Origin of the sequence: Gordonia sp. DT101, from assembly GCF_049844895.1 — a bacterium.
Taxonomy (GTDB): Bacteria; Actinomycetota; Actinomycetes; order Mycobacteriales; family Mycobacteriaceae; genus Gordonia.
On the sequence record NZ_JBNCLX010000003.1, the window covers coordinates 57,672 to 763,707 of the forward strand.

Annotated in this window: 653 protein-coding genes, 9 tRNA genes, 7 pseudogenes and 5 riboswitches; of the genes and pseudogenes, 313 read left to right on the forward strand and 356 right to left on the reverse strand. The window is 66.9% G+C overall.

Features of this window, described 5'->3' with window-relative positions:
* Positions 1-2 precede the first annotated feature (2 nt).
* A complete protein-coding gene (locus ACLQ3I_RS11560) occupies positions 3-974 on the reverse strand; it encodes a glycine/betaine ABC transporter substrate-binding protein (protein ID WP_425802013.1) in 972 nt (323 codons plus the stop codon).
* Positions 975-983: 9 nt separating this feature from the next.
* A pseudogene (locus ACLQ3I_RS11565) lies at positions 984-1,156 on the reverse strand (MarC family protein); the annotation flags it as partial.
* A 91-nt stretch (positions 1,157-1,247) separates the two neighbouring features.
* Here ACLQ3I_RS11565 and ACLQ3I_RS11570 point away from each other — a divergent pair.
* Complete coding sequence (locus ACLQ3I_RS11570; protein WP_425790400.1) at positions 1,248-2,321, forward strand: magnesium and cobalt transport protein CorA; 1,074 nt, start codon at positions 1,248-1,250, stop codon at positions 2,319-2,321.
* A gap of 23 nt (positions 2,322-2,344) precedes the next feature.
* Here ACLQ3I_RS11570 and ACLQ3I_RS11575 read toward each other — a convergent pair whose 3' ends face one another.
* Complete coding sequence (locus ACLQ3I_RS11575) at positions 2,345-2,920, reverse strand: suppressor of fused domain protein (protein ID WP_425802015.1); 576 nt, start codon at positions 2,918-2,920, stop codon at positions 2,345-2,347.
* A 39-nt stretch (positions 2,921-2,959) separates the two neighbouring features.
* Here ACLQ3I_RS11575 and ACLQ3I_RS11580 point away from each other — a divergent pair, with 39 nt between their 5' ends.
* From ACLQ3I_RS11580 to ACLQ3I_RS11590, 3 genes are read left to right on the forward strand one after another with little or no spacing between them, the layout of a single operon-like run.
* Positions 2,960-3,634 carry a metallophosphoesterase family protein gene (locus ACLQ3I_RS11580; protein WP_425787991.1) on the forward strand — a complete coding sequence of 225 codons (675 nt, stop codon included), beginning with the start codon at positions 2,960-2,962 and terminating at the stop codon, positions 3,632-3,634.
* Complete coding sequence (locus ACLQ3I_RS11585) at positions 3,624-4,481, forward strand: chromosome partitioning protein ParB (RefSeq protein WP_425787993.1); 858 nt, start codon at positions 3,624-3,626, stop codon at positions 4,479-4,481. The genes ACLQ3I_RS11580 and ACLQ3I_RS11585 overlap by 11 nt, the downstream gene beginning before the upstream one ends.
* Positions 4,482-4,534: 53 nt before the next feature.
* The gene (locus ACLQ3I_RS11590; protein WP_425802017.1) at positions 4,535-5,023 is read left to right on the forward strand and encodes a nucleoside deaminase; all 489 of its coding nucleotides are present in this window, start codon (positions 4,535-4,537) and stop codon (positions 5,021-5,023) included.
* On the opposite strand, the gene ACLQ3I_RS11595 is transcribed toward ACLQ3I_RS11590, so the two are convergent.
* The 5 genes from ACLQ3I_RS11595 to ACLQ3I_RS11615 form a co-directional block, all read right to left on the reverse strand.
* Positions 5,004-6,179: an ABC transporter ATP-binding protein gene (locus tag ACLQ3I_RS11595; protein WP_425787997.1), complete on the reverse strand. Its 1,176-nt coding sequence runs from the start codon at positions 6,177-6,179 to the stop codon at positions 5,004-5,006. The genes ACLQ3I_RS11590 and ACLQ3I_RS11595 overlap by 20 nt on opposite strands.
* A gap of 3 nt (positions 6,180-6,182) precedes the next feature.
* On the reverse strand, positions 6,183-7,013 hold the full coding sequence (locus ACLQ3I_RS11600; RefSeq protein ID WP_425787999.1) for a carbohydrate ABC transporter permease: 831 nt from the start codon (positions 7,011-7,013) through the stop codon (positions 6,183-6,185).
* A gap of 5 nt (positions 7,014-7,018) precedes the next feature.
* The gene (locus ACLQ3I_RS11605) at positions 7,019-8,170 is read right to left on the reverse strand and encodes a carbohydrate ABC transporter permease (protein WP_425802019.1); all 1,152 of its coding nucleotides are present in this window, start codon (positions 8,168-8,170) and stop codon (positions 7,019-7,021) included.
* Positions 8,167-9,573 (reverse strand): extracellular solute-binding protein, encoded by a 1,407-nt coding sequence (locus ACLQ3I_RS11610; RefSeq protein ID WP_425788003.1) that lies wholly within the window; start codon positions 9,571-9,573, stop codon positions 8,167-8,169. The genes ACLQ3I_RS11605 and ACLQ3I_RS11610 overlap by 4 nt, the downstream gene beginning before the upstream one ends.
* A 287-nt stretch (positions 9,574-9,860) precedes the next feature.
* On the reverse strand, positions 9,861-10,349 hold the full coding sequence (locus ACLQ3I_RS11615; protein WP_425802021.1) for a general stress protein: 489 nt from the start codon (positions 10,347-10,349) through the stop codon (positions 9,861-9,863).
* A 187-nt stretch (positions 10,350-10,536) separates the two neighbouring features.
* On the opposite strand from ACLQ3I_RS11615, the gene ACLQ3I_RS11620 reads away from it, so the two are divergent.
* The 4 genes from ACLQ3I_RS11620 (at position 10,537) to ACLQ3I_RS11635 (ending at position 15,116) form a co-directional block, all read left to right on the forward strand.
* The gene (locus ACLQ3I_RS11620) at positions 10,537-11,859 is read left to right on the forward strand and encodes a magnesium transporter MgtE N-terminal domain-containing protein (protein WP_425802023.1); all 1,323 of its coding nucleotides are present in this window, start codon (positions 10,537-10,539) and stop codon (positions 11,857-11,859) included.
* Positions 11,856-12,419: a DUF1003 domain-containing protein gene (locus ACLQ3I_RS11625; RefSeq protein ID WP_425788009.1), complete on the forward strand. Its 564-nt coding sequence runs from the start codon at positions 11,856-11,858 to the stop codon at positions 12,417-12,419. The genes ACLQ3I_RS11620 and ACLQ3I_RS11625 overlap by 4 nt, the downstream gene beginning before the upstream one ends.
* Before the next feature lie 310 nt (positions 12,420-12,729).
* On the forward strand, positions 12,730-13,884 hold the full coding sequence (locus ACLQ3I_RS11630; RefSeq protein WP_425788011.1) for a lytic transglycosylase domain-containing protein: 1,155 nt from the start codon (positions 12,730-12,732) through the stop codon (positions 13,882-13,884).
* Between the two features lie 86 nt (positions 13,885-13,970).
* The gene (locus ACLQ3I_RS11635; RefSeq protein WP_425788013.1) at positions 13,971-15,116 is read left to right on the forward strand and encodes an Mrp/NBP35 family ATP-binding protein; all 1,146 of its coding nucleotides are present in this window, start codon (positions 13,971-13,973) and stop codon (positions 15,114-15,116) included.
* Between the two features lie 68 nt (positions 15,117-15,184).
* On the opposite strand, the gene tatB is transcribed toward ACLQ3I_RS11635, so the two are convergent.
* The 4 genes from tatB to sigE form a co-directional block, all read right to left on the reverse strand.
* The gene (gene tatB / locus ACLQ3I_RS11640; RefSeq protein ID WP_425788014.1) at positions 15,185-15,640 is read right to left on the reverse strand and encodes a Sec-independent protein translocase protein TatB; all 456 of its coding nucleotides are present in this window, start codon (positions 15,638-15,640) and stop codon (positions 15,185-15,187) included.
* Positions 15,641-15,674: 34 nt separating this feature from the next.
* Complete coding sequence (locus ACLQ3I_RS11645) at positions 15,675-17,252, reverse strand: trypsin-like peptidase domain-containing protein (protein WP_425802026.1); 1,578 nt, start codon at positions 17,250-17,252, stop codon at positions 15,675-15,677.
* Between the two features lie 3 nt (positions 17,253-17,255).
* Entirely contained in the window at positions 17,256-17,870 is a 615-nt protein-coding gene (locus ACLQ3I_RS11650; protein ID WP_425802029.1) for a hypothetical protein, read from the reverse strand.
* 212 nt (positions 17,871-18,082) lie between these two features.
* The gene (sigE, locus tag ACLQ3I_RS11655) at positions 18,083-18,694 is read right to left on the reverse strand and encodes an RNA polymerase sigma factor SigE (RefSeq protein ID WP_425788018.1); all 612 of its coding nucleotides are present in this window, start codon (positions 18,692-18,694) and stop codon (positions 18,083-18,085) included.
* A 304-nt stretch (positions 18,695-18,998) separates the two neighbouring features.
* Between sigE and ACLQ3I_RS11660 the strand changes: the two genes are divergently transcribed.
* Positions 18,999-19,667: an O-methyltransferase gene (locus ACLQ3I_RS11660; RefSeq protein WP_425788020.1), complete on the forward strand. Its 669-nt coding sequence runs from the start codon at positions 18,999-19,001 to the stop codon at positions 19,665-19,667.
* 13 nt (positions 19,668-19,680) lie between these two features.
* Here ACLQ3I_RS11660 and ACLQ3I_RS11665 read toward each other — a convergent pair whose 3' ends face one another.
* Genes ACLQ3I_RS11665 through rfbD form a run of 3 tightly spaced genes read right to left on the reverse strand, consistent with a single transcriptional unit; the run spans position 19,681 to position 22,646 of the window.
* Complete coding sequence (locus ACLQ3I_RS11665) at positions 19,681-20,796, reverse strand: sugar phosphate nucleotidyltransferase (protein ID WP_425788022.1); 1,116 nt, start codon at positions 20,794-20,796, stop codon at positions 19,681-19,683.
* Positions 20,786-21,679: a glycosyltransferase family 2 protein gene (locus ACLQ3I_RS11670; RefSeq protein ID WP_425788024.1), complete on the reverse strand. Its 894-nt coding sequence runs from the start codon at positions 21,677-21,679 to the stop codon at positions 20,786-20,788. The genes ACLQ3I_RS11665 and ACLQ3I_RS11670 overlap by 11 nt, the downstream gene beginning before the upstream one ends.
* Positions 21,680-21,734: 55 nt before the next feature.
* Complete coding sequence (rfbD, locus tag ACLQ3I_RS11675) at positions 21,735-22,646, reverse strand: dTDP-4-dehydrorhamnose reductase (RefSeq protein WP_425802031.1); 912 nt, start codon at positions 22,644-22,646, stop codon at positions 21,735-21,737.
* 190 nt (positions 22,647-22,836) lie between these two features.
* On the opposite strand from rfbD, the gene ACLQ3I_RS11680 reads away from it, so the two are divergent.
* The 6 genes from ACLQ3I_RS11680 to def all read left to right on the forward strand — a co-directional run bounded on the left by ACLQ3I_RS11680 (position 22,837) and on the right by def (position 28,310).
* Positions 22,837-24,954, forward strand: a complete 2,118-nt coding sequence (locus ACLQ3I_RS11680) for an LCP family protein (protein ID WP_425788028.1) — start codon at positions 22,837-22,839, stop codon at positions 24,952-24,954.
* Positions 24,954-25,676 (forward strand): TIGR03089 family protein, encoded by a 723-nt coding sequence (locus ACLQ3I_RS11685; protein WP_425802033.1) that lies wholly within the window; start codon positions 24,954-24,956, stop codon positions 25,674-25,676. Before ACLQ3I_RS11680 ends, ACLQ3I_RS11685 begins: the two co-directional genes overlap by 1 nt.
* Positions 25,677-25,757: 81 nt before the next feature.
* Positions 25,758-26,444, forward strand: a complete 687-nt coding sequence (locus ACLQ3I_RS11690; RefSeq protein ID WP_425802035.1) for a YdcF family protein — start codon at positions 25,758-25,760, stop codon at positions 26,442-26,444.
* Between the two features lie 49 nt (positions 26,445-26,493).
* Positions 26,494-26,868 carry a nitroreductase family deazaflavin-dependent oxidoreductase gene (locus ACLQ3I_RS11695; protein ID WP_425802037.1) on the forward strand — a complete coding sequence of 125 codons (375 nt, stop codon included), beginning with the start codon at positions 26,494-26,496 and terminating at the stop codon, positions 26,866-26,868.
* 7 nt (positions 26,869-26,875) lie between these two features.
* Positions 26,876-27,703: a dienelactone hydrolase family protein gene (locus tag ACLQ3I_RS11700; protein WP_425788036.1), complete on the forward strand. Its 828-nt coding sequence runs from the start codon at positions 26,876-26,878 to the stop codon at positions 27,701-27,703.
* Between the two features lie 28 nt (positions 27,704-27,731).
* Positions 27,732-28,310: a peptide deformylase gene (gene def, locus ACLQ3I_RS11705; RefSeq protein ID WP_425802039.1), complete on the forward strand. Its 579-nt coding sequence runs from the start codon at positions 27,732-27,734 to the stop codon at positions 28,308-28,310.
* Positions 28,311-28,322: 12 nt separating this feature from the next.
* Here the strand turns inward: def and purE are convergent, their stop codons facing one another.
* Positions 28,323-28,808, reverse strand: coding sequence for a 5-(carboxyamino)imidazole ribonucleotide mutase (gene purE / locus ACLQ3I_RS11710; protein ID WP_425790404.1), 486 nt, complete (start codon positions 28,806-28,808; stop codon positions 28,323-28,325).
* A 314-nt stretch (positions 28,809-29,122) separates the two neighbouring features.
* The gene (locus tag ACLQ3I_RS11715; protein WP_425790406.1) at positions 29,123-30,364 is read right to left on the reverse strand and encodes a 5-(carboxyamino)imidazole ribonucleotide synthase; all 1,242 of its coding nucleotides are present in this window, start codon (positions 30,362-30,364) and stop codon (positions 29,123-29,125) included.
* A 129-nt stretch (positions 30,365-30,493) separates the two neighbouring features.
* On the opposite strand from ACLQ3I_RS11715, the gene ACLQ3I_RS11720 reads away from it, so the two are divergent.
* Positions 30,494-31,054 carry a GtrA family protein gene (locus ACLQ3I_RS11720; protein WP_425788039.1) on the forward strand — a complete coding sequence of 187 codons (561 nt, stop codon included), beginning with the start codon at positions 30,494-30,496 and terminating at the stop codon, positions 31,052-31,054.
* On the opposite strand, the gene ACLQ3I_RS11725 is transcribed toward ACLQ3I_RS11720, so the two are convergent.
* The 3 genes from ACLQ3I_RS11725 to ACLQ3I_RS11735 are packed head-to-tail and all read right to left on the reverse strand — an operon-like array spanning position 31,026 to position 33,676.
* Positions 31,026-32,408: a sensor histidine kinase gene (locus ACLQ3I_RS11725; protein ID WP_425788041.1), complete on the reverse strand. Its 1,383-nt coding sequence runs from the start codon at positions 32,406-32,408 to the stop codon at positions 31,026-31,028. The genes ACLQ3I_RS11720 and ACLQ3I_RS11725 overlap by 29 nt on opposite strands.
* 21 nt (positions 32,409-32,429) lie before the next feature.
* On the reverse strand, positions 32,430-33,104 hold the full coding sequence (locus ACLQ3I_RS11730; RefSeq protein WP_425788043.1) for a response regulator transcription factor: 675 nt from the start codon (positions 33,102-33,104) through the stop codon (positions 32,430-32,432).
* Entirely contained in the window at positions 33,101-33,676 is a 576-nt protein-coding gene (locus ACLQ3I_RS11735) for a PH domain-containing protein (RefSeq protein ID WP_425788045.1), read from the reverse strand. Before ACLQ3I_RS11735 ends, ACLQ3I_RS11730 begins: the two co-directional genes overlap by 4 nt.
* Before the next feature lie 177 nt (positions 33,677-33,853).
* Here ACLQ3I_RS11735 and ACLQ3I_RS11740 point away from each other — a divergent pair, with 177 nt between their 5' ends.
* Entirely contained in the window at positions 33,854-34,447 is a 594-nt protein-coding gene (locus ACLQ3I_RS11740; protein ID WP_425788047.1) for a hypothetical protein, read from the forward strand.
* A gap of 41 nt (positions 34,448-34,488) precedes the next feature.
* On the opposite strand, the gene ACLQ3I_RS11745 is transcribed toward ACLQ3I_RS11740, so the two are convergent.
* On the reverse strand, positions 34,489-35,268 hold the full coding sequence (locus ACLQ3I_RS11745; RefSeq protein WP_425802042.1) for a biotin--[acetyl-CoA-carboxylase] ligase: 780 nt from the start codon (positions 35,266-35,268) through the stop codon (positions 34,489-34,491).
* Positions 35,269-35,441: 173 nt separating this feature from the next.
* Between ACLQ3I_RS11745 and ACLQ3I_RS11750 the strand changes: the two genes are divergently transcribed.
* From ACLQ3I_RS11750 to ACLQ3I_RS11810, 13 genes are all read left to right on the forward strand, one after another.
* Complete coding sequence (locus tag ACLQ3I_RS11750) at positions 35,442-37,070, forward strand: acyl-CoA carboxylase subunit beta (protein ID WP_425788051.1); 1,629 nt, start codon at positions 35,442-35,444, stop codon at positions 37,068-37,070.
* Positions 37,067-37,306: an acyl-CoA carboxylase subunit epsilon gene (locus ACLQ3I_RS11755; protein WP_425788053.1), complete on the forward strand. Its 240-nt coding sequence runs from the start codon at positions 37,067-37,069 to the stop codon at positions 37,304-37,306. The genes ACLQ3I_RS11750 and ACLQ3I_RS11755 overlap by 4 nt, the downstream gene beginning before the upstream one ends.
* Positions 37,303-37,938 (forward strand): Maf family protein, encoded by a 636-nt coding sequence (locus ACLQ3I_RS11760; protein ID WP_425802045.1) that lies wholly within the window; start codon positions 37,303-37,305, stop codon positions 37,936-37,938. The genes ACLQ3I_RS11755 and ACLQ3I_RS11760 overlap by 4 nt, the downstream gene beginning before the upstream one ends.
* A 119-nt stretch (positions 37,939-38,057) precedes the next feature.
* Positions 38,058-39,428 (forward strand): hypothetical protein, encoded by a 1,371-nt coding sequence (locus tag ACLQ3I_RS11765; RefSeq protein WP_425788057.1) that lies wholly within the window; start codon positions 38,058-38,060, stop codon positions 39,426-39,428.
* A 221-nt stretch (positions 39,429-39,649) separates the two neighbouring features.
* A complete protein-coding gene (locus tag ACLQ3I_RS11770; protein WP_425790408.1) occupies positions 39,650-40,606 on the forward strand; it encodes an alpha/beta hydrolase in 957 nt (318 codons plus the stop codon).
* Between the two features lie 65 nt (positions 40,607-40,671).
* The gene (locus ACLQ3I_RS11775) at positions 40,672-42,138 is read left to right on the forward strand and encodes a condensation domain-containing protein (protein WP_425788058.1); all 1,467 of its coding nucleotides are present in this window, start codon (positions 40,672-40,674) and stop codon (positions 42,136-42,138) included.
* Between the two features lie 6 nt (positions 42,139-42,144).
* On the forward strand, positions 42,145-43,569 hold the full coding sequence (locus ACLQ3I_RS11780; RefSeq protein WP_425802048.1) for a condensation domain-containing protein: 1,425 nt from the start codon (positions 42,145-42,147) through the stop codon (positions 43,567-43,569).
* Positions 43,566-44,957, forward strand: coding sequence for a condensation protein (locus ACLQ3I_RS11785; protein ID WP_425802051.1), 1,392 nt, complete (start codon positions 43,566-43,568; stop codon positions 44,955-44,957). The genes ACLQ3I_RS11780 and ACLQ3I_RS11785 overlap by 4 nt, the downstream gene beginning before the upstream one ends.
* Positions 44,958-45,152: 195 nt before the next feature.
* Positions 45,153-46,049, forward strand: a complete 897-nt coding sequence (locus ACLQ3I_RS11790; RefSeq protein WP_425788063.1) for a sulfurtransferase — start codon at positions 45,153-45,155, stop codon at positions 46,047-46,049.
* A complete protein-coding gene (locus ACLQ3I_RS11795; RefSeq protein ID WP_425788065.1) occupies positions 46,046-46,495 on the forward strand; it encodes a SufE family protein in 450 nt (149 codons plus the stop codon). The genes ACLQ3I_RS11790 and ACLQ3I_RS11795 overlap by 4 nt, the downstream gene beginning before the upstream one ends.
* Positions 46,492-48,069 carry a condensation domain-containing protein gene (locus ACLQ3I_RS11800; RefSeq protein WP_425802054.1) on the forward strand — a complete coding sequence of 526 codons (1,578 nt, stop codon included), beginning with the start codon at positions 46,492-46,494 and terminating at the stop codon, positions 48,067-48,069. Before ACLQ3I_RS11795 ends, ACLQ3I_RS11800 begins: the two co-directional genes overlap by 4 nt.
* Positions 48,070-48,236: 167 nt before the next feature.
* Entirely contained in the window at positions 48,237-50,051 is a 1,815-nt protein-coding gene (locus tag ACLQ3I_RS11805; protein WP_425788069.1) for an acetyl/propionyl/methylcrotonyl-CoA carboxylase subunit alpha, read from the forward strand.
* A 16-nt stretch (positions 50,052-50,067) separates the two neighbouring features.
* A complete protein-coding gene (locus tag ACLQ3I_RS11810) occupies positions 50,068-50,430 on the forward strand; it encodes a hypothetical protein (protein ID WP_425802056.1) in 363 nt (120 codons plus the stop codon).
* Between the two features lie 9 nt (positions 50,431-50,439).
* Here the strand turns inward: ACLQ3I_RS11810 and ACLQ3I_RS11815 are convergent, their stop codons facing one another.
* Positions 50,440-51,201: a hypothetical protein gene (locus tag ACLQ3I_RS11815; RefSeq protein WP_425788073.1), complete on the reverse strand. Its 762-nt coding sequence runs from the start codon at positions 51,199-51,201 to the stop codon at positions 50,440-50,442.
* Between the two features lie 175 nt (positions 51,202-51,376).
* Entirely contained in the window at positions 51,377-52,963 is a 1,587-nt protein-coding gene (locus ACLQ3I_RS11820; protein ID WP_425802058.1) for an MFS transporter, read from the reverse strand.
* Between the two features lie 94 nt (positions 52,964-53,057).
* On the opposite strand from ACLQ3I_RS11820, the gene ACLQ3I_RS11825 reads away from it, so the two are divergent.
* A complete protein-coding gene (locus ACLQ3I_RS11825; RefSeq protein ID WP_425788077.1) occupies positions 53,058-53,663 on the forward strand; it encodes a TetR/AcrR family transcriptional regulator in 606 nt (201 codons plus the stop codon).
* A gap of 8 nt (positions 53,664-53,671) precedes the next feature.
* On the opposite strand, the gene ACLQ3I_RS11830 is transcribed toward ACLQ3I_RS11825, so the two are convergent.
* Positions 53,672-54,259, reverse strand: coding sequence for a nucleotidyltransferase family protein (locus ACLQ3I_RS11830; protein WP_425788079.1), 588 nt, complete (start codon positions 54,257-54,259; stop codon positions 53,672-53,674).
* Positions 54,260-54,395: 136 nt separating this feature from the next.
* Between ACLQ3I_RS11830 and ACLQ3I_RS11835 the strand changes: the two genes are divergently transcribed.
* The 5 genes from ACLQ3I_RS11835 (at position 54,396) to ACLQ3I_RS11855 (ending at position 58,033) form a co-directional block, all read left to right on the forward strand.
* Positions 54,396-56,384, forward strand: coding sequence for a solute carrier family 23 protein (locus ACLQ3I_RS11835; RefSeq protein ID WP_425802060.1), 1,989 nt, complete (start codon positions 54,396-54,398; stop codon positions 56,382-56,384).
* Positions 56,385-56,393: 9 nt separating this feature from the next.
* On the forward strand, positions 56,394-56,927 hold the full coding sequence (gene uraD, locus ACLQ3I_RS11840) for a 2-oxo-4-hydroxy-4-carboxy-5-ureidoimidazoline decarboxylase (protein ID WP_425788083.1): 534 nt from the start codon (positions 56,394-56,396) through the stop codon (positions 56,925-56,927).
* A complete protein-coding gene (uraH, locus tag ACLQ3I_RS11845; protein WP_425802062.1) occupies positions 56,924-57,250 on the forward strand; it encodes a hydroxyisourate hydrolase in 327 nt (108 codons plus the stop codon). The genes uraD and uraH overlap by 4 nt, the downstream gene beginning before the upstream one ends.
* Positions 57,251-57,449: 199 nt before the next feature.
* A complete protein-coding gene (locus ACLQ3I_RS11850; protein ID WP_267628251.1) occupies positions 57,450-57,581 on the forward strand; it encodes a hypothetical protein in 132 nt (43 codons plus the stop codon).
* 14 nt (positions 57,582-57,595) lie between these two features.
* Positions 57,596-58,033 carry a DUF5994 family protein gene (locus ACLQ3I_RS11855; protein ID WP_425788088.1) on the forward strand — a complete coding sequence of 146 codons (438 nt, stop codon included), beginning with the start codon at positions 57,596-57,598 and terminating at the stop codon, positions 58,031-58,033.
* Positions 58,034-58,130: 97 nt separating this feature from the next.
* Here ACLQ3I_RS11855 and ACLQ3I_RS11860 read toward each other — a convergent pair whose 3' ends face one another.
* On the reverse strand, positions 58,131-58,337 hold the full coding sequence (locus ACLQ3I_RS11860; RefSeq protein ID WP_161059604.1) for a cold-shock protein: 207 nt from the start codon (positions 58,335-58,337) through the stop codon (positions 58,131-58,133).
* Positions 58,338-58,523: 186 nt separating this feature from the next.
* Positions 58,524-58,756: riboswitch (cobalamin riboswitch) on the forward strand.
* A gap of 151 nt (positions 58,757-58,907) precedes the next feature.
* Between ACLQ3I_RS11860 and metE the strand changes: the two genes are divergently transcribed.
* Together metE and ACLQ3I_RS11870 are read left to right on the forward strand one after the other, a co-directional pair.
* The gene (metE, locus tag ACLQ3I_RS11865) at positions 58,908-61,196 is read left to right on the forward strand and encodes a 5-methyltetrahydropteroyltriglutamate--homocysteine S-methyltransferase (protein ID WP_425802064.1); all 2,289 of its coding nucleotides are present in this window, start codon (positions 58,908-58,910) and stop codon (positions 61,194-61,196) included.
* A gap of 130 nt (positions 61,197-61,326) precedes the next feature.
* Positions 61,327-61,962, forward strand: coding sequence for a nucleoside/nucleotide kinase family protein (locus tag ACLQ3I_RS11870; RefSeq protein WP_425802067.1), 636 nt, complete (start codon positions 61,327-61,329; stop codon positions 61,960-61,962).
* 95 nt (positions 61,963-62,057) lie between these two features.
* On the opposite strand, the gene ACLQ3I_RS11875 is transcribed toward ACLQ3I_RS11870, so the two are convergent.
* The gene (locus ACLQ3I_RS11875) at positions 62,058-65,447 is read right to left on the reverse strand and encodes a pyruvate carboxylase (RefSeq protein WP_425788094.1); all 3,390 of its coding nucleotides are present in this window, start codon (positions 65,445-65,447) and stop codon (positions 62,058-62,060) included.
* Between the two features lie 403 nt (positions 65,448-65,850).
* Here ACLQ3I_RS11875 and ACLQ3I_RS11880 point away from each other — a divergent pair, with 403 nt between their 5' ends.
* The 5 genes from ACLQ3I_RS11880 to ACLQ3I_RS11900 all read left to right on the forward strand — a co-directional run bounded on the left by ACLQ3I_RS11880 (position 65,851) and on the right by ACLQ3I_RS11900 (position 73,764).
* Positions 65,851-67,320, forward strand: a complete 1,470-nt coding sequence (locus ACLQ3I_RS11880) for an MFS transporter (protein ID WP_425788096.1) — start codon at positions 65,851-65,853, stop codon at positions 67,318-67,320.
* Between the two features lie 102 nt (positions 67,321-67,422).
* Entirely contained in the window at positions 67,423-68,772 is a 1,350-nt protein-coding gene (locus tag ACLQ3I_RS11885; protein WP_425802069.1) for an 8-oxoguanine deaminase, read from the forward strand.
* Positions 68,772-69,590 carry an FAD binding domain-containing protein gene (locus tag ACLQ3I_RS11890; RefSeq protein WP_425802072.1) on the forward strand — a complete coding sequence of 273 codons (819 nt, stop codon included), beginning with the start codon at positions 68,772-68,774 and terminating at the stop codon, positions 69,588-69,590. The genes ACLQ3I_RS11885 and ACLQ3I_RS11890 overlap by 1 nt, the downstream gene beginning before the upstream one ends.
* A complete protein-coding gene (locus tag ACLQ3I_RS11895; RefSeq protein ID WP_425802074.1) occupies positions 69,587-72,394 on the forward strand; it encodes a molybdopterin-dependent oxidoreductase in 2,808 nt (935 codons plus the stop codon). The genes ACLQ3I_RS11890 and ACLQ3I_RS11895 overlap by 4 nt, the downstream gene beginning before the upstream one ends.
* A gap of 116 nt (positions 72,395-72,510) precedes the next feature.
* Positions 72,511-73,764, forward strand: coding sequence for an Nramp family divalent metal transporter (locus ACLQ3I_RS11900; protein ID WP_425788104.1), 1,254 nt, complete (start codon positions 72,511-72,513; stop codon positions 73,762-73,764).
* Between the two features lie 15 nt (positions 73,765-73,779).
* On the opposite strand, the gene ACLQ3I_RS11905 is transcribed toward ACLQ3I_RS11900, so the two are convergent.
* The 4 genes from ACLQ3I_RS11905 to ACLQ3I_RS11920 all read right to left on the reverse strand — a co-directional run bounded on the left by ACLQ3I_RS11905 (position 73,780) and on the right by ACLQ3I_RS11920 (position 76,692).
* Positions 73,780-75,009 (reverse strand): acyl-CoA dehydrogenase family protein, encoded by a 1,230-nt coding sequence (locus ACLQ3I_RS11905; protein WP_425788105.1) that lies wholly within the window; start codon positions 75,007-75,009, stop codon positions 73,780-73,782.
* A 99-nt stretch (positions 75,010-75,108) separates the two neighbouring features.
* Positions 75,109-75,600, reverse strand: a complete 492-nt coding sequence (locus tag ACLQ3I_RS11910; protein ID WP_425788107.1) for a histidine phosphatase family protein — start codon at positions 75,598-75,600, stop codon at positions 75,109-75,111.
* Between the two features lie 9 nt (positions 75,601-75,609).
* Entirely contained in the window at positions 75,610-76,437 is an 828-nt protein-coding gene (locus ACLQ3I_RS11915) for a CbtA family protein (RefSeq protein WP_425802076.1), read from the reverse strand.
* Between the two features lie 27 nt (positions 76,438-76,464).
* Positions 76,465-76,692 (reverse strand): CbtB domain-containing protein, encoded by a 228-nt coding sequence (locus ACLQ3I_RS11920; RefSeq protein WP_425788111.1) that lies wholly within the window; start codon positions 76,690-76,692, stop codon positions 76,465-76,467.
* 38 nt (positions 76,693-76,730) lie between these two features.
* Positions 76,731-76,861: riboswitch (cobalamin riboswitch) on the reverse strand.
* 38 nt (positions 76,862-76,899) lie between these two features.
* Between ACLQ3I_RS11920 and ACLQ3I_RS11925 the strand changes: the two genes are divergently transcribed.
* Entirely contained in the window at positions 76,900-81,522 is a 4,623-nt protein-coding gene (locus ACLQ3I_RS11925; protein ID WP_425802078.1) for an ATP-dependent helicase, read from the forward strand.
* A complete protein-coding gene (locus ACLQ3I_RS11930) occupies positions 81,515-82,312 on the forward strand; it encodes a DNA-formamidopyrimidine glycosylase family protein (protein WP_425802080.1) in 798 nt (265 codons plus the stop codon). The genes ACLQ3I_RS11925 and ACLQ3I_RS11930 overlap by 8 nt, the downstream gene beginning before the upstream one ends.
* A gap of 46 nt (positions 82,313-82,358) precedes the next feature.
* Here the strand turns inward: ACLQ3I_RS11930 and ACLQ3I_RS11935 are convergent, their stop codons facing one another.
* Together ACLQ3I_RS11935 and glpD are read right to left on the reverse strand one after the other, a co-directional pair.
* A complete protein-coding gene (locus ACLQ3I_RS11935) occupies positions 82,359-82,781 on the reverse strand; it encodes a pyridoxamine 5'-phosphate oxidase family protein (protein ID WP_425788117.1) in 423 nt (140 codons plus the stop codon).
* A gap of 93 nt (positions 82,782-82,874) precedes the next feature.
* A complete protein-coding gene (gene glpD / locus ACLQ3I_RS11940) occupies positions 82,875-84,617 on the reverse strand; it encodes a glycerol-3-phosphate dehydrogenase (protein WP_425788119.1) in 1,743 nt (580 codons plus the stop codon).
* Between the two features lie 28 nt (positions 84,618-84,645).
* Here glpD and glpK point away from each other — a divergent pair, with 28 nt between their 5' ends.
* Entirely contained in the window at positions 84,646-86,181 is a 1,536-nt protein-coding gene (gene glpK, locus ACLQ3I_RS11945; RefSeq protein ID WP_425788121.1) for a glycerol kinase GlpK, read from the forward strand.
* Positions 86,182-86,196: 15 nt separating this feature from the next.
* On the opposite strand, the gene ACLQ3I_RS11950 is transcribed toward glpK, so the two are convergent.
* Positions 86,197-87,072, reverse strand: a complete 876-nt coding sequence (locus ACLQ3I_RS11950; RefSeq protein WP_425802082.1) for an LLM class flavin-dependent oxidoreductase — start codon at positions 87,070-87,072, stop codon at positions 86,197-86,199.
* Between the two features lie 172 nt (positions 87,073-87,244).
* Between ACLQ3I_RS11950 and ACLQ3I_RS11955 the strand changes: the two genes are divergently transcribed.
* On the forward strand, positions 87,245-87,841 hold the full coding sequence (locus ACLQ3I_RS11955; RefSeq protein WP_425788125.1) for a TetR/AcrR family transcriptional regulator: 597 nt from the start codon (positions 87,245-87,247) through the stop codon (positions 87,839-87,841).
* A 22-nt stretch (positions 87,842-87,863) separates the two neighbouring features.
* Here ACLQ3I_RS11955 and ACLQ3I_RS11960 read toward each other — a convergent pair whose 3' ends face one another.
* Complete coding sequence (locus ACLQ3I_RS11960; protein WP_425802085.1) at positions 87,864-89,267, reverse strand: NAD(P)H-quinone dehydrogenase; 1,404 nt, start codon at positions 89,265-89,267, stop codon at positions 87,864-87,866.
* A gap of 165 nt (positions 89,268-89,432) precedes the next feature.
* Here ACLQ3I_RS11960 and ACLQ3I_RS11965 point away from each other — a divergent pair, with 165 nt between their 5' ends.
* Positions 89,433-89,915 carry a gamma-glutamylcyclotransferase gene (locus ACLQ3I_RS11965; RefSeq protein ID WP_425788129.1) on the forward strand — a complete coding sequence of 161 codons (483 nt, stop codon included), beginning with the start codon at positions 89,433-89,435 and terminating at the stop codon, positions 89,913-89,915.
* Positions 89,916-89,931: 16 nt separating this feature from the next.
* Here ACLQ3I_RS11965 and ACLQ3I_RS11970 read toward each other — a convergent pair whose 3' ends face one another.
* Positions 89,932-91,125, reverse strand: coding sequence for an amidohydrolase (locus ACLQ3I_RS11970; RefSeq protein WP_425802088.1), 1,194 nt, complete (start codon positions 91,123-91,125; stop codon positions 89,932-89,934).
* A gap of 9 nt (positions 91,126-91,134) precedes the next feature.
* Positions 91,135-91,833: an enoyl-CoA hydratase/isomerase family protein gene (locus ACLQ3I_RS11975; RefSeq protein WP_425802090.1), complete on the reverse strand. Its 699-nt coding sequence runs from the start codon at positions 91,831-91,833 to the stop codon at positions 91,135-91,137.
* Positions 91,834-91,868: 35 nt separating this feature from the next.
* Between ACLQ3I_RS11975 and ACLQ3I_RS11980 the strand changes: the two genes are divergently transcribed.
* Genes ACLQ3I_RS11980 through ACLQ3I_RS11995 form a run of 4 tightly spaced genes read left to right on the forward strand, consistent with a single transcriptional unit; the run spans position 91,869 to position 95,665 of the window.
* Positions 91,869-92,672 carry a purine-nucleoside phosphorylase gene (locus tag ACLQ3I_RS11980; protein ID WP_425802093.1) on the forward strand — a complete coding sequence of 268 codons (804 nt, stop codon included), beginning with the start codon at positions 91,869-91,871 and terminating at the stop codon, positions 92,670-92,672.
* Between the two features lie 7 nt (positions 92,673-92,679).
* On the forward strand, positions 92,680-94,302 hold the full coding sequence (locus tag ACLQ3I_RS11985) for a phospho-sugar mutase (protein ID WP_425802095.1): 1,623 nt from the start codon (positions 92,680-92,682) through the stop codon (positions 94,300-94,302).
* Positions 94,299-94,868 (forward strand): hypothetical protein, encoded by a 570-nt coding sequence (locus tag ACLQ3I_RS11990; protein ID WP_425802098.1) that lies wholly within the window; start codon positions 94,299-94,301, stop codon positions 94,866-94,868. Before ACLQ3I_RS11985 ends, ACLQ3I_RS11990 begins: the two co-directional genes overlap by 4 nt.
* A gap of 5 nt (positions 94,869-94,873) precedes the next feature.
* Positions 94,874-95,665 carry an ABC transporter ATP-binding protein gene (locus ACLQ3I_RS11995; protein ID WP_425802101.1) on the forward strand — a complete coding sequence of 264 codons (792 nt, stop codon included), beginning with the start codon at positions 94,874-94,876 and terminating at the stop codon, positions 95,663-95,665.
* A gap of 16 nt (positions 95,666-95,681) precedes the next feature.
* On the opposite strand, the gene upp is transcribed toward ACLQ3I_RS11995, so the two are convergent.
* On the reverse strand, positions 95,682-96,305 hold the full coding sequence (upp, locus tag ACLQ3I_RS12000; RefSeq protein ID WP_425788142.1) for a uracil phosphoribosyltransferase: 624 nt from the start codon (positions 96,303-96,305) through the stop codon (positions 95,682-95,684).
* A gap of 51 nt (positions 96,306-96,356) precedes the next feature.
* Here upp and ACLQ3I_RS12005 point away from each other — a divergent pair, with 51 nt between their 5' ends.
* The 3 genes from ACLQ3I_RS12005 (at position 96,357) to ACLQ3I_RS12015 (ending at position 99,015) form a co-directional block, all read left to right on the forward strand.
* A complete protein-coding gene (locus ACLQ3I_RS12005; RefSeq protein ID WP_425802104.1) occupies positions 96,357-96,701 on the forward strand; it encodes a type VII secretion target in 345 nt (114 codons plus the stop codon).
* On the forward strand, positions 96,701-97,636 hold the full coding sequence (locus tag ACLQ3I_RS12010) for a C40 family peptidase (protein ID WP_425788146.1): 936 nt from the start codon (positions 96,701-96,703) through the stop codon (positions 97,634-97,636). The genes ACLQ3I_RS12005 and ACLQ3I_RS12010 overlap by 1 nt, the downstream gene beginning before the upstream one ends.
* An 86-nt stretch (positions 97,637-97,722) precedes the next feature.
* The gene (locus tag ACLQ3I_RS12015; protein ID WP_425802107.1) at positions 97,723-99,015 is read left to right on the forward strand and encodes a primosomal protein; all 1,293 of its coding nucleotides are present in this window, start codon (positions 97,723-97,725) and stop codon (positions 99,013-99,015) included.
* A gap of 206 nt (positions 99,016-99,221) precedes the next feature.
* Here ACLQ3I_RS12015 and ACLQ3I_RS12020 read toward each other — a convergent pair whose 3' ends face one another.
* From ACLQ3I_RS12020 to ACLQ3I_RS12030, 3 genes are read right to left on the reverse strand one after another with little or no spacing between them, the layout of a single operon-like run.
* Positions 99,222-100,361 carry an adenosine deaminase gene (locus ACLQ3I_RS12020; protein ID WP_425788149.1) on the reverse strand — a complete coding sequence of 380 codons (1,140 nt, stop codon included), beginning with the start codon at positions 100,359-100,361 and terminating at the stop codon, positions 99,222-99,224.
* Positions 100,358-101,746, reverse strand: a complete 1,389-nt coding sequence (locus ACLQ3I_RS12025; RefSeq protein ID WP_425802110.1) for a thymidine phosphorylase — start codon at positions 101,744-101,746, stop codon at positions 100,358-100,360. Before ACLQ3I_RS12025 ends, ACLQ3I_RS12020 begins: the two co-directional genes overlap by 4 nt.
* 17 nt (positions 101,747-101,763) lie before the next feature.
* Positions 101,764-102,165, reverse strand: coding sequence for a cytidine deaminase (locus tag ACLQ3I_RS12030; protein WP_425802113.1), 402 nt, complete (start codon positions 102,163-102,165; stop codon positions 101,764-101,766).
* A gap of 224 nt (positions 102,166-102,389) precedes the next feature.
* Between ACLQ3I_RS12030 and sdhC the strand changes: the two genes are divergently transcribed.
* The 14 genes and pseudogenes from sdhC (at position 102,390) to ACLQ3I_RS12100 (ending at position 116,760) form a co-directional block, all read left to right on the forward strand.
* Positions 102,390-102,797 carry a succinate dehydrogenase, cytochrome b556 subunit gene (gene sdhC / locus ACLQ3I_RS12035; RefSeq protein ID WP_425788155.1) on the forward strand — a complete coding sequence of 136 codons (408 nt, stop codon included), beginning with the start codon at positions 102,390-102,392 and terminating at the stop codon, positions 102,795-102,797.
* Between the two features lie 10 nt (positions 102,798-102,807).
* On the forward strand, positions 102,808-103,266 hold the full coding sequence (locus ACLQ3I_RS12040; protein ID WP_425788157.1) for a succinate dehydrogenase hydrophobic membrane anchor subunit: 459 nt from the start codon (positions 102,808-102,810) through the stop codon (positions 103,264-103,266).
* Between the two features lie 17 nt (positions 103,267-103,283).
* On the forward strand, positions 103,284-105,038 hold the full coding sequence (sdhA, locus tag ACLQ3I_RS12045; RefSeq protein ID WP_425788159.1) for a succinate dehydrogenase flavoprotein subunit: 1,755 nt from the start codon (positions 103,284-103,286) through the stop codon (positions 105,036-105,038).
* Positions 105,038-105,826: a succinate dehydrogenase iron-sulfur subunit gene (locus ACLQ3I_RS12050; protein WP_425788161.1), complete on the forward strand. Its 789-nt coding sequence runs from the start codon at positions 105,038-105,040 to the stop codon at positions 105,824-105,826. The genes sdhA and ACLQ3I_RS12050 overlap by 1 nt, the downstream gene beginning before the upstream one ends.
* Before the next feature lie 121 nt (positions 105,827-105,947).
* A complete protein-coding gene (locus ACLQ3I_RS12055) occupies positions 105,948-106,376 on the forward strand; it encodes a hypothetical protein (protein ID WP_425788163.1) in 429 nt (142 codons plus the stop codon).
* A 183-nt stretch (positions 106,377-106,559) separates the two neighbouring features.
* Positions 106,560-107,294: a type 1 glutamine amidotransferase gene (locus ACLQ3I_RS12060; RefSeq protein ID WP_425802116.1), complete on the forward strand. Its 735-nt coding sequence runs from the start codon at positions 106,560-106,562 to the stop codon at positions 107,292-107,294.
* Positions 107,295-107,342: 48 nt separating this feature from the next.
* Positions 107,343-107,477: pseudogene (locus tag ACLQ3I_RS12065) on the forward strand (AsnC family transcriptional regulator); the annotation flags it as partial.
* Positions 107,474-108,859, forward strand: a complete 1,386-nt coding sequence (locus ACLQ3I_RS12070) for an aspartate aminotransferase family protein (protein ID WP_425802119.1) — start codon at positions 107,474-107,476, stop codon at positions 108,857-108,859. The pseudogene ACLQ3I_RS12065 and the gene ACLQ3I_RS12070, both read left to right, overlap by 4 nt.
* A 2-nt stretch (positions 108,860-108,861) precedes the next feature.
* Positions 108,862-109,884 (forward strand): adenosine deaminase, encoded by a 1,023-nt coding sequence (locus ACLQ3I_RS12075; protein WP_425788169.1) that lies wholly within the window; start codon positions 108,862-108,864, stop codon positions 109,882-109,884.
* 72 nt (positions 109,885-109,956) lie between these two features.
* The gene (locus ACLQ3I_RS12080; RefSeq protein WP_425788170.1) at positions 109,957-111,177 is read left to right on the forward strand and encodes a PucR family transcriptional regulator; all 1,221 of its coding nucleotides are present in this window, start codon (positions 109,957-109,959) and stop codon (positions 111,175-111,177) included.
* A gap of 148 nt (positions 111,178-111,325) precedes the next feature.
* Positions 111,326-112,828 carry a long-chain-fatty-acid--CoA ligase gene (locus tag ACLQ3I_RS12085; RefSeq protein WP_425802121.1) on the forward strand — a complete coding sequence of 501 codons (1,503 nt, stop codon included), beginning with the start codon at positions 111,326-111,328 and terminating at the stop codon, positions 112,826-112,828.
* Entirely contained in the window at positions 112,825-114,525 is a 1,701-nt protein-coding gene (locus ACLQ3I_RS12090) for a PHA/PHB synthase family protein (protein WP_425788174.1), read from the forward strand. Before ACLQ3I_RS12085 ends, ACLQ3I_RS12090 begins: the two co-directional genes overlap by 4 nt.
* 8 nt (positions 114,526-114,533) lie before the next feature.
* Positions 114,534-115,424 (forward strand): poly(3-hydroxyalkanoate) depolymerase, encoded by an 891-nt coding sequence (phaZ, locus tag ACLQ3I_RS12095; RefSeq protein ID WP_425802124.1) that lies wholly within the window; start codon positions 114,534-114,536, stop codon positions 115,422-115,424.
* A gap of 67 nt (positions 115,425-115,491) precedes the next feature.
* Positions 115,492-116,760, forward strand: coding sequence for a D-alanyl-D-alanine carboxypeptidase family protein (locus ACLQ3I_RS12100; RefSeq protein ID WP_425802126.1), 1,269 nt, complete (start codon positions 115,492-115,494; stop codon positions 116,758-116,760).
* Between the two features lie 18 nt (positions 116,761-116,778).
* Here the strand turns inward: ACLQ3I_RS12100 and ACLQ3I_RS12105 are convergent, their stop codons facing one another.
* The 3 genes from ACLQ3I_RS12105 to ACLQ3I_RS12115 are packed head-to-tail and all read right to left on the reverse strand — an operon-like array spanning position 116,779 to position 119,809.
* The gene (locus tag ACLQ3I_RS12105) at positions 116,779-117,831 is read right to left on the reverse strand and encodes a YhjD/YihY/BrkB family envelope integrity protein (protein ID WP_425802128.1); all 1,053 of its coding nucleotides are present in this window, start codon (positions 117,829-117,831) and stop codon (positions 116,779-116,781) included.
* Between the two features lie 49 nt (positions 117,832-117,880).
* Complete coding sequence (gene trpS, locus ACLQ3I_RS12110) at positions 117,881-118,915, reverse strand: tryptophan--tRNA ligase (protein WP_425788182.1); 1,035 nt, start codon at positions 118,913-118,915, stop codon at positions 117,881-117,883.
* Positions 118,916-118,972: 57 nt separating this feature from the next.
* Positions 118,973-119,809 (reverse strand): exodeoxyribonuclease III, encoded by an 837-nt coding sequence (locus tag ACLQ3I_RS12115; RefSeq protein WP_425802130.1) that lies wholly within the window; start codon positions 119,807-119,809, stop codon positions 118,973-118,975.
* Between the two features lie 114 nt (positions 119,810-119,923).
* Here ACLQ3I_RS12115 and ACLQ3I_RS12120 point away from each other — a divergent pair, with 114 nt between their 5' ends.
* Entirely contained in the window at positions 119,924-120,106 is a 183-nt protein-coding gene (locus tag ACLQ3I_RS12120) for a (2Fe-2S)-binding protein (protein WP_425788186.1), read from the forward strand.
* 102 nt (positions 120,107-120,208) lie between these two features.
* Entirely contained in the window at positions 120,209-120,694 is a 486-nt protein-coding gene (gene bfr, locus ACLQ3I_RS12125; protein WP_164308412.1) for a bacterioferritin, read from the forward strand.
* 99 nt (positions 120,695-120,793) lie between these two features.
* Here the strand turns inward: bfr and ACLQ3I_RS12130 are convergent, their stop codons facing one another.
* The 3 genes from ACLQ3I_RS12130 to ACLQ3I_RS12140 form a co-directional block, all read right to left on the reverse strand.
* Positions 120,794-122,065: an MFS transporter gene (locus tag ACLQ3I_RS12130; protein WP_425802134.1), complete on the reverse strand. Its 1,272-nt coding sequence runs from the start codon at positions 122,063-122,065 to the stop codon at positions 120,794-120,796.
* 112 nt (positions 122,066-122,177) lie between these two features.
* Positions 122,178-123,398: an NADP-dependent isocitrate dehydrogenase gene (locus ACLQ3I_RS12135; RefSeq protein WP_425802137.1), complete on the reverse strand. Its 1,221-nt coding sequence runs from the start codon at positions 123,396-123,398 to the stop codon at positions 122,178-122,180.
* A gap of 342 nt (positions 123,399-123,740) precedes the next feature.
* Complete coding sequence (locus ACLQ3I_RS12140; RefSeq protein ID WP_425802139.1) at positions 123,741-125,597, reverse strand: PE-PPE domain-containing protein; 1,857 nt, start codon at positions 125,595-125,597, stop codon at positions 123,741-123,743.
* A gap of 243 nt (positions 125,598-125,840) precedes the next feature.
* Positions 125,841-125,962, forward strand: a riboswitch (SAM riboswitch).
* A 62-nt stretch (positions 125,963-126,024) separates the two neighbouring features.
* Between ACLQ3I_RS12140 and ACLQ3I_RS12145 the strand changes: the two genes are divergently transcribed.
* Both ACLQ3I_RS12145 and metX read left to right on the forward strand, forming a co-directional pair.
* Complete coding sequence (locus ACLQ3I_RS12145) at positions 126,025-127,350, forward strand: bifunctional o-acetylhomoserine/o-acetylserine sulfhydrylase (protein WP_425788196.1); 1,326 nt, start codon at positions 126,025-126,027, stop codon at positions 127,348-127,350.
* 54 nt (positions 127,351-127,404) lie between these two features.
* Positions 127,405-128,553 carry a homoserine O-acetyltransferase MetX gene (gene metX, locus ACLQ3I_RS12150; RefSeq protein ID WP_425788197.1) on the forward strand — a complete coding sequence of 383 codons (1,149 nt, stop codon included), beginning with the start codon at positions 127,405-127,407 and terminating at the stop codon, positions 128,551-128,553.
* Between the two features lie 14 nt (positions 128,554-128,567).
* Here metX and ACLQ3I_RS12155 read toward each other — a convergent pair whose 3' ends face one another.
* From ACLQ3I_RS12155 to ACLQ3I_RS12165, 3 genes are all read right to left on the reverse strand, one after another.
* Entirely contained in the window at positions 128,568-130,118 is a 1,551-nt protein-coding gene (locus tag ACLQ3I_RS12155; RefSeq protein WP_425788199.1) for an Hsp70 family protein, read from the reverse strand.
* A gap of 116 nt (positions 130,119-130,234) precedes the next feature.
* Positions 130,235-130,561, reverse strand: coding sequence for a DUF3017 domain-containing protein (locus tag ACLQ3I_RS12160; RefSeq protein ID WP_425788201.1), 327 nt, complete (start codon positions 130,559-130,561; stop codon positions 130,235-130,237).
* Entirely contained in the window at positions 130,558-131,436 is an 879-nt protein-coding gene (locus ACLQ3I_RS12165) for a bifunctional methylenetetrahydrofolate dehydrogenase/methenyltetrahydrofolate cyclohydrolase (protein ID WP_425788203.1), read from the reverse strand. Before ACLQ3I_RS12165 ends, ACLQ3I_RS12160 begins: the two co-directional genes overlap by 4 nt.
* Positions 131,437-131,480: 44 nt before the next feature.
* Between ACLQ3I_RS12165 and ACLQ3I_RS12170 the strand changes: the two genes are divergently transcribed.
* Both ACLQ3I_RS12170 and ACLQ3I_RS12175 read left to right on the forward strand, forming a co-directional pair.
* The gene (locus ACLQ3I_RS12170; RefSeq protein ID WP_425802142.1) at positions 131,481-132,491 is read left to right on the forward strand and encodes a serine/threonine dehydratase; all 1,011 of its coding nucleotides are present in this window, start codon (positions 131,481-131,483) and stop codon (positions 132,489-132,491) included.
* Between the two features lie 2 nt (positions 132,492-132,493).
* Positions 132,494-132,958, forward strand: coding sequence for a tRNA (cytidine(34)-2'-O)-methyltransferase (locus tag ACLQ3I_RS12175; protein WP_425802144.1), 465 nt, complete (start codon positions 132,494-132,496; stop codon positions 132,956-132,958).
* Positions 132,959-132,997: 39 nt separating this feature from the next.
* On the opposite strand, the gene ACLQ3I_RS12180 is transcribed toward ACLQ3I_RS12175, so the two are convergent.
* The 5 genes from ACLQ3I_RS12180 to ACLQ3I_RS12200 all read right to left on the reverse strand — a co-directional run bounded on the left by ACLQ3I_RS12180 (position 132,998) and on the right by ACLQ3I_RS12200 (position 137,984).
* On the reverse strand, positions 132,998-133,228 hold the full coding sequence (locus tag ACLQ3I_RS12180; protein ID WP_164308403.1) for a DUF167 domain-containing protein: 231 nt from the start codon (positions 133,226-133,228) through the stop codon (positions 132,998-133,000).
* 15 nt (positions 133,229-133,243) lie between these two features.
* Positions 133,244-136,516, reverse strand: a complete 3,273-nt coding sequence (locus tag ACLQ3I_RS12185) for an error-prone DNA polymerase (protein ID WP_425802147.1) — start codon at positions 136,514-136,516, stop codon at positions 133,244-133,246.
* Positions 136,517-136,572: 56 nt separating this feature from the next.
* Positions 136,573-137,082: a GNAT family N-acetyltransferase gene (locus ACLQ3I_RS12190; RefSeq protein ID WP_425802150.1), complete on the reverse strand. Its 510-nt coding sequence runs from the start codon at positions 137,080-137,082 to the stop codon at positions 136,573-136,575.
* On the reverse strand, positions 137,075-137,506 hold the full coding sequence (locus tag ACLQ3I_RS12195) for a cupin domain-containing protein (protein ID WP_425790409.1): 432 nt from the start codon (positions 137,504-137,506) through the stop codon (positions 137,075-137,077). Before ACLQ3I_RS12195 ends, ACLQ3I_RS12190 begins: the two co-directional genes overlap by 8 nt.
* A 106-nt stretch (positions 137,507-137,612) precedes the next feature.
* The gene (locus ACLQ3I_RS12200; RefSeq protein WP_425802153.1) at positions 137,613-137,984 is read right to left on the reverse strand and encodes a DUF4267 domain-containing protein; all 372 of its coding nucleotides are present in this window, start codon (positions 137,982-137,984) and stop codon (positions 137,613-137,615) included.
* Positions 137,985-138,065: 81 nt separating this feature from the next.
* Between ACLQ3I_RS12200 and ACLQ3I_RS12205 the strand changes: the two genes are divergently transcribed.
* The 3 genes from ACLQ3I_RS12205 (at position 138,066) to ACLQ3I_RS12215 (ending at position 141,843) form a co-directional block, all read left to right on the forward strand.
* Positions 138,066-138,653 carry a TetR/AcrR family transcriptional regulator gene (locus ACLQ3I_RS12205; protein WP_425802155.1) on the forward strand — a complete coding sequence of 196 codons (588 nt, stop codon included), beginning with the start codon at positions 138,066-138,068 and terminating at the stop codon, positions 138,651-138,653.
* 176 nt (positions 138,654-138,829) lie between these two features.
* Positions 138,830-140,770, forward strand: coding sequence for an SDR family oxidoreductase (locus tag ACLQ3I_RS12210; protein ID WP_425802157.1), 1,941 nt, complete (start codon positions 138,830-138,832; stop codon positions 140,768-140,770).
* Positions 140,767-141,843, forward strand: coding sequence for an alanine racemase (locus ACLQ3I_RS12215; protein WP_425802159.1), 1,077 nt, complete (start codon positions 140,767-140,769; stop codon positions 141,841-141,843). The genes ACLQ3I_RS12210 and ACLQ3I_RS12215 overlap by 4 nt, the downstream gene beginning before the upstream one ends.
* A 7-nt stretch (positions 141,844-141,850) precedes the next feature.
* Here ACLQ3I_RS12215 and ACLQ3I_RS12220 read toward each other — a convergent pair whose 3' ends face one another.
* The 3 genes from ACLQ3I_RS12220 to ACLQ3I_RS12230 form a co-directional block, all read right to left on the reverse strand.
* Positions 141,851-143,449 carry a DNA polymerase Y family protein gene (locus ACLQ3I_RS12220; RefSeq protein ID WP_425802161.1) on the reverse strand — a complete coding sequence of 533 codons (1,599 nt, stop codon included), beginning with the start codon at positions 143,447-143,449 and terminating at the stop codon, positions 141,851-141,853.
* An 11-nt stretch (positions 143,450-143,460) separates the two neighbouring features.
* Complete coding sequence (locus ACLQ3I_RS12225) at positions 143,461-144,234, reverse strand: hypothetical protein (RefSeq protein ID WP_425802163.1); 774 nt, start codon at positions 144,232-144,234, stop codon at positions 143,461-143,463.
* 278 nt (positions 144,235-144,512) lie between these two features.
* Positions 144,513-145,535, reverse strand: coding sequence for an Rv2578c family radical SAM protein (locus tag ACLQ3I_RS12230; protein ID WP_425802166.1), 1,023 nt, complete (start codon positions 145,533-145,535; stop codon positions 144,513-144,515).
* 80 nt (positions 145,536-145,615) lie between these two features.
* Here ACLQ3I_RS12230 and ACLQ3I_RS12235 point away from each other — a divergent pair, with 80 nt between their 5' ends.
* Positions 145,616-146,842, forward strand: coding sequence for a protein kinase domain-containing protein (locus tag ACLQ3I_RS12235; protein WP_425802168.1), 1,227 nt, complete (start codon positions 145,616-145,618; stop codon positions 146,840-146,842).
* Positions 146,843-146,934: 92 nt separating this feature from the next.
* On the opposite strand, the gene ACLQ3I_RS12240 is transcribed toward ACLQ3I_RS12235, so the two are convergent.
* Positions 146,935-147,606, reverse strand: a complete 672-nt coding sequence (locus tag ACLQ3I_RS12240; RefSeq protein ID WP_425802171.1) for a LuxR C-terminal-related transcriptional regulator — start codon at positions 147,604-147,606, stop codon at positions 146,935-146,937.
* Positions 147,603-148,898: a PspC domain-containing protein gene (locus ACLQ3I_RS12245; RefSeq protein ID WP_425788229.1), complete on the reverse strand. Its 1,296-nt coding sequence runs from the start codon at positions 148,896-148,898 to the stop codon at positions 147,603-147,605. Before ACLQ3I_RS12245 ends, ACLQ3I_RS12240 begins: the two co-directional genes overlap by 4 nt.
* Before the next feature lie 111 nt (positions 148,899-149,009).
* Here ACLQ3I_RS12245 and ACLQ3I_RS12250 point away from each other — a divergent pair, with 111 nt between their 5' ends.
* Together ACLQ3I_RS12250 and ACLQ3I_RS12255 are read left to right on the forward strand one after the other, a co-directional pair.
* A complete protein-coding gene (locus ACLQ3I_RS12250) occupies positions 149,010-150,368 on the forward strand; it encodes a PspC domain-containing protein (protein ID WP_425802174.1) in 1,359 nt (452 codons plus the stop codon).
* On the forward strand, positions 150,365-150,574 hold the full coding sequence (locus ACLQ3I_RS12255) for a hypothetical protein (protein ID WP_425788232.1): 210 nt from the start codon (positions 150,365-150,367) through the stop codon (positions 150,572-150,574). Before ACLQ3I_RS12250 ends, ACLQ3I_RS12255 begins: the two co-directional genes overlap by 4 nt.
* 44 nt (positions 150,575-150,618) lie before the next feature.
* Here ACLQ3I_RS12255 and guaA read toward each other — a convergent pair whose 3' ends face one another.
* Entirely contained in the window at positions 150,619-152,211 is a 1,593-nt protein-coding gene (gene guaA / locus ACLQ3I_RS12260; RefSeq protein ID WP_425788234.1) for a glutamine-hydrolyzing GMP synthase, read from the reverse strand.
* A 73-nt stretch (positions 152,212-152,284) separates the two neighbouring features.
* On the opposite strand from guaA, the gene ACLQ3I_RS12265 reads away from it, so the two are divergent.
* Genes ACLQ3I_RS12265 through ACLQ3I_RS12275 form a run of 3 tightly spaced genes read left to right on the forward strand, consistent with a single transcriptional unit; the run spans position 152,285 to position 154,217 of the window.
* Positions 152,285-152,896 (forward strand): biotin transporter BioY, encoded by a 612-nt coding sequence (locus ACLQ3I_RS12265; protein WP_425802177.1) that lies wholly within the window; start codon positions 152,285-152,287, stop codon positions 152,894-152,896.
* A gap of 47 nt (positions 152,897-152,943) precedes the next feature.
* Positions 152,944-153,618: an energy-coupling factor ABC transporter ATP-binding protein gene (locus tag ACLQ3I_RS12270; RefSeq protein WP_425802180.1), complete on the forward strand. Its 675-nt coding sequence runs from the start codon at positions 152,944-152,946 to the stop codon at positions 153,616-153,618.
* Positions 153,615-154,217, forward strand: coding sequence for an energy-coupling factor transporter transmembrane component T family protein (locus ACLQ3I_RS12275; RefSeq protein WP_425802183.1), 603 nt, complete (start codon positions 153,615-153,617; stop codon positions 154,215-154,217). The genes ACLQ3I_RS12270 and ACLQ3I_RS12275 overlap by 4 nt, the downstream gene beginning before the upstream one ends.
* 25 nt (positions 154,218-154,242) lie before the next feature.
* Here the strand turns inward: ACLQ3I_RS12275 and ACLQ3I_RS12280 are convergent, their stop codons facing one another.
* A complete protein-coding gene (locus tag ACLQ3I_RS12280; protein ID WP_425788242.1) occupies positions 154,243-155,400 on the reverse strand; it encodes a GuaB3 family IMP dehydrogenase-related protein in 1,158 nt (385 codons plus the stop codon).
* A gap of 73 nt (positions 155,401-155,473) precedes the next feature.
* Complete coding sequence (guaB, locus tag ACLQ3I_RS12285; RefSeq protein ID WP_425802186.1) at positions 155,474-156,985, reverse strand: IMP dehydrogenase; 1,512 nt, start codon at positions 156,983-156,985, stop codon at positions 155,474-155,476.
* A 120-nt stretch (positions 156,986-157,105) separates the two neighbouring features.
* Between guaB and ACLQ3I_RS12290 the strand changes: the two genes are divergently transcribed.
* The gene (locus tag ACLQ3I_RS12290) at positions 157,106-157,495 is read left to right on the forward strand and encodes a DUF5319 domain-containing protein (protein ID WP_267628165.1); all 390 of its coding nucleotides are present in this window, start codon (positions 157,106-157,108) and stop codon (positions 157,493-157,495) included.
* Between the two features lie 7 nt (positions 157,496-157,502).
* Here the strand turns inward: ACLQ3I_RS12290 and ACLQ3I_RS12295 are convergent, their stop codons facing one another.
* The 3 genes from ACLQ3I_RS12295 to ACLQ3I_RS12305 form a co-directional block, all read right to left on the reverse strand.
* A complete protein-coding gene (locus ACLQ3I_RS12295; RefSeq protein WP_425788247.1) occupies positions 157,503-158,459 on the reverse strand; it encodes an anti-sigma-D factor RsdA in 957 nt (318 codons plus the stop codon).
* Positions 158,443-159,030, reverse strand: coding sequence for an RNA polymerase sigma factor ShbA (gene shbA / locus ACLQ3I_RS12300; RefSeq protein WP_425788249.1), 588 nt, complete (start codon positions 159,028-159,030; stop codon positions 158,443-158,445). Before shbA ends, ACLQ3I_RS12295 begins: the two co-directional genes overlap by 17 nt.
* Before the next feature lie 106 nt (positions 159,031-159,136).
* Positions 159,137-159,931, reverse strand: a complete 795-nt coding sequence (locus ACLQ3I_RS12305; protein WP_425788251.1) for a hypothetical protein — start codon at positions 159,929-159,931, stop codon at positions 159,137-159,139.
* Between the two features lie 438 nt (positions 159,932-160,369).
* Between ACLQ3I_RS12305 and ACLQ3I_RS12310 the strand changes: the two genes are divergently transcribed.
* Entirely contained in the window at positions 160,370-160,666 is a 297-nt protein-coding gene (locus tag ACLQ3I_RS12310) for a WhiB family transcriptional regulator (RefSeq protein WP_164307028.1), read from the forward strand.
* 88 nt (positions 160,667-160,754) lie between these two features.
* Here ACLQ3I_RS12310 and groL read toward each other — a convergent pair whose 3' ends face one another.
* From groL to ACLQ3I_RS12325, 3 genes and pseudogenes are all read right to left on the reverse strand, one after another.
* Positions 160,755-162,365: a chaperonin GroEL gene (gene groL / locus ACLQ3I_RS12315; RefSeq protein ID WP_425788254.1), complete on the reverse strand. Its 1,611-nt coding sequence runs from the start codon at positions 162,363-162,365 to the stop codon at positions 160,755-160,757.
* Between the two features lie 99 nt (positions 162,366-162,464).
* Positions 162,465-162,764 (reverse strand): co-chaperone GroES, encoded by a 300-nt coding sequence (gene groES, locus ACLQ3I_RS12320; protein WP_006334733.1) that lies wholly within the window; start codon positions 162,762-162,764, stop codon positions 162,465-162,467.
* Positions 162,765-162,951: 187 nt separating this feature from the next.
* Positions 162,952-163,349, reverse strand: a pseudogene (locus tag ACLQ3I_RS12325) (MFS transporter); the annotation flags it as partial.
* A 110-nt stretch (positions 163,350-163,459) separates the two neighbouring features.
* On the opposite strand from ACLQ3I_RS12325, the gene ACLQ3I_RS12330 reads away from it, so the two are divergent.
* Positions 163,460-163,870, forward strand: a complete 411-nt coding sequence (locus tag ACLQ3I_RS12330; protein WP_425802188.1) for a MarR family winged helix-turn-helix transcriptional regulator — start codon at positions 163,460-163,462, stop codon at positions 163,868-163,870.
* On the opposite strand, the gene tsaD is transcribed toward ACLQ3I_RS12330, so the two are convergent.
* The 18 genes from tsaD to eccCa form a co-directional block, all read right to left on the reverse strand.
* Positions 163,861-164,913 (reverse strand): tRNA (adenosine(37)-N6)-threonylcarbamoyltransferase complex transferase subunit TsaD, encoded by a 1,053-nt coding sequence (gene tsaD / locus ACLQ3I_RS12335; protein WP_425788258.1) that lies wholly within the window; start codon positions 164,911-164,913, stop codon positions 163,861-163,863. The two genes, ACLQ3I_RS12330 and tsaD, sit on opposite strands and share 10 nt — an antisense overlap.
* Complete coding sequence (rimI, locus tag ACLQ3I_RS12340; protein ID WP_425802191.1) at positions 164,910-165,449, reverse strand: ribosomal protein S18-alanine N-acetyltransferase; 540 nt, start codon at positions 165,447-165,449, stop codon at positions 164,910-164,912. The genes tsaD and rimI overlap by 4 nt, the downstream gene beginning before the upstream one ends.
* Positions 165,446-166,153, reverse strand: a complete 708-nt coding sequence (tsaB, locus tag ACLQ3I_RS12345; RefSeq protein ID WP_425802194.1) for a tRNA (adenosine(37)-N6)-threonylcarbamoyltransferase complex dimerization subunit type 1 TsaB — start codon at positions 166,151-166,153, stop codon at positions 165,446-165,448. Before tsaB ends, rimI begins: the two co-directional genes overlap by 4 nt.
* Positions 166,153-166,614, reverse strand: a complete 462-nt coding sequence (gene tsaE / locus ACLQ3I_RS12350) for a tRNA (adenosine(37)-N6)-threonylcarbamoyltransferase complex ATPase subunit type 1 TsaE (RefSeq protein WP_425788264.1) — start codon at positions 166,612-166,614, stop codon at positions 166,153-166,155. The genes tsaB and tsaE overlap by 1 nt, the downstream gene beginning before the upstream one ends.
* The gene (locus tag ACLQ3I_RS12355) at positions 166,611-167,720 is read right to left on the reverse strand and encodes an alpha/beta fold hydrolase (protein ID WP_425790411.1); all 1,110 of its coding nucleotides are present in this window, start codon (positions 167,718-167,720) and stop codon (positions 166,611-166,613) included. The genes tsaE and ACLQ3I_RS12355 overlap by 4 nt, the downstream gene beginning before the upstream one ends.
* Positions 167,721-167,739: 19 nt before the next feature.
* The gene (alr, locus tag ACLQ3I_RS12360; protein WP_425802196.1) at positions 167,740-168,873 is read right to left on the reverse strand and encodes an alanine racemase; all 1,134 of its coding nucleotides are present in this window, start codon (positions 168,871-168,873) and stop codon (positions 167,740-167,742) included.
* A 100-nt stretch (positions 168,874-168,973) separates the two neighbouring features.
* Positions 168,974-170,434 carry an NAD(P)H-hydrate dehydratase gene (locus ACLQ3I_RS12365; protein ID WP_425802199.1) on the reverse strand — a complete coding sequence of 487 codons (1,461 nt, stop codon included), beginning with the start codon at positions 170,432-170,434 and terminating at the stop codon, positions 168,974-168,976.
* 10 nt (positions 170,435-170,444) lie between these two features.
* Positions 170,445-172,307 carry a glutamine--fructose-6-phosphate transaminase (isomerizing) gene (glmS, locus tag ACLQ3I_RS12370; protein WP_425788270.1) on the reverse strand — a complete coding sequence of 621 codons (1,863 nt, stop codon included), beginning with the start codon at positions 172,305-172,307 and terminating at the stop codon, positions 170,445-170,447.
* 23 nt (positions 172,308-172,330) lie between these two features.
* On the reverse strand, positions 172,331-173,203 hold the full coding sequence (locus ACLQ3I_RS12375) for a dienelactone hydrolase family protein (protein ID WP_425802805.1): 873 nt from the start codon (positions 173,201-173,203) through the stop codon (positions 172,331-172,333).
* A 90-nt stretch (positions 173,204-173,293) separates the two neighbouring features.
* Complete coding sequence (locus tag ACLQ3I_RS12380; RefSeq protein WP_425788272.1) at positions 173,294-173,554, reverse strand: hypothetical protein; 261 nt, start codon at positions 173,552-173,554, stop codon at positions 173,294-173,296.
* A 13-nt stretch (positions 173,555-173,567) separates the two neighbouring features.
* Positions 173,568-174,557 carry a hypothetical protein gene (locus tag ACLQ3I_RS12385; protein WP_425802202.1) on the reverse strand — a complete coding sequence of 330 codons (990 nt, stop codon included), beginning with the start codon at positions 174,555-174,557 and terminating at the stop codon, positions 173,568-173,570.
* Positions 174,554-174,895 (reverse strand): hypothetical protein, encoded by a 342-nt coding sequence (locus ACLQ3I_RS12390; RefSeq protein ID WP_425788276.1) that lies wholly within the window; start codon positions 174,893-174,895, stop codon positions 174,554-174,556. The genes ACLQ3I_RS12385 and ACLQ3I_RS12390 overlap by 4 nt, the downstream gene beginning before the upstream one ends.
* A 115-nt stretch (positions 174,896-175,010) precedes the next feature.
* Entirely contained in the window at positions 175,011-175,709 is a 699-nt protein-coding gene (locus tag ACLQ3I_RS12395) for an HAD family hydrolase (RefSeq protein WP_425788278.1), read from the reverse strand.
* On the reverse strand, positions 175,706-177,055 hold the full coding sequence (gene glmM, locus ACLQ3I_RS12400) for a phosphoglucosamine mutase (RefSeq protein ID WP_425802205.1): 1,350 nt from the start codon (positions 177,053-177,055) through the stop codon (positions 175,706-175,708). The genes ACLQ3I_RS12395 and glmM overlap by 4 nt, the downstream gene beginning before the upstream one ends.
* Positions 177,056-177,057: 2 nt before the next feature.
* Positions 177,058-177,645 (reverse strand): 30S ribosomal protein S9, encoded by a 588-nt coding sequence (gene rpsI, locus ACLQ3I_RS12405; RefSeq protein ID WP_425788282.1) that lies wholly within the window; start codon positions 177,643-177,645, stop codon positions 177,058-177,060.
* Positions 177,642-178,085: a 50S ribosomal protein L13 gene (gene rplM, locus ACLQ3I_RS12410; protein ID WP_425788284.1), complete on the reverse strand. Its 444-nt coding sequence runs from the start codon at positions 178,083-178,085 to the stop codon at positions 177,642-177,644. The genes rpsI and rplM overlap by 4 nt, the downstream gene beginning before the upstream one ends.
* 176 nt (positions 178,086-178,261) lie before the next feature.
* On the reverse strand, positions 178,262-179,572 hold the full coding sequence (locus ACLQ3I_RS12415; RefSeq protein ID WP_425802208.1) for a type VII secretion-associated protein: 1,311 nt from the start codon (positions 179,570-179,572) through the stop codon (positions 178,262-178,264).
* 4 nt (positions 179,573-179,576) lie between these two features.
* Entirely contained in the window at positions 179,577-183,659 is a 4,083-nt protein-coding gene (gene eccCa, locus ACLQ3I_RS12420; RefSeq protein WP_425788288.1) for a type VII secretion protein EccCa, read from the reverse strand.
* A gap of 115 nt (positions 183,660-183,774) precedes the next feature.
* On the opposite strand from eccCa, the gene eccD reads away from it, so the two are divergent.
* Entirely contained in the window at positions 183,775-185,325 is a 1,551-nt protein-coding gene (gene eccD, locus ACLQ3I_RS12425; protein WP_425802210.1) for a type VII secretion integral membrane protein EccD, read from the forward strand.
* 130 nt (positions 185,326-185,455) lie between these two features.
* Entirely contained in the window at positions 185,456-186,766 is a 1,311-nt protein-coding gene (gene mycP / locus ACLQ3I_RS12430; RefSeq protein ID WP_425802807.1) for a type VII secretion-associated serine protease mycosin, read from the forward strand.
* A gap of 32 nt (positions 186,767-186,798) precedes the next feature.
* On the opposite strand, the gene ACLQ3I_RS12435 is transcribed toward mycP, so the two are convergent.
* A complete protein-coding gene (locus ACLQ3I_RS12435; protein WP_425788292.1) occupies positions 186,799-187,752 on the reverse strand; it encodes a 4-hydroxy-3-methylbut-2-enyl diphosphate reductase in 954 nt (317 codons plus the stop codon).
* A 104-nt stretch (positions 187,753-187,856) separates the two neighbouring features.
* Here ACLQ3I_RS12435 and ACLQ3I_RS12440 point away from each other — a divergent pair, with 104 nt between their 5' ends.
* The 3 genes from ACLQ3I_RS12440 to ACLQ3I_RS12450 are packed head-to-tail and all read left to right on the forward strand — an operon-like array spanning position 187,857 to position 190,224.
* The gene (locus ACLQ3I_RS12440) at positions 187,857-188,714 is read left to right on the forward strand and encodes a lipid droplet-associated protein (RefSeq protein ID WP_425802213.1); all 858 of its coding nucleotides are present in this window, start codon (positions 187,857-187,859) and stop codon (positions 188,712-188,714) included.
* Positions 188,711-189,967, forward strand: a complete 1,257-nt coding sequence (gene xseA / locus ACLQ3I_RS12445) for an exodeoxyribonuclease VII large subunit (protein WP_425788296.1) — start codon at positions 188,711-188,713, stop codon at positions 189,965-189,967. The genes ACLQ3I_RS12440 and xseA overlap by 4 nt, the downstream gene beginning before the upstream one ends.
* Positions 189,964-190,224, forward strand: coding sequence for an exodeoxyribonuclease VII small subunit (locus ACLQ3I_RS12450; protein ID WP_425788297.1), 261 nt, complete (start codon positions 189,964-189,966; stop codon positions 190,222-190,224). Before xseA ends, ACLQ3I_RS12450 begins: the two co-directional genes overlap by 4 nt.
* 40 nt (positions 190,225-190,264) lie before the next feature.
* Here ACLQ3I_RS12450 and ACLQ3I_RS12455 read toward each other — a convergent pair whose 3' ends face one another.
* Complete coding sequence (locus ACLQ3I_RS12455; RefSeq protein WP_425788299.1) at positions 190,265-190,831, reverse strand: DUF4245 domain-containing protein; 567 nt, start codon at positions 190,829-190,831, stop codon at positions 190,265-190,267.
* A gap of 103 nt (positions 190,832-190,934) precedes the next feature.
* Between ACLQ3I_RS12455 and ACLQ3I_RS12460 the strand changes: the two genes are divergently transcribed.
* The 5 genes from ACLQ3I_RS12460 (at position 190,935) to ACLQ3I_RS12480 (ending at position 196,678) form a co-directional block, all read left to right on the forward strand.
* Positions 190,935-192,422: an ABC transporter permease subunit gene (locus ACLQ3I_RS12460; protein ID WP_425788301.1), complete on the forward strand. Its 1,488-nt coding sequence runs from the start codon at positions 190,935-190,937 to the stop codon at positions 192,420-192,422.
* Positions 192,419-193,210, forward strand: coding sequence for an amino acid ABC transporter ATP-binding protein (locus tag ACLQ3I_RS12465; protein WP_425788303.1), 792 nt, complete (start codon positions 192,419-192,421; stop codon positions 193,208-193,210). Before ACLQ3I_RS12460 ends, ACLQ3I_RS12465 begins: the two co-directional genes overlap by 4 nt.
* Positions 193,211-193,295: 85 nt before the next feature.
* Entirely contained in the window at positions 193,296-194,288 is a 993-nt protein-coding gene (gene glpX / locus ACLQ3I_RS12470; RefSeq protein WP_164307001.1) for a class II fructose-bisphosphatase, read from the forward strand.
* Between the two features lie 79 nt (positions 194,289-194,367).
* On the forward strand, positions 194,368-195,768 hold the full coding sequence (locus tag ACLQ3I_RS12475) for a class II fumarate hydratase (protein ID WP_425788305.1): 1,401 nt from the start codon (positions 194,368-194,370) through the stop codon (positions 195,766-195,768).
* A 217-nt stretch (positions 195,769-195,985) separates the two neighbouring features.
* The gene (locus ACLQ3I_RS12480; protein ID WP_425802215.1) at positions 195,986-196,678 is read left to right on the forward strand and encodes a PIG-L deacetylase family protein; all 693 of its coding nucleotides are present in this window, start codon (positions 195,986-195,988) and stop codon (positions 196,676-196,678) included.
* A gap of 37 nt (positions 196,679-196,715) precedes the next feature.
* On the opposite strand, the gene ACLQ3I_RS12485 is transcribed toward ACLQ3I_RS12480, so the two are convergent.
* The 5 genes from ACLQ3I_RS12485 to ACLQ3I_RS12505 all read right to left on the reverse strand — a co-directional run bounded on the left by ACLQ3I_RS12485 (position 196,716) and on the right by ACLQ3I_RS12505 (position 203,292).
* Positions 196,716-197,702: a L,D-transpeptidase family protein gene (locus ACLQ3I_RS12485; RefSeq protein ID WP_425802217.1), complete on the reverse strand. Its 987-nt coding sequence runs from the start codon at positions 197,700-197,702 to the stop codon at positions 196,716-196,718.
* A 496-nt stretch (positions 197,703-198,198) separates the two neighbouring features.
* The gene (locus ACLQ3I_RS12490) at positions 198,199-199,500 is read right to left on the reverse strand and encodes a PhoH family protein (RefSeq protein WP_425788311.1); all 1,302 of its coding nucleotides are present in this window, start codon (positions 199,498-199,500) and stop codon (positions 198,199-198,201) included.
* A 303-nt stretch (positions 199,501-199,803) separates the two neighbouring features.
* Positions 199,804-200,676: an acyl-ACP desaturase gene (locus ACLQ3I_RS12495; protein WP_425788313.1), complete on the reverse strand. Its 873-nt coding sequence runs from the start codon at positions 200,674-200,676 to the stop codon at positions 199,804-199,806.
* A 58-nt stretch (positions 200,677-200,734) separates the two neighbouring features.
* A complete protein-coding gene (glyA, locus tag ACLQ3I_RS12500) occupies positions 200,735-202,012 on the reverse strand; it encodes a serine hydroxymethyltransferase (protein WP_425802810.1) in 1,278 nt (425 codons plus the stop codon).
* A 41-nt stretch (positions 202,013-202,053) separates the two neighbouring features.
* Positions 202,054-203,292 carry a DUF885 domain-containing protein gene (locus ACLQ3I_RS12505; protein ID WP_425802219.1) on the reverse strand — a complete coding sequence of 413 codons (1,239 nt, stop codon included), beginning with the start codon at positions 203,290-203,292 and terminating at the stop codon, positions 202,054-202,056.
* A 51-nt stretch (positions 203,293-203,343) separates the two neighbouring features.
* On the opposite strand from ACLQ3I_RS12505, the gene coaA reads away from it, so the two are divergent.
* Positions 203,344-204,285: a type I pantothenate kinase gene (gene coaA / locus ACLQ3I_RS12510; RefSeq protein WP_425788317.1), complete on the forward strand. Its 942-nt coding sequence runs from the start codon at positions 203,344-203,346 to the stop codon at positions 204,283-204,285.
* Between the two features lie 2 nt (positions 204,286-204,287).
* Here the strand turns inward: coaA and ACLQ3I_RS12515 are convergent, their stop codons facing one another.
* Complete coding sequence (locus ACLQ3I_RS12515; RefSeq protein WP_425802221.1) at positions 204,288-204,773, reverse strand: carboxymuconolactone decarboxylase family protein; 486 nt, start codon at positions 204,771-204,773, stop codon at positions 204,288-204,290.
* The gene (locus tag ACLQ3I_RS12520; protein WP_425788321.1) at positions 204,770-205,525 is read right to left on the reverse strand and encodes an SDR family oxidoreductase; all 756 of its coding nucleotides are present in this window, start codon (positions 205,523-205,525) and stop codon (positions 204,770-204,772) included. Before ACLQ3I_RS12520 ends, ACLQ3I_RS12515 begins: the two co-directional genes overlap by 4 nt.
* 97 nt (positions 205,526-205,622) lie before the next feature.
* Here ACLQ3I_RS12520 and ACLQ3I_RS12525 point away from each other — a divergent pair, with 97 nt between their 5' ends.
* Positions 205,623-207,101, forward strand: coding sequence for a PLP-dependent aminotransferase family protein (locus ACLQ3I_RS12525; protein ID WP_425802223.1), 1,479 nt, complete (start codon positions 205,623-205,625; stop codon positions 207,099-207,101).
* Between the two features lie 30 nt (positions 207,102-207,131).
* On the opposite strand, the gene ACLQ3I_RS12530 is transcribed toward ACLQ3I_RS12525, so the two are convergent.
* The gene (locus tag ACLQ3I_RS12530; RefSeq protein ID WP_425788325.1) at positions 207,132-207,914 is read right to left on the reverse strand and encodes an isoprenyl transferase; all 783 of its coding nucleotides are present in this window, start codon (positions 207,912-207,914) and stop codon (positions 207,132-207,134) included.
* A gap of 46 nt (positions 207,915-207,960) precedes the next feature.
* Here ACLQ3I_RS12530 and trhA point away from each other — a divergent pair, with 46 nt between their 5' ends.
* From trhA to ACLQ3I_RS12550, 4 genes are all read left to right on the forward strand, one after another.
* Positions 207,961-208,632 (forward strand): PAQR family membrane homeostasis protein TrhA, encoded by a 672-nt coding sequence (gene trhA / locus ACLQ3I_RS12535; RefSeq protein ID WP_425788327.1) that lies wholly within the window; start codon positions 207,961-207,963, stop codon positions 208,630-208,632.
* A 127-nt stretch (positions 208,633-208,759) separates the two neighbouring features.
* Complete coding sequence (locus tag ACLQ3I_RS12540) at positions 208,760-210,376, forward strand: alkaline phosphatase D family protein (protein ID WP_425802225.1); 1,617 nt, start codon at positions 208,760-208,762, stop codon at positions 210,374-210,376.
* Positions 210,377-210,466: 90 nt separating this feature from the next.
* Complete coding sequence (locus ACLQ3I_RS12545) at positions 210,467-211,081, forward strand: ClpP family protease (protein ID WP_425788331.1); 615 nt, start codon at positions 210,467-210,469, stop codon at positions 211,079-211,081.
* Complete coding sequence (locus ACLQ3I_RS12550) at positions 211,078-211,668, forward strand: ClpP family protease (RefSeq protein WP_425802227.1); 591 nt, start codon at positions 211,078-211,080, stop codon at positions 211,666-211,668. Before ACLQ3I_RS12545 ends, ACLQ3I_RS12550 begins: the two co-directional genes overlap by 4 nt.
* A gap of 29 nt (positions 211,669-211,697) precedes the next feature.
* Here ACLQ3I_RS12550 and ACLQ3I_RS12555 read toward each other — a convergent pair whose 3' ends face one another.
* The 4 genes from ACLQ3I_RS12555 to ACLQ3I_RS12570 all read right to left on the reverse strand — a co-directional run bounded on the left by ACLQ3I_RS12555 (position 211,698) and on the right by ACLQ3I_RS12570 (position 214,927).
* On the reverse strand, positions 211,698-212,045 hold the full coding sequence (locus tag ACLQ3I_RS12555) for a helix-turn-helix domain-containing protein (protein ID WP_425788335.1): 348 nt from the start codon (positions 212,043-212,045) through the stop codon (positions 211,698-211,700).
* Between the two features lie 67 nt (positions 212,046-212,112).
* Complete coding sequence (locus tag ACLQ3I_RS12560; protein ID WP_425802229.1) at positions 212,113-213,117, reverse strand: ABC transporter substrate-binding protein; 1,005 nt, start codon at positions 213,115-213,117, stop codon at positions 212,113-212,115.
* Positions 213,114-213,890, reverse strand: coding sequence for an ABC transporter ATP-binding protein (locus ACLQ3I_RS12565; RefSeq protein WP_425788339.1), 777 nt, complete (start codon positions 213,888-213,890; stop codon positions 213,114-213,116). Before ACLQ3I_RS12565 ends, ACLQ3I_RS12560 begins: the two co-directional genes overlap by 4 nt.
* The gene (locus tag ACLQ3I_RS12570) at positions 213,890-214,927 is read right to left on the reverse strand and encodes a FecCD family ABC transporter permease (RefSeq protein ID WP_425802230.1); all 1,038 of its coding nucleotides are present in this window, start codon (positions 214,925-214,927) and stop codon (positions 213,890-213,892) included. The genes ACLQ3I_RS12565 and ACLQ3I_RS12570 overlap by 1 nt, the downstream gene beginning before the upstream one ends.
* A 90-nt stretch (positions 214,928-215,017) precedes the next feature.
* Positions 215,018-215,231, reverse strand: a riboswitch (cobalamin riboswitch).
* A gap of 46 nt (positions 215,232-215,277) precedes the next feature.
* On the opposite strand from ACLQ3I_RS12570, the gene ACLQ3I_RS12575 reads away from it, so the two are divergent.
* Both ACLQ3I_RS12575 and ACLQ3I_RS12580 read left to right on the forward strand, forming a co-directional pair.
* The gene (locus ACLQ3I_RS12575; RefSeq protein ID WP_425788343.1) at positions 215,278-215,805 is read left to right on the forward strand and encodes a hypothetical protein; all 528 of its coding nucleotides are present in this window, start codon (positions 215,278-215,280) and stop codon (positions 215,803-215,805) included.
* Positions 215,806-215,924: 119 nt separating this feature from the next.
* Positions 215,925-217,397, forward strand: coding sequence for a PepSY-associated TM helix domain-containing protein (locus ACLQ3I_RS12580; protein ID WP_425802233.1), 1,473 nt, complete (start codon positions 215,925-215,927; stop codon positions 217,395-217,397).
* 126 nt (positions 217,398-217,523) lie between these two features.
* On the opposite strand, the gene ACLQ3I_RS12585 is transcribed toward ACLQ3I_RS12580, so the two are convergent.
* The 3 genes from ACLQ3I_RS12585 to ACLQ3I_RS12595 form a co-directional block, all read right to left on the reverse strand.
* Positions 217,524-218,594: a 3-deoxy-7-phosphoheptulonate synthase gene (locus tag ACLQ3I_RS12585; protein WP_425802235.1), complete on the reverse strand. Its 1,071-nt coding sequence runs from the start codon at positions 218,592-218,594 to the stop codon at positions 217,524-217,526.
* Positions 218,595-218,732: 138 nt separating this feature from the next.
* The gene (locus ACLQ3I_RS12590) at positions 218,733-218,864 is read right to left on the reverse strand and encodes a hypothetical protein (RefSeq protein WP_425788349.1); all 132 of its coding nucleotides are present in this window, start codon (positions 218,862-218,864) and stop codon (positions 218,733-218,735) included.
* Positions 218,865-219,339: 475 nt separating this feature from the next.
* Positions 219,340-219,786, reverse strand: a complete 447-nt coding sequence (locus ACLQ3I_RS12595; RefSeq protein WP_425802813.1) for an Lrp/AsnC family transcriptional regulator — start codon at positions 219,784-219,786, stop codon at positions 219,340-219,342.
* 97 nt (positions 219,787-219,883) lie between these two features.
* Between ACLQ3I_RS12595 and rocD the strand changes: the two genes are divergently transcribed.
* Positions 219,884-221,974 (forward strand): ornithine--oxo-acid transaminase, encoded by a 2,091-nt coding sequence (gene rocD, locus ACLQ3I_RS12600; RefSeq protein WP_425802238.1) that lies wholly within the window; start codon positions 219,884-219,886, stop codon positions 221,972-221,974.
* Positions 221,971-222,612 (forward strand): histidine phosphatase family protein, encoded by a 642-nt coding sequence (locus tag ACLQ3I_RS12605; RefSeq protein ID WP_425802241.1) that lies wholly within the window; start codon positions 221,971-221,973, stop codon positions 222,610-222,612. The genes rocD and ACLQ3I_RS12605 overlap by 4 nt, the downstream gene beginning before the upstream one ends.
* 30 nt (positions 222,613-222,642) lie before the next feature.
* On the opposite strand, the gene ACLQ3I_RS12610 is transcribed toward ACLQ3I_RS12605, so the two are convergent.
* The 6 genes from ACLQ3I_RS12610 to mca all read right to left on the reverse strand — a co-directional run bounded on the left by ACLQ3I_RS12610 (position 222,643) and on the right by mca (position 229,006).
* Positions 222,643-223,908 (reverse strand): RNA polymerase sigma factor, encoded by a 1,266-nt coding sequence (locus ACLQ3I_RS12610; RefSeq protein WP_425802244.1) that lies wholly within the window; start codon positions 223,906-223,908, stop codon positions 222,643-222,645.
* Between the two features lie 6 nt (positions 223,909-223,914).
* A complete protein-coding gene (locus tag ACLQ3I_RS12615; protein WP_425802247.1) occupies positions 223,915-224,301 on the reverse strand; it encodes a YciI family protein in 387 nt (128 codons plus the stop codon).
* Positions 224,302-224,432: 131 nt separating this feature from the next.
* Complete coding sequence (locus ACLQ3I_RS12620) at positions 224,433-225,404, reverse strand: GDSL-type esterase/lipase family protein (protein WP_425802250.1); 972 nt, start codon at positions 225,402-225,404, stop codon at positions 224,433-224,435.
* A 269-nt stretch (positions 225,405-225,673) separates the two neighbouring features.
* A complete protein-coding gene (locus ACLQ3I_RS12625) occupies positions 225,674-227,737 on the reverse strand; it encodes a thioredoxin domain-containing protein (RefSeq protein WP_425802253.1) in 2,064 nt (687 codons plus the stop codon).
* Positions 227,712-228,095: a hypothetical protein gene (locus ACLQ3I_RS12630; RefSeq protein WP_425802816.1), complete on the reverse strand. Its 384-nt coding sequence runs from the start codon at positions 228,093-228,095 to the stop codon at positions 227,712-227,714. Before ACLQ3I_RS12630 ends, ACLQ3I_RS12625 begins: the two co-directional genes overlap by 26 nt.
* Positions 228,096-228,109: 14 nt before the next feature.
* Entirely contained in the window at positions 228,110-229,006 is an 897-nt protein-coding gene (gene mca, locus ACLQ3I_RS12635) for a mycothiol conjugate amidase Mca (protein WP_425788367.1), read from the reverse strand.
* 48 nt (positions 229,007-229,054) lie between these two features.
* Here mca and ACLQ3I_RS12640 point away from each other — a divergent pair, with 48 nt between their 5' ends.
* The 3 genes from ACLQ3I_RS12640 (at position 229,055) to greA (ending at position 230,900) form a co-directional block, all read left to right on the forward strand.
* Positions 229,055-229,525 (forward strand): DUF4307 domain-containing protein, encoded by a 471-nt coding sequence (locus tag ACLQ3I_RS12640; RefSeq protein ID WP_425788369.1) that lies wholly within the window; start codon positions 229,055-229,057, stop codon positions 229,523-229,525.
* 38 nt (positions 229,526-229,563) lie between these two features.
* Positions 229,564-230,280 carry a queuosine precursor transporter gene (locus ACLQ3I_RS12645; protein WP_425802818.1) on the forward strand — a complete coding sequence of 239 codons (717 nt, stop codon included), beginning with the start codon at positions 229,564-229,566 and terminating at the stop codon, positions 230,278-230,280.
* 125 nt (positions 230,281-230,405) lie between these two features.
* Positions 230,406-230,900 (forward strand): transcription elongation factor GreA, encoded by a 495-nt coding sequence (gene greA, locus ACLQ3I_RS12650; protein ID WP_425788371.1) that lies wholly within the window; start codon positions 230,406-230,408, stop codon positions 230,898-230,900.
* A gap of 326 nt (positions 230,901-231,226) precedes the next feature.
* Here greA and ACLQ3I_RS12655 read toward each other — a convergent pair whose 3' ends face one another.
* The 7 genes from ACLQ3I_RS12655 to ACLQ3I_RS12685 form a co-directional block, all read right to left on the reverse strand.
* Positions 231,227-231,739, reverse strand: coding sequence for a HipA domain-containing protein (locus ACLQ3I_RS12655; protein WP_425802255.1), 513 nt, complete (start codon positions 231,737-231,739; stop codon positions 231,227-231,229).
* Complete coding sequence (locus tag ACLQ3I_RS12660) at positions 231,691-232,074, reverse strand: HipA domain-containing protein (protein WP_425802258.1); 384 nt, start codon at positions 232,072-232,074, stop codon at positions 231,691-231,693. Before ACLQ3I_RS12660 ends, ACLQ3I_RS12655 begins: the two co-directional genes overlap by 49 nt.
* The gene (locus ACLQ3I_RS12665) at positions 231,989-232,495 is read right to left on the reverse strand and encodes a HipA N-terminal domain-containing protein (RefSeq protein ID WP_425802261.1); all 507 of its coding nucleotides are present in this window, start codon (positions 232,493-232,495) and stop codon (positions 231,989-231,991) included. Before ACLQ3I_RS12665 ends, ACLQ3I_RS12660 begins: the two co-directional genes overlap by 86 nt.
* A complete protein-coding gene (locus ACLQ3I_RS12670) occupies positions 232,492-232,734 on the reverse strand; it encodes a helix-turn-helix domain-containing protein (RefSeq protein ID WP_425802263.1) in 243 nt (80 codons plus the stop codon). Before ACLQ3I_RS12670 ends, ACLQ3I_RS12665 begins: the two co-directional genes overlap by 4 nt.
* Before the next feature lie 146 nt (positions 232,735-232,880).
* Positions 232,881-233,237 (reverse strand): hypothetical protein, encoded by a 357-nt coding sequence (locus ACLQ3I_RS12675; protein ID WP_425802266.1) that lies wholly within the window; start codon positions 233,235-233,237, stop codon positions 232,881-232,883.
* Positions 233,238-233,395: 158 nt separating this feature from the next.
* Positions 233,396-234,520 carry a nitronate monooxygenase gene (locus ACLQ3I_RS12680; protein WP_425788380.1) on the reverse strand — a complete coding sequence of 375 codons (1,125 nt, stop codon included), beginning with the start codon at positions 234,518-234,520 and terminating at the stop codon, positions 233,396-233,398.
* 140 nt (positions 234,521-234,660) lie between these two features.
* Positions 234,661-235,539 (reverse strand): hypothetical protein, encoded by an 879-nt coding sequence (locus ACLQ3I_RS12685; protein WP_425788382.1) that lies wholly within the window; start codon positions 235,537-235,539, stop codon positions 234,661-234,663.
* Between the two features lie 125 nt (positions 235,540-235,664).
* On the opposite strand from ACLQ3I_RS12685, the gene ACLQ3I_RS12690 reads away from it, so the two are divergent.
* Positions 235,665-235,985, forward strand: coding sequence for a hypothetical protein (locus tag ACLQ3I_RS12690; protein WP_425788384.1), 321 nt, complete (start codon positions 235,665-235,667; stop codon positions 235,983-235,985).
* Here ACLQ3I_RS12690 and ACLQ3I_RS12695 read toward each other — a convergent pair.
* Positions 235,928-236,773: a phosphatase PAP2 family protein gene (locus ACLQ3I_RS12695; RefSeq protein WP_425788385.1), complete on the reverse strand. Its 846-nt coding sequence runs from the start codon at positions 236,771-236,773 to the stop codon at positions 235,928-235,930. The genes ACLQ3I_RS12690 and ACLQ3I_RS12695 overlap by 58 nt on opposite strands.
* Positions 236,774-236,867: 94 nt before the next feature.
* Here ACLQ3I_RS12695 and ACLQ3I_RS12700 point away from each other — a divergent pair, with 94 nt between their 5' ends.
* Genes ACLQ3I_RS12700 through ACLQ3I_RS12710 form a run of 3 tightly spaced genes read left to right on the forward strand, consistent with a single transcriptional unit; the run spans position 236,868 to position 240,066 of the window.
* Entirely contained in the window at positions 236,868-238,175 is a 1,308-nt protein-coding gene (locus ACLQ3I_RS12700; RefSeq protein ID WP_425788387.1) for a hypothetical protein, read from the forward strand.
* A 56-nt stretch (positions 238,176-238,231) separates the two neighbouring features.
* On the forward strand, positions 238,232-239,227 hold the full coding sequence (locus tag ACLQ3I_RS12705) for an ATP-binding cassette domain-containing protein (protein ID WP_425788389.1): 996 nt from the start codon (positions 238,232-238,234) through the stop codon (positions 239,225-239,227).
* On the forward strand, positions 239,227-240,066 hold the full coding sequence (locus ACLQ3I_RS12710; RefSeq protein WP_425788391.1) for an ABC transporter permease: 840 nt from the start codon (positions 239,227-239,229) through the stop codon (positions 240,064-240,066). Before ACLQ3I_RS12705 ends, ACLQ3I_RS12710 begins: the two co-directional genes overlap by 1 nt.
* Positions 240,067-240,070: 4 nt before the next feature.
* On the opposite strand, the gene ACLQ3I_RS12715 is transcribed toward ACLQ3I_RS12710, so the two are convergent.
* A complete protein-coding gene (locus ACLQ3I_RS12715) occupies positions 240,071-243,352 on the reverse strand; it encodes a BTAD domain-containing putative transcriptional regulator (protein WP_425802268.1) in 3,282 nt (1,093 codons plus the stop codon).
* 60 nt (positions 243,353-243,412) lie between these two features.
* On the opposite strand from ACLQ3I_RS12715, the gene ACLQ3I_RS12720 reads away from it, so the two are divergent.
* Positions 243,413-243,925: an SRPBCC family protein gene (locus ACLQ3I_RS12720; RefSeq protein WP_425788395.1), complete on the forward strand. Its 513-nt coding sequence runs from the start codon at positions 243,413-243,415 to the stop codon at positions 243,923-243,925.
* A 203-nt stretch (positions 243,926-244,128) separates the two neighbouring features.
* On the opposite strand, the gene ilvA is transcribed toward ACLQ3I_RS12720, so the two are convergent.
* The 3 genes from ilvA to ACLQ3I_RS12735 are packed head-to-tail and all read right to left on the reverse strand — an operon-like array spanning position 244,129 to position 247,939.
* Entirely contained in the window at positions 244,129-245,328 is a 1,200-nt protein-coding gene (ilvA, locus tag ACLQ3I_RS12725) for a threonine ammonia-lyase (protein ID WP_425788397.1), read from the reverse strand.
* Positions 245,329-245,360: 32 nt separating this feature from the next.
* Positions 245,361-246,533 carry a cystathionine gamma-synthase gene (locus tag ACLQ3I_RS12730; protein ID WP_425788399.1) on the reverse strand — a complete coding sequence of 391 codons (1,173 nt, stop codon included), beginning with the start codon at positions 246,531-246,533 and terminating at the stop codon, positions 245,361-245,363.
* An 11-nt stretch (positions 246,534-246,544) separates the two neighbouring features.
* Positions 246,545-247,939, reverse strand: coding sequence for a cystathionine beta-synthase (locus ACLQ3I_RS12735; RefSeq protein WP_425788401.1), 1,395 nt, complete (start codon positions 247,937-247,939; stop codon positions 246,545-246,547).
* Positions 247,940-248,026: 87 nt separating this feature from the next.
* Here ACLQ3I_RS12735 and ACLQ3I_RS12740 point away from each other — a divergent pair, with 87 nt between their 5' ends.
* Complete coding sequence (locus ACLQ3I_RS12740; RefSeq protein ID WP_425788403.1) at positions 248,027-248,989, forward strand: SGNH/GDSL hydrolase family protein; 963 nt, start codon at positions 248,027-248,029, stop codon at positions 248,987-248,989.
* Positions 248,990-248,998: 9 nt separating this feature from the next.
* Positions 248,999-250,222 carry an acetyl-CoA C-acetyltransferase gene (locus ACLQ3I_RS12745; protein WP_425788405.1) on the forward strand — a complete coding sequence of 408 codons (1,224 nt, stop codon included), beginning with the start codon at positions 248,999-249,001 and terminating at the stop codon, positions 250,220-250,222.
* 63 nt (positions 250,223-250,285) lie between these two features.
* On the opposite strand, the gene ACLQ3I_RS12750 is transcribed toward ACLQ3I_RS12745, so the two are convergent.
* The 5 genes from ACLQ3I_RS12750 to ACLQ3I_RS12770 form a co-directional block, all read right to left on the reverse strand.
* A complete protein-coding gene (locus ACLQ3I_RS12750) occupies positions 250,286-251,815 on the reverse strand; it encodes an MDR family MFS transporter (protein WP_425802271.1) in 1,530 nt (509 codons plus the stop codon).
* Between the two features lie 200 nt (positions 251,816-252,015).
* A complete protein-coding gene (locus tag ACLQ3I_RS12755; RefSeq protein ID WP_164306958.1) occupies positions 252,016-252,873 on the reverse strand; it encodes a Bax inhibitor-1/YccA family protein in 858 nt (285 codons plus the stop codon).
* 107 nt (positions 252,874-252,980) lie between these two features.
* The gene (locus ACLQ3I_RS12760; RefSeq protein WP_425802273.1) at positions 252,981-253,676 is read right to left on the reverse strand and encodes a TetR/AcrR family transcriptional regulator; all 696 of its coding nucleotides are present in this window, start codon (positions 253,674-253,676) and stop codon (positions 252,981-252,983) included.
* Positions 253,630-255,945 carry an MMPL family transporter gene (locus ACLQ3I_RS12765; protein WP_425802275.1) on the reverse strand — a complete coding sequence of 772 codons (2,316 nt, stop codon included), beginning with the start codon at positions 255,943-255,945 and terminating at the stop codon, positions 253,630-253,632. Before ACLQ3I_RS12765 ends, ACLQ3I_RS12760 begins: the two co-directional genes overlap by 47 nt.
* A 42-nt stretch (positions 255,946-255,987) precedes the next feature.
* Complete coding sequence (locus tag ACLQ3I_RS12770; protein ID WP_425802277.1) at positions 255,988-257,178, reverse strand: oxygenase MpaB family protein; 1,191 nt, start codon at positions 257,176-257,178, stop codon at positions 255,988-255,990.
* A gap of 189 nt (positions 257,179-257,367) precedes the next feature.
* Between ACLQ3I_RS12770 and ACLQ3I_RS12775 the strand changes: the two genes are divergently transcribed.
* The 4 genes from ACLQ3I_RS12775 (at position 257,368) to ACLQ3I_RS12790 (ending at position 261,447) form a co-directional block, all read left to right on the forward strand.
* A complete protein-coding gene (locus ACLQ3I_RS12775; RefSeq protein WP_425788416.1) occupies positions 257,368-258,486 on the forward strand; it encodes a phosphotransferase family protein in 1,119 nt (372 codons plus the stop codon).
* Entirely contained in the window at positions 258,487-259,608 is a 1,122-nt protein-coding gene (locus tag ACLQ3I_RS12780) for a hypothetical protein (RefSeq protein WP_425802279.1), read from the forward strand.
* Positions 259,609-259,645: 37 nt separating this feature from the next.
* Entirely contained in the window at positions 259,646-261,187 is a 1,542-nt protein-coding gene (locus ACLQ3I_RS12785; RefSeq protein ID WP_425802281.1) for a phospholipase C, read from the forward strand.
* A gap of 186 nt (positions 261,188-261,373) precedes the next feature.
* Positions 261,374-261,447: transfer RNA gene (locus tag ACLQ3I_RS12790), tRNA-Leu, on the forward strand.
* 56 nt (positions 261,448-261,503) lie between these two features.
* On the opposite strand, the gene ACLQ3I_RS12795 is transcribed toward ACLQ3I_RS12790, so the two are convergent.
* Together ACLQ3I_RS12795 and ACLQ3I_RS12800 are read right to left on the reverse strand one after the other, a co-directional pair.
* Positions 261,504-262,169: a hypothetical protein gene (locus ACLQ3I_RS12795; RefSeq protein ID WP_425802284.1), complete on the reverse strand. Its 666-nt coding sequence runs from the start codon at positions 262,167-262,169 to the stop codon at positions 261,504-261,506.
* A gap of 703 nt (positions 262,170-262,872) precedes the next feature.
* Positions 262,873-263,496, reverse strand: coding sequence for an NADPH-dependent F420 reductase (locus ACLQ3I_RS12800; protein WP_425788428.1), 624 nt, complete (start codon positions 263,494-263,496; stop codon positions 262,873-262,875).
* A 138-nt stretch (positions 263,497-263,634) separates the two neighbouring features.
* Here ACLQ3I_RS12800 and ACLQ3I_RS12805 point away from each other — a divergent pair, with 138 nt between their 5' ends.
* Both ACLQ3I_RS12805 and ACLQ3I_RS12810 read left to right on the forward strand, forming a co-directional pair.
* Positions 263,635-264,219: a TetR/AcrR family transcriptional regulator gene (locus ACLQ3I_RS12805; RefSeq protein WP_425802286.1), complete on the forward strand. Its 585-nt coding sequence runs from the start codon at positions 263,635-263,637 to the stop codon at positions 264,217-264,219.
* 25 nt (positions 264,220-264,244) lie between these two features.
* Positions 264,245-264,865 (forward strand): annotated as a pseudogene (locus ACLQ3I_RS12810) (endopeptidase La); the annotation flags it as partial.
* Here the strand turns inward: ACLQ3I_RS12810 and ACLQ3I_RS12815 are convergent.
* From ACLQ3I_RS12815 to ACLQ3I_RS12825, 3 genes are all read right to left on the reverse strand, one after another.
* Positions 264,824-265,663 (reverse strand): SDR family oxidoreductase, encoded by an 840-nt coding sequence (locus ACLQ3I_RS12815; protein ID WP_425802289.1) that lies wholly within the window; start codon positions 265,661-265,663, stop codon positions 264,824-264,826. The pseudogene ACLQ3I_RS12810 and the gene ACLQ3I_RS12815 sit on opposite strands and share 42 nt — an antisense overlap.
* Positions 265,660-266,109, reverse strand: coding sequence for a VOC family protein (locus ACLQ3I_RS12820; protein WP_425802291.1), 450 nt, complete (start codon positions 266,107-266,109; stop codon positions 265,660-265,662). The genes ACLQ3I_RS12815 and ACLQ3I_RS12820 overlap by 4 nt, the downstream gene beginning before the upstream one ends.
* A gap of 208 nt (positions 266,110-266,317) precedes the next feature.
* Positions 266,318-267,247, reverse strand: coding sequence for a LysR family transcriptional regulator (locus ACLQ3I_RS12825; protein WP_425788436.1), 930 nt, complete (start codon positions 267,245-267,247; stop codon positions 266,318-266,320).
* A gap of 101 nt (positions 267,248-267,348) precedes the next feature.
* On the opposite strand from ACLQ3I_RS12825, the gene ACLQ3I_RS12830 reads away from it, so the two are divergent.
* Together ACLQ3I_RS12830 and ACLQ3I_RS12835 are read left to right on the forward strand one after the other, a co-directional pair.
* Positions 267,349-268,431: a YeiH family protein gene (locus ACLQ3I_RS12830; RefSeq protein ID WP_425802294.1), complete on the forward strand. Its 1,083-nt coding sequence runs from the start codon at positions 267,349-267,351 to the stop codon at positions 268,429-268,431.
* Between the two features lie 200 nt (positions 268,432-268,631).
* Positions 268,632-268,847 (forward strand): hypothetical protein, encoded by a 216-nt coding sequence (locus ACLQ3I_RS12835; protein WP_425802296.1) that lies wholly within the window; start codon positions 268,632-268,634, stop codon positions 268,845-268,847.
* A 191-nt stretch (positions 268,848-269,038) separates the two neighbouring features.
* On the opposite strand, the gene ACLQ3I_RS12840 is transcribed toward ACLQ3I_RS12835, so the two are convergent.
* A complete protein-coding gene (locus ACLQ3I_RS12840) occupies positions 269,039-269,944 on the reverse strand; it encodes an alpha/beta hydrolase (protein ID WP_425788442.1) in 906 nt (301 codons plus the stop codon).
* A 70-nt stretch (positions 269,945-270,014) separates the two neighbouring features.
* On the opposite strand from ACLQ3I_RS12840, the gene ACLQ3I_RS12845 reads away from it, so the two are divergent.
* A complete protein-coding gene (locus ACLQ3I_RS12845; protein WP_425802299.1) occupies positions 270,015-271,175 on the forward strand; it encodes an MFS transporter in 1,161 nt (386 codons plus the stop codon).
* Positions 271,176-271,191: 16 nt separating this feature from the next.
* Here ACLQ3I_RS12845 and ACLQ3I_RS12850 read toward each other — a convergent pair whose 3' ends face one another.
* Both ACLQ3I_RS12850 and ACLQ3I_RS12855 read right to left on the reverse strand, forming a co-directional pair.
* Positions 271,192-272,316 (reverse strand): TDT family transporter, encoded by a 1,125-nt coding sequence (locus tag ACLQ3I_RS12850; protein ID WP_425802302.1) that lies wholly within the window; start codon positions 272,314-272,316, stop codon positions 271,192-271,194.
* An 88-nt stretch (positions 272,317-272,404) separates the two neighbouring features.
* The gene (locus ACLQ3I_RS12855; protein ID WP_425802821.1) at positions 272,405-272,728 is read right to left on the reverse strand and encodes a putative quinol monooxygenase; all 324 of its coding nucleotides are present in this window, start codon (positions 272,726-272,728) and stop codon (positions 272,405-272,407) included.
* A gap of 150 nt (positions 272,729-272,878) precedes the next feature.
* Here ACLQ3I_RS12855 and ACLQ3I_RS12860 point away from each other — a divergent pair, with 150 nt between their 5' ends.
* The gene (locus ACLQ3I_RS12860; RefSeq protein WP_425788451.1) at positions 272,879-274,303 is read left to right on the forward strand and encodes an aldehyde dehydrogenase family protein; all 1,425 of its coding nucleotides are present in this window, start codon (positions 272,879-272,881) and stop codon (positions 274,301-274,303) included.
* A gap of 231 nt (positions 274,304-274,534) precedes the next feature.
* Here ACLQ3I_RS12860 and ACLQ3I_RS12865 read toward each other — a convergent pair whose 3' ends face one another.
* Entirely contained in the window at positions 274,535-275,956 is a 1,422-nt protein-coding gene (locus ACLQ3I_RS12865) for a carotenoid oxygenase family protein (protein WP_425802305.1), read from the reverse strand.
* A gap of 682 nt (positions 275,957-276,638) precedes the next feature.
* On the opposite strand from ACLQ3I_RS12865, the gene ACLQ3I_RS12870 reads away from it, so the two are divergent.
* Positions 276,639-278,147 (forward strand): alpha/beta hydrolase, encoded by a 1,509-nt coding sequence (locus ACLQ3I_RS12870; RefSeq protein ID WP_425788454.1) that lies wholly within the window; start codon positions 276,639-276,641, stop codon positions 278,145-278,147.
* A gap of 50 nt (positions 278,148-278,197) precedes the next feature.
* On the opposite strand, the gene ACLQ3I_RS12875 is transcribed toward ACLQ3I_RS12870, so the two are convergent.
* Entirely contained in the window at positions 278,198-279,034 is an 837-nt protein-coding gene (locus ACLQ3I_RS12875; RefSeq protein WP_425790423.1) for a lysophospholipase, read from the reverse strand.
* Positions 279,035-279,058: 24 nt separating this feature from the next.
* On the reverse strand, positions 279,059-279,463 hold the full coding sequence (locus tag ACLQ3I_RS12880) for a hypothetical protein (RefSeq protein ID WP_425788456.1): 405 nt from the start codon (positions 279,461-279,463) through the stop codon (positions 279,059-279,061).
* A 105-nt stretch (positions 279,464-279,568) separates the two neighbouring features.
* Between ACLQ3I_RS12880 and ACLQ3I_RS12885 the strand changes: the two genes are divergently transcribed.
* From ACLQ3I_RS12885 to ACLQ3I_RS12895, 3 genes are read left to right on the forward strand one after another with little or no spacing between them, the layout of a single operon-like run.
* Entirely contained in the window at positions 279,569-280,540 is a 972-nt protein-coding gene (locus ACLQ3I_RS12885) for a pirin family protein (RefSeq protein ID WP_425802308.1), read from the forward strand.
* A complete protein-coding gene (locus ACLQ3I_RS12890; protein WP_425802310.1) occupies positions 280,537-281,013 on the forward strand; it encodes a MarR family winged helix-turn-helix transcriptional regulator in 477 nt (158 codons plus the stop codon). The genes ACLQ3I_RS12885 and ACLQ3I_RS12890 overlap by 4 nt, the downstream gene beginning before the upstream one ends.
* Positions 281,010-281,738: a pirin family protein gene (locus ACLQ3I_RS12895; protein ID WP_425788461.1), complete on the forward strand. Its 729-nt coding sequence runs from the start codon at positions 281,010-281,012 to the stop codon at positions 281,736-281,738. Before ACLQ3I_RS12890 ends, ACLQ3I_RS12895 begins: the two co-directional genes overlap by 4 nt.
* A gap of 1 nt (position 281,739) precedes the next feature.
* Here ACLQ3I_RS12895 and ACLQ3I_RS12900 read toward each other — a convergent pair whose 3' ends face one another.
* Both ACLQ3I_RS12900 and ACLQ3I_RS12905 read right to left on the reverse strand, forming a co-directional pair.
* Positions 281,740-282,669, reverse strand: coding sequence for an LLM class F420-dependent oxidoreductase (locus ACLQ3I_RS12900; RefSeq protein ID WP_425802312.1), 930 nt, complete (start codon positions 282,667-282,669; stop codon positions 281,740-281,742).
* Between the two features lie 25 nt (positions 282,670-282,694).
* Entirely contained in the window at positions 282,695-283,666 is a 972-nt protein-coding gene (locus tag ACLQ3I_RS12905; protein ID WP_425802314.1) for a cation diffusion facilitator family transporter, read from the reverse strand.
* Between the two features lie 137 nt (positions 283,667-283,803).
* On the opposite strand from ACLQ3I_RS12905, the gene ACLQ3I_RS12910 reads away from it, so the two are divergent.
* Positions 283,804-284,220, forward strand: coding sequence for a hypothetical protein (locus ACLQ3I_RS12910; protein WP_425802316.1), 417 nt, complete (start codon positions 283,804-283,806; stop codon positions 284,218-284,220).
* Positions 284,221-284,390: 170 nt separating this feature from the next.
* Here ACLQ3I_RS12910 and ACLQ3I_RS12915 read toward each other — a convergent pair whose 3' ends face one another.
* Positions 284,391-284,891: a mycothiol transferase gene (locus ACLQ3I_RS12915; RefSeq protein ID WP_425788469.1), complete on the reverse strand. Its 501-nt coding sequence runs from the start codon at positions 284,889-284,891 to the stop codon at positions 284,391-284,393.
* Positions 284,892-285,258: 367 nt separating this feature from the next.
* On the opposite strand from ACLQ3I_RS12915, the gene ACLQ3I_RS12920 reads away from it, so the two are divergent.
* Positions 285,259-286,779 carry a YibE/F family protein gene (locus ACLQ3I_RS12920; protein ID WP_425802318.1) on the forward strand — a complete coding sequence of 507 codons (1,521 nt, stop codon included), beginning with the start codon at positions 285,259-285,261 and terminating at the stop codon, positions 286,777-286,779.
* Here ACLQ3I_RS12920 and ACLQ3I_RS12925 read toward each other — a convergent pair whose 3' ends face one another.
* From ACLQ3I_RS12925 to ACLQ3I_RS12945, 5 genes and pseudogenes are all read right to left on the reverse strand, one after another.
* Complete coding sequence (locus ACLQ3I_RS12925; protein ID WP_425790425.1) at positions 286,780-287,643, reverse strand: hypothetical protein; 864 nt, start codon at positions 287,641-287,643, stop codon at positions 286,780-286,782.
* Between the two features lie 165 nt (positions 287,644-287,808).
* Positions 287,809-288,600, reverse strand: coding sequence for a serine hydrolase (locus ACLQ3I_RS12930; RefSeq protein ID WP_425788473.1), 792 nt, complete (start codon positions 288,598-288,600; stop codon positions 287,809-287,811).
* Between the two features lie 114 nt (positions 288,601-288,714).
* Positions 288,715-289,458: a hypothetical protein gene (locus ACLQ3I_RS12935; RefSeq protein WP_425802834.1), complete on the reverse strand. Its 744-nt coding sequence runs from the start codon at positions 289,456-289,458 to the stop codon at positions 288,715-288,717.
* A 110-nt stretch (positions 289,459-289,568) separates the two neighbouring features.
* A pseudogene (locus ACLQ3I_RS12940) lies at positions 289,569-290,180 on the reverse strand (serine/threonine-protein kinase); the annotation flags it as partial.
* 54 nt (positions 290,181-290,234) lie between these two features.
* Positions 290,235-290,918: a TetR family transcriptional regulator gene (locus tag ACLQ3I_RS12945; protein ID WP_425788477.1), complete on the reverse strand. Its 684-nt coding sequence runs from the start codon at positions 290,916-290,918 to the stop codon at positions 290,235-290,237.
* Positions 290,919-291,090: 172 nt separating this feature from the next.
* On the opposite strand from ACLQ3I_RS12945, the gene ACLQ3I_RS12950 reads away from it, so the two are divergent.
* The 5 genes from ACLQ3I_RS12950 (at position 291,091) to ACLQ3I_RS12970 (ending at position 296,253) form a co-directional block, all read left to right on the forward strand.
* Positions 291,091-292,170 carry a ferredoxin reductase gene (locus ACLQ3I_RS12950; RefSeq protein ID WP_425802320.1) on the forward strand — a complete coding sequence of 360 codons (1,080 nt, stop codon included), beginning with the start codon at positions 291,091-291,093 and terminating at the stop codon, positions 292,168-292,170.
* Between the two features lie 2 nt (positions 292,171-292,172).
* Positions 292,173-293,390, forward strand: a complete 1,218-nt coding sequence (locus ACLQ3I_RS12955) for a fatty acid desaturase family protein (protein WP_425788481.1) — start codon at positions 292,173-292,175, stop codon at positions 293,388-293,390.
* A gap of 68 nt (positions 293,391-293,458) precedes the next feature.
* Positions 293,459-293,833: a hypothetical protein gene (locus ACLQ3I_RS12960; RefSeq protein WP_425788483.1), complete on the forward strand. Its 375-nt coding sequence runs from the start codon at positions 293,459-293,461 to the stop codon at positions 293,831-293,833.
* Between the two features lie 26 nt (positions 293,834-293,859).
* The gene (recQ, locus tag ACLQ3I_RS12965; RefSeq protein ID WP_425788485.1) at positions 293,860-295,683 is read left to right on the forward strand and encodes a DNA helicase RecQ; all 1,824 of its coding nucleotides are present in this window, start codon (positions 293,860-293,862) and stop codon (positions 295,681-295,683) included.
* 66 nt (positions 295,684-295,749) lie between these two features.
* Positions 295,750-296,253, forward strand: a complete 504-nt coding sequence (locus ACLQ3I_RS12970) for a DUF4395 domain-containing protein (RefSeq protein ID WP_425788487.1) — start codon at positions 295,750-295,752, stop codon at positions 296,251-296,253.
* A 167-nt stretch (positions 296,254-296,420) separates the two neighbouring features.
* On the opposite strand, the gene ACLQ3I_RS12975 is transcribed toward ACLQ3I_RS12970, so the two are convergent.
* From ACLQ3I_RS12975 to ACLQ3I_RS12995, 5 genes are all read right to left on the reverse strand, one after another.
* Positions 296,421-297,443, reverse strand: coding sequence for an exopolyphosphatase (locus tag ACLQ3I_RS12975; protein ID WP_425802322.1), 1,023 nt, complete (start codon positions 297,441-297,443; stop codon positions 296,421-296,423).
* The gene (locus ACLQ3I_RS12980) at positions 297,440-297,970 is read right to left on the reverse strand and encodes a DUF501 domain-containing protein (RefSeq protein ID WP_425802324.1); all 531 of its coding nucleotides are present in this window, start codon (positions 297,968-297,970) and stop codon (positions 297,440-297,442) included. Before ACLQ3I_RS12980 ends, ACLQ3I_RS12975 begins: the two co-directional genes overlap by 4 nt.
* On the reverse strand, positions 297,967-298,515 hold the full coding sequence (locus ACLQ3I_RS12985) for an FtsB family cell division protein (RefSeq protein ID WP_425802326.1): 549 nt from the start codon (positions 298,513-298,515) through the stop codon (positions 297,967-297,969). The genes ACLQ3I_RS12980 and ACLQ3I_RS12985 overlap by 4 nt, the downstream gene beginning before the upstream one ends.
* Positions 298,516-298,702: 187 nt before the next feature.
* On the reverse strand, positions 298,703-299,986 hold the full coding sequence (gene eno, locus ACLQ3I_RS12990) for a phosphopyruvate hydratase (protein WP_425788495.1): 1,284 nt from the start codon (positions 299,984-299,986) through the stop codon (positions 298,703-298,705).
* A 117-nt stretch (positions 299,987-300,103) separates the two neighbouring features.
* Positions 300,104-300,859 carry a lytic transglycosylase domain-containing protein gene (locus tag ACLQ3I_RS12995; protein ID WP_425802328.1) on the reverse strand — a complete coding sequence of 252 codons (756 nt, stop codon included), beginning with the start codon at positions 300,857-300,859 and terminating at the stop codon, positions 300,104-300,106.
* A gap of 155 nt (positions 300,860-301,014) precedes the next feature.
* Here ACLQ3I_RS12995 and efeU point away from each other — a divergent pair, with 155 nt between their 5' ends.
* The 3 genes from efeU to efeB all read left to right on the forward strand — a co-directional run bounded on the left by efeU (position 301,015) and on the right by efeB (position 304,449).
* Entirely contained in the window at positions 301,015-301,923 is a 909-nt protein-coding gene (gene efeU / locus ACLQ3I_RS13000; protein WP_425788499.1) for an iron uptake transporter permease EfeU, read from the forward strand.
* 72 nt (positions 301,924-301,995) lie between these two features.
* Complete coding sequence (gene efeO / locus ACLQ3I_RS13005; protein ID WP_425790427.1) at positions 301,996-303,144, forward strand: iron uptake system protein EfeO; 1,149 nt, start codon at positions 301,996-301,998, stop codon at positions 303,142-303,144.
* Positions 303,145-304,449 carry an iron uptake transporter deferrochelatase/peroxidase subunit gene (gene efeB, locus ACLQ3I_RS13010; protein ID WP_425802330.1) on the forward strand — a complete coding sequence of 435 codons (1,305 nt, stop codon included), beginning with the start codon at positions 303,145-303,147 and terminating at the stop codon, positions 304,447-304,449.
* Here the strand turns inward: efeB and ACLQ3I_RS13015 are convergent.
* The 3 genes from ACLQ3I_RS13015 to ACLQ3I_RS13025 form a co-directional block, all read right to left on the reverse strand.
* Positions 304,431-305,411, reverse strand: coding sequence for a MazG family protein (locus ACLQ3I_RS13015; RefSeq protein ID WP_425802333.1), 981 nt, complete (start codon positions 305,409-305,411; stop codon positions 304,431-304,433). The genes efeB and ACLQ3I_RS13015 overlap by 19 nt on opposite strands.
* Before the next feature lie 131 nt (positions 305,412-305,542).
* Positions 305,543-309,139, reverse strand: coding sequence for a transcription-repair coupling factor (mfd, locus tag ACLQ3I_RS13020; protein WP_425802335.1), 3,597 nt, complete (start codon positions 309,137-309,139; stop codon positions 305,543-305,545).
* Between the two features lie 35 nt (positions 309,140-309,174).
* Entirely contained in the window at positions 309,175-309,672 is a 498-nt protein-coding gene (locus tag ACLQ3I_RS13025) for a GNAT family N-acetyltransferase (protein ID WP_425802337.1), read from the reverse strand.
* An 89-nt stretch (positions 309,673-309,761) separates the two neighbouring features.
* Between ACLQ3I_RS13025 and ACLQ3I_RS13030 the strand changes: the two genes are divergently transcribed.
* A complete protein-coding gene (locus tag ACLQ3I_RS13030) occupies positions 309,762-310,556 on the forward strand; it encodes a dioxygenase (protein ID WP_425802340.1) in 795 nt (264 codons plus the stop codon).
* 20 nt (positions 310,557-310,576) lie between these two features.
* Here ACLQ3I_RS13030 and ACLQ3I_RS13035 read toward each other — a convergent pair whose 3' ends face one another.
* Complete coding sequence (locus tag ACLQ3I_RS13035; RefSeq protein WP_425802342.1) at positions 310,577-311,638, reverse strand: phosphotransferase family protein; 1,062 nt, start codon at positions 311,636-311,638, stop codon at positions 310,577-310,579.
* A 4-nt stretch (positions 311,639-311,642) separates the two neighbouring features.
* A complete protein-coding gene (locus tag ACLQ3I_RS13040; protein WP_425802345.1) occupies positions 311,643-312,758 on the reverse strand; it encodes a hypothetical protein in 1,116 nt (371 codons plus the stop codon).
* Positions 312,759-312,852: 94 nt separating this feature from the next.
* On the opposite strand from ACLQ3I_RS13040, the gene ACLQ3I_RS13045 reads away from it, so the two are divergent.
* Positions 312,853-313,491 carry a TetR-like C-terminal domain-containing protein gene (locus ACLQ3I_RS13045; protein ID WP_425788513.1) on the forward strand — a complete coding sequence of 213 codons (639 nt, stop codon included), beginning with the start codon at positions 312,853-312,855 and terminating at the stop codon, positions 313,489-313,491.
* On the opposite strand, the gene ACLQ3I_RS13050 is transcribed toward ACLQ3I_RS13045, so the two are convergent.
* Positions 313,452-314,147 (reverse strand): TetR/AcrR family transcriptional regulator, encoded by a 696-nt coding sequence (locus ACLQ3I_RS13050; protein ID WP_267631593.1) that lies wholly within the window; start codon positions 314,145-314,147, stop codon positions 313,452-313,454. The genes ACLQ3I_RS13045 and ACLQ3I_RS13050 overlap by 40 nt on opposite strands.
* A 47-nt stretch (positions 314,148-314,194) precedes the next feature.
* Here ACLQ3I_RS13050 and ACLQ3I_RS13055 point away from each other — a divergent pair, with 47 nt between their 5' ends.
* The 5 genes from ACLQ3I_RS13055 (at position 314,195) to ACLQ3I_RS13075 (ending at position 318,529) form a co-directional block, all read left to right on the forward strand.
* On the forward strand, positions 314,195-314,608 hold the full coding sequence (locus tag ACLQ3I_RS13055; RefSeq protein WP_425788516.1) for a nuclear transport factor 2 family protein: 414 nt from the start codon (positions 314,195-314,197) through the stop codon (positions 314,606-314,608).
* A gap of 234 nt (positions 314,609-314,842) precedes the next feature.
* On the forward strand, positions 314,843-315,487 hold the full coding sequence (locus tag ACLQ3I_RS13060; protein WP_425788517.1) for an ABC transporter permease: 645 nt from the start codon (positions 314,843-314,845) through the stop codon (positions 315,485-315,487).
* Entirely contained in the window at positions 315,484-316,806 is a 1,323-nt protein-coding gene (locus tag ACLQ3I_RS13065) for an ATP-binding cassette domain-containing protein (RefSeq protein ID WP_425788519.1), read from the forward strand. The genes ACLQ3I_RS13060 and ACLQ3I_RS13065 overlap by 4 nt, the downstream gene beginning before the upstream one ends.
* Positions 316,803-317,540, forward strand: coding sequence for an ABC transporter permease (locus ACLQ3I_RS13070; protein WP_425788521.1), 738 nt, complete (start codon positions 316,803-316,805; stop codon positions 317,538-317,540). Before ACLQ3I_RS13065 ends, ACLQ3I_RS13070 begins: the two co-directional genes overlap by 4 nt.
* Positions 317,537-318,529 carry a glycine betaine ABC transporter substrate-binding protein gene (locus tag ACLQ3I_RS13075; RefSeq protein ID WP_425788523.1) on the forward strand — a complete coding sequence of 331 codons (993 nt, stop codon included), beginning with the start codon at positions 317,537-317,539 and terminating at the stop codon, positions 318,527-318,529. The genes ACLQ3I_RS13070 and ACLQ3I_RS13075 overlap by 4 nt, the downstream gene beginning before the upstream one ends.
* A gap of 15 nt (positions 318,530-318,544) precedes the next feature.
* Here the strand turns inward: ACLQ3I_RS13075 and ACLQ3I_RS13080 are convergent, their stop codons facing one another.
* The gene (locus ACLQ3I_RS13080; protein ID WP_425788525.1) at positions 318,545-319,213 is read right to left on the reverse strand and encodes a TetR/AcrR family transcriptional regulator; all 669 of its coding nucleotides are present in this window, start codon (positions 319,211-319,213) and stop codon (positions 318,545-318,547) included.
* A 94-nt stretch (positions 319,214-319,307) separates the two neighbouring features.
* Here ACLQ3I_RS13080 and ACLQ3I_RS13085 point away from each other — a divergent pair.
* Both ACLQ3I_RS13085 and ACLQ3I_RS13090 read left to right on the forward strand, forming a co-directional pair.
* Positions 319,308-320,807 (forward strand): annotated as a pseudogene (locus ACLQ3I_RS13085) (MFS transporter); the annotation flags it as partial.
* Positions 320,808-320,870: 63 nt separating this feature from the next.
* On the forward strand, positions 320,871-321,644 hold the full coding sequence (locus ACLQ3I_RS13090; protein ID WP_425790429.1) for an MSCRAMM family protein: 774 nt from the start codon (positions 320,871-320,873) through the stop codon (positions 321,642-321,644).
* A 119-nt stretch (positions 321,645-321,763) separates the two neighbouring features.
* Here the strand turns inward: ACLQ3I_RS13090 and ACLQ3I_RS13095 are convergent.
* Positions 321,764-321,835, reverse strand: a tRNA-Gln gene (locus ACLQ3I_RS13095).
* A 125-nt stretch (positions 321,836-321,960) separates the two neighbouring features.
* Entirely contained in the window at positions 321,961-322,716 is a 756-nt protein-coding gene (gene fabG, locus ACLQ3I_RS13100) for a 3-oxoacyl-ACP reductase FabG (protein WP_425788527.1), read from the reverse strand.
* A gap of 115 nt (positions 322,717-322,831) precedes the next feature.
* On the opposite strand from fabG (ACLQ3I_RS13100), the gene glmU reads away from it, so the two are divergent.
* From glmU to ACLQ3I_RS13175, 15 genes are all read left to right on the forward strand, one after another.
* Entirely contained in the window at positions 322,832-324,313 is a 1,482-nt protein-coding gene (gene glmU / locus ACLQ3I_RS13105) for a bifunctional UDP-N-acetylglucosamine diphosphorylase/glucosamine-1-phosphate N-acetyltransferase GlmU (protein ID WP_425788529.1), read from the forward strand.
* Positions 324,314-324,342: 29 nt separating this feature from the next.
* Positions 324,343-325,320, forward strand: a complete 978-nt coding sequence (locus ACLQ3I_RS13110) for a ribose-phosphate diphosphokinase (protein ID WP_425788530.1) — start codon at positions 324,343-324,345, stop codon at positions 325,318-325,320.
* 395 nt (positions 325,321-325,715) lie between these two features.
* Positions 325,716-327,308, forward strand: a complete 1,593-nt coding sequence (locus tag ACLQ3I_RS13115) for an SMP-30/gluconolactonase/LRE family protein (protein WP_425788532.1) — start codon at positions 325,716-325,718, stop codon at positions 327,306-327,308.
* A 7-nt stretch (positions 327,309-327,315) separates the two neighbouring features.
* Positions 327,316-328,161 carry an SDR family NAD(P)-dependent oxidoreductase gene (locus ACLQ3I_RS13120; protein ID WP_425788534.1) on the forward strand — a complete coding sequence of 282 codons (846 nt, stop codon included), beginning with the start codon at positions 327,316-327,318 and terminating at the stop codon, positions 328,159-328,161.
* Between the two features lie 37 nt (positions 328,162-328,198).
* Positions 328,199-329,572, forward strand: a complete 1,374-nt coding sequence (locus ACLQ3I_RS13125; protein WP_425790431.1) for an aromatic ring-hydroxylating oxygenase subunit alpha — start codon at positions 328,199-328,201, stop codon at positions 329,570-329,572.
* Positions 329,573-329,622: 50 nt separating this feature from the next.
* Positions 329,623-331,458 (forward strand): flavin-containing monooxygenase, encoded by a 1,836-nt coding sequence (locus ACLQ3I_RS13130; RefSeq protein WP_425788536.1) that lies wholly within the window; start codon positions 329,623-329,625, stop codon positions 331,456-331,458.
* Positions 331,459-331,497: 39 nt separating this feature from the next.
* Positions 331,498-332,433 (forward strand): SDR family NAD(P)-dependent oxidoreductase, encoded by a 936-nt coding sequence (locus ACLQ3I_RS13135; RefSeq protein ID WP_425788538.1) that lies wholly within the window; start codon positions 331,498-331,500, stop codon positions 332,431-332,433.
* On the forward strand, positions 332,414-334,120 hold the full coding sequence (locus tag ACLQ3I_RS13140) for a thiamine pyrophosphate-binding protein (protein WP_425802348.1): 1,707 nt from the start codon (positions 332,414-332,416) through the stop codon (positions 334,118-334,120). Before ACLQ3I_RS13135 ends, ACLQ3I_RS13140 begins: the two co-directional genes overlap by 20 nt.
* Before the next feature lie 36 nt (positions 334,121-334,156).
* Entirely contained in the window at positions 334,157-335,596 is a 1,440-nt protein-coding gene (locus ACLQ3I_RS13145) for an aldehyde dehydrogenase family protein (RefSeq protein WP_425802350.1), read from the forward strand.
* A 26-nt stretch (positions 335,597-335,622) separates the two neighbouring features.
* A complete protein-coding gene (locus ACLQ3I_RS13150; RefSeq protein ID WP_425788543.1) occupies positions 335,623-336,144 on the forward strand; it encodes a nuclear transport factor 2 family protein in 522 nt (173 codons plus the stop codon).
* Between the two features lie 53 nt (positions 336,145-336,197).
* Entirely contained in the window at positions 336,198-337,031 is an 834-nt protein-coding gene (locus tag ACLQ3I_RS13155; RefSeq protein WP_425790433.1) for an SDR family NAD(P)-dependent oxidoreductase, read from the forward strand.
* A 35-nt stretch (positions 337,032-337,066) separates the two neighbouring features.
* Positions 337,067-337,627: a nuclear transport factor 2 family protein gene (locus ACLQ3I_RS13160; protein ID WP_425788545.1), complete on the forward strand. Its 561-nt coding sequence runs from the start codon at positions 337,067-337,069 to the stop codon at positions 337,625-337,627.
* A gap of 36 nt (positions 337,628-337,663) precedes the next feature.
* On the forward strand, positions 337,664-338,497 hold the full coding sequence (locus tag ACLQ3I_RS13165; protein ID WP_425802353.1) for a TauD/TfdA dioxygenase family protein: 834 nt from the start codon (positions 337,664-337,666) through the stop codon (positions 338,495-338,497).
* A complete protein-coding gene (locus tag ACLQ3I_RS13170) occupies positions 338,494-339,237 on the forward strand; it encodes an SDR family NAD(P)-dependent oxidoreductase (protein ID WP_425788548.1) in 744 nt (247 codons plus the stop codon). Before ACLQ3I_RS13165 ends, ACLQ3I_RS13170 begins: the two co-directional genes overlap by 4 nt.
* Positions 339,234-339,824 (forward strand): carboxymuconolactone decarboxylase family protein, encoded by a 591-nt coding sequence (locus ACLQ3I_RS13175; protein ID WP_425802355.1) that lies wholly within the window; start codon positions 339,234-339,236, stop codon positions 339,822-339,824. The genes ACLQ3I_RS13170 and ACLQ3I_RS13175 overlap by 4 nt, the downstream gene beginning before the upstream one ends.
* Positions 339,825-339,842: 18 nt before the next feature.
* Here ACLQ3I_RS13175 and ACLQ3I_RS13180 read toward each other — a convergent pair whose 3' ends face one another.
* Genes ACLQ3I_RS13180 through ACLQ3I_RS13195 form a run of 4 tightly spaced genes read right to left on the reverse strand, consistent with a single transcriptional unit; the run spans position 339,843 to position 343,963 of the window.
* Positions 339,843-340,604, reverse strand: coding sequence for an enoyl-CoA hydratase/isomerase family protein (locus ACLQ3I_RS13180; protein WP_425802357.1), 762 nt, complete (start codon positions 340,602-340,604; stop codon positions 339,843-339,845).
* 17 nt (positions 340,605-340,621) lie between these two features.
* Positions 340,622-341,893, reverse strand: coding sequence for an acetyl-CoA hydrolase/transferase family protein (locus ACLQ3I_RS13185; protein WP_425802359.1), 1,272 nt, complete (start codon positions 341,891-341,893; stop codon positions 340,622-340,624).
* A complete protein-coding gene (locus ACLQ3I_RS13190) occupies positions 341,890-342,783 on the reverse strand; it encodes an HpcH/HpaI aldolase/citrate lyase family protein (RefSeq protein ID WP_425802361.1) in 894 nt (297 codons plus the stop codon). Before ACLQ3I_RS13190 ends, ACLQ3I_RS13185 begins: the two co-directional genes overlap by 4 nt.
* Complete coding sequence (locus ACLQ3I_RS13195; RefSeq protein WP_425802823.1) at positions 342,776-343,963, reverse strand: CaiB/BaiF CoA transferase family protein; 1,188 nt, start codon at positions 343,961-343,963, stop codon at positions 342,776-342,778. Before ACLQ3I_RS13195 ends, ACLQ3I_RS13190 begins: the two co-directional genes overlap by 8 nt.
* Positions 343,964-344,032: 69 nt before the next feature.
* On the opposite strand from ACLQ3I_RS13195, the gene ACLQ3I_RS13200 reads away from it, so the two are divergent.
* From ACLQ3I_RS13200 to ACLQ3I_RS13220, 5 genes are all read left to right on the forward strand, one after another.
* Positions 344,033-345,535, forward strand: coding sequence for a class I adenylate-forming enzyme family protein (locus tag ACLQ3I_RS13200; RefSeq protein ID WP_425802363.1), 1,503 nt, complete (start codon positions 344,033-344,035; stop codon positions 345,533-345,535).
* Positions 345,532-346,308, forward strand: a complete 777-nt coding sequence (locus ACLQ3I_RS13205; RefSeq protein WP_425788560.1) for an SDR family NAD(P)-dependent oxidoreductase — start codon at positions 345,532-345,534, stop codon at positions 346,306-346,308. Before ACLQ3I_RS13200 ends, ACLQ3I_RS13205 begins: the two co-directional genes overlap by 4 nt.
* Positions 346,309-346,399: 91 nt before the next feature.
* Positions 346,400-347,389, forward strand: coding sequence for an MDR family oxidoreductase (locus tag ACLQ3I_RS13210; RefSeq protein ID WP_425802365.1), 990 nt, complete (start codon positions 346,400-346,402; stop codon positions 347,387-347,389).
* 13 nt (positions 347,390-347,402) lie between these two features.
* Positions 347,403-348,602 (forward strand): FAS1-like dehydratase domain-containing protein, encoded by a 1,200-nt coding sequence (locus tag ACLQ3I_RS13215; RefSeq protein ID WP_425802367.1) that lies wholly within the window; start codon positions 347,403-347,405, stop codon positions 348,600-348,602.
* 34 nt (positions 348,603-348,636) lie between these two features.
* Complete coding sequence (locus tag ACLQ3I_RS13220; RefSeq protein ID WP_425802370.1) at positions 348,637-350,334, forward strand: class I adenylate-forming enzyme family protein; 1,698 nt, start codon at positions 348,637-348,639, stop codon at positions 350,332-350,334.
* A gap of 33 nt (positions 350,335-350,367) precedes the next feature.
* Here the strand turns inward: ACLQ3I_RS13220 and ACLQ3I_RS13225 are convergent, their stop codons facing one another.
* From ACLQ3I_RS13225 to ACLQ3I_RS13245, 5 genes are read right to left on the reverse strand one after another with little or no spacing between them, the layout of a single operon-like run.
* Positions 350,368-351,447 (reverse strand): acyl-CoA dehydrogenase family protein, encoded by a 1,080-nt coding sequence (locus ACLQ3I_RS13225; RefSeq protein WP_425802373.1) that lies wholly within the window; start codon positions 351,445-351,447, stop codon positions 350,368-350,370.
* Positions 351,447-352,652, reverse strand: coding sequence for an acyl-CoA dehydrogenase family protein (locus ACLQ3I_RS13230; RefSeq protein WP_425802376.1), 1,206 nt, complete (start codon positions 352,650-352,652; stop codon positions 351,447-351,449). The genes ACLQ3I_RS13225 and ACLQ3I_RS13230 overlap by 1 nt, the downstream gene beginning before the upstream one ends.
* Positions 352,649-353,431, reverse strand: coding sequence for an enoyl-CoA hydratase/isomerase family protein (locus ACLQ3I_RS13235; protein ID WP_425788572.1), 783 nt, complete (start codon positions 353,429-353,431; stop codon positions 352,649-352,651). The genes ACLQ3I_RS13230 and ACLQ3I_RS13235 overlap by 4 nt, the downstream gene beginning before the upstream one ends.
* Positions 353,428-354,399: an acyl-CoA dehydrogenase family protein gene (locus ACLQ3I_RS13240; RefSeq protein ID WP_425802378.1), complete on the reverse strand. Its 972-nt coding sequence runs from the start codon at positions 354,397-354,399 to the stop codon at positions 353,428-353,430. Before ACLQ3I_RS13240 ends, ACLQ3I_RS13235 begins: the two co-directional genes overlap by 4 nt.
* Positions 354,396-355,541 carry an acyl-CoA dehydrogenase family protein gene (locus tag ACLQ3I_RS13245; protein WP_425802381.1) on the reverse strand — a complete coding sequence of 382 codons (1,146 nt, stop codon included), beginning with the start codon at positions 355,539-355,541 and terminating at the stop codon, positions 354,396-354,398. The genes ACLQ3I_RS13240 and ACLQ3I_RS13245 overlap by 4 nt, the downstream gene beginning before the upstream one ends.
* Positions 355,542-355,651: 110 nt before the next feature.
* Here ACLQ3I_RS13245 and ACLQ3I_RS13250 point away from each other — a divergent pair, with 110 nt between their 5' ends.
* Positions 355,652-356,446 (forward strand): FadR/GntR family transcriptional regulator, encoded by a 795-nt coding sequence (locus ACLQ3I_RS13250; RefSeq protein WP_425802383.1) that lies wholly within the window; start codon positions 355,652-355,654, stop codon positions 356,444-356,446.
* 90 nt (positions 356,447-356,536) lie between these two features.
* On the opposite strand, the gene ACLQ3I_RS13255 is transcribed toward ACLQ3I_RS13250, so the two are convergent.
* From ACLQ3I_RS13255 to ACLQ3I_RS13285, 7 genes are all read right to left on the reverse strand, one after another.
* Positions 356,537-358,243, reverse strand: coding sequence for an MFS transporter (locus tag ACLQ3I_RS13255; protein ID WP_425788580.1), 1,707 nt, complete (start codon positions 358,241-358,243; stop codon positions 356,537-356,539).
* 69 nt (positions 358,244-358,312) lie between these two features.
* Entirely contained in the window at positions 358,313-358,738 is a 426-nt protein-coding gene (locus ACLQ3I_RS13260) for a MarR family winged helix-turn-helix transcriptional regulator (RefSeq protein ID WP_425788582.1), read from the reverse strand.
* A 5-nt stretch (positions 358,739-358,743) separates the two neighbouring features.
* On the reverse strand, positions 358,744-359,631 hold the full coding sequence (locus ACLQ3I_RS13265; protein WP_425788584.1) for an amidohydrolase family protein: 888 nt from the start codon (positions 359,629-359,631) through the stop codon (positions 358,744-358,746).
* On the reverse strand, positions 359,631-361,127 hold the full coding sequence (locus ACLQ3I_RS13270; RefSeq protein WP_425802385.1) for an acyl-CoA synthetase: 1,497 nt from the start codon (positions 361,125-361,127) through the stop codon (positions 359,631-359,633). Before ACLQ3I_RS13270 ends, ACLQ3I_RS13265 begins: the two co-directional genes overlap by 1 nt.
* A 2-nt stretch (positions 361,128-361,129) precedes the next feature.
* Positions 361,130-362,086: a 3-hydroxyacyl-CoA dehydrogenase NAD-binding domain-containing protein gene (locus ACLQ3I_RS13275; RefSeq protein ID WP_425788588.1), complete on the reverse strand. Its 957-nt coding sequence runs from the start codon at positions 362,084-362,086 to the stop codon at positions 361,130-361,132.
* Positions 362,083-364,065, reverse strand: a complete 1,983-nt coding sequence (locus ACLQ3I_RS13280; protein ID WP_425802387.1) for an acetoacetate--CoA ligase — start codon at positions 364,063-364,065, stop codon at positions 362,083-362,085. The genes ACLQ3I_RS13275 and ACLQ3I_RS13280 overlap by 4 nt, the downstream gene beginning before the upstream one ends.
* On the reverse strand, positions 364,062-364,844 hold the full coding sequence (locus ACLQ3I_RS13285; RefSeq protein ID WP_425802390.1) for a crotonase/enoyl-CoA hydratase family protein: 783 nt from the start codon (positions 364,842-364,844) through the stop codon (positions 364,062-364,064). Before ACLQ3I_RS13285 ends, ACLQ3I_RS13280 begins: the two co-directional genes overlap by 4 nt.
* Positions 364,845-365,003: 159 nt before the next feature.
* Between ACLQ3I_RS13285 and arsC the strand changes: the two genes are divergently transcribed.
* Positions 365,004-365,345 carry an arsenate reductase (glutaredoxin) gene (arsC, locus tag ACLQ3I_RS13290; RefSeq protein WP_425788593.1) on the forward strand — a complete coding sequence of 114 codons (342 nt, stop codon included), beginning with the start codon at positions 365,004-365,006 and terminating at the stop codon, positions 365,343-365,345.
* Between the two features lie 133 nt (positions 365,346-365,478).
* Positions 365,479-367,320: an asparagine synthase (glutamine-hydrolyzing) gene (gene asnB, locus ACLQ3I_RS13295; RefSeq protein ID WP_425788595.1), complete on the forward strand. Its 1,842-nt coding sequence runs from the start codon at positions 365,479-365,481 to the stop codon at positions 367,318-367,320.
* A 9-nt stretch (positions 367,321-367,329) separates the two neighbouring features.
* On the opposite strand, the gene ACLQ3I_RS13300 is transcribed toward asnB, so the two are convergent.
* On the reverse strand, positions 367,330-367,773 hold the full coding sequence (locus tag ACLQ3I_RS13300) for a limonene-1,2-epoxide hydrolase family protein (protein WP_425788597.1): 444 nt from the start codon (positions 367,771-367,773) through the stop codon (positions 367,330-367,332).
* Positions 367,774-368,048: 275 nt separating this feature from the next.
* Here ACLQ3I_RS13300 and ACLQ3I_RS13305 point away from each other — a divergent pair, with 275 nt between their 5' ends.
* From ACLQ3I_RS13305 to ACLQ3I_RS13315, 3 genes are all read left to right on the forward strand, one after another.
* Positions 368,049-368,693, forward strand: a complete 645-nt coding sequence (locus tag ACLQ3I_RS13305; protein WP_425788599.1) for a 50S ribosomal protein L25/general stress protein Ctc — start codon at positions 368,049-368,051, stop codon at positions 368,691-368,693.
* 19 nt (positions 368,694-368,712) lie between these two features.
* The gene (gene pth, locus ACLQ3I_RS13310; protein ID WP_425788601.1) at positions 368,713-369,279 is read left to right on the forward strand and encodes an aminoacyl-tRNA hydrolase; all 567 of its coding nucleotides are present in this window, start codon (positions 368,713-368,715) and stop codon (positions 369,277-369,279) included.
* Between the two features lie 205 nt (positions 369,280-369,484).
* Positions 369,485-370,504, forward strand: coding sequence for a beta-ketoacyl-ACP synthase 3 (locus tag ACLQ3I_RS13315; RefSeq protein WP_425790437.1), 1,020 nt, complete (start codon positions 369,485-369,487; stop codon positions 370,502-370,504).
* A 227-nt stretch (positions 370,505-370,731) separates the two neighbouring features.
* Here the strand turns inward: ACLQ3I_RS13315 and ACLQ3I_RS13320 are convergent, their stop codons facing one another.
* Both ACLQ3I_RS13320 and ACLQ3I_RS13325 read right to left on the reverse strand, forming a co-directional pair.
* Positions 370,732-371,493 carry an ABC transporter permease gene (locus ACLQ3I_RS13320; protein WP_425788603.1) on the reverse strand — a complete coding sequence of 254 codons (762 nt, stop codon included), beginning with the start codon at positions 371,491-371,493 and terminating at the stop codon, positions 370,732-370,734.
* Complete coding sequence (locus ACLQ3I_RS13325) at positions 371,490-372,527, reverse strand: ATP-binding cassette domain-containing protein (protein ID WP_425788605.1); 1,038 nt, start codon at positions 372,525-372,527, stop codon at positions 371,490-371,492. The genes ACLQ3I_RS13320 and ACLQ3I_RS13325 overlap by 4 nt, the downstream gene beginning before the upstream one ends.
* Before the next feature lie 225 nt (positions 372,528-372,752).
* On the opposite strand from ACLQ3I_RS13325, the gene ACLQ3I_RS13330 reads away from it, so the two are divergent.
* Positions 372,753-373,421, forward strand: coding sequence for a PadR family transcriptional regulator (locus ACLQ3I_RS13330; RefSeq protein WP_425788607.1), 669 nt, complete (start codon positions 372,753-372,755; stop codon positions 373,419-373,421).
* A 51-nt stretch (positions 373,422-373,472) separates the two neighbouring features.
* A complete protein-coding gene (locus ACLQ3I_RS13335; RefSeq protein ID WP_425788609.1) occupies positions 373,473-374,489 on the forward strand; it encodes a beta-ketoacyl-ACP synthase III in 1,017 nt (338 codons plus the stop codon).
* Here ACLQ3I_RS13335 and ACLQ3I_RS13340 read toward each other — a convergent pair.
* Positions 374,444-375,451 (reverse strand): DUF559 domain-containing protein, encoded by a 1,008-nt coding sequence (locus ACLQ3I_RS13340; RefSeq protein ID WP_425802392.1) that lies wholly within the window; start codon positions 375,449-375,451, stop codon positions 374,444-374,446. The two genes, ACLQ3I_RS13335 and ACLQ3I_RS13340, sit on opposite strands and share 46 nt — an antisense overlap.
* A 97-nt stretch (positions 375,452-375,548) precedes the next feature.
* On the opposite strand from ACLQ3I_RS13340, the gene ACLQ3I_RS13345 reads away from it, so the two are divergent.
* Together ACLQ3I_RS13345 and ACLQ3I_RS13350 are read left to right on the forward strand one after the other, a co-directional pair.
* On the forward strand, positions 375,549-377,156 hold the full coding sequence (locus ACLQ3I_RS13345; RefSeq protein WP_425788613.1) for a peptide chain release factor 3: 1,608 nt from the start codon (positions 375,549-375,551) through the stop codon (positions 377,154-377,156).
* A 4-nt stretch (positions 377,157-377,160) separates the two neighbouring features.
* Complete coding sequence (locus tag ACLQ3I_RS13350; protein WP_425802394.1) at positions 377,161-377,952, forward strand: hypothetical protein; 792 nt, start codon at positions 377,161-377,163, stop codon at positions 377,950-377,952.
* Positions 377,953-377,957: 5 nt separating this feature from the next.
* On the opposite strand, the gene ACLQ3I_RS13355 is transcribed toward ACLQ3I_RS13350, so the two are convergent.
* Entirely contained in the window at positions 377,958-378,962 is a 1,005-nt protein-coding gene (locus ACLQ3I_RS13355; protein ID WP_425788617.1) for an enoyl-CoA hydratase/isomerase family protein, read from the reverse strand.
* A gap of 243 nt (positions 378,963-379,205) precedes the next feature.
* Between ACLQ3I_RS13355 and ACLQ3I_RS13360 the strand changes: the two genes are divergently transcribed.
* From ACLQ3I_RS13360 to ACLQ3I_RS13370, 3 genes are all read left to right on the forward strand, one after another.
* Positions 379,206-380,759 carry an ABC-F family ATP-binding cassette domain-containing protein gene (locus ACLQ3I_RS13360; RefSeq protein WP_425788619.1) on the forward strand — a complete coding sequence of 518 codons (1,554 nt, stop codon included), beginning with the start codon at positions 379,206-379,208 and terminating at the stop codon, positions 380,757-380,759.
* Between the two features lie 66 nt (positions 380,760-380,825).
* Positions 380,826-381,560: an alpha/beta fold hydrolase gene (locus ACLQ3I_RS13365; protein WP_425788621.1), complete on the forward strand. Its 735-nt coding sequence runs from the start codon at positions 380,826-380,828 to the stop codon at positions 381,558-381,560.
* A gap of 158 nt (positions 381,561-381,718) precedes the next feature.
* Positions 381,719-382,561 (forward strand): SGNH/GDSL hydrolase family protein, encoded by an 843-nt coding sequence (locus ACLQ3I_RS13370; RefSeq protein WP_425790439.1) that lies wholly within the window; start codon positions 381,719-381,721, stop codon positions 382,559-382,561.
* A gap of 57 nt (positions 382,562-382,618) precedes the next feature.
* Here the strand turns inward: ACLQ3I_RS13370 and ACLQ3I_RS13375 are convergent, their stop codons facing one another.
* Both ACLQ3I_RS13375 and ACLQ3I_RS13380 read right to left on the reverse strand, forming a co-directional pair.
* On the reverse strand, positions 382,619-382,882 hold the full coding sequence (locus tag ACLQ3I_RS13375) for a hypothetical protein (RefSeq protein WP_425788623.1): 264 nt from the start codon (positions 382,880-382,882) through the stop codon (positions 382,619-382,621).
* A 24-nt stretch (positions 382,883-382,906) separates the two neighbouring features.
* Positions 382,907-384,565 (reverse strand): sodium:solute symporter family protein, encoded by a 1,659-nt coding sequence (locus ACLQ3I_RS13380; protein ID WP_425790441.1) that lies wholly within the window; start codon positions 384,563-384,565, stop codon positions 382,907-382,909.
* Between the two features lie 167 nt (positions 384,566-384,732).
* Here ACLQ3I_RS13380 and ACLQ3I_RS13385 point away from each other — a divergent pair, with 167 nt between their 5' ends.
* From ACLQ3I_RS13385 to galK, 3 genes are read left to right on the forward strand one after another with little or no spacing between them, the layout of a single operon-like run.
* Positions 384,733-385,527 (forward strand): DeoR/GlpR family DNA-binding transcription regulator, encoded by a 795-nt coding sequence (locus ACLQ3I_RS13385; RefSeq protein WP_425788625.1) that lies wholly within the window; start codon positions 384,733-384,735, stop codon positions 385,525-385,527.
* Positions 385,524-386,675 carry a galactose-1-phosphate uridylyltransferase gene (galT, locus tag ACLQ3I_RS13390; RefSeq protein WP_425788627.1) on the forward strand — a complete coding sequence of 384 codons (1,152 nt, stop codon included), beginning with the start codon at positions 385,524-385,526 and terminating at the stop codon, positions 386,673-386,675. The genes ACLQ3I_RS13385 and galT overlap by 4 nt, the downstream gene beginning before the upstream one ends.
* The gene (galK, locus tag ACLQ3I_RS13395) at positions 386,672-387,754 is read left to right on the forward strand and encodes a galactokinase (RefSeq protein WP_425802396.1); all 1,083 of its coding nucleotides are present in this window, start codon (positions 386,672-386,674) and stop codon (positions 387,752-387,754) included. Before galT ends, galK begins: the two co-directional genes overlap by 4 nt.
* Before the next feature lie 11 nt (positions 387,755-387,765).
* On the opposite strand, the gene ACLQ3I_RS13400 is transcribed toward galK, so the two are convergent.
* The gene (locus ACLQ3I_RS13400) at positions 387,766-388,554 is read right to left on the reverse strand and encodes an aldose 1-epimerase (RefSeq protein ID WP_425802398.1); all 789 of its coding nucleotides are present in this window, start codon (positions 388,552-388,554) and stop codon (positions 387,766-387,768) included.
* On the reverse strand, positions 388,554-390,359 hold the full coding sequence (locus tag ACLQ3I_RS13405; RefSeq protein WP_425802400.1) for an ATP-binding cassette domain-containing protein: 1,806 nt from the start codon (positions 390,357-390,359) through the stop codon (positions 388,554-388,556). Before ACLQ3I_RS13405 ends, ACLQ3I_RS13400 begins: the two co-directional genes overlap by 1 nt.
* Before the next feature lie 262 nt (positions 390,360-390,621).
* On the opposite strand from ACLQ3I_RS13405, the gene ACLQ3I_RS13410 reads away from it, so the two are divergent.
* Positions 390,622-391,512, forward strand: a complete 891-nt coding sequence (locus ACLQ3I_RS13410; protein WP_425802402.1) for an endonuclease domain-containing protein — start codon at positions 390,622-390,624, stop codon at positions 391,510-391,512.
* 171 nt (positions 391,513-391,683) lie between these two features.
* On the opposite strand, the gene ACLQ3I_RS13415 is transcribed toward ACLQ3I_RS13410, so the two are convergent.
* Entirely contained in the window at positions 391,684-392,844 is a 1,161-nt protein-coding gene (locus ACLQ3I_RS13415; RefSeq protein ID WP_425802404.1) for a lipase family protein, read from the reverse strand.
* Positions 392,845-392,946: 102 nt separating this feature from the next.
* Between ACLQ3I_RS13415 and ACLQ3I_RS13420 the strand changes: the two genes are divergently transcribed.
* Positions 392,947-393,666 (forward strand): glycoside hydrolase family 25 protein, encoded by a 720-nt coding sequence (locus ACLQ3I_RS13420; RefSeq protein ID WP_425788636.1) that lies wholly within the window; start codon positions 392,947-392,949, stop codon positions 393,664-393,666.
* Between the two features lie 33 nt (positions 393,667-393,699).
* On the opposite strand, the gene ACLQ3I_RS13425 is transcribed toward ACLQ3I_RS13420, so the two are convergent.
* The 5 genes from ACLQ3I_RS13425 to ACLQ3I_RS13445 all read right to left on the reverse strand — a co-directional run bounded on the left by ACLQ3I_RS13425 (position 393,700) and on the right by ACLQ3I_RS13445 (position 398,715).
* Positions 393,700-394,635, reverse strand: a complete 936-nt coding sequence (locus ACLQ3I_RS13425; protein WP_425788638.1) for a 4-(cytidine 5'-diphospho)-2-C-methyl-D-erythritol kinase — start codon at positions 394,633-394,635, stop codon at positions 393,700-393,702.
* 185 nt (positions 394,636-394,820) lie between these two features.
* Positions 394,821-395,720: a 16S rRNA (adenine(1518)-N(6)/adenine(1519)-N(6))-dimethyltransferase RsmA gene (rsmA, locus tag ACLQ3I_RS13430; protein WP_425802406.1), complete on the reverse strand. Its 900-nt coding sequence runs from the start codon at positions 395,718-395,720 to the stop codon at positions 394,821-394,823.
* Complete coding sequence (locus ACLQ3I_RS13435) at positions 395,675-396,805, reverse strand: transglycosylase family protein (protein WP_425788641.1); 1,131 nt, start codon at positions 396,803-396,805, stop codon at positions 395,675-395,677. The genes rsmA and ACLQ3I_RS13435 overlap by 46 nt, the downstream gene beginning before the upstream one ends.
* A 123-nt stretch (positions 396,806-396,928) precedes the next feature.
* Entirely contained in the window at positions 396,929-397,846 is a 918-nt protein-coding gene (locus tag ACLQ3I_RS13440) for a TatD family hydrolase (RefSeq protein ID WP_425788642.1), read from the reverse strand.
* Positions 397,843-398,715, reverse strand: coding sequence for a PhzF family phenazine biosynthesis protein (locus ACLQ3I_RS13445; RefSeq protein ID WP_425802408.1), 873 nt, complete (start codon positions 398,713-398,715; stop codon positions 397,843-397,845). The genes ACLQ3I_RS13440 and ACLQ3I_RS13445 overlap by 4 nt, the downstream gene beginning before the upstream one ends.
* Before the next feature lie 135 nt (positions 398,716-398,850).
* Here ACLQ3I_RS13445 and ACLQ3I_RS13450 point away from each other — a divergent pair, with 135 nt between their 5' ends.
* The 5 genes from ACLQ3I_RS13450 to ACLQ3I_RS13470 all read left to right on the forward strand — a co-directional run bounded on the left by ACLQ3I_RS13450 (position 398,851) and on the right by ACLQ3I_RS13470 (position 406,246).
* Entirely contained in the window at positions 398,851-399,561 is a 711-nt protein-coding gene (locus ACLQ3I_RS13450; protein WP_425802410.1) for an HAD family hydrolase, read from the forward strand.
* Positions 399,558-401,909, forward strand: coding sequence for a glycoside hydrolase family 65 protein (locus ACLQ3I_RS13455; RefSeq protein ID WP_425788648.1), 2,352 nt, complete (start codon positions 399,558-399,560; stop codon positions 401,907-401,909). Before ACLQ3I_RS13450 ends, ACLQ3I_RS13455 begins: the two co-directional genes overlap by 4 nt.
* A 153-nt stretch (positions 401,910-402,062) precedes the next feature.
* On the forward strand, positions 402,063-403,643 hold the full coding sequence (metG, locus tag ACLQ3I_RS13460) for a methionine--tRNA ligase (RefSeq protein ID WP_425788650.1): 1,581 nt from the start codon (positions 402,063-402,065) through the stop codon (positions 403,641-403,643).
* Positions 403,640-404,809, forward strand: coding sequence for an aminodeoxychorismate synthase component I (locus tag ACLQ3I_RS13465; RefSeq protein WP_425802413.1), 1,170 nt, complete (start codon positions 403,640-403,642; stop codon positions 404,807-404,809). Before metG ends, ACLQ3I_RS13465 begins: the two co-directional genes overlap by 4 nt.
* Positions 404,810-404,968: 159 nt before the next feature.
* Positions 404,969-406,246: a GAF domain-containing protein gene (locus ACLQ3I_RS13470; protein WP_425788653.1), complete on the forward strand. Its 1,278-nt coding sequence runs from the start codon at positions 404,969-404,971 to the stop codon at positions 406,244-406,246.
* On the opposite strand, the gene rsmI is transcribed toward ACLQ3I_RS13470, so the two are convergent.
* Positions 406,176-407,060 carry a 16S rRNA (cytidine(1402)-2'-O)-methyltransferase gene (gene rsmI, locus ACLQ3I_RS13475; protein ID WP_425802415.1) on the reverse strand — a complete coding sequence of 295 codons (885 nt, stop codon included), beginning with the start codon at positions 407,058-407,060 and terminating at the stop codon, positions 406,176-406,178. The genes ACLQ3I_RS13470 and rsmI overlap by 71 nt on opposite strands.
* An 86-nt stretch (positions 407,061-407,146) precedes the next feature.
* On the opposite strand from rsmI, the gene ACLQ3I_RS13480 reads away from it, so the two are divergent.
* Positions 407,147-408,697 (forward strand): dolichyl-phosphate-mannose--protein mannosyltransferase, encoded by a 1,551-nt coding sequence (locus ACLQ3I_RS13480; protein ID WP_425802825.1) that lies wholly within the window; start codon positions 407,147-407,149, stop codon positions 408,695-408,697.
* On the opposite strand, the gene ACLQ3I_RS13485 is transcribed toward ACLQ3I_RS13480, so the two are convergent.
* The 7 genes from ACLQ3I_RS13485 to ACLQ3I_RS13515 all read right to left on the reverse strand — a co-directional run bounded on the left by ACLQ3I_RS13485 (position 408,633) and on the right by ACLQ3I_RS13515 (position 415,759).
* Complete coding sequence (locus tag ACLQ3I_RS13485) at positions 408,633-410,237, reverse strand: BCCT family transporter (protein WP_425790445.1); 1,605 nt, start codon at positions 410,235-410,237, stop codon at positions 408,633-408,635. The genes ACLQ3I_RS13480 and ACLQ3I_RS13485 overlap by 65 nt on opposite strands.
* A 134-nt stretch (positions 410,238-410,371) precedes the next feature.
* Positions 410,372-410,749, reverse strand: a complete 378-nt coding sequence (locus ACLQ3I_RS13490) for a GntR family transcriptional regulator (protein WP_425802418.1) — start codon at positions 410,747-410,749, stop codon at positions 410,372-410,374.
* 12 nt (positions 410,750-410,761) lie between these two features.
* A complete protein-coding gene (locus ACLQ3I_RS13495; protein WP_425788658.1) occupies positions 410,762-411,988 on the reverse strand; it encodes an arginine deiminase in 1,227 nt (408 codons plus the stop codon).
* Positions 411,989-412,112: 124 nt separating this feature from the next.
* Complete coding sequence (locus tag ACLQ3I_RS13500) at positions 412,113-413,336, reverse strand: MFS transporter (RefSeq protein WP_425788660.1); 1,224 nt, start codon at positions 413,334-413,336, stop codon at positions 412,113-412,115.
* A gap of 10 nt (positions 413,337-413,346) precedes the next feature.
* A complete protein-coding gene (locus ACLQ3I_RS13505; RefSeq protein WP_425788662.1) occupies positions 413,347-414,297 on the reverse strand; it encodes a patatin-like phospholipase family protein in 951 nt (316 codons plus the stop codon).
* 105 nt (positions 414,298-414,402) lie between these two features.
* Positions 414,403-414,849 (reverse strand): redox-sensitive transcriptional activator SoxR, encoded by a 447-nt coding sequence (gene soxR, locus ACLQ3I_RS13510; RefSeq protein ID WP_164306468.1) that lies wholly within the window; start codon positions 414,847-414,849, stop codon positions 414,403-414,405.
* A gap of 49 nt (positions 414,850-414,898) precedes the next feature.
* Positions 414,899-415,759 (reverse strand): universal stress protein, encoded by an 861-nt coding sequence (locus ACLQ3I_RS13515; RefSeq protein ID WP_425788664.1) that lies wholly within the window; start codon positions 415,757-415,759, stop codon positions 414,899-414,901.
* Positions 415,760-415,918: 159 nt separating this feature from the next.
* Between ACLQ3I_RS13515 and ACLQ3I_RS13520 the strand changes: the two genes are divergently transcribed.
* On the forward strand, positions 415,919-416,227 hold the full coding sequence (locus tag ACLQ3I_RS13520; protein ID WP_425788666.1) for a hypothetical protein: 309 nt from the start codon (positions 415,919-415,921) through the stop codon (positions 416,225-416,227).
* A 249-nt stretch (positions 416,228-416,476) separates the two neighbouring features.
* Here ACLQ3I_RS13520 and ACLQ3I_RS13525 read toward each other — a convergent pair whose 3' ends face one another.
* On the reverse strand, positions 416,477-418,276 hold the full coding sequence (locus ACLQ3I_RS13525; RefSeq protein ID WP_425802420.1) for a cation:proton antiporter: 1,800 nt from the start codon (positions 418,274-418,276) through the stop codon (positions 416,477-416,479).
* A 189-nt stretch (positions 418,277-418,465) separates the two neighbouring features.
* Between ACLQ3I_RS13525 and ACLQ3I_RS13530 the strand changes: the two genes are divergently transcribed.
* The 3 genes from ACLQ3I_RS13530 to ACLQ3I_RS13540 all read left to right on the forward strand — a co-directional run bounded on the left by ACLQ3I_RS13530 (position 418,466) and on the right by ACLQ3I_RS13540 (position 422,072).
* On the forward strand, positions 418,466-419,482 hold the full coding sequence (locus ACLQ3I_RS13530; protein WP_425802422.1) for an AurF N-oxygenase family protein: 1,017 nt from the start codon (positions 418,466-418,468) through the stop codon (positions 419,480-419,482).
* Between the two features lie 28 nt (positions 419,483-419,510).
* The gene (locus ACLQ3I_RS13535) at positions 419,511-421,049 is read left to right on the forward strand and encodes a 4Fe-4S binding protein (protein ID WP_425802425.1); all 1,539 of its coding nucleotides are present in this window, start codon (positions 419,511-419,513) and stop codon (positions 421,047-421,049) included.
* A 216-nt stretch (positions 421,050-421,265) separates the two neighbouring features.
* Positions 421,266-422,072, forward strand: a complete 807-nt coding sequence (locus ACLQ3I_RS13540; RefSeq protein WP_425788671.1) for a maleylpyruvate isomerase N-terminal domain-containing protein — start codon at positions 421,266-421,268, stop codon at positions 422,070-422,072.
* Between the two features lie 45 nt (positions 422,073-422,117).
* On the opposite strand, the gene ACLQ3I_RS13545 is transcribed toward ACLQ3I_RS13540, so the two are convergent.
* Entirely contained in the window at positions 422,118-422,747 is a 630-nt protein-coding gene (locus ACLQ3I_RS13545; protein ID WP_425788673.1) for a helix-turn-helix domain-containing protein, read from the reverse strand.
* 19 nt (positions 422,748-422,766) lie between these two features.
* Between ACLQ3I_RS13545 and ACLQ3I_RS13550 the strand changes: the two genes are divergently transcribed.
* On the forward strand, positions 422,767-423,507 hold the full coding sequence (locus ACLQ3I_RS13550) for an AzlC family ABC transporter permease (RefSeq protein WP_425788675.1): 741 nt from the start codon (positions 422,767-422,769) through the stop codon (positions 423,505-423,507).
* Positions 423,504-423,824, forward strand: coding sequence for an AzlD domain-containing protein (locus tag ACLQ3I_RS13555; protein WP_425802427.1), 321 nt, complete (start codon positions 423,504-423,506; stop codon positions 423,822-423,824). The genes ACLQ3I_RS13550 and ACLQ3I_RS13555 overlap by 4 nt, the downstream gene beginning before the upstream one ends.
* Before the next feature lie 111 nt (positions 423,825-423,935).
* Here the strand turns inward: ACLQ3I_RS13555 and ACLQ3I_RS13560 are convergent, their stop codons facing one another.
* Positions 423,936-425,360: a DEAD/DEAH box helicase gene (locus ACLQ3I_RS13560; RefSeq protein WP_425802430.1), complete on the reverse strand. Its 1,425-nt coding sequence runs from the start codon at positions 425,358-425,360 to the stop codon at positions 423,936-423,938.
* Between the two features lie 467 nt (positions 425,361-425,827).
* Here ACLQ3I_RS13560 and ACLQ3I_RS13565 point away from each other — a divergent pair, with 467 nt between their 5' ends.
* Positions 425,828-426,319, forward strand: a complete 492-nt coding sequence (locus ACLQ3I_RS13565; RefSeq protein ID WP_425788681.1) for an FBP domain-containing protein — start codon at positions 425,828-425,830, stop codon at positions 426,317-426,319.
* Positions 426,320-426,444: 125 nt separating this feature from the next.
* On the opposite strand, the gene ACLQ3I_RS13570 is transcribed toward ACLQ3I_RS13565, so the two are convergent.
* Positions 426,445-426,517 (reverse strand) — tRNA-Ala (locus tag ACLQ3I_RS13570).
* A gap of 134 nt (positions 426,518-426,651) precedes the next feature.
* Between ACLQ3I_RS13570 and ACLQ3I_RS13575 the strand changes: the two genes are divergently transcribed.
* Positions 426,652-427,395, forward strand: coding sequence for a hypothetical protein (locus tag ACLQ3I_RS13575; RefSeq protein WP_425802432.1), 744 nt, complete (start codon positions 426,652-426,654; stop codon positions 427,393-427,395).
* An 87-nt stretch (positions 427,396-427,482) separates the two neighbouring features.
* Here ACLQ3I_RS13575 and glpR read toward each other — a convergent pair whose 3' ends face one another.
* From glpR to ACLQ3I_RS13600, 5 genes are all read right to left on the reverse strand, one after another.
* Positions 427,483-428,835: a gephyrin-like molybdotransferase receptor GlpR gene (glpR, locus tag ACLQ3I_RS13580; RefSeq protein WP_425802434.1), complete on the reverse strand. Its 1,353-nt coding sequence runs from the start codon at positions 428,833-428,835 to the stop codon at positions 427,483-427,485.
* Between the two features lie 153 nt (positions 428,836-428,988).
* Complete coding sequence (locus ACLQ3I_RS13585; protein ID WP_425788686.1) at positions 428,989-429,645, reverse strand: SIMPL domain-containing protein; 657 nt, start codon at positions 429,643-429,645, stop codon at positions 428,989-428,991.
* Positions 429,646-429,684: 39 nt separating this feature from the next.
* Positions 429,685-430,341, reverse strand: a complete 657-nt coding sequence (locus tag ACLQ3I_RS13590; protein ID WP_425788688.1) for a GNAT family N-acetyltransferase — start codon at positions 430,339-430,341, stop codon at positions 429,685-429,687.
* Between the two features lie 30 nt (positions 430,342-430,371).
* Positions 430,372-431,676 carry a gephyrin-like molybdotransferase Glp gene (glp, locus tag ACLQ3I_RS13595; protein WP_425802436.1) on the reverse strand — a complete coding sequence of 435 codons (1,305 nt, stop codon included), beginning with the start codon at positions 431,674-431,676 and terminating at the stop codon, positions 430,372-430,374.
* Between the two features lie 105 nt (positions 431,677-431,781).
* Complete coding sequence (locus ACLQ3I_RS13600) at positions 431,782-432,738, reverse strand: UTP--glucose-1-phosphate uridylyltransferase (protein ID WP_425788692.1); 957 nt, start codon at positions 432,736-432,738, stop codon at positions 431,782-431,784.
* Positions 432,739-432,842: 104 nt separating this feature from the next.
* Here ACLQ3I_RS13600 and ACLQ3I_RS13605 point away from each other — a divergent pair, with 104 nt between their 5' ends.
* Positions 432,843-433,421, forward strand: coding sequence for a 5-formyltetrahydrofolate cyclo-ligase (locus tag ACLQ3I_RS13605; protein ID WP_425788694.1), 579 nt, complete (start codon positions 432,843-432,845; stop codon positions 433,419-433,421).
* Between the two features lie 8 nt (positions 433,422-433,429).
* Here ACLQ3I_RS13605 and ACLQ3I_RS13610 read toward each other — a convergent pair whose 3' ends face one another.
* Together ACLQ3I_RS13610 and nhaA are read right to left on the reverse strand one after the other, a co-directional pair.
* The gene (locus ACLQ3I_RS13610; protein ID WP_425788695.1) at positions 433,430-433,774 is read right to left on the reverse strand and encodes an FmdB family zinc ribbon protein; all 345 of its coding nucleotides are present in this window, start codon (positions 433,772-433,774) and stop codon (positions 433,430-433,432) included.
* 256 nt (positions 433,775-434,030) lie between these two features.
* The gene (gene nhaA / locus ACLQ3I_RS13615) at positions 434,031-435,359 is read right to left on the reverse strand and encodes a Na+/H+ antiporter NhaA (RefSeq protein WP_425802439.1); all 1,329 of its coding nucleotides are present in this window, start codon (positions 435,357-435,359) and stop codon (positions 434,031-434,033) included.
* A gap of 232 nt (positions 435,360-435,591) precedes the next feature.
* Here nhaA and ACLQ3I_RS13620 point away from each other — a divergent pair, with 232 nt between their 5' ends.
* Both ACLQ3I_RS13620 and mscL read left to right on the forward strand, forming a co-directional pair.
* On the forward strand, positions 435,592-436,266 hold the full coding sequence (locus ACLQ3I_RS13620) for an SAF domain-containing protein (RefSeq protein ID WP_425788699.1): 675 nt from the start codon (positions 435,592-435,594) through the stop codon (positions 436,264-436,266).
* Between the two features lie 120 nt (positions 436,267-436,386).
* Complete coding sequence (gene mscL, locus ACLQ3I_RS13625) at positions 436,387-437,094, forward strand: large conductance mechanosensitive channel protein MscL (protein ID WP_425802441.1); 708 nt, start codon at positions 436,387-436,389, stop codon at positions 437,092-437,094.
* 914 nt (positions 437,095-438,008) lie between these two features.
* Here mscL and ACLQ3I_RS13630 read toward each other — a convergent pair.
* From ACLQ3I_RS13630 to ACLQ3I_RS13665, 8 genes are all read right to left on the reverse strand, one after another.
* Complete coding sequence (locus tag ACLQ3I_RS13630) at positions 438,009-439,823, reverse strand: ABC transporter ATP-binding protein (protein ID WP_425802443.1); 1,815 nt, start codon at positions 439,821-439,823, stop codon at positions 438,009-438,011.
* Positions 439,824-440,011: 188 nt separating this feature from the next.
* Positions 440,012-440,680 carry an MspA family porin gene (locus ACLQ3I_RS13635; protein ID WP_425802445.1) on the reverse strand — a complete coding sequence of 223 codons (669 nt, stop codon included), beginning with the start codon at positions 440,678-440,680 and terminating at the stop codon, positions 440,012-440,014.
* A 71-nt stretch (positions 440,681-440,751) separates the two neighbouring features.
* Positions 440,752-441,396 (reverse strand): MspA family porin, encoded by a 645-nt coding sequence (locus tag ACLQ3I_RS13640; protein WP_425788707.1) that lies wholly within the window; start codon positions 441,394-441,396, stop codon positions 440,752-440,754.
* Positions 441,397-441,782: 386 nt separating this feature from the next.
* Positions 441,783-441,995 (reverse strand): hypothetical protein, encoded by a 213-nt coding sequence (locus ACLQ3I_RS13645; RefSeq protein WP_425802447.1) that lies wholly within the window; start codon positions 441,993-441,995, stop codon positions 441,783-441,785.
* 35 nt (positions 441,996-442,030) lie between these two features.
* Positions 442,031-442,624, reverse strand: a complete 594-nt coding sequence (locus ACLQ3I_RS13650) for a MogA/MoaB family molybdenum cofactor biosynthesis protein (protein WP_425788708.1) — start codon at positions 442,622-442,624, stop codon at positions 442,031-442,033.
* A 39-nt stretch (positions 442,625-442,663) separates the two neighbouring features.
* Complete coding sequence (locus ACLQ3I_RS13655) at positions 442,664-444,067, reverse strand: S1C family serine protease (protein WP_425790449.1); 1,404 nt, start codon at positions 444,065-444,067, stop codon at positions 442,664-442,666.
* A gap of 165 nt (positions 444,068-444,232) precedes the next feature.
* Positions 444,233-445,651, reverse strand: coding sequence for a sensor histidine kinase (locus tag ACLQ3I_RS13660; RefSeq protein WP_425790451.1), 1,419 nt, complete (start codon positions 445,649-445,651; stop codon positions 444,233-444,235).
* 80 nt (positions 445,652-445,731) lie between these two features.
* Positions 445,732-446,418, reverse strand: coding sequence for a response regulator transcription factor (locus ACLQ3I_RS13665; protein ID WP_425788709.1), 687 nt, complete (start codon positions 446,416-446,418; stop codon positions 445,732-445,734).
* A 269-nt stretch (positions 446,419-446,687) separates the two neighbouring features.
* Between ACLQ3I_RS13665 and ACLQ3I_RS13670 the strand changes: the two genes are divergently transcribed.
* Together ACLQ3I_RS13670 and ACLQ3I_RS13675 are read left to right on the forward strand one after the other, a co-directional pair.
* Entirely contained in the window at positions 446,688-450,812 is a 4,125-nt protein-coding gene (locus tag ACLQ3I_RS13670) for a molybdopterin-dependent oxidoreductase (protein WP_425802827.1), read from the forward strand.
* A gap of 741 nt (positions 450,813-451,553) precedes the next feature.
* A complete protein-coding gene (locus tag ACLQ3I_RS13675; protein WP_425802450.1) occupies positions 451,554-451,883 on the forward strand; it encodes an endonuclease domain-containing protein in 330 nt (109 codons plus the stop codon).
* 61 nt (positions 451,884-451,944) lie between these two features.
* On the opposite strand, the gene ACLQ3I_RS13680 is transcribed toward ACLQ3I_RS13675, so the two are convergent.
* The 5 genes from ACLQ3I_RS13680 to ACLQ3I_RS13700 form a co-directional block, all read right to left on the reverse strand.
* On the reverse strand, positions 451,945-452,262 hold the full coding sequence (locus ACLQ3I_RS13680) for a Rieske (2Fe-2S) protein (RefSeq protein WP_425802453.1): 318 nt from the start codon (positions 452,260-452,262) through the stop codon (positions 451,945-451,947).
* Positions 452,259-454,739, reverse strand: a complete 2,481-nt coding sequence (nirB, locus tag ACLQ3I_RS13685; RefSeq protein WP_425802455.1) for a nitrite reductase large subunit NirB — start codon at positions 454,737-454,739, stop codon at positions 452,259-452,261. The genes ACLQ3I_RS13680 and nirB overlap by 4 nt, the downstream gene beginning before the upstream one ends.
* Positions 454,739-455,086, reverse strand: a complete 348-nt coding sequence (locus ACLQ3I_RS13690; RefSeq protein ID WP_425788717.1) for a molybdopterin oxidoreductase — start codon at positions 455,084-455,086, stop codon at positions 454,739-454,741. Before ACLQ3I_RS13690 ends, nirB begins: the two co-directional genes overlap by 1 nt.
* Before the next feature lie 283 nt (positions 455,087-455,369).
* A complete protein-coding gene (locus tag ACLQ3I_RS13695; RefSeq protein ID WP_425802457.1) occupies positions 455,370-456,944 on the reverse strand; it encodes a 4Fe-4S binding protein in 1,575 nt (524 codons plus the stop codon).
* Positions 456,944-457,903, reverse strand: a complete 960-nt coding sequence (locus tag ACLQ3I_RS13700; protein ID WP_425788721.1) for an AurF N-oxygenase family protein — start codon at positions 457,901-457,903, stop codon at positions 456,944-456,946. The genes ACLQ3I_RS13695 and ACLQ3I_RS13700 overlap by 1 nt, the downstream gene beginning before the upstream one ends.
* A 180-nt stretch (positions 457,904-458,083) precedes the next feature.
* Between ACLQ3I_RS13700 and ACLQ3I_RS13705 the strand changes: the two genes are divergently transcribed.
* Positions 458,084-458,854, forward strand: coding sequence for an SDR family oxidoreductase (locus ACLQ3I_RS13705; protein WP_425788723.1), 771 nt, complete (start codon positions 458,084-458,086; stop codon positions 458,852-458,854).
* 3 nt (positions 458,855-458,857) lie between these two features.
* Here the strand turns inward: ACLQ3I_RS13705 and ACLQ3I_RS13710 are convergent, their stop codons facing one another.
* From ACLQ3I_RS13710 to ACLQ3I_RS13725, 4 genes are all read right to left on the reverse strand, one after another.
* A complete protein-coding gene (locus tag ACLQ3I_RS13710; RefSeq protein ID WP_425788725.1) occupies positions 458,858-461,152 on the reverse strand; it encodes a CocE/NonD family hydrolase in 2,295 nt (764 codons plus the stop codon).
* Positions 461,153-461,243: 91 nt separating this feature from the next.
* Entirely contained in the window at positions 461,244-461,870 is a 627-nt protein-coding gene (locus tag ACLQ3I_RS13715; protein ID WP_425788727.1) for a trimeric intracellular cation channel family protein, read from the reverse strand.
* A 114-nt stretch (positions 461,871-461,984) separates the two neighbouring features.
* Positions 461,985-462,158, reverse strand: coding sequence for a 50S ribosomal protein L32 (rpmF, locus tag ACLQ3I_RS13720; protein WP_124707982.1), 174 nt, complete (start codon positions 462,156-462,158; stop codon positions 461,985-461,987).
* Between the two features lie 176 nt (positions 462,159-462,334).
* A complete protein-coding gene (locus tag ACLQ3I_RS13725; RefSeq protein ID WP_425788729.1) occupies positions 462,335-463,069 on the reverse strand; it encodes a DUF4190 domain-containing protein in 735 nt (244 codons plus the stop codon).
* 123 nt (positions 463,070-463,192) lie between these two features.
* On the opposite strand from ACLQ3I_RS13725, the gene ACLQ3I_RS13730 reads away from it, so the two are divergent.
* A complete protein-coding gene (locus tag ACLQ3I_RS13730; RefSeq protein WP_425802459.1) occupies positions 463,193-464,140 on the forward strand; it encodes an AEC family transporter in 948 nt (315 codons plus the stop codon).
* 1 nt (position 464,141) lies between these two features.
* Here ACLQ3I_RS13730 and ACLQ3I_RS13735 read toward each other — a convergent pair whose 3' ends face one another.
* From ACLQ3I_RS13735 to ACLQ3I_RS13830, 20 genes are all read right to left on the reverse strand, one after another.
* Positions 464,142-464,783, reverse strand: coding sequence for a DUF1707 SHOCT-like domain-containing protein (locus ACLQ3I_RS13735; RefSeq protein WP_425788733.1), 642 nt, complete (start codon positions 464,781-464,783; stop codon positions 464,142-464,144).
* A gap of 111 nt (positions 464,784-464,894) precedes the next feature.
* Entirely contained in the window at positions 464,895-466,892 is a 1,998-nt protein-coding gene (locus tag ACLQ3I_RS13740; protein WP_425802461.1) for a VWA domain-containing protein, read from the reverse strand.
* 31 nt (positions 466,893-466,923) lie between these two features.
* Positions 466,924-468,369 carry a sigma 54-interacting transcriptional regulator gene (locus ACLQ3I_RS13745; protein WP_425802464.1) on the reverse strand — a complete coding sequence of 482 codons (1,446 nt, stop codon included), beginning with the start codon at positions 468,367-468,369 and terminating at the stop codon, positions 466,924-466,926.
* 21 nt (positions 468,370-468,390) lie between these two features.
* Positions 468,391-468,975: a TIGR03086 family protein gene (locus tag ACLQ3I_RS13750; RefSeq protein WP_425802466.1), complete on the reverse strand. Its 585-nt coding sequence runs from the start codon at positions 468,973-468,975 to the stop codon at positions 468,391-468,393.
* A gap of 5 nt (positions 468,976-468,980) precedes the next feature.
* The gene (locus ACLQ3I_RS13755; protein ID WP_425788741.1) at positions 468,981-469,475 is read right to left on the reverse strand and encodes an SRPBCC family protein; all 495 of its coding nucleotides are present in this window, start codon (positions 469,473-469,475) and stop codon (positions 468,981-468,983) included.
* Complete coding sequence (locus ACLQ3I_RS13760) at positions 469,472-469,849, reverse strand: ArsR/SmtB family transcription factor (RefSeq protein ID WP_425788742.1); 378 nt, start codon at positions 469,847-469,849, stop codon at positions 469,472-469,474. The genes ACLQ3I_RS13755 and ACLQ3I_RS13760 overlap by 4 nt, the downstream gene beginning before the upstream one ends.
* Positions 469,850-470,148: 299 nt before the next feature.
* Positions 470,149-471,042 (reverse strand): TauD/TfdA dioxygenase family protein, encoded by an 894-nt coding sequence (locus tag ACLQ3I_RS13765; protein ID WP_425788744.1) that lies wholly within the window; start codon positions 471,040-471,042, stop codon positions 470,149-470,151.
* Between the two features lie 360 nt (positions 471,043-471,402).
* Complete coding sequence (locus ACLQ3I_RS13770; RefSeq protein ID WP_425802469.1) at positions 471,403-471,624, reverse strand: hypothetical protein; 222 nt, start codon at positions 471,622-471,624, stop codon at positions 471,403-471,405.
* Positions 471,593-472,336: a sulfite exporter TauE/SafE family protein gene (locus tag ACLQ3I_RS13775; protein ID WP_425802472.1), complete on the reverse strand. Its 744-nt coding sequence runs from the start codon at positions 472,334-472,336 to the stop codon at positions 471,593-471,595. The genes ACLQ3I_RS13770 and ACLQ3I_RS13775 overlap by 32 nt, the downstream gene beginning before the upstream one ends.
* Before the next feature lie 12 nt (positions 472,337-472,348).
* A complete protein-coding gene (gene purH / locus ACLQ3I_RS13780) occupies positions 472,349-473,926 on the reverse strand; it encodes a bifunctional phosphoribosylaminoimidazolecarboxamide formyltransferase/IMP cyclohydrolase (RefSeq protein WP_425788748.1) in 1,578 nt (525 codons plus the stop codon).
* A complete protein-coding gene (gene purN, locus ACLQ3I_RS13785; protein ID WP_425790455.1) occupies positions 473,923-474,501 on the reverse strand; it encodes a phosphoribosylglycinamide formyltransferase in 579 nt (192 codons plus the stop codon). Before purN ends, purH begins: the two co-directional genes overlap by 4 nt.
* A 119-nt stretch (positions 474,502-474,620) precedes the next feature.
* Positions 474,621-476,132: a DUF6350 family protein gene (locus ACLQ3I_RS13790; RefSeq protein WP_425802474.1), complete on the reverse strand. Its 1,512-nt coding sequence runs from the start codon at positions 476,130-476,132 to the stop codon at positions 474,621-474,623.
* A 163-nt stretch (positions 476,133-476,295) separates the two neighbouring features.
* Positions 476,296-477,333, reverse strand: coding sequence for a hypothetical protein (locus ACLQ3I_RS13795; protein ID WP_425802477.1), 1,038 nt, complete (start codon positions 477,331-477,333; stop codon positions 476,296-476,298).
* A 132-nt stretch (positions 477,334-477,465) separates the two neighbouring features.
* The gene (locus tag ACLQ3I_RS13800) at positions 477,466-479,448 is read right to left on the reverse strand and encodes an acetoacetate--CoA ligase (protein WP_425790457.1); all 1,983 of its coding nucleotides are present in this window, start codon (positions 479,446-479,448) and stop codon (positions 477,466-477,468) included.
* Positions 479,449-479,498: 50 nt separating this feature from the next.
* Positions 479,499-481,154, reverse strand: a complete 1,656-nt coding sequence (locus tag ACLQ3I_RS13805; protein WP_425802480.1) for an AMP-binding protein — start codon at positions 481,152-481,154, stop codon at positions 479,499-479,501.
* Positions 481,155-481,197: 43 nt separating this feature from the next.
* Entirely contained in the window at positions 481,198-482,097 is a 900-nt protein-coding gene (locus tag ACLQ3I_RS13810) for an HpcH/HpaI aldolase/citrate lyase family protein (RefSeq protein WP_425788755.1), read from the reverse strand.
* Positions 482,098-482,099: 2 nt separating this feature from the next.
* Positions 482,100-482,600, reverse strand: a complete 501-nt coding sequence (locus ACLQ3I_RS13815) for a MaoC family dehydratase (RefSeq protein WP_425788757.1) — start codon at positions 482,598-482,600, stop codon at positions 482,100-482,102.
* Positions 482,597-483,742, reverse strand: a complete 1,146-nt coding sequence (locus ACLQ3I_RS13820) for an acyl-CoA dehydrogenase family protein (protein WP_425802482.1) — start codon at positions 483,740-483,742, stop codon at positions 482,597-482,599. Before ACLQ3I_RS13820 ends, ACLQ3I_RS13815 begins: the two co-directional genes overlap by 4 nt.
* The gene (locus ACLQ3I_RS13825; protein ID WP_425802484.1) at positions 483,742-485,853 is read right to left on the reverse strand and encodes an acetyl/propionyl/methylcrotonyl-CoA carboxylase subunit alpha; all 2,112 of its coding nucleotides are present in this window, start codon (positions 485,851-485,853) and stop codon (positions 483,742-483,744) included. Before ACLQ3I_RS13825 ends, ACLQ3I_RS13820 begins: the two co-directional genes overlap by 1 nt.
* Positions 485,810-487,426, reverse strand: a complete 1,617-nt coding sequence (locus ACLQ3I_RS13830) for a carboxyl transferase domain-containing protein (RefSeq protein ID WP_425802486.1) — start codon at positions 487,424-487,426, stop codon at positions 485,810-485,812. The genes ACLQ3I_RS13825 and ACLQ3I_RS13830 overlap by 44 nt, the downstream gene beginning before the upstream one ends.
* Positions 487,427-487,657: 231 nt before the next feature.
* On the opposite strand from ACLQ3I_RS13830, the gene ACLQ3I_RS13835 reads away from it, so the two are divergent.
* Positions 487,658-491,233, forward strand: coding sequence for an indolepyruvate ferredoxin oxidoreductase family protein (locus ACLQ3I_RS13835; RefSeq protein WP_425802488.1), 3,576 nt, complete (start codon positions 487,658-487,660; stop codon positions 491,231-491,233).
* A gap of 168 nt (positions 491,234-491,401) precedes the next feature.
* On the opposite strand, the gene ACLQ3I_RS13840 is transcribed toward ACLQ3I_RS13835, so the two are convergent.
* From ACLQ3I_RS13840 to ACLQ3I_RS13855, 4 genes are all read right to left on the reverse strand, one after another.
* Entirely contained in the window at positions 491,402-492,028 is a 627-nt protein-coding gene (locus ACLQ3I_RS13840) for a TetR/AcrR family transcriptional regulator (protein ID WP_425788767.1), read from the reverse strand.
* A 43-nt stretch (positions 492,029-492,071) separates the two neighbouring features.
* A complete protein-coding gene (locus tag ACLQ3I_RS13845) occupies positions 492,072-492,692 on the reverse strand; it encodes a nitroreductase family protein (RefSeq protein ID WP_425788769.1) in 621 nt (206 codons plus the stop codon).
* 124 nt (positions 492,693-492,816) lie between these two features.
* A complete protein-coding gene (locus ACLQ3I_RS13850; RefSeq protein ID WP_425802490.1) occupies positions 492,817-493,215 on the reverse strand; it encodes an NUDIX domain-containing protein in 399 nt (132 codons plus the stop codon).
* Positions 493,212-494,663, reverse strand: coding sequence for a carboxyl transferase domain-containing protein (locus tag ACLQ3I_RS13855; protein ID WP_425802493.1), 1,452 nt, complete (start codon positions 494,661-494,663; stop codon positions 493,212-493,214). The genes ACLQ3I_RS13850 and ACLQ3I_RS13855 overlap by 4 nt, the downstream gene beginning before the upstream one ends.
* Positions 494,664-494,787: 124 nt before the next feature.
* Here ACLQ3I_RS13855 and ACLQ3I_RS13860 point away from each other — a divergent pair, with 124 nt between their 5' ends.
* The gene (locus ACLQ3I_RS13860) at positions 494,788-495,264 is read left to right on the forward strand and encodes an SRPBCC family protein (RefSeq protein WP_425788775.1); all 477 of its coding nucleotides are present in this window, start codon (positions 494,788-494,790) and stop codon (positions 495,262-495,264) included.
* Here ACLQ3I_RS13860 and ACLQ3I_RS13865 read toward each other — a convergent pair.
* From ACLQ3I_RS13865 to sucC, 4 genes are all read right to left on the reverse strand, one after another.
* Complete coding sequence (locus tag ACLQ3I_RS13865; RefSeq protein ID WP_425788777.1) at positions 495,252-495,716, reverse strand: RDD family protein; 465 nt, start codon at positions 495,714-495,716, stop codon at positions 495,252-495,254. The two genes, ACLQ3I_RS13860 and ACLQ3I_RS13865, sit on opposite strands and share 13 nt — an antisense overlap.
* Positions 495,709-496,395: a hypothetical protein gene (locus ACLQ3I_RS13870; protein ID WP_425802495.1), complete on the reverse strand. Its 687-nt coding sequence runs from the start codon at positions 496,393-496,395 to the stop codon at positions 495,709-495,711. Before ACLQ3I_RS13870 ends, ACLQ3I_RS13865 begins: the two co-directional genes overlap by 8 nt.
* A gap of 83 nt (positions 496,396-496,478) precedes the next feature.
* Positions 496,479-497,369 carry a succinate--CoA ligase subunit alpha gene (gene sucD / locus ACLQ3I_RS13875; protein ID WP_164306437.1) on the reverse strand — a complete coding sequence of 297 codons (891 nt, stop codon included), beginning with the start codon at positions 497,367-497,369 and terminating at the stop codon, positions 496,479-496,481.
* A gap of 11 nt (positions 497,370-497,380) precedes the next feature.
* On the reverse strand, positions 497,381-498,544 hold the full coding sequence (sucC, locus tag ACLQ3I_RS13880; RefSeq protein WP_425788781.1) for an ADP-forming succinate--CoA ligase subunit beta: 1,164 nt from the start codon (positions 498,542-498,544) through the stop codon (positions 497,381-497,383).
* Positions 498,545-498,968: 424 nt separating this feature from the next.
* Between sucC and ACLQ3I_RS13885 the strand changes: the two genes are divergently transcribed.
* Complete coding sequence (locus ACLQ3I_RS13885) at positions 498,969-500,066, forward strand: M23 family metallopeptidase (RefSeq protein ID WP_425802497.1); 1,098 nt, start codon at positions 498,969-498,971, stop codon at positions 500,064-500,066.
* Positions 500,067-500,137: 71 nt separating this feature from the next.
* On the opposite strand, the gene ACLQ3I_RS13890 is transcribed toward ACLQ3I_RS13885, so the two are convergent.
* On the reverse strand, positions 500,138-502,651 hold the full coding sequence (locus tag ACLQ3I_RS13890; protein WP_425802500.1) for a UvrD-helicase domain-containing protein: 2,514 nt from the start codon (positions 502,649-502,651) through the stop codon (positions 500,138-500,140).
* A gap of 239 nt (positions 502,652-502,890) precedes the next feature.
* Between ACLQ3I_RS13890 and ACLQ3I_RS13895 the strand changes: the two genes are divergently transcribed.
* Positions 502,891-504,489, forward strand: a complete 1,599-nt coding sequence (locus ACLQ3I_RS13895; protein WP_425788787.1) for a hypothetical protein — start codon at positions 502,891-502,893, stop codon at positions 504,487-504,489.
* Between the two features lie 6 nt (positions 504,490-504,495).
* On the opposite strand, the gene ACLQ3I_RS13900 is transcribed toward ACLQ3I_RS13895, so the two are convergent.
* Positions 504,496-506,367, reverse strand: a complete 1,872-nt coding sequence (locus ACLQ3I_RS13900; protein WP_425802503.1) for a hypothetical protein — start codon at positions 506,365-506,367, stop codon at positions 504,496-504,498.
* A 111-nt stretch (positions 506,368-506,478) separates the two neighbouring features.
* Between ACLQ3I_RS13900 and ACLQ3I_RS13905 the strand changes: the two genes are divergently transcribed.
* The 3 genes from ACLQ3I_RS13905 (at position 506,479) to pgi (ending at position 509,390) form a co-directional block, all read left to right on the forward strand.
* Positions 506,479-506,760, forward strand: coding sequence for a chorismate mutase (locus ACLQ3I_RS13905; RefSeq protein WP_425790459.1), 282 nt, complete (start codon positions 506,479-506,481; stop codon positions 506,758-506,760).
* 115 nt (positions 506,761-506,875) lie between these two features.
* Positions 506,876-507,655, forward strand: a complete 780-nt coding sequence (locus ACLQ3I_RS13910) for a class I SAM-dependent methyltransferase (RefSeq protein WP_425802505.1) — start codon at positions 506,876-506,878, stop codon at positions 507,653-507,655.
* A gap of 43 nt (positions 507,656-507,698) precedes the next feature.
* Entirely contained in the window at positions 507,699-509,390 is a 1,692-nt protein-coding gene (gene pgi, locus ACLQ3I_RS13915; protein WP_425802508.1) for a glucose-6-phosphate isomerase, read from the forward strand.
* 3 nt (positions 509,391-509,393) lie between these two features.
* Here pgi and ACLQ3I_RS13920 read toward each other — a convergent pair whose 3' ends face one another.
* On the reverse strand, positions 509,394-509,927 hold the full coding sequence (locus ACLQ3I_RS13920; protein ID WP_425790461.1) for a hypothetical protein: 534 nt from the start codon (positions 509,925-509,927) through the stop codon (positions 509,394-509,396).
* A gap of 19 nt (positions 509,928-509,946) precedes the next feature.
* Between ACLQ3I_RS13920 and ACLQ3I_RS13925 the strand changes: the two genes are divergently transcribed.
* The gene (locus tag ACLQ3I_RS13925; RefSeq protein WP_425802510.1) at positions 509,947-510,621 is read left to right on the forward strand and encodes a hypothetical protein; all 675 of its coding nucleotides are present in this window, start codon (positions 509,947-509,949) and stop codon (positions 510,619-510,621) included.
* 40 nt (positions 510,622-510,661) lie between these two features.
* Here the strand turns inward: ACLQ3I_RS13925 and ACLQ3I_RS13930 are convergent, their stop codons facing one another.
* The 5 genes from ACLQ3I_RS13930 to ACLQ3I_RS13950 all read right to left on the reverse strand — a co-directional run bounded on the left by ACLQ3I_RS13930 (position 510,662) and on the right by ACLQ3I_RS13950 (position 515,888).
* Positions 510,662-511,411 (reverse strand): SDR family oxidoreductase, encoded by a 750-nt coding sequence (locus tag ACLQ3I_RS13930; RefSeq protein WP_425788797.1) that lies wholly within the window; start codon positions 511,409-511,411, stop codon positions 510,662-510,664.
* 73 nt (positions 511,412-511,484) lie between these two features.
* Positions 511,485-512,525, reverse strand: a complete 1,041-nt coding sequence (locus ACLQ3I_RS13935) for a pyridoxal phosphate-dependent aminotransferase (protein WP_425788799.1) — start codon at positions 512,523-512,525, stop codon at positions 511,485-511,487.
* Positions 512,522-513,553, reverse strand: coding sequence for a 3-oxoacyl-ACP synthase III family protein (locus ACLQ3I_RS13940; RefSeq protein ID WP_425802513.1), 1,032 nt, complete (start codon positions 513,551-513,553; stop codon positions 512,522-512,524). Before ACLQ3I_RS13940 ends, ACLQ3I_RS13935 begins: the two co-directional genes overlap by 4 nt.
* Entirely contained in the window at positions 513,550-514,212 is a 663-nt protein-coding gene (locus ACLQ3I_RS13945; protein WP_425788803.1) for an SRPBCC family protein, read from the reverse strand. The genes ACLQ3I_RS13940 and ACLQ3I_RS13945 overlap by 4 nt, the downstream gene beginning before the upstream one ends.
* Positions 514,213-514,223: 11 nt before the next feature.
* Positions 514,224-515,888, reverse strand: a complete 1,665-nt coding sequence (locus tag ACLQ3I_RS13950) for a thiamine pyrophosphate-binding protein (protein ID WP_425802516.1) — start codon at positions 515,886-515,888, stop codon at positions 514,224-514,226.
* A gap of 115 nt (positions 515,889-516,003) precedes the next feature.
* On the opposite strand from ACLQ3I_RS13950, the gene ACLQ3I_RS13955 reads away from it, so the two are divergent.
* Positions 516,004-517,476, forward strand: coding sequence for an ATP-binding protein (locus ACLQ3I_RS13955; RefSeq protein ID WP_425802519.1), 1,473 nt, complete (start codon positions 516,004-516,006; stop codon positions 517,474-517,476).
* Here ACLQ3I_RS13955 and ACLQ3I_RS13960 read toward each other — a convergent pair.
* Positions 517,455-518,126, reverse strand: coding sequence for a response regulator transcription factor (locus ACLQ3I_RS13960; RefSeq protein ID WP_425788809.1), 672 nt, complete (start codon positions 518,124-518,126; stop codon positions 517,455-517,457). The genes ACLQ3I_RS13955 and ACLQ3I_RS13960 overlap by 22 nt on opposite strands.
* Positions 518,127-518,225: 99 nt before the next feature.
* Between ACLQ3I_RS13960 and ACLQ3I_RS13965 the strand changes: the two genes are divergently transcribed.
* On the forward strand, positions 518,226-519,542 hold the full coding sequence (locus ACLQ3I_RS13965) for a cytochrome P450 (RefSeq protein ID WP_425802522.1): 1,317 nt from the start codon (positions 518,226-518,228) through the stop codon (positions 519,540-519,542).
* A 2-nt stretch (positions 519,543-519,544) separates the two neighbouring features.
* On the opposite strand, the gene ACLQ3I_RS13970 is transcribed toward ACLQ3I_RS13965, so the two are convergent.
* Positions 519,545-520,447, reverse strand: a complete 903-nt coding sequence (locus tag ACLQ3I_RS13970) for a DNA-formamidopyrimidine glycosylase family protein (protein ID WP_425788814.1) — start codon at positions 520,445-520,447, stop codon at positions 519,545-519,547.
* 25 nt (positions 520,448-520,472) lie between these two features.
* Here ACLQ3I_RS13970 and ACLQ3I_RS13975 point away from each other — a divergent pair, with 25 nt between their 5' ends.
* Complete coding sequence (locus tag ACLQ3I_RS13975; protein ID WP_425788816.1) at positions 520,473-521,213, forward strand: 3'(2'),5'-bisphosphate nucleotidase CysQ; 741 nt, start codon at positions 520,473-520,475, stop codon at positions 521,211-521,213.
* 216 nt (positions 521,214-521,429) lie between these two features.
* Here the strand turns inward: ACLQ3I_RS13975 and cobF are convergent, their stop codons facing one another.
* The 4 genes from cobF to ACLQ3I_RS13995 all read right to left on the reverse strand — a co-directional run bounded on the left by cobF (position 521,430) and on the right by ACLQ3I_RS13995 (position 525,026).
* Positions 521,430-522,185 (reverse strand): precorrin-6A synthase (deacetylating), encoded by a 756-nt coding sequence (gene cobF, locus ACLQ3I_RS13980; protein ID WP_425802525.1) that lies wholly within the window; start codon positions 522,183-522,185, stop codon positions 521,430-521,432.
* 7 nt (positions 522,186-522,192) lie between these two features.
* Positions 522,193-523,014, reverse strand: coding sequence for an SDR family oxidoreductase (locus ACLQ3I_RS13985; protein WP_425802528.1), 822 nt, complete (start codon positions 523,012-523,014; stop codon positions 522,193-522,195).
* 37 nt (positions 523,015-523,051) lie between these two features.
* Positions 523,052-524,539 carry a hypothetical protein gene (locus ACLQ3I_RS13990; RefSeq protein ID WP_425788822.1) on the reverse strand — a complete coding sequence of 496 codons (1,488 nt, stop codon included), beginning with the start codon at positions 524,537-524,539 and terminating at the stop codon, positions 523,052-523,054.
* Between the two features lie 414 nt (positions 524,540-524,953).
* A tRNA-Arg gene (locus tag ACLQ3I_RS13995) sits at positions 524,954-525,026 on the reverse strand.
* Between the two features lie 414 nt (positions 525,027-525,440).
* On the opposite strand from ACLQ3I_RS13995, the gene ACLQ3I_RS14000 reads away from it, so the two are divergent.
* The 3 genes from ACLQ3I_RS14000 to ACLQ3I_RS14010 all read left to right on the forward strand — a co-directional run bounded on the left by ACLQ3I_RS14000 (position 525,441) and on the right by ACLQ3I_RS14010 (position 528,372).
* Complete coding sequence (locus ACLQ3I_RS14000; RefSeq protein WP_425788824.1) at positions 525,441-526,178, forward strand: DsbA family protein; 738 nt, start codon at positions 525,441-525,443, stop codon at positions 526,176-526,178.
* Positions 526,179-526,182: 4 nt separating this feature from the next.
* Complete coding sequence (locus tag ACLQ3I_RS14005; RefSeq protein ID WP_425788826.1) at positions 526,183-526,809, forward strand: vitamin K epoxide reductase family protein; 627 nt, start codon at positions 526,183-526,185, stop codon at positions 526,807-526,809.
* Positions 526,810-526,872: 63 nt separating this feature from the next.
* The gene (locus ACLQ3I_RS14010; protein ID WP_425788828.1) at positions 526,873-528,372 is read left to right on the forward strand and encodes an MFS transporter; all 1,500 of its coding nucleotides are present in this window, start codon (positions 526,873-526,875) and stop codon (positions 528,370-528,372) included.
* Between the two features lie 8 nt (positions 528,373-528,380).
* On the opposite strand, the gene ACLQ3I_RS14015 is transcribed toward ACLQ3I_RS14010, so the two are convergent.
* Complete coding sequence (locus ACLQ3I_RS14015) at positions 528,381-529,046, reverse strand: nitroreductase family protein (protein ID WP_425788830.1); 666 nt, start codon at positions 529,044-529,046, stop codon at positions 528,381-528,383.
* 44 nt (positions 529,047-529,090) lie between these two features.
* A complete protein-coding gene (locus ACLQ3I_RS14020) occupies positions 529,091-529,624 on the reverse strand; it encodes a MarR family winged helix-turn-helix transcriptional regulator (protein ID WP_425802531.1) in 534 nt (177 codons plus the stop codon).
* Between the two features lie 61 nt (positions 529,625-529,685).
* Between ACLQ3I_RS14020 and ACLQ3I_RS14025 the strand changes: the two genes are divergently transcribed.
* The gene (locus ACLQ3I_RS14025; RefSeq protein WP_425788834.1) at positions 529,686-530,840 is read left to right on the forward strand and encodes an FUSC family protein; all 1,155 of its coding nucleotides are present in this window, start codon (positions 529,686-529,688) and stop codon (positions 530,838-530,840) included.
* An 87-nt stretch (positions 530,841-530,927) separates the two neighbouring features.
* Here the strand turns inward: ACLQ3I_RS14025 and ACLQ3I_RS14030 are convergent, their stop codons facing one another.
* Entirely contained in the window at positions 530,928-531,524 is a 597-nt protein-coding gene (locus tag ACLQ3I_RS14030) for a TetR family transcriptional regulator (RefSeq protein WP_425802534.1), read from the reverse strand.
* A gap of 101 nt (positions 531,525-531,625) precedes the next feature.
* Between ACLQ3I_RS14030 and ACLQ3I_RS14035 the strand changes: the two genes are divergently transcribed.
* Both ACLQ3I_RS14035 and ACLQ3I_RS14040 read left to right on the forward strand, forming a co-directional pair.
* Complete coding sequence (locus ACLQ3I_RS14035; RefSeq protein ID WP_425802536.1) at positions 531,626-532,657, forward strand: NAD(P)-dependent alcohol dehydrogenase; 1,032 nt, start codon at positions 531,626-531,628, stop codon at positions 532,655-532,657.
* 206 nt (positions 532,658-532,863) lie between these two features.
* Positions 532,864-535,035, forward strand: coding sequence for a glutamine synthetase III (locus ACLQ3I_RS14040; protein WP_425802538.1), 2,172 nt, complete (start codon positions 532,864-532,866; stop codon positions 535,033-535,035).
* Between the two features lie 318 nt (positions 535,036-535,353).
* Here ACLQ3I_RS14040 and ACLQ3I_RS14045 read toward each other — a convergent pair whose 3' ends face one another.
* From ACLQ3I_RS14045 to ACLQ3I_RS14060, 4 genes are all read right to left on the reverse strand, one after another.
* Positions 535,354-535,722, reverse strand: a complete 369-nt coding sequence (locus tag ACLQ3I_RS14045) for a TraR/DksA family transcriptional regulator (protein ID WP_425788841.1) — start codon at positions 535,720-535,722, stop codon at positions 535,354-535,356.
* Positions 535,723-535,731: 9 nt separating this feature from the next.
* The gene (locus ACLQ3I_RS14050; protein WP_425802541.1) at positions 535,732-537,366 is read right to left on the reverse strand and encodes a PucR family transcriptional regulator; all 1,635 of its coding nucleotides are present in this window, start codon (positions 537,364-537,366) and stop codon (positions 535,732-535,734) included.
* A 65-nt stretch (positions 537,367-537,431) separates the two neighbouring features.
* The gene (locus tag ACLQ3I_RS14055) at positions 537,432-538,133 is read right to left on the reverse strand and encodes a GntR family transcriptional regulator (RefSeq protein WP_425802544.1); all 702 of its coding nucleotides are present in this window, start codon (positions 538,131-538,133) and stop codon (positions 537,432-537,434) included.
* The gene (locus tag ACLQ3I_RS14060) at positions 538,130-538,690 is read right to left on the reverse strand and encodes an HD family phosphohydrolase (RefSeq protein ID WP_425802547.1); all 561 of its coding nucleotides are present in this window, start codon (positions 538,688-538,690) and stop codon (positions 538,130-538,132) included. The genes ACLQ3I_RS14055 and ACLQ3I_RS14060 overlap by 4 nt, the downstream gene beginning before the upstream one ends.
* 99 nt (positions 538,691-538,789) lie before the next feature.
* Here ACLQ3I_RS14060 and ACLQ3I_RS14065 point away from each other — a divergent pair, with 99 nt between their 5' ends.
* The 8 genes from ACLQ3I_RS14065 (at position 538,790) to ACLQ3I_RS14100 (ending at position 547,474) form a co-directional block, all read left to right on the forward strand.
* Positions 538,790-539,926, forward strand: a complete 1,137-nt coding sequence (locus ACLQ3I_RS14065; protein WP_425802550.1) for a TIGR03364 family FAD-dependent oxidoreductase — start codon at positions 538,790-538,792, stop codon at positions 539,924-539,926.
* Positions 539,927-539,948: 22 nt separating this feature from the next.
* Positions 539,949-540,632: a phosphonatase-like hydrolase gene (locus ACLQ3I_RS14070; protein ID WP_425802552.1), complete on the forward strand. Its 684-nt coding sequence runs from the start codon at positions 539,949-539,951 to the stop codon at positions 540,630-540,632.
* 77 nt (positions 540,633-540,709) lie between these two features.
* The gene (locus tag ACLQ3I_RS14075; protein WP_425802555.1) at positions 540,710-541,771 is read left to right on the forward strand and encodes a 2-aminoethylphosphonate ABC transporter substrate-binding protein; all 1,062 of its coding nucleotides are present in this window, start codon (positions 540,710-540,712) and stop codon (positions 541,769-541,771) included.
* Between the two features lies 1 nt (position 541,772).
* A complete protein-coding gene (locus tag ACLQ3I_RS14080) occupies positions 541,773-542,930 on the forward strand; it encodes an ABC transporter ATP-binding protein (protein ID WP_425802558.1) in 1,158 nt (385 codons plus the stop codon).
* The gene (locus ACLQ3I_RS14085) at positions 542,927-543,820 is read left to right on the forward strand and encodes a 2-aminoethylphosphonate ABC transporter permease subunit (RefSeq protein ID WP_425802561.1); all 894 of its coding nucleotides are present in this window, start codon (positions 542,927-542,929) and stop codon (positions 543,818-543,820) included. The genes ACLQ3I_RS14080 and ACLQ3I_RS14085 overlap by 4 nt, the downstream gene beginning before the upstream one ends.
* The gene (locus tag ACLQ3I_RS14090) at positions 543,820-544,617 is read left to right on the forward strand and encodes an ABC transporter permease (RefSeq protein WP_425802564.1); all 798 of its coding nucleotides are present in this window, start codon (positions 543,820-543,822) and stop codon (positions 544,615-544,617) included. Before ACLQ3I_RS14085 ends, ACLQ3I_RS14090 begins: the two co-directional genes overlap by 1 nt.
* A gap of 87 nt (positions 544,618-544,704) precedes the next feature.
* Positions 544,705-546,351, forward strand: a complete 1,647-nt coding sequence (gene pruA, locus ACLQ3I_RS14095) for an L-glutamate gamma-semialdehyde dehydrogenase (protein WP_425802567.1) — start codon at positions 544,705-544,707, stop codon at positions 546,349-546,351.
* 139 nt (positions 546,352-546,490) lie between these two features.
* Complete coding sequence (locus ACLQ3I_RS14100) at positions 546,491-547,474, forward strand: proline dehydrogenase family protein (protein WP_425802570.1); 984 nt, start codon at positions 546,491-546,493, stop codon at positions 547,472-547,474.
* Here ACLQ3I_RS14100 and ACLQ3I_RS14105 read toward each other — a convergent pair.
* Positions 547,452-547,994, reverse strand: coding sequence for a molybdenum cofactor biosysynthesis protein (locus ACLQ3I_RS14105; protein ID WP_425802573.1), 543 nt, complete (start codon positions 547,992-547,994; stop codon positions 547,452-547,454). The two genes, ACLQ3I_RS14100 and ACLQ3I_RS14105, sit on opposite strands and share 23 nt — an antisense overlap.
* A gap of 146 nt (positions 547,995-548,140) precedes the next feature.
* Here ACLQ3I_RS14105 and ACLQ3I_RS14110 point away from each other — a divergent pair, with 146 nt between their 5' ends.
* From ACLQ3I_RS14110 to ACLQ3I_RS14120, 3 genes are all read left to right on the forward strand, one after another.
* Entirely contained in the window at positions 548,141-549,721 is a 1,581-nt protein-coding gene (locus ACLQ3I_RS14110) for an AAA family ATPase (protein ID WP_425802575.1), read from the forward strand.
* A gap of 288 nt (positions 549,722-550,009) precedes the next feature.
* Positions 550,010-550,954: an LLM class flavin-dependent oxidoreductase gene (locus tag ACLQ3I_RS14115; protein WP_425788870.1), complete on the forward strand. Its 945-nt coding sequence runs from the start codon at positions 550,010-550,012 to the stop codon at positions 550,952-550,954.
* A gap of 46 nt (positions 550,955-551,000) precedes the next feature.
* Entirely contained in the window at positions 551,001-551,255 is a 255-nt protein-coding gene (locus ACLQ3I_RS14120; protein ID WP_425802578.1) for a hypothetical protein, read from the forward strand.
* On the opposite strand, the gene catA is transcribed toward ACLQ3I_RS14120, so the two are convergent.
* From catA to ACLQ3I_RS14140, 4 genes are read right to left on the reverse strand one after another with little or no spacing between them, the layout of a single operon-like run.
* Positions 551,225-552,100 (reverse strand): catechol 1,2-dioxygenase, encoded by an 876-nt coding sequence (gene catA / locus ACLQ3I_RS14125; RefSeq protein WP_425802580.1) that lies wholly within the window; start codon positions 552,098-552,100, stop codon positions 551,225-551,227. The genes ACLQ3I_RS14120 and catA overlap by 31 nt on opposite strands.
* Positions 552,101-552,154: 54 nt before the next feature.
* The gene (gene catC, locus ACLQ3I_RS14130) at positions 552,155-552,439 is read right to left on the reverse strand and encodes a muconolactone Delta-isomerase (protein WP_425788876.1); all 285 of its coding nucleotides are present in this window, start codon (positions 552,437-552,439) and stop codon (positions 552,155-552,157) included.
* 4 nt (positions 552,440-552,443) lie between these two features.
* On the reverse strand, positions 552,444-553,550 hold the full coding sequence (locus ACLQ3I_RS14135) for a mandelate racemase/muconate lactonizing enzyme family protein (RefSeq protein WP_425788878.1): 1,107 nt from the start codon (positions 553,548-553,550) through the stop codon (positions 552,444-552,446).
* Positions 553,547-554,449: a LysR substrate-binding domain-containing protein gene (locus ACLQ3I_RS14140; RefSeq protein WP_425788880.1), complete on the reverse strand. Its 903-nt coding sequence runs from the start codon at positions 554,447-554,449 to the stop codon at positions 553,547-553,549. The genes ACLQ3I_RS14135 and ACLQ3I_RS14140 overlap by 4 nt, the downstream gene beginning before the upstream one ends.
* A gap of 236 nt (positions 554,450-554,685) precedes the next feature.
* Here ACLQ3I_RS14140 and benA point away from each other — a divergent pair, with 236 nt between their 5' ends.
* The 4 genes from benA to ACLQ3I_RS14160 all read left to right on the forward strand — a co-directional run bounded on the left by benA (position 554,686) and on the right by ACLQ3I_RS14160 (position 562,187).
* Positions 554,686-556,056 carry a benzoate 1,2-dioxygenase large subunit gene (gene benA / locus ACLQ3I_RS14145; RefSeq protein ID WP_425788882.1) on the forward strand — a complete coding sequence of 457 codons (1,371 nt, stop codon included), beginning with the start codon at positions 554,686-554,688 and terminating at the stop codon, positions 556,054-556,056.
* A gap of 150 nt (positions 556,057-556,206) precedes the next feature.
* Positions 556,207-556,746, forward strand: coding sequence for a benzoate 1,2-dioxygenase small subunit (gene benB / locus ACLQ3I_RS14150; protein ID WP_425802583.1), 540 nt, complete (start codon positions 556,207-556,209; stop codon positions 556,744-556,746).
* A 12-nt stretch (positions 556,747-556,758) separates the two neighbouring features.
* Positions 556,759-559,569 carry a benzoate 1,2-dioxygenase electron transfer component BenC gene (gene benC, locus ACLQ3I_RS14155; RefSeq protein ID WP_425802586.1) on the forward strand — a complete coding sequence of 937 codons (2,811 nt, stop codon included), beginning with the start codon at positions 556,759-556,761 and terminating at the stop codon, positions 559,567-559,569.
* Between the two features lie 29 nt (positions 559,570-559,598).
* On the forward strand, positions 559,599-562,187 hold the full coding sequence (locus tag ACLQ3I_RS14160; protein WP_425802589.1) for a LuxR C-terminal-related transcriptional regulator: 2,589 nt from the start codon (positions 559,599-559,601) through the stop codon (positions 562,185-562,187).
* A 171-nt stretch (positions 562,188-562,358) separates the two neighbouring features.
* Here ACLQ3I_RS14160 and ACLQ3I_RS14165 read toward each other — a convergent pair whose 3' ends face one another.
* From ACLQ3I_RS14165 to ACLQ3I_RS14185, 5 genes are all read right to left on the reverse strand, one after another.
* Positions 562,359-562,646: a GIY-YIG nuclease family protein gene (locus ACLQ3I_RS14165; protein WP_425802592.1), complete on the reverse strand. Its 288-nt coding sequence runs from the start codon at positions 562,644-562,646 to the stop codon at positions 562,359-562,361.
* A 221-nt stretch (positions 562,647-562,867) separates the two neighbouring features.
* The gene (locus ACLQ3I_RS14170) at positions 562,868-563,527 is read right to left on the reverse strand and encodes a 3-oxoacid CoA-transferase subunit B (RefSeq protein ID WP_425802595.1); all 660 of its coding nucleotides are present in this window, start codon (positions 563,525-563,527) and stop codon (positions 562,868-562,870) included.
* A gap of 9 nt (positions 563,528-563,536) precedes the next feature.
* Complete coding sequence (locus ACLQ3I_RS14175) at positions 563,537-564,343, reverse strand: CoA transferase subunit A (protein ID WP_425802598.1); 807 nt, start codon at positions 564,341-564,343, stop codon at positions 563,537-563,539.
* On the reverse strand, positions 564,340-565,110 hold the full coding sequence (pcaD, locus tag ACLQ3I_RS14180) for a 3-oxoadipate enol-lactonase (RefSeq protein WP_425802601.1): 771 nt from the start codon (positions 565,108-565,110) through the stop codon (positions 564,340-564,342). The genes ACLQ3I_RS14175 and pcaD overlap by 4 nt, the downstream gene beginning before the upstream one ends.
* A complete protein-coding gene (locus ACLQ3I_RS14185) occupies positions 565,107-566,330 on the reverse strand; it encodes an acetyl-CoA C-acetyltransferase (RefSeq protein WP_425788895.1) in 1,224 nt (407 codons plus the stop codon). Before ACLQ3I_RS14185 ends, pcaD begins: the two co-directional genes overlap by 4 nt.
* A gap of 76 nt (positions 566,331-566,406) precedes the next feature.
* Between ACLQ3I_RS14185 and ACLQ3I_RS14190 the strand changes: the two genes are divergently transcribed.
* Entirely contained in the window at positions 566,407-567,297 is an 891-nt protein-coding gene (locus ACLQ3I_RS14190; protein WP_425788897.1) for a LysR substrate-binding domain-containing protein, read from the forward strand.
* Positions 567,298-567,573: 276 nt separating this feature from the next.
* Here ACLQ3I_RS14190 and ACLQ3I_RS14195 read toward each other — a convergent pair whose 3' ends face one another.
* Both ACLQ3I_RS14195 and ACLQ3I_RS14200 read right to left on the reverse strand, forming a co-directional pair.
* Positions 567,574-569,394, reverse strand: coding sequence for a substrate-binding domain-containing protein (locus tag ACLQ3I_RS14195; RefSeq protein WP_425788899.1), 1,821 nt, complete (start codon positions 569,392-569,394; stop codon positions 567,574-567,576).
* A 24-nt stretch (positions 569,395-569,418) separates the two neighbouring features.
* Positions 569,419-569,856 (reverse strand): type II toxin-antitoxin system Rv0910 family toxin, encoded by a 438-nt coding sequence (locus ACLQ3I_RS14200; protein WP_267627796.1) that lies wholly within the window; start codon positions 569,854-569,856, stop codon positions 569,419-569,421.
* Here ACLQ3I_RS14200 and ACLQ3I_RS14205 point away from each other — a divergent pair.
* Complete coding sequence (locus ACLQ3I_RS14205; protein WP_425788901.1) at positions 569,834-570,445, forward strand: DNA-3-methyladenine glycosylase; 612 nt, start codon at positions 569,834-569,836, stop codon at positions 570,443-570,445. The genes ACLQ3I_RS14200 and ACLQ3I_RS14205 overlap by 23 nt on opposite strands.
* On the opposite strand, the gene ACLQ3I_RS14210 is transcribed toward ACLQ3I_RS14205, so the two are convergent.
* Genes ACLQ3I_RS14210 through ACLQ3I_RS14220 form a run of 3 tightly spaced genes read right to left on the reverse strand, consistent with a single transcriptional unit; the run spans position 570,436 to position 574,398 of the window.
* A complete protein-coding gene (locus tag ACLQ3I_RS14210; RefSeq protein WP_425802604.1) occupies positions 570,436-570,699 on the reverse strand; it encodes an Rv0909 family putative TA system antitoxin in 264 nt (87 codons plus the stop codon). The two genes, ACLQ3I_RS14205 and ACLQ3I_RS14210, sit on opposite strands and share 10 nt — an antisense overlap.
* A gap of 13 nt (positions 570,700-570,712) precedes the next feature.
* Positions 570,713-573,220 carry an HAD-IC family P-type ATPase gene (locus tag ACLQ3I_RS14215; protein WP_425802607.1) on the reverse strand — a complete coding sequence of 836 codons (2,508 nt, stop codon included), beginning with the start codon at positions 573,218-573,220 and terminating at the stop codon, positions 570,713-570,715.
* The gene (locus ACLQ3I_RS14220) at positions 573,217-574,398 is read right to left on the reverse strand and encodes an MBL fold metallo-hydrolase (protein WP_425802610.1); all 1,182 of its coding nucleotides are present in this window, start codon (positions 574,396-574,398) and stop codon (positions 573,217-573,219) included. Before ACLQ3I_RS14220 ends, ACLQ3I_RS14215 begins: the two co-directional genes overlap by 4 nt.
* 188 nt (positions 574,399-574,586) lie before the next feature.
* Here ACLQ3I_RS14220 and ACLQ3I_RS14225 point away from each other — a divergent pair, with 188 nt between their 5' ends.
* Positions 574,587-575,210 carry a TetR/AcrR family transcriptional regulator gene (locus tag ACLQ3I_RS14225; RefSeq protein WP_425788909.1) on the forward strand — a complete coding sequence of 208 codons (624 nt, stop codon included), beginning with the start codon at positions 574,587-574,589 and terminating at the stop codon, positions 575,208-575,210.
* Positions 575,211-575,345: 135 nt separating this feature from the next.
* Here ACLQ3I_RS14225 and ACLQ3I_RS14230 read toward each other — a convergent pair whose 3' ends face one another.
* The 3 genes from ACLQ3I_RS14230 to ACLQ3I_RS14240 all read right to left on the reverse strand — a co-directional run bounded on the left by ACLQ3I_RS14230 (position 575,346) and on the right by ACLQ3I_RS14240 (position 579,140).
* Positions 575,346-576,455, reverse strand: coding sequence for an XdhC family protein (locus tag ACLQ3I_RS14230; RefSeq protein WP_425802613.1), 1,110 nt, complete (start codon positions 576,453-576,455; stop codon positions 575,346-575,348).
* A gap of 71 nt (positions 576,456-576,526) precedes the next feature.
* Entirely contained in the window at positions 576,527-578,257 is a 1,731-nt protein-coding gene (locus ACLQ3I_RS14235; RefSeq protein ID WP_425788912.1) for a purine-cytosine permease family protein, read from the reverse strand.
* 151 nt (positions 578,258-578,408) lie between these two features.
* Positions 578,409-579,140, reverse strand: a complete 732-nt coding sequence (locus tag ACLQ3I_RS14240; protein ID WP_425802615.1) for an enoyl-CoA hydratase — start codon at positions 579,138-579,140, stop codon at positions 578,409-578,411.
* A gap of 35 nt (positions 579,141-579,175) precedes the next feature.
* Between ACLQ3I_RS14240 and ACLQ3I_RS14245 the strand changes: the two genes are divergently transcribed.
* The 5 genes from ACLQ3I_RS14245 to ACLQ3I_RS14265 all read left to right on the forward strand — a co-directional run bounded on the left by ACLQ3I_RS14245 (position 579,176) and on the right by ACLQ3I_RS14265 (position 583,422).
* Positions 579,176-580,312 (forward strand): NAD(P)-binding domain-containing protein, encoded by a 1,137-nt coding sequence (locus tag ACLQ3I_RS14245; protein ID WP_425788916.1) that lies wholly within the window; start codon positions 579,176-579,178, stop codon positions 580,310-580,312.
* A 71-nt stretch (positions 580,313-580,383) separates the two neighbouring features.
* Positions 580,384-580,683 carry a helix-turn-helix transcriptional regulator gene (locus ACLQ3I_RS14250; protein WP_425788918.1) on the forward strand — a complete coding sequence of 100 codons (300 nt, stop codon included), beginning with the start codon at positions 580,384-580,386 and terminating at the stop codon, positions 580,681-580,683.
* Positions 580,680-581,270 carry a hypothetical protein gene (locus tag ACLQ3I_RS14255; RefSeq protein WP_425802618.1) on the forward strand — a complete coding sequence of 197 codons (591 nt, stop codon included), beginning with the start codon at positions 580,680-580,682 and terminating at the stop codon, positions 581,268-581,270. Before ACLQ3I_RS14250 ends, ACLQ3I_RS14255 begins: the two co-directional genes overlap by 4 nt.
* Positions 581,267-582,172: an ABC transporter ATP-binding protein gene (locus tag ACLQ3I_RS14260; protein WP_425788921.1), complete on the forward strand. Its 906-nt coding sequence runs from the start codon at positions 581,267-581,269 to the stop codon at positions 582,170-582,172. The genes ACLQ3I_RS14255 and ACLQ3I_RS14260 overlap by 4 nt, the downstream gene beginning before the upstream one ends.
* Positions 582,169-583,422 (forward strand): ABC transporter permease, encoded by a 1,254-nt coding sequence (locus ACLQ3I_RS14265; protein WP_425802620.1) that lies wholly within the window; start codon positions 582,169-582,171, stop codon positions 583,420-583,422. Before ACLQ3I_RS14260 ends, ACLQ3I_RS14265 begins: the two co-directional genes overlap by 4 nt.
* On the opposite strand, the gene ACLQ3I_RS14270 is transcribed toward ACLQ3I_RS14265, so the two are convergent.
* From ACLQ3I_RS14270 to ACLQ3I_RS14290, 5 genes are all read right to left on the reverse strand, one after another.
* On the reverse strand, positions 583,388-584,416 hold the full coding sequence (locus tag ACLQ3I_RS14270) for an enoyl-CoA hydratase/isomerase family protein (protein WP_425802622.1): 1,029 nt from the start codon (positions 584,414-584,416) through the stop codon (positions 583,388-583,390). The two genes, ACLQ3I_RS14265 and ACLQ3I_RS14270, sit on opposite strands and share 35 nt — an antisense overlap.
* 43 nt (positions 584,417-584,459) lie before the next feature.
* Positions 584,460-585,740, reverse strand: coding sequence for a cryptochrome/photolyase family protein (locus ACLQ3I_RS14275; protein ID WP_425790463.1), 1,281 nt, complete (start codon positions 585,738-585,740; stop codon positions 584,460-584,462).
* A 54-nt stretch (positions 585,741-585,794) separates the two neighbouring features.
* Positions 585,795-586,163, reverse strand: a complete 369-nt coding sequence (locus tag ACLQ3I_RS14280) for an FKBP-type peptidyl-prolyl cis-trans isomerase (RefSeq protein ID WP_161060126.1) — start codon at positions 586,161-586,163, stop codon at positions 585,795-585,797.
* A gap of 80 nt (positions 586,164-586,243) precedes the next feature.
* Positions 586,244-587,566, reverse strand: a complete 1,323-nt coding sequence (locus tag ACLQ3I_RS14285; protein WP_425788928.1) for a citrate synthase — start codon at positions 587,564-587,566, stop codon at positions 586,244-586,246.
* Positions 587,567-587,576: 10 nt separating this feature from the next.
* Positions 587,577-588,578, reverse strand: coding sequence for a carbohydrate kinase family protein (locus ACLQ3I_RS14290; RefSeq protein ID WP_425788929.1), 1,002 nt, complete (start codon positions 588,576-588,578; stop codon positions 587,577-587,579).
* Positions 588,579-588,665: 87 nt separating this feature from the next.
* Between ACLQ3I_RS14290 and ACLQ3I_RS14295 the strand changes: the two genes are divergently transcribed.
* From ACLQ3I_RS14295 to ACLQ3I_RS14305, 3 genes are read left to right on the forward strand one after another with little or no spacing between them, the layout of a single operon-like run.
* Positions 588,666-589,343 (forward strand): 5-oxoprolinase subunit B family protein, encoded by a 678-nt coding sequence (locus ACLQ3I_RS14295; RefSeq protein WP_425788931.1) that lies wholly within the window; start codon positions 588,666-588,668, stop codon positions 589,341-589,343.
* An 11-nt stretch (positions 589,344-589,354) separates the two neighbouring features.
* The gene (locus ACLQ3I_RS14300) at positions 589,355-590,227 is read left to right on the forward strand and encodes a biotin-dependent carboxyltransferase family protein (RefSeq protein WP_425802624.1); all 873 of its coding nucleotides are present in this window, start codon (positions 589,355-589,357) and stop codon (positions 590,225-590,227) included.
* 34 nt (positions 590,228-590,261) lie between these two features.
* Positions 590,262-591,293 (forward strand): oxygenase MpaB family protein, encoded by a 1,032-nt coding sequence (locus ACLQ3I_RS14305; protein ID WP_425802626.1) that lies wholly within the window; start codon positions 590,262-590,264, stop codon positions 591,291-591,293.
* Positions 591,294-591,466: 173 nt separating this feature from the next.
* Here the strand turns inward: ACLQ3I_RS14305 and ACLQ3I_RS14310 are convergent, their stop codons facing one another.
* The 3 genes from ACLQ3I_RS14310 to pdxH all read right to left on the reverse strand — a co-directional run bounded on the left by ACLQ3I_RS14310 (position 591,467) and on the right by pdxH (position 594,696).
* Entirely contained in the window at positions 591,467-592,552 is a 1,086-nt protein-coding gene (locus tag ACLQ3I_RS14310; RefSeq protein WP_425802628.1) for an isopenicillin N synthase family dioxygenase, read from the reverse strand.
* A 180-nt stretch (positions 592,553-592,732) separates the two neighbouring features.
* The gene (locus ACLQ3I_RS14315; RefSeq protein ID WP_425788937.1) at positions 592,733-594,001 is read right to left on the reverse strand and encodes an MFS transporter; all 1,269 of its coding nucleotides are present in this window, start codon (positions 593,999-594,001) and stop codon (positions 592,733-592,735) included.
* Complete coding sequence (gene pdxH, locus ACLQ3I_RS14320; RefSeq protein ID WP_425790465.1) at positions 594,001-594,696, reverse strand: pyridoxamine 5'-phosphate oxidase; 696 nt, start codon at positions 594,694-594,696, stop codon at positions 594,001-594,003. Before pdxH ends, ACLQ3I_RS14315 begins: the two co-directional genes overlap by 1 nt.
* Positions 594,697-594,880: 184 nt before the next feature.
* Here pdxH and ACLQ3I_RS14325 point away from each other — a divergent pair, with 184 nt between their 5' ends.
* Positions 594,881-596,008, forward strand: a complete 1,128-nt coding sequence (locus ACLQ3I_RS14325; protein ID WP_425788939.1) for a citrate synthase 2 — start codon at positions 594,881-594,883, stop codon at positions 596,006-596,008.
* A 126-nt stretch (positions 596,009-596,134) separates the two neighbouring features.
* Here the strand turns inward: ACLQ3I_RS14325 and ACLQ3I_RS14330 are convergent, their stop codons facing one another.
* From ACLQ3I_RS14330 to ACLQ3I_RS14340, 3 genes are read right to left on the reverse strand one after another with little or no spacing between them, the layout of a single operon-like run.
* Positions 596,135-597,772 carry an ABC transporter permease gene (locus ACLQ3I_RS14330; RefSeq protein WP_425788941.1) on the reverse strand — a complete coding sequence of 546 codons (1,638 nt, stop codon included), beginning with the start codon at positions 597,770-597,772 and terminating at the stop codon, positions 596,135-596,137.
* A complete protein-coding gene (locus tag ACLQ3I_RS14335) occupies positions 597,772-598,683 on the reverse strand; it encodes an ATP-binding cassette domain-containing protein (protein WP_425788943.1) in 912 nt (303 codons plus the stop codon). The genes ACLQ3I_RS14330 and ACLQ3I_RS14335 overlap by 1 nt, the downstream gene beginning before the upstream one ends.
* Positions 598,667-599,332, reverse strand: a complete 666-nt coding sequence (locus tag ACLQ3I_RS14340) for a TetR family transcriptional regulator (protein ID WP_425802630.1) — start codon at positions 599,330-599,332, stop codon at positions 598,667-598,669. The genes ACLQ3I_RS14335 and ACLQ3I_RS14340 overlap by 17 nt, the downstream gene beginning before the upstream one ends.
* Before the next feature lie 230 nt (positions 599,333-599,562).
* Here ACLQ3I_RS14340 and serC point away from each other — a divergent pair, with 230 nt between their 5' ends.
* The 3 genes from serC (at position 599,563) to ACLQ3I_RS14355 (ending at position 602,820) form a co-directional block, all read left to right on the forward strand.
* Complete coding sequence (serC, locus tag ACLQ3I_RS14345) at positions 599,563-600,708, forward strand: phosphoserine transaminase (RefSeq protein ID WP_425788946.1); 1,146 nt, start codon at positions 599,563-599,565, stop codon at positions 600,706-600,708.
* A 294-nt stretch (positions 600,709-601,002) separates the two neighbouring features.
* Positions 601,003-602,004: a septation protein SepH gene (gene sepH / locus ACLQ3I_RS14350; RefSeq protein ID WP_425788948.1), complete on the forward strand. Its 1,002-nt coding sequence runs from the start codon at positions 601,003-601,005 to the stop codon at positions 602,002-602,004.
* Between the two features lie 9 nt (positions 602,005-602,013).
* Complete coding sequence (locus ACLQ3I_RS14355) at positions 602,014-602,820, forward strand: DUF6928 family protein (protein WP_425788950.1); 807 nt, start codon at positions 602,014-602,016, stop codon at positions 602,818-602,820.
* A gap of 94 nt (positions 602,821-602,914) precedes the next feature.
* Here the strand turns inward: ACLQ3I_RS14355 and ACLQ3I_RS14360 are convergent, their stop codons facing one another.
* A complete protein-coding gene (locus ACLQ3I_RS14360) occupies positions 602,915-603,220 on the reverse strand; it encodes a DUF2537 domain-containing protein (protein WP_425790467.1) in 306 nt (101 codons plus the stop codon).
* Between the two features lie 29 nt (positions 603,221-603,249).
* A complete protein-coding gene (locus tag ACLQ3I_RS14365; protein ID WP_425802632.1) occupies positions 603,250-604,104 on the reverse strand; it encodes a TrmH family RNA methyltransferase in 855 nt (284 codons plus the stop codon).
* Here ACLQ3I_RS14365 and ACLQ3I_RS14370 point away from each other — a divergent pair.
* Positions 604,097-604,351 carry a hypothetical protein gene (locus tag ACLQ3I_RS14370; RefSeq protein WP_425802635.1) on the forward strand — a complete coding sequence of 85 codons (255 nt, stop codon included), beginning with the start codon at positions 604,097-604,099 and terminating at the stop codon, positions 604,349-604,351. The genes ACLQ3I_RS14365 and ACLQ3I_RS14370 overlap by 8 nt on opposite strands.
* Positions 604,348-605,592, forward strand: a complete 1,245-nt coding sequence (locus tag ACLQ3I_RS14375; RefSeq protein ID WP_425802637.1) for a GNAT family N-acetyltransferase — start codon at positions 604,348-604,350, stop codon at positions 605,590-605,592. The genes ACLQ3I_RS14370 and ACLQ3I_RS14375 overlap by 4 nt, the downstream gene beginning before the upstream one ends.
* Before the next feature lie 31 nt (positions 605,593-605,623).
* Here ACLQ3I_RS14375 and ACLQ3I_RS14380 read toward each other — a convergent pair whose 3' ends face one another.
* Entirely contained in the window at positions 605,624-606,094 is a 471-nt protein-coding gene (locus tag ACLQ3I_RS14380) for a MarR family transcriptional regulator (RefSeq protein WP_425788956.1), read from the reverse strand.
* A gap of 160 nt (positions 606,095-606,254) precedes the next feature.
* Positions 606,255-607,688, reverse strand: a complete 1,434-nt coding sequence (locus ACLQ3I_RS14385) for an NCS2 family permease (RefSeq protein WP_425802639.1) — start codon at positions 607,686-607,688, stop codon at positions 606,255-606,257.
* Between the two features lie 190 nt (positions 607,689-607,878).
* On the opposite strand from ACLQ3I_RS14385, the gene ACLQ3I_RS14390 reads away from it, so the two are divergent.
* Positions 607,879-608,127, forward strand: coding sequence for a DUF2530 domain-containing protein (locus ACLQ3I_RS14390; RefSeq protein ID WP_425802830.1), 249 nt, complete (start codon positions 607,879-607,881; stop codon positions 608,125-608,127).
* Positions 608,128-608,150: 23 nt separating this feature from the next.
* On the opposite strand, the gene ACLQ3I_RS14395 is transcribed toward ACLQ3I_RS14390, so the two are convergent.
* Genes ACLQ3I_RS14395 through ACLQ3I_RS14405 form a run of 3 tightly spaced genes read right to left on the reverse strand, consistent with a single transcriptional unit; the run spans position 608,151 to position 611,404 of the window.
* Positions 608,151-608,960 carry an alpha/beta fold hydrolase gene (locus ACLQ3I_RS14395; RefSeq protein WP_425802642.1) on the reverse strand — a complete coding sequence of 270 codons (810 nt, stop codon included), beginning with the start codon at positions 608,958-608,960 and terminating at the stop codon, positions 608,151-608,153.
* Positions 608,954-610,018, reverse strand: a complete 1,065-nt coding sequence (locus ACLQ3I_RS14400; RefSeq protein WP_425802645.1) for an isopenicillin N synthase family dioxygenase — start codon at positions 610,016-610,018, stop codon at positions 608,954-608,956. The genes ACLQ3I_RS14395 and ACLQ3I_RS14400 overlap by 7 nt, the downstream gene beginning before the upstream one ends.
* Positions 610,019-611,404 carry a solute carrier family 23 protein gene (locus ACLQ3I_RS14405; RefSeq protein ID WP_425802647.1) on the reverse strand — a complete coding sequence of 462 codons (1,386 nt, stop codon included), beginning with the start codon at positions 611,402-611,404 and terminating at the stop codon, positions 610,019-610,021. It lies immediately after the preceding gene.
* 151 nt (positions 611,405-611,555) lie between these two features.
* Here ACLQ3I_RS14405 and ACLQ3I_RS14410 point away from each other — a divergent pair, with 151 nt between their 5' ends.
* On the forward strand, positions 611,556-612,140 hold the full coding sequence (locus ACLQ3I_RS14410) for a helix-turn-helix domain-containing protein (protein WP_425802650.1): 585 nt from the start codon (positions 611,556-611,558) through the stop codon (positions 612,138-612,140).
* Between the two features lie 134 nt (positions 612,141-612,274).
* Here ACLQ3I_RS14410 and ACLQ3I_RS14415 read toward each other — a convergent pair whose 3' ends face one another.
* Together ACLQ3I_RS14415 and ACLQ3I_RS14420 are read right to left on the reverse strand one after the other, a co-directional pair.
* Positions 612,275-613,342 (reverse strand): MerR family transcriptional regulator, encoded by a 1,068-nt coding sequence (locus ACLQ3I_RS14415; RefSeq protein WP_425802653.1) that lies wholly within the window; start codon positions 613,340-613,342, stop codon positions 612,275-612,277.
* A 58-nt stretch (positions 613,343-613,400) separates the two neighbouring features.
* Entirely contained in the window at positions 613,401-613,979 is a 579-nt protein-coding gene (locus ACLQ3I_RS14420) for a TetR/AcrR family transcriptional regulator (protein ID WP_425802655.1), read from the reverse strand.
* A gap of 82 nt (positions 613,980-614,061) precedes the next feature.
* Between ACLQ3I_RS14420 and ACLQ3I_RS14425 the strand changes: the two genes are divergently transcribed.
* Positions 614,062-614,910: an alpha/beta fold hydrolase gene (locus ACLQ3I_RS14425; protein ID WP_425802658.1), complete on the forward strand. Its 849-nt coding sequence runs from the start codon at positions 614,062-614,064 to the stop codon at positions 614,908-614,910.
* On the opposite strand, the gene ACLQ3I_RS14430 is transcribed toward ACLQ3I_RS14425, so the two are convergent.
* From ACLQ3I_RS14430 to ACLQ3I_RS14440, 3 genes are read right to left on the reverse strand one after another with little or no spacing between them, the layout of a single operon-like run.
* Positions 614,911-615,984, reverse strand: a complete 1,074-nt coding sequence (locus tag ACLQ3I_RS14430; protein WP_425802660.1) for a phosphotransferase family protein — start codon at positions 615,982-615,984, stop codon at positions 614,911-614,913.
* Positions 615,985-616,021: 37 nt separating this feature from the next.
* Positions 616,022-617,275, reverse strand: coding sequence for an acyl-CoA dehydrogenase family protein (locus ACLQ3I_RS14435; protein ID WP_425802662.1), 1,254 nt, complete (start codon positions 617,273-617,275; stop codon positions 616,022-616,024).
* Between the two features lie 48 nt (positions 617,276-617,323).
* Positions 617,324-617,908, reverse strand: coding sequence for a phosphatase PAP2 family protein (locus ACLQ3I_RS14440; protein ID WP_425788977.1), 585 nt, complete (start codon positions 617,906-617,908; stop codon positions 617,324-617,326).
* A gap of 110 nt (positions 617,909-618,018) precedes the next feature.
* Between ACLQ3I_RS14440 and ACLQ3I_RS14445 the strand changes: the two genes are divergently transcribed.
* Together ACLQ3I_RS14445 and ACLQ3I_RS14450 are read left to right on the forward strand one after the other, a co-directional pair.
* Complete coding sequence (locus ACLQ3I_RS14445; RefSeq protein WP_425802664.1) at positions 618,019-620,184, forward strand: MMPL family transporter; 2,166 nt, start codon at positions 618,019-618,021, stop codon at positions 620,182-620,184.
* A 90-nt stretch (positions 620,185-620,274) separates the two neighbouring features.
* Complete coding sequence (locus ACLQ3I_RS14450) at positions 620,275-620,463, forward strand: hypothetical protein (RefSeq protein WP_425788980.1); 189 nt, start codon at positions 620,275-620,277, stop codon at positions 620,461-620,463.
* Between the two features lie 25 nt (positions 620,464-620,488).
* Here the strand turns inward: ACLQ3I_RS14450 and ACLQ3I_RS14455 are convergent, their stop codons facing one another.
* The gene (locus ACLQ3I_RS14455; RefSeq protein WP_425788982.1) at positions 620,489-621,631 is read right to left on the reverse strand and encodes an acyl-CoA dehydrogenase family protein; all 1,143 of its coding nucleotides are present in this window, start codon (positions 621,629-621,631) and stop codon (positions 620,489-620,491) included.
* Between the two features lie 59 nt (positions 621,632-621,690).
* On the opposite strand from ACLQ3I_RS14455, the gene ACLQ3I_RS14460 reads away from it, so the two are divergent.
* Positions 621,691-622,278 (forward strand): TetR/AcrR family transcriptional regulator, encoded by a 588-nt coding sequence (locus ACLQ3I_RS14460; protein ID WP_425802666.1) that lies wholly within the window; start codon positions 621,691-621,693, stop codon positions 622,276-622,278.
* On the opposite strand, the gene ACLQ3I_RS14465 is transcribed toward ACLQ3I_RS14460, so the two are convergent.
* Both ACLQ3I_RS14465 and ACLQ3I_RS14470 read right to left on the reverse strand, forming a co-directional pair.
* Positions 622,247-625,084: a sacsin N-terminal ATP-binding-like domain-containing protein gene (locus tag ACLQ3I_RS14465; RefSeq protein WP_425802668.1), complete on the reverse strand. Its 2,838-nt coding sequence runs from the start codon at positions 625,082-625,084 to the stop codon at positions 622,247-622,249. The two genes, ACLQ3I_RS14460 and ACLQ3I_RS14465, sit on opposite strands and share 32 nt — an antisense overlap.
* A 5-nt stretch (positions 625,085-625,089) precedes the next feature.
* Positions 625,090-625,899: a DUF3027 domain-containing protein gene (locus ACLQ3I_RS14470; RefSeq protein WP_425788988.1), complete on the reverse strand. Its 810-nt coding sequence runs from the start codon at positions 625,897-625,899 to the stop codon at positions 625,090-625,092.
* Between ACLQ3I_RS14470 and ACLQ3I_RS14475 the strand changes: the two genes are divergently transcribed.
* From ACLQ3I_RS14475 to ACLQ3I_RS14485, 3 genes are read left to right on the forward strand one after another with little or no spacing between them, the layout of a single operon-like run.
* On the forward strand, positions 625,882-626,217 hold the full coding sequence (locus ACLQ3I_RS14475) for a hypothetical protein (protein WP_425802671.1): 336 nt from the start codon (positions 625,882-625,884) through the stop codon (positions 626,215-626,217). The genes ACLQ3I_RS14470 and ACLQ3I_RS14475 overlap by 18 nt on opposite strands.
* 15 nt (positions 626,218-626,232) lie before the next feature.
* Positions 626,233-628,236 (forward strand): MFS transporter, encoded by a 2,004-nt coding sequence (locus ACLQ3I_RS14480; protein ID WP_425802674.1) that lies wholly within the window; start codon positions 626,233-626,235, stop codon positions 628,234-628,236.
* A gap of 9 nt (positions 628,237-628,245) precedes the next feature.
* Positions 628,246-628,797, forward strand: a complete 552-nt coding sequence (locus tag ACLQ3I_RS14485; RefSeq protein ID WP_425802677.1) for a DUF2771 family protein — start codon at positions 628,246-628,248, stop codon at positions 628,795-628,797.
* Between the two features lie 18 nt (positions 628,798-628,815).
* Here ACLQ3I_RS14485 and ACLQ3I_RS14490 read toward each other — a convergent pair whose 3' ends face one another.
* The gene (locus ACLQ3I_RS14490) at positions 628,816-629,229 is read right to left on the reverse strand and encodes a cold-shock protein (protein ID WP_425790471.1); all 414 of its coding nucleotides are present in this window, start codon (positions 629,227-629,229) and stop codon (positions 628,816-628,818) included.
* A 222-nt stretch (positions 629,230-629,451) separates the two neighbouring features.
* On the opposite strand from ACLQ3I_RS14490, the gene ACLQ3I_RS14495 reads away from it, so the two are divergent.
* The 5 genes from ACLQ3I_RS14495 to ACLQ3I_RS14515 all read left to right on the forward strand — a co-directional run bounded on the left by ACLQ3I_RS14495 (position 629,452) and on the right by ACLQ3I_RS14515 (position 632,635).
* A complete protein-coding gene (locus tag ACLQ3I_RS14495; protein WP_425788996.1) occupies positions 629,452-629,661 on the forward strand; it encodes a hypothetical protein in 210 nt (69 codons plus the stop codon).
* Positions 629,658-630,209, forward strand: a complete 552-nt coding sequence (locus ACLQ3I_RS14500; RefSeq protein WP_425802680.1) for a flavin reductase family protein — start codon at positions 629,658-629,660, stop codon at positions 630,207-630,209. Before ACLQ3I_RS14495 ends, ACLQ3I_RS14500 begins: the two co-directional genes overlap by 4 nt.
* Positions 630,206-631,297, forward strand: a complete 1,092-nt coding sequence (gene moaA, locus ACLQ3I_RS14505) for a GTP 3',8-cyclase MoaA (protein WP_425802682.1) — start codon at positions 630,206-630,208, stop codon at positions 631,295-631,297. The genes ACLQ3I_RS14500 and moaA overlap by 4 nt, the downstream gene beginning before the upstream one ends.
* Positions 631,298-631,303: 6 nt before the next feature.
* Positions 631,304-631,552 (forward strand): MoaD/ThiS family protein, encoded by a 249-nt coding sequence (locus ACLQ3I_RS14510; protein ID WP_425802685.1) that lies wholly within the window; start codon positions 631,304-631,306, stop codon positions 631,550-631,552.
* A gap of 253 nt (positions 631,553-631,805) precedes the next feature.
* Positions 631,806-631,988, forward strand: a riboswitch (cyclic di-AMP (ydaO/yuaA leader).
* 5 nt (positions 631,989-631,993) lie between these two features.
* The gene (locus tag ACLQ3I_RS14515; protein WP_425789003.1) at positions 631,994-632,635 is read left to right on the forward strand and encodes a transglycosylase family protein; all 642 of its coding nucleotides are present in this window, start codon (positions 631,994-631,996) and stop codon (positions 632,633-632,635) included.
* Between the two features lie 105 nt (positions 632,636-632,740).
* Here the strand turns inward: ACLQ3I_RS14515 and ACLQ3I_RS14520 are convergent, their stop codons facing one another.
* From ACLQ3I_RS14520 to ACLQ3I_RS14540, 5 genes are all read right to left on the reverse strand, one after another.
* Positions 632,741-633,244 carry a DUF6328 family protein gene (locus tag ACLQ3I_RS14520; protein WP_425802687.1) on the reverse strand — a complete coding sequence of 168 codons (504 nt, stop codon included), beginning with the start codon at positions 633,242-633,244 and terminating at the stop codon, positions 632,741-632,743.
* Positions 633,241-633,693, reverse strand: coding sequence for a molybdenum cofactor biosynthesis protein MoaE (locus ACLQ3I_RS14525; RefSeq protein WP_425789006.1), 453 nt, complete (start codon positions 633,691-633,693; stop codon positions 633,241-633,243). The genes ACLQ3I_RS14520 and ACLQ3I_RS14525 overlap by 4 nt, the downstream gene beginning before the upstream one ends.
* Positions 633,693-634,193, reverse strand: coding sequence for a MogA/MoaB family molybdenum cofactor biosynthesis protein (locus tag ACLQ3I_RS14530; protein WP_425789008.1), 501 nt, complete (start codon positions 634,191-634,193; stop codon positions 633,693-633,695). Before ACLQ3I_RS14530 ends, ACLQ3I_RS14525 begins: the two co-directional genes overlap by 1 nt.
* The gene (moaC, locus tag ACLQ3I_RS14535; protein WP_425790473.1) at positions 634,186-634,659 is read right to left on the reverse strand and encodes a cyclic pyranopterin monophosphate synthase MoaC; all 474 of its coding nucleotides are present in this window, start codon (positions 634,657-634,659) and stop codon (positions 634,186-634,188) included. The genes ACLQ3I_RS14530 and moaC overlap by 8 nt, the downstream gene beginning before the upstream one ends.
* A gap of 71 nt (positions 634,660-634,730) precedes the next feature.
* Positions 634,731-634,916: a hypothetical protein gene (locus ACLQ3I_RS14540; RefSeq protein ID WP_425789010.1), complete on the reverse strand. Its 186-nt coding sequence runs from the start codon at positions 634,914-634,916 to the stop codon at positions 634,731-634,733.
* A 78-nt stretch (positions 634,917-634,994) separates the two neighbouring features.
* On the opposite strand from ACLQ3I_RS14540, the gene ACLQ3I_RS14545 reads away from it, so the two are divergent.
* Positions 634,995-637,331, forward strand: coding sequence for a helicase-associated domain-containing protein (locus ACLQ3I_RS14545; RefSeq protein ID WP_425802690.1), 2,337 nt, complete (start codon positions 634,995-634,997; stop codon positions 637,329-637,331).
* 110 nt (positions 637,332-637,441) lie between these two features.
* Complete coding sequence (locus tag ACLQ3I_RS14550; protein ID WP_425789014.1) at positions 637,442-639,109, forward strand: DNA repair helicase XPB; 1,668 nt, start codon at positions 637,442-637,444, stop codon at positions 639,107-639,109.
* A 12-nt stretch (positions 639,110-639,121) separates the two neighbouring features.
* Here the strand turns inward: ACLQ3I_RS14550 and ACLQ3I_RS14555 are convergent, their stop codons facing one another.
* On the reverse strand, positions 639,122-640,189 hold the full coding sequence (locus tag ACLQ3I_RS14555; protein WP_425789016.1) for an LppU/SCO3897 family protein: 1,068 nt from the start codon (positions 640,187-640,189) through the stop codon (positions 639,122-639,124).
* An 81-nt stretch (positions 640,190-640,270) separates the two neighbouring features.
* Here ACLQ3I_RS14555 and ACLQ3I_RS14560 point away from each other — a divergent pair, with 81 nt between their 5' ends.
* Positions 640,271-641,425, forward strand: coding sequence for a pyridoxal phosphate-dependent aminotransferase (locus ACLQ3I_RS14560; protein ID WP_425802693.1), 1,155 nt, complete (start codon positions 640,271-640,273; stop codon positions 641,423-641,425).
* Between the two features lie 113 nt (positions 641,426-641,538).
* On the opposite strand, the gene ACLQ3I_RS14565 is transcribed toward ACLQ3I_RS14560, so the two are convergent.
* A complete protein-coding gene (locus ACLQ3I_RS14565) occupies positions 641,539-642,522 on the reverse strand; it encodes an LLM class F420-dependent oxidoreductase (RefSeq protein WP_425802696.1) in 984 nt (327 codons plus the stop codon).
* A 201-nt stretch (positions 642,523-642,723) separates the two neighbouring features.
* Here ACLQ3I_RS14565 and ACLQ3I_RS14570 point away from each other — a divergent pair, with 201 nt between their 5' ends.
* Positions 642,724-643,272, forward strand: coding sequence for a TetR family transcriptional regulator (locus tag ACLQ3I_RS14570; RefSeq protein ID WP_425802698.1), 549 nt, complete (start codon positions 642,724-642,726; stop codon positions 643,270-643,272).
* A gap of 215 nt (positions 643,273-643,487) precedes the next feature.
* Here the strand turns inward: ACLQ3I_RS14570 and ACLQ3I_RS14575 are convergent, their stop codons facing one another.
* A complete protein-coding gene (locus ACLQ3I_RS14575) occupies positions 643,488-644,429 on the reverse strand; it encodes an SMP-30/gluconolactonase/LRE family protein (RefSeq protein ID WP_425802701.1) in 942 nt (313 codons plus the stop codon).
* 162 nt (positions 644,430-644,591) lie between these two features.
* Here ACLQ3I_RS14575 and ACLQ3I_RS14580 point away from each other — a divergent pair, with 162 nt between their 5' ends.
* From ACLQ3I_RS14580 to ACLQ3I_RS14595, 4 genes are read left to right on the forward strand one after another with little or no spacing between them, the layout of a single operon-like run.
* Positions 644,592-645,173, forward strand: coding sequence for a TetR/AcrR family transcriptional regulator (locus tag ACLQ3I_RS14580; RefSeq protein WP_425789026.1), 582 nt, complete (start codon positions 644,592-644,594; stop codon positions 645,171-645,173).
* Positions 645,166-646,698 carry a flavin-containing monooxygenase gene (locus tag ACLQ3I_RS14585; RefSeq protein ID WP_425802703.1) on the forward strand — a complete coding sequence of 511 codons (1,533 nt, stop codon included), beginning with the start codon at positions 645,166-645,168 and terminating at the stop codon, positions 646,696-646,698. The genes ACLQ3I_RS14580 and ACLQ3I_RS14585 overlap by 8 nt, the downstream gene beginning before the upstream one ends.
* Positions 646,695-648,425 carry a GMC oxidoreductase gene (locus tag ACLQ3I_RS14590; protein WP_425802706.1) on the forward strand — a complete coding sequence of 577 codons (1,731 nt, stop codon included), beginning with the start codon at positions 646,695-646,697 and terminating at the stop codon, positions 648,423-648,425. Before ACLQ3I_RS14585 ends, ACLQ3I_RS14590 begins: the two co-directional genes overlap by 4 nt.
* 25 nt (positions 648,426-648,450) lie before the next feature.
* Positions 648,451-649,113: a hypothetical protein gene (locus tag ACLQ3I_RS14595; protein WP_425789031.1), complete on the forward strand. Its 663-nt coding sequence runs from the start codon at positions 648,451-648,453 to the stop codon at positions 649,111-649,113.
* A gap of 32 nt (positions 649,114-649,145) precedes the next feature.
* Here ACLQ3I_RS14595 and ACLQ3I_RS14600 read toward each other — a convergent pair whose 3' ends face one another.
* From ACLQ3I_RS14600 to ACLQ3I_RS14610, 3 genes are all read right to left on the reverse strand, one after another.
* Positions 649,146-649,958 carry a mycofactocin-coupled SDR family oxidoreductase gene (locus tag ACLQ3I_RS14600; protein WP_425802708.1) on the reverse strand — a complete coding sequence of 271 codons (813 nt, stop codon included), beginning with the start codon at positions 649,956-649,958 and terminating at the stop codon, positions 649,146-649,148.
* A gap of 70 nt (positions 649,959-650,028) precedes the next feature.
* Positions 650,029-650,646 (reverse strand): TetR family transcriptional regulator, encoded by a 618-nt coding sequence (locus ACLQ3I_RS14605; protein WP_425802710.1) that lies wholly within the window; start codon positions 650,644-650,646, stop codon positions 650,029-650,031.
* Positions 650,647-650,664: 18 nt separating this feature from the next.
* Complete coding sequence (locus ACLQ3I_RS14610; protein WP_425789036.1) at positions 650,665-652,902, reverse strand: MMPL family transporter; 2,238 nt, start codon at positions 652,900-652,902, stop codon at positions 650,665-650,667.
* A gap of 190 nt (positions 652,903-653,092) precedes the next feature.
* Here ACLQ3I_RS14610 and ACLQ3I_RS14615 point away from each other — a divergent pair, with 190 nt between their 5' ends.
* Entirely contained in the window at positions 653,093-653,719 is a 627-nt protein-coding gene (locus tag ACLQ3I_RS14615) for an alpha-ketoglutarate-dependent dioxygenase AlkB (RefSeq protein WP_425789038.1), read from the forward strand.
* Between the two features lie 113 nt (positions 653,720-653,832).
* Entirely contained in the window at positions 653,833-654,372 is a 540-nt protein-coding gene (locus ACLQ3I_RS14620) for a hypothetical protein (protein WP_425802712.1), read from the forward strand.
* Positions 654,373-654,394: 22 nt separating this feature from the next.
* Here ACLQ3I_RS14620 and ACLQ3I_RS14625 read toward each other — a convergent pair whose 3' ends face one another.
* The 4 genes from ACLQ3I_RS14625 to ACLQ3I_RS14640 form a co-directional block, all read right to left on the reverse strand.
* The gene (locus ACLQ3I_RS14625) at positions 654,395-655,270 is read right to left on the reverse strand and encodes an oxidoreductase (protein ID WP_425802715.1); all 876 of its coding nucleotides are present in this window, start codon (positions 655,268-655,270) and stop codon (positions 654,395-654,397) included.
* Positions 655,271-655,332: 62 nt separating this feature from the next.
* On the reverse strand, positions 655,333-657,054 hold the full coding sequence (locus tag ACLQ3I_RS14630) for an adenylate/guanylate cyclase domain-containing protein (protein ID WP_425789044.1): 1,722 nt from the start codon (positions 657,052-657,054) through the stop codon (positions 655,333-655,335).
* 161 nt (positions 657,055-657,215) lie between these two features.
* Complete coding sequence (locus tag ACLQ3I_RS14635) at positions 657,216-657,764, reverse strand: YceI family protein (protein WP_425789045.1); 549 nt, start codon at positions 657,762-657,764, stop codon at positions 657,216-657,218.
* 130 nt (positions 657,765-657,894) lie between these two features.
* On the reverse strand, positions 657,895-658,497 hold the full coding sequence (locus ACLQ3I_RS14640; RefSeq protein WP_425802717.1) for an NUDIX hydrolase: 603 nt from the start codon (positions 658,495-658,497) through the stop codon (positions 657,895-657,897).
* Between the two features lie 84 nt (positions 658,498-658,581).
* Here ACLQ3I_RS14640 and ACLQ3I_RS14645 point away from each other — a divergent pair, with 84 nt between their 5' ends.
* The 3 genes from ACLQ3I_RS14645 to ACLQ3I_RS14655 are packed head-to-tail and all read left to right on the forward strand — an operon-like array spanning position 658,582 to position 660,601.
* A complete protein-coding gene (locus ACLQ3I_RS14645) occupies positions 658,582-659,139 on the forward strand; it encodes a TetR/AcrR family transcriptional regulator (RefSeq protein ID WP_425789048.1) in 558 nt (185 codons plus the stop codon).
* Positions 659,136-659,852, forward strand: a complete 717-nt coding sequence (locus tag ACLQ3I_RS14650; protein WP_425802719.1) for an ABC transporter ATP-binding protein — start codon at positions 659,136-659,138, stop codon at positions 659,850-659,852. The genes ACLQ3I_RS14645 and ACLQ3I_RS14650 overlap by 4 nt, the downstream gene beginning before the upstream one ends.
* Positions 659,849-660,601: an ABC transporter permease gene (locus tag ACLQ3I_RS14655; protein WP_425802721.1), complete on the forward strand. Its 753-nt coding sequence runs from the start codon at positions 659,849-659,851 to the stop codon at positions 660,599-660,601. The genes ACLQ3I_RS14650 and ACLQ3I_RS14655 overlap by 4 nt, the downstream gene beginning before the upstream one ends.
* Positions 660,602-660,608: 7 nt before the next feature.
* Here the strand turns inward: ACLQ3I_RS14655 and ACLQ3I_RS14660 are convergent, their stop codons facing one another.
* The 4 genes from ACLQ3I_RS14660 to ACLQ3I_RS14675 form a co-directional block, all read right to left on the reverse strand.
* Entirely contained in the window at positions 660,609-661,649 is a 1,041-nt protein-coding gene (locus tag ACLQ3I_RS14660) for a hypothetical protein (RefSeq protein ID WP_425790475.1), read from the reverse strand.
* A gap of 157 nt (positions 661,650-661,806) precedes the next feature.
* Positions 661,807-663,516 carry a hypothetical protein gene (locus ACLQ3I_RS14665; protein ID WP_425802723.1) on the reverse strand — a complete coding sequence of 570 codons (1,710 nt, stop codon included), beginning with the start codon at positions 663,514-663,516 and terminating at the stop codon, positions 661,807-661,809.
* A gap of 65 nt (positions 663,517-663,581) precedes the next feature.
* Positions 663,582-665,108: a long-chain-fatty-acid--CoA ligase gene (locus ACLQ3I_RS14670; protein ID WP_425802725.1), complete on the reverse strand. Its 1,527-nt coding sequence runs from the start codon at positions 665,106-665,108 to the stop codon at positions 663,582-663,584.
* 148 nt (positions 665,109-665,256) lie between these two features.
* Positions 665,257-666,447, reverse strand: a complete 1,191-nt coding sequence (locus ACLQ3I_RS14675; RefSeq protein WP_425802728.1) for a PucR family transcriptional regulator — start codon at positions 666,445-666,447, stop codon at positions 665,257-665,259.
* Positions 666,448-666,624: 177 nt separating this feature from the next.
* Between ACLQ3I_RS14675 and ACLQ3I_RS14680 the strand changes: the two genes are divergently transcribed.
* Both ACLQ3I_RS14680 and ACLQ3I_RS14685 read left to right on the forward strand, forming a co-directional pair.
* Complete coding sequence (locus ACLQ3I_RS14680; RefSeq protein ID WP_425802730.1) at positions 666,625-668,373, forward strand: aldehyde dehydrogenase family protein; 1,749 nt, start codon at positions 666,625-666,627, stop codon at positions 668,371-668,373.
* Positions 668,374-668,428: 55 nt separating this feature from the next.
* Entirely contained in the window at positions 668,429-670,027 is a 1,599-nt protein-coding gene (locus tag ACLQ3I_RS14685; RefSeq protein WP_425802732.1) for a GMC family oxidoreductase, read from the forward strand.
* Between the two features lie 147 nt (positions 670,028-670,174).
* On the opposite strand, the gene ACLQ3I_RS14690 is transcribed toward ACLQ3I_RS14685, so the two are convergent.
* Positions 670,175-670,246: transfer RNA gene (locus ACLQ3I_RS14690), tRNA-Phe, on the reverse strand.
* A 702-nt stretch (positions 670,247-670,948) separates the two neighbouring features.
* A complete protein-coding gene (locus tag ACLQ3I_RS14695; RefSeq protein WP_425802734.1) occupies positions 670,949-671,509 on the reverse strand; it encodes a TetR/AcrR family transcriptional regulator in 561 nt (186 codons plus the stop codon).
* 91 nt (positions 671,510-671,600) lie between these two features.
* Here ACLQ3I_RS14695 and ACLQ3I_RS14700 point away from each other — a divergent pair, with 91 nt between their 5' ends.
* Both ACLQ3I_RS14700 and metZ read left to right on the forward strand, forming a co-directional pair.
* Entirely contained in the window at positions 671,601-672,062 is a 462-nt protein-coding gene (locus tag ACLQ3I_RS14700; protein WP_425802736.1) for a nuclear transport factor 2 family protein, read from the forward strand.
* Between the two features lie 49 nt (positions 672,063-672,111).
* On the forward strand, positions 672,112-673,305 hold the full coding sequence (metZ, locus tag ACLQ3I_RS14705) for an O-succinylhomoserine sulfhydrylase (RefSeq protein ID WP_425802739.1): 1,194 nt from the start codon (positions 672,112-672,114) through the stop codon (positions 673,303-673,305).
* A gap of 251 nt (positions 673,306-673,556) precedes the next feature.
* Here the strand turns inward: metZ and ACLQ3I_RS14710 are convergent, their stop codons facing one another.
* The gene (locus ACLQ3I_RS14710; RefSeq protein WP_425802741.1) at positions 673,557-674,198 is read right to left on the reverse strand and encodes a hypothetical protein; all 642 of its coding nucleotides are present in this window, start codon (positions 674,196-674,198) and stop codon (positions 673,557-673,559) included.
* A gap of 326 nt (positions 674,199-674,524) precedes the next feature.
* Here ACLQ3I_RS14710 and ACLQ3I_RS14715 point away from each other — a divergent pair, with 326 nt between their 5' ends.
* The 8 genes from ACLQ3I_RS14715 to ACLQ3I_RS14750 all read left to right on the forward strand — a co-directional run bounded on the left by ACLQ3I_RS14715 (position 674,525) and on the right by ACLQ3I_RS14750 (position 678,530).
* Positions 674,525-674,848 (forward strand): WXG100 family type VII secretion target, encoded by a 324-nt coding sequence (locus ACLQ3I_RS14715; RefSeq protein ID WP_425802744.1) that lies wholly within the window; start codon positions 674,525-674,527, stop codon positions 674,846-674,848.
* Entirely contained in the window at positions 674,845-675,138 is a 294-nt protein-coding gene (locus ACLQ3I_RS14720; RefSeq protein WP_425802746.1) for a WXG100 family type VII secretion target, read from the forward strand. The genes ACLQ3I_RS14715 and ACLQ3I_RS14720 overlap by 4 nt, the downstream gene beginning before the upstream one ends.
* Complete coding sequence (locus tag ACLQ3I_RS14725) at positions 675,135-676,430, forward strand: HNH/ENDO VII family nuclease (protein WP_425802748.1); 1,296 nt, start codon at positions 675,135-675,137, stop codon at positions 676,428-676,430. Before ACLQ3I_RS14720 ends, ACLQ3I_RS14725 begins: the two co-directional genes overlap by 4 nt.
* A 46-nt stretch (positions 676,431-676,476) precedes the next feature.
* A complete protein-coding gene (locus ACLQ3I_RS14730; protein ID WP_425802750.1) occupies positions 676,477-676,884 on the forward strand; it encodes an ankyrin repeat domain-containing protein in 408 nt (135 codons plus the stop codon).
* A 6-nt stretch (positions 676,885-676,890) separates the two neighbouring features.
* A complete protein-coding gene (locus tag ACLQ3I_RS14735) occupies positions 676,891-677,286 on the forward strand; it encodes an ankyrin repeat domain-containing protein (RefSeq protein WP_425802752.1) in 396 nt (131 codons plus the stop codon).
* A gap of 155 nt (positions 677,287-677,441) precedes the next feature.
* Complete coding sequence (locus tag ACLQ3I_RS14740; protein ID WP_425802755.1) at positions 677,442-677,750, forward strand: hypothetical protein; 309 nt, start codon at positions 677,442-677,444, stop codon at positions 677,748-677,750.
* Complete coding sequence (locus tag ACLQ3I_RS14745; RefSeq protein ID WP_425802836.1) at positions 677,747-678,223, forward strand: hypothetical protein; 477 nt, start codon at positions 677,747-677,749, stop codon at positions 678,221-678,223. The genes ACLQ3I_RS14740 and ACLQ3I_RS14745 overlap by 4 nt, the downstream gene beginning before the upstream one ends.
* A complete protein-coding gene (locus ACLQ3I_RS14750) occupies positions 678,180-678,530 on the forward strand; it encodes a tyrosine-type recombinase/integrase (protein WP_425802757.1) in 351 nt (116 codons plus the stop codon). Before ACLQ3I_RS14745 ends, ACLQ3I_RS14750 begins: the two co-directional genes overlap by 44 nt.
* A 95-nt stretch (positions 678,531-678,625) precedes the next feature.
* Here the strand turns inward: ACLQ3I_RS14750 and ACLQ3I_RS14755 are convergent.
* The 3 genes from ACLQ3I_RS14755 to ACLQ3I_RS14765 form a co-directional block, all read right to left on the reverse strand.
* A tRNA-Phe gene (locus ACLQ3I_RS14755) sits at positions 678,626-678,702 on the reverse strand.
* Positions 678,703-678,744: 42 nt separating this feature from the next.
* Positions 678,745-678,818: transfer RNA gene (locus ACLQ3I_RS14760), tRNA-Asp, on the reverse strand.
* A 58-nt stretch (positions 678,819-678,876) separates the two neighbouring features.
* Positions 678,877-678,949 (reverse strand) — tRNA-Glu (locus ACLQ3I_RS14765).
* A gap of 176 nt (positions 678,950-679,125) precedes the next feature.
* On the opposite strand from ACLQ3I_RS14765, the gene ACLQ3I_RS14770 reads away from it, so the two are divergent.
* The 5 genes and pseudogenes from ACLQ3I_RS14770 to ACLQ3I_RS14790 all read left to right on the forward strand — a co-directional run bounded on the left by ACLQ3I_RS14770 (position 679,126) and on the right by ACLQ3I_RS14790 (position 683,532).
* Positions 679,126-679,201, forward strand: a tRNA-Lys gene (locus ACLQ3I_RS14770).
* 89 nt (positions 679,202-679,290) lie between these two features.
* Positions 679,291-680,031: a (Fe-S)-binding protein gene (locus tag ACLQ3I_RS14775; RefSeq protein ID WP_425802760.1), complete on the forward strand. Its 741-nt coding sequence runs from the start codon at positions 679,291-679,293 to the stop codon at positions 680,029-680,031.
* Complete coding sequence (locus ACLQ3I_RS14780) at positions 680,028-681,548, forward strand: LutB/LldF family L-lactate oxidation iron-sulfur protein (protein WP_425802762.1); 1,521 nt, start codon at positions 680,028-680,030, stop codon at positions 681,546-681,548. Before ACLQ3I_RS14775 ends, ACLQ3I_RS14780 begins: the two co-directional genes overlap by 4 nt.
* Positions 681,545-682,176: pseudogene (locus tag ACLQ3I_RS14785) on the forward strand (LutC/YkgG family protein). Before ACLQ3I_RS14780 ends, ACLQ3I_RS14785 begins: the two are co-directional and overlap by 4 nt.
* A gap of 105 nt (positions 682,177-682,281) precedes the next feature.
* Complete coding sequence (locus tag ACLQ3I_RS14790; RefSeq protein ID WP_425802764.1) at positions 682,282-683,532, forward strand: DUF222 domain-containing protein; 1,251 nt, start codon at positions 682,282-682,284, stop codon at positions 683,530-683,532.
* A gap of 193 nt (positions 683,533-683,725) precedes the next feature.
* Here ACLQ3I_RS14790 and ACLQ3I_RS14795 read toward each other — a convergent pair whose 3' ends face one another.
* Together ACLQ3I_RS14795 and adhP are read right to left on the reverse strand one after the other, a co-directional pair.
* Complete coding sequence (locus ACLQ3I_RS14795) at positions 683,726-684,607, reverse strand: alpha/beta fold hydrolase (protein WP_425789106.1); 882 nt, start codon at positions 684,605-684,607, stop codon at positions 683,726-683,728.
* Between the two features lie 41 nt (positions 684,608-684,648).
* Positions 684,649-685,677: an alcohol dehydrogenase AdhP gene (gene adhP, locus ACLQ3I_RS14800; RefSeq protein ID WP_425802766.1), complete on the reverse strand. Its 1,029-nt coding sequence runs from the start codon at positions 685,675-685,677 to the stop codon at positions 684,649-684,651.
* A gap of 87 nt (positions 685,678-685,764) precedes the next feature.
* Here adhP and ACLQ3I_RS14805 point away from each other — a divergent pair, with 87 nt between their 5' ends.
* Positions 685,765-686,673: an alpha/beta fold hydrolase gene (locus ACLQ3I_RS14805; protein ID WP_425802768.1), complete on the forward strand. Its 909-nt coding sequence runs from the start codon at positions 685,765-685,767 to the stop codon at positions 686,671-686,673.
* A 15-nt stretch (positions 686,674-686,688) separates the two neighbouring features.
* On the opposite strand, the gene ACLQ3I_RS14810 is transcribed toward ACLQ3I_RS14805, so the two are convergent.
* From ACLQ3I_RS14810 to ACLQ3I_RS14825, 4 genes are all read right to left on the reverse strand, one after another.
* Positions 686,689-687,627 (reverse strand): copper resistance D family protein, encoded by a 939-nt coding sequence (locus ACLQ3I_RS14810; RefSeq protein ID WP_425802771.1) that lies wholly within the window; start codon positions 687,625-687,627, stop codon positions 686,689-686,691.
* 15 nt (positions 687,628-687,642) lie between these two features.
* Positions 687,643-688,221: a copper resistance CopC family protein gene (locus tag ACLQ3I_RS14815; RefSeq protein ID WP_425802773.1), complete on the reverse strand. Its 579-nt coding sequence runs from the start codon at positions 688,219-688,221 to the stop codon at positions 687,643-687,645.
* Positions 688,214-688,996: a YcnI family protein gene (locus ACLQ3I_RS14820; RefSeq protein WP_425802775.1), complete on the reverse strand. Its 783-nt coding sequence runs from the start codon at positions 688,994-688,996 to the stop codon at positions 688,214-688,216. Before ACLQ3I_RS14820 ends, ACLQ3I_RS14815 begins: the two co-directional genes overlap by 8 nt.
* Positions 688,997-689,142: 146 nt before the next feature.
* Positions 689,143-689,676: a YtxH domain-containing protein gene (locus ACLQ3I_RS14825; RefSeq protein WP_425802777.1), complete on the reverse strand. Its 534-nt coding sequence runs from the start codon at positions 689,674-689,676 to the stop codon at positions 689,143-689,145.
* 100 nt (positions 689,677-689,776) lie between these two features.
* Here ACLQ3I_RS14825 and ACLQ3I_RS14830 point away from each other — a divergent pair, with 100 nt between their 5' ends.
* Complete coding sequence (locus ACLQ3I_RS14830) at positions 689,777-690,586, forward strand: GNAT family N-acetyltransferase (RefSeq protein ID WP_425802779.1); 810 nt, start codon at positions 689,777-689,779, stop codon at positions 690,584-690,586.
* Between the two features lie 14 nt (positions 690,587-690,600).
* Here the strand turns inward: ACLQ3I_RS14830 and ACLQ3I_RS14835 are convergent, their stop codons facing one another.
* Complete coding sequence (locus ACLQ3I_RS14835) at positions 690,601-691,344, reverse strand: GntR family transcriptional regulator (protein ID WP_425789121.1); 744 nt, start codon at positions 691,342-691,344, stop codon at positions 690,601-690,603.
* Positions 691,345-691,354: 10 nt separating this feature from the next.
* Complete coding sequence (locus ACLQ3I_RS14840; protein WP_425789123.1) at positions 691,355-692,506, reverse strand: acyl-CoA dehydrogenase family protein; 1,152 nt, start codon at positions 692,504-692,506, stop codon at positions 691,355-691,357.
* Positions 692,507-692,681: 175 nt separating this feature from the next.
* Between ACLQ3I_RS14840 and ACLQ3I_RS14845 the strand changes: the two genes are divergently transcribed.
* From ACLQ3I_RS14845 to ACLQ3I_RS14855, 3 genes are read left to right on the forward strand one after another with little or no spacing between them, the layout of a single operon-like run.
* Complete coding sequence (locus tag ACLQ3I_RS14845) at positions 692,682-693,527, forward strand: HpcH/HpaI aldolase/citrate lyase family protein (protein WP_425802781.1); 846 nt, start codon at positions 692,682-692,684, stop codon at positions 693,525-693,527.
* Positions 693,524-694,525, forward strand: a complete 1,002-nt coding sequence (locus ACLQ3I_RS14850) for a MaoC family dehydratase (protein WP_425802784.1) — start codon at positions 693,524-693,526, stop codon at positions 694,523-694,525. The genes ACLQ3I_RS14845 and ACLQ3I_RS14850 overlap by 4 nt, the downstream gene beginning before the upstream one ends.
* 36 nt (positions 694,526-694,561) lie before the next feature.
* The gene (locus tag ACLQ3I_RS14855) at positions 694,562-695,710 is read left to right on the forward strand and encodes a CoA transferase (protein ID WP_425802787.1); all 1,149 of its coding nucleotides are present in this window, start codon (positions 694,562-694,564) and stop codon (positions 695,708-695,710) included.
* Between the two features lie 220 nt (positions 695,711-695,930).
* Here ACLQ3I_RS14855 and ACLQ3I_RS14860 read toward each other — a convergent pair whose 3' ends face one another.
* Positions 695,931-697,097 (reverse strand): CaiB/BaiF CoA transferase family protein, encoded by a 1,167-nt coding sequence (locus ACLQ3I_RS14860; protein ID WP_425802832.1) that lies wholly within the window; start codon positions 697,095-697,097, stop codon positions 695,931-695,933.
* Between the two features lie 193 nt (positions 697,098-697,290).
* Between ACLQ3I_RS14860 and ACLQ3I_RS14865 the strand changes: the two genes are divergently transcribed.
* The 4 genes from ACLQ3I_RS14865 to ACLQ3I_RS14880 all read left to right on the forward strand — a co-directional run bounded on the left by ACLQ3I_RS14865 (position 697,291) and on the right by ACLQ3I_RS14880 (position 700,967).
* Positions 697,291-698,364: an MBL fold metallo-hydrolase gene (locus ACLQ3I_RS14865; RefSeq protein WP_425789131.1), complete on the forward strand. Its 1,074-nt coding sequence runs from the start codon at positions 697,291-697,293 to the stop codon at positions 698,362-698,364.
* Positions 698,361-699,122, forward strand: a complete 762-nt coding sequence (locus tag ACLQ3I_RS14870; protein ID WP_425802789.1) for a crotonase/enoyl-CoA hydratase family protein — start codon at positions 698,361-698,363, stop codon at positions 699,120-699,122. Before ACLQ3I_RS14865 ends, ACLQ3I_RS14870 begins: the two co-directional genes overlap by 4 nt.
* A 68-nt stretch (positions 699,123-699,190) precedes the next feature.
* Positions 699,191-700,093: a LysR family transcriptional regulator gene (locus ACLQ3I_RS14875; RefSeq protein WP_425789135.1), complete on the forward strand. Its 903-nt coding sequence runs from the start codon at positions 699,191-699,193 to the stop codon at positions 700,091-700,093.
* Positions 700,094-700,097: 4 nt separating this feature from the next.
* Positions 700,098-700,967 (forward strand): LysR family transcriptional regulator, encoded by an 870-nt coding sequence (locus tag ACLQ3I_RS14880; protein ID WP_425789137.1) that lies wholly within the window; start codon positions 700,098-700,100, stop codon positions 700,965-700,967.
* A gap of 19 nt (positions 700,968-700,986) precedes the next feature.
* Here the strand turns inward: ACLQ3I_RS14880 and ACLQ3I_RS14885 are convergent, their stop codons facing one another.
* Both ACLQ3I_RS14885 and fabG (ACLQ3I_RS14890) read right to left on the reverse strand, forming a co-directional pair.
* On the reverse strand, positions 700,987-702,225 hold the full coding sequence (locus ACLQ3I_RS14885; protein ID WP_425802792.1) for an acetyl-CoA C-acetyltransferase: 1,239 nt from the start codon (positions 702,223-702,225) through the stop codon (positions 700,987-700,989).
* 49 nt (positions 702,226-702,274) lie between these two features.
* Complete coding sequence (gene fabG / locus ACLQ3I_RS14890) at positions 702,275-703,033, reverse strand: 3-oxoacyl-ACP reductase FabG (protein ID WP_425802794.1); 759 nt, start codon at positions 703,031-703,033, stop codon at positions 702,275-702,277.
* A gap of 119 nt (positions 703,034-703,152) precedes the next feature.
* Between fabG (ACLQ3I_RS14890) and ACLQ3I_RS14895 the strand changes: the two genes are divergently transcribed.
* Positions 703,153-704,355 carry an acyl-CoA dehydrogenase family protein gene (locus ACLQ3I_RS14895; protein WP_425802796.1) on the forward strand — a complete coding sequence of 401 codons (1,203 nt, stop codon included), beginning with the start codon at positions 703,153-703,155 and terminating at the stop codon, positions 704,353-704,355.
* Positions 704,356-705,050: 695 nt separating this feature from the next.
* Positions 705,051-705,962, forward strand: coding sequence for a DUF222 domain-containing protein (locus ACLQ3I_RS14900; protein WP_425802798.1), 912 nt, complete (start codon positions 705,051-705,053; stop codon positions 705,960-705,962).
* Positions 705,963-706,036: the final 74 nt, after the last annotated feature.

A 706,036-nucleotide genomic window follows, 5' to 3' on the forward strand; every position in this document is an offset into this window, starting at 1 on the left:
GACTACAGACCGTGTTCGGCCAGCCACCCGTTGGCGAGGTCGGCGGGAGCCGCCCCGGCGACGGCCCGTCGCGTCAGTGTCGCGAGGTCCGCGGTGGTCATCTCGCCGGCCACCTTGTTGATCGTCTTCACCTGATCACGGGACAGCGCCGCCGTCCGGTACACCGGCACCAGCTGCTCGGCGCGCGGTCCCGTCGCGGCCACCGCCCGGCCACCCGGCGCATCGTCGGAAGGCGACTCCGCAGTCGTGGCCTTGTCCGCGGTCGCACCAGCACCTGTCTCCGTCGCCGACTTCGGCACGGTCAGCGCCCGGATGTCCCCGGACGAACCCTCGGCATCGTCGCCTGCGACGTCGAGCGGGGTCAGGAGCCCGACCGCGCCGCCGCCTGCGACCCGTCGGACCACCGCGGACGACGACGGCACCGATTCGACCGGGCCGAATCGGCAGCCCGCGGCGCTGAGCGCATCGATCGTCGGTCCATCCGGGTCGCCGACCACCACCAGCGGCAGTCCCGGCGCCAGTCGCGAACAGTGCGCGAGATCGGTGACCTCGTGGTCGGCGACCGAGGCCGCCACGAAGATCTGCGGCGTCGCCGAGACCGTGGTCGCATCGCCGACTGAAACACCTTGCGGGAGTGACCGATTCAGCTCGGAGTAGACCTGATCGGCGGTGGGCGGGGCTGATTGCGGAGCCAGCTCGGACAGCAGCCGCCCGCTGAACGCCGGGAAGAGGTCGACGGTGGTGGCATCCATGTCGTCGAGCAGGGAACGATAATCCCCGCGCGGCACGGTCATCGAGACCGGACTGCCGGCATGCCGCAACGCGCCCGCATAGATCTGTGCCATCACCTGCATCGACGGAGAATTCGGCGCTCCCATCACCAGATCGCCGTCATGGGAATCGGCCTCCGAGCACCCGGCCACTGCGGCGAGGGCGAGAACCATCAGGATCGCTGTCGCGGCACGCTTGATCACGCACCCACGTTAGCCGGACGCCACGATGAAGCCCGCAATGGAGTCGGCGATGAGCTGAACCGCGATGGCGGCGAGCAGGAGACCGGCGATCTTTGCCAGCAGGGTGACCCGCCGAGGCCCAGCACCCGGATGAGGACGGTGGAATAGCGGAGCGCGATCATCACGATGAGGTGGACGCTGATGTTCACGACCAGCGTGATCAGGGTGTTCGTGTGACCGTCAGGTCGACGGGCACTCGGTGATCTTACGAGTAGCATCCGAGTCGTGCCCTCGATGCCACACCTGCGCCCCGGTGGACTCGTCCCCCCGCGTCGGGAGAAGAGGCCGCTGCCCCGAATCCCGGTGCCGGTGGCCCGTGCTGTCGTGGACTGCGCGGTCTACGTCGACGGGCATCGCAGGCCGGGGCGCATCTCCTACACCGACGCACTCGATCAGGTGCGCTCGACGGGCGAGGGTTTTGTCTGGCTCGGCCTGCACTCCCCCGACGACGCACAGATGCAGGGTGTCGCCGAGGTGTTCGGCCTGCACGAACTCGTGGTCGAGGACGCGGTACATGCCCACCAGCGCCCGAAGCTCGAGGTCTACGACGAGACCCAGTTCCTGGTGCTGCGGACGGTGAAATACGTCGAGCACGAGTCGATGGAGAAAGCCAGCGAGGTGGTCGAGACCGGCGAGATCATGATCTTCGTCGGGTCGGACTTCGTGATCACGGTGCGGCACGGCGACCACACCCACCTCTCCGGTCTGCGCCGACGACTCGAGGCACGACCGGAGCGTCTCGTCCTGGGCCCGACCGCCGTCCTGCACGCGATCGCCGACCTCGTCGTCGACAGCTATCTCGCGGTCACCGACGAGATGGAGAGCGACATCCTCGCCATCGAGGAATCCGTCTTCGGTCCGCGACGGTCACTGAACATCGATCCCGTCTATCTACTCAAGCGCGAAGTCCTCGAACTCCGGCGGGCGGTGACCCCGCTGACCGGACCGCTGGCCCGTCTTACCGGACAGAACCCGTTGGTGCCCAAGGAGATCCGACGGCACTTCCGTGATGTCGCCGATCACCTGACCACAGTCATCGACCGGATCGTCGAGTACGACGAGGTGCTGTCGTCATTGATCGGCACCGCGGCCGCAAAGGTGGGGATCCAGCAGAACACCGACATGCGCAAGATCTCGTCGTGGGTCGCGATCGCCGCGGTCCCCACCATGGTGGCGGGGATCTACGGCATGAATTTCGACTACATGCCCGAACTGCACCAGCATTGGGCCTATCCCACCGTCATCGTGCTGCTGATCGTCGCGTGCACCGGACTATGGGTGGTCTTCCGCCGTCACAACTGGCTGTGATCACCCGTCAGAGCATCCACCCGCTAGAGTTTCGCGGCCGCCCGATCCGATGAGCGCACGTCGATCCCGGCCTCGGCCCAGGCCTCCCGCAGGGCCGTCGCACCTTTGAGACGCACCCACGCCGCTTCGTTGGCGGTGATCGGGACGGCCCGCAGAAATCGCACCGGATCCATGGGTTTGTCGAGGGCCAGTTCGCCGAGCTCGTCGGCCTCCAGCAGGACGGCGGTGCACGCCGCACCATCCCAGACCGGCTCGGAGAGGTCGATCAGGGCGTCCTCCCCGATGATCAGACCTTCGACGGCCGGCGCCGCCGCCAGGGTCGCCATCCGCCGGTGCAGTCCTGGCAGCGGCGCTCCTGCGTGCATCCGCACCACCAGCTCGGCTCGCGGGCCGCGCACCGGGTCCGCGTGAATGTCGGTCGGCTCCGACATCGGATGACGGGCGCACCCCACGGTGACGTATACGAGGTCGTCGCCGGTCACGAAGCGCGCGACATCGATCGGTTCCACGCCGAGGAAGGTCACCGACGCACGCTGCGGTCGCGCATCGAGTCGCTCGGCGAGGTACTCATTGATCCGGTCGGTGACAGCATCGCTCACGCATCCACCGTAGTAGGCCCGATGGCCTAGCCTGAAGGCGTGGTACGTGTCCTCGCGGTGGCCGATGAGGTCATCGATTCCCTGACCTTCGGGGTCGGCATCGAAGGGCGTCCCGACATCATCCTCGGTGCCGGTGACCTGCCGTTCGAGTATCTCGAGGTGCTCTCCACCCTCTGTGACGCGCCATGCGTCTACGTCCCCGGTAATCATGACCGAGACCTGACCGGTTACCGACACGGCCGCGCCGGATGGATCCGGGCCGGCCTGCCATCGGCGGATCCGGGACCGCGCGGCGCGATCAACGCCGATCGACGGACCGTGACGGTGGCCGGACTGCGGATCAGCGGGCTCGGCGGGTGCCGACGCTACAACGACGGTCCCAACCAGTATTCGGATATGCAGCAGCGCATCCGCTCGTGGCGCCTGAGTTGCACCCGCGCCACCCCCGACATCCTGCTGACCCACAGCCCGGCACGAGGGATCGGTGACGGCGACGACGTGCCCCATCGTGGCTTCGACTGCTACCACGGACTGGTGCGGTCGCTGCAGCCCACGTTGCTCGTCCATGGTCACGTCCATCCCTTCGGGGCACGGCCGGCCGACAAGATGATCGGCGACGCGACGATCTCGATGAACGTGGTGGGTTACTGCCAGTTCGACATCGATCCCGGTACCCGCGAATTCCAGATCGTGAGGCGACGTCATGGCTCGTGACACCGGATTCCCGGATGCGGACGCGGAGAACGACTTCACCCGGATGCGTCGGCACGCCGAGATGTCGCGTCTCATGGCGTGGTTCACCCGGCAGCCCGCCGACGTCAACACCGTCCTGCCGTTCGACGAGGTCGTCGCCGCACTCGGCCGGATCGGCGACACCTACCTCGGGCTGCAGCAGGTAGAGGTGGAGTCCATCGTCGGAAGTGTCGACCGCACCAAGGATTTCGACCGGTACTTCCGGCCTACCTCATCCCGCATCCGGGAGCGGTGGCAACGCCTGGCGGCCGCGCAGCGCCGCGGCGAATCGGTGCCGCCGGTACGGCTCTACCGCATCGGCTCTATGCATTTCGTGCTCGACGGCCACCACCGGGTGTCGATCGCGATCGCCCGCCACCTGCACACCATCGACGCCTACGTCACCGAGATCCACACGCGCATCTCGCCGGAGGGCATCAACGCGGCGTCTGACCTGATCATGAAGGATCACCGGCGACTCTTCCTGTCGCGGGTCCCGCTGGCCGGCGCGCAGGCGGGTGCCATCCGATTCTCCGATCCCTTCGACTACGCCGAGCTGTCGGAGAACGTGGAAGCCTGGGGATTTCGGCTCGGACAGGAGATAGGCGAGTTCCTCAGCCGCCCGGAGGTGGCCCGCCGATGGTTCGGCGAGGAGTTCCTGCCGGTGGTGCGGATGGCCCGGCGCGCCGACATCAGGCCCGACCTGACGAGTGACGCCGAGCTCTATCTCTGGCTGGCGTGTGAGCGTTATCGCTTGGTACGCAAGCACATCTGGGATGACGACATCCTGCGGGAACTACACGACCAGGGCCGTCGGCGCCGTCGCTGACCGGCGTCTCCGAGCCGTCGCACCGGTACCGCACGACGAGGGAGCACACGAGCATGTCCATCACCCCCACAGACGTCGAACATCTGCGCCGCTGTGTCGATCTGGCACGCACGGCGCTCGACGCCGGTGACGAGCCGTTCGGTTCGACGCTGGTCGCCGCGGACGGGACCGAACTGTTCGCCGACCGCAACCAGGTCTCCGGCGGCGATCCCACCCAGCACCCGGAGTTCGCGATCGCCCGCTGGGCCGCCACCAATCTGTCACCGGCCCAACGTGGGTCGTGCACGGTGTACACGTCCGGTGAGCACTGCCCGATGTGTTCGGCGGCGCACGCGTGGGTCGGCCTCGGCCGCATCGTGTACGCCGGGTCGGGCGCACAACTCGCCGCGTGGCTCGTCGAGTGGGACGCAGCGCCCGCACCGGTCGCGGCGTTGCCGATCCAACAGGTCGCGCCGGGTGTGGTGGTCGACGGACCCGTCGACGAGTTCACCGAGACCCTGCGCGACCTACATCACGCCCGCGTCATCCGAGACGCAGGTTGACCCCGGACGACTGATCGAACACGGCGACCTTCGAGCTGTCGTAGAACAGTTCGGCGGTGCCGCCCCGGCTGATCCGGGACTCCGGCGAGACGCGTGCGATCATCTGTCCGCCACCGATCTCCGCACCGGAATCCGCGGCGAGCTCGTCGAGGGCATCGCTGGACGCGGCCGGCGAGTCGACTGTGAAGTAGACGTAATTGTCCGATCCCATCGATTCGATGACGTCGACGCTGGCCGTCAGCGTCGACCCGGTGGACCGGGCCGCCGGATCGACGAGGGCCGCGTCCTCGAGATGTTCGGGACGGACGCCGACCAGCACATCGCCGTTGCTCTTGGCGCGCTGCGCGTTGGTGACGATCTGCTGATGATCGGGTATGGCGACCCGGCCGATCGGCGTGTCGATGCCGTCGCTGCCCAGGCGCCCCGGCAGGAAGTTCATCGCGGGCGAGCCGATGAACCCGGCCACGAACAGATTGGCCGGGTTGTTGTAGAGCTCCTGCGGGGTTCCGATCTGCTGGACGTATCCGCTGCGCAGCACCACGACCCGGTCACCGAGGGTCATCGCCTCGGTCTGATCGTGGGTGACGTAGACGGTGGTGGTGCCCAACCGGTTCTGCAGGCGGGAGATCTCGGTCCGCATCTGCACACGCAGTTTGGCGTCCAGATTCGACAGCGGCTCGTCCATCAGGAAGGCCTTGGGCGAGCGCACGATCGCGCGTCCCATCGCGACACGCTGCCGCTGACCACCGGACAGGTTCGCCGGCTTGCGGTCCATGTACGGCCCGAGGTCGAGGATCTTGGCCGCCTCGTCGACCTTCGCGGTGACCTCCGCTTTCGACAGCTTCGCCAGCGTCAACGGAAAGGCGATGTTCTCGCGCACCGACATGTGCGGGTACAGCGCATAACTCTGGAACACCATCGCGATGTCGCGGTCCTTGGGTGCGCGGTCGTTCACCCGTTCCCCGCCGATCCGGAGCTCGCCGGAGGAGATGTCCTCGAGTCCGGCGATCATGTTGAGGGTGGTCGACTTCCCACACCCCGACGGGCCGACCAGGATGATGAACTCCCCGTCGGCGATCTCGACGTCGACCCCGTGGACCGCGGTCGACCCGTCCGGGTATTGCTTGGTGACGTTGTCCAGAACGATGTCGGCCATGGGTTATCCCTTCACCGCGCCGGAGGTCAGCCCGGCCACGATTCGACGTTGGAAGAAGAGCACGAAGATGATGATCGGAATGGTGATGACCACGGCGGCCGCCGCGATCGAACCGGTGGGCTCCTCGAACTGACTGTCACCGGTGAAGTTGGCGATCGCCACCGGTGCGGTGATGGCTCGCTCGGTGGAGGTCAGCGACAGGGCGAGCAGCAGGTCGTTCCAGGCGAAGATGAACACCAGGATGGCCGCGGTCACGACGCCGGGGGCCGCGAGCGGCGCGATCACCTTGCGGAAGGCCTGCCACGGGGTCGCACCGTCCATCTTGGCCGCCTTCTCCAACTCCCACGGGATCTCCCGGAAGAAGGCTGAGAGCGTGTAGATCGCCAGCGGCAGTGCGAAAGTGATGTAAGGCAGGATCAGACCGGGCCAGGTGTCGAACAGCCCCAGGTTTCGCTCGATGTTGAACAACGGTGTGACGAGCGAGATCTGCGGGAACATCGCGATCAGCAGGGCGGCACCGATCAGCAGCTTCTTACCCGGGAAGTCCAGGCGCGCCACGGCATACGCGGCCATCGTGCCCAGGATCACCGCGATGACCGTGGTGATCAGCCCGATGCCGATCGAGTTGCGCAGCGCGCTGGTGAAGGCGCTGGTCTCGAAGATTCCGGTGTAGTTCTCCCAAGTCCATTCCTTGGGGATGAAGCTGCCGTCCTTGACGCTCCCCGGGGGCTTGAACGACAGGCTGATGATCCACAGCAGCGGGATGATCGCATAGAGGATCACCAGGATGTTGGCGATCGACCACCAGGCCTTGTTTCCGATACCGGATCGCACGCGGCCTACCTCCCCTCGTTCTCGGAACCGGGCGCCGCGGTACCGAAGCCCTTGATGAAGATGAACGCGATGATCGCGACACAGATGAAGATCAGGATGCTGATCGCCGACCCGACACCGAGGTTGAATGCCTTGAAGAGGTTGTCGTAACCCAGCATCGACACCGAATAGGTGTTGTTGGAGCCCTTGGTCAAGACGTAGATGTTGTCGAAGACGCGGAACGCATCCAGGGTGCGGAACAGGAGCGCGACCAGGATGGCCGGCTTCATCAGCGGGATGATGATGCGCCACAGGCGTGTCCACGCACCGGCGCCGTCCACCTGCGCCGCCTTGAGCAGGTCGTCGGGAACGAGCGCCAGACCTGCGAGTAGCAACAGGGCCATGAACGGTGTGGTCTTCCAGACCTCGGCGAGCACGATGATCGCCAGCGACGGCCACTGCGAGGTGAGCGGTGCGCTGCCATCGGGCAGCAGGTTGGCCAGGTAGCCGGTCTCCGGCGTCCACGCGTAATACCACGAGAATGCGGCCGCCACGGTCACGATGCCGTACGGGATCAGCACCACCGTGCGGATGGTTCCCCTGCCGAAGATGGTGCGGTGCATGACAAGTGCGATCGCCATACCGAGCACCAGCTCGATCGCCACGGACACCACGGTGATCCCGAGGGTTACCGAGAACGCCGTCCACCAGTAGTTGTCGGTGAGCACGGTGGCGTAGTTGTCGAACCAGACGAAGCTGCGCTCGCCCGGAGCCGAGAGGCTCGACTTGTTCAACGACAGCCAGATCGCGTACACGATCGGATAACCGGTGACGAGCGCCATCATGATCGCCGCGGGTGCCACGAGCCAGAGCGCGAGCCGTCGCTCCGCGGCCTTGCCCTCGCTCAGCTTCTTCTTGCCGCCCTTCGCGGGAGCCGAGGCGGGGCGCTCGGCGACGGCCACTCCCCCGGCCGGCGGCCGGGCTGCCGCAGCGGCGCCGCCCGCCTCGGGGGCAGCATCTCCTGCGGGAGGGGTCCATGCGTCGGAGTACACCGGTTGTGCGCCGGTGTCACCGGTCGACGGTGGCCGCACCGACGGTTCCCGTGCCGGGGTGTCGTTCTCCGGAAGGCTGTGGCGGCCCGGTCGCGACCGGTTCTCGCCATTGTCGCCGGTTGTCATGGGATCAGGCCCTCCCCGTCGATCGCCTTGCGGACCTGGTCGGCGAGCTCGTCGACCATCGTCTCGGGATTCCATGCGCCGACCGGACTCAACTTCGCGGTCACCAGTGTCGAGATCGCCTGGTAGACCGGCGAAGCCGGCCGCAGCGCGGCATTCCGGCTCTCGAGCTGGGTCCGGATGTCATCCCCCATCGGGTATGCGGCCTTGAAGTCCGGGTCGTCGTAGATCGACGCGATGGTCGGCGGGGTGCCACCGTCCACCGAATAGACCTTCTGTGCCGCTTCGTTCGTCAGGCAGTCGGCCGCCTTGAAGGCCAGGTCCTTCTGCTGTGAGGTGCTGGCCACCGCGATGTTGACGCCACCGAGAGTGGACCGGGCCGGCAGATCCCGACTCACGCCCGGATACCTCGCGAAGTTGAACTTCGTACGGACCACGTTGTTCACCGGGCCCAGCTGCGCATCGGTCGGCGGGTTCTCGGCGTCCTCGGCGAGCATGCCCGAGTACTGCTGCATCTCCGGGAAGAACGGGACGTCGCCGGCCGCGGCGTTGGATCGCATCGAGGAGAACACGAACGGCCAGTTGACCTCGAAGGCCGCACTGCCGTTCTCCATGCCCAGTCGCGCCGACGACTCGTCGGCGTTGGTCAGTGAGGGATCGTGTCCGGGAGCCGTCGCGATCGCCTTGAGGACCCGCAAGGCCTTGACGGTCGCCGCGCGGTGGGCGGGGGTGTCGTTGAGCGTCACCAGGTTCGGGTCGTCGGGGCTGACCACCGAACCGCCGGCACTAGCAAGCACCGAGTTGAACCAGACCATCAGACCCTCATACTGCTTGCCCTGCACCATGATATAGCTCGGTCCGCCCTTGCGGCGGATCGCCTCGGTATCGACGAGCATCTCGTCCCAGGTACTCGGCGCCTTGGACTTGTTGAGGTACTTACGCAGCAGATCCGGCCGATACCAGAGCAATTGGGTGTTGGTCCAGGTCGGGATCGCGTACAGACGCTTCTGGGCGTCCTCGTCGGTCTTCCACATGGCCGTCTCGCGCGGTCCACCCAGGTTGGTCGCGGCAACCTTGGCGGCCAGGGCTTGCGGCACCGGCTCGATCCAGCCGGCGTCGGCGAACTCCGCGGTCCACACCACGTCCATCCCCATGAGGTCCAGCCCGGGATCGTTGCCGGCCAGGCGCCGGGCCAGCTGCAGTCGCTGGTCGTCGGCCGACTTCGGCAGGGGCGTGGTGACGATCTTGTACGCGCCGCCGGAGTCGGCGGAGCACTTCTGACCGACCTCGTCGATGAACGACGCGCCGTCGGCAGGCGGATAGATGTTGAGGACCTTGGGTGTGTAACCCGACCCACAGGCCGTCACGATCGGCAGGGCGGCGACCAGCACTGCCGCGCCCACCACCAGTTTTCGCCTTACCCCGCTTCGCGATCCGTGGCCGAGATGCCCACCCACGCGATGTCGACCGGATTCGGAACTGCCAGCCCGGAACCGCACGCAGCCTCCTTGTTGTCGTTCGCGGTGCAAGACAACGAGGCTGCACCGATCAGCGTCTGCTGCGTAACGTTATATGTCGCGGTTCGTGACATGCAACACATTCGGCATGGGCGTGCCAGAACATGCGGGAATCGTGATCTCCGCCGACCTGCAACGGAATTTCACCTTTGTGAATCGCCGACGATGTCAGGAGGTCAGGAGGTCAGGCGGCTCAACATGTCGCGCGCCTTCTCGGCGCTCCGAGGGTCGCACAACACGTCGTAGCGACCCGCCACCAACTGCATCGTCGAGGCGAAGTCCCGCTGCCCGCGCGTCGCGGCGTACGGAATGGTCGCCGAGATGAGCCCGAAGACGATGCCGCCCACGAGCCCGAACAGCAACGGCGCCAGACCCGCACCGCTGACCACCAGCGTCACGAGAAGTCCGAAGAACAATCCGAGCCACGCTCCCGACACGATCCCGCCGCCGACCACCTTCCCCCATGTGAGGCGGCCGATCACGCGCTCCACCTGCATCAGGTCCACACCGACGATGGTCACGTCCTGGACGGTGAATTCCTGGTCGGCCAGGTAGTCGACAGCGTGCTGCGCCTCGGCGTAGGTGCCGTATGACCCGATCGGCCACCCTTTCGGCGGCGTCGGCAGGCCGGGGGTCTCGCGACCCTGGCGCATCGGGTTGGTCATCTCGGATCCTCTCTCGAGTGTCGTCTCACGCCGAGGGCACCGTCCGGTCGCCGCAGCGGGCGGTGGCGGGTGACTTGGCCTCGCATTCCAGAATGCACAGTGATCGGCGCCGGCGCACGCGGTCGGGCGTGGCGGCACCGCCCGGATGTGCGCGGCGCCGGGTCGTGTAGCCACTACCCTTACTCGCATGGCGTCCGTGAGCAAGGTCTTTGTGGCCAGATTGGTGGGCTTGGCCGTGCTCGGACCCGACGGCGAGTCGATCGGCCGGGTCCGGGACGTGGTCGTCGCGATCCGTATGACGGGCCAGCAACCACGCGTCCTCGGTCTGGCCGTGGAGCTCACCACCCGCCGACGGATCTTTGTCCCGATGCTGCGTGTGACCGCGATCGAGCCCCAGGCCGTGACCCTCAACACCGGCACCGTGAGTCTGCGCCGGCTGCATCTGCGGCCCGGCGAGGCGCTCGCCATCGGCCAGATCCTCGATTCCCGCGTGCGCGTGGACGATCCCGATCTGTCCGACCTCGCCGGGGTGGATGTGAACGTCGTCGACCTGGGCATCGAACGAACCCGCACCCGGGACTGGGTGGTGTCGCGGGTGGCCGTCCGGCCCGGACGCAAGGGATTCCGGCGCCGCAGCGTGACACATGTCGTCGAATGGCATCACGTCCACGGACTCACCCAGACCGAGCTCAACCTGCCGGGACAGGGTGTCGCACAGGCGCTCATGCAGTTCGAGGGGATGCGAGCGGCCGACGTGGCCAACGCACTGCGGGAGCTCCCGGCCAAGCGACGCGACGAGATCGCGGCCGCACTCGACGACGAGCGTCTGGCCGACGTGCTCCAGGAGTTGCCACCCGACGATCAGACCGACCTGCTCGCCCATCTCGAACTCGGCCGGGCGGTGGACGTGCTCGAGGCGATGGACCCCGACGACGCCGCCGACCTCCTCGGCGAACTCCCCGACGCGGAGGCCGAGTCGTTGCTCGAACGCATGGACCCGGAGGAGTCCGAGCCGGTGCGGCGCCTGCTGACCCACTCCCCCGACACCGCGGGCGGCCTGATGACCTCCGAGCCGATCATCGTCACCGCGTCCACCACCGTCGCGGAAACGCTTGCGCGCGTGCGCAACCCAGATGTGACCCCGGCGGCCGCGAGTCTCGTGTTCGTGGTGCGCCCACCGACCGCGACGCCGACCGGGAAGTATCTCGGCTGCGCGCATCTGCAAGCGCTGCTGCGGGAACCGCCGGCCAACATCGTGGGCGGCATCCTCGACAGCGATCTCGCACACATGCAGCCCGAGGACTCATTGGAGGCCGTCACGCGGTACTTCGCGACCTACAACCTCGTCTGCGGTCCGGTGGTCGACGAGGAGGGGCACCTATTGGGCGCGATCAGCGTCGACGACCTCCTCGACCAACTCCTGCCCCGGGACTGGCGTGAGACCGAGCCCGAGGACACCGGGCCGATCCGCGATCTGTCCGGTATCAAGCCCGCAGGAGCGGGTGCGTGAGCACGGAGCAACCCGGCCGTCGCCTCGACACGCCCCGCCAGAACCGTCGGTTGTCGTTCAATCTCGATTCCGACGTCATCGGCGTCTACGCCGAGCGCGTCGCACGCTTCCTCGGGACCGGACGTTATCTCGCCATCCAGACCGTCATCGTGATCGTGTGGGTGGCGCTGAATCTGGTCGCGGTGTCGTGGCGGTGGGACCCGTATCCGTTCATCCTGCTCAATCTGGCGTTCTCCACGCAGGCGGCCTACGCCGCACCCCTGATCCTCCTGGCACAGAATCGACAGGAGAACCGCGACAAGGTCGCCCTCGACGAGGACCGGATCCGGTCGGCGCAGACCAAGGCGGACACCGAATTCCTGGCCCGCGAACTCGCCGCAGTGCGCCTCGCCGTCGGCGACACCGTGACCCGCGACTATCTCCGCAAGGAACTCGACGACCTACTCGACGAACTCACCGAACGCCTGGGCAACGGCCCGCGCGACCTCTCGACGCCCGACGACGGCGGAGGCGATTCCCGACGCGCCCGGGGCGGCGGGGACTCCACACCTTCGCGGTGACCTGGGGCCGACGCGGTCGGCCCCACTCCCCATATGGGTCGGTAGCCGCCCTCAACCACAACATGTGGGTTCACCAAACGATCAATTGCGTGTGGTGAAGAATTGTCGGGTTCCTGTACTGGGCCATTAGACCCATATGTATGGTGGGTCACACGTCGGACGCCCGGGGAGCTCAGACACGGCGGGTCCGACCATCCGCAAGACCTTCAGGGGCGGGCATGCACGTGTGTGAGAGCAACGGAGTCAGTGTGGACAGGCAGCCGACGGTGCGAGGACCGGTCATCGCCGGGCCGCGGGCAAGGACGGCCCGATGAGTCCCGCCGTGTTCCGCCGCGCCCAGGGTCCGCGCCGGTCACATCTGCCGCGACGAGCACTGGCGGTCGGGACAGGCGGCGTCCTGGTCGGAGCGATGATGCTCGCCGCCGCGACGTCCAGTGCCGCCGGTGGCACCGTCTCCTCCGCCGTCGCCGAGGACGCCACCTCGGTACCGTCCTCGGCGGTGGAGATCGCGCCCGGAGGGCCGGTCACGTTGCTCGGATTCGCGCCGCCTCCCAAACGCGTCGAACCCGACGCCGCCGTGCCACCCCAGTTCCGGATCACCGGCTCCCTGCCGACCGGCCCGCTGGGAATTCCAGGGGTGGTACTGCAGGCCTACAAGCTGGCAGCCAACCGCGTCGCGTCGGACACCCCGCAGTGCAAACTGCCGTGGTTCCTGCTGGCCGGGATCGGACGCATCGAGTCCAACCACGCGTCGAACGGCTCGGTCGACCAGTACGGCACCACCATCAACCCGATCGCCGGACCGGTGCTGAACGGCACGCTGGCCGGAAACGCGGTGATCCGCGACACCGACGGCGGCCGGATCGACGGCGACTCCTCGCATGACCGCGCAATGGGACCCATGCAATTCATCCCGAGCACCTGGGCCGCCTGGGGAACCGACGCGAACGGTGACGGGAAGGCCGATCCGAACAACGTCTTCGATGCCACCTACTCGGCCGGCCGCTATCTGTGTTCCGGGGTCTCCGACATCATGGCCGCCAAGAACAAGGTCGCGGCGGTGATGCGCTACAACCACTCGATGGAGTACGCGGCAAACGTGCTGAGCTGGGCTGCGGCCTACGCGACCGGTGTGATGCCGACGAATCCGATCCCCGAACCCAAGCGCAAGGCGCGCAAATCGTCGACGAGCAAGCCGCCGAAACCCTCCACGCCCGGTCAGAGTTCCTCGCCGCCCTCGACCTCGGAGAGCACGACGACGCCGCCACCGCCGCTGCCGACCTGCATCGGCGCGCTGTGCCTGCCTCCCGACCTGGTCCCGACGCAATTGCTGCCGCCGCCGAAGCCGCTGCCCAAGCAGACGGTCCCAAAGAAGAAGCCGCCGACCTCGGCATCGCCGCAACGCGCGCCGAACGCGCGCACGGGCGGAGCCACGACCACCACGCCACCGCCCGCGGCACGCTGACTCACCCGGCGGCTCGAGATGCCGCGCGGGGCGCTGAGGTCTCCCGTGCGACCGGCGCTCTCCGCCGGACGGTTAAGCTGGCGTTGATGACTACCGGAGTTGTACCCACCGAATCCGCGGTTCGCGCTGCCCTGAGCAAGGTCAACGATCCCGAGATCGGCAAACCCATCACCGATCTGGGGATGGTCAAGTCGATCGACGTCAACGACGACGCCAGCGTGGACGTCGTCATATACCTGACCACGTCGGGTTGTCCCATGCGTACCGAGATCTCCGGCCGGGTGGAGAACGCCGCGGCCGATGTGCCCGGAGTGGGTGCGGTCCGGGTGGAGCTCGACGTGATGGACGACGAGCAACGAACCGAACTGCGCAAGAAGCTGCGCGGCGACAAGGCCGACCCGGTGATCCCATTCGCCCAGCCCGGCTCACTGACCCGCGTCTACGCGGTCGCGTCCGGCAAGGGCGGCGTCGGCAAGTCGAGTGTCACCGTGAACCTCGCGACGGCGCTGGCCGAGCGGGGCCTCACCGTCGGCGTCCTCGACGCCGACATCTACGGACATTCGGTGCCGCGGATGCTCGGCAGCGACGCCAAGCCCACCCAGGTCGAACGCATGATCATGCCGCCGATGAGCCATGGCGTGAAATTCATCTCGATCGGGCAGTTCACCGACGGGAACACACCGGTCACCTGGCGCGGGCCCATGCTGCACCGGGCCCTCCAACAGTTCCTCGCCGACGTCTACTGGGGCGATCTCGACGTGCTGCTGCTCGACCTGCCGCCCGGGACGGGCGATGTGGCGATCTCCGTCGCCCAGCTCATCCCCGGCGCCGAGATCCTCGTCGTCACCACGCCGCAGCAGGCGGCCGCCGAGGTCGCCGAGCGGGCCGGTGCCATCGCGCTGCAGACACGTCAGAAGATCCTCGGTGTCGTCGAGAACATGTCGTGGATGGAACTCCCGGACGGGACCCGGATGGAGCCCTTCGGCTCGGGCGGCGGCCAGAAGGTTGCCGAGCGACTGAGCAGAGCGGTCGGTGCACCAGTCGAACTCCTCGGTCAGGTCCCGTTGGAGACGACTCTGCGTGAAGGTGGCGACAGCGGTGTACCGGTGGTCACCTCCGCACCCGATTCGGCCTCCGGCTCCGCGCTACGTGCGATCGCCGACAAATTGGCCGTGCGACGGCGCGGGCTGGCCGGGATGAGCCTGGGGATCGACACCACGCGTCACGAGTGAACCCGCGTCAGCCGTGGCCTGATCGGGACTCCTGATCGGGACTACCTGATCGGGCCTACCTGGTCGGACTAGGTGGCGTCCCAGTCGCTGACCGACGGTGATCGGGAGCCCGCGATCGTCGGGCCCTGCGCATTCGGCTTCGCCGGATCGGCGGCGGGCGGATTCGGCATCGGCGCCGACAGTGGCTTGATGTCCGGGGAATCCGTGGTGTCTCGGTCGAAGGTGGTCGGACCGAGACCGAGCTTGAACACGGAGTCGTCGCCGTCGAGCAGATGTTTCGTGACAATCGCGCGCGGTGTCATCCCACGCAACTCGTTGAGTTCGGAAAGTGGCTTGCGGAGTTCGTCGAACTCCGGCCCGAGTTCGTCCTTGAGCTGATCGGTCGCGCCGGTCGCATAGTCGCGAACCTGACGGATGGACTTCATGGTCCACGAGACCGCACCGGGGAGGCGGTCGGGTCCCAGAATGATCAGACCCGCGGCCAACAGGACGAGGATCTCACCCCAACCGATACTGCTGAACATCCGTCATCCCCATTTGCTCGAGCCCGGTCTGCGCTCAGTCGCTGGCCGGCGTGATCGTGCCGTTGAACGTCCGGCCGTCACGCCAGTAGCTGAACGGGACCTTCTGATCGATCTTCGCCGTCCGTACCGCGACCGTCAATTCGTCGGCGCTCTCGATGGTACGACCGTTGAACGAGGTGATCACGTCGTTCTCGCGGACGCCGGCCTGGTCTGCCGGACCGCCGGCGACCACATTGCGGACCTGCGCGCCGAGCACCCGGTCGTTCCGGACCGAACTCGCGTTGACCCCGATCTGCGGGTGATTCACCGAGCCCTGACGGATCAGCGTCTGGGCGATCGGGATGACCTGATCGATCGGGATCGCGAATCCGAGGCCGATCGAACCGCCGCCCGGGACGAGACCGGCGGTGTTGATGCCGACCACCTCGGCCTTGTCGCTGACCAGCGGTCCACCCGAGTTGCCGGGGTTGATCGCCGCGTCGGTCTGGATCGCGTCGATCACCGCGTCGGTGTCGGATTCGGCGTCCGGCCGCAACGGCACCGGACGGTGCAGGGCACTGACGATGCCACTCGTGACAGTCCGGTCCAGGCCGAGCGGCGACCCGAAGGCGACCACCTCTTCGCCGATCTGGAGATCGTCGGAGTTGCCCAGCTTCGAGACGGTGAGATTGTCGACGTTGTCGACCTTGACGACCGCCAGGTCGGTCTTGGTGTCGCGACCGACGATCCGCGCGGGCACCCGCTTGCGGTCGAAGAAGACCGCCTCCAGCTTGGCGTTGCGGTCGTTCGCCGCCATCGCGATGACGTGGTTGTTGGTGACGATGTAACCGCTCTTGTCGATGATGAAGCCCGACCCGGTGCCGACTGCGCTGCTGGTGCGCACATCGAGGGCGACCACCGATTTCTCCACGGCGCGAGCCACATTGGCGACCGGCGAACGAGGAGCGGCGCCGTTGTCGGCATCGCCCGTGGACAGCTGGACCGAATCGGAGTTGAGCGGCGAGACCACCTCGGCGGTCCAGCGGCCGATCAGCCCACCGACGAGGCCGACAACCACTGCGAGCACGGCGAGGGTCGCCAGCGCGTGCCAGCTGATCCGCTTGCCGAACAGGACGTCCTGGACGCCCAGCTTCGGACCCGGGTCGGTGGGTTCGGGGGCGGTCGGGACACCGAGCGCCGGCCGATCCAGACCGGCGACGCTCTCCGGGTCGCGCCAGGGGTCGGCGGGTGCCTGCGGTGTCTCGGGAGCGCCGTAGGTGGCCAACGGGTCCCGCTGAAGGGTGTCGGTCACGCCCGTCGGGCGGCCGAATGCCTCGGCCAGCACCGGGTCCGGCGGGGCGATCTGCGGTTCGGGGTTGGCGGTGGCGTCCTCGGACTGTGCGAAGGACCCCTGCACGCCGTCCGGACGCCCGAACACCGCCGCGGTCTGCGGGGAGACCGCCTTGTGCCGTGACCGGTCGTCCGACGTCTGACCGGCAGCCGTCTCCACGCCTGCCGTTTCCGGACCGTCTACGGCTGAATTGATGTATTCCGGGCCCGCGCTGTCCGGGCCCGCGGCCTCCCCGGCGGACTCGGTCGACCCGTCGAGCTCGCTTTCCCCTCTGATGTCCACGTGTCAGCGGCCTCGCCAGCGGCTCATCCGGGCACGAGTGCCCTCGCCGGGGCGGCCACGGCGGTCGGCGGAGTTGGGTATCGGGCCACGCGGTGCCTCCGTGACCGGGAAGCCCGGGGCGGCCATCGGGCTCGCCGCCGGCCGATCCTGCCCCCACGGGGACAACGGGCTGTGACGATCGGTCCGGGCGTCGCCGGAGACCCCGGTGATGTCGATCTCACGGGTGGGGATCTGGCTGAGCTGGCCGAGGAGTCCGACGGGCAGCGACACGTCGCCGGCCGACCGCAGCCGGGAGCGAGCCGAGACCTGTGCGTCGACGGCCGACATGCACTCCGTACATTGCGCGACGTGCTGGGTGGCCCGCAGGTGGGCCGTCATCCCCAACTCACCGTCGACGTAGGCGGCGACCGCCTCCGCGGCGAGATGTTCGGTCGGGGCGAACCGGCGTCCACCGGGTGTGCCGGGTGCCCGGTAAGTGCGGTTGGGGGCGAACGACGCGGTGACCGGCGACCAGGTCGACGGGTTCCATGCGGAACGACGCCGACGACGGAGATTCTGCATGGGTAGCGGGCTCTCGTCCTGCTGCCCCGAGGTGGATCGACCTCGGTTCATCTCCATCTGACGTTCACCTCTTCCACCGCTGCGGGCCAGTCCGCCGTCGTGTCCAGTTCGTTCCACGCTACTGCGCTGTCGGCGAGTGTGCCGCCACACCGATCCTCGGGCGCGGCAACCCACCCTATCCGAAGAGGACAACGGTGACGGACCGACCGTGGTTCCCGGAATCCCGATCCGATTCGGGTGACGGTCGATCGCGGCTGTGGAGTGGATGGTCAGTGCACCGCGCCGATGGCCACCGACCTGCTGCCGGTGTGTCCTCGGGCGGTGAGGTGATCACGGATCGTCTGCCGACCGCGATGAATGCGACTGCGCACGGTGCCGAGCTTGACTCCGAGGGTCGCCGAGATCTCTTCATAGGACAGACCCTCGATGTCGCATAGGACGACTGCGGCACGGAAGTCCGGCGGCAGTGCGTCGAGCGCCTCCTGCAGATCCGGGTCGAGGTTCGCGTCGTGGAAGATCTGCTCGGGATCGGGGGTGTCCGACGGCACCCGGTCGTATTCGTCGGGCAATGCCTCCATGCGGATCTTGCTCCGACGCCGGACCATGTCGAGGAACAGATTGGTGGTGATGCGGTGCAGCCACCCCTCGAAGGTGCCGGGCCGATAGTTCGACAGCGAACGGAAGACCCGGATGAACGTCTCCTGCGTGAGGTCCTCGGCGTCGTGCTGGTTGCCGGACAGGCGGTAGGCCAGGCGGTACACCCGATCCGCGTGCTCGCGAACCAGCTCGTCCCACGACGGCATCAAGGTGTCGTCGCCGGTGGCGTCGAATCCAGCGGTCCCAGTCGGGACGACGTCTGCAGACCCCAGGGGATCAGTCATGTTTGGTGGCCAGTTCCCTTCCCCGGACATCACGTCGGATGACGGATGTTCACGATGGTAAACCACATCTGCCGACGTTCTATTCCTCGGTCCGAACCTCGGTGGATCGTCGGCTGCGGGCGCATCGGATGCGCTAGTAGAACCCTCTCCCATCGTGGTGTGGTCGCCGTATGAGAGTGCTGAGGTTTCGCTGAGGAAGTGGCGGGCGGTTTCGGCAACGGCCCGAAAATCCTCTGACCTCCGACTTCGGCAGAGGTTGGCGCGCCGCCGACGGAATCGCGACGACGCGACTTAACCTCAGGGGGTGACCGATTCATCAGGGGGCTCCGAACCGGCGGGCTCGGTGTCCACGAGCGCCCTCATCGACTACGCGGAATCGGCGATCGTCGAGGACGACGCCCTGGCGTCGGCCCGCACCCGGGCCGACGAACTCGGGGCATCCGCGGTCGCGCCCGCCGTCGGTGCGTTGCTGGCATTGCTGGCCCGCTCCTGCGACGCCCACGCGGTCGTCGAGATCGGCACCGGTGCCGGTGTCAGTGGTCTCTGGCTGCTCAACGGCATGGCCCCCGACGGCGTACTGACCACCATCGATCCCGAACCCGAACATCATCGCGCAGCGCGGCAGTCGTTCGCGGGTGCCGACATCGTGTCGGGGCGGACCCGCCTGATCAACGGCACGCCCACCGAGGTGTTGCCCCGCCTCGCCGATGAGTCCTACGACCTGGTGTTCGTCGACGGTCCGCTCATCGATCACCCACGGCACGTCGTGGAGGCGGTGCGGATTCTGCGCCCCGGTGGCGTGGTGGTGGTCCACAACGCCACCGCCGACGGCGCGGTCGCGGACCCGACGCGCACCGACCCACCAGCCGCGGCCGCCCGGGAGGCGGCCCTGCTGATCGCCGACGACGAGCGACTGCTGCCGGTGGTGATCCCGCTGGGCGCGGGGGTGCTCGCGGCCGCCAAGGCCCGCTGAGCCGCTCCCCCGGTCAGACGTCCGTGGAGAAGCGGAGTCCGCCGTCGGGGATCTGGACGCCGGGCCACACCCGTGCACCGCGCAGGAGTTCACAGCGCGCCCCGACGTCGGCGCCGTCACCGATCACGGTGTCGCGGATCAAGGCACGAGGTCCGATGCGGGCGCCGAATCCCACGATGCTCCGCTCCACCACGGCACCGGCCTCGATGACCGCGCCGTCGAAGACGACAGCACCGTCGAGCCGTGCCCGTGGGCCGATCTCGGCACCACGGCCCACCACGGTCCCGCCGATGAGCACTGCCCCGGGCGCCACGCCTGCACCGTCGTGGACCATCGATTCGCCACGCCGGTCGCCGAGCGCAGGCGATGGCGCGATGCCGCGGACCAGATCCGCCGACCCGCGCACGAAGTCCTCCGGCGTGCCCATGTCCCGCCAATAGGCGTGGTCGACGTGGGCCTGGATGTGTCGGCCCTCGGAGAGCAGTTTGGGGAAGACCTCGCGCTCGACCGACACCGGCCGACCGGCTGGGATCTCCTCGATCACCGAACGCCGGAAGACGTAGGTGCCGGCATTGATCTGGTCGGTCGGCGGATCCTGGGTCTTCTCGAGGAAGTCGGTGACCCGCCCGGTCTCGTCGGTCGGCACGCAGCCGAAGGCTCGCGGATCACTGACCGGCACGAGGTGCATCGTGACGTCCGCGCCGCTGTTCCGATGGGTGGTCAGGATCTCGCGGACGTCCGTGCCACCCAACACATCTCCGTTGAACACGAGGATGTTGTCGGCGGTGAGGTCGTCGAGGACGTTGCGGATGCCGCCGCCGGTTCCGAGGGGTTCGGTCTCGGTGACGTACTGCAGTCGCACTCCCAGTTTGGAGCCGTCGCCGTAGTACTCGGAGAAGACATGGGCCTGGAACGAGGTGCCGAGCACCACGTCCTCGATACCCGCCGCCTGGATCCGGGACAACAGGTGCGTGAGGAACGGGACACCGGCGGTCGGCAGCATCGGCTTGGGGGCCGACAGGGTCAGCGGCCGCAGCCGGGTGCCCTTCCCGCCCACGAGCACCACGGCCTGCACCGACGATGTCACGTCCGGATCGGACGCCGCATCGACGTGGCTCTCACTGGTCACCGGTTTCTCCTCTGTTTCGTTCGACGGACCGGCCGGCCGCGAGGACCGCGACCCGGGAACGTGCGGCCAGACCGACCCGGAGCGCCAGGCGCAGCGGTGCCTGCCACACGCCCGGATGGCGGTCCGCCTGGAACCGATATGCGCTGCGGTGATGGGCGGGCAACATCTTCTCCGGATTGCGCCCGGCCGCATGACCTTTGGTGTGGACGATCTCCGCGTCCGGTACGTACACGTTGAGCCAGCCCGCCTTGCCCAGGCGATCGCCGAGATCGACGTCCTCCATGTACATGAAGTATCGGGAGTCGAAGCCGTCGATGGAGTCGAATGCGGCACGGCGCACGAGCAGACACGATCCCGACAACCACCCGACCGGCCGTTCGCTGGGTGCGGCGTCGTCGGCCCGGTAGGCGGCAGTCCAGGGATTGGTCTTCCAGATCGACCCGAACAACGCGTGTCCGGCACCCGAGACCAGATCCGGGACCCGGCGCGCGGACGGGTAGATCGAGCCGTCCGGCTCATGGATCAACGGCCCCAGCGACCCGGCGCGCGGCCAGCGTCGGGCCGCGGCGAGGAGTGCGTCGAGCGAACCCGGGGCCCACTCGACATCCGGGTTGGCCACGGCGATGAACTCCACCGCGGGGTCCACCTCGGCGACCGCACGGTTGATGCCGCCGCCGTAGCCGATGTTGCCGCCGGTCCGCACGAGCGTCACGTTGTCGAAATCCTGCTCCGCAGCCTCGGGCGCGCCGTCGGTCGACCCGTTGTCGGCGATGACGACCCGGGGCACCGACGAGGCGGTGGCCTTCTCGAGGCTTCGCAGGAATGCCGCGAGGTAATCCCCCGACGAATAGGTCACCGTCACGACGGCAAGCTCAGCAGTCACCGGGTCAGGGTAACCAACCTCCGGTGGGCCCCGATCACCCTTGGGCCCCATGTGGTCAGCCGCGCCCGGTGCGGTCGCCGGTCACCGCAGCCTGCAGGGCCGCCCGCCAGTCGCGCAGCGGGGTCAGGCCCGCGGTGGTCCACGATGCCCCCGACAACACCGAATAGGCAGGTCGGGGCGCCGGACGCGGGAACTCGTCGGTGGTGCAGGGCCGCACTCGCTCAGGGTCGGCGCCCAGCTCCTCGAAGACTGCGCGCGCCACTTCATACCAACTGACACTGCCCGCGTTTGTGGCGTGCAACATGACGCCCGCGGCCGGTCCGTCGGGATCGGTCGAGACCAGCTCCCACAGGCCATCGGCGAGATCGGGGGCGTAGGTCGGCGAACCGGTCTGATCGTTGACGACCGTGATGTCGGGACGGGCGGATTCCAGACGCCGCATCGTGCCGACGAAGTCGGAGCTGGTCGGAGCGCCGGTGTACACCCATGCCGTCCGGACGACGGTCGCCGTCGGGTCGGTGTCGAACACGATCCGCTCACCGGCCAGCTTCGATGCGCCGTAGACGGTCTCCGGCTCACCTGTCACGTCTGCGGGTTCGTACGGGACCGTACGGGGCGGCGCGTCGTCGGTGGCGGCCGCGCCGGCGAAGACGTAGTCGGTGGACACATGGATGAGCCGCGCGCCCGACCCGGCGGACATGCGTGCGAGATGGCCCGGCCCGTCGCGATTGACCGCGAAGGCACGCCCGACGTCCGACTCCGCACCGTCGACGTCGGTGTAGGCGGCACAGTTGAGGATCACGTCTCCGGCGCCGAGGCCTGCGAGCGCGTTCGCCACCGATGCCTCGTCGGTGATGTCGATGTCGGCCGAGGTGAGTGCACGCACCCGCGCGGAGGCCTTGTCGGACGCCCGCAGCGCCTTGCCGAGCTGTCCGCCGGCGCCGACGAGATAGATGGTCGCACTCATGGAACACATGGTGCCGTACGGAGATCGCGAGCACGCGTACGTCGATCGGTGATGTGGGTCTCGACGCGAGCGCTCGGCGTTGCACCCTCGAATTCTCACTTCACTTCAGTAGCCTGACGTCAGCACAACACCATCCGAAACGTCAACATCACGAACAACGGCACGCACTTGCGTAACACGTCCCGAGCGGATGTCGCCGCGTTCGCCGACGACGAAAGGGACTGACCCGCCCGTGGACTCTCGACCCGATGGCGCACGCCGACATTCCGGTGGTCGCGCACGTCCCGACGAGCCCACCGCTGCATCCCGCGGCCCCGCCGAGGGGCGTGCACGACGCACTCAACATCCGGCGCAGGGGCAACCATCCGATCCGCCGCCGCGTCGGCGGCGCCGGCCCGACCCCGGCGACCCGCGAGCCGAGCGCCGCACACCGACCGACCAGGCCCGTCCGGATCGGCCTCGCCGACGGCGGCCACCTGGTGCCGTGGACGAGCAGGGCCGTCGCACGTCGGGCGAGATCCACACCAGCGAGGGTGTCGCGGCCGACGGACCACGGCGGCGGCCGCGACGTCCCGACGAGGCCGCTCCCCGACGTCGACCCCGTCCCGGCGAGACACAGGCCCCGGCGGCCGGACGAGATCGCGGACAGGGCAGGCCACGTCCTCCCCGCACCGACGAACGTGCCGGTGGCCCCGGACAACCCCGACGTCGCCGCCCTGCGGCTGCTCCCGGTGATGGCAGACCGACCGGCGAGGCGCCACGCGCGGCAGCCGCCGCGCGACGCCCGTCCGGCCCGAAGCCTCCGCCCGGGCCCGCGTCCGAGTCCGCCGCGATGCCGGCGGCCGCACGCGTCAAAGAGCAGTTCTCGTGGCGATCCCGGACCACACGCAAAGGTCTCGGCCGCGGGCTGGTGGCGTTGCTGTCGGTGGCGGTGCTGTTGTGCACCGGCTATGCGTGGAACAGCGTCAGCAACCTGAACTCGAACATCACCCAGCTGGCCGGCCTCGGACTCGGTGGCGCCGACGACGGCGCGGTGGACATCCTGCTGGTGGGTACCGACTCGCGGACCGACGCCAAGGGCAACCCGCTGTCACCGTCGGAGCTCAAGATGCTGCGCTCCGGCGAGGATGTTGCGACCAACACCGACACGATCCTGCTCATCAGAATCCCGAACGATGGATCGTCCGCGACGGCGATCTCGATCCCACGCGACTCCTACGTCGACGTGCCCGGTATCGGCATGTCCAAGATCAACGCGGCCTACGGCACCACCAAGGAAGGGGTGCGGGGACGCGCGGTCGAGGCAGGCGAGAGCGAGGCGGCGGCCGAGAAGGAGGGCACCCAGGCCGGCCGCAAGGCCTTGATCGACACGGTCGCGAACCTCACCGGCGTCAAGGTCGATCACTATGCAGAGGTCGGGCTGCTCGGCTTCGTCCTGCTGACGAACGCGGTCGGCGGGGTCGACGTCTGTCTGAACGAGGCGGTCCGCGAGCCGTTCTCGGGTGCTCGATTCTCGGCGGGCGAGCAGACCCTGAACGGACCCAAGGCCCTCAGTTTCGTCCGCCAGCGCCACGGCCTCCCCCGCGGCGACCTCGACCGGATCACTCGACAGCAGGTCTTCATGGCGTCGCTGACCCAGAAGATGCTGTCCGCCCACCTGCTCACCGATCCCGGCAAGCTCGACGAACTCCAGCGGGCCGTGTCGCGATCGGTGGTGATCGACAACAACTGGGACATCCTGAAGTTCGCGGAGCAGTTGAAGGATCTCACCGGCGGCCGGGTAAAGTTCGCGACCATCCCCGTCGTCACCGAGCAGGGGTGGAGCGACGACGGACAGCAGAGTGTGGTGCAGGTGGACCCCAAGCAGGTCCACGGCTTCACCGACAATCTGCTCAACAGCAAAAAGAACGAGGACGCACCCGACCGTGCCGACTACACGGTCGACGTCGTCAACGCGGGAACCATCGACGGCCTGGCCTCCAACGTGTCGAACATCCTGACGACCAAAGGATTCCAGGCAGGCAAGACCGGCACCGGCGCGTCGAACGACAAGGACTCGGTGGTGTATGCGCACTCCGACGACGCCGGTGCCAAGCAGCTCGCCAAGGATCTCGGTGGTGCCGAGGTCCGAGTCGACTCCTCGATGCCCGACAAGCAGATGAAGGCGGTCTTGACCAATACCTACGAGGGCCCGGGGTCCATCGGCGACACCGGCGCTCAGACCGACAACGTGCCGGCCAGCGAACGGGTCGGCAACAACCGTCCGCCGATCACGGCCGGTTCCGACGGCCCGACGTGTGTGAACTGATGAGCGCACCGACGATCACCTCCGCCGTCTTCGACGCGGTCACCGACTGGTCGCAGCCGCTGCTGACCTACTACGACCATGCGAGCGGCGAGCGCACCGAGTTGTCCGGGGCAACCCTCGGCAACTGGGCCGCCAAGTCGGCCAACTTCTTCGTCGACGAACTGGGACTCGGCCCCGACGACGAGATCCTCGTCGATCTACCAGAGCACTGGCAGACCGCGGCCATCCTGCTCGGTGCCTGGTGGGCGGGCACGCATGTCCGGCTGCCCGGCAGCGACGTCGACGGGTCGACCCTCGGTGCGGTGGTGACGTCCGCCGATCGGCTCAGCAGGTACGACGACGCCGACGAGGTCCTCGTCGCCTCGCTGGATCCGTTCGCGATGGGTGTTCGCGACCTCCCGATCGGCGTCACCGATTTCGCGAGCGCCGTTCGCGTGCACGGTGACCAGTACTCCGTGTACAACCGGGTCACCGGGCCCGCGCTCGACGGCGCCCCGACCGACGGCGTGCTCGCCGCGGCCCGCGCTGCGGCCGGGACCGACGGGATCGTCGCGGGGACGCGGGTCCTCACCGTGCGGCCCTGGCACACCGGGGACCAGGTCGTCGGAAATCTCCTGGCGCCCCTGGTCGTCGGTGCCTCGCTGGTCTCGGTCTCCCACGCCGACGAGTCACGCCTCGGCGGGCTCGTCGACACCGAGCGCGCCGAACTCACCCTTCGCTGAAACCCGTCGGCGCCGGAACGGAGTCGGCGGGTTGTGCAGAATCGCAACGGAAATGCACTTCCGAGAATTACCGTGTTACTCATGCGTATCAAAGGGAGGGTTGCCCACTTGTTGGGCGCAAGTGTCCTGTGTGTCGCAATTGCCGGGACGGCGCCGATGACCGCCGCGCCCGCGGCGGCGTCACCGACGACGATGTTCAACGGGATCATGTCGACTGTCGGCGGCTGTCAGACCCCGGTCCCCGACCTGATCAAGTGGTGCACCGACACCGAGCGCCTCACGCCGGAGGTGCCGATGATGCTCCAGCTCAACCCGTTCGGGACCCGCATCGTGATCCTCGGCGCCGGATTGAATCGCGACGGTTCCATGAAACCCGTGCTGGTCACACGCCTGCAAGCGGGACTGTCGCTGGCACGGGGCTTCCCGCCGGCCGGCATCATCACCACCGGTGGTCTCCCGAGGGGCGGACGGACCGAGGCCCAGGCGATGCGGGCGTGGCTGATCGCTCATGGCGTGCCGACCGCCCGGATCGCCACCGAGAACCGATCGCGCACGACGGTGGAGAATGCCCGCTACACGGCGCGGATTCTGGCCGCCGGCCGGGCAACCGGGGCGGTGGTGGTCAGCAGCCCGAGCCATGTGAAGCGCGCGATGCTCAATTTCCGGACGGCGGTCAACGGCTCGATCCCGGTTGCCGGGGTGATCTCGGGATACACCAACGGCGCTCCCCCCGTCGGCTCCGGCAACGGGTCCTTCGGGTCGAGCTGATCGGCACGCAGCCTTTCGAGACGACGCCGGTTACGGCATGCTCGTACCCATGAAGATCCCCAGTGCGGTAGCTCGTTTCAACAAGGTGGTCACCAATCCGATCCAGCGCCAGTGGGCGCCACGACTGGCGCCGTGGGCGATGATCGGACATGTCGGACGCAAGTCCGGTACCGAGTACACGATTCCGGTGCTGGCGTGGGTGGACGACGACCGGGTGTCCATCGTGCTGACCTATGGCCGCCACACCGATTGGGTGCGCAACGTGCAGGCCGCGGGCGAGTTCGGGATCACCCGGAAGTCGGAGCACCACAAGGTCGTCAGGCCGAGGATCATCCCCTCGGACTCGCCCGACGTCGCGCGCGGGGCACGTCTGTTCGCCCGGTTCTTCGACTCCGTCCTGACCGGCACGATCGTCGACGGCTGAGGGACCGGTGGCCGACGATTCGCTCGAGGACTTCACCGCTCGCGACGTCACCGTCGGGAGCACGACCCATCGCGTGTACGCACAAGGTGCCGGTCCGGCGGTGATCGTCATCGCCGAGATGCCCGGAATCAGCCCGAAGGTCGCCGATTTCGCACGGAAAGTCGCGGGCAGAGGGCTGACCGCGGTGATGCCGTCGCTGTTCGGGGTGGACGGCCGCGACCCGAAGCCGGCGAACCTCGGCAGGCTCGGCGCGGCACAGAACATGTTCGGCACGATGATGCGCGCGTGCATCAGCCGTGAGTTCACCGTGCTGGCCACGGGCAAGACCTCACCGGTCGCCGACTGGCTACGCGGTCTCGCAGCCGAGGAGCACGAACGCTGCGGCGGTCCCGGCGTGGGCGCTGTCGGCATGTGTTTCACCGGCGGATTCGCCCTCGCCATGGCCACCGACGACCGACTGCTCGCGCCAGTCCTGTCCCAGCCGTCGCTCCCCTTCGGCGTCATCCCGGCGCGGAATCGTTCGATCGACATCAGCGATGCCGACCTCGCCCGGGTGAAATCGCGCTGCGCCGCCGGACTTCAGGTGATGGGACTCCGTTTCGACGGCGACCAGCTGTCTCCGCGCGGCCGATTCGATTTCCTCCGTGAACAACTCGGCGACGCATTCCTCGCCGTCGAACTGCCGGATTCGGCAGCGAACCCCGATTCGATGCTGCCGAAGCCACATTCCGTGTTGACCGAAGATCTGATCAACGAACCGGGACAGCCGACCCACGACACCCGGGAGAAGGTACTCGATTTCTTTGTCGAGAAGCTGGTGACCACATCGGAATGATGCGGTCTGCACAGAGAGGTCCGAGCACATGCCCGTCGCCGAGCTACTGAGACTGGGATCACCCCACCCCATCGTCCGGTGGGGTGATCCCGTGCTGCACACACCCGCTCGAGCGGTCACGGATTTCGGGACGGAACTGCAAGAGCTGCTGGCCGACATGTTCGCCACCAACGACGCCGCGCACGGCGCCGGTCTGGCCGCACCGCAGCTCGGCGTCGACCTCGCCGTCTTCATCTACGACTGCACCGACGAAACCGGCACTCGGCGCACAGGTGTCCTGTGCAATCCGGCGCTCACGCTTCCCGAAGGGCGTTCCCGACGACTCGTGTCCTATGGAGAGGGGTGTCTGTCGCTCCCGGGTGCGTACGCCGACGTCGACCGACCCGACGTCGCCACGTGCACGGGACAGGACCAGTATGGCGATCCGATCGTCGTCGCCGCGGGCGGAACGCTGGGCCGCTGCCTGCAGCACGAAACCGATCACATCGACGGAATCGTGTTCGGCGACCGGCTCGCCACGCGAGCGCGCAAGCGACTCCATCGCATGTTCGACGAGGGGGCGCACCACTACCCCGCCGACTGGCCCCAATCCCCGTCAGATCGGTAGCGGGAGGCGGGCTCAGCCCTCCCCGAGCAGTTTGTCGCGCAATGCCTGATCCTTCTCGAGCACCATGGTTTCCAGACCCTTCTGGAAATCCTCCATGCGAGAACGCAACCCGGCATCCGCAGACCCGAGGATCCGAATCGCCAGGAGACCCGCGTTGCGAGCACCACCGATCGACACCGTCGCCACCGGGACGCCCGCGGGCATCTGCACGATCGACAGCAACGAGTCCAAACCGTCGAGGGTCCGCAGCTGGACGGGGACTCCGATCACCGGCAGTGGCGTCGCCGACGCGACCATGCCGGGCAGGTGGGCGGCTCCCCCGGCGCCGGCGATGATCACCGAGATGCCGCGCGCCGCCGCCCCGGCCGCATAGTCGAGCATGCGCTGGGGGGTGCGGTGCGCCGAGACCACTCCGACCTCGAACGGCACGCCGAACTCAGCCAACGCCTCCGCCGCCGCCTCCATCGTCGGCCAGTCGGAATCGCTACCCATGATCAGGCCGACGCGCGGACGGGTGGGATCGGTGGCGGTGGGATCGGTGGCGGTGGGATCGGTGGCGGTGGGATCGGTGGCGGTGGGATCGGTGATGGTGGGATCGGTGATGACGTCACCGCCAGCGTCGGAGTCGGCAGCGTCGGCAATATCGGCGTCGGCAGGGTCCGTCCCGGCGAGTTCCGTGTCGGCTGTCTCCGCTTCGACGGTGTCCATTTCCGGCCGACCCGTCCCCGTATCGCCCGTCCCCGTATCGCCCGTCCCCGTATCGCCCGTCTCGGTGCTGCCCGACCCAGTGTTGTCCGTCCCGGCGTTGTCGGTCATGCGTGCACATCCCATCCATCGGTCCATTCGGCAGTCGACATCCAGTGCGCGGCACGCTCGGCGCGCTCCCGGACCTCGGCCACCGAATCGCTGTCGGTACCAACAATGTTGACGTGACCGATCTTTCGATCGGGACGCTCGCCCTTACCGTACAGATGCACCTTGGCATCAGGCATGCGGGCCATCAGGTGATGCAGGCGTTCATCCATCGACATCGACGGCGCATCCTCGGCGCCCAGGATGTTCGCCATCACCGTGATCGCCGCCCGAGGGGCGGTATCGCCGAGCGGATAGTCGAGCACCGCCCGTAGATGCTGCTCGAATTGCGAGGTGACAGCGCCATCCATCGTCCAGTGCCCGCTGTTGTGCGGCCGCATCGCCAACTCGTTCACCAGGAGTTCGCCATCGGTGGTCTCGAACAACTCCATGGCCATCACACCGACCACACCGAGCTCGGCGGCGAGCCGCAACGACATCTGCTGTGCCCGGGCCGCAACGTCCTCCGCCAGCTCCGGCGCGGGAGCGAGCACCACCGCACACTGCCCCTTCCGCTGGACCGTCTCCACCACGGGCCACACGCCGCCCTGCCCGAAGGGCGAACGCGCGACCATTGCGGAGAGCTCGCGACGCATCGACACTTTCTGCTCGGCGATGAGGTCGACCCCCGCGTCGAATTGTTCGTCGAACAACGTGAGTGCCTCGTCGCGGTCGTCGACCAGCCACACCCCGCGGCCGTCATAACCGCCGCGGATCGCCTTGAGGACCACCGACCAGTCGTGTCGGTCACCGAAATCCACGAAGCGGGCGCGCGCCACGTCGCGGTCGCCGGTCAGATCGGCGAAGTCGGGAATCGGGAGTCCGAGTTCGCCGAGCCGGACCCGCATAGCGAGCTTGTCCTGGGCGAAATGCAAGGCCGCCGACGGCGGGCGCACCGCTACACCGTCGGCCTCCAACGCCTGCAGGTGCGCCAACGGCACACCCTCGTGGTCGAAGGTCAGCGCGACCGCCCCCCGCGCGGCCTCTCGGAGGTCCGCCAGCTCGTCGTGGGAACCGAGCACCACGTCCGCACTCACCTGGGCGGCCGGATCACTGCTGCTCACGGCCAGCACACGAAGACATTGACCGAGCGCGATCGCCGCCTGATGAGTCATCCGGGCGAGCTGCCCGCCGCCGATCATCGTCACGGTTGGCATGCCGGTCTCCGACCGGGTTGGCATGCCGGTCTCCGACCTGGTCATGGCGCTGTCGAGCCTCGCTGGATCACCGGCACTGGAAGTCACGCGAAACATCGTGGCACGAGGGCTACGACCTTCGCATTATTGCCCGGCGAAGTTACTGTTCGGTTCCATTTCGTAGACTCGGATCTTGTGCCCTTTATCGACGAGCTGGTCGCTCGACTACCCGCGCCGGTTCAACAGGTCGCGATGCGCCACCACGAACTCATCAAGTTCGCCCTCGTCGGCGGCACCACATTCGTCTTCGACCTGGCCATTTTCTACCTGCTGACGTTCACCGTCCTGGAACCGAAACCGGTCGTCGCGCGCATCATCTCCGGCACGCTGGCGACGATCCTCAACTACATCCTCAACCGGGAGTGGGCGTTCAAGAATCGGGGTGGCCGCGAACGCCACCACGAGGCGTTGATCTTCTTTGTGATCAGCGGTGTCGGCGTGATCCTGGCCGCCGCGCCGCTGTGGGTCGCCAACAACGTCTTCGACCTCCGCAGCAACCTGAGTGTCACCGAGCTGGTCATCGTCGACTTCGTCCTCGGGTTCCTCATCGGCAATCTGCTGCAGATGGCCTTCCGGTTCTGGGCGCTGCGCAAGTTCGCGTTTCCCGAAGATCTGCTCCGCGGGGGCGATGCCGGTTCCACCGACCTGCATCCCACCGCCGAGGAACTCAACGATGAGGAACTCGGTCACGCGTAACCGGTGACGGCCTGCCGCGGACGGAATCACCGCCGCGGTCATCTCCGTCGGGGTGGTCGCCGTCCGTGTCGTCCCCGTCGTCGGGATCACCGGTGTGTGCCGAGGGCACCACGATCGAGAACACTGCCGGCCGCCGCATCGTCAGTTCGAGACGGCCGCCGTCGGCCTCGACGAGTGCACGTGCCAGCGACAGGCCGACCCCGTTGCCGCGGCCGGCCGAGAATCCTCGGCGGAATATCAACCCGACGAGATCGTCGTCGATGCCGGCCCCCTCGTCGGCGACGGTCATCCGGAGCATGTCGGCCGACGGCAGATCGTCGACGTGAATCCGGCACGTTCCGGCGCCGTGCTGCAGCGCGTTGTCCACGAGCACACTCAATGCCTCACGTAGCCGTCCCGGCCGGGCACTGACCGCCGTGGTCTGGCCGTTGAACGTCGCCGAGATCGATCGCCCCGCCGCGCCGAACGCCGCACGGAAGTCGCCGATCAGCGTTCGGACCATCTCCTCGACGTCGATCTGGTTCGGCACCGCGGGATCGTTCCGCGATGCCGCCACCATCTCGTCGAGCTCTCGGGAGAGTCGTTCCACCTGCTCGAGTGCCGCCTCGGCCTCCCCGACGACGGCCGGATCCTCGTGCAGCGACAGCTCGTCGAGGCGTAGTTGGATCGCGGTCAACCGACTGCGCAGCTGGTGTGACACGTCGCCGACGATCTCGCCCTCCCGCTCGAGCCGCAGGGCGATCTCCGAGTTCGCGTCCCCGAGCGCCCGCGACACCCGGTCCAGCTCGCTGATCCCGTACGACTTCCACTCGGAACGGAAGTCCCCCTTCGCCATCGCGGCGGCCCGGCCGGCCAGGTCGATCAGCGGATCCGCAACGCGACCCGCGGTCACCGCGGCCACGGTCGTGCCCGCGGCGATCGAGCTCGCGACCACGAGCGCCACGATCCCGATGGCGGCGAGCTGGTCGTCGCGCACCTGGGTGAGGGGGATCTCGAGGAGCAGCGACCCAGCATTACCCAGAGCGATCGAGTCGGTCATGGTCGCGCCGTCGATCGGCTCGCCGATCACCGTCTCGGCCTCGGCGTCGTCGCCCACCGGGTAGCGGACGGTCAGCCGGCCGTCCTCGGGCAACAGCAGCCGGAAAGCCTCGGTGTCGAGAGAGCCCGCGGACACGCGCCCTTCGGCGCCCTCCTGACGGATCAGCTGCGCCGAGATCAGCTTGAGCCGCGAGTCCAGGTTCTGGTGCGCATTGTCCGACACCCACCACCATGCGATCACGCTCAACGGGATGCCCAGCAGAAGACCGACCGCCACGATCATGGCGATCATCGTGTTCAGAATCCGGCGCCGCATGCGGTCTCCCCGATCAGCCGATCAGGGATCGAATCGGAATCCGACGCCGCGCACGGTGACGATGTGCCGGGGGCGGTCGGCCTGATCGTCGCCGATCTTCCGGCGCAGCCACGAGATGTGCATGTCGAGTGTCTTCGACGAGCGCAGGTCTGCCGATCCCCACACCTCGGTGAGGATCTCGTCCCGGCTCACCACCTGCCCCGGCCGTTCCATCAGGAACCGCAGCAGATCGAACTCCCGGTTGGCCAGCACCAGATCGGCACCGTCCACCAGCACCCGTCGGCCGCGGGTGTCGAGCTGGATGTCGCCGCCGTCGAGGACCACGTCGGCGCTCTGCTGGCGGCGGAGCAGCGCCCGCACCCGTGCCAGCAGCTCGGCCAGCCGGAACGGCTTGCCGACGTAATCGTCGGCGCCGGCATCGAGACCGACCACGAAGTCCACCTCGTCGGTGCGCGCGGTGAGCATCAGCACGGCGAGCTGTGGTCGCGCGGTCCGGATTCGACGGCACACCTCCAGGCCGTCGATCTCGGGTAGCCCGAGGTCCAGGATGAGCAGTTCGAACCGGGTGTCCAGCGCCTGGTCGAGCGCCTCGGCGCCATCGGTGACCACCTCGCAGCCATACCCCTCACGGGTCAGTGCGCGCGCCAGCGGCTCCGCGATGGCGATGTCGTCCTCGGCCAGCAGTACATCGGTCACCGTCCGACCCCCTCGTCGTGACGACGATCGGACCGATCGTCGTCCGTCAGCCCGACCTCGTCGGGCGCGGCGTCCTCGTGCGTGTCGAGGACCTCGTGATAGAGCATTGCGTGCACCCGTTCCACGTGGGGGATGTCGTCGAACGACAACGGCTCGTCGGACGCCGACTCGATGATCAGCGTGCCGGTTCGGAGCATCCGGTCGATCGGCCCGTGCCGGAACTCGACGGTGTTGATCCGACGGATCGGGATGTCGATCCCGGATCGAGTCAGGATGCCGTTGCGATAGATCACCCGGCGATCGGTGAGGACGAAATGCGTCGTCTTCCACGAGATCAGCGGCCGGACGAAATACCACACGAATCCGAGCAGCCACAACACACCGATGACGATCAGCAGCACGGTCGAGACCGTCGAGTCCAGGGCGGACCCGCTGACCATCCCCGCGAGCACCCCCGCGACAGCAGTCATCAGAAGGAACACCAGGAACGGCCCGAGCAGGCATTTCCAATGCGGATGCCGGTGCAGGACGATCTCCTCGCCGGGGGCGAGGTTCTCGCGTGGGTAGGACATGGCAGCCAGCTTAATCCGCAGCCCCCACACCGCAGCGTGGCTCGACCCATCCACGACCGCGATCACGACCATCGTGCGATCGTGGCACCGGCATGCCGCCGGAGACTGCTGGTGAACACAAGTACACTGCGAACAGACGCGTACCGGGCCGACCGCCGAGAAGGTCAAGGAGAAACCATGAGTTATCGCGACCCGCGTGACCCGTACGACCCGCGAACCGCCAGGTACGAGGGCGGATATCCGCCCGAGACACAGGCGTACAGCCGGTCGGACCCGCACGCACAACCCGGTCCGGCCGAGTACTCCGAGGCCTATCCGCCGGCTGCACCACGCCAGAAACCCCGCCTGGGTCCCAACGTGAACCCGACCATGTTCATCGGTGGCGTGGTGATGACCGGCGTCGTCACCGGACTCGCCGCGTGGCTGGCGGCGTGGGTGATCCGCGCGATCGTCGAGAGGGTCAACGAGGCCGGCAAATTCGGGGTATGGAATCCCCTGGCCCGCGACGAGATCTGGTTCGCCGTGGTCGGCTTCCTGTGCGCCCTGGCGGCGGGTGCGCTGTGGTACGTCCTGCAGATGGTCACACCCTCGCCGAATCAGTTCTTCCGCTGGATCGTGGGTCTCCTCATCGCCGGTGCGGTGATCATCCCGCTGGTCCTGTCGTCGGAGCTGTCCGTGGGGATCGCCACGGCGGTAGTCCATCTGATCATCGGATTACCGATCCTGACCCTGGTCCCGGCCATGGGGCACAAGAGCATCCAGCAGGGCTGACCATCGGACGATCCGGGCCCGCGAGCGCCCGGATCGTCCGATCAGTCGATCGGCCGCAGGTGAGTGACGTCGCCTGCGGCCGCCACCACTTCACGGCCGTCGACATCGATGACGATCCGCCCCGTCCGATCGATCCCGACCGCGGTACCCATCAACTCCTTGTCACCTGGCAACACCAATCGGACCCGTCGGCCCAGCGTGTCGCTACGGTCGCGGTACATCGCCGCCAGCTGGTCGATGTCGGTCGGCCACAGCGCGAGCAACTCGGAGAGGCCGCGCAGGAACTGTCGTGCGAGATCTTCCGGCGGGACCTCATCACCGGTGACGATCAGCAGTGAGGTCGCGGTGGGCACGGGCAGCTGTTCCTCGGTCATCGCCGTGTTGAGCCCGACCCCGATGACGGCCACCCCGCCGCTGGGCGTGTGCGTGTACTCGGACAGGATGCCGGCGATCTTCCGGTCGTCGATCAGCACGTCGTTGGGCCACTTGAGAGTCGGCCGTTCGCCCACGACGGCCTCCACGGCCCGGGCCACCGCCAGCCCTGCGATCAGCGACAACCAGCCCACGTGCTCGGGGTCGTCGCCGACCGCCACCGCCGACGACATCGCGAGTTGTCCACCGGCCGGCGCCGACCAGACGCGGGTATGACGACCCCGACCGGACGTCTGGTCGGCCGTGATGCGGACCGTCCCGCCGATCTCCTCGGTCGCCGCCCGGGCGATCAGGTCGGCATTGGTCGAACCCGTCGACTCGACGACCTCGATCGTGTGCCAGCAGGTGTCAGCGAGGGTCTCGAGGAGCTCAGCGCCATCCAGGGTCATACCCCAGACGCTACTGCGCCGACCATCGTCGCGGGGACGAGCACAGACGTGCGGCGGGGTGGCCCCCTGCGCACACACACGCGCCACTGCCGACCGATCGCTCGGGAACATGAGGCGATCTCACGTTGATCCGGTTGACGTGGCTCACAGTCGGGTAGTTAGCATCGTTGTTCATGACGACTGCTTCGCGCGATGACGGCGCCGCTCCCGACATCCACACGACGGCGGGAAAGCTCGCCGATCTGCGTAATCGCCTCGAAGAGACCAAGCACCCGGTGGGCGAGGCCGCGGTCGACAAGATCCACGACAAGGGCAAGCTGACCGCGCGCGAGCGCATCACGCACTTGCTCGACGAGGGGTCGTTCGTCGAACTCGACGCTCTTGCGCGTCACCGCAGCACCAACTTCGGACTGGCCGAGCGCCGGCCGCTCGGCGACGGCGTCGTCACCGGTTACGGCACCATCGACGGTCGCGAGGTGTGCATCTTCTCCCAGGACGCGACCGTGTTCGGCGGCAGCCTGGGTGAGGTCTATGGCGAGAAGATCGTGAAGGTGATGGACCTGGCCATCAAGACCGGCCGCCCGCTGATCGGCATCAACGACGGCGCAGGCGCTCGCATCCAGGAAGGCGTCGTCTCACTCGGCCTGTACGGCGAGATCTTCCACCGCAACGTCCGGGCCTCGGGCGTGATCCCGCAGATCTCGCTGATCATGGGTGCCGCCGCAGGCGGACACGTCTACTCGCCGGCACTCACCGACTTCGTGGTGATGGTCGACCAGACCAGCCAGATGTTCATCACCGGCCCCGACGTCATCAAGACGGTCACCGGCGAGGACGTCACCATGGAGGACCTCGGCGGCGCCCACACCCATATGTCGAAGTCCGGCACCGCCCACTACGTCGCGCAGGACGAAGAGGACGCACTCGAATACGTCAAGGATCTGCTGGGCTACCTCCCCAGCAACAACCGCGCCGAGGCGCCCCGACTGCCGGTTGCCGACCCCGCCGCCGGATCGATCGAGGACACCCTCACCGACGAGGATCTCGAACTCGACACCCTGATCCCGGACTCGCCCAACCAGCCGTACGACATGCACGAGGTGATCCGCCGCATCCTCGACGACGACGAGTTCCTCGAGGTCCAGGCCGAGTACGCGACCAATGTGGTCGTCGGCTTCGGTCACGTCGACGGCCGCAGCGTCGGCATCGTCGCCAACCAGCCGACACAGTTCGCCGGCTGCCTCGACATCAAGGGCTCGGAGAAGGCCGCCCGGTTCGTCCGCACCTGCGACGCCTTCAACATCCCGATCGTCACCCTGGTCGACGTCCCCGGGTTCCTGCCCGGTACCGAACAGGAATACAACGGGATCATCCGGCGCGGCGCCAAGCTGCTCTACGCGTACGGCGAGGCCACGGTAGGCAAGATCACCATCATCACCCGCAAGGCGTACGGCGGTGCGTACGACGTCATGGGTTCCAAGCACATGGGTGCCGACGTGAACCTCGCGTGGCCCACCGCCCAGATCGCGGTCATGGGAGCGTCGGGCGCGGTGGGCTTCGTCTACCGCGGTCAGCTCAAGGAGGCGCAGGCCAACGGCGACGACGTCGACGCATTGCGACTCCAGTTGCAGCAGGAGTACGAGGACACCCTGGTGAACCCGTACGTGGCCGCCGAGCGCGGTTACGTCGATGCCGTCATCCCGCCCAGCCATACCCGTGGACAGGTCGCCACCGCCTTGCGACTGCTCGAGCGCAAGATGGTCACCCTGCCGCCGAAGAAGCATGGGAACATCCCGCTATGAGCGACACGTCCGACACCACGAACGAGACCCCGACCGCCGCCCCGTTGCTGCGGATCGTCCGCGGCAACCCCAGTGACGAAGAGGTCGCGGTCCTCACTTCCCTGGTCGCCGCGGCCGCCGGTTCGTCGAACAGCGGTCCGGTCGAGACCGGCCCCCGCGACGACTGGGGTCGACCCGAGGACCGGCTCCGTCCCGTCTGGGGAGCGCCGACCAGTTTCACCAACCTGAGGGCGTGACCACCGTCTCGGTGGTCCTCGGATCCGCATCGCCTGCCCGGCTGCGGGTCCTGCGGGCCGCCGGGCTCGACCCCCGGGTGATCGTCTCCGACGTCGACGAGGATGCGGTACTCCGTACGCTCCACGGTGCACCTCCGGCGGAGGTGGTGGTACGCCTCGCCGGGGCGAAGGCCGACGCCGTGGTGGCCACGATCCTCGCCGGCGCCCACCACACAACCGACACCGTGGTGCTGACCTGCGACTCGATGCTGCTCTTCGACGGTGCGCTCAGCGGGAAACCGCACACCGTCGACGCCGCGTGTGCGCAGTGGCGCAGGATGCGCGGACGGTCGGCGGAACTGCTCACCGGGCATTGGGTCTCACGCATCCGGGATTCCCGGATCGTCGGAACGGCACAGGCATCCGCGGCCACGACGATCCACTTCGCCGACATCGACGACGCGACCGTGGACGCGTACGCCGCCACCGGCGAGCCCCTCGCGGTCGCCGGTGCATTCACCCTCGACGGCCTCGGCGGCTGGTTCGTGGAGGCCATCGACGGCGATCCGTCCTCGGTGATCGGGATCGGTCTCCCGACTGTTCGCGGACTCCTCGCCGACGTCGGAGTCGACGTCACGAGTCTGTGGCGATGACACCGTCGTGAAGACCGAGTGGCGCTGACCGGATGGCACTGACGCTGCGCCACGCCCCTTCATCAGCTATTAACCCGTTGCACAAGCGAGATCCAATCGAGATGTCTAGGGTCGGCGTAATGACCTCCCACGTCGAGCGCACCACACACGACGACGATCTGTTCATCCGCATGGACCGCGCATTCGGTGTCCCGGTGTTGAGCCAGGCGATCTGGCGCCTCACCGAACCGCTGACAGCCGAAGAACTCGGTCGGATCGGTCGCCGGCTGCTCGACACCCCGATCAGCCGTCGCCTCCATCGAAGCCGGATGCCCTTCGTCCGCGATCACTGGACCGCCGCGGCCGACACCGCCGGTCGGACCCACCTCGATCCGGAACTCGGCGACGACGAGATCCTCGACTGGATCGAACGCGCGGCCGACATCCGGTTCGACCTCGCGCACGGTCCCGTCTGGGATCTCCGGGCGGCCCCCCTGGCATCCGGTGGGGGCATCGTCACCCTCTGCTCCTCGCATGCCGTGGGCGACGGCTGGTTGGGCGGGCGGGCAATCCTGCACGCGACCGGTCACGACGACTCCACCGACGCGCATTACGCACCGGCCACACCGTCGCTGCCCGGTCAGATCCGCGAGTCCGCCACCCAGCTGAGGACGGTCGGCGCCGGTCTCATCGGACTCCTGCGGGACACCTGGTCGGCCCGGGGCGCCGCAGTCTCGACGGAGAAGTCGTCCGAGAAGCGACCGGTGACGTCGCAGTCGACTCCCCCGCCACCCGCGCCGACCGCCGACGAGGTCGCCCGCGAGACGACGATCCGGACCCCGCTCGCCATCGTCTCCATCCCCGGCGACGACTGGCGATCGACCTTCGCGGCATCGGGTGGCACCAGCAACGCCCTCTTCCTCGCGATCGTCACCGGGCTCATCGTCGGCGCCGACCGCGCTTCCTGGGAGGACACGGTCCGGGTGTCGATCCCGATGTCGGTGCGCCCGGGGGAGGACACCCGCGCGAACTCGACCACCGGACTCACACTGGATGTGCCTGCCGAGTGGAGCCGCTCACGAGATCTCGGGGCGATCCGGCAGGCGGCCAAGGAAACGTATCGGCGTGCCGGCACGGGCGCGGGTCGACCGCCGCGCCTACAGCCCCTCATCCAAGCGCTACCGGACGCCGCAGTGGCCGCCCTCAGCAAGAACGCCGCCACTCCGCTCGCCCTTGCCTCCAACGGCGGTGTGGTCGATCCGCTGTTCGCCGGGCTCGGTGATCCGTCCCGGATCGACACCTTTGCCTCGCGTGCGACGACCCAAGGCGTCAGCCGTGAGCGACTCGTTCGACTTCGCGGTGGGCTCGCGGCATGGTTTCATGACACCGGAGAGACCACGACGCTCGCCGTCTCCGGGCTCGACCCGGCCGCTTTCCCGACCTCTGCCGAGCTGTGCGCGAGCGTCCAAAAAGAATGTGCCCGGTGGGGGCTGACCACCATTCCATGGTGAGACATCTCACCCTCGGGGCGATCTGAGCCCCAAATCATTATTTTCGCTTGCAAATGTTCTTGGTTTTGGTTTACCTGACCTCCAGGAGCAGCAGCCCGTGCGCGGGCTGCGGACGACGAGGAGAACCACGCTCGATGACGACTTTGCGGACGCTGGCCGCCCGACCTCCCGGCGCCGGTCGCCCCCGACGCCGTCTGGCGCGCACGGCAGCCGCCGTGGCCATGGTGTGCGCCGCGGTGGCCTCCCTGGCCGGCACCACCTCGGTGGCGACCGCGGCGCCGTCCGCACCGTCGATCGAACGTGTGGTCCGCGAGGGACCGACTCAGTACGGCGTGTACGTCCACTCGGCGGCCATGCGTAAGACCATCAAGGTCCAGGTGCTCGTCCCCCGGACCCAGAGCGGCCCGCGGCCGACGCTCTACATGCTGAGCGGTCTCGGCGAAGAGGACCCGCAGAACAGTATCTGGCTGATCAAGTCGGATGCGGTGAAGTTCTTCGCCGACAAGAACGTCACCGTTGCACTGCCGCTGGCGGGCAATGGCAGCTTCTACACCGACTGGCAGCACGACGATCCCACACTTGGCCGCTACAAGTGGGAGACCTTCCTCAAGAAGGAACTCCCACCGCTGCTCGACGCCAGGTTCGACGGCAACGGGCGCCGCGGGATCGGCGGCCTCTCGATGGGCGCCGGATCGAGCCTCATGCTGGCCGCCCGCAATCCCGGCTTCTACCGTGCCGTCGCCGCCTACAGCGGGTGTTACACCACCACCGGTCCCGCCGGTGAGGCATATCCGCGCGGCATCGTGTCCGCGTTCGGTGGCGACGCCGACAACATGTGGGGTCCGCCGGGTGACCCGGCCTGGTCGGCACACGACGTCCTTCGCCATTCGGCGGGGCTGCGCGGCAGCGCGATCTACGTGTCCACCGGTACCGGCCGCGCCGGCCGATACGACGCGCCGGGATACCCGGGCAACGACGATCCGGCGAACCGCCAGGTCGTCGGCGGGGCGATCGAGATGGGCTCCATGTGGTGCACCCGGAATCTGCAGGCACAACTGGCCGCACAGCGCATCCCCGCGTCCTTCCACTACGTCGACCCCGGCACCCACTCCTGGCCCTACTGGGTCGATCAGCTGCACCGGAGCTGGCCGTTCATCGCCGCCGGACTCGGCGTCTGACGCCGCATCGGCACACGGCCTGACGGCCGGCCGGAGAAGACCGCAGTACCGACGAAGGAGGTTTCATGGAATACACCGAGTTGGCCGACTACCCGTTGCCGGGAGGCACGCTGACGGCGTGGGTTCCCGAGGCCGCGCCGGATGCGTGGTCCCTCGATCCACGCCGGCTGTCCTACATGCACGTCGAGCACGCCAATCGTGCGGCGGCCGAGGGCGACGACTGGTACAGCCAGTGGATCGGAACCGCATTCCTCATCGAGCGCCCCCTCGACGGTGACGCCATGAGCGAGACCATGAACCGCTGGTACGCCCGTCACGAGGCGTTCCGCACCTCGGTGACCGACGGTGAGACCGATGCCCCCCAGCGCATCACGCTTCCGATGGAGTCGATCTCGATCGGTCGACGCCCGATGGGTGATCACCTCAGCAGCACCGAGGTCTTCGAGCGGGTGAACGAGTACTTCAACACCGCCGTCAGCCCGTTGAGCTGGCCGCACTGCATCGCAGTGACCGTCGAGCTCGACGACCGCGACGACGCGTTCCTGGTCGTCTTCGCCGCCGACCACACGGTGATGGACGCGTATACGCAGGTCTTCGCGATCAAAGAGCTGACCGCCCTCTACGATTCCGTGGTCACCGGCACCCCGGACGGCCTCGCCGAGTTCGGGAGCTACGTCGACTTCTCCGATGCCGAGCGGGCGATCGGCGACCGGATCCGCGACACCGACGATGCCGTCGCCGGCTGGAGCCGATTCTTCGCCGATGCCGACCCCGATTCCCCGCAGCCTGCGCCGATGCCCACCTTCCCGGTCGTGCGGTCGTGCGAGTCCGACGCCGCGCCGACGATCATCGCCGAGCGCACACCCGACCGTGGATTCCAGGCGACCCTGTCGTCGTGGCTGCTCGACGCGGATCAAACCGCAGCGTTCAACGCCCTGTGCAAGGACGCCGGCGCGAACATGCAGGCCGGCATCTACACGGCATTGTCGATGGCGGCGGCCAAGCTGAGTGGGTCCGGCGAGTTGCGATTCATCAATCCCGTGCACACCCGCACCGAGATGAAGTGGGGTGAGGCTGCGGGATGGTTCGTCGGCATCATCCCGGTGCATCTGCGGCCGCAGGACGCAACGACCTTCCGTCAGGCAATTACGTCGGTCGCGACGAGCGCCTCGGATTACAAGGGGGTCGGCGCCGCACCCTTCGCCCCGATCGCAGATCTGATCGGCGGCGACACCACGCCACCCGGCCTGGTGGTCTCCTACATCGACCTGCGGCACGCCGACGGTGCGGATCTGTGGGATGCGCGGCGCGCCCGCGTGCTGCGCAGCTCCACCCGGAACGCCGACGAGGTCTACTTCTGGATCAACCGGGTACCCGCCGGGACCAACATCTCGTCGAGGTTCCCGACGGGTCCGCGGGCCGACATGGTCCATCGGTTCATCTCGACGTTCCAACAGATCCTGACGACCGTGATCGCCGACGGCGACCTCGCCTACGACCATGGCGTGCTCGACGCGACGAATGCGTCCTAGGACCCGATGAGCCACTCTCCCCCCCTGCGCTCGCGCCCCGTCGGTGGCGCGAGCGTCGAGTGGCGGCCGGCCGATCCCGCCCGCACACTCGCCGCCGCCGAACGGACGGCCGACGGACTGACCTTCCTGCAGACCGACCATGTCGCCGCCGCTGCGGCCAAACGGGCCGACGGTGGGCCCCACACCGGGACGGCCGGCACCATCACCGTCTTCGACGGCCCCCTCGACCGCGCGGCCATGGCGGCCGCGCTGACCACCTTCGTCCGCAGGCACGACGAACTGCGTGCCTGCTACCGACTCGACGACACCGGTCCGATACGCCTGGTGGCACCGGCGGAAAGCATCGAGTTCCGCACCAGCGGGTCCGGGGCCCAGGTCGCCACCGACGACGTGATCGGTCACATAGTCGGCCGCATCGAATCCGAGGCGGTCTTCGACCGGATGCCCGGAGTCGTCTACGGCGCGTTCGACCACGACGACGGCTTCACCTTCTACATCGGGTCGGATCACTCGCACACAGACGGGTTCTCGCAGTACATCGGCCTCCACGAGATCGCCCGTCTCTACCGGGCCCATCGCGACGGTGAGATCCCGCAGCCGGAGAGCACGGGACGGTTCACCGATTACATATCGTCCGAGAAGTCGCTCGCCGCGTCCGTGACTCCCGGCGACCCACGGATCACGACCTGGCGAGAGATCTTGTCCGCGAACGATGGTCGGGTCCCCCGCTTCCCCTTCGACCTCGGCCTTGCCGACGGAGAGCTCGGTCCGGCGCTTCCCGTCCAACGCGCCATGCTGACCGCCGGGCAACTCGAAGCGTGCGCGCAGCGCCGCGACGATCACAGTTCTCTCGTCGGACTGATCTACGCAGCGCTGGCCGCGGCGCAACACGAACTGCTGGGCACCGAGAGCTATTTCACATCCACAGTGCTCTCGACCCGCACCGCCGATCACGCGACCACCCAGGGCTGGTTGTGCAATTTCGCGCCGGTCACCTTTCCGGTGCCGCCGGGAACGCGCCTCACCGAGCTGGTGCACATCGCCACCGATGCGGTGGCCGTCGCGCGCGACCTCGCCACCCTGCCCGTCCATGCCGCCCTTGCCGTGCTGGCTGCCGAGGGCACCTACCTTCCCGACTCCGGTTCGCCACAGATGGTGTCCTACATCGACTTCCGCAGGATTCCCGGCAGTGACGACCCTGCCGTGGCGTCGGCGACCTGCTTTCCGGCGGTGGGCCGGACCCGCAATGCCAACATGTGGTTCACCCGTTATGAGCACGCGCTGACGCTGCTCGCCCACATTCCCGACAATCCCACGGCACGCGGCGCTTTCGGTGTCTACGTTGATGCGGTCGGTCGATGGCTGACCGACTATTCGGCAGGTGCCGATCCTGTCGTCGGCGCGCATTCCGCAACGGAGGTGCGATCGTGAAGCTCTGCGGCGACGATGCGATCGAGATCGAGCCCGGCGCAGTCATCCGCTGGGAGTTGGCCGCGACCGCCGACTCCCTCCCGGTCGATGTGCCGCCGTCGGAGAACGAGAAGTTCCATCTTGACGCGGTTCGCCGCAACGGCACCGCCGGTTGGCTCGCGCTGACCGTCGAATTCGCCGAGGCCGTGGCCGTCGACGACATCACCCGCAGCCTTCGGAAACTGGTGGACCGGCACGAAGTGCTGCGGTGCCATTTCGTCTCCTCCGACGACGAGCATGTCCGCCATCGGCTGCCGGTCGGCGACCTCACCGTGCGACCCGTGTCCGGAGTCGTCGTCCCGGACGGCCCGGGTCCGGAGGGCACCACGGATTCGGGCACCACCGACCCTGGCACGGGGGTTTCCCCGCTGGCCGACCGCCTGGTCGACGACATCGCAACGGTCTGTTCGCCGTTCGCGCCGCTACAGCACTACCTCGCCGCCGTGCAGCGGCCGTCGTCGACGACCGTGATCCTCGCATTCGACCACTGCTACGTCGATGCCTATTCTCTCGCCGTCATCGCATCCGAACTCGTGGACGACCTCTCCGGCACGAAAGTCGCGCAGCCGATGAGCTTTCTGGACATCCGGATGGTCGAAGACGCCGCGCCGACGGTGGCCCCCGACGATCCGCGCCTTCGCGGCTGGGGCGAGTTCCTCGCCGCCAACCACTGGACGGTCCCCGAATTCCCGCTCGACCTCGGTCTGGCGCCCGGCGACACCGCACCGGTGTGCACCGAGGTGCGCACCCTGATGTGCGCCGAGTCCGCGCGCCGCTTCGAGCAGACCGTCCACGCCCTGAACGCTCGTACGTACCCGGCGCTGCTGACGGCGTTCGCCGATGCGGTTCACGATGTCGGCGGACCTGCCGAGCTGCCGGCCATCCTGCCGGTCCACACCCGCTACGACGCCGCCGACCGCAAGGCGGTCGGCTGGCTGGTCGGTAACGCCCCCATCCGGTTGAGTGCCCGAGGTGATCGCGGAACCACCCTGCGTGCCAACACCGCGCGGCTCGGCGAGGCCCTTCCGCTCGCCCGGATCGGCCTCACGCCGGTGTACATGACCTACGGCGACCTGATCCGGACCAACCGCAGCGACGTCTTCATGGTGTCCTATGTCGATTACCGCAAGCTCGGCCTGCCGGCGTCGGTGACCACCCGGCAGATCTCGAGCTCACGCCGGACCGACACCGCCCAGTTCTGGTTCTGGCGTGACGCAGATGGTGTCCATCTACGCGCCCGGTACCCGGACACCGAACTCGCCCACCGCACGATGACCGGCGTCCTCGACGCGGTGGACGACCGGCTTCGCGATGTCTGGTCGGGCGGGTTGCGCCATCGTGCCGGGTGAACGCGTGCACGTGACCGGCGCGCTCGGCGAACCGCGCACGCCGACCAGCCGGACCCACGCCGCGGTACGCCGCGGTACGCCGCCCACCGTTGCAGCATGAACAGTGAGTAGGCTCAGTGCGAGATACCGCACGTCGGTGGGTCCGTGCGACAGCCAGTCGGCCACGGACCGACGACAATCACGAAGGGACCGCAGTTGAGCGTTGAGACCGATCCGAATCCGGCGTTCGCCGACTACGCCCACCCGGAGCGCCTCGTCACGACGCAGTGGCTCTCGGCGCATCTCGGTGCCAAGGGGCTCAAGATCATCGAGTCCGACGAGGACGTGCTCCTCTTCGACATCGGCCACATCCCGACGGCCCAGAAGGTGGATTGGCACCTGCACCTGAACGACCCGGTGACCCGCGACTACATCGACGGCGAGCAGTTCGCCGAACTCATGCGCAGCAAAGGCATCGAGCGCGACGACACGATCGTCATCTATGGCGACAAGAGCAATTGGTGGGCGGCATACGCGCTCTGGGTGTTCACCCTCTTCGGCCACGAGGACGTCCGGCTGCTCGACGGCGGCCGGGATGCCTGGATGTCCGAAGACCGGGAGACCTCCTTCGACGTGCCCGAGTACCCCCGTTCGGACTACCCGGTCGTCGAGCGCGACGACACGCTGATCCGTGCGTTCGCACCCGAGGTGCTCGGTGCGCTCGGCTCCGAACCGCTCGTCGACGTCCGATCGCCGCAGGAGTACAGCGGAGAACGCACCCACATGCCCGACTACCCGGAGGAGGGCGCGTTGCGGGGTGGACACATCCCCACCGCGATCTCCATCCCGTGGGCCAAGGCCGCCGCACCCGACGGCCGGTTCCGGGCCAAGGCCGAACTCGACGAGATCTACGGCGACCTCGATGCGTCGACACCGACCATCGCCTACTGCCGGATCGGCGAGCGCTCGAGCCACACCTGGTTCGTGCTGACCCACCTGCTGGGCTTCGGCCATGTGCGCAACTACGACGGCTCGTGGACCGAGTGGGGCAACGCGGTGCGGGTACCGATCGCCGTCGGCACCGAGCCCGGCTCGGCGCCCGCCACGGCATGAGCCTCCCGGCCGCCCTCGCCGAGATCGTCGATGATTTTGGCGCACTGGGCGATTCCGACAAGGTGACGCTGCTGCTGGAGTTCTCCCGGGAACTGCCGGACCTTCCCGAGCACTTGCTGGAGGACGCGATGGAGCCGGTGCCGGAATGTCAGTCCCCGGTGTTCCTGTCGGTGGACGCGTCCGATCCGGCCTCGGTGCGACTACATTTCAGCGCCCCGCCCGAGGCACCGACCACCCGTGGGTTCGCATCGATCCTGCACCAGGGCCTCGACGGCGCATCCGCTGACGACATCCTCGCGGTACCGGCCGACTTCTATCACGATCTCGGTCTCGGTTCGGCGGTGAGCCCGCTGCGCCTGCGCGGCATGGCGGGGATGCTCGCCCGTATCAAGGGTCAGGTCCGTGCGCAGACGGCCGGGTCAGGCGGGCCGCCAACCGCGCCATGAAGTTCATCCAGATCCTCGAGGAGCCGATCGAGCCCGGCGGTCTCGTCGAGTGGATGCCCTACGTCCCGGGTGGGCTCGGCAGCTGGAGTCACGACTCCCGGTTGACCTCTCACAATCACGAACAGCATCTGCGGTCGGCCTTCGAATATCGCCTGCGCACCCGCCGGGAGGGTGGCCGGGAATCGTGGCTCGGTCTGTCGATCGAGTTCGACGAGCCGCTGTCGATCCCCGCGATCCGCAGCACCCTGATGACATGGATCGACCGGCATGAGGTCCTTCGCAGCCACGTCGTCATCAAGGGCGACGGCCTCCAGCGACTGAGCACCGACGAGGGCACGGTCAAGCTCAAGATGGGCCGGATCGGCTGGTACACGCAGTCCGGCCCCCTCGTCGAGCAGATCGCCGGCGCATTCGACCGGGCGACCGCACCCCTGCACTGGCCCGCGTACATGTTCGCCACCGTCGGCCGCGAGGACTCCTTCACGTTGCTTTTCGCCGCCGATCACTCACTGGTGGACGGATACTCGCTGATCATGGCCCAGCAGGAACTGGTGACGCTCTACCGGTCGGCGCGCGATCACACCGAGCCCGATCTGCCGACGGTCGGCAGTTACGTCGATTTCAGCGCCGAGGAACGGCGGCAGGCCGATCAGACCGGTGCCGACCATCCCGCGGTGGCCACGTGGTCGTCGTTCCTGCGCAGCGGCCGCGGCAGCCTGCCCGGCTTCGACTACCGACACGGCGGCGCTGACACGGATTCCGCCACCGGCACCGGCACCGGCACCGGCACCGGCACCGACGAGCTCATACCGGCCGAGGCCGACGACGGTTCCGTTCCACAGGATTCGATCACCGGCGTCATCCTCGACGACGACGCGGCCAACCGGTTCACCGCGGTCTGCTCGCAGGCAGGCGGAACGCTGACCGCCGGGGTGCTCGCCGCGTTCGCCATCGTCTATCACGAACGCACCGGTGACCCCGAGTTCCGTTGCGTCCTGCCGCGCCACACTCGCGACCACACGCGATGGCTCACCGCGCTCGGCTGGTTCGTCGCCGTCGCGCCGTTCTGCCTCGACGTCTCCGACTCCCCCACCTTCGACCAGGCCGTCACGCGGGCCACCGCCGAGCTGAAGCGGTCCCGGCAGGGCGCTTCTCTCCCGTTCTTGCGTGTCGCCGACCTCATCGACTACCAGGGCGAGCCCCACTTCGTCATCTCGTTCATCGACACCCGGTACGCGCCCGGCGCCGCCGCGGCCGACGCCGGCCGTGCCAAGGTGCTGCGCAGTCACAGCTACGCCACCGACGAGGTCTTCATCTGGATCAACCGAACGCCGTCCGGAATGCGCGTTTCGGCACGATTCCCCGCCAGGACGACCGCCACCGTCGGCCCCACTGTTGACTCGACGACAGAAGTGAACAATCTCACCTCGACCGTCATCGACGAAGCCGCCGACGCCGACACCCCCGGCTCCGTACGCGCCTACCTGGGCCGTTTCACCGAGCTCGTCCGGGCCATCGGCGACAGCAGCACCTTCGGCGTCGCGAACGCACCCGGTGCCCAACCGAGCAATTGATCGGTGAGCTAGTGTGTTGCCCTGAGCGCGTGGCACCTAGACTCCAAGTGTCATGCGTCACCCTGGTCGGCCGCCACCATGTCCGTCACGGGGTGAACTCAGAACGAGTGTGATGCCCGACCACCAGCCGGTGTCGCCCAACGACGACACGACGCCCAGGAGAACAAGTGCCTAGTCCCTCTGCGAACAGCTCGACCATTTCCAAGGTGCTCATCGCCAATCGCGGTGAGATCGCCGTCCGCGTGATCCGCGCAGCCCGCGACGCCGGCCTCCCCAGCGTCGCGGTGTACGCCGAGCCGGACGCCGACGCACTGTTCGTGAAACTCGCCGACGAGGCGTTCGCCCTGGGTGGTCAGACCTCCGCCGAGTCCTACCTGGTGTTCGACAAGATCCTCGACGCCGCGGCCAAGTCGGGCGCCGACGCGATCCACCCCGGATACGGGTTCCTCTCCGAGAACGGCGACTTCGCCCAGGCCGTCATCGACGCGGGACTGATCTGGATCGGACCGTCTCCGCAGTCGATCCGCGACCTCGGTGACAAGGTCACCGCCCGCCACATCGCCCTCAAGGCCAACGCCCCGATGGCCCCCGGCACCAAGGATCCGGTGAAGAACGCCGACGAGGTCGTCGCCTTCGCCGAGGAGCACGGCGTGCCCGTCGCGATCAAGGCGGCGTTCGGCGGCGGTGGTCGCGGCATGAAGGTCGCGTACACCATCGAGGAGATCCCCCACCTGTTCGAGTCGGCCACCCGCGAGGCGGTCTCCGCCTTCGGCCGCGGCGAGTGCTTCGTCGAGCGTTACCTCGACAAGGCCCGCCACGTCGAGGCGCAGGTCATCGCCGACCAGCACGGCAACGTCATCGTCGCCGGCACCCGCGACTGCTCGCTGCAGCGTCGTTTCCAGAAGCTGGTCGAGGAGGCCCCCGCCCCCTTCCTGACCACCGAGCAGCGCGAGCGCATCCACTCCTCCGCCAAGGCCATCTGCCGGGAGGCCGGATACTACGGCGCGGGCACGGTCGAGTTCCTCGTCGGCGCCGACGGGCTCGTCTCCTTCCTCGAGGTCAACACCCGACTCCAGGTCGAGCACCCGGTCACCGAAGAGACCGCGGGCATCGACCTGGTCCGCCAGCAGTTTCGGATCGCCAACGGCGACAAACTGGAGATCTCCGAGGACCCGACACCTCGCGGACATTCTTTCGAGTTCCGCATCAACGGCGAGGACGCCGGCCGCAACTTCCTGCCCGCCCCCGGCCCGGTCACGGTCTACAAGGAGCCGACCGGCCCCGGCGTCCGCGTCGACTCCGGTGTCGTCGCCGGCGACGTCATCGGTGGCCAGTTCGACTCGATGCTCGCCAAGTTGATCGTCACCGGCGAGAACCGCGAGCAGGCGCTCGAGCGTTCGCGTCGCGCTCTCGCCGAGTTCCAGGTCGAGGGGCTCGCGACGGTCATCCCGTTCCACCGGCACATCGTCGAGAACCCGGCCTTCCACGGTCACGTGGACGAGAACGGCGACGAGAAGTTCGACATCTACACCAAGTGGATCGAGACCGATTGGGAGAACCCCATCGAGCCGTTCACCGGCGGTGAGCCCATCGAAGAAGACGAGTCACTGCCGCGCCAGAACGTGGTGGTCGAGGTCGGCGGCCGTCGCGTCGAGGTCTCCCTGCCCGGCGACCTCGCACTCGGCGGCGGTGGCGGCAGCGCCAACGGCGTGGTCCGCAAGAAGCCGAAGGCCCGTGCACGCAAGAAGGGCGGCGGCGCGGCCGCATCCGGCGACGCCGTGCAGGCCCCGATGCAGGGCACCGTCGTCAAGGTCGCCGTCGAGGAGGGCCAGGAGGTCTCCGCAGGTGAGCTCGTCGTGGTCCTCGAGGCGATGAAGATGGAGAACCCGGTCACCGCGCACAAGGACGGCGTGGTCACCGGCCTGGCCGTCGAGGCGGGTGCCGCGGTCACCCAGGGCACCATGCTCCTCGAGTTGAAGTAGGACACCCACCGCATTCATGAATCCGGTCGAGATCAACGCCGGGACGTGGTATCTGCGAGCGCTGCGCGCTGACGAGCGGATGACCGACGTCCCGGCGTTGTCCGATCTGGGCATCGACGATCCGCGTGCATACGTCGCCGCCACGAACGCCGCCTGGTCGGACGAGACGGGCTACGTCTGGGCCGTCTGCATTCCCACCACCGGCGAACTCATCGCGCTGATCGGAGTCCGGCGCGACGGCGACGACGGTCAGCTCTGGGGGCGTGCCCAGGTCGGCCACGACGAGGCCCTGGAGGCAGCGGTGGCGCCCGTGACACGTTTTGCCGAAGGCGCGCTCGGACTCACGGTCGGCTCGGTCGACACGCCCCCGGGCGCCTGACCTCCGCGCTCACAGCAGCGAGGTCGCCGACCACCCCGGACTGGGTGCCATGCTCGGCCACGGTTGCCGGCCATGGGCGGGTGCGCGCTGCGGCATGCCCGACGACGCCATCGCCGCGCAGGCGTTCTGATCGGCGGTCGGCATCGGGTAGATGGCGGCGAAGTCGACCCTGGTGGCACGCCAGTCGCCGAACACCGCGCCGTCGGGTGTGCGCTGGGTGCCGCTCTTGACGTTGGGCGGTCCGGCGCCGACTCTGCGGAAGTCGATCTCGACGGGCCGCGGCGCATCGGTGCGCGACGACCACGACGAAGCATTTCCCGCACCATCGCGAACGGATCGAAATCCGTGTCGGCACAGCACGATCCGTGTCCAGTCCCCTTCGTCGACGCGCCGCAGACCGGTGAAGAGTGCGGTGCCGACACCGGGCTGATCCGACGACACGTCGGGCGGGTAGGCGGCGATCATGCTGTCGATGTTCGACGGCGACGCCCCGACGAAGCCGTGGTAACCCCACATCGTCGACCGGCCGGCATCGGCCAATTCGAACGATTCGATGTAGGCCCGGACGAAGGTGCCCTCGGAACCGAACAGGTCGAACACCGGACCGGGCAACCAGCGGAATGTGATGTCGAGGTCGGCCGGTACGTGTTCGTCCGCGCGGGGCGCCGACTCGCCCATCACCGCCGGGCTCCCTCCGCAGCCACAGATCATCACCATCGCGAAGCCGGCCGCCGCCAGCGCCGCAACAGGTCCGCGATGTGCTCGCTTCACGACGATCACCTCTTCACCCATTGGCTCCCGGGCTGTCGGCTCACCTGCACACTAAGCAGGTCGGAAGCTGCGGCGAGGCGTCCCTGTGCATCGGAATGGCGACGAGAAGGCAACGAATCCGCAGAGGCGTGGACGTTTCACCAGATCGCGGTCAGCAGATCAGCATGTCGCCGCCTCAGTCGACCGGCACGACCGGCACGTCTTCGGCAGCTCCGGTGTCCGCTCCCGCGCGCGCCGGATCCGTGTCCGGCGGCGGGGCGTCGGGGTCGTGGAAGTCGCGACTGCGGATCAGAGCCGCCGCGACCAGGCCCGCAACCAGCGCCACCACCGCAGCGATGAGGAGGACGCGATCCAGCGCGTCGGCATAACCCTGCGCAGCCACCCGGGCAACTTGTGCGCGCAGTGGCCCCGGCACCGTCCCGATCACTCCGGCCATGTTGCCGTCCGCCACGGCGTCGCCGATCTCCTGTGCGCGTGCCGACAGCGGCCCGCCGGTCAACGCCGACGCCACGGTGTCGGCGAAGTGCGATGCGAGCACACTGCCCAGCACTGCCACACCGGTGGCGATGCCGATCTGCCGGAAGGTGGAGTTGATTCCCGACGCCATGCCCGCCCGCTCCTGCTCGACCACGCCGACGGCCGTCGATGCCAGCGGCGGATTGATCAGTCCGGTGCCGATGCCGGCGACGACGAACCCCGGCACCAGCTGGGTCCAGCTGCCGGTCGGATCGGTGCCGCGCATCAGCCAGAGTCCGGCCGCGACGAGCACGAATCCGGGCCCGATGAGCCATCGCACCGGCACGAGATCCGACAGCCGGCCGGCGACAGCGGCCGCGACGAACACGACCCCCGAGAACGGCAGGAAGCGCAACCCGGCCTCCAGCGCCGAATAGCCCATGATGGTCTGCAGGTAGATGACCAGGTAGGTCAGTGCCGAGAACATCGACGCCGATACCGCCCACGCCGCGATCAGGCCGCCGTTGAAGGTCGGGACGCGGAGCAGGGCGCCGTCGATCATCGGGTCCGCGACCTTCCTTTCCACGACGACGAAGGCGACGAGGAGCACCGCGGAGGCGATGAGCGAGCCGGCGACCGTCGGCGATCCCCAGCCGTCGGCGTGGCTGCGAATGAGACCGAAGACCAGGAATGCCAGGGCCGCACTGAAACTCACGCATCCCAGCCAGTCGATGCGCCGTGTCCCTGGGGCCTTCGACTCGTCGACTCCGAAGTAGGTGACCGCGAGGGCCGCGATACCCACCGGGATGTTGACGTAGAAGATCCAGTGCCACGACAGTCCCGTTGTCAGCACACCACCGAGAACCGGCCCGACGGCGACGGAGACGCCCGTGACCGCGCCGAACACACCGAACGCGACACCTCGCTCCTTCGGCGGAAAGGCCTGCGCCAGCAACGCGAGCGACGTGGCGAACATGATCGCCCCACCGATGCCCTGCACGGCCCGCGCAGTGACCAGGAATTCAATCGTGGGCGCCAGCCCACATGCCAGCGAACCGATCGTGAACACCACGATCCCGGACGCGAACACCAGCTTGCGGCCGATGATGTCGGCGATGGTCCCCGCCGTCAGCAGCAGCGCCGCGAGGGTGAGCGCGTACGCGTCGATCACCCACTGGAGACCGGCCAACGACGATCCCAGGTCCCGCTGGATATCGGGCAGCGCGACGTTCACGATCGTCACGTCGAGCAGCAACATGAACACCCCGGTGCACACCGCAGCCAGGGTCAACCATTTCCGAGGCATCGCGCCCCTCCTTATTTGAGTTTCGACTCAGTTAATCGTCACACATTCTGAGTGGTTACTCAATAACTTTCTGTTCCCGCGTAGAGTGCCAGACGTGACACGACGTGGACGGCCACCGAAGACCGGGCGAGACGAGATCGTCACGGCCACCTTGGCGGTCCTGCGCGATCGGGGCATCGCCCGCCTGACCACGCGCGAGATCGCCGACCGGCTGGACATCTCCGAGGGCAGCATCTTCTATCATTTCGGAGATCGAAAAGGCCTGGTGGGTGCAGTTTTCACGGAGTCGCTACGGCCACTGTGGCAGTTCGGGCCGACGATGCCGCCTGCCCCGCACGACATCGCCGAGTTGCGCGAGGTCCTCACCGTCTTCACCGCACGCCTGGAGGAATTCCTCGAGGCCGGACTCGACGTCCTGATGGCCGCCCAGGCCGACCGCGAACTCCGTGCGGAATTGGGTGGCGTGATCCTGGAGAACGATTACGGACCGCAGCGTGGCGTGATCGCGATCAGCGGGTACCTACGATCCGCACAAGACGCCGGCGTGGTCGATCCTGCGGTGGACGCAGACGTGACCGCCCATCTGCTGATCGCATCGGTCTTCCTACGGCATGCGCAGCCGATGCTGGTCGGCCATTCCCGCGGGCTGCCGTCGCGCGATCAGACGCTCGAATCGATCGTCGCGAGCCTGAGCCGCTGAGCCCGACCTCACCCAGGGGTGTCCCGATCCCGTCCGGTGGCCAGGTCGCCACACTCGACCGGGAGCAGATCGGCGCGGTGGGCGGCCAGGTACGGCTGCGCACCAACGTCACCCGTGACCGTCGCGATCACACCGTCGAGGTGATCGGCACCGAGGTACACCGGATGCCCGGGCCGACCGTCGAAGACCGCCCGGGCGATGCCATCCCGCCGACGGCCGACCGCGGCCAGAAGACGGATGGTCACATCCGGACCGACGTCCGGCGTGTCAACAACGTGTAAAACCATGCCGTCCGCATCGGCGTCGCGCGCCACTGTTGTCGCCACTCGGACGGTATCCCCCAGCCCGCCCCGCCAGCCGGGCACGACGATCGCCGATGCCCCTTCCGGCAGGTCGACGATGCGGGCGCCCATGGCGACGAACACGTCGGCGCAGCCACCGCGAGCCAGTGCGTCGACCGACCGGCGAAGCCAATCACCTTCGTCAGCACCGATTTTGGGCGCACCGAAGCGGCTCCCGGCGCCCGCGGCCAGCACCACCCCGACGACTCGGCCCGGTTCGCGCCGCCCATCCGGAATGCTCGGCCCGTTACCCATATCGACGATCGATACTAGTGCGGCACAAGCCCTTTGTCCGTTTTACCCAGCGGAAATATACGATCCGCCGCTCAGCAGGAACGGTCACCGAGGTCCAAGATGTAGCGGTCCACGGCCGACATAGAGGTGAGCGAGCATGTCCACGGATTCCACCACTCCCATCGACGGAGCCATTCGCAAGAAGAGGGTGCCCCCTGTCGACCAGGTGCCACCCACCGGCAAACTGCTCACTCTGGGCGCACAGCATGTGGTCGCGTTCTACGCCGGTGCGGTCCTCGTCCCGCTCCTGATCGCACGCTCGATCAACCTCGACTCCGAGGCCCTGACCATGCTGATCACCGCGGATCTGTTCACCTGCGGCATCGCCTCGCTACTGCAGTCGGTGGGCATCTGGAAGGTCGGTGTCCGCCTGCCACTGCTGCAGGGCATCACGTTCGCCACGCTCGCGCCGGTGATCCAGATCGCCAACAATCACGGCGGTGGGCGGGTCGGCCTGCAGACCGTGTACGGCGCGGTCATCGCGGCCGGCGTGTTCACCTTCTTGATCGCTCCGTTCTTCGCCAAGTTGATCCGTTTCCTGCCCCCGGTGGTCACCGGCACACTGATCACCATCATCGGGGTCTGCCTGATCCCGGTCGGTGCCGGCGACGCGGTCAGCGACCCGGCGACCCATTTGCACGATTCGGCCAACTGGCGGTGGGTCCTCTACGTACTCGGCACGATCCTGCTGATCGTGCTGATGCAGCGCTTCTTCCGCGGCTTCATGGCCACGATCGCAGTGCTGCTCGGCCTCGTCGTGGGAACCTTCGTGGCCTGGCTGTGCGGTGACGCGAACTTTGCGTCCGTGGGACAGGCCGACTGGCTCGGCTTCACCCCGCCGTTCGCCTTCGGCTGGCCGCGTTTCGACATCGTCGCGATCGTCTCGCTGATCGTGGTGCTGCTGGTGGTCGCCGTCGAGTCGACCGGCTCGGTGTTCGCGACCGGAGAGATCGTCGGCAAACGCATCAAGAAGGAGGATGTCGCCGCGACGGTCCGGGCCGACGGTCTGGCCACCGTCATCGGTGGCGCGTTCAACTCGTTCCCGTACACCGCCTTCTCGGAGAACGTCGGCCTGGTGCGACTGACCGGCGTCAAGAGCCGATGGGTGGTCGCCGCGGCCGGCGGCATCATGATCGTCCTCGGCCTGCTCCCGAAGCTGGCCAAGGTGGTCGAGTGCATTCCCGCGCCGGTGCTGGGCGGCGCGGCCCTGATCATGTTCGCCACGGTGGCGATCGTCGGAATCCAAACCCTGACCTCGGTCGACTTCACCGACCACCGCAACCTGATCATCTCGGCGACCTCACTGGCCGTCGCACTGTATGTGCAGTTCTCGCAGTCGGCGACACCGACCACCGTCATCGACAAGTCCGGTCAACAGGTCGACGTGCCCGCCCTCCCGGGCGTCGATCAGGCAATGCCCAACATCTTCCTGCAGATCCCCTTCTCGACCGGCATCACGATGGGCGCGATCACCGCGATCCTGCTCAACCTGCTGTTCTTCCACCTCGGCAGCCGCGGCCCAGCCGTCGCGGGCGGCGGTGCGATCACCCTCGACGAGGTCGACACCATGAGCAAGCAACAATTCCGCGAGACCTTCGGCGCCGTCGTGCAGAACGTCGACTGGGTACTCGACCGCGCTTGGGATCAGAAACCCTTCGAGGATGTCCACGATCTCCGCAGCGCGTTCCAGGAGGCGATGCTCACCGGTAGTGACACCGAGCAACTGGACCTGATTCGCGCCTTCCCCGACCTCGGCGCCGAGGACGAGGACACCGGCGAACTGATCGCCGTCGATCACAAGGGTCTGTCGCATCTGGAGGAGACCGAACACGAGAACGTGGTCAATCTCGCGTCGGCGTACCGGGAGCACTTCGGCTTCCCGCTGGTCATCTGCGCCCAGGAGACCGAACGATACGACCGGGTACTGCGCAGCGGCTGGGCCCGGATGGACAACGCGCAGACCAGTGAGAAGTCCTTTGCCCTCATCGAGATCGCGAAAATCGCCAACTACCGGTTCGACGACCTGGTGGCCGATGCCAATCCGATCACGTCGGCCCGGTTCAGCCGACAGCCCGAACTCTCCTAGGCTGGCCGCATGAGGCGTGTCGATTGGCGTGGATTGTCCAGTTTCAACGAACTCTCCGAACGCCAGGCCATCCATCAGCTCTATGAGTGCTGCAGCTCATCGATCTGGGCCCTACGGGTCGCCAAGGCCCGCCCCTTCTCCGACGACGAGGCGCTGCTCGAGTATGCGGATCTCATCCTGGCCGAACTCACCGACACCGACCTCGACGAGGCCTTGGCCGGACATCCCCGGATCGGCGACCGTCCCGACAACCCGTCGTCGGAGCGAGAGCAATCGGGGGTCGCCGGTGCCGACGCAACGGTGCTGACCGACCTCAAGAAACTCAACGCTGCATACGAGGAAAAGTTCGGCCACGTGTATCTCGTGTTCGCCAACGGCCGACCGGCCGATGAACTCCTCGACATCCTCAAGCAACGGATGCACAACGACGCCGAGACCGAACGACGTGTGACGCGAATGGAATTGGCGAAGATCAACCGCAGTAGGGTGACGAGGATGCTGACCCCCGCGAGCATCTACCTCGAGGACGGAGCGACGACATGACGGGCCTGTCCACCCATGTACTCGACGCGGTGTCCGGCTCCCCGGCCCGCGGCGTCTCGATCTCATTGAGGGACGCGACCGGAACCGAACTGGCCGCAGGGCTCACCGATGATGACGGCCGGATCGGTCAGGTCAGCTCCGCACCGCTCACCCCGGGCACGTATCACCTCGTGTTCGACACCGGAGAGTGGTTCGACACGCACGGGATCGATGGCTTCTATCCGGAGATCGACATCTGTTTCGCAGTCGACGACCCCGCCCGCCATTACCACGTCCCGGTGCTGCTCAGTCCGTATTCCTACACGACCTACCGGGGCAGCTGACCGAGCACATCGGCGGCGCGTCCGCTCCCTGCGGGCCCGGCCACCGGTGCCCCGAATGCGACGGACGCCACAGGGCAGGGGGTAGAGTCGAAATGAAGCCGACGTCATGTCGCGTCCACGCAATCGCGCGGACCGAGTCGGCGGTGGATCGACGCTCTCGAGCCGGACTCCACCGATCACCTCTCCGAACGGATATCCGATGTCCAACGATTCCAACCTTTTTTCGCACTGCACCGACACCACTCATGCGGCCGTGCAGGCGACCACGGCCACCTCTGAGCTCCAGTTCTCCGACGCACAGGACAACCCCTACTCCGCCGGGCGAGACTGAGCGGCGGCGAGACCGTGCCACTCGCACTCGGTCCGACCCGTCTCCAACTCGCACCCGACCTCACACTCCCGATCGCCGGGGCATGGCTGCCCTACACATCGCAGATCTCGCAGGAGCTTCCCGCCCTGCAGGCGGCCGGCCGCAGCAGGCTCGGGACCATCACCCGCATCGACGTGAATTGGCGCAATTTCGCGCGCTATCCCGGATTCGACTCCGAGAATTCGCCTGACATGTTGCCGCTGATGTCGATCACCGCGGATCACGCCGAGGTGACCCTGCTCGTCATTCCGCCCAGGACCCAGTCAGCGCTGGCCGCCACGTTGTTGCGGCAGGCCGGTCAGTGCACGAGCTCACCGGGCTCCGAGCACAGCCACCTGTACCGGGACGCCCAGCGAATCCTCCGACGCGCCGCGCTGCAGTGCGGCGCCACCGACTCGAACCCCGTCGGCTGACCCGGTCAGTGCCGCCGGAGTAGTGCCACATGCTTTGTGACACAACAACGAACGCCGCCCGGGAAACCCGAGCGGCGTTCGTTGTTGAAGACTGTGGTCAGATGGCGGTCACAGTGGTCGCCTGCGGGCCCTTGGGGCCCTGCTCGACCTCGAACTGGACGCGCTGCTGCTCTTCGAGGCTGCGGTATCCGCCGCCCTGAATGGCCGAGTAGTGAACGAAAACGTCACCATCGGTGCTGTCGTCGGGAGCGATGAAGCCGAAGCCTTTTTCGCTGTTGAACCACTTGACGGTTCCTTGAGCCATGATGCTGGTACTTCTCTCTATTTTGCACACGAGAGCCATGTGGCACTCGCGACACCATCATCGCACACTTTGTGACGTTTGAGATAACCGTGACGAAGGTGAACCGTCTGACGGCGTCCCGTGTGTTGGCCCGACGACCGTCATCGCTACGGTGGAAGACGCAGTTGGTTCGCCACTCGAGGGACATGTTGAGCCCTAGCACTGGGTGGCGTCGACGTCGGCGTCCTGGACGGATACCGACCAAGAGGGAATCCGGTGAGAATCCGGAGCTGTCCCGCAGCGGTAAGTCGGAACGACCGCCGTCAGATGCACTGGACCCTGGTCCGGGAAGCGACGGTCAGTAGGAATGCCTCCGCTCAGCAGTTGCTGGGCAAGGCCCGCCGATGAGCCCGAAGACCTGCCAGGTGTACCGGACGCGCCGCGTCCGGTGGCTCGCCGTCTCGTGGACTGGGCGCAGGTCGAACTGGTGAGGTTGCGATGTCCGGGATTCCGGCATCCTCGACGCTTGCTCGCTCGACTGCCCCTGCAGGGCGGCGGACCTTCCGTATCGTTTGCAGGAGTACAACTCTCATGTCTTCACCGAACCAATCCGCTCGGCGGTTCACCGCGACCACACTGGGCACGGCCCGCATCGGCCCGCATCGCGAACTCAAGCGCGCCGTCGAAGGCTATTGGGCAGACCGGGTCACCGCCACCGATCTCGAGACAGCGGCCGCAGATCTGCGCCGCCGCTCGTGGGAAGAGCTCGCCGCCACCGGAATCGACTCCATCCCGGTCAACACGTTCTCCTACTACGACCAGATACTCGACACCGCGGTGATGCTCGACGCACTGCCACCGCGAGTCGCCGCCATCGACAACCCGCTGGACCGCTATTTCGCGGCAGCGCGCGGAACTGCCGACATCGTGCCGCTGGAGATGACCAAGTGGTTCGACACCAATTACCACTACCTCGTACCGGAGATCTCGAGCGAGACCACCTTCGCCCTTCGCCCGGACAAGGTGCTCGCCGAGGTGGCGCAGGCGCACGGTGCCGGCATCGTGGCCCGGCCGGTTGTCGTGGGACCGATCACGTTCCTGGCGTTGGCGAAAGCAGTGGGTGACGGACCGGTGCCGATCACCCGTATCGACGATCTCGTGCCGCTGTATGCCGAACTACTGGACCGCCTCACCGACGCCGGGGTCGAGTGGGTGCAGTTCGACGAGCCCGCCCTGGTGACCGACGTCGTCGACGGGCTACCCGACCTGGCCGGCTCCGTCTACGCACGACTGAGCCGCGTGACCCGGCGTCCCGCCATCCTCGTCGCCACCTACTTCGGCGATCCCGGCGATTCGCTGGCAGCGCTCGCCCGAACCGAAGTCGAGGGCATCGCCGTCGACCTGGTCGAGGGCAGCGTGGCAACGGTGGCCGCGGTCCCCGAGTTGTCGGAGAAGCTGCTCGTCGCCGGTGTCGTCGACGGACGCAACATCTGGCGCACCGACCTCGATCGTGCGCTGGCGACTCTCGGCACGCTGCTGGGTTCGGCGGGTGATCTCGCGGTCTCCACCTCGTGCTCCACGCTTCATGTGCCGTACAGCCTGGCCGAGGAGGACTCGCTCGATCCGAATCTGCGCGGCTGGCTCGCCTTCGCCTCCGAGAAGTTCGGCGAGGTCGCGACGTTGTCGCGCGCGCTTCGCAGTGGCCGTGAGGCCGAGACCGAGGCTTTCGACGCGTGTCGGGCAGCACTTGCGACGCGGGACACCGACACCCGGCTACGAGACAATGCAGTTCGTGATCGGCTCGCCGCCGTCACCGACGCAGACGCGACCCGCGGCGACGCGGCGGGCCGTATCGCCGAGCAGAACCTGCGACTAGGTCTGCCCGTGCTGCCCACCACGACGATCGGCTCCTACCCGCAGACCGTGGCGATCCGCAAGGCCCGCGCCGCGCTGCGGTCCCGCGCGATCGACCGGGACGAGTACCTGCGCCGGATGCGCGCCGAGATCGCGGATGTCGTTGCCCTGCAGGAGAAGATCGGCCTCGACGTGCTGGTGCACGGTGAGCCCGAACGCAATGACATGGTGCAGTATTTCGCCGAGCAGCTCGACGGGTTCTTCGCCACCGCCAACGGGTGGGTGCAGTCGTACGGAACCCGTTGCGTCCGCCCGCCGATCCTGTTCGGCGATGTGTCCCGGCCCGCGCCGATGACCGTCGACTGGATCACCTACGCACAGTCGTTGACCGAAAAGCCGGTCAAGGGCATGCTCACCGGTCCGGTCACGATTCTGGCGTGGTCGTTCGTCCGCAACGATCAGCCTGTCTCGGAGTCGGCATCCCAGATAGCGTTGGCGATCCGCGACGAGACGGTCGATCTGGAGAAGGCGGGGGTCGGCATCATCCAGGTCGACGAGCCGGCGCTTCGGGAACTGCTACCCCTGCGCGATGCCGACAAGCAGGCCTACCTCGACTGGGCGGTCCGGGCCTTCCGGCTCGCCACCTCGGGCATCGCCGATACCACCCAGGTACACACCCACCTGTGCTACTCGGAGTTCGGTGAGGTGATCGGGGCCATCGCCGCGCTCGATGCCGACGTCACCTCGATCGAGGCGGCGCGCTCCCACATGGAGGTCCTCGACGACCTCAACGCCGTGGGATTCTCCAACGGTGTCGGGCCAGGCGTGTACGACATCCACTCGCCACGGGTTCCCGACGCCGGTGAGATCGAGAAGTCGCTGTCCTCGGCGCTGGATGCCGTCGAAGTCAGACGCCTCTGGGTGAATCCCGACTGCGGGCTCAAGACGCGCGGTACCGACGAGGTGGTCGCGTCACTGACGAACATGGTCGCGGCGGCCAAGGTCGTTCGGGCATCACTCACCTGATCGGATCCATCCGGTTCTGGCCGCACCTTCGGATTGTGGCCATACTTTCGACTCCTGGCCGGAACATGCAGGTGCGGCCAGAAATCTCCGGACTCGCGAGGCAGGCGAGTTGCCGGGCTATCGTTCCCCTGTGTCCGTCCTGGCCGACCTCGACGATGCGCTCGCCGCCCGTACCGACGAGCGCATCGTCGTCGGCGTGACCGGACCGCCCGGTTCGGGAAAAACCACGCTCGCACGCACACTCACCGAGTATTACCGCCGCCTCCACGGCGACGGCTTCGTCGGGTACCTGCCCATGGACGGATTCCATCTGTCGAACACCGTTCTGACGCAATTGAACAGATCGGACCGCAAGGGCGCACCCGACACCTTCGACGTCGACGGCTACGTTGCGTTGCTGAGCCGAGCGATTGGCGCCGACCGCAACGTCTACGCCCCGGGCTTCGACCACACCGCGGGCGAGCCGATCGCCGCGGCGCTCGTACTCCCGGCGACATCGGCTCTGATCATCACCGAGGGGAACTACCTCGCCCTCGACGACGGAGGCTGGTCACCGGTCGCCGGATTGCTCACCCGGCTGTACTACGTGGATACGCCCGCGAACCTACGCCGCGAACGGTTGCTCCCCCGCCATGTCGCCGCGGGCAAGTCACCGGAAGGCGTGCGTGACTGGGTCGCGAACGTGGACGAGCCGAACGCCGCACTGGTCGCCGGCACCCGGGATCGCGCGGATCTCGTCATCGACGGCACCGTCCCGCTCGTCTGACCGACGGCACCCGCAGAACTCCCGGATACACACGGAACATTGCGTGTATCCGGGAGTTCCGGGTGTTGGTGCGCGGTGCGCCCAGCCGATCTCCATCAGCCGATCTCGATCAGCAGATCCCCCGGCGCGACCTGGGTGACGGCGCCGACGGCGACGCGGGCCACCTTGCCGCCGAGGGGTGCGGTGATGGTGGCCTCCATCTTCATCGCCTCGATGGTGCCGATCGCGGCACCCGCGGCGATCTCGTCGCCGACGTCCACGCTCAACGACACGACCCCGGCGAACGGGGCGCCGATGTGGTGCGGGTTGGAGCGGTCGGCCCGTTCGGCCGCCTCGACCGCGGAGTCCACCGAACCGTCGCGCACCGACACCGGACGCAACTGGCCGTTGAGCACACACATCACCGTGCGCATCCCCCGCTCGTCGGGCTCGCTGATCGCTTCGAGCCCGATCAGCAGGTCCACGCCGGGTTCGAGTTCGACACGATGCTCCTCGCCATAGCGCAGACCGTAGAAGAACTGATTCGCCGAGAGCCGCGACGTGTCGCCGTACTCCTCGTAGTGCTTCTCGAACTCCTTGGTGGGTCCCGGGAACAGCAAGCGGTTCAACGTTTCCTGCCGCTTACGCCCGGGCGCGTCGAGCGCCGCGGAATCGTCGTCGGTGAGCGTCTCCGGCGGCGGGGCCTCACCACGCCCCTGCAGCGCGATACTGCGCAGCGGCTCCGGCCATCCGCCTGCGGGGTCACCGAGCTCGCCGCGGAGGAAGCCGATCACCGAATCCGGGATGTCATAGGCCGACGGGTCGGAGGCGAACTCGGTGGCGGTGATGCCGCGTCCGACCAGCGCCAAGGCGAGGTCGCCGACCACCTTCGACGACGGTGTCACCTTGATCAGCCTGCCGAGCATCCGATCGGCAGCCGCATAGGCCTCCTCGACAGCCTCGAATCGATTGCCCAGCCCGAGCGCGATCGCCTGCTGGCGCAGATTCGACAGCTGCCCGCCCGGAATCTCGTGGGTGTACACCCGGCCGGTCGGGGCCGGAATCCCGGACTCGAAGGGCGCGTACACCTTTCGCAACGCCTCCCAATACGGTTCCAGATCGCACACCGCCTTGAGGTCGATGCCGGTGTCACGGTCGGTGTGGGCGGCCGCCGCGACGATCGCCGACAACGCCGGCTGGCTGGTCGTGCCGGCCAGCGCCGCGCTCGCACCGTCGACCGCGCTCGCACCGGCCTGCCACGCCGCGAGGTAGGTCGCGAGCTGACCGCCCGGGGTGTCGTGGGTGTGCACGTGCACGGGGAGATCGAAATTGCTGCGCAGCGCCGATACGAGCGTGGCCGCGGCCGGCGCCCGGAGCAGACCCGCCATGTCCTTGATCGCGATCACATGAGCACCGGCCTCCACGATCCGCTCGGCCAACCGCAGGTAATAGTCCAGGGTGTAGAGATTCTCGTCGGGGTTGGCGAGATCGCCGGTGTAGCTCATCGCCACCTCGGCAACCGCGGTGCCCGTCTCGCGGACCGCGTCGATCGCCGGACGCATCTGATCAACATTGTTGAGCGCGTCGAAGATCCGGAAGATGTCGATCCCGACCTCGGTCGCCTCCGCGACGAACGCCGTCGTCACCTTGGTCGGATACGGCGTGTAACCCACCGTGTTCGCCCCGCGCAGCAGCATCTGCAGACAGATGTTGGGGATGGCCTCACGCAGCTGCGCCAGCCGATCCCAGGGATCTTCCTTGAGGAACCGCAACGCGACGTCGTAGGTCGCGCCGCCCCAGCATTCGACGGACAACAGCTGCGGCGTCAACGCCGCCACATACGGCGCCACCATCATCAGTCCGCTGGTGCGCACCCGGGTGGCCAACAACGACTGGTGGGCGTCGCGGAAGGTGGTGTCGGTGACGCCCAGCCGCTTCGAGTCACGCAGATCCGCGGCGAACCCGTCGGGACCGAGTGCCAGCAGACGCTGACGGGACCCGTCCGGCGGTGAGGCCAGGGTGGACCGATCCAAGGTGGGCAGCTTGTCGCGCGGGTAGGCCTTCGTCGGCCGCTCACCATGCGGCTTGTTGACGGTCACGTCGGCCAGATAGGACAGGATCTTGGTGCCACGGTCGGCCGAGGATCGCGATGTCAACAGCGCCGGCCGCTCCTCGATGAACGACGTCGTGACCCGGCCTTCCCGGAAGTCCGGATCGTCGAGCACGGCCTGCAGGAACGGGATGTTGGTCGCCACACCGCGGATACGGAACTCCGCGACCGCCCGTCGCGCCCGGCGTGCGGCCGTCGCGAAATCCCTTCCGCGACAAGTCAGTTTCACCAGCATTGAATCGAAATGGCCACTCACCTCGGCGCCCAGGACCGCGCCGCCGTCCAATCGCACCCCCGCACCGCCGGGACTGCGGTAGGCGGTGATGCGGCCGACGTCGGGCCGGAACCCGTTGGCCGGATCCTCGGTGGTGATACGACACTGCATCGCCGCGCCGCGGATGCTGATCTGATCCTGGGTCAGTCCCAGATCGGGCAACGACTCCCCCGCCGCGATCCGCAACTGCGAACCGACCAGATCGACGTCGGTGATCTCCTCGGTGACCGTGTGCTCGACCTGAATCCGCGGATTCATCTCGATGAACACATGCCGGCCCTGTTCGTCGAGCAGGAACTCGACGGTGCCGGCACAGGTGTAGCCGATGTGGGTGGCGAACGCGACCGCATCCGCGCAGATCTTCTCGCGCAACGCCGGATCGAGGTTCGGCGCCGGAGCCAGCTCCACCACCTTCTGGTGGCGGCGCTGCACACTGCAGTCCCGTTCGAACAGATGGATCACGTTGCCATGGGTGTCGGCCAGGATCTGCACCTCGATGTGGCGAGGATTGACCACCGCCTGCTCCAGGAACACCGTCGGATCCCCGAACGCCGCATCCGCCTCGCGCGAGGCCGCCGCAATCGCTTCGGCGAGGTCGTCGGGCTCCGCGACCCGACGCATCCCCCGGCCACCACCACCGGCCACCGCCTTGACGAACACGGGGAAGTGCATGTCCGCCGCAGCACGCAACAACTCGTCGACATCGGCCGACGGCTCCGACGACGCCAGCACCGGCAGGCCGGCGGCCTTGGCCGCGGCCACCGCGGTCGCCTTGTTGCCCGTCAGCTCCAACACATCGGCCGAGGGCCCGACGAAGGTGATCCCCGCCTCGGCACACGCCGCCGCGAGCCCCTGGTTCTCCGAGAGAAATCCATAACCCGGGTAGATGGCATCCGCGCCACACCGAACGGCCGCACCGACGATCTCGTCGACCGACAGGTAGGCCCGAACAGGATGGCCGGGGACCCCGATCTGGTAGGACTCGTCGGCCTTGAGACGGTGAACCGAATTCCGGTCCTCGTAGGGGAAGATCGCGACCGTTCTGGCCCCGAGTTCATAGGTTGCTCGGAAGGCGCGGATCGCGATCTCGCCGCGGTTGGCCACCAGGACTTTGTCGAACACTTGGCTCTCTCTCGTCAGTGCGCCGGAGCACGCCCGTTGATTGTTGCTGTCGAACGCACCCGCTGACCGCATCCATTACAAGCTGGGTGGCCCAAGAATACTGGGCCGACGTCGGCCCCGAAGCATCGGGAGACAGAAACAGCGGCCAATCCCACGCAGCGAGGCCTGCTCACAATAGTGGCGTTGACCTGTGCGTTCTCGGAAACATCACCGAACTATCGCTCGGTCTTCGCCCGATGAGCGGACGCGCAGGTACGCGTCCTCACGACACCCGCCTCGCACGCGACCTCATGCGCCGACCTCGGCCACGTCGGCCACCCTGTCACTGGGTGACATATCCGATTTCTCCGATTGGACCCGGATCGATAGCGTAACCATCGGAGGTGCGTGAAGCGTGAGTGCGATGAGCAGGCCGCTGGATGAGCAGACCGGCTCGCCTTCCGCCGTCCCGGAGGGGCATCCGCGGCTCGCCGTGACCGTCCTGTGTGCGGCCGGGATCGTCGTCGCCCTGATGCAGACGATCATCGTGCCGTTGATCCCCCAGCTGCCGCTCCTGCTGGACGCCGCCCCATCCGACACCTCGTGGGCACTGACCATCACGCTGCTCGTCGGCGCCGTGATCACGCCGATCGGCGGCCGGCTCGGCGACATGTACGGGAAACGCCTCATGCTCCTGGTGAGCATGGGCTGCGTGGCAGCCGGTTCGGTCGTGTGCGCGCTGTCTGCCTCCTTGGTTCCCTTTCTCCTCGGCCGCGCGCTGCAGGGCCTGGGTTTCGGCACCATCGCCCTGGGCATCAGCGTCATGCGCGACATCGTGCCGGCACGGCATCTCGGATCGTCGGTAGGCACCATGAGCGCCTCGCTCGGCATCGGGGGCGCCCTGGGCCTGCCGTTCGCCGCGGCCATCGCGCAGCACGTCAGCTGGCACGCCCTGTTCTGGGCGTGCGCCGCTGCCGCTGTCGCCGGCGGTGTGGGCATCGCGTTGACCGTTCCGCAATCCCGCTCACGCACCGGCGGACGCTTCGATCTCTTCGGTGCCCTCGGCCTCGCCACGATCCTCAGCTGTCTCCTCCTCCCGCTGTCGAAGGGTTCGGTATGGGGATGGGCCGATCCGCTCACCCTCGGGCTCTTCGCCGCGTTCGTCCTGGTGGCCATCGGCTGGTGGTTCGTCGAACGCCGCCGAGCGAATCCGCTCATCGACCTGTCCCTCGCCATCGAACGACCTGTGCTGCTGACGAACATCGCATCGGTGGCGACGGGGTTCGCGTTCTATTCGATGCAGCTGATCCCCATCCAGCTGTTGATGGCGCCCTCCTCGAGCCCGAATGGCCTCGGGCTCGACATGCTCACGGCGAGTTTGGTGCTGGCGCCCAGCGGCCTGCTGATGTTCGTGTTCTCACACGTCAGCGCCCACCTCACGCGCGCGTTCGGCCCGCGGGTCTCGCTGGCCACCGGTGGAGCGGTCATCGGGGTCGGCTACGTCGTGTTCATCGTCGCCATCGCCGGTTCGTGGGCGCTGGCGTGGTGGGTCATGCTGATTGTCGCCTGCCTGATCGGAGCGGGTCTCGGGATCGCGTACTCGGCGATGCCCGCCCTGATCATGCGCGCCGTCCGCGTCGAGCAGACCGGCGAGGCGAACGGGGTCAACGCGCTCATGCGCGTGGTCGGAACCTCGACCTCGGCAGCCGTGGTCGGCATGATCCTGACGTGGTCGATGGTCACCGTGGCCGGTCCGGACGGCGGCGCCGTCACGGTGCCCGCGGAGGGCGGCTATCTCTGGGCGTCGGCGATCTCGCTCGGCGCCTGCGGGCTGGCCACCGCACTGGCGCTGGCCATCCCGCCCAGCCGCCCGCTGTTCGTCGAGGAGGTCTGACCATGGGGCTCACTCGACATGCGCCTGTGACACAAGCGTCGTAGCGTGTCGCGAGTGTCCCCCAGCAGCGACTCGGCTCGCTCTCCTCGTTCTGAGCGCCGCATGACCCTGATCGAGAACACGCATGTCATCACCGTCGACGGTACACGTCGCGAACTCCCGCAGGCGTCGGTGCTGATCGACGGCGAGCGCATCGTCTCGGTCGGCGAACCTCCACCCTCGCTGCCCGACAACACCGTCCGGATCGACGGGCGCGGGCACGTTCTCACGCCGGGGCTGGTCAACACGCATCACCACCTCTATCAGTGGATCACCCGCGGTCTCGCCGCTGACCACACCTTGTTCCAGTGGCTCACCACCCTGTACCCGATCTGGGCCGGAATCGATGAGAACGCGGTGCGCACGGCGGCCCTCGGCGGCCTCACCTCGCTGGCTCTGTCCGGCTGCACCACCACCACCGACCATCACTATGTGTTCCCAGCCGAGGGCGGAGACCTGCTCGGCGCCGAGATCGACGCGGCGCAGACCATCGGGCTCCGATTCCATCCCACCCGGGGATCGATGGACCTATCGGAGAAGGACGGCGGACTGCCGCCGGACTCGGTGGTGCAGGGCCTCGACGACATCCTGGCGGCCAGCGCCGATGCGGTGTCCCGGTGGCATGACCCGTCGGCCGATTCCATGCTGCGTATCGCGCTCGCGCCGTGCTCACCATTTTCGGTGACCACGGACCTGCTGCGCGAATCTGCGGTACTGGCCCGCGAACTCGGAGTCCGGATGCACACCCATCTCGCCGAGTCGCTCGACGAGAACACCTACTGCGACGAGCACTTCGGTTGCACTCCACTGCAATACATGGAGTCGGTGGGCTGGGTGGGCGACGATGTGTGGTTCGCGCACGGCGTCGAGTTCGACGACGACGAGATCGCCCGGCTCGCTGCCACCGCGACCGGCGTCGCGCACTGCCCCACCTCCAATGCCCGTCTCGGCAACCGCATCTGCCGCACCCGCGACCTCGTCGATGCCGGCGTCCCGGTCGGCCTCGGCGTCGACGGGGCGGCGTCCAACGAATCCTGTCGACTGCTAGAGGAAGCGCATCAGGCGGTTCTCATGGCACGGGCCCGGGGCGGCCCGACGGCACTCACCACCCGGACGGCGATCGAGCTGGCGACCATCGGTGGTGCGCGGGTGCTCGGCCGGGCCGCCGATACCGGGTCGATCGAGGTCGGCAAGCTCGCCGATCTGGTCCTGTGGGATCTGTCATCGGTGGCGCACAGCGGGATCGACGACCCGGTGGCCGCGCTGGTGCTCGGCGCCATCCCGCCGATCGTCGGGACCTGGGTGAACGGACGACGGATCGTCGGCGACGGCACCATGCTCACCGTCGACACCGACGCGGTCGCCGCCGAGGTGGCCCGAGAGCATCGCCGTCTGATCGACAAGGCGTCCTGATGGACCTCAATACCATCGCCGGCTATCGCCTCGCCCACACCCGCGACGATCTGCACCTCGCCCCCGGCGAGCGACTGGTGGCCGGGGGCACGTGGTTCTTCTCCGAGCCCCAGATGGATGCCTCCGGCATCGTGGACCTGTCCGAGATGGAATGGCCTGCACTGGAATACCTCACCGACGGCGGACTCCGAATCGGAGCCACCTGCACGATCGCCGAACTCGCTGCGCTGCCCGCGCGTCCTGGATGGCGGGCGCAACCGCTGTTCGGTGCATGCGCGAACGCACTGCTGGCGTCGTTCAAGATCTGGAACGTGGCCACCGTCGGCGGCAACATCTGCCGCGCATACGCGGCGGCTGCGATGGTCTCGCTCACGGCCGGACTCGACGGGGTCGCCGAGATCTGGCGCCCGGACGGGACCGATCGACGAATCCCGGTGGCGGAGTTCGTCATCGGAAATGGCACCACCCTGCTCGCCGACGGCGAGGTACTCCGCGCCGTCGACATCCCCGGAAGCTCGATGCGTGCGGCCACCGCATTCCGCAAGATCGCCCTGGCCGAACTCGGACGGTCCGGCGCCGTGATCACCGGTCGTCTCGACGAGGACGACTCGGTGGTCGTCGGGATCACCGCGGCCACGGCTCGACCGGTCGTCCTGCGTTATCCGTCGCCGCCGTCGACGGCCCGACTGCGCCGGGACGTCTCGGCCGTCGACGGCTACTACACCGATCCACTCGGCGCGGCCGACTGGCGACGAGCGGTGTCTGCTGTTCTGGCAGAAGAGATCCGGATCGAACTCGTGGACGGGGTCACCCGATGAGATTCTCGGTGAACGGGGCCGGGCACGAGGCGGAGCCACGTCCGGGCCAGTGTCTGCGCACCCTGCTGCGGGACACCGCGCATTTCGAGGTGAAGAAAGGCTGCGATGCCGGTGACTGCGGAGCCTGCTCGGTACTGGTCGACGACACCCCTGTCCATTCCTGCATCTATCCGGCCCAGCGGGTGGAGAACCGTTCGGTCACCACGGCTTCCGGAGTCGGGACGCCCGACGATCTGCATCCGATGCAGCAGTCCTTCATCGACAACTTCGGCTTCCAGTGCGGATTCTGCACGGCGGGGATGATCGTCACAGCGTCCACACTGCACCCCGACGACCTCACCGACCTGCCCCGGAAGATGAAGGGCAACCTGTGCCGATGTACGGGCTATCGGGCCATCCGCGACGCCATCACCGAAGTCCTCGGCGACGGCAACCAAACCCCCGCCGACAGCAACCTGAATCTCGCCGACAGCAACACGATCCTCGCCCACAGCACCCCAGTGTCCGCGACCGGGAGCGTCGGCCGGTCGGTCAACCCGCCGGCGGCCCGACGCGTGGTCACCGGTACCGAGCCCTACACCTTCGACGTCGCGGTTCCCGGGATGACCTACCTGCACGTGCTCGGATCGCCTCTCCCCCATGCGCGCATCGTGTCGATCGACACCTCGGCCGCCGAGCGGGTCGACGGTGTCACACTCATCCTCACCCACGAGAACGTCCCCGGCCGTCGGTTCTCCTCGGCGAGACACGAACACCGCGAGGACGACCCCGACGACACACTGATCCTCGATCCGGTGGTCCGGTTCGTGGGACAGCGGGTCGCCGCTGTCGTCGCCGACACCGCAGCCGCCGCAGAGCAGGCCTGCCGGTTGATCGATGTGACCTACGAGGAGTTGCCCGCCGTCTTCGATCCCGAGGAGGCCAGGCGACCGGGCGCGCCGCGCATCCATCCGGATCGCACCGCACTCGATCGCGTCAACCACGCGGACCGGAACACCATCGCCGACTTCCACCATGGTTTCGGGGGCGATGTGGATGCTGCCCTGGCCCGGTCGGCGGTGACCGTCTCCGGCAGCTGGTCTACGGCCCGGGTCTCCCACGCACAGCTGGAGACGCACGGCAGTATCGGCCTGCTCGACGACGACGGACGTCTGGTGATCCGAACCAGTAGCCAGGTCCCGTTCCTCGTACGCGCCGAACTGGCCCACCTCCTCGATCTCGACGTCGACCGGATCCGTGTCTTCACGGCCCGTGTCGGCGGGGGGTTCGGCGGCAAACAGGAACTGCTCACCGAAGATCTGGTCGCGCTCGCCGTGCTGCGCACCGGCCGACCCTGCGGCTACGAGATGAGCCGCACCGACGAGATGACCCGCACCACCTACCGTCACCCGTTCCGCGTGGCCGTCGACCTGGGGGCCGACACCGACGGCCGACTGACCGCGCTGAAGATCGACGTCCTCTCCGACACGGGCGCCTACGGAAACCATGCGGTCGGGGTCATGTTCCACGCGTGCGCCGAGTCGATCTCGGTCTACAACTGCCCGATCAAGCGGGTCGACGCGGAGGTCGTGTACACCAACAACCCGCCGTCGGGCGCCTTCCGTGGCTACGGGCTGGGGCAGGTGATCTTCGCGGTGGAGAGCGCGCTCGACGAACTCGCGGTGTCCCTCGATGTGGATCCCTTCGAGCTGCGCCGCCGCAACGCCGTCGCCGACGGCGATCCGCTCCTCATCACCCATCCCGAGCCCGAACCCGATCTGCTCTACGGCAGTTACGGTCTCGACCAGTGTCTCGACCTCGCCCAGTCGGCGTTGGTCCGCGGCAACGGCGTCGAGGCGCCGGCAGGACCGCAATGGCGTGTCGGTGAAGGGATGGCGTTGGCGGCCATCGCCACCATGGCCCCACGCGGTCACATCTCCCGGGTCCGGGTCGGCGTGGACGCCGACGGCGAGTATCACGTGGGGATCGGCACATCCGAGTTCGGCAACGGCACCACCACGGTGCACACCCAGATCGCGGCGACCGCACTGGACACGACGCCCGACCGGATCCGGCTGAGCCACGGTGACACCGACGCCGCCGATTACGACACGGGTGCGTTCGCCTCGGCCGGCATCACCGTCGCGGGAAAGGCACTCCATGCAGCATGTATCTCACTGCGCGAGAAGCTGATCGGGACAGCCGCCGAGGTCGCCGCCAGTGAACCGGATCGCGTGCTCCTGACCCCCGACGGGGCAATGATCGGCGAACGCCTGATCTCGTTCCGCGAGATGTTCGACGCCGTCGACGGCGAGTCACGCGTCGCCGACCGGATCGTCGCGACCGGTGTGGAGAACGGCGACCTCCGGTCGATCGCGTTCAACGTGCACGCCTTTCGGGTCGCGGTGAACACCGAGACCGGTGCCGTCGTGATCCTGCAGTCGGTGCAGTCCGCCGACGCGGGTACCGTCATGAATCCCCAGCAGTGCCTCGGTCAGGTGGAAGGTGGTGTCGCACAGGCGATCGGTTCGTCGCTCTATGAGGAGATCATGCTCGACGGCGCCGGGCGCGTCATCACCCCGGTCTTCCGCACCTATCGGGTGCCACAGATGGCCGACATCCCGACCACCGAGGTCTACTTCGCCGAGACCTCCGACGACCTCGGGCCGTTCGGCGCGAAGTCGATGAGCGAATCGCCCTACAACCCGGTGGCCCCGGCACTGGCGAACGCGATCCGGCGCGCGATCGGCGTCCGCCCGCACGAGTTACCGATGTCGCGTGATCGGGTCTGGCGCATGGTGCAGCAAGTCTGTTCCACCGACTGAATCACGGGAACCCATCCACCTGGTGCAACCGCTACTCCCACGACTAGTTTTCGGGTACCCGAAATTATTTGTTCGTACCGTTTGAACCTGGCGCCCGGCTGTGTCAGGCTTCGATCATGACGCTCGTGCGCTCGGCTTCCGATGCCTCGTCGGCATCGCGCCGACACCTGCGCAACGTCGCATTGCTCGGGCCTGCCTTCGTCGCCGCGATCGCGTACGTGGACCCGGGCAACGTGGCCGCCAATGTCACGGCCGGAGCTCGTTATGGCTTCCTGCTGGTCTGGGTCCTGGTGATGGCCAACCTCATGGCGATGATGATCCAGTATCAGTCCGCCAAGCTCGGCATCGCGACCGGGCGGAGCCTGCCCGCGCTGCTCGGCTCCCGCCTTTCCCGGCGCTATCGCCTCGCATTCTGGGTGCAGGCCGAGATCGTCGCAGCAGCCACCGACCTCGCCGAGGTGGTGGGCGGAGCGATCGCATTGCAGCTGCTTTTCGACCTGCCACTGGCGATCGGTGGGCTGATCGTCGGGACCGTGTCGATGCTCATGTTGCTGCTACAGAACCGCCGACGACAGCGGATCTTCGAATCAGTGATCGTCACGCTTCTCGCGATCATCGTCGTCGGGTTCCTGGTCGGCCTGATCATCGACCCGCCACCCGCGTCCGATGTACTCGGCGGCCTGCTCCCCCGCCTCGACGGTCCGGACACGGTGCTGCTCGCGGCAAGCATGCTCGGCGCCACGGTGATGCCCCACGCCATCTACCTGCATTCGTCGCTCGTGATCGACCGTTATGGGACGGATACGACGCCCGAACGGCGACGTCAGCTGATCCGGATAACCCGGTGGGACGTCATCGTGGCCTTGTCCATCGCGGGAGTGGTCAACATCGGCCTGCTGTTGCTGGCGGCCCAGAACCTGCGCGGCATCCCCGGAACCGACAGTATCGAGGGCGCCTACGCAGCAGTCAGCGACTCGATCAGTCCGACGGTGGCGACGGTCTTCGCCGTGGGCTTGCTGGCCTCAGGCCTGGCGTCGACGTCTGTCGGGTCCTATGCGGGCGCATCGATCATGGCCGGCCTGCTCCGCGTCCACATCCCGATCTTCTTACGCCGCGTCCTCGTCCTCGTCCCGGCACTGCTCGTTCTCGCCACCGGGGTCGACCCGACGTGGACGCTCGTCATCAGTCAGGTGGTTCTGAGCTTCGGTATCCCGTTCGCCGTGATCCCACTCGGCCGCCTCACCGCCGATCGCGAGATCATGGGCGAGTTCGCCGATTCGCGCGCGTTGCGCCTCGGAGCGGGTGTGACCGCGATCCTGATCGTCATTCTCAACGTCGCGCTGATCGTGCTCACCCTCATGGGCACATGATCGGGCGTTGCGCGCTCAACGACCCTGACGCAGCAACCCCTTGGCCACATGCGTCACCTGGATCTCGTTGCTTCCCGCATAGATCATCAGTGACTTCGCATCGCGGGCAAGCTGTTCCACCCGATATTCGGACATGTAGCCGTTGCCGCCGAACAGCTGGACGGCCTCCATGGCCACCTCGGTGGCCGCCCGCGATGAATACAGCTTCATCGCCGACGCCTCCGCCAGGCTCAGCGGCTTCCCGGCCTTGGCACGTTCGATGGCACTGAAAAGCATGTTCTGCACATTGATTCGGGCGATCTCCATCTCGGCGAGCTTGAGCTGGATGAGCTGGAACTGCCCGATGTCCTGTCCCCATAGCGTGCGCGACTTGGCGTACTCGATGGACAGCCTCTCGGCCTCGTTGATGATGCCCAGCGACAGGGCCGCGATGCCGACGCGCTCGGCGGTGAAACCGGCCTTGGCGCCTTCCGAACCACGGGTGTCGGCACCGGTGTCCTCGGTCTCGCCGAGCAGACGATCCTTGCCCACGCGGACGTCGTCGAAGAACAATTCGCCCGTCGGCGAGCTCATCATGCCCATCTTCTTGAACGACTTGCCCTGGGTCAGACCCGGCATGCCCTTGTCCAGGACGAACGAGAGAACCTTACGATCCCGGATCGGGGTGTCATTGCCTTCGTCGAGTTTGGCGAAGACGACGATCGTGTCGGCGTAGGGACCGTTGGTGATGAAAGTCTTCTGCCCTTTGAGGATGTAGTCGTCCCCGTCGCGCTTGACGCTTGTCTTCATGCCGCCGAGGGCATCCGAGCCGGAATCGGGCTCGGTGATCGCCCAGGCCCCGACTTTCTCCATGGTGACGAGTTCGGGGAGCCAGCGCTTCTTCTGCGCCAGCGTGCCCTTGCCCCGGATGGTCGAGACGGTGAGTCCCATGCTGACGCCCATGGACGCCACCAGACCCAGGCTGACGCCCGCGAGCTCCATGTTCAGGATGAGGAACATGGAATTGGCCATGCCGCCGCCACCGCCACCGGAGCCCTTCTCGCCGGCGGCCTCGGCGGCCAGTTCCTTCTCCAGCCCGTCTTTCGCCATCGCGTCCACCCCGAAGGCCGACAGCAACTTTCGAGTGATGTCATACGGCGGCAGCTGGCCGGTCTCGAGCTCGTCGATGTGCGGCTTGATCTCCTTGTCGATGAACGCTCGCAACGCATCTCGGACCATCAGGTCTTCTTCGGACCACTCGAACATCGCCGCACACTCCCCAAGATCAGAACATGTTTCAGTTACTTGCTGAACACTGTGTCAGGAGTCATTGCGGAAGTAAAGGGACACTCTGGCGATCCTGTTTCATCGATCGGGGCCGACCTCGTAGACCGTCGCGGGGCGGACCTCGACTGAGAAGTATTGGGTCGCATCGGCGGTCAGCAACGCCTGGGCCACCGGCATCGCGACCACGCACGCACCCGGCGTCGGATCGACGGCGGAGCGCCACCGGTGGATGCGTTCGACGAACTCGACGATCGCCTCGCCGCCGTGGGGTCGTGCGGACGGGTCGGTGAACCACGCCCGCAGGTCGTCGGGATCGATCTCCTCGGGTATCCGCCCCGACCAGTCACCGACATCCAACGTCGCCAGCCTGTCGTCGACGGAGTGGACGGCACCCAGCAGCTCACTCGACTCACGAGTCGCCCGTTCTGGACCGCCGATCACCACACCGACGTCTCGAGCCGAGGCGGCCAGCGATGCCATGTCGCGGCGACCCCGCTCGTCCAGGGACAGATCACCGCCGAACCGCACCGATCGGTTGGGACCGGTGCGGCCGGCGGTGACGATGAGCAATGTCCGCTGTCAGCCCTGCTCGGCGACGATTTTGTCGCCGGTTGTCGCATCCGCGGTCACCACGGGTCTGGCGAGACGTCCAAGGATCACCGCGAACACGACGGTCAGCACGGTCCACAGGATGACCTGGTTGGCGATCGTGTAGACCCGGAAATCGCTGATCACGTCGCCCGGGAAGCCAGGGAACGTGATCTGTCCCGAATCGTTGGCGACCGGGCCCGGGACCTCGTCGAACGCGGGCAGCAACGCGATGGTGATCGTCACCGCCACGAGATACCCGATGGTGGCGGCGACACCCGACAGCAGCCCGCCCAGTCTCGGTCGTAGCCACAAGGCGAGCACCACCGCGGCGATCGCGAACGCCAGCGACAGCAGGGTGATCGTCAGGAACGCGCCGCTGCGCGCGCCGATCGTGTCGGCCTCGCCGACGGCCGGTGGATTGGCCGGATAGGCGAAGAACGGCACCCCGAAGACGGCCACAAATCCGATCACGCCGAGTGCGCCCGCCACCATGCGAGGGTCGGTCGCCGGGTAGTGCCGGCCCAGGTAGGCCCACAAGATCGTGAACGCGACCGCGAAGAACGCGCCCATGCAGATTGCGAACACGACCGTGCCGACGCCGGCGCCGATGTTTTCCTGGATCGAACGGGTGAAGACCTCTCCGTGCTCGTGTGCACCGTGATCACCCGCGAGCATCTCTTCGGCGTGCGAGCGCCCTTCTTCGTAGTCGATCGCCTTGGCGACCTGCGGCTCGATGAACAGCCGGGCGAATACATACGCGACGATTCCGGCGATCAGGCCCGACAGCAGGCCTGCGCCGATGAACTTCTTTTCCATGTGCTGTTGTCTCCCTGTCCTGGCGACTCAGTGGCAGGGGAAGCCGAGGAAGTGACGCGAGTCGTGGACGAACTCGTGGATGTGCGTGTCGGTGCCGAAGACCGACCAGGCGCCCTGGTCGTAGCCGATGAAGTAATAGGCCAACGCCGCCACGAGGACGGTGAGGGTCAGCCAGAGGGCCGCACTGACGACAGACAGATCCGGCACCGCGAGTGCGCGAGCCTTACCCGCGACGGCCGACGAGGTCGAAGCCATGATGTTCCTTTCCCTGGGATTTCGCGTCCCATCGAGTTGTCGAACATGGTCACCAGAGCGGTATTCTGACTCTCCCGAAAGGCATCCTGACGACGACAAACGGGATCACAGCGGCGCGACCGCTCCGGAGTCCCACCGGATTCCCGCGCACTGGTGTGGGTTGACTGTATACCCGGGCCTGTCGGTGACGTGAGGGATGATGGCCATGTGCCCCGCAAGGCCTCTGTCCTCGATCGATTCACCGCCCCGACGGGGCGGTGGTTCACCGGCGCCTTCGACAAGCCGACCACGGCGCAGACCGGGGCCTGGAAATCCATCGCCGACGGCGACAACACCCTGGTCATCGCGCCGACCGGCTCGGGCAAGACACTGTCGGCGTTCCTGTGGGCACTCGACCGCCTGGCCGCGGAGCCCGACCGGAAGCACGCCACCCGGGTCGTGTACATCTCCCCCCTCAAGGCCCTCGCCGTCGACGTGGAACGCAATCTGCGGGCACCGCTCACCGGCATCACGCGGGCAGCCCAGGAACTGGGCCTGGCCGAACCGAACATCACCGTCGGCGTGCGCTCCGGTGACACGTCGCCGGCACAGCGGCGGTCGCTGGTCAAGACGCCGCCGGACATCCTGATCACCACGCCCGAATCGCTCTACCTGATGTTGACGTCGGCCGCCCGCGAGACCCTCACCGACGTCGACACCGTTATCGTCGACGAGGTGCATGCCGTCGCGGCCACCAAACGCGGCACGCACCTGGCGCTGACCCTCGAACGACTCGACGAACTGCTCGACCGACCCGCGCAACGCATCGGACTGTCCGCGACGGTCCGCCCGCCGGAGGTGGTCGCCCGCTTCCTCGGTGGCGCAGCGCCGTGCCGGGTGGTCAGACCACCGGCCACCAAGACCTTCGACCTCCGCGTCGACGTCCCCGTCGAGGACATGGCCAACATCCCGCCGCCCGAGTCGACTGCCGGCGACGACCTCGACGACGCGTTCTCGCCGACCGCCGGTTCGTTGTGGCCGTATGTCGAATCGTCGATCGTCGACCTGATCGAGAAGAACCGGGCCACGATCGTGTTCGCCAACTCGCGGCGGCTCGCCGAGCGGCTGACCGCGCGGCTCAACGAGATCCATGCCGAACGAACCACGGGTACGGCCGCACCGGTCACCCACAATCCGACCGTCGCCGGCGGGGCACCGGCCTTCGTCATGGCCAGCGGCGCGAGCTCCGGCGCCGAACCCGTCCTGGCCCGTGCCCACCACGGTTCGGTCAGCAAGGAACAGCGCGCACAGATCGAGGACGATCTGAAGTCGGGCCGCCTCGCCTGTGTGGTGGCGACGAGTTCGCTGGAGCTCGGCATCGACATGGGCGCAGTCGACCTCGTCATCCAGGTGGAGGCCCCACCGTCGGTCGCGAACGGTCTGCAGCGGATCGGACGGGCCGGTCACCAGGTCGGCGAGATCTCGCAGGGCGTGCTGTTCCCGAAGCACCGCACCGACCTCATCCACTGCACGGTGACCGTCGAGCGGATGCTCGACGGCGCGATCGAGGAACTCCGGGTCCCACAGAACCCGCTCGACATCCTCGCCCAGCAGACGATCGCGGCGGTCGCGATCGACGACCTCGACGTCGACCACTGGTTCGACGTCGTACGGCGTGCAGGGCCGTATCGCGAACTGGGCCGGCAGGTGTTCGACGCCACACTCGACCTGATCTCCGGACGATTTCCCTCCGACGAGTTCGCCGAGTTGCGTCCACGGGCCATCTGGGACCGCGACGCCGGGACTCTCTCGGGCCGCCGGGGCGCGCAACGGCTCGCCGTCACCTCGGGCGGCTCAATCCCCGACCGTGGCCTGTTCGGCGTCTTCATGGTCGGCGAGAAGTCCACCAGGGTCGGTGAACTCGACGAGGAGATGGTCTACGAGTCACGGGTGGGCGACGTGTTCGCCCTCGGTGCGACGAGCTGGCGCATCGAGGACATCACGCACGACCGGGTCCTGGTCTCCCCCGCCTACGGGCAGCCCGGTCGCCTCCCCTTCTGGATCGGCGACACCGTCGGCCGCCCGGCCGAACTCGGCGCCGCCATCGGCAAGTTCACCGGAGCCGTCGCCGATCCCGACACCCTCGCCGAGCATGCCGCACGCCTCGGCCTCACCGACTTCGCCCGCGACAACCTGGCCGCCCTGATCGGCGAACAGAAAGAGGCCACCGGTCACCTCCCCACCGACCGCACGCTCGTCGTCGAACGCTTCCGCGACGAGCTCGGCGACTGGCGTCTCATCCTGCACTCCCCCTACGGATTACGCGTCCACGCCCCGTGGGCGAGCGCGATTTCCGCACGCCTGCAGAACACTCTCGGCATCGAGGGTGCGACCACCGCATCCGACGACGGCATCATCGTGCGCCTGCCCGACACCGACGACGACCCGCCCGGGACCGGTGTCTTCGTCGTCGATCCGGACGACATCGAACAGCTCGTCACCGATGCCCTTGCCGACTCGTCGATGTTCGCCTCCCGATTCCGCGAATGTGCGGCGCGGGCGCTGCTACTCCCCCGGCGAGACCCGGGACGTCGCGCCCCGCTGTGGCAGCAACGTCAGCGCAGCGCCCAATTGCTCTCCGTCGCATCGAAGTTCCCCGACTTCCCGATCGTGCTGGAAGCGGTGCGCGAATGCCTGCAGGACGTCTACGATCTACCCGCCCTCGTCGATCTGCTCACCCGAATCCGGCAACGCCGCATCCGGATCGTCGAGACCGAGACCGCCAGTCCGTCGCCCTTCGCCGCGTCCATGTTGTTCGGCTACGTGGGTGCGTTCATGTACGCCGACGACGCCCCGCTCGCCGAGCGACGCGCCGCCGCCCTCTCACTGGACACCAGCCTGCTGGCGCAACTTCTCGGGCGGGTCGATCTCCGTGAACTCCTCGACCCCGCGGTCATCGCGGAGGTCACCGCACGCCTGCAGCGTCTGTCCCCCGACCGGCAGGCCCGCGACGCCGAAGACATCATCGACCTGCTGCGCTGGCTGGGCCCGCTGAGCACCGAGGACGTCACTGATCGCTACCGCGGCGCGGAGCCGGCACTCGACCATCTCACCGCCCTGCATCGGACCGGGCAGATCATCTCCGTCAATCACGGCGGACGGCCACGGTGGGCGGCGATCGACGACACCGCACGGCTTCGCGACGCCCTCGGGGTACCCGCACCGATGGGCATCCCGGCCGCCTACCTCGAGCCCGTGCCCGACCCGGTCGGCGACCTGGTCGGTAGATACGCACGCACGCACGGACCGTTCACCGTCGCCGAGGCCGCGCAGACCTTGGGGATGGCCGTGGGAGTGGTCCGGGACACGCTGATCCGGCTCGCCGCCGACCGGCGGGTCGTCGAGGGCGACTTCCTCCCCGACGCCGAACCGTCGGGGGGACAGCGGGCCACGCAGTGGTGTCACGCCGACGTACTCGGCCAGATCCGGCGTGGCTCCCTGGCAGCGAGCCGAGCCGAGGTGGCCCCGGTCGAGACCGACGTGCTGGCACGGTTCCTGGCCTCGTGGCAGCACGTCACCGCCGACGATCAGCTCGACGGTGTCGACGGCGTGGCGACGGTTGTCGACCAGTTGGCCGGATATCCACTTCCGGCGTCCGCCTGGGAATCCCTGATCCTGCCGGCGCGTATCCGGGGGTACCAGCCCGCCATGCTCGACGAACTGCTGAGCTCGGGTGAGGTGATCTGGTCCGGACACGGCCGCATCGGCAATTCGGACGGATGGGTCGCCCTGCACCCCGCCGACGTCGCGCCACTGACGTTGCCGCCGCCCGACGAGATCGACACCACCGCACTGATGGACCGGGTCGTGCAGGTTCTCGAGCCCGGCGGTGCCCTCCGGTTCACTCAGGTGGCCGACGCCGTGAGCACCGAAACCGACTCACCTGTACCGGCTTCCGAGGTCGAGACCGTGCTGTGGGACCTCGTCTGGTCGGGCCGGATCAGCAACGATTCGTTCGCGCCGGTCCGTGCGATGACCCAATCGAGGCGCAGCGGGTCGGCATCGAGATCGGCACCCGCACACCGCTCACGCGGTCGCGCACCCCGGCTACGGGCGCAACGCCTGTCGACGCGCTATCTCGCGGAGCATCCGACCGGACGGGCGGTCGCCCCGACGGCGAGTGGCCGGTGGTTCGCGCTCGAACGGCAGGAGCCCGACCCCACCGTGGCCACTCAGGTCGTCTGCGAACAGCTCCTCGCCCGTTACGGAGTCATCACCCGCGGCAGTGTCGTGAGTGAGAGTGTCACCGGCGGATTCGCCCGCATCTACAAGGCTCTCACCGTGTTCGAGGACAACGGTCAGGTTCGGCGGGGCTACTACGTCGACGGACTCGGTGGGGCGCAGTTCGCATCTCCGGCCACGGTCGACGACCTGCGACGGCACGCACTCATCGACCGCGGCCACGAGAATTTCGCCGTCGTACTGGCATCGAACGACCCGGCGAACCCGTTCGGTGCCGCGCTGGAATGGCCGCCGTCGACGTCCGAGGACGTCGGTCACCGGCCGGGGCGCAAGCCCGGCGCCCTGGTGGTGCTGGTCGACGGCGCGCTCGTCGTGTTTGTCGAGCGCGGCGGCAAGACCGTCCTGACGTTCAGCGAATCGACGTCCGCGCTGGAGTCGGCCGCGGGCGCCCTGGCCGCCCTCGTACGATCAGGGCGCTTGTCCCGCTTGATGATCGACCAGGTCGACTCGCAGCCGGCGTTACGGTCCGATTTCGCGCGCATCCTGGTGGCCGCAGGTTTCGCGACGACGCCACGCGGTCTCCGGATGCGCTACGGGCAGCATGCCTGAGGGTGACACCGTCTTCGCGACCGCCGCTCGGCTTCGAACAGCCCTGGCGGGCAGGCAGTTGTCGTACACGCAGTTCCGTGTTCCTCGGCTGGCCACGACCGATCTGTCCGGCCGCCTCGTCGTCGCGGTGCGGTCGAGGGGAAAACATCTGCTGATCGATGTCGCGGGCCCGGACGATACCCGACCGGATGTCGGTGCGTTGAGCATCCATTCGCACCTGAAGATGGAAGGCGCCTGGCACGTGCACCCGGTCGGCCGCAGATGGCGGCGACCGGGGTTCCAGGCGCGGGTCGTACTCCGCACCGACGAGGCCGAGGCCGTGGGATTCGATCTCGGCATCCTCGAGCTGTCCGCCGATCCGGAATCGGCGCTCGGCCACCTGGGACCCGACCTGCTCGCCGACGACTGGGATCGAGATGAAGCCATCCGCCGCATCAGGGGATGTCCTGACGATCCGATCGGCACGGCCCTCCTGGACCAACATCTCCTGGCCGGCATCGGCAACGTCTACCGCAGCGAGATCTGCTTTCTGCGCGGGACGCTGCCCGCGCGGGCGGTGCAAGATGTGGATGTGCCGGCGGCAGTCGATTTGAGCAGACGCCTGTTGTGGGCCAACCGATCACGCACTGCCCGGACCACCACCGGACAGACCGCGGCGAATGCACGACTCTGGGTCTACGGCCGACAAGGGCAACTGTGCCGCCGATGCAGAACGCCGATCGAGCGAGGTCAACTCGGCTCGATCGGCGATGATCGCGTGATCTACTTCTGCCCAGGCTGTCAGACCTGACGAGATCGCGACGGTGGTCCCGTGACGTGCGGTACCCGCCCCCGATTCAGACCGGATACCGTTCCGGCTCGGGACCGAACAGAAAGCGCCGCCCGCTGATCTCGTCGACCGAGATCTCGACGTAGTTGTACTTGATCGTGGGAGTCCACGGTTGCAAGGGCATTTCGTCGGCAGCGGCGATGTCATGAGTCGAAACCAACACGCGTGCAGCACCTTTTGCGACGATGCTCCAACCCCTCAGTGCGGTGTGGTCGTCGGCTTCGAAGGCGACGTTCTCGTTGACCGCGATCTCGGAGAGCTTGGTGCCCTCACCTGTGCGGAAGACGATCCGTCCCTCACCGGCGTGGAAATTGACCGGGAAGATGTCCGGCTGACCGTTGACACTCAACGCGATTCGTCCGAGTGCGACGGTTGCGAGAAGTTCCCAGGCCTCGTCGTCGGTGAGTACCTGCACGACGTTGTCGACCATGATCCGTCCTTCTGTCATAACCCATTCTTCCTGCGGAGGAGGTGGGCCGACAGTGCCAAAGGTCCCGACTTTCGACGATCACACATCACCGATTCAGTCTGGTACCGGTACCGGCTCCAGGATTTCCGGTCGCGCTTCCGGGGCGGCAGCCCGCAGGGCATCGGCGGAATCGTCGTCAGGCTGGCGCTGTGATGCGACCTCGGCCTCCACCCGGGCGATGTAGGTGGCGACCTCGAAGGCCGTCTCCTCCGCCGACCATCCGAGGATCGGTGCGAGCAGGTCGGCGACCTCCTGCGCGCAATCGACTCCGCGGTGCGGATATTCGATCGCGATCCGCGTGCGCCGCGCCAGCACGTCCTCCAGATGCAGTGCCGCCTCGTCGATCGCCGCATAGACGACCTCCACGCGCAGGTATTGCGGTGCCGCGGCGAGCGGCTGCAGCAAAGACGGCTCGGCGTCGGCGTAGTAGAGGACGTCGTCGATCAACGACCCATAGCGGTTGAGGAGACGCCGAATCCGATAGGGATGCAACCCGAATCGACGACCGAGATGCTCGCATTGATTGATGAGCGCGAAGTAGCCGTCGGCGCCGAGAAGCGGAACCCGCTCGGTGATGGACGGCGCGACCCGCGTGGGGATGAAGTCGGTACACGCGTCCACGGCATCGGCGGCCATCACCCGGTACGTGGTGTACTTCCCGCCCGCGATCGACACCAGCCCGGGCGCGACCGTCGCCACGGCATGTTCGCGCGAGAGCTTGGAAGTCTCGTCGTCCTCACCGGCGAGCAACGGCCGCAGCCCGGCGTACACGCCCTCGATGTCACCGTGGGTGAGCTTGGTGACCAATACCTCGTTGACGCGCTCGAGGATGTAGTCGATGTCGGCACGGGTGGCGGCCGGATGAGCGAGATCGAGATTCCAGTCGGTGTCGGTGGTTCCGATGATCCAGTGCGTCTCCCACGGGATCACGAACAGCACCGAATTGGCGGTACGGAGGATGATCGCGGTCTCACTCACGATGCGATCCCGGGGAACCACGATGTGCACACCCTTGGAGGCACGAACCTTGAAGTGGCCCCGCTGTTTCGAGAGCGCCTGGACCTCGTCGGTCCATACGCCGGCGGCGTTGATCACGCAATGGGCGCGCACCTCCCCGATCTCGCCGCTCTCCGAATCACGTACCCGAACGCCGAGGACCCGATCCGCCTCCCGCAGGAATCCGACCACCTGGGTGGACGTCCGGATCACGGCGCCGTAGTTCGCCGCGGTACGCGCGACCGTGAGGCTGTGCCGGGCGTCGTCGACCACGGTGTCGTAGTAGCGGATCCCACCGATCAACGAATTTCTCTTCAGCGCCGGTGCCACGCGCAGCGCCCCGGACCGAGTGACATGACTTTGTCCGGGAACAGATTTCGATCCACCCATCTGGTCATACAGGAACAGCCCGGCGCCCACGTAGGGTCGCTCCCACACCCGGCGGGTCAGTGGGTAGAGGAACGGCAACGGTTTGACCAGATGTGGCGCGAGGATACGCAGTGAGAGTTCCCGTTCCCGAAGTGCTTCACGCACAAGGCCGAACTCGAGTTGCTCGAGATACCGGAGGCCGCCGTGGAACATCTTCGACGACCGGCTCGATGTACCCGAGGCGATGTCGCGAGCCTCGACCAGGGCAACTCGCAGACCACGGGTGGCGGCGTCGAGCGCAGTTCCCACACCGACGACCCCGCCCCCGATGACGACGAGGTCGAACTGCTCACTGACCAGCCGGCGCCACGCCTCGGCTCGGTAGAGCGGACCCATATCCGCTGGTCGGTCTGGGTTGAACTCGGTGTTCATGCTTGCCGAGCCTAATTGATCTCCTCCGATGCCACCGCGTGCGACACTGTCCGTCGTGGGTAGTGCAAGCACATACGTCGCCGCCATCGACCAGGGCACCACGTCCACACGGGCGATGATCTTCGACCGGCACGGCCGCGTGGTCAGTTCCGAGCAGATCGAACACGAGCAGGTGTTCCCGCAGGCAGGCTGGGTGGAGCACGACGCATCGGAGATCTGGCGCAACACCCGTCGCGTGGCCGCCGCCGCACTGGCGTCCGCCGATCTGAAACATGGCGACATCGCCGCCTGCGGACTCACCAACCAACGTGAGACAACTCTCATCTGGGACCGCGAGACCGGCGACCCGATCCACCACGCCATCGTCTGGCAGGACACCCGCACCAACGAACTCTGCGGCACGCTCGCCGGCGACGTCGGGGTGGATCGCTACCGGGAACGCACGGGCCTGCCGCTGTCGACGTATTTCGCCGGACCCAAGATCCGGTGGCTACTCGACCACGTCGACGGTGCTCGCCGACGTGCCGAGGCAGGCGAACTGTGTTTCGGCACAATGGATTCGTGGATCACCTGGAACATGACCGGTGGACGCGACGGCGGGTTGCACATCACCGACGTCACCAACGCGTCGCGGACGATGCTGATGGACCTACGCACCCTGGCCTGGGATGAGGACATCTGCGCCGAGATGGGCGTGCCGATGTCCTTGCTTCCCGAGATCCGCAGCTCATCCGAGGTCTACGGGCCGCTGCGCGAGCACGGCTCACTCCCCGGCGTACCGTTGGCCGGCATCCTGGGCGATCAACAGGCCGCCACCTTCGGGCAGGCGTGCCTGAATCCGGGTGAGGCCAAGAACACCTACGGCACCGGCAATTTCCTCCTCCTCAACACCGGGACCGAGCCGGTGTTCAGTGACCACGGCCTGCTCACCACGGTCTGCTACCGGATCGGCGAACAGGACGCACGCTATGCACTCGAGGGGTCGATCGCCGTCACGGGATCGCTGGTGCAGTGGTTGCGCGACAACCTCGGTCTCTTCGATCACGCCCGCGAGATCGAATCGTTGGCCGCGTCGGTGGAGGACAACGGTGGCGCCTACTTCGTCCCGGCGTTCTCCGGACTGTTCGCGCCGCGCTGGCGACCCGATGCCCGCGGGGTCATCGTCGGCCTGACGCGCTTCGTCAACAAAGGGCACCTCGCGCGAGCCGCCCTGGAGGCCAGCGCCTTTCAGACCCGTGAGGTGATCGAGGCGATGCAGGCCGACTCCGGCGTCGAGCTGTCCACACTCAAGGTGGACGGCGGAATGGTCGTCAACGATCTGCTCATGCAGTTCCAGGCCGACATCCTCGACGTCCCGGTGGTGCGACCGGTGGTCAACGAGACCACGGCACTCGGCGCCGCCTACGCGGCAGGTCTCGCCGTCGGCTACTGGGAATCCGAGGACGAGATCCGCGCGAACTGGGCCGAGGACAAGCGCTGGGAACCCCGGATGGCGGCCGACGAACGCAACCGTCTCTACGAGGGCTGGAACCGCGCGGTCGGCCACAGCTTCGATCTCGCCTGACTGCTTGGGCGGAGTTCACGCCGGCGTGTCGATGAGTTCGTCGGCGACCCAGTGCGCCACCCGATCCGGGTAGGGCGACGGCAACATCAGGACGACGTGCGAGAACCCGGCGTCGAGCGCCTCGGCGATCTCGCGACGGGTGCCGTCGGGGCGGTCGTAGGAGACCGGCAGAGCGATCGATCGGGTGATAGTCGCCGGATCGCGCCCGATCTCGGCGCACAATCGATCGACCACCGCGTTGCGCCGGATGGCATCGTCGAAGTCACCGCCCGGGATGTTCCAGATGTCGGCATGTTCGGCGACCACCCGCAGCGTCGGCGTGGACCGTCCTCCGATGACGATCGGCGGGTGCGGGGACTGCATCGGTTTGGGGTTGCCGAATGCGCCGGTCACCTGCACGTTCTCACCGTCGAAATCGAACGGCGCGGTCTCGCTCCACAGTCGGCGGATCACCGTGCACGCCTCGGCCAGGTCCGCGACGGCCTGCGCCGCATCGCGATAGGGCAGACCATGCGCGTCGTACTCCCGCCGGGCGAGCGGATGACTCGGCCGCGATCCGGCGCCGATGCCGAAATCGAGGCGGCCACCGGAGACGATGTCGACGGTCGTCGCGATCTTGGCGAGCACTGCCGGCGGCCGAAACCTGTTGCTGGTCACCAGGAGTCCGAGGCGCAGGCGCTCGGTCTGCGCGGCCAGCGCGGAGAGCAGCGTCCACCCCTCGAAAATCGGCCCGTCGGGATCACCACCGATCGGCATCAGGTGGTCGAACAGCCACGCGTGCTCGATGGCGTGGACCTCGTCGGCCTCTCGCCATACGCGCAGGACGTCCTCATAGCTGACCTGCATGGGTGCGGTCATGATCCCGAAACTCGGGTGTGCGGCGGGAGTCATCGTGGCGCCTCCTCGAAGGGGTGCGGATAGTCGGATGCGGGTCGGCGTATCGGAACGTCGTTGTTCGGCCGGGCTCTCTGGCAAGATGTGCATGTAAGCGGAACCCTGCTCCGATTACGATACGGAGCGTTGTTCCGTTTTTCAAGACCTCGATCGGAACGGATGTGGCCGAGTGCCGAAGGGCAGCGACCGACCAGCGGGTACACGACCGCGGACATCACCGCGCAAACGTGCGGATGCGCGGCGCAACGAGCAGGCCCTGCTCGACGCGGCCGCGGCAGTCTTCGTCGTCTCCGGTGTGGAGGCACCGGTACGTGACATCGCCGATCGCGCCGGTGTCGGGATGGGCACGATCTATCGCCACTTCCCCACCCGCGCCGACCTCGTCATCGCCGTCTATCAGCACCAGGTCGAGGCGTGCGCCGAGGCCGGGCCGGAACTCATGGCCACCGCCACCACTGCGTACCTCGCACTCGCCGAGTGGGTCGAGCTCTTCGTCGACTTCCTGACCACCAAGCACGGCCTCGCTGCCGCGCTGCGCTCCGACACCGCGCGTTTCCAGACGCTGCACGCGTACTTCCTGGATCGGCTGGTGCCCGTTTGCGGCGCGCTGCTCGACGGGGCCGCGGCCGCCGGGGAGATCCGCTCCGATGTCACCGCGCTCGAATTCCTGCGTGGCATCGGCAATCTGTGCATCGGCGGGGACGAGGACTACGACGCGCGGCGCATGGTCGCGCTCCTGGTCGCCGGGCTCCGCACTCCCCGCTGATCCTCGTCGGGGCCTGCGGAAGCTAGTCCAGGTCGTCGTGGCGGACGAGCTGGCGCGCCGCCTCGGTCACCGAGCCGGTCAACGACGGGTACACCGAGAACGTCTGCGCGAGGTCGGAGACCATCAGCTTGTTCTGCACCGCGAGCGCGATCGGGAGGATCAGCTCCGATGCGTTGGGCGCCACCACCACGCCGCCGATCACCACTCCGGTGGCCGGGCGGCAGAAGATCTTCACGAAACCCCGACGGAGGCCGCTCATCTTGGCCCGCGGGTTGGTCGCGAGCGGGAGCATCACGGTCCGTGCCGGATACTCACCGGCGTCGATGGCCGTCTGCGACACGCCGACGGTGGCGATCTCCGGACGCGTGAAGATCGCGGACGCAACGGTTTTCAGCTTGATGGGACTGACGCCCTCACCGAGTGAGTGGTACATGGCGATCCGCCCCTGCATCGCCGCCACCGAAGCGAGCGGCAGCAGGCCGGTGCAGTCCCCCGCCGCATACACGCCCGGAACCGATGTCCGCGACACCCGATCGACGGTGATATAAGCGTTCCGGTCGATCTCCACACCTGCCCGGTCGAGCCCGAGATCGTTCGTGTTGGGTACCGATCCCACCGTCATCAACACATGCGAGCCGGTCACGGTGCGTCCGTCGGTCAGGTGCGCGGTCACCGAATCCCCGTGCCGCTCAACCTTGTCCGCACGAGCGTGCTTGATCAGTTCGACACCGCGCTCGGCCAGCGCGTCCTCCAGCACCAGGGCGGCGTCCTCGTCCTCGCCCGGCAGCACCCGGTCACGACTGGACACGAGCGTCACCCTGACGCCCAATTCGGTGTAGGCGTGCACGAACTCGGCGCCGGTCACACCCGAACCGATCACCACCAGGTGCTCGGGCAGCTCTTCCAGGTCATAGAGCTGACGCCAGTTGAGGATGCGTTCGCCGTCGGGCCGGGCGTCGGGCAGGACACGAGGTGAGGCGCCGGTCGCGATCAGGACCACGTCGCCCTCGTACCGCTGCGTCGATCCGTCGGCAAGAGTGGCGATCACGCCGTGTGTGGACACGCCGATCTGCCGTTGGTCGAGTTGCGCGCGGCCGGACACCAGGTTGACACCCTCGCTGATCAATCGGGACCTGATGTCGGCGGACTGGGCGAACGCCAGATCCCGGACGCGCTGATGGATCTGTGTCACGGTCACCAGAGCGTCATCGGTCCGGATGTTGATGCCCAGATCGACGGCACGGCGCACCTCGGTCCGGATGCCGGTGGAGGCGATGAAGGTCTTCGACGGCACACAATCCCAGAGGACACATGCGCCGCCGATGCCGTCGGAGTCGATCACGGTGATGTCGGCGCCGTAGACGGCCGCGGCGAGCGCGGCCTCGTAACCCGCGGGTCCGCCGCCGATGATCACGATCTTGGTCACTGTGAGTCCTCTCCTCATCCTCGGCCGACGGTGGTGATTCGGCCCACACATCTCGTTCCGGCGCCCGGTTCGTCGTCTACCAACCTAGTCCCCGCCCCACCTCGCGGCGCGCGATCGGGGCCGGTCGGCTTTCGCGGCGCGCGCCGACCATCTAGGCTTTCGCCCGTGCCGATTTACGCCGCCTACGGGTCCAACATGCATCCCGAGCAGATGGCCGAGCGTGCACCGCACTCGCCGATGTCGGGAACCGGGTGGCTGCACGGCTGGCGGTTGACCTTCGGCGGCGAGGACATCGGCTGGGAGGGTTCGCTCGCGACCGTCACCGAGGACCGGGACGATTCCGGCGCCAAGGTCTTCGTGGTCCTCTACGACGTGACCTCCGAGGACGAGGACAACCTCGACCGCTGGGAGGGTTCCGAACTCGGTATCCACGTCAAGATCCGCGCACGCATCCACACGGCCGACGGCCCGGTGCTCGCCTGGCTCTACGTGCTCGACGCCTATGAGGGCGGCCTGCCGTCGGCGCGTTACCTCGGCGTGATGGCCGAGGCTGCGGAGATCGCCGGCGCACCCGCCGAGTACGTACAGGATCTTCGATTGCGCGAATCACGAAACGTCGGGCCCGGGCCGGGACCCGACGAGCCCTAGCAGCGGGATCGACCGGTCAGGCGACGCCCAGCGCGATGCCGGCGAGGGTCCGCACCCCGATCTCCAGGGCGCGCTCATCGAGGTCGAACCCCGGCTGATGAAGGTCGCCGTGGGGACCGATCCCGTCCCATACGCCGAGGCGGCCCATCGCGCCCGGCACGTGTTCGAGGTACCACGAGAAGTCTTCACCGCCCGGCGACTGCGGAGTGTCCGCGACCGCGTTGGGCCCGATTGCGGCAACGGCTGTCCGCATCATCTCGACCGCGACCTCGTCGTTCACCACCGGTGGCACCCCGCGGAAGTACGACAGGTCATAGCGCACACCGAGCGGCGCGAGCAGTTCACCGATCACACTGCGGACCAGGGGCTCGAGTTCCGCCCAGGTCGTGTGATCGCCGGTACGTACGGTGCCACGCAGGCGGCCCTCCTGCGGGATCGCATTCGGAGCGTTGCCGGCATGTGCGGCGCCCCACACCATCACGGTTCCGGACCGCGGATCGATACGGCGGGACAGGATGCCCGGCAGACCGGTGATCACCGTGCCCATCGCGTACACCAGATCACCGGTGAGATGCGGACGCGAGGTGTGACCGCCCGCGGAATGCAGCTGTAGATCGATGTGGTCGGCCGCCGACGTCAGTGCGCCCGACCGCAGTCCGACCGACCCCACCGGGAGTTTCGGATCACAGTGCAACGCGAAAATCCGGCTGACACCGTTCATCACGCCCGCGGCGACGGCATCGAGCGCCCCACCGGGCATGACCTCCTCGGCCGGCTGGAAGATCAGACGGACACCCACCGGCAGCGCATCCACGGAGGCCAGCAATTTGGCCACCCCCATGAGGATTGCGGTGTGCGCGTCGTGGCCGCACGCGTGCGAGACCCCCTCGACCGTGGAACTGAACGCGAGTCCCGTGTGTTCGGTGATCGGCAGGGCATCCATGTCCGCGCGCAAAGCGACCCGCGGCTGGTCGGCACGTCCGAGGTCGCACACCACGCCCGTTCCCAACGGCAACCGACGCGGCTGCAGACCTGCCGCGGTCAGCTCGGCCATCACGAGCTCGGTGGTGTTGATCTCCTGCCGCGAGAGCTCGGGCTGCGCATGGATGTGCCGGCGCCACGCCACCACATCCTCACCGTGCGCCGCCCACCACGCACCGATCAGGTCACGCGGCGCCACCGGTTGGGCCTCGGTCTCACTCACGGCCATGCCCGCCCCTCACAACAGCGTCGACGGTGTCGGGGTCTCGAGGTCGGCGATCAGCGGCTGCCGCAGCCCGCGCTTGATCAATCCGAGATTGGGACCCGCCAGCGGTGCCCGTTCGACGCCCAGCTCCCCGGCCCTCCCGACCAGCCTGTCGACCTCGACCGACTCCTCGACGATGCCGGCAGCCACGGCGTCGTCGGCGCCATATCGCTTGGAGGTCAACATCGCCTCCGTCGCAGCGGCATCGGTCACGCGGGTGCGGATCAGCGAACTCATGCCGCGGGTGAACGGCATCCCGAGCGCCGCCTCGGGCAGCGACCAGAATCCCCGCTCCGTGCGCATCACCCGGACGTCGGCGCACAGGGCCAGCATGGCTCCGGCGCCGAAGGCGTGCCCGTTCACGGCGGCGACCGTCGGAACGGGCAGGGTGAGGAGCTTGACGTACAGCTCGTGGACACGATCGAGGTAGCGCGGCAATCCGCTCGCGTTGGCCGCGACGTAGTCGGTGTCGAGTCCGTTGCTGAAGAACTTGCCGGTGGCGGTGATCACCAGTGGTTTCGTCGGCTCCGCGGCGACCTGGTCGAGGAGATCACCGACCGAGGCGAGCCAGTCGAGCCGGAACCGATTGTCCGGATTCGACTCGTCGAGCTCGACGCCCTCGGAGCCGAGGTAGAGCTCGGTGACATCGCCTGCAGAACTGAGAAACGGCATGTAGCGACCTTATCGCCGCGCATTATGGTTGGGCCATGGACCCCACTGCCGATGCCGACGCCGCAGCCGTCGCGGCCGCCGCGACGATCGCCACCGAGACCGACTGCGCCGCCCACGACGTCGCCGTCGTCCTCGGATCAGGCTGGGCGCCGGCGGCAAAGGCATTCGGTGCACCGGTCGCCAGCGTCCCGATGGCCGCACTGCCCGGTTTCACCCCACCGAAGGCCGCAGGTCATGGCGGAATCGTGCACTCGGTGCAGGTCGCCGATCGCCGGGTCCTGATCCTGCTTGGTCGGATTCACGCCTATGAGGGACATCACCTCGCCCGCGTCGTCCACCCGGTCCGGACCGCGGCCGCGACGGGTGCCCACACCATCGTGCTGACCAATGCGGCCGGCGGCCTCCGCGACGACATGGCGGTCGGCCAGCCCGTCCTCATCGCCGATCACCTCAACCTCACCGGGCGATCCCCATTGGTCGGGGCGCAGTTCGTCGACCTCGTCGACGCGTACTCCCCGGAGCTGCGCGAGATCGCCCGCCGCACCGACCCGTCGCTCGCCGAGGGCGTGTACGCCGGGCTGCCCGGCCCGCACTACGAAACGCCGGCCGAGATCCGCATGCTGCGTACACTCGGCGCCGATCTGGTGGGGATGTCGACGGTCCACGAGACCATCGCGGCCCGCGCCGCGGGCCTGAAGGTCCTCGGGATGTCGCTGGTCACCAACCTCGCCGCCGGGATGACCGGCGAACCGCTCAGTCACACGGAGGTTCTCGAGGTCGGGCAGGCCTCGGCAACCCGCATGGGTGAACTCCTCGCCTCGATCATCGCCGAATTGTGACGCGACGATGCCGACCATCGATCCGCACGACTGGATCGCCTCCGACCCCGATCCCCTGACCCGGGCCGAGTTGTCCGCGCTCGGCCCCGATCAACTCGACGAACGTTTTGCCGACACACTTCGTTTCGGCACCGCCGGACTCCGGGGTCCGGTGCGTGCCGGGCCTGCCGGCATGAACGTGGCGGTGGTCACCCGTGCCACCCACGCCCTGGGATGCTCCCTTCTCGACGACGGGCAGGCGGGGACCACGGTCGTGGTGGGCCGGGATGCTCGTCACGGCTCGCCCGCGTTCGCCGCCGCAACGGCCGAAGTCCTTGCCGCGCAGGGATTCGATGTCGTCACCCTGCCCGGACCGACCCCCACGCCGCTGGTCGCATTCGCGTGCCGTGATCTCGATGCCACTGCGGCGGTGGTCGTCACGGCGTCTCACAACCCGCCGACCGACAACGGCTACAAGGTCTATCTCGCCGGCGGAGCACAACTCGTACCCCCGGCCGACCGCCGAATCGAACAACTGATCGCGACCGCGCCGGACGCGAACAAGATAGGCAGACAACGGGTATCACCCGATCACCGCGCCGGAGCGAACACCGCTCGATACCTCGACAGACTCGTGGCGCGCTTCGGACAGGCGCACCGTTCACCGGTACGGATCGCGCTCACCGCGATGCACGGCGTCGGCGGCGCCGTCGCGCTCGCCGCATTGCGGCGCGCCGGATTTCCCGATGTACACGTCGTCGCTGAGCAGTTCGCCCCGGATCCCGACTTTCCCACCGTACGGTTCCCCAACCCCGAGGAGCCCGGTTCGTCCGATCGGGTACTCGCCCTGGCCGAACGCATCGACGCCGACCTCGCGATCGCCCTCGATCCCGATGCCGACCGCTGCGCGGTCGGCGCCCGGGTCCACGGCAACTGGCGCATGCTGACCGGCGACGAGACGGGTGCCCTGCTGGGCGCGCATCTGCTCGCCACCACCGATCTCGCGGCACCCGTCGTGGCCAGCACCATCGTGTCCGGTTCCATGCTGCAGACCGTCACGTCGGCCGCCGGCGCCCGCCACGTACGCACGCTCACCGGGTTCAAATGGCTTGTCCGGGCCGGAGAACCACTCCTCTATGCCTACGAGGAGGCCATCGGACACTGCGTGGACCCCGACGCGGTCCGCGACAAGGACGGGATCGCCACCGCCGTGGTGGCCGCCCTGCTCACCGACCAGCGGCTCGCGATGAAGTCGGATCTGTCCGCCGCCGCCGATGAACTCGCTCTCGCGCACGGCGTCCACGTCACCACCCAACGATCGATCCGCGTCACCGACGTCGACCGCATCGCCGACCTGATGTCGACGCTGCGCCGATCGCCGCCCCGCGCGCCGGCCGGGATTGCGGTCGACGTCGAGGACTACGCCACCCGCGACGACGGACTGCGCACCGACGCAGTGCAACTGACCGGGCGCACCGCCGACGGCATCTCCCTGCGGGTGATCGCCCGGCCGTCGGGTACCGAGCCGAAGCTCAAGTACTACCTCGAGGTCGTGGCGCCCCCCGGTCGACCAGACGTCGCGCAGACGTCCAGCCACCTGCACGAAATCGCCGCCCGGGTGGCGGCGCAGCTACCCGGAGGAGAGCCGTGAGCCGTCCGACGCCGCAGCCGCACGACCGCTCCCCCTGGTCGTCGCCGATCGTGATCGTCGCGATCGCGGCCGGAGTTCTGATCGTCGTCGCAGGCGCGCTCGCCGCTCTGCTCCTGTTCGACGACGGCACCCCGGAATCGCCCACGTCGGCGTCGTCGGCACCGCCTGCTGCGCCGTCGATCGTCACCAGCACCGTCACCGACATCGACACCTCCACGGCAACCATCACCACCGAACGTCCCCGCCCCACCGTTCCCGGCACCGACTGGCAGGGATTCCCGGACGGACCGCGCTGCAACGGAGCCGACGACCCGGCCGTGATGATCGGTGAGACGACACGCTCCCGAATCGTCATCTGCCAGGTCGGCACGCAGGCGGGGCGGTTGTATTACAAGGGTTCCGCCGACGGCCAGAGCGTCGAGGTGGACTATCCGCAGCGGTCCGGCGACACCTTCGCGGTCACCAACAACGGTGTGACATATATCATCTCACCCGAGTCGCTGGTCATCAGCCAGGGCGGGGAGACGGTGGCCGACGAGCCGATGCTTGCCCACTGGCTACGGTGATGGTCGTGCACACGGCTACCGAACCAGTCCTCGACGCCTCCGACATCGACGTCCTCCGCAGCGGCCGTTCGCTGCTCCATGACGTGAACCTGCGGGTGGGCCCCGGGGAACACTGGGCACTGCTCGGCCCCAACGGCGCGGGCAAGTCCACGTTGATGGCGATCCTCGGCGCCCGCGGCCACCCGACGAGAGGCTCGGTGGATGTGCTGGGCAAACGCCTCGGACGCGTGGACATGCGCGAATTGCGTACACATATCGGCCATGTCGATCCGCGCTGGCGGATCGACATCCCGCTCACCGCCCACGAAGTGGTGCTGACCGGACTGACCAACACGCCGGAACTCGACCGCCGACACGAGTACACCGACGACGAACACCGCCATGCCGACGACCTGCTCGAACTCCTCGGCATGACCCTGCGTCGCGACTCGCTGTGGCCGGTGATGAGTCAGGGCGAGCGCGGCCGGACATTGATCGCACGCGCCCTCATGCCGCGGCCCGCGTTGCTGCTCCTCGACGAACCGGCGACCGGACTCGACCTCGCCGCTCGGGAGAAGTTGCTCACCGGCATCGACCAATTACGTTCGGAGGTGCCGAATCTGGCGAGCGTACTGGTGACGCACCACCTCGAGGACCTGCCCGCGAGCACGAGTCACGCGATGTTGCTGCGCGACGGCGAGGTGGTCGCGTCCGGTGCGGTCGACGATGCGCTCACGTCGACGACGATCAGCGTCTGCTTTGACCACGATGTGGTGGTCCGCCGCGAGCGGGGCCGCTGGGGGGCCGTGGCCGCCTGACGCAGGGCCCCAACGGTCAGCGCGGACCGAACTGGCGGTCCCCCGCGTCGCCGAGACCCGGCACGATGTACGACACGTCGTCGAGCCCGTCGTCGACGGCGGCGACCACGAGCCGCACGGGGTGCCCAGAGCTCTCCAACGCGGCCACCCCCTCCGGTGCCGCGACGACACAGACAGCGGTGATGTCGGTGGCATGGCGGGCCACCAGCAGATCGATGGTGTGCAGCATGGAACCACCGGTGGCCAGCATCGGATCCAACACGAACACGGGCAGTCCGGCGAGATCGTCCGGCAGCGACTCCAGGTACGGCACAGGTTGTGCGGTGGTCTCGTCGCGCGCGACCCCGACGAACCCGACGTGCGATTCCGGCACCATGGCGTGGGCCTGCTCGACCATCCCGAGCCCCGCCCGCAGCACCGGCACGAGAAGTGGTGGCGTGGCCAACCGCGTACCCGTGAACGCGATCAACGGTGTCTCGATCGGCACCGCCTCGGTCGGCGCCCCCGCGAGCGCCTCGTAGATCAGCATCTGCGTCAGATCCGACAGCGCGGCACGGAACCGGGCATTGTCCGTGGTCTTGTCCCGCATGGTTGTCAGCCGTGCTGCCGCCAGCGGGTGATCGACGATCTGTACCTGCATGGCTCACACCCTAAGTGGAACCGGACCGGCCGGCGTGACGTCAGATCAAACATGACCGAGGTAACCGTCCAACCCGACTCGCTGACCGCGTATGCGCGCCGGCAACAGTCCGCCGCCGCTGAGATCCGATCGCACACGGCCCGCCAACGCGGTGAGGTGGGCGAGCTCACCATGACCTTCGGCGTCATCGGTGCCGAGTTCCTCGCCGCGACCGCATACGTCCTGGATTCCCGCGCGCGCAGCCTCGACGGGGTCGCCGCGCGACATCAGGGCCAGGGCGAGCGCAGCCGGGCGGCCACGGCCCGCTACGTCGACACCGACGATCGCAATGCGGCGACCGTGACGGCGGCGATGACACCGCCGGCCACCCGACCCGACCGGGAGCTGCGACTCTGATGCTCACCATCGACATCCTCATCGCGCCACTGCGGATCATGATCACCGCGCTCGGCACCGGGATTCTGCCGCCCGACAATCCCGCCCAGCGACTCCGGACCGCCACCCCGCTACTCGAGCAGGTCCGGCAGGCATCGACCGCCTCGACCGAGCAGGCGTCGCGATCGTGGCAGGGCGCGGGCGCAGACAGCGCTGTCGTCGCCGCCGACCGAACCCACCGCACGATGGCGGACGTCGCCACCGACAGCACCGAGATCGCGGCGCTGATCGACGACGCCGGACTCAAGGTCAAGGTCGCAGCCGATCAGCTCAACGCCCTGATCGATTCCTTCCAGCGCGCCGCGTCGGCGCTCGGGCCGACCCTGTTCAGCCCGCAGGGGCTGGCGATGATCCTGCCGGTCGCCCTCGATCACGTGGGCCGTGGCATGCAGATCGTGGCACGCGCACAGTCCGAACTGGCGCAGGACACCAACCGGATGATGACTCTCGCGCGCCATACCGCACCGGCGGAGGTCGGCGATCCGTCCACCACGCACACCGCGGGCGGTGTCCCGCTCAGGCTGCCCGACGGTTCGACCGCATACGCACCCGACGAACGCGCCGCGAAGGCCGTCCGCGCGGCCCTGAGCCAACGCGGCGTCCCCTACGTCTGGGGCGGCACGACACCGGACGGTTTCGACTGCAGCGGGCTGACCCAGTGGTCATACCGTCAGGCCGGGCTCGACCTCCCCCGCCTCGCCCAGGATCAGGACACCGCCGGGGTACCGGTCAGCCAGTCGCAACTGCAGCCCGGCGATCTCGCAGTCTGGGACGGACACGTGGCGATGTATGTGGGCAACGATCAACTCGTGGAGGCCGGCGATCCGGTTCAGGTGTCGCCGTTGCGCACCACCAATGCCGGTCAGGGCTTCCAAGGCTTCTTCCGTCCGCGATGACGATGCACGCGCAACGACCGGCGTTCACCGACCGGTCGCGGGGGCGCCACCCGAGTTCACAGGTCGGATCGCTACGCTGTGTCCTCATGGCCGGAGACATCGTCCCCATCGAGCTCGGACTCACCGACGGAAACACCTTCACCCTCTGGGCACCCCGGTGGCGAGAGGGTGACGACGAGTGGGAGGCCTTCCTCGGACTCGACGAGGATCTATACGGCTTCCCGGGCGTCGCGGAGCTGGCCGCGTTCATCCGCGCCGGCGACGACAACGATCTCGCCGATCATCCGGCGTGGTCAACGGTCGTCGGATTGCAGGCCGACGAACTGGTTCCCGACGACAAGCACAGCTACGACCTGGTCGGGGTGCCGGAACTCGCGGCCGAGGATCCCAGTCCAGAGGTCATCGCAGAACTCGAGGACGCACTCGAGATCGTCCGGATTCTCGGCGAGGTCTGCGAACTGACCGTCATCACCAAGTTCTTCAACGGCAATCCGATCCTGGGAGCCGTCACCACCGGGACCCGTAACTTCGTCGGACGCGAGGGCGTCGACCTGTGGGTGCGGATCGGTCGTCTCATCGCGAAGCACTGGGACGACGTCATCGATGCGATCGACGATGTGATCAGCACCCCGGATGTGGACGCAGCAGCCGTCTCGACCGCCGAGGCCGAACTCGAGGCCGCCGCGTCGGCCGAAGACGAGGACGAGCCCGATGACGACGATCTCGAGCTGGTCGACGGCGACACCGACGATTCGGCCGACGAAGCGGACGACGAAGCGGACGACAACGTCGATGATGAGGACGACGAAGACGACGAGATCGACGACGACGACTTCTGGGCCAACGTCGGCATCGATCCCATCCGGATCGTGACCGGCGACGGCGAATACCTCTCCCTTCGTTGCTATCTCGGTGACGACCCGGTATTCCTCGGTGCCGACGGCAAGATCTTCGTGTTCACCTCCGCGCGAGCGCTGAGCCGATACCTCGCCGACGCGCGCGACCACGACCTCACCGAATTGTCGACGTTCGACGAGGTACGAACCTCCGCCACCGACGGTTCACTCGAATTCGACGTCATCGACGACAACGTGTACGTGTTGCCGGGTCTGGTGGACGACATCGCCGACGGTCCGCGCCGGATCGACCGCAATCAGCTCGACCTCGCGGTCGAACTCCTCACCGATGCAGCTGACTACGCAGACGACGACTCGGTCAACGAAGCCCTCGGCTCGACCACGCCGCTGGGCTGGTTTGTCGATTACGCGGTCAACCCCGACCCCAAGCGCATGGCGCCGAGTCCGCCCTTCGACAACGAGTCCGAGGCCTGGCGCGCGCTGGTACACGACTTCGAAGACCGCCTCGTCAAGAAGTCCTGACCCCCCGACCGCAGGCGCCCCTCTCCACCGCCGATCGAATACGCACCAACCGCAGCGAGGCACCATATCGAGATCACCGCGACCGACTCCCTGATCCCTGATCCCTGATCCCTGATCCCTGATCCCTGAGGAGCGTCCGGAGCCTGCGGAGGACGCGTCACGAAGGGTCACCCCAACCGACCGATCAACCAACCAACCGACCGACGTCAGCCCATCAGCACCGCGTACCCGGGTTTGATGACCTCGTCGATGAGCGCGAGCCGCTCGTCGAAATGAATGAACGCCGACTTCATCGCGTTGACCGTGAACCGCTCGAAATCAGCCCAGCCGTAGCCGAACTGCTGGGCCAGTCGGTAGAACTCCTTGCTCATGGTGGTGTCGCTCATGAGTCGATTGTCGGTATTGACCGTCACCCGGAACCGCAGCCGTGCGAGAACGTTGAACGGATGGTCCGCGATGGAGGCGACCGCACCCGTCTGGACGTTGGAACTCGGGCACAGCTCCAGCGGGATGCGCTTGTCCCGCACCATGTTCGCGATTTGACCCAGCTCCGCTCCGTCGAACGACTCGGCGGCCAGGTCCGCTCCCGGCGGCAGCGTGATGTCGTCGATGACCCGGACCCCGTGCCCGAGGCGGTCGGTGCCGCAGAAGGCGATCGCCTCATGGATCGACGGCAACCCGAACGCCTCACCGGCATGAATGGTGAAGTGTGCGTTGTTTGCCCGCATGAACTCGAACGCGTCGAGATGGCGGGTCGGTGGATTCCCCGCCTCGGCACCCGCGATGTCGAAGCCCACCACGCCGTCGTCCCGATATCGCACCGCCAGTTCGGCGATCTCTTGCGAACGGGCGGCATGACGCATGGCGGTCACCAGACAGCGCACCACGATCGGATGCCCCTGCGCCTCGGCTTCGGCCTCCCCCTCGCGGAAACCCGCCAGTACCGCCTCGACCACCTCGTCGAGCGTCATCCCGCGCGCGAGATGTTGCTCGGGTGCGTATCGCACCTCGGCGTAGACCACCCCGTCGGCAGCCAGATCCCGGACGCATTCGAGCGCCACACGTCTCAGCGCAGACGGGGTCTGCATCACCGCGACGGTATGCGCGAACGTTTCGAGATAGCGCTCGAGTGAACCGCTGTCCGCCGCATCGCGAAACCATCGGGCCAGTGACCGCGCATCGTCGGCCGGGAGATCCGGATAGTCCACCTCGCGTGCGAGTTCGAGGACCGTCGCCGGTCGCAGGCCACCGTCGAGGTGATCGTGGAGCACCACCTTGGGGGCCAGGGAGATATTGGGGAGATCCAGCGGCCGCCCCGGCGGCGTGGTCGGGTCGACAGGCGTCATGAATCGACGGTAACGCGGTCGACGACCAGCGGCCTGCGTTGTGCCGCAGAATCTCCGATTCCGACCGCGGTCGTCAGCGCGGCCCGCGCCGCGCCGAGGCGCTCCGGGGTCCGGGTGTGCAACGTGAACAACCGATCACCTGCCGTCACCCGATCGCCCGGCTTGGCATGCAACGTGATTCCCGCCTCGGCCTGCACCGCCTCGCCCGGAACGGCACGTCCCGCGCCGAGCCGCCACGCCCCGACCCCGACCGCCATCGCATCGAGCCGCGTGACGATGCCCGACTCGGTGGCCCGCACCGTCTCGGTATGCCGGGCCCGGGGCAGCGGCGCATCGGGGTCACCGCCCTGCGCGGCGATCATCGCGCGCCAGGTGTCCATCGCGGTCCCGTCCGCCAGATGTTTCGCAGGATCGGCGTCGGTGAGGCCCGCTGCGTCGAGCATCTCGCGTGCCAGCGCAAGCGTGAGCTCGACGACGTCATCGGGGCCCCCGCCGGCGAGCACCTCCACCGACTCGGCCACCTCCAGCGCATTGCCTGCAGTGCGGCCGAGAGGGGTGTTCATGTCCGTCAACAGGGCGGTGGTCGCCACGCCCGCCGCATGCCCGAGCCACACCATCGTCTCGGCGAGTTCCCGGCTCTGTGCTTCCGACTTGAGAAACGCCCCGCTACCGAACTTCACGTCGAGGACCAGGGCCCCCGTGCCCTCGGCGATCTTCTTGCTCATGATCGAGCTGGCCACCAGTGGTATGGATTCCACGGTCCCGGTCACATCTCGCAGCGCATAGAGTCGCCGATCCGCCGGCGCGAGGCCGCCTCCGGCGGCGCACACCACCGCACCGACCCGTTCGAGCTGCTCGCCCATGTCGGCAGCAGAAATGTCGGCGCGCCAGCCGGAGATCGACTCGAGCTTGTCCAGAGTTCCACCCGTGTGACCCAGCCCGCGACCGGACAGCTGGGGAACGGCCACCCCGAACGAGGCCACCAGCGGGGCCAGCGGCAGGGTGATCTTGTCCCCGACACCGCCCGTCGAATGCTTGTCGACGGTCACCATCGCACGGCCACCACGCCGTAGGCCGGAAAAATCCATCCGCCGCCCGGAATCGATCATCGCCTGCGTCCACCGCGAGATCTCGCGACGATTCATCCCGCGGAGGAAGATCGCCATCAACAGAGCGGACATCTGCTCGTCGACCACACGCCCACCCGCTCCGCTCCCGGCGCCACCCACATCCGGCCCGCCCGCTCCGCTCCCGGCGCCGTGCGTGTACCGGTCGATCACCCAGTCGATCTGAGCGTCGGTCAGCTCTCCGCCATCACGTTTCGTGGTGATCACCGAGATCGCGTCGATGATCTCCGCCTCCGCTTCACCTCTTCGATTCGCCACGGTCGACTCCTGATCGCTCATCTGCCCGCCGCCAGATCATCGGGGCCGAACGCGTCCGGCAGCAGATCGGCCAGAGTCGTCGACCCGCGAGAATGGTCCACCGCAAGCTCGGGGCCACCGTGCTCCAGCAGCACTTGCCGACACCGCCCACAGGGCATGAGTCTCCCGCCCCGGGGGTCGCAGACCGACACCGCGATCAGCCGCCCCCCGCCGGTGGCGACCAGATGCGCGCAGAGTGCGACCTCGGCGCAGATGCCGAGCCCGTATGAGACATTTTCCACATTGCAGCCCAAGACCAGACGTCCATCGTCGGTGAGGCCCGACGCGCCGACCGGAAACCCGGAGTAGGGAGCATAGGCTCGATCGACCATCACTGATGCTTTGTCCCGCAACAGATTCCAGTCATTTTCGGAAACCAAACCGAACTCCTCACTATCGGCACGGACGATCAGGATGTGACATCACCTACCAGCGCGAAGCTTGGTAAGGCAAACCTAAGTCGAGATCAGTTGTCGCCCAAATCGGTTCGGGCAATTTATGCGCGGGGTCAGCATAGGTTTAAAGTCTCATGCATGGGTCCACGGCCGAGCCTCATAATGCCGACTCGGCACATCCATCGACGCTGTTGGAGGCCAATTTCCCGATGAGCACCCCGACCGAGGTAGCACCGGACCCGGTGCGCAAACGCTCCCTGTATCGCGGCGACCCAGGAATGTGGTCGTGGGTGCTGCACCGGATCACCGGTGTCACCATCTTCTTCTTCTTGTTCGTCCATGTACTGGACACCGCGGTCATCCGGATCGATCCGAACAAGTACTCCGAGGTCATCGAGACCTACAAGACGCCGATCATCGGCCTGATGGAGATCGCGCTCGTCGCCTGCGTGCTGTACCACGCGTTCAACGGCATCCGCATCATCCTGATCGACTTCTGGTCGAAGGGCCCCAAGTTCCAGCGTCAGATGCTGTGGGCGATTGTGACCATCTTCGTCATCGTGTTCGGTGCGGCAGCCATCCGCCTGCTGCAGATCCTGATCACCCACTCGTTCTAGGAGGCACCTGATGACTGCATCGCAAGCCACTCCGGGTGCCGCCAAGACCCTGGGCACCGAATACGACCGGCCCGCGAGTCTGGACAACCCGCGGTCGCCGCGCATGCGCAAGGGCGGCAACTTCGAGAAGTACGCGTGGCTGTTCATGCGCTTCTCGGGTCTGGCCCTGATCATCCTGACCATCGGTCACATGTTCATCATGCTCGCCTGGGACGACGGCGTGCACCGCATCGACGCTTCATTCGTCGCGGCGCGGTGGCGTGAGCCGTTCTGGCAGGTCTGGGACCTCACCATGCTCTGGCTCGCTCAGCTACACGGCGGCAACGGCGTCCGGACGGTGATCGCGGACTACTCGCGCAAGGACTCCACCCGATTCTGGCTGAACGTGCTACTCGGCATCTCGATGATCCTGGTGCTCGTGCTCGGCACGTACGCCCTGCTGACCTTCGACGTGAACAGCGTCGGCTAGAGGAGATTGACGAACTTATGCAGGAACATCGCTACGACGTGCTCATCGTGGGGGCCGGCGGCGCCGGGATGCGCGCCGCCATCGAGTCCGCGCCCCGCGCCCGAACCGCCGTTCTGACCAAGCTCTACCCCACCCGCAGCCACACCGGCGCCGCCCAGGGCGGTATGTGCGCCGCACTGGCGAACGTGGAAGAGGACAACTGGGAGTGGCACACCTTCGACACCGTCAAGGGCGGCGACTACCTCGCCGACCAGGACGCGGTCGAGATCATGGCCAAGGAGGCCATCGACGCGGTCCTCGACCTCGAGAAGATGGGGCTCCCCTTCAACCGGACCCCCGAGGGCAAGATCGATCAGCGCCGATTCGGCGGCCACACCCGCGACCACGGCAAGTCCCCGGTCCGCCGCGCGTGCTATGCCGCCGACCGCACCGGCCACATGATCCTGCAGACCCTGTACCAGAACTGCGTCAAGCACAACGTCGAGTTCTTCAACGAGTTCTACGCCCTCGACATCTGCCTCGGCGAGAACGAGAACGGCGAATCGGTGGCGACCGGCGTCGTCGCCTATGAGCTGTCGACCGGCGAGATCCACGTGTTCCACGCCAAGTCGATCGTGTTCGCGACCGGCGGTTCGGGACGCATGTACAAGACGACGTCCAACGCCCACACTCTCACCGGCGACGGCATGGGCATCGTCTTCCGCAAGGGACTTCCCCTGGAGGACATGGAGTTCCACCAGTTCCATCCGACCGGCCTGGCCGGCCTCGGCATCCTCATCTCCGAAGCAGTCCGTGGTGAGGGCGGCATCCTGCGCAACGCCGACGGCGAGCGCTTCATGGAGCGGTACGCGCCGACCATCAAGGACCTCGCCCCACGAGACATCGTGGCGCGCTCGATGGTGCTCGAGGTTCTCGAAGGACGTGGCGCCGGACCGAACAAGGACTACGTCTACATCGACGTGACCCACCTCGGTGAGGACGTGCTCAACGAGAAGCTCCCCGACATCACCGAGTTCGCGCGCACCTACCTCGGCGTCGACCCGGTCACCGAGTACGTCCCGGTGTACCCGACCTGCCACTACGTGATGGGCGGTATCCCGACCAACATCGAGGGCCAGGTCCTGCGCAACAACGACGAGGTCGTGCACGGCCTGTACGCGGCGGGTGAATGCGCGTGCGTCTCGGTGCACGGCGCCAACCGCCTGGGTACCAACTCACTGCTGGACATCAACGTCTTCGGGCGTCGCGCCGGCATCGCCGCCGCCGAATACGCGACGTCCGCCGACTTCGTCGAACTGCCGGAGAGCCCGACACAGATGGTCGACAACTGGCTGGAGCTGATGCTGTCGGACCACGGCCACGAGCGCGTCGCGGACATCCGCACCGAGCTACAGGTGACGATGGACAACAACGCCTCGGTGTTCCGCACCGAAGAGACCCTGAAGCAGGCACTCACCGACGTCCATGCACTCAAGGAGCGCTACTCACACGTCCGCGTCCACGACAAGGGCAAGCGCTTCAACAGTGATCTCCTCGAAGCGATCGAGCTGGGCTTCCTGCTGGAGATGGCGGAGGTGACGGTGGTCGGCGCGCTGAACCGCAAGGAGTCGCGCGGCGGTCACGCCCGTGAGGATTACCCCGACCGGGACGACGTCAACTACATGCGCCACACGATGGCCTACAAGAAGGGCACCGACCTTCTCTCGGACATCGAGTTGGACTACAAGCCCGTGGTGCAGACCCGCTACGAGCCGATGGAGCGTAAGTACTGATGACAGCAATCATGGAAAACCCCACGCCCTCGTCCGACGAGCCACCACTGCCCCCGGTTCCCGACGAGGCCACGATGGTGACGTTGAAGATCTTCCGGTTCAACCCGGAGAACCCCGACGCACAGGGCTTCGAGAGTTTCCGGGTGCCGGCCCTGCCCACCGACCGGCTGCTCAACCTCCTGCTCTACGTGAAGGGCTACCTCGACGGCACCCTCACGTTCCGACGCAGCTGCGCGCACGGCGTCTGTGGGTCCGACGCGATGCGCATCAACGGGGTCAACCGCCTCGCCTGCAAGCTGCTGATGAAGGACATGCTGCCGAAAGACGGCTCCAAAGAGGTCACCATCACCATCGAGCCCATCAAGGGCCTTCCGGTGGAGAAGGATCTCGTGGTCGACATGGAACCGTTCTTCGACGCGTACCGCGCGATCAAGCCGTTCCTGATCACCTCGGGCAACGAGCCGACGCGTGAGCGCATCCAGAGCCAGCACGACCGTGCCCGCTTCGACGACACCACCAAATGCATCCTGTGCGCATGCTGCACCACGAGTTGCCCGGTGTTCTGGAACGAGGGCAGCTACTTCGGGCCCGCCGCGATCGTCAACGCGCACCGGTTCATCTTCGACAGCCGTGACGAAGCCGCCATCGAACGTCTCGACATCCTCAACGATGTCGACGGCGTGTGGCGCTGCCGGACCACGTTCAACTGCACCGACGCGTGCCCGCGTGGCATCCAGGTGACCCAGGCGATCCAAGAGGTCAAGCGCGCCCTGATGTTCTCGCGCTGAGCGTCCGAACCCGCCGATCCCGCAGATATTCTTCTCTGCAGCCCCGAAACCGCCCCTCCCACAGCCCGGGAGGGGCGGTTTCGTCGGTGTGGACGCGATGGTGGAACCGCGCGATGCCGACATGCGTCCAATCACCATGACTCGCACCCACCTCGTCATCGCCGGCCTCATCCTGGCCATCGGCATCGGCCCGGTCCTGGCTCCGGTCCTCGGAGCGCCACTCGCCGACGCGAGCCCGAGGTATCCGGGGAACGGCGACCGGATCACGATCGTCCTCACCTCGGACCGGCAGCTCAACAGCGCCGTGGTCTGGTATGACTCGCGCAACCGGATGCGCCGGCAGAGCGACCTCCCACTCCGTCGATTCGACAAGCACACCGGCCTGTGGACCGGATCGCTCGTGTTCACCAGTCGCGTGCGCCACCAGAAGATCGACACGCTCTTCCAGTCGAACGGCCGTCTCGCCCGGTGTGCCGTCTGGGTGAACACGACGAAGGTGCGCGAGAAGTCCGCCCGGTCGTCCCGGTATGCCACCACTTACTGTCGCTGAGAAAACTCTCCTCGGGCCGCGCAATCTCTGCGGAAACCGTAGTCTTGTCCCACCATTCGCCACCTGAGCGGGAGACACCATGACACAGACCGGGCACGCCGGGTTCCATGCGAGCACCACCGCCCCGACACTGCGCCGGACCACCGTGCCGGCCATCGTGGCACCCAGAGTGGGGTGACCGTGGTGGCCGTCTCGCGAATCCGCGTGCTGGAACTGCGGCACGCCGAAGTCGAGCCCCCCGGTGCGTACTCGACGGCACTCGACGAACTCGCCGATGTCACGACCGTCCGCGTCTGGCGAGAATGCGTACCGGACAAGACGGCGGGGTATGACGCCATCATCGTGATGGGCGGACCGATGGGCGTCGGAGACATTGATTCGATCCCGTGGATCGCATCGGAGATCGCACTGCTGCGTCACGCAGTCGCCGACGATGTCCCGGTGTGGGCCGTCTGCCTCGGTTCGCAGCTCCTGGCCGCGGCGCTGGGTGCCGAAGTCTTCCGAGGCGAGGAGCCCGAGATCGGCGTGCGGGAGGTCCGACTGAACACCGACGGCATGGCGGACCAGGTATGGAAGGCTGTCCCGTCGGCCTCGTTCGAGACCGTCCAATGGCATTTCGACACCTTCGCACTCCCTGATGGGGCCACACTGCTGGCCGGCTCGGCGGCCTATCCGAATCAGCTGTTTCGGTACGGCGACAGCTATGGCATCCAGTTCCATCTGGAGGCAGGCGGAACCCTCATCCGGCGCTGGCTGCAGGGTGAATCGCGCGACGAGGTGGAAGCTGCGATCGGAACCGCCGGCGTCGATCATTTCGGCGACGACGCGGCGGCCGCCGAGGCGGTGACCGCGCCGCTGTCCGCCACCGTCATGCGACGCTGGCTGACCCAGGTGGCGACCCACCGGCCCGCCGGGTGACCGCCACTGGCACGTCCGCCGCCGAACCTGACCGGACGTCGAACTCACGACCCAGATGACATGGAGACATCGCTTTGGCGCATCCTGAACCAGCAGGTTCTGACGCATCCCGAGGTCACCGGCACGGAGACCCTCGTCCGTCTGAAATTGGTCAAGCAACAATACAATTGGGGTACCCGATGAGCCTTGTCAACGAGTCCGCCACCGATCTCTCGCTGGGCGAACGCAGCGCCGCTCATCTCTGGGGACACTTCGCGCGCCACGGCGACGACATCACGCCGCCGGTCATCACCCGCGGCGAAGGCATGCGGATTTACGACGACCGCGGACGCAGTTACCTCGACGGTCTCGCCGGTCTGTTCGTGGTGCAGGCCGGGCACGGCCGCGTCGAACTCGCCGAAGCGGCGGCCAAGCAGGCCAAGGAACTCGCGTTCTTTCCCATCTGGTCGTATGCGACGCCCCCCGCCATCGAACTCGCGGAGCGCCTGGCCGCCTATGCCCCCGGCGACCTCAACCGGGTCTTCTTCACCACTGGCGGCGGCGAGGCGGTGGAAAGCGCCTGGAAGCTGGCCAAACAGTACTTCAAGCTCATCGGTAAACCCATGAAGCACAAGGTGATCTCGCGCGCGGTCGCCTACCACGGGACCCCACAGGGCGCGCTCGCCATCACCGGCGTGCCGGCCCTCAAGCAGATGTTCGAGCCGCTCACCCCGGGTGGCTTCCGCGTGCCCAACACCAACATCTATCGCGCCCCGAACGACGAACTCGCCGCCGATCCGAAGAAGTTCGGCCGCTGGGCCGCCGACCGCATCGCCGAGGCCATCGAGTTCGAGGGACCCGAGACCGTGGCCGCGGTCTTCCTCGAGCCGGTCCAGAACGCGGGCGGATGCTTCCCGCCGCCGCCCGAATATTTCGAACGCGTCCGGGATATCTGCGACGAATATGACGTCCTGCTCGTCTCCGATGAGGTCATCTGCGCGTTCGGTCGGATCGGGTCGATGTTCGCGTGCGACGACTTCGGCTATGTGCCGGACATCATCACCTGCGCGAAGGGCATGACGTCGGGGTACTCCCCCATCGGCGCGATGATCGCCAGTGACCGAATCTTCGAACCCTTCCGCGACGGCACGACGAGCTTCCCGCACGGCTATACCTTTGGTGGACACCCGGTCTCGGCCGCAGTGGCGTTGGCCAATCTCGAGATCTTCGAACGCGAGAGCCTCAACGCGCACGTCAAGCAGAACGCCCCGGCGTTCCGCGCCACACTGGAGCGCCTCAACGACCTGCCGATCGTCGGCGACGTCCGGGGTGCGGGATTCTTCTACGGGATCGAGCTGGTGAAGGACAAGGCCACCAAGGAGACGTTCACCCGCGACGAATCCGAACGTATCCTGCGCGGCTTCCTCTCGTCCGCCCTGTTCGATGCTGGGCTGTACTGCCGCGCCGACGATCGCGGCGACCCGGTGGTGCAGCTCGCACCGCCGCTGATCGCCACCCAGACCGAGTTCGACGAGATCGAACAGATCCTCCGCTCGGTGCTCAGCGAGGCATATACATTGCTGTGACCATGTCCCGAATCACCTCGCTCCCCAAGGTCGAACTCCACCTGCACATCGAGGGAACCCTCGAACCCGAGCTCGTCCTCGAACTGGCACGCGAGAACGGCATCGGCTTGCCCTACCGCGACGCGGACGCGCTGCGGGCCCGATACGCGTTCGACGACCTACAGTCGTTTCTCGACATCTATTACGAGAACCTCGTCGTGCTCCGTGGCCGCCGGGATTTCGCACGGCTTGCCCACGCCTACGCCGCACGTGCCCACGCGGCCGGGGTCGTGCACGCAGAGGTGTTCTTCGACCCACAGGCGCACACGGTTCGTGGCATAGCGCTCGGCGACGTCGTCGCGGGACTGATCGACGGCTTCGAGCGGGCTCACGCCGAGTTCGGCATCACGTCCGATCTGATCGCGTGCTTCCTGCGGGATCGTCCTGTTGCGGAGGCACTCTCGACACTCGATGAGCTGCTCGCCCTGGATGCGCCGATCATCGGCGTCGGACTCGACTCCGCGGAGGTCGGCAACCCCGCCTCCCGATTCGCCGAGGTCTTCGACCGCGCGTCGCGCGCCGGCCTGCGACTGGTCGCACACGCGGGCGAAGAAGGAGGACCTGATTCGATCCTGCAGGCGCTCGACGACCTTGCCGTCGAGCGCATCGATCACGGCATCCGCAGCGTCGATGACCCGGTGCTCATGTCGCGCCTCGCGGACGAACGAACACCGCTCACGATCTGTCCCCTGTCGAATGTGCATCTGAACGCCGTCGCCGACATCGCATCGCATCCGCTGCCCGAGCTCATCCATGCCGGTCTTCGCGTGACCATCAATTCCGACGATCCCGCTTACTTCGGCGGCTACGTCGACCAGAACTACACCGCCGTCGTCGACGCGTTCGACCTCGACGATCGGGTCGTGGCCATGCTGGCGCACAACTCGGTCGACGCCAGTTTTCTCGCCGCGTCGCGGCAGCGGGAGATCCACGCTCGGATCGACGAGTGGCTTTCCCTGTCGACCGGCGATCCGCCGGGGCAGTGAGCACCCGGAGGTCGCCCATCGATCCGGGGGAATCGCTGCAGCCTGCTGGTCGTACGTCGCACAATGAGCGTGATGACGACGGTTCGGAAAGATCCGGCAGCGGACCCGGACGAGGAACTCCTCCTGATCGCGACGCTGTTGCGCGATCGGCTCGAGGGACTCTCCGCAGCAGTGGCGCGGGCCATCCGGCAGGACGTGGACTATTACTCTTCGACCCAGGCTGTGTCGCTCGACGACATCACCGCGACGGTCCGCGCCAACTTCGAACTGGTGGTGTACGGACTAACCGGAGATGAGCGCTTCGACACCTCGCCCGCCGAAGATACCGGTAGGTCACGGGCCGCCGTCGGTGTTCCCCTCCCCGCCCTGATGCACGCCTACCGAATCGGGTTCCAGATGGCATGGGCCGAGTTCAAATCCATCGCACAGGAACACACCGAACTGAGTCGGTCGACGCTGCTCGACGCAACCGCCCGGATGTGGCAGGCGCAGGATGCGTTCATCATGGCGATGGCCGCGGCACACCGGGAGCGGACCACGGCCAAGATCCTCGACGATGCGAGCGAGCGTGCCGCACTCACCCAGCATCTGCTCGAAGGACGAGTCTCGTCGGAGCAGAGTCTCTGGGAGATAGCCGACATCCTCCGGCTGCCCCATCGCGGTCCCTTCCTCGCCGTCGCGGCGGCCGCGACGATCGTCGGCAGGGCGCCTCTCGCCGGGATCGAGAACAAGCTGCGCGGCATCGATCTCTCGTCGGCGTGGCGACTCCTACCCGATCAGCAGATCGGGATCGTCTACGCGCCGTCGCCGTCGGCACGCGACCAGGTGATCGCGCTGCTCAGCCGAGCCGCGATCGGACGGGTCGGGGTGAGCGCACCTTTCGCAGAACTCGCCGACACATCCAGGGCCTTGCGGTATGCCCGGGTGGCGATGTCCGGAAAGGGCGAGGGGGTGAGCGTGTTCGACGACTCGGTGTTGGGGGTTGCGGCGGTCACCTCCCATGAGGTGACCGCCGACCTCGCCGCACTGGTCCTCGGTCGGCTCTACCAACTCGCGCCCGAGGATCGCGATGCTCTCTTCGAGACGTTCCGGATGTGGTCGACCGTCGGAGGCAACATCAACGACACCGCGCAACGTCTGTTCGTACATCGGAACACGGTGCGCCATCGGCTACGACGTATCGAGGAGCTCACGGGACGTTCGACAACGGCCCCGCGCGACGTTGCGGAGCTATGCCTGGCATTCGAGGTCGACGAGCATTTCCCGCTCGCCGGAGGCCCACCGGGCTCCTGATTCGGGACCGCTCGCGGCAGGCGCGTCGCTTGACTGTGCATGTGCACACCCACAAGCACCCGACGTTGACCCCCACACCATGGTGTGAGGGGGGTGATCGAGCGCACGATTGAACAGTAGAAACACCGACCTCACCGTGGAGCCGTTCATGACCAACCTCAGCGAGAATCTGACCGCCGCCGCCAACGCACGGCCCGACGCGACCGCACTGATCTGCGGCGACAGCAAGCTGAGCTATGACGAATTCGATCGTGCCGCAGCAAAAACTGCCACACTGCTCGCCGAACTCGGGATCGATCCCGGCGACCGGGTCGGCCTGATGCTCCCCAACACACCGGCGTTCGCGGTCCTCTTCTATGGCATCGCGCGCCGCGGAGCGATCGCCGTGCCGATGAACCCGCTGCTCAAGGCACGTGAAATCGAGTTCTATCTCGCCAACACCGGCGCCACCGCGCTGTTCGCGGCACCGACCTTCGCCGACGAGGCACAGCAGGCGGCCGAGGCGGCCGGTACGACGTGTATCCCGGTCGACGACGGGTCACTCGTGTCGATGTTGGCCGATGTCGAACCACAGGCGGAGGCGACACCGCGCGACGACGAGGACACCGCGGTCATCCTGCACACCTCGGGCACCACCGGCCAACCCAAGGGAGCAGAACTCACTCACCGCGGACTGGGGCGCAATGCCGAGGTGTGCGTTCGCACGCTGTTCGAGGCCACGCCCGACGACGTGGTGATGGGTTGCCTACCGCTGTTCCACGTCTTCGGTCTCACGTGCGGTCTCAACGCCTCGGTACTCGCCGGTGCCACACTCACCCTGATGCCGCGCTTCGACCCGGCCGAAGCGCTCGAGGTCATCGAACGCGACAGGGTGACGATCTTCCAGGGTGTACCGACCATGTACTCGGCACTGATCGCCGCACGGCGCCCCACGCACGACACCAGTTCGCTGCGGACCTGCGCGTCGGGCGGCGCGGCACTGCCCGCCCAGGTGATCGCGGATTTCGAGAAAGCCTTCGGCGCGATGATCCTCGAGGGTTACGGGCTTTCGGAAACCTCGCCGGTCGCCTGCTTCAACCACCCGAACCGTATCCGGAAGGCGGGATCCATCGGTACCCCCATCGAGGGTGTCGAGATGCGTGTGGTGGACGAAGGCGGCAACTCGGTGACGGTCGGTGCGCCCGGTGAGCTCCAGGTGCGCGGGCACAACGTGATGAAGGGCTACTGGCACCTTCCCGAAGCCACCGCCGACGCCATCGACGCGGACGGATGGTTTTCGACCGGCGATGTGGGCACCCTCGACGACGACGGCTACTACACCATCATCGACCGCACCAAGGACATGATCATCCGCGGTGGCTTCAACGTCTATCCCCGTGAGATCGAAGAAGTCATCTACGAACATCCTGCCGTCGCCGCGGCCGCCGTCATCGGTATCCCACACGATTCCCTGGGTGAGGAGATCGGTGCAGCGGTGACCCTCAAACCCGGGCGGTCGATATCCGGCGACGACCTCCGCGACTACATCAAGGCCCGTGTCGCGGCCTACAAGTACCCGCGAAAGATCTGGTTCCTCGACGCCCTGCCGACCGGTGCGACCGGGAAGATCCAGAAACGCGACATCACCGTCCCCGAGGAGATCAAACAATGACCATCGCTCAGAATTATTCCGCCGCAGGCGACATCGCCGCTCCCCTGGATCTGCTCCTGGTCAACTCGACCAAATCGTTCACGAACCGGATGACTCCCAATGCGGCCTGGGCGCGGTTCGGCGGATCACTCGCCCGCCAGCCGATCACGGTCGCCGACACGGGCCTCGGTCTCGCCCGCGAACTCGGTGCGATCACCCTCGGCCGCTCCGATCGGGCCCCGGCCCGTCAGGACAAACGGTTCGCGGACCCGGCCTGGTCGGGCAACGCGCTCCTGCGCCGGATACAGCAGGCCTACCTGGCGACCTCCGAGGCGGCCGAACGCCTCTACTCTGCGGCCGACCTGGACTGGCGCGACGCCGAGAAGGTTCGGTTCGCGCTGGACAACATCATCGAGGGATCATCGCCCACGAACAATCCGCTGGTGAGCCCCGTCGGCTGGAAGGCGCTCATCGACACCGGCGGCCTGTCCGCGGTCCGCGGCGCCAAGTCCTTCATCCGCGACATGGCATCCAAACCGCGGGTGCCGGCCATGGTCGATCCGGACGCCTTCCACGTCGGTGAGACCGTCGCCACGACCAAGGGTGCAGTCGTGCTGCGCACCAAGATGTTCGAACTCATCCAGTACGCGCCACAGACCGCCACGGTGCACGAGAAACCGCTGCTGATGGTGCCGCCCGTGATCAACAAATACTACGTGATGGACATCGCGCCCGACCGCAGCCTGATCGAGAACTACGTGCGTGGAGGACAACAGGTCTTCACCATCTCCTGGCGCAACCCCAAAGCACGACACCGGGAATGGGGATTCGACGCCTACGGAAAAGCCCTCATCGAGGCCATCGACGCCGTCCGATCGATCACCCGCGCCGAATCCGCGAACCTGTTCGCCACCTGCTCCGGCGGCATCCTCGCCGCGATGACGCTGGCCCACCTCACCGCCACCGGGCACGGCGACAAGGTCGCCGGCCTCACGTTGGGTGTCACCGTGCTCGACCAGAGCCAGGCCGGTTTCGCCTCGGCGCTGGCCAGCGAACGGGCAGCCAAGGCCGCCATCCGGACCTCTGCCGACAAGGGCTACCTCGACGGCAACGCGATGGCCGAGATGTTCGCCTGGCTACGACCCACCGATCTGGTGTGGCGCTACTGGGTCAACAATTACATCCAGGGCCGCTCTCCCGCCGCATTCGACGTCCTCTTCTGGAATGCGGACACCACCCGGATGACTGCGGCGCTGCATCGCGACATGGTGATGATGGGGCTGAACAACGACCTGGTCACCGCGGGACAGGCGACCATGCTGGGCACGCCGGTCGACCTCGGCGCCATCACCTGCGACGCGTACGTCGTCGGCGGCATCGCGGACCACATCTGCCCATGGCAGGCCACCTATCGCAGCGCCGCGCTCCTGGGCAGCAAGGACAACACGTTCGTGCTGTCGACAAGCGGGCACATCGCCTCGCTCGTCAACCCGCCCGGCAACAAGAAGGCATCGTTTCGCACCGCCCAGGTCGATGTCGACGTCGACCCCGATGCGTGGCTGGCCTCGTCGGAGAAGCACACCGACTCCTGGTGGCCCGACCACCTGCGCTGGCTAGCCGAGCGCTCGGGCCAGCAGATCGATTCACCCGCCATGCTCGGCGGCCCCGGCCACGAGGCCCTCGCCCCGGCACCCGGCACCTACGTGCACGAGAAGTGAGACGCCCCATGACAACACCGGTCTCATCCGCAGCCGATCCCGTCGACGAGTCAGATGTGTTCGTCGCCGTGGGAGGACAACGGATACGGGTGCGATATCGTCGCGGAGTAGGGGTGCCGTTGGTGCTGTGCAACGGTATCGGCGCAAGCCTCGAGGTCCTCGATCCGCTGGTCGGTCACCTCGATCCAGACCGGCCAGTGGTCAGCCTCGACGTCCCCGGCACCGGGGAGTCGCCGTCTTCGCCACTGCCATACGGCTTTCCCTATCTGGCCTGGGTGATCGGCCGGATGCTGGACCGGCTCGAGATCGGTGTCGTCGACATCCTCGGGCTCTCATGGGGCGGCGCGCTGGCCCAGCAGTTTGCCTTCCAGAATCCGAGACGGTGTCGGCGGCTGATCCTGGTGGCGACGGGCACCGGCGCGATCATGGTGCCCGGTCATCCGCGGGTACTGAACAAGATGATCACTCCTCGCCGGTTCCGTGATCCCTCCTACGGTGGCACCATCGCTGCCGAACTGTACGGCGGCGCGGTCCGCGAGCGGGGACAGGACGTGGTCGACCTGTTCGTCCGGCAGCTGCACGCCGGATCCCGCACCGGTTACCTGCATCAGCTGCTCGCCGGCTCGGTGTGGACGTCCCTGTTCGCGCTCCCCGCGATCCGGCAGCGCACGCTGCTCATAGCGGGTGACGACGATCCCATCGTGCCGATCATCAACGCGCAGATCATGTCTCGCTTGCTCCCGCGATCGCGATTTCACCGGCACGACGGCGGCCACATCGATCTGGTGGTGGACGCGGAGACCTTTGCCCCGGTCATCGATGACTTCCTCGGCGCTCCTGGCATCGCTCGCGCCACCCGGCGCCGTGGCGACGCCGGTCGACTCACCCCGGGGGGATGATTCCGCCGTCGCGTCGGCCACCGCGCCCCTGCGGAGCAGGGGCACCATCGCTGATATTGTCCGTGCGATGAGGCTCCTGGTCCGGTTCATCCTCGTGGTGATCGCACTGTTGTGCCCATCCGCAGCCGCATATGCCGTTCCCGTTCCCGTTCCCGTCACCACCCCGGTCACCGATCATTGTCCGCACAAGGTCGCGACACCGCCCGCGGTCGACACCTCGGAGGTCGTCGCACCCGGGGCGCCCGTCCCCAGTCCCCTTCCCGTGCCGGATCCGCCGGTCGGTGGCGCCCGTCTGGCCGGATGCGGGGTGGTCGCCGACCCGGGGGCCGGACAAGTGCCGGGCCGACTGACCTCCGCGGGATGGCTGATCGCCGACCTGGACACCGGGAAGATCATCGCGGCGAAGGACCCGCACGGCCGGTACCGTCCGGCGTCCACCGTCAAGGTCCTGCTCGCGCTGGTGGTCCTCGACGCGATCGACCGGGGCACAATGGATCTCGATGCGGTTGTCACCGCCACCCCGGAGGATTGGAGCGCCGAGGGCGATTCCTGCGGCATGGGACCGGGCGGACACTACACCATCCGCGACCTCGTGACCGGCCTGATCGTGGTGTCCGGCAACGACTGCGCCGACGCACTGACCCGGCAGCTCGGCGGTGTGGACGCGACGCTCGCGGCGATGAACGACAAGGCACACTCGCTCCTGGCACTCGACACGCACGCGTCGACGCCGTCCGGGCTGGATGCTGCCGGCATGTCCACCTCGCCCTACGACCTCGCATTGATCTATCGGGAGGCGATGCACAACAGTCTTTTCCGGGAACTGATCGGATTGCGCGACTATCGTTTCCCGGGCTACCCGAAGCGTCCGGATGTCCCCGGCGACAAGGACCACCCGGGCTACCTCATGCAGACATCGAATCACCTGCTGCTCGACGGCTACCCCGGCATGCTGGGTGGTAAAACGGGATACACCGATGACGCCCGCAAGACGTTCGTGGGGGCGACCGAACGCGACGGCCGCCGGATCGTGATCGTACAGATGTACGGGCTCACCATCGAGTCGGACTCGTACTGGGATCAGGCCGAGTCCATGTACGACTACGGTTTTCGCGCGCCGACGGCCACCGAGGTGGGGCTGCTGGTGACACCCTCAACCGGCCGGTCCGCGCATGCCACCACTGCGGCAGCAGCACCCGACCCCACCCAGACCATGTCCGTGACGGGCACGGACCATCCGGACCGGTGGTCGATCCGAATCCTGGTCGGCCTCTGCGCCGCACTCATCGCGATCGGTCTCCTGCTGATCGCTCTTCGGCTGTTCGCCAGGCGGTGACCAACTCGCCGGACGGGACTAGCGCCGGAGCAACCACCCGGCGAATCCACTGATGGCAGCGGCGATACCGGCGACCGCCACCAGCGTTGCCGGCCTGGCGACCGGATTGACCTGATAGTTCGGCGAGACGACCACCGGCGGTAGTGGTGCGTCCTCCTCGGTGACCTGGAATTCCTCGTTGATCGGGTCGGTGGCACACCAGGCCGCGGCGTAGAGCACGATCCGCGACGCGAGGTAGGCGAACACCAGTAGGCCGATGATGGGGCCGAACGCCACGCCGGCCGGACCGCTCAGCACCGACTGGAGGTAGATGCCGCCCACGGTCTTGACGATCTCGAAAGCTATCGCGGTGAGCAGCCCGGCCTTCAGAGTGTTCCGGAACGGCAACTGCACCAACGGGAGCCGCGACATCACGAAGGTGAACAGCAGCCAGGTCGCCATGACCGAGATGATGACGGACACGGTCCGAACGACTGCGGGCGCCCACGAGGCGTCCTCGAGGCCCACCCACGACAGCACCTCGGTCGTGAGACCGGAGTTGCCGAGGGCGGTGAGCGCCATGGTGCCTGCGAAGGCGATGCCGAGCACGACGAAGGTGATCAGATCCCAGACCTTCGACATGACCGCGTTGCGGTTGACCCGGCCACCCCACATCTCGGTCATGCCCAGCCGGACGCCGGAGATCCAGCCGATGCCGGTGAACGCGGCGCCGATCAGACCCACGATGCCGACCGCGGCCCGGGACGCGATCGCCGAGTCGATGAGGTCGCTGACCTGATCACCGAGCCCCTCGGGCATGTTCTTGACGACCGCGTCCTGGAGTTCCTTCAAGAGGTCCGGCTGATTCGCCAGGACGAAACCGGCGATCGCGAACACCACCATGACGATGGGGACCAGCGCGAGTATCCCGTTGAAGCTGATGCTCGCGGCGTAGAGGTTGCCACGACGGTCGTTGTACCTCTGAACCGTCTGGATGAGGTGCTCGAGCCAGGTCCAGCGCTCGCGCGCGCCGGCGAAGGCGCTCTTCCCGCGTGCGACCGCGGACTTTCCGGAATCCACCATCGAACTCACCTGTACCGCCTCCTCATCGGATCACGGGGTCAGTCGGGGCAACGGCTGATCACCCTTCCGGTGCCAGGAAACCCACTTTGTCATAGACCGAGGCCAGCGTGGTCGAAGCGACCGATCGCGCGCGCGCCGCACCGCGGGCGAGGATGTCGTCGAGATGAGTCGGGTCGTCCATGTATTCGGCGACCCGGCCGCGTAGCGGCGTGACGAACTCGGTGAGTACGTCGGCGGTGTCAACCTTCAAGTCGCCGTAGCCCTTTCCCTGATACTTGTCGACCAGGACGTCGATCGGGGTACCGGCGAGCGCGGACTGGATGGTGAGCAGATTGCTGACACCCGGCTTCTCCGCCGGGTCGAAGCGGATGTCGGTTCCGGTGTCGGTGACCGCGGAGCGGATCTTCTTGGCGGATTTCTTGGGTTCGTCGAGCAGGTTGATGAGGCCGCGGTCGGACTCGGCGGACTTGCTCATCTTGGCCGTCGGGTTCTGCAGATCGTAGATCTTGGCGAACTCGGAGACGATGTATGCCTCGGGAACCTTGAGAACCTTGCCGAACCGTGCATTGAAACGCTGCGCGAGATCGCGCGTGAGTTCGAGATGCTGACGCTGGTCCTCCCCGACCGGCACGCGATCCACCTCGAAGGCGAGGATGTCGGCCGCCATCAGGATCGGGTAGGTGAACAGCCCGACGCCTGCCGCGTCGGTGCCCTGCTTGGCCGACTTGTCCTTGAACTGGGTCATCCGGCTCGCCTCACCGAAGCCGGTGATGCAGGACAGCACCCAGGTGAGTTGGGCGATCTCCGGCACGTGGGACTGCACGTAGATCGTCGATCGTTCGGGGTCCACGCCCACCGCGAGCAATTGCGCAACGCTGCGACGCGTGCGGTCGCGGAGTTCCGCCGGCTCGTAGGGCACGGTGATCGCGTGCATGTCGGGGATGAAGTAGAACGCGTCGAACTCGTCCTGCAACGCCACCCACTGGCGAACCGCCCCCAGGTAATTTCCGAGGTGGAAGGAATCGCTGGTCGGCTGGATACCCGACAGCACACGCGGCCGTGATGCGCCGGATTGGGTGACGTCGCTGCTCATGCCTCCAGTTTCGCAGATGCCCGCGACCGGTTTTCCGGGAGAGGTCGGCGCGAAGGCTCAGTCGTACACGACGGTCATCGGCGCATGATCCGACCACCGGAGGTCGTAGGCCGCCGCACGGTCGACCGTCGCCTTCACCGCCCGTCGCGCCAACGATCGGTTGGCGAGCTGGTAGTCGATCCGCCATCCGGAATCGTTGTCGAAGGCCTTACCCCGCCATGACCACCAGGTGTACGGCCCCTCCTCGTCCGGAGCGAGCTCCCGTGCCACGTCCGACCACCCCTCGGCCAGCAGATCACCGACCCAGGCGCGCTCATGTGGCAGGAATCCCGGACTCTTGCGATTGCCCTTCCAGTTCTTGATGTCGGCCTCGGCATGAGCGATGTTCCAGTCACCTCCGATCACCACGTGTCGCCGCCTGCGGGCGAGTTTCCGGAGGTGCTGACCGAACTCGTCGAGAAACCGCACCTTCTCGTCGAACTTCGCCACATCTTTCGGCTCGGAGGTCGCGGCCGCCCCTTTGGGGATGTAGAGGCTGGCCACCGTGAGGGGCTCCGCCGTCCCCTCGACATCCGCTTCGAGATATCGGCCGGTTCGGTCGAACTCGTTGCTGCCGAACCCGATTCGCGCCTGCCTGATCGGCAGACGGCTGAGCACACCGACACCGGCGTGGCCCTTGACCGCGGACGCACTCATGGCCAGGTGCCAGCCGTCGTCGAGGGCGGGCGCAAGGGCCTCGCGTGCCTGGTCTTCCTCCGCGCGGATCTCCTGCAGGAGGACGACATCGACGGCCGCCTCGTCCAGCCATGCGAGAAGACCTCGATTCGCCTCGGAACGGTGCTTCACCGCGGCCCGGACGCCGTTGACATTGACGGTGCTGATCGTGATGGACACAGCGTCCGAGAGTACCGCCCCGTTGTGGTGCGCCCGTACCAGAGGTAAGCCAACCCTTGCTTGTCCGCCGCTTTTATGCAACCCTTACCTAACTGACCCGAAGAGGTGAAGACAATGTTCGTTTGCATCTGCCGCGCGGTGACCGAAGACGAGGTCCACGAGCACTGCTCGGCCGGCGCGATGTCGGTCGACGCCATCGGCGAACGTTGCGGTGCCGGCGAAGGCTGCGGCACCTGCCTCGAACGACTTCACGAGATCGTCAGCGAAAGGACCGCAACCGCCACCACTGCTGCATGACGGACGTCATCTGACGTCGATTGGACACCTCGCGCCGGAAGCCCGACGTGGGGCCTTCATGCGTGCTACGTTCCCTATACCACGGCGAACGGAGACACGGTCATGCGCGGCGACGACGAGGTGATCGCACTACTCAACGAACAGCTCACCAGCGAGCTGACGGCGATCAACCAGTACTTCCTGCATTCCAAAATGCAGGCGAATTGGGGGCTCACCGAGATCGCGGGCAAGTCCCGCGCGGAGTCCATCGAGGAGATGCACCACGCGGAGACCCTGACCGATCGCATCCTGTTCCTGGAGGCTCTGCCCAATTATCAGAAGATCTTGCCGCTGCGCATCGGGCAGACCCTGCGTGAGCAGTTCGAATCCGACATGGCGGTGGAGATCGAGGTCGTCGAGCGGCTGCGGCCCGGCATCTCGATGTGCCGCGGCAAGGGCGACATCACCAGCGCGAAGATCCTCGAGGACATCCTCAAGGACGAAGAGGATCACATCGATTACCTCGAGACCCAGCTCGAACTGCTGGACAAGCTCGGCGAGCAGCTCTATCTGTCGAAGACGGTCGCGACCCCGCCCACCGTCGGCTGACCTCGCCACAAGACATTTTCTGCAGCCCCCCGACAGCGGCTGCGGCCATACGGCCGCAGCCGCTGTCGGCGTTCGGGAGCGCGTCGACGGGCGCGCCGGCTACACAGAGAGGCCGACGCCCTCCGCCGGTACCTCAGAGGTCTGTCGGACCCTCGCGGCCCGCCGTTGGGTGACCAACGCCAGCGCCAGCACCAGGAGTCCGGCCACCGCGAGAAGGGCTCCGAGCATCGATGGTGCCCGATAGCCGTGACCGGCCGCGATCACCACCCCGCCCAACCATGCACCGAGTGCGTTGGCGACGTTGAGGGCCGAGTGGTTCAGGGCTGCGGCGAGTGTCTGCGCATCGTCGGCGACGTCCATCAGTCTGGTCTGGAGGGCCGGGATCGTGGACGCTCCCGACAACCCGATCGCGAAACTCAAGAACATTGCCGCCCATACGTTCTGCAGCATGAGTGCGAACAACGCGAGTGAGGCACCGGTGGCAATCAGCCCGATCAGGATCCCGAGCGGCACGCTGCGATCGGCGAGGATCCCGCCGGCGAGGTTGCCGACGACCATGCCGAGACCGAACAACATCAGCGCGACCGGAACCAGCGACACCGATATGCCGGTCACATTCGTCAGCGCGGAATTGAGATAGGTATAGAAGGCGAACATGCCGCCGAAGCCGACCACCCCGATGAGCAGTGTGAACCACACCTGTGGTCGTGCGAGCGCACCGAGTTCGGTGATCGGATTGGTCACCGGCATGTCCGCCAGATCAGGGAGGTTCCGGACGAGGGCGACGATGGTCGCGAGACCGATCACCACCACGAGCGCGAAGGCCACCCGCCAGCCGAGTGACTCGCCGAGCCAGGTCGCCATCGGGACGCCGAGGACGTTGGCCACCGACAGTCCGAGCATCACCTTGCCGACCGCCTTCGCCCGATCACGGGGGCCGGCGAGGTGCGCGGCGACCAGGGCAGCAACGCCGAAATACGCGCCATGCGGCAGACCCGCCACGAATCTCGCGGCGATCAGCAATCCATAGGTGGGTGCGAGCACGGTCGCGAGATTGCCGACGGTGAACGCGACCATGAGGCCGATGAGCAGCGTGCGACGGGACATGCGCGCGGTGAGGGCAGCGATCAGCGGGGCACCGACAACCACCCCCAGCGCGTACGCCGAGATGACGTGCCCGGCCGTCGGCTCAGTGACGCCGAGGGTGCCGGCGATGTTCGGCAGCAAACCCATCGCGACGAACTCGGTGGTTCCGATCCCGAACCCGCCGAGCGCAAGGGCGAGGATGGCCCATCGACGGATGGACCGCTGCGGGCGTGCGGATGGCGCCTGGGTGAGGTCCTGGGTGAGGTCGGGGGGTGAGGACACCATTTCTCCAACCTCGATGGACGGCGTGCTGATTCCACATACGCCGGGTGAGTTCGTTCACAGCCGAGATCCCCGCCGCCCGGCACCGGACGGCCGGGTGGGGACGCACCGGCGGTCAGTCCGCGAGAGCGGCCTGCAGATTCTCGTCGAGAGTGCCGAGGAACTCCTCGGTAGTCAGATACTGCTGGTCGCCGCCGACGAGCAAGGCGAGGTCCTTGGTCATCTTGCCGCCCTCGACGGTGTCGATGACGACGTCCTCGAGCTTCTGCGCGAACTCCCGGACCTCCGGGGTGTTGTCCAGCTTGCCGCGGTGATCGAGGCCGCGCGTCCAGGCAAAGATCGACGCGATGGGATTGGTCGACGTCGGCCTGCCCTGCTGATGCTGGCGAAAGTGGCGCGTCACCGTGCCGTGTGCGGCCTCGGCCTCGCAGGTCCGGCCGTCCGGCGTCAGCAGCACCGAGGTCATCAGCCCGAGCGAACCGTAGCCCTGCGCGACCGTGTCGGACTGCACGTCGCCGTCGTAGTTCTTGCACGCCCAGACGTAGCCGCCCTCCCACTTCAGGCAGGAGGCGACCATGTCGTCGATCAGACGGTGTTCATAGTGCAGCCCGGCCGCGTCGAACTCCGCTTTGAACTCCTTCTCGAACACGTCGGCGAAGATGTCCTTGAATGCGCCGTCGTAGGCCTTCAGGATCGTGTTCTTGGTCGACAGGTAGACCGGATAGTTCCGTTGCAAGCCGTAGTTGAAGGACGCGCGCGCAAAGTCCTCGATCGACTTGTTGAAGTTGTACATACCCATCACCACGCCGCCCTCGTCGGGCATCTTCACGATCTCGTGCTCGATCGGCTCGGAGCCGTCGTCGGGGGTGAACGTGATGGTCACGGTGCCACCGGTGGGCACCTTGAAATCCGTTGCGCGGTACTGGTCACCGAAGGCATGGCGGCCGATGACCACCGGCTTCGTCCAGCCGGGAACCAGCCGGGGAACATTGGAGATGATGATCGGCGACCGGAAGATCGTGCCGCCCAAGACGTTACGGATCGTGCCGTTCGGCGACCGCCACATCTTCTTCAGCCCGAACTCCGCCACCCGCGCCTCGTCGGGCGTGATGGTGGCGCACTTGACGCCCACTCCGTGTTTCTGGATGGCATGTGCCGCGTCGACGGTCACCTGGTCGTCGGTCTGGTCGCGGTACTCGATGCCGAGGTCGTAGTAGTCGAGGTCGATGTCGAGGTACGGGTGGATCAGCTTCTCTTTGATGAACTGCCAGATGATGCGGGTCATCTCGTCGCCGTCGAGTTCCGCGACCGTTCCTTCGACCTTGATCTTGCCCATACGGCTTTGCGCCCTCCTCGACACGACGACGGACAGCCCCTGTGCTTGTGGCAGGGCTGCACGCATTCCAAACTGGTACGGCAGGTGATCCGCCCGCGCGATCAGCGCTAAAACAGAACGCGCGTACTGCTATAGCCGAGCATACCGCTGATCGGGAATGGAAGGCTCACCGGCGGTCAGACCGTGAACCGTCCGCAAGGGCCACGGGCGCACCCTCTAGAGGCCCGCAAGAGCGCCCCCGGAAAGGCGCCCTCCGCACGGTTCTCGTCGACGACAGGTCGATGCCGACCGTGCGGACGCGCCTTTCGGGGCGCTTTCCGTCGGAGCCGTCGAGTGGCCGGGCTACTCCCCGTCGTCGCCACCGTCGGTGCTCGATGCGGAACTCTTGGCGGTGCCGCCGCCGGTGCCCGAAGTGACTGCCGGACCGGTCCCACGGTCGTCACCGGTGTCGCTGTCGCCGGGCGTCGTGCCGCCGCTGCCCGCCGCGCTCTCCGCCGCCGGAGCGGACCCGACGTCGGCGGACCCGGTACTGCCGGGTCCGGCATCTGCGGTGCCCGTATCTGCGCTGCCCGTATCTGCGCTGCCGGTTTCCGTGGTGCCGGCGCCGGCGCCGGCTCCAGAATCCGTCACGGCCGGACTCGCCTCGGAGACCGCCGGCGGGGTGGAGCTGTACTTCGGCGCATCATAGGCACTACCGGCCGTGGAATCCGCCGCCGAGCTGCCCTCCGACGTAGCGGAAGGCGAGGCACCCGAACCAGCGGAACCGGTTGCCGGCGCGCCACTGTCGACAGCCTGCGGTTCGTCGACGGCGGTGAGCGCTCGCAGAACGGCGGTCCGCTGCTCGGCGGAGGATTCATCCGTCGCAACGGTCGTGAGCACGCTCGCCGCACTCTCGGTCGCCGTCGCCTGGGGGCCGGGGAACTGCGCGGCCAGGAATCGCACATAGTTCACCGGAGCCAGGATGATGCTCTTCGCGCTCGCGGCGAGTGCGGCAACGCCTGCCTCGACCTCGTCCGGCGCTGCATGGACGATGCCGTCGAGGATGTCCTCGAACACGAAGAGGTCCGGGAGGTAGGCGCCGTAGCCGAGGTTGGGCAGTTGGGGCAGCTGGTCCTGGACCAGCCGGACCAGGGGCTGCAGGTTCGCCAACGATGCGCCGTTCGGCACATCGATGGTCCAGTGGCCGGCGAGGAAGTCGGGGATCACATTGCCGTCGACCCCGATTGCCTCGGCACCCTGGCGGATGACGCCGACGATCGCGGAATCCTGGGGGACCATGCAGGTGGTGGTCGAACCGGCGGCACATTCGGTGGTCGGCCACTCGGCCGGATTCAGATACATGCGATATGGGTAGTAATTGTGCTTGGTGAAGTAGCCGACCAGTCCGTCGATCGCGCCGATCGGATCGTGTAACGGATCGGGAAGGTCACAGATGGGATCACCGGCCGCGCACACCGTGGTCACCGGGATGGTCCCGAAACCGCCGTCGCGGGGGCCGGTCATGGTGAGCCCGGGAATCACACCGATCAACGCCAACTCGATGCCCTCGCCCCCGAGGGTCCCGTCACGACGCGGATCGGAGTAGAGCTCGCCGGAGATGACCGGGATCTTGTCGCCGTTCTCATCGAGGACGAAGTCGCCGTTGCCGTCGACCTGGTACTTCCGGATCTCGACGTCGTCGTCAGGATCGTCGGGGGTGTTGTGGATGTCCACCTTGCCGACCCGGTCGTTGCCGATGTCCGACAACACGTCACCCGCCACCCGGGCGCCCTGCGAGTAGCCCGCAACCACGACCGGACTGCCGGGGCATTCACTCTGGTAGGTGGCGATCGCCTTCGTCGTCGCTGCCTCCCCCTGCGCCACGCTGTCGTCGTAGCCTGCGGCACCGAGCGGCCAGAGCGTCGTCGGATAGTCGGCGTAGATGACCCGGTACGGCTCGGCGGCGTAGTCGGTGTCGTCGCCGGTCCCCAGCGTGTTGTCCAGCCCCGTCCCGCTGTATCGCTGCTTGATCCCGACCAACGCCGCGCCCTCGGGATCGTTCGTCCCCCCGACGACGACGACCGCACCCCCGCCACATTCGGCGGCAGCGGCCGTTCCGATGGCCCCGGGCACGCAGAACGCCGCGACGACAGCCAGGCTCGAGCACGCGGCGATGAGTACGACGGAGGCCCGACGCGAGATCGGGAAGCGGGTTGTCATACGTTCGGCCTTCGTCCAACCTGGCGCACACCGGACCGGATACGCGTCCCCAGGGCTGGCCACAGGGTAAATGTACGATCTCAAAACACGAATCCCCATTAGTGATGCTAACGATTTCTAACTGATGTTTTGCCAACGCAAGACGGGAATTTCATCCATTCAGAGGACAGGTGTCATCAGATCGGATCACCGCGATCAGGAGGGTTCTCACGTCGCCGGCGCCGTGTTATATCCTTGACGCCAGGTCATGAGCATCAGCGCAAAGCCCCGGCTTGCTGATCGGCAACCCTCCATCCGCGGTGGGGTGCTCCGGGTGATGACCGGGTTGAGGAACTCGAGTTCGAGCTCCCCGGCAAGCGCGGGTCCGAAGGTCGGACCCCACCAGGGTCGTTGCACCCTGCCGACCGTAGAAAGCGATGACACAGTCATGTCCGACGCCCCCGAAGAGACCAATCCAGTCGACACCTGGAGCTTCGAGACCAAACAGATCCACGCGGGTCAGACCGCGGATCCGACCACCAACGCTCGAGCGCTACCGCTGTACCAGACCACTTCGTACGTCTTCAACGACACGCAGCACGCCGCGAACCTCTTCGGACTGGCCGAACCTGGCAACATCTACACCCGGATCATGAACCCGACGCAGGACGCCGTCGAGCAGCGCATCGCCGCACTCGAAGGGGGTGTCGCCGCCCTGCTGGTGGCCTCCGGACAGGCAGCCGAGACGTACGCGATCCTCAACATCGTCGAGAACGGCGGACACGTCGTGTCCAGCCCGCGTCTGTACGGCGGTACCTACAACCTCTTCCACTACACGCTGCCGAAACTCGGTATCGAGGTGTCCTTCGTCGACGACCCGGAGGATCTCGATTCATGGCAGGCCGCGATCAAGGACAACACGCGAGCCGTGTTCGGCGAGACGATCTCCAACCCCAACAACGAGATCCTCGACATCGAGGGCATCGCCGAGGTCGCTCACCGTCATCAGCTGCCACTGATCGTCGACAACACCGTCGCCACGCCGTACCTGCTCAATCCGCTGGCACACGGCGCCGACATCGTCGTGCACTCGGCCACCAAATACATCGGCGGCCACGGCACCGCGATCGGCGGCGTGATCGTCGACGGCGGGGCCTTTGACTGGCGTGCCCAGCGCGACGGTAAGGATCTCTTCCCGGGTTTCACCACCCCGGACGCGAGCTATCACGGCGCGGTCTTCGCAGATCTCGGCGCGCCCGCCTACGCATTGAAGGCGCGCGTGCAGTGGCTCCGCGACACGGGTGCGGCGATCTCCCCGTTCAACGCCTTCTTGCTGGCACAGGGACTCGAGACGCTGAGTCTGCGCGTCGAGCGCCACGTGTCCAACGCCCAACGTGTCGCCGAGTTCCTCGAGCAGCATGCACAGGTGGAATCCGTTGCGTACGCGGGACTCTCGTCGTCGGCGTGGTACGAGCGCGGACAGCAGATCCTCCCCAAGGGGCAGGGCGCGATCGTCTCGTTCGAGATCACCGGAGGGGTCGACGCGGGGAAGAGCTTTGTGGATGCCCTCGGACTGCACAGTCATGTCGCGAACATCGGTGACGTACGGTCGCTGGTGATCCACCCCGCATCGACCACGCACAGCCAGCTGACGCCCGAGGAACAGGCCGCCGCGGGCGTCACCCCCGGTTTGGTGCGCCTGGCCGTCGGGATCGAGGGCATCGACGACATCATCGCCGACCTCGAGCAGGGATTCGCGGCGGCCGCACGATAAACCGGAGATCAACGGAGACAGGGGAACCGAGGTGCAGCGCAGAGTGAGTGAATCGTGTCGGTGAGTATCGAACCGAAGACCGAGTCAGCTGACCGGCCGGACTGGGAGCAGTTGCCGGACGGGGCGATGTCCAGCGTCCGGATCGGCTCGGTCTCGCTCGACAACGGCGGGCAGATCGACAACGTCACCCTGGCGTTCCAGCGCTGGGGGACGTTGTCGCCGACCCGCGACAACGTCATCCTCACGCTGCATGCCCTCACCGGCGACTCGCATGTGACCGGGCCGTCGAATGCGGAGCATCCGTCGCCGGGCTGGTGGGACGGACTCGTCGGCCCCGGATGCGCGATCGATACCGACGAATGGTGTGTCATCTCCGCCAACGTGCTCGGTGGCTGTCGGGGTTCCACCGGACCCGCGTCGCCGGATCCCGATGGGCGGCCGTGGGGTTCACGCTTTCCACAGATCACCGTGCTGGATCAGGTCCGGGCAGAGCGACTACTGCTCGAGCACCTCGACGTCGCAGGCATCGGTGCCGTCATCGGCGGCTCGATGGGCGGCGCACGCGCTCTGGAATGGGCGATCGAATATCCGGAGATGGTCCGCAGCGCACTGGTTCTCGCCGTCGGCGCCAGGGCGACCGCCGACCAGATCGGTACGCAGACCACCCAGATCGCGGCGATCAGGGCCGACCCCGACTGGCAAGGCGGCGATTACCACGGCACCGGGCGTGTGCCGTCGACCGGTATGGGCGTGGCACGGCGCATCGCCCACCTGACCTACCGGGGTGAGGTGGAACTCGATCAGCGGTTCGCCGATCACCCTCAGGGCGACGAGGAGCCGCTGACCGGCGGCCGCTACGCGGTGGACAGTTACCTGCAGCATCAGGCCGACAAACTGGTCGGCCGCTTCGATCCCGGCAGCTACGTGGTGCTGAGCAACGTGCTCAACCATCACGACGTCGGCCGCGACCGAGGCGGCATCGAAGCTGCCCTGCGCCGTTGTCAGGTGCCTGTCATCGTCGGCGGCATCGTCTCGGACCGTTTGTACCCCTTGCGCTTACAGGTCGAGCTGGCCGAATTGCTGGGCAACTGTATCGGTGGCCTGCAGGTGGTCCACTCGGACAACGGTCACGACGGGTTCCTCACCGAGTTCGACGCCATCAGCGATCTGCTGAAGCAGACCGTCGAACTCGCCCGCGGCTGAGCTCCGGCCGGACGCTACCGCGAGGGCACCGGCGTGGTCGTGGTCGACGACGTTCCGGGCGAATCCTCCGATGTCGGTGCCGTGGGTGTCACCTGCCGCTGCGCTCCCCGCGGCGATGTCGTCGTCGCCGGTGCCTGCTGAGGCGGCGGCGGTGTCGGCTGAGTCGTCTGCGGCTGGAAACCGGGAGGCAACAGATCCGGCGGGATCGTCGGCGTGGGCCGGGTACCGGTGGGCCACGGCAGCGACGGAAGCGGATAGGGCAAGAGCGTCCGGGTGGTCGTCGAGGGCTGATCGGGTTGCTGCGTGGTGGGCGGCAGTTCGGTGGTGGCCCAGCCGGGTGATTCGTTCCACCGCGGTTCGGGCCGACGGGTGGTCGGTACCACCTGTTCCTCGGTCGGGACCCGGACCACGGGTGGCGGTGCGACCGCCGTGGTGGTCGTGGCGGGCTGTTGCGGCGCGCGTGACGTCGTGACCGCCGAGGAGGAGGTGGTCGACGAGGTCGTGGGTGCGGCCGTCGACGACGGAGCAGGCTCGTTCTGCCCGGTCAGCGAGGAACTCACGGCGAAGATCGTCATCATCGCCGCGGCGATGATGGCACCGACGACGGCCAGCGGCGTCGCCGAGAGCCACTCGCGGTTCCGTTTTCCGCCGATGAACGCGAGCTTGGACGGACTGTCGGCGGTGGTCTTGGTCCGAGCCAGGATCGCCGCGCCGATGGATGCGGCGAGCTCGGGGGCCTCGGGGACGATCACCTCGAGCGAGTGCTCACGGTCGACCATGGCGCGCACCGCAGGCAGGTTGGCGATGCCACCCACCAGGACGACCGCCTGGGGCGGTGCGCCGCGATCGGCGCCTTCGGACAGGTAGCGCGCCAACGCTTCTCGTGCATCGTCGACCATCGGGGCGATCGCGGTGTCGATGGTGTCCTGGGTGAGCGTCATGTGCCCGCCACCGTCGGCGAGCAGGATCGAACCGGCTGCTGCCGACGGGCCCTGAGCAGAGAACTCCTCTTTGGCGGTGCGGCACGCACTGAGAAGTGCACGCCGACGGACCCGGGCTCCCTGCGGCTCGGCCGCACTGTCCTCGGCGACCAGTTGACCGACGATCGACCGATCGAGTCGACGCCCGGTCAGCGCACGCGATCGTTCCGTCGCCGAGATCCGATTGGTCGCGGGCTCGACGGTATACAGCGACATCCCGGTGTCGCCGCAGTCGACGACCACCACGGACTCGAACCGGTTGATGTGCCCGGTCGCCGACAGGTACGCGACGACGGCCTCGTCATCGTTGACCAAATGGATCTGACGACGCGGACCGGCGCCCCGCGACTGGAGTTCCCAGCGTTGCTTGGTGGTGCGTGCGGCAATGCCGATCGGACCGACCCGCAGGTCCGCGTCGCGCGCGGCACCCAGCATCAGATCGATCCCGGCGTTCACCCGCCCGGCGACGTCGAGTCCGTCGCTGCGGTCGACGTCGATCACCCGGGTGTCCACGACACTGCGCCCGACGTCGTCGCGGGTGAGCAGGACGTAATGGATCATTCCGTCGCCTGCAGAGACACCCATCGACGTGGAATCATCCGGAATCGTCGGGTCGGCGGTGTTGATCGTCGAAGTGATACGTACTCCCCAGCTGTTGGCGCCCCCTCGGGCCTCAGGTCACGTGTTGATATCTATTGTAATCAATCTGTGCCCAACGGATCGATTGACGTCGCCAGCCACAGAATGAGTGTGCCGGTCGCCGCCATCGCCGCAACATCGAAGAAACGCCCTCTGACCTGCAGAAGCCCTGCTCGCGAAGACGGAATCAGAGCCCGCAGGACCGCGCCCAGCAGCAGAGCCGATCCGAAGACGAATGCGCCACGCCGCCAGCGGTCGAACAGCACCAGCACCGCGGCGATCAGTAGGCCGAGCAGTACGACAAAGTATGGGATCTGAACCAGATAGCGCCTGACCTGCCGCGCGTGCCGAATCCGCTCGACGCGGCCACCGGCACTGGTCCCGGTCACCCGACAGGTCCCGCCCCGGTACGACCGGCGAGTTGCGCTTCCGCCCGCTCCACGACGTTGACGAGCAGGAACGCGCGAGTCAGCGGCCCGACCCCGCCGGGATTCGGTGACACGTGGCCCGCGACGTCCCAGACGTCGGGGGCCACGTCGCCGGTGAGCCCGGCCTCGGTGCGGCTGACACCGACGTCGATGACCGCGGCACCCGGCTTGACCATGTCCTTGGTGATGAGGTGTGGGACCCCGGCTGCGGCGATCACGATGTCGGCCCGCGACACCTCGGATGCCAGATCGCGGGTGCCGGTGTGGCAGAGCGTGACGGTCGCGTTCTCGGTGCGTCGCGTGAGCAGCAGACCCATCGGTCGCCCGATGGTGACCCCGCGCCCGACCACGGTGACCCGTGCGCCCTTGATGGGGATGTCGTATCGCCTCAGGAGATGGACGATGCCCCGCGGCGTGCACGGCAACGTCGACTCCTTGCCGAGTACCAGACGGCCCAGATTGATCGGATGGAGACCGTCGGCGTCCTTCGACGGGTCGATGCGCTCCAACGCGGCGTTCTCGTCGAGATGACGAGGTAACGGCAACTGGACGATGTATCCGGTGCAGTTCGGGTCGCTGTTGAGCTCGTCGATCGCGGCGTTCAGTTCCTCGGTCGACGCATCCGCCGGGAGATCCTTACGGATCGAGGCCACGCCGATACGGGCACAGTCGGCGTGCTTGCCTTTCACGTAGGACTGCGAGCCGGGATCATCCCCGACCAGGACGGTACCGAGACCGGGCATGATGCCCTCGGCACGCAACTTTTCCACCCGAACCCCGAGATCCTCGAAGATCTCGTCACGAGTGACCTTGCCGTCGAGTCGTATAGCGCTCACAGAGGTCCATTGTTCCATCCGCTCCATCGGTACCGTGGATGGACGTGGAACCATCTACCGATCGGGTGTTTTCGGTCACCCTCGACGATGTCGTCGCCGCCCGGGAGCGGATCGCCGGCTCGCTGCGCCGGACGCCGGTTCTCCGGACATCGATCGACACCATCGACGGCCCGGTCGACGTGGTGTTCAAGCTCGAATACCTCCAGGCGGGTGGTTGCTTCAAACCCCGCGGAAGCCTCAACGCCGTGCGCCATGCACGAGACGAGGAACTACTCGACGACGCGGGGGTCCTGGTCGCGTCCGGCGGTAATGCCGCGATCGGCGCCGCGTGGGCGGCCCGTATCGCCGCCACCAGGTGCACCGTGGTGGTGCCGGAGACTGCACCTCAGGTCAAGGTCGACAGCCTGCGCGCGCTCGGCGCGGAGGTACATCATGTGGGCGACCGTTACCAACACGCGGCCGACGCCGCGGCCGAGATGGCGAAGCGATCCGGCGCCCTCCTGCTGCACGCCTATGACCAACCCGACATCGTGGCCGGGGCCGGCACCATCGGACTCGAACTCGCCGACGACATCGACGGTCCGCTCACCACCGTCGTCTGTGTCGGAGGCGGCGGACTGCTCGGCGGACTGACAGCTGTACAGCGGCCGGGCGACCGGATCGTCGGCGCCGAGCCGGCCGGGTCGTCGTGCCTGCATCAAGCGCTCGAGGCGGGTCACCCCGTGTCCGTGGAACTCGACAGTGTCGCCGCCGACTCACTCGGCGCCACCCGCCTCGGGGACGTCTGCTGGTCGACCATCGCCGGTCGCGCGGTGACCAGCGTGGTGGTGTCGGACCCGGAACTGATCGCGGCGCGTCGTCACCTGTGGGACGCCTTTCGCATCCTGGTGGAGCCGGGCACCGCCACGGCGGTCGCCGCGGTGCTCACCGGAGCCGTTCGGCCGGAACCGGATTCGACGTTATGTGTGGTGCTGTGCGGCGCGAACACCACGTGGTACGTCGGCGGGCAAAGGCTCGTGCATCCGGCCGGCAACCGAGGCGCTAATCTGGCCTGACCATGTTCCGCATCATGTTCTACCAGCCGTGCATCCCACCCAATACCGGGAACGCGATCCGCCTCGCCGCCAACACCGGCTGTGAACTGCATCTCATCGAGCCACTCGGGTTCGGCATGTCCGACGCACAGGTGAAACGCGCCGGCCTGGACTACCACGAGATGGCCACGGTGACAGTGCATCCCGACCTGGCGACGGCCTGGACGACGCTCGAACCCGAGCGGGTCTTCGCCTTCACCGCGCATGCGTCCCGCTACCACACCGATGTCGAGTACCGACCTGGCGACGTCTTGCTGTTCGGGCCGGAACCGACCGGGCTGCCCGACGACGTGCTGGTCGGACCGGAAGTCACCGACCGGGTCCGGATCCCCATGTTGGCCGGGCGGCGGTCACACAATCTCGCCAATGCCGCGAGCATCGTCGTCTACGAGGCGTGGCGGCAGAATGGGTTCACCGGGGCGGTCTGACCGTCTGGTCGGCGGGCGCCGTGATCGGTGTGGATGTGGTCAGTTGTCGATGCGGAACCGTTTGGTGCGGGCCGTCGCACCGCCGACGAGGGCGATCTTTCGTTTGGGCACACCGAGATGATCGGCGAGAATCTCGGCGACGGCCTTGTTGGCCCGTCCTTCGGCTGCCGGTTCGCGGACGAAGACGGTGACCGAACCGTCCGGCCCGGTCTCCACCAGCGGCCCCTTGCGACTACTCGGCTTCACCGTCACCACGATCTGCCTCGGCATTGCCGCCGCCCCTCTCTAATGCCAATCCCTGGAACGAGTTCCAACTCGGAGATCCAAGCGCTGTAGACGCTCCGCGACCACCGTCACCGCCCCCTCGGCATTCTGCACGGTGCCACGGATCAGCAATGCTGATGCAGAGTGTGCCAGATTCCGATGTCGAGTCCACAACCCCACCGAGCAGACCACGTTCACCATGCCCGTTTCGTCCTCGAGGTTGATGAACGTCACACCCGATGCGGTCGCCGGACGCTGCCGATGGGTCACCGCGCCGGCCACGGTGACCCGTGATCCGTCTGCGACAGATAGCAACCCGTCGGCCGGGACCACCCCCAACGCTGCCAGGCGGGGCCGCAGGAACTGGGTCGGATAGGACGTCGGGGTGATACCCGTCGCCCAGGCATCCGTGGCGGCCAGTTCGATCTCCGACAGCCCCGGCAAGGTCGGTGTCCGTGTGGACGACTCGAGTGCCAGCTGATCCGATCGCACCGTCGCGGCGGCACCCGCCTCCCACAGGGCCTGCCGCCGACTCATCCCGAAGCCGGCGAACGCCCCTGCTCCCGCCAGTCCCTCGAGTTGATGCACCGTCAGCTCCGCACGGCGGGACACATCTGTCACATCCCGATAGCCGCCCTCGAGGTCACGGCATTCGACGATCCGCTCGGCGACATCGTCACCGAGCCCCCTGATCCCGCCGAGCCCCAAACGGACCTCGAGCCCCTTGTTCTCCAACGTCGCATGCGCAAGCGACAGATTGATGTCCGGACGATGCACGACGACACCGTGCCTGCGCGCATCCGCGACCAGCGACTGCGGCGAGTAGAACCCCATCGGCTGAGCCCGCAACAACGCCGCGCAGAATGCCGCCGGATGGTGGAGCTTGAACCACGACGAATAGAAGACCAGGGACGCAAAACTCTGCGAATGACTTTCCGGGAAACCGAAATTCGCGAACGCAGCCATCTTCTCGAAGATCCGATCGGCCATTTCGCCGGTGATCCCGTGCTCCTCCTCCATACCTCCGTAGAATCGCCTGCGCAGACGTTCCATCCGCTCGGGCGACCGCTTGGAACCCATCGCTCGGCGCAGTTGGTCGGCCTCCGCCGCATCGAACCCGGCCACATCGACCGCGAGTTGCATCAATTGCTCCTGGAACAGCGGCACTCCCAGTGTGCGATCGAGCGCCTTGCGCATCGACGGATGTTCCACCGTCGGCTTCTCCGTCCCGTTGCGGCGCCGGATGTAGGGATGCACCGAGCCACCCTGAATCGGTCCGGGGCGGATGAGAGCCACCTCGACCACCAGGTCATAGAACGTTCGCGGCTTCAGCCGAGGCAAGGTGGCCATCTGCGCGCGCGACTCCACCTGGAACACACCTACCGAGTCGGCCCGGCACAGCATGTCGTAGACGGCCGGCTCGGTCAGGTCCAAGGTGGCCAGGTCCACCTCGATGCCCTTGTGTTCGGCCACCAGATCGATGGCGTAGTGCAGCGCCGACAACATACCCAACCCGAGGAGATCGAACTTGACGAGACCTATTGCGGCGCAGTCATCCTTGTCCCACTGCAACACGCTCCGGTTCTCCATCCTCGCCCACTCCGTCGGGCACACGTCGGCGATGGGCCGGTCACAGATCACCATCCCTCCGGAGTGGATACCCAGATGCCTTGGCATTCCCAGGATCTCACCTGCCAGATCGGTGACGTCGTCGGGCGCCCCGTCGGGGGCCTTGCTCCATGCGTCCTGCTGGCCGGTGGCATAACCGAGTGCGCGCGCCATGTCACGGACCGCGGATTTGCCACGATAGGTGATGACATTGGCGACCTGTGCACTGTAGTCACGGCCATAACGTCGATAGACGTATTGGATCGCCTCTTCCCGTCGATCGGATTCGATGTCGACATCGATGTCGGGTGGGCCGTCCCGTTCGGGCGACAGGAAGCGTTCGAACAAGAGCTTGTTCGCGACCGGGTCGACGTTGGTGATGCCCAATGCGTAACAGACTGCCGAGTTGGCGGCGCTTCCACGCCCCTGACACAGGATGTCGTTGCGCTTGCAGAAGTTCACGATGTCGGCGACCACGAGGAAATAGCCGGGAAAGGTGAGGGTCTCGATGATGGCCAGTTCGTGCTCGATCTGCCGATACGCTTGTGGATGGGTGCCCGGGGTGCCATAGCGACGCAGCGCACCATCCATGGTCTGTTCCCGCAGCCAACTGATCTCGGTGTGTCCGTCCGGGACGTCGAACGGGGGCAACTGGGGCGCGATCAGGCCCAGCCGGAAGGCGCAGTCGGCAGCCAATCCGACCGTGTTGTCGATCGCGTCCGGATGGCCGGTGAGCAACCGGGACATCTCGTCACCGCTGCGCAGATGTGCACCACCGACACCCGGCAGCCAACCGTCGATGGTCTCGATGTCCGTCCTCGCCCGGACCGCCGCGACGGCCGTCGCGAGCCTGCGGCGTCGTGGCCCGGCAAAGTGCGCCCCGGTGGTCGCCACCGTCGTCAGACCGAGTTCGGTGGCCAGCCCGGCCAGGATCGCGTTGCGTTCGTCGTCTTCGGGCAGCCCCTGGGCGGTGAGTTCCACCGCGACATCCTCGCGGCCATAACGGTCCATCAGGTCGGTCAGCGCGAGCCGCGCAGCCCCGGGTCCACTCCGCTCGAGCGCCCGCCGGACGGCCCCTTTACGACACCCGGTGAGGACCAGCCAATGACCACCTCCCACGTCCGGCAGTCGTTCCCGGTCATAGCGCAGCAATCCCTTCTCCCCCGCCACCATGTGCGCATCCGCGATGGTCCGGGACAGTCGCCGATACCCCTCGCTGTCGCGGGCGAGGACGAGCAGATGTTCGCCCGGCGGGTCCGGGACACCGGTCCGCGTGACGTCGGGCTCCAGGGACAGCTCGGCACCGAACACCGTGGGCATGCCGAATTCCCTTGCCGCCTCGGCAAATCGAACGACCCCGTAGAAGCCGTCGTGATCGGTGACGGCAAGGGCCTCCAGGTCCAGACGCTGCGCCTCCTCGACCATCTCCTCCGGCATCGAGGCACCGTCGAGAAAACTGTAGGAGCTGTGCGCGTGGAGTTCGGCATATCGGACGGACGATCGACCTCGCTCCACGCCCTCGGGACGGTAGGCACCCCGTTTCCGAGACCATGCGGGGCTGTCGTTGCCGTCCCCGGAATTGTCGCCGGGGCCGAAGGCCTCCCCGGGCCGCCCGCTTCCCGGCGCGCGGCCGGAGAGCACCCGCTCCATCTCCGACCACGTCGGTGGCCCCTGATCCCATCCCACCCATCGAGTCTATCGAACATGTGTTCGATGATCCAGAGTGGAACCTCGTCCCACGCTCAGACCCCGAACGCGGCCGGATACTCGATCACTCCGGACGGGATCGGTTCATCCGGGTCGAGAGCCAGATACATCAAGGCCTCGTCGGGAACCTCGAACGACGCCGCGATCCCCACGTCGGATGCGGGGCGGAATCCGAACCGCGAATAGAACTCGGGATGGCCGAGAACCACCACCAGATTCTCCACCGGAGATTCGTTGACCGTCCGCGTACGCGCCTCGTCCAGTACATATGCGGTGACGTCGGTGCCCACCCCACGGCTCTGCCGTTCCGGGGCCACCGCGCAGGGGGCCAGCGCAAGCGCCTGGCACCCGCCCACTCGACAGCGGGTCAGCAGGGCGTACCCGCCGGCATCGGTGGCCACCACCGACAGCCCCGGAATCCAGACCGCCGGATCTCGCCGGAGCGCCTCGACGAGATCCGCTTCGTCCGGTTGACCGAACGCCGCGCCGACCACCTCGCGGATCGCTGCGACATCGCGCTCGACCTCGATCCGGCACTCAACCATCGTCGCGCCTCGACACGTGCCGTTCCTGCCACCAGAGCGGTGCGTCGACGAAGTGGTTGTCGAACTCATCCTGCACTGCCGCAAGCTCTTCCAGCGTCGCCTCGCCTGCCTGGATCCGGGCGAGCAGCCGGAAGTACTCGAACCGCTCGACGCCGGGCGTGAGCACGATCAACACACGTGCCGCGGTATCCGGCGTCGCACCGAATGCATGCGGCATCAGCTTGGGCACCACCACAGAGTTCCCGGCCTCGACGGTGACGATCCGATCGCCCGTCATCACCCTGAGCTCACCGTCGACGACGTAGAACATCTCCGAAGATCGTGTGTGGAAGTGCGGGGCCGCGCCATCGGCGCCCGCCTGCAGTCGGACCTCGAGCGTGCTGAGTGCACCCTCCGTATCGGTGGCGTCGAACAGCAGGTGCATGGAGGCGCGGTCGGTCCCCACCACCTCGTCGTCGGGCCTTCGCACCTCTGGCTCCTGCTCGGTGATGTCGGTCATCGTTTCATCTCCCTCTTGTCGATTCCGGCGGTCAGACGAACAGCAGAACTGCGGCCACGATCATCGCCAGCGCCGTCGCGCCGTGGATACCCAACGCAGTCTTCCGATCCCCTCCATTGGACAGGACGATCCCCATGTCGCCCAGCGGAATCAGCGCGAGCACGAGCACGAGGAGTGCGAGCTGATCGCGGGCCGCGAACGTGAACACGATCACCATCAGGCCGGTGGCGACATCACGAATCCCCTTCACCTGCCACCATCCGCGCGCATCCGCCGCAGGGAGGACGGGAAGACCGAAGCCGGCGGCATTCTTCTCGTTCTTTGCCAGATAGGCCGCGCCGATCGCCATGATGCCGAGGGCGCCGATCCAGCTGAGGACGAGTCCGATCGAGGACGTGAGCATGAGGTAGACCTTCCGTGTGAACTATTTCTATCAACGATAGACTATTGCTGGACCAAAATCTATCAGTGATACCCTCGCGGTGTGGGAGTTCGAGAACGCAAGGCACGCGACAAGCAGGAGCGCGAACGCAGGATCGTCGACTGCGCCCGCACCATCGCCGACAGCGAGGGCTGGGCCGCGGTGACAACTCGCCGCCTCGCCAACGAGATCGAGTACAGCCCGCCCGTGCTCTACGGCCACTTCCCGGACGGACGGGACGGCATCGTGAGTGCGGTCGCGCTCGTCGGATTCACCGACTTCACGCAGGTCATGCGAGAGGCGCTGGACGGCGCCGGCATTGCCGATCGGGTCGGCGCGTTCATCGAGGCCTACCTGGCCTTCGCCGCCGAGAACCCGGCCACCTACGAAGCGATGTTCTCGATGCGGCTCGGCGTGCAGTTCGCACACGACTCCACGCCGGCCGAATTGCGGGAGGCCTTCGACGTCCTGGTCGACGCCGTCGGCGGCGGCGATCACACCGGCGATCACACCGGCGATGCCGGAACCCGGGCAGAGCTGCTGTGGAGCGCGCTACACGGGATGTCGGTCCTCACCCAAGGCCACCGACTGAGCCCCGGCAACCGGCGCAGGCGCGTCGATGCACTCGCAGGCCTCTTCGATCCGGCGTAGATCCGGCGTCCTGACTCCGCCAGACCCCAGGAGCCCACGTCCCGACACACGGCCGACCGAATGTTGCCATTCGTCAATGTAAATGTCACCCTGGGTAGAAATCGGCTCCTTACCGTCAAGTAAGAACCGAGTCACGCTGGTCGAAGTCACGCTCTAGAAGATCGGACACCACAGCCATGACGACATACTTCATCACCGGTGGCAGCGGATTCATCGGTCGCCGGGTCATCGAACGCCTCCTCACCGTCGAGCCCGACGCCCGTATCCACGCCTTGGTGCGCGCGCAGACGCTGCCGAGGTTCAGCCAGACGCTCACCGACATGAACGCCACCGGACAGGTCACACCGGTGAGCGGTGACGTGACCGCCCCCGGACTCGCGCTCGACAGTGCGGATCTCCCCGACATCGACCACGTCATCCACCTCGCCGCGATCTATGACATGACCGCCGACGCCGACGCCCAGCAGGCCGCGAACGTGGAGGGCACGGCCCGCGTGGCCGATTTCGCCCTCACGGCGGGCGCGATGATGCACCACGTCTCCTCGATCGCGGTGGCCGGTGACCATCGCGGAACCTTCACCGAGGAGGATTTCGATGCCGGACAAGGGTTTCCGTCGCCGTATCACCGCACCAAATTCGAGGCCGAGAAAGTCGTCCGCGACCGCGAGGGGCTTCGGTGGCGTGTCTACCGACCGTCGATCGTCGTCGGCGATTCACGCACCGGCGAGATGGACAAGGTGGACGGCCCGTACTACTTCTTCGGGCACCTCGCGATGCTCGGTCATCTGCCGTCCGGACTTCCCCTCCCGATGCCAGATCTAGGCAACACCAACATCGTTCCCGTCGACTACGTGGCCGGCTCGATCGTCGCTCTCTGCACCGTCGAACCGGAGCGCAGTGGGATGGTCTATCACCTCGCCGATCCCCGACGCCGCACGATCACCGGGATGTACAACGCGATCGCTCCCGGATTCCATGGGCCACAAGGCCGCAACGTGATTCCCAACGGGATCGTCGAGCCACTGCTCACGCTGGCCGGCACCGGACCACTACGGGTCGGTCGGGATCTCCTCGCCACCCAGCAGGGCATCCCGCCCGCACTCCTCGACACCGTGTCACTGACCGTCGATTTCCGATCCGACGACACTGTCGCCGTGCTCCGTGAGCGTGGGATCATGTTGCCGGACCTCGACGACTACGGCCCCCGCCTCTGGAAGTACTGGGCCGCGCACCTCGACCCCGCCCGGCACCGTCACCACGATTCGCGTGGACCGCTGGTCGGCAAGAACATCCTGATCACGGGCGGCTCCAGCGGGATCGGCAAGGCCACCGCACGGATGTGTGTGGCACGGGGGGCGACCGTGTTCATCGTCGCCCGTGACGCCGACGGCCTCGATGCCGCGGCGGCCGAACTCTCGGCGACCGCGAGCAAGGACGGCGTGCCACCCGGCCGGGTGCATCCCTACCAGTGCGACATCACCGACGAAGAATCGGTCGCCGGGTTGGTCAAAACTCTTCTCGCCGAGCATGATCACGTCGACATCCTGGTCAACAACGCCGGACGGTCGATCCGGCGGGCGACCATCAATTCGACCGACCGGTTGCACGACTATCAGCGACTGATGGCAGTGAACTACTTCGGCGCGGTCAACCTCGTGCTGGGTCTGCTCCCGCACATGGTGGAGCGTCAGGCAGGCCACATCGTGAACGTGACCTCGATCGCCGTGCAGTCCCGTGCCGCCCGGTTCGGTGCCTACGCCGCGTCGAAGGCCGCTCTCGAGGCCTTCAGCGATGTGACGAGTACCGAGAGCCTCTCCGACCACGTCACGTTCACCAACGTACGGCTCCCGCTCGTGCGTACACGGATGATCGCGCCCACGGAGGCATACGAGAACCAGGCAGGCGTGTGGGGTGTGGACAAGGCGGCGTCCCGGGTGCTGCACGGCATCGTGGACCGACCGCGTCGCGTGGGTTCGACGGTGGGCACCCTGGCCGAGATCGGCCACCGGTTCGCTCCGGGGCTGACCACACGAATCCTCCACCAGGAGTATCTAGCCTTCGGTGAATCGGCTGCCGCACTGGGCAAGTCGAACTCTGATGATGACGGCAGCGCGTGACCGACACACCGTTCCTCTCGGTGGACGTCGCGCGGCTCGACCGCAACATCGGTGCAGTCGCCGAACGCGCACGGGCTGCCGGCATCGACCTGCGGCCACACGCGAAGACCCACAAGTGCGCCGAGATCGCTCGACGGCAGCTGGCGGCAGGCGCGGTCGGGCTGACGGTCGCCACCATCGGTGAGGCTGAGGCCTTCGCCGCGACCACACCGGACCGCACGGATCTGTTCATCGCCTATCCGCTCTGGGTGTCCGGCGACAAAGGCCCCCGTCTGCGTGCCCTCGCCGAACATGCCCGACTTCGCCTGGCGGTCGACTCCGCGGACGGCGCACGACAACTCGCCGCGGAGATCGGCGATGCCGACGCCGACGTCGTGGTGGAGGTCGACTCCGGGCAGCACCGAACCGGCGCGGACCCCGGGGAGTCCGGCATGATCGCCTCCGCAGCAGCCGATGCGGGCCTCCGGGTGGTCGGTGTGTTCACCTTCCCCGGCCACGGATACGGCCCCGGCGATGCACGACATCGGGCCGCACAGCAGGAGGTGACCGCACTGTCGGTGGCCGCCGAACGACTGCGGGACAGCGGCATCGAGCCCGTGGTACGTAGCGGCGGATCCACCCCCACGATCGAGTTCGCCGAGCCAGGGGTGCTGACCGAGATCCGACCGGGCGTCTACCCGTTCAACGACGCGCAGCAGGTGGAACTCGGATCGTGCGGTTTCGCAGATGTCGCACTGTGCGCCGTCGCCACCGTGGTGCACCGAACCGGTGAGCGAGTCGTGGTGGATGCGGGCAGCAAGGTCCTCGGCGCCGACCGTCCGCCGTGGACGTCGGGGTTCGGACGCCTGCTCGACGCACCCGACGCGATCATCACGTCGCTCTCGGAACACCATGCGGTGATCGAGTTCCCGTCGGACACCGCCCCTGCCGCGATACCCGCCCTGGGCGACCGGTTGCGGGTGATCCCCAATCACGTGTGTACCGCCGTCAACCTGGTCGACGAATTGATCGCCGAGACGCCCGACGGGACGACGACCGGGTGGCCGGTCATCGCCCGCGGCGCCAACTCGTGATCACCGATCACTCGTAGACCCCCTCGACCACCCACTTCTCCGCCCGATAACTCAGCAGCAGCGCACGCGAGTCGTCGAGCAGGACCTGTGCCCGGGCAGTGATCCCACCCGTGTCCGTGTCGATGCCGGTGGGCCAGGGACCGGCCCACCAGCGCAGTTCCCAGGCGCCGCCTCGTGCCCGACCGCGACGTTCCATCCGAATCGTGGTGGGTTCGGTGGAGAAACACCCCCGGGCGGTCACCTCCACCGGACTCCCGGTCAGGTCGAGCATCTGGATCGGGGTGTCCAGCAACACCGCTGGGGTCGGTTGCGGCAACCGACCCGGCCACGGGGCATCGGGATTGCGCGCCGGGACCCGTTCGTCCCCGAGGGAGACCATCGTGATCCGGTCGCCAGGACCACGTCCGCCACTCCGGATCGGAAGTTGCACGGCATCACCACCGAGCAGCCCCTGTACCCGGACCAGGGATCGACGGGCCCGCTCGTCGACCTCCGGATCTTCGGGTAACCCGTTGCCGTTCAACGAGTACTGCAGCGCTCCGGCAGCGACCACCTCGACCGGTTCGAGCCGCAGCACATCGATCGGCGCATCCGGCCGACCCTCCGCACCGGCCCGGCCACCGGTCAGCCACCCCTCGAGCTGCCAGCGAATCCGGTCCGCGGTGGCCTCCGGGGTCAGCGGCTGAGCGCACCTCCAGGTCCGGGAATGACGTTGCCCCCGTTCGGTGACCGCTTCCACGGTGAGTCGTGTGCAGGCCACTGATGCCGCAGCCAACCGTCGTGCCAGCGCATCGGCCAGCCGACGGCCGAGGAATGCCGCCGCATCGACACGGTCGATCGGTGGATCGCAGCGATGCTCGATCACCAGATCGACCGGGGAGATCTGCCCCGACGGCGGCCGGCCGGGAACGGCGTTGGCCAGTCGGTGCGCGGTCATGGCATCGGCGGAGAAGCGGGTCGCGACGTCGCCGGCCGGCAGCTCGGCAAAGGCACCGATCGTCGAGATCCCCAGGCGGCGGAGCAGATCGACCAACTCTGTCCTGGTCGGATCACTCAGGCTGGGTTCGACAGCGAGGTCGGCAACCGGCCGGCCGGCCAGATAGACGGCATCACCACCCGGCTCGACGTGAGCGCCGTGCCGCGCTGCCAGCACGGCGGTGAACAACTCGTCGGCCACCCCCACATGTGCCTCGACACCGGATGCGGCCACCGCATCGATCAGCTTCTCGGCCAGAACGTCCTCACCACCGAAATATCGGGTGGCATGGGACGAGGGCACCACCAGGAGTCCCGGACGCAGCACCTCGACGACCGGCACCAGGTCGGCCACCACTGCGACCACCGGCTCGAAGAACCTGCCGTCGCGGTGATCGTCGGTGGTGACGACGGTCATCTCCGGACAGGCCGACTGCGCCTGACGTTTGCGCATCCCGCGCCGCACACCGACGCTGCGTGCCGGCGCCGAACAGGCGATCACCCGGTTGGCGTGCAGCACCGCGATCGGATGTTGTGGCGGGAGGTCGTCGGCCATCGCCGCGGCCGTCGCGGGCCAGTCCGGACACCACAGGGCGAGGACACGGCCACCGGTGGCGACCGGTGAGGTCATCGGCGCCGCCATCAGTTGGCCACCGCAAGACTCGGACGCGTCGGCGACGGCACCAGATCCACCTGCCCGGTGGCACCGAAACCTCCTGCCACCACATCGATCTCACCGGTCTCCCGTTGATGCCCCCGATCGGTGACGGACACCTGCAGAGACATCCCGCCGATCCGGCCATATCCCGCCCGGGCCGTGGCGAGATCGATCGAACCGAGACTGCCGGGCAGATGCCGGTAGGTCACCACCTCCGCGTCCAGACGGAGCTGCGCCCCCGGCCATGTTCCGCCGGCGGTGATCAATGTCGACAACTGTTTGCGGACCCGACCCATCACCACCCGTGTCCGGGATGGCGGCACCGCGACGTCACCCAGTCCCAGCACCACGAGATCCATCCCGTCGAGCAGCACCCCCGCCACCTCGATCGGGTCGACCCCCGGATTCGGCACCGTGGCGATCCGCGACAGATCGCCGCCGAGTTCCGCGACTGCCCCGTAGTTGAGTTGGGGCAGACCCACGATCCCCACCTGGCAACCCGACCCGCTCACCGATGCGATCACCGACAACAGGATCGACCGGGCACCGGAGATCGTGACCACGCTCCCCCGGACCAGGCCACGCCGGGGCAGCAGATCCGCCAGCGCCCCCGGCACCGGCAACACCCCGGCCGATCGGTCGGCAACCTCGACAGAGTGGTGATCGGGGAGCCCCGACATCACCGCGATCTGGCGTCGGAGACGGTCCAGATCGTGGCCAACCGCCCCCGCTGTGACAACACCCGCAGACGTACCCATACACCCTCCTGAACTGCGACTTTCCGCAATCAGCGCGCAGGGAAGATGCATGCTGTTCGAACATGTTTTCGATTCGATTTCATCCTAGGACGACCCACCGACAACCGTCAACGCGGCCCGCACCACACCCCAACCACACCGCACCCCGCACATCCGCAGACCCGCACATCCGCAGACCCGCCCCGCAGCCGCGACGGTTTCCGTCATCCGCGACGGGAAAAAGGGGGCGCGGATGACGGGAACCGTCGCGGCTGCGGGGCGGGGTCAGCGGGGTGGGGTCAGAAGAGGGTGAGCGTCTGCTGCAACTCGGGCCTCGCGACCGGCTCTGCAGGCGCCGCCGAGCCGCGCAGGCCCTGGGCGCCCGCCAGACCGTACTGCTGCACCAGCGGCCGCATCCGGTCCCGCAACCATGCCGAGTATTCCGGCGTCACGTAGGCACCCCGCCCGTACAGACCGCGGTACCGGCGCACCAGGGCCGGGTGATGCTCGGCCAGCCACTCCATGAACCACGGCTTGGTGGAGCCACGCAGATGCATCGGGAACGCGGTCACCCCGGCCGCACCTGCTTCGGCGAGCGCCGACAACAGGTCGTCCAGGTGCGAGGTGGAATCACTCAGATACGGGATCACCGGCGCCACCATCACGTGCGGGGCGAAGCCCGCATCGGCGACCGCGCGGATCAGATCCAGCCTCGCCTTCGGCGACGGGGTGCCCGGCTCCAGCGACTTCTGCAGCTCGGCATCGTGCATCGCCAGTGAGATCGCAATGCTCACCGGGACCTTGCGCGCCGCCTGCCGCAACAAGGGCAGGTCCCGGCGCAGCAATGTCCCCTTCGTCAGGATCGAGAACGGGGTCGCCGACTCCGCGAGCGCCGAGATCACCCCCGGCATCAACCGATAACGCCCCTCGGCCCGCTGATAGGGGTCGGTGTTGGTCCCCAACGCCACCGTCTCCCGATTCCATGACCGGCGCCGCAGTTCCTTGCGGAGCACCGCCGCCACGTTGAGCTTGACCACGACCTGACTATCGAAGTCCTGACCGGCATCCAGATCCAGATACTCGTGCGTCGGCCGCGCGAAACAGTATCGACACGCATGGGTGCAGCCTCGAAAGGTGTTGACCGTGAACCGAAACGGCAGGTTCGCGGCATCCGGAACCTGATTGAGGGCACTCTTGGCCAACACCTCGTGGAAGGTGACGCCTTCGAATTCGGGGGTCTGCACCGAGCGCACGAGACCCGCCTTGCCCAGACCGGGCAGCGCGCCGTCGTCGACCTCGACCCCCTGGTCGGACCACCGCATACCCAGAGTCGAACATATGTGCGATCACCCTGTCAAGCGCGGCCGCACCAACCCCGACCGGCACGACTATCATGCAGCCTATGTCCACCACCCACGAGGGCCACCGCACGCCAGGGCCGCAGTACCTGGTGGCCGGGCGCTACCGTCTGCAGTCGCGTATCGGCGGCGGCGGCATGGGCACGGTGTGGTTGGCCCGCGATCAACTGCTGGCCCGTGACGTCGCGGTGAAGCAGGTGGTCTCCACCGAAGGCCTCAGTGACGAGACAGCCGAAAATGTCCGCAAACGCGCGATGCGGGAGGGCCGAATCGCGGCAAGGCTCTCCCATCGAAATGCGGTCGCCATGCACGACGTCGCCCTCGACAGTGGTGAACCATGGCTCGTGATGGAATACATCCCCTCTCGCAGTGTCGCCCAGATCCTGCACACCACAAGAACTCTGGGGCCCCAACAGGCCGCCCAGATCGGCGCCCAGGTGGCCGATGCGATGATCGAGGCCCATGTCGCAGGCATCATCCACCGCGACATCAAACCGGGCAACATCCTGATCACGACGACCGGGCGCAACGCAGGCCTCGTGAAGATCACCGACTTCGGCATCTCCCGCGTCAAGGACGATGTCAGCCTCACCCAGACGGGTGTGATCACCGGTACCCCCGCATATTTCGCGCCCGAGGTCGCCCGCGGTGCCGAGCCCGGAGAAGCATCTGACGTCTACTCCCTGGGAGCGACGGTGTACACCGTCGTCGAGGGACAGCCGCCGTTCGGGGTCGACGACAACTCACTGGTGTTGCTGCACAAGGTTGCTCGCGCACAGATCAACCCGATGACAAAGGCGGGTGAGCTGCGGCCGGTGCTGTTGCGCATGCTCGAACCCAATCCGGCGAAGCGACCGACCATGAGCGAGTCCCGCGATCTGCTCGCGCAGGTGGCCGCCGGTCCGCGTGGGTCGGTGCATCAGGCGCTGACCAGCCCGCTCACCAAGCCCGACGGCGGCATCCCGGTGTGGGCGCAACGAGCACCCCGGCCACCACGGACCCACCCGACCGGTACACACCTGCCGGTCAGCGGGTCGTCGACCGGCGGGAGACCCGGGTCGACGCTCCACGGGCCCGCACCGACCCTGTCGACCGAGCTGCCAGACACCACTTTCGGGCCCGAGAGCCGGTACCGGCCGATGCCGGACGAGACCCGGCCGGGCCCGGCCGGAAAGGCCTCGACATCGACCACGGCACTGGCGATCTCGATCCTTGCGTTCTTCGTGATCCTCGCGATCGTGGTGATCTTGCTGATCGCGCTCGCCGGCTGACGACCGCGCACGATCGACGCGAAACTGCGCACGGTCGACGCGGATCTGCGCCCGATCGACACGGAACTGCGCACGATCGACGCGGTCGCGGATCAGCCGATGTGCCGGGTTGCCGCCCACCGGGTCAGCGCATTCCGGTTCGACTGCTGCGTCTTTCGCAGCACATTCGAGGCATGCGTCTCGACCGTCTTGATGGAGATGAACAGCTCTTCGGCGATCTCCCGATAGGTGTACCCGCGGGCGAGCAGACGGAGCACCTCGAGTTCCCGTCTGGTGAGCGAGTCGAGCTCGGGGTCGAGCGGTGGTTCCGGGGCGGTGGACCGACCGGTGAACGAGTCCAGGACGAAACCGGCGAGACGCGGGCTGAAGACCGCGTCGCCGTCGGCGACGCGCCGCACGGCGTCGGCGAGTTCCTTCCCGCCGATCGTCTTGGTGACGTAGCCCCGTGCGCCGGCACGGATCGTCGCGATGACGTCCTCGGCCGCGTCGGACACACTGAGCGCCAAGAAGACCGGCGCGCCATCCGCGGGCATCGCATCGGTGACACCGCGCAACACGGCGACGCCACCACCGGCCGGCATGTGGACGTCGAGCAGGACGACGTCCGGACGTATCCGCACGATGCCCTCGACCGCCTCGGCCACAGTGCCGGCCTCGCCGGCCACCAGCAGTCCTGGCTCCGATGCCAATTCGGCACGCACACCCGACCGGAACACCGCGTGGTCGTCGACGAGAAAGATCCGGCAGACCCCCGTGTCGGTCATCGAAGCCCTTCCTGTTCACGTGAAGGTTCCACCGTCACAACGGTTTCCACGCCCACATCTCCCTTGTCCGTCTTGTCTGTCCGGTCCGCACCACCGGTCGCCCCCCGTGGCATGGTCAGTCGGACATTCGTGCCGCGTTCCGGTACCGAGTCGATCGCCACGTCACCACCTGCGCGCTCCATACGTGCCCGGATGGAGCGGGCGATGCCCTGGCGGTCGTCGTCGACATGTTCGGGCTCGAAGCCCACCCCACGATCACGGACGAACACCTCGACCTGCTCGTCGGTCACCTCACCATAGACATCGACCTTGCGTTCGCCGGAGTGTTTCGCCGCGTTGATCAGGGCCTCCCGGGTGGCGGCCACCAATGCCGACCATCGACGACGCTCGGCGGCCGGCTCGTCATCCGGACGGAGGTCGCCGACGGTGATCACCTCGACCTCGATGCCGTAGTCGTCCTCCACCTCGGCGCCGACTCCCTGCAGGCTCGCCGACAGCGATCCCGCTCGTTGCGCGGGATCACCGAACAGCCAGCCGCGCAGTTCGCGCTCCTGGCTGCGGGCCAGTCGCGCCACCTCGTCCGGCTTGCCCGCCTGCTTCTGGATCAACGCGAGCGTCTGCAACACCGAGTCGTGCAGGTGCGAGGCGATCTCCTCGCGTTCGGCGTTGCGGATCCGCGCAGCGCGTTCTTCGTTGAGTGCCCGCCACATCCGCATCCAGAGCGGCACCGTGAGCAGCAGGACACCGATCAGCGTCGCGACGACGGCGAGCAGGGTCGTCGAGAGACCGCCGAAGTTCTGGTTCCCGGCGAGCACGATCACGACCAGCCCGCCGATCACCAGTAGCGCGCCACCGATCAGGCGGGTCCAGGTGAGCAGCGGGGTCCTGGGCGAGGCGCGCGACGTGTCGAACTCGCGCCAGACCAGGCCCGCACCGACCACCACGAAGACGAAAGGCACCAGATATGCGGCCGGGGTGCCGGACGCGGCGAAGCCCACCACCGACATCGCGACCAGGCCGACCAGCGCGAGCCCGTAGGCCTGCCGGCGCTCGCCGGGAGCGGGCGGAGCGGTGTCCTGACCCGGCGGGCAGAAGAACCAGAGCAGTCCGTAGGCGAGCACTCCTGCTCCCGCGAGCGCGGAGAGCACCAGGAAGACCACACGCACGCGGAACGCATCGATGCCGAGGTGGTCGGCGATCCCGCCCGCGACACCCGCGATGACCCGGCCGCCGTCGCGTCGCACCAGCCGCGGCGTCGGGGGTGCCGCGGGCGGTGACGCTGGCACGGGCACACCACTACTCACCTCTCGATACTGGCACGTCGAGGTCATCGTGCACATCAGGGACGTTCTCAGGGTCTTCCCCCGATGTGCCTGGCCGAACTCGCCGCCAAGATGGATTTCATGGACACGAAGCAGTTCGAAGGGATGTGGGCGACGAGGCCCATCCGGCCGAACCACAATCGCACGGTGGCGGGCGTGTGTGCGGGTATCGGGGCGCGCTACCGGGTCGATCCGACGCTGGTGAAGATCGCGTTCGTGGTGGCGACGCTGTTCGGCGGCAGCGGGCTCGTCCTGTACATCGCAGCGTGGGTCGCCCTGCCGGCCGAGAGTCGCTCACGCGACGAGCTCGGATCGATCCGGCACGCCGCTTCGACGGCCGGCCGTCGGCCGCGGCATCTGCGGCACCGCAATCCGCAGTTCATCCTGCTCATCGTCCTCGCGATCATCGTGGTGACCTCATTCGGTCCCAGTCGGTCCTGGAGCTCGGGTGGCCTCCTCGGGGCGGCCCTGATGCTCCTCGGATGGTGGCTGCTCTATCAGCGGACTCCCGAACCACCGGCCGGTACCAGCGTCGACACTCTGCAACCCGAGCAGGTCGTCGCGGCCGGCGCGTCGACGGATCGGTTGCAGCCGTGGATTCCCCGGGCTCTGACGGCGAACCCGACAGCCGGCCATCTGGGCGGCCCGTACCCCGATGTGCCTACCGCACAGGCGATGTCGGCGGGCACCACCACCTCCCCCGGCCGGTCTCCCGGGTCCGGGACCACCGAGGCCGCACCGACCGAGTTCATGCAGCGCACCCCACCGGCCTGGGATCCGCTGGGTACCGCGCAATTCGCCTGGGACCTCCCCGATCCCACACCCGACCGCGCCCTGACCGAACCGGCCGATCGGCGATCGCCGTTGACCCTCATCGTCATCGGCCTCGCGGTCATCACGGCGGCCACCGGAGCCGCACTGCATCAGGTCGGCGTCGACTGGTTCACCCCGGCGCGCATCCTGTCGCTGTCGCTGGCAGTGGTCGGCGCCGGCCTGATCTGCGCAGGCTTTCGGCGCCGGACAACCGGTCGACACAGTTCGGGGCTCGTTCCGATCGCGCTCGCCCTCGGCGTCGCAGTGGTGGCGACCTCGATGGTCGGACATCTCGACGGCTTCCCGTCCGGCGGTGTGGGTGAACGGATCTACACACCGGTCACCGAGAACGACATCAAGGGCGAGTATTCGCTCACCATGGGACGCATGGTGCTCGATCTGCGGGACGTCGACCTCACCGCCGACCGCACCATCGCCCTGCGCAACGGTGTCGGGGAGATCGAGGTCCAGGTGCCGAAGAACATGAACGTCCGAGCCACGTGTGACTCCGGTGTCGGCGACTTCACCTGCCCCGACGGACTCTCCGGTGGCGACGACGGCACCGACGGCCCCGTCCTGAATCTCAACGCACGAACCAACGTCGGACATGTGGAGGTGGCTCGATGACTTCGGAGACGACCAGCCGCGACACCAGACATCGCGCACCGGGACTCGCGATCCTCGGAATCGCTGCCCTCCTCGTGGCGGGCTGGGGCCTCGCCGGCGGACCGGACCTGCCGTCGGCCGCGGACCTCGGATGGCTCGCGGTCGGGCTGGGCCTGGTCATCGGGTTGATCCTCATCCTGACCGGGGCACGATCCTCACGACGGTGACGGCAGATCACCGTCGGCGCCAGGCGACCACTCCCGCTCGGCCGCTACTCCCACTCGATGGTGCCCGGCGGCTTGCTCGTGACGTCGAGCACCACGCGGTTCACGTCGGGAACCTCGTTGGTGATCCGCGTCGAGATCACCTCGAGGACCTCGTAGGGCACGCGCGTCCAGTCGGCGGTCATCGCGTCCTCACTCGAGACCGGGCGCAGCACGATCGGATGCCCGTAGGTGCGGCCGTCGCCCTGCACCCCGACGCTGCGCACATCGGCGAGCAGCACCACCGGGCACTGCCAGATCTGGCCGTCGAGGCCGGCCGCGGTCAGCTCCTCGCGGGCGATCAGGTCCGCCTTGCGCAGCATCGCGAGACGGTCGGCCGTCACCTCGCCGACGATCCGGATGGCCAGACCCGGGCCGGGGAACGGCTGACGGCCGACGATCTCCTCAGGCAGGCCGAGTTCGCGGCCCACCGCACGGACCTCGTCCTTGAAGAGCAGCCGCAGCGGCTCCACCAGGGAGAACTCGAGATCGTCCGGTAGTCCTCCCACGTTGTGATGGCTCTTGATGTTGGCCGTACCACTGCCGCCGCCGGACTCGACGACATCGGGGTACAGGGTGCCCTGGACCAGGTACTCGACCTTGTCGCCGTCGGACGCCCGATCACCGAGGACATCGGTGACCGCGCCCTCGAACGACCGGATGAACTCACGGCCGATGATCTTGCGTTTCTCCTCCGGGTCGCTGACTCCGGAGAGTTCGCCGAGGAAGGTGTCGGCAGCGTCCACGGTCACCAGTCTCGCGCCGGTGGCACCGACGAAATCGTGCTGCACCTGCTCACGCTCGCCGGCCCGCAGAAGTCCGTGATCGACGAACACGCAGGTCAACCGGTCCCCGATGGCCCGCTGCACGAGTGCGGCGGCGACGGCGGAGTCGACACCGCCCGACAGCCCGCAGATCGCGAGGCCGTCACCGATCTGATCGGCGACCTGGTCGATGAGCTGGTCGGCGATGTTGGCGGCCGTCCAGGTCGCCTCGAGTCCGGCGATCTCGTAGAGGAACCGGGTCAGGATCTGCTGGCCGTGCGGCGTGTGCAGCACCTCCGGGTGATATTGCACCCCCGCCATCCGACGATCGACACATTCGAACGCGGCGACCGGCGCACCGGGCGTGGAACCGGTGACGATGAATCCGTCCGGCGCGGCCTGCACGGCGTCGTTGTGACTCATCCACACGGGCTGGGTCTCGGTCAGGCCCTGATGCAGGATCCCTTCCCCGGTGATCGACAACGTCGTCCGGCCGAACTCACGACCCCCGGTGTTGGCCACCTCGCCGCCGAGCTCCCTCGCCATCGCCTGGAACCCATAGCAGATGCCGAACACCGGAACCCCGAGATCGAACACCCCCGGATCGAGTGCAGGCGCGTCGTCGGCGTAGACCGAGGCCGGGCCGCCCGAGAATATGAGCGCGACGGGATTGCGCGCTTTCATCTCCTCCAGCGGCGCATCGTGGGCGATCACCTCGGAGTAGATCCGCGCCTCACGGACCCGCCGGGCGATCAGCTGCGCATACTGCGCGCCGAAGTCGAGCACGAGCACCGGCCGAGGACCGTCGAAGAATGAGTCTGCAGAGGTGTCTGTCACCCCGTCGAGTCTAATGGCACCCACCACCGCACCCGGCAGCCGTGCGCACACCCCCACCCGCCATAATGTCGGAATGTCCCAGACCACCGACACGACCTCGTCGTCGCGGCGGTGCTCGCTGTCGGTGACCGACCTGACGCAGGCCGCCGTCTTCGCGGCACTGATCGCGGCACTGGGTCTCCCCGGCACCATCACCATCGGCTCCGCCGGGGTGCCGATCACCCTGCAGTCGCTGGGCGTGATGCTCGCCGGCGCGATCATCGGCCCGCGCAAGGGGACGTTGGCGGTGATCATCTTCGACGTGCTCGCCATCGCCGGCCTGCCGATCCTGGCGGGCGGACGCAGCGGGCTCGTGGCGCTGGCCTCCCCCACCGCCGGCTTCTTCGTCGGATTCCTCCCGGGCGTGATCGCCATCGGCGTGGCGACGGCGATGATGATGCCTCGGTACCGGGTCGTCTGGGGCATCCTGATCAACATCGTCGGCGGGATGGTCGTGATCTATGCCTGCGGCATCATCGGCCTCTTGGTGCGCACCGACCTCTCGTTGTGGGCCGCGATCTCCACCAACGGCACCTACATCCCCGGCGACATCGCGAAGTCGGTCATCACGGCCCTGGTGGCGGCACAGGTCCACCGCGCCTACCCGGGGTTGATCACGCCGCTGCGGCTGCGTCGCGCACGGTGACCGGGTCCCGATGATGGTCGAGTTCACCCGGTGATCGGGCCCTGCCGATGATCGAGTTCCGGGCCGTCGGCCACTCCTTCGGTGATCGCGTCGTGCTGGCCGACATCGATCTCGCACTGTCCGAACGACGGATCGGCATCATCGGCGCCAACGGCAGCGGCAAGTCCACCCTGGCGCGGATGATCAATGCGCTCGTCGTTCCCGACCGCGGCTCGGTGCACGTCAACGGAATCCACGCCGCACGCCACAAGCGTCAGGTGCGGCGCGAGGTCGGTTTCATCTTCAGCGATCCGGACCGCCAGATCATCATGCCGACCGTCTCGGAGGACATCGAACTGTCCCTGACCCGGATCGAGCGGGACAAAGCACGACGATCGGCAAGGGCCACCGCGGTGCTGGCACAGTTCGGGCTGGCCGACCATGCCGATCACCCGGCGCACCTGCTGTCCGGCGGACAGAAACAACTCCTCGCGCTCGCGTCGGTCCTGGTGACCGGTCCCGCCGTGCTGGTGGCCGACGAGCCGACCACCCTTCTCGACCTTCGCAACAGCTCGATGTTGCGCGACGTCTTCGCGACCCTCGACGAGCAACTGATCGTGCTCACCCACGACCTCGATCTGCTGACCGATTACGACCGCGTCATCGTGCTCGACGAGGGGCGGGTCGTCGCCGACGACGAGCCGACGGCCGCGGTCGCCGCGTACCGGGCGTTGATGTCATGACCGCGCTCGGCGTCTACCGCCCGGGGAGATCACTGTTGCACCGCCTCCCGACCGGCCCGAAGCTGCTCGGGCTGGCGGCGGGCATCCTCGCCATCAGCCTCACCGTCCGCAGCCTGCCGGCGATCGGGATCCTCGCGGTCGGTGTCGTCGTGGTCTTCGCGATGGGCGGGATCGGCCCGCGGGAGGCCTGGCGCCAGATGCGGCCGGTGACCTGGGTGCTGGCCTTCGTGTTCGTGTTCCAGGTGGTGTTCACCGATTGGCAGCGTGCCCTGCTGGTCTGCGCGGTACTCGCCGCCTCGGTCGCGTTGGCCGCGGCCGTCTCGCTCACCACCCGCACATCGGCCATCCTCGACGCCATCGTCGCCGGGCTGAGTCCGTTGCGGCGCTTCGGCGTACGCACCGATCACATCGCTCTCGCGCTGGCGCTCGCGATCCGGTCGATCCCGCTGATGGTGGACGTCGTCGGCCAGGTCGACGAGGCCCGGCAGGCCCGCGGATTACGTCCGGGCGCAAGAATTCTGGTCGCACCGGTGGTCATCGCGGCATTGCGGACGGCCGACGGGTTCGCCGACACCCTCATCGCTCGCGGGCTGGACTGATTCCGGGCCCGTCGGTCCCGAGGGATCAGGAATGCAGCGAGAGCCCGACCTTCTGGAATTCCTTCAGGTCGCTGTAGCCGGCCTTCGCCATCGACCGACGCAGCGCTCCGACGAGGTTCAGCTCGCCGAACGGATCCTGGGACGGCCCGGTGAGCACACACTCCAGGCTGGGACGATCGTCGTCGGTCGCGACCTGCAGCAGGGCGCCACGCGGCGTGTCCGGGTGCGCCGCCGCCGACGGCCAATACCAGCCCAGGCCGGGCGATTCGGCCGCAGCCGCGAGCGGGGTGCCGAGGACCGCCGCGTCGGCGCCGCAGGCGATCGCCTTGGCGAGATCCCCGGAACCGTGGATGTCGCCGTCGGCAATGACGTGCACGTACCGCCCGCCGGTCTCGTCGAGATATTCACGGCGCGCGGCGGCCGCGTCGGCGATCGCCGTGGCCATCGGGACACCGATGCCCAGGACCTCACCGGTGGTGGTCGCGCCGGCCGCGGAGCCGTACCCGACGATCACGCCGGCCGCGCCGGTCCGCATCAGGTGCAGAGCCGTACGGTGGTCGTGCACACCGCCGGCGATCACCGGGATGTCGAGTTCGGCGATGAAGGTCTTGAGGTTCAACGGTTCTCGGGCCGTACCGTCGGAATCCACCTGCGCGACATGCTCGGCCGAGATGATCGTGCCGTGCACCACCAAGATCTCAACCCCGGCCTCCAACAGCGCGGGCGTCAGCTCCGGCGCGTGCTGCGGACTCACCCGGACCGCGGTGGTCACGCCGGCGTCGCGCACGGTGGACACCGCCTCACGCAGCAGCCCGGTGTCCAACGGTGCCGAATGCAGTTGCTGCAGATGACGAATCGCTGCCATCGGATCGGGATTCTCGGTTGCCACGGCGATGAGCTCGGCGATCTTCGCGTCGACGTCGCGATGCCGGGCCCACAGGCCCTCGCCGTTGATCACACCGAGCGCACCGAGTTTGCCGAGTTCGACCGCCACCGCCGGCGACACCAGAGCATCGGTGGGGTGACTGAGGATCGGGGACTCGAAACGGTACGCATCGATCTGCCACGCGGTGGAGACATCCTTGGACGACCTGGTCCGACGGGACGGGACGATACTGATGTCATCGAGTTCGAACGTGCGGCGGGCCGTTCGGCCCATACCGATGTCCACGAGATCACGCACCGTTGCGCCTTTCTGCTACGCGAACCGGTCGCCGGTCGACCCGACCGGACCGATCCGCCGAATCTTACGAGCTTCAGCGAGAATAGTAGTTCGGCGCCTCGGTGGTGAGGGTGATGTCGTGTGGATGCGACTCCTTGAGGCCTGCCGAGGTGATCTGCACGAACTGGGCATGCTGGAGGTCGGCGATCGTCGACGCCCCGGTGTAGCCCATCGCAGCACGAAGACCGCCGACGAGCTGATGGATCACCTGGGTGAGCGGTCCACGGAACGGCACCCGCCCCTCGATGCCCTCCGGGACGAGTTTCTCCTCGTTGAGGACGTCATCCTGGAAGTAGCGATCCTTGGAGAACGACTTGGCCTGTCCGCGTCCCTGCATCGCACCGAGCGAGCCCATGCCGCGATAACTCTTGAACTGCTTGCCGTTCACGAGGATCAGCTCACCGGGCGCCTCGGCCGTCCCGGCCAGCAACGAACCCAGCATTGCGGTCGACGCGCCGGCCGCGAGCGCCTTGGCGATGTCGCCGGAGTACTGCAGCCCGCCGTCCGCCATGACCGGCACGTCGTGCTCCTTGCACACGGCCACGGCCTCGAGGATCGCGGTGATCTGTGGTGCGCCGACGCCGGCGACCACTCGGGTGGTGCAGATGGAACCGGGCCCGACACCGACCTTCACCGCGTCGGCACCGGCCTCGACGAGCGCGAGGGCGGCCTCGCGGGTGGCGACGTTACCGCCGACGATCTGTACCCGCTCGCCAACTTCGGCCTTGAGCTTCGAGACCATGTCGAGCACCAGGCGATTGTGGGCGTGCGCGGTGTCCACGATGATCACGTCGGCGCCGGCATCGGCCAGCGCCATCGCACGATCCCACTGCGGGTCTCCGGTGCCAACCGCAGCTCCGACCAGCAGTCGGCCGTCGGCGTCCTTGGTCGCCAGCGGATGCTGCTCGGTCTTGACGAAGTCCTTGACGGTGATCAGACCGGTGAGTTTGCCGTTGCCGTCGACGATCGGCAGCTTCTCGATCTTGTTCCGGCGCAGCAGGCCGAGGGCGGCTTCGGCGGACACCCCCTCTTGTGCGGTGATCAGCGGGGCCTTCGTCATGACCTCGGAGACCGGACGCGACAGGTCCACCTCGAACCGCATGTCACGGTTGGTGATGATGCCGATGAGCTCGCCCGCGTCGTCCACCACGGGAAGACCGGAGATCCGGTACCGCGCACACATGGCGTCGACCTCGGCCAGCGTGTCGGTCGGCGAACAGGTGACCGGGTCGGTGACCATGCCGGCCTCGGACCGTTTGACCGTCTCGACCTGACCGGCCTGGTCCTCTATCGACAGGTTGCGGTGCAGCACCCCCATGCCACCGGCGCGGGCCATCGCGATGGCCATTCTCGCCTCGGTGACGGTGTCCATCGCCGAACTCACCAGAGGCACCTTGAGGGTGATGTTCTTGGTGACCCGCGACGACGTGTCCGCGTCACTGGGGATGACGTCGGAGGCCGCGGGAAGCAACAGGACGTCGTCGAAGGTGAGGCCGAGCATCGCGACCTTGCCGGGGTCGTCTCCCCCGGTGCGAACGTGCGTCATCTGTCCATCGTATCGGCAGCACCGCAGTGGTGAGGGTCACCCCGCGGGGTTCGTTCCACACGCCGGGAGACTGTGGAGTCCTCACCCCACCCTGACCGTTTCATCGGTTACCGTGGTTGTGTGCGTGACCACCTACCACCCGGCCTCCCGCCAGACCCGTTCGCGGATGACCCCAGCGATCCGGCGTCGGCGCTCGACTCGGTGGAACCCGGCATCCCGCTCGACGAGAACGAGCGGATGGCGGTCGAGGAGGATCTGGCCGACCTTGCGGTCTACGAAGCGCTGCTCGCCCACCGGGGGATCCGCGGACTCGTCGTGGTGTGCGACGACTGCCACGAGGACCATTACCACGACTGGGACATGCTGCGCGCCAACCTGCTGCAGCTACTGATAGACGGAACCGTCCGGCCGCATGAGCCGGCGGTGGACCCGCGACCTGACGCCTATGTGACCTGGGATTACTGCCGTGGCTATGCGGATGCGCACAGTCACGTCGATGACGAACGCTGAGCCGGTCTCACGACGACGGCGAGATCGTGGTCGGGAAGTCCGACTCCTGCCCGCCTGCCCCGTCATTCCGTTCGACCGGTGACGACGTGGCGGTGGTCGTCGGGGTCGTGGTCCGGATATCCGGGGGCGTCGATGGTTCCGGGCTCCCCGTGTTGCCCGGACCTTGGTGACCGCCATCGCTGGTCGGGACATCGGAGGTCGCGGGCGGCGGTGGTGCAGGCTTCGTGACGGTGACGGATGACGAGCCGTCGTCGCCGCGCGAACGGCGGAGGTCACGGGGCGGCGCAGTCGGCCCCTTGGCCCCCTCGCTCGGTCGCTGACTCGGCGAGACCGATATCGACCCCGAGGTGGACGATGCTCCCGACGTCGCGGTCTGCGCGCGGAGCCGTTCGATCCACTCCTTCATGCGATTGAGCGTCTCGGAGTCACGCATTGGCCCGAGGTCCTTCTGCGCTTTGGCGATCAGCTCGGCCGCCTGCTCTGGATCGCCGGAGGCCATGGCGGCCTCGGCCTTTTCCAGATTCGACTGCACATCCATCGATGCCTGTGTCTGGGACGCAGCCTCGGAGAACACGACCCGCTTGACACCCCACAGCGGATCGCCGGGCGAGGATCCCTCGGCGAGCACGGTCAGGCCCGCACCGGCGATCACGACGATCGCCGCGGCACCGGATGCGACGCGGAGGTGACGGATGACGCCCCGGCCGCGACGCGCACGCTCGGTGGCGGCGATCGCCGACTCGACCTCATCGACGGTCGGCAGCTCCGGCAGCGGCGCGGTGAGCGCCTCGTGGCGCCAACCCGACAGCAGTTCGGCGAGTTGGTACTCGGTGTCGTCGTGGGTGGGGACAGGAAGGTCCTGCGACAGCGAGTCGAGGAACTCGTCGTCGACATGCACCGACGTCATGTCGATGGGCTCAGTCACGTCCCAACCGGGCTCGGCAGGATCATGTTTGTCGTTCATCGACCTCACCCGCCTTCCTCAATTGGTCTTTCAACTTCGCCAACGCGCGGTGCTGCGCCACTCGCACCGCGCCTGCGGTGCTGCCGATGGCATCGGCGGTCTCCTCGGCCGACAGTCCGACCACGAGTCGGAGGACCAGCACCTCACGCTGCTTCTCCGGGAGGATCGTCAACAGCGCACGCATCCGGCGACTGGCATCGGCGTCGAGCGCCGACTGTTCGGGTCCGCCCGTGAACGACATCGCCTCGGGAAGGGTCTCCACCGGATCGGCCTTGACCCGGCCTGCCACGCGCATGGCATCGGCCACCTTGTGTGCAGCGATCCCGTAGACGAATGCCATGAACGGCCTGCCCTGGTCCTGATACCGGGGCAGCGCTGTCATCACCGCCATCAACGCCTCCTGCGCGATATCGTCGGCGGAGAACAGATGGCGTTCTCCGACTCCAATTCGCCCTCGGCAGTAACGCAGGATCGGATCCTGCACACTTTCGAGAACTGACGTGAGCGCCGCGCGATCGCCGTGCCCCGCGGCACGGACAGCCTCGTCGAGCTCAACACCCGTCAGTTTCATCGTCAGTCGAGATCCCCGTGTTACATGTGGTCGTGGTGTTGCCGGTGTGCCGCTTCCCCCACGTCACCTTAGCGATCGAACCCGACGCTCGACGCACCCACCGCCGTCACGCGTTGTCGAATGGCACGCCTCGAGAGATGAGTTCGGATCGCGTCCATGCCAGTTCCTTCCTGACCTCCTCATCTGCCGGGTCGAGGCCGTTCCGCAATGCCAGCGAGGCCCACCGCAACGGCGTCAGGTCGGCATCGGCCGCGCGCCTGGTCACCTCGCACGCGAGCTCTGCGGCGTGATGCACGTCACCCGCGGTCGCCGCCGCCGCGGCCGCGATGAGGGTCGTCTTCACCCGATGTCGCTCCGGGGTGTCGCCGAACTCTGCCAATCGACAACCGGCCTCGGCGTGTCCGAGCGCTTTCGCCACGTCGCCGCCGTACATGGCCAGCTCGGCAGAGACCCATTCGATGCGGAGCCGGGGACGGCGACCGGCGAGCCACCCGCCGTCATCGGGGTCGGCATGGTCGCGGGCACGGTCCAGCAGTCGTGCGGTGGCCGGCAGACGGAGTCGGCCGAGATGATCGGCGGCGAGCCCGACCAATGCGTCCAACAGGGCGGCTCGCCGCCACTCGACCGGGGCGCCTGCCCGCCACTCGCTACCGTCCGGGTGCGCGACGCCCACCAACAGCAGGGCGCGTCCGTCGAACGTCGACGCGTGCCGGTGACGGCCCGCCTGCCGCAGCAGGGAAGCCCGGGTCGAGAAGGCCAGCGACGAGAGCACATCATCACCGTGCACCCGCCCCAGCCGGTCCGCACCGTCGAGCAACGCGAACGCGGCTGCGGTGTGACCTATACCTCCCCGATGCACGGCTCGGTCCCACAACGCATACCCGTCCGTACGTTTGCCCATATCAGACCCTATTTTCTTGCGCTCACGCCAACGCCAAATGGAATGTAACCGGTTCCAGTTTGCATAAAATTAACCTGCCGTCACAAACATTAATTCCACCCCCAGATCACGCACGAATATTCTGCACATTTCTCCCGTGTTACGCCGAGCCCGTCACGGATCCTGCCGGAGACGAGCTTCCATGGTTGCCGAAACACTCCTCCGGGCAAGGGAAGTCGCAGTTCAGATAGGGTAATCCGACCCGCACCAGGGGCCTGACCCACCCAGTGTGGGCTATATGCTAGACCGGTCCGTTTCCACAACACAGAGTTAACATTTCTCGAAGTTTCACCATCATTGAGCATGCATTTGGCGGGATTGACTCCATTTCTTTTGCTTGCCTACTGTGTGGTTGCACTGATGAATACGAGTGCCACTCGCAGACAAGGAGTCGCTGTCATGCCTCAGCCAAATCTTCTTCCCGGCCCGAACGCCGACATCTGGGACTGGCAGATGAAGGGTCTCTGTCGCGGAGTGGAATCGTCGATGTTCTTCCATCCCGACGGTGAGCGCGGCCGTGCGCGCGCCCAGCGGGAGCGCCGTGCCAAGGAAATGTGCCACCAGTGCCCGGTGATCGCCCAATGCCGTGAACATGCACTCGCGGTCGCCGAGCCCTACGGCATCTGGGGCGGGCTCTCCGAGTCCGAACGCAGCATGTTGATGAAGCGCGGCGTCGGACGCCGGATGGCCGGCTAGCCGGCACGCGGACCCCTTCCCAACGCCCTCGGGGGCATCGATCCTGCTGGATCGATGCCCCCGAGGGGTTGTGCGGGTGTCGCCGACGTCAGTGGGCGTGACCGTGCCCGCCGGCCGCGGCCGCTTCCGGCCGGTCGGTGATGGCGGTCTCGGTGGTCAACACCATCCGCGCGACGGATGCCGCATTCACCACGGCCGACCGTGTCACCTTCACGGGATCGATGATCCCGTCGGCGAGCAGATCACCGTAGGTGAGCGTGGCCGCGTTGAAGCCCAGTCCCTGATCGGACTCGGTGACCTTCGCGACCACAACGGCGCCGTCGACGCCCGCGTTGCCGGCAATCCAATAGAGCGGGGCGCGGGCCGCGTCACGAACGACGCGCACGCCGAGCGCCTCGTCGTCGGGTAGGTCCGCCGCCAGCGCATCCAGCACCGAAGCCGCTTGCACGATCGCGGAGCCACCGCCGATGACGATGCCCTCCTCGACCGCGGCCTTGGCCGCCGCCACCGCATCCTCGACGCGGTGCTTGCGCTCCTTGAGCGCGGTCTCGGTGGCAGCACCCACGCGGATCACGGCAACGCCACCGGCGAGCTTGGCCAAGCGCTCGGCCAGCTTCTCGCGGTCCCAGTCGGAATCGCTCTGCTCGATCTCACGACGCAGTTGCTCGGCACGGTTCGCGATGTCGTCCTTGGTGCCGGCACCCTCGACCAGAGTGGTCGTGTCCTTGCTCACGACCACGCGGCGGACCGAACCGAGCGCGTCGAGTCCGGTCTCGGCGAGGGACATGCCGATGTCGGAGGAGATCACCGTCGCGCCGGTGACGACCGCCAAGTCCTCCAGGAACGCCTTCCGGCGGTCCCCGAAGAACGGCGCCTTGACCGCCACGGCCTTGATGGTCTTGCGGATGGAGTTCACGACGAGAGTCGAGAGCGGCTCGCCCTCCACGTCCTCGGCGATGATCAGCACCGACTTGCCCTCGGAGGCGATCTTCTCCAGTAGCGGCAGGAAGTCCGGCAGCGAGCTGATCTTGTCGCGGTAGAGGAGAACCAATGCGTCCTCCAGCACGGCCTCCTGGCTGTCGGCATCCGTGACGAAATACGGCGACAGGAAGCCCTTGTCGAACTGGACGCCCTCGGTGATCTCGAGGTCGGTCTCCAGACCGGAGCCCTCCTCGACGGTGACGACGCCGTCGCCACCCACCCGGGTCATCGCCTTGCCGACCATCACGCCGACCTCCTCGTCACGTGACGAGACGGTCGCGACCTGGCCGATCGCCTTCTCACCGTCGACCGGGGTCGCCACCCGAAGCAGTTCGGCGCTGATCGCGTCCGCGGCCTTGCCGATTCCGACACCGAGCGCGATCGGGTTGGCGCCCGCCGTGACGTTGCGCAGACCGGCCGAGACCATCGCCTGCGCGAGCACGGTCGCCGTCGTGGTGCCGTCTCCCGCGACGTCGTTGGTCTTGGTGGCCACCGACTTCACGAGCTGGGCACCGAGGTTCTCGAAGGCATCCTCGAGGTCGATGTCGCGGGCGATGGTGACGCCGTCGTTGGTGACGCTCGGTCCGCCGAACGCCTTGGCCAGCACCACATGCCGGCCGCGGGGGCCGAGGGTGACCTTCACCGTGTCGGCCAGTTGATTGATGCCGCGCTCGAGTGCGCGGCGCGCTACATCATCGAATTCGATCTGTTTGGACATGGGTCTCTTTCAGAGTGCGGAACAGCTTGGAGAATCAGCACCGCCCCGGCGCCCGACGAGGGCTCCGGGGCGGTGGACACGCGAAGTGATTCGCGGGTCTTACTTGCCGATGACGGCCAGCACGTCGCGCGCCGAGAGGATCAGGTACTCCTCGCCGGCGTACTTGATCTCGGTGCCTCCGTACTTGCTGTAGATGACGGTGTCACCTTCCTTGACGTCGACCGGGACGCGGTTGCCCTGCTCGGTAACCCGGCCCTCGCCGACGGCGATGACGGTGCCTTCCTGCGGCTTCTCCTTGGCGGTGTCCGGGATGACCAGACCGGACGCGGTGGTCGTCTCTGCCTCCACGGCCTGCACCAGGATCTTGTCCTCAAGCGGCTTGATGTTCACGCTCGCCACGATGTGAGTCCTCAACTTTCGTACTGAGTGAGTTCGAACGGTGGTTCGGATGTTCATGGCGCTGGACAAAGCCCCGTCGTCGCGGGTGCCGAGGCTTCACGCAGTGCCGACTAGCACTCTATACACGAGAGTGCCAGCACTCAAGGGCGGAGGCTGCGAAATCAGTCGGCCTCGCCTGCGAGTGAGGTCACGAGCGCCGGAACCGGGTCCGTAGCACCTGCGTACGGCTCTTTCGCGACCAAGTCGCCATCGCGATCGCACCGACGAGTCCGATGATCGACAGGCCGGCGACCACTCAGTTCACCGTCGACATTCCGCCGAGGAGCTCGCCGGGACCGGAATCGTCGGTGCTCGCGAGGATCGCGGTGACCACCGCCATCACCACCGCCCGCCCACCTGGACGCTGGTGCTGACCAGCCCTGAGGCCAGGCCCTGCTCCGTATCGTCGACACCCGCGGTGCCCTGGGACGGGACCGACGGGAAGGTGACCGCGAATCCGCCGACGAGCAACCAGGGCGTCGGCACCCGGTCCAGGACGCGGTCCATCCGGATCGCGCCGGCGGCGACGATCAGACCGGCAGGCAGCCCAGCCGACCTGCCGGTAATATGCGTGCGCATGTAATGTGTCTACACCTATTTCTTGCGCATTTAATGATTTTGCATTAAATGCATTTGCATGTGGTAAGGTGTCGGGCATGACCGAGGGAACCGATCAGGATGCGCTTGCCGCGGCCTGGCATGACCTGTCGGTTCGATACCACCGGGTCTCCTGCGCCCTCGACCGCGAACTGCAGGCCAATCACAAGATCTCCGCCAGCGAGTTCGAGGTACTCGAATTGCTCTGGGCAGCAGATGAACACAGTCTACGGATGAGTGAGCTCGCCGAGCACGTCCATCTCAGTCAGAGCGCTCTGTCGCGTGTGGTCGCGCGCCTGGAGAAGGACGGCCTCGCGAGCAGGACGATGTGCCAGTCGGATCGGCGGTCGGTGTTCGCCCAGCTCACCGAGAACGGCGAGGACCGGTACCGGCGTGCGCGCCCGACCCAGCGCGCGGTACTGGCCGACCATTCACTCGGTTGCCGCGAGCTGTTGCAGCGTCAGAGCTGACTGACCTGCACCGACATCCCCGGATCGGTGGCTACCGTCAGTGGGGACGGCTCGGCTCCTCCGGCGATGACATGCGCACCCAACGTCGCGATCATCACGCCGTTGTCGGTGCAGAGGCGAGGCCGGGGCACCCGCAGAGTGATGCCCGCCGCCGCGCACCTTTCCTGTGCCAGCGATCGGATGCGCGAATTGGCGGTGGCACCACCGCCGAGTACCAGAGTGTCGACCCCGAGGTCCGAGCAGGCACGGAGCGCCTTCATCGTCAGGACGTCGGCAACCGCCTCCTGAAAAGACGCCGCCACGTCGGCGACCGGCACCTCGACACCGTCGCGCTCGCATTTCTCGACATGGCGTGCGACCGACGTCTTGAGACCACTGAAAGAGAAGTCGTAGCGTGCGTCACGGGGTCCGGTCATCCCGCGCGGGAACGGGATCGCACTCGGATCGCCCCCGGCTGCAACACGATCCAGCGCCGGACCACCCGGGAATCCGAGATCGAGAAGGCGGGCCACCTTGTCGAAGGCCTCCCCCGCCGCATCGTCGACCGTGGTGCCGAGTTCGGTGATCGGCGACGCCAGGTCGGTCACGTGCAGCAGGTGGGTGTGGCCACCGGAGACCAGGAGGGCGACGCACTCCGGCATCGGCCCGTGCTCCAGTGTGTCGACCGCGACGTGACCGCCGAGGTGATTCATGGCGAAGAGCGGGACATCCCAGGCCAACGCATAAGCCTTCGCGGCCGCGACACCGACCAGCAGGGCGCCGGCCAGACCCGGGCCGATCGTCACCGCGATCGCATCGGGGCGGTCGATTCCGGCGACTTCTCGGGCACGCTGCATGGTCGGCACGATCGCCTCGAGGTGCGCTCGTGACGCGATCTCGGGGACCACACCGCCGAACCGCGCATGCTCCTCGACACTGGACGCGACCTCGTCGGCGAGCAGTGCCGCAGTCCCCTTCCCGCCGTCGCCGATGCCGTCCGGGTCCCACCGGACGATGCCGACTCCGGTCTCGTCACACGAACTCTCGATTCCCATCACGATCATGGGGCACTCCCTGACTCCGGTGCGGCTGACTCCCGTGCGGCTGACTCCGGTACGGCGGATTCCGGCGTGACCGGTCGGATCATCGTGTAGGCGTCGGCACCCGACGGTTGATAGTAGTTGCGGCGGATGCCCGACCGGACGAACCCCTGTCTCGCGTACAGATCGATGGCGGTGTCGTTGTCGGTGCGCACCTCGAGGAAAACCGGTGCGCCACAATCGTCGGCGACGTCGAGCAGCGCCATCAGCAAAGCGCGTCCGTAACCCCGGCCACGATGCGACGGCGCGACGGCGATCGTGTGGATCTCACACTCGAACGAACCCGCCGACCCCAGGGTCGATACGCCCGCGTAGCCCACGACTTCTCCGCCGGGCCGTTCGCGGGCCGCGAAGTACCGGTTGTAGGGAGCGTTGAGCTCTGCGCGGAAAGCCGTGGCGGGCCAAGGCGAATCGTCGGCGAACATCTCCCTCTCCAACGCGGCGCAGCGGGGGATGTCGGTGTAGTCGAGGTCGTCGATCAGCAGCTCAGACGTCGTCATCGTGTCACCTCTCGCTTCTGTCCGGCCGGTGCCCGACGGTCCTTGGACTCCACGGCGTCCGGGCGCCGAAGATACAGCGGGACCAGTGGTTCCGGCCGCGCGCCGGTACGCAGATCGTCGGACGCGGCTGCCAACAGACCGGCCACCGACGGTACCGTCGCGGTCCCGACACGGCGGCCGAAGAGCTCGGTGTGCGCCGGTGATCCGACCACGAGATCGATGGGTGTCGAGGCGAGGTCGTCGACGAGCCGGGCCGGCGCGACGACCTCCGGGCCACTCACCCGCCGCCCGTCCACGTACCGGGCCCAATAGACCTCACGGCGTCGGGCATCGGTCACCACCAGCATCGAGCCGCCATCTGCCCCGTCCATGAACTCCTGCTCCGCGACCGCGTCCAGCGAACACACGCCGTACACGGGCAGCCCCAGCGCGTCCGCGAAGGCCGCCCCGGTCGCCATCCCCACGCGCAACCCGGTGAAAGGTCCCGGTCCACACCCGACGACCACCGCGGCGAGATCGGAGCGCGCGACGCCCGAATCGCTCAGGACCTCACCGATGAGCGTGGTGAGCACCTCGGCATGTCGGCGCCCGTCCGACGCGACACGCTCGGCCGACACCTCCGGCGCGCAGCTGTCGTCGGGGCGCAGCCGCGCGACGCCGGTCACCACCGAGTCGGTCGCGGTGTCGATGGTCAATACCCACATCAGTGCTCCACCCATTCCCACTCGGCGCGACGGACTTCCGATTCGGGCTCCCGTCGCAGTCGTACCCGCAGATGCCGATCGGCGAGACGTTCGGCGACTCCGTCACCCCACTCCACCACGATCACCGCACCCGTCAGGTCGGAATCGAGGTCCAGCGCATCGAGTTCGTCGAGACCGCCGAGCCGATAGGCATCGACGTGAATCATGCCGGGGAGTCCCGGCCGCGACGGCCGATGCTCACGCGCGATGATGAACGTCGGCGACGACACCCGGCCGAGAACCTGCAGTCCGGCCCCGATGCCCCGGGCCATCGCCGTCTTGCCTGCGCCCAACGGGCCGTCGAGGATCACCAGGTCGCCGGCGCCCAGAGTGGCCGCCAGTTCCCTCCCCAGATCCTCGGTGTCGGCGACCTCCGCCAGCGTTCGCGCACCTGCCGCACCTGCCTCCACGGGTCCGCTCATCCTGGCACCCGCCTTCGCCACCACCGGCGACGGCGGGGCTGCGGCGTCGCCGTCCGCGCGCGGTCCACCAGATCGACGATCGCATCGGTCACCACGTCCGGCCTCTCCATCTGCACCATGTGACCCGCCCCCTCGACCACGACGAGTCGCGAGTCCTCTCTGAGTTCCCCGTACATCCGCATCGACCTCGGTAACGGTGTCAGCCGATCCGCGTTGCCGCACACCACCACCGACGGCACCCGGGCGAGGACCGGCAGGGCCATGGATTCGTCGTGATCCTCCAGGGCGTGCAAGAAATTCACAATGGTCTCGATCGGCGTGTTCTGGATCATCTTCTCGACGGCACGTCCGGCATTCGGGCTGTAGAAGTCGGGGCCGAAGCTCGCCGCCACCAGTACGGGTTCCAATACCTGACGGGTGAGGCCGCGACCGGCCCGTACCAGAGCCGGGACATGACGGACGGACAGCCGGAAGGCGTCGAGCAACGGATTCGACAGGCCTTCGCCGAGGCCGGCCTCGGTCAGACCGCGCGAGGCCGTCGCCACCAAGGCGACGCCACTGGCCCGGCCGTCGGGGGCGAAGAGTGCCGGGTCGCGGCGCGCCAGCCCCATCAACGCCATCCCACCCATCGAATGACCCACCAGTACAAGCGGTCCGGTCGGCGCGGCAGCGCGGATCACCGCGCCGATGTCGTCGCCGAGGCGGGTGATGGTGCAGGTCTCGGCCGGCGCCGGACCGCTCCGCCCGTGACCGCGATGATCGAAGAACACCATCCGGATGCATCGGTCTGCCCAGCGCTGTGCCAACTCGTGACGCTGGAAATGCCAGCTGGCCATTCGCAGGCTGAACCCGTGGACGAAGATGACGGTCAGCTCCGGCTCGATCCTGTCCGGCTCTGCTCCCGCCGGGCCGGTGACCACCGTGCGGACCGCCAGATCGATCCCGTCGTCGGTGGTGACGGTGCTCGCGGTGTCGTCATAGATCGTGGTGAAGTCCACGCCCGCAAATGGATCCGCCCGGTTTGTGGTCCGACGGCGCGCCACGTTGCGGGCGACCCCGCCGGCAGCGACGGCCCCGAGCGCGGCGACACCGGTGACCCCGGCCATCCAGCCGATGCGCTCCGAGTCATCCACGGACGCCCCCGACGTATTCGCGCACTGCCCGGCGACCGATTCCCGAGACGATCTCGTAGTCGATGGTGCCGATGGCATCCGCCCAGTCCTTGGCGGTCGGCCCGCCGTCTCGACCGGTACCGAACAGCTCTGCCCGGTCGCCCTCGGCCACTCCTCCACCGTCCGGACCGATGTCGACGACCATCTGGTCCATGCAGATCCGGCCCACGCCCGGAAACGATCGTCCGTTGATCCGGACCGTGAACTTGCCGGAGAGCAGCCGCGGCACGCCGTCTGCGTAGCCGGCAGGCAGGATCGCGATGGTTGTGTCGGTCGGCGCGATCCAGGTGTGGCTGTAGGAAACCCCTTCTCCGGCAGCGAGTTTCTTGATCAGCGAGACCTGGGCGGTCAGCGTCATCGCGGGAATCAGGCCGAAATCGCCGCGCTCGGGCACCGGCGTCCGGCCGTAGAGGGCGATCCCGGGCCGGACCAGATCGCGCGCGAGGTCTGGACGTGTCAGTGCGGCAGGAGAATTGGCGATGTGCATCACCTCCGGTCCGGCATCGAGCCTGCGCAGGTCGTCGGCGGCGAGGTCGAGACGTTGCGCCTGTTCGGAATTCAACGGATGGTCGGGCTCATCGCCACGCGCGAGGTGACACATGATCGCCCGGACCGACACCGCACCGTCGGCCTTGGCCTTGGCCAGGGATTCGGCGAAGTCGGCCCACTCGTCGACGGCGACACCGCTGCGATTGAGTCCGGTGTCCACCTTGACCGTCACCGTGGCCGTGGTGGAGCGGGCCTCCGCCGCGGCGACGACCGCGGCCAGCTGACGCGACGATGACACGGCGATGTCGATGTCGTGCGCGATCGCCGCGCCGAAATCGGTAGCGGGAGTGTGTAGCCACGCGGTGATATGCGCGGCGATCCCGTCGGCCCGCAATGCGACCGCCTCGCCGACATGCGCCACACCCAGTTCGGCGGCACCGGCTGCCAGCGCGGTTCGCGCGACGGGTAGGACACCGTGCCCATAGGCATCGGCCTTCACCACCGCCAGGACATCGGCGCGTGCGGCGGTGCGCACCACGCCGACGTTGTGGGCGATCGCGTCGAGATCGATGGTCGCGGCCAGGGCAGGTGAGGTCATCGCGTCCATTATCCCAGATGCGGGCGAGTGCATTGCACGTGCGCGCGGCCGCCGATGTGTCCGGGATCACTGCCGCGGCAATGCCGTGTGAGGACCACACTCACCCGATCGCAGAGGCCTCGCGGATCGCCCGCACCGCCGATCGGACCGCGCCCAGGAGGGCAGACGCCCCGATCGGCGCGCCTCGGGCGGCCAGATCGGCCGCGTGCCCGTGTACCCGCGCGGCGGCGGCTCCGGCCAGGGACGGGGTGAGCCCCGACGCCATCAGGGCGCCGGCGATTCCCGAGAGCACGTCACCGGCCCCGGCCGTGGCCGCCCACGAGGAACCGGCGTCGTTGCCGAGGACATCACCCGAAGGGTCCGCGACGAGCGTGATCCGCCCCTTGAGAAGCACCGTGACCTGCCACTTCGCCGCCAGGTCGGCGACTGCCTGCAATCGGTCGGCGCCGACGTCTTTGCCCGCCAGTCGTGCGTACTCGCCCGCGTGCGGGGTCAGCAGCGTCGGGGCCGGTCGCTCCGACACGAGTTCGGGATGAGCAGCGACCAGTGTGAGGCCGTCGGCGTCGACGAGCACCGGTAGATCGGTCGCGAGCACCGTACGCAGCACGTCCAGCGCGTCGTCGTCGGTGCCCATGCCGGGTCCCACCACCCACGCCTGCACACGTCCCGCATCGTCGAGCGACCTGGCCGCGACCACCTCCGGGAAATGCGAGACCACCTCGTCGGCGGCCGTCCCGACATAACGGGTCATGCCCGACGTCGCACTCACCGCCGCACCCGTCGCCAGGATCGCCGCTCCCGGGTACCGCGCCGACCCGGCGATCACCCCGATCACGCCCTGGCTGTACTTGTCGTCATGAAGTCCGGGGACCGGCCACAGCCGCGCGACGTCGTCGTCGGTGAGTGCCGAGAGCCGGGGCGCGGGACCATCGGCGGGCCCGGACCGGTCGATGCCGATGTCGATCACCTCGACTCGGCCGCATTGCGGCGCAGCCAACAGGTGGGCGTTTCGGGGCACGCCGAACGTGACGGTGATGGTGGCATGCACGGCCGGGTCATGGACCTCACCGGTGTCGGCGTCGACTCCGGACGGGAGGTCGACGGCCACGATCGCCGGCCCCCCGGCGTCGGCGGGTACCAGACGGGCGAACTGCTCGGCGGCCGCCGATCGCAACGGTCCACGTCCTCCGATCCCGACAACCCCGTCGATCACCAGATCGAGTCCTCTCGGGAGGGTCTCGGCGATACGACCGCCGGCGCGACAGAACGCCGCGAGACCGCCAGGGTGAGCCTTGTCCGGGTTCAGCAGCACGGCGCTGCATGCCACTCCGCGGCGCGCGAGAACTGCCAGCGCATAGAGTGCGTCGCCGCCGTTGTCACCGGCGCCGACGACTCCACCGACGCGGCGTCCGTAACAGCCGCCCGTCGCGCCGAGCTCGCGGATCACCACCTGCGCCACGCCGGCGGCGGCGCGCCGCATGAGGGTGCCGCCGGTCAGCAGGTCCCCGGTCGCCTGTTCCACGCGCCGGACGGCGTCGGCGGTGAGGTAACGGATCGACATGGGCCGGGAACTACTCGACGGTGACCGACTTGGCCAGGTTCCGCGGCTTGTCCACGTCGTAACCACGCGTCTGCGCGACGGTGGCCGCGAACACCTGCAGCGGGACGGTCGACACCAGCGGTTGCAGAAGGGTCGGTGTCTTCGGGATGGGGATCAGGTGGTCGGCAACGCTCGCCGCCGAGAGGTCGTCCTCCTCGGCGATCACGATCGTGCGCGCCCCACGTGCCTGGATCTCCCGGATGTTGCTCACCATCTTGGAATGCAGCAAAGCCCGGCCGTCCGCAGATGGCATCACGATGATCACCGGCAGACCGTCTTCGATCAGGGCGATCGGACCATGCTTCAGTTCGCCCGCCGCGAATCCCTCCGCGTGCATGTACGCGAGTTCCTTCAGTTTGAGGGCTCCCTCGAGCGCCACCGGATAGCCGACGTGCCTGCCGATGAAGAGCACCGTGTTGTGGTGCGCGAGCGACCGTGCCAGCTCCTGGACCGGCTCCATGGTCGTGAGGACTTCCTCGACGGCCTTCGACATCAGCTCCAGCGCCGCGAACTCGCGCGCGACCTCGTCGGCGTACTTGGTGCCGCGGGCCTGGGCGAGGGCGAGACCGACCAGGTAGGCCGCGACGATCTGCGCGAGGAAACACTTCGTCGACGCGACGCCGATCTCCGGACCCGCATGGGTGTAGAGCACGGCGTCGGACTCGCGCGGGATCTGTGCGCCGTTGGTGTTGCAGATGGCCAGCACCCGGGCTTTTTGGTCCTTGGCGTGGCGGACCGCCTCCAGCGTGTCGGCGGTCTCCCCGGATTGTGAGATCGCGACAACCAGCGTCGAACGGTCCAGCACCGGGTCGCGGTAGCGGAACTCGCTCGCGAGCTCGACCTCCACCGGGAGCCGCGTCCAGTGCTCGATGGCGTACTTGGCCAGCAGCCCCGCGTGATAGGCGGTGCCACAGGCGACGACGAAGACCTTGTCGACGTCGCGGAGGTCGTCGTCGGTGAGTCGCTGTTCGTCGAGAACGATGCGTCCGCCCTCGAGGTGGCCGAGGAGGGTGTCGGCGAGCGCGGCGGGCTGCTCGGCGATCTCCTTCAGCATGAAGAAGTCGTAGCCGCCCTTCTCGGCCGCGGCGAGGTCCCAGTCGATGTGAAAGGGCTTGCCCGCGCGCGGGTCTCCGTCGAAATCGGAGATCCGGTAGTAGTCGGCGGTGATCACCACGACCTCGTCCTGCCCGAGCTCGACCGCATTTCGGGTGTGCTCGATGAACGCCGTCACATCCGAGCTCACGAACATCTCGCCGTCACCGACGCCCACCACCAGCGGGGTGGATCGACGTGCGGCGACGATGGTGTCCGGGTGATCGGAGTGGGTGAAGACGAGAGTGAAGGCACCTTCGAGGCGACGCAGCGCGGCGTAGGCACTGGAGACGAAATCACCGGCGGTGGGCCCGTTCGCGTAGTAGCTCTCGAGCAGGTGCACCGCGGTCTCGGTGTCGGTGTCGGAGAGGAACTCGATACCGGCATCCTCGAGTTCGGTGCGCAGAACGGCGTAGTTCTCGATGATGCCGTTGTGGACCACGGCGATCCTGCCGTCGGTGCTCAGGTGTGGATGCGCGTTGCGATCGGTGGGCTGGCCGTGCGTGGCCCAGCGGGTGTGCCCCATCCCGGTGCTGCCCACCAGGTTGTCCGGTCCGACCGTGGCGATCTGCTTGTCGAGGTTCTCGAGCCGACCGGCCTTCTTCTCGACCACGGTGTTGCCGTGCCCGTCGAGAATGGCCACCCCGGCCGAGTCATATCCGCGGTATTCCATCCGCCGAAGTGCCTCGACCACGATGTCCAGCGCATCGCGCCGCCCGACGTATCCGACGATTCCACACATAGACAGTCAGCGTACCTGTGAAGTCAGCTCTTTCGGGTGCGCCGCTTGCTTGGTTTGACCCCCAGCAGGTGTGACACCGGATCCACCGGCTGCACGGGCGGGTCGGCCAGATCGATCACGCCCAGTTTGCCCAGGCTGGAATCCGCGTCGGAGAACCCTTGGTACTCGGTGTCGCCGGCCACGGTGTGCAGCAGAAATCCGGTGCAGGCTGCGCGGACGAGGCCGTGGACGGCACGGTCCGACCCGTTCATCCCGACCAGGGACTTGACCGTCCGACGTTCCAGCAGATCCCGTGCGTTCCCCTTGGGAACAGTGCGCAACGCCACATCGCCGGCATAGGCCTGTGCCAGGGGCAGGGCGTTGGCCTCCACGGTGTTGAGTTCACCAGCGCCCGCCACAATCAGTCCGGGCGCGGTGACCAGGCCGGCGGCCGGCAACAGCATCGACGTCGTCGGTGCCGGGAACACTGCGACCACGCCCGCCACCGCAGGTGCCGGTTGCCCCAGGATCGGTTGATCCGCAGCCGCCATCACGGCGGCCGCCGCGCCGAAACCGTGGCCGACGAGTCCGATCCGATCCGGATCGACGGTCACCGCTCCGGACCCGAGGGGGACCCGCGCGACGACTCCGAGGGCAGCCCGCAGGTCGGCCGCCAAGCCGACATCGGAGGCGAAGAAGCCGGTGTTCTCGTCCGGCGCGACGGTCACGAAACCCCAGGACGCGAAGTGGTAGAGGAGATCCCGGTACCTGCGACTGTCGGCCATCCACGTGTGTCCGAGGGCGATGGCGGGGAGTCTCCGCCCCGATTCCGGCGCGAACACCTGCCCGCGCATGCCGACGATCCCGAGGTCGCCACACAGGACGCGGTGAGGCCCGCGGCGCGACAACGGCGCCATCAGCTTGTCGGCCGATCGGGACGGCTTCGCGCCCCGTGTCGTCCGCTCAGATCTCGTCTGCCCTGGTTTCGCTGCCGGCACACCGACAGCCTATTCGTCCGGGGCCGATCGATGTGGACTGGCCTCGGCCACGTCGGCGGGTAAGAGAATTCGCGGCGTGGCGGTATCGGCAATGTCCGCGTCGGTCTGCAGCTTCTCCCGCAGTCGCTGGTCCGGGGCGGCGCTCGCGGAACGGAAGTCGGCGAGGTCCGAGGCGAGACGCCGCTGGGTCGCCGCGTACGCGTGGGATGCCGCGACGACCTCTGCGGTCGCTCGCCGTGCGACGGCCTCGATCTGGTCTGCGAGATTCACGATCGACCCGCTCTCATTCGTCGCCGGCCAGTGCCAGGTCGCCTGCCGACGGTGGCGTGGACTCATGCGCGTCCGGGCGGACCGGGGCTACGGCGCCCGGCTCGGGAGCACGAGCCGGCGCGGCGAGCGCGGTGTCCTCGGCGAGTGGATTCGCGGATACCGGCGCCTGCGGTTCCGGTGGGTCGGCACCGGCGTCCGGTGTCAGTTGCAACGGGACGTCGGGGCGATTGCGGGACGGTGCCGGCACATCGTCGTCGCCGGGCGCCTCGCCACCCCCGGCCGACCGGCCGGCCGGCGCCGTCGCTGCCTCCGGTGGCGTGACCACAGTGTCCGGTGCCCGTCCCTCCGTCTCGGTCGGAGGGTTGCCGGCCTGGGGGTACGGTTCGACATCCATCGCCTCGGTGACGCGATCGAGATGCCGCAGGATCTCGTCGATCCCGGAGACAGTGGCATGAGCCGTGGTGAAATACAGGCCGGCCCTCGACGCGATGTCGTCGATCACGATTACGGCTGGGAGTTCTCCCGCCACGATCGCCCCTGGGACCGCGGCCACCGGGACGCCGGCCACCAGCGGGGACGCCAGTTGGGCGACCGTGAGATACCACGTCCGCAACAGCTGATCGATCCCCGACGCCGCGGACCCGGTGGCCTCGGCCAGGGTCCGCAACACATGCAGGTCCGCTTCGGCGCGCCACTGGTGATCGACGACCGCGGCCACCGCCCGCGCGCCCGACTTGCTCACCCAGCCGCGACCGAGCCGGACCTGCTGTTCGGGTAGCCGGTGCAGCTGGTCGGCGACGGCACGGTGCGCCGCGTCGAGGCGGCGGCTGTCGGCGGCGAGGCCCGCGACGTCGAACGAACCGACCCTCCGGAACGGCCGGTGCACGTCCTCCTCGCCTGCCGTTTGCGCTCCCAGCGCCGCGCCAAGCGCCAGCACCTCGACCAGATCCTCGATCCCGGAGACGGCCTGGTCGCGCAGCGCCGAAAGCGAATCCCCTGTCACACGGCACCGGAACCGTCGGCGCGATGCCTGCCCACACTGCGGGTCACGCCGGTCGCGTTGTCGGCATCGGCGGCCTCGATGATCGCGATGCCCCGTCCCAGGGCATCGGCCAGTCGGTCGGCGGCCTGCGCCTGGTCCGCGAGTCGCCCCGTGATGACGCGGCCCATCTCCCGGTACCGTTCGCCCATCTCCCGGTACTCCTCGCCGATCGCCCAACGACCGAGTTCGTGAGCCCGGATGTCCTCGGCGGCCGAGCCGACGACATCGGCGGCGCGGCGATAGAACGCCACCACCTTCGAGACCTCGTCGACGTCGACGGACATCTGCGAATCGGCCATCGGTCCCCCTTCTCCCGCTGCGCGACACGGGTCGAGTGAATTCGAGCACATGAACACGGGTGTGGCGTCGAAGTTTAGACGCGCGACGGCAAGGGCTGGTTCCCGGCCGAGAAAGTCAGTTCGGCAGGACCACGCCGTGGCGCATGACGGCGTCGACGAGCGCCGACGGTCGTTCCGATACCGGCGCGTCCTGGACCAGCTCGAACGCACAGCCGAGATGGCGAGAACCGCCGTCGGCCTCCGCGCTGTCACCCACCATCAGCGCGTCGTACGGCGCGACGCCGAGCGGGTCGAGTGCCGCGTGGAAGATTCGCGGGTTGGGTTTGATCGCACCGACCTCATAGGACAGGGCGTACTCGTCGACGAGGTCGTCGACACCGTGCAGCGCGAGCACCGCGCGCAGATCGAAGGCGATGTTGCTGACGACACCGACGGGGATGGCGGCGGCGCGCAGACCGCGCAGCACCGCCTCGGTGTCCGGGAAGATCTGCCACGAATGCGGATCGAGAACCCTGGCGTAGAGCTGCTCGGCGTGGCCTGGCGCGGTCAGCCCCGACGCGCGCAGCATCGCCAGATATGCGCGCCGGTGCTGCTTTGGGTCGAGATCCCTTTGCTCCCAGGCAATCCGGTCGTCGTCCTCGATGACCGTCGGCAGACCGACGGGTTGGGTCATCCGCCGGATCAGGACCGCCTGCGCGTCCAGATGCAGCGCGTTGCCGTCCTCGTCGTGCAGACCGTCGAACCAGTCGTCGCGCGCCTCGAACCGGAAGAGAGTGCCCGAGAAGTCGAACAGGACCGCCTTGGGAGTGCTCACGAGCCCGCAGCCTCGACCACGTCGACGATCCGACGTGCCACCACCCGCGCGGTGTCGGCAGAGCCGGCCTCGACCATCACGCGTACGAGTTGCTCGGTTCCCGACGGACGCAACAGCACCCGGCCGTGGTCGCCGAGTTCGGCCTCCGCGTCGGTCACCGCCTGCTTGACTATCTGTGATTGGGCAACCGCGTGTTTGTCCGCGACCCGGACGTTGATGAGTTCCTGCGGGAGAACCGTCATGATGCCCGCGAGGTCGGCGATGCGGTCGCCTGTCACAGCCATCTGCTCCATCAGGAGCAGGCCGGTCAGGATGCCGTCACCGGTGGTCCCGGAGCCGGGAACCACGATGTGCCCGGACTGTTCCCCACCGAGCGAATAGTTGCCACGACGCAACTCCTCGAGGACGTACCGGTCGCCGACGGCTGTCGTCCGCAGCGTGATCCCCGCCTCGCGCATGGCGATGTGCAGGCCGAGGTTGCTCATCACGGTGGCGACGAGGACGTTGTCGCGCAGGCGATCCCGGGACCGCAACGCGGTCGCGAGGATCGCCATGATGGCGTCCCCGTCGACGACCTGCCCGGTCGAGTCGACCGCGAGGCAACGATCGGCGTCACCGTCATGGGCCAATCCCAGATCGGCACCGTGCTCGAGCACCGCCGCACGGAGCTTGTCCATGTGGGTGGATCCGCAGTCCTCGTTGATGTTGAGGCCGTCGGGCTCCGCGTGGATCGCGATGACGTCGGCGCCCGCGTCCGCGTAGGCCTGTGGCGCCAGCTCGAAAGCGGCGCCATGGGCGCAGTCCACGACCACGGTGAGGCCGTCGAGGCGATGTCCGATCGCGGCGGCGAGGTGCGCGCGATAACGGTCGCCCGCATCGGACGCGTCCACCACACGACCCACGGCTGCGCCGATCGGACGGGCGAAGTCGTCGTCGGCCATCGCGGCCTCGATCCGGTCCTCGACCGCATCGTCGAGTTTGTGGCCGCCGTCCGAGAAGAACTTGATCCCGTTGTCGGGCATGGGATTGTGCGACGCCGAGATCATCACGCCGAAATCGGCGCGGTAATCGGCCGTCAGGAATGCGACAGCGGGAGTCGGCACCACGCCGACGCGGATCGCGTCGACACCGGTGGCCGCCAGCCCCGCACACACCGCGGCCTCGAGCATCTCGCCGGAGGCGCGGGGATCACGGCCGACCACTGCGCGCGGACGTCCGCTCGCTTCGCTCGCGGAGCCGGCCTCGAAAACGACCGCGGCGGCCGAGGCCAGGCGCAACGCGAGCTCGGGAGTGAGCTCGTCGTTGGCCAGGCCCCGGACGCCGTCGGTTCCGAAAAGGCGTGCCAAGATCAGCGCTTGGAGTACTGCGACGCCTTACGGGCCTTCTTCAGGCCGTACTTCTTGCGCTCCACCGCACGCGGGTCACGGGTGAGGAAGCCGGCCTTCTTGAGGGCGGGACGATCATCCGGGGTGACCTCGATCAGCGCGCGGGCAATACCCAGACGCAGCGCGCCGGCCTGGCCCGAGGGACCGCCGCCGACGAGCTTGGCGAAGATGTCGAACGACTCGGTGCGCTCGACGGTGACCAGCGGGGCCTTGATCAGCTGCTGGTGCACCTTGTTGGGGAAGTACTCCTCCAGGGTGCGGCCGTTGAGCTGGAACTGACCTGACCCCGGGACGAGACGCACGCGCACGATGGCTTCCTTGCGGCGGCCGACGGTCTGGATCGGACGGTCGATGACGACCGGCTCACGCGAGTCGGCCGGTGCGGCCTCGACGTCGGTGTCGTAGTCGTCGGACGCGGTTTCGACCGACTCGACGGCCTGCTCGACAGCGGTCTCCGCGGCAGCGGTGTCGTCACCGGCGGCAGCCTGGACCTCTTCGGCGTTCTCCACGGCAGCTTCGACGGCCGGGTCGTTGATGTTCTCGTTCGTCACTGGGCCACCTGCTTGATCTCGAAGGGCACGGGCCGCTGAGCCGCGTGGGGATGGTTCGGGCCGGCATAGACCTTCAGCTTGGACGCCATGGCGTTACCGAGCTTGGTGTGCGGCAGCATGCCCTTGATGGCCTTCTCGACCACGCGCTCGGGGTGGCTCTCGAGCAGTTCGGCAGTGGTCTGGACCGTGAGCCCACCCGGATGTCCGGAGTGGCGGTAGTTCAGCTTGCGCTCGGCTTTGTTGCTGGTCATCGCGACCTTTTCGGCGTTGATGATGATGACGAAGTCGCCGCCATCGGCGTGGGGCGCATAGGTCGGCTTGTGCTTGCCGCGGAGCAGGTTCGCGCTCTGCACGGCGAGACGGCCGAGCACCACGTCGGTGGCATCGATGACATGCCACGCGTGCGTGATGTCACCGGCCTTCGGGGTGTAGGTGGGCACAGTTGTCCTCGACTCTTTGTCGTTGGGTGCTGGTCAGGCGAATGGCAGAGTTTGCTCCCGGCGACCAGTGGGGACCCGGGCCTCGACTATCTCCTCCGGTTCCCCGGCGAGGAGATGCCACGCACCAGCGATCCAGACTACGCGAAGCCCCTGATCAGGGTCAAAACGCGGAGCGATCACTGCGGCGCGATCCGCACCGACGACACCGCATGAGCGCATTCGGCGTCGACCGACTCCCCGGCCGTACCCGCCTGGCATCCGACCGACACCTGCAGTCCGTGCTCGACGAGCACGTACCAGCGGATCGCGCTGCCCGACGCGGGCGCCTCGCGGTAGCTGATCACGTCGCGGCCCATGAAACGGGTGATGGCCGAGAACTCGGTCACCACATCGTCGCCACGCTGGCGGATCCGGTTGCCGAGACTGGTCGCCACCGATGCCAGGGTCGAGTCGGTCCGCACGTCGCTCTGGACCACCAGAATCCGGCGACCGTCGGCACGATCGGCGAACACCGAGCGCGAGGGCTCGTCCGTTCCCCCATCGTCGGGTCGTCGTCCCAGCTCGCTGCGCCGCCAGTCGGCGGGGACGTCGATGGTGGTACGTCCGAGTGCCACCGTCTGCTCGACGGGCGGCCCCTCGGGGCCGCGTTGGAGAAAGCCGACCACACCGGCCACCAACGCCACCGCCACCGCGGTCACCCCCGCGGCGACGATCCACCGCCCGGTACGGCTGCGCGTCGGCCCCGGTGCATCCTGCGCGGGCCGTTCGACCGCACCGATCAGGCGATCGGTGCCCTCGGGCCGGCCGGTTCGCCATCCGTAGCGTCGGATCAGTTGCCGATCGACCGCCACCACCCGCCCGGCCAGCGCGTGCGTGGCGACGACGTCGATGGCCCGGGCCACCTCCGCGGGGTCAGCCCCGTCGACGAAGACCGCCTCGACCGAGTCGTCGACGATGGCCTCCGTGCGGGCGGGCATATCGTCGGACTCCGGTTCGAGGACGTCCGCGGCCTCGATCTCCCATCCGGCCGATGTGCGGCGCAGCCGGGCGACATCCCAGCGCGCACTCCTCGGCCGGGCCGGATCCACCGGCACGCCGGGAAAATGGGTCGTCTCGACGACTGCGCACCGTTGCATCGCCCCGTCGGAGTGGCTCCGCGCGATGAGCACCGCCCGAGGAACGAGGGTGACCGCTGCGCCGATGTCCTCGGTCGCGCGGTCGAGCACCGACGAACGCACACGTCCCCAGGTGCTGGGATACCCGACCACCATCGGCAGCGGACCGTCGGGGCCCGCCTCGGGCAGGTGCAGATCTCGCAATACGGCCTGCCACGCCTGGTGACCGTATCGGCGGGTACCCGCGACCATCACCGTCGGCGCGTCGACCGCCTCCAGCAAACCGGTCACGTCCGCCGATCGCCCACCCGAGACCGACACCTGACCGAACGCGAGGTCGACCACTGTCGGTCGCAGCGCGGTGTGTGGCACCCGATCAGGCCTCGGGCTCGACGTAGCCGACCTGGATCATCTCCTGCGGCCGCGTCCGCGACACCAACTCACCGCGCCCCGGGATCAGTTGCTGCATGCGAACGCGACCGGTGATGTACCCCTCGTCGCGGTCGCCGCTCATCAGGAGCATGTCGCAGGAGAGGTCCTTGAGTCGTCCGATCAACGGGTCGAACATCGCCCGCCCGAGGCCGCCCGAGCGCCGGGCCAGGACGATGTGGAAGCCGATGTCGCGGGCCTGGGCCGCGAGGTCGACCAGCGGCAACAGCGGGTTACCCGAAGCCGTCGCGACCAGGTCGTAGTCGTCGATGACCAGGTAGACGTCCGGGCCGGTGTAGTAGGAACGGTCGCGCAGCTGCTGCGGGGTCACGTCTTCGGGCGGCAGCCGGTCGGTGAGGATCTGCGCCAACTGCTGCATCATCGGGATCGCCTTGTTCGCCGAACTGGCGTAGCCGCCCAGGTGATCACCGTCGATGATGCCGAGCATCGTGCGCCGGTAGTCGATGAACACGACCTTGACCTGGTCGGGAGTCGAGTCGCGCACCAGGCCGTGCACGATGTTGCGCAACAACGTGGTCTTGCCGTGCTCCACATCCGCGAACACCATGAAATGGGGCTGTGTGCCGAAATCGAGAACCACCGGCGCGAGTTCGAGTTCGCCGACACCGACCGCGACCTGGTTGGCGCCCAACGCAATACCCTTCGCCACCACCAGGTCGTCGACCTCGCGCTGAGCGATCTCCACGCCGAGCTTGCGGACGGCCATCGCCGCCCGGCCGCCGTAACCGCCGGCAAGCCGGTCGATCGCGAACTGCACCCCGGCCGGGAGGGATTCGGCCGCGCTGACACCGTCCAGGCGTGGTAGCGCGATGAGCATGTGCAGCTCTTCGGGGGTCAGGCCCCGACCGGGCCGGCCGTGCGGGACCAGCGCGGCAGCGCGGCGCCCCATCTCCGAATCCATCGCATCGCCGAGCTTCAACTCGATCCGACTGCCCATCAGGTCCTTGACCGCGGGCCGCACCTCGGCCCATCGCGAGGCAGTCACGATGACATGCACGCCGTATGAGAGACCCTGCGCGACGATCGCGTTGATCGGCTCCTCGAGGAAGTCGAGTTCGTTGCGGAGCACACCGACGCCGTCGAGCACCAGGAAGACGTCGCCGTGCCGGTCCGAAGCCAGCGGATCGGCGGGATCTATTCCGCCGCCGGCGAACCACTCCCGACGCCGCGCGCGGTAGTCGCGCATGGATTCGATCCCGAGCCGGGCGAACAGCAGTTCGCGGCTGCGCACGATCGCACTCACCTCGGCAACTGTGCGTCGCACCGCGTCCATGTCACCCCGCGAGGCGACCGAACCGACGTGCGGGAGGCCGACGATGCTCGCGAGACTGCCGCCCCCGAAGTCCAGGCAGTAGAACTGCACCTGTTCGGGGGTGTGGGTGGCCGCGGCCGACATGATCATGGTGCGCAGGGCGGTCGACTTACCGGATTGCGGGCCACCGACGACCGCGACATTGCCTGCCGCACCGGACAGATCGAGGATGTGGACGTCGCGTCGCTGATCGTAGGGTCGATCGACCTCACCGACCGCGATGCGCAGATCGCCGACATCTGCGGGTATCGACCAGTCCCGACGCCCGACCAGCCCGTCGACGGTCGGCGACTGATCGAGCGGCGGCAGCCAGACCTCGTGTGCGGCAGGCCCGTGCCCGGCCATCCGCGTCACGAGGGTGTCCAGCAGGGTGGGCACCGACGCCGCGGCCGGATCGTCGTAGACCGGGATGTCGGTGTCCGGTGGCGGTTCTTCGTCCAGGAGCGCCTGCGCCTGGTCCAGCACCGAAGAACTCGCCGCGCCCGTGTCCAGCGGCACCGGCAAGGCGGTGAAGACCTTCATCCGGCCGCGCGGTCCGGTGTACGCCGGACCTTCGTCGATCACACCGTCAGGCGCCATCGGCGAGAAATAGGGACCGGACACATACGACGTATTGAAGCGAACCGGCTCGGCCGAATCGCATTTCAGGTAGGCCGAGCCCGGGACGCTGGGCAGGTGGTAGGCGTCAGGGACGCCGAGAACCGAGCGGGATTCGTTGGCGGAGAAGGTCTTCAGCCCGATCCGGTAGGACAGATGACTGTCGAGGCCGCGAAGCTTGCCCTCTTCGAGCCGCTGCGACGCCAGGAGCAGATGGATCTGCAACGATCGCCCGAGCCGTCCGATGGCGACGAACAGTTCGGCGAAATCCGGCTTCTGCGCAAGCAATTCGGAGAATTCGTCCACGACGATGAACAAGGCGGGCAATGGCTCGAGCCGAACGCCCGATGCGCGGGCCCGCTCGTAGTCACTCACGTTGGCGAAGTTGCCCGCCGCCCGCAACAGTTCCTGCCGGCGATTCATCTCGCCGGACAGCGCATCCTTCATCCGGTCGACCATCGAGAGTTCCTGCTCGAGGTTCGTGATGATCGCCGCGACGTGGGGTGCCGACTCCAGCCCCAGGAAGGTCGCACCACCCTTGAAGTCCACCAGCACGAGATTGAGCTCGGTCGGCGAATGAGTGGCGAGCATGGCCAGCACGAGGGTGCGCAGGAACTCGGACTTGCCCGATCCGGTGGCGCCGATACACAGCCCGTGCGGACCCATCCCGCCGTGCGCACTCTCCTTGATGTCGAGGTCGACGGGGGTGCCGCTCGGGGTGTAACCGATCGGCACCCGGAGGCGATCCCGTCCGGTACGTCCGCGCCAGTACACCGCCGGGTCGAACCGGGCCGCATCGGTGATGCCGAGCAGAGCGGGCAGACCTGGATCGCTCGAGGTCGCCTCGGACTCCAGGTTCGCCAGCGCCGCGGCTGTGGCCAGGCGGTACCGCGCCATCCGCCGCGCCAGCGTCTCGGCCTCGGGGATCGTGAGCGAGTCCATGTCGGCGAACTCCTCGACACCGAAGGCGCTGCGAGCAGCGACCTTGCGGTTGCGGACCACCAACTGCAGGCCGCGACGGGCGGCGAGCCCGTCCGGCGGGGCCGTCAGGTCGAGGACCGTCACGCCCTCCATGCCGGCGTCGTTGATCAGCCGTTCGTCGCCCGCGACATGGCCGTCGTCGAGCACCACGACGAGATGCGTCCGCCCGGGCGTCGGCGGGGCCGAACGACTGAAGCGACCCCGTTCGAGCAGATCGGCCGCCATCGAGTTCTCGAAGTCGGCCAGAGTCGGGTAGATCATCCGCATGGCACCGATACCGTCACGCAGCGTCGGGTGACCGACGTGCGGAAGCCATTTCGCCCAATCCCAGGCCTCGCCCGCGGGGTCTCCGGTGATGACCGCGACCTGCAGATGGTCGGGGCCGTGGAACGCACACAGTTCGACCACCATGGCGCGCACGAGATCTCGGGTCTCCTGTCGGGCACCTTCGATGTTCACCGCCGGAAAACCGCGCAGTGAGATCGCCGTCGGGAGCCGGTGCACCACGGAGTGGGTCCGGACGAAACGACGCAGGGCGACCATCGACACGGGCTCGATGTCCTCGAGCGGCCCGGTCTCCGGGGGCATCAGGCGCGTGGCGAGCCGCTGTGAGCCCACCCCCACCCGGACATGGGCGAAATCGCTGTCGGTCGGTCGCCGCTCCCACATCCGGCGGCCGCCCACGATGTCGAGCAGGGCGACCGGGTCGGGATGACTCCAGGTGAGTGCCGCGCGCTGAGCTTCCACGGTCTCGAGGACCTGGCCGCGTGTCTGACCGAGGTAACGGAAGTAGTCCTTGCGTTCCTCGTTCAGTTCGGCGGCACGTTTGCCGCCGCCCCGCCCGCCCGCGGCGAACATGCCGAACATCGACATCAGCATCATCAACGGGAACATCATGAACAGCGGGTTGGACAGGATGTTGCGGCCACCGGTCGCGAACATCATCGCGACCATGCCGACGACCGCGACCACCATGACCACGGGAAGCATCTTGGTGAGCATGTTGCCCGGGACCACCCGCGGCACGTCGGGCGGCGGCGCGATGTTCAGTTCCCCACCCGGTGTACGGGGAGGCGTGATCCGGGGACGCCGGACGAACCCCTCCGTTGTTGCCACCACTCGATCTCCCCCCGACCGACTCCGCGACCCCGAGTTCGTCCGCGGGGGCCGCGCTGCTACACAATTGACGCAGTTCGCTATGTTAACCGCGAACACGGCGGGGAGGATCCACCAGATGTCGACTCTGGATTCGCGAGGGATGACGACACCCTCGCCGGCGATGGGGCCGGCCGGCGGCGCACGAGGTGGTGCGCACACCGGCGCAGGTATCGAGCCCGAATTGGTCAGGGTGTCGGTGCTGGGCGGGAACACGCAGTTGGACGTGGCTCTACCTGCAGCGTTGCCCATTGCTGCGCTGATTCCCGACCTGGTTGCCCAGGTCGACTCGCGCAACCCGACGCGCCGCGACACCGACGATCCGGACAGTGCGGACGGGCGGCCGTATGACCGTCAGAACCGCTGGACTCTGGGCCTGGTCGGCCAGGAACAGATCGCCCCGAACCGGTCGCTGTCGGAGTCCGGGATACGCGACGGCGACCTGCTGGTTCTCCGCTCCACCCGCACGGGCGACTCGCCGGCGTTGTTCGACGATGTCGTCGACGCCGTCGCTCGTTTGAATGAATCTCACTTCGCGAGTTGGTCGCCGCGGTCCGCCCGATACGTCGGTTACGTCGTCGCCGTCGCGGCCGCCATCGCCGCGGCCGTCGCGCTGGGCGCCCACCGCTGGACCAGCGGCGCCCTGTGGATCGCCGGGCTGAGCGGCCTCGCCGCCGTCGGACTGCTGACCGCGGGCACGATCGTCGCGCGTCATTACCGCGACGAGGCGAGCTCCGCCGTCCTCGTCTCATCGGCCATGCCGCTCGTCTTCGTCACCGGCATGCTCCTCACCCCGGGACGGTTCGGGTCCGCGCACCTGACACTGGGCTGCGCGGTTACCCTCGTCGCCGCCGTTCTCTCCTACCGGCTCACCGCGGTCGGGCCGGCCGTGCACAGCGCGATCACCACCGCTGCCCTCCTCGTCGGATTCGGTTGTGGCGCAGAAGTCTTGATTGACACGACGGTGCCGGACACTGCGGCGGTACTGGCCGCCGTCGGCCTCCTCGTGATCGCTCTGGCACCGCGCGCCACCATCATGCTGGCGAAACTGCCGCTCCCCCCGGTCCCCACCGCGGGAGCGGCGATAGACGCCGAGGACATCGAGCCGAAGCCTGCGATCGACGGGATCGGTGCGATCGGAGCAATGGCATTGCCGAAAGCGGACGCCCTCGAGCGCCGGTCCTTTGTGGCCAACGCGTATCTGACCGGCATCGTCGCCGGGACCGCGCTCGTCACCGGCGTGTCGGCAGTCCTCGCGGCGGCACCGCTCTCGGGGTTCGAGCCCAAGTCGGCGGCCTACGCCGCGATCATCGCGCTGGTGCTGTGCCTGCGCGGCAGGTCGCACAGCGATCTGGCGCAGGCCGCTTTCCTGATCGCGTGCGGGTCGCTCGCCCTGATCGCCCTGGTCACAGGCCTCGCATTCGGGGCGGGCAATTGGCCGATCATCGCGTTCGCGGTGGCATTGCTGATGGTGGTCGCCGCTTTCGTCCTGGGTGTGGTCGCGCCGAACCAGGAGTTCTCACCGGTCATGCGGCGCACCGCCGAGATCATCGAGTACCTGCTCGTCGCGGTCATCGTGCCTCTCCTGCTGTGGATTCTCGACCTGTACCGGATCGTCCGGGAGATCTGACGTGCGTCGGCTGGGTCGTTCGGCCCGATCCCGGTGCCGGCACCATCCGGCCCGCCGACTCCACGCAGGTGCGGCGCTGATCGCGACTCTCACGGTGATCGCCGTGTTCGGGGGCGGCCCTGCCGCTGCGATGACTCCCCCGAAGATCGATCCCGGAGCCCTGGTGCGTTCCGCGCCGACGGCGCCGCCCGAGGCGACCGAACAACGCACTCTCTGCGCGAGACCGTTGGCGACTGGCCGTCACGACAATTCCAAACCCACTGCCGCGCAATCGATGATGAATCTCCCGGAGGCGTGGCGGTTCAGCCGGGGCCGCGGGCAGAAGGTCGCCGTCATCGACACCGGGATCACCCCGCACCCGCGTCTGGGTCACGTGCAGGCGGGCGGCGACTACGTGTCGTCGGGCAACGGGCTGGTCGACTGCGACGCGCACGGCACGCTGGTAGCGGGCATCATCGCCGCCGCGCCGAGCCGCACTGATGCGTTCGCCGGCGTCGCGCCCGACGCCTCACTGATCTCGATCCGGCAGTCGAGCGGTGCGTACTCCGCAAAGGACCGCAGGTCCGACGACTCGGACCCCACCGTCGGTTCCGGGTACGGGTCCGTCCGCACGCTTGCCAACGCGGTGGTGCGGGCCGTCGACCTCGGAGCCACCGTCATCAACATCTCCGAGGTCGCGTGTGCTTCCGCCGGATCCCGGCTCAACGACAGGTCACTCGGCGTCGCGGTCAAGTACGCATATGACCGCAACGTCGTCGTGGTCGTCGCGGCCGGCAACTTGTCGCAGAACTCCGGATGTCAGCACCAGAACCCGGCACCGGCAGGCGGCGACACCGACGGCTGGGGATCGGTGTCCACCATCGCCAGTCCCGCCTGGTTCTCGCCGTATGTGCTGGCCGTCGGCTCGGTCGATGCCGGTACCGGCGCGCCGAGCGGATTCAGCCTGCACGGTCCTTGGGTGAGCGTGGCGGCACCGGGCACCGACATCGTCAGCCTCGACAGCACCCGCGGATCGTCGAGACTCGTCGATGCGCAGCAGGGACAGGACGGGCCGATCCCGATCGCGGGCACGAGTTTCGCGACCCCGTACGTGGCGGGTGCGGTCGCGCTGGTGCGGGCCCGGTTCCCCCGACTTCGTCCGGCCGAGGTCATGGCGCGCATCACGCGGACCGCCCACGCCCCCGGCACTGGGCGCGACACCGAGATCGGATATGGGGTCATCGATCCGGTGGCGGCCCTGACCAGCGAGATCCCGGACGGCCTGCCGAATCCGACCGAAGCGAGGGCGATTGCCGTGCCGAGCCCGCAGACTCCCGTCGATCACACCGCCCGCAACGTCGCGCTCATCGGTGCCGGGCTCTGTGCTGCGGTGATCGCGGTGGTGCTGGCGGTGGCGCTGCCGCATCGGCGGGTGCGGCGCCTCGACCCAGACGAGTACTAGGCGAGTACTGGACGATCACGTCCGCGTTCGGCTCACTTCGCCGTGCGCGCGGGTCGCAGTTCGCGCGGCAACGCGAAGGTCAGCGTCTCGTTCGCGGTGTTGACGGTGTCCACCGAGTCGTATCCGTGCTCGGCGAGGAGATCGAGGACGCCGCGTACGAGGACCTCGGGCACGGACGCACCAGAGGTGACACCGACAGTCGTCACGCCCGCCAACCAGGAGACGTCGATGTCGCGCGCATAGTCGACGAGGTACGACGCGGCCGCCCCGTTCTGCAGAGCCACCTCCACCAGGCGCTGGGAGTTCGACGAGTTCTGCGAACCGACCACGATCACGAGATCGCATTTCGGCGCCATCGCCTTCACCGCGACCTGTCGATTCTGCGTGGCGTAACAGATGTCGTCGCTCGGCGGGTCCTCGAGCAGCGGGAACTTCTCGCGCAGCCGTTTGACGGTCTCCATCGTCTCGTCCACCGAGAGCGTCGTCTGCGACAACCAGATGACCTTCGATTCGTCGCGCACCTCGACGTCGTCGACGTGATCCGGACCGTCCACGAGCTGGATGTGCTCGGGGGCCTCGCCCGCGGTGCCCTCTACCTCTTCGTGACCCTCGTGGCCGATGAGGAGGATGTCGTAGTCGTCGCGGGCGAACCGTTTGGCCTCCTGGTGCACCTTGGTGACCAGGGGGCAGGTGGCATCGATCGTCTTCAGGCTGCGCTCGGCTGCGGTCCGATGAACCTCCGGCGACACGCCATGCGCCGAGAACACGACGATCGCACCTTCGGGCACCTCATCGGTCTCGCCGACGAACACTGCCCCGCGGTCGGTCAATGTCTCGACGACATGGCGGTTGTGCACGATCTCCTTGCGGACGAACACGGGGGCACCGTGCTTGTCGAGAGCGCGCTCCACGGTCTCGACGGCACGATCCACCCCGGCGCAGTAGCCGCGTGGTTCGGCCAACAGGACACGCTTGCGATCAACCATGCCGTCCAGCCTACGGGCTGTCGCCGCCCGTCTGCGCCCGGCGCAGGATCGGCCCGGCATGTCCTGGGGTGGATCAGTACCCCGTCGGATGGCAGAGTGTGGTCATGGTTCGCGCACCGTATCCGGCCCGCATCGCCGCCGGTCTCGTCGTCACCGCGATCGAGGAGACCCGAAAGCTGCCCGCTCTCGTGATCACCCTGCCGATGACAGCGGTCAGCCAGACGTTGCAGGCAGGAATGCGGGTACAGCAGAACATCGCCGAGCTCGCCATCAAGGGCGACCTCGCGCTCGAGACGCTGTTCGAGAAGCCCTCCGACCAGCCCGAGTGGGCGCGGTTCGACGACGATGACGACGCCATCGACGCCGAGGCCGCCCGGACCCCCATCGAGAGCCGGGAGAGCGACGGCGCCCCGGTCACTCCTGTGTCCGAAAACACATCAACCGGCCTCGGGGCGTCCGACGCCGCGGACCCACCCGCCCACCCGGCATCGGCCGAGAAGTCGCCCGCGAAGAAGTCGCCGGCCAAGAGGCCTGCGGCGAAGAAGGCCGCGGCGAAGACGTCTGCGGCCACGAACTCCGCGTCGAAGTCGGCGGGCACCGAGCAGGGCTCGACCCCTGACCGACGCACGGCCTCCGATGACGCGCCCGGCGCCGACCCCGCGGCCGGTCGATTCGCTCTCTACAGCGCTCCCCCCGAGGGAGTTGTGAACGCGGACGGTGACAAGAACAACGCGACCAAGACCGCACCGACGTTCGACGGCCCGGTCCCCGAGATCGTCGAGTACATCGAATACGACAACCTGACCCTCGCCCAGCTGCGCGCCAAACTGCGCACCGTCGGGATCGACGAACTCGAGCAGCTCGCGGCATACGAGAAGGCGACCAGGGCGCGCGCACCGTTCGTCACCATGATCGACAATCGCATCGCCTCGCAGAACAGCAAGCGGCAACAGACCACGTGACCTCAGACCAGGCGACATCGGGTGCGCAGTCGTCGAACTCCGCCGAACACCCATGGCCGGTACGGACCGTCAACACCAAGATCGCCGACTGGATTCACCGGCTGGGGCAGATCTGGGTCGAGGGTCAGGTGACGCAGATCAACCGCCGGCCCGGCACCCGGGTCGCCTTTCTCACCCTGCGCGACCCGGCCGCCGACATCTCGATCTCGGTGACCTGCAGCCCGGATCTGCTCATGCGGACCGAGGTTCCGCTCACCGAGGGAAGTCACGTGGTGGTACTCGGTCGGCCGACGTACTTCACCGGTCGCGGCACCGTGTCGCTCCGGGTCACCGACATCCGGCCGGTCGGCGTGGGCGAACTCCTGCTCAGGATCGAACGCCTGCGACAGCTGCTGGCCGCGGAGGGCCTGTTCGACAGTCGCCTCAAGCGGCCCCTCCCATTCTTGCCCAGGGCGGTCGGCCTGATCAGCGGCCGGTCCAGCGCCGCCCAGCGGGACGTCGTGGCGGTGGCGGGCAATCGCTGGCCCGCGGTGCGTTTCGAGGTGCGCGATGCGCCGGTCCAGGGGCCAACCGCGGTGCCGCGGATCCTCGGCCATCTCGCCGATCTCGACGCCGATCCCGACGTCGAGGTCATCATCATCGCCCGAGGGGGTGGAAGCGTCGAAGACCTCCTCCCCTTCTCCGATGAGGCCCTGCTGCGAGCGGTGTCCGCCTGCCGCACCCCGGTGATCAGCGCGATCGGCCACGAACCCGATGCCCCGTTGCTGGACCTGGTCGCCGACCTGCGCGCAGCGACCCCGACAGATGCCGCCAAGCGCGTCGTACCGGATGTCGCGGCGGAGCTGGCCGGTGTCGCGGAGATGCGGCGGCGCAGCGCACATGCCCTGCGCAATTGGGTGCGGCGGGAGGCGCATGTCGTCGACGGGCTCCGTGCCCGACCGGTGCTGGCCCGGCCTTTCACCATGATCGACGCCCACGCCGAGCAGATCGACCGGATGCGGCGCGACATCCGCCGCGATGTCCGGCGACACGTCGATGCCGAGGACCGTCGCCGCGAACATCTGTCGGCCCGGTTGGGCACACTGGGCCCCGCACAGACACTCGCCCGCGGATATGCCGTGGTGCAACGTACCGACGTCGATCCGGCCCATGTGGTGAGCGCCGTCGCCGACCTGCCCAGTGGTGCCCGGCTGCGCATTCGGGTGGCCGACGGTGCCGCAACGGCAAGCGTGACCGAAGGAGACAAAGCGTGAACGGGGATGCGGACCAAGAGAATCCGGAACTCGAGGAAGAGGACTGGACCCCGGTCGAGGAACTCGGTTACGAAGAGGCTCGCGACGAACTCGTCGATGTGGTGGCCACCCTCGAACACGGGGGCCTGGATCTCGACGCCTCACTCGCGCTCTGGGAGCGCGGGGAGGCACTGGCCGCACGTTGCGAGGAACACCTGGCCGGCGCCCGGGACCGGATCGAGTCCGCCCTGGCCGAGGGCGATGACGACGACGACTGACCTACCGACCGGCTGCGGCCGACCGGGTACGACGTCGAGGTCAGGCCCCGCTCGGTAGTGGTTGCTGTGCGAGCACGGCGGTGGCGATCTCGGCCATGTCGTCCTCGGGGCCCCGGGACAGGACGGCGATCCGGACGTCCCCGAGATCGGTGATCCAGAACTTCTTCTCGTCCGATGTCGAGTACGTGACCCATTCTCGGCCGCCGACCTGCCGGGTACCTGTCCCCAGCGCTTCCCCGCCACCGAGGTGGACGACCAGGTCCTCCTCTGTGGCGTCGGTCTGGCTGAGCTGCACGTACGCCCCCACGTCGGAGATCCATCCGACGTTGCTCACCCGGGTTCCGCCCACCGCCTGGGTCGATCCAGAGTTCGGCTTCCAGCCGTCCGGCGTGGCCGGCTCACGGATCGGGAAGGGGAGATCGCGGGCATCTGCCTGCAGGGCGGCCGACATGTCGAAAGCGGGCGTCTTGTCGTCGGACGCCTGACCCGAGAGCCCGACCGAGCAATTGCCCGACGCAATCGCGACGATCGCGCAGATGATCAGCAGCGGGATCAACGACCAGATCATGTCCTTGCTGCTGTGCAGGATGCGGGGTTTGGCGGCCATGGAACGAGTATCCCAAGGTCCATCGCGTGACCCGACGGCGCCCATCCCACCGGGAGGGGCGCAGACCCTGTTCAACGGGCGCGCGAGCCTGTTGAGTGGTCCCATGGGACGCCTCAGACGCTCGGTGCCCGCCCTGTGCCTCGTGATGCTGCTCGTCGTCGCGGTATCCGGCTGTGGGGGCAATTCGTCGACGGGCATCGAGGGCATCCGCGACTCCGGAGTCCTGCGAGTGGGCACCGAGGGCACATACTCGCCGTTCAGCTACCACGATCCGACGACCGGCCGGCTCTCCGGTTACGACGTCGACGTCGCGAACGCAGTCGCCGAGAAACTCGGCGTACGCGCAGAGTTCGTCGAGACACCTTGGGACTCGATCTTCGCGGCGTTGGGCGCCGACCGATTCGACGTGGTCGCCAACCAGGTGACGATCACACCGGAGCGCCAGGCGAAATACGATCTGTCCGAACCCTATTCGGTCGGCGAAGGGGTGATCGTCACCCGCGCCGACGACTCCTCCATCCGGTCGCTCGCCGACCTGAGCGGCAAGGTCACCGCCCAGTCCTCCACCAGCAACTGGGCCCAGGTCGCCCGGGACGCGGGGGCCCGGGTCGAGTCCGTCGAGGGATTCACGCAGGCGATCAAGCTGCTGAACCAGGGCCGCGTGCAGGCCACGGTGAACGACAGCATCGCGGTTTACGCGTATCTGGCCGAGACCGGCGACACCAGCGTCAAGATCTCCGCGAAGACCGGCGACACCAGCGAGCAGGCTTTCGCCGCACGCAAGGACAGCCGGATCGTCGGCGACATCAACAAGGCTCTGGACGAACTCAAAGCCGATGGAACCCTCAGCCGGATCTCGCAGAAGTACCTGAAGGCCGACGCGAGTGGCGCCCCGGCGGCCGCATCCGCGGGCAAGGAGGCCGCGTCCCGCAGCACCTGGCAGCTGATCACCGACAATCTGTGGCCGATGGCTCGGGCCACCATCACCATGACCATCCCGCTGGCCGCGATCAGCTTCGTGATCGGCCTGGTCATCGCGCTGGCGGTGGCGCTGGCCAGGCTCTCCACGAAGAACGCGGTCTCGTGGATCGCGCGCGCGTACATCTCCGTGATCCGCGGAACGCCACTGCTCGTCCAGTTGTTCATCATCTTCTATGCCCTGCCGGAACTCGGGGTGAGCGTGCCACCGTTCCCGGCCGCGGTGGTCGCGTTCTCGCTGAACGTCGGCGGCTATGCCGCCGAGATCATCCGCAGCGCGATCCTGTCCGTACCGAAGGGACAGACCGAGGCGGCCCAGACCATCGGTATGGACTACGCGACCACGCTGCGCCGCATTGTGTTGCCCCAGGCCGCCCGCAACGCCGTGCCGGGTCTGTCGAACACGTTGATCTCGCTCGTGAAGGACACCTCGCTGGCCTCGACCATCCTGGTGACCGAACTGCTCCGGGTCGCCCAGATCGCGGCCGCGCCCACCTTCGAGTTCTTCGCCCTCTACACCACGGCGGCGGTCTACTACTGGATCGTCTGCGTCGTGTTGTCCGGTCTCCAGGGCCGGCTCGAGAATCATCTGGGAAGGTTCGTGACGACATGACCGACAACCCCATCGTCCCGTCCCCGACAACCGGCGACGGCACCCTGATCGACGTCGACGGCCTCCGGAAATCCTTCGGCGACAACGAGGTACTCAAGGATGTCGACTTCTCGGTCCCGGCCGGGAGTGTGACCGTGATCCTGGGCCCGTCCGGCTCCGGCAAGACCACCATCCTGCGGTCCCTCAACGCGCTCGACCGGCCCGATTCCGGGATCATCCGCGTTGCGGACGTCACCATCGACTTCGGCGGCACGTACGGCAAGGCCGACATCGCCCGATATCGCCGGCAGAGCGCGATGGTCTTCCAGAACCACAATCTCTTCCCGCACAAGACGGTGCTGGAGAACGTCATCGAGGGTCCGGTCATCGTTCAGAAGCGTCCGCGCGCCGATGCGGTGGCCGATGCGGAACGGCTCCTCGCCGACGTCGGCCTGACCGACAAACGAGATGATCACCCCGACCAACTGTCGGGAGGCCAGCAACAGCGCGTCGGCATCGTCAGGGCGCTCGCACTGCAACCCAAGGTCATGCTCTTCGACGAACCGACGTCTGCGCTCGATCCCGAACTCGTCGGTGATGTGCTGACGGTCCTCAAGGATCTCGCGGCGCGGGGGTGGACGATGGTGGTGGTCACCCACGAGATCCGGTTCGCCCGGCAGGTCGCCGATCAGGTCATCTTCGTCGACGACGGCGTGGTGCGCGAGCGCGGAACCGCCGAGCAGGTCATCGATGAGCCGGCTCAGGACCGGACGCGGCAATTTCTGCGCCGACTGCTCGATCCGCTCTGACCCGGCTGACCAAACGCTCGGTGTGACATGCAAGGATGAGAGCCACCTGCCGCATTGTCATCGCTGCCACGCCGAGGAGTCCGACATGTCCCCGTCCCCACAGGCCCCCGATCGCAACCTGGCCATGGAGTTGGTCCGAGTCACCGAGGCGGCGGCCCTCGCGGCCGGCCGATGGGTCGGTCGTGGTGACAAGAACAGTGGCGACGGAGCTGCGGTCGACGCGATGCGCGAACTCCTGTCGACCGTGTCGATGCGTGGCGTCGTGGTGATCGGCGAGGGCGAGAAGGACGAGGCGCCGATGCTCTACAACGGCGAAGAGGTCGGTGACGGCGACGGCCCGGACTGCGACGTGGCAGTCGATCCCATCGACGGGACCACGTTGATGGCCGAGGGCCGCCCGAACTCCATCGCGGTCATCGCGGTCAGTGAGCGCGGCACCATGTACGACCCGTCCGCGGTCTTCTACATGGACAAGATCGCCGTCGGCCCGGAGGCCAAGGGCGCCATCAACATCAATGAGTCCGTCAGCTGGAACATCAACTCGGTCGCCAAGGCCAAGGGCATCGATGTCGCGGACCTCACCGTCATCGTCCTCGACCGTCCGCGTCATGCCGACCTGATCGGTGAGATCCGCCAGGCAGGCGCCAAGATCCGTCTCATCTCCGACGGCGACGTCGCCGGTGCGGTGGCCGCGGCCGACGACTACTCCACCGTGGACATGCTGATGGGCGTCGGCGGTACCCCCGAGGGCATCATCACCGCCGTCGCGATGAAATGCATGGGCGGCGAGATCCAGGGCAAACTCTGGCCGCGCAACGACGAGGAACGTCAGAAGGCGATCGACGCGGGCCACGACCTGGACCGCGTCCTGACCAACGACATCCTGGTCCGTGGCGAGAACTCCTTCTTCTGCGCGACGGGGGTGACCAACGGGGACATGCTCCGCGGCGTCACCTACCGCCCCAACGGCGCCACCACGCGCTCGCTGGTGATGCGCTCCAAGTCGGGCACTATCCGCCGTATCGAGTCGGTCCACCAGCCGTCCAAGTTGCGCGAGTACGCCCGCCTCGATCTCTGACCGAGATCTACGCGTAGGACTTGCGAAAGTCTCTGCAGCCCACCCTTTCCCGAGAGCACACGAGGATGGTTGTCTTCACATGACCGAACAGCAGTACCGCATCGAGCACGACACCATGGGCGAGGTCCAGGTCCCCATCGACGCACTCTGGCGCGCCCAGACGCAGCGGGCCGTGGAGAACTTCCCGATCAGTCACCGCCCGCTCGAACGGACCCAGATCCGGGCGATGGGTCTGCTCAAGGCGGCCTGCGCGCAGGTCAACAAGGACCTCGGCCTGCTCGACGCCGAGAAGGCCGACGCGATCGTCGCCGCGGCCAAGGAGATCGCCGACGGACAGCACGACGATCAGTTCCCGATCGACGTCTTCCAGACCGGCTCGGGTACCAGTTCCAACATGAACGCCAATGAGGTCATCGCCTCCATCGCCAAGGCCAACGGCGTCGAGATCCACCCCAACGACCACGTCAACATGTCGCAGTCGTCGAATGACACCTTCCCCACCGCGACTCACGTGGCCGCCACCGAGGCCGCGGTCACCGATCTCGTCCCTGCGCTCGACCACCTGCGACTCGCCCTGTTGGACAAGGCGACCCAGTGGCGCGACGTGGTGAAGAGCGGCCGCACCCACCTGATGGACGCCGTCCCGGTGACCCTGGGCCAGGAGTTCAACGGCTACGCACGCCAGATCGAGGCCGGCATCGAGCGCGTCACCGCCACGCTCCCCCGCGTCGGCGAACTGCCCATCGGCGGGACCGCGGTCGGCACCGGCCTGAACGCTCCCGACGGTTTCGGCACCAAGGTCGTCGCGGAGCTCCGTTCGCTGACCGATGTCGAGGCGCTCTCACTGGCGAAGGACAACTTCGAGGCGCAGGCCGCACGGGACGGACTCGTCGAACTGTCCGGTCAGCTGAAGACCATCGCGGTCTCACTCACCAAGATCGCCAACGACATCCGCTGGATGGGATCGGGACCGCTGACCGGCCTCGGCGAGATCCACCTGCCCGACCTGCAGCCCGGATCATCGATCATGCCGGGCAAGGTCAATCCGGTTCTGCCGGAGGCCGTCACGCAGGTCGCGGCGCAGGTCATCGGCAACGACGCCGCGGTCACCTGGGGGGGCGGCAACGGCGCGTTCGAGCTGAACGTCTACATCCCGATGATGGCGCGCAACGTGCTCGAGTCGCTGAAGCTGCTGGCCAACGTGTCCCGCCTGTTCGCGGACCGCTGCATCGTCGGCCTGGACGCCGACGAGGAGCGGCTGCGCACCCTCGCCGAGAGTTCGCCGTCCATCGTGACCCCGCTGAACAGTGCGATCGGCTACGAGGAGGCCGCCGCGGTTGCCAAGCAGGCGCTCAAGGAGGGCAAGACGATTCGCCAGACGGTGATCGATCGAGGGCTCATCGGTGAAAAGCTGTCCGAGGCCGAACTCGACAAGCGCCTCGACGTGCTCAAGATGGCGAACCTCGACCGCGAGCGCTGAGCCACCACCCCGATCCGGCACACCTCCCAAGCGCCGAGCGGGTACAGAAATCCGTCGATCGTGCACAGATCTTCGCCGACCGTGCGCGCACTTGGTCGGCCGCGCACGCTCGACGGATCGGTGTGCACGCTCGACGGAATTCTGTACCCGCTCGGCGGAACGGTCACATACCCCGACACGCCACCAACACGTCGTATCCGCGCGTAGCTTCGTCAACATGACGACTCAGCTGCGCCCGTTCCCGGTCGACTGGCAGACCGCGCTCGTCCTTGTCGCACACCCCGACGACCCGGAGTACGGGATGGCGCCCGCGGTCGCGCGTTGGACCGCAGAGGGCCGGCACATCGTCTACGCGCTCGCGTCCAGCGGGGAGGCGGGCATCGAGGGGATGGATCCAGCCGAGGCAGGCCCGGCCCGGGAGGCCGAGCAGCGGGCGTCCGCAGCGGTCGTGGGTGTCGACGAGGTGGAGTTCTGGGGATTTCCCGACAGTGCGATCCGCAACACCCCGGAACTGCGTACCCAGATCCAGAAGACGATCACGCGGGTGACGCCCGACCTGATCCTCTCCCTCTACGGCGGCCCGGAATGGGCTCCGGGACAACCCAATCAGTCTGATCACATGGAGTTCGCCGCCGCCGTCATCCAGGCCTACGATGCCCTCGACCCGATCACCCGTCCCCGGCGGCTCTTCGAGAACGGCCCGAGCGCGACCCATGCCGTCGACGTCACCGATCAGATCGAAGTGGCGGTGAACTCCCTTGCCGCCCACGCGAAGTACCTGTCGGTGCTGGACCCGGCGACGCCGGTCGTCGTGCAGGCCCGCCGCCAGATCGACATGGTGACCGCACCGCGCGACGACTTCGACAATCTGCGCGCCGCCTGTTTCGAACTGAAGCGGGGACCGGAGTGATGAATCACCACCGGTCCCCGACCTCAGGAGTGAAGAACTAACTACCGGAGGTTGTCCCGAACAGGGACGGCACCAGGCTGGTCAACTGACCGAGCAGCTGGGTCAGCTCATCGGCACCGGGCATCGCCGGCGAATCGGCGTTCGGTGTGGTCGAGTTGGGTCTCGTCGAATTGGGTGTGGTCGAGTTGGGTGCGCTCGATTGCGGTGCGGTCGAACTCGACGGGGGCCCACTCTGATTGACGCCGATGGAGATCTTGGGATGCTTCGCCGGGTCGAGCCACACCAAGACCTTGCGCATGAGCTCCTTGTCGATCGCCACGCATCCCTGTGTCGGCTGATTGTTGGTGACGTGCAGGAACATCGCCGATGCCTTACCGGGTGTGCGCTGCGGATTGTGCGCGATGTTGACCGCGTAGTCGTAGACCGGCCCGGAATCGTAGAGATTCTCGCTGTCCCCACCGGGGCTCTTCGCCTGCCGGACCATCGTGTTGTACGTGGGCGACTTCATGTTCGAGTCCCACCAGTCCTGGCGGTCGACCTTCTTGTACGGCATCTTGGTACCGGGGTTCGCCAGACGTCCGAAGGCCTGATCGAGACCGAAGGTGCCCTCCGGGGTGCGAGGGACGTTGTCCTTGGGCTCCCCCATACCGAGTGAGCCGAGAAATGCCTTCGTCGGACCGATGACGGGTTTCCAGGACCCGTCGGTACCCCGCTCGAAACCCGTCAGTGTGGCGCTGGCGTCGTTGGCCTTGGGAGCAGTCACGACGATCATCTGACGCGTGTCGGCCTCTGAACTGCTACCGCCGAGGTTTCCGGCAAGACTGTTCAGCAGGGTGTCGAGCAACGGGATGCCCGTCTCCGGGATCACCGGCGAGGCCGGTGCGGACGACTTCGGTGGCGTCGACGGCGACGTCGGGGTCATCTGAGTCGACGGGGTCGTTGTGCCCGGAGCGGCCAGGGCTGGGCCGGCACCTCCGGCGACGGCGGCGAGCACCGCAATCGCCAGTAGTCCCAATAACCTCATTCGCCTCATCAGTAACTTCAGCACCACATCAGTGTGCCAGTGCGCAAGTGTGCATGAGTCACGTGATGATCACGGTGCAATATAGATCGAATCACTACGACAAGGCCCCCGGGGACGACGGCGCCGGCCACCCACTCAGCAGATCACGGTGCCGACAGGTAGGTTCGACGCAGGTCGGGGACGTATGCCCCCGACCTTGCCACGAAAGGGGAATGCACCATGGGCTCATTCGACACCATCACCGCCCTGTGGGCGACGCTCGCGGAACTGATCGCCGCAGGCATCCCGCTCGGATCATCCTGAGCATCGCTGCCGCACCGGTAGGTGACCGGTGCGGCAGCGCCGGGGCGATGGTCACCGTCGCCGTCGCATCGGACACCGCAGAGACCGATCGCCGAGCTCACAACGATCCACCCCACCTGCGCGACACCTCCGCCGAAGCGGAGATGATCAGCCCAGATGGGGTGGATGTTGCGATCGATGGCCTGCCGGGGGGTCAGTCGGCCCCGGGCGCGAACTCCTCCAACATCTCGGTCACCAGCGCCGCTATCGGCGAACGCTCGCTACGGGTCAGCGTCACGTGTGCGAACAGTGGATGGCCCTTCAACTTCTCGATGACCGCCGCGACACCGTCATGGCGGCCGACTCGCAGGTTGTCGCGCTGCGCGACGTCGTGCGTGAGCACCACGCGCGAGCCTGCGCCCAGCCGGGACAGCACGGTCAGCAGTACGTTGCGCTCGAGTGACTGCGCCTCGTCGACGATCACGAACGAATCGTGCAACGACCGCCCACGAATGTGCGTGAGAGGCAGGACCTCGAGCATGCCCCGACTGAGCACCTCCTCGATCACCTCGGGCGACGCGAGTCCCTCCAACGTGTCGAAGACTGCCTGCGCCCAGGGGCCCATCTTCTCCGACTCACTGCCCGGAAGATAGCCGAGCTGTTGTCCGCCAACCGCATACAGCGGCCGGAATACGACGACCTTGCGCTGCGTGCGGCGCTCCAGCACCGCTTCGAGACCTGCGCACAATGCCAGCGCCGACTTACCGGTGCCCGCCTTGCCGCCCAATGAGATGATGCCGACACTGTCGTCGAGCAGGAGATCGAGCGCGACGCGCTGTTCTGCGGACCGACCGTGCAGACCGAAGGCCTCCCGATCGCCGCGCACCAGCTGCACCCGTTTGTCCGCGTTCACCCGGCCGAGCGCGCTCGACCCGTTGCCGAGGATACGAATACCGGTGTGGCACGGCAGTTCTCGCGCCTCGTCGATATCCACCACACCCTCCGAGTACAGGGTGTCGACGACGGTGGTGTCCACGTCGAGTTCCGTCATCCCCGACCAGCCGGAGACCACGACGTCCTGGGCGTGATATTCGTCGGCCGCGAGGCCCACGGCACCCGCCTTGACCCGCAGCGGGGTGTCCTTGGACACCAGGGTCACGTCCTTGCCTTCCGCCCGCAGATTCAGCGCGCAGGCGAGGATTCGGGAATCGTTGGTCTCGGTACGGAAGCCGGCGGGCAACACCGCAGGGTCGGTGTGGTTGAGCTCCACCTGAAGCGTGCCGCCCTCGTCTCCGATGGGTAGCGGAAGGTCGAGACGGCCGTGCTCGAGACGGAGGTCGTCGAGCATCCGCAACGATTCCCGCGCGAACCAACCGAGTTCGTGATGGTGGCGTTTGCCCTCGAGCTCACCGATGACCACCAGCGGCAGGACCACGTGGTGTTCGGCGAAGCGCAAGACCGCCCAGGGATCGGACAGCAGCACGGAGGTGTCGAGGACGTAGGTCCGAGTGGTCACGTAGGGCTCCTACGTTTGTGCGGCGCCCGCACAAACCGGTTGCGACGACCGGCTGGTTCTTGCCCGTCTCGGCTGGTCAGCCGAGGTGGACGAGGACCGGGGCCGGCCCCCTCGCGTTGCTGGTACACACCACGAATCGAACCTCCCGGACGAACCGCTTCCCCGCGGCCCGTCACTGGTCAACGTACGCCGACACACCCCTCTCGGCGCGTCCGAAAGGGGTGTGTCGGCGTGAATTATGCGTTAACGGGAATTGCCCGGTGATGCACCTGCAGGCAACCGGACAGAGCGGCGCGGGACCGTTCAGCCCGCGGCGCCGGCCATCGCCAGAATGCGCTGACGTGCGGCCTCGGCATCGTCGGTGAGCTCGTGGAGGTTGTCCAGCTTGAGCTGGTCGACCAGAGTCGCGGCGATCGCGGCGCGTGTGGTGTCGTCCTCGTAACCGGCGATCAGGGCACGCTCGTCATCGAAGTCGACGACGTCGGAGCCGAGTGGCTCGATGTCCGTCAGTGCGCGATCCAGTGCTCGGACGGTGGCTTCCTGATCCGCGACGAGCCCGGCGTTCAGGAATGCCGCGAACGTCTTGGCCTGCAGGGCGTCGTCTCCGGCGATCTTTGCGAGGATCTGTTTGAAGGAGTCGTCGGTCGTCGCGACGGAAAGCTTTTCGACGAACGCGACACACTGGTTCTCGTGGACCGCCATCAGCGCGAGCACGTCCAGCGGGCCGATGCTGGTGACATCCTCGGTGTGCTGCCGATAGCCGGCGGTCACATGGATGCGACGCCGTTCCTCGGCGTCCACCGGATCGATCGCACGGGTGACCACCAGATAGTCACGCAGCACGATGGCATGCCGGTTGTCCTCGGCGGTCCACACGCCGACCAGCTGACGCCAGTCGGAGAACGCCGGGAAGTGGATCGCGAGAACGCGATGGTACGACGGCAGGTTGTCCTTGGTGAGGAGCAGTGCCAGCACAGCGGCCCGCGCCTCGTCGGACAGGGATGCCTGCGACGGATCCCAGTCGTCGCCGCCGAGAAAGGCGAAGTTGCGGCCCGACTCCCACGGCACCCAGTCATGCGGGTTCCACGGGTTGGCCGCCGCCTGGTGGTCCTCGGCGATCTCGGGAAGCGCCTTCTCCAGCGCGATGATCAGCTCGTCCTCGGTCAATGCGTTCATCGTCAGACAGGATAGGCACACCCGGTGCGGTAGGCCAATCCCGTCCTGCGCTCCGGGGTCAGACCCGGCTCATCAGACCCCACTCTTCGAGCCCGTCGTAGAGCGGGAAGTCGAGTGCGAGATGTGAGACGCGGCCACGCAGCGACGACACGTCAGCATCCTGGCCGGCCGCGAGCGCAGTGCCGATGATGTCCGCGACCTCGGTGAACTGTTCGTCACCGAAGCCTCGGGTCGCGAGCGCGGGCGTACCGATGCGCAGGCCCGAGGTGACCATCGGCGGACGCGGATCGAACGGCACCGCGTTGCGGTTCACCGTGATTCCGATCCGATGCAGCAGATCCTCGGCCTGCTGACCGTCGAGTTGACTGTTGCGCAGGTCCACCAGGACGAGATGGACGTCGGTGCCACCGGTCAGGACGGACACGCCCGCCTTCTCGACATCGGAGCCGGTGAGACGTTCGGCCAGCAGCTTCGCACCCGAGAGCGTGCGGCGCTGACGCTCGGCGAACTCCTCGGTCCCGGCGATCTTCAGAGCGACGGCCTTGCCCGCGATCGCGTGCATCAGCGGTCCGCCCTGCTGTCCGGGGAACACCGCCGAGTTGAGCTTCTTCGCCCAGTCCTGCTTCGCCAGGATCAACCCCGACCGCGGACCGCCGAGGGTCTTGTGGATGGTCGACGACACGACGTCGGAGTGCGGAACCGGCGACGGGTGCAGGCCCGCCGCGACCAGTCCCGCGAAGTGGGCCATGTCGGTCCACAGGTAAGCGCCCACCTCGTCGGCGATCGACCGGAACGCCTCGAAGTCGAGGGTCCGCGGGTAGGCGGACCAACCCGCGCAGATCACCTTCGGCCGGACGTCCAGCGCGATCTTGCGCACCTCGTCCATGTCGATCCGGAAGTCCTCTTTGCTGACCCCGTAGAAATGGTTCTCGTAGAGCTTGCCGGAGAAGTTCAACCGCATCCCGTGGGTCAGGTGACCGCCGTGGGCGAGATCGAGTCCCAGCAGCTTCTCACCGGGGTTCATCAGGGCCATCAGCACCGCGGCGTTCGCCTGTGCGCCCGAGTGCGGCTGAACGTTCGCGAAGTCGGCACCGAACAGTTCCTTGGCACGATCGCGCGCGATGTCCTCGACGACGTCGACGTACTCGCACCCGCCGTAATAGCGGCGGCCCGGGTATCCCTCCGCGTACTTGTTGGTGAGCACACTCCCCTGCGCCTGCAGGACCGCGCGCGGAACGAAGTTCTCCGAGGCGATCATCTCGAGCGTGTCGCGCTGGCGGCTCAGCTCGCCGTTCATCGCAGCGGCAACGTCCGGGTCGAGTTCGGCCAGGGACATCGAATTCAGGCTCATGGTCGACAAGTCTATGGGCCCCACGCTCAGGCTCCGAGTTCGGCTCTCAGCTGCGACGGGGTGAGCGGTTCGTCGAGTAGCCGGCCGAACCGGACGAGGCGGTCGTGATCGGGTACCGCATCGAGCCACGTACCCAGCAACCGGTAGCCCTCGACGTAGGTGGAGATGTAGGCCCGCCACAGCGGCGAGGTGAGGAATCGCAACATCTGACGGGCCCTCGCGGGTGGCGCGAGGAGCCATCGCTGCAGGAAGTCCGCCACCTCGTTCTGGTCAGCGTGCCGGTCGTGCAGGAGCAGTGCCGCATCCTGACGCACTCCGAGCAGACCGCTCGACGCGCGCGACATTCGCTGGGCTCGCTCACCGTCGAAACGCAGGCCCAGATCCGCGTAGATCTCCTGCGCCCACAGTCCCCAGTCCGGTCCGATCGCGGCGACGAGCGCATGGTCGGCGAGCCCCTCGGCCATCAGGCACTGCGGTGTGTTCACCAGGAAGATGCTCTGCTCCTCCTGTCCACCGCCGACCAGGAGTTCCTCCTTCCGGCAGTGCTCGGTGTGGTGACCCGGGTATGCCTCGTGCGCGATCAGGTGCGGCAGCGACGACATGTACTGCGTGAGATCGACATTGATCGCGACGCGGGAGTGGTAATCGCCGAGGTAGTAGTTGAAACCCGACCATGGTTTGTCGGTGACCACGTCGAACTCGACCAGCTCGCTGTCCGGGAGTCCGAACGCCGACCGCACACGCTCACGCAGTGCCCCGCTGAAGGCCCGCACGCAATCATCGACGCGATCGGCCGGGATCTCGTCGGAGCGCCGGTGTGCCGCATACGCGTCAGCGAGCGCACCGCCCGATGCGTCGGGCACACCGAGTTCGACCGCCATCGCGGCGTGCGCCTCGCGGTAGGTCTGCGGATCGCCCATCGTGATGTCGACATCGAAGTACGCACGGACCTCGTCGACGAAACCGATCTCCTCGCCTGCGAACTTTCGTGCCGAGCATTCGAGCGCCGACAGGTGTGCCCCGATGAAGTCGGCCCGGTCGGATGGCAGATCACCGGGCAGTTCGCGACGCAGACCACGCGCGCGGTCCGCGAGCGTCGACGGCTCAGGGGCCGGGCCGTTCGCCACGTCGGCCCGCAGCGCGGGGTTCCCGGTGTACGCGTCGACGAAACCTTCCTCGAGGCGGTCGAAGGCGAGTCCGAGACGCAGATACTCGGTCACCGGTGCGGGTGACGCGGCGGAACGAGCGGCAGATGACTGGGCCATGAACGGAGGCTACCGACCGGGCCGAAACAGTGCGCCCTAAGCTGTAGGACCATGGCACGCGACACGACCGGGCGCGATCCCAGTCTGTACCTGGAGCTCGACCGTCGACAGTGGCGTGAACTGCGCGAATCGATGCCACTGGTCCTCAACGACAACGAGCTCCAGCAACTCGTGGGACTCGGTGAGCAGGTCGACCTCGACGAGGTCGCGGATGTCTACCTCCCGCTCTCCCGTCTGATCCATCTGCAGATCGCCGCACGGCAGCGACTCTTCGCGGCGACGTCGACATTCCTCGGTGAGCGCCAGACCAACCGCCAGGTGCCGTTCGTCATCGGGATCGCCGGCAGCGTCGCCGTCGGGAAATCGACGACGGCCCGCGTCCTCGCCGCCCTGCTCGCCCGCTGGGAGTCGCATCCCAAGGTCGACCTGGTGACCACGGATGGCTTCCTCCTGCCGACCGCGGAACTGGAGCGCCGGGGGATCATGCACCGCAAGGGATTCCCTGAGTCCTACGACCGTCGCTCCCTGCTCCGGTTCGTCACGGAGGTCAAGTCGGGTGCCCGCGAGGTCACCGCGCCGGTCTATTCCCACATCGCCTACGACATCGTTCCCGACGTGAAGCACTATGTTCGCCAACCGGACATCCTCATCCTCGAGGGGCTCAACGTGCTGCAGACCGGCCCGACGCTGATGGTCTCGGACCTCTTCGACTTCTCGATCTACGTCGATGCGAAGACGGCCGACATCGAGCACTGGTACATCTCGCGGTTCCTGCAGATGCGAACAACATCCTTCGCCGATCCCGATTCACATTTTCACCACTACTCATCGCTGACCGACGAACAGGCCACCGTTGCCGCCCACGACATCTGGATGTCGATCAACCGGCCCAACCTGATCGAGAACATCCTGCCGACCCGGCCGCGGTCGACACTCGTCCTGCGCAAGGATCGCGATCATTCGATCAACCGAGTCCGGTTGCGCAAGTTGTAGCCTCACCGGGTCCGACGCTCATCGAGCCCGGCCGGATACCGACCCGTCACGGCGATCCTGTTCCACGCGTTGATCATCACGATCGAGGCCACCACCTGACCGAGTTCGAACTCGTCGAAAAGGTCACGGGCCCTGCCGAACACGCCATCCGGGACACCGTGCTCACCGAGTCGCGTAACCGCCTCGGTGAGCTCCAGCGCCGCCCGCTCTCGCTCCGAGAACAGATGCGGCGCCTCGGCCCATACCGACACCATCCCGAGGGTGATCGGCTCCATACCGGCCGCTAGCGCATCGGAGAGATGCATGTGCAGGCAGTAGGCGCAGCCGTTCAGCTGGGACGCCCGGATCCTGATGAGTTCACCGACGGTGGACTCCAGTCCTTCCGACGACGCACGTTGCAGCGCGACGAGCGCCTTGTAGACACCGGGATTGTTGCCCGGCAACCACATCCGTCGGGTATCGGGAATGTTGTCCGAGAGGGTCGTCATGCCGCGTACTCCTTGTCCAACCATTGGTCGAGAGTCGTCGATGCGACCACCGTGGGGGCGTCGGGTACCAGACCACCGTCCCGGATCGCCTTTCCGCCGATCTTCACGCCGACCACCCATCTCGGGGCCCCCGCCCGCCGGGCGATGGCCTTGCCGATGTCGGTGAGATCGAGCACCTCGGGTCCCGCCACCTCGACGTCGGGGCCGTCCGATGCCATCACCACATCGGCCACCGCCGCCGCCGCATCCGCCGACGACAGCGGCCGGCAACGCATATGTGGCACGGCCGCCAGCGGACCGAGGCGCAACGTACTCATCATCTGCCGCGCGAGCTCGTACCACTGCGCCGATCGCACCACCGTGAGCCGATCCACACCGAGAGCAGCGCGGTAGGTCGCCTCCTGGGCCGCCTTCCCCTGGTAGTAGCCGAACTTCGCGTTGACCGCAGGGTCGGCGGCGTTGATGATCGACAGACAGATGACGTGGCCGACACCGGCCTCGATCGCCGCGGCGGCCACGTTGGCGGCCACCGTTGCGTAGAAGTCGATTGCCGCCTTCGCCTTGGTCGTCACGATGTTCGTGCAGTCCACCACCGCGTCGGCTCCGGCGAAGCTCTCCACCAGGCCGGTGCCCGCATACGCATCGACGCCACTGGACCGTTGTGCCGCAAGCACATCGACGCCCCGGTCCCGAAGCCGGCCGCTCAACGACCTGCCGATCTCGCCGCTCGCGCCGAGTACGACCACTTTCATGTCCTGTTCCTCTCGAGACCGTCGAACCATCCGAAGTTGTCGATGTCCAGATTAGGAGCAGATTGCATCACAAAAGTGGTTCAATCCCATAGTGGATATGCAGGCCAATTCGGACCCCTGGGAACAGGTCGCCCAACGACTCGGCACGGATCTGTTTCTCGACCTGCAACCGGATCCCTCGGCGAGCGCGCGTGGCAGAGGTGCGCGGCTACGCCGCTCGCTGGCCGGGGCCCTGCGCGCCGCCATCGACGACGGGCGTCTCCCGGCCGGCACCCGACTCCCGCCGTACCGGTCCCTCGCCGCCGACGTGGGACTCGCACGCGGGACGGTTTCCGCGGTCTACCAGGAGTTGATCGCCGAGGGATGGCTGGTGGCCCGCCAGGGCTCGGGGACCCGGGTGGCCGACACCGCACGGCGGCCGGAATCCCGGCCGGCTGCCACGGTGCGGTCACCGACACCGATCCCGGTTCACAATTTCGCACTCGGCCAACCGAATCCGTCCCTCTTCCCGCGCACCGACTGGGTGGCGTCCACGCGACGGGCCATCATGGCCGCCCCCGACGAGGCCTTCGGTCCCGGCCACCCGCAGGGCAGCGCTCCCTTGCGCCGGTCGCTGGCGGCCTACCTGTCCCGCGTGCGCGGGGTCCACGCCGACCCAGAGCAGATCGTCCTCACCACGTCGGTGATGCATGCCCTGGAGTTACTGTCCCGCAACGTCTTCGACGAAACACTGGCCGTCGAGAGCCATGGCCTCCCATTTCACCGGGCCGTGATCGAGCGTGGCGGGACGGCGACCACCCCGATACCGATCGATGCGGGAGGTGCGATCATCGACGACCTTCCCACCCACGCCTGCGGAGTGCTCCTGACGCCGAGTCATCAGTTCCCGACCGGTGTTCCGCTGTCGCCGACCCGACGAGCCGACGTCATCAACTGGGCACGGGCCCACCGCAGGCTGATCGTCGAGGACGACTACGACGGCGAACTCCGATATGACCGTGAGCCGATCGGCGCCCTCCAGTCGCTCGGTCCCGATGTGGTGATCTACACCGGCTCGGTCAGCAAGAGCCTCTCCCCCGCCGTGCGCATCGCGTGGCTGGTCCTGCCACCACATCTGGTCGACACGGTGGTGTGGTCCAAGGGGATTCGCGAACCGGACGCCAGTGTCGTGGACCAGCTCGTCCTCGCCGATCTGATCGACTCGGGTGCCTATGACCGACACATCCGGCGCAGCAGGCAGCACTATCGGCGGCGACGCGATCGACTGACCGCACGCCTCGCCGAGGCCGGCCTCCGACTGCCGGGGATCGCCGCCGGATTGCACGCGGTGATCCCGATCCCCGCCGAGTCGGAACCGATCGTCACCGACGCCGCCGGGCGACGCGGATTCGCGTTGGCGCCGCTGTCACTGTTCCGTCACCCCGCCGCACCGGTCCCCGCCGGAGTCGGTGACTCCGACAATTCCCGAACAGGAGGCATCGTCGTGGGGTTCGGCACTCCGGCGGCCTCCACCTTCGCGGCCGACGTCGATGCCCTCGTCACCCTGATCACCGACCACCTCATCCCCGCGGGATGAGTCCACCGATGAGAGCAACCGGCGAGCCGGTCACTTGCCGAAGCGCCGGCTCCGCGCCGAGTAGTCACGGAGCGCGCGCAGATAGTCCACCCGGCGGAACTCGGGCCAGTAGGCGTCGGTGAACCAGATCTCCGAGTAGGCACTCTGCCAGAGGAGGAACCCGGACAGGCGCTGTTCACCGGAGGTGCGGATGACCAGATCCGGATCGGGCTGACCCTTCGTGTAGAGGTTGCGGTCGATCGCATCCACGGTGACGGCGCCGATCATCTCCTCCGGGTTGTCACCGGTGGCGAGACTCTCACGCAACAGCGACTGCACGGCATCGACGATCTCCTGTCGACCGCCGTATCCCACCGCGACGTTGACGTTCATCCCGTCGCGCTCGCGTGTCCGCTCCGACGCCGTCTGCAACCGAGCGGCCACCTCATCCGGGAGTTGCGCCAGTGAACCGACGATGCGGACCCGCCAATCCCCCTCCGGCCCGGAGATCTCCTCGACGATGTCGGGCACGATCTCCATGAGGGCATCGAGTTCATCGGAAGCGCGCTGCAGATTCTCGGTGGACAGCAGATAGATCGTGACCGTCGAGATCCCCAGCTCGGCACACCAGGACAGCATCTCGGCGATTCGCTGCGCACCCACACGGTGACCGTGGCTGACATCCTCGAACCCGGCATCCCGTGCCCATCGCCGGTTGCCGTCACAGATGATCGCGACGTGGCGCGGCAGACGCGACACATCCATGAGCTGAACGAGCCGGCGTTCGTAGACGCTCAGCATCGGTCGCCGGAGCCGATCGGGAAGTAGTTTCATCGCTGCCTGATCCTATCGGCTCAAAAGTTACGGTACCGTAGGTTGCGTGAGCACCCTGACGGACGACCCGATCGCGGCCATCAAGCCCCGACTGCGTGGCGTCATCCATCAATACTCCGCGTGGGTGGCCGCTTGCGCCGGACTCGCGGTGGTGATCGGAGCCGGTGTGCTGCGCGGGCCCGGCGCGGCTGTCGCCTGCGCGATCTATGCGGTGACGGTCTTCGGCGTCTTCGCGGTGAGCGCGAGCTACCACCGCATCCCCTGGAAGACGCCGCGCGCACAGGTCCGGATGAAGCGTGCGGACCATTCGATGATCTTCCTGTTCATCGCGGGAACCTATACCCCGTTCTGCGCGCTGGCCCTACCCGCGGAGGTCCGATGGTGGGTGCTCGGCATCGTCTGGATCGGCGCGATCGCCGGCGTTGCTCTCAAGCTCGTCTGGCCGTCGGCACCACGCTGGCTCGGCGTCGCACTGTACATCCTGCTCGGCTGGGTGATCATCGCCGTCGCTCCCGCCCTGGTCAGTCACGTCGGCTGGATGGTCATCGTGCTGCTCGCCGTGGGCGGTGTGTTTTACACCGTCGGTGGCATCCTCTACGCCGCCCGCTGGCCGAACCCGTGGCCCACCACGTTCGGACATCACGAGGTCTTCCACGCATGCACCGCGGTTGCTGCCCTCATGCATTACATCGCCGTCTGGCTCGTGCTCACCGCCTGATCCAGTTCTGACCGACACCGCCGCGGCGCATCCACGTCGACCGTGGTGACCTCGTCTTCATCCGAGCATCATCCGACATCAAGCCGCCGGACGACATCCGGTCAGTCGGCATTGGTCGGCTTACCCCATGCGCAGCAACCACCTGCCGGACGTCTCGATCACCCGCGACAAGACGCTGCGTGTCGGCATGACACGTCGCAGATTCCTCACCTGGACCGGCGTCGCCGGCGGATTGGCCGTCATCCCGGGTCTCCTCGGGGACGCACCTGCGTCGTCCGGTGCGCCCCGCCTCGGCGACCACCTGTTCACCCTCGGGGTCGCCTCCGGCGATCCACTTCCGGACGGAGTGGTGCTGTGGACCAGGCTGGCCCGGAACCCACTCGCGCGCGGTGGCGGAATGGGTGCGGCCCCGGTACCCGTCGAATGGGAGGTCGCCACCGACGAGACGATGCGCCGCATCCACCGGCGCGGGTCGGCCCCGGCCACCGCCGACAACGGCCACAGCATCCACATCGATGTCCGCGGGCTCGAGCCGGCGCGCGACTACTTCTATCGGTTCCGCGCGGCAGGCGATATCTCCGAGGTCGGTAGGACCCGCACCGCCTCAACCGGCCGCGCGAACGCTCTGACGTTCGCCTTCGCCTCCTGCCAGTCGTGGGCCGACGGTCACTATGTCGCCTACGCCGACATGGCCTCCCATGCCCCCGATGTGGTCTTTCACCTCGGTGACTACATTTACGAGAAACCGATACCCCGCAATGGCGGGCGCCGCCGGACCAGTGCCATGCCGGAATCCGCCCACCGCGAGGCCATGGACCTCGACGACTACCGCGATCGCTACGCTCTCTACAAGCTCGACCCACACCTGCGCGAGATCCACCGGACCAGCCCGTTCGTCACGATCTTCGACGACCATGAGGTGGACAACAACTGGGCGGCAACGGTTCCCGAGGATGATCAGCCGATTCCCGCCTTCCTGCTCCGGCGGGCGCGGGGACTCAAGGCGTGGTGGGAGAACACCCCGGTGCGCGCCGCGCACCAGGCTCACGGGGCCGACGTCCGCGCCTATCGGCGCTTCGGTTTCGGCGACCTCGTGGAGTTCAACGTCCTCGACACCCGTACGTTCCGCAGTGATCAGGCCAACGGCGACGACGACACCGCGCAGAACGGCCCCACGGCCGATCCCCACCGGACGATCACTGGCGCCGCGCAGGAACGGTGGCTGCTCGACGGATTCTCGCGGAGTCGACATCGGTGGAATGTACTGGCACATCAGACCACCATCGCCGACCTCGCCCACGTGGAGAACGGCGTCCGCGAGGTCAGCATGGACGGGTGGAGCGGGTACGAGGCCTCCCGGGCCCGGGTACTCGACGGCGCGCGTCATCGCGGGGTGACCAATCTCGTGTCGATCGTCGGTGACATCCACCGCAACGCGGTGTCCGAGCTCCGATCGACCTATCGACATCAATCACCCACCGTCGGCGTCGAATTGGCCGGGACGTCGATCTCGTCGGGAGGCGACGGCGAGGACAGTGACGAAACCGACCGTGCGATCAAGGCGGCATCACCACACGTCCGATTCGGGAACGCCCAGCGCGGTTACGTCCTCAACCGCCTGCGGCCGGATCGATGGGAGGCCGAGTACCGGGTGGCCGACTCGATCGCGGCGCCGTCGGCCCGGCTGCGTCGTCGTGCCCTCATCACCATCCCGAATGCCCGACCGACCGTCGACGTGGTCTGATCGCGCGGACGCACGCTGCTCGTGGCAGCATCGTTCTGCGTGCGGCAGCGCGCCGATGCGAGACCGACGGGAGCGGCGCAGGATCGGGGCATGAGTGACGAACAACGCTTTCTCCCACTTCGCAAGCGAACCGCGGAAAACCTTCTGAGTCAACGCATCCTGATGCTCGACACGGCACTCGACGACGAGATCGGCAGCCAGCTGTGTGCGCAGCTGGTCATGCTGGCGTCCGAGGATCCGGTGGCCGACATCGGGCTGTGGATCAACTCGCCGGGTGGATCCGTCCCGGCCATGCTCGCCATCATGGACACGATGCGCCTGATACCCAACGACGTGAGCACCGTGAACCTCGGAATGGCCTACAGTGCGGGGCAATTCCTGCTCTGTAACGGGACACGCGGCAAGCGGTATGCACTCCGCCACGCCAAGGTCCTGCTGCACCAGGGGTCCGCGGGCATCGGCGGCTATGCGCCCGACATCGAGCTCCAGGCCGACGACCTTCGACACGTCCGCGACACCGTTCTGACGATCATCGCCGAGCAGACCGGCCGGCCGGTCGAGAAGATCTTCGCGGATTCGCTGCGTGATCACGTCTTCACCGCCGAGGAGTCGGTCCGGTACGGGTTCATCGACCATGTCGTCGACGATCTGGCGCAGATCCGCCCGCTGACACCGGCTTCGACAGGATTCGGGGTGGCACGATGAGTACTTACACGATCCCCAACGTGATCAGCCGGACGCCGAACGGCGAACGGGTGATGGATGTCTACAGCCATCTGCTCGACGAGCGGATCATCTATCTGGGCACGGAGATCGACGATGGCGTCGCGAACGCGTTGATCGCGCAGATCCTCCACCTCGATTCCGACAACCCCGACGCGTCGATCGACCTGTACATCAATTCGACGGGCGGCTCGGTGATGGCGACCTTCGCCCTGTACGACACCATGCAGTACTGCCACGCCCCGATCGCCACCACCTGTGTCGGGCAGGCACTCTCGTCGACTGCGCTGCTGTTGGCGGCGGGGAGTCCCGGGCGGCGGTCGGTGCTCCCGCACGCGCGGGTGCTGCTGCATCAGCCTTCGGGTCAGGGACGGGGCACCATCCCCGACCTGATCCTGGCGGCCGAGGAGATCCTGCGGGTGCGCGAAGAGATCGAGAAGGCCATGAGCCGCCACACCGGTCAGGAGGTCGAGACGCTCCGACAGGACACCGACCGGGACCGTGTGCTTCGGGCCGAAGAGATCGTCTCCTATGGACTGGCCGATCGGATCATCGATACCCGCGGGTAGCCGACCGATCACCCACGACGTCGGGTAGCTCAGGCCGCCAGCGCGATCGGCCGCCGGAGTGTGCGCATCGGTGCCGTCGCGGACGCCGGGACGGACACGGCCCGCAGCACGGGCACCGCGGTCATCCGCGACAACTCGATGGTCACCTCGCGTGTGAGGTCGAGCAGCGACAGTCCGAGAGCGCCGGCGACCGCGGCGAGCAGTTCCGACGATGCGTCCTTTCGGCCCCGTTCGATCTCGGAGAGATACTGGCTCGAGACACCTGCCCGCCGCGCGGTCTCCACCAGGCGTTCGCCGCGGTCGTGGCGATGTCGTCGGATGACGCGTCCGGTGACCTCGCGCCACAGGGGTTCGGCTGTCTGCGGTCCGGCGTCCATGGGCCGATGGTAGGTCGCCACCGAGCGTTGGCACCGCGGGTTCTGCTGTCAGCAGAACCCGCGGTTCTCAGAACCCCGTCGACCGGAGGTAGCGGGCGACCGTGGTGATCGCGCTCGGATTGCGCGGGCCTTCCACGAGCGCCGCATACGGCAGCGCGAGAAACCGCTTGTCGCGTACGGCATCGGTCTGCGACATCAGTGGATGGGTCTCCAGCTGCCGGATCTTCGCCGCGACCGTGTTCTGCGGCCCCGCACCGTAGTCCACGATCAGGATGACCTGCGGGTCACGTTGTGCGGCCGCCTCCCATGATGTGGATGTCCACGAATTCGCCAGGTCGCCAAAGATGTTCGTACCACCGGCCTCCGAGATGATCTGCTCCGGTGCGGCGTATTTCCCGGAGGTGAACGGGTTGGGATCAGCGCTGTCGAAGAGGAACACCCGTGCCCGGCGGTCGGCAGGCGGCGCTTCCTCGTTGGCCTTCGTCACCTCGGCCCGATAGTCGGTGACCAGGGCATCCGCACGGTCGCGGACGCCGAAGATGTCTCCGATGTTCGCCAGATCGGAATACAACGCGTCGAGGGGCGGCATTGTGCCGCGCTCGGTGGTCCCCGGCTGACGGCATGCCTCGGTCAACTGGTACGGCGTCGCGCCCAGACTGCGAATCCATTCCGGCGTCACCCCGGTCGACTCCTTGAACCCGTAATTCCACCCCGCGAAGACGAAGTCGGGATTCGCCGACTGGATGACCTCACGTGTGAATCCGTCCCCCAGGGAAGTGGTCCGTTCGAAATCTGCCCGCCACGGCGAGGATTCGATGTCCCGTTCTTTGCCGGCATATGTGGTGTATCCGGCCATTCGGTCGGACAGGCCGAGCGCGAACATGATCTCGGTGATACCGGTGTCGTTCGTGACCACCCGGTCGGGACGTCCGGGCACGGTCAGCGGTGCACGGCAGTTCTCCACGCTGACCTCTCCGCCTGCCTCCTTCGGCGCGGCGCCCTCCACCTGCGCACCACAGCCCGACAACACCAGCAATGCCGACAGACCCGTGATCACCGATCTCGTTCTCATTCCGCTTCTTTCTCGTCGAAGATGACTTGGGGAACATTCAGGCGTGGATGGTCGAACACATGACTGCCGATGCCGAAGAAGCGGTGAATCGCCGCAGGTGTGAGAACCTCGCGTGGTGTGCCGGCCGCGGCGACCCGACCGGCCGCCAGGACCACGAGCCGGTCGCAGAATTGCGCGGCGATGTTCAGATCGTGCAACGCCGCGACGACTGTGACCTCTCGATCGCGCGCCGCACGCAACACTGCGTACTGATGTCGGACATCGAGGTGGTTCGTCGGTTCGTCGAGAACCAGGACCTCCGGCTCCTGCGCGAATGCGCGGGCGATCAGAACCCGCTGGGCCTCCCCGCCCGACAGAGACGTGAAAGCTCGGTCGACGAGATGGGTGACGCCCGCGTCGTGCATCGCCTGGGCACAGATCTCCCGGTCGCGGCGGGCAGTCGAGGCCGTCAGCGATCGGTGCGGCAGACGACCGGTCGCGACCACCTCCGCTGCCGTGAAGTCGAAGTCGAGCGCGATCCGCTGGGTGAGGGCTGCCACCTGACGAGCGTTGTCCCGCATGCTGATCGACGTGATGTCGCGGTCGCCCACCCGTACACGCCCCCGAGTCGGGTCGAGTGCGCGATACAGGCAACGCAGCATCGTCGACTTGCCGCTGCCGTTGGGGCCGATGATGCCCAGGAAACTGCCCGGCGGCGCGTGGACGGTCACGTCACGAAGGATCGTCGCATGTCCGATCTCGACACCCACTTCGTCGTAGTCGACCCCCCGCATCACCCCGCCTCCGTACCGCGCCGGCGCATCAGGAGCAGGAAGACCGGCACCCCGACCGCGGCCGTGATCGCACCGAGCGGGAGTTCTTGCGGTGGGACGAGCGTTCGGGCAAGCAGATCCGCGGCGACGAGGAACACCGCGCCGATGAGCGGGGTGACCACCACCAACCGGCGATGGTCGGCGCCCACCAGAAGTCGCGCCACATGCGGCACCACCAGCCCGACGAACCCGATCGCCCCACACACCGAGACCATGACGCCGGTCATGAGCGCGGCCACGATGAACAGCAGCATGCGGAATCGTGAGGCGCGCAACCCGAGTGACGCGGACACCTCGTCGCCCATTGCCAACGCGTTGAGCTGGCGGGCCAATCCTGCGACGACCACGAGGCCGACCAGCACCACCGCCGCCACGAGCCCTGCGGTGTGCCAGCTCGTCGCGGCCAGACTGCCCAACAACCAGAACATCACGCTGCGAGCGGCATCTCCGGCGGGCGCGAGGAAGACCAGCACTGTGGTCAATGCCGAAAACCCGTAACCCAGAGCGGTTCCGGTGAGCACCAGCCGCAGCGGTGTGAGACCGCCGGCCGATCTCGCGATTGCGAAGACGATCACGGTGGCGACCAACGCCCCCACGAACGCAGCGGTCGGGAGCGCGTAGACACCGACTCCGGCGAAGACACCGAACAGCACCACCGCGGTGGCGCCCACTGACGCTCCCGACGAGATACCGAGCACGTACGGGTCGGCCAGCGCGTTGCGGACCATTGCCTGCACCACGAGGCCGACGGTGCTCAGTCCCGCCCCGACCAGGGCACCGGTGAGAACGCGAGGGAGTCGCGAATCGACCACGATCCGGTAGTCGGCGGCATCCCCGGCGGTGACCACGCCGCCGGTCAGGTCGGCCCACACATAGCCGACGGCATCGCGCCACGGGACGTGTGCCGTACCGAAGATGAGCCCGAGCACGGAGATCGTCAGGAGCCCCGACACGCAGAGCACACTCAGCACGCTCACGCGCAACCACTGCCCGGTCATCCCACCTCGTCACTCACCGAGGACACACGACGACGCCGACAGGTCGGCGGCACCGACCATGTCCCACGGAGTCGATGTCGACCGCGGCACGCCGCCGCGGTCACGTCGGCAGGTCTTCGGACTCCCGGACACGGCACAGTTCGTGCCACCTACTGACGGCCGCTTCCCAGGTCATCGCTGACCCAGTGCTCCTGGCCGCTGTCGTTTCCGGTCACCGCTGCGGGGCAGCCCTGGATTCGCACCAGATTCCCTCTTACGCTCGATCCGGACGAACCGGACGAAGACCGACGCAGCACCGAACTTAGCAGCCGACTCGATCGGCCCCGCAGCGCCGTCATACGATGCGGGCCATGCATCCGCAGGCACGCGCCCTCGACAAGGTTCGGGGTTGCGTTGTCGGCGCGTCGTCGGGGGTCACCTCGACCATCGCGCACGCAGCCGCGGGCGGCGGGTTGCCCGACTCCACGGCCCTCACTCTTCTGGTCGCGGTGTGCGCGGGGCTCGGCTGGACCGCCACCGCCGCCTCCCCGCCGCGCGCCGGATGGCCGGGCCTCGTCGGCATGCTCGTCGGCGGACAGCTCGTGGGTCACCTCGCACTCGCCGCCCTTTCTCATCACCACGCCACGCTGCTGACTCCCTCGATGGCGACCTTTCACATCGTCGCCACCGTGGTGGCGGTCGCCCTGGCGATCGGTCTGGAGACCGCGGTGATCGCCGCCCTGTCGGTGGTGATCCGGGCCGTTCTCACGCTCATCTCGGCGCCAGTCGACGTCTCGATGTCCTGGAGCGTGCTGCCCGCGACCGACGACCGCCTGCGGCCCGGCCGCAGGTGTGTCCGCCCGGTGGGTACCCGGGGTCCCCCGATCCCGGCGATGTGACCATTCCTCACCCTCGCTGACCTGCTCGCGTGTCGACCACGCGCGGCGGTCGGCTCTCTGCGTATGCGCACGACCTCATCTGTCGTGCGGCGCATCCAGCTCTCGAAAGGCGGACCTCTGTGTCCCTCACCCAGGAACCACCCCGACAGCCGCTCGACTCCTCGCCACCGACCGACCCGGCCGGTCGCCGGCCCGGTGGGCGCCACATCGGCTGGGAACCGTTGGTGCGACGACTCCACTTCTATGCCGGCATCCTGATCGCACCGTTTCTGATCGTCGCGGTCGTCAGCGGAGGCCTCTACGCACTCGCACCCGGTCTCGAGAAGGTCGTCTACCGCGAGCAACTGCACACCGACAGCACGGGTCAGGCCCGCCCCGTGGCCGATCAGATCCGCGCGGCCATGGCCACCCGACCGGATCTCGCTCTCTCCGCCGTGCGTCCGGCAGCCGCGCCAGGTGACACCACGCGCGTGCTGTTCGACGACCCGTCGCTCGGAGAATCGGAGCGGATGGCGGTCTTCGTCGATCCGGTCACCGCGCGCCCGGTCGGCGAGCTGGTGAGCTACGGGAGTGCCGGGGCCTTACCGCTGCGGACCTGGATCAGCCAGTTGCATCGTCACCTCCATCTGGGAGAACCTGGTCGCGTCTACAGCGAACTCGCGGCGTCGTGGCTGTGGGTGATCGCACTGGCGGGTCTCGCGTTGTGGATTGCGCGGTATCGCCGGATGAGGCGTGACCGGAAGGCTCGGCTGATCAGCGTCGACCGTTCAACCGGGGGCCGGGCCCGCACACTGAACTGGCATGGTGCCGTGGGTGTCTGGATCGTCGTGGGGGTGCTGTTCCTGTCGGCGACCGGCCTCACCTGGTCGCGCTTCGCCGGCGACAACATCGGCGAGCTGCGTCAGGCACTGAGCTGGACGACCCCGAGTGTGTCGACCTCCCTTGACGACTCCGCCACGTCCGCCGGTGCACACAGCGGACACGGCGACCACACGCCCGGGCATGACGGCGCCGGGGGTGCCGCCGTCGCCGATGCCGTCGGACAGGTGGACTCGGTTCTGGCAGTTGCCGATCGGATCGGGGTGACCGACGACGTCGAGGTGTCCGTACCGACAGGTCCGGCGACCGCATTCACGGTGGCAGAGACGCGCCGGCCATGGCAGTTCTCGCCGAACTCGGTCTCCATCGACGGAGCGACCGGACATGTCGTCGATGTCTCGTGGTTCGCCGACTGGCCCCTGGCCGCACAACTGACCACGTGGGGCATCGCCCTGCACATGGGTCTGTTGTTCGGTCTCGTCAACCAGATCGCGCTACTGCTGTTGGCGATCGGCCTTCTCGCAGTGATCGTGCGGGGCTATCAGATGTGGTGGCAACGCCGACCCCGGCGAGCGGACCGCTTCCTCGCTGTGGGGCGGCCACCGCTGCGTGGCGCGTGGCGAGGGGTGCCGGTCACGACGATCGCGGCGGTCATCGTGATCGTCGCGGCGGTCGGGTGGTTCATCCCGCTCCTCGGCATCAGTCTTGCTGCGTTCATCCTCGTCGACGGAGCCGTCGGATACGCGAACCAGTTGCGGCGCAAGCGGAGCTGAGCGTTGCGGTGGGACCGGATCGGGCCGGTCCCACCGCGACGTCGCCGACCGGGCACACTTTCGCGCCGAGTGTGCGCATCTGGATGACGCGACACAGCAGGTCCGGAGGCGTCCGGAATAGGCCGGTCAGCTCTGGGCCAGCGTCGCCAGCACGGCGGTGCTGGCCTCCCAGCCCATGCACTTGTCGGTGACCGACTGGCCGTAGGTCAGCGGTCGGGCATCGGGCGACTGCGCACCCGGCTCGAGGAAGCTCTCCAGCATGACGCCACTGATCGGCACCGTTTCATCCGCGCGCCGAAGCGAGCGGATCGCAGCGGCGATCTCGTCGGCGACTGCGGCCTGGCGAACGTGATCCTTGCCGGAGTTTGCGTGCGAACAATCGATCATCACCCGTTGCGGCAGTGAGGCTTTCGCGAGAGAGTTGACGGCAGTCGCAATGGACTCGGCATCGAAGTTCGGCCCGGCGGTGCCACCACGCAGGATCACGTGGCAGTCGTCGTTACCCGCGGTCTCCACCACGGATCCGTGGCCGAAGTCGTCAACTCCGAAGAAGACATGTTGCGCCGCTGCGGCTTTCACGCCGTCGATCGCGACCTGGATGTTGCCGTCGGTGCCGTTCTTGAACCCGATCGGCATCGACAGCCCCGATGCGAGCTGTCGGTGGACCTGCGACTCCGTGGTGCGCGCCCCGATGGCGCCCCAGGCGACGGTGTCTGCGATGTATTGCGGGCTGGTCGGTTCCAGGAACTCACACCCGACAGGCAGTCCGAGGTCGATGATGTCCAGCAGCAGCGAGCGAGCCGTCCGCAGTCCGCGTTCGACGTCGAAGGTGCCGTCCATCCCGGGATCGTTGATGAGTCCCTTCCAACCGACAGTGGTGCGGGGCTTCTCGAAGTAGACGCGCATCACGATCTTCAGCCGATCGGCGTAGTCCTTCGCCAATGGCGCCAGGTGCCGTGCGTAGTCCAGCGCGGCCACCGGGTCGTGCACCGAGCACGGTCCCACCACGACGAGCAGACGGTCGTCACGGCCGGCGAGGATGTCGGCGATCTCGTCGCGATCATTCTGGACGGTGACGGCACGTCGTGCCGTCAGCGGCAGTTCACTGCGAATCGTGTCCGGTGACGGGATGGCACGAAAGGACTTGATCCGACGATCGGAGGTCGTTTCGGCAGTCAAGTCGGGAATGGTGGTCACGTCGTGCCTTTCGGGGTCTGGCCCGGTCGTTGTCGGGTGCCCCTGGTTGCTCATAGATCACCGGAGGCCCTTGAAATGACGAAAGCAGCAACCTTGCGGTCGCTGCTCGGGCTCCGGGTGTTTGCGCGCGCGGCAATGTCAGCGCTTCATCGCGGCCCCACCCGGAGCCTCGATAAAGCGCCAATAGGCGCGCACGGTGGTCATCACGGCGACCAGGCTAGCACGACCCCGCACCGCGACCAATTGCGCCGCCGCATACCGTGCGCTCATGCACCGCGTCGTGCGACCTCGATTCGCACGTTCACAGCACTCGGCATCGCTTTCCTCACCCTCCTCCACGCGGTCGTCCAGCCGTCCCGGCCGATGCCCGTGAGCCGGTACACAATGTGACACAGGGTGATTCGAGGGCCGCGGGCCCGACCGAGATCATCGGCTGCGGCCGATCACCAGTCACCTATCCGGATAGCTGGCGGGCCTCATCAGGACCGCGGCCTTCCGATCGGCGGCGGTCGCGGGAGCAAAGGCCGAGAACATCACCACCACACCTCAGCTGCGGTCACAAGGTTTCGCTCCACCGCAGATCGGTGCGCTCCGCCCCGACACCGACCTCGCGACCATCCGATCGGCGGCAACAAGAAATGGTTCGAGGGCTACGTGACGTCGAGCGAGTAACTCGGATTCCATCCGAACCTGGCGGGCAACAAGGCGATCGCCCGCATGATCGCGAACCGACTCCCGCCGACTCTCACGGGTGCCCGCGATCGATCAGCTGACTCAGCACGATGATGGACTCGGAATGGTCGACCGGACCCGCGCCGCGGATCCGTTCCAGCGCCTGCTCCAGATGGCGCACGTCGCGAGCGCGGACCCGAAGAATCGCGTCCGCCTGACCGGTGATGGTTGCCGCGCTGACCACTTCGGGAATCGGTTCCCACGCCGCCTTCAGCGACTCCGGCGAGATGTTGCCTCGGCAGGAGACCTGGACGTAGGCCTCCGTGGTCCACTGCATCGCCTGCGGATCGATGACGGCGGTGAACCCCTTGATCACGCCGTCGCCGAGAAGCCGATCGACGCGTCGCTTCACCGCGGGCGCCGACAGGCCCACCTCGTCACCGACCTGCGCGAAGGTGGCACGGGCATCCCTGGCCAGGCAGGCGAGCACCTTTTCGTCCAGATCATCCAGCTGGCGCAATGTATCTCCGTTTCGTGCCACTGCCGCCATCCTTTGTTGCGCTGATGCGCAACGGGCGTTGATTGTTTGCGCGACAAAGGGAGCATAGCGTCGATTCATGACGCTGACGAGCCCTGCTCTCGCTCCGGTCGCCCGGGTACCCCGGCTACGGACCTATGCCATGACGCCGCCAGTTCACTTCACGGTCAGCTACGCGATCAATCCGTGGATGGATCCGTCGACACCCGTGGACACCGACCTCGCGATCGCTCAGTGGCTCCGCCTGCGCGAGACCTACGAATCGCTCGGTCATCGCGTCCACATTGTCGATCCGCACCCGGGCCTACCCGACATGGTCTACGCCGCCAACGGCGGTCTCAGCATCGGCGGACACACGATCGCGGCCCGCTTCGCCTTTCCCGAACGCGGACCCGAGGGCGATCTCTACGCGGCTTGGTTCGACGGGAACGGCCTCGGTCCGGTTCATCGGACGGTCGGCATCCAGGAAGGCGAGGGCGACTTCTTGGTCGTCGGGGACCGCATCCTCGCCGGTACCGGCTTTCGGAGCCACCGTGACACCCACGACGAGGTCTCGGCGATCACGGGTCTGCCGGTCGTGACGCTCGAGCTGGTCGATCCGCGGTACTACCACCTCGACACGGCTCTGGGGGTGCTCGACGACGAGAACATCGCGTACTACCCGCCCGCGTTCTCCCCCGCCTCGCGAGCGCGGCTGACCTCATTGTTCCCGAGCGCCATCGTCGCCACCGATGCCGACGCTGCGGTCCTCGGCCTGAACCTCGTCTCCGACGGCCACCGCGTCGTGATGACCGGTGCGGCACCACACCTCGCGGAGTCGCTGCGCGCCGCCGGCTACGACACGATCGCGATCGATCTCTCCGAACTACGCAAAGGCGGCGGCGGCATCAAGTGCTGCACCCTGGAATTGAGGGCCACCGACAAGGAGGTCCTGGCGATCCCTCCCGCTGTGTCCCCTCCCCCTGAGCGTCCCTCTGCTGTGCCTCCCCCGGCCGAGCCCCATGTCGCGCACAACTATTCACCGCTGCCGGTCACCGCGGCGACCGCTGAAGGCGCCTGGATCACCGACGTCGACGGACGACGTTTTCTCGACTGTCTCGGCGCGTATTCGGCCGTCAACTTCGGTCACCGCAATCCCCGGATCGTCGCCGCCGCGACGGCCCAACTCGAACGCATCACGTTGACCAGCCGTGCGTTCCGGTCCGACCGGCTCGAGCCCTTCTGCGCCTCGCTCGCAGCACTCTGCGGCAAAGAGATGGTCCTGCCGATGAACACCGGCGCCGAAGCCGTCGAGTCGGCGATCAAGGTGGCGCGCAAATGGGGCTACGACGTCAAGGGCGTACCGGACGGTCAGGCGAAGATCGTGGTCGTCGACGGCAACTTCCACGGCCGCACCATCAGCATCGTGAGCTTCAGCGACGACCCGGACGCACGAAACGGATTCGGGCCGTACACACCGGGGTTCGTGCGGGTGCCCTTTGGCGATGCAGCAGCGATGTCTGCTGCCATCGATGAGTACACGGTGGCCGTCCTCGTCGAACCGATCCAGGGGGAAGCCGGGATCATCGTGCCGCCGGACGACTACCTGCCGCGCGTGCGCGCGCTCTGCACCCAGCACGATGTCCTGATGATCGCCGACGAGATCCAGTCCGGGCTCGGCCGGACCGGAAAGACCCTCGCCGTACAGCACTGGGGCGTCGAGGCGGACCTCTACACCCTGGGGAAGGCTCTCGGCGGAGGCATCCTGCCGGTGTCCGCCGTGGTGGCCGACCGGGACGTCCTCGGCGTCCTGCACCCCGGCGAGCACGGCTCCACGTTCGGCGGCAACCCGCTCGCCGCGGCCGTCGGTCACACAGTCGTCGACATGCTCGCCGAGGGCACCTGGCAGGCACGCGCTGCCGACCTCGGCAACCACATGCACGCCCGGCTGCACGACCTGATCGGGCACGGCGTGGTCGCAGTACGCGGCCTCGGCCTGTGGGCCGGGATCGACGTCGAACCGTCGCTCGGCACCGGCAAGGACATCTGTCTTCGGTTGGCCGAGCGCGGGGTGCTCGCGAAAGACACCCACGGCGCGACACTTCGACTCGCGCCGCCGTTGGTGATCACCGAGGCGGAGATCGAGTGGGCGGTCGATCAGCTGGCGAAGGTCGTAAGCTCGGCAGGGTGACCGACGACCCAGGTGCTGCCGACATCCCGACGAACCGACGAGTGCTCCTCATCCGGCATGGGCAGACCGAATGGTCGCTGACCGACCGGCACACCGGGCGCACCGACATCGATCTCACCGCACGTGGTGAGGAGGACGCTCGCGCACTGGCCGGCATCGCCGACCGCCTCGGCCTCGTCACCCCGTATGTCTTCGCCTCACCTCGACGCCGCGCTCAACGGACCGCGGAACTCGGCGGGCTTGCTGTCGACAAGGTCGATGATCGCTTCGCCGAATGGGATTACGGGGACTACGAGGGTCTCACCCGCGCACAGATCCACGCCGACGGTGATCCCGACTGGACGATCTGGACATGCGGCGGGCCAGGCGGCGAATCCGTCGATGACATGACCCGCCGGGTCGACGGCGCGGTCGAGCTCGTCGAGCAACGCCTGACGGAGTCCGACGCGATCATCGTGTCCCACGGGCACTTCTCGCGATCGTTCGTCTGCCGATTCTTGGGCTGGCCGATCGGCCAGGGCGCCGAGATCGATCTCCGACCCGCGGGCGCGGCGCTGCTCATGCAGCTGGGCCGGGATCGACGACTCTGCGCGCTGGTCGGTCCGGAAGGTGCCGCGGCCACCCACCTCGCGCTCTGAACACTCGTCGGTAGCGATCTGATACCCCACTCACTCGCCCGACCGCCCTCCCGTCACCACGCACTTTTCGATGCGACTCCGCAGGTGACGCTGCTCCACCGGGTTGTCCGCCAACGTGAGCGCGCGGCGGAACGCCGCACCGGCCGCCTCCCGATCACCGGCCCGATAGAGGAGCTCGCCCCGCGCGGCATGCCACAGGTGATAATCGGTGAGTCCGTCGATCGCATCGACTTCGGCCAGTCCCCTTTCCGGGCCGTCGACCATCGACACCGCTATCGCACGATTGAGGGCAACCACCGGACCGGGACCGATCCGCTCCAGGATGCGGTAGAGGTCGACGATGGCCTCCCAGTCGGTGTCGGCCGCTGTCTGGGCTCCGGCGTGCAACGCGGCGATGATCGCCTGGATGCGATAGACGCCGACACCAGGACGTGCCACCGCCGCCTGCAACACGGTGCGCGCACGGTCGATCATCGTTGAATCCCAGTGACTTCGGTCCTGCTCTGACAGCACGACGAGGTCTCCGGCGACGTCCAGCCGCGCTCCGAATCGAGCCCGATGGAACAGCTCGAGCGCTAGGAGGCCATGCGCCTCACCGTCTTCCGGGATGAGCTGGATCAACTGACCGGACAACCGGATCGCTTCGTCCGCGAGGTCAAGCCGGACGAGTGACGACGTTGCGCCCCTCGACAGATACCCCTCGTTGAAGATCAGGTAGAGCACCCCCAGCAACACACCGACGCGGCCATCGATGTCGGCCGGGATGGTGAGCGGGATCCGCGCGTCACGGATCTTACGCTTTGCACGGACGATCCGTTGTGCGAGAGTACGTTCCGGCACGAGGAAGGCGGCTGCGATCTCGGCGGTGGTGAGACCGCCCACGAGACGTAGCGTCAACGCGACCTGCGCATCGCGATCCAGTGCCGGGTGACAGCACAGCAACAGCAGCCGGAGACGCTCGTCGCCGAGCTCGCGGCCATCGATGATCAGTTCCGGACCGGTGGACGGCTCGCTCTCCGTCAGCAGCTCGGGTGCGGCCGCAGTGAGCCGACGACGGCGCGACGCGCGCAGACGTAGTTGGTCGACGATCCGATTGCGGGAGACGGTGTACAGCCACGCGGGCGGATTGTCGGGGATACCGCGGGTGGGCCAGGTCTCGGCGGCTTGTAGCAGCGCATCCTGGACGCAGTCGTCGGCGAGGTCGACGTCGTCGAAGCGGGCAGCGAGGAGAGCGAGCACACGCCCGCTCTCCTCACGCGCCAGACGCGCAATGGCCGCTCCTACGGTGTCGGCCACAGACAGTCAGGCCTCGACCGGCGTCGGGGTGCCGTCGTAGGCCGCGAAGAGCTGCACGGGCCGAACCTCGACCACTCCGAACGGCAGCGGAATCCGACCCGCCCACTCGAGCGCGACATCGAGGTCCGGTGCGTCGATCCGGTAGTACCCGCCGAGCTGTTCCTTGGCCTCGACGTACGGGCCGTCGGTGATGGTGGGGCTCTGCCCGAGGGTCAGTCGCATGGTGGTGGCCGATGCACTCGATGTGAGGCTGGCGCCCTCGACCAGCAGGCCTGCCGCGGCGAGGGCTTTTCCATAGCCGGCCCACGCCGCGCGCATCTCCTCGGAGCCCTCCTGGCCTTCCTCGGGCATGGGCACGGATTCGTCAATGGTGATCGCCAACAGGTATTGCATGTCAGGTCCTCTCTCGGATGCCGAATGGCAGGTGATGCCGGCCCACTGCCGCCATCTGCCCCTATGACGAAGCAATCATCACGGATCGACAGCCCACCCGAGGAATTTTCTCGAGAACGTTGCGGTCGGGATCACCCGCGCAGGCTCTCACGTTCGCGGATGACCTGTTCCAGCACCACAGCGGTGGCACGTTGCCCGGCCTGCGTCGGGTGATATCCACCCAGGATCCAGTTCCGGAACTTCGCGTTGTCCGGTCCGTACTGGGGGGCCGCCACCCGCGGTCCCCACTCCCAAGGATCGGCACTGCACAGGTCGTGGCGTTGATTCCACGGCGATCCCGGACGAGCCAGGTCGACGAATGTCTCGCCGGCACGACGGGCGTTGTCCCGCGAGATCTCGTTGATCTTGCCGATGAAGTCGTTGAGCATCCCGACCTCGGGATCGGACATGAACCACCCGCAGCGACTGCGTTGGTCTTGGCCCACGCGCGGAACCACCTGCGGTGCACCCAGGACGTAGACATGTGCGGTAGGAGCGTGGGCCCGGGCCTCTCGGATGATGCGTCGCTCGTGGAATCGCTGGTCGTCGTCGAGAACCCGCAGCGATCGCTCGACGGTCCGCCGATCGCACTCCCGTAGCTGCACACACTCGACCACCTTGATGAACTCCGGATTGCCGATCACCTGCATGACGACAACGTCGGCGTCACGGGGAAGGTGCTCGATCTGGCGCCCCTCGTCGAACTGAGCGTCCTGATCGATGTGTCGCGGTTGGGAATTCGCACAGGTCATGTTGGTGAACCGGGCGCCGAGTCGCTTCGCGACGATCTCCACTGCAGCATGTCTGCTACGAAAACAATAGTTCTGCGGTCCGGTCGTCCCGGCGCGATACGAGGTCATGTCGGCGGGGATCGTCTGGTAGTTGTCGGCGCCCTGACCCGAGATATACGAGTTGCCAATGGCGAACATGCGCAGCGGCGCCGCCGCATGCACGGTCGGCACGACGACGCTCAGTCCGGCCAGGGCGAACACGACGATGACGGCGATCCGAACCACTCGGATCGCGGTCCACGACACGACCGAACGCCGTGGTAGAGGCGGCATTGCAGTGACGATACTGACCGCCTCACGTCACGGGCAATGGTCCGCCCGGACGACACGCCCACTCATCGATCAGGCGCACCATTTCGACGACCGTGCGCAATTTCGCGCCGACCGTGCGCAGTTTCGCGCCGATCGTGCGCACTCTCCGACCGATTCTCACCGACGATCCATCGCAGTGCCCGCTCGCGTGAGTTCTGCGCCCGCTCGCGTGAGTTCTGCGCCCGCTCGACGAGGGCGCGCGGCGTAATTCGGGGTGTTGCCAGGCGGCGTCAGCCGGCCGCCGCCAATGCCTCCTCGAGTGCCCGGCCATCTGTGACCGGTAATCCACACACCGTGCCACGACAGACGTACGCGGCATCCGCGCCGTCCACCGTACCGCGCCCGTCCAGCAGCGGGATCGAATCACGTTCCCCGGCAACGACGATCGTGCCGCCGGGGGCAACCAGGCGCGCGTGTGCGGCGAGCTCGCCCATGCTGTCCGGACCCTGGGCGACCGCGATCTGCAGCGGACCGGACACACGGGTCTGTGCCACCGCGAGCCAGTGTCCGGCCGATCGGGGCACCTTGGCCAGGAGCACCACTGCGCGCGCCAGCGTCTGATCGAGAAGCTCCGCATATCGCGTCGCCGGACCGAATCGCGCGAGTGCCGACGCGGCCAGTAACGCCTCGGCCATCAGCGACGCACCGGCGGGTGTGGCCCCGTCGACGGGATCACGCGGCCGGGTGATCAGCCCGTCGCCGACGGCGTCGAACCAGGTGCCGGGTTGTTCGGGATCGGCGAACAGCTCGATCGCCGTATCGAGAACGGCCAACCCTTCTTCCCGCCACGATGTGTCACCGGTGACCTGATGGAGACCGAGCAGGGCGGTGACGAGTGCGGCATGATCGTCGAGCGCCGCGGCCGGCTGCCCGACGACCCCACCGAGCGACGAACGCCGCACCTGCCCGTCGACGACATGCCCGTCCAGCAGCGCCCGCGCACACCAGGCTCCCAGGTCGATCCAGTCCGGGCGTCCCAGACCGGCACCGGCCTCGACCAGAGCGGTGACCGCCATCGCGTTCCATCCGGTCACCACCTTGTCATCGCGCGCCGGTTGCACCCGCCCGCCACGCGACACCAGCAGGCGACCTCGGATCTGCGCGAACCGGACCGGGTCGTCGGGGTCGTGAGGCAATTGCAACGTGGACCGACCGTGTTCGAAGGTGCCCTCCACCGTCACCCCGAGAACGTCTGCCGCCCAACGTCCATCGCTCTCGCCGAGTGCCTCCGTCAGCTCCGCGGGTGACCACACGTAGGTCGACCCCTCCACACCGTCGGCATCGGCGTCGAGCGACGATGCAAACCCGTCCGACACACGCAGATCCCGGTCGAGGAACTCGATGGTCTCCTCGACGATCCGCGTCGCCAGCGGATCACCGGTGCGTCGCGCCAGATGTGCATAGGCTCGGAGTAGCTGTGCGTTGTCGTAGAGCATCTTCTCGAAATGCGGTACCACCCAGTCGCTGTCGACCGAATAGCGTGCGAATCCGCCGGCCAGCTGGTCGTAGATGCCGCCGCGCGCCATCGCGGAGGCGGTCCGGATCACCGCGTCGAGCGGCCGTCGGTCGGCAGTCCGCTCGCTTGCGCGGATCAGCCCCGCCAGTAAGGCCGACGGCGGGAACTTCGGCGCGCCACCGAATCCACCGGATCGGATGTCCTCGTCGTCGAGAATCGCGGTGACCGCATGGGTCAGCAACCGGTCGTCCACGCCGACGTCGGCGACCGGCAACGCCGCGGTGTTGGCCTCGAGGTGTTCACGGACCCGGCGCCCCATGGCGTCGATCTCATCGCGTCGCTGTGTCCAGGCCTCGGTGACCGCACCCATGATCTGGATGAAGGACGGCATACCGCCACGCGGTGACGAAGGGAAGTAAGTGCCGCAATAGAACGGGTCGCCCGATGGGGTGAGGAAGCACGTCATCGGCCAGCCGCCTTGCCCGGTCATCGCCACCGTCGCGTTCATGTAGATCGCGTCGATGTCGGGCCGCTCTTCCCGGTCCACCTTGATGCACACGAAATCCCGATTCATCACTGCGGCAGTCGAGTCGTCCTCGAAGGACTCGTGCGCCATGACGTGGCACCAATGGCAGGCCGCGTAGCCGACCGAGAGCAGGATCGGGACCTCTCGGCGGACTGCCTCGGCCAAGGCGTCGGTCCCCCACTCGTGCCAGTGCACCGGGTTGGCAGCGTGCTGACGGAGATACGGGCTCGTGGATTGATCCAGGGCGTTGCGCTGCAGATCCCTGTCACGACCCGTTTCGGTCGGTTCAGGTTTCGGCGGACTTCCGTTCATCGGCCTGCACCTTGCCTGTGGTGTCGGGGTCTGGGGTCTCCGGGTCTGGGGTCTGCGGGTCTGGGGTCTGCGGGCCTGGGGTCTGCGGGTCTGGGGTCTGCGGGTCTGGGGTCTCGGGATCGCCCTCTCCGTCGACGACCGAATCGGTTCCGTCGTCGAATGCCTGATCCGGTTCCGGATGCTCGGCGTCGAAGGTCTTCGGCAGCTTCTTCAGCTGTGAGTTCATCGACCGGATCAGCAGCGCGGTGGCCACGAGCAGGACGATGATGATCAGCAGAGCGAGCGGTGAGGCCTTGCCGAACTCGGGGCCTTCGGGCTGCTGATCCGCCAGGACCTGATAGCCGGCCGCTACGTGCATCGGGTTCAGCGGGCTCATGGTTCCTCGATTCCCGCGAACAGATCGGTCTCCGGGATCGATGTCTTCACTCGTGTCTGCGCGAGTTCGAACTCCTCGGTCGGCCATAGTCGCTGCTGCCATTCGAGCGGCACTGCGAAAAACACCCCGTTGGGATCGATCTGGGTCGCGTGTGATCGCAACGCATCATCGCGCTGCGGGAAGTACTTGCCGCACTCGACCTGGGTGGTCACCCGACCCATCAGGTCTCCACGACCGGGCTCCCACTTGCTGAGCCACTCGGTGAACGGACTCTCCTGCCCATTCCGCTCGAACTCGTCGGAGAACAGCACCATCCGATCGCGGATGAAGCCGTGGGTGTAATAGATCTTCGACACGGTCCACGGTTCGCCGGTGCCGGGGTATGCGTCCGGATCGCCGGCCCGCTCAAATGCCGCGACCGACACCTCATGATCCCGGATGTGGTCCGGATGCGGGTAACCGCCGCGCTCGTCGTAGGTGATCATCACGTGCGGCCGGAACTCCCGAACCACGCGGACGAGTGCTTCGACGGCGTCTTCGATGGGGATGTCGGCAAACGAACCCTCGGGCACGGGAGGGAGCGGATCGCCCTCCGGCAATCCGGAGTCGACAAAGCCGAGCCACATCTGCTCGACGCCGAGCGCCGCGGCCGCGTTCGCCATCTCTTCCTTGCGGACCTCACTCATCCGCTCCTTCACCCCCGGACGGTCCATCGCCGGGTTCAGGATGTCGCCACGCTCACCACCGGTGAGCGTGACCACGAGCACGTCATGGCCCTCGGCCGCATACTTCGCGGTCGTCGCGGCGCCCTTGCTGGACTCGTCATCCGGGTGAGCATGCACCGCCATCAGACGGAGACCTGCATGCGGTCCACCTGTGTGAGATTCGGTCACGCTTCCTCACCTTCGGATAGGTACTGCTCCCATGGTAGGTATTGACGCGTGAACAGTTCAGACGGGGGCACCGACGCCGGTGAGGATGCACCGCGCAGCGGGCCTCGGGCGACGTACCCGTCTGCGCAGTCGTCGACCAGTCGGCGACGCTGGTTCATCGGACTGTCTGCCCTGGTGGTGGTTGTCGGCCTCGCGCTCGCGGCGTTCGGCTACTCGAAGTTCGCCAATCCGGTGGTGTCCGGTGAAGCGGCCGGCTATCAGATCGTGAACCCCGCCACGGTTGCGGTGCAGATCACCGTGACGCGGCGGGACCCGGGACAACCCGCGGCGTGTGTGGTGCGCGGACGCTCCGCCGACGGCGATGAGACGGGCCGTCGGGAGATCCTCATCCCGGCGGGCACACAGACCCAGGTCGGCGTGCACACCGAGGTCAGCACGTCCAAGCCTCCCGTGATCGGCGAGGTGTTCGGCTGCACCACAGATGTGCCCGCCTACCTGACCGCACCGTCCGAACCGTGACCACCACAAGGCGCGATCGCCGCGCGGTCTTCGCGACCGTGTCGACTCCCTACTACGCGTACCTGATGGCGTTGTTCGTCGGCGTGATGCTCATCAGCAACATCACCGGCACCAAGGGTGTCGTCCTGTTCGACGACTGGTTGAACGTCTCGCTCGGTCCCATCCAGATGAACGGCCTGGTCACCGACGGCGCGTTCTACCTGTTCCCGCTTGCCTACGTGCTGGGCGACGTGATCAGCGAGGTCTACGGATTCCGTGCGATGCGACGTGCGATCCTCGCCGGATTCGCGGTGTTGCTGATCGCGTCGATCTGCTTCTGGCTGACGATCGAGTTACCGGCGGCGGACTTCTACGACGGGCAAGAGGCGTTCCGGACGGTCGCCGGTGTGGTTCCCCAGTTCCTGCTGGCCGGACTGGCCGGCTACCTCGCAGGCGAATTCCTGAACTCGTTCGTCCTCGTCAAGATGAAGGAACGCGCCGGTGAACGTCACCTGTGGGCGCGCCTCATCGGCTCGACGGTGGTCGGCGAGTTCGCCGACACCCTCGTTTTCTGCTCGATCGCAGCAACAGCCCTGGGCATCTCCACCTGGGGTGACTTCATCAACTACACGGTCGTCGGATTTGTCTGGAAAACGTTGGTGGAGATAGTGATCATGCCGGTGACCTACCTGGTCGTCGGATGGCTCAAGAGGGCCGAACCCAGCTACGCCGAAGCGCTCCGACAGGCCCCGCCGGACGACTCTGATGTGCTTTAGCTCTCAGTGACTGGTATCCTCAATTGATACACGGCTCCGCGAGGGGTCGTGTTGCTGCATTTTGAGCAGTCCATATGCCCAGTTGAAGAATCCGCCTGGGCGCGGACAACACAAAGGAGTGACCGATGACCGACACACAGGTGACGTGGCTGACCCAGGAGTCGCATGACCGCCTCAAAGGCGAACTGGATTCACTGATCGCCAACCGACCGGTCATTGCTGCGGAGATCAACGAGCGTCGCGAAGAGGGCGACCTCAAGGAGAACGGCGGCTACCACGCGGCCCGCGAAGAGCAGGGTCAGCAGGAAGCGCGTATCCGCCAGCTCCAGGAGTTGCTGAACACCGCGAAGGTGGGCGAAGCACCCACACAGTCGGGTGTCGCCCTGCCGGGTTCGGTGGTCAAGGTCTATTACGACGGCGACGAGAGCGACACCGAGACCTTCCTGATCGCCACCCGCGAGGAGAGTGCCGGGGACGGGTCGATCGAGACCTACTCCCCGAGCTCGCCGCTCGGCGCGGCACTGATCGATGCCAAGGTCGGCGAGACCCGTGAATACTCCGTGCCCAGCGGCGCGGTGATCAAGGTCACCCTCGTCAGCGCCGAGCCGTACCACAGCTGAGCCTCGTCGTTCGGACACTGATGTAGCGGTCGCTCTCGGAGGTTCCGAGTTCGGCCGCTACTCGGTGTCGGCCCCGAGTACAGTCGGTGGAGATTGCTCTGGACTCGAGGTCAGGGGGAAGGTCGAGGCGAGAACGTCCGCGGCACCTACAACAAGGTGCTACTCGCCCCGAAAACCCTGGGCCGAAATTCGATCAGGTGCATTGTCTCACCACCTACTTGCCGGGTATCGGCGTCGGCGACACCAAGTCCCAGGCGTCAGCTCGATTGGAAGAAGGCGCCGGACTACGGATTGCCCCTGGCACTGACGACCGGAGTCGTCATTATTCACCGGACCAACGGTAAAGCCGCAACGCTCGCAAGGACTTCGCCGGCGAACCTCGCAGTGTCCCGATCGGTATGTGCAAGTTCGTCTCTCGCGGCCTCGAACGCTCCGGTCACGTTGTTGCGGAGTGTGTTCACGAAGTCGAGCGCTCGATCGGCGCCGACCCGAAGTGCTGCGGCTGCTGCAAGACAGTGCTTCTGCCCGATCGCAGCGAACCTGTACTCGCCACCGATCTTCATCGCGGAGCACGTCGGGCCATTGGCCGTCCGATAGGGGGCGAAGGTGGCGAGGTCATACAGCGGCGCCAAGGTCACCGCGTTGCCGGACAGCATCACCACATAGTTCTTGATATGCGCGTCAGTACACTCCAGCACCGTATTGAACATCAAACCCTGATAGAACGCCCACGCTGCAGAGGTACGATCTCGGGGTCGACTCAGACCGCGAAAGAGTCTGGCGACGTCCGCTACGCCTGGTCCACCGTCCAGGCGCTGGTACTTCTTGGCTGGAGGCACAGCCAACGATTGTCCGAGATCTTCCTGATGCAATCGGCGCCACAACCGTCGACGTACTCGCGGTCGTAACGAGTAGCGACAAATGTCCGCACGCCGTCAAAAGAGTCCAGAGACGTGGATGCGACCGACAACCCCATCATCTCCGCCGCGCGCATCGTCATGTGTTCCACGATGTCGATGCGGCGGTAATCGCCCGCCACCGGTTTGAGAATGTGCGTCGTGGGCGTACCTCCGTCCGTAGTCGCCCAGTCACCATCGGATGTACGAAGGAGCGATCTTGGGTTGCGCCCCAGCAAGACTGAACTGCCCCACGTTCGCGGTCGCAGCTCGACCATCTCGGTATTCGTCGACGATGCCACGCAGCATCTCCCCTACCTGCTGGTCGGCGAGTTCGTGGTATACACCGCGCGGCAACGCATCCGTGGACGCGACCCCTTCGGGTAACAGTTGCAGTGCACCTGCGACGTCTGCACCGATATGCGACAGAATCGCGAACCCGTTGTTCGGACTCACGCCGAAGCGCCGTGCGAGTGATTGCCGCGCTGTTTCGTTGTCGGTGATGAGCCCGTCGAGAAATGGTGCGATCACGCGCTTCCGATGTTCGGATATGGCCAGGGGCATCGAGAGCGACAGGGGCGTCGCATCGCGTGTGTTCCGATACTCCTCGTCATAAACAAACCGCAGGTCCCCACGCGTCGTCTGGCGAACTTCCCCGCACCGGGCCCCGTCCATGTACACCTGCAGGATGTCGGTCATCGTTGCTCGCCTTGGGCGGCTGAGTCCATCACGACATCGAAGGCGGTTCCGAGCGCGGCGAACGCATCCATCACCAATGACATGTCGACCGATGGCTTGCCGTTCTCGAAGTTGACGAGCCATCGCTTCGAGACTCCGGCACGTTCCGCAAGGACGGCTTGGGAAAGCCCAGCCTCTTCACGGAGGTGTCGGAGGACGATGCCGGCTTCACGCGGTGTTCGAAACATCGTCGCCTCCAAGGTGCATGTTCGTGCACCCTACCAAAGGTGCACGAACATGCACAACCGTTGGAGCGCACGTGCGTGCACCTATCATCCCCTGAGTCGCTGAGCCCTTCAGTCGCCGCAACGTGACACACCCGATCGTTACATTGGCCGCCATGCAGTTACTTCTTTCGTCCGCACATGAGGACGGCGCCCAGTTCGATTCGCCGCACCGCGCGGACTGCCGAACCGCATTGCCCCTCCTCCACATCGACGTCGAGAGGTGGGAATACCCAGGTGCCCAAGGGATTCTCGAACAATGCAACACCGAAGCCCACCTCCGGCAACAACGAGTCCGGGCTCCGGCGGTCAACGGCTCCAGCTTGATCGCATCCATCCATCGCGGATCGGTCCATCCAGACGACCGCACTCCCGCCGACGAGTTCACCTTCCACCGTCGTGAGCGCGGCGCTCTCGTCGAGCGCGTCGAGGGCGTGTCCGCTGAGTTCGCCGAGGAGTTCGCGCTCATCGTCGTCCACCGTGGGATCCTGGCCGCGTACTGCGGACTCCACACCGGATCTTGTGCGCGATTCCGACGTCCCATGGCATCAGGCTGCCGCCCCGTTTCACGGAACTGGGCGGCAGCCTGATGTGACCTACCGGCGTTGTCCACCGATCATGGTGTGGTACAGCGACTTCAGGTCGCGTTCGCCAGGCTCTCCAGGCTGCCGGTTGCCTCGATGTACTCCTGCACCCAGCGCTCGATCACCGCGGCGGACTTCTCCACCTTCTGGAACTGACCGACAACCTGGCCAACCGGATTGAACGCGACGTCGATGCTCTCGTCGGGATGCTTGTGCGTTGCGGCAACGGCCATGCCGGAGACCATGTACTGCAACGGCATTCCCAGCGGCTCGGGATTGTTCGGGTCTTCCCACGCCTCGGTCCAATCGTTGCGGAGCATGCGGCACGGTTTGCCGGTGAACGATCGGCTGCGCACCGTGTCGCGACTGCCGGCGTTGACATAGGCGGCCTGTTGAACGGGGGTGTTCTCGGCCTCCTCGACCATCAACCACTGCGAGCCACTCCACGCGCCCTGCGCACCGAGCGCGAGGGCCGCTGCGACCTGCTGGCCGCTGCCGATGCCGCCCGCCGCAAGCACCGGACGCGGTGCAACCTCCTTGACGACCTGCGGCCAGAGCACGATGGAACCGACCTCGCCGCAATGACCGCCGCCTTCGCCGCCCTGCGCGATGATGATGTCCACGTCGGCGTCCGCATGCTTACGCGCCTGCTGGGGTGAACCACATAGCGCGGCCACCTTGCGGCCTGACGCGTGGATCTTCTCGATCATGTCGACGGGCGGTGTACCGAGAGCGTTGGCAATCAGCTTCACCTTCGGGTGCTGCAGGGCGATCTCCACCTGCGGGGTCGCAGTGGCCTCCGTCCAGCCGAGCAACTGAAGCGAGTTGTCGCCGTCCTCACCGAGGGGAACACCGTGATCGAGCAGCAGTTTGCGCCCGAAATCCAGCGTCTCGGCAGGCACCATGTCCTGGAGCATCTTCGTCAGGTCCTCGGTGGACATGTCGGCATCCATCCCCTCGTACTTGTTGGGGATGACGATGTCGACGCCGTAGGGCCGATCGCCGATGTGCTCGTCGATCCACTTCAGTTCGATCTCGAGTTGCTCGGGTGTGAACCCCACAGCACCGAGCACGCCGAAACCACCCGCCTTGCTGACGGCGACCACCACGTCTCGGCAATGGGTGAACGCAAAGATGGGGAACTCGATACCGAGCTCGTCACAGATCGGGGTGTGCAATTGGGGGCTCCTCAACGCCAGACAGAAAGATCGACAACAGCGGGCAGAACTAGAACATGTTCTACCCTGGATACTAGAAACGGCAGCAGAGAACAAGCGGCCGCCCGACTGATCGCGGATCTACGTTCCGCGTGACTTGGTCATGCGGCCGAGACAACCGAGAGCGAAGTGAGTGGCGCCAACTCGGGCCAGCCTGGTCTCACGTACTCGCGCTTGCTCGGAGGTAGCGCGTGCTCGCTCACCCGGACGGTGTCCGACTTCACCGCGGCGCCGAGTCGCTGCAGGAAGTTCACCACCGGGACGATGTCGTCGGAGGCCGGCAGATCGGCGTCCACGCGCACGGGGATGACGCACGATGACACGTCGGCGAGACTCGATGCGTCCCACGGATTCCGGAACCAGTGAGGCTCCGTCGTCGTCCGACTACGGGTCAGGATGTGCAAGATCACGGCGAGCGACGGTGACGGTTCGGAGTCCTCGCGGGTGCCTCGTTCATCCTCGTCCCGATCGTCGGCATAGGACCACCACAGGACACCGTCGACGTCCACCTCTTTCCACTCCAGCCGAAACGGATCCAGGTACGCACCGATCTGCGCGATCGGCTCCCCGAACAGAATGCATCCGGCGTAGGTCAGTCCGGTCAGATGAGTGGTATCGCGGGATTCCACCGCCACCGAACGCACTGCGGTGACCGACGACGGCAGCAACCACGTCGGCGTGAACTCCGCAACCACATCTGCGGCGATACACGCGTGCGCCCGCGCGTCGGCGAGACGGGGAAGGTCCTCCTGATATTCCTCCAGGTCCTCGACGAGCTCGTCGTGGAATTCAGGACGCAGGTCCAGCAGCACCCCGTCGTCGATGATCGTCGAAAGCTGATCGACCCGCGCTCGAATGCGGCCGATCTGTTGGGTCTCGTCGTCGATCCTCCGTCGATATCCGTGGGCGAGCTCCGCCCGGATGCGAGCCACATTCTGGGGCGTCCACAAGGGTTCTGGTTTCCGATGGCGTCGTCCCATGGCCAGGAACAGTAAACCCGTTCGACGCCGGCACCGAAGATTCATCCACAGGCCACAAAAGCATCCACAGCCAACCCACAGCAACGCCTCAGACCGTCTCCAACCTGCGGCATCATCCTTGGATCATGAGAAAGAGCACACGTACCCCCACCGTTCCCCTGATCGTCCTCGACGACGACCCCGCTGTCCTGGACTACGCCCGCGCGCTGTTCCGTCGCGACATCCCGCTGGGTGTCGTCAGCAGCCAGTACTCGGCCGCCGTGCCGTTCATGCTCGGCAACAACGGCCACACGGCCGCCCTCGTCGCCGACGTCGATGATCCGGATCAGCTGGCCGAGGCCATCGTCCTCGTCGAGCGTCGCCTCGGCCGCGTGACCTCGGTCATCCGCTACGCGACGGATCTGCCCGACACCGCCGATCTGCGCGCGACCGCATCGGCGGCCTGACGCCACGGCATGTACACGATTGCCATCGACACGGCGATCACCGCGACGATCGCGATCACGTCCAGCGCATAGTGATTGGCCGTCCCGATCACCACGAAGGCGGTGCTGATCGGGTAGAGCACCCCGAGCACGCGCACCCACGTTCGGCGCGCGTACATCGCGATCATCACGCCACACCAGATCGCCCACCCACAATGCAGCGACGGCATCGCAGCGAACTGATTCGTCACCGACTCCGGCCCGGGTGAGCCGGAACCTTCCCACCAGCCCCACGACGCCGTCTGAGCCATGATGTCGACATAACCCGGGTACATCCGCGGAGGCGCGGTCGGGATCAGGAAGAAGCCGGCCAGCGCGATGAGGGTTGTCAGCGCCAACACGAGCGAGGCCCGTCGATAGCTCTCGCGTCGCCGCCAGAACAGCCAGACGAACACGCCGATCGTGATCCACCAGTGCAGCGTGTGATAGTGCAGCGCACTGAGATCGGCCACCCAGCCATTGACATGCACCCAGCGATTGAGCGCCGGCTCGAAGGCGATGTGCAGGTGTTGCTCGATCTGCGCGATCGATCGTCCGTTGCCGAACGCACGGTCGACGTCCTTGCCGCCGATGTTGCGAACCCGCGAATAGGCCGAGTAGATCCCCCAAATGAGGAGGATCTCCACCCACCATCGCGGCTGCGCCAGATATGCCATCACGCCGGCCAACCGCGCACGCGTGGCCGCCGACACTCGGGCAACACGCGTGTGCCCCTGATGAGGCGGCTGATCCCGCCATGCAATGGCCATACGTCCCCCACCGGATTAAATTCGGAACGACGTGGTTGATACGTTCAACTAAGTGTTCACTCCACAGTAGACCGGGGGCAATCGAATGGTCATCGTGGGTTTACGGAAGCACCCACAGGTGCGGCGGCATCACGTCGAGGCCGTGGCGTACCTCGTGTTCGGCGCCGGAGCGTACTTCCTGTTCCGGATCTCGGGCCTCGATGCCCACATCACCTGGGCGCATTCGGCCGTCATCGGTTACGGCGTCGCCGCTCTCATCTCGATCGCTCCGCTGCCGGCCGGTACCCGACGCGGTCGCCTCGCCCGCATGGCCGCGGTCACCGGCGCCCTCGTCGTGCCGTTCGTCATGCTGCTCAACGGCCATCACCAGATGCAGGACGAGATCGGTGTCATCTCGCGGTCCGGCAATTTGCTGATCACCAGCGGAATCCCGTACGTCCACCACGCCACCGACCTTGCGGACATCAACCCCTACCTCCCGGTGATGGCCCTGTTCGGCATCCCCGCAGCCCTCATCGCACGCACCGGCATCGATCCGCAGAGCGCGTGGAATGTCGTCGGGGATCCGCGGATCTGGTGTGCGGCGATTGCGATCGGTGGCGTGTGGGGGTCGATGCGTGTGCTCCACGCGCGGTCGGGATGGGCGACCAATGCCGCAATCCTGCTGGTCGCATCGCCGACGATCGCCCTGGAGATGTGCGCGAGCGGTGTCGACCTCCCGCTCGCCGGTTTCCTCCTCCTGGGACTAGCACTCGCCGCCACCCGTCGTCCCGCGCTGGGAGCGGTCTTCATCGCCGCCGCCTTCGCAATCAAATGGGTGGCACTGCTCAGCCTGCCGATCATCCTGGCGCTGTTGATCACCCGCTACGGCCGCGCCGTCGCAGCGCGATTCGTCGCGTTCTTCGTGGCCGCATCGGCGGTCTTCGTCATCCCGGCCGTTCTGTCCCTGTCGGACACGATCGCCCAGGTCGTCGAGTTCCCCACCGGCCATGGCAGTACCCCGACACCTGCGCGTAGCCCCATGCCCGGGGTGCTCCTCGCATCACTCGGCCCGGCGGGCCGAGTCATCGACATGGCACTGCTGGCGGTGTGTGCCGCGGTGTTGTCGATCTGCCTGGTCCGTCGACCGCCGGCCACCTTCGCCGCCGCAGCCACCTTCATCGGCGCGGGTTTCTCGTGCTTCTTCCTGCTCGCGCCGGTCGGCCGGTTCGGCTACCTGTTGATCCCGATGTTGCTGTTCGGCCTCGCCTACATCGCTCACCGCGCCGAACCCACCCTCGCCGAACCCCCGCGCGTCGAACCCACCCCCGCCGAACTCCGCTCTCCCGAACCGCCGCGCGTCGAACTGAACCGTGCCCCACATTCACCGCGACCCACGTCAGCGGCCGTCCAGCCGCTGTAACCGCCGCGCAAGCCGGTGTAAGACCCACGACAGAGGCACCGGGCACTCTCGGCGGCATGACAACAACCACCTCCGCCGGCCTGGCGATCGATGCGCATGGGCTGGTCAAACACTTCGGATCGACCCGCGCCGTCAACGGCGTGGATCTGGCCGTCCCCACCGGTTCGGTGTACGGCGTGCTCGGACCGAACGGGGCCGGGAAGACCACCACGGTGAGCATGCTCGCCACACTGCTGCGTCCCGATGCGGGCCACGCGACCGTCTTTGGCTATGACGTCGTCGACGACGCCGTCGCGGTCCGTTCCCTCGTCGGCGTCACGGGGCAGTACGCCTCGGTCGACGAGGACCTCACCGCGACACAGAACCTCGTCCTGTTCGGCCGGCTGCTGGGGCTGTCGCGACCCGCGGCGCGCTCCCGGGCCGACGAACTGCTCGAGGAGTTCTCACTCACCGAGGCCGCCGATCGGCCGCTGAAGAACTTCTCCGGCGGCATGCGGCGACGCCTCGATCTGGCGGCAAGCCTCATCGACACCCCGCCGCTGCTGTTCCTCGACGAGCCCACGACCGGCCTCGACCCACGTACCCGGGCTCAGATGTGGGACACCATCCGCAACCTCGTGAAGCAGGGCGCGACCGTCTTGCTCACCACCCAGTACCTCGATGAGGCCGACCAACTCGCCGACCGTATCGCCGTCATCGATCACGGGATCGTGGTCGCCGACGGAACCGCCGACGAACTCAAGCAGTCGGTCGGTGCCAGCACGCTGCAACTCGTCCCGGTGAACCGGACGGACGCACAGCAAGTGTGCCAGATCGTCGAGTCCGTACTCGGCGAGACCGCGACCCTGAGCCCCGAGGCCGCCCGCGTCTCCGTCGGCCTGCAGAAGCCGGATCTGGTGCCGGACGTCCTGATCGCCCTGCGCGAGAACCAGATCGCCATCGATGAGATCAACGTCCAGAAGCCGAGTCTCGACGAGGTCTTCCTCACCATCACCGGCCGGCCTGCCGACGATCAGACCGACACCGACACCATCAAGGAGGAGGTGGCCTGATGACCACCACAACCATCGACCGCGGCCCGTCATCGACCGCGATCACCACCAAAGACGCTCGGCCCGTGGCCAAACGGTCGGTCGGCCTCGCCGAGACCGTCCGACAGTCCTTCTCGATGGCCTACCGAGGCGTGTTGAAGATCCGGCACAACCCGGAACAGCTGTTCGACGTGACGCTGCAACCGATCATCTTCACCCTGATGTTCACCTACATCTTCGGTGGCGCGATCAGCGGGAACATCAGCTCCTACCTGCCGGTCATCATTCCCGGCATCATGGTGCAGACGGTGATCACCACGTCGATCGTGACCGGCACCCAGTTGCGCGAGGACATGGACAAGGGTGTGTTCGACCGATTCCGGTCACTGCCCATCGCCCGGATCAGTCCGCTGGCGGGCGCGTTGCTCGCCGACATGATCCGCTATTTCATCGCGACGACGCTGACCATCGTCATGGGCTTGATCATGGGGTGGCGACCTGACGTCTGGGGAACGATCGGGGCCGCGGCGCTGGTGATCGTGTGCAGCTTTGCGGTCTCGTGGATCTTCGCCCTGATGGGCTGCATCATGAGCAAGGCCTCTGCGGTACAGGGCATCTCGATGCTGATCCTGTTTCCGCTGACCTTCATGTCGAATGCTTTTGTCCCGGTCGACACGATGCCCGGCTGGCTGCAGGCGTTCGTCAAGATCAATCCGATCAGCCAACTGGTGTCCGCCGTACGTGAACTCACCGCCAACGGGCACATCGGAATCCACGTCGTGTACGCGCTCATCGGCGCCGTGGTGGTCACCGGGATCTTCGCGCCGCTGGCCGTGCGTGCCTACATGCGAAACGCGTGAGAATTCACGCCTGAGTGCTGGTGCGCGACGCCAGGCGGGTTCGGACCTCGTCCACCGCCTGGCGTCGCGACCGTTTTGCTGCTTCCTCGACCAGGGAATCCCATTGCGCGGTGGGCAGCCCGCAGATCTCCGCCATCCCGACATAGATGTGATGAAGCGACGGATAGTCCTGCCGGGCGCCCAATCGCCGGGACAGCGCGAGAAGCCACGCGCCGTCCTCGTCGCGGCCGTCGGTCTCGCATATCAGGTACCCGGCGGCCATCGCCATCGCACCCGCCTGCGGCTGGTCCTGCCAGCCGGCCAGTCCGAACGTATCGTTGATACCGTCGGCCAGCAAGGTCAGGAACTCTTCTGCCCGCGCCAGATCCCCCGCCCGCACGATGCCGGCCACGGCTGCGCTGATGAGCATCACCATGCCCGGGTCCTGCGCACCCAGCGGATGATTGGATTTGATGAGATCGGCAGCACGCCAGAAGATCTCACCTGCGGAATCGACATGACCACGGGCAAATTCCAGTTCGGCGTAGCCGAGCATCATCGCGCCGATGACCTCAGGATTGCCCTGCGGATTGGGGTCGTCGGGTGTCCATCCCTCGGCCGCCACGAGCAATTCGCGCTCAGCCTCGTCGAGTCGCCCCAGCGCGACCAGGGTCACCACCAGATAGCACCGGGTCTGCAACTCGTCGTCGCGTGAACCGAGACGGACGAGATTGATGATGGCGCTGCGGTAATGACCGACCGCCCGGTCCCACTGAGCCTGTTGTCCGTGCAAACTGCCGATGGTCACTTGGGCCATCCCGGACATCCAGGCGTTGTCGTGCCGCCGCGCGATCTCGCGCAGCAGGAAGCCGTCCGCCAGCGCCCGATCGAGGTCGCCGAAGTTCTCCCGGGTGTTCATCCGGATCGACAGCGCGGCCGTTCGCACCTGCTCGTCGACCGCACGCGTCCCACGCGAGATGTACCGCATCGCGGCCTGCGGGGTTCGGCACAACACACAGGCCGATATCAGCTCCGTCGGTTCGTCGAAGGTCCGTTCAGGTCGGTGCATCATGCGGATGTGGTGGCGTCCGGTGGCCACCCCCCGGAAGTCCTGTTGCATCGCCAGGTGCCCCATCGAGACGAGCACGGTGAACTGCCAGCGGCGCCGCATGGCATCGGAGAGAACCGAGGGCGGCTTCGGCAGGACCGCGAGAAGTCTTGCACCCCAGGACATAATCTCGCCATGCAGGCCGCGGACCATCCAGAAGGCGCTCAACACCGGGAAGACCGTGACGACAGTGTCCACAGCGCCGGGCTCGCCGGTCTCGCCGGCCGTCGTGGCGCAGCGACGCAACACCCAGACCAGATTTTCGACATCCGCGGCGATCCAGGTGAACAACCGATCGTCCACGGCGATCTCGTACTTCGCCTCGGCCACCTCGGCGAATTCACGCGCCCAGTGGCCCATGGCGCGGTCGACGTCGTCCGACTCCGTCGGATCGTCGGAGGCGGTCAGCATCTGTTCACCGAATTCCCGGACCATCTCCAGCATCCGATACCGGATGTGGCCGTCGGTCTCGGTCACGGTGAGCAATGACTGATTCACCAACGCCTCGAGAGTGTCGGCGAGCCGGAATCCGCTCTGTCCGACCACGACCGACGCGGCATCGGTGGTGAATCCGGCCGGGAAGCGACACAGTCGGCGCATCGCCGTCCGTGCGTCTGCCTCGAGCAGATCCCAACTCCATTCGATGACCGCGTACAGGGTGCGATGACGATCGGGGGCTGTTCGATCGGTGCCCCGCAAGAGCGCGAAACGCTCCTCGAGTCGCCTCGAAATCTCGGCAACGGTCATGGCGCGAACCCGGGCGGCGGCGAGCTCGATGGCCAACGGCAGTCCGTCGAGGTGCCGGCAGAGTTCGGCGATCGCGGCCCGCGGCAGTTGCGCGTCGGGCCGGATCGCCCGCGCCCGCCGCTCGAAGAGTTCGACCGCCGAACCGTGCACTCCCACATCGAGAACCGGCAGCAGATAGATGCGCTCGGCGGCGAGCATGAGGGGCGAGCGACTGGTGGTCAGGATGGACAGCTGAGGCTCGGCCGCCAAGAGGTCCGCGGCCACGCGCGCACACCGTTCGATGACCTGTTCACAGTTGTCGAGGATGATGACCGCGCGTTGCCCACGCACAGCGTCGACCAGGCGGTCGGCGAGGTCGCCGACCGCCATCCGGGGTCGCGCGCCGCTGCCGATATCGGTCTCGCCGACCCCGAGGGATGCGGCGATCGATGCCACGACGTCGTCCTCGTTGCGGACCGGCGCCAGCGGGACGTAGAACACCGGCCTCCCCGACTGCGCCAGCGCGTCACCCACCCGGTGTGCGACGCGGGTCTTGCCCACACCGCCGGGGCCCTGGATGGTCACCAACCGGTGGTCGTCGAATGAGCCGACGATGGCAGCGATGTCGTCATCGCGGCCGATGAGGTCCGACGCCTCCACCATGAGCCCGACCGTCCGGCCGCGTTTGACCACCGGTGGCGGAGCCGGTTCATCGGATCTCACCGTCGAAGATTGCGAACCATTCTCCGTCGCAAGGAGTTCGGCATTGACGGCAACGGCTTGTGGCCCCGGGTCCACGCCGAGCTGTTCGGACAGGGACCGGCGCAGGCGCGCGAACACCGACAGCGCGTCGGCGGTCCGCCCCTCGCCGGCCAGTGCACGCATCAGGTCGACGTGCGCCGACTCGTCCAACGGGTCTGCCCGACAACGCCTGTCGGCGATCTCCCGGGCCGTCGAGAAGTCACCCGCGGCCAACGCCGTCCCGACGCGCCGCTGGTCGAGGGCGTCTCGCTGCCGCTCCGCCCGCGTCCGCACGTCGGCATCGAGGCCGAAGGAACCGTCGTCGTCCAGATCGTCGCCGGGCACACCGCGCCACCAATGCGTCGCCGCATCGAGCGCCCCGGGGCTGCCATCGTCGATGAGGTCGTCGACGATCTCCAGATCGGTGCGGCACCCGACCAGGCGATAGCCGTTGCCGACACCTTCGAGGCGGCCGGGGCCGAGCAGTGGGCGCAGGCGCGACACCTGGGTGTGCAGGGCGGGCATCGGCGAACGCGGTGGATCATCGCCCCAGACGTCGGAGATCAGGCGCTCGGCCGAACGGGTCCGCCCGTCCGCCAGCGCGAGCGAGGCGAGCAGGCGGCGGGCACGCACCCCGGGGACGGCCACCAGGCCATCCGGCTCGACGCACCCTCGCCCCACGGCGACCGGCCCCAGCAGGCCGATCACGGTGATGTTCTCGGACGCGGACACCCAGTCAGGTTAGCGCCACACAGCGCAACCCGATCAGTCCCTACGTGTATGAATGGAACCATGGCGCGCAGTTACCCTCTCGAGGCCATCGACCTCGACTTCTTCGAGTCCGCACCGATCACCTACCGCATGGACGTGAACCTGCCCGTGACGCCACAGCGCGCGTGGGCCGAGTTCACCCGGCAGAACACGCTCGACTGGTGTCGCGCAATCAAATCCATCGAGTTCACGTCGCCGCCGCCGTATGGCGTCGACACCACCCGCAAGGCCTCGCTGGGGGTGGCCGGGCTGTCGGAACACTTCTTCGTCTGGGATGAGGACGAGACCGCGGGCGAGTACCGGAACGCCTTCTACGCCGTCTCCGCGTCGACGCCGGGACTCAAGCGGTTCGGCGAGCTCACCGAGGTGCGCGCGGCCGAGGTCGGTTGCCGGCTCGTCTGGTCCTTTGCCCTCGAGCTCTCCACCTCGGCCAAGGCGGTCACCGCGTTCTCGGGTCCCACCGCATCGACCGTGTTCAAAACGGTCGAAACCGACACCGTGCGGCATTTCGCGAAGCTGATGCCCCAGTCCTGACCGACGGTCACCGTAGCCCCGTCGTCGAGAGCAACCGGTTCCTCGCTGAGAGCAACCTGTTTCCCGCCGACAGCACCGTGTTTGCCGCCGACGGCTTCCCCGACGCGCTGTGACGTGTTGCTGTCGGCGGAATCGTGGTTGCTGTCGGCGAGTTTCCGGTTGCTGTCGGCGAGTTTCCGGTTGCTGTCGGCGGGTGGGTGGGCTCACTCGCGGAGGAAGCCCACCTCCGACAGCGCACGACGCACCTCACGCTGGTGTTCGGGTCCGCGGGTCTCGACGCTGACGGTCACCTGTACCTCATCGAGGTAGAGGTCGTCGGCGACCCGGGAGTGGACCACGTCGACGACGCTCGCACCGCGGTCACGGAGCAGTTCCAGCAGGGCGATCAACCCGCCCGGGCGGTCGGAGACGGTTGCGGTGACGGTGAGGAACCGGCCGGCGGCGGTGAGACCGTGAGTCGTGACATGGCTCAGCAGCAAGGGATCGATGTTGCCGCCGGAGACGATGACGCACACCCTGCCCGACAGCTCGAGGCCACCGGCCATGAGTGCGGCGACCGCGGCCGCGCCGGCCGGCTCGACCACCAGCTTCGCCCGTTCGAGCATCAGCAGCAGGGCCGTGCTCAGCGATTCCTCACTGACGGTGACCACCGAGTCCACCAGCTCGCTGATGTGCGCGAACGGGACGTCGCCGGGCATCGCGACCGCGATGCCGTCGGCCATCGTGTTCATCGATGCGGCCGCCACCGGATGACCCGCGGCGAGCGATCGCGGCCAGGCAGCAGCCTGCGCGGCCTGCACCCCGATGACGGTGACCTCCGGGCGTCGTGGCTTGACGGCCGCCGCGACGCCGGCCAGCAGACCACCCCCACCGAGAGGTACGACGATCGCATCGACATCGGGCATCTGGGTCAGGATCTCGGTCCCGACGGTGGCCTGTCCGGCCACGATGTCGGGGTGATCGAAGGGATGGACCAGAACCGCGCCCGTCTCGTCGGCGAAGCGCCGGGCCGCGACGAGCGCCTCGTCGACGGTCGAACCCTCGAGGACCACCTCTGCGCCATAGGCTTTCGTTGCCGCCACCTTGGGTAGCGCTGCGCCACGCGGCATGTAGACGCGGGCGGTGATGCCGAGCGTGCCTGCCGACCAGGCGACGCCCTGGGCGTGGTTTCCGGCGCTGGCCGCGACCACGCCACGAGACCGTTCCTCCGCCGACAGACGGGAGATCCGCAGATAGGCACCGCGCGGCTTGAACGATCCGGTGCGCTGCAGGTTCTCGCATTTCAGCCAGACCTCACACCCGACCCGTTCGGACAGCACACGCGAGGCCACCATCGGGGTGCGGCGCATGACACCGGACAAGGCCTGCCCTGCGTCGTCGATCTCGGCGGAGGTGAGGAGCATGTTCGCCAGTATCGGCCCTGGACCGCCCGAAGTCAGCCCAACGCGTTTTCGAGGTCGCCGAGGACATCAGCGATGTCCTCGATACCGACCGAGAGGCGCACCAGATCGGCGGGGACCTCCAGCAACGAGCCGGCCGTCGATGCGTGGGTCATGGCACCGGGGTGCTCGATCAACGACTCGATGCCACCGAGCGACTCGGCCAGGGTGAACACCTCGGTTCGCGCGCAGAACTCCTGCGCGGCAACTTGTCCGCCCTTGACCCGCACCGAAACCATGCCGCCGAACCGCCGCATCTGCTTGGCTGCGACATCATGTCCAGGGTGCTCTGCGAGGCCCGGGTAGAGCACGGAATCGATCTTGGGATGCGACGAGAGGTAGTCGACGACGCGCTCGGCATTGTCGCTGTGCCGGTCCATTCGCACCGCGAGGGTCTTGATGCCGCGCATGGTGAGGTAGGCGTCGAACGGGCCCGGCACCGCACCGGCACCGTTCTGGAGGAACGCCACCGCGTCGTCGAGTTCCTCACTGTTGGTGACCAGTGCACCACCGACCACATCGGAGTGTCCGCCCAGATACTTGGTGGTCGAGTGCAGCACCACATCGGCGCCCAGCGTGATCGGCTGCTGCAGATAGGGAGACGCAAAGGTGTTGTCCACCACCAGTTTTGCGCCGGCCTCGTGCGCCACGGCGGCGAGCGCCTCGATGTCGCCGACGTTCAGCAGCGGATTCGTCGGGGTCTCGATCCAGACGAGCTTGGTGGCGGGCGTGATGGCCGCCCGAACCGCGTCGACGTCGGACACCGGAGCCGCCGAGTAGGTGATCCCCCACTGGGAGAAGACCTTGTCGATGAGCCGGAACGTACCGCCGTAGGCGTCGTTGGGGATCACCAGATGGTCGCCGGGACGAAGCGTCGCACGCAGCAGCGCGTCGGTTGCGGCCATACCCGAGGCGAAGCCTCGGCCGTACGCCCCGCGTTCGAGTGCAGCGATGTTGGCCTCGAGCACGCGCCGCGTCGGGTTACCCGTCCGGGCGTATTCGAACCCATCACGGAGGCCGCCGACACCGTCCTGCGCGAACGTCGAGCTGGCGTAGATCGGCACGTTCACGGCGCCGGTCCGCGGGTCCGGTTCGTATCCGGCATGGATGGCCTGGGTGGAAAATCCTTGCCAGCGGGTCGAATCCGCGGCACTGCGCTTCTCGCTCATGGCTCGACTTCCTATCCGACGATGGGGTTGCTGCTGACGAACGCCAGCAGATCGTGGCGGGTGATGACACCGATCGGCTTACCGTCCTCCACCACCATGAGGGCATCCGATTCCGACAGCACCTTGGTGGCCGCTGACACCGGCTCGCCGGACCCGATGAGCGGGAACGGATCACCCATGTGGGCCGACACCGGGTCGGCCAGGCTGGCTCGGCCCTCGAACACGGCACCGAGCAGGTCCCGCTCGGTGACCGCGCCGGCGACCTCTCCGGCCATCACCGGGGGCTCGGCCCCGACCACCGGCATCTGGGAGACGCCGTACTCGCGGAGGATCTCGATGGCATCCCTCAGTGTCTCGGACGGATGCGTATGAACCAGATCCGGCAGCGCTCCGGCCTTGCCACGTAACACGTCACCGACGAGCGGCTCCATGGCCTTGCCGTCGAGCGGGGACCGGAGGAAACCGTAACTGCTCATCCACCTGTCGTTGAAGATCTTGCCCAGGTAGCCACGGCCACCGTCGGGCAGCAACACGACGACGACCGCATCCGGCCCTTCGCGTTCGGCGACCTGCAACGCGGCCACCACCGCCATCCCGCAGGAGCCGCCGACCAGCAGCCCCTCCTCACGAGCGAGCCGCCGCGTCATGTCGAACGAGTCGGCGTCGGACACCGCGATGATCTCGTCGGGGATCGACGGGTCGTACGCGGACGGCCAGAAGTCCTCGCCGACACCCTCAACCAGGTAGGGGCGACCGGTGCCGCCCGAGTAGACCGAGCCCTCCGGGTCGACGCCCACGACCTTCACCGCGCCGTCGGACACCTCTTTGAGGTAGCGGCCGGTTCCGGTGATCGTGCCGCCGGTGCCGACACCGGCGACGAAGTGGGTGATCTTGCCGTCGGTGTCCGCCCAGATCTCCGGCCCGGTGGTCTCGTAGTGGCTCTGCGGCCCGGCCGGATTCGAGTACTGGTCGGGCTTCCAGGCACCCTCGATCTCGCGCACGAGCCGATCCGAGACGCTGTAGTAGCTGTCCGGGTGATCCGGTGGCACCGCGGTCGGGCACACCACCACCTCGGCCCCGTAGGCGCGGAGCACGTTGCGCTTGTCCTCGCCGACCTTGTCCGGGCACACGAACACGCATTTGTAGCCGCGCTGCTGCGCCACCAACGCCAGTCCGACACCGGTGTTGCCCGAGGTCGGCTCGACGATCGTGCCGCCGGGCGGCAACGCGCCGGACTGCTCGGCCGCCTCCACCATCCGGACGGCGATCCGGTCCTTGCTACTGCCACCGGGGTTGAGGTATTCCAGCTTGGCCGCGACCAGGCCCGAACCTGGGTTGGTCACCGAGTTGAGCTTGACCAACGGGGTGTTGCCCACCAGGTCCACGACATGATCAGCGATACGCATACGACCATGGTCCCAGAGGTCCGGAATCGGATCGAACCCGGAGTGAAACTCCGACTAAGCTGGCTGCCGTGTCCGAATTGGAGTCACATGGATTCGAGTGGCCGGGTCGCGGTGGACAACAACCGACTGCTGCGTGACGTCGGCGCGACCGTCGCGGCCACTGCGGCCAGCGCGGGCGCGTCGTGGGCGGCATACAACTACCTGAACGGGCAGGCCACCGAGGCGCGGACGGTGATACCCCACCGCACCGACGACGCCCCCAACGGCGACGGCATCTACCTGCCGGACGGCACCGGGCCGCATCGTCCCGCCCGGGGCACGTCGGTGGACGTCTACCTCGTCGTCTTCGGCGATTCGACCGCTGCGGGTCTCGGCGCCGAGACCGCGGACCAGACACCGGGAGTGCTGCTGGCCCGGCGGGTGACCGCGGAGACCGGCAAGATCGTGCGATACGCCAACAAGGCCATCGTGGGCGCCACGTCCAAGGGTCTGGAGGCACAGGTCGACGCCATGCTGATCACTCGTGAGCGGCCCGATGTAGCGGTGATCCTGATCGGGGCCAACGACGTCACGGCCACCAATGGCATCAGGGCGTCGGCCAGAAGACTCGGCGAGGCCGTCACCCTGCTGAAGGAGAACGGTGCCGAGGTCGTCGTCGGGACGTGCCCCGACTTCGGCGTGATCACGGCCATCCCACAACCGCTTCGGTCGGTGTTACGCCGCTGGGGCCTGCAACTCGCCGCGGCGCAACGCGGCGCGGTACGTGCGGCCGGTGGCCGGCCGGTCCCGATGGCCGACCTGCTCGCCAAGGAGTTCCTGGCCAAGCCCGAGCACATGTTCTCGCCGGACCAGTACCACCCGTCGGCCGCCGGTTACGCCCTCGCCGCCGACATCCTGATGCCCGAGGTCCTCGAGGCGATCGGCGAGTGGGGACCGGCGCCGCTGCCGCAGCCGCCCGAGGTCTCTGAGGCGGTCGAACAGAATCGGCTGGTCAGCAGGGTTCGCCGTCTGGTGGGACGGCCAGGGAACCAAGCAACTGCTAGGGGGTAATCTGGCGGCATGCCTGAAGCAGTCATCGTCGCCCATGCCCGTTCCCCCATCGGCCGCGCCGGCAAGGGATCCCTCAAAGACGTCCGGCCGGACGAGCTCTCCCGCCAGATGGTCGCCGCCGCACTCGCGAAGGTGCCCGAGCTCGATGTCGCCGACATCGAGGACATCCATTGGGGCATCGGTCAGCCCGGCGGTCAGGGCGGCTACAACATCGCCCGCGTGATCGCCGTCGAACTCGGCCTCGACCACGTGCCCGGTGTGTCCGTGAACCGCTACTGCTCGTCGTCGCTGCAGACCACCCGTATGGCGATGCATGCCATCAAGGCAGGCGAGGCCGACGTGATCATCTCCGGCGGTGTCGAGAGTGTGTCGAGCTTCGGCATCTCCGGCGGCGCGGACGGCGCACCGAACTCCAAGAACCCGGTGTTCGACGAGGCCATGGCCCGCACCGAGAAGTCCGCGGAAGGTGGCGCGCCGACCTGGTACGACCCCCGCAAGGACGGACTGATCCCCGACGTCTACATGGCGATGGGCCAGACCGCGGAGAACGTCGCGAGTTTCACCGGGATCTCCCGCGAGGACCAGGATCGCTGGGGTGTGCTCAGCCAGAACCGCGCCGAGGAAGCGATCAAGTCCGGCTTCTTCGAGCGTGAGATCGATCCGGTGACCCTCCCCGACGGCACCAGCGTGACCACCGATGACGGGCCCCGCGCAGGCACCACGTATGAGAAGGTCTCCCAGCTCAAGCCGGTGTTCCGTCCGGACGGCGTGATCACCGCCGGCAACGCGTGCCCGCTCAACGACGGCGCGGCCGCCCTGGTGATCATGAGCGACACCAAGGCCAAGGAACTGGGCCTGACCCCGCTCGCGCGGGTCGTCGCGACCGCGGCCACCGGCCTGTCGCCCGAGATCATGGGCCTCGGCCCGATCGAGGCGATCCGCAAGGTCCTCCGGATCTCCGGCAAGTCGATCTCCGACATCGACCTCGTCGAGATCAACGAGGCGTTCGCAGTCCAGGTGCTCGGCTCGGCCGCCGAACTCGGCATCGACCACGACAAGCTGAACATCTCGGGCGGCGCGATCGCACTCGGTCACCCGTTCGGCATGACCGGCGCGCGCATCACCACCACCCTGCTCAACAACCTGCAGACCCAGGACAAGACCTTCGGCATCGAGTCGATGTGTGTGGGTGGCGGTCAGGGTATGGCGATGGTGCTCGAGCGCCTCAGCTGATCCCGGCTCACAGCGAATGGCCCGGAGCCGTCGGAATCATCCGACGGCCCCGGGCCATTTCTGTCAGACCCTCTCGGGCAGTACCGCATCCGCGCCGAGCGCACCTTCGGACGTGTCCTCGGCGGACTCCACCGTCGCCGGCGGTTTCCGCAAGAACAGCACGATGACGATCAGCGCGATGCTCAGGCATCCGGCGACGGTGAACACGCGCTGCACGCCATGGCTGATCGCCTCGGCCTCCGCGACGCCCGCGGTCTGGTCGGCGGTCGACACCACGGTCATCACCGTGATGAACAGCGCCGTACCGGCGGCACCAGCCACCTGCTGGAAGGTACCGAGCACGGCCGAGCCGTGCGAATACAGCCGCGGCTCGACGGACCCGAGCGCGAGCGTCATCAGCGGTGTGAAGGTCGCGGCGAGTCCCAGACACAACAGTGCGTTGGCGCCCATCAGCCACCAGAGCGATGTCGACGGATTGACGAAGACGAGCATCCAGACCGCGGCACTCACGATCATCGCGCCCGGAACCGCCAGAACCCGCGGCCCGTACATGTCGTAGATCCGCCCGACGACCGGCCCGGCGAGACCCATGATCAGGCCGCCCGGCAGCGTCAGCAGACCGGTCGTGAGCGGGTCGAGTCCGAGGACCGTCTGAGCGAAATACGGCACCACGATGAACGTGCCGAGCATGGTCCCCATCGCGACGACCATGGCTGCCATCGCGAGCGAGAACTGACCGGACTTGAACACCCTCAGATCGAGCAGGGCCCGATCCCGTCCCTGCAACGCGAGCTGGCGACCGATGAAGGCGGCGAGCGCCAGCACGCCGACCGTGAACGGAACCCACAGGGGCACCGACGTTCCCGCCTCCGCGGATTCTCCGATCCCGGCGAGCCCGTAGACCAGTCCGCCGAAACCGAGCACCGCCAGTGGGATCGACAGATAGTCGATCGGGGTCTTGATCCGCTCCCCTACGGGCCGGACCAGCACACCGCCGACGATGAGCGCCACCAGTGCGATCGGACCGACGAAGCCGAAGATCCAGCGCCATCCGAAGTGATCCAGGATGAAACCGGACACCGTCGGGCCCAGCGCCGGAGCGACCGCGATGACCACCGAGATGTTGCCCATCATCACGCCACGCCGCGCCTCCGGGACGACGGTCATCACCGTCGTCATCAGCAACGGCAGCATGATGGCGGTGCCGAGCGCCTGGATCACCCGCGCGATCAGCAGCACCTCGAACCCCGGCGCCGCGAACGCGATGAAGGTACCGACGGTGAACGCCGACATCGCGGCGATGAACAACACCCGGGCTCCCGCGCGCTGGATCAGGAAGCCGGTGAGCGGGATGACGACGGCCATGGTCAGGAGGAAGGCCGTGGTCAGCCATTGCCCCACACTGGGGTCGACGCCCAAGTCCTCCTGGAGCACCGGGATCGCGATACTCATGACGGTCTCGTTGAGGATCACCACGAACGAGGCGACCAGCAGAACGCCGATCAGGAGCAGGTTCTGACGCGACAGTCGGTCGTCGGTGGGTGACGACGTGTCGGTGGCAGTCACTGGGAGTCCTTTCCGGAAAGAAGCCATCGACCGACGGGTCGATGGCGATGGATTGTTTGACCGGGTACCGCGGCAGAACTCATCGGCCGCGCTCCTGCTGCTCACCACATGGATCAGAACGCTATCAACGCCGATCGGGCCTGGCGAGTGGTTTTTTCGGCGGGATCCTGGCCCCCACACAAAAACCCCGCGCCGCAGTACGCGGCGCGGGGTTTCGGTCTGTGAGGCTAGTCCGAGTTGAAGTAGCTGAGCAGGCGCAGGATCTCGACGTAGAGCCAGACCAGCGTGACGGTCAGACCCAGTGCGACACCCCAGGCAGCGCGCTCGGGTGCGCCGGCCCGGATGAGCCGGTCTGCAGCGTCGAAGTCGAGCAGGAAGCTGAATGCGGCGAGCGCGATGCAGACCAGCGAGAAGATGATCGCCAGTGGTCCGCCGTTGCGGAGACCGAAGCCCTCTCCACCGTTGAACAGCCCGATCACGAGGTTGCCCAGCATCAGGACGATGACGCCGATCATGCCGGCGAACAACATGCGGGTGAACCGTGGCGTAACGCGGATCGCGCCGACCTTGTAGACCAGCAGCATGCCGAAGAACACACCGAACGTGCCGAGCACCGCCTGCCCGATCAGCGCTCCGGCGGAGGTGTCGTTGGCGACCACCATGTTCGCGAAGACGAACGAGATGGAGCCGACGAACAGGCCTTCGAAGACCGCGTACCCGAGCACGATCGCCGGGTTGTCCTGCTTGCGGCCGAACGAGGCGACCAGCACCAGTGCGAGGCCACCGAGCGCACCCACGAGCATCAGCGGGGAGGCGAGTCCGACGTTCTGGTCGACCAGGAAGTAGGTTGCGATGGCCGAGATGGTCAGCACGCCGAGGGTGATCGCGGTCTTGGTGACCACATCGTCGATCGTCAGCTGGCGGGTGACCGGCGCGGCCGGACGCGTGTATGGATCGGTCTGCTGCCCCTGTTGATTCCACATGGCACCCTGACCGGCGGCGGCCGCTCCGGCGCCGAAACCGGCGTAGCCGGTCTGGTTATCGCGGACGACGCCGCGCATAACCGGATTGCTGCTCTCTCGCACGTACGTGCTCCTTTTGCTTGTGGTGTCTGCCCTGTCAACGGGTACGGTTGCTATCGAGTTCCGACTTTACCTTCTCTTGACTTTCGTGTCGTGCGACAGCCTGTTTGTCACGATTGCTGCGTCCGTTGCCTGCTCAACCATGCACGCACGTCGCACGGCTCGCCGGCCGCCCCCAGGATGCCCATCGAGGCGCGGCCGAGGCAGACCGAACGCATCAGGGATTCGGCGAGAGCCAGGTCATCGCCCCACGGCAGACTCGGCTTGGCGAGCATCAGGGACGCCACCCCGTGAGCTGCCGACCAGAACTCGAGCACCACGTCGGTGACGTCGGACACCGGGAAGAACCCCTCGTCGGCCAGCTCGGTCACGGTCGCCGACATCCGGGCGAACGCGGAGGCCGCCAACACCTCGTCGACCATCGAGGCCCCACCCCCGCCGGGCGGCGCCTGCCGAAACGCCAACCGGTACAGGACGGGCGTCTCCACGGCGAATCGCACGTAGGCCAGCCCCTGCTGGAGAGCTCGCTCGAGCGGGTCGTCGATGCCCTCGGACACCTCGCCCAGCACGCCGTCGAGCTGCTCGAAATATCGTGCGCACACGGCGTCGAGCAAGGCGTCCTTGTCGGCGAAGTGCAGATAGATCGACGGCGGGGTCACCCCGACCCGACCGGCGACCGCCCGGATGGACACCGCGGCATCATCTCCCTCTTCGAGAAGAAGAGCGGTGGCCGAGGCGATGATCTCCTCGGCGAGGAGATCACCGGACCCGCGGGGCGACCGGGTTCGTTTCGTCGTGCTGCGCACTGTTCTCCTGGGTCGACATCTGTCCTGAGGCATCGGTGTCGGATGGTTGCGGAACGACCGATTCCGACAACCCGATCCGATCGTGCAGGCGTCGGAGCGGGCCCGGGGCCCACCAGTTGGCGCGCCCGGCCAATCGCATGAACGCGGGCACGAGCACCATCCGGATCAGGGTCGCGTCCATCAGGACGGCAAGGGTCAGCCCCACACCGAACATACGCATGAACGAGACCTCAGACGCTGCGATGCCGGCGAACACGATGCTCATCAGGAGCGCAGCCGCGGTCACCACCCGTCCGGTCCGGGCCAGGCCGACCGCCACCGCATGGTCGCTCGCCGCGCGACTTCCGTCCGATGCCAGCCACTCCTCCCGGATACGTCCGAGGAGAAAGACCTCGTAGTCCATGGACAGACCGAAAGCGATGCAGAACATCAGTATCGGGATCGTCGCGACGAGGTAGCCGGTCGCGGTGGTACCCAACCCGCCGAGATGCCCGTCCTGGAAGAACCAGACCATCGCACCGAAGGTCGCGGTCAGCGACAGCACATTGAGGACGAGCGCCTTCAACGGCAGGACGACGCTGCCGGTGAACAGGAACAGCAGGATGAAGGTGGCGATCGCGATGGTCGCCAGAACCCACGGCAGGTGATCGTAGATGGCATCGACCGTGTCCGCGTTGGTGGCCGCGAGGCCCGTGAACAGTACGTTCGCACCTTCCGGGACAGCGACGTCACGCAACTGGTCGAGTTGCGCCAGACCGTCGTCCCGCATGGGCTCCAGATCGGTCGACACGGTGATGACGGAGACTTCGCCGCGCGTGTCGTCGGCGCTGCCGAGGGCGACCGATCGACCGTCGACGAACGTGCCCGCCGACGACATCGCCGAGTTCACCTGCGCAACCTTCGAGAGCGCTCCGGTGTACCGGGCGAGAGCGGCCCGGTCGGAAACTCCCGAGGCGACGACGGTCACCGACGATGACAGGTTCTGCGGGTAGTCCTCCCGGATCTCCTGCTGGATCGCATGCGACGACGCGGACGAGGGCAGCACCCGATCGTCGGGGAAACCGAAGCGGAGCCCGAAGAACGGCGCTCCCAGCACGAGGAGCAGTGCCGTCACCGCGATGGCGGCGGGCACCGCGTGCCGGAGAACGAACTGCACCGATCGGTACCACCGGGTCTCCTCGATTGCCTGCGGCGTCGGCTCCCGTCGGCGAAAGAGCCTGCGGACCGGCCTGCGGACGTCGAGCGCGTCCACGCGGTCTCCGAGCACCAGCAGGATCGCCGGGGTCAAGATCAACGCGGCCAGCGAGGCGACCAGTACGACGCCGATACCGGCATAGGCGAACGACCGTAGGAAGTACATCGGGAAGATCGCCAGAGCCGCGAGCGAGAGTGCGACGGTCACCGCCGAGAACGCCACGGTCCGCCCGGCCGTCGCCATCGTCGTCGCGATCGCGGTCGGACGTCGCGCACCCGCTGCGACCTCTTCGCGATATCGCGTCACGATCAACAGCGTGTAGTCGATGGCCAACGCCAGCCCCATCGCGGTGGTGAGGTTCAGGGCGAAGATCGAGACATCGGCGAACTCCGCGATCAGGCGGAGCAATGCGAATGTGCCGACGATCGCGACGATCCCGATGACCACTGGGAGCGCGGCCGCCACCAGGCCACCGAACACGACGATCAGGACGAGGAAACTGATCGGGATCGCGATCGCCTCGGCCTTGGCCAGGTCCTTCGTGGTCTGTGCGTTGACCTGACTGAACACCAGCCCCTGCCCGCCGACGCGGACGGAGATCCCCTGTTCCTCACCGGAGACCAGGTCGGCGATCTGCTCAGCACGTTCGGGCGCCAGCTCCTCGCCGCCGTCGAGGGTCGCGACGATCAGGGTCGATGTGGAGTCCCGGCTCACCAACCCCGGGGCCAGGTTCGGGTCCTGCCAGATCGACAGGATCGGACGTTGCACATCATCGCGACGTTCGAGCTCGTCGACGATTCCGCCGCCGACCGCCCGTGCGATCGGATCGGTCGCCATGTTCATCCCGGCCGGCCCGTCGAGTTTGATCACCACCTGCAGCCCGCCGCGATGGAAGGTCTCGTCGAGAACGCGGTCAGCGCGCGCCGACCCCGAGTTCGGATCGCTGTAGCCGCCGGCCAGCAGATGCTGGGCCGCCGTCGCGCCGTACAGACCCGCAAGCGCCAAGACCAGAACGGCGCCGGCAAGCACCGCCCTCGGCGCCCTGATGATCAGTCGGGTCAGTCCCGCCGACATACGCTCTCCCACCGGTCGCTTATCGGCGTTAAGTTATCAACATTAACCGACTTCGGTCAACGGCCCGGAGTCCAGAGCGGGCATCCCGAGACCTCGGCGTACCGTCCGCAGTTCCCGACGGACGACGGCGGTCTCCGAACCCAGCAGACCGGTCGCACGCAACACCTCGCGCAGGCGAACGGCCGGCCGGGCCACGTCCACCAGGTGGTGCAGCGGAGTCCGGCGCAACCCCATGGCCCCCGCCGCCGGTTGTTCCATCCAGCGGGTGCTGATCGACGAGAACGACGTGGAGAGAACCGGTTTGATCACGAGCCCCATCATCGACACCACCGGCCCGGGCAGCGGGATCGCGTTCTGCAGATCGAAGCCGTCCCGCAACAGAGCACGGGTCAAGGTCTTCGAGACCGCATCGGGTTCCAGCTCGAACTCGGCCGCGACGGCGAACAGTTCACGGGCCCCGACGAAGTCGGCCGGCAACCATCGGTCGTCGACGCCGATCACCCAGCCGATCCATCGCCAGAGATGGGTGATCGCCTCTCGCTCGTCGCTGCTGTAGTGGATTCCCAGGTCGCGCGCGACGATCAGGGGTAGCACGAGAAATCCCCCGCCGATGGTCAGGGCCGAATAGGTCTGGTTGATCGGCACACCCCAGGAGTCGGTGTCCCAGACCTCCCCCGTGCCACCCCGGTCGGCCAGTAGATGGTCACGGATCAACGCATGCAGCAAGCGGATCCGAATGGTCGCCACCCACCCGGGGGCGCCCGGACGCATGGCCCCCGGCGCGGTCGCCTCGGCCACCCAACGGGCCGTGTTCTGGACCCGCTCGAGCGTCCCGTCGCCGAGCCGGCCCGTGGCGGCCAACGGCCTGACGAACCCCTGCGCCTTGTACCCATAGATCAGCGACTGATACAGCGTCGACGACTGCAGCGTGCCGAACCGCCACCACGCACGCGCACCGGCTTCCGCCAGCGCACGGTCGAACCACGGCGGAGGCTCACTCGCCGACCGCATCAGATCCGCGAGCGTCGACAACGTTTCCGGACCGTCGGCGCCGGCCTCTACGGACGCGAGCAACCGCATCCACGAGACGCCGCGTTCGTGCATCTGCATGATCACTGCATCCGCCAGCGCATCGGATCGCGACAGACCGACCTCGAGGCGATCCACCATCTCGGGGTGACGCTGCCGGACCGCATCCCAGTTGCGCGCCCCGGTGACCGACGCGGCGTCCATACCACCCATGGTGACCACTGCATGTGCGCAGGTCAAGCACCATCCGGCGATGGCGGACGAGCGTGTCGTGTGGGTCGCTCGGTGCAGTCGACCGCTCCAGTGACGATCTCACCGAGTCGGCAGACAAGGCGGGTTGGAACGTGTTCTAATTCTGTCCGCCCCACCCGCACTCGTCCGATGGATGGCCTTATGCCGGATACCGATTCAGCAGACCCCAACGAGGTCGCACGCCCAACATCGTCGCGCCGCGACCCCGACTGGCTTCGCGCCCGTCTCGACGACTGGTTGAACACCGTCGTCGACTCGCCGGTGACCGTCACCCGGCTGGAGATCCCGTCGGCGAACGGGATGTCCAGCGAGACGATCGTCCTCGACGCCCTGTGGGATGAGACCGAACACCAGCTCGTGGTCCGCGTCGCCCCACTCGCCGTGAGCGATCCGGTCTTCCCCAGCTATGACCTCGACGGCCAGTTCCGGATCATCGGCCACGTGGCCGCGAGTACGTATGTGGCCCTTCCGAAACTCTATTGGTCCGAACCCGACCCCCGCCCGCTCGGCGCCCCGTTCTTCATCATGGGACGCGTCGACGGACAGGTGCCGCCGGACGTGATGCCCTACACCTTCGGCTCGTGGGTGACCGAGGCGACACCCGAACAGCGGACGACATTGACCGAGAAGACGATCGAGACGCTGGCGATGATCCACTCCGCGCCCGTGCCGCGTGAGTTGCTGGATCAGCCCGGCCCGGGAGAGACCCCGCTACGCGCCCACATCCGACGGTTGCGCGAGTTCTACTCGTGGGCATCGGACGGCCGGGCCGGATCGGGTTTGATCGAGCGCGGGTTCGCCTGGGTCGACGAGAACGTCCCGGAAGAGACCGATCCCGTGCTGTCGTGGGGTGACGCCCGGATCGGCAACATCATCTATCAGGACTTCGCTCCGGCCGCGGTACTCGACTGGGAGATGGCGACGTACGGGCCGCGTGAGCTGGACGTCGCGTGGATGATCTTCCTGCACCGGTTCTTCCAGGATCTGGCCGAGATGGCCGGCCTGCCCGGGCTGCCCGATTTCCTGCGTCGTGACGAGGTGGCCGAGGCATACAGCCGCCAGAGCGGGCATCAGCCACTCGACCTCGACTTCTACATCACCTATGCGGCCCTCATCCATGCCGTGGTCATGTACCGGATCCAGTCACGTGCAATTCATTTCGGCCAGGCCGAAGAACCCGCCGACCCGGACGACATGATCCTGCACCGCGCGACCCTCGAAGCCATGCTCGAGGGCACCTACTGGGAGAAGGTCGACTGAATGCTGTCACCGATGGACGACTACCCCATCCATCAGGTCGCCGAGGTGATCCGGCACGTCCAGACCTCCGACCGCAACTTCTACGACCGCTACTACTTCAATTGCCATGGGCCGGAATCCGACTCACCATGGCTCATCGTCGGGCTGGGGGTCTATCCCAATCTCGGCGTCACCGATTGTTTCGCCGTGGTTCGTCACCACGACGAGCACATCGTGGTCCGAGCGTCACGCGCCCTCGGAGCCGACCGCGGCGACCTGCGGGTGGGCCCGTTCACCATCGAGATCCTCGACGGCCTACAGCGTCTGCGTGTGGCCCTCGACGCCGGCCACGGCGACCTCTCCTTCGACCTCATCTTCGACGCCACCGGTCCCGCTGCCCTCGAACCGCGGCATTTCCTCAGGCAGGTCGAGCGTGTCACCTTCGACACGCAGCGTTTCGTCCAGGTGGGCAAGTGGTCCGGCGAACTGACCGTCGACGGCACACGATTCGACGTCGAACCGGACGGCTGGCGTGGCAACCGTGACCGGTCATGGGGAGTCCGCCCGGTGGGCGAGGCCGAACCGCCCGGGCGCCGGGCCGATGCGAACATCTCGGGAACGTTCTTCTGGATCTATTCGGTGATGGAGTTCGCCGAGCACTCGATCGTGGTGGTCATCCAGGAGACCGAGACCGGCGAGCGCGTGATGGGTGATGCGCGGCGGGTCTGGCGCGACCCGGACCGGGAACCCGAATGGCTCGGACACGTCTCACACCAGATCACCTTCATCCCGGGCACGCGTGAAGCCGCGGAGGCGACGCTGACGTTCACACGACCCGCGGGCACCGTCACCACCGTCACATGTCACCCCCAGCTGGCCAACTATCTGGCGTTCGGCACAGGTTACGGACTCGAACCCGACTGGCGGCACGGCATGTGGCAGGGCGACCTGAAGGTCGAGGACCTGCACCTGCAGGTGCCCGAACTCGATCCGACCATGAAGATGTTCTGCGTCACCGACCACTACGCCCGTTTCGCCCTTTTCGACGGCGAGACAGAGGAAACCGGTGATGGTCTGTTCGAATTCGCCGCGATCGGGCCGCACCAACAGTACGGTTTCAGCGAGTACACTGACCCGGCCTGAACAGCTCACAGGCATCGGCTGCCGAGGGGAATCGACTATGGCGGGTACGCCATTTGCAGGTCTGTCACGTCGCGAGTTCCTCGCCCGGGTGGGTGCGGTCGGAGGTGGAGCACTGCTCACCTCATGGGCCGCGCCGATCATCGACCGGGCATACGCATCGGCCGACCCGGCCGGTACCGGATCACTCGAGGACATCGAGCACATCGTCCTGTTCATGCAGGAGAATCGGTCGTTCGACCATTACTTCGGAACCTATTCCGGGGTAAGGGGTTTCGGCGATAAGTCAGCGGTCTGGAAGCAGCGCGGCTGGGCGCCCGGCGTCGGACCGACGAGCCGCGGCCACACCATGCCGTTCCGGCTCGACACCCGCAACGACGCGAACCTCGACGGCGAGTGCATCAACGATCCCGACCACTCATGGGAGGGGATGCACCGATCGTGGAACGGCGGACGCAACGACGGTTGGCTGCCGATGTCGATCGAGTCCGTCGGGCCGGCCAACGCCCCCGCACTGATGGGCTACTACGAGCGGGAGGACATCCCCGTCCACCGATCGCTCGCCGAGGCGTTCACGCTGTGCGACAACTACCACTGCTCGGTCCTCGGGCCCACGGATCCCAACCGCCTCTACTGGATGAGTGCGAGTATCGACCCGACGGGCGCTCACGGCGGCCCACTTCTCGAAACCCCCACGCTGATACCGAAGTTCGTCTACTCCTGGCGCACCATGCCGGAGAATCTGCGCGACGCCGGGGTGAGCTGGAAGATCTACAACAACCGGGATCTCGGACCGGTGTCGTCGGTGGCCCTGGACGGGATGATGGGGTGCTTCAAGCAGGCGCAGAACCCCGGCTCGGAACTGGCGCGACGCGGTATCGCGCCGACTTACCCCAATGACTTCGCCGCCGACGTGGCGGCCGATCGTCTGCCGAAAGTCTCCTGGGTGATCCCGTCAGCGATCAACTGTGAGCACCCGGCCCTCCCCGCCGCCCTCGGTGCCGTGGGAATCGTCGAACTCCTCAACATCCTCACCTCCAACCCGGCGGTGTGGGAGAAGACCGCCCTCATCATCTCCTACGATGAGAACGGCGGGTTCTTCGATCACGTGACCCCGCCGACGCCGCCGGCGGGGACCGCAGGCGAGTTCGTCAGCGTGCCCGACATCGCGAAGGTGCCGTCGTCGAAGGGCATCCGCGGTCCGATCGGCTTAGGTTACCGGGTCCCCTGCTTCGTGATCTCGCCGTACAGCCGGGGTGGCCTGGTGGCATCGGAGACCTTCGACCACACCTCACAACTCCGGTTGATCGAGCAACGCTTCGGTGTCGACGTCCCCAATCTGACGCCGTGGCGCCGGAAGACCGTCGGCGACATGACGTCCGCGTTCGACTTCGCCCACCGGCCCAACGCGGCTCGTCCGCGATTCGGTGACCCGGTTCCCGGGGCCCAGAACGCGCTGATCGGCTGCGGCCCCAACGTCGCGGCGGGCACTCTGGGGCGTGGGCGCCCCTATCCCGTTCCGCCCAACCGCATGCCCCGGCAGCAACCCGGGACCAGAAGGGCGCCCAGCGGAATCGTCTGAACAGCTCCGCCGGCCGAATCCGCCACCCACCTCATCTGTCGCTTCGCACCTTTGCGTGCGCAAAGGTGCGAAGCGGCAGACGAGGTGGGTGGCCTGACATACGCGCCCCGCGGAGCCCCCGGTGTTCGTCCGGCCTTCTCCCCCATGCCATTCTGGTAAGGCGCGTTCTCGGGTTCGGGCACGCCCGCCCCTATAGCCCAATTGGCAGAGGCAGCGGACTTAAAATCCGCACAGTGTCGGTTCGAGTCCGACTGGGGGCACTGCGAAACCCCTGGTCACAGGGGTTTTCTGCTATCGGAACGTCGTTCAAACGATGTCAATGTAACCCCCGTGCGTTTATCCCGTCGAGGATATCGCCGGGGTCGAGTTCGGCGTTGCCCGATACCAAGTAATGGCTTGTCTCGGCAGGAAAATCCTGGCCAGCATAGCTAGGAGGAACCATTTCATCGATCCCGTTGTACAGTCCGTACACCTTGTGAGCGAATTCGTTGAGCCCTTCCGTCGGGTCGAATAGCCGGCGAAGAATCGACCCGGTCGTTAGCCGTACGTCACTTTCCATCGCGCGATTGATTACCGATCGGACCTGTTCCGCGCTGGCACTCCGCAAGAACTTCCACGTAAATCGACTCGCAAGATCGTAGTCTTCGAAATCATATCCGAGAATCAGCGCATCCGATTCGGCGCGAATACCGGTGGGTTCTCCGAATTCGCTCGCAACCTCAAAGTGATCGCCACCTATCGTCTGCGGGATGGCATCGCCCACATTCACTGTCGGGTAGCTGATCAGCGATGCCAGGGCGCTTCGTTGCCGATTCCACATTTCCATTGCCGCGGCCGCTTCGTCCCATATTGCATTGAGATCAATCCCGTCGCTTGTCTGGGAAACAAGTACGTCTCCCGCCGAGGAATAGCCGGTCGCGTTATCTCCGCCGAAAGCAAATAGTTCGCGGTGCAAATGGATGGGGTGCGTGATGGTTGTCATGATGTACTCCAATTCGGTTCGAAGATTTGCGGGACGGATATCCGCGAACGCTTGCCGCGAAAGTCGGCCACGAGCCGAACTGGCGATATTCACTTTGGCCGCGCGATGCTGTCGCGTCGGCGATGTTCACATGTGCCCTCGCCCGCTGAGCGAGTACCCACCGGTAGCGGAGCGCTGCCCTGCTGCCGGGGTGTTACGGCCACCCTAGGCCCGTAATCGGACCACCCGCTAGGACTTCCATCCCGGACAGCGATTCGACGGCGAAACGGTGCCGTGCTACCCCCATGCCACCCACCGGCGCTGTGTTGACGGTGATCTGGGGGTGGCCGCTAGTGCGCCATAGGTGGCGAGAAGTAGCCTCTCACCTGCGGTGTTCACGAAATGAGCGCCGCGTCGCCGCTGGCGGCACTACTCGGAGAACCGCACACTGGCAGTACTTAAAATCCGCCCAGTGTCGGTTCGAGCCCGACTAGGGGCACGCAAAACCGCTGGTAGTAGCGTTGCGTGCCGCCGGCTTCCTCGGGAATCCAATCGCCGTAGGTGTCGTGGGTGAGCGTGAACGTGCTGTGCCCAAGCCACTTGGGCACCTGCTCGGGCACGATCGTTGGCCAACGTTGATGGCCGACATCAGCGAGTCGGTGATCCATCAATCATCGGTATGGACGCACGACGCCCCGTTCCCCCGACTGCTCGGCCCTAGGGCTCAGCCGGCGAATTCGTCGACGCCGAGGGCGAAGTCCCAGTGGCCGACCCCGTTGTTGGCAAGGCTCACGGTGAGCAGGCCCATTCCCTCCAGCCAGTGCGCCATTTTCAAGCCGCCGGCGTCCAGCGGACGCAGCCCGATGCCCGTGACGAATGAGGCCACGGCTGCTTTGGCCGACGCGTCGTCGCCTGCGATGAAGACGTTGGGCCGTCCGTTCTCCAGGACGCTCTGGAAAATGGTGTTGAACGCCTTCACCACTCTGGCGTTGGCCGGGGCCACGTCGGCGACTTCCTGCGCGATCGAGGTCTCCTTGCTGTGGGACAGTCCGTCGAAGGTCGCATTGAATGGGTTGCTGATGTCGACGATGACCTTGTCGGCAAGAGCCTCGCCATACTCGCTGACGACCGGAACGACACCGTCGGCCAACAGGGCCGTGATGACAATGTCGCCGGCCGGGACAGCGCCCCACTTTCCTGCCGTCCCGCGGTCGCCGAGGGCCCGGGCGAGGTCTTCGGCCTTGGACTGATCGCGTCCCATGACTTCGACGCTGTTGCCGCCGGCCGCCGCGAGCGTGCCGATGGTACGAGCCATGTTCCCTGTACCGATCAAAGTGATGTTGCTCATGACCTGTGCTCGCTTCTGTTATGTCGATGCTTGTGGACAATGCTTATGGACACCGATTCGTTTACTTAACGTAACCGACGACTGGCGGGAGGGCAAGCTATGTACACCGATCGGTACCGATTGTTCTATGCTGGTGACATGACGGAGTTGGAGAAGGGCCCGCTGGGCCGGCGTCGCGGTAGGGGGGCCCGCGAGCGCATCCTCCGCGCGGCACGGCAGTTGTTCCGCGATCAGGGCATCAACCGGACCGGCATGGACCAGCTGTGTGCAGTGGCAGAGGTGTCCAAGCGGACCGCCTACCAGCACTTCGCCAGCAAGGATGAGCTCGTCGCCGAGTACTTGCGCCGATTCGATCCGGACGTGATGCCCGAAGTGTTCGATCACGCCGACCTGACACCCCGCGAACGGCTCCTGGCCGCCTTCGACATGCCCGCGTCCATGCCCGTGTGCCCGTACATCGCGGCGGCCGTCGAACTCCACGACCCCCAACACCAGGCCTCCCAGTACGCGCGCGACTACAAGAACGCCGTCGCCCAGCGGTTCACCGACACCGCCCGCGAAGCCGGCGCCGCCAACCCCGAACAACTCGGCGAACAACTGGCGCTACTGCTCGACGGCGCCTCGGCACGTACCCGAGTCCTCAGCACTGAGTCCTTCCCGACCGCTGCTGCCGTCGCTGCCGTCCTCATCGAGAACGCCATTCCCCACGAGCCCGCGATTTAACAACGGTTGACCACTGCTTCGGGTTCTCGTCGACGACGTCCGCAACGGAATGAAGAAGCAGCAGAAGGATTTCCTGCTGCGTCGGCAACCCAACGCCATCCGCAAGGAACTCGGTGAGGACGAGCCCGAAGGTGCCGACGATTACCGCGGACGTGTCGAGGCCGCCGATCTGCCGGAGACCGTCCGCGAGGCCGCGCTCCGCGAGTCCGGGAAGCTCGAACGTGCCAGCAACCAATCGCCCGAAACCGGTTGGATCAGAACGTGGTTGGACATAGTCCTGGAAGGGCCGTGGAGCGTCGAGACCGACGACACCACCGACATCTCCGGTGCGCGGGCGATCCTCGACGCCGATCACCACGGACTCGACGATGGCAAGGACCGCATCGTCGAATACCTGGCCGTGCGCGACCGCCGGGCCGAACGGGGCCTGCAGGTCGCCGGCGGTCGCGGATCGGGTGCCGTGATGGTGCTGGTCGGTCCGCCCGGTGCCGGCACGACGTCGCTGGGAGCGATACTGGACAACGGCACCCCGGAGGTACTCAGAATCCGTCCAGTTTCGGTTCGAATCCGACCCGGGCACCCGATCACCGCAGGTGGTGGCGGACTACGAGTCGAGCGCAGGCTGCGGCCCCCGCACCGCCGCACACAGACCCCCGTCGACGAGCAGATCGATCCCGTTGAGGAAGCTCGCCGCATCCGAGAGGACGAACGCGGCCACCGCGGCGACCTCGTCGGCTTGCCCGAGCCGCGCGAGGGGTGTCTGCTCGGCCCACGCGGCCATCCGCGGATTGTCGGCAGCTTCCTGACGCCCTTGCGGGGTGTCGATGAGACCCGGCGAGATCGAGCAGATGCGGCCGCCCGACGGGCCGAGACGCACCGCTTCCTGCTGGGCGAAACGTCTGACGCCGAGCTTCGCCAGCGAGTAGGCCACACCGGGATGCTCGACCATCGGGCCGAAGCTCTCGCGGATCCGATCCAGGAAATGTTCGTGCAGTGGATCGTCGAGCACGGCGGCAGTGGCCGGGTCGATCTCGACACCGCCGATGGTCGGGGCCATCGATGCGAAGCACACCCACGCCGTACAGACAGTTGCCAACGGGCGTAGGGCTTCGGCCAGGTTCGCCGTGCCGATCAGGTCGACGGTGAAGATTCGTTGCCAGTCGGCCATGGTCGGTGAGATCCCGGCGACATGCGCAACGGCCCGAAGGGTGCCCAGCTCGCTGACACGGGCGGCCAGTCCAGCCAGACCCGCCACGTCCGTGATGTCGAGGACGAACGGCTCGACCACCGCCCCACCATCGGCCGAAAGTTGCTGCGCGGCAGCCGTCACGGTGGCACTGTCGTAGTCCACCAGCACCAGCGTGTCCACCATCGTCGTGAGCCTCTTGGCACACTCGAAACCCATGCCACGACCCGCGCCGGTGACGACGCCTACGGTTGTCATGAACGATCCGCCCAGCACTGACGCAATGACGGTTCCGCGGCCCTGGTGACGAGCTCCATGCGAAAGCCCTTGTCGCTACGCATGAATGCGAAGAACGGGCTACCGTCGGGTGCGCTGCGAGTGGCTTCGGTGACGTATCCGAGCCGCTCGAGTTCGGCCGCGTCGGCATCCACATCGTCGGACCAATAACCGACATGGTGGATGCCGGAGCCGCCCACCGACTCCCAGAAGGTCCCCGGCACACTGCGGATGACCTCGAGGCGCGGCGTCGTGGTCGAGTAGGCGCAGGTGATCTCGATGGTGGTGAGCCCATCTGCCAAGTTGACCTCGATCGGCGCTCCGATCTCAGGCCCCCACTCGTACCGCAGCAGTTCGGAGAGCTGCGATCGTGTCACGTCCAGATCGTCCGTGACGATCCCGACGTGGAACATGTCCTCCGCCTTCACGGCCGGCTCACGATATTCAGAATGCTGTTCTGCACCACGAGAATGATGTTCTCATGAGATGGACGGGGGTGCAATCCACCCAGCAGCGAAACCCACCCACCTGGTTACCCGACATGATCACCCGCGAACCACACATCCATGTCCCGCAGCAGGACCACGTCGCAGGGCACTATTCAACGTCCCAGTGCACCCTTCACGTCCCAAGGCACTACTGCGGCAGGGATCCCGAACCCCCTGAGCTTGCGCGCGCACGCCTGGCGATGTTCACCAGCTCGCCTGCCGGGCCGTCCAGCCTGCGCGGCGGACGCCAGACCGCCCGGAGAGTTCGCGTCAGATCGAGGCGTTGCACATCAACGATCCGTAGGTCGCCCGATGCCACCTGATCGGACACCGCGAGCGTGCTCATCACCGCGGGGCCAACGCCGGCGAGCACGCTGGTGCGGATGGCCGCGGCGCTGCCGAGTTCCAACAGCGGGGCGGGCCGGGTGTAGTCGATCAGCGCCATGTCCAGCGTCGTGCGCGTGCCAGAACCGGGCTCACGCACCACCAGGGGCGCTGCGGCCAATTCCGCCACACTGAGCGGATGTCGTCTGCGTGCCCAGACATGAGCCGGATGCACCACGACGACCAGACGATCGGTCGCAACCGTGGCGCTGTGCAGGCCGGTCGGCACCGTGGGGGACTCGACGAATCCGACATCGCAGCCGCGGTTCTCGATCCGTTCGAATACCTCAGTGGAGTTGTGCATCTGCAGATGCACCTGCACGTCTTTGTGACGTTTGTGGAAATCGGCCAGCCAGTTCGGGAGCAAATGTTCGGCCACCGTCACGCTCGCACAGACGGTGAGCACCGCCTGACGCTCCTCATGCAAAGCCTGAGCGGCGTCGAGCAGCCGCGTCGCGTCGGCAAGGACCTCGCGTGCCCAGTGCACGATCACCGTGCCCTGCGGGGTGAGGCTCGACCCGCGAGGGCTGCGACTGAGCAACGACGCGCCAAGACGAACCTCGAGTTGCTTGATGGCGCGGCTCGCATTGGGCTGCGCCATGCCCACGGACCGCGCCGCGCCGCCCAGACTCCCGAGGTCGTCGACTCCGACAAGCAATTCGAGGACGGCCAGGTCAGGCCACATTCTTGGCATGCTGAAAGCATATGGGCGGTGCGGAAGGAATATCAATCCGATAATACCTATTGCGCGTTCGGGGGCTACCGGAGCGGTGTGCGCTCGCCGAGGATGGAGCCATGACCACCCAGGAGGATGCGCCGACGCGCGATGTGCCGTCACCCGCGTTGAGGTCGCGCGCGAAGGATCGTCGCGACGTGAAACGGACCGGCGGCGGCAGACTGCTGCCAGATCTCCTGCCCGGCCTGGCACTCTGTGGGGTCGCCACCGGCGTCGCCCTCGGCGTCAACTATTTCGTGCCATCGGTGAGTCCACTCTTGGTGGCGATCGTGATGGGTGCACTGCTGGCAAACCTCGTACGATTGCCGAATCGGATTCAACCGGGCCTGCAGTTCTCGGCGAAGCGGTTGCTACGTGCCGGGGTTGCGTTGTTGGGGTTGCAATTGGTGTTTACCGATGTCCTCGGCCTCGGGTGGGGCGTGATCGTCATGGTGATCGCAGTCGTCGGCCTCGGCATCACGGGGGCGATGATCATTGGAAAATTGTTGGGGCTCAGCTGGACACAGCGGTTGCTCATAGCCTGCGGCTTCTCGATCTGCGGGGCCGCAGCCGCCGCAGCGGTGGACGGCGTCATCGACGCGGACGAGGAAGAGACGGTCACCGCGGTGGCCCTGGTGATCATCTTCGGCACGTTGATGATTCCAGTGATTCCGCTTCTCTCGAATCTGATCGGCTTCGAGCCGGCTCAGGCAGGACTCTGGGCCGGCGGATCGATCCACGAGGTCGCTCAGGTCGTCGCGGCTGCGGGCGCCATGGGAGGCGGAGCACTCGCGGTCGCAGTGGTGGTCAAGTTGGCGCGGGTGCTGATGTTGGCCCCCGTGATGGCGTTGATCAGCTTGCGGCAACGGCGGATGATCGCGGATCAATCGGTCGACGCTCGACGCCCACCCCTGATGCCACTGTTCGTGCTGGTGTTCATCGCCATGGTCGCATTGCGCTCGACCGGCATACTGCCGACCGCGCTGGTCAGCGTCAGCAAAGGGCTCGAGACCGGGCTGCTGACCGCGGCGATGTTCGCCTTGGGCGCCGGCGTGCAGGTAGCCACAATCAAAAGGGTCGGAGCACGCCCGTTCGTCATGGCGCTCGGGACGACGGTGTGGGTCGGATCGATAGCCCTGGTCGGGACGCTACTCGTGGGCTGATCCCCCGACCCAGCTAGCCAATGACCGGTCTCGACCTGTCGTTGGTCTCGATACCGCACATCGACACAGCGTGAGGGCGGAATCATGAATGCGAAGAACGTTGTGCCGTCGGGCGGCCCGGATGCGTCCGTGATTTATCCGAGGCGCTCGAGTAGGGCCGGAATCGTTTCACCCGATTTCGCCCGTGATCTACTCGACTCATGAGCCACCCGACGATTGTTGCCATGGCGGATGCCGACGCCGCCGCACTGACCCTGGGCATCGCCATCTACGCGGCGGCCATCCTGATCGGAACAGGACTGGTGGTCAACGCGGTCACCCGGCATCGCAAGAACCGCGCAATCGCCGCGGCGGTCGTGGTCCTCGTGCTGGTAGTGGCCGGCGTGGTCGTAGCGGTGGCCAGCAGTATCAGTTAGCGGAACCGGAACATACGCCGGACCTGCCACCGCTGCGACATGGTTCGCACAGACGCCACCGAGCTGGCCGAACCGTCATTTTTGCGCATCGACCAGGGCGTCTTCCCCTCTCAATTCTGCTGCTGAACAACGAGTTCCATTGATGAGAAGTCGGAGTAAAAACCGGGCGAATCACCGCCGAGCTACGCGAGTCATCCCCTGCCGCGGAACGCTGCCCGCAGCGCGGCCGATTGGAGTCGGAAGAACTCTCGCGACACCGGCACCGTGGGATTCACGAGGTCGAATCCGTGGAAGGCGCCGGGAATCACCTCGATCTCGCACGGAACGCCGGCAGCGCGTAGTCGGTCGGCGTACCGGAGGTCCTCGTCGTGAAAGAGGTCCAGACCGCCAACGCCGATCCATGCGGGTGCCAGACCGCTGAGGTCGTCGCGTCGCGCCGGCGCGACGATCTCGGGATCGGCGTTGCCGAGGTAGCTGTCCCACCCGAACCGATTGGACTTTGCGTGCCACATCCGCAGGTCGTCCTCATCGACAGATGTGCGTGCCGTTCGGTCGTCGAGCATCGGATAGACGAGCAACTGCAGGACGGGCGTTGACCCGCCCCGGTCACGGATCCGCAGCGCCAGCTGCGCCGCGAGTCCGCCACCCGCGCTGGCCCCGCCGATGGCGAACTGCCCGTCTGCGACGCCGTCGAGATCGTGCAGCACGTCGAGCGCCTCGTGGCAGTCGTCGAGCGGCGCCGGGAACGGGTGCTCGGGCGCCAACCGGTAGTCGACGGACACCACCACAGCACCGAGATCACGACTGAACCGCCGGCACAGATCGTCGTCTTGCTGTGCCGTCCCGATGACATATCCGCCGCCGTGAATCCAGAGCAGCCCGGGACCGTCACCGGTGACCCCGGCCGGCCGGAACACCCGGGCCTCCCCACCGGAGGGAAGTGAACGGACCTCCACCTCAGAACCACGCTGCAGCCGGCCCATCCCGTTCTGCACCATCCGGATCAGAGGGAGGGTCCTCGCTCCGACGAGCCCCCGGGGCAGGAAGCGTGCCATCCGCTGCAGATCAGGGTGGAAGTCCTGAACGTTTGCTGCCATCGTCGGCGTTCCGTTCTGTTGTCGGGACCGGTGCGGTCCGCCAACTCTATAACCGGCAGAATCGGATTCGATGCACACTGCCGAAAGTCCGGTGAAGCGGTTCGCTCTGCCGGCCATCCTTGCGGTCCTGTTCGCGACGGGCTGGGGCGCCAATCATTTCGCCTCGATGATCCCCGTGCTGAAGTCTGACGAGGGCCTGCCGAACGCGGTCCTCGACGGGGCCTTCGGCATCTATGCGATCGGCCTCCTGCCGGGGCTGTTCGGTGGCGGCTCGTTGTCGGACCGGGTCGGCCGGCGACCGGTCGTCCTTACCGGCGCCGCGCTCGCCGGGATCGGCAACCTCCTGATGATCGGCTGGCATGATCAGGCCGGAGTCCTGGTCGGTCGACTCGTCGTCGGCCTCGGTGCCGGACTGACGATCAGCGCCGGAACCGCCTGGGCCGCCGACCTGCGGGGCAGGTCCGGCGCCACCCTTGCCGGCGCCCTGCTCACCATGGGATTCGCTTTCGGCCCGGTGATCACGGGACTCCTCGCCGAGTTCGCGCCCCATCCCGCCGAACTCCCCTTCGCACTCAGCGGTGTCGTCTCGCTCGTGGTGGCGGCCGTCGGGTTCGTGCTCACGCCGACGACTCCCGTCCGTCACGATCATCCGCTCACCGAGGTCGACGACGCCGATGGGCGGTCGGTCGGAGCGGCATTGTCCTGGTCGGTACCGATGGCGCTCTGGGTATTCTCGTCGGTGACGGTCGCGGTGGTCGTGATGGCCCACCGCATCAGCGACCGGTACGACGGCCCGTGGGTGCCCGGCGTGGCCGCGGCCCTGAGTCTCGGGTCTGGTGTGATCATCCAGTTCGTCGTGCGACGGGCGGGAGTCGGGAGGATGGCGGGAGTCGTCGGCGCCGCCCTGGCGGCGGTCGGGTTCACGCTGTCGGCCGTGGCGGGTGGCCATCCGTCGATGTTGTTCTTCGCGGTCACCGCGGTGGTGCTGGGTCTCGCCTATGGGCTGTGTCTGCGCGACGGGCTCATGGACGTGGAGGCGTTCACACCGCGACGCAACCGTGGCGCGGTGACCGGAATCTTCTACGTGGCCTGCTATCTCGGCTTCGGACTGCCCGTACTGCTGACCACGATCGAGCCGTCGGTCGGTATCGTCGCGCCGATGGTCGTGCTCGCGATCGCCGCGGCCGCCGCATCGGCGGCACGTGCAATCCGGCTGCAGCGCACCGCCTGACGATCCGGTCGGGGCATCACGCAGGGCGGAATACCCTGCCGATGTAAGCGGCGTGTGCGGTCCGGGTCGCGACGATCCCCCAGGCGATCACCAGCACCACGTAGAGCACGTCGGCGAGCCCCCGGATCGGAGCCGACCCCAGCGCGACACCCAGTGCACTCATACCCGTCACACAGGTCCCCACCGGGAACGTGAAACTCCACCAGGTGAGCGCGAAAGGCAGGCCCCGACGGATGGTGCGCACGGTGATCGCCGCCGCAAGGACGAACATCGCCGCACCGAAGCCTCCCATCGCCAGGCCGTAGATCATCCCGAAGATCTTGAACCCGAGTGCTATCGGTGCCATGGCGCCCACAAAGACCAGGCCCGCCTGAGCTCCGAGGAGATTCGCAGCCGTGATGGATTGCCCGATCATCCCCAGCGTGATCCAGACCGTCGGCGCCGACTGGGCCACCGGCACCCCACCGTGGACCAGTCGCGAATAGATCATCGCCATGGTCATCATGCCCAGCACCAGACTCAGGCCGAACAGCGCATAACACGTCGACAGCATGGCAAGTCTCGCTTGCCCTTCCGGTACATGCGTCAGCAATGCGGCGCCGGTCGACGCGGACACCATCGGCGGCACCACCGGCATCAGCCAGGCCGGGAGGGCACGCACCTCGTGTTGCCGTGTCCGGGTCATCATCGTGAACGGAACCCAGATGCTCGTCGCCACGCCGAGCACCGTTCCGACCGCCCACAGGACCGAGCCGATCCCGACCGCGATCGTCGATCCCAGCAGCGGTGCACCGAGATGCACGGCCCCGGCACCGACGGTGAGGATGGCCATCGGCACGGCGCCGTAGAACTGCGACATCACCGGGTCGGCCGCATAGTGCCGTGCGGTGTACGGATGCCGCGCCCAGTGCACCAAGAACGCCGTGGCGATCGCGACCAGCAGCACTGCGGCCACGACCCAGATCATCGTGGCGAACGCGGTCAGGAGTCCCGACTGCAGAGGCAGTGAGACCGCCGCATTGGCGACGATGCCGGTCCCCATCACGGCGGCGAACCAGTTGGGTGTGAGGTGTTCGAACACCTGGCCGGGGCGCTCGAGCTCGCCGAGGAACCGTCGGTCGACAAGCGCGGTGGAGGTCATGGATCAACCCTCGCCTAGCACTCCCTGCGCCGGTAGACGCCAGCGCCTTGTGTATCCACAACCAGAGATTGTGGGCGGCGCCGGGCGGCTACTGACCGTCGACCGCCATCTCCCCGAGCTCGGACCACGCCTCCTGATCGATGGTGGCGTTGACGATGTCGGGTGTCCGCGCAAGATACTTCGGCAGCTCCGCGGTCGCCTTGCGGAAGTGCTCGCTGGTCACGTGGGCCTCCGCCGCGTCGTCGTCGAAGGCCTCGACGAGGACGTAGGTGGCGGGCTCGTCGAGGCTGCGCGACCATTCGAACCATTTGTTGCCGACCTCAGCCCGGGTGGCCTGCGTGAACTCCTCGACGAGGTCGGGCCATTGCTCGACGAATTCGGGCTTCACGGGCCACTTCGCGACGATGAAGATCTTGTCCCAACCCTACTGACCAGGCCGTTGCGTGGCGCCTCAGATCGAGACAGACATCTGACAACGAACGTTTCCTCAAAGCCTGCCCCGGCCCTCTGCAGGCAGGCATAGTGTGGTGTCGACAACACCCCGCGGATATGGAGGATCACCATGCGCGAAATCAGCAAGTTCTACATCGACGGCCAGTGGGTCGAGCCCACCGAGCTGAATCTGATCGACGTGATCAACCCCGCGACCGAGAAAGCCGCCGGCCATGTCGCACTCGGCACGGCCGCCGATGTCGACACCGCGGTGCAAGCGGCGCGTAAGGCATTTACCACCTGGAGCCAGACGAGCGTCGACGACCGCGTCACAATCCTCAACGCCGTGGTCGCCGAATATCAGAAGCGGATGCCCGAGCTCGCCGCTGCGGTGACCGAGGAGATGGGCGCGCCGAACGGGTTGGCCAACAACGTCCAGGTACCCATCGGGCTGGCCCACCTGATGACCGCCGCGGCACAGCTGCCCACCTTCAGCTTCTCGGAAGACCGCGGGTCGTCGCGGATCGTGAAGGAGCCGATCGGTGTCTGCGGTTTCATCACGCCCTGGAACTGGCCGCTGAACCAGGTCATGGTCAAGGTTGCCCCGGCACTCGCGACCGGGTGCACCATGGTGCTCAAGCCTTCCGAGGTGGCTCCGTTCAGCGCCGCCATCGTGGCCGAGATCTTTGATGCTGCAGGCGTTCCCGCGGGAGTGTTCAACCTCGTCAACGGTGACGGGCCGGGCGTCGGCGCAGCCCTCGCGTCGCACCCCGGCATCGACATGGTGTCATTCACCGGCAGCACCCGCGCCGGCATCGAGGTCGCCAAGAATGCGGCACCGACCGTGAAGCGTGTTGCCCAGGAGCTCGGCGGCAAGAGCCCCAACGTCATTCTCGACGACGAGGACTTCGCGACCAATGTCGGCGGCGGGGTGGCCGCGATGATGATGAACTCCGGACAGTCCTGCAACGCGCCCACCCGCATGCTGGTCCCCAAGTCGCGGATGGCCGAGGCGGCCGAGGCCGCGAAGTCCGTGCTGCCGACACTGACCGTCGGTGACCCGAGCACGGACGTCCGCATGGGGCCCGTGGTGTCCGAGCCCCAGTTCGAGAAGGTCCAGGGGCTCATCGAGCGCGGTATCGAGGAGGGCGCCAACGTCGTGTTCGGTGGGCCGGGCCGCCCCGACGAGCTGCCCACCGGCTATTACGTACGGCCCACCGTGTTCGCCGACGTCACCAACGACATGGACATCGCCCGCACCGAGATCTTCGGCCCCGTGTTGGTGATGATCGGCTACGACTCGATCGACAACGCCATCGAGATCGCCAACGACACCGAGTACGGTCTCGCCGGCTATGTCTCGGGCAAGGACGTCGACGAGGTCCGCAAGGTCGGCTCCCGCATCCGCGCGGGTTCGATCTCGCTCAACGGTGCGCAGCTCGATCCGTCGGCACCGTTCGGCGGATACAAGCAGAGCGGCAACGGCCGCGAGTGGGGCGACTACGCCTTCGACGAGTTCCTCGAGGTCAAGTCACTCCTGGGTTACGACGCCTGAGCCGAGTTCCGGAAAAGCGCCCCAGATAACCGGGGGCGCGTTTCCGGAATTCAACCGGCGGGCGAACATCCACCCGCCGATCGAGTAGGCACCGAGCGAAGCGAGACGCCGTATCGAGATCACTTGTTCCGCAATCGGGTCTCGATTCCCGACTCACTCCGTTCGCCGCTACTCGACCAGCGGGAGGCTTGTCGCCTCGACCGGCAGGAGGGTGGTCGGCTCGACCGCGGATCATTCGGCCGGTAGCCACGCCCCGTGCAGACCGGCCGGAACCCGGATCGGCATCCGGACGGTCGCGAGCGGTCCCGCGGCGGGATCGTCGGCGGCCAGCACGTAGAAGTACGACGCCATGTCCTCCAGGTCGGTGCCGAATGCACCCCAGTAATCGTGTTGCGCGCCCGGCATGTAGATCGGCTCGCCGATGGCAGCACCTGGGCGCCAACAGGTCTCGGTTCCGGCGCGCAGATCGTGGAACCAGAGGCTGTCGAGATCTCCGGTGTCGTTCCCGCTCTTGCCCACCGTCGCGACCCGTGAATGCGGCCGCGTGAGCAGGCGGTCGTCCACGCGCGGGAACTCCACATCGGCACTCTCGCCGAGAACGGTACGAGCGATCGTTCCCCTCGCCGGATCGAGAACCGCGCGCACCAGCGCAGACGACGCCGGCTGCGGCATGTCCGCGAACGCTTCCGGATAGGTCCATTCCACGTAGTCGACGGTCACCGTGCCGTCGTCCGACACGTCACCCACGGTGTCGAAGGCATTGGCGAAGTGCCACACCCACATCGGTTCGGAGTCGATCCACCGGATCGGGCCCCCGTCGCGCGGTATCAGCGCGATGCGAGTGCCCGACTCGGGATGCCACTGCAGCAGCGAGCCACCGCTGAGCATCGCGCTGATGTCGAAGACGAGCGGGCACAGGAACAACACAATGTAGCGCGAGGTCAAGGCCATGTCGTGGATCATCAGTGGCCGATCGACACCCTCGACCGGTGTCGGTGGCCGACGGGTCCGGCCATCCGGTCCGATCACCGCCCACGTGAGGTACGGCGCCTCGAGGACGTAGTTGAACAGCACGAGCTCCCCCGTCGAGGGGTCGATCTTCGGGTGCGCCGTGCTGCCGACCGCCATGGCGCCGTTGCAATTGTCACGGGCGATCGTGCCCAGACCGGCGGGATCGAGACGATATGGCTGGTCGGACTCGGCCATGGCGAGCAGTCGGCCGGCGTGCTGCACGATGTTGATGTCCGGCAGTTGCCGGAACGTCCCGGCGAGATCGGGACCGACTTCGTCGGCCGACGGCGTGTACCCATCGGTGAGGCCCGACCAGATCGCTTGCCCGGCATCTTCTTCGGCGAGCACCATCGGCGTCCGGACGAACCGGTTCCGGTAATGGGCTGCGCCATCACCGATCTCGAGTCGGTGCACCATCGCGTCTCCGTCGAGCGGATAGACATACGAGCCGATCGGATCGAATCGCGGATTCGGTCCGTTCCGCAGATAGCTCCCGTGCAGGTCGTCGGGGATCGTGCCGACCACCTCGAGCTCGTCGACGTCGACCTCTGCACGTTGGGGCGCAAACACTCCCGAGAGATGGGCGTGATGTGCCATGTCGACCGGCGCAGGCCGGGCAGGAGTGGGTGAGGTGGTGGTCATTCGGTCGCCTCTCAAAAATTCCGCGCGGAAGGGGCTCGTCCCACGCCTTACCCCAGGATGCTCCCTTCCCGACCTACCGACATCCGCTATCCGACGGAATCCTGCGAGGCACCGTCCGACGGATCGCCCACATCAGCGGCCACCCGTCGGACGTCCCGCGAATCGCTCGTTCAGGAATGCCGCGGCGTCGCGCTCGACGGTAGAGCACCCGTGTCGACGTCACCGGAACGATCACACCGGCCATGACGAACTCGACCTGCCGGATCCGCAGGACCGTACCGGGCCGGTGCGAACCCCGTCCGGGCCCGGCCGATAACAGGAATCCGCGGACGGCAGTGGTGTCGCGTGCGCCGGATCCGGCGCCGCCAACAATCCGAGAGCGACCGACGATTGCCGATCCGAGCACCATCAACAGCCGTGTCATGGGGATCTCCGATCGGTGAGCGGCCTCACACAGTGAACATTCCGCAGGACGACCCGCGCCGCGCGCGGAAACGAACCGGGCATCAGAGGTCGAGGTCCGCGATCGTCCCACCTCACAGCGATTTCACAGCGAAGCGCACAGACGTACCTGTGTAACACCCACCGCATGTGCGACGACAAATCAGTCATCACGGAAGCTCTCCACGCCGGAGGGTCCGTGCGTCGGGGGACATCGCTCAATTCTTTTGTCAGGAGTCTCATGCCCATCCCTCCGGAATCCCTGGATCCGAATCTGGTCACCGAAGGCTGGCAGGTCTCACCCACCGCCGCGACCGCACATCCGCATCGTCGCCGACACCGTCGGCTCGCGGGCATCGCCGTCGTCGTCGCGTTGAGCCTCGGCCTGTTCGGCATCAGCTCGCTGATCTCGGGCGGCAACAAGGCGTCGGCCATCACCGGTCACCCTGAGGTCCTCCGCGAGGGCTGTACCTGGGACACGTCCGGCAACTTCGTCCAGAACTGCAAGGTCTGGTCGGCGTCGCAGAACAAGTTCGTGATCGTCCAGATCCGCGCGTCGAATGGCAGCGACAACGGCGTCTATCTGCTCGACGGCATGCGCGCGAGTGAGGACCGCTCGGCCTGGACCACCGATGTACAGGCGGCGAAGGTCTACGACGGCGCGAGCGACACGACCCTGGTCATGCCCGTCGGCGGCGCGTCGTCGTTCTACACCGACTGGGACGCGGGTGCCGGTGACCAGAACACCACCATCAAGGAAGAGACCTTCCTGACCGCCGAACTCCCCGACTACCTGGCGGAGAACTTCGGCGTGAGCAAGAACAACAACGCGATCATCGGCCTGTCGATGTCGGGCGGCCCGGCCGTCACACTCGCCGAGCGGCACCCCGAGCAGTTCAAGGTCGTACAGGCAATGTCCGGCTACTACCAGACCGACAACCCGATCGGTGCGCTGGGCGTGTTCGGTTCGCAGACGATGGTGTCGAACTACACCAACGGGATCGTCAACATGTGGGGCGCGCCGGGCAGTCAGCGGTGGACCGACAACGATCCGTCGAAGAATGTGAACAAGCTCAAGGAGAACGGCCAGACCCTGATCATCTCCTCGGGCAACGGTTTCCTCACCGCGACCGAGATGGCGAAGCTGTCGCAGCAGGACCAGATCAGTGCGATGGCGCTCGAGATCCTGTCGGCCTTCTCGACCGTGTTGATGCAGTTGCAGGCGGCACAGACCGGGGCGTCGGTCATCTCACTCCCCAACTACGGCGGACACACCTGGGAGAACTGGGGTCGCGGGCTCGCCGACGGCAAGGATCACGTCCTCGAAGCTCTGCGCAGCACCCCGCCGGTCACCGACAAGGTGCAACTCGTGAGCGCATCGGGAAGTCCCGAACCCGAGGGGGCGGCCAAGGCCACCCAGGCGGCGCTGGTCGCCGCGAAGGCCTCACCGGCGCTGACCCCCGAGGTCCTCGCCGCCGCCACCGAGGCATCGGCGTCGTCGACGGCGAGCTCGACAGAGTCGTCGGCCGCGAGTGTCGCATCCGGTTCGTCGGAGGCGCCTGCGGCGACCAGCGACGCATCGGAACCAACCGCGGACACCCCCGGCAGCACCGAGGTCGGGACCACCGTCCCCGCGCCGCCCGCCGACACCGCCGACACGAACTCCACTGTGGATTCACCGGCGCCCGCGAGCTCGCCAGAATCGGTCGCACCATCGGCGACGACACCGACCACCACCCCGGCGGCGTGACGGCAGCGCGCTGACTACCCATCGGCGGTACGCGGTCGTCGGTCCGCGGATCAGGGCTCGGGCGTGTGATCGGCCACCCAGCCGAGCACGTCCGAGATCACCTGGTCGCGCTCCGGCTCGTTGAAGATCTCGTGATAGAGACCGTCGTAGATCGTGAGTGTCTTGTCCGATGACGCGGCGAGCCGATCCACCATCTCGCTGCCGGCCGGACTGGTGAGGGCGTCGGCACTGCCGTGCAGTACTAGCAGCGGGATGTGCAAGCCCGGCAACCGTCGCGGGAACGATCCCATGGTCGCCAGCATCGCGCCGCCGAGGGCCGCCGGGATCTTCCCGCGCGTCACCAGCGGATCGGTGTCGTAGGTGGCGACCACCTGCGGGTCACGCGAGATGTTCGCCGAATCCAATGCCGTGGTGGGCAATCCGGGTGCGACTCGCGCCAGCAGCGGCGCCAGTTTGACCGCGACCGGCGACAAATCGTCGCCCGGCACCACGGCGGCACCGGAGAGCACCAGACCGTCCAGTCGATCCTGATGCTCGAGCGCGAAGTCCAGGGCGATGCAGCCACCCATGCTGTGCCCGATCAGGAAGGTCGGCAGGTCGCCGATCGCGACCTGATCCAGCACCGTGCCGAGATCGTCGGTGTAGTCCGAGAACCGTTGGACACGAAGACGTTTACCGCCCGACCGCCCATGACCCAGGTGATCGGGCACGGCGACCAGGTAGCCCGCACCGACGAGACGCTCGACGACGTGGCGGTAGCGGCGACCGTGTTCACCGAGCCCATGGGCGATCACGACCGTCCCCCGCGGACCACCCTCCGGGCGACTGACGTCGTAGGTGATCGTCTCGCCGTGCCGGCCACGGAACGAACGTTCCTCCACTGCCATGTCGGTCATTGTGGTTGCACTCCTTCAGCTGAGAAGTCCGAGTCGCGAGGCCACGCTGCGCCCCGCCGATTCCAGTGCGGCGAGCGGTCGCATCGCCGCCTCGCCGATCCCGACCAGGATCTCCACCCGCCCGACGACGCGTTCGAGCCGATCGACCACATCGACCATCACATCGACGGTCGAATCCACCTGGTCCAGCGTGCCCGTCAGTCGCGACATGGTGACGCCGAGATTGTCGATGGCACCGTCGAGCCCACCGATCGTCTTGTTCATGTCCACGAGCACATCGCCGAGGTCGGTCAGGATCGCCTCGACCTGATCCACCGTCACATCCGCGTTCAGCGCGGCCTGGGCCAGCTTCTTGAATCGCTGCCGTTCGGCAGGTCGTGCGTCGTCAGAGCCACGATTCCCGCCACCGGTTTCGGCCATGACCTGATTATTCATGGTCGAGGACCCCACTCGGGGGAATACGACGCGAGCCCACCCTGTTGAGGCCGATATAGCTCAAAATTGAGCTACCGAGAGGAGCCCGTCATGCCCGCAATCACCGCCGACACCCTGACCTTGCCGCGGTTGCGCTCCGCAACCCCCGAGCAGACCGAACGACCGGTGAAGTCGGTGACCACCGGACCCCGCGGCTTCGAGGGCGAGGGTTTCCCGGTGGTCCGGGCCTTCGCCGGGGCGTCGAGCACCGACCTCGATCCGTTTGTCCACATGGACCAGATGGGCGAGGTCGACTACGAGCCGGGCGAACCCAAGGGCACGTCCTGGCATCCACACCGCGGATTCGAGACCGTCACCTACATGATCGACGGCCGGTTCCAACACCAGGACTCGACCGGAGGCGGCGGTCTCATCGAGAACGGCGCCACGCAATGGATGACCGCGGGAGCGGGCATCCTGCACATCGAGACCCCGCCGGCCGAACTCGTCGATTCCGGCGGCCTGTTCCACGGCATCCAGCTGTGGGTGAACCTGCCGGCGGCCGACAAGTTCATCACCCCCAAGTACCAGAACCTCGAAGGCGGCCAGGCCGCGCTGCTGACCACCGAAGACGCCGGTGCCCTGATCCGCATCATCGCCGGAGAGATCGACGGTCACGCCGGACCCGGATCGACCCACACACCGATCACCTTCGCGCACGCCACTGTGACGCCCGGTGCACGACTGTCCATGCCGTGGCGTCCGGACTTCAACGCACTCGTCTACGTGCTGTCGGGCCGCGGCACCGTCGGCCCCGGCGCCCGGCCCGTCCGGCAGGGCCAGCTGGTGGTGTTCGGCAAGGGAGACCGGATCACCGTCACCGCGGACGAGGGGCAGGACTCGAACCGTCCGGCACTGGAACTGCTGGTCCTCGGCGGACGGCCGATCCGCGAGCCGGTATTCCAGTACGGGCCGTTCGTGATGAACACCAAGCAGCAGCTCGTCGAGGCCATCGATGACTTCAATGCCGGGCGACTCGGCGTCGTCCCGCCCGACGCGCTGATGCCGCACACCTCACGGTGAGCCCATCCACGACGCCGGACCCGCGCCGAGCCGCGTGGCAGGTCTTCATCGAGACCAGTGCTCGTCTTCAGACCGTCCTCGACGACGACCTGAAGGCGAGCGCCGGCATGTCCCTCGCCGACTATCAGGTCCTACTTCTGCTGCACGATGCGCCACGACGGCGTCTCCGGATGCGGGATCTCTCCGAACACCTGGTGTTCTCGACGTCGCGACTGTCGTATCAGATCGACACACTCGTACGCCGCGGCTGGCTCGGCCGTGAGCGGGCCGACGAGGATCGACGCGGCAGCTACGCGGTGCTCACACCCCGTGGCGCCGAGGTGTTCCGGCACGCCGCCCGAGACCACGCCCGGTGCGTCCGAACGCTGTTCATCGACGCCTTGTCCGAGACCGACGGGGTCGCCCTGCTGGACATCATGACCCGGCTGTCGGGCCACATGTCGTCCCAGCACGAGACGAGAGGCCGACGATGATACAGATCATCCGGTCTGACGAGCGCGACCATTGGTGGAACGAGTGGCTCGACTCTCGCCAGTCCTTTCCCGCGACGGGCAATTTCGACCTGGCCGCGAATGCCCACGGTGTTCTGCTCGTCCACAATGACGATCGTGTCGACGCAGGCGAAGGTCTCGACACGCACAGGCACTCCGACACCGAGATACTCACCTGGGTACTCGAGGGCGTTGCGGCGCACCGGGACTCCACCGGTCACGAGACACTGATCCACCCCGGCGAGATCCAGCGGATGACGGCCGGGCGCGGTATCCGGCACAGTGAGCGCAATCCGGCTCGCCGCAACGAGGATCGACCGTTGCGCGTCATCCAGATGTGGATCGCCCCCGACACCGCGGGTCTCGATCCGGGATACGAGCAGCGCGACCTGACCACCGAACTGTCCTCCGGTGAGCCGGTCGTCGTGGCGTCCGGGATGGCCGCCCACGCCGACGGCCCGGCCGTCTGGCTCGCGAACCGTCAGTCGGCGCTGTACGTCGCACGAGCTCGAGCGGATCGCCCCATCGAGTTTCCGGCGGCGCGGTTCGGACATCTGTTCGTCGCTGCCGGAACTGTATCGGCCGACGGCATCGGGGATCTCTCGGAAGGCGACGCGGTCCGACTCACCCGGCACGGAGATGTCCGCATCCGCCCTCACGAGAGCGCCGAGCTCCTCTACTGGGCGATGGACACCTCGGTGCGCTGAGTCAGCGCAATTGCGGCGCAACCTCATTCGCGACCAGCTCCAGATGATCGAGATCGCTGAGGTCGAGCGTCTGCAGGTAGATCCGGCTCGCGCCGGCGTCGCGATAGCTCTCGATCTTCTCGACCACCTCGGCGGGGGTACCCGCGGCACCGTTCTCCCGGAGCTCATCGATCTCGCGGCCGATCGCTGCCGCACGACGGGTCAACTCCTCCTCGGTGGCTCCGCAACACAACACCAACGCCGCCGAGTAGATGATCGAGTCTGCGGACCGCCCCGCATCGCCGACGGCCGTACCGACCCGCTCGAACTGCGCCCGGGCCTGGTCGACCGGCTGAAAGGCCGCATTGAACTCGTCGCCGAAACGAGCCGCCAGCGCAGGAGTGCGCTTCTTGCCGGTACCGCCGACGATGATCGGTGGTCGCGGCGACTGGGTCGGCTTCGGCAGCCCAGGCGACTGGCTGATCGGGTAGTGCCCACCGGGATGGTCGAAAGTCTCCCCGTCCGGGGTGCCCCAGAGGCCGGTGATGATCTCGAGGCTCTCCTCCAACCGATCGAACCGCTCGCCGAGCGGCGGAAACGGGATGCCGTAGGCACTGTGTTCGTCCTCGAACCAGCCGGCGCCGAGTCCGAGTTCCACTCGGCCGCCACTCATCTGGTCGACCTGGGCGACGGAGACCGCGAGCGGGCCGGGATAGCGGAAGGTCGCCGAGGTCACCAGTGTGCCGAGCCGGACACGCGAGGTCTCGCGCGCCAGGCCGGCCAGGGTGAGCCAGGCGTCGGTCGGACCGGGCCGACCGTCGACATTCATCGCCAGGTAGTGATCACTCCGGAAGAAGGCGTCGAAGCCGAGGTCCTCGGTGGCCTTCGCGACGCGGAGCAGGTCGTCGTAGGTTGCGCCTTGCTGGGGTTCGGTGAAGATTCGCAATTCCACGGTGCCAACCTACGCCCACTTCCGTTCACGACGTGAGCGACGGCTCATCCGACGTCGACAGGGTCAGGACCGCCTCGACGATGCTCTCGTGTTCCTCGATCTCACGTTCGACCTTCCGCAACCGGACGGCCAGATCATGTTCCGCGAGGTCGCCGGTCATGTCGACCGCAGCGACCAGGAAGTACTTCATCGGGCCCACATACTCGACGTGCAGGTAGGTGACCCGGTCGATCTCAGGGCGCCCGAGCAACGCGGTCAGGATCTCGGTCCGCGTGGCGGGCATCGCCGACTGCCCGAGCAGGAACTCGCCGTTTCGCTTGATGAGGAACACCGCGATGAAGGCGAGCAGGATGCCGACGAGGATCGATCCGATCGCATCCCACACCGCCTGCCCGGTGATCTCGTGGAGGGCCATGCCGGCAGCGGCGATCGCCAGTCCGACCAGGGCCGCCGCATCCTCGAAGAACACGGCCCGCAAGGTCGAGTTGGACGTGCGGCTGACGAAGCGGACCGGGTGGATCGAGAACCGCTCGCCACCCGCCGACGCCTGACGGATCGACTGCGCGAACGAGACACTTTCCAGCACTGCCGATATCGCCAGAACGAGGTAGCCGACGAGGTAATTCGCGTCCTCCTCGGGCTCGGTCAGAGCGGAGATCCCGTGCATCACCGACACCACGGCCCCTACCATGAACAGGCCGAACGCGGCGAACATCGACCAGATGTAGGTTTCCCGTCCATAGCCGAACGGATGCCTGCCGTCGCGGCCCCGGGCACCGCGCCGTTCCGCGATGAGCAGGAAGATCTCGTTACCCGCATCGGCCCACGAATGCGCGGATTCCGCGACCAGCGAGGCCGAGCCGGTGATCCCTGCGGCCACGGTCTTGGCAACGGCGATCAGCACATTCATCGTGAACGCGATGACGACCGTCAGCATGGATTCGCCGGACGGATCGTCTGAGGTGCCGGCCGGTGACTCCGTCGCATCCTTCGCCATGCCCCGATCGTCTCATGGCTCACTGTGCAGGGACGGACATCTGCCACCCGGCACGTCCAGGAGCAGCGCCACCCATCCGTGCCTCCATCGGCTCCGAATCGCTCCGGTCAGCCACCCGCAACAGAGGAGTCACCATCATGCGTTCTGCCACCCGCACCGCCCTAGGGATCATCATCGCCGGGGCGGGCGCCGCCGGTATCTCCCTGGCCGCCGCGCCGGCCGCCCACGCCGCACCGGAGGTGTGTCCCGGCCTTCCCGGACAATCGTCGACAATGCCGAACTGCCAGGTCGATTCCGGCCCCACCGGACTCACTCTGGCAATCACCGATGGCGGCGGCAAGGCCGCGGTGACCGGCGACAACTATGCCGGTCCGGCCGCGATCGCCATCGGTAAGGGAGCGACGGTCACGATGACCGGCGTGCGTCCGGGCCTGGCCATCGGTATCGCCGGACCAGGCGCCACCGTCGTGGTCGACGGCAAGAACGGTCCGACCTGCACCGGCGGCGCCGCGTTCGCCGGCGACTTCCAGACCTGGAAGGGCTGCCGCTCGTGAGGTTCTGACCGACTGCCGGAATCGGTTCGGCGTCGAGGTCTCCGTCTGCGTTGCACCGCGAACCATCCGCGCACCCGTTGCTCAGCCGCGCAGGTCGCGACGTGCGCGGGTGGGCATCGGGTGCGCGTTTGCCGACTACTTCGGCTGGACCTGACTTCGAGATGAAGGGGTCAGCCCACGAGACCGCGAACATAGGCCGCCTGACCAACGTGCTGTGCGTCGTCGTCGACGACGCTGATCAGGCGAACGCCCAGCGTCACCGGCGGATCCCAGTTCTCGTCGATCACGCGGTCGAGATCGTCGTCGGTGAGAGCGCCGAGGTACCCGATGGTGACGGCGTGCGTCGCGTCGTAGTAGTCCCGGAGCAGTCCCGGCTCGGCCACCACCTGCCCGACCTCCTCGGCGGACTGTCCATAGCCGGAGGCAGTTGCCGGGAACGGCAGGTCGAACCGCTCGTGGAACCCTGCCGACGTCCAGACCTCGTCGGTGCCTGCGACGTCGGCGATCTGCGCATCCTGAGCACGGGTCAGGTGCCAGACCAGCCAGGCGATAGTATTCGCCTCCGATGTCGGCCGGTAGACGAGTTGATCCGCCGTGATGCCGTCGAGCACCGCGTGAACGTTGTCGGACACACGGCCCAAGCCGTCGATCAGGACGTCGGTTGATCGCATATCTCCACTTGTACTCCGGTGCCGCGACCACGACAGCAGGTTGGGACGTCCCGATCTCACTCCCTGTCCGATCATGTTCTCCGTTGCGCGCACACCTGGCGATCGGCTCGATGGCGCGGCCCATCCCTGGGAAGTCCGAGGACACCGTCACCCACGTCGTCCCCCCGCGCCCGAGAAGTACAGACCCCACGGCCGTTCGTATGTTCCGGGGTCGTTGCGGCACAAGCGGTTCGGTCGCGGCGACCGGTCGCCCGGGAATCATCGCGGCCCGTCCCGCCGGGTCGACCTGACGGCCGAGACCGTCGACGACGTCCACGGCCACGCCCGACGAATGGGCACCTCGCGGGAAAGCGCATAAGGTGTCGGCGTGAGTCATCCCGGACACGGTCACGGACATTCCCACAACCTGTCGGAGATCCCTGCTGTCCTCTCGCCCATCGCCCGCTGGATCGTGATCGTCAGCCTCGCCGTCATCGGCATCGGCGTCGTCGCGGGGGCGGTGGTGCTGTGGCCGTCGAACAGTGACCACGCGATCCCGATGCAATTCCGTTCGGCCGACGGCGGTTCCATCCGCGCCGTCGACGGTCAGGTCGTGGGGCAGGTTCGGGCGGATTGCCTGAATCCGCTGGCGGGCACCGCTCAGGACAGCGCCCAGTTCCAGATCGAGGGGGTGACCGACCTCGGCCCGTGCATCCAGAGCACGGTGCGGATCGACAGTGGTGACGACGAGGGTCGCTACACCCTGCTCGAAGTCCCGACCAACCGGGCGCAGTCCGGCACCGAACCGGGCGCGTCGACCCAATCGCGGGGATCGCCGGATCAGCCCCAGGCCGGACAGCCGACGCTGAACACCGGCGACAAACTCCGTCTCAGTGTGGTTCCCGGTCCGGACGGCACCCCGCGCTACACCTTCTTCGATTTCAACCGGACCGTACCGACCCTGGTGTGGGCGTTCCTGTTCGTCGCCGCCATCACCCTGGTGGCCGCGTGGCGTGGATTCCGATCGATCATCGGACTCGCATTCGCCTTTCTCGTCCTCGGCGTGTTCACCCTGCCCGCCATCCTGGACGGCGAATCACCGGTGGCGGTCGCCGTCGTCTCGTCGGCAGCCATTCTGTTCGTGGTCCTGTATCTGGCGCACGGCGTGAGCCTCCGGACGAGTTCGGCGTTGCTCGGCACCCTGATGTCGCTGATGCTGGCCGGGCTGCTGAGCTGGCTGGCGATCGACACGATGCACCTGACCGGCCTGTCGGGCGATCAGACCACCAATCTCCAGGTGTACCAAGGCAGTATCTCGATCAGTGGGCTGTTGCTGGCGGGCTTCATCATCGGCACGCTCGGTGTCCTCAACGATGTCACCATCACGCAGGCATCGGCGGCCTTCGAACTCGCGGCTGCGGGCGAGTCGACGCGACTGGGCACCTTCCGGGCCGCGATGCGCGTCGGCCGGGATCACATCGCCAGCACCGTCTACACCCTGGTCTTCGCATACGCGGGCAGCGCACTCCCCCTGCTCCTGCTGTTCTCGGTCGCCCAGCAACCGTTCGGTTCGCTGATCACCACGGACGCCGTGGCCGTCGAACTCGCGCGATCGTTCGTCGGCGGCATCGCAATCGCACTGTCGGTGCCGTTGACGACAGTGATCGCGGCGGCATTGGCCCGTCCCGCCGGACGCGCACGCGCCGCGGTTGCGCCGACACCGGCCGCACCTGCGCGCACGGCCACCCGGCCGGAGACCAACCGAACGACGGAAGCACGGACGACGCAGGCCGCGCCGGACACCGGCCGACGACGCGTCCGCGATCATGGTACCCAGCAGATCGAGCCGGTGGAGCGACCGTCGTCGGTCGTCTCGACCGGTCGGCACGCGAAGATCGAGGACGACTGATCAGCAGCGTCCGGTGGGCAGGGTGGCGAGATTGCGGTCGATCCAGTCCCCGACCCGGTTGAGCATCGAGATACCGCTGGAGAACGATCCACTCCGAGGCACCGCGGCCATGGACACCGCGACCTGACCCCGGGTGGTGCTGATGATCGCGAGCTGCCGCACCAGATACCCGGCAGAGGTGGACGTCGCCGGCCCCCAGCCGCCCTTCACCGCCGTCACCGCACCTTGTTTGCGGCCGACCTTCGCGACGCCCCACTGCTGATTGGCCGCGACGGAACTCATCAGCCGGATGACGTGCTCGCTTTCGGCGAGGCACGGCAGATGCGCAGCGAATTGGGCCTGATCGGCGAGCGCCCACGGCGTGTATCCGGGATAGGACGGCGGATCGTCCGCCTCCGAGGTCACGGCGGTACGCAGGTCATGCCCTTCACGCAGGACCTCTGTCACGGCCTCGACCGAGCTGCGACCACCGCCGAGTGATCCCCACAGGTCGCCTGCCGCGTCGTTGTCCGAGAACGTGATCGCCTTGTCCTCCTTCACCGCGACGGCCGCACCGTTCTTGCGCTGCGCCGCCAGCGAGACCGGCACCTTCAAGGTGGACCATGCACGGCCCGACTTGAGATTTCCCATGGTGATCGACTGGTCGGTGCCCACGGGGGTGATGGCCAGCCCCAGCGTGCCCGGCAACGACTTGCGCATCGACTTCTGCAACGCGGCGAAACTCGTCGTCAGCTTCTTCTCCACCGGGACCGGCGGCTCGAGAAGCCGCGCGACCTGCGGTGGCAGCGGCGGCAGCTGCGGTGGCCACCACGGTGGCGAGGCGGCAGCAGCGCTCGCCGTACCGAAGACCACCGAACACACCATGGCCACTGCTGTGAGGCCCACAGCCAATTTCACACGAGTCACTTCTGTCTCCTGAGTCACATCTGTAACAGCAGGATAAGGTCCAGACGCGGCGACTGCCAGCCATGATGCGAAGTCGTAGTCTTTCGCGGACAGGAAGGCACCTTGGCTGCGACTTGCGCGTCGTCAGCAGCGGCCTCGCGGAAGTCGCGCGATATGGGCGTTCAACCATCGTGCGACGTCATTCAGTGCATTGATGCCCTCGACCATGGAATCGGCGACTGCGCTCATGGCCACGGCCGTCGACCGGCCGTCACGATAGCGGACGAGGGCAATCTGGCGCACCAGGTAGCCGTCGGCGATTCCGGGGCCCCAACCGCCCTTCACGGCCGTGGAGGCAGGAGTCGGCATCGACTCCACGCCCCACTGCTGGTTGCCCGCCACTCGCCCCATCAGATCGATGACATGATCCGTTCCCGGTAAGCAGCTGAGGTGGGCCATGAAAGTCGCGGCGGAGGACAAGGACCAGACGGTCTGGCCGAACGTCGTGAACCCCGGCCGCAGGGCCTGGGAAGGCACCGTCGTCTGGCTGTCGCCGCCTTCACGCAGTACCTGCGTGACCGCGTCAGCCGCTTGCACAGGCGAGCCCAGCGACGACCACAGTTGCTCTGCGGACGCATTGTCCGAATTGACGATTGCCGCGGCTTCGGCCGACGAGGGTCCATGCGCTCGTTCGGCGGCCACTGCCAGCGGAACCTTGATTGTCGACCACGCGACACGCGCCGTCCGGTCGCCCAGGGTGAGCTCCGGAACGGCGTCGCCACCAACGGGCGCCATGGCAATCCCGACGTTCACTCCCGATGATGCGGCGATGGTCGGAAAACCAGAAACGAGCACGGCGTAGTTTCCAGGTTTCGCAGGCATCGGCGACAGGCTCACCTGGGATCTCGGAGACGTCGCCGTGACGGTGACGGTCACCGGAGACACCGGCGGCTGTGCACTCGGCTCGTCGCACGCACTCAACAGAACGGCGACAGCGCAGGCCGCGGACCCCACAAAGAGCGCTTTCTGCTTCATCCGCGCGCACTCAGATCAGTAGACGTATACGACCGCATCGTTACCCCCACGACATGCGACGACCCCACCTTCTGGCGCGCAAGACATTTGATAGGCGGTTCCGGTCACCGGGCTATATGCGACGATGTCGCGCGCATACCCCTTCGGCCCGGTCTGCAGGTATTCGTCCCGGACCGCCACCGCAAAAGGGCAGCTGGTGACCGAGGTACCGACGGCCACACCCGCGCCGCACGACGATGCCGCCTGAGGCGGGGCGGCCACGGTCGGCATGGCGGAAGTGCCGGGCTCCTCGGGCGTCACGGTCTGGGTGACGGTGGGCGTGGTGGGCGCGGTGGAAGAATTGTCCGGCTGTTTCCGTAACAACCAATAGCCCCCGAGCGCAAGCAAGCCGATCAATGCCGCCGCGATGATCCCGACCAGGACGGGTACCACCCATCGTCGGCTTCCCCGGTCGTCGCGACCCGGCCCGTAACCGTATGGCGGCGGATAGTGCGTCGGCGGAGGCTGTCCGGCGTACAGCGGCGGGCCACCGGGGCTCTCCTCGGAGACATAGTGCGGTGAAATGGGCGGATCCACAGCAGTTGAGGCAAGAATCGCTGTCGTCTGAGCATCGTCCTCGCGCGCTCCCACCGAGTTGGCCGCCGAACCGGGATCATCATGCAGGGCACGTCGCGCATCGTCTGCCAGTGCACGAGCGGTGCCGTAGCGATGGTCGGGTCGGCTCCGCAACCCTTGCGCCACCACGGCATCAAATGCCATCGGCACATTCGGATTGACCGCGCTCGGAGATGGGGCTTGTCGAGAACCGCGGCCTTGATCGCCGCACTGATCGTCTTTGCCGGATGTGGCACTCGGCCGGTGAGGCACTCGAAGAGAACACATGCCAACGCGTAGATATCGGTCGCCGGCGAGACATCGTCGGAGTCGAATAATTCCGGGGCCATATACGCGACAGAACCAACGGCCATACCGGAGTCGGTCAGCCTGCTGTCGGCGCCCCCTTGGGCAATACCGAAATCCACGAGATAGACAAAATCGTCGCCGGTCAAGAGAATATTCTCGGGTTTGATGTCGCGATGTACCACGCCGTGGCGGTGGGCATCGTCGAGCGCAGACGCCACCTGAGAGACGATCGACACTGCGCGTTCGGGTTCCAGGGCCCCTCCGCGCTGCAGAGTGGTCCGGAGATTCTCGCCGTCCACGAAGCGCATGTCGATATAGAGCAATCCATCGATGTCGCCCCAATCATGGATCGGAATGACGTGGGGATCACCGAGACCTGCGGCAGCATGCGATTCCCGACGAAAGCGCTGTTGATAAATCGGATCATCGGCGAGGACCGGGTTGAGCAACTTCACCGCCACCACACGGTTCTTGACCGTGTCATATGCGCGATAAACCTCACCCATACCGCCGTGGCCCAACAGGTCATCCAGCCGATATGGCCCTACCTCGCTACCGAGTTGGCCGACTCCCGACATGAACAAATGATAAATACACGAACCGACATATATTGAATATCGGGAATTCGGACTTTATTCCGGGCGCGGTCGCCAGCGCCCCATACCGAGGAACACCATCACGAGCTGCCGCTCGGTCCGCTCGACGAGTTCGCGTTCCGAGCCACGCCCCCGATGGTCGTTGTCGAGCAGGTCGGCGACGGCCGTCAACATGATCGTCACGATGAGTTCGGCTGCGATCTCGAGGTCCTCGGGGAGCCAGGTGGCCAGGTCGGGTAGCCGCGAGAGGTCGATCGCCAGCTCCTTGGAGAACAACCGGAGCTCGGTGTCGATCGCCCGCCTGATCTCGGCGATGCCACCGTGCTGCTCGCGGACGAGAAAACGGAATTGCGCCTCGTTGTCGTGAACATGCCGCAGCAGGATCGCGAGCGAATTCTGCGCGGTGGGCAATGCCTGGCGCGCTGCGAGATCGCGCCGCCCCTCGCGCAACATACGGCGGAGCACGCGCATCGAGTCCTCGACGAGGGTGACGCCGAGATCCTCCATGGACGCGAAGTGGCGATAGAAGGCCGTCGGCACGATGCCGGCCCCGCGTGCGACCTCGCGAAGGCTGATGCTGGCGAAGCTCCGATCCGCAACCAGTTCCATGGTGGCGTCGAGCAGGGCCTGGCGGGTGCGGTTCTTCCGTTCGGCCCGGGTCTCCGACTCGCCCTCATCGCGCGACGAGCGCGGACGGGTGGTGTGTCGGGTCCTGGTCACGTTCCGAGTCTAAGTGGCCCGCTCCACGGCAGCGGTGTCGCCCACCGCACCGCGCCGCAAATCCGTGTTGGCCGTCACAACTGATTCCGCTTGACGGCACACCCCGGAGGCGTGTCACACTTCTTGTGTACAGATGTTCACTGAAAAGTGCACCTACGAACGGAGCCAGCCCATGAGCATCCGCATCCCATCTCTCGTCGGCCCGATCGTCGAGGCCGCCCTCTCGCCTCACCCGGTCGATCGCTATCTCGAACTGTTCGATCCCATGCTCACCTGGCGCGACCTTCGCGGCAAGGTCATCGCCGTCCACCGTCCGACGGACCGGTCCGTACGACTCGTCCTGCGCCCGACCCGCCAGTGGAAAGGCCACCAGGCCGGTCAATATGTGCAGCTCAGCACGGTTATCAACGGAGTCCGTCACGTGCGGTGTTTCTCCCCGGCCAATACCGCGGACACACCCGGCCACGATATCGAACTGACCATCACCGCACACGACGACGGGTTCGTGTCCAAGCATCTCCGCGAGCATGCCCACGTCGGCATGGTGGTCGGACTGAGCCAGGCGGCCGGGGAGTTCACCCTCCCCGCGCAGCGACCCCGGTCCGCCGTCTTCATCAGCGGCGGCAGCGGCATTACACCTGTACTCTCGATGGCGCGCACGCTCGTAGCGGAGAACCATCCGGGACCGATCACGTTCGTTTACTACGCACGCACTCCTGCCGATGTCGCCTACCGTGCGGAACTCACCGCCCTGGCCTCCGCGTATCCCGCCATCGACCTGCGGCTCCACTACACCCGCGGGGACGAAGACGACCATTTCACCGGGGAGCACCTCACCGACATCGCCGGCCTCGACGAGGCCCACCTGTTCGTCTGCGGACCCCCGGCCCTGATGGACGCGGTGAATGACCACTACGACACCACCGGGATGACACAACCGCTACACAGCGAGGCATTCGTGCTCGCGTCGCCGATCGCCGTCGACCCGGACGCCCCGATCGACGGCGACCTGACGTTCCTGCACTCCGGCAGGTCAGCGACCAACGACGGCCGCACCATCCTCGATCAGGCGGAATCCGCCGGGCTCAGCCCGGACTCCGGCTGCCGGATGGGAATCTGCTTTTCCTGCACCGCCATCAAGAAATCTGGCTGCACGCGCAACGTGCTGACCGGAGAAACCGACACCGAAGCCGACAAGCGGATCCAGCTCTGCATCAACGCACCTGTCGGCGACGTGGAAATCGAGGTATAGCCATGACCAGCACCGAGATCGCACCCACCACCACACCACTCACCGGAGTCGTCGTCGAGCATCACCCGACCGAGGACGATCGGCCGACGGCCGCCGGCAACCCGAACCACATCACACTCGGCTACGAGCAGGTCGAGGCACTCGGCCGTGACCTCGACGAGTTGCGTGCGCGGATCGTCGCGGACCTCGGCGAGAAGGACCGCGAGTACCTGTACTCGATCATTCGGGCCCAGCGCGGATTCGAGATCGCAGGCCGCGGGCTCATGTACCTGGGCTTCTTCCCGCCGGCCTGGATCGCCGCCGTCGGCGCCCTCTCCGTGTCGAAGATCCTCGACAACATGGAGATCGGCCACAACGTGATGCACGGCCAGTACGACTGGATGCGCGAGGACACCTACAATTCCCGCGAGTTCGAATGGGACACCGTGTGTCCGGCCGATCAGTGGCGACACAGCCACAACTACATGCACCACACCTTCACCAACATCCTCGGCGAGGACCGCGACATCGGCTACGGCATCTTGCGAATGGCGCGTGACCAGAAGTGGAATCCCTACTACCTGGGCAACCTCGCATATGCGACCGGCCTGATGCTGCTCTTCGAGTGGGGTGTGATGCTGCACGACCTCGAGGTCGAGAACATCGTCGCCGGGAAACGCAAGTGGTACGACGTCAAGGGGCTCGTGAAGGGTATGTGGCGCAAGGCCGGTCGCCAGGTCCTCAAGGACTATGTGGTGTTCCCGGCGTTGACCGGCCCGATGTTCGTCACCACGCTGCTCGGCAACGCCTCGGCGAACCTGGTCCGTAACGTGTGGACCTACTCGATCATCTTCTGCGGCCATTTCCCCAGCGGTGCACAGACCTTCACGCCCGAGGAGTGCGAGAACGAGACCCGCGGCCAGTGGTATCTGCGTCAGATGCTCGGGTCGGCCAACATCACCGGTAGCCCGCTGTTCCACCTCATGAGCGGCAACCTCTCGCATCAGATCGAACACCACCTCTTCCCCGATCTCCCGGCCAGCCGGTACCCGGAGATGTCCGGCGAGGTGCAGGAGATCTGCGAGCGTTACGGACTGCCGTACAACACCGGTTCGCTGAGCCATCAGCTCGGGTCGACCTGGAAGAAGATCGCCAAGCTCTCGCTGCCGAACTTCATGACCCGCGACGACGACGATCTGGTGGTCACCGTGGAACGCGAGAAGCCTGCGTCCGCCGCCTGACGACGGTGGGTGTGCGCGGGGGTATCCTCGGTGCACATCCACCGACCATCAGCTCGAGGGGACTCACCATGGTCGATCGCATCGAACGCAACAAGGACCTGATCCAGGAAGTGGTCGAATCGACGGCCACCCACGTGGGTCAGATCGCCACCATCATCACCGGAGCGGTTGCCGGCGTCGCACGGGAGATCGGCGACCTCGTCACCGACGGCTTCGAGATGCGTGACGCGGCCCGTAAGGCCCGTCAGGACGAGGAGCGCGGGATCGTCGATGTCGGGGCGGAGGACATCATCGAGGGCAGCGAAGCTGCCGACGATGACGAGATCGGCGATCCGGTCGATCTCGGCGAGCTGCCAGCATCCGAGCCGGCCGCTCTCGCCGGCGCGGAAGATGTCCCGGAGGAACCTGTCGATGTCGGCGAGCTGCCGGGCGAGCAGCCCTGACACACGACGCCAGTAATCTTGTGCCCATGTCGGACATGTGGCACGTGCTGGAGTCCACTTTCGGATACGAGTCGTTCCGCGGCGACCAGGAAGAGATCGTCGGGCACGTGGTCGGCGGCGGCGATGCCGTGGTCCTGATGCCGACGGGGGGCGGCAAGAGTCTCTGCTATCAGGTACCGGCGCTGGTCCGCGACGGGTGCGGCATCGTGGTCTCGCCACTCATCGCACTCATGGCCGATCAGGTGGCGGCACTTCGTGAACTCGGTGTCAGCGCCGCATACCTGAACTCCACCCAGATGCCCGACGAGCGGGCCGCGGTGGAGGACGCTTTCCGCGCGGGCGAGCTCGACCTCCTGTATGTGGCGCCCGAGCGCCTCAACACGGTAGGAACGCGAAACCTCCTGCAGCAAGGGAAGATCGCACTCTTCGCCATCGACGAAGCGCACTGCGTGTCCCAGTGGGGCCACGATTTCCGGCCTGACTACCTCGCGCTCGGCGAGCTGGCCGAGCTGTGGCCCGACGTCCCGCGGATCGCATTGACCGCGACCGCAACCGCACGGACCCATGCCGAGATCACCGAACGACTCCACCTGAGCGGTGCCCGCCATTTCGTCGCGGATTTCGACCGGCCGAACATCACCTATCGCATCGTCGGGAAGGCCGAACCGCGCAAACAGCTGCTGGCGTTCATCCGAACCGAGGGCGTGGTCGACGGCGTGCCGGCCACAGGCATCGTCTATGCGCTCAGCCGGGCGTCGGTGGAGAAGACCGCCGAGTTCCTCGCGGCCAACGGTGTCGATGCGATGCCGTATCACGCAGGCCTCGACCGCACCGTCCGTCAGCGGACACTCGAGCGATTCCTGCGCGCCGACGGCGTGGTGGTGGTCGCGACGATCGCGTTCGGCATGGGGATCGACAAACCCGACGTCCGCTTCGTCGCGCACATCGATCTGCCGAAGAGTGTCGAGGGCTACTACCAGGAGACCGGCCGCGCAGGGCGTGACGGTCTGCCGTCGGTGGCCTGGATGACCTACGGCCTGGCCGACGTCATGCAACAACGGCGACTCATCGACCGATCCGACGGTGACGCGAACCACCGTCGAGTCCAGCAGCAGCACCTCGACGCGATGTTGGCGCTGTGCGAGACCGTCGACTGCCGGCGCGGGCAGCTCCTGCGGTACTTCGGCCAGGACGCGACCGAACCCTGCGACAACTGCGACACCTGCCTGAGCCCGCCGGCCACATCGGACGGGACGATCGCAGCGCAGAAGCTGCTGTCCACCATCGTCCGGTTGCAACGCGAGTTCCGGCAGTCCTTCGGCGCCGGACATCTCGTCGACATCCTGCGTGGTGCCGACACGGCCCGTATCCGGGAGTTCGGGCACGACCGGCTCACCACCTACGGGATCGGCACCGAGCTCGACGCGGCGGGCTGGCGCAGCGCGATCCGGCAGCTGGTCGCGACCGGAATCATTGCACCGCAAGGCGATTACGGGGTCCTGACGCTGACCGAGAAGAGCGGGCCGGTACTGCGCGGTGAGGTCGCGGTGATGCTGCGGGACGATCCGGTGCGGAGCGTCACCCGGAGCCGGTCGGCGAAGCCTGCTGACGATCTGCCCGAGGCCGACCGTGGACTGTTCGAGCACCTGCGCTCCTGGCGAAAGGCCGAGGCGTCGAGCCGCGGCGTCCCACCGTACGTCGTGTTCAACGACGCCACACTTCGAGAACTGGCGGCCCGCCGCCCCGAGACCGCGGAACAGATGCGCGGTGTGTCGGGTGTCGGCGATGCGAAGCTCGAGCAGTACGGCGACGACGTCCTGGCGACCATCGCCACCTTCGAACCGGCGTGAGCGGAACATTTGCCCTGCTAGCGCGGTTGTACCTATCCTGAGCCGTCGTTGTCTTCAGGAGGTCCCGTGTCCCGTTCATTGCCCTCGGCGCTGACGTTCCCCAATCCGGTCAACGACTACGCGGCGCGATCGACAGCCGGTCTTGTCATCCTCCTCGCCGTTGTCGCGATCCTGGTGAACAGTCCCGTCCTGTACGCACTCCTCGCGCTCGGCTTCCTGCTCCGGGTGATGGCCGGTCCACGGTTCTCGCCGTTCGGGCAACTCTCCGTCCGCGTGATCGCTCCCAAGATCTGGCGTAAGTCGAGGCTCGTCCCTGGACCGCCGAAGCGATTCGCCCAGACGATCGGGCTGGTCTTCAGCGGCACCGCCCTGGTGCTGTCACTACTCGGCGCCGGATTGGCAGCACAGATCGTCGTCGGCCTCCTCATCGTGGCCGCCGGCCTCGAGCTCGTCGTCGGCCTCTGCCTCGGTTGCGTCGCATTCGGTTTCCTGCAGCGTCGCGGCATCATTCCCGAAACCGTGTGCGAGGCCTGCAACAACCTGTCGTTGCGCACTCCCGCGGCGACCTGATTCGCGATCGGCCGGAGCAAGGATCGGCCGCGTCCACGGTGGCCGGGTGGCCGGGATCCAAATCATCGACGCAGATCCCGGGCGGCGCGACTTCTTCGGCAGGTCGCTCACACGTGCGGTGGTCATCACCCCAATACCCAACAATTATGTTGGGCGGCGAAAGATGCTCAGTCCAGCAACCCCAGCGCGATGCCGTCCAGGATGTCGTGCTCGCTGACCACGAGGTCGGTGATCCCGGCCCGTTCCCGGAGAACTCGCGCGAGTTCCATGGTGACCAGGGCGCCACCGCCGATCACGTCGACGCGGCCCGGGTGCATGGGACCGAGCGCGGCCCGCTCGGCACGGGTCATCCCGACCAGCCGCCGGCAGACCACGTCGAGATCGTCGAGGGAGATCCGTGAGAGATGGATGACCTCCGGGTCGTATTCGGTCAGTCCCGCACCGACCGCCGACAAGGTGGTCATCGTGCCGGCCACACCCACCCAGGTGCGGGCACCGTCGACGGGAACCGCGGCGAAGGCCGGATCGAGTCGTCCGCGCGCAAAATCGCGCGCCGCGCCGACCTCGTCGGTGGTCGGCGGATCCGAGGGTAGGCACCGTTCGGTCAGCCGGACACATCCGATGTCTGCTGAGTACGCCGCGCTCACGCCGTCCGCGTCACCCACCACCACCTCGGTCGATCCGCCACCGAGGTCGGTGACCACGAAAGGTCCACTGGCAGGATCGAGTTCGCCTACGGCGCCGCGGAACGACAGCCGCGCCTCCTCGTCACCGGTGATCACCTCGGCACGTGCTCCGGACACCACCCGACCGAGGATCTCCGAGGTCATCGCGAAGAAGTCGTCGCGGTTGGAGGCATCACGGGTCGCCGACGTCGCGACCATGCGGACGCGTTCGACGCCTGCCGCAACCATGATGTCGGCATAGTCCGACAACGCCTTTCGGGTGCGTTCGATGGCTGTCGTGGCGAACCGACCATTGGCGTCGACGCCTTCGCCGAGCCGGACGACGCGCATCTCGCGGTGGATGTCGACGAGTGGGCTCGAGGTGTGAGCTCGATACGCCTCCTCGCTGCGCTCGCCGGCTACTCCGCCGGATTGAGCTTGTCGAAATCGATCAGCGGTAGAGGACTCGGCGACCAGCAGGCGGATCGAGTTGGTTCCGCAATCCACGGCCCCGACGATGGTCACTTGGGGTCATCCTCCGTGTTGTCGGTGGACTGGTGGCGGGGCCAGTCCACCGGAATCGCCGTGCCGCGCAAGGCCCCTTCGGCCGCCAGCGCGACGGACTCGTCGCCCAGCGGATTGAGACCGGGCCCCTTCGCGAGCGAATGTGCGATCAGAACGTGCAGGCACTTCACCCGATCGGGCATGCCGCCACCGGTGAAGTCGGTACCCAACGACTCGATCGCATCGCGCTCGGCGAGGTACGACTCATGGGCGCGACGATAGGCCGCGGCCAGCTCGCGGTCGGTGCCGAGGCGCGCGGTCATCTCCTTCATCACCCCGGCCGATTCTTGGCGACTCGCCTCGGCGGTGAGCCGCGGATCGGTCAGGTAATAGAGCGTCGGGAACGGGGTGCCGTCGGGCAACCGAGGGGCCGTCTTGATGACCGCCGGTGCGCCGTCCGGTGTGCGATAGCTGACCTCGACGACGCCACGCGGCTCCCGCCCGAGTTGCTCGGCGATCGTGGCCAGGTCGGTTGCGGAGACGCTCACTTGGCGTTCGGAGGGGTCGCCACGGATTCCCAGAGATTGCCGTACCACGGGTTACGTGCGCGTTCCTCGGCCTTCTTCTGCGCGGCGATCCGCGCGTCGTCACCGGGGTACATCATCACCAGCGCCTTCTCCCCCGGCCGCACGAACTGAAGGCGCTCGCGCGCTTTCGCCTCGATATATGCCGGGTCGCCCTGCTCGTTCACCTTCTGCTGATAGTCGGTGACCTGGGATCGGAGACTGTCGTTGCCGGCCCGCAGCTGATCGAACTCCGCACGCTGCGAGAAGTAGGTTCGGACCGGCATCGCGAGCGTCAGCGCGACAACGCTGATGACCAGCGCGAGGATGATCGCCCGCTTGGCGTCGAGACCTTCCCACCGGGCGGTCAGCGATGCGCGATCGAAGCTGCGCCGGCGCGTTCGGTGCGTCGGCGAGCGCCGCGCGAGAGAGGCGATGCGGCCGTCGGGACGGGCTTCGGCGGCAGAGGTACCCCGCCCTGTCGAATCCAGCTCGTCTGTGTGCACTTCCTGCTCGCCGGTCTCCGTCACCGAGATCCGGGACGGACGCGCCGACCCCGGGGTGACCCCCGGGGATCGGGGCCGGGCATGACCGTGCGCGGCACTGCCACGTCGATCTGCCCGAGCCCGATGACGCCGACCGTTCGGCATCCCACGAGACGGCTGGGCACGCTCACCATGCTCCCGGCGCCCGCCTGATGTCATGGGTTCAAGCTAATCACGAACCGAACGAGAATCGCGGGAAGGCGAGGTCCCCCGCGTACCGTGCCGCGTCGCCCAGACCCTCTTCGATGCGCAGGAGCTGGTTGTACTTCGCGACACGCTCGCTGCGGGCCGGCGCGCCGGTCTTGATCTGCCCGCAGCTGCAGGCCACGGCCAGATCGGCGATGGTGGTGTCCTCGGTCTCGCCCGACCGGTGACTCATCATGGTCTTGTAGCTGTTGTTGTGGGCGAGTGCCACCGCATCGAGTGTCTCGGTGAGGGAGCCGATCTGGTTGACCTTGACCAGCAGGGCGTTGGCGACCCCCTCCGAGATACCACGTTCGAGGCGTTCGGGATTGGTGACGAACAGATCGTCCCCCACGAGCTGGACCTTGTCGCCGATGGCCTCGGTCAGAGCCGCCCACCCTGCCCAGTCGTCCTCGGCGAGCCCGTCCTCGATCGACACGATCGGGAAGTCGGTGACCAGCTTCTCGAAGAAGGTGATCATGTCGCTCGACGAACAGTCCTTGCCCTCGAGCTTGTAGACATCGTTGGAATAGAACTCGGTGGCGGCGGCATCGAGCGCGACGACGACGTCCTGACCGAATTTGTATCCGGCCTTCTCCACGGCCTCGCCGATCGCGGCGAGGGCGGCCTCGGTGTTCGGGAGGTCGGGCGCGAACCCGCCCTCGTCACCGAGTGCGGTGTTCATCCCCTGCTTGTTCAGGACCGACTTCAGCGCGTGGTAGACCTCGGCGCCACAGCGGAATGCCTCCTTGAACGTGGGGGCGCCGACCGGCGCGATCATGAACTCCTGGAAGTCGATTCCGTTGTCGGCGTGCTCACCACCGTTGATGATGTTCATCATCGGCACAGGCAGGATGTGCGCATTCGGCCCACCGAGGTAGCGGAACAGCGGCAGACCCGCCGACTCCGCGGCGCCCTTGGCCACGGCGAGGGACACACCGAGGATCGCGTTCGCGCCGAGTCGGCCCTTGTCGGGGGTGCCGTCGCAGTCGAGGAGCGCCTGATCGACCAGGCGCTGGTCCTCGGCCTCCAGACCGATGACCGCAGGCGCCAACTCACCCAGCACCCCCTCGACGGCCTTCGTCACGCCCTTGCCGCCGTAACGCTCACCGCCATCTCGCAATTCGACAGCCTCGTGCTCACCGGTCGAAGCACCGGAGGGGACCGCCGCGCGGGTGAAGGTGCCGTCGTCGAGAACCACTTCGACCTCGACGGTCGGATTGCCCCGCGAATCGAGAATCTCGCGTGCACCGACCTGCTCGATCATTGCCACAGCTGTGCCCCTTTATGGTCGACGGGGTCGACGCCACTTCAACGCCGACGGGTACGGGTCAAAGCCTAATCGTTGGCCCGTGGACGCACGTGACAAGGGAGGGACCCGGCGCGGACCTCAGTATCGGACGTTGACCGAGTAGGCGTTGGCACGGTCACGGACGTCGAGGACGTACTTCATCGAGTTGTTGTAGACCTTGACGGCGTCCTCCCAGCCCTCAGGTGTGGTCATGTCACCGCCCGAGGACACACAGAGATAGCGTGCTGCCGACAGCGCGGCGTCGTCGATGTTGTCTGGGTCGGCTCTTCCGTCACCGTTGGCATCCACTCCGTAGCGCTTCCACGTCTCCGGGATGAACTGGAACGGTCCCATCGCGCGATCATGTGTGGGATCGCCGTCCAGCTTTCCCCCATCGGTGTCGTGGATCTGCATGTTGCCCTTGGTGCCGTCGAGGGCCACGCCACGAATCGGCGGCGCGGTGTCACCGTTTGCCGCGATCTCGGTCCCGTGGTGGGTGCCGTGCTTGCTCTCCACCGCCGCCACCCCGGCCAGCGTCGTCCACGCGAGTCCGCATTCCGGATGCTGCTGACGCTGGATCTCCGCGGCATTGCCGTACGCCTCGAGCGCGATCAGGGGGATACCGGTGGAGTCCGAGATGGGCCCGGCCCAGCCGCGCAGCAACTCGGAGGTCCGCCCCGGGGCGTTGACGTCGATGTACGGGGTCGGCGCACCAGGGCCCGGCGGGATGCCGTCCGGGATGTCGGGACGGTTCAGCGAGGGCAGGTCGAGGCACGCGGAGGCGAGCAGCGCGCTCGCGCCGATCATCAGCGGAGCCAGAACCAGCCGGCGACCGGCCCCACGCCCCACGCTCATGCGCCTCCTCACTGCATCTCCTTCTGGGTCCCTTGTTCTGTTCTCCATGACAACTGCGGGGTACCTCTTTCAGTTCCCAGGCCGTGAGGCTACTGTCATCTGGTTAGCCTCACCAAACCTGAACACCGATGTAGTTCAGTCACAGAAAGTCCGGCATGCAGCACTTGGCCGCGGGTGGCGCGCCCTCAATTTTCGCGCAGATGTTCGGTAGCGGACTCATCGGTGTTCGCGAAGGCCTCGAAACCGGCATCGTGGTGATGATCCTGGTGGCGTTCGTGGTGAAGGCCGACCGGCGGGACGCGTTGAAGTGGATCTGGGCGGGGGTCTCGGTCGCGGTCGCGATGGTCGTGGTGATCTTCTTGGTCATCCACCTGGGCACCTCCACGGTCACCACGCTGACCGCCGAATTGATCGCCGGGCTGGCATCGCTGCTCGCGGTGGTGATCGTCACCTTCATGGTGTTGTGGATGAGCAAGGCCGCCGCGCACATCTCGAGCGACCTGAAATCAGGGTTATCGAACGCGTTGCTGACCGGTGGCGCCTCGGTGATGGGCCTGGCATTCCTCGCCGTCGGGCGCGAGGGGTTCGAGACCGCGCTGCTGATGGTCGGCTACGCCGAGAGCGTGTCAGGGAGCCTGTGGCCGTTGCTCGGTCTGTTGCTGGGCATCGTGGTCGCAATCGTGGTGACCGTGCTGCTCTATCGCGGGGCGGTGAAGCTGAACTTTCACACCTTCTTCCTCTATACGGGGGTCTTCTTGATCTTCGTCGCCGCAGGCATCCTGTCCTACGGCGTCCGGGCCTTACAGACCGTGGGGTGGCTGGCCGGGGGCAACACTCTCGCGTTCGACATCTCCGAGCACTACGACCAATCGTCGTGGTACGGCACCCTGTTGGCCGGCATCTTCAACGTCCGCCCCGATCCGACGGTCCTGCAGGTGGTGGCGTGGTGCCTGTATGTCGTGGTCGTGCTCTATTTCTTCCTCCGTGCGAACCGGCGGCCCCCGGTCCCGGTCGATGACGGTTCCAGCTCGCAAGCCCCGGCAGCCACAGACGCCGGTACCTGAAAGGAACACAGGGTGAATCCGAGAATCACCACTCCCATCGCGTTGCTGTCGCTGACGGTCGCCGCGCCGATCATGTTGGCCGGCTGCACCTCCAAGGACAGTGCGAACGGCGCGATTGCGGTCACCTCGACCAATGACGGCTGCGACCTGGACGGCACCGAGGCCCAGACCGGTGATGTGAACTTCAAGGTGACCAACAACGGGTCCAAGGTCACCGAGTTCTACGTCTACGGCAACAACAACCGGGTTCTCGGTGAAGTGGAGAACATCGGGCCGGGTCTGTCGGGGAATCTGACCGTCGAGGTCACCGACCCGGGCACGTACACGGTGGCCTGCAAGCCGGGCATGGTCGGAACCGGCATCCGCAAGGAGATCTCGGTGACCGGTGAGAAGAAGGACAAGGAGGAGGTTCCCGCCGACGTCAACGCCGCGAAGGCGCGCTACCTCGATTATGCGCGAGGCCAGGTCAATGGACTCACGGCACAGGCACAGATTTTCGTCGACCACGTCAAGGCCGGCGAACTCGACCAGGCCAAGGCCATGTTCGGGCAGGTCCGCACCTTCTACGAGCGAATCGAGCCCGTCGCCGAGTCATTCCCCGTTCTCGACCCCGCCATCGACATGCGCTGGGACGACACCGAAGACGGATCGGTCCCGTTCACCGGCTTCCACCGCATCGAGCGGGCGCTGTGGCCGCCACAGCAGGCCGAGATCGGCGAGGCGCCCGGACAAATCGCGCCGGCCGACGCCGCCAATGCGAAGGCCACCGACAACAAGGCCGACATCGACAAGGTCGCCGACGAACTCCTGGCGAACGTGAACAAGCTCAAGACCGAGGTCGACAAGCCCGACTTCACCTTCGAGACACGCCAGTTCGTGCAGGGGCCCCAGGCATTGATCGACGAGATCGCCGCCACCAAGGTCGGCGGTGAAGAGGACCGCTACTCCCATACCGACCTGTGGGACTTCGCCGCCAACGTCGACGGTGCCGAGACCTTGATCGCTGACATGCAGCCGATGATCTCGGCCAAGGACCAACCACTGATGGACAAGATCACCGCCCAGTTCGCCGATGTCCGCGCCGCCATCAACCAGTACCGCGACGGCGATGGGTATGTGAGCTATACCCAGGTCGATGAGGAACAGCGCAAGGATCTGTCGAACAAGATCGATGCGCTGTCGGCGTCGCTGTCACAGGTCCCGGGACTGGTGCTGGGATAAATGTCGCACAACAGCCCGCAGCCAGCCGAACCCTCGGGACCCCAACGCTTCTCGCGTCGAGCACTGTTAGGGGGCGCCGGCGTCGGGGTGGTCGCGGCAGCCGCGGGCGGCGCGATCGGGCGGGCGACCGCGGCCGAGGACACCAGCGGAACGCAGGTGGTCGCGTTCCGGGGCGAACGTCAGGCCGGGATCATCACGGCCGCACAAGACCGCTTACACTTCGCCAGTTTCGACGTGATCACCGATTCCCGGACGGATCTGATCGCGATGCTCCAGAAGTGGACGGTCGCGGCCGAGCGCATGTCCCGCGGCGAACCGACCACACCCGACGGTGCCGTCGGACTCGGCGATTACACGCCACCCACCGACACCGGGGAGGCGCTCGGTCTCGACGCCGCCAATCTCACGCTCACGATCGGGTTCGGACCCGGGCTGTTCGGGCCGAGTGCATCCGACCCGGATCGTCCCGATCGTTTCGGCATCGCCGATCGCAAGCCCGCCGCCCTCGTCGACCTGCCGGCGTTCGCCGCCGAGAAGATCGAATCGTCCCGGTCGTTCGGTGACATCTGCGTGCAGGCCTGCGCAGACGACCCACAGGTCGCGGTGCACGCCATCCGGAATCTGGCCCGGATGGGTCTGGGTGTGGTGGCCGTCCGTTGGTCGCAACTGGGATTCGGCCGCACGTCGTCCACCACCCAGTCCCAGGACACACCGCGCAACATGTTCGGCTTCAAGGACGGAACCGCGAACCTGAGGGCCGAGGACACCGATCTGCTCGACCGCTGGGTGTGGGTTGCCAAGGAGGACAACCCCGCGAACGCCCAGTGGATGACCGGCGGCACCTACCTCGTCGCACGCCGGATCCGGATGGACATCGAGCCGTGGGATCGCGCCAATCTGTTGGAGCAGGAACAGGTCATCGGACGGCTGAAGGGGTCCGGCGCACCGCTGGGTCAACAGAACGAGTTCGACACCCCGGACTTCAACGTCACCTCCTACGGCGCACCGATGATCCCCCGGACCGCACATGTCCGCCTCGCCCATCCCGACAACCAGGGCGGGGTTCAGATCCTGCGCCGGGGCTACAACTTCACCGATGGCTCAGACGGATTCGGCCATCTCGACGCCGGGCTGTTCTTCATCGCGTTCAATCGGGACACCGGAAAGCAATTCGTGCCGATGCAGCAGGTGTTGTCCCGCCAGGACGCGATGACCGAGTACCTGATCCCCAACGGATCGTCGGTCTTCGCGGTGCCCCCGGGATTGCGGCCCGGCGAATGGTGGGGTCAGGGACTGTTCGGCTGAGCCCGAGACTCCTCGCCGACGGCAACCGGTTCTTCGTCGACAGCAACCGGTTCTCCGTCGACAGCAACGGGGCCCAGCGCCGCGAGCCACGCCGCACGCGTGCTCAACACTCCCCCATCGGCGTCCGCGTGCTTCTCGACGTCGCGGACGTGCGCCATGAACGCCCGAACTCGTTGTCGTGCCAGCTCTTCGACGCTGTCGCCGCCGGGTTCGACGACGACCGACGTGATCGCCGGATCGATGGTGTCGAGCGGAAAATCGGCGGCAGACAGTCGTTCCAGGACCTTCTGAGTCAGCGCCAGCGCCGGCGCGGTCGTCGCAACCCCGTCGAAGACCGATCCACGGTTCTTCTCCGCCGCTTTGCGTTCTTCCCATTCACGGATCTGCGTCTCGAGATCGGCATGAGCACCGGACAATATGCCCGGCGTGCGACCGGTCACCTTGTCGGTGAAACCCTGGGCGACATCGTCGATGTCGAACGGATGGTCGAGATCGTCGGCGGCGATCCGGGCGTGGAACAACACCTGGAGCAACAGGTCTCCCAGTTCCTCGCGGAGCAGCTCGGAATCGTCGTCGTCGATCGCATCGAGCAGTTCATAGCATTCTTCGAGCAGGTACCGGCGCAGCGAGGCGTGTGTCTGGGTGCTCTCCCACGGTCCGTTTCGTCGGAGAGTGTCCATGAGCGCGACAGCCTCCAGCAATGCGTCGCCGGGAACCTCTCGGGCCGCGATCAGGTCGTCGCCTCGCTCGAGACGGGCGCGGACGAATCGGTGCATCCGGTCGCTCGTGAGCAGGGTCGACTCGGGATCGTCCACCTCGGCCCAGGACGCCGATGTCTTTCCCAACTCCCACAGCGTCGAGGGATGGATGTCCTCGGTGATGACGAGTGGACCGGAGAGCAGCGGGATGGCGCGCAACGGGATCACGTCAGGGCGAAGGGGATCGAGTAGCACGACGGTCATCGAGTCATCCTCCGGGTCGGGCTGCGGGTGTCACGACCGTAACCCAGGACGGGCGGGGTGGGTGGCCACACAGGCAGAGTCGATGACGTGTCGATGCTCTCGACGAGAAACCGGGTGCCCTCGACGAGCTTTCAGTCGGGCTGTGGCCGAAGGGCCAGCAAGAAGCCGTTGAGATAGTCGATGACCTCCTCGTCGCGCAGCCGAGCCGATCCGACGCCTCCGGTCCGCGGGATCGGCAACGTGATCACCGACGTCGTGGCCCGGTACCCGGCCGCCGGGTAGAGCCGTTTGAGTCTGACCTGTTCGCTGTCGAGCAGGGTCATCGGTGCGATCTTCACGCCGGTACCGGCCAGGCCGATCTCGGTGACCCCGCGCTCCCGGCATCGCAGCCGCAGTCGGGCGATGGCCGCGAGTCGACTGGTCTCCTCGGGCGGTTCGCCGTAGCGGTCGGCGAGTTCGGCCAGCACGCTGTCGACTGCCGCGTCGTCGGTCGCCGACGCGAGTTTCCGGTAGGCCTCCAGGCGCAGACGGTCGGAGTCGACGTACTCGACGGGGATGTGGGCATCCACGGGCAGGTCGATCCGAACCTCCGCGGGCTCGCTCGTCGTCACCGGCTTGCCGTCGGCGGCGGCACGGTAGGCCTCGACGGCCTCGCCGACCAGTCGCACGTACAGGTCGAACCCGACACCCGCCACGTGCCCGGACTGCTCGGCACCCAGAACGTTTCCCGCACCACGCAATTCGAGGTCCTTGAGCGCCACTGCCATGCCCGCGCCGAGTTCGTTGTTCTGGGCGATCGTGGCCAGGCGGTCGTAGGCCGTCTCGGTGAGCGGGCGCTCGGGGCTGTAGAGCAAGTAGGCGTACCCACGCTCCCGGCTGCGTCCGACACGTCCGCGAAGCTGATGCAGCTGGGACAAACCCAGATTCTCGGCCCGGTCGACGATGAGGGTGTTGGCGTTGGAGATGTCGAGACCGGTCTCGATGATCGTGGTGCAGACCAGGACGTCGTACTCGCGGTTCCAGAACCCGGCGACGGTGCGTTCGAGCTGATCCTCGTTCAACTGACCGTGGGCCACGACGACCCGTGCCTCGGGGACCATCTGGGCGATGTCTCGGGCGGTCTTGTCGATGGTCGAGACGCGGTTGTGCACGTAGAAGACCTGGCCGTCGCGCAGCAGTTCGCGTCGGATCGCGGCGCCGACCTGTTTTGCCGCGTATCCACCGACGTAGGTGAGGACGGGATGTCGCTCCTCCGGCGGGGTGAGGATCGTCGACATCTCCCGGATGCCCGCCATCGACATCTCCAGCGTTCGCGGGATCGGCGTCGCCGACATCGTCAACACGTCGACGTGTGTGCGCAACGACTTGATGTGTTCCTTGTGCTCGACACCGAACCGCTGCTCCTCGTCGACGATAACCAGACCGAGGTCCTTCCACGTCACTCCGGACTGGAGGAGCCGGTGGGTCCCGATGACGATGTCGACGTCGCCGGTCGCCATGGCGTCGATGATCTCCTTCGAGTCCTTGGTGTCGGTGAATCTCGAGAGGCCGCGGACCCGGACCGGGAACTCGCTCATCCGTTCGGTGAAGGTCTGCAGATGTTGTTGCGCAAGAATGGTTGTCGGCACCAGAACGGCGACCTGCTTGCCATCCTGCACCGCTTTGAACGCTGCGCGGACCGCGATCTCGGTCTTTCCGTAGCCGACATCGCCGACGATCACCCGGTCCATCGGGACCGCCCGCTCCATGTCCGACTTCACCTCGGCGATGACCGTGAGCTGATCCATCGTCTCGGTGAAATCGAAGGCGTCCTCCATCTCGCGCTGCCACGGGGTGTCCGGGCTGTAGGCGTACCCGGGGGCCGCGTGGCGGGCGGCGTAGAGCTGCACGAGTTCGCCGGCAATCTCCCGAACCGCCTTGCGTGCTTTGCGTTTGGTGTTCTGCCAGTCGGAGCCGCCCAGCTTCGACAACGACGGCTGTTCGCCACCGACATACCGCGACAACTGGTCGAGCGCGTCCATCGGTACGTAGAGCCGGTCGCCCGGTTGACCGCGCTTGCTCGCCGCGTACTCGAGGACCAGATACTCCCGCCGCGCCCCGGACACGGTCCGCTCGATCATCTCGACGAACTTGCCGATGCCGTGCTGATCATGCACCACCATGTCCCCAGCGGTCAGTGCCAACGGGTCGACCTGGTTGCGACGCTTGGCCGGCAGCCGTCGGCCGTCGCGCACGCCGGCCACCCGGTTGCCGGTCAGGTCGGTCTCGGTGACGATCACCAGCTGCGCATCCGGGCACACCACACCGCTGCGCAGCGTCCCGTGGAACACCGAGACCTGGCCCGGCTGGGGCCGGACACCGGGTTCGACGATCTCGGCGGGCACCTCGGCCTCGGCCAGCCGCTCGCCGACCCGCTGCGCGGTTCCCTTGCCCGCCACGACGACGGCCGCGATGCCACCGGTGGTGACATGCGCGCGAAGATTCGCGAAGGTGGCGGCGATGTCTGCCTCGTTGCCACGCGGAGCGGGCCCCGCGGTCAGATCGAGTTCGATCTCGTCGCCGCTCCCGGTCGAGAGCGGGCTCATCGTCCACCAGGAACGGCCGGCGGCCAGCGTCGTCTTCTCGACCTCGTCGAGGGATCGGTACGAGCTCGCCTGCAGGTCGATGCCCGAACCGTCGGCAGCACGGCCGTCGACGGGGGCGTCTGCACCCAACGCCGCGGCCGTCCACGACGCCTCCAGGAACTCCGCCCCGGTCTGCGCGAGATCTGCCGCTCGGGTGCGGACCTTCTCCGGGTCCAGCAACAGGACACCGGTCCCGTCCGGGAACACCTGTGTCAGCATCTGCATCCGACCCTCGACGAGCATCGGGATCAGGGCTTCCATCCCTTCCACCGGAATGCCCTCGGCCAGCTTCGCCAGCATCTCCGCGAGCACCTGTTCACCGGCGTACTCGGCCGCCAGGCCGGCGGCACGTGCGCGGACCTCGGGCGTCAGGATCAGCTCGCGGCCCGGATGGATGCGAACCACGGACGCATCGATCTCGGGCTGACTACGCTGATCGGCCACCGAGAAGGCCCGGATCTCGGAGATCTCGTCGCCCCAGAACTCGACGCGTACCGGGAAGTCGGCCGTCGTCGGGAAGACGTCGAGGATGCCGCCACGGACAGCGAACTCGCCACGCCGCCCCACCATGTCCACGCGCTCGTAGGCCATCTCGACGAGGTCGTTCAGCAGACCTTCGAAATCGATCTCGATGCCTTCGCGCAACGTGATGGTGCGGGTCTCACCCAAGCCGGGGGCCATCGGCTGGACCAGCGATCGCACCGTGGTGACCACCACCCGCAGGGCGGTGCCCTCCTCGGGATTGGCCAGTCGATGCAGGACCGCCAGGCGCTGGCCGACCGTGTCCGCGCTCGGCGACAGTCGCTCGTGCGGCAGGGTCTCCCACGACGGGAACTGGGCGACCGCAGCCGGGTCGTCGAGGAGTTCGGCCAGTTCGGCGGTCAGATCGTCGGCCTCGCGCCCGTTGGCGGAGACCACCAGCAGCGGAGCGGCGGAGGACTCGGTCGCCGCGGCGCCGGCGAGGCAGGCCACCACGAAGGGCCGGGCCGAATCCGGCGCGCTGATGTCGAGACGCTCCTGGCCCCTCCGCCCCACCAGATCCGCGATCGCCTTGTCCGAACATGTGACCGCGGCGAGCCCGTGCAGGGCGGGGGTTGATGACACTCCAGAGATTCTAGTTTGTCGGGTGCGACGAAAGATCAGCCCAGCGGGCGCTGCAGGTAAACGCAGTCGATCCACTGGTCGAACTTGTATCCGACGGCGGGTGTCCGGCCGACCTCGGCGAAGCCGTGCTTGGTGTGCAAGGCGATCGACGCCTCGCCGCCGGTGGCGGCGATCACCGCGATGACCTGCCGCACGTTGTCCGGGTCGGCCGCCTCGAGCAGGGCACCCAGCAATGCCGATCCGATTCCCCGACCGCCGGCATCGGGGTTCAGGTAGATGGTGTCCTCGGCCGTCCAGGCATATGCACGCTTGTCGCGGAAGGATCCGAGGTAGGCGAACCCCAGGACTGTCCCCTCGTCCTCTGCCACCAGGAACGGTCGCCCGGCCGCGACTATCCCGGCACGCTTGGCCTCCCACGCGTCCCGGGTCGGCGCCTCGTAGTCGAAGGTCGCGAAGGTGTGCTCGACGTAATGCCGGTAGATATCGGAGACCGGTGCACAATCGGCCGATACGGCGGGACGGATGGAGACCATGCGACAGATGATGCCGGATCGCCGGCGCTGCTCGCGAACGAGTCACGGCCGCGCGGAATCAAACGGACCATGGTCCAGTTGACTAGGATATGGCCATGTCAGAGGAGACGTCACCTCAACCCGCGCTCTTCCTGAGCCACGGCGCACCACCCTTGGTCGACAGCCAACGCTGGGTGGATCAGTTGACGGCGCTCGCAGGGCGCCTCGACCGGCCGTCGGCAATCCTCATGGTCTCCGCACACTGGGAGGCGGCACCCCTGACCATCGGGTCGACCGACCCCACCACCGCGCTCACCTACGACTTCTGGGGCTTCCCCGACCGCTTCTACCAGACCACTTACTGGTCCCCGGGCGCCGACGGCCTCGCCAAACGGGTCGCGGCCATGATGCCCGACGGCGAGCCGATTGCCCACGACCGACATCGCCGCCTCGACCACGGCGCGTACGTCCCATTGACGGTGATGTACCCCGACGCCGACATCCCGGTTCTGCAGGTCTCCCTACCGACGCTCGACCCGGAACGATTGCTCGATCTCGGCCGTCGTCTGGCACCGCTGCGGGAGGAGGGCGTGTTGATCATCGGTTCGGGCTTCACCACCCACGGTCTCCCCTATCTGACCGACCCGACGCCCGAAGCCACCCCGCCGGGGTGGTCGGCGGAGTTCGACGCCTGGGCCCAGGAGCGTTTCGCAGCGGGAGATGTCGAGTCGCTCATCGACTTCCGCAATCGTGCCCCCGGCATGCCCTATGCGCACCCGACCATCGAGCACTTCTCCCCGCTCTTTGTCGCACTCGGTGCGAGCAGCGACGTCGAGCAGAAGCCCGATCAGGTGATCGACGGGTTCTGGATGGGATTGGCCAAGCGGAGTCTGGTCCTGTCCTGATCGCGCTGGTCCTGTCCTGCTCATGCGATCCCGCCACCGAACACGTGGTCTAGCCGCTCGATGCAGATCTCCGCGAGGTCGACGTCCCCGAGGTCGAGGATCTGATTGAGACGCAGGAGTGGAACGGCCAGCAACAGTCCGGCGGTCACCTGGGCGAACTGCATGTGGTCCAGCCGCATACCGGTACGCCGCCGATAGCGGTCGAGGGTCTCTTCGATCGACGGCGTACCCGGGGCCGGGGCGTGGTCGGGAAACGGGCTGCTGATCCAGTCGGTGGTCAGCATCCACGCGAGATCGCCTGCCGGGTCGCCGAGGTAGGCGACTTCCCAGTCCAACGCCGCGACCACATCGAAATCGTTGCCGTAGAGCACATTCGACATCCTGCTGTCGCCCCAGCACAGCCCGACATGTTCGGGCTCGTACAGATGGCCGTCCAGCCAGTCGAGGGCATCGACGAACTCCTTGCGCGGCTCGCCCGATCCGCTCGCCCACCCGACGGCGTACCGGAGGAATCCGGCCAGCCGTTGCGGTGCCGACGATCCGAATGCACGAAGATCAAGGAAGCCGAGACGCCGCGCGGACGGATCCACCGCACGAATCGACGCGATCACGTCGATGCAGCCGTTCCACAATTCGGCGCGGCCCGCCGCATCCGCGTCGGCGAAGATACCGGCCTGGTGATACGGCGGGACATCGCTGACCGTCACGGCGTCATCGATGCGGTCCATCACGAAGTACGGTGTCCCCAGGTCGGTCCCGTGCGCATCGATCCACCGCATTGTCGGGACCGGGACGTCGGTGGTGCGGAGGCGGTCCATCGTCAGATACTGCCGCCGCAAGTCGAAATCCGGCAGGACCGGACGTTCGGGAGGCCTCCGGAACACCAGCCCGACCGAATCGTCGTCGCCGTCGTCGAGTCCGAGGAGGTCGAAGAGGTAGGTCTCGGTCGAGAAGCCCTGGGTCGCCGGTCGCCAGTTCTCGATCCGCGCCCCTCGCGCTCCGGGAAAACGTTGGCGAACAACCGGCTCGAGCGCCTCGGGTAGGAGATCTGGCGCGATGCGCGAGGCCGGTGAGCTCGTCACCCGATCACCAGCCCGTGTAGCCGTAGCGCGGATAGGCACCGACGAACACCATCTCGACCAGCCCGTGTCCCACTTTGCCGTCCATCCGCACCTCGCAGAGCGTCTCGCTGACGAAGCTGACCGGGCGGATCGCCTCCGCATCACTCGCGTCGATGGTGAATCCGTCGATGAAATCCGTTCCACGCCAATACCCCGACGCGTAGCCATGGAACTCCTGATACCCGGCCAGACCCGGCCAGAAGTCACAGATCGGCGTCACCTCGATGGTGCTGGTGGTCCGGTCATCACGGTGGACGTCGAAGGTTCCACCGCTGATCACACGGAGTTCATCCCGAAACTTGAGATCGTGGTCGACGTCGATGATCGGCGACGATGAGCCACCATCGGCCAGGCGATGCAAGATCTCGCCCTCGAACTGCGTTCGGCGCCCGTCGGAATCCTCCCGCTGCGCGAAATGCACCAGCTCGTCGTCGAATTCGAAGATACCCATGTAATACAGCACGCCATCGGGGATCTCGCCCGGCTGCATCTCGGTGCCGTCCGGCAGGCTGCCACCCCCGGGTCCGTTGCGCACGCCCCACGAATGATCCCGCCCGAACCACCAACGTTGCGGGTCGATGTCGATGCGGTCGCCGTCGATCACGATGTGCCCGGACAGATTCCCGTTCTGGTAGAAGCGCCGCGCATTCTCCTGCACCCGTCCCCTCGTCCGGTGAAACGCCGGCGTCTGTTCGTAGGCTGGGAATTCGGCGGTCAGCACCAGGTCGAGTTCCAGCCCGTGTTCGTTGCCGCGCAGGGTCGTCCGAGTCCGTTGCAGCGGTTCTTCGACCGCGTACGTGTAGGGCCCGATCGAGTACGCGCCCAGTCCCACGGGTGCGGCGTCGATCTGACTGGACACGCGAACCACACGGGTCTCCCCACCGCGCCGGGAGACCATCGCGTAGGCATCGGTCACGTTGCGGTTGGGGTAGCGCGCCATCCCGGTCATCACCGTCACGTCGCCGGATGTGTCGAAGCCGTACATCACGATTCGCTCGACCCAGCGCAGATCACTCTGCTCGGGGTGATCGAACGTGGTCGACAGCTGGTGACAGAGCAACTCGTCGTGCGCAGTCAGCATGGTGTTCCTCCTCTGATGATCCGCTCCAGTCGCGGCAACGCATTACGTTACGGTCTATAACGAAATTGCGTGGCAGATTCGCTAGAGTCGTTCCGTGACCGCCGAACAGCGAAACCTCGCCGGCCGCCCTCGCGACCCGGAGAAGGACGTCGCCGTGCTGGACGCGGCACGCGCACTGCTACGGGAGGGCGGCTATCAGGCGGCGAACATCGCCGCCATCGCCCGCCGCGCCGGCGTCGGCACCCCGACCGTCTATCGACGGTGGGCACGACGGGAGACGCTGATCGAGGACGCGGTGTTCGGTGCGCGCGACATCGCACTGCCCGCCCCCACCGACGATCTCCATGCAGACCTGCGTACGTGGGTGCAATTGTTTCTCGCACACCTCGCCGACCCCGCGACACGGGCCGCGATCCCCGGACTACTCGTCGCGTATCAGCAGGACGACGACCTGTACGGAACTCTGCTGACCCGCGTCGAACGGAGCGTGCGATCGCACGTGGCCGACGCCGTGGCGGACGTCATCCCGTCCGGATCGCAGACGCTGCGCGCCGCACGCACCGACGCGCTCTTCGATCTCCTGGTCGGCGCAACGCTGGTCCGCGCGCTGACGTTCGGTCTGTATGACAGCGAGACCTTCTGCACACAGACCGCCGACGCGCTGATGGCCCTGGCGATGTCCGAGTGGGATCCTCAGTCCTCGACGGTCGTCCGGTCCCGATTCTCCACGTAACTGGGCCCGACGAGCTTCGGATCGGGATCGAGCCTGGTGAGTCCGTTCCAGCACAGATTCACCAGGTGGGCCGCCACAACCTCTTTCGGCGGCTCACGGACGTCCAACCACCACTGGGCGGTCACCGAGACCATGCCGACCAGCGCCTGCGCATAGAGCGGCGCCAACGCCGGGTCGAAGCCGCGACGTTCGAAATCACTGGCCAGGATGTGCTCCACCTGACTGATCGCATCGTTGAGAAGGCTTGAATACGTGGTGGTTTCGTCAGTACCGGTTCGATCGCCGCGAACGAGGATGCGGAACCCGTCGGTCCGCTCCTCCATGTAGGTGAGCAACGCCAGGGCCACCTGTTGGACTCGGTAGAGAGAACGATTCTTGGTCAGCGACGAGGTGACCATCTCCAGGAGGGTCTCCATCTCGCGGTCCACCACAACCGCATAGAGACCTTCCTTGCCGCCGAAATGCTCGTACACGATCGGCTTGGACACGCCCGCGCGCTGGGCGACCTCCTCGATCGAGGTTCCCTCGAACCCGCGCTCGGCGAACAGCCCTCTGGCCACCTCGATCAGCTGCAGGCGGCGCTGGGGTCCGGTCATCCGCGCACGAGGCGCGCGTTGCACCTCGTCGGACTTGTCGGTCGGGCGGCTCACTGCCATACCGACAACACTAACGACGTGCGCCCTGACACTGGTAATTGTTGGACATGTTGACCATCGAAGAGATCTCCGCACGCCTCGAGATCCAGCAGGTCCTGACCGACTACTCGACGGCGGTGGACTCCGCACGGTTCGACGACCTCGACGCGGTGTTCACCACCGACGCCGTCGTCGACTACAGCGTCATGGGCGGCATCGTCGGCGGGCCCGTCGAGGTCAAAGAGTGGCTCGCCGAGGTTCTTCCGAGCTTCTCGGCCTACTGCCATCTGCTGGGCAACCACGACATCCGGGTCGACGGCGCCACCGCGACGACCCGCACCCTGTGCCTGAACCCGATGCAGACACCGGACTCGTCGACTTTCCTCATCGGCATCTGGTACGCCGACACCTGGCTGCTGACCGACGACGGTTGGCGGATCAGAACGCGAACACTCGAGAAGTGTTTCGACAAACAGCTCTGACCGGCACCGATCGCGCGCACGACACCGATTGGCCACCAATCGTTACCTATTCGACATGAGGGCAGGTCAGGCCACATGTGTCGGCGGACTTTCGGAAGTCAAGAGTGCCGTCGCATCGAACAAAACCCTGCCTGACCGGACGTCGGCGGATTACTGTGAGATCCGGCTCAGACCTCAGATTGTGTCCGTCAGTTCGGGTTCTGATGCCGACGGGCCGACGACGAGGGGATTCCCGTGCAATTGTGGGATTACATCCAGGGGCATGCGGCCAACCTGACCTTCCTCACGTACCAACACGCCTCACTGGCATTTCAGACGGTGTTGGTCGGCGCAGTGGCCGCGGTGCTCATCGCCGTCGTGGTCTATCGGCTGCCGTTCTTCTCGTCGTTCACCCTGACCACCAGCCGCGTCGCGCTGACCATCCCGTCATTGGCCCTCCTCGCCCTGCTGATCGTGCCGTTCGGGCTGGGTGTGATCCCGAGTTTCATCATGCTGGCGTTCTTCGCCGCCATGCCCGTGATCGGCAACGCCATCGTCGGGTTGCGATCGGTTCCCGCGTCGGTGATCGAGGCGGCTCAGGGCATCGGCCTGTCCCGCTGGCGAATTCTGCTGTCCGTCGAGCTACCCATCGCCTGGCCGGTGATCCTCACCGGGATCCGCGTCTCCACCCAGATGATCATCGGCGTCGCCGCCATCGTGGCCTACGTACTCGGCCCCGGGCTGGGCTCGCTGATCTTCAGCGGCCTGTCCCGGCTCGGGGGTGCCAACGCCCTCGAGATGGCCCTCACCGGAACCGTTCTCATCGTCATCATCGCGTTGGTGTTTGACGGCCTCCTCGTCCTGCTCGGCCGCCTCACGATCTCCAAAGGACTGTCATGACCGAACCGGCAATGGACTCGGCCTCCCCCGACCGCACCGTCACCGGAACCTCGATCCGACTCGACGGCGTGATGAAGCGCTATCGAGGACAACACAAACCAGCTGTCGAGAGTCTGAGCCTGGAGATCGACGCCGGGGACATCGTCGCCTTCGTCGGTCCGTCCGGATGCGGGAAGACCACGATGCTGAAGATGATCAACCGGCTCATCGAGCCGACCGAGGGTCACATCTTCATCGGCGACCGCGACGTCACCAACGAGAATCCCGACAAGCTACGGCAATCCATCGGTTACGTGATCCAGTCCGGCGGCCTGTTCCCGCACTGGACGGTGTCGAAGAACATCGGCGCGATCCCCCGCGTGCTCGGCTGGGACAAGAAGAGGATCGCCGAGCGCACCGCCTACCTCCTCGATCTCGTCGGGCTCGATGCCGACACCTTCGCCGACAGACTGCCCAAGGACATGTCCGGCGGGCAGCAACAACGTGTCGGCGTGGCGCGTGCCCTGGCGGCCGATCCCCCGGTGCTCCTGATGGACGAACCCTTCGGTGCGGTCGACCCGATCACCCGGGTTCGTCTGCAGGACAGTCTCATCGCCATCCAGCACGAATTGGGCAAGACGATCGTCGTGGTGACCCACGATTTCGAAGAGGCCACAAAACTCGGCGACAAGGTCCTGGTCCTGTCCGAGGGCGGCCACATCGAGCAGTACGCGACACCCGAGGAGATCCTGGCCAACCCGGCCAGCCAATTCGTCGAGCAGTTCGTCGGGTCCGGTGCCACGCTGGCCCATCTGACATTGTCGCGCGTACGCGACGTGCAGCACGAGCCGGTCACGACCGCACGGGTCGGCGAGTCGGCGGACGCGGTCATCGCGCGAGCACGCTCCGCCGGGCACAACTGGGTGGTCGTCGTCGACAATTACGGCCATCCGCGCGCGTGGCCATCGCTCGAGGAGCTACGAACCAAGCCTCAGGTGTCCGACTACATCGACCGGCGGCTACCCGTCGTCGCACGGTCGTCGACGCTCAACGACGCCCTCGACTCCATGCTCGCGGCCAGTCAGGGCGGCGTCCTGGTGACCGACGGGCGCGGCGCCGTGATCGGGTCGTTGAGCATCGGATTGGTGATGGACGTGATCCGTGGTCAGCTGGCCGAAGTTCGCGACGACCCCGAATCCCTCTCCTATGTCGAGCATCCCGAGGGTTCGTCCACCAACGAGATGCCGGTGATCGTCGCTGCCGACGACGAGCCCGGCGTCGACACTCCGGTGGACGACCGATCGCCGGCCGGCGAACCAGGAGCCGGCGAGCACCCATGAGACGACTACGCCGCTTGCCGATGGACGTGTGGCTCGAGCCATTGCTCATCGTCGTACTCACCGCCGGGTATGTGATCTGGTATCAGGCAACCACATTCACCGAGACCGAACAGGCCTCACTCGGCTGGGACAACCTCCGGACCACCATTCTCGAGCACATCAAGCTGACCCTGGTGGCCACCGTCATCGTCGTGGTGATCGCGATCCCGTTGGGAATCCTGCTCACCCGGCCGTCGATGCGATGGCTCAACCCCATCGCCATCAACATCGCCAATGTCGGTCAGGCCGCACCGGCGGTCGGTCTGCTCGTCTTGTTCACGTTCTGGCTGGGCACCGGGTTCCGCACCGCCGTCATCGGTCTCGTCGTGTACGCCATCCTCCCGATCCTGCAGAACACCATCGTCGGTCTGCGCCAGGTGGATCAGCGGACCATCGAGGCCTCCCGGGGGATCGGCTATTCCGCGGCGCGAACCCTCGTCCAGGTGGAGCTGCCGCTCGCGGTCCCGGTGATTCTCAACGGCGTCCGCACCGCACTCGTGATCCTGGTCGGCACGGCCACGCTGAGCACCTTCATCGGCGCCACGAGCCTGGGCACACTGATCACCACCGGTGTCTCCCTCTTCCTGCCGAAACTCCTGGTGTCCGGCGCCATCCTGGTGGGCCTGCTGGCATTGACGATCGACTGGATCGGTCGGCTCGTCGAACTCTTCGCGACCCCCCGGGGGATCTCATGAGGTGGCCGCGACCGCGAAAGTCGTTGACGCGGACCGTCGGGCTCGCGGTGGTCACCCTGTTCGCAATCGCCGGCTGCGGCCTCGTCAGTTCGTCCGGTACCTTCCAGAAGGCGTCGCTGCCCGACGGCAAGACGCCGTTGTCGGGCGCCCAGATCACCGTGACGTCGAAGAACTTCACCGAGAGCGTCCTGCTCGGCAAGATCGCGGCCACCTACCTCGCGGCCGCAGGCGCCGACGTCACCGACCTCACCAACGCACCCGGATCCGCGTCGTCGCGGCAGGCTCAGCTCAACGGTGACGCGGACCTGCTGTGGGAGTACACCGGCACCGCGTGGGTCACCTATCACCATGAGACGGAGACGATCCCGGACCCGAAGGAACTGTGGACCCGCGTCCACGACATCGAGCTCAGCGAGAACAACCTCGTCTGGCTGCCGCCCGCGAACTTCAACGACACCTACGCCTTCGCCGTGTCCGGGCCGACGGCCGAGCGACTCAACGTCAAGACCATGTCCGACATCGCCAAGCTCCCGGTCAAGGATCGGACCTTCTGCATCAACGACGAGTTCTTCAGCAGGCCAGATGGTTTCCTGCCCATGCTCGAGACCTACGGGATGCCGTACAACACGCCGAACGGGGTGCCCGCGGGAAATGTGACGCAGATGGATTCCGGCGTCGTCTACACCTCGACGGCCAAGAGCCAGCCGTGCAACTTCGGGATGGTCTACACCACCGACGGCCGGATCAAGAACCTGCAGCTCGTCACCCTCGAGGACGACAAGAAGTACTTCCTGCCGTACAGCGGCACCGTGGTGGTCCGTAAGGAGACACTCGACGCGTACCCGGACATCGCCCCGCTGATGGATCAGGTGTCCGAACGGCTCACCGACGATGTGATGCAGGACCTGAACGGCCGCGTGGACATCGACGGTGAGGACCCCGCCGACGTCGCCTATGACTGGCTGAAGAGCGAAGGACTCATCACGTAGCCGAGTTCGTCGTGGCTACCGGTGGGCGTCTCGCCGCGCGCACTGGATCTCCAGGATCTGATCGTCGGTGAGCGCCGGCACCGACAAGGTCGTACGACCGGTCGCGCGCACGCCGTCGAGGATCAGCTCCAGGAAGCGTCGCCACGCGTCCGGGACAGTCGGCTGGGTGACGTCGGCGAGGGCCGCGAGCATGGTGAGGATCCCGAAGAAGTCACTCGGCGCCAGATCTGGACGCAACACCCCGGCCTCCATGGCCCGCTCATAGAGCTGCGTCAGCTGTCCGGTGAGGATCGACTTCGCCGATTTGATGTCGGGATGCTCGTGGTCGATGCGCATGATGAGTGCCGCGAGGCCCCGGTCGGTGGCCATCGACGTGCCCACGAGCGTCAGGACATCGACGACGGCCTGCCAGGCATCCGGGTCCTGTAAAGCGAGGCGAGTCCGTTCGGCCACCTGGGTCAGGTGTTCGGCGAGGACACCGACGATGAGTTCGTCGCGGTTGGTGAACCGCCGATAGACGGTGCCCACCCCTACTCCGGCGCGCTCGGCGACGTCGTCGAGGGACACCTCGAGCCCACGTTCGGCGAACAGTTCGCGGGCCGCGTCGATGATGCGCAGCCGGTTGCGCTCGGCGTCGGCACGCAGCTTGCGGGAGCCGATGGCATCGGCGGCTTGCGTGTCCATGCTCACATGATAGCAAGTGGAGGAATAGCCTCCGGTTGGCGTACGTTGGTGCCAGCAACCGGAGGAGATACCTCCGCCTAGAACGGAGGCTCGGATGAGCACTGTCTACGAGGACCTCGACGCCCCACCCGTCGAGAAGGAATCGGAGCAGGCGCGCCATCATCGGCTGCGCTGGATCGTCTTGGGCGTCCTGGCCCTTGCCCAACTCATGGTCGTGCTCGACGCGACCATCGTGAACATCGCACTCCCCCACGCCCAGGAATCGCTGGGCTTCGGCGACGCGGATCGGCAGTGGATCATCACCGCCTACGCACTGTCGTTCGGCAGCCTGCTCTTGCTCGGTGGCCGACTGTCGGACCTATGGGGCCGCAAGACCACCTTCATCATCGGGCTCATCGGGTTCGCCGTGATGTCCGCCGTCGGCGGCGCGGCGGTGAACTTCGAGATGCTGGTCGCCGCACGTGCGGGCCAGGGCATCTTCGGCGCACTGCTCGCCCCCGCTGCACTCTCGTTGCTGACCACCACGTTCACCGACCCGGCCGAACGCGGTAAGGCCTTCGGCATCTTCGGCGCGATCGCCGGCGGCGGTGGCGCGCTCGGTCTGCTACTCGGCGGGATGCTCACCGAGTGGGCCAACTGGCGCTGGTGCCTGTACGTCAATCTCGTGATCGCCGCGATCGCACTCGTCGGCGCCGTGCTGTTCCTCGGCTCGCACAAGTCCGAGCACCATCCGAAGTTGGACCTGCCCGGTGTGGTCACCGCGTCGGCCGGACTCTTCTCGATCGTCTACGGCTTCTCGAACGCCGAGACCAACGGCTGGGCCGACTGGGCAACCATCACCTGGCTGATCGCCGGTGTGGTCCTCGTGGCCGGCTTCATCTGGTGGCAGTCACGCAGCAAGCACGCTCTGTTGCCGCTGCGCGTGATCAAGGACCGCACCCGCGGCGGGTCCTATCTGGTGGTGTTCATCGCCGGCATCGGCATGTTCGGCATCTTCCTGTTCCTCACCTACTACCTGCAGCAAAACCTCGGGTTCAGCCCGATCCGGACGGGACTCGCATTCCTCCCGATGATCGGCATGCTGGTGATCACGGCGACCACATCGACCGCGGTGATCCTTCCCCGCTTCGGTCCGCGTTGGCTGATGTCCGGCGGCATGCTGATCGCCGCGGGCGGCATGGCACTGCTGACGCAGATCACCGTAACCAGCTCGTACGCAACACATGTCCTGCCTGCACTGCTGATCCTCGGCGTCGGCATCGGCGCCTCGATGGCACCGGCCATGCAGGGAGCCATCTCGGGCGTCTCGCCCGAGGACGCCGGCGTCGCCTCGGCAACGGTCAACACGATGCAGCAGGTCGGCGGTTCGGTGGGCACGGCACTGCTCAGCACCATCGCGTCGAGTGCGGCGGCCTCGTACATCACGGACCACGCCGCCACCGTCTCGAACCAGAACGAGCTGACGCAGATGGCTGCAGTGGACTCCTACACGACCGCATTCGCGGTGGCCGCAGGAGTATTCCTGATCGGCGGACTGATCGCGGGGCTGCTCGTCCGGAGCGGCAAGCTGCCGTCGGCCGCGCCCAGCGACGCCGGATCACCGGAGGCCGGCCCGAGCGTCGAAGGTGAGTCGGTCTCGCCGGCGGTACGTCCACGCATCGCCGGGAGCGTCGTCAACGGCGACGACACACCCCTGGACACCGCCGCGATCACCGTCACCGACATCCACGGTCGGCAGGTCGGCACCACGGCAGTCCACGGCGACGGCTTCTACACCGTGCACGACATCACCGATGGCACGTACACCGTCATCGCCACCGCACCCGGCCATGCCCCCAAGGCCATGACCGTCTCCGTCGTCGGTGACACGGTGTCCCACCGTGACTTCACCCTCGCCGGCGGCGCCGTGCTGCGCGGACGCGTCCGCGACGGCCACCGCGCCCTGGGTGCCAAACTGATCGTCACCGATCAGTCCGGTGCCGTGGTGACCCAGGCGCATGCCGATTCCGACGGTCACTTCGCGATTCTCGGGCTGCGCGCAGGCGACACGGTCGCGGTCACCGCATCCGCTCCCGGCTACCAGCCGGCCGGCCAACTGGTGACCATCGACGCGGCCGCCGGGCGGAACGTCGAACCCATCGAGATCCTGCTGGCCCCCACCAGCGGTGTCGAGGGTGCGGTGCGCGCCGCGCACAGCGGCACCCCACTGCACGGCGCAACGGTGTCCGCGATCGGTCCCGACCAGACCATCGTCGCGTCGGCCACCACCGACGCCGACGGTCGCTACCGCATCGACGGGCTCACCGACGGCCAGTTCACCATCGTGGCCAACCTGTACGAACCGGCCGCGATCCAGGTCGAAGTCATTGCCGGCCAACACAACACCGCCGACATCGGTTTGGCTTCGGGCAAGAATCCGGCGGTGCCGTGACCGGATGGCCATGATCGCATCGATCGCGGCCTGACCCGAAACACGGCTGTGGCCCGTTGTTCCTTGCGGAGCAACGGGCCACAGCCGTATCCGGTGCGATTGCGAACCGACGTGATCTGCTCCCCCACCAGGACTCGAACCTGGAATGCCTGAACCAAAATCAGAAGTGTTGCCGATTACACCATGGGGGAATACTGCGCAGACGATTGTGCCACAGCATCGTGGCGTCAGTTCGACGCACTTCCCGCGCCCCCGTTTCGTTCCCGCTCATCCGATCGAATACGCGGGAACGAGATGAGGGCGCGGGAATACCGAACTAGTCCTTCGGACCGCCGGCGACGTAGATGACCTGGCCCGAGACGAATCCGGCGCCCTCACTGGCGAAGAACGACGCCGTGTGTGCGATGTCCTCCGGGAGGCCGGTGCGCTGCACCGGGATCTCCGCCGCGGCGGCCTTCTTGAAATCCTCGAACGGGACGCCGACGCGCTCGGCGGTCGCGGCGGTCATCTCGGTCGCGATGAATCCGGGTGCGATCGCATTCGCGGTGACACCGAACTTGCCGAGCTCGATGGCGAGGGTCTTGGTGAAGCCCTGCATGCCTGCCTTGGCGGCCGAGTAGTTCGCCTGTCCACGGTTGCCGAGCGCCGACGTGCTCGACAGGTTGACGATGCGTCCCCAGCCGGCGTCGACCATGTGCTTCTGGCACGCCTTGCTCATGTTGAACGCGCCCCGCAGGTGCACGCCCAGAACCGCATCCCAGTCGTCGACCGACATCTTGAACAAGAGGTTGTCACGCAGGATGCCGGCGTTGTTCACCAGGACGGTGGGCGGACCGAGTTCCTCGACGATCTTCTCCACGGCAGCCTTGACCGACTCCTCCTTCGAGACGTCGGCGCCGACCGCGATCGCCTTTCCGCCATTGCCGGTGATGGCCGAGACGGTGTCCGCACACGCGTCCGCGTCGAGGTCGAGGACGGCCACGGCCAGGCCGTCGGCGGCCAATCGCTTGGCGACGCCCGCGCCGATACCGCGCGCGGCGCCGGTGACGATCGCGACTTTCTGAGTGCTCATCTGTTGTACCTCCGTTTGTCCGTGCCAGGTCTGGTCACCTCACTGTTTTCTATCAGGCCTGCATTTCGGCGGGTGAGCGCGGCGCCCGTCCATCGCCTGCGTAACATCGGGCCACATGACGGAGACGTCCTCGCCGGCTACTGCCGTGATCGTCCTCGCGGCAGGCGCGGGCACCCGGATGAAGTCGAAGACCCCGAAAATCCTGCACACCCTGGCCGGACGGCCACTGGTAGGCCACGCGCTTCATGGTGCCGCCGGCATCGGGCCCGATACCTTGATCGCCGTCGTCAGTCATGAACGCGAACGCGTCAGTGCGATGATCGGCGAGGTCGCCGAGGAACTCGGGCGTGACGTCACGATCGCAGTTCAAGACCGGCCACTCGGCACCGGTGACGCGGCGCGCGCGGGCCTCACAGTGTTGCCCGACAACTTCGACGGCACGGTCGTCGTCACCGCCGCCGACGTGCCTCTTCTCGACGCGACGACCCTCGACGCACTGGTCGCCGCCCACACCGCGGACGGCGGTGCCGCGGTCACGCTGACCAGTTTCCGGGCGGATGACCCGACCGGGTACGGGCGCGTCATCCGGACCAATGATTCGTTGGTGCAGGCCATTGTCGAGCACAAGGACGCATCCGACGAGCAACTCGCCATCTCGGAGGTCAACGCAGGCGTCTATGCCTTCGACGCGGCGACCCTCAGGTCGGCGCTCTCCCGCTTGTCCACCGACAATGTGCAGGGCGAGTTCTATCTGACGGACGTGATCGCGATCGCCCGCGACGACGGACGATCCGTGCGAGCCTTCACCGTCGACGACCCGGTTCTGGTGGCCGGCTGCAACGACCGCGTCCAACTCGCCGAGCTCGGCGCCGAGCTGAACCGTCGGATCGTGCGGCGCCATCAGCTGGCCGGCGTGACCGTCGTCGATCCCGCCAGCACCTGGATCGACGTCGACGTCACCATCGGCGAGGACGTGCGCATCGAACCGGGCACCCAACTACTGGGCACCACCACCGTTGCCGACGACGCGGTCATCGGCCCGGATTCCACCCTGCGCGACGTCTCGATCGGAGCCGGCGCCGCGGTGATCCGTACCCATGGCAGCGAATCGGAGATCGGTGCGAATACGTCCGTCGGACCGTTCGCCTACCTACGTCCCGGCACCCGGCTCGGCGTCGGCGGCAAGATCGGCACCTTTGTCGAGACCAAGAAGGCCGACATCGGGGCGGGTTCAAAAGTCCCCCACCTCACCTACGTCGGAGACGCGACGATCGGCGAGCACTCCAACATCGGGGCGTCGAGTGTGTTCGTCAATTACGACGGCGTGGCGAAACATCGTACTGTGATCGGGTCCCACTGCCGCACCGGTTCTGACAACATGTTTGTCGCCCCAGTGCAGGTCGGCGATGGCGCCTACACCGGAGCGGGTACGGTCTTGCGGGACGATGTCCCGCCCGGAGCCCTTGCGGTGTCGGCGGGACAACAACGCAATATCGAGAACTGGGTGGTGCGCAAGCGCCCGGACACCGAGTCGGCCCGTGCCGCCCTCGAGGCCCAACAGATCGCCAGCCCGGCAGACGACCAGCCGGGCGCCTGACCGCTACATCCCCCGACAGAAGAGTTTTCATGACCTGGACCACGGACAACCAGAAGAACCTGATGCTGTTCTCTGGCCGCGCCCATCCCGACCTCGCTCAGTCCGTCGCCGACGAGCTCGGCATCAAGGTGACACCGCAGACGGCGCGGGACTTCGCCAACGGCGAGATCTTCGTACGCTTCGAGGAGTCGGTACGCGGCTCCGACGCATTCGTCCTGCAGAGCTGCCCATACCCGATGAATCAGTGGGTCATGGAGTCGCTCATCATGATCGACGCCCTCAAGCGCGGATCGGCAAAACGCATCAGCGTGATCCTGCCGTTCTACCCCTACGCGCGCCAGGACAAGAAGCATCGCGGTCGCGAACCGATCTCCGCTCGGTTGATGGCCGACCTGCTGAAGGCCGCGGGCGCGGACCGGATCATCACCGTCGACCTGCACACCGACCAGATCCAGGGCTTCTTCGACGGCCCGGTCGACCACATGCATGCCCAGGGTCAGCTCGCCGACTATGTCCGGGAGAACTACGGCACCGACAACGTCACCGTGGTCTCGCCGGACTCCGGTCGCGTGCGTGTCGCCGAGAAGTGGGCGGATGCCCTCAACGGCGCACCACTGGCGTTCATCCACAAGACGCGCGATCCCCTGGTGCCCAATCAGGTCAAGTCCAATCGCGTCGTCGGCGATGTCGACGGTCGCACCTGCGTGCTGATCGACGACATGATCGACACCGGTGGCACGATCGCCGGTGCGGTGAAGGTCCTCAAGGATGCCGGTGCCGGCGAGGTCGTCATCGCGACCACCCACGGCGTCTTCTCCGATCCGGCCGCGGAGCGACTCGCGAACTGCGGCGCCCGTGAGGTCATCGCGACCGACACCCTGCCGATCCCGGAGGAGAAGCGGTTCGCGAACCTGACGGTCCTCTCGATCGCCCCACTGCTCGCCCAGACCATCCGCGAGGTCTTCGAGAACGGCTCGGTGACGAGCCTGTTCGACGGTAGCGCGTAGGCGCCAGACACACAGACCCCACGAGAGCGGGGCCTCGCGACGACGATGATCGTCGCGAGGGCCCGCTCTCGTGCATTGTCGGCAGCCCATCCGAGGCCACTCACCCGACGCCGTGACGAACCGACGATGACCGTCGCGCAGATGTTGCGCGACGGTCATCGAGCATCGGTCCAAAGGCCGTGTCACCGCGTCCGTCTCTCGATAATCTGACTATACGTAGCCGAGAACGTGGTTCCTATCCTGTCAAGGATAGTAATACTTGTAAATCTAGCGGTTCCCGGATTAGACTCCGACGCGAGCGAAATTGTGGCCTGCATCACGCCAATCCGGCCTTCACACACGGCCGTCAGGACACGTCGCCATCACTGATCTCTCCTCTGGACAGGAGGCCCACCTTGACTCAGGCGGCCCGCTACACAAGCACTTCGTCCCACGAGCTCGCCGATGGCTGGCGCCTTGAGCGACTGACCGAACCGAGCCGACTGTTCGGTGCGAACGGCATCCGCACGGGCCCGGACGGGCGCATCTACATCGCACAGGTGGCCGGGAGCCAGATCAGCGCCCTCGACCTCGAATCGGGTGCCCTGGAGACCGTCAGCGCCAAGGGCAGCGACATCATCGCGCCCGACGACGTGGCGTTCGACCCGCATGGGGACATGTACGTGACCGAGTACTACGACGGCCGGGTCAGCGTGCGCGAGGCCGGCGGCACCACCCGGTTGCTGCGCGACGATCTGCCCGGGGCCAACGGCATCACGATCCATCAGGGCCGACTCTTCGTGAACGAATGCCGGCCCGGTGGCCGCCTGATGGAACTGGATCCCGCCGGTGGTGCCCCCAAGATCCTTCTGGAGGATCTGCCCATGCCCAACGGCATGGAGGTCGGCCCGGACGGCAAACTCTACTATCCGCTGCTCGGCGCCAACGAGATCTGGCGCATCGACCTCGACGGCGGTGAACCCGAAAGGGTCGCAGCCGATCTCGGCGGGCCCGACTCGGTGAAGTTCGATTCCGACGGCAACATCGTGTCCACCCAGGTCGCCTCCGGACAGGTCCTGCGGATCGATCCCCGCAGCGGCGCGCAGACACTCTTGGCCCAGCTCTCCCCCGGCCTCGACAACCTCACCTTCGTCGGCGACCGCCTCTTCGTCTCGAGCTTCACCGGGCAGATCACCGAGATCCTCGGCGACGGCGGCACCCGGACGGCCCTGAACGACGGACTGACCTGGCCTCTCGACCTCACCGTGGGTCCGGACGGCACCGTCTACATCGCCGACGGCACGTTCCTGCTCGCCCATCGTCCGGGGACCGAACTCAGCACACTGGGAATGCTTTTCAGCCCCGGCTACCCCGGCTACATCCGCGGGATGGCGGCCACGGGCGACGGCGAGTTCGTCGTCGCGGGCAACGGCACGGTGTCTCGGTACCGTCCCGCCGCTGCCGAGAGCGAGGTACTCGTCGAGGGCCTCGATCAGCTCTACGGAGTCGCCTTCGCGGCAAACGGGACCATCGCGGTCGCCGATCTAGGCACGGGCCAGGTACATTCGGTCCAGTCGGGTCGCTCCGACGTCCTCGCGAGCGGCCTCGACCGCCCGATGGGAGTGGCGTTCACCGCGGACGGAACCTGCCTCGTCTCCGAGTCGGGCGCGGGCCGGGTTGCGGCGGTGACGAGTTCGGGCACCGACACCCTCGTGGACGGTCTCGAGTCACCGCAGGGGATCACCGTCGTGGGGTCGCAGCTCTACATCGTCGACACCGGGAGCAAGTCGGTGGTCAACGTCGATCTGGAGACCAAGAGCCGACAGATCGTCGCGACCGGCCTCCCTGTCGGCGCACCACCCGGGGTCACTCCCAAGCCACTTCTGGGATTGGTCCCGTTCTCCGGGCCGCAAGGGCCGTTCGCAGGTATCGCGGCCGGGCCCGACGGAACCCTGTACGTCTCGGCCGACGCCGACGGAAGCGTCATCGCGCTTCGGAAGGAGCGCTGATCGCCGCATGGAGAACAATGTTGTCGGCCTGACCGGCCGGATCGTGATCGTCTCCGGCGCAGCAGGTGGGGGCATCGGCACCACGGTGACGAAGATGGTGGCCGAGGCAGGTGCCACCGTCATCGCGGTGAGCCGCTCGAAGGAGAATCTGGACACGCACATCACACCGCTTGTCGCGGAAGGACTCTCCATCATCCCCGTGAGTGCCGACGCCTCCACCGACGAGGGCATCGCCGCGGTGATGGACCAGGTGCGGATCACCGAGGGCACACTATACGGGCTGGTCAACGTCGCCGGCGGTGCGGCGCCCGCCACCTGGATGCCGGCGACCCGGGTCGCCCGCGCAGATTGGCGCGACCTGTTCACCCAGAACCTCGAGACGATGTTCTTCATGAGTCAGGCCGTTGCCGCCGAGCTCAAGTCGCAGGGGCTGCGGGGCTCGATCGTCTCGATCTCGTCGATCAGCGGAATGAACACCGCGCCATTCCACATCGGTTATGGCACAGCGAAAGCCGCGCTGGTCGCAGCCACTCGCACCATGGCCGTCGAACTGGCCAATGATGACATCCGGGTGAACGTCGTCGCACCCGGCGTGACCGCGACGCCGGCCTCGATGACCTATGTCGACGACGATGCCGAACGCGATCGCCGCGCCATCGCCATGGGCCGGCGCGGCCGGCCGGAAGAGCAGGCGGGCGCCGTCCTGTTCCTGCTGTCCGACCTGTCGAGTTACATCACCGGACAAGCACTACTCGTGGATGGCGGCCTGAATCTCAAGTGGACCCATATGGGCGCGGATCACACCTCACTCTTCCTCAAGGACGAGTCGTTTCGTGCGGCCATAACGCACTGAGACAACACTTTTCAAGGAGAATGTCATGACGGACACCATCGACAACATCCAGAAGATCGTCACCACGAGCGACGACGAGCCCCCCACCACACCGCTCGAGATCGGTGTGGGCGCGTACACGTCCAAGGAGTATCTGAAACTCGAGCAGGAAAAGCTCTGGACCAGAGTGTGGCAGCAGGTCGGCCGGGTCGAGGAGATCCCCGAGGTCGGCGACTTTCTCACCTACGAGATCATGGACGACTCGTTCATCATCGCGCGGTCGTCAAAGGACAAGATCAGCGCGTACCACAATGTGTGCTCTCACCGTGGGCGCCGACTCGTCGACACTCCGGACGGGAAGCGTGAGGCCAAGGGAAGCTGTCGCACCTTTGTGTGCGGATTCCACGGCTGGACCTACGATCTGGAGGGAAAGAACACCTGGGCGGCCGAGCGTGCAGACTGGCCCACCGGACTCACCGAGGAGAAGACCCGGCTCAAGAATGTCCAGGTCGATACCTGGGGCGGCTGGATCTGGATCAACATGGACCCGGACTGCGAGCCCCTGCGTGACTATCTGGAGCCGGCCGCGAGCCTGCTCGATCCGTTCCAGCTCGAGAACATGCGGTACCGGTGGCGCAAATGGCTTGTCTTCGACTGTAACTGGAAGATCGCACTGGAAGCGTTCATGGAGACCTACCACGTCCCCTACACACACCCCGAGTTCCGGGCCTACGGAACCTTTCTCGGGTGGTCCCGTGCGCAGGGCAAACACAGCAACATCGGCTACGATGCGCCGAAGGGCATGGAGGACAACCAGGCCAAGCTGCGAGTCGCCGATGGCCCCGATGCCCGCCTCTCGACCATCGATCTGCAGAACTTCACCTGGGAAAACGCCAACACCAACACAACTCGCACATTGGTCGACGCGGCCCAGCGACTGATCGACGAACTACCCGAGGGCACTCCACCCGGGGAGGTGCTGGCCCACTGGCTGGCCTCTGCCCGCAAGGACGATGAAGATCGCGGGGTGATCTGGCCGACCGTCGACCCGGCGACGGTCTCCAAGAGCGGGACCGCGTGGCAGATCTTCCCCAACTTCCAGATCGGACACGCGCTCAACAACATGCTCTGCTACAGCGCCCGGCCCTACGGTGACGACCCCGACAAGTGCTACTTCGAGGCAGCTGTCTTCGAGCTGTTCCCGAAAGACGAAGAACCCGAGACGGAGTGGGAGTACGCGCCGGTCGACGATCCAGGGTGGCGCACCGTCCTGCCGCAGGACTTCACGAACATGGCTGCGGTGCAGAAGGGCGTGAAGTCGCGAGGGTTCTCCGGCCCCAAGCCCAACCCCTACCGCGAGCGCAGCATCGTCAACCTGCACCACAACCTCGCGAAGTACGTCGGCACCGGCGAACCCACCGACCTCGCCTGACCCGAATTCTCCGCCCTCCCATCAGAGCAGTGCCGAAGCAAGGAATCACCATGCAGAACTGCGAACCCACGCAGACGCCCGACGTCGACATCGCCGCTCTCCACGAGAAGTATCTGCACGAGCGCGACAAGCGTCTCCGTTCCGATGGTCAGGCCCAGTATCTCGAGGCCGAGGACGACTTCGCCGAGTTCTACGAGGGTGATCCGCATCTGCCGGTGGTACCGCGTCAGCCGATCACCGACGACATCGACGTGGTGATCCTCGGGGGTGGCTTCTGCGGTCTCATCACCGCGCATCGGCTGCAACAGGCCGGCGTCTCAGACTTCAAGATCGTCGAGCTCGGTGGCGACTTCGGTGGTGTCTGGTACTGGAACCGCTACCCGGGCATCCAGATCGACTCGGATGCCTACTGTTACCTACCCCTGCTCGAAGAGACCGGCTTCATGCCGAAGGAGAAGTTCTCCAAAGGCGACGAGTGCTTCGATCACGCTCAGCGCATCGGGGAGCATTTCGGCCTGTATGACCACGCGCTGTTCCACACCCTGGTCCAGACGCTGGAGTGGGACGGTGAGATCAACCGGTGGCAGATCACGTCCAATCGCGGTGATGCGATCCGTGCCCGCTTCGTGATCATGTGCCAGGGCCCCTACAACCGGCCGAAGCTGCCCGGTATCCCGGGGATCAAGGACTTCAAGGGCCACACCTTCCACACCGCCCGCTGGGACTACGACTACACCGGTGGCGATCTCCACGGCGGCCTGGACAAGATCGGCGACAAACGCATCGCCGTCATCGGTACGGGGTCGAGCGGCGTGCAGGCGATCCCGCATCTCGCGCGGGGGGCCAAGCATCTCACCGTCTTCCAGCGCACGCCGTCCTACATCTTCGAACGGGCCAACTACCCCACCGACCCGGAATGGGTGCAGACCCTCGAGCCGGGGTGGCGGGCCGCGCGGCAGCACAACTTCCACAACGCGGCGTTCGCCTTCTACAACCCGGGTGAACCCGACCTGATCTGCGACGGCTGGACCGAGGTCGCCCGCAACATGGCCGCGAAGCTCAACGCGACCGAGAATTTCGAGGGCTGGGCCGCGTTGGCAGATCCGGCGAAGTTCATGGAGCTCAAGGAGATCGAGGACTATCGTGCGATGGAACGGCTCCGTCAGCGGGTCGAGCAGATCGTCGAGGATCCGGAGACAGCGGAGAAGCTGAAGCCCTACTACCGCAACATGTGCAAGCGTCCCGTGTTCAACGACGAGTACCTGCCGACGTTCAATCGTCCGAACGTGACTCTCGTCGACGTCTCGGAGACCAAGGGGGTCGAGCGCATCACGGAGAAGGGAGTCGTCGCGGGCGGTGTCGAGTACGAGGTCGATTGCATCGTGTTCGCCAGCGGCTTCGAGATCACCACTGCCCTGGACCGGCAGTTCGACATCAAGCCGTTTGCCGGCCGCGACGGGGTGTCACTATATGACCACTGGGGCAAGGGCTTTCGAACTCTGCACGGTGTGATGGCGCACGGATTCCCGAACCACTTCGCCACCGGATTCGTCCAGGGCGGTGTCACCGCATCCACCACGCTGATGTTCGAACAGCAAGCCGATCACATCTCCTATATCGTCGCCGAGGCTCTCGGACGCGGCGCCACGTATGTCGAACCCACCTCGGAGGCCGAGGAGGGCTGGGTGCAGACCATCCGCGAGTTCTCCGTGGACAACAGCACCTTCACCATGGAATGCACCCCCGGCTATTACAACGCCGAGGGTGAGCCGAACGGACGGTCGTTCCTGGGTGATCCGTTCTGGGGCGGTTTCTACGAGCTCAGTGATCGCCTGCAGGCGTGGCGCGACACGGGCGAACTGGAAGGCCTGGTGCTGGAGAAGTGACACGCGACGGTGAAAAGCCGTGTCGATACTGGGCATTCGATGTCTGAACTCCGATTCGACAACCGAGTCGCGGTGATCACCGGCGCCGGGCGCGGCCTGGGGCGGGCCTATGCCCTCCTGCTTGCATCGCGGGGCGCCAAGGTCGTCGTCAACGATCCCGGCAGCAGCATCAGCGGCGAGGACACCGATTCCGGGCCCGCAGCCGACGTGGTCCGGGAGATCCGGGACATGGGCGGCGAGGCGATCGCATGCACCGCGTCGGTGGCCACCGCGGAGGGCGGCCGCGCCATCATCGATTCGGCGGTGGAGGGTTTCGGCCGGATCGACATCCTCGTCCACAACGCCGGCAACAACCGTTATGCGTCGTTGTCGGAGATGACCTACGAGGATTTCGATGCCGTCCTCGATGTCCACCTCCGTGGTGCCTTCCATGTGGTGCGACCGGCCTTCCCATTGATGTGCGAAGCCGGATACGGCCGTGTGGTGCTGACATCGTCGATCGGCGGGATCTACGGCAACAAGAGCGTCGCCAACTACGGCGCGGCCAAGGCCGGGATCATCGGCCTCTCCAACGTCGCGGCGCTGGAGGGCCACGAACACGGGGTGTTGTCGAATGTCATCGTCCCGGCGGCCCTGACTCGGCTGGCGGAAGGACTCGACACCTCCGCGTACCCGCCGATGGGACCGGAGCTCACCGCACCCGCGGTGGGGTGGCTCGCCCACGAATCCTGTTCGATCACCGGCGAGATGCTGGTGTCGATAGCCGGGCGGGTGGCCCGCGCCTACATCGCCGAGACCGAGGGTGTGTACCAGTCCGAATGGTCCATCGACGACGTCGGTGAACGCATCGAGGAAATACGAGACGCCACCAATTCTTGGCTCCTGCCGGTAGTCCCGTCAGGCCATGTCGACCACATCACGAAGAGTTTCGCACTAGCGACGGAGGGAAGTACGCGTGTCAGTCAAGGTCTATGAACGAATTCTCGACCTCTTCGAGGCCGAGGGCATCAACACGATGTTCGGTATCCCCGACCCCAATTTCGTTCACCTCTTCCACACAGCCGAGGAGCGCGGATGGAATGTCGTCGCCCCGCACCACGAGGAAACCGCTGGTTTCATGGCCGAGGCGGTGTCCCGGATGACCGGCAAGGCCGCGGTCTGCGTCGGCACGCTGGGTCCGGGTATCGCGAACATGGCCGGTGCCGTCATGTGCGCCAAGGTCGAGAACTCACCCGTGATCTTCCTTGGCGGGCAGCGGGCCCGGATCACCGAGCAGCGCGTTCGCCGGGGTCGCATCCAGTTCGTCCAGCAGTCAGGGCTCATCGAGCCATCTGTGAAGTACAGCGCCAGCATCGAATACGCCGATCAGACCGACGAGATCATCCGCGAGGGTCTGCGCAAGGCGCTGTCGGGAACGCCGGGACCGGTCTACATCGAGTACCCCTCGCACGTGATCCAGGAAGAACTGGATGTGCCACCGGCGCTGCCTCCGAGTAGGTACCGCCTCGTCGGACAGACCGCCGGGCAGGACAAGGTCGACGAGGCCGCACGCCTGATCGGTGCGGCCAAGCAGCCCATCCTGCTCATCGGACACGGCGTCCACACGGCCCGTGCCGGCGCCTCCGTCAAGGAGCTCGCCGACCTGATGGCCTGTCCGGTCATCCAAACATCCGGCGGCACTTCCTTTATCGAAGGACTGGAGGACCGCACCTTTCCGTACGGCTTCTCGAAGGCGGCCGTCGAGGCGGTCGTCACATCCGACCTGTGCCTGGCCATCGGCACCGAACTCGGCGAGCCGGTGCACTTCGGCAAGGGCAGGCACTGGGTCGACGGCGAGGCGAAACGCAGCTGGCTGCTGATCGAGCAGGATCCCGCCGCGATCGGGGTCAATCGTCCCATCGACGTGCCGTTGATCGGAGATCTCCGTGCCGTGGTGCCCCAGATCGTCGAGGCCCTGAAGGATTCGCCACGCACGGCGACCCCGGAACTCGAGCGCTGGATCGCCGACGATGCGGCACAGTTGGCCGAGCTCGCCGAGACCGCCCCGTCGGGTGCGAGCCCGGTGCATCCCGCACGATTGATCGTCGAGGCCACGAAGGACTTCCCGGCCGACGGGATCATGGTGCGCGACGGCGGCGCGACGACCATCTTCGGATGGACCTACTCGCAGGCCAAACCGCATGACGTCATGTGGAATCAGAACTTCGGGCACCTCGGGACCGGTTTGCCGTATGCAGTCGGGGCCGGCGTGGCCGACGGTGGGAAGCGTCCGATGATGCTGATCACCGGTGACTCGTCGTTCCAGTTCCACATCTCCGAGTTGGAGACCGCGGCACGCCTGAACCTGCCGCTCGTCTGCGTCGTCGCCGTCGACTACGCGTGGGGACTCGAGGTGGGCGTCTACAAGCGCACCTACGGTCAGGGGTCCCGGGAGACCGGCGTCCACTGGAGCGAGGCCACCCGACTCGACAAGGTCGCCGAGGGATTCGGATGCTACGGCGAATACGTCGAGAAGGACGACGACATCGCACCGGCCATCAAGCGCGCGTTCGCGAGTGGCAAGCCGGGCGTCATCCACGTCGCGGTCGACCCGAAGGCGAACTCCGAGGAGATGCCGAGCTACGACGAGTTCCGCACGTGGTACGCCGAGGGCCAGCAGTAGCACTTCCCGTTGCACGAAAAGAGAATTGGGGCTGTCATGCGTGAGTATCGCAAGTTCTACATCGGTGGCCGATGGGTCGACTCCGCACAGTCGGCGACCTTCGACGTCATCAACCCCGCTACCGAGGAGGTCTGTGGCACGGTCGCGTCGGGTTCCGCGGCGGATGTCGACAAGGCGGTGGCCGCCGCCCGGCAGGCGTTCGGCGGCTGGTCGACGAGCACCGTCGAGGAGCGTGTCGAGCTGCTGCAGAACATCTCCGCCGAATACCAGAACCGCAGCGGCGACCTCGCCGCCGCACTGACCGAGGAGATGGGCGCGCCGACGGCACTCGCCAACGGTTTCCAGGTCGGCCTGGGTGCGGGTCACCTCGGCACCGCGATCGAGGCGCTGCAGAACTTCATGTTCGAGGAGCAGCGCGGCGAATCGCTGGTGGTCAAGGAACCGGTCGGCGTCTGTGCACTGATCACGCCGTGGAACTGGCCGATGAACCAGATCGCCGTGAAGGTCTTCCCCGCATTGGCGACCGGCTGCACGATGGTACTCAAGCCGTCGGAAAGATCTCCGTTCACCGGCCAGGTCTTTGCCGAGATCCTGGACGCCGCCGGAGTTCCGGCGGGTGTCTTCAACCTGGTCCAGGGCGACGGACCGAGCGTCGGGGTGCCGCTGTCGGGACATCCGGACGTCGACATGGTCTCCTTCACCGGTTCCACCCGCGCCGGCATCGACATCGCCAAGAACGCCGCGGCAGGCGTGAAGCGGGTCACCCAGGAACTCGGTGGTAAGGGGCCGAACATCGTTCTCGACGATGACGATTTCGCCGAGAATGTCTCGAAGGGCGTCGTCACCATGATGCTCAACTCGGGGCAGACCTGCAGTGCTCCCTCGCGGATGCTGGTGCCGAACGGTCGTATGGAAGATGCGATCGCCGCCGCCAAGGACGCCGCGCCCTCGGTCACCGTCGGGGATCCGTCCGGTGACTTCTCGATCGGACCGGTGGTGTCGGCATCGCAGTTCGAGAAGATCCAGGGCCTCATCCAGCAGGGCATCGACGACGGCGCGACCCTCGTGACCGGTGGTCCCGGACGCCCCGAGGGCCTCACGAAGGGCTTCTACGTTCAGCCGACGGTGTTCGCAGATGTCAAGAACGACATGGCTATCGCCCGTGAGGAGATCTTCGGCCCCGTGCTGACGATCCTCGGGTACGAGGACATCGACCATGCGATCGAGATCGCCAACGACACCGAGTACGGACTCGCGGCCTTCGTCGCCGGCGCCGACCTCGACAAGGCGCGATCGGTGGCTCGCCGCATCCGCGCCGGTTCGGTGGCCATCAACGATGCGTTCGACTTCTGTGCACCGTTCGGCGGCTACAAGAAGAGCGGCAACGGTCGCGAGTGGGGCGCGTTCGGCTTCGACGACTACCTGGAGATCAAGGGTATCCTCGGGTACCGCCCGGCACCGGACGTCAGCGAATGACATTCGGGCCGAGGGATGTTCAGGCGATGCTCGATCACGAGCAGATCCGCGCGTGTATCGCGGGGGTCGCCCGGGGTGAGGACCGGCGAGATGCCGAGCTGATCCGAGCATCCTTCTGGCCCGGTGCCACCACCGATTTCGGTATCTTCGCAGGCGATTTCGATGCCTACCTGGATTGGGTCGTGCCCGGGTCACCCGCGGTGGCGGTGACCCAGCATGTGCTCGGACAGAGCGTGATCGCCCTCGACGGTGCCACAGCGTTGGTCGAGACCCATGTCACGGCCTACCACCGGGTGGATTTCGGTGCCGAGGAGCACGACGTCGTCCTCGGTGGCCGCTACCTCGATCGACTGGAGGGACGGGACGGGGAATGGCGAATCGCGCAGCGCACCATGCTCTACGACTGGTCCCGCGACCTCGGGGTCGCGGCGGACTGGTCCCAGGGACTGATGGGCGAGCCGTTCCGGGGTGATCACTACACCGGCAAGGCCAACGGCGATCACAGCGAAGCCTTCTTCGGCAGCTCACGCGTCGCGGGACAGCGGTAGGGCCACCAATGACGTCATCGTCGGTGTCGAATTCGCTGTCGGGCAGGGTGGCTGTGGTGACCGGGGCCAGCCGCGGCATTGGCAAGGGCATCGCCCTGGCCCTCGCCGACGAGGGTGCGACTGTCTACGTCACCGGTCGGACCGTCACGCCGGACACCATTCCGCTCCCGGGCACCATCGGTGACACCGCGGCCATGTGCGATCGGCGCGGCGGCAAGGGCATCGCCGTCCAGGTCGACCACGGTGACGACGACGACGTCGCAGCCCTGTTCGACCGGATAGAGCGCGAGCAGGGTCGCCTCGACGTCCTCGTCAACAATGCCTTCTCCCTGCCCGACGACCTCACCGACCCGGATCCCTTCTGGCGCAAACCCCTCGCCAACTGGGAGATGGTGGACGTCGGAGTGCGGTCGAACTTCGTGTGCGCATGGCACGCGGCACGGATGATGGTTCCGCGGAGGTCGGGTCTCATCGTCGCGATCTCCGGCTATACCGGTGTGGCGTACACCTACGGCGTGATCTTCGGCACCGCAAAATCCGCCGTCGACCGGATGGCTCGGGACATGGCGATCGAACTGAAAGACCATGGCGTCGCCTCGATCTCGCTGTGGCAGGGACTGACGCTCACTGAACGCGCTCAACGCAACCTGGCCACCATCGACGGACTCGGGACGCAGGCCGCCACGCGCCCGGCACACGGCTGTTCACCCGAGTACCCCGGCCGGGTGATCGCGGCACTGGCCGCCGACTACGACGTCATGAGTCGTAGCGGCGGAACGTTCATCACCGCCGAACTCGCCCACGACTATGGCATCAAGGACATCGACGGACGGTCCATCCCGTCGCTGCGGGCCACCCGCGGCGAGCCGATCTGGGCCCCCGTCTGAGCAAGCCGCACCACCCGAACGGAGCTAACGAAACGATGAGTACGACGGTATCCGCGGAGTCGCTCACCCGACTCGACGAGCTGTTGGATCGCCAGGACATCATCGATGTCCTGACCCGGTTCAGCCGTGGGATGGACCGATTCGACCGCGATCTGTTCCTGTCGGCCTTCCATCCCGACGCGACCATCGCCGCGGGAGATTTCGTCGGAGGTCCGGTCGACCTCTATGAGTGGTCCATCCCCATGCATGAGCAAGGCCAGCTCGCCACGCACCACAATCTGTTGAACCACACCTGCGACCTCACCGGCGATGTCGCCCATACCGAGACGTACTACTTGTTCGTCGGCCGAAACCGCGACGACAGCAACTGGATCGCCGGCGGACGCTACATCGACCGGCTCGAGCGACGCGACGGGCACTGGAAGATCGCGTTGCGTACCAACGCGATCGAATGGTCGGGCATGGTTCCGACGATGGCCATCCCGTTTGCCGATGTCCCCGACATCAACGGCAACGGCGCCCCCACCCGCAGCACGGAAGACCCGTCATACACCCGTCCGCTGACCAACAGGCGCGAACCGAACATCCCCGGCTGACCACAGCACACACCCAGGACCGTAGGAGGACATACCATGAGCATCATCAACGCCGAGAGAATCTCGGAGAGCGTCGGCGCCAAGATTCTCGACGTCGATGCCGACCGACTGCGCACCGATCCCGACCTGCCGGACGCCGTCTCCGAGGCTTTGGAGAACTACGGCGTTCTGCTGTTCCCGGTACTCGACGCGGACAACGAAACCCTGGTGGAGTTCTGCCGGAAGCTGGGCACCCTGATCAACTTCTCCCATCTGCCTCCGGAGACCGACGAGGTGATGGAGATCAGCTTCGATCCGGCCAACCCCAACGCGGAATACTTCGCCAGCAACGAATACTGGCACATCGACGGCCTCCTCGACGAGGTCGCCCCGAAGTCCTCGATCCTGACGGCCCGGATCACCTCGGCCGAAGGCGGCGAGACCGAGTTCGCCAGCACCTACTTGGCCTACGATGCCTTGTCCGATGACGAGAAGGCGCGATTCGCCGACCTCAGGGTCGTTCATTCCTTCGAGGCCATCCAGCGACTCACCTACAAAAATCCCACCCCCGAACAGCTCACGGAGTGGGCGTCACGCACCGTGCGCGAGCATCCGCTGGTCTGGGAGCACGACTCCGGCCGAAAGTCGCTGGTGCTGGGGGCAACCGCGTCACACATCGCCGGTATGGACCTCGACGAGGGCAAGGCACTTCTCGCGGACCTGCAGGCCCGCACCACCGGGCCCGGCCGGGTCTGCAGCCACAGCTGGACCGAGGGCGACACCGTCTTCTGGGACAACACCGGACTGGTTCACCGAGTGTGCGCGTTCGACCACAGCAAGCCACGGACCATGCACCGATCGACCGTTGCCGGCCAGGAGAAGATCAAATGAGCGGGCGCACGGCCATTGTCACAGGTGGTGCGTCGGGGATCGGCGGTGCCATCAGTACCCGGCTGGCCGACGATGGCAACATGGTCGCGATCTTCGACATCAATCGGCAGGCGGCGGAGGATGCTGCCGCAGCGATCGAGGACGCCGGCGGCAAGGCCATCGGCCTCTCCGTCGACGTGACGAACCGGGCACAGATCGACGCCGGCGTCGATGAGGTGCGGAGCCGGCTGGGACGTCCGACCATCCTGATCAACAGCGCCGGTGGGACGTTCGCCGGCCCGTTCCTGGAGATCACCGCCGAGGCGTGGCAACGCTCACTGGATCTCAACCTCACCGGGACGTTCGACTGTTGTCAGGCAGTGATCCCGGACATGCTCGAGGAGGGCTGGGGCCGCGTCGTGAACATCTCGTCGTCGAGCGTGCACAGTGGCTCCCCCGGCCTCGGCGGATACGTCACGGCAAAATCCGGCGTCGTCGGTCTGACCAAGGTGCTGGCCCTGGAGTTCGGCCGCCGCGGGATCACCGTCAACACGGTACCGCCCGGTTTCATCGACACCCCCATGCTCCGCAAGACCGTGGACAGCGGCATGGTCGATGTCGACGCCCAGGTCGGCAAGACACCGGTGGGACGCATCGGACAACCCGAGGACGTCGCCGCGACGTGTGCGTTCCTGGTCAGCGAGGAGGCCGGCTACATCACCGGCCAGATCATCGGGGTCAACGGCGGGCGGAACACGTGACCGATCGGATACGCCCTGCGGCACAGGAAGAGTGGTCCCCGGAGATGCGGGACTTCGTGAACGGGTTCCGGTCGTCGGTCAAGAGTGCGGGTCCCGATGACGAACGGCAGGCGGGCGACAATCTGCTCGGCACCCTCGCCCGTTACCCCAATCTGGCGATGGCGTTCCTGTCCTTCAACAAACACCTGCTGGCCGGATCCGCATTGTCGGCGCGGCAACGCGAATTGCTCGTCCTGCGTGTTGCGCACCTGCGCCAGGCGGAATACGAGTGGGCCCAGCACGTGATCCTCGCCGATCGAGCCGGGGTCACCGCCGACGAGATCGAACGGGTGGGCGCGGGACCCGAGGCGCCGGGTTGGGCTCCGGTGGACCGGGCACTGGTGGCGTCGGTCGATCAACTGCTGGACGAGGGGACGATCCACGACGATACGTGGACTGCGCTCGCGCGCGACATGGATGAGCAGCAGCTCATGGATGTGGTGTTCACCGTCGGCTGCTACGCCATGCTGGCGATGGCGTTGCGGTCGTTCGGAATCCAGCCGGAACCCGGTCTCGTGCCGTTCCTGCCCCGAGATCACGCACGTTAGACGACAGGTGGGCGGTCTTCAGCGGCCCTGCCAGCGGGGGGTCCGTTTCGCGGCGAACGCGGCGGGCCCCTCCTGCGCGTCCTCGCTGCGGTAGCAGTTCTCCGACGCGGCTCGCGCTGCCTGCAATGCGGCCGATCGGCCCATCTCCGTCGCGAGCATGACGGTCTCACGCGCAGCGCGGACCGAGAGTGGCGCACCCACCAGTATCTCCCGTGCGAGTCCGACGGCCGAGTCCAACAGGTCATCCGGCTCGGCGACCCGGTTGACCAACCCGATCTCGTAGGCACGTTGCGCGCTGATGGGCTTACCGGTCAGGAGAATCTCCATCATGATCCGTTGCGGGATCATGTGGATCAGCGGCGACGCCCATGGGGAGCTCCGTCCGACCTTCACCTCGGTGACCGCGAACTTCGCCCTGCTGCTGGCCACACAGAGGTCGCACGCCTGCGCGATCATCCAGCCGCCCGCGAACGCGGCGCCGTTGACCGCCGCGATGGTCGGCTTGGTCAACTCCACCGTGTCGTAGGGCAGGGCGAACATGTCTCGAGGCGGAACCTGCATGCCGGTCGCGACCATCTCCTTGAGATCGCCTCCGGCGCAGAAGGTCTCCCCGGCCCCGGTGAGAACGGCAACACGTAGGTCGTCGGAGTTCTCGAATCGATCCCACGCCTGCGCCAGTCCGTCACGGACGTCCTCGGACAGACAGTTGCGGGTGTCGGGCCGGTTCAGCGTGATGATCGCGATCTCGTCGTCGACATCGAACAGGACGGCGTCGCTCATCTGGACGTGCCTCTCACCTAGAACCTTCGCTGCTGGATCGGATGGGCGGCCCGCGCCAGATCTTCCTGGAAGTCCGGGTGAGCGATGGCGATCAGGCGCCGGGTGCGTTCGGCGATACTCTGCCCGCGGAGTTCGGCCGCACCGAACTCGGTGACCACCACGTCCACCTCGCTGCGGGCCGTCGTCACCGGACCCGACAGCTGTGCGGTGATCCGGCTGACGGTTCCGCCCTTCGCGGTCGCCGGCAGCGCCATGATTGCGCGACCACCGGGCGACCGCGCACCTGCTCGGACGAAGTCGACCTGTCCGCCGGTACCACCGAGGTAGGCCGCCCCACTCTGCTCGGCATTCACCTGTCCGGTGAGGTCGACCTCCACGGCCGAGTTGATGGTCACCAGGTTGTCGAGCTGGGACATCACCCCGGCGTCGTGGGTGTACGACGTCGCGCACATCCTGATCTTCGGGTTCCGATGGGCGAACTCGTAGAGCCGAGTCGTCCCGATCAGGGCCCCGGTGATCGTCACTCCCCGATCGATCCGCTTGCGCGCGTTGGTGACTGCACCCGCCTCGACCAGATCGACCAGCCCGTCGCCGACCATCCCGGAGTGCACACCGAGGTCCCTGCGGTCGACGAGCAGCTGCAGCATCGCGTCGGGTACGGCCCCGACACCCATCTGGATGACCGACCCGTCCCCGATGTAGGCGGCCGAGTACGCGGCGATCGCGCGATCGGTCTCGCTGATCGTCGCCGGATTCACCTGGACCGGCGGGCGCGAGACGTGGAGCGCGTGATCGATCTGCGACGCCGGTAGCAGTTCGCCGAGCGTGTAGGGCACCTGGTCGTTGACCTCCGCGACCACGACGCGGGCCCTGGCGACGGCAGCACCGACGTAATCGCTGATCAGACCGAAGCTGTGGTCTCCGTTGGCATCTGCCGGACTCACCTGGACGAATGCGGCATCACATCGCAGATGCCCCGCGGTGATCATCGGGGCGACCTGGCTGACGTGACACGGGATGACGTCCAAGGCGTGGGCCTTGCTCATCGACCGCAGGGCACCGATGGCCCCCATGCTCGACAGCGAGACGGCCGCGGCCGAGTCCGGGGTCAGCGTGCCGGAGAAGCTCGTCGCGACGAAGGCCGAGAGGTCACCGATGTCGCGGCCCGCAGCGACCAGCCCTTCGAGCAGGGTGGTCGGCTCACCGCACGCCTGGCCGATGACGATGCTGTCCCCCGGCCGCAGAACGCCTGCCAGATCGAGGTTCCGGGGGTGCGTCACGACCGTCATGAACGCCGCCCTGCCGCGAGTAGGGCCTCGGCGCGGGCCAGATGCGGACGATCCAGCATCGCGCCCCGATACCCGATCGCCCCTATCCCGGGATTCGACGCGAACAGGTCGACGATTTCCTGTGCGGCCTCGAGCTCACCTGCCGAGGGCGAGAAGGCCTCGTTGATCACCTCGACCTGCGCTGGATGAATGGCCAGCATCCCGCGATAGCCGTCGCGGCGGATCTGCTCGGCCCGCGCCCGCAGGCCGTCGAGGTCACGGAAGTCGCCCTGGATGGTCTCGATGGGCGCCACCCCGGCAGCCGCTGCGCCGAGCAGGCAGAGACTTCTCGCGAGCTGGTAGGTGAAAGCGTAGGCGCCGTCGAGGTTCCGGTTCTCGCTTGCGCCGACGGCATCCGCGAGATCCTCTGCGCCCCAGGTCATCGCGATCACACGCGGCGCCCCCTGATAGTCGCCGGTGGTGAACATCGCCTCAGCGGTCTCGGTGACCAGGACGATGACCTTGGTCGATCCGAGTTCGATGTCGGACGCCACTTCCAGCGCGGACAGATAGTGATCGAGGAGCTCGACGTCATGGCGTCCGCGCGCCTTCGGCAACATGATCCCACCGGGCCGGGTAGGCATGACCGCCGCCAGATCGGCCAACGTGTGTGGCCCGTCGAGCGGGTTGACCCGCACCCAGAGGCGGCGGCGCTGCGGTTCGGGGATGTCCGAGAGAAATCCGGCGATCAATCTTCGGGAGACGGCCTTCTCGTCCTCGGCGACAGCATCTTCCAGATCGAAGATCACCACGTCGGCCGGGCCGGCGGTCGCCTTGGCCATCTTTTTCTCACTGTCACCCGGGGCGAACAGCCACGAGCGAACCCTCACCTCACCATCGATGTCAGGCATCGTCGTCCCCTCGCACGCCAGAGCGGAGCCGTATCTCCTCGAGCACCTCCTCGGTGTCGGCACCGAGGCGTGGAGCCGGACCCGCCACTTTTCCCGGGGTACGTGAGAACCACGCCGGGGACCCGGGGAAACGCACTCTCCCATTGGGGGTTTCCACATCCTCGAAGAATCCGACCGCATTCAGGTGATCGTTGTCGAAGAGGTCGTCGAGACTGTTCACGGGCGCTGCGGGGATGTCGAGTGAGCGGAGCAGGTCCAGCCATTCCTGCGTGGTCCGCTCGGCGAAGGTCTCCCCCAGCAGGGCGTAGACGGTGTCGATCCGAGCGGCGCGCTGCGCCAGGGTCGCGAAGTGATCGCCGGCCCACGGCGGGTTGACGGCATCGATGAACACCGACCACTGTTTGTCGTTGTAGACCAACGCGGAAATGTGGCCATCCTTGGTCCGGTAGGGCTTTCGATTCGGGGCGACCGCCCGTGGATAGGCCGCCGGTCCGAGAGGCGGATCGAACATGGCACCGTTCGCATGCTCCACGAGCATGAACGACGCCATCGTCTCGAACATGCTGACCTCGACCTCTTGGCCCTCGCCGGTCCGCTCGCGGTGGAAGAGTGCCATCATCGTCGCGTACAGCGCGGTCATGCCCGCCACCTTGTCGGCCATGATGGTGCCCACGTAGCCGACCTCCCCGGTGAGCTGTTGCTGGACGAAGGGCAGACCGCACTCGGCCTGAATCGTGTCGTCGTAGGCGGTGCGATCCGCGTCGGGGCCACGGCGGCCGTATCCGTAGCAGTTGGTGTAGACGATCGACGAATTGATCGCGACGACCTCGTCGTAGCCGAAGCCGAGCCGATTGATCGCCGCCCCCCGCATCGAGTGGATGAACACATCGGCGTCCGCGATCAGTTCGCGCAGTGCGGCTTTGCCGTCCGCTGAACGGAGATCGATTACTGCGCTGCGCTTTCCGCGGTTCACATTCACGAAGACCCCGGCCATCGCCGGCTCCGGACCCACCGAGATGTAGCGGGTGTTGTCGCCCGCGGGTGGCTCGATCTTCACCACGTCCGCACCCATGTCTGCCATGATCTGCGTGCAGTAGGGGCCCATGACCATGGCCGTCAGATCGACCACCCGCACCCCAGACAGCGGACCGGTGTGCGTCACCCGCCGACCGTCCCCCATATGTTCGCCAGCCATCACGGACAAAAACTATCAGATCAATGTTTACAAGGATAGTGGTATTAGTAGCGGGTGGAGAACTTCAAGACGATCGGCACCGTGCTGGACCCCACGCTCTCGTCCCATCCGGGGTCCCCTGCCATCGAGGCGGTGTCCGGGGTGTGGTCGTACGCCGAGCTCGATCAGCAGGCCCACCGCGCCGCGGGTGCGCTCTGGTCGCTCGGGGTACGGCCCGGAGACCGTGTCGCCGCATGTCTGCCCAATGATCTCGACATCGTCGCCGCCTTCCATGGCACCCAGCGGATCGGCGCGATCTGGGCCGGCATCGGGGAGGCGCTGTCCGAAGAGGAACAGGACGACGTCCGCGCGCTCTGTGAGCCGTCGGTGATCCTGGCGGGCGAGAGATGTCGCCTGACCTCCTCCGGGGTCGTCGACGCCGCGCGATGGTCCGAGCTGCTGGACCGGGACGAGATGGCCCCGCCGGTCGACATCGACATCGACGCACCGGCCGGTATCGCGTTCACGAGCGGAACGTCGGGACGACCCAAGGCGGTGGTACACAGCCAGCGCAATCTGTTGCTCCCCGGTGCGGCGCTCCGGGCCGGTCGCGGTTTCGACCGGACGCTGCGCAAGGGCGACAGTTTTCCGCTCACGATCCTCAACCTGATGGTGCTGTCCACGCTGCTCACCGCCCAGTGCGGCGGATGCGCCGTGGTGATGAACCGCCGGGACGTCGACGGTGTCGCCGAGTGGATCACCACCCGCGGGGTCACCGTCTGGAACGGCGCCCCTGCACAGGTCTACGACCTCGCCCGCCGTCCGCACATCGATCTGGGCTCGCTCGAGGAGGTGTGGAGCGGCGGCAGCGACACCTCCGACGACCTGCGCGCGGACTTCGCCGCCGCCCACGGCATCGTGCCCCGCTCGACCTACGGCCTCACCGAGGCGCCCGCGGTGGTGTCGATCGATCCGGTGGGTGAGGAGTGGCGCGCCGGAGCGAGTGGGCAGGTGCTCGACCACTACGACGTCGCCGCCTACGACGACGACGGCCGGCGGCTACCTGCCGGCGAGCTCGGTGAACTGAAGGTCGCCGGCCGCACGGACGGTCCGTGGGCGCACGCCTGGCGGCCGATGCTGGGGTACTGGGAGAACGACGGTCTGCGTCCCGCCGAAACCGGACCGGTGCCGACCGGTGACATCGGAACCGTCGACGACGACGGCTGGCTGACGGTGCTGGACCGCAAGAAGCTGGTCATCATCAGGGGCGGCGCCAACGTCTACCCCCTCGAGGTGGAGCGCGTCATCGGCTCCGACCCGGACGTCAGCCGGGTCGCCGTGTACCCGGTGCCCGACCAACGTCTCGGACAACGGGTGGCCGCCGTGGTCGAGAGCACCGGAGACACGCGGGTCGACTTCGACTCCCTGGCTCAGCGCTGCCGAAAAGCCCTGTCCCCCTACAAGGTCCCGGAGATCTGGTCCCAGATCGACGCGCTACCGGTCAACGCGATGGGTAAGGTACAACGGACCGGCCTCATCGACCTCGTCGAGAGATCCACGAGCAGGAGCACCACGTGACACCGCCCGATCACCACACCGCCGAGATGTTCGATCTCGATGGCCGGGTGGCGATCGTGACGGGGGCGTCGTCGGGCCTCGGCACGGCCGTGGCGCAGGCGCTTGCCTCGGCCGGGGCACGCGTCGCGGTGGTCGCCCGCCGTCGCGAACGATTGACCGAGATCGCCGAACGTATCGACGGCGTGCCCATCGCCTGCGACCTGTCCGATCTCGATCGGGTGGGCGACATCGTGCCACAGGTCGCCGAGGCCCTCGGGCCGCCGGAGATCGTGGTCAACGCCGCGGGCAGCATGTTCACCGAGGAACGGGCCGAGTCCGAGCCCGTCGACGCCATCCGGCAGACCATGGGGCTGAACCTGATGGCACCGTTCCTGCTGGCGCAGAACGTCTTCCCGCATATGCGGGCCGTCGGCCGCGGCTCGATCGTCAACATCTCCTCGATCAGCGGACGGGTCGGCATCCCCGGCATCCCCCAGGCGTCTTACGCGGCGAGCAAGGCGGGCCTGTCCGGACTGACCGCGGAACTGGCCGTCCAGTGGGCGCGGCACTCGATCCGGGTCAACACGGTGGCACCGGGCTTCTTCCGCAGCGAGATCACCAGCCCGCTGTACGAGAGCGAACGAGCTGCCGAGTACCTGAGACGCAACACCCCGCTGCCCATGCAGGGCTCCGCCGCCGACATCGTCGGAGCCGTGGTCTGGCTGGCCGGTGATGCGGCAGCATATGTGACGGGACAGACGATCGTCGTCGACGGCGGCTGGACCGCACGCTGACCGAACGGTCAACCAGTCAAGTATTGCTATCCTTATGAGGATTGACGTAACGTCGGCCTCAACGACTTTTCTCCCTTGGGAAGGAACGGCTTTGCAGAAGTTTTCGGCTGTTGTCATCGAGAAGGGCGAGTCCGGCCAGTCGGTCTCGGTCAAGGACCTGGAGGCATCCGACCTCCCCCAAGGTGATGTCGAGATCGAGGTGGACTGCTCCTCGCTGAACTTCAAGGACGCGCTCGCCATCACCGGCAGCTCCCCCATCGTCCGGACATTTCCGATGGTGCCCGGCATCGACCTCGCGGGCACCGTCGCCGAGAGTTCGCATCCGGACTGGTCCGCGGGCGATCGGGTGGTGCTGAACGGTTGGGGTGTCGGAGAGTCTCATTGGGGCGGCTTCGCCCAGCGTGCCCGACTCAAGGGTGACTGGCTGATCCCGCTGCCGTCGGAGTTCACGTCACGCCAGGCGATGGCCATCGGCACCGCCGGCTACACCGCGAGCCTCTGCGTCGAGGCATTGCTCGACGGCGGCGTGCGGCCCGATCAGGGTGAGGTGCTCGTCACCGGTGCGACCGGCGGCGTGGGCAGCGTCGCGATCGCGTTGCTGACCAAGGCCGGATTCTCGGTTGCCGCATCCACCGGGAAGACCTCCGAGTCCGCCTACCTCGAACAGTTGGGCGCCACCACGATCGTCGATCGCGCCGAACTCGCGGAGAAGGGCAAGCCCATGCAGAAGGAGCGCTGGGCCGGCGTGGTCGATTCCGTCGGCAGCCACACCCTTGCCAACGCCTGCGCGCAGACCCGGTACGGCGGAGCAGTCGCAGCGTGCGGCCTCGCGCAGGGCATGGACTTCCCGGCGTCGGTGGCACCGTTCATCCTGCGCGGCGTGTCCCTGCTGGGCATCGACAGTGTGATGGCACCCAAGCAGCGCCGGATCACCGCCTGGAATCGGCTGGCGCGTGACCTCGATCCCGATGCGCTGGAATCGATCGCGCGCGACGTGTCGCTCGCGGATTCGGTCGCGGCGGCGGGACAACTCATGGACGGCGCGATTCGCGGCCGAATCGTCGTCGACGTCAATCGATAGATCGGGGAACACGTTGAGCAGCACGACCGAATCGAAGACCGAGGCCACCGAGCTCGATCTGTCCGACGTCGACCATCGGGTCGGCAAGCCGATCGGCGGTGGGCAGCTGTGGGATCCGTGCAGCACGTCCGACATCCGCCGGTGGGCCATGGCGATGGACAACCCGAACCCGATCCACTGGAACGAGGAGTTCGCTCGGGAGTCCCGGTACGGCGGCCTCATCGCACCCCAATCCATCGCGGTGGCACTGGATTACGGCCACGGGGCGGCACCCGCCTGTGTCGGGCACATCCCCAACAGTCATCTGATCTTCGGCGGCGAGGAGTGGTGGTTCTACGGCACGCCCGTACGGCCCGGCGACAAGCTGTTCCAGGAACGTCGCTTTCACGACTACAAGATCGCGGACACCAAGTTCGCGGGACCCACGATGTTCTCCCGCGGCGACACCACCCACACCAACCAGCACGGCGCCCTGGTGGCACGGGAACGCTCGACGGCGATCCGTTACCTCACCGCCGAGGCCACCAAGCGCGGCATGTACGACAACCAGGTCGGCGTGATCAAGAAGTGGTCAAACGACGAACTGATCGAACTCGAGGCGCTGCGACGCGAGTGGCTGCTGTCGAATCGTCTGGGGGTGTCGCCGCGGTTCGACGAGGTGAAGGTCGGCGACACGCTGCCCCGCCGGGTGATCGGGCCGCACAGCATCGCATCGTTCACCACCGAGTACCGGGCGTTCCTGTTCAACATCTGGGGAACGTTCGAATGGGTTGCGCCCGAAGGGATCGACGACCCGTGGGTCTACCAGGATCCGGGCTGGGGCGAAGGCTTCGGATTCGATGAAGAGGACGCCAAGATCGATCCGCGCAAGCGTGACGGGCTCTATGTCGGCCCATCCCGGGGCCACATCGACGCCGAGAAGGCGGGCGAGGTGGGCATGGCGCGCGCTTATGGGTACGGCGCGACGATGGGCGCGTGGTGCACCGACTTCCTCGCAAATTGGGCAGGTTACGACGGCATGGTCCGGCACACCAAGGCGGATTTCCGGGCTCCGGCCTTCGAGGGCGATGTGACCTACTTCGACGCCGAGGTCATCGACAAGCAGCCCGAGTCCGAATGGGGCGTCCCGCTCGTCCAGATCAAGTTGAAGCTCACCAACCAGGACGGCGCCGGCCTGGTGTCGTGTACCGCCGAGGTCGAACTGCCGCGCTGAGGCGGTATCACCTGTCATCCAAGCGAGGTCAGCCATGAGCACCCCGTCCACCGGCGCTGCACCGTCGGTCGCCACCGGTCCCCCACTCGATGACGAACCCGGCCTCGGAACCCTCACGCTGCCAGGCTTTCTCCGCGAGGTGACCGAGAAGTTCGGTGACCGGGAGGCCCTGGTCATGCGGACTGCGCAGGGTGCGGTCCGCTGGTCCTACACGGACCTGTGGGAGCGGTCGATCGAGGTGGCACGCGCACTCCGCGCCCGAGGCGTGGGCAAGGACAGTCGCGTCGGGGTGTTGATGACCAACCGCGCCGAATGGCTCTCCGCCGTCTTCGGAACCTCGCTGGCCGGCGGTGTCGCGGTCACGCTCAGCACCTTCTCGACTCCGGCCGAACTGGATCATCTGCTCAAGGTGTCCGGTGTCTCGGTGCTGTTGTTCGAGCGCAGGATCGGGAAATCCGATCTCGCCGAGGTCCTCACCGAGCTGGAACCACAGCTCGCGACCGCGACACCGGGGACGTTGCGATCGACGACGTATCCGTTCCTGACCTACCTGGCGACCGTCGGCGATGTCACCGGACACGTCGGAATCGACGACTGGGAGTCCTTCCTGGCGCTCGGGAGCAGCGAGCCGCGCGAACTGATCGAGTCGACCGCGGCGACCACTCGGCCCAGCGACACCGCGGTCCTGTTCTTCTCGTCGGGTTCGACGAGCCGGCCCAAAGGCATCGTCAGCGCGCACCGTGGGGTCACGATCCAGATGTGGCGATTCCGCCGCATGTACGGACTCACACCCGACGACAACGTGCGGTGTTGGTCGGCCAACGGCTTCTTCTGGTCCGGGAACTTCGGGATGGCCCTCGGTTCCACACTGGCCAGTGGCGGGTCACTCGTCCTGCAGTCGATGTTCGACGCTTCCGGGGCGCTGGATCTGATGGATTCCGAGAAGGTGAACTTCCCGTTGGCCTGGCCCCACCAGTGGGCCGCACTCGAGGCGGCCCCGAATTGGGAATCGGTCGATCTGAGCAGCTTGCGGTTCGTCGACCGCAACACCGCCCTCGCGCGGCATGCCACCGTGTCGACGGACTACACCGAGCCCGGACATGCGTACGGGAACACCGAGACCTTCACCATCACAACGTGCTTCGCGGCGAACACGCCGGATGAGGTGATCGGCGGCAGCAGCGGTGAGCCGCTGCCGGGGAACACCGTCAAGATCATCGACGCGATGCGCGGCGACACGGTCCCGGTCGGTGAACGTGGCGAGATCTGTGTCAAGGGACCGACTCTCATGCTCGGCTACCTGGGCACGCCGCTGGCCGAGACCCTGGACGACGAAGGCTTCTTCCACACCGGTGACGGCGGATACCTCGACGACTCGGGCCGGCTGTTCTGGGAAGGGCGCCTCACCGACATCATCAAGACCGGCGGCGCCAACGTGTCCCCGCTGGAGGTCGACGAGGTGCTGGTCGCGCATCCGGGCGTGAAGGTCACTCGCACCGTTGGCGTTCCGCACGACACCCTCGGCGAGGTGGTGGTGGCGTGCATCGTGCCCCACGCGGACGCCGAGCTCGAGTCCGAGGGTATCCGCAGCTATCTGCGCGAGCAGCTTGCGAGCTACAAGGTCCCGCGCCATGTGTTGTTCTTCGGCGACGACGAGATCCGCCTGACCGGCAGCGCCAAGATCAAGACGAGCGACCTCCGGGACCTCGCGACCAGACGCCTGTCGACCTGAAGCGGTGGCCCCGCAGCGCAGCCGCGACGATGATCAGGATCGGTATCGCTGCGCGATCCGGGCACGGTGCCGGGCCGGCGACCCGAACAACGTCCGATTCAGCGTCGCCCGTTTGAGATACACGTGAACGCCGCTCTCCCAGGTGTATCCCATGCCGCCGTGCAGTTGCATGGCCTTGCCCGCGACCCGCACGGCCATCTCACCGGTGAAGGACGCGGCCATGGCGACCGCGACCGACGCCCCCGGCGACCCGTCGCTCACCTGCCGGACCGCGGAGCCGACCAGCTTCCGTGCCACCGTCACATCGACGAGCATGTCGGCACAGGCATGTTTGACGGCTTGGAACGACCCGATCTTCCGTCCGAACTGCTCACGCACCCCGGCGTAGGCGACGGTCTTCTCGAGCATCGCCTCCGCCAGACCGAGGCTGTCGCACGCCACCGCCGCCGCGGCCCGATCGCACAGCAGCACTGCGGCATCGGCACCGTCGCGATACCGCCACACCGCACCGTCGTCGACCCGCACATCCGCCGCGGTGATCCGTCCGAAGGTACGTGTGGCGTCGACCACCGGTCGCGCCTCCACGTGCAGGCCGCCGGCTTGCGCGTCGACATCCACGATCACCGTCTCCCCTGCCGACGTGGCCGCCGGAACCAGGAGTCGATCGGCGTCGGGAGCACCGAGGACGAAATCTGCACCGCCGCGCAGCACCAGACCGCCCGTGGCGCCGGCCAGATGAAAATGGCAGCCTCCCGGATGATCACCGTCTAATGCGAGGACGGGCACCACGTCACCCGACGCGGTCTGCCGGAGCATCCGGTCCCATGAGGCGCAGGGCTCGACCTGCCCGAGAGCCCCCAATGCCAGACCGGCGACGGCCGGATATGGGCCGCTCGCCACCGCACGGCCCATCTCCCGCAGGACGACCGACACCTCGGCGAAGGTGGCGTCCGCACCGTCGTGGGTGGCCGGCACCTCAAGTCCCAGCCATCCCGAGCTCGCGATCAGACGCCAATCCAGCCCTTGGCCGGATGACCTGGTGGACAGCATATTCCGGGCCACAGCAGAGAGTTCGTCGTGGAATTCGGAGAGTTCGTCGGCCCGCGTCGACATCAGGTTCCCTTCGGTTCACGGGGCAGACGGAGGCCACGCTCCCCGATGATGGTGCGCTGGATCTCGCTGGTACCGCCCGGGATGGTCCACTCCCATGAGCCGATGAAGTCGAGTACCCAGGTACCCGATTCCCATCCGCTCGACAACGGCTTGCGCAGTTGCGTCTGAGCCTCGAGCCCACCGATCTCGGCCCCGAAATCCATGACCCGCTGAAGGAGTTCGCTGTAGTACAGCTTGACGATGGAGGCGTCGGCCGGCCCGCTGTGATCGGCGACGAACTCCGCACACAGCAGGCGCAGACCGGTGATCTCGGTCTCCAGAGCCGCAAGTCGATCGGCCACCCGTGAATCATCCAGCGGCCGTGCGCCGTCCGGCCCGGGGCGATGGCAGAGGTCGACGAGCCACGGGAAGCCGCCGTGGCCGAGCCGCTCGGCGAGTTCGAGCATCGTCATCCCGCGTTCGGCACCGAGGGTCGCCTGCGCCACCTGCCAGCCCTCGTTCTCGGGCCCCACGAGCTGCGTTGCGGGGATCTCCACGTCGTTGAGGAAGATCTCGCAGAAGTGCGCCTCCCCGGTGGCCTGACGAATCGGACGCACCTCGATGCCGGGTGAGGTCATGTCGAGCAGAAAGTACGAGATCCCGTGGCGTTTGGGTGCATCGGGATCGGTGCGCGCGAGGAGCAGACACCAGTCCGCATGCAGTGCGCCACTGGCCCAGAGCTTCTGACCGTTCACCAGATAGTGGTCGCCGATTCGGCGCGCCGACGTCGACAAGGCCGCCATGTCGGAGCCGGCGCCTGGTTCGGAGAAGCCCTGACACCAGATCTCACCGTCGAGAATCGCGGGCAGGTGCCGCGAGCGCTGCCCGTCGGTCCCCGCAGCGAGCAAGGTGGACGCGGCATGGTGAATCGACACGAACGGAAGGACCAGACGGGGCGCGTCATGCGCCGCCAGCTCTTGGTAGAGCACCACCTGATCGGCAACGGACATCCCACCACCCCACTCCTTCGGCCAGTGCGGCACCGCGTACCCCGCACCGCGCAGCGTGGCGAACCACTCCTTCTGAAAGGCCACGAAGGTCTCGTCGGACGCCCCGGTCTGCGTGGTCCGCCAGTCGGTCGGCACGTGGACGTTGCACCACTCGCGGACCTCGGACCGAAAGTCCTCGGAGGCCTGATCACCAACGGCCGACGACACCTCTGTCATCGGCGCGCCGCCCGGGTCGCCATCGCCTGCAAGCGTTCCCGATGCTCATCGGTCTGCATCGTGACCACCTCGGCCGCGAAACCGGCCTGCAGCGGACCCCCGAGCGCCTGGGACAAGTGCATGTTGACGATGCGTTTGGTGCTCTGTAATGCCTCCCGTGGCTGGGCGGCCAGACGAATGGCCAGCGCACGCGCCTCATCCATGAGTTCGTCGCGCGGCGCGACCCGTGTCGCAAGCCCCAGTTCGACGGCGGTGGCCGCGGGAATCCGGTCACCGGTGTAGAGGTATTCCCGTGACCTCAGGATCGGTGTGAGCAGCGGCCAGAACGCGGCGCCGCCATCCCCGGCGACCAGGCCTACCGCAACGTGCGGGTCGGCGAGATATGCACTCTCCGAGATGAGCACGACATCACAGAGCACTGCCATGCTGCAGCCGAGCCCCACCGCCGGGCCGTTGACCGCGGCGATCACCGGCAGCGGGAATCGCAACATCTCGTCGATGATCTCGGCGCCCTCACGGATGCTGTCGTCGCGTGCGACCGGATCGTCGAGGAACGACGTGATCCACCCGAGATCGCCTCCGGCACTGAACGCGCGCCCCGATCCGGTGAGGATGACGACGGCCGCTTCACGGTCGGCGGCGAGTTGTCGCCAGACGTTGGCCAGTGCCCAGTGCAGCGATTTGTTGACCGCACCGAGCTCGCCGGGGCGATTGATCGTGACGATGCGGACCGGTCCCTCGCTGCGCACCGACAGTTCATCGGGAAGGTCGTAGGTCATGGTGCCACCGACTCCCTGGGCGTCATCGACTCCGCCATGCCACCGAACAACCCGGTCAGGCCGTGTCGCCCGAGCCGGTGGGTGAGCGCCTCACCCGTTGCCGAGAGACCGAGCGGCAGCCGGCGCAGCGGAAGGCTGTGGCGTGACAACCAGGACAGCGTGGTCTCGTCACAGAAGCCGGTGGCGCCGTGCAGTTGATGCGCGATGCGGAACACGGTGTCGGCGGCCTCGATGGCTGCCAGACGTAACGCGAGGGCGTCGTCGATGGCCTCCGGGTGGCCCGACTCGATGCTCCAGAGCGCGTACTTCGCCAGGACCTCGACGCCGGCGCGCTCCACTTCGGCGTCGGTGAGCTGGAACTGGACCCCTTGCAGCTTTGCCAACGGCCGACCGAACTGCTCCCGCAGGAGAACATGACTGCGGGTGAGTTCCATTGCGCGATCGAGCATCCCGAGCAGGGTCCAGATCGGCAGGGTGAGTCCGATTGCGATGTCGGCTGTTCCGTCGTCGTCGAGCGGGTCCAGGACCAACCCGGTGACGAACCCCGAGGTGCGCGGCGATCGTTCCGCCGGCCGCGCGAGCGCGAGGCCCCTCCGCCCGGACAGGGTCACCGTCGCCAGCCGGAGGTCGAGATCGGCAACCGCCGCCGCGGGATCGTGATCGGACACCACCACGAGCCCGTCCACCTCGAGATCTTTCGGCCGCGCCAGCCGTTCGGCGATCGGGTACGGAACGACCCAGTATCCGGCGCTACGACAGAGCGCGGCCGCGGCCTCGAGTTCGTCGGCGTCACCACGAGGATCGAGCTCCCAGGCCCCGAGTCCGGCGAGAACGGGCTCCAGGACCGCCGAACGCCGTCGTGGATCACGCTCCGCATCCTCGACGATCCGGTCACCGCCTGCGGACGCGAAGGCTCCCAGTGCGGCAACGCCGTAGTCGATCGCCTCGGTGCTCAGGTCGATGTTCACGAGGCCGCCACCAGATCGCGGGCCAACAGGATTCGCTGCATCTCGATACTCCCCGACGACACGGTCGCCGCCTGCGAGTAGCTCCAGTGATCCTCGACATCGAGGCGGAATCGTTCGGCCCCCGGGTCACCCGCCGTGTACGAGGCGATCTCCGCGAGGACATCCGCGCTCGACTGGTCCAGGGTGGTGACCGCGATCCGGTAGAGCGCGGAGTCGCCCGGGCGTACCCGCCCCTCGGCCTGCATCGACACCACCCGGTATGCGAGCAGACGAGCCCGACGACATCGCACCAACTCCCGGGCCCAACGCGTCCGGAGACCGGACGGCAGCGCCTCCCAGCGATCGCCGAGCATCTCGGGCGCCTGCTGCAGCAAGAGTTCACATCGCGCATAGCGGGCGATGCCCACCCGCTCGAAGGACAGCACTTCCTGCACCACCGACCAGCCGTCGTCGACGGTGCCCAGGACGTTGGCCTCGGTCACCTGGAGTTCGTCGAAGAAGACCTCGTTGAGGTGATGCGGCCCCAGCATCGAGCGGATCGGTCGGACCTCGATGGCCGGGTCGGACATGGGGACCAGGAACACCGTCAGACCCTGCTGTCTGCGCTCCCCGGTCGAGGTCCGCGCCAACAGGAAGCACCACTGCGCCATCGTGGCGTACGACGTCCAGATCTTCTGGCCGGAGATCCGCCAACCGTCGCCTTCTCGTCGAGCCGCCGTCCGCAGCGACGCCAGGTCGGATCCCGACCCCGGCTCGCTGAAGCCCTGACACCAGATGACCTCACCTCGGGCAATCGGCGGCAGGTGCTGTCGCTGCTGTTCCGCGGTGCCGTGTCGCATGATCGTGGGTCCCACCCAGTTGACGCCCATGTATTGGGCACCCCGTGGCTCGTGGTGAGCCCACATCTCCTCGCGGACGACGGTCTGCTCCCACACCGAGGCTCCCCGGCCACCGAACTCTTCCGGCCACGCCAGACACAGCAACCCGCGATCGGCCAGGAATCGGCAGAAGTCCTGGGCGACGTCGAGGTCTTCCGGATCGTCGGTGAATGCACCACGGAAATCGGCCGGCACGCGCTGTGCGATCAGTGAGCGCAACTCGTCACGAAGTCCGGCCGCCGCTTCGCCCATCGTGAAGTCCATGCGGGGCACATTACTTCAATCATAACAAGGATTGGAATACTTGAATGGTAAAGATGTCATCGTTTGGATAGACTCGACCGCATGAACGAATCGCGGCGCGCGTGACGACGATGAGGAACGGTCGTGTTCCGCAACGGCGGATCGCCGAGACCGTCGCTGCCGAGCTCCGCGATCTCATCCTGGACGTCGACGACTACCGACTGCCAACGCAGGAGCAACTCGTCAAGGATTTCGGGGTCAGCTATCCCTCGATCCGAGAGGCCTTGAGAATACTGGAGACCGAGGGCCTGGTGACGGTCCGACGCGGCAATGTCGGCGGCGCCGACGTCCACCGCCCGGACGAGACCTCGGCCGCCTACCATCTCGGACTCTCGCTTCAGGCCGGAAGGGTCACGCTCCGCGATCTGGCGGACGGTCTCCGGATGCTCGAACCACTGTGCGCGGCCGAGTGTGCCAAGCGATCCGATCGCGCGGAGGTGGTGGTCCCGGCACTCACCGCTGCGATCGACTCGTCCATCGGCCTGGTCACCGACGGCGTGGAGTTCACCCACACCGCTCGCGATTTCCACGATCTGGTCGTCTCGTTCGCGCCGAACGCGACCATCCGTTACGCCGTCGGCAGCTATGTCGCACTGTGGTCGGCCCAGGAAGAGGCATGGGCCGAGGCCCGCACCCGGCACGGCGAGTACCCCTCACAGCTCGAGGCCGAGGAGGCCGTTCGCGCCCACCGCCGGCTGGTCGACGAGATCGCGGCCGGAAACGCCGCCGAGGCCGAACGCCTCGCGCGTGCCCACCTGGCCGCCACCCAGGCGCTGGTGCTCGAGCGCTACGGCGACCGGATCGTGAACGCGTCGACGGCGATGTCGCGGCAGGCCGTCCACTCGGGACGCAAGTCACGGATCTAGGACCACAACTACTCGCCCACGCCCGGTGCCGCCGTCGATGAACCGACAGCGGCACCGGATTCTTCGCCCGCTCGGCGGCGGGCCACGCGGTCAGTGATCCGCAGCGTGTTGTTCGTCGGCGAACACGTTGTGGTGCGGACGCCCACCCAGCAGTGCAGCCGCGATCACCGCGGCCAGGATGGCGGCGATGCCACACACCAGGTAACCGATCGCGTAGCCATTGGACAGCGCGTGGAAGGCGACGTCCTTGATCGGGTTCAGCGGGTGGGTCGAACCGTCGGGCATGGTCACCGTCGAGGGCACGCCGTTCGCCCCGATCGGACCGGAGTTCACCGCGTTCACCGCTCCTTGCAACTCCGCCTGCGCCGGTGCCGGCGCGTTCTGCGGCGATGCGTTGAACGCATCGAGAGCGGACGTCAGTTGCGGCGAGGCCGCGACGTTGCGGCCGATCTCCGAGGCGGCGCGGGTCAGCGCTATCGCGCCGATCACCGACGGCCCCAAGGTCAGACCGAAGTCACGGATCATGCTGGTCATGCCGCTGGCCATACCTGCCTTCGACGTCGGGACGCTGTTGACCGAGACCGACGTGATCGAGGTGACCGCGAGTTTGAATCCGGCACCGATCACCAGCAGCGGGAAGGCAATCGCGGCGATGGACAAGTTGGTCGCCGGGATCAGCGCGAGCGCCACATCCCCGACGCCGATCAAGGCTGCACCGACGGCCAGGATCCAGCCCGGATTGTAGTGCTGCAACAAACGGGAACTGACCGGGAAGAGGATCACACCCATGATGTTCAGGCACACAAAGCCAACGGAGGTCATCAGCGGCGAATAGCCTTGGATCGCCGAGAGCCGGATGCTCGTGGCGTACGCGGTCCCCAGGTAAGCGAACATCGACAGCACGGTCACGATCGCGGTGACCACGAAGACACGGTTGGCGAAGAGATCCAGCTGGACCAACGGCTGGGCGGTCCGCCGCTCGATGAAGACGAACGCGGCCAGGAACACGACTGCGGCCACAAAACTGCCGACCACCAGCGGTGAACTCCAGTCCCCTTCGGAGCCTTGGATGACACCGAACACCAGAGCGAACAGGCCGATGGCGACGGTGACCTGGCCCGGGATGTCCAGTGACCGCCCCTTGGGCGACGACGAGTTCCTGGCGAACGCCAGGGTGATCACCGTGCTGATGGCGCCGAGGACGGCGAGTCCCAGGAAACCGTAACGCCAGCTTGCGTTCTCGCCACCGCCATGGGGCAACTCGGCCAACACACCGGCCATCACCGGGGAGATGAATCCACCGGCCGTCAGCGCCGCGGCCCAGATCGAGATCGACTTGGAGCGCTCCTTCACGGTGTGGGTACCGGCGGCGAGCATCGCGACCGAGGTCGGGAACAGTGCTGCGGCACCGATACCGCCGATGACCTGCCCGCCGAACAGGAAGGTCATCTGCACCGCGTGCGACCCGTCGGTCGGCGTGAGGTATGCCAACAACATGCCGAGAGTCACCAGCGCTGATCCGATCGCCAACAGTCGCTTGCGACCGAAGAGATCCCCCAGGACACCACAGCTGAGCTCCAGCAGGGTGATCGGAACCAGGAACGCCGCCGAGACCCACGTGAGCTGGGCCGAGGTGGTGTCGAGGTCAAGTTGGATCATGCCGTTCAGCACGGCGGGGATCGACAAGCCGATCTGGGCCACCATCACGGCGACAACGCTGGCGAGAAGGGTGCCGCCCGTAAGTCGATGGTTCATTCCCGACGACGGCACGGCCGGGTCCACGTCAATTGCGCTCATGTCATGAATCAAATCACAAAGGAAGCCTGATTAACAGGTTTCCTGATTATTACTCTGGGGTAGTAACTCTCAGTCCACGAGATTCTTGCGACAGCTCTGCAACACGTCGCCGAACTGGGCGGTGGCCTTCGCGTCCATCCCGTGCACCATCCGCGTTTGCACCGCCGTCACCGGCCCACGGCAGGCATCCAGAAGTGCCAGACCGTCTGCAGTCAACGACAACACCAGTCGTCGTCGATCGGCCGGATCCCGGTGCCGCTCGATCAGACCGCGATCCACCAACGGAGCCACCACGTCTGACATGCTCTGCGCGGTCACGAACGAGTTGCGCGCCAGATGCGCCGAGGTCATGCCGGGGTCCCGTTCTAGCACCGTCATCGCGGTGTACTGCGACGTGGTCAGGCCCTGCGGCTTGAGCACGTCGTCCAATTGCGCTCGAATCGCCAACTCGACTTGCTTGACCATGTAGAGCAGCGTGGGTTGGTGACGCGTCATGGACGTCACCCTAAGCCAAGGACCTCCACGGCATTCGACTTGAGGATGTACTCGTGCCGCTCGGGTTTGATGCCCAAGTCGGCGAAGTCCGCCAGCCAACGCTCCGGGCTGATGAGCGGATAGTCGGTGCCGAAGAGGACCTTGCGATGCAGCATCCCGCCGGCGGCCCGGATGAGCTCGGGCGGGAAGTACTTCGGACGCCATCCGGACAAGTCGATGAACACGTTCGACTTGTGTGTGGTCATCGAGATGGCCTCGGCCTGCCAGGGCACCGAAGGATGCGCCAGGATCACTGTTAGGCCTGGAAAATCGGCGGCCACGTCGTCGAGCAGAAGTGGATTCGAGTAGCGCAACTTGATGCCGCGTCCCCCGGGCAGCCCCGCACCGATCCCGTTCTGCCCGGTGTGGAACAACGCCGGGACACCCAGGTCCTGCAGGGCAGACCACAAGGGCTGCAACGCCGGATCGGTGGGATCGAACGCCTGCAGGCTGGGGTGGAACTTGAATCCACGAACGCCATAGTCCTGCACCAGGCTCCGGGCTCGATCGATCGCTCTCTCCCCCTGCCGAGGATCCACCGAACCGAACGGGATCACCACGTCGGCCTCGTCCGCCGCACGGGTGGCGATCTCCTCACTGGAGATCGCCGGGCGGCCGAGTGCGGTGGTGGCGTCGACGGTGAAGACAACGGCGGCCATCCCCGCTGCCCGGTAGCGAGCCGCGATGTCCCCCACGGTCGGGGTCCGATTGTCTGAGCCCTTGAAGTACGCCTCGGAGGCATCCATCAGCATCGGGTCCAGGGATAGGTGACCATGGTCGTCTTGTTCGATGTGCACGTGCATGTCGATCGCGCTGATCGCGTCGAGGTCGATCTCGGGCTGGTAGCGAGTCATCACAATTCCTTCAATTTGGAGCGTTGGAGCTTGCCGGAAGCGTTGCGAGGCAGCTCATCACGGATGACCGTGGATCGCGGAAGCTTGTAGCGCGCTATCCGCCCGGCCAAGAATGCGAGCAATTGCTCGTGATCGAGAGAGGAGCCGGATCTGACTCGGACAAAGGCCCGGCCCACCTCGCCCCACTGCGCGTCCGACACGCCGACCACCGCGCACTCCAGGATGTCGGGGTGGTCATAGATGGCCTGTTCGACCTCTGCCGGATAGACGTTCTCACCGCCGGAGATGTACATGTCCTTGAGTCGGTCGACGATGTACACGAACCCGTCGTCGTCGACCACCGCCACGTCACCGGTGTGGATCCATCCATCGTCGAAGGCCGCGGCGGTAGCGGTCTCGTTGCGCCAGTATCCAGGGCTGACGTTCGGGCCCTGTACCAACACCTCGCCCGGTTCACCCGCCGGCGCGGTGCGGCCGTCGGGATCGACCACCCGAACATCGCTGAAGAAGCAGGAGGTCCCTGCTGAGCCGAGTTTGCGCAGGCCATCCGCCTCGCGCAGCATCGTGGCCCCCGGCGAGGTCTCGGTCAGTCCGTAACCTTGAGTGATCCGGAGACCCCGGTCGACGTAGGTACGTAGCAACGCCTCGGGAATCGGTGCGCCACCGCTGAGTGCGATACGCAGCGTATGCAGGTCGGCAGTGCCGAAGGCGGGTTCCTCGGCCAGCGCCTGATACATCGACGTGACGCCGAACAGCATTGTCACGCCGCGATTCGCGATCACCTCGATGGCGCGCGCAGGATCGAACTTGGCCTCCAGCAAGCAGGTTCCGCCTTTGAGGATCACCGGTAGCAACACCTGGTTCAGCGCTGCGGTGTGAAACATCGGGGCGGTGACCAGCGCGACCTCGTTGCTTCCCAGGTCCACATCGATCAACAGATTCAACACGTTCCAGATGACGTTGCCGTGAGTGAGCATGACGCCCTTGGGGCGTCCACTGGTACCTGAGGTGTACTGCAGCATGAAAAGATCGTCGTGTTCCATCGCCTCGTCGATCGGCGACTGATCCGCATCCATCAACGGATCCATCGCTGTCGGGGTGTCGGACACAACTCGAACCTGAAGATCCAGGTCGCCGCCCTCCGCAGCCGCGACGGCTGCCGAGAACGACTCCTGGTGCAGGAGTAGCCGGCTACCGCTGTCGGCAAGCACATGGCGCAGCTCGGGCGCGGCCAGCCGGGTGTTCACCGGCAAGAACACCGCACCGAGCTTCGCCACCGCGAACAAGGTTTCGACAAAACCGGCGCCGTTGAAGCCGAGGTAGGCAACTCGAACGCCGCGCCGCACGCCCAACCGCCGCAACCCGTGCGCGAGCGCGGTCACCCGTCGATCGAGTTCGGCGTAGGTCATCGCGGTGTCTCCGTCGGTCAGTGCTGTCGACGCCGGGGACATCCGGGCCCGACGTGTCACCCAGGAACCGAGACCCTGATCCATCATCGTCAATCGCCTTTCGCCTGCGGTTCCCGCGCCCCGGGCATCACGGTCAGATCGAGTTCGGCCTTGGTGGCCAGCAACTCCCGCAGAGCCGCATCTCGACGTGCCAGCACCGCGGGCTCCTGGCCGCCCATCTCCTCGGTGACGCCTCGGACCAGGGTGTCGATCAGGGCCGGAGTGAATTCCGGCGTACCCAGATCCTGCCACCAGTCCAGCATCGGCGGGCCGAGGTGCTCCAACACGTGCTGCAGACCACCGTCGCCACCGGAGAGATGTTGGGTGGCAAGCGGTCCCAACAGCGCCCACCGCAGGCCGGGTCCGTTCGCGACGGCCTGGTCGAGGTCGGTCACCGACACCACACCCTGTTCGACCAGGTAGTAAGCCTCACGCCACAGGGCGGCCTGCAATCGGTTCACCACGTGCCCGGGGAGCTCCCGGCGCAGCCGGATGGGCGCTTTGCCCAGACCGCGAAGGATCTCCATCGTCATCAGCACCGACTCTTCAGTGGTCAGCCGGCCGCCGACCACCTCGACCAGCGGGACCAGATGAGGTGGGTTGAACGGGTGCGCCACCAGTACTCGTTCCGGGTGACGGGTGCAGTCGAGCTGGATATCACTGGCCGCCAGCCCCGATGAGCTGCTGGTCAGCATCACATGCGGGGGCGCGACGGCGTCGAGCTCGGCAAACAATCGCCGTTTGAGGTCGAGGCGCTCGGGACCCGCCTCGATCACGAAGTCCGCGTCGGCAACAGCTTCGGCGGCATCTGCGACCAGCGAGAGGTCGGCGGGGGCTTCCCCCAGCATCGTGGTCAGTGTGCGGATGGCTCGGTCCTCCGCTTCCGGGGCCGGGTCGGCCAGCACCACATCGACCCCCCGGCCGATCAGCAACGCAGTCCAGCTGAGCCCGATCGCACCGGCGCCGACGACGGCCACCCGCTGCACGCCACCGTTCTGTTCGCTCATCGCTGCACCTGCTCGGCAAATGCGGTGTATGCGTCCAAGGCGGTCGGGACGGCCAGCGAGTCCTTGCTCGCAACCTGATCTGGTCGCGCGCCCTGCAGAATCCGCTTGACCGGAATCTCCAGCTTCTTGCCGGTTCGGTTGCGTGGCACCAGATCTACCTCGGCGATGTCGTCCGGAACATGCCGCGGGGACAGCGCAGTGCGTAGTTCGCTCGCGATGCTCTTCCTCAACGTCTCGTCGAGGGTGGCGCTGTCGGCGAGCACCACGAAGAGGATCAGCCGACCGTTGCCACCTGCCGGATCCTCCAGGTGGACCACCAGGCTGTCCTGCACTGTTGGCAGTTCCTCGACCACCCGATAGAACTCGGCGGTACCCAGTCGGACTCCACCACGGTTCAATGTCGCGTCGGACCGACCGGAGACCACACAGCTACCGTCGGGGGCGAACGTGATCCAGTCCCCGTGCCGCCACACCCCGGGCCAACGATCGAAGTAGGTCTCCCCCATCCGTGTGCCGTCGGTGTCGCCCCAGAGTCCGACCGGCATCGACGGCATGGGCCGGGTGATGACCAATTCGCCTGGTGTATCGACAATCTCGCGACCGTCGCCATCGAAGGCGAACGCCGCCACACCAAGCGCCCGGCCCGAGATCTGGCCGGCGGAGACGGGCAGCAACGGGTTGTTCTGAACAATTCCGCTGCACACGTCCGTGCCGCCGGATCCCACGTTCAGCATCACCTCGGGGCCGAGTTCCGAACGTATCCAGGCGTAGCCCTCGGGCGGCAGCGGTGACCCCGCAGAGGCAACCATGCGGATCTTCAGATCCGCCTGGCTCAGGTCGAGTCCGGCTGCCCGGCACGCCATGATGTAGCCGGGGGCGGCACCCATCAGGGTCACGCCGACCTCTTCGGCAATTCGCCACTGCCATCCGAGGTCCGGGTAGGTGGGGTCACCGTCGAGCATCACGATGCCGGCCCGGGTGAGCAACGACGACACCAATGCGTTCCACATCATCCACGCCGTTGTGGAGAACCACAGGATTCGGTCGGACGGCTGGAGATCCCACGACAGTGCGTTGTTCTTGAGGTGCTCCAGCAGGATTCCGCCGTGGCCGTGCACGATCGCCTTGGGTTTGCCGGTGGTACCCGAAGAGAAGAGCACGACCAGAGGATGGTCGAAGGGCACCGGGTCGAACTGCGGTTCACCGATGTCGCCGCTGCTGCCGGCCTCATCGAGGAGTGCCGACCACGACAACGCATCCGCCACCCGCCATGGCCCGTACTCGATGTCGATGACCGCCCGCACCGTGGGCAGTCCGGCCCGAATATCGCGAATGCGTTCGGACAGATCGATGTCCTTCTGGCCGTATCGGTAGCCACCGGCGACCAGCAACACCACCGGTTCGACCTGGCCGAACCTGTCGACCACGCTGCGCGCACCGAACTCGGTGGCACAACTGGCCCAGGTGGCACCGAGGCCGGCAGTCGCGAGAAATGCGACCAAGGTCTCCGGAATGTTCGGGAGGTATCCGACGACTCGATCACCTCGACCAACGCCAAGATCCTGCAGCACTTTTCGAGCGCGGGCCACCTGATCGCGAAGTTGCCCGAAGGTCAGGTCGACATCGTCGCGGGTCTGCGAGCGGCCGAGGATCGCGACGGTGTCGGTGTCCTCGGCGGTGCCGAGCATGTGCTCGGCGTAGTTCAGGGTTGCCCCGGGGAACCACCGCGCACCCGGCATCGCGCCGTCGGCCAACACCGTGTCGTACGGGGTATGGCTGACCACACCGAAGAACTCCCAGATCGCCGACCAGAAACCGGCGAGGTCGTCGATCGACCACCGCCACAGGGCCTCGTAGTCGTCGAAGGTCAATCCACGACGCTGTTCCAGCCATCCCAGGAAGCGACCGATCTCGGTGCTCCGACGGACATCGGCCGGCGGGGTCCAGGTCACCTCACCACTCGCGATCGTCGCGCTCACGGCCGTGCCACCTTTGCCGCGCGCCCGGACAGGAAGTCCGACATCCGCGACTTCGCATCGTCCGTGCCCTGGGCCAATGCGGCCACCAGCGATTCCATCATCGAACCCTCACGGGGATTGGCCTCGGCGATGAGCGGTAGTGCCTGGGTGACGGCGAAGTTCGTCTGCGGAGGGTTCTCGGCAACGCGCCTCGCCAGATCCATGGCCACCGACAGCCCGGTGCCGTCCTCCACCAGATACTGGTTGAGGCCGATGCGCTCCCCCTCGTCGCCGCTGTACCGGCGACCCGTCAGCATCATGTCCATCATCCGCGACACGCCGATCAACCGTGGGATGCGCATCGAGGCACCACCGCCGACGAACAGTCCGCGTTGCCCCTCCGGCAATGCATAGAACGTCGATTGTTCGGCGACGCGAATATGCGCCGTGGCGGCCAGTTCCAGTCCGCCGCCGACCACCGCGCCGCGCAATGCTGCGATGACCGGCACCGGCGCCTGCTCGATCTCCCGGAAGGCGCGATGCCACATCTGTGAGTGGGCGACCCCCTCGAAGCTGCTCCGTTCGGCCATCTCGGACAGGTCGAGTCCGGCGGAGAAATGATCGCCGTCAGCGGCGAGAACCACGACTCTGACGGTGGGTTCGAGGTTCCGGAAGAAGTCCTCGATACCGCGGACCATCGTGTCGCTGATGGCGTTCCGCTTCTCCGGCCGCGCGAGCGTCAAGATCGCGACCGGACCGTCTCGTTCGACCCGCAGTGACGGGGGTAGCGCTGTTTCCATGCCGACTCCTAATAATCAGGTTTCCTGATTATTACTCTCTCGCCGCCGCGCGTCAACGCGCCCGCCGAAAACCGGCACCGGGTGACGAACCACGGCCCCGCGGTGATTGCCGAAGCGGCACCATCTACGAGCCCGTGAACAGCGAGTATGGTTTTCGACGTGGACGCGACGATTTATCACAACCCGAAATGCTCGACCTCCCGCAAGGCGCTGGAGAAGCTCCGCGACGCCGGGATCGAACCCACCGTCGTGAAGTACCTGGATCAGCCATACACCCGCGATCAGCTGACCCGACTGATCGCGGACGCCGGCCTGACCGCCCGCGACGCGGTCCGCAAACGCGAGTCGCTCTACAAAGAACTCGACCTCGCATCGTTGCCCGACGACAATCTGCTCACCGAGATGGTCCAGCACCCGATTCTTGTCGAGCGACCATTCGTGGTCACCGACAAGGGAACTCGCCTCGCTCGACCGCTGGACAGGCTCGACGAGATCCTCTGACACCCGCCGACGCGACCTTTCGGACATTCCTCGCGAGAGCGAAAAGGCGCGTCGCCCTTCAGATTAGTTCCGTGTTACAACGGAATTGCGAATTTATTTAGCACCGCTAATCACTGAAGGTGGGACGCGTTTCATGTGCGGAATAACCGGCTGGGTGGGTTACACCCGCGAGATGGCAAGCAAGAAGAACATTCTCGACGAGATGACCGCCACGATGAGCGATCGCGGTCCGGACGACGTGGGCACCTACGTCGACCGTCACATCGGTCTCGGACATCGGCGGTTGGCGATCATCGACCTGCCGATGGGGCGACAGCCGATGGTCGCGAACACCCCCTCCGGCGACGTGGTGATCGTCTACAGCGGCGAGACCTACAACTTCCGTGAGCTCCGTGGGCAACTGGCCACCGCCGGCCACGAGTTCCACACCGAGAGTGACACCGAGGTGGTGCTGCACGGGTACCTCGAGTGGGGCACCGAAGTGGTCGATCGATTGAACGGCATGTATGCCTTCGCGATCTGGGACGGTCGGACCGAGCAGCTCGTCATGGTGCGGGATCGGCTGGGCATCAAGCCCTTCTACTATTCACAGACCGACGACGGCGTGGTGTTCGGTTCGGAACCCAAGGCGATCCTGGCGAATCCGCTGGTGCCGCACACCGTTGACGCCGATGGATTCCGCGAACTCTTCGCGGTCACCAAGGCGCCCGGATGGTCCATGTGGAAGCACATCCGCGAGGTGGAGCCGGGCACCATCGTCACGGTCTCGCGGGATGGCTGCGCCACCCGAACCTATTGGTCGCTGCCCGCGCACGGACACACCGACGACATCGACGACACCGTTGATCACGTGCGGGAGCTGATGACCGACATCGTGAACCGGCAATTGATCGCCGACGTACCCCGATGCGTATTGCTCTCCGGCGGTTTGGATTCGAGTGCGCTCACCGGGCTCGCTGCCGCACACCTGGGCGAAGATGGCCGCCGCGTACACACCTATGCGGTCGATTTCGTCGACCAGGAGGAGAACTTCCGGCCGGACGAGATGCGGGACACTCCCGACTCACCATATGTCCGTGACGTCGCAACGCATGTGGGGTCGATGCATCGCGATGTCATGCTCGACCCCGCGGATCTCACCGATCCCGCGGTGCGCAGGGCGGTCATCGGGGCCCGCGACATCCCGGCCGGCCTCGGAGACATGGACAGCTCGCTCTACCTGCTGTTCAAAGCGATCCGTGCCGAATCGACGGTGGCGCTGTCCGGGGAATCCGCCGATGAGGTGTTCGGCGGTTACCGGTGGTTTTTCGATGAGGGCTCACGCAACTCGGAGACCTTCCCGTGGCTGGCGTTCGGCAGTGCGCTCACCCGTTCGCGGTACGCGATGCTCACGCCCGAGATGCAGCAGACCCTCGACATCGACTCCTACGTCTCCGACCAGTACGCGACGGCCCTCGCCGCGATCCCCACCGTCGACGGCGAATCGTCGGAGGAACGGCGGATGAGGGTCATCTGCCACCTTCACCTCACCCGCTTCGTCCGAATGCTGCTGGACCGCAAGGACCGCGCATCCATGGCGGTCGGTCTCGAGGTACGTGTTCCGTTCTGCGATCATCGGCTCGTCGAATACGTCTACAACACACCGTGGGCGTTCAAGACCTTCGACGGTCGCGAGAAGAGCCTGCTACGTCATGCGACGAAACACGTGCTGCCGCAGTCGGTGGTCGACCGGACCAAGAGCCCGTACCCGTCGACCCAGGACCTCAAGTACACCGTCACCCTGCAGCAGCAGTTGGACGACATCGCCGCCGAGCGGGGCCATCAGGTGTTCGATCTCGTCGACCACCGCGCCGTCAAGGCCATGACGGCGGAGTCGGCACATGCTGTGTCGCCCGAGATCCGCACGCAGATGGATCGGGTGCTCGATCTCTACCACTGGATCGAGATGTACTCGCCCGACCTCCAGGTCGCCTGACGTCGACCGCTAAGCGGTGAGCGCTCTTGTGGGCAAGGGCCTCTGCACCGCCGGGATCACCGCGGCGACCAGGCCCTTCACCAGGCCCTTGGTCATGTCCCAATAGTCGAAATAGTCCCGCCACACCGTGATGCGTCCTTCGGCGACCTCGAATCGTCCGCACACCCAGAACTGCATGGCGACGCGGCCGATCCGCAATTCGTCGACGCGTTCGGTGAGGACCACCGCACCGTCGGCGGAGACGTTGATCATCCGATAGTTGAAGCCCGCCCAGGAGAGGTTGTCCATTCCCCGGAATATCTTCGCCACCTTGGGTTTACCGTGAACGGTGGGCGTCGAGACATTGGTGTAGGCGATATTCTCGTCCACGTTCTCGAGGGCGGCCACCGAGTCTCCCCGTGCCAACTCGTCGAGGAACTCGGTGACGATGTCGATCGGTGTTCGTGAGGTCATGGGGCCAGTATGCCTGTGACGAGCGGTTACGGGAACACTCTTCGCCCCCGCACTGTGGAGGCCGGGTGCGATGTGACATCGGGCGTGGCCATCGACTATCCTTTCCTGCGTTGTCTCGGCGAGGGTGAGCGATCACCGTTATCGGCGCGATCATCGCGGATCTCCTCCGCGGGCATCTGAGGGCCCGCCGGATGGTTCGGGGTCGATGTCGCTCACCGCGACCCAACCCACCGAACCAGCGCGGTTCACCCGAACCGCCGAACGAGGAGAACACCATGGCTACTGAGACCGCAAAGCTGACGGTCACCACTCGCACCGAGAAGGGCAAGGGCGCCGCCCGTCGCGCCCGCCGCGAGGGCAACGTCCCCGCCGTGCTCTACGGCCACGGCACCGATCCGCAGCACCTCAGCCTCCCGGCACTCGAGCTGGCGGCCATCCTGCGTAACAGCGGCACCAACTCGATCATCGATCTCGACATCGAGGGCACCAGCCAGCTCGCCCTGACCAAGCAGATCGACGTGCACCCGATCCGCAACTACATCGAGCATGTCGACCTCCTGGTGATCCGCCGGGGCGAGAAGGTCACCGTCGAGGTCTACATCGTCGTCGAGGGCGACGCAGCCCCGGGCACCCTGGTCACCCAGGACACCAGCTACATCGAGATCGAGGCCGACGCGCTGTCGATCCCCGAGCAGTTCGTCGTCAGCGTCGAGGGGGTCGAGCCCGGCAACGCGGTCCACGCATCCGACCTGGACCTGCCCGAGGGTGTCAGTCTGATCAGCGATCCGGAGATGCTCATCGTCGCCGTCAACGAGGCGCCGACCGCTTCGCAGCTCGAGGACGAGGCCGAAGATGCCGGCGCGGAGACCCCGGGCACCGAGGACGATGCCGAGGCTCCCGCCGAAGAGTCGGCAGAGTGATCCTGTCCCCCACTGATCAGTGAAACTGATTGTCGGGCTGGGTAACCCCGGCCCGAAATACGAGAAGACGAGGCACAACATCGGCGCGATGGTCGCCGATGGCCTCGTCGCCTCGGCCGGCGAGCGGTGGAAGCTGCACAAGAAGTCGGGCGCGCAGGTCGCGCCCCTCACCGTCGCCGGTCACCAGGCCCTCGTCGCGAAACCCCGGGTCTACATGAACGAGGCCGGGCGACAGATCGGGCCCCTGGCCAAGTTCTACTCGGTCCCGCCGGGCGACCTGATCGTCCTGCACGACGAACTCGACATCGATGTCGGCCTGGTCCGGCTCAAGCAAGGCGGCGGCGAGGGCGGCCACAACGGTTTGCGTTCCGTCAGCCAATCGATCGGGTCCCGTGACTACCTGCGGGTCCGGCTCGGGATCGGCCGGCCACCCGGTCGACAGGACCCCGCGGATTTCGTTCTGAAGCCTTTTCCGTCGGCGGCTCGTGACGACGTCGAGTTGCTGATCGCGCATGGCATCGGCGCCACCGAGATGCTGATCGCGCAGGGCCTGGAGGCCGCGCAGAACGTCGTCCACGCCTGGTGAGCGGGCAGCCACGCGCCAACCGGCGATCCTGCCCGTCTGGCCGGTCGCGCCCTGAGATCGGCGTCGAATCGGATACGGGATCGCAAAGGCGACGAAAGCTTTCTTACTTCTCGGTAATGAAGGCCTACAATCGCAGTCGATCGATCGACGAGGGATGGAGACAGCGGTGGGAATTGCGGCGAGAAGCGGGCACCAGAACGTCGCGATGCTGGGCATCGGCGCGTATCGGCCTCAACGGTTGGTGACCAACGACGAGGTGTGCGAGAAGCTCGATTCGAGCGACGAATGGATCTTCGAGCGCAGCGGCGTCCGGAATCGTCGCTGGATCAGTGGCGACGAGTCGGCGCGATCGATGGCGGCCGCGGCGGCCGAACGCGCGATCCGCAATTCGGGTGTCGCCAAGGAGAAGATCGGCGCCCTGATCCTGGCCACCAACAGTTGGAAGACCAAGATCCCCCACGGCGGGCCGATCGTGGCCTTCGACATCGGGCTCAACGGCATCCCCGCCTACGACGTCGCCGCCGGCTGCGGCGGCTTCGGCTACGGCCTCGGGATCGCGGCCGACACCGTCCGCGCCGGATCTGCCGAGTACGTGCTCGTCGTCGGTGTGGAGACGATGTCGGTGGTCATGGAGCCGACCGACCGCAATACCGCGTTCATCTTCGGTGACGGCGCCGGCGCCGTCGTCGTCGGCCCGAGTGACGAGAACGGGATCTCGCCGACCGTCTGGGGCAGCGATGGCGAGAACGCCGAGGCGATCGGCCAGAACTGGGACATCCCCGAATACATGGACCGCGCCGAGGAGTTCCAGCACAAAGACCCCGAGTCCGAGCCGGTCGGCCGGATGGTCGTCACGATGCAGGGCCCGCGAGTGTTCCGCTGGGCCGCGATCACCCTGCCGAAGGCCCTGTCGACCGTGCTGGAGACCTCGGGCGTGAGTATCGACGACATCGAGATCTTTGTGCCGCACCAGGCCAACGCGCGCATCAACGAACTGATGAAGAAGAACCTCGGGCTCGCCGACGACGTCCCGATGGCCAACGACATCGAGAACACCGGCAACACATCGGCGGCCTCGATCCCGCTGGCGATGGAGGAGATGCTCGCGAGCGGCAAGGCGAAGGGCGGACAAACCGCACTGCTACTCGGCTTCGGTGCCGGACTCAGCTACGCGGGGGCCGTCGTGACGCTTCCCCCGGCTCCCCGAGAGAGCAGTCTCGACTGAGGCCGCTCTCGTGGGGGCACAGCGGGTTTCGATACGCCGGCTCGCTGCGCTCGCGCGGCTACTCAACCAGCAGGACCTCCAGCTGATCGAGTAGGCACCGACCGCAGCGAGGCGCCGTATCCCTTCTGCTGATCGAGTAGGCACCGAGCCCAGCGAGGCGCCGTATCCCTTCTGCTGATCGAGTAGGCACCGACCGCAGCGAGGCGCCGTATCGAGATCTCCCGCCCCTACGCGTTCTCCTTGCGGAAGACCGCGGTCCCCCACCAGGTTCCGAGCGCTCCCAGGATGATCGCGGTGATCAGACCCCAGGCGACCGAGGACGACGCGATGTCGCCTGCGAACGAATTGCGCACGCCGTCGACGACCCACTTGAACGGCATGAAGTCGCTCAGCTTCTGCAGCCAGGTGGGCCCGAGGGTCATCGGGAGCAGAATGCCCGACAGCAACAGCACGGGCATCATCACCATGTTGATGACCGGCGCCATCACGTCCTCGCTCTTGGTGGTGAGGGCCAGTGCATTCGACGCGGCCGCACACGCGCCGCCCACGATCATGGTGATCAGGATGCCGACGACGATGCCGACGAACGACCCGCGCATCCCCATGATCAGGCCGAGCAGGACGAGGATGACCGCCTGCACGAACAGCTGGAGCACGTCACGCCACAGGCGTCCGGTCAGTAGCGCGGTGCGACTGGCCGGGGTGACGCGCTCGGCCTCGATGACACCTTCCCGCCACTCGCCGATCAGGCTGAATCCGGCGAAGAACGCGCCGAAGATCCCGAGCTGAACCAGCAGTCCGGGAACAAGGAAGGTGTAGGCGTTGTCGGCGCCGCCGGGGAACTGACTCACCAACGGCGTGAGCAGCGGACCGAACAGCAACAGATAGAGGATCGGCTGCATGACGCCGATCAGCACCCACGCGGGGTTCCGCAGGTTCATCCGGATCTGACGACGGAACACGATGTTGCTCTCGCGAAGAAAAGTCATGACTGTGACACTCCTTGGGCCGACTCGTGGGCCGGAGATCCTTCGGCGACAACGGAATCGTCGGCGGACTGTTCGTCCTGGGCATCCCGCAGCGAACGACCGGTGAGGGTGAGGAACACGTCGTCGAGGGTCGGGCGGATCACCTCGATCGAATCGAGGTTGATGCCTGCGGCGTCGAATTCGCGGAGCAGGCCCGGCACCTCACGACCAGCGCGACGGACCCGGCCACGCACGTGGCGTCCGTCGGTTTCCACATCACTGCCGATGGCACCGAGTTTCTCCGCGGAGACGGCGACCATCGCGTCGTCGGAGAGTTCGAGATCGACGAGGTCACCCGACACCGTGGCCTTGAGATTGTCGGCCGTATCCGCCGCCACGATGCGGCCGTTGTCGATGATGATGATGCGATCGGACAGCTCGTCGGCCTCGTCGAGATAGTGCGTGGTGAGGAAGACCGTGGCACCGGTGTCCGAACGCAGCCGCCGGATGTGTTCCCAGAGGTTGGCCCGTGCCTGCGGGTCGAGACCCGTGGTCGGCTCGTCCAGGAACACCAGCGTCGGATCGTGCACCAGACCCATGACGATGTCGAGACGACGCTTCTGTCCGCCGGACATGTTCTTGGGCATCCGGTCCCAGAGGCCGTCAAGTTGCAACTGCGCGAACAGGGCCTTGCCGCGGGCGGTGGCTGCGGAGCGCGTCATCCCGTAGAGCATCCCGTGGTCGACCACCTCGTCGCCGGCCTGCGCCTGACTGAAGGCGCCGCCCGCCTGAGAGACATAGCCGATGCTGCGACGCACCATGACCGAGTCCTTCACGACGTCGTACCCGTTGACGGTCGCCGTACCGGCTGTGGGCCGCAACAGCGTGGTCAGCATCCGGAGCGTGGTCGTCTTACCTGCACCGTTCGGACCCAGGAAGCCGACGACCTCCCCCTCCGCGATGTCGAGGTCCACACCGTCGACGGCGCGGACCTCTCGCTTCTGTTTTCCACGGCCGGTGTGAAATGTCTGCACCAGCCCGCGTGCATGGATCATGCCTGTCCCCTTCGCGTCCGTCGGAACTCCCGAGCCGCACCGTTCGGATCTCCGACTGTTCAAGTTTGAATATATTCGACTATCCCAATCTGTACGTCGGAAGTCAACGGCGAGATCCGACGCTCGCAGCTCAGAGAGGCTGACTTGCCTCACCTCGAGGATTCATCGAATCGAGGACAACAACGGTCCTGGTACGAGCGCGGATCTGGACCTACCCTCGTGGACATGGCAGCGACCACCACTCGATTACTGCTGCTGGGTGCCGTTGCCCTGTTCGAGCCGGTGAACGGCTACCAGATCCGGCGCGAACTGATGTCCTGGCAGGTCGATCAGTGGGCCAATGTCAATCCCGGCTCGATCTATCACGGCCTCGGCGGGCTCGTGACCGATCATCTCGCCGTCCGCCACGACCTCACCGACGGGGCGCGGGACGTCGCCGTCTATGAGCTGACCGGTGCCGGCCGCACCGAGTTCGACCGGCTGCTGACCGATGCGATCGTCACGGTGAATGTCTTCGACCGTCGCGAGTTCCATGCCGCCTTCGGGATGCTGCCCATGCTCGGGCAGCAGACAGCGCTCGAGCTCCTCGAGCGTCGCCACCAGACTCTCGCCGCTGCGGTGACCGAGTTCCCGGTCGACAGCCGGGCCGACGACCACCCCCACGTACCGCCGCACGCCTTCCGCGGAATGCAGCTGTGGGGTGCGGAAGCTCGGGCCGAACTGCTCTGGCTGTCCGACGTCGTCGAGGACCTGCGATCGGGGCGGCTCGACCTCAGCTCCCGGGGCTGGACACCTCCCGCCGACGATCCCGGCCATCAGATGACCGCCGACCGCGATCGATATCGCGAGATGATCGGGCAGCGGCAGCCCGCGCGCAACGCTACTTCCCAGTAGGGCGCCGATGTGAGACCGTCTATGGCGGGTCGCATAGTGAAAGGGACACTCATGGCTGTCATCGCGGACACTGCCGGGATCAACAACATCGGCATGCTCGGCATCGGTGCGTACCGCCCCGAGCGGGTGGTCACCAACGACGAGATCTGCGAGCGGATCGACTCCTCCGACGAGTGGATCTACACCCGCACCGGGATCAAGACGCGACGCTTCGCGCGGCGCGACGAGACCGTGATGGAGATGTCGGTCAACGCCGGGCGCAAGGCCATCGCCAATGCGCTGCTCTCGGGATCCGACATCGATGCAGTGATCCTGGCGACCAACACCCACCTCTTGCTGACCCCGGCCGGCGCCACCAAGGTCGCGACCGAGCTCGGCGCCAACGGCGTCCCGTCCTTCGACATCACGGTCGGCTGCGCCGGCTTCGGTTACGGCATGGCCGTGGCGTCGGACATGATCCGCGGGGGCAGCGCCACACATGTGCTCGTCATCGGCGCCGAACAGTTGTCGATCACGATGGACATGACCGACCGCACGAACTGCTTCATCTTCGGCGACGGCGCGGGTGCCGTCGTCGTGGGGCCGACCGAGGACCAGCAACTCGGACCCGTGATCTGGGGCAGCGACGGTTCGCAGTTCAATGCGATCCGGCAGGACATCGACTGGGTGACCTTCCTCGACAGCGACCGCACCCATCGCCCGTACCTCCGCATGGAGGGCACCGCCGTCTTCCGGTGGGCTGCCTTCGAGATGGGCAAGGTCGCCCAGCGCGCACTCGACGCCGCGAAGGTCGGCGCCGAGGATCTGGACGTCTTCGTCCCGCATCAGGCGAACTCTCGCATCAACGACCTCCTTGCCAAAAACCTGAAACTGCGCGAGGGCACCGTCGTCGCCAACGACATCGAGCACACCGGCAACACCTCCGCAGCATCGATCCCGCTGGCGATGGAAGAACTGTTGTCGACCGGCGCCGCGAAGCCGGGCGAGACCGCGCTGCTCCTCGGGTACGGAGCCGGCCTGAGTTATGCGTCGCAGGTCGTCAAACTGCCGCCTGTTCCGTTCGAATGATCCGGTCGGTTGACGTTGCCGTTTGGTCCGCTGAGCGGACCTGAGGGCAACTTCTGGCCGAGCGAGTCCGTCACGCGCGCTGCGACGTCGTGGGGTCGGGTGGTGATGTCATCCCACGTGAAGTTGAGCGTCGTGAACCCCGCAGCCAGCCAGGTGTTGCGTTTCGTCCTATCACGCTGAAAGACCTCGGCATCTCGATGGAACGCGAACCCATCCATCTCGACGATCACCTTCTCTGCGTCGAAGACGAAGTCGGCGAGAAAGCCGCAAACCATCGTGTTCGCACACCACCCGGATATACCGCGGCTGCGGAATACGTCCACCGCCGCGCGTTCGGCCTCCGAACGCGCACCTGATTCGAGTGCTTCGAGGAGTCGGCGGGTGGACGCCACTCCAACCCTCCTCGGATACCTCGCATGTGCGCCGGCAAGTTCGTCGAGGCTGACACGGCGACGGAGCAATGTGTTGTCGACCGCCTGCGACCTCCCGGTTTCGGCGGCGGTGTCGAGAACAGTGACCGGGACCGCCGTCACCCTGACGCCGTCCGATTCGACGACATCGACGTCGTCGTACTTGCGATGTCGTATGCGCACCCACGCCACCGCCCCGCGGTGATGCCCTTTCGTCTCCGACGCGACGGTGATGGATTCCGGGAAGTCGTCGACCACGCCGTGCCACCACGCGGCGATCGGTCCGCAGAGAATTGCACGTGTGCCGACAGATGCGACGGCGATCCGAACACGAGCGCGCGGCGTCCGCGAATGGTCGGCAGCCCGATATACGCCGGTCGCTTCACGCACCCACTCGCCCGAGGCGACCTTGCGCTTCACCGCCGCACGGCTCAACCCGCATCCGAGCGCGTCCCTCAGGGTGATGACACCATCTCGATCGGCCAGGTGGCGCCGAACTGCACGTGTTGGATTCACACACATTCGACGCACGCGGCGTAGCGGCCGTTCCATCAACCCACCGAGGTTGCCGCTTGGTCCGTGGAGCGAACCAAGCGGCAACTTTTGGTGCATTTTGGCCTGGCCAGCGCCCGAACGGTAGCCTTCTCGAGTGAGTTCTGAAGCCGTCGCCCGCGAAGCGAGCCGCCGTCGCACCTTCGCGATCATCTCGCATCCGGACGCGGGCAAGTCGACGATGACCGAGGCGCTGGCACTGCACGCCCGGATGATCAGCGAGGCCGGCGCCATCCACGGGAAGGCGGGCCGCAAGTCCACGGTCTCCGACTGGATGGAGATGGAGAAGGCCCGCGGCATCTCGGTCAGTTCCACCGCGTTGCAGTTCAACTTCGTGGGCGAGCACGGCCGCGACGACCTGCCCAATGTGATCAACCTGGTCGACACCCCCGGTCACGCCGACTTCTCGGAGGACACCTATCGGGTCCTCACCGCCGTCGATGCCGCCGTGATGCTCATCGACGCGGCGAAGGGCCTCGAGCCACAGACGCTCAAGCTGTTCCAGGTGTGCCGCCACCGGGGCATCCCGGTCATCACCGTCGTCAACAAGTGGGACCGTCCCGGCCAGACACCGCTCGAACTGATCGACGAGATCACCGAGCGCATCGGCCTCACACCGACACCGCTGCACTTCCCGGTGGGCATCGCCGGCGACTTCCGCGGCCTCCTCGACCGCCGCACCGGCGAGTACATCCGCTTCACCCGCACTGCCGGCGGCGCAAAGGTGGCACCCGAGGAGATCATGGGTGCCGACGACGCGGCAGCGCGGGAGGGCGACGAGTGGACCACGGCCCTCGAGGAGAGCGAACTGCTCACCGAAATGGGCCAGGACCACGATCAGGAGATGTTCCTCGCCGGTCAGACATCACCGATGATCTTCGCGTCGGCGATGCTGAATTTCGGTGTGCGCCAGCTTCTCGAGACGCTGGTGGAACTCGCACCCCCGCCGACCGGGCGTACCGACGTCGACGGAACCGTACGCGACGTCACCGACCCGTTCAGCGCAGTGGTCTTCAAGGTGCAGGCCGGGATGGACGCCAGTCATCGGGATCGGCTGGCCTACATGCGGATCGTCTCCGGCGAGTTCGAACGCGGGATGGTGGTCACCCACGCGCAGACCGGAAAACCCTTTGCCACCAAGTACGCCCAGGCCGTCTTCGGCCGTGATCGGTCGACCGTGGACCAGGCCTACCCCGGGGATGTGGTCGGCCTCGTCAACGCGATGGCCCTCGCGCCCGGTGACACCCTGTTCATCGATCCCCGGGTGCAGTATCCGCCGATCCCGTCCTTTGCCCCGGAACACTTCTCGGCGCTGCGGGTGAACACGGCGGACAAGTACAAGCAGTTCCGCAAGGCGATGGACCAGCTCGACAGCGAGGGCGTGGTGCAGGTCCTGCGCAACGAACTGCGTGGCGACGCCTCCCCGGTCCTCGCCGCCGTCGGCCCGATGCAGTTCGAGGTCGTCACGGCACGGATGAAGGCGGAGTTCAACGTCGCCACCACGATCGAGCCGCTCGGCTACAGCCTGGCACGTCGCACCGACGCCGACAGCGCGGCCGAACTCGGCCGGCAGCGCGGCGTCGAAGTCTTCACCCGCAGCGACGGCGCACTGCTGGCCCTCTTCAGCGACAAGTGGCGACTACAGTACATCGAGAAGGAACACCCTGATCTCACTCTCGAACCCCTTGTCGCAACAGCGGATTGAGCCTGTGGTTAACACGGCCACCCGTCGCACCGCCTGGTGGCTCGCGGCCGTGGCGGCCGTCTCCGTCATCGCAGCCTGCGGCACCGGCGACAGCCAGGACCCGCCGGCCTCGTCGTCGTCGGCGCCACCCGGCCCCACCGCATCCGCCCATCTCGACGCCGCCGAATGTCGCGAGACGCCGGACACCGGCCGCATCGACCGCACCGGGGCCGACCTCGACTTCCGTTCCGGCGCAATACGGGTGGCGATAGGTGGTTCCCCTGTCGCCGATCGGGACAACCCCGGTGGTGTCCCGGCCTCGGCCGTCGTGGGCGACGACGACACCGCGTGTTTCGGGTTCAGCAGGTGGGGCAATGCTCGCCCGGAAGTGCCGCCGGACACCCTGTTGTTCGTGTTCAAGGGACCTGGCACCGACGGCGCACAGGTCGAGTTCCTGGCGAGCGACCTCACCGGTGGCGTGCTCCCGCCGATCGGCGACACCCGTCCGAAAGTGGGGCCGTTGTCGAAACCGATCAATGCGGCGATCGGCGTCTCCGTAAACGGCACCTACTATCACTCGACCTCGTGCCCACTGAAGATCACGGCCATGTCGTCCCGACGCGCGGCCGCGGCGTTCACCTGTCAGCGGGCCGCGCAGAGCGAAGCCAACCCGTTCGCGCCCGACGACGACGTCACCTATGACACCGACGAATCGACGCCGACCTCACCGAGCAGTCCCACCTCGCCGACGATGTCCACCACCACCGGCTCACGGAGCAGCGCCACCCTGTCCGGGTGGTTCGAACTGACACCGTGACCGGTTCACACCACCCCGATGATGCGCGCCACCACATCCGGGTCGACGTCGTCGACCGAATCGGGCGCGAACTCGGGCCGCCGGTCCTTGTCCACGAGGATCGCACGCACACCTTCGGCGAAGTCACCGGTCCTGGTGATCTGTTCGGCCGCATGGAGTTCACGATCGAAACACTCGTCGAGCGTGGAACGCGCGCCGGCCTCGATCATCGCCGCGGTGACCCACAGACTGGTCGGCGATGCCTGTTCGATCAGATCGACCATCTCGGTTGCCCAGTCGTCGCCGACCGCCCCCTTGAGGCCCCCGATGATCGCCGATACGTTCTCGTCGGCGAAGTATTCGCCCACCTTGCGCAACGGGATCTCGGCCGCCGGACGATCGCGATGGCCGGCGAGGACCTCGACGAGCGGCTCCCCGTCACGTAGCCGGTCGGTGACATCACCGATGTCGGCTGACTCGACGAAGTGGGTGGCGAGACCGACCTCCACCGCGTCGACGCCACGTATCCGAGCACCGGTCATCCCCAGCCACATCCCGACCCCCTCTGGTAGCCGGGGCAGGAAATATGTCGCGCCGATGTCAGGGAAGAACCCGATCGCGGTCTCGGGCATGGCGATCAACGCCTTCTCGCTCACCACCCGCACCTCACCGTGCACGCTGATCCCGAGGCCGCCACCCATGGCCGCCCCGTCGATGACCGCCACATACGGCTTCGCGTAGTTCGCCACCAACTGATCGAGCCGGTACTCGGCGGCGAAGTACTTCGTCACCGCATCGTGCTCCCCCGCGACCGCATGTTCGCGGATCGCCCGGATGTCGCCACCGGCACAGAAGGCGCGATCGCCTGCGGAGGTCACGAGCACCGTCTCGATACCGTCGTCGTCCTCCCATTCGGTGAGCACGCGGTGCATGTCGTCGATCATGGTCTGATCCAGGGCGTTGAGAGCTTTCGGCCGGTCGAGGATGATCTCACCGACACCGTTGGCGACCGAGGTGCGAATGAACGACATGGGGTCACGGTAGCCGCCTCGCCGAGGCGATATCGCGCGGGAGATCGGCGATGGCGGCGGGGGCTTCGGAACAGCGGTTGGCAACCACGGCCCCGCCGCGCTACCGTGGACGGCGACGTCGGCACGCCGACACCTTACGAACCGAGGAGTGATGTCTCAGTCATGAACATCTGAGGTAGGCCCGAAACCGCCGCCGTGCTCCGGCACAGGCAGGCCATCGCCCACCACCTCAGGAGTCCCTTCATGACTGCATCTTCAGCGACCGGCAACCAGCCGTCCCCCTCGATCACCCTGTCCGACGTGGCCTTCGGATGGCCCGACGGTACCGCCGTCTTCGACCAGATCTCATTGAACGTTCCCGACGCCGTCTATTCCCTTGTCGGCGTCAACGGCGCAGGCAAGAGCACTCTGTTGCGACTCATCGCCGGGGAGCTGACCCCTCTGCGCGGCAGCGTCTCGGTCCGCGGTGATGTCGGCATGGTCGGCCAGCATCCCTACGACGATCCCGACCTCTCGGTCGCCACCGTCCTCGGCATCGACGAGATCCGTTCCGCCCTGCGCCGGATCGAGGGCGGGTCGGTCGATGAGCAGGACTTCGGCACTGTCGGTGACGATTGGGATGTCGAGGACCGAGCGGTCGGCCAGCTGTCGGCGCTCGGTCTGCCCACCGATCTCGACCGGCGAATCGGAGCACTCTCCGGCGGCGAGGCCACCCTCCTCGCGATCGTCGCACAGCTGATCCGCCGCCCGGCGGTGCTGCTCCTCGACGAGCCGACGAACAATCTCGACAGCGCCTCGCGCACAAGGCTCTTCGACGTGATCGACAGATTCTCGGGAACGGTCGTGGTGGTCAGCCACGATCTCGAGCTCCTCGAACGGGTCGATGCGACCCTCGAGCTGTACCGAGGCGGCATCAGGCTCTTCGGTGGTCCGTACTCGCTGTACCGGGACACCCTCGACGCCGAGCAGGAGTCCGCCGAGGCGGCGGTCGCAACCGCCGCGAACGACGTGCGCAAGCAGCGTCGCGAGATGGTGGAGGCCCAGATCAAGCTCGACCGACGAGCTCGCACCGCGGCGACCGCGGAACGGGAGAAGCGGGTACCGAAGATCGTCGCCCACCTCCGCCGCGATGCCGCACAGGTGTCGGCCGGCAAGCTGCGCAACGCACATCGTGACGACGTGTCCGCGGCGGCATCCCGCCTGGACTCGGCGCGCGACGAGATCCGCGACGACCGCACGGCACGGATCACCATGCCGCCGGTCGAGATCTCCTCGCGCGCACAGGTGATCGACGACGAGCGGCTACGGATCGACGGGCCCGAGCGCATCGCATTGGCCGGGCGCAACGGCTCCGGGAAGACCACGTTGATCTCCGACCTCATCGCGGCCGGCCGGGTGGTGGTGCCATACGCCTATGTGCCGCAGCGGATCGTGTTCGACGACGACCGTAGATCCATCGCGCAGGCGGTGACGGACGCACACCCCGACGTCCCGGTCCAGGAGGTCCGCGCACACCTCGCACGCTTCTTGTTCCGGGGCGCTCGCGCCGACCGGGCGCTGCGCGAACTCTCGGGCGGAGAACGACTGCGGGTCGCGCTGGCCACGGCGTTGATCGCCGACCCGACCCCCAAGCTCCTCATCCTCGACGAGCCGACCAACAACCTCGACATCGACACCACCGAGGAACTCGTCGAGGCGGTCCGGGAATGGTCGGGTGCGTTGCTGGTGGTCTCGCACGACGTCGGCTTCCTCGACCGGATCGCGATCGACCGCACGGTCGAGGTGCCCGAGACCTGATCAGCGAGCCGTGACCCCGCCGTTTGACCGCGACATGGCGGCCGGCGGCGGGCATACTGGCTTCCGATGAGCCCATCGCGTGAGGTGTCGCCCGTTCCTGTCGTCCTCGTCCATGGCCTCCGGGTCAGTGGCGCCGCACTCCACCGGATCGCGGCCGGGATCACCGACCGACCGGTCATCACCCCTGATCTGCCCGGTCACGGCACCCGGTCCGCCGATACGTTCACGATCGACGATGCCGTCACGGCAGTACTGGACGCCGTGCGGAACGTCGGGGAACCGGCGGTGGTGGCCGGGATGTCGCTGGGCGGGTACGTCTCGATGGCTGCGGCCGGCCGGCACCCGGCGGCGATCGCCGGTCTGGTCGCGATGTGCGCGACGACGCAGCCGAGTCGGCTTCTCGCCGCACCGTTCCGGGCATTCGGCGCGGCGACCGGATTCCTGCCACGCCAGGCCGCCGTGATCAGCAAGGGCCTCACCCGGGTCGCGGTCGGCACGCGGGTCGCCGAGGACATGGAGGCAGGTGGCCTGGCTCTTCACTCGATCCGCGATGTGGTGGGCGAGCTGTCGAGGTTCGACGCGCTCGCCGAGGTCGCCCGATACCCCGGACCCATCGAGTTCATCAACGGGGGCTGGGACCAGTTCCGCATCCACGAGCAGCGTTTCACCGCGGTCTCGGAGCGCGCCCGACTCCAGGTCGTCCCTCGCGCCGCCCACCTGTTCCCGCTGATCCAGCCGGAACGGACGGCCTCGCTGATCGACGATTTCGCCCGACGGTGTGATCCGATCCGGACCGCCTGAGAGCTGCGAGGTTTGCTCTTGTCGCACCCGATCTGTGTGACCTCGCATACAATCCCTGGTGACCTGCGGTTGGTGGGCATCGAAGAGAGCAAATGTCGTTGTGAGGTGTGCTGGTGAGTCGTCGGGTATTTCGTGGTGGTCCTGCAGTCCTGATCTCCATGGCGGCGGCTGTTGTCGCTCTGACAAGCCTGGTGGTGGCACCAGCCGCCCAGGCCGCACCGGATACGACACCCAGCCGATACACCAACGGGACCTATGTGGCGATGGGCGATTCCCGGGCGTCCGGCGGCTTCTTCACCCCGACACCCGACTATTTCCTCGGATGCAAACGCTCGGCGGCCAATTACCCGGCGATCGTCGCGCTGATGACGCTGCCCCGGAACTTCGTCGACACGTCATGCGCGGGCGCCCAGGCGCCGAATCTGTACACGGCCGGGCAACGCACGAACGCCGGCTACAAGCCACCGCAATTACGAATGGTCCCACGCGACGCCCAGGTGGTGAGCGTGAGCATCGGCGGCAACGACATGCGCTGGGGCGCGCTCGTCGGTAAGTGCACCACAGCACCGCTCACCGACCGGTTCTGCCGCACCAGGCTCAACGGTGAGGCCCGCTGGCGCATCGCCCGGATGGAGAATCGCGTGACCCCCGCACTGCGCGCGATCCGCCGGCAGGCACCCCGCGCCCAGATCATCGTCGTCGGTATCGGCGGGTTCATGGGCAACCACGGCTGTTGGCCGATGGTGCCCATCAGTGACCCCGACGTCCGGTGGATGAATCAGGTCTTCAACCGTGCGGGCGATGCGCTTCGCCGCGCGACCGTCAAGGTCGACGGCACCTTCGTGGATGCCAATCGGCTGTCCGCCGGCCATGATCCGTGCAACGTGATCACCCCCTGGTATGAGAGTGCGATGTCCAACCGGATCGCCTACCCGTACCACATCAACCAGGCCGGCGCCATCGCCATCGCGGCGATGGTGAACGGGGCGATCCGGCGATGACCGCCGAGGTCGGGCCCGGCTTGCCGGGCCCGACCTCGGACCGTCAGTTGTCCTGGGTCACGATCGTGGCCGCCACGCCGCCCATCCGATGAAGATGAGGGCGACCACCAGCAATATCGCACCCACCCAGAGGTTGGCGCCGCTGCCCACCGACATGTCGATCGGATCGGACGAGCGCTCGGTGGAAGCCGCGCCGGCCTCCGCGGCCGATGGCAGCAGTCCGGCGATCAGCAGGATGACACCGTAGATCCCCATCAGGGCACCGACGATGTTGCGGATGTCGAACAGCCGCGCGAAGGTTCGGGTCTTCTTGTCGCTCATGGTGAACGCTCCTGGTCTGCTCGGTCAGTGGAAGACGATGTTGAGGATGATGACGAGGCCGATCACCACCGCGCCGAGCGGCACCGGCCGCGCGATCCATGGTGTCGCGCTGTCGTCGCCGGTCAGCGTCGCTCTGTCGGTCAACGAGTACACGAAGCCCTTCAGTTCGGACTCGGGCTTCGGACGTGTCACCAACGAGACCACCACCGAGACGAGGATGTCGACGATGAACGCCATCGATGCGGCCACGAACGGCATCCCCTGCCCCGGCAGGTCGATCACGCCGGTCTCCTGCAGGATGAACACCACAACCGCAGCCGAGGTGCCGCTGACGAGACCCACCCAACCGGCGGTCGGGCTCATCCGTTTCCAGAACATACCGAGGATGAACGTCGCGAACAGCGGCGCGTTGAAGAACCCGAAGAGCGTCTGCAGGTAGTCCATCAGGTTGGAGTAGCCCGAGGCGATGGTTGCCGTTCCGATCGCAAGCAGCACCGCGGCGACCGTCGCGACCCGTCCGACCGTGATGTAGTAGTGGTCCTCGCGGTTCTTCACCACGTACTGCTGCCAGATGTCGTAGCTGAAGACAGTGTTGAAAGCCGAGACGTTGGCCGCCATACCTGCCATGAACGATGCGATGAGTCCCGCGACCGCAACGCCCAGCAATCCGTTCGGCAGGATGTCGCGCATCATGAGCAACATGGCGTCGTTGTAGGTGACCCCGTTGCCCGACCCGGTGTTCTTGAGGTGGATCATGTCGCCGATCGCCGCGGCGCAGATCATGCCGGGGACGACCACCACGAACGGGATGAACATCTTCGGGATGGCACCGATGATCGGGGCACGCCGCGCGGCCGACATCGAGTCGGAGGCCATGGCCCGCTGTACCTCGACGAAGTTGGTCGTCCAGTAGCCGAACGACAACACGAACCCCAGGCCGAACACAATGCCGACGACCGACCAGACCGGCGAGGAGAATCCGCTCAAGGCCTGTCCCGGCCACGACGACAACTGCTCGTGGACCGTGGCGGTCACCGTTCCGTCGGACGCGTGGGTGTCGATCACCTTGTCCTTCAGGCCGCTCCAGCCGCCGACCTTGATCAGGCCGATGACGGTGAGCGGAACCAGCGCGGCGAGAATCACGAAGAACTGCAGGACCTCGTTGTAGATGGCCGCAGACAACCCGCCCAGCGCGGTGTACGTGAGCACCACGGCCGCCGCGACGATGAGCGAGATCCATTGCGGCCAACCGAGTACCGCGTTGATGACGGTCGCCAGCAGGAACAGGTTGACGCCGGCGATCAGCACCTGGGCGACGGCGAAGCTGAGCGCGTTCACCAGGTGTGCGCCGGTCCCGAATCGGCGACGCATGAACTCGGGGACGCTGCGGACCTTGGAGCCGTAGTAGAACGGCATCATCACCAGGCCGAGGAAGACCATCGCCGGCACAGCGCCGATCCAGTAGTAGTGCATGGTCGCCAGGCCGATCTGGGCGCCGTTGGCGGACATGCCCATGATCTCGACCGCACCGAGGTTCGCCGAGACGAACGCGATACCGGTCACCCAGGCGGGCAATCGTCGGCCGGACAAGAAGAAGTCCATGCTGGTGGCGATCTGGCTGCGGGCGAGATAACCGATCCCCAGAACGAAAACGAAGTAGATGGCGATGAGGACGTAGTCCATCCATCCGGTGTTCAACCGGAGAATGGAGTCGGATGCCACGTGCACGGCAACCCCCTTGTTGCGCTCGGCATGTCGATGACTGTCAGAAACTAACAGAAGATAACACCATCGTGGTGCGCAATTGTGAAGAGATGTTCGTTTTAGTGCGTTCCTGCTAATATCTCGCCATGCTTGCAGCGGAGCGACGAGGACACGTGTTGGCTGCCGTGGTCTCCCGAGGCGCGGTGCGGGTCACCGATCTCGCCGCCGAGCTAGGCGTTTCCGAGATGACGATCCGACGGGATCTCGACCACCTCGAGAGCGACGGGGAACTGAGCAAGGTCCACGGTGGCGCAGTCCGGACGGACGGTGACCTCACCGGACGAGGACTCGAACCACCGTCGTCGCTCAAGGCGACCCGCGAACCGGATGCCAAGCGCGCCATCGCGGCGGCCGCGCTGCCGCTGATCGAGGACGGCATGACCGTCGCGATCGGCGCAGGTACCACCACACTGGAACTGGCCCGACTGCTCCGCGGCCGCGACATCTCGGTGGTGACGAACTCGGTGTCGATCTTCGAGTTGCTGACCGACCCCTCGGATTCCTATCTCGACGCCGCGAGTGTCCAGCTCACCGGTGGACAGCGCACGCCGTCGGATGCCCTCGTCGGGCCGATCGCCAACGCCGCGCTGGAGCACTACCGAACCGACCGGGCCTTTGTCGGAACCCACGGCATCGACCCGTCCGCGGGGTTCACCACCCCCAATCTCGGTGAGGCCGAGACCAATCGAAAGCTTCTGACCACGGCGCGGTCGACCGTCGTGCTCGCGGACCACACCAAGTACGGCGAGATCGGCGCGCACCTCTTCGCCGAGTTCGGACGCATCAACCGACTGGTGACCGACGACGGCCTGCCCGCCGCAGCACGCAGTGAACTCGCGGACGTCACCGTGCTCACCATCGCCGAAGGAAGACCCCGATGACCCCAGATGACGTGACCGAAGATCCCGCGAACCAGGACGGCGCCGGGCGCCGACTACCGACGCCGCAGGAGGCGAGCCTCGCCGACGACCGGCAGATCCTGTTCTTCTCGACCGCCGAGAACCCGCCGGCGCCAGGCATCGACCATCGCGATCTGCCTGCCCACCCCGATGATTCGGCCACCCGCGTCCGACGCGACCCGCAGATCGGCGACTGGGTGATGATCGCTCCCGCGCGGCAGGAGCGGACCTACAAACCGCCGCGACGGATGTGCCCGCTGTGCCCGGATCCCTCCGGACGTTCCAGTGAGATCCCCGCAGACGACTACGACGTGGTGGTGTTCGAGAATCGCTTCCCCTCGTTGGCGGCGGCACATGCCGGCAGCGGTTTCCGGCTCCCGGACCGGCCGGGCGATCTGACGGTCGAGGCGCCGGGTCACGGCCGCTGTGAAGTGGTGTGCTTCACCAGCGACCACGACGGTTCGTTCGCCGGACTCACGCCCGAGCGTGCCCGGCTGGTGGTGGACGCCTGGTCCCAGCGCACCGACGACCTGCTCGCGCGCGACGGCGTCGAAGAGGTCTTCTGCTTCGAGAACCGGGGCGAGGAGATCGGGGTGACCCTGACGCATCCCCACGGCCAGATCTACGCCTATCCGTTCCGCACGCACCGGACCGAGACCATGCTGCGCGCCGCGGCGACACACCGCGCCCAGACCGGGGCGGACCTGTTCGAGTCGATCCTCTCCGGCGAATTGAACGGCGGGGAAAGGATTCTCGTGCGGACCGACCACACCGCGGCGTTTGTTCCGTTCGCCGCCCGCTGGCCCGCCGAGGTCCACATCTACCCCTTGCGACATGTCCGACGACTCTCCGAGCTCACCGACGACGAGGCCGACGATCTGGCACGCGTGTACCTCAAGGTGCTGCGCGCCTACGACGCGCTCTACGGCCGACCCTTGCCCTACATCGCGTCGTGGCACCAATACCGGGCGGAGTCGGCCGAAGGCTACCTCCACGCCGAGTTGTTCTCCGTGCGTCGCAGTGCCGACAAGCTCAAGTACCTGGCCGGTTCCGAGTCGGGGCGTGACGCATTCGTCACCGACAAGACGCCCGAGGATGTCGCCGCCGATCTGCGCGGGGCAATGACATGAGCGACAGACGAATACGGAGTTACGCCCCCGGGCGGGTGAACCTGATCGGCGAACACACCGACTACAACCTCGGATTCGCATTGCCGATCGCCCTGGACCTGGGCACCACGGCGGACTTCGCCCCCGACACCGTCGACGGAACGATCGTGGCAGAGTCGAGTGACGAGTCCGACGTCGTCACCATCAGTCCCACCAGCGGACCCGGCGACGTACCCGGTTGGGGCGCATACATCGCCGGTTGCCTGTGGGCACTCCGGACCGCCGGTCACGATGTGCCCGGTGGACGCCTCCACATCGAGTCCACGGTTCCGGTCGGGGCCGGACTGTCGTCGTCCGCAGCGCTCGAATGTGCAGTGCTGCTGGCAATCACCACCGACCTGAATCTCTCCCGACACGAGCTCGCCCGGGTCGCACAGCAGGCGGAGAACGACTACGTGGGAGCACCGACCGGTCTGCTCGACCAGCTGTCGAGCCTGTTCGGGCAGCAGGACACCGCCCTGCTCATCGACTTCCGGTCCCTCGAGGTGGAGCCGGTCCCGATGCCGGTCGACGATTCCGCACAACTGCTGGTGATCGACTCCCACGCGCCCCACCGACACGCCGCCGGCGAGTATGCGGCGCGACGCGCGTCGTGCGAGGCCGCCGCCGCCGAACTCGGTGTCCCATCGCTGCGCGAGGCCGACACCGACGCATGGAATCAGCTGCCGGACGGCACCAACCGGGTTCGCGCCCGGCATATCCTGACCGAGAACGCACGAGTCCTGGCGGCCACCGCGGCACTGCACGATGCCGACTTCGCGAAGATCGGCGAACTCATGAACGCCTCACACGACTCGATGCGCGACGACTTCGAGATCACGACTCCGCACATCGACCTCATCGCCGCCACCGCGCAGCAGTTCGGTGCACATGGCGCGCGGATGACGGGCGGTGGATTCGGCGGGTCGGTGATCGCGTTGGCCCCCGCCAACGCCGCGGACCGGATCTGCGCCGACCTGCCCCAGGCGATATCCGACGCCGGATATCCCACCTCGACGGTTCGCCGGGTGCGACCGGGTCGTGGTGCACACCTGCTCTGACGCAGAGCTTCTCACCACGTCCAGCGAGTGGTGACCACCAGGTCGCGTCCGGGCGCCACGACACGTGGCATCGTGTTCAGGCCGTCGGGCGGCCCGGACTGCGGTTCCACACAGATCGCGAACGGCCGATGGTCGAAGATCACCACCCATTCCGCGTCGCTGCGTATCCGCAGTCGCAGCAGATCGGGCCAGTCCAGGGTGACGTCGGCGCCCGAGGGCATACCGAAACAGTCGTCCCAGGGTGGCGGCAGCGGCGCCAGCCGGGTGCCGGTCGGAAGGTGGTCGGGACCACGTTCTTCCTGCCAGGAGGGCGCGAACTCCACTGCGAGAGGGGCGGACTCGCCGGACACAGGGTGACGACGGAACCACGGGTGCCAACCCGCCTGTGCTGGAAAGGGCGCAGCTGCGGACGAGACCCGTAACCGCATCGTCAATTCCCCCGGGGCGAGAGCGAAATCCTGGGTGACCGTGCCGTCGAACGGCCAGTGCGGGTCCAGGCGCCGAGTCAGTGTCGCCTGGTCTTCGCCCACCGCGTCGGTCTCCCACCGGTGGTCGCGTGCGAGCCCGTGGAGCGCATGCGGCGGATCATTGAGCTCGAATTGATGACGCCTGCCGTCGAAGTCGAGGATGCCGTTCCGCATGCGGCCGCACCACGGGACCATCGGGAAGCATCCGTAGGGTTCGCCCTGCTGCAGGAACTCGACGTCCGCGATGCGCAGGGAGGTGAGTCGGCCACCTTGTGGGTTCACCCGCACTTCGGCGCCGGGTGTGCGTAACAAGACGTCTCCGTCGGCGTCCATCACTCGACCTTTTCGGCGACCTCGAGCCACTCCGTCTCCGCGGTCTCCTTGGCCTCCACGACGTCTTTCAGTTCCGCGTTGAGTTCCATGAGCCTGTCGGGATCGGTTGCCGCATCGAGCAATTGGTCGTGCAGGCGACTCTCTCGCGTGTCCAGCTGTTGGATCTGGCGTTCCAGCCGGTTCATCGCCTTTCGTGCATCCCGATGTTCGGACGCACTGATCGCGGGGGCGGTCGAGGCCGTCGCCGCACTCGAAGCGTTCGACGTGGACGTGCGACGCGGTGCGGCGGAGGTGATCTCGCGTCGTCGTCGTAGATATTGCTCGATGCCGCCCGGCAGATTGGTCAACTTCCCATCGCCGAACAGCGCCCACGTGCTGTCGCAGATCCGTTCGATCAGGTAGCGGTCGTGACTGATCACCACCAGCGTGCCCGCCCAGCCGTCGAGGAGATCCTCGAGTTGCTGCAGGGTGTCGATGTCGAGGTCGTTGGTCGGCTCGTCGAGGAGTAGCACATTGGGTTCGGCCATCAGCACGCATGTCATCTGCAGCCGCCGCCGTTCACCACCGGACAGGTCCCCGACCGGCGTGCGCTGGCGTGCGGGGGTGAAGCCGAGCCGTTCGGCCAGCTGACTCGCGGAGATCTCCTTGTCCCCCAGCATGATCCGCGATGCCACCGCCTCCACGGCGTCCAGCACCCGCTGATCCTCGTCGAGGTCGTCGAGCTCCTGGCGCAGCCAGCCGATAGAGACCGTCGTGCCCTCCTTGCGCTTACCCGGGGCGACGTCGATCTCCCCCGCGAGCGCGCGCAGCAGGGTCGTCTTGCCTGAACCGTTGACCCCGACGAGGCCGATGCGTTCACCGGGTGTCAACCGCCAGGTGAGATCGTCGAGCAGCACATCGCCGGCCGGCGTGGCCACCCGCGCGTCCTCGAGTTCCACGACAACCCGGCCGAGGCGTCGTTTGGCGAAGGCGGACAGCGATACGCTGTCGCGCGGCGGCGGGACGTCGGCGATCAGCTTCTCGGCGGCCTCGATCCGATAGCGCGGCTTGGAGGTCCGGGCCGGCGGGCCGCGACGCAGCCAGGCCAGTTCCTTGCGGGCCAGATTGCGACGACGCTCCTCCATGGTGTCGGCGAGCCGGGTGCGCTCGGCGCGGGCGAAGATCCAGTCGTTGTAGCCGCCCTCGTACTCGTCGACGCGGCCGGAGTGGACCTCCCAGGTGCGAGTCGCGACCGTGTCCAGGAACCACCGGTCGTGCGTGACGACGATCAGCGCGCTCCGGCGGCCGACCAGGTGGTCGGCCAGCCACTGCACGCCCTCGACGTCGAGATGGTTGGTCGGCTCGTCGAGGATCAGCAGGTCGGCGTCGGAGACGAGTGCGGTGGCCAGACCCACTCGTCGACGCTGGCCGCCGGAGAGTTCGTCGACGCGTTTGTCGAGGAGGCCGTCGACGCCGATGCCGTTGAGGATGCCCCGGACCCGCGGGTCCCCCGCCCACTCGTGGACGGCCACCTCGGGTCCCCCTACCACCACTTCCGCGACGGTGGCGCCAGCGGGCAGTTCGCCGCGCTGCGTGACCGTCGCGACCCGGATGCCGCCGGCGCGCGAGATACGTCCGCCGTCGGGTTCGGTGATGCCACCGAGGATCTCCAGCAGCGTCGTCTTACCGCCGCCGTTGAGGCCGACGACACCGATCCGCTGGCCTTCGTGAACCCCGAGGGACACGGATTCGAGCAAGGGCTTGATGCCGAAACTCTTGCTGATGCGGTCCGCGTTGATCAGCGCAGACGGGTTCGAAGGTGCCACTCTGTAGACCCTAGCAACGGGTCGTCGGCCACCCCTCGCTGCCACCTCGAGCGGCCACCTCGAGCGGCCACCTCGAGCGGCCACCTCGAGTGCGTGCCCTCGCCCCCGCTCCCGCCCGCCGAGCGGGCGCAGAACCCCGCCCATCGTGCGCAGAATTGCGTCGATCGTGCGCAGAATCCCGTCGATCGTGCGCAGAATCCACAGGTTCCAGGCTTCGCGCGGAAGGATGCAACCGATCCGGCGTGCGCTGCGTCGAAAATCTATGCAGCAACAGATCACCCGCGAAGACAAGCGCCTACTACGCCGCCAGGCCGCGCTCGAACGCAGCGGGATGTCGGCGGAGCACTTCGACGCCGCGTTCACCCACCTGCAGGGTGACCACTACCTGGAGAGAACCGCGATCCTCACGGCATGTGAGCGCATCCGGATGACCGCCCTGAGCGCAGAAGGAAGTCCCGTCGTCGGCGGTATCGCGGCAGCGATCATGCACGGAAGTCGCTGGTACGAAAAGGATTTCGTCGTCGATCTCGTCCGACACCCGTCCGGATCGGGCAGACGGGGCCGGGGCAGCCGCGTTCATCGAACCGACCTCGAGCCGCCCGACATCATCACGATCGATGACATTGCGGTCACGTCACCGGTCCGCACCGCGTTCGACCTGGGCCGAATCCGCCCCGACTGGCGAGCGCTCGGTCATCTCGACGACCTCGCCCGGGCGACCGGCTTCTCGCTGGACGAACTCGCCGCTTATGCCGACGGCCGCGATGGCCGACGCGGCATCCGCCAACTACGGGGACTGATCCCGCTGATCGACGGCAAGGCGGAGTCGCCACCCGAGAGCTGGGTCCGTCTGGTCATCATCCGGGCCGACCTCCCCGCTCCCGAAACCCAGATCGAGGTGGCGGACGAGAACGAACATGTCTTCGCACGCTTGGACCTCGGCTACCGGGTACCCAAGATCGGCATCGAGTTCGATGGTGAGGAGTTTCACTCATCCCCGGAGCAGCGTGCTCACGATGAGGCACGCGATGCCAGACTCCGGGAACTCGGGTGGATCATCATCAGGATCGATGCCGAACGCCTACGGACCAGGCCCTGGAGCGTCATCAACGAGATCGAGAGAGCACTCCGATCGCGTGGGGCGTATTTCTGACGGGTCGAGCGCACGATCGGAGCGAAACTGTGCACGATGGCCGACAAGGTGCGCACGATCGGCGGGAACTCGCGGGCGGCGCCCGATCGACGTCAAGGTGTGCCCGGTCGACGCGAAACTGCGCACGATCGGCGGGGGTTCGTGCCCGATCGATGAGTGGGAGAGCCTCGGCTATGACCGGCCGAAGTATCCGTCGATCGTCCGGAACGCATCCGGGAGACCTGCCGTCACCACCTGCATGTGGTTGACGCCGGGATACGGGATGAGTGTCACATCCGTTCCGGCCGAACGCATCTGCGACGTCAACGCGAGACTGAGCGGAAACGGGACGGTGGTGTCGGACAGACCGTGCTCGATCCGGACAGGAGTGCGGTAGCCACCGGATGGCACCGCCAGATAGTCGGCGAGCGCAGCCGTGAACTTCGGATCGGTGAACGGCTTGGCCACCAAGGCGCCTGGCGGGACACCGGCAAGTGCCGTGCCGAGTTCGCCGACACACATCTGCCGGGCCCGGCCGAGCCACGTCCGGCCCGTCGGCGTCAGGTAACCCGTGACGTGCAGATCAGGTCGTGCGTGATCGAGTCCGGACAGGATGTAGAGGATCAGTCCGCTGAAGGCGTTGAACCTCCCGAGGTCGCCGACCCCCGGCGCCATCAGCGGTACCACGTGTTCGATGTTCGATGCCGGCGCGAAGGCGACGGTGCCGAACAACGGCAGTTCCGGCGCATACCGCGGTGCAAGCTGCGCGGCCCAGAGCGCCGAGTGTCCACCCTGCGAATGGCCGCTCGACACCCATCGCCGCGACACCGACGGATCCACCGTCCGAGAGGCACGGATCATGTCGATCACCGAGTACCCCTCGGCGCGGCCGCCGAGATACTCCGCGACGCCCCCGCTACCGACACCGGGATAGTCCGTGGCGGTCACCGCATAGCCCGATCGCAGAGCTTTGCTGATCGTCGGCTCCAGCGTGTCGCGCCGCGCTCCCGACGACAAGCTGGGCGAGCAACTGTCGGAGATACCGCTGGTGCCGTGCGCCCAGGAGAAGACGGGCCACCCTCCGGCAGGCGGACGCCCGGTGGGGAGATACAGGGCGCCGGTGCTGGTGACCGGCTTCCCACGCTGATCGCGCGTGACGTACAACAGCCGGTGTCCGCGTACCGCACCCGTCGGCAACTGCGCCGACGGCAGCACGGAATCCCGCATCACCGAACCGATCCGCGCACCCGGGGCGGGCGCGGCCGACGCTGCTCCGACGACGATCGTCGCGACGATCGAGACCACTGTGACCACCGCCACCAGCGTCCCACCGGCCCTCTTGTGTGCTCGCACGACTGGGACATTACCCATCCGATCACGATTGAAGTGCCCAATCGGACTGCGAGGTCGGTGCATCTCCCCTAGCGTGAAGCCGTGATCCTTCGACGATCGATCATGACCACCATCATCGCCGGCGCCGTCGGTCTCGCCGGCGCGATGGGTTCGGCCCCGGTGGCAGTCGGGGCCCCGCAGGTCGGCCCCGACGTCTCCAGCCATCAGCATCCGGGTGGCGCATCCATCAACTGGTTCGCGGTCCGTGCGTCGGGTCAACAGCTGGCGATGGTGAAGGCGACCGAGTCCACCTGGTACGTCAACCCGTACTTCGTCCAGGACAGCCTGGCGATGCGGGCCGCGGGCCTGGTCCGGGGGACGTATCACTATGCGGACCCAACCCGTTCCGCGGCGCAACAGGCGGTGTTCTACGCAACGGTCGTGCTCGGCCAGAACGGTATCCTCGACCTCCCGCCGGTACTCGATCTCGAACATTCCGGCGGTCTCGGTCCTCGTGCGCTCGCCGCCTGGGTCAGGGAGTTTTTCGCCGTCCTCGAACCCCTGACCGGTCGAAAGACGATCCTCTACACGTACCCGCGATTCTGGAACACGGCGATGGGCGCCACCCGCGAGTTTTCCGACCACCCGCTCTGGATCGCGTCGTACAACGGGCGCGGTGCCCCCGAGATGCCGCGGGGTGGCTGGCGGACCTGGAGGTTCTGGCAGTTCACCGACTCCGGTTGGCTACCCGGTGTGCCGACCCGAGTCGACCTCAACCGGTACAACGGTTCCGTTGCGTCGCTACGCGCGTACGGCAACGCGATCAACGTCTTCGGGAGCTGACCCGATCGGTCGACGGGCGACCGGCCGGTGCAACTACTCGGTGACGACCCGCGCACCGGGCACCGGGCCGTTGGCCGTCCGCACGGCGCGTGCGACCCCGGCCCCCGACAGTTCGGCGGCGACGTCGACCGCCGACGCCTCGTCCGCGCAGAGGAACACGCACGTTGGTCCGGACCCAGAGACGATCCCGTTGAGTGCGCCGGCATCGACGCCCGCGCGCAGAGTACGACGGAGGGCCGGTTGCAGACTCAGCGCCGCCGGCTGAAGGTCGTTGCGGAGCAACGGCGCGACCACGCTCGGATCGCCGGACGTCAACGCCGCCATCAGCTCATCCGGACGCTCGACGACGATGTCGGAATCAGACCGGTTCTCCCGCAACCGATCCAGCTCCCGGTAGACCGCCGGCGTCGACAACCCCGACTTCGACATCGCGAGCACCCAGTGAAACTGACCGCGCGCCAGGATCGGCATCAGTTGCTCACCGCGACCGGTACCGAGCGCCGTGCCGCCGTGGAGGGCGAACGGTACGTCGCTGCCCAATCCGGCCGCGATATCCGACAATTCCGGACGCGCGAGTTCGAGACCCCATAGCTTGTCGGCGCCGACCAGGGCACCCGCCGCGTCGGCACTACCACCGGCCATCCCGCCGGCGACCGGAATCCGCTTCGTCACGTCGATGGCGACCTTCGGCGTCCGGCCGACCCGCCGCGCCACCTCCGTGACCGCCAACGCGGCGAGGTTGGTGCCGTCGGCCGGTACGTCGGTGGCGCCTTCGCCGGTGGTGGCGACACGGAGTTCGGTGGCCGGACTCAGCCGCACGTCGTCGTAGAGCGACAATGCCTGGAAGACGGTGACGAGGTCGTGGTAGCCGTCGTCGCGGAGTGGGCCCACGCCGAGGTACAGATTCACCTTGGCCGGTACACGCACGGTGACCGCGTCGGACACCACCGACAACGAGGCTCGAGACACAGGTATCGAGCCTAATGGACGCGCGAACAGTCGGGTGGACGCGACTCGTGATGCTCTCGGCCAGACCCGGGTTGCTGTCGGCGAGATGCGGGTTGCTCTCGGCGGGATACGGGTTGCTGTCGGCGGGATACGGGTTGCTCTCGGCGGGATACGGGTTGCTGTCGGCGGGATCGGGGGTCGCCGGGTCAGTCGGTCGACGCGAGCCGGACGAAGTCGTCCACATCGAGCCGTTCGCCACGCAGGCCGGGGTCGATCCCGGCCGCCCGCAGGCGGCGTTCGGCCTCGGGCGCACTGCCCGCCCAGGTCGCCAGCGCCGATCGCAGCGTTTTGCGGCGCTGCGCGAAGGCGGCATCGATGACTGCGAACACCTTTGTGCGGATCATCGCATCGTCGGCGTGGGCGTCGGTGCGCTCGATGCGTACCAGGCCGGACTCGACCTTGGGCTCGGGCCAGAACACGTTGCGTCCGACCGCACCGGCGCGGGCCACCGTGCCGTAGTACCGCGCCTTGACGCTCGGGACCCCGTACACTCGGCCACCCGGGCCGGCGGCCAGGCGATCCGCGACTTCGGCCTGAACCATCACCAAAGCTGTTGCGATACTGGGGAATTCGGCAAGCAGGTGCAACAGCACCGGCACCGCGACGTTGTAGGGCAGATTGGCGACGAGCGCCGTCGGGGCGGCCGGCAGGTCGTCTCGGACGACCGACATCGCGTCGGCGGTGATCACTTCGAAGGATTCCGCCTGCCCGGGTGCGTACTCCTCGATGATGGCGGGCAGCCTACCGGCCAGCGTCGGGTCTATCTCGACCGCGATCACGCGGCCCGCGGTGCCGAGCAGTGCCAGCGTCAGCGATCCCAGACCGGGACCGACCTCCAGGACGATGTCGTCGGCGCCGACGCCCGACTCCGCGACGATCCGGCGCACCGTGTTCGCGTCGTGGACGAAATTCTGGCCCAGTGTCTTGGTGGGCCGGATGTCGAGTTCGGCGGCGAGCCGACGGATCTGCGCAGGCCCGAGTAGTCGCGGCGCGTCGTCGGTCAGTTCAGGCCCAGCTTCGAGGAGCAGGACGGCCAGGCGCCCCATCCCTGCGCGGCCTGGGTCTTCGACGCGACGGCGATCTGCTCTTCACGGGTCGCCAGGTCGGCGCGTGGCGCGTACTCGAGGCCACCCCACCGCGCCCAGGTGTTCTGGTCGAACTGCACGCCGCCGTAGAAACCGTTGCCGCTGTTGATCGCCCAGTTGCCGGTGGCCTCGCACTGCGCGAGCTGATCCCACACGGAGCCGACCGGCACGTCCGGGGGGCCTTCCTTGGTCCCGATCTTGACGGTGGCGGCGAGCGGAGCGGTGAGGACCTCGGCGTCGACCTTGTCGCGCTTGACCACCTTGCCGTTGACCATGGTGAGCTTGTAGGTGACCTTCTGCTCGCCCGGCTTTCCTGGCTTCAGGACCACCTTCTTGTCGCGGACCAGCGTCGGGTCCTCTTTCTTGACCTCCGGCGGCGCGACGTGCTCGGTCACAGTGGAATCCATCGTGCGGATACGGGTGACCTTGATCTTCATGTTCGGCGTGACCGGCGTGTCGGCAGCCGGGACGACCTTGTCGTCGCCGGCGAGCGGCTTCCCGGTCTCGGCGAGGAGGTCGCCGACGGTCTTCGCGGCCACGACGGGCTTGTAGCTGACCGAGCCGTCGGTCAGGCTGACCCGCTTGGGCATGGTGACGTCGATGACACCGCCGTCGACGGGCAGCGCGCCCGCCCGCGGGAAATTGGTGTCGTTGGAACCCGCGGACAACCCCTGAGCGGCGAGCAACTGCGGAACACTGGAAGCGGTTGTCTGGATCTCCTTGCGCGCCCCGTCCACCTCGAGGGTGACGGTCTTCTTCCGGTTGAGCGTGATGGTCTGCCCATCGCTGACCCCGGAGCCGAGGGCGGGGGCGACGTGGTCGCCGGAGGCGGGGTCATAGCCCTGCGAACGCAGCACCGAGTCCACCGACATCGACATCGTCGAGACGTTCTTCACCTGCCCGTCGACGTTGATCTTCACGTCCTTGTGCATGGCGATGCCCATGACACCACCCGCGGTGAGCGTGGCCAGCACTGCGCCAACGGCGACGCGGGCACGAGTGGACTGTGAATGATTGATACGCGCGAGAACAGACAAGATAAACATCCTGGTCGGGGACAACTGCGTCCTCGCTCCACCAGCGACTCAAACCCCCGGACCCCCTGGCCCACCCGTTCGAAATCGCTGCCCTAGGCAGCGGGATCACAATACGATAACGAACAGGGGCTATTACTGCAAAGGCAGCCCATACACTCGGCGCGCGTTCGCACCGAGGATCCGGGCCATCGCCGCGTCGTCGACGCCGCGCACCCGCGCCAGCGCGCGCGCCGTGTACGGCAGGCAATACGACTGATTTGGCTGGCCACGGTAGGGATGCGGCGTCAGGAAGGGCGCATCCGTCTCCACCAGGATCTGAGCGTCGGGCACGATCTCGGCCGCGGCGCGCAATTCCTCGGCATTCGCAAAACTCACCGTGCCGGCGAAGCTGAGTATGAAGCCACGGTCGACACATTCCAATGCAACATTCAGGTCACCGGAGAAGCAGTGCATGATCACGGACTCCGGGGCACCCTCGGCGGCCAGGATGTCCAGCAGATCGCGGTCGGCCTCGCGGTTGTGGATCATCAACGGCTTGCCGATCCGCTTCGCCAGATCGATGTGCCAGCGGAAGGCCTCGGCCTGTTCGGTCGGGCTCGCGCACGATTCGGATTTGCCGGGCCAGTAGTAGTCCAGGCCGGTCTCCCCCACTGCGACGACCCGCGGGTCGGCGACCATCTGTTCCAGCTCGGCCTTCGCGTCGTCGTCGAGCTCGGCCGCATGCGTGGGATGTAATGCCACCGCCGCAAACGCCCGGTCATCCCAGTGCGCGGCATCAAGCGCCCAGCGGGCGTCGATCATGTCATCGGCCACGGTCACCACCTGGTGCACGCCGACACTCTCGGCGTGGTCCAGGATCGCGCGGACGGCATCGGGGTCACGCCCGCCGCAGGCCGCGAGATGCGTGTGGGCGTCGACGAGGCCCGGCAACGGCGTCGGGTCGGGCGGCGGCTCCCGTCGTCGACGCTTGCGCGCCGCCTTGTTGCTCTCGGTCTCGGCCTTCCCGTCGGCTACCGTCCCGGCCTCGCCGGTCGCTGGCGTCTGACTCACAGCACCACTGTGCCAGCGATGACCGTGGTGGTCGCACCCCCCACCCAGATGTCGGTCCCGTCGTCGGTGACGTGCACACGTCCGGATCGGCCGAGCGCGGTCCCCTGCGCGGCGACGTAGGACGCTGGGGCGAGACCGTCACGCCGCAGCCAGACGGCGATCCCGGCGTTGAGACTGCCGGTCACCGGGTCCTCGTCGATCCCGAAGCCCGGAGCAAAGGCGCGGACCTCGAAGTCCACCTCCGGTTCGTCGGGCAGGCCGTCGGCGTGGGGCCCGACCAGACCGACCTCGTGCGTCCCGAGCGCGACCAGGTCCGGCTCGACCTCGACGACCCGCTGCCCGGAGGTCAGCATCAGCGCCATCCAGTCGGGACCATTGGCGACCCACTGCGCGTCGACGACGTCGGAGGGCTCGAGCCCGAGCGCCGCGGTCACCTCGGCGACCAGGTCGGCGTCCACCGGTCCGGACCGACGCAGTGGCGGCGCCGCGAAGGCGAGGCGGGCGTCCTCGGCCCCGGCGTCGTCGGGTCCGACCTGCTCCCGGCGGATCGGGACCAGGCCGACACCGCACTCCTGGACGATCAGGTCGCCCGCCGGGCTCCCACCCGATTCCAGCCAGGCGTGCGCCGAGCCGAGCGTCGGGTGTCCGGCGAACGGCAGCTCGCCGGCCGGAGTGAAGATCCGCAGCCGGTAGTCGGCGTCGGGGCTCTGCGGCGGCAACAAGAAGGTGGTCTCCGACAAATTGGTCCACCGCGCGAAGGCGGCCATCTGCTCGTCGGTCAGACCATCGGAGTCCACCACGACGGCAACCGGGTTACCTGCGACGGGAATCGACGAGAACACATCCACTTGGGCGAATCGACGGGTCATCAGTCCATCTTGGCGGCGAGTCCCGCAGGGGCCAACCGAGTTTAGGCCGAGCCGGACCGCGCAGACGTCCTCGGCCGACACACGAACCTCTCGCATGGCGCGCCAGTCACCGCTCGGACAGGTAGCGTTCCAACCGTGTTGGGATTGCCAGATGTCATGACGGTCGCGCTGTTCGACCTCGACGGAGTGTTGACGTCCACTGCCGTCCTGCACCGCAATGCGTGGAAACAGGCGTTCGACGCGTTCCTGTCCGAGCGGGATCCCGACGGTTTCGACGAATTCACCGAGCAGGACTACCTCGACTACGTCGACGGTCGCCGACGTGAGGACGGTGTGCGGGCCTTCCTGCACTCACGGCAGATCGACGACGTCCCCGCCGAGACGCTGGCCGCCATCGGCGAGGGCAAGAACGAACTCTTCACCGCGACGCTGCAGCGCGACGGGGTCGATCCCTACCCTGGGTCGGTGCGCTATCTGAAAGCGGCGCGGCAGGCCGGATTACGCATTGCCGTCGTCACGTCATCGAAGAATGGAGCAGCCGTGCTGGATGCCGCAGACCTCAGCGAATTCGTGGAGGTGCGGGTGGACGGACTCGAAACCGCATCACGGGGATTGCCGGGTAAACCGGCGCCCGATTCATTCCTTCTGGGCGCCGAACTGATGGGTGTGCCACCCGCCGAGGCGGTGGTCTTCGAGGACGCCATCTCGGGTGTGGAGGCCGCGGTGGCCGGACGGTTCGGCTACGTGGTCGCCATCGATCGGGTCGGTGGCGGACAGGCCGACGCGATGCGGGCGGCCGGTGCCGACGTCGTCGTCAACGATCTCGACGAATTGCTCCCGGCATGAACCCGGGTGCGATGGAACACGGTTTCGACGTCCACCCGTGGCAGCTGCGCTGGCGGGGCATCGACGTCGACGTCCTGGGGCGCACCGAGACACTGTTCGCGCTGTCGAACGGGCACATCGGTCTGCGTGGGACGTTCGAGGAGGGCGAACCCGTCGACCATCCCGGCACGTACCTCAACGGCTTCTACGAGCTACGCGGCCTGCCCTATGCCGAAAGTGGTTACGGCTACCCGGAATCCGGGCAGACCGTGGTGAACGTGACCGACGGCAAGATCATCCGCCTGCTCGTCGAGGACGAGCCGATGGATCTGCGCTACGGCCGCACCGAGGAGCATGAGCGCATCCTCGATTTCCGCACCGGCACCCTCCGGCGGAACACCCTGTGGACCTCCCCGACGGGTCGCACCGTCCGCATCCGGTCGGAACGGCTGGTGTCGTTCACCAAGCGCACCATCGCCGCCATCCACTACGAGGTGGAACCGATCGGTGAGGACATGAAGCTCGTGCTGCAGTCGGATCTGCTCGCGAACGAACCCGTCCCGGCGCCGGGCAACGATCCGCGTCTGGCGGCCGCGCTCGACCAGCCACTCGTCTCCGATCTCTCCGCCTGCCGCAACTACTGGGGCATGCTCGTCCATCACACCAAGCGGTCGGGCCTGCACGTGGCGGCCGGGATGGACCACGAGATCGACTTCCCCGACAAGGCCGACGCCTTCATCCGTGCCGACTCCGACCTGGCACGGCTGACCGTCGCCGCGAACGTGCCACAGGGCACCAAGGTGTCGCTGACCAAATTCATGGGCTACGGCTGGTCGGCGCGCCGATCCGTGCCCGCGCTGCGTGCTCAGGTCGACGCCGCACTCGCGATGGCGATGGAAACCGGTTGGGACGCACTGAAGGCCGATCAGATCAACTATCTCGAGGACTTCTGGCGCGACGCCGATGTGGAGCTCGACGGCGATCCCGAACTGCAGCAGGCGGTGCGGTTCGCGCTGTTCCACGTGTTGCAGGCAGGCGCGCGCGGACAGTCCCGCGCGATTCCCGCCAAGGGTCTCACCGGTCCCGGCTACGACGGCCACACCTTCTGGGACACCGAGAGTTTCATCCTTCCGATGCTCACCTACACGGCACCGGCCGCGGCCGGTGAAGAGCTCCGATGGCGCCACGCCACGATGGACAAGGCCAAGAGCCGGGCGGCCGAACTCGGGCAGCGTGGCGCGATGTTCCCCTGGCGCTCCATCAACGGCGACGAGTGTTCGGGGTACTGGCCGGCCGGCACCGCCGGGGTGCACGTCAGCGCCGACATCGCCAACGCCACCAGCCGCTACCTGCGTGCCACCAACGACGAACAGTTCGAGGCCGAGTGCGGCGTCGAACTGCTGGTGGAGACCGCCCGCCTGTTCGCGGGCCTCGGTCATCATGACGTGAACGGGAAGTTCCGCATCGACGGCGTGACCGGACCGGATGAGTACACCGCCGTGGTGAACAACAACGTGTTCACCAATCTCGCTGCGCAGCAGAACCTTCGGGACGCAGTGGCTGCCGTGCACCGGCGGCCCGACGTGGCGCGGGAACTCGGGGTGACCGTCGCCGAGGCCGCTCACTGGGAATCCTGCGCCGACGACATGTCGATCCCGTTCGACAAGGACCTCGGGGTGCACCAGCAGTGCGAGTCATTCACCCTCCTCGGCGCGTGGGACTTCGAGTCGTCGGTGGGCAAATACCCACTGCTGCTGAACTATCCGTACTACGACCTATACCGCAAGCAGGTGGTGAAACAGGCCGACCTGGTCTTCGCCATGTACAACTTCGGGTCGTCGTTCACCCCGGAGCAGAAGATCCGCAACTTCGACTACTACTACCCGCTGACGGTGCGCGACTCGTCGCTGTCGGCCTGCTGTGAAGCGGTGGTCGCGGCCGAGGTCGGCTACCTCGATCTGTCCTACGACCTGATGTGCGAGTCGGTGTTCACCGACCTGCATGATCTGCACAACAACGTCTCGAGCGGCCTACACATCGCCGCCCTGGCAGGCGCCTGGACGGACTGCGTCGCCGGATTCGGCGGAATGCGCGATTTCGGCGGCCAGATCACCTTTGCGCCGCGGCTGCCCAACCGGCTCACCTACCTCTCGTTCCGGATGACAGTGCGTGAATCGAAGATCGTGGTGGCCATCGACCGCGAGACCGCGACCTACCGGTTGTTGTCCGGTCCGCCGATCGATCTCGCTCACCACGGGGAGAAGTTCACCCTCGACGCGGCCCCGGTCAGCAAGCCGATCCTGGAACTCGACAAGCGTGAGGCACCCAAGGCGCCTCCGGGATGCGAGCCGTACCGCCGCGTGGAGTGACCGGCGCCCGGCTCACCACCGCCGGCGTGACGCAGCCACCTCATCTGCCGGTTGCCACCTTTGCGTAGGCGAAGGTGGCAACCCACAGATGGGGTGACCAGCAGCCGGGGCGGACAGCGGAGTGCGAGCCAACCCACGTATTCTGGCGACACCATGACCGACGATCCGACGCGCACCGAATCCGCTGTTGACGCCTCGCACGGCGCAGGCGAACCGTGCTACATCACGACCGCCATCGCATACCCCAACGGCGCTCCGCACATCGGGCACGCCTACGAGTACATCTCGACCGACGCGCTGGCCCGGTTCAAACGTCTCGACGGCTACGACGTCCGATTCCTCACCGGCACCGACGTCCACGGGCAGAAGATGCAGCAGACGGCGGAGGCCGAAGGCATCCCGACCGCGGACCTTGCCAAGCGCAATTCCGATCGCTTCCAAGAGCTGCAGGAGCGGCTCGGGTCCAGCTTCGATCGATTCATCCGGACGAGCGACACCGATCACCAGCGCGCCTCCGAGGCCATCTGGCAGCGCATGTCCGATGCCGGGGACATCTACCTGGACACATACTCCGGCTGGTACGACGTCCGCGATGAGACCTTCTACACCGAGGCCGACACCACCATCGACGACAGCGGCAATCGCGTCGCGGCCGACAGCGGCCATGTACTGACCTGGACCGAAGAGCAGACCTACTTCTTCCGGCTGTCCGCGTATCAGGACAAGCTGCTCGAGCTGTACGAGAGCCACCCCGAGTACGTGGGTCCGGATGTGCGGCGCAACGAGGTCGTCAGCTTCGTCAAGGGTGGGCTGAACGACCTGTCGATCTCGCGCACCACCTTCGACTGGGGCGTACCGGTGCCCGGTCATCCCGACCACGTCATGTACGTCTGGGTCGATGCCCTCACCAACTACCTGACGGGCGTGGGCTTCCCCGACGACGCTGCGACATTCGACCGGTATTGGCCTGCCGACCTGCACATCATCGGCAAGGACATCATCCGGTTCCACTGCGTCTACTGGCCGGCCTTCCTCATGAGCGCCGGTATCGAACTGCCCAAACGCGTGTTCGCCCACGGCTTCCTTTTCAACAAGGGCGAGAAGATGAGCAAATCGGTCGGCAACGTGGTCGACCCGGACAATCTGATCGACGAGTACGGGCTCGATCCGGTGCGCTACTTCTTCCTGCGCGAGGTCTCCTACGGCCAGGACGGGTCGTACTCGACAGACGCGATCGTCAGCCGGATCAACGCCGACCTCGCCAACGAGTTCGGAAACCTGGCACAGCGCAGTCTGTCGATGATCGGCAAGTACTTCGACGGTGCGGTCCCGGCCGCCGGCACGTACACCGCCGAAGACACCGCGCTGCTCGAGAAGGCGGCGGGTTTGCTGCCCCGGGTGCGGGATCAGTTCGACGTCCAGGCGATCCATCTCGGCATCGAGGCGATGTGGTCGGTTCTCGCCGACACCAACCGCTACATCTCCTCTCAGGAGCCGTGGAAGCTGGCCAAGACCGATCTCGACCGCACCGCGACCGTGCTCTATGTGTGCGCCGAGGTGGTCCGCACCGTTGCGCTGCTGGCCCAGCCGGTGATGCCCGAGTCGACGAATCGGCTGCTCGATCTGCTCGCCGTCGATCCCGACAATCGCCAGTTCACCGCCGTCGGTGACCCTCTCGTCGCCGGCATCTCGTTGCCGAAGCCCACGCCGATCTTCCCCCGCTACGAGGCGTGACGACTCCGGCGCTCGATGTCCTGCGTGCGCTGCACGCGCACACGCGTGCGGCCGGACTGCCGCCGCCGGCCGCCCTGATCGGCGACTGGTGGGACGCGGACGCCGTCATCGCGCCGTCGATCGGCCTCCGACCGGGATTCGCCCCGCCCGACGACCCCGACCTGTTCTGGTTCGGCTATCTGGGATTTCCGGTCCACGCCACCGAGTCGCCGCTGCCAATCGCGGTCGGCGGGCTGACCGACGAGGTACTGATTCTCCGCGACGGCCGTTGGCGTCACGAGAGCGTCCACGGAAGCGCCTGTGCCCCATGGATCGAACGAGCGCTGAGCGAGCCCACCGATACCGTCGAACACCGGTGGTCGGCGAACTGGATCCCGCCACAGTCGGAATCCCATCTCGCGGCGATCGACCGGTGTCTCGAGGCGATCCGCTCCGGCGAGGTCTACCAAGCGTGCGTGTGTACCCGCTTCACCGGGACCGTCGAGGGCGACCCATTGGAGTTCTTCGCGTCGATCACCAGCACGACGATGCCGGCGAAATCCGCCTATCTACACGGTGATTGGGGTACCGTGGCCAGCTTCTCGCCGGAGACATTCCTACGTCGGACCGGCAACCTCGTCTCGTCGTCGCCGATCAAGGGGACGGTACCGGCCGATGCGGTGCCCGAGTCGTTGTCGGCCTCGGCGAAGGACGTCGCAGAAAACGTGATGATCGTCGACCTAGTGCGCAACGACCTCGGCCGTCTCGCCGTCACCGGCACGGTGCGGGTGGCCGATCTGCTCTCGGTGGTACCGGCCCCGGGGGTGTGGCACCTGGTGTCGCGGGTGGAGGCCATCGTCGATCCCGCGGTCGGGACCAACGAGTTGTTGCGTGCGATGTTCCCGCCCGCGTCGGTCACCGGCACGCCGAAGATCCGCGCGGCCGAACTGCTCGCGGATTGGGAGCCGTCACCACGAGGCATCTACTGCGGCGCGATCGGCATGGCCGGGCCGGGGCACGGCCTCGACCTCAGCGTGGCGATCCGTACCGTCGCGATGACGCCGGACGGTACGGCCACCCTCGGGGTGGGCGGTGGGATCACCATCGATTCGGATCCGGCCCTCGAATGGCAGGAATGCCTGGACAAGGCGGCGAGCATCGTCGGTGCGACCCCGACCGGTCGCTGATCCGCGATCGTGCCCAGATGACGCCGGACGATGACCGTTCGACGCAGCGACGCGCCCGCTCGTCGTGAATTGAGCACCGCTTGACGCATAGTCCTGAACATCGGCAAAAGGCACGGCCGACCCCCTTCCGCATGTCAACATCTGGGGTAGAGTCGGATTATGCGCCGATCCATACTGCCGGGTACGGAAAGTACGGGCGACGTCGGCAGTCTTGGTGATCGGTCTCAAGCCGACGTGACCCGAGATCTCCCGGTGCCCACCGCCCGCAACGAAGTCCTCGCTTCGTGGCAACGTGCCGTCGACACCGGAGCCGACGCCGACAAGCATGCGCCGGGGCATCTACCTCCAGGCCAGGTCCACGACCGGCGACATGGCAATGCACTGGGCGACGGCGCGCAGCGCCTGCAACGGGTGTTCGCCGAGACCACCGACGACCCCGAACTCCTCATGGGCGTCTTCGACTCCGACGGTGTGCTGCTGTGGCGTTGCGGGACCTCGCGGTGGCTACGGGTCGCCGACCACCTCGACCTGGTGGAGGGCAGCCGCTGGGACGAGAAATCCACCGCGACCACGGCCGTAGGCCTGGTGATGTCCGATCACCGGTCCACCCGGGTCGTCGGCCGGGAACACTTCAATCGTGCTCTGCATTCGCTCTATTGCGCGGCCGCCCCCATTCACGATCCCCGTACCGGGCAGCTGACCGGAATAGTCTCCCTGGCCGGACCCGTGGAGGCCCTGCAGCCGTCGTCGACGGCGTTCGCGGCCAGCATGGCAGCGCTCGGCGAGCACGAGATCGCCAACGCCCACGCGCGATCTCTCGCCGACCTTCGCAAGAATGCCGGTGCCCGGCTGACCGGCATCCGGGGTCCGGCGCTCCTGGTCGACGGGGACGGCTGGGTCGCCGACAGCCGCGGATGTACGGCGCCGGACGCGGTGGCGGCCCCCATGGAGGACACCCATCAGTTCGTGCCGGGGATCGGCATCTGCGTCGCCCAGCAGATCGGCAGCGGATGGCTCCTGCGGCGTGTCGGTCCCGCGAATCCCGTTGTCGCCGAACTCGATCTACGCGGCGAACCAACGCTTACCGTGGCCGGCGACGGCGACGACTGGCAGACCGTGCTGACGCGCCGACATGCCCAGATCCTGCTCCTGCTGGCCGAGGCGTCGGAATCGGGTCTGACCTCGGCGCGATTGAGCCGACTGATCTTCGGCGATTCCGGGCACGTCGTGACGGTTCGTGCGGAGATGTCGCGGCTGCGACGTGCGGTCGGCGCCCTGCTCACCAGCCGTCCCTACCGGCTGGCGCCGGGTGTGACCCTTCACGTCTCCGAGGACGAGAGCGCTGTCGATACGGCCGAGGCCTGGCTCACGAGTCCTGGCGACGGGCCAGAACCGCTTGATACACGTCACGCCGCGAAGCACCGCCGCCCCGCGTGACCTCCTGACAGGCCTCCTTGAGGCGGGCACCGTCGGCCACCAGCTCTTCGACCTCCTCGACGAGCTCGGCCATGTCACGGATCCGTGGCCGCCCGCCCGCGACGACCACGGTGATCTCCCCCTTCACGCCGTCGGCGGCCCAGTCGGCGAGTTCCGCGAGGGTTCCGCGGCGCACCTCCTCGTAGGTCTTGGTGAGCTCGCGGCACACCGCCGCACGTCGATCGCCCCCCAGGACCTCGGCGGCGGTGGCGAGTGTGTCTGCGAGACGGTGGGGTGACTCGAAGAACACGGTGGTCCGCGGCTGGTCGAGCAGAGTCGTCAGCCACTCCCGGCGGGCACCGGGACGCCGCGGAGCGAATCCGTCGAAGCAGAACCGCTCCGAGGGCAGTGCCGAGACAGCGAGCGCGGTGGTCACCGCCGACGGACCCGGGAGGCAGGTGACCCGCAATCCCGCGTCGGCACAGGCGGCGACCAGTTTGAACCCCGGATCGCTCACCGAGGGCATCCCCGCATCGGTGATCAGCAGCACGGTCGATCCCCCGGTGATCGCATCTACCAGCGCAGGTATCCGAGCCGCCTCGACCTGGTCGTAGTAGCTCACCAGGCTACCGCCGATCCCCACATCGAGCGCAGCGGCGAGACTCCGCGCACGGCGGGTGTCCTCGGCCGCCACGATGTCGGCCGAGGCGAGGGCGGCGCGCAGCCTCGGCGACGCATCGTCGGCCTGTCCCATCGGCGTCGCCGCCAGGACGAGCCGACCGACCTCGTCGATCGTATGGCCGTGCGACATTTCGACGGCTTCCCGAGAGTTCATCATCTGACAGCTTACGAGTGACCACTACGATCGGACGGGTGACCAACGCCGCCATCCTCGATCGAGGTCCCGATGAGGAGCGCGGCCTGTCCGCCGATCGTGGCCGCGCGGAGGATTTGGGCACCCGGCCGGGACCCGAGATCCCGACCCCGCTGTTCGGTGCCCCCGATCGGCGACGCGGATTCCTCGTCGGTCTGGTCATCGCCGTGGTCGCCACCGCGACCAGGCTCTGGGGTCTGGCCAATCCCACCGACCAGGGCACTCCGGTCTTCGACGAGAAGCACTACGTCCCGCAGGGCTGGCAGGTGCTCACGGGCGGCAATTGGATCGAGGACAACCCGGCCTACGGACTCGTGGTGCACCCGCCGGTCGGCAAATGGCTGCTGGCGGCCGGGGAGTCGGTCTTCGGCTACGGTCCGGTCGGCTGGCGCATCGCACCGGCGATCGCCGGGGTCGCGATAGTCGTGATGATCTACTGCGTGGTCCGACGCATGTCGCGATCCACGCTGGTCGGCGCCATCGCCGGGATCTTCGCGATCTGCGACAGCGTGCTGTTCGTCCAATCCCGGATGGGAATGCTGGACATCTTCCAGGCCGTCTTCGTCGTCGCCGCCTTCACCGCGCTGATCGCCGATCGCGACCAGGTACGTGCGCGGATGCATCGTGTCTGGGTCGAGGGTCGGATGGGCGACAGCGACTACGGACCACGGCTCGGGTTCCGCTGGTACCGGTTCACCGCGGGCGTCATGCTCGGTCTGGGCTGCGGTACCAAATGGTCGGGCATCTATTTCGTGATCTTCTTCGCCGTGCTCGCCATCGGTTTCGATGTCGCGGCCCGCACGGCGTATCACGTCCGTCGTCCGTGGCTCGGCGTGCTGCGCCGTGATCTGATCCCATCCGGCCTGAGTCTCGCGGCGATGCCGGTACTGATCTACTTCGCGACGTTCATCCCCTGGTTCAACAGCGAGACCGCGGTGTACCGCTACGAGGTCGGCAACCAGATCGGCATCGGCGGACCATTCGCATGGGTTCCGGGCGCGTGGCGTTCCCTGTGGTTCTACGAGTCGGGCGTCCTGCAGTTTCACGCGGGACTGACCAATTCGGCGGGCAACCATCATCCATGGGAATCCAAGCCCTGGACGTGGCCGATGAGTCTGCGGCCCATGCTGTACGCGATCGAGAACGGTCCGGACCAGTGCGGCGGCGGAGAGTGTGTCCGGGCCCAGATGTTGATCGGGTCACCCGCTCTCTGGTGGTTTGCACTCCCGATGCTCGCCTGGGGTCTGTGGCGGTTCCTGGTCCGCCGCGACTGGCGGTATGCCGCCGTGGTGACCGCATACGCCGCCGGCTATCTGCCCTGGTTCGCCGACCTCGACCGCCAGATGTACTTCTTCTACGCGACCGTGATGGCACCCTTCCTGGTGATGGGACTGGCACTGTGCACCGGTGACCTGTTGCGGTCCGCGACGGCGACGGCGAGGGCACGCCCGGAACGGCGGTCCCTCGCGATCCTCGTGGTCGCGATCTACGTCGGACTCGTGGTGGCGAACTTCATCTGGCTGTGGCCGATCCTCACGGCAGGTGCGATCTCCCCTGCTCAGTGGCATCAGCAGATCTGGCTTCCGAGCTGGGGTTGAGGGGCTCGTCGACGCTGACCGGCTCCTCGACATAGCCCCCGATGGCCGAGAACTCGCTCGTCGCTATCTCGGTGGCCTGCTGCCGGATGTGCTCGTCGATCTCGGAACGCAATTCCATCCGCGCGACGATCAGCGGATCGCGGCGCAGGTCCCGGAACAGAGCGAAGCACATCAAGATCATCACCACCACGAACGGCAGCGCGGCGATGATCGCCATCTGCTGCAGTCCGGTCAATCCGTCGTCTCCACTGATGGCCAGCAGCACGGCGGCTACCGTACCGGTGAGGACACCCCAGAAGATGGTCAGCCATCTGGGCGGATCGTGTACCCCGCGATGCGACAGCGAACCCATCACGATCGACGCGGAGTCGGCGCCGGAGACGAAGAAGATCGCGACCAGCAACATGACCAACGCGGAGGCGACCGCCGTCCAGGGCAGGTGTGCCAACACCTCGAAGAGCGTTGCATCGCTGTCGTTCACCGGCAGGTTGAGCCCGTCGGTCTCCTGCCGGATGGCGGTACCGCCGAAGATGCAGAACCAGACCAGCGACACAGTGGTCGGCACCACCATGACACCGATGACGAACTCCCGGATGGTGCGTCCCTTGCTGATCTTGGCGAGGAACAATCCGACGAACGGGGTCCACGAGACCCACCACGCCCAATAGAAGATCGTCCACGACGCCAACCAATCCTGGCCGTCGGCATCCACGGTGGCTCCCGAACGTGCGGAAAAACTGGGGATGTCGTTGAGGTAGGCGCCGAGCGTGGTGGGCATCAGGTTCAGGATGAACACCGTCGGGCCCACCACGAAGACGAAGATCGCCAGGATCAGCGCGAGCACCATGTTGATGTTGGACAACCACTGGATGCCACGGGCGACGCCCGACACGGCCGACGCGACGAAGGCAGCGGTGAGCACCGCGATCACCGCGACCAGGAGCATGGTCGACGGCTCGTCGACCCAGCCGACCTTCACCAGGCCGGAGCCGATCTGCAGCGCACCCAGGCCGAGGGACGCCACCGTGCCGAACAACGTCGCGAAGATGGCCAGGATGTCGATCACCTTGCCGATCGGCCCGTTCTCCCGGCCGCCGAGCAACGGGGCGAAGACCGCGCTGATCAACTGACCGCGACCACACCGATAGGTGCTGTAGGCGATCGCGAGACCCACGACCGCATACATCGCCCAGGGATGGAAACCCCAGTGGAACATGGTGGTCGCCATGGCGATCTGTACATCCCGTGCGTCGTATCCGGGCGGTGCGTTGACGAAATGGAACAGCGGCTCGTACGCACCGAAGAACATGAGTCCGATCCCCATGCCGGCGCTGAACATCATGGCGATCCAGCTGATCGTCCGGTACTCGGGTTTGTCGCCGTCGCGACCGAGCGGGATGCGGCCGTACTTGCTGGCCGCCAGATACACGGCGAAGACCACGAAGAACGTCGCCGACAGGATGAACAACCACCCCATGTTGTCGGTGATCCAGCCGAGAGCGTTGGTACTGGAGGCGTTCAGACTGTCGGAGTCGACCATTCCCCACACGACAAAGCTGACGACGATGGCCGCGGTGATCCCGAACACCCACGGATCAAAGCCGATACGCGACCTTCTGACCGTTTTCTGTTCCGTTGTCACCCATCAACACAACCAAAGGTTGATGCAGGTTCTCAACCCGTATGGGTAGCCTGTGTCACCAATGTGACTATTGTGGCGTCGTCGATGCCGAGGTCGCGCAGCGATCTCACGTGCTGGACGGTCGCCTGCTGCGCCTGGTCGAGCGTTGCGTCACGACTCGACTTGATGAACGAGCCGTGCCTGCCCCGGGTCTCGATGATGCCCGCCGATTCCAGTTCCCGGTAACTGCGCGCAACGGTGTTGGCCGCCAGTCCGAGATCTGCGGCGAGTCGCCGGACTGTCGGGATACGCTCTCCGACCAGGAGTTCTCCGCATGCGATGAGCTCGATGACACCTGCTCGAACCTGCTCGAAGGGCGGTTCTGCCCCGTCGTGGTCGATCGTCAACAAGGCCGCCAGATCTGCCGACACGTCGCCTCCTACTCAGACCTCGTCGCGGGCGAGTGGACACGACATGCACCGGGGCCCACCGCGACCGGACCCCAGCTCTCTGCCCTCGATCTCGAGGACCTCGACCCCCGAATCCCGGAGGCGCTGATTCGTCTCGACATTCCGGTTGTAGGAGACGACGACTCCCGGCGCGACCGCGAGTGTGTTGTTCCCGTCGTCCCATTGCTCACGCTCGGCGGTGATCGGATCGAGACCGGTGTCGATCACCCGGAGCTTCTCGATCTCCATGGCCTCGGCAGCCGCCTCCACGAACGGACGTGAACCGCTCACCTCGACGGTGCCGTCGCGGTGGCGCAAGGTGAACGCGGACATCGATTCCGCGATGTTCGGGTACATCACCACCGCGTCCACATCGACCATCGTGCACACGGTGTCGAGGTGCATGAATGCACGCGACTGCTGGATCGGGACGGCCAGCACGGTGTGCGCGAGCCCATCATCGAATAGACTGCGCGCCAACGCTTCTGCACCCGCAGGCGTCGTCCGCTCCCCCACCCCGACCGCGACCACGCCGGGCGTGAGCAACAGGACGTCACCGCCCTCGACCGGCGCGACCTGCGACTCATAGGCACGGCGGGCGCCGGTGAACCGCGGGTGATGCGCGTAGATCAGGTCGGTGAGCGAGGTTTCCCGCACGCGGGCGGGCAGCGCCAGAGAGGTGATCGCGAATCGGGGGCCGATCCAGAACGAACTGTCCCGGGTGAACAGCAGATTCGGCAGCGGCTCGATGGCGAACTCAGGACCGTGGTGCATCCGCCGCACCAGCGACGACGACGCCGCAGCCGGGGTGACCGGGAGTTCGTCGAAGGTCATCCCCGCGGTCAGGACATGCGCCAGATCCGCGGCGGGCAGCCCGCGCAGATGGCGGGCCAGATCGTCGGCGAGGTGCGTGCCGAGTCGTCGCGGGCTGACGGCGGCGGCGATGCCCTGGATACGTGCCGCACCACTGTGCCCGATGGTCTCGGTGAGCAGATCGCCGAGCAGGAAGACGTCCACACCATTGGCCCGCAACAGTTCGGCGAACGCATCGTGTTCCTCCTGCGCACGGGCCACCCACGGCAGACCGTCGAAGAGCAGCTGATCGTTGTTGCGCGGCGTGAGGCGCCGCAGTTCGTCACCCGGTCGATGCAGCATGACGGCCCGCAACCGGCCCACCTCGGAGGTCGATCCCAGGGCGTAGCCGGCGGCGCTGCTGCTCATGTGTCAACGGTAATCCGTCGCAGTCGATCTCACCTGCTCGCTCGCCCTGGTGTCCTGAGTCAGAAGTTCTTGTGCGCTCTTCGGTGTTCGATCGGTACCGCGACGAAACTTCCGACTCAGGACACTACTCGTCGGTGTCGCGCTCCACCTCGGTGAGATGGGGACCGCCGCCCACCACCGCAGGTGCCGTCTCGTCGGCCACGCACCACATCACGAAGGCGACCGTGGTGACCACACCCGTGAGGAGGAAAGCCGGTGCGAAACCGGCCCGGTCGGCAACGAAACCCACGATGATCGGGCCGCTCACCGCACCCAGATCCGACGACATGCCGTAGGCGGCAAGTGCCGATCCACCCTGCTGCCGGTTACCGAGCACATCGGCGAGTGCGGCCTGATGCGTCGGGGCGAACAGTCCCGATCCGGCGCCCGCGGCCAGACACAGCGCGAGCGCCACCAGCAGATTCGGCGCGAAACCCAGCGCCGCGGTGGCAACCGCGGCGATCGCCAGACCCGGCAACATGACCGGCCGACGACCCAGACCGTCGGACAGTCTCCCGGCGATCACGATGGCCGCGACATTGCCGACGGCGAACACGGCGAGCGCGACCCCGGCCATCGCGGGACCTTCGTCGAGGCCGTCGGTGATGAACAGCGGCACCACCGCCACCCGCACCCCCATCGACGCCCATCCCTGCACGAAGTTCGACGACAGGATCGCGCGGTACGTACTGTCGTGCAACGCGCTGCGGAACCCCACCACCCCGGCGGGTTTCGCAACGGACGGGTCCGGTCGACCACCCTGGTCACGCAGCTGGGTGGCGACCACCACCGAAGCGATCAGCAACGCGATCGAATACACCACGAACGGCATGCGCAGGCCGAAATTGACCAGCGCACTACCGATCAGAGGTCCGGTGATATTACCGATGAGAAAGCCGGCAGAGAAGTAGCCGGAGACCCGCCCGCGGATCTCCCCGGGCGACATGCGGATCAGCAGGGCCATCGCCGATACGGTGAACATCGTCGATCCGATGCCACCCGCGGCGCGGAACAGCAACAGCTGCCAATAAGTCTGGGCGAACGCGCACGCGAAGGTGCTCGCCGCGACGATCAGCAGTCCGATCAGATAGATCCTGCGCTCTCCGAAGACGGTGACCAGTCGCCCCGTCGCCGGTGCGAAGAGAAGGCGCATCACCGCGAAGGCGGAGACGACGGCCGACGCCGCGGTGAAGGTGACGTCGAAGGTCCGCGCGAAGGCGGGCAACGCCGGCGCGATCAGTCCGTATCCCAGTGCGATGACGACATTGGCAGCCAGCAGCACCCAGATCCCGCGGGGAATCTGTTTCACGTCCGGGCCCTCACAGGGTCAGCTCGGGGAGCTGGTCGAGAGCTTCGGCGGTACGCGATCTCCCGAGCGCGATCATCTCGGGCGCCTTGTGGAAGTCGAGGGTGCGCACCGACTTCCGGGGTACCCGGATCAGGATGTCGGGTGGATACCCGGCCACCTGATAGCGCGTGAGCGCCTCCTGCATGATGTCGAGGGACCGGCTGAGCACCTCGATACGACCCATGCGGCCGGTCTCGACGTCGGGTTCCGCAGTGGGTGCGGCGGCATGCAACTCGTCGCCGCCGGAAGCCTCCAGTCCGAATCTGTCCCGAACCGACCGGACGAAGTCGCTGTCGAGGATGGGTGCGACGTTGCGGCGCAGCAATCGCTTGGTCTTGGGTTCGCGGGTGGCCCCGTGGTCCGGGCCGCCGTCGGCGCCGAGCACGACCCCGATCGTGACGTCACTTGCCACGCCCGACGTCGGGGCCACCGGCAACGGATCGAGGATGCCACCGTCGGCGAGCAGCCGTCCGCCGTGGTCATGGGGGCTGATGACGCCGGGAATCGCGATGGAGGCACGGATCGCCTCGACGACCGAACCCCGCTGGAACCACACCGCGCGACCCACATTGAGGTCGGTCGCGACCGCGGTGAACGGGGTCGACAGATCCTCGATCCGGGCGTCGCCGAGGATCTCCCGCACCCTCGACAAGATGCGCTCCGCACCGATCACACCGGACTTGGACAGGGAGACGTCCATCAGCCGTACGACGTCGAGCTGGGAGAGGCCGGTTATCCAGTCGACGTACTCATCGAGCTTGCCCGCGCAGTACAGACCGCCGACCAGGGCACCCATCGACGATCCCGCCACGGTGACCACTTCGAATCCGCGTTCTTCGAGTTCGGCGATCACACCGATGTGCGCGTAACCACGTGCCCCGCCACTGCCGAGGGCGAGTGCCACGCGGGTGGGTCTGGCCATGATGCGAGCCTATCGACCGCCACAACCGGGCCGACATCACCCTGTTCTCGACAGCACCCTGTTCTCGACATCACCGGCGCCGAGCGGGGTCATCGGCTCGGCTGATCAGTCCCGCATCAGTCGACGCGGGCCCGGACCGAGCTTGTTCATCTCGTCGCCGGGGTTCAACAGGTGGCACTCGCCCAACGACAGACAACCGCAGCCCACGCACGAGCCGATCATGTCGCGCATGTTCTCGAGCAGTGCGATCCGGTTGTTGATGTCGTCGATCCACCGCTTGGATGCGGACTCCCACATCGACTTCGGCGGCGACTCGTGAGTGCCGAGCTCGGACAGCACATCGGCGATCACCGCGAGCGGGATGCCTGCGGACTGCGATGCCCGGATGAATGCGACGCGGCGCAGCATCGCGCGGTGGTAGCGGCGCTGGTTGCCGGAGGTGCGACGGCTGAAGATCAGTCCCTGGTCCTCGTAGAACCGCACCGCCGACGGCGCGATACCCGCGCGTTGGGCCAACTCGCCGACAGAGAGTTCGAGCTTCTTGAGCGACACGAATCCATCGTAGGTGACTTCAAGTGAACTTGAAGTCCGCCGCGCGGGCCTACGTGCGGACCACCATCACCGGGCTCTCGGCCTGGTGCAAGATCTTCTGGCTGGTCGAGCCGAGCAGCAGACCGGTGAACCCACCGCGACCGCGGCTGCCCACCACGATCAGCTGCGCGTCGTCGCCGGCCGCATCGAGCACCGCCTTCGCAGGCTCCTCGGGGATCACCACCCGCTCGACCACCACATCGGGATACTCGGTGCGGTAGCCGGCGAGTCGCTCCGCGACGGCCTCGACGGCTTCCTGCGACATCCGCGCGACCTCGTCGGGCTCGATGCCGTATCCGTGCAGGGCGTCGACGTCGAGCGGCGTCCAGGTGTGTACCGCGACCAGCTTCGTCTTGCGGAGTCCCGCCTGACGGAAGGCCTCGCCCACCGCGGCGTCACTCACGGGCGAATCGTCGATGCCGACCACCACCGGACCGCCGCCTCCGGGGCCGGCGACCACTACCACGCGACCGTGGAAATGAGCCGCGACCGTGGTGCTCACCGAACCGAGGAACAACCCCTTGATCGATCCGAGGCCCCGCGTACCGAGGACGATCGTCCCGGCGTCCTTGCCCAGTTCGAGCAGCGCGCGCGCCGCGTCGCCCTCGACCAGCGAGGTCTGCAGCGCAACTTCCGGAGCCACCTCCTTGGCGAGCGCCGCGGCGTCGCGCACGGCATCGGCGGCATCCTGCTTGATCGCGTCCACCACGTCCTGCGGGATGATCAGCCCCGGTGCGTAATTGCTGGTGCTGATGTCATAGACGCCTACCAGCTTCAGGTCGACCTCCTCGGCCGCAGCCGCGGTGGCCGCCCACCGCACGGCCCGATTCGACGCATCCGATCCATCAACACCGACGAGTATCGCGGTCATCTCCGGTCCCATCTCCTCACTTGGTCACCCCGTGTGGCCCTCACCCCATCCTGCCTGCCGTCAAGCTCTGCGGCAATGAGCAAAAAGTCCCGGTCACAGCACTTTTCGAGGCAGGGTATGGTGGAGAAGAGGTGAACCGACATCGAACGCAAAACAGACATGAACGAGACCCACAGGCCGGCGTCCACCGGCGACGAACTCCGTCAGGCTGCGGTACATGCAGGTGTCACAATCGCTTTCGGGCTCTTGGCACTCCTGGTGGCCTGGGCTTCTGACGACGGGGTGCGGACCGCACTGATCGTCGCGGCCCCGATCATCGTGCTGGTCGGTGCGCTCGCCGCGCTGTGGCGCACGTACCGGAATTGGCGGGCGGGCGGGAAATGGCAGACCTGGCAGGGAGCGTCGTGGCTTCTGCTGGCCGTGTTCATCGTCTTCCTCTTCAACACCGCACCGGCGCTGATGTCCTGAGCCCCCTGAGCCCCTGCCGACCGGGCACACAATGGCGTCGATCGGGCGCAGATCCGCGCCGACCGTGCGCAGTTTCACGTCGAGCGTGCGTGGAAGTTCACCGAACGTGCTCGCGCTCAACGGAGTCCGTTCGGTCGGAGTCCGTTCGGTCGGCGTCCGTTCGGTCGGCGTCATTCTGCGCCCGATCGACGCGAAACTGCGCCCGGTCGGCGTCATTCCGTGGCCGATCGAAGCGACACCCGGCGGAGATCAGTCCTCGGCCCGCAGGTCCAGGCTGATCTCCTCGGCATCGAGCTGCCGGAGTTCCCGCTCGAGCAATGCCGAATGAAATGTTCCCTCGTCCCGCATCTGGAGCAGGACCTCGCGCTGCGCGGCGACCAGGTCACGACGGATCTTCTCGTAGGCGGCGCGAACCTTCAGATTGGCGTCGATGATGCCCTCCTCGGTGTCGGCAGTCTTGGCGATCGTGGCGAATCTCTTGCGCAGCACCGGATACCGCGCGACCGTCTCGGACTCGGAGATCACCTTCCGCGAGGTGGCGGCCAGCTCGGCACGGAGCCGATGGTGTTCGGCGACGCGACTGTCGGCATCTTCGGTCACCTTCAACGCGCGGATCAGCCAGGCGAGGGTACCGCCCTGGCACAGCAGCGACGCCGCCGCGACCACGAAGGCGATGAGGACGAGCAGGGACCTCGACTCGACATCATCCGGGAGGGTCTGGGCGGCCGCGAGGGTCACCACGCCGCGTAACCCGCCCCAGACGACGATGGTCGCCTCCTTCGGCCCGAGTGGCGCCGAACGGTAGTAGTCGATATCGGCGATCTGCCGGGTGAGTCGCGAACTGACCATCCGCGCCGTCTCCGGCGACGTCGGCGGCAGTTCCTCGGAATCGGACCAGCGCCGGGGTTCGATGCGACGACGCAGACGCCGCCACTCACGCCGGATCGCACTGCGCGCCTCACGCGTGCGACGTATCGGCCGGTCGGGGCCGTCCCGCTGACGTTCGACCATGGTCGCGTTGATGTCGGCGAGCATCGGCCGCATCTCGGTCCCCCGTTGGGCGGCGCGATCGAGCCAGAGGACCAGCGGCACCACGTAGACCGACCGGATCACCACTGCGAGGCCCAGGGCGGCGAACCCGATCCAGACCGCCGTGTCGACCCCGTCGTGGTCGTTGTGGACATCGACCACCAGACCCCACAATTCGAGGCCCATCAGCAGAAACACCCCACCCTCGACGATCAGCTCGACGGTGCGCCAGTTCTGCGTGTCGGAGAGTCGGTGCTGGGGCGTCAGGAACCGGACGGCACCGGCACCGGTGATCAGGCCGGCGGTCACGGCGGCCACCAACCCCGAGGCACCGAGCTCTTCGGCCGGTATGTATGCCAGGTACGGCACGGTGAAGGAGATGGCGGTGTTCACGGTGGCATCGGACACCCGGGCACGCACCGCGAGATTGAGCCATCCCACGACCGTCCCGATCAGCACGGCGACCACCACGGCGAACACGAACTCGAGGGCGACCTGCCCGAACGAGATGCTCGCGGCGATCGCGGCGATCGCCGATCGCAACAGCACCAGCGACGTGGCGTCGTTGAGCATGCTCTCGCCCTCCAGCACCGCGGTCACCCGATGGGGCACGCCCAAGCGTTTGGCGATCGACGTCGCGACGGCGTCGGTCGGACTCACGATCGCACCGAGTGCGATACCGGTCGCCAGGCCCAGACCGGGGATCACCCAGACGAAGAAGAAGCCGAGCAGTACCGCACTGACCAGGACCAACACCACCGACAATGTGCTGATCGCGCCGAAGTCCCGGCGGAAGTCCATCGTCGGCATGGACACGGCCGCCGAGTAGAGCAGGGGCGGCAACACCCCGATCAGAATCCACTCGGGATCGAGGTCGATGGCCGGGACGAACGGCATCACCCCCACCACCACGCCCACCACGACCAGCAACAACGGCGGCGCCACACGGATGCGAGGGCCGATGACCTGAGCGGCTGCGATACCGAGGACCGCGATGACCACGAGGAGGATCTGCTGCACCTGACCATCCTGACGCACACGTCGAGTTCCGGGCCCGGCACGCGGTGCCATCCTGGATTGTGACATTGAGTGTTGACAAATGATCGAACGTCCAATTACGTTCGGTTCATCAACACGGCGGTACCGGATCCATCCGGTGAGCCGTCCGGTCTCGCCCGGACCATCTCCGACGACGAGAAGGGTCAAGCCATGACGAACGCCCTCGAACGTGTGGGTCAGTCGTACGTTCCCGAACACGACAAGTCCAGCGACGCCGACAACTACACCCAGGTCCTCGACGACCTGTCCGCCGCGTCGGTGCACCGTAACTTCGACCCGTATATCGACATCGACTGGGATGCACCCGAGATGGCGATCGTTCCCGACGATCGTCGCTGGGTTCTGTCGAGCAAGGTCGACCCGGTCGGGCGCCACCCGTGGTATCAGCAGCTACCGGTCGACAAGCAGATCGAAATCGGCATGTGGCGGCAGGCCAACGTCGCGAAGGTCGGCCTGCAGTTCGAGTCGATCCTCATCCGCGGGCTGATGCAGTACAGCTTCAAATTGCCCAACGGGACCAAGGAGTTCCGCTACACGACGCACGAGTCCAAAGAAGAGTGCAACCACACCCTGATGTTCCAGGAGTTCGTGAACCGCACCGGAATGGACGTGCCGGGCGCCAAGATCGGCTATCGGCTGATCTCACCACTGGTGCCGCTCGCGTCGACGATCTTCCCGACCATCTTCTTCTTCGGCGTCCTCGGCGGCGAGGAGCCGATCGATCACATCCAGAAGGACTTCCTGCGGACCCGTGCCACCCTGCACCCCACCATGGCCGCGGTCATGCAGCTGCACGTGGCCGAGGAGGCCCGGCACATCTCGTTCGCGCATCACCTCCTGCGGGAGACCGTCCCGCAGAAGGGCCGTATCCAGCGCTTCCTGCTCTCGCTCATGTTCCCTCTCACCATGCGCATCCTGTGCGGCGCGATCGTCGTGCCGCCGAAGAGCTTCCAGAAGCGGTTCGATGTGCCCGACGAGGTGATGCGCGACATCTTCTGGCGTTCCGACGAGTCGAAGAAGTTCCTACGCAACGTCTTCGGCGACGTGCGAATGCTCGGTGACCAGTGCGGTCTGATGAACCCGTTCTCGCGACTGCTGTGGAAGATCCTCGGCATCGGCGGCCGTCCGTCACGGTTCCGCAGCGAGCCGACCTACACCGCGGCCTGAGCCGCGCCCCTTCACAGACGGATCCGACATGCCCCACGTAGTCACGCAGGCGTGCTGCGGTGACGCCTCATGCGTCTACGCGTGCCCGGTAAACTGCATCCATCCCACCCCCGAGGAGCCCGGTTTCGGCACCTCCGAGATGCTCTACATCGACCCGTCGACCTGTGTCGACTGTGGGGCCTGCGTGAGCGCCTGCCCGGTGGGCGCGATCGTGCCCGGCCATCGGCTGACCGACGAGCAAGCACGATTCGTCGACGTCAATGCCGCACATTTCGATCCGACCGGCGACGGCGCGGCACGATTCCCCGTCGACCCGGCACGACGTCTCCCGTTGGCCCCCGTCGACAAACCGCACCAACTCGCCGTCGATGCCCCGGTGTCGGTCGCCATCGTCGGGTCCGGGCCGTCGGCCATGTACGCCGCAGACGAACTCCTGCGTCAACCGCAGATCTCGGTCACCGTGTACGAGCGGCTCCGCCGTCCGTTCGGGCTCGCCCGTTACGGAGTCGCTCCCGACCATCTGGCGACCCGGTCGGTGATACGGCTGTTCGACGACGTCGCCGGCAACCCGCGCTGCGACATCCGGCTCGGCACCACGATCGGGCGCGATCTCTCCCTCGACGATCTACGGGAGCGCCACTCCGCGGTCATCTGGGCCGGTGGCGCCCCGACCGATCGTCGTCTCGCCATCGACAACGCCTCCGCGCCGGGCGTGCACAGTGCAACCGCGCTGGTCGGCTGGTACAACGATCATCCGGATCACGACCACCTCGACGTCGATCTCGCCACCTCCCGGGCCGTCGTGATCGGCAACGGGAATGTGGCTCTCGACGTCGCCCGCATCCTCACCGCCGACCCGGAAACCCTTGCCGACACCACCATCTCCCGACATGCACTGTCGGCGCTGCGTTCGTCGGCCATCGACGAGGTGGTGGTACTGGGTCGCCGTGGTCCGACCCACGCCGCCTTCACCCTGCCCGAGCTGATCGGCCTCGTCGACCACGGCGCGAACGTCGTCGTCGATCCTGAGGACCTGGCACAGGCGCGCACTCCCCCGGCCGACGATGCGACAACTCGAGCGAAGCTCGACCTGTTGACCGAGGTCGCGGCGAGCACACCGCGCCCCGGGCGTCGCATCAGACTCTCCTTCCATCGCTCCCCTGCTGCCGTCGAACTGGATACCGACGGCAGGGCCGCCGGGGTGGTGGTCGCCCGCAACACCGTCGACGACGCAGGGGCCATCACGCCGACCGGTACGACCGACACCATCGACGCCGGCCTCGTCCTCACCTCCATCGGGTACCGCGGCGTCGCGGTACCGGGGTTGCCCTTCGACGACACCCGCGGCGTGATCCCGCACGATGCGGGCCGGATCATCGACGGTGGGGCACCGGTGCCCGGCATGTATGTGACCGGGTGGATCAAGCGCGGGCCGTCGGGCTTCATCGGCACCAACAAGACCGACTCGGCCGAGACCGTCGCATCGCTGCTCACCGACCTCGAGGCAGGCCGGTTACCCGAACACGGCCGGCCACGACGCCGCCGGATGCTGAACAGACTCGGCTGACCGCCCCTGGTCGCCACGGCTCGCGGGGCGGTTCGAGGACATCCGCCCCGCGGCGAGCAGTCTGGGACAGACGTCCCACTGCAATCGGATCTGCAGTTTCGCAAAAGTCGCTGTGCACAATCGAATACGCGCAGGAAACAGTTGTGTCACGTTCGTCCGCCCGGACGACCCCTCGGGGTTATCCTGGGTCCCTGTTGCTCTGGGGGGTGGCCAGTTGTGAGGACGATGTTCTCGCGGTTCGACTACATCGACACTGCGCGGGAGACCGGCGCGCAGTTCGTCGAGTTGGTGCGCAGTGTCGCCGATCCCGAGACCCGGCTGTCCGCCACTCCGTCGTGGACCGTGGCGGACTGTCTCGGACACGTGTCGTCGGCGCCCGGCCGCCACCGCGATCTCGCCCGTGGCGAGGGCTCATGGTCGCGACGGGCGACAGACCTGCCCGACTTCAATGCCAAACAGATCGCCAACCTGACCACGCGTGATGTCACCCTGCTCACCGACAAGCTCCTCGGCGACCTCGACTGTCTGCTCGACGAGGTGTCGCATTTCGGCGCACGGGTTCCGCTGATGAAGTTCGACGGCGGCCGGTGCATCCGGTCCGACGCCGCACTCGGCATCCTCATCGGCGAGTTCATCGTGCACGGCCACGACGTCGCCTGCGCGATCGGCGCACCCTGGGACATCGATCCGGCGGTCGCGCCACTGGTGGCGAGGGGCCGTCATCAGATCCTGCCCGACTGGGTGGACGAGATCGCGTGTGACGGACACTCGGCGACCTACGACATCAAGCTGCGCGGTTGCGCGGAGCGTTTCGTCTACGAGTTCACCGACGGCCGACTCGAGATCGATCCGGCCGATCCACGGCCTCCCGACGTGCACATCAGCGTCGATCCGGTCGTCGCGTTGCTCGCCGCGTACGGACGCGTGTCACCCACCTGGGCGGCGCTGACGGGCCGCGCATTCGCGTGGGGCGCCCGGCCATGGCTGGCCGCAGGTCTGCACAGGCGGTTCATACCAGCCTGATCCGGCATACCGCCACCGGCCCGACCCACGATGCGGCCCGGACGCTCAAGTCGACTCGCTGATCATCACGGCCACCGTGCCCGGCACGAGTGCCGCGAAGACATGCTCGATGTCGCCTGCATACGAGACGTAGTCGCCGGCCCCGAGTTCCACCGCGGCGTCGGTGGGCCCGACGCGCGCACGTCCGGAGCTGAGCACCACGTGTTCGACGACGCCGCGTGCGTGCGGTGCCGAGATACGCGGTTCACCTGGCTCGGCCCGGATGAGATACATGTCGCGGCGGGTCCCCGGCCGCGCCGTCGAGAGCAGCGTGGCGGAATAGTCGGCGGCCGCGGCCGGGATCACCGGCCCGTCGCCGAAACGGATCACCGCCACCGGGTGCACGGGGGCGTCCAAGAGCGCCGAGAACTGCAGCCCGAGGGCCGTCGACAGCGCCCAGAGCGTTTCGACACTCGGGTTGCCGTCGCCCGATTCCAATTGCGACAGAGTGGATTTGCCGATCCCCGCGCGCCGGGCGAGCTCGCCGATCGACAGTCCGGCTCGCGTGCGTTCGCGTTTGAGTGACGCGGCCACCACCTGCTTCGGGTTGATCGCCGCCGACGCAGCGTCGGCGGGGTCGACCTCGGGGTCGTTCACTGAACGGGACGACCGTCCTTCTTGACGAACACCAGCCATATTGTCCATCATAGTGGTCATGCGTTCGTCCTGGAGAACACTCGACCCGTCGGCGGTTCGCGCCATCGTCGTGATGAGTGCGTCCGTGCTGGTGATCGGCGCCTCATACGGTGTCGCCGCACACACCGCAGGACTCGCCTGGTGGCAGATCCTCACGATCGCCACCGTCGTGCTCGCGGGGTCATCGGAGTTCGTGTTCGTCGGCGTCATCGCCGGCGGCGGCGCCCCGCTGGTGGCCGCACTCGCGGGACTGCTGGTGAACACCCGCAATTTCGGCTACGGACTGTCCGTCGGCAAACACCTCGGACGAGGGCTGCCGCTCGCCCTGGGCGCGCACCTGATCAACGACGAGACTGCCGCGATGGCATCCGGCGAGCACGATTCCCGACGCGCACGTGCCATGTTCTTCCTGTGTGGCATCGGGATCCTCATCGGCTGGCCACTCGGGTCGGTACTCGGCTCGGCGATCGGCGGGCTGGTCGCGAGCCCCGAGACCCTCGGCCTCGACGCCGCGTTCCCGGCCCTGCTCGCCGCGCTGGCGGTGCCCGCGCTCCGTGAGCGGACGACCCTCGCCGCCGCTCTGGCCGGCGGCGGTATCGCGGTACTCGCCTCGCCATTCGCCCCCGCCGGTGTGCCGATCATGCTCTCACTCGCAGGAGTTGCCCTCGTCGAGATCGCCCGGCGACTCCGATCCCCCGCCCCGGCAAAGGAATTCATGGACCACGCCGAAGTCGAGTACGCGCAGGAGTCACGGCGATGAGTGCCACGGGACTGTTCGTCGGTGTCGGTGTGCTGGCCGTCGGGACATATCTCATCAGGCTGGCAGGTCCGGCGCTGCGCAGCCGCTATGAGGTGAGCCCGCAAGCAGCCGCCGTGATGGACCGGGCAGCGATCGTGCTGCTGGTCGGGGTGGCCGCCACCGGAGCACTGTTCGCCGGCCACGACTTCGTCGGCTGGGCACGGCCGGCGGGCGTGACGGTGGGGATCATCGCCGCGTTGTGCAAGGCACCGCTCGTGGTGGTCGTGGTGTTGGCGGCCGTGGTGGCGGCGGGTCTCCGCGCCGTCGGAGTCGTGTAGCCGGCCATCCCGCAGGGGCCGTTGTGATCCTTGAACGTCGAGGACCCCCGGAACGCCGGAATCCACCCTCGCGTGCGCGAAGGTGGATTCCGGAAGTGTGAGCCGGCTGGGTCAGCGAGCGCCGGCCGGAGCGCCGGCCCGGGTGGCCCGTCGACGCTGCTGGTTTGCCGGTCGACGACCGTGCGACGACTCCCCGGTGTGCGGCTGCGACTGGGCGGTCGCCGAGCGACCCGTCCCGCGACGACGCTGACCCGAGTGAGCGGAGCCGGACCGGTCGTTCGCGGCCTGGCCGTTACGCCCGCCCGGTCGACCACGACGCTGGCCGTTCGACTTCGGCGCCTGACGCTGCACCGGCTGCGCCACCGGCGTGACGTACTCGGCGCGCGGCCCCACCAGGGTGTCGACCTCGGCGGACTTGGCATCCACGCGGGTCGGGGTCACCTTGATGTTCGCCTTGCGCAGCAGGCCGGCGAGATCACGACGCTGCTCGGGCAGGCAGACGGTCACCACGTCGCCACTGCTGCCCGCACGGGCGGTGCGACCGGAGCGGTGCAGGTACGCCTTGTGCTCGGCAGGCGGATCGACGTGGACGACGAGTTCGACCCCGTCGACGTGGACGCCACGCGCGGCGACGTCGGTGGCCACCAGGACGCGCACGCCCTCGCCGCCGAACGCCTTCAGGTTCCGGTCACGCTGCGCCTGACTGAGATTGCCGTGCAGGTCGACGGCGGGGATGCCGCTGTCGGTGAGCTTCTTGGCCAGCTTCTTGGCCTGATGCTTGGTGCGCATGAACAGGATTCGTCGTCCCTGACCGGAGGCCAGTTCCTGGACGAGTCCGTTCTTGTCGCCGGGCGACACCTCGAAGACGTGGTGGGTCATCTCGACGGGAGCAGTGGTCTCCTCGGTCGAGTGGATCGACGGCTTGTCGAGGAAGCGCTTGGCCACCTTGTCGACGCCGTTGTCGAGCGTCGCGGTGAACAGCATCCGCTGCCCGTCGGCCGGTGTCGCCGCCAGGATGCGGGTCACGCCCGGCAGGAAGCCGAGGTCGGCCATGTGGTCGGCCTCGTCGAGAACGGTGATGTCGACCTGGTCGAGACGGACGATGCGCTGCTGCATCAGGTCCTCGAGACGGCCGGGGCAGGCGACGACGATGTCAACGCCGCGGCGGAAGGCATCTTCCTGCCGCTTCTGGCTGACACCGCCGAAGACGGTGGTGACGGTGAGGTTCATTGCGCGGGCCAGCGGGGTCACCACGGCGGCGATCTGGGTGGCCAGTTCACGGGTCGGAGCCAGGATCAGACCGGTCGGTGAACCGGGACGGCGCGGGACGTCGAGCTCGGCCAGGCCGGCGACCATCGGGATCGCGAACGCCAGGGTCTTACCGGAACCGGTCTTGCCGGAACCGATCACGTCGTCACCCGCGAGGGTGTCCTTCAGGGTCTCGGCCTGGATCGCGAACGGTTCGGTCTTACCTTCGGCGGCAAGAACATCGACGAGTTCGGCGGGCACGCCGAGAGAAGCAAAAGTAATGGACAAGGTCCGTGTCTTTCTGTAGTGGACACGCCACAGCAGCAGGTGAACAGCTCTGCAAGGTGTCGATGGCGAAGACGCATCTGTGCGTGTTCGTTCGCCGTACGAAGTCAAAGAGCAGGCACTAACCGGCCTGTCGAAGAAGCGTTCTACGACGCGTTGACGGCACCTGATCGGTGCATCAATTGAAATCAACGTTACGCGACTTCTGACAGCACGGCCAAATCAGGTGACGCAGATCATGGCAGTCACCCAGGCGGACTATCCAGTTGACGATCGCCACGCGCCGGAGGCACCATGCGATACGTGTATCCATCCATGTCGTCGTTCGTCGGGCGTGGGGAGGTCGTCGGCGTCGTGCACGCCGACAACTGACGACACCGCCCCGACAGACGCGGAGCTCACCCGGCCGGGTGTACCGCGTCCGGTCACGCGCACCCCTGTCACGACGATCCACCAAGGGCCCGATACACATGCACGCACTCACCGAATCGCAGATCCGCAAGTCCTTCGTCAATGCTTCTCTGCGAGAACGTAATTCCCTCACGCTCCCGCCAGACTTCGCCGACATCGACTGGGAGAACACCGATTACCTCGGCTGGCGCGACCCGAAACTGCCGCTGATCGGCTACATGATCGTCCCGGTCGACGACCAGCCGGTCGGCATCATGCTGCGACTGGGCGGTAGGCAGCCTCGAACCCGCCCACAATGCTCGCTGTGCGAAGACGTTCAACTACCCAACGAGGTTGCGTTCTACAGCGCGAAACTCGCCGGCCCTGCCGGACGCAAGGGCAACACCGTCGGAACCCTGGTGTGCTCGAACTTCGAGTGCTGCGCCAATGTCCGGGTGCGTCCGTCGAAGATCTACGCAGGCGACGACCCCGAGGCCGTCCGTAGCCGGCGGGTCGAGTCATTGCGGACTCGCGCCGACGGCTTCGCGCGGCGAATCCTCGACCAGGGCTGATGAACGACGGTTGACGAACCACGGCTGATGAGCGACGAAAGCGCGGTTCCGATGATCCGGAACCGCGCTTTCGGGTGTGAAGCTTTCTCCGATTGGGGAGCCACTTCGATTGTGGAGCCAAATTGTGGAGCTAAGGGGAATCGAACCCCTGACCTACTCGATGCGAACGAGTCGCGCTACCAACTGCGCCATAGCCCCGGGCGGTCATCGACTGACCGGCCGTTGGCCACTTTAGCAGCCCTCCGCATCGATCTCACAAACCGCCACCCGGGCTCGCCGTGGCGCCCGCTTCACGCACGATCTCGGCCCGCGCACTCGGTTAGCCTCGGTATATGGCCGAAATGTCGGACGCACAGGTCGCGGGCATCCTCGACCGCACAGTCGCAGGTATCAACCCGGTTCTCGACACCCTCGCGCATCGCGATCCCCTGGGCCTCAAGCGGCACACTTTCCACGACGACCGACACCGGGATTCGACGGTGCAGCGGGCCTTGCATCTGCTCGCCGACGCGCTCGACGTCACCGATTGGCCGGGCACCAAGGGCTGGTCGAGCCGCTCGATGAACAGCCGCGCCGACTGGTGGATCGGCCGGATCGGTGCCGTGAACAACATCGCGGTCGCCTACCCCGGTGTCTTCGGCGCGTGGACGAGGAGATTGCCGCTGTCGTCGACGCTGGGTTTCGCCAACCAGGCGATGGTCCTTGTCGCGATCGCCCGCGAGTACGGCGTCACCGAGCGCTCGCGACAGGTTCAGCTGCTGGCGGCCGTGCTGTGCGGCCGCACCGTCGACCCGGCGATGCCCGAGGACGACCAACGGTCGGAGCTGCCCACCGAGCCCGTCGAGCGAAGGCACACCCTGGTCGGCACCATCTGGGAGACCGCGAAGGTCCTGCGCAGTCTCACCGGCGAGATGGAACGACGCCCCGGGTCGCCCGGACCGCTTCGCCTCCTGACCTACATCCCGATCATCGGCGCTCCCGCGAGCTACATCGGCGAACGATTCGCCCTCGCACAGGCGACTCGGCAGGCCCGAAAGTGGATTGCCGACCACCCCGAGGCGATCACCCGGACCTGACCGACACAGATGACACCAGAGCCGCATGCCGCGGACATAGCTGTCACGGCGTGCGGCTCTGGTGTCGGCTGGGCGCTGTGGTCGGGCTCAGCCCGCGACTCGGCGCAGTTCGCCGTCCTCACGCATCATCCGACGGCGCTGGAACGGCGGCAGATGGTCGAACACCGGGTCCTCGTCGTCGAGTTCGAGGACGGTGGCACCACCGGGACGGCGCAGCCGCTGCGGTGGCGGGGCCGACGCGAACTCGGGCACGGCCTGCTGCCGGCGCCGACGCTCGGCCTGCTCCCGCTCGGCGCGGCGGGCACGAGCCGCGCGCTGGGCCCGGATCTTCTGCTCGGTCGCCGCGGTACGCCGCAGGTAGGCCAGGTAGGTGAACAGCACCACCCCGACGACGCCCGCTGCGATCCAGCCGGTGAGCCCGAGGAAGATGCCCGACGCCAATGCGGCGATGAACAGGATGATCATGCCGAGCATCACACGCTGACGTTCCCGGTAACGCAGTTGGATCCGTTGCGCGTCGGGCGAATGGGCGATCCGCCGGCGTGGCGCCGACCTCTCGGTCATCGAGGGCTTGGTCGGGCCCTCCTCCTTCGCGACGGCCGGCTCGTCCTCGTAGTCGTCATCCTCGAGGTCGTCGTCATATTCGTCGACGTCGTACTCATCGACGTCGTCGTAGTACTCGTCGTCGGCCTCGTAGTCGTCGGCCTCGTACTCGTCATCCGCGTACTCGACGTCGTCGTCCGAATCGTCGTACTCGTCCTCGAGATCGGCGTCATCCTCGATGTCTTCGGAGTCGTCGGCCTCATCGATGTCGTCGACGAGGGCGATCTCGGCGATCTCGGCGTCCTCGACGTCGTCGAGTTCGTCCTCGACGTCCTCGCGCTCGGGATCGACGAACTCGCCGTCCACCGTGACCTCGTCATCGTCAGCAGCGTCATCGTCAGCAGCGTCATCGTCAGCAGCGTCGAGGTCAGGATCAGATTCCGCGGTCACCTCATCGGGGATGTCGGAGTCGCGCTCGTCATCCGCATCGACCCGAGGCGTTTCGGCGTCGTCGTCCGAATCGACGTCGTCGACGGTCGGCGCCTTCACCGCGGCCCCGGTGGCTTTGCTCACCCGGGTCGTCCGCGTCGGATTTTCTGTCTCGGAAACCGTTGCGTCCGTGTCGGTGTCGTCGGTCTCGTCGCGGTCGAGGACCGCCGTGCGCGCACTCGTGGTGGAACGCTTCGTGCGGTCGGCCTTCCACGACGGGTCGTGGGGATGACTCCCCGATGCCCGACGGCGGGTGGTGCGGGTGCGGGTGCCTCCCCGGTGCAGCAGACGGGTCTCCTTGACGGCGTCCGTCGTCTTCCGCATCTGTGGCCGGCCTTTGATGACCATCGGTACCAGTACGAAAAGCCATACGGCCACGAGGCAGACCCACAAGACTGAGTTCGGCATGCGACTCTCCCTTCTTTCACTCTGGTTACACGAAGCCACCTCACAATGTAGGGGTGCTCATGCCTCGGCCAGCGCAGACGCGCCGGGCGTCGGCGACATTCCACGAATTCACAGAGCGCTCTCAGGGCGGGTGTGTTCGGGTGCCTTTCGGCCCTATTCCGCGACAAACCTCGCGTCCACCGACACCGCAATGGCGATGTCCTCCGCGCGCAACGCGAGCGCCGGGTCGGATGCACCCGGAGCGCCGACGGCCATGCGGCGTGACAACCGCGGCGATGGCCGGGGGTCCGAGAGCATGTCGGGGTCGGCGAGTTGCGTGGCCACCACGGCACCGCGTCCGACCGCGTCGGCGTAGGCCTGAGCCTTGACCACGGCGTCGTCGACCGCCTCTTTGCGCAGGTCACGCTCATATCGTCGCCGGTTCTCCTCGGCCACATCCCACCGCACGCCACCGACCTCTACCCCGTCCGTCGGCGCCCAACGGTCGATGAACTGCGAGAGCGCCTCGAAGTCGGCGAATCGGGCCTCGACCTCGATGCGCGTGGAGAACACCGGATCCTGGCGACTCCCGTCGGGATGAACCGGCCGGTGACCGAACACCCTCACCGAATCACTGGACCAGTCGATGACCGCGTTCCCGGTCGCCAGTTCGGTGAGATCGTCCACCACCGGGCCGTGCACACCGACGGCCTCTCGATAGACGCCGTCCCGCGACGACCCCTCGAGCGCGATGGCCAGTCGGAGAATCGCCCGCTCGGCTCGGAACTCTCGACGCGCGACACCCCGGACCACGATCTCCAACGGCGACATGACGCCGACGATACGTCCCGCTCGCAGCCGAACGAGCGCCTAGTGGAACGACGCCCGACCGGTCCGCACCAGTGCCTCGGCCGCGCTCCCGGCGATCTCCTCGGCCGTGAGGGCGAACAGGATGTGGTCGCGCCACCGGTTGTTCACGTCCATGTATCGCTCGAGCAGGCCCTCACGCCGGAACCCGACCTTGGTGAGCACCGCCTGCGACGCCACATTCGCGGGCTGGACCGTCGCATCGAGGCGATGCAGACCAACCGGACCGAAGCAGTGGTCGACGCCCAGGGCGACGGCCGCCGTCGCAATGCCCTGACCGAAATGCTGCGCGTCGACCCAGTAGCCGATCCACGCGCTGCGCACCGCACCGCGCTGGATGTTCCCGACCGTGAGCTGACCGATGTACCTGCCGTCGAGTTCGATGACGAACGGCAGCACCGCGCCTCGCTTGGCTTCGGCGCGCAGCACCGAATACAGGGGCGGCCACGTTCCGGGATGATGCCGCTCGGCCCAGGAGCCGATGCCACTGGGTTCCCACGGCAGCAAGGTGTTCTGATTTCGGATGCGCAGCTCGCTCCACGCCTTTGCATCCCGCAATCGCACCGGCCGCAACCCCACCGCTCCCGCTTGGGTGCGCAACGGCCCCAGGGTGGCGGGCCAGCCGGGATTGATCTGCGCCCCGGTCAACCACCTCAACACGGATCGGAGTCTAATGCCCGGAACGCGCTGTCATCCCCGCTGTGCAAGGAATGCCACCTCGACCTCGTCGCCGGTTCCCAGCTCCTCCACGTCGGGTTCCACGATGATCAGGCAATTGGCCTCGGCCAACTCGGCGAGCAGATGCGAGCTCCCGGTCGGCGATGCGCCGATGACCTGCACGAGGTACTCCCCGGATCGCTCGTCACGCATCAATTGCCCGCGGAGATAGCCCTTGCGCCCGGCCACCGATGCGATCGGCCCGATGGTGCGGGCCTTGATGACGCGCCGCATCGGCTGTCGCTTACCGAGTGCGATCCGGATCAGTGGCCGCACCATCACCTCGAAGGTGACGAGCGCGCTCACCGGGTTGGACGGCAGCAGGAAGGTGGGCACCTCGTCGCGACCGAGACGGCCGAATCCCTGTACCGAACCGGGGTGCATGCCGACGCGCACGATCTCCAGATCACCGAGGTCGCTGAGCGCCTCCGCGACCGCTCGCGACGACTTGCCGCCCACCGCACCGCAGATCACCACGATCTCCGACCTGATCAGCTGCGCCTCGACCACTTCCCGCATCCGCGAGGTCTCCCGCTCGGCGATGCCGACCCGGTTGACGTCCGCGCCGGCGTCTCGCCCCGCGGCCGCCAGCGCGTAACTGTTGACATCGAAGATCTGGCCGGGCCCCGGCGAGCGGTCGATGTCGACGAGCTCACTGCCGACGGAGATCACCGACATCCGCGGTCGCGGATGCACCATGACGCGTGCCTGACCAACCGCCGCAAGCAATCCGACCTGCGCCGGACCGATGATCGAGCCGGCCCGCACAGCGACGTCACCCGGCTGCACATCGTCGCCGATGCGACGGACGTAGTCGCCGCTCTCGACGCCGTGGCCGACCTTCACTTTTTGCTCACCGCCGTCGGTCCAGCGCAGCGGGATCACCGCATCGGCCAGCGTCGGCATGGGCGCCCCGGTCTCCACGCGGACGGCCTGGCGAGGTTGCAGACGCGTCGGGGTGCGCGCACCCGGACCGACGTCACCGACCACCGGCAGCGCCACGATCATCGGCTCGCCGGGGGCGAGGTCGACGAGTTCGGCTCCGCCGGAATCGAAATCCTCCACGTCGTCGGGAGCTATCGCGCCCGCTAGACCGACGTCCACCGCCCGCACGGCATACCCGTCGATGGCAGCCTGATCGAACCCGGGCATCGGCCGCTCGGTGACGACCTCCTCCGCGCACATCAGGCCCTGGGCCTCGGAGATCGCCACGCGGACCGGTCGCGGCGCGACCGCGGCAGCGGTCACCCGGGTCAGATGATCTTCGACCGAACGCATCTCACCTCTCGCCCCCATCTCGGCTGACACAGTTGGGCTAGACGTTAGCCGCCACCGGTCGCCGGTGGGCGCAGGCGCGCTGACGCCCGCCGTCTGCCAAGACTGTCAGCCTTCGGTGAGCCGCTTCTCCAGCCACTCACGCAAGTCGGGGCCGTAGTCCTCGCGATCGAGCGCGAAATCGACGGCAGCCTTGAGGTAGCCGCCGGGATTGCCGAGGTCGTGGCGTGTGCCGCGATGTACGACCACGCTCACGGGTTCGCCCTCCTCGATCAACAGGGCGATCGCGTCGGTCAGCTGCAGCTCCCCGCCCGCACCCGGTTTGATGCGGCGGAGTGCGTCGAAGATCTTGCGATCCAGGATGTAGCGGCCGGCGGCCGCCAGGTTCGATGGCGCGTCCTCCGGCTTCGGCTTCTCGACCATTCCCTTCAGGCGCATCACGTTGGGGTTGTTGGCGTCCGGGAGTTCTTCGACGTCGAAGACGCCGTAGGCACTGATCCGGTCGGACGGGACCTCGATCGCGCACAGCACCGACCCTCCGCGACGCTCTCGGGTCCGTGCCATCACCTCGAGGACGCCACCGGGCAGGACCAGGTCGTCGGGCAGCAGGACGGCCACCGCGTCTTCTTCGTCGTCGAGATACGGCTCGACACAGCCCACCGCGTGCCCGAGCCCGAGGGGCTTCTCCTGGACCACCGAGGCCACTTCCAGGAGCGAGGGCGCCTTGCGCACCTTGGCGAGCATGGCGGCCTTGCCTCGCTTCGCGAGGGTGCTCTCCAGCACCAGGTCCTCGACGAAGTGTGCGACCACGCCGTCCTTGCCGGGCGAGGTGACGATCAGCAGCCGCTCGGCGCCTGCGGCCTTGGCCTCCTCGGCAACCAGCTCGATACCGGGGGTGTCGACGACGGGCAGCAATTCCTTGGGCACGGTCTTCGTCGCGGGCAGGAACCGGGTTCCGAGACCGGCCGCCGGCACGACCGCGGTTCGCGGGATCGGAGGCGTGTTCGGCACAGACTGGTACTCGGTGAACGCGTCGGTAGTCTGGCTCACGTCACTGGGGGTCATGGGAACACCCTAGTGGCGATCCCTGCCAGAATCCTGTTGACGAGTTCTCAGAATCCTGGTGCGGCGGACTCGAGAAGCTGCCGCGATGAGGCGAAGGCGGTCGGGTGCGGACGACGAAGAGGCGACTACGAGCCGAGTTCGAGGAGCGCCGGACTTCCCGCTCGTTTCCGGTGCGTCGACGAGCCGCCGCCGACCTCGCAGAATGGATCTATTCGGCGCCCTTCCGCCTCGAATACGACGTGACGGTCGCCGCGTATGTCCCCTTCGGTTCCGAGCCGGGATCCCCGGCCCTGCTCGATGCCCTGACCGATCGCGGGGTGACGGTTCTGGTGCCCGCGGTGCCCGGCGGAGACCCGACCGCGCTGGACTGGGTGCGCTTCGACGGCGTCGATTCGCTGACACGAGGCCGATGGGGCCTGCTGGAACCGACCGGCGATCGCCTCGGCACCGACGCCATCCGAGCGGCGTCGGTCATCTTTGTCCCGGCATACGCGGTCGACAAGTCGGGGACACGACTCGGCCGCGGTGCGGGCTATTATGACCGGACCCTGACGGGTCTCGCCGCCGACGTGGTGGCCGTCGTCTTCGACGACGAGGTGGTCGAGTCGCTGCCATCGGCACCGCACGACGTGCGGGTGGGCTGGGCGCTGACGCCGGGGGGCGGCTTCCGCGAGCTCGGCTGAATCGGCCGTCAGGCAGGCGTGGGGGTAGCGGCCTTGCTGTCGCTCGACGACGAACCACTGCTCGACGAAGAACCGCTGCTCGAGGAGGAGCTGCTGCTGCTCGACGAGGAATCCGAGGACGAGTTGCTCGACGAGCTGTCCGACGACGAGGTCGACGTCTCGCTGGAACTCGATCCCGAGCGGGAATCGGTGCGGTAGAAGCCGCTGCCCTTGAACACGATCCCGACGGAGTTGAACAGCTTGCGCAGCCGTCCCGTGCACTGCGGGCATTCGGACAGGGAGTCATCCGAGAACGACTGCACGATGTCGAACTTGTTGTCGCACTCCGTGCACGCATACGAGTAAGTGGGCACCGAAACCTCCGGAAAGTAGTGATCGCCGCTCATACTAACCGAACTTGGCACTCCAACATTCCGAGTGCCAAGCCACAGGACCACGCCGAGCACCTCGACCGTCTACACCCAGCCGTTGCGCAGCACCCCTTCGGCTCGAACTTGACGAAGCTGCTGTATGCCCTCGAAGGCCTACCGCGAGGTGTGACCGAGCTCCTGACGTCTGACGAGAAAGCCGGGGCACCCCTACATCCGGTGGGGGCGCCCTCGTCTCAGATCACTCGATCACATCGAAATCGCGGTCGGGCACTCCGTCGCAGTTCATGTCCGGGTCACGCAATCTGCGTGCATCCATGCGCAGCAGGACCGCGCCCAGCGCCGCCGCCACCACACTGCCGAACAAGATCGCCACCTTCGCCGCCGACGCATGGTCGTCGGAACCCTGATGGAAGGACAGTTCGGCGATCAACAACGCCACGGTGAAGCCGACACCGGTCAGCATCCCGACCGGCAGCAGATCGCGGACCCCGATCGAGTCGGGCAGCCGGAGCGGTGTGAACCGGGTCATGAGCGCGGTCGCCCCCATCACGCCGATCACCTTGCCGACCACGAGGCCGAGGAAGATGCCGATCGACACGGGCTGAACGATCGCGCTGTCACCACCGATCACGGCGACGCCGGCCGACAGAAACGCGAAGATGGGCAACGCCACCGCCGACGACACCGGACGCACCGCAATATCGAATTGGTGCGTACGAGAACTCGATTCGCCGTGGACGAGCAGCGCGGGGACGGTGAAGCCCAGCAGGACCCCGGCAACGGTCGCGTGCACGCCCGAGGCGTGCATCAACGCCCAGGCCACCACGGCCAGTGCAATCAGGACCAGACTGGCCGGCGTTCGCCACCGGGGACGACGCAGCCGCACCAGCACACCGAAGACGGCGATCACCGCGATCGCCGCGCCGAACAGCGCGAAATCAATTGTCTCCGTGTAGAACGTCGCGATCACCGTGATGCCGAGCAGATCGTCGACGACGGCCAGGGTCAACAAGAACGTCCGCAACGCCACGGGCAGTCCGCGACCGAAGATCGCCAGTACCGCCAGCGCGAACGCGATGTCGGTGGCCGTCGGAATCGCCCAGCCGCGGAGTGCTTCCGGATCGAACACGGCGACCACGACCGCATAAAACAGCGCCGGGGTCACCATTCCGCCGATCGCGGCGACGATCGGGACGCCGGCCAATCGGAAATCACGCAGACTGCCGGCCACGAACTCTTGCTTGAGTTCCACGCCGACGATGAAGAAGAAAATGGCGAGCAGTCCGTCGGCGGCCCACTCGGCCACCGACAGATGCAGGTGCAGCGATTGGGGCCCGAACTCGAAGGTCGTCAGCGATTCGTACGCGTCCCGCCACGGGGAGTTCGCCCAGACGACCGCGACCACCGCGGCGACGAGCAACAGTGCCCCGCTGGTGGTGTCGAGTGAGACCCAACGCTGAAACCGCACTCGACCTGAGGTGATCGGTTCGCCGCCGTCCGAGGCGACACTGTCGGATCGGGACTCCTCGACGCCGGGTGGTCCCGAATCGCGCTCCGGTGTGGACATCAAACCTCCTGGTCACAGGGAAATCTACAGCGATCACCCACGTTTTCATCTCCGCCGACATCCGGCGGAGGCCGACCAGACTTCCCGGCTCACCTCCGCGTCATTCTCCCCGATGGTCCGACTCGGGGCCAATCGGAGGGCGTTTGTGCACATCCGCGTGCATGCCCGACGTTGTCCCCAGATGCGTCTCGAGGCGTCGTCTGCGCCGGTTAGGCCGCTAGCGTCGCCCACCATGCAACCGATGTCCCGCGACCGCTTGTCGCCGCGCCTCGTCGACCGTGTCCGGCATGCGCTGCGTCCTGGTTGGGCGCGATCGGTGATGGTCCGTCGCGGTGCGTCGGTGCTCCTGGTCGTCGCCGCGGTCACGCTGACGCTGTTCGGTCACCGCGGCGCGGAGATGCGTGCGGTGGTGGTCGCGGCGCGAGACCTCGTGCCCGGACAATCGATCGTCGCCACCGATCTCACGGTGCGCGATGTACCCGGCGGACTCATCCCGAAGGGCACCTTGCGGTTGACCGCCGACGGTGTCGGACGCACCGCGGTGGGGCCGATCGGAGCGGGCGAGATGGTCACCGACTCCCGGCTGCTCTCTCCCCGTCTCCCCAGCCGGCTCACCGGGAACGACGATGCCCGGCTCGTACCGGTACGGCTGTCGGACGAATCGGTGGCGACGCTCCTGCGGACCGGAGACGTGGTGGACGTACTGACCGCGTCGGCAGAAGAGCCCGATGCAGCGGTACTCGCGCGAGCGGCGGTGGTGGCCCTCACCTCGGACGAACCTCCCGATGGCGTTCTGTCGGGCGGTGGAACCACCGGGCGACCGGTGTTGCTCGCGATGGACGAACGGGCCGCGCACCGGGTGGCGGCCGCCGCGCTCGACGCTCCGATCACCGTCGTCGTGCACTGATCGATTGTCTCCGTCGTCACGCGCGCATACAGCAAAACAGTGCAACGGTCGTTTACGATCCTGGATAGCGTGAATACCTGAACAAGAGCGGAACACCGAAAAACGAGAGGACCGCACACCGTGCTCAAGGGATTCAAGGAGTTCATACTCAAGGGCAACGTCGTCGAGCTGGCCACTGCGGTCATCATCGGTGGTGCGTTCACGGCGATCGTGACGGCGTTCACCGACAGCATCATCGAGCCACTGCTCAACTCGATCCCGGGCGGTAGCAATCCGACCAAAGGCCTGGGCTTCCAGATCACCGACAATCCGTCGACGTTCGTCAATCTGGGCGCCCTCATCACCGCGATCATCAACTTCGTGATCATCGCCGCGGTGGTGTATTTCCTGATCGTCGTGCCGTACAACAAACTCGCCGCACTCGGTGGCTACGGAAAGAAGGCCGAGGTCACCGAAGTAGCGCTCCTCGCCGAGATCCGCGACCTCCTCGATCCCGAGGGCACGTCGAGGGCACAGGACGCCGCGGAGGCCGAACTCCCGGATCACATCCAGGATCACGGAGCGCCCCCCGGCAACGACGCCGGCGCCACGCAGCGTCTGACCACTCCGCCCCCCGCCGAGCCGATGCCGCCGACACAACCGGCGCCCGCACCTCCTCCCCCGGGCGAAAATCCGCCGTACCCGACTCCCCAGCCCGCGCCGGGCAACTACCCGCCGCCCGGCGCCTACCCACCGGGCAACTACCCCCAGCAGGGCGGCTACCCCGGGCAGACGCAGTTCCCCGGCGAGTACCCGCCGCCGGACGCCCCGGGACGGCATTCCCGCTGACCTCGACGATTCGGGCCGCGCTCCCCACCGGAGCGCGGCCCGATCTGTCGCGGTGTGAATCCGTGCCCCTTGGTTCCCAGCGGTTTGCCAGCCCACGAGCCAGGGAACCGCAAGGTTGCGTCCCTAGTGTCACTGGAGTCCGGAGCACGTCGGCCGGACGACAAGAGATCAACTACACGGAGGTCGCAGAAGAAATGCCGCAGCAGAACCGGGGCCCTCAGGGCCGCAACAATCACCGTCCCGCGCCGCGTCAGCCGCAGCGCCCGGCGCCGCGTCGTCCGCGCCGGCCCGCGTTCCCGTTCCCCTTCTTCGGGAGCTGACCGCCGGCCGGTTCACCGGCCTGACGACAGCACGGCACGGGCCTGTCTCCCCCGCCGGGCCCGTGCCGTCGTCGTCCATGATGCGCGACTCAGCGGCAGATTCACAGCAGACTCACAGTTGCATTCACAGGTACGTCACAGAACGCCCAATACCGACACCCCGCCGACAATCACCCGCCGAAATGCACTGTTACAGAATTACTTTCACCCTTAGTCGGCATCGTCGACGATCGGACCCGGATCGTTGAGCTGCCGTTGCCGAACTGTTACCTTCCTCCTTGTGGCCCCTGGCTCGACACGCAGCCCGGGCGCCACACCGACGGTCCGACATATTGCGGACCGCAGTGTCAAGGGAGGAACACCATGCCACGAGGTCATCGAGGACCCCGCCATCCGATGCCGCCGCATCGCGCACCGCATCCGCACGGGGGACCGCACCCGGGACCCCGTCCCGGACCGCGCCGGGCCCCGCGCCCGCCGCGCCGTCCGATGCCGCCGTTCTTCTTCGGTAGCTGATCAGAACCCGACCGAAGGCCCCGTCGCATGTCTGCGACGGGGCCTTCGGTCTGTCATCGGTCGTGTTCACGACCACGGTCAGCGGCGCCGGATCATCCCGTCGCGAACCGTGAGCGTGTAGTCGGCCACCGCGGCGACCTTGTCGTCATGAGTGATGAGCACGGTCGTGCGCGATCGGGCCAGCCTCTCGAGCGGTGCCATCACGCGGTGTGTGGTGGCGTCGTCGAGGCCGGTGGTCGGTTCGTCGAGAATCAGCAACGGGGTGTCACGCAGGAAGGCACGGGCCAGTCCGATCCGCTGTTGCTGGCCGCCCGACAGGTTGGCGCCGCCGTCGCGTAGCTGAGTATCGAGCCCGTCCGGCAACTCACCGATGAAACCGGCCGCATCGGCGGCGGCGGCCGCCGCCAGAACCTGATCGTCGGTTGCGTCCGGCCGCCCGTATCGGATGTTGTCGGCGATCGACGCGTTGAACAGCGCGACGCGTTGCGGCAGGACGGCCATGTGGGCACGCAGCCGTCGCAGGCTCATCGAGCGGATGTCGGTGTCGTTGAAGCGGATCGCGCCGTGCTGCGGGTCATAGAAGCGCAGCATCAGATACATCAGCGTGCTCTTGCCCGAGCCGCTCGGACCCAGGAGTGCCACGAAGTCCCCCGACTCGATTGTCAGGTCCACATCGTCGAGGACCAGGCGGTCCGAATCGGGATAGGCGAAGGTGACCCGGTCCACGTGCACGGACACCGCGGATGCCACCGGTCCGGCGGACGCCGCGGCGACATCTGCGTCGGGATGGACGTCGGCGGCATCCGCGTCGCTCCCGGCGAGTGCGTCGGCCTCGGGAAGTTCCGGCTCGGCCGTGTCGGTGATGCCGATCGGCGCGTCGAGTACCTCGGCGACGCGTTCGGCGCTCGCCGTGGCCGAGGTCACCGACACCACGAGGCCACCGAGGGTCTGGATGTGCGGATACATGTAGCCCAGGTAGCCGGTGAGGGCGATGAGGGTTCCCACACTGGCGACGCCGCGCGAGATCTGCCACGCACCCACCGCGAGCACCGCCATCATGCAGAGCATCTCCACGACGGTGACGGTCTCCGAGAAGGCCGCATTGGCCTTGAGTTCCGACACCCGGGCGTTGCGCCAGATCCGACTCTCCCGCAGAACCTTCCGACGGTCGCGCTCGCCCTGGTTGTCGGCCTGGATCGATATCGCGTGGGTGATGCCCTCCTGGATTCGAGAGCTGATGCGGCCGTTGGCCTTCCGCTCACGGCGCGCGGCGGTCTTGACCACCTTCCCGAACCAGCGCGAGACCACCCACAGCAAGGGGGCGAGCACAAACGCGAGCAGGGCCAGGTCCCATCGCGTCACAAACGCCGCCACCGCGTAGATGACGGCGCTGCCGATCGCCAGGGTGCCGGCCACCACGCCCGAGGACACCAGGTGTTCGATCTCGTCGACGTCGCCGCTGTGCCGCGCGATCAGGTCGCCGGTCTCGAACTGCCTGCGCGTATGTGGGGCCAGTTGCTGGGTGTGCGCGTACAGACGATCGCGCAACCGCAACAGGGTTCGTTCGGCGACGAGGCCGGAGATCACGGTCCCGCCGTAGGACGCCACAGCGCCGAGCAGCGATACCGCGGCCCAGATTCCGAGCGGCCACCAGAGCGCCGAGAGGTCACCGGCGACGAGCACGTTGTCGACGATGTCGGCGAACACCGCGACCGTGACCACACTCGTGCCGACCTCGACGAAGAAGAGCAGCACCGAGACGGCGAGCTTCCACCGCTGACCGTGCATCACCGGGGCGAAACGCCGCATCGCGGACAGGACGTTCAGCGCTGCGGGGTTCGCGTCGATCGAATCCGGATATCCCTCATCCACGACGTCATCCGTTGTCGACACCAGGATCCTCCTCACCGCCGGCGGGGCACCCGCCACCGTGCGCGACTCTAGCCGCACCCGGTGATCGCTTTCCTGGCACTCCGACAACCACTACTCCGACGACGACAGGGCGGGATCGGAAGAAATCTCCGATCCCGCCCTGCCGCGGTTGTTCAGTTGTGGGTCGACGAACGACCCGGCAACTCAGATCAGCCCAGACTGAAGGGCTTGCCGTACAGCGTGATGACACCCTTCACCGAATCGGTGTCGACGGTCACCTTGATCTTGGCCTTGGCCGAGGCGTAGCCGGCGCAGCCGTCCATCTTGAACCGCTCCTGGCTGTAGGCGACGCCACCCGTCTTGCCCTTGAAGCTGTAATCGTTGACCTTGTAGTCCTTGTACGCCGTGCTGTCACCCGAGGTGGTGTCGATGATCGGCACGTAGCTCGCCTGGCCGGGTCCGAGCGTGAAGCCTCCACCGGCGTTGGCCGACGGAGTGGCAGTGGCGCCACCACTCCCGCCCGGCGCGACCTCGACGCCCGCGCCACCATCGGCACCGGCACCGAAGTTCACCTGGCAACCCACGAGGTAGCCACCGGCGATCGTGCCGCCTTCGGCCTTGCCGCCGACGGTCACCTTCACCTTGCCGGACACCCAAGCTTCACGGCTGGTCTGCACGTTGGTGACGGCCTTCTGGACGTTGACGAACTCGTCGAACAGTCGAACGGTCACCGGGGTGCCGTCGACGAGTGTCTTGCTGACGTAGCCGCCGGGCAGCGCGCCGGCGGCGGCGCCACCCGCACCGAGGCTGCTGAGGCCCACCACCACGGCACCGGCGAGGCCGACTCCAGCGGCCACGCGAGTGTTGATCTTCTTCATGATTCCCCTTCGTGGAATATCAATCTGCTCGGGGCAGATAAGTCAGAGTTTGCTGAGTTGTCTGCGCCCGGTCAGTTGAGACTGAAGGGCTTGCCGTAGAGGGTGGACTGGACGTAGGAGCCTTCACCGTTCACGGTGCCGTCGTCGGTGTTGAAGCCCTTGGCGCCAACGGTCTTGACGATGGTCCGTGCGGATGCGTAGCCGCCGCAGTTCTGGACATCGATCGCGAACTTGTCGAGCTGGATGGCCGCCACGCCGCCCGCCTTGATGCTCTTGTGCGTGACATCAGCGACGGCAACCTGGCCCGGGTTCAGCGGCAGGGTCAGAGATCCGGAGAGCGAGGGACTGAGCGCCTGCGTGATGCTTCCGGACAGACCGCCCTCGAGACCGGTGATGTCGACCTGGCAGCCGACGAGGACCTTGACCGCGATGTCCCCGTTGACGCCTGCGCTGGCCTTGGCCCGGTAGGTACCCGACACGACCGCGGCGCGTCCTGCGCCATTGTTCGCCACCGACGGCGCCGGCAGGGCCGATTCGCCGGTGCGCCACGTCTGGATCGACTCACCATCGACACCCACGGCGTTCTTGTAACCATTCGGCAGGCCGACTGCCGCAGCGTTTCCCGCCCCCATGCCGGCCAGGCCAACTACCGCCACCGCGGCGACGGCGCCTGCACCAACAACGCGGCGCAGCCCGAGCTTGCTGAACTTGCTCATTCGTTCCCTCTCACAGGATTCGGTTGTTATCCCACCCGGCACAACCACGTGCCGGGTGAGTCGACCCTTGTGGGCTGCGGACCCCCGCCCCGCAACCGAATCCAGATCCGGTTCCGGTCGGCTGGAAGTCGCCTTCGCACACCCCTGGTCACTGCTGCGTTGTCATTCGCGACAGATCGCAGGACTCTCCGTCGGTGCTCGTCGCGAGCATCGAGTTTCGTCGGTGCGAACGTTATCGGAGCGCGATCGAGACCAGCAACAGATGGGATCTCGCGCGTGGCAAAACCCGGTCTGACGATCTTGAATCTCACATTCACTATTCCTGGATATGCGAATGTTAACGGAGGGAAAACACGCTGCGTCAGCCATGTCAGCAGGTAGCTGGACTATTCGTAATGCGGCGGGCGATTGGCTTCATACCAGTCCCGAGATACGCCCATGTGACCTTGATCACACTCGTCGGATGTTACCTCAGGAAGGTCGGCGCCGAAGACGTCCTCGATTTCTGCCTTCTTGCGCCAGGTGTCCCGCGGACGCGAAATCTCCCCGGAATCGCTGGTCACCGGCGATTCCGGGGAGTTGTCCGATTCACGTTCCATGAGGGTCTCGGCGTCGTCCGACGAGGTGCCGATCGTCAGAATTCGCTGATCGCCTCGATGACGTGCTGGGCCAGCGGGGCGACCGTGGCCATGCCGTCACGCACGGCCGCCCGCGAGTTCGCCAGGTTCACCACGAGCGTCTGTCCGGAGATCCCGGCAAGTCCGCGCGAGAGTCCGCCGTCGGTGGCGCCGGCAGCCAGTCCGGAGCTCCGGACGGCCTCTTCGATGCCCCGCAGCCGCCGATCGAGGATCTGTTCGGTCGCCTCGGGTGCCACGTCACGCGCGCCCACACCGACACCACCGACCGACACCACGAGATCCACGCCACCGATCACGGCGGTGTTGAGCGCGTTGCGGATCTCGACCTCGTCGCCCGAGACGGCCACGGTCGCATCCACGTGGAAGCCCGCCTCGCCGAGGAGTTCACCCACGAGTGGGCCGAGAAGGCTCTGATCTTCCCCGTGTGCCGCCCGATCGTCGACGACCACGACCAGTGCCCGCCCGATCTCGTCGCCGCTCGGAGAGATGCGTACGTCATCGTCGCTGTGGCGCGCGACGAACTCGCGCGCGGCCGCGTCGGCGGCCACCACGTCGTCGGGGTCGATGGCGGTGGATCCTGTGTCGCTCATGCTCTGCCTTTCTGTTCCCTGCGGAGATCGTGCGTGGTTCTAGCCGGTCTGCAGGGTCTCCAAGGTGACCTGCGCGGTCCGGGTCTGTCCGTTGACGACGTACGTGATCGTGACAGTGTCGCCCGGTGCGTGTGACCGGATGGCCGCCACCAGGGCGTCGCCGCTGGCGATGTTGCGATCATCCACCTTGGTGACCACCGCGCCGGTCGGTATGCCGGCCTTGGCCGCGGGTCCACCTGCGGTCACGTCGGAGATGTAGGCACCCGGCTGGTCCAGCTCCGTGTTCGCCCGCACCGACACGCCGAGGCCGGCCTGGGTGGCCTTGCCGGTGTCCCGTAGTTCGTTGGCCACGCGGATCGCCTGATCGATGGGGATCGCAAAGCCGAGACCGATGCTGCCGCCCTGCTGTTCCGCGGAGGACCCCAACGTCGCGATCGCGGTGTTGACGCCGATCAGCGCACCCTTCGCGTTGACCAGGGCACCACCGGAGTTGCCGGGGTTGATGGCGGCGTCGGTCTGGATCGCATCGATCACCGACGTGGTCCCGCCGGTTTCCTTCGACGTCGACACCGGACGGTTCAGCGCACTGATGATGCCGGTGGTGACGGTGCCCTCGAGCCCGAGTGGTGCACCGATGGCGATGACGTCCTGGCCGACGGCGAGATTGTTCGAGGTACCCACGTTGATCGGCTTGAGACCGGTCTTCTCGACCTTGATCACCGCGATGTCGGACACCGAGTCGGCACCGAGCACCCGGGCGGGCGCACGCGATCCGTCGGAGAAGTTCACCAACAAGTCGCTGGCCCGTGTGGCACCACCTTCGGTCACGACGTGGTTGTTGGTCATGATCACGCCGTCGTCGGACAGCACCACGCCGGACCCGCTGCCCTCCGAGTTTCCGGACCGCACGATGATCGAGACGACCGACGGGAGCACATTGGCGGCTACCTCCTGCACGGATCCCGCCGGGGCTTCCATCTGCCCCTGAGAACCGCTGTTCGGGTCTCCGCCGAGCGGACCGCTGTGTGCCGTCGACGAGTCGTCGGCGACGTTGGCACCGATCGCACCACCGACACCGCCCGCCACCAGCGCGAGCACCACCGCGCCGACGATCAGCGCAGCCTTGCCGCCGCCGGATTTCTTTCGGGGCGCAGGATCGCCTCCGTATGGCGGCCCTCCAGGAGGCATCGGCCCGCCCGGGCCCCCCGCGTACTGGGGCTGAGTCGGGAACGGCGCGGACGCCGGCGCTCCGTATGGGTCGGAGTACGGCCGGGTGGACGCGGCGTGGTGGCCGTAGGTGTTCGCATCCGGTGCAGGCGGACCGGGAGCGTACGGATTCGACCCGTAGCCCGGCGTCGGCTGCTGCCCCGGTGAGCCGTACGGATTCTGGCCGGCCCCGCTCCCGGTGCCGTACGGATCGCCCTGCGAACCGCCACTCGTCATCTCGTCGCCCTCAGTTCTCTCCATGTCGCCCGAATCCGGCGATCTCCCGACAGTCGCGCCCGGCGCCGACCCACTGCACCGATCCGATCCTCAACCCTAGGGGATCAGGTACGTACCGCGAGGGGCGAAGTCGAGGACTGTTCGCACCAACGAGGCCTGTTCACACTATTGACGAACGACCTGTGGGGAAGGTTCCTCGGGGGTCGGGCTCCCCGGCAACGCCATGCGGATCAGCGCTCCCCCGAGCTCCGATTGTTCAGCCCGGACAGTGCCGCCGTGCCTGGCGACCACCTGACGCACTATTGCCAGGCCCAAGCCCGAGCCGGGCATCGACCGCGATTGGGTGGACCGGTAGAACCGCTCGAACACCAGGTCCCGGTCCTCGTCCGGGATTCCGGGCCCGGCGTCGGCGACGATCAGCTCCGCGGTCCCGGCATCGACCTGCCTGAGCTGCACCTGCACCGGCCGACCACGTGGACTCCACTTGGCGGCGTTGTCGAGGACGTTGAGCACGGCCCGGTTCAGCCCGTGCTCCTCGCCGAAGACGTACCAAGGCGTGAGATTGGTCTGGAAATCGACGTCGAGCCGCCGGCGCCGTACCCGATCGAGGCTTCGCGTGATCACCTCCGTGAGATCGACCTCCTCGTGCACCACCTCGGGCGCCTCTTCTCGTGCGAGGTCCACCAGATCCCCCACCAGGGTCGAGAGCTCCTCGATCTGCGCCATCACGTCCGAGCGCAGCTCGATCATGTCCTGGGCCGGGACCGCCGGGGCGCCGGGTTCACTGGACGCGATCAGCAGTTCCAGATTGGTGCGCAACGACGTCAAGGGGGTCCGGAGCTCGTGGCCCGCATCGGCGACCAACCGGGACTGGCGGTCGCGCGACTCGTCCAGTGCCCGCAGCATCGTGTTGAAGCTCTCCGTGAGCCGGGCCAATTCGTCGTTGCCACTCACCGGCATCGGAGTGAGATCCTGTGTCCGGGCCACTCTTTCGGCCGCCCGGGTGAGTCGCGCCACCGGCCTCAGTCCTGCTCGCGCAACGGTCGTACCGGCCAGTGCCGCCAGCGCCACACCACCCCCGCCGACCACGAGTAACACCCAGGCCAGCCTCTTGAGCACCCGGTCGGTGTGTAACAGGCTCTGCGCCAACACAAGTGTGTTGCCGTCACTGAGTTTCCGTGCGAGCACGCGCTGGTTGTGGATGGTGCGAAGGCTCTGATTGTCCTGGCCGGGCGCGTACGTCGACCGGGCGATCTTGCGTTCGACGTCCTCGAACGGCACCTCGCCGATGAGGTAACTGCGGCCGTCGGGACGGACCAATGCGAGAGAGATGTTGGTGGAGAACACTGTACCGGTCACCAGCGACTCGGGCCGTTCGTTGAGCAGACCGGTCCTCGCCAGCGCGGTCATACCGTCCGCGCGACTCTCGAGCTGCGAATCCACCTCGTTGTACATCGCCCTATAGACGACGAAGTAGGCGGCCGCGGCCATCAGACTGACCGACACCAGGACCACGGTGGCCGACAACAGCGTCACACGGGTCTTCAGCGACACCGCACGGGTGAGCGGCATCGGTGCCCGCATCTCCGCGAGATCGTCGCGTTTGCGCCGCAGGAACCCGCGCGACGACGGTGACGACGCGGGGTCGGTGTGTTCGGCGAGCACTAGGGTGGCGTCTCCCGAAGCACATAGCCGACACCTCGCACCGTGTGGATCAGCCGGTCTTCACCATCGGCCTCCGTCTTGCGACGGAGATAGCCGACATACACCTCGAGGGCGTTGCCCGAGGTCGGGAAGTCGTAGCCCCAGACCTCCTCCAGGATGCGGCTGCGCGACAGCACGCGGCGCGGGTTCGCCATCAGCATCTCCAACAGCGCGAACTCGGTGCGTGTGAGGCTGATGCTCCGATCGCCGCGCGCGACGTCGCGGGTCACCGGGTCGAGCGTGAGGTCGGCGAAGGCGAGCGCCTCGGAATCGATGTCGTCCTCCGGGGTGGCGCGTCGTAGCAGTGCTCGCAGTCGTGCCAGCAGTTCTTCGAGTGCGAACGGCTTGGGCAGGTAGTCGTCGGCGCCCGCGTCGAGGCCGGAGACACGCTCAGAGACCGAGTCACGGGCGGTCAACACCAATATCGGCAGGTCATCGCCCGCCGACCGCAGTCGTCGACAGACCTCGAGACCGTCGAGCCGCGGCATCATCACGTCGAGGATCACGACGTCGGGTCGTTCCGCGACGATCTTCTCCAGAGCCTCCAACCCGTCGGCCGCGGTGTCCACGCCGTACCCGTTGAAGGTCAACGACCGGCGCAGCGACTCACGAACCGCCCGATCGTCGTCGACCACAAGGATGCGCATACCTACAGTCTTATCGTGAACTGCTGAGATGTGTCTGAGGACGACAAGTGTGTCGTCGAGGCCGTTCACGCAGGTACGCCGCAGGCCGATCTAGATCGCGTCCGGATCACCTTCGCCCCGCACACGGATCGAGCGTGCCTGTGAGGTCAAGTTGATGGGCGTGTAACTGGGCGCTTCGAATCAGGAAACACGTCCCGCCGACGCTGGACCATGTGAAATCCGTCGGCATCGTCCAATCGCTGTGCGCCTACTGCGGCGTGGGGTGCGGCATGGATCTGTCCGTCGGAGAATCGGGCCAGATCCTCAAGACCACCGGCCGCAAAGACCACCCGACCAACTTCGGCCGCCTCTGCACCAAGGGCTCCACCACCGCCGACATGCTCGCCGGCGGTGGTCGGCTGAGCGCCCCGATGATCCGCACCGAACGCGGCGCCACCCCACAACCCGGCGACCTGGATCAGGTGATCACCGACACCGCCCGTCGATTGCGAACGATCATCGACCAACACGGCCCCGACGCGGTGGCGCTCTACGTCTCCGGCCAGATGTCGATGGAGGCGCAGTACCTCTCCAACAAGCTCGCCAAGGGATTCATCGGAACCAACCAGATCGAGTCGAACTCGCGTCTGTGCATGGCGAGCGCCGGTACCGGATACAAGCAATCCCTGGGCGCCGATGGTCCGCCGGGTTCGTACCAGGACTTCGACCACGCCGACCTCTTCTTCGTGATCGGCTCCAACATCGTGGACTGCCATCCGATCCTGCACCTGCGCATGATGGACCGCATCAAGGCCGGGGCCAAGCTGATCGTGGTCGATCCGCGCCGCACCGCCACCGCCGACAAGGCCGACCTCTTCCTGCAGGTCAAGCCCGGCACCGACCTCGCGCTCCTGAACGGACTGCTGCACCTGCTGATCACCGGCGGGCACACCGACGACGACTTCATCGCGTCGTACACCGACGGCTTCGACCAGATGCCCGACTTCGCCGCGCAGTACCCGCCCGACCTGGTCAGCGAGATCACCGGCATCCCCGCCGACGATCTGCGCCGCGCCGCCGAGATGATCGGCACCGCCGACAACTGGATGAGCTGCTGGACGATGGGTCTCAACCAGTCGACGCACGGCACCTGGAACACCAACGCGCTCATCAACCTTCACCTCGCGACCGGCGCGATCTGCCGGCTCGGCAGCGGACCCTTCTCGCTCACGGGGCAGCCGAACGCAATGGGCGGTCGCGAGATGGGGTACATGGGTCCAGGACTCCCCGGACAACGTGCGGTGACCTCCGATGACGACCGCTCCTTCGTCGAGGCGAAATGGGGGCTCGAGCCCGGCACCCTGCGCACCGACGCCGGGGGCGGCACCATCGACCTGTTCCGCCGGATGTCCGACGGGGAGATCCGCGCCTGCTGGATCATCTGCACCAATCCGGTTGCCTCGGTAGCCAATCGGTCGACGGTCATCGCCGGCCTGGAGCGGGCCGAGCTGGTGATCACCCAGGACGCCTTCGCGGACACCGAGACCAACTCCTACGCCGACGTCGCGCTCCCGGCCTCACTGTGGACCGAATCCGCCGGCACCATGGTCAACTCGGAGCGCAACGTCACGCTGTTCGAGCCGGCCGTCGAGGCCCCGGGACAGGCCATCCCCGACTGGCAGATCATCGCCCGGATCGCCTGCGAGATGGGTTATGCCGACGCATTCGGCCATGCGAGCGCCGAGGAGGTCTTCGACGAGATCCGTGAGTTCGCCAATCCGCGCACGGGATACGACCTGCGCGGAATGACCTACGACGGCCTGCGCCGCACGCCCATGCAATGGCCGTGCCCACCCGACGATCTCGTGGACCACTCGGACCCACACGGCCGCAACCCGATCCGCTATCTCAACGACGGTGTCAGCCAATCCCTGCATCGGGCCGAGGACGGCTCCGCCCCGGCCTTGGCGTTCGCCACCCCGTCCCGTCGTGCCCAGTTCTTCGCCCGACCGCACGTCGATCCCGCCGAGATGCCCGACGACGATCACCCGTTCCTGCTCAACACCGGTCGGCTTCCGCACCAATGGCACACCATGACCAAGACCGGGCGCGTGGCGAAGCTCAACAAACTCAATCCGGGCCCCTTCGTCGAGATCCATCCCACCGATGCCGAGCGCCTCGGCATCAGCGCCGACGATCGGGTCGAGGTGGCCTCGCGCCGAGGGCATGCGGTTCTGCCGGCATCGATCTCCGATCGCGTACGGCCCGGCAACTGCTTTGTGCCCTTTCACTGGAACGACATGTTCGGCGACGACCTCGCCATCAACGCGGTCACCTCCGACGCCGTCGATCCGACGTCGCAGCAACCCGAGTTCAAGGTGTGCGCGGTGACCCTGACCCGCGTGGCCGCCGCCGCGAATTCCGAGAACGCACCAACAGCAGGACATTCCCCTCCGTCACCCGAAGGGCAATCCGTGATCAACACTCTCGCCGGCCTTCTCGGCGTGTCCGAGATCGCGGCCCCTCAGTCCACTGACCGCGAGAAGCTCTACCTCGCGGGGATCATCGGTGGACTACGCGCCGATCCGCCGGTCGGCGCGGTCCCGGTATTACCTGCCGATGCGCCCCTGACACCCGACACCCGCACCTGGGTGTCGGGTCTGTTGGCCGGAATGTTCTCCCGCCAGAAACTTTCCGCAGGTGCGTCGGCACCCGTCGACCTCACCGACAAAGCGGGGTCTGCCGGAGCGGTCACCGTCCTCTGGGCGTCGCAGATGGGCAATGCCGAAGAGTTCGCGACCCTGTGCGCCGATCGCGTCGCCGGCACCGGTCGCATCGTCACCACGGTCCCGATGGACCAATGCGACCCGGGTGGGCTCCCCGACCACGAGACAGTCCTGTTCGTCACGTCGACCACCGGTGACGGAGATCCACCCGACAACGGGAGTGAGTTCTGGGAGGCACTGCACACCGACGACGCACCCGACCTCTCCGGCGTCCGGTACGCGGTGCTCGCCTTCGGCGACTCGAGTTACGACGACTTCTGTGGCCACGGACGCAAACTCGATGCACGCATCGGTGAGCTGGGCGGCTCTCGGATCCTCGATCGTGTCGACTGCGAGCCCGAGTTCGAGGACACGGCAGGCAGTTGGCTCGAGCAGGTCGTCGGTGCGCTGAGCACCACCACCACTGACAGCAACCCGAATCCCGCCGACAGCAACCACGATCTCGGCGACAGCAACCGACCTCGTGTATCCGCCTCGGACCGTCCGAGCCCAGCTGCTGACTGCACGACCGCGTACTCCCGCAAAAACCCCTTCGTCACGTCCTTGGCCCGCAACATCAAGCTCAATGGCGCAGGATCGCAGAAAGACGTTCGCAACTTCGCATTTCACCTACCGCCCAACTCGTTGACCTACCGCACGGGAGATGCCCTGGGCGTCTGGCCGCGCAACAATCCGGCCCTCATCGAGGAGTGGTTGTCGGCGACCCGCCTCGACGGCGACGAAGTCGTCGACCTCCCCGACGCCGGTGAGATGACGCTGCGCCGTGCGTTGCGGGAACGCCTCGAGTTCGCCAAGGTGAACAACGATCTGGTCCGGTTCGTCGCGGAACGGACCGGGGACGACGACCTGCGCGATCTGACCGCCGGCGGGAACAAGCATCGTTTCGCGGAATGGAGTTGGGGGCGCCAGTCGGTCGATCTGCTGTCCGACCACCCCGTGCGCGCGTCGGCTTCCGATTGGATCAACGTGCTGAAACCGTTGACACCTCGGTCGTATTCGATCTCGTCGAGTCCGTTGTCGAGCCCGGAGGAGGTGCACCTGACGGTTTCCGCGGTCCGATATAACGTGCACGGCACGCCCCGCGGCGGCGTCTGTTCGACGTTCCTCGCCGACCAGGCCCACGACGAGGACATCGGGATCTTCGTCAACTCCACCAACCACTTCCGGCCACCGACCGATCCCGACGCGCCGATGATCATGATCGGCCCGGGGACCGGGATCGCACCGTTCCGGGCCTTCCTCCACGAACGGCAGGCGCTCGGTCACACGGGTCCGAACTGGCTGTTCTTCGGCGAGCAGTATGCCGCGACCGACTTCTACTACCGGGACGAGCTGACCTCGATGCTGGCCGACGGCGTGCTCACCAGACTCGACGTGGCCTTCTCGCGGGACCAGGCCTCAAAGGTCTACGTACAGGACCGGATGCGCGAACACGGCGCCGAACTATACCGATGGCTACACGACGGCGCGCACATCTATGTCTGTGGCGATGCCGGACGCATGGCCAAGGATGTCGACTCCGCGCTGAAAGGTGTGGTCGCCCAGCACGGAAAGTTGGCACCCACGAGCGCCGAGGGATACGTGAAGGCGCTGGCCGCGGACAAGCGCTACGTCCGCGACGTCTATTGAATATGCTGTGGTGCTGTCCCCGATGACACCTGAGCGGACGACCGAACCATAAGTTGCCGCCGTGCCGCGCTCAAGTGTCATCTGGGACACCGCAGACAGCGGACACTGTCCACAGTCCCTCTTTTGTCCACAGAAAGCCGCTCTCGAGGTCACCGTCCGCTTTCGACGACTCCGAAATGCGACGCTGCAGCAATGGTTCATTCCGATTGCGCTGGTGTCCTGGCGGCCGGCTTCGGCGTCGCTTCTTGGAAACAACTCTGTTCAGCAGGTATGACCCGCAACGAACTCCGGGCCGCCATCACGAGTGGGGTCCTGCGGTGCCTGCGACGTGGTTGGTACGCGACAACCTGGGCGAACCAAGATGTCGCGGCGGCAGTATCAGCGGGCGGCGTTCTCAGCTGTCTGTCCGCACTTCGGCTTCACGAAGTCTGGGTCCCTGGCACATCGGAGGTCGTACATGTCCGCGCACGCGCGACCGCTCATCGCGGCACGCACAGGACGTTCTGCGAACAGTACGGCAGACCCGAATCAGAGCTGTCCAGCGTCGATGAGCTCACGGTCGCCCTGCGCCACGCACTCAAGTGCCTGGACGACGAAGGCATCGTGGTGGTCTGCGATTCGATCCTGAATCACCAACTGCTCGACGTCTCCGATCTCGAGGTCCAGTTTCACTCGGCCCCGACACGCATCCGCCGCCTACTCGACCGATGTGAAGGTGAGGCACAGTCAGGTACGGAGTCCATGACCCGATTCCGCTTACGCTCCCGCGGGATCGGGGTCCGATCACAGGTCGCCATCCCGGCCGTCGGCATCGTCGACTTTGTTGTCGGCACCTCCATGATCATCGAAGTTGACGGCTACGAAACCCACAGCAGCAAAGAACAGTTCGAGAAAGGTCGCGAGCGCGATCGAAAAGCAGTCGAACTCGGGTACGTCGTCATCAGACTTACGTACCACCAGGTGGTCCACGAATGGCCCGACGTCGAGGAGACCATCCTGGACCTCATTCGTCGCCGTGAGCACCTCAAGCCGGTTGTCGAGCGAAAACAGCTTGTCTCAGACGACACCTGAGCGAGCCGACGCGCTCCATCTCGCCTCGGAGTCGCGCTCGGGTGTCATCTGGGACAGCGACTCACACCCAGACCACGACCTGGCCGTCGCGATCCTCCACCCGGCAAGTCTGGACCGACCCGACCCCCTCGGAAGTGCACGCCCCGTCGGTGAATCGAAAAGCGTACTGGTGCAACGGGCACACGACCTGACCGAGGTCGAACTGGCCGTCGGCGAGTGGACCACCTTTGTGCGGGCATACCGCATCAGTGGCCCGCAGTGTCCCATCGGTCATCCGGAACACCGCGATCTGACGATCATCGACGGCATACGCGCGACCTTCGCCCGGCAAGAGATCCTCCATCGGCCCGACCGCGACCCCTGTATCGACGCGGGTCACCGAACCGGCACCTTCGGCAACGGGAGCAACGGCAACGACGACGTGAACTGCGCCGGCGACTTCGGTTCCTCCCGATCGAGCCACGGATCGACATAGCCGGCCACCGCATCGTCGATCCGCTCCTGCAGACCGGCCACGATGCCGTCGCGGTCGTCGACCAGGATCGCGCGAAGCTCCTCGATGCCGACCCGCGGTACCCACGCGTAGGTCCGCTCCAGCCACTTCGCCTGTTCCCGGTAATACTGGATGAAGATGCCGCACAACCGGATCACCTCGTCGGGCGAGTCCGCGGTCGCGAGCAGATCACCTTTGCGGATGTGGGCGCCGGCGGCGCCGCCGACGTAGATCTCCCATTTGCCATCGCCGATCGCCACCACCCCGAAGTCCTTGCACAACGCCTCGGCACAGTTACGCGGACATCCGGTGACCGCCAACTTCAGCTTGGCCGGCGACTCCAGTCCCTGATACCGCGTCTCGATGTCGATCCCCAGCTGCGTCGAGTCGCCGAGTCCGAAGCGGCAGTAATCCGTACCCACGCAGGTCTTCACGGTCCGGAACGACTTGCCGTACGCATAGCCGGACGGCATGTCCAGGTCCTGCCAGACCTTCGGCAGGTCTTCCTTCTTCACCCCCAGCAGATCGATACGCTGTCCACCGGTCGCCTTGATCATCGGGATGTCGTACTTCTCCGCGACATCGGCGATCCGACGCAGCTGCTGCGGCGACGTCACGCCGCCCTTCATCTGTGGCACCACCGAGAAGGTGCCGTCGCGCTGGATGTTGGCGTGCACGCGGTCGTTGACGAACAGCGCGCCCGGCTCCCGCTTCCAGTCGGCACCCCAGATCATGCGCAGCAGCGAGGCCAGCGGCATCTTCGCGGAGGCATCCTCGCCACCCGGTGCCAGCGCCGCGAAGACATCGGTCACCGAGCGGAGATCCTGACGACGTATCGCGTCGACGAGCTCCGGCTTGGTCAGCGGGATTGCGGGCACGTACCAATCGGCCGACACGTCGGCGGTGAGCGCGTCCCCCGCCGCGAACTCGACGATGTCGGCGACCAGCGACTTGCAGGAGCCACAGCCCTTTCCGGCCCGCGTGGCCGCACACACCTCGCTGACATTCGTACAACCGCCCCGCACACACCCGACGATGTCACCCTTGGTGACTCCGTTGCAGTTGCACACCTGGACGTCGTCGGCGAGTTCGGCCGCACCGGTCTCAGCGCTCGGTGTACCCATGTCGAACAACATCGAGATACGTTCATCCGGCAACGGCACCTTCTCATCGAACGCCTGCGTGAGGAAGTTCGCCTTGGAGATGTCGCCGAGCAGCATCGCGCCGATCAGTTTGTTGTCGCGGACCACCACACTCTTGTAGGTACCACTGCGTGGTTCGTAGAACTGGACGAACTCGTCGTCGTCACGTTCGGGCCCCTTGACACCCATGGCCGCCACATCGACCCCCGCCACCTTCAGCTTCGTGGTCAAACGCGAACCATGGTATTCCGCAGACGGATTCGCTCCGGTGATGACGTCGGCGAGCACCGCCGCCTGTTCCCACAGCGGTGCCACCAGGCCGTACACCTCGCTGCGATGCTGCGCGCACTCGCCGACGGCGAAGATGAATCCCTCGTCTTCACAGCGCATCTGATCGTCGACGACGATGCCCCGCTCGATGACCAGACCGGCACCGCGGGCGAGTTCGACATTGGGCCGGATACCCGCCGTGACAACGATCATGTCAGCGGGCAACGACTCGCCGTCGGCGAAGCCCACGCCGGCCACGGTCTCGTCGTCGGCGCGAAGTACCGCAGTGGTGCGCTTACCCGTGTGCACGCCCACCCCGAGCTCTTCGATCTTGTTGCGCAGCACCTTTCCGCCGCGTTCGTCGAGCTGCTGATTCATCAGGTGCCCCGGCGAATGGACCACATCCACCTCGAGACCCTGCGTCTTCAGCCCGTACGCCGCCTCCAGGCCGAGCAGGCCACCGCCGATGACCACGGCGCGCACGTCGTCGCGCGAGGTCGCCATCTGCAGCATTCCGTTGGTATCCGCGATGGTCCGGAACCCGAACACGCCACGTGCGAGTCGGCCGTCCGGTTCACGGAGGCCATCCATGTTGGGGAAGAAGGTGTTCGATCCGGTTGCGATGATGAGCGAGTCGAAATCGATGACCCGCCCACTCGCACAGGTCACCGACTTGGCGAAGCGATCGATCGACTCTGCGCTGTCGCCGGAATAGAGCGTGACACCGTTCTCGCGGTACCACGCCATCGGATTCAGCATCAGGTCGTCATCGTCGACCGACGCCTCGCCGGACAGGACGTGACTGAGCATGATGCGGTTGTAGTTGCCGTAGGGTTCGTCACCGATCATCGTCACGTCGAACAGCTCCGCACCCCCGCGGGCCAGGATCTCCTCGACGGTGCGCGCACCGGCCATCCCGTTGCCGACGACGACGAGCTTGCGTTTCGGCATCAGAACACGACCATCCCGAAATCGATGACGACTTCCCCGGTGGCGCCCTCGGGGGCTGCGAGTACCAATTCGAGCGTCGAGTCCGGGTCGACGTCCTCGACCACCCGCAGCGGCACGTTCACCGACGCCTTGGCCCCCATCGGGAAGATCCGCATCGGCGTGCCGTCGCGTGTCAGGGTGACGTAGATCAGTTCGTCGGAACTGTTGCCGCCGCGGAAGTAGAGCGGCTGGGCGGTCAGCCCGGACGGCACCACGAAGGTCAGCGACGGATCAACCGGGCCCGGCTTGGTGAGTCCGGTGCCGGTGAACGCGAAGACGCCTTGCAGGAACCGCGGTGTGCTGGACATGTGTGCCACTATCGCGACTGCGCATGACTCATTGCTTGCCTCGGTGTTACAAGGCGATTGTCAGGACCTCACCGCCGACACGAATGACGGTGATCTCGATACGGTGATCTCGATACGGTGCCTCGCTGCGCTCGGTACCTACTCGATCAGCGGTACCGGAGTCCACGCCACTCGATCAGCGGAGATTCTCGCCGACCGAGTAGCCCGCGATTGCCCGTGGTTTTCGCCGATCGAGTAGCCCGCGAGCGAAGCGAGCGTGCGTATCGAGATCTACGCCCCAGCACTACCGCTTGCGCCAACCCGCGGCGCCGACCATGTCGGCCACGTCGGTGTACTTGACCCGGGGCCGCCCCTGGGGGAGGCCCCGACGCCGCTCACTCACGTCGATCGCCCGCATGCCGCGATAGCCGATCACATGCCGCGCACGTTTGCGCAGCAGTGCGGCGAACGCCTTGGACTCCGTGGTCGTTCGCTCGAGTCGGCCGCCTGCGGCGTCGCGGATGAAGTCCTCGACCGTCGACTCGGCGCACACCTTGTTGGTGCCGATGCCGCCGCTCGGACCACGCTTTGCCCATCCGAGGACATAGGCGCCCCGGATGACATTCCCGTCGTCGTCGAGCATCCGGCCGTCGCTGTTCGGGAACACGCCGCGCTCGTCGTCGAAGGGCAGGCCGGCGATCGGCGTCGATCGGTAACCGATGGATCGCACCACGAGGTCGGCGGCAACGGTGTGTCGGGTGCCACCGGTCTGCACCGTCACGCCCTCCACGCGTTGCTCTCCGACGATCTCGTCGGGCGAGGTGTGGTAGAGGAAGACGATGCGGCGCTTGCTCTGGTCGGCGGGCCCACGGAGATCCGGGATCTCGGCCGACGGATCGTCGTGGACGACGATCTCGACGCCCGGAATGGTCGACAACGCACGATATTCCGCCGAGGTGTACGCGGCACTCGCCTGATCCCGCCGGCCCAGCACCACGACTTCGTGAATGTTCTGTTGCTCGAGGATCCGCAAAGCACGATCCGCGATGTCGGTGGTGGCGAGGAGTTCCGGCGGGGAGACGAGAATGCGCGCGACGTCGAGCGCGACATTACCGGTGCCGACCACCACCGCGCGGCCGGTGCCGTCGGCAGGAAGTGGCGGGGCCTCTTTGCCGGGAACCGCGTTGTACCAGGCCACCAGATCGGTCGCCGACGTCGAACCCGGCAGATCCTCACCGGCGATACCGAGACGCCGTGACTCACTTGCACCGACGGCGTAGAACACCGCGTCGAAGTGTTCGGCCAACTCGGCCGGTGTGATCTGCCCGGGGTCGGTACCCACCTCGACGTTGGTCGCCATGGTGACCCGCGGGTCGCGGTAGAGCAGGTCGAACCCGCGCAGCACGCCCTTGGTACCCGGATGATCGGGCGCGACACCGGCACGGACCAGCCCGCCCGGCGTCGGCAGCTTGTCGATCACGGTGACCTGCGCCTCGGTACGGTCGAGGATCGTCCGCAGGGCATATCCGCCCGACGGTCCCGTACCCACCAACGCAACCCGCAGTCCTGCAGGAAGTTTCGGGATCTCGGGGTATTCGACCTGATCCCACCCGGAGGTGATGTCAGCGTTGTTCTTGTAGAAATCCGCGTTGATGTCGATGAACACCTTGTCGCGGGTGCCCAGTTTGTCGGCCGGGTAGATGGCATCGACCGGGCAGGCATCAGCACAGGCACCGCAGTCGATGCACGTCTCCGGATCGATGTGCAGGATGTCGGAACTGCCGAAACCGCGTTCCTCCGGCGTCGGGTGGATACAGTTCACCGGACACACGGACACACATGCTGCATCGCTGCAGCAGGACTGGGTGATGACGAACATCAGAGCATGTTCGCTTTGCGGTAGTAGTGCATCGCCGGGCGGGTCAGCAGCCCGACCTCGTCGAGGAACTCCATCAGATGCGCGCAGCTGCTGCGGATCATCGACTGGAAGTGCGAGTTCGAATTCATCTCGGCGACTGCACGATCGGCGTCGAGCCCGGCATCGGCGAACGCCTTCTTCTGCACCAGGCTGGTGACGATGAAGTAGGCGCCGAGCGATACGTACAGGGCACTGAACTGACGCCGCGCCCAGCCGACGCCTTCCATGGACTCCCGCACCTCTTCACGCGCGAACTTCATGTGGCGTGACTCCTCGAGCACGTGGATCTCGTTGACCGTGCGGATGAACGGGAGCACCCGGTCATCGCGCATGCAGCCTCGCTGGAACACGTCGAGCACCTCCTCCGCGACGAGGATGCCGGCGTAGGCGATCTCGTTCTTGGCGGTGCGCTTGAAAAGCTTGCCCAGCCGTCCGACCTTCTTGGTCGGCTTGTAGGAGGTGCCGACCATCTTTTCGGAGGCCTTGGCGAACATGATCGAGTGACGACACTCGTCGGCCACCTCAACAAGTGCGAACTGGAATTCGGGGTTGTGGTAATCGCCGAGATACTGGTCCCGGATGACCATCTCCTGAAGGATCATCTCGAACCAGATGCCGATGTTCATGATCGACGCGAACTCGTGACGGGTCACCGAGATGCGCTGCTCCTCGCTGAGCTCGTCCCAGTAGGCCGTCCCGTACAGCGACGACCACTCCGGACTGCAGCCGTACTTCGTCGGATCCATCGGCTCGGACCAGTCGATCTCGGTCATCGCGTTGCGGGAGAGGCGCGCAGCTGACGCCAGTAGGCGCTCGGAGACCTCGTTGGTTCCCTGGTCGCGCATGCTCACGACGTTGTCCGGGCGAGCCGGGTCCGGCGTGCCGCCGTCGCTCTGCGTCCGTTCCATCGCTGCAGTCATCGGATTCGACCTCCAGGTCGTCGGTGAACAACTGTTCTTTCTTGACAATGAGCACTGTTATGACAATGCGTGTTGTCAAGATAGCATCGGGGCGTGAGGGAGTAAACAGGCTCCGGCATATACTGACCGGTAACTTAGCTCGATATCCCCTCTCAACTGGGCAAAGGCAGGAGAACACACATGTCATCGATCTTCATTTCCGGCGGTGCGTCTGGTATCGGATTGGCGACCGCCGAGCGCTTCGATCGGGAGGGCTGGACGGTCGGTGTCTACGACGTCTCGGATGATGCGCTGTCGAAGGTGCAGGCGAATCACCCCGGCTGGATCGTCGGAAAGCTCGATGTGCGCGACCACGTGCAGTGGGCCGAGGCACTCGCCGACTTCACCTCGCACACCGACGGCCGTCTCGACGTGCTCGACAACAACGCGGGCATCCTCGTCGAGGGGCCGCTGCACGAGATCTCGCCCGACGCCGTGCGACGCCAGATCGACATCGACGCCCTCGGCGTGGCACTTGGAGCGCAAGCGGCATTTCCGTATCTGAAGGCGACACCGGGCGCGCACCTGGTGAACATCGCCTCGGCCTCGGCCATCTACGGCCAGCCCGGTATTGCCACCTACAGCGCCGCCAAGTTCTTCGTCGGCGGCCTGACCGAGGCCCTCGAACTGGAATGGGAGCAAGACGACATCCGCGTCGTGGGTATCTGGCCGCTGTGGGCGAAGACCGCACTCGCCGACAACGACGCCAAGTCGACAAAGACTCTCGGCGTGCGGATCACCCCCGAGCAGGTCGCCGAGAAGGTCTGGGAGTCGGTGCATCCGACCCGGCAGGACAAGCTCCTGCACCGCACCAGCTACTCGGTGGGCGCGCAGACACTGTTCCTCGGCAACGCCGCGAAGTTCATCCCGAATTTCCTCAACCGGGCCGTCAACAAGTTCATCGCCCAGTAGCGATCACCCGCCGTTGAACGCGCTCGAATAGCGCCGGCACGGCTGGCCGCGGAGCCCTTCGCATGCGCCCAGCCGTGTTCCTGCGCGCATCCCCGGCACGATCGGCAGAATCAGCGCAGAGCCACCCGCCCCGAGCGCGATGCTGTCGACCACGCGACCGCCGGTGGCCGGTGTCGCAAAGCGCCACGATGTCCGGTCCCCGCCGGGAGCGGTGATGGTGACCCGGATCCGGGAGCCAGCCCGGAACGGATATGCGATGGGATTCAGGGCGATCCGCACCGTCTGGAAGCCGCCTGCCAGTGGTTGCGGTGCCACCCAGTCCCGCCTCGGATCCAGCGGTGTCGCAGCCGCATTCACCCGGCGCAGCGATGCGCGCAGATACCCCGAGGTCACATAGGTCTCGTTGCCGTCGGGGCGGATCTCCGAGATGGTGGCCTGTAGGTCGGTGTCCGGCGCCGAGGACGCGAGCCGCAGATCGAGACTCGCGGGTCCGACGGCAACCGCATCCACCGGCCGTGGAGCGGACACGAAGCCAACCCCCGACCGACCCGGCACCGACGCCCAGTCGTAGCGGGGCAAGGCCTTCCACGGCAGCTGTGACGGACCGACCACGTCGAGGGTTCCTCCCGGCCGCGCAGCCGGGTCCGGTCGGAAAGAGATCGACGACGGACCGGCCGGATCAGCCGTCAGCCGGCCACCCGCATCGAGGGTCAATCGCTGCCCGTCGCCCACCGCTGCGGGCGGCCACGCGCCGAAGCCGGCCGACCACGGCGACGACAGATTCCCCGGACCGCCGGCCGTGCCAGGGTCGGTACCCGACCCGAATAAGATCTGCACCCGCGGGTCGCGGGCGAACGCGGCACGCGCCGCGGCGAGCGAGGTGGCCAGTGGGAACCGGGACGTGACCACGGGCCGTCCGGGTGTGCCCGTGGTCGACTCGTAGAGCACCGGAGCCAATGCGGTGAGGGCGGGCTTGGTCTGCGGTACACGCTGGGCCACAAAGAGATCGAGAAATTCGTTCCACGGCCCGAGGATCTGCGGGTCCATCGAGTCGATGTGGGCACCGTTGACTGCCCGGACCCAGACATTGCGATTTCCGCGCAGTTGACCGATGACGGAGGTCCATTGGGGGCCGGTCTGTTCGTCCTGAAGGGCGCCGGCGAGGAAGACCGGCACGGTGATCTTCGACGCCCAGTACGCGGGCGCACGATGATCGAACAGGGCCGGGGTTCGCGTCGGGTTCTGCTCGACCAGCTGCTCGACGTCCTGCGTCTGTAGTCGGAGTCGTTGGTTGGCCGCACACACGCGATCACCGCGACGCACCAGTTCGCGGGCGTAGGGCTGGCCGCCGTCGGGCGCAGGACGGGCGTCGGCCTGGCGTTCGGCGAGCCACGTGTTCGCGAAGCCGGTGTTGAATATGCCGCCGGGGAATCCCGTCGAGTACAGGTCGTCGGTGATGCTCATCGGCGCGATGGCCGCGAGGCTCGGCGGACGGGTGCCCGCAACCGAGATCTGGGAGATCCCGGAGAACGAGATGCCCACCATTCCGACGCGGTGGCCGGCAACCCACGGCTGACGTGCCACGGTCTCGATCACGTCGTAGCCGTCGTAGACGGTCGGATAGTCGAACAGGTCGAAAGCCCCACCAGAACAACCACTCCCGCGCATCTGCAGGCTGACCGTGGCGAAACCGGCGGTGGGTGCGACGATGCCGCCGAGATTCGTACTGACGGCGGGCGCCAGCGGATCGGGGCGGTTGGCCGCGCCACCGATCGCGCCGATCACGAAGTCATGGGGCGCGGCCGTCTGATAACCCGAGTATTCGATCACTGTCGGGAACGGGCCGTCTGCCAAGGTCTTTCCCACCGGCGGATGCACAACTGCCGCCAGGGTCACGCCGTCGCGCACCCGGATGTAGTTCAGCCCCTGCCTCAGGGGCTGTCGGTACAGCGTGTCCGGTGGTGGCGTCGGACCGTCGAGAACCGCGAAGGTGTTACCCGACCGTCCGTTCACCTCGAAGCGATAGCCGGGACCGGGGCCGAGTTCCCTGACGAGGAATGAGCCGAGCCGGTCGACGTGGCCCGCCCCGACGACCTGTCCCGCGCCGTTCCGCAGGGCGACACCGGCTCCGGGGCTCGCCCCGAGCAGGTAGGCCTGCGTCACACTTCCCGCACCGCGCCCCGCATCCGGTGCGGCCTGGGCGACACCCGTCGCGCCGAGCACACACACCGCGACGAGCACCACCGACAGCCCGACCACCCGACCACACAGACCGGGCCTCCCCCACTTCCGGTTCATCCGAGCAAGATATGTGACCCTCCGGTTCCCGGCGACAAAACCGACGCATTTCGATCGGTCGGATCACAACGGTTCAGGGAGCGAAGGCCGGTCAGTTGCGACGCCGCAGACCGCTCGGCGCGGTCGGTAGCCGCAAGCCGAACACCAGCCCGGTGATCCGCAGCCCGGTGGCGAGCACCGTGCCGACCGCCAACCACACCCAGGTGGGCACCGACGAATAGGTGGCGCCGACTCCGACGACCCCGGCTCCCAGGAGAGCAGGAACCGCATAGAGATCGGCGGGTTGCAGCAACAACGGGATCTCGTTGGCCAGGACATCGCGAAGGATGCCGCCGCCCACGGCCGTCAGCAGACCGACGAGAGTCGCGGCGAACGCGCTCGCGTGTTGATCGATCGCGATGGAGGCGCCGCTGGTGGCGAACAGGCCCATGCCGATCGCGTCGAGCAGCAAGACACTACGGCGCAACTCGGAGAACGCCGGGTGAAAGAAAAAGACCACGAGGCTTGCCACCGTGGCAACGACGATGGGCGGCCAGTTCTCGACCGAGGTCGGTGGGGTGATCCCCAGCAGGACGTCGCGGAGGATGCCGCCGCCGACGCCGGTCAGCGCACCGACCGTGAGAATGCCCCAGAGATCGAAATCCTTGCGCACACCCAGCAGCGCACCGGAAGCGGCGAAGACGACGATCCCGATGTCGTTGAGGATGTCTTGCAGCACCCGATCATGGTGTCAGCAGCCGGCGAGCACAACAACGACCGCCCCGGCGGGCCGGGGCGGTCGTTGTGAAAGTATTCGCGGCTTCGACGTGACGTCGAAGTCAGCGGTATGCGCTCAGCGGCGATCCAGGTCGATGATGCCGGCTTTGGCCGCCTTCACGAGACGACGCGGAATGCGCTGTGCGACGCCGTTCACCTTCACCTCTTGCAATGCCGGGTTATCCGCTTTCCACTGCGAACGACGGCTGCGGGTGTTCGCCCGCGACATCCGGCGCTTGGGTACAGCCATGGTTGAGCCCTTCTCCTACGTGCGAGTCCGTGGGAACCGTCCGGCATGACTGTCGGTAGGTCCCGTCGATCCGTGCGCCCGGACTGTCACAGCTTTCGAGCCGGTCAGGCGCGGCACACAACCTCCCCAGACTACCGGCCCGTGGCCCAAGCTCCAAAACGTCGTCCCTGCCGGGTCTACGACGACGTGGCGAACGCTCCGGCGATCAGCACGATCAGCACGATCAGCAGGACGATCACCACCAACGCGATGGAGATCCATCCGAGGATGAGTCCGGCCTTGGCCATGCCCTCGCCGTCCTGAGTTCCCGCCGATGCCTCGATCTCGTCGCGGGCCGAGTTGCCCAGGATCACCGCCACCACACCGAGCACACCGGGACAGACGAGAAACGATCCGATACCGCAGATCAGCGCCGCGATCGCCTTTCCGTTGGTCTGACGCATCCCCGGATAGCCCGCACCATAAGGTGCGCCGTAGTGAGGTGCCGTCCCGTACTGAGGTGCCGTCCCGTACTGAGGTGCGGTGCCGTATTGCGGAGCAGCACCGTATTGGGGTGCCGCACCGTATTGGGGTGCAGCGCCGTACTGCGGGGCGGACCCGTACTGGGGTGCTGTGCCGTATTGGGGTGCCGTGCCGTACTGGGGTGCCGTGCCGTACTGGGGTGCCGTGCCGTACTGGGGTGCTGTGCCGTACTGCGGGGCGGAGCCATACTCGGGAGTCGTCCCGTACTGAGATTCCGTCCCGTACTGAGGGCCCGTCCCGTACGACTGCCAGCCCTCGGAATGGGTCGTCGGCGACTCCGGCTGTGGGGCCTGGTCGGCGGCCGGTGACCGATCGGTCACCGGCTCGTTCTGGTCACCTGCCGCGCGATCGTCCTGTGGATTCTGGGGGCCGTCGGTCGGATTCGTCATCGAATGGTCCTTTCCACGATCCCCAGCGTATGCGAACGGATGGGTGATCCGATCGCGTCGTCGACCGATGCCGGTCCCGCACCTGTGAACGTCGCCTCGAACACGGTGAATACACTCGGCCCGGTGTCAGGAGTGGTCTCGGGCTTCACCGTCATCTTCATCATGGTGGGGATCGGCTACATCCTCGGCCGCACCCGCGTGCTCGGAGACAGTGCCCACGAGGTGTTGTCCCGGCTCGTCTTCTTCGTGTGCACACCCGCCCTGCTGTTCCACTCGCTGATCACGTCGGACCTGTCCGTCATCTTTTCGACGACGCTGGTCATCGCAGGTGGCAGCGCACTCGCCATCGGCGTTATCTACGTCGTGGTCGCACGGCTCTGGATTCGCAGTGAGATCCCCGAACTCGCGATCGGCGGCCTCGCGTCGTCGTACGTGAACAGCGTGAACCTCGGACTCCCGATCGCCATCTTCGTCCTCGACGACGCGTCGTTCATCGCCCCGCTCCTGCTGTTCCAGATCCTGGTGTACTCGCCGATGGCACTGATCACCCTCGACCTCACGGTCTCCGATCCGGCCACCGGGACCTCACCGCGCACGTCCACGCTCCGAGATGCCGTGGCCGCGCCCCTGACCAACCCGATCGTTGTCGGCGGCGTGGCCGGACTGGTGATCTCCGCGGTCGGCTGGATGCCGCCGGCCGCGGTCATGGAGCCGATGAAGATGCTGGGCAACGCGTCGGTGCCGGGCGCCCTGCTCGCGTTCGGATTGTCGTTGACCGGGGTCGCCGTCTTCAAGAAGGGCCAGAGCCCGCGCCGGGCGATCGCGTTGGCCTCGGTCCTCAAGGTGGTCGCGATGCCCGCGCTGGTCTATGTCGTGGCCCGGTGGGGATTCGGCGAAACGGGCCATCAGTTGTTCGCCCAGGTGGTGATCGCCGCTCTGCCGACGGCCCAGAATGTGCTCGTCTACGCGACCCGGTATCGACGTGCGCAGATCATGGCTCGCGACACCGCATTGATCACCACGTTGGCGTCCATTCCCGCGATCGGGATCATCGCCTTTCTGCTCGCCTGAACTACGACGGTGTCCGCTGCTTGCGGTCCTTGCGCTTGACCTCGACGCCACCCATCAGCGCGAACCCGACGACCCGGACGGTCGGCGCACCCGGCATACCCGGCCCCGTCGCGCGGCCACCGAATCCGCCCATGATCGGCCACCCGTTGACCTCGACGCCGACGTCGGGCGGCACGGTGATGTCGACGGACCCCATGATCGCGGTGCAGCGGATGGTGAGGACCGCAGCGGTGAACTCGGCGTCCCGGAGGTCGATCTCCACGGCGCCCATGATCGCGGTGGCGGTGATGCTGTCCGCGACGACGACGGTGCCCTTGATCTCGGCGGCCGACATCAGCGCGAATCGGTGTGCCACCGGCGAGCGACCCGAGCCCGTGACGACCCGACTGACAGAGGGTTCACCGACGAAGGGCATCGGCACTCCGAGCTGACCGACCGGTAGATCGTCGGTGAGCTCGTCGAGCTCACCGAAAGTCTTGGCCGTAACGGCTTTCCCGGCACGCTCCTCGTATTCGGCGGGCGAGAGGCTGCCACCGGCCATCGCGGCGGACAGGATCTGGTGCACGAGTTCACGATCGGTGTCGGCGGCCCGCAGACGGGCTCGGCGGTCGTCGGGGGCCGGTAGATCCTCGGGGGTTGTCACAGGGTTCGAGCCTAGTGGGCGCACTTCGGCGCGACCACCCTGATTTCCGTCGGTCGCCCTACTTCACAGACACCCAGGAAACCCTGATCCGCCACCCTGAGAAGCTCCGATTCATCGTCGATGACCGCGCCGCGATCGCAGGTAGTCCCCGACCACCGCGGCGCCGAGTCCGTCGACGTCCGGCGCGATCACACGCCCACCGATCCGCCGGGCGATCTGATCCATGAAATGTGCCAGACCGGGATCCTCGCCGAGCCGGAAGAACGTCACCTGGGCTCCGAGCCGCGACACGTGGTCGAGTTCGCGGACGGTGACCGCGATCGTCTGTGGGTGTGGCGGATAGAAGAAGAACGGTTCGCCGCTGGGATCGAGGTGCGCGGTCGGTTCACCGTCGGTGACGACGAGGACCACCGGTTGCGCATTCGGGAACCTGCGGAGGTGACGCTGGGCGAGCAGCAGGGCGTGATGCAGGTTGGTCCCCTGTTCCATCCGCGGCTGCAGCCCGGTCAGCTCGGCGATGTCGATGGACCTGGCATACCTGCCGAATGCGATCAGATGCAGTTCGTCGCTGCGGAAGCGGGTGGAGATCAGGTGATTGAGCGCGATGGCCGTGCGCTTCATGGGCGTCCACCTGCCCTCCATCTCCATCGAGAACGAGGTGTCCACCAGCAGCACGACGGCAGCCTGGGTACGGGCCTCTGTCTCGGCGACCTCCACGTCACGGACGTCGATACGCACGCCACCGCGGGCCATCTCCGCCGACATCAACGACGGCTCGTCACTCTCCGAAACGGTGCGCAACACCGCGTTCGAGACCGTGCGGGTCACGTCCCAGGGGTCGGTGTCGCCGAACTCCCATTCGCGTGACGCCCCCGTCGGCTCGCCGAGGGCACCCGTTCGGCGGGTCTGCCGATCTCCGCGCCCCGATAGTTGCTCGGCGATGTCGCGGAAGATCGACTGTCCGAGCTGCCGCATCGCCTTGGGGCTCAGCCGCAATTGTCCGTCGGAGGTGCGATCGAAGAATCCCTCCTCGGACAAGGCCTTCTCCAGCTCGGCGAGGCGCTGCGCGTCGACCGCCGCCTCGTCGCCGAGCTGGCGGGCGAGGGCATCGAGGTCGAGGTCATCCATCTGGGCACCGGCGTACTGCTGGGACAACTGCTCGCTGAGGGCCTCCAGCTCGGAGATGTCGCGTAACGCGGCCGCCCCCTGCCCCAGCCCCATCTGCTGGTCCCCCGAGAACGACTGCGCGTTGTCCCAGTCGAGACCCGGCCGCGCCTCGCGCAGTGCCGAATCCATCTGCGCCAGCTGGCTCATGAGTTCCGGCGATCCGAAGGCCTGCTGGGCGAGCTGATCCAGTTCCGCGCGCTGTTCGGGTGTGAGCGAGTTGTAGAACTGCTGGGCCGCGGCCGCACGCTGCGCCAGCGAATCGATGAGTTCGGATGTGTTACTCGGGTTCTCCGGAAAGAAGTCCCCGTGCTTGTCCATGAACTCGTTGAACTGATCTGTGGTGTCCGCACCGCGGTTATGCGCATCGAGCAGCTCGTTGAGATCGGAGAGCATCTCCGAGACACGTTGCCGGTCCTGCTCATTCGCGCCTTCGAGGGCATCTTTCATCCCCTCGAAACGCTGGTCGAGGAGTTCCCGCCCGAGCAGATCCTTGATCTTCTCGTAGTCCTCGCGTGCCTGCTGGCTGCGCCAATCGTATTCCGACAGTTCCTCGACGGCCTGCGCGGTCGACGGCGGGAGACTGCCGATCTGCATCTCCTTGAACCGCGCGTCGTCGTCGAGGTCGCGCGCGAGTTGCTTGCGTTCCTCGAGGACCGCACGGTCGAGCAGTTCGCGGATCTCGGCGAAGGTACCGTCGAGATTCCGCTGCTTCAGCAACTCCTGACGACGGCGTTCGGCCTGCTCGCGGAGCTTGTCCAGCCCCCGCATGTCGGCCGAGCCGCGGCGCAGGAACTCCCGCAGGGCGCGCTGTGGCGAAGTGCCTGCCATGACGTCGTCGCCGATGTCCCGCAACGCTTCCCGAAGATCGACCGGCGGCGCCAGCGGGTCCGGGCCGCCGGCGTACCGCTGATACCGTGATCGATGGAAACTCTTGTGCACCATGGTGTTCGGCTCCCGTTTCCAGCTGTCGAACTCAGCCGTAGATCGTCTGCCCGGTCTCGTCGGCTTCCTTGCCGATCCGCCGGGCGAGGAAGAGACCTTCCAGCGCCAGTTCGATCGCGCTGGCGCGTTCGCTGTCGACCTCCGCATCGAGGCGAGCGGCGATGTCGTCGAGGACCGCGGACGTGGTCTCCGGGTCGGGGATCGATCCGAGCAGATCGGCGGCAGTGACGCGGTCTCCGGTCACCACGGGTTCACCGTTCTCCAGTGCGTCGACCAGCGGGGCCATGTCGATGCCGCCGAGATGTGCGCGCACGGTGTCGGCGACCGATTTACGCATCAGGTGTTCAAGGATCTCGAGTTCGCGCCCCTCTTCCCCGGACTCGAACTCGATCTTGCCGCGCAGCACCTCGATCACCGACTCCAGGTCGACAACTCGTGCTACCGCCACGTCCTCCCCCGTCACCGTCGCGCGATGGAGTGCAGCGGCAGCGACCGTCTCCGCCCCTGCGATCGAGAAGCGCGCGGAGACACCCGAGCGTTGATCGATCGACGGATGATCGCGTGCGTAGCGGGTGAACCGCGCGAGGATCTCGGTGATGAAGGTCGGGACTGTCGCGGTGAGGTCGGCCTCCTGCTCGATGACGGCGATCTCGTCGTCGAGTTCCAGGGGGTAGTGCGTCCGGATCTCGGCGCCGAATCGGTCCTTGAGCGGTGTGATGATGCGGCCGCGGTTGGTGTAGTCCTCCGGGTTCGCACTGGCCATCACGAGGACGTCGAGCGGTAGCCGCAGCGTGTAGCCACGGACCTGGATGTCACGCTCCTCCATGACGTTCAGCATCGACACCTGGATGCGCTCGGCGAGGTCGGGGAGCTCATTGATGGCGACGATGCCGCGATGGGACCGTGGGATCAGACCGAAGTGGATGGTCTCCGGATCGCCCAGGCTGCGCCCCTCGGCCACCTTCATCGGATCGATGTCGCCGACCAGGTCGGCGACCGAGGTATCGGGGGTGGCGAGCTTCTCGGCGTAACGCTGGCTGCGATGGCGCCATTCGATCGGCAGATCGTCGAGCAGGTTGGCCGCCTTGCGGATGGATCCCGGGGTGATCGGCTCGTAGGGGTGCTCGCCGAGTTCGGAACCGGTGATGACCGGAGTCCACTCGTCGAGCAGGCCGACCAGCGTTCGCAGGATGCGGGTCTTGCCCTGACCGCGTTCACCTAGCATCACCACGTCGTGTCCGGCGATCAACGCCCGCTCGAGTTGTGGGATCACGGTCCCCTCGAACCCGACGATGCCGGGCCAGGGATCGCGACCCGCACGCAACGCGCTCAGCAGGTTGTTGCGGATCTCGTCGCGCACACTGCGCTGGATGTGGCCACTCGCGCGCAGCTCACCCAGCGTTCGGGGCGACGGGTGATGGGTTTCGGTGGTCTGGGAGGTATGTGTGGTGAAGTTCTCCTCTGGCACCCGATCCACGGTACTCCGCGGTGTACGCGGTCACCTCGGCGAAGGTGGGGACCACTCCGGATCGCGGCCGATGAACCCGACGAGCCGGCTCACCGGGTCTGCGTCATCCGCCACCGCCACCGCCTGCCCATACTGACCCGACGCCCGCAGCATCTCCTCGATCCCGACCATCCCCGAGCGCAGGTGCTCGGCGAACGCCGGGTCCAGTGCCGGCGCATGGCCGGCCGATGCCGCGAGATCCCACGTGTGCATGTAGACGTCGGCGGTGTAGAACTGGTCGATCGCGGCGGCCAACCGGTGTTCACCGGCCATCGGATGGGTGAAGGTGTCGTCGGCGGACGGGCCGTCGAGCAACGCCTGAACGGCTGCCGCATGCGCCTTCCACGCGGCCGACGGATCGTCGGCGACCGGCGGCCCTGCCGGCAGTTCCACACCTCCCCCGGCGAGGAAACCGGGGAACCACTCGACGAGGTGGGCGACGACATCACGTGCCACCCATCCGTCGACCGGCGTCGGCGCATCCCAATCCGAGACGTCGGAGATCTGCGCGTCGAAGCCGTCGGCGACGGCACGGTGGCGCTCGGCCGGGGAGAGCCCGACGATCGACTCGGCCACCGGACTCACACCTCACCTGACGTGAGCAGGTTCTCGAGTGCGTCGTATCCCTCGTTGACGCCGACCTCCATGCCCGATGCGAGCCATCCGTCGCGCGCCTCGAAGCTGTCGCACAGCGACTGGGCATGCAGACGTGTCGTGCCATCGCCGAGGTCCTCGAACCACAGGGTCTCGAGGGCCACCTGGTCCGGCATCCCCTCGAAGGTGAAGGTCTGCACCACCTTGTCGTCGGAGACCGAGTGGAAACATCCCCGGAAGCCGAACTGCTCGCCGTCGCGCTCGGACACGTATCGCCAGCTGCCCCCGTCACGGACATCCCAGTCGATGATCCGACTACTGATCGAGCTCGGCCCAACCCACCGGACGAACAGCTCGGGATCGGTGTGCGCCTTCATCAGCTGGGCGGGGGTACCGCGGAAATCGCGGGTGATCCGGATGATCGGGACCTCCTTGTCGGCCTCGATCGCGGCCTCCGGATAACGGGTCTGTACTGCGCTCATGATGCCTTTCCTCTCCGTCGTGGTCTCTTCTCCTCGCGACGTTGCGCCGCGGGGCCGTCGTTCATGTCCGCGAGCAGGGCATCGAGTCGCTGATAGCGCTCTTCGGCCTGCCTGCGATAACGCTCGATCCACTTGGTCATGAGGTCGAACACCTCCGCTTCCAGATGGACCGGGCGGGTCTGCGCCTCCCGGGTACGGGTCACCAGACCGGCCTCCTCGAGCACCTTCAGATGCTTCGACACCGCCTGGACGCTGACGTCGTACGGGTCGGCGAGCTGACTCACCGTCGCATCGGAAACCGCCAACCGCGCCACCATGTCGCGCCGGGTCGGATCCGCGAGAGCGGCGAACACTTTTGACAGCTCGTCGGCCACCTGACCCCTCCTCAACCGTTTGGTTGAATACAACCTTGCGCGCTGCTGTCGTCATTGTCAACCGTTTCGTTGAATACGAATCCGGCACCGGCGGGGTAAGGCGGAGCCCAATACCTGACGGCCGAGTAGGGCGGAGCGCCAGCGGAGCCACCACCTGCCGGCCGAGTAGGGCGGAGCGCCAGCGGAGCCCGTATCGAGGCCACGCTCGTGATCTCGATACCCGCCCTCGGCCGGCGCCTCGGCCGCTACTCGATCAGCAGAATGACGCGCGTCGTTATCCGACCATGAGGAGCGAAGGGTCAGGCGGGACCGATGGGCTCGTCGCCCCGCAGTGTGATCCGATGCATCACACGGCGGATGTCGCCGTAGTCGCGGTTCGCGTAATGCAAGGTGTTGCGGTTGTCCCAGAGGACGACGTCGCCCAGACGCCACCGGTGCCGAACGATGTGCTCGGGCTTCGTCATGTGGGCATAGAGGAGATCCAGGATCCCGCGGCTCTCCGCATCGGAGACCCCGTCGATATGCGAGGTGAACCCCGGATTGACGAACAACGACTTGCGGCCGGTCTCCGGGTGGATACGCACCACCGGATGAGTGACCGGCACGAGTTCGGTGACTTCCGCTCCGTCCCAGGTATTTCCGCGACCGCCACGACGCTGCTCGAGGTAGTAGCCGAACGCACGGTTGCCGTCGTGCACCGCGGTCAGCGAATCGGCCAGGCGGCGCACCGGCTCCGACAGCGACTCGTATGCCATCTCTGCGTCGGCCCAATTCGTGTCGCCTCCGTTGCGTGGCAACACGACCGGCCGAAGAATGGAACCCATCGGAGGACGTGGCATGAACGTGACGTCGGTGTGCCAGACGTCGGCGAAACCGTCGTCGGCGCTGTCGAGCGAGTAGACCTCACCCGGAACATCACCGCTGTTCCAAACCGGATGCCCGAAGGTGAGATCCCCCAGCCGACGGCCGAACTCGATGTGCTCGGCATCGTCGATCTGCTGGTCGCGCAGGACGATCACCTTGTAGTCGATCAGAGCGCGACGGAGGGCGACGATCTGGTCGTCGGAGGCGGATGCGATGTTCATGCCGCGGATCTCGGCACCGAAGGACGGACCGAGCTCATCGATGTCGAACTCGACACCTGCGGAAAGAGTGTCAGTGATGCCGGAGGACGGGGTGATGGAGAGAGTCATGGATGGTCCTTCTCGGATCGCGCTGGTTGGGATGGGCTCCGTCATCTCCCGGAGGCGACCCATGATGCGATCCGTCCGACCAGTTCATCCGGTGGACCCCCGTTCGTCGCGACCTTCCCCGATCCGGCAGGAGTCACGAGGTGTGCGCGGACGGACCACACGACACCTGCATCGAGTGTCGGCGGGCCGGGCGCGGTGGAGGTCACCTCATCTTTGTAGTGAACAGACGCAGGTCTGCCCAGGGTTTGTCGCACGCTGAGCGAAAGGGGGCTCAGGCCCTCCCCGCCGACAGCAACGCGTTCTGGCCGACAGCAACGCGTTCTGCACCGAGGGCACCGGCGGAATGGCCGAAACCCGCGGTCAGGGTCGAGTCGGCGCCACGCTGTCGCCGCCGAGCAGGTTGCTGCCGGCGCAGAATCGGTTGCTGCCGGCGCAGAATCGGTTGCTGTCGGTGGAATATCGGTTGCTCTCGGCGGGGATGCGGTTGCCGTCGGCGGGGATGCCGTTGCTGTCGGCGAGATTTGGGTTGCTGTCGGCGGGGGCGGCGTGCTCAGCGGACGGCGAGCCAGACGGCGAGGGCAAGTCCCCCGACGGCGACTGCGACCCGCAACGGCTCGGCCGGCAGCCGCTTGACCACCGGCGGTCCGCACCAGCCACCGATCAGGCAGCCGATGGCCATCGCCAGTGCCGCCCACCAGTCCACCGGCCCGAAGATCATGAACCCGATGGCCGCGACGGTGTTCGCGATGCCCAGGAACAACGACTTCGACAGCGCCGCACGCCACAACGGCTCGCTGGTGAGCACGAGCATCAGGGCGAGCACCATGATTCCCGCCCCGGCACCGAAATAGCCTCCATAGACGGAGATGATCACCAGCGAGATCAGCCACACCCATGGCCGGTCCTGGTGGCTGGTCGCCCAGCGCCGGAGAATGGGCTGACACAACAGCGCGACCGCTGCGAGGGCCACCAGGAACGGCACGATGGCCTCGAACGCTCCGGGCGGGGTGAGCAAGAGGATCACTGCGCCGATCGTGCCGCCGATGAGCGATGCGATGGCCCCGCCGATCAGGCGGCGCCGGTCACCGTCGAGGAGGACCCGGCCGGACTGGGATGTGCTCCCGATGCCGACCGCCACCAACGACACCGTGTTCGTGACGTTCGCCGCTATCGGGCTGAGCCCCACCGCGAGCAGGGCCGGGTAGCTGACCACCGATGCCAGGCCGGTGATGTAACCGATCAGTCCGGCCCCGAACCCGGCGAGGATCAGGAACGCGAACTCGACCGGGCTCACAGATGCACGGACTCAGTGTGCGAAATGTCGTGCGCCCGTGAGGTACAACGTGACACCGGCCTCCGAGGCCGCCTCGATCACCTCGTTGTCGCGGATGGATCCGCCGGGCTGGACCACTGCGCGGACCCCGCCCGCGATGAGCACCTGCAATCCGTCGGGGAACGGGAAGAAGGCGTCCGACGCCGCCACGCTGCCGGTTGCCCGGTCGCCGGCGCGCGTGATGGCGAGGTGGGCGGAGTCGACCCGATTGACCTGACCCATCCCGACGCCGACCGACGCACCGCCGTGGGCCAGCAGGATCGCGTTGGATTTCACCGACCGGCAGGCCCGCCAGGCGAATTCGAGATCGGCGAGCGTCGCGGGCTCGGCCGGGGCACCGGCGGCCAGGGTCCAGTTCGACGGGTCATCGCCGTCGGCGTCGAGGACGTCGCGTTGCTGCATGAGGAGGCCACCCGAGACCGGCTTGGTCTCCAGTCCCGCGCGCTGCGGCGCCGGTGCGGTCAGGACCCGGATGTTCTTCTTGCGGGTCAACACCGACAGCGCGCCGTCCGCGAAGCCTGGGGCGATGATGACCTCGGTGAAGATCTCCGCGACCTGTTCGGCCATTGCCACGGTGATCTCGCGATTGGCGGCGATCACACCGCCGTATGCGCTCACGGGATCGCACGCGTGGGCCTTGCGATGAGCTTCGGCGATGTCCTCGCCGACCGCGATCCCGCATGGATTGGCATGCTTGATGATCGCGACCGCGGGGGCGTCGAAGTCATGTGCGCTACGCCATGCGGCATCGGCATCGGTGTAGTTGTTGTAGCTCATCTCCTTGCCGTGCAACTGCTCCGCGGATGCGAGTCCGCCACCGGCTTCGCTGAGATAGATAGCCGCAGCCTGATGCGGATTCTCGCCGTAGCGCAACAACGACGACCGGTTCCAGGTCGCGCCGACCCAATCCGGGAAGATCTCGGAGTCCGCGGACGGTGCCACCACGCTGGACATCCACGATGCGACCGCGACGTCATAATCGGCGGTATGACGGAACGCCTTGGCCGCCAGCGCCTTACGATCGTCAAGTGTGAAACCGCCGGCCGACAGCGCATCCTGCACCACGGCGTAGTCACCGGGGTTCACCACGACGGCGACCGTCGGGTGATTCTTGGCCGCACCGCGGACCATCGAGGGTCCGCCGATGTCGATCTGCTCGACGCACTCGTCCGGTCCCGCTCCCGACGCGACGGTCTCGGTGAACGGATACAGGTTGACGATGACCAGATCGAACGCCGCGATACCGAGATCGGCGAGTTGGTCGACGTGGCTCTGCTTGCGGCTGTCCGCGAGGATCCCGGCATGCACCATCGGATGCAGCGTCTTGACCCGTCCGTCCAGGCACTCGGGGAACCCGGTCAGTGTCGACACCTCGACCACTGGGACCCCGGCGTCGGCAATCGTTTTCGCCGTGGAACCGGTGGACACGATCTCGACGCCGGCACCGTGCAGCGTCGACGCGAGGTCGGGGAGACCGGTCTTGTCGTAGACACTGACCAGTGCGCGGCGGATCGGGCGGCGGGCGCTGCCGGCGGGGCTCTGTGCGTTCACGGGATATCGGCCTTTCGTCCGTCGATCACTACACCTTTGGTGACGAGTGCGGTCACCACGTCGGCGAGCAACACACGCTCGACCGATTTGATTCGTTCATGCAGGGTGTCCGCGGTGTCGGTCGCTCGCACCGGCACGGGCTCCTGCGCGAGGATCGGCCCGGTGTCCACGCCTGCATCCACCAGATGAACGGTGGCACCTGTCACTTTCACGCCGTGGGCAAGGGCGTCCGCGACCCCGTGTGCGCCAGGGAAGGACGGCAGCAGCGCCGGGTGGGAGTTCACGATGCGACCGCCGAATCGGGAGAGGAACGCCGGCCCAAGGATTTTCATGAATCCGGCGGTCACCACCCACGCGGGGTCGTGGTCGGCGACCAACTCGGTCAAGCGGGCATCCCAAGCGGCACGGTCGGGATGATCGGCGAGTCGGTTATCCACCAGGGGGACGTCGTGGGCGGCGGCGATGTCCGCAGCTCGGCACTTCCGGTCCACCACGAGGGCCACGATTCGGAACGGCGCACCCTGATCCACCCGCGCCAGCAACGATTCCAGCAGCGAACCGGTGCCCGATGCCATCACCACGACGGGTACGCGAACCGCAGGCACGGGGGGCTCTGCGGGGACTGCGTTCACATCTGGGAGCCTAGTGGGCGGCCTGAATGCCCGGGTCGTCGGGGCGGTACGGTCGTGCGGCGTCAGCGCGGGTCGCCGGAGTATTCGACGTCCTCGTCCGAGGTGGCCACGCTCTCGTGGTCGTCGGCTACGTCGAACTCGTCGGCCGACGCGGCGACGTCCCACTCGTCGTCATCCGTGTGTTCGTCGTCCTTGTGGCTGTGGTCCGGGTCGTCGTCGGACCAGGCGGCACCGTCGGCCCCGTCATCCGCGTTCTCCCAGCCCTCGTGCTCCCAGTCGTCGTACTCCCAGTGCTCATCGCCGTCGTCGTCCGCGGTGAGGTAGTCGTCCTCGTAACCGAGGTCATCGCCGTCGAAGTACTCGTCATCGACGTCGAGCATCTCGCGCGCGGCGCGAGTCGACGGAAGGGTTCCATAAACCAGCGCGACCACCATGCCGCTGACGGCCAGCCAGCCGAGTGTGAAAACGCCCGCGGTGGGCAGGGTGACGCCGACGTCGCCGAACTCGCCGAGCGCACCACCCGCCATCGAGCACAGAACCACCATCGTCGATGCGGCAACCGCACTGGCGACCGCCACGGACCGCACATTCGCCAGCGGATCGATGTCGCGGCATCGCCACGCCACGAGCAGGGCGATCGACGCCGGGATCACGAAGCCGAGGATCCCGAGCATGCCTGCGCCATCCTCGGGCAGCACGCCGAGTACCGGCAGCGGAGGCACCGGGCCCCCGTGGACGTCGAGCAGATCAACAGTGGCGCCCCCGACATGGACATCGGACCCGACGAGCACCGCCGCGGCCCCGATGACCGCGTTGGGCAGGTACAGCACCGACAACGCGGTGAGTCCGAGGTAGCCGTCAAAATCACTGCCTCCGCCGATCAGGTCACCGACGATCCCCCATCGCATGACCATCCGGATCACGACGAGGGCAGCCGCACAGGTGAGCAGCGCGGTGACGGCGAACCCTCCCAGCCGCACACCGCGCCGAACTGCGGGCGTGATCCCGAAGCGCTCATAGCATTCGTGCCGACGCTGCCACACGATCCCGAGCGTGGCCGCTGCGGCGTGGATGCCGGCCGTATAGCCGAACGCGGTCAACGCGGCCGGACTCTGCAACGGGAAGACCGACGATCCGTCCATCACGACCGCGAGCGACAGAGCGGTCATCAGCAATGGACCACCCATCGCGGAGAACACGACCGCTACCAGCTCGGATGCCGGCCGCTCCGGACCGCTCGCCGATGCAGCCATCCGTGCGGTTCCGGCGGCCACCGCAATCGTCGGCAGCAGCGGGAGCACGCCGACCGTGACGCCACTCATCGTCAGCGGGACCTGATGGACGGCGAGCCAGATCGCACCGACCGCGGTTGCCAGCCCGTCGAGCCCGCTCCCCGCCGACAGCAACACGGTCAGGACCACCACCGCAGACACCAGCATCGTGACGACCGGAACGGCGAACGCGACGACGACGAGCTCACGTGCGGACCCGTCGGGCATCGCCCGTTGGGCACGGCTCAGCTGCCGCATCTGACGCAGACGCGACGCGAGGTTGTCAGCTGTTGGCGAGGGCATCGCCATGAGCGTGACACGACACAACCGTCACGCCCGGCAGACGCGCCGCGTCAACCCCAGAAAGCGACACGCGTCGCAGGCGTCGCAGGCCGATGTCCTCCGTGACACCGCGGCGCCCCGCCGACATTGTCGACGGGGCGCCGGATGATGCGGTGCCGGAGGGTCAGTGACCGCTCGACTGATCCGGCCTGTTGAGCTTGGTGGTGGCTTCCGAACCGCTCTCGCCGGCTTGGGCGGACCGCTCGGGGGTATAGCCGGCCGACGCCCCGGCCTCGGATGCGCCGACCGTCGGGCTGTAGCCCGACGGCGAAGACGTCGGCGACGACGGCACCTGGGTGTACGCGGACGGATCGTATGTGGGCTGCTGCGCGGTGGCCGCTCCGTAGGCGCTGGTCTGTGCATCGCCGTAGGCGGCCGACGACGGGGCCTGGGCCGGGACGTGAGTGGTCGGAGAAGCGGCGTCGGCCGACGCCGCGGTCCCACCGGTCCCGCCGACTGCCGGCGCCACCTTGACCAGGTCCAACACGATCGACAGCCAGACCACGGCAAGCGCGGCCACGATCAGCGACAGCACGAGCTGGGTGTAGTCGATTCCCGAGTTGGCGATGAACTCCGATCCGCGAGACGCCGTGTGGATCACCGCGAAGATATCCGTGATCGCCGTCCCGACCGCGGCCGCCGCGATCACGGGCACGAAGAACTTCGTCTCGATCTTCGGATGCAACGTCAGCACGGCGAGCAGTGCGATGAACGCCATGTACGGCAGGTAGGCACCGAGGTTCCAGAAGCTGACGATCGCGTCGACACCGGCGACCGCGGCAACCGCGATGGCGAGCAACTGGCCGACGTTGGCCGGCAGCCCCTGGCCCTGCGGTTTCGGTGCCGCCGGGGAACCGTATTGCCCGTAGCCCTGCGGGTTCTGCTGCTGCCCGTAATTCTGTGGGTACTGCTGCTGGCCGTAATTCTGTGGGTACTGCTGCTGCCCGTAATTCTGCGGGTACTGCTGCTGGCCGTAATTCTGCGGGTACTGCTGACCGTAGGTCGGCTGCTGGCCGTAGCCCTGCTGGCCCTGTCCCTGCTGGTCGTACCCCGGCTGCCCGTAGCCCGCACCTTCCTGGTGGCCGGACTGTGAGTAGCCGCCGTACTGCCCGTAACCCTGCTGGCCGTAACCCTGCTGGCCGGATCCCGGTTGGTAGGTCATCGCATCTCCTGCTCAGTCGTCTCTGCCCCCGCGGTGAGCGCATGTGCCGGGCCCCACGCTAGTACATGTTTTTCGATGCCCCCATGACCTGGGATTCGCCGCACTGCGCGATGTGCCGATGACCTGCACCTTCTACCAGCGATGGACGCTCCCCTGATTCGCGTACCACTCGATCAGGCCGTAGTCGTCCACGGATTTCGGGTCGATGCTGACGTCCGCTCGCCCCGCCAGAATCCCGGTCACCGGCACCTCGAGTTTCTTGCCGGTCCGGGTGTGCGGGATTCCCGGCGCCTCGATCACCTCGTCGGGCACGTGACGCGGTGACAACCTGGTCCGAACCTCCGACGCGATGTGCGAGATCAACCGATCGTCCAGGCTCGCGCCGGGCACGAGGGTGATGAACAACGGCATCCAGTACGCACCGCGCGGGCCGTCCACGCCGAGGACAAAGGCTTCGGCGACCTCGTCGATTCCCTCGACCACCTCGTAGATGTCGGCCGATCCCATCCGGATGCCGTGCCGGTTCAGGGTGGCATCGCTGCGGCCGTGGATGACCATTGATCCGCGATCGGTCACCGTCACCCAGTCGCCGTGCCGCCAGACCGGCTCGGGCGGCGGAGATGCCCACTCGTGCGTGAAGTACGCACTGCGGTAACGCGCGCCGCCGGGATCGTTCCAGAACGACACGGGCATCGAGGGCATGGGTGCGGTGACGACCATCTCCCCGACCTCGTCGATCAGCGATGTGCGATCGGGCGCCCAACTCTCCAGCGCCACTCCGAGGTATCGAACCGAGAGCTCACCCGCGACGACCGGGACACCGACCGAACCACCGGCGAATGCGGTGACCACGTCGGTCCCCCCACTGATGGACGAGATCGGCAAACCTGGCTTCACGTTGTCGTCGACCCAGGTGAACAAGTCGGCGGCGAGAGTGGATCCGGTGCTGCCGAGGGTTCGCAGGGCGGAGAGGTCGTGATCCCGGCCGGGACGCAGCGCCGCCTTGCGCGAGGCCTGCAGCTGCCCGGGGCTGGTACCGAAGTAGGTGACCCCTTCGGATTCGACGATCTGCCAGAGCCGGTCCGCATCGGGGTGCAGTGGTGATCCGCTGTAGCAGATGATCCTGGTGCCACAGAGCAATCCGGCAACCTGAAAATTCCACATCATCCAACTGAGTGCGGTCTGCCAGAAGAAGACGTCGTCGGGCCCCAGGTCTCCGTGCAGTCCCGCCGCTTTGAGATGTTCGACCACCACACCACCGTGGCCATGGACGATGCCCTTCGGCTTACCGGTCGTGCCGGAGCTGAACAAGACCCACAGTGGGTGGTCGAACGGCACCGATGCCGGCTCGAATGGCTCACCCGGGGCGGCCACTGCCTCCGCGTAGTCGATGCGCCGAGGCGGCGCCGCATCCGGCGGTGTGGAGGTACCGCCGCCGGGAACGCCACCGCCGACGGGCGGCGCGACGACGATGTGCGCGAGCAACTCGGGCAGGAGATCTGCCAATCCTGCGCTGTCGGCTGTCTTGTCGATGGTCTTGCCGTTGTAGCGGTAACCCGCAGCGGTGACGAGAACCTTCGGGTGCAGTTGTGCGAGCCGGCCCGCGGCCCCCTCCGGCGCGTAGTCCTGTCCGCAGCCCGACCAGATCGCACCGACATACGCGGTGCCGAGAAAGGCGACCACGGCCTCGGGGATGTCGGGCAGATAGGCGGCCACCACATCACCGACGCCGACACCGAGATCGGTCAGGGTCCTCGCGAACCCGGTCACCTGTTCGGACAGTTCCGACCACGCGACCTCGGTCCGTCCGCCGTCCTCGTCGACGCCGACGATCGCCGCGCCCGGCCGGTCTGCGTGCCGCAGGATCGCGGACACGTAGTTGAGTCGCACCCTCGGAAACCATTGCGCGCCTGGCATATCACGGCTCGCCAACACGTCGGCATCGTCGGCGGGCGACTGCCCATCCGTCGTGACGGCGACGGCATCGAGGTCGTAGAAGTCCCAGACCGCGCGCCAGAACTGAGCCGGCTCGTCGACGGACCACTGCCACAACGCTGCGTAGTCGGTGAGGTCACGACCGGACCGCTCCCCCGCCGCCGCGGCAAACGAATCGATGTACGTCGTCCGGGACGTGCCCTGCTGGGAAGTGCTCTGCTGGGAATCGCTCACGTGTCCTCGCTCGCCTCGTCTCGCAGTCCGAGTATGTCGACTGCCTCGGCACGCATCTGTACCTTGCGCACCTTGCCTGTCACCGTCATCGGGAATTCCTTGACCACATGCACGTATCGGGGGATCTTGTGCCGAGCGATCTTGCCCGCCGCAAAGGCGTGCAGGTCGTCCTTCGTGAAATCGGTTGCGCCGTCGCGCAATCGCACCCAGGCCATCAGCTCCTCGCCGTACTTGTCGTCGGGGACACCGATGACCTGCGCATCGAGGATGTCCGGATGGGTGTAGAGGAATTCCTCGATCTCCCGGGGGTAGACGTTCTCGCCGCCGCGGATCACCATGTCCTTGATCCGGCCGGTGATCCGGACGTACCCGCTGTCGTCCATCACGGCGAGGTCGCCGGTGTGCATCCATCCCTCGGCGTCCAGGGCATCGGCGGTCTTCTCCGGCTCGTTCCAGTAGCCCTTCATCACCGAGTACCCCTTGGTGCAGAACTCGCCGGTCTCGCCACGCTGCAACGTGTCTCCGGAGCCCGGGTCGACGACCTTGACCTCGAGGTGCGGCCCGACCCGACCGACCGTGCCGACCCGCAGTTCGAGCGTGTCGTCGACGCGGGTCTGGGTGGACACCGGCGAGGTCTCGGTCATGCCGTAGCAGATGGACACCTCGCTCATGTGCATCCGCTCGACGACCTGACGCATCACATGTTCCGGGCACGGCGAGCCGGCCATGACGCCGGTCCGCAGACTCGACAGGTCGAAACCTGCTGCCCCGCCGGTGTCGTCGAGGAGGGCGAGCTCCGCGATGAACATCGTCGGCACGCCGTAGAGGCTCGTACAGCGATACTCCGACACCGCGGCCAGGGTGGCCGCCGGGTCGAAGGCCGGTGCCGGGATGACCATGGCCGCGCCGTGACTGGTGGCCGCAAGGTTGCCCATCACCATGCCGAAGCAGTGGTAGAACGGCACGGGCAGGCAGATCCGATCGGCCTCGGTGTAGTCGAGCAGCTCGCCCACGAGGTAGCCGTTGTTACCGATGTTGCGATGAGACAGCGTGGCACCCTTGGGGAATCCGGTGGTGCCCGAGGTGTACTGGATGTTGATGGGATCGTCCGGCGCCAGCGATCCGGCAATCTCCGTGACCCGGGCGGCCTCGGCCGGGGTGGGCTCGGCGAGCAGCGCGGCCCATTCCGCGGACTCGAAGAGGATCACCTCGCGGAGCTCTGGACAGTTGGGACGGGCGGCCGCGAGCATCGCCGCGTATCCGGAACCCTTGAACCGTTCGGCCGCGATGACGACGTTGGTTCCCGACTGGGCGAGCGCGTACTCGATCTCGTTCTGCCGATATGCGGGGTTGAGGTTGACCAGGATCGCGCCGATCTCGGCTGTCGCGTACTGGGTCAGCACCCACTCGAACCGGTTGGGCGACCAGAGGCCGACCCGGTCACCGGGGTTCACCCCGGTGCGGACGAGTCCTGCGGCCACGGCGCGCACATCGTGGAGGAACTCCGTATACGTCCATTGTCGCCCGGCTGCGGCATCGATGAGCGCGACGTTGTCGCCGAACGTCGACGCCGTTCGTGCCAACGTCGCGCCGATCGTCTCGGTCAGCAGATCCGGGCTGTCCTCGCCCCGCGAATATGCCGGTTCGGTCATGATCGGGCTCCGATTCCTTCTGGGCCGCGTCAGCGGCAGTTTCTCATTGGTGCTCGGTGGTCGGTGTGTCACCGCGCTGGGCGTCGCCCTGGGTGGCGATGGCCCTCGCCAGGACCACCTCGGCCTGCCGCAACACCGGGCCGTCGATCATGTGTCCGTCGATGCTGAACACCCCGCCCTGGTACTCGGCGGATCCCTCCACCACGCGCTGCGCCCATCGGACTTCCTCTTCCGACGGCCGATAACCGTCGCGGATGTAGGGCACCTGCGATGGGTGGATGCACGCGGTCGCGGTGTATCCCAGCGCAACCGCGTCACGCACCTCGGCGATCAGCCCGGCGACGTCGGGAATGTCGAGGTGGACCGAGTCCACCGCGAACTTGCCATGGGCCGCGGCCGCGATCCTCGTCGACGATCGGACCCACCTGGCCACGTCCCGATAGGAGCCAGGCCGCTCCTCATCTGGTCCGAACCGGCTCGACTTGCCGCCCAGACCGGCGACGAGATCCTCGGCACCCCACATCAGCCCGATACAGTTCAGCGCAGCGGCGATCTCATGGGCACGGGTCGCGCCCAGTGGCGTCTCGATGAGCGCGACGGTCTGCAGCGCGGTGTCGATGATGGAGTCGACGTCCTCGGCCTTGGCCTGCATGACGACCCGGTAATTGGTGTCGCCGATGGCCGCGAGGTCGCGACGGTAGTCGCCCGTGCCGGCCGGGTTGATCCGGACGATCGTTCGACCGGGGTCGAGTGGGTTGGCGACGAGCGCCTCTCGGGCAGCCACGCGGTTCTCCGGCGAGACGGCGTCCTCGAGGTCGAGGATCACCACGTCCGCCCGATCGAGCGCCTTCTGATACCGCTCGGGACGATCCGCCGGACAGAAGAGCATGGCGGGTCCCGGGGGTGTCCAGGCGTTGATCAACTGCGGGCTGTCGAAATTCATCACTACTCCACTGGCTTCTTTCGCACCAGCGTGGCCCGTGCGGCGCGCGCAACGACCTCGCCGTGCTGATTGCGTCCGATGTGGGTCAAGTTCACCACGCCCTCGCCGGGTCGCGACTTCGATTCCCGCCTACCCGTGCACTCGGTCTCGGCGTATAGGGTGTCACCCGCGAACAACGGCGCCGGGAAGGCGACCTCGCTGAAGCCGAGATTGGCGACGAGTGTGCCCTGGGTCAGCTGCGACACCGACAGACCGACGATGGTCGACAACGTGAACATCGAATTGATCAGCCGCTGACCACCGAAACCGGGCTGCTGCGCCGACCACGCCGCGTCGAGGTGGAGGGCCTGAGTGTTCATCGTGAGCGTGGTGAACAGGACGTTGTCCGCCTCGGTGACCGTGCGGCCGGGCCGATGCTCGTACACGGTTCCTTCCGCGAACTCGTCGAACCACAGGCCCCGTTGGACGATGCGGACCGGATCCTCGACGCGCTCCCGGCTCATGCGAACCCCAGTTCCCGTGCGATCAGCATCAACTGGACCTCGGTGGTGCCCTCGCCGATCTCCAGGATCTTGGAGTCCCGGTAATGCCGGGCCACGGGGTATTCGTTCATGAATCCGTAGCCACCATGGATCTGGGTGGCCATCCGCGCATTGTCCATCGCCGCCTCGCTGGCGACCATCTTGGCGATCGAGGCCTCTTTCTTGAACGGCTTACCGGCCAGCATCTTCGCCGCCGCGTCGTAGTAGGCGGTGCGGGCGACGTACGCACGAGCCTCCATCCGCGCGATCGCGAACGACACCGACTGGTATTCGCCGATCGGTTTCCCGAAGGACTGGCGCTCCTTCGCATACTTCACACTCTCGTCCACGCAGCCCTGCGCGACACCGGTGGACAGTGCGGCGATTGCGATCCGCCCCTCGTCGAGGATCGAGAGGAAGTTGGCGTAGCCACGGCCACGCTCACCCAGGAGATTCTCGGTGGGCACCCGCGCGTCGATGAATGTCAGCGGATGCGTGTCCGAGGCATTCCACCCGACCTTGTTGTACGCCGGTTCGGCAGTGAATCCCGCAGTGTCGGACGGGACGATGATCGTCGAGATCTCTTTGCGCCCGTTCTCTTTCGTGCCGGTCACGGCGGTCACCGTGACCAACGATGTGATGTCGGTTCCGGAATTCGTGATGAATTGCTTGCCGCCGTTGATGATCCACGAGTCACCGTCGTCCTTCGCGGTGGTCGCGGTGGCTCCGGCGTCGGAACCCGCGCCCGGCTCGGTGAGACCGAATCCCGCGAGTGCACGGCCGGAGGTGAGGTCGGGCAGCCATTGTTGCTTCTGCGCCTCGGTGCCGAACCGGTGGATCGGCATCGCTCCCAGGCTCACCCCTGCCTCGAGTGTGATGGCGACGGACTGATCGATCTTGCCGAGTTCCTCGAGAGCCAGCGCGAGGGCGAAGTAGTCGCCACCCATGCCGCCGTACTCCTCGTCGAACGGCAGCCCGAACAGCCCCATCTGACCCATCTGCGCGACGACCTCGTAGGGAAAGCTGTGTTCCTCATCGTGTTTCGCCGAGACGGGCGCCACGACGGACCGGGCGAAGTCGCGGACGCTGTGGACGAGGTCGGTGTACTCCTGACTGAGTTCCATCAGTTCTCCTTGTTGATCGAATCGCTCGCGGCGGACTCCACATGTGCGAGTGTCTGGCCGGCCGCCACCTTGTCGCCGACCCTCGCCGAGACGGCCACCACTCCGTCGATCGGAGCGGTGAGCGTGTGTTCCATCTTCATCGCCTCGACGACGACGATCGGGTTGCCCGCCGAGACGGTGTCGCCCGCCTCGGCCCGGACCGCGACCACCGTTCCCGGCATCGGGCTGAGGATCTCGCCGGCGTGCTCGTCGGCTGCTTCGTCGAGCAGCGTTCGGGCGAGGTCGAGCAGCCAGGTCCCCTGCGGACCCGCCACCCACCACGTCCCGTCGACCTCGGCCTTCGACCATGACTGGCTGACCCCGCCGACGATCAGCCGTCGGCTCTCGTTGTCGCCGTTGGTGACCCGACGATATTCGACTGCCGCATGCCAGGGTTTCCGGTCGTCGTCGTCGTACGTCACGGTCGCCTGACCGGCGATCGCATCCGCCGACGCCGACTCCACGTGGATGGCGACGGTGAAATGCTCAGCGCCACTCACCAATCGGGTCACGACGGGCGCGGTCTCGCCGATCCGCCAACCCACCGCGGACTGCCATACGTCTGCGCGGTCGCGGGATCCGATACGCGCGAACCCTGCCAGGACAAGAGCTTCCGGGACGGGATCGGGTACCGAGTAGTCGCGGACGAGTCGGTCGAGCAGTTCGGTGTCGAGCTCCGCGGCGCGGACGGACTGCTGGGCGAGCACGTGTCGACAGAAGTCGATGTTGGTCACCACGCCGAGTACGTGGGTGTGCGCAAGCGCTTGGTCGAGTCGCTCGAGCGCCTCTTCCCGATCTCTGCCGTGCGCGATGATCTTCGCGAGCATCGGATCGTAGTCGCTACCGACCACCAACCCCTCGGTCATCGCCGAGTCGACACGAATCCCGTTGCCCGGATTCGAATCAGGGTGGACGAGGCCTGCGATGGTGCCGCCGGTCGGCAGGAATCCGTGCGCCGGATCCTCTGCATACACTCGCGCCTCGATCGCATGCCCGCTCATCACGAGGTCGTCCTGGACGAGCGTGAGGGTCTCACCCCTCGCCACCCGGATCTGCTGTTCTACCAGGTCGACGCCGGTGACTAGCTCGGTTACCGGGTGTTCCACCTGCAGCCGCGTGTTCATCTCCATGAAGAAGAACGCGTCGGGCCGATGGGCGGAGACGATGAACTCGACCGTGCCCGCACCGGTGTAGCCGACACTGCGCGCGGCGTCGCACGCCGCAGCACCGATCCGGTCACGCGTCTCGTCGTCGAGCAGGGCCGACGGCGCCTCCTCGATCACCTTCTGGTGGCGGCGCTGCAGCGAGCATTCACGTTCTCCGAGATGGATCACGTTGCCGTGCTCGTCGGCGAGGACCTGGACCTCGATATGACGTGGGGTGTCCACGAAATGCTCGAGAAACAGGGAGTCGTCACCGAAGGCGGAGCCGGCCTCTCGGCGCGCGCGTTCGAGGGCAGCAGGCAGGTCCGCGGCGTTCTCCACACGGTGCATGCCCTTACCGCCGCCACCGGCGCTCGGCTTGATCAGTACCGGGAAGCCGACGTCGGGCGCGGCGGCGATCAGGTCGTCGTCGGTCAGACCCGGGCGTGACAGTCCCGGAACCACCGGGACGTCGCGTTCGGTGACCGCGGCTCGGGCGGTGATCTTGTCGCCCATCGTCGCGATGGCATCCACCGGCGGACCGATGAAGACGAGACCCGCACCGGCCAGCGCCGAGGCGAACTTCTGATTCTCCGAGAGGAACCCGTATCCGGGGTGCACGGCGTCGGCGCCGGAGTCCTGCGCCGCGCGCACCACGGCGTCGATGTCGAGGTAGCTCTCGGTCGCAGGCGCCGGCCCGATCCGAACCGCGACGTCGGCCTCCCGGACGTGGCGCGCGTCAGCGTCTGCGTCCGAATAGACGGCGACACTGCGGATGCCCATCCGACGCAGGGTGCCGATCACCCGACAGGCGATCTCGCCGCGGTTGGCGACCAGCACGCTGCGGATCGGCCGAATAGCTGGAGTGTTGTTGTCGGTCACGTGATCACATCCGGAAGACGCCGTAGCGCGGGTCGTCGAGTGGGGCATATCGGCAGGCTTCGAGCGCCAATCCGAGGGTGGTGCGCGTCTGTGCGGGATCGATGATCCCGTCGTCCCACAGCCGGGCAGTCGAGTAGTACGCGTCCGCCTGCCGCTCGAACTGCTCGCGGATCGGCGCCTTGAACGCCTCCTCGTCGTCGGCCGCCCAGTCACCCCCGGATCGTTCGACCTGGTTGCGACGGACCGTGGCCAGCGTGTCGGCCGCCTGCGGGCCGCCCATCACCGAGATGCGAGCGTTGGGCCACATCCACAGGAAACGCGGCGAATACGCACGGCCACACATCGAATAGTTGCCGGCGCCGAACGAGCCGCCGACCATGACGGTCAGCTTGGGTACCCGCGCACAGGCGACGGCGTTGACCATCTTCGCCCCGTTCTTGGCGATGCCGCCCTCCTCGTAGGCGCGTCCGACCATGAAGCCGGTGATGTTCTGCAGGAAGATCAGCGGTATCCGCCGCTGATCGCAGAGCTCGATGAAATGTGCACCCTTGAGCGCGGATTCGCTGAACAACACGCCGTTGTTCGCGACGAAGCCGACCGGGTGACCGTGCACGTGGGCGAAGGCGGTGACCAACGTGGTGCCGTAGTTCGCCTTGAACTCGGTGTATTCTCCGGCGTCACTGAGGATCTCGATGACCTCGCGGACGTCGTAGGGGGTCCGCGAATCGGTCGGGACCACGTCGTAGATATCGGTCTGCGGCCGCTTCGGTTCGCGAGCGGCGATCGTCTCCCACTGCGCCGCATCACGCGGGCCCAGGGTGGCGACGATGTCGCGGACCTTCGCCAGGGCCTGCTCGTCATTGTCGACGAGATGATCGGTGACCCCGGAGATCGACGAGTGCATCGCACCGCCGCCGAGCTCCTCGGCGGTCACGTCCTCACCGGTGGCCGCCTTCACCAGCGGCGGGCCGGCCAAGAAGATCGTGCCCTGATTGCGCACGATGACCGTCTCGTCGCTCATCGCCGGCACGTAGGCGCCGCCGGCCGTCGACGATCCGAGGACCGCGGCGATCTGCGGGATGCCCGCGGCGCTCATTGTCGCCTGGTTGTAGAAGATCCGGCCGAAGTGATCCCGGTCCGGGAACACCTCGTCCTGCTGTAGGAGCATCGCGCCGCCCGAGTCGACGAGGTAGATGCAGGGCAACCGGTTGGCCGCGGCGATCTCTTGTGCGCGCAGGTGCTTCTTCACGGTCATCGGGTAGTAGGTGCCGCCGGAGACCGTCGCGTCGTTGGCGACGATCATGCATTCGCGCCCGGCGACGCGACCCACGCCCGCGACCACACCGGCCGACGGCACGCGGTCGTCGTACATCCCTGTCGCCGCGAGGGGAGCGACCTCGAGGAAGGGTGAACCGACGTCGAGGAGTCCGTCCACCCGATCGCGGGGCAAGAGCTTGCCGCGGGAGATGTGCCGGTCGCGCGCCTTCTCGCCGCCTCCTCGCCGCGCTGCGGCGAGGAGTTCCCCGAGTCGGCCGATGTTGCGGAGATGGGCGACACGGGACCCGACCGGCTCTTCGCCGGACCCGCTCGTGACTTCCGTGCTGAACGTGCTGGTCACCATCGACCTTTCAGTTAGTGGTGATTAACTGAACCGCATCGTACGTCAGCCCGGTGCGACTTGTCACGTGCCCTTCCCGACACTCATCACATTCTCGCAGCCGACGTGACGCGGCTCACGAAATTTCGTACTGTGGTGTCAGGCCCACCACCCACGGGCCCACATAACCGACGCCCGCGACGCCACCACCCACCGGCTTCGTGGACCGACATATGAAGAAGGCCAGGTAACCCCATGACCCTCGCAGACGACCGCGCGCGCCGAGTAGGTGCGCACACCGAAGCCGGTTCACGCGGCGCCCCGATTCCCGGGGGCGCGACATTCTCCCTCGACGACCGCTACACGCGTGAGTCGGGCACCATCTACCTCACCGGCATCCAAGCGCTGGTCCGAATGGTCCGCGACCGCGCTCGCATCGATCGGCTGCAGAATCTGCGGACCGCCTCCTTCATCTCCGGTTACGAGGGCTCGCCGCTGGCCGGCTACGACCTGGAGATCGCCCGTCGCCGCATCTACCTCGAGCCCTACGACATCGTCCACCGCCCCGGGCTGAACGAGGAGATCGCGGCGACATCGGTGATGGGTTCCCAGGTGGCCGGGCAGGTGGGGCATCTCGCCCCGGACGCCGCGGGACATGCCCGCGACGGGGTGGTCGGCTACTGGTACGGCAAGGCTCCAGGCCTGGACCGCGCCACCGATGCGTTGCGGCACGCCAACCTGATCGGCACGCACCCCGCCGGTGGAGCGGTCGCACTGGTCGGCGACGACCCGGGCGCGAAGAGTTCGACGGTCCCGTGCGCGTCGGAGATGGCGCTCGCGGATCTGTACATGCCGATCCTCTACCCTGCCGATTCCCAGGACATCCTCGATCTCGGCGTGCACGCCGCGGTGATGAGTCGAGCCAGCGGCCTGTGGACCTCGATGAAGATCTCCGCGCACGTCGCCGACGGCGCCTCCACCGCCATGGTGGATCCGGCCCGGATCATGCCGGTCTACGGAGACCTCGGCACCAGCCCACACGTTCCGAGCGGTCGTCTGCTGGGCGCGAATCTGATGGAGCTGGAACAGAATCAGCTCACCACCCGCATCCCGCGTGCGCTCGAGTACGCGCGCCTCAACGGGATCAACCGGATCACCGTGTCGAGCCCCGACGACCACATCGGCATCGTCGCCGCAGGCAAGACCTATCTCGACCTCCGGGAGGCGCTGCGTCTGATGCGCATCAGCGACGACGATCTGTGCCGTCTCGGCGTCCGCATCCTGAAGCTCGGGATGGTGTACCCGATCGAGCGAGATATCCTGAACCGCTTCATGTTCGACACCGCAACCGGCGAACTCGACGAGGTCATCGTGATCGAGGAGAAACGCGACTTCATCGAGACGATGATGCGTGACATTCTCTTCCGACACCCTCGTGCTCCTCGGATCGTCGGCAAGACGAACGAGGACGGCTCGACGCTCTTCTCGAGATTCGGCGAACTCGACGTCGACGCCGTCTCCCGCGGCCTCGCCCAACGCCTCGCGCACCACCATCACATCGACGCCGCGCAGAACTGGCTCGACCGCAAATCGCAGCGGCGCGGGCGGATCGAACTGCCGCTCGCCGTCCGCACGCCCTACTTCTGCTCCGGCTGCCCGCACAACAGCTCTACCAAGGTATCCGACGACACACTCGTCGGAGCCGGGATCGGTTGTCACGCCATGGTTCTGCTGATGGACCCCCGTCAGGTAGGAGACATCGCCGGCGTCACCCAGATGGGCGGCGAGGGCGCACAGTGGCTGGGAATGGCGCCATTCGTGACCGCCGACCACTTCGTTCAGAACGTCGGCGACGGGACCTTCATGCACTCGGCATCGCTGGCCCTGCGCGCGGCGGTCGCGGCGGGCGAGAACATCACCTACAAGTTGCTGTACAACGGAACCGTGGCGATGACCGGCGGCCAGGATCCCGTGGGTGCCATGGGCTTGCCCCGTCTGACGTCGTTGCTGATCGACGAGGGCGTCGCCCGAATCGTGGTGACCTCCGACGATCCCAAGCGCACCAAATGCCTCGCACTCCCCGGAAGTGTCGAGATACGTCACCGAGACGAGATGCTCGACGTACAGACCGAACTGGCCGCGGTCGCCGGCGTGACGGTGCTGATCCACGATCAGCATTGCGCTGCGGAGGAACGCCGGAAGCGCAAGCGCGGCACCGTCGAGACCCCCAATCAGCGCGTGATGATCAACGAGCGCATCTGTGAGGGCTGCGGCGACTGCGGCGAGAAGTCGAACTGTCTCTCCGTTCATCCGGTCCAGACCGAGTTCGGCCGCAAGACCCGGATCGACCAGAGTTCCTGCAACCTCGACTTCTCGTGTCTGAAGGGCGACTGCCCGTCCTTCGTGACCGTCACGCCCGGAACACGCCGCGTAAGCGCGCGGGCCGACGACATCGCCGACACGGCACTGCCGACGCCGGACGTCCCGGAACTCCGTGACACATTCACCCTGCGGGTCACCGGAATCGGCGGCACCGGCGTGGTGACCGTGTCGCAGGTCCTGGCCACCGCGGCGGTGTTGGACGGGCACGCCGCCCGCACCGTGGACATGACCGGCCTCGCCCAGAAGGGCGGTGCGGTGGTGAGCGATGTGAAGGTGTCGCCGGGAGTCATCGAGCAGGCCGCCAAGGTCGCCTCCGATGATTGCGACCTCTACCTGGTGTGCGATCCCCTCGTCGGCACCGATCCCGTCAACCTGAAGGTCGCGGCGCCGGACAAGACGGTGGCCGTGGTCTCGACGACCGAGATCCCCACGGGCGCGATGGTCATCGACACCTCGGTCGGCTTCCCGGCCGCCCACCAGGTCCACTCCGCAATCGACGCCAAGGTGGCACGTGCGGTTTACCTCGACCCGGGTGCGCTCTCGACCGGGCTGTTCGGCGACGAGCAGTACGCCAACATGCTCATGGTCGGGGCGGCATATCAGGCAGGTGCGCTGGCGATCTCGGCAGAGTCCGTGGAGCGGGCCATCGAACTCAACGGCGTCGCCGTGGAGGCCAACACGCAGGCCTTCCGCCGCGGTCGGCAGATCGTCGACGACCCGGATGCCGTGACGGACGCGCTCGCGGCTCTGCACGGTTCGTCGTCACCGGACATCATCCCGAGCGACCGTGCCGCGGCGGCGGTCACGGCGCTGGATATTGTCGACGACGACCTCGCCCACGCGATCGCGGCCCGATACGACGAGTTGATCGCCTACGCAAACGAGCGTTATGCGCGTCGGTATCTCGAGCTGGTGGACCGGGTGCACAGGGCCGGCCACGGCGATGGATTGACCGGCGCCGTGGCCCGCAACCTCTACAAGCTCATGGCCTACAAGGACGAGTACGAGGTGGCTCGGCTGACGCAGGATGCGGCTTTCGCTTCACGAATCGCCGAGCAATTCGGCGACGACGCCGAGGTCGCCGTGCGGCTGCATCCGCCGACGTTGCGTCATCTCGGGATGCGCGAGAAGATATCGCTCGGGGCCTGGGCGGATCGGCCGCTGGCCGGTCTCGCAAAGATGAAGCGCCTGCGCGGTACCAAGCTGGACCCGTTCGGACACAATGAGATCCGCCGGACCGAGCGCGCATTGATCGTCGAGTACCGCGAGATCGTCGAGGCGATCCTCGCGGGGCTGTCGAGCGGCCGGATCGGCACCGAACAGCTGCCGTCCGCTGTCGCACTCGCCGACCTGCCGGACCTGGTCCGCGGCTACGAGAGCATCAAGATGAGCAATGTCGAGCACTACCGCGAGGAGGTCGTCAAACAGCGCGCGGCGCTGGGGATCTGACCGTGCGCGATTGGTCTCGATACGTTTCCGTCGCTACGCTCCTCCACTACTCGACCGACGAACCCCAACCGCCGGTCGAGTAGCCCGCGAGCGAAGCGACCCGACGAACCCCAACCGCCGGTCGAGTAGCCCGCGAGCGAAGCGAGCCGGCGTATCGAGACCACGAGATCACTCCGCCCGCAACGCTGCCCACGCCATCGCGCCGAGCACGGCGCGCAGGCCCGGTTCCGGGTAGGCCGGGAGACGCGGCGACGAGTTCAGCAGACCGAACGTGGCATGCACTCGCACCCGGGCCTCATCGCGGTCGAGCGCACCGACGCCCGCGGTCACGTACACGGCCAGCAGCACGTCGACCCACTGCTCCACGTAGCGCCGCTGCAGGGATCGCACCCGATGATTCGCGGCCGGTGTCAGCGACGACAGGTCGCGGTCTTGCACTGCGATCAGATCGGGCTTGGTGACGAGCACGTCGATGTGGAAGCGGATCAGATCGTGCAGCGTCTGCTCAGGTGCACCGTCACGGGCGACGACCTCCGCGCCGCCGTCATGCAGTCGCTGACTGATGTCGACGAGCATCTCGTCGAGTAGGTCGGTCTTCGACGAGAAATGACGGTACATCGCCGGGCCACTGACGCCCACCGCTCCGCCGATGTCCTCCAGGGTCACCCCGGCAAAGCCACGGGCCGCCATCAGGCGCGCGGCGGCCTCGAGCAATTCGGCCCGCCGCGCCGCCTTCGCCTGCCCGCGACGGGTGCGCGCAGGCTGCTCGGATGACGAGGTTGGCGACGTGGTCATGATGAGTTCGCACTCTACCGCCGCGTCGGTCACATCATGGCCGTCACCAGCCGTTGACGTGCAGGATGTCGTCGAGGGGTTTGCGGCCGGCCGGCTTGAAGTCGGTACCCGTGTAGTACGCGACGGGCAGCAGCACCCCCTGGTGAACGGAGTCCGGGATGCCCAGGAGCTCGGCGACCTCACGTTCATAGGTCAGGTGCAGAGTCGTCCAGGCAGATCCCAATCCGCGAGCACGCAGCGCGAGCTGCAGACTCCACGCGCCCGGCAGCAACGAACCCCAGAGACCCGCCTGGTTGCCCGCCGGGAGTTCGCCTCCGCTGTAGATCGCACCGATCACCAGAACCGGCACCTGCCCCATCGTGTCGGCCAGGTACTGCGCGCTCGACGCGACGCGGCGGGCGGTGTCGTCGGCCCTGGGCTGGTTCGCCGAGTACGCGGCGAACGACTTCGCATAGAGGTCGGCCACCTTCTGTCTGATGTCCGGCTCGGTCACCACGATCCAGTGCCAACCCTGACTGTTGCTTCCCGACGGCGCCTGCAGCGCCACCTCCAGCGCCTCGGTGACGATCTCCAGTGGCACCGGACGTTCCAGGTCGAGACGCTTGCGCACCGAACGTGTGGTGGTGAGCAGTTCATCGGGGTCCAGCGGTAACAGGTCCGTCATGCGAGATCCTCCATTGTCGAAAATGCCGGTCGGCCATCGTGAGACCACTCTCCAGCTTGGCCGCACGAGGCGACGATGTCGATGCCGGCCGCCCGACCTGCCGCGATGGCACGGCTCAGGAATCTCACCGGAGCAGGCCATACCGACGGAGGTGGTCGACCAACCCGTCGGTCAGCGGCAACTCGTTCAGCTCGCACGCTGCGACCCATCGGGCATCCGCAGCGTCGTCGCCGGCCCGGATCGTGCCCGAACGGTATTCGGCCACGAAGCCGTGGACCTCGTACAGCACGTCGTCGTCGCCCGGGATGTCGACCACCCACGCTTGTGCCCCCACCTCCACGATGAGACCCGTCTCCTCCTCGACCTCACGCGCGGCCGCAGCGGGGAGCGTCTCCCCTGGCTCGACCTTGCCGCCCGGCACGCTCCAACGGCCGGCCTGTGGCGGATACCGGCGCTGTACCAGTAGCAGCCGGTCGGCGGAATCCCAGACGACGGCTCCGACCCCGACGACACGCCGGGTCACCTGCCGGCTCCGGGGACGCGAGTTCGACGGGAGTCCGACGGTGTCGGTCCGCAAGCCAGTTCCGCGGCGATCGCCGATCGGAGACGAGCCATCCCGTCGGGTGCCATCACCTCGACCAGACGATCGACGGTGCCGTCGGCGAACAATGCGCCTGCGACGATCCCCTGGTCGGCAGCCAACTCTGCCGCGTGGTCGGTGTCTCGGTGCACGATGAGGCTGGAACCTTCCGGCGGCAGGGGCGACAGCCACGCATCGGTCGCCGCGATCCTGCGGTCCGCCGGGAAAATGGCCAGCGCCGCCCCACCCGCACCCTGCCCGAGCAGAACCGAGACGGTCGGAACCGGGACCGCCACGAGTTCCGCTGTGCAGCGGGCGATCTCGGAGGCCAGCCCGGACTCTTCGGCTGTCACCGACAATTCGGCACCCGGGGTGTCGATGACGGTGACCACCGGCAAACCCAGGTCGGTCGCCATGGTCATCCCGCGTCGCGCAACTCGGAGATCGACCGGACCGATCAGTTCCCCGCCCGCCTGTATCCGCCGGTCGTGCCCGATCACCACCGCCGAATTGCCGCCGAACCTGTGGAGCGCCAACCACAACGGCGCATTGCCACGGAGCACGACAGCGCCATCCACCGCCAGGAGCTCCTTCAGTCCGGGCCGATCCGGCGCCCTGGTCGCGACGACGGCGTCCCAGGCCGTGCCGGTGTTCGGAGGGTCCGAGCGCGGGTCGGTCTGCGCGTCCCCCTGCCGGTTCGCTCCCGGCGCCGTGGCGGACAGCACCGCGAGCGTTTCTCCGACGACGGCGGCAAGACGGTCGGTCGGCACAACGGAATCCACCAACCCTCGTCGCTGCAGATTCTCCGACGTCTGGACGTTCGCGGGGAACGGCTCGCCGTACAGCCCTTGGTAGACACGGGGACCGAGGAACCCGACGAGCGCCGACGGCTCCGCCCAGGTCACGTGCCCGAGGGAACCCCACGACGCGAACACCCCACCCGTCGTCGGGTGTCGGAGGTACACCAGGTACAGGAGCCCGGCAGCCTTGTGCGCGTTGACCGCGCCCGTGATCGCAACCATCTGCAGGAACGCCGCCGTGCCTTCCTGCATTCTGGTCCCACCCGACGCCGGGAGGGCCAGCACGGGGATCCTCTCCTGTGTCGCCCGTTCGATCGCCGCGACCACTCGCTTACCGGCGCTCCGGCCGATCGACCCGCCGAGGAAGCCGAATTCGCTGACCACCACGGCCACCCGGACATCGCGGACGCGACCGGATCCGGTGATCACCGATTCATCCGGCCCGGTGTGCTCACGCGCCCGGGCGAGCGAGGACCGATATCGCGGGTCGGTCGGCTCCCAGCCGACGGGAGCATCCCATCTCTCGAATGTGCCGTGATCGAACAGCGATTCGACCAGACTGCTGGCATCGGCGCGCGGGCGATCGGTCACCCTCACATCGTAGTGTGGCCCGCCCGCCGGACGACCGTTCGGAAACAATCGGCCCGGACCGGTGATTCGTGGCGCCCGCGGCGGTCATAATCGCGGAATACACTCACCCTGACAGGAGCTCACCATGTCCGACTACACCGTGACGCGAACCACCACGATCGCCGCGGCGCCTGAGGATATCTACCCGCTCATCGTCGATTTCCACCAGTGGAAGCGGTGGTCGCCGTGGGAGGGCCTCGACCCTGACCTCACACGGGAGTATGCGGGGGCCGACAGCGGTGTCGGCGCGACGTACTCATGGTCGGGAAACCGCAAGGCCGGCAAGGGCACGATGGAGATCACCGACGTCACGGAACCCACCCGGATCGGCGTCGCCGTCGCGTTCGAGAAGCCGATGAAGTCGACCAGCACCAGTGTGTTCACCCTGGCGCCACGTGGCGCGCAGACCGAGATCACCTGGACGATGACCGGACCGCACTCGTTGTTCTCGCGGATCGCCGGTCCGCTGGGACTGTTCGACAAGCTGATCGGGAAGGACTTCGAAAAGGGTTTGGCCGCATTGAAATCCGAATCAGAGATCGGACCCGCTCAGCGCGAGTAGACCACCCGGGTCCGCAGCACGACGTCGGCCACCGATCGGCGTCGCCGGTCCACCGCCACCCAGACCAGCCCGACGGCGAAGAACACGCAGCACAGCGCACGCAGCAGGGCGCCGACGGGACGCATGCGGTCGCCCTTGTGGTTCACCACACGCAGGCCCATCACCACCGACCCGAGCGTGCGCCCCGATACCGCCCAGCACAACGCGAGATAGGCGATCGACACGGCGATGAAACCCGTTGCGGTGAACACTGCATTGGGCTGCGGGAAGGAGAAGTCGCGGATACTGAAGAGGAGCCGCACCATGGCAAAGCCGAGGTAGGCGCCACTCAGGATCGCGAGCACCACCAGGAGGTCGAGAGATGCCGCAACCCCGCGGCTGACGATCCCGGCGTTCTTGCTGCTGTCGTGTATCGCCGGCGGATGTGCATGGGGAGGCAGGGCGTCACTCATCGGGCGGCACCTCCGGCGCGCGCCGCAGAATCCGGCCAACGATCCCGGCCACCGCGTCATCGGCACGCTCACTTGTGCTGCGCACGTCCGTCATCACGTCGGAGGTCACGGAGGTACTCGCCTCACGGATGATGTCGGGCAGGTCCACACCCTCGATGATCTCGTTGGCCAGACCGATGAGGTCGACCCGACTCAGGATCGCGTCGACATCGATTCGCGCTGCAATCGCGTCGATGTCGATACCACCGGCCACCGCGTCGAGATCGACATTCGCCACCGCCGCGTCGAGGTCCACCCGGTCACGGATCACGGCGTCGAGATCGACACGGTCGAGAATTGCCGCGATGTCCAGGCCGGCGGCGACCTCGTTCAGATCGACGTTCTCCCGCACCAGGGTGGTCAGGTCGAGTTCGGCCACGATGGCGGAGACGATCACCGCGACAAGGGCTCGCACCCGATCGATGGACTCCGGGAGCGCGTCGAGCACTTGCTCACCACCCGCCGCCAGTCGATCCACTCCTCGCCTTCCGAGTGCACCGATCACCGGCAGGCGGAGGCCGAAACGGATACCCGATGCCACGACGGACGCCGAGGCCACCGTCGCCCGACCGGCAAGCGCCACCGCCCCGACTGCCGCCGCGACCAGTACCGCACGCGGTACCTCGTTGTCCTGGCCCACAAACGAATCGTAGCCCCCGAACGAACTGCGGCCGTTGTTGCCGGCCAACGGGAACAACGGCCGCAGATGCGTCGTGCTGGATGTCAGAGGCTCTGGTAGAGCTCCCGGGCCAGCTTGGCGGTCTCGCTCGGCGTCTTGCCGACCTTGACGCCTGCGGCCTCGAGGGCCTCCTTCTTGGCCTGCGCGGTGCCCGAGCTGCCGGACACGATGGCGCCGGCGTGGCCCATCGTCTTGCCTTCCGGCGCAGTGAATCCCGCGACGTAACCGACGACGGGCTTGGAGACGTTCGCCTTGATGTAGTCGGCCGCACGCTCCTCGGCGTCGCCACCGATCTCACCGATCATCACGATCACCTTGGTGTCGGGATCCTTCTCGAAGGCCTCGATCGCGTCGATGTGCGTGGTGCCGATGACAGGGTCGCCGCCGATACCGATCGCGGTGGAGAAGCCGATATCGCGCAGTTCGTACATCATCTGGTAGGTCAGGGTGCCCGACTTCGACACGAGGCCGATGGGTCCGGTGCCCGCGATGTTGGCCGGGGTGATGCCGACCAGCGACTCGCCGGGGGTGATGATGCCGGGGCAGTTCGGTCCGATGATCCGGGTCTTGTTGCCCTTGGACACGTTGTAGGCCCACGCGTAGGCGCTGTCCTGCACCGGAATACCCTCGGTGATGACCACCAGCAGCGGGATCTCCGCGTCGATTGCCTCGATGATGGCATCCTTGGCGAACTTCGGCGGCACGAACGCGATCGAGACGTCGGCGCCGGTCTCCTTCATCGCCTCGGCCACCGTGCCGAACACGGGCAGCTCCACGCCACCGTCGTGGCTCACCGTGGTGCCGGCCTTGCGCGCGTTGACGCCGCCGACGATGTTGGTGCCCGCCTTGAGCATCAACGCGGTGTGCTTGGTGCCCTCACCGCCGGTGATGCCCTGGACGATGACCTTGTTCGCTTTGTTCAGAAAGATCGACATGGCTCAATTCCTCACTTGCTCGCCAGTTCGGCGGCCTTGTCGGCGCCGGAGTCCATCGTTTCGGCGAGCGTCACCAGCGGGTGGTTCGCATCAGCCAGGATCTTGCGGCCTTCTTCGACCTTGTTGCCGTCCAGACGAACGACCAGTGGCTTGTTCGCGTCCGAGCCCAGCTTGTTCAGCGCGCCGACGATACCGTTGGCCACGGCGTCGCAGGCGGTGATGCCACCGAACACGTTGACGAACACGCTCTTGACCTGCTCGTCACCCAGGATCACGTCGAGACCCGCGGCCATCACCTCGGCCGAGGCGCCGCCACCGATGTCGAGGAAGTTGGCGGGCTTGACGCCCTTGTGGGCCTCACCCGCGTACGCGACGACGTCCAGGGTCGACATGACCAGCCCGGCACCGTTGCCGATGATGCCGACCTGACCGTCGAGCTTGACGTAGTTGAGGTCGTTCTCCTTGGCCTTGAGCTCCAGAGGATCGGTGGCGTCCTTGTCCTCGAAGGCCTCGTGCCCGGGCTGACGGAAGTCGGCGTTGGCGTCGAGGGTGACCTTGCCGTCGAGCGCGAGGATCTGATCGTCGGGGGTGCGAACCAGCGGGTTGACCTCCACCAGCAGAGCATCTTCGTTGATGAAGACCTCCCACAGCTTCTGGATGGTCACAGCCGCGGCGTCGAGCACCTCGGCCGGCAACTTGCCGGCCTCGGCGATGCTGCGCGCGAATGCGACATCGACACCTTTGACGGCGTCGACGGGGATCTTGGCGAGAGCGTCGGGATTCTCCTCGGCGGTCACCTCGATCTCGACTCCACCCTCGACGGAGCACATCGCCAGGTAGGTGCGGTTGGTGCGGTCGAGCAGGAAGGAGATGTAGTACTCCTCGGCGATGTCACTCGCCTCTGCGACCAGCAGTTTCTTGACGACATGTCCCTTGATGTCGAGGCCGAGGATCGACTCCGCGTTCGCCACCGCGGCGTCGACGTCAGCGGAGTACTTCACGCCGCCCGCCTTGCCGCGGCCGCCGACCTTCACCTGGGCCTTGACCATCACCGGTTTGCCGATTTCCTCAGCAATCTCCCGTGCCCCGGCAACCGTGTCGGTAACGCGGCCGGCCGAGGTGGGTACCTCGTGCTTGGCGAAAAGTTCCTTCGCCTGGTATTCGAAGAGATCCATTCAGCTCACCATCTCGTAGGTTTGTCCGCAGAAGGATGTAACACCGCAGGGGTGTATTGCGGGCCATATCGGACTTTAAACCTGCCGCGTATGGCCCCTGTCGGCGCACCCACCGCTTGTGCGACAGATCACTCGCTCGGTGGCCTCACGCACCTCACCACCCCGCTGATCGCAGCCCGATCGGAACGTGATCTGATGGACCGGTTGTCGAGGGGGCGAGGCCATCTGTGCGTGCACCCACGTGGATCGAGAATTCACCATGGTCGGCATCGGGGTGTCCGACCGGTGATGCAGCTCACATATCCGCAGGTTTTGGGCTCGTGCCGTTGCACTTGTCGCAATCAATTCGTTACCGTCGGCTGTCAGTTGGTCACAAAAGGATTACGGTCGTCAATCCGGTAGTCCTCGTTAGCAAAGAGATGAGGTGGACGACTTGACGGGACGCGGGAATCCGGACCGACCGGTCACGACCACCGGGCAGTCCTCAGCCCGCTTCACCGAAGACCGTTCCGCCACGGACGTCACCACGATCATCCCGATCGACGACTTCACCGACGGCGACACGACGTGGGACTCGGGTACGTGGAGCCGCTCTTACCATCCGACCCGCTCCGAGATCACCCAGGACATCCTGATCCCGGAGAGCGAGTTCGACGCCTACGAACACGACGAGCCGTTCGACGTCGACGGCGCCCGCCCCGACAGCTTCTCGCTCACGAGCACTGACGGCAGCGACGAGCGCCCGCTGCACATCTCCGACGACAAGCCCTTCCGCACGCGCACACCCCAGGGCGGCTCTGTCCGCCGCGGTGGCAAGCACCGCATCAGCGCTCCCCCGGCCGCCCTCAAGGGTGGCCGTGCTGCACTCATCGCCATGGCGGCCGGTGCCGCCGTCGCCGCGGTGGCACAGGTCGGTTCCACCGACAGCACGCCCACCACACCGACCAATGCCGCCAACGTCGACACGACCGGCGAGGCACCCGACCTCGGGCCCGGCGTCGCCGCGGCCGCCCCGGCGAAGGACATGGACACCTTCACCGACCAATTGGCCGTCGGCAAGCAGCGGGCCGCCGCCGAAGAGCAGCGCGAGAACCTTCTCCGCCGCCCGCTGTTCGAGTCGCCGATCCCGCTCGGCAAGTACGACTTCACGTCCACGTACTCGAATCGCTGGGGTAGCTTCCACGGCGGCATCGACCTGGCCGCGCCCCTTGGCACCCCAATCCACGCCGCCACCGACGGTGTCGTCGTCGAGGCCGGTCCCGCATCGGGCTACGGCAACTGGGTGCAGGTCCAGGCCGCCGACGGAACGATCACCATGTACGGCCACATGGCATCGTCGGGTGTGCTGGTCCAGAAGGGCCAGCGCGTCACCGCCGGCGATGTCATCGCACTCGTCGGCAGCGAGGGTTTCTCGACTGGCCCGCACTGCCACTTCGAGGTCTGGAAAAGCGGGAACACCAAGATCGATCCCGCGCCCTGGCTCGCCGAGCACGGCGTGAAGCTCGCCAACTTCAGCGGCTGACCGACGGCACCCGGGGCGATCTGGTTGTCGCCCTCCGCGCGTGCACACGACGGGCCGGAAGCCGGACGGGCCTAGAGCTTGTCGCCCGGAAGCCCTCCTGCGGTCAGCAGCGTGACCCGTCCGACGTTGCCGCCGAAATCGAACGTGATGCGTTCGGTTGCACCACTACCCTCTTTGCCCACTGCCTTACCCATGCCGTATTTCGGGTGGCTGATGCGGTCCCCGACCTCGTAGTGCACCTGCTTGTTCCGGCCCCGCGTCGGATCCGATGAGTACGACGACCGTCCACGATCGCCGCCGAAGCCACCGCCTCCGAAGCCCGAGTCACCACGACCGAACACGCCACCGCTCGAGGACAGGTGCCTACTGGCCGAGCGACGCGGTTCGGTGCGTCGCCAATCCAGCAAATGCTGCGGGATCTCTTGCAGGAAGCGCGATTCCGGATTCGACACCGGCTGACCCCAGGACGACCTCATCACCGACCGGGTGAGGTACAGACGCTCCTTGGCACGCGTGATCCCGACGTAGGCGAGCCGTCGTTCCTCGCTGAGCTCGGCAGGGTCACCGAGCGCGCGCAGATGCGGGAAATGACCGTCCTCCCAACCGGTTACGAACACGACCGGGAACTCGAGACCCTTCGCGGTGTGGAGCGTCATCATGGTGACCACGCCCTCGCCCTCGTCGGGCACCTGATCGGCGTCGGCGACCAGCGAGACCTTCTCCAAGAAGGCGGAGAGCGATCCCGGCTCGGGTTCGCCGTCGTTGTCCGGACGTTCGTCGAGCCCTTCGTCGTCGACATCTGCGGTGTCGTCGGCGGACAACCCGGCGGCATCGGCACTGAATTCTCTTGCCACCGCCACCAATTCGTTGATGTTGTCGAGTCGGGCGCCGTCCTGCGGATCGCGGGACGCCTCGAGCTCGGTCCGGTAACCGGTCCGCTCGACGATGGCGTCGACGAGCTCACCGATGTCGGCGCCCTCCTCCGTGGCGTCGACCACGGCCACATCCTCGCTCGCCTCACCCGCCGCCCCGAAGGTCGCGAGAAAGTCGTTGCGCAGCCCTTCGATGAGGTCTACGAATCCGCCGATCTGCTTCACCGCACGGGTGTTCAGCAGCGGTACGTTTCCGGCCGCGCCCTCGACGAGCGCCTCGTAGAACCCGATCCCCCGATTCTCCGCGTGCACCGCCACGCATGCCTCGGCCCGGTCTCCGATACCTCGGCGTGGGGTGTTGAGAATGCGTCGCAGACTGACCGAGTCGTCGGGGTTGGCCACCACCCGCAGGTAGGCCACGACGTCGCGCACCTCTTTGCGCTCGTAGAACTTCGTCCCGCCGACCACCTTGTACGGGATGCCGTGCCGGACGAAGACCTCTTCGAGCGATCGGGACCCCGTGTTGGTGCGATAGAACACGGCGATGTCGGAGTACGAATGGCTCGATGACCCGCCGATCGAATAGTCCGTGAGATCCTCGATCTCCTTTGCGATGAACAACGATTCGTCACGATCGGAGTCGGCGACATAGCCGACTATCAGCTCGCCGTCTCCGGAATCTGTCCACAATCGCTTCTCGCGCCGGTTCGTGTTCTGCGCGATGACGGCGTTCGCTGCCGACAAGATCGTCTGGGTGGAGCGATAATTCTGCTCGAGCAGGATGCTCTCGGCGTTCGGGAAGTCGCGTTCGAATTCCTCGATGTTGCGGATCGTCGCGCCGCGGAACGCGTAGATCGACTGATCGGCGTCGCCGACCACGCACAATTCCGACGGCGCCACCGGCGAATCGGAGTCCTCGTCGCCGACCAACTCGCGGATGAAAACGTACTGAGCGTGGTTGGTGTCCTGGTACTCGTCGACCATCACGTGGCGGAACCGGCGGCGGTAATACTCCGCGACCTCCGGATGCCGCTGGAGAAGTGCCACGGTCTCGCCGATCAGATCGTCGAAGTCGAAGGCATTCGCGGTCTGCAGGCGGCGTTGGTACTCCGCATAGACCTGCGCCACCACCAACACCGAGGGCTCGGCGTCGGACGCCGCGGCCAGCGCGGAAGCGGGATCGATGAGCTCGTTCTTGAGATTCGAGATGTTCACCGAGACACCGCGCGGACTGAACTTCTTCGGATCGAGCTGCATGTCACGGATGATCATGCCCAGCAACCGTTTCGAATCATCCGCGTCGTAGATGGAGAAGTTCGAGTTCCGCGATCCGAGCAGTGCCGACTGCGCACGCAGGATCCGCACGCAGGTGGCGTGGAACGTCGACACCCACATGTATGCGGCACGCGGGCCGACCAGATCGATCACGCGTTCGCGCATCTCGGCGGCGGCCTTGTTGGTGAAGGTGATCGCCAAGATCTGGCCGGGCGTCGTGTCCCGCTCGGCCAGGAGGTAGGCGATCCTTCGCGTCAGCACCGCCGTCTTGCCCGAACCTGCGCCCGCCACGATCAGCAACGGCCCACCGGCATGCAGGACCGCCGCCCGTTGCTGCGGGTTGAGGCCGTCGAGAAGACGGGCGGTGTGGTCGTCGGACGCGCTTCCGGTGCCGGAGTCCTGGGAGGTCTGGGCCGTTTCGCGGGTGGAGCTTGTCATCGGGGTTCAGGTTACTCCGGGGCTGCGACACGACCGGATCGGCTCGCCCGCTCCAAACGATCACGCGTCGGCCGCTCGACCGCTCCCGGCATCCGCGAGCGGCTACGATATGCCCGAAATCGGGGAGTCGATACCCCGGGGGTCATTCATCCGGCGCATGTTGCCGACCGCCTTCGCCGTGGTCTGCTGTCATGCGGAGGTTGTCGCGCGTGCTCGCGGCATGTGAAGAGGGGTCTGCGATGAAACGTCAGTCCAACACCGTCCCCGTGCTGGTGTCCGGCGTCGGGCTGCTCGCGCTCATCGCGGCGCTCGTGGCGGCCGTCGTGCCGTTCCCGACCGACGGGTCCGGCGCTCCCACCGCGGCCTTCACCGCCCAGCAGGAACTCGACGACGTCGCCTTCCAACTGGGCAGCAGCCCGGGTGCCCGGTATTCGGGATCACTCACCACCACCGGCACGGGCACCGGCGCCAAGGCCCGGACGGTCGACTTCACCGACCTCACGGTGGCATCGACCAAGAACGCCGCGGGCACCGTCACCTACGACTCGTCGACCGCGGAGTACCGCCAGATCGGCAACTACCGCTACGTCAACGGCCCGGCGAAACTGTGGTCCGACCTGTTCGGGACCGCGCCCGTCGCCACCCAACTCGACCTCGGCGTGACCGACAACAAGTGGTCCAACCTGCGTTACTCGGGTCTGCCGGACCTCGGCTACCTCTTGTCTCCGGCTCTGCTCGCCGGCCGGATCGGCAACACCGAACGCGTCAAGACACCCGAGTTCGGTCTGGAGTTGCCCGCACCCAACAAGGGACTGCCCGACGCGCGGTCCTGGCCGACCACCGATCCGGTCATCACCGCCATCGGCGACGACAAGGTCCGGGTCGGTTCGATGCAGACCACCTTCGACCCGACGACCAAGCGGGTCACCCACCTCAAGGGAGAGTTCACCCGCTCGGACACCACGGTCACCGTCGACACCGACGTGACGCTGCTCCCCACCGGCGAGCTGGACACGCTCTTCACCGAAGAGCGATCCCTGGTCCCGCAGCTGACCAGCGTGCCCGCCCCGGCGGTGCCGCTGACCGACAATGCCGTCAACAGCCGCGCCGGCGGCAGCTGCACTCCGGCCTCCTGCGGTTTCGTCATCGCCGTCAACGGGGCACTGGACCCCGATGTCGCGACCGATATGCGCGGTGTTGCCGGTCACGTCAACTTCGGGATCACCATGCGATTCGCCGTCGACAACCTCAGACCCGGCGAACGCGGTGGGATCTGCACCCGGATCGTCGGCACCCCGTTCGGCGGCCGGGCCGAGACAACCTGTGCCGCAACGAACCTCCCACCGGGTTCGCGCGGGGTCAGAACCGACACGTCGGTCCGGTTCCTGCCGTTCGTCGACGTCGGCGCGAACGAGCTGAACGAGTACATCGACAGCCAGGAGAAGTCGTCCACCCTGCCGATCACTTTGGTGCGCACCGGTGCCAAGAAATTCGACGCCGCCCGCTACAACGATCAGGTGGCCGGTTTTCCCAGCAGCTACGGCGTCGAGCAGGGCGACTACATCTTCGATGGCGTCGGCCCGGAGGGCAATCTCTTCGTCTCGTTCGGACCGGGATACGCGCAGCATGTCGAGCTGGGTCGGCTGGATCCGAGCTGGCCGGGCACCGCGCTCCTGACCGAGCAGCTCAAGCAACAGCTGGCCGCCGCCGGCGATCGCGAGATCACCTACGTCGCCGCCGAGGACGAGGTCGCCACCGCACTGCGCATCCTGGCGCTCACCGAGGGCGTCAGCCCCGAGAAGCTGAAGGTGTTCTCCACTCCTCTCGACGACGCCTGAGCAGGCTCAGCCGACGAGTCTGGCCTCGGCGACCTCACCGACCCGGCCCTCCCCGGTGTGCAGCGAGAGCCCCGGCGTCACCGGTCGCACGCTGACGTGCCGACCCCGCCCCTCGAGCTGGACATAGGCGACGTGCAATCCGGCGCGCACCGGCACGCGAACCGTGCGGCCGCCGTCGAGCCCCATGTCGACGTCACCGTCCATGTCGGCGCAGTAACTGACCGCGACGGTCCAACGCCATTGCAGCAGTGGACCATCGAGGACGAGCCGCCGGGGACCCGCCACCTCGGGACGGGTGCACGACCCCCGGCCCGGCCGCACTGTGCGGGCGGGCGTGACGGCGCCGGGCACCATGTTGCCCGCCTTGTCGAGAACGTTCAGCCGGTCGGTTGTGGCCGCGAAATCCGGGCGGTCCTGCACCCGTCCGAACGTGTGACTGATCTGATTGCTCGGATACGCAACCGGGAGGAGCACCTCCAACGGGAGCGACTGGTCGACCATCGGATGATCCCGGTTCGCGGCAAGCGAGCGCTTCGCGTTGGCGAGATAGTCGCCGGTCGGATCGTCGCGCCACGACGTCGAGAAGGACACCAGCGAGATCACCGCCGACACCACGGCGAGCGCACCGGCCAGCGGCACGATGACCGGAGCCAGTCGTCGTGACTCCGGGGAACCGCCGTGGCGTACGGCCTCACCACGTGCCGTCGCCGGCGACGCGGCGATCAGGGAGATCGCGATGGTGATCACGAGGGCGGCGTCGGGGAGGTACCGCATGGTCTGCGCCAGTTCGAGTGCGGTGTTGGCGCTCGAGCGGTTCCACAACACCGGGAGCTGGGCGCCGACAACGTAGACGGCCGTACAGACCAGCACCGCCACCGCGCCCCGACGACGTGTGACCGCCCACCACACCAGCACGGCGAGGACCACCCAGCCCAGGACGATCATCCATACCGGCGCGAATCCCATGGGCGGGCTCGGCACCCAGCGCTCCCATTCCCAGGGGCCGCCGACCAGCGACGGGATGACCGCGTCGTTGATCGACCGCCACACCAGCCTCAGCGTCTGCGTCGCCGAGTGCTGCCCCGCGGTGGCGTCGGAGACGGAGAAGAACACCACCGCCCACGCCACGAAGATGACCGCCAGCGACGCCCACAGTGCGCGCGCACTGGTGAATGCCCTGATCAGAGCACTGTCCGGGCGATCAGGACCGGAATCGGCCGCGGTCTCGGTCCGCGGCACGGCGTTGTCATCCGGGCGTTCGGTGAAACGGGCGGCGAGTACGGCCGCGACGAACGCCACCGGAAGGATGAAGAGCGACTTCTCGAAGAATGTCAGAGCGATCACGAACACCACCGACGACCGGATCACGATCATCCGGGCGTCGCGTCGGCGGCCACGCGACCTCGTCAACAGCACCGCGTCCGCGACGATCCAGGCCATCGCCGCCTGCATCGGCAATGTGTTGAGCGCGGCTGCCCACCAGGCGAACGCCGGCACGGTCATCGGGCTGAACAGGTAGAAGGTCAGGGCGGCGAGTGCCGCCAACCCGGCTCGCGGGCCGGCGATCACCCGGATCATCCGCCACACGGAGAACGAGGCGATGGCCTGCAGCACGATCATGCTGATGGCCGGCACCAGCCAGTTCACCGGCGCGATCACCGTGGACAGGCCTGCCAGCAGGAACGCCGCGGGCATGAAATGCCCGTCGTGGCTGTGCCCGAGATAATCCCAACTGAGGATCGGGAGCGTCGATGCGCGGCCGATCAGCACCAGGTCGTCCCAGTAGAAGTTGCCGGTGGCTGCCAACCAGCCGCGGACGACGAGCTGTACGAGAATCAACGCGATGGCAACCGACGACACTGTCCCCCTGCTCAGCATGGGCTCCAGTCTCACGGCCATCGGACCCGTGGCAAAATCGATCGGGTGACTGACGCCAACACCCCCGACGACAAGGTCGGCGACGATGCGGGCACCACGACCGGCTTCGACGTGGATGCCTACGACCTGTCCGCCGACGTCACGACGTTGCCCGGCGACATCGATGTGCTGCGAGGCGAGATCGATCGCATGGACGCGATGATCCTGGCGGCGGTGAAACGCCGCTCGGCGGTGTCCAAGAAGATCGGGGCCGCCCGGATGGCATCGGGTGGGCCCCGCCTGGTCCACAGTCGTGAGGTGAAGGTCCTCGACCGCTTCGCCGAACTCGGGCAGGAAGGCCACACGTTGGCGATGCTGCTGCTGCGTCTGGGGCGCGGCCCGCTCGGGCGTTGAGGGCGACTCACACGAAACCACTGCGGACAAGCGGCGTCGGCGAGTGCCGCATCCTCCCGGACCACGACGACTGGCACGATTGACGATGCGCTCGGGTCGGAGTTGAGTGGACCTCATGTTCACGTCGCCCGCCGACGGGTACGACCGCTTCATGGGCCGCTACACCCGGACGCTCGCGCCCGCCCTGGTCGACGTGGCCGGGGTTGACCAGGCAGAGCGGGTCCTCGACGTGGGCTGCGGACCGGGCGGTCTGACGGGTGTGCTCGCCCGGCGGCTCGGCGAGCAGCGCGTCGCCGCGATCGACCCCGCTGCCCAGTTCGTCACTGCCTGCCACGAGCGACATCCCGCTGCCGACGTCCGTCAGGGCACCGCCGAGGCGCTGCCCTGGCCCGACGACGACTTCGACGCGTCGTACTCGTGCCTGGTCGTCGGCTTCATGACCGACGCCGACCAGGGCCTGCGGGAGATGTCGCGTGTCACGCGGCCGGGCGGGGTCGTCGCCGCATGCATGTGGGACCTCGACGAGGGCGGCATGACGATGCTCGAGACGTTCTGGGCCGGCGCCCGGGAACTCGACCCCGACGTCGTCGGCGAGCGTATGCGGGTGGGTGTCGGTCGCGGCGACATCGCCACCCGTCTCCGCCGGATCGGTCTGCGCGACGTCGTCGACGGCGCATTGATCGCCCACGCCGACTACACGGACTTCGAAGACTTCTGGCAGCCGTTCACCTTCGGGGTCGGGCCGGCCGGCGCACATCTGGCAGCCCTGCCCACCGACCAGCAGGAGCGGGTACGCGAGCTCTGCCGTCCGCATCTACCGGACGGACCGTTCACGCTGAGTGCTCGCGCCTGGTTCGCCTGCGGAATCGTCCCGCCGCCGATCACCGACCGCTGACGTCGGGCCCCGTCGGGCCCGCCGACCACATAGGGTGAAAGCCATGAGCGACGTCTCCGGCAGCGACTTCGACACCAGCGACCACGACGACATCACCGCGACCCAATCCTGGCAGGCCCTCGCCGCACATCAGCCGCACGTGTACGCGATGCATCTGCGCGAGGTGTTCGCGGTGGATCCGGATCGCGGGCGGGAATTGACGGTCGACGTCGGCGATCTGCACATCGACTACTCGAAGCATCGGGTGCTACGCGAGACCCTCGAACTGCTCGCCAGCCTCGCACGTGAGGTCGGGCTCGAGGACCGTCGCGACGACATGTTCGCCGGCGAGCACATCAACACCTCGGAGGATCGCGCGGTCCTGCACACGGCCCTACGCCTGCCGGCCGATGCGACGTTGCACGTCGATGGCCAGGACGTGGTCGCCGACGTCCACGAAGTCCTCACCGCCATGGGCGAGTTCACCGACAAGCTGCGCAGCGGTGAGTGGAAAGGTCACACCGGTAAGCCCATCACCGATGTCGTCAACATCGGCATCGGCGGCTCCGATCTCGGTCCTGTGATGGTCTACCGAGCGCTTCGTCATTACGTGGATGCCGGCATCCACTGCCACTTCGTGTCCAACGTCGACCCGGCCGACATGGTCGGCACCCTCGCCGGGCTCGACGCGGAGACCACGCTGTTCATCATCGCGTCCAAGACATTCACCACTCTCGAGACACTGACCAACGCGGCTGCGGCGCGTACCTGGCTCCTGAAAGAACTCGGCGCAGGCGACGACGCGGTGGCCAAGCATTTCGTCGCCGTCAGCACCAATGCGGACGCGGTGGCCGAGTTCGGCATCGACACCGTCAACATGTTCGGGTTCTGGGACTGGGTCGGCGGCCGCTACTCGGTGGACTCGGCGATCGGCCTGTCGGTGATGGCCGCGATCGGCAAAGAGCGGTTCGCCGACTTCCTCTCCGGGTTCCACATCGTCGACGAGCACTTCCGCACCGCGCCTCTCGAACAGAACGCGCCGGTCATCCTGGGCTTGATCGGGCTCTGGTACAACAACTTCTGGGATGCCCAGTCACGCGTGGTGCTCCCCTATTCCGACGACATGGCCCGTTTCGCGGCGTACCTGCAGCAGTTGACCATGGAGTCCAACGGCAAATCCGTGACCGCACACGGCCATCACGTCACCACCGACACCGGCGAGATGTTCTGGGGTGAACCGGGCACCAACGGCCAGCACGCCTTCTATCAGCTGCTCCATCAGGGCACCCGGATGATCCCGGCCGATTTCATCGGGTTTGCCGAACCCACCGACGATCTACCGACGGCCGACGGAACCGGCTCCATGCACGACCTGCTGATGAGCAACTACTTCGCGCAGACCAAGGTGCTGGCCTTCGGCAAGACCGCCGACGAGATCGCCGACGAGGGCGTCCCACCGAATGTGGTGGCACACAAGGTGATGCCCGGAAACCGGCCGTCCACGTCGATCCTCGCCCCCCGGTTGACCCCGTCGGCCATCGGGCAGCTGATCGCCCTGTACGAGCACCAGGTCTTCGTGGAGGGGATGATCTGGGGGATCAACCCGTTCGATCAGTGGGGCGTCGAACTCGGCAAGACGCAGGCCAAGGAACTACTCGGGATCATCGTCGAGGAACAATCCCCTGCGCAGCAGGAGGATTCGTCGACCGACGAACTCGTCCGGTGGTATCGCGCGCATCGCGGCCGGGCGCGGTAGCGATCACTGCCAGCGCGTCTCGTCGAACACTTCGTCAGGGATCTCGTCACCCGGCTCCACACCGAGGGCTTCCATGCGGCCCATCAGGGCTGCGGCCACCGCGATGAAGGTGATGAGATCTTGTGGCTCCGTGGACCGTTCCGCCGGGTCGCCACCCATGAACTCGAACACCGAAGGCGGCACACAGTCGCCCATGTCGACCGACCGCTGCCCGGTGGCCGTTCGCCACGCATCGAAACTGGCGACGTCGACCGCCTCCGCGATGTCTCCGGTGCGCACGGCCTCGAGCACCTCGTCCACCGAGGTCAGCGGACCGCTGCTGCCGCTGGACGCATCGAAGCCGACCACCGTGTCGACGGACAGTTCCGAGTCGTCGTCGAGCGTGAAATAGACGATGCCACGCCAGTCCGCGCCGAGCGCGGTCACGTCGTCTCGCCCGAAGATGTCCGTCAGAAGGCCACGGATCTCGTCACGACGGCGCTCACCGAACAATTGAAACGCGCCATTGGCCACAACCTGCCCCTGCTTTGCCGACACATCGGTTACCTTACGCAACGTGAGACTCTCACCCTCGGTGATGTATGCGACCCGCCGCGTGTTGCCCGTGGTGTGCCTGGTGGCCGCCCTGACGACCGCGGCATGCGCGACGTCGACGACGGCCGAGGTCGAGCCACCGACCTCGGTTCCCACCAGCGCCGCGGTCACCGTGCCGGCCGGCCAGAGCGCCCGTTCCGCACCCGGGACCGGACTGACGTTCGGCGCGAATGCCGTCCTGCCCGCGGATGCGTTCGCCGAGACCGGGCCACTGGCGATGTACACGGTCACCGGGATCACCCCGGCCGAAGGCGTCCCCGAGGACACCACCAAGGGTGGCGCCCCGTACTTCTTCTATGTGACGGTGACATCGCTCGCGACCAGGGCGGCAGGGGCGCCGGGCGTGATGGGGCTCAGTGCGAGCGCCGACGGCAAGACCCCGGCATTGACCATGTCCCCCACCCCGGGTTTGGCGAAGTGCCCGGTCAGCACGCCGCCGCAGCGGATGCAGCGTGGCGAATCGTATGCGACCTGCCTGGTCGCGGTGGCCGACCCGGGTCAGCGACTCCGTCAGGTCATCTACTGGGCTGATACGACGGGAGATCCCGCGCTCGACTACAAATCGTCGCCGGTCGTCTGGTCGCCGGCCGGCCCACCACCCTCGGCGGCAGGTCCGCCTGCACCGGCACCGGGCTGATCTCCGGGCCCTGATCTCTGACCCCTGGGACCCGTGTCGTCTAGACCATCCGGCGGGTGATCACCGACGGCAGATGATGCAGCGCTGCGGCGATCGGTATCCACGGCCAGCGCGGCACCGGCGCCCACGCGGACTCCTTCTCGATGGCGGACACCATCGCCGTGACCCCCTGCTCCGTGCCCGTCATCATGGCCGTCTTGACTCCGCGGTTGATGTCGGTCTCGATATATCCCGGGAGCAGGATCGAGACGGTGATCGCGGAACCCGCGAACTCGGCCTGCAATCCCTGTCCCAAGGTGGCGAGCCCGGCTTTGGACGCCGAGTAGGCCGCCTGCGCCCTGGGCAGCCCGCGGACCGCACTCATCGAGCTGACCAGCACGAGATGTCCGTGGTCCTGCGCCCGGAAGATCTCCATCGCGGCCTCGACCTGCGCCAGGGCGCCGACCAGGTTCGTCTGCACGGTCTCGATGTTCGCGGACGCCATTCCCGTTCCGATCGGCGCCCCCTTGCCCAGCCCGGCGTTGACGATGACCCTGTCGAGTCCGCCGATCTCGTCGGCGAGAGCAGTGAAAACACCTGGGACGGAATCTGTCTCGGTGACGTCGAGTCGAGCGGTGGCCACTCGGCCCGCCGTCGGTCGCAGCTCGTCGGCCAGCGTATCGAGCCTGCCGAGGCGGCGGGCGCAGAGGGCCAGGTCGCGCCCCTTGCCGGCGAAGTGTCGCGCCATGCCTTCGCCGAGCCCGGAGCTCGCACCCGTGATCAAGATCTTCTGCCGTGTCGTCGCGCTCACGGCTCACCAACCTACCTGCCGCGGGGCGAGGCGCCGATTCGCAACCCGACCGACGAGGTGCCGCGCGCTCGCCTCAGGCGGTCAGGGCCGTCAACCGCAGGGCCTGGACCACGTAGTCGGTGCCGGCGCGGTCGCCGACCGTGATCCGCATCCCGTGGTTTCCGCACTCCTTGGTCGCCACGCCACAACTCCGCAGGAGTCGGCCGATGGCAATACCCTCGGCGCCCGGCAGGAACAGGAAATTGGCCTCGCTCGGCAAGGTCGGGCAGCCGATTGCCGCGAGCATGTCGGCCAAGCGCTCACGCTCCGCCTTCATCGATCGAACACGCTGCGCGAGTTCGGCTTCCGCCGTGAGCGCGACCGGAACCGCGGCCACCGCCGCCGGCCCGACCGCGAACGGCACCTCGTGACGGCGTACCTCCGACACCACGCCGCCGTCCCCGATACCGAATCCGACCCGCAGCGCGGCGAGACCATAGGCCTTGGAGAAGGTCCGCAGCGCCAGCACGTCGTCGCGGATGTCGACGAGCAGGTGCAGATCGGGCGGGTTGTCGCAGAACTCGACGTACGCCTGGTCGACCAAGGTGAGCACCTGCGCCGGCATCGAATCGATGAAGTCGTACAGCGGTTGAGGCGCGACGGTCGAGCCCGTCGGGTTGTGTGGGGAGCACACCACCACCGCCACCGTGTCGTCGCTCACCGCAGCGCGCAGCGCGTCGAGGTCGACGCTGCCGTCGTCCGCCAGAGCGACTCCGTCGACACGCAGACCGACCATCTCCGCGAGGATCGGATATCCGTCGAAGGTCGGGACCGCCGTCACCATCGACGGCGCGCGGATGCCGGCCTCCGCGGCCCGGCGCATGCAGACCTGAAAGGCGGACAATGCGACACCGGTGGCGCCCGCGCCCACGGTCACCTGCCGGTGCGGTACACCGAGGTGGTCGGCGATCTGGCCGCGAGTCCGATCCGGCAGGAAATCGGGATACCGATTGGCCTCGGCCATCACCTCGCCCAGCACCGCGGCCACGGCGGGCAGTGGCGCATAGGCGGATTCATTGAGGTCGAGCCGGGCAAGCGGCCAGGGCTCGCCGGCGGGATCGAGCGGCGGACTCATGGACGCCCACCCCAGCGGAGGGCGGCGGCAGCAGCGAAGTCGCCGGCGTGCGCGAACGCGGCCGTCATCACCACCTCGCCCTCCCGGATCCGACCATCGGCGATCGCCGTGTCGAGCGTGACCGGGATACCCACTGCGAACAGATTGCCGCACTCGTCGAAGGTGTCGGGGTGCCGATCCTCCGGGAGCTCCAGCGCCTCACGCCAATTGCGTAAGAAGATCCGGTTCGGCTGATTGGTGACGAACCAGTCGAGATCGGCGGGCGGGATGCCGATGGTGTCGGCCACCTCGATCGCGACCTCGGGCACCATCCGGTTGCCGCGGGCGAGGACCTTCGCGATTTTCGCCTCGGTGAATCCGATGTGAATCTGTCCCGGACCGGCCTCCCAGTACTTGCGCTGCGGCTCGGAAACCCCGGTCATGTCGCCCGAGTACTGGCCATACGACCGGCAGGTCAGGCCGAGGACCGGACTGCCGCGATCGCCGTCGAGGGTGAGAACGGCTACCGCCGAACCGTCACCGGGGATGGCGGCCTGCGCCTTGCCGCGTACCTGTTCCTGGGTGAACACCTGGGCCGCGCTGTTCTGCGCGAGTCCGAGCAGTGCCCGTCGACCGCCGTTGGCGCGCAGCAGGGCTGACGCGAGATCGATCATGTGGATGAACGCCGCGCACCCGCCGTTGTGTACGTCGAGAACTGTCGACGGTCGCAGTCCGAGTCGATGCGCCACCTCACCACCGCAGCCGCGGACCGGCACCTCGGGCAGCTGACTGTGCGTGAGCACCACGTCCACGTCGTCGAAGAAGTCGTCGCCATGCCGTTCGGTGAGCACGCGTGCCGCGGCCAGCATCATGTCGGCCGAGGTCTCACCGTCCGCCGCGTGATGCCGGAACGCGGGCGCCCGGAACATCATGTTGCCGGTGAGATCGTCGTTCTCCGCGAACTGTGCGAAATAGTCTGCGGGCACTCGATTTTCCGGCAGATAGGTGGCCAGGTCGAGCAGCATCGCCTGTGGTGCAGGATATGTCATGATCGCATCCATTCCGGGGTGATGGGCAGGCCATTGCGAGACCGGTACTCGGCGATGGCCGTGAGGTTCTCGAGTTCGAGTTGGTGTCCGGCGGAGAACATGTCCCAGAAGTCCCCCACCCACACCGGACGCTCCGGAGGCGCCGTCTCGGGATACGGATTCTCGTCGTAGAACGGGTGGTGGCAGTTGTGCCACAGGACCACCGACCCCGGTTTGTCCAGCACCACCTGGGCGTCCACCACCCGCATCAGATAGATCATCCAGAGATGCTTGCCCTGATCCCACGCACAGTGATAGTCGACCGTCATCGCATGGGGATTGGCGATCGTACGGGCGTAGATCTCGGTGTGGTCACCGAGGCGGTCGCGGCCGACCCACAGGCCGGGTTCGTCGGTGGGGACGAACCCGCGCAGACTGTAGGTCCATTCCTCCAGCGACCGCGTGTCCGACAGCCAGCTGTAGAGCTCGCGCGGTGGTGCGTCCACGTACCCCTGAACCGGGCAGTAGTCACCGTAGATCTGCTGATGGGGGTAGACGGACCTCAGCCGGTCGACGAGCACCGGAGTGGCCACCTGCCGAGGATGGCTCTCGATCCTGGTGATCCCGGGCAGCGTCGTCGCATCATCGCCGAGGTCGGCGAGCGGGGTTGTCACGGTCATGCGCAGTCCTTTCAGAGAAACGGGGCGAACGGGGGCACTTCTTCGGGATCGACGTCGATCACCACGCAATTCGTGCCGTCTGCGGCAAAGAGCTCGGCGCAGCATTCCCCGAGTTCGTCGATGTCCGTCACGTGGCGCACGACGAGATCGGCGAACATGGTGTCGACCCCCGCGGCGATGGCGGTCGGCCGGAATCGGTTGACGGTGGGCGCCTCGGGGAAGTAGAGCCGATCGCGGGTCACACACATCCCGTGCGCGTCGTTGTTCAGGATGACCAAGGTGAGTGGGGCGTCGTGCTCGATTGCCGTGTGGATCTCCATACCGTGCATGAAGAACGCGCCGTCACCGGCGATCACGATCGAGCGCGACCGGTCGTCGGCCACCGCGCACCGCACGGCATTACCCACACCGGCCGCGATCGCGTAACCCATCCCGCCCATGCCGAGCGCGACCGTGAACCGCTGCGCCGGCGAGAACGGCAGGTGATGGAGTGCGGCGGCCCCGGCGTTGCCGGCGTCGGCGAACACCGCGCACACCGGTGGGAGCTGCGCACCGATCGACTCGATGACCGTTCGCGCACTCGGTCGGGTCGATTGCGCGCGCGGCACCGGTAGGTGGTCGATGGCGATGGCCGGAATCTCCGGTGATCGCGACATCTTCGCGCCCACCAACTTTCCGAGCATCCGTATCGAGTGTTCGAGATCGTCTGTCGTGATCTGTGCACAATCCCCGAAACGGGCATTGTGACGTCCGATGGAGGTCAGGTCGATCGAACGGAGTACGTCGTCGAGTCCGGCCCGATCGGTGACCGACATCCGGCAGCCGATCGCGACGACCATCTGCGCCGCGCGGATGGCGGCGTGCGCGCTCGGGTGCCCCATCACGCCGGTGACCCCCGCGAAACCACCGCCGGCGGAGAACACGTCACGCCCTCCAGGTGATGCGACCGTGACCGCTCCGACGAACTCGGCGAGTTCACCGATCTGCGTACCGAGCCGCTCCCAGGACGCCTGCTCACCGACCCACAGGCAGACACGCCCCGGCGCCGTCGCCGTCGCTGCCATCTGTTCGGCCAAGGCTTCGATCGGGCCGTCGTCGGTCGATGCGCTCGGTTCCGGGTGCACGTCCGGGTGGGCCGGCGCCGAACGGGGCATCGGGGCAGCCTGTACATCCTTCGGGATGATCAGTACGGCGGGTAGCCCGCGGTCGAGTGTGTGACACGCGGTGGCGAGTGCGGCAGCCATCGTCTCCGGTGACGAGACCGCGGCGCACGATCCACTCACCGCGGCCATCAACGCGATCAGATCGATCGTGTCCGGCGGGTTCAGCATATCCTGAAATGCGCCACGGCCCACCAAACCCGTTGGCGCACTACCGATCAGGGCCAAGACGGGCACACGGCTGTCGTACGCCTCGGCCAACGCGGGCACGACGTTCATCGCTCCGCCGCCAGAGGTCGTCATCACCACACCGGGCCGGCCGGTGATCCGGGTCGTCCCGTCCGCCATCGCCCCCGCGGCGAACTCGTGTTTGGCGACCACGGGGCGGATCCCGACTTCCTGCGCAGCCGCATACATGTCCTCGATGTTGGCGCCGTGGACGCCATACGCGAGGCGCACGCCGTGATCATGGAGCACCTGCATGAGATGCCTCGCCGTCGACCGGGTTCGCGCCATGTGTCAACCATGCGTCCCGCGCGCTGAAGGTTTGCTGAAAATGCGCTCTGGCCATCGACGTCGGCACGGGAATACGCTCGTGGTGCATCGATTCACACCGAAGGGTCACCAGATCGTGGCGATCACGCGAAAAGGCTTGCCGCATGTCATTCGACGTCGCGGTGGTGTGCGCGCGCAGTCGACGATCATCGCCGCCGCCGTGGTCACCGTAGCCCTGGCGATCGGCGGAATGGCCATGTTGTTCATGCTGCACCGGGCCAACAACGAAGCCATGTACCGATCCACCGGTCGGCAGGCCTATCAGATCGCGTCCGCGATCGACCGCAGCGGCATCCAGGGCGTCGACATGGACGACCTGGCACCCGGCGCCGGCGTCGACGTCATTCAGGTGATCGATGCGAGCGGCCGCGTGGTCCGATCATCTCCGGGTGCGCCGAGCCGACCGATCATCGACGTCGACCAGGCGCCGCGCACCTACCGCTACTTCGACAACGTCCAGATATCCGGATTTGCCGGGGAGTTCTGCGCCAGTGCGGTCGGCGCGGAGCACGACGACGAGTACTACACCGTGTTGGCCCTCGACCGCGCCACGGGCGTGCGGCACAGCGAGTGGGTGACCGGCATCATCCTGGCGGCCGAGATCCCGCTTCTCGTCGTCGTCGCGGCCGGTGCAGTGTACCTCCTGGTCGGGCGTTCCCTACGTCCGGTGTCCCGGATGACCAAGCGGGTCAACGAGATCACCGCGACCGCTCTCGAGCAGCGGGTACCGGTGCCGTCGGCCGACGACGAGATCAGCACCCTCGCGACAACGATGAACGACATGCTGTCACGACTGCAGAACGCGCGGGATGGCCAACTCCGCTTCGTTGCTGATGCCTCCCATGAGTTGCGCAGTCCGCTGACGACCATCGTCGGGATCCTCGACCTCGCCGACGACACCGATTCCGCCCTCGACCTGCCGACCGTCCGGACCATCCTGCTGCCGGAGGCGAAGCGGATGCAGGTGATGGTCGACGATCTCCTCATGCTGGCCCGTGCCGACGAGAACGGGCTGACCCTGAACCTCGACGAGATCGACCTCGACGACGTGGTAGCCGCCGAGGTCGGACGCGTCCGCTCACTCGGTTCGGCTCGAATTCGGCTGCACGTCAAGCCGATCAGGATGGTCGGTGACAGCGACAAGATCACCCGGGCACTGCGGAACGTCATCGACAACGCAGTCCGGCACGCCCGGTCCACGGTGTCCGTGTCGATGCGTGCCGAAGGAGATGATGCCGTCGTGACGGTCGCCGACGACGGTGTCGGCATACCGGTCCGCGATCGCGACGTCGTGTTCCAGCGGTTCGCCCGGCTCGACGTCGATCGCCGCAATCAGTTCGGCGCCGGCCTCGGTCTGGCCATCGTCGCGGAGATCGTCCACGCACACGGAGGGTCCGCGAGCATTGGCGAAAGCGACACGGGCGGAGCAACTGTGACCATCAGGCTGCCACTGTCCGTGCCCGTCGACAGCGAACCGACGCCGCCGACGATCACCACCGACGGACCGGCGGATGTCTCCCCCAGTCCTCAGACCTCGCAGAGCCGATAGCCGGCCCCGCGAACGGTTTCGATCGACCGGACCCCGAAGGGAGTATCGATGCGCTTGCGCAGATATCGGATGTACACCTCGACGATGTTCTCGTCGCCCTCATAGTTCTCATCCCAAATCGATGTGAGGATCAGCCTTTTGGACACCACCGTCTCTTTGTTCCGGATCAGGAACTCCAGCAGGGCGTACTCCCGCGGAGTCAATGCGACGGGGGTGTCGCCGCGGGCAACCTTTCGCTCCGCTGGGTCGAGCGTGAGGCTTCCGGCCGTGAGGATCGCCGGCCGCTCCCGACCGCCCCGACGCATCACCGCCCGCAGATGAGCCTTGAGGACGACCACCGAGAACGGCTTGACCAGGTAGTCGTCGGCCCCGTAATCCAAGGCTTCGGCCTGGTCGTACTCCCCGTCCTTGGCGCTGAGCATCAACACCGGCGTCCAGACATTTCGCTCACGCATCTGCTGTACGACAAGAAATCCGTTGAGCTTCGGCAGCATGATGTCGAGCACGACGACATCGAACTGCTCCTCGGTGGCCCGCCACAGGCCCTCGGCACCGTCGGCGGCGACAACGACGCTCCATCCCTCGCTCGCCAGCACCCGACGCACGGTTTCCGCCGCGCGCACATCGTCGTCGACAACCAGCACTCGCACTGAATTTTCCTCGCTCCACGCCGACCGTCCCACGGAAGCCCGGCATGACACCGAAAGGCCTCGATGAGAATCCGTCACCTGTCCCATCCCGACCCGAATATGAGCCTACGCCCAGTCTGTGGTCGGCGCGGAATCCCGCTGAGCAGCACCATCCGACTAAGGCGTGATCCGACCGGGCTCGCCGAGTCGCTCCGTGCGGAATTCGGCGACATCGCGCTGACCAGCGCGCTCGGCCACGACATCGTCGTGGCGCAGGGGCCCGAAGCAGCATGGCAATTGGTCCGCGACCCGGATCGCGCATTCGCCAATGCGCCAGTCTACGGCTTCGCGTTGGGAGGCCTCTTCGAGCGCGGAATCCTGCTGATGGATCACGCCGAACACCACGCTCATCGCCGCATCATGCAGGAGGCCTTCACTCGCGAGAATCTGTCGAAGTATCAGCGCACGATGCAACCGATCATCGTCTCGGCGGTCGATCGTTTGCCAGTCGACGACGACGTGGACATGCGCGTCTGGCTGAAGGCCCTCGCGCTCGACATCTCACTGCAGATCTTCGTCGGCACGGCGCTCACACAAGACCAGGCCGATCGCATCAACCGGAGCTTCGTCGAGCTGATCGAGGCCGCGAGTGCATTGGTTCGCCTGCCCGTCCCAGGACTGCGATGGCGACGCGGACACACAGCGAAGCAGGTCGTCGACGACTTCTTCGGCGACCTCCTGCCAACGCGACGATCCGATCCCGGACCCGACCTGATGTCGGCGCTGTGCTCGGCCCGGTCCCCCGACGGCCAACTACTCACCGACCGCGAGGTTATCGACCACATGCGTTTCATGCTGTTCGCCGCCCACGACACCGCGACCATCGCGATGACGTCCATGGCTTACCAACTCGGACGTCACCCCGAGTGGCAGCAGCGGGTGCGTGACGAGGCGATGGCACTGCCCGAACATCCCGACCACTCAGACCTGGCGGACATGGCGTCGATGGATCTGGTGATGCGCGAAGCACTTCGGCTCCGTCCGCCGGTCCCGGTGATACCCCGTGCAGCGCTGCGCGACACATCTCTGTGCGGTTATCACATCCCCGAGGGGACATTCGTCATCTCCCTCATCGGCGCCAACCATCGGCGATCCGACGTCTGGAGCGAGCCCGACCAATTCGATCCGGAGCGCTTCTGTCCCGACCGCGCCGAGGATCGGTCGCACCGGATGGCCTGGATGCCCTTCGGCGGCGGTGCGCACAAATGCATCGGGATGCATTTCGCCCGAGTTGAAGCATTCACAGTCCTCCACGACATGGTCCGCAGATTCTCGTGGACGGTGGGCGATGATGACATGGAAGGTCGCGACGCAGGCCTGACCGACAATGCCGGATTCGTTGCCACGGTCACCCGGTTGGACCGGCGTATGACCTGACCTCACTTCAACAAACGCGACATCCGGCGGTCGGCCAGCACCTTCCCTCCGGTCTGACACGTCGGGCAATACTGAAACGAGCGGTCCGAGAACGACACCTCACGGATCGTGTCGCCGCACACCGGGCACGGCAGGCCGGTACGCGCATGCACCTTCAGCCCGGTTCGTTTCTCCGACTTCAGCCGAGCGACCTCTTGCCCCTCGAGCCGACCGATGGCGTCGGTGAGCACCGACCGCATCGTCGTGTAGAGCGACTCGACCTGGGTGTCGGTCAGCGACTTGGCCGACGCGAACGGCGACAACCGGGCGTCATGCAGGATCTCGTCGGAGTAGGCGTTGCCGATCCCGGCCATCGTGCGCTGATCGGTGAGGACGTTCTTGATGCGGCCCGACGTCGCGGCCAAGAGGGTGCCGAACTCGTCACGGGACATCGCGAGGACGTCCGGCCCGAGCGAGGCGATCCGGTCGACCTCACCGACATCGCGCACCACCCACACCGCCAGCCGCTTCTGCGTGCCCGCTTCGGTGACGTCGAATCCCTCGCCCGGCAGGCCGCAGTGCACACGCACGGCGATCGGCCCCTTCCCGCCCGGCCGCGGCGGCGTCTGCGAGAGTTGCTCACTCCAACGCAGCCAGCCGGCACGCGACAGATGGATCACCAGGTTGATCACCGGATCCGGAGCAGCGTCGCCGTTCGTGCTGTCGGGGCCCGGGACCGTTCGGATGACCAGGTACTTCCCGATCCGACCCACCGATTCGACCAGTCGCCCGGCCAACGCCGTGTACGGCGGATCCGCGGTCTTCAGGACGGCCAGCGACGCAACGTCGACCCGCCGGATCGGAAAACCGGCCGCTCGGCCGTCCACGTAGGCAGCCACCGCCGCCACCTCAGGGAGCTCAGGCATGTGTCCAGTGTGCTCTAGTAGGAGGATGATCTCCCGCCTTTCCGATGCCGAACTGGCGGCGCGCGTGGCCGAAGGCGCGGGCGAGATCCTCATGGGTGTCCGTCATGGCGGACTGCTCGGCGGTCGCCATCTCGGTGACGTCGGCGACGCGATGGCGCAAGCGTGGATCGCGAACGTCCTCGGCAGGCACCGACCACATGACGCGATCCTGTCCGAGGAGGGTGCCGACGTCGGCGACCGGGCAACAGCCGACCGCGTCTGGATCATCGATCCGCTCGACGGCACCAGCGAGTTCTCGTCCGGCACCGCCGACTGGGCCGTGCACGTCGCGCTCACCGAGTCCGGCGTGGTGACGACAGCGTCGGTGGCACTGCCCGCCGTCGGTGAGGTTTTCCGATCCGATGCGGTGAAACCGCCGAGCAGCGCACTCACCGGACGGATGGCGGCATCGCGCTATGGCGGCTCCTACGAGAGTGCCTGGGTGTCCCGGCGACTGTCGTTGAACATGATCGGGATCGGATCGGCGGGCGCGAAGGCGATGGCGGTGGTGCGCGGCGACGTCGACGCCTATGTGCATGCCGGCGGTCAGTACGAGTGGGACAATTGCGCTCCGGTTGGTGTTGCCCTGGCGGCCGATCTGCACTGCAGCCGCCTCGACGGGTCGACCATCGTCTACAACCAGCCCCGCCCGTACATGCCCGATTTCGTCATCTGCCGCAAGGAGATTCGCGACGATCTCCTCGCCGCGCTGGACGAGATCTGGTGATCGGTCGGGCCGCGACCACCCACCGGTCGGGCCCAGAATCTCGTCGACCGTGCACAGAATTTCGTCGACCGTGCCCACTTCCGCGCCGATCGTGCCCACAATTTTGTCGATCGTGCACATGATCGAGTCGGGTAAACGACTGAGCGCACGATCGGCGAGAAAGTGCGCACGATCGGCGAGAAAGTGCGCACGATCGGCGAGGTGGGCGGCGAGGCGTCAGCCCTTCCGGAGCAGGTAGATGTCCATGATCCAGCCGACTCGTTCGCGCGCCTCGGCCCGCGCCGCGACGATCCGCTCGGCGACGTCGGCAACCCGGCCGCTGATGAGGATCTGCTCGTCGGTGCCCACGTAGGCACCCCACCAGATGTGGTCGTCGGGCTCCGCGGTCCGCCGGAACGCCAGAGATCCGTCGAGCATCACGATCTGGTTCGCGTCCGCGCCGCGCGGGGTGTCGCCGAGACGGCGCCCCGTGGTGATGTGGACGGGTTCACCGATCCGGTTCGCCGCGATGCGATGAGCGGCGGTGAGGGCACTGGCACTGGTCACCCCCGGGATCACCTCGACGACGAGCGACAAGCCGGAATGTTCGGCCAGATCGTCGACGATGCGCAGCGTGCTGTCGTACAGCGCCGGGTCGCCCCACACCAGGAAGGCCGCCACACCTCCGTCGGGCACCTCGGTGGTGAGCACATCGGTGAAGATCGACGCGCGCGCGGCGTGCCACCGACGCACCTCGGCGTCATAGTCCGCGGGATCGCGGTCGCGGGGCGGGTCGACGACCTCGATGACCCGGTGACCGTCGGGGGCGTAGCGCGTGAGGATGTCGCGCCGCATCGCGCCGAGCGATTCTTTGTCGTCGCCCTTGTCCAGCACGAGAAATGCGTCGACGTCGCCGAGGGCATCGATCGCCTCGAGAGTGATCTGGCGCGGGTTGCCCGGACCTATCCCGATGACCCGCAGTGTGAGTTGCATGTGGCTGTCAGATCCGCACCTTGGGCAAACCATGTATGCGCGCGGTCATGTCCAGCATCGCCTGGCGGGTCATCAGCCGCCGTAGCGCGAAGACGATCGCGGCTCGATTCCCCTTGGCGTAGAACGGCTTCGGATGCTCGACCAGAGCTGCGTCGACGATGACCGAGGCCATCGCCGTGGCATCGATGCCGGCGTCCTCGTTCTTGCGGGTGGCCGCCGCGAGGACCTCGTATTCGCGACGATAGGGCGAGTCGTCGCCGATGTGGATGCTGCGTCGATCCCCGATCCCGGTGGCGATGGTCCCGGGCTCCACCGAGATCATCCGGATCCCGTAGGGCGCGACCTCCCGCCGGGTGGCCAATGCGAAGGCCTTGAGCGCGGATTTCGTTGCGGCATAATTTGATCGAAAGGCAACCGGGAAGCTGGAGAGCATGGAACCGACCATCACCACGGTCCCGGTGCCACGGCCCCGCATCCCCGGCAACACCGCCTTGGTGAGCGCCACCGGTCCGAACACGTTGGCGGCGAACAGATCCTCGATCGCAGCCATCGAGGTGTCCTCGAGTGCACCCGCCTGGCTCTCGCCCGCGTTGTTGATCAGCACGTCGACCGCGCCGATCTCGTCGACACAATCGATCGCGCTCTGATAGTCGGCGTTGTCGAGGCGTACGTACCGAACTCCGGGAACCGGGTCTGCCACGGCCGCCGGTCGGCGGCTGGTGCCGTACACCGTGTGTCCGCGCTCGACGAAGAGCCGGGCCACCTCGGCCCCGATCCCACTCGAGGCGCCGGTGACGAGAACGACCTTGGAACCTGATGCAGCAGCCACCGACATACCGTAGCGTGCCGGCCTCAAGGCGCAGTGCTCAGTCCGGCACCGCTTTCGAGAAGCTCGCGGACTCGGCAGCGGACTCCGACGCGAACCAGACCTCGGGGTCGATCTCGGCGTACGAGGGCTGATCCGGTGTGTAGTAGACGCCGTCGGCAGCGCTCACCTTGACCGGGTACCCCTCGGGGGCCTGCTTCGGATCGTCGAGCGGGAGATGCGCGCCCACCGGCACGGGCTCGCGCTGACCGTTCGCGACGTAGTAGCCGACCCCGTCACCGTGGCCGTGCGCCGACCCGTCGACCACCGACCCATCGGCCACCGCGGCCACGGTCTCCTCGTCGGCAGTGTCGGCCTCTGGATTCTCGGCAGCGGCTTCCTCGGCAGCAGCTTCCTCGGCAGCAGCTTCCTCGGCAGCAGCTTCCTCGGCAGCGGCTTCCTCGGCAGCGCTGTCGACGACAGCTCCCTCTCCTGAATCCGTCGTGGGTATGTCGGCATCGTCGGCGTCCGGCGCCTCACCTTCTCGTCGCGCCCCGATCGCCGCACCGGCTGCCACTGCCCCGCCGGCCGCTGCGGCGACACCGGCTGTCGCACCGAGATGTGTCGACGGCGTTCCGGTGGCACCTTCGGTGGCATCGGACTCGTCGACGGCAGCGTCCGGGGCGGTCGCCGCCGAAACATCATCCGTGCGCACATCGGGTGTCTTCGGTCCCCGTGCCTTGCGGAACAGCCAGATCAGGAAGAGCCCGACCAGGATCAGCAGGAACGGGATGAGCAGCCACCACCAGGACGACCCGTCGGTGTCGGAGTCCGCCGTGTTCGTGTCGTCGGCGGCTGTCGCGTCACCTCGGGAGTCCGTCATACCCGGGATGCTCGACCCGGCGAGCTGTTGTGCCCAGCTCGCCTCGGGTGCACTCGTCCACGCTCCGGTCGATCTGTTGTACGTCAAGGTGCCGTTGGCGAACTCCTGGGTCATGACATCGCCGGAGGTCGTCATGTCCGCGGTCGGCGCACCCAAGGTGGCGCCGAGCTTGTCGGTGGCCACCGTGAACGGTCCCCGTACCACCCAGGAACCACCGCTCGGCGTCCAGTAGATCTTCGGCTGATCGGCGGCTGCGAATGACGCACCGCGACCGGTCGGGCGATAGTCCGCCGGGCCTTCGCTCTCGCTGGGAAAGCCCAGACTGCCGGTGGGGCCGCCCTCGTCGGTGTACTTGGACAGGATGCCGCCGTAGAGAACTCGCGCACCGTGCTCGGGAGACCAGAACACCGTGCCGTTGGCGAACTCCTGTTCGAAGCCGCCCCCGACCGCCGTCAGATCACCGTCCTCGGCACCGAGTCCGGTGTCGGCCTGACCGCGATCCGCGTCGCCCGCGCTGATCTGCTGTTCCAGGTCGGCTATCGCGGCCTGTGCGTCACTCTGCGGATCGGCGCCCGCGTGCGGCGCGAGCAGCACCGCTACGCCGGCCGCCGCGATGAAACCGACTACGAGACCACCGAGCCTCGCACGTGTGTGTGATGTGGCCATTGCCTTCCTCGACCTCGCCTCACTCGAACTCGTTGTCATCGACCTGGTTGTCATCGAAACGGCGAAAAAATCCACCCAAAACAACAATTTGCCTCAATGACGCACATAGCACATGACAATCCGAGAAAGTGATCGCCGAAAGTACCCGGATTGCGATCTCGAAACCTCCGAAAAGAGACCCCGCAGGTAGAGGGCACCGACGCCCATCAGGCGACGCAAAACAATCAATTTTTCCGTCAGATCAAGAATGTACGGCGGCGGTATCGGTGAATCATGATCGCCGGTCGACCCCGGTGAGTCGGCGATGTGCGATCGGGGTCTTCGGTCGACTTCTCGAGCCGAACAAGTGCGCCCGCGTAGATCTGTCAAACACAGTGGGCGCACATCGGCCGGAGGCCGGCAGGGATGTCACGGTGCCCCAGGCAGGATTCGAACCTGCGACCCTTCCTTTAGGAGAGGAATGCTCTATCCCCTGAGCTACTGAGGCGGGACCGACGGTGTTGTCGAGGCGACCGCCCGCTGCGGGCTTCTTCCTCGACGTTCGTGCCGGTCACGGTCCGGTGAGCCGCTCGGGGCCGATCGGACCCTTGGAGTCTACGACACGGCGTTCCCGGCGGATCGGCACGGTTTCGGCGGGTCGAGGCCCCCACTTCGGCAGGTCCGGGCCCCACGACGAACCGCCCCGGGCGCGCACCGGCAGCTCCTTACCGTCTTCACAGACCGACTCCGTTAGAGTGACGGCGTGGCAGCGACCCCGGATCCCGACATCACGCCACCCGCGCGCCTGGCCGCGGGGGCGAACGGATCACGGGAGGCGCCCCTCATGGCCGTCGACGATTCCGATGTGCGTCAGATCGGCTGAAATCGAAAACGGCGTTGCGTACCGACCCCCGGAGGAACTGTGAGTCAATCGTCCCGCAAACCGATCGTCGACCCGCGTCAGGCGGAGCGACGACGCTCGATCCTCATCCGGGTCGGCGCCGTCGTGGTGCTGATCGCCGTGGCCGTGGCCGTGGGTTTGTGGGCGGTGATGTCCAACGAGTCGGACACCGGTAGCGGGTCACAGGTGAGTGTCGCCACCGACACGGGCGCATTCCGGGTCACCAAGGCGCCTGCCGGCACCCAGCCCAAGGCCGTCCTCACCGTCATCGAGGACTTCCAGTGCCCGGCCTGCCGGCAATTCGAGGAATCGTTCGGCGCGACCGTCGCCGAGCTCCGCGAGAACCCACAGGTGGCCGTCGACTACCACCCGATCGCGATCCTCGACCACTCCTCGAGCACGCAGTACTCGACGCGCTCGGCGAACGCCTCGGCCTGCGTCGCGGAGTCCACCGCGGGCGGCGGCGACTTCGGGGTGTGGCAGAAATTCCACGATCTGCTCTACCAGCGTCAGCCCGAGGAAGGCGGCGCAGGACTGCCCGACAGCGAGCTCAACAGCATCGCCAAGGAGGCCGGCGCGTCCAACGTCAACTCCTGCATCACCGACGGCCAGTTCAAGGACTGGGTCACCCAGCAGACCCAGGACGTCACGAAGACCGGCGTGAACTCGACACCGACGGTGCGGTTGAACGGCCAGGACCTCCAGCTCACCACCCCGGAGGACCTGAAGGCACGCGTCGAGCAAGCGCTGGCGGGATAACCCGATGACGGACGGGTCGCAACCGGTCGACACCGCGGAAGCCGCCGAGCCGGAAGTCCGGGGCGCACGAGTCGGCCTCGGGACGGTCCCGGCGGTCGTCCTGCTGATCGCCGGCGCACTCGGTCTGCTCGCCGCGTTCACCTTGTCGGTCGAGCGGTACAAGCTCTTCCTGGACCCGTCCTACCGACCCAGTTGCAGCATCAACCCGGTGCTTTCCTGCGGGTCGGTGATGGTGACCGATCAGGCCGCGTTCTTCGGTTTTCCCAACCCGTACATCGGCATTGCCGCCTTCGCGGTGGTCGTGGTCATCGGCGTTCAGTCCATCGCCCGCATCGACCTGCCACGGTGGTTCTGGGCGGGCCTCGCGCTGGGATCCGCGGCTGGCGTCGTGTTCATCCACTATCTGATCTTCCAGAGCCTCTACCGGATTCACGCCCTGTGCCCCTACTGCATGGTCGTCTGGGTGATCACGCCGATCATCCTGATCCTCGCCATCGGGCGGTCCCTCGGCGAGGCACCCTGGGCCCGGGTCGTCCGGTCGTGGCTGTGGCCGCTGCTCGTCGTCTGGTACGCCATCGTGATCGTGGCGATCGGTGTGGAGTTCTGGGACTACTGGTCGACGCTGATCTGATCGCATCGCGGCCCTCCGGCCCGCGATTTGACCGCCGCCGACGGTTCCGACAATCCTCGGATCATGCCGAACCGTGGTCGATCGCGTCCGTCAGGTCGCGACAGGTCGCCCACACCGCCCACGGGTAGCTGGCGCGAACTCTTCGCCCGCGAGCACCGGGCCGCGGTGGCGGTGTTCGCCGGCGGTATCGCCGTGTTCGCCATCAACACCTATCTGACCGCCGCCTCCCTGCCGAGTGCGGTGGCCGACATCGGCGGTCAACGTCTCTACGCGTGGGTGATGACCGTTTTCCTGATCACCTCGGTCTTCTCGTCGATGCTCGTCACCCGCACGCTCACCCGATGGGGTGCACGCAACGCATACCTGATCGCCTTCGCCACCTTCGGTGTCGGCTCCCTCGTCTGCGCGCTGACCCCGACGATGCCGATCATGTTGGGCGGCAGAGCCATCCAGGGATTGGGTGGCGGACTCCTGACCGGGTTGGCGTTCGCGGTCATCCGCCTGGCACTGCCCGAGCGTCTCTGGGTTCGTGCGGTCGGCCTGACCTCCGCGATGTGGGGGGTCGGCAATCTCATCGGGCCCGTCCTCGGCGGCCTCTTCGCCCAGGTCGGGTTCTGGCGGGGGTCGTTCTGGCTTCTGGCGCTGGCCACCGCGATCATCACCGCTCTCGCGCTGCGAGCCCTCCCGGCACGTGCGCGCGACGACCCCGATCCGACGCCCCTCCCCATCGTGTCGCTCATCCTGCTGGTCGGAGCCACCGTCGCGGTCTCGGTGGCCGGCGTGATCGACGGCACCCGGACGGTGAGCATCCTGGTCGCGGTGGCGATCGTGACCGCCCTGGGATTCGTGCTGGCCGACAGACGAAGCCGGGTCGGACTGCTCCCCCGGCTCACCTACACCGCGCGCAACCCGTTGAAATGGATCTACGTCTCGATCGCCGTCCTGGCCATCGGATCGACCTCGGAGGCGTTCATCCCGCTGTTCGGTCAGCAGATCGCCGGGATGGAACCGCTCGTCGCCGGCATGCTCGGCGCTGCGCTGTCCTGGGGTTGGTCCACCGCGCAGATCGCGAGCACGACGTGGGCGCACGGCCGACGGGCAACGGCCGTACGGATCGCCGGTCCCGCTGTCCTGTCCGTCGGTCTCGCGACCTATGGGCTGCTGCAGTTCACGGCGAGCAGTGCGGTGATCGTCGGATGGTTCATCGCGCTGTTCATCGCAGGTACCGGCATCGGCATGGCCTTCCCGCACATCGCGACGGCGGCGATGACCATCACCACGGACGAGAACGAGGCGGCACGCGCCTCGGCGGGCGTGAACACCGTGCAGATGGTTGCGAACACCTTCGGCTCGGCCACCGCCGGACTCCTCGTGAGCATCGGTGCCGCTGTCGGCGCGGCGGGAGACCCCGAGGTCACCTCGGCACGGTTCCTCACCTTCGGGTTCGCCGCGTTGGCGATGGCAGGCGTCGGCGCTGCCGTCGTGTCCGTCCGGCAGTCGCGGCCGACCGACTCCACAGGTCCTACCGACCCGACTGCGGCCACCGGGATCCGCCGTGCCTGATCCGACGGTCAGGGCGTCAGCGGCGGCCCGTCGAAGCGCTCGAGCGTGACGAACTCACCGACCGGCTGACGACGCAACTTGGTGAGCTGACGCACCGGCCGTCCCATCGGGATCACCGCGGCAATCGCGTATGTCCCGGGCAACCCCAACATCTCCCGAACCTGATCCTCGGCCAGCACCGCCATCGAGGTGATGGTGCCGCCGTAGCCTTCCTGACGGGCGCCGAGCAGGATGTTCCACACCAGCGGATAGACCGACGCGCCGCTGACCACGCCCACCCGATCCAGATCCTGATCGATGGCCGCCACCATCGACAGATCCACCGAGACCACCAGCACCACAGGAGCTGTCCGGATGGGTTCGACGAAACTGTCCGGCACCGCGGTCGTATCGATCACGTCCTGTGGGACGGCCGTGGGGTGTACCGGATTCCACGGGCTCTCGCCGGCATTCCGCTGCGCGACATAGCGACGCACCGTCGGCTTCCCCAGCTCGCTCAGCTTCTGCTTCGTGTCGGTGTCGCGCACCACGACGATGTGCGCGCCCTGCCGGTTACCTCCGCTCGGCGCGAACCGCGCGTTGTCGAGGATGCGCCAGAGCACCTCGTCGGGCAACGGGTCGTCGGTGAACTCGCGAGCGGCGAACGTGGCACGCATGACGTCGTTCAACTCCATGGAGCCCACTATGCCCCTCACGGCACCCCGGGAGGACGGCCACCTCAGCCACCGACCGTCGCCGAGACCTTGCGCAGGAGGGTGGCGAGCATCTCCCGTTCGGCCGGGTCGAGGCCCGACAGTGCGTGTTCGTCGTCGGCGAGGCGGCGCGGCAACTCGGCTTCCACGAGAGCCCGGCCGTCGGCGGTCGGTTCCAGCAGGACCACCCGCCCGTCGCGTTCGGATTTACGTCGTTCCAGCAGACCCCGCCGCGAGAGACTCTCGGTGATCTTGGTGATCGACGCGCCGCTGAGCAGGGTCGTCGACACGACATCACTCGCGCGCAGGGGTCGATCCGAGCGCGCCAGCGCGCCGAGCACGTCGTACTCCGATCGGGTGACGCCGTGTGGTTCGAGATGCCGGTCGAGCCGGTGACTGCTGACGGTCGCGATGTGTTGGATACGGCCGAGCACCCCGATCGGGCCAACGTCGAACTGTGGGTACGCCTGCGCCCATTCCTGCTGGATGCGGTCGACGAGATCGGGCGTGTCCGGGGTGCGGTCGGCCCGCTGCGTTCCCGGCGCTGGTGGGGTGCTCACGTCCACATGGTAGGTCCGCGCGTTTTATTTTACTAATAAAACAGTGCTAAAGTACCTCTCCATGAGCACCGGCACCCTGGGCGACCACGTCCGTCATCGGCAGTCCGCCCTCGTTCATGCCGTGCACCCCTCGGTGTGGCGGTCCTCTGTCTCGACCTTCGACATGAGTCGGGCCGGTGTCGCGGCCCCGATCCGGGTCGGCATCGCGGTCGCCATCGTCCTGGTGGTGAGTGGACTACTCGGATGTCGCGACGTCGCAGGCTTCGCCGCACTGGGGGCAGTGACGTCGGCGTTCTGTCGCCCGGATCCGTACCGCGTGCGGGTGGGGCGCCTCGGCGTGCTGGGCATCGGGATCGTCGCAGCAGTCGGGATCGGCGCAGCCCTCGGATTGACCGATGCGTCGATCACGGTGCAGATCGCAACGATCTCAATCCTGGGAGGCTGCGCGGCACTGCTCGTCGGCACCTTGCGCATGGCCGGACCCGGCGCGATCATCTTCGTCTTCGCGGCCACCGGCTCGATGGGATTTGTCGACAGTGCCTCAGATCTGCGCCGCACCCTGACCGCAACGGTCATCGGCGCCGTCTGTGGCGCGGTGGCCTCCCTGGCGCCGTGGCTCCTGCGAGGCACGTGGTCGCGCATCCGCCCGACGCAGCTGCGCCCTACCACCGACAACACGCCGGTTCAGTACGAATCGCTCTGGACCACCCTGACTCGTCGACCTCGGCACGATCTGGTGGCCAACAGTCTGCGGATCGTCGTGGCGATGGCGGCCAGCGCAGCCATCGCCACGGCCGCCGGACTCTCCCATCCGATGTGGGCCGCGATGGGCGCCATCGCCGCCATGCAGGGCGTGTCGTATCACGTCACCGTTCAGCGGGGAGTGCAGCGGTTGCTCGGCAACGTCGGCGGCGCGATCATCGCCGTCGTGCTACTGGGCCTCGGTATCAACTATTGGGGCGCCGTGGTCGTCATCGTCATCTGTCAGTTGGCGGCGGAGATCACCGCTCCCGTCAACTATGCGGTCGCGTCGGTGGCGGTGACGCCGATGGCCCTGCTCCTGACCGGGCTCAGCGCCGACCTCCCGCCGTCTGCCGCCCTCGACCGGGTGACCGACACGCTGATCGGTGTCGTGATCGGGATCGTGGTCGCCGCTCTGACGATCACGGCGCCCGACGTCGGGCGCCTTCGACAGCCGGCGAAGATCTCGACATGAGCGGAAGGAACGTGACTCATCGCAACGTGAGTCACCCACGCCGAAGAGTTCGATGAACCGCAGCACAGGATGTTCCCCGCCGACCGTTCAGCCGTTGGCGGCCGTTGTCAGTGCCGCTGTGACAGTCTGGCGAAGCAGAGCGCGGCGACGGTCATGCACGTCGCGCGGCTCCTGGGCAGTCGCTGCATAGACATTGCTGACCGGCGACCATGCCATGGACATGGCGATGACCATGGCCATCACGTCGAACGGGTCACCCGGTCGCACGATGCCGGCGGCCTGCGCTTCGGCGATGGCGCGCAGTTTGTGGTCGTCCAAACGGTCGGCGTCGTCGACGAGGTGACCGGCGGGGCGTCGTTCCAGGCGCGCCCAGGTGGCCAAACGGATGAGGTCCGGGCGGCGGAGGTACTCGTCGTAGAGGCGCACGGCCCAGTCCGGGAGGTCGGTGGCATCGATGGGGACAACGTTCGTGATCCGCTCCAGTGACCCGAAAAAGGTGGCGTCGAACAGGCCCTGCTTGTTGCCGAAATAGCCATAGAGCTGCGCCTTGTTCGTGTGTGCACCCGCCACGATCCGCTCGATGCGGGCCCCGGCGATCCCGTGCTCCGCGAACTCACGCGTTGCCACCTCGAGGATCCGCTCACGTGTCGCGGCGCCACGGGCGGTGCGAGGCCGGTCGGTCATGGTCATGACGCTAGCAACAGAACAGTTTGTCTATTTCAGACGCTGCTATTCTGAAATAGACCGAACAGTCTGTTTATATTGGAGGCGCAGTGAGAACGACGGTGGGATGGCAAGCGGACGAGACCACACGGCGACTGGTGCGGAAGCCGCTGCAGCGGCGAGCCCTGCGCCCCGACGACGTCGCGGTGCGGGTGGACTACTGCGGGGTCTGCCACACCGACCTGCACGCCGTCCGCGACCATCGCGGCGGGTCGGACACACCCCTCGTACCGGGGCACGAGTTCACCGGCACGGTCACGGAGCTCGGACGCGACGTCACTCGATTCTCGGTCGGCGACCCGGTCGCGGTCGGCAACATCGTCGACTCGTGCGGGGTGTGCGCCATGTGCCGGGCCGGTCAGGAGAATTTCTGCCACGAGTTCCCGACTCTGACCTATGGCGGCACCGACCGTCACGACGGATCGACCACGCTGGGCGGCTACTCCCGCGAATATGTCGTCCGCGACCGATTCGCCTACCACCTACCGGCAGGTCTCGACCCGGCCGCCACGGCGCCTCTGCTCTGCGCCGGGATCACCGTCTGGGAGCCGCTGCGCACCCTCGGTGTGGGATCCGGCACGCGCGTGGCCGTGGCCGGCCTGGGCGGGCTGGGCCATCTCGCCGTCAAACTGGCCGTCGCGCTCGGTGCCGAGACCTCCGTGATCAGCCGATCGAAAGACAAAGCCGCCGACGCATCTCGACTCGGCGCCCACGATCTGGTCATCTCCACCGACGCCACCCACATGGCGGCCGCCCAGAATCGGTTCGACGTACTCATCGACACCATCTCCGCTCCCCACGACCTCGGGCCCTACCTCCGCTTGGTCGCCATGGACGGCACGCTCAGTCACCTCGGGTACCTCGGACCGGTCACCGTCCAGACCACCGACCTGCTGGTGGGGCGCAAGAAATTGAGTTCGGCAGGCAGCGGGGGCCGACCCGCGACCGAAGCCATGCTGGAATTCTGCGCCGTCCATGACATCACCGCCGACGCGGAGGTTCTGCCATCGGCGCAAGTGAACAACGCCCTCGACCGGCTGGCACGCAACGACGTCCGCTACCGGTTCGTACTCGACATGTCCGATCTGCCCTGACGCACGCGTCTACGCGTCCGCCGTCAGCGCCCCACGGCCGTGATCCCGTGCGGAGTTCACATTGGTGACGCCTGTTTTCACGCACGTCACACAGGGGAAACGACCCGGGTACGTCCTGCTCATAGCGTCGTATCGCTTGCACCACCACGAAACGTCCTCGATGCACTCCCGACGCCGAGGACGAGGTGACGATCCCAGGAGCGACAATGAGTGGCAGCATGTCCCGCCGTCAAGCCATCGAGGCAGTGACGAACTACTCGGTGGAAACCGATGGATTCCCGGAACCGTTGGCAGACACCTTCGGGCGCAACGTCTTCACTTTGTCTGCGATGAAGGCCCGCCTGCCCAAGCACGTCTTCAAGGCGGTCTCGGCGACCATCGACAAGGGTGCGCCGCTCGACCCCACCATGGCCGACTACGTCGCATCGGCCATGAAGGACTGGGCGATCGAGAAGGGCGCGTCGCACTACGCCCATGTCTTCTATCCGCTCACGGGCTTCACCGCGGAGAAGCACGACTCGTTCCTCGAACCCGACGGCTCGGGAGCCTCCTTGGCCGAGTTCCAGGGCAAGACGCTGCTACAGGGCGAGCCCGACGCCTCGAGCTTCCCCAACGGCGGTCTGCGTGGCACCTTCGAGGCCCGCGGGTACACCGGCTGGGATGTGACCAGCCCGGCCTACATCATGGAGAACCCCAACGGGAATACGCTCTGCATCCCCACGATCTTCATCTCGTGGACCGGTGAGGCGCTGGACAAGAAGACCCCGTTGCTACGCAGCCAGCAGGCGATGAGCAAGCAGGCCATGCGAGTGCTGAAGTTGTTCGGCCACGCCGAGGTCGACACCGTCGTTTCGTACGCCGGCGCCGAGCAGGAGTACTTCCTCATCGACCGTCACTTCTACTTCGCCAGGCCCGACCTGATGACCACGAACCGAACCCTGTTCGGCGACAATCCTTCCAAGGGACAGGAGTTCGACGATCACTACTTCGGGGCCATCCCCGATCGCGTACTGGCCTTCATGATCGAGCTCGACCGGGAGTTGTTCAAACAGGGCATCCCCGCGAAGACTCGTCACAACGAGGTGGCCCCCGGACAATTCGAGCTCGCACCGGTCTTCGAGAAGTCCAACCTCGCCCACGACCACCAGCAGCTGATGATGACGACGATGAAGAACGTCGCGGAGCGGTACGGCATGGTCTGTCTGCTCCACGAGAAGCCGTTCGCCGGGGTCAACGGCTCCGGAAAACACGTCAACTTCTCGCTCGGCAACAACAATCAGGGCAACCTGCTCAACCCGGGCGACACCCCACACGAGAACGAGCAGTTCCTGGTGTTCTGCGCGGCCATCATCCGTGGCGTGCACAAGTTCGGCGGACTGCTCCGCGCTTCCATCGCCTCGGCGTCCAACGATCACCGCCTCGGCGCGAACGAGGCACCGCCGGCCATCATCTCGATCTTCCTCGGCGAGCAGTTGATGGACGTCTTCGACCAGATTGCCAAGGGCGGCGCCAAGGCCAGCAAGGAAACCGGCGTGCTGGAACTCGGCGTCGACACCTTGCCACCACTCAAGGCGGACGCCGGCGACCGCAACCGGACGAGCCCGTTCGCCTTCACCGGCAACCGTTTCGAGTTCCGCGCCCCGGGTTCCAACCAGTCGATCGCCGATCCAATGATCGCCATCAACGCCATGTTGGCCGAATCTCTGGGCTACGTCGCGAACTTCCTCGAGAAGGAGCTCGCCGAGGGCGTGGAGTTCGATGCCGCGGTGCAGAAGGTGCTCGAAGGCATCATCGTCGAGCACGGCAAGGTGGTGTTCAACGGCAACGGCTACTCCGACGAATGGCAGGAGGAGGCGGCGGCGCGAGGCCTGCTCAACCTGCGCACCACCGTCGACGCGATGGCGCAGTACGACGAGCCCGCGATCCAGGAGGTCATGAGCGCGTACGGAATCCTGAGCAATCGTGAGCTGAAGGCACGCAAGGAGGTCGTGCTGGAGCAGTACTCACTCGCGCTCCTGGTGGAAGCCAAGGAGACCCTGGAGATCGCCAAGACGATGATCCTCCCTGCCGCCAACCGCTACCAGGGAGAACTCGCCGGCACCGCGGCCAGTCTGAAGGCCGCCGGTGTCGAGACCGACCACCCGGTCCTGATGTCGGTGACCAAGAGCACCAAGGATCTCTACGCCGCGATGCTGACGCTCGAGGAGGCCATCGGTGGCTTTCACGCCGACAGCGTCGAGGGCGAGGCCGAGTACGCGCTGAAGGCGCTGATCCCCGCGATGGTCGATGTCCGGACCGTCGCGGACAAGCTCGAGAGCATCGTCGCCGACGATCTCTGGCCCCTACCGACCTACCACGAGATGCTCACCATCCTCTGAGCTCGTCGACTTGTGACAGTGCCCGCCGGAACTTCACCGGTGGGCACTGTCGTCTCCCCGCCCGCCGACAGCAACCGGTTTCCCGCCGACGGCAACCCATTTAGCGCCGACGGCAACCCATTTCGTGCCGACGGCAACCCCGATATCGCGCGAGTGGGAGGCCGTGGCGCGACCATCACGCACAACCATGCCGTCAGGCCGCTCGTTCGCCCAACCGCTACGGTGCTGTCGGCGCTAAACGGGTTGCTGTCGGCGCAGATTCGGTTGCTGTCGGCGGGATCGAGGTTGCTGTCGGCGGGAAATGGGTTGCTGTCGAGATCACCAACGTCGGGCGGAATTACGCGCCGCGCAGGCGATGCAGTGCCGCGCGGCAGGCAGCGCGTCGAGACGCTCCGAGCCGATCGGCTCACCGCAGCTCTCGCAGCGGCCGTAGGTCCCGTGATCGAGGCGGCCGAACGCCGCATCGATCTCCTCGAGCCGCACCCGCGATCTGTCCAGTTGCGCGACGAGTTGTCCGCGCTCGACGGCGAGTGTCGTGCCTTCGGGGTCGTGCTCGTCGTCGGAGCTGGAATCCGCAGTGGCCTCGATGACCGACTCCAATCGGGCCGACAAGGACTCGATGAGCGCCAGCGTGGAGGCACGGTCGGCGCTCAGCGCTGCCCGAGCGCCGTCGGGTTCAGTGACCATCTGGACACCTCACCGTGCCGCCGCGCCGGCACGCAACGACAGCGCGACGACGAGCCTGGTCGCCGGGTCGTCGAGGTCCATCCCGGTGAGCTCCTGCAGCCGACGGATCCGATACCGCAGGGTGTTCGGGTGGATGTGCAAAGTCGTTGCTGCCGAGCGTACATCGCCGAACCGGTCGAGGTACACGCGTAACGACGAGGTGAACTCGCTGCCGGTGCGCTCGTCCGTCTCGGCGAGCTCGACGACCCGGGTGTCCATCAGTTCCGGGTTCGCGGTGAGGTGGGCGACGATCTCGCCGAGGAGAACGCCCGTCTGCGATTCGCCGACCGTGGTCACATCGGCGATCAGCTCTCCTTCGCGTTCGGCGGCGTCGAGGACGCGATCGACCTGGGCGCGCAGCGCAGGCACCGACGCGAGACCATCCTCCGGACCGGCGATCACGGCCCGTAGCGCGACGCCGAACTGGCGTTCCGCCGCCGCGACCACCGATCTCCCCCAGGTGCGGGTCGCGTCGGGATCCACTTGCGGGAGTATGACGTACGCGCGAGATCCGATCGTGGACGTCACCGACAGTGGACTGAACGCGCTCGCGTGCAAGGTGAGTGCCGACACCTCCCCGCCCCCCTGGAGCACCGCGGCCGGGCCCTCGTCGTCGTCTGCCGCGGCGAAACCGGCGACCGTCATCGGGAGGTCGACAGCGATACCGAGCTGCGCGCCGAGGTAATCCGCGTCGACGATCTCCCCCCGCGCACCCAGGAGACGCCGGACCACGTCGTCGTGGACGGTGCCCGCGGTCTTGCGTCGCGAGATCATCCGTGCGGCAACGGCCGACGCCCCGGCAAGCACCTCGTCGGTGTCGATGGTCAACGCCGTGCGTCCTTGCTGGAGCCATACGACACCGAGGAACTCTCCCGGTCCGTCCGCCGCGGGCCTGCGGATGCCGATGGCGCGCCGGGGGCGCAGCGCCAGATCGGCCCGCTCGTCGACGACGACCACGTCCGTGCCGGTCCGTACCGCGTCCATCACCCCCCACTGCCGCAGCCAGGCGAGCATCTCCGGTGGCCCTTCGCGTCCGAGGATCGAGAGCCGACGCAACTCGTCGGCCTCGTCCCCGGCGCTGCTGTAGGCGAGGACGTGGGACCGCTCGTCCTCGATGCTGACCAGTCCGCCGGTTCGCCGGGCGACCTCGCCCGCCAGTTCGAAGAGATCGCCGATCGCCCCGGATCGCATCGACTCACCTGCCATACCGGAGCCGGGCCCGGGCGCGCCCTCCAGGACGCGCATGACCAGATGATAGATCCGCTCCCAGCGCGCATGGGGATCGATCGCGATGACGGCGACGCCGGTCGTCTCGGCACGTTCGACGACACGCTCGGACGGCGCCTTGCAGAGGATGGCCACCGGCCGCTGCGCGCCGAGACCCGACAGCCACGTGAGCACGGCGTCGTCGGGGACGCCGACGAACAGGAACAGTTCGGCGCCTCGGGCCGCGCGGCCCAGGCCGAGGAGGATGTCGTCGACGTCGAGGAGTGCCGCCGACGACAGACGCTGGTCCAGGCCGCTCGGAGCGCCGACCAGGTTCGCCACCGTGCTGTCGAGGGCGAGGAGCAGTTGACCGAGGGATACGCCCGCAGGTGTGGTCATACGGCCAATTATCGCCCTACACATTGTGTGATCGGACAGGTTCCCGATGACTCGGCGCGAATCGATCAGCGATGCAACACGGCCGCAAACGCGACCCGGTCGCCACGGTAGAGCGACCGCACCACCTCGATGGGCATCCCGTCGACATCGAGCGAGCGCCGGCGGAGCAGCATCATCGGCATGAGGGTCGTCGTCTCCAGTAGATCGGCCTCCCGTGGGGAAGCCAGCGCGGTCTCGATGCGCTCCTCGGCACTGGCGAACTCGACGCCTTCCGCACGTATTGCGGCGTATAGCGACGTCTGCGGGTCGAAGGTCGCCGCGAAGTCGCCGAATCTCGCTTGGGCGAGATAAGTGCTCTCCAGACCCAGCTTGACGCCGTCCGCCAGCAATACCCGTTCGAGGTGCATCACCGGCGAACCCGGCGCGATACCCAGCGCCTCACACATCGACTCATCACCAACGATGTCCTCGAAGGTCACCAGAATGCGTCCCGGCACCCGTCCGTGTTCCTTCGCCCCCTCGGTGTAGGACCGTAATGACAACGGCTGCACCAATTTCGGCGACGACACCACGGTCCGACGACCACGCCTCTCGATCCGTCCTTCGACGAGCAGATCCTGCAACGCCTGCCGCACCGTCTCCCGCGCGACCGAGAACTGCTCGGCGAGCGCACGTTCGGGCGGAACGGCGTCACCCTCGTCGAGGGCGGACACCATTCGCTCGAGCTCGGTCCGGACCCGGTAGTACTTGCGGGGTTCGACGGTCACCATGGCACTCCCCTCGGCCGCCGCTCGACCGCCGATCGATCGGCAATTCTCCCCGCCAGGATGCCGATTTCGCCGATCTCCATGCCGGGTGCCCCGACAACCTTTGCGGCGTCGTCGTATCGACGCAACCGGACGGCATCGGGCCACCACGGGTGCGCCGTCCACGCAGCATCGACACCCCCGGCTCCGCCCTGGTGCGCCAGCGAATCCACCGAGGTCTCGGAAAGTCCGGCGGCATAGCCGGATTCGGTGTCCGCAAGAAATCGCTTCGCCGCGACGTGCGCCCCGGCCAGCCAGCCCACCCGCGCCCCGAAGCGGGGAGCCAGCCATTCACGGGCGATCCGGTCGTGTGGCTCCGGCCCGGGCAGGAGCGGGCTCCGGCCGACATCGTGGAGAACCGCGGCGAGGACCAGCTCGTCGGACGCGCCGTCGACCCGTGCATGCCATCCGGCCTGCATCGCGTGGTCGAACTCGTCGACGGTCGGCTCATCCCAGACGCCACGCAGGGATCGGAGCACAGCGGTCACCTCAGCAGCGGCCTCGGAGGAAGACGACATGTACCCGAGCATAGCGTTTCTGGTCTAGACCAAAAGTTCACCGAGTGTTTCCACGGAGGATCCTGTTTGGTCTAGACCAAAGATTGCACACTGGTCCGCATGAAGATCATCGTCATCGGCGGCGGAATCCTGGGCACCGCCCACGCCTGGTCGGCGGTCGTTCGCGGGCACCGGGTGGTGCAGATCGAACGCGAACGCGAGGCGCGTGGCGCCACGGTCCGCAACTTCGGTCTCGTGTGGGTCTCCGGGCGCGCACCGGGCGAACTCGCTGCGGCGCAACGGTCCCGCGATCTCTGGGAGAAGATCGGGACCGAGGTATCCGGGATCGGGTTCCGACCGTGTGGGTCACTCACGCTGGTCCGGAGCGCCGCGGAGCTCGCCGTGGCCGAAGACGTGTCCACCCGGCCCGACGCCGCCGATCGCGGCTTCACCCTGCTCGACCCGGAAGCCGTGCGACGGATCAATCCCGCGCTGCGTGGCGACTTCCGCGCCGGGCTGCACTGTTCTCGTGACGGTGCAGTCGAGTCCCGCATCGCGCTACCCGCTCTCCGATCCCATCTGGCCGGTACCGGTCGATACGATTTCGTGCCCGGACGCGAGGTCCGGTCGGTCGAATCGGCAGAGTCCGGCGTGTCGGTGCGCGACGACCACGGCACGACTCATCGTGGCGACGCGGTCATCCACTGTCCGGGCGCGTCACACGGTGGCCTCACCCGTGAACTGCTCGGTTCGGCGCCGCCGGTCCGACGCGTCCGCCTGCAGATGATGCAGACCGCTCCACTCGGCGAGGAACTGACCACCGCCATCGCCGACGCCGACAGTTTCCGGTACTACCCGGGTTTCGCCGGCGACGCACTCGAGGTGCTCACCGCAAACCAATCCCAGGTTCCGGTCGCGGCCGAGCACCACATGCAGTTGCTCTGCGTGCAACGGCTCGACGGCGGTCTGACGATCGGCGACACCCACGAGTACGACGACGACGCCGTGTTCGGATTCGATGTCGACGAGGGGCCTTACGAGCATCTCCGGCAGGTCGTCGAATCCCTGCTCGGACGGCCGCTGCCCGGCATCGCCCGCCGGTGGTCGGGCGTCTATTCACAATGCCTCGACCCGGCCGCGATCGCATTCCGGGAGCAGGTGTCGCCCGGCGTCTGGGTGGTCACCGGTCCCGGCGGCCGTGGGATGACGCTCGGCCCCGCCATCGGCGAGCAGACCGCCGACCTGATGAACCTCTGAGCCCGACTCGAAAGGTATTCCCTTGTCCGACCTGAAGATCCGCCTGGCCGCAGTCGACATGGCAGGCACCACAGTCGCCGACGACGGCCTCGTGCTGGCCGCCTTCGATGCGGCGGCCGAGGCCGCCGGGCTCCCCGCGGAGGGCCCTGGCCACCAACGGGCGCGCCAGTACGTGGTCGACACGATGGGCCAGTCCAAGATCGTCGTCTTCCGCCATCTGGTCGGCGGTGACGAAGTGCGTGCCCAACTCGCCAACACGGCATTCGAGAATGCCTACGCCTCATCGCTTTCCGATGGCGGCGTGCGGGAGATCGGCGGAGCCGCCGACACCATCGAATTATTGCGTACCGCCGGGATCAAGGTCGCACTGACCACCGGCTTCAGTGCCGAGACACAGCGGCGGCTGCTGACCGCGCTCGGCTGGGTAGACCTCGCGGACCTCGCGGTCGCACCGTCGGCCACCCTCCGCGGCCGCCCGTTCCCGGACATGATCCTGTCCGCGGTGATCGACCTGCGGATCGACGATGTCCGCCAGGTCGCGGTCCTCGGCGACACCGCCAACGACATCACGTGCGGCATCCGAGCAGGCGCCGAGATCGTGGCAGGCGCCCTCACCGGCGCCCACGACGAAACGCGCCTGAACGCGGCCGGCGCCACCCACATCGTCGACTCCGTGAGCCAGTTCGGCGAGCTGCTCACCCATTGATCCAGCCCCGGGACCGCACGCAACGGCGCGTCGGCCCCCGATCACCTCAACCTCATCACCCGAATGAAGGAAACAGCATGCGCCTCTCCGTCTTTCGACGTGGCACCTGGCGTGCCGCGGTTCTCGCCCTGGCCACGGCCACCGTCGCCGTCACCGCCGCCTGTGGCGGTACCGGAACCTCCGAGTCCGGCGACAAGAGCATCACCGTTTACACCGCCGACGGGCTCGGAAGCTGGTACAAGACCGAGTTCGACACCTTCCGGCAGCAGACCGGGATCTCGGTCAACATCGTGGAAGCCGGTTCGGGAGAGGTGGTGTCGCGCGTCCAGAAGGAGCAGTCCAATCCGCAGGCAGACCTGCTGGTCACCTTGCCGCCGTTCATCCAGAAGGCGGCGGGCGAGGGCCTACTCGCCGACAGCGGAGTGGACACCACGGCGGTGGACAAGGCCGACAAGGACGCCGGCGGCAAGTATGTCGCCATCGTCGACAACTACCTGTCGTTCATCGCGAATCCGTCGGCGACGCCCGCGCCGAAGACCTGGGACGACCTCCTCGCACCGCGATTCACGGACAAGATCCAGTACTCCACACCCGGCCAAGCCGGTGACGGCACCGCGGTTCTGCTCCTGCTGCAACACCTCATGGGCGATCAGGCCGCCCTCGACTACCTCGCGAAATTGCAGGTCAATAACGTCGGTCCGTCGAGCTCGACCGGTAAGCTCCAGCCCAAGGTCAGCAATGGTGAACTGATGGTCGCCAACGGCGACGTGCAGATGAACCTGGCATCGATCCGCGACGACGGGTCGAAGTTCAACCTGTTCTTCCCCGCCATGCCCGACGGGTCGCGGACCACCGTGTCACTGCCCTACTTCGCGGGCATCACCAAGGGAGCGCCGCACGCCGACAACGCCCAGAAGCTCCTCGAGTTCCTGCTCTCGAAGGACGTCCAACAGACCGTGGGCACCCAGGCGCTCGGTGTCTCGGTGCGCACCGACGTGACGCCGCCGGCTCCCGACGGCACCACCCCGACCCCGTCCGAGGTGATCAAGGGGGTCACCGTGTGGAACCCCGATTGGAACTCGGTACTCACGTCGCTCGATGCCGACGTCTCCGCGTATCAGAAGTCCACCGGGAGTTGAGATGTCCAACCCGTTGACGACCCCGACCGCACGCGCGTCCGTCACTGTCGCCCCGGCGCAGCCGAGCATCGCCTTCGACCGCGTGACCGTCACCTACGGGCGCGGTGAGAAGTCCACCGACGCCCTGCTCGACTTCACCTTGCGGGTCGAGCGCGGTGAGACGATCGCTCTGCTCGGGCCGAGCGGATCGGGTAAGTCGACGGCGCTCAAGGCGCTGGCCGGATTCGTGCGGCCCAGCGCCGGACGGGTCCGGCTGTCGGGCCGGGACGTGACCGATCTGCCACCCGCCAAACGCGGCATCGGTGTCGTGGTGCAGTCATACGCGTTGTTCCCGCATATGCGGGTACGTGACAATGTCGCGTTCGGCCTGAAGGCGCGCCGGATGCCCAAAGCGCGGATCACCGAACGGGTCTCGGACGCCCTCGCGATGGTCAGCATGTCGGATTACGCGTCCCGACTGCCCCGTGAGCTCTCCGGCGGACAACAGCAGCGAGTGGCGATCGCCAGGGCGCTGGCGATCCGGCCCGATGTGCTGCTTCTCGACGAACCGCTCGCCGCACTCGACGCGGCGTTGCGCCAGTCCATGGTGATCGAGCTGCAACGACTGCGGGATGCGCTGCCCGACACGACGATGCTGTACGTGACGCACGACCAGTCCGAGGCGCTGGCGCTCGCGTCCCGGGTTGCGGTGATGCGGGACGCGCAACTCGTCGACATCGGTACCGCGGATGAGTTGTGGTCGCGCCCTCCCAGCAGCTTCACGGCGGGTTTCCTCGGCGGTGCGAACCTCATCGGCTGCACCGTGGGCCGGGTGTCGGGTACCACGGCGCTGGTCTCGGTGGGCGACAAGATGTTCACCGCGAGCGCACCGGCGCCTGCGCGGCGTTGGGCGCCCGGGACCAGTGCATCGCTGTGCATCCGTCCACACGAATTGGAGGTGACCGCCTTGTGGGCCGCCGGCTCACTGGCCGCCCGGGTGACCGGGTCCGTGTGGCGTGGCGCGACGACACGGCTCACGCTCGCCGTCGACGGGCTGCCCGATCAGCTCCTCGAGGCCGATGTGACCGGTCGGGCGGACCATCCGACCGAATCGCGTGTCGGTGTCAGGTTTCCGAGCCCCACCGGCGTGCTGGTGGAGGCCGCGGGGACGGCACGATGAGCACGAGTCATGTTCTGGCGCGGACGCCGCCGATCGAACAGGCTGATCTGCAGCCGAATACGTCTCCGAACCGGTGGCGTCCGGCGGCCTGGGTCGCGCCGCCCCTGCTGATCGTCCTCGTGATCGCGGTCTACCCGCTGGTCCGTGTGCTGACCGAGTCGGCAGGCGGCACCGGTCAGAGCACCTGGCGAGCCGTGCTGAGCAGTGAGATCTTCCGACGCGCACTCGCGACGACGGCACAGATCGCGGTCTGCTCGACCGTCGGTTGCCTCATACTCGGCACGTTCCTCGCGATCGTGCTGGCCTTCGTTCCCTTCCCGGGTTCCACCGTCGTGGCGCGCCTGATCGACACGGTGCTCGCGCTGCCGTCGTTTCTCATCACGCTCGCGTTCACGTTTCTGTACGGGAGTGCGGGTGCGGTGAATGCGGCCATCTTCGAGGTCACGGGGAACCGGCCGTTGAATTTCCTCGCGACGCCGGCCGGGGTCATCGCCGCCGAGATCACCTTCTTCACACCGTTCGTCGTCCGCCCGTTGCTCGCGTCGTTCACCGTGATGTCGAGGGATCAACTCGATGTCGCCGCCAGCCTGGGCGCGTCGCCGTGGCGTGTGCTGCGCACCGTGGTCATGCCCGAGGCGGTGCCCTCGCTGTTGGCCGGCGGCAGCCTGGTATTGCTGTTGACGCTCAACGAGTTCGGCATCGTGCTGTTCACCGGCGCGAAAGATGTGGTGACGCTGCCGATGCTCGTGTACACACGCGGAATCGTCTCCTTCGACCTACCCGGAGCTGCCGTGATCGCGACCGTGCAGGTGCTCCTGTCTCTGATCCTCTACGGCGCGTACCGGCTCGTGTTCGCGCGGATGACGACGAGCCGGCGAGGAGACCACTGATGTTGTTCTGGACTCGACGGGGCCGGGCGGTGGTGTGGACGTTGTTCGCCGTGGTGGTCCTGGTGGTGTTCGTCGCGCCGATCGCCACCGTCGTGGTGGCCGGTTTCGCGGGATCCTGGACGGGACCGCTGCCGTCGGATCTCGGCCTCGCACACTTCGGCGACGCACTCGCCGGCGACAACGTCGCCAGTCTGTCGGTGAGCCTGCAGACCGCGTTCATCGCCGGCACGCTGGCGCTGATCCTGGGTACGTGGGCCGCGATCGCGGCGCGCGAGGCAAGCGGGCCGGTCGGCAGGGTCGTGGACGCGGTGTTCCACCTGCCGATCGCGGTACCGTCGGTCGCCATCGGCCTCGGGTTACTGATCAGTTTCAACGAGAAGCCGCTGCTGCTCGGCGGGACGAAGTGGATCGTGATCGTCGCCCACACGGTGTTGGTGCTGGCGTTCGCCTTCAGCGCCGTCTCGGCCGCCCTGGAGCGACTCGATCCGGCGTATCGACAGGCCGCGGAATCGCTCGGGGCAGGACCGTTTCGGGTCATGACGAGGGTGACGCTGCCACTCCTGTTACCCGCCCTGGGCGCGGCGGCGGGCCTGGCGGTGGCCTTGTCGATGGGTGAGTTGGGCGCAACGGTGATGGTCTACCCGGCGACCTGGAAGACCCTCCCGGTGACGATCTTCGGTCTGTCCGACCGTGGTCAGGTGTTCTCCGCGGCGGCCTGCACGTCGGTGCTGCTTGCAGCGACGCTGATCTCGTTGGCGCTGCTCGGCAGAATCAGGTCCCGGGCCGTGGTGCGATGACCGCGTTGTCCTGATCGACAAAGGCCGCCGTATTCGATTTGCCGATCGGACATATCGTCCCGGGTTCTGGGGTGCTGAACTGCTGGTATGGATGCCATCACCACACCCCCGCGCCCGTCGAACGAGCCGGTCCACACCTATGCACCCGGAACACCCGAGCGGACCCGGATCACCGACGAGCTCACCCGGCAGTCCTCGGCGGGACCGATGGAGCTCCCGCATGTCATCGGCGGCTACGAGCTGCACGGCAGCGGCGAGCGCATCGATGTGGTCCAGCCGCACGCACATCGAGAGGTGTTGGGCACCATCTGCAATGCGACCCACGAGGACGGTGAGGCGGCAGTCACCGCGGCACGGACAGCCGCGCCCGCGTGGGCGGCGACCTCCTTCGACGATCGCGCGGCCGTCCTCCTGCGTGCCGCCGACCTGCTGAGCGGCCCGTGGCGGGAGCGGATGGCCGCTGCGACCATGCTCGCTCAGTCGAAATCGGTGCAGCAGGCCGAGATAGACGCGCCGTGCGAACTCATCGACTTCTGGCGGTTCAACGTCTCGTTCGCCCGGGAGATACTCGCAGAGCAACCGATCTCCTCGCCGGGGGTGTGGAATCGGATCGACCATCGCGCGCTGGATGGATTCGTCTACGCCATCACCCCGTTCAACTTCACCGCGATCGCCGGAAACCTGCCGACCGCCCCGATGCTGATGGGCGACACAGTCATCTGGAAGCCGTCACCAACACAGGCCTACGCCGCCCACCTGACAATGCAATTGCTCAGGGCCGCAGGACTTCCGGACGGTGTGATCAACCTGGTTCACGGCGATGGTGTCGAGTTGTCCGAGGTGGTGCTCGCCGATGAACATCTCGCGGGTATCCACTTCACCGGTTCGACGAGCACGTTCCAGCACCTGTGGCGTGAGGTGGGTACGAATATCGACCGGTACCGGAACTATCCGCGAATCGTCGGCGAGACCGGTGGCAAGGACTTCATCGTGGCGCATGCGTCGGCCGATCCCGATGTCCTGCGCACCGCGCTGATCCGCGGCGCGTTCGAGTACCAGGGCCAGAAGTGTTCGGCCGCGTCCCGCGCGTACATCGCACGGTCGGTGTGGGAGCGCATGGGCGACGACTTCCTTGCGGAGGCAGATCAGCTGTCCTACGGGGACATCCGCGATCTGGGGAACTTCGGCGGTGCACTGATCGACCGCCGCGCCTACGACAAGAATGTCGCCGCGATCGACCGCGCCAAGACCGTCCCGACCATGACGGTGGCCGTCGGCGGTGAGTGCGACGACAGTGAGGGATTTTTCGTCCGCCCGACAGTGCTGCTGTCCGACGACCCCTACGACGAGGCGTTCTCCACCGAGTATTTCGGACCCGTGCTGTCGGTCCATGTCTACGAGGACGACGACTTCGAACACACCCTGGGGCTGGTGGATTCGACCGCGAGATATGCCCTGACCGGCGCGGTGATCGCCACCGACCTCGCCGCTGTCGCGACCGCGTCCGATCTGCTGCGCCAGGCGGCCGGCAACTTCTACGTCAACGACAAGCCCACCGGCGCCGTCGTGGGGCAGCAACCCTTCGGTGGCGCGCGCGCATCAGGCACCAACGACAAGGCGGGCTCGAAGGCCAATCTGATGCGCTGGACCTCCACCCGGACCATCAAGGAGACCTTCGTGCCGCCCACCGCATCCGCGTACCCCCACATGACGGCATCCCAGCCCGTCGAGTAGCCACACCCCAACCGCCCGTCGAGTAGCCACACCCCAACCGCCCGTCGAGTAGCCACACCCCAACCGCCGGTCGAGTAGCCACGAACGAAGTGAGTGGCGTATCGAGACCAGCGCACCCGCCCCGCACCGAGGAGACCCGATGAGCAAGTTCTTCGACACCACGATGCGACCGATGATCACCGCCGTCGCGGCGAGCGAGCGCATCAAGGAGACGTCGCAACGGCTGACCGTCACCAGACGTGTCGTCGAGCGATTCGTCCCCGGCGAAACCGAGGAGGACGTGTTGGCGGCGATCCGCGACTCGCTGGGCAACGGGTTGTCGGTCACCATCGACCACCTCGGTGAGGACACCAGCGACGACGCGCAGGCCGCACGGACCGTCGACGCATATCTCTCACTCCTGGAAGAGATGTCGGGGATGTCGACGCCGACTCCCAATGCGCTGGAGGTATCGGTGAAACTCACCGCCCTCGGCCAGATGCTGCCGCGACACGGGCGCAAGATCGCCGAAGAGAATGTTCACAGCATCTGCGCAGCAGCCGAGGCCGCCGGCGTCCTCGTGACGATCGACGCCGAGGATCACGCGACCGTCGACGAGCGACTCGACATCGTGCGGACCGTGCGTCGCGATTTGCCCTCCCTCGGCACCGTACTCCAGGCCTACCTGCGCCGCACCGAGGACGATTGTCGCGAGTTCGCCGAATCCGGTGCACGAATCCGACTGTGCAAGGGTGCATATGCGGAGCCGCCCACGGTGGCGTTCGCCGACCGCACCCAGATCGACGAGGCGTTCCTACCCTGCCTGCGGATCCTGATGAAAGGCAACGGATACCCGATGGTGGCCAGCCACGATCCGATGATGATCGGTGCCGCGCACGAACTGGCGGCGGAGTTCGGGCGGGCCCCGGACTCCTGGGAGCACCAGATGTTGTACGGCATCCGCACCGACGAGCAGCTGCGGCTCGCCGGAGATGGGCATCGTGTGCGCGTCTACATCCCGTACGGCCGGGAGTGGTATGGCTACTTCGTCCGGCGCCTCGCCGAGAGGCCTGCCAACGTCACCTTCTTTCTCCGGGCGCTCGCGGACCGACGCCATCCGGTCACAGCGGCTGAGCCCGCCTGACCTGATCGGCCGCTCGCGAGGCATCGAGTTCGACGTCGCATCTGATCACCGCCGGTCCGACGCGGAGGACACCCGACGACAACGGCTGGGCACGTAGCCCACCACGGCCGATGAGCGCCTTACGGACGCCCTCACCCGCCATCGAGTCCATCCACGAGCACGGATGAGCGGGACGGCCGCCACGGAAGACGATGCCGCCGTCACCGGTGTCGATCTCGAACTCACGACCACGGAGCGGATCGAGTTCGAGGCCGCGGACGACGATGTTGCGTCGCCCGACCGCCGGATCAACGTCACCGGCAGCCGCCCGCCACGCCTCGAGCGCCAAGAAGGTGATCGAGGCCTCGGTGTGCGCCCGGACCCCGAAGAATCGGTCACCGCGAATCCCCTTGTCCGCCACGATGTTCACTCGATCCGGAGCGGCGGTTTCCACCTCGTCGGCGGGGCCGTCCTTGGGCCTGCCGAAGTAGGCGTGCCGCGGCGACACCAGCAATGAGACGATCTCGAACCGATACTCCATACCGCCACCGTATGCGTCGCGAACTCGTCTCCGCATTCATAAAGACCATGTCTCAGTGGAGTCAGATTGGGTATTGGCGCATGTCAAACATGGTCGATAGCCTGATGAGAACGCCCGTTGGCAGCGCTGCTCGACAAAGGACCACCATGCTCGTCGCACCCACCACTCTGGTCGCGGCCACCTCGTCGGAAGACCTCGCGGCCGCGCGGAAACAGGCACAGTCGTGGCGATCGCCAGAGATCGGGATCGCCGACCGCGACCTCACCGACGCCGCGCTCGCAGACCTGGTCGCCACCGCGACGTCAACCGCCGACGACTCCTTCGCCCGCGCGGTGTCCGCGATCCGATCGGCACGTGCCGGCGAGTTCCCGGCCATCCCGCACGTCGACGCAGCCGCCGAGATCTTCCGGAGTTTTCTGCGTGACGACCTCATCGACGGTTGGCTGTACGTCCGTGAATCCGACGGCTATCTGCATCCGTATCTGGTCATGGACCTCACGCTGGAACACGGCGACCGCACGCACGGGCCCCGGATCAAGTTCACCATGGAGGCCGACAACGCCACCGTGAAGCGGCCGTCACGCAAACCGCGGGTGCTGTACTTCGAGGAGACGGAGATCGTCGGCAAACCGCCGGGCGATATCCTGGTCGCCGGTGGCGCGTACAAGGAGACGGTGGAACTCAAGGCCGAATACCAAGCGCGCCGCGACCGGTACCAGGAGATCATCGACGACGGATTCGGGCAGCAATTCACCTTCACCGGCCGCGCGATCCGGACCGACGATTACCGTTCGCCCAACAAACGCGAGAACCGGAAGGTTGTCCACGACGTGGCGCCCAGCGAGATCGCGGCGTTGCGAATGGTCGCAGCCTCGGTCCTGTTTGAGGGCGGCGATTATGGCTCGGTGCCGGTCATCACGGCGGTCCGCGTCTTCGACCTGGGCGCGCAGGATTTTCTGGATGTGAACACCGGGGATCTCTCCGAGTACACCTACGACGCCGATCTCCAGGACAAGCTGGTCCTCCCCGATGATCAGCGCGAACTGCTGAATATCCTCACCACGGACATCTCCGTCTTCACCGGCGACATCATCGACGGGAAGTCCGCAGGCAACGTGATCTTGGCGATGGGGCGGCCCGGAGTGGGCAAGACCCTGACCGCCGAGGTGTACGCGGAGGTCACCGGCCGACCGTTGTACTCGATCCACTCCGGATCCCTGGGTGTGACAGCCGAACTCGTGCGCAAGAACCTCGAGGTGATCTTCGACCGTGCGAAACGGTGGGACGCCGTACTCCTCCTCGACGAGGCCGACGTCTTCGTGATGGAGCGTGGGCTCGACCTCGCCCAGAACGCCATCGTCGCCGAGTTCCTGCGCACGCTGGAGTATTTCGACGGACTGCTGTTCCTGACGACCAACCGGATCGACGGAGTCGACGAGGCCATCCATGCCCGGTGCGCGGCGGTCATCGAATACCGGCCACCCGGCCCCAAGGATGCACGACAGGTCTGGCAGATTCTCGCAGCCGGAAACGACGTCACCCTGGACGAAGGACTGCTCGACGATCTCGTCGGCGGTTTCCCCGACATCACTCCGCGCGACATCAAGATGCTGCTGCGACTGGCGCTGCGGATGGCGGCGCACCGCGGGGTGGAGCTCGACGCCTCGGTTTTCGCCAGTAGCGCGACATTCCGTGGACTGCACTATATCCCGCCGTCGGGTCGGTGATCTCGATACGCCTCCTCGCTACGCTCGTCGGCTACTCGATCAGCAGGACGCAACCCATCCCGCCGAACGAAGTGAGTGGCACCACCCGCTGAACGAAGCGAGCCGCGCCTTCCGCTGATCGAGTAGCCACGAACGAAGCGAGCCGTAACACCCGCTGATCGAGTAGCCACGAACGAAGCGAGCCGTAACACCCGCTGATCGAGTAGCCACGAACGAAGTGAGTGGCGTATCGAGATCACTCCCCCGGCACCCTCGACCAACGGGGTTCGACGAGAGTACTTTCCAAGGATGGAGTACGGCGCACACCTGCCGCTGATCGACCTCGACGGTCGCGGTTGGGATGCGCGTCGACTGTCGTCGTACGCCCGGACCGCGCAGCGGCTGGGGTACGCCACCGTGGCCGCCAACGATCATCTCGCCTTTCGGCGACCATGGCTGGACGGGATCGTTGCGCTGGCGTCGGTCGTCGACGCGAGCGGCGATCTCGACCTCGCGACAACGGTTGCGCTGCCAGTGGTTCGCGGGCCTGCTGCACTCGCCAAAGCGGCTGCAGCGCTGGACATCCTCTCCGACGGCCGATTCGTACTCGGCGTGGGGGCAGGGTCCTCGGCAGCCGACTACGCACTCTCCTGCGTCGACTTCGATGAGCGGTGGCCACGGTTCGAGGAAGCTGTCCGGCTGCTGCGGTCACAACTCGGTCGCGACGACGGCCCGTCGTCACGTGGCCGCTTCTACCCGGACCCGACACCATTGGCACCACAGCCGAAACGTGCGGGTAGACCACCGGTGTGGATCGCGAGCTGGGGATCGCCCGCCGGCCTCCGTCGCGTCGCCCGCCTGGGCGATGGCTGGCTGGCGTCGGCCTACAACACGACGCCGGACCACCTCGCCCTCGGCCGGGAAGTACTGCGCGCGAGCCGCACCGACAGCTCTGACCGCGACCTGTCCTGCGTGGTCGCCACGATGTGGACCCAGGTGACGCACGGCAAGCGCGAACGGTCCGAGTGGCTCGCTCGACTCGCGGCGCTCCTCGGCCGAGACGAGCGGGACCTCGCGGGCAGGGTACTCATCGGATCGTCGGAGCACTGCGCCGCTCTGCTGCGGGAGTACCGCGACGCGGGGGCCGATCAGGTCCTCGTCTGGCCGCTCGCCGATCACGAACGTCAACTCGAACTCCTTGCGCAGGAGGTCATCCCGCTGGTGACAGGAGGCAATTCACCGCCGGTCCGGTAGCGAGGAACGGAGTGAGCGGGGCGTACCGGATTCCAACGCTGTGGCGGTGGTGATCTCGATACGCCTCCTCGCTCCGCTCGTCGGCTACTCGATCAGCGGTCAGGAGCTCCCCGCTCCGCTCATCGGCTACTCGATCAGCGGTCAGGAGCTCCCCGCTCCGCTCGTCGGCTACTCGATCAGCGGTCAGGAGCTCCCCGCTCCGCTCGTCGGCTACTGGATCAGCAGACAAGGCCCCGATCGGCGGTCAGTGCAGTCGATCGGCAGCCGTGCTCAGCCCTCGGGATCGAGCACGAAATCGTAGTTGACGACGACGCCTTCGCCGTTCGGGGTGGAGTGCGGGTCGAGCATGAGTTCCGGTTTGACCGCCGTGGCGATGTCGTCGTCGTTGTGCGGGTCACCCGGGAAGTACAGCTGTGTGGTGATCAGCTCGTAACCGGGAGCGCTCACCTTGAAATGCAGGTGGGCCGGGCGCCAGGCGTGCCAACCCGCCGCCTCGATGAGCTGACCACACGCGCCGTCGGTGGGGATCTGGTACGGAGCCGGTCGCAGCGTGTGGATCTCGAAGCGCCCGTCCTCGTTTGCAATCCACGATCCGCGCAGATTCCATTCCGGCAGTCCGGGTGCGAACTGCGAATAGAAACCGAGGTCGTCGGCGTGCCAGAGCTCGACCGTGGCGCCCGACAACGGGGTGCCGTCCACCGCGCGCACCTGCCCGGCGAACTCGAGCGGCGTGCCCGGCTCGTCGTCGCGCATCGGAATGGTGCCGTTCCAGGGGAGTTCGGGCGCGCCGTCGATGTAGTACGGACCCTCGATCGTGCCCTTGCTGCCCTCACGATGCTCGTTGGCGACCTCTTCCACCGAGTGCTCGAGCCACACGTCGAGGAACAGTGGCCATTCGCCGTCCTCGCCGACCCGGATCAGCCATGCCTTGAGTGCGTTGTATTCCTCGTAGCTGACCCGTTCGGACAGGATGATGTCGTTGAGGCTCTTGACCACCTTGCCGGCGAGGTAGTTGACGCGCTCGGTGTCGACGACACCGGAGCGGGTGCCGCCGCCCGCCATGCGCTCCCGGAACCGGGCCGAGGCGTTGGCCCCGGAGTCGGCGGCTTTCGCGGACGTTTCGGCCTCAAAGCTGATGTCGGTCATGGGTGGAACTCCTTCTGTGCTGGCCTGTGGGCTGACGCTTCGGGTGAGGGCCGGTCAGCCCGCAGCGATATCCGAGGGGTGGGTGGCCAAGGGGGTCACCGAGATGTCCATGTAGGCGAACAACGGAAGCCCGGACAGAATGCCGTGCAGTTCATCGTTGTCGGCCACGTCGAAGATGGAGAAGTTGGAGTACTCCCCGACGATCCGCCAGATGTGCGGCCACTTGCCGGACCGTTGCAGCTCCTGCGAATAGGCCTTCTCCCGTGCCACGGTCTCGGCCTTGGTGTCCGGGTCCAGGTCGTGCGGGATGTTGACGTCCATCCGTACGTGGAAGAGCATCTCGTCAGCTCCGATCGAGTCGGTAGTGGGCCAGTTTGTCGGGATCGATCTCGACGCCGATTCCAGCGGCCGATGATCGGTGCAGATATCCGTCCCGGATTTGCAGTGGCTCGGTCAGGAGGTCGTCGCTCATGTCCAGGAAGTTCGACAACTCCCCGGCGTTTCGCGATGTCGATTCGAATGCGGCGCCGAACGCCAATGCGCACGACGTGCCGACCTGTCCGTCGATCTGATTGCCCATCACCACTTCCAGGCCGAGTCCCTCGGCGAGATGGTGGACGCGTCGCGACGCGGTGAATCCGGTGCGTGCGGTCTTGATGCTGATCGCCGTCGCCGAGCCACCGAGGATCTCACGGGTCACGTCGGCGGCGGTCGGCACCGACTCGTCGGCGATGAACGGCACATCGACCTGGCCGACGAGCCATCGGCGGCTCATCACGTCGTCGGCGGGGCAGAGTTCCTCGGCGAACAGGAGTCCGAGGTCGGCCATCTCTTTCATCGCGCGGGCCGACTCCGACGCGGTCCATCCCCGATTGCCGTCGACATAGAGGTCGATCTCGTCGCCGAATCGTTCACGGAGGGCACGGACGACCGCGGTGTCGAGCGTGATCGGTCGGCGTCCGACCTTCACCTTGAAGGTGGTGATTCCGTAGGTGCCGCGCATCTTCTCGGCCTCGGCGACCATCGTCGCCGGATCGGCGAAGCCCAGCATGTGACTGACCCGCATACGATCGGTGTAACCGCCGAGCAGATCCGACACCGGGAGCGTCAACATCTTTCCGAGCGCGTCCCAGATGGCCATGTCCAGTGCGGATTTCGCGGTCGGGTTACCGATCGTCCGCGCCAGCCGCGAGACCACGACCTCTCGCTCGAGCAGCGTCAGGCCGATCACCTGGGGAGCGAAGACCTTCTCGATGACCGCGATGATGCCGTCCTGCGTCTCGCCGTACGTGAAGGGCCGCGGCGGTGCCTCCGCCACGCCCACCACCCCGTCATCGGTGTGGACCCGGACGAGGACGTGCTCTGCGGTGTGTACCTCGCCGGAGGCGAATTTCAGCGGTTTGAGGTACGGGATCGCGAACGGAATCGCTTCGATAGCAGTGATTTTCATCGATTCTCTCCCAGGTATGCGCCGGCAAACGCGGCAGCGATGGCGTCGGCGACGGACTGCACGACCGGGTTGTCCTGTCCGGCACGCCAGGCCAGCGCGAGCTCCACGGTGCCGCCGTCGACCAGATCGCGGATCACCAGACCTTCGAGCGGGAGCGACCGGACCGATGCCGGCAGGACGGCCACCCCGAGTCCGGCGGCGACGAGTGCGAGCAGCACCGCCGTACCCGGCGCCTCGTGCGCTCGCTGTGGAACGAACCCGGCACGATGACAGCTACGGATCGCGGCATCGTTGACCGCCGAATCGCGGCTGTCGTACATCACGAACATCTCGTTGCGCAGGTCGTCCATCGACACCACGGGCTCGACCGCCAAGCGGTGGTCGACCGAGACGGCGAGCACCATGGGTTCGATGTCGATCGTGCGCATGTCGATCTCCTCCCCGACCACCGGCGGACGAAGCACTCCGAGATCGAGCGCCATCGTGCGCAGACCCTCGCACTGGACGGGTGTGAGCATGTCCGACTGGATCTGGAGGTCGACGTCGGGGAGTTCACGCCTGACCATTCGCGCGATCCTCGGTAAGTGCGAGAAGGCCGCGATGCCGGTCAGACCCAGGCGGACCAGTCCACTGCGGCCCGCGGCGATCCGGCGCACGCCATCCACGGCGTCGTCGACACCCGCCAGGATGCGCTCGGACTCCCCTTTGAGGTATTCACCAGCCGGGGTCAGAGCGACCTGACGAGTTGTCCGGGTGAACAACGTGACGTCCAGCTCGTTCTCGAGCTGGCGGATCGCGTACGACAGCGCGGGCTGCGCGACGTGCAACTGCGCCGCCGCCTGCCCGAAATGGCAGGTCTCGGCGACGGCCGCGAAGTAGCGAAGGTGCCGTAGCTCCATGTCCGTGCGATTTCCTGTCCTGTCTCACCGTGATGACCTGCTGTGATCGACACCACGTATGAATCCCACGGTAGGACAGCGATACATACCTGACAAGGACACAGTTTTCCCTGATTGATAAACCAAAACGATCAATACGATGCTTGGTCAGGACTAGCCATAGCCCTGGTGTGATCGGCACCACGCAGTGCCACAGTGCAGGGAAGGCCCACATTCATCGTTCCTGGAGGTAGAGCATGACCGCGTCGACCACCGACAACCCGCACCATGTGAACTCGGTCTTGGCAGATGCCGTCATCGATGACCGCGAAGCCGGCATCTACCGGGCGAACCGGCGCATCTTCACCGACGAGGACATCTTCGAGCTCGAGATGAAACACATCTTCGAGGGCAACTGGATCTACCTGGCGCACGAGAGCCAGGTACCAGAACCGGGCGACTACTTCACGACGTACATCGGCAGGCAACCGGTGATGATCACGCGGGACAAGGACGGCGAGCTGCACTGCCTCATCAATGCGTGCGCTCACCGCGGCGCCATGATCTGTCGTCGCAAAACCGACAACCGGATGACGCTGACCTGCCCGTTCCACGGATGGACCTTCCGCAACGACGGAACGCTGCTCAAGGTCAAGGACCCCGAGGACGCCGGATATCCGGACACTTTCAATGTCAACGGCTCCCACAATCTCACCAAGGTCGCGCGGTTCGACACCTATCGCGGATTCTTGTTCGGCAGCCTCAATCCCGACGTGCTGACCCTCGACGAGCACCTCGGCGACACCCGAACCATCATCGACATGCTCGTCGACCAGTCGCCCGACGGCCTCGAGGTGGTGCGCGGGGCGTCGACCTACACCTACGACGGTAACTGGAAGGTCCAGGCGGAGAACGGCGCCGACGGCTATCACGTGACCGCGACCCACTGGAACTATGCCGCCACCACGTCGCGGCGCAGCACGGGCGAATCGAAGAACGACACGAAGGCCCTCGACGCGGGCGGCTGGGGCAAATCGGGTGGCGGATACTGGTCGTACCCGAACGGCCATCTCTGCCTGTGGACCTGGGCCGCCAACCCGCAGGACCGACCGCTCTGGGACAAGATGGACGCACTCAAGGAGGAGTTCGGCGACGCCAAGGGCGAGTTCATGGTCAAGGGTTCACGCAATCTGTGCTTGTACCCGAATGTCTATCTGATGGACCAGTTCTCGACACAGATCCGCCACTTCCGGCCGATCGCCCCGGACAAGACCGAGGTGACCATCTATTGCATCGCGCCCAAGGGTGAGAGCGATGCGGCTCGCACCCACCGCATCCGGCAGTACGAGGACTTCTTCAACGCCTCCGGCATGGCGACCCCCGACGATCTCGAGGAATTCCGGTCCTGCCAGCTCACCTTCCGCGCGCAGGCCGCGCCGTGGAACGACATGAGCCGCGGCGCCGAACATTGGCTGACCGGACCCGACCCGGTGGCCGAGACGCTCGGGATGACCGGTGTCATCTCCGCCGGCGTGAAGAACGAGGACGAAGGTCTGTACCCGGTTCAGCACGGCTACTGGCTGGAGACGATGCGCAAGGCAACGGGGTTTCAACCGCCGGTCGAGTAGCCGCACACCACCTTCCGCCGATCGAGTAGCCGCACCACACTATTCGCCGGTCGAGTAGCCGCACCATACTATTCGCCGGTCGAGTAGCCGCGACGAAGGAGCGGCGTATCGAGACCCCGTCCCGAAAACCTTCTCAGACAGGACGATCCCATGACCACCACAGAGCCAGCCGAGACCTCCACCGCGAACGCCTCGGCACAACTCATCACCCAGAACATGATCGAGCAGTTCCTCTACCGCGAGGCGCGGTACCTCGACGACCGTGAGTTCGAGAAATGGCTCGACTGCTATGCCGACGACGTCGTCTACTGGATGCCCTCGTGGGACGACCGTGACCGATTGACCGAGAACCCGCAGCGCGAGATCTCTCTCATCTACTACGGCAACAAGGGCGGCCTGGAGGATCGGGTCTTCCGTATCCGCACCGAGCGGTCGTCGGCGACGTCTCTGCCGGAGGCGCGGACCAGTCACAACATCAGCAACGTGGAGGTCATCGAGCGTCGAGGCGACCTCGTGGACGTCCGATTCAACTGGCACACCATGTATTTCCGGTACAACACGGTCGACCCCTACTACGGAACGTCCTTCTACACGATCGACTTCTCCGGCGAGCACCCGCTGATCCGGCGCAAGACCATCGTGCTCAAGAACGACTACATCCACCACGTGGTGGACATCTACCACTTCTAGGGATATCAGCACATGACTGTCACGACAGACCGGAACACGGCGGCCGCCACCGGGGCCGAACCCAGGACCCATCAGATCGCGTTGGCCTTCGAAGACGGTGTCACGCGGTTCATCACGTGCCGTGAGGACCAGACCGTCGCCGACGCGTCCTACCGGCAGCGGATCAACATCCCCCTCGACTGCCGCGACGGTGCGTGCGGCACGTGTAAGGCGTTCTGCGAATCCGGCGACTACGACGGCGGCACCTACATCGAGGATGCACTCTCCGACGACGAATCCGCCGCCGGCTACGCTCTGCCCTGCTCGATGAAGCCGAGATCCGACCTGGTGCTCGACATCTCGGCCACCTCTGACATCGCCAAGACACAGGCCTCGACGTTCACCGGTTCGGTCGTCGAGCTCGACCGGCTCTCGGATTCCACGATGCGGGTCGCCATCGAGATCCCGAACCGTGGCGACCTGGCCTTCCTGCCTGGCCAGTACGTCAACATCTCGGTACCCGGAACCGACTGCGGTGACGGCGGACTTCTCTCGCGCTCGTATTCCTTCGCCAACGGTCCCCACGAGGAACGACTCGTCTTCCTGGTGAAACTGACGCCGGGCGGCGCGATGTCCACCTATCTCACCGACCGTGCGCAGCGCGGGGACTCGATCACCCTCAGCGGGCCGCACGGATCGTTCTTTCTCCGCGAGGCAATCCGACCGGTCCTGCTGCTGGCGGGCGGAACCGGGCTCGCGCCCATCCTCTCGATGCTGCGCAAATTGCACGACGACGACAGCGACCGCCGAGTCCACCTGATCTACGGCGTGTCGACCGACGTCGATCTGGTCGCGCTCGACGAGATCGAATACTTCGCCGGTGAGCTACCCGGATTCACCTGGAACCACTGCGTCTCCGACCCCGGCAGCGCCGCCGCCAACAAGGGCTACGTGATGAGCCTGATCGAACCGCGACATCTCCACGGTGGTGACGTCGCCATATATCTCTGCGGGCCACCGCCGATGGTGGAATCGGTCCGCAAACATGTCGGCGAGGCGGGCATCGAGCCGACCGGGTTCTACTACGAGAAATTCGCCCTGGCCGTTCCGTCGGGTGCGGCAAACCAGACCGAGACGGCCTCCGCCCTCATGGCCTCTGGACCGGAATCGGCAACGACCACCGATGAACCGGTGATCCCGGCCACCGACGCCCGCGCGATTGCCGGCCAGATCACCCTGCCGCCGAGTGACATCGAGCCCTGGGACATCGGTCCGTGGCCCGAAACTTTCGAGGCCCCCTGCGACGACGACACCAGGTTGCGGATCGCCGGACAGCAACTGTGGACGGTCAGCGGGGCCGGCGCAGATCTCGACGCCGACGACGGCACAGTCGCGCCGGTGGCCGCTCGTGGCATCGCCGGTCAGGAAGTGTTTGCGCCCAGCGTGATCGAGCCCCTGCATGGTCTGACGACACCGCAGCCTGCGGTCCCCACAGCCGAGATCCCGGCAACCGAGATCCCCGAGACACCAGCGGCACAGCCCGCTCCCGACGCCACCATGGTGACCCCGGAGGGCTACCAGATCGGCGAGGAACACCCGGCGATCCACGAGTCCGACGCACTGTTCGAGGCACGCGCCGCGCTGGAACTCGGTGCCCTCGAGCTGACGTTCGGCCGCCTCACGAGCCGGCAACTCGCCGGCTACCGGTTACTCGCGGAGACCACGTTGCCGTTCGTCGAGGGTGAGCGGTTCGTAGACGCCGCGGAGTACACCGAGACCAACGCGAACTTTCACGACTACCTCTTCACCCTGACCGGCAACAACCACCTCCTCGAGGCCTACAAGGCACTCGGTGTGAAGGGCCGCATGGGCGAGGTGCTGCGCAACGCCACCTGGTGCCACCCGCTCTGCGCCCAGGACCATGTCGACATCGTGGCGGCCTTCGAGGCGGGCGACCGCGCGTCGGCGCGCACATTGATCGCCGACCACGCCGACCGGTCCAAGGAGACCATGCGTCGCGCGATGGCCGACGAGATGGCCACGAATCGACCCCGTTTCGTCTCACCGGGGCGGTTCACCGGCAAGGTCGTGGTGATCACAGGTGCCGCACAAGGTATCGGCGCTCAGGCCGCGCGGCGGATCAGCGCCGAGGGCGGCAAGGTGGTGCTCGCGGACCGCTCCGACATCGTCGCGGAGTTGGCCGGACAGCTCGATGCCGCGGGAGCCGGTGCCGTCACAGCCATCGCCGACCTCGAGACGTATGACGGAGCCGAGTCGGTGGTGCGGACGGCCGTGGCCGCCTATGGCCGCGTCGACGTGCTGATCAACAATGTGGGCGGCGCCATCAACTTCAAGCCGTTCACGGAGTTCACCGAGCGGCAGATCCGCGCGGAGATCGACCGGTCGCTGATGACGACGTTGTATGCGTGCCGCGCGGTGCTGCCGTCGATGATCACCGCCGGGAGCGGTGTCATCGTGAACGTGTCGTCGGCGGCGACGCGCGGTATCCACCGCATCCCGTATTCGGCGGCGAAGGGCGGCATCAATGCCATCACCGCCTCGCTCGCGATGGAGTTCGCCGAGAACGGTATCCGAGTGGTGGCCACTGCCCCGGGTGGCACAGAGGCACCGCCACGCCGCATTTCTCGGGGGACCCCGGAACCGGCGAACCCCATCGAACAGGAGTGGTTCCAGGCGCACATCGATCAGACCGTCTCGTCGTCGCTGGTGAAACGCTACGGAACCCTCGACGAGCAGGCTGCTGCGATCTGCTTCCTCGCCTCCGACGAGGCTGCTTACATCACCGGGACCGTGCTCCCGGTGGCGGGCGGGGATCTGGGCTGAACCTCCCGCATCGGACATACGATGGGACGGTGATCATCGCGGCGGAGTGTCTCGGAAGGGATGCCGAGATCGCCGAACTCCTCGAGCGCGCCCGGGCGGCGACCGGCCCGGAATTCATCGCTCTCATCGGCGAGGCCGGCATCGGCAAGAGCACGATGTTGCGACGGCTCACGCAGGTCGCCGCGGACACCGACCTCGATACGTGGGTGGCGTGGGACGGACGCCCGGCACAGTCCGACGTCGAGGGCGCGATCCGGTCGGCTGCGGGACCTGCGCTCGTTCTGGTCGACGACGCCGACCAGAACGACGAACTCGTCCGCGACATCGCAGCTCTGGTGCAACAGAATCGCGATGCACCGGTACTCGTCGTACTCACCGCCGCCGATCCGACGCCTGCGATCAGCGCGCTGCTGGCCGATACCCTCCGCCTCGGGGGCATCGATCGAGAGAGCGTCGCGGCCCTCGCCACCGCGCGCGGACGAGTACTCCATCCGATCGTCGTCGACCGGCTGACCAGGCACACCGAGGGCAATCCACGCGACGCCATCGCCCTCCTCGACGAATTGCCCACGGCCACCTGGTCCCGGGTCGACGTCGAGCTCCCCGCGCCGTCGCACATCGTGGCGGAGGTTCGTCGACGGCTCGCGGGTACCACCCCACCGACCCGTGCCCTCATCGAGGCGATCGCCGTGCTCAGCGACATGGAACCACTCGGCACCGCGGTCACTCTCAGCGAGATCGACGACCCGCTCGCCGCGGTCGACGAGGCGCTGGGGACCGGCTTGGTGGTGGCGCCGACGGCGCTGACACCCGCACAGACACAGCCACACACCGCAGGCCCGCTGATCCGGGCCGCAATTCTGGAGGTCATGGGTATCCGCGCCGTCGGGGATCTCCACCAACGGGCAGCGTCGGTTGTCACCGATCCCGTCCGACAGCTCCATCATCGCGTCGCCGCGACGGCGATCCCGGACCCCGCCCTGGCCGACGACCTGGACGCACTGGCCCGCGAACGCGGCTCCGACGGCGCATGGGCGGAGGCGGCGGGGCTCTTTGCCCAGGCGGGTCGACTGACAGCGGATCCGCTCGTGCGCGAAACACGTTCGACACTCGCGTTGGACGCGTTGCTCGCCGCCGGCGACTGCGTGGGCGCCGGCGCGTTGGTGCCTCAGGTGGAGAGCCTCCGGGAGACTCCCCTGCGAAATGCCGCACTCGCGTACCTCGCCATCTTGCGCGGCCGTTCAGCCGAAGCTCAGGTGCGCCTCGACAGAGCCTGGGACATCGTCAATTTCGACCGTGACCCGGACACCGCCGCCCTCATCGCGCAGCGCTACGTCCTGCACAACCTGGTCCGATGTCAGGGCACCGAGTTGGTGGAATGGGCAGACCGCGCCATCACGATGGCCGGCAGCCAGTCGCCCGCCGGCGTGGAGGCGGCAGTGATCCGCGGACTCGGCCTCGCGTGGTCCGGACGACCTACCGAGGCGACCGCCGAATACGCCGCCCTCACGGAACGGATTCGGTTCGGGGCACAGGCGCAACGCGCGACGATGGGCCGGGGCTGGCTGCAACTGGGGCTCGACGACATCGGAGCAGCCCGCAGCAACCTCGAGACCGCGGTGTCCATGGCCAATCTCGGCGGTTCGGCGCGGATTTCGTTGTGGGCGCTCGGCTGGCTGGCCCGGACACAATTTCTCACCGGCGATTGGGAGCCGGCGCTGCACACCGTGGAACAGGGGCGTGCGCTCGCGCGGACCAGCGGCATCGCGCTGGCCACGCCGTTGTTGAATTGGACCGCGGCGCAGATCCACTCGCTGCGCGGCGAATGGGAGGAGGCCGAGCGCAGTGTCCAGGAGGCGGCGACCGCCGTCGGCGACTACGAGATCATGCGGATTCCGGACCTGTTGGCGCGCAGTCAGATCGCGGAGTCCGCCGCCGACTACGGCAAGGTGCGCCGGACGCTGGAACCGCTGATGCGGATGGCCACCGACATCCCCGGACTCAGCGAACCCGGATGGTGGCCATGGGTCGATGTCCTGGCCAACGCGCTCGTCATCGACGGCCAACTCGGCGCAGCCGATGACCTGCTACGGCCGTACGAGGACCTCGTCGAACTGCGCGGGCACCGGTCGGCATCCGCACGACTCAAGTACGCCCGCGGCCGACTACTCGGAGCGACCGGCGAGATACACCAGGCCAGAAGAATTTTCGAAGAGGCACTGGAGCTCCTGGACGGGCTGCCATTACGTTACGACCAGGCGCGGGTCAACTTCGCGTACGGTCAGACGCTGCGACGCGCAGGGAAACGCCGGGCGGCCGATGCCGTCATGGGTGCGGCGCGAGAGATGTATCTGTCGCTCGGTGCGACCACGTATGTGGAGCGGTGCGAACGTGAACTCAAGGCGGGCGGACTCAATGCCCTCCGATCCGATCGCGGTGCCGTGGACCTGACACCGCAGGAGGAGGCCGTCACCGAGCTTGTCTCCCGGGGCATGTCCAACCGCGAGGTGGCGGCCGAACTCTTCATCTCCCCCAAGACGGTTCAGTATCACCTGACACGCATCTACGCCAAGCTCGGGATCCGCTCACGATCGGAGCTCGCGGCGCTGCGGCGCTGATGCGCTACCTGCCGGTCGACTTGGTCTCGATACGCCACTCACTTCGTTCGCGGCTACTCGACCAGCGGCAGCCGACGACCCCACCGCGGCTACTCGACCGGCGAAACACCACCACCACCGCTGGTCGAGTAGGCTCCGAGCGCAGCGAGGCGCCGTATCGAGACCACGCCGTCACGAACGCCACTTCTTGCGTGCGAGCTCCGGCAGATCGTTCAGATGCCCGGTGATCAATGCGAGCCGCTTCGCTCTCGACCAATCCTGCACGCGCTTTTCGAGTGCATATGCCTCACCGATGGATTCACACTCCCGGTGGTAGACCAGCTTCACGGGTAACCGCCCGCTGGTGTACCGCGCCCCTCGTCCCGAGTGGTGCTGCTCCATCCGCAGATCAATGTTCCTGGTGCTCCCGACATAGAAGCTGCCGTCGGAGCACTCGAGGATGTAGAGGTAACCCGCCATGTTGTGACTATGCGGCAAGACTGACGCGCCCACGAAAATCCATCCACAGGGCGGGCACGAGTGGTCTCGATACGCCACTCACTCCGTTCGCGGCTACTCGACCAGCGGGACGACGGCAGCGCGGCTACTCGACCGGCGGGACCGCGGCAGCGCGGCTACCACCGCTGGTCGAGTAGGCACCGAGCGCAGCGAGGCGCCGTATCGAGACCACGCCCGACTCGCTAGACCTTTGCGGGCTCGTTCGCGGACGTCCGGTCTACCACCGGCGCACCGGTTTTCGCCTCGACAGTCGCGAAGTCGACGTTCGGCGCGAGTTCGACGACGTCGAATCCCGTACCGTTCACGTCGAACACACCGAGATCGGTGATGACGCGGCTGACCACGGAACGGCCGGTGAGCGGCAGCGAGCAGTCGGCGATCAACTTGGGATCGCCCTTCTTGGTGGTGTGCTCCATGAGCACGATGACCTGGCCTGCGCCGTTCACCAGATCCATGGCGCCGCCGATACCCTTGACCATCGCACCGGGGACCATCCAGTTGGCGAGGTCTCCGTTGCTCGCCACCTGCATACCGCCCAGCACGGCGACGTCGACGTGGCCGCCGCGGATCATCGCGAAACTCGTTGCCGAGTCGAAGAACGACGCCCCCGGCAGGACTGTCACAGTCTGCTTGCCGGCGTTGACGAGGTCCGGATCGACCTCGTCGTCGTACGGGTACGGCCCCACACCGAGGATGCCGTTCTCCGCGTGCAGCGTGATACCCGAGTTGTCGGGGAGATGGTCTGGGATCATCGTCGGCAAGCCGATACCGAGGTTCACATAGTCGCCGGGCCGGAGTTCACGTGCCGCGCGTGCCGCCATCTCGGTGCGGGTCCAGGTCATGATGTCCTCCTAGGAAAGAACGGGCTGTTCGGGGTTGGCGTCGGTCTGGGCGGGGCGCGGCCTCGTGGTGCGCTGCTCGATCTCTTTACGCGCGGCCTGTTCCGGCGTGAGCTCGACGATCCGTTTGACGAAGATGCCCGGCAGATGGATCTCATCCGGGCCCAGCTCGCCCACCTCGACGACCCGCTCCGCCTCGACGATCGTGATCCGTCCGGACATCGCTGCCGGCGGGTTGAAATTACGTGCCGCCGCATGGAATTTGCAGTTGCCGGCCTTGTCCACCACGGCGGCGCGGATGAGCGCGTAGTCGGTGACGATGGCCTCCTCGAGGACCATGTCCTGGCCGTTGAACGTACGCACCTCCTTCGGCGGCGACGCGAGCGCGACACTGCCGTCGGGGTTGTATCGCCACGGCAGTCCGCCGTCGGCGACCAGCGTGCCGACTCCGGTCGGGGTGAAGAACGCGCCGATCCCGCTGCCGCCGGCACGCATCCGCTCGGCGAGCGTGCCCTGCGGGGTGAGCTCGACGGTCACCTCACCGGCCAGGAACTGCCTGCCGAACTCCTTGTTCCCACCGATGTAGGAGGCGATCACCTTGTCGATCTTCCTGGCCTCCAACAAGAGCCCGAGGCCCGCACCGTCGACGCCGCAGTTGTTCGAGACGACGGTCAGTTGCGCCGCGCCCTGTTCCAGCAGCGCATCGATGAGGAACCACGGGATACCCGCGAGGCCGAACCCGCCGACCGCGAGGCTGGCGCCGGCCGGGATGTCGGCGACGGCGTCGGCGGCCGTATCGGCCAGTTTGTCGATGCTCATGATTGCTCCAGGTGTTCGATCAGTGCGGGCGTGATGATCTCGGGTTGCTCGGCATTGGCGAGGTGCGCCGACTGCGGGACGATCAGGAGTCGGCCGGACTTGACCGTGTCGGCGATCTCTTCGAGCTTCGGCGGCGGCGTAGCCGGATCGTCGGCGCCGGCGATCGCCAGGGTCGGCGCGGTGATCGACGCGAGGTCCGCGCGCTGATCCATCACCGCGATCGCCTCGCAACACCCCGCGTATCCCTCGGCAGGGGTATCGGCCACCATTGCCTCGTGATGGCGGCGAGAGCCCGGGTGGTCGGTCAGGTACTCCGGGGTGAACCACCGTTGCACAACGGCTTCCGCGACTGCCGCGCTCCCCTGCGCGCGGACGGTTGCCGCCCGGTCGGTCCACGCCGACGACGGGGTGAGCTGCGCGCCGGTGCACAGCAGTCCGAGCGCGTGCACCCGCTCCGGGTTGCGAACCGCCACACGCATCGCCGTCATGCCCCCGAGCGAGAGCCCGACCACGTGGGCGCGTTCGACGTCGAACCGGTCGAGCAGCGCGATCACATCGTCGGCGAGATCGTCGATCGTGTACGGCCCCTGCGGTACCGGCGATGCACCGTGCCCGCGGGTGTTGTAGCGGACGACCCGGAATCGTTCCTCGAGGGCCGCGAGCTGAGCGTCCCACATGCGGTAGGTGGAGCCGAGCGAATTCGACAGCACCACAACGGGTCCATCGGTGCGGCCGGACACCACCGCCTCGACGTCGACGGCGCTCATCGGATCACCTCGAAGATCGCGGCCAGGCCCTGACCGCCGCCGATGCACATCGTCTCCAACACATGGCGGGCATCGCGACGACGTGCCTCGTGGGCGGCCGTCGCGAGGATGCGGGCACCGGTGGCGCCGATCGGGTGGCCAAGGGAGATCCCGGAACCGTTGGGGTTCAGCCGATCATCGTTCGCATCGACTTTCCACTCGGCGAGAACCGCAAGAGCCTGGGCCGCGAAGGCCTCATTGAGTTCGATGAGGTCGATCTCGTCGAGGGTGAGGCCGGCCCGCTCGAGCGCAGCGGCCGTGGCGTTCACCGGACCGATTCCCATGACCTCGGGCTCACATCCGGTGACCGCCCATGACGTCAGCGCGAGCATCGGTTCGAGACCTCGACGAGCCGCCTCGTCACGAGTCGTGACGACGCACATGGCGGCGCCGTCGTTCTGGCCGGAAGCGTTGCCCGCGGTCACGGTGGACTCGGGGTCGATCTTCAGTCGGATCGGTCGCAGGGCAGCCATCGACTCCACCGAGGCATCGGCACGGGGATGCTCGTCACGTTCGACCACCACGTCCGGCTTCCCGCGTCTACCGGGGACCGTCACGGGCACGAGTTCGTCGGCGAAGCGACCGGCCTCGTGCGCCGCGATCGCACGCTGGTGAGAGCGCACGGCGAGTTCGTCCTGCTCCGCGCGGCTGATGCCGTACCGGGCACGGAGGTTCTCGGCGGTCTCGATCATGCCGCCGGGCACGGGATGGCTGTCGCCGCCCGCCGTGAGGCGACCACGGTCGAGGCGGTCCATCAGTTCGACGCCGCCCTGCCGGATTCCGGTCCGCAACCCAAGCGCGTAGTGCTCGACGTTCGACATCGATTCGGCGCCGCCGGCCACCACCAGGCCTGCGCCACCCGTGGCAACCTGTGCGGCGCCGTTGAGGATCGCCTGCAGCCCGGAACCGCAGCGCCGGTCGACCTGCATGCCGGGGACACCGGTGCCCAGCCCGGCGTCGAGCGCGGCGATCCGGCCGATCGCCGGGGCCTCGCCGTTGGCATAGCCCTGGCCGAGGATCACGTCGTCGATGTCGCCTTCGCCGAGACCCGTTCGGGAGGCCAGTTCCCGCAGCAGACCGGTGGCGAGGTCGGTCACGGTCAACGAGGCGAGTGCGCCACCCATGCGCCCGACCGGTGTGCGCAACGGGGAACAGATGACAACGTCGGATCCGGTACTCATACGTCCACGATAGGAACGTCATCCGATATTGAGAAGTATTTATTTCGCGCTCAGTGATATGCGTAAGGTCTCAATCATGGAACTCCGACACCTCCGGTATTTCCGGGCCGTCGCCGAGGAACTGCATTTCGGCCGTGCCGCGGAGCGATTGCACATCGCGCAGCCGCCCCTGTCGCAGCAGATCCGGCAACTCGAGGCCGAACTCGGTGTGACCCTCTTCGTGCGGTCCACCCGGCGCGTGGAACTCACGCCGGCAGGCACGGCTTACCTGGAGCGGGTGGAGGCCATCCTCGATGCTGTCGACGTGGCGGGGCTGCAGGCACAACGCGTCGCCGAAGGCCGGCAGGGCACCTTGGCGATCGGCTGCGTCGGGTCGGCGACCTATTCGCTACTCCCCCGGCTGGTCCGCGCGCTCCGCGAGGACCTGCCAGATCTGGACGTCAGCGTGCGCGGCGAGATGTTGGCGCCTGCACAGCTGTCGGCGCTGACATCCGGCGAGATCGACCTGGCACTGCTACGGCCACCCGCGGGTGGCACGGAGATCGTCGTCGAGACCGTCCGGCGAGACCGGCTCTTCGTCGCGATACCCGAGGGCGACCGTCGCTGGCGGGATGCGACAGTCCACGTCGACACACTGCGCGACGCGGAGTTCATCGTGCATGCCGGGCACGGCCGATCGGTGATGAACGGGATCGTCGCGACGATCTGTGCGTCGGCCGGATTCGTACCTGCGATCCGGCACGAAGTCACCGAGACGTCGACACTCGTCACTCTGGTCGCCGCCGGGCTGGGCGTGGCGATCGTCCCCGAACCCACCGCTGCGCTCGGCGTCGCGGGGGTGCGGTATCTGCCCCTGGCCCCCGATGTCGCGCCGGTCGATCTCGCCGTCGCGCGGCCCGCCGGCGATCCGTCACCGATGATCGAACAAGTGCTGGCGGTCCTGCGGCGGGTCGCGCGCGACGAGTGACGCAAACCCCTCCGACCGGGCGCAGTTTCCCGTCGATCGGACGCAGAATGTCGCCCATCGTGCGGGCGGTCCCGGCGGCCACGTCGGGGTCGGGTCAGTCGGGGTCGGGTCAGTCGGGGTCGGGTCAGTCGGGGTCGGACACCAGCCCAGGCACGCGTCGGTGTGAACGCGCCAGAACTGCGACCGCGCGGCGGAGTCGATGTGTCGGATCGCCCGAGCGGTCGAACGGACTGACCGCGGATTCCCGGACGTAACGACCGCACTGCCCGAGTTTGGTCAGCGGCCGGCCGCGGCGACGCGCGCCTGGATCGCATCGACGAACACCGACTTGATGTCCTCGGGCGTCTGAGCCACGTACGTGGTGCCGCCCGGGGTGACGTCGGCGATCTCCTTCAACGCCTCGGTGTCGGCATCCTCGGAGATCCCGATCGTCAGGACCAGGACCGGGCGCGCCGGATCCTCGAGTTCCTTCAGCTGCGAGAGCAACTCGTCGAGGCTGATGCTGTTCGGATCCTCGTTCTGCCCGTCGGTCATGATGATGACCGAGTTCGAGTAGTTCGGGTCGTAGCTGTTCTGCACCTCTTTGAACGCCGCGAGAGTGGTGTCGTAGAGGCCTGTGCCGCCACCGAGCTGAGAGGGCGCGAGACCACGACGGACCGCCCGCCCCAGTTCCTGACGGTGCGTTCCGCCACCGACGGCCGAGGCGTCGAGACGCCGGATCGGGGACATCCATTTCCAGTCCTGATCGGGGCCGCCCTTGTCGATGCCGAACGCCCATCCACCGACCATGGCGTTGTTGGGGAACAGGGTGAGACCGGTCATCGACGCATCGATGAGCAGATCGGCACGGGTCTGGTCACCTGCCGGCGCGGCCATCGAACCCGAGGTGTCCTCGACGACGAGCGTCCGAATCGGCACGCCGAGCACCTGCCACTGCCGGATCGCCCGGTCGACCTGCGATGGATCCTTGAGCTCGAGGTTCTTGACCTCACCGATCCCGGCGCCGTCGGGCAACGCCGCACCATCGGGATTGCGGTACCCCGACTCGTTGAGCGTCTTCTGCCCATCCGACGACGCGAGCCTGTCGGCAAGCTCCTTGCCGGCCTTGGCCGCAGTGTCACTTCGGGCCGCGCTCGCCGTGTTGACCATCGGGTAATCGAGCATCACTGTGCCGTCGGCGGGCACCGACGCCTTGAGCTCTGACCCTGGATGCGTTCGCGTGAACAGCAGGTACTGCTGTTCGGTGGTGACCACCGGGACCGCGGTCGTGTTCGCGAAGTTCAGGCGGGTGCCCTCGTTGTCGTTGGCCAGGCGCGCGTTGTTCTGCTGCACGGCGAGCACCGTCATCGCCGCGGTCAGTTGCTTGTCCGACAGGTTCCCGGCGTTCTCCTCCGCCAGCGCACCCACGATCGGTGCGTCGCCGGTGCTGGTGTCGATCGGGCTGCCGGTCCGCAGATCCTGCAGCTTCATCACGTCGACCCAGCTGTTCAACTGCGGCACCGACTTCCCCGCCACCACTGTCGGTGAGGATGCGATCGACGGCGACACCATGTTCAGATCACGGCGCACCTGAGTGGTGACCCGGCGGGCCTGGATCTGCGAGTCGGCGACCCACAGGTCGGGCGCCTTGTCACCGCTGGTCAACTGACCGGGCACCTGTGCGCCGGCCACGCCGTTGATGTCGTAGTCGTAACAGGAGTCCTCGGATGCTTCCTGGGTGACCGTGCGCAACGCACTGGTCATCGAGGGATCCGAGGCGACCGAGATGGTCTTCCGATCGGCACAGCCCACGGCGCCTGTCCGCCACAACACGAAGCCGGTGACCAGGGCGGCCACCACGATCAGCGCGGCAGTACCCCAGAGCCAGCCTGCCCGGCGACCCGTCGACGCACGCCGGTGCTCGAACCCGAAATCGTCGCCGGAACCCCGCCGAGCCGACTGCCGCTCGATCGGACCGCTCGCCGGCATGTCGATCGGCCCGGTGCGCGACACTCGTTCCGCGCCCGAGCCTTGTCGATCTCGCCCCGCTCCCGGTTCCGGCCGCTTACGACCTTCTCCCGACTCCGGGCGGTCACCGCCCGAACTGTGACGCCCCATCGCCGTCTCCCCCTGTTTTGTCGTCTAGCCGAAGACCTCACGGAAGGTCGTCAACGACTTCCGCAGATCCCCGGATACCGCCATGGCCGCTGCCTTGCCGGCCGGCCCGATCAGTGGCAAACCGCCGAGATCAACAGTGAAGGTCACTGTCGAACCCGAATCGGTGGGCGCTATGCCCAGGTCGAGCTTGGCCTTCACGCCGCCCTTGCCGTTGCCTTTCAACCGCACCTGCTCCAGTGGACGGTACTTCTCGATCGTCCAGTCGAACCGGATGCGGGTCCCCTTGACCTTGACCACCGATGCGAGAGAAACCCCTTCGCCGAGTTCGTCGGCCGCCGGAACCGCCGATCGCCAGCCGTCGTGCAGCACCAGCCACTCCGTGTAGCGCGTGAGATCCGACGCCGCGGCCCAGGTATCTTCGACAGACAGGTCCACATCGATGGAGTCACTAGTCTTGGCCATGGTGAGTGAGCCTAGCGTCAGCGACTACGCGCGAGCGCTGCTGGGCACCGTTCTGATCGGGCACGGCGTCGCCGCCCGCATCACGGAGGTGGAGGCGTACGGCGGTCGCGACGACCCGGCATCGCACGCGTACACCCGCACCCGCAGGTCGGAGATCATGTACGGCCCGCCCGGGCGGCTCTACGTTTATCGGATTCACGGGCACTTCTGCGCGAATGTGGTGACCGGACCCACCGAACAGGGATCGGCCGTCCTGATCCGCGCCGGCGAGATCGTCGACGGGCTCGATCTGGCCCGGACACGGCGCCCGACCGCCAAGGACGACGTGTCGTTGGCGCGCGGACCGGGAAATCTCACCCGCGCGCTCGGCATCACGATGGACGACCTCGACAGCGACGTCGACGACGGCTGGCCGGTCAGCCTCGACCGATCAGGACCGGTGGTGTCGGCAGCGATCAGCGTGGGACCACGTGTCGGCGTCCGACGTGCCGCCGATGTGCCGTGGCGATTCTGGATCGCTGCCGATCCGAGCGTGTCGTCGTATCGGCGGCATGCTCGGGCCGAGCCCCGGGGCGAACCCTACGCCTGAGGCGGATTCTGCTTCGGCTCTTCGGGTTTCGGCTGTTCAGGACTCGAGGATGGAGCCGGGTTCTCCGGCTTCGGGGTATCCGGCTTCGGGGTATCCGAGCCGACCGCCTTCTTGACCGCGTCCTGCGCTTTGTCGACGTGACCGGCGTACTTGCCGCCGGTGACCTTGTTGACCGTGTCGCCGCCCTTGTCGATCAGGTTCGGGTTGCCCTTGAGCGCGGCCTTGGCCTTGTCCACCAGTCCTTTGAGATCCATGTTCCGAGTCTAGTCAGTCCGGGCGTCCCGCTGCAGTCCCGTCGTCGACTGGATCCGCGGCATCGGCCCGGCGCTGATCGCGCGCCGCCACGACCCGCGGAACCATCCGCGAGACCACCTCGACCGCGGCGATGCCCACTGCCGCCGACACTGCGGCGACCGACATCATCTGCGCATTCGACGTGTCCAGCTTGAACAGGTCCTGAGTCCACGGCCACAGGAAGATCAGCACATACGCGCCGACCGACACCCCGAGCAGGATCGCCTTCCACCAGTTGTACGGCCGCGCGACCACCGCCAGGACATACAGCGCGACGGCGATCAGGGTCATCAAGGTCGCGGTCGCCGCCTGCGTCTGCAGAGGACTGAGGTCGACCGAGTCCTTGCTCCCGATCTCGACACCCGCCCCACCCGGGTTCACGATGACGTAGGTGACAAAGGCGGCCAGTCCGACGATGATGCCGTTGGGCACCGCTTGGGACAGGACCCGTCGAACGAATCCCGGCCGGGCTCGTTCATTGTTCGGTGCCAGCGACAGTACGAACGCCGGGATACCGATGGTGAACCACGCCGAGATGGTGACGTGGATCGGCTGGAAGGGGTAGCTGAGAGAACCGGCACCGAACAGGTGATCCACCAGTCCGCCGATACCGACGAACAATGCCAGCAGCACCGCGTAGACGGTCTTGGTGAGGAACAGGTTGGAGACCCGTTCGATGTTGCCGATCACGCGGCGACCCTCGCCGACGACATAGGGCAAGGTGGCGAACCTGTTGTCGAGCAACACGATCTGCGCGACCGAGCGCGCCGCCGAACTCCCCGATCCCATCGCCACCCCGATATCGGCGTCCTTGAGCGCCAGCACGTCGTTGACACCGTCTCCGGTCATCGCAACGGTGTCGCCCGTGGACTGCAACGCCTTGACCATCGACCGCTTTTGATCGGGACGAACCCGCCCGAAGGTGACGCCGCGTTCGACGATCTCGGCGAGTTCCTCTTGGTCGGCGGGCAGGCTGCGTGCGTCCACCGACGTCTCCGGTGAACCCAGACCGAGTGAGGCCGCGACCGCGCCGACCGATCGCGCGTTGTCGCCGGAGATCACCTTGACGTCGACGTGCTGACTCGCGAAGTAGTCGAGAGTCTCCCGTGCATCGGTCCGAACCCGCTGCTCGAGCACGAGGAGCGCGACAGGGGTGACCGAGCCCGGGGTGTGGGCACCCGGCGCGGGCGGGGTGTCGACCGGCACATCGGTCTGCGCGAGCAGCAGAATCCGCAGTCCTGTCGAGCCGAGTTCGTTCGCCAGATGCGCGGTGGCACTCTCCGGATCGAGAAGCACGTCGGGCGCACCCACCAGCCAGTTGCCCATGTCCTCACCGTCGGTGTCGTCGCGGAACGACATTCCGCTCCACTTCTTGGCCGACGTGAACGGCTCCACCGTGACCAGCGTCCACGACGGCGGCTCGGGATAGGCCTCGGACAAGGCCTGCATGCTGGCGTTCGGGCGCGGGTCGTGGGCGGCCAGCGACGCCAGGACGGGTCCGAGATCGGCCGGCGCCTGCCCGGCGACCGGCCGCACTTCCGACAACCGCATCCCGTTCTCGGTGAGTGTTCCCGTCTTGTCGGCGCACACCACGTTCACGCGGGCCAGGCCTTCGATCGCGGGCAGTTCGTTGACCAGACATTGCCGCTGACCGAGCCGCACCACGCCGACGGCGAACGCGATCGAGGTCATCAGGACCAGACCTTCGGGGACCATCGGCACCAGGGCGGCGACCATGCCCAGTAGTGAGGCGCGTATCCCGTTGTCGCTGATGAACAACTGGTTGACGATGGTGAGGATGCCCGCCGGGATCAGCAGCCAAGTGATCACCTTGAGGATCTGGTCGATCCCCGACCGCAGTTCCGAGGAGACCAGGGTGAACTTGGACGCCTCCGACGCGAGTTGTGCGGCGTAGGCCTCGGCACCGACCTTGGTGGCCCGATAAGCACCCGAGCCCGCGACGACGAAGCTCCCGGACAGGATCTGATCCCCCGACGTCTTGTCGACCGGGTCGGCCTCCCCGGTGAGCAGTGACTCGTCGACGTCGAGAGCCATCGCCTCGACCATTTCGCCATCGACGACGACCTGATCGCCTGCACCGATATCGATGATGTCGTCGAGGACGATCTCGTTCGGCGACAGTGCGACCACCTCCCCGTCGCGACGCACCATCGGCGTGGTCTGGCCGACGATCGCCAGCTTGTCCAGGGTCCGTTTCGCACGAACCTCCTGGATGATGCCGATGCCACTGTTCGCGATGATCAGCAGGCCGAACAGGCCGTTGATCAGCGAGCCGGTGGAAGCGACGATCACGAACAGCACCCCGAGGATCGCGTTGATCCGGGTGAACACGTTGGCCCGCACGATGTCGGCGACGGAGCGCCCGGACCGGTCCGGAAGATCATTGACCTGGCCGTCGGCCACCCGTTGTGCGACCTCTGCCGCGGTGAGACCGGGATGTCCGGCGGTCACCTGGGTCACGCGGAGGCCTCCCACCACGCCGGGTCGTCGAGTGCGGTGCCGGACCGGGTCAGGAGATCGATCGAACCGCCGGGCGGCGGAACGATCACCGTCGTCGCGTTGTCTGCCGCGGCCGGTAGCAGCCGGGCGATGGGGTCGCCCCACGAATGGCGGGCGAGATTGAACGTCCCCCAATGGATCGGGATCATCACCGCGTCGCGCACGCGATCTCCGGTCACCATCCGGTGCACCCGAACCGCCTCTTCGGGGTTCACGTGGACATCCGGCCAGACGGGATCGTAGGCGCCCACCGCCACCAGCGTGAGGTCGACGCCGCCGAGCCGCATCCCGACCTCGTCGAACTGTTCAGAGAATCCGGTGTCACCGGAGAAGAAGAAACTGTGGGTGGGTCCTGCGACCACCCAGCTCGCCCATTGCGTCAGGTTGCGGGTCAGCGATCGCCCGGAGAAATGTCGGGCGGGGGTACAGGTGAACGTCAGGTCGCCGCGAACGAAAGACAGGGTGTGGTCGTCCCACCAGTCGATCTGGTCGATCCGGTCCGCCGCGATCCCCCAGGACATGAGGTGGGCACCGACTCCGATCGGGGCGACGAAGCGGACACCCGGCTGCCGTGCGGCGAGGTCGACCACGGTGGGCATGTCGAGGTGGTCGTAGTGGTCGTGGCTGATCAGGACCACGTCGATGGGCGGCAGGTCGGCGACCTGGGCGGGTGCGGGATGCATGCGGGCCGGGCCGATTGCCTTGGCGGGTGAACAACGTCGGCTGAACACCGGATCGGTCAGCACGCGTACCCCGTCGAGTTCGACCAGGACCGAGGCGTGCCCCAGCCAGGTGGCGTGCAGGGCACGCACCTCATCCGCGAACTCGGGTCTCAGGACCGGGATCGGCCGACGCGGCCGGCCGGGTCGCCGCGCCATATCGAGAAACACCCGGAAGTCGGCGTCGACCGCGGGTTCGGCCTGTTCGACATTGCTGAACACCCCGTCGAGTTGCCGCGCCGACGCCGCCGTGAACCGGCGGATCTCCTCGGCGTCGGCGCCGAGGGCGCGTGCCGCGGGTAGTCCACGTCTGGCCAGTCCGCCCGTGACCGCATTGGCCGTCGCCAGCCCTACCGTCGAGAGAGTTGAGGCCGCACGCTGTGCCAGATTTGCGCCGGTCCGGCTGATAGTCGAGGTCACGGGACTCAGGATAGTGCCGTCCGACTCTGGGACGGGCCGCGACGCCGACGTGTTGATCGTCTCGACGAACCGTCCCGACGCGGCGGACCCGCCCATCTCACGTTCGTTGCCCGATTCGCACTGATAGGCTTCGGCGAACACGTCACCATACATGTGCAGGTCACATGCGGTCTTGGGGGTAGTCCTCGTTGGCAAGAATGTCTGTCGGGGAGCGTCGGTCGGCGCTCATCGAAGCCGCATATCGCGTGATCGCCGATCACGGTGTCGAAGGTGCGACGACGCGTCGCATCTGCGCGCACGCGAACATGCCGCTCGCCAGTTTCCATTACGCGTTCGACAGTCGCACTGCGTTGCTCTGCGCGGTGATGGAGACGGCCGTGCCCTCCGACATCAGCCGGATGCTCGAGGCGATCCTGCCGATGGCCGCGGATCCGGAAGGCCGCGGGCGTGAGGCGATGCGCAAGAACGCGCAGGCACACCTCGAGGGCTTCTACACCCTGCTCAAGGCCGATCCCGGCCGGATGCAGGCCACCATCTCACTGGGCATCTACGCGCACAATCACGCGGAGCTGCAGGAGGTCGGCAAGGAGATGTACGGCCGACTGTACGAGGTGGCGGGCATCGGCCTGGAGATCGCGGCCGAGCGCGCGGGTGTGCGATGGAAGGAGCCGGTCTCCGATCTCAGCCCGGTGATCATCGCCGCCACCAACACCATCACCCTCACCTATCTGAGCACCTCTGACGATGTGGCGATCGCGAAGATCATCGAACTGGTGGTGACCGCGCTGATGACCTACGTCGTCGAGGACTGAGCGGGCCGAGTCCCGGGGCGGTGCATCCGCCGGAAACCGCCGTGCGGAGACCAGGAGCCACGAAGGTCACCAGCAGGCGGATCTGCCTGTGCAGTCCGAGGAACCCTGGCCAGGGATTATCCCGCTCCGTGCCACTCAATCCGCGGACGGAGCCTCCGACATGCGGTGGATCGGTCCGTCGATGTCGCGCAGCGGCCGCCCGCTTCCACCATTCCGATCGGAGATCAGTTGCGCCACAACCGATATCGCCACCTCCGACGGGGTGTGGCCGCCGATGTCGAGTCCGAGCGGAGACCGCAGCCGATCGATCTGGTCCCGCGGGAGCCCGGCGTCGATCAGGCGCGCGATCCGGTCGGTGTGGGTGCGCCGGGAACCCAGGGCACCCACGAACCCGACCCGGTCGGACCGCAGAGCCGACATCAGGATCGGCACGTCGACCTTGACGTCGTGGGTCAGCACGCAGACCACGGTGGCGGAATCTGTTCGACCCGAGACTATCTCGCCGTCCAGATATCGGTCCGGCCAGTCCACGATCACCTCGTCGGCATCGGGGAACCGGGCCGCCGTCGTGAACACGGGACGCGGATCGACGACGGTGACGTGATAACCGATGTTCTTCGCCGTGGTGGTGAGGGCGCGGACGAACTCGTTGGCGCCGACCGCGATCAGGCGACGCGGCGATGCGAAGGTCTGCACGAAGGTCCGCGGTCTGCCGGCCGCGCAACCGAGCGGCATCTCGGTGTCGTCGACGCCGACGATCCCACTTCGCCCGGCGTCGAGCAGGTCGGCGATGTCCTCGTCGAGTTCGCGCCACCGCTCGATCGCGTCACCGTGGTTCACCCGCCAGAGCGGCTGCGCGGTCAGCGTCGTCGCCACCGCGACCGGCCGGCCGCTGGTGATCGCGGCAAGCAGATCGGTGAGATCGGCCACGTGACCCGCATCGATCCGTTCGACGAAGACCTCGATCTCTCCCCCGCAGGTGAGGCCGATGGCGACGTCGTCGAGGTCCGTGGGACCGAAGCGCTCGCCGACCGCACATCCCGTGTCCAGTACGTCGCGCGCCGACTGCACGATGGCCGAGTCGACACATCCCCCCGACAGTGAACCGATCACCTCACCGGCCGCGGTGACCGCCATCGCCGCACCGAGTCGGCGAGGCGCCGGGCCACTCGTCGCGACGACCCGCGCCAGCGCCACCGGACCGTCGGCGAGACGGTCCAGCAGCACGCGGATGAGATTTCGCATCTCGTCATTCTCCCAGACCGACGTCGACCGGGCTCGGCACGAACTCCCGAACCCGGTCGACCACGAACGCGTTACGTCTGCGCGGGCAGTACGTGCTCACCGGTCTTGTCGCACGACAACGCCAACGAACTGATGTACTGCTTCTCCCCGTCCGGGCCCGGGACGGCGGACGCGATCATGTCCGGACGCTCGAACTCCATCCCCGTGACGCAACACATCAGCTTTTCGTGCGTCGGGTTGCCGTGCTCGTCGTACATCGGGATGTCGATGCCGTCGTCGGTGCGACGCAGGTAGTACTTGCCCTTGGTCGAGAGCGCGATGATCGGCGGCAGCACCAGGGCGAGCACCAATGCGACGAGCGGCGAGTACGGCTGGATGGTGTCGCCGAAGACGTGGAAGTAGACCAGGATCGACGCACCCGCCGAGACGATCAGCGACACGAAGCCGACCGGGTTGAAGTTGTAGATCATGCCGCGCCGGAACTCCGGCTGCTTCGGCGAGATCTTCAGCAGGTACTTGTTGATCGCGATGTCCGACGCCACCGCGACGACCCAGGCGATACCACAGTTGGCGTAGAAGTTCAGCAGGTTGTTGAGGAAGCTGAACATGTCGGACTCCATCAGAACGATGGCGATCGCGACGTTGAAGAACAGGAAGACGAGTCGTCCCGGATAGGTCTTGGTGACGCGGGTGAAGCTGTTGGTCCATGCCAGCGAGCCGGAGTACGCGTTGGTCACGTTGATCTTGACCTGGCTGATGACCACCAGGATCACCGCCAGCGTCAGAGCGAGCCAGTGCGGTAGGAAGTCCTGGTAGATCTCCACGAACTGATGCACGGGCTGGTTCGCGATGCCGGCGTTGTCGACCGAGATCCCGATCAGGTAGACGGCCAGGAACAGGCCGACGATCTGCTTGATGGCACCGAAGAAGACCCAGCCCGGACCGGCCGTGATGGTGGCGATCCACCACTTGCGCGAGTTCTCCGGGGTGCGCGGCGGCATGAATCGGAGATAGTCGATCTGCTCGGCGATCTGGGCGATCAGCGAGAGACAGACACCGGCAGCGAGCATCGTCCCGGCGAAGCTCACTCCCTTGCCCAGGGGCTGGCCATTGGAGTCGACACCACTGAAGGCGAAGAAGTCGCCGATGGCATCCGGATGCTTGATCACGAGGTACAGGAACGGCAGCACCATCATGATCAGCCACAGCGGGGTCGTCCACACCTGTAGCTTCGCCAGCGTGTTCATCCCGTAGATCACGAGCGGGATGATCAACACGGACGACAGGAGGTAGCCGATCCACAACGGTATGTGCAGCCCCAATTCGAGGCCCTGCGCCATGATCGACCCCTCGAGGGCAAAGAAGATGAACGTGAACGAAGCGAAGATCACGTTCGTCAGCACCGACCCGTAGTATCCGAATCCGCTTCCGCGCGTGATCAGATCGAGGTCGATGTTGTAGCGGGCCGCATAGAAGGCCAGCGGGTACCCGGTCAGGACGATCACGATTGCGAAGAATCCGATGCCCAGCAGCGCATTTCCGGTGCCGTTCGCGATGCCGACGTTCGCCCCGATGGCGAAGTCGGCCAGATAGGCGATGCCGCCCAGTGCCGAGATGGCGACGACGCCCGGCCCCCACTTGCGATAACTGCGTGGCGCGAACCGGAGGGTGTAATCCTCAAGTGTCTCGCGCATGGCCGCGGCCTGCGGGCCGGTGGCGATGATTCCCCCCTCGGCCTTCTCCACATCACCGACTTGGTCGGCGAACCCCCCGACCCCGTCGTGGACCGACTCATTCGACATACCGCTCCCTCACCAGGTTTCGTGCGCACTCCGGACCGGAGGACACCTTGGGTGAAGGTAGAAACGGGCGATTTCGATCACTTGACCGGAATGTTTCGGACACGAAAACTCCCATCCCGACCTGACGGAGAGACCGTTTTGTCCGAATTCCCTAGCGTCCGCTGAAGTTCGGAGTGCGTTTTTCCGCCCGTGCGGCACGACCTTCCGCGAGATCGTCGCTTTCCCAGGCCTGCATCATCGCGGCCAACCGATCGGACGGCGGCTCATCGCGCGCACCGTCACCGTTGAGGACCAGCTTGTAGTGCTGGAGGGTGAGCGGCGCCAGATCGGCGATGACGGAAGCCCAGTGTCGGGCGTCGGTCAGATCGCCGATGCGGTTGGCGAAACCGAGTGCATGGGCACGATCCGCGGACAGCGGATCGCATCCGATGAGCATGCCCGCTGCCTGGCCGGTCCCGACCAGCGACGCCAACCGCTTGATCGTCCATTCATCAACCGCCACACCGATCTTCGCGGCGGGAATACCGGCCATCGCATCGGGAGCCATCACGCGCAGGTCCGCCGCCATCGCGAGCTGCAGTCCCGCGCCGAGCGCTGAGCCGTTCAACGCCGCGATCACCGGGACAGGTGTCGCCTCGATCTGTTGCAGGGTCGTCACCAGCTTGTCCAGGAACGCCGGGTCGTACACCGGACCGGAGAGGTCGGCGCCGGCACAGAAGACGGGCCCCCTCCCGGTGAGGACGATCGCCCGCGCTCCTCCGTCCACCGCATCGGCGAATGCCTCCGAGAGCTCAGAGACCATGGTCTCGTCGAGGGCGTTGCGCTTGTCGGGGCGGTCGAGCTCGATGCTGACCACTGCACCTTCTGCAGACGAGTGAATCATGTGCCGAAGCCTACCGAGGTGACAGACTGCCCAGTGTGGGTGCTCCCGACAACGACAGCGACATCCGAGACGACTGCGACGTGCTGGTGATCGGGGGCGGGCAGGCCGGGTTGTCGGCCGCGTACTTCTTGCAGCGATTCTCACTCGACGACCGTTATCAGCTCCTCGACCACGCCCGGGGGCCTGGCGGGGCATGGCAGTTCCGCTGGCCGACGCTGACACTCGCTGCGGCCAATCGCGTCCACGACCTGCCCGGATACGGGCTCGTAGAGGCACTCGGACGCGACTGCGAGACGTTTCCCGCCGCGACCGCCGTCCCGGAATATTTCGGTAAGTACGAGCAGAAGTTCGGCCTGCGGGTACATCGGCCGGTCGATGTCCGCTCGGTCGAGCGCCTCGACGCCGAGTCGGGCGACGACGGCTTTGTCGCGACTCTCCGCGACCGGAGGACGATCACCACCCGGGCGATCATCAACGCGACGGGCACCTGGGAACGCCCGTTCGTCCCGCATGTTCCCGGGATCGGCGACTTCCGTGGCCGCCAATTGCACACGCATGACTACGTCGGGCCCGAGGAGTTCGCGGGCAAACGGGTGCTCGTGGTCGGGGCCGGCATCTCGGCGATCCAGTTGCTCATCGAGATCGCCCGCAGGGCACCCGGGGCACAGACGTTCTGGTGCTCCCGGACCGAGCCGGTGTTCGACCCGACCCCGTTCGATCCGGACAAAGGCCGACGGGCGGTCGCCCGCGTCGACGAACGTGTCCGGGCCGGCCTGCCACCGACGTCGGTCGTCTCGGTGACCGGACTGGCCCTCACTCCGGCGATCCGGGCCGCGCAGGACGACGGCATCCTCGCCTGGCGCCCGATGTTCACCCGGATCACGGAGACCGGCGTGTGCTGGGACTGCGGGGTGGAGGCCACGAGCGGCGACGCCACCCTGGACGTCGACGTCATATTCTGGAACACCGGATTCCGCAGCGCGCTCGACCATCTCGCTCCACTACACCTTCGCGGACCCGGCGGCGGGATCACGATGACCGGCCGGTTGGCCACCACCGTCGCGGCGGAGCCACGGATCCAGCTCCTCGGCTATGGGCCGTCGGCATCCACGATCGGAGCCAATCGGGCAGGCCGCGCGGCGGCGCGAAACGTCGCGGAGTTGATCGGTTGATCGGTTGATCGGTTGATCGACGTTCGCGGGAGACCTTGACATTCTGTTGTGTTTTCCTAACAATTGCGTAGGTGAGCCCTGTCAGGAGAGGCGAGAAGCTCCCGATCTTCAATCGCATCGGCGTCCTGCGCGCGGAGCGGAAGATGTCGCGGGCACACCTTGCCGAACTGGTCGGCATCAACGTCCAGTCCGTAGGCGCCCTCGAACGCGGCGACAACTACCCCAGCCTCGACCTCGCGTTCCGTATCTGCGCCGTCTTCGACCTGCCCGTCGAGGCCGTGTTCAGCCGCCGTGAATTCGGGGCCATGTCGGCCGAACTGTATCCGCGGGTCACCGACGACCGACAACCCGATCACGGAGGAGCACGATGAGGGACCCCAATTCGGCCATCCCGGAGGACGCGACCCCCGCCCTGTGGCGGCGTTACGACGAGTGGCGGGCCGGGCGTCATCTCCGTTTCAACGAGAAGCATGCGGGCGCGCTGAACTCGTGGCGCACTCGTCGCGGCGCCCGACGACTGGTCCTGCTCCAGGTGTCCGCCCTCGTGGTGACCCTCGCCGGTGCCGTGATGTCTTTCGCGACAATGTGGTTCGTGATCCCGTTCGTCGTCGGGGTGGTCGGATCCTGCACCGTGCAATACGCGCTCCGCATCGTGACCGGATCGATCGCCGACACCCCGGTACCTGCGCTCGACGAGATCCAGCTCGCCCAACGGAATTCGGCGAGGTCCATCGGGTTCGTCGTTCTCTACTCGCTCATGTTCATCCCGTACCTGATCCTCATCATCCTGGGCACCAACGACAGCGTGAGCGGCCAATCGGTGTACGGCACCGCCATTCTGCTCATCACCCTCGTGGTGATCGCGGTGGTACTCCCGACGATGCTCACCGCCTGGTGGATGAACGATCCCGACCCCGAAGACCTCATCACCAGCGAGACAGAACGGAGCCACGGATGAACGGGCCGCTGATCATCGACGGACTGCACAAGCGATACGGGAAACTGATCGCCCTGCAGGACATGACCTTTCAGGTCTCACCCGGTGAGATATTCGGATTCGTCGGGAGCAACGGCGCGGGCAAATCCACCACGATGCGGATCATCCTCGGGGTCCTCGCCGCGGATGCGGGCAGCGTGAGCCTCGGCGATCATCCGATCGACCTGCAGACGCGTCGGCGCATCGGGTACATGCCCGAGGAGCGCGGGCTCTATCCCAAGATGAAGGTCGGCGAACAGCTCGTGTTCCTCGCCCGACTCCACGGGATGTCGTCCATCGCAGCCCGCGAGAGCGTTGACCGGTGGACTACCCGGCTCGGGGTCGAGCAACGGGTGAACGACGATGTCGGCGATCTGAGCCTGGGCAATCAGCAGCGCGTCCAGCTCGCGGCGGCCCTCATCCACGATCCCCGCGTCCTGGTGCTCGACGAACCGTTCTCCGGGCTGGACCCGGTGGCGGTCGACGTCATGAGCGATGTGCTCAAAGAGAAGGCGGCCGAGGGTATCCCGGTGATCTTCTCCTCCCATCAGCTCGATCTCGTCCAACGCCTCTGCGATCGGGTCGGCATCGTCGCGCGCGGCCAGATGCGGGCACTGGGCCGGGTCGACGATCTCCGTGCACGCGAAGGCGTGACGCTGGAGGTCGCCGGGCCGTCGGCCCGGACCCGGTGGGCGGACGGCATCGCCGGCGTCGAGCAGGCCGACTACGACACCGACATCGACCTGACGACGCTGCGGCTCGACCCGGCTGTCGCAGACGACCAGGCGATCCTCGGCGCGGCTCTGCGCGTGGGTCCGGTCCACCGCTTCGCGACGTCGACCCCTTCCCTGACCGAACTGTTCCGAGAGGTGGTCTCCGCATGAACTCCCCCATTTCACGCCCCCCGCACGAGCGCGCCGGATCAACCGGGTCCGGGTCAGGTGGTGCCGGTGGTGCCGGTGCCGTGCAGTCGATCTGGTTGGTCGCCGAACGAGAGATCGCGACCCGCGCGAAGACCCGGTCGTTTCTGATCAGCACCGGTCTGCTGATGATCGTGATCATCGTCGGCGCCATCGTCTGGTCGGCGCTGAGCGGCGGTGACGACGCCGATCGCGTCGGCGTCGTCGGCCAGGATGCCGCACTCTCGCAGACCATCGAGGAGTTCGGCTCGGCAACCGGCACTTCGGTCGATGTGGTTCCGGTTGCCTCGGCGGCGGACGCCCGCGCCCGGGCGGCCGACGGTGATCTCACCGCCGCCCTCCTGCCGGGTACCTCACCGAACGCGTATGTCGCGGTCTCGGAGAGCGGGCTGAGCCCCACTCTCGACGGTGTTCTGCGGTCGTCGGTTGAGCAGGTCGGCCTCACCAGTTCGCTCGCCGAACGGGGCGTCGACGCCGCATCGCTCCCCCGCGCGACGATCACCGTGGAACAGACCACTCCCGACAAGCCCGACGAGGGACAACGCATCGTGATCGCGCTCGTCGGCACCATCCTGCTGATCACCGCGATCATGATGGGCGGGTCGATGGTCGCCGTCGGTGTCGTCGAGGAGAAGACATCACGGGTCGTCGAACTGCTGCTCGCAACGATCAAGCCACTGCACCTGTTGTGGGGCAAGATCATCGGCATCGGCGCCATCGCGATGGCGCAGGTCCTGCTGCTCGGCGCGACCGCAGTGATCGCGGGTCGGATGACCGGGCTGCTGACGATCCCGGGGGCTGCGATCGGGATGTTCGCGGCGGTGATCGCCTGGTTCGTACTGGGTTTCCTGTTCTTCGCCACGCTCTACGCGGCGACGGGCGCGCTCGTCTCCCGCCAGGAGGAACTCAACGCCAGTTCGGCTCCGCTGACCATCCTGGCGATGGCGGTGATGTACTCCGGGATCTTCGGCATCCAGGCCCTCGACTCCACCTTGATCCAGGTGCTCACCTGGATACCACCGTTCAGCGCGGCGCTGATGCCGGTCCGGATTGCCACCGGCGACACCTCGACGTTCCAGGTCGTCGTCACGTTCGCACTGATGGTGCTCGCCTGCGCGGCCGCCACCTGGTTCGCATCCCGGATCTACCAGCGGTCGATCCTGCGGACCGGCACCCGCGTCAAGTGGTCCGAGGCCATGTCCCTGGCCCGCTGACGTCGACGGGCACGACATCGGCGATCTCATCCGCGAGTCCCCACCGCAGGGCGGTCTCCGCTCCGATGGCGCCACCGTCCACCGCGAGATGAAAGGCCCGCCAGCGGCCGATCCGTCGTGGGATGCCGACCGTACCGCCGGCACCCGGGATCAGACCCATGCCCACCTCGGGCAGGCGGATCACAACTCCCGGATCGACCACCACCCGACCGACCAGGCCGGGCAGTTCGATGCCCGCACCCACACACGCGCCGTGCAGAAAAGCCGTTGTCCGGTCGGCGATCTCCGCAAGGCGGACGCCTGCCCCGCCGGCCGTGCGGACGAAATGGGCGATCACCGGATCCGGCGTGGTCCCGAACTCGTCGAGATCGCCGCCCGCGCAGAAGACCGGACCCGCGCCGCGCAGGTGGACCTCCGTGACCGTCTCGTCGAGCACCGCGACGTCGAGCGACTCGACGAGCGCATCCCGAAGGGCCGCGCCGAAAGCGTTGCGGCGCTCCGGCCGGTTCAAACCGATCGTGAGCCGGCCGGCATCGCGATCGACGATCACCGGCACACCCCGGGGCGCCGGAGGCAGCGGACGCGGACCTCGCCGGGTGAGCCACGCCGCGAACTCATCTCCGCCGAGCAAGGTCGAGTACGCCCACGACTCGATGTCCAGCGCCTGCCGGACCGACACCTGCGTCCCCGTCCGGAGCACGGCGGCCAAGGTGGTCGCGGCCTGCGGATTGCGGGCGACGTGGTCGGCGAGTCGGTGGGCGGCCGCTTCGGGTTCGACGGTCCCGACGACCGATCGGTGCACCCCCTCGGCCTCGGGAGCGGCATAGACGACGTCGCATCGCTCGCCGAGCACCGCCCAGTCCACCGTCGGGAGCGACCCGGACGTGAATCCGATCCGGACGGACTCGACGTGGCGGTCCGACGACCATGCGAGACGGGCCCACGCCACATCGTCGGAGATGTCGGCGACAACCGGGTCTGGAGTCGCGATCACGGGTGTCAGCCTAATGCGGAGTCGCAATGGCGAGCGAAGGACATCAGATCTGGCGAAAGCGTCGAAGAGCCTCTTCGCGTTCCGCCTTGTGGTCGACGATGGGGTCGGGGTGATCATCGTCGACCTCCGGCACCCACCGGCGCACGTACGCGCCGTCGGGATCGAACCGCCGTCGCTGGGTCTCTGGGTTGAAGACCCGAAAGTACGGCGCCGCATCGGTCCCGGTGCCCGCCGCCCACTGCCATCCATGCTGATTGGACGCCATGTCCCCGTCGACGAGCTGATCGAGGAACCATCGCGCACCCCACCACCAGGGCAGGTGTAGATCCTTGACCAGGAACGACGCCGCGATCATCCGGACGCGGTTGTGCATGAAGCCGGTCTCGGCGAGCTGACGCATGCCGGCATCGACGATCGGGAAGCCGGTCCGCCCCTCCTTCCACGCATCGAAGCGCCGGTGCGCATCGGCGTCGGTGTCGAGTTCGATGTCGTCGAACTGACGATTCCAGTTGTGCCACAAGCTGTCCGGCCAGTGGTAGAGCACCGAGGCGTAGAAGTCCCGAAACGCGAGTTCCCGGAGATACGCCTGAGCGCCCATAGACCGGCCCAGGTCGGCGGCCATCGTCCGGGGATGGATGTTGCCGAACTTCAGATAGGCCGACATCCGGCTGCTCACATCGAGATCCGGTCTGTCGCGGCCCGTTTCGTAGTCCTCGAGATCGTCGCCGACGAACTCCGACCAGCGCGCCAGTGCAGCGTCCTCGCCTGCGGGGATCTCGAGTGTCGCCGGAGCGGCCGGCACCCGGATGCGTCCCGAGTGACGAATATTGCTGGGGTTCAACAGGTCCGAGACAGCCACCGCCGACGATGCGGGCCGCCGCCAGCCATGTCGGCACCACGCCCGGAAATACGGGGTGAACACCTTGTACGGATCGCCGTCCGGCTTGGTGACCCGGCCGGGCGAGACGAGATATGGAGAACCGGTGGCCTCGAGAGGTATGTCCCCGAGCGCCTCGGCAACGGTCGCATCGCGCCGTCGTCCGAACGGAGAGAAGTCGTCGCTCACGTGAACCGACGCGGCGTCGACTGCGGCCACCACCCGCGGGATCTCTTCCTCCGGCCTGCCACGCACCACCAGCAGACGGCCGGAGAGCTTGTCGTCGAGTTCTCGGAGTGAGTCGAACAGGAAGCTGAGACGTCGTGGACCCGAAGACTTCTCGAGCCTCGGGTCCACGACGAAACAGATCAGGATCTGGTCACCGCCGTCATGGGCGGCGATGAGGGGCGGAAGGTCACTCAGACGCAGATCGCGTCTGAGCCACAGCACCGACGGTGCCGACGGCACGAACCCGGCCCGCTCGCTCGCCTGCCGGAGCGGCTATCCCACGCCCAGCAGATCGATGACGAACACCAGTGTCTTGCCCGAGAGTCGATGACCGGCCCCTGCCGGACCGTAGGCGAGCTGCGGCGGAACCGTCAGCTGCCGGCGGCCGCCGACCTTCATGCCGGGAATACCCTCCTGCCAGCCCGGGATCAGCCGGTCGAGCGGAAAGTTCGCCGATTGACCACGGTCCCAGGAGGAGTCGAACTCTTCGCCGGTGTCGTATTCGACGCCGACGTAGTGCACGTCGACCACGCCACCACTCTGCGCCTCGGCGCCTTCACCGACAATGAGGTCTTTGACCTGCAGTTCGGCGGGAGCGGGACCCTCCGGGAATTCGACTACGGGCTTCTCTGTGCTGGTCAACGGGACTCTCCTTTGAGTCGTCGGATCAGGTGTCTGGTCAGATCGGCGTACGTGGCGCCGATCTCAGGCCTTCCGGCGCGTCAGCGCTGTCCCATGTTCACGTAGTCGCGTTCGGTGTAGCCCGTGTACAGCTGACGCGGGCGGCCGATCTTGCCGGACGGATCCGCGTGCATCTCACGCCAGTGCGCGATCCATCCGGGCAGCCGGCCGAGTGCGAACAGCACTGTGAACATCCGGGTCGGAAAGCCCATTGCACGGTAGATGACGCCGGTGTAGAAGTCGACATTCGGGTACAGCTTGCGCTCGATGAAGTAGTCGTCGCTCAGCGCAACATCTTCGAGGCCCTTCGCAATGTCGAGCAGATCATCTTGCACGCCAAGTGATTCCAGGATCTGGTCGGCGGTCTTCTTGACGATCGCAGCACGCGGGTCGTAGTTCTTGTAGACACGGTGACCGAAGCCCATGAGCTTCACGCCGTCTTCTTTGTTCTTGACCTTGTTCATGAAGGCCTGGGTGTCGCCGCCGGACTGCTTGATGTCCTCGAGCATCTCGAGCACGGCCTGGTTGGCACCGCCGTGCAGCGGACCCCACAGCGCGTTGATGCCGCCGGAGATCGACGTGAACAGATTGGCCTGTGACGACCCCACGAGACGCACGGTCGAGGTCGAACAGTTCTGTTCGTGATCGGCATGCAGGATGAACAGCATGTCGAGGGCTTTGGCGACCTTCGGGTCGACCTCGTACGGTTCGGCCGGGAAGCCGAACGTCATGCGCAGGAAGTTCTCGACGAGGCTCAGCGAGTTGTCCGGATAGAGGAACGGCTGACCGGCCGACTTCTTGTACGCGTAGGCCGCGATCGTGGGCAGCTTGGCCAAGAGTCGGATCGTCGACAGCTCGACCTGCTCGGGATCCTTGGGGTCAAGCGAGTCCTGGTAGTAGGCCGAGAGGGCGTTCACCGCGCTCGACAGCACCGGCATCGGGTGGGCGTTACGCGGGAAGCCGTCGAAGAAGCGCTTCAGATCCTCGTGCAGGAGGGTGTGCCTCCGGATCTTGTCCGTGAAGTCCTCGAGCTGCGCGGGCGTCGGCAGCTCACCGTAGATGAGCAGATAGCTGACCTCGATGAAGGTGGACTTCTCCGCGAGCTGGTCGATCGGGATACCGCGGTACCGCAGGATGCCTGCGTCACCGTCGATGTAGGTGATCGCCGACTTGGTCGACGCGGTGTTGACAAAGCCGCCATCGAAGGTGGTCAGGCCGGTCTCGGCGAGGAGTTTGCCCAGTCCGACCGAGTCGGAACCCTCGGTGGCCTTCAGGATCGGAAGCTCCAGCTGACCACCGGGGTAGGTGAACGTCGCTGATGCCGTATCGGACGCCTGGTCAGCTGGGACTGTTTCAGCGGACACACGAACCCCTTTACTCAGGTGAGAGTCTTGTACTACGCAGATCCGGGTAAGGATGCTGTTGCTTATCAACGTAGTCGCTTCGCAGCTCGCCCGCCCACGGAGGGTCCGCGCCCGGCCGTGAAACGGTGACGGCGGCTACCTGACCTGCGAACTCAGCGGTCGCCAGCCACTCTTCGGCACTCAGTTCGGCCACTGCGCGAGGTGAGAGCGCGCCGAGGTTCTCCAGGTGGCGCAGCACTCCACCGACGACGCTGTCCCCTGCTCCGATCGTGTCGCTGACCTGCACCTTCGGCGCCGGTGATGTGACCGCCGCCGCAGCTGTGGTCACCGTGATCCCGTCCGGACCGGCGGTCGTGATCACCGCGGTGACGCCTGCGGCGAGCCAGGCGTCGGGGCCGGTGCCCGCCGGACCCGCCGAGAGCCAGTCGGCGTCCTCATCGGAGAGTTTGACGATGTCCACCGCGTCCATCCAGGACGCGAAACGACGCCGGTACGCGTCGTGGTCGGCGATCACCGCCGGCCGGATGTTCGGGTCGATCACCACGAGACGCCCTTCGTCGTGACAGCGGCGGATGAGCGACTCGTACACCGACGCACCGGGTTCCAGCACCAGCGACAGGGTGCCGAAACACACCGCCGCGACGGTCTGCGGGAAGACTCCCGGCTCCTCGACCAGACGGTCGGCCGTGCCCTCCACGTAGAACGAATAATGCGCGGCGCCGTCGGTGCCGATCGTCGCGAGCGCCAGCGAGGTCGGCTCGCGACGCCGTTGCACGTGCCCGGTTCCGACCCCGCCGGCCTGGAGCGCTGCGACGATCGCGTCGCCATAGGTGTCGGTGGACACCGCCGTACACAGCGAGACGGCACTGCCCAGCCGGCCGAGGGTCACGGCCACGTTGAAAGGGCCGCCGCCGAGTGCCGGCTGGAGCGCGGCCAGTCGGCCGGTACCGACCGGTGTGCGGGCTGCGACGACGTCGACGAGTGCTTCGCCGCAGATCACGATCTCACGCATCAGGACACCTCCGGAGTTGCCGACAATCCTGCCATCGACGGCCGACTCCACCGGCACTATTCGTCGATGCACCGGTAGGTTGTGCACATGCGAGAGTTACCCGCCGGGCCCGACGCGGTGCTGCTCGACTTCGCCACCGACCTCGACTCCGCCACCGACACAGCGCCGCTGCACGCTGTCGGCACGGCGGCGGCCGCGTTGCGGCGTGCCGTACAGGCCGGAACCCTGCACGCCATCGAGGTGATCCCGACCGCGCAGACGCTGCTGGTGCAGGCCGAACCCGGCCGCGGGATCGACGTGCTGGGTATCCATCGCGCACTGCGGACCTCCGTGGCGCCCGGCGCCACCGACGACTCGACCACCTCCGAGATCCGCATCCCGGTCTCCTACGACGGACCAGATCTCGCCGACGTCGCCGATCTGCTCGACCTCAACCCGGACGAGGTCTCCGCGATCCATCGGGACACCACCTGGCAGGTCCAGTTCATGGGATTCGCACCTGGATTCGGTTATCTCGTCCCGCAACAGAACTCAGATCATCCGTTCCGGGATGTGGGCCGTCGCAGCGAGTCGCGGACCCGGGTGCCGGCCGGGTCCGTCGCCATCGCCGCCGGCTACAGTGCCGTCTACCCACGGGTCAGCCCGGGCGGTTGGCACCTGATCGGGCACACCGAACAGTCGATGTGGGACGAAGACAATTCTCCGCCGGCACTTCTCGAACCCGGCACACTCATCTGCTTCGTCGACGCCGACGCCGGATCGTGAGGACTCCGGCCGTGAAGTCCGTCACCGTGCTCGACCCGGGCCCGCTGTCGACCGTGCAGGATTTGGGCCGATCGGGTTATGCACATCTCGGCGTGCCGCGTTCGGGCGGCGCCGATCGCTCATCGCTGACGCTGGCGAACCGCCTCGTCGGCAATCCCGAATCCACCGCCGTCATCGAGACGACGTTGGGCGGGTTACGGATTCGCGCACACGGGACCCTGGTGATCGCCGTGACCGGTGCGCGTGCGGAGGTCCGCGTCGACGGGTCTCCGGTCGGCAATGCCGCCGCGGCCCCCCTTCCCGACGGCGCCGAACTCACCATCGACACACCCACCCGAGGCTGCCGCAACTACGTGGCCGTCCGCGGCGGTTTCGACGTGACCGCGGTACTGGGCTCCCGTTCCACCGACACCCTTTCCGGCCTCGGTCCCGAACCGCTCGCCGCCGACGTCGAAGTCCCTATCGGGCACGCCACGGCTCCATGGCCGGCGATCTCCGCCGCGCCGGTCGACAATGGCGAGCCCGAGGTCGTCACCCTCGAGGCGTCGGACGGTCCACGTCGAGAATTGGTCGAGGAGCCCCGGGACCTCACGCACGGGATCTGGGAGGTCAGCCCGGACAGCAATCGGGTCGGCGTGCGACTGGACAGACCGGCCGAGTCGGACCACCCACTCGTCGTCCATCGCGCCGATGCCCCCGAGCTCGCCTCCGAAGGTGTGCCGCACGGTGCCGTGCAGGTCCCACCGAGTGGACGACCGGTGATCTTCCTCGCCGATCACCCGGTGACCGGTGGCTATCCGGTCATCGCGGTGCTCACCCCGGCCGCTGTCGACCACGCCGCCCAACTCGTCGCGGGACAACGGATCCGATTCCACCGTCGTTGACAGTCCGGCTGAGACGATCCTAGACTTTCGTCTCATGACCGAGGTGCTGACGAAATCTGCGGACGCCACGACTGACGGACCCGAGGGCGCCCCGACGCCGCGGCCCGAGGATTACGCACCACTCGGACCGGACTCGCTGACCTGGCAGATCTGGGGCACCTGGACCGGCATGTTCCAGGGCCTGTGGGCCGGCTCGATGCAGAACATGCACCCGAAGCTCGGGGCGGCCGTCTGGGAGCATTCCGACTTCTTCGGTGAACGATGGCAGCGACTGATGCGCTCGCTCTACCCCATCAGCGGTGTGGTCTTCGACGGCGGCACCGCGACCGGCCGTGAGGTGCGCGACTATCACCGGGACATCAAGGGCCAGATGGAGGACGGCACGCGCTACCACGCGTTGGATCCGGACGTCTTCTACTGGGCACACGCTACGTTCTGGTATGGCAATGTACGGCTCTGCGAACGCTTCGGCCCGTGGCTGACCGAGGATCAGAAGCGTCAGCTCTTCGAGGAGTCCAAGGCGTGGTACGCGATGTACGGCGTGTCGATGCGACCGGTGCCGGACACGTACGAGGACTTCCTCGAATACTGGGACTACATGTGCCGCAACGTCCTTCGCGACCATCCGGCGGTCCGGACCGTTCTCGACATCGGACAACTGCCGCCGCCCCCGTTCCTGCGGTTCATTCCGGAGACGTTGTGGTTCCGCTACATGGCCGAGACCAATCAGCGCTTCTTCACCTGGCTCACCACCGGTTTCTACGACGAGCCGATCCGCGAGTTGATGGGGCTGCCATGGACCGACCGTGACGAGAGGCGCTTCCGCCTGCTGGGCCGGACGATCAACCTCGTGATGCACCGCCTGCTCCCGAAACGCTTTCTGCGCCATCCACGTCCGCGCGACGCATGGGATCGGGTCGATGGCCGGGTGGCCCCCGACGCCCCGCTCGTGGAGACGCCGGCTCGTAATCTCCCACCGGAACCCGAGCGCGACAACCCGATGCACTACTGCCCGGTGCACGCTGCGCGACGGGCCACCTATCCGGGCCGCGTCAGCGAGAACTGATCCCCGGCCTCCCCGCCGATCGAGTACGAACCGAGCGCAGCGAGGACCGGCATCCTCCCCGCCGATCGAGTAGGAACCGAGCCCAGCGAGGCCCGGCATCCTCCCCGCCGATCGAGTAGGGACCGAGCGCAGCGAGGACCCGTATCGAGATCTCCCGGCCTGCAACAGATTCCCTACTGCTGTCCCAGCCCCCGGCGCATCGCCTGCCGCACCCGCTGCGCCTCCCGGCGCGCATACGGATTCGATTGTCCGGCACGGGAGCCGGCCAGTTTGGCGCCGATGTGTTCGCCCACCGTGATCGGCGAGTAGCGGCTTCCGGCGCCGACGCAGGACGGCAACGTGGAGATGGTGGCGTCGATGTTGCCGTCATGGAAGAACGCGGCGGATCGCCTGCGCTCGACGGTCCCGTCCACCACCGGCGGTTTGACGCGGTGCAGCGTCGACATCCACCGCTCGTTCGTCCAGCGCGCCATGAGGTCACCGAGGTTGATCAGCAGCGCCCCGTCGGCGGGTTCGACGTCGTGCCAGACGCCGCCGCGATCGAGCACCTGCAGCCCCTTGACCTGATCGGCCCACAGCACCGTGACGATGCCGTAGTCGGTGTGCTCGCCCATCCCGGTCAGCTCACCGTCGAGTTCCACCTCGCCGGGCGGCAGGGCGTAGTTGTTCATCCGGAGCACGTCGAGCGAGTGATCGGTGTAACCGTCGAAGAAGTCCGGCGGGAGGTCAAGTGCGTCGGCGAAGATCCGGGTCAGCGTGTGTGCCACCCGTGCGTCCTCGGCGAAATACGCCGACACCGCAGCCTCGAAATGATCCACGGCCGGCCACGTGTTGCCGGCGTACTGATCCTCCGGCAGTTCGAGACCCGGATAGTTGGTCGCCTCCACTCCGACGTTGAAAGCCTCGAAGAAGTCGTTCATCCGATCGGCAGGCTCGACGCCAAGGCTCAGTGACAACGACTCCGACTTCGGTGGCGCGTAGCCCCGGTTGATCTCCGGCGGGGTGCGGTAGGCCTTCTTCCGCTCCAGTGGCAACGCGAAGAAGTCGTCCATCACGGCCGTGAACTCGTCGATCACCACGGACGGGATCTGATGCCCGACGATCTGGATGAACCCCACGGCACTGGCGGCATTGTCGATCTGGTCGGCGACGACAGCACGATCAGCCGCACTTCCGTTGCCGGTGTACGGGGTGATGTCGATGATGGGCACCGAAAAGGTCCCCGCGGGGTTGTCGACGACCGCGCTCATGGCACCCATAGTGGCATCGAATCGCCGACCTCGCTGATCAGCCGATACGTGCTGTCGCCCGCGTGTCGGGCATGCCGCCTGGGGCATTCCCGACAAACACCCCGGAATAACGCCCGCCCAACCGGGGGTTCACCGGCGTGTCGTCAATGGTGTGCCTGCGCACGGCGTAACTCTGGGGGCTTTGCGGGGTCAGGCGTGCTGACCGACGCGATATGCGACGAACGCCGGGATCGCCAGAGCGGCAACGATGGTCAGCACGACGACCAGGAGTCCACCCGCTGTGGTGGTCACCGCGACCCCGATCGAGGCAGCGGCGGCACCGTGGACGACGTCGGCGATCCGCGGGCCACCGGCGACCACCACGGTGAACACTCCCTGCAGGCGGCCACGGAGGTCGTCGGTCGCCGCGGCCAGCAGGATCGACTGGCGGAACGCCGCCGACGCCATGTCGGCGGCACCACCGATCATGAGGAAGACCAGTGCCACGGGCAGCATCGGCAACGACGTGCCGCCGGCAAAGCCCACGGCGACGCCGACACCCGCCATGGCCAGGCCCCAGACGATGACGCACACGATGACCGCGAGTCCCTGCCGCTCGACGCGACTGACCCACCCGGAGAAGATGCCGCCGACGACGGCCCCGGCCGAGATGGCGGTGAACAGGAGCGCGAACGCGATGCCGCCGCCGGATGGCCCGCCGAAGTTCTCGTGCGCCATCTGTGGGAAGAGGGCACGGGGCATTCCGAAGATCATCGCGATGAGGTCGACCAGGAACGACGCCATCAGGATCTTGTGGCCTGCCAGGTATTTGAGGCCGTCGATGACCGACCGCAGACCGGGAGTCTTGGGTCGGTCGTCGCCCTCTGGCCGCAACGACGGCAGCAGGATGACCGCGAGGAGCGTCGGCACCAGGAAGACGGTGTCCACGAGGTAGAGCAATGAATACCCGAGCCATGGGATCAGGGCACCACCGATGAGCGGACCCGCGATGGCACCCGCCTGCATCACGGTCATGTTCAGCGACAACGCCGCGGGCAGTTCGCGATCCGGCAACAGCCGTGGCAGCACCGCACTGCGGGTTGGCTGGTTGACGGCGAAGAAGGCCTGCTGAACGGCGAAGAGCGACAGGATGATCCAGACATTTCGAACACCGGCGGCAGCCTGCGCCCAGAACAGGGCGCTACAGGCGATGAGCCCCAGTGTCGAGATGATCAGCAGGGTGCGGCGATCGAAGACGTCTGCCAGCGCGCCGCCCCAGAGTCCGAACACGACCAGCGGGACGAGTCCGAAGATGCCGGTCAGTCCGACATATGCAGAGCTACCGGTGATCTGATAGATCTGTGCGGGCACCGCGACCACGGTGAGCTGTGCACCGATGACCGTGACGATGTTCGCGAGCCACAGACGTCGGAAGTAGGCGTTGCGCAGCGGCGTGGTGTCGGCCAGGAGTCTGGCCATCAGGGCTGGAGTCTTTCCGCCCGCCAGCCGTCGTCGAGCAACGTCAGGCGCACGCGGTTGTGCAGACGATTGGCGCGCCCCTGCCAGAATTCGACGACGGTCGGAACCAGGCGGAAGCCGCCCCAGTCGGCCGGCACCGGGATCTCGGCGCCGTCGTCGAACCCGCCGAACTCCTCCGCGACCGCCGCGGCCTTGGCCTCGAGATCGGTCCGGCTGCCGATCGGCCGGGACTGTTCGGAGGCGTAGGCCGAGAGTTGCGAACCACGCGGGCGGTTGAACCAGTAGGCATGGGTCTCCTCCATGCCGACGTGATCGACGCGACCGCGGACGTTGACCTGGCGCTCGAGCGCGATCCACGGGAACGTCACCGAGGCATACGGATCGGCGGCCAGGTGGCGGCCCTTGTCCGAGTCGTAGCCGGTGAAGAACACGATGCCTGCCGCATCGGCGCCCTTGCAGAGCACCGTCCGGGTCGCGGGATGACCGTCGGCGTCGACCGTGCCGAGCACCATGGCATTGGGTTCGGGGATTCGCGCCTCGATCGCCTCGCGCAGCCACACGGTGAACAGATCCACCCACGGCGGATCTCCGCGGAGCCAACTCGGGTCCAGGTTCTCGCGGATCCCGTCGGCGCCGGCTGCCCGGTCGCCCTCGCCGATGTTGGGCGGAATGCCACCGCCGTAGCCGACACGCATGTTCGGCAGGTCAATCGGTTCATCCGGCACGTGCGTGAGGCTACTCCCCGGACACGCCTGTTACTCCCCGGTACACCCCTGGGCGCGCGGCTGCCCTACAGTCCAAGTGGGTGCTCGGTCCGGTACGCCGGACATCACCGACAGCGCCGCCCACGATGACGTTTTTTCGAGATAGGTGGTCACCATGGCGAACAGTGTTCCCGACGATTTCGTCTCAGGACTGGAGGGCGTTGTCGCGTTCACCACCGACATCGCCGAACCGGACAAGGACGGCGGCAATCTCCGTTATCGCGGGGTCGACATCGAAGACCTGGTCGAGAATCACGTCACTTTCGCCGATGTCTGGGCGCTCCTGGTGGACGGCCGTTTCGGCGACGGCCTCCCCCCGGCCGAACCGTTCCCGCTGCCCATCCACACCGGCGACGTGCGAGTCGATGTCCAGGCGGCGCTGGCGATGCTGGCGCCGATCTGGGGATACCAACCGCTACTCGACATCGACGACGCCACCGCGCGCGCCAATCTCGCGCGGGCGTCGGTGATGGCGCTCTCCTATGTCGCGCAGTCGGCTCGCGGCATCCATCAACCGGCCGTCCCCCAGCACGTCATCGACGACTGTGACACAGTCACCGCGCGCTTCATGACCCGCTGGAAGGGCGATCCGGACCCCAAGCACATCCGGGCGATCGATGCGTATTGGGTCAGCGCCGCCGAACACGGTCTCAACGCCTCCACCTTCACCGCCCGGGTGATCGCGTCCACCGGAGCCGACGTCGCGGCCTCGCTGTCGGGAGCGATCGGCGCGATGTCGGGCCCGCTGCACGGCGGCGCACCGGCCCGCGTGCTGCCGATGATCGAGGAGGTCGAGCGCACCGGCGATGCCCGCGGCCTGGTCAGGGGGGTGCTGGACCGCAAGGAGAAGCTGATGGGCTTCGGTCACCGTGTCTACCGGGCCGAGGACCCCCGGGCCCGGGTGCTGCGCCGCACCGCGCAGGAACTCGACGTACCCCGCTACGAGATCGCGGCGGCCCTCGAACAGGCCGCGCTGACCGAACTGCGCGAACGCCGCCCCGATCGGGCCATCGAGACCAACGTGGAGTTCTGGGCCGCCGTGATCCTCGACTTCGCCGAGGTGCCGACGCACATGATGCCCGCGATGTTCACCTGCGGCCGCACCGCGGGCTGGTGTGCACACATCCTCGAACAGAAGCGCCTGGGCAAACTCGTCCGACCGGCCGCGATCTACACGGGACCGGCGCCGCGTCGTCCCGAAGATGTCGCCGGTTGGGGCGAATTGGTGAAGCCCGGCCTCTGACCCCCCTTGCCCTTGCCTGCCGTTCCGGCCGCACTTTCGGCTTCTGGCCGCAGGATCAGCTCGAAGCCGGAACACGGAACTGCGGCCAGAACCTCTGGCCGGTGTCGGCCTCAGCCGGTGTCGGCCTCAGCCGATGTCGCGACGGTGGAAGGCGAGTTGGGCGGCAACGGCGAACAGCGCTGCGATGGCCAGCAGCACCACGATCGGGAGCCATTGCATCGGTTCCAGCGGCACCGCCGGGGCGTGGGAGAACGGAGAGAGGTCGCGGGCCCACTGCGGCAGGCTGAACATCCCCGACAGCGGCCCGAGAAACAGCGCGGCGATCACCACCAGCCAGCCGACCGGGACCAGCATCGGCCGAAACGCGTAGAGCGCGACGGCGATACCACTGACGAGCAGCGCCGCCGGGATCTGCACTCCGGCGGCCGCGAGGTTGTCGCCCGCCGCGCTCCAACCCCCACCGGCCACGCCGTTACCCACCGTCATGCCGAGCGCGGCAGCGATGAGGATCACCACGACCCCGACAGCGGCGGTCGCCGCGTACACGGCCAGGTATCTCGATCGCGACGTCGGGGTGACGAGCAGCACCTCGGTGCGCGACGACACCTCCTCCGATCGCATCCGTGTCACCACATTGACCGACCACGCGCTCGCCGCCACGGCGAGGAAGGTCATCATCGTCGAGCCGAACAGCGTGCTCAGATCACCCTGCAGACCCGACTGCTCCAGCACCCGACGCATCTGTTCGTTGTCTCCGGCCAACTCGTCCACCGACGGTTGGAGAAATCCGATGACCAACGCGTACAACGTGATTGCTGAAGTCCACGAATAGAGCAACGAGCCCGACAACCGCACCGCGACGGCCCTGACCGACGACAACCTCGTCGATGACGCCGGCCCGGGACGTGGCGAGATCAATCCCGCGTCCAGGTCGCGCCCGAGGGCGAACCGGGCCGCAAGGCCGACGCCGAGGACCGCAACGGCGAGCGATGCGACGGCCGGCCAAGGGTTGTTCGCGCCGAACGGATCGATGAGTTCGGCCCACCCGACCGGCGTGATCCAGCGCAACCACGACCACGTGTCATCGACGTCGGCGACACCGCGCAGCACGTAGCCGGCGAGCACGATCGAACTCGCGGTCAGGTTGGCGATGTGCGACGTCTTGGCGATCTGGGCCGACACCAAGGCGACCCCGACAGCGGCCATCGCAGTCGTCACGTACTGCGCGAACACCGCGATCACATCGCCGACGCCGGCTCCCAGCGGGAACAGCATGACCGACATCCCCAGGGCGACGACCACGCAGAAGGCCGTCGACACCACGGTCGCCGCCCACAGCGAGGCCAACGGGCCGGTGGCGCCCGCACGAAGCAGTTCTGCCCGCCCGAGTTCTTCCTCCTTCCGCGTCTGCCGGACCACCATCATCACGGCGCACACCGCGAGCGCCGCGATCATGAACAGCCCGGCCCGCCACACGGTCACCGCGGCAGCGGAATCGACGTGGTCCAGTGGTCCGAGCAGGAATCGGAAGGCCGAGTTCGATCCGGCGCCGACCTGCAAGGCCGCTCGCTTCTCCGATGTCGGATACGAACTACTGATGGTCGCGGCGGTGGACAGGTTGATCAGCAGGAAGACCACCAGAGTGATCACGATGATCCATCGCTCGCGACGCGTCATCAGCCGCACGAGCCGACCGGACTTCGCGAGCAGGTCGCGCCCGCCCTCGGTCGATGAAGATGCCGGGGTGATCGTCGGCGCCGCCATCACGCCGGCTCCTTGTCGCCATATGCGTGCAGGAACAGTTCCTCGAGGCTCGGTGGTTCGACGGACAGGGTTCGGACGTCCAGTCCGGCCAGGGCGGTCGTGACCGCGGCCAGACCACCATCGGCCACCGTGAAACTCACACCGTCGCCGTCGGTCGTGAAATCGTGCACGTCCGGCAGGTCGGCCAGGCCCGACGCATCACCCTCGACCGTCGCCGTCACACGCGATCGACGTAGGTGCCGCAGCTCGGCGAGGGTGCCCGACTGAACCGTCTTCCCTGCACGGATGATGGTCACTGTCTCGCACAGCTCCTCCACCTCGGCGAGGATGTGACTCGACATGAGTACCGCCGACCCGGTACGGGCTCGTTCGGCGACACAATCCGCGAACTCGCGCGTCATCAGCGGGTCGAGTCCGGAGGTCGGTTCGTCGAGGATCAACAGCTCGGTGTCGGCGCACAACGCCGCGATCAGCGCGACCTTCTGGCGGTTCCCCTTCGAGTAGGTCGACGATTTCTTGGTGGGGTCGAGCTCGAATCGATCGATGAGTTCGGCCTTGCGCGTGGCAGATTCGACCCGCAGGTCACGCAGGGACAGCAGCAGGTCGATGCATTCACCGCCCGAGAGTTGCGGCCACAGACTCACGTCGCCCGGTACGTAGGCGAGGCGCCGGTGGATCGACACCGCGTCGGCGAGCGGGTCGGCACCGAACACCCGGACCCGGCCGCCGTCGTGCCGGTACATCCCCAGCACAACCCGGATCGTCGTCGACTTGCCCGCACCGTTGGGACCGAGGAACCCGGCCACCTCGCCACCACGCACCTGTAGGTCCAGGCCGTCGAGGGCCTGGAAAGACCCGAACCGCTTGCGCAGCCCGGTCACGTCGATCACCGGATCATCTTGTCGGGTCATCGTGTTCCTCTCGGTATGCCAAGACCGCGTCGAGCAGGGAGTCGTCCGCCATGACACCGTGGACGGCCACCTCGGTGGCGGGGACCACCACGCGGTCGACGTAGGACCGCAGGATCGCGCCCGCGTCCGCCCAGTCGTCCGGCGGGTGCATGACCACATCGACCAGCAACGCACCCATGGACTGGGCGACCATGTATCGGGCCCTTGCCTTCTCGTCGCGTGAGGGGCGAATCGTGCCGGCCGCCACCCCGCCTCGGAACGTCTCCTCGGCGTCGTCGGCGAGATGGCCGAGGAGTTCCCGCGCCATGTCGCCGCCCGCCTGCAGGCTGCGGATGAGGTAGACGATGCGGGGCCCGTCCTCCTCGATCGAGTCCATCTTGGCCAGCAACCCGCCGAAAGCCGTTGCACCCGGAGTTGTTTCGAGGCCTGCCTGGTTGGCTTCGCGGGTCTGCCGCAGCACATGCGCATCACACTCCGCCCGCAACTTCTCCTTGCTGCCGAAGTGATGGATCACCAGACCGGGGCTGACGCGCGCCGACTCGGCGATGGCCCGCACCGTCGCGGAGAACCCGTCACGGGCGAACACCTCGATGGCGGCGTCGCGCAGACGGGCTCGCGTGGTGCGGTCGTCGGCGTCCATTGAACGCATGTTCAGTACATTAAACGCACGTTCAGTGACGGTCAACACCCCCACCGATCCGTCCGGCGCCATCTCCCCAGATCATCCGCGTAGCCCCCACGAGGCCGCGCAGGCCGCGACCTGCGCGCCTGCACAGCAGGTGCGCGGCCACCGAAACGACCCGTCGGGCCGGCGCCACCAGCAACCTGACGAGGGACCGCGCCGTGGGTGGTTGGCGCCACAACCCTAGAATTGGCCACATGAGTGACACCGCCACCGCACCGATCACGATCCCCGCCGACCTTCTGCCGTCGGACGGCCGCTTCGGTTGCGGTCCGTCCAAGGTGCGGCCCGAGCAACTGCAGGCCCTCGTCGACACCGGCGCATCGGTGTTCGGCACCAGCCACCGCCAGGCACCGGTGAAGAACGTCGTGGGCTCCGTCCGCGCCGGCCTCGCCGAGTTGTTCGCGCTGCCGGAGGGCTATCAGGTGGTCATCTCCAACGGCGGTACCACCGCGTTCTGGGACGCCGCGGCGTTCGGCCTCATCAAGCAGCGTTCCCTCCACCTGACCTACGGCGAGTTCTCGTCGAAGTTCGCCACCGTGGCCAAGAAGGCACCGTTCCTGGACTCGCCGTCGGTGATCTCCACCGACCCCGGGACCGCTCCCGACCCGGCCGCGCTGACCTCCGATGACTTCGGCGGTATCGACCTCATCGGATGGGCGCACAACGAGACCTCGACGGGCGTCGCGGTGCCGGTGACCCGGCCGGCCGGTTCGGACGACGCACTGGTGGCCATCGACGCGACCTCCGGTGCCGGCGGTCTGCCGGTGAACGTCGCCGACGCCGACGTCTACTATTTCGCGCCGCAGAAATGCTTCGCATCGGACGGCGGTCTGTGGATCGCCCTGATGAGCCCGAAGGCCCTCGAACGGATCGACCAGATCGCCGAGACCGACCGGTGGTGCCCAGAGTTCCTCTCGTTGCCGACCGCCGTCGACAACAGCAGCAAGGACCAGACCTACAACACCCCGGCCGTTGCATCGTTGCTGCTGCTCGACAACCAGATCCAGTGGATGCTCGGACAGGGCGGCCTCGACTGGTGTGTCTCACGCACCGCCGACAGCAGCTCGCGGCTGTATCAGTGGGCCGAGGCCAGTGAGTTCGCGACGCCGTTCGTCACCGACCCGTCGCAGCGCAGCCAGGTTGTCGGGACGATCGACTTCAGCGACGACGTCGATGCCGCCGCGGTCGCGAAGACGCTGCGGGCCAACGGTGTCGTCGACACCGAGCCGTACCGCAAGCTCGGCCGCAACCAGTTGCGCGTCGGCATGTTCCCGGCGATCGAGCCGGACGACATCACCAAACTCACCCAGTGCATCGACCACGTCGTCGGCGCCCTGTAACCCTTACCCGACTTCCCCAACCGCAGCCGCGACGGTTTCCGGCATCCGCGCCCCGTTTGGACGTCGCGGATGCCGGGAACCGTCGCGGCTGCGGTGTTTGGCGTTGGTGGGGGTGTGCGGCAAGAGGGAGGGTAGGGTGGCGCATGGGTCACTCGTGACACATCTGCCCCTGTGGCAGCATGCGCCACAGCCTTGCTGATCTGCGGTTTTGCCGCGTGTCCCACGGCTCGACGACCCACCGGTGGTCTAACCTGACCCCAATGCCCGCACTCGTGGTCACTGGAGGAGGAGCAGATGCGTGAGCTACGCGTAATCGGCGTCGAGGCCGATGGCACCCATGTGATCTGTCAGGACCCGGAGTCGGGTGAGAAGTACCGGATCGCGGCCGACGAGCGCCTCCGCGCCGCCGCACGCGGTGACATCTCACGATTGGGGCAGATCGAGATCGAAATGGAAAGCTCACTCAGGCCACGAGAGATACAGGCCCGAATCCGGGCCGGTGCAAGTGTGCCGGAGGTCGCGGCACTGGCCGGGGTTCCGGTCGACAGGATCGAGCGTTTCGCCCATCCCGTTCTCCTGGAGCGCGCCCGGGCCACCGAACTGGCCTCGATGTCGCACCCGATCCGGGAAGACGGTCCGTCGGTCTCGACCCTCGGTGAAGTCGTCGCCGAGTCCCTGACCGCGATGGGCCACAACCAGCAGGACGTGGAATGGGACGCCTGGAAGGGCGACGACGGCCACTGGGTGGTGCAGGTCGGTTGGCATGTCGGGCGTACCGACAATCACGCCCACTGGCGTTTCCAACCCGGCGCCCACGGTGGCACCGCCGATCCGCTCGACGACCTGGCCGACGAGCTGACCCATCCCGAGTCCATTCCGCCACGCCGGCGACTGACGCCGGTGGCGACCCCGCACCTGACGCCGCACCCAGAGGTCGACCCGGCCGCCGGCACCAACGCCGACGGTCATGACGAGGTCACCCTCGACGCCGACCGGCTCATCGACGCCCAGCGCACCCGCGGCGGATCACCGCAACCGGGCCACGACGAGCACGGCACCGTAGCCATCGATTTCGGCGGTCGCGACGATGCGACCTGGACCGAGCCCGACCCTCGGCCCGCGGACGCCTCCGATCGCGACGACGAGGTGGCGCCGGCGGCGACCACCGCCTCCGGCGAGCACACCGATGATCAGGCTGCTGCCCCGTCCGCGAAGCCTCGGCGCAAGTCTCGCAAGCCGGCTGTCCCCGCGTGGGAAGACGTTCTGCTCGGCGTCCGCAGCAACGGCAACAGCTAGTCTCTCGACGTGTCGGCACGCGCGGTCACCCTCTGGTTCATCGACACCGACAACCCGGTTGCGGAACTCGCCTCCCCTACCAATGACGTTGTCGCAGCGCAGAAATTGGCCGAGGCGATCTACGGCGACCGGGTACTCGTCCCGTTCGCGGACACCGATCTCGCGACGGCCGCCGCGGCGCAGGACGCCCACGTGTACGCCGGGTGGTACGGGCGACTCGCCGTCATCACCTGTTCGCTGTTCGCGACCACCCAGCCATCGACGCTGACCCGGACGATCTCGTCCATCCGGCAGAGTTCCGCAGCGACGGTGCTCTACACGGATCCCGACACGGCAACCGGGATCTTTGCCCGATGGGAGAATGGCGAACTCCGTAGATCGTTCGGGGCGGATCCGGTCACCATCTTCGAGGATTGCGGACTCCCGTATCCGTTCGAGCGGGAGTTCTGGGCCGGCGAGCACCCTCTCCGTTACGCGCCCGGCGTCCCGCCGGAACCACTCGGATTGCCGTTTCACCCACAGCACCTCGCCGAGCAGGCGAATCGGGAATGGCTGGGTTTCCGGTTCACCCACCCGCGCATCGAAGGCGACCACGACCCGTCGCGAATCCCGGTCACCGCCTTCGCGATCCACCCTGCCGATTACGTACCGGGAGAATCGGATTGGCGGGACTACCGGAACCGCAGCCAGATGATGGTCGAGCGCCCGACGGACGGCACCCCGCGTCCCACATCTCCGGACCAGGACCAGGCGGCCCCGGTCCGACCCACCCGACAACGAGGCCGGATCGCCCGGTATTTCGGGTTCGGCAACTGACGGTGGTCGGCAACTGATGGGGGTCGGCAACTGACGGTGGTCGGCAACTGACGGGGGTTCGGCAAGCGGCGGCGTGCGGTCGGCGTGCCGTCGGTCATCGGCCCATCGCGAGGAGTGCCACCGTCGAGCCGAATCCGGCCAGCAGGCCGATCACGCTGCCCCAGACGATCCACCGCCAGACAGGTCGCTCACGCAGATCCCACAGGGTCCACCCGAGTCCGACGGTGACCACCGCGACCGCCGCCAGACCGAGCCAGCTCAGCACGCCACCGATGAGTTCGTAGACGCCGACGAGCAAGCAGGTGGCGAACAGGGCGCAGATCGCCGACACCAGCAGACCGAGAACCCACGGCGTCGGCTCGTCGACGACCCGGTCGGCATCCGGCGCAAGTGGATGCATCCGGCGTCGACTGTCGCGATCGGTCGAGATCATCCGTCCATGGTGCCCGATCGGGCACGTTCGTAGAACGCGATCGCCGCGGCCGTCGCGACATTGAGCGAGTCGGTGCCGCGGCTCATCGGAATCCGGGCGCGGACATGGCTGGCACGCATCACCGTCTCGGACAATCCGGGCCCCTCGGCGCCGACCAGAAATGCGACCTTCTCCGCGCCGACCGCATCCGACAACGGGACGGAACCGTCGCCGGGGGTCAGCGCGATCAGCCGGAACTCATTGTCGCCCAGTGCGGTCAGGCTTCTCGGCCAATCGTCGAAGCGCGCGAACGGGACGAGCAGCGCATGACCCATCGACACCCGGACGCAGCGTCGGTACAGCGGGTCGGCGCAACCGGCACCGAACAGCACGGCGTCCACCTCGAGCCCCGCGGCATTGCGGAAGATGCTGCCGATGTTCTCGTGGTCGTTGACGCCCTCGAGGACCGCGATGGTCCGCGCATCCGCGATCGCATCCGCGACCGACAGTGGCTCGGGCCGGCGCGCCGCCCCGAGGACTCCTCGGTTCAGGTGAAAACCGACCACCTCGGCCATCACCTCCGCGGAGGCGCGGTAGAAGGGCACACCGTCGAGGGACGGCGCGGTGAGCTCGTCGGAGAGTTCGGTGAGGCGTTTGTCGACCCCGAGGAATGCGTGTGGCGCGAATCGGGAGGCGATCATGCGCTTGGCGACGAGCACCCCCTCGGCGATCACCAGGCCCTTGCCCACCCGGCCGCCCGGCAACACGGGCAGGTCGGGTCGCCGGTCCACGGAGTTCAGATCCCGGAAGTCGTCGACCCGGGGATCGGCGGGGTCGTCGATGTCGATGACGTCGACTCGGATGATGGCCACCCCGACAGTCTGCCAAGGAGCTACACGCGCGTCCGGACCGGTCCGGACGCGCGTTGCTCTCGGCGGGATCGGGGTTGCTGTCGCCGGGATCGGGGTTGCTGTCGCCGGGATCGAGGTTGCTGTCGCCGGGATCGGGGTTGCTGTCGCCGGGATCGGGCTTGCTGTCGGCGGGATCGGGGTTGCTGTCGGCGGGATGGCGGGGCTGCTCGCATCGGTCCCGACCGCCTGTGAAACGGTTGACAGGTGAGTAATCTGCAGGCCGCTTCATCCGCGCTCACCGTGGCCCGTGCCACCGATGCGGACTGGGACGAGATCTTCGCGACCGACGCGCGCGCCTTCCTGATGACCAACCCGCTGTCGGCGGCCGAGCAGGCGGACATGCGGGGCAAGGTCGACGACGCCGACGTCGTGCTGGTGCGCGATCCCGACGGCCTCGCCGGCGAGCCTCTCGTCGGCGTCTCGATGTTCTATCGCATGGTCATGACGTTGCCGGGCGGCGCGGCGCGCCCCGCGGCCGGACTCTCCTGGGTGTCGGTGGCCGCGACCCACCGCCGGCGCGGCATCCTGCGGACGATGATCACGGAGCTGTTCGATCAGTGGGAAGCCGAGGATCACGTGTTCGCGATCCTCACCGCGAGCGAGGCGACCATCTACGAGCGCTTCGGATTCGGCCCGACCTGTTTCGCGCAGGACGTCACCGTCGACCTCGGTGCCGCCAAGATGCGACACCGGGCCGACCGTGCTCACTCACCGGTCAACTACGCCACGGGCGACGAGGTGGCCCGCCACATCCCCGAACTCCACGCGCGCTGGACGACAACCCGTCCGGGCGCCCTGGCCCGCCCACAGTCGTGGTGGGACCCGATCCTGGCCGATCGCGAATCGCAGCGCCCGGCCCATAGCAGCGGCATGCATTATCTGCTCCACCCCGACGGTTACGCGGCGTACCGGATCAACCAGTCCACCCAACCGACCCGTGGGGACATCACCGAGGTGGTCGCTGCCACGGACGAGGCACGCATCGACCTGTGGCGGGTGCTCGTGGGACTCGATCTCATGCCGACGGTCACCGCGTCGATTCCCGTCGACGATCCGCTGCCCGTCTCCCTGACGAATCATCGAGCAGTCGCGGTGACCGGGGTCCGCGACACGATGTGGCTCCGCATCCTCGATGTCCCACGTGCGCTCGGCTCCCGCCGCTATGCGGCAGATCTCGACGCCGTGATCGAGGTGACGGACGAATTCCGAGGCCGCGGAGGCATTTTCGACGTTTCCGTCCGCGACGGCGGCGCGATCGTCGCGCCCAGTTCGGCGACGCCGACGGTACGCCTGGACATCTCGGTACTCGGGTCGATCTTCCTCGGTGGGACACCCGCCCGCAGATTCGCGGCATCCGAGCGTCTGTGGACCGACAGCGCGGACACCCTCGCTGCCCTCGACCGTGCCTTCGGCACCGATCGGGCACCGTTCGCCGGGACGTTCTTCTAGTCGTCGTTCACGTCGCGGGACGACCGTTCACTCAGCGGACGTCGTCGTCGCCATTGATGAGCTTGCTGATGATCGGGACGATGGCGGCCAGCTGACCTCGCTCGTGTGGCGTCAGCTCTGCCAGCCGCGCGCTCAACCACTCCTCGCGGGCGTCGAGTTCGGCAGTGATCACCTCATTGCCGCGTTCGGCAAGCGTGACGATCGCCTGCCGGCCGTCGGTCGGATGCGGTTCGCGCCGCACCATCCCGAGGTCCGACAACGACGCGATCACCCGGGTCATCGATGGCGGCTGCACGCGTTCGGCGAGGGCCAGCGCGCCCGGCGACATGGGGCCTTCGTGGTGGAGCGTCGACAGCGCGGACAACTGCGTCAGCGACACGACCTTGCTGACCCGGCGCCCACGCAGCCGTCTGGCGAGTCGGACGATCGCCAGCGACAACTCACCGGACAGCGTTCTGTCGGGCAAGGTCATATCCGTGATTGCGAGGTGCGAGATAGTCATGTCCGCGAATGTCCTGTCCGAGCGAGCCAAATCTGAGACCACTGAGTCCACGCCGCTAAGCGTAATTCACTTCTGCGATCACGCAATGCGATAGCGTGATTTGCGACTGCGGGATTCGTCCTTTTGGAGGACACAGGTCGACCATTCCGACCCGCTGTGGTCAGCCCACCAAGTCGTAGATCGGTCCGCGGGCGAAATATGCTACAAACACCGCGGCGATGATCCAGAGCAACGGATGGACCGACCGGCCCTTGCCTGCTGCCGCCGCCATCACCACCCAGCTGATGAACCCCACACCGATGCCGTTGGCGATCGAATACGTGAACGGCATGATCACGATGGTCAGGAATGCGGGCAGCGCGTGGGAGAACTTGGTGAAGTCGATCAGCTTCACCTGACCGATCATCATGGCGCCCACAACCACCAGTGCGGGTGCCACCGCCTCCAGCGGAACCACCTCGTAAAGCGGTGTCAAAAACATCGCGAGCAGGAACAACACGCCAGTGACGACGTTCGCGAGACCGGTCCGCGCACCTTCGGCGATGCCCGATGCCGACTCGACGAAGACGGTGTTCGACGACGACGACGCGACGCCGCCGGCAACCGCGCCGGTCCCTTCCACGACCAGCGCGCGGCCGACCCCGGGCAGGTTGCCCTTGTCATCGCTCAGTCCGGCCTCCTTGCCGAGACCCGTCATCGTGCCCATTGCGTCGAAGAAGTTCGACAGCACCAGGGTGAAGACGAGAACCGACGCCGCCAGTACTCCGATCCGAGTGAAAGCGCCGAACAGATCGACGTCGCCGACCAGACTCAGATTGGGTATGCCGCCGAATCCGTCGGGAATCTGAGGAATCGACAGACTCCACCCTTTGGGGTCGTCAGCACTCGACCCGAGGTCGAGAGTCGACTCGAGAATGATCGAGACGACGGTCGTGATGACGATGCCGATCAGGAGTCCACCAGGCACCTTGCGCACCACCAGCACGCCCATCAACAGGACACCGAGCGAGAAGATCAGCGTCGGGATCGTGCTGATCGAGTTGTCGGTACCGAGTTGCACGGGGACGGTCGTCCCCGCGGCGTCGGGTACCCGGCGCACGAACCCGGCATCGACACAGCCGAGGAAAGCGATGAAGGCACCGATGCCTGCCGCGATCGCCGCCTTCAACTCGGCCGGGACCGCGTTGAACACCGCGGTCCGGAACCCGGTCACCGCCAGCAGGACGATGATGATGCCGTCGATCACCACGAGTCCCATCGCCTCCGGCCACGTCACCTGTGGCGCGATCGTGACGGCCAGCAGACTGTTGATGCCGAGACCGGTGGCGATGGCGAACGGGTAGTTGGCGACCAGACCGAAGATGATCGACATGACGCCTGCGACGAGGGCGGTGACCGCCGCGACCTGTGCCAGCGGGAGGACGTTGCCGAGTACGTCGGCATTCTTCGGCTCACCGGGTATGCCGCCGATGATGATCGGATTCAGCACCACGATGTAGGCCATCGTGAAGAAGCTGACGAGGCCGCCGCGGATCTCCCGACTGACGGTCGACCCGCGCTGACCGATCTTGAAGAATCGGTCCAGCGGTCCCATGGGCTGCGACCTCACCGTTTCACCCGATGGTGCGGAGGACTCCCCCGGCGAACCGTTGGGCTCCCCCGGTGAACCGGTGGATTCCATCGAAGGGGTGGAGGGCGCCGCCGATGTCTCCGTGGACTCGGTCGACGACGTGCTGGGCTCGCTCGACGGATCGGTGGGCACAAACGAAAGTTACTCTGATGGCATGGCCGACGCATCCGACATCCCCGAACTACCTTCTGTCTTGCGCGCCCCGGAGCCGGTCATCATCGCCGGCATGCTCGCCTGGCTCGTCGCGGCGATCGTGGTGGGACTGACGGATTGGGGTGGCGATCGCACGCTGGCAGTGTGCCTCGTCGGCCTGGCGGTCGGAGTCCTGGGGACGACGATCTTCCTGATACAGCGTGCCGCCGTGCGCCGCGGCGACCGCACCGCCCAGCAGGGCCTTGATTGAGCCACCTCGCGAGCCCACGCGGCTCACCGACGATCGGCGCCCGAGGGCACCCGAGGTCGCGGCGGTTCGGCCCGGTCCCGGACGTCGAGAACGAACGCCGCCAGGATCTCGCTCAACTCCGCCGCCTGTGACAATTGCGGAGCGTGATCGGATTCCAGTGTCACGACCCGCGCTCCCGGGCTCAATCGTTGCATCGCTCGCTGCGCGGCCAGGGGCACCGAGCGGTCCCGCGTGGCCTCCACATAGAGCCTCGGCAGCACTCCGGCACCATCGGGCGTCCAGTCCGGCGCGATCAACCGTGCACTCTCCAACTGCGGCACCAGACGATGCGCCGCAGGCACCGACAATGTGGGCGGGGCGCCGTGGAAGAAGACCGCAGCTGCGGCCGCCGGATCGACGACGGTTCCGCGCCCATCTGCGGTCGGCTCCGTGAAAGCCGAGATACCCACCGGTGCAGTCAGTCCCGCGACATCACACAATTGGCCGAAATCCATTCCGGCAGGCAGCATCATTCCCGCGACGACACCGAATCCGGCCAGACGGCTATCGCCTACCCGGCAGAGGTGTTCGGCGACGCCGGTCGCCACCACGCCGCCGCCGCTGTGACCGATCACGACCATCTGCCCCTCGATGTCGCCGAGGTCCCCGAGGACGTGGGCCACCAGGTCCGGTAGCGCGACGGTCTCGTCCGGCTCCCAGCCGCCCGACCCGGGAAGGTCCGGACACCGGGTGTCGATCCCGGCCTCGGCCATGTACGGCGCCACCAGGTCCCAGACCCAGGGGCCGGCCCAGGCGCCGTGGATGAGAACCGCGGTCGGGTTGCGCGTCACCATTTCTCGGCAGCGTGCAGCACTCGGGTGGCCTCCCGGACCGCGGCGGAATTGAGTTTCCCGCCACGCGATCCGGCCAACTTCGCCGCGATGTGATCGGTCACCGTGATCGGCTCGTAGGCCAGTCCATTGTCGTACTCGAGGTGGCTCGCCAAGGTGGAGATGACCGCGTCGGCGTTGCCGTCGTGGAAGAACGCCACGGACCGTCGGCGCTCGATGGTGCCGTCGACCACCGGCGGCTTCACACGGTGCAGTGTGGACATCCAGCGGTCATTGGTCAGGCGTGCGGTCAGGTCGCCCAGATTGACCAGCAACGCGCCGTCGGCAGGTTCCACGTCGTGCCACGATCCATCGCGTGCGAGTACCTGCAGCCCTCGGACCTGATCCGCCCACAGCACGGTGACGATGCCGAAATCGGTGTGCTCTCCCATTCCGGTGAGGTCGCCGTCGAGTGTGACGTCGGTGCCCGGCGGCAGAGCGTAGTTGTTCATCCGCAACACATCGATCGAGTGATCGGTGAGCCGCTCGAAGAAGTCGGACTCTTCGCCGAGCGCGTCCGCGAAGATCCTGGTGAGAGTTCCGGAAACTCGTTGTGCCGCCTGGAAGTACGCCTCGACCCGCACACGGTATCCATCGATGTCGGGCCACAGGTTGATGCCGTAATCGGCTTCGTCGAGATCGAGTCCGGTGAACGACCTCGCCTCCGCACCGACGTTGAACGCTTCGAAGAAGTCATTCATCCGCGAGGCCGATTCGACGCCGGCACTGAGACTCAGGGACTCCGTCTTCGGTGCCGTGTAGCCGCGGTTGGCACCGGGCACGCGATAACCCTTCTTGTCCTCGAGGCCGAGACCGAAGAAATCGTCGACCGCCGACGCGAGGCCCTCGATGACGGAGTCGGGGATGCCGTGGCCGACGATCTGGATGAAACCGACCGTGGCGCAGGCATCGTCGATCGCACGCGCCACGTCGCGGCGGGCCGTCGTCGAGCCCTCACCGACGTAGGCCGAGATGTCGACGGTCGGGACGACGAACGCGTCGCCGGGTTCGCGCTGGTTCATCTATGCACTGCCTTTCACTGTGGCGGGCTGGTCTGCGGAGACGACCACGATGTCGGTGGTCGCATTCGTCACCGGCTCTGTGGCGACGCGTCTCCGCAAGGGCGAGTGGCGGAACACGAGATTGAGCGTGAAGGCCACGATCGCCGTGAGGGTGATGCCGCTACCGAAGATGATCTGCATCGCATCCGGAAGTCGCTCGAGCATGTCCGGCACATATTCCGGCAGCAACCCGATCCCGATCGACGTGGCGGCGATCGCCACGTTGACCTGATCGTTGAGGTCGATCTGGGCGAGCGTCCGGATGCCGATCATCGTGACCGTACCGAACAACACGAGCCCGACTCCGCCTACCACCGGACCGGGCAGCGCAGCGACCGCGGCACCCATCTTGGGGATCAGGGCCAACACGATGAGGATCAACCCGCTGCTGCCGGTGACGAACCGGCTGTGCATACGACTGGTGGCCACCGCGCCGACGTTCTGCCCGAAGACGGTGTCCATGAAGCCGCCGAAGATGCCGCCGAGGACACCGGACACTCCGTCTCCGACGAGCCCCCGAGCGAGGTCCCCGGTGCTGAGCTTCTTGCCGGTGATCTCTGAGATCGCCAGCATGCTGGCCGTGGATTCGGCGAACACCACGGTCATGACGATGCTCATCGACACCACTGCGGCGATCGGGAAGTGCGGGACGCCGAAGTGGAAGGGTGCGGGGAATCCCACCCAGGAAGCGGAACCGAGCGCACCGAGATCGAACATACCCAGACTCGCGGCGAGAGCACTTCCCGCGAGGAGTGCGATGAGCACGGCCAACTGCGACCACAGACCTCTCCCGAGGCATAACAGCACCAGCGCGACCACCACGACGACCGCGGCCACCAAAAGGTTCCGTGGAGAGGCGTAATCCGGTGCCGCCGAATCGGACCCGACGATGAGCCCACCGGCCACGCCGATCAGGGAAAGCCCGATGACCGTGAGCACGCTGCCGGTGACCAGGGCTGGGAAGAACCGGATCACCCGCGAGAACGGGATCGCGAGCGCCAGCCCGACGATGCCGCCGATGAGCATCGACCCATAGACGGCCTGCAGCCCATACTTCTGGGCGATCAGGATCATCGGGGTCAGACCGCTGAAGGTCGCGCCACACACGATCGGGAGTCTGACGCCGACGATGCGCCCCAGTCCGAAGCCCTGCAGCGCTGTCACGATGCCGGCGATGAGCAGGTCGGCGCTGATCAGGAACGCGATGTCGGAGCTGTCGAGCCCGACCGCGGCGCCGAAGACCAAGGGCACCGTGATACATCCCGTATACATGATGAGGACGTGCTGCATGGCGAACGCGACCAAGCGTCCCCAAGGGGGTCTGACATCGACCGTGTGTTCCGACATGTGTTCTCCGTTGGGCGTAGAGGAGCGGGCAGTCGATATTGAACAGATCGAATATTTCTTCAGTGCTACCCATATTGTGACCGCCGTGTAAACGTCCGCCACGATGCCGCACGCTGCGCAGACACCGCTGAACTCGATTACCGTGAGACGCGTGCACGAGGTGGCGCCCGATGTCGGGGATCAGAGCGAGGACGCATTCGCACTCGCCGTGACGCTCGGCGCAGCCATCCGATCCGCCCGCAAGAACGCAGGACTGACGCTCCAGGCGCTCGCGCAGCGTACCGGTTTGTCCCAGTCCTTTCTGTCCCAGGCAGAGAACGGACACACCGTTCCCAGCATCCTCAATCTGCACACCATCGCCCGGTCGCTCGGAACCACCGCTCACGAGCTGCTGAGCCCTTCCGATGACGAGGTGTCATTGGTGCGCGCCTCCGACGGACCGCTGCTCGAGGCGTCCCCGGGGGCCACCATGCGCCGGTGTGCACGTCGCAGCGCGGCGATGGCGGCCAACGAGATCACCGCCGGCCCAGGCACTTCGGCGTCATCGGCGACGGAGCACGCCGGTGAGGAATTCGTCTACGTCATCGACGGCGCGCTGGAGATGGAAGTCGGCGCAACCACCTATCGGCTCGCCCCCGGCGACGTTCTCTACTACGCCGCGACCGTCCGCCACCGCTGGCACAACCGCGCCGACCGGCCTGCACGATTCCTCATCACCAGCTCACCACCGTTCTGAGTCACACCTCCCGATGATGCCGGTCCGCCGGTGTGAGCCTTGGCACGCTTCGCGACCATCGTGGACGATTCACGTTGCCCGCGTTGGCCGTCGCGGATCGACCTGGTGGGGATCTGATGGCGTCCCACCGCGGATCAGCCCACCCGAACCGGCATGGCGACGGTGGTCAGGTCGCCGCTGTCGGCAGACCGCACGATCATCGGGTGCTCCGGCCCGGAGAGCTCGAGCATCACCTCGGGACCGATCGCGGCCCCGACCGCGGGATGTAGGGTCACCGCGTCGAAGTCGATACCGATGGCCGGACCGCTGACCGACGCAGTGACCGCCACGGCCGGCTCGTCCACTCCTCCCGAGACCACGAAATCGTTGCCGGACGAGCCGATCTCGAGGCGCAGGTACCTCGAGCGAAACTGCTCGACGACATCGAGCAACCGGCCTCTGGAGACCACCGCACGAGTCGCACTCGACGGCAACGACCGCAGCATCTCCTCGTGATCGGGGAAGACGACGTCCAATATCCGGCACCGTCGGACTCCGGCTTCCGAGGCGATCTCGACAGTTCCGTCACCGGCGAGAGACACCTGATGCTGCCGGCGGATCCACGACAACGCCGACCGCAGATCATCGGCGTCGATGGTGGCCGACCAGTTCTCGCCGGTTCCGCCGTTCGTCGCGAGCGTCCGCGTCGTCAACCGGAGTCGATCGGTCGCCACCAGAGTGATCGTGCCGGCCCCCACCACCACGTGCACCCCGTTCAGCACCGGCAACTCCGCGTCGACGACCGTCGCCGTCAGCACCTGTTCGAGCGCCGCGGCAAGGCGGATCCCGCTCAGGTCCACATGCACTGTCGCAGCTCGCAGCGGTGACGACAGTGATTCTTTCGCCACCTCGGCGATTTCCGTCGCACTGCGCACCCTGGCGATGAGTTCCGCCAGGTGATCGTCGATCAGTTCGGCTGCCGACCGCGGGTCGCCGCTGTCGATCACATCGCGTAAGCGCGACAACGGCATCCCCATCTCGCGCAGGCGCCGGACCATCACCGCCCCATCGAGCTGATCCTGTGTGTAGTAGCGGTATCCGGTCGCCTCGTCGACGAATGCGGGCTCGAGCAGTCCGGAGTCCGCGTAGAAGCGCAACGCACTCGCGGTCAGGCCGCAGGCCCGCGCGAAGACACTGATGGTGAGGAGGTCGTCGTTGATCATGACGACAATGCTGGGGTTTCGACCAACGTGAAGGTCAAGGCGCGACCCGCCTGTTCACTCACGATCGCGCACCGACCGGCAGTGACGAGGCATATGCAGCCATGGCGCGACCGGCGCCACGCAGCGGTTCGGTCGACCGGAGTGTCCGAGCCATCACAAAGGCCCCTTCGAGCGCGGCCACGAGCGCCGTCACCAAGCCGCGGGCGTCGTCGGTGGCATATCCGCGGTGCACGATGAGCTCCGTGCCGCCGTCGATCCACGAGGCGAAGATCTCTGCCGCCACCTCACGCAGGGCGGGCTCGGCGTCGGCGACCTCTCCGGCGATCGTCCCCACCGGGCACATGTTGATCCATCCGGTGTTCTCGATGTCGTCCGCGGCTGCGTCGAAAGCACGCTCGATGGCGGCAGGCAGATCGTCGCCGTCGGCGAGCAGCCCGCCGACCAATTCGGCGTAGGCAGCGCCCATGGTCCGCAGCGCCACACCGGCGACCTCGCTCTTGCCGCCCGGGAAGTGGTGGTACAGAGAGCCGTTCGGCACCCCGGCCGCCTCGATGACCTGCTTGATCCCGGTCCCTGCGTAGCCCTGCCGACGCAGGAGCTCCGCCATCGCCACGGTGATGCGCTGATCTGTCTGCACGGTTCACATCCTAGATCATTTGCTCTAGAGTGATTTCTCTAGAGAGACTACTCCAGACGGACGCCACGAGAAGGAGTTCATCATGATGCAGGTCCGGTTGCCCGCAGGCACGATCGAATACACCGACGACGGCGACGGTCCGCCCGTAGTGCTGTTACACGGCCTGATCATGGACGAGACCCTCTGGGACACCACGCTGCCGCTGCTGCCGAAGGGATTCAGGTACATCCGTCCGGTCCTACCGCTCGGCGGGCACCGGGTCTCGATGAATCCGGATGCCGACCTCGCCATGCCCGGGATGGTCAACCTGGTCGCCGATTTCCTCGACGCACTCGACCTCCATGATGTGACGCTCATCCATGCCGACTGGGGCGGCGGGCTCTTCCTCACCGCGATCGGTCGCGACGACCGGGTGAGCGCGATGGTCGTGTTGCCCTGCGAGGCCTTCGAGAACTTTCCGCCGGGCCTGCCCGGCCGGATGGCGACTCTGGCAACAAAGCTCCCGGGCGGCATAACCCTCGCGGCTCGTCAGCTCCGGATCGGATGGCTGCGCCGCACGCCGTTGCTGTTCGGCGCGATGGTGCGGCACCCGATCCCCGATGAGGTCGTCCGCCGGTGGACCGAACCGTGTCTGCGCAATCCGGGCGTGCGGCGCGACCTGCAGAAGTACACCGCAACCGCCTTCGATGATGCGGCCCTGATCCGCGACACCGAGGCGCTCGCGGGATTCGGCGGCGACGCCCTGGTGTTGTGGTCGCCGGAGAACCGGGTGATGCCGCCCTCGCACGGCCGCCGGCTCGCGGACCTGATCCCGCGCGCGCGTCACGCCGAGATCCACGAGGCCTACGTGTTGTCGATGCTGGACCAGCCGGCGGCGGTCGCCCGCGAGATCGGCACATTCCTGACACGGGTCCCGGCCACCGGCCAGTGATCAACGCGCCATCAGCCGCGCGATCTCCTCGTCGATGACGTGAACGGCTGCGCCGAGCATCGCGAACGCCTCGTTGGTGGTCTGTCCGTGGTAGTAGCGGTAGTAGATCTGCTGGGCGATCACCGCGGATCGGAAGAACCCGAACACCTCATACCATCGCCACCGATCCGGCGTCATCGCGAAACCCATTTGTTCGCAATAATATTCGACGAACTCGGCTCGGGTGATCATGCCGGGCAGATTGGTCGGCACCCGGCGCATCATCTGCCGCTGTTCGTCATCGTCGGCTTGCACCCAGTACGCGAGCGAACCGGCGACATCCATCAGCGGATCACCCAATGTGGCCATCTCCCAGTCGAGGATGCCGACCACGCGGGTGACATCCCCGGTCGCCAGGACGACGTTGTCGAGCTTGTAGTCGTTGTGGATGACACAGTTCGCGACGTCGTCGGGCTGGTTCTCGTCAAGCCACGCCATCACCGATTCATAGTCGGGCGCATCGTCAGTCCGGGCGTTGCGGAACCGGGTCGACCATCCGTCGACCTGGCGCCGGACGTAGCCGAGGCCCTTGCCGAGATCGGCGAGACCCGCCGCCTCGACGTCGACCGAATGGAGTTCGACGAGGACGTCGATGAAGGTGAAGCAGAGTTGGCGGGCCTGTTCCCCCGACAGAGCGACGTCTGAGGGCCACTCCTTGCCGGGGATGACGCCGTCGATCTTGCCCATCACATAGAAGTCGGCGCCCAGCACCGACTCGTCGTCGCAGAAGGCAACCATCGGTGCCACGTAGGGCAGAACGCCTGCGAGCTTCGACTGGATCCGGAACTCACGGCCCATGTCGTGCGCACCGCGCGCTTTGGTGCCCTTGGGCGCCCGGCGCAGGATGACCTCCCGATCCGGATAGGTCAGCTGGAACGTGAGATTCGAAGCACCACCGGAGAACTGACGCACCTCCGGGGTGCCGTCGAGACCTGTTGCGTCGTCGGCGTTCGCACGCAACCACTCCGCCACCCGCTCGACGTCGAACGCGTCCTCGTCCCGTACCGCCTTGGCCCCGGCCACCTGACTGCTCATGTTGTCTCCCTCCGACTCCGACACGATCCATCGCCACTCATCCGCGATACTTTCCCAGCTCGATCCGCGCGACGACACCGCGGTGCACCTCGTCCGGTCCGTCCGCCAGCCGCAGCGAGCGTGCGCCGACCCAGGATGCCGCAAGCGGGAAGTCGTCGGTGAGGCCCGCGCCGCCGTGCAGCTGGATCGCCAGATCGATCACGTCGAGCGCCATGTTGGGCACCTCCACCTTGATCTCGCTCACCGCCGAGACCGCTTCGCGCGATAGCCCCTGATCCAGCAGCCAGGCCGCGTGCAGGACCAGCAGCCGTGATCGGTTGATGGCGATCCGGGCGTCGGCGATCCGTTCGCTGTTGCCACCCAGCTTGGCCAGCGGCCGCCCGAAGGCGGTGCGCTCCAACGAGCGCCGGACGCCGAGTTCGAGCGCACGTTCGGCGAGGCCGATGGCCCGCATGCAGTGATGGACGCGGCCGGGACCGAGTCGGCCCTGCGCGATCTCGAAGGCCCGGCCCGGCCCCAACAGGACATTCGACGCCGGCACCCGCACGTCGTCGAACGACACCTCGCCGTGTCCGAGCGGTTCGTCGAAGTAGCCCATGGTGGTGAGCATGCGGTCGACGGTGACGCCCGGGGTGTCGATCGGCACGAGCACCATCGTGTGCCGAGCATGCCGGTCGGCAGTCGCGTCGGTGACGCCCATGAAGATCAGAATTTTGCAGTCGGGATTGCCGACGCCGGTGGAGAACCACTTGGTGCCGTTGATGATCACGTCGTCGCCGTCGGGGATCGCGGTGGCGGCCATGTTGGTCGCATCCGACGACGCGACGTCGGGTTCGGTCATGCAGAAGGCGCTGCGGATCTCACCCTTCAGCAGGGGCTCCAGCCACCGCTCGCGCTGCGGCTCGGAGCCGTAACGCAACAGCACCTCCATGTTGCCGGTATCAGGGGCGTTGCAGTTGAACACCAGCGGGGCGAGCATCGAGGAACCCATCGCCTCGGCGATGGGCGCGTAATCGGTGTTGCTGAGACCTTCGCCGCCGTCCGTGCCGAAATCTGCGGCATATCGGCCGGCATGTTCCTTGGGCAGGAACAGATTCCACAGGCCGGCGGCGCGGGCCTTGCTCTTGAGTTCGGTGAGGATCGGAGGCGGCGTCCACCGGTCCTCGCCGGACTCGCGCCGCCGCGCGATGTCGCGATGCACCTGCGCCTCGACGGGGATGATCTCGTCGGCCATGAACGTGCGCACACGATCGGTCAGGTCGGCCGACCGTGCGGAGAGGGCGAAATCCATACTCGCGACGGTAGTCGGTCGGCATCGGCGAGCGCGGACGTTTGTGCCTCAGCCGTCGAGACGTCCTGACGCGTGGAATCGGCTCGGCATCGGGGCCCAGTGCGCACAGAGCCAGACACATCCGGCCACCCAGGCAGCGCCGATCAACCATCCGGCCAGGACATCGGTGGTCCAGTGCACGCCGAGGTACACCCGGCTGCATCCGATGGCGATCGCCCAGATCGGCGCGATGGCGAGCACGAACCGGTGCGCGCGCACCCAGGCACTCAGTCGGAAGGCGGCGGCCGCCAACAGCCCGAACACGATCGTGCTCATCATCGCGTGACCCGACGGGAACGAGTAGGTGTCGATGTCGAGCAGGCGATCGACCGTCGGTGGGCGCGGCCGGCCGAACAGGTGCTTGAGACCCACCATCGCCAGATAGCCGACAGCGGAACCGGCTCCCACCAGGACCGCCTCGGGATACGCGCGGATTGCGACGAGGCCGAGGACCACAACCACCACGACCGTTGTGAGGACCAGGGTGTTTCCCGTCGCCGTCACGACGAGCGCGATGTCGGTGACGACGTCGGTGCGTGCATCGACCACCGCGTCGGTGATCGCGCGATCCACGCCGTTGGGGCTCAAGAACACCGGTTGCGACCTGTCGCGTCCGCCGCTCGACGCGGGCCCCAGTCACATCCAAGCGATCCACAAGTCACGGATTCCACCCTAACGATCAGACCCACATCGAAAGGACTCCGATGAAGACCACCCTGCTGTACCGGATCGGGCACGCCAGTGCGGCCCATCCCATCCGAGCGCTGATCGGCTTTGTCGCCGCGCTCGGTATCCTCCTGGCCGCATCGGCCACCTTCGGCGGTGACACCCAGGAGGACTGGGACGTCGCAGGCACCCCGTCCCAGGCCGGGATCGACCTGCTCCGCCAACACGTCCCCGGCGCCGGAAACGCGTTCGCGCGCATCGTCGTCCACTCCGACGACGGGACCATCCCGGCGTCCGTGATCGACGGCCTGCGCGGCCGGCTGGGCGACACGGACCACGTGGCCACCGTCAGCGACGCCCGCTACAGCGCCGATCGCGACACCGCTGTGGTGACCGTCGGGTACGACGTCCCCGTCACCGACCAGTCGATCATGGGCAACGCCGACGGCCTCGAGAAGGCCGTCGCCCCGACGACCGACGACGGCATGCAGGTCGAGATGAACGGGTCGGTACCCGAGACCGCGGCCGCCCCGATCAAGGGACATGCGGAGATCATCGGGATCACCCTCGCGCTGCTCATCATGGTGTTCGCCTTCGGATCGGTGGTCGCGGCCGGTCTGCCGATCGTCACCGCGATCGCCGGGCTGGTCGCGGGGTCGGCCGGGATCATGCTGCTCGCCGGGTTGATGGACGTGAGCCCGACCGCACCCATGGTCGCGAGCATGGTGGGATTGGGCGTCGGGATCGACTACGCCCTGCTGGTGGTGAGCAGGCACGTCGAGTTCCTCCGACGGGGCCACGACCCCGTCGAGTCCGCGGCGCGGTCGGTCGCCACCGCGGGCCGGTCGGCGACGTTCGCCGCGACCACTGTGCTCGTGTCGTTGATGGGTCTCCGGCTCGCCGGACTGCCCACGTATTCGTCGTTCGGGTTCGCCACGGCGATCGCGGTGGTGGCGATGCTTGCCGCGACCCTCGTGGTGGTGCCCGCCCTGTGCCGGTCGGCGGGTCACCGGATCGTGTCGCGCAAGGCCAGGCGCCCCCTCCCGACGGGAGCCGATGACGGAGCGCGCCGCATGCCGCTGACCGCCCGCTGGGCCGGACGGGTGGGGCAACGGCCCGTCGTCGCGATCGTGCTGGCGCTGACCGTCCTGGTCACCCTGGCCGCACCGGCGGCCGCGATGCGGACCTGGCCATCGGATTCCGGCGCCCAGTCGACCGAACTGACCACGCGGCGCGCACATGACCTGCTGGCCGCCGAGTTCGGTCCGGGGACCAATGCCGACGTCGTGATCGTCGCGCCGTCGGCCACCGATCGCGACCGATTGATGGCGGCGCTGCGTGACATCGCCCGCGTCCCGGGTGTGACCGCGGTGGCCCCGGTCACCGAATCCCCCGACGGCGCAATCGAGATCGTCCCGATCACCATCAGCGCCGATCCGGCAGCAGCAGCGACCGGCGATGTGCTCTCGGGAATCCGTGAACGTCTGCCCGACGGCGCGATCCTGACCGGTGAGACCCCCTACTACGACGACATCTCGCACATGGTGCAGCGCAGGCTGTGGTTGGTGATCGGTTTCGTCGTGATCGCCTCGGTGATCCTGCTGACCGTGTTGTTCCGGTCGGTGGTGGCCCCGGTGAAGGCCGCGGCGATGAACCTGCTGTCAGTGGCTGCCGCCTACGGCGTGATCACCGCCGTGTTCCAGTGGGGTTGGGGTCTGTCGTTGCTCGGTGTGGACAACCCGGTCGCGGTGTCGAGCTGGGTGCCCATCCTGGTCTTCGCGATCTTGTTCGGCCTCTCGATGGACTACGAGGTCTTCCTGCTCTCCCGCATCCGAGAGGACTGGCTCGCCACCGGTGATGCGCGGGCGAGCGTGATCAGCGGGCTGGCCAAGACCGGCCGGGTGATCACCACGGCAGCGGCGATCATGGTCGCGGTGTTCCTCAGCTTCGCGACGGAGACCGACATCGTGATGAAGATGCTGGGTCTGGGGATGGCGGTGGCCGTCTTCCTCGACGCCACCCTGGTTCGGATGGTCCTGGTGCCGGCGACCATGTCACTGCTGGGGCGATTCAACTGGTGGCTCCCCGCCTGGCTCGACCGGCTGCTGCCACAGGTCGGGCTCGAGCCCGATGCCGATGCCGATGCCGATGCGGCGGAGGACCCGAAGCCCACCCGGCGGGAAACACACATGACGCCCGTGTGATCGGGTCCTCGCACACGAGTGCACTCCAAGTGGGGCCCAAGCGGTCCGCCGGATGCTTGTCGGGACAGCCCACCGACAAGGAGACCGCTGATGACAACCATCCAGACACCACCGCCACCGGCACCCACGAATCCGCCCTTCGAGGCTCGCGAGCTCGCACCTCAGGGAACGGGGCGACGCATTCCGGGTCCGATGTGGGTCATCGCCCGGCTCGGCTCGAGGTCGTTGCGGCGCGGTGAACGACGCGCCTTCCGCTACTACCCCGACGCCGCCATCTGAGATGCCGGGGTCCGGGACGTGGCGATCATCGCGAGGCCAGTGCCCGGCCGATCACGAGTCGCTGGATCTGGTTGGTGCCCTCGAAGATCTGCGTGATCTTGGCCTCGCGCATGTAGCGCTCGACGCGGAAGTCGCGGGTGTAGCCGTACCCACCGAGCACCTGGACCGCATCGGTGGTGACCTTCATGGCAGCGTCGGTGGCGACCAGCTTCGCCGTCGCCGCGGCCCGGGAGTACGGACGTCCGGCGTCGCGCCGGCGCGCGGCGTCGAGGTAGGTCGCTCGCGCCGAATCCACCGCGACGGCCATGTCGGCGAGCAGGAAACTCAAGCCCTGATGGTCGATGATCTTGCGACCGAAGGTTGTTCGCTCCTGGGCATAGTCGACGGCGGCATCGAGGGCAGCCTGGGCGAGCCCGGTGGCCACCGCGGCGATACCGAGTCGCCCGGAGTCGAGAGCGGAGAAGGCGATCGTCAGCCCGTCCCCTTCGCCGCCGAGCAGACGATCGTCGGCGACGAGGGCATCGTCGTAGGTGGCCGACGTGGTGGGCACCGCATGCAGACCCATCTTCTCCTCGGGCCTGCCGAAGCTGAGGCCGTCGGTGTCGCGGGGTACGAGCAGACAGCTGATGCCCTTTGATCCCTCACCTGTGCGGGCGAAGAGGTTGTAGGCATCGGCGATACCCCCGTGGGTGATCCACGCCTTGGCACCGTTCACGCGGTACCCGCCGTCGACAGCGGTCGCCTTGCAGGCCACCGCCGCGGCATCGGATCCGGCCTGGGGCTCGGACAGGCTGTAGGCACCGATCTGTCGGCCGTTCAACAGGTCCGGTAGCCACCGCTGCTTCTGTTCCTCGGTACCGAAGTTGAACAGTGGATGACACGCCAGTCCGTGCACGCTGACCGCGACGGCCACCGCGGCCCACCGCGCGCCGAGTTCCTCGAGCACCTGGAGGTACACCTCGTAGGGCTGACCGCCGCCCTCCCACTCGACCGGATACGGCAGACCGAGTAGTCCCGCCTCGCCCATTTCGGCGAACAGGCCGTCGGGGTACTTCTCCGCCTTCTCGTACTCATCGACGATCGGAACGAACCGCTTGTCGGCAAACTCCCTGGTCAGGGCGATGAGGTCGCGCGCCTCATCCGTTGGCAGCAGTCGATCAACCGGCATGTCGAACCTCCGAGGGAAACTGGACAGTACTCAAGTACCAGCCACAGTACTATGTGGGCGTGAGTGACAACACCGGCTTCGCCACCCGACGTCGCGGCGACGTGTTCGACGCCCTGGTCCGACTCCTGCTCTCCGAGGGATTCGCCCATCTCGGCGTGGCCGAGTTGGCCTCGGCACTGCGATGCTCGAAGTCGACGCTGTACACGCTCGCCGGCAGCAAGGAGCAGCTGGTCGTCAAGACGGTGACGCACTTCTTCCGGGTGGCCACAGATCAGGTCGAGGCACGGGTGGCCCTTGAGCTGGATGCACGCGCGAAGGTGATCACCTACCTCATCGCGGTCGGGGATGCGCTCGCGCCCGCCTCGGATGCGTTCATGACCGACCTGCACGCCTACGAACCGACCCGCGAACTGTACGAACGCAACACCGCGGCCGCCACCGGCCGGGTCACCGAGCTGATCGCCGCGGGGGTGGCCACCGGAGCATTCCGCGACGTGAACGCCGCCTTCGCCGCCAATCTGGCGGCATCCATGATGAGCCGGATCCAGCGGCGCGACGTGGCGGTCACCACCGGCCTCGACGACGCGGAGGCCTACCGGCAGCTGGCCTCGATCCTCACCGGGGGAATCGACGCGCGAGGTGGGTGACCCCGCGATCATCCACCCACCAGGTCACCTCGACATCCGACTCGGAACCGTTGCGCTGTAATCGTATCCAGAGTTCGTCGTGGATTCGTATCTCGCCGTGACCCAGGTCGCGACCCCACTCCGCGGCGAACAGCACGGCCTCCGTGGACGTCCAGGTGGTGGCGATCCCTTCGTCGCGCACCACAGCCCGCGCTTCCTCACTCACGGTCGGCAGGTCGAGGATGTCGGCGAGGACCTCCGCGTCGTCGGCATCGACACGGCCGCCCAGCACGACCGTCGTGTCGGGATCCATCGACTGGATCAGCCACGGGCGATCGAGCACCGCGGCCCGTTCCACGGTCGCCCCCGACACTGCCCGAACTCGCTGCGGCACAGCCAGTTCTGTTGCCAGGAACAGGCCGGACCGGCACGCCCGCACGACCGATGCGTAGACCGTTCCCGCCACGCCCGCGGCGACCTGACGCCCGGGATCGCCGAGACCGGTGAGCATGGCATCGGCGTCGGCAGCCGACTCCACATCGACGGTGCCGAGCGCCGCGGCGAACACGTCGGCCTGCGGATGATCCAGCGCAGCACGCACACCCTCGACCGTGGTGTCCGACGGCGCCCGGTACCACCCCAGCGGATGTTCGTCGATCAGTGCGTGGTGCCGCAGCCACCAGGCCGTGTACCCGGCGCGGTCGGCGAGCAGCGGTGCCACGGCGTCGTCGGTGGCGAGGAGCGTCAGTGCGTCGCGCCAGCGGTTCTCGTCGACGAGATCGAGATCGCGTACGGCCGAAAGACTTTGCGGGGGATCATCGTGGGTGTCCCACCACTGTTCCTCGTCCGGCAGGTCGTGATCGGGCGCCACCGGGAGATCGTCTACGAGGACGTGAAAGCCCCAGCCCACGCCGAGCCGCCGCAGCACCTCGGGCCCGACCCGCCGGACCAGATCGTCGGATACGAGACCGAACGGTGCGTCGGCGACGAGGACGGATGCCAGCGGACTGTCCGGCAGCAGGAGCTCGTCGGCCGCGCGCAGCTCCCCGTCCTGGTCGGGTACGGGCAGACGCGACAGCCGATCCGGCACTGCCGCAGCGGGGTCCGCGGCGAGCAGCGCGAAGACCTCGTCGGTCACCTCGACGAGTTCGTCGTCGTCGGCCTTGTCGACCAGCTGCGCCAACGCCGGATCGGCGAGCACCTGGTCCACCGAGATCGGTTGGGCGCCGAGCCGTTCCACGAGAGGATGTCGCGCAGCCGTCGCGACGGTCGGGATCCAGCGCATCGGGATGTCGATGCCGTCGGCCACGAACACCCCGCGCGCGCCGATGTTCATCCGTCCGTCGGCTCGCGGGATCGGCAGCGCGCCCAGCTCGTCCGCGTCGACTCCGGTGGTCACAAACGGCGACAGTGCCGCATACAGGTCACGCCACCACTCCGATTCACGTTCGACGCCGACCAATCTCTCCGCGATGTCGGCGAGACCGATCTCGCCGACGCCGACCGTGCGCAGGCGGCCCAGATGGCGGCGTTCGGAGACGTCGGGATGGGCCAGATCCCCCAGGACCGGGGCGAGCACGGCGGCGAGGTCCTCACTCAGGTCCGGCAGCACGACTGCCCGGGATGGGACCAGATCGGCGCCCTCGGCCGCCGGCAGCCACGCACTGTCGCGTAGTTCACCGAGCACGGCCTCGATCAGGGCCGCGTCGTCGCGGTTGCGGGCTCGTGCGGGCGAAGGGATCAGCAGCGGCCGCCACGACGCCGGCACCCCGGTCATCAGGTCCGCGTGACCCGTTGCCGCCGTGGCTATGTCGGCGTCCGGATGCAGATGTCTGCGGTCGGGGGTGAGCGGGAGGTCGGTGATGCATCGCGCCGGCAACGACAGCTCGATGTCGGTGGGGGTCGGCGCCCTGAGTACATCCCGGTCGGCGAGTCTCGGTCCCGACTCCCCCGCCTCGATCAGCCATCGGGTGCCGCTGCCCTCGGCCTCGACCCAGGTCCGCACCACGCGGTCCGTCGCCGCTGTCTCGGTGATCGTCAACCGACGGGTCCGTGCGTCCGCGACGGGCGCCCCCCGGTCGATCGTCGTCGTCGAGCCGGCCACCGAGATCTCCTCCAGGCCGACCAGTTCCAGGAGCAGGTCGGGGGCCTGCACTCGGGCCGCCGCCAACAGCGCGTCGGCCGAGACATCGTCGCGCAGGTGCAGCACCACCTCGGTTTCATGATCGGGCACCGGCGGCACGTCGAGCGCCCATGCCAGTCGGAGCAACGGCATGCGGTCGGTTCCCGACACGGCCACCCCGGCGTCGCGGGCAGCCTGAGCGGTCCGGTCGCGATCTACGACGAACGACCCGGACCTGGACCGGATCTCGATGCGATCCGCGACCGTACCGGTCGCGGTGAAGCCGACCCCGAACCGGCCGACACTCGGCCGCCCGAGATCACCCCGCTTTGCCGAAACCCTCAACGACAGCAGTGATCGCACGCCGTCGACAGTCAGCGGGGCACCGGTGTTGGCCACGTGCAGGGCACGTCCGTCGAGCCAGACGGCGAGCCGGCCCGGGGAATCGGATGCGGATGCGGCGTCGGCCGCGTTGGCCGCGAGTTCGATGAAGAGCCGGTCCCGGTAGCCGACGGTGACCAGGTCCTGCTCGGCCGCGGCGTCCTCGGCGAATCTCGTCGGCGAGGCGCGCCACGCGTCGAGCGTGGCCGCACGGAGCTCGTCGAGAGCGAAGGGATCGTCAGGTTCGCAGGGATCGTCAGGTTCGCAGGGATCGTCAGGTTCGCAGGGATCGTCAGGTTCGCTGGGATCGATGCCCGTGGGCACGTCGGTCAGGACGTCGCGTCCGCGGCGGCACCCACGCCGGCGCTGACGATCTCGAGCGCACCATCGTCGTAGGCGTCGTAGGCGGGCGATCCACCACCGGACGGCGGGGCGACATCGGAGTGCGCACCGCACCCGTAGTCGGCGGCGACCACATGACCGTCGGCCGAGTACTCGTTGGCGCACACGCCGAAGGCCGGCCGCAACGCACCGGCGAGCGGTAGGTAGAAGCCACAGCTGGCACACGAGTACGCCGCGGCGACAGCCATCTCGCTGCGGGGACCGAACTCGCCGTCGTGCCAGCGCTGTGCAGCATCGTCACGACCGTCGCGACTCAGCAATCGCCGTCGACCCAGGCCGAGTTCACCGGCGATCTGCCCGATGTCGTCAGGATCGTCGTCGTCGGACGAGAACCCGAACTCGTCGGCGGTGTCGATCTGGTTGGGCACGAGCCGCGAATCGTCGGGGTCCGCCGCCAGGACGTCGCCCGCGGACAGGTCGCCCGGGGCGACCCGCTGGTTCCATGGCACCCAGTTCGGGGCCAGCAACGATTCCTGACCCGGCAGCAACACGAGCTCGCTGACGGTGATCTCGTCGGTGTCCGGCGCCCCGGCCAGCACGACGCACCACTGCCAGCCTCGGTAGCCGGCGAGGTCGGCCTCGAAATAGTGGGCGACCGCCCAGTCCCCCTCGGGGGTGCTCTCCAGGTGCGCCCCGGGTTGCTGACCATCCTCGACCAGCGCTGCGCGCGCCGCGTCGACAGCGGCGAGCAGCCGGTCACCGTCGAATGCAAGAGTCACGTGTCCAGTGTGCAACATCGCGCGATCGCGGCGGCACCGACCCGCACTTTGTCTCGCATCGCGGTCCCGCACGACACCGCGCGAGCCGGCCCGATCGGCCTCGCGGGCGACTCGATGTCGCCGCTCGGGGCGTTTCCCGCGCCGACTGTGCGCACCTTCTCGCCGACCGTGCACGTCGGTGAACGGCACGGGGGTCGGCTCTGCACGATCGACAGGAAACTGCGCACGGTCGACGAAAAGATGCGCCCGGTCGGCGAAAAGGTGCGCCCGGTCGGCGATGTGTCGACCATCCAACGCGCGGGCGGTGGCCGTGCCGACACCGAGTCGGTGGGATGAGGAACAATTGTCGGTGTGAACCGACCCAGCCCCCGCTTCCCCCGGGGGAAGCGAAGCGAACCGACGGGGCCCGACCCGCGCGGCGCGGGTCACGATGTCGAACCGGGTGCCGGCCACGACGGTCGCAGTCGTCGGCAACACCCCGGGACCGCGAACTACCCTGCCGACGAGCCGACCACCGCCCGGCGTCCGGTCACCGGACGCTCCACGTCCCGCGGACCGGCCGACACCGCCTATCTGCCACCGCCCACCCACAATCCGCATCTGCCACCCCTCGACGGGCACGATGAGACCCCGACGGGCGCCCCGACCGACCGGATCGGCGGTACCAAGGCGATGCCGGGCGGCACCTCGGGTCCGGGAATCCCCAAGAAGATCACCGTCGCCCGCGTCGCCGCGATGCGCAGCCGCGAGTTGACCGGCCGCGGGATCGGCAAGATCTACCAGGCCGCGACCGCCGACGGCGCCGACCGCTCCGGCCTGACTGCCCTGACACTGCCGGTGATCGCCAACTTCGCGGTGGACGCCGCGATGGCCGTCGCACTCGCCAACACCCTGTTCTTCGCGGCCGCCACCGGCGAGTCGAAGACCAATGTCGGCCTCTACCTGGCCCTGACGATCGCCCCGTTCGCGTTGATCGCCCCGTTGATCGGCCCCATGCTCGATCGCCTCCAGCACGGGCGGCGCATCGCGATGGCGACCACGTTCGGGCTCCGGGTGATCCTCGCGTTGCTCATCCTGGCGAACTCGTCCTGGGACGCCACGACGCAACAACTGCAGTACGACCCCTGGGTGCTCTATCCGTGCGCGCTGGGCCTGCTGGTGTTGTCCAAATCGTTCGGGGTCCTCAAATCCGCGGTGACGCCACGCGTGGTGCCACCCACGATCGACCTGCCCAGGGTCAACTCCCGCCTCACCACCTTCGGCCTGATCGGCGGCACCATCATCGGCGGTGCCGTCGCGGCGATGTTCGAGGTGCTGTTGGCCAAGGTGCTGCCCATCCACATCCCCGGCGCGATGGTCTGGCTGGCGGTGATCGCCGCTGCCGGTGCCTGGTTGTGCATGCGCATCCCGTCGTGGGTGGAGGTGACCGAGGGCGAGATCCCGACCACGCTCACTTACCACGGGGAGCCGGCGATGTCGCACGCTCCTGCGGGTGACGCCGCGGGCGGGCGCCGCGGTGCCCGCGAGACGGCCACCGCGCTGGCGGCGAAGATGCGGCAGCCACTCGGCCGCAAGGTCGTCGCGGGGCTGTGGGGCAACGCGACCATCCGCATCCTGACCGGGTTCCTCACGCTCTACATCGCCTTCTATGCCAAGGCGCAACAGGACGTGCATTCCGACTGGACCCAACTCGTACTACTCGGTGCGTTCGGCGCGGCCGCGGGTATCGGAAACATGATCGGCAACGGCCTCGGCACCCGACTGGAGCTGAAGAACCCGCCCCGGATCGTGGTCTGGTCCACCGCGGCCTGTTTCATCGTCGCCGCACTGGCCGCGATCTTCGGCAACATCGTGATCGCCACACTGGCCGCGTTCGTCGCCTCGGGCACCAGTGCGATCGGCAAGGTCTGCCTCGATTCGTCGATCCAGGACGATCTGCCGGAAGAGTCGCGGGCCTCGGCCTTCGGCCGGTCGGAGACCGTTCTCCAGCTCGGATGGGTCTTCGGCGCGACGCTCGGTGTCCTGTTGCCCCCGACGTTGTGGATCGGTTTCACCGTGGTCGCGGTGCTACTGGGCATCGGCCTGCTGCAGACCGTGATGACCACACGTGGATCGTCGTTGGTGCCGGGTATCGGCGGACAACGACCCGACTACGCGGCACCCACGGTGGCGTTGCGTGCGGTCGGCCACCCCGCGGCACCGCCGCGCCGGTCGTCGCCCGCACACCACCCCCCGTCCGACGCCCCGACCCGCATCGCGCATCATCCTGGTGGTCGGCATCCTGATCCACGTCGCGGCCACGCCGCCGACCCCACCCGGAAGATGCCCGCCGAACCCGATCGAGGACAGTCGTAGACCGTGCACGTGAACAGTGGAGAAAAGAAGGCGCTCGCGATCATCGCGGCCGTGGTGGTCGCGTTCGTCGTGATCGTCGGCGGGACGGTCGCCGTGCTGACGAAGGATCAGTGGTCCGGCGATTCGACCGAGGAACAACCGTATCTGCAACTCGCGGTGGGCGATCGGCTCGTACGCGTGGACCCGACCCGGATGTGCGACGTCTTCCTCAAGAACTGCGAGCCCAAGAGGATGGCCGACGCGCAGGTCCAGCGCGTGCCGGTGCCGGTCGGCGAGTCGGTGATGCTGTCGGTGTCCAACGACATCGCCGAATGGCCCTGGAACCTGGTGATCCAGTACCTCACACCCGAGGGGCTCGACGGGACCTCGGTCCCGATGCGGTCGAACTCCACCTACACCACGGTGCTGCACTCGACGCCGGACCGAATCCTGGTCAACGTCGAGGTGCAGGTGCCGTCGGCGATCGCCGATGCCCAGAACAACAACGTGATCGCGCGTGGCTACCTCGCGGCGGACACGAGCCCCCAGGACCTACCATTGCCCGCCGCGAACCCGCGCTGACGGATCACCGGGGTGGGGTCAGCGCTCCAGTTCGCGGGTGACCGCACGGACCACCTCGGAGATGCGCTGCGACGTCTTGCGATCCGGGTAGCGGCCCTTGCGGAGCTCCGGCTGCACCGCGCCCTCGAGAAGGGTGATCAGATCGGCGACCATGCCGTGCAGTTCGTCGGGCGTGTGCCGTTTGGTCTCCTTGCGCGCGGCCTCGCGTGTGTTCTTCGCGACACTGGGCGCCGGTTCGAGAACGGTGACGGTCAGCGCCTGTGGTCCGCGACGTCCCGCGGCCATGCCGAACTCGACGCGCTGGCCCGGCTTCAGGCTCTCCACGCCGTCGGGCAATGCGGACGATCGGACGTAGACGTCCTCACCGCTGTCCTGCGAGAGAAAGCCGAAACCTTTTTCCGCGTCGTACCACTTCACCTTGCCGGTCGGCACTGTGCTCACCCTCATCTGTACGTCGGAGTCCATGACAAAAGCGCCCCTGACCTGAGTCACAGCTGGTCCCGTGACCGGGACCCGGCTCCACATCAGATGAGCAGAGGCGCCAATGAGGATTCAGTCTAGCCAACGCGAATCGGACCGGGCACGTGGATTACCTCACGCCCCGCGACGATCACCGGGCGCCACCGACCCGCGACGTGTTCTACCGTGGAAGACATGAAGAGCCAATCGTCCCCGCGACTGCTGCAGCTGGCCGGGGTCGTGTTCGCGATCGGACTCGCGGCGATCGTCGCCCTGTTCGTGACTCCCATGGTCACCGACGGTGGCACGGCACCCACGTTCGTGTACGTGCTGACCATGTGCGCGCCGGTGGGATTTGTGATCGGGCTGGTCTTCGCACTCCGATCGGGGCGGCGGGCACGATGACCCTCGAATCCGCGTTCCCGACCACCGCGGCCGACCTCTCCCCCGCGGCCGACGTCGATGTGCTCAAACGCGCGTACAGCTGTTTCCCCTCCGGCGTCGTCGCGGTCGCGTGCCGGGTCGTCGGCGCCGACGGCGCGCCGGAACTCGTCGGGATGGCGGCAAGTGCGTTCACCACGGTCTCGCTCGACCCCCCACTCGTCTCGCTGTGCGTCCAGAACTCGTCGACCACGTGGCCACGACTCCGCTCGGCCCCGGCCATCGGCGTCAGCGTGTTCGCGCGCGATCAGTCCGACCTGTGTCGACAGCTCGCCGGCCCGAGCCACGCGCGCTTCTCCGGGATCACCCCCTCCGGCACCGACGACGGCGCCGTGTTCATCCCGGACGCGGCCGCCTGCCTGTCCTGTTCGCTCCACAACGAGATCCCGGCCGGTGACCACACCTTGGTCCTCCTCGGCATCGAGGCGCTGCAGTACGACGCCGGCGTGGAACCACTCGTGTTCCACGCCAGCACATTTCGCTCATTGGAAGTGCGGAGGACCGGCACATGACCGTTGTCTCGCTCGGCCTCCCCACCACATCGCCGTCGATGGACGTGCCGCCGGCGGACACCCCGACGACGGGTCCGCTGCGCGATCGGTTCGGTCGAATCGTCACCGACCTGCGCGTGTCGGTGACCGATCGGTGCAATCTGCGATGCACCTACTGCATGCCCGCCGAGGGGCTCGACTGGCTGCCCACCGACGACGTGCTCACGACCGGTGAGCTGATCCGGGTGATGACCGTGGCGGTCCGCGACCTCGGCATCCGCACGATCCGCTTCACCGGCGGCGAACCGCTGCTCCGCCGCGACCTCGACGACCTGATCGGCGCCGTGTCGGCCCTGCCGGCCGCACCCGAGATCGCGATGACCACCAACGGCCTCGGTCTCCGGCGCCGGATCGAACCGCTCGTGGCCGCCGGACTCGATCGGATCAACGTCTCGCTCGACACCGTCGACCGACAGCGGTTCGCCGAGATCACCCGACGTGACCGCCTCGACGACGTCGTCGACGGACTGGCTGCCGCACGCTCCGCCGGAGTGCGCTCGATCAAGGTGAACGCGGTCCTCGCCGGCCACGACGATCTCGACCGCCTCCCCGACCTTCTCGGGTTCTGCCTGGACCACGGCTATCAGCTGCGCATCATCGAGCAGATGCCGCTCGACGCCGAGCACCGATGGGACCGGTCGTCGATGGTCACCGCCGACGAGATCCTCGCCGCGCTTCGCGCCCGCTACACCCTGCTGCCCGATCCCCGGCCGCGCGGCAGCGCTCCCGCCGCGACGTGGCTGGTCGACGGCCACGACGTGGACGGTGCACCGGCGCGCGTCGGTGTGATCGCATCGGTCACCCGCCCCTTCTGCGGAGATTGTGATCGCACCCGACTCACCGCCGATGGCGCGCTGCGCAACTGCCTGTTCGCGGAGTCGGAGACCGATCTCCGCGCCGTGCTGCGCAGCGGCCTGCCGGACGATCGCCTCGACGCGGCCATCGCCGACCGCTGGCGCGGCAACACGTGGGTCAAGGCCGCCGGGCACGGCGTGAACAGCCCCGAGTTCCACCAGCCCACCCGGCCGATGTCGGCCATCGGGGGCTGATCGGCGATGCAGTTGACCGTCCGGTACTTCGCTGCTGCGCGCGCTGCGGCGGGTAGGGACACGGCCGTCGTCGACGTCGACGCGGATACGACGCTCGCCGACCTCGAGTCGATCCTGTCCGCCGACAACCCGGATCTGCAGCGGGTGTTGGCACGGTGTTCATATCTTCGCGACTCCGTCGCGCTCTGCGATCGCACTGTGACCCTTGGGACGTGTGCGATCGTCGACGTTCTGCCGCCGTTTGCCGGTGGCTGAGGCCACACTCGCCCTGTGACCTTCATCACATAACGGGTCGATAACGAGAAGGACACAAGTCGACTATCGCCCCGTGAGCAGGGATGACCCTCAAATTGGGTCGAGAGACCCAATCGGGCCGCGAAAACAGGCTTGCCAACAACGTGATTCGAGCTCGCAGACGTAATACTGTGACTGAACGACGCCCCCCGGGGGGTCACGACCGAGTAACCAAATGCATAACGTCCCGTCGGCCGCGCCGAACCTCACTCCGTCACGGGACGCACCAGAACGACATCTAGGAGTGAGGACGGGGGACCCACCCTCCGACAGAGAACCGGACGGTCATCACGACGTCCTTGGGGTTAAGTCCCGGCGTGACTCACGTCAGGCCGAGACCGGGCACCTCTCGCCCGAACCCGACAGCTGACTTCGTAGGCGCGTGGAGAGAGGAACACCACCATGTCCGGACGCCATCGCAAACCGACTACAGGCACTCCCACCAAGACCTTCGCCAAGGTCGCCCTCACCGGAGCCGTCCTCGGCGGCGGCGCCGCCCTGCTGGGCGGCACCGGTTCGGCAAACGCCGCAACCGACGCCGAATGGAACCAGGTCGCCCAGTGCGAGTCGGGCGGCAACTGGGCCATCAACACCGGCAACGGATACCAGGGTGGCCTGCAGTTCAACCAGGGCACCTGGGCCGGCCACGGCGGCACCCAGTTCGCTCCCAGCGCCGATCAGGCCACCAAGGAGCAGCAGATCGTGGTTGCCGAGCGCGTGCTGGGCAGCCAGGGCAAGGGCGCATGGCCCGTGTGTGGCACCGGCCTCTCGGGCGCCACCCAGCGCAACGCGCCGAGCGAGGCCCCGCGCCTGCAGCTCCCGAAGCTGCCGGCACCGTTCAACTGGTCGGCCGCGCCCGAGGCCAAGAGCACCGATGACGTGCAGAAGCAGCTCGACTCCGCGCTCAGCCAGGCGCAGGAGAAGGGCAGGATCTCGCCCGAGGTCAAGAACATGTGGGACATGGCCAAGAAGAGCGGCTACGAGCTCACCCCGGATCAGATCAAGATGTTCAACGAGCACAAGGACCAGCTGCCCACTCCCTGATAGGAGCAGCTGACTCGGCCCGCACCACGGGCCCACAGTCGAAGGGCCCCGCACGACGGTTTCAGACCCGTGCGGGGCCCTTTTCCACTCTCATGGGACGCCCGGTCAGTCGGGTCGGGACAAGCGTCGCCGTTCACGCAGCGGCATCGCGACCCACATGAACAGAAAGACCACCAGAGCCACGCACCCGGCCGTGATCGCGGCCCAGCCGCCGAATACGATGTCGAAGATCACCGTGAGAACGCCGATCAGTGCCATTCCGAGCAGTCCGATACCGATCAGCGTCAACACGTGTGCGCGGTCCACCAGCTGATCTATCGCGTGGCGCCGGAACAACAGACGATGCAGGGCCACCGGCGAGATCAAGGTGACCGTCGACAGCACCGCACAGACCAGGCTGACGACAAAGATGTACTGCTCACGAGAGCTGAGCTCCTCGAAGCCCTCTTGGAACGGGACGGTCAGCATCAGACCGGTGAGGATCTGACCACCGGTCTGCACCACCCGCAGCTCCTGCAACAGGCTGGCCCAGTTGCGGTCGAGTCGCTCGGCAGGAGTCTCGTGGCGGCGTGGCCGGGACGCGTCGTCCTCGTCAGGTGGCGAGGTCACGCCGACCCCACCCACTCGTCGCTGCCGTCGCCGAAGAACTGGTGCTTCCACACCGGCAGTCGCGCCTTCACCTCGTCTACCAGGCGTGCGCAGAGCTCGAAGGCCGCTCGACGATGATCGGCCGCGACCGCCACCACGAAGGCGACATCGCCGATCGCGAGTTCGCCGACCCGATGCGACACCGCCACCGCACGGACCCCGTCCGCTGCCCCGGCGACCTCACCGACGACGTCGGACAGCACGGTCGGCGCCGTCGGATGGGCGGAGTAGACGAGCCTGGTCACCTCGTGACCGCCGTCGTGGTTGCGCACCGCACCCACGAACCCCACGACGGCACCGGCGGCACCGCCCGCAGCCTCGACGACGAGCGCCTCGTGTGATGCCAGGTCGATCTCGTTGTCGGACAACGAGGCCCGCACCACCGCCACGCCGGCAGCCCCTTCCGACATCAGTGGTCACCGCCGCGAATCTGGTCGAGCGCATGGTCAAGGACTCCGTCGAGGACGGACAGTCCGTCCTTGACCCCGCCGGTCGACCCCGGCAGGTTGATCACCAACGTCGTGGCGGCCACGCCCGCGGTACCGCGCGACAGCACCGCGGTCGGCACCGTCGGCAGGCCGGCCGAACGGATCGCGTCCGCCAGACCGGGGATCTCGACGTCGAGCAGCGGGCGAGTCTGTTCCGGGGTGCGATCCGTCGGCGAGAGACCGGTCCCGCCGGTGGTGACGATCAGATCGGCACCGGCGTCCACACCGGCCCGGATCGCGTTCCCCACGGGCGTGCCGTCGGGCACCACGCTGCAGTCGTCGACGACGAATCGGCGGGCTTTGAGCCAGTCGGCGATGACGGGTCCGGTGCGGTCGGCGTAATCGCCACGGCTGGCCCGGGTCGAGGCGACCACGATCCTGGCCACCCGGAACCGTCCGCCGTCGCCCGGCGACTCACTCACGTCGCCACGACCCCGATTTGCCTCCGGTCTTCTCGAGCAGGCGCACCCCGTCCATGCTGGCGCGGCGGTCGACCGCTTTCACCATGTCGTGCAAGGTGAGGCCGGCGACCGCGACCGCGGTGAGGGCTTCCATCTCGACCCCGGTCTGACCGCTGGTCCCGACCGTTGCCGTCACATCGATGTGATCGTCGGCGATCGCGAACTCGACCTCGACCGACGACAGGGCGAGCTGATGGCACAGCGGGATCAGGTCGTCGGTGCGCTTGGCGGCCATGATGCCGGCGATCCGGGCGGTCGCGAGGACATCGCCCTTCGGGAGCTTGCCGTCGCTGAGCAATCCGATCACCTCGGTCGTGGTGCGAAACGTCCCGCCGGCCACCGCACGGCGGTCGCTGCGCGATTTGCCCCCGACGTCGACCATCCGGGCCGCACCGGTCGAGTCGAGGTGACTCAGGCCCGGCTGGATCGGCCCGCTCGGTTCGCTCTCGGCGGCGGTGTCATCTGCCCCGCTCGCTTCGCTCCCGGCGGCCACGCTCGTCAGCGGTTGACGACAGTCTTCGGCTGGAGGTACGGCAGGTCGTCGGGGGCCAGCGGGAACTCGATGTCACCGAAGGGCGACAGGGCACCGGACAGTCCGGCCGCGAACTCGGAAACAGCGTGTGCGCTGTCGCCTTCTCCGTCTTTCGGCCAGCCGTTGTCGACGTACTTCTTCTTCTCAGCCACGGGGTCATTGTGCCATGTGGCCTCGACGGCCGTCCCGCCGAAACCGCCGTCGGGAGCCCGCTCAGTAGAATCGACCGAATGAGTGCTGATGACCAGGGCGTCAGCCTGGCCGATGACCTGGCCTTGCGCAGCGACGACGAGGTCATCGAGCTGCTCACCGCGCGCCCGGATCTCGCGTCCCCACCGCCGGCGGGCACCGGTGTGTTGGCCTCGCGGGCCTTGTCGGCGGCGTCATCGGCGCTGGCAGGCGAAGATCTCGATCTGCTCGCGGTGGCCGTGCTCGAACAGGCGATCGCGCTCGGCCTCGAGACCACCGGCACGATTCCCGCGCCGACCGGCGTCGCATCGATCGTCGCCGCGCTCGCCGGGCAGGGCGACAAGCAGGAGATCCTCGATCGGATCGACCGGCTGCGGCGGCGCGCCCTGCTCTGGGGGCCCGACGACGCGCTCCTGACCGGAGCGCATGCCCCGGCCGCCCTGCCGTGGCGGGGCCACCATCTCACCGGGCCCCTCGCCCGTCAGAAGCCCGAGGTCCTGCGCGCCACCCTCGACGGGCTCGATGAGCGCGAGCGCAGTCTGCTCGAAACCCTGTCCCGCGGGCCCGCACTGGGCCGTAGCCGGGACGCCGCACCCGACGCCGATCCGGACTCGCCGGTCGCCCGGCTCCTCGCGGCCGGTCTCCTCGCGCGCATCGACGACCAGACGGTCGAGTTGCCGCCGATGATCGGCCAGCTGCTGCGCGATGAGCCCCCGCTGCGCACCGACGACCTCGGTGCCCCCGCACTGCACGACGAGTCGGCCAAGCGCCGGTTCTCCCCCAGCGCCGTCGAGGCCGCCGCGGGCGGCGAGGCGCTGGAGCTCATCCGCCACGCCACCTCGCTGATCCGCGCGCTCGGGGCAACTCCCGCGGCGGTGTTGCGATCGGGCGCGCTGGGTGTTCGCGAGCTGCGGCGCCTGGCCAAGGTGACCGGCCTCGAACAGCGGCGTCTCGCATTCATCGCCGAGCTCCTTGCGTACCTGCGATTCATCGACGCCGGGTTCCCCGAGCCCGCGCCGGCATCCGACTCCGGCGAGCACGCCTTCGCGCCCACCATGGCCGCCGACACCTGGTTGCACCAGGCACCCGACCGGCAGTGGTGGGCGTTGCTCGGTGCATGGCTGGAGATGCCCCGGCGCGCGTGGCAGATCGGCGAACCCGATCGCGACGGCAACGCCCTGCCGGCGTTGTCGGGCGAGCTGCACGACGCCTACGCACCGATCGCGCGTCACGCGATGCTCTCGACACTGGGCGAGGCCGGTCGTGCCATGCCGGTGACCACCGACGCGCTGGCGACAGCCCTGCACTGGCAGCACCCACGCCAGATCCGCCGGTACTCACGGCACGTCGTCGAAGAGACACTGCGCGAGGCACGCGAACTGGGGGTGGTCGCCCACGGATCGCTGACCGCGGTTGGTCGGGCGGCCATCGCCGGCGACCACGACGAGGTGGAGTCGTCGGTGCTCACCGCGATGCGGGCGGCGTTGCCCGAGCCCGTCGACCACTTCCTCGCCCAGGCCGACCTCACCCTGACGGTCCCCGGACCCATGGCCGCCGACCTGGCCGAACAGGTGGAACTCGTCGCCGACCTCGAGTCCGGCGGCGCGGCGTCGGTCTATCGCGTCTCCGAGGCCAGCGTGCGACGCGCGCTCGACGCGGGCCGCAGCAGCAGTGAACTGCTGACCCTGTTCACCGCACATTCGCGCACCCCGGTGCCCCAGTCGTTGACCTACCTGATCGAGGACGTCGCGCGAAAGCACGGCCAGCTGCGGGTGGGCGTCGCATCGGCCTTCGTGCGCTGCGAGGACCCCACCACCCTGGCCGCGGTGCTACGCAGCGAGGCCGCCGAACACCTGGCGTTACGCGCATTGGCGCCGACGGTTGCGGTGTCGCAGGCCGACGTCCGTGAGGTGATCGACCGACTCCGGGCCGCCGGGTTCGCCCCGGCGGGCGAGGATTCCACCGGCACCGTCGTGGACCTGCGTGAACGCGGCAGCCGGGTCACCGTCGCACGGCAGCGCCGAGCGCCCCAGCCGCGCCGGCCCGTACCTTCGCCAGATCAGTTGCGGACCGTCGTCGCCCGGATGCGTTCCCAGGATCGGGCCGCGACCGCCCGTCCCGCATCCCGTGCGACGTCGGCGACACCGGTCCGTGCGAGCGGTGGCGGCGAATCGGCGACTGCCTTGATCCAGCTCGCGCTACGGGTGAACCGGCGGCTGCGAGTGGACTACGTCGACGCGCACGGATCGGCCAGCCGGCATGTGGTGACGCCACGAACCCTCGGGGCGGGGCAACTCGTCGCCGTCGACGCGGGAACAGAGGACGAGCAGCACTTCTCCCTGCACCGGATCACCAGCGTCGAACTCCTCGAGAACTGAGGGCGGCACCGGCGACACCTACCCGCTGCGACGGGTCGTCACGGCGACCTGCGCCCTCCCACCTGCGACCGCTTCTGACAAGAGTTGCACCGATCTGGACAATGGACGGGGTGACCGATGGACCCCTGATCGTGCAATCCGACAAAACCCTGCTGCTCGAGGTCGACCACCCCGATGCGGCGGCGGCCCGTGCGGCGATCGCGCCGTTCGCCGAACTCGAGCGTGCCCCCGAACATGTGCACACCTACCGGGTGACTCCGCTCGCCCTGTGGAACGCGCGCGCCGCAGGCCACGACGCCGAGCAGGTGGTCGACGCCCTCGTCAGCCACTCCCGCTACGCGGTCCCGCAGCCGCTGCTGATGGACATCGTCGACACGATGGGCCGATTCGGCCGCCTGCAGCTGGTCAAACACCCAGCACACGGCCTGACCCTGATCAGCCTCGATCGCGCCGTGCTCGAAGAGATCATGCGCAACAAGAAGATCGCCCCGATGCTCGGCACCCGCCTCGACGACGACACGGTGGTCGTGCACCCGTCTGAGCGTGGCCGGCTCAAGCAGGTCCTGCTGAAGGTGGGCTGGCCCGCCGAGGATCTCGCCGGTTACGTCGACGGCGAAGCCCACCACATCGAACTCGATCAGGACGACTGGCATCTGCGTGACTACCAGGAACTGGCCGCCGATTCGTTCTGGGCGGGCGGATCGGGTGTCGTGGTGCTGCCCTGCGGCGCCGGCAAGACGATGGTCGGCGCCGCCGCGATGGCCAAAGCCGGTGCCACCACCCTGATCCTGGTGACCAATACGGTCGCCGGGCGTCAGTGGAAACGTGAACTCGTGGCCCGCACATCCCTGACCGAGGACGAGATCGGCGAGTACTCCGGAGAACGCAAGGAAGTCCGTCCGGTCACCATCGCCACCTACCAGGTGATGACCCGGAAATCGAAGGGCGAGTACAAGAATCTCGATCTGTTCGACTCCCGCGACTGGGGCCTGATCATCTACGACGAGGTGCACCTGCTGCCCGCGCCGGTGTTCCGGATGACCGCCGACCTGCAGTCACGGCGCCGGTTGGGCCTGACCGCGACCCTCGTCCGCGAGGACGGGCGCGAGGGCGACGTCTTCAGCCTCATCGGGCCGAAACGCTATGACGCACCGTGGAAGGACATCGAGGCCCAGGGCTGGATCGCGCCCGCCGACTGTGTCGAGGTGCGGGTGACGCTCACTGACGAGGAGCGCATGCAGTACGCGGTCGCCGAGGCCGAGGAGAAGTACAAGCTCTGCTCCACCGCACACACCAAGGTGAATGTGGTGAAGTCGATTCTGGCCCGGCACAAGGATTCTCCGACGCTGGTCATCGGTGCCTACATCGATCAGCTGGAAGAGTTGGGCCGCGAGCTCGACTCGCCGGTGATCCAGGGCTCCACCAAGAACAAGGAGCGCGAGGTCCTGTTCGACCAGTTCCGCAAAGGTGAGATCCGGACCCTGGTGGTCTCCAAGGTGGCCAACTTCTCGATCGATCTCCCGGAGGCATCCGTCGCGGTCCAGGTCTCCGGCACCTTCGGTTCCCGCCAGGAGGAGGCGCAGCGCCTCGGCCGCCTGCTCCGTCCGAAACGTGATGGCGGGCAGGCGCATTTCTACTCGGTGGTCTCCCGCGACACCCTCGACGCCGACTATGCGGCGCATCGGCAGCGGTTTCTCGCCGAGCAGGGCTACGCCTACCGGATCACCGACGCAGACGATCTACTCGGCCCCGCCATCGGCGAGGAATCGGCGGGCTGACCTGCCGGTGACTCAGGTGGGTTCGGCGAGGCAGTAGCCGACCGGCTTGGGCAGCGCGAAGTAGACGGACAGCTGGTCGGTGGAGCAGGACGGCTGTCCGTTGCTCCGCTGATCGACGCGGACGATCTCGGTGCCTGCGGCCTTGGTGGCCCCGCACCCGAGCTCCTTGTAGTCCGACAGCGACGCACTCGGCATCCCGCCGACCGGGATCTGGTAACACTTGCCCTGCGTCAGGTTCGGTGACAGGCACAACTGTTCGCCGGTTTCCTCGCCGTCGCGCATCCAGTAGAGCCGGGAGTAGTCCTGGCTGGGGCACGTCGCTCCGGTGACCTTCTGCGCCACGTAGAAGGTGAACTTGCTCGTCGAGGAGCAATCCGCCTTCCGCGCGTGCACGTCACCGCCCTGTCCGCTGCCGGTGACCGAGACACAGTCACCCACCGCGACGTCGCCGGTGTCGGTGACCGAATCGCGGGCGATGAAGCCGACCACCCCGATGATCGCCATCAGAAGGACGGCCACGATACCGACGACCCACCACAAACGCTTGCTCGACCGCTTCGGCGGCGGTGCCGCGTACGGATACGGGCCCGGATACGGCTGGCCGCCGGGAAACTGCTGGGCACCGGGGTACGGCTGCGCGCCCGGGTATTGCGGAGCACCCGGATATTGCTGGGCGCCCGGGTACGTCTGAGCACCGGGATATGGTTGTTCCCCCGGGTACGGCTGAGCACCCGGATACTGCTGGGCACCCGGATACTGCTGGGCACCCGGATACTGCTGGGCACCCGGATAAGACTGCGCACCCGGATAAGACTGGGAGCCGGGACCGGGTTGGGCACCGGGATACGGCTGGGCACCTGGATAAGGCTGAGCGCCGGGATTGGGCTGAGCGCCGTAGTACGGCTGTTCCCCCGGATACGGCTGAGCAACGGCGCCCGGCTGGGCACCCGGGTACTGCTCGCCGCCTGGCGACGGTTGCGCTCCGGCCGGGCCCTCACCACTGCCCTGGGGCTGCTCGGGATCCGCGTCCTGCGGCCCCTGCGGTGAATCCGGGTTCGGCGGTACGGGCGGGGTGGTCATAGTCGCAGATCGTACCGCCGCCCATGACGGCCGTGACGATGCCATCTGCACGCATGACCCCCGATGTGTCAGCCTTGAGCGGTGCGCACCGTTTCCCGCCTCCGCCCCTTCGGCACCACGATCTTCGCCGAGATGTCCGCGCTCGCGGTCGAACACGATGCGGTCAACCTCGGGCAGGGTTTCCCCGACACCGACGGTCCCGCGTCGATGCTGACGGCCGCACAATGCGCGATCGCCGAGGGACACAACCAGTACCCACCCGGGATCGGCGTGCCCGAACTCCGGTACGCGGTGGCCCGGCACCAGCGGCGACATTACGGACTGGACTACGACCCGGACTCGGAGGTGCTGATCACGGTCGGCGCAACCGAGGCGATCGCCGGAGCCGTCGTCGGACTCGTCGAGCCCGGCCGTGAAGTGGTGATGGTGGAGCCGTACTACGACTCGTATGCCGCCACGGTCGCGATGGCGGGCGGCATCCGACGCACCGTTCCGCTGATCGCCGACGGCGACGGCTTCCGTCTTGACCGGACCAGGCTGGCGGACGCGTTCGGCCCCTCCACCGCGATCATCCTGGTGAACTCACCGCACAACCCCACCGGAACGGTCCTCCCCGACGACGATCTCGCCGAGATCGCGCGGCTGTGCGTCGAACACGACGTGGTCGCGGTGACCGACGAGGTCTACGAGCACCTGCTCTTCGACGACCGGGTCCATCGACCGCTCGCCACCTTTCCCGGCATGCGTGACCGAACCCTGCGGATCTCGAGCGCCGCGAAGACGTTCAACTGCACCGGGTGGAAGGTCGGGTGGGTCAGCGGTCCGGCCCAGTTGGTCGCGGCCGCCCGCTCCGCCAAGCAGTTCATGTCGTATGTGGGTTCCGGACCGTTCCAGCCCGCGGTGGCCCGCGCGCTCGACGACGAGATGGACTGGGTCCACGGATCCGCGCAGCGACTGTCCTCGGCGCGCGATCTGTTGTCGGACGCCCTCCGCGACACCGGCTTCGACGTCCACCGAAGCGAGGCAGGCTATTTCGTGTGTGCCGATCCGCGACCGCTCGGCTTCGACGATGGTGTCGCATTCTGTCGGATGCTGCCCGAGCGGATCGGTGTCGCGGCCGTTCCGGTGAGCGCGTTCGTCGACGACGTCGAACCTTGGCGACACCTCGTCCGATTCGCCTTCTGCAAGCGCGAGGACGTCATCGCCGAAGCCGCGCAACGACTTCGACAACTCTGACGTTCCATCCCCGGGTTCCCACCAGCCGACCGGGCACCGCCACCGACCGATGGCCGACGCAGTGCTTTCGGTGCGCCCGATCAGCGGAAAGTTGCGCCCGATCGGCGGTGCTGTCAGCGCAGCGCCGGCATGACCTCGTTGACGAACAAGTCGAGGCTGCTGCGGTCGTGCGCGATGTCCGGGAAGTAGAAGATCCCATAGGACATCCCGAGGTCGACCAGGGCGGACAGGTTCTCGATCACCTGCTCCGGCGTCCCGACGGCAGGCATGCCGCGATAGGCCGCCATGCTCCCCGCGGCCGCCTCCAGATGGACGAATTTCGCCAGCCGCTGCTCGAGGGCGTCGAGCCGACGCTCCACCTCGGCGGCCGTCTCGCCGATCACCACGTTGTAGTTGGCCGAGCGCACGATCGATTCGTAGTCTCGACCCAGGTCGGCGCAGTGTTGTTGCAGCACAGATGATTTGTGCGCGAAACCCTCGGCCGTTCCGTCGAAGTTCGTGTAGTCGGCATACTGCGCGGCGATCCGCAGCGTCTTCCGCTCGCCACCCCCCGCGATCCACAAGGGGATGCGCCCGGCGACCGGCTGGGGTGCGCAGATCGCGTCGTCGACCTGGTAGTGGACACCGTCGAGACTCGCACGTCCGGTCTCCCAGGCCTGTTTCATGATCGCCACCCCCTCGTCGAGCCGAGCGAGTCGCACCCCGGCAGACGGGAAGCCATAACCGTACGCACGCCACTCCTGCTCGTACCACCCGGCGCCGATCCCCATCTGCACTCGACCACCCGAGATGAGGTCAGCGGTGGCCGCCACCTTCGCCAGATACATCGGATTCCGGTAACTCATCGCCGTGCACATCTGCCCGATATCGACGCGGGACGTGGTGGCCGCAAAGGCGGACACCAGGCTCCACGCCTCGTGCGTGGCCTCGTCGGTCGGCGTCGGCACCGTGTGGAAATGGTCGTAGACCCAGATCGAATCCCAGTCCGTCTCTTCGGCTGTCGTGGCCAACGACGACATCACCGACCACTGATCTGCGGGCGCGATGCCGGTGAGATCGAGACGCCAACCCTGTGGAATGAACAGTCCGAATCTCATGGCCCCACGCTACCCGCGCCGGCCATGGCCCAGCGCCTTCGGTGGGCACTAGACTCGAGTGCATGCCCGACCCGAACGGAGTCGGCGACAGCTAGGAGATCGACGACGACGGGCAGGGTCCGCAGCGAGCGGGTCACGGTAACCCGCGCCCGAATCATGTCGACTGCCGAGCGACTCTTCGCCGAGCAGGGTGTTTCGACTGTGTCCAATCGTCAGATCAGCGAGGCCGCCGGCCAGGGCAACAACTATGCCGTCGGATATCACTTCGGTGGTCGGCTCGAACTGGTCCGGGCCATCCTCGAACTTCACAACGCCGAGATCGAACCACTGCGATACGCAATGGTCGACGCACTCGGACCGGAGGTCGAGATACGCGACTGGATCGGTTGTCTCGTCGCGCCGCAGACCGACTATCTGGGTTCGCTCGGGACGCCCACCTATTTCGCCCGGTTCTGTGCGCAGATCACGATCGACCCGAAGTTCGGGACGCTCCTCTACGATCAGGCAGTCGCATCCAGCGGACTGATGGCCGTTCTCACGGGCCTGTACTCGTCGCTACCCGCGATCCCCGCCACCGTCCTGGAATCGCGAGACACCATGGCGCGCAACATGATCCTGCTGACACTGGCCGATCATGAGCGGTCCCGGGCGGCCGGCGAGGCGACCGGGTCGTGGTCGGACGTCGGCGATCAGCTCATCGACGCGCTCGTCGGTATCTGGCTGGCGCCGGTGACGCACACCCCGGAGTGACGAGGCGAACCGGCGCAGTAGCCAACCGGAGCAGGGGCGTCGACCCGCCGAGGACCCCCACATCCCCGGAAGTCCGACGCCCCCGACACGGTCCCCCGACCTAGACCCCGGAGCCCCCCCCCCCGGTCCCCGGGGTCCGGCCTATTCAACCACTATTCAGTCACCTGACTCAATACATCGAGCGAGTTTTCTCGCCATTCGGCGACGAAGTCGACTCAGTGCCGCACGGCGACGGCACGGAGCGCACCGGACTCGGTGCCGACGATCAGCAGGTCCGGGCGGCCGGGACGCTGCGCGATGGCCGTGACCGGCTGACCGATGCCGGCGACGCAGACACCATGCGTCGGGAGATCGACGGTGGCGATCTGCCCGGTCGTCATCGTGACCGCCAGCGTGCGGCCGTCGAGCGCGACCAGGTCGTCGAGTACGCCGGGGAAGGGCCGGGTCACGTCGGCGGCGACCGACACCGCGCCCGGATCACCGATCGGCACCCGCAGGATCCGTCCGGTGAGACTCATCGTCAATGTGACGTACAGACTGTCTCCGAGAACGACGATCCCATTGGTGCTCGTGCCGTTCACGGTGCGGGACACTGCGAGATTCTTCGGAGCCCGACGTGACCATGCCGTGTCGATGGCTCCACGCCGGTCGATTCGCAGGACCCCGAAGTTGCCGTCGGCGACGTAGTGCATCCCGGCGGCGTCGAAATCCATTCCGTTCGGCATGCCCAGGCCCGTGGCGAACACCTGCACCGCCGGCCGAGGCCTTGAGGGATCCAACCGGACGATCGTGCCGGTGCGCGGTGATCCCGGAACCATGTTGAGCGTGGTGTCCCCCGAGGCGATGTAGAGCAGGCCGTCGGGTCCGGTCCGGATGGCTCCGGGAGCGACGACATGCACTGCCGCGGTGCGACGTCCGGCACGATCAAAACGTTCGACCGTGTTGTCGAGCACCCGCGACACCCAGAGGTTGCCGTCGTCGTCGAAGGTCAGGTTCTCGGCCCAGCCTGCGACACCCGGCGACTCGGCCGCAGTGGTGACCGACACCGCAGGGCACCGAGGAGCGGCCGCCGCCTGCGCGCCGACGAACAGCGGCACGATTCCGGCGATCACCACCACCACGACACCGACGACATGAATCCGGCCCACCTTCATCATCGGATCACCCCTCATTTCCGCGGCGGCCGGCGACGCTCCGGCGCTGTGCAGGTCAGAGGCTATCCGACCCGACACTCCCCGGATAGGTGCACGACATGCACCAACCCGGAAAGAAACAAGCAGTCTGGACTGTTTCTTTAAATCCCGCTACTCTCCATCACCATGACCGAGCCGACAGCACCGGTGACGCGCACCCAGGCGCAGCGCACCGCCGCCACCCGGGAGAAGGTGCTGGACGCCGCCGTCGACGCACTCGTCGAGCTCGGGTACGGCGGGACGACGACGCAGGAGGTCAACCGGCGTGCGGGTGTGTCCCGCGGCGCGCTGCTGCACCACTTCCCGACCCGCGAGGCGCTCGTCGTCGCTGCCGTATCACATCTGGTGGATCGCCGGCTGACCGAACTCCTGAACCGCCCCCGCACCGGCGACGAGGACATCGAGATTGTCGTCGAAGCGTTCAGTGGTCCACTGTTCGATGCGGCACTGGAACTCTGGGTGGCCGCGCGCACCGACCGCGGGCTTCGCGAGGCGATGATCCCCCTCGAGCAACAGGTCACCGACGCACTCGCCGCCGGATGCGCCGACCTCTTCGGCGACCGCTACACCCCCGCAGAACTCGAGCTCACCGTGGAACTCGCACGTGGACTTGCTGTTTCCCGAATTCTCCGAACCGCCGATGCCGACCGGGCGCTCACCACCCGACTGCTCCCAGTGTGGAAGGAACTCCTCGACCGCCATGCCTGAACATTCCGAACGCGCCGAGCCGGCCGAAGACGTCGACATCCTGATCGTCGGAACCGGATTCGGCGGACTCGCCGCCGTCCATCGCCTCCGTGCAGACCACCCACGGCTCACCATCAGGGTGATCGAGCGAGCCGCAGGCCCCGGCGGGGTCTGGCGCGACAACGACTATCCGGGTGCGGCCTGCGACGTGCCGACCTCCCTGTACTCGCTGTCCTTCGCCGCGAACCCGGAGTGGTCACACACCTACGGCCGGCAGCACGAGATCCGCCGCTACCTCGAAGCGGTTGCCCACGACCACGCCGACGTCATCCGGTACAACTGCCCGCTCACCGCGGCGTCCTGGGATGACGACACCGCTGTCTGGATCGCCGAGACCGGCCTCGGCACCATCCATGCTCGCCACCTGGTGGCCGCCCCCGGCGCCCTCTCCGAGCCGGGCGTCCCCGACCTGCCCGGGTCGGACCAGTTCGGCGGGACGGTGTTCCACACCGCACGGTGGCGTCACGATCACGACCTCACCGGCCGCCACGTCGCGATCGTCGGCAGCGGGGCGTCCGCCGTCCAGGTGGTGCCCGAGATCGTCGACCGGGTCGCGCATCTCACCGTCTTCCAACGCACGCCCGCCTGGGTCGTCCCGCGGATGGACCGGACCATCGGCCCCGTCGAACGTGGCACCTATCGCGCCCTGCCGATCAGCCACACGCTGATCCGCCGACTCACCTATCTCTATCGGGAGGCCTACGTCTTGATGATGGCCCGCCACCCGCGGCTGCTCCCGGCAGCCACCGCACTCGCGAAGGTGCAACTGCGCCTCCAGGTCCGCGACCGTGGTCTGCGGCGGCGACTCACCCCCGACTACGCCATCGGGTGCAAACGGATGCTGCTGACCAACAAGTGGTTTCCGGCATTGCAGCGCGACAATGTGACTCTGACCGGCGCCATCTCCGGACTCGCCGACGGCGCGGCGGTCGATGCCGACGGCTCCGAGCATCGGGTCGACACGGTCATCTTCGCCACCGGCTTCACTCCCACCACGCCGCCGATCGCCACCATCCTCCGGGGCCGCGACGGCCGGACGCTCGCCGACACCTGGGCCGGTTCACCGAGCGCCTATCGTGGCGTCGCGATACACGGCTTTCCCAATCTGCACCTGATGTACGGGCCCAACACGAATCTCGGGCACAGCTCCATAGTGCTCATGCTCGAACCGCAGGCGTACTACATCTCGGCCGTGCTCGAACACCTTCGAACGCAAAGCCGTTCGATCGTCGAGGTAACTGCCGACGCGCAGCGCCGGTATACGGACCGGATGGACGCCGAGCTCGCCGGGACCGTATGGAACTCGGGCGGCTGCTCGAGCTGGTACATGGATTCCTCCGGACGCAACTCGGTGATGTGGCCGACATTCACCAAGGACTATCGAAAGATGATGTCGCAGTTCGATCCGGCCGATCATCTGATTGCCGGCGCACCGGACGCGGACATCACGCCGACGGCCCCGGCCACCGTGGGCGTCGTTCGATGATCGGCTGCCCCACCGCCGGTCCATCCGGCACCGATTTCGACGTCATCGTGATCGGGTCCGGGTTCGGCGGCTCGGTCGCCGCACTCCGGCTGTCCGAGAAGGGTTACCGCGTCGGCGTCCTCGAAGCCGGCAGGCGATTCGCCGACGACGAACTCCCCGCGACGAGCTGGCGGCTCCGCGACTATCTCTGGGCGCCGTTCCTCGGATGTTATGGCGTGCAACGGATGCACCTTCTCCGCGACGTCCTGGTGATGGCCGGCGCCGGCGTCGGCGGTGGTTCGCTCAACTACGCGAACACGCTCTACCGACCGCCCGCGTCGTTCTTCGGCGATCCGCACTGGGGCGCCATCACTGACTGGGCGGGCGAACTGAGCCCCTACTACGACCAGGCCGAACGGATGCTGGGCGCCACCACGTACCCGCATGTCACGCCGTCCGATGACGTCATGCGTGAGGTCGCCGCGGAATTCGGCGTCGAGGAGACCTTCGTCCCGACGCCGGTGGGCGTCTTCTTCGGGGAATCCGGAGTCACCAGCCCCGACCCGTTCTTCGGTGGCGCCGGCCCGGCACGCACCGGCTGCACCGAGTGCGGGGCATGCATGACCGGATGCCGGGTCGGGGCGAAGAACACCCTGGTGAAGAACTACCTGTATCTCGCCGAACAGGCGGGCGCACAGATCATCCCGATGACCTCGGTGCATGCCGTCCGTCCCAGCGCCGAGGGTGGCTACACGGTCGGGACCCATCGCACCGGACGCCGTCGGCGGGTACGTACCTACACCGCGGACCAGGTGGTCTTCGCGGCCGGTACCTACGGCACCAACAAACTTCTCCTCTCGATGAAGCAGTCCGGAGATCTCGCCGGCCTCTCGGATCGTCTCGGCCAGGTCGTCCGCACCAATTCGGAGGCCGTACTGGCAGCGACCGCACGCGACCGCACAGTCGATTACACGCAGGGCGTGGCGATCACCTCCTCGTTCCACCCGAATGCGCACACCCATATCGAGCCGGTCCGATACGGCAAGGGCAGCAACCTCATCGGTCTCCTTCAGGCGGTACTCGTCGACGGCGGCGGGCGGATGCCGCGGATACTCAAGGCGATCGGGGCGATGCTCACACATCCGGGTGCCGCACTCCGTTCGCTGTCGGTGCGGCACTGGTCGGAGCGCACGATCATCGCATTGGTGATGCAGACCGCCGACAACTCGATCGAACTCTTCGCCCGACGAGGCCGCCTCGGCCCTCGTCTGCGCAGCCGAGCCGGAGCCGGGGACCCACCGCCGCGGTGGATCCCCGAGGGACATCGGGCTGTCCGGTCGGTCGCCGACCGCATCGACGGCGATGCGGGTGGCTCCGTCGTCGACCTCCTGAACATCCCGATGACAGCGCATTTCCTCGGCGGGTGCGCCATCGGGACCGACTCGCGGACCGGCGTCGTCGACGCCTATCACCGGGTGTTCGGCCACCCCGGGCTGCACATCGTCGACGGTTCCACGGTCTCGGCGAATCTCGGCGTCAACCCGTCGCTCACCATCACCGCCGCGGCGGAACGGGCATTGGCCATGTGGCCCAATCGCGGTGAACAGGACCAACGCCCGGAACCGGGCACGGCTTATCGACCGGTGGAGCCGGTGTCACCGAATTGCGCGGCCGTCCCGGACGGCGCCCCGGGCGCCCTGCGTCTGCCGATCCGTCTCCCTATCAGCCCCGTCCGTCGTCACGCCTGATCCCGCGAATCCCAGGAGCACCAGAATGTGGAGTGTTGTCGAGTCCCGCACTGATCGTGATATCTGGCCGATGAGCCCGCCGGCGCCGTGGCCTGCCTCCGTCCGCGCCACCCTCTGGTGGCACCGGGCCACCGACGACGCCCGGTCGCTGGCGATCTCCGACGCCAAGACCATTCCGGTCACGGTGGGGATGATGGTCGACTACCTCGATTCGCCGGTCGGACCATATCGCGAGGTTCTCGCCAGCCCGGTGCTGCTGGCGCCGAGCCGACGACTCGGACCTCTTCCGCGGCTGCACGTCCCGTTCATCGCGGTGGATTCGGAGACCTCCGTCCACGGTGGTCGCGTCCATTGGAGGCTGCCCAAGGTGATGGCGGCGTTCAACGGGGAGGCGACATCGGAGATGGTCGCCAACGGGGCGGACTGGTCCGTGCACGCCATCGCCCACGCGCTACCGGTGACGCTGCCCATCGCCGGTGCGCTCGGCTTCGCGCAGCCGATCAGCAGGGAAGGCGGACCGGTCGATTTCCTCCGCGCGACGGCGACCCTCGCCGGGACCTTTCGTCCCGCACGCGTCGACGTGGTCCTCACCGGGCCCACGCTCCCCACCTGGCTGAAGGCGGGTACGCATACGGGGATCACGGTCACCCGCGGCCGGATGTCGACCGGCCGCGGGCGGCGCTGCTGACCCGTCTCCTGTCGTCAGAAGTACTGTTGTCCTCAGAAGTACTGCGCGCCACCGTCGATCGAGATGTGTTCGGCCGTGATGAACTTCGACTCGTCCGAGGCGAGGAACGCCACCACATTGGCGATCTCGTCTGCCTCGGCGACGAACTGGTTCAGGAACGTCATACCCATCCCGGCCAGACGCGGGTTGGCCGCGTTGGTCTCCTCGATCCGCGCCACCATCTGGCCGGATCCCATAGGCGTCGCGACCGCTCCGGGATGGATGCTGTTCACCCGGACGTTGTGGTTCCCGAGTTCGGCGGCGAAGGCCCGCGTCATCCCGACCAGCGCGTGCTTGCTGGTGGTGTAGTGGACCATGAACGGCTGCATCTTCTTGCCGGCAAACGAACTGGTCAGGATGATAGAGCCGCCACCTCTCTCGATCAGATGATGTGCAGTTGCGGTCACCGTGTTCCACGCCCCGATCACGTTGATGTCCATGGTGTCGCGGAAGCTGGTAGGGGTCACCTCGTCCCACGTCTCCGGGATGCAGATGCCCGCATTGGCCACCGCGATGTCAAGCCCACCGAAAGCGGAGACACCCTCGTCGACAGCGGCTTTCAACTCGTCGAGGTCCCGCACATCACAGCGGACGAGATGCGCCTTCGAGCCCTGTTCCTCGACGAGCCGGCCGGTCTCGTCGAGGTCGGCTTGCGTTGCCGGGTCGTACGGCACGCCGGGCAGCGGCCCCGCGAGGTCCACACCGATGATCTGCGCGCCCTCACCCGCCAGCCGAACCGCGTGGGCGCGACCCTGGCCACGCGCGACCCCTGTGATGAACGCGACCTTGTTGTCGAGACGTCCCATGGCAGAACTCCTTTCGTGACGCGTCGGCACCATGCCGCCGCCGTCGAAGCAGATGTGATGCGTGACCGACCTAGAGCGGCAGGCCCTGTTCCAGCAGGTCGATGGCTTCCAGCAGTCCTCGCAGGAGCTCGTCGTCGGCGAGGTCGTCGGACCGGGCGAAGTGGAACATCACCCCACCGGCCGCGGCGATGAACACCCGCAGCCGGAAGTCGTCGACGGTCTTACCGGTGTATTCCGCGAAGAAGTCCGTCGCCTCGGAGATCGCCCGGTCGGATTCGATCTGGTACGCGGTGCGCAGGACCGGTTCGGACTGGATCAGACGCATCCTCTCGGTGTTGCTTGCCCAGTCGTCGCTGTTGCCGATCTCGAACAGATCGGTCACCAGTCGCCGCACGAGGTCGAAATGCCCGAGCCCCGGGGGGATGGCGGCGGTCGCCGCATCCCTGGCCTCCTCGAGGTCGTCGGAGATGACCACCTGTTCCTTCGACGCGAAGTATCGGAAGAACGTCGTATGGGAGACCTCGGCCTCACGGGCGATCTGTTCGACGGTGGTCTGCGTGTAACCCTGTTCGGCGAACAGTCGCATCGCCGCCTCACGAATCGCCTTGCGGGTACGGATCTTGTTCTTCTCCCGCAACCCGATGCGACGCCCCGGGCCGACGCCCGGGGCCGTCGTCGGTGTGGCCATGCTCCCGACCTCCTCGAATCAGCTCGCCGAACCCACTGGCTCCCGCGGTGTCGACTCGGTGTCGGAGGCAGGCAGCCCGCGGTCGCGGACGGCTCCGCCCTCGATGTCGAAGTCCACCACGAGTCGATCCAACCATCTCGGGAGGCCCCAGGCGCGATCTCCGAGCAACGCGATGATCGCGGGCACGACCATCATCCGAATGATGAAGGCGTCGAAGGCCACCGCGACCGCCAATGCGAAACCGAGCATCTTGGACGTCGTGTCCGGGGACAGCATGAACGCGGCGAACACGCTGATCATGATGATGGCCGCGGAGGTCACCACGCGCGCACCGTGCCGATAACCGGCGACGATTGCGTCCTTCGCCGACAGCCCGTGGATGTATTCCTCTCGCATGCGCGTCACCAGGAACACCTGGTAGTCCATGGCAAGGCCGAAGACCACCCCGATCAGGAAGATCGGCAGGAAGGAGAGGATCGGCTGCGTGTGGCTGATCAGCCCGAAATTGCCTTCCTGGAAGATCGCCACCGTCACGCCGAACGTCGCCAGCACCGAGAAGATGAAGCCGACGGTGCCGATCAACGGCACCCAGATCGACCGGAAGACCGCGATCATGATCAGGAACGCCAGGCCGACCACCACCACGAGATACGGGATCAGCGCCTTGTCGAGCTTGGCCGACAGATCCGACATGATGGCCGTCTGCCCGCCGACGTGCAGCTGGGCACCCGCGGTCTCCACGACCGGCGTGTAGTCGCGGATGTGCTCCATGAGCTCGTGGGTGGCCCCGTCCGACGGTGCGCTCGTCGGCGTCACCGAGATGAGCGCGGTGTTCGCGCCGACCTGAGGTTGCGTCGCGCCGTTGCCGACCCAGGTCAGGGTGTTGGTGTTGGCGACGTCGGGGAGCGTCTTGATGTGCTCGACGGTCTGCGCGGCGGCCGCGGTGACGTCACCGTTGTCGGTGTGCACCACCACCAGCAGCGGACCGTTGATGCCCTCACCGAAGCCGCGCTGCAGCAGCGATTGGGCCGCCGCCTCGTCGTCGGTGGTCATCGACATCCCCAACTCCAGCTTGGTGGCCGGGATCGCGGCCAGCACGAGGACGGCCAGGCCCGCGATGATGAACGGCAGTGGACGCTTGACGACGGTCCGGCCGAACTTCACGCCGACGGTCTCGGACGTCTCGGACGGCTCGGCATGTTTGATCCACGGGATACGCGGAGCGAAGGCGAAGCGCCCGACGGCGCCGAGCAACGCCGGGATCAGCGTCAGTGCGGCGAGAACCGCCACGGCGACGGCGATCGCCGCGCCCATACCCATCTGGGTGATCAGCGGGATACCGACGACCATCAGCGCCACCACCGCGATGATCACGGTCAGCCCGGCGAACACCACCGCCGAGCCGGCGGTGCCGACTGCTCTGCCCGCGGCGTCGGCGGCGCTCCCCCCGCGCTTTCGTTCACTGCGATAGCGCGACACGATGAACAGTGCGTAGTCGATCGACACAGCGATGCCGAGCATCGTGACGATTCCGGTTGCCGTCTGGTTGATGCTCATGAACTTGGCCCCGAGGGTCACCAGCATGATGGTGATCATCACGCCGAGCACGCCCGTGACGAGCGGGATGAATGCGGCGACAAGCGCACCGAAGGCGACGATCATCACCACGAAGGCGACCGCGAAACCGATCAGTTCGGCCTTGCCCCCCGCCTCCTGCACCTGCATCAGGGAGCCCGTCGCCTCCACCTGCAGTCCCCCACCACGGTGGTCGGCGAGGATCTCTTTGAGCTGGTCCTTCTGATCGACCGTGAGGTCCATCATCTCGATGCCCTGCCGGACCTGGATCAGGCCTACCTTGCCGTCGTCACCGAGAACGGACGAGGCGAGCGCCGGTTGCGCCTTGGCCACCGCCGTCGGATTCACGACGGTGTTGCCATCGGACAGCTGGGGCAGCTTGTGCAGATCATCGACCAGCGCATCGATCTGCGACGAGTGCGCCGACAGTCCGTCGTCGGCGGCCACCAGGACACTGGTCGATGCCTGTGACTGCTGTTTCATCACATTCGGGAAGTACTTCTCGACCTGCGATGTCGCGGTTCCCGAATCGGTGCCGGGAAGGCTGAAGTCCTTCGCGAACTTCGGGCTCAACGCGCCCACGAGCCCGGCGACCGTCACGGCGGCGAGCAACCAGACCGCGATCACCCACCACTTGTGCCGGAAGGAGAACCTCCCGACTCGGAACAACAACGACGCCATCGTCTTCCCTTCGCACGAGCCGAACAGACAGAGGTCACCAAAGTGTTAGTGACTTCCACTTGTTACTGAATACCGAAAGACTCGGCTGTCCGCCACCACGAAATGGACATTTGTGGCGGACCCCTCGGTGCCACCCGGCTGCGATGCACATCATCGAACACATGTTCGCATCGTGCGGTAGCCTGTGAGCATGACTGCGGGCATCCAGCGTTCGCTCTTCGATCAGCAGTGCGACCAGACGAGTATCGGGGATCTCGACCGGACCACGCGTCGCGTGCTCACCGATGGCGCGTGGGTCGATCTCCGGCCCGGCTGGATCGCGGGCTCCGATCTGCTCTTCGACTCGCTGCGCGGGGAGGCCGACTGGCGCACCGAACGCCGGCAGATGTACAACCGCGTCGTCGACGTCCCGCGCCTCGTCGCGACCTACCTCGACGCGGCGTCATTCCCCGATCCCCTGCTCCGCGAGGCGCGTGAGCGGCTATCGCGGCACTATCGCGACGAACTGCCCGAGGGTTTCGCGACCGCCGGACTGTGTCTCTATCGCGACGGTTCCGACAGTGTCGCCTGGCACGGCGACCGGATCGGCCGCGGGTCGACCGAGGACACGATGGTGGCCATCGTCTCCCTCGGCTCCCCGCGTCCGCTGATGTTGCGGCCGCGCGGTGGCGGCTCGTCGGTGCGGTTCGTGGTCGGGCCGGGAGATCTCCTGGTGATGGGTGGGAGCTGTCAGCGAACGTGGGAACACGCGGTGCCGAAGTCGCCCGGCGTCGGTCCCCGCATCAGCGTGCAGTTCCGGCCACCCGGCGTCTGGTAGCGCCGGGATCCGGCAGACCCGACATCGATCCAACCCGATATCCTCCTCATCCTGGTCGGATGGTTGAATCGGGGGCGTTGTCACCGCCCCGGGGCCGAGCCGAAAAGAGAATCATGATCCGAAAGTCTGCCGCCGTCGCCGTTCTGGCCGCCGCCGCGATCGCCACCGCCGCCGCCCCGGCAACCGCCGGTCCACTGGACACTCTCTTCGGCAGCGCGGGCGCGGGGAGCTCGGGGTCGGGCAGCTCCGACCTCCTGAACGCCGGCAGCTCCGCTCTCGGATCGTCGAGCTCGAAGCCGCAGCACTATGGCAAGCTCGGCCGCCCGGATGCGACCAATGGCGTGAAGTCCATCAACGTGTGGACGTATGCGCCCAAGGCACAGGCGATCTCGCCGGGCGTGTACCCGAAGAACTCACAGCTCGGTGTCCGGTGGAACTCGACCATCGACGCCGGCCCCGTGGTCGACGGCAACCAGTGCCGGATGGAGATCCGCCTCTCGGGACCGAGGGTCCCGAAGAAGGCGCAGCTCACCAAGACACAGGACTGCACCTCGGCGAAGTCGTTCCTCCTGCGCGCTCCGGGTTCCTATGGGATCAGCGTCACCGACACCATCTCCGGAGCCTCGAACTCCATCAAGTTCGACGTCCAATAGCCCCGGCGCCGACACACCGTCGTCAGAGCGCGAAGCCGATGCCCGTCAGCTTCTCCGACGTCGCCCACAGACCGTCGCGGATGGCCTTGTCGTCGGCACGCTTGCTGTAGCCGGAGATCCCCGGAGCGCCGTGAGCGCCGAACATCTGAGTCGGACCGTAGAAGGTGCCGTTCGTGACATCGGGTGACGTCGCGGCGTACAACGACGGCAGCGCGCCGGCGGCGGCCGACTGCGCGAACACCTTGTTCGCCGCGTTCATGAACACATCCTCGACTGTCCCCGACCTGCCTTGCAGTTCGGTTGCCGCGTAGCCGGGATGGGCGATCAGGGACGCCGTCGCGGAGCCGGCGGCGGCAAGTCGTTGCGCCAGTTCCTTGCCGAACATGAGGTTGGCCATCTTGGCGTCGCCGTACGCCCGCCAGCGCCGATAACGTCGCTTGTCCCAGTTGAGGTCCCCGAGATCGATACGCCCCATCTGATGCATCGTCGACGACAGCGTCACGACCCGGTCGGCGATCTTCGGCAAGACCAGCGCGGTCAACGCGAAGTGGCCGAGATGGTTCGTGCCCATCTGCATCTCGAAGCCCTGCGCCGTACGGTCGAGCGGGATCGCCATCACGCCGGCGTTGTTGATCAGCACGTCGGCGCCGGTGAGACCGTCGGCGAAGGCACGCACCGAGTCGAGATCGGCGAGGTCGAGTTGCGCCACGGTCGCCGCGGATCCGATCTCCCGCGCCACCACATCGGCCTTCTGCGCGTTACGACACGCGAGGATCACCTGGGCGCCGGCCGCCGCCAGCGCCTTCGCGGTCTCCGCACCCAGCCCGCTGTTGGCGCCGGTGATGACCACCGTGCGCCCGGACTGATCCGGGATGTCCGATGTCGACCAACCACTCATGTGCTCACGACCCCCTACTCGGCGAATGATGCAGTCCACGCTATTGACGTCGCCGATGGCCGTCAACGACCGAGGAACTGGGACGGCAGGCGCATCATCCCGGACAGTCCCACGCGGCGTGCCGGCCGCAGCAGGCCGGACAGCACCCCTCCGACGGACGGGGTCGCCGGTTCGACGACCATTGCCGCCGGGGCGAACACCTCGGTCGGCCGCGGCCGACCGCGCAATGTCCGTGTGCCCACCGAGCTCCACTCCTGCGCCTCGTCACCGGCCGCACCGACGGCCCCATCACCGGCGAGGACCGGGACGGCGGATGTCTTTGCGAGCTCGGACAGCCGCGCACATTCGTTGACCGGATCACCGATGACGGTGTACTCGTAGCGGTGTTCGGCACCCACATTGCCCGCGAACGACATCCCGTAGGAAACCCCGATCCCCCACCGGACGGGCAGTTCTTCGAGCCGAACGGCCAGATCCCGCGCGGCCGCGAGGGCCTCGGCTGCCGGATCGTCGATGACGACCGGCACTCCGAACACCGCGAGTGCGGCGTCACCCTCGAACTTGTTGACGAACCCGGAATGGTTGTCGACCACATCGGCGACGATGGTGAAGAAGCTGTTCAGCAGTTTTACCGTGGCCTGCGGATCCTGCTGGGCCGCAATCGACGTCGACCCCACGATGTCCACGAACAGCACACCTACGAGGGCGTTGGTGCCGTGCATGCCGACCCCACGCTCGAGCGCGAGTTCGGCAACCGTGTCCCCGACGTGGCGGGCGAACAGTTCGCGCATGCGTTCCCGCTCGTCGAGTCCCTCCACCATCTCGTTGAAACCGTGTTGCAGGACACCGAGTTCGGAGGAATCGTAGACCGCCACCTGGGCCGAGAGGTCGCCTTGCTCGACACGTTCGACAGCTCGCCGCAGATCGATGAGCGGGTCGGCGATGGCTCGGCCGACGAGGACCATGACGCGGGCGCCGGATGCCAGACCGACGATGGCTAGTACCACGGTGGCCCAGTCGACGGGGCCGACGGCCGGTGGCAGCATGCCCGTCCACCGCCCGATGTTGATGATGAGCAGGCCGACCATCGGGACCGCCGAGCTCACCGCCCAGACCGCGATCATCCTCGTCTGCACGCCGTGCATCACATGCTGTGCCGGCGCGTCCTGCAGCGCGACCACCGACAACGGCCGTGCCGCGCGCTCGGCGAACACGTAGGTGATACACGAACTCGAGAAACCCGCCAGCATGAATGCCACCGCGACACCCACCACGGTCTTCTCGGTGAGCTCGTTGGCGGCGAGGACATAGGAGAGGACCGCAGCGGACCACGCGACCAGGGTGGTGATCACCTGATAGCCGGGGATGCGTTGCACGGCACGACGTCGGGCGCGGTCAGCGGGACGCCCGCTGACGAACCAGCGCAGCTGTGGGCGGAACACCGAGAGTCCCAGGACCACATTGATTCCCAGCCCGATCACGATCGCGATCACGACCGCGGGGAAGTTGGGGGCGCCGAGCGTGGTGTCGAAGTTGAGCTGGCCCCCGTTGAAGGCGAGTTGCACGAGGAGAAAGGTCTCCACACCGACGACACAGTTCGTGATGCTGATCGCCATGGCCGCCGCCGCAGTGGCCCATCGAGCCATCCGCGCGCGTTCGGTCGCGGTCAAGTTGGCCCAATGCTGCGAGATCGGTGCGCTGATCCGGCCCCACAACAATGAGGGCACATGGACTCCGCCCCACGACCCGACGGTGTCGGACCAGGGGCCGCGTGGTCGCACCATACGGCCACCTCCCTGCCCAGCGGCGTAGTGCAAGCCTACCGAACGCCGCGGTGGCGCCGAACACGAAAACGGGAGCCGATGCCGCGCGGGTCTCGCGCGGCATCGACTCCCGTCAGAGGTCTACCGGAGGTGACTCCGGTGCCGAGGTCAGGCAGCCGGGATCAAGCAGGCTGGCCGGCCTCGATCTCGAGGGTGATGGTGACCTTGTCACCGACGACGACGCCGCCGCCCTCGAGAGGTGTTTCGATGTCGATGCCGAAGTCCTTGCGGTTGAGCACGGTCTTGGCCTCGAAACCGGCGACCGGGCCGTTGCCCATGCCGGGGCTCACACCGTTGAACTCGAGCTCGAGGTCCACGGTCTTGGTGACGCCGCGGAGGGTGAAGTCGCCGGTGAGGACGTAGTCGTCACCCTTGGGGGCGACAGAAGTGGAGACGAAGGTGGCCTTCGGGAACTTCTCCGCGTCAAAGAAGTCGGCGGACTTGATGTGTCCGTCGCGCTGCTCGTTGCCGGTGCTGATCGAGGTGACGTCGATCTCGGCCTGCACGGCAGGGGTGCCGTCCTCGGCGATGGTGATGGTGCCGGAGAAGGTCTCGAAGTTCCCGCGGACCTTGCTGACCATGAGGTGCTTCACGGAGAAAGCGACGGCGGAATGGGTCGGGTCGATCGCCCAGGTGCCGGCGGCGATGGGAGCGGTTACGGCTGTGGTCATGGTGACAAATCCTCCAAGTGGACGGTGATCGGTATTCGGTCTGTCGGCGTGGGCCTTCGCGACCCATCACACGTTCAAACGGACCGTGGTCCGATTCAATTCCCCGGTTCTGGAAATTTTTTTGAAAAAATCAGCGCCAGGCGAAAACCGGCTGTTCAAAGCCATCGACACGGGTGGATCTCCCCCGGAGGACGACCTCGGCGAACTGGTAGATGACCGCCGCGGTGGGCGCATGGACCAATGCGCCGACGATCGGGAGCTGGATGACCGGACGATCCGATTCGGGGATGGTGAGGAACCGGGGCTCGACCATCAACTCCTCGAGTGTGACGAAGAACAACTGCGCCACCTCTTCCGGACTGGGAGTCGGTTCGGTCTCTTCTTCGGCCCAACAGACGACCGGAGTGATCACGAACCCGGATCGGGTCGGGTAGTCGTCGAGCATGCCGAGCACGCTGTCGGCAGGTAGTTCGACGCCGATCTCCTCGTGGAGTTCCCGGAGCGCGGCGGTCGGCGGATCTTCCCCCGGGTCGAGTCGGCCGCCCGGCAGGGCGTACTGCGCCGCGTGCCGACGCATCGTCGCGGGCCGCTTGGTCAGCCAGATCCCATGATGGCCGCCCTTCTGGGCGATGGTGATCGCGACAGCCGCGGCACGGGCATCGGCCACGTCCGCCACCCGTCGTTCGAAACCAGAGATCCGGGCGGTCACGGACGCGCGATCAAGAGTGCTCACGGTCTCAGTTGATCATGTCGACGTCGCCGGGAATCCGCGGCATGACCCTTGTCACCAAGAATGTTAGAATCTAACATTCTTGGTATGTCGCAGGCCGGCAAGGCTCAGCGCACCCGCGAGAGGCTCGTCGGTGTGGCATTGGAGCTGTTCGCCACCGACGGGTTCGAGAACACCAGCGTCGCTCAGATATCGCGGGCCGCGGGCGTCACGGAGATGACGTTCTATCGCAACTTCCCCAGCAAAGAAAGAGTGGTGCTCGACGACCCGTTCGACCCTGCGATCGCCGCCGCGGTGGCACGCCAGCCTCGCGACGTCCCCGCCCTTGTCGCGGTCGCGCGCGGCATCCGGGCGGTGTGGTCCAGCGAAGGCACCGCCGAAACCGACCGGATCCGCGACAGGTTGCGAGTGATCGCGTCGTCACCGCGGCTGCGCGTCGCCATGGCACAAAGTACGGCGAGGACAGAGATGGCGATTCGCGACGCGTTGTGCGCACGGGGAGTCGACTCCCTGGACGCCGACGTTGCCGCGGCATCCGCGATCGGCGCACTCAATGCGACCCTGATGTCCTGGGCACAGCGGACGGACGAACCGATCGGCGCCGCCATCGGGCGCGCTCTCGGGATCCTGGAGGGCGCCCGATGACCACTCCCCGGATCGCGGTGCGCGACGTCACCCGCGAATTCGGTGACGGAACGGGCGTCCGCGGCGTCACCACGCAACTGGACCCCGGCGAGATCGTCGCGCTCGTCGGGCTCAACGGCGCAGGCAAGACCACCTTGATGCGCGTTCTGTTGGGCATGCTGGTGCCGGACTCGGGCATCGTCGAGTTCGACGGGCAACCGATCGACCGGGTGGCGCGATCGGCGTGGGCAACGGTCGGCCATCTCGTCGAGTACCCACTCACCTACGGCGAGCTCACCGCGCGGCAGAATCTGATCCTGTCGGCCCGGCTGCATTGGGCACAAACAGATGTGGTCGAGAATGCAATGGTCGAGTTCAACCTCACCCGATACGCCGACAAGCGCGCACGGAAGTTGTCCCTGGGGAACCGACAGCGCCTGGGACTCGCGTCCGCCCTCCAGCATCACCCGAAGCTCGTCATCCTCGACGAACCGACCAATTCCCTGGATCCGTCCGGCGTGATCCTGCTCCGAGATGCGTTGCGCCGCAGCGCAGCATCAGGAGCTGCGGTCCTGGTGAGCAGCCACCATCTCGATGAGGTCGCACGGATCGCCGATCGGATCGAGGTGCTCAACTCCGGCCGCCTGATCGGACGGCTCGCGCCGGGCAGCGCTGATCTCGAACGCGTCTTTTTCGACACCGTCCGGGCCGACGATGAACGGGAAGGCCGATGAGGGAAGCGCTCTACGCCGAGACCGTGAAGCTCGCGCGTGCCTCGGTGGGGCGGGCGGGCACCCTGCTGCTCGGAGCGGGAACCGCGGTACTGGCCTGCGCCATGCCTCTGGCCGCGCACAGTGGCGACCCCCGGATGCTCGACAAACTCGGCGCGGCCGGAGAGCGAAGTTGGACAGGCCTGCTGTCCGGCGCGGCGCAGATCACCGGGGCCGGCGCACTTCTCGGATTCGGCGTCGTCCTGGCCTGGATGTTCGGTCGGGAATTCGTCGACGGAACGATCACCGGCCTGTTCGCGCTCCCGGTGTCACGACCGATGATCGCGACCGCGAAACTCGTTGTCTACCTGGTTTGGGCGGTCGTCACCAGCGCACTGATCACGCTCACCCTCCTCGTCGGCGGGCTGGTATCCGGGCTGGGTCTTCCTCCCGCCGAGACCCTTCCCGGCCTGGGACGCCAGTTCGCGCTCGGCGTCATGACAGCCGTCTGCGCCCTGCCCGTGGCATGGGTGTCGACGGTCGGCCGATCGGTCCTCGTCGGTGTGGTCGGTGCGATCGGGATCGTGATCGCGGCTCAGGTCGCGACGATCGGCGGGGCGGGCGGGTGGTTCACGATCGCCGCCCCGACACTATGGGCGATCTCGGACGGCGTGGACGTGACCAGGTGGCAATTGGCGCTGCTGGCCCCACTGATCCTCGTGTCGACCGTGTTGACCTTGCTGACCTGGCGGCGGCTGCAACTGACCCGGTGATCGGTGCTCACACTCTCAGTTGATCGGATTCGCCGTGTGCATCCGACGCCTCGACCTGCAGGCCGAGGTGGTAGGTCATCACCGCGAGCGCGAAGAGCCCGATGGCGAGATTGGACAATGCGCCGAAGCCCTCCAGCGCGAAGTCCACGAGGGCGTTGGTCAGGGTGAAGACCAGCGCCGCCAGCCGGAGTGAGCGAAGTGGCCACACGCGGGCCGTTCGCCTACGCGCGAGCATGGCGGGCAACGTCAGAGCCAGCGTCAGCACGCCGCTGATGAACAGAATCCACGCCGCATGGCCGTTGCGGCTGACCTCGAAGTACAGGTCGGAATCGCGGGAGTCGAAGGAGAAGGCGAGCACCCCTGCGACGAACGTGAGCGCCGAGCTCACCACGAGCAGCCAGCCGACCACGGTCACCCATCGTGGACTGCGAAACATTCCGGGGATCAGAGCGGTGGCACGGTCGCGCAGCCGCATCAACCGGTCCGGCGCGTCCTGTCCCGCATCGAGAAGGGCCCGGATGTGGTCAACTACCGCGGGGTCGGCACCCTTCCCGGCAGCGAGGTCCAGGAACTCGGCCGCCTGCCGACGTCGTCGGCCAGGGACGCCGTGCGAGATGCCGTCGGCGGCGATCGTGGCCGCGTTGGCCATCGCCTCCGCAGCCGTCGGCTTCTTGATGTCGCGGACTACCCGGCTGATCAGCAGTACGACCACCACCAGGACGTACATGATCTCGGCCGCCGGGCCGTAGAAGTAGTCGTTGTCCTTGGTGACGAACTTGCCCACCTCGTCGAGGAAGAGTCCGAACCCGACACCACCCACCACGATCGTCGCAATGCGAATCGCCGGACCGAGGAACAGCCAACCCGCCACGAGTGCGAGCATCATCAATGCACCGCCCCACAGCGCGTGCGCGATGTGTAGCGTGCCTCCTCCGACCTGCGGGTATCCGGTCAGCTGCAAGTACAACCGGGTGACCAGGATCGTGGCGATCGCGACGATCAGGAACCACTCCACCGCCGCAGTGCCGTAGATGCTCCGGATCACCACCGCAGTGGTGCGCGACTGTCGCGATTCGGTCATGGTCGAAAGTATGGCGAGCCCGACCGCCCGATCCACCCTGTTCGTCGCAATCCACCTTCGTATGGTTCACAGGTGAATTGCGGCAGTCGAGGTGGATCACCGTCAGGAACCGCACACCGTCTCGTCAGCGCCCGCTGAACGCCGCCAGCCGGGTCGAGACCTGCTCGGGCCGCCCGTCGTTCTGTCGCTGCGCCGCGGTCAGCACGTCGATGTGGTTGTAGCCGTGCAGTGTGACCGGGACGTCGGTGGGATTGTCCGACGCTCCCAGGCCGAGGCCACCGTCACCCTGCAGTGTGAGTACGGGATTGCGTTTGACTCCGTCGCGGTAGAGGTAGTGGGCAGCGATCGCCGGAGCGGTCCCCTGCACGAGGTCGGTGTTGATCGCCATCGGGAAATACCATTCGGTGAAGTCGAGTGGCGGCTCGGACAGGCTCCGCACCAGTTGCGCGATTGACGTCACCTCTTTCGACGGGTCGGTGTAGGCGTTCGGGGTGACCTCGTCGTAGTCGTCCCACGTGTAGACGACCCTGGGGTCGCCGTACACCGAAGGCGCAGCCTTGCGGTCGGGCCCGAACACGCTGCCCAGTGCCGGCGCGGCGGCGACGACCCCGTTGGGCACCGGGAAGGACTTGTCCTGCACCGGCCCATGATCGATGAATCCGACACTCGCCTGTAGGAACCCGAGCGGCTGTGAGTTGTCGTCGAGCAGGGCCCCCACGACGGCGTCGTTGGTGGCATACAGGTCGCGGATACTCGGTGATCCGGTGGCGGCCATCAGCGGATCCTTCGACAGCAGCGCCCGCAGGGTGGCATCGATGTTGGGGTTCTGCGGAAGGCGGGAGACGAGATCGTTGACGCCGTCGGGGTTCAGGCGCGCGGCGAGGCCGGCGATCGCGAGCAGATTGGTCGTCTCGGGATTGATGACCGCAGGCAGCCGTAGCACCGGATAGAAATCGGTGAGCTCGCCGGAGGCGGCCGCGAGCGGCGCCGCGAGTGCGGCTGGTATGTCAGGGGTGTCGACGCCGCGGATCGGGTTGGGACCGCCGGCCTTGATGACGGTGTCGAGCGCGAAATAGCCGGAGCACTGGTTGAATCCGGCATCACCCGTCGTGGCACGATTGCCGTCGAAGTCCCAGTTCGCGAAGTACCCGGTGATGAATCCGCCGAGTGAATGTCCGCCGCACAAGACTTTCCGCTTGCGAGCCGCCTGGTCGGGGAACTCGCGGCGGAGCACGTCGTACTCGTCACGCAGCGTCTGTTCGAGCCCCACATCACCCAGCCACGCGGTGGCCGAACCGTCGGCGTAGCCGCCGAATCTCCGCCCGTTCACCGGCGATCCGTGGAAGTAGTAGTCGGTCGCGATATCGAGCTTCTTCGCCGCGAGCGCCGCCTGGGTCCCGGTGTGGTCCTCGAGGCAATTGGATCGGCGATCGAGCGCCCAGAACTCGATATGACGTCCCCGCGCCGCCGCCGCGGAAACGGTGTTGCGCGCCACGGATTCGAACGCCCCGGCTCCTTCGAAGATGCCGGGTTGGGCGACGAGGACGCGGTCGGCATCGACCGATCTCGCCGGCCCGTCGGTTGAGCGGTACCGGAGGTAGGAGAGGCGATCACACGCGGCGGGATGAGCCTTCGCGGTCGACGGCAGCGGCACCCTGAGACTGATCACCGACGCGATCACGTCGGTCACCGGCGACGACGACGCGATCCGATGCTCGGTCCGGCTCGGTGACGGTTCACCGGCCGCCATCGGAACATCGGCGGTCTGCCCGACCATCGCACCGACCAGCCCGGAAACCGCGATCGCCAGCGCCCATCGCACAGATACCTTCATCCGCCCCATCCCCCCGCCGAAGTCGATCGGATGTGGCGGAGCCTAGCGCGAATCCTGAAGGTGTGTTACCGGTTTGCCCGTCCGGTGCTGCTCTCGACGTCGGACACGTTGATTTCCCGGCGCAGGATCTTGCCGGTGGCACCCTTGGGTAACTCGGGGAGGAACCAGACGTGGCGCGGGTACTTGTAGGCGGCGACGCGTTCCTTGACGAAGTCGATGAGCTCGCGTGGGTCCGTGGCAGCTCCCGGCTTCAGCGCGACCGCGGCGCCGATCTCCTCGCCGAGGGATTCGTGCGCGATTCCGACGACGGCTACTTCGGCGACGGCGGGATGCTCGTAGAGAACTTCCTCGATCTCACGCGGGTACACGTTGTACCCGCCGCGGATGATCAGGTCCTTCTTGCGGTCGACGATGAAGAAGTAGCCGTCGGAGTCCACCCTCCCGATGTCGCCGGAGGAGAACCATCCCTCCGCGTCGATCGCCGCAGCCGTCGCGTCCGGGAGGTTCCAGTAGCCCTTCATTATGTTGGGGCCGGCGATCTGGATCTCGCCGGGCTCATCGATGGCGAGCTCGTTCCCGTCTCCGTCGACCACCCGCATCCGCACGCCCTCGATCGGGGTGCCTATCGAGCCCGCCTTCCGCTCGCGGTCGGGGTGGTTGAACGAGGCGACCGGTGAGGTCTCCGACAATCCGTAGCCCTCGAGGATCATGCATCCGAAGGTCTTCTCGAAGTCGTTGAGCACCTGAACGGGCAGCGACGCCCCGCCCGATGCACAGGTCCGCAGACTTGCGGTTGCTGACGGGCTGAACTCCCGCGCGACGCTCAACATCGCCGCGTACATCGTCGGGACGCCCAGGAACACGCTCACCTGGTCACGCTCGATCACCTGCACGGCAGTACGCGGATCGAAACGAGGAATGAGCGTCAGGGTCGCCCCGACCAGGACTGACGTGTTCATTCCGCAGGTCAGCCCGAACACGTGGAACAACGGCAGACATCCCATGACCACGTCGCCGAACTCGATCCCCAACAGCGTCCGCGCCGTCACCTCGCAGTTGTGCGCGAGGCCGCCGTGGGTCAGTTCGGCGCCCTTCGGTTTGCCCGTGGTGCCCGAGGTGTGCAGGATCACCGCAGTGTCTGAGTCTTCGCATTCGACCGGGCTCGGCTGAGCCGGCAGGTCGGCGATCATCTCGGCCAGACCGGCATCGTCGACCAGCCACAACCGGCCGCCTGCGGCGTCGACGGCCACGCGCGCCTCGTCGGCGAACAACGGCGTCGCGAACAGCGCGGACGCTCCGGTGTTGGTCAGGTAGAACTCGATCTCGCGGGCCTTCAACAACGGATTCATCGGCACCGCGATCGCACCGCGGCGGAGAATCCCGTAGAACGCCAGCGCGAACGCCGGTGTGTTGCCCAACATGATGCCGACCCGGTCCCCCGGCCCGATGCCTTCCCTTTCCAGCAGCGTCGCGATTCGCGCTGCGGCCGAGTCGAACTCGGCGAAACTGAGCTCCAGCTCCCCGCATCGTAGTGCGACGGTGTCGCCGTGATCGCGTGCCGTGGCCACGAGATTCATGGAAAGGTTTGTCATCGCTCTACTCCTGGAACTTGATGTCGTGAATGTCTCATATTGTCGCGCACACCCGATCGGACGTCGATGGTCGTTGCGACACACGATCTGCCACCGCATTGTTCATCCGCACATCCGGGTACGCCGGCCATGCGCGCCGCGGAGCTCTTCACACCCGCGGATCACCGAGCAGCTGTACCGCACGCAGTGCGAGGTACAACTCGGTGGCGTCGACCGGCTTGTCGACAGACTTTCCGGTGAGGTCCCGGATCTTGCGCAGCCGATACAGGACGGTGTTGCGATGGAAATGCAGGCGTCCCGCGGTGGCCGCGGTGGAACCGTCACACTCGAACCACGCCTCGAGCGTCGCGAGCATCTCCTCGCGTTCGTCGTCGGGCAGGTTCAGAAGTGGCCCCAGAGTGCGGACCGCAACCTCACGTGCCGTATCCGGACTGCGGACGAGAAGCAATGCCAGCGTGAGACTTCCGTAGCGGCTGAGACCTGCACCGCCGGGAGGGACGGAACGTCGGGCGAGGCGCGCCTCGTCCACGGCACGCGCGATCTCGATGGGCATCGAGAACGGTCCGCTCACACCGACACGTTGATCGAACACAGCGCCGAGTTCCGTCAACGCGGACTCGATGTCGGCGTCGTACCGGCCACAGATCAATCCGAGGTAGCCGTCCGGTCGCGCGTCCCAGACCGAGGTGATGCCCTTGCTCTGCAAACGGCCGGCGGTAGCGGTCGCGGTGGCAGGGCGCGACTCGGAACCCTCCGCACACACCACGACGTAGCTCGCCCGTTCCGGCAGACCGAGTGCCCGCATGGCATCGATGATGGCCGTCGGATTGTCCGAGTGGTCGTCGAACACCGTCCGGACGAGGAGCGCGCGCGCCTCGGCATCGGCGTGGGTCAGCAGGATCTCCGCCTCCCGATAGCCCTCCACGGCGGCATCGGAGTACGTATCGATCGCGGCCCAGAGCCGGCCGGGAACGTCGAGCAGTTCCACCGGCGAGACACCGCGGGAGCCGTCAAGCATCTGCTCCCAGATCAGCTGACCACCGAGCCGGTATGCGCGTAGCAGTGCCGGGAGCGGGATCGCTTGCTCGGCCTTGAGTCGACCGGTCGCGCGCGCGACGTCGATACGTACTCGGCCGCGGCCGGCAAGCACCGTGAGGATCGAACTCAGATTCTCGGTGCACGCGGCCGAGAGTTGCTCCAGTGTGAGCAACTGCGACTCGAGGTACGTCTCCTCCGCCCTCTGCAATCGTTCGACAAGGGTCCCGGTGAGTGCCGGAAGATCCTCGAGCAGATCGGCGGCGAGCGCAGCTGCGGTCGAGCTGCTGGTTGAGATGGCCACGGCTGACATCGTAGCGCGCCATGGTGAGCTGCACCACTTTGGCCTTGTGCCCGTGCACAAGGCCACGCGGTAGACAGCGTGGCCGTCGCCTATGGCGGCAACTGTGGTCCACCACGAAGAATCCAATTATCGGACCATCCTCCAACACCACGAGACAACAGGAGTTGATCTACGCACATGAGCGTCGACACACACCAGACCGCCGATCACCGGGACTTGATCGACGCCGCGCTCTCCGATCTGTCCGCAGGTGAGAAGGCCTGGGCAGGGTTGCCCCTGCTCAAACGCGCCGACCTTCTCGACCGTGTCCGGGCACTGACCGGGACGCACGGCGCGGACTGGGTCGCGGCGTCGGCGTCGATCAAACGGCTCGGGCCGCATTCGGCCCTCCTCGGCGAGGAATGGATGTCCGGTCCCTATGCATTCGCCACCGGCCTCGGTGCAGCGGCACAAACGCTTCGCGACCTGGTCGCGGGTCGCAGCCCCGTAGCCGACGCCTCCTTCGGGACCGCCGCGGGCCAGACCACCGTCCGGGTCCTGCCGTCGTCGGTCTACGACTCGTTGTTGCTCAGCGGGTTCACCGCCGACGTGTGGTTGCGGCCGGGGGTGGATGCCGCGCAGGCCAAAGCGGCGGCAGGTCTCGCACAGCTCGATCCCACTGTCACCGGCGGCATCGGGGTCGTCCTCGGCGCCGGCAACATCACGTCGATCGCCCCGCTGGACGTGATCTACGAACTCCTCGCCCACAACCGGGTGGTCGCCCTCAAGCTCAACCCGCTCACCGATCCCCTGCTGCCCGTGCTCGAGCAGGTGCTCGAACCGCTGATCTCGCTCGGCGCGATCCGCATCCTCACCGGTGGGGCCGACGTCGGCGAGTACCTCGTCGGCCACGACGCGGTGGCGCACGTACACATGACCGGTAGCGCGAACACGCACGACGCAATCGTCTGGGGCGCCGGTGAGCAAGCCCGGGAGCGTCGGGCACAGAACAATCCCCGCCTGACCAAGCCGATCACGAGTGAGCTCGGCGGCGTGTCCCCGGCCATCGTGGTGCCCGGCCGATGGAGCACCGCGGACCTGCACTTCCAGGCCGAGCACATCGCGACCCAACGACTGCACAACGGCGGCTACAACTGCGTGGCCGCCCAGGTCGTCGTCGTTTCCGCCGACTGGGACCAGAAGCAGGAGTTCCTCGACGCGCTCCGCGAGGCGTTCGCCTCCGCTCCGGCACGGGTCTGTTACTACCCGGGCAGCGACGACCGCGTCGGCGCCGCCCGCACGGCGTACCCAGAGGCCGAGCAGCTCGGCACGGCTGACGAGCGACTACTCGTCACCGGACTGTCCCTCGACGACCGGGGCGAGCGGAGCGACGGGGAATGTGACGAGGCGATCCTGCGCACGGAGTACTTCGGCCCCGTCCTCGGTGTCCTCGAACTCCCGGGTACGGGCACCGAATTCCTGACCACCGCAACCGATGCCGCCAACAATCATTTCCTCGGCACCCTCGGGATCAACGTGATCGCACACCCGGGAACCATCGCCGAACTCGGCCAGGCATTCGAGACGATGATCGCCGACCTGCGCTACGGGACCATCGCCGTCAACGCCTGGACCGGGGTGGGCTTCCTCAGCGCCGCCGCCACGTGGGGCGCCTTTCCGGGCCACACGATGGACGACATTCAATCGGGAACCGGCGTGGTGCACAACGCCTTCCTGCTCGCCGACACCGAACGTACGGTGGTTCGCGGGCCTTTCCGGCCCGCACCGCGCTCGGTTCTGCATCGCGAATGGTCGATCTCCCCGAAGCCGCCGTGGTTCGTCACCAACCGGACCGCCGCCACGACCGGTCGCCTGCTCGCCGACTTCGCCAGCGCGCCGTCCCCGCTGAAACTGCCCGCCATCTTCGCGTCCGCACTACGCGGCTGAACCAACCTGCGGCTGAACACAACTGCGGCCGACCATCCAACCACGAAAGGCCTCCATGCCCAGCACAGCAGCACGCACCGTCGACTACGTCGTCGTCGGGACCGGTTCCGCCGGTGCCGTCGTCGCGAACCGACTCAGCGCCGATTCTCGTAACGAGGTCCTGGTCCTCGAAGCCGGGACGAAGGACTCCGACAAGTTCATCCACATCCCCGCAGCGTTCTCGAAACTCTTCGGCAGCGCGTCGGACTGGGACTACTCCACCGAACCGCAGCGGGAACTGGGCGGTCGGCGGGTCTTCTACCCACGCGGCAAGACGCTCGGCGGGTCATCGTCGATGAACGCCATGATGTGGGTTCGCGGATTCGCCGCCGACTATGACGCCTGGGCCGAGCACGCCGGCGACGACTGGTCGTTCGACTCCCTCGTCGACTACTTCCGGCGCATCGAGAACGTCTCCGGCGCCACCGAGAACGACGAAGGCACCACCGGGCCACTGCGTGTGTCGCAGCAACGCTCGCCCCGTTCGCTGACCCGCGCCTTCCTCGATGCGGCCGCCGAGTGCGGACATACCGTCGAGCGAGCGAATCTGCCGGAGCCGAAGGGCTTCTCGCAAACCATGGTGACCCAGCACAAGGGCGCTCGGTTCTCCACCGCCGATGCGTACCTACGCCCCGCGCTCAAGCGAAAGAACCTGAGCCTCATCACCGAAGCCCTCGCCACCAAAGTGTTGTTCGAGGGCACCCGCGCGGTCGGTGTCGAGTACACCCACGCGGGTCGGACCCAGACCGTGCACGCGCGACGCGAGGTCGTGCTGTGCGGCGGCGCCGTCAACACGCCGCAGCTGCTCATGCTCTCGGGTGTGGGCGACAGCGACGATCTCGCCGGGCACGGCATCCGCACCGTCGCGCACAACCGCGGAGTCGGCCGCAACCTGCTCGATCACCTGCTGGCGCCGATCGGCTGGGACGTCGACTCGGGCACGCTGCGCGACGCCGAGAGCCCCCGCCAGCTGGCCGAGTACCTGCTCCGTCGCCGCGGCATGCTCACCTCCAACGTCGGCGAGGCCTACGGCTTCATCCGCAGTCGCGACGACCTGCGACTGCCCGACCTCGAGCTGATCTTCGCGCCGGTCGCCTTCTACAACGAGGCCATCGGCGAGGCATATCCGAATCACGCCGTCGCAATGGGTCCGGTCCTGGTCCAGCCGAAGAGCACCGGGACGATCACGCTGCGTTCGGCGGACCCGAGCGCCAAGGCGCTGATCGACCCGCGTTATCTCAGCGACTCCGACGGTGTCGATCGCGCAGCCTTGATGCAAGGGCTGCGGGCCACCGTCGAGATCGCGCAGGCGCCGTCGCTGCGCGGACGCCTCGGCGTGGTGTCGCAGCCGCGCACCGATGTCCGTGTGCCCGGTGACGACATCCTCACCGAGGTGCTGAATCGCCACTCCCACACGCTGTATCACCCGGTCGGCACCTGCCGTATGGGCACCGACGCCGACAGCGTCGTGACACCCACACTCGCGGTGCGTGGTGTCTCGGGCCTGCGCGTAGCGGACGCCTCGGTCATGCCCACTATCGTGCGCGGGCACACGCATGCGCCCGCGGTGATCATCGGCGAGAAGGCAGCGGATCTGATCCTCGCGGACTGCTGATCGGCGGCGCCTGTCACGGCGCCTCAGCGAGCACATCCATCGGCTTCCGACGACCCGGTACTCATCCGCCGGGTCGCCGGAGCCGAGTTCGTTGTCGTCCGACCGAAGTCCATACACCAGAAAACCCCCGACTCAGAAGGGGTTGTGTGGTGGCCAGAGTCGGGATCGAACCGACGACCTTCCGCTCTTCAGGCGGTTGAGTACTTGCACCACAACTATTTTCGCAGTTCAGATAAGACCATCAGGACCGGCTAGCCCGGGTATTGCCGAGGTTTTGGCCCGCCAGTGGCTGGATCTGCAGTAACTCCCGATAAAAGAACCCCCGCACCAGTTGGAGCTAGCCGGGGGTATGCCGTCGATTCCGACTACGAGTCTATCCAACGATGCCCACGCAGGACAGGGTCCGATCAGTGGCAACCGATCACCGCAGGGATCGGGCGGCAGCGAAGGACACGGCGCAAACCGCGCGAAATGTGAGTCGCGCTGTGACAGGAGCCTGAAGGCCGGAGCCGAAGCGAGAGCGGGGTCCAGCAGCATCTGAAGGCCTCGGAGTCGACTTCTGGGCTGGCATTCTGGGTTTCACAGTTTGGCAGGGCACGTCTCGACCAGGTGGCAGAAGGTCTCGGCGGAGCGACTTTCCACAGCTGGCTGCGCCGTCGTCGTCCTCGGGCCCGGTGTGTGGTGAATGGTGGTTGATGCTGACCGACGAGCAGCGGCGGGCGCTCCTTGCCGCGGCAGCGTCGACTGTCGGGGCAGTGCATCTGGCGGGTCGTGTAGAGGCGACGCGCGAAGTCACCGAGTGTTCGCGAAAGTCGCGGGCGCACATGGTGAAAGCCTGGCAGGGATCGACTACTCGCGGATGCGATCAAGATTTTGGCGCGCACAAACAGAGGAGCCTGGTTAAGGACCCGGAAGCGGCAGTCACATAATGATCGCTTCGACCGCCGTGCGTGCGTGTCGGGCGGACCCGCTTCTATCCGCAATACCGGCGGTGACGATTGCACCTTCGGCCAGCAGGTACACAGCTTCCGCGATCGCAGGCCCGTATTCGGTTGCCCACATGGTGATCTGGTCGTGGAATGCATGTTTGTGGGCGCGTACCTCGGCTGCGATGGCCGGGGAGGTGGCGCCGAGTTCGCCGTGCACGTTGATCCAGAGGCACCCGCGGAATCCGGGTTCGGCAAACCAATCGTCAAGCCAGTCGAACATCGCCAAGAGCTTACCCCGGGCAGTCTCATACTGGTTGACGTGGGCGGCAAGAGCGTTGCGCCACCGTAGGTCTCGTCGCTGCAGGGTTGCGACGACGAGGTCTTCTTTGGTGGCGAATTGTGCGTAGATGCGTTTGAGTGTCAGCCCCGATGATGATCGGATCTCGTCCATGCCGACCGACTGGATGCCGCGGGCATAGATGAGTTCCTCGGTCACCTTGAGAAGCACCTCACGGTCGCGGCACAGCTCTTCACTACTGCGGGCGGCGGGCACGACGCATCTCCTTGACATAGGGAACGATCGTTCCCTATGGTACCTGTCGACACATTGGGAACGCTCGTTCCCCCATCGAGAGGGCTTCTCCATGACGCAGCCGCGACCTCCATTTCCGCCGTTCACCGAACAGACGGCCGTGCAGAAGGTGCAGGCAGCCGAGGACGCCTGGAACACCCGCGACCCATATCGGGTGGCAGAGGCCTATACGTCGGATTCGTTGTGGCGCAACCGTGATCAGTTCATCACCGGCCGCGCCGAGATCGTGGAGTTCCTGACACACAAGTGGGAACGCGAACTCGACTACGCACTACGGAAGGACCTGTGGAGTTATGGGCAGGACCGGATCGCGGTGCGGTTCCAGTACGAGTGGCACGACACCGCCGGACAGTGGTGGCGCAGCTACGGCAACGAACTCTGGGAGTTCGACGACCACGGATTGATGCGCCGACGCGAGGCGAGCATCAACGATGTTGCGATCACCGCCGGCGAACGCCGAATACATGGTCTGCGAACACACGACGACCACGGGGTGCCGCTGCCAGTTCGCTGACCGCCTCCAGTAGCAGAAGCTCGCTCACACCCTTCAGGAAGTTGTCTCAGTGCCACATCCAGAAACGGTCGGTGTTCGCGCCGGCATTGCGCGCACCGAGTTCTTCGAGACGTCTGAGGCGTTGTTCCTCAACTCGGGCTACACCTACGCCACCGCCGAAGATGCCGAACGCGCCTTCAACGGCGACGTGGAGCGGTTTGTGTACTCCCGCTACGGCAACCCGACTGTCGCCATGCTCGAGGACCGGCTGCGGGCCCTGCAGCCCGGTGCTGCCGCCTGCACCGCCACGGCCAGCGGTATGGGCGCGGTCTACACCGCGCTACGCGCCGTGCTGCGCCCCGGTGACCACCTCGTCGCGGCCCGCAGTCTGTTCGGATCCTGCTACGTGATCTGCGAGGAGATCCTGCCCGCCTGGGGTGTGGAGGTCACTTTCGTCGACGGCCGCGACCTCGACGAGTGGGCGGATGCGATCACCAGCCGCACACGCGCCGTCTTCTTCGAGACACCGTCGAACCCCATGCAGCATCTCGTCGACGTCGGTGCGGTCGCTGCCCTCGCCCACGCCGTGGGCGCTCACGTTGTCGTCGACCATGGCTTTCTGCCGATCGGCATGCAGCACTGCTTTGACCTGGGAGCCGACATCGTCGTGCATTCGGCCACCAAGACCGCAGACGGACAGGGCCGCGTCATGGGAGGCGCCATACTCACCGCCACGGACGCATTGATGGTCGACACGATCCAGCCACTGATCAAACACACCGGTCCAACGCTGGCACCGTTCAACGCCTGGGTCATCGGCAAAGGACTCGAAACCCTCGCGCTACGCAGCCGCGCCTGCGCACAGTCGGCACACACCATCGCCGCAACACTCCGCACACACCCGCAGGTCTCCTGGGTGCGCTACCCCCACGACCCCAGTCACCCCCAATACGACCTCGCGCAGCGTCAGATGACCGCCGGCGGCACCGTGATCACTTTCGAACTGGCATCGCAGACCACCGAAGCCAAAACGGCTGCCTTCGGGTTCATGAATGCTTTGCAGCTCATCGACATCAGCAACAACTTCGGCGACGCCAAATCCCTGATCGCCCACCCGGCCACCACCACCCACCGGGCCATCGGTGCCGACGGACGCGCAGCCATCGGACTGACCGACGGCGTCCTGCGCCTATCGGTCGGACTCGAACACACCCACGACCTCACCGACGACCTGGAACGAGCCCTCGCAAACACGACCCGGTGAGCCCGCAACTACTGCACTGAGCGGCCGAATGACCACGGGTGCACGAAACAGACCAATGCACGACGCCGCCGACGCGACGCAAAGTGAGATCTGCTTGACCGCGTGGATGCGGGGGAAACCTCGTCGTTTGGCATCGTAATTGGGACGCACAATTGGGACGTATGGATGCAGGTTGCCGCTCCCATCGACTGCCACCTGAACGCGACCTCCTCTAACCTGCGTTCGATTTTCCCGGGCGGGCGAAAACAGGTTCAGGCGGTCGCAACGAATGCCGATGCACTAGCCACAGCCTGAGCCAACTCGGCGTCTATTCGCTCACGTGTCCACTCAGATGATGTGCCGTACGCCCACATGATGTTCCACTCACGAACTGCACCCAGCAAGTGCTGAAGCCCCGGGATGGTCGTCGTCGGCCGGGGGTAATCGGCACTCTTGCCGAGGACACCGCCGTTGGCTCGATTCACGATCGCGGGAAGGCCGGAAGCGAAGGGTTCCGGCAGCCGCTCTCCATTCTCTGGAAACGAGAGCATCTGCAAGGGATACCCGGCCTTCTCAGCGTCTCCGCCCTTGACGAAGATTCGGTACGCGGTCGCATAGGTCGCGCGGACGTAATCCCACTGAAAGTAGTCGCCGGTGAATGGAATTCGGTCGCAAATAGCGAACAGGTCATCGATATCGAGAGGTTCAGCTGACGCGGCCACGAGGAGGACCGGCTCAAACAGCGTCCTGGTTCCCGCCTCGCCTGCGAGATTTGCCTTGTCGATAGCCCGCTGGGCGAACTCTCTTCCCCTGTCCGTGAATACGGAGTCATGCCTGCTGAGCCACCCCCCGACCTGAGGCGCCAGTTCGGCAGTGAGCTCTTTCCATTGTTTGGGCGTCAGTTTCGTAGCCATCAAGTCACACGATCAGCTTCGGTGTGGGGTCGCCAGGCTGCCTTTCACCAGACTGGGCACAGCATAATCAATCCCGCGATAGCGGCTGAGGCGGTAACCGCAGCCCTTCGTTTCAATCTCGATCGGATATTCATCGACCGAGCGTGCCATGAGAAGTCTGTGTGTCAGCCGCCCGTCAGAACAATCAATGCCCAAAGTTGGGCGATTTACACCAAATGCCCGCTATACGTTCATTGATTCACCGATCCAGTGGATTCAATGTTGAGCCTGGCGAGTCATACTGCTGTTCAGTGCGAATCAGGGAGATCTGAGCAAGGGGGTAAATCGTGGCTTCCAGCGAGGCAGGTGGAGAAGTCCAGGCGAGTCCGCAGCAAATCGCGGTCGCGTCGAGCCAGATCGACGGCGCGATGGACGAACTGCACCGGCAGTTCAATCGCCTGGTCGAGGAGCACGACCGGGTTGTCGGCGCGTCGTGGAAGGGCAAGGCCTCTGACTACTTCACAAAGGGGTGGGATCTCTGGGCGGATGGGTTCAAGGATCTTGAGGGTTTGATGAATGACCTGACTGCATCCCTCCGTGAGGCCGGTCAGGGCTACGAACGCGCCGAGGCGGCCAACACGAACGAGTTCGACCGGCGGTTGCGGTTATGAGCGACGAAGACTTCGACGTCTCCCTCGATGACCTCGTCGGGCTGACCGACAAGATCAAAGCGTTCGACAAGCGCGTCTCCGACGCCGTGCAGGATATCGACACGACCGTCAGCAATCTGCACCTCGACTGGCGGGGCCTCGGTGCGGAGTCGCATGATGCGGCCGTGAAGAAGTGGTATGCCGAGGTGCACCAGATGCAAGAGGGACTGTCCCGCGTGCAGGACGTCGTCGACACAGCTCACGAGAACTACCGCAAGGCCGTGCAAGCCAACCTGGAGATGTGGCCATGAGCCCGCCGATTCACTTCAAGAACGGCGTCTTCCAGGACGCGACTGATGATCTGGCCGATCGCCGCTCTGAAATCACCGGGGCTCTGGACAAGCTGCAGGGAGTGATCCGGGGTTCCGGTGGCTGCGCCGGTACCGATACCAACGGCCAGAAGTTCGCACCGAACTATGACGCTGCACAGAACTCAGCGCTCGACAGCGGTGGCGCAATCGCGATGGCGCTGGGCAATCTACACGACCTGCTCCAACAGACGGCCTTCAACCACCGAGAAGCCAACAACACCTCAGCAGTCGCAGAAGAACCAGACCGTGCAATCCCCGACTGGGCAGCACAGACGTACTACCTCCACGATGCACCGTCGTGCCTCGGAGGTGATTCGTCTCCTGGCTGGTGGAGCATGATCGCTGCTCACGTAGGCGGCCGGTTGTGGCCGAACGCTAAGACCAGCGAGCTCATGACCTTGTCGACGGGCTGGAGCGACGCCGCCGGGACGTTCGATGCCGTAGCAGGCGAGCTCGACGGAACCCACAGCAGAATTTCCGGCCAGAGCCTGCCTGAAGCCGCCAAGATCGCCGCGAACGTCCAGAACGTGCAGAACACGCTCCGAGCTGTGGCAGGTAACTTCCGCAAGCTCTCAGACGGTTGTCGCGACTACGCCGACAAGGTCGATCACGCCCATCACGAACTCAAGCACCAGGTAGCCAACCTCCTTCTCGCAGCCGGTCTCGTCCTCGCAGGAGGACTCGTGCTCTCGCTGTTCACCCTCGGTGGTGGCGCTGCGGCCGGCGGAGGGGGCGAGGCAGCGATTGTGGCGGTCGCGGCAACCCGGGCAGTCAGCATTCTCGACGCGCTGACTGTCGCTGCAGGTGCGGGCGCGGTCATGGCTGGCCCTACATTGGCGCAAGACTTCGGAAACACCAAGTCCGCGCTCGACGATCTACTCAACGCCAAGCCGGTCGAGATCGCCATGCGCGAACCGCGTCCCGACCTCATGCGGCGGCCATACATCCGTAAAGGAGTGCGCCAAAAGGTTGATCAGAATGCTCCGAAGACGGCCGATGGCCGCTACATCGATCCGAACACGCGCCAGCCAATCGAAGGCAAGCCGGACCTCGGTCACAAGCCCGGCCACGAATGGTGGAGAATCCGGGACATGGCGCGGCTGCGTCGGTGGACGCGCGAGCAACTGAACGACTACGTCAACAACCCGGACCTCTACCGATATGAGGACCCAGCCAGCAATCGCTCTCACACGAACGAGATGCCGCGGTCGCAATGGCCAAAACCAAAATAACCGTCTAACGAAGGAGGCTCATCAGATGGCACCAACAGGTGATCCCATGGATCGCGACGAACTCCACTACGCTGCGCTCGAGAACGACGTCGAACAGGTCAAATCGCTTCTGTCCGCGGGCGTCTCGCCTGACGTGCGGGACAAGGCGTCGTGGACACCGCTTCACTTCGCCGCGCAGGACAATGCCCTCGATGCGGCCAAGGTTCTGGTCGACGCTGGAGCGGATGTGAACGCGCAGGATGAGCACGGTAATGATCCGCTCAGCAACGCGGTCTTCAACAACCCACCCCAGACCGAGAACTACTTCCCGATCATCAAATTTCTACTCGTGTCGGGGGCGGATCCGAAACAGGAGAACAACCATGGGGCGTCGACCTTAAGCGTTGTTGATCAGGTCGCGTGGAACAACCCGACACTGAAGGATCTATTCAAAGATCACTTGCCGGCGAACTGAACACTGTTGCAATATCTCCTGCACGAAGCTGTCAAGTTGCGCGACGCGGACGCGTTGCGTGGCCTATTGACGTCGGAGTCCGTGGATGTCAATCAGCGCGCACCTGACGGCTTCACCGCGCTGCATTGGGCAACGCAGGAGGGCTACGCAGAGAGTGTCGAGGTCCTACTCCAAGCCCAAGCGAACCCAAATGCGCGTGGTCCCAACGGGATGACTCCCCTCTTTTCCGCGCTGGTAGCGCCCACTGACCGGCAAGCCGGACTCGTGATGATGCTCATTCAAAACGGCGCGAACGTGCGGACGGAGCTCGAGAACGGGATAACATTCGTTCAGATCGCCACCGAAATAGCCGGCGAGGAACTAAAAGTCGAGCTACGGGCGATTGGACTATTGACGGCCTAGTAATTCTCACGGACGTACTGATAGATCCGGTCGAACAGGTCCATGGCCTTTCGGCTGGCGGGCCGTCCCGTCTACGCCTTGGCCCTCGCCGCCGTCGATGGGACCGCGAGGACGTACTGATCTGGATCCGCGCGAGTCGCGTCAGCTGAACCGCCATGAGCATTCGCAAGTATGCGAACGGCAACGGCGATTCCCGCTGGATGGTCGAGTGGCGAGTACCCGGGCGGGTGAAGCGGCGCAAGAGCTTCCGCACCGAGCGCGAAGCACGTGTATTCGAAGCAGAGATCATCGCCGCACGAAATCGCGGAGTGATCTATGACCCGCGCAGAGGCGACGCGATCACGGTCGCCTACGTCTATTCGTCGTGGCTCGCCAGTCGTCAGGAGGTGACAGCCAAGGTTCGGCGTGGCTTTGAAGACAACTGGACTGGCCACGTCAAGCCGCATTCGGGAGCTAGCCGGTGACCAAGGTCGACCGCCCCAGCGTGCAGGAGTGGGTCAACGCGATGACCGTCGGGCCTCGGACCAAGCGGTGGCGACATTCAGTACTTCGGATGGTTCTCGATCACGCGGTCAGCGAAGGCTGGATCGTCAAGAACCCGGCGCACGGAACCTCATTCCCGCCGCTGGGTCATCACGAGCACCTGTATCTGACCGCGGACGAAGTCAACTCCCTGGCGCGTCTCTGTGGCGACCAAGGAGACGTCGTCACTGTCCTCGCCTACACCGGGCTGCGATGGGGTGAACTCGTCGGCCTCAAACGTCGCCGATGTCGACATTCGACGTCGTCGGCTTTACGTTTGACGTTCAATGACACAGGTCGGTGGGAAGCTGATCGATGGTGCGCCGAAGAGTCGCGCAGGGCAACGCTCGGTCCCGATACCCGCGGTAATCATGCCTGCGCTGCAGGCCCGCATCGATGGTCGGCCGCGTCATGAACCGGCGATCACATCGCCACGCGGCGCTCGATTGAGTCGCGAGAACTGGGTGCGGTCAGTCAGGTGGAAGGAACAGGTGGCCGCCCTCGGCTATCCGTCGCTGCGCATCCACGATCTACGACATACCTATGCGAGCCTGGCCCGCTCAGCGGGTGCGGATCTCCGCATCCTTCAAAAGGCTATGGGCCATGCCTCGATCACGGTGACGGCCCACACCTACGCCGATCTCTACGACGGCGAGCTGGACGCGGTCGCCGACGCCCTCGACAAGTTGGCCAGAATCGAGAATGCGTCCGGCCCGGGCTGAGCGATGGCCCACCAGTGGCCCACCTGAGGGGCCAACGATCCGATCAAAACGAGCTACAACAGATCCAGAAACCAGCTGTGAACTGGGAGAACATGTGGTGGCCAGAGTCGGGATCGAACCGACGACCTTCCGCTTTTCAGGCGGACGCTCGTTCCAACTGAGCTACCTGGCCGGGCGGCACCCGAACCGAATGCCAATCGCAAAATGAATTTTGCGACCCTGACGGGACTCGAACCCGCGACCTCCGCCGTGACAGGGCGGCGCGCTAACCAACTGCGCCACAGGGCCTTGCTTGTTCTGTTGTATTACTCTTCCGTCCCCTCGTCACCTCGGGGCCGGGCAAGCGTACCCCCTACGGGATTCGAACCCGCGCTACCGCCTTGAAAGGGCGGCGTCCTAGGCCGCTAGACGAAGGGGGCCGGTTCTCCGTTGGGAGCCGACTTAGCTTAGGACACGCGCTGAACAAAGTACAAATCCTATGGTCAGAGGGTGAATCTGCCATTCTGGCAAACATTGTCGTCCCGACCTGGCATGCCGATCTCACACCCACCGAACCAGCCTGTAAACTCGTCGAGGCCCTGCACATGCGGGGCGCGCCCCTATAGCTCAGTTGGTAGAGCTACGGACTTTTAATCCGCAGGTCGCAGGTTCGAGCCCTGCTGGGGGCACCAACATTTGTGCAGCGAGTCGTCCTGATGCTCCCTGGGACGCCTCTGCCGATCGGGCTGCGATCACCCGTCCAGAGGTGGATGATCCCACCATGAGGGTTGCGCTCTTCGCCACATGCTTCAACGACACGATGTGGCCCGACACCCCGAAGGCCACGGTGCTGCTGCTCGAGCGACTCGGGGTCGAGGTCGAGTTCCCCGTCGAGCAGACCTGCTGCGGGCAGATGTTCACCAACACCGGCTACGCGGATGAGGCCATCCCGGGTGTCCGTCAGTTCGTCGACGTCTTCGGCGGCTACGACGCGGTGGTCGCGCCATCGGGATCGTGCGTGGGGTCGGTGCGTCATCAGCATCCGTGGCTCGCGGACCGCGCAGGCGATCGTGGGTTGCGCTCGGCCGTCGACGTCCTGGTACCCAAGGTGGTCGAGCTCAGCGAGTTCCTCGTCGACGTCCTCGGCGTCACCGACGTCGGGGCGTACTTCCCACATCGCGTGACCTATCACCCGACATGCCATTCGCTGCGGATGCTGAGAGTCGGCGAGAAGCCGCTGCGACTCCTGCGAAGCGTCAAGGGGATCGATCTGGTCGAGTTGCCGGCAGCCGAGCAATGCTGCGGCTTCGGCGGCACGTTCGCGATGAAGAACGCCGATGTCTCGGTGGCGATGGGCTCCGACAAGACCGCCCACGTCAAAGAGACCGGCGCCGAAGTCCTGGTGGCGGGCGACAACTCGTGTCTCGCCCACATCGGCGGCCTGCTGTCACGGGAACGCTCCGGCATCCGCATGATGCACCTGGCCGAGATCCTGGCGTCGACCGAGGAGGAGCCGGCATGACGACCACCCGACCTGCCCACCAGACCGGCCACCCGCACGTCGGTGTGACTTCCACCTTCGTCGGCATGCCGAAGTTCCCGGTGGCAGCGCGCGAGGAACTCGCCAACACCACCCAACGTCGAAATCTCGCCCACGCCACCGGCATCATCCGCGCCAAGCGTGCGAGTGTCGTCGGCGAGCTCGACAACTGGGAGGAACTCCGACGGGCCGCGGAGGCGATCAAGAACCGCACCCTCCGTCACCTCGACCATTACCTGGTGCAGTTCGAGGAGAAGGCCACCGCGGCCGGCGCGGTGGTGCACTGGGCCCGGGACGCCGAGGAGGCCAACCGGATCGTCGTCGATCTCGTCCGCCGGACGGGCGCCGACGAGGTGGTCAAGGTCAAGTCGATGGCCACTCAGGAGATCGAGCTCAACGAGGCGTTGCAGGCGGCGGGCATCGACGCCTGGGAGACCGACCTCGCCGAGTTGATCGTGCAACTCGGCGACGACTGGCCCAGTCACATCCTTGTCCCCGCCATCCACCGCAACCGCAGCGAGGTCCGTGAGATCTTCTTGCGACGCATGAAGGAGGTCGGACGACCGGCCCCCGACGACCTCACTGACGATCCGCGCCGCCTCGCCGAGGCGGCACGACTCCACCTGCGGGAGAAGTTCCTAAGGACAAAGGTCGGGATCAGCGGTGCCAACTTCGCGGTCGCCGACACCGGGAGTCTCGTGGTCGTCGAGTCCGAGGGCAACGGCCGGATGTGCCTCACCCTCCCCGAAACCTTGATCTCGGTGGTCGGTATCGAGAAGGTGCTGCCGAGTTGGTCCGACCTCGAGGTCTTTCTCCAGGTGCTGCCGCGGTCGAGCACCGGCGAACGGGAGAATCCGTACACATCGATCTGGACCGGCGTCACCCCGGGAGACGGTCCACAGAATGTGCACATCGTCCTGCTCGACAACAATCGGACCACCGTGCTGGCCGACGAGGTGGGCCGTGATGCGTTGCGGTGCATCCGCTGCTCGGCGTGCCTCAATGTGTGCCCGGTCTACGAGCGCGCAGGTGGCCACGCCTACGGCTCGGTCTACCCCGGCCCGATAGGCGCGATACTCACTCCGCAGCTACGCGGCACCGGCTCGGCTGTCGATCAGTCGCTGCCGTATGCGTCCAGCCTGTGCGGCGCCTGCTTCGACGCCTGTCCGGTGCGTATCGACATACCGGAACTGCTGGTGCACTTGCGGACCCGGGTCGTCGACGAACATCGCGGCGGACTCCCGACGGCGGAGGCCGCGGCGATGAAGGCGATGGCCTGGATGTTCGGCTCCCACAAGCGGCTGGAGGCCGCACAGAAGGCGGCGACCTCGAGCAACCGACTCTTCCGGCGGCGCACCACGATCGGGTCGATTCCAGGACCGCTGGCCGGCTGGAGTTCGGCCCGCGACATCCCGGTACCACCGGCAGAGTCGTTCCGAGACTGGTGGAAACGCGAGCGCGGTCCCCGACACGACCGGGACGGCGAGGGCGGGAGATGAGTGCGCGCGACGAGATACTCGGACGAATCCGGACCGCACTCGACGACGTCAGCGATCCCCACGTGGACGAGACGCCCGTCGACTGGGCGTACGGGCAGACGGTGAGCACCGGTGACCTCGGCCTGATCGATCGCTTCGCCGAGCGGGTGGCCGACTACCGTGCAGTGGTCGAGCAGGTGTCGGCGGACGATCTCGGCGCTGCCGTGACCGCCGCACTGTCCGACGTCGACGGACCGATCTTGGCCGACGGCGATGTCCGGAGGCGGCTCGGTCTGGACCTGAACTGGCAAACGATGACGGTCTGTCACCCGCCGAGCTCGATTCCGTGGGCGCCGTGGTGACAACCGCAACGGTCGGGATGGCCAACACCGGCACCATCGTCCTCGACCACGGACCGGGCCAGGGCCGACGCGCGGTGTCGTTGGTACCCGATGTCCACATATGCATCGTCGACGCCGATCAGGTGGTCGGCGATGTCCCCGAGGCGGTCGCCCGGCTCGTCGAGACCGGGGTCCACACGCATCCGCAGACGTGGATCAGTGGGCCGAGCGCCACCAGCGACATCGAACTCGATCGCGTGGAGGGCGTCCACGGACCCCGGACATTGCACGTGCTGATCGTGCGGTGAGCGTGTGACTCCTGTTCACTGACGTTCACTGAAGTGGCTGAATTTTCTTGCACTGCTTGCGAATTGGTCTTGTATTCGAACGTTTGTTCGACTACATTGGATGGCATGAGAACAGCGGGGGATCTCATCGGCGTCGCCGATTCGCTCAGGGAATGCCACTTCGACGACTCGACCACGGGACGTGAAGCGTACGAGGCGATGAGGTCGGTCGTGACGTTGCGCAACCTGATCGATCATCGGGCCGCCGTGCTTGCGGGCATGCTCGATCGACTCGGCATCGCGAAGGATCACGGCCGATCGACACGAGAGTTGTTGATCGTCATGGGATTCGCACCCGCCGTCGCGGCGCGATTGCTACGCGCCTCGTCATCGATGGCCTCGTTGCCGACCCTGTGCGCGCACGCCCGAGACGGCGCGATATCGGGAGAGCATGTCGATGCGATCGTCAAGGGCGTCAACCACATCGCCACCCGGTCCCCCGAGCCCGTCGACGACGAGGCACGCCATCGCCAGGTCACCGACCTCCTCGGCCAGTTCTTCTCTGGTGCCACACCCGCCGAGGTCACGGCACGCGCCCGGGTCATCGGCAATGAACTCGCCGCGCAGGTCGACGGCGGCCTTCCGGCCGCCGAGGACCGCTCGATCAACACCCTCGACCATCAGGTGACCGACGACGGCCGATTGCATGTTCTCGCCGAACTCGACGCCGAGGTCGGCGAGAAGCTCAGTTCCGCGATCGAGGAGCTGTCAGCTCCCAGGCCCGAACCCGACGGCTCACCCGACTCCCGCACCCCCGGCCGACGCCGCGCCGACGCCCTGGAGACCCTGCTCGACATCGCCGCCCGCGGCGGCGAGAACACATCCGCCCCGCGCACCCAGGTTCTGCTGACCGTCCCTGCCGACGCGCCGACACGAGCGTCATTGCAGTTCATGGGGTCCATCACCGAGGCCACGCTGCGCAGGTTGTCCTGCGACGCCACGGTGACCACCGTCCTCGTCGACGGCGAGCGGGTGCCGCTGGACATGAGCCGCGACAAGCGACTGTTCCCTGCCCACATCCGCAAGGCGCTTTACGTACGAGACCGATGCTGCGTCAAATGTGGTGCGCCGGCGAGTCGGACGCAAGCGCATCACATCAAGCACTGGGCAGATGACGGAGAGACATGCCTGGCCAACGGCTGCTTGCTCTGCCCGTCGTGCCACGCCGACGTACACCACAACGGGTGGGATGTGGTGATCGGCACAGACAGCCATCCATGGCTCATCCCGCCTGCCACGGTGGATCCCAGACGACGACCACTGCCCGCCTACAACCGACGCACGATGACCGTCGGCGACCTCCCGCTCGCCGCCTGACTCCAGCTGACCATTCACCCATGCACCCGGCAGCGCCCGGGACCGCAATCGAACCTTGACAAGTCAATAGTGTGAAACCGTAATGGCGCCAACCGGTGTCGCGTACCCGACGGCCCGTCCCGAAGCATCGGCGACTGGGTGCGCGGTAGGCGGTGCCGTGCCGCCACCCGGTGGCAGGCCACCGGCGAGACGCTCACGCCCCGATCGAGACCTCACTGACGGCGTCGACGGCCTCGGTGAACGGCGGGATGAAGAACTGTGCACCGAGGACGCAGCACGCATGTCCGCCATCGACCTCGAACCGCCGCGCTCCCGGGATCCCGTCGACGAGCAGTTGCTGACGTTCCGGCTCCACCACCCGGTCCCGGACGGAGACCACCACCGAGGTGGGCACATCGATCTCGTCGAGCCATGGGCGCGAGTCGAATTCACCGAGTCCGTCACCGAATTGCCCCATCTGCCCCAGCGGGGTGGAGAAGAACTGACGCATCGCCCACACCGCGGTGTGGGCGGAGGTGTCGTCGAGGCGTCGCGACGGTTTCGGCATGATCCGGCTCGTCGCGGTCAGCAGTCGTCCGGTCCGCTGGGCATTGGCCCGGTGCGCGGGGTCGCGGGTGCTGAAATAGGGCCCGGTCGAGCAGAGCACCAGTCCCGCGACGCGTTGTCGGTGTTGCCGCCACGTCAGCTGGGCGATGCCGCCACCCATCGAGAAGCCCGCCGCGATGAATTTGTCGATGCCGAGTGTGTCGGCCAGGGCCACCACATCGTCGGCGCAGTCCACCAGGTCGAAGCCATCCGAGCGGATGCCGCGACCGTGCCACCGCTGATCCATCGTGATGACTCGGTACCGCTGATTCAGTTCGGGGATCACCGGGTACCAACACAGCAGTCCGGTGGTCAGAACCGAATGCAGCAGGAATACCGCGGGTGCGTCCTTCGGTCCGGAATCGGTGACGTAGGTCGGCCCGCGGCCGGGGAGATCGACACTCGTGCCGGGCGGGATGTCGCGGATCGGATACGGACGTAGGACGTGCCCGAATCCACGGGCGACACCACGGGCGAACTCAGAACTCACCCTCACGACGGTACGCGGTTCTCGATGAGAAATACCTGTGGTCAGCGGTAGTCGATCACGATCCGCCCTTCGATCTTGCCCTCCTCCATCCGGCGGAACACATCGTTGATGTCCTCGAGTCGCGTTGTCGCGACGGTCGGCTTCACCAGCCCCCGCACGTAGAAGTCGAGTGCCTCGGTCATGTCCTGCCGGGAACCGACGATCGAACCCCGGATCGTGAGTCCCTTCAGCACCACGTCGAAGATCGGCGCCGGGAAGTCGCCCGGTGGCAGTCCGACGAACACGATGGTCCCGCCGCGTCGCGCCATGCCGATCGCCTGCCCGAACGCCTGCGGGTGGACAGCGGTCACGAGCACGCCGTGTGCGCCGCCGGTCTGTTCGACGATCGCTTCGGCAACATCCACCTCGGCAGCGTTCACGGTGACCTCCGCGCCCAGTTCACGGGCCAGATCGAGCTTGTCGTCGCCGATGTCGACGGCGGCGACCCGCATACCCATCGCCGTCGCATACTGAACGGCGACATGGCCGAGACCTCCGATCCCGGAGATCACCATCCACTGGCCCGGCTTGGTCTCGGAGACCTTCAGACCCTTGTAGACCGTGACGCCTGCGCAGAGGATCGGTGCCACCTCGACCGGGTCCACACCATCGGGGATGCGGGCGGCGAACCGCTCGTCGACGAGCATGTGGGTGCCGAACGAGCCGTTGACCGAGTACCCGCCGTTCTGCTGTTTCTCGCACAGTGTCTCCCACCCGGTGCGGCAGTACTCGCATTGGCCACATGCCGACCAGAGCCACGCGTTGCCGACCTTGTCGCCGACCGCGATGTCGGTCACGCCCGGCCCCACCCCGACCACGGTGCCGTAGCCCTCATGGCCCGGGACGAACGGAGGTGCCGGCTTCACGGGCCAATCCCCGTGCGCGGCATGGAGGTCCGTGTGGCACACACCGGACGTCTCGAGCTTCACGAGCGCCTGCCCGTGACCGGGGACTGGCATCTCCACTTCCGAGATCGTCAGCGGGTCTCCGAAACCGGTCACCACGGCTGCCGTGAAAGTCTGATCTGCCATCGCGCATCACCTTTCGATCGAGATGTCTCCCCCAAACCTGTCGGGGTCACGTGACCCAAGACACAACATACGTGGGATGCTGGACGAATGATGGACATCGACCGCCCCAAGATCGAGGGCTCCGTCGCGGTGGACGGAGGTCGACGGCGGATCGGGTTCGCCGAGTTCGGATCGGCCAACGGCCGCGCCATGTTCTGGTTGCACGGGACGCCGGGAGCACGCCGCCAGATCCCGACCGAGGCTCGCGCATTCGCGGCCGAGAACGGCATTCGGATCATCGGCCTCGATCGGCCTGGCGTGGGCTCCTCGACCCCGCACTCCTATGCGTCGGTGTCCGAGTTCGCCGCGGACCTGGGCGAGGTCGCCGATTCGCTGGGCATCCACGAGTTCGCCGTCATCGGCCTCTCCGGCGGCGGACCTTATGCCCTCGGGGTGGCCCATGCCTTTCCCGATCGGGTGGTGACGGCGGGCATCCTCGGGGGCGTTGCACCGACCGTCGGACCCGACGCGATCGAGGGCGGCGCGATGCGCCTCGCCCGCGCTGCCGCACCTGTGCTGCGGGTGGCCGGAGCGCCGGTCGGCAAAGTGGTGAGTTCGGTGCTGAGTGTGGCGCGCCCGATCGCGGATCCGGCGATCTCCATCTATGGACGTCTGTCACCGCAAGGAGACCGGGAGTTGCTGTCGCGCCCCGAGTTCCGGGCGATGTTCCTCGACGACCTGCTCCACGGCGGCTCCCAGCGGATGGAGGCACCGTTCGCCGACATCGTGGTCTTCTCGCAGAGCTGGGGCTTCCGGGTGGCCGACGTGACCGTGCCGGTGCGTTGGTGGCACGGCGACCGCGACCACATCATCCCGTACCGCCACGGCGAACACATGGTCTCGCTCCTCCCCGACGCGAAACTCTTCACGATGCACGGCGAGAGTCATCTGGGGGCGCTCGGGATGTCGGTCGACATCATCACCGAACTGCTGGCGGTCTGGGACCAACCCCGCTGACTCCGGCGCCGACCGTCAGGGCGCGGTGGTCGACAGCCCGACCGCCAGTCCCAGCACCACGGCCATCACCAGCAGCTCCCCCATCGCGAGTCGGATCGACGTGGTCTCCGATGACCGATGCCGGATGACCGCCGGCACCCACCGCCGACGATGTCGCGCGCCCAGCACCACGAGGGCGGCCGTGCCGGCCAGCTTGGCCAGCAGGATGCGCCCGTAGCCCGCGGCAACGAGCTCGCCGAGACCACCGACCTCCATGAGACCGGTGATCGCGCCCGTCGCGGCGATGACCGCGACCGCCCACACGGCCCGTCGTGAGAAGACGGGCAGGGCCGAGGTCCAGCCGGCCCGGCCGCGGATGGTGACGAGCATTGCCGTGAGACACCCGCACCACCAGGCCGCGGCCAGCGCGTGGGCGCCGATCAGCACAGGGCCGACCGCGGTCTGACTCGGATGCCCGGTGATGGCGGCTGCCAGCAGTCCGATGGCCCCGAGCACCGCGTAGGCCGCGACCGGCGGATCCATCCGGCCGGTGAGCTGGAAGGACGCCAGCGCGACCACCAGCACAGCCGCGATCAGCTCGACCACCTCGGGGGCCCCCTCACCGAGGGTGTCGGCGAACTGGCCGACGCTCACCGCCAGCGACGACTCGCCCGCCTGGTCTGCCGTGCGCATCCAGGCGGAGACGAGCGCCGCGACACACCAGACGCCACCCGCCACACCGATGACCCGTATCGACGGCTGGAGCCCGAGCCCGGGCAGCGCACCCAGGCCGACCAGCAGGACGGCGGCGCCGACCGCAGCCGTGGACGGGACGGCTGCGGCCTCGGGCCCGGCAGGCGCGGCGAGGATCCAACAGAGACCAAGGCCGCTGAACATCGCAAGCAACGCACCCGGTAGCGCCAGATCGCGCATCCACGATCGCGACTCCGGGGTACGCCTGCCCGCAATGCCCACGTCAGTCCGTCGCGGTCACGACGACGACCGTCGAGAGGGCCGGCGCGTCAGCCACAGCACCACGCCGAGCCCACCCACCAGCACGACGACGGCGACGACGATGAAGGGCCACAACGGCGGACCGTCGCCGCCCCCGCCGGACGCGGTGTCGGCCGCCGGACCGGGAGTTCCGTTGCCTGCGGTGGTGAGCTGGAAGGTCCGCTTGCCCTCGACGGGGTGGCCGTCGGCGGACGTGACGCGGTAGTTGAGCGTGTACGTCCCGGCCGGACCGAGTTCGCGCAACGCGACGCTCAGTCGCGGACCGCTCACCGTCGCCTTGCCGTCCTGCCAGTAGTGGTTGTCGGGACCCACCACGGTCAGCACGGCGAACGACTCTTGAATGGGTTCGTTGAAGGTGATGGTGACCTGCTGCGGGCCGGTCTGCACCGAGGCCCCGTTGGCCGGATCCGTCGACACCACCCGTGAGTGGGCCGACGCGATCGGCGCGGCCCAAGTGCCGATGAGCCCGGTCAGCAACACACCGAGGACCACCGCGAGCACGGTCGAGGGTGCCCGACGACGGACAGGTGCGCCCACCATCTCCGGGCTACGCATCGTCACTGCTTCGAGCATCGTCACCGCTCTGCGCATCGTCACCGCGTCGCGCATCGTCACCGCCAGGTGTCGCGGCACCGCGTCGGCCGGAGCGGACCAGCGCGCCGATACCGAACACTGCGCCGAGCGCTCCGATCACCAGGCCGATACCGCCCAGCCACCGTGCGGTGCCGTCAGCCGAGGACGAGTCCGCATCCGACGCCGTCGAGGTCTCCGTGCCACCGTTCTGGTCTGCGCTGCCACCGTGATGGTCGGCACCTTCCTCGGCTGCCGGCAAGGTGAGAGTCGGCGCCGGATGTTCCGGCTCCTCCCCGTTCGCGCCCATGGGCTGTGACCAGTCCACCTTCTCGCCGTCGGCGTAGGTCTGCATGGCGGGTAGTGACACGCTCTCCTGCTCGGGGAACGGCCCGCCCGAGATGCGGAACTGGGCGAACTCGCCGACCGGGACCCCGGGCGTACCCGGCAGGGCGGTCCAGGTGATGGAGGTGACCTCCTCGGTGGAGGGGTCCTTGGCGACTGTCGCCTTCCATCCCGACATCACTTCGGGGCGGGCCGACTTCAGCTTGGGCAGGGTCACCGTCAGTGCAGTGGTCGCGGCGGTGTCGGATTCGTTGGGCACCACCAGGTTCACCACGCCGTAGCCCCCCTGACTCAGGGTCGGCGCGTTCGCGGTGACGTGCGCAGTGGCGGCGCCCACGCCGGCGCAGGTGGCCGCCGCCGCGATGGCGAGGGCCCCTGCAGGCAGGGCGAATCGTCGAATCAGTCTGTTACTCATAATTTTTGGTTCTTTCCAAGTCTCGGAGACACGCAGAAAGGCGTGTGATGATCGCCCCACGTGGGCCGGGCACGCTCAGAGATGTGCCGGCACGCGGAGATGCCACCGCGTCGCGGCGCGGGGTCGGACAGCGTTGGCGAATCGGGTCAGGGCAGTGCGGGCGGACCGCGGACCCCGACCCCTCCGACGACGACACCGGTATAGAGGTACGGCGCCACCCAGCGCACGGGCACGACTGGAGGAGACGCGGCGAACCGCGGCGGCGGGAACAGACACCGCACCGTCGAGGTGAGTGCTCGCAAGAGACCGGCCGCGGCCACGATGAGACCGGCGCTCAGGGGGATGGCGATCAGATGTGTGAGCAGCATCGGGAGGAGCGCGTCGTGGTGCATCGCCGCCGACGGTGTCTGAACGGCCATCAACGACAGGTGCGACGCGATCTGGGCCAGCGTCAGAAGGCCGGCGGTGGACAGCGTGGCCGCGGTCGCCGACCGCCGTCGCTGACTGCCGAGTACCAGGGCCACGAGGGCACCGATGCCCCCGCTGAGCAACACTCCGGCCGAGCCCGGCACCGAGCCGCCTCCGATCCCGTGCGCGGCCACCGCGACCACCGGGACGACGACGCCCGCCGCGACGCGTGTCAGCACATCCGGCGACCGATCAGGCGTCGCACGACCCATGACCGGTCATCCTAGTGCGCTGCCCCGACCTCCTGAGCAGGGCACCAACGGTTGACCGGACTCGGCCCGTGATCCGTGTCAACGATGACAGGATGAGGTCATGCCGCACACGTCGACCGCTGTCGAGATCCGCGAGCTGTCGTCCCCCAGAGATCTCCAGCAGCTGACCCATGTGTTCGACGACGTGTGGCATCCCGACCCCGGCAATCGGCCGGTGAGCGTCGACATGCTCCGCGCCCTCTCGCACGCCGGGAACTATGTCGCCGGCGCGTATATCGGCGACCGATTGGCAGGCGGGAGCGTGGGCTTCTTCGCGGCGCCGGTCGGTCGGTCACTGCACAGCCACATCACCGGGGTGTCCCGGATCGGTCGCGGCCACAATGTCGGCCACGCACTCAAGATTCACCAGCGCGAGTGGGCCGTGGCGCGCGGCCTGCAGACCATCACCTGGACCTTCGATCCTCTCGTCGCGCGCAACGCCTATTTCAACCTCACCAAACTCGGTGCGGTACCGCTTGCCTACCACCGCGATTTCTATGGCGAGCTGGCGGACGAACTCGCCGGCGGGGACGAGAGCGATCGGCTGCTCGTCTCGTGGTCACTCGATTCATCGGCGCCCGAGGCACCCACAGACACCGCCGACGATCTACTCCGCGCCGGTGCGCGTCTCGGCATCGACGTCGTCGCCGACGAACCCCACCCGGTCACCGACATCGGTTCCGACTCGGTGGTGATCATTCCGGTCCCGCGCGACATCGAGGCGATGCGGCGCACACATGCGGTGGCCGCGGCACGGTGGCGAATCGCCCTGCGCGCCGCGCTCGCCCCGCTCCTCGGTCCTGCCGGAACCGAGCGCACGACCCGGTTCCTGCGGTCCGGCCACTACGTGGTGACTCCGGACGGAGACTGACCGCGCGCCACCGGTCAGCTGGTACTCCGCCGCAAGGTGACCCGATACGTGTAGTGCTCGGGCAGGAAGTGACTCACAGCCAACTCGACAGCGTTCCCGTCGTCATCGCTGTAGAGGCGGTCGACCCGCAGCATCGGGTGGCCCTCCGGACAATTCACCTGCTCGGCCACCGACGCATCCGCAGCAGCGACCGTGATGGACTGCGCGGCCTCCGCGATCGGACGGGCCAGATGGGGTTCGAGCAGACCGATCATGGTGTGCGCGCTCGTGGCCCCGGCCGCCACCTCCGGTCGTTCGATCACCGGTCGTGCCACCGACTCCGGCCACCACACCGTCGTCAGGACGAAGGGAACGCCATCGTGGAAGCGTCGGAAGACCATGCGGTACACCAGGTCGGTGTCCAGTCGCAGGCGACCGGCCGCGTCGAGATCGACCTGCCGTCGAGGGGCGGACACCACCTCCATGGTGGTGTCGTCCGACAAGTTCATCAGGTCTTCGATGGACCCTAGTTGCCGCAGGTATCGCCCATTGCCCTCGGTGGCAAAGGTCCCTCGGCCCGGGACCCGGTACACCGCACCCTCGGCGACCAGATCCTGGAACGCACGCCGCACCGTCTGTCGGCTCAGACCGAACTCGTCGGACAGCTCCGATTCGGTGGGTAACCGGACCCCGCCGCGGTAGCGGCCCTCCGCGATCCGCGCACGCAGCGTGCCGGCCAGTGCCCGATAGGCGGGCTCGGTCGTGTCGCGTGCGCTCATCGCGGAATCCTCAGATCCCGCCCCGGGCGACGAGCTGCCCCGCGATGACATTCCGCTGGATCTCGTTGGTGCCCTCGCCGACGATCATCAGCGGAGCGTCCCGGAAGTAGCGCTCGACGTCGAATTCGGTCGAGTAGCCGTAGCCGCCGTGGATGCGGACCGCGTTCAGCGCGATCTCCATGGCGATCTCGGAGGCGAAGAGCTTGGCCATGCCGGCTTCCATGTCGCAGCGTTCGCCGCGGTCGTACTGGTCGGCGGCGTGCCACGTCAACTGCCGCGCCGCAGTGAGCTTGGTGGCCATGTCGGCCAGATAGTTGCCGATGGACTGGTGCTTCCAGATGGGCTGACCGAACGATTCGCGCTGCTGGGCGTAGGCGAGTGAATCCTCGAGGGCCGCAGTGGCCACTCCCAGGGCACGGCAGGCGACCTGGATACGCCCGGTCTCCAGACCCTTCATCATCTGGCCGAAGCCCTTGCCCGGCTCGGTACCGAGAATCGCCGACCGGGAGATCCGGTAGTCGTCGAACGAGAGCTCACAGCTCTCCACGCCCTTGTATCCGAGCTTGGGCAGATCACGCGAGACCGTCAGTCCCGGGCCATGTTCGACCAGCACGATGGAGATGCCCCGGTGCCGCGGCTGCGCGGCCGGATCGGTCTTGCACAGCAACGCGATGAGACCCGAACGCCGCGCGTTGGAGATCCATGTCTTCGAACCGTTGATGACCAGGTCGTCGCCGTCGACCTCGGCCACCGTCGACATGTTCTGCAGATCCGACCCGCCGCCGGGTTCGGTGAGGGCCATGGTCGCCCGCATCTCGCCGGTCGCGAGCCGAGGCAGATAGTTCTGCTTCTGTTCGTCGGTGCCGAAATCGGTCAGCAGCTTCGCGACCACCGTGTGGCCGCCCATTGCGCCGGCCAGACTCATCCAGCCTCGGGCGAGCTCTTGGGTCACCCGGGCATAGCAGGGCATCGAGACCGGTGATCCGCCGAACTCCTCGGGAACCGCGAGACCGTAGATGCCGATCTGCTTCATCTGCTCGATCCACTTGTCCGGGTACTCGTTGGCGTGCTCGACCTCCTGCACCGATGGCTTGACGTCGCGGTCGACGAACGCACGCACCGTCTCGACAAGAAACGACTCTTCGGCATTCAGGTTGCTCATGAACCCACCTCACGCAACAGTAATACATTGATGACAATTTGTACGGCCATATTTACCGTTCGTTGTGACGGTGTCAAGGCCTGTCGCGCACTTCCGTTGCATCCGGGCGTCTGGTAAGAGTTCTTGGGACACCGATTTGGCCGCACATTTGGCCGTACCTGGGATAGAGGATTTCGTGCAGACACACAGACGCCGGGCCGTCCTGGTCGCGCCCGCCTCCGATGACCGGAAAGCACGCAAGGCACTCGCCTCCGACGCCGACGAGGTGATCCTCGACCTCGAGGACGCCGTCACGCCGGAGAACAAGGTCACTGCCCGCGACGCCGCCGCTGCACTCGTCGCCGAATTCGGTGGCAAGCGGCCGGTGTCGATCCGCATCAACGCATTCGGGACCGACTGGGTCGAGGCGGATCTGTCCGCCTGCGCCACGATGGGATCGTCGCTTGCATCGGCGGTACTCCCCAAAGCGGAGTCGGCCAGGCAACTCGCGGACGCCGATCGCCTCCTCGGCGACTCGCCCGCTCGCCTCCAGATCCTCGTCGAGACCCCGGTCGGCATCCGCGACATCGCCGACATCTGCCGTGGGTCCGATCGGCTCGCCGCGGTCATCATCGGATACGCGGATCTTGCTGCAACGCTGGGACGTTCGTCGACCGCACCGCAACTCGTCTGGCACCCGGTCCAGGAGACCGTGCTGACGGCCGCACGTGCTGCGGGTATCTCGGTGATCGACGGACCACACCTCACCATCGCCGACGATGATGCGCTCCGGAACGCGAAGACCTGGGTCCGGGACCTCGGCTTCGACGGCACCTGGGTGATCCATCCCGCCCAGATCGATTCGGCGAAAGCGATTTTCACTCCGGACCCCGACGTGGTCGCCGACGCGCGGCGGGTCCTCGCCGCGCTGGACGAGGCCGCTGCCCGCGGCGACGGTGCCGCTGCCCTCGACGGACGGATGCTCGACGAGGCCCTCGCCGTCTCGGCCCGCCGCATCCTCGCCAAGGCGGACCCCGCATGACCGGCGCGACGATCCCGGTCGGTGGCCCCTACTTCGACGAGCTCGCCATCGGGCAGGTCTTCGACGACGCACCGTCGGTGACCATCACATCGGGAATGGCGGCGGCCCACCAAGCCATCGTCGGCAACCGGATGCGCCTCGCCCTCGACGTCTCACTGGCCGAACAGATCACCGGACGCGACCGCGCGATCGCTCACCCCGGACTGGTCTGCGACCTGGCGATCGGGCAGTCCACGCTGGCGACCCATCACGTCAAGGCCAACCTTTTCTATCGCGGCCTGCGATTCCTGCGCCATCCGCACCTCGGCGACACCCTGAGCACCACGACCGAAGTGGTCGGGCTGCGGGAGAACTCGTCGAAACCCGGCCGTGCCCCGACTGGGCTGGCCGCGCTGCACATCATCACCACCGATCAGCACGGTGCCGTGGTGCTCGACTTCTACCGGTGCGCGATGCTGCCCCTGAGTGAATCGCCGGACCCAGAACGCGTCCGTGCCTCCGATGACCTGTCCGCCATCGGCACCGACCGCTCCACAGAGGCCGTCATCCCGGACTGGGACCTCACCGTGTTCCGGGACTCCGTTCGCGGACAACACTTCTCTCCCGAACTGGCCGGTCATGTCTACGCGTCGAGCGGCGACGTCGTGTCGAGCGCGCCGGAGCTCGCCCGCCTCACTCTCAACATCGCGGCGACGCACCACGACGAGCGCGTCTGCGCGGCCGGTCGTCTGGTCTATGGCGGACACACGATCGGAGTGGCTCTCGCCCAGGCCAATCGAGCGCTGCCGAACCTGGTCACCGTGCTGGGGTGGGAGTCGTGCGACCACACCGGACCGGTCCGAGAAGGTGACACGCTCACCAGCGAACTGACTGTCGAACAGGCAGCCGCCCTCGACGGCGGGGGCGGACATCTCGACCTGCGGTCGGTGGTCGTCGCACACGACGGCGACGGCTCACGCCCCGTCCTGGACTGGCGTTTCCACGCCCTCATGGCGTAACCCCTCATGGCATGAGTCCTCCGAAGGAGCAGCATCGTGACCACCCCTGACAAACCCCTCGCCGGCCTCCGCATCGTCGAGGTGTCGAGTTTCGTCGCGTCGCCGCTGGCGGGACTGACGCTCTCGCAACTCGGCGCCGAGGTGATCCGGATCGATCCGATCGGCGGTGCGGCCGACGTGCACCGCTGGCCGGTCACCGACAGCGGTGAGTCGATCTACTGGACCGGACTCAACAAGGGTAAACGGTCGATCACCGCGGATCTGCGCAGCGAGGCGGGACAGTCGCTGGTGCAGCACTTGGTGGCCGATCCCGTCACGGGGGGCGGCATCCTGTTGACCAACTCGGCCGGACGGTCGTGGATGAGCCACGAGACCCTCTCTGCGCTGCGACCCGATGTCATCACCTGCGAGATCCTGGGACGCACCGACGGCACGCCCGGTGTCGACTACACCGTCAACGCCGGCCTCGGGTTCCCGATGATCACCGGACCGGTCGCGAACGCCGGCAACGTCAACCATGTGCTGCCGGCGTGGGACATGGCGTGTGGATTGTATGCAGCCCTGGCCATCTCGGCCGCAGTCCGTCGACGCGAACAGAGCGGCATCGGCGCGCACATCACGTTGCCGCTCGAGGATACGGCCCTCTCGATCGCCAGCACGTTCGGTTACCTGACCGAACCGCAGGTCAACGGCCGGGGACGGGTGGGCACCGGAAACGACGTCTACGGCACGTACGGAACCGATTTCGTCGCCGCGGACGGCGCCCGGTTCATGATCGTGGCGCTCACGCCGCGCCATTTCCGCGACCTCGTCGAGCTGACCGAGGTGGGCGACGCCGTCGAGGCGGTGGAGAAGGCCCTCGGCGCCGACTTCCGCAGGGAGGCCGACCGCTTCACCCATCGGGCGGTGCTCACCGCACTGTTCGAGCCGTGGTTCGCGCGTCACAGCAGTGCGGAGGTCACTGCGGCGCTTGGCGGATCATCGGTGCTCTGGGAGCGTTTCCGAAGTTTCGAGGAGGTCGTGGCGGCGGGAGTGCTGGCAACCAACCCGATGTTCGCCGAACTCGACCAGCCGAGAATCGGGACGTTTCTCGCCGCAGGTCATCCGGCCGCCTTCGACGGCGAGCACTACTTCACCGGCCCCGCCCCGGAACTGGGCGCTGACAACCCACCGCCGGTCGAGTAGCCACGCACACACCCCCCGACCGCCGGTCGAGTAGCCACGCATTCGCCCCCACCGCCGGTCGAGTAGCCGCGAGCGTAGCGAGTGGCGTATCGAGACCACCCGAGCGACAGGTGATCTCGATACGGCTCCTCGCTACGCTCGTCACCTACTCGATCAGCGGGAAGAATCGATGCGGCTCGTCCCTTCCCGATCAGCGGCAAGGCACCGAACGACCCGTCCCCTACTCGATCAGCGGAGGCGGGTCGGTCTCGTCGCGAGCCAGTTCGGCGAGGATCGCCTCGGTGTGCTGGCCGAGGGAGGGCACCGCACCCATCGGCAGCTCGACGTCGGCGAACGTCATCGGGGGCAGCAGCGCCCGGATCGGCCCGGCCTCGGTGTCCACGTCGCGCCACCGATCCCGTCCGGACAACTGTGGGTGCGCCACCACGCCGTCGAGCTCACGGATCTCGGCGGCGGGAATACCTGCTGCAGCGAGCTTTTCATCGAGGTCGACGGTGGTGAACCGCTTGGTCTCCGCCGCAACCGCCGCGTCGACGTCCGCTCTCGCAGCGACCCGGCCGATGTTGGTGGCGTATCGGGGATCGGCGGCGAGGTCCGGGCGCCCGAGTACCTCGCCGGCGAGGACCTGCCAGCCGCGGTCATTCTGCACCCCGATGAGGATCTCGCCGTCACTGGTCGGATAGCGGTCGTACGGAACGATCGCCGCGTGCCCCACGCCGGACCGTGCGATCTGACGGTCGCCGTAGAGCCGCATGTACATCGGATGCCCCATCCATTCGACCGTTGCGTCGAACATCGACACCGAGACCGCAGCCCCCGTACCGGTGGCCCCGCGCCGCACCAGCGCACCGAGGATCGAGGTCAAGGCGTACATACCGGCAGCGATGTCGGACGTCGGGATACCGGTCTTGGCCGCCTCGTCGACGGTGCCGGTGACGGAGATCAGGCCCGCTTCCGCCTGCACCAGCATGTCGTAGGCCTTGCGCTCCCGGTACGGACCGGCGTTGCCGTACCCCGACATGTCGACGACGATCAGTTCCGGATGGTCGGCGCGCAGCTCGTCGGCACCGAACCCCAGTCGCGCCGCGGCACCGGGTGCCAGATTCTGGAGGAACACGTCGGCACGGGCGATCAGCCGGTGCAGCGCGACCCGCCCCGACGACGACTTGAGGTCCAGGGTCAGTGACTCCTTGCCACGGTTGAGCCAGACGAAATGGGATGCGAGGCCGTGCACGGCGTCGTCGTAGTTCCGCGCGAAGTCGCCCTCCCCCATCCGTTCCACCTTGATCACGCGGGCACCCATGTCGGCGAGGTGTCGGGTCGCGAGCGGTGCCGCGACGGCCTGCTCGAGCGCGACGACGGTGATCCCGGCCAGCGGCAGGGGCATCTGATCGGCATCCACCGGGCAACCATCACCTGCCGACCCGCGGGTCGTCAACGGCGCACATCTCCCACCGCCATAGGTAGTTCCTCATCGTGTCTGAGTCGGACCCACTTTGAACATGATGAACACCTCATGATCCGATGGAAGTTGATCGCCGCAACCGTTTGGATCACCGGCGGCATCATCTGGAGGTGAAATGACCACGATCGAGGTCACCGGCCATCGTCAGCGTGAGGCATGGGCCGAGAAGGTGCTGCCCCCGGTCGAGGAGGTTCGGCCCGGCCTGTGGTCGATCCCGGTCCCGATGCCGTCGAACCCGCTGCGCTACGTACTCATCTACGCACTCGCCCTGCCCGACGGTATCGCCCTGATCGACACCGGATGGAACACCGACGAATCGTGGCGTGCCCTTGTCGATGGTCTACACGCCACCGGACACGATGTGGCCGACGTCCGGCACGTCTCCATCACCCACTTGCACCCCGATCACTTCGGCTTGGTGCCGCGGCTGCTCGAGCACGTCGATCCGGTGCTCGCGATGCACCACAACGATGCGCGCCACCTGCACCATGTCACCGAGGCGGAGATCGAGCGACAGATCGAAGGCGCACAGCGGGATCTCGAGATCCACGGCGCGCCTACCGACGTCGTGGACACCGGATTCCGTGAGATCGCCCGCCTGCCGGACGGTCGCACCATGGATGTCGAACTCGACAATGGCGACCCACTGAATCTGCCCGGATGGAATGTGCGGGCGCTGTGGACCCCGGGACACACCGCCGGTCACCTCTGCTTCGTCGACGAGGACGCCGGGGTCATCTTCACCGGCGACCATCTGTTGCCGCGGATCAGCCCGAACGTCTCGACGAATCGGTTCCAGTCGCACAACCCGCTGTCGGAGTACCTCATCTCATTGGCCAACACCGAGCACCTGCCCGACCTCGAGGCGCTGCCCTCCCACGAGTATCGGTTCCGTGGGCTCGCCGACCGGGTCACACATCTTCTCGCACACCATGAGGAACGACTCGACGAGATCACGGCGGCGGTGGCCGCCGAGCCCCAGTCCACGGCCTGGGACATCACCCGCTCGGTGACCTGGTCGCGACCGTTCGAGCAGCTGTCGGTTCCGCTGAGCCGGATGGCACTGGGTGAGACCAACGCACACCTGGTCGTGTTGCAGCAGCGAGGCATCCTGAGCCCGACCGAGGGTGTCCCCATCCGGTGGTCACTGACCACACCGTCCGCCGCAGTTGAGGAGAGTTCCCGATGACCGCAGTTCTCACCGAGTTCGCCGACGGCGTCGCCGTCATCACCATCAACCGACCCGAGGCGAAGAATGCGGTGAACCGTGAGGTGGCCGAGGGCATCGCGGCCGCCGTGGACGAGATGGACTCGCGCGACGACATCACCATCGGCATCCTCACCGGTGCGGGCGGTACCTTCTGCGCCGGCATGGACCTCAAGGGCTTCACCCGTGGCGAGAACGTGAACATCGAGGGCAAGGGGTTCGCCGGACTCGTCGAGTCGCCCCCGGCGAAGCCGTTGATCGCAGCCATCGAGGGTTGGGCGCTGGCCGGTGGTTGCGAGCTCGCCTTGAGCGCAGACCTCATCGTCGCCGCGCGGGACGCGAAATTCGGTATCCCCGAGGTCAAGCGCGGCCTGGCGGCCGCGGCCGGGGGTCTGCAGCGGCTGCCGAAGATCCTGCCTTATCAGCTCGCGATGGAGATGGCCCTCACCGGCGATCCGATGACCGCCGAGCGCGCCCACCAGTTCGGCATGGTCAACCGGCTGGCCGAGCCCGGCGAGGCGCTGACCGTCGCGCGAGAACTCGCCGCGACCGTCGCCGCCAACGGTCCGCTCGCCGTGCGGGCGACCAAGCAGGTGGTCTCCATGTCCATCGACTACACCGACGCCGATCTCTTCAAGGCACAGTGGAAGCACCTCGGGCAGGTCTTCACCTCCGCGGACGCACAGGAGGGTGCGCGCGCATTCGCCGAAAAGCGGGCACCCAACTGGACGGGAAAGTGATCCCGGCGGTCACCGGCGCCCGCCGGTGACCGGGCCCGACGCGATCGACGATCCGTACCATCACTGAGGTGGACCTGCACCTCGTCACCTACTTCGTAGCGGTGGTGGACCACGGCGGGATCACCAAGGCGGCGCAGTCGCTCTACATCTCGCAGCCGTCCCTGTCCCAGGCCATCCGGACGCTCGAGCGACGGTTGGGTGTCACGTTGTTCGACCGCACCGGCCGTCGCCTGGAACTCACCGAGGCCGGCCTCAAACTCGACGTCGCCGCGCGACGCATCCTGGGCGACGTCGACCGGGCCAAGGCGAAGGTCGAGGCGGTGCGCGAACTACGCGCCGGACGGGTCGACATCGTCACCCACGGCGCGTTCAGCATCGACCCCGTGGTGGAGATGATCCGGGTGTTCCGGGAACGGTTTCCGCGCCTCTCGGCGCGGGTCGTCGCGGCCGACGGACCGAGCGGTGTGCTGGCGGCCTTGCGACGAGGCGAGGCCGAGATCGGCCTGATGGACGCGGCAGCCGAGCACGCGACCTTCACGGCCATTCCGCTCGGCGCCCAGGAACTCGTGCTCGCCGCCCCGCCGGCGCTGGCGGCCGGCCTCACCGACCCCGTACCCCGCCGGCGGGTGCGCTCGATCCCACTCGTGTTCGACATCGCCGATCCGGGCTCGTCGGCGATCATCGGCGACCTCATCGACGACGACGCCCGCAACGTGGTGGTCGACTGCGCGCATCCAACAGCGACCTGGGACCTGGTGGAACGCGGGACGGCCGCCACCGTCGCGCCGCGGGTGGTCGCCGAACAGCAGATGCCGGGCAGCCGGCGATTGCCGCTCGACCCACCGTTGACTCGGGCATTCGGGTTGGTCCTCCGAGCCGGCCGGCCCTCGCCCGCGGCCATGGCGTTCATCGCGGTGGCCAAGGGGCACGTCGGTGTCACCTCGGACCCGTCCGAGTTCGGCGACTGGTAGGTCGATGGAATTACGTCAGGTGGAGTACTTTCTCGCAGTGGTCGAACACGAGGGCATCGGTGGCGCTGCCGGCGCCCTCGGTGTCGCGCAACCCACTGTGTCACAAGCGCTTCGAGCTCTGGAACGCGAGCTCGGCGTGCCGCTGTTCCATCGCATCGGACGCGGCATGGTGCTCAGTGCCGCGGGCCGGACGATGGTCGGACCGGCGCGCCAGATCGTGCGTGACGTGGGCGCGGTCGAAGATCTCCTCTCCGCATCGGCCGACGAACTGACCGGCCGCCTCGACATCCTCGCCGCTCCGGCGATGGCGAGCGGGCCGATCGTGGAACTGATCGCGCGCTTCCGCCGTGAGTACCCCCGGGTGGGCGTCCGTTTCGGTGAGCTACGCGACGAGACGCAGGCGGCCTCGGTGATCGAGGACGGACACTGTGAGTTCGTCGTCGCGCATCTGCCCATCGCGGGCGACGACCTGGAGGTCATCGTGCTCGGCGAGCAGGAGTACGTGCTCGTCTATCCGCCAGGATCACAGGTTCCCGACGGTCCGATCCCGCTCGCCGAACTACCGACGATCCCCATGGTGTTCGTCCCGCGCGGGCATTCGGTGGCGGACGAGATCGAAGAGGCGATCCGGGTGGCCGGCGTGCGGCCACCACTCGCGGTTCTGTCGGAGCATCGTGAGGAACGGTTGCCGATGGTGCTCGCCGGCATCGGCGGTACCTTGCTGGAGAAGACGATGGCCGAGGCCGCTGCCGACCGTGTCGTCGTTCGGACCGTCGATCCCCGATTCGTCCGGCCGTTCGCGATCACCTACGACCCGGCGGGCCTGTCGCCGGTAGGTCAGGCATTCGTCGACCTCATCCGCGAATCGCCCTGACCCCGGTGCCCGTCGGGACTCAGACGACGCGCTCGAAAACCGCCGCCAGGCCCTGGCCGCCACCGATGCACATCGTCTCCAGGCCGTACCGGACCTCGCGGCGCACCATCTCCCGGGCCAGCGATGCGAGCATGCGCACGCCGGTCGCGCCGACCGGATGGCCCAGCGAGATTCCCGATCCGTGCACGTTGGTGCGATCGAAGTCGCCACCGGCACCGAACCGGCCGAAACCCCACTCGCGGGTCACCGCCAACGCCTGCGCGGCGAAGGCCTCGTTGAGCTCGATCACGTCGATGTCGGCGAGCGTCACTCCCGCCTTGGCCAACGCCTTCTCGGTCGCCGGCACCGGCCCGATACCCATCGTGCGCGGTGGCACCCCGGCGACTGCCCACGACACCAGTCGCACCAGCGGGCGCAGACCGTGTTTCTCCGCGACGTCGGGTGTGGTCACGATGCACATCGCGGCCGCATCGTTCTGGCCGCTCGCATTGCCGGCGGTGACGGTCGCATCCGGATCGGCCTTGCCCATGATCGGCCTCAGCTTGGCGAGGGATTCCGACGAGACGTCGGGACGAGGATGTTCATCGGTGTCGATGACCTGATCGCCACGCCGGCTGCGAACGGTCACCGGGATGATCTCCTCGGCGAGGATGCCGTCCTTCTGCGCCCGCACCGCGCGCAGGTGCGACTCGACGGCGAGTTCGTCCTGTTCCTCGCGCGAGATCTCGTACTCCTTGCGCAGATTCTCCGCTGTCTCGATCATGCCGCCGGGCACCGGGTAGTTCTGTCCTCCGGCGGTGGATCGGGCACGAACCAGGCTGTCGTGCATGGCGATACCGGTCCGGGCGCCTCCCCATCGCATGTCGACGGAGTAGAACGACGCGTTGCTCATCGATTCCGTCCCACCCGCGACGACGACGTCATTGTCGCCGGCCGCGACCTGGAACGCGGCCTGGATGACCGCCTGCAGTCCCGAGCCGCATCGTCGGTCGATGTGCATGCCGCCCACCGTGATCGGGAGACCTGCGTCAAGGGCGATGACCCGCCCGATGGCAGGCGCCTCGCTGTTGCCGTTGCAGTGGCCCAGGACCACGTCCTCGATGACATCCGACGCGAGCCCGGTCCGATCCAGCATGCCGCGCAACGCGGTCACTCCGAGTTCGACGGCGGTGACGTCTTTGAACATGCCGCCGTACCGGCCGATCGGGGTACGGACGGGTTCACAGATCACCACGTCGCGTAAGACGGTGTCTTTCATAGCAGGCCTTTCGAATTCGACGAACCACGGTGTCGGCGGCGAGCTGCGTTCACATGAAGCGCCCGCCGGTCACCTCGAGCACGGTGCCGGTCATGTACGAGGACATGTCGGAGGCGAGGAAAAGTGCGACGGAAGCCACCTCGGGGACCTCACCGGCCCGCTGCATGGGGATCTCGGCCATCTTCTGGTCCCACGCCTTCTGCGGCATCGCCTCGGTCATCGCGGACCGGATGAGGCCGGGCTGGATCGCGTTGACCCGCACCCCATGATGTGCCATCTCCTTGGCCGCCGCCTTGGTCATGCCCACGATGCCCGCCTTCGCGGCCGAATAGTTCGTCTGCCCGACCATGCCGACCTTGCCCGACAGCGACGAGATGTTCACGATGGCACCGCGTTTGGCCTCACGCATGATCGCGGCGGCCTTGCGGGTACCGTTCCACGTCCCCTTGAGATGTACGGAGATCACCAGGTCGAAGTCGTCTTCGGACATCGTGCGCATCGTCGCGTCACGGGTGATGCCGGCATTGTTCACCATCACGTCCAGCGAACCGAAGCCGTCGACGGCCGCGGCCAGGAGCGCGTCGACACTGGTGGAGTCGGTCACGTCGCACTGCACGGCGCGCGCGACGTCGGCGCCACCGAGCTTTTCCGCAGCAGCCTGGGCTGCTTCTCGGTTCAGGTCGCCGAGCATCACGCGGGCACCCGCGTCGACGAACGACCGTGCGATCTCGAGTCCGATGCCCTGCGCACCACCGGTGATGACCGCGGTGCGCCCGTCCAGGAGGATGTTGGGTGCAGAAGAGTCCATGTGACGGAATCTACCGGTCCGCGCACCGGATCGAACCCAGCCGACCCATTCGAAGCGGCTATGCGAGCAGTAGCGAGTTCGTAGTGGACCGCTCCCGTCGAGACCGTCACAGTGGGAGGATGACCAGTGTCATGAACACAGCAGCTGCCACTTCCCAGGTGTCCGCCGACGACTTCGCGGACATCCTCGCCGCCACGCGCGAGTTCGTCCGCGAGAAGGTCGTCCCGCGTGAGCAGGAGATCCTCGACGCCGACGCGATCCCCGACGACATCCGCGCGACCGCCAAGGACATGGGCCTGTTCGGCTACGCGATCCCGCAGGAGTGGGGCGGCCTCGGCCTCGACCTCACCCAGGACGTTGAGCTGGCCATGGAACTCGGCTACACGTCACTCGCGTTGCGGTCGATGTTCGGCACCAACAACGGCATCGCCGGCCAGGTCCTGGTCGGCTTCGGCACCGATGAGCAGAAGCGCACCTGGCTGGAGAAGATCGCCTCCGGCGAGGTGGTCGCCTCGTTCGCGCTCACCGAGCCTGGCGCGGGCTCGGACCCGGCCGGGCTGCGCACCAAGGCGGTTCGCGACGGATCGGGAGATGACGCCGACTGGGTGATCACCGGCGAGAAGCGCTTCATCACCAATGCCCCGCTGGCCGACCTGTTCGTGGTGTTCGCGCGCACCCGCCCCGCCGACTCCGACGGCACCGGCATCGCGGTGTTCCTGGTTCCCGCGGAGACGTCGGGGATCACCGTCGGCGCAAAGGACCGCAAGATGGGCCAGGAAGGCGCATGGACCTCGGACGTCCACTTCGACGACGTCCGGGTACCTGCCTCCGCGCTGGTCGGTGGCAGCGAGGACGTCGGCTATCGCGCGGCAATGACATCGCTGGCCCGCGGCCGCGTCCACATCGCGGCTCTCTCGGTCGGCACGGCGCAACGCGCACTCGACGAGTCGGTGGCATGGGCGGCCACCGCCACCCAGGGCGGCACCGCGATCGGCGAGTTCCAGCTCGTACAGGCCATGCTCGCCGATCAGCAGGCGGGAGTGATGGCCGGCCGGGCGATGGTGCGCGATGCAGCGCGCGCGTGGGTCGACGAGACAGATCGCCGGATCGCACCCTCGGCGGCCAAGCTCTTCTGCACCGAGATGGTCGGGAAGGTCGCCGATCTGGCCGTGCAGGTGCACGGCGGCAGCGGGTATATGCGCGACGTTCCCGTGGAACGGATCTATCGAGACGTCCGCCTACTCCGACTGTACGAGGGCACCAGCGAGATCCAGCGGCTGATCATCGGCCGGAATCTGGTGAAGCGGGCGCAGCGGGGTTGATCGCGGCTCAATTCACCTCTCCTGCCGATCTTGTCGGTGGCCGCCGATAGTCTGGTTCCACCAAGCCGAAATGATGACGGCCGGTCGATCACAGAACACCCTGTTCTGATCGACCAGAGACAACGATGACGATGCCCTGCAACCGCATCCGTGCTCTCCGAGAGGCTGCACATGCCCACCACGGTGGAGCTACCCCCGACCTGGCACCAGGCATCGCACATATCGTGCGACGACGTGTACGAGTCAGTCCGGGCAGATACGGCTGGCGCGAATCCCGATCGTGTGGACAGGATTCACACCACTCCGATCTTGTCGGTACCCGCCGATAGTCTGGGTTTCAACAGGTCGAAATGATGGCCGCGAATCCGTGATCAGGGACTCCGACTCTGATCACCCAGAGACAACGATGACGATGCCCTGCAACCGCATCCGTGCTCTCCAGAGGCTGTACATGACCACCACGGTGAACCTCCCTTATCGGCCGACGTGGCGGCAGACGCTCGACCATCTCGTGATCCCGACCATGTGGACAGAACTCACGTCCCCCGCCGATCTTGTCGGTACCCACCGATAGTCTAATTCCACCAAGCCGAAATGATGACAGCCGGTCGACCACAGAACACCCAGTTCTGATCGACCAGAGACAACGATGACGATGCCCTGCAACCGCATCCGCATTCTCTGAGAGGCTGCACATGACCACCACGGTGGAGCTACCCACCATCGCCGACTCGCTACGCGATGTCGCATTCGCCGACGACATGTCCGGCCCCGCCGGGTTCGAGGCGATGCGCACAATTCTGACGCTGCGAAATCTGATCGACCATCACGCGCCCATACTCACCGGTCACCTCGAACGGCTCGGCGTCCCCGAGAACCACGGACGTAAACTCCGAGAGTTGTTGATCGTCATGGGATTCGCGCCCATCGTCGCCACGCGACTGATCCGGATCGCGGCCTCGATGACCTCCCTGCCGACCGCGCATGCCCATGCTGCCGACGGCGCGGTCTCTGCCGAGCACATCGATGCGATCGTCACAGGAATCGGCCACATCGCGAAGCGATCACCCGAGCCTCTCGATGATGACACCCGGCACGGGCAGGTGACCGATCTGCTCGGCCAGTTCTTCTCCGGTGCGACTCCCGCCGAGATCACCGCCCGCGCCAGGGTGATCGGCAACGAGCTCGCCGCCACCACCGACGGTGGGTTGCCGGCCGCCGAGGACCGTTCGATCAATGCCCTCACCCAAGCTGCCGACAGCGGTGGCCGTCTGCAAGTGCGCGCCGACCTCGACACCGAGGTCGGTGAGAAGTTTCGGGCCGCGATGGAAGAACTCGGCGCTCCGCGGCCCGAACCCGACGGCTCCGCCGACGCCCGCTCGACCGAACGCCGGCAGGCGGATGCGCTCGAAGCGTTGTTGGACATCGCCTCCCGCGGCGGCGACACCGCCTCGGCACCACGTACCCAGGTACTGATCACGGTGCCCGCCGAGGCACCGATCCAGGCATCGTTGCAGTTCATGGGATCGGTCACCGAAGCCACCCTGGCGCAACTGACGTGCGATGCCACCGTCACCACTGTCATCGTCGATGGTGAGAAGGTTTGAGGTTCCCCCCGAACCGTAGAGGCATCGATAATGAGGAGCACGATGCCAGAGAAGCGCAAGAAGTACGACCGGGA

Coding starts and splice junctions, on each gene's coding strand:
- ACLQ3I_RS11570 (WP_425790400.1), top strand. CDS start 1,248: ATGCCACACCTGCGCCCCGGTGGACTCGTCCCCCCGCGTCGGGAGAAG.
- ACLQ3I_RS11585 (WP_425787993.1), top strand. CDS start 3,624: ATGGCTCGTGACACCGGATTCCCGGATGCGGACGCGGAGAACGACTTC.
- ACLQ3I_RS11590 (WP_425802017.1), top strand. CDS start 4,535: ATGTCCATCACCCCCACAGACGTCGAACATCTGCGCCGCTGTGTCGAT.
- ACLQ3I_RS11595 (WP_425787997.1), bottom strand. CDS start 6,179: ATGGCCGACATCGTTCTGGACAACGTCACCAAGCAATACCCGGACGGG.
- ACLQ3I_RS11605 (WP_425802019.1), bottom strand. CDS start 8,170: ATGACAACCGGCGACAATGGCGAGAACCGGTCGCGACCGGGCCGCCAC.
- ACLQ3I_RS11615 (WP_425802021.1), bottom strand. CDS start 10,349: ATGACCAACCCGATGCGCCAGGGTCGCGAGACCCCCGGCCTGCCGACG.
- ACLQ3I_RS11620 (WP_425802023.1), top strand. CDS start 10,537: ATGGCGTCCGTGAGCAAGGTCTTTGTGGCCAGATTGGTGGGCTTGGCC.
- ACLQ3I_RS11630 (WP_425788011.1), top strand. CDS start 12,730: ATGAGTCCCGCCGTGTTCCGCCGCGCCCAGGGTCCGCGCCGGTCACAT.
- ACLQ3I_RS11635 (WP_425788013.1), top strand. CDS start 13,971: ATGACTACCGGAGTTGTACCCACCGAATCCGCGGTTCGCGCTGCCCTG.
- tatB (WP_425788014.1), bottom strand. CDS start 15,640: ATGTTCAGCAGTATCGGTTGGGGTGAGATCCTCGTCCTGTTGGCCGCG.
- ACLQ3I_RS11650 (WP_425802029.1), bottom strand. CDS start 17,870: ATGGAGATGAACCGAGGTCGATCCACCTCGGGGCAGCAGGACGAGAGC.
- sigE (WP_425788018.1), bottom strand. CDS start 18,694: ATGACTGATCCCCTGGGGTCTGCAGACGTCGTCCCGACTGGGACCGCT.
- rfbD (WP_425802031.1), bottom strand. CDS start 22,646: ATGAGTGCGACCATCTATCTCGTCGGCGCCGGCGGACAGCTCGGCAAG.
- ACLQ3I_RS11680 (WP_425788028.1), top strand. CDS start 22,837: ATGTCGCCGCGTTCGCCGACGACGAAAGGGACTGACCCGCCCGTGGAC.
- ACLQ3I_RS11685 (WP_425802033.1), top strand. CDS start 24,954: ATGAGCGCACCGACGATCACCTCCGCCGTCTTCGACGCGGTCACCGAC.
- ACLQ3I_RS11690 (WP_425802035.1), top strand. CDS start 25,758: ATGCGTATCAAAGGGAGGGTTGCCCACTTGTTGGGCGCAAGTGTCCTG.
- ACLQ3I_RS11695 (WP_425802037.1), top strand. CDS start 26,494: ATGAAGATCCCCAGTGCGGTAGCTCGTTTCAACAAGGTGGTCACCAAT.
- def (WP_425802039.1), top strand. CDS start 27,732: ATGCCCGTCGCCGAGCTACTGAGACTGGGATCACCCCACCCCATCGTC.
- ACLQ3I_RS11715 (WP_425790406.1), bottom strand. CDS start 30,364: ATGACCAGGTCGGAGACCGGCATGCCAACCCGGTCGGAGACCGGCATG.
- ACLQ3I_RS11725 (WP_425788041.1), bottom strand. CDS start 32,408: ATGCGGCGCCGGATTCTGAACACGATGATCGCCATGATCGTGGCGGTC.
- ACLQ3I_RS11735 (WP_425788045.1), bottom strand. CDS start 33,676: ATGTCCTACCCACGCGAGAACCTCGCCCCCGGCGAGGAGATCGTCCTG.
- ACLQ3I_RS11740 (WP_425788047.1), top strand. CDS start 33,854: ATGAGTTATCGCGACCCGCGTGACCCGTACGACCCGCGAACCGCCAGG.
- ACLQ3I_RS11745 (WP_425802042.1), bottom strand. CDS start 35,268: ATGACCCTGGATGGCGCTGAGCTCCTCGAGACCCTCGCTGACACCTGC.
- ACLQ3I_RS11750 (WP_425788051.1), top strand. CDS start 35,442: ATGACGACTGCTTCGCGCGATGACGGCGCCGCTCCCGACATCCACACG.
- ACLQ3I_RS11755 (WP_425788053.1), top strand. CDS start 37,067: ATGAGCGACACGTCCGACACCACGAACGAGACCCCGACCGCCGCCCCG.
- ACLQ3I_RS11765 (WP_425788057.1), top strand. CDS start 38,058: ATGACCTCCCACGTCGAGCGCACCACACACGACGACGATCTGTTCATC.
- ACLQ3I_RS11770 (WP_425790408.1), top strand. CDS start 39,650: ATGGTGTGCGCCGCGGTGGCCTCCCTGGCCGGCACCACCTCGGTGGCG.
- ACLQ3I_RS11775 (WP_425788058.1), top strand. CDS start 40,672: ATGGAATACACCGAGTTGGCCGACTACCCGTTGCCGGGAGGCACGCTG.
- ACLQ3I_RS11780 (WP_425802048.1), top strand. CDS start 42,145: ATGAGCCACTCTCCCCCCCTGCGCTCGCGCCCCGTCGGTGGCGCGAGC.
- ACLQ3I_RS11795 (WP_425788065.1), top strand. CDS start 46,046: ATGAGCCTCCCGGCCGCCCTCGCCGAGATCGTCGATGATTTTGGCGCA.
- ACLQ3I_RS11800 (WP_425802054.1), top strand. CDS start 46,492: ATGAAGTTCATCCAGATCCTCGAGGAGCCGATCGAGCCCGGCGGTCTC.
- ACLQ3I_RS11810 (WP_425802056.1), top strand. CDS start 50,068: ATGAATCCGGTCGAGATCAACGCCGGGACGTGGTATCTGCGAGCGCTG.
- ACLQ3I_RS11820 (WP_425802058.1), bottom strand. CDS start 52,963: ATGCCTCGGAAATGGTTGACCCTGGCTGCGGTGTGCACCGGGGTGTTC.
- ACLQ3I_RS11830 (WP_425788079.1), bottom strand. CDS start 54,259: ATGGGTAACGGGCCGAGCATTCCGGATGGGCGGCGCGAACCGGGCCGA.
- ACLQ3I_RS11835 (WP_425802060.1), top strand. CDS start 54,396: ATGTCCACGGATTCCACCACTCCCATCGACGGAGCCATTCGCAAGAAG.
- uraD (WP_425788083.1), top strand. CDS start 56,394: ATGAGGCGTGTCGATTGGCGTGGATTGTCCAGTTTCAACGAACTCTCC.
- uraH (WP_425802062.1), top strand. CDS start 56,924: ATGACGGGCCTGTCCACCCATGTACTCGACGCGGTGTCCGGCTCCCCG.
- ACLQ3I_RS11850 (WP_267628251.1), top strand. CDS start 57,450: ATGTCCAACGATTCCAACCTTTTTTCGCACTGCACCGACACCACTCAT.
- ACLQ3I_RS11860 (WP_161059604.1), bottom strand. CDS start 58,337: ATGGCTCAAGGAACCGTCAAGTGGTTCAACAGCGAAAAAGGCTTCGGC.
- metE (WP_425802064.1), top strand. CDS start 58,908: ATGTCTTCACCGAACCAATCCGCTCGGCGGTTCACCGCGACCACACTG.
- ACLQ3I_RS11880 (WP_425788096.1), top strand. CDS start 65,851: ATGAGCAGGCCGCTGGATGAGCAGACCGGCTCGCCTTCCGCCGTCCCG.
- ACLQ3I_RS11885 (WP_425802069.1), top strand. CDS start 67,423: ATGACCCTGATCGAGAACACGCATGTCATCACCGTCGACGGTACACGT.
- ACLQ3I_RS11890 (WP_425802072.1), top strand. CDS start 68,772: ATGGACCTCAATACCATCGCCGGCTATCGCCTCGCCCACACCCGCGAC.
- ACLQ3I_RS11895 (WP_425802074.1), top strand. CDS start 69,587: ATGAGATTCTCGGTGAACGGGGCCGGGCACGAGGCGGAGCCACGTCCG.
- ACLQ3I_RS11900 (WP_425788104.1), top strand. CDS start 72,511: ATGACGCTCGTGCGCTCGGCTTCCGATGCCTCGTCGGCATCGCGCCGA.
- ACLQ3I_RS11905 (WP_425788105.1), bottom strand. CDS start 75,009: ATGTTCGAGTGGTCCGAAGAAGACCTGATGGTCCGAGATGCGTTGCGA.
- ACLQ3I_RS11915 (WP_425802076.1), bottom strand. CDS start 76,437: ATGGAAAAGAAGTTCATCGGCGCAGGCCTGCTGTCGGGCCTGATCGCC.
- ACLQ3I_RS11920 (WP_425788111.1), bottom strand. CDS start 76,692: ATGGCTTCGACCTCGTCGGCCGTCGCGGGTAAGGCTCGCGCACTCGCG.
- ACLQ3I_RS11930 (WP_425802080.1), top strand. CDS start 81,515: ATGCCTGAGGGTGACACCGTCTTCGCGACCGCCGCTCGGCTTCGAACA.
- ACLQ3I_RS11935 (WP_425788117.1), bottom strand. CDS start 82,781: ATGGTCGACAACGTCGTGCAGGTACTCACCGACGACGAGGCCTGGGAA.
- glpD (WP_425788119.1), bottom strand. CDS start 84,617: ATGAACACCGAGTTCAACCCAGACCGACCAGCGGATATGGGTCCGCTC.
- glpK (WP_425788121.1), top strand. CDS start 84,646: ATGCCACCGCGTGCGACACTGTCCGTCGTGGGTAGTGCAAGCACATAC.
- ACLQ3I_RS11950 (WP_425802082.1), bottom strand. CDS start 87,072: ATGACTCCCGCCGCACACCCGAGTTTCGGGATCATGACCGCACCCATG.
- ACLQ3I_RS11970 (WP_425802088.1), bottom strand. CDS start 91,125: ATGGCCGTGAGTGAGACCGAGGCCCAACCGGTGGCGCCGCGTGACCTG.
- ACLQ3I_RS11975 (WP_425802090.1), bottom strand. CDS start 91,833: ATGCCGTTTCTCAGTTCTGCAGGCGATGTCACCGAGCTCTACCTCGGC.
- ACLQ3I_RS11980 (WP_425802093.1), top strand. CDS start 91,869: ATGGACCCCACTGCCGATGCCGACGCCGCAGCCGTCGCGGCCGCCGCG.
- ACLQ3I_RS11985 (WP_425802095.1), top strand. CDS start 92,680: ATGCCGACCATCGATCCGCACGACTGGATCGCCTCCGACCCCGATCCC.
- upp (WP_425788142.1), bottom strand. CDS start 96,305: ATGCAGGTACAGATCGTCGATCACCCGCTGGCGGCAGCACGGCTGACA.
- ACLQ3I_RS12005 (WP_425802104.1), top strand. CDS start 96,357: ATGACCGAGGTAACCGTCCAACCCGACTCGCTGACCGCGTATGCGCGC.
- ACLQ3I_RS12010 (WP_425788146.1), top strand. CDS start 96,701: ATGCTCACCATCGACATCCTCATCGCGCCACTGCGGATCATGATCACC.
- ACLQ3I_RS12015 (WP_425802107.1), top strand. CDS start 97,723: ATGGCCGGAGACATCGTCCCCATCGAGCTCGGACTCACCGACGGAAAC.
- ACLQ3I_RS12020 (WP_425788149.1), bottom strand. CDS start 100,361: ATGACGCCTGTCGACCCGACCACGCCGCCGGGGCGGCCGCTGGATCTC.
- sdhC (WP_425788155.1), top strand. CDS start 102,390: ATGAGCACCCCGACCGAGGTAGCACCGGACCCGGTGCGCAAACGCTCC.
- ACLQ3I_RS12040 (WP_425788157.1), top strand. CDS start 102,808: ATGACTGCATCGCAAGCCACTCCGGGTGCCGCCAAGACCCTGGGCACC.
- sdhA (WP_425788159.1), top strand. CDS start 103,284: ATGCAGGAACATCGCTACGACGTGCTCATCGTGGGGGCCGGCGGCGCC.
- ACLQ3I_RS12050 (WP_425788161.1), top strand. CDS start 105,038: ATGACAGCAATCATGGAAAACCCCACGCCCTCGTCCGACGAGCCACCA.
- ACLQ3I_RS12055 (WP_425788163.1), top strand. CDS start 105,948: ATGCGTCCAATCACCATGACTCGCACCCACCTCGTCATCGCCGGCCTC.
- ACLQ3I_RS12070 (WP_425802119.1), top strand. CDS start 107,474: ATGAGCCTTGTCAACGAGTCCGCCACCGATCTCTCGCTGGGCGAACGC.
- ACLQ3I_RS12075 (WP_425788169.1), top strand. CDS start 108,862: ATGTCCCGAATCACCTCGCTCCCCAAGGTCGAACTCCACCTGCACATC.
- ACLQ3I_RS12080 (WP_425788170.1), top strand. CDS start 109,957: ATGACGACGGTTCGGAAAGATCCGGCAGCGGACCCGGACGAGGAACTC.
- ACLQ3I_RS12085 (WP_425802121.1), top strand. CDS start 111,326: ATGACCAACCTCAGCGAGAATCTGACCGCCGCCGCCAACGCACGGCCC.
- ACLQ3I_RS12090 (WP_425788174.1), top strand. CDS start 112,825: ATGACCATCGCTCAGAATTATTCCGCCGCAGGCGACATCGCCGCTCCC.
- phaZ (WP_425802124.1), top strand. CDS start 114,534: ATGACAACACCGGTCTCATCCGCAGCCGATCCCGTCGACGAGTCAGAT.
- ACLQ3I_RS12100 (WP_425802126.1), top strand. CDS start 115,492: ATGAGGCTCCTGGTCCGGTTCATCCTCGTGGTGATCGCACTGTTGTGC.
- trpS (WP_425788182.1), bottom strand. CDS start 118,915: ATGAGCAGCGACGTCACCCAATCCGGCGCATCACGGCCGCGTGTGCTG.
- ACLQ3I_RS12120 (WP_425788186.1), top strand. CDS start 119,924: ATGTTCGTTTGCATCTGCCGCGCGGTGACCGAAGACGAGGTCCACGAG.
- bfr (WP_164308412.1), top strand. CDS start 120,209: ATGCGCGGCGACGACGAGGTGATCGCACTACTCAACGAACAGCTCACC.
- ACLQ3I_RS12130 (WP_425802134.1), bottom strand. CDS start 122,065: ATGGTGTCCTCACCCCCCGACCTCACCCAGGACCTCACCCAGGCGCCA.
- ACLQ3I_RS12135 (WP_425802137.1), bottom strand. CDS start 123,398: ATGGGCAAGATCAAGGTCGAAGGAACGGTCGCGGAACTCGACGGCGAC.
- ACLQ3I_RS12140 (WP_425802139.1), bottom strand. CDS start 125,597: ATGACAACCCGCTTCCCGATCTCGCGTCGGGCCTCCGTCGTACTCATC.
- ACLQ3I_RS12145 (WP_425788196.1), top strand. CDS start 126,025: ATGTCCGACGCCCCCGAAGAGACCAATCCAGTCGACACCTGGAGCTTC.
- ACLQ3I_RS12155 (WP_425788199.1), bottom strand. CDS start 130,118: ATGGGTGTCTCTGCAGGCGACGGAATGATCCATTACGTCCTGCTCACC.
- ACLQ3I_RS12175 (WP_425802144.1), top strand. CDS start 132,494: ATGTTCCGCATCATGTTCTACCAGCCGTGCATCCCACCCAATACCGGG.
- ACLQ3I_RS12180 (WP_164308403.1), bottom strand. CDS start 133,228: ATGCCGAGGCAGATCGTGGTGACGGTGAAGCCGAGTAGTCGCAAGGGG.
- ACLQ3I_RS12190 (WP_425802150.1), bottom strand. CDS start 137,082: ATGGTTGAGTGCCGGATCGAGGTCGAGCGCGATGTCGCAGCGATCCGC.
- ACLQ3I_RS12195 (WP_425790409.1), bottom strand. CDS start 137,506: ATGCACCTGCTGTTCGACGCCACCGATACGGAGGGTGCACTCAGCACG.
- ACLQ3I_RS12200 (WP_425802153.1), bottom strand. CDS start 137,984: ATGCTCACGTCCTCGATCGGACTCGTCCTCAGCTGGATCGGCGCCCTC.
- ACLQ3I_RS12210 (WP_425802157.1), top strand. CDS start 138,830: ATGACGACATACTTCATCACCGGTGGCAGCGGATTCATCGGTCGCCGG.
- ACLQ3I_RS12220 (WP_425802161.1), bottom strand. CDS start 143,449: ATGACCTCACCGGTCGCCACCGGTGGCCGTGTCCTCGCCCTGTGGTGT.
- ACLQ3I_RS12225 (WP_425802163.1), bottom strand. CDS start 144,234: ATGGGTACGTCTGCGGGTGTTGTCACAGCGGGGGCGGTTGGCCACGAT.
- ACLQ3I_RS12230 (WP_425802166.1), bottom strand. CDS start 145,535: ATGCGGTGGTCCGACCAGGGGGTCGAGGTCGACGACGGCGCGCTGCCC.
- ACLQ3I_RS12235 (WP_425802168.1), top strand. CDS start 145,616: ATGTCCACCACCCACGAGGGCCACCGCACGCCAGGGCCGCAGTACCTG.
- ACLQ3I_RS12240 (WP_425802171.1), bottom strand. CDS start 147,606: ATGACCGACACGGGGGTCTGCCGGATCTTTCTCGTCGACGACCACGCG.
- ACLQ3I_RS12250 (WP_425802174.1), top strand. CDS start 149,010: ATGGACACGAAGCAGTTCGAAGGGATGTGGGCGACGAGGCCCATCCGG.
- ACLQ3I_RS12255 (WP_425788232.1), top strand. CDS start 150,365: ATGACTTCGGAGACGACCAGCCGCGACACCAGACATCGCGCACCGGGA.
- ACLQ3I_RS12265 (WP_425802177.1), top strand. CDS start 152,285: ATGTCCCAGACCACCGACACGACCTCGTCGTCGCGGCGGTGCTCGCTG.
- ACLQ3I_RS12270 (WP_425802180.1), top strand. CDS start 152,944: ATGATCGAGTTCCGGGCCGTCGGCCACTCCTTCGGTGATCGCGTCGTG.
- ACLQ3I_RS12275 (WP_425802183.1), top strand. CDS start 153,615: ATGACCGCGCTCGGCGTCTACCGCCCGGGGAGATCACTGTTGCACCGC.
- guaB (WP_425802186.1), bottom strand. CDS start 156,985: ATGACGCACGTTCGCACCGGGGGAGACGACCCCGGCAAGGTCGCGATG.
- ACLQ3I_RS12295 (WP_425788247.1), bottom strand. CDS start 158,459: ATGAACGACAAACATGATCCTGCCGAGCCCGGTTGGGACGTGACTGAG.
- shbA (WP_425788249.1), bottom strand. CDS start 159,030: ATGAAACTGACGGGTGTTGAGCTCGACGAGGCTGTCCGTGCCGCGGGG.
- ACLQ3I_RS12305 (WP_425788251.1), bottom strand. CDS start 159,931: ATGGGCAAACGTACGGACGGGTATGCGTTGTGGGACCGAGCCGTGCAT.
- ACLQ3I_RS12310 (WP_164307028.1), top strand. CDS start 160,370: ATGCCTCAGCCAAATCTTCTTCCCGGCCCGAACGCCGACATCTGGGAC.
- groL (WP_425788254.1), bottom strand. CDS start 162,365: ATGTCCAAACAGATCGAATTCGATGATGTAGCGCGCCGCGCACTCGAG.
- ACLQ3I_RS12330 (WP_425802188.1), top strand. CDS start 163,460: ATGACCGAGGGAACCGATCAGGATGCGCTTGCCGCGGCCTGGCATGAC.
- tsaD (WP_425788258.1), bottom strand. CDS start 164,913: ATGATCGTGATGGGAATCGAGAGTTCGTGTGACGAGACCGGAGTCGGC.
- rimI (WP_425802191.1), bottom strand. CDS start 165,449: ATGACGACGTCTGAGCTGCTGATCGACGACCTCGACTACACCGACATC.
- tsaB (WP_425802194.1), bottom strand. CDS start 166,153: ATGTGGGTATTGACCATCGACACCGCGACCGACTCGGTGGTGACCGGC.
- tsaE (WP_425788264.1), bottom strand. CDS start 166,614: ATGAGCGGACCCGTGGAGGCAGGTGCGGCAGGTGCGCGAACGCTGGCG.
- ACLQ3I_RS12355 (WP_425790411.1), bottom strand. CDS start 167,720: ATGGCCGGGGTCACCGGTGTCGCCGCGCTCGGGGCCGTCGCTGCCGGC.
- alr (WP_425802196.1), bottom strand. CDS start 168,873: ATGACCTCACCTGCCCTGGCCGCGACCATCGATCTCGACGCGATCGCC.
- ACLQ3I_RS12365 (WP_425802199.1), bottom strand. CDS start 170,434: ATGTCGATCCGTTACCTCACCGCCGACGCCGTCCGGCGCGTGGAACAG.
- glmS (WP_425788270.1), bottom strand. CDS start 172,307: ATGTGTGGAATCGTCGGATACGTCGGGCGGCGCGATGCGCTGGACATC.
- ACLQ3I_RS12375 (WP_425802805.1), bottom strand. CDS start 173,203: ATGGCGCCGTTGTCGCGCCGCGGGCCTCACCGCGTCCTGTGTGGCGAC.
- ACLQ3I_RS12390 (WP_425788276.1), bottom strand. CDS start 174,895: ATGGCCGATTCGCAGATGTCCGTCGACGTCGACGAGGTCTCGAAGGTG.
- eccD (WP_425802210.1), top strand. CDS start 183,775: ATGTCGACTCTGGATTCGCGAGGGATGACGACACCCTCGCCGGCGATG.
- mycP (WP_425802807.1), top strand. CDS start 185,456: ATGACTCCCCCGAAGATCGATCCCGGAGCCCTGGTGCGTTCCGCGCCG.
- ACLQ3I_RS12435 (WP_425788292.1), bottom strand. CDS start 187,752: ATGGTTGATCGCAAGCGTGTCCTGTTGGCCGAACCACGCGGCTACTGC.
- ACLQ3I_RS12440 (WP_425802213.1), top strand. CDS start 187,857: ATGGTTCGCGCACCGTATCCGGCCCGCATCGCCGCCGGTCTCGTCGTC.
- ACLQ3I_RS12455 (WP_425788299.1), bottom strand. CDS start 190,831: ATGGCCGCCAAACCCCGCATCCTGCACAGCAGCAAGGACATGATCTGG.
- ACLQ3I_RS12460 (WP_425788301.1), top strand. CDS start 190,935: ATGGGACGCCTCAGACGCTCGGTGCCCGCCCTGTGCCTCGTGATGCTG.
- ACLQ3I_RS12465 (WP_425788303.1), top strand. CDS start 192,419: ATGACCGACAACCCCATCGTCCCGTCCCCGACAACCGGCGACGGCACC.
- glpX (WP_164307001.1), top strand. CDS start 193,296: ATGTCCCCGTCCCCACAGGCCCCCGATCGCAACCTGGCCATGGAGTTG.
- ACLQ3I_RS12475 (WP_425788305.1), top strand. CDS start 194,368: ATGACCGAACAGCAGTACCGCATCGAGCACGACACCATGGGCGAGGTC.
- ACLQ3I_RS12480 (WP_425802215.1), top strand. CDS start 195,986: ATGACGACTCAGCTGCGCCCGTTCCCGGTCGACTGGCAGACCGCGCTC.
- ACLQ3I_RS12485 (WP_425802217.1), bottom strand. CDS start 197,702: ATGAGGTTATTGGGACTACTGGCGATTGCGGTGCTCGCCGCCGTCGCC.
- ACLQ3I_RS12495 (WP_425788313.1), bottom strand. CDS start 200,676: ATGAACGCATTGACCGAGGACGAGCTGATCATCGCGCTGGAGAAGGCG.
- glyA (WP_425802810.1), bottom strand. CDS start 202,012: ATGTCCCTGGCCGAACTCGACCCGGACGTTGCCGCTGCGATGAACGGC.
- ACLQ3I_RS12505 (WP_425802219.1), bottom strand. CDS start 203,292: ATGGCCCAGTCATCTGCCGCTCGTTCCGCCGCGTCACCCGCACCGGTG.
- coaA (WP_425788317.1), top strand. CDS start 203,344: ATGGCACGCGACACGACCGGGCGCGATCCCAGTCTGTACCTGGAGCTC.
- ACLQ3I_RS12515 (WP_425802221.1), bottom strand. CDS start 204,773: ATGACGACCCTCTCGGACAACATTCCCGATACCCGACGGATGTGGTTG.
- ACLQ3I_RS12520 (WP_425788321.1), bottom strand. CDS start 205,525: ATGAAAGTGGTCGTACTCGGCGCGAGCGGCGAGATCGGCAGGTCGTTG.
- ACLQ3I_RS12525 (WP_425802223.1), top strand. CDS start 205,623: ATGCAGGCCAATTCGGACCCCTGGGAACAGGTCGCCCAACGACTCGGC.
- ACLQ3I_RS12530 (WP_425788325.1), bottom strand. CDS start 207,914: ATGAAACTACTTCCCGATCGGCTCCGGCGACCGATGCTGAGCGTCTAC.
- ACLQ3I_RS12540 (WP_425802225.1), top strand. CDS start 208,760: ATGCGCAGCAACCACCTGCCGGACGTCTCGATCACCCGCGACAAGACG.
- ACLQ3I_RS12545 (WP_425788331.1), top strand. CDS start 210,467: ATGAGTGACGAACAACGCTTTCTCCCACTTCGCAAGCGAACCGCGGAA.
- ACLQ3I_RS12550 (WP_425802227.1), top strand. CDS start 211,078: ATGAGTACTTACACGATCCCCAACGTGATCAGCCGGACGCCGAACGGC.
- ACLQ3I_RS12555 (WP_425788335.1), bottom strand. CDS start 212,045: ATGGACGCCGGACCGCAGACAGCCGAACCCCTGTGGCGCGAGGTCACC.
- ACLQ3I_RS12560 (WP_425802229.1), bottom strand. CDS start 213,117: ATGAGAACGAGATCGGTGATCACGGGTCTGTCGGCATTGCTGGTGTTG.
- ACLQ3I_RS12565 (WP_425788339.1), bottom strand. CDS start 213,890: ATGCGGGGGGTCGACTACGACGAAGTGGGTGTCGAGATCGGACATGCG.
- ACLQ3I_RS12570 (WP_425802230.1), bottom strand. CDS start 214,927: ATGACCGGGCAGTGGTTGCGCGTGAGCGTGCTGAGTGTGCTCTGCGTG.
- ACLQ3I_RS12575 (WP_425788343.1), top strand. CDS start 215,278: ATGCATCCGCAGGCACGCGCCCTCGACAAGGTTCGGGGTTGCGTTGTC.
- ACLQ3I_RS12590 (WP_425788349.1), bottom strand. CDS start 218,864: ATGAGCGCACGGTATGCGGCGGCGCAATTGGTCGCGGTGCGGGGTCGT.
- rocD (WP_425802238.1), top strand. CDS start 219,884: ATGACGCTGACGAGCCCTGCTCTCGCTCCGGTCGCCCGGGTACCCCGG.
- ACLQ3I_RS12615 (WP_425802247.1), bottom strand. CDS start 224,301: ATGCAATACCTGTTGGCGATCACCATTGACGAATCCGTGCCCATGCCC.
- ACLQ3I_RS12620 (WP_425802250.1), bottom strand. CDS start 225,404: ATGCCGCCTCTACCACGGCGTTCGGTCGTGTCGTGGACCGCGATCCGA.
- ACLQ3I_RS12625 (WP_425802253.1), bottom strand. CDS start 227,737: ATGAACGGAAGTCCGCCGAAACCTGAACCGACCGAAACGGGTCGTGAC.
- ACLQ3I_RS12630 (WP_425802816.1), bottom strand. CDS start 228,095: ATGCACGTAGCGGCCGGCTATCAGGTCCTGGCGGATCAGCAGCCCGAA.
- greA (WP_425788371.1), top strand. CDS start 230,406: ATGACCGACACACAGGTGACGTGGCTGACCCAGGAGTCGCATGACCGC.
- ACLQ3I_RS12660 (WP_425802258.1), bottom strand. CDS start 232,074: ATGGTCGAGCTGCGACCGCGAACGTGGGGCAGTTCAGTCTTGCTGGGG.
- ACLQ3I_RS12665 (WP_425802261.1), bottom strand. CDS start 232,495: ATGACCGACATCCTGCAGGTGTACATGGACGGGGCCCGGTGCGGGGAA.
- ACLQ3I_RS12685 (WP_425788382.1), bottom strand. CDS start 235,539: ATGGGACGACGCCATCGGAAACCAGAACCCTTGTGGACGCCCCAGAAT.
- ACLQ3I_RS12690 (WP_425788384.1), top strand. CDS start 235,665: ATGAGAAAGAGCACACGTACCCCCACCGTTCCCCTGATCGTCCTCGAC.
- ACLQ3I_RS12695 (WP_425788385.1), bottom strand. CDS start 236,773: ATGGCCATTGCATGGCGGGATCAGCCGCCTCATCAGGGGCACACGCGT.
- ACLQ3I_RS12705 (WP_425788389.1), top strand. CDS start 238,232: ATGACAACAACCACCTCCGCCGGCCTGGCGATCGATGCGCATGGGCTG.
- ACLQ3I_RS12710 (WP_425788391.1), top strand. CDS start 239,227: ATGACCACCACAACCATCGACCGCGGCCCGTCATCGACCGCGATCACC.
- ACLQ3I_RS12720 (WP_425788395.1), top strand. CDS start 243,413: ATGGCGCGCAGTTACCCTCTCGAGGCCATCGACCTCGACTTCTTCGAG.
- ilvA (WP_425788397.1), bottom strand. CDS start 245,328: ATGCTCCTCACCTCCGCCGAGATCGACGACGCAGGGCAGGCCTTGTCC.
- ACLQ3I_RS12730 (WP_425788399.1), bottom strand. CDS start 246,533: ATGAGCGAGAAGCGCAGTGCCGCGGATTCGACCCGCTGGCAAGGATTT.
- ACLQ3I_RS12735 (WP_425788401.1), bottom strand. CDS start 247,939: ATGCGTATCGCTGATCATGTCGTGGACCTGGTGGGCAACACCCCGTTG.
- ACLQ3I_RS12740 (WP_425788403.1), top strand. CDS start 248,027: ATGGATTCGAGTGGCCGGGTCGCGGTGGACAACAACCGACTGCTGCGT.
- ACLQ3I_RS12745 (WP_425788405.1), top strand. CDS start 248,999: ATGCCTGAAGCAGTCATCGTCGCCCATGCCCGTTCCCCCATCGGCCGC.
- ACLQ3I_RS12750 (WP_425802271.1), bottom strand. CDS start 251,815: ATGGCTTCTTTCCGGAAAGGACTCCCAGTGACTGCCACCGACACGTCG.
- ACLQ3I_RS12765 (WP_425802275.1), bottom strand. CDS start 255,945: ATGTCGGCGGGACTGACCCGACTGATCATCAGGGCGCCGAGGGCGGTG.
- ACLQ3I_RS12770 (WP_425802277.1), bottom strand. CDS start 257,178: ATGGACGCCGCGTCGGTCACCGGGGCGCGCAACTGGGATGCGGTCCGG.
- ACLQ3I_RS12775 (WP_425788416.1), top strand. CDS start 257,368: ATGCCGGATACCGATTCAGCAGACCCCAACGAGGTCGCACGCCCAACA.
- ACLQ3I_RS12780 (WP_425802279.1), top strand. CDS start 258,487: ATGCTGTCACCGATGGACGACTACCCCATCCATCAGGTCGCCGAGGTG.
- ACLQ3I_RS12785 (WP_425802281.1), top strand. CDS start 259,646: ATGGCGGGTACGCCATTTGCAGGTCTGTCACGTCGCGAGTTCCTCGCC.
- ACLQ3I_RS12795 (WP_425802284.1), bottom strand. CDS start 262,169: ATGACAACCATCACGCACCCCATCCATTTGCACCGCGAACTATTTGCT.
- ACLQ3I_RS12800 (WP_425788428.1), bottom strand. CDS start 263,496: ATGAGCAACATCACTTTGATCGGTACAGGGAACATGGCTCGTACCATC.
- ACLQ3I_RS12805 (WP_425802286.1), top strand. CDS start 263,635: ATGACGGAGTTGGAGAAGGGCCCGCTGGGCCGGCGTCGCGGTAGGGGG.
- ACLQ3I_RS12815 (WP_425802289.1), bottom strand. CDS start 265,663: ATGACAACCGTAGGCGTCGTCACCGGCGCGGGTCGTGGCATGGGTTTC.
- ACLQ3I_RS12825 (WP_425788436.1), bottom strand. CDS start 267,247: ATGCCAAGAATGTGGCCTGACCTGGCCGTCCTCGAATTGCTTGTCGGA.
- ACLQ3I_RS12830 (WP_425802294.1), top strand. CDS start 267,349: ATGACCACCCAGGAGGATGCGCCGACGCGCGATGTGCCGTCACCCGCG.
- ACLQ3I_RS12835 (WP_425802296.1), top strand. CDS start 268,632: ATGAGCCACCCGACGATTGTTGCCATGGCGGATGCCGACGCCGCCGCA.
- ACLQ3I_RS12840 (WP_425788442.1), bottom strand. CDS start 269,944: ATGGCAGCAAACGTTCAGGACTTCCACCCTGATCTGCAGCGGATGGCA.
- ACLQ3I_RS12845 (WP_425802299.1), top strand. CDS start 270,015: ATGCACACTGCCGAAAGTCCGGTGAAGCGGTTCGCTCTGCCGGCCATC.
- ACLQ3I_RS12850 (WP_425802302.1), bottom strand. CDS start 272,316: ATGACCTCCACCGCGCTTGTCGACCGACGGTTCCTCGGCGAGCTCGAG.
- ACLQ3I_RS12860 (WP_425788451.1), top strand. CDS start 272,879: ATGCGCGAAATCAGCAAGTTCTACATCGACGGCCAGTGGGTCGAGCCC.
- ACLQ3I_RS12865 (WP_425802305.1), bottom strand. CDS start 275,956: ATGACCACCACCTCACCCACTCCTGCCCGGCCTGCGCCGGTCGACATG.
- ACLQ3I_RS12870 (WP_425788454.1), top strand. CDS start 276,639: ATGCCCATCCCTCCGGAATCCCTGGATCCGAATCTGGTCACCGAAGGC.
- ACLQ3I_RS12875 (WP_425790423.1), bottom strand. CDS start 279,034: ATGGCAGTGGAGGAACGTTCGTTCCGTGGCCGGCACGGCGAGACGATC.
- ACLQ3I_RS12880 (WP_425788456.1), bottom strand. CDS start 279,463: ATGGCCGAAACCGGTGGCGGGAATCGTGGCTCTGACGACGCACGACCT.
- ACLQ3I_RS12885 (WP_425802308.1), top strand. CDS start 279,569: ATGCCCGCAATCACCGCCGACACCCTGACCTTGCCGCGGTTGCGCTCC.
- ACLQ3I_RS12895 (WP_425788461.1), top strand. CDS start 281,010: ATGATACAGATCATCCGGTCTGACGAGCGCGACCATTGGTGGAACGAG.
- ACLQ3I_RS12905 (WP_425802314.1), bottom strand. CDS start 283,666: ATGGCGAAGGATGCGACGGAGTCACCGGCCGGCACCTCAGACGATCCG.
- ACLQ3I_RS12910 (WP_425802316.1), top strand. CDS start 283,804: ATGCGTTCTGCCACCCGCACCGCCCTAGGGATCATCATCGCCGGGGCG.
- ACLQ3I_RS12915 (WP_425788469.1), bottom strand. CDS start 284,891: ATGCGATCAACCGACGTCCTGATCGACGGCTTGGGCCGTGTGTCCGAC.
- ACLQ3I_RS12925 (WP_425790425.1), bottom strand. CDS start 287,643: ATGGTGTGTTCGGTGGTCTTCGGTACGGCGAGCGCTGCTGCCGCCTCG.
- ACLQ3I_RS12935 (WP_425802834.1), bottom strand. CDS start 289,458: ATGGCATTTGATGCCGTGGTGGCGCAAGGGTTGCGGAGCCGACCCGAC.
- ACLQ3I_RS12950 (WP_425802320.1), top strand. CDS start 291,091: ATGAGCATCCGCATCCCATCTCTCGTCGGCCCGATCGTCGAGGCCGCC.
- ACLQ3I_RS12955 (WP_425788481.1), top strand. CDS start 292,173: ATGACCAGCACCGAGATCGCACCCACCACCACACCACTCACCGGAGTC.
- ACLQ3I_RS12960 (WP_425788483.1), top strand. CDS start 293,459: ATGGTCGATCGCATCGAACGCAACAAGGACCTGATCCAGGAAGTGGTC.
- recQ (WP_425788485.1), top strand. CDS start 293,860: ATGTCGGACATGTGGCACGTGCTGGAGTCCACTTTCGGATACGAGTCG.
- ACLQ3I_RS12995 (WP_425802328.1), bottom strand. CDS start 300,859: ATGAGCGTGGGGCGTGGGGCCGGTCGCCGGCTGGTTCTGGCTCCGCTG.
- efeU (WP_425788499.1), top strand. CDS start 301,015: ATGCAGCACTTGGCCGCGGGTGGCGCGCCCTCAATTTTCGCGCAGATG.
- efeO (WP_425790427.1), top strand. CDS start 301,996: ATGTTGGCCGGCTGCACCTCCAAGGACAGTGCGAACGGCGCGATTGCG.
- efeB (WP_425802330.1), top strand. CDS start 303,145: ATGTCGCACAACAGCCCGCAGCCAGCCGAACCCTCGGGACCCCAACGC.
- ACLQ3I_RS13015 (WP_425802333.1), bottom strand. CDS start 305,411: ATGACCGTCGTGCTACTCGATCCCCTTCGCCCTGACGTGATCCCGTTG.
- ACLQ3I_RS13025 (WP_425802337.1), bottom strand. CDS start 309,672: ATGGTCTCCATCCGTCCCGCCGTATCGGCCGATTGTGCACCGGTCTCC.
- ACLQ3I_RS13030 (WP_425802340.1), top strand. CDS start 309,762: ATGGCCATGTCAGAGGAGACGTCACCTCAACCCGCGCTCTTCCTGAGC.
- ACLQ3I_RS13040 (WP_425802345.1), bottom strand. CDS start 312,758: ATGCTGACTGCGCACGACGAGTTGCTCTGTCACCAGCTGTCGACCACG.
- ACLQ3I_RS13050 (WP_267631593.1), bottom strand. CDS start 314,147: ATGGCAGTGAGCCGCCCGACCGACAAGTCCGACGAGGTGCAACGCGCG.
- ACLQ3I_RS13055 (WP_425788516.1), top strand. CDS start 314,195: ATGTTGACCATCGAAGAGATCTCCGCACGCCTCGAGATCCAGCAGGTC.
- ACLQ3I_RS13065 (WP_425788519.1), top strand. CDS start 315,484: ATGACCGAACCGGCAATGGACTCGGCCTCCCCCGACCGCACCGTCACC.
- ACLQ3I_RS13070 (WP_425788521.1), top strand. CDS start 316,803: ATGAGACGACTACGCCGCTTGCCGATGGACGTGTGGCTCGAGCCATTG.
- ACLQ3I_RS13075 (WP_425788523.1), top strand. CDS start 317,537: ATGAGGTGGCCGCGACCGCGAAAGTCGTTGACGCGGACCGTCGGGCTC.
- ACLQ3I_RS13080 (WP_425788525.1), bottom strand. CDS start 319,213: ATGGACACGCAAGCCGCCGATGCCATCGGCTCCCGCAAGCTGCGTGCC.
- fabG (WP_425788527.1), bottom strand. CDS start 322,716: ATGAGCACTCAGAAAGTCGCGATCGTCACCGGCGCCGCGCGCGGTATC.
- glmU (WP_425788529.1), top strand. CDS start 322,832: ATGACGGAGACGTCCTCGCCGGCTACTGCCGTGATCGTCCTCGCGGCA.
- ACLQ3I_RS13110 (WP_425788530.1), top strand. CDS start 324,343: ATGACCTGGACCACGGACAACCAGAAGAACCTGATGCTGTTCTCTGGC.
- ACLQ3I_RS13120 (WP_425788534.1), top strand. CDS start 327,316: ATGGAGAACAATGTTGTCGGCCTGACCGGCCGGATCGTGATCGTCTCC.
- ACLQ3I_RS13130 (WP_425788536.1), top strand. CDS start 329,623: ATGCAGAACTGCGAACCCACGCAGACGCCCGACGTCGACATCGCCGCT.
- ACLQ3I_RS13135 (WP_425788538.1), top strand. CDS start 331,498: ATGTCTGAACTCCGATTCGACAACCGAGTCGCGGTGATCACCGGCGCC.
- ACLQ3I_RS13145 (WP_425802350.1), top strand. CDS start 334,157: ATGCGTGAGTATCGCAAGTTCTACATCGGTGGCCGATGGGTCGACTCC.
- ACLQ3I_RS13150 (WP_425788543.1), top strand. CDS start 335,623: ATGCTCGATCACGAGCAGATCCGCGCGTGTATCGCGGGGGTCGCCCGG.
- ACLQ3I_RS13160 (WP_425788545.1), top strand. CDS start 337,067: ATGAGTACGACGGTATCCGCGGAGTCGCTCACCCGACTCGACGAGCTG.
- ACLQ3I_RS13165 (WP_425802353.1), top strand. CDS start 337,664: ATGAGCATCATCAACGCCGAGAGAATCTCGGAGAGCGTCGGCGCCAAG.
- ACLQ3I_RS13170 (WP_425788548.1), top strand. CDS start 338,494: ATGAGCGGGCGCACGGCCATTGTCACAGGTGGTGCGTCGGGGATCGGC.
- ACLQ3I_RS13180 (WP_425802357.1), bottom strand. CDS start 340,604: ATGAGCGACGCCGTCCTGTTCGATGTCGACGACGAGATCGCGATCATC.
- ACLQ3I_RS13185 (WP_425802359.1), bottom strand. CDS start 341,893: ATGACGGTCGTGACGCACCCCCGGAACCTCGATCTGGCAGGCGTTCTG.
- ACLQ3I_RS13190 (WP_425802361.1), bottom strand. CDS start 342,783: ATGCCTGACATCGATGGTGAGGTGAGGGTTCGCTCGTGGCTGTTCGCC.
- ACLQ3I_RS13195 (WP_425802823.1), bottom strand. CDS start 343,963: ATGGGGGACGGTCGGCGGGTGACGCACACCGGTCCGCTGTCTGGGGTG.
- ACLQ3I_RS13220 (WP_425802370.1), top strand. CDS start 348,637: ATGAGCACCCCGTCCACCGGCGCTGCACCGTCGGTCGCCACCGGTCCC.
- ACLQ3I_RS13225 (WP_425802373.1), bottom strand. CDS start 351,447: ATGTCGACGCGGGCCGACGAACTCTCCGAATTCCACGACGAACTCTCT.
- ACLQ3I_RS13230 (WP_425802376.1), bottom strand. CDS start 352,652: ATGACAGAGGTGTCGTCGGCCGTTGGTGATCAGGCCTCCGAGGACTTT.
- ACLQ3I_RS13235 (WP_425788572.1), bottom strand. CDS start 353,431: ATGACCTACGACCTTCCCGATGAACTGTCGGTGCGCAGCGAGGGACCG.
- ACLQ3I_RS13245 (WP_425802381.1), bottom strand. CDS start 355,541: ATGGACTTCACGATGGGCGAAGCGGCGGCCGGACTTCGTGACGAGTTG.
- ACLQ3I_RS13250 (WP_425802383.1), top strand. CDS start 355,652: ATGAGGAACGGTCGTGTTCCGCAACGGCGGATCGCCGAGACCGTCGCT.
- ACLQ3I_RS13255 (WP_425788580.1), bottom strand. CDS start 358,243: ATGAGCGCAATTGACGTGGACCCGGCCGTGCCGTCGTCGGGAATGAAC.
- ACLQ3I_RS13260 (WP_425788582.1), bottom strand. CDS start 358,738: ATGACGCGTCACCAACCCACGCTGCTCTACATGGTCAAGCAAGTCGAG.
- ACLQ3I_RS13265 (WP_425788584.1), bottom strand. CDS start 359,631: ATGACTCGCTACCAGCCCGAGATCGACCTCGACGCGATCAGCGCGATC.
- ACLQ3I_RS13270 (WP_425802385.1), bottom strand. CDS start 361,127: ATGATGGATCAGGGTCTCGGTTCCTGGGTGACACGTCGGGCCCGGATG.
- ACLQ3I_RS13275 (WP_425788588.1), bottom strand. CDS start 362,086: ATGAGCGAACAGAACGGTGGCGTGCAGCGGGTGGCCGTCGTCGGCGCC.
- ACLQ3I_RS13285 (WP_425802390.1), bottom strand. CDS start 364,844: ATGGAAACAGCGCTACCCCCGTCACTGCGGGTCGAACGAGACGGTCCG.
- asnB (WP_425788595.1), top strand. CDS start 365,479: ATGTGCGGAATAACCGGCTGGGTGGGTTACACCCGCGAGATGGCAAGC.
- ACLQ3I_RS13300 (WP_425788597.1), bottom strand. CDS start 367,773: ATGACCTCACGAACACCGATCGACATCGTCACCGAGTTCCTCGACGAG.
- ACLQ3I_RS13305 (WP_425788599.1), top strand. CDS start 368,049: ATGGCTACTGAGACCGCAAAGCTGACGGTCACCACTCGCACCGAGAAG.
- ACLQ3I_RS13315 (WP_425790437.1), top strand. CDS start 369,485: ATGCTGGGCATCGGCGCGTATCGGCCTCAACGGTTGGTGACCAACGAC.
- ACLQ3I_RS13320 (WP_425788603.1), bottom strand. CDS start 371,493: ATGACTTTTCTTCGCGAGAGCAACATCGTGTTCCGTCGTCAGATCCGG.
- ACLQ3I_RS13325 (WP_425788605.1), bottom strand. CDS start 372,527: ATGATCCATGCACGCGGGCTGGTGCAGACATTTCACACCGGCCGTGGA.
- ACLQ3I_RS13330 (WP_425788607.1), top strand. CDS start 372,753: ATGGCAGCGACCACCACTCGATTACTGCTGCTGGGTGCCGTTGCCCTG.
- ACLQ3I_RS13335 (WP_425788609.1), top strand. CDS start 373,473: ATGGCTGTCATCGCGGACACTGCCGGGATCAACAACATCGGCATGCTC.
- ACLQ3I_RS13340 (WP_425802392.1), bottom strand. CDS start 375,451: ATGGAACGGCCGCTACGCCGCGTGCGTCGAATGTGTGTGAATCCAACA.
- ACLQ3I_RS13355 (WP_425788617.1), bottom strand. CDS start 378,962: ATGTCGTTCATTCGCACCTCGGTCGCCAACGGTGTCGGTGAGATCATC.
- ACLQ3I_RS13360 (WP_425788619.1), top strand. CDS start 379,206: ATGACTGCATCTTCAGCGACCGGCAACCAGCCGTCCCCCTCGATCACC.
- ACLQ3I_RS13365 (WP_425788621.1), top strand. CDS start 380,826: ATGAGCCCATCGCGTGAGGTGTCGCCCGTTCCTGTCGTCCTCGTCCAT.
- ACLQ3I_RS13370 (WP_425790439.1), top strand. CDS start 381,719: ATGGCGGCGGCTGTTGTCGCTCTGACAAGCCTGGTGGTGGCACCAGCC.
- ACLQ3I_RS13375 (WP_425788623.1), bottom strand. CDS start 382,882: ATGAGCGACAAGAAGACCCGAACCTTCGCGCGGCTGTTCGACATCCGC.
- ACLQ3I_RS13380 (WP_425790441.1), bottom strand. CDS start 384,565: ATGGACTACGTCCTCATCGCCATCTACTTCGTTTTCGTTCTGGGGATC.
- ACLQ3I_RS13385 (WP_425788625.1), top strand. CDS start 384,733: ATGCTTGCAGCGGAGCGACGAGGACACGTGTTGGCTGCCGTGGTCTCC.
- galT (WP_425788627.1), top strand. CDS start 385,524: ATGACCCCAGATGACGTGACCGAAGATCCCGCGAACCAGGACGGCGCC.
- galK (WP_425802396.1), top strand. CDS start 386,672: ATGAGCGACAGACGAATACGGAGTTACGCCCCCGGGCGGGTGAACCTG.
- ACLQ3I_RS13400 (WP_425802398.1), bottom strand. CDS start 388,554: ATGGACGCCGACGGAGACGTCTTGTTACGCACACCCGGCGCCGAAGTG.
- ACLQ3I_RS13410 (WP_425802402.1), top strand. CDS start 390,622: ATGCAGCAACAGATCACCCGCGAAGACAAGCGCCTACTACGCCGCCAG.
- ACLQ3I_RS13420 (WP_425788636.1), top strand. CDS start 392,947: ATGACCACCATCATCGCCGGCGCCGTCGGTCTCGCCGGCGCGATGGGT.
- rsmA (WP_425802406.1), bottom strand. CDS start 395,720: ATGGGGCGCCTGGCCGTCCTGCTCCTCGAAGCTGGGCCTGAACTGACC.
- ACLQ3I_RS13435 (WP_425788641.1), bottom strand. CDS start 396,805: ATGTTTATCTTGTCTGTTCTCGCGCGTATCAATCATTCACAGTCCACT.
- ACLQ3I_RS13445 (WP_425802408.1), bottom strand. CDS start 398,715: ATGACCCGTCGATTCGCCCAAGTGGATGTGTTCTCGTCGATTCCCGTC.
- ACLQ3I_RS13455 (WP_425788648.1), top strand. CDS start 399,558: ATGAACCCGGGTGCGATGGAACACGGTTTCGACGTCCACCCGTGGCAG.
- metG (WP_425788650.1), top strand. CDS start 402,063: ATGACCGACGATCCGACGCGCACCGAATCCGCTGTTGACGCCTCGCAC.
- ACLQ3I_RS13470 (WP_425788653.1), top strand. CDS start 404,969: ATGCGCCGATCCATACTGCCGGGTACGGAAAGTACGGGCGACGTCGGC.
- rsmI (WP_425802415.1), bottom strand. CDS start 407,060: ATGAACTCTCGGGAAGCCGTCGAAATGTCGCACGGCCATACGATCGAC.
- ACLQ3I_RS13485 (WP_425790445.1), bottom strand. CDS start 410,237: ATGGTCGACTCCGACAGTCTGAACGCCTCCAGTACCAACGCTCTCGGC.
- ACLQ3I_RS13495 (WP_425788658.1), bottom strand. CDS start 411,988: ATGAGCAGCAGCGCCGCCGGCTACGCCCTGGGATCGACCTCCGAGGTG.
- ACLQ3I_RS13505 (WP_425788662.1), bottom strand. CDS start 414,297: ATGGCCAGACCCACCCGCGTGGCACTCGCCCTCGGCAGTGGCGGGGCA.
- ACLQ3I_RS13515 (WP_425788664.1), bottom strand. CDS start 415,759: ATGACCGCGATACTCGTCGGTGTTGATGGATCGGATGCGTCGAATCGG.
- ACLQ3I_RS13520 (WP_425788666.1), top strand. CDS start 415,919: ATGAACGAGACCCACAGGCCGGCGTCCACCGGCGACGAACTCCGTCAG.
- ACLQ3I_RS13530 (WP_425802422.1), top strand. CDS start 418,466: ATGACGAACGCCCTCGAACGTGTGGGTCAGTCGTACGTTCCCGAACAC.
- ACLQ3I_RS13535 (WP_425802425.1), top strand. CDS start 419,511: ATGCCCCACGTAGTCACGCAGGCGTGCTGCGGTGACGCCTCATGCGTC.
- ACLQ3I_RS13545 (WP_425788673.1), bottom strand. CDS start 422,747: ATGGCTGGTGTTCGTCAAGAAGGACGGTCGTCCCGTTCAGTGAACGAC.
- ACLQ3I_RS13550 (WP_425788675.1), top strand. CDS start 422,767: ATGCGTTCGTCCTGGAGAACACTCGACCCGTCGGCGGTTCGCGCCATC.
- ACLQ3I_RS13555 (WP_425802427.1), top strand. CDS start 423,504: ATGAGTGCCACGGGACTGTTCGTCGGTGTCGGTGTGCTGGCCGTCGGG.
- ACLQ3I_RS13565 (WP_425788681.1), top strand. CDS start 425,828: ATGCACGCACTCACCGAATCGCAGATCCGCAAGTCCTTCGTCAATGCT.
- ACLQ3I_RS13575 (WP_425802432.1), top strand. CDS start 426,652: ATGGCCGAAATGTCGGACGCACAGGTCGCGGGCATCCTCGACCGCACA.
- glpR (WP_425802434.1), bottom strand. CDS start 428,835: ATGCCGAACTCAGTCTTGTGGGTCTGCCTCGTGGCCGTATGGCTTTTC.
- ACLQ3I_RS13585 (WP_425788686.1), bottom strand. CDS start 429,645: ATGTCGCCGTTGGAGATCGTGGTCCGGGGTGTCGCGCGTCGAGAGTTC.
- glp (WP_425802436.1), bottom strand. CDS start 431,676: ATGCGTTCGGTCGAAGATCATCTGACCCGGGTGACCGCTGCCGCGGTC.
- ACLQ3I_RS13600 (WP_425788692.1), bottom strand. CDS start 432,738: ATGACCCCCAGTGACGTGAGCCAGACTACCGACGCGTTCACCGAGTAC.
- nhaA (WP_425802439.1), bottom strand. CDS start 435,359: ATGTCCACACCGGAGCGCGATTCGGGACCACCCGGCGTCGAGGAGTCC.
- ACLQ3I_RS13620 (WP_425788699.1), top strand. CDS start 435,592: ATGCAACCGATGTCCCGCGACCGCTTGTCGCCGCGCCTCGTCGACCGT.
- ACLQ3I_RS13635 (WP_425802445.1), bottom strand. CDS start 440,680: ATGAAGAAGATCAACACTCGCGTGGCCGCTGGAGTCGGCCTCGCCGGT.
- ACLQ3I_RS13640 (WP_425788707.1), bottom strand. CDS start 441,396: ATGAGCAAGTTCAGCAAGCTCGGGCTGCGCCGCGTTGTTGGTGCAGGC.
- ACLQ3I_RS13645 (WP_425802447.1), bottom strand. CDS start 441,995: ATGGAACGTGAATCGGACAACTCCCCGGAATCGCCGGTGACCAGCGAT.
- ACLQ3I_RS13650 (WP_425788708.1), bottom strand. CDS start 442,624: ATGAGCGACACAGGATCCACCGCCATCGACCCCGACGACGTGGTGGCC.
- ACLQ3I_RS13655 (WP_425790449.1), bottom strand. CDS start 444,067: ATGACGAGTGGCGGTTCGCAGGGCGATCCGTACGGCACCGGGAGCGGG.
- ACLQ3I_RS13660 (WP_425790451.1), bottom strand. CDS start 445,651: ATGCGGGCACCGATGCCGCTCACCCGTGCGGTGTCGCTGAAGACCCGT.
- ACLQ3I_RS13665 (WP_425788709.1), bottom strand. CDS start 446,418: ATGCGCATCCTTGTGGTCGACGACGATCGGGCGGTTCGTGAGTCGCTG.
- ACLQ3I_RS13670 (WP_425802827.1), top strand. CDS start 446,688: ATGGATCTGTCCGTCGGAGAATCGGGCCAGATCCTCAAGACCACCGGC.
- ACLQ3I_RS13675 (WP_425802450.1), top strand. CDS start 451,554: ATGACCCGATTCCGCTTACGCTCCCGCGGGATCGGGGTCCGATCACAG.
- nirB (WP_425802455.1), bottom strand. CDS start 454,739: ATGCCGAAACGCAAGCTCGTCGTCGTCGGCAACGGGATGGCCGGTGCG.
- ACLQ3I_RS13690 (WP_425788717.1), bottom strand. CDS start 455,086: ATGTCCAGCACACCGCGGTTCCTGCAAGGCGTCTTCGCGTTCACCGGC.
- ACLQ3I_RS13695 (WP_425802457.1), bottom strand. CDS start 456,944: ATGTTCGTCATCACCCAGTCCTGCTGCAGCGATGCAGCATGTGTGTCC.
- ACLQ3I_RS13700 (WP_425788721.1), bottom strand. CDS start 457,903: ATGACTGCAGCGATGGAACGGACGCAGAGCGACGGCGGCACGCCGGAC.
- ACLQ3I_RS13705 (WP_425788723.1), top strand. CDS start 458,084: ATGTCATCGATCTTCATTTCCGGCGGTGCGTCTGGTATCGGATTGGCG.
- ACLQ3I_RS13710 (WP_425788725.1), bottom strand. CDS start 461,152: ATGAACCGGAAGTGGGGGAGGCCCGGTCTGTGTGGTCGGGTGGTCGGG.
- rpmF (WP_124707982.1), bottom strand. CDS start 462,158: ATGGCTGTACCCAAGCGCCGGATGTCGCGGGCGAACACCCGCAGCCGT.
- ACLQ3I_RS13725 (WP_425788729.1), bottom strand. CDS start 463,069: ATGACGAATCCGACCGACGGCCCCCAGAATCCACAGGACGATCGCGCG.
- ACLQ3I_RS13740 (WP_425802461.1), bottom strand. CDS start 466,892: ATGGTGCACAAGAGTTTCCATCGATCACGGTATCAGCGGTACGCCGGC.
- ACLQ3I_RS13755 (WP_425788741.1), bottom strand. CDS start 469,475: ATGAGCGCAGTACAGACCCGTTATCCGGAGGCCGCGATCGAGGCCGAC.
- ACLQ3I_RS13765 (WP_425788744.1), bottom strand. CDS start 471,042: ATGACTCTCTCCATCACCCCGTCCTCCGGCATCACTGACACTCTTTCC.
- purN (WP_425790455.1), bottom strand. CDS start 474,501: ATGGCATCGGGCACCGGTTCGCTGCTGGAATCGTTGCTGGCGCGGGTG.
- ACLQ3I_RS13790 (WP_425802474.1), bottom strand. CDS start 476,132: ATGCCCTCGCCAACAGCTGACAACCTCGCGTCGCGTCTGCGTCAGATG.
- ACLQ3I_RS13795 (WP_425802477.1), bottom strand. CDS start 477,333: ATGACCTACCAACCGGGATCCGGCCAGCAGGGTTACGGCCAGCAGGGT.
- ACLQ3I_RS13805 (WP_425802480.1), bottom strand. CDS start 481,154: ATGACCGAACCGGCATATTCGCGGGGCGAGGACAGCCCGGATCTGCTG.
- ACLQ3I_RS13810 (WP_425788755.1), bottom strand. CDS start 482,097: ATGAATTTCGACAGCCCGCAGTTGATCAACGCCTGGACACCCCCGGGA.
- ACLQ3I_RS13815 (WP_425788757.1), bottom strand. CDS start 482,600: ATGAGCCGGGAGCGCGTCGAGGATCCGGTCCGCATCGTCCAACGGGGC.
- ACLQ3I_RS13820 (WP_425802482.1), bottom strand. CDS start 483,742: ATGGAACTCAGTCAGGAGTACACCGACCTCGTCCACAGCGTCCGCGAC.
- ACLQ3I_RS13825 (WP_425802484.1), bottom strand. CDS start 485,853: ATGCCCCACTCGACGACCCGCGCTACGGCGTCTTCCGGATGTGATCAC.
- ACLQ3I_RS13830 (WP_425802486.1), bottom strand. CDS start 487,426: ATGGTGACCAGCACGTTCAGCACGGAAGTCACGAGCGGGTCCGGCGAA.
- ACLQ3I_RS13835 (WP_425802488.1), top strand. CDS start 487,658: ATGACCCTCGCAGACGACCGCGCGCGCCGAGTAGGTGCGCACACCGAA.
- ACLQ3I_RS13840 (WP_425788767.1), bottom strand. CDS start 492,028: ATGACCACGTCGCCAACCTCGTCATCCGAGCAGCCTGCGCGCACCCGT.
- ACLQ3I_RS13845 (WP_425788769.1), bottom strand. CDS start 492,692: ATGACGGACCTGTTACCGCTGGACCCCGATGAACTGCTCACCACCACA.
- ACLQ3I_RS13860 (WP_425788775.1), top strand. CDS start 494,788: ATGTCCGACTACACCGTGACGCGAACCACCACGATCGCCGCGGCGCCT.
- ACLQ3I_RS13865 (WP_425788777.1), bottom strand. CDS start 495,716: ATGAGTGACGCCCTGCCTCCCCATGCACATCCGCCGGCGATACACGAC.
- sucD (WP_164306437.1), bottom strand. CDS start 497,369: ATGTCGATCTTTCTGAACAAAGCGAACAAGGTCATCGTCCAGGGCATC.
- sucC (WP_425788781.1), bottom strand. CDS start 498,544: ATGGATCTCTTCGAATACCAGGCGAAGGAACTTTTCGCCAAGCACGAG.
- ACLQ3I_RS13890 (WP_425802500.1), bottom strand. CDS start 502,651: ATGACAAGCTCCACCCGCGAAACGGCCCAGACCTCCCAGGACTCCGGC.
- ACLQ3I_RS13895 (WP_425788787.1), top strand. CDS start 502,891: ATGAAACGTCAGTCCAACACCGTCCCCGTGCTGGTGTCCGGCGTCGGG.
- ACLQ3I_RS13900 (WP_425802503.1), bottom strand. CDS start 506,367: ATGCTGAGCAGGGGGACAGTGTCGTCGGTTGCCATCGCGTTGATTCTC.
- ACLQ3I_RS13910 (WP_425802505.1), top strand. CDS start 506,876: ATGTTCACGTCGCCCGCCGACGGGTACGACCGCTTCATGGGCCGCTAC.
- pgi (WP_425802508.1), top strand. CDS start 507,699: ATGAGCGACGTCTCCGGCAGCGACTTCGACACCAGCGACCACGACGAC.
- ACLQ3I_RS13935 (WP_425788799.1), bottom strand. CDS start 512,525: ATGAGTCCGCCGCTCGATCCCGCCGGCGAGCCCTGGCCGCTTGCCCGG.
- ACLQ3I_RS13940 (WP_425802513.1), bottom strand. CDS start 513,553: ATGACATATCCTGCACCACAGGCGATGCTGCTCGACCTGGCCACCTAT.
- ACLQ3I_RS13945 (WP_425788803.1), bottom strand. CDS start 514,212: ATGACCGTGACAACCCCGCTCGCCGACCTCGGCGATGATGCGACGACG.
- ACLQ3I_RS13950 (WP_425802516.1), bottom strand. CDS start 515,888: ATGGCGCGAACCCGGTCGACGGCGAGGCATCTCATGCAGGTGCTCCAT.
- ACLQ3I_RS13965 (WP_425802522.1), top strand. CDS start 518,226: ATGAGCCTACGCCCAGTCTGTGGTCGGCGCGGAATCCCGCTGAGCAGC.
- ACLQ3I_RS13970 (WP_425788814.1), bottom strand. CDS start 520,447: ATGCCTGAGCTCCCTGAGGTGGCGGCGGTGGCTGCCTACGTGGACGGC.
- ACLQ3I_RS13975 (WP_425788816.1), top strand. CDS start 520,473: ATGATCTCCCGCCTTTCCGATGCCGAACTGGCGGCGCGCGTGGCCGAA.
- cobF (WP_425802525.1), bottom strand. CDS start 522,185: ATGCAACTCACACTGCGGGTCATCGGGATAGGTCCGGGCAACCCGCGC.
- ACLQ3I_RS13990 (WP_425788822.1), bottom strand. CDS start 524,539: ATGGCCACATCACACACACGTGCGAGGCTCGGTGGTCTCGTAGTCGGT.
- ACLQ3I_RS14005 (WP_425788826.1), top strand. CDS start 526,183: ATGACGGACGGGTCGCAACCGGTCGACACCGCGGAAGCCGCCGAGCCG.
- ACLQ3I_RS14010 (WP_425788828.1), top strand. CDS start 526,873: ATGCCGAACCGTGGTCGATCGCGTCCGTCAGGTCGCGACAGGTCGCCC.
- ACLQ3I_RS14015 (WP_425788830.1), bottom strand. CDS start 529,046: ATGGAGTTGAACGACGTCATGCGTGCCACGTTCGCCGCTCGCGAGTTC.
- ACLQ3I_RS14025 (WP_425788834.1), top strand. CDS start 529,686: ATGAGCACCGGCACCCTGGGCGACCACGTCCGTCATCGGCAGTCCGCC.
- ACLQ3I_RS14030 (WP_425802534.1), bottom strand. CDS start 531,524: ATGACCGACCGGCCTCGCACCGCCCGTGGCGCCGCGACACGTGAGCGG.
- ACLQ3I_RS14040 (WP_425802538.1), top strand. CDS start 532,864: ATGAGTGGCAGCATGTCCCGCCGTCAAGCCATCGAGGCAGTGACGAAC.
- ACLQ3I_RS14045 (WP_425788841.1), bottom strand. CDS start 535,722: ATGGTCACTGAACCCGACGGCGCTCGGGCAGCGCTGAGCGCCGACCGT.
- ACLQ3I_RS14050 (WP_425802541.1), bottom strand. CDS start 537,366: ATGACCACACCTGCGGGCGTATCCCTCGGTCAACTGCTCCTCGCCCTC.
- ACLQ3I_RS14060 (WP_425802547.1), bottom strand. CDS start 538,690: ATGTCGTCTTCCTCCGAGGCCGCTGCTGAGGTGACCGCTGTGCTCCGA.
- ACLQ3I_RS14065 (WP_425802550.1), top strand. CDS start 538,790: ATGAAGATCATCGTCATCGGCGGCGGAATCCTGGGCACCGCCCACGCC.
- ACLQ3I_RS14075 (WP_425802555.1), top strand. CDS start 540,710: ATGCGCCTCTCCGTCTTTCGACGTGGCACCTGGCGTGCCGCGGTTCTC.
- ACLQ3I_RS14080 (WP_425802558.1), top strand. CDS start 541,773: ATGTCCAACCCGTTGACGACCCCGACCGCACGCGCGTCCGTCACTGTC.
- ACLQ3I_RS14085 (WP_425802561.1), top strand. CDS start 542,927: ATGAGCACGAGTCATGTTCTGGCGCGGACGCCGCCGATCGAACAGGCT.
- ACLQ3I_RS14090 (WP_425802564.1), top strand. CDS start 543,820: ATGTTGTTCTGGACTCGACGGGGCCGGGCGGTGGTGTGGACGTTGTTC.
- pruA (WP_425802567.1), top strand. CDS start 544,705: ATGGATGCCATCACCACACCCCCGCGCCCGTCGAACGAGCCGGTCCAC.
- ACLQ3I_RS14100 (WP_425802570.1), top strand. CDS start 546,491: ATGAGCAAGTTCTTCGACACCACGATGCGACCGATGATCACCGCCGTC.
- ACLQ3I_RS14105 (WP_425802573.1), bottom strand. CDS start 547,994: ATGGAGTATCGGTTCGAGATCGTCTCATTGCTGGTGTCGCCGCGGCAC.
- ACLQ3I_RS14110 (WP_425802575.1), top strand. CDS start 548,141: ATGCTCGTCGCACCCACCACTCTGGTCGCGGCCACCTCGTCGGAAGAC.
- ACLQ3I_RS14115 (WP_425788870.1), top strand. CDS start 550,010: ATGGAGTACGGCGCACACCTGCCGCTGATCGACCTCGACGGTCGCGGT.
- catA (WP_425802580.1), bottom strand. CDS start 552,100: ATGACCGACATCAGCTTTGAGGCCGAAACGTCCGCGAAAGCCGCCGAC.
- catC (WP_425788876.1), bottom strand. CDS start 552,439: ATGCTCTTCCACGTACGGATGGACGTCAACATCCCGCACGACCTGGAC.
- ACLQ3I_RS14135 (WP_425788878.1), bottom strand. CDS start 553,550: ATGAAAATCACTGCTATCGAAGCGATTCCGTTCGCGATCCCGTACCTC.
- ACLQ3I_RS14140 (WP_425788880.1), bottom strand. CDS start 554,449: ATGGAGCTACGGCACCTTCGCTACTTCGCGGCCGTCGCCGAGACCTGC.
- benA (WP_425788882.1), top strand. CDS start 554,686: ATGACCGCGTCGACCACCGACAACCCGCACCATGTGAACTCGGTCTTG.
- benB (WP_425802583.1), top strand. CDS start 556,207: ATGACCACCACAGAGCCAGCCGAGACCTCCACCGCGAACGCCTCGGCA.
- benC (WP_425802586.1), top strand. CDS start 556,759: ATGACTGTCACGACAGACCGGAACACGGCGGCCGCCACCGGGGCCGAA.
- ACLQ3I_RS14165 (WP_425802592.1), bottom strand. CDS start 562,646: ATGGCGGGTTACCTCTACATCCTCGAGTGCTCCGACGGCAGCTTCTAT.
- ACLQ3I_RS14170 (WP_425802595.1), bottom strand. CDS start 563,527: ATGACCTGGACCCGCACCGAGATGGCGGCACGCGCGGCACGTGAACTC.
- ACLQ3I_RS14175 (WP_425802598.1), bottom strand. CDS start 564,343: ATGAGCATCGACAAACTGGCCGATACGGCCGCCGACGCCGTCGCCGAC.
- pcaD (WP_425802601.1), bottom strand. CDS start 565,110: ATGAGCGCCGTCGACGTCGAGGCGGTGGTGTCCGGCCGCACCGATGGA.
- ACLQ3I_RS14185 (WP_425788895.1), bottom strand. CDS start 566,330: ATGAGTACCGGATCCGACGTTGTCATCTGTTCCCCGTTGCGCACACCG.
- ACLQ3I_RS14190 (WP_425788897.1), top strand. CDS start 566,407: ATGGAACTCCGACACCTCCGGTATTTCCGGGCCGTCGCCGAGGAACTG.
- ACLQ3I_RS14195 (WP_425788899.1), bottom strand. CDS start 569,394: ATGGGGCGTCACAGTTCGGGCGGTGACCGCCCGGAGTCGGGAGAAGGT.
- ACLQ3I_RS14205 (WP_425788901.1), top strand. CDS start 569,834: ATGGAGTCACTAGTCTTGGCCATGGTGAGTGAGCCTAGCGTCAGCGAC.
- ACLQ3I_RS14200 (WP_267627796.1), bottom strand. CDS start 569,856: ATGGCCAAGACTAGTGACTCCATCGATGTGGACCTGTCTGTCGAAGAT.
- ACLQ3I_RS14210 (WP_425802604.1), bottom strand. CDS start 570,699: ATGGATCTCAAAGGACTGGTGGACAAGGCCAAGGCCGCGCTCAAGGGC.
- ACLQ3I_RS14230 (WP_425802613.1), bottom strand. CDS start 576,455: ATGCGAAATCTCATCCGCGTGCTGCTGGACCGTCTCGCCGACGGTCCG.
- ACLQ3I_RS14235 (WP_425788912.1), bottom strand. CDS start 578,257: ATGTCGAATGAGTCGGTCCACGACGGGGTCGGGGGGTTCGCCGACCAA.
- ACLQ3I_RS14240 (WP_425802615.1), bottom strand. CDS start 579,140: ATGATTCACTCGTCTGCAGAAGGTGCAGTGGTCAGCATCGAGCTCGAC.
- ACLQ3I_RS14255 (WP_425802618.1), top strand. CDS start 580,680: ATGAGGGACCCCAATTCGGCCATCCCGGAGGACGCGACCCCCGCCCTG.
- ACLQ3I_RS14260 (WP_425788921.1), top strand. CDS start 581,267: ATGAACGGGCCGCTGATCATCGACGGACTGCACAAGCGATACGGGAAA.
- ACLQ3I_RS14265 (WP_425802620.1), top strand. CDS start 582,169: ATGAACTCCCCCATTTCACGCCCCCCGCACGAGCGCGCCGGATCAACC.
- ACLQ3I_RS14290 (WP_425788929.1), bottom strand. CDS start 588,578: ATGCGTGAGATCGTGATCTGCGGCGAAGCACTCGTCGACGTCGTCGCA.
- ACLQ3I_RS14295 (WP_425788931.1), top strand. CDS start 588,666: ATGCGAGAGTTACCCGCCGGGCCCGACGCGGTGCTGCTCGACTTCGCC.
- ACLQ3I_RS14305 (WP_425802626.1), top strand. CDS start 590,262: ATGACCGAGGTGCTGACGAAATCTGCGGACGCCACGACTGACGGACCC.
- ACLQ3I_RS14310 (WP_425802628.1), bottom strand. CDS start 592,552: ATGGGTGCCATGAGCGCGGTCGTCGACAACCCCGCGGGGACCTTTTCG.
- ACLQ3I_RS14315 (WP_425788937.1), bottom strand. CDS start 594,001: ATGGCCAGACTCCTGGCCGACACCACGCCGCTGCGCAACGCCTACTTC.
- pdxH (WP_425790465.1), bottom strand. CDS start 594,696: ATGCGTGTCGGCTACGGCGGTGGCATTCCGCCCAACATCGGCGAGGGC.
- ACLQ3I_RS14325 (WP_425788939.1), top strand. CDS start 594,881: ATGGCGAACAGTGTTCCCGACGATTTCGTCTCAGGACTGGAGGGCGTT.
- ACLQ3I_RS14330 (WP_425788941.1), bottom strand. CDS start 597,772: ATGGCGGCGCCGACGATCACCCCGGCATCTTCATCGACCGAGGGCGGG.
- ACLQ3I_RS14335 (WP_425788943.1), bottom strand. CDS start 598,683: ATGACCCGACAAGATGATCCGGTGATCGACGTGACCGGGCTGCGCAAG.
- ACLQ3I_RS14340 (WP_425802630.1), bottom strand. CDS start 599,332: ATGCGTTCAATGGACGCCGACGACCGCACCACGCGAGCCCGTCTGCGC.
- serC (WP_425788946.1), top strand. CDS start 599,563: ATGAGTGACACCGCCACCGCACCGATCACGATCCCCGCCGACCTTCTG.
- sepH (WP_425788948.1), top strand. CDS start 601,003: ATGCGTGAGCTACGCGTAATCGGCGTCGAGGCCGATGGCACCCATGTG.
- ACLQ3I_RS14360 (WP_425790467.1), bottom strand. CDS start 603,220: ATGCATCCACTTGCGCCGGATGCCGACCGGGTCGTCGACGAGCCGACG.
- ACLQ3I_RS14370 (WP_425802635.1), top strand. CDS start 604,097: ATGGCCACCCCGACAGTCTGCCAAGGAGCTACACGCGCGTCCGGACCG.
- ACLQ3I_RS14380 (WP_425788956.1), bottom strand. CDS start 606,094: ATGACTATCTCGCACCTCGCAATCACGGATATGACCTTGCCCGACAGA.
- ACLQ3I_RS14385 (WP_425802639.1), bottom strand. CDS start 607,688: ATGGGACCGCTGGACCGATTCTTCAAGATCGGTCAGCGCGGGTCGACC.
- ACLQ3I_RS14390 (WP_425802830.1), top strand. CDS start 607,879: ATGGCCGACGCATCCGACATCCCCGAACTACCTTCTGTCTTGCGCGCC.
- ACLQ3I_RS14395 (WP_425802642.1), bottom strand. CDS start 608,960: ATGGTGACGCGCAACCCGACCGCGGTTCTCATCCACGGCGCCTGGGCC.
- ACLQ3I_RS14400 (WP_425802645.1), bottom strand. CDS start 610,018: ATGAACCAGCGCGAACCCGGCGACGCGTTCGTCGTCCCGACCGTCGAC.
- ACLQ3I_RS14405 (WP_425802647.1), bottom strand. CDS start 611,404: ATGTCGGAACACACGGTCGATGTCAGACCCCCTTGGGGACGCTTGGTC.
- ACLQ3I_RS14415 (WP_425802653.1), bottom strand. CDS start 613,342: ATGATCAACGACGACCTCCTCACCATCAGTGTCTTCGCGCGGGCCTGC.
- ACLQ3I_RS14425 (WP_425802658.1), top strand. CDS start 614,062: ATGATGCAGGTCCGGTTGCCCGCAGGCACGATCGAATACACCGACGAC.
- ACLQ3I_RS14430 (WP_425802660.1), bottom strand. CDS start 615,984: ATGAGCAGTCAGGTGGCCGGGGCCAAGGCGGTACGGGACGAGGACGCG.
- ACLQ3I_RS14435 (WP_425802662.1), bottom strand. CDS start 617,275: ATGGATTTCGCCCTCTCCGCACGGTCGGCCGACCTGACCGATCGTGTG.
- ACLQ3I_RS14445 (WP_425802664.1), top strand. CDS start 618,019: ATGAAGACCACCCTGCTGTACCGGATCGGGCACGCCAGTGCGGCCCAT.
- ACLQ3I_RS14450 (WP_425788980.1), top strand. CDS start 620,275: ATGACAACCATCCAGACACCACCGCCACCGGCACCCACGAATCCGCCC.
- ACLQ3I_RS14455 (WP_425788982.1), bottom strand. CDS start 621,631: ATGCCGGTTGATCGACTGCTGCCAACGGATGAGGCGCGCGACCTCATC.
- ACLQ3I_RS14470 (WP_425788988.1), bottom strand. CDS start 625,899: ATGTTGCACACTGGACACGTGACTCTTGCATTCGACGGTGACCGGCTG.
- ACLQ3I_RS14495 (WP_425788996.1), top strand. CDS start 629,452: ATGAAGAGCCAATCGTCCCCGCGACTGCTGCAGCTGGCCGGGGTCGTG.
- ACLQ3I_RS14500 (WP_425802680.1), top strand. CDS start 629,658: ATGACCCTCGAATCCGCGTTCCCGACCACCGCGGCCGACCTCTCCCCC.
- moaA (WP_425802682.1), top strand. CDS start 630,206: ATGACCGTTGTCTCGCTCGGCCTCCCCACCACATCGCCGTCGATGGAC.
- ACLQ3I_RS14510 (WP_425802685.1), top strand. CDS start 631,304: ATGCAGTTGACCGTCCGGTACTTCGCTGCTGCGCGCGCTGCGGCGGGT.
- ACLQ3I_RS14515 (WP_425789003.1), top strand. CDS start 631,994: ATGTCCGGACGCCATCGCAAACCGACTACAGGCACTCCCACCAAGACC.
- ACLQ3I_RS14525 (WP_425789006.1), bottom strand. CDS start 633,693: ATGTCGGAAGGGGCTGCCGGCGTGGCGGTGGTGCGGGCCTCGTTGTCC.
- ACLQ3I_RS14545 (WP_425802690.1), top strand. CDS start 634,995: ATGAGTGCTGATGACCAGGGCGTCAGCCTGGCCGATGACCTGGCCTTG.
- ACLQ3I_RS14555 (WP_425789016.1), bottom strand. CDS start 640,189: ATGACCACCCCGCCCGTACCGCCGAACCCGGATTCACCGCAGGGGCCG.
- ACLQ3I_RS14565 (WP_425802696.1), bottom strand. CDS start 642,522: ATGAGATTCGGACTGTTCATTCCACAGGGTTGGCGTCTCGATCTCACC.
- ACLQ3I_RS14575 (WP_425802701.1), bottom strand. CDS start 644,429: ATGATGAAGGTGGGCCGGATTCATGTCGTCGGTGTCGTGGTGGTGGTG.
- ACLQ3I_RS14580 (WP_425789026.1), top strand. CDS start 644,592: ATGACCGAGCCGACAGCACCGGTGACGCGCACCCAGGCGCAGCGCACC.
- ACLQ3I_RS14585 (WP_425802703.1), top strand. CDS start 645,166: ATGCCTGAACATTCCGAACGCGCCGAGCCGGCCGAAGACGTCGACATC.
- ACLQ3I_RS14590 (WP_425802706.1), top strand. CDS start 646,695: ATGATCGGCTGCCCCACCGCCGGTCCATCCGGCACCGATTTCGACGTC.
- ACLQ3I_RS14595 (WP_425789031.1), top strand. CDS start 648,451: ATGTGGAGTGTTGTCGAGTCCCGCACTGATCGTGATATCTGGCCGATG.
- ACLQ3I_RS14600 (WP_425802708.1), bottom strand. CDS start 649,958: ATGGGACGTCTCGACAACAAGGTCGCGTTCATCACAGGGGTCGCGCGT.
- ACLQ3I_RS14605 (WP_425802710.1), bottom strand. CDS start 650,646: ATGGCCACACCGACGACGGCCCCGGGCGTCGGCCCGGGGCGTCGCATC.
- ACLQ3I_RS14610 (WP_425789036.1), bottom strand. CDS start 652,902: ATGGCGTCGTTGTTGTTCCGAGTCGGGAGGTTCTCCTTCCGGCACAAG.
- ACLQ3I_RS14615 (WP_425789038.1), top strand. CDS start 653,093: ATGACTGCGGGCATCCAGCGTTCGCTCTTCGATCAGCAGTGCGACCAG.
- ACLQ3I_RS14620 (WP_425802712.1), top strand. CDS start 653,833: ATGATCCGAAAGTCTGCCGCCGTCGCCGTTCTGGCCGCCGCCGCGATC.
- ACLQ3I_RS14625 (WP_425802715.1), bottom strand. CDS start 655,270: ATGAGTGGTTGGTCGACATCGGACATCCCGGATCAGTCCGGGCGCACG.
- ACLQ3I_RS14630 (WP_425789044.1), bottom strand. CDS start 657,054: ATGGTGCGACCACGCGGCCCCTGGTCCGACACCGTCGGGTCGTGGGGC.
- ACLQ3I_RS14635 (WP_425789045.1), bottom strand. CDS start 657,764: ATGACCACAGCCGTAACCGCTCCCATCGCCGCCGGCACCTGGGCGATC.
- ACLQ3I_RS14645 (WP_425789048.1), top strand. CDS start 658,582: ATGTCGCAGGCCGGCAAGGCTCAGCGCACCCGCGAGAGGCTCGTCGGT.
- ACLQ3I_RS14650 (WP_425802719.1), top strand. CDS start 659,136: ATGACCACTCCCCGGATCGCGGTGCGCGACGTCACCCGCGAATTCGGT.
- ACLQ3I_RS14655 (WP_425802721.1), top strand. CDS start 659,849: ATGAGGGAAGCGCTCTACGCCGAGACCGTGAAGCTCGCGCGTGCCTCG.
- ACLQ3I_RS14665 (WP_425802723.1), bottom strand. CDS start 663,516: ATGAAGGTATCTGTGCGATGGGCGCTGGCGATCGCGGTTTCCGGGCTG.
- ACLQ3I_RS14670 (WP_425802725.1), bottom strand. CDS start 665,108: ATGACAAACCTTTCCATGAATCTCGTGGCCACGGCACGCGATCACGGC.
- ACLQ3I_RS14680 (WP_425802730.1), top strand. CDS start 666,625: ATGAGCGTCGACACACACCAGACCGCCGATCACCGGGACTTGATCGAC.
- ACLQ3I_RS14685 (WP_425802732.1), top strand. CDS start 668,429: ATGCCCAGCACAGCAGCACGCACCGTCGACTACGTCGTCGTCGGGACC.
- ACLQ3I_RS14700 (WP_425802736.1), top strand. CDS start 671,601: ATGACGCAGCCGCGACCTCCATTTCCGCCGTTCACCGAACAGACGGCC.
- ACLQ3I_RS14710 (WP_425802741.1), bottom strand. CDS start 674,198: ATGGCTACGAAACTGACGCCCAAACAATGGAAAGAGCTCACTGCCGAA.
- ACLQ3I_RS14720 (WP_425802746.1), top strand. CDS start 674,845: ATGAGCGACGAAGACTTCGACGTCTCCCTCGATGACCTCGTCGGGCTG.
- ACLQ3I_RS14725 (WP_425802748.1), top strand. CDS start 675,135: ATGAGCCCGCCGATTCACTTCAAGAACGGCGTCTTCCAGGACGCGACT.
- ACLQ3I_RS14730 (WP_425802750.1), top strand. CDS start 676,477: ATGGATCGCGACGAACTCCACTACGCTGCGCTCGAGAACGACGTCGAA.
- ACLQ3I_RS14740 (WP_425802755.1), top strand. CDS start 677,442: ATGAGCATTCGCAAGTATGCGAACGGCAACGGCGATTCCCGCTGGATG.
- ACLQ3I_RS14750 (WP_425802757.1), top strand. CDS start 678,180: ATGCCTGCGCTGCAGGCCCGCATCGATGGTCGGCCGCGTCATGAACCG.
- ACLQ3I_RS14775 (WP_425802760.1), top strand. CDS start 679,291: ATGAGGGTTGCGCTCTTCGCCACATGCTTCAACGACACGATGTGGCCC.
- ACLQ3I_RS14780 (WP_425802762.1), top strand. CDS start 680,028: ATGACGACCACCCGACCTGCCCACCAGACCGGCCACCCGCACGTCGGT.
- ACLQ3I_RS14790 (WP_425802764.1), top strand. CDS start 682,282: ATGAGAACAGCGGGGGATCTCATCGGCGTCGCCGATTCGCTCAGGGAA.
- adhP (WP_425802766.1), bottom strand. CDS start 685,677: ATGGCAGATCAGACTTTCACGGCAGCCGTGGTGACCGGTTTCGGAGAC.
- ACLQ3I_RS14805 (WP_425802768.1), top strand. CDS start 685,765: ATGATGGACATCGACCGCCCCAAGATCGAGGGCTCCGTCGCGGTGGAC.
- ACLQ3I_RS14815 (WP_425802773.1), bottom strand. CDS start 688,221: ATGCGTAGCCCGGAGATGGTGGGCGCACCTGTCCGTCGTCGGGCACCC.
- ACLQ3I_RS14820 (WP_425802775.1), bottom strand. CDS start 688,996: ATGAGTAACAGACTGATTCGACGATTCGCCCTGCCTGCAGGGGCCCTC.
- ACLQ3I_RS14825 (WP_425802777.1), bottom strand. CDS start 689,676: ATGGGTCGTGCGACGCCTGATCGGTCGCCGGATGTGCTGACACGCGTC.
- ACLQ3I_RS14830 (WP_425802779.1), top strand. CDS start 689,777: ATGCCGCACACGTCGACCGCTGTCGAGATCCGCGAGCTGTCGTCCCCC.
- ACLQ3I_RS14835 (WP_425789121.1), bottom strand. CDS start 691,344: ATGAGCGCACGCGACACGACCGAGCCCGCCTATCGGGCACTGGCCGGC.
- ACLQ3I_RS14840 (WP_425789123.1), bottom strand. CDS start 692,506: ATGAGCAACCTGAATGCCGAAGAGTCGTTTCTTGTCGAGACGGTGCGT.
- ACLQ3I_RS14850 (WP_425802784.1), top strand. CDS start 693,524: ATGACCGGCGCGACGATCCCGGTCGGTGGCCCCTACTTCGACGAGCTC.
- ACLQ3I_RS14860 (WP_425802832.1), bottom strand. CDS start 697,097: ATGCCCCTGCCGCTGGCCGGGATCACCGTCGTCGCGCTCGAGCAGGCC.
- ACLQ3I_RS14865 (WP_425789131.1), top strand. CDS start 697,291: ATGACCACGATCGAGGTCACCGGCCATCGTCAGCGTGAGGCATGGGCC.
- ACLQ3I_RS14870 (WP_425802789.1), top strand. CDS start 698,361: ATGACCGCAGTTCTCACCGAGTTCGCCGACGGCGTCGCCGTCATCACC.
- ACLQ3I_RS14880 (WP_425789137.1), top strand. CDS start 700,098: ATGGAATTACGTCAGGTGGAGTACTTTCTCGCAGTGGTCGAACACGAG.
- ACLQ3I_RS14885 (WP_425802792.1), bottom strand. CDS start 702,225: ATGAAAGACACCGTCTTACGCGACGTGGTGATCTGTGAACCCGTCCGT.
- fabG (WP_425802794.1), bottom strand. CDS start 703,033: ATGGACTCTTCTGCACCCAACATCCTCCTGGACGGGCGCACCGCGGTC.
- ACLQ3I_RS14895 (WP_425802796.1), top strand. CDS start 703,153: ATGACCAGTGTCATGAACACAGCAGCTGCCACTTCCCAGGTGTCCGCC.
- ACLQ3I_RS14900 (WP_425802798.1), top strand. CDS start 705,051: ATGACCACCACGGTGGAGCTACCCACCATCGCCGACTCGCTACGCGAT.